574 protein-coding genes, 2 tRNA genes, 1 other RNA gene and 8 pseudogenes (1 of these 585 cut by a window edge) are annotated in these 763,525 nt (G+C 72.0%); 274 read left to right on the top strand and 311 right to left on the bottom strand.

Annotated features, from left to right (window positions below; translation table 11 throughout):
• Nucleotides 1–817: 817 nt before the first annotated feature.
• From WME89_RS53810 to WME89_RS53770, 9 genes are all read left to right on the top strand, one after another.
• Nucleotides 818–1,909, top strand: coding sequence for a hypothetical protein (locus WME89_RS53810; RefSeq protein WP_438007240.1), 1,092 nt, complete (start codon nt 818–820; stop codon nt 1,907–1,909).
• A 164-nt stretch (nt 1,910–2,073) separates the two neighbouring features.
• Complete coding sequence (gene miaE, locus WME89_RS53805) at nt 2,074–2,670, top strand: tRNA isopentenyl-2-thiomethyl-A-37 hydroxylase MiaE (protein WP_438007239.1); 597 nt, start codon at nt 2,074–2,076, stop codon at nt 2,668–2,670.
• A gap of 6 nt (nt 2,671–2,676) precedes the next feature.
• Nucleotides 2,677–4,143, top strand: a complete 1,467-nt coding sequence (locus WME89_RS53800) for a hypothetical protein (RefSeq protein WP_438007238.1) — start codon at nt 2,677–2,679, stop codon at nt 4,141–4,143.
• A 192-nt stretch (nt 4,144–4,335) separates the two neighbouring features.
• Complete coding sequence (locus tag WME89_RS53795; RefSeq protein WP_438007237.1) at nt 4,336–4,803, top strand: ATP synthase F0 subunit B; 468 nt, start codon at nt 4,336–4,338, stop codon at nt 4,801–4,803.
• A complete protein-coding gene (locus WME89_RS53790; RefSeq protein WP_438007236.1) occupies nt 4,800–5,813 on the top strand; it encodes a F0F1 ATP synthase subunit B family protein in 1,014 nt (337 codons plus the stop codon). The genes WME89_RS53795 and WME89_RS53790 overlap by 4 nt, the downstream gene beginning before the upstream one ends.
• The gene (gene atpH, locus WME89_RS53785) at nt 5,810–6,352 is read left to right on the top strand and encodes an ATP synthase F1 subunit delta (RefSeq protein ID WP_437622770.1); all 543 of its coding nucleotides are present in this window, start codon (nt 5,810–5,812) and stop codon (nt 6,350–6,352) included. The genes WME89_RS53790 and atpH overlap by 4 nt, the downstream gene beginning before the upstream one ends.
• Before the next feature lie 116 nt (nt 6,353–6,468).
• The gene (atpA, locus tag WME89_RS53780) at nt 6,469–8,376 is read left to right on the top strand and encodes a F0F1 ATP synthase subunit alpha (protein ID WP_438007235.1); all 1,908 of its coding nucleotides are present in this window, start codon (nt 6,469–6,471) and stop codon (nt 8,374–8,376) included.
• Nucleotides 8,377–8,382: 6 nt separating this feature from the next.
• Nucleotides 8,383–9,351 carry an ATP synthase F1 subunit gamma gene (atpG, locus tag WME89_RS53775; RefSeq protein WP_438007234.1) on the top strand — a complete coding sequence of 323 codons (969 nt, stop codon included), beginning with the start codon at nt 8,383–8,385 and terminating at the stop codon, nt 9,349–9,351.
• Nucleotides 9,352–9,554: 203 nt separating this feature from the next.
• The gene (locus WME89_RS53770) at nt 9,555–10,160 is read left to right on the top strand and encodes an L-threonylcarbamoyladenylate synthase (protein WP_438007233.1); all 606 of its coding nucleotides are present in this window, start codon (nt 9,555–9,557) and stop codon (nt 10,158–10,160) included.
• A 79-nt stretch (nt 10,161–10,239) separates the two neighbouring features.
• On the opposite strand, the gene WME89_RS53765 is transcribed toward WME89_RS53770, so the two are convergent.
• Nucleotides 10,240–11,187, bottom strand: a complete 948-nt coding sequence (locus tag WME89_RS53765) for a DNA-methyltransferase (RefSeq protein WP_438007232.1) — start codon at nt 11,185–11,187, stop codon at nt 10,240–10,242.
• Entirely contained in the window at nt 11,184–12,092 is a 909-nt protein-coding gene (locus tag WME89_RS53760; protein WP_438007231.1) for a penicillin-insensitive murein endopeptidase, read from the bottom strand. Before WME89_RS53760 ends, WME89_RS53765 begins: the two co-directional genes overlap by 4 nt.
• 269 nt (nt 12,093–12,361) lie before the next feature.
• Here WME89_RS53760 and WME89_RS53755 point away from each other — a divergent pair, with 269 nt between their 5' ends.
• Nucleotides 12,362–13,972, top strand: a complete 1,611-nt coding sequence (locus WME89_RS53755) for a hypothetical protein (protein WP_438007230.1) — start codon at nt 12,362–12,364, stop codon at nt 13,970–13,972.
• Nucleotides 13,973–14,284: 312 nt separating this feature from the next.
• On the opposite strand, the gene WME89_RS53750 is transcribed toward WME89_RS53755, so the two are convergent.
• The gene (locus tag WME89_RS53750) at nt 14,285–15,481 is read right to left on the bottom strand and encodes a hypothetical protein (protein ID WP_438007229.1); all 1,197 of its coding nucleotides are present in this window, start codon (nt 15,479–15,481) and stop codon (nt 14,285–14,287) included.
• Here WME89_RS53750 and WME89_RS53745 point away from each other — a divergent pair.
• The 7 genes from WME89_RS53745 to WME89_RS53715 all read left to right on the top strand — a co-directional run bounded on the left by WME89_RS53745 (nt 15,423) and on the right by WME89_RS53715 (nt 30,475).
• Complete coding sequence (locus WME89_RS53745) at nt 15,423–20,651, top strand: cellulose synthase (protein WP_438007228.1); 5,229 nt, start codon at nt 15,423–15,425, stop codon at nt 20,649–20,651. The genes WME89_RS53750 and WME89_RS53745 overlap by 59 nt on opposite strands.
• Before the next feature lie 126 nt (nt 20,652–20,777).
• Nucleotides 20,778–22,325 (top strand): serine/threonine-protein kinase, encoded by a 1,548-nt coding sequence (locus WME89_RS53740; protein WP_438007227.1) that lies wholly within the window; start codon nt 20,778–20,780, stop codon nt 22,323–22,325.
• A 136-nt stretch (nt 22,326–22,461) separates the two neighbouring features.
• Complete coding sequence (locus WME89_RS53735) at nt 22,462–24,849, top strand: hypothetical protein (RefSeq protein ID WP_438007226.1); 2,388 nt, start codon at nt 22,462–22,464, stop codon at nt 24,847–24,849.
• 475 nt (nt 24,850–25,324) lie between these two features.
• Complete coding sequence (locus tag WME89_RS53730) at nt 25,325–27,451, top strand: serine/threonine-protein kinase (protein ID WP_438007225.1); 2,127 nt, start codon at nt 25,325–25,327, stop codon at nt 27,449–27,451.
• Nucleotides 27,452–27,654: 203 nt separating this feature from the next.
• Nucleotides 27,655–28,758: a serine/threonine-protein kinase gene (locus WME89_RS53725; protein ID WP_438007224.1), complete on the top strand. Its 1,104-nt coding sequence runs from the start codon at nt 27,655–27,657 to the stop codon at nt 28,756–28,758.
• A gap of 110 nt (nt 28,759–28,868) precedes the next feature.
• Nucleotides 28,869–29,507 (top strand): hypothetical protein, encoded by a 639-nt coding sequence (locus WME89_RS53720; RefSeq protein WP_438007223.1) that lies wholly within the window; start codon nt 28,869–28,871, stop codon nt 29,505–29,507.
• An 8-nt stretch (nt 29,508–29,515) separates the two neighbouring features.
• Nucleotides 29,516–30,475, top strand: a complete 960-nt coding sequence (locus WME89_RS53715) for an MBL fold metallo-hydrolase (RefSeq protein WP_438007222.1) — start codon at nt 29,516–29,518, stop codon at nt 30,473–30,475.
• Between the two features lie 99 nt (nt 30,476–30,574).
• Here WME89_RS53715 and WME89_RS53710 read toward each other — a convergent pair whose 3' ends face one another.
• The gene (locus WME89_RS53710; RefSeq protein ID WP_438007221.1) at nt 30,575–31,480 is read right to left on the bottom strand and encodes a Uma2 family endonuclease; all 906 of its coding nucleotides are present in this window, start codon (nt 31,478–31,480) and stop codon (nt 30,575–30,577) included.
• A 45-nt stretch (nt 31,481–31,525) separates the two neighbouring features.
• On the bottom strand, nt 31,526–32,200 hold the full coding sequence (gene mobA / locus WME89_RS53705) for a molybdenum cofactor guanylyltransferase (RefSeq protein WP_438007220.1): 675 nt from the start codon (nt 32,198–32,200) through the stop codon (nt 31,526–31,528).
• Nucleotides 32,201–32,408: 208 nt separating this feature from the next.
• Between mobA and WME89_RS53700 the strand changes: the two genes are divergently transcribed.
• Together WME89_RS53700 and WME89_RS53695 are read left to right on the top strand one after the other, a co-directional pair.
• Entirely contained in the window at nt 32,409–33,692 is a 1,284-nt protein-coding gene (locus WME89_RS53700) for a CapA family protein (protein ID WP_438007219.1), read from the top strand.
• Nucleotides 33,693–33,990: 298 nt separating this feature from the next.
• Nucleotides 33,991–34,224, top strand: a complete 234-nt coding sequence (locus WME89_RS53695; protein WP_438012083.1) for a transposase zinc-binding domain-containing protein — start codon at nt 33,991–33,993, stop codon at nt 34,222–34,224.
• A 1-nt stretch (nt 34,225) separates the two neighbouring features.
• Here WME89_RS53695 and WME89_RS53690 read toward each other — a convergent pair whose 3' ends face one another.
• Entirely contained in the window at nt 34,226–34,948 is a 723-nt protein-coding gene (locus WME89_RS53690; RefSeq protein WP_438007218.1) for a WD40 repeat domain-containing protein, read from the bottom strand.
• A gap of 934 nt (nt 34,949–35,882) precedes the next feature.
• Here WME89_RS53690 and WME89_RS53685 point away from each other — a divergent pair.
• Together WME89_RS53685 and WME89_RS53680 are read left to right on the top strand one after the other, a co-directional pair.
• On the top strand, nt 35,883–36,503 hold the full coding sequence (locus WME89_RS53685) for a TetR/AcrR family transcriptional regulator (protein WP_438007217.1): 621 nt from the start codon (nt 35,883–35,885) through the stop codon (nt 36,501–36,503).
• The gene (locus tag WME89_RS53680) at nt 36,500–36,970 is read left to right on the top strand and encodes an SRPBCC family protein (protein ID WP_438007216.1); all 471 of its coding nucleotides are present in this window, start codon (nt 36,500–36,502) and stop codon (nt 36,968–36,970) included. The genes WME89_RS53685 and WME89_RS53680 overlap by 4 nt, the downstream gene beginning before the upstream one ends.
• 651 nt (nt 36,971–37,621) lie before the next feature.
• Here WME89_RS53680 and WME89_RS53675 read toward each other — a convergent pair.
• From WME89_RS53675 to gspC (WME89_RS53630), 10 genes are all read right to left on the bottom strand, one after another.
• Nucleotides 37,622–37,885: a hypothetical protein gene (locus WME89_RS53675; RefSeq protein WP_438007215.1), complete on the bottom strand. Its 264-nt coding sequence runs from the start codon at nt 37,883–37,885 to the stop codon at nt 37,622–37,624.
• 538 nt (nt 37,886–38,423) lie between these two features.
• Nucleotides 38,424–39,353: a dihydrodipicolinate synthase family protein gene (locus tag WME89_RS53670; protein WP_438007214.1), complete on the bottom strand. Its 930-nt coding sequence runs from the start codon at nt 39,351–39,353 to the stop codon at nt 38,424–38,426.
• Between the two features lie 16 nt (nt 39,354–39,369).
• Nucleotides 39,370–41,097: an IlvD/Edd family dehydratase gene (locus WME89_RS53665; protein ID WP_438007213.1), complete on the bottom strand. Its 1,728-nt coding sequence runs from the start codon at nt 41,095–41,097 to the stop codon at nt 39,370–39,372.
• Nucleotides 41,098–41,228: 131 nt separating this feature from the next.
• Nucleotides 41,229–42,533 (bottom strand): MFS transporter, encoded by a 1,305-nt coding sequence (locus tag WME89_RS53660; RefSeq protein ID WP_438007212.1) that lies wholly within the window; start codon nt 42,531–42,533, stop codon nt 41,229–41,231.
• A gap of 979 nt (nt 42,534–43,512) precedes the next feature.
• Nucleotides 43,513–44,355, bottom strand: a complete 843-nt coding sequence (locus WME89_RS53655) for a hypothetical protein (protein ID WP_438007211.1) — start codon at nt 44,353–44,355, stop codon at nt 43,513–43,515.
• A 78-nt stretch (nt 44,356–44,433) separates the two neighbouring features.
• Nucleotides 44,434–46,278 (bottom strand): vWA domain-containing protein, encoded by a 1,845-nt coding sequence (locus WME89_RS53650; RefSeq protein WP_438007210.1) that lies wholly within the window; start codon nt 46,276–46,278, stop codon nt 44,434–44,436.
• Between the two features lie 186 nt (nt 46,279–46,464).
• Complete coding sequence (locus WME89_RS53645; RefSeq protein WP_438007209.1) at nt 46,465–48,105, bottom strand: serine/threonine-protein kinase; 1,641 nt, start codon at nt 48,103–48,105, stop codon at nt 46,465–46,467.
• Nucleotides 48,106–48,252: 147 nt separating this feature from the next.
• Complete coding sequence (locus tag WME89_RS53640) at nt 48,253–48,492, bottom strand: hypothetical protein (RefSeq protein WP_438007208.1); 240 nt, start codon at nt 48,490–48,492, stop codon at nt 48,253–48,255.
• A gap of 100 nt (nt 48,493–48,592) precedes the next feature.
• Complete coding sequence (locus tag WME89_RS53635; protein WP_438007207.1) at nt 48,593–50,026, bottom strand: SPFH domain-containing protein; 1,434 nt, start codon at nt 50,024–50,026, stop codon at nt 48,593–48,595.
• A gap of 201 nt (nt 50,027–50,227) precedes the next feature.
• On the bottom strand, nt 50,228–51,190 hold the full coding sequence (gene gspC / locus WME89_RS53630; RefSeq protein WP_438007206.1) for a type II secretion system protein GspC: 963 nt from the start codon (nt 51,188–51,190) through the stop codon (nt 50,228–50,230).
• An 811-nt stretch (nt 51,191–52,001) separates the two neighbouring features.
• Between gspC (WME89_RS53630) and WME89_RS53625 the strand changes: the two genes are divergently transcribed.
• Nucleotides 52,002–53,039 (top strand): endo alpha-1,4 polygalactosaminidase, encoded by a 1,038-nt coding sequence (locus tag WME89_RS53625; RefSeq protein WP_438007205.1) that lies wholly within the window; start codon nt 52,002–52,004, stop codon nt 53,037–53,039.
• 58 nt (nt 53,040–53,097) lie between these two features.
• Here WME89_RS53625 and WME89_RS53620 read toward each other — a convergent pair whose 3' ends face one another.
• The 8 genes from WME89_RS53620 to WME89_RS53585 all read right to left on the bottom strand — a co-directional run bounded on the left by WME89_RS53620 (nt 53,098) and on the right by WME89_RS53585 (nt 62,175).
• A complete protein-coding gene (locus WME89_RS53620) occupies nt 53,098–54,000 on the bottom strand; it encodes an NmrA family NAD(P)-binding protein (RefSeq protein ID WP_438007204.1) in 903 nt (300 codons plus the stop codon).
• 110 nt (nt 54,001–54,110) lie between these two features.
• A complete protein-coding gene (locus WME89_RS53615; protein ID WP_438007203.1) occupies nt 54,111–55,349 on the bottom strand; it encodes a molybdopterin molybdotransferase MoeA in 1,239 nt (412 codons plus the stop codon).
• 40 nt (nt 55,350–55,389) lie between these two features.
• Nucleotides 55,390–55,974: a Uma2 family endonuclease gene (locus WME89_RS53610; protein WP_438007202.1), complete on the bottom strand. Its 585-nt coding sequence runs from the start codon at nt 55,972–55,974 to the stop codon at nt 55,390–55,392.
• Between the two features lie 83 nt (nt 55,975–56,057).
• Nucleotides 56,058–57,992, bottom strand: coding sequence for a DUF2330 domain-containing protein (locus WME89_RS53605; RefSeq protein ID WP_438007201.1), 1,935 nt, complete (start codon nt 57,990–57,992; stop codon nt 56,058–56,060).
• Nucleotides 57,993–58,187: 195 nt separating this feature from the next.
• Nucleotides 58,188–59,273 carry an ABC transporter ATP-binding protein gene (locus tag WME89_RS53600; RefSeq protein WP_438007200.1) on the bottom strand — a complete coding sequence of 362 codons (1,086 nt, stop codon included), beginning with the start codon at nt 59,271–59,273 and terminating at the stop codon, nt 58,188–58,190.
• A gap of 22 nt (nt 59,274–59,295) precedes the next feature.
• A complete protein-coding gene (locus tag WME89_RS53595) occupies nt 59,296–60,174 on the bottom strand; it encodes an ABC transporter permease (RefSeq protein ID WP_438007199.1) in 879 nt (292 codons plus the stop codon).
• Between the two features lie 13 nt (nt 60,175–60,187).
• On the bottom strand, nt 60,188–61,276 hold the full coding sequence (locus tag WME89_RS53590) for a polyamine ABC transporter substrate-binding protein (protein WP_438007198.1): 1,089 nt from the start codon (nt 61,274–61,276) through the stop codon (nt 60,188–60,190).
• A 53-nt stretch (nt 61,277–61,329) separates the two neighbouring features.
• Nucleotides 61,330–62,175 (bottom strand): ABC transporter permease, encoded by an 846-nt coding sequence (locus tag WME89_RS53585; RefSeq protein ID WP_438007197.1) that lies wholly within the window; start codon nt 62,173–62,175, stop codon nt 61,330–61,332.
• Between the two features lie 391 nt (nt 62,176–62,566).
• Here WME89_RS53585 and WME89_RS53580 point away from each other — a divergent pair, with 391 nt between their 5' ends.
• The 7 genes from WME89_RS53580 (at nt 62,567) to xylB (ending at nt 68,973) form a co-directional block, all read left to right on the top strand.
• Nucleotides 62,567–63,016, top strand: a complete 450-nt coding sequence (locus WME89_RS53580) for a DUF2203 domain-containing protein (protein ID WP_438007196.1) — start codon at nt 62,567–62,569, stop codon at nt 63,014–63,016.
• Nucleotides 63,017–63,026: 10 nt separating this feature from the next.
• Entirely contained in the window at nt 63,027–63,605 is a 579-nt protein-coding gene (gene folE, locus WME89_RS53575; RefSeq protein ID WP_438007195.1) for a GTP cyclohydrolase I, read from the top strand.
• Nucleotides 63,602–64,288, top strand: a complete 687-nt coding sequence (locus tag WME89_RS53570; protein ID WP_438007194.1) for an SDR family NAD(P)-dependent oxidoreductase — start codon at nt 63,602–63,604, stop codon at nt 64,286–64,288. Before folE ends, WME89_RS53570 begins: the two co-directional genes overlap by 4 nt.
• Before the next feature lie 206 nt (nt 64,289–64,494).
• Complete coding sequence (locus WME89_RS53565) at nt 64,495–65,160, top strand: LON peptidase substrate-binding domain-containing protein (RefSeq protein WP_437506843.1); 666 nt, start codon at nt 64,495–64,497, stop codon at nt 65,158–65,160.
• A gap of 111 nt (nt 65,161–65,271) precedes the next feature.
• Nucleotides 65,272–66,261, top strand: coding sequence for a hypothetical protein (locus WME89_RS53560; protein WP_438007193.1), 990 nt, complete (start codon nt 65,272–65,274; stop codon nt 66,259–66,261).
• Between the two features lie 108 nt (nt 66,262–66,369).
• Entirely contained in the window at nt 66,370–67,380 is a 1,011-nt protein-coding gene (locus WME89_RS53555; RefSeq protein ID WP_438007192.1) for a zinc-dependent alcohol dehydrogenase family protein, read from the top strand.
• A gap of 36 nt (nt 67,381–67,416) precedes the next feature.
• Nucleotides 67,417–68,973, top strand: a complete 1,557-nt coding sequence (gene xylB / locus WME89_RS53550; protein ID WP_438007191.1) for a xylulokinase — start codon at nt 67,417–67,419, stop codon at nt 68,971–68,973.
• Nucleotides 68,974–69,342: 369 nt separating this feature from the next.
• Here the strand turns inward: xylB and WME89_RS53545 are convergent, their stop codons facing one another.
• Nucleotides 69,343–70,581: a cytochrome P450 gene (locus WME89_RS53545; RefSeq protein WP_438007190.1), complete on the bottom strand. Its 1,239-nt coding sequence runs from the start codon at nt 70,579–70,581 to the stop codon at nt 69,343–69,345.
• A gap of 573 nt (nt 70,582–71,154) precedes the next feature.
• On the opposite strand from WME89_RS53545, the gene WME89_RS53540 reads away from it, so the two are divergent.
• A complete protein-coding gene (locus WME89_RS53540; protein ID WP_438007189.1) occupies nt 71,155–72,387 on the top strand; it encodes a hypothetical protein in 1,233 nt (410 codons plus the stop codon).
• A 347-nt stretch (nt 72,388–72,734) separates the two neighbouring features.
• Nucleotides 72,735–74,147: a spondin domain-containing protein gene (locus tag WME89_RS53535; RefSeq protein ID WP_438007188.1), complete on the top strand. Its 1,413-nt coding sequence runs from the start codon at nt 72,735–72,737 to the stop codon at nt 74,145–74,147.
• A gap of 242 nt (nt 74,148–74,389) precedes the next feature.
• On the opposite strand, the gene WME89_RS53530 is transcribed toward WME89_RS53535, so the two are convergent.
• On the bottom strand, nt 74,390–75,265 hold the full coding sequence (locus WME89_RS53530; RefSeq protein ID WP_438007187.1) for an AraC family transcriptional regulator: 876 nt from the start codon (nt 75,263–75,265) through the stop codon (nt 74,390–74,392).
• A 225-nt stretch (nt 75,266–75,490) separates the two neighbouring features.
• Between WME89_RS53530 and WME89_RS53525 the strand changes: the two genes are divergently transcribed.
• On the top strand, nt 75,491–76,189 hold the full coding sequence (locus WME89_RS53525) for an O-methyltransferase (RefSeq protein WP_438007186.1): 699 nt from the start codon (nt 75,491–75,493) through the stop codon (nt 76,187–76,189).
• A 52-nt stretch (nt 76,190–76,241) separates the two neighbouring features.
• Here the strand turns inward: WME89_RS53525 and WME89_RS53520 are convergent, their stop codons facing one another.
• The 3 genes from WME89_RS53520 to WME89_RS53510 form a co-directional block, all read right to left on the bottom strand.
• Nucleotides 76,242–77,330 carry an AAA family ATPase gene (locus WME89_RS53520; protein ID WP_438007185.1) on the bottom strand — a complete coding sequence of 363 codons (1,089 nt, stop codon included), beginning with the start codon at nt 77,328–77,330 and terminating at the stop codon, nt 76,242–76,244.
• A 185-nt stretch (nt 77,331–77,515) separates the two neighbouring features.
• Entirely contained in the window at nt 77,516–79,198 is a 1,683-nt protein-coding gene (locus tag WME89_RS53515) for a hypothetical protein (RefSeq protein WP_438007184.1), read from the bottom strand.
• A gap of 18 nt (nt 79,199–79,216) precedes the next feature.
• Nucleotides 79,217–80,248: a DUF2169 family type VI secretion system accessory protein gene (locus tag WME89_RS53510; protein ID WP_438007183.1), complete on the bottom strand. Its 1,032-nt coding sequence runs from the start codon at nt 80,246–80,248 to the stop codon at nt 79,217–79,219.
• 209 nt (nt 80,249–80,457) lie between these two features.
• On the opposite strand from WME89_RS53510, the gene WME89_RS53505 reads away from it, so the two are divergent.
• Genes WME89_RS53505 through WME89_RS53470 form a run of 8 tightly spaced genes read left to right on the top strand, consistent with a single transcriptional unit; the run spans nt 80,458 to nt 96,150 of the window.
• Nucleotides 80,458–82,647, top strand: a complete 2,190-nt coding sequence (locus tag WME89_RS53505; protein ID WP_438007182.1) for a type VI secretion system Vgr family protein — start codon at nt 80,458–80,460, stop codon at nt 82,645–82,647.
• Complete coding sequence (locus WME89_RS53500) at nt 82,644–84,818, top strand: type VI secretion system Vgr family protein (RefSeq protein ID WP_438007181.1); 2,175 nt, start codon at nt 82,644–82,646, stop codon at nt 84,816–84,818. Before WME89_RS53505 ends, WME89_RS53500 begins: the two co-directional genes overlap by 4 nt.
• Nucleotides 84,819–84,826: 8 nt before the next feature.
• Nucleotides 84,827–85,300, top strand: coding sequence for a hypothetical protein (locus WME89_RS53495; protein WP_438007180.1), 474 nt, complete (start codon nt 84,827–84,829; stop codon nt 85,298–85,300).
• 31 nt (nt 85,301–85,331) lie between these two features.
• Nucleotides 85,332–87,884, top strand: a complete 2,553-nt coding sequence (locus WME89_RS53490) for a type VI secretion system Vgr family protein (RefSeq protein WP_438007179.1) — start codon at nt 85,332–85,334, stop codon at nt 87,882–87,884.
• Nucleotides 87,881–88,900, top strand: a complete 1,020-nt coding sequence (locus WME89_RS53485) for a hypothetical protein (protein ID WP_438007178.1) — start codon at nt 87,881–87,883, stop codon at nt 88,898–88,900. Before WME89_RS53490 ends, WME89_RS53485 begins: the two co-directional genes overlap by 4 nt.
• A complete protein-coding gene (locus WME89_RS53480; RefSeq protein WP_438007177.1) occupies nt 88,897–90,441 on the top strand; it encodes a hypothetical protein in 1,545 nt (514 codons plus the stop codon). The genes WME89_RS53485 and WME89_RS53480 overlap by 4 nt, the downstream gene beginning before the upstream one ends.
• Entirely contained in the window at nt 90,438–91,622 is a 1,185-nt protein-coding gene (locus WME89_RS53475) for a hypothetical protein (RefSeq protein ID WP_438007176.1), read from the top strand. The genes WME89_RS53480 and WME89_RS53475 overlap by 4 nt, the downstream gene beginning before the upstream one ends.
• Nucleotides 91,623–91,638: 16 nt before the next feature.
• Nucleotides 91,639–96,150, top strand: coding sequence for a DUF6531 domain-containing protein (locus WME89_RS53470; protein WP_438007175.1), 4,512 nt, complete (start codon nt 91,639–91,641; stop codon nt 96,148–96,150).
• A 208-nt stretch (nt 96,151–96,358) separates the two neighbouring features.
• Here the strand turns inward: WME89_RS53470 and WME89_RS53465 are convergent, their stop codons facing one another.
• The 3 genes from WME89_RS53465 to WME89_RS53455 all read right to left on the bottom strand — a co-directional run bounded on the left by WME89_RS53465 (nt 96,359) and on the right by WME89_RS53455 (nt 98,346).
• On the bottom strand, nt 96,359–96,916 hold the full coding sequence (locus tag WME89_RS53465; protein ID WP_438007174.1) for a dihydrofolate reductase family protein: 558 nt from the start codon (nt 96,914–96,916) through the stop codon (nt 96,359–96,361).
• Nucleotides 96,917–96,925: 9 nt separating this feature from the next.
• Nucleotides 96,926–97,141 carry a hypothetical protein gene (locus tag WME89_RS53460; RefSeq protein WP_438007173.1) on the bottom strand — a complete coding sequence of 72 codons (216 nt, stop codon included), beginning with the start codon at nt 97,139–97,141 and terminating at the stop codon, nt 96,926–96,928.
• A 218-nt stretch (nt 97,142–97,359) separates the two neighbouring features.
• A complete protein-coding gene (locus WME89_RS53455) occupies nt 97,360–98,346 on the bottom strand; it encodes a LysR substrate-binding domain-containing protein (RefSeq protein WP_438007172.1) in 987 nt (328 codons plus the stop codon).
• Between the two features lie 96 nt (nt 98,347–98,442).
• On the opposite strand from WME89_RS53455, the gene WME89_RS53450 reads away from it, so the two are divergent.
• The gene (locus tag WME89_RS53450) at nt 98,443–99,279 is read left to right on the top strand and encodes an arylamine N-acetyltransferase family protein (RefSeq protein WP_438007171.1); all 837 of its coding nucleotides are present in this window, start codon (nt 98,443–98,445) and stop codon (nt 99,277–99,279) included.
• 245 nt (nt 99,280–99,524) lie between these two features.
• Here the strand turns inward: WME89_RS53450 and WME89_RS53445 are convergent, their stop codons facing one another.
• The 5 genes from WME89_RS53445 to WME89_RS53425 all read right to left on the bottom strand — a co-directional run bounded on the left by WME89_RS53445 (nt 99,525) and on the right by WME89_RS53425 (nt 107,885).
• Nucleotides 99,525–100,856: a DNRLRE domain-containing protein gene (locus WME89_RS53445; protein ID WP_438007170.1), complete on the bottom strand. Its 1,332-nt coding sequence runs from the start codon at nt 100,854–100,856 to the stop codon at nt 99,525–99,527.
• Nucleotides 100,857–101,195: 339 nt separating this feature from the next.
• Nucleotides 101,196–102,008, bottom strand: a complete 813-nt coding sequence (locus WME89_RS53440; RefSeq protein ID WP_438007169.1) for a metallophosphoesterase family protein — start codon at nt 102,006–102,008, stop codon at nt 101,196–101,198.
• Nucleotides 102,009–102,014: 6 nt separating this feature from the next.
• Nucleotides 102,015–102,980 carry a diacylglycerol/lipid kinase family protein gene (locus tag WME89_RS53435; protein WP_438007168.1) on the bottom strand — a complete coding sequence of 322 codons (966 nt, stop codon included), beginning with the start codon at nt 102,978–102,980 and terminating at the stop codon, nt 102,015–102,017.
• Nucleotides 102,981–103,287: 307 nt separating this feature from the next.
• Nucleotides 103,288–105,090: a PAS domain-containing protein gene (locus WME89_RS53430; protein WP_438007167.1), complete on the bottom strand. Its 1,803-nt coding sequence runs from the start codon at nt 105,088–105,090 to the stop codon at nt 103,288–103,290.
• A gap of 149 nt (nt 105,091–105,239) precedes the next feature.
• Nucleotides 105,240–107,885 (bottom strand): protein kinase domain-containing protein, encoded by a 2,646-nt coding sequence (locus WME89_RS53425; protein WP_438007166.1) that lies wholly within the window; start codon nt 107,883–107,885, stop codon nt 105,240–105,242.
• A gap of 59 nt (nt 107,886–107,944) precedes the next feature.
• Here WME89_RS53425 and WME89_RS53420 point away from each other — a divergent pair, with 59 nt between their 5' ends.
• Together WME89_RS53420 and WME89_RS53415 are read left to right on the top strand one after the other, a co-directional pair.
• On the top strand, nt 107,945–108,874 hold the full coding sequence (locus tag WME89_RS53420) for an FHA domain-containing protein (protein ID WP_438007165.1): 930 nt from the start codon (nt 107,945–107,947) through the stop codon (nt 108,872–108,874).
• Nucleotides 108,875–109,088: 214 nt separating this feature from the next.
• Nucleotides 109,089–109,739 carry a hypothetical protein gene (locus WME89_RS53415; protein WP_438007164.1) on the top strand — a complete coding sequence of 217 codons (651 nt, stop codon included), beginning with the start codon at nt 109,089–109,091 and terminating at the stop codon, nt 109,737–109,739.
• A gap of 69 nt (nt 109,740–109,808) precedes the next feature.
• Here WME89_RS53415 and WME89_RS53410 read toward each other — a convergent pair whose 3' ends face one another.
• From WME89_RS53410 to WME89_RS53360, 11 genes and pseudogenes are all read right to left on the bottom strand, one after another.
• Entirely contained in the window at nt 109,809–110,657 is an 849-nt protein-coding gene (locus WME89_RS53410) for a mechanosensitive ion channel family protein (protein WP_438007163.1), read from the bottom strand.
• Between the two features lie 165 nt (nt 110,658–110,822).
• Nucleotides 110,823–111,521 carry a hypothetical protein gene (locus WME89_RS53405; RefSeq protein ID WP_438007162.1) on the bottom strand — a complete coding sequence of 233 codons (699 nt, stop codon included), beginning with the start codon at nt 111,519–111,521 and terminating at the stop codon, nt 110,823–110,825.
• Nucleotides 111,522–111,555: 34 nt separating this feature from the next.
• Nucleotides 111,556–112,179 (bottom strand): hypothetical protein, encoded by a 624-nt coding sequence (locus WME89_RS53400; RefSeq protein ID WP_438007161.1) that lies wholly within the window; start codon nt 112,177–112,179, stop codon nt 111,556–111,558.
• A gap of 335 nt (nt 112,180–112,514) precedes the next feature.
• Entirely contained in the window at nt 112,515–114,278 is a 1,764-nt protein-coding gene (locus WME89_RS53395; RefSeq protein ID WP_438007160.1) for a cytochrome-c peroxidase, read from the bottom strand.
• Between the two features lie 582 nt (nt 114,279–114,860).
• Nucleotides 114,861–116,570, bottom strand: coding sequence for an IS66 family transposase (gene tnpC / locus WME89_RS53390; RefSeq protein ID WP_438007159.1), 1,710 nt, complete (start codon nt 116,568–116,570; stop codon nt 114,861–114,863).
• Complete coding sequence (tnpB, locus tag WME89_RS53385) at nt 116,543–116,965, bottom strand: IS66 family insertion sequence element accessory protein TnpB (protein WP_438007158.1); 423 nt, start codon at nt 116,963–116,965, stop codon at nt 116,543–116,545. Before tnpB ends, tnpC begins: the two co-directional genes overlap by 28 nt.
• Nucleotides 116,959–117,294, bottom strand: a complete 336-nt coding sequence (tnpA, locus tag WME89_RS53380) for an IS66 family insertion sequence element accessory protein TnpA (RefSeq protein ID WP_438007157.1) — start codon at nt 117,292–117,294, stop codon at nt 116,959–116,961. The genes tnpB and tnpA overlap by 7 nt, the downstream gene beginning before the upstream one ends.
• Before the next feature lie 136 nt (nt 117,295–117,430).
• Nucleotides 117,431–117,643 (bottom strand): annotated as a pseudogene (locus WME89_RS53375) (Imm53 family immunity protein); the annotation flags it as partial.
• A 235-nt stretch (nt 117,644–117,878) separates the two neighbouring features.
• Complete coding sequence (locus WME89_RS53370; RefSeq protein WP_438007156.1) at nt 117,879–118,289, bottom strand: hypothetical protein; 411 nt, start codon at nt 118,287–118,289, stop codon at nt 117,879–117,881.
• A 292-nt stretch (nt 118,290–118,581) separates the two neighbouring features.
• On the bottom strand, nt 118,582–118,800 hold the full coding sequence (locus WME89_RS53365; RefSeq protein WP_438007155.1) for a hypothetical protein: 219 nt from the start codon (nt 118,798–118,800) through the stop codon (nt 118,582–118,584).
• Between the two features lie 129 nt (nt 118,801–118,929).
• Nucleotides 118,930–119,289, bottom strand: a complete 360-nt coding sequence (locus tag WME89_RS53360) for a hypothetical protein (RefSeq protein WP_438007154.1) — start codon at nt 119,287–119,289, stop codon at nt 118,930–118,932.
• 550 nt (nt 119,290–119,839) lie between these two features.
• On the opposite strand from WME89_RS53360, the gene WME89_RS53355 reads away from it, so the two are divergent.
• Both WME89_RS53355 and WME89_RS53350 read left to right on the top strand, forming a co-directional pair.
• On the top strand, nt 119,840–120,274 hold the full coding sequence (locus tag WME89_RS53355) for a hypothetical protein (protein WP_438007153.1): 435 nt from the start codon (nt 119,840–119,842) through the stop codon (nt 120,272–120,274).
• A 1,021-nt stretch (nt 120,275–121,295) separates the two neighbouring features.
• On the top strand, nt 121,296–122,315 hold the full coding sequence (locus WME89_RS53350) for a hypothetical protein (protein WP_438007152.1): 1,020 nt from the start codon (nt 121,296–121,298) through the stop codon (nt 122,313–122,315).
• 92 nt (nt 122,316–122,407) lie between these two features.
• On the opposite strand, the gene WME89_RS53345 is transcribed toward WME89_RS53350, so the two are convergent.
• The 10 genes from WME89_RS53345 to WME89_RS53300 all read right to left on the bottom strand — a co-directional run bounded on the left by WME89_RS53345 (nt 122,408) and on the right by WME89_RS53300 (nt 133,439).
• Nucleotides 122,408–123,388, bottom strand: a complete 981-nt coding sequence (locus tag WME89_RS53345) for a hypothetical protein (RefSeq protein WP_438007151.1) — start codon at nt 123,386–123,388, stop codon at nt 122,408–122,410.
• 561 nt (nt 123,389–123,949) lie between these two features.
• Nucleotides 123,950–124,222 (bottom strand): hypothetical protein, encoded by a 273-nt coding sequence (locus WME89_RS53340; RefSeq protein WP_437655201.1) that lies wholly within the window; start codon nt 124,220–124,222, stop codon nt 123,950–123,952.
• A 122-nt stretch (nt 124,223–124,344) separates the two neighbouring features.
• Nucleotides 124,345–125,199 carry a carbohydrate ABC transporter permease gene (locus WME89_RS53335; RefSeq protein WP_438007150.1) on the bottom strand — a complete coding sequence of 285 codons (855 nt, stop codon included), beginning with the start codon at nt 125,197–125,199 and terminating at the stop codon, nt 124,345–124,347.
• Nucleotides 125,196–126,077, bottom strand: coding sequence for a carbohydrate ABC transporter permease (locus tag WME89_RS53330; RefSeq protein ID WP_437655203.1), 882 nt, complete (start codon nt 126,075–126,077; stop codon nt 125,196–125,198). Before WME89_RS53330 ends, WME89_RS53335 begins: the two co-directional genes overlap by 4 nt.
• Complete coding sequence (locus WME89_RS53325; protein ID WP_438007149.1) at nt 126,074–127,426, bottom strand: ABC transporter substrate-binding protein; 1,353 nt, start codon at nt 127,424–127,426, stop codon at nt 126,074–126,076. The genes WME89_RS53330 and WME89_RS53325 overlap by 4 nt, the downstream gene beginning before the upstream one ends.
• On the bottom strand, nt 127,423–128,580 hold the full coding sequence (locus tag WME89_RS53320) for an ABC transporter ATP-binding protein (protein WP_438007148.1): 1,158 nt from the start codon (nt 128,578–128,580) through the stop codon (nt 127,423–127,425). Before WME89_RS53320 ends, WME89_RS53325 begins: the two co-directional genes overlap by 4 nt.
• 9 nt (nt 128,581–128,589) lie before the next feature.
• Nucleotides 128,590–129,396 carry an HAD family hydrolase gene (locus tag WME89_RS53315; protein WP_437622683.1) on the bottom strand — a complete coding sequence of 269 codons (807 nt, stop codon included), beginning with the start codon at nt 129,394–129,396 and terminating at the stop codon, nt 128,590–128,592.
• A gap of 221 nt (nt 129,397–129,617) precedes the next feature.
• Nucleotides 129,618–130,949 carry an aspartate kinase gene (locus WME89_RS53310; protein WP_438007147.1) on the bottom strand — a complete coding sequence of 444 codons (1,332 nt, stop codon included), beginning with the start codon at nt 130,947–130,949 and terminating at the stop codon, nt 129,618–129,620.
• A 280-nt stretch (nt 130,950–131,229) separates the two neighbouring features.
• Nucleotides 131,230–132,018, bottom strand: coding sequence for a PhzF family phenazine biosynthesis protein (locus WME89_RS53305; protein ID WP_438007146.1), 789 nt, complete (start codon nt 132,016–132,018; stop codon nt 131,230–131,232).
• A 146-nt stretch (nt 132,019–132,164) separates the two neighbouring features.
• The gene (locus WME89_RS53300) at nt 132,165–133,439 is read right to left on the bottom strand and encodes a YkgJ family cysteine cluster protein (RefSeq protein WP_438007145.1); all 1,275 of its coding nucleotides are present in this window, start codon (nt 133,437–133,439) and stop codon (nt 132,165–132,167) included.
• A gap of 487 nt (nt 133,440–133,926) precedes the next feature.
• Between WME89_RS53300 and WME89_RS53295 the strand changes: the two genes are divergently transcribed.
• Nucleotides 133,927–135,423, top strand: a complete 1,497-nt coding sequence (locus tag WME89_RS53295) for a hypothetical protein (RefSeq protein WP_438007144.1) — start codon at nt 133,927–133,929, stop codon at nt 135,421–135,423.
• Nucleotides 135,424–135,588: 165 nt separating this feature from the next.
• Here WME89_RS53295 and WME89_RS53290 read toward each other — a convergent pair whose 3' ends face one another.
• The 8 genes from WME89_RS53290 to WME89_RS53255 form a co-directional block, all read right to left on the bottom strand.
• Entirely contained in the window at nt 135,589–137,118 is a 1,530-nt protein-coding gene (locus WME89_RS53290; RefSeq protein WP_438007143.1) for an MSCRAMM family protein, read from the bottom strand.
• Nucleotides 137,119–137,413: 295 nt separating this feature from the next.
• The gene (locus WME89_RS53285; RefSeq protein WP_438007142.1) at nt 137,414–137,905 is read right to left on the bottom strand and encodes a hypothetical protein; all 492 of its coding nucleotides are present in this window, start codon (nt 137,903–137,905) and stop codon (nt 137,414–137,416) included.
• Nucleotides 137,906–138,638: 733 nt separating this feature from the next.
• A complete protein-coding gene (locus WME89_RS53280) occupies nt 138,639–142,175 on the bottom strand; it encodes a pre-peptidase C-terminal domain-containing protein (RefSeq protein ID WP_438007141.1) in 3,537 nt (1,178 codons plus the stop codon).
• Nucleotides 142,176–142,297: 122 nt separating this feature from the next.
• Nucleotides 142,298–142,936: an NAD(P)-dependent oxidoreductase gene (locus WME89_RS53275; RefSeq protein WP_438007140.1), complete on the bottom strand. Its 639-nt coding sequence runs from the start codon at nt 142,934–142,936 to the stop codon at nt 142,298–142,300.
• A gap of 272 nt (nt 142,937–143,208) precedes the next feature.
• Nucleotides 143,209–143,982 (bottom strand): endonuclease/exonuclease/phosphatase family protein, encoded by a 774-nt coding sequence (locus tag WME89_RS53270; RefSeq protein ID WP_438007139.1) that lies wholly within the window; start codon nt 143,980–143,982, stop codon nt 143,209–143,211.
• An 18-nt stretch (nt 143,983–144,000) separates the two neighbouring features.
• Nucleotides 144,001–145,239, bottom strand: coding sequence for a phospholipase D-like domain-containing protein (locus WME89_RS53265; protein WP_438007138.1), 1,239 nt, complete (start codon nt 145,237–145,239; stop codon nt 144,001–144,003).
• Between the two features lie 93 nt (nt 145,240–145,332).
• On the bottom strand, nt 145,333–145,896 hold the full coding sequence (locus tag WME89_RS53260; protein WP_437622674.1) for a cytochrome c maturation protein CcmE: 564 nt from the start codon (nt 145,894–145,896) through the stop codon (nt 145,333–145,335).
• 103 nt (nt 145,897–145,999) lie between these two features.
• Nucleotides 146,000–146,623 (bottom strand): hypothetical protein, encoded by a 624-nt coding sequence (locus WME89_RS53255; protein WP_438007137.1) that lies wholly within the window; start codon nt 146,621–146,623, stop codon nt 146,000–146,002.
• A 214-nt stretch (nt 146,624–146,837) separates the two neighbouring features.
• Here WME89_RS53255 and WME89_RS53250 point away from each other — a divergent pair, with 214 nt between their 5' ends.
• From WME89_RS53250 to WME89_RS53240, 3 genes are all read left to right on the top strand, one after another.
• Nucleotides 146,838–150,377, top strand: a complete 3,540-nt coding sequence (locus tag WME89_RS53250; RefSeq protein ID WP_438007136.1) for a hypothetical protein — start codon at nt 146,838–146,840, stop codon at nt 150,375–150,377.
• Between the two features lie 132 nt (nt 150,378–150,509).
• Nucleotides 150,510–151,673 carry an acyl-CoA dehydrogenase family protein gene (locus tag WME89_RS53245; protein WP_438007135.1) on the top strand — a complete coding sequence of 388 codons (1,164 nt, stop codon included), beginning with the start codon at nt 150,510–150,512 and terminating at the stop codon, nt 151,671–151,673.
• A 225-nt stretch (nt 151,674–151,898) separates the two neighbouring features.
• Nucleotides 151,899–153,089, top strand: coding sequence for a glycosyltransferase (locus tag WME89_RS53240; protein ID WP_438007134.1), 1,191 nt, complete (start codon nt 151,899–151,901; stop codon nt 153,087–153,089).
• A 23-nt stretch (nt 153,090–153,112) separates the two neighbouring features.
• Here the strand turns inward: WME89_RS53240 and chrA are convergent, their stop codons facing one another.
• The 3 genes from chrA to WME89_RS53225 all read right to left on the bottom strand — a co-directional run bounded on the left by chrA (nt 153,113) and on the right by WME89_RS53225 (nt 156,998).
• A complete protein-coding gene (chrA, locus tag WME89_RS53235) occupies nt 153,113–154,300 on the bottom strand; it encodes a chromate efflux transporter (RefSeq protein WP_438007133.1) in 1,188 nt (395 codons plus the stop codon).
• 91 nt (nt 154,301–154,391) lie between these two features.
• Entirely contained in the window at nt 154,392–156,563 is a 2,172-nt protein-coding gene (locus tag WME89_RS53230) for a VWA domain-containing protein (protein ID WP_438007132.1), read from the bottom strand.
• A 237-nt stretch (nt 156,564–156,800) separates the two neighbouring features.
• Nucleotides 156,801–156,998, bottom strand: a complete 198-nt coding sequence (locus tag WME89_RS53225) for a DUF5522 domain-containing protein (protein ID WP_438007131.1) — start codon at nt 156,996–156,998, stop codon at nt 156,801–156,803.
• A 188-nt stretch (nt 156,999–157,186) separates the two neighbouring features.
• Here WME89_RS53225 and WME89_RS53220 point away from each other — a divergent pair, with 188 nt between their 5' ends.
• Nucleotides 157,187–159,133 (top strand): hypothetical protein, encoded by a 1,947-nt coding sequence (locus tag WME89_RS53220; RefSeq protein ID WP_438007130.1) that lies wholly within the window; start codon nt 157,187–157,189, stop codon nt 159,131–159,133.
• Nucleotides 159,134–159,207: 74 nt separating this feature from the next.
• On the opposite strand, the gene efp is transcribed toward WME89_RS53220, so the two are convergent.
• On the bottom strand, nt 159,208–159,771 hold the full coding sequence (gene efp, locus WME89_RS53215; protein ID WP_437506746.1) for an elongation factor P: 564 nt from the start codon (nt 159,769–159,771) through the stop codon (nt 159,208–159,210).
• 184 nt (nt 159,772–159,955) lie between these two features.
• On the opposite strand from efp, the gene WME89_RS53210 reads away from it, so the two are divergent.
• Nucleotides 159,956–160,816, top strand: a complete 861-nt coding sequence (locus WME89_RS53210) for a tetratricopeptide repeat protein (protein ID WP_438007129.1) — start codon at nt 159,956–159,958, stop codon at nt 160,814–160,816.
• Nucleotides 160,817–160,833: 17 nt separating this feature from the next.
• Here the strand turns inward: WME89_RS53210 and WME89_RS53205 are convergent, their stop codons facing one another.
• Nucleotides 160,834–161,880: a hypothetical protein gene (locus tag WME89_RS53205; RefSeq protein ID WP_438007128.1), complete on the bottom strand. Its 1,047-nt coding sequence runs from the start codon at nt 161,878–161,880 to the stop codon at nt 160,834–160,836.
• A 59-nt stretch (nt 161,881–161,939) separates the two neighbouring features.
• Entirely contained in the window at nt 161,940–163,931 is a 1,992-nt protein-coding gene (gene htpG, locus WME89_RS53200) for a molecular chaperone HtpG (protein WP_438007127.1), read from the bottom strand.
• A 378-nt stretch (nt 163,932–164,309) separates the two neighbouring features.
• Here htpG and WME89_RS53195 point away from each other — a divergent pair, with 378 nt between their 5' ends.
• A complete protein-coding gene (locus WME89_RS53195; protein WP_438007126.1) occupies nt 164,310–165,389 on the top strand; it encodes a hypothetical protein in 1,080 nt (359 codons plus the stop codon).
• 136 nt (nt 165,390–165,525) lie between these two features.
• Here the strand turns inward: WME89_RS53195 and WME89_RS53190 are convergent, their stop codons facing one another.
• Nucleotides 165,526–166,524: an AraC family transcriptional regulator ligand-binding domain-containing protein gene (locus WME89_RS53190; RefSeq protein ID WP_438007125.1), complete on the bottom strand. Its 999-nt coding sequence runs from the start codon at nt 166,522–166,524 to the stop codon at nt 165,526–165,528.
• Between the two features lie 101 nt (nt 166,525–166,625).
• Here WME89_RS53190 and WME89_RS53185 point away from each other — a divergent pair, with 101 nt between their 5' ends.
• Nucleotides 166,626–167,654, top strand: a complete 1,029-nt coding sequence (locus WME89_RS53185) for an alpha/beta hydrolase (RefSeq protein ID WP_438007124.1) — start codon at nt 166,626–166,628, stop codon at nt 167,652–167,654.
• Between the two features lie 95 nt (nt 167,655–167,749).
• A complete protein-coding gene (gene hisN / locus WME89_RS53180) occupies nt 167,750–168,529 on the top strand; it encodes a histidinol-phosphatase (protein WP_438007123.1) in 780 nt (259 codons plus the stop codon).
• Nucleotides 168,530–168,547: 18 nt separating this feature from the next.
• On the opposite strand, the gene WME89_RS53175 is transcribed toward hisN, so the two are convergent.
• Complete coding sequence (locus WME89_RS53175; protein WP_438007122.1) at nt 168,548–169,228, bottom strand: TetR/AcrR family transcriptional regulator; 681 nt, start codon at nt 169,226–169,228, stop codon at nt 168,548–168,550.
• A gap of 117 nt (nt 169,229–169,345) precedes the next feature.
• Between WME89_RS53175 and WME89_RS53170 the strand changes: the two genes are divergently transcribed.
• The 20 genes from WME89_RS53170 (at nt 169,346) to WME89_RS53075 (ending at nt 190,000) form a co-directional block, all read left to right on the top strand.
• Nucleotides 169,346–169,954 (top strand): hypothetical protein, encoded by a 609-nt coding sequence (locus tag WME89_RS53170; RefSeq protein WP_438007121.1) that lies wholly within the window; start codon nt 169,346–169,348, stop codon nt 169,952–169,954.
• A gap of 32 nt (nt 169,955–169,986) precedes the next feature.
• Nucleotides 169,987–170,370 carry a (2Fe-2S) ferredoxin domain-containing protein gene (locus WME89_RS53165; RefSeq protein WP_438007120.1) on the top strand — a complete coding sequence of 128 codons (384 nt, stop codon included), beginning with the start codon at nt 169,987–169,989 and terminating at the stop codon, nt 170,368–170,370.
• A gap of 14 nt (nt 170,371–170,384) precedes the next feature.
• Nucleotides 170,385–170,828, top strand: coding sequence for a hypothetical protein (locus tag WME89_RS53160; protein ID WP_438012082.1), 444 nt, complete (start codon nt 170,385–170,387; stop codon nt 170,826–170,828).
• Nucleotides 170,829–170,833: 5 nt separating this feature from the next.
• Entirely contained in the window at nt 170,834–171,391 is a 558-nt protein-coding gene (locus WME89_RS53155; RefSeq protein WP_438007119.1) for an isochorismatase family protein, read from the top strand.
• Between the two features lie 141 nt (nt 171,392–171,532).
• Nucleotides 171,533–172,945 carry a sigma-54-dependent transcriptional regulator gene (locus WME89_RS53150; RefSeq protein WP_438007118.1) on the top strand — a complete coding sequence of 471 codons (1,413 nt, stop codon included), beginning with the start codon at nt 171,533–171,535 and terminating at the stop codon, nt 172,943–172,945.
• A 208-nt stretch (nt 172,946–173,153) separates the two neighbouring features.
• A complete protein-coding gene (gspC, locus tag WME89_RS53145) occupies nt 173,154–174,137 on the top strand; it encodes a type II secretion system protein GspC (RefSeq protein WP_438007117.1) in 984 nt (327 codons plus the stop codon).
• Between the two features lie 42 nt (nt 174,138–174,179).
• Nucleotides 174,180–174,491 carry a hypothetical protein gene (locus WME89_RS53140; RefSeq protein ID WP_438007116.1) on the top strand — a complete coding sequence of 104 codons (312 nt, stop codon included), beginning with the start codon at nt 174,180–174,182 and terminating at the stop codon, nt 174,489–174,491.
• 51 nt (nt 174,492–174,542) lie between these two features.
• Nucleotides 174,543–177,185 (top strand): type II secretion system secretin GspD, encoded by a 2,643-nt coding sequence (gene gspD / locus WME89_RS53135; RefSeq protein WP_438007115.1) that lies wholly within the window; start codon nt 174,543–174,545, stop codon nt 177,183–177,185.
• The gene (gspE, locus tag WME89_RS53130) at nt 177,182–178,957 is read left to right on the top strand and encodes a type II secretion system ATPase GspE (RefSeq protein WP_438007114.1); all 1,776 of its coding nucleotides are present in this window, start codon (nt 177,182–177,184) and stop codon (nt 178,955–178,957) included. Before gspD ends, gspE begins: the two co-directional genes overlap by 4 nt.
• An 8-nt stretch (nt 178,958–178,965) precedes the next feature.
• Complete coding sequence (gene gspF / locus WME89_RS53125; protein ID WP_437622649.1) at nt 178,966–180,192, top strand: type II secretion system inner membrane protein GspF; 1,227 nt, start codon at nt 178,966–178,968, stop codon at nt 180,190–180,192.
• A gap of 7 nt (nt 180,193–180,199) precedes the next feature.
• The gene (locus tag WME89_RS53120; protein ID WP_438007113.1) at nt 180,200–180,613 is read left to right on the top strand and encodes a type II secretion system protein GspG; all 414 of its coding nucleotides are present in this window, start codon (nt 180,200–180,202) and stop codon (nt 180,611–180,613) included.
• A 38-nt stretch (nt 180,614–180,651) separates the two neighbouring features.
• The gene (locus WME89_RS53115; RefSeq protein ID WP_437622647.1) at nt 180,652–181,056 is read left to right on the top strand and encodes a prepilin-type N-terminal cleavage/methylation domain-containing protein; all 405 of its coding nucleotides are present in this window, start codon (nt 180,652–180,654) and stop codon (nt 181,054–181,056) included.
• 22 nt (nt 181,057–181,078) lie between these two features.
• A complete protein-coding gene (locus WME89_RS53110) occupies nt 181,079–181,780 on the top strand; it encodes a pilus assembly FimT family protein (protein ID WP_438007112.1) in 702 nt (233 codons plus the stop codon).
• Entirely contained in the window at nt 181,780–182,451 is a 672-nt protein-coding gene (locus WME89_RS53105; RefSeq protein ID WP_438007111.1) for a type IV pilus modification PilV family protein, read from the top strand. The genes WME89_RS53110 and WME89_RS53105 overlap by 1 nt, the downstream gene beginning before the upstream one ends.
• A 2-nt stretch (nt 182,452–182,453) precedes the next feature.
• Nucleotides 182,454–183,167 carry a type II secretion system protein GspJ gene (locus WME89_RS53100; RefSeq protein WP_438007110.1) on the top strand — a complete coding sequence of 238 codons (714 nt, stop codon included), beginning with the start codon at nt 182,454–182,456 and terminating at the stop codon, nt 183,165–183,167.
• 105 nt (nt 183,168–183,272) lie between these two features.
• Nucleotides 183,273–184,673, top strand: a complete 1,401-nt coding sequence (locus WME89_RS53095) for a general secretion pathway protein GspK (protein ID WP_438007109.1) — start codon at nt 183,273–183,275, stop codon at nt 184,671–184,673.
• A 66-nt stretch (nt 184,674–184,739) separates the two neighbouring features.
• Nucleotides 184,740–186,221, top strand: coding sequence for a type IV pilus biogenesis protein PilM (pilM, locus tag WME89_RS53090; protein WP_438007108.1), 1,482 nt, complete (start codon nt 184,740–184,742; stop codon nt 186,219–186,221).
• Nucleotides 186,218–186,817 (top strand): hypothetical protein, encoded by a 600-nt coding sequence (locus tag WME89_RS53085; RefSeq protein WP_438007107.1) that lies wholly within the window; start codon nt 186,218–186,220, stop codon nt 186,815–186,817. Before pilM ends, WME89_RS53085 begins: the two co-directional genes overlap by 4 nt.
• Nucleotides 186,814–188,127: a type II secretion system protein GspN gene (gene gspN, locus WME89_RS53080; RefSeq protein WP_438007106.1), complete on the top strand. Its 1,314-nt coding sequence runs from the start codon at nt 186,814–186,816 to the stop codon at nt 188,125–188,127. Before WME89_RS53085 ends, gspN begins: the two co-directional genes overlap by 4 nt.
• 31 nt (nt 188,128–188,158) lie before the next feature.
• Entirely contained in the window at nt 188,159–190,000 is a 1,842-nt protein-coding gene (locus WME89_RS53075; RefSeq protein ID WP_438007105.1) for an STAS domain-containing protein, read from the top strand.
• Nucleotides 190,001–190,019: 19 nt separating this feature from the next.
• Here WME89_RS53075 and WME89_RS53070 read toward each other — a convergent pair whose 3' ends face one another.
• From WME89_RS53070 to WME89_RS53055, 4 genes are all read right to left on the bottom strand, one after another.
• Nucleotides 190,020–191,951, bottom strand: a complete 1,932-nt coding sequence (locus WME89_RS53070) for an ATP-binding protein (protein WP_438007104.1) — start codon at nt 191,949–191,951, stop codon at nt 190,020–190,022.
• A 200-nt stretch (nt 191,952–192,151) separates the two neighbouring features.
• On the bottom strand, nt 192,152–193,495 hold the full coding sequence (thrC, locus tag WME89_RS53065; protein WP_437622637.1) for a threonine synthase: 1,344 nt from the start codon (nt 193,493–193,495) through the stop codon (nt 192,152–192,154).
• A gap of 52 nt (nt 193,496–193,547) precedes the next feature.
• The gene (locus tag WME89_RS53060; RefSeq protein ID WP_438007103.1) at nt 193,548–194,834 is read right to left on the bottom strand and encodes a serine/threonine-protein kinase; all 1,287 of its coding nucleotides are present in this window, start codon (nt 194,832–194,834) and stop codon (nt 193,548–193,550) included.
• A complete protein-coding gene (locus tag WME89_RS53055) occupies nt 194,831–196,183 on the bottom strand; it encodes an NAD(P)/FAD-dependent oxidoreductase (RefSeq protein WP_438007102.1) in 1,353 nt (450 codons plus the stop codon). Before WME89_RS53055 ends, WME89_RS53060 begins: the two co-directional genes overlap by 4 nt.
• 57 nt (nt 196,184–196,240) lie before the next feature.
• Here WME89_RS53055 and WME89_RS53050 point away from each other — a divergent pair, with 57 nt between their 5' ends.
• Nucleotides 196,241–197,473, top strand: coding sequence for a hypothetical protein (locus tag WME89_RS53050; RefSeq protein WP_438007101.1), 1,233 nt, complete (start codon nt 196,241–196,243; stop codon nt 197,471–197,473).
• Between the two features lies 1 nt (nt 197,474).
• Here WME89_RS53050 and WME89_RS53045 read toward each other — a convergent pair whose 3' ends face one another.
• Nucleotides 197,475–198,497: a GAF domain-containing protein gene (locus WME89_RS53045; RefSeq protein ID WP_438007100.1), complete on the bottom strand. Its 1,023-nt coding sequence runs from the start codon at nt 198,495–198,497 to the stop codon at nt 197,475–197,477.
• 191 nt (nt 198,498–198,688) lie between these two features.
• Here WME89_RS53045 and WME89_RS53040 point away from each other — a divergent pair, with 191 nt between their 5' ends.
• Nucleotides 198,689–199,279, top strand: a complete 591-nt coding sequence (locus tag WME89_RS53040) for a Uma2 family endonuclease (protein ID WP_438007099.1) — start codon at nt 198,689–198,691, stop codon at nt 199,277–199,279.
• Between the two features lie 59 nt (nt 199,280–199,338).
• On the opposite strand, the gene WME89_RS53035 is transcribed toward WME89_RS53040, so the two are convergent.
• From WME89_RS53035 to WME89_RS53020, 4 genes are read right to left on the bottom strand one after another with little or no spacing between them, the layout of a single operon-like run.
• A complete protein-coding gene (locus WME89_RS53035) occupies nt 199,339–200,319 on the bottom strand; it encodes a histone deacetylase family protein (protein WP_438007098.1) in 981 nt (326 codons plus the stop codon).
• A complete protein-coding gene (locus tag WME89_RS53030) occupies nt 200,316–201,722 on the bottom strand; it encodes an aminotransferase class III-fold pyridoxal phosphate-dependent enzyme (protein ID WP_438007097.1) in 1,407 nt (468 codons plus the stop codon). The genes WME89_RS53035 and WME89_RS53030 overlap by 4 nt, the downstream gene beginning before the upstream one ends.
• 34 nt (nt 201,723–201,756) lie before the next feature.
• The gene (locus WME89_RS53025) at nt 201,757–204,090 is read right to left on the bottom strand and encodes an FdhF/YdeP family oxidoreductase (protein WP_438007096.1); all 2,334 of its coding nucleotides are present in this window, start codon (nt 204,088–204,090) and stop codon (nt 201,757–201,759) included.
• Nucleotides 204,087–204,962 carry a formate dehydrogenase accessory sulfurtransferase FdhD gene (locus tag WME89_RS53020; protein ID WP_438007095.1) on the bottom strand — a complete coding sequence of 292 codons (876 nt, stop codon included), beginning with the start codon at nt 204,960–204,962 and terminating at the stop codon, nt 204,087–204,089. The genes WME89_RS53025 and WME89_RS53020 overlap by 4 nt, the downstream gene beginning before the upstream one ends.
• A 418-nt stretch (nt 204,963–205,380) precedes the next feature.
• Between WME89_RS53020 and WME89_RS53015 the strand changes: the two genes are divergently transcribed.
• Nucleotides 205,381–207,870 (top strand): type VI secretion system Vgr family protein, encoded by a 2,490-nt coding sequence (locus tag WME89_RS53015; protein ID WP_438007094.1) that lies wholly within the window; start codon nt 205,381–205,383, stop codon nt 207,868–207,870.
• Between the two features lie 78 nt (nt 207,871–207,948).
• Here WME89_RS53015 and WME89_RS53010 read toward each other — a convergent pair whose 3' ends face one another.
• On the bottom strand, nt 207,949–213,033 hold the full coding sequence (locus tag WME89_RS53010) for an RHS repeat-associated core domain-containing protein (RefSeq protein ID WP_438007093.1): 5,085 nt from the start codon (nt 213,031–213,033) through the stop codon (nt 207,949–207,951).
• A 498-nt stretch (nt 213,034–213,531) separates the two neighbouring features.
• On the opposite strand from WME89_RS53010, the gene WME89_RS53005 reads away from it, so the two are divergent.
• Nucleotides 213,532–213,684 carry a hypothetical protein gene (locus WME89_RS53005; protein ID WP_438007092.1) on the top strand — a complete coding sequence of 51 codons (153 nt, stop codon included), beginning with the start codon at nt 213,532–213,534 and terminating at the stop codon, nt 213,682–213,684.
• 129 nt (nt 213,685–213,813) lie between these two features.
• Here the strand turns inward: WME89_RS53005 and WME89_RS53000 are convergent, their stop codons facing one another.
• From WME89_RS53000 to WME89_RS52965, 8 genes are all read right to left on the bottom strand, one after another.
• Entirely contained in the window at nt 213,814–218,574 is a 4,761-nt protein-coding gene (locus tag WME89_RS53000; protein ID WP_438007091.1) for an RHS repeat-associated core domain-containing protein, read from the bottom strand.
• A complete protein-coding gene (locus WME89_RS52995; RefSeq protein ID WP_438007090.1) occupies nt 218,571–219,860 on the bottom strand; it encodes a hypothetical protein in 1,290 nt (429 codons plus the stop codon). The genes WME89_RS53000 and WME89_RS52995 overlap by 4 nt, the downstream gene beginning before the upstream one ends.
• Nucleotides 219,861–219,904: 44 nt before the next feature.
• Nucleotides 219,905–222,196: a DUF2169 domain-containing protein gene (locus WME89_RS52990; RefSeq protein WP_438007089.1), complete on the bottom strand. Its 2,292-nt coding sequence runs from the start codon at nt 222,194–222,196 to the stop codon at nt 219,905–219,907.
• Nucleotides 222,197–222,201: 5 nt separating this feature from the next.
• A complete protein-coding gene (locus WME89_RS52985) occupies nt 222,202–223,239 on the bottom strand; it encodes a hypothetical protein (protein WP_438007088.1) in 1,038 nt (345 codons plus the stop codon).
• A 74-nt stretch (nt 223,240–223,313) separates the two neighbouring features.
• Nucleotides 223,314–224,765 (bottom strand): protein kinase domain-containing protein, encoded by a 1,452-nt coding sequence (locus WME89_RS52980; protein ID WP_438007087.1) that lies wholly within the window; start codon nt 224,763–224,765, stop codon nt 223,314–223,316.
• A 121-nt stretch (nt 224,766–224,886) separates the two neighbouring features.
• Nucleotides 224,887–225,963, bottom strand: a complete 1,077-nt coding sequence (locus WME89_RS52975) for a formylglycine-generating enzyme family protein (RefSeq protein WP_438007086.1) — start codon at nt 225,961–225,963, stop codon at nt 224,887–224,889.
• Nucleotides 225,964–226,328: 365 nt separating this feature from the next.
• Nucleotides 226,329–227,330 (bottom strand): hypothetical protein, encoded by a 1,002-nt coding sequence (locus tag WME89_RS52970; protein WP_438007085.1) that lies wholly within the window; start codon nt 227,328–227,330, stop codon nt 226,329–226,331.
• Nucleotides 227,327–228,748 carry an aminotransferase class III-fold pyridoxal phosphate-dependent enzyme gene (locus tag WME89_RS52965; RefSeq protein WP_438007084.1) on the bottom strand — a complete coding sequence of 474 codons (1,422 nt, stop codon included), beginning with the start codon at nt 228,746–228,748 and terminating at the stop codon, nt 227,327–227,329. Before WME89_RS52965 ends, WME89_RS52970 begins: the two co-directional genes overlap by 4 nt.
• Nucleotides 228,749–228,827: 79 nt before the next feature.
• On the opposite strand from WME89_RS52965, the gene WME89_RS52960 reads away from it, so the two are divergent.
• Entirely contained in the window at nt 228,828–230,270 is a 1,443-nt protein-coding gene (locus tag WME89_RS52960; protein WP_438007083.1) for an aldehyde dehydrogenase family protein, read from the top strand.
• 238 nt (nt 230,271–230,508) lie between these two features.
• On the opposite strand, the gene WME89_RS52955 is transcribed toward WME89_RS52960, so the two are convergent.
• From WME89_RS52955 to WME89_RS52940, 4 genes are all read right to left on the bottom strand, one after another.
• A complete protein-coding gene (locus WME89_RS52955) occupies nt 230,509–231,312 on the bottom strand; it encodes a DUF4142 domain-containing protein (RefSeq protein ID WP_438007082.1) in 804 nt (267 codons plus the stop codon).
• A gap of 824 nt (nt 231,313–232,136) precedes the next feature.
• Nucleotides 232,137–233,675: a hypothetical protein gene (locus WME89_RS52950; protein WP_438007081.1), complete on the bottom strand. Its 1,539-nt coding sequence runs from the start codon at nt 233,673–233,675 to the stop codon at nt 232,137–232,139.
• Nucleotides 233,676–233,714: 39 nt separating this feature from the next.
• Nucleotides 233,715–235,310 (bottom strand): hypothetical protein, encoded by a 1,596-nt coding sequence (locus WME89_RS52945; protein ID WP_438007080.1) that lies wholly within the window; start codon nt 235,308–235,310, stop codon nt 233,715–233,717.
• A 14-nt stretch (nt 235,311–235,324) separates the two neighbouring features.
• On the bottom strand, nt 235,325–236,401 hold the full coding sequence (locus tag WME89_RS52940) for a PEGA domain-containing protein (protein ID WP_438007079.1): 1,077 nt from the start codon (nt 236,399–236,401) through the stop codon (nt 235,325–235,327).
• Nucleotides 236,402–237,199: 798 nt separating this feature from the next.
• On the opposite strand from WME89_RS52940, the gene WME89_RS52935 reads away from it, so the two are divergent.
• On the top strand, nt 237,200–238,168 hold the full coding sequence (locus tag WME89_RS52935; protein WP_438007078.1) for a hypothetical protein: 969 nt from the start codon (nt 237,200–237,202) through the stop codon (nt 238,166–238,168).
• A gap of 123 nt (nt 238,169–238,291) precedes the next feature.
• Here the strand turns inward: WME89_RS52935 and WME89_RS52930 are convergent, their stop codons facing one another.
• Complete coding sequence (locus tag WME89_RS52930) at nt 238,292–238,918, bottom strand: hypothetical protein (protein ID WP_438007077.1); 627 nt, start codon at nt 238,916–238,918, stop codon at nt 238,292–238,294.
• Nucleotides 238,919–239,024: 106 nt separating this feature from the next.
• On the opposite strand from WME89_RS52930, the gene WME89_RS52925 reads away from it, so the two are divergent.
• Nucleotides 239,025–239,588 (top strand): GNAT family N-acetyltransferase, encoded by a 564-nt coding sequence (locus WME89_RS52925; RefSeq protein WP_438007076.1) that lies wholly within the window; start codon nt 239,025–239,027, stop codon nt 239,586–239,588.
• Nucleotides 239,589–239,779: 191 nt separating this feature from the next.
• Here WME89_RS52925 and WME89_RS52920 read toward each other — a convergent pair whose 3' ends face one another.
• Complete coding sequence (locus WME89_RS52920; protein ID WP_438007075.1) at nt 239,780–241,273, bottom strand: serine/threonine-protein kinase; 1,494 nt, start codon at nt 241,271–241,273, stop codon at nt 239,780–239,782.
• Between the two features lie 345 nt (nt 241,274–241,618).
• On the opposite strand from WME89_RS52920, the gene hemL reads away from it, so the two are divergent.
• The gene (hemL, locus tag WME89_RS52915) at nt 241,619–242,935 is read left to right on the top strand and encodes a glutamate-1-semialdehyde 2,1-aminomutase (RefSeq protein WP_438007074.1); all 1,317 of its coding nucleotides are present in this window, start codon (nt 241,619–241,621) and stop codon (nt 242,933–242,935) included.
• 211 nt (nt 242,936–243,146) lie between these two features.
• Here the strand turns inward: hemL and WME89_RS52910 are convergent, their stop codons facing one another.
• Entirely contained in the window at nt 243,147–244,871 is a 1,725-nt protein-coding gene (locus WME89_RS52910; protein ID WP_438007073.1) for an FG-GAP repeat domain-containing protein, read from the bottom strand.
• 214 nt (nt 244,872–245,085) lie between these two features.
• Here WME89_RS52910 and WME89_RS52905 point away from each other — a divergent pair, with 214 nt between their 5' ends.
• From WME89_RS52905 to WME89_RS52895, 3 genes are all read left to right on the top strand, one after another.
• On the top strand, nt 245,086–245,688 hold the full coding sequence (locus tag WME89_RS52905) for a hypothetical protein (protein WP_437655361.1): 603 nt from the start codon (nt 245,086–245,088) through the stop codon (nt 245,686–245,688).
• Between the two features lie 50 nt (nt 245,689–245,738).
• Entirely contained in the window at nt 245,739–247,232 is a 1,494-nt protein-coding gene (gene gcvPB, locus WME89_RS52900; RefSeq protein ID WP_437306718.1) for an aminomethyl-transferring glycine dehydrogenase subunit GcvPB, read from the top strand.
• Between the two features lie 143 nt (nt 247,233–247,375).
• On the top strand, nt 247,376–247,684 hold the full coding sequence (locus WME89_RS52895; protein WP_437622609.1) for a hypothetical protein: 309 nt from the start codon (nt 247,376–247,378) through the stop codon (nt 247,682–247,684).
• Nucleotides 247,685–247,843: 159 nt separating this feature from the next.
• On the opposite strand, the gene WME89_RS52890 is transcribed toward WME89_RS52895, so the two are convergent.
• Entirely contained in the window at nt 247,844–251,665 is a 3,822-nt protein-coding gene (locus tag WME89_RS52890; RefSeq protein ID WP_438007072.1) for a serine/threonine-protein kinase, read from the bottom strand.
• A 372-nt stretch (nt 251,666–252,037) separates the two neighbouring features.
• On the opposite strand from WME89_RS52890, the gene WME89_RS52885 reads away from it, so the two are divergent.
• The 4 genes from WME89_RS52885 (at nt 252,038) to WME89_RS52870 (ending at nt 258,432) form a co-directional block, all read left to right on the top strand.
• Complete coding sequence (locus WME89_RS52885) at nt 252,038–253,153, top strand: ABC transporter ATP-binding protein (protein WP_437655365.1); 1,116 nt, start codon at nt 252,038–252,040, stop codon at nt 253,151–253,153.
• Nucleotides 253,146–254,039, top strand: coding sequence for an ABC transporter permease (locus WME89_RS52880; RefSeq protein WP_438007071.1), 894 nt, complete (start codon nt 253,146–253,148; stop codon nt 254,037–254,039). Before WME89_RS52885 ends, WME89_RS52880 begins: the two co-directional genes overlap by 8 nt.
• Nucleotides 254,036–254,863, top strand: a complete 828-nt coding sequence (locus WME89_RS52875; protein ID WP_438007070.1) for an ABC transporter permease — start codon at nt 254,036–254,038, stop codon at nt 254,861–254,863. The genes WME89_RS52880 and WME89_RS52875 overlap by 4 nt, the downstream gene beginning before the upstream one ends.
• Nucleotides 254,864–255,528: 665 nt before the next feature.
• Entirely contained in the window at nt 255,529–258,432 is a 2,904-nt protein-coding gene (locus WME89_RS52870) for a TonB-dependent receptor domain-containing protein (protein ID WP_438007069.1), read from the top strand.
• A 454-nt stretch (nt 258,433–258,886) separates the two neighbouring features.
• On the opposite strand, the gene WME89_RS52865 is transcribed toward WME89_RS52870, so the two are convergent.
• From WME89_RS52865 to WME89_RS52845, 5 genes are all read right to left on the bottom strand, one after another.
• Nucleotides 258,887–259,474, bottom strand: a complete 588-nt coding sequence (locus WME89_RS52865) for a GNAT family N-acetyltransferase (RefSeq protein ID WP_438007068.1) — start codon at nt 259,472–259,474, stop codon at nt 258,887–258,889.
• A gap of 313 nt (nt 259,475–259,787) precedes the next feature.
• Nucleotides 259,788–260,852 carry a polyamine ABC transporter substrate-binding protein gene (locus WME89_RS52860; protein ID WP_438007067.1) on the bottom strand — a complete coding sequence of 355 codons (1,065 nt, stop codon included), beginning with the start codon at nt 260,850–260,852 and terminating at the stop codon, nt 259,788–259,790.
• A gap of 129 nt (nt 260,853–260,981) precedes the next feature.
• Nucleotides 260,982–263,225, bottom strand: coding sequence for an SLC26A/SulP transporter family protein (locus WME89_RS52855; protein ID WP_438007066.1), 2,244 nt, complete (start codon nt 263,223–263,225; stop codon nt 260,982–260,984).
• Between the two features lie 189 nt (nt 263,226–263,414).
• Nucleotides 263,415–266,501 carry an AAA family ATPase gene (locus tag WME89_RS52850; RefSeq protein WP_438007065.1) on the bottom strand — a complete coding sequence of 1,029 codons (3,087 nt, stop codon included), beginning with the start codon at nt 266,499–266,501 and terminating at the stop codon, nt 263,415–263,417.
• Nucleotides 266,502–266,874: 373 nt separating this feature from the next.
• The gene (locus WME89_RS52845; RefSeq protein ID WP_438007064.1) at nt 266,875–268,551 is read right to left on the bottom strand and encodes a serine/threonine-protein kinase; all 1,677 of its coding nucleotides are present in this window, start codon (nt 268,549–268,551) and stop codon (nt 266,875–266,877) included.
• 493 nt (nt 268,552–269,044) lie between these two features.
• On the opposite strand from WME89_RS52845, the gene WME89_RS52840 reads away from it, so the two are divergent.
• Nucleotides 269,045–270,172: a serine/threonine-protein kinase gene (locus tag WME89_RS52840; protein WP_437655382.1), complete on the top strand. Its 1,128-nt coding sequence runs from the start codon at nt 269,045–269,047 to the stop codon at nt 270,170–270,172.
• A 25-nt stretch (nt 270,173–270,197) separates the two neighbouring features.
• Nucleotides 270,198–271,184, top strand: coding sequence for an NAD(P)H-quinone oxidoreductase (locus WME89_RS52835; protein WP_438007063.1), 987 nt, complete (start codon nt 270,198–270,200; stop codon nt 271,182–271,184).
• 27 nt (nt 271,185–271,211) lie between these two features.
• Here the strand turns inward: WME89_RS52835 and WME89_RS52830 are convergent, their stop codons facing one another.
• Together WME89_RS52830 and WME89_RS52825 are read right to left on the bottom strand one after the other, a co-directional pair.
• Entirely contained in the window at nt 271,212–271,700 is a 489-nt protein-coding gene (locus WME89_RS52830) for a DUF2452 domain-containing protein (RefSeq protein ID WP_437655385.1), read from the bottom strand.
• 161 nt (nt 271,701–271,861) lie between these two features.
• A complete protein-coding gene (locus tag WME89_RS52825) occupies nt 271,862–273,046 on the bottom strand; it encodes a hypothetical protein (RefSeq protein WP_438007062.1) in 1,185 nt (394 codons plus the stop codon).
• A 153-nt stretch (nt 273,047–273,199) separates the two neighbouring features.
• Between WME89_RS52825 and murA the strand changes: the two genes are divergently transcribed.
• The 5 genes from murA (at nt 273,200) to sucD (ending at nt 278,570) form a co-directional block, all read left to right on the top strand.
• Nucleotides 273,200–274,468 carry a UDP-N-acetylglucosamine 1-carboxyvinyltransferase gene (gene murA, locus WME89_RS52820; protein WP_437622594.1) on the top strand — a complete coding sequence of 423 codons (1,269 nt, stop codon included), beginning with the start codon at nt 273,200–273,202 and terminating at the stop codon, nt 274,466–274,468.
• Nucleotides 274,465–275,100, top strand: a complete 636-nt coding sequence (gene hisG / locus WME89_RS52815) for an ATP phosphoribosyltransferase (protein ID WP_438007061.1) — start codon at nt 274,465–274,467, stop codon at nt 275,098–275,100. The genes murA and hisG overlap by 4 nt, the downstream gene beginning before the upstream one ends.
• Before the next feature lie 112 nt (nt 275,101–275,212).
• A complete protein-coding gene (locus WME89_RS52810; protein ID WP_438007060.1) occupies nt 275,213–276,163 on the top strand; it encodes a hypothetical protein in 951 nt (316 codons plus the stop codon).
• A 217-nt stretch (nt 276,164–276,380) separates the two neighbouring features.
• Nucleotides 276,381–277,583: an ADP-forming succinate--CoA ligase subunit beta gene (sucC, locus tag WME89_RS52805; protein ID WP_437622591.1), complete on the top strand. Its 1,203-nt coding sequence runs from the start codon at nt 276,381–276,383 to the stop codon at nt 277,581–277,583.
• 105 nt (nt 277,584–277,688) lie between these two features.
• Entirely contained in the window at nt 277,689–278,570 is an 882-nt protein-coding gene (sucD, locus tag WME89_RS52800) for a succinate--CoA ligase subunit alpha (protein WP_438007059.1), read from the top strand.
• Between the two features lie 80 nt (nt 278,571–278,650).
• Here sucD and WME89_RS52795 read toward each other — a convergent pair whose 3' ends face one another.
• A complete protein-coding gene (locus WME89_RS52795) occupies nt 278,651–279,691 on the bottom strand; it encodes an oxidoreductase (RefSeq protein WP_438007058.1) in 1,041 nt (346 codons plus the stop codon).
• 482 nt (nt 279,692–280,173) lie between these two features.
• Between WME89_RS52795 and WME89_RS52790 the strand changes: the two genes are divergently transcribed.
• Nucleotides 280,174–281,193: a hypothetical protein gene (locus WME89_RS52790; protein ID WP_438007057.1), complete on the top strand. Its 1,020-nt coding sequence runs from the start codon at nt 280,174–280,176 to the stop codon at nt 281,191–281,193.
• Nucleotides 281,084–282,616, top strand: coding sequence for an HTTM domain-containing protein (locus WME89_RS52785; RefSeq protein ID WP_438007056.1), 1,533 nt, complete (start codon nt 281,084–281,086; stop codon nt 282,614–282,616). The genes WME89_RS52790 and WME89_RS52785 overlap by 110 nt, the downstream gene beginning before the upstream one ends.
• Nucleotides 282,617–282,684: 68 nt before the next feature.
• Here WME89_RS52785 and WME89_RS52780 read toward each other — a convergent pair whose 3' ends face one another.
• Together WME89_RS52780 and fumC are read right to left on the bottom strand one after the other, a co-directional pair.
• A complete protein-coding gene (locus tag WME89_RS52780; RefSeq protein WP_438007055.1) occupies nt 282,685–284,196 on the bottom strand; it encodes a porin in 1,512 nt (503 codons plus the stop codon).
• A gap of 32 nt (nt 284,197–284,228) precedes the next feature.
• Nucleotides 284,229–285,629 carry a class II fumarate hydratase gene (fumC, locus tag WME89_RS52775; protein ID WP_438007054.1) on the bottom strand — a complete coding sequence of 467 codons (1,401 nt, stop codon included), beginning with the start codon at nt 285,627–285,629 and terminating at the stop codon, nt 284,229–284,231.
• Between the two features lie 190 nt (nt 285,630–285,819).
• On the opposite strand from fumC, the gene WME89_RS52770 reads away from it, so the two are divergent.
• From WME89_RS52770 to WME89_RS52755, 4 genes are all read left to right on the top strand, one after another.
• Nucleotides 285,820–286,812, top strand: coding sequence for a fatty acid desaturase family protein (locus WME89_RS52770; RefSeq protein WP_438007053.1), 993 nt, complete (start codon nt 285,820–285,822; stop codon nt 286,810–286,812).
• Between the two features lie 179 nt (nt 286,813–286,991).
• On the top strand, nt 286,992–287,843 hold the full coding sequence (locus WME89_RS52765) for a ketopantoate reductase family protein (protein WP_438007052.1): 852 nt from the start codon (nt 286,992–286,994) through the stop codon (nt 287,841–287,843).
• Between the two features lie 190 nt (nt 287,844–288,033).
• Nucleotides 288,034–289,506 (top strand): sigma 54-interacting transcriptional regulator, encoded by a 1,473-nt coding sequence (locus WME89_RS52760; protein ID WP_438007051.1) that lies wholly within the window; start codon nt 288,034–288,036, stop codon nt 289,504–289,506.
• 327 nt (nt 289,507–289,833) lie between these two features.
• Nucleotides 289,834–291,564, top strand: a complete 1,731-nt coding sequence (locus tag WME89_RS52755) for a caspase family protein (RefSeq protein ID WP_438007050.1) — start codon at nt 289,834–289,836, stop codon at nt 291,562–291,564.
• On the opposite strand, the gene WME89_RS52750 is transcribed toward WME89_RS52755, so the two are convergent.
• Nucleotides 291,551–294,094, bottom strand: a complete 2,544-nt coding sequence (locus tag WME89_RS52750) for a bifunctional serine/threonine-protein kinase/formylglycine-generating enzyme family protein (RefSeq protein ID WP_438007049.1) — start codon at nt 294,092–294,094, stop codon at nt 291,551–291,553. The two genes, WME89_RS52755 and WME89_RS52750, sit on opposite strands and share 14 nt — an antisense overlap.
• Nucleotides 294,095–294,406: 312 nt before the next feature.
• Between WME89_RS52750 and WME89_RS52745 the strand changes: the two genes are divergently transcribed.
• Together WME89_RS52745 and WME89_RS52740 are read left to right on the top strand one after the other, a co-directional pair.
• Nucleotides 294,407–294,829, top strand: coding sequence for a hypothetical protein (locus WME89_RS52745; protein ID WP_438007048.1), 423 nt, complete (start codon nt 294,407–294,409; stop codon nt 294,827–294,829).
• A 119-nt stretch (nt 294,830–294,948) separates the two neighbouring features.
• A complete protein-coding gene (locus WME89_RS52740) occupies nt 294,949–295,428 on the top strand; it encodes a hypothetical protein (protein WP_438007047.1) in 480 nt (159 codons plus the stop codon).
• Nucleotides 295,429–295,688: 260 nt separating this feature from the next.
• Here the strand turns inward: WME89_RS52740 and WME89_RS52735 are convergent, their stop codons facing one another.
• The 12 genes from WME89_RS52735 to WME89_RS52680 form a co-directional block, all read right to left on the bottom strand.
• Nucleotides 295,689–295,829, bottom strand: coding sequence for a hypothetical protein (locus WME89_RS52735; RefSeq protein ID WP_437655416.1), 141 nt, complete (start codon nt 295,827–295,829; stop codon nt 295,689–295,691).
• 533 nt (nt 295,830–296,362) lie between these two features.
• Nucleotides 296,363–298,486 (bottom strand): RHS repeat domain-containing protein, encoded by a 2,124-nt coding sequence (locus tag WME89_RS52730; protein WP_438007046.1) that lies wholly within the window; start codon nt 298,484–298,486, stop codon nt 296,363–296,365.
• A 133-nt stretch (nt 298,487–298,619) separates the two neighbouring features.
• Nucleotides 298,620–298,886 (bottom strand): hypothetical protein, encoded by a 267-nt coding sequence (locus tag WME89_RS52725; protein ID WP_438007045.1) that lies wholly within the window; start codon nt 298,884–298,886, stop codon nt 298,620–298,622.
• The gene (locus WME89_RS52720) at nt 298,852–299,478 is read right to left on the bottom strand and encodes a hypothetical protein (protein ID WP_438007044.1); all 627 of its coding nucleotides are present in this window, start codon (nt 299,476–299,478) and stop codon (nt 298,852–298,854) included. The genes WME89_RS52725 and WME89_RS52720 overlap by 35 nt, the downstream gene beginning before the upstream one ends.
• A gap of 179 nt (nt 299,479–299,657) precedes the next feature.
• The gene (locus tag WME89_RS52715) at nt 299,658–300,176 is read right to left on the bottom strand and encodes a hypothetical protein (protein ID WP_438007043.1); all 519 of its coding nucleotides are present in this window, start codon (nt 300,174–300,176) and stop codon (nt 299,658–299,660) included.
• 137 nt (nt 300,177–300,313) lie between these two features.
• A complete protein-coding gene (locus WME89_RS52710; RefSeq protein ID WP_438007042.1) occupies nt 300,314–300,937 on the bottom strand; it encodes a hypothetical protein in 624 nt (207 codons plus the stop codon).
• A 622-nt stretch (nt 300,938–301,559) separates the two neighbouring features.
• Nucleotides 301,560–301,985, bottom strand: coding sequence for a hypothetical protein (locus tag WME89_RS52705; protein WP_438007041.1), 426 nt, complete (start codon nt 301,983–301,985; stop codon nt 301,560–301,562).
• Between the two features lie 264 nt (nt 301,986–302,249).
• Entirely contained in the window at nt 302,250–302,729 is a 480-nt protein-coding gene (locus tag WME89_RS52700) for a hypothetical protein (RefSeq protein ID WP_438007040.1), read from the bottom strand.
• A 199-nt stretch (nt 302,730–302,928) separates the two neighbouring features.
• Nucleotides 302,929–304,098: a formylglycine-generating enzyme family protein gene (locus WME89_RS52695; RefSeq protein WP_438007039.1), complete on the bottom strand. Its 1,170-nt coding sequence runs from the start codon at nt 304,096–304,098 to the stop codon at nt 302,929–302,931.
• Between the two features lie 32 nt (nt 304,099–304,130).
• Nucleotides 304,131–306,449 (bottom strand): M20/M25/M40 family metallo-hydrolase, encoded by a 2,319-nt coding sequence (locus WME89_RS52690; RefSeq protein WP_438007038.1) that lies wholly within the window; start codon nt 306,447–306,449, stop codon nt 304,131–304,133.
• Nucleotides 306,443–306,856 carry a hypothetical protein gene (locus WME89_RS52685; RefSeq protein WP_437622569.1) on the bottom strand — a complete coding sequence of 138 codons (414 nt, stop codon included), beginning with the start codon at nt 306,854–306,856 and terminating at the stop codon, nt 306,443–306,445. The genes WME89_RS52690 and WME89_RS52685 overlap by 7 nt, the downstream gene beginning before the upstream one ends.
• A gap of 254 nt (nt 306,857–307,110) precedes the next feature.
• Complete coding sequence (locus tag WME89_RS52680; protein ID WP_438007037.1) at nt 307,111–309,804, bottom strand: HEAT repeat domain-containing protein; 2,694 nt, start codon at nt 309,802–309,804, stop codon at nt 307,111–307,113.
• 239 nt (nt 309,805–310,043) lie between these two features.
• On the opposite strand from WME89_RS52680, the gene WME89_RS52675 reads away from it, so the two are divergent.
• From WME89_RS52675 to WME89_RS52660, 4 genes are all read left to right on the top strand, one after another.
• Complete coding sequence (locus tag WME89_RS52675) at nt 310,044–310,589, top strand: TlpA family protein disulfide reductase (protein ID WP_438007036.1); 546 nt, start codon at nt 310,044–310,046, stop codon at nt 310,587–310,589.
• Between the two features lie 57 nt (nt 310,590–310,646).
• Entirely contained in the window at nt 310,647–311,828 is a 1,182-nt protein-coding gene (locus tag WME89_RS52670; RefSeq protein WP_438007035.1) for an SUMF1/EgtB/PvdO family nonheme iron enzyme, read from the top strand.
• Nucleotides 311,829–312,070: 242 nt separating this feature from the next.
• Nucleotides 312,071–312,847, top strand: coding sequence for a hypothetical protein (locus WME89_RS52665; RefSeq protein WP_438007034.1), 777 nt, complete (start codon nt 312,071–312,073; stop codon nt 312,845–312,847).
• A 50-nt stretch (nt 312,848–312,897) separates the two neighbouring features.
• Nucleotides 312,898–313,764, top strand: coding sequence for a helix-turn-helix domain-containing protein (locus tag WME89_RS52660; protein ID WP_438007033.1), 867 nt, complete (start codon nt 312,898–312,900; stop codon nt 313,762–313,764).
• A gap of 46 nt (nt 313,765–313,810) precedes the next feature.
• Here WME89_RS52660 and WME89_RS52655 read toward each other — a convergent pair whose 3' ends face one another.
• Nucleotides 313,811–314,647, bottom strand: a complete 837-nt coding sequence (locus WME89_RS52655) for a toll/interleukin-1 receptor domain-containing protein (protein WP_438007032.1) — start codon at nt 314,645–314,647, stop codon at nt 313,811–313,813.
• 466 nt (nt 314,648–315,113) lie between these two features.
• Nucleotides 315,114–315,659, bottom strand: a pseudogene (locus tag WME89_RS52650) (hypothetical protein); the annotation flags it as partial.
• Nucleotides 315,660–316,004: 345 nt separating this feature from the next.
• Between WME89_RS52650 and WME89_RS52645 the strand changes: the two are divergent.
• From WME89_RS52645 to WME89_RS52635, 3 genes are all read left to right on the top strand, one after another.
• Nucleotides 316,005–316,532 (top strand): hypothetical protein, encoded by a 528-nt coding sequence (locus tag WME89_RS52645; RefSeq protein WP_438007031.1) that lies wholly within the window; start codon nt 316,005–316,007, stop codon nt 316,530–316,532.
• A gap of 120 nt (nt 316,533–316,652) precedes the next feature.
• On the top strand, nt 316,653–317,723 hold the full coding sequence (locus WME89_RS52640; protein WP_438007030.1) for a methyltransferase: 1,071 nt from the start codon (nt 316,653–316,655) through the stop codon (nt 317,721–317,723).
• A 203-nt stretch (nt 317,724–317,926) separates the two neighbouring features.
• Nucleotides 317,927–318,424, top strand: a complete 498-nt coding sequence (locus tag WME89_RS52635; protein WP_438007029.1) for a hypothetical protein — start codon at nt 317,927–317,929, stop codon at nt 318,422–318,424.
• A gap of 18 nt (nt 318,425–318,442) precedes the next feature.
• Here the strand turns inward: WME89_RS52635 and WME89_RS52630 are convergent, their stop codons facing one another.
• From WME89_RS52630 to WME89_RS52615, 4 genes are read right to left on the bottom strand one after another with little or no spacing between them, the layout of a single operon-like run.
• Entirely contained in the window at nt 318,443–319,615 is a 1,173-nt protein-coding gene (locus WME89_RS52630; protein ID WP_438007028.1) for an NADH-quinone oxidoreductase subunit D, read from the bottom strand.
• A complete protein-coding gene (locus WME89_RS52625) occupies nt 319,612–320,160 on the bottom strand; it encodes an NADH-quinone oxidoreductase subunit C (protein ID WP_438007027.1) in 549 nt (182 codons plus the stop codon). Before WME89_RS52625 ends, WME89_RS52630 begins: the two co-directional genes overlap by 4 nt.
• A 20-nt stretch (nt 320,161–320,180) precedes the next feature.
• Nucleotides 320,181–320,741 (bottom strand): NADH-quinone oxidoreductase subunit NuoB, encoded by a 561-nt coding sequence (gene nuoB / locus WME89_RS52620; RefSeq protein WP_437506566.1) that lies wholly within the window; start codon nt 320,739–320,741, stop codon nt 320,181–320,183.
• Nucleotides 320,738–321,274, bottom strand: a complete 537-nt coding sequence (locus tag WME89_RS52615; protein WP_438007026.1) for an NADH-quinone oxidoreductase subunit A — start codon at nt 321,272–321,274, stop codon at nt 320,738–320,740. The genes nuoB and WME89_RS52615 overlap by 4 nt, the downstream gene beginning before the upstream one ends.
• A 240-nt stretch (nt 321,275–321,514) precedes the next feature.
• Between WME89_RS52615 and WME89_RS52610 the strand changes: the two genes are divergently transcribed.
• Nucleotides 321,515–322,336, top strand: a complete 822-nt coding sequence (locus tag WME89_RS52610; protein ID WP_438007025.1) for an undecaprenyl-diphosphate phosphatase — start codon at nt 321,515–321,517, stop codon at nt 322,334–322,336.
• Between the two features lie 70 nt (nt 322,337–322,406).
• On the top strand, nt 322,407–323,555 hold the full coding sequence (locus WME89_RS52605; RefSeq protein WP_438007024.1) for a mannose-1-phosphate guanylyltransferase: 1,149 nt from the start codon (nt 322,407–322,409) through the stop codon (nt 323,553–323,555).
• 39 nt (nt 323,556–323,594) lie between these two features.
• Here WME89_RS52605 and rsmI read toward each other — a convergent pair whose 3' ends face one another.
• Together rsmI and WME89_RS52595 are read right to left on the bottom strand one after the other, a co-directional pair.
• Nucleotides 323,595–324,473: a 16S rRNA (cytidine(1402)-2'-O)-methyltransferase gene (gene rsmI, locus WME89_RS52600; protein WP_438007023.1), complete on the bottom strand. Its 879-nt coding sequence runs from the start codon at nt 324,471–324,473 to the stop codon at nt 323,595–323,597.
• A 3-nt stretch (nt 324,474–324,476) separates the two neighbouring features.
• Complete coding sequence (locus tag WME89_RS52595) at nt 324,477–325,787, bottom strand: RNA polymerase factor sigma-32 (RefSeq protein ID WP_438007022.1); 1,311 nt, start codon at nt 325,785–325,787, stop codon at nt 324,477–324,479.
• Nucleotides 325,788–326,066: 279 nt separating this feature from the next.
• On the opposite strand from WME89_RS52595, the gene WME89_RS52590 reads away from it, so the two are divergent.
• From WME89_RS52590 to miaA, 3 genes are read left to right on the top strand one after another with little or no spacing between them, the layout of a single operon-like run.
• A complete protein-coding gene (locus tag WME89_RS52590; protein ID WP_438007021.1) occupies nt 326,067–326,654 on the top strand; it encodes a hypothetical protein in 588 nt (195 codons plus the stop codon).
• The gene (gene mutL / locus WME89_RS52585; RefSeq protein WP_438007020.1) at nt 326,651–328,705 is read left to right on the top strand and encodes a DNA mismatch repair endonuclease MutL; all 2,055 of its coding nucleotides are present in this window, start codon (nt 326,651–326,653) and stop codon (nt 328,703–328,705) included. The genes WME89_RS52590 and mutL overlap by 4 nt, the downstream gene beginning before the upstream one ends.
• Nucleotides 328,702–329,649, top strand: a complete 948-nt coding sequence (gene miaA / locus WME89_RS52580; protein ID WP_438007019.1) for a tRNA (adenosine(37)-N6)-dimethylallyltransferase MiaA — start codon at nt 328,702–328,704, stop codon at nt 329,647–329,649. Before mutL ends, miaA begins: the two co-directional genes overlap by 4 nt.
• Before the next feature lie 109 nt (nt 329,650–329,758).
• Here miaA and WME89_RS52575 read toward each other — a convergent pair whose 3' ends face one another.
• The 10 genes from WME89_RS52575 to WME89_RS52530 all read right to left on the bottom strand — a co-directional run bounded on the left by WME89_RS52575 (nt 329,759) and on the right by WME89_RS52530 (nt 344,482).
• Nucleotides 329,759–330,562, bottom strand: coding sequence for a phytanoyl-CoA dioxygenase family protein (locus WME89_RS52575; protein WP_438007018.1), 804 nt, complete (start codon nt 330,560–330,562; stop codon nt 329,759–329,761).
• A gap of 267 nt (nt 330,563–330,829) precedes the next feature.
• Nucleotides 330,830–331,507, bottom strand: a complete 678-nt coding sequence (locus WME89_RS52570) for a hypothetical protein (protein ID WP_438007017.1) — start codon at nt 331,505–331,507, stop codon at nt 330,830–330,832.
• Between the two features lie 541 nt (nt 331,508–332,048).
• On the bottom strand, nt 332,049–334,454 hold the full coding sequence (locus WME89_RS52565; RefSeq protein WP_438007016.1) for a methyltransferase domain-containing protein: 2,406 nt from the start codon (nt 334,452–334,454) through the stop codon (nt 332,049–332,051).
• A gap of 52 nt (nt 334,455–334,506) precedes the next feature.
• On the bottom strand, nt 334,507–335,799 hold the full coding sequence (locus WME89_RS52560; protein ID WP_438007015.1) for a DUF1552 domain-containing protein: 1,293 nt from the start codon (nt 335,797–335,799) through the stop codon (nt 334,507–334,509).
• Nucleotides 335,800–336,155: 356 nt separating this feature from the next.
• The gene (locus WME89_RS52555; RefSeq protein WP_438007014.1) at nt 336,156–337,472 is read right to left on the bottom strand and encodes a DUF1552 domain-containing protein; all 1,317 of its coding nucleotides are present in this window, start codon (nt 337,470–337,472) and stop codon (nt 336,156–336,158) included.
• A 52-nt stretch (nt 337,473–337,524) separates the two neighbouring features.
• Complete coding sequence (locus tag WME89_RS52550; protein WP_438007013.1) at nt 337,525–339,222, bottom strand: DUF1592 domain-containing protein; 1,698 nt, start codon at nt 339,220–339,222, stop codon at nt 337,525–337,527.
• 327 nt (nt 339,223–339,549) lie between these two features.
• Nucleotides 339,550–339,705, bottom strand: a complete 156-nt coding sequence (locus WME89_RS52545) for a hypothetical protein (protein ID WP_438007012.1) — start codon at nt 339,703–339,705, stop codon at nt 339,550–339,552.
• 231 nt (nt 339,706–339,936) lie between these two features.
• Nucleotides 339,937–340,479, bottom strand: coding sequence for an inorganic diphosphatase (locus tag WME89_RS52540; protein WP_012241655.1), 543 nt, complete (start codon nt 340,477–340,479; stop codon nt 339,937–339,939).
• Between the two features lie 221 nt (nt 340,480–340,700).
• Nucleotides 340,701–343,127, bottom strand: coding sequence for a DUF1592 domain-containing protein (locus WME89_RS52535; RefSeq protein WP_438007011.1), 2,427 nt, complete (start codon nt 343,125–343,127; stop codon nt 340,701–340,703).
• Between the two features lie 59 nt (nt 343,128–343,186).
• Complete coding sequence (locus tag WME89_RS52530; protein WP_438007010.1) at nt 343,187–344,482, bottom strand: DUF1552 domain-containing protein; 1,296 nt, start codon at nt 344,480–344,482, stop codon at nt 343,187–343,189.
• 915 nt (nt 344,483–345,397) lie between these two features.
• Between WME89_RS52530 and WME89_RS52525 the strand changes: the two genes are divergently transcribed.
• On the top strand, nt 345,398–346,927 hold the full coding sequence (locus tag WME89_RS52525; protein WP_438007009.1) for a hypothetical protein: 1,530 nt from the start codon (nt 345,398–345,400) through the stop codon (nt 346,925–346,927).
• 132 nt (nt 346,928–347,059) lie between these two features.
• Here WME89_RS52525 and WME89_RS52520 read toward each other — a convergent pair whose 3' ends face one another.
• From WME89_RS52520 to WME89_RS52510, 3 genes are all read right to left on the bottom strand, one after another.
• A complete protein-coding gene (locus WME89_RS52520) occupies nt 347,060–348,394 on the bottom strand; it encodes a phosphoribosyltransferase family protein (protein WP_438007008.1) in 1,335 nt (444 codons plus the stop codon).
• A 177-nt stretch (nt 348,395–348,571) separates the two neighbouring features.
• Complete coding sequence (locus WME89_RS52515; protein ID WP_438007007.1) at nt 348,572–349,912, bottom strand: DUF6882 domain-containing protein; 1,341 nt, start codon at nt 349,910–349,912, stop codon at nt 348,572–348,574.
• A 131-nt stretch (nt 349,913–350,043) separates the two neighbouring features.
• Complete coding sequence (locus tag WME89_RS52510) at nt 350,044–352,023, bottom strand: DsbA family protein (protein WP_438007006.1); 1,980 nt, start codon at nt 352,021–352,023, stop codon at nt 350,044–350,046.
• A gap of 107 nt (nt 352,024–352,130) precedes the next feature.
• Here WME89_RS52510 and WME89_RS52505 point away from each other — a divergent pair, with 107 nt between their 5' ends.
• The 4 genes from WME89_RS52505 (at nt 352,131) to WME89_RS52490 (ending at nt 358,848) form a co-directional block, all read left to right on the top strand.
• Nucleotides 352,131–353,504, top strand: a complete 1,374-nt coding sequence (locus tag WME89_RS52505; RefSeq protein ID WP_438007005.1) for a GNAT family N-acetyltransferase — start codon at nt 352,131–352,133, stop codon at nt 353,502–353,504.
• 75 nt (nt 353,505–353,579) lie between these two features.
• Nucleotides 353,580–356,435, top strand: a complete 2,856-nt coding sequence (locus WME89_RS52500; RefSeq protein ID WP_438007004.1) for a DUF4175 family protein — start codon at nt 353,580–353,582, stop codon at nt 356,433–356,435.
• Nucleotides 356,432–358,003 carry a hypothetical protein gene (locus tag WME89_RS52495; protein ID WP_438007003.1) on the top strand — a complete coding sequence of 524 codons (1,572 nt, stop codon included), beginning with the start codon at nt 356,432–356,434 and terminating at the stop codon, nt 358,001–358,003. The genes WME89_RS52500 and WME89_RS52495 overlap by 4 nt, the downstream gene beginning before the upstream one ends.
• Nucleotides 358,004–358,251: 248 nt before the next feature.
• Nucleotides 358,252–358,848 (top strand): hypothetical protein, encoded by a 597-nt coding sequence (locus tag WME89_RS52490; RefSeq protein WP_438007002.1) that lies wholly within the window; start codon nt 358,252–358,254, stop codon nt 358,846–358,848.
• A 10-nt stretch (nt 358,849–358,858) separates the two neighbouring features.
• On the opposite strand, the gene WME89_RS52485 is transcribed toward WME89_RS52490, so the two are convergent.
• Together WME89_RS52485 and WME89_RS52480 are read right to left on the bottom strand one after the other, a co-directional pair.
• Nucleotides 358,859–360,364, bottom strand: coding sequence for a sigma-54-dependent Fis family transcriptional regulator (locus tag WME89_RS52485; RefSeq protein ID WP_438007001.1), 1,506 nt, complete (start codon nt 360,362–360,364; stop codon nt 358,859–358,861).
• A 32-nt stretch (nt 360,365–360,396) separates the two neighbouring features.
• Entirely contained in the window at nt 360,397–361,239 is an 843-nt protein-coding gene (locus tag WME89_RS52480; RefSeq protein ID WP_438007000.1) for an MBL fold metallo-hydrolase, read from the bottom strand.
• A 554-nt stretch (nt 361,240–361,793) separates the two neighbouring features.
• Between WME89_RS52480 and asd the strand changes: the two genes are divergently transcribed.
• The 3 genes from asd to WME89_RS52465 are packed head-to-tail and all read left to right on the top strand — an operon-like array spanning nt 361,794 to nt 366,937.
• Nucleotides 361,794–362,516 (top strand): archaetidylserine decarboxylase, encoded by a 723-nt coding sequence (asd, locus tag WME89_RS52475; RefSeq protein ID WP_438012081.1) that lies wholly within the window; start codon nt 361,794–361,796, stop codon nt 362,514–362,516.
• Entirely contained in the window at nt 362,513–364,852 is a 2,340-nt protein-coding gene (locus WME89_RS52470) for a methyltransferase domain-containing protein (RefSeq protein WP_438006999.1), read from the top strand. The genes asd and WME89_RS52470 overlap by 4 nt, the downstream gene beginning before the upstream one ends.
• A gap of 21 nt (nt 364,853–364,873) precedes the next feature.
• Nucleotides 364,874–366,937, top strand: coding sequence for an FAD-binding protein (locus WME89_RS52465; protein ID WP_438006998.1), 2,064 nt, complete (start codon nt 364,874–364,876; stop codon nt 366,935–366,937).
• A gap of 9 nt (nt 366,938–366,946) precedes the next feature.
• Here the strand turns inward: WME89_RS52465 and WME89_RS52460 are convergent, their stop codons facing one another.
• The 5 genes from WME89_RS52460 to rpmE form a co-directional block, all read right to left on the bottom strand.
• Entirely contained in the window at nt 366,947–367,285 is a 339-nt protein-coding gene (locus WME89_RS52460; protein WP_437622524.1) for a histidine triad nucleotide-binding protein, read from the bottom strand.
• A 12-nt stretch (nt 367,286–367,297) separates the two neighbouring features.
• Nucleotides 367,298–367,861 (bottom strand): hypothetical protein, encoded by a 564-nt coding sequence (locus WME89_RS52455; protein ID WP_438006997.1) that lies wholly within the window; start codon nt 367,859–367,861, stop codon nt 367,298–367,300.
• Nucleotides 367,858–368,958 (bottom strand): peptide chain release factor 1, encoded by a 1,101-nt coding sequence (gene prfA, locus WME89_RS52450; protein ID WP_438006996.1) that lies wholly within the window; start codon nt 368,956–368,958, stop codon nt 367,858–367,860. The genes WME89_RS52455 and prfA overlap by 4 nt, the downstream gene beginning before the upstream one ends.
• Nucleotides 368,959–369,026: 68 nt before the next feature.
• Nucleotides 369,027–370,148 (bottom strand): DUF1385 domain-containing protein, encoded by a 1,122-nt coding sequence (locus WME89_RS52445; protein WP_437655509.1) that lies wholly within the window; start codon nt 370,146–370,148, stop codon nt 369,027–369,029.
• A 276-nt stretch (nt 370,149–370,424) separates the two neighbouring features.
• Nucleotides 370,425–370,634 carry a 50S ribosomal protein L31 gene (gene rpmE / locus WME89_RS52440; RefSeq protein WP_437833232.1) on the bottom strand — a complete coding sequence of 70 codons (210 nt, stop codon included), beginning with the start codon at nt 370,632–370,634 and terminating at the stop codon, nt 370,425–370,427.
• 582 nt (nt 370,635–371,216) lie between these two features.
• On the opposite strand from rpmE, the gene dnaK reads away from it, so the two are divergent.
• The 3 genes from dnaK to WME89_RS52425 all read left to right on the top strand — a co-directional run bounded on the left by dnaK (nt 371,217) and on the right by WME89_RS52425 (nt 376,030).
• Nucleotides 371,217–373,136: a molecular chaperone DnaK gene (gene dnaK, locus WME89_RS52435; protein WP_437622519.1), complete on the top strand. Its 1,920-nt coding sequence runs from the start codon at nt 371,217–371,219 to the stop codon at nt 373,134–373,136.
• Nucleotides 373,137–373,335: 199 nt separating this feature from the next.
• Nucleotides 373,336–375,363: a hypothetical protein gene (locus WME89_RS52430; protein WP_438006995.1), complete on the top strand. Its 2,028-nt coding sequence runs from the start codon at nt 373,336–373,338 to the stop codon at nt 375,361–375,363.
• 157 nt (nt 375,364–375,520) lie between these two features.
• Complete coding sequence (locus WME89_RS52425) at nt 375,521–376,030, top strand: TraR/DksA family transcriptional regulator (RefSeq protein ID WP_437622517.1); 510 nt, start codon at nt 375,521–375,523, stop codon at nt 376,028–376,030.
• A 78-nt stretch (nt 376,031–376,108) separates the two neighbouring features.
• Here WME89_RS52425 and WME89_RS52420 read toward each other — a convergent pair whose 3' ends face one another.
• Together WME89_RS52420 and def are read right to left on the bottom strand one after the other, a co-directional pair.
• Nucleotides 376,109–377,686, bottom strand: a complete 1,578-nt coding sequence (locus tag WME89_RS52420; protein WP_438006994.1) for a bifunctional metallophosphatase/5'-nucleotidase — start codon at nt 377,684–377,686, stop codon at nt 376,109–376,111.
• A 24-nt stretch (nt 377,687–377,710) separates the two neighbouring features.
• Nucleotides 377,711–378,286: a peptide deformylase gene (def, locus tag WME89_RS52415; protein ID WP_438006993.1), complete on the bottom strand. Its 576-nt coding sequence runs from the start codon at nt 378,284–378,286 to the stop codon at nt 377,711–377,713.
• Between the two features lie 102 nt (nt 378,287–378,388).
• On the opposite strand from def, the gene WME89_RS52410 reads away from it, so the two are divergent.
• Complete coding sequence (locus WME89_RS52410) at nt 378,389–379,309, top strand: hypothetical protein (RefSeq protein WP_438006992.1); 921 nt, start codon at nt 378,389–378,391, stop codon at nt 379,307–379,309.
• Between the two features lie 119 nt (nt 379,310–379,428).
• Here WME89_RS52410 and WME89_RS52405 read toward each other — a convergent pair whose 3' ends face one another.
• On the bottom strand, nt 379,429–380,217 hold the full coding sequence (locus tag WME89_RS52405; protein ID WP_438006991.1) for a hypothetical protein: 789 nt from the start codon (nt 380,215–380,217) through the stop codon (nt 379,429–379,431).
• Between the two features lie 248 nt (nt 380,218–380,465).
• Between WME89_RS52405 and ffs the strand changes: the two genes are divergently transcribed.
• An RNA gene (gene ffs, locus WME89_RS52400) (signal recognition particle sRNA small type) lies at nt 380,466–380,555 on the top strand.
• 75 nt (nt 380,556–380,630) lie between these two features.
• Here the strand turns inward: ffs and WME89_RS52395 are convergent.
• Together WME89_RS52395 and WME89_RS52390 are read right to left on the bottom strand one after the other, a co-directional pair.
• Entirely contained in the window at nt 380,631–382,100 is a 1,470-nt protein-coding gene (locus tag WME89_RS52395) for a right-handed parallel beta-helix repeat-containing protein (RefSeq protein WP_438006990.1), read from the bottom strand.
• 55 nt (nt 382,101–382,155) lie between these two features.
• Nucleotides 382,156–386,547, bottom strand: coding sequence for a protein kinase domain-containing protein (locus WME89_RS52390; RefSeq protein WP_438006989.1), 4,392 nt, complete (start codon nt 386,545–386,547; stop codon nt 382,156–382,158).
• 279 nt (nt 386,548–386,826) lie between these two features.
• Here WME89_RS52390 and WME89_RS52385 point away from each other — a divergent pair, with 279 nt between their 5' ends.
• A complete protein-coding gene (locus WME89_RS52385) occupies nt 386,827–388,332 on the top strand; it encodes a sigma 54-interacting transcriptional regulator (RefSeq protein WP_438006988.1) in 1,506 nt (501 codons plus the stop codon).
• Between the two features lie 184 nt (nt 388,333–388,516).
• Here the strand turns inward: WME89_RS52385 and WME89_RS52380 are convergent, their stop codons facing one another.
• On the bottom strand, nt 388,517–388,957 hold the full coding sequence (locus WME89_RS52380; RefSeq protein ID WP_436624023.1) for a deoxycytidylate deaminase: 441 nt from the start codon (nt 388,955–388,957) through the stop codon (nt 388,517–388,519).
• Nucleotides 388,958–389,233: 276 nt separating this feature from the next.
• Here WME89_RS52380 and purD point away from each other — a divergent pair, with 276 nt between their 5' ends.
• The 4 genes from purD (at nt 389,234) to WME89_RS52360 (ending at nt 392,994) form a co-directional block, all read left to right on the top strand.
• Nucleotides 389,234–390,571 (top strand): phosphoribosylamine--glycine ligase, encoded by a 1,338-nt coding sequence (purD, locus tag WME89_RS52375; protein WP_438006987.1) that lies wholly within the window; start codon nt 389,234–389,236, stop codon nt 390,569–390,571.
• A gap of 17 nt (nt 390,572–390,588) precedes the next feature.
• Nucleotides 390,589–391,038: a hypothetical protein gene (locus WME89_RS52370; RefSeq protein WP_438006986.1), complete on the top strand. Its 450-nt coding sequence runs from the start codon at nt 390,589–390,591 to the stop codon at nt 391,036–391,038.
• Between the two features lie 225 nt (nt 391,039–391,263).
• On the top strand, nt 391,264–392,142 hold the full coding sequence (locus tag WME89_RS52365; protein WP_438006985.1) for an FHA domain-containing protein: 879 nt from the start codon (nt 391,264–391,266) through the stop codon (nt 392,140–392,142).
• Nucleotides 392,143–392,145: 3 nt separating this feature from the next.
• A complete protein-coding gene (locus WME89_RS52360; protein ID WP_436624019.1) occupies nt 392,146–392,994 on the top strand; it encodes an FHA domain-containing protein in 849 nt (282 codons plus the stop codon).
• On the opposite strand, the gene WME89_RS52355 is transcribed toward WME89_RS52360, so the two are convergent.
• From WME89_RS52355 to WME89_RS52345, 3 genes are all read right to left on the bottom strand, one after another.
• Nucleotides 392,885–393,595: a DUF721 domain-containing protein gene (locus WME89_RS52355; protein ID WP_438012080.1), complete on the bottom strand. Its 711-nt coding sequence runs from the start codon at nt 393,593–393,595 to the stop codon at nt 392,885–392,887. The genes WME89_RS52360 and WME89_RS52355 overlap by 110 nt on opposite strands.
• A gap of 376 nt (nt 393,596–393,971) precedes the next feature.
• Nucleotides 393,972–394,054 (bottom strand) — tRNA-Leu (locus WME89_RS52350).
• 139 nt (nt 394,055–394,193) lie between these two features.
• A complete protein-coding gene (locus WME89_RS52345) occupies nt 394,194–395,057 on the bottom strand; it encodes a Crp/Fnr family transcriptional regulator (protein ID WP_438006984.1) in 864 nt (287 codons plus the stop codon).
• A gap of 268 nt (nt 395,058–395,325) precedes the next feature.
• On the opposite strand from WME89_RS52345, the gene WME89_RS52340 reads away from it, so the two are divergent.
• Both WME89_RS52340 and nadE read left to right on the top strand, forming a co-directional pair.
• Nucleotides 395,326–396,294 carry a hypothetical protein gene (locus WME89_RS52340; protein ID WP_438006983.1) on the top strand — a complete coding sequence of 323 codons (969 nt, stop codon included), beginning with the start codon at nt 395,326–395,328 and terminating at the stop codon, nt 396,292–396,294.
• Between the two features lie 11 nt (nt 396,295–396,305).
• Entirely contained in the window at nt 396,306–398,225 is a 1,920-nt protein-coding gene (gene nadE / locus WME89_RS52335; RefSeq protein WP_438006982.1) for an NAD(+) synthase, read from the top strand.
• Between the two features lie 110 nt (nt 398,226–398,335).
• Here nadE and add read toward each other — a convergent pair whose 3' ends face one another.
• The gene (add, locus tag WME89_RS52330; protein ID WP_438006981.1) at nt 398,336–399,526 is read right to left on the bottom strand and encodes an adenosine deaminase; all 1,191 of its coding nucleotides are present in this window, start codon (nt 399,524–399,526) and stop codon (nt 398,336–398,338) included.
• A gap of 57 nt (nt 399,527–399,583) precedes the next feature.
• Nucleotides 399,584–400,996 (bottom strand): vitamin K epoxide reductase family protein, encoded by a 1,413-nt coding sequence (locus tag WME89_RS52325; protein WP_438006980.1) that lies wholly within the window; start codon nt 400,994–400,996, stop codon nt 399,584–399,586.
• Nucleotides 400,997–401,087: 91 nt separating this feature from the next.
• On the opposite strand from WME89_RS52325, the gene rnr reads away from it, so the two are divergent.
• From rnr to WME89_RS52280, 9 genes are all read left to right on the top strand, one after another.
• Nucleotides 401,088–403,505 carry a ribonuclease R gene (gene rnr / locus WME89_RS52320; protein WP_438006979.1) on the top strand — a complete coding sequence of 806 codons (2,418 nt, stop codon included), beginning with the start codon at nt 401,088–401,090 and terminating at the stop codon, nt 403,503–403,505.
• Nucleotides 403,506–403,836: 331 nt separating this feature from the next.
• Nucleotides 403,837–404,319: an MSMEG_0572/Sll0783 family nitrogen starvation response protein gene (locus WME89_RS52315; RefSeq protein ID WP_436624011.1), complete on the top strand. Its 483-nt coding sequence runs from the start codon at nt 403,837–403,839 to the stop codon at nt 404,317–404,319.
• Nucleotides 404,320–404,333: 14 nt separating this feature from the next.
• Complete coding sequence (locus WME89_RS52310) at nt 404,334–405,362, top strand: Nit6803 family nitrilase (protein ID WP_437655540.1); 1,029 nt, start codon at nt 404,334–404,336, stop codon at nt 405,360–405,362.
• Nucleotides 405,307–406,611 (top strand): MSMEG_0568 family radical SAM protein, encoded by a 1,305-nt coding sequence (locus WME89_RS52305; protein WP_438006978.1) that lies wholly within the window; start codon nt 405,307–405,309, stop codon nt 406,609–406,611. The genes WME89_RS52310 and WME89_RS52305 overlap by 56 nt, the downstream gene beginning before the upstream one ends.
• Complete coding sequence (locus tag WME89_RS52300) at nt 406,508–407,014, top strand: MSMEG_0567/Sll0786 family nitrogen starvation N-acetyltransferase (protein WP_438006977.1); 507 nt, start codon at nt 406,508–406,510, stop codon at nt 407,012–407,014. The genes WME89_RS52305 and WME89_RS52300 overlap by 104 nt, the downstream gene beginning before the upstream one ends.
• A complete protein-coding gene (locus WME89_RS52295) occupies nt 407,014–408,021 on the top strand; it encodes a sll0787 family AIR synthase-like protein (RefSeq protein ID WP_438006976.1) in 1,008 nt (335 codons plus the stop codon). Before WME89_RS52300 ends, WME89_RS52295 begins: the two co-directional genes overlap by 1 nt.
• Nucleotides 408,018–409,331 (top strand): MSMEG_0565 family glycosyltransferase, encoded by a 1,314-nt coding sequence (locus WME89_RS52290; protein ID WP_438006975.1) that lies wholly within the window; start codon nt 408,018–408,020, stop codon nt 409,329–409,331. Before WME89_RS52295 ends, WME89_RS52290 begins: the two co-directional genes overlap by 4 nt.
• An 8-nt stretch (nt 409,332–409,339) precedes the next feature.
• Nucleotides 409,340–409,627 carry an MSMEG_0570 family nitrogen starvation response protein gene (locus WME89_RS52285; protein ID WP_438006974.1) on the top strand — a complete coding sequence of 96 codons (288 nt, stop codon included), beginning with the start codon at nt 409,340–409,342 and terminating at the stop codon, nt 409,625–409,627.
• Nucleotides 409,628–409,652: 25 nt separating this feature from the next.
• The gene (locus tag WME89_RS52280) at nt 409,653–410,564 is read left to right on the top strand and encodes a methylenetetrahydrofolate reductase (RefSeq protein ID WP_438006973.1); all 912 of its coding nucleotides are present in this window, start codon (nt 409,653–409,655) and stop codon (nt 410,562–410,564) included.
• Nucleotides 410,565–410,598: 34 nt separating this feature from the next.
• On the opposite strand, the gene WME89_RS52275 is transcribed toward WME89_RS52280, so the two are convergent.
• From WME89_RS52275 to WME89_RS52255, 5 genes are all read right to left on the bottom strand, one after another.
• Nucleotides 410,599–411,762, bottom strand: a complete 1,164-nt coding sequence (locus WME89_RS52275; RefSeq protein WP_438006972.1) for a flavin reductase — start codon at nt 411,760–411,762, stop codon at nt 410,599–410,601.
• Nucleotides 411,763–411,865: 103 nt separating this feature from the next.
• On the bottom strand, nt 411,866–412,234 hold the full coding sequence (locus tag WME89_RS52270; protein WP_438006971.1) for a cupin domain-containing protein: 369 nt from the start codon (nt 412,232–412,234) through the stop codon (nt 411,866–411,868).
• Between the two features lie 14 nt (nt 412,235–412,248).
• The gene (locus WME89_RS52265; protein WP_438006970.1) at nt 412,249–412,698 is read right to left on the bottom strand and encodes a 1,2-dihydroxy-3-keto-5-methylthiopentene dioxygenase; all 450 of its coding nucleotides are present in this window, start codon (nt 412,696–412,698) and stop codon (nt 412,249–412,251) included.
• A gap of 71 nt (nt 412,699–412,769) precedes the next feature.
• Nucleotides 412,770–413,768 carry an FHA domain-containing protein gene (locus tag WME89_RS52260; protein WP_438006969.1) on the bottom strand — a complete coding sequence of 333 codons (999 nt, stop codon included), beginning with the start codon at nt 413,766–413,768 and terminating at the stop codon, nt 412,770–412,772.
• A gap of 34 nt (nt 413,769–413,802) precedes the next feature.
• The gene (locus WME89_RS52255; protein WP_438006968.1) at nt 413,803–415,791 is read right to left on the bottom strand and encodes a methyl-accepting chemotaxis protein; all 1,989 of its coding nucleotides are present in this window, start codon (nt 415,789–415,791) and stop codon (nt 413,803–413,805) included.
• A 420-nt stretch (nt 415,792–416,211) separates the two neighbouring features.
• On the opposite strand from WME89_RS52255, the gene WME89_RS52250 reads away from it, so the two are divergent.
• Nucleotides 416,212–417,978: a sensor histidine kinase gene (locus tag WME89_RS52250; RefSeq protein WP_438006967.1), complete on the top strand. Its 1,767-nt coding sequence runs from the start codon at nt 416,212–416,214 to the stop codon at nt 417,976–417,978.
• A gap of 154 nt (nt 417,979–418,132) precedes the next feature.
• Here the strand turns inward: WME89_RS52250 and WME89_RS52245 are convergent, their stop codons facing one another.
• On the bottom strand, nt 418,133–422,023 hold the full coding sequence (locus WME89_RS52245) for a DUF4215 domain-containing protein (protein ID WP_438006966.1): 3,891 nt from the start codon (nt 422,021–422,023) through the stop codon (nt 418,133–418,135).
• Between the two features lie 731 nt (nt 422,024–422,754).
• On the opposite strand from WME89_RS52245, the gene WME89_RS52240 reads away from it, so the two are divergent.
• Nucleotides 422,755–424,257 (top strand): Do family serine endopeptidase, encoded by a 1,503-nt coding sequence (locus WME89_RS52240; RefSeq protein WP_438006965.1) that lies wholly within the window; start codon nt 422,755–422,757, stop codon nt 424,255–424,257.
• A 45-nt stretch (nt 424,258–424,302) separates the two neighbouring features.
• Here the strand turns inward: WME89_RS52240 and WME89_RS52235 are convergent, their stop codons facing one another.
• From WME89_RS52235 to WME89_RS52225, 3 genes are all read right to left on the bottom strand, one after another.
• Nucleotides 424,303–424,512: a TOBE domain-containing protein gene (locus WME89_RS52235; protein WP_438006964.1), complete on the bottom strand. Its 210-nt coding sequence runs from the start codon at nt 424,510–424,512 to the stop codon at nt 424,303–424,305.
• 88 nt (nt 424,513–424,600) lie between these two features.
• Entirely contained in the window at nt 424,601–425,518 is a 918-nt protein-coding gene (locus WME89_RS52230) for a phosphatase PAP2 family protein (RefSeq protein ID WP_438006963.1), read from the bottom strand.
• Nucleotides 425,519–426,189: 671 nt separating this feature from the next.
• Nucleotides 426,190–431,829: an nSTAND1 domain-containing NTPase gene (locus WME89_RS52225; protein ID WP_438006962.1), complete on the bottom strand. Its 5,640-nt coding sequence runs from the start codon at nt 431,827–431,829 to the stop codon at nt 426,190–426,192.
• Nucleotides 431,830–432,268: 439 nt separating this feature from the next.
• Here WME89_RS52225 and WME89_RS52220 point away from each other — a divergent pair, with 439 nt between their 5' ends.
• Nucleotides 432,269–432,478, top strand: a complete 210-nt coding sequence (locus tag WME89_RS52220; protein ID WP_438006961.1) for a hypothetical protein — start codon at nt 432,269–432,271, stop codon at nt 432,476–432,478.
• A gap of 46 nt (nt 432,479–432,524) precedes the next feature.
• On the opposite strand, the gene WME89_RS52215 is transcribed toward WME89_RS52220, so the two are convergent.
• The gene (locus tag WME89_RS52215; protein ID WP_438006960.1) at nt 432,525–432,749 is read right to left on the bottom strand and encodes a hypothetical protein; all 225 of its coding nucleotides are present in this window, start codon (nt 432,747–432,749) and stop codon (nt 432,525–432,527) included.
• Nucleotides 432,746–433,831, bottom strand: coding sequence for a hypothetical protein (locus WME89_RS52210; protein WP_438006959.1), 1,086 nt, complete (start codon nt 433,829–433,831; stop codon nt 432,746–432,748). The genes WME89_RS52215 and WME89_RS52210 overlap by 4 nt, the downstream gene beginning before the upstream one ends.
• 1,014 nt (nt 433,832–434,845) lie before the next feature.
• Between WME89_RS52210 and WME89_RS52205 the strand changes: the two genes are divergently transcribed.
• Genes WME89_RS52205 through WME89_RS52195 form a run of 3 tightly spaced genes read left to right on the top strand, consistent with a single transcriptional unit; the run spans nt 434,846 to nt 436,712 of the window.
• Nucleotides 434,846–435,571 carry a queuosine precursor transporter gene (locus WME89_RS52205; protein WP_438006958.1) on the top strand — a complete coding sequence of 242 codons (726 nt, stop codon included), beginning with the start codon at nt 434,846–434,848 and terminating at the stop codon, nt 435,569–435,571.
• A complete protein-coding gene (locus WME89_RS52200; protein WP_438006957.1) occupies nt 435,540–435,956 on the top strand; it encodes a hypothetical protein in 417 nt (138 codons plus the stop codon). Before WME89_RS52205 ends, WME89_RS52200 begins: the two co-directional genes overlap by 32 nt.
• Before the next feature lie 33 nt (nt 435,957–435,989).
• Nucleotides 435,990–436,712 (top strand): TetR/AcrR family transcriptional regulator, encoded by a 723-nt coding sequence (locus tag WME89_RS52195; RefSeq protein WP_438006956.1) that lies wholly within the window; start codon nt 435,990–435,992, stop codon nt 436,710–436,712.
• Nucleotides 436,713–437,098: 386 nt separating this feature from the next.
• Here WME89_RS52195 and WME89_RS52190 read toward each other — a convergent pair whose 3' ends face one another.
• Complete coding sequence (locus tag WME89_RS52190; protein ID WP_438006955.1) at nt 437,099–437,659, bottom strand: hypothetical protein; 561 nt, start codon at nt 437,657–437,659, stop codon at nt 437,099–437,101.
• Nucleotides 437,656–441,378, bottom strand: a complete 3,723-nt coding sequence (locus WME89_RS52185) for an RHS repeat-associated core domain-containing protein (protein ID WP_438006954.1) — start codon at nt 441,376–441,378, stop codon at nt 437,656–437,658. Before WME89_RS52185 ends, WME89_RS52190 begins: the two co-directional genes overlap by 4 nt.
• 319 nt (nt 441,379–441,697) lie before the next feature.
• On the opposite strand from WME89_RS52185, the gene WME89_RS52180 reads away from it, so the two are divergent.
• On the top strand, nt 441,698–441,958 hold the full coding sequence (locus WME89_RS52180; protein ID WP_438006953.1) for a hypothetical protein: 261 nt from the start codon (nt 441,698–441,700) through the stop codon (nt 441,956–441,958).
• A gap of 78 nt (nt 441,959–442,036) precedes the next feature.
• Here WME89_RS52180 and WME89_RS52175 read toward each other — a convergent pair whose 3' ends face one another.
• Entirely contained in the window at nt 442,037–442,222 is a 186-nt protein-coding gene (locus WME89_RS52175) for a hypothetical protein (protein WP_438006952.1), read from the bottom strand.
• A 209-nt stretch (nt 442,223–442,431) separates the two neighbouring features.
• Here WME89_RS52175 and WME89_RS52170 point away from each other — a divergent pair, with 209 nt between their 5' ends.
• Entirely contained in the window at nt 442,432–443,226 is a 795-nt protein-coding gene (locus WME89_RS52170) for a transposase (protein WP_438006951.1), read from the top strand.
• 135 nt (nt 443,227–443,361) lie between these two features.
• On the opposite strand, the gene WME89_RS52165 is transcribed toward WME89_RS52170, so the two are convergent.
• A complete protein-coding gene (locus WME89_RS52165; RefSeq protein WP_438006950.1) occupies nt 443,362–443,766 on the bottom strand; it encodes a hypothetical protein in 405 nt (134 codons plus the stop codon).
• Nucleotides 443,767–444,081: 315 nt separating this feature from the next.
• Between WME89_RS52165 and WME89_RS52160 the strand changes: the two genes are divergently transcribed.
• The 3 genes and pseudogenes from WME89_RS52160 to WME89_RS52150 all read left to right on the top strand — a co-directional run bounded on the left by WME89_RS52160 (nt 444,082) and on the right by WME89_RS52150 (nt 445,681).
• Nucleotides 444,082–444,831 carry an SDR family NAD(P)-dependent oxidoreductase gene (locus WME89_RS52160; RefSeq protein ID WP_438006949.1) on the top strand — a complete coding sequence of 250 codons (750 nt, stop codon included), beginning with the start codon at nt 444,082–444,084 and terminating at the stop codon, nt 444,829–444,831.
• A gap of 106 nt (nt 444,832–444,937) precedes the next feature.
• Nucleotides 444,938–445,257, top strand: a pseudogene (locus WME89_RS52155) (family 43 glycosylhydrolase); the annotation flags it as partial.
• Nucleotides 445,256–445,681 (top strand): hypothetical protein, encoded by a 426-nt coding sequence (locus WME89_RS52150; protein WP_438012098.1) that lies wholly within the window; start codon nt 445,256–445,258, stop codon nt 445,679–445,681. The pseudogene WME89_RS52155 and the gene WME89_RS52150, both read left to right, overlap by 2 nt.
• Nucleotides 445,682–445,888: 207 nt before the next feature.
• Here WME89_RS52150 and WME89_RS52145 read toward each other — a convergent pair.
• From WME89_RS52145 to WME89_RS52135, 3 genes and pseudogenes are all read right to left on the bottom strand, one after another.
• Nucleotides 445,889–446,107: pseudogene (locus WME89_RS52145) on the bottom strand (SDR family NAD(P)-dependent oxidoreductase); the annotation flags it as partial.
• A 174-nt stretch (nt 446,108–446,281) separates the two neighbouring features.
• Nucleotides 446,282–446,944: a hypothetical protein gene (locus WME89_RS52140; RefSeq protein WP_438006948.1), complete on the bottom strand. Its 663-nt coding sequence runs from the start codon at nt 446,942–446,944 to the stop codon at nt 446,282–446,284.
• Nucleotides 446,945–447,099: 155 nt separating this feature from the next.
• The gene (locus WME89_RS52135) at nt 447,100–447,654 is read right to left on the bottom strand and encodes a dickkopf-related protein (RefSeq protein ID WP_438006947.1); all 555 of its coding nucleotides are present in this window, start codon (nt 447,652–447,654) and stop codon (nt 447,100–447,102) included.
• A 265-nt stretch (nt 447,655–447,919) separates the two neighbouring features.
• Between WME89_RS52135 and WME89_RS52130 the strand changes: the two genes are divergently transcribed.
• The 6 genes from WME89_RS52130 to WME89_RS52105 all read left to right on the top strand — a co-directional run bounded on the left by WME89_RS52130 (nt 447,920) and on the right by WME89_RS52105 (nt 453,826).
• Nucleotides 447,920–449,008 (top strand): AraC family transcriptional regulator ligand-binding domain-containing protein, encoded by a 1,089-nt coding sequence (locus WME89_RS52130; RefSeq protein WP_438006946.1) that lies wholly within the window; start codon nt 447,920–447,922, stop codon nt 449,006–449,008.
• A 252-nt stretch (nt 449,009–449,260) separates the two neighbouring features.
• Entirely contained in the window at nt 449,261–449,956 is a 696-nt protein-coding gene (locus tag WME89_RS52125; RefSeq protein WP_438006945.1) for a mobilization protein, read from the top strand.
• Between the two features lie 574 nt (nt 449,957–450,530).
• On the top strand, nt 450,531–451,421 hold the full coding sequence (locus tag WME89_RS52120; RefSeq protein WP_438006944.1) for a hypothetical protein: 891 nt from the start codon (nt 450,531–450,533) through the stop codon (nt 451,419–451,421).
• A 124-nt stretch (nt 451,422–451,545) separates the two neighbouring features.
• Nucleotides 451,546–452,616 carry a hypothetical protein gene (locus tag WME89_RS52115; RefSeq protein ID WP_438006943.1) on the top strand — a complete coding sequence of 357 codons (1,071 nt, stop codon included), beginning with the start codon at nt 451,546–451,548 and terminating at the stop codon, nt 452,614–452,616.
• Nucleotides 452,617–453,032: 416 nt separating this feature from the next.
• Nucleotides 453,033–453,266, top strand: a complete 234-nt coding sequence (locus tag WME89_RS52110) for a hypothetical protein (protein ID WP_438006942.1) — start codon at nt 453,033–453,035, stop codon at nt 453,264–453,266.
• A 47-nt stretch (nt 453,267–453,313) separates the two neighbouring features.
• Nucleotides 453,314–453,826 (top strand): MmcQ/YjbR family DNA-binding protein, encoded by a 513-nt coding sequence (locus tag WME89_RS52105; protein WP_438006941.1) that lies wholly within the window; start codon nt 453,314–453,316, stop codon nt 453,824–453,826.
• A 57-nt stretch (nt 453,827–453,883) separates the two neighbouring features.
• Here the strand turns inward: WME89_RS52105 and WME89_RS52100 are convergent, their stop codons facing one another.
• From WME89_RS52100 to WME89_RS52055, 10 genes are all read right to left on the bottom strand, one after another.
• Nucleotides 453,884–455,221: a S1 family peptidase gene (locus WME89_RS52100; protein WP_438006940.1), complete on the bottom strand. Its 1,338-nt coding sequence runs from the start codon at nt 455,219–455,221 to the stop codon at nt 453,884–453,886.
• 12 nt (nt 455,222–455,233) lie between these two features.
• Nucleotides 455,234–455,920, bottom strand: a complete 687-nt coding sequence (locus tag WME89_RS52095; RefSeq protein ID WP_438006939.1) for a hypothetical protein — start codon at nt 455,918–455,920, stop codon at nt 455,234–455,236.
• A 212-nt stretch (nt 455,921–456,132) separates the two neighbouring features.
• Nucleotides 456,133–458,301: a beta-propeller domain-containing protein gene (locus tag WME89_RS52090; RefSeq protein ID WP_438006938.1), complete on the bottom strand. Its 2,169-nt coding sequence runs from the start codon at nt 458,299–458,301 to the stop codon at nt 456,133–456,135.
• A gap of 190 nt (nt 458,302–458,491) precedes the next feature.
• Nucleotides 458,492–459,829: a short-chain fatty acid transporter gene (locus tag WME89_RS52085; RefSeq protein WP_438006937.1), complete on the bottom strand. Its 1,338-nt coding sequence runs from the start codon at nt 459,827–459,829 to the stop codon at nt 458,492–458,494.
• 9 nt (nt 459,830–459,838) lie between these two features.
• Nucleotides 459,839–461,296 (bottom strand): peptidoglycan-binding domain-containing protein, encoded by a 1,458-nt coding sequence (locus WME89_RS52080; RefSeq protein WP_438006936.1) that lies wholly within the window; start codon nt 461,294–461,296, stop codon nt 459,839–459,841.
• Nucleotides 461,297–461,682: 386 nt separating this feature from the next.
• Nucleotides 461,683–462,063 carry a hypothetical protein gene (locus WME89_RS52075; RefSeq protein WP_438006935.1) on the bottom strand — a complete coding sequence of 127 codons (381 nt, stop codon included), beginning with the start codon at nt 462,061–462,063 and terminating at the stop codon, nt 461,683–461,685.
• Nucleotides 462,064–462,323: 260 nt separating this feature from the next.
• The gene (locus tag WME89_RS52070) at nt 462,324–463,811 is read right to left on the bottom strand and encodes a hypothetical protein (protein ID WP_438006934.1); all 1,488 of its coding nucleotides are present in this window, start codon (nt 463,809–463,811) and stop codon (nt 462,324–462,326) included.
• Nucleotides 463,812–464,129: 318 nt separating this feature from the next.
• Complete coding sequence (locus tag WME89_RS52065) at nt 464,130–464,816, bottom strand: hypothetical protein (RefSeq protein WP_438006933.1); 687 nt, start codon at nt 464,814–464,816, stop codon at nt 464,130–464,132.
• Nucleotides 464,817–465,023: 207 nt separating this feature from the next.
• Nucleotides 465,024–466,526, bottom strand: a complete 1,503-nt coding sequence (locus WME89_RS52060) for an FAD-dependent monooxygenase (protein WP_438006932.1) — start codon at nt 466,524–466,526, stop codon at nt 465,024–465,026.
• Between the two features lie 212 nt (nt 466,527–466,738).
• Nucleotides 466,739–467,392, bottom strand: a complete 654-nt coding sequence (locus WME89_RS52055) for a lamin tail domain-containing protein (protein ID WP_438006931.1) — start codon at nt 467,390–467,392, stop codon at nt 466,739–466,741.
• 1,288 nt (nt 467,393–468,680) lie between these two features.
• Between WME89_RS52055 and WME89_RS52050 the strand changes: the two genes are divergently transcribed.
• Complete coding sequence (locus tag WME89_RS52050) at nt 468,681–469,757, top strand: RICIN domain-containing protein (protein WP_438006930.1); 1,077 nt, start codon at nt 468,681–468,683, stop codon at nt 469,755–469,757.
• Here the strand turns inward: WME89_RS52050 and WME89_RS52045 are convergent.
• The 13 genes from WME89_RS52045 to WME89_RS51985 form a co-directional block, all read right to left on the bottom strand.
• Nucleotides 469,747–469,983 (bottom strand): hypothetical protein, encoded by a 237-nt coding sequence (locus tag WME89_RS52045; protein WP_438006929.1) that lies wholly within the window; start codon nt 469,981–469,983, stop codon nt 469,747–469,749. The two genes, WME89_RS52050 and WME89_RS52045, sit on opposite strands and share 11 nt — an antisense overlap.
• Before the next feature lie 140 nt (nt 469,984–470,123).
• Nucleotides 470,124–471,020, bottom strand: coding sequence for a LysR family transcriptional regulator (locus tag WME89_RS52040; protein ID WP_438006928.1), 897 nt, complete (start codon nt 471,018–471,020; stop codon nt 470,124–470,126).
• Nucleotides 471,021–471,038: 18 nt separating this feature from the next.
• Complete coding sequence (locus WME89_RS52035) at nt 471,039–472,136, bottom strand: L-type lectin-domain containing protein (protein ID WP_438006927.1); 1,098 nt, start codon at nt 472,134–472,136, stop codon at nt 471,039–471,041.
• 287 nt (nt 472,137–472,423) lie between these two features.
• Nucleotides 472,424–473,275 (bottom strand): hypothetical protein, encoded by an 852-nt coding sequence (locus tag WME89_RS52030; protein WP_438006926.1) that lies wholly within the window; start codon nt 473,273–473,275, stop codon nt 472,424–472,426.
• A 593-nt stretch (nt 473,276–473,868) separates the two neighbouring features.
• Entirely contained in the window at nt 473,869–475,431 is a 1,563-nt protein-coding gene (locus WME89_RS52025; RefSeq protein WP_438006925.1) for a PGRS family protein, read from the bottom strand.
• Nucleotides 475,432–475,603: 172 nt separating this feature from the next.
• Nucleotides 475,604–476,614 carry a UDP-glucuronic acid decarboxylase family protein gene (locus WME89_RS52020; protein ID WP_438006924.1) on the bottom strand — a complete coding sequence of 337 codons (1,011 nt, stop codon included), beginning with the start codon at nt 476,612–476,614 and terminating at the stop codon, nt 475,604–475,606.
• 56 nt (nt 476,615–476,670) lie between these two features.
• Nucleotides 476,671–477,888, bottom strand: coding sequence for a CgeB family protein (locus WME89_RS52015; RefSeq protein ID WP_438006923.1), 1,218 nt, complete (start codon nt 477,886–477,888; stop codon nt 476,671–476,673).
• The gene (locus WME89_RS52010) at nt 477,879–479,069 is read right to left on the bottom strand and encodes a glycosyltransferase family 4 protein (protein ID WP_438006922.1); all 1,191 of its coding nucleotides are present in this window, start codon (nt 479,067–479,069) and stop codon (nt 477,879–477,881) included. The genes WME89_RS52015 and WME89_RS52010 overlap by 10 nt, the downstream gene beginning before the upstream one ends.
• Nucleotides 479,056–480,357 (bottom strand): TIGR04295 family B12-binding domain-containing radical SAM protein, encoded by a 1,302-nt coding sequence (locus WME89_RS52005; protein WP_438006921.1) that lies wholly within the window; start codon nt 480,355–480,357, stop codon nt 479,056–479,058. The genes WME89_RS52010 and WME89_RS52005 overlap by 14 nt, the downstream gene beginning before the upstream one ends.
• Complete coding sequence (locus WME89_RS52000) at nt 480,354–481,460, bottom strand: SDR family NAD(P)-dependent oxidoreductase (protein WP_438006920.1); 1,107 nt, start codon at nt 481,458–481,460, stop codon at nt 480,354–480,356. Before WME89_RS52000 ends, WME89_RS52005 begins: the two co-directional genes overlap by 4 nt.
• Before the next feature lie 485 nt (nt 481,461–481,945).
• Nucleotides 481,946–483,409 carry a YciC family protein gene (locus tag WME89_RS51995; RefSeq protein WP_438006919.1) on the bottom strand — a complete coding sequence of 488 codons (1,464 nt, stop codon included), beginning with the start codon at nt 483,407–483,409 and terminating at the stop codon, nt 481,946–481,948.
• A 590-nt stretch (nt 483,410–483,999) separates the two neighbouring features.
• Nucleotides 484,000–485,100 (bottom strand): hypothetical protein, encoded by a 1,101-nt coding sequence (locus tag WME89_RS51990; RefSeq protein ID WP_438006918.1) that lies wholly within the window; start codon nt 485,098–485,100, stop codon nt 484,000–484,002.
• 86 nt (nt 485,101–485,186) lie between these two features.
• A complete protein-coding gene (locus WME89_RS51985) occupies nt 485,187–487,439 on the bottom strand; it encodes a substrate-binding domain-containing protein (protein WP_438006917.1) in 2,253 nt (750 codons plus the stop codon).
• 290 nt (nt 487,440–487,729) lie between these two features.
• Between WME89_RS51985 and WME89_RS51980 the strand changes: the two genes are divergently transcribed.
• From WME89_RS51980 to WME89_RS51970, 3 genes are all read left to right on the top strand, one after another.
• Nucleotides 487,730–488,935 carry a hypothetical protein gene (locus WME89_RS51980; protein ID WP_438006916.1) on the top strand — a complete coding sequence of 402 codons (1,206 nt, stop codon included), beginning with the start codon at nt 487,730–487,732 and terminating at the stop codon, nt 488,933–488,935.
• 154 nt (nt 488,936–489,089) lie between these two features.
• Nucleotides 489,090–489,593: a DoxX family protein gene (locus tag WME89_RS51975; RefSeq protein WP_438006915.1), complete on the top strand. Its 504-nt coding sequence runs from the start codon at nt 489,090–489,092 to the stop codon at nt 489,591–489,593.
• Nucleotides 489,594–489,709: 116 nt separating this feature from the next.
• Complete coding sequence (locus WME89_RS51970) at nt 489,710–490,132, top strand: VOC family protein (RefSeq protein WP_438006914.1); 423 nt, start codon at nt 489,710–489,712, stop codon at nt 490,130–490,132.
• A 37-nt stretch (nt 490,133–490,169) separates the two neighbouring features.
• Here the strand turns inward: WME89_RS51970 and WME89_RS51965 are convergent, their stop codons facing one another.
• Nucleotides 490,170–491,123, bottom strand: coding sequence for a class I SAM-dependent methyltransferase (locus WME89_RS51965; protein WP_438006913.1), 954 nt, complete (start codon nt 491,121–491,123; stop codon nt 490,170–490,172).
• Between the two features lie 180 nt (nt 491,124–491,303).
• Nucleotides 491,304–491,744 carry a hypothetical protein gene (locus WME89_RS51960; RefSeq protein ID WP_438006912.1) on the bottom strand — a complete coding sequence of 147 codons (441 nt, stop codon included), beginning with the start codon at nt 491,742–491,744 and terminating at the stop codon, nt 491,304–491,306.
• 848 nt (nt 491,745–492,592) lie between these two features.
• Here WME89_RS51960 and WME89_RS51955 point away from each other — a divergent pair.
• From WME89_RS51955 to WME89_RS51945, 3 genes and pseudogenes are all read left to right on the top strand, one after another.
• A complete protein-coding gene (locus WME89_RS51955; protein WP_438006911.1) occupies nt 492,593–494,278 on the top strand; it encodes a glycoside hydrolase family 43 protein in 1,686 nt (561 codons plus the stop codon).
• 217 nt (nt 494,279–494,495) lie between these two features.
• Nucleotides 494,496–495,560 (top strand): hypothetical protein, encoded by a 1,065-nt coding sequence (locus WME89_RS51950; RefSeq protein WP_438006910.1) that lies wholly within the window; start codon nt 494,496–494,498, stop codon nt 495,558–495,560.
• Nucleotides 495,561–496,176: 616 nt separating this feature from the next.
• Nucleotides 496,177–496,395 (top strand): annotated as a pseudogene (locus WME89_RS51945) (tyrosine-type recombinase/integrase); the annotation flags it as partial.
• A gap of 117 nt (nt 496,396–496,512) precedes the next feature.
• Here WME89_RS51945 and WME89_RS51940 read toward each other — a convergent pair.
• Nucleotides 496,513–497,028, bottom strand: coding sequence for a GxxExxY protein (locus WME89_RS51940; RefSeq protein ID WP_438006909.1), 516 nt, complete (start codon nt 497,026–497,028; stop codon nt 496,513–496,515).
• A gap of 377 nt (nt 497,029–497,405) precedes the next feature.
• On the opposite strand from WME89_RS51940, the gene WME89_RS51935 reads away from it, so the two are divergent.
• Nucleotides 497,406–498,152, top strand: coding sequence for a hypothetical protein (locus WME89_RS51935; protein WP_438006908.1), 747 nt, complete (start codon nt 497,406–497,408; stop codon nt 498,150–498,152).
• A gap of 402 nt (nt 498,153–498,554) precedes the next feature.
• Here WME89_RS51935 and WME89_RS51930 read toward each other — a convergent pair whose 3' ends face one another.
• From WME89_RS51930 to WME89_RS51920, 3 genes are all read right to left on the bottom strand, one after another.
• On the bottom strand, nt 498,555–499,748 hold the full coding sequence (locus WME89_RS51930; RefSeq protein WP_438006907.1) for a glycosyltransferase family 4 protein: 1,194 nt from the start codon (nt 499,746–499,748) through the stop codon (nt 498,555–498,557).
• Nucleotides 499,745–501,028, bottom strand: a complete 1,284-nt coding sequence (locus WME89_RS51925; RefSeq protein ID WP_438006906.1) for a phenylacetate--CoA ligase family protein — start codon at nt 501,026–501,028, stop codon at nt 499,745–499,747. Before WME89_RS51925 ends, WME89_RS51930 begins: the two co-directional genes overlap by 4 nt.
• A 370-nt stretch (nt 501,029–501,398) precedes the next feature.
• Nucleotides 501,399–505,496 (bottom strand): protein kinase domain-containing protein, encoded by a 4,098-nt coding sequence (locus WME89_RS51920; protein ID WP_438006905.1) that lies wholly within the window; start codon nt 505,494–505,496, stop codon nt 501,399–501,401.
• Between the two features lie 316 nt (nt 505,497–505,812).
• Between WME89_RS51920 and hisC (WME89_RS51915) the strand changes: the two genes are divergently transcribed.
• On the top strand, nt 505,813–506,895 hold the full coding sequence (gene hisC / locus WME89_RS51915; protein ID WP_438006904.1) for a histidinol-phosphate transaminase: 1,083 nt from the start codon (nt 505,813–505,815) through the stop codon (nt 506,893–506,895).
• A gap of 190 nt (nt 506,896–507,085) precedes the next feature.
• On the opposite strand, the gene WME89_RS51910 is transcribed toward hisC (WME89_RS51915), so the two are convergent.
• From WME89_RS51910 to WME89_RS51900, 3 genes are all read right to left on the bottom strand, one after another.
• Entirely contained in the window at nt 507,086–507,772 is a 687-nt protein-coding gene (locus WME89_RS51910) for a hypothetical protein (protein ID WP_438006903.1), read from the bottom strand.
• Nucleotides 507,773–507,986: 214 nt separating this feature from the next.
• Entirely contained in the window at nt 507,987–508,223 is a 237-nt protein-coding gene (locus WME89_RS51905) for a hypothetical protein (RefSeq protein ID WP_438006902.1), read from the bottom strand.
• A 465-nt stretch (nt 508,224–508,688) separates the two neighbouring features.
• Complete coding sequence (locus tag WME89_RS51900) at nt 508,689–509,459, bottom strand: peptidylprolyl isomerase (protein ID WP_438006901.1); 771 nt, start codon at nt 509,457–509,459, stop codon at nt 508,689–508,691.
• A gap of 319 nt (nt 509,460–509,778) precedes the next feature.
• Here WME89_RS51900 and WME89_RS51895 point away from each other — a divergent pair, with 319 nt between their 5' ends.
• Both WME89_RS51895 and WME89_RS51890 read left to right on the top strand, forming a co-directional pair.
• Nucleotides 509,779–510,129 carry an ArsR/SmtB family transcription factor gene (locus WME89_RS51895; protein WP_437306520.1) on the top strand — a complete coding sequence of 117 codons (351 nt, stop codon included), beginning with the start codon at nt 509,779–509,781 and terminating at the stop codon, nt 510,127–510,129.
• Entirely contained in the window at nt 510,126–510,611 is a 486-nt protein-coding gene (locus WME89_RS51890) for an SRPBCC family protein (protein ID WP_438006900.1), read from the top strand. The genes WME89_RS51895 and WME89_RS51890 overlap by 4 nt, the downstream gene beginning before the upstream one ends.
• On the opposite strand, the gene WME89_RS51885 is transcribed toward WME89_RS51890, so the two are convergent.
• The gene (locus WME89_RS51885) at nt 510,599–512,290 is read right to left on the bottom strand and encodes an FAD-dependent monooxygenase (RefSeq protein WP_438006899.1); all 1,692 of its coding nucleotides are present in this window, start codon (nt 512,288–512,290) and stop codon (nt 510,599–510,601) included. The genes WME89_RS51890 and WME89_RS51885 overlap by 13 nt on opposite strands.
• Before the next feature lie 85 nt (nt 512,291–512,375).
• Here WME89_RS51885 and WME89_RS51880 point away from each other — a divergent pair, with 85 nt between their 5' ends.
• The 4 genes from WME89_RS51880 (at nt 512,376) to WME89_RS51865 (ending at nt 515,923) form a co-directional block, all read left to right on the top strand.
• Nucleotides 512,376–513,173 (top strand): TetR/AcrR family transcriptional regulator, encoded by a 798-nt coding sequence (locus tag WME89_RS51880; protein ID WP_438006898.1) that lies wholly within the window; start codon nt 512,376–512,378, stop codon nt 513,171–513,173.
• 188 nt (nt 513,174–513,361) lie between these two features.
• Nucleotides 513,362–514,231, top strand: coding sequence for a VOC family protein (locus tag WME89_RS51875; protein WP_438006897.1), 870 nt, complete (start codon nt 513,362–513,364; stop codon nt 514,229–514,231).
• A 91-nt stretch (nt 514,232–514,322) separates the two neighbouring features.
• On the top strand, nt 514,323–514,985 hold the full coding sequence (locus WME89_RS51870; protein ID WP_438012079.1) for a glutathione S-transferase family protein: 663 nt from the start codon (nt 514,323–514,325) through the stop codon (nt 514,983–514,985).
• 89 nt (nt 514,986–515,074) lie between these two features.
• A complete protein-coding gene (locus WME89_RS51865) occupies nt 515,075–515,923 on the top strand; it encodes a DMT family transporter (RefSeq protein ID WP_438006896.1) in 849 nt (282 codons plus the stop codon).
• 218 nt (nt 515,924–516,141) lie between these two features.
• Here WME89_RS51865 and WME89_RS51860 read toward each other — a convergent pair whose 3' ends face one another.
• Together WME89_RS51860 and WME89_RS51855 are read right to left on the bottom strand one after the other, a co-directional pair.
• A complete protein-coding gene (locus WME89_RS51860) occupies nt 516,142–516,888 on the bottom strand; it encodes a hypothetical protein (protein WP_438006895.1) in 747 nt (248 codons plus the stop codon).
• 266 nt (nt 516,889–517,154) lie between these two features.
• Entirely contained in the window at nt 517,155–518,405 is a 1,251-nt protein-coding gene (locus WME89_RS51855) for a cytochrome P450 (protein WP_438006894.1), read from the bottom strand.
• Nucleotides 518,406–518,458: 53 nt separating this feature from the next.
• Here WME89_RS51855 and WME89_RS51850 point away from each other — a divergent pair, with 53 nt between their 5' ends.
• From WME89_RS51850 to WME89_RS51840, 3 genes are all read left to right on the top strand, one after another.
• Nucleotides 518,459–519,208: a helix-turn-helix domain-containing protein gene (locus WME89_RS51850; protein WP_438006893.1), complete on the top strand. Its 750-nt coding sequence runs from the start codon at nt 518,459–518,461 to the stop codon at nt 519,206–519,208.
• A 71-nt stretch (nt 519,209–519,279) separates the two neighbouring features.
• The gene (locus tag WME89_RS51845; RefSeq protein WP_438006892.1) at nt 519,280–520,452 is read left to right on the top strand and encodes an aminotransferase class V-fold PLP-dependent enzyme; all 1,173 of its coding nucleotides are present in this window, start codon (nt 519,280–519,282) and stop codon (nt 520,450–520,452) included.
• Between the two features lie 76 nt (nt 520,453–520,528).
• The gene (locus WME89_RS51840; protein ID WP_438006891.1) at nt 520,529–521,146 is read left to right on the top strand and encodes a hypothetical protein; all 618 of its coding nucleotides are present in this window, start codon (nt 520,529–520,531) and stop codon (nt 521,144–521,146) included.
• An 18-nt stretch (nt 521,147–521,164) separates the two neighbouring features.
• Here the strand turns inward: WME89_RS51840 and WME89_RS51835 are convergent, their stop codons facing one another.
• Together WME89_RS51835 and WME89_RS51830 are read right to left on the bottom strand one after the other, a co-directional pair.
• Nucleotides 521,165–522,421 carry a phosphatase domain-containing protein gene (locus WME89_RS51835; protein ID WP_438006890.1) on the bottom strand — a complete coding sequence of 419 codons (1,257 nt, stop codon included), beginning with the start codon at nt 522,419–522,421 and terminating at the stop codon, nt 521,165–521,167.
• A gap of 112 nt (nt 522,422–522,533) precedes the next feature.
• Nucleotides 522,534–523,595 carry a hypothetical protein gene (locus tag WME89_RS51830; protein ID WP_438006889.1) on the bottom strand — a complete coding sequence of 354 codons (1,062 nt, stop codon included), beginning with the start codon at nt 523,593–523,595 and terminating at the stop codon, nt 522,534–522,536.
• A gap of 440 nt (nt 523,596–524,035) precedes the next feature.
• Between WME89_RS51830 and WME89_RS51825 the strand changes: the two genes are divergently transcribed.
• Entirely contained in the window at nt 524,036–524,731 is a 696-nt protein-coding gene (locus WME89_RS51825; protein ID WP_438006888.1) for an HAD family hydrolase, read from the top strand.
• A gap of 16 nt (nt 524,732–524,747) precedes the next feature.
• On the opposite strand, the gene WME89_RS51820 is transcribed toward WME89_RS51825, so the two are convergent.
• Nucleotides 524,748–525,467, bottom strand: a complete 720-nt coding sequence (locus tag WME89_RS51820) for an RNA polymerase sigma factor (protein ID WP_438006887.1) — start codon at nt 525,465–525,467, stop codon at nt 524,748–524,750.
• Nucleotides 525,468–525,683: 216 nt separating this feature from the next.
• Between WME89_RS51820 and hisZ the strand changes: the two genes are divergently transcribed.
• Entirely contained in the window at nt 525,684–527,039 is a 1,356-nt protein-coding gene (hisZ, locus tag WME89_RS51815; protein WP_438006886.1) for an ATP phosphoribosyltransferase regulatory subunit, read from the top strand.
• A gap of 111 nt (nt 527,040–527,150) precedes the next feature.
• The gene (locus tag WME89_RS51810) at nt 527,151–528,434 is read left to right on the top strand and encodes an adenylosuccinate synthase (protein ID WP_438006885.1); all 1,284 of its coding nucleotides are present in this window, start codon (nt 527,151–527,153) and stop codon (nt 528,432–528,434) included.
• A 9-nt stretch (nt 528,435–528,443) separates the two neighbouring features.
• On the opposite strand, the gene WME89_RS51805 is transcribed toward WME89_RS51810, so the two are convergent.
• From WME89_RS51805 to WME89_RS51795, 3 genes are all read right to left on the bottom strand, one after another.
• Complete coding sequence (locus tag WME89_RS51805) at nt 528,444–529,151, bottom strand: tetratricopeptide repeat protein (protein WP_438006884.1); 708 nt, start codon at nt 529,149–529,151, stop codon at nt 528,444–528,446.
• 32 nt (nt 529,152–529,183) lie between these two features.
• Nucleotides 529,184–536,272: a DNRLRE domain-containing protein gene (locus WME89_RS51800; protein WP_438006883.1), complete on the bottom strand. Its 7,089-nt coding sequence runs from the start codon at nt 536,270–536,272 to the stop codon at nt 529,184–529,186.
• 1,048 nt (nt 536,273–537,320) lie between these two features.
• Nucleotides 537,321–537,902: a hypothetical protein gene (locus WME89_RS51795; protein ID WP_438006882.1), complete on the bottom strand. Its 582-nt coding sequence runs from the start codon at nt 537,900–537,902 to the stop codon at nt 537,321–537,323.
• A 505-nt stretch (nt 537,903–538,407) separates the two neighbouring features.
• On the opposite strand from WME89_RS51795, the gene WME89_RS51790 reads away from it, so the two are divergent.
• The 4 genes from WME89_RS51790 (at nt 538,408) to WME89_RS51775 (ending at nt 542,821) form a co-directional block, all read left to right on the top strand.
• Nucleotides 538,408–539,406, top strand: coding sequence for an SDR family oxidoreductase (locus WME89_RS51790; protein ID WP_438006881.1), 999 nt, complete (start codon nt 538,408–538,410; stop codon nt 539,404–539,406).
• Between the two features lie 220 nt (nt 539,407–539,626).
• Nucleotides 539,627–540,370 (top strand): type 1 glutamine amidotransferase domain-containing protein, encoded by a 744-nt coding sequence (locus tag WME89_RS51785; protein ID WP_438006880.1) that lies wholly within the window; start codon nt 539,627–539,629, stop codon nt 540,368–540,370.
• 378 nt (nt 540,371–540,748) lie between these two features.
• Nucleotides 540,749–541,564, top strand: a complete 816-nt coding sequence (locus WME89_RS51780) for a methyltransferase domain-containing protein (protein WP_438006879.1) — start codon at nt 540,749–540,751, stop codon at nt 541,562–541,564.
• Nucleotides 541,565–541,969: 405 nt separating this feature from the next.
• Complete coding sequence (locus WME89_RS51775) at nt 541,970–542,821, top strand: DUF4142 domain-containing protein (RefSeq protein ID WP_438006878.1); 852 nt, start codon at nt 541,970–541,972, stop codon at nt 542,819–542,821.
• 164 nt (nt 542,822–542,985) lie between these two features.
• On the opposite strand, the gene WME89_RS51770 is transcribed toward WME89_RS51775, so the two are convergent.
• Nucleotides 542,986–543,654: a hypothetical protein gene (locus tag WME89_RS51770; protein WP_438006877.1), complete on the bottom strand. Its 669-nt coding sequence runs from the start codon at nt 543,652–543,654 to the stop codon at nt 542,986–542,988.
• Nucleotides 543,655–543,852: 198 nt separating this feature from the next.
• On the opposite strand from WME89_RS51770, the gene WME89_RS51765 reads away from it, so the two are divergent.
• The 10 genes from WME89_RS51765 (at nt 543,853) to WME89_RS51720 (ending at nt 560,334) form a co-directional block, all read left to right on the top strand.
• Complete coding sequence (locus tag WME89_RS51765) at nt 543,853–545,112, top strand: hypothetical protein (RefSeq protein ID WP_438006876.1); 1,260 nt, start codon at nt 543,853–543,855, stop codon at nt 545,110–545,112.
• Entirely contained in the window at nt 545,109–546,137 is a 1,029-nt protein-coding gene (locus tag WME89_RS51760; protein WP_438006875.1) for a tetratricopeptide repeat protein, read from the top strand. Before WME89_RS51765 ends, WME89_RS51760 begins: the two co-directional genes overlap by 4 nt.
• Before the next feature lie 226 nt (nt 546,138–546,363).
• Entirely contained in the window at nt 546,364–547,446 is a 1,083-nt protein-coding gene (locus WME89_RS51755) for a hypothetical protein (protein WP_438006874.1), read from the top strand.
• Nucleotides 547,447–547,948: 502 nt separating this feature from the next.
• Nucleotides 547,949–554,650, top strand: a complete 6,702-nt coding sequence (locus tag WME89_RS51750) for an RHS repeat-associated core domain-containing protein (RefSeq protein WP_438006873.1) — start codon at nt 547,949–547,951, stop codon at nt 554,648–554,650.
• Nucleotides 554,651–555,040: 390 nt separating this feature from the next.
• Nucleotides 555,041–555,178, top strand: a complete 138-nt coding sequence (locus tag WME89_RS51745) for a hypothetical protein (protein ID WP_438006872.1) — start codon at nt 555,041–555,043, stop codon at nt 555,176–555,178.
• Between the two features lie 71 nt (nt 555,179–555,249).
• Nucleotides 555,250–555,717 (top strand): competence protein ComJ, encoded by a 468-nt coding sequence (comJ, locus tag WME89_RS51740; protein WP_438006871.1) that lies wholly within the window; start codon nt 555,250–555,252, stop codon nt 555,715–555,717.
• Nucleotides 555,718–555,960: 243 nt separating this feature from the next.
• Nucleotides 555,961–556,236 carry a DUF7716 domain-containing protein gene (locus tag WME89_RS51735; RefSeq protein ID WP_438006870.1) on the top strand — a complete coding sequence of 92 codons (276 nt, stop codon included), beginning with the start codon at nt 555,961–555,963 and terminating at the stop codon, nt 556,234–556,236.
• 755 nt (nt 556,237–556,991) lie between these two features.
• Nucleotides 556,992–557,768 (top strand): phosphoenolpyruvate--protein phosphotransferase, encoded by a 777-nt coding sequence (locus WME89_RS51730; protein WP_438006869.1) that lies wholly within the window; start codon nt 556,992–556,994, stop codon nt 557,766–557,768.
• 300 nt (nt 557,769–558,068) lie between these two features.
• Entirely contained in the window at nt 558,069–559,064 is a 996-nt protein-coding gene (locus tag WME89_RS51725; protein ID WP_438006868.1) for a hypothetical protein, read from the top strand.
• Nucleotides 559,065–559,401: 337 nt separating this feature from the next.
• Complete coding sequence (locus tag WME89_RS51720; protein WP_438006867.1) at nt 559,402–560,334, top strand: hypothetical protein; 933 nt, start codon at nt 559,402–559,404, stop codon at nt 560,332–560,334.
• Nucleotides 560,335–560,528: 194 nt separating this feature from the next.
• On the opposite strand, the gene WME89_RS51715 is transcribed toward WME89_RS51720, so the two are convergent.
• The gene (locus WME89_RS51715; RefSeq protein WP_438006866.1) at nt 560,529–561,371 is read right to left on the bottom strand and encodes a Uma2 family endonuclease; all 843 of its coding nucleotides are present in this window, start codon (nt 561,369–561,371) and stop codon (nt 560,529–560,531) included.
• Between the two features lie 426 nt (nt 561,372–561,797).
• On the opposite strand from WME89_RS51715, the gene WME89_RS51710 reads away from it, so the two are divergent.
• Nucleotides 561,798–564,242 (top strand): beta-propeller domain-containing protein, encoded by a 2,445-nt coding sequence (locus tag WME89_RS51710; RefSeq protein WP_438006865.1) that lies wholly within the window; start codon nt 561,798–561,800, stop codon nt 564,240–564,242.
• A 77-nt stretch (nt 564,243–564,319) separates the two neighbouring features.
• Here the strand turns inward: WME89_RS51710 and WME89_RS51705 are convergent, their stop codons facing one another.
• Nucleotides 564,320–565,057: a glutathione S-transferase family protein gene (locus WME89_RS51705; RefSeq protein ID WP_438006864.1), complete on the bottom strand. Its 738-nt coding sequence runs from the start codon at nt 565,055–565,057 to the stop codon at nt 564,320–564,322.
• Between the two features lie 83 nt (nt 565,058–565,140).
• Between WME89_RS51705 and WME89_RS51700 the strand changes: the two genes are divergently transcribed.
• A complete protein-coding gene (locus tag WME89_RS51700) occupies nt 565,141–565,869 on the top strand; it encodes a helix-turn-helix transcriptional regulator (protein ID WP_438006863.1) in 729 nt (242 codons plus the stop codon).
• A gap of 170 nt (nt 565,870–566,039) precedes the next feature.
• Here WME89_RS51700 and WME89_RS51695 read toward each other — a convergent pair whose 3' ends face one another.
• The 3 genes from WME89_RS51695 to WME89_RS51685 are packed head-to-tail and all read right to left on the bottom strand — an operon-like array spanning nt 566,040 to nt 568,308.
• Nucleotides 566,040–566,384 (bottom strand): hypothetical protein, encoded by a 345-nt coding sequence (locus tag WME89_RS51695; protein WP_438006862.1) that lies wholly within the window; start codon nt 566,382–566,384, stop codon nt 566,040–566,042.
• Nucleotides 566,381–567,334, bottom strand: a complete 954-nt coding sequence (locus tag WME89_RS51690) for a lipase family alpha/beta hydrolase (RefSeq protein ID WP_438006861.1) — start codon at nt 567,332–567,334, stop codon at nt 566,381–566,383. Before WME89_RS51690 ends, WME89_RS51695 begins: the two co-directional genes overlap by 4 nt.
• 47 nt (nt 567,335–567,381) lie before the next feature.
• Nucleotides 567,382–568,308 carry a helix-turn-helix transcriptional regulator gene (locus WME89_RS51685; protein ID WP_438006860.1) on the bottom strand — a complete coding sequence of 309 codons (927 nt, stop codon included), beginning with the start codon at nt 568,306–568,308 and terminating at the stop codon, nt 567,382–567,384.
• Between the two features lie 135 nt (nt 568,309–568,443).
• On the opposite strand from WME89_RS51685, the gene WME89_RS51680 reads away from it, so the two are divergent.
• A complete protein-coding gene (locus WME89_RS51680) occupies nt 568,444–569,208 on the top strand; it encodes an SDR family oxidoreductase (protein WP_437622375.1) in 765 nt (254 codons plus the stop codon).
• Between the two features lie 53 nt (nt 569,209–569,261).
• Here the strand turns inward: WME89_RS51680 and WME89_RS51675 are convergent, their stop codons facing one another.
• From WME89_RS51675 to WME89_RS51660, 4 genes are all read right to left on the bottom strand, one after another.
• Entirely contained in the window at nt 569,262–571,169 is a 1,908-nt protein-coding gene (locus WME89_RS51675; RefSeq protein ID WP_438006859.1) for a DNRLRE domain-containing protein, read from the bottom strand.
• 143 nt (nt 571,170–571,312) lie between these two features.
• Nucleotides 571,313–571,582, bottom strand: coding sequence for a Uma2 family endonuclease (locus tag WME89_RS51670; RefSeq protein ID WP_438006858.1), 270 nt, complete (start codon nt 571,580–571,582; stop codon nt 571,313–571,315).
• A 49-nt stretch (nt 571,583–571,631) separates the two neighbouring features.
• On the bottom strand, nt 571,632–571,901 hold the full coding sequence (locus WME89_RS51665) for a DUF2277 domain-containing protein (protein WP_437655769.1): 270 nt from the start codon (nt 571,899–571,901) through the stop codon (nt 571,632–571,634).
• Between the two features lie 231 nt (nt 571,902–572,132).
• On the bottom strand, nt 572,133–572,921 hold the full coding sequence (locus WME89_RS51660) for a Uma2 family endonuclease (RefSeq protein ID WP_438006857.1): 789 nt from the start codon (nt 572,919–572,921) through the stop codon (nt 572,133–572,135).
• Nucleotides 572,922–573,199: 278 nt separating this feature from the next.
• Between WME89_RS51660 and WME89_RS51655 the strand changes: the two genes are divergently transcribed.
• Nucleotides 573,200–573,982 (top strand): HAD family hydrolase, encoded by a 783-nt coding sequence (locus WME89_RS51655; protein WP_438006856.1) that lies wholly within the window; start codon nt 573,200–573,202, stop codon nt 573,980–573,982.
• A gap of 242 nt (nt 573,983–574,224) precedes the next feature.
• Here WME89_RS51655 and WME89_RS51650 read toward each other — a convergent pair whose 3' ends face one another.
• Nucleotides 574,225–575,214 (bottom strand): hypothetical protein, encoded by a 990-nt coding sequence (locus WME89_RS51650; RefSeq protein WP_438006855.1) that lies wholly within the window; start codon nt 575,212–575,214, stop codon nt 574,225–574,227.
• A gap of 504 nt (nt 575,215–575,718) precedes the next feature.
• A pseudogene (locus WME89_RS51645) lies at nt 575,719–576,369 on the bottom strand (LysR substrate-binding domain-containing protein); the annotation flags it as partial.
• Between the two features lie 3 nt (nt 576,370–576,372).
• On the opposite strand from WME89_RS51645, the pseudogene WME89_RS51640 reads away from it, so the two are divergent.
• Both WME89_RS51640 and WME89_RS51635 read left to right on the top strand, forming a co-directional pair.
• Nucleotides 576,373–576,873: pseudogene (locus WME89_RS51640) on the top strand (SDR family NAD(P)-dependent oxidoreductase); the annotation flags it as partial.
• A gap of 201 nt (nt 576,874–577,074) precedes the next feature.
• Nucleotides 577,075–578,052: an aldo/keto reductase gene (locus tag WME89_RS51635; protein WP_438006854.1), complete on the top strand. Its 978-nt coding sequence runs from the start codon at nt 577,075–577,077 to the stop codon at nt 578,050–578,052.
• A 499-nt stretch (nt 578,053–578,551) separates the two neighbouring features.
• On the opposite strand, the gene WME89_RS51630 is transcribed toward WME89_RS51635, so the two are convergent.
• The 3 genes from WME89_RS51630 to WME89_RS51620 all read right to left on the bottom strand — a co-directional run bounded on the left by WME89_RS51630 (nt 578,552) and on the right by WME89_RS51620 (nt 581,177).
• Nucleotides 578,552–579,490, bottom strand: coding sequence for a hypothetical protein (locus WME89_RS51630; RefSeq protein ID WP_438006853.1), 939 nt, complete (start codon nt 579,488–579,490; stop codon nt 578,552–578,554).
• A 287-nt stretch (nt 579,491–579,777) separates the two neighbouring features.
• On the bottom strand, nt 579,778–580,335 hold the full coding sequence (locus tag WME89_RS51625; protein WP_438006852.1) for a glycine cleavage system protein R: 558 nt from the start codon (nt 580,333–580,335) through the stop codon (nt 579,778–579,780).
• A gap of 110 nt (nt 580,336–580,445) precedes the next feature.
• Nucleotides 580,446–581,177, bottom strand: coding sequence for an MOSC domain-containing protein (locus WME89_RS51620; RefSeq protein WP_438006851.1), 732 nt, complete (start codon nt 581,175–581,177; stop codon nt 580,446–580,448).
• A gap of 151 nt (nt 581,178–581,328) precedes the next feature.
• Here WME89_RS51620 and hisC (WME89_RS51615) point away from each other — a divergent pair, with 151 nt between their 5' ends.
• Nucleotides 581,329–582,417: a histidinol-phosphate transaminase gene (gene hisC, locus WME89_RS51615; RefSeq protein WP_438006850.1), complete on the top strand. Its 1,089-nt coding sequence runs from the start codon at nt 581,329–581,331 to the stop codon at nt 582,415–582,417.
• Between the two features lie 460 nt (nt 582,418–582,877).
• Nucleotides 582,878–584,920, top strand: coding sequence for a DUF4832 domain-containing protein (locus WME89_RS51610; protein ID WP_438006849.1), 2,043 nt, complete (start codon nt 582,878–582,880; stop codon nt 584,918–584,920).
• Nucleotides 584,921–584,986: 66 nt separating this feature from the next.
• Here WME89_RS51610 and eutB read toward each other — a convergent pair whose 3' ends face one another.
• The 3 genes from eutB to WME89_RS51595 form a co-directional block, all read right to left on the bottom strand.
• Nucleotides 584,987–587,272: an ethanolamine ammonia-lyase subunit EutB gene (gene eutB / locus WME89_RS51605; protein ID WP_438006848.1), complete on the bottom strand. Its 2,286-nt coding sequence runs from the start codon at nt 587,270–587,272 to the stop codon at nt 584,987–584,989.
• 288 nt (nt 587,273–587,560) lie between these two features.
• The gene (locus tag WME89_RS51600) at nt 587,561–588,973 is read right to left on the bottom strand and encodes an ethanolamine ammonia-lyase reactivating factor EutA (RefSeq protein WP_438012078.1); all 1,413 of its coding nucleotides are present in this window, start codon (nt 588,971–588,973) and stop codon (nt 587,561–587,563) included.
• Nucleotides 588,974–588,989: 16 nt separating this feature from the next.
• The gene (locus WME89_RS51595; protein WP_438006847.1) at nt 588,990–589,667 is read right to left on the bottom strand and encodes a DUF4336 domain-containing protein; all 678 of its coding nucleotides are present in this window, start codon (nt 589,665–589,667) and stop codon (nt 588,990–588,992) included.
• A gap of 50 nt (nt 589,668–589,717) precedes the next feature.
• On the opposite strand from WME89_RS51595, the gene WME89_RS51590 reads away from it, so the two are divergent.
• Nucleotides 589,718–590,242: a MarR family winged helix-turn-helix transcriptional regulator gene (locus WME89_RS51590; RefSeq protein WP_438006846.1), complete on the top strand. Its 525-nt coding sequence runs from the start codon at nt 589,718–589,720 to the stop codon at nt 590,240–590,242.
• Here the strand turns inward: WME89_RS51590 and WME89_RS51585 are convergent.
• Complete coding sequence (locus WME89_RS51585) at nt 590,160–590,831, bottom strand: exonuclease domain-containing protein (protein WP_438006845.1); 672 nt, start codon at nt 590,829–590,831, stop codon at nt 590,160–590,162. The genes WME89_RS51590 and WME89_RS51585 overlap by 83 nt on opposite strands.
• A gap of 120 nt (nt 590,832–590,951) precedes the next feature.
• On the opposite strand from WME89_RS51585, the gene WME89_RS51580 reads away from it, so the two are divergent.
• Nucleotides 590,952–591,893, top strand: a complete 942-nt coding sequence (locus tag WME89_RS51580) for a hypothetical protein (protein WP_438006844.1) — start codon at nt 590,952–590,954, stop codon at nt 591,891–591,893.
• Nucleotides 591,894–591,953: 60 nt separating this feature from the next.
• Here the strand turns inward: WME89_RS51580 and WME89_RS51575 are convergent, their stop codons facing one another.
• On the bottom strand, nt 591,954–592,097 hold the full coding sequence (locus WME89_RS51575; RefSeq protein ID WP_438006843.1) for a hypothetical protein: 144 nt from the start codon (nt 592,095–592,097) through the stop codon (nt 591,954–591,956).
• Between the two features lie 399 nt (nt 592,098–592,496).
• Here WME89_RS51575 and WME89_RS51570 point away from each other — a divergent pair, with 399 nt between their 5' ends.
• Nucleotides 592,497–592,883, top strand: a complete 387-nt coding sequence (locus WME89_RS51570) for a hypothetical protein (protein ID WP_437655799.1) — start codon at nt 592,497–592,499, stop codon at nt 592,881–592,883.
• A gap of 34 nt (nt 592,884–592,917) precedes the next feature.
• Here the strand turns inward: WME89_RS51570 and tam are convergent, their stop codons facing one another.
• Complete coding sequence (gene tam, locus WME89_RS51565; protein ID WP_438006842.1) at nt 592,918–593,688, bottom strand: trans-aconitate 2-methyltransferase; 771 nt, start codon at nt 593,686–593,688, stop codon at nt 592,918–592,920.
• 237 nt (nt 593,689–593,925) lie between these two features.
• On the opposite strand from tam, the gene WME89_RS51560 reads away from it, so the two are divergent.
• The 4 genes from WME89_RS51560 to WME89_RS51545 all read left to right on the top strand — a co-directional run bounded on the left by WME89_RS51560 (nt 593,926) and on the right by WME89_RS51545 (nt 600,032).
• Nucleotides 593,926–595,434, top strand: coding sequence for a PQQ-dependent sugar dehydrogenase (locus WME89_RS51560; RefSeq protein ID WP_438006841.1), 1,509 nt, complete (start codon nt 593,926–593,928; stop codon nt 595,432–595,434).
• Between the two features lie 14 nt (nt 595,435–595,448).
• Nucleotides 595,449–595,805 carry a c-type cytochrome gene (locus tag WME89_RS51555; RefSeq protein WP_438006840.1) on the top strand — a complete coding sequence of 119 codons (357 nt, stop codon included), beginning with the start codon at nt 595,449–595,451 and terminating at the stop codon, nt 595,803–595,805.
• Nucleotides 595,806–595,921: 116 nt separating this feature from the next.
• On the top strand, nt 595,922–596,644 hold the full coding sequence (locus tag WME89_RS51550) for an HAD family hydrolase (protein WP_438006839.1): 723 nt from the start codon (nt 595,922–595,924) through the stop codon (nt 596,642–596,644).
• Entirely contained in the window at nt 596,544–600,032 is a 3,489-nt protein-coding gene (locus tag WME89_RS51545) for a thioester reductase domain-containing protein (RefSeq protein WP_438012077.1), read from the top strand. The genes WME89_RS51550 and WME89_RS51545 overlap by 101 nt, the downstream gene beginning before the upstream one ends.
• A gap of 93 nt (nt 600,033–600,125) precedes the next feature.
• On the opposite strand, the gene WME89_RS51540 is transcribed toward WME89_RS51545, so the two are convergent.
• Nucleotides 600,126–601,697 carry a hybrid sensor histidine kinase/response regulator gene (locus WME89_RS51540; RefSeq protein ID WP_438006838.1) on the bottom strand — a complete coding sequence of 524 codons (1,572 nt, stop codon included), beginning with the start codon at nt 601,695–601,697 and terminating at the stop codon, nt 600,126–600,128.
• Between the two features lie 271 nt (nt 601,698–601,968).
• Between WME89_RS51540 and WME89_RS51535 the strand changes: the two genes are divergently transcribed.
• The 4 genes and pseudogenes from WME89_RS51535 to WME89_RS51520 all read left to right on the top strand — a co-directional run bounded on the left by WME89_RS51535 (nt 601,969) and on the right by WME89_RS51520 (nt 606,378).
• Complete coding sequence (locus WME89_RS51535; protein ID WP_438006837.1) at nt 601,969–602,577, top strand: NADPH-dependent FMN reductase; 609 nt, start codon at nt 601,969–601,971, stop codon at nt 602,575–602,577.
• 210 nt (nt 602,578–602,787) lie between these two features.
• Nucleotides 602,788–603,870: pseudogene (locus tag WME89_RS51530) on the top strand (sigma-54 interaction domain-containing protein); the annotation flags it as partial.
• A 114-nt stretch (nt 603,871–603,984) separates the two neighbouring features.
• On the top strand, nt 603,985–604,917 hold the full coding sequence (locus WME89_RS51525) for an aliphatic sulfonate ABC transporter substrate-binding protein (RefSeq protein ID WP_438012076.1): 933 nt from the start codon (nt 603,985–603,987) through the stop codon (nt 604,915–604,917).
• 141 nt (nt 604,918–605,058) lie between these two features.
• The gene (locus WME89_RS51520) at nt 605,059–606,378 is read left to right on the top strand and encodes an esterase/lipase family protein (RefSeq protein WP_438006836.1); all 1,320 of its coding nucleotides are present in this window, start codon (nt 605,059–605,061) and stop codon (nt 606,376–606,378) included.
• Between the two features lie 44 nt (nt 606,379–606,422).
• Here WME89_RS51520 and WME89_RS51515 read toward each other — a convergent pair whose 3' ends face one another.
• Nucleotides 606,423–607,094 carry a hypothetical protein gene (locus tag WME89_RS51515; protein WP_438006835.1) on the bottom strand — a complete coding sequence of 224 codons (672 nt, stop codon included), beginning with the start codon at nt 607,092–607,094 and terminating at the stop codon, nt 606,423–606,425.
• Nucleotides 607,095–607,567: 473 nt separating this feature from the next.
• Between WME89_RS51515 and WME89_RS51510 the strand changes: the two genes are divergently transcribed.
• The 6 genes from WME89_RS51510 (at nt 607,568) to WME89_RS51485 (ending at nt 613,856) form a co-directional block, all read left to right on the top strand.
• Nucleotides 607,568–608,065, top strand: coding sequence for a hypothetical protein (locus WME89_RS51510; RefSeq protein ID WP_438006834.1), 498 nt, complete (start codon nt 607,568–607,570; stop codon nt 608,063–608,065).
• Between the two features lie 452 nt (nt 608,066–608,517).
• Complete coding sequence (locus WME89_RS51505; RefSeq protein ID WP_438006833.1) at nt 608,518–610,560, top strand: hypothetical protein; 2,043 nt, start codon at nt 608,518–608,520, stop codon at nt 610,558–610,560.
• Between the two features lie 125 nt (nt 610,561–610,685).
• Nucleotides 610,686–611,657 (top strand): hypothetical protein, encoded by a 972-nt coding sequence (locus WME89_RS51500; RefSeq protein WP_438006832.1) that lies wholly within the window; start codon nt 610,686–610,688, stop codon nt 611,655–611,657.
• A gap of 2 nt (nt 611,658–611,659) precedes the next feature.
• Complete coding sequence (locus tag WME89_RS51495) at nt 611,660–612,424, top strand: hypothetical protein (protein ID WP_438006831.1); 765 nt, start codon at nt 611,660–611,662, stop codon at nt 612,422–612,424.
• A gap of 5 nt (nt 612,425–612,429) precedes the next feature.
• On the top strand, nt 612,430–613,332 hold the full coding sequence (locus WME89_RS51490; protein WP_438006830.1) for a DUF692 domain-containing protein: 903 nt from the start codon (nt 612,430–612,432) through the stop codon (nt 613,330–613,332).
• Nucleotides 613,329–613,856 (top strand): hypothetical protein, encoded by a 528-nt coding sequence (locus tag WME89_RS51485; RefSeq protein ID WP_438006829.1) that lies wholly within the window; start codon nt 613,329–613,331, stop codon nt 613,854–613,856. Before WME89_RS51490 ends, WME89_RS51485 begins: the two co-directional genes overlap by 4 nt.
• A gap of 154 nt (nt 613,857–614,010) precedes the next feature.
• On the opposite strand, the gene WME89_RS51480 is transcribed toward WME89_RS51485, so the two are convergent.
• Nucleotides 614,011–614,859 carry a prolyl oligopeptidase family serine peptidase gene (locus WME89_RS51480; protein ID WP_438006828.1) on the bottom strand — a complete coding sequence of 283 codons (849 nt, stop codon included), beginning with the start codon at nt 614,857–614,859 and terminating at the stop codon, nt 614,011–614,013.
• An 89-nt stretch (nt 614,860–614,948) separates the two neighbouring features.
• Between WME89_RS51480 and WME89_RS51475 the strand changes: the two genes are divergently transcribed.
• Together WME89_RS51475 and ribB are read left to right on the top strand one after the other, a co-directional pair.
• Complete coding sequence (locus tag WME89_RS51475) at nt 614,949–615,629, top strand: glutathione S-transferase family protein (RefSeq protein WP_438006827.1); 681 nt, start codon at nt 614,949–614,951, stop codon at nt 615,627–615,629.
• A 204-nt stretch (nt 615,630–615,833) separates the two neighbouring features.
• Nucleotides 615,834–617,018: a 3,4-dihydroxy-2-butanone-4-phosphate synthase gene (ribB, locus tag WME89_RS51470; protein ID WP_438006826.1), complete on the top strand. Its 1,185-nt coding sequence runs from the start codon at nt 615,834–615,836 to the stop codon at nt 617,016–617,018.
• 203 nt (nt 617,019–617,221) lie between these two features.
• Here the strand turns inward: ribB and WME89_RS51465 are convergent, their stop codons facing one another.
• The 5 genes from WME89_RS51465 to WME89_RS51445 form a co-directional block, all read right to left on the bottom strand.
• A complete protein-coding gene (locus WME89_RS51465) occupies nt 617,222–618,913 on the bottom strand; it encodes a 5'-nucleotidase C-terminal domain-containing protein (RefSeq protein WP_438006825.1) in 1,692 nt (563 codons plus the stop codon).
• A 152-nt stretch (nt 618,914–619,065) separates the two neighbouring features.
• Complete coding sequence (locus tag WME89_RS51460; protein ID WP_438006824.1) at nt 619,066–619,494, bottom strand: hypothetical protein; 429 nt, start codon at nt 619,492–619,494, stop codon at nt 619,066–619,068.
• A complete protein-coding gene (locus WME89_RS51455; protein WP_438006823.1) occupies nt 619,494–620,318 on the bottom strand; it encodes a hypothetical protein in 825 nt (274 codons plus the stop codon). Before WME89_RS51455 ends, WME89_RS51460 begins: the two co-directional genes overlap by 1 nt.
• Nucleotides 620,309–622,360 carry a hypothetical protein gene (locus WME89_RS51450; protein WP_438006822.1) on the bottom strand — a complete coding sequence of 684 codons (2,052 nt, stop codon included), beginning with the start codon at nt 622,358–622,360 and terminating at the stop codon, nt 620,309–620,311. The genes WME89_RS51455 and WME89_RS51450 overlap by 10 nt, the downstream gene beginning before the upstream one ends.
• Before the next feature lie 12 nt (nt 622,361–622,372).
• Entirely contained in the window at nt 622,373–623,026 is a 654-nt protein-coding gene (locus WME89_RS51445) for a peptidoglycan-binding protein (protein ID WP_438006821.1), read from the bottom strand.
• 300 nt (nt 623,027–623,326) lie between these two features.
• Between WME89_RS51445 and WME89_RS51440 the strand changes: the two genes are divergently transcribed.
• Nucleotides 623,327–623,809 carry a hypothetical protein gene (locus WME89_RS51440; RefSeq protein WP_438006820.1) on the top strand — a complete coding sequence of 161 codons (483 nt, stop codon included), beginning with the start codon at nt 623,327–623,329 and terminating at the stop codon, nt 623,807–623,809.
• A gap of 181 nt (nt 623,810–623,990) precedes the next feature.
• On the top strand, nt 623,991–626,165 hold the full coding sequence (locus WME89_RS51435; RefSeq protein WP_438006819.1) for a cytochrome C peroxidase: 2,175 nt from the start codon (nt 623,991–623,993) through the stop codon (nt 626,163–626,165).
• A gap of 138 nt (nt 626,166–626,303) precedes the next feature.
• On the opposite strand, the gene sugE is transcribed toward WME89_RS51435, so the two are convergent.
• Together sugE and WME89_RS51425 are read right to left on the bottom strand one after the other, a co-directional pair.
• The gene (gene sugE / locus WME89_RS51430; protein WP_438006818.1) at nt 626,304–626,621 is read right to left on the bottom strand and encodes a quaternary ammonium compound efflux SMR transporter SugE; all 318 of its coding nucleotides are present in this window, start codon (nt 626,619–626,621) and stop codon (nt 626,304–626,306) included.
• Nucleotides 626,622–626,628: 7 nt separating this feature from the next.
• Complete coding sequence (locus WME89_RS51425) at nt 626,629–627,369, bottom strand: 3-oxoacyl-ACP reductase family protein (protein ID WP_438006817.1); 741 nt, start codon at nt 627,367–627,369, stop codon at nt 626,629–626,631.
• 101 nt (nt 627,370–627,470) lie between these two features.
• Between WME89_RS51425 and WME89_RS51420 the strand changes: the two genes are divergently transcribed.
• Entirely contained in the window at nt 627,471–628,088 is a 618-nt protein-coding gene (locus WME89_RS51420; RefSeq protein ID WP_438006816.1) for a TetR/AcrR family transcriptional regulator, read from the top strand.
• A gap of 162 nt (nt 628,089–628,250) precedes the next feature.
• Nucleotides 628,251–629,213 carry a class I SAM-dependent methyltransferase gene (locus tag WME89_RS51415; RefSeq protein ID WP_438006815.1) on the top strand — a complete coding sequence of 321 codons (963 nt, stop codon included), beginning with the start codon at nt 628,251–628,253 and terminating at the stop codon, nt 629,211–629,213.
• Nucleotides 629,214–629,309: 96 nt separating this feature from the next.
• Here the strand turns inward: WME89_RS51415 and WME89_RS51410 are convergent, their stop codons facing one another.
• The gene (locus WME89_RS51410) at nt 629,310–630,035 is read right to left on the bottom strand and encodes an SDR family oxidoreductase (RefSeq protein ID WP_438006814.1); all 726 of its coding nucleotides are present in this window, start codon (nt 630,033–630,035) and stop codon (nt 629,310–629,312) included.
• Nucleotides 630,036–630,429: 394 nt separating this feature from the next.
• Here WME89_RS51410 and WME89_RS51405 point away from each other — a divergent pair, with 394 nt between their 5' ends.
• From WME89_RS51405 to WME89_RS51360, 10 genes are all read left to right on the top strand, one after another.
• On the top strand, nt 630,430–631,206 hold the full coding sequence (locus WME89_RS51405; RefSeq protein WP_438006813.1) for an ABC transporter ATP-binding protein: 777 nt from the start codon (nt 630,430–630,432) through the stop codon (nt 631,204–631,206).
• A complete protein-coding gene (locus tag WME89_RS51400; protein WP_438006812.1) occupies nt 631,203–633,431 on the top strand; it encodes a TonB-dependent receptor in 2,229 nt (742 codons plus the stop codon). Before WME89_RS51405 ends, WME89_RS51400 begins: the two co-directional genes overlap by 4 nt.
• Before the next feature lie 38 nt (nt 633,432–633,469).
• Nucleotides 633,470–634,903 carry a DUF3526 domain-containing protein gene (locus WME89_RS51395; RefSeq protein WP_438006811.1) on the top strand — a complete coding sequence of 478 codons (1,434 nt, stop codon included), beginning with the start codon at nt 633,470–633,472 and terminating at the stop codon, nt 634,901–634,903.
• A complete protein-coding gene (locus WME89_RS51390; protein WP_438006810.1) occupies nt 634,900–636,414 on the top strand; it encodes a DUF3526 domain-containing protein in 1,515 nt (504 codons plus the stop codon). The genes WME89_RS51395 and WME89_RS51390 overlap by 4 nt, the downstream gene beginning before the upstream one ends.
• Nucleotides 636,407–637,195, top strand: coding sequence for a methyltransferase (locus WME89_RS51385; protein ID WP_438006809.1), 789 nt, complete (start codon nt 636,407–636,409; stop codon nt 637,193–637,195). The genes WME89_RS51390 and WME89_RS51385 overlap by 8 nt, the downstream gene beginning before the upstream one ends.
• Nucleotides 637,196–637,245: 50 nt before the next feature.
• Nucleotides 637,246–638,574, top strand: coding sequence for an MATE family efflux transporter (locus WME89_RS51380; protein ID WP_438006808.1), 1,329 nt, complete (start codon nt 637,246–637,248; stop codon nt 638,572–638,574).
• 63 nt (nt 638,575–638,637) lie between these two features.
• Nucleotides 638,638–640,443 (top strand): asparagine synthase (glutamine-hydrolyzing), encoded by a 1,806-nt coding sequence (gene asnB, locus WME89_RS51375; protein ID WP_438006807.1) that lies wholly within the window; start codon nt 638,638–638,640, stop codon nt 640,441–640,443.
• A 434-nt stretch (nt 640,444–640,877) separates the two neighbouring features.
• On the top strand, nt 640,878–641,690 hold the full coding sequence (locus WME89_RS51370) for a phytanoyl-CoA dioxygenase family protein (RefSeq protein WP_438006806.1): 813 nt from the start codon (nt 640,878–640,880) through the stop codon (nt 641,688–641,690).
• A 13-nt stretch (nt 641,691–641,703) separates the two neighbouring features.
• Complete coding sequence (locus tag WME89_RS51365; RefSeq protein ID WP_438006805.1) at nt 641,704–642,540, top strand: nicotianamine synthase family protein; 837 nt, start codon at nt 641,704–641,706, stop codon at nt 642,538–642,540.
• Nucleotides 642,541–642,593: 53 nt separating this feature from the next.
• Nucleotides 642,594–643,745, top strand: coding sequence for a methionine aminotransferase (locus WME89_RS51360; protein WP_438006804.1), 1,152 nt, complete (start codon nt 642,594–642,596; stop codon nt 643,743–643,745).
• Between the two features lie 37 nt (nt 643,746–643,782).
• Here the strand turns inward: WME89_RS51360 and WME89_RS51355 are convergent, their stop codons facing one another.
• The 5 genes from WME89_RS51355 to WME89_RS51335 form a co-directional block, all read right to left on the bottom strand.
• Nucleotides 643,783–644,664 carry an S-methyl-5'-thioadenosine phosphorylase gene (locus WME89_RS51355; RefSeq protein ID WP_438006803.1) on the bottom strand — a complete coding sequence of 294 codons (882 nt, stop codon included), beginning with the start codon at nt 644,662–644,664 and terminating at the stop codon, nt 643,783–643,785.
• 123 nt (nt 644,665–644,787) lie between these two features.
• Entirely contained in the window at nt 644,788–645,516 is a 729-nt protein-coding gene (gene mtnC, locus WME89_RS51350; RefSeq protein WP_438006802.1) for an acireductone synthase, read from the bottom strand.
• The gene (locus WME89_RS51345) at nt 645,513–646,058 is read right to left on the bottom strand and encodes a 1,2-dihydroxy-3-keto-5-methylthiopentene dioxygenase (RefSeq protein ID WP_438006801.1); all 546 of its coding nucleotides are present in this window, start codon (nt 646,056–646,058) and stop codon (nt 645,513–645,515) included. The genes mtnC and WME89_RS51345 overlap by 4 nt, the downstream gene beginning before the upstream one ends.
• Nucleotides 646,055–646,684 carry a methylthioribulose 1-phosphate dehydratase gene (locus tag WME89_RS51340; RefSeq protein ID WP_438006800.1) on the bottom strand — a complete coding sequence of 210 codons (630 nt, stop codon included), beginning with the start codon at nt 646,682–646,684 and terminating at the stop codon, nt 646,055–646,057. Before WME89_RS51340 ends, WME89_RS51345 begins: the two co-directional genes overlap by 4 nt.
• Before the next feature lie 65 nt (nt 646,685–646,749).
• Nucleotides 646,750–647,229, bottom strand: a complete 480-nt coding sequence (locus WME89_RS51335; protein WP_438006799.1) for a hypothetical protein — start codon at nt 647,227–647,229, stop codon at nt 646,750–646,752.
• A 139-nt stretch (nt 647,230–647,368) separates the two neighbouring features.
• Between WME89_RS51335 and WME89_RS51330 the strand changes: the two genes are divergently transcribed.
• Together WME89_RS51330 and WME89_RS51325 are read left to right on the top strand one after the other, a co-directional pair.
• Entirely contained in the window at nt 647,369–648,223 is an 855-nt protein-coding gene (locus tag WME89_RS51330; RefSeq protein ID WP_438006798.1) for an aspartyl/asparaginyl beta-hydroxylase domain-containing protein, read from the top strand.
• Nucleotides 648,224–648,402: 179 nt separating this feature from the next.
• On the top strand, nt 648,403–648,909 hold the full coding sequence (locus tag WME89_RS51325) for a hypothetical protein (protein ID WP_438006797.1): 507 nt from the start codon (nt 648,403–648,405) through the stop codon (nt 648,907–648,909).
• Between the two features lie 106 nt (nt 648,910–649,015).
• Here WME89_RS51325 and WME89_RS51320 read toward each other — a convergent pair whose 3' ends face one another.
• From WME89_RS51320 to WME89_RS51300, 5 genes are read right to left on the bottom strand one after another with little or no spacing between them, the layout of a single operon-like run.
• Nucleotides 649,016–649,390, bottom strand: a complete 375-nt coding sequence (locus WME89_RS51320) for a response regulator (protein ID WP_438006796.1) — start codon at nt 649,388–649,390, stop codon at nt 649,016–649,018.
• Complete coding sequence (locus tag WME89_RS51315) at nt 649,384–650,118, bottom strand: response regulator (RefSeq protein ID WP_438006795.1); 735 nt, start codon at nt 650,116–650,118, stop codon at nt 649,384–649,386. Before WME89_RS51315 ends, WME89_RS51320 begins: the two co-directional genes overlap by 7 nt.
• A gap of 50 nt (nt 650,119–650,168) precedes the next feature.
• Complete coding sequence (locus WME89_RS51310) at nt 650,169–651,674, bottom strand: sensor histidine kinase (RefSeq protein WP_438006794.1); 1,506 nt, start codon at nt 651,672–651,674, stop codon at nt 650,169–650,171.
• A 37-nt stretch (nt 651,675–651,711) separates the two neighbouring features.
• Nucleotides 651,712–652,446, bottom strand: a complete 735-nt coding sequence (locus WME89_RS51305; RefSeq protein WP_438006793.1) for an ATP-binding protein — start codon at nt 652,444–652,446, stop codon at nt 651,712–651,714.
• A gap of 46 nt (nt 652,447–652,492) precedes the next feature.
• The gene (locus WME89_RS51300; RefSeq protein WP_438006792.1) at nt 652,493–653,095 is read right to left on the bottom strand and encodes a response regulator; all 603 of its coding nucleotides are present in this window, start codon (nt 653,093–653,095) and stop codon (nt 652,493–652,495) included.
• Nucleotides 653,096–653,744: 649 nt separating this feature from the next.
• Here WME89_RS51300 and WME89_RS51295 point away from each other — a divergent pair.
• From WME89_RS51295 to WME89_RS51265, 7 genes are all read left to right on the top strand, one after another.
• Nucleotides 653,745–655,010, top strand: coding sequence for a hypothetical protein (locus WME89_RS51295; RefSeq protein WP_438006791.1), 1,266 nt, complete (start codon nt 653,745–653,747; stop codon nt 655,008–655,010).
• A 187-nt stretch (nt 655,011–655,197) separates the two neighbouring features.
• Nucleotides 655,198–655,662 carry a YetF domain-containing protein gene (locus tag WME89_RS51290; RefSeq protein WP_438006790.1) on the top strand — a complete coding sequence of 155 codons (465 nt, stop codon included), beginning with the start codon at nt 655,198–655,200 and terminating at the stop codon, nt 655,660–655,662.
• A gap of 46 nt (nt 655,663–655,708) precedes the next feature.
• Complete coding sequence (locus WME89_RS51285; RefSeq protein WP_438006789.1) at nt 655,709–656,200, top strand: GreA/GreB family elongation factor; 492 nt, start codon at nt 655,709–655,711, stop codon at nt 656,198–656,200.
• Nucleotides 656,201–656,379: 179 nt separating this feature from the next.
• Nucleotides 656,380–657,459 carry a Spy/CpxP family protein refolding chaperone gene (locus WME89_RS51280; RefSeq protein WP_438006788.1) on the top strand — a complete coding sequence of 360 codons (1,080 nt, stop codon included), beginning with the start codon at nt 656,380–656,382 and terminating at the stop codon, nt 657,457–657,459.
• A 53-nt stretch (nt 657,460–657,512) separates the two neighbouring features.
• Nucleotides 657,513–658,055, top strand: a complete 543-nt coding sequence (locus WME89_RS51275; RefSeq protein WP_437306350.1) for an RNA polymerase sigma factor — start codon at nt 657,513–657,515, stop codon at nt 658,053–658,055.
• Entirely contained in the window at nt 658,048–658,458 is a 411-nt protein-coding gene (locus WME89_RS51270; RefSeq protein ID WP_438006787.1) for a hypothetical protein, read from the top strand. Before WME89_RS51275 ends, WME89_RS51270 begins: the two co-directional genes overlap by 8 nt.
• Nucleotides 658,455–658,925 (top strand): hypothetical protein, encoded by a 471-nt coding sequence (locus tag WME89_RS51265; protein WP_438006786.1) that lies wholly within the window; start codon nt 658,455–658,457, stop codon nt 658,923–658,925. Before WME89_RS51270 ends, WME89_RS51265 begins: the two co-directional genes overlap by 4 nt.
• A 216-nt stretch (nt 658,926–659,141) precedes the next feature.
• Here the strand turns inward: WME89_RS51265 and WME89_RS51260 are convergent, their stop codons facing one another.
• Nucleotides 659,142–660,065 carry an NAD(P)/FAD-dependent oxidoreductase gene (locus WME89_RS51260; protein ID WP_438006785.1) on the bottom strand — a complete coding sequence of 308 codons (924 nt, stop codon included), beginning with the start codon at nt 660,063–660,065 and terminating at the stop codon, nt 659,142–659,144.
• A gap of 140 nt (nt 660,066–660,205) precedes the next feature.
• Between WME89_RS51260 and WME89_RS51255 the strand changes: the two genes are divergently transcribed.
• Nucleotides 660,206–661,378: a DUF4349 domain-containing protein gene (locus WME89_RS51255; protein WP_438006784.1), complete on the top strand. Its 1,173-nt coding sequence runs from the start codon at nt 660,206–660,208 to the stop codon at nt 661,376–661,378.
• A 124-nt stretch (nt 661,379–661,502) separates the two neighbouring features.
• Here WME89_RS51255 and WME89_RS51250 read toward each other — a convergent pair whose 3' ends face one another.
• On the bottom strand, nt 661,503–662,270 hold the full coding sequence (locus WME89_RS51250) for a class I SAM-dependent methyltransferase (protein WP_438006783.1): 768 nt from the start codon (nt 662,268–662,270) through the stop codon (nt 661,503–661,505).
• 302 nt (nt 662,271–662,572) lie between these two features.
• Between WME89_RS51250 and WME89_RS51245 the strand changes: the two genes are divergently transcribed.
• Nucleotides 662,573–663,418 carry a hypothetical protein gene (locus tag WME89_RS51245; RefSeq protein WP_438006782.1) on the top strand — a complete coding sequence of 282 codons (846 nt, stop codon included), beginning with the start codon at nt 662,573–662,575 and terminating at the stop codon, nt 663,416–663,418.
• 648 nt (nt 663,419–664,066) lie between these two features.
• A complete protein-coding gene (locus WME89_RS51240) occupies nt 664,067–664,918 on the top strand; it encodes a hypothetical protein (protein WP_438006781.1) in 852 nt (283 codons plus the stop codon).
• Between the two features lie 73 nt (nt 664,919–664,991).
• On the opposite strand, the gene WME89_RS51235 is transcribed toward WME89_RS51240, so the two are convergent.
• The 11 genes from WME89_RS51235 to WME89_RS51185 all read right to left on the bottom strand — a co-directional run bounded on the left by WME89_RS51235 (nt 664,992) and on the right by WME89_RS51185 (nt 683,509).
• Nucleotides 664,992–665,903, bottom strand: a complete 912-nt coding sequence (locus tag WME89_RS51235; protein WP_438006780.1) for a cyclase family protein — start codon at nt 665,901–665,903, stop codon at nt 664,992–664,994.
• Between the two features lie 117 nt (nt 665,904–666,020).
• Nucleotides 666,021–667,421: a pyridoxal-phosphate dependent enzyme gene (locus WME89_RS51230; protein ID WP_438006779.1), complete on the bottom strand. Its 1,401-nt coding sequence runs from the start codon at nt 667,419–667,421 to the stop codon at nt 666,021–666,023.
• 158 nt (nt 667,422–667,579) lie between these two features.
• Nucleotides 667,580–669,310, bottom strand: coding sequence for a PHP domain-containing protein (locus WME89_RS51225; RefSeq protein WP_438006778.1), 1,731 nt, complete (start codon nt 669,308–669,310; stop codon nt 667,580–667,582).
• A gap of 893 nt (nt 669,311–670,203) precedes the next feature.
• A complete protein-coding gene (locus WME89_RS51220) occupies nt 670,204–671,808 on the bottom strand; it encodes a hypothetical protein (RefSeq protein ID WP_438006777.1) in 1,605 nt (534 codons plus the stop codon).
• Entirely contained in the window at nt 671,799–674,756 is a 2,958-nt protein-coding gene (locus WME89_RS51215) for a hypothetical protein (RefSeq protein WP_438006776.1), read from the bottom strand. The genes WME89_RS51220 and WME89_RS51215 overlap by 10 nt, the downstream gene beginning before the upstream one ends.
• A gap of 460 nt (nt 674,757–675,216) precedes the next feature.
• A complete protein-coding gene (locus WME89_RS51210) occupies nt 675,217–675,648 on the bottom strand; it encodes a hypothetical protein (protein ID WP_437622292.1) in 432 nt (143 codons plus the stop codon).
• Nucleotides 675,649–675,832: 184 nt separating this feature from the next.
• The gene (locus WME89_RS51205) at nt 675,833–677,269 is read right to left on the bottom strand and encodes an SIR2 family protein (protein WP_438006775.1); all 1,437 of its coding nucleotides are present in this window, start codon (nt 677,267–677,269) and stop codon (nt 675,833–675,835) included.
• Between the two features lie 53 nt (nt 677,270–677,322).
• Complete coding sequence (locus WME89_RS51200; protein WP_438006774.1) at nt 677,323–678,393, bottom strand: hypothetical protein; 1,071 nt, start codon at nt 678,391–678,393, stop codon at nt 677,323–677,325.
• Between the two features lie 358 nt (nt 678,394–678,751).
• Nucleotides 678,752–680,908: a biotin carboxylase N-terminal domain-containing protein gene (locus WME89_RS51195; RefSeq protein ID WP_438006773.1), complete on the bottom strand. Its 2,157-nt coding sequence runs from the start codon at nt 680,906–680,908 to the stop codon at nt 678,752–678,754.
• A 523-nt stretch (nt 680,909–681,431) separates the two neighbouring features.
• Nucleotides 681,432–682,724 carry a tetratricopeptide repeat protein gene (locus WME89_RS51190; RefSeq protein WP_438006772.1) on the bottom strand — a complete coding sequence of 431 codons (1,293 nt, stop codon included), beginning with the start codon at nt 682,722–682,724 and terminating at the stop codon, nt 681,432–681,434.
• A complete protein-coding gene (locus WME89_RS51185; protein WP_438006771.1) occupies nt 682,721–683,509 on the bottom strand; it encodes an RNA polymerase sigma factor in 789 nt (262 codons plus the stop codon). The genes WME89_RS51190 and WME89_RS51185 overlap by 4 nt, the downstream gene beginning before the upstream one ends.
• 295 nt (nt 683,510–683,804) lie before the next feature.
• Between WME89_RS51185 and WME89_RS51180 the strand changes: the two genes are divergently transcribed.
• Both WME89_RS51180 and WME89_RS51175 read left to right on the top strand, forming a co-directional pair.
• Nucleotides 683,805–684,041: a hypothetical protein gene (locus tag WME89_RS51180; protein WP_438006770.1), complete on the top strand. Its 237-nt coding sequence runs from the start codon at nt 683,805–683,807 to the stop codon at nt 684,039–684,041.
• 396 nt (nt 684,042–684,437) lie between these two features.
• Nucleotides 684,438–685,373: a hypothetical protein gene (locus WME89_RS51175; protein ID WP_438006769.1), complete on the top strand. Its 936-nt coding sequence runs from the start codon at nt 684,438–684,440 to the stop codon at nt 685,371–685,373.
• A 69-nt stretch (nt 685,374–685,442) separates the two neighbouring features.
• On the opposite strand, the gene WME89_RS51170 is transcribed toward WME89_RS51175, so the two are convergent.
• Nucleotides 685,443–686,597 carry a ferritin-like domain-containing protein gene (locus WME89_RS51170; protein ID WP_438006768.1) on the bottom strand — a complete coding sequence of 385 codons (1,155 nt, stop codon included), beginning with the start codon at nt 686,595–686,597 and terminating at the stop codon, nt 685,443–685,445.
• Nucleotides 686,598–686,833: 236 nt separating this feature from the next.
• Nucleotides 686,834–688,324: a serine/threonine-protein kinase gene (locus WME89_RS51165; protein ID WP_438006767.1), complete on the bottom strand. Its 1,491-nt coding sequence runs from the start codon at nt 688,322–688,324 to the stop codon at nt 686,834–686,836.
• Nucleotides 688,325–688,565: 241 nt separating this feature from the next.
• Between WME89_RS51165 and WME89_RS51160 the strand changes: the two genes are divergently transcribed.
• Together WME89_RS51160 and WME89_RS51155 are read left to right on the top strand one after the other, a co-directional pair.
• A complete protein-coding gene (locus WME89_RS51160; protein ID WP_438006766.1) occupies nt 688,566–689,318 on the top strand; it encodes a hypothetical protein in 753 nt (250 codons plus the stop codon).
• A gap of 7 nt (nt 689,319–689,325) precedes the next feature.
• Nucleotides 689,326–693,606: a protein kinase domain-containing protein gene (locus WME89_RS51155; RefSeq protein WP_438006765.1), complete on the top strand. Its 4,281-nt coding sequence runs from the start codon at nt 689,326–689,328 to the stop codon at nt 693,604–693,606.
• 444 nt (nt 693,607–694,050) lie between these two features.
• Here the strand turns inward: WME89_RS51155 and WME89_RS51150 are convergent, their stop codons facing one another.
• The gene (locus WME89_RS51150) at nt 694,051–694,431 is read right to left on the bottom strand and encodes a hypothetical protein (RefSeq protein ID WP_438006764.1); all 381 of its coding nucleotides are present in this window, start codon (nt 694,429–694,431) and stop codon (nt 694,051–694,053) included.
• Between the two features lie 80 nt (nt 694,432–694,511).
• On the opposite strand from WME89_RS51150, the gene WME89_RS51145 reads away from it, so the two are divergent.
• Nucleotides 694,512–695,321 (top strand): sugar phosphate nucleotidyltransferase, encoded by an 810-nt coding sequence (locus tag WME89_RS51145; RefSeq protein WP_438012075.1) that lies wholly within the window; start codon nt 694,512–694,514, stop codon nt 695,319–695,321.
• Between the two features lie 4 nt (nt 695,322–695,325).
• On the opposite strand, the gene WME89_RS51140 is transcribed toward WME89_RS51145, so the two are convergent.
• The 5 genes from WME89_RS51140 to aceB form a co-directional block, all read right to left on the bottom strand.
• On the bottom strand, nt 695,326–699,270 hold the full coding sequence (locus tag WME89_RS51140) for a protein kinase domain-containing protein (RefSeq protein ID WP_438006763.1): 3,945 nt from the start codon (nt 699,268–699,270) through the stop codon (nt 695,326–695,328).
• A 10-nt stretch (nt 699,271–699,280) separates the two neighbouring features.
• Nucleotides 699,281–700,198, bottom strand: coding sequence for a hypothetical protein (locus WME89_RS51135; protein WP_438006762.1), 918 nt, complete (start codon nt 700,196–700,198; stop codon nt 699,281–699,283).
• A 113-nt stretch (nt 700,199–700,311) separates the two neighbouring features.
• On the bottom strand, nt 700,312–702,666 hold the full coding sequence (locus WME89_RS51130) for a glutamine--tRNA ligase/YqeY domain fusion protein (RefSeq protein ID WP_438006761.1): 2,355 nt from the start codon (nt 702,664–702,666) through the stop codon (nt 700,312–700,314).
• A gap of 333 nt (nt 702,667–702,999) precedes the next feature.
• Entirely contained in the window at nt 703,000–704,298 is a 1,299-nt protein-coding gene (gene aceA, locus WME89_RS51125) for an isocitrate lyase (protein ID WP_438006760.1), read from the bottom strand.
• Between the two features lie 75 nt (nt 704,299–704,373).
• The gene (gene aceB, locus WME89_RS51120; RefSeq protein ID WP_438006759.1) at nt 704,374–705,996 is read right to left on the bottom strand and encodes a malate synthase A; all 1,623 of its coding nucleotides are present in this window, start codon (nt 705,994–705,996) and stop codon (nt 704,374–704,376) included.
• Between the two features lie 215 nt (nt 705,997–706,211).
• Here aceB and WME89_RS51115 point away from each other — a divergent pair, with 215 nt between their 5' ends.
• Nucleotides 706,212–707,642, top strand: coding sequence for a helix-turn-helix domain-containing protein (locus WME89_RS51115; RefSeq protein WP_437622274.1), 1,431 nt, complete (start codon nt 706,212–706,214; stop codon nt 707,640–707,642).
• A gap of 81 nt (nt 707,643–707,723) precedes the next feature.
• On the opposite strand, the gene WME89_RS51110 is transcribed toward WME89_RS51115, so the two are convergent.
• The 3 genes from WME89_RS51110 to WME89_RS51100 are packed head-to-tail and all read right to left on the bottom strand — an operon-like array spanning nt 707,724 to nt 710,245.
• Nucleotides 707,724–708,095, bottom strand: a complete 372-nt coding sequence (locus WME89_RS51110) for a response regulator (RefSeq protein ID WP_438006758.1) — start codon at nt 708,093–708,095, stop codon at nt 707,724–707,726.
• Nucleotides 708,092–708,787 (bottom strand): histidine kinase, encoded by a 696-nt coding sequence (locus WME89_RS51105; RefSeq protein WP_437622272.1) that lies wholly within the window; start codon nt 708,785–708,787, stop codon nt 708,092–708,094. The genes WME89_RS51110 and WME89_RS51105 overlap by 4 nt, the downstream gene beginning before the upstream one ends.
• A gap of 24 nt (nt 708,788–708,811) precedes the next feature.
• Nucleotides 708,812–710,245: a sigma-54-dependent transcriptional regulator gene (locus WME89_RS51100; RefSeq protein ID WP_437306320.1), complete on the bottom strand. Its 1,434-nt coding sequence runs from the start codon at nt 710,243–710,245 to the stop codon at nt 708,812–708,814.
• Nucleotides 710,246–711,059: 814 nt separating this feature from the next.
• On the opposite strand from WME89_RS51100, the gene WME89_RS51095 reads away from it, so the two are divergent.
• The gene (locus WME89_RS51095) at nt 711,060–711,323 is read left to right on the top strand and encodes a hypothetical protein (RefSeq protein WP_438006757.1); all 264 of its coding nucleotides are present in this window, start codon (nt 711,060–711,062) and stop codon (nt 711,321–711,323) included.
• 83 nt (nt 711,324–711,406) lie between these two features.
• Nucleotides 711,407–711,886: a hemerythrin domain-containing protein gene (locus WME89_RS51090; protein WP_438006756.1), complete on the top strand. Its 480-nt coding sequence runs from the start codon at nt 711,407–711,409 to the stop codon at nt 711,884–711,886.
• 377 nt (nt 711,887–712,263) lie between these two features.
• On the opposite strand, the gene WME89_RS51085 is transcribed toward WME89_RS51090, so the two are convergent.
• The 4 genes from WME89_RS51085 to WME89_RS51070 all read right to left on the bottom strand — a co-directional run bounded on the left by WME89_RS51085 (nt 712,264) and on the right by WME89_RS51070 (nt 714,046).
• Entirely contained in the window at nt 712,264–712,548 is a 285-nt protein-coding gene (locus WME89_RS51085) for a hypothetical protein (protein WP_438006755.1), read from the bottom strand.
• A 15-nt stretch (nt 712,549–712,563) separates the two neighbouring features.
• Nucleotides 712,564–712,782 carry a hypothetical protein gene (locus WME89_RS51080; protein WP_438006754.1) on the bottom strand — a complete coding sequence of 73 codons (219 nt, stop codon included), beginning with the start codon at nt 712,780–712,782 and terminating at the stop codon, nt 712,564–712,566.
• Between the two features lie 49 nt (nt 712,783–712,831).
• Complete coding sequence (locus tag WME89_RS51075) at nt 712,832–713,386, bottom strand: hypothetical protein (RefSeq protein ID WP_438006753.1); 555 nt, start codon at nt 713,384–713,386, stop codon at nt 712,832–712,834.
• Between the two features lie 495 nt (nt 713,387–713,881).
• Complete coding sequence (locus WME89_RS51070) at nt 713,882–714,046, bottom strand: DUF1328 domain-containing protein (RefSeq protein WP_437967293.1); 165 nt, start codon at nt 714,044–714,046, stop codon at nt 713,882–713,884.
• A gap of 548 nt (nt 714,047–714,594) precedes the next feature.
• Here WME89_RS51070 and WME89_RS51065 point away from each other — a divergent pair.
• From WME89_RS51065 to WME89_RS51055, 3 genes are all read left to right on the top strand, one after another.
• Entirely contained in the window at nt 714,595–717,441 is a 2,847-nt protein-coding gene (locus tag WME89_RS51065; protein ID WP_438006752.1) for a PAS domain-containing protein, read from the top strand.
• 407 nt (nt 717,442–717,848) lie between these two features.
• Entirely contained in the window at nt 717,849–718,265 is a 417-nt protein-coding gene (locus tag WME89_RS51060; protein ID WP_437655960.1) for a response regulator, read from the top strand.
• Nucleotides 718,262–719,899, top strand: a complete 1,638-nt coding sequence (locus tag WME89_RS51055; RefSeq protein WP_438006751.1) for an ATP-binding protein — start codon at nt 718,262–718,264, stop codon at nt 719,897–719,899. The genes WME89_RS51060 and WME89_RS51055 overlap by 4 nt, the downstream gene beginning before the upstream one ends.
• Before the next feature lie 441 nt (nt 719,900–720,340).
• Here WME89_RS51055 and WME89_RS51050 read toward each other — a convergent pair.
• From WME89_RS51050 to WME89_RS51025, 6 genes are all read right to left on the bottom strand, one after another.
• Nucleotides 720,341–720,422, bottom strand: a tRNA-Leu gene (locus WME89_RS51050).
• A 229-nt stretch (nt 720,423–720,651) separates the two neighbouring features.
• Nucleotides 720,652–721,893 carry a hybrid sensor histidine kinase/response regulator gene (locus tag WME89_RS51045; RefSeq protein WP_438006750.1) on the bottom strand — a complete coding sequence of 414 codons (1,242 nt, stop codon included), beginning with the start codon at nt 721,891–721,893 and terminating at the stop codon, nt 720,652–720,654.
• 57 nt (nt 721,894–721,950) lie between these two features.
• Nucleotides 721,951–723,996: a carboxypeptidase-like regulatory domain-containing protein gene (locus WME89_RS51040; RefSeq protein ID WP_438006749.1), complete on the bottom strand. Its 2,046-nt coding sequence runs from the start codon at nt 723,994–723,996 to the stop codon at nt 721,951–721,953.
• A 232-nt stretch (nt 723,997–724,228) separates the two neighbouring features.
• Entirely contained in the window at nt 724,229–732,034 is a 7,806-nt protein-coding gene (locus tag WME89_RS51035; RefSeq protein WP_438006748.1) for a hypothetical protein, read from the bottom strand.
• A 129-nt stretch (nt 732,035–732,163) separates the two neighbouring features.
• The gene (locus WME89_RS51030; protein WP_438006747.1) at nt 732,164–733,960 is read right to left on the bottom strand and encodes a S49 family peptidase; all 1,797 of its coding nucleotides are present in this window, start codon (nt 733,958–733,960) and stop codon (nt 732,164–732,166) included.
• Nucleotides 733,961–734,018: 58 nt separating this feature from the next.
• Complete coding sequence (locus WME89_RS51025; RefSeq protein ID WP_438006746.1) at nt 734,019–736,148, bottom strand: zinc-ribbon domain-containing protein; 2,130 nt, start codon at nt 736,146–736,148, stop codon at nt 734,019–734,021.
• A gap of 451 nt (nt 736,149–736,599) precedes the next feature.
• On the opposite strand from WME89_RS51025, the gene WME89_RS51020 reads away from it, so the two are divergent.
• The 3 genes from WME89_RS51020 to WME89_RS51010 all read left to right on the top strand — a co-directional run bounded on the left by WME89_RS51020 (nt 736,600) and on the right by WME89_RS51010 (nt 738,968).
• Entirely contained in the window at nt 736,600–737,724 is a 1,125-nt protein-coding gene (locus WME89_RS51020) for a hypothetical protein (protein ID WP_438006745.1), read from the top strand.
• Between the two features lie 189 nt (nt 737,725–737,913).
• Nucleotides 737,914–738,258 carry a YtxH domain-containing protein gene (locus WME89_RS51015; protein WP_436623731.1) on the top strand — a complete coding sequence of 115 codons (345 nt, stop codon included), beginning with the start codon at nt 737,914–737,916 and terminating at the stop codon, nt 738,256–738,258.
• A gap of 293 nt (nt 738,259–738,551) precedes the next feature.
• Nucleotides 738,552–738,968, top strand: coding sequence for a hypothetical protein (locus tag WME89_RS51010; protein ID WP_437622255.1), 417 nt, complete (start codon nt 738,552–738,554; stop codon nt 738,966–738,968).
• 130 nt (nt 738,969–739,098) lie between these two features.
• On the opposite strand, the gene WME89_RS51005 is transcribed toward WME89_RS51010, so the two are convergent.
• The 4 genes from WME89_RS51005 to WME89_RS50990 all read right to left on the bottom strand — a co-directional run bounded on the left by WME89_RS51005 (nt 739,099) and on the right by WME89_RS50990 (nt 742,393).
• Nucleotides 739,099–739,422 carry a hypothetical protein gene (locus tag WME89_RS51005; protein ID WP_438006744.1) on the bottom strand — a complete coding sequence of 108 codons (324 nt, stop codon included), beginning with the start codon at nt 739,420–739,422 and terminating at the stop codon, nt 739,099–739,101.
• An 11-nt stretch (nt 739,423–739,433) separates the two neighbouring features.
• Nucleotides 739,434–739,625 carry a hypothetical protein gene (locus WME89_RS51000; RefSeq protein ID WP_438006743.1) on the bottom strand — a complete coding sequence of 64 codons (192 nt, stop codon included), beginning with the start codon at nt 739,623–739,625 and terminating at the stop codon, nt 739,434–739,436.
• 273 nt (nt 739,626–739,898) lie between these two features.
• Nucleotides 739,899–740,612, bottom strand: a complete 714-nt coding sequence (locus tag WME89_RS50995; protein WP_438006742.1) for an HAD family hydrolase — start codon at nt 740,610–740,612, stop codon at nt 739,899–739,901.
• A 2-nt stretch (nt 740,613–740,614) separates the two neighbouring features.
• Nucleotides 740,615–742,393, bottom strand: coding sequence for an AMP-dependent synthetase/ligase (locus WME89_RS50990; RefSeq protein WP_438006741.1), 1,779 nt, complete (start codon nt 742,391–742,393; stop codon nt 740,615–740,617).
• A gap of 359 nt (nt 742,394–742,752) precedes the next feature.
• Between WME89_RS50990 and WME89_RS50985 the strand changes: the two genes are divergently transcribed.
• Entirely contained in the window at nt 742,753–744,792 is a 2,040-nt protein-coding gene (locus tag WME89_RS50985) for a protein kinase domain-containing protein (RefSeq protein WP_438006740.1), read from the top strand.
• Between the two features lie 17 nt (nt 744,793–744,809).
• On the opposite strand, the gene WME89_RS50980 is transcribed toward WME89_RS50985, so the two are convergent.
• The 4 genes from WME89_RS50980 to WME89_RS50965 all read right to left on the bottom strand — a co-directional run bounded on the left by WME89_RS50980 (nt 744,810) and on the right by WME89_RS50965 (nt 747,239).
• Nucleotides 744,810–745,505 carry a hypothetical protein gene (locus tag WME89_RS50980; RefSeq protein WP_438006739.1) on the bottom strand — a complete coding sequence of 232 codons (696 nt, stop codon included), beginning with the start codon at nt 745,503–745,505 and terminating at the stop codon, nt 744,810–744,812.
• 132 nt (nt 745,506–745,637) lie between these two features.
• A complete protein-coding gene (locus WME89_RS50975) occupies nt 745,638–745,994 on the bottom strand; it encodes a YXWGXW repeat-containing protein (protein ID WP_438006738.1) in 357 nt (118 codons plus the stop codon).
• Entirely contained in the window at nt 745,991–746,953 is a 963-nt protein-coding gene (locus WME89_RS50970) for a prepilin peptidase (RefSeq protein ID WP_438012074.1), read from the bottom strand. The genes WME89_RS50975 and WME89_RS50970 overlap by 4 nt, the downstream gene beginning before the upstream one ends.
• A 10-nt stretch (nt 746,954–746,963) precedes the next feature.
• Nucleotides 746,964–747,239 carry a hypothetical protein gene (locus WME89_RS50965; RefSeq protein ID WP_438006737.1) on the bottom strand — a complete coding sequence of 92 codons (276 nt, stop codon included), beginning with the start codon at nt 747,237–747,239 and terminating at the stop codon, nt 746,964–746,966.
• 74 nt (nt 747,240–747,313) lie between these two features.
• On the opposite strand from WME89_RS50965, the gene WME89_RS50960 reads away from it, so the two are divergent.
• Nucleotides 747,314–748,606 carry a formylglycine-generating enzyme family protein gene (locus WME89_RS50960; protein WP_438006736.1) on the top strand — a complete coding sequence of 431 codons (1,293 nt, stop codon included), beginning with the start codon at nt 747,314–747,316 and terminating at the stop codon, nt 748,604–748,606.
• A 50-nt stretch (nt 748,607–748,656) separates the two neighbouring features.
• Here the strand turns inward: WME89_RS50960 and WME89_RS50955 are convergent, their stop codons facing one another.
• The 5 genes from WME89_RS50955 to WME89_RS50935 all read right to left on the bottom strand — a co-directional run bounded on the left by WME89_RS50955 (nt 748,657) and on the right by WME89_RS50935 (nt 753,781).
• The gene (locus tag WME89_RS50955; protein ID WP_438006735.1) at nt 748,657–749,136 is read right to left on the bottom strand and encodes a YbjN domain-containing protein; all 480 of its coding nucleotides are present in this window, start codon (nt 749,134–749,136) and stop codon (nt 748,657–748,659) included.
• 64 nt (nt 749,137–749,200) lie between these two features.
• A complete protein-coding gene (locus WME89_RS50950) occupies nt 749,201–750,385 on the bottom strand; it encodes a hypothetical protein (RefSeq protein WP_438006734.1) in 1,185 nt (394 codons plus the stop codon).
• Entirely contained in the window at nt 750,382–751,392 is a 1,011-nt protein-coding gene (locus tag WME89_RS50945) for an alpha/beta fold hydrolase (RefSeq protein ID WP_438006733.1), read from the bottom strand. The genes WME89_RS50950 and WME89_RS50945 overlap by 4 nt, the downstream gene beginning before the upstream one ends.
• Nucleotides 751,393–751,433: 41 nt before the next feature.
• The gene (locus WME89_RS50940; RefSeq protein ID WP_012241296.1) at nt 751,434–751,664 is read right to left on the bottom strand and encodes a TIGR04563 family protein; all 231 of its coding nucleotides are present in this window, start codon (nt 751,662–751,664) and stop codon (nt 751,434–751,436) included.
• A 134-nt stretch (nt 751,665–751,798) separates the two neighbouring features.
• Entirely contained in the window at nt 751,799–753,781 is a 1,983-nt protein-coding gene (locus WME89_RS50935) for an aconitase family protein (protein ID WP_438006732.1), read from the bottom strand.
• Nucleotides 753,782–754,012: 231 nt separating this feature from the next.
• Between WME89_RS50935 and WME89_RS50930 the strand changes: the two genes are divergently transcribed.
• From WME89_RS50930 to WME89_RS50915, 4 genes are all read left to right on the top strand, one after another.
• Nucleotides 754,013–755,362, top strand: coding sequence for a protoporphyrinogen/coproporphyrinogen oxidase (locus tag WME89_RS50930; protein WP_438006731.1), 1,350 nt, complete (start codon nt 754,013–754,015; stop codon nt 755,360–755,362).
• Nucleotides 755,359–756,102, top strand: a complete 744-nt coding sequence (locus WME89_RS50925) for a glycosyltransferase (protein WP_438006730.1) — start codon at nt 755,359–755,361, stop codon at nt 756,100–756,102. The genes WME89_RS50930 and WME89_RS50925 overlap by 4 nt, the downstream gene beginning before the upstream one ends.
• Before the next feature lie 84 nt (nt 756,103–756,186).
• Nucleotides 756,187–757,971, top strand: a complete 1,785-nt coding sequence (locus WME89_RS50920) for a glycerol-3-phosphate dehydrogenase/oxidase (protein WP_438006729.1) — start codon at nt 756,187–756,189, stop codon at nt 757,969–757,971.
• Nucleotides 757,950–759,203 (top strand): FAD-binding protein, encoded by a 1,254-nt coding sequence (locus WME89_RS50915; protein ID WP_438006728.1) that lies wholly within the window; start codon nt 757,950–757,952, stop codon nt 759,201–759,203. Before WME89_RS50920 ends, WME89_RS50915 begins: the two co-directional genes overlap by 22 nt.
• Before the next feature lie 59 nt (nt 759,204–759,262).
• Here the strand turns inward: WME89_RS50915 and WME89_RS50910 are convergent, their stop codons facing one another.
• On the bottom strand, nt 759,263–760,573 hold the full coding sequence (locus WME89_RS50910; protein ID WP_438006727.1) for a S41 family peptidase: 1,311 nt from the start codon (nt 760,571–760,573) through the stop codon (nt 759,263–759,265).
• A 413-nt stretch (nt 760,574–760,986) separates the two neighbouring features.
• Here WME89_RS50910 and WME89_RS50905 point away from each other — a divergent pair, with 413 nt between their 5' ends.
• The 4 genes in view from WME89_RS50905 to rpsT are tightly spaced (at most 59 nt apart) and all read left to right on the top strand, a layout consistent with a single transcriptional unit that may run on beyond the window.
• Nucleotides 760,987–761,574, top strand: coding sequence for an RNA polymerase sigma factor (locus WME89_RS50905; protein WP_438006726.1), 588 nt, complete (start codon nt 760,987–760,989; stop codon nt 761,572–761,574).
• Nucleotides 761,571–763,133: a hypothetical protein gene (locus tag WME89_RS50900; RefSeq protein ID WP_438006725.1), complete on the top strand. Its 1,563-nt coding sequence runs from the start codon at nt 761,571–761,573 to the stop codon at nt 763,131–763,133. The genes WME89_RS50905 and WME89_RS50900 overlap by 4 nt, the downstream gene beginning before the upstream one ends.
• A gap of 59 nt (nt 763,134–763,192) precedes the next feature.
• The gene (locus WME89_RS50895) at nt 763,193–763,381 is read left to right on the top strand and encodes a hypothetical protein (protein WP_436623708.1); all 189 of its coding nucleotides are present in this window, start codon (nt 763,193–763,195) and stop codon (nt 763,379–763,381) included.
• Between the two features lie 13 nt (nt 763,382–763,394).
• A protein-coding gene (rpsT, locus tag WME89_RS50890; RefSeq protein ID WP_437656014.1) for a 30S ribosomal protein S20 crosses the window boundary here: on the top strand, nt 763,395–763,525 show its 5' end (the start). The gene runs 157 nt beyond the window's last position; 131 of the gene's 288 nt are visible here — the first part of the coding sequence; it begins with the start codon at nt 763,395–763,397; its stop codon lies off the right edge, out of view.

Here is a 763,525-nt window from a genome sequence, read left to right as displayed (position 1 = left end):
CGCTGCTCTGAAGTCCGCTCCACGAAAATAGGTTTCGGGGGCGACCGAAGAAGCGTCGCCCCCAACTTATCCACAGGTCTCACAGCGAGGACTCGCCTCTAACCCCTGGAGATCTCTATGTTATTCTGAATGTAATCGAAGGGCGCGTCGACTTTTCAACAGTCCGCCCACGGCCGCTTCGTCCTCGAGTCATCGTCCGCACGCATCCAAGGAATGCGGGTGGGAAATACGGCCCCACTGCACCGGTGCTCGGCTCGGCTTCGGCCAAGCACGGCGATCGTGGTGGGGGTGCAACCGTCGCGTCGAGGTCCATTGCATTGGAAGACAGATCGGCACAGCCGTCCCCCATACCGCCTCACAGAGCTCGGTAGCCCACAGCGCCCCTTTCGGGGCCACCCTTTGGAGGACTCGGTGCGGCGCAGGGCCGCCCCGAGGACGAATCCGAGGTAGCACCGGGTGAGTCCGGGCGTCTATCCCCAACTGCGAAACTTGGCTCAAGTATCGATGATCATTGATGTAAATTCAGTCCACAGCGCACTGCGAAGCCGGCTTCGCGTCACCCTCGCTCGGCCCCTCGGACACCAGGAGCCAAAACCCCCGACGCAGGTCGGTGATTTTCACGACGCGGTCACGATTGCAGAGCAAAACCCGCTCATTTCGTCGTCAAGAGGCTAGAGCCGTCGGATTTTCCAGCTTTTTTTGGAATGCGGAGCTCGTCCAGCACAGAGCGACCGGGGCGAGCCGATTTCAGCCTCCGAGAATTTGCCCCCGGGGTCCCGGTGTGGGGTATGGCGAAGCGATGCCGTTGGGGATCTGGTTGACAAAGGGGGCACTCCTGGCGCAGCCGCCGGAGCGGTCGTCGTGCCAGGCGGCGACCTCTGCGCGGGCCAGGGCCCTGGCGGCGGCGGCCGCGCTCTCGGTGGTCACGGCCGCAGGGTCGGCGGCGGCCGAGCCGTCGTCGCTGCCGCCGCAGCTCGCCTACGCGTACGGCGAGAACGAGACGCCCCGCGCCGCGGCCTTCGGCGGCGCGCTGCGCGCGCTCGGGAACGGGACGTCGGCCGTCTTCATCAACCCCTCCGCCATGGTGGAGACCCGCGTCTACCACCTCCAGGGGCTCTTCCAGGGGAGCCCAGAGGCCGGCCGCCACGCGTACGGCGGCGTCGTCGTCGACTCGGTCACCGGAAAGCTGGCGGGGGCGCTCTCCTTCGTCGGCGGCTTCGTCGACGCCGACGGGGTCGATCGCACGTTCCTCGATGCGCGGGTGGGCCTCGCCTACCCCATCACCGAACGCCTCTTCGTCGGGCTCACCGGCCGCTACGCCAAGATCACGCAGGACGGGACGCTCCTCGCGGGAGGCCTCGGCAACAGACAGCAGAAGGAGGACAGGCTGGGGTACGACCCCGTCGCCGGCGGCCTGGCCGAGACCGAGGACGGAAAGGCCGCCGGTCGCCACTCCTTCGTGAACGAGTTCACGTTCGACGCCGCGATCACCATCAAGCCGGCGGACAACCTGTACATCGCCGCCGTCGGACAGAACCTCTCCTACCCGAACAACGGGCTGCTCCCCACGACCGTCGGCGGCGGCATCGGGTTCGGCACCGACGACTTCTCCATCGAGGTCGACGGGCTCGTCGACCTGAACTCCTACATCGATGCCACGTACCGCCTCATGGCGGGCGGCGAGTACCTCGTCGCCGATCACTTCCCGCTCCGCGCCGGCTACCGCTTCGATCAGGGCGCAGACCAGCACGCGCTGTCGCTCGGCGTGGCCTACATTGGCACCCAGTTCTCCGTCGAGGCCAGCGCGCGCCGGGCGCTCGCCGGCGGCGGGCCCACCACGTTCGTGGTCGGGCTCGCGTACCACCTCGAGTCGAGCGGGCTGACCCGCGCGTCGTCCGACGGGCTCTAGGCCGTCAGGCCGCGCCGCCCGACCGCCACGCGGCCCCAGATCACGCGGCCCAGATCGCGTGGCCCGACCGTCGCGCGGCACGACGTCCGGCCCGCGGCGGCGTGCGGCGTTGACGACCGCCTCCCCCTTCTCGCCGCGGCGCGCCTGCTCTAGGTCGACCCTGCGTGCTGTGCCTGACCCTACCGACCGATCCGCGCTGGGCTGACGTGGCGCTCGCCGACCTGCCGGCGCTCCTGACCGATCACGCCCACTGCGAGATGAAGGCGGCGTCGAACGCGCTGTCGCTCGCCGCGCGCTGGCCGTCCATCCCGCGCCTCGCGCGCGCGCTCGTCGACCTCGCCGAGGAGGAGCTCCGGCACTTCCGCGCGCTGCTCGACGAGATCGAGCAGCGCGGCCTCGCGCTCGGCAAGCCGGAGACCGACGAGTACGCGAGCGAGCTGCGCAAGGCGGCGTCCAGCACCTGCGCGCGCAACGCGAAGGCCGCGCTCATCGATCGGCTGCTCGTCGGCGCGATCATCGAGGCCCGCTCCTGCGAGCGCTTCCGGCTGCTCGCCGACGGCCTCGCGGCGCGCGAGCACGAGCTCGCGCCGCTCTACGAGGAGCTCTTCGCGTCGGAGGCGCGGCACTACCGGACCCTCGTCGACCTCGCCGTCGACGTCGCCGGCGACGAAGGCGCGGCGCGCGGCCGGCTGGCCGAGCTCGCGCGCGCCGAGGGCGAGATCGCCCGGCGGCTCGGGACGGCCGCCGCGGTGCACGGGTAGGTGAGCATGGAGATCGATCTGATCCGCTTCGATCGGGAGGTCGCGCGCGCGGCGCGCGCGTGGCGCGCGGCGCTCGACGACGTCACCCGACGCGGTCCGGCCCCGGCCGACGCGGACCAGGACGGCGCGACCGCCGCCGAAGCGAGGGCGCGGCTCGAGAACCCGCTCGATCCCTTCCGGCGCGTCAGCGCGCGGACGACCTACCTCGAGCTCACCGGCAAGACCCCCAGCCTGGGCGCAGAGCTCGGGCTCGCGAGCCAGGCGGAGGCCCCGGCGCCGGACCCGACCGGCCTCGCGGCCCCGCTCGCCGACTGGGTCTACACGCTCACGCTGGAGCGGGTCGTCTGGGCCGATCGCCTCCGGCTCGCCGCGGCCTGGCACGCCGCGTCGCTCTTCATCGACGTGCCCGAGCCGGCGCGGATGTCGCCGCACGAGGCGCGGCTCAGGCTGCTCGCCGATCCGAGCGACGCCGGACGGCAGACGTTCGCCGAGGTGCTCGCCCGCGGCGCCGGTGCCGTCGCCGACGCCGCCCGCATCCTCGTCGAGCGGCGGCACGAGGCCGCGCGCCGGCTCGACGAGGCGCGCCGGCTCGCGGTCGAGATCCCCTGCGATCCGCCGGACGCGGCGCTCGGCGCGGCCGAGGCGCTGCTGCAGCGGACCGAGCCGATGCTGCAGCCCGCGGCGACCTGGCACGGCGCCCTCGGGCGCGCCGTGGGCCGCGACGCCGCCTCGGGGTGGCCGGCGCGGCTCGGCCCCCGCTGGCTCGAGGAGCTGTTCCGCCCGACAAGGCTCACCGAGGGCCTCGCGATCGATCTCGGACCGCTGCCGCGGCCCCTCGGCGCGGCGTCGTTCGCTCGCGCGCTCGCCCGCTTCGGCGCGGCGCTGTCGCGCGCCTCCGCGCGCGGGCCGTTCGCGCTCGGACACGCGCCGTGCGATCTCCAACGCGCGCGCCGCGCGGCGCTGTTCGGCGGCCTCGTCGCCGACCCCGTCTTCTGCGCGCGCGCGCTCGGGCTCGGCCGAGGCCGCGCGCTCGATCAGGCGCGCGCGACCGCGCAGAGCCTCGTCCTCTCGCTGCGCCTCGACGCCGCGACCGTGGGGCTCACGCTCCAGGGCGGCCCGGACGGAGGCGGGCACGTGCTGCTCCTGGCCGCCCGCGACCGCAAGGATCGCTTCGAGGAGGCGACCGCCCGCGCGCTCGGCGCGCCCATCCCGGGGGCGCTCGCCGGGGTCGTCCCGGCGCTCGAGCCCGACGCTGCCGTCCGGCTCGCCGGGGCGCTCCTCGCGGCGCGCGACCGGCGCGACCTGATCGAGCGCTTCGACGAGGACTGGTTCCGCAATCCACGCGCGGCCGAGGCCCTCCGCGACGAGGACAGCGCGCCGCGAGCGCCAGCGTTGGAGACGTCGGGCCGCGCCAGCGCCGCGGATCTCGAGGCGGGCCTCGACGAGATGATGCGCTCGCTCGCGAGCCTGTAACACGCAGCGCGCGCGAGCGCGGCGCGCCTCGGCGAGGCGAGCCCGGCCGCCCTGCCGAGAGCCCTTCCAGCTTCGACTGACACGTGCTAGGTGCCGGCGCGTCGAAACGCCCTCCCCCGGGGGCGCGGGGCAGCGCGCGGCTCCCGCTGCGCCGCCCTCGTCGCCGAACAAGCACCCGTGAATCCGAACGCCATGCACCCCCTTCTCGCGTCCGGCGCCGCCGGCATCGCCGTCGACTTCGATCTGACGTTCCTGGCGCAGGTCGTCCTCTTCTCGACGTTCATCGTCGTGCTCAAGCCGCTGCTGTTCGACCCGCTGCTCCGCGTCTTCGAGGAGCGTGAGCGGCGCACCGACGGCGCCAAGCGGGAAGCGCGTGAGATGGACGAGCGCGCCGGCGAGCTGCTCACCCGCTACGAGGCCGAGATCGAGCAGGTCCGGCGCGAGGCCGGGATCGAGCGCGAGCGCCTCCGCGCCGAGACCATGAAGATCGAGGCGCAGATCATGGCCGAGGCCCGCGCCGAGACCGCGCGCATCATCGAGGACGGCAAGGCGAAGATCGCGGCCGAGGTCGCCCGCATGCGCGGCGAGCTCACCGCCGCCCAGCCCGCGCTCGCGGCGGAGATCGCCGCCAGCATGCTCGGCCGCGAGGTGCGCCAGTGAAGAAGCCGCTCCGCCGCTCCTCGCTCGCCCTCGGCCTGGCCGCGGCGCTCGCCGCCGGCACCGCGCTCGCGCAAGAGCCGGCCCCGCAGCCGACGATGCCCCCGGGCCACCCGCCGGTCGGCGCCGCCCAGCCGGCTCAGCCCGGCGCGGCCCAGCCGGGCTCGCCGCAGCTGCAGCCCCGCCCGCGCGACATGCAGCCCGGTCGCCCGCTCGGGCCGGGCGGCCGCCAGCTCCCGCCCGGCCACGGGCTCCGGCCGCCGCAGGGCGGTGGGCCCGGCCGCGCGCGCCCCGTGGCGCCGCCGGAGACCACGGAGAGCGCGTCGCACGGGGAGGAGCACTGCCCCGGCCACGGCCCGACCGATCCGCCGCCGCACGTGAACTGGTGGCGCGGCCTCATCGGCGTGAACAACGAGGCCGCCGCGAAGGGCGGCATCAACTCGCTGCTCTGGCGCTACCACGACGACAAGAACCCGTGCGACCCGAAGAACGAGCCGCCGCCGTTCCTCGCCTCGGTCCTGAACTTCGGGCTGCTCGCGTTCATCGTCGTCCGCTTCGGGAGGAAGCCCGTCGCCGAGGCGCTGAAGAAGCGCAAGCAGACGATCATGCAGGAGCTCGACACCGCCTCGCGCCTCAAGCGAGAGGCCGAGCAGCGGCTCGACGAGTACGAGGACAAGCTCACGCGGCTCGAGGAGACGCTCGCGGAGCTCAAGGCCGAGCACGCGACGCAGGCCGAGCTCGAGAAGGCGCACGTGCTCGCCGAGGCGGAGCAGCGGCGCCTGCGGATGCGGCGCGACGCCGAGTTCCGCATCGAGCAGGAGCTCAAGGCGGCGCGCGCCATGCTCCTCCAGGAGGCGGTGCAGGGCGCCGTCACCGCGGCCGAGGAGCTGCTCCGGCAGCGCGTCGGCCGGGAGGACCTCGACCGGGTCAACGAAGAGTACCTGAAGGCCATCCCCGCGGCCGTCTCCGCCGGCGCCCCCCGCGGAGCCCAGACCACCGGAGCAGCGATATGAGCAACGAGGCGGTCGCCCGACGCTACGGGCGCGCGATCTTCGAGATCGGCAAGGAGACCGGCACCCTCCCGTCCCTCTCGAGGGAGATCGGGGACGCCAGCGCGATGTACTCGTCGAGCGAGGAGCTCCGCCTCGTCCTCGACAACCCGCTCATCCCGGAGGCCCCGCGCGAGGAGCTGATCCGCGAGGTCGGCGCCCGCGCCGGCTTCTCGGAGGTGACGAAGAACACCCTCCTCCTGCTCGCGCGTCGCCGGCGGCTCGCGGCGCTGCCCGAGATCGCCCGGCAGCTCGCGCTCCTCGTCGATCAGGAGCAGAACATCGCCCGGGCCGTCGTCACGAGCGCAGGCCCGCTGAGCGATGGTTACCTTGACCGCCTCCGGGCCGAGCTCGAGAAGGCGACCGGCAGGAAGATCTCGATCACCCACCGGCAGGACCCCTCGCTCATCGCTGGCGTGGTCACCCAGATCGACGATCAGGTGATCGACGGCAGCCTCAGGACCCGGCTGTCGAGCTTCCGTGACAACCTGCTCCGAACCTGAGGGGACGCGAACACGCACCCCTGTTTCACGATGGGTCGGGGCTCAGCGCTGGCTGGCCTCTTGACCTTGACGACGTAGATTCCGAAGCCCAAGCGTCTCCCGACAGAGGACTCCGCATGCAGCTCCGCGCCGAAGAGATCTCTCAGATCATCAAGAAGCAAATCCAGAACATCGACAAGGCCGCTCAGGTCACCGAGACGGGCACCGTGCTCACGGTGGGCGACGGCATCGCCCGCGTCCACGGCCTGAGCCGTGCCATGGCCGGCGAGCTCGTCGAGTTCACCGGCTCCGAGGGGGGGAGCCTGATGGGGCTCGTGCTGAACCTCGAGCAGGACAACGTGGGCACCGCCATCTTCGGCGATACGAGCGTCATCAAGGAGGGCGACGCCGTCAAGCGGACCGGGCGCATCATGGAGGTGCCCGTCGGCGAGGCGACCCTCGGGCGCGTCGTCAACGCGCTCGGCATGCCGATCGACGGCAAGGGGCCGCTCGACACGACCGAGCGCCGCCGCGTCGAGGTCAAGGCGCCCGGCATCATCCAGCGCCAGCCGGTCACCGAGCCGATGCAGACCGGCATCAAGGCGATCGACGCGATGATCCCGGTCGGCCGCGGCCAGCGCGAGCTCATCATCGGCGACCGCCAGGTGGGCAAGACCGCCGTCGCCGTCGACGCGATCATCAACCAGAAGGGCAAGGGCGTCATCTGCGTCTACGTCGCGATCGGCCAGAAGCTGTCGACGGTGCGGCAGGTCGTCGACCGGCTCGATGCGCACGGGGCGCTGGAGTACACGGTCATCGTCGCCGCGACGGCGAGCGAGACCGCGCCGCTCCAGTTCATCGCGCCGTACACCGGCGTGACCATCGGCGAGTACTTCCGCGACAACGGGCGCCACGCGCTGTGCATCTACGACGACCTGTCGAAGCAGGCGGTCGCGTACCGCCAGCTCTCGCTCCTGCTCCGCCGCCCGCCGGGCCGCGAGGCGTACCCGGGCGACGTCTTCTACCTCCACTCGCGGCTCCTCGAGCGCGCGGCGAAGATGGCCGACATCTTCTACGTCGTGCCGAAGGGGACGAAGATCGAGGGCGGCGACCACTCGTACCGCGGCGTCGACGGCAAGTCGCACGTCGGGGCGCACGGGATGCACTCCGCGAAAGACTCGCTCTGGAAGACGGTCGACCCGGCCCTCTTCGAGAAGCTCGAGCAGGCGCGCAAGGAAGAGAAGAAGGACGAGATCAAGAAGCTCGAGCAGCAGCTCTCGGACAAGGGGAAGGCGAGCGACTACGAGATCGTCCGCGACCCGAAGTCGGGCGGCTCGCTCACGGCGCTGCCGGTCATCGAGACGCAGGCCGGTGACGTGTCGGCGTACATCCCGACGAACGTCATCAGCATCACGGACGGGCAGATCTTCCTCGAGGCGGATCTCTTCTACTCCGGCGTCCGCCCGGCCATCAACGTCGGCATCTCGGTCAGCCGCGTCGGCGGCAACGCGCAGATCAAGGCGATGAAGTCGATCGCCGGGACGCTGCGCCTCGATCTCGCGCAGTACCGCGCGATGGCGGCGTTCTCCCAGTTCGCCTCGGACCTCGACGCGAAGACCCGCGCGCAGCTCGAGCGCGGCGCGCGCCTCACCGAGATCCTGAAGCAGGGCCAGTACGTGCCGCTGGCGGTCGAGAAGCAGGTCCTCATCATCTACGCCGGTACGCAGGGCCTGCTCGACAGCCTGCCGGTGAGCTCGCTCGCGCGCTTCGAGGATGAGCTCTACAAGTTCATCGAGGGCAAGCACGCCCAGATCTTCACGGACATCCGGGAGAAGAAGGTCCTCGACGACGACCTCAAGTCCCGCATGACGAAGGCGATCGACGCGTTCAAGAAGCGGTTCGTGGTGGACGCGAGCGGCGCCTCGAGCGCCAGCGCCGCGGAGGCCGACGAGGCCGCGGACGAAGCGGGCGACGAGGAGGCGGCGCCGGCCCCCAAGGCGAAGTCGAAGAACGGCAAGAGCGCCTCGAAGGCAAAGGAAAAGTAGGCAGCCGTGCCCAGCCTCAAGGCCATTCGCAAGCGGATCTCGAGCGTCAAGTCGACGCAGAAGATCACCCGCGCCATGAAGATGGTCGCGGGTGCCAAGCTCAACAAGGCGCAGCAGCGCATCACCGAGCTCCGGCCCTACGCCGTCAAGGTGCAGGAGGTGCTCTGGGAGATCACGCGCGACGCTGTCGCGGCGCCCTCGGCGGACGCGCCCGCGGCGGAGGGGATCGAGGCAGAGGGCTATGCGGCCGCGCTCACCGGCGACAGGCCGGCGCACCCGCTGCTCGTGACCCGCCCGGAGCGGCGCGTGCTGCTCCTGGTGCTCACGAGCGACCGCGGGCTCTGCGGCGCGTTCAACACGAACATCAACAAGCGCGCCGAGCGCGAGTGGAAGAGCCGGACCGAGGCCGGTCAGGAGGTCCAGATCGCGGTCATCGGCCGCAAGGGCCGCGACTACCTCAACCGCCGCAACGCGCCCATCCTCGAGTACCTGCCCGGGGTCTGGGACAAGCTCAGCCTGGAGACGGCGCAGGCGGTCGGCGCGAAGATCCTCGCCCCGTTCAACAAGAACGAGGTCGACGCGATCTACATCGTCTACAACGAGTTCAAGAGCGCGATGACGCAGACCGTCGTCGTCGAGCGGCTCCTGCCCGCCGGCGCGCCGGCGCAGGCCCAGGGAGACGAGAGCGACCGCGTCTCGCAATCCGGACAGGCGGCGGAGTTCGTTTACGAGCCCGACCGGGGCGCGCTCCTGGAGCGGCTCGTCCCGATGTACGTGGACATCTCGATGCTGCGCGCCCTCTACGAGTCGATGGCGAGCGAGCTCGGCGCCAAGCTCACGGCGATGGATGCCGCGAACAAGAACGCCAAGGAGATGATCGACTCGCTGACGCTCGAGTACAACAAGGCGCGGCAGGCGGCGATCACCAAGGAGCTCATGGAGATCATCGGCGGCAGCGAGGCGCTCAAGGAGTAGCGCGCCGCGTCAGCGGCCCTGTCTCCTTCCTCTGATCCTCGCCGCCTCGCGCCGGCTGTCCGCGGCGAGAGGCTCGCAACCACGGGGCTCTCGCCCCCCGCTCCCTTCACCCCCGCGCCCGCTCCTCGGCTGCCCAGCGCTGGCCGCGCCTCATCGGGCCAGCACTGGCGGAGCCGGCCGGGCGACCCCATGGTCCCGTTCCCGTGATCCAGCCCATCAACGCCGACCATCCGGAACCACGCAAGATCGCGCGAGCCGTCGACCTCCTCGAGAAGGGGGAGGTCATCGGCTACCCGACCGATACCGTCTACGGGCTCGGGTGCGACCTGATGAACAAGCAGGCGATCGACCGCCTGTACCAGATCAAGGGGATGCGCCAGAACAAGAACCTCGCGTTCATCTGCCCGGATCTGAGCGACATCGCGCGCTACGCCATCGTCGAGAACCAGGCGTACCGCATCCTCAAGCGCTTCCTGCCAGGGCCGTACACGTTCATCCTCCCGGCCACGCGCGAGGTGCCGAAGTACGTGCACCTCAAGCAGAAGACGGTCGGCATCCGCGTGCCGAACCATCCGGTCGCGATCGCGCTGGTGCGCGCGCTCGGGCGGCCGCTCATCAGCACGACCGCGGCGCCGCCGGGCGAGGATCCGATCTTCGACCCCGGCGAGATCGACGACAGGTTCCCCGGGCTCGCCCTCGTCCTCGACGCGGGGACCGGCGGGGCCGTGCCGACGACGGTGATCGACCTGAGCCAGGGCGACGTGCAGGTCGTCCGCGAGGGCGCGGGGCCGATCGACGACCTCGTCTGAGACGCCCGCGCGCGCCGCGCCGCCCGCCGCAGGTCAGCGCGCCGGTCGACGCCGGATGCGCGCCGGAGACGTCAGCAGCTCACTCGTCGTCGTGCGCGTCGGCGTCGGCCGCGCGCCCGCCGGGCACCTCGATCGCGCTGTACGCGACCCCCTCGCGGTCGAGCCGTTCGCAGGCCGTGGCGAACGCGAGCTGGCTGCGGTCGCCGCCCACGAAGCGGCGGCCGAGCCGCGCCGCCGCGATGAGCGTGGTGCCGCTGCCGCACATGAGATCCGCGACGGTCGCGCCGGGCGCGGACGAGGCGCGGACGATGCGCTCGAGCAGCCGCACCGGCTTCTGCGTCGGGTAGCCGGTGGCCTCGCGACGAAGCGGGGTGTTGGCGACCATCCCGGGGATGTCGGTCCACACGCTCCCGAGCCGGCGCCCCTCGTCGGCGTAGTAGCGGTACGCCTTGCCGCCGAGGACCCGCTCCCGGTAGAAGCGGCCGTCCTCGTCGCGATGCTTGAAGTGCATCGCCAGGCTGGTCTCGGCGTAAGGCTCGCGGAGCGCCGGGTCCGAGGCGTTGTAGACGACCCGGCCGCGCTCGCTCGCCGCGCGCGCGTAGAGGAGGACCGTCTGGTGCGTGACCGAGAAGCCGCGCGCGCCGCGGCCGCCATTGCCGGGCGCCCAGATGATCTCGCCGAGGAAGGCGCCGCGGCCGAAGAGGCGATCGCACGCGACCTTCGCGTCGTGGACCGCGCGGTGATCGAGGTGCAGGTAGAGCGTCGCGCCCTCGGCCATGCGCTCGCGGACGGCCGCGAGGCGCGGCGCGAGCATGGCGACGAGCGCGTCGGCGCTCGCGCGATCGTCGTACGCGTCGGGTCCGCTCTCGGGCCTGCGCCGGCCGCGCGCCTGGCCGCGCGCCGACCGCGCGGTCATCGTCGTCCCGACGCCGAAGGGCGGGTCGAGGTAGACGAGATCGAACCGCACCTCGGAGGGGAGCGCGGCGCAGACGTCGGCCGCGTCGCCCAGCGCGACGAGGTGGCTCACAGCGCGCCGTCGGGCGCCACCGCGCGCGGGCCCGCTGCAGCGCCGCCGGGCAGGAGGTCGTCGAGGAGCGCGGCGGCGAGGTCGCTGTCCGCCGGCGCGATGAGCTGCGGGACCGCCGGGAGCCACGGCCAGTACGGGCCGCCGCCGAGGCAGCCGGAGAGGAACTCGTCCGGCGTGCACGCGACGCGGAGGTGCAGGTGGTCGGCGTGCGCCGTGCTGTCGCCCGGCTGGAGCAGCACGCTCTCGGCATACCAGATGAGCTCCGGATCCTCGCCGAGCGCGCGGGCGTACTCGATCACGAGCGCCTCGAGCCACCGGGCAAAGAAGAGCCACTGGACGTGCGCGTCGGGCGAGCGGACGAGAGACCTCACGAGCAGCCACGTGCGCTCGACGTCGATGCGGACGTACTCCTGCGCGCCGGGGAGCGGCGCGCGGTCGGCGTCGCCGCCGTCGCCGATCCGCGCGAGCCCGTCCGGCCCGAAGTCGATGAAGCCGGGCGAGCGCACCGGGCGGCCGTCCGGGGTCAGCGCGTAGAGCAGGAGGTCGGCGTCGCGCCCGGTGCGGTGGGACCGGTGACCGCGCGTCGCGCCGCCGAAGCGCGCGGAGAGATCGCCGATGACGAGCGGCTCGCCGCCCGGCCGCGCCCGCGCGACCTCGGCGGCGGCGCGCTGGACGGCCGCGACGAGCCCCGCGGTCCCCCAGCGGATGCCGTTGCTGCGGAGCAGCCGGTAGCCCTCGCCCTGCCTCGGCAGCTCGACGGCGTCGGTGATCACGCCGTGGTGCGGGACGCCGATCGAGCCGCGGAGCGCGGGGGCGAGCGGCGTGGGGGAAGAGCCGACGCACGCCGCGCAGCACAGCGCGACGAGCCCCAGCAGGAACGTGGTGAAGAGAGTACGGCTCGGCATGACGGAGGTCGGGCGCGGCGTCGGCCGCCCGCCGCGCCGGCCCGCTGGATGCCCGCGGCGACGGCCCCGGCGTCGCTCCTGCCGCGGATAACCCCGCTGGCGCCGGAGGGAAAGTTCTCGTGGTCGCGGCCGAGCCCGCCGCGCGCTGGAGCGCGGCGCGCCGGTGGCGTCCGCGGCGGCCGGCGGTGACCGCGGCACGAGGCTGTACCGGCGTGCGCCGGCGCCAACCCCTGCCCTCACGGCGCGATCAGCGCTAACACGCTGCGCCCATGGAGCCCAACCACCGCGCCCCCCAGGGGAACCCGAGCGCGGATCGACGCCCGCCCACCGAGGATCGACGCCCGCCGACGGCGGATCGACGCCCGCCCACCGAGGATGAGCCCGAGGGCGTCGCCTGGAAGGGGGCCCTCGCCGTCGCGCTCGTCGTGGGGGGCCTCGTCGTGTGGCGCGCCTGCTCCACGCCGGACGACGCCGCGGGCAGCGCCGCCGCGCCGTCGAGCGCCACGCCGGCGGCGGGCGACCCGAACGATCCCGCCGCGACGGCGGGTCCCGCCGCGACGGCGCAGCCTGCGCCTCCGCGCTGCGCGCCCGCGGGCGCGGCGCCGTTCGTGATCGGCGACGCGCCGCCGGCGCCGAAGGCCGCCGAGCCCGAGCAGGGCGCGGGGGGCGGCGCGGCGGACAGCGCCGAGGATCTCGCGCCGTTCGCGGTCGAGGTCGGCCGCGGGACGACGTTCGCCGGCGGGTTCGCCGTGGGCGCCCAGCGGGAAGCGGAGGGCGGGACCGTCGCGATGGTGGCGACGCTCTCGGCCGACGGCGCCCAGGGGAAGCTCGTCCGGCTCGCGCGATCGCGGGGCGACATGGATCCGCCGATCGTCGCGGGCGCGGGCGGCGCGGTCCTGGCCGCGATGCTCGAGCCGAACGCCGGCGGGCGCGCCATCAAGATCGCCCGGATCGACGGGGAGCACGTCACCTGGGGGGCCGAGCTCGCCGAGGGCCGCGACGAGTCGCTCGCGCTCGACGTCGCCGCGTCGGGCGAGCGCGCGGTCATCGTCTGGGACGACGTGACCCGCGACGGGAAGCGATCGCGGATCATGCTGGCCTCCGCCGACGTGGGCTCGCTGCGCTCCGTGACCTCGCCGCGCCCCGTCTCCCAGCCGAGCACCGACGCCGAGGTGCCGCGCTTGATCGCCCGGCCGGGCGGCTACTGGCTCGCGTACATCGCGCGCGCCGAGGAGCCGGCGAGGCGCGCCGCGGCGAAGGAGGGCGACGACGCCAACGAGGACACCGCGGCGGCAGGCGAGACGATCGCGCACCAGTGGCTCGAGGCGGTCCCGCTCGACGAGACGGGCGCGCTCACCGCGACGCCCCGCGCGGTCACGCCGAAGGACGGGCACGTGCTCGCGTACGATCTGGCGCTCGGCCAGGACGACAGCCTCGTCCTGGCCTTCCGCGACGACGATACGCCGAGCGGCTCGATCGGAGGGCGCATCAGCGCCGTGCTGGTGCGGCTCGGCGGCGCCGCGGAGCCGCGCGTGCTCGTGGGCGGCGACCGGGAGCAGGACGCCCCGCCCGAGGCCGCCCTCGGCCTCGGCGCCGGAGTGCCAGCGCTCCTCCGGGGCGCCGCGGGACCAGGCGGGTCGAGCGCCGGCGGCCGCGAGGGCGCCGCGGTGTGGCTCGCGATCGCGAACGCCTCCGGCCCGACGCAGCTCGCGGCGCTCACCGCGAAGGGCGAGATCGAGGGCGGGCTGCGCCCGGAGCCGGCGCTCGGGCGCGGCGAGCCCATCGCGGCCTCCGCGGAGGCGCTGCTCGTGGCGCGCCCCGCCGGCAAGGCGATGAAGCTCGAGCTGCTGCGCTGCGCGCTGTCGGCGCCGCCCAGGTAGACCGATCCGCGGGCCGCGCTCCGGGGAGGCGCGCGGCGCTCGCAGCAAGCGCAGCGCAGCACGTGGCGCGAAAAATACACGAGGCCTGCTCGGGCCCGGCTCACGCAGGGGCGCGACGTCAACCGAGCAGACACATGGACGTGGATTGAAGACGCGCGGGTGTGTAGCATCCGCGCCGGTGGCTCAAGGGGACGATCCGCAAGAAGGAGCGTCGCGCCGGCCTGGTTTGCCGAGCTTGTCCGGATCGCCGGACGAAGCTGGCTGGGAAGCCAACGCCGACAACGCTCAAATCGCGCGCGCAAGCGCGCAACCTCAGCCCGGCGCGAAGACGTTGCTCGTCGGCAGTTCAGGCACGCCGAAGCTCGGCACGCCGCCGAGCGCGAACGCGCCGCCTGGCGTGAGCGCGCCGCCCGGCGGCGAGCCGCCGGTGGCCGCGAGCGCGCCGGCGACCGCGACCCCGCTGCCAGCGCCGGGCGCGCCGGCGACCGCGACCCCGCTGCCAGCGCCGGGCGCGCCGGCGACCGCGACCCCGCTGCCAGCGCCGGGCGCGCCGGCGACCGCGACCCCGCTGCCGTCGCCGGGCGCGCCGGCAGCCGCGGGTCCGCTGCCGCCGCCAACCCCGCTGCCGCCGCCGAACGTGCCGCTGGCCGCGAGCCCGCTGCCGCCGCCGAGCGTGCCGCCGCCGGGACCGAACAGGACGGCGACGACGAGCGTGCCGCCGCCGGGACCGAACCGGCCGCCGCCGCTGATCCGCCGCAAGGACGGCAGCGTCGCCAGCGGGTCGCTGCCGCCGCCCATGGGGCCACCCCCGGTGATCGGGCCGCCGTCACGGCCACCGCCGCCGCTGCCGCCGGGCGCCAAGGCGCCCGCGTCGACGCCTGGCCAGGTCAGCGCGCCGGCTCCCGGCGCCGCCCAGGCCAGCACGCCGCCGCCCGGCGCCGTGCAGGCTGGCGCACCGGCGCCCGCGCCGCACGAAGAGCTGCCCCCGCCGCCGGCCCGCTCGCCGCGGCCCCTGCCCCAGCGCTCGCAGAGCCCGAACCGCGCCGGCGCGCCGCCTGCTCCGGGCTCCGGCGCAGGCAGACCCGCGCCGAGCTCCCAGCGAAGCGTGCCTACCCAGGCCTCGCCGGCGATCGTCGCGTTCGACGCAGGCTCGACGCCGATGCCCATCTCGGTCGACCCGACGGCGACGCCGATGCCCATCTCGGCCGAGCCGATCTCGTCGCCCACGCCCATCTCGGTCGAGACGATCGAGCCGGCGGCGACGCCCGCGCCGCTCTCGCCCGTGCAGCCGTCGCCGGCGCTCTCGCCCGCCCAGGCATCGCCGGCGCTCTCGCCCGCGCAGCCGTCGCCGGCGCCCTCACCTGCCAAGGCCTCGACGACGCCCTCGCCCGTGCAGCCGTCGCCGCCGCTCGCGCCCGTCCACGCGTCCCCGCCGACGCCGCGCTCGCAGGTGCGCGAGGCGGAGGCGCCCGCGGCGAGCCCGCAGATCGCGCCGCCCGACCTCGCCACCGAGCTCCAGCAGCGCGCCGAGCGGCTCAAGGGCAGCGATCCGGTCGGCGCGGCGCGCGCGCTCGTCGAGCTCGGCATCCACGAGGAGCGAACGCTCAGGGACCCCGCCGCCGCGCGCCGCTCGTACGAGCGCGCACGGCAGCTGTCCCGCTCGCTCGAGCCGGCGCTCTCGCGCGTCCATCGCCTGATCGACGCGCGCACCGAGCTCGCCCTCGCCCTCGAGGTCGTCGAGGACAAGCTCCGCGTCGCCGACACCGACGCCACCCGGGCCGATCTCCTCGCCGAGCGGGCGCGCCTGCTGCAGGCGCTCGGGCGCACGCCGGAGAGCTGCGACGCCTTCACCGAGGCGCTGCGGCTCGTCCCGCTGCACGCCGCGTCGCTGCGCGGGCTGGAGATCGCCCTGCGCCGCGAGAGCGCGCGCGGCACCGAGCAGGCCGGAAGGGACCTCGCGGCGCACCTCGATCGTCTCGCCGACGCCTACGCCCCCGGCCGCGGGCAGCCGGACGGCGACGGCCAGCTCACCGCCTGGATCCACGTCGAGCGCGCCGCCGTGCTCGATCGGAAGCTCCACAGGCCGGAGCTCGCCCTCGCGTCCCTCGAGGGCGCGATCGCGTTCGATCCGGGGCCGGGCCCCGTCCGGGAGGCGCTCCGCCGCCACCTCGTGCACCACGACGGCATCGTCGGCCTCGTCGGCGCGCTGTCGCTCGAGGCCGAGCACGAGCGCGACGACGAGCGCGCGTCGCGGCTGCTCTACACGGCGGCGCGGCTGCTCATCGACAAGATCCGCTCGCCGGCGGACGCCGTGCCCCTCCTGACGCGCGCGTCGGCGCGGGCCCCGGCCGGCTCGCCCACCGCGCGGCGCGTGGTCGGCGAGCTCATCCGCCTGCTCGAGGCGAGCGGCGCCCTCGAGCAGGCCGCCAGCGTGCGCCAGAAGGAGCTCGCGCTCCTCACCGACAACGAGGCGATCGTGCACGAGCACGTCCGCCTCGCGGAGATCCACGACACCCTCGGCAACGCGGAGCAGGCCGCGCTCCACGCGTCGCGCGCGCTGGCCCTCGATCCCGAGGACAGCTCGACGCGGGAGCGGCTCGACCGCGCCCTCCAGCGCCTCGGCCACCACGACGAGCGCGTGGAGGTGTGGACCGCCGTCGCCAACGCGAACCGGCCCACGCAGGTCCGGGTCGCGGCGCTCCTGCGCGCCGCGGACATCTGCGAGCACCAGCTGAAGCGGCGCGACGAAGCGCTCGCCATCCTGCGCGCCGCGTGGGCGATCGAGCCGGGCAACAGCGCCGTCTTCGACGCGCTCTCGGCCCTGCTCGCGCCAGATCCGCTGTCCATCGACGAGGAAGATCCGCGCGGCGTGCGGGAGCGGATCGATCTCTACACGCAGGCCGCCAGCGCGACGGACGACCCGACGCGCAAGATCGGGCTGCTCGAGAAGCTCGTCTCCATCTGGGAGGACGAGCTCGCCCAGCCCGCCCGCGCCGTGGAGGAGGTCGAGAAGATCCTCGCCATCGACCCGGAGCGGCGCGCCGCCATCCTCGCGCTGCAGCGCAACGCCGCCCGCGCGGGCGACGCGCAGCGGCTCGCGCGCGCGCTCTGCGCCGAGGCCGAGCTCACGAGCAGCCCGGGCCAGCAGCGCAGGCTCTTCCTGCGCGCCGCCGACATCACCGAGCTCAGGCTCGGCGATCGCGACCGGGCCTCGGCGCTCGTCGACCGCGCGCTCGCGATCGACCCGACCGACCCGGACGCGCTGCGCGCGCGCTTCCGCCTCGACGAGCGGTCCGGCCGCTACGAGGAGGCGCGCCGCTCGCTGCTCAAGCTCATCCAGCGCGACCCCGCGGGAGGCGCGGCGTTCAGCCTCTGGATCGAGGTCGCGTCGCTCGACGAGCGGCGCCTCAAGCGGCCGCACAGCGCCGTCGAGTCCTACCGCGAGGCGGCGCGGCGGAGGCCCTCCCACCCGCAGCCGCGGATCGAGATCGCGCGGCTCCTCCGCGAGACAGGCAACTACGAGAAGCTCGTCGAGGTGCTGAGCGCGCTCGCCGACGAGACGCAGCGGCCCGACGACCACGCCCGGCTGCTCTTCCAGGCGGCCGAGGTGCAGGAGCTCGCGCTCGGGCGCGACCAAGACGCGCTCCGCCTCCTCGCCCGCGCCGACGCCGCGCTCGCCTCGAGCCAGCCCGACCCGGCGATCCTCGACGCGATGGAGCGCATCTACGTCCGGGCCGGCGGCGCCGGCTTCGGCGTGGGCATCGGCGCGCCCGCCGCGCAGCGGCCGGCGACCGGCGCGCGCCCGGCGTCCAGCCTGCCGGGGATGTCCCACTCCATGATCGCGAGCGAGCTCGCGGGGCTGTACGCGCGCTGGCTCGAGCGCAAGCCGCCGGCGCTCGTCGATCACGCGCTCCGGATCTCGCTCGCGCTGGTCCTCGCGGAGAGCAGCCCGCGCCAGGCCATCGAGATCCTGGAGGGGCTCGTCGCCGTCGTGCCGAACCACGTCCCGGCGCTGCGCATGCTGGAGCAGCTCTACCGGCTGCTCGAGGCCCCGACGTCGCTCGCGACGGTCCTGCGCGCCGAGGCCGACGTGTTCACGTCGAGCGTCGCGCGCGGGGGCGCCCTCTGGGAGATCGCGTCGCTCGAGGAGCAGCTCGGGCCGGGCGCCGCGCTCGAGGCGCTCGCCCGCATCGTCAAGGAGGCGCCGCGGGACTCGGCCGCGCACCTCTCGATCCTCCGCATCGCCGGCAGGTCGGGCCCGAACGATCCGGCCGGACAGCGGGTGGAGGTCCTCTTCGCCAGCGCGATCCGCGACATCCGGGAGCTCTCGTCGGACTCCATCGCGCGCGCCCTCTACTTCATCGAGGAGGCGCTCCTCGCCGAGGCGCAGGCCGACGCGGACCCCGCCGCCGCCCGCGCCGCGCTCGCCGGCTTCCGCAGCGCCCTCTCGCTGTGGCCGGAGAGCTTGCTCGCGGCGCGCGGGCTCGACCGGCTCGCGCAGCGCCTCGGCGACAGGGCGAGCGTCATCACCGCCCAGCTCGCGCTCGCCGACCTCGTCCTCGGGGAGCCGGCGCGCGCGATGCACCTCGTCCGCGCGGCGGAGCTCACCGCCGAGGACGCGTCCCCCGAGGCCGCGGCGCGCGCGCTCGAGCTGTACGAGAGCGCGCTCCGCGCGGATCCGAGCTGCGTCGCCGCGGCGCACGCGCTCGCCCAGAAGCTCGCGGGCGACCCCCACCGGCTCACCGACCGCCTCGGCGAGGCGCTCGGCCGCGCCACGAACCGCGCGGCGATCACGCTGCTCGGCACGGAGATCGCGCGCTCGGTGCTGCAGCACCAGGGGCGCCCTGGCGCGATCGACGCCGGCGTGGGCATCGCGGCCGTCCGGCGCGTCATCGACGCGACGCCGAGCGAGCCGTCGGCGCTGCTCCTCCTCGCCCGGCTGCTCACCGTGCAGCGCGTCTGGCTGGAGGCGCGCGACGCCCTGAAGCGCGCCGTGGCCGCGGCGACGGACGCCGAGACCAAGATCGCGGCGCAGTTCCTGATCGCCGACCTCTACGAGGGGCCGCTCGCGAACCCGGCGCTCGCGCAGGACGCGCTCCAGGCCATCCTGTCGATCGACGCGCAGAACCGGCCCGCGCTGGAGCGGCTGCACAAGCTCGGCGTCACGCGCGGCGATCACGCGCTCGCGCTGCGCGCGCTCGGGCGCCTCGTCGAGCTCTCGACCGACCCGAGCGCCCGCGTCGAGGCCGGCCTGCGCCTCGCCGACGCCTACCGCGACGCCGGCGACAGCGCGGGCATGGTCCGCACGCTCTGCGACGTCATCGTGAGCGCGCCGAGCAGCGACACGCGCGGCTGGACGGCGCTCGCGCGGCTGTACCGCGTCGAGACGAGCGAGGGCGCGGCGGCCTACGCCAAGGCGCTCGCGCAGTTGCTCGAGGTCGCCGCGGCCCGCCGCGTCCCGCCCGATCCGCGCTGGCTGACCACGCTCGGCCTGCTCGAGTCGACCCTGCTCATCCGGCCCCGCGACGGGCTCGCGCACCTCCAGCAGGCGGTCGCGCTCCCGAACGCCCCGCCGGAGTCGCGCACCGCCCTCGGCCGCGGCCTCGAGGCCGCGGGGCGCAACTCGGAGGCGGTCCAGGTGCTGCGGGAGATCCTCACGGCCGACGCGGAGGTCATCTCGCGGCTGCCCGACCTCGGCCCCGCGCTCGCCGCGCTCGAGGCGGCGCTCGCCAAGGACGGGCGCGCCGAGGAGCGGGTCACCGTCGAGGAGGTCCGCGCCTGCCTCGGCGAGGTGTCGCCCGAGCGCATGGGCCGGCTGAGGAGCCGGCGCGTCCCGTCCGAGGCGCCCTACGTCGGCGCGTTCGCCGGCCCCGAGATCGGCCGGCTGCTCGTCCCCGAGGCCCGGAGCTCGTGGATCGACGTGGCGCTCGCGATCGCGCCGATCGCCGCGAAGGCGATCCGCTTCGAGCTGAGCAACCTCGGCGTCGGCTCGCGCGAGCGGCTCGGCCCGCGCGACAACCACCCGACGCGGCAGCTCGCCGAGCGGGTGGGCCGCGCGCTCGGCATCGAGGCGTTCGAGCTCTACCTCGTCCCCTCGTGGCAGGGCGCCGCGCGCGTCTTCCCGGGCGATCCGCCGGCCATCGTCGCGCCGACCTCGCTCACCGAGCTGCCGGAGCTCGAGCAGACGTTCGCGCTCGCGCGCCTCTTCGCGCGGGTCGCGGTCGGCTTCACCTTCCTCGACGAGATCCCGGCCGAGGCCACCGACGGCCTGCTGATCGCGTCGATCCGCACGCTCGATCCCGGCTTCGGGTCGGGCGCCATCTCGCCCGCGCGCGAGCACGCCGCCCAGCAGATGCTCCCCGGCGTGCAGCGGGCCATCGGGCGCCGACAGCGCAAGATGCTCGAGGAGATCGCGCCGAGCGTGGCCGTGACGTACGACGCGCGCGCCTTCGTCATCGGCCTGCGCCGGAGCGAGTACCGCATCGGCTACCTGCTCTGCGGCGACGCGCTCGCCGCGATCGACTACCTCCGCCGGTACGATCGCGACATCGCCCGCTCGACCGAGGAGCCGCGCCTGCTGCTCCAGCACCCGGTGTCGAACGAGCTCCTGCGCTACGCGCTCTCGGCCGAGGCGTTCGCCGAGCGCCGCCGCGCCGGCTCGATCTGGCCAGCGGTGTAGGGGAGTCCCCTCAGCCCCTCTGCAACGACAGCGGCGCACACGCGCCGCTGCGTCGCTCACGTATTTGTTCGACCCGAGCGGCGCAGGGGCGTCTCAGGCGCGCGGCGCCGGCCCCGCGGACGGCGCGTGGTATTCTTGGTCTGCTTGACCAATAACCTGGTCCCGGGCGCCCTGGTGGCGAGTCGCTATCGGGTCGATCGCCAGCTGGCCGAGGGCGGCATGGGGGTCATCTGGGCCGCCACCCACCTCGCGAGCGGCGAGCGTGTGGCGTTGAAGATGCTTCGTCCAGGCGCGACGGAGGACGCCTCGATCCGCCGGCGCCTCCTCCGGGAGGCGCGCGCCGCCGCCGCGGTCGATCACCCGAACGTGCCGTGCATCCACGACGTCCTGGAGCTCGACGACGGGACCCCGTTCCTCGTCATGGATCTGCTCGAGGGGGAGTCGCTCCGGGACAAGCTCCTGCGCGAGGCGCAGATCCCCCTCCCGGATCTGTCGCGCATCCTCTTGCCGGTGATCTCGGCGGTCGGCACCGCGCACGCGCTGGGCATCGTCCACCGCGACCTCAAGCCCGACAACATCTTCCTGCTCACGCCCGAGGCGGCGACGGCGCCGGGCCCGCCCGGGTCCGGCCCTCGCGCCGCGCTCGTCGACGCGCGCGGCGCCGCCGCGCTGGATGCGCGGGACGACGAGGTCTCCCGGGTCCGGGTGCTCGACTTCGGCATCGCGAAGCTCACCGCGAGGCACGGCCAGACCGCGTGGACCTCGGGGCGCACCGGGACCGGCGAGATGCTCGGGACGCCCTACTACATGTCGCCCGAGCAGATCCTCGGCGAGCACGACGTGGATCACCGCGCCGACATCTGGTCGCTCGGCGTCATCCTCTACGAGTGCCTCACCTCGGTCCGGCCCACCGAGGCCGAGAACATGGGCAGGGTGCTGAAGCGCATCCTGACCGGCGCGATCCGGCCGATCGGGGAGATCGCGCCCGCGCTGCCCGCCGACGTCGCGGCGATGATCGATCGCATGCTCTGCCCGGACCGCGCGCGGCGCCCCGCCGACCTGCAGGAGGTCGGCGCGCTCCTCGGGCCGTACGCGGGCGTGGCGCTCCGCCCGTTCGGCCCCCCCGCCGCGCCGGGCGAGCCGCAGGGCGACGCGCCCGCCGTGGAGGCCCGCACCGGCGACGCGCTCTCGGCCGGCGCCGCCGACCTGGACGGCGAGGCGTCGCTCGCGACGCTGCGCGCGGGCAGCCTCCTGCCGGCGCCCCCGTCGAGCACCCCGCTGCCCCCTCACCTCGCCCGGGCGGCCGCGCTGGAGGCGCTGGAGCCGGCCGCCGCCGCGCCGACCTCCGCGCCCGAGCCGGCCGCCGCCGCGCTCGCCGGGGCGGCGGCCGTCGCTCCGGGGGCGCGCGCCGCCCGGCGCGCGGGGGTCAAGCTGATCGCCGCCGCGCTGCTCGTCGCGGCCGGAGCAGGCCTGTCGCTCCTGCACTGTTCGACGTCATCGGCGCACGAGGCGCCGCGCATCTTCTACGTCGCGCCGGGCGCCAATTACGTCGCGCCGGGCGCCAATGCGCCCGGCGACATCGTCGCGCCGGGCGCCAGTGCGCCCGGTGCCGCGGACGCTCCGCCGGACGTCGAGGTGAGGGAGTCAACCCAGGGTGAGCCGGAGATGCCTTGAGGGATATGCCTGAATAGCTCGTGTAGGGTCTCCCCGACTGCTGTCATGATGCGTTGAGACGGCGTTCGGGAGGAGTCGGATTCCTGTTGCGCCGGGCCTTTGAACAGGGTGACGTTCTCTCACCTTAGGAGAGAGCATGCCTACCGAAGTCATCGTCCGGATCCGTTCTCCTCGCGGGATGGTCGACTTGCCTGGCACGGTGGATGCCGTCGGTCCGGCCGCGTCCGCCGCATTCGAGGAGCGCAAGTCCACGCCGGGGATTCGCCTGCTGGCGGTGAATGACAACGACTATGCCATCTCTCTCCAGGCGCCCGTGCCCGCGGCGGACCTCGCGGCGCTGCGCGAGCGCGAGGGCCGGGCGGTGCTCATCGTGTTTCCGGGGCGCACGCCGGTGCGCCGGCGGCTGCAGTCCGTCGCCGTCTCCACGATCGAAGTCGAGCCGGATCAAGGCGTGGCGTCGCAGGCGGCGCCCATCGATCTGAACGGCGGGCGCGAGGGCGCCGCGCCGCTCTGGCTCTTGCCCGTCGGGGTGTTCAGCGCGAGCCCGGCCCTCGCCCCGGACGGGATCGCGGCCAGCGACGCCCTCGTCACCGCCGCCCGGTGGATCTCCTCGCGGCGGACGAGCACGTTCACGCAGCTGTTTCCGCCGAGCGCGTTCCACCCGGAGGAGCCGCTGCGCAAGGAGCGGCTCTCGGCGGGCCGGGGCATGGCGGTGCTGGAGCAGGCGCGCGCGGCGCTCGCCGACGCGGCCGTTGGCGGCGAGGAGGCGCGGCGCGACCCGACGGCGGCCGCGACCCTCCGCTCCGCGGCGCTGACCATCCTGTCGCACCTCGTCGCGACGTCGCTGGACGACCGCGGCTTCGCGCCGATCGCCGAGCGCGCCGCCGAGGAGATCTTCGCGCTCATCGAGAAGGAGGCGGGCGACGAGACGGCCCGGCCGGCGCTGCGCGCCCACGCGATCCAGCTGCTCCAGCTGCGCGCCCCGGGGCTCACGACGGCCCAGCAGGAGCGCGCGCGGGGGCTCGTCCGCGGGCTGCTCCGCGAGGCGCCGCCCTACGACGAGCTGACGGGCCCGTGGAATTTCGCCGTGTGCAGCGGCTCGGAGTTCCACGAGGGCGAGTGCCGCATCCTCGTGTCGACCTATGGCTTCAAGGAGATCGCGCTCCCGCCGGGCGCGCCGCCGTCGCCGAGCGGCTGGAGCCCCTACCGCGCCTTCGAGGCCCCCTTCAAGACGCCCGCCGGCGAGCCCATCCGCGTCTTTGCCCGCACGGCCACGCCGCGGGACGAGAACCTCGAAATGGGGATGAAGTTCTTCATCGGGTTGCTCATCAACCGGCACGCCCAGCTCGGCTCCTTCGACCTCCGCGCGGCCGCGGTGAAGGTGAGCCAGGAGGGGTACAAGCTGATGATGAACTCGCAGTGCGCGGGGCTCACCACGCGCTTTGCCATCTCGCAGGCGTTCCCTGACGCGGACATCTACTCTTCCTGGGACTCGACCTATTTCCGGGTCGGCGCGGACGGGATGGTGACCTCGTCCGAGGGGCTCGATTGCTTCGTCGCCGCGCTGCGCGGCATGAGCGAGCGCGCGTCGCACGCAGAGCTCGACGAGCGCATCCGGAAGGCGCAATGGCACCACCCGCAGGCGCAGGTCCCCGGGTTCTCTCAGTTCGTCGGGCCCTCGCACGCGCTCGTCGTGGCCCGCTACTCCGATGTGAACCGGGACGGGCGCGCGGATTACTACGACGGCTTCCTCGACTTCCAGCTCACGGAGATCGCCGAGGACATCCAGGGCTCGATGGCGCCGCGCGACCCGGGGGTGAGCGCGTCGCAGATCAGCGGCGAGGCCGCGGCCGGCCTCAACTGGGCGGCCGGCAGCCTCAATCGGGTGGCGCAGTACTCGGATATCTGGGCCGGGCTCGCGGGCCAGAGCGAGCTCTATTATGTCTTCCAGTCAGGTGGCTTCTTCAGCCACCGCGAGCCGCCGCACGACGTGCCGACCGGCGACGCCGTCCGGCAGGAGCTCGGGCGGCTCCCGGCCGTCACCCGCTATCAGAAGAGCACGGAGGCGCTCGGCGGGCTCTCTGTCGACGTCATGTTCCACAGCCACCTGAGCCACGCGGCCCAGGAGCTGAAGCGCCTGCTCTGCGCCGCCGACGCCATGCGCCGCGCCTTCGATCTCGGCTATCTCACGGGCGGAGAGGCGCTGTCGACGCCGAGGGGCCAGCGCTGCGCCATGCTCCTCACGATGGCCGGGCTCCTGGAGTTCCCCGCGGATCAGAACTTCATCGACGGCCTGTGGTCGATGGCGCTCAAGGCGCTGCGGCTGCCGCAGATCTCGCGCACCACGGTGCGCTCCTGCATCACCGACGAGGACCACGAGCTCTCGAACTACTATGGATCGCGGCGCGGGCTGAACCAGCTCCTGGCGGCGCTCGAGAAGAGCGATCCGGTGACGTTCGAGCAGCTCGGCGCCGAGGATCCGCTCATCGGGAGGCTGGCGGAGATCGACCTCGGCGGGGCCTGACGCCGGCCCCTGCCCGCGCGGAGCCTCCCTTATCCCTCCGTGAAGCAGCTCTGCTCGCCACCACGGGAGCGTGCATGTCGATGCTGCCGCCGGGCGGCGAGCGCCGCGGCCCGACACACGGGCTCGCTGGGTGCGAAGCAGCGATCAGCCCGACGACATGAGGCATCCCCTGAAATTCTTCGGAAACTCACGGGAGGCGGGGAGACGGCGAGAGAAATCTTCAAATACTCGCTGTCTCCGGCCTCCCCGTTCAATTTCCCCGCTGAAATGGCTGCAAATGAGGGGATTCCTCGGCCCGACGACACGAGGGCGTCACCGGCAGGGTGAGCTCGGGTTACCGGTCGAGATGCGGCAGCTTCGGCCAGGGACGGTCGGCGCGATCCGGCATGGCCTGTACGCGACCGATTGCGTCGACATTGGATGGCGCTGGCGCGCCAGGCGCTCGGTCCGAGCATGGCTCCGGGCGCCGGGTCGGATGCTTGAGGCCCCCCTGTTCGTCGTCGTACACTCGACGGGGATGAGGTTGTTGCAGGCGGCCGCGCGGATCGGGCTGCAGCCGGGTGACGATCCGCGGCTGCGCCAGCACAAGCGGATCCTCACGCTCACGGCCGCGCTCAAGGCGTGCGCGTGCCCCGTCTGGGCGATCGCCTATGCCGCGAGCGGCGATGTGCGCTCGGCGGCGATCCCGCTCGGCTACATGGCCTGTACGGTCCTGAGCCTCGTCCACTTCGCCCGGACCAAGTCGTTCGCCGGGTTCCGCTTCCGCCAGGCCCTGCTCATCTTCGCGCTGCCGTTCCTCATGCACGCGAGCCGCGGCGGGTTCGACGCGTCGAGCGGCGTCGTCCTGTGGGCGCTGCTCGCGCCGCTGACGTTCGTGCTGTTCCACAGGGCGCGGGCGTCCATCCCCTGGTTCACCGCCTACGCGCTCCTCGTGGCGGCGGCCGGCGCGGTCGACCCCCTGCTCTCGGCGCGCGCGCCGGAGACGCCCCCGGCCCTCATCGCCTGCTTCTTCGCGATGAACATCCTCACCGTGTCGGCCATCGCCTACGCCGCGGTGCAGTATTTCGCGCGCCAGCTCGCGGAGGAGCAGGAGAAGCTCGCGGAGCTCGTCGCCTCCTCGGCGCAGGCGCTCGACGACGTGGCGCGCTGGTCGTGCGCCGCGTCGGCGCAGGTCGCGGAGGCGATCGGGGCGCGCGAGGTCGCGGTGTGGAAGGCCGAGGAGCAGGAGATGGTCAGTATCACGGCCACGACCACCGAGGCCCCGTCCGCCGAGGCGCTGCGCGGCGCCGCGCTCACGAAGCAATCGCTCCCGAGGGCGTCGGACGTGGTGGTCCCCGCCGTCGGCCTGTCGGGCGAGATCCACGGCGCCCTGGTCATCGTCGGCAGCAGCGTCGTGTGGAGCGACACGACGAAGCGGCTCGTCGACTCGTTCGCTCACCACCTCGGCAGCGCGCTCGAGCTGTCGCGCATGCGCAAGGAGCTCGCCGGGGCGGCGGAGCGCCGGAAGGCGACCCTCGAGGACATGGTGAGCCGCGGGATCGACGTCCTGCAGATCTGCCCGAGCTGCCATCGTTGCTACGATCAGGGCGCGCCGCAGTGCAGCGACGACGGGACCGCGCTGAGCACGCCGCGGCCGTTCCCTTACCGCGTCGCCGGGCGGTATCGCCTGACCCGGGTCGTCGCGGAGGGCGGCATGGGCAGGGTGTTCCAGGCCAGGGACGAGCGGCTCGGGCGCGACGTGGCGATCAAGGCCATCCGGACAGAGCACTTCAACAACGACGACGTGCGCGCGCGCTTCGCGCGGGAGGCGCGCATCGTCGCGCGCATTCACCATCCGTCGGTGGTCGAGGTGTACGACTCGGGCGAGCTCGAGGACGGCTCGCTCTATATCGTCATGGAGTGGCTCGAGGGCTGCAACCTGGCCCACGCCATGAAGCACAACGGGCCCGGGACGCCGCTCCAGGTCGCGCTGCTCCTGCGCGAGGGCGCCTCGGCGCTCGCGGCAGCGCACGCGGCGGGGCTCGTGCATCGCGACGTGAAGCCGGAGAACATCCACCTCGTCCCGAGCACGTCGCCGGGCGGCTTCCGGGTCAAGATCCTCGATTTCGGCATCGCCAAGGAGCTCTCGGCGGACGTCAGCGCGACGTCCACGGGCATCTTCCTGGGGACGCCGCTGTACATGGCCCCCGAGCAGGCCACCGGCAGGCCGGTGGACGCGCGCAGCGATATCTATTCCTTCGCGGCGGTCGCCTACCAGGCGCTCACCGGGCGGCGCGTCACGCTCGGCGACGACATCTCCACCATCCTCTCGAGCCTCTCGCACGCCCCGCCGCCGCCCGTCTCGTCGCTGCTCCCGGGGACGCCGCCGGAGGTCGACGACGCCTTCGCCGGGGCGCTCGCCGTGTCCCCGGACGGGCGCCCCGGCGACATCGAGGGGTGGGTGAGCTCCTTCGTCGACCTCCTCGACGGGCTGCCCCGCCGGTGCCGGGGCTGGCGCGTCGCGGGCGTCACGCACGATGAGGACGACTTCAGCCGCGTCGACACGGTCCGCATCAACGAGCCCGGGGCGAAGCTCCAGTCGGTCGCGCCGCGCGCGTCCTGAGCGCGTGAGCGCATCGTGAGCGCCCGAGCGCATGCGCGTGTCCCGAGCGCGCTGCCATCGCGCTGTGAGCGCGCCGCCAGCGCGTTGCGAGCGCGTTGCGAGCGCGCCGTGAGCGCGTCGCGACCGCGTGAGGGACCGGCGCCGCGGGAGGTCGGGCCTTGCAAACAGGGGGATGGAGGGGGTATGCCCGGAACGGGACCTCCATGCTGTGCCCTCGTTGCCACCGGCGGTACGCGGATGATCACCGCTTCTGTCCGCACGACGGGGAGAAGCTGGTCAAGAGCCTCGACATCCGGCGGCTCCGGTCGCAGCCCACCGAGCACGTGGGCACCGTCGTGGCCGGGCGGTACCGGGTGCGAGGCCTGATCGGCAGCGGCGCGATGGCGCAGGTCTTCCTGGCGGAGGACACCCAGAACGGCGCGCCGGTCGCGCTGAAGCTCCTGGAGCCGAGGTTCCGCCGCGTGCCCAAGGTGAAGGCGCGGTTCCTCCTCGAGGCCAAGGCCGCTGCCACCGTCGCGCACCCGAACCTGGTCGAGGTCCTCGATATAGGCCTTCACGAGGAGTCTCCTTACCTCGTGATGGAGTACCTCGCCGGAGAGTCGCTGAGCTCGATGCTCCTGCGCGACAAGCGCCTGTCTCCGGAGGCTGGCGTGCCCATCCTGCTGCAGGCCGCCGCGGGGCTCGGCGCGGCGCACCGCGCGGGGATCGTCCACCGGGACATCAAGCCGGCCAACGTGTTCCTCGTGGGCGAGAGGGGCGACGCCTGGGCGGCCAAGATCGTCGATTTCGGGTTCGCCAAGCTGTACGAGCACTCGGGGCTCACCCAGGCCGGTGTGACCGTCGGCACGCTGGAGTACATGGCGCCGGAACAGACCATCAGCGACCCGCCCGACGCGCGGACGGACGTCTATGGCTTCGGCATGCTCATGTACCGGATGTTCGCCGGCCGGCTCCCCTTCAGCGTCGCGAGGAGCTCCGGCGCCTCGGTGTCGCCGGCCATGGAAGAGGCCATGGTGCTGGCCAACCAGCTCATGACGCCGGCCCCGCCGCCCGGCCTGGGCGCGGGCCCTGTGTGGAGGGCGCTCGAGGCGGTGATCATGAAGTGCCTGCGCAAGCGGCCGGAGAACCGGTATCCGTCGATGGAGGCGCTCAGCGACGATCTCGGCCGGCTCGGTCGGCCGGGCGCGCTGGCGGCGGACGCGCCGATCGCCTCGCCCGACGTGTACGCCGCGAAGACGCCGTATGGCGAGCACGCGGCGCGGTTCCTGTACAAGCAGCTCGGCAAGGTGTACGGCGCAGCGCCGTAGCGGGGCGAGCGTCGGATCCGATCATGAGCGTGGGAAAGAAAGATCAGCGCTCTTCCCGCCCTCCTCGGAGCTCCCTCTGCGCGGCTCGGACCACGACCCGTGGTCGCGGCATGTCCGGCATATCCGGCATGCGCGGCTTCGCAGGGCGTCGCGCGCCTGCGCTGGGCGTCTGCGCCGCGGTCCTCGGCTGGCCGCTCGCCGCCCGCGCCGCGGCCGAGCCGCCGCGATACGCCGCCGCGACGGAGCCGCCGCGATATGCCGCCGCGACGGAGCCGGACATCCGGTTCACCCTGCCCTGGTTGTTCGTCCAGCTCGTGCCGAGCCCCGAGCTGTGGATCGGGCCGAGCGGGACGCACTTCGGGGTCCGCTGGCAGGTGACGCCGGTGCTCTACTCGTTCGGGATCAACCGCAAGCTCTCGCCGTGGCGCGCCTTCATCGCCGAGCCGCTCACGCGGCACGCGGGCTCCATCGAGCTGTTCGGCTCGTCTGAATACATCGCCGGTGCCGGCGATCTCGCGGGGAGCTGGATGGCCCGCGGCGGCGTGCGCGCCTATTTCCCGCTCCTCGATCGGGGCGATTATCTCTCCTGCTCGCTCGGCGGCTCCGCGCTGTACTTCCGCGAGCAGGTGGCGGCCTCGTACGAGGCAGGGCTGTATACCCTGTTCGGCGGCCTCGGCGCTCAGGTGACCTACACGCCGACGGCCGCCTTGCGCTCGACCACGATCACGCTCAGCATCCGCTACTTCTGACGCCGCGCATGGCCACGCGCCCCTCCTCGTCCCCGGCCCGCTCGCTCGCCGCGGCGCTCCTCGCGACGCTCCTCGCGACCACCGCCGTCTCGTGCGTGCCCGCGCGCATCCTCGCGGGCAACGTCGCGACGATGTTCGATAGCCCCCGGCCCGTGCAGAGCAAGGTGCGCGCGCCGTATCGCCCGGAGGCGCGGCTCTCCGCCCTCTGGGTCGGGCACGCGACCGTGCTTTTGCAGATCGACGACAAGATCATCCTGACCGACCCTGTCTTCACGGACACCGTTGGCGTCATCGTGAAGCGGCTCGTCGAGCCGGGGCTCGATCCGGAGGATCTGCCGCCGGTCGACGCCGTCCTCATCTCGCACATGCACCTCGACCATCTCTCGCTGGGGTCGCTGTCGCTCATCGAGGAGAAGGTCCGCGCGCTGCTCGTACCTCGGGGCGGGCTCGTCTATGTGCCAAACTACGCGTTCGATTCGGTCGAGGTCCCGACCTGGACGACATGGCAGCAGGGAGATCTGAAGATCACGGCGGTTCCGGTGTGGCACGCCGGCTACCGCTACGGGCTGGACCAGGCCTGGATGACGGAGAGCTTCACGGGCTATGTCGTCGAGTACCATGGGCTCACGGTCTACTTCGGCGGTGACACTGCCTACGAGCGCGATTACTTCGTGAAGACGCGCGCGCGGTTCCCCGCGATCGATCTGGCCGTCCTGCCGATCGCCCCGATGGGGCCGCACGAGTACATGGCGCCGAAGCATGTGGATCCGGCGGAGGCGGTCCAGGCCTTTCTCGATCTCGGGGCGCGGCGGATGATGGCGATTCATTTCGATACCTTCATCAACAGCACCGACACGTTCGGCGAGGCGCCTCGCGAGCTCCGGCGCGTCATGGCGGCGCGCGGGCTGGGGCCGGACCGGGTGTTCGTCCCGAGGCACGGAGAGCAGCGGGTCCTGATCGCGAGATAGGTACCGGGAGCGCGGCGGCGACGGACGCCGTCGCGCAAGCCGCAACGGGGGCAGCCTCTGGTCAGGGGAGCTGGGCGTGCCTCGGAGGAGGCGCGCGCTTCACGACCCGCCCCTCCCCTTCAGGCGCTCGATCTCGGCCAGCGCCTTGGCGAGGCGACGCTCGACCTCCTCGCGCAGGCGCGCCTCTTCCTTGCGCAGGCGCGCCTCTTCCTTGCGCAGGCGCGCCTCTTCCTTGCGTTTGCGGGCCTCCTCCTTGCGCTTGCGGGCCTCCTCCGCGGCCCGCTCCTCGGCCGCTCGCGCGCGCACCTCCAGGCTGTCGAGCATGGACTCGAGCGTGCCGATCATCTCGTCCGCCTCGAGCAGCGCCGAGCTGCCGTGGAAGAAGCGCAGGCGCTCCTCCTCGATGGCCAGATCGAGCCCGAGCACATGGGAGACGTACCGGCCGCCCTGCGGGATGATCGGCTCGTACCGGCGCGGCCCCGCGCCGGAGCGCGCGCTCGCCAGGGGCAGGCGGAACCCGGAGAGCTTCAGCCGGGCCCGGTCGAAGACGTAGTACTCGGGGATGCCGAGGCGCGCGTACCGCTCGACGTTCTCGGCCAGATCCTTGCGTCGGCGGCCGGAGACGATGACCTCGAGCGCGAAGTCGAGACCGCGCCCCTCCACGCTGACCACCCACTTCTCGCGCCGGTGCACGGGCACGTCGAGCACGGCCATGACGTCGGGCGCGAACATCCGCTCGCCCGGGTAGTACACGGGCAGATCGCAGGCGAGGTACACGCGGCGCCCGATCCGGGTGAAATAGCTGCCGAGCGCGGAGCGGGCGCCGACCTTCGCGCCGAAGTGCTCGTCGCCCTCCGGCGGTGACGCCTCGGAGACGGGGAACTCGGAGGGGAGGCTCGCGACAACGCGCGCGCGGCCGGCCGGGCTGAGGCGAGCCCAGACCTCCTCGGAGGGCGCGCGCGGATCGTCGGGATCGACGCGGTACAGGGCAGCCGGCCGGCGCATCACCGCAAGAATAGCCGGCGCGACGGGTCCATCCCAGGCCGCGATTCACGGACGGCCGGCCGTGCCTCCCCGTAGGGGATCGGCCGCGCCCTCCAGCTCGCGCAGGGCCGCCGTGTAGTCCTCGGGCGTGTTCAGGTTGCGCAGCGACTGGAGCGCCGGATCCGCCTCCAGGAGCCGCGGATCCGCGAGCAGGAGCTCCGGCTCCGCGACCAGCGTGCGAGCCCGCTCGAACAGGGAGGACAGCCGCAGGCTGCCCTCCGCGAGCAGCGCCTCGGCCTCGCCGCGCACCGAGCAGGCGTACACGGCGCCGAGCGGGTGATGGTGCCCGTCCGCCCGCGGCACGGCGACGGCGTAGCCGCCCGCCTGCAGGTCCGCGAGGCGCCGGACGAAGGCGGGGTGCAGGAAGGGCGCGTCGGTCGCCGAGACGTAGGCCCGCTCTGCCAGCGGCGCGACCGCCGCGAGCCCCGCCGCGATGCCCTGCAGCGGGCCGCGGCCCTCCTCCGGGTCGCGCACGACCTGCACCCCCTCCGGCAGCGGCGGCAGCTCCTGCCCGGGCGCAGCGACCACCGCGATCGGCCACGCCGCCTCGCCGAGGCGCCGCACCACCCGCTGGAGGAGCGCCTCGCCCCCGAACGGCAGCCACGCCTTGGGGCGCCCCATCCGGCTGCTCCGCCCGCCGCACAGCACCACGCCCGCGAGGCCGGCCGCGCGCCCCGTCACCGCCCGCTCCGCGGTGTCCGCGCGACGCGCTCGCCGTCGCGCGCGCCGAGCTCGCCGGCGTCGCCAGCGTCGATGAAGCGCTGCTCCTGGTCCATGGGCGCCGAGCATGGGCGGGCGCCCGGGCGCCGGCCACCGGGATCGCCGCCTCGCCCGGATTGTTGGCGCAGGCGGGCCCCCGTGGATAATGCGCGCCGAGAAACCGCTCGCGATGCGCCCCGCCCCTGTTCTCCTCGCGATGTGCGCCATGGCCGCGCAGATCGGCTGCGAGCGGCCCGCCAACGTGGGCGCCGGGCTCGCCCCGCCGCCCGCCGTCGCGTCAGCGGCCGCCCCTGGCGCGACAGCGGCCGTCCCTGGCGCGACAGCGGCCGCCCCTGGCGCGACAGCGGCCGCCCCTGGCGCGACAGCGGCCGCCCCTGGCGCGACAGCGGCCGTCCCTGCCACGCCGGCCGATGCGATCACCCTCATCGCGGGCGGCGACGTCTGCCTCGGCAAGGCGCTCGGCCAGGAGCTGCTCCGCAATCCGGCGCACGACCCCTTCGCCCCTGTCGCGGCGCTGTTCGCCTCCGCGGACGTGCGCTTCGTCAACCTCGAGAACCAGCTCAGCGATCAGGGCGGAGAGACGCAGCACCGGCTCCAGCCGCTCGTGTTCACGGGCCCGCCGGCCGGCGCGGACGCGCTCGCGCGCGCCGGCATCACGGTTGTGTCGCTCGCGAACAACCACATGTGGGACTACGGCAAGGGCGCGTTCCTCGACACCCTCGGCCACCTGGAGCGCGCGGGCGTCGCCTACGTGGGCGCCGGGCGGACGCGGCGCCAGGCGTACGCGCCGGCCATCGTCGAGCGCCGCGGCTTCCGCGTGGCGGTGCTGGCCGTGACCGGCATCTGGAACCAGGGCTCGCTCTGGCAGCACCCGGCGCGGGAGTTCGTCGCGGCCGCGGAGCGGCACGGGCTCGCCGCCGCGGTGCGCGCCGCGCGCAAGCAGCCCGGCGTGGACGCTGTCGTCGTGAGCTACCACGGCGGCACCGAGTACCTGGACACCCCGCTGCCGCAGGCGCGCGCGCTCGCCAGCGCCGCCATCGACGCGGGCGCAGACGCCTTCCTCGGCCATCACCCGCACGTGCTCCAGGGCATCGAGCTCCGCCGCGGCAGGCCCATCTTCTACAGCCTCGGCAACTTCATCATGAAGGTGAAGAGGACCGGCCCCGCCGTCGAGCTCGCGATGCTCGCGCGCCTGCGCCTCCGGCGGGGCGCGCCGCCCCTCGCCGAGATCTGCCCCGTGCGCAGCGAGGGCCTCGGGACCGTCCCGCTCGCGGCCGACCCGCGGCGCGCCGAGACCGAGGCGGCCTTCATCGAGCGGATGCGCCACGTGTCGGCGTTCGTCGACGCCGAGCCGGCGATCGGCCCCTTCGCCGCCGACGGCTGCGCGCCGCTCGAGGAAGCCGCGAAGGCGGCCCCGGCCTCGCCGCCGAAGGTCGCCGGGCCGATCCGCTGATCGGCGCCCGGGCAGTCGGTCGCACGCGCATCGCTGCTCGAAGCCGGAACGAGCGGGCAGAGCTGCCTGTCCCGCGGCGCCTCACGTCACCTGCGTATACGCCGCGAAAGCCAGAGGACACCGTTCTCCACATCCTTGTTCGGGATCACCTGGAAAGCTTTCTCGCTCACGCTCGCGAGACGTACGACCGAGGGTCGCCGCGCTGCATGGAGCAGGCGTTTCGCGCCTACCTTGCGTGCGGGGACTTCGCACGGGATTCTGCCGTTTTCATTGCGACGCGTAGGGCCACGACTTGCTCGTGGCCTTCTCGTGTAATGGACGCGGTCTCTGCCCGAGCTGCGGAGCACGGCGCATGTGCAACACGGCGGCGCACGTGGTGGATCGCGCCCTGCCTGCTGTTCCGGTTCGGCGGTGGGTGCTCGCGCTGCCGTTCGAGCTGAGACGATTGGCACCATTTCGTGCCGGCGTCGCGACAGCGATCGGGCGCATTGTTGACTTTGCGGAACGCGTTTGCTTGTCCTGTCCGCCCTGAACTACCCACGCCACACGGCATTGTCCAAGCCGATGCCGTAGATGTCGCCGTTGGGAGTGACCGCAATCGAGGTGACGCTCCCCTCGGTGATGCGTTGCCACGTCGCACCAGCACGCGTGCGCCACACGGCCTGGTCCAAGCCGACGCCGTAGATGTCGCCGTTGGGAGTGACCGCAATCGAGGTGACGCTCCCCTCGGTGATGCGTTGCCATCTCGCACCAGCACGCGTGCGCCACACGGCATTGTCCAGGCCGACGCCGTAGATGTCGCCGTTGGGAGTGACCGCAATCGAGGTGACGCTCCCCTCGGTGATGCGTTGCCATGCCGCACCAGCGCGCGTGCGCCACACGGCCTGGTCCAGGCCGACGCCGTAGATGTCGCCGTTGGGAGTGACCGCAATCGAGGTGACGCTCCCCTCGGTGATGCGTTCCCATGCCGCACCAGCGCGCGTGCGCCACACGGCTTGGTCCAAGCCGACGCCGTAGATGTCGCCGTTGGGAGTGACCGCAATCGAGGTGACGCTCCCCTCGGTGATGCGTTCCCATGCCGCACCAGCGCGCGTGCGCCACACGGCCTTGTCCAGGCCGACGCCGTAGATGTCACCGTTGGGAGTGACTTCAATCGAGGTGACGCTCCCCTCGGTGATGCGATTCCAAGCCAGGGCGGTCCACAGTGGGCAAACCACCATGATAACCACCGCGAGCGCGATTTTCAGAAATCTCATCTGATACTCCTCTGACAGGCGGAGCCCCGTCCCGTGCCCCGGAATTTCGCACCTGAGCTGTACCCGTGGAATAAGCCGCGCGTACAGCGCTCGTACCTGGTTGCGGACTCCTCCCGCCCATGCAAACAGTGGCCCTCTCGCGAGCGGTCCTATGCTGTGTCGAATCGGCCGCGGAGTGTGAGCTACTTACTCGTCTTCCTCCGAGCTGTGCGTCGAGCAGCAACGGGGGAAGGCGGGTCAGGGTGCTTTCATGCGGCAACCTTTCACGGCGTTACGGAGACTTTGTATACTTCTAGATCGACGAGAACAACATGCCCATGCGCGCGGGGAGCGGCGGAGCACGTGCATAGTTAATGCTCTCCGCTGACGGGCGTCTACCAAGGATGAAGGACGGGGAGGAACCAGCGGGATCCATCGCTTCGCACCAGGTTTCAGGGGACGTCACGATGGATCGCACTCCCTTCGTCAGCCATGTCTCCAAGACGGGCTCAACGGGCGAGCGCGGAGGTTCGAGAGATCGCGACGTCCGATCCTTCGCCTCGGCTGCCGTGGTCGCCTGCCTTGCCAGCACCCTGAGCCGCGCCGTCGCGCTCGGGCATGATCTGGCAGCTTCGTTTACGAGCCAGTCAACCGACTGCTCGCAGCGTCCGTCTCCCCCAAATCGCGAGGTTCACATCGATCGCGCGTACGTGGCGCGACCACGAACCCGCTCGATCTCCGGCGCACCTCCGCGATCCAGTATCTTGAGGCGCTCCACCGCCTGGAGAGCGGAGGCCGCACAAGCGCCGAGAAACAATGACGTTTCAACCTATTCTGCGCTCTGGCGGCAGAGTCCCCCGGGTCCTTCGCGGTCGCCTGCGCGCACCGTGACGCCGGCGCGCCCGCCGAACCGTCGAACTTGACACAGTGTAAACCATGTCCCATGCTTGACACCATGTCAAGCAAGGACGGGGAAACCCGCGCCGCGATTCTCGAGGCCGCGCGCCGGCTGATGACCGAGCCGGGGCGCCGCGGCGTCTCGATGGCGGAGATCGCGGCGGCGGCCGGGGTGTCGCGCCAGGCGATCTATCTGCACTTCGAGACCAGGACCCAGCTCTTGGTCGCGCTGGTGCGTCACGTCGACGAGGTGCATGGGTTCGCCGACCTGATCCGAAAGTGCGAGCGCGTCCCCGACGCGCGCGCGATCCTCTCCGAGTTCATCGGTGCGTGGGCGGACTACGTCGCCCACATCACCGATGTGGCGCGGGCCATGCGGGCGGCACGGGCCACGGACGAGGACGCGGAGCTCGCATGGCGCGACCGCATGCGCGGTTTCACGACCGTCTGCGCGGGCTTCGTGGCGCGGCTTCAGGCCGAAGGCGCGCTGGCCGACGGATGGTCGGCGTCGGATGCGGCGGACTTCTTGGCCACCATCCTGTCGATCGGGAACTGGCAGGAGCTCGTCGAGGAGCGGGGCTGGTCCCGGCCACGCTACGTCCGCGCGATGCGTCGGAGCGTGGAGCAGAGCCTGCTCAGGCCGATGGAGATCAAGACGGCACCGAGGAGGCGCTCGTGAGCGGCGCGCAGCTGGAGCTCTTGGCGCAGGGCTCGGTGGAGATCGGCCGGCCCCTGCACGAGACGTTCGCGTACGTGTCCAACATGGAGAACTTCCCGACCTGGTTCCCGGGCGTCGCAGCCATACGCGAGCTCGACACGCTGGAGCACGGGCAGGTCGGCAAGCGCTACCGGGAGACCGTGCGCATGCCCTTCGGGCGCACCGGCACGATCGACATCGAGGTGAAGGAGGCGCGCGTCGGGGAGCGTCTGCTGACCGAAGGTGAGGGCTTCCTCTTGCCCCGCATGACTGTGGACTTCGCAGCGCTCTCCGACGACCAGACGCGCGTCGAGTGGCGCATGGTCAGCCGCAATCAGCGGTGGTGGTTTCGCTGGCTCGTGGTCCCGCTCCTGCGCCGCGTGATGCGCGGCCGAGCGCGCGACGGACTGCGTAAGCTGCGCGAGAACCTCGAGCGCGAGCCGTCGTGAAGGGTGCCGACGTTCGAGCGCACCTCGGCGCAGCGGCCTCGCGGTGAGCCTCTCCTCTCTGTCGTGATGCAAGGGTGTCTTGGAGAGCTGTCCCTGCCACTCTCCTTGCGGATCGGGTTCAGGTCGAGCAGTCGCTGCGCCATCCCTTCGTTCGTCGGGCCGATCGACGAGGCCCACGCCAGCAGCGCGTCGGCGCCCTGAAGTGCCTTCAGCAACGGGGCTCACCGGAGGTCGGAAGTCATACCGCCCACAGCGGTCTCCTTCGGCGCCCGGCGCGCTGGTCCCGGTGGCAGATCGCGTAAAGCGAGAGGCCCTGGGCATGCAGCGCGTGCACCTGCGTGTAGATCTGCTGCCGCTTCGTCGGTGTCACCGAGGCGCGTGGCGGCACGGCCGCTGCGCCGGAGACGGCCTGCTCGGCTGCCTCGTGGATCACCCCCGACGTCGGGTCGGAGTACGCCGCTGGAGACGGCGGATACGCGGAGGTCGACGTCGCCGCGCAGGCGCGCGCAGCGGCATGATCGAGCCCTTGAACCGGATAGCTCAGGCGGCTCGCACCTCGGCAGGGATCATCGGCTCCAGGTTAAATACAGGGCTCGCTTGATGTGTCGTCGTGATCCTATTCAGGGAAGCGCTGCGTCTCGACCTGGCTCTTCAATGACCGACGACGGAGAGACCCATCACCACGCAAGCGAGAAAGAGTGCCGAGCAAATGGGCAACACGATCCAGAAATTGAGGTACGGCGTGGAAGGGTGACGGAGGCGAACGACACTGATGACAAGGACGTAGAGCGCAGAAGTCAGCGTGAAGGCAAACGCCAACGGTTTGAGCATATTCGTCCCTTCAACGGAAAATACGTAGAGGGAAAGCAGAGTTGGCAGCGCGAGCACAAGGATGGTGACGACTTTGAGAAACATGCCGAACGCTCGTCTTGTCGGTCAGGGTTTCAGGTTTACAGCAACAGCCACTTTGCGCGGGATCTGAGCCTCAAGGTGGGCCGTGGACGAGTCCGCGCTCCGGCGGATAGGGAGCCCTACCGACTTCCCGAAGTGGTGAAGGAATTGGCCCCGCCCATCCAGTGAACCTAACGCCATGCCACGCGCCCACACGTCCGCCTCGTCCTGGCGTCTGGTCGGGTGACTGTCGGGGCGGCGCGCTTCAGAGACCACCTTCGACGCACGGGAATTACTCGGCCAGAGCTGTTCGAGACCACGGATTCAAGGCTCGCGGCCGGGCGGGGCGGTCGCGAGGCCTGTGGGGATCCTGCCCGAGAAGGCAGCAGAGGGCGGGCCCGGCGGGCTCGCGCGCGGGGTGCATCCCGCCACCACGACGTTGGGCGCAGGCGTGCCGAGACAGAGCGCGGCGCCGGTGAAGGCCCAGTAGCACGCACACCGCCGACATGGACGGCGCAGAAGGCGGATCGATGCCTGACCGCGGCGCAACCATCTCCGACGCTTACCGGCCCCAGCGGAGCGCGAGCGGGTTCAGCTCCCTGGCGATCTCGAGGAGGCCCGCCCGGGTCGCCGGATGGAGCGGCTCGAGGGGGTGGCGGACGGCATCGCTGCGGATCACGCCGCCTTCGGCCATCATCGCCTTGGCGGCGCGCAGGCCGCATTGGCGGTTCTCGTAGTTGATGAGGGGGAGAATGCGCGCGTATTCCGCTGCCGCCTCCTTGCGCCGCCCGGCCCGGTGATGCTCCACCACCGGCTTGATGAGATCCGGCAAGAGAGCGCTCGACATGGTGCCGGTCGCCCCGGCGTCGAGATCCGCCATGAGGGTGATCGATTCCTCGCCGTCGAATGGTCCTTCGATGGCGTCGCCGCCGGTCTCTATCAGGGCGCGCAGCTTCGCGGCGGTGCCGGGCACCTCGACCTTGAAGTAGCGGACCTCCGGGACCTCGCGGGCGAGGCGCACGAGGAACGGCACCGACAGCGCGATGCCGCTCAGGGGCGCGTCCTGGACCATGATCGGGATCCGCCCGGCCTCCGCGACGGCAGCGAAGTGCTCGACCATGGCGGTCTCATCGGCCTTGAGCCCGGTGCCGTGATAGGGCGGCATCAGCATGAGGAGGCTTGCGCCGGCGGCGGCGGCGCGGCGGGCGCGCTCGGCGGCGATACGGGTCGAGAAGTGGCTGACCGTCACGATCACCGGCACGCGCCCGGCGACATGGTCGAGGCAAAGCGTCGTGAGCGTCTCCCGCTCCGCGTCGGTGAGCAGGAACTGCTCGGAATAATTGGCCAGGATGCAGATGCCGTCGACGCCCTGGTCGACCATGCAGTCGAGCACCCGGCGCTGGCCGTTCAGGTCGAGATCGCCATTCTCCAGAAAGGGCGTCGGCGCGACGGGGAACACGCCTGCGATGGGGGAAGAGGCGGCGCGAGCCATGAGGTGGATCTCCGGTTCAGTGATTGTCGCGGGCGACGGGGGCGCCGCTCTTGCCGACGAGGAAGTCGAAGTCGGCCCCGTCGTTCGCCTGCAGGACGTGCTCCACATAGAGCTTGAGATAGCCGCGGTCCGCATGCGGCGCGGGTGGCATCCAGGCGGCGCGACGCCGGGCCAGCTCCACGTCGTCGACGTGCAGGTGCAGGCTGCGCACCTCGACGTCGAGGGTGATGAGGTCGCCGGTCTCGACGAGGGCGAGGGGGCCACCGGCCGCCGCCTCCGGCGCGATGTGCAGCACGACGGTGCCGTAGGCGGTGCCCGACATGCGGGCGTCGGAGATCCGGACGATATCGGTGACGCCCCGGCGCAGGAGCTTCGGCGGCAGCGGCATGTTCCCGACCTCGGCCATGCCCGGATAGCCCTTCGGACCGCAATTCTTGAGCACCATGATGCAGGTCTCGTCGATGTCGAGAGCCTCGTCGTTGATGCGGGCGTGGAGGTCCTCGATCGTCTCGAACACCACCGCGCGGCCGGTATGCTTCATGAGGTGCGGGGAGGCCGCGGAGGGCTTCAGGACCGCGCCGTCCGGCGCGAGATTGCCCTTCAGCACCGCGATGCCGCCGTTCGGCTTGAAGGGCGCGTCGACGGTGCGGATGACTTCCCGGTTCCAGCACTCCGCGTTCCGGTTGTTCTCCCAGATCGTGCGGCCGTTGACCGTCATGGCGTCCTTGTGGATGAGCCCGTTCTCGGCAAGCTCGCGGATAACGACCGGCAGGCCCCCGGCCTCGAAGAAATCCTCCATGAGGAATCGGCCCGATGGCATGAGGTCGACGAGGCAGTGCACCTCCCGGCCGAGCCGGTCCCAGTCGTCAAGGTCGAGCGCGACGCCGATCCGCCGGGCCATGGCGATGAAATGCACCACGGCGTTCGTCGAACCGCCGATGCCGCCGTTGACGCGGATTGCGTTCTCGAAGGCTTCGCGGGTGAGGATCTGCGAGAGCGCGACGTCCTGCCGGACCAGCTCGACGATCCGCCGCCCGGCCTCGCGGGCGAGGAGGTTGCGGCGGGCATCGACCGCCGGGATGGCGGCGTTGCCCGGCATCCCGACCCCGAGGGCCTCGACCATGCAGGCCATGGTGGAGGCGGTGCCCATGGTCATGCAGTGCCCCTGCGAGCGGTGCATCGAGGCCTCGGCCTCGTGGAATTCCTGCAGGGTGATCCGGCCCGAGCGGAGCTGCTCGCTCATCGAGATGGTGTTGGTGCCCGAGCCGATGGGCCGGCCATTGTAGACGCCGCGCAGCATCGGGCCGCCGGAGACGCCGATGCTCGGCAGATCGACGCTCGCCGCGCCCATGAGGAGGGCCGGGGTGGTCTTGTCGCAGCCCATCAGGAGCACGACGCCGTCGAGCGGGTTGGCGCGGAGCGATTCCTCGACATCCATGGAAGCGAGGTTTCGGAACAGCATCGCGGTCGGGCGGAGCATCGTCTCGCCGAGCGACATCACCGGGAATTCGAGGGGGAAGCCGCCGGCCTCCAGGATCCCCCAGCGGACATGCTCGGCGATCGTCCTGAAATGCGAATTGCAGGGCGTGAGCTCGGACCAGGTGTTGCAGATCCCGATCACCGGCCGTCCGTCGAACTGGTCCTGCGGGAAGCCTCGGTTCTTGAGCCAGGAGCGGTAGTAGAACCCCATCTTGTCCTGGCGGGCGAACCAGGCTTGGCTGCGCAGAGGCTTCTTGGTGGTCATCGGTCGAGGTCCATCATCGGGGATGCGAGGGAAGGTCGGTCGACGCCGGGTTCGAACCACCAGCTCAGGATGTCGGCGTCGAACACGCTCCGGCGCTTCTCGTCGAGGACCCGGGTTCCTCCGCCGGCGCGCTACCAGCCTGCCAGCCGGGGGACGAGCACCCGGATGCTGACGCCGGCGATGACCAGGCAGCCGGCCAGGAACAGCATGGGGGCGAGCTGGCTGCCGGTCGCGTCGTAGATGCGCGGCACCACGTTCTGGGCCACGAAGCCGCCGAGGTTGCCCACCGAGTTGATGGCGGCGATGCCGGCGGCGGCGTGCGGGCCCGCGAGGATCTTCTGGGGCACGCTCCAGAACACCGGCTGGCCGGCGAAGATGGCGGCGGCGGCGACGCACAGCAGGGCGAACTTGAGCGCTGCGCCCGGCATGACCACGCTCAGCACCAGCGTGAGGGCGCCCAGCAGCATGGGGCCGGAGATGTGCCAGGCGCTGACGCCGTTGCGGGCGGCATGGCGCGGCACCCACCAGAGCGCCAAGGCGACGAAGACCCAGGGGATGACGTTGATGAAGCCGTTCTGGATGTTCGAGGCGCCGAAACCCTTCACGAGGGTGGGCAGCCAGTAGCTGAGGCCGTAAGCGCCGAGCGGCAAGCCGATATACAGGCCGGCGAGCGCCATCACTCGTATGTCCAGCAAGGCCCGCCAGGGGGAGCCGTCCGCCTGTTGGCGGGGCTCCGCGGCGAGGGTCCTGGCGAGCCATGCCTTCTGGTCGGGGGTGAGGAAGCGGGCCTGCTCGGGGTGGCTCGGCAGGCGCCAGAGGACGTAGGGCGCGAGCAGGACGGCGGGAGCGCCGGTGGCCACGAACACCCACTGCCAGCCAGCCAGTCCCAGGAGGCCGTTGAGGTCGAGCAGCGCGCCGCCGATGACCGAGCCCACCGCGTTGGCCACGGCGCTGGCTATCATGAAGGCGCCGATCATGCGGGCGCGGTGCGCCTGCGGGTACCAGAGGGTCAGGACGTAGAGCACGCCCGGGAAGAACCCGGCCTCCGCCACGCCCAGCAGGAAGCGCAGGACGAAGAACATGGCCGGGCTCTGGGTGAACCCCAGCGCGATGGTGACAAGGCCCCAGGTGCCCATGATCCGGCTGAACCAGACCCGAGCGCCGACGCGGACGAGGATCAGGTTGGCCGGCGCCTCGAACAGGAAGTAGCCGAGGAAGAACAGCGAGGCGCCGAGGCCGTAGGCGGCTTCGCTGAGGCCCAGGGCGCCCACCATGTCCAGCTTGGCGTAGGAGACGTTCTGCCGGTCGATGTACGCGATCAGGTACATCAGGCAGAAAAGCGGCATCAGGCCACGGGTGATTCGCTTCAGGGTCGCGGGGCCGATGTCCGGGGCCGCGGGGCCGATGTCCGGGGCCGCGGCCCCAGCGTTCTGCATGTCATCCTCCAATCCTCTCGATAGGCTAGGAAATCCAAAATCGATCCGCAAGTCAAGCTCCTCGTAGCGGCCGTTCAATCGTACGGCCACCGCTGCACACGCCGGGTGACACATAAAATTGCCTCCTCAGAAGAATAATTCATCCACACATCGAAGGGGCCGCCTTCACTCCCCAGCCTGAACGAGAATCAACGCATCACCGAGCAGTCTGGTGGTGACCCGAACGTCACATACAACATCAAGGTGCGCATCGCCGGCGCAGCGGAGCGTTATTGGTATTCGGGGTCCGCAGCCGCGAACATCAACAGCAATTACAACCTCATCCACCTCTTCGCCGCGCATCCCGTGGGAGGGCCGCCCTGCACGTGCAACTCCGCGCCACGATCGGTGGCACGGGAAGCGCGTCCGTCGAGTTTAACTATATTGATGGGCTCATCCCCTGGCGGCGCTGTCGATGAACCGACCCAGGGCCTGCCGTCGCGTCAACCGCTCGCGCGGTCTTGTCACCCTGCAATCAGGCCGCGCTCAAGTCCCAGCGAAAACCCTTCCTGGGAAGCACGCCAGTAGGGTACAGCTATACGGTGGGATGCCTTCCGCTTGGTGCTACGTCGCGGCAATCCCAGGCGTTTCAGGCGTGCAAGACCTGCCTGATCGCATAGGGCCCGTTCTGTCAATGAGCTCATACAGTCGGACGGCACGAGTCAGGAACAGGTCCGAGACTCTTGACTTTGCGGAACGCGCTTGCTTGTTCGGCGGGTCACCGTCTTCACGGGCCGGCGTTGGGTCAAAACGGAATCTGGTCGTCAGCGGCGCCGCCGGGGGACATCGTGTCAGGAAGAGCGGCGCTGTAGATCTCGATGGCGTTGTGCCACGCAGCTCCGCGCGTGGGCCACGAGCCGTGGCGCCCGATCTCCGCACTCCCGCGGATGAGCCGCGACCCGCCGCCCCTCCTCCGCGCCAGGCGCCCGGCGCCGCCCGCTCACGCGCGCTCGCGCCGCGGGCCCCCCACCTCGTCGACCGCCTCGAGCGCGCTCTCGATCTCGCGGACCAGCTCGTCCGCGGCCTGCTGCTCCCTGTCGGCGCGCGCCTCCAGGGCCGACGCGTCAAGGCGCGTCTCCACCCGCCGCAGCACCTCGGCGACCCGCTTGCCCTCGGTCGAGGCGGCGTCCACGCGCCGCCGCTTCAGCGCGCCCAGCGCCGCCTCCACGGCCGGCAGGAGCGGCGCGGCCACGACGGGGTCGGCGGCCCTCAGCTTGGCCCGGGTGCGGTTCGCGAGCCCGATCAGCTGGCCGATCGGCGAGCGAGCGCGCCGGCGGTGCACCGCCCACCCGACCGAGGCGAGCACGCCGAGGCCGAGCAGCACTGCCGCTCCCTGCACATAAGGCGCAGCCGCCGGCGCGACGGGGGGAATCACGGCGTCAGGCACCTCGACCGTGATGCCCCCGTTCAGGCAGCTCGTCAGCTCCTGCGCCGTCTGGAGCCGCGCGCGCGCGAGCGGGACGAGCCGGAGCGGCAGGCAGGGCGCCTCGACGCCGGCCAGCGCGCAGGCGGGCGCCGGGTCGCCGGTCGCGATCGCGTGGACCTCGTGCGTCGCCGGGTCGCGGCTCGTGACGTGGAAGCCGCCCGACGCGAAGTCGATCAGCCCGCCGCTGTCGACCGAGCCGCCGCCGGGCGCCCCGGCCGGCCAGGTCGTCGTCGCCGCGTCGATGACCGAGGCGTCGGTCGAGCAGACGAGCTGGCCGCGGAGGACGATCTCGCCGCCCGGCGCGACGTCGACGTGCTGCGCGACCCGATCGCGCCGGAGAGGGAAGGTCTGGGTCATGTCCGCATCTCGGATGTCCGTGCCTCAGCAGTGCCCGTAGCTCGCCGCGCTCGCGGCATCGTCGCCATCCGCGCGCCCTCAGTGGAGGTGCGCCCGCGAGGCGGTCTCGAGCAGCATCGCGAGCACCAGCGGGTCGCCCAGGCCGTCCGCGGCGCCCGTGTGGCTGCGCAGGCGCGCGAGGCGGTCCGCGTCCTTCAGGAAGAGCGGCTCGTGGAGCGCGTCGGCGGCGGCGCGCAGGATGCCCTCCCGCTCGGAGAGCAGCGCGGCGGCGCGGCCGCGATCGCCGAGCGCGATCTGCCGGGCGGCCTCGGACAGCGTCTCGCCCGCGGCGAAGCCCTGGATCGTCCGGGCCACCGAGGCGTCGGCGCTCGCGGCGCTGTCAGCGTCGCCGGTCGCGTAGACGACCTTGAGCGGCGCCTCGTCGACGACGTTCTTCTTCGCCACCCGGTCCTTGTACTTGAGCTCGATCGACGCGATCGTCCGCGGGTCCACGCCGGCCGGCAGGCCGAGCTTGAGGAGCAGCGCGTGGCTGTCGTCGCGCGAGAACGCCGGGATGAAGAACCGCATCCCGCCCTCGGCGTCGTCGTTCCGGTCCTGCTCGATGCGGTCGCGCTTCTGCGCCTGCGCGTCCGCCGCGACCTCGATCGCCCGCACGCGCGCCGCCTCCGCGCCGCTCAGCCGGCGCGAGCCGTAGACCTGGAGCAGCTTCACGTCCGGCTTCAGCCGCACCCGGAGCTCGACCGCCGTCGCGACCGGATCGAGCCGCTTGTCGAGCTCCGTCGCGAGCGCCGGGGCGATCTGGTCGGGGTCGCGCAGGTAGTAGTACCCGCCGGCCCCGTCGCTCGCGATGCCGCTCATGAGCGGGCCGTCGTAGTCGGCGCCGAGCCCGAAGGTGCTCGTCTGGATGCCGCCCTGGAAGGCGTCGAGCGCGAGCCGCGAGAGCCGCTCCGAGCTCGTGATCCCGGCGTTCGCGCGGCCGTCGGAGAGCAACAGCACGACCTTCACGGCGCCCTCGGGGATGCCGGGCCTCGCGGCCTGGGCGTAGCCGAGCTCGAGGCCGCGACCGATGTTGGTGCCGCCGCCCTCCGAGATGCCGTCGATCGTCGACTTGATCATCGCCCGCCGGGGCCCGACCGGCCCGTCGGGGATCCGCACCTGGGCGTCGCTCGAGAAGGTGACCAGCGAGAAGTCGTCCTTCGCGTCGAGCTTGTCGACGAGCGCCCGCGCCGCGTCGCGCGCCCGCGCCATCGGCTCGCCGGCCATGGAGCCGCTCACGTCGAGCACGAGGTGCACCGACAGATGCGGCCGCGCCGCGGGCGCCTGCGCCGTGGAGCGGAGCGCGACGCGCACGTGCACCGGGCCGCCGCCGGGCGGGACCTTCGCGCGCTCGAGGTCCGTGCGCAGGGCGAGCGTGACGTCCTTCGGGGCGTCGATCGCGGGCGCGTAGCGGGCGCCGACGTCGCTCACGAGCTCGCGCTCGGCGGGCGGGATGATGCCGCGCGCGACGGCCGACTCGAAGGCCGCGAGGTGACCGCCGCCGGGGCGGTAGGTGGTCGCGAAGCGGCCGTTCGGATCGATGGCGGCGACCTCGGGGGCCGCGGCCCCGCCCTCGCCGTCGTTCCGCGCGGCGGGGGCCGCGGGGGCCAGCAGGGCGCCGGCGCCCGGGGCCCCCTTCTGCGGGTTCATGTCGTCCACGGCGACGGCCGGCGCCCGGGCCGGCTCGGGCGCCGCGGCCCCCGCCCTCGCCGCCCCGACCGTCGCCTCGGCGGGGCTCCCCCGCGGTATCGTCAGCGAAGCCGTCGCCATCGGCGACGCTTCGGAGGACTCCTTGGCGGCGCACGCGAGCCCGCCCGCCGAGAGCCCCAGCGCGAGCGCGCCGCCGAGGAACGCTCGCTTCGACCACATCATCCCGAGTTCGCCCATGGCCTTCTCCCTCCCCGCGGTCCGGCGGGTGCCCAGTAGGACGGGCGACCCCGGCGTCCGTTCTACCGCCGCGTGCCCGGGGACGACGCAGCGTCACCGCGACCGACAATCGACGACGCGATCCGGACAGACAGCGACGAGCGAACGTTGTTCAACCGGGGCGCCGCGCAGCGACGAGAGCGCCTGCTACTCGACAAAATCCTGCGGCATGAGCGGGTTGTGCGTGTTCGCGGGCGCGGGCGGCGCGGCGGGCCGGGCCGCGCTCGCCGTCGCCGCGGGCCGGGGCCTCTGCTCCGGAGCGGGCCTCCGGGGCAACGGCAGCTCCAGCTTCGGGGGCAGCGAGCCCGCCTCGGTGATGATGACCGTCGCCTCCATCTCGTGCTTGCCCCTGGAGACGCGCACCCTGCGCGCGCTCCCGAGCGCGCCCGTGAGCTCGACCGCCCCGTTCCGCAGGCGCGGCGCCGGCGCCCGGTCGATCTCCACCGAGGCGTCCGCAGGGACGATCGCCAGCTCGACGCGGTGCTGGACGGGCGCCTCGGGCTGCGCCGGAGGCGCCGCGCTCTGGACAAGAAGCGTCCGTGAGTGCTCGGAGAGCTCGCGGGAGACGAGGTGCGCGTACGTCATCGCCGCGCCCGGCGTGGCGCTCTGCTGGAGCATCACGACCCAGCCGAGGCCCGCGGCGAGCACCGCGGCGACGGCCACGCGCTCCTTGCGCCAGGGCCGGCGCGGCGCCGGGGCCTGCTCGCTCACCCGCCGCGCCTCGGTCGTCTCGAGCGCGGGCGCCGTGGCGCTGTCGGTCGACTGATCCCGCCACCGCGCCGCGGGGTCCCCCGGCGCGGCGAGCGCGTGGCTGCTCCGCCGGGGGACGCGCGCGCTCGCTCGGCGCTCGAGCCGCGGCGCCACGGTCTGGCGCTCCGACGGCGAGAGGGGGACGAGCATGCTCTCGTCCAGATGGAGCGGGTCGTCGCCGAGGAGCGGCCTGATCGCCTCGAGCATCACCGAGGCGCTCGGGTACCGGGCCACGGGCTGATACTGGAGCGCCCCGTCGATGATCGCGGCGACCTCGGGGGCGACCCACGGCGCGAACTCCTGGACCGGCGGGGGCAGCTCCGCGATCAGGGCGGCGATGAGATCGCCGAACGCCTCGACCTCCTGGGTCGGCGTGCGCCCCGCGAGCGCGTGGTACAGCACGATCCCGAGCGCCCAGATGTCGGTCCTGTGATCGATCTCCTTGATGCCCCGCGCCTGCTCCGGGGACATGTAGCGGGGGGTCCCGAGCATGCTCCCGGACCGGGTGAGCCCCGTCGTGTCCCGGCGCGGCTCGTGGGTCGGCTTGATCTTGGCGACGCCGAAGTCGAGCACCTTCACGATGAGCCCCCCGCCCTCCTCGCGCTGCGCGAGGAACAGGTTGGCGGGCTTGATGTCCCGGTGCAGGACGCCGGCCTCGTGCGCCTTCTGCAGGCCGACGCAGGCCTGGGCGACGATGCGCAGCGCGAGCGGCGGCGGCAGCGGGCCGAGGCGCTCCAGGAGCTGCGCGAGATCCTCGCCGCGGAGGAGCTCCATCACCAGGAACGGCGAGCTCGTGTCCTGGTCCACGCCGGTGTCGAGCACGCGGACGATGTGCTCGGTCTGGATGGCGCTCGCGGCCCTCGCCTCGCGCTCGAACCGCCCCACCGCGGACCGGCTGTGGACGATGTCCGCGTTCATGACCTTCACGGCGACGCGGCGGCCCTGCTCCCGGTCGTCGGCCTCGTAGACGGCCCCCATCCCGCCCCGGCCGAGGAGACGGCCCAGGGTGTACCTGCCGCTCAAGGTCTTGCCGTCCACAAGCAAGCTTTACCCCAGATGAAGAAGTAGGCGGAGCTTCAATCCTGATGCTACTCGACCCGAAACCCCCAGGGTATCTTTGCTCCTCCGCTGGATTCTTGCGCTGCCCCTCGCCGGCGACCGGGCCGTGAGCCCGCCGCCCGCGCGTCAGAACGTATAACGCGCCCCGATCCCGGGCGCGATCGCGACGAGCACCTCGCCGGCGAGCGACTCTTCCTCGAACCTGCCGAAGTACCCGCGATCGTCGTCGATCCTGCCGTAGACGCCCTGTGAGGGGTTGGTCCACACGGGCTCCTTCAGCCGGACCAGGACCGCCGCCGCGAGGCCGGCCGTCGGCTCGAGGTGCTCGCCGAAGCGCAGGCCCGCGCGCACCTCGAGGGTCATCACGAAGAAGCTGGCGGCGTCCTGCGCCGCCGTGGGGTCGACGTCGAACTCGAATTGGCTGCTCGAGTGAAGTTGCCGCTGCGCTCGTCGCGCACCCCGGACCTCAACGCCGGCCGCTGTCGAACCCGCCGTCCTCGGTCAGCTCCGCCTTCTCCGCCCGCGCCGCGGGCACCTCGAGCCCCGCCGCGCGGGCCAGCCCCATCACCCCCTCCACGGCGGCCGCGATGTAGCCGAACGGGTTCGCCCCGTCGACGGCCGTCACGTGCACCTCGCCCATCCGCTGCTGGAACGCGGCGGCGAGCGCCGGCATCTGCTGCGCCACCGTCAGCCGGATGATCTCCGGCGACACGGTGTTCTCGATCTCGCGGAGCGCCCGCGCGCGCTCGAGCTCGAGCTCCTGCGTGAGCCGCGCCTTCCTCGCCTCGATCTCGGCGATGGCGAGCTCGGCCTCGGCCACGAGCCGGCGCGCGCTCGCGATCGCCGCGCGCTGCCGGAGCAGGTCGATCTCGTGCGCGCTCGCGGCCATCTTCGCCGCGTGGCGCGCGGCCGCCGCCTCCGCCTCGAGCGCCGTCTTCTCGATCTCCGCCTTCACCGAGAGCGCCGCGATCTGCTGCTCGTGGGCCAGCCGCGTCTCCTTGAGCCGCGCCTCCGAGGCGAGCTCCTCGAGCCGCGCCTTCTCGCTGGTCTCCTGGCGGCGCGTGCGCAGCTCGACCTCGGCGGAGAGCTTCGTCAGCTCGATGGCGCGCTGCGCCTCGGCCTCGCCCTGCCGGACGGCGCGCTCGGTGAGCAGCGACGCCTCCCGGGCCTTGCGCTCCTGCTCCTGGCGATAGTGCGCTTGCAGGTGGCCGAACACCGCCGGCGAGAGGATGCGCACGTCCTGGATCTCGATGGTGTCGAGGAGGACGCCCCACCCCTTGTCGGTGGTGTCTTCGGCGCTGCCGCGCCCCGAGACGACCGGCGCGATCTCCCGCATCAGCTCGCCGGCGAGCCCCTCCTTTCGCCGCGTCATGCACTCCTCGACGGACAGGTTCGCGACCAGCCGGCGCACCGCGCCGGCGAACATGTCCACGAGGAGGGCCTCGAGCTTCTCCTGCGCGCGCTCGGGGAACGAGAAATTCAGCATGCGGAACGCGATGAGCGGGTCCACGATGCGGTAGACGGCGAGCCCGGTGACCTCGACCCCGACCTTCTCGAGGGTGACCTGGTCGGCCGCGAACTGGAGCTTCTGGACCGTGGTCGGCACGACCGCGACGCTGTCGCCCGGGAGCTTGAAGCACGAGGCGCCCTGACCGGAGGTGGGCCTGAGCTGCCCCCGCCGCATGTGAATCAGGTACTCGCTCGGCTTCGCGCTGATGCGGCCCCACCTCTTGAGCTTCTCCGGATCTTCCGCCGGCTTGCCCGCGCGCCAGCCCTGCTCGTACCGCCCCGAGCCGCCCGCCCCGGTCCCGCGGTCGCCCGCGTGGACGACCGCCGCGGCGCCGCCCGGCGCGCCTGATTCGCCGTTCATGATGACCCTCCGTTGATCGATGTGCGTCATGGCCTCTCCCGCGCGAGGAAGGACTTCGCAGGAAGCGGGCCATGGCAGGAGACACGGTGAAAGGAGGCGTCCGGCGCCGCGCCGCGCGGCGGCGATCCGCGATGGAGCGCGGCGCTGCTCCAGAACGGAGCGCGGGGGCGATCCGCGACGGCGCGGCGCTGCTCCGGAATGGATCGCCCCGGCGCGGCGGCCGCGGGCGCGTCAGCGGATGTTGACCCTGAGCCTCGTCGGGCGGCCGTTGCGCTCGACGACGACGGAAAGGCTCTTGTCGGAGCGCATCCGCGAGTAGGCCATCATGGCCTTCTGCGGGTCGGTCAGATCGATGCTGTTGATCGACCGCACGAGATCGCCGCTCTGCAGCCCGAACGACTCGAGCACCGAGCCGGGCTTGATCATCATCTTCAGCCCGACCACCTGGTTGTCCCGCATCTCCGGGATCGCCGCCGAGGTCTCCGTCACGAGGTCGGGCCGCTCGAAGATCCTCTCGGCGGCCGATCGATCGATGTCGATCTCCGTCTCGCTCACCCGCTTGATGTTCGAGGCGATCTCCGGCGGGACGCTGCTCCTGCCGGACCGGCGGGGCGGCGTCGCGCGGGGCGGCTCGGGCGCGGCCGGCGGCTGCGGCTCGGCCTTGCCCTCCTCGCTGCTCTTCTTGCCGAGCTGCATCTGGCAGCGGGCGCCCCCCGAGGTGAGCCACACCCGGTCCCAGGCGATGCCCTCGACCTTGCGGCCGGCGATCTCTCCGCCGCGCCGCCCTAGCGCGGTGCGCCCGCCGTCGGCCTCGATCGCCGCGAACGACCATTCCGGGTCCTCGGACACCGCGATCAGCACGACGCGCCCCTTGTCGCACGGGGGCGCGAGGTACGGGTCGAGATGGGAGAGGTCCGCCTGTCCGGACGGCGCCTCGCCCGGCGGCGGGCGGAGGGGCCCTGTCGTCGAGTCGAACGGATTGCGCTCCAGGATCGGCGCCGCGCTCGGCGGGACCTCCTCGGAGGGCGGCGGCCCGGCGGGCGCCGTCGCCGGGGGCCGGGAAGAACCGCCGTCCCGCGCGATCTGGTGGGCGACGAGCTGAGATACGCCGGAGGCCTGAAAATACGCGGAGACCGCGACCATTCCTCCCAGGATGAATGCGAATCGGCGCTTGACGAACGCGTCGGGGTTCATGCGTAACGCTCCTCCTGGCTGGAGCGCGCCGGGCCTCGCCGCGCGAGCGTCCCTTGCCGCCGCGGGGGCCGCGGCAGTGCACGCCCTCGCCACCGGCAAGGCCGCGCGTCAGGGTGAGCACCGAGCGTGCCCGCTCAGCGGGATCGCGGCGGGACAGTCGGGAGTCCGGCCGGGACAGCGGTGCCGGGCGCCGTGGACGAGATCACGTGACGTCGAGGGCCAGCTCGGGATCGCCGCTCCAGCGGCGCGCCCGAGCGGGATGCAGTCCTTCGGGATGCGTGCCGGGTGCCCGATCCAGCAGCAGTTTGCCTGTCGGGCGGCGGCGCGGGCCATCGATCTGCGAGGTGGGCGACGGCCACCCTCTCGTGATCGCCGCCGAGGGCCTCGAGGGCACGCCAGCTCGAGGCGGGCCGTGAACGTCGTGGTCAATGCCAGGGCTCAGCGATGCGGTAATCTTGCACGCTCCCGCGCCCCGGCGACGGCTTTGCACTACTTCAAACAACGCTGAAGGAGCCCTCTTCTCCAGCAAGAACATCGATCTCGGCCGCTCACGACCGCGGCCGGCGAGGGGCTCTCTGCCCTGGAGAGCTTGACCCAGCACGGTTTGCCTGTAGCCTGCCTGGACATCGATAGGTGGGAAACAGTCCCTGCGAGGCTCCACGAGCTCCAGGGTCGTCCACCCGGACTTTCTTGAAGAGGCGGAGATGATGTGGAAGCTCAGGACACCCCCGGGCGCGGCGCCAGGGTGCCGGGCGGACATCGCCGCGCCCAGCCGGGGCGGCGAGCTCCGGACCGATGAAGGAGCGCTGTCATGAATCGATCGTGGCCCGCGGTGGTCAAGTCGTTGATCCTCGTCCTCGCGGCAGCGCACGTCGCGTGCGGCGACACCGGCGAGGATCCGGGTGGAGCAGGGGGCGCGCGCCTGGACTCGTCCGGCAGCTCGAGCACGCCGGCGTCGACGTCCGCCTCATCGACGTCCGCCTCATCGACGTCCGCCTCATCGACGTCCGCCTCATCGACGTCCGCCTCATCGACGTCCGCCTCATCGACGTCCGCCGGCGGGAACCCCGACATCTGGATCCCGGCGCTCGAGACGTCGTGGCACTGGATGATCGACCACCCGCTGGACCTGGACGACCCCATGGATATGGGCCTGGTCGATCCCACCGGAGCGCCCATCGAGTCGCCGCCTCCCACGGTCTACGACATCGACTGGGAGTTCACGCCGGCCGAGACGGTGGCCGCGCTCCACGCGATGGGCGCCAAGGTCATCTGCTACGTCGACGTGGGCGCGTTCGAGGACTACCGGCCGGACGCCGGCGACTTCCCGGCGTCGCTCAAGGGCAACCCGGACTACCACTGGGAGGGCTCGTTCTGGCTCGACATCCGGCAGATCGAGCTCCTCGGGCCGATCATGCAGGCCCGGTTCCAGGTCTGCAAGGACAAGGGCTTCGACGCCATCGAGCCCGACGAGGTCGACGGCTACGCCAACGACTCGGGGTTCCCCCTCACCTACGAGGACCAGATCGCGTACAACCGGTTCATCGCGGATCTCGCCCACTCGATGGGCATGTCCGTCGGGCTCAAGGGCGACATCGAGCAGGCGGAGGACCTGTGGCCCCACTTCGACTGGACGCTGAACGAGCAGTGCTTCGAGTACGAAGAGTGCGAGATCCTCGTCGACACATTCCTGGCGAACGGCAAGGCCGTGTTCGAGGTGGAGTACGATGATCCGTTCTCCGGTCACATGACCGACAGGTCGCTCTTCTGCGACCAGGCGAACGCCTGGGGCTTCAACAGCATGGAGATGCCGCTCGACCTCGACGGCGGCCGATGGCCCTGCCGGTGACCCCGGTCCCCCGCGAGCGGCGCGACGGCCAGGGCCCGGACAGCGGCCCGCGGCACACTCAGGAGAACGCCGCGCGGTTCCTCTCGATGTAGTCGCGCAGCGTGGTCGGCGCGCGCCCCGTCAAGCGTTGCACCGTGTCGAACGTGTCGGCCGCGTCCTTCAGCGAGCCGCTCCGCGTCCGCTCGAAGACGTTTCGCACGCAGGCCATGTACACCGGATCGGCGCCGAGCGCCGTCATGGTCCGGAGGAACTCCGCGGGCTCCCTCGCCTCGTCACGCCACGGCAGGCCCGTGATCTCCGCGAGCAGCGCGGCGATCTCCGGCATCGAGGCGGCCTCCGTACCGAGGCCGTACGCGCGGCCCGCGTGCGCCTTCGGCTCGCGCAGCGCTACCGCGGCGACGCGGGCCACGTCGCCGGTGTCGACCCAGCTGGTGCGCGCGTCGCCGAGGTAGTGGGGCAGCACGCCGGGCTGCGCGCCCCCGACCTGCAGGAGCAGCGGCAGGTTCTGCATGAACGACGTCGGACGAAGGTGCGTGGCGTCGACGCCGGACCTGTCGATGTAGGCCTCGACGACCTGGTGCCACGCGAAGTGGACGATCGTCGTGTCGGGGCTCGCGTGCGCCCCGACGTGGACGATCTGCGAAGCGCCGACGGCCCTGGCGGCGTCGATCGCGGCCTTCGACTGCGCGATCATCCTGACGTCGTAGCCAGTGAGCAAGAACACGCGGTCGACGCGGCGCATCGCGCCGACGATCGGCTCGAGGCCTCGAGTCTCGGCGAGGTCGAGGTCGATGAGCCGCGCCTCGAGCCCCCGCGCCTCGAAGGCGTGCGCCGCCTCCGGCCGGCGCACGGCGGCGACGAGCTTCACCCGGCCGGCGGCGTGGTCGGGCAACAGCTCTTCGACGAGCGCGCCGCCGATCTTGCCGGTCGCGCCGAAGACCAGAATCACGGGAATGGCCATGGTGCGTATTTGCCTCCGTGCAGGTGGGACGGCCCCATGCTGCGGCCCGCGCGGCGCCTCTGCCATGACCGTTCGCCCGAATCACTTGGCCGTTCGTCCGCCCCCTCGCCTCATGCGTCGTAGAGCAGCACCTCGACCTCGGCCCCCTCCCCGATCGCCTCCTGCTCGCCCGGCACGATGACCGCGCCATCGGCCCGCGTCGTCGACGACAGGATCGACGCGCCGCTCGTCGCGATCGGAAACACCCGATCTCCGTCGACGCGCACCCTCACGTAATCGACCCGCCCCGGCTCGGAGACGATCTTGCTCGCCACGACGCACCACCTCCGCCGGTGCGGCCACGCGCGCGGCAGGCCGCCGAGGGCGCGGATCGACGGGCCGGCGAAGAACTCGTAGGCGCAGAGGCACGACACCGGGTTCCCCGGCAGCAGGAACACCGGGCACCCACCGGCCAGGAAGCCGAACCCGGCGGGCTTCGCCGGGCGCATCGCGACGCCGTGGACCGCCACCTCGCCGAGCTCCGCGAGGACCAGCGGCGCATGGTCCTCCGAGCCGACCGACGAGCCGCCCGAGACCAGCACCACGTCCGCGCCGGACGCGCCGGACGATGACAGCGCGCCCCGCACCGCCTCGCGCCGGTCCGGGACGTACGCGACGGTGACGTCCTCGGCGCCGTCGCGGCGCGCGAGCGCCGACAGCACCAGGCTGTTCGCGTCGACGATGCAGGCCCCGCTCGGCATGCTCCCCGGCGGCAGGAGCTCGTCGCCCGTGATCAGGATCCGCACCGACGGCCTGCGCACGACGCGCAGCTCGGCGACGCCGGTCGAGGCGAGCACGCCGACGTCCTGCGGGCGCAGCCGGCGCCCCGCCGACACCACCGCCGCGCCGGCCAGCACGTCCTCGCCGACCACCGCGATGTGCTTGCCCGGCGGCACCGGCTGGCGCACCCGCACCACCTCCGCTCCGCCGCTGCCCGCGGCCTCCTCGGCGTGCTCCGCCATGAGCACCGCGTCGGCCCCCTCGGGCACCGGCGCGCCGGTCGTGATCCGGACGGCCTCGCCCCGGCGGATCGCGCCGGCGTGGGGACGCCCCGGGAACGACGCCCCCACGAGCGCGAGCTCCACCGGCGCGCCGGCGGCCGCGACGAAGGTCGCCTCGGCGGCGAGCGCGTAGCCGTCCATCGCCGAGCGGGCGAAGTGCGGCACGCTGGCCCGGGCGAGCACGAACTCCGCCGCGACCCGCCCGGCCGAGCGCGCGATCGGGACCGGCTCGTCGCCGAGCCGCTGGATGCGCTGCTCCAGGATCTCGAGCGCCCGCTCGACCGTCGTGTGCTCACGAAAACCTCGCATCCGGACGTCGCGCATCGGGGCTCCGTGAAGCGAGGGCCGCTCAGCCCGCAGCGGAGCTCTCGAGCGCGCCGCGGTAGATCTCGTCCACGACGAGCGCGCCGTCGATCGACGCGAGCCTCGCGCGCTCGCCGGGCCCGGCCTCGTACAGCGTCCAGGAGCTGTCCTCGTTGCGGCGGAAGACCTCGATCCTCCGGTGCGCCTGCGAGACGAGCACGTACTCCTTCAGCGAGGGAATGCGGCGGTAGTGCGCGAATTTCTCTCCCCGATCGTTCGCCTCCGTCGAGTCCGACAGCACCTCGACGAGCACCAGCGGGTTGACCACCGCGTCCTTGTCCTCGGGATCGCGCGCCAGCTGGCCGCAGACGACGCTCACGTCGGGGTAGGTCGCGAGGCCCGTCTCGAGCACGCGGACGCGGAGGTCGGACGAGAACACCTCGCAAGGGCATCGGCCGAGCTGCGCGCCGAGGGCCACGGTCACCCGCGCCGCGAGCCGCGCGTGCTCCGGCGTGCCGCCGGCCATGTCGAAGGTCTCGCCGGCGAGAAACTCGTGCTTGGTCGGGCTCGCCCGCTCCTGCTCGAGGTACTCGGCGTAGCTGAAGGAGAGCTTGCGGGCGGGAGCGTTCACGTCATGGCCTCTCCCGGCAGTATGGCACGGGAGAGGCCCCTCCGGTGCTTCACGCGCCCGGAGCGCCGCCGCTCGTCCGGGCCCTACCGCTTGCTGCCCCGCCGCGGCCGGCTCGCGCGCCGGAGCGGCGCGATCAGCGCGAACGCGCCGAGCGCCATGACCGACAGCTTCGGCCCCGGCTTCTTCCGGGCGCTCGCGCGCCGCTCGCCCGCGATCGAGCAGTCCCCCGACTCCGACTCCGCGGAGTCGTCGGTGTCGCCGCTGCACCCGTCGTCCTCCGCGTAATACTCGTCGTCGGAGTCCGGCTCGCTCGTGTCCCCGCTGCACCCGTCGTCCTCCGCGTAGTACTCGTCGTCGGAGTCCGGCTCGCTCGTGTCCCCGCTGCACCCGTCGTCCTCCGCGTAGTACTCGTCGTCGGAGTCCGGCTCGCTCGTGTCGCCGCTGCACCCGTCGTCCTCCGCGTAGTACTCGTCGTCGGGCGCCGGCTCGCTCGTGTCGCCGCTGCACCCGTCGTCCTCGTACTCCTCCTCGTAATAGACGTCCTCGTCCTGCACGTCGGTGTCGTCCACGACGACCGTGTCTGCGGTGCCGGCGCAGCCGCAGCCCATGTCGGCCACCGGCTCGTCGTCGTAGTAGTCCGGGCCGTCCACGCCCGACGAGCCGCCGGTCGTGCTCGAGTCGCCGGTGCTCGGCCCCCCGCCAAGGCCCCCGGGCCAGCCCGGGCCGGACGAGCTGCCAGCGCCCGCGCCGCCGCCGCCGGTCTCGCCGGAGCACTCGTCCAGGCGGATGCTGCCGGCCCGCACGATCGGCGTGACCGACCGGCCAGCGCCGAAGGTGAGCGGCCAGTCCGCGCCGGACTGCCCGGCCGCGAGCCGGAGCGAGACGCGGGTGAGCCACACCGACGACGGCGCGAGCCCGGAGAGGCCGACCGCGAGATCGTCGGCGATCGGGCCGCAGCGCAGGAGCTCCGGATCCGTCTCGTCCCGCCGCGGCGACTCCGCGCACTCGGGCGCGCCGTCGACGACGCCGTGCTCGGCGCGCGGGCAGCTCGCGGCGACCTTGAGGCTCGACGCCAGCGCGGCCGCGGCCACCGCGGCGCACGACCCCGGCGCGTCGGAGGCGTCGCCGTACGTGCTCGCGCGCGCGAAGTACGCCGCGACGACGCTGTCCACGCGGTCGCTGCCGAGGGCGACGCTGCGGCTCAGCGCCTCGTGGCCCGCGGCCTCGACGAGCGCCCCGTCGCCCCCTGCCTGGCCGAGGATCTCTTCGCGGAGCTCCGTGTAGTCGCTGCGCTGCGCGCTCGCGTCCCAGGTCAGCGAGGCCGGCGGGAGCGTCACGGGCGCGGCGCCCGACAGCGCGCCCCGGCCGTCGCCGAGGAGCCACGCGGTGACGAGCACGCCGCCGTTGTCCGCCCTGGTCAGCGACAGCGGCAGGAGCGGCTCCCCGCCGCCCGTGACGATGCGCAGCGTCTTCGTGAGCGCCGGCCCGCCGGGCGCGTCGAACCGGGCCGCCGCGAACCGCACCCCCTGCAGCTGGGCGAGCTGCGCGGCCGTCTCGGCGGAGAGCGCGAGCCCGGCCGACGCAGCCCAGCGCGCGACAGCGTCCGCGTCCGCGAGCACGGTCACCTCGACCGGCGCGAGCGCCGCCTCGTGCGCGAGCCGCCCGGTCATGTCGAACGGCGCCGGCGCGCCCTCCTCCCCCGGGCAGTACGCGTCGACGCCCTCGGGCGGGAGCACGCGCGGCGCGGTCGCAGCCTCGAGCGCCTCGAGCCACGCGTCCGAGCTCACGTCGAGCGCCGCGAGCGGCGGCACTGGCACGACGACGGCCACGGGCCCGCTCGGCCCCTGGAACCTCAGGCTGGTCCAGAGCGTCGTGCGCTCTGGCCCCGCCGCGACGGCGACGCGCTGCTCGACGGACGCCTGTCCGGCGCCGGGCAGCCACGCCCCCGCGGCGAGGGCGTCACCGGAGAACGACAGGAGGACCGCAGGAAGAGCAAGCGCAAGCGACCGTCTGGGCATGCGAGGCCGAATGGCAAGCAGCATGCCCTCCAGCGTATGCGGTGATCGACGCGGACTTCCACGCCGTCGCGGCCCGATGAGAACCGCAGTTCACGACGCTCCATGGCCACAGCGACTCCGCCGCGAGGCGCCCGCCGCCCGCGCCGCAATCCTGCGGCGGCGGCGCGGCGCCGGCGGGCGGCGGCTCGCTCCGGCTCACGCCTCGTGCACGATGACGATGTCGTCCGGGTGGAGGTGGCAGAACACCCTGTCCCCGGCGTGGAGCGCTGTCTGGCCGGAGCTCTCGTTGGCCACCACGGCGGTGAGCGTGAGCCCGGAGTCGGTCCGGAGCCGGAGCTGGTCGGTCGCGCCCTTGAACAGCTCGTCCTCGACGTGCGCCTCGAAGCAGTTCTCGGAGGCGGCCTCCCGCGCCTTGCGGAGCGCGATCTTCTCGGGTCGAATGGAGATGAGCGCGCTCTCCGCCCCGCCGGCGAGGTGCTCGGCGTTGACGAGGAGCTCGATCCCCCCCTCGAGCCGGACCCGCGCGCGCTCGCCGCTGCGCGACAGGACGGACGCCCGGAGGATGTTCGCCTGGCCGATGAAGTTCGCGACGAACGTCGTCTTGGGGCGGTGGTAGATCTGCGACGCGTCGCCGAGCTGCTCGATACGGCCCTTGTTGATCACGGCGATGCGGTCGCTCATGGTGAGCGCCTCTTCCTGGTCGTGGGTCACGAACACGAACGTGATCCCGAGCTTCTTTTGCAGCGCCTTGAGCTCCACCTGCATGGCGTGCCGCAGCTTCGCGTCGAGGGCGGAGAGGGGCTCGTCGAGGAGCAGCACCTTCGGGCGGCAGACGATGGCCCGCGCGAGCGCGACCCGCTGCCGCTGCCCGCCGGAGAGCTGCGCCGGCTTGCGCTGCTCCATGCCGTCGAGCGACACCATGGCGACCGCGGCGCGGACCCGCTCGGCCATCTCCTGCCTCGGGACCTTCTTCATCCGCAGACCGAAGCTGATGTTCTCCTGCACGGTCATGTGCGGAAACAGCGCGTAGCTCTGGAACACCTGGTTCACGTCCCGCCGGTAGGGCGGCTCGTGCGTCACGTCCTTGCCCTCCAGCAGGACGGCGCCGGTCGTCGGCGTCTCGAAGCCCGAGATCATCCGGAGCAGCGTCGTCTTGCCGCACCCGGAGGGGCCGAGCAGCGTGATGAACTCGCCGGCCTTGATCTGGAGATCGACCTCGTTCACGGCGAGGAAGCCGCCAAATCGCTTGGTGATCGCGCGGAGCTCGACCATCACTTCCATCGATTCACCTCAGAGAGGAGCATCAGCGCTCCGGCTCCTTGCGCAGGCCGAGCACGAAGAACAGGGAGAACAGGAGCAGGAGCGTCATGCCGAGGGCGGCGCCGAACGGCCAGTCGCGCGCCTGCCCGAACTGGTTCTGGATCACGTTGCCGATCATGGGCACGCGCGCCCCGCCCATGAGGTCGGTGATCGCGAACATCCCGAGCGCCGGGATGAACACGAGCAGGATGCCCGCCAGGATCCCGGGGCGCGTGAGCGGGACGATGACGTGGGAGAAGGCGGACACCGGCCCCGCGCCGAGGTCGAACGCCGCCTCGATCAGCGCGTTGTCGAGCTTCTCGACGCTGCCGTAGATCGGCAGGATCATGAACGGTAGATACGAGTACACGAGCCCGATGACCACCGCCGACGGCGTGTACATGATGTCGAGCGGCGCCGAGATGATCCGCAGATAGAGGAGCAGCCCGTTGAGGAGCCCCTCCGACTTGAGGATGGACATCCAGGAATACGTCCGGATGAGGAAGCTGGTCCAGAACGGCACCATGACCAGCATGAGCAGCTTGTTCCGGACGCCCTCCCGGGCCCGGCCGATGAAGTACGCCACCGGGTAGCCCGCGACGAGGCAGATCGCCGTGGTGATGGCGGCGTACCGCATCGAGTTGAGCAGGATCTTGAGGTAGGTCGCGTCGAGCACGCGCGCGTAGCTCGAGAGCGAGAGCCGGAAGACCACCTGCCCGAGCTCGTCCCGCTCGCAGAAGCTGTAGACGAGCATGATCGCTGTGGGCGCCACGACGAAGGCGACGAGCCAGAGCAGGAGCGGCGCGAGCAGCAGCCACCCGCGCACGCCCGGCCTCCGCTGCGCGCCCTGGAGCTCGACGACCTGGCCGGTGGCTGTGTTCATGGCGCCCTGCCGCTCACTGTGCCTTGAGGTCCGTCACCAGCTTGTCCACGTCCGCGGCCGTCTTCCCGATGTCGTGGAAGGTCTCCATCCCCGCGAGGGGCGGGTAGCTCGCGGGGTTCGCGAGCTGCTCCGGCGTGAGCAGCTTGCGCGCCTCCGTGTTCGGGTTGGTGTAGGGGAACTTGTCCGAGATGAGCTTGCTGACCTCCGGGCGGAGGATGTAGTTCATGAACATCTCCGCGCCGATCTTGTTCTGGGCGTTGTCCGGGATCGCCAGGCTGTCGATGGCCTTGTGCGTCCCCTCGGCCGGCAGGATGAACTGGAACTTGTTCTTGTTCTCCTGGTAGAGGAGGGCCGCCTCCCCGCTCCAGACGATGCCTATATCGACGTCGCCGTTGAGGAGCGCCGTCTTCGGGCTGTCGGAGTCGAACACCTTCACGAGCTTGATCCACTCCGCGAGGGTCGGCTTGATCTTCGCGAGGTTCTCCGGCGTCACGTCGTTGGAGTCGAGCCCCATCGTGACCATCACCCAGGCGACGATCTCGCGGGCGTCGTTCAGGGCCACGATGCGCCCCTTGTACTTCGGCTGGAACACGTCCTTGAAGCCCTTCACGGGCTCCTTCACCTTCTCGGTGTTGACGACGATACCGACCGTCGTGCCCATCCACGGGACCGTGTACTTGAGCTCCTGGTCGTGCGCCAGGCCCCTGAACGCGGGCGCGATGTTCTTCAGGTTCGGCAGGCGCGCGTGGTCGAGCGGCTGGAGCTTGTTCTGCTTGACGAGCGCCTCGACGGCGTACTCGGAAGGCTGGATGAGGTCGTACCGGGTGCTCCCCGCGAGGAGCTTCGACATCATCTCCTCGTTCGAGGCGTAGGCCTCGTAGTTGACCTTGATCCCCGTCTCCTTCGTGAAGCCGTCCAGGACCTCCTGCGGGACGTACTCGGACCACGCGAAGAGGTTGAGCTCGCCGCCCGCCTTGGGCTCGGCCGCCGGCGCGCTGCCCGAGCCGGCCGCCTGCGGCGCCGGGCTCTCCTTCTTCCCACAGCCGAGCAGGGCCATGAGCGGGACGACCATCAGTATCAAGAGCGCTGAGATGCGTTTCATTGGCCTCTTCCTTGTCTTGCCTGCGCCGGCGCAGGCGTCCGCGCCGCTCGCCTTCAGCCCTCGTCCGGGAGCCGCCTCGCGGTGCCCTTCAGCGACTCGGCGACCACGACCAGCATCGCGGTCACGACGATGAACACGGTCGAGATCGTGTTCAGCATCGGGTTCAGACCGACCTTCGCCATGCCGAACACCTTGATCGGCAAGGTCTCGGACTTGGGCCCGCGCGTGAAGTAGGTGACGATGAGCTCGTCCATCGACAGCGTGAACGACATCAGCGCACCGGAGATGATGGCGGGCAGAAGATAAGGCACCAGGATCAGGAAGAACGCCTTGAGCGGCGTCGCCCCGAGATCCAGCGCGGCCTCCTCGAGGGACGGGTCGAGCCCCGCGAGGCGCGCCTGGACGGCGATGAGCACGAAGGGGAAACAGAAGGTGATGTGCGAGATGATCACGGTCGTGAAGCCGAGCTCGACCTCCACCGTCTTGAAGAAGATGAGCAGGCTGATCCCCATGATGATCTCCGGGATGATCATGGGGATGAAGATCAGCGTCGTGATCGACCGCAGCGCGGGGAACCTGTACCGGTAGAGCAGGAAGGCCCCCGCCGTGCCGAGGGCGACCGAGAACGCCGTGGTGATCGCGGCGATGATCACGCTGTTGCTCAGCGACTCGATGAGCGGCGACCGGCGCTCGTCCCCCAGGTGGGCGACGAGCTCGTCGAAGAGCTGCCGATACCATTTGAAGGTGAACCCCTCCCACACGACGCTCATCCGCGAGTCGTTGAACGAGTAAGCGACCAGGAGCAGGATCGGGAGATAAAGATAAATGAGGACGACGCCGCTCCAGCCGCAAAGGAGCAGATTCGACAGCTTGATGCCCGACATCGTCCGGAGTCGCATGCGGCGGCCTCGCAATCTTACACGGTCGCTGCGCGAGCTTATCGCTTGCGGAACGCCGTTTGCAACACATTGCCGAAGATGGAGGGGGCCTGGATCACCGGGGTGAACGCGGCCACGCTGGCTGTCGCCCGCGTTGCCCGTGTGACCGGGCGCGGCGCGCGGCCGCCGTCGGCTCGGTCGGCGCGAGCAGCGCGGACGACTCGGGCAACGCGCACGGCTCGCGCGCGGCTCAGGCCAGGGGCCAGCGCGGCGGTCGCGGCCTCGACCGTGGGGGTCCCCTGCGCTGGCCGGCGCGCGGCGGCTCGCTCCGGAGAGCCCTTGACACCGCACTCCCCTCCGCTTACCCGCCCTGCATGACCGGGTTGTCGCGCCGCCCTTCAGGTGAGGTCCCGTGAGCACTCCCCGCATCTGGACGATCGAAGAGGCGAACGCGCTCGTCCCGCAGCTCTCGTCGTTGATCGGCCGGCAGCTCGCCCTGGCGAGCGATATCGAGCGCTGCTGGCAGCAGCTCGTGGACGCCGTGCAGAGCCCGAAGGTGACGCCCGATCAGCTCATCGAGCTGGCGCGCAGCGGCAGCGAGCTGGCGCGGGCCCGCGAGCGCGAGCTCTCGGAGAAGATCGCCGCGTACGAGGCCGGGTGGCGGGACGTCGAGGATCTCGGGGTCGTCGTGAAGGACCAGCGCATCGGGCTCTGCGACTTCTACGGCCGCCTCGACGGCGCCCTCGTCTGGCTCTGCTGGCGCTACGGCGAGCAGGCCGTCGATCACTACCACGGGCTCGAGGCCGGCTACGCCGGGCGCAAGCCGATCACCGCCGACAAGCGCCGGCAGCTGCTCAACTGACGAGGCCGCCGTGATCGACAGGCAGAGAGCGGCCCGGGCCATCGAGGAGTTCCTCCGCGCGCTCGGGCGCGACGTCGAGGGGGAGCTCGCGGGCACGGGCGAGCGGGTCGCCGACGCGTGGGCGGACGACCTCATCGAGGGGGAGGCCATCGACGCGGCCGCGGTGCTCCGCGAGGGCGCGATGGAGACCGGCCCCTTCGAGCGCGGGCTCGTCGTCGCCCGCGGCCTCGCCGTGACCACGATGTGCCCGCACCACCTGCTGCCGGGCCACGGCACCGGCATCGTCGCCTACCTGCCGGGCGCGCGGGTCGCCGGCATCGGCACGATCGCGCACGTGCTCGACGCGCTCGCCCGGCGGCTGACCCTGCAGGAGCGCATCGGCGGCCAGCTCGTCGAGCTGCTCGTCCACGAGCTCGGCGCGCGCGGCGCGCTGTGCAAGCTCGCCCTGACCCACACCTGCCTCATCGCCCGCGGCGAGCGCAAGGCGGGCGCCCTCATCGAGACGGTCGCCGTCGCCGGGGTGTTCGCCGAGCCGGGCCCCGAGCGCGATCTCGCCTTCGCCGCCGCGCTCTCGGGGGGCGGGGCGTGACCGGCGTCGCGGTCGTCACGGGGCCAAGCCGCGGGATCGGCCGGGCGACGGCGCTCGCGCTCGCGCGCCGCGGCCTCTCCGTCGCGCTGCTCGGCCGCCCGAGCCCGCGGCTCGACCAGATCGCCGACGAGGTCCGCCGCCTCGACGTCGCCGCGCTGCCGGTGCCCTGCGACGTCGCCTCCGACGAGCAGGTGGCGCGCGCCGCCGCCGAGGTCGTCGCGTGGCTCGGCGCGCCGCACGTGGTCGTGAACAACGCCGGCATCGTGCGCCGCGGCGCGCCGGTCCACGAGACCTCGCCCGCGGCCTGGGACGAGGTGATGGCCGTCAACCTCCGCGGCCCGTACCTCGTCTCGCGCGCCTTCCTGCCGGCCATGCTGGCGCAGGGCCGCGGCCGGCTCGTCCACGTCGGCAGCATCTCCTCGACCATCGCGTCCCCCGGCAACGCGTCGTACGCCGCGTCCAAGTGGGGCCTCGTCGGCTTCGCGAAGAGCCTGGCGGAGGAGCTGCGCGGCAAGGGGCTCCAGTCCATCGCCGTGCTGCCCGGCTCGGTCGACACCGACATGCTCGTCGGCAGCGGCTTCCCCCCGCAGATGAGCGCGGACGACGTGGCGCGGCTCATCGTGTACGCCGCGCTCGACGCGCCCGACGCCGTCACCGGCTCGGCCCTCGAGATGTTCGGCTGACGGCGCGCGGCGCCCGGGCGGCGCCCAGCGACCGCGCGGCGCTCGCGACCGCACGACGGCCGCGCTCGCGACCACGCGACGGCCGCGCTCGCGACCGCGCGGCGGCCGCGCTCGCTCCGGCGTGGCCCCGGCGCTCGTCCCCGGCCGCCGCGCTCCATGTACGTGGCGCCGCCACACCCGGCGCACCTGCGTGCTAGCCTGGGGCCGTGGAAACGACGCCTCCGCGACCAGGCGATCTCGCCGCGGCCTTGCCCGAGCTCCCGCTCTTCCCGCTGCCGCAGACGGTGCTCTTCCCCGGCGCCCTGCTGCCGCTGCACATCTTCGAGCCGCGCTACCGCGCCCTCGTGCGCGACGCCCTCGAGACGCACCGCATCCTCTCGGTCGTCCTCATCACGGACACCCGCGCCGTCGACGCGCACGGCCATCCGGCGATCGCGGGCGTGGCCGGCGCCGGCGAGATCATCGACCACGCCGAGCTGCCGGGGGGCCGCTACAACATCGTGCTGCGCGGCCGCGCCCGCGTCCGGCTGGCGGAGCGCCCCTTCGTGCCCCCGTACCGCACGGCGGCCGCGACCGTCCTCGAGGACGAGCCCGGCGAGGTCTCGGCCCAGGACCACGCCGCGCTCATCTCCACCGCGGCCTCGTTCGCCTCGCTCGTCCGCGAGCGGGACAGCGGCTTCGAGCTCCGGCTGCCGCGCGACGCGGCCACCTCGCTCGTCGTCGACCTGTGCGCCCACCACCTGATCCTCGACGCCCGCGAGCGCCAGGCCGTGCTGGAGACGCTCGACGTCGTCGCGCGGGTGCGCCGCGTGACCGAGGCGCTCGCCCTCCAGCAGCTCGCGCTCGCCTCCGCCACCCGCGACGTCAACTGAGCCCGGCAGGGCTCGATCGCGCGCCGCCGGCGCGGGGTACCTGAACACGAGTCCAGAAGCGATGTCGGAGCGGGGTGCGGTCGCGCCAAGATCGGGTAGGCTGCGCCGCCTATGGCGACCTCTCGTTCAACGGAACCTTCAGCCCCGATCATCGTCAAGCACCCGGGGTGTCCCCAGTGGGGGCTCGGATACCTCGTCGAGGAGCGCGACGAAAAGCGCTTCTACGATTTCGAGGACGGCCACAATCACTCGATCGCCAAGGCTTTCTGGTCGAAGCTCGAGCCGGTGCAGCTCGGCGACGACGAGGCGAACGCTCTCGAGGCCCGGATCCGCGGGCTCCGTGATCGTCCGTCGTCCGCCGCCAAGAAGCAGCGCGCCCGCGTGGTCGCGCCGCCGCTCACGAGCTTCGACGAGCAGGTCACGAGCTTCGAGACGCAGTTCGAGGGCGGGTTCGGCGGCCCGCACTTCGTCGCCGAGGAGCGCGGCTCGGTCGGGGGCGAGCCGAGTAACGGCGGGGTGAAGAAGAAGAGCAAGGCGTACAAGCAGAGCGCCATCGAGACGGCGCGCGCGCTCCTCGGCAAGGGCGAGCTCGAGGGGCTGCTCGCGGCGGGCAACCTCGCCGATTTCATGGAGCGCATCACCAAGGTCCACAAGGCGGCGACCGGCCTCCTGCACCCGCTCGGCGATCTCATCCCGTTCAACAAGATGCCGGCCGAGCACCACCGCGCCTACGCCGAGGCGGTCGTCGATCTCCTCTACGGCGCGGGCGACTACGCCGCGCGCTTCGACCGGCTGGCCGGCGTGCTCGCCGCGGCCAAGGTCGCCACGTGGCCGCTCGCGACGATCCTGAGCGCGCTCGTCTACCCGGAGGAGCACGTGTTCGTGAAGCCGTCCTTCTTCGAGAAGCAGGCCGTCGTGCTCGGCTTCAACCTCGCCTACGACCGCGTGCCGAGCTCCGAGGGGTATACCCGGATGCAGTCGCTCGCGCGCGACCTCGAGCGGCGGCTGCGCGAGCGCTCCCTCGCCCCGCGCGACCTGATGGACGTCTACGCGTTCCTCTGGCGTACGATCTCTCCGCCCAAGCCGTCCGCCAAGTCCTGACGAAGCGCGCGTCCGGCCGCCCTGCGCCACGCCGCGCGGGGCGGTCCTCGCGACGGCCCCTCGACGCACGGCCGCGGCCCGCCTATGCGACGCCTCAGGAGGTCTCGCGTGAAGGCAGCCGTGCTCGAAGCCGTGAAGAAGATCGCTGTCCGCAACGACATCGCTCCGCCGCAGATCGGTCCGCGTGACGTCCTCGTCCGCGCGAAGGCGTGCGGCATCTGCGGGACGGACGTGCACATCTGGGAGGGCGATTTCTTCCCGACGTTCCCGCTCATCCCCGGGCACGAGCTCGCCGGCGTGGTGGCCGAGGTGGGCGAGGAGGTCACGGACCTGAAGCCCGGCGATCGGGTGATGGTCGACCCGACGGTGACCTGCGAAGAGTGCCACTTCTGCATGATCAACCGGCAAAACCACTGTCTGAAGTGGAATGCCGTCGGCGTCACCCGCGACGGCGGCTTCGCCGAGCTGGTGCGGGTCCCTGCGAAGAACTGTTATCGCTTCGAGCGCGTCTCGTTCAGCGAGGCCGCGTTCTGCGAGCCGCTCGCGTGCGTCGTCTTCGGCCAGGATCGAGCGCGCATCGAGATCGGCTCGGAGGTGCTCGTGATCGGCGCCGGCCCGATCGGCCAGCTCCACCTCCAGGCGAGCCGCGCGAACGGCGCCGCCGCGGTCACGGTGGTCGACGTTGTCGAGTCGAAGCTCGATCTCGCCCGGCAGCACGGCGCGACCGAGGTGGTCCTCGCCGACAACGCGCTCCAGGCGAAGCTCAAGAAGATCGCGCCCTACGGGTTCGACGTCGTGATCGACGCGACGGGCATCGCCCGGGTCCTCGGCGACTCACTGCAGTACGTCAAGAATGGCGGCCGGTACCTCGTCTTCGGCGTGTGTGGGCCGCAGGACAAGGTCGAGGTCTCGCCGTTCGAGATCTACCGGCGCGACCTCGAGATCATCGGCAGCTTCGCGATCAGGAGGACGTACGACCGGGCATTTAAGCTGATGGAGCGTGGGGCTGTCGACGTGAAGCGGCTCCTGTCCGAGGCGATGCCGGTCGAGGAGCTCCCGCGCGGGCTCGAGATGATGAAGAAGGGCGCCGCGCCCATGAAGCTCCAGGTCGTGTTCTAGCCGCTCACTTTCACTTTACGAAAAAGGACGCTTTCCATGGCCATCGTGATCGGAATCGACGTTGGGACCAGCGGCCTCAAGGCCATCGCAGTCGAATCGGAGCGGGGCGCGGCGGTCGCGTCGGCGCACCGCGAGTACCCGCTCTCCACCCCGCACGCCGGGTGGGCCGAGCAGGATCCCGAGGACTTCGCCGCGGCGGCGCTGAGCGCGCTCGGCGAGCTCGCCCGCGCGCTCGGCCCGCGCCGTGACGAGGTGCGCGCGATCGGCCTGACGGGGCAGATGCACTCGGCGGTCCTCCTGGACGAGGCGCAGGCCGTCATCCGTCCCGCGATCCTCTGGTGCGACACGCGCACCACGGCCGAGTGCGCGGCGATCCACGCGAACCCGAAGGTGGGCGACGCGGGGCTCGCGCGCCTGGTCGGCAACCGCGCGCTCGAGGGGTTCACGCTGCCGAAGCTGCTCTGGCTGCGCGAGCACGAGCCCGAGGCGTTCGCCCGCGTCCGCGCGGTGCTGATGCCGAAGGATTTCGTGGGCTTGCGGCTGACGGGCGAGCTCGGGACGGACGACAGCGACGCGAGCGGCACGCTGGCGTTCTCGCCGGGCGATCGCGCCTTCAGCGCCGAGCTGCTCGGGGCGGTCGGCGTGCCGCGCGGGATCTTCCCGCGGTCCGCGCCCTCGAACGCGCCGCTCGGCCAGCTCACGCAGGAGGTCGCGACCGCGACGGGCCTGCCCGCGGGCACGCTGGTGGTCCGGGGCGCGGCGGACAACGCGGCGGGCGCGGTGGGGCTCGGCATCGTGCGTCCTGGCCGCGCGATGGCCTCGGTCGGCACGAGCGGCGTGATCCTCGCGCACACCGACACGTGGATCGTGGAGCCCGAGATGCGGCTCCACAGCTTCTGCCACGCGGTCCCGGGCCGCTTCTACCTGATGGGCGTGATGCTGGCCGCCGGCGGCGCGCTCCGCTGGTACCGCGACGTCCTCTGCGACGGGGAGCGCGTGGCGGCCGAGCTCCGCAAGGTCGATCCTTACGAGATCATCTCGGACACGGCGTCGACGGCCCGCCTGGGCGCCGGCGGGGTCGTCTTCCTGCCCTACCTGATGGGCGAGCGCACGCCGCACAACGACGCCGCGGCGCGCGGCGCGTTCGTCGGGCTGAGCGCCCGCACGACGAAGGCCGACCTCTCGCGCGCGGTCCTCGAGGGCATCACCTTCGGGCTCGCGGACTCGCTGGCGCTGATGCGCGGCGTGGGGCAGACGAACGGCGCGGCGCCGGTGACGATCGACGAGATCCGCCTGACCGGCGGCGGGGCGCGGAGCCCGTTCTGGCGCCAGCTGATGGCCGACGTCTTCGAGGCGCCGGTGGCCATCACCACCTCGACCGAGGGGCCGGCCTACGGCGCGGCGCTCCTCGCCGCGGCGGGCGCGGGGCTCTTCTCGTCGGTCGAGGAGGCGGCGGACGCCTTCGTCCATGTCGTGTCGCGCGTCGCGCCGGATCAGGCGCGCTCGGCGCGGTACCGCGAGATCCACGCGGTGTACCAGGGGCTCTACAGCGACCTGCGCGGCCGGTTCCGGGAGCTGGGGAAGCTGGCTTGATGGGTTGACGGGAGACGGGGGATTTCTGAGCCATCTCTCCTCGGGCGGAGCCGGAGGGGAGATGGCTATTGGGCTCAGACAGCGGCCCTCCCCCCACCCCGCCCGGAGAGCTCCCTCCTCGCGCGCCTACCGATTCTCCTCGGTTGTTCAACAAACGGACAACGACCCGTCCCCCACCCCGCCGGGACAACTCCCTCCTCGGGCGCCTGGCGTGGGCGCAGAACCAGGGACGAACTTGGGCCTCGTCGCTCGTGCAGAGGAGCAAACGACGAAAAGCACAACCCTCTCGATAGCTTCACGGTACAGCGACGGTTGGGTCCTCATTCCGCAATGGCCCAACGTAGGCCCGACCGGCCGTCTCCAGAGCGCTCAGGATGTCGGCACGTCCCACGCGACGTTCAGCGCGGTCGGACCGCGGTGCACGAGGTTGGGCACGTACGAGAGCGGCGCGTCGCCGGCGAGGCGCGCGCCCCGCAGGCGTCGCGTCAGCTCGTCGAGCGCGATCGAGCCTTCGATGCGCGCGAGCTGCGCGCCGACGCAGAAATGCGGGCCGCGACCGAACGCGAGGTTCGGCCCGGCCGCGCGCTCGATATCGAACCGCTCGGGGTCCTTCACGCCGGGCAGGTCCCGGTTGGCGGATCCGAACAGCACGAACACCCGCGCGCCGCGCGGCACGGCCACCCCGCGGATCCGGCAGTCCTCGCTCACGGTGCGCGTCATTCCCTGCACGGGCGCATCGAAGCGCATGGCCTCCTCGAGCACGCCGGGGATCACCTCCGGCCGGTCGCGCAGCGCCTGCCAGGCGCCGGGCGCGCGCAGGATCGACACGAGCGCGTTGCCGATCATGTTCGTCGTGGTCAGGTGCGCCGCGAAGATCAGCACGCACAGCGTGCCCACCAGCTCCTGCGTGTCGAGCGGACTCTCGCCCTCCGCGCGCGCCTCGATGAGCTCGGTCACCAGATCGGGGCGAGGGTTCGCCCGGTGGTCCTCGACGAGCGCACGCAGAAAACCGCGGTATGCGACGATGCTGCGCGCCAGCTCCGCGCGCTGCTCCTCGGGCAGGAAACCCATGAGGAACATGGTCTCGTCGTCGCACCACCGCTTGACCTGCTCCATCTCCGAGAGCGGGATCCCGAAGAGCTGGCTGGTCACACGGATCGGCAGCGGCGTGGCGAAGCGCGCCATCAACTCCGCGCGTCCGTCCTTCTCGAACCCGCCCACCAGCTCGCTCGTGATCGCGCGGATGAACGGCTCCATCCTCGCCGCGAGGCGCGGCCCCGCGAACGCCTTGCTCACGAGGCCGCGCACCCGCGTGTGGACCGGCGGATCGCTCGACAGGAGCGGATACACGCCGCTCCGGTCATTGCCCAGGATCGCCAGCAGCTCGGGCGAGGGCTCCTGCATTGGCGCGAGGACCTGCGCCGAGCTGAACCGCACCGGATCCTTGACCACGGCCGCGACGTCCTCGTGACGCGAGACGAACCACATCCCGAAGCTCGGGTTGAACACCACCGGCGCCTCGCGCCGGAGCTCCTCGAAGAGGGGATAAGGATCCTCCAGGTGCGGGGGAACGAGGTGGTTGAAGGCGCGGGTGGTCTCGTTCGACATGGTCGCGATGCTCCGGGCAGCGTGGCGGGGAGGCTATCCTCTGGAGGCCTGATCGAATACCACCTTCCGAGGGCGCGAGGTAGTCCGACATCCACGTCCCTACGCAGCGCGCTCAACCCCGGGTGGTCGAACGTCGTGGTGAGCACCAGGGCCTGCCTCTCACGGTCCTGAAAACGCGAGGCGTGCACCCATGTGTATCTCCGCGGACGCCGGCAGGCGCAGAGCGCCGCCGATGTGAAGGTGCAGGTAGGTCACAGGGTGGCGTCGTGCGCCGGCTGCGACGAGCGATTGCGGATGGACGTCCGCGCGGGATGGCGCCCTGAGCGACAGGAACGACCGACACCTGTGGCGAGGCGCGGCGTCACCCAAACTGCATCCTGTGCTCGGCCCGCTCTCCGGGGAGTGCTAGATTGGCCAACTTGTCCATGCATCGAGGGAGCCGCCCTCACGGCCCGCGGACTCCGATCGCCGGGCGCAGTGCCGCACCCGAACGAAGATGCATGAGGCGCGGCTGCGTTATCCCCCCTGTCCTCACGAGGTCCTTCCATGTATACCGTCGGTCGTTGCCATCGTGTGTTGGTCGCGTTCCTGTCCTTCGCCGCGCTCGCGGGAGCTGGCTGCGGCGCTGAGCCGGAGCCAGCGGCCACCGGGGAGGGCGCGCTCGAGACGGCGGCGCTCGAGGCGAGCGCGGCGCCGTCTGACCGCCACCACGAGGCGAAGCGATGTCGCCGTCACGTCGGTGTCCACGAGGAGTGGTCGCCTGCGGCGTCGATGCCCGTGGCGCGACAGTTCCACGTCGCCCTGCTCATGCCGGACGGCCGGGTGATGGTCGCGGGCGGCGGTGGCGACTACCCCTATCCCACGACGGTCGACTTCTATGATCCCGCGAGCGATACGTGGACGACCGGCGGCACGCTGCCCTACGCGATGTACCCCGTGGGCGCCGCGCTCCTGCAGGACGGGAGGGTGCTCTTCAGCCCGGGCGGGCTGGTCTACGATCCGGCGACGGGCACGACGACGAGCGTACCCCTGACGCCCGCGGAGGCAGCGTTTGGGTGGGAGTTCGCCCAGACGGCGCTGACCCCTTTGCCGAGCGGGCTGGTGCTGCGCACGGGCGGCAGCGACGACGAGCGCTCCCTCCGGGAGGCCGCGCTCTACGACGCCGCCGCGAACACCTGGTCCAGCGCCGGGACCATGTCGGTGCCCCGCTTCTGGCATACGTCGACGCTACTCCAGGACGGCCGGGTGCTCGTCGTCGGCGGGTCCACGTTGAACTGGTTCGAGCGGCCCGAGGGTCGCACCAGCGTCGAGATCTACGATCCCGCCACGGGCGCCTTCACGGCGGCGGCGCCGACCAACCTGCCTCGCATGGCGCACGAGGCCGCGCTGCTGCCGAGCGGGCGCGTGCTGGTGGTCGGCGGCGGCGGCAGGGTCTACGAATTCACCGACGACGAGCAGGTGGTGCTCCTCGCCGATGCCGCTCAAACCGCCGAGATCTACGATCCCGCGAGCGACACGTGGACGCCGACGGCGCCGCCCCATTTCCGCCACGACGTGGGGTCCGCCCTGGCCTCGATGTCCCACGGCCGCGTGATGGCTGTCGGGAGTCAGGGCGCCGAGATCTACAAGGAGGCGAACGACACCTGGACCGTGATCGACGAGCCGGCCCCGCGGGGATTCCAAACCGCGACGACCCTGCAAGACAGCTCGGTGCTCGTCGCGGGCGGGTATGACGCGACGTACTTCTCCAACCCGCCGCCCCTCGCGAGCGTGGAGCGCTACGGGGGCTGCAAGCGGAAGCCCTGAGGCGCCCGCGCCGCCGCGCGGCTTTCGCCGCCACCCCGGGGCTGCCTCATCGTTGGGCGACGTCGCTGGCGCGGAGGCTCGAGGCGACCGATGGCCGCGCTGAACAATTCTTCCCGAGCGCGATCGTGCAGGCGCGTGCGAGGGTCGCGAAACCGATCTGCACCTGCCGCGTAGCACCATCGAACAACGCGCCAGGGGCCATCGCGGGCCGAAGCGGGCGCCATGCGGGCGCCCGCGGCCGCTCCGGTCTCCAGAGCGCGTTGGAGGAACGATCGCTGCCACGCCGCTCGCCGCGGCGGGGGCGATTCAGTTCGCGTCATCTCATTCATCGCTTCTGGAGGATCGTCATGAAGATTCGGCGTCGCGCGCTGTCGTCCCTGTCCCTTGTCCTCACCCTCGCCGCTGCTTGCAGCGATGGCGGAGACGGCGATACCGCCGGCGCCGGCGGCATGGGCGGGGGAGGCGCCGGCGGATCCGCTGGCGGGGATGCGGCCACGGGCTTCGAGGTGACCATCGAGAACGTGACGCCCGCGCGGGATTACCGGGTGGCCGGCGTGTTCAACACACCCGTCGGCGAGAGCATGCCCGGACCGCTCTTCCCCGAGAAGAGCTTCGAGCTCCGCGTCGGCGCCCTGCCGGGCGACAGGCTGTCGTTCACGACGATGTTCGGGCAGTCGAATGATCTGTTCTATGCGCCCGACGGCGCCGGGATCGCGCTCTATGACGAGGCGGGCAACCCGGTGAGCGGGGACGTGACCGACCAGGTCCTGCTGTGGGACGCGGGCAGCGAGGCCAACGAGGAGCCGGGCGCGGGGCCGAACCAGGCGCCCCGGCAGAGCGGCCCGAACACGGGCGCCAAGGACCCGGACAACACGGTGCGGCTGGTCCAGGATGACTATACCTACCCGGCGGTCGAGGAGGTCATCCAGGTGACGGTGACGCCGGAGCCGGGCAATGAGTTCACGATCCGGATCACCAACATGTCGGAGGTGGGGACGCTGATGCCCGAGGGCGGGGAGCCGGCCGCCGTGCCGCTGTCGCCGGGGCTCTTCGTGGTGCACACGATGGAAGACCCGCTGTTCACGGTCGGACTGGCGTACCCCAGCAACGGGCTGGAGGCGCAGGCCGAGGACGGGAACCCGACGATGCTGCACGAGGGGGTCATGCCCCGCGCGGGGCTGACCTCGCCGGCGGCGCCGGGCGTCGCGGTGGTGCACGGGGCCGCAGCGCCGCTGTTCAGGTCGGGCGAGGCGGATTGGGGCAAGGGGCTCGAGATGCTGGCCGAGGACGGGAACCCGACGACGCTCGCGGGGTCGCTGGAGGCCGAGGTCGGAGGCGAGGGCGGGCTCTCGTCGGTGCTGGTCTACAACACGCCCGTGGACGCCTCGATGCCGGGGCCGCTGCTGCCCGGCGCGAAGTTCAGCTTCACGGTGACCGCGCGGCCCGGCGAGCGGCTGAGCTTCGCGTCGATGCTGGGGCAATCGAACGATCTGTTCTTCGGCCCGAGCGAGGAGGGGATCGCGCTGTTCGACGCCAGCGGCGAGCCGGTGAGCGGCGATGTCTCCGATCAGGTCACGATCTGGGACGCGGGCACCGAGGCCAACCAGTGGCCCGGCGTGGGCCCCGACCAGGCGCCGCGCCAGGCCGGGCCGCAGATGGGCGCCGACGATCCCACGGACCGGGTGCGCGCCGTCGATGACGGTTATCTCTATCCTGCGGCCAACCAGATGCTGAAGGTGACCATCACCCCGGCGCGGTAGCAGGGACCACGAGCGGCAGCGCTGGCTGCTGGATCACGGCCCCGGGGGCGCCCGGGGCCGTTCATGCGTGACCTTCGAGCCTGTCGCTCACGCAGAGGCCCAGCTCTCCTACCCAGGTAGACCGGCGCCAGGGGTGCGCGTTGTCATTTCGGTCACGTGCCGACAGGCACGCTCCCTCCTCGGCTCCTCGACCTCGCGCGACGTTGCGGCGCGAACCACGCTCGACGAGGTGAGCTCTGGAGTCACGCAGGCATGGCCAGGCGGCTCGCCATGTACCGCGCGGGCGACGTCCCGAGCGCTTTGCGAAACATGGTCACGAAGCTGCTCGCGCTCTCGTAGCCGAGGTCCAGCGCCACGCTCTGCACGGCCGCGCCGCGGGAGAGCTTCTGGATGGCGAGGATGATGTGGAGCTGCTGGCGCCAGCGGCCGAAGCTCAGACCCGTCTCCTCGACCAGGAGACGGTTCAACGTCCGCTCGCTGACGCCGATTCGCTTCGCCCACGTCTTCGTCGTCACGCCGATCGCCGGGTCGGCGGTCATCGCATCCACCAGACGACGGAGCCGCGGATCGGTCGGCATGGGCAGGCGATGCTTCTCGATCGAGACCGTGGCGAGCTCGTCGAGGAGCACGCCTACCAGGCGCGCGTCCGGCCCGTCGAGATCGTAGAGCGCGGGACGCGCCGCCAGGCGCAGCAAGAGCTCGCGGAAGAGCGGCGTCACCGACACCGCGCAGCAATCCTGCGGGAGGCTCGGCGCGGCGCCGGGCTCGACGAAGACGCTGTAGCCCTCGAGCGGCGCGCTCGCGCGAATCCGGTGCGTCACCGACGCGGGGATCCACAGCGCCGACTGCGGCGGCACGATCCAGAGGGCGCTCGACGCTTCGCAGATCAGCTCTCCGCGCACCAGATACATGAGCTGCGATTCGCGGTGCGCGTGAGGCTCGCTCTCGAGCCCGCCGCTCGCCATGCTGAGCCCGATCGCGTTCACCGGCCGCGCGACAGCGGTCGTCCAGCGCCCGCGCGCCTCGAGCGCGAAGCGGCTCGCGAGCGACTCGAACGACGCCACCGCGCCACGGGGCTCGTTCGCCACCTGGACGTCTCCGCTGAATGCCCAGCCCATCGGATGCGCGATCCGCGTCGCCCTCGAACTCCGCCGCTTCGCTGCCATGTCCGCTTTGATAAACAAATTGTCCTGATTGCGCAATGCGGTCAACGGCGCCGGCGGCTAGGTTCTCCTTCATGCCTCCGCTTCCACCGAATCTCCGGTGTTCAGCGCGAGAGGCAATGGCTGTGAGGAGGGCGAGCGAATGCTCCGAGAACGTATGTCCTTGACCCGAGGCCGACCATGAGGGCCGATCCCTTCGCCGTCCTGCCCGACGGGCGGGTGCGCGCCGTGCTGCGGCGCCTCCACGACGAGGCCGACCGGCAGATGCCGGGCGTGCTCTTCCACTTCCTGCCGCAGCTGCCGCGGATGCTCCTCGGCCGCCGCATCGACGCCCCGGGCACGGAGCTCGACTTCGCCGACAAGTACCTCGCGATCGGGTCCGACCAGGGCGCCTTCTGCTACCTGACGGCGCGGGCGCTCCGCGCCAGGACGATCGTCGAGTTCGGCACGTCCTTTGGCGTCTCGACGCTGTGGCTCGCGGCGGCGGTGCGCGACAACGGCGGCGGCCGCGTCATCGGCACCGAGCTCCTGCCGGAGAAGGCGCGGCGCGCGCAGGCGAACCTGGAGGAGGCGGGGCTCGCGTCCTTTGCCGAGATCCGCGTGGGCGACGCGACGGAGACGCTGCGGGCGGACCTCGGCGAGGTGGACTTCATGCTCAACGATGGGTTTCCCCTGCGGGCCCTCGACGTGCTGAAGCTCGTCGCCCCGGCCCTGCGTCCGGGCGCCGTGGTGGTGACCGACAACGTCGGCGTCTTCAGGGCCGACTACCGCGACTACGTCGCCTACGTGCGCGATCCGCGCCATGGCTTCGCGTCGATGACGGTGCCCTTCCGCTCGGGCACCGAGTACTCGGTTCGGCAGCCGGCGCCCCCGGGCTGACCGGCCTCCCCCGACGCCGGCTCCGCTCGCAGGGCTCACGCGGAGGCGGACTTCATTCATCCGCCGCGGCGCCGCCCGCGAGCTCCGTCTCTCCACCTTTCTTATCGAGCTCGATGAGCCGGCAGGGCGTCGCCTTCCGGATCCGCTCTGCCAGCGGGCGGGAGTGCGTCGTGATCCACAGCTGACTCCGGGATGCCGCGTGCACAAGGAGATCCCCGAGCGGCCCGAGCAGATCCGGATGCAGGCTCGTCTCCGGCTCGTTCAGCGCCAGGAGCAGCGGAGGCCTCGGGCTCAGCAGCGCTGCCAGCAAGCAGAGATAGCGCGCCGTGCCGTCCGAGAACTCGCGGGCGTCGAGCGGCCGCGACATCCCTGGCAACCCGAGCTCGACGCGGAACCGCCCCTGCGTCGAGGAGACCTCGAGCGACGCGCCCGGGAACGCGCTGGAGACGGCGTCCTTCAAGGCGCCCCTGTCGCCGATATCGAGGATCGTCGCCAGCGCCGCGGCGAGATCGTGGCCATCGGTGCTGAGCACCGGCGTCCGCACCCCGACCTGCTCCACCCGCAACGGCGCGCCGGAGTCGGTGCGGAAGTGGTGATAGAACCGGAAGTTCATCAGCTTTTGCCGCACCACCGAGAGCAACGGAAAGCGGTGCGGCTCCACCACCTGCGACAGCACCGACTCCGAGCCCCAGAGCGAGAAGGGAAAGGTCACGCGGTGGCCGTCCACGTCGCGCGCGAAGGCCGAGCCCGCGGCGCGCTCCAGCATCGGCAGGCGGCGACGCTTGTCGAGCAGCCAGAGGTTCTCTTCCTTGATATCCGGGTCCAGCGCGAACGGCCCTGCCGGCGGCGGCGTCAGCCCGCACTGAAGCTCGTAGACGAGCTGGTCCAGCCGCACCCGCAGCGTCATCCGCACCGGGCCTTTGCTGCGCTGGCCGGCCCAGAGCACCGAGGGCATCCCCCCCTCCTCGGCCAGGGTGCGCGCAAAGCTCCCGCTCGCCGCCGAGCCGAGCAGCACCATGGTGCGATAGAGGTTGGTCTTCCCGACGCCGTTCGGTCCGACGATGACATTGACCTGCGCGAGGGGGAGGGTCAGCTCGCGGATCGAGCGATACCCGGCGACGTGGAGCTCCTGGACCGTCATCCCGCCCAGGATAGCCCGACGCCGGCCGCCTGGACGCCGGCCGCGACAACGATGGCGGACACGTGGCCCGGGAGCACCAGACTGCCCCGACCGACCCACTCCTCGTTGGCGCTAACCGACACCCCCAGCGGTCCAGCAACGTACGGGCTGACCCGCTGCGCGGCGGTCGCCCGAGACACGGGATGTCAGCGCGGCCCTGCGTCCCGGGCCGCGTACGCCTCGTAGGCCCGCTCCCATGCGAGCCGCACGGCGGGCTCCTCGGCCATTCGCTTGCGCCAGTGCGCGTCGAGGTTCGCCCGTTGCTCGGCGGTGATCCCGTGACGGCGGAGGATCTCGCTCCCCTGCTCCGGGAAGCGACGGAGATCCACGCAGAGCGAGGCGTACCGCTCGAGCGAGAGCGACGGTATGCCACTCTCGAGCGCGGCCTTCCCTGCGGGCGGCGGAGCGAAGGGCAACGCCGGTCCAGACGGGCGGGAGGGCCCGAGCTCCGTCTCACGGAGGCTCTGGAAACGCCTCATGCCCTCCGGCATGACGAAGCCGGCGGGGCTCTCCGGGGAAGGGGCCGCGCCCTCGCCCGCGCCCTCGCCCGCGCCCTCGCCCTCGCCCGCACCTGGCTCGCGCGCGAACGGCAGGGGCGGCCCGCCGGGCTCGCCGCGGAGCGGCGCCGTCATCGCGAGCGGCTTCGTGAGCGGCTCTGCGCGCGGCCCCTGCGTCGCCTCCGCGTGCTGCTTCGCGCTCTCGAACGCCACCTCAGGCGGCACCGCCGGCGCCGACTCGAACGGCAACGCCGGTCCAGGCGGCTTGATAGACCCGAGCTCCGTCTCACGAAGGCTCTGAAAATCCCTCATGCCCTCCGGGATCGCGAAGCCGGACGGGACCTCCGGGGCCGGAGCCGCGCCCGCGACTGCCTCGCGCGCGAACGGCAGGAGCGCCCCGCCGGGCCCGCCACGCAGAGGCGCCGTCACCGCGAGCGGCTTCGCGACCGGCTCCGCGCGCGGCCCCTGCATCGCCTCCGCGTGCTGCTTCGCGCTCTCGAACGCCACCTCAGGCGGCACCGCCGGCGCCGACGCGAACGGCAACGCCGGTCCCGGCGGCCCGACGGCCCCGAGCTCCGTCTCACGTACGCTCTGGAAATGCCTCATGCCCTGCGGCATCTCGACCCGCTCGACCGCTGCGGGCGCCCTCGGCGCCGCGAGGGCCACCTCGGCGCGCGACGCCGGCGGAGGTGCCGGCCCGTCCAGCATTCCCGCCGGCGGGGGTGGGTCGCTGCCCGGCGTGGGCAAGGGCGTCCAGAGCGAGGGACGGGGCGCCCGGCTGTCCCCCAGCCCGCTCGCCGGTCGCCCGGACGGCCGCGCCTCCGCAGGCGGCACAGCGCCGGGATCCACCGCGATTTCCGGACAGGGCCCCGGCGGCTCTCCCGCGACGGCGAGCGCCTGCTCCCGTAGATCGGCGTCCGAGGCGATGCGCTCCGCCCAGCGGCACTGCAGGCGCGCGATGTCGCTGAAGCGCACGCCGCGCGCGTCGAGAAACGCGAGGTGGTCGCCGGAGGCCGACCAGGCGCGCAGGAAGCCCAGCCAGGCCCGGAGATCCTCGTCGATGGGCCGGATCCGCCGGGAAAACCGGGCGCGCGCCTCGGAGAGCAACGCGTCGTACCGGCCGAGGAGAGCCTGATCCCCCCCGGCGCTCTCGGCGAGCCGCGCGGCCCACGCAGGCTCCGCGTCGCGCCAGGACGCCGGGGGGACGCGCTCGCGGAGGAGCGCAGCGTCCAGCGAAGACCCCTCCGAGAGGGCCGCGTACACCGCGGCGTAATGCGCCAGGCTCACGCCCCCTTCCACCTCGCCGTCTCCGGCCCTCTCGTCGACAGCCATCGTCGCCCTGCCCTCGCCTCACCCGCCGTCGAGGTCCACCCGGAGCTCGCGCAGCACCTCGACGCCGCGGCCGATCGGAAACGCATGCCGGCCCGCGATCTCGAACCGACGCTCGGCCGGCTCGAGCACGAGCGTGTCGATCTCCGGACGGACGCTCACCTTGCGCCCGCTGTCGAAGCGAGCATGGATGACGACCGGGAGCGCGGGCAGCTCGAAACGGAAGAGCCCATCAGGCGACATCCCGAGCACCGCGACCGGGTCCGAGGCCCGCAGCGGCTCGTCCAGGATCAGCGCCGGGTGCGCGACGTTGTGGTGCCTCACGTCGAAATCCAGCGGCATGAGCGGCATTCGCTCCGCCTTCCAGCGCTCATCGAAGGTGCCCGCGCGCTCGCGCCTCGGCGACCAGTGGGCGGGAATCGGCCCGTATCCCGCGGGCGCCGGGCGATCGAGCGGCCCGGTGATGGGATGAGCCGGGTGCTCGATCTGCGGCGCGAGGCGATCGATGAGATCGTGAGGGTGATGCGCGACGCCCGTGCCGCTCGCGTTTCGCGGCTCGATGAGCTTCAGGTCGTCGGTCCGCCCGCCATAGGCGTTCTCGTAGACGAGCGGGACTCGCTCGAACGGCGCCGCCGGACCGATGGCGACCTGACCGAGCCACGCATAGTACACCCGCGGGCCATGGACCCGCAGCGGCGCCGAGGTCCCACGGACCTTGATCGCCACGTCCATCGCCACGACGGGCCGCGGGGAGATCGCCTCGCCCACGGCCACGACATCGGCCCCATGCTTGCGCGGGCAGAGATCCGACGCGTACCGGAGGCTGCTCCACGGATTCCCCCCGTCGCGCGGGACATCGCTCATCCGGACAGGCCGAGGCTCCACCGGCACGACCCTGCTGCGCTCCACCCCGAACGTGCCCTTGACGATCACGGCGACCACAGGCCGCCCGGATGCCTCGACCAGCGGACACGCCACGACCGCGAACGGCGTCGCGTTGGCCACAGCCCCGCTGACCTGCGCCGCGCCGACGGCGGCTGCATCAACTCCCACGTTGCCCAGCCTGGCGCTGAACGAGGCGCGAGCTCGCGCCGAGAACCTGCGGAGAGCGACGAGAACGTGCGATCACGAAAGGCCAGTAGCCGCGCAGCGAGCCATACGAACCATCACGAGGAGGGACAGGGCGAAGAGCTGTTGCCCGCACCATGACCACATGATACCAGGATGGCTTGTGCCCCGCAATGGCCGAGAGCAGGAGCGAGATGGAGCTCGAGCTTGAGCTCGAGATAGCGAACAAGGTGGTCGAATCGTGCCATGTTCTCCGCGTCACCGGCACGGAGGCGATCAACGAACTCCCTCGCTGGGAGGTCGAGATCCTCACGGCCGAGGCGCTCGACCTCGGGGCCGCGGCCGGATCTCGGGCGCTGCTCTCGCTCCGGGACGAGCTCGAGGGGGCGACGCGCCGTATCGAGCTGCTGCTCTCCGAGATCAGCGATGAGGGGCGCGAGCGAGCCTCTCATCGGTACACGCTCGTGCTCGTGCCAGCCCTGTGGCAGCTCACCCTCCAGGGCGGTTACCGCGTCTTCCTCGACAAGGCCGCTCACGAGATCGTCGCCGATGTGCTGCGCGACGCGGGCGTCCCCGCCGAGCGGCTCGACCTGCGGCTCGCGGGCGATTACGCGCGGCGACGGCAGTGCGCGCAGTACGGCGAGCGAGCGTGGTCCTTCATCGAGAGGCTCCTCGCGGACGAGGGGATCTCGTACTGGTTCGACACGGCAGGCGACCACGAGGTCCTCGTCCTCGGGGACACGCCGGAGGCGCACGACGGGATCGCAGCGCCGGTGACCGTCCCCTACCAGGACGCGAGCGGCATGGTCCGGCGGCGCTCGGTGGATGAGCTCACGTTGACCGCGGAGATCACCCCCTCTTCGGTGCTGGTCCGCGACTTCGACGTCCAGAACCCGGACGTCTACATCGAAGGCGCGGCCGGTGGGGGCGCGCTCTCGTATTTCGAGTATCCCGCCTTCGTGCCCACCAGCGCCGCGGCGAAGCGCCGGGCAGAGGTGCGCCTCGAGCAGCTCCGGCGCTTCTCCGTGCGCGCGCTCGCGGCGAGCGACTGCACGCGCATGCAGCCGGGGCGCCGGATCCGCGTCGAGGGATGCATGGATGACGAGATGAACCGCGAGTACCTCGTCGTCCGGGTGGAGCACGCATACCGGCGGCCCGCGCCGAACGTCGCCGCGGCAGCGCCTTACCGCAACCGGCTGCTCCTCGTCCCCGCCGGCGAGATGCCCTTCCGGCCGGCCATCCCCGCCCGGGGGCCGAGGGTCGAGGGCATCGAGAGCGCGGTGACCACCGGGCCGCCCGGTGAGGAGATCCACGTGGACGAGCTCGGCCGCGTCAAGCTCCGGTTCTTCTGGGATCCCTCGGGGATCGCGGACGACCGTTCGTCGGCCTGGGTGCGGTGCCTGCAATGGCCGCTCGGCGGCGCCATGCTCCTGCCGCGCGTCGGATGGGAAGTCCCGGTCGTCTACCTGGATGGCAATCCGGACGTCCCCTTCGTCCTCGGCCGTCATTACAATGCGACGGCCGTCGTGCCGTATCCACTCCCCGGGCGCGCGGCGACCACAACCCTCCAGTCCGCGACATCGCCCGGAGGCGGCAGCACGAACGAGATCCGGATGAGCGACGACGCTGGCCAGGAGGAGCTGTTCCTCCACGCCGCGAGGGATCAAAGCGTGTCGGTGGGCGGCGCGTCGAGGACCGAGGTCGGCGCGGATCTCACGCACGACGTCGGCACCTCGCTCGCCCACGTCGTCCTCGGCGCGCAGGCGCACGCGGTCGGAGGCTCGCAGTCGGTGAGCGTGGGGACGACCTTCGCCACGGCCGCGGGCGGCGCGGTGTCGCTCTCCGTCGGCGGGGCCGAGCTCCTGAGCGCCGGCGGGAATCGCACCGTCACGGCGAGCGGGGAATACACCGAGGTCGTCGGGGCCGCGTACGCGCTCCAGTGCAACCAGGCGAACCTGCAGGTCGACGGCGCCTTCGTCCAGGCGAGCGGCGGCTCATCGACGCTCGCGGCGGCGCTCGGCGTGACGGAGAGCGTCGCCGGCGCGCGGGTCGAGTCCGTGGGCGGCGCCTATACCGTCGTGGTGGGCGGCAGGTTCGCGGACACCACGTACGGCGCCAAGCGGATCCAGGCGGGCGGCGCCGCGGTGGAGTCGGCCGGCGGCGCGGCCGCGCTCTCCGCCGCGGTCGGGAAGATCGCGGCGGGCAGCGCGACGCTCCGCGCCGGCGGCGAGTTCGCCATCACCGGGGCGGACATCACCATCGAGGCGGCCTCGCTGAGCGCGGGGGCGCTCGAGATCCGCGGCGGAGCGCTGCGCGCGACGCGCGGCACGACGAAGGTGGACGGGCGCGTGGTCAAGCACCTCAACGGGACGAAGATCACGTGAAGGACGCCGTGGGGATGGCGCTCGCGCAGCTCTTCCAGGTGTCGGTCGAGGGCCTCACCGAGGCGCTCCGTGTCACGCGGCTCCTCGGGCGGGAGCGCCTCGATGCCCCGTTCTCCTTCGAGATCACCTGCGCCCTCTCGGACCCATCGAGCGAGGCCGACCCGCTCTCGCTGATCACCGCCTCTGCCCGCCTGACGTGGCAGGGGCCTTCCGGGCGCGAGCGCTCCATCGACGCGGTGGTCGACGCGGTGGAGGTCCAGCCTGGCCTGTGGGTGCTCACGCTCGTGCCCCGCGCGGCGGCGTGCATGGACGCCGTGGACCACCGCGTCTTCGTGGACCTCGACGCGATCGCGATCTCCCGGACCTTGCTCGAGGAGCACGGGATCGCGCTCGACCTCCGCGTCGGCCGCGCGCCGCAGAAGCGCGCCCAGTGCATCCAGCAGTTCGAGGGAGATCTCGAGTTCATGACGCGCCTCCTCGCCGAGGAGGGGATCGCGTGGTTCCTGGATCCGGCAGGGAGCACCTGCATCCTGACGGATCGGATCGCCGCGCACCCCGAGGTCGAGGGCGGCCCGCTGCCCGTCCGGGAAGAGGCAGGAATGGAAGCGGGCGAGTCGGTCTACCGCGCGCGGCTGGTCGAGCGGGTCGCGATCGAGGAGGTCGCCCTGGGCGATTACAACTTCGAGAAGCCGATGCTCGATCAGGGCGTCTCGGCGGGCGCGGGCGGGCGGCGGGTGCACGACTACCCCGGAGGCTACCTCGACCCGGCGGCGGGGCGGCGCGTCGCCGCGCTGCGGCTGGAAGAGGCGCGCGCCCGGCGGCGGGTCCTCCACGGCGAGACGAACGCCCGCGGACTCTTCGCGGGGGCGGTGCTCACCTTGAAGGGGGGCGAGCGGGAGGACCTCGACGGGCGCTGGCTGCTCGTCGAGGTGATCCACGAGGGGCGCGAGCGCGAGGCCGACGAGAGGCCGTATGCCGCCAGGTTCACCGCCATCCCCGCCGAGATCCCCTATCGCCCCGAGCGCTCTCGCGCGCCGCGGCTCGGCGGGGTGCAGACGGCGGTCGTCGCCGGGCCCCGCGGGGCCGAGATCCACACGGAAGAGCACGGCCGTGTCCGCGTGAAGCACAGGTGGGACCGGCGGGGCCCCGACGACGGCACGAGCTCGGCGTGGACGCGCGTGAGCCAGCCGGCCACCTCCGGCGCCCTCTTCCTCCCCCGCGTCGGCTGGGAGGTCCTCGTGGGGTTCTCCGGCAAGGAGGGCGACGCCCCCGTCGTGCTCGGGCGGCTCTACAACCGCGCGGCCCCTCCGCCCGCGCCGCTGCCGAGGGAGAAGGTCGTGAGCGCGCTCGGGACGCTGACGACGCCGGGCGGCGGCGGCCGCAACCGCCTCGCCACCGACGACACCGCCGGCGACGAGGGGATGATCTTCGAGGCCTCGAGCGACTTCAACGAGCGCACCGAGAACGACAAGGTCACCGCCGTGAAGGCCGATGACACGTGGTCTGTCGGCGGCTCTCGCGAGCTCATCGTCGGGCAGGTCCTCGAGCAGCGCGTGACCGGCGCGCAGACGTACCGCGTCGGCGGGTCGCGCACGGTCGAGGCGGGCGCGCAGATCAGCCTCAGCGCCGCCTCCGAGTCCGTCTCGATCGCTGCCTTGCGCGGCGTCCGGACGGGCGGCGATCACACGACGGCGTGCGCCACGTTCACGCGCATCGTGGGCGGCGGCGAGGCGCAGGCGGCGATCGAGCACCAGCAGCGGGTCGTGAAGGGCGGATCCCTCGTCCTGAACGGGGGCGGCTGGTCGAGCGCGGCGGCGTCGAGCGCCGCCGTCGACGTGGGCGGCGTGTCCACGCTCCAGATCGCCGGCGCGAAGAGCGTCTCTTGCTCCGAGTACACGCTCACGGCCAGGGGCCTGCTCTCGGAGACGTACCCTTCGCGCAAGGTGACCGCGGGCGGCGCGATCACCGAGACGTTCACCGCGGCGGGCACCTATACCGTCGGGGGCGACGTGACGATCCAGGGGTCGGACGTCTCGATCGAGAGCTCGGGCACGCTCACCCTCAAGGCGGGCGGCGTGGTCGTGAAGATGAGCCCAGGAAAGATCGAGATCTCCGGGCAGTTCAGGGGCGATGTCGGCAGCGTCGAGAGCGGGACGCAGAAGCACGAATGAGGTTCGGCATGGCGAAGAAGAAGAGCTCCTCACTCCCCCGCTCGCGCGCGAACGAGCGGGAGCTGGCGCTCGGGCCGGGCATCCATGGAGCGTTCATCGAGCTCGCGCTCTCGGGATCGTACCGGATCCGGACCACCGCCGGCGCGCGCTGCGCCGCCGTCCTCGGCGACGGCGTCGACCCGGCGCTCGCGGACGACTGCCTGCGGACCGGCCGGATGATCATCGTGGCGGACAGCCCGCGCGGCCCGGCGATCATGGGCGCGCTGCAGACCTCGCCGCCCATCGCGCGGGACGCCGATGGCGTCGTGTCCGTGAACGCGAAGGAGCTGCGCGTGCGGCTCGACCGCGCCGCCTCGATCGAGGTCGGCGCGGCGTCGATCACCGCCGACGCGGCCGGCCTCGTGCGGATCGAGGGAGACCGGATGGTGCTCGACATGGGCGCGCTGGTCCGCGTCCTGTCCGCCAAGGTGGAGCTGCCGTGAGGCACGGGCAGCGCGCGTCCGGGGGCCCGTCATGGCCGTAGCCGTCCGGCTCGCGGAGGGCCTCCCCGCGGTGGAGTGCCGCGCCTTCTCGGGCGAGGAGCGCCTCGGCGAGCCCTCGCGCTTCGATGTCGTCGTCGCCTCGCCCGAGCCGATCGCCGCCGCGGCAGCGCTGGGCAGCTGCTGCTCGGTCACCCTCGACACGCAGCACGGCGCGCGCGCGCTCCTCGGCGTCGTCACGCAGTGGACGGCGGTCGCCACCTCGCGGCAGGGCGCGCAGCGCGAGTACCGCTTCGCGCTCGGCGCGCGGCTCGCCTTGCTGGAGCACCGCCGCCGCTCCCGGATCTTCCAGCGCCTCTCGGTGCCGGCGATCGTGCAGAAGGTGCTGGGGGAAGGGGGGTACGGCGCGAGCGCCGTCGTCCTCGCGCTCTCGGAAGAGCACGCGCCGCGCGACCACGTGGTCCAGTACGACGAGACGGACGCCGCGTTCGTGCGGCGGATGTGCGAGGAAGAGGGCCTGTACTTCCGCTTTCCCTGCCAGGCGGGCGACGCGGACGAGACCATCGAGATCACGGATCGCTCGCCCGGCGCGCCGCCGGCGCTCCCGGAGCCGCTCCCCCTCGTCGACGAGGCCTCGCTGCTGGGCCCCGGACCGGCGCTGACGCGCTACCGCGCCCTCCGCCGCCGCCGCCCCGGCAAGGTCACGCTGCGCGGGTACGACCCCGAGCGCCCGGCCGTCTTGCTCGAGGCCACGCACAGCGACGGCACGGACCTCGAGCAGCGCAGCGAGGTCTACGAGGTCGCCGCGCGCCCGGGCGAGGCGCGCGATCCCGCGCGGGCGCGCCTCCGCCTGGAGAGCCTGCGCGCCGAGGCGCTGCGGTGCTCGTTCCAGTCGACGGCGCTCGCGCTCGCGCCGGGGCTCCTGTTCTCCGTGGAGGTCTCCGCCAGCCACGTCGGCGCGCCCCCGCCCGGCCGCGAGCACCTCGTCGTCGCCGTCAAGCACGGCTGGAGCGCATCGATGGATGTTCACCGCGTCGAGGTGGAGTCGATCCCGCGCGAGGTCCCTTTCCGGCTCGCGCAGCGCACCGCGCGCCCCCGGATCCATGGCGCCCAGTCCGCCATCGTCACGGGCCCCCCGGGGGCCGAGATCCACCCCGACGATCTCGGCAGGGTCTGCGTCCGCTTCCACTGGGATCTCGAGGGTCCCGGCGACGCCGCCAGCAGCCTGCCGATCCGCACGCTGCAGCCGAACACGCCGGGCTCGATGCTCGTGCCGCGCGTCGGCTGGGAGGTCTTCGCCCTCTTCGAGGACGGCGACCCGGCTCGGCCGTATGTGATCGGGCGCTCCTACAACGCCAAGAGCGCGCCCCCCTTTCCGCTGCCGGCCAACAAGACCATGACCGTCCTCGCGACCGACAGCTCGCCCGGCGCCGGAGGCCGCAACCTCCTCTCGTTCGATGACGCGGCGGGGCGGGAGCATCTCGCTGTCCAGGCGACGTTCGGCAAGACGACCACCGCCCGCGCCAGCATGGTTGTGCAGACGGTCCACGACGAGCGCTACAGCGTCGCGGGGAGCCAGTCGCGCGAGGTCGCGGCGGACGAGGCGATCTCGGTCAAGCAGGCGTATTTCGACGCGGTGGGCTCCCAGTCCGGGTCGGTCGGGGGCCAGCACAAGGTGACCGCCGCGGGGGATCTCGGCGTGGTGGTGGGGAGCGAGTCGGTGCTGGTCGGCGGCGCCCTGGTCGAGCAGGTGGGCGATCCGGTCAAGGGCGCGCTCCAGCTGGCCGCGGCGGCTGCGCTGCACGGGGTCGGCTCGAAGGGGACGGCGGGGAGGATCGCGGCCTCGGCGCTGGGGATCGCGAAGGCCGCGGCGGAGGGCGCGATGCAGCGCGACGGGGGCGGATGGGAGGGCGCGGCGCAGGCCGGGAAGATGGCCGCTGCCGGCGCGCTCCTCGGGCTCCTCCCTGGAGGCGACGCGATCATGGCCAGCGTTGCTGGAGCCAAGGCGCCTCCTCCGTGGGATCCGGACGCGCCGGATCCGGGCGCCGCTCAGGGGGGCGGGGGCGCCGGCGGCGGGAGCAGCGACGCGAGCGCCCCCGCCGGGCCCGGCCCTGGGCACCGCAACGTGGTGGTGAGCGGCAATGCGCTCGTGGGGATCGGGGGCTCGTCGCTGATCGCGAGCGCGGGCACGATCGGGTGGAAGACGCTCGGCGCGAGCGCCCACGCGACGGGCGGGAGCCGGACGATCAAGGCGGCCGCCGTGACGCAGACCGCCGCGGGCGCCTCCGTCGAGTCGATCGGCGGCGGCGCGCACATCGTGGCCTCCGGGGGGATCGGGCGCGGCGCCGCCGCCGCCGCGAGCCTGGAGGTCTCGGGCGCGCTCGTCGCCGAGGGCGCCTCCTACGCGATCGAGGCGCCGAAGATCGCGATCCGCGTCGGCGGCGCGCTGTCGATGTCGGGCGCGCACGTCACCTTCAGCGTGCCTGGCGCCACCCTCGCGGCGTCTCCGGCGGGGCTCCTGATCAAGGCATCGACGATCGAGATCGAGGGGCTCGTGACACAGTCGGGAAGCCTGTCGCACCGATGAAGCTGGCCGTCGTCGGTCTGGGGCTGGTTTCGCCGGCGGGGATCACGTCCTCGGAGCACGTCTTCTACCTGCGCGCGCGCGTGCCGGCGCCTCAGGCATCTCCGTTCCTGCTCGCCAGCGGCCAGCGGCTCAGCGTCGGCTTCTGCCCGTGGATCGGCGCCCGCGAGCGGGCCGCCGCGCGCATCGCGCGGATGGCGCTCGCCGCGATGGACGAGGCGACCCGACCTCTCCACAGCGCGCCGGGGCTCGATCGGCTCGCGCTCGTCCTGGTCGCGGCGAGCCCGCGGCCCGGGCTGTCCAGGGACGACGTCCGCGAGGTCGAGGCGGCGCTCGCCGCGCGGCTCGGAGGCCTCGAGCCGTTGCAGTTCCCCGGCGAGGCCGGGTGCTTCGCCGGCCTGCGCGCTGCCGAGGAGCTCCTCGCCGCAGGTCGGGCGCGCGCGGTCGTGATCGTGGCCGCGGACTCGCTGATCTCGATCGAGCGCCTGCGTCACTGGGTCTCCCGCCCGCCGAGCCCGTGGGCCGCGGAGGTCCCGCGGCCCTCGGAGGGCGCGGCGGCCCTGGTCGTCACGGCCCCGGACGCCGCGCGCCTCGCCCGGCTGCCGCTCCTCGGGACCGTGCACGGCGCCGCGATCGTCGAGGGGCGCTCGACGGACGCGGACGACGCGATCGTCGACGGCGTCGCGATGACGCAGGCGCTCCGCGACCTGCCGCGTGCCGGCCGGGTGGGCGCGGTCTTTGGCCAGCTCCAGGTGGGCTCGCTCCGTCAGACGGAGTGGCTCCTTGCCCTGGCGCGGACCGGCGAGCGCTTCGAGCCCGAGCACGAGGTGAGCTGTCCCGAGGTGGACGTCGGCGTGGTCGGCGCGGCGGCCGGCGCATTCAATCTGGCCTACGGGCTGGCGACGCTCCGGCACGGAGCCACCGGGTCGCCCGCCGCGTCCGGCGCGCCGATGCTCGCCTGGGCGATCTCCCCCGATGGAACGCGCGGTGTCGCCCTGGCGACGGGAGCCGGCGCATGAAACCGGTGCTCAAGGCGGCGCGGGACCTGCCGCTCGCGCACGCGCTGCCCGCGGTCGAGCTCTCGCCTCCCCCCGGCGTCGGCCCAGGGGCATCCCTCCTGCCCGAGGCGCTCGGCGGCGACCCCCTGCTCGCGGCCGAGGCGGCGGCGGTCGCGGAGGCCGGCCCTGGGCTCGCGCTGCCCGAGGGGCGCGTCGCGCCGGGCTCGCCCGACGACGATCCGCTCGCCAGGTTCGACGCGACGGCCGAGCCTCCGGTGCGGCTCGCCGACGCGGGGGGCGAGCCCCTGCCGATGGCGCGCTTCCATGCGGCGATCGTCGACGCGTGCGCCGAGACGATCGCGATGCTGGCCCGCCATCGCTGGCAGCGGCCCGCTGTTCACCGTCCCTCCATCGAGGCGAGGATCCTGGTGCAGACCGAGGCGATCCTCGCCACGGGCGCAGGCTGCGTCGCCGAGGTGGTGCGCTGGTGGATGCGCGCGCTGGAGGGGTCTGATCCCTGGAAGAGCTGGGTCCCCGCCTTCGTGCTGGGCTCGATCGAGGGCCCGGCGCCGCTCGAGGCGCTGGCGCGTGGGATCGAGCGGCTCCCGGGCGACGCGCTGTGGGACGCCCTCGCGATCGCCGAGGCGCTCGCCGTGGCGCCTCACCCGGAGCTCGCGCAGCTCGGCTCCTCGCTGCTCGCCTCGCGCCACCCTGTCGCCCGCGCTGTCGGCGTCGACGTCTGCTCCCGTCGCGGCGGGCTCTCTCGGGCGGATCTGGCGCGCTGGCTCCAGCACGGTGAGGCCCCTGTCGCCCTGGCGGCGATCCGCGCCGTCGAGCGATGTGAGGCGCGCGAGGCGCGCGAGGCGCGCGAGGCGCGCGAGGTCGTCCCGCCCTCCCTGGTGCCGCTCCTCCGCGCGCGGCTGCGCGACCCGAGCCCTGCCGTGGCGTGGGGCGCGGCGCGGACGCTCGCGGTCGCGGGGCACCGCGATCCTTACGAAGAGGTCTGCGCTCGCGACGATCTCGTCGCGGTCCTCGGCGCCCGGGCGCTCGAGCTCTTCGTGCTCGCGGGCCGCGCCGACGATCTCCGGAGGATGGAGGGCATCCTCTCGCGCGCTCCGGTCACGCCGGAGGCGCTCTCGGCCATCGGTCGCTTCGGCCACCCGGGGTCGTGGGCGTTCTTGACGCATTTCCTCGCGGACGAGGATCTCGCGGACGCCGCGGCCAGCGCGCTCGCGACGCTCTTCGGCCCCGCGGTGCCCGCGCCGGAGCGGAAGCGGGCCCTCGCCTGGAAGAGCGCCATCGGGGCGGCTCGCCTGGACCCGGCGCTGCGCTATCGCCTCGGCGAGCCGTGGCGGCTGGAGACGGTCGCGGCGGAGCTCGCGAGCGGCCTCCTCGACCGGGACGAGGCGCAGCGTCGGGCGGACGAGATCGCCGCGCGCGCCGGGCTCGGGCGGTCGATCGAGCTGGCGCTGTGGACGCCGGATCCGGAGGACCGGATCGCGGCGCTCACGGCCGCCTGCGCGCAGGGGTCACGGGGGAACCCGGCAGGAGGGTGGACATGAGCGAGGAGAGCGCGCCGCAGCAGGTCGCAGACGAGAGATGGGCCTGGTCGGTGCTCGCGTGGCTGGGCTTCGCGGCCCCGCGCGCGAGCACGGCCGAGGACCAGGAGCAGGTCGCCCGGTACGACGAGGTGCTCGCCAGCTGGATCCGGGGGTATCCCGGCCGCCTGGAGCGGTACATCGGGTCGTTGGCCGAGGGGCTGGAGCGGGCGGCGGGGAGCGGAGCGCCCTTCCCTGCGGAGACGGCCGCGGTGCTCGATCTCGAGGGGGAGCACATCCCGCGGACGTTCAACGCGATCCGGCCGGACGCGATCTTCAAGCTCGGCTCCGTGGTCCACTGGCGCTATTGCCCGAACAAGCACCCTTCGCTCCCGGTCATGCTGGGACGGCGGCTGTGCAAGGAGATCGCCTCGACGCCGACCGGGGAGCTCCCGCCCGACCTGGAGTTGACGCCCGAGATGCGCGACTGGATCCATCTGCGCGTTCAACGCCAGAGGACGTCGAGCGCTGGCCACGGAGCTCCGGATATCCTCCCGCTCGATCTGGAGGGGATGACACCGGAGGGCATCGAGGCTGCGCTCGCCGCCTATTTCCAGGCCCCTGTCGAGGCGCTCGTCGACAAGCTGCGGCCGGAGCGGTACTCCGCCAGCGGGTTCCTGAGCGCGGACGACCGGCTCGGGCAGGTCATCTGGGAGGACGCGAGAAAGCTGCGCGAGCTCGGCGTCGACCGGCATGCGCTGGCCGATCGGCTCGACGAGGCGATCCGCCTGTGCCGCGAGGCGGACAGGCGCGCGAAAGACGAGCTCGGCGAGTGGAGCCGTGCCTATCTCGAGGGCAAGAGCGCCGAGGAGGCCGATGCCGCCAGGCGAGCGGACGAGTACAGGGCAGAGCACACAAGGCGCATGTCCGCGCCCAGGCTGGTCACGCTGGATGACCCCGCCACCCGGCTGGAGGTCAAGCTGAAAGGGTATCTCGGCTATCAGGAGGATCCGTTCTGCTCGACTGTGCCGGCCCAGGTCAACGAGGATTTCATCCTCCGCAACCTCGACCGCGAGGAGGAACCCGCGATCACGGCGAGTTTGCTCGCGCTCTCCCTGATCCGCAGGGTGTGCTTCTTCGAGGGCAACGTCAGCTACCGGGTCGACCCCGAGCGGCTCGCTCGCGTCCTCGGGATGATCCGCTGAGAGCCGGAGGCAAGCCATGGCGACGACCAGCAGCAACAAGGAGATCGCGACGACGGGCAGCGGCCACGTGATGCCGGGGCCCACGCCGGCGGTGAGCCATGGCCCTGCGCTCACGCCCGCGGGCGCCCCCGTCCCCACGCCTTACGTTTACATGGCGCGCTCGGCGACCGCCGAGGGCACGCAGCCCTGCACCACGATCAGCGACAAGCCGGTGCTCACGCTGCGCAGCCATATGAAGATCGACGAGCCCGGCAACATGCCGAGCAAGTCGACGGGCGGCGACATGGTCACGTTCGCCACCTGCGGCCGGGCGACCATGTTCACTGCATCGACGCTTTTCTGGGCCGGCGATGCGAACGTATGTCGCACGCTCGACCAGGGCTACATGAACACGGCGACAGCCGACGGGAAGGTCGCCCAGTGCGTCGGTACCTTGTTTCATGGCGTCGACGTGAGCGCCTCCGGGGCGAATTCAGAGAATTTCAGCGCCAAGGACAGCTACGTCATCGATCCGGTCTCGGTCGCCTCGGGCGAGGTGTGCGATGACGACGTGGACGCCGTCCTGGAGGGGCGGATCCGGGTCGTGTGGCGGAGGCTCTACGCCTCCGGCAGGAACCGGGAGAAAACCCCGCTCGGCCGGGGCGGGTGGACGCACAGCTTTCACCAGTGGATCGATCTGGCCGACGACCACCTGCTCCTGCGCGACGCGAGCGGGCGGGACGTCCGCCTGCCTCCCGTGCCGGAGAAGGGCTCGTCGTTCCACCGCGGGAAGCGGCTCACCGTCACGCGAAAGGCCAGCACGATCGAGGTCTTCGAGATCGATGCGCGGCTGACGCGTGTCTTCCGGTCCGACGGGGATCCCGCGAGGGCGAGGCTCCAGGCGCTGCGCGATCCCTCTGGCAACGTGGTCGAGCTGGTCTACGAGGGCGATCGGCTCGTGAAGATCGTGGGCACCTCGGGCCGGGAGCTCCGCCTCTCGCACGACGGCAAGGGCAGGATCATCCGGCTCGATGTCTGGGCCGCCGGGGCGCCGCGGCGGGCCGTGAGCTACGCCTACTCGGAGCACGGCGACCTCGAGCGCTACACGGACGCGCTGGGGCATGCCACCCGCTACGACTACGACGGTCACCACCGGCTGGTCGCGAAGACGCTGCCGACCGGGCTCGGCTTTCATTACGAGTACGACGCGTCGGGCCGGTGCGTCCGCGGTCACGGCGACGGCGGCATCCACGCCGCCGATCTCGCCTATGACACGCGCAGAGGCGAGACGACGGTGACCGGCAACCCTGCGCCTCGGGTGTTCCAGTGGGACGCGCGGGGGGCGGTGACCTTGCAGCGGACCAGCGATGGCGCCGTGGTGCAGAAGACCGAGTATGACGACGATCTCCTGATCGTGGCCGAGGAGAACGCCGCGGGCGAGCGCCATCAGTACGAGTACGACGCGCGCGGCAACCTGATCGCCCACACCGACGCCGGGGGCCGGATCACCCGGCGCGAGTTCCGCGACGACCGCATGGTGAAGCGCACCCTGCCCGACGGCCGCGTCACCGAGTTTACTTACGACGACAGGGGAGCGCTCATCGAGGTCAAGTATCCCTCGGGGCTCACCCTCTCGCTCGATCACGACAGCCGCGGGAGGATCTCGGCGCTTCGCGATCCCGACGGACTGCACGTCTCCTTCGAGTACGACGAGCAGGACAACATCGTGGTCGAGTCCGGCGCGACCGGGGACCGGACGCTGTATGCGTACGACGCGCTCGGGAGCCTCACGTCGATCACCGACGCGCTCGGGCGCACGACGCGCTTCACTTACGACGCCGAGGGGCGAGTGACGGCCACCCAGCGGCCCGACGGCTCGACGGTGCGCCGGGAGTACGATCCGCTCGGCCGGCTGGTCCGCGAGACCGATCCTGCCGGCGCGGTCTTCACCGGCGAGCACGGCGGCACGCACTCCCTGCGCAGGACGGTCGGCCCCGACGGGCAGGTCTGGGAGGCCGAGTACGACACGCTGGAGCGGGTCCGCGCGATCCGCAATCCCCGCCGCGAGGTCTGGGAGTACCGCTACGACCGCGCCGGGCGCGTCATCGAGCAGAGGACGTTCGACGGGCGCATCCTGCGCTACCGCTGGTCGAGGTCCGATCACCTCGCGCGGATCGAGCACATGGATGGCACCTACCGCGCGTTCGAGACCGACGCGCACGGCGCGCTCCGTATCGAGCGCTCGCCGCACGGCGCGCTGTCGTTCGAGGCATCCGGCATGAAGCTCGTGGGCACCGTCGACGAGGCGACGGGAAAGACGGTGGTCGAGACCGAGCTCGACGCGCTGGGCAGGCTCGTCGCCGAGACCCAGGACGGGCTCACGATCCGCTACGGGTACGACGAGCGGAACCGGCGCGCCGTGCGCGTGCTGCCCACCGGAGAGACGACGCGGTACCGCTACGACGCCGCGGGGGCGCTGATCGCGGTGGAGCACGAAGGTCGGGTCGTCAGCATCGCGCGCGACGCGCTCGGCAACGAGGTGCGCCGGCATCTCCATACGAGCGGGGTCGACATCGTGACGTCGACCGACGCGATGGACCGGATCGCGCGGCAGCGGGTGCTCGCGGCGGCGAGGGCGCCCGGGGCGCCGCGAGCCACGCTCCTCGATCGCGTCTTCCGCTATGACGTGCGCGGTTATCTCCAGGCGGTCGACGACTCCCTGCGCGGGTCGACGCGGTACGAACATGATGCCTCCGGCCGGCTGGTGGAGGCGAGGCGGGGCGAGCAGCGAGAGTTCATCGATCACGACGCCGCCGGCTCGGTGGTGGGCTTGCGCGGCGACCCCGAGCAGGGGATCCCCTGGGCGATGAGGCCTGGCAACGTCCTGATCCGCGCCGGCGATGTGGAGTACGAGCACGACGAGGGCCGGCGGCGGGTGCGGCAGCGCCAGGGAGGGGCGGTGACCGAGCTGCTCTGGGACTGCCGCGATCGGCTCCGCGAGGCGCGGCTCCCGGGCGGGGCGAGGGTGCTTTACACCTACGATGCTTACGGGCGGCGGGTGCGCAAGGAGATCCTCCCGGCGCCACCGGCCTCACCCATGGATCCGCCCGCCGCGCCGCGCGTGGTGCGCTATCTGTGGGACGGGCTCGCGCTGGCCGCCGAGATCGACTCGCAGCGAGGAACGCGGGTATTCGTGCACATGGCAGGGACGCTCGCGCCCCTGCTGCATCAGGAGCAGGGCGAGGTGTTCGCGTACATCAACGATCACCTGGGCGCGCCGCGGGAGCTCGTCGACGAGCGGGGCGAGATCGCCTGGGCGGGCGTGTGCTCGGCCTGGGGCGCGGTGGTCGCCCGCGCCACGCCTCCCGGGCGGGCGCGCCCGCCGGAGACGCCCTTCCGGCTCCTCGGCCATTATCATGATGAGGAGACGGGCTTCTCTCATACCTTGCACCGCTACTTCGACCCTGCGACGGCGCGCTGGCTCAGCCCGGACCCCCTCGGCCTGCCTGGCGGCGCGAACCCGGCCGCCTTCGATGGCAGCCCGGTCGTCCACGTCGACGCGCTGGGGCTCCAGTGCGTGCTCGGGAACCCCGCCTGGGACAGGGCTCTCGGACGGGCCATGTGCGAGAGAGTCCCCGAGCCGGGCTATTATGACGTCATCGTCCACGGCTCGCGCCACTATGTCGCGTCGAAGTCGGTCCCCGTGGACTTCTATGATGAGCGGGCCGGCGACAAGATCGTCCTGAACGCCGAGAGATTGGCCGCGGTGATCAAGCGGCTGCCGGACTACAAGGGGCAGAAGATCCGGCTCATCTCCTGCTCGACCGGAGCAGCCGATGACGGCATTGCCGCGGACCTCGCGAAGCTGCTGAACACCGAGGTGCAGGCGCCCCGCCGCGACATCGGTCCGGAGGAGGTCAATGATGGATCGTGGCTCTTCCGGACGTTCGATCCCACCGGCCCCCGCAATCCCTGGCCTCCCAAGCCAGCCATGGTGGTGCCTCCTCCGGCCACGGTGACGCCGGGGTCGGAAGGCAGACCGCCGGTGGTGACGCCGCCCGGAGCCGCGCCCCAGCCACCGGCGACGGTCACGCCGGCCTCCGTGGAGGGGTTGCCCGTGACGCCGCCTGGAACCGCGCCACAGCCACCCGCGATGGTCACGCCAGCCCCCGTCGAGGGCTTGCCCGTGACGCCGCCTGGAACCACGCCCCAGCCACCCGCGATGGTCACGCCAGCCCCCGTCGAGGGCTTGCCCGTGACGCCGCCTGGAACCACGCCCCAGCCACCCGCGATGGTCACGCCGGCCCCCGTCGAAGGCTTGCCCGTGACGCCGCCCGGAACCACGCCCCAGCCACCCGCGATGGTCACGCCGGCCCCCGTCGAGGGCTTGCCCGTGACGCCGCCCGGAACCGCGCCCCGGCCGCCAGCGATGGTCACGCCGGCCCCCGTCGAGGGCTTGCCCGTGACGCCGCCCGGAACCACGCCCCAGCCGCCAGCGATTGTCACGTCGCCTCCGGGCGGCTGGCCTGACATGCCGCCGATGGGTTGACCCGCCCCCCTGTCTCCCTCCCGCGCTCCTGTACCCGATCGAGCCCGCCCCGCCGCAGTGATAAGGCTCCTCCCATGCACCGCCCCGAGGGTGACAGCGCGGCTCAGGGGTGCTGGCAAGCTCGACAACCAAGGCGGCCCGGGATGACGGAACGGCAGACGCGCGCTCTCCCGGCCCGGGGCTCAGGGAGCGATGGGGCTGCTCTGAGTCAGCGCGCGCGCCGGTAGTGCATGGCGACCGCGCCGCTGCGGAGCGGCTTCGCCGAGACCAGCTCGAGCCGTCGCGTGCTGGGCAGCCCGCTCTGGTACAGGGTCGGGCCGTGGCCGGCGATCCTGGGGTGAACGAGGAACTTGTACTCGTCGATCAGATCCAGCCGGTCCAGCTCGGTCGCGAGCTTGCCGCTACCGAGGAGCACGCCGGCCGGGGTCGCGTCCTTGAGCTTCTGCACGCCCGTGCGCAGGTCGCCGGCGATGTGGTGGCTGTTGGTCCACGGGAAGTCCTTTCGCGTCGACGACACCACGTACTTCGGCTTGGCCTCCAGCTTGACCGCCCACTCGCGCATCGCCGGCGGCGCCTCCTCGTCGCCGCGGGCGACCGCCGGCCAGTAGCTCTCCATCATCTCGTAGGTGACGCGGCCCCACAGCATCGCCCCGCCCTCCTCCATGAGGCGGGTGAAGAAGGCGCGTGTCTCGTCGTCGACGATTCCCTCCTGGTGGTCGACGCAGCCGTCCAGGGTGACGTTGATGCTGAAGGTCAAGAGTCCCATGCGGCGAGTCTAACACTCCTGGCGATGGAACGGCAGGCCGTCGCAGAACTTGTCGCTGAGGATGTGCGCCAGGAGCGAAGGTGTCGGCTCGACGGTCAGCGCCGCGACCGCCACGCGCTCCGCGGCGAGCGCCGCCGTCCGCGCCGCCGCCTTCGCCTGATGCGCCGCCGCTTCCGGTTCCAGCGCCGCCGACCCCGCCTCCTCCGGAGGTCGGAGGGTCCACATCAAGCCCGAAGAAGCGTACGACGTCCGTCCACAAGCCTCGCCCCGAGAGATCGTGCGGGGCGTTTTGCGCGACGTTCGTCTCCAGAACGACCGCTCCCGCAGTGTTCTTGTAAGAGATCCGAGCCCATGTATCCTGGGAACCCGCGAAGCTGCTCGTCGTACCGGCGGCATCCGTCACACCAAAGACGTTCGTCCGCTGCGCGACCTCGGCAGGACATCTATTCTCCTCTCTCGTCAGAAGGAGATCGGGCCCGGGCTCGTTCACGGGAGGCCTTGACGCTCGAGCCGGCACGAGATGTCCCGCGCCCCACGAGCCGCGGCACCTCGACCACAAGGAAGTCCGCGAGCGCCCGCACCGCCGGGAGCTGTCCGCGGCGCGAGGGCACCAGCATCGTCACGCGGTGATCGCCGACCTGCCACCCGGGCAGCACGCGCCGCAGCTGCCCGCGCGCGCTCTCGTCACGGCACGAGTACTCAGGCAGCGCGGCGATGCCCAGGCCCGCCACGGCCGCGCCCAGGAACGTCACGGAATCGTCGGTACGCAGGCGCGGCGCGAACGGGATCTCCTCGGTCGCCTCGCGGGAGTGCAACCTCCAGACCGCGCGTGAGCTCGGCCCTCCAAGCAACAGCCCTGTGTGCGTGCGGAGCTCGTCTGGCGTCGCGGGCACGCCGCGCGCAGCGAGGTAGCGCGGCGCGGCCATGAGCACCCATGGCGTCGGCGAGAGCAGCCGCTGCACCAGCCCGGTGTCGGGCAGCGGGCCGCCATAGCCGCGAAGCGCGATGTCGAAGCGCTCCTCGATCAGATCCACGAAGCGATTGGTCGCGTGGAGGAAGACGTCGACCTTCGGATGAAGCGCCATGAAGCGCGGCAAGAGCGGCGCGACGAGGTGCTTGCTCATGCCGATCGAGCAGGTGACGCGGATCATCCCGCTGGGCTCCGCGACGCGGTAGCGCGCCACGCTCTCGACAGCGTCCGCCGCGACGCGCATCGCGCGCGCGTGCTCGAGCACCTCTTCGCCCACGTCGGTGATGATGAACTTGCGCGAGGTGCGCTGGACGAGCCGCACCCCCAGCCGCTCCTCGAGGAGCTGGAGACGCCGGCCCAGGCTGGACTTGGGCACGCCGAGCGCGCGCCCCGCCGCCGAAAGCCCGCCGTGCTCCGCGATGCGCGCGAACAGCGCGATGTCGTTCCATTCGTCCGTCATCGGCTCACCATCGACCCGATGATCGTACCACTTGGTGGACGATGCGTCCAAACGGAGCCTCTACCGGCTCGATCGTCCACGTAGCAGGATGACCGCATGAATGACCAGTCCTTGCTCCGGGTGGACGCCTACCTCGCGCGCATCGGCTATGACGGCCCGCGCGCGCCGACGCTCGATGCGCTGCGCGCCATCCACGCGCTGCATCCGCGCGCGATCGCGTTCGAGAACCTCGACTCGTGGTCGGGGCGGCGCGTCGACCTCTCCCCCGCGGCGATCGAACGCAAGCTCGTGCACGGCCGCCGCGGCGGCTACTGCTACGAGCAGAACGGGCTGCTCGCGCGCGCGCTGCGCGCGCTCGGGTTCGAGGTGCGCGGGCTCGCGGCGCGCGTGCGGTGGGGCGTGCCCGAGGGCGAGACGAGGCCGCGCAGCCACATGCTGCTCCGCGTCGATCTGGCGGAGGGGCCCTATCTGGCCGACGTCGGGTTCGGGGTGATCGCGCCGGTCGCGCCGCTCAGGCTGGTGCACGACGTCGAGCAGGAGACGACGCTCGAGACCTTCCGGCTGCGCGGAGAGGATGGCGGTCAGGTGCTCGAGGTGAAGTCGGGTGAGGGCTGGCGCGCGCTGTACTGGTTCGATATGACCGAGCAGCGCGCCGCCGACTACGACCTGTTCAACTGGTGGGTCTCGACGCACCCCGAGTCGCTCTTCGTGCGGAGCCTGGTCGTGGCGCGACCGACCGCCGCCGGTCGCATCACGCTGCTCGACCGCGAGCTCACGCACCGGCGCCGCGATGGACACGTCGAGCAGCGCACGCTCGCGAGCGCGGACGCGCTGCGCGACGTGCTCGAGGGGGAGTTCGGGCTCGACCTTTCAGGACTGGACGGGATCCACGAGGCCTTGCGCCGCCTCGCAGCGGCCGAGCGCACGCGGTGAAGCGCCATGGTCTGCATCACCATGATCGCAGGGCTCCGCTGGAAGTGACCGGACGCCACGTGCCGCCGCGTGGGCCGACCGGGCCCGGTTGAAGTCACGGCAGGGCCGCGATGCGGCTCACGGCGGAGGGGCGCCGCCGGGACCGGCCGGACGCCGAGCGCGCCGGCCACGCCGGTCCGCGGAGGCGCCCGCTGCCGCCGTCCGCGTGACAGAACGGAGAGCGCGAGCGTCGGCGGATCGCTGCTCTACGGCGGCCCCGGCAGATAGCAGAGGTGCATCCACGGCCGACTCGACGCCGCCCGCGGCTGGACCTCGCTGGCGAGGAGCCTGGTATACCCGCCATCGTCCGCGCGGAGCAGCATCCCGTGATCCTCCGCCTTGCCGCTGAGCCAATCAGCCACGAGCCCGGTCACGTCGAACGAGATGGCGCGATGGGACGTCACGGTCGCCGTCGCGGTGCCGGAGGTCGTGGCCGGAGCGGGGTCGAACCCGCCCTGTCCGAAGGAGGCCCAGGACTCGCTCTCGTCCCAGTCTTTGATCACGCGATGCACGCTGATCGTCCCCGGCCCGCTCGTGCTCTCCAGCCTGAGCCCGACGCGGGCCGTGAGCAGCGTGGCCCGCCGTCGGACCCCGGCGAGATCGAAGCGGAGCAGGGCGCTGCGGACCGCGCCGGTGCCAGGCGGCGTCCCCACGAGGAGATCGACGCGTTCACCGAAGCTCTCGTCGGGTTGGTCGCTCGCGATGTACGTATCGCGGACCTGGCCGGGGGTGATGCCGCGGCGCTGGACGAGGAGGGCCCTGAGCGTGGATTTCTCGCCGGCGAGCACCTTGTCCAGGAACTCGTCACGGATGCCACGAAAGGCGACGCGCCCGAGCCCGCCCAGGAGGTCACAGAGCTCGTCGCCGGGGGCGAACGAGTTGACTCCTGCGACGACCTCGACGCCGCCCTGCAGGATCAGCCCTGGGCCGCCGCTGTCGCCGGCGCACACGCCGCCTCGGTCGCCCGTCTGGTCGATGATGAACCTGAGCGGATCGACCTCGCTGACCCGCGCTTCGGCCCTCCTGCGAATGGTGTTCATCGCCGGGGTGCTGCCGTACCCCACGACCGTCACGGCGCTGCCGACCGTGAGGTCATCCGGCGCCAGCGCGAGCGGGATCGGCTTGATATCGAGCGCGGCCGCCTTGTTCGCCGTCACGACGCATACATCGTAGTCGAGGTCGAGCTGATTGTAACATGGGTGACGCTGAAACGACTCGACAGGGAGAGTGTGCGACGGGTCGAAAAAGTCGAAGCCGATCCGCACTTCCTCGGGTGGAGAGGACTCCGTGCAGCAGTGCGCGGCGGTGAGCACGTAGATCCTGTCGCCCTCGACGCTACGGCGAACGATGGTACCGCTGCAGCCTGCACCGCTCAGGTACACCACGGCCGTGTGCGTGTTGTCCGCGCGGGCGCCGGTGCCAATGACCGCCGACCGCTCCTCGCCGCGCTCCTCGCGAGAGCCGATCTCGCTCGGTTGCGCACAGGCAGCCAGCAGGAGCACGGAGCCGATCACCCGTGTTATCGTGAGCGTTCTCATGATGTGTCCCCCAGACCAACGACATCTGGCCGGCGTGCGCGATGTCTGTCACCCGTTCGGCCGCTCGCGAGCTCGACCGCTCCCCCACCCGTCAGCTCGCGAGAAACTTGCGGGCTTCCTGGGCGACGTCAATCGAGCGGCTCGCTCGTGCGGGGCCGCCAGGCACGCAGGGCGACCGGCTCGCTGGACGAACGGCGGCCCCGCGCAGGCTGGCGATCTCGTCCGATCTCGTCATCGGATTTCTGGAAGAGCGAACAAGCGCACAACCTCGGGAGATCGCGCGCTTCGCGCCGCGCGATCGGGCCCCCCGCTCCAGCGAGGGCGCCCGGCGCGACGAGCCTACGCCGCCCGCACCCAGCCCCGCGGCGTCTCCTCGAAATGCTCTGGCGTCGCGATCCCGAAGGCGCTCCCCTCCGGCTGCCAGTAATTGCGCTCGATATGGATCTTCTTCCCGTCGATGCGGATCACGTTGAACGCGTTCTGCTCCCCGCGGCCGCGCGTCGACGTCGCCGTGCCAGCCTGGATGATGAGCGAGGAGTGGCCGCCGACCTCGAAGTGCTCCGCGGAGTGCCCGGTGTGGCTGAGGTGCAGGTGGCCTGACATGATGACGTCGACGCCGCACGCCGCGATGGCGGCCATCGCCTGCTTCGCGCGCCCGACGATGTCGTCATGGGGAGAGTTCTCGGGCAGATCGAACGGGTGGTGCGTGACGACGATCTTCGTGAGCTCGGGGCCGAGGCCGCACATCCTCTCCTTGATCTCCTGGATCTGGCGCGCGTTGATGCGCCCGTCCTTGATCGTCAGCGAGCGCGCGGTGTTGATGCCGAGGACGGCGATCTCCGCGTCCACGTGGAACGGCGAGAGATCGTCCGTGATGTGGCTCCGGTACTTGTCGAGCGGGCGGAAGAACCGGTCGAACAGGTTGTAGAGCGGGACATCATGGTTGCCGGGCACCACGATCCTTGGCGACGGCAAGGCGTCGAGGAAGGCGCGGGCCTCGGCGAACTCCGCGTTGCGCGCCCGCTGGGTCAGGTCCCCGGACACCACGATCAGGTGGGGCTCGAGCCCCCATATCCTGTCGATGAGCGGGCGGAGGATGGCCTTGTCGACGCGTCCGAAGTGCAGATCCGACAGGTGCACGAGCGTGCGCATGATGAATCACCCCCCCAGCGCGGCGAGATTGCCCGGTGGGCCCTCCTGCCGCCGTGAGCCCGCGCTGATGTCGGACGACAGGGGGACGATCACGCGAAGCGCCGACGGCCGCGTGCGGTAGACGAGCGGCGGCGCCATCTTGAGGATCTCGCCGTCCGCGGCCACGTGGAGGTGGCGACAGGGCGCCTCCACCCGCAGCTCCGTCGTTCGCAAGATGCTGAAATCGTCGGCCTTCTGGATGCGCCCGGCGAAGGCGCTGGCGATCAGCTTGAGCACGGCGAGGCGGCTCTGCGCGTGCGCCACGCACACGCCGAGCTCTCCGGAGTGCGGCGGGCGCTGGCGGCCGAGGTCGAGATCGCCGAGCTTGAAGTCGCTGTTGGCCACGAACACGAACGGCGTGTTCAGCTCGAGCTCCTGCCCGTCCAGGATGAGCCGGAGGGCGACGCGGTCGTGGCGCCGGATGCCGGAGAGCGTCGCCAGCACCAGGGCGAGCCACTTGTTGAGCCCGCGCCGCTTCCGGAGCGCCTCGCGGTCGCGCACGATGCCCGGATAGATGCCCAGCGTCGAGTTGTTCACGAAGACACGGCCGTTGACCTCGCCGAGGTCGACCTGGACGCGGCGCCCCTCGACGAGCGTGCGCACCGCCCCCTCGAGGGTCAGCGGGACACCCAGGTACTTGGCGAAATGGTTCACCGTGCCGAGCGGCAGGACACCCATCGTCTTGTCCGTGTCGGCGACCGCGGCGGCGACCGTGCTGATCGTCCCGTCGCCGCCGCCCGCCACCACGAGCTCGTAGGGACCCCGCGCCGCGCGCCGGGCGAGCTCGCCCATCTGCCGGCCCTTCTCGGCGCACAGCAGGTCCGCGGCGAGGCCGCTCTCTTTCAGGAGCTCCCCGAGGCGCGCGCGGTGCTCCGCCGCGCGGTTCGACCGGGAGGAGCAGTTCAGGAGGACAGCCACCGATCGAGGCGTCACCGGCGAACTCCCCGCAGAGGGCGAGAGCTCGTGTTCATCGGACCGCAGCGAAGCAGATCGTGCGCCATGCGCCCTCCCGTGAAGCAAGCCGCGCGCCCGCCCTCTCCGCGCGTCCGGGCGGATCCGGCCAGGCGCCGCTCCACGGCCGCGCCGCGGAACGACGGCCCCTCCGCCGGGGTTCGCGACGACCCCGCCGCGCCGGCAGAGCCGATGACCGCCCAGCGGCGGCGCTCCAGGCTGCCTCACGGCGGGCGGAGCGTGGCGGATTGTCACGCTCTTGGCGAGCTCCCGCCGCTCCCGCCGCGCCTCAGCGCACGCTGATCGCGCCGTCCGACTCGGTCCGGGGCCAGGTGAAGAAGAACGTGGCGCCGGCGCCCTTCTCGGACTCCACCCACGCGCTCCCGCCCTTGCTGAGCACGATCTTCTGGACGATCGAGAGCCCGATTCCCGTCCCTTCGATGTTGTCGCGCGGGTTCAGGGTCTGGAAGATCTCCCAGACCTTCTGATGGAACTGCGGGGCGATGCCGGGCCCGTTGTCCTTCACCGAGAACTCCCAGAGGTCGCCCAGATCCCGCCCCCGCACCTCGACGCGCGCGTCGGCGCGGTCGACGTACTTCAGCGCGTTGCCGATCAGGTTCATGAAGACCTGCTCCAGGGGGACCCGCTCGGTGAAGAGGGCCGGCATCCCCGCCGCGATCTCGATCGAGGCGCCCGGCGGGACCGTGAGCAGCGCGAGGACCTCGTCGAGGAGCTTCCGGACCTCCACCGTCTCCGGCTTGTCGCGGACGCGCCCGGCGCGCGAGTAGCGCAGGATCCCGTCGATGAGCGCCTCCAGCCGGACCACGCGCGAGCGCAGCAGATCCATGTGCTGCCGTATCTCCGGCGTCGCCTTGTCCGCGAGGTCGTCCTCGATCCACTGCGAGAGGTTCGCGATGGCGCGCAGCGGCGCCTTCAGATCATGGCTCGCCACGTAGGCGAAGCGATCGAGCTCCTTGTTGCTCCGCTCGAGCGCCTCGATGAGGTGCTGCGCCCGCCGGAACAGGTGCGCGTTATCCATGGCAATGGCGGCCTGCGCCGCGAGGCCGACGACCAGCCGCTCGGCCCGCTCGGTGAAGACGCCGCGCGCGGGGTGCCCGAAGAACAGCCCGCCGATGACGCTCCCGGAGCGGGAGATCACCGGCACCGCGAGGTAGCTGACGACCGGCAGGTGGCCTTTCGGCATGCCCTTGTAAGGCGCGTTGTTCCCGTAGCGCGGGTCCTTCGTGACGTCGTCGAGGCGCACCACGCCCTCTCCGTTGAAGGTCGGCGCGAACACGTCCGTGTTGCGCGGCATCGGGAACCCGGAGAAGTGGTCCCGGGACACGCCAGAGATGGTGTAGAGCGTGTAGCTCTTCCCCTCCGCGTTCGTGACGTTGTAGAAGAAAGCGCCGAACTGGGCGCCGCTCAGCCGCGTGGCGGCGTCGGTCACCGCCTGCACGAGCTTCTCCAGGTCGAGCTCCGCGGCGAGCAGCTTGCCCGCCTTGTTGAGCAGCTCGAGCGTCTCCCCTTCTTCCTGGAGCCTGTTCTCCGCCTGCTTGCGCTCGGTGATGTCGAGCACGACCGTGCCCACGCCCACGACGTGCCCGTCCTTCGAGCGCACGGGGGCGTAGTTGACGATCCACGCGCGCGGCTGGTCCGACGCCCGCGTCCTGCCCGTCACCTCGGCGGTCATCGCCTCCCCGGTCTCCAGGACGCGCCGGAGCGGGGCGACGATCGCGTCCCCCATCTCGGGGAGCAGCTCGGAGATGGGCCTGCCGAGGTGCTCCTCGAGGGGGATCCCGTTGATGTCCGCCAGCGCCTGGTTGAGCCGCACCACGCGCAGGTCGCGGTCGATCACCCCGAGCCCCGCGGTCGTGGCCTGGAAGAAGGCGTCGAGCAGCGCGCAGTCCGCGTGGGAGTCGCGCAGCTCGTGGCGCTCGCGATCGGGCCGCGCGACCCCCGCCGCCCCGCCCTGCCGCGGCGGGCCAGCGGCCGGCTCGGCGGGCGCGGGCGAGGCCTTGGGCGAGACAGGCTCGAGGAGCCCTGCCCTTCCCTGGTGCGAATCCGTGTTCTCCGTGGACCTCGTGGGCACCGGTGCTCCCGCGCGAGCGTGGCGCTCGCGTGCAAAGGCGACGCGACTGCATGTCGCCGGACGGTTTCTCCACTTCAGCACGGAGACGCGAGGCAGGCGAGCAGAGGCGTGCATCCCCTCACGCCGCGGCCTCTGCACGTTGGCGGCCTCTACAAGCCGGTGGCCACGGGCCGCGCGAGGCGGAAGCCCACGGCGCTGAAGCGATCCTCGGGGCGCGCGGCGAAGCGGCCCGCGGCGCGGCACACGGCGGGTGGCGCCGAGCTCCACGCGCCCCCGCGGATCGAGCGGAGCCCGGGATCTACCGCGTCCGCCGGGAGGAGGCGCGCGATGCGGTCCAGCACCGCGGGGCCCTCGGGCGTCCAGCGCTCGACGCACCAGTCGCGGATGTTGCCGGCGAGCCCCCGGACGCCGTACGGGCTCTCGTCCGTCGGGTAGTCGTCCACCGGCGCCGGGCTCGCGGGGCCCGGGCGGCTCCCCGTCATGCAGGCCCACGTCGGCTCGGGCTCGTCCCCCCAGGGGAAGCAGCGCCCGTCGGCGCCCCGCGCCGCCTTCTCGCGCTCGAGCTCCCCGACGAGGCGCCACGGCGTGCCCGTGCGCGCCGCGAGCCACGACGCATAGGCGACCGCGCCGTGCCAGTCCACCGAGGCCACCGGGTGCCGCGCCTGCTCCGCGCGCACCTGCGGGCCGAAAGCGAACCGCCCCTGTCCGTCCCGCGCGAACAGCGGGACGTCCACGTTGCCGGCGATCGCGCGGCCCGCGCGCGGGCACGCCGCCACGGCGTCGGCCTCGCGGCCGCACGCGAGCAGGTCGTTCAGGAAGGCGAGGTACTCGGCCTGCGTCACCGGGTGTCTGCGCACCACGAAGCCGTCGACCCAGAGCCGGCACGCCGGCAGGCCGTCGCCGGCCAGCGCGTCCCCGCCGGCCGAGAAGAAGCTCGCCGGCACGTAGATGTCGTCGTCGCCGAGCGTCTCCGCGGGCAGGAGGGGCACCGCGAAGGGCGCCGCGCCGCCCGGCCGCGCGCCGTCCCAGCGCTCGCCGCGGCCGATCTTCACGGGGTACCGGGCCTCGTGGTACCCGGGCGCGCGGATCAGCAGCAGGTAGCTGCCGCGCGCGAGCGGGACCTCGCAGAGCGGCGTGTGGCCGAGGAGGCCCAGGGGCTCGGCGCGCAGCCGGCGCTCCTGCTCGACGTAGCGGAGCAGCCAGACCTGGGCGCCCTCCGGATCGGTCCGCAGCGAGAGGGAGCCGGTGCCGCGGAGCAGGGCCGCGTGCCGCTCGCGCGCGTGCGCCCTGAGGAACGCCTCCGCGCGCGCCGCGGCCTCGGCGTCGCGCGCCTCCTCGGCGGCGCGCAGATCGGCGAGGTGGGCGTCGGCGAGCGCCGCGTGCGCGTCGTCGAAGTCCGGGGCCTCGTTGAGGGCGGCGCGGAGCTTCTGGTGCCAGGTCGCCTCGTCCAGGGCGGCGGCGCGGTCGAGCGCGCGCGCCTCGTCCTCGAGCGCCCACCCCTGGGCCTTCTCGGCGGCGGGCGCGAACGAGTCGAGGCGCGCGAGCGCCGCCTTCGCCTCGGCGCGGAGGGCCCGGGCGCGCGCGCGCAGGCCCTCGATCTGGGGCGCGAGCGCGCGCGCCTCCTCCACCAGCGCGCGCGCCCGCTCGCGGCGGCGGGCGCCGTCGAGGAAGCCGCGGATCTCCTCGGCGAGCACCTCGGCGCTCGCGAAGCGGGCCGACGGCGCGCGGGCCATGGCCCGGTCGCAGATCGCGATGAGGTCGCGCGGGAGCTGGTCGCAGCACCGGAGGGCGAGCTGCTCGGGCGGGCGCTGGACGACCTGCGCCACGACGGCGAGCGCGGTGCCCCGGTACGGGGGCTCGCCGCAGAGGAGCTCGTACAGGACGGCGCCGAGGGCGTACACGTCGCTGGCCGGCCCGACCTGGTCGACCTCGCCGCGCGCCTGCTCCGGCGACATGTAGACCGGCGTCCCCAGGATGAGGCCCGCGTGCGTGCGGTGGCCGCTGTCCTCGAGCGAGTCCGCCAGCGCGCCGCCCGCGCTCGCCCTGGCGATGCCCCAGTCCATGACGAGGACCTCGCCGAACTCGCCGATCATGACGTTCTCCGGCTTGAGATCGCGGTGGAGGACGCCCTGGCCGTGCGCGTACGCGACCGCCTCGCAGATGCGGACGAAGACGTCGAGCCCGCGGCGCAGCGCCTCGGGCGGGGGGCCGGCCTCCTTGTCGGCGTGGAGCGCGCGGATCAGGGCGCTCAGCGTGCGGCCGCGGACCTCCTTCATCGTGAACCAGAGCTGGCCGGTCGGGAGCATGCCGCAGTCGTGGACCGGGACGATCCCGGGGTGCTGGAGGCAGGCCGTCACGCGCGCCTCGTCGAGGAAGCGCGACCGCGCCTCCGCGTCGTCGCGCCCCTCGAGCTGCAGCAGCTTCATCGCGAGCACGCGCCCCATCACGCGGTCGCGCACGCGCCGGACCTCGCCCATGCCGCCCCTGCCGATCAGGCCGAGGTCCTCGTAGCGGTCCCAGGGCCACGACGGGACGGGCGGGCGCACGCTCGGCGCCGAGGGCGCGGCGCTCGGCCGCTCCTCGACCTGCGCCTGCTCCGCCGGCGCGCCCCGGGGCGGCGCGGGCGCGTCGCGGGCGGGCCCCGGCGCCTCGCGGGCCAGGGTGGTCGGCACCTCCACCGCCGTGGCGGTGCGCGCCGCGTGCTCGACGAGCACGCGCTGGATTTCCGCGCACGCCGAGGGAGAGAGGCACAGCTCGCCCGCCAGCTTCCTCACGATTGCAGCGGGATCGCTCATGGGACGCCTCGCCTTCGACGCCGTTGATGTGGTCGGCGACAGCATCTTACGCTGCACCCATGGCGGTCTTGAAGCATGAAGCCCACGGCGTTCGCGTGACCCTCCCGGCGCGCGCGCGGGTCGGGCGAGCGGGTGACTGCGCCGTGCGCCTGCGGGACCGCTGCGCCTCGGGCGAGCACGCCGTGCTGTTCTGGGACGGGGCGCGCTGGTGGGTCCGCGACCTCGGCAGCACGAACGGCACCCACGTCGGCGGGCGGCGCCTGACGTTCGCCGAGCGGGTCCCGCTCGAGGCAGGGACGGAGCTCGTGTTCGGCGGCGACGCCGAGCGCTGGACCGTGGAGGAGGCTGGCCCGCCCATCGCGAGCGCGTGGGACGGCATCACGGGCGAGGTGCGCGTGGCGGAGGAGGGCCTGCTCGCGCTGCCTGACGCGGCCGACCCGCTGGTCACGATCTTCGAGGACCAGCACGGGTGCTGGCAGATCGAGATCGACGGGAACGCGCGCGCGGCGGTGGATCAGGAGCGCGTCGAGGCCGGCGGCGCCTGGGTCCTGCGCATCCCGCCGCACGCGGCCGACGGCGCCGTGCCGACCACCGCCTCGACCGTGGCGAGCCCCAAGCTCCTCGGCGTGACCGTCCTGCGCTTCGAGGTGAGCCACGACGAGGAGCACATCGCCGTCTCGCTGGTGCAGGGGGGCAAGGTCACGCAGCTCGCCGCGCGGGCCCACCACGAGCTGCTCCTCGTGCTGGCGCGCTCGCGGCTGCGCGACAGGGACGCGGGGCTGCCCCCGTCCGAGCGCGGGTGGCTCTACGTCGACGACCTGCTCGGGAAGCTGCGGCTCGACCTCCACCACCTCAACGTCAACGTCTTCCGCGCGCGCCAGCAGCTCGCGCGCGCGGGCGTCCTCGACGCCGGGTCGGTCATCGAGCGCCGGACGACGTCGCGGCAGCTCCGGCTCGGCACCGAGGCCGTCGAGGTGATCCGGCACTGACGGGGGCGCCGCGGCCGGCGCCCGCGCGTGACCGCCTGTCATCGACACCGCGCCTGGATGGATGCAGGTTCTCTATCGTCGACGCCGGGAGCGGCGAGCGACGCGCGGTCGCGAGGATGCTGGACGCGCGTCTGCGCCGCCGCCGGAGCGCCGGCCGGGCAGGGCCGGCGCGCTGCGATCGACGTAGTCGTGTGTCGTGAGGAGGAGCGCAGCCATGAGCGACAGAGCAGGATCAATCCACGGTGCGCCCGCCGAGGGCGCTTTCGGTTCAACGGATAACAAGAAGAAGGGCAGTTCGGGCGGTAGCATCATCGAGCAGGTCCCGCCGGACGTGAGGCTCAGGATCTTCTCGGCGAACGACCTCATCCGGGTCGTGATCCTCGGGAATAGCGGTGTCTCCAGCGGCAACCTCAGCTTTCTGGCGCACACCGAGTACTGGCGGTGGGCCAGCTCGCCCACGTTCACGAGCACGCTGACGCTGGCGTCCGAGCCGATACCGGTCTTGACGGCGTCTGCCATCGACGCGTTCCTGGACGTCGTGAGCCAGAGCAACCAGTTCACGGCCCCGCAGAACACGACGCAGGGCGACTGGACGCAGGGGACGCGCACCGTCCCGTCGAACCGCACCGGCTATCTCTACTGGATGGCCGATCCGGACAACAGCGCCGCGAAGATAGGTGTCCTGTTCGAGAAGGACAACCAGACGTCGGAGCTCAAGGCGGTCGTCTGGTACAAGAAAGCGGCGCCGAGCAGCGGCCTCGCCTTCGCCAAGAAGATCTTCTCGAAGACGCTGACGCAGGTCAGCGGCACGGACCCGACCGCCATCGAGGCGGGCACCTGGTATTACATCCTGATGGGCAGCTGATCCCGGGCGGGGGCGGGGCGCGGCGGGGCCTGCAGCCAGGGCGCGCGCCCGCCTCCGCCGCGCGCCGCCTCAGAGCGACGGGGCGGATCGCCGCTCGCGCTCGCGGAGCGGGATGTGCATCTCGCGCTGGGGCATCGGGACGACGATCCCCTCCGCGTCGAGCCGCTCCTTGAGGTGGCGCGTCAGCTCGAGCCGCGCCGGGAAGAGGTCGGCGGGGAGGGTCCAGGCGCGGACGAGCAGGTTGACCTTCTCGTCCGCGAGCTCGACCACGTCGACCGACGGCGCCGGCTCCGGCAGCACGCGCGGCTCGTTCGAGAGGACGTCCCGGAGCGTGGCGATGGCGCGGGTGAGGTCGGCGCTGTAGCTGACGCCGATCGTGAGGTCCATGCGCCGGCGCTGCGCCCGGGTGAAGTTCTGGATCTTGGCGGACCGGACCTTGGAGTTCGGCAGCGTGATCGGCACGCCGTCGAAGCCCGTCAGCTTGGTCTGGAACACGTCGATGGCGTCGACGACGCCGGAGGTCCCGTCGACCTCGACGGCGTCGCCGACGTCGAACGGGCGGAGCACGAGGATCACGAGCCCGGCGGCCACGTCGGACAGCGTGTCCTTCAGGGCGAGGCCGATGGTCAGGCCGGCGGCGCCGAGCACCGCGAGCAGGCTCTTCGTGTCGACGCCGAAGCGCTCGAGCACCGCCATGGCGGTGACCGTCAGGAGGGTCAGCCGGCTCAGGCTGGCCAGCACGGGGATGAGGGTCACGTCGACCTGCGTCCACCGCTTGCCGAGCGACCGCACGCTCCGCGCCGTCCAGGCCGCCGCCGTCCACCCGACGAAAGCGATGACGAGCGCGCTCGCGACGCTGGCCCCGTGGCTCCTGAGGAGCTCTATCGGCGTGCCCAACGTCGGAATCTCCTGCTCCACGGCCATCCTCCTCGAGCCGCGCGCCCGCCTGCCCTGCGCTGGGCGCTCCGCGCGCGACCGGCGGGAGTAAACCCGCGAACTCGGCCGGAGGGAAGCCCGCGCGGCGCCGGAGGGCACCGCGCCGCGAGGAGATCCGCCTTCTCCGGGGCCCTTCCGCGCGCCGCCTCAGCCGGCGGTGGAGCCCTGCGCCCCGTGGCCCTTCGTCCGCGCCTCCACGGTCCCGGCGAGGCGGCGGAGCTGCTGCGCCGCGCGCTCGAAGCCGTTGACGACGCCCTGGAGCAGGTGGGCGATCGGCCCGTCCTTCGCCGCCCTCCTGGCGCGCGCCGGGCGGGCCGCGAACCACGCGAGCTCGCCGACGGCCGCCTCCACGAGCGGCCTCCGCGCCGAGAGCCAGCGCGCGCACCACGCCGCGAGGAGCGTGTCGCCCTCCGCCGTCGCGACGTATTGAATCAGCTCGACGAGGTCGATGCCGTGGCGCATCCCGAGCAGCGTGCCGCGGTAGGACTTCTCGGTGCTCAGCAGGTGGTCCGCGAGGTGATCCCGCAGCACCGAGAAGGCCTCCCCCACCGCGCTGCCGCCCGCGCTGACCGGCAGCTCGCGCTCCGCCATGAGCGAGGGGAGCTCCGACAGCACGGCCTCGGCGTGGGCCGAGACCGCCCGCATCGCCTGCGCCGGCGGCACGTCGCCGAGGCGCTCCGCCTCTACGAACGGATGGGTCCTCGCCGAGTGCTCCGTCTGGAACAGCTCGCGCACGAGGTTGGCCAGGAACGCGCGGCCCTCCTGACTTTCCTGCTGCGGTCCGGCCTCGCTCCTCTCCAGGCCGTCCCCGCCGATCGCCACCCCGTCGGTCTGCAGCTCCTGCATGGTCGCCCCCTTTCCCCTTCTTCCCCTGGCAAGGTCAGGACCCGCTCGCGGCGCGCCGGGCGCCCGTCCCTGTGCGCCCCGAGCTCGCACTGCGCGAGGTCCCCGCCCCGCCGCGGCGCGAGGTCCCTGCCCCGCCGCGGCGCGAGGTCCCTGCCCTGCTGCGGCCCGCCGTGCCCTGCCCGGCGCGGGGCTGGCTGCTCGTGGTCTTGCGCGTCGTCTTGCGCGCGCCGGGCGCGGAGCTCTTCTTCGCGCTCTTCGTCGCCTTCTTCGCGGCCGGGCGCTGCTCGGCGCTCGCCGCGGCGCTCCGCTTGCGGGTCGCCGCCGCCTTCTTCGCGGCCGGGCGCTGCTCGGCGCTCGCCGTGGCGTTCCGCTTGCGGGTCGCCGCCGCCTTCTTCGCCGCCGCGCTCTTCGCCGCGGCCGGCCGCGCCTTGGACGCGGCGCCTCCCTTGCGGCCGCCCTTCTTCGCCGGCTCCTTGTTCACCGGCTTGCCGACCCCCGAGCCCGACTTCTTCCCTCCGCCGGTCATCTTGTTGACCGTCGCCCAGGCCCGCCGCTCGGCCTCGTCCTCCGGGACGCCGCGGCTCTCGTACCCCTCCTCGATGTGCTCGGCCTGTCGCTTCTGCTTGCCTGTGTAGCTGGACTTGTCGCCTCTCGGCATGGTGCTCTCCTTGCGAGCCTGCTCCGCCGTGCGGGTCCGCTTCTTCGATGGAAGCCCCGGCTCGCCCTCTCGTGCGTCATGAAAACGAGGACAGGGGCCGCGCCGTGGCCGGATCCATCGAGACGCGGACTCTGTCTCGTCTCCGGAAAAGCAATCACAGTGCCGCGCGCTGAACGCCGTGACAGGCCTCGAGCGGAGCCCCTGATTTTCTATCTCTTCCGGCTCTGCGGCCGGTCTGGCGGTATCCGGGTCGCGGGACGCGATCGTGGCAATTGGCCCCGGATGGCGAGGAATGCCTCGGTCGCTTCAGGCGAGGAGCGCGGCGGGGCGAGGGCTCAGAGGGACTCGAGGTAGGCGACCAGATCGTCGAGCTGCGCCGGCGCCAGGCCGGAGACGTCGCCGTGGTCATGGCCTCCGCACTCCGGATCGAAGCGATCGTGGAGCGTCGCGGCGCAGCCGTCGTGCATGAACGGGGCGCGCCCGGCGATGCCGATGAGCGAAGGCACCTGCAGGAGCTCGCCGGTGCCGACATTCTCGTTCCGGTTGTTCGTGAGCATCGGGCCACCGTGGCAGTCCGCGCACGCCGCCTTCTTGTCGTGGAAGAGCGCCGCGCCGCGCGCCACGGCCGCTTCGTCCTCGGGCGGCGACGCCGGGAAGGCGGGCAGGCTATCGATGTAGCGGGCCATCAGGTCGAGCCGCCGGGCGCCTGGCGTCGGTCCGCCCATGCGGGAGACGAACACCTCGCCCATCAGGCCCTCGAGGTCCGGCAGGTCGCCGCTCCAGTGGAGGGGCGCCGTCTGCAGGATGCCGCCGCCCAGGGCCTGTGTCCGCCGCAGGCCCACGGGGTCGAAGTTCCATGTGTGCCCGTCCTCGTGTCCCTCGGGGTGGCACGACGCGCACGCGACGGCGCTCACGACGTTCGGCGGGCGATGGAACATCTCGTGGCCGGTGTCCCTCACGCTCGCGCCCGGCAGCGCGATGGTGCGCCGGCCGAGCACCTCCAGGGCCGCCGGCTCGCGCAGCTGTACGACGATGTCGCCGCGGCCGTCGAACGCCACGGCGACCGGCTGCCCGCTCACCACCTCGGGGGTGACCTCGACAGCGCAGCTGCCCAGCGTGGCGCCGCGCTCGACGCGGTCGAGGGTGGTGCTCACGACCTTGTCGCTGCCGGCCGCCACCACGGCCAGGCGCACGCCGTCGGGCGCGATCGCCATGTCGACCGGCAGCGAGAGGCTCTGGAGCGCGCCCGCAGGCGGCGAGGTGGGGTCCTCCGCGTCCGTCGAATCGAGCCGGCTGATGGCGGCGTGCACGATGTTCCCATCGCAGTTGGCGGCCTGGTAGTACCCGCCCGGGCTGAGGGTGACCTGTGATGACATCGCACGCTGGTGCACCATCGCCGCGCCGCCGCTCGGGAGCGGGATCATGCGCCAGGCCACGGACGGCCTGTAGGTCGAGAGGGAGACCCCGTTCGAGGGGAACTCGGGGAGCGTGCGGCGCGAGAGCACCGCGCCGTCGGGGCCCACGACGAGCGTCTCTGCGGACTTGAAGCGGCTGACCAGGAGCCGGTCGCCATCGACCACGACGTCGCGCAGGTCGGGGGCGGGGCGGAGCTTCCGGACGGCGGGGCCGCCGGCGGCCGGGAGCGTCACGAGCTCGCCGCCGGCGCAGGCGACGTGGATGGCGTCGCGCGCTGCGTCGTAGGCGACGCCGCGCGGCGCGCGGCAGACCTCTCGGCGCTCGAGGACCGACAGCGACGCGACATCGAGGGTCACCACGGCCCCGGCGCGCCGGAGCGCCACGTGGACCCGGCCGCTCGCGTCCTCGACGAGGCGCCCTGGCTCGTCGCCGTGCTCCAGCCGGACCTCCGCGGGCGCGCCGCCGTCGAGGTCGACGACCCAGACGCGATCGCGGTCGGGGTCTGCCGCCACCGCCGTGTGTCCGTCGCTCGCGATGATCAGCGTTCCACCGCTGATGGCCGGCGGTGGCACCTCCGTCACCGTGATCCGCGGATCAGGGCCGCCGAAGTTGGGATCGTCTACCCAGGGTGGGTCTCCCGGTCCGCAGCCCGTGAGAAAGGAAGAGAAAACGCTCGTGGCCAAGCTCCCTATGAGGACGAGAGACCGAGCAAGTCGCTGACGCATGAGTTCCTCCGTTCGCCGCGCGTGCGAGCTCAGCAAAAAGGATTCCAGGGAAACGTCGGGATTTCGACGCCGAGTCCTCCGGAGAGCGGCGCGCCGCGCCCGGCGGCAGGAGCCGGGGCGAGAAGGCCTCTTCTCGGGGTGGTGCGAAGGACGTCGCGCGCTGCGAGGACGTCGCGCGCTGCGCGGCGGAGCCAGGCGCTGTGGACGGCAGACAGGCTGGTATCGCTGTGCCGGTGTTGCATCCCCACCGGGCTGCCGAGGGGGGCGGGGCGGACCTTCTCGCTGGGGGATCTCGGCGGGGACCAGGACTTCCGCGAGGGGTGCCCAGGCCGCCCACCGTCTGCAGGTCAGCCGTGCGATGTGCGGCTCCACGTAACCGCCCACTCATCGCCATGGTCGTGGCCACTTGCGGCTCTCGCCGGGGTCGACGATGCTGGGCGCGGGGCAGCGCCTACCCACGGCCCGGTCGGACCTGGGCGGGCACGAGGGGACCGGCGAGGTGCTCTGCCCCGCCGGGTCGAAGATCGAGGTCGGCGTCGATCAGGATGCGCCGGCGTCGCCAGCGGCCGGAGACGCGAGAGACGCTCGCGCCCAGGCGGCGGGCAGCAGTTCGTCCAGCCGTTCGCGCGGCCAGCCCGCCTGCAGTTTGCCGATCACGTCCGTCCCCCAGGCGAGCGGGTTGGTTCCATGCATCCGGCACGAGCCGAAGATCGTGTAGCCGACCGCGAGGCGTTTCGCTCCCTCGTCCGAGCCCGCGAACAAGTAGTTTTTTCTTCCGAGCGCTACACGTCTTAGCTGCCGCTCGACTTCACCGTTGTCTATCTCGAAGCGCCCATCGGTGAAGCAGCGCCGCCACGCCGCCTCATGGTTGATGGCGTACTGAGTTGCGACGTAAAGTGGCGTATTCGGCACGAGCCGCAGATGCAGCTCGTGAATCCACTGGTACAGCTCGTCGACCACGGGCAGCGACAGCTCCTGCCGTCGCGCCAGGCGTGCCTCCGCGGACAGCGCCTCAGCCTTACAGGCCGCCTCGATGCGGTAGATGGCCTTGAAGTACGCAAGCGCGACAGCGGCTCGCGCGTCGCCGCCCTTCGCTGCCTTCTCGAACTTCGCGCGGATGTGCATGCCACAGCCGAGCCGGCGCTCCTCGGGCACGATCCTCTCGCCGTCGTCGCCGTCGTCGCCGCCGCGCAGCATCGCGGCGTAGCCTGCGTAGCCATCGCCCTGCAGATGGCCAGTGAAGCCCTGCAGCAGCGCAGCTGGGTGCTTTGGCTGCCAGTCCGGTGCGTACACGAACGTCACGAGCTCGGCCCCGACGAAGGCCCAGATATGGCCTCGCCTCACCCCGGCCGGATGATCCCGATCCAGCACGCGCATGCCCGTGTCGTCGGCGCGCACGTAGCACGCGCCCAGCACGCGCTCCTGGATCCTCTTGGCCACGGGGGCGAGCACGTCGAGCGCGAAGGCCGACCACTCTCCCAGCGTCGAGGGCGACAGCGACACGCCGAAGCGCGCGTACTGCTGCGCCTGCCGGTAAAGCGGCATCGCGTCCTCGAACTTCTCCACGATGATGCTCGCGAGCAGCCCCGGACCCGGGCGCCCACGGTCCATCACCTTCTCGCTGTCGGCCGTCGTCACTCCCTGCTCGGGGCAGCGCGGACAGGCGAGCTTCTCCCTCTGCTCCTCGATGATCCGGAACTGCGCAGGGACGAACTCGAGCACCTCGCTCGTACGATGGCCAATGCACTTCCTGTCCGCGCCGCACTGCGGGCACTTCCGCTCGGCCTCAGGCACGGGCACAACGCGCGTCTCGCGCGGAAGATGTGCGGGAAGCGGCGCGCGCCCACGGTGCCCCCGCAGCGGCTTCGGCGGCTCAGGAGGTTGCGGCACAAGCCCCTGCTCCGGCTGCGGCGGCGCTTCGGCCCCGGGCTCCGATGAGAGCGCCGACCCAGCGGCTCCCTGCGGCGCCTCGTCCCCGAGCTCGGCGAACAGCAACATCAGCTGCTCGGTCGAGACCTTCTGGCTTTTGCGGCCGTACAGCTCGCGCAGCGCGCTGGCGAGCCTCGCCGACAGCGCCGTGTTCTTGTCGCGCAGCTGGACCAGAAGCCCGAGCACCAGCTCGATCAGCTCCGGGATCTGCCCGGCTGCTGCGAGTTGCTCAAGCTTCCGTCGTACATCCGCCAGATCGGCAGGGAGCGCTGCTCGGGGCTGCGGGGGAAGGCTCACGAGGCGCGCTGGATACGCAGGCATCGCGCATCCATCAAGCCTTGCTTTGAGGCGTCGAGATTTCTCCCGCCGGGCCTCCAGCGCTTGCGCCGTACGGCTTGGGACAGGTCGAGCCCCTCGAGCATCAGCGACAGCTCGGCCGCCTCGACCTCGACGTGGGTCGCGCCCTTGGGCAGGTCGCGGGCGAGGTGAAACCGGCCGCGAGCGAGTTTCTTGGCAAAGATGACGTATCCAGTGCGGTCCCAGAACAAGACACGTATCTGGTCGCCTCGCCGATTCCTGAACACGAACAGATGCCCACAGAGCGGGTCGGCTCCGAAGCGCTGCGCGACCAGCGACGACAGACCATCAAAGCTCTTCCTCAGGTCAGCCGGCTCGGCCGCGACGTAGACGCGCACCGACGGCGGCAGCGTCAGCACGACGTCTCCTCGGCGGCCAGCGCCAGCACGCGCTCGAGCGTGGCGGGGTCGAAGCCCGGCCGAACGCGAACCACCCGCCCATTGGGCAGCGCGATCTCGATCGGCTCGGTCACGACCGGCGACACGTCGGCCACCACGTGCACCGGCAGAAATTGCGGTGCCTGCGTCGACGACGTCGACGGCTGCGAGGTCCCCTCAGCCCGCAGCTTCCAGCGCCACCAGTACAGCTGCTTGGCCTTGTACCCCTCGCGTCGCGCGAACTTCTCGGCACTCAGCCCGCTCCTCTCCCATCGCCCCACCCGCTCGGCCCACTCCACCCTCGTCGCCATCGCTTCCTCCTTCGCGATGGGGAGAGGTAACCGGCGCCGCCCGGACGGTCACGATGCCCTTGGCTGGGCGGATACGGCTCCACGTCCGAAGGATCTCGAGGAGCTCCTGAAGATTGCCGGGTCCACCATGGCCATGGAAGCGCCCATCCTTCACATGACACCGCACCCAGTCATCACCGCTTCTCACTTCCGAGACGGGCGCGGGCGCGTCAGCCGTACCCACGTCAGCCACGACGGACCACCCCGGGTTGTCGAGCGTGTCAATCCGGATTCCGTTCTGGTGCTCCCACTCCCCATCGCATTGTGAGCGGTACCACTCTTGAAGCCAGGTCAACGTATCCCTCTCCATCGTCAGTTCCTGAGGCAAAGCCGGTCGACCGTGATGCAGTAGCCCGCTTCGCGGAGGCGCTCACGGTCTCCTCGGCGCTGCGCTGAACGGCGGCGCGCGGCCCGCGAGGCTCGTCGGTCTCGCGGACCGCGTCGCGCCAGGCCCACGAGGGTCATCGCCTCGCCGCGCCGACGGTGGCCGGCAGGGCGCCCATTCCCCCCTGGCACTGGGGCAGTGTCCACGATCGCCATCGTCATCACGTTCGTGTTTCCTCTTGCAACACGGCCTGAAGCTCCGGATGGGATAGGATCAGGGCGAGCAAGTGGGCTCGTCCACCGGCAGCAGCGTGCAGGAAGTACTCGCATGCGTCCGTGGGATCCTCATGCCATGTGGTCACGACGTCCAGCGCGCTGCTAACCTCGATGATGCTGTCCAGGGCATCATGAAGCTGTTCGGCTTCGGGCCCCACGCAACAGAGCTCTACGCACCCGAGATCAATCAGGTTCATCGTGATCGCCTCCGCTTGCTGCCGCTCCGATGGGTTGAAGGCGGGCAGGAGCGTCACGAAAGGTCGCTGGATCGCGTGGTCGGCAGGTGCCCCCAGCGATGTGATGACGAGTTTCCGGCTCCCTGCCGGGGTGAGTGCGCGCTGCCACATCACTTGCATCCTTGCATCTTTTCGATGCTCTGCCTGGCCATCTGATCTCTTACGCGAGGTGCCTGATACGCGACTGCTGGGACGCCTTGATGACCTCCTTCGGTGGGCCCTCCATACGACCAGGCCTCGTCTTTCGACGCGTGACCGCCGTGGACGGGCCCGATTCCGGCGTTCAGGTTCGAACCCGTACGATTACGACGCAACGACCTCGTGAATGTCCGCGCAGAAGAAGGACACGAATTCTTCCTCGTAATCATTCACTCGAAATCGGATTCCCTCCCATCCATGCGCCCCAATGCCCTCACACTGCAGGAGTACCAGACCAAAACAACTCCGTCGATTTACCAAGAAATCGAAGCCGGGTCACGCCGAGAAAACGCCATTCCATCATTTCAGAGTGGCCTGCCACATAGGCAATCTTGAGACACATGGTCAGCAATTCATCGCTTCGTTCTAAAAGAACCCGAACGACACGAGCAGTCTTTGTAAAGCGACTATCAGTGCTCCAATCACTCATCATGACTCATACTACCCAGAAACAAATCGACGAGCACACCTCCGCCCTGCGGCAATGATTTACTTCCAGGGCTCACCTACCGAGTCAGTAAGCCAACTTTCTATCGCCTCGCCCAGCGTCGACTGGTCACTCTCATTTGTTCGGAAAATTTTCTTGGAGCCAAGCCGATAGCGGGAATTCTTCGAGATCATTGACAGATTCCCAATATTTAACTTGATCCATGAAATCCTTCGCATGCTGGGCCAAGAACGTAGAAAGACCAACGAGCGCTGCCTTGGGAGTCGCCAGCAGGACCTCGTTGGCGGAGGCCAGCACTAGCTCACCTAACTCGAAGCGCTGGGTGGAGCTCAGCGTCGGATGCTCATCGTAGTAAGCGACAAACTCCTCAAGCCGGCCCGCGTCGGCGTTCACAATGCCCCAGTCCTGCGGCTCGTACTTGAGGCCGAGGGCTTGAGAAAGCTCCATCAGGTCGCTGTTCGCTCGAGATGTCATGCAAACCCCTTACTCGATCAATGGATATGCGGTCTTCACGCCGCTGCCGCTGGGGACCAGCCGCGCCTTCGTCGCGACCGAAAAGTTCCATCTGGATTGACAACGCGCCCAGGGCCCGCGGGAAGTTCGAATGTCTTGGACCCTTGAATCGGCGTTCCTCCCGCCCGCTGCAGACGAACTTGACCGCCTTCTTGCCGATTCTCAGCGAGAAGCTCCTGGCCAATCCAGACCTCCGCAACAAGGTCGTCGCGATCGGCGACTCTGGTCAGCTCGACCGTGAACGTCTTGCCTGCGTTCGTGGTCATGGCTCGAGGGTTCCTATAAGCCTGCTGCTCGCGTCGTCCCCACAGCCGTTCACATCGTACCCACAAGGCTACAACGACTGGGGGGGCTGGGCGTTCAACAACAGACGCAGAGACGGCACATCAAGAGTCTCCAGCCTGCTGGAACGCCTGTCCCCAGAGGACCTCCACGACATCGCCAATCTTCTGCCGTCCAGGCGTTCGTGTGCGCTCACGGGGTATGCGTCGAGTGTCTCGACACAGACCCGATGCTGGATTGCCCCAACGGGCTGGCGTGCGACGGCACGCGCTGCGTCCCTGCCCACTGCGTCAACAACCGGCTGGACGCGGGCCTCGGCGAGACGGACCTCGACTGCGGCGGCCCCTGCCGGCCGTGCGCCACGGGTCTGCACTGCGACATGGGCTCGGACTGCCAGGACAGGGTGTGTACTGGAGGCGTCTGCGCGTCCCCCACGTGTGCCGATGGCACGAAGAACGGGGACGAGACCGGCGTGGACTGCGGCAAGGACGGGTGCCCGCGCTGTCCGGTCGGCGAGGGCTGCGCGAAGCCGGCCGACTGCGCGAGCGGGGTCTGCTGGGCGGGTCTCTGCCAGGCGCCGACGTGCACGGACGGCGTGGAGAACGGGGACGAGGGCGGGATCGACTGCGGAGGCGAGGGTTGCGAGCTTCCGTGCCGGGAGTGACCCGGCGCTCCTTGGCGTCGCGCGTCGCGCGTCGCCCTGGCGCCGTTACCCCATAGCTGCCCCGATCGGTGAGACCAGCGGCGATACCGTCCCGTTGTCACGGCGGGGCATGCGCTGGGCAGGCGTTCGCGGCGAGGGGCGGCGGCTCTCCCTGGTCGAGGCGCCGGGAATCGAACCCGGAGCTGAATCTGCGGGGCGGACGCGCGAGAGATACGGCGGACACCGCGTCGGGCGCGTCGGAGCGGTGTCAGAGGCCATCGAGGGCTCGATTCCTCTCGTATACCCGAGTGCCCTCTCGTGGCGCCCCGTGCCCTGGAGTCGGGGCACACGGAGGTCACACGGCGTGGTGAGCCCGGGGGCTGCCCGTAACAGAGAGGGATGGGCATCGATTAATCCGCCGTGGACGCATTTGTTTTTGGACAGCAGGCAGGTGCTACGCGTAGCTCGCCCGCAGGTGCCCCGGCCCACTGACGCGACCGATCGCGCTCGGCCGCGGCGCAGCGATCTCACGGACGCAGCGTGCCCTACACTACATTTTGACGCCGCGCCTCTCCTGTTTGACGCCGCACCTCTCCTGGGAGATCGGTGCGCTCACCCGGAACGGGGGAGGACGACATGGGGTACCGCTTGAAGCTGAAGGCGAGCGCGCTCGTGCTATGTGGCGGGCTCGTGATGGTGCTGGTGTCGGCGTGTGAATTGCCTTCTTACAGATGCGAGACAGTGGAGCCGGGAGGTACGGATGATGAATCCCGACAGAATCTGTAGGGGCGGGAGATTATCCAGGCAACGGCGCAGATGACGAGCCGGAAGACGAAGAAGTGGGTAACGCACCGCTTGCGATGGCGGGGTCGTGCTCGCCAAGCAAGACATGCACTGACATGTACGTCGCTTGCATAGACAAGGGCTGGCCTTGCACACGTCAGTGGGACGTTTACGGCACGAAGCTCTGTGCTGTGTGCCGAAGAGATTGTCAGGTGGGGAAAGCATACAGCACGTCCGAGTGCTACAGCTGTGGATTCGAATGAACACGACGGATTGTTCGGCTCTCCTGGGTGCAACGCATGTTGCCTTCAGCGCAGGCATGCCAGAGCGTCTTTCACGCGTCGGCGCGACCAACGTGGCACGCAGGCTCGACTGCCTTCTTGTCGGGCCCAGCCACCGCGAGATTGAGAAGCATGTTCGGGCGCGACAGTTGTGGTGGAATTCGTCTGAACAGTGGGATCCGTTTTTGTCGGATCTACGCTGGGAGCCGCCTGTTATTCTGTGGGTATCGACGAGTCTCCGCGAGAGAGTTGACCTCTGGAAAACGTGCAGCTGGTTGCGCCGCATCGGGATCGCTTTTCAGGACGTCCTTGTCCTTGAGTTCGACCCCGTGCCGCCATCAGGGGTTCCCGATGAACCACTGCCGCCGTTCGACTGCTATTCGTCGGTGGCGCATCACCCTGACGAGGTTCTCCTCGATCGTCTCGGTAAGGCGCGCCCCTGGTCGTACGAGCGCTACGATCGTGCCGTTTGCCTCTGGGATCAGTACGTCGATGACAATCCCTTGTCTTTTGTCGAAAGCTGCGTCCGTGGTGTTGAAGGCTTCCCTGAACTCGCTCCCCTGTGGGCGCTCCTCTCATGCTTCTTTCCAAGAAGGACCACGGAAGGAGCCCTACGTCTAAGCCGATTCGACGAGCTGCTTTTGACTATTCTGTCGATGGAATGGCAGACTCCACTATCCGTGTGTAGTCAAAAGTTGCAGCGGGTCGCGACGCTTTGGGAGTTTCTCGATTGCACAGGAGACCTGTTTTTGCCACGCAGGCTAGAGCACTGGGCAAAACATGCCTCGGGCGCAGTTGTTGAGCGTGCGCCTGGGCCGACCCCTGAAGAGCCGATGAAGTCGTTCGTCTACCGCCTCACCGAACGTGGCATGCGGCTCCGAGACAAGGGACTCGATCAGCTCACGGATGCGCCAAGCCTGCCCATCGCCGGGACCGAAGCGTACTCGGCGTCAGCCCCCTGGGTGCTGCTCGAAGATGGCCGGCTCGCCCGGCTGTAACGGCCGGCCGTCGGCAGGAGCCAGCCTGCGATGCTGCGCGGGAATGCCGCGCCGGGAGTAGCGCCGCGCACTCCCGGCGGGGTGCTCTGGTTTCAGACCGGCGCGCCGTCGTCGTCCAGCGGGTCGTCCTCCGCTAGCGGCGTACCGCCATTTGCGCCGCCGTCGGTGGCGCCACCGCTCGGCGCGCCGGTGGTCCCGCCGCTCGGCGCGCCGGTGGCCTTCTTCCTGGAGCTCCGGCTGAAGAGCCGCCGGGTCGCGATGGGCACGAGGCGGGGGATGGTCGGATCCTGCTCGTTGGCGCGCTCGAACACCCGCACGATCTGCTCGAGCAGGATCAGGTTGATGCCGTCGGCCCGGTCGAGGTCGCCGCTCGTAACCTTCTGGCCCGCGGGGCGCGCGGCCGCGGTCTTCGCCGCCTGGGTGAGCTCCCTGGCGGTCTCCTCGAGGCGCTCGACGTAGTCCTGGTCGAGGCGCATCAGCCTGGCGCGCACGGCGAGGGGGCCCTTCTTCTGCGCGAGGTAGCGCTTGCCCAGGGCGGCGAGCTGGGTGAGCCCGCGCGCGAGCGCGGCCGGGTCTTCCGCCGTGCCGTACGCCTGCGCGAGCTCTTCGCGCGGCTCCTTCCCCGAGCCGCCGACGCCGCGCAGGACCTCGTAGGCCTGGTCGCGCAGGAGCAGGGCGCGCGACAGCGCGTCGCGCAGGGCCGCGTCCTTCGTGGCGCGCGTGGCGTCCTTCTTCTGGCCGGCGCTCTCGTGGGCTTCGAGCATGCGCTCCAGCGCGAGCGCCTGCTCGACGGCGAGCGCGAGCAGCTCCGGCGAGAAGCCGCGCAGCTTCTCTCGCTTGTCCTTCGACGCGCTCGACCAGCACGCGTGCGCCGTCGCGTAGAGGCGGCGCATGTCGGTCAGGACGCGCGAGGAGGCGATCTGCCGCCCGCGCTCGACGAGCTGGGATCCGGTCGTGCCGTCGAGCAGGGCCTCGAGGAGGCCCGGCTCGGGCGTGCCGAGCCGGTCGGCCAGGGATTCGAGCGTCGGGTGGTTGTCGTCGGTCTCTTCGGGAGGAGAGGTAGGTTTGGCCATCCGCGCAGGCTAGGCACGTGGCGCGGCAGGTCGAGGGGCTGGCAAGTTTTGGCCATGGCGCCGGCGAGCGGGGCTGGCGCCTGCCGGTGGAGCACGACGGCGCGGCGGGCGACGCGCGCCGTGCGCGGTGCGCGGGCCCGTCGGCGCCACGGCGGAGGGCGTCGTCATTGCGGGAGGGAGCCGTCGTCATCCGAGGTGGCGCCTGTCGTCATCCTGCCCGGAGCCATCGTCATCCGGCAGGGACGCGTCGGCATCCGGGCTCGCCCCTGTCGTCACCTGGCCGGGGGCCGTCGTCATCCGGCCGGGGCACGTCGGCATCGAGCGCGGAGCCGTCGTCATCCGGTCTGGAGCGATCGTCATCGGGGCTGAGACCTGTCGTCACCCAGCGGGGAGCTCGTCGTCATCGACGAGGTACCCGTCGTCATCCGGCCGGCATTCGTCGTCATCTGGCCGGCATCCGTCGTCACGCGACATCGGGACGTCGTCATCCGGAGCCGACGTGGCCGGGGTCGATGTCCCTTGCGGGCGACGCGCTCGGGGAACGCCCGCAGCAGGCCGCCTTCAGCGGTAGGCGGAAGAGGGCGTGTATCCGATGAGCTCGTGCTCGATCTTGACCATCTTGTTGTACAGGCCGATCACGAGCAGGGATGGCACCCACTGGCCGACGAAGTTCGCGATCTGCTTCTTGCCGGCCAGCATGAAGCCGGCCGAGAGGACCATGGAGCCGATCGCCAGCCCGAGATAGGCGCCGGACGGGACCTTGGCGGTCCTCTCCTCGATCTTCGTGGTGACCTTGCCCTCTTCCTTCTGCATCATCGGTTCGGTCGTCGTCATCGTCGATCTCCTTCGGCGGCGCCTGGCCGGCGCTGCGCTTGCCGCCCGCGAGCCGGTGCGACGACCGGGCCAAAACAGAGGGCGCCCCGAAGGGAACAATCCGCGCATCGACGGCCGGGCGCTCAGATCCGCGCCGTCACCGCGCGCAGGAGCTGCCGCTGCGCCGCCGCGAACACAGCGAGCACAGGCAGGCTCAGGATGACGTTGCCGGCCATCACGAGGTGCCAGCGGACCCCGGTCCCCTGCTCCCGCAGGAGGGCGATCGCGAGCGGGAGCGTGCGCACCTCGTCGTCGGTCGTCATGACCAGCGGCCAGAAGTAATCGTTGTAGTGAAAGACGAAGCTGAACAGGAACAGCGCCGAGAGCGTCGGCCGCAGCATCGGGCCGAGGATCAGGTAGACAATCCTTAGCTCGCTCGCCCCATCCATCCTCGCCGCCTCGATGATCTCGTCAGGGACCGAGAGCAGCGCCTGGCGCACAAGGAACGTCCCGAGCGCGCTGACCCCGAAGGGCAGGATGAGCGCCGCGAACGTGTTCACGAGGCCGACCGAGCCCAGCATCGTGAAGATCGGGACGAACGTCACCTGCGCCGGGATGAGCAGGCACGAGAGCACCAGGACGAACGCCGCGCTCCGCCCCACGAACCTGAGCTTCGCGAGGGCATAGCCGGCCGGGAGCGCCAGCGCGATCTGCAGGAGCGCGATGGCGGTCGCCATGAACAGGGTGTTGGCGAAATACCGCATCACCGGCACCGCCTGCAGCACCTCGCGGTAGGCGCCGAGCTGGATCGCCTGCGGCAGCGGGTAGGCCGGAGCGCGGGTGATCTCGGGCAGCGTCTTCAGCGACGTGATCGTCATCCACAGGTACGGCCCGAGCCACACGACGGCCACCAGGACGAGCACGGCGTCCGAGACGAGCCGCACCGCGCCGGAGCGCCCCGCGCCGCGCGGCCCTGTCTCACGACCCCGCGCGGTCATGAAGGCCGCCTCCCCTCGCGCGGCGCGCCCGCGCGAAGCGCCCAGAGCTGCAGGACGGTCAAGAGCAGCAAAAAAACGAAGAAGATCACGATCATGGCGCTCGCCCGGCCCACCCGCAGGTTCACGAAGACGTGCTCGTAGATGGCGTAGACGAAGAGGGTCGTCGCCTTGACGGGCCCCCCCTGCGTCATGACGCGGACCACGTCGAACGCCTGGAAGGACAGGATGAGGCTCGTCGTCGCCACGAAGGCGGCGCTCGGGCGGAGCAGCGGCCAGGTCACGTGGCGGAACCGCCGCCACGGGCCGGCCCCGTCGAGCGCCGCCGCCTCGTGCAGCGCGCTCGGGATGTCCTGCAGGCCGGCCAGGAAGATCACCATCGCGTACCCGGTGATCTTCCAGACGCTCACCGCGGCCAGCGCGAGCAGCGCCGAGCGCGGGTCGCCGAGCCAGCTCATCGCCGGCAGGCCGAGGCCGCGGAGCGCCGCCGAGAGGACGCCGTCCGCGTCGAGGATCCACATCCAGAGCAGCGCCACCGCGACCCACGACACGACGTAGGCGCTGAACACGGCGCCCCGCACGAAGGCGTAGACGGGGCCCGGCCGATCGAGCGCCACCGCCAGCGCGAGCCCCAGCGAGCCGGAGAGCGTCACCACGACGGCGCTGTAGCCGAGCGTGCGGAGGAGCGTCCCGGCGAGCTCGCCGCTGCCGGCGAGGACCTCGTAGTTCCGCAGGCCGACGTAGCGCGGCGGCGTGAGCATGTCCCACGCGTAGAAGCTGTTCTTGGCCGCGATCAGGAGCGGGACCAGGAAGAACACGGCGAGGAAGGCCGCGGTCGGCAGCAGGAGCAGGTAAGGCGAGAGGGGGTGCTTCGGCTTCATTGCTCTCGCGCCGCGCGGACGGCCTCGGCGAGGGTCTCGGCGGCGTCGCGCGGGGCGAGCACCGCCTCTTCGAGCCGGGGCTGCACCGCCTCGCGCTGGACGCGGAACAGGTCCGGAGACCAGGGCCAGGGCGCGGCGTGCGCGAGCTGGTCGACGGCGACGCGGTCGTTCGGGTGCGCGGCGTAGTAGCCGCCCTGCGTGAGCGCCTCGAGGCCGCGCCGCGAGACGGGCATGTAGCCCGTGCGCGTCGCCCACGCGTTCGCCTGCTCCGGCTGCATCATCCACCGCAGGAACGCGAACGCCGCCTCCTGGGCCGCCGGCGGCGCGCCCCGCGGCATCACGAACATCGTCCCGCCCGTGGGCACCGACGCCCGCACGTCGCGCGGCAGCGGGGCCGCGCCGACCTCGAACTTCCCCGCGCCGGCCTGGCCCGCGTTGTCCTCCAGGTACCGGAGGAACGCCGTCGAGGTCCAGATCATCGCCACCCGGCCCGCCAGGAAGTCGGCGTTGGTCACCTGCCACGCGTTGTAGTCGCGCCCCGGCGGCGGCTTCATCGTGCGGTCCTCGTGCACGAGCGCCTGCCAGAACCGGAGCGCGCGCACGCCCGCCTCGCCGCCGAACGCCGGCGCGCCGTCCGGGCCGAGGAGCTCGCCGCCCGCCTGCCCCACGAGCGCCGCCCAGAACCACCAGTCGATCGGGCACTCGAACCCCCACCGCCGCGTGCCGGCGCCATCGCGCACGGTGAGCCGCGCCGCCGCGGCGCGGAGCTCGTCCCAGGTCGACGGCGGCGACAGGCCGAGCTCGCGAAACACACCGCGGTTGTAATAGGCGATCGGCGTCGACCGGTTGAACGGCAGGCACACGAGCGGGCGCTCGCCGCCGCCCACGAACGTCCCCGACTGCCCGAGCGCCTCGACGACGTCGAGGTCGCCGCCGGGGACAGCGGCGATGAACCGGTCGAGCGGCTCGAGCGCGCCCGCCTCGGCGAGGTACGGCACCACCTCGCCGACGACGTGCGTCAGCGCCGGCGCCGCGCGCGCCGCGAGCGCGGTGCGCAGCTTGGCGAGCGCCTCGAAGTAGTCGCCCTGGTACACCGCGGCGATGCGGTAGCGCCCCTGCTCGCGGTGGAACTGGTCGACGAGCGACAGGAGCACCTCGCGGTTCTTGCCGCCGTAGGCGAACCACAGCGAGGCCTCGACCCGCCCGTCCGGCGACCGCCGCGCGCAGCCGGGCGTGCCCGCCGCGCCCGCGGCCGCGGCGATCGACGCGGCGAGCGCGCGCAGCGCGTGGCGCCGCGAGAAGAAGGCGCGCCCCCCCGGCGGCCCCGCGGCGCGCCCGCCGCCGCTCATGGCGCGGCCTGCGGGGCGATCCGCGCGCCGGAGCCCTCGTCGAACCAGAGCACGGCGCGCGGGTCGAGCCGCGCGCGCACCGCCTCCCCCGGCGCGGGCGTCGCGAAGCCCTGCGCCCGCGCCCGCAGGCGGGTCCCGCCGGCGTCGAGGTACAGGAACGTCTCGGCGCCGAGCGGCTCGGCGACGACGACGCGCGCCTCGACCTCGACCTCCCCCGCCTCGCCCCGCGCGCCCGCCTCGCCCTGCGCGCCCGCCTCGCCCCGCGCGCCGGCCTCCCCATGCGCGCCGCCCTGTGCCCCGAGCGCGACGCGCAGGTGCTCGGGCCGCACGCCCGCGACGACCCGGTCGGGGAGCGCCACCCCCGGCGGGGCGGGCAGCGAGAGCGCCGCGCCCTCGTACCGCGCGCCGGAGCGCTCGAGCGCGATGAGGTTGATCGCCGGCGTGCCCAGGAAGCCGGCGACGAAGAGGTTCGCCGGCGCCTCGTAGATGGCGCGCGGCGGGCCGACCTGCTGGAGCTCGCCGGCGCGGAGCACCGCGATGCGGTCGCCCATCGTCATCGCCTCGACCTGGTCGTGGGTCACGTAGACCGACGTCGTGCCGAGGCGGCGCACGAGCGCCGCGAGCTCGACCCGGAGCTCGGCGCGCAGCGCGGCGTCGAGGTTCGAGAGCGGCTCGTCGAAGAGGAACGCCGCCGGGGCGCGCACGATCGCGCGGCCCATGGCGACGCGCTGGCGCTCGCCGCCCGACAGCTCGCCCGGGCGCCGGTCGAGCAGGTGGCCGATGCTGAGCAGCCCCGCCGCCTCCTCGACGCGGCGCGCCCGCTCTGCCCTGGCGACCCCGCGCATCCTCAGCGGGAAGCCGATGATGTCGCGCGCGGTCATGTGCGGGTACAGCGCGTAGCCCTGGAAGACCATGGCCACGTCGCGGTCCTCCGGCGCGACGCGGCTCACGTCGCGCCCGCCGATCGAGACCGTGCCGCCGTCGGGGCTGTCGAGGCCCGCGATCAGCCGGAGCGCCGTCGATTTGCCGCAGCCGGAGGGGCCGACGAGGACGAGCAGCTCGCCGTCCTCCACGTCGAGGTCCAGGCCGGCGAGCGCGGGGCGCTCGGCGTTCGAGAAGCGTCGGGTCAGGCCGCGGAGCGAGAGGGTGGCCATGGCGGCAGCTCAGGTGGCGAGCAGGACGAGCCCCGGGATCGAGCCCGCGACGGCGAGCAGCTTCGGGCTCGGGGCGACCGCGACGGGCAACCGGGCCGTCCTCAGCAGGGCGGCGTCGTACGCGCTGTCGCCGAAGGCCGCAAGCACCGCGAGCTCGGGGAAGAGGCGCTCGAGCGCCCGGGTCTTCCCCTCGCCGTATGTCGCCGGCGCGCCGAGCTCCGGGGCGAGCCGGCCCTCGCGGACGGCCGGCGTCATGGCCGCGATCCGCTCGGGCGCGACGCCGAGGCGCGCGACGGCGCGCTCGATCACGAAGCGCGGCGACGCCGAGACGACGTACACCGGCACGCCGCGCGACCGCGCCCAGTCGAGGATCGGCAGGAGCGCCGGCCGGATCCGCCCCGCGTGGCCCTTCTCCTCGAGCACGCGGTCGACGAGGGCGGCGAGCTCGTCCTCGCGCCACCCCGCGAAGGCCCACGCCATCATCGCGAAGGCCCGGTCCTCCGGGTAGCGCTCGGCGGCGAACGCCGCGTGGAGCGCGCTCGCGAGCTCGTGCGCGCCGCCCTCGGCGGCCACGCCGAACGCCTCGGCCTCGCGGCGCAGCGCCGCCTCCGCCTCGGGCCGCGCGCAGCGCCCCGCGAGGAACGCCTCGAAGAGGTCGAAGCCCACGTCCCCGTCCCAGAGCGTGCCGTCCGCGTCGAAGGCGAGCGCGCCGGCGTGCGTGGCGCCCGCGCCGCGCTCGGCCTCGAGGCGCCGCAGGATGTCGCTCGTGCTCACGCGCGGGATGCCCCCGCTGCCGTCGAGGTGTGCTTCGGTCATGGTCTCCCCGCGCCGGACGTCGAGCCCGGCCGAGGACCACGCCTACTGCGGCGCGCGCGTCGCGTCACGCCTGTCGACGTCCCGTCGCGTCCCGTCGCGTGCCCGTCACCCGCGCGGCGACCGGGCGCCTTGAGCCGCCGCCGCGGCGGGGCGTCAGCGCGCCGCCGCCGCGGCGCGATCTCCCCCGCTCTAGCGGCGTCGTCTCCCCTGCTCGGGCGCCGTCAGCTCGCCCGCTCGAACAGGGATCGGTGCAGCACCGCGACAGCGGACGCGACGCTCGCGTCGTCGATGACCATGCACAGGTTGATGCTGCCCATCGCGTAGCTCAGCATCTCGACGTTGACGCCGGCCTGGGCCATCGCATCGAGCACCTGCGCGGCGACGCCCTTCTGCCGCGGCAGCCCCTGCCCGACGACGACGAGCGTCGTCCGGTTGGGCAGCACCTCGCAGGTGCCGAAGCTCTCGAGCTCCGGCAGCGCGCGGCCGAGCTTCCCGAGGTCGTCGGTGGTCATCGAGATCGAGACCTCGGACGTGGTGATCACGTCGATCACGACCTCGTGTCGGGCCAGCACGGCGAGGACCTGCGCGAGGAAGCCGACCTCGCCGAACATCCGGGTCGAGTTGATCTTGAGCACGACCTGCCGCTCGCGGTAGGCGATGCTGGTCACGGCGGGGGACGCGGCGTCGGTGTTGAAGTCGATGACCGTGCCGGGGTGATCCGGCCGGTTCGTGTTGAGCACCCGCACCGGGATGCCCTTCTCCATGGCGGGCAGCAGCGTGGAGGGGTGCAGGACGCGGGAGCCGAAGAACGCGAGCTCCGCCGCCTCGTCGAAGTGCATCGTGGGGATGTTCCGGGCCGTCTTCACGACGCTCGGGTCGGCGGTCATCACGCCGTCGGTGTCGCTCCAGATCTGCGCCTCCTCGGCGTCGAGCGCCGCGGCGAGCAGCGTGGCCGTGAGGTCGCTCCCGTTGCGGCCGACGGTCGTGATCTCGCCCGCCTCGTTGCGGCCGACGAAGCCGGTCACGATCGGGACGACGCCCTCGGGGACCCGCTCGGCGAACATCGCCTTCGCGCGGGCGTCGAAGCCGGGCAGCGGGCGCGCGCGGCCGAAGTTCGCGTCGGTGATGAAGCCGAGGTCCCAGACGTCGTAGGCGCGGGCCTGCACGCCGCTCCGGGCGAAGAAGTCCGCGATGCAGCGCACGGCCAGCCGCTCGCCGAAGCTCGCGATGTAATCGAGGCTGCGCGGGCTGAGCTCCTTGACGAGGCTGATGCCGCGCAGGAGGTCCTCGATCTCCCGGAAGAAGGGCGCGAGGAGGTCGGGCGCGCACCCGAGCGACTCGGCGACGGCGCGCTGCCTGCCGAGGGGGATGGAGGGGTCGAACCGCCCGGTGGCGGCGAGCTTGGCGGCGTTGATCAGCGCGTCGGTCATGCCCTTGTGGGCGGAGCTCACGACGACGGGGCGGCGGGCCAGGCGGGCCCTGACGATGTGAAGGACCTTCTCGATCTGCGCGCGGCTCTCGACCGAGGTGCCGCCGAACTTCATGACGATCATTGCGCGTGCCTCCAAGGGCCTGCCGGCCCGATGGGCGCGGCATCATACTCGGGGCCGGCCGTTAGGCGAGGAGGGAAGCGCCGTGCTCTCCCGGCGCTCCCCCTCTCTGCGGGGTGGTGAGCGCCCGGGCTCCCTTGCCCCCTACCCCCCTCGACGCGCTCCGCGTTCCGCGTCTCCCGAGCTCATCCATGGTTGAGCTGGTTGCGCGTGCGCGGGAGGGACCAGCTCAGTCGGAGGGCCAGCCGAGGGGACGAACGTCGAGCCTGGCGCGTGAGGGGCCTCAGATCGCCACCTGGCCTTCGAGATAGAAGACACAGGCGCCCTCCAGCTCGACGCGGCCATCGACCAGCCGGCAGACGAGCTCTCCACCGCGCCTGGAAGCCTGGAACGCGAAGAGCGCCGTTTTGTTCAGCCGCGCCGCCCAGTACGGCGTCAGCGCACAATGTGCGCCGCCCGTCACGGGATCTTCCGGGATTCCCTTGGCCGGCGCAAAGTAGCGGCTGACGAAATCGTACGACGCGTCCCCCGGCGCAGTCACCACGAGCCCTGCGCGGTCCATGCGCGCAATCGCAGCGATGTCCGGCGAGAGCGCGCGCACGGTCTGCGCATCCTTCAGCACCGCGATGTAATTGACTGCATCGGTGAGCACTTCGACCGGAGCAGCGCCGAGCGCTTCGGCCAGGTCGGGTGGCGGTGTTGTCGCGACAGCGTGTCGAGACGGGAAGTTCATGACGTAGCCAGCCTGCGTCCGCCGCACCGTCAGAGGTCCGCTGGCCGATTCGAAGACCACCTCGGTACGGCCGGGCTCCAGGCGCTCCATGACGACTGCCGCGCTCGCCAGGGTCGCATGGCCGCAGAGCGGCACCTCCGTGGTCGGCGTGAACCAGCGCAAACGATAACGCTCCCCGTCAGGAACCAGGAACGCCGTCTCGGCCAGGTTGTTCTCGGCTGCGATGCTCTGCAATAGCGGATCATCCAGGAAGCGATCCATCAGCATCACCGCAGCCGGGTTCCCCGCAAACAGACGGCTCGTGAAGGCATCCACCTGGTATATCGGTATTCTGTGCATAGATGTGGCGTCAGAGATCCGGATCAAAATGAGATGAACCGCCGAGGCGCCGAGGACGACAAGCCATTGCCTTCTTCTTGGCGTCCTTGGCGCCTTGCCGGTTCGAGGTTCTGCTCGTCTCAGGCGGGCTCAACCCGTTTGTCGCTCTAGGCCTCGGTCGCCAGGAGGGCCCGGAAGCTCTCGCGCTTCGTGAGCAGGAGCCAGCGCAGGTTCTTCATGAGCTTGCCTTGCTCCGAGAGGGCGGCGTGGCTCAGGAGGACGAGCTCGGCGACGCTGATGCCCTCCCGCACGTCCTCCAGCGAGACCTTGACCCGGCCGTTCGCGGCGGCGCGGCACCGGGCGAAGCGGGAGATCACGACGGTGGCGAGCGCGAGGTCGAGCACCGCGGCGAGCAGGTGCCGGGGCGCCGAGAAGATGTGCCGGCGCTGGAGCACGAGGCGCAGGTAGTCCTTGACGAGGGTCCCCTCGTCGCCGCCGAGGAAGCGGTCGACCGTCCGCACCCGCTGCAGCTTGAACGGCTCGGGGACGAACAGCATGTCGACCGTGCCCCGCTCGAGCATCCAGGCGACCTTGTTCCCGAGGCTGCGCAGCGCCTGGAGCTGCGTCCAGGAGGCCTCCTCGACGCGGTGGGCCTCCCGGACCCGCGACGGATAGCAGAGGTTGCCGAGCAGGTAAGCGAACAGCACCCGCGCGTAGAACGAGGCCTTCTTGCGGGGCGCGAGCGGCGCGAGCTCCCCGGCGCTGGCCTGCCCGAGGGCGGCGTCGATGGAGGCGTCCGTCGCGCGCTCGGCGCCCGCGGGCAGCGCGCGCTCGAAGGCGGCCGTCCAGTCATAGAGCCCCGCCAGCGTCTCGGCGGGCGACGCGTCGGTCGCGAGCTGGTCCTCCCAGTGCCTGACCGCGCGCAGGTACTGGGGCTGGGCCAGGATGACGCCGCCGAGCGTGGCCAGCGCCTTCGACATCCGCTCGGTGTCGCCGCGCTGCTGGAGCTTCGCCTTGAGCTGGCGGTCGACGGGCTTGCCGTAGTTCTCGCGGATCGACGGGCACAGCTGGGAGAGCTGCGCGACGACGACATCCTTCTCATCGCGGACGAACCCGAAGGGGAACGCCTGGCACGACTTGGGGATGTACTCGTGGCCGAACCGCTTCTGCATGCTGCAGAGCATGTCGTCGTCGAGGAAGACGCACTGGAGCCGGCGGTCCTTCTCCCGCATGGGCAGGACGCCGCGCGCGATGACGAGGGCCCCCTCCTCCCCGGCGCGCTCCCTCACCCAGGGCTCCTCGAGGTACCGCCTGGCCTCGTCGTTGCTGAAGCGGATGTTCCAGGGCAGCCGGCAGCAGCGAGCCGGGCAGTCGCGGCACTCGAACTTCTGATTCGGGGGAGAAGAGAGCTTCGTCGCCGGAGAGGAGTGCTTCGTCGCCATGGGGCCGCGGACGATACAACGCGCCGGCGATCTGCGCTCGATCCGGCGGCCTGTCCGCGCCGGCCGCGCTCGCCGGCCTCGTGTCAAACGGCCCCAGCCCTGCCCGGCAGGACCGGGCGAGGGGGCTCAGGCGTGGCAGAAGGCCACAGGCGGGAGGACGCCGACAAAAAGACAGCGCCGCCGGGGCCTCAGGGGGGCGAAGGCCACGCCGGCGGCGCTGGTGTCCTATGAAGCACTGACCGTGCCATCCGGACGTTCCTGAGATCCCGGCCTGAACGGCAACATTGCGTCGGGAACGTCCCCTCCGTGTTTCGATTCTGAAACGTCAGGATCTCAGCGTTGAACGATTGTAAGGGTTCTTTTCTTACGACTGTACTTCCGCTTAGGACATAATAATTACAGTAAACAATGTCTTTTTCTCCTGATATCGCAGGACATGGCGTGCTCCGTGCTAGGAGCCCCTTATTCCCTACTAAGGAGAAACAAGATGCGACTTGGTCTTCCCCTGTCAGCAGTTACAGCGATGTGTCTGGCCCTCGCCGCGTGCGGCGACGATGACCCGGCTCCGGAGCCGCAGGACGCGACGTCCGGCACGGGCGGCGGCGGCGGCGGCGGCGGCGGCGGTGATGGTGGCCAGGGCGCCGAGGACGGCCAAGGCGAGGGCGGCGAAGACGGCGCGCCGGAGGGCAAGGCGGACGGCGAGCCCTGCGCGGCCAACGACGAGTGCCTCGGCGGGCTCTGCATGACCGAGGAGACCTTCGGCTGGGCGGGCGGCTACTGCTCCTCGCTCTGCGACCCGGAGCTCGTGCCGTGCGAGGCCGGGTCCGAGTGTCTGCCCCAGGGCAGCTACTCGCTCTGCCTGCGGTCCTGCGAAGAGACGGTCGACTGCGTCGGAACGGGGCAGACCTGTCTCGACATGACCGGGGAAGGCTTGCTGATGTGCGTCGGCGGCTGCGACGCCGACGAGCAGTGCAAGGGCGCCTGCAACGACGACTACGGGTACTGCGTCGCCACCGGCGAGGTCTGCGACAACGCCGCGGACGACGACGAGGACGTCCTGCAGGACTGCGAGGAGCTCGACTGCGCCGCGCAGGGCGCGTGCGCCGAGGGCATCACCGCGGCGTGCACGGGGGCGGTCGACGTGTCCGAGGGAGGGACGTTCTCGGGCACGACGGAGGGCGGAACCAAGCTGTTCGCCTCGATGTGCTCGACCCTCGGCGGCACGTACCCGGCCGGCGTGGGCATGAACGAGCGGGTCTTCGAGTTCGTCGCGCCGGGCAATGGCGTGGTCCAGCTCGCCGCGAGGGCGGTGGAGGAAGGGGTCGAGTTCGACTGGTACCTCCGGAGCGGCTGCGACGACGCGGCGACGCTGATCGGCTGTCTCGTCTCGTTCGGCCCGGACAGCGCTCCCCTGGAGCTCCCCGTCGAGGCCGGCGACACCTACTTCGTCTTCATCGAGGGCACGGGCGAGGCGGACGTGGAGTACACGTTCGACGTGTCCTTCGCGGAGCAGCGCTGCGGCGATGGGGTGCGCGTCGGCACGGAGGAGTGCGACGACGCCAACGCCGCGAACGACGACCTGTGCACGGACGAGTGCCTGGTGAACCCGGAGGCCGTGTGCGCGAGCGCCGTGCCGACCACCGGAGAAGAGACGGCGGGGGACGCGTCCGAGGGCACGCAAGGCTTCACGGGCTCGTGCGGGGGCGACGGCGGGGAGCTCGTGTATGAGTACACCCCCACGGCGAGCGGCGAGGTGACGATCGCCGCGGCCCCGCAGGGCGGTGCGGATGTCGTCCTCTACGCGCGGACCGGCTGCGCGGACAGGGAGAGCGAGCTCGCGTGCGCGGATGACCCGTTCGAGTCCGATTTCACCGAGTCGATCACGGTGTCGGTGACCGCGGGAGAGCCGATCACCATCTTCGTCGACAGCTATGACAGCGCCTCTTCGGGGCCGTTCAGGCTGATGATCACCCCGGCGGAGTGACCTGCTGACCGGCGAGGGCGCCCCGGAGCGGGGGCGTCCTCGCGTCCCGCCGCCTCGCTTCCGAGGCCTCGCCGGCGCGCGACGCTCGGCGCTGGCAGAAGCGCGAGCCGGCCGTCCGGGAGGCTCCGCCTCCGGACAGCCGGGAGTCGCCGCCGGCGCTGCAGGTCAGCGCGGCTGCGGGGCCTCCTTGACCATGCTGGGCAGGTCGATCACCCGCAGATCCATCGTCGTGACCTCGTCGGGCTTCACCCGCAGGCCGGCCCCGATGCTGGTCGACTCGACGTTGATGATATAGGCGCCGGGCGGGAGCCCGGACACGCGGTACGAGCCGTCCTCCGCGGTGACAGGGTAGTACATGCCGATCGCGCCTTCGTCCCCGATCGCGGTGGCCAGCATGAGGCGAGCCCCGGGGAGCGGCTTGTCGCCCACCGTGACGCGACCGCGGATCTCCCCTGTGCTCCGAGGCGCAAGGGTGATGTCCTGCTGCGTACGCTTCCCCTCCTGGATCTCGGCGCCTGCGAGCATCACCTGCTCACCTCGCCGCATCATGACGCGGATGATGCCGGGCGGGACCTGCTCGAACTCGAAGCGCCCCTCCTCGTCGCTCACCGTGTTCACGAAGCCGATCGGCCGGTGCATCAGCGTGAGCCGGGCGCCCGCCACGGGCTTGCCGTCGGCGTCGCGCGCCACGCCGGAGAGGCTGCCGCCGGGCGACATCACGAGCTTCACCGGCGCGAGGCTGTCGCAGCTCGAGACCTCGACCTCGATCGAGCTCACGGCGTTGCTCCCGTCGTAGCCGCGGACGGCGACCGTGCCCTTCGGCACGTGCGGCAGGCTGAACGAGCCGTCGTCCTCGGTCTGCGCCTGGGCGGCGGCCTCCATGGCGACGTTGCTCATCTCCCCGGCGGCGAGCAGCGACTCGGCGTCGACGTACACGCCCGGCAGCGGAGCGCCGGACGAGTCCACGGCGCGCCCCGTCAGGATGCACCCCTTGGTGAGGGTCAGCTCCATCTTCTCGACGTCCCCGGCGCGCACGGTGGTCATCGGAGAGAACGTGGGCGCGAACTCCGCCGCCGTCACCCTGACGACGATGTCCCAGGAGGGCAGCTGATCGACGCGGAAGGAGCCGTCCGCGCTCTCGAACGTGCGAGAGAACAGGGGCGGTGTCGCAGGGGTCTCCGCCGTCACGACCGAGAGGACGTCGATGGCGAAGCGCCGCACGGGCTCGCCCCGCTCGTCCAGCACGCGCCCCTCGATGACGCCGCTCTTCGGCAGCACGAGGCTCACCGCCTCGCCGAGGTGCGCCGTGGTCGACGTGCTCCCGTACCCCTCGGCGCTCGCGTTCAGCTGATAGGTGCCGTCCGGGAGCTTGAGCTCGAAGCTCCCGCTCTCGTCGCTCTTCACGGAGCCCACCGTCGAGAGCACGTTGCCCGCGACCTCGAAGGTCGACGCGACGACCGTCACGCCCGCGATGGTGTTCCCGTCCATGCCATAGACACGACCGCTGATCGTGGGCCGCGTCTCCGGCCTCGCCGCGGGCACGCCGCGAAGGAGCGCCCTGTTGCGGTAGCGGGTGGGCTTCTCCTCCGCTCCGGCGGCCGGGGCCCTCGCGCCGAAGGCCCGCTCTTCTCTCGGACGGAGATAGAGGAAGAGCACGACGCCGGCGACGGCCACCAGGAGCAGTCCGAGGGCCACCCATGAAAGCCGGCGCGAGCGTTTCCGTTGCGAGGTAATCGGTTGCATCATTGTTCCTCCAGACAAATGGACCTGGCGAGAGCTCCGTGGCTGGGCGCTCGGTGGAAAAAAGAGAGGGGGCTGCCGGCAGCCGCCGGCGCCCCCTCCTCCTCCACGCGACGCGACCGGCGAGCGCCTCCCCGTCCTGCCCGGGGCCTGCATTGTGGGCTTTCTGCAGGGAGGCTCTCGCCGATCGGTCGAGCGCTGGGCGTCGTCCTGTCGCCGGTTGGAGACCGGTCTCAGCGACGCAGCCGCATCAGGGGTGCGTCGTCGGAGTCATCGTGAAGCTATAGGCCATCGACAGCACGGAGCCATACTGGAACACGCCCTTGATCACGGCGTTCGTGCCGTCCTGCATCGCGCTCATGCGGGCCACGCGCTTCTTCTGCTGCCGCGAATCGAAGCCCCAGTTATCGTAGGCAGGATCGATGGTGAGGGTCGCGTCCGCCGGGTACAACGCGCGGTACTCGCAGTCCTGATCGTACGACGTCAGCTCCTCGTGAACGAGCATGTTGGCGCACGACGGGAGCCCCGCCTCGTTGCACCACTTGACCGCGCAAGCACAAGTGTCATTGAAAAGACTGGCGCCCTGCTCGAGCCAGGTGAAGGCAACCTGACCGACAGGCAGCTTCCTCAGACCAGTGTTGAGCACGACCTTGTAGCCCACACCCTCAGGGAGAGCCATGGCGCTGCCCGAGACCGACATCACAGCAGCAAAAGCGAGCGCCCAACGAGCAATCTTCTTCATGAGAAATACCTCCGAGGAATCGAATCTGTGGTGAAATTACGTTGCAGATACCTATCCAGATCGTCACCCAAGGGATCCATGCCCCGGAGCCTGCGCCAGGAGAGCGGTGGCCCGGCGGGCGCGACGCGCGTCGTCGTCGGCCCGTCATGGTCACGCTCCCGGAGGAACCCGCCCCGAGGTCATGCCGCGAACAACAGGAGACTATTCTCCCCGCGGATTCACGCAAGCACTTTTGATTGGCAATCCTCGTGTCGAAAACACGACTCACATAGAACCAGGGAGAATACCGGCACTCCTCGACAATGGACTCATGCCCTCTGCCTTGAACGCACCCCATGGGCTCCCACATCCAGCCGAAGTATCACGCACCCACGCCGCGAGAGGCGCTGTGCGGCGACGCTGCGAAGAGCGGTCCAGGCCTGGAGTGGTCGGGCGAGCGCCAGCGCGGGCGCACGAGGCGCGCGCGAGGAAGGAACGCAGGGATTTCACGTCGCCGCCGGTGCGCGATGAGCGGATGAGCCTTGTGGGTCCTGGCCCCTCATGTGACGCCGGTGAGCACCGCGGAGCCACGCCGCAGGGCGGCGCCGCGGAGCGCGGCAGTCTTGCGATGATGGGATATCGAGACATCGAGTCATGGCGCGGCGCCGGGTTCGTCCCGGTCTCCCGGCGGCGCCCGGAGCGGGCGCGCCGCATGCCGGCTGGACGTGGCGCGGCGGCGCCGGCGGCGCGCGGCTCAGCGGATCGTGACGGCCAGTCGGTAGTCGAAGAGGGCCGCCGAGCCCCTGGCGCCGGACGAGGCGCGGACCCGGAGGAAGTACGTTCCCGCCGGGAGCGCGTGCGCGCCGGGGTGGCGCGGGACGTCCCCGGTACCGTCGAGGAGCGAGCAGCTCCCACGACCGCCGTCGTCGTCGTCCGCGATGAGCGAGCCCTCCCCGTCGAGCAGCGACAGCCGGCTGTCCACGTCGAGCGACTCGCACGCTTCCGCGCCGCCGCCGCCCTCGACGATCTCCGCGCGGATCGACCGGCCCTCCGGGAGGTCCACGGCGTAGAGGTCGAAATCATCGGTGGTCCGCGCGCCGGCGATGAACACATCGGAGCCGACTGGCCCGTTCGCCGTGGCGATGTGGCCATTGGGCTCCTCCTCGACCCCCGCTGTCCCCGCCGGCGCGAGGATCTTCGCCTGGAGGAGGTAGATCGGTATCGCCACGCCACCTTCGCGCGCCGCGACCTCGACGTCGTGGTCGCCGGCCGGGAGGCCGACGACCAGCGCCGAGCAGCCGCTGATGCCGCCCGCGTACGCGGCGTCGGAGAGCCCCTCGTCCGTCGCGACCGGCTCCCCCGCGGCGTCGAGCACGCGGAGCGTCGTGGCGATGCCTCCCTCGCAGCCCGCGGCGGTGCCGTCCAGGACCTCGAGGCGCACGACCGAGGCGACAGGCAGGCTCACGCGGAAGACGTCCCTGTCGCCGCCCGCGGCGATGCTCGCCGCGACGAGGGCGTCGCCCGCGATCAAGAGCTCGCTCGCGCCGGCCTGCGCGCGGGTGTCGTTGGGCTCGATCTCCGCGGTCACCGCCTCGAGCTGGCAGACGGCGCTGCACCCGTCGCCGCCTGCGACGTTGCCGTCGTCGCACCCCTCCGGCGCGTCGCTGAAGCCGTCGCCGCAGACCGGGAGCCTGTCGCAGCCCGCCGTGCAGCGCGCGCCGCCATCACACTCCTCCGCGCCCTCCCTCACGCCGTTGCCGCACGAGGCGTCGAGCGAGACGCGCAGCGTGTAGCGCGCGGCCGGCAGCTCGGGAAAGCCGCGCACGTGGACATAATACGTCCCCGGCTCCAGGTGGCGCGCCGCGGCGCCGCCGGGGCTCGCCGGGTCGATGAGCGAGCAGGCGTTGGCGCCGCCGTCGTCGTCGGAAGCGAGCACGGTCGCCCCGTCCGCCGCCAGGAGAGAGAGGGCCGTGTCGACGCCCTCCGCGCACCGCTCGGGGCCGCTCGAGTCGAAGGTCTCGAGCCGGAGGTCGGACACCGTCGCGAGCCGCAGGGCGAAGACATCGTCGACGTCGCCCTCGGGATCGAGCGCGCCGGACACCAGCGCTCCTGGCCCCAGGGCGCCGTTCGCGTCGGCCTCGGCAGGGGTCGAGTTGGGCTCGATCTCGGCCGTCACGCCCTCGAGCTGACATGCGGCGTCGCAGCCGTCCCCGCCTTCGGCGTTGCCGTCGTCGCAGCGCTCGGGGTCGTCGATGAAGCCATCGCCGCACGCCGGGACGCGCTGGCACGCCGCCCCGCACCCCGCGCCGCCGTCGCACTCCTCGTGGCCCTCGACGATGCCGTCGCCGCAGAGGGTCGTTGTCCGCGCGCGCAGGGTGTATCCGGCGATGGCGGAGCCGCCGTACTCCTCGACGCGCACGTAGTAGACGCCCGGCGCGGCGATGGCGGCCTGGACGAGCGAGCACCTCTCCTCGCCGCCGTCGTCGTCCTCGCCGATCACGGCGCCATCGGGCGCGAGGAGCTGTATCACCGTGTCGACGTCGCGGCAGGAGGTCGGACCGGACGCGTCGAACGTCTCGACCTCGAGGTCGGCCACGCCGGCGACGTCGACGGCGAAGTAGTCGACGTCGCCCGCCGGCGAGATCGACGCGGAGAACAGCGCGCCCGGCGCGGTCGCCTGCCCCGCGGTGGCCTGGTCCAGCGCGTCGTTCGGCTCGACTTCCGGGAGCGTCCCCTCGAGCTCGCACGCGGCGCTGCAGCCGTCTCCGGCCTCGGTGCCGCCGTCGTCGCACGTCTCCGGGTCGTCGACGGCGCCGTCGCCGCATATCGCGATCCGCGCGCAGTCCGGAGAGCACTGCTCGCCGCCGTCGCACGCCTCGCCGCCCTCGACCACGCCGTCGCCGCACAGCGCGGTGAACACGACGAGGAGGTCGTACCCGGGGATCGTGGCGTCGTTGCTGAACTCCTCGACGGTCACGTAATACGTGCCTGGCTGGAGCTGGGTCGCCCAGGGGGCGATGCTCGCGTCGATGAGCGAGCAGGCCTCGGGGCCGCTGTCATCGTCGCTCGCCAGCGCCGTCTCGCCGTCCACGTCGAGCAGCTGGATGAACGTGTCGACGCCCTGGAGGCAATCGCTCAGGCTCCCGGGGCTGAACGTGGCGAGCTGGATCTCCGCGAGGCGCGGCACCTCGAAGGCGAAGACGTCGACGTCGCCGAGCGGCTCGATCGCCCCCGAGACGAGCTCGTTCGGCCGGAGCGCGCCGCGCTCGTCGGCCTCGGCCGCGGTGCTGTTCGGCTCGACCTCGGGCAGCGGGGTGTCCAGCTCGCACGCGGCGCTGCAGCCGTCGCCGCCGGTCGTGTTCCCGTCGTCGCAGAGCTCCGGGTCCTCCAGCGCGCCGTCGCCGCACACAGCGGTGTCCAGGGTGAGCGAGAGCGTGTAATCGAACGCCGCGGGCTCCGCTGCTGGGGAGACCTGGACGCTCACGAAGTACTCACCTGCGCTCAGCTTGTCGAGCACCAGGTAAGAACAGTAGTTGTCGTCGGCGATGTCATCGTGCGCCTCGATGGTCGCGAGGGATCCATCGAAGATCGTCACATACGTATCGACGCCGAGGGAGCTGCACGTCGTGCCCAGCGGGCCGTCGAGCGTCTGTGCCCTGAGCCGCGCGACAGCCCCGTCGGGGACGGTGACGGAGAACACGTCCACGTCGGCCTCGGGATCGATGAAGGCGCGGATCCGACCGTCGGGCGCGATGGCGAAAGCGTCGTTGGCCGACGCGAAATCGTCGTTCGGCTCGACCTCACACCCGGGCTCCACCTGACATGCGCGCGAGCAGCAATCGCCGTCCTCGTCGCCGCCGTCATCGCACGCCTCCCGGCCGCCGAGCGCGCCATCGCCGCACCCCGCCGTGCACGTGCTCGGCGCTCCGGCGCAGGCGAACCCGGGCTCGATCGCGCAGCCCGGATCGCACCCGTCGCCGGCCTCCCGATTCCCGTCGTCGCAGGCCTCGGCGGGCGCCGCGATGGCCCCGTCTCCGCACTCGCCGCCGTCTCCGCCGCTGCCGCCGTCTCCGCCGCTGCCGCCGTCTCCGCCGCTACCGCCGTCTCCGCCGCTGCCGCCGTCTCCGCCGCTACCGCCGTCTCCGCCCTCACCGCCACCGCCGTGGGCCCCGGGGACAGGGGGATCATCGATCTTGCTGCGATCGACGGTGACGAGGAGCTCACACCCGAGCAGGGCCGGAGCCGCCAGGCCGAAGAGCAACGGGAGCGCGGTCCTGGGAGGGAAAATCATGAGTTCTCGGGCCTCTGCTCGGCGCCATCACGGCAGAGAAGCCGAAGCCGCCTCCGGCGCCGCGGGCGCAGCAGACCGAACCTCCACCGTCGCGTCAAGGGACGACGCGCGAGCGCCGCACCTCAATATGTGACGGCGACCGCCTTACCTACGTAGTCGTCGCTGTCGATCTGGGTGATCATGAAATGCGCGGTGTCCTCGCGCGAGATCGTGGGACCGGCGAAGAAATAGCCCCCCAGCGGCAGGTGCTCGACGCTGGCGCGGTACTCCTTGCTGAGCCTCCCGTCCGTGAGCTTGGGCGGCCGGACGATGGTCCACGCCACATCGCTCTGACGAACGGCCTCTTCCATGCGCTGCATGTCGGAGTACCTGTTGCGGAGCAGCGGCTTGACCACGAAGCGGACCCAGAGCGCGCTCTGCTGATCGTCGACGCCCGCCGAGGTGACGGCGATCAGGCGGCGGACGCCGTGCTCCTTCATCGCGCGGAGGACGTTGGCGATGCCCTCGGAATAGACGCGCGTCGGGCCGAGGCCGCGCGACCCGAGGGCGGAGAGCACCGCGTCGTGGCCGGCGACGGCCCGCGACACCTGCTCGGCATCCATGATGTCGCCGCGGAGCGCCCGCAGCCGCTCGTGGTGCGGAACAGGAATGGCGGCCGGATCGCGCGCGAACGCCGAGACCTCGTGGCCAGCTTCCAGGGCCTGACGGACCAACGCGGCGCCCGTGCCCCCGGTCGACCCCAAGATCAGCAATCTGCTCATGTGCCCCGAGCCTAACCGGTCTGCCGCGGCGGGTTCAACACGCGCGTCGTGACGCACCGCAGAGCCGCGGTGTAGCGCGCCCGCCGCGTACGCGAGCCCGGGATGTCGACAGGACGACACCGGGCGGTCCCCGACTCACCTTTACGTGAGTTTACGGGAGCCCCCTGAAGTCGTTCCGGCTGTGATGGTCCGCGACGCCCCGGACGTCGCCGGAGCGGACGCCGGCCTCATCCCTGGTGATCTGCTGGAGACGCGGGCGAGCGGCGCCCCGTTCAGGCGCCGAGCCGCAGCCACGCGGCCACGCCGTGGTGATCCGAGCCGGAGAACGGCGCCCGCTCGCAGCGCGTGATCGTCCAGCCGTCCCCGGGCTGGACGAAGACATAATCGATGCGGCGCAGCGGCAGGCCCGCCGGCCACGTGCCGCCAGCCTTGCCGGGGTGCGTCTGCGTCCAGGCGTCGAGCCAGCGCGCGTCTCCGGCGCTCGCCTGGAGATAACAGACCGCCTCCTCGCTCGGGAGCGCGTTGAAGTCGCCCATCAGCACGGCGCCGAGGCTCCGCGACTTCTGCCGCTCGCGCGCGGCGAAGCTCACGAGCTCGCGCACGGTGCGCGCCCGCGCGCGCTTCGACAGCGAGAGGTGCGTGACGAGCACGTCGATCACCGCCCCCGCGTGACGGATCGCCGCGCGCAGGACGACGCGCTGGCTGTCGCGCTCGAACGGGTCCTCGCGATCGAGCGTGAGCGCCTCCACGGAGTGGTCGAGCACCTCGATGTCCTCCCTGCAGAGCAGCGCGACCCCCTCGCACTCGCCGCTCGCCGCGACCCGCCCCGGCGCGAACCAGGCGCGGTATCCGCCGGCGAGCCGCGAGAGCTCACCGGCCTGGCCGAGGTCGCCGCTCGCGGCCAGCGCGTGCACCTCCTGGAGCCCGATGATGCCGGGCCGCAGGTCGCCGATGAGGCGGGCGAGCATCGTCCGGCGCCGCTCCCACAGGGCGACTCCACCCCAGATGTTCTGGGTCAAGATAACGAGGTCGCGATCTTGGCTCAAATGCCTCCTCCTCGGGCGTCAGTCCGGGGATGTCTTAATCAACCCGTCGAGGAGGCTCAAGGCCCCATGAGCGAGCGAGTCAACCGCCTTGTCGGGGAGCGACCGCTCCGCGAGCGTGGCCCGGGTCACCGGCCGCGAGTCCGCCCGGTCCTTCGAGAACAGGTCGGCCACCCGGGCCACGAACGCCGGATCGAACACGAACAGGTTCACCTCGTTGACGGCGCTCAGGCTGCTCGGGTTCGCGTTGAACGTGCCAATCGTGCACCACGCGCGGTCGACCAGCGCGAACTTCGAGTGCAGGACGTCCCGCTGGAACTCGAAGAGCTTGAAGCCGCGATCGAGCCACGCGGCGTGCTCGGCGCGCGCGGCCCGCTGGATGATCGGCAGGTCCGTCTCCTCGGGGAGGATGATCTGGACGTCGACGCCGCGCGCGGCCGCATCGACGAGGTCCTTGAGCATCCCGGCGGGCGGGAAGAAATAGGCGTTCTCGATCCAGATGCGCTCCTGCGCTCGCCGGATCGCCTCGCGGTAGCGGGCGTAGACCCGCGCGTTGTCGTCCGGCGTGTCCGAGACGAGCTCGAGATCCGGGTACTTGCGCCCCGTCGCGTAGTCGCGCAGCCGCTCGCCGCCGCCGTCGGCCTCGCCCCATCGCTGCTCGAAGAGGTGCGCGAAATCGCCGACGCAGGGGCCCTCGACGCGCATACAGACGTCGTGCCACCCCTCGCCTCCGCGCCGCTCCGGGAGCCACTCGTCTCCCCACGCGGCGCCGCCGGTGTAGGCGGCGTCGTCGATCACGATCACGCGCGAGTGATCCCGCGGCAGGAAGCCGCCGCGGCCGAGCGTGACCGCCATCGGGCGGTAGGCGCGGACCTCGACGCCGCGGCGCCGGAGCTCGTCGAAGAACGGGGTGTCGGTCTCGTTCGAGCCGAGCGGGTCGTAGAGCAGCCGCGCCCGCGCGCCGCGCGCCGCCGCCCGCCCCATGACATCGGCGAACGAGCGCCCGAGCAGGTCGTCGCGGTAGATGTACGTCTCGATGTCGACGCGCCGCTGCGCGCGCTCGACGTCGCCGAAGATCGAGCCAAGCACCGCCTCCATGCCGGGCAGCAGGGTGAGCGCGTGGTGCGCGGTCACGATCGGGCCGATGGGCGTCGACGCGTCGTCGCCCGCGGCCGCGCCATCAAGCGGAGGGACGCCCGGCACAGGCGTGCTGCGCCCGTCGTCGACGGGGCCATGCAGCCGGCGGTCACGGAAGATCATCGCCGCAGTGTGGAGGATGCGCGGTGGAAGGCGAGCGCCGCCGGATGCGCCGCGCCGCGCGGGGCGCGGCGAGGGCAGGCGGGCTGGGCGCGATCAGTTGCGCGAGAGCGGACCCTCGCCGGCCTGGGCGCCGCCCTTCATCTCGTGCGAGTTGGGATCGTACTTCGAGGTGCACTTGGCCATCACGAGGCTCGCCTCGAAGTTGCCGTCCTGCGTGAGCGTGCCCTCGACGGTCACCTGGACGCCGCCGCTCGGGACGTCGCGGAACGTGTCGGGGATGACGCACTGGGGGTAGCGCACGGGCAGCTCGGCCTGCGTGCCGTGGATCTGGAAGCGGTACTCGCAAGGGCTGTCGCGCTTGGCCAGCGTGCCGGGCACGAGCTCGCCCTCGACGCGGACCTTGCGGCCGGTGAGCTTGTCCTTCGAGGCGAGCAGCTGATCGACGGGCGTCGCGTAGACGGCGGCTTCCTTGAAGCCGACGAGGAAGAGCGCCACGAGCGCGCCCACCATGACGAGCAGCGTCGCGAGCAGGCCGATGCTGCGCGTGCGCGGCTTCGGCTGCGAGCTCGCCGCGGCCGGCTTCACGACCGCCGGGGTCTCCTGCTGCTCTGCGTGAGACAGCGCCTGGGCCAACTCTTCATCCAGCTTCTTGCTCATCGTGGAACCTTCAGGCACAGGCTAGCCCGCGCTCCACGGCCGGTCGAGCGCCACCTGCTCCGCCCGGGCCCGGCAGGCGGCGCGCCCGCGGGCTCGGACAGCCCTACCGGACTTGTCCCTCGCGAGCGTACTGCACGAACCGGCGCGCCTGCTCGCGGAGGGTCGAGACGCCAGCGGAGTCGGGGGAGGTGAAGAGCACGCGGAGCCCGTCCGCCGCCTCGACGACCCGGCCGCGCGCGCCCGTGCGGGCCATGTCGAACAGGCGGCAGCGCGTGACGACGTCGTTCGTCGGCTGCTGCCCCGTCCGCCCGAGCGTGTGGAGGTGCGCTTCGAGCTCGCGAGCGAGCGTCTCCAGCGACGTCGCGCTGGCGCCGGGGGTCGGCGTCATGACGATCTGCACGCCGCCCGGGATGTCCTCCGCGCTGACGCTCGTCGACGCCGAGATCTGCTGGCAGAGCTCGTGTTCGTCCACATCGTCCGCCGTGCCCTGGCGCGTCCGCCCTTCCTCCGTGGGGCTGCTGCCGCTCTCGCCCGAGCCCGGCACCGGCGCGCGCCCCGGTGCGTCGGCCGGCGGCTGCTCCTCGGTGTCGTACGGCACCTCGGACTCGAACGTCGGCGTCCTGCCGATCGGCTGGGCCGGCCGCCGCTCCCCGCCGCACCCGGAGGCGAGCGCGAGGAGCGCGAGGGATCCCAGAGTTACGTGCATGCGGTGAATCGACGCGTTCATGAGGGCCTCCTGGAGCTTCTCGGCCCTCCCGGGCTGCAGCCGCCGTGCCCGCGGGCGCGGCCCCCACGACGATCGGGGCCCGTACATACCGGCACCGCGGTGCACGCTCCGCCGCGCCGCCGCGTGAGCCCTCGCGACGATCGCGGGCCCATCTGCGCTAGGCTCGGCCGCCGCCCCCCTCGCCGCGCCGCGAGGGACGGCAGCGCGTGCGAAAATGCGTCGTCCCCGATCGTCCCTCTCCGTGATCTCCGCGCTGCTCGTGCCGCTCGCCTGCGGCGCGGGCGCTTGCTCCGGCCGCCCGATGACGTCACCGCCCACGCCTGCCGGCACGGCGGCGCGCGCCCCCGGCCGCGGGCTGGACGCGGCCCAGGCGACGTCGCTCACGCTCGACGCCGCCGCCTCGACGCCCGGCGACGCGGCGCAAGCCGGGCGCACGCCGCTCGGCGCGCCGCAGGTCGAGCCGCTGCCGTTCTCTATCGAGCCCTCGCTCGACGGCCGCGCGGTGCTGTTCGTCTCCAAGCTCTCGTCGGATCGGGTCGGCTGGGTCAGGCGCCTCGACGCGGCGACAGGCGAGCTCGGGCCGCCGCTCCAGCTCGTCGACGAGGACCTGGCCGGCGCGCTCTCCTCGGCCGGCGGGAGCACCACGCTGCTCACCTCGCAGGGCGACGAGCTCTGCGCGACGGCATTCCTGCCCGGCGAGACGTCGGCCGCGTCCCGCGCCTGCGCGAAGGCCCGCGCGCACGCGATGGCGGCCGTGGGCGAGCGCGTCGCGCTGCTCGAGCTCGAGCTCGCCGACCCCGCGAAGCGCGACAAGGCGGCCGCGGCGGCGCAGCACGCCGCGCGCGAGCGCGCCGCCGCGAAGCCGGCCCGCAAGGCGGCAGCGGCGAAGCGGACCGGAAAGACCGCCGGCGCGCGCGTCAAGGCGACCGAGAAGAAGCGCGACAAGCGCGGCGCGGACCGCGGGCGCGACGGCCGGCCGAGGAAGAGCGCGCGCCCGGCATCGCGGCCGAAGCGGCCGGATCCGCTGCCCGAGGTCGAGGTGCGGATCCGCTGGTTCTCGCCCGCCGAGGGGATCGCTGCCGCGTCGTCCCCCACCGGCCTGCGCTTCCGGCCGCCGCTCGACGGCATGGCGCTGATCGACGCCGGCGCGAGGCCGGGCGCGATCGACCTGCTCTACTACGCGGCGAGCGCGAGGCCCCCGACGAAGAAGGCGAGCACGCCGTGGCTCGGGAGCGCGCAGATCGCCTTCGCCTCGCTCGGGGAGGACGGCAAGCTCGATCCGGGCCGGCGCGCCGTCGTCGTCGAGGAGGATCTCGAGTACGGCGCGCTGCGCGGTCACCTGGATCCGCGCCTCGTGACGGCGAGCGCGGGCTCGGCGGTCGTCGACGTGACCGGCCGCAACGGGGCCTGCCAGGCGGCGCGCGTCGCGCCCGCGCTCCAGCGGCTCGGCGCCGGCGCCGCCCCGCGGGCGGTCTGCGCCGTGGACCCGGCGCGCCTCGCGGACGCGACCCCGCTCGCGCCGTCCGAGATCGCCGCGCTCGAGCGCATCGCCGCGAGCGGCGCCCGACGCGCCGCGGGGCAGCCGGCGTACGACCCGGGGCTCGCCGCGTGGGCGGGCGATCGCGCGTACTTCCAGACGACCTCCGGCGAGCTGTTCTCGGCCTCGCGCGCCGACGGAGCGCCGCGCCGCGAGCCGGACCCGTTCCCGGCGCGGCGCGCGCGCGTCGCGTGGGGCGCGCTCGCGGCCGACGGCGAGGGGCTCGCCTTCGCCGCGGGGCAGCTCTACCGGATCGACGCGCGCGGGCAGGTCGCCGCGGCGGCGGCGCCGGAAGGCCCCGGCGCCGCGCCGGCCGGTGACGCCGGCGGCGGCGCGCCGGGCACGCCGATCGGCGAGCCGGAGCGCCCCGCGGACCGGCGGCGCGCCGCGCGGATCGGGGCGTCCTGGTGGCTCGCGAGGACCGACGTGGTGCGGCTCCTGCCGGGGCCGCTCGCGGTGCCCGCGCTGCGGGGGCGCGCGCACGAGGGCAGCACGGCGCTCGTCGGGGGCCGCGAGCGGGGGCTCTTCCTCGAGGTGCTCGGCGGCCGGCTCCAGATCACCGGGATCGACGCCTCGGGCGCGCTCACCAGGCCGGGCGCGCTCACCAGGCCGGGCGCGCCTGCGCAGGCGGCGCCCGGCGCCGGCGCGGCGGCAGGGGCGCCGCCCGCCGTCGCGTTCGCGTCGCCGGTGCGCGCGGGGTTCGACGCGTGCGAGCGCCGCGGCGGCGGGGCCATCGTCGCCGGCGTGAGCGCCGGTGATCCTGCCAGGGTCGTCGCGCTCTCGGTCGACGCGCTCGGCCGGCCCGGGGCGGCGCGCGCGACCTCGCTGCCGCTCGCCGAGGGCGACCTCGCGGTGCGGCTCATCGCCCTGCCCGAGGGGGGCGCGCTGCTCAGCGACGCGGGCCGGCGCCACGTCGTCTGGCTCGACGACGACGGCGCGGAGCTCGCGTCGCAGCCGTGGCCGGCGGACGACACCGGCGCGCTCTGCGTCGACGGGCAGCCCGCGCGGCGCACCGTCCCGGCCCCCTCGCCCGGGGCCTTCGTGACCGTCCCGGAGCTCGCGGCGCCCGGCGCCTGCACGGTGGGCGACGTCGTCTGGGCCACCGACGGCAGCCTGCGCTGGTTCGGCAGCGCGGTGAGCGGGCTCGACGCGCAGGCCGAGGCGGGCGTCGCGCGCCCCGCGCCGCCCGCGAGCGCGGTCGCGGCGGTGCGCCCGGCCGCGGCGGCGCCCTCGGAGGCGGTCGCCCCCGCGCTGGCGGGCGCGCCCGCGTGCCCCTCGGACATGGTCGCCGTCGAAGGCGGCCGCTTCTGCATCGATCGCTTCGAGGCGATGCTCGTCGACGGCGCCACCGGACGGGCGCTGTCGCCCGACTACCCGTCGACCCCGAACCTCCTCGAGCTCACGCTCGCCGAGTGGTCGACCGGACGGCGACGGACCGGCGACGTCCACGCGCGCGCCTTCCCGCTGCCGCTGCTCCCCGGCTGGCAGCGCGGGCGGGCGATCGCCGCCCTGGCGCGCTCCCGGCCCGGGGTGCGGCCGAGCGGCTACGTGACCGGCCTCGTCGCCGAGAGCGCCTGCGCCGCGGCCGGCAAGCGGCTGTGCTCGGTCGAGGAGTTCGTCACCGCGTGTCGCGGCGAGGACGACACGCTGTATCCGTACGGCGACACGTTCGAGGAGGGCGCGTGCAATGTCTTCCGGGCAGGGCACCCGGCGGCCCAGCTCCACGGCAACGCGTCGATTGGCCACCTGGATCCCCGGCTCAACCGCGTGCGCGTCGCCGGAGAGCCCCTGCTCCGCGAGACGGGCGGGAGCCCCCGGTGCAGGAGCCGCTGGGGCAGCGACGCGGTTCACGACCTCGTGGGCAACCTGGATGAGTGGGTGAACGAGCCGGGCGGCGCGTTCGCTGGCGGCTTCTACTCGCGCTCGACCCGCGCGGGCTGCGAGGCGCTCGTCACGGCCCACCCGAGGAGCTACCTCGACTACTCGACCGGCGTCCGCTGCTGCCAGGACGGGCCCGCCCCGGCGGCGCCAGCTTCGGGGACAGACATCGATTCGCCGCCGGACGCGCCGGCCGGCTCAGCGCCGCGGCCGCCCGGGCTGCTGCCGGACCAGGCCGGTCACGGCGAGGGCAGCGGAGAGGATGAGGAGCGCGTCGATCCAGCGGGCAGCGGGCAGCACACCGAAGGCGGCGAGCAGCCACATCAGCAGCGTCACTAGCACCGCGCTCCAGAGCACGACATCGGTCCAGCGCTTCATGCGTCCCCTTTCGAGAGCGTTCACGCAGGAATGAAGCGAATCGCATGCCACGCCGTCGCGGGCGCGCGCGTCCGCGTGCTACGTTGGGCAGTGATGAGCGTGTCATCCTCCGCCATGGAAAGCGACCTGGAGAACCCGACGGAAGAGCACCGGATGCTGCGGCAAATGGTGCGCGATTTCGCCCGCGAGGTCGTCGAGCCGCAGGCCGACGAGCACGACCGGACCGCCACCCTCAACGTCCCCTTGATGCAGCGGCTGGGCGAGCTCGGCCTGCTTGGCGTGACCGTCCCCTCGGAGTACGGGGGCGCGGGCATGGACGCGCTCGCCGCCGTGATCGTCCACCACGAGCTCGCGAAGAGCGATCCCGGGTTCACCCTCGCGTATCTCGCCCATGCGATGCTGTTCGTGAACAACTTCTTTCACGCCGGCAACGACGAGCAGCGCGCGCGCTACCTGCCGAAGGTGCTCTCCGGCGAGTGGATCGGCGCGATGGGTATGACCGAGCCCACGAGCGGAACAGACGTCCTCGGCATGAAGACGTTCGCCCGGCGCGACGGGGACAGGTACATCCTGAAAGGGCGTAAGGCGCTCATCACCAACGCCCCCGAGGCCAGGATCTTCCTTGTCTATGCGACCATCGAGGACAGGATCACGACCTTCGTGGTGGAGCGGGGCTTCCCCGGGTTCTCGACCGACGAGAAGACGCCGAAGATGGGAATGCGGGGAAGCACGATGAGCGAGCTCATCTTCGATGATTGCGTCGTGCCCGCCCGGAACGTCCTGGGCCAGGAGGGGGGCGGGATCCGCAACATGATGAGGAACCTGGAGCTCGAGCGCCTCACCCTGGCCGCCATGAGCCTCGGGATCGCGGATCGCTGTATGGACATCATGATCCAGTACGCCGGAGAGCGGCGGAGCTTCGGCAAGCCCATCGCCGAGCACGGGCAGATCCAGCGTTACATCGCGGAGAGCTACGCCAAGACCGAGGCGACGCGCGCCCTCATCTACTCGGTGGCGCGCAACGTCAGCCCCGAGCGGCGCAACCGGCTCGGGACGGACGCGGCCAAGCTCTTTGCCGCGCCCGTCGGCAAGGAGGTGGCCGACAACGCCATGCAGGTGCTCGGCGGCTGGGGTTACTGCACCGAGTACAAGGTGGAGCGGTTCTTCCGGGACGCCAAGCTGCTCGAGATCGGCGGCGGCACGCTCGAGTCGCACCAGAAGAACATCACGCGGGAGCTGATCGGCCGCATGGGCTGATCTCTCCGCCCTACCGGACCTGCTCGCCAGGATCGGCGCGCGTGTGTCGGTGACGGATCGCCCGATGAAGGGCGGCGACACGAGAAAATCCCGAGTCCGGTAGGGAGCTTCTGCCCGGGGCCTCGGGGCGTGAGGAGGCCTGTCACGCCTCGGTTGCGGAAAGGCAGCGCTGGGTTTGCGGTCCGGCCATCGGGACGCCACGCGCCTCCGTCACCATCGCCATCCATGGATTGGGGAGATCTGGCGACGGTCGCGCCGACGGCGCTTTCATCCATCATCTACGCGACGCTTCAGGCCTCCTTCCACTGGAGGTTCACGCGGCACCGCCTGAGGGCGCCGCGGGGCGAGCCGAGCCCGCTCGGCGCGACCCCGGTCGTCAGCATCCTCAAGCCCGTGGCGGGCGTCGATGATGAGCTCGCCAGCAATCTGGAGTCGTTCGCCCACCTCGATTATCCCTGTTACGAGCTCGTCTTCGGCGTCGCCTCGCACGAGGACCCGGCGGTGCCGGTGATCCAGGCCTTCATCGCGGCGCACCCCGGGGTGAGGGCGCGGCTGTGCTTGACGGATCCGGGCGAGGCGCTGAATCCGAAGGTGGCGCAGCTCCTCGAGCTCGCGCGCAGGGCGGAGGGCAGCGTCTTCGTCATCTCGGACGCCAACGTGCGTGTCCGCCCGGACTATCTCCGTTCCCTGCTGTCGATCCTGATGCGGCCCGGCGTGGGGCTCGTCTCGAGCGTGGTCGTGGGCACGGGGGAGCGCACGCTCGGCGCGGTGGTCGAGAACGCGCAGCTCGGGTCGTTCATCGCGCCCGGGGTCGTCGCCGCGGCCGAGCTCGCAGGGCGATCGATCAGCGTGGGCAAATCGATGGCGATGCGGCGGATCGACCTGGAGCGGGTGGGAGGGTTCGAGAGCGTGGCCAGCGTGCTGGCGGAGGACGACATGCTCGGGCAGCGCTTCAGCGCGTGCGGGTTCGTGGTCGACCTCTGCCTGGATCCGATCGAGAACCGCAACACGAGCTGCTCGCTCATGCGGACGCTGGATCGGCACACCCGCTGGGCGAAGATGCGGCGCGCGCTGGTCCCCCGCTGCTTCGCGGTGGAGCCGTTCAACTCGCCGCTGCTCATCGCCTGGCTGACGCTGCTGCTCAGCCCGACGCGCCTCGCGCTGGAGGTCTGGCTGTTCGCCTGGACGCTGCAGAGCCTGGGGACCTTCCTGGCCTTGAGGGCGCTGCGGCCGGCGCGCTCCAACCTGTTGCTCGTGGCCGCGGAGCCGCTCCGCACGCTGTGCTGGTTCTTCTGCTGGCTGAACGCCTACTCGAACCGGCGGGTCGCCTGGCGGGGAAACGCTTTCTACATCGGGGCCCGGTCGGAGCTGGTGGCGGCGGACGAGCCGTCTTCCGTGCGATCGGCTGCCAGGTAGTGGGCGCGGACGGAGAGGCGGATTCAGAGGTGAACTGACACGATGCCGATGGCGGCGCCGGCCAGGATGAGCCAGAGCGAGCTCACGCGGTAACGGACGAGCAGGAGCGTTGCCATGATGGCCAGAGCGCAGGTGAGCCAGTCGACCAGCGCCGCCCGGGCGAGGCGGTAGGAGACGACGGCCATCAGCGCGAGCGATGCCGCGTTCACGCCGTCGAGAAAGGCCGAGGCAACGACGGAGCGGCGGACGCGGGGGATCAGCGGGCCGCTCAGGGCGACGAAGAAGAACGCCGGGAGGAAGATCCCCACCGTGGCGACCGCAGCGCCCGGGAGGCGGCCCAGCAGATAGCCGATGAACGTCGCCGTCGTGAAGACAGGGCCGGGCGTCACCTGGCCGACCGCCACCGCGTCGAGCAGCTGCGCCTCGGTCATCCATCGATACCGCTCGACGAGATCGGCGCGGAGAAACGCGAGGAGCACATAACCGCTCCCGAAGAGGACCGAGCCGACCTTGAGGAAGAACAGGAACAGCGGCAGGAGACCGAACGGCACGCCCGCCGCGGCAGCCGCTGCGGCGCCGCCGGCGAGCGGGACGGCGACGGCCGCCGCGCCAGGAGAGGGGCCCCCAGGGCGCGCCGCCGCCAGCCGATGCGCGACGGCGAGCGCGCCGGCGCCGGCCAGGACCGCGAGCTCGTGGACGCCGAGCAGGCTCGCGGCCGCGCAGAGCGCCGCCAGGGCGAGCGCGAGCTTCGAGCGCAGGCCCGTGCGGCCGAGCCCCCAGAGCGCCTGGACCACCACCGCGATGATCACCGGCTTCACCCCGTAAAGGAGCGCTGACATCTCCGGCACGGCGCCGAACCGCACATAGGCCCACGCAAACCCGAGCGTGATCAGCGCCGCCGGGACGATGAAGCAGCCGCCCGCCACGAGCAGCCCTGCCCAGCCGGCCCGGCGGTGCCCGATGTGGATCGCGAGCTCGGTCGAGCTGGGCCCCGGGATCAGGTTCGTCGCGCCGTAGAGATCGAGGAAGTCCTCGCGCGTCATCCAGCCGCGACGGCGGACCACCTCGTCCTCCATCATGGCCACGTGCGCCGCCGGGCCGCCGAAGGCCGTGGCGCCCAGCCGCAGAAAGAGGCGCGCGAGCTCCCAGAGCGCCGCGCCGCGCGCCTGCCCCGGCGCCCCGACGCCCTCGCTGGCGAGGCCTTCACCCATGAGCGTTCCTCCGCCGAAAGCGAGGCTCGCCGGTCCTCCAGCGAGCCGCCCGGGGGAGGCCCCACGGCGGCTCCTGGGCACCGGCCGCTCGTCAGTCGATCGGGGGCTCCGGGATCTCCGGCGGGACGAGGAAGAACACCTTGCGGGTGCTGAGCGTGGTCACGCTGTCGCCGGTGACCACGATGTTCGCGGTGAACACCTGCGGCTCGGTCGTCGGCGGCACCGAGACGTTGATCTTCGGGATCACGTCGAAGCAGACCGTGGGCCCCGGGAAGACGTTGGTGAAGGTGTCCGCCACGGCGTCGAGGTTCTTGTCGATGACCCTGAGCCCGGAGGTGCAGGGCTCCGGCGCCAGGTTGTTCGCGATGATCTTGTCGACGAACGCGCTCACGGCGTCGATCGCGTCGCTCTCGTCGTCCTCCGCCGCCGCCGAGATGTCGAGGGTGACGTAGGTCGTGAGCACCTTGATGGCCTGCACGACAGCCAGGTTCAGGCCGGCGCCGCTGCTGGCGACCAGGAACACGAGCGGGCACTTGCCGTTGGCCGCCGTCACGCCCCTGCCGTTCTCGCCGGTGCAGCACTGGCCGACCGCGCACCGCGGCGGGCGCATGCCCTCCGGCCCCCACGCCGTCGGCGGGACCACCGAGCCGGTCGCCAGCGCGCCGGCCGTGAGATCGGCCTTGGCCTCACTCCCGTCCTCGATGTCCGTCACCATGCCGATCAGGCGACCGCCCAGGCCGGTCACCGCGTTCAGCGCCTGCGTGTGGCTCGGCGACGACAGCCCCGAGTAGTTGTTCCCCGGGATCGTCCCGTTATGGCTCGGCACGTCGGTGATCATCACCACGATGGGCAGCGAGCCGGAGCGGAAGCCGACGCCGCCGATCGTCCCCACCGACTCGCCCGCCGGGATCGCGCCCGGCGGCGCGTTCACCGGGTCGAACGCAGGCACCTCGGAGTTCCCCTCGGTCGTGCCCAGCCCCTTGGCGACCTGATAAAGAGCCTCCCAGCCGCTCTCCGGCGAGTCGTTGCCGCCCGAGGCCCGGAGGGAGTCCACGGCGTCCTGCACCGAATCCCGCCCTTCCGGCGTGGCGACGCTCATCACCCGGTGCTCCAGGAAGAAGGGCTGGTCGGCGGAGTCGCCGTACGGACTCTTCGGGAAGTCCTTGTAGTGAGTCACCCCGATCCCGATGCTCGGGATCTCCTCGGCGAGCTGATCGATCATCTCCTGGAGCGCGTGCTGCAGGTTCGAGATCGATCCGCTCATCGAGCCCGTGGTGTCCATCGCGAACACCACGTCGGCCTGCGAGATGTTGGTCGAGAAGTCGAGCGTGTCCTGCGCGGGGGCCGGATCGGCCCGATAAGGCACGATGAACACGAAGTCGCCGTTGGCCTGCGGGTTATCCAGGTCGTCGTTCGGGTTCGTGCCGGCGGCGAGCTCGATGAGGTCGCTCACGCCGTCCTCATCCGTGTCCTCGCTGGCGGTGCTGGACTCGCCCGGGTCGAGCACGCCGTCGCAATTCACGTCCTCGAGCTGGTCGAGCAGCCCGTCGTTGTCGCTGTCCAGATCGAAGAAATCGCCCCCGCCGTCCACGTCGCTGTCGATGGGCGGTAGATCGGGCTCCCCGTCACCCCGCTCGACGGAGTCGGGCCGGCAATCGTCGTCCGAATCGAGGTCGCGGAACGCCGGGATCCCGTCGCCGTCGGCGTCGAGATCGCGCTCGAACCGATCCAGGATGCCGTCATCATCCGAATCGGTGTCGCGGTAGTCGGGCCGTCTGTCATCGTCGGAGTTGATCGGGTCGGACACGTCCGGGCCCAGCTCCGACTTGTCGGAGAGGCCGTCGCCGTCGTCGTCGAGATCCGCGTAGTCGGGCAACGTGTCGTCGTCGAGATCGTCGTCGCCTTCCTCCCCGTCCGGGATCTCGTTCCCATCGGAGTCCTCGTCGCGGAGATCAGGCACCCCGTCGTCGTCGCTGTCCGGCAGCGCCGTTTGCCCGGGTCGGATGGCGCCCTCGACCTTGTCGGACAGCCCATCGCCGTCGGAGTCGGAGTCCTCGAAATCGAGCTCGCCGTCGCCGTCGGTGTCGATCGCGTCGGCGCGCCCCTCGTCCTCGTCGCTGATGCCGTCGCCGTCCGTGTCCACGATCGTCGGCCCCGCGTCGACCGGCGGCGGCGGCGACGGCTGGGTGTTCGACGCGGCGTTGCAGCCGATCGGCACCGAGAGCAAAAGGGAGTAGAGCAGAGGGCGAAGACTGCGACGCATAGGAACTCCTGCGCGAATGTGGGTAACGAGATGCTAGACGCTTCGCGCAATCCGGATCAACCGACATTCCATGAGCGGCGCTGGCTCTCCACCCGCTCTACGGATGGCTCCGCACACATCGCCGCCGACCGGCGGCGCGCGAGTCTCTGCAGCGACCGCCGCGACGTCGGGTCATGCGGTGACGACGGGACGCCGCAGGCGCGCCGGACACCCGATCCGAGCCGCTCACGCCGCGCTTCAGGAGAGTTTCAGGCGAGGCACAATCAAGGTCACCGGCTGCTCCACCGGCGGGTTTTCCCGGTAAGGGCAGTGACGGCACTTCGAGTTGCAGCAGTATCCGCGCTTCAGGTGGTACACCTCTGTGAAAACCACCCGGCCCCCCTCGAGGTAATAGTCCTCGCCCTCGATCGCCTTGGGAGGTTTCGGCCCTCGCATCTACCCTCGATCAAGCTACTCCGAAAACCGCACCGACGCCATCCGCGCCTCGCGCGCCGGCTCGCTGGCCTCGCCTCGCGCGCCGGCTCGCTGGCCCCGCCTCGCGCGCCGGCTCGCTGGCGTGACGCCGCTCGTGCTACGCCTGCGCCGCCCGCCGCACCTCGCCTGCTCCGGCTGGCCCGCCCGCGATGCCCGATCGATCCTCCTCGAAGCTCCTGCGCGCCCTGCTCCCGCTCCTCGCCGCGACCGGCTGCGACGGCTGCCCGAGCTCCAAGCCCTACACGCCCTACACGCTCGGCTCGGCGACGCCCTCCGGCTCCCCGCCCCCGCTGAGCGGCGTCGCCCCCGGCGCGGCGGACGCCGGCCCGGAGGCCGGCGCCCCGGACGCCGCCGCCCCGCCCCGCTTCGCGGTCGTGCCGAGCGTCCCGGCGCCCGCGGGCGGCAAGCAGTGGCCCCTCGAGGGCGGCGCCGTGGTCGCCGCGCCGACCGGGCGCACCTTCGAAACCGGGCTCCTCCTCGACGCCGACGGGGACGGCGCGCGCGACCTCGTCGTCTGGGCGCGATCGCCCGACGGCCTGCGCGGCGAGCTCCTGCTCGCGCCCGCCGCGCGGCCGCAGGCGCTGCGCACGCTCACCGCGCTCCCCGGCGACCTCGCCGCGCAGGGGTGCACCCCGCGCGTCGCCCTCAGCCAGATCGGCCCGTCGACGCTCGCCTTCGACTTCGCCCCGCAGTGCGGCGCCGACCGCCGCGCCGCCAGCGCGGGCGCCACGCGCTGGCTCGCCGTGATCCGCCTCCCCGGGTCCGCCGCGGGCGCGGGCGCGCCGCCGGAGCTCGCCCTGGAGCTCCGCCTCCGGGCGCCGCCGCCGGAGGAAGCCCTCTCCGCCGCCCTCGAGGTCGCCGACCGCGACGCGGACGGCCGCGACGACCTCCTCGTCACGCTCGGCCTCTCCGGCGCGCTCCGCCCCTTCTCCGCCCCCCATCCCGCCCCCGCGGGCGCCGCCTCCGAGCTCCGCGCCCCGCTCATCTTCCTCGACCGCCCCGCCGGCCTGTCGCGCGACGCGGCGCAGCCCGGGGAGACGCTGCGCGCCCTCGCCGCGTCCCTGCTCCGCGACGCCCGCGGCAAGGCCACCGCGCCGGCCGTCGCCGCCGCCGCCCAGCGGCTGCGCCGGCTGAACGCCCTGCTCTGCGCCGACGCCGCGGGCGGCGGCGCGCTCGCTGGCCGCGACGCCGCCCGCGCCGGCGAGGCCCTCGTCTGGACGGGCGCGGGCCCGGTGCGCTGCGGGGAGCCGGGGCTCGCGGCGGCGATCGACAACGCCGAGGCGGTCGCGGCGTCCACGCGAGGCGCGCCGCTCGCGGCCGTCGCGGCGCTCGACCACGGCGCCGAGCCCCGCGCCAAGGACGCAGACAAGCTGATCGCGAAGGTCGCGCCGCCGGCGGCCGCCACCGCCGTGTACCGCACCGCCGCCGCCCCGCAGCCGGCCGGCCCGGGCGCCTTCGGCCCGCTCGCGTTCGAGGCGAGCGGCGCCCTGCTCGTCCGGACCGCGCAGGGCGTCGTCCGCGTCGACCCCGCGACGTCCACCGAATCGGCGACGGACGTCCCCCCGTGGCCCGCGGCCATCCATGCCGGCCCCGCGCAGCTCGTCGCGGTCGAGCGGCGCTGCGACGCGCCCACGCTGCTCGCGCTCTTCCGCAGCTCCGCCGACGCCGTCGGCGAGATGGAGGTCCCGCTCCCGCTGCTCCGCGGCCAGGGCCCCCGCGCCCGCGCGGCCTCGCCCGAGCGCTGCGCCGGGACCGAGCGGCTGCCCTTCTCCCCGCTCGCCGCGTCCGAGGGCGGCTTCGACATCGCCGTCGGCGCCGCGCTGGTCTCGATCGACCTGCGCGCCGCCGCGCCGGCCTCGTCCGCGCTGTCGTTCCCGCTCACCACGCCCGCCCCGCAGGGCGCGGCGCGGTCGCCCGACGGCGCCACGCTCGCGGTCCCCGCCGCCGGCGGGCTCCTCGTCGCGACCGCCGGGGGCCCCGCGCGCCTGTGGTCGGGCGGCGATCTCGCGCAGGGGACGGCGTGCGCGCCGGCCAACGGCGGAGCCCGCGTCGCGTGCGTCGTCGGCGCGGCCGCGGTGATCTTCGAGGCGAAGTGACCCCCGGCGGCCCGCGGCCGCGTCCGCGATCCCCCGGGGGGTCAGCCAAGGGTCAGCCGAGGATCAGCCGAGGATCAACCCTTGTTGACGCGCTCCAGGTACTTGCCGTCGGTCGTGTCGATCTTGATCCACTCGCCCTCCTTCACGAAGAGCGGGACGTTGACGGTCGCGCCGGTCGACACCGTGGCGGGCTTGGTGGCGCCGCTCGCCGTGTCGCCCTTCACGCCCGGCTCGCTGCTCACGATCTGGAGCACCACGTGCGGGGGCATGCTGACGCCGATCGGCTGCCCGTTGAACAGGGTCACGTCGATCGACATCCCGTCGCTGAGCCACTTGGCGTCATCGCCGATCTTGTCGCCGGAGACCGTGAGCTGCTCGCCGGTCGCCGCGTCCATGAACACGAAGTCGGTGCCTTCCGGATAGATGTACTGGAGGCTGCGCTCTTCCACGTCCGCCGGCTCCAGCTTCTCGCCCGATTTGTACGTGCGCTCGAGGACGGCGCCCGTCGCCATGTTCCGGATCTTGACGCGGGTGAACGCCTGCCCCTTTCCCGGCTTGACGAACTGGAAGTCGATGACCGAGTAGGGCTGGCCGTCGACCATCATCTTGAGGCCTTTTCGGATGTCGCTTGTGTCCATGGGCAGAGCTTCCTGGTAGCGTAAGGGCGGCCTGTCGGCGAGGCCGGGGATCCGCGTCCGCGGCCCCCTGGCGCGGCTCGGGAGTCCGCGTCCGCGGCCTCCCGGGCGCGGTTCAGGGGTCCGCGTCGCGGCCCCTTAGCACGAGCGCGGCCTCCTGCACAGGGCGCGGTTTCAGGACCTGAAAATGCACGACTTCGACGACGAGCTCCGGGAGATCAAGCGTGAGATCGTGGAGTCCCGTGGGCTCATCATCAAGACGAACAACCTCACGAACGCCCTCGCGGCGGATCTGAAGGGCATCTCCAAGCGCCAGATGGCGTACGAGCGGCGCGCCTTCTGGAACAGCGCGAGCGCGAACCTGCTCTTCGTGATCGTGGTGATCGGCGTGGTCAAGCTCGCCTGGGACGCGCGCGTCGACGCCGTCCAGGCCGAGACGAAGGGCGCGCGCGACCGCATCGCGAAGCACGAGGCCGATCTCAAGGAGATGCAGCAGCGGAGCGACGCGCGCGCCAAGGCCGAGAGCGACGCCGCGGCGTTCTACGAGCTCATCCGTGCCGAGCGACGGCAGGAGGTGATCGAGGGCTTCGAGGCGCTGCGGAAGGCGCCGCTCACCCGGGCCGAGCTCGCTTTCTTCACGGACGCGGTCGACCAGGCGCGCTCGGAGCTCTCGATCAAGTCGTACCAGACGGGGCTCGATCACATGCGGACGGGCCGCTGGCACGAGGCCGCGGTCGCCTTCGAGGACGCGATCCGCCAGAAGGAGACGGCGTCGCACACCCCGTCGGCCCGCCTCAACCTGGCGCGCGCCTACCGCCGGCTGAACCGGCAGCGCGACGCGATCCCGCTGCTCATGACGCTCTCCGAGGCGTCGCCGGACCGCGAGGTCATGGATGACGCGACCTTCCTCTTGGCCGAGTGCCTCCTCGACATCCAGGCCTGGAACGACGCGAAGACGACGCTGCGGTCGTTCATCCGCCGCTTCCCGGACAGCGCCTTCATCAACGACGCGCGCCTCGCCCTGGCCGACGTCTCGCTCCGGCACTGACGCCGGCGCGCGCTGCCTCAGGACGGGGAGCGCACGTCGATCTGGCGCGGCTCGTCCTTCTTCTCGAACCAGCTCGAGCGCAGCTGACGGCGCAGGCCTGACGCGAACAGGCAGTCGCGGAACGCGTTCTGCTCGAAGGTCACGGCGCTGTGCGCGAGCGGGGTCTCGATGAAGATCGCGCGGCCGCTCAGCAGCTGCTTGCGCGTGAGCTCGCCGGGGCGGCGCTCGTGCAGGCAGGCGACCCCCTGCGCCTCGAGCGCGCGCTCGAGCTCCAGGTTCAGCCGCCGCACGTCGCCCGCGACGAAGTGGCTGATGAGCTTGTGCCTGTCGCGCCCCGACTGCCCCTTCCGCTCGAGCACCCAGTCGCGGAACGCGTCGACCTCCCCGTACAGCGCGTCGAACAGGTACACCTCGTTCACCTCGCAGCCGCCGAGGCGGAGGCACGCGGCCGCGACGCGGTACCCGCCCGAGTGCGCCGAGAGGCAGAGCCTCCCGAGCTTCGCCTGCCGCGGGACGGCGCAATCGCCGAGCGCCCGCCGCGCCGAGGGGGTGTCGAGCACCGACGCGAGCTCGCCGCACAGCCGCCGGAGGCCGCCCTGCTGCCCGAGCTTGCCCGGAGGCGACTCGGCCGCGTTCACCGCCCCCTGCGGCACGACGAGCACCGCGTTCTGCTTGCTCTCGTGGAGCTGCTCGCGGAGCTTGTGGACCTTGATCGCCCGCTCCGCGGTCGTGACGTGGCCGTGGAAGTGCATCACGAGGTCGAGCTCGTCGCCCTCCGGCGCGCGGTAATGGGCCGGCACGAAGACGATCACGGTCGCAGCCCGGTACGGGGCCCCGTCGCAAGGAAAGGGCGCCTGCGTGAGCTCGAGCTTCAGCGTCACGCCGAGGTCGGAGGTCTCGACCTCCTTCACCTTCGAGTCCGCCCTGGCGAGCGCCAGCGCCGGGTCCCAGAGCCCCGGCGCGGCCACGACGCCGCCCGACACGCCGAGCGCCCTGAGGAAGGCCCGACGGCCGAGCGCGGGCGCTGCGAAGCGGGACGGCCTGGCGGCCTCGTCGGATGTCACCCCAGCGCGGGTACTACGCGTCCCCGATCAGGGCCAAGAAACCGCCAGGACGCCGCTCGTCAGGGCTGGTTGCCGACCGCCGCCGTGCTCACCTGCGCGAGCAGGTCCTGGATGCGCCGGACGAGCTGCGCCGGCTCCTGCACCACGCCCTCGACGAGGAGCGCCTGGTCGAGGAGCAGCTCGGACCACTGGTTCACCCGCTCCGAGCCGGGCTCGCGCCCCGCCAGGATGTTGAGGTTCTTCACGACCGGGTGGCTCGGGTTGAGCTCCAGGATGCGCTTGGACTCCTCGGTGCTCTGGTCGATGAGCTTCATGATCCGCTCGAGGTTCGCCCCTGGGTCGCCCTCGGCGGCGACGAGGCAGCTCGCGCTGTCGGTCAGGCGCCGCGAGACGCGCACGTCCTTCACCCGGTCGCCCAGCGCCGCCTTGACCGCCGCCACGGCCGCGTCGACCGACTCCTCCGGCTGGTCCTTCTTCTCCGGCTCGCTGCCGAGATCGACGTCGCCGTGCGTCACGCTCTTCAGCCGGCGCTTGTCGAACTCGTTCAGCGCCTTCACCAGCCACTCGTCGACCGGATCGACGAGGAACAGCACGTCATAGCCGCGCTTCCGGAACGCCTCGAGGTGCGGGCTCTGCTCGACCGCGCGGCGGCCGAGCCCCGTCACGTAATAGATCTCCTTCTGCTCCTCCGGCATCTTCTCCACGTAGTCGCGGAGCGAGATGAGCTTGCCGGCCTCCGTGTTCATCGACTCGAACCGGCACAGCTCGGCGATCGCGTCCTTGTTCTTCCAGTCGCTGGTGGAGCCCTCCTTGATGACCCGGCCGAACTCCTTCCAGAAGCTCGCGTAGCGCTCGGGGTCCGACTCGGAGAGGTCCTTCAGCGACTTGAGCACCTGCTTGACGATCTGCTGCTCGATCTGGGAGAGCGTGCGGTTCTCCTGCAGCATCTCGCGCGAGACGTTCAGCGACAGGTCCTCGGAGTCGACGACGCCGCGCACGAAGCGCAGGTACATCGGCGTGAGCTTGTCGCAGTCCTCGACGATGAGGACCCGCTTCGCGTAGAGGCGGATCGCCCTGCGATCCTTGTGGAACATGTCCGGCGGCGCCTTCTCGGGCACGTAGAGCAGGGCGTGGAACTGCACCGGCGCGTCGATCGACAGGTGCACCGTGAGCAGCGGCTTCTCGCCCTCGTAGCCGCCGGTCACGTGCCGGAAGAACTCGGCGTGCTGCTCCTCGGTGATCTGCGACTTGGGCAGCGTCCAGAGGGCGGCCGAGCGGTTCGCCACCTCGTCGTTCACCTTGATGGGGAAGTGAACGAAGTCGGAGTACTTGCGGATGATCTCCTTGACGCGCCAGGCCTTCGTGTACTCGCGCGCGTCCTCCTTGAGGTGGAGGACGATCTTCGTGCCGGGGTGCTCGCGATCGCCCGGGGCCACGGTGAACGAGCCCGCGCCGGACGACCGCCACAGGACGGGCTCGGCGCCCGGCAGCATCGAGCGGGTCTGCACATCGACGCGCGAGGCGACCATGAACGCGGCGTAGAAGCCGACGCCGAACTGGCCGATGAGCTGGAGCTTGCCGCCGTCCTTCTTCTGCTTCGCGGCCTCGGCGTTGGCCTTCAGGAACTCCAGCGACCCCGAGCGCGCGATGGTGCCGAGGTTCTCCACCACCTCGTCCCGCGTCATCCCGATGCCGTTGTCCTCGATGGTGAGGGTCCGCGCCTCGTCGTCGAGGGTGATGAGGATCGCGGGCTCGCCCGACTGCTCGGCGACGCCCTCGCGCGTGAGGACCAGGAAGCGCGCCTTGTCGAGCGCGTCCGACGCGTTCGAGATGAGCTCGCGGAGGAAGACCTCCTGGTTCGCGTAAAGCGAGTTGATGACCAGCGCGAGGACCTGCTGCACCTCGGCCTGGAAGGGGAGCTCGACGGCGCCCGCCGCCCTGGTCTCGTCGGAGGTGGACGGCGCGGGCGGCTGGCCGCCCGCCTCCGCGACCGAAGGCTCGGCAGAGGGCGTGGCGCCGCTGGTTTCGGGGTTCTGGCTTTCCGTATTCATCTCGGCGACCAAATGGATCCGATTTTCGAAAGGGCAATCCCCTGACGCGCAGCGGGGCGCCTCCCCGACGCGCCGTTGGGCCCCGCCCTGCTCGAGGGTCCCCCGTCACGGCGCTCCCGGCCAGGGTGGGGGCTCGGCGTACCAGTCACAGGTCGCCACCTGCGCAGCCTCCGCCCAGATCGAGCGCTGCACGCCTGGCTCGTGACGTCGAGGTCGCTGGCCGCGATCCCCGCATCCGTGCTCGGCTTTTCCGGAGAGTAAGGGTTTCTTCAGAAGGGCGGCGGCGCTAGATTCACCGAGGTTGCACCCTCGCCGTCGGGGAAATCTGTTGTGGTAGCACTTCTCCGTGCAGTAGTCCGTCTTGTCCCGGTAATCGGGATGTTGGCGCTCGCGGGGTGCGGCAACGGGGGCAACGGGGGCAAGGCGGCGGCCGACGACCTGAAGCGTCTGCCCGCTGTGCTCCAGTTCGAGGGCCATGTCTACGTCCCCGCCGATACGAGTGATTTCAAGATCCTCGAGCGCGTGCGGGCGCAGACGCGCTCGGTGTTCACGGGGCTACGGCGGTCCCGGGTGATGGTGAGCCGGCGCGAGGTCCAGGGCGCGACGACGGACAGCTTCGTCAAGGAGGCCGTGACGGTCGTCGACGCGGCGTCGGGGCGGCGCGACCTCGCGCTCCGCGTGCGGTACCGCTATGTCGCCCGGCCGGAGATCGCGAACGGCATCGACGATCGGAAGGAGATCGCGCTCGCGCTCCTGCACCGCGAGGACGACGACGTCGCGGAGCGCGTGCTCCAGGAGTGCACGACGAAGCCCGAGCTGACCAAGGGGGGATTCAGCGCCGTCGGCCTCGACTTCGATCCGTCCCTCCCGAGCTGCAAGGCCGCGATCGACGCGGAGCAGGCGGCGATCGACGCCGCGCGCGCGAAGGTGCCCGAGCTCGCCGGCGGCTCGCCCGCGTCTGCCAAGGACACCGTCGTCACGGTCGAGGAGGTGCGGCGCCTGTACATCCCGACGCGGGTGACGGTCGAGCTCCGCGAGCGGAGGCCTGGCGAGGTCGCGCCGCGCTATGTCCCGGTGGATCGTCCGGAGGAGGTCGCGCGGGCCGCGGCCGAGGCGCCTCCCGGCGCCCGGGGTCCCGAGGAGCTCGAGCCGGTGGCGGTGCTCGTCGACCCGGATGTCTCGGCGCGGCGGACGCCCGAGGAGCAGGCGATCGCGGACGGCACGCTGATGCCGCAGCTGCCCGTGACGGGCGGGACGAGCGTCGAGAGCGGCGGGAGGCGGCTGCCCGAGGTCGTGAGCCCCGCGGTAGCGCAGGGGCAGCAGCGCAAGACGGAGCCCCAGAACGAGCGGTTCGAGATCCCGTTCGAGACGCTGGCAGACCCCAAGTTCCTGGTGGTGTGGCTGAGCCTTTTGATGGCCTATCCCATCCTCCGGGGCGACCCGCGGAAGCGCGGCTGACGCGGTCTTTCGAGCGCGGCCGACGCGGTCTTTCGAGCACGGCCGACGCGGTCTTTCGAGCACGGCTGACGCGGTCTTTCGAGCACGGCTGACGCGGTCTTTCGAGCACGGCTGACGCGGCCTGGAGCGAAGCGGCTCAGCCCCTTCGCGCGCCTGCGCTCCAGCGCTTGCGGGCGCGCGAGAGGCTGCCCGGCTCGGCGAACCCGACGAGGAGCGCCGCCTCCTTGGCGCTCGCCCCGCGGTCGAGCAGGTCGCTGGCGCGCGCGCGGCGCTCGCGGTCGACCAGGTCCTGAAAGCTCGTGCCTTCCTCCTGGAGCCGGCGCTGCAGGGTGCGGGCGCTCATGTGGAGCCGCCGCGCCACGCTCTCGAGGCGCGGGGCGGCGACGTCGAGCTCGGCGCGGAGCATCGAGCCGACGCGCTCGGAGAGCGACGCCGACGAGGGGAGCGCGGCGACGGCCGTGAGGGCGATGCGCTCGAGCGCGCGCCCCAGGAACTCCGGCGGCGCCACCACGGCGCGCTCGACCACCTCCGCGGGCAGGGCGAGCTCGTTCTCGGCGCGGCCGTACGCCGGCGAGACGCCGAGCGCCGCGCAGAGCGCGCCGTCGGGGCCGAGCCGGTCGTGCCGGAGCTGCACGGCGTGGCCGTCCGCGGGCCTGCCGGTCAGCAGCTGCACCGCGTCGACGATCTCGACCAGCGCGCACTCGGCCAGCACCGCGCGCGCCACGGCGCTCCGCCCGGGGTGCTCGAACCGGACGGCGAGGCCGCCTCGGCGCGCGCCCAGGGTGAAGCGCTCGCCGTCGCCCCAGACGCGCTGGTAAGCGAGGGCGCGGGCGAGCCCGTCGCGGAACGAGGGGCCGGCGAGCAGCAGGAGCGCGGCGACGCCGTACGTCTCCTCGTCCCTCACGCGCGCCAGCGCGGCCCCGAGGCCCGCCGGTCCGACGCGCGACGCCGCGGCCTCGATGGCGCGGTCGAGCGCGGCGTACGGGATGCGGCAGCTGGGCCGCCGGAGCTCGCCCTCCGTGGCGCCGAGCGCCGCGAGGAGCGGCGCCGGGTCCGCGGCGCGATCCGCGAAGAACCGCACGAGGCGCAGGGCCATCGCGCCCGAGATGCCGGCGCCGCTACCCCGCGGCGTCATCCGACGATCGGGATGGCGCGCGAGGCCATGCGATCTGGCGTGTCCGGCCGCCGCCTCCGCGGGGGGCGCGGGCTACGTTCCTCGCCATGATGCTGCGCCTCATGAAGATGTTCAGTCTCGCATTCGTGGAGACGGCGGTCGAGCGCGCCCGCCGCGGGCCTGCTCGCCCGAGCTGGGGCTTTGGCTTCGAGTGGGTGGTCCGGTTTCTCCGCCGCGACTTCAGCGACATGCTCGACTGGCCCTATCCCAGGGTCCGGGCCGAGCTCGACGCGCGCCGGTATTCCGACAAGGCCGTCCGGCGCGTCCAGCGGACGAACGATTCCCTGAAGGGCGTCCCCGCCGTCTGGTTCGAGCCCCCGGGCGCGATGGAGCGAGGCGTCGTCCTCTACTTCCACGGCGGCTCGTACCTGTACGGCTCCACGAGGACCCACGCGGACATCATGGCGCGGCTCGCGCTGGCGAGCGGCGCGCGCGTCGTGGGGATCGACTACCGCCTGGCGCCGGAGCACCCCTATCCCGCCCAGCTCGAGGACGCGCTCGCCGCCTTCGACGGGCTGGTCGAGCGGGGCCACGCGCCGGGCGAGATCGCGCTCGCGGGCGACTCCGCCGGCGGCAACCTCGCCCTCGTCGCCCAGCTCGCGCTGCGCGACAGGGGCGCGCAGGCGGGCTGCGCCGCGCTCATCTCTCCCTGGCTCGACCTCGCCGCGAGCAGCGCCTCGACGCGCGCGAACGATCCGACCGATTACGGCACGAGGGACGGCCTGGCGCGCCAGGCGCGCGATGTCGCTGGCGCGCTCGCGCTCGACGATCCCCGGCTGTCGCCCCTGCACGCGCGCCTGGACGGCCTGGCGCCGCTCTTCATCCAGGTCGGCGACGCCGAGCGCCTCCAGGACGAGGGCGTGGATCTCGCGCGGCGCGCCCGCGCGGCGGGCGTCGACGTCATGCTCGACGTGCTGCGGGACATGCCGCACAACGGACCGGTCCTGGCCGAGTACCACCCCGAGGGCGCCCGGGGCGCCGAGACCCTGGGGTCGTACCTCCGAGCGTGCCTGTCGGCGGCCTCGCCGGCGCCGCGCGCTCGGCCGCCGTCGACGCGCCCGGGCGCCGGCGCGCCTGCGCACCGGGCCTGAGCGTCGCGCCGGGCCCGTTGCGGTGCGCGCGCGCAGCGCGTACTGGATCGCGCCCTGGGGTTCGCCTCGTGGGGACCTCGTGGAGGACGCGGACGATGACCCCTACCCAGGACCTTGTCGATCTGGCCCAGCGGCTGGCGGACGCGAGCGGCGCGGTGATCCGGCGCTATTTCCGCAAGGGCGTCGAGGCCGACGACAAGGCGGACGCGAGCCCGGTGACGGTCGCGGACCGCGAGGCCGAGGCGGCGATACGCGAGCTCCTCGCCGCGGCCGCGCCGGACCACGGGATCGTGGGAGAGGAGCTTGGCCGCGAGAACGAGGGGGCCGAGCTCGTGTGGGTGCTCGACCCCATCGACGGGACGAAGGCGTTCATCACGGGCAAGCCGCTCTTCGGCACGCTCATCGCCCTGCTGCACCGGGGCCGGCCCGTCCTCGGCGTCATCGATCAGCCCGTCCTCGGCGACCGCTGGCTCGGCGCGCTGGGCCGGCAGACGCTCTTCAACGGCGAGCCCGCGCGCGTCCGCGCCTGCGCGGGGCTCTCCCTGGCGCGCCTCTCCACGACGGGGCCGCAGTACTTCCCGCCGGCGGCGGCCCGCGCCTTCGGGGCGGTCGCGGCCCGGGCCAAGCTCCTGAGCTACGGCGGCGACTGCTACCAGTACGGCCTCGTGGCGAGCGGCTGCGTCGACGTCGTCGTCGAGCACGGCCTCAAGCTCCACGACTTCGCGGCGCTCGTCCCCGTGATCACCGGCGCCGGCGGGCTCATGACCGACTGGGAGGGCCGCCCCCTCGACGCCGCGAGCGCCGGGGACGTGGTCGCCGCCGGCGACCCGCGCGCCCACGCCGAGGTGCTCGCCGCGCTCCGCGCCGCCGGCTGAGGCGCGCCGGCGCGCGCCTCAGGCCCGCAGCCCCCGGTAGTGGAGGGCGAGGGCGCCCTTCAGCCCCGGATCCAGCGCCGCGCCGAGCGTCGCGAAGCCGCTCAGCCACGACAGCAGCGCCGCGAAGTAGAGGGCGAAGATGTTGTGCGCCGCGGCGAGCGGGTCGATGTCGCCCGCGACCTCGCCGCGCGCCTGGGCGTCGCGCACGAGGCCCGCGATGCGGTGCAGGAACGCGAACGTGAGGGCGTTCAGCCGCTCCCCGTTCGGGCCCGACGCGCCGGGAAAGGCCTTCACGAACGCCCGCGACACGACCGGCTGCTCGCCGTACATCGCGAACAGCTCCTTGAACACGTGGAGCAGCTGCGGGAGCAGGGGCTCCTTGCGCGGCAGCCCCTCGAACGCCGCGTCGACCGCGGCCGCGAGCCGGTCGTGCATCACCATCATGAGCAGGTCGGCCTTGTCGCGCGCGTGCACGAACACCGTCCCCGTCGCGACCTCCGCGCGCTCCGCCACCGCCTTGGTCGTCGTCTCGTCGTAACCGAGCTCCGTGAAGAGCGCCCACGCGGCGTCCCGGATCCGGCGGCGGGTGTCGAGCTTCTGCGCGGCGCGCCCGCCGCGCTCCGGCGCCGGCGCGGCCGCCGCGGCCGGCGCGGCGGCCCCCTTCCGGCGTTTTGTCGGGCCTGTGCTGACCTTGCTCATCTCCGCGCAATCTGCTGGCGCCTGTAGTTCCAAGTCAAGCCGGGTGTACCCCTTGACAGAGCGAGCCCTAAGAATGACCATGGTCACTGACTTAAGTCATTGAACGAGGGTGGTGCCATGGCTCTGGTGCATTACGACGAAGGCCTCACGATGCGGGCGGCGCGGACGATCTACTTCGACGTGAACCGCTTCGGCGCGGACGGCGGGTACGGGGATGCGTGGGTGGACTTCAAGCTCGGCCCGCTCCCCGTTCCGTTCCCGAACACGCGGGCGCGCGTGCACGCCGTCCGCTACCACGACCTGCACCACGTGCTGACGGGCTACGACACGAGCACGATCGGCGAGTTCGAGATCTCGGCCTGGGAGCTCGGCGCCGGTTGCAAGGACTTCGCCGCGGCGTGGCAGCTCAACCTGGGCGGCCTCTTCGCGGGGCTGCTCTCGGCGCCACGCCGCACGGTCCGCGCGTTCCTCCGCGGCCGCCGCAGCGAGAGCCTGTATGGCCGCCCCTTCGAGGCGCTGCTCGACCGCACGGTGGGCGAGCTCCGCCGGGAGATGCGCGTGGACTCACCTTCTTCCAGCCCGGCGGCCATCGACGTGCTCTGGCTCGCGCTCGCGAGCCTCGCGGGCCTCGCCGTGGCCGTCATGGGGCTCGCGGTCGCGCTCGTCGTGGCGCCGATCGGGATCGTGAACCTGGCGCTGCGCCGGCACCGCGCCCGCCCAGCTTGACCTGGCGCCGCAGGCGCACGAGGATCCGCCCCGTGCCCCAGCGAAAACGCTACCTCTTCGTCTGCGTCAACCGCCGCCCGGACGGCGTTCCGAAGGGCTCCTGCGCCCAGCGCGGCGCCGAGGGCCTCCACGCGCAGCTCAAGGCCGCCCTCGCCGAGCGCGGCCTCGCGAAGGTCGAGGCGCGCGCCTGCTCCGCGAGCTGCCTCGACGTCTGCTGGGTGGGCCCGGTCATCGCGGTCGAGCCCGACGGCTACTTCTACGGGCGCGTGACCCCCGCGGACATCCCGGAGATCGTCGACGCCCTCGCGTCGGGCGGCCGCGTCGAGCGGCTCGTGCTCCCGCCGGAGGACTTCACGGAGGCGACGGCCGGCCCGCCGCTGCCGGCGCCGCCCCGCGGCACGCCCCCGGCGTCGTGATGGGCGGGGGCGTGATGCGCGGCTTCGAGTTCTGCGAGACCATGGCCGGGAGCTTCCACCTGGTCGAGTCCCCCGCCGACGAGCGGCCCATGTCGTTCACGATCCGCGCGCGCTCGCGCGGCCTGCTCCACTTCCTGCGCAAGCCCGAGGTCGAGATCGAGGGCGAGATCGACGCCGAGGGGTTCGCCGACCACCGCTACCTGACCGGGCGGCTCGGGCTCGACCTCGCGCGCACCGGCACCCTGCCCTACTCCTTCGAGTTCACCGCGAACGACGGGCGCCGCTGCGCGTTCGCCGGCCGCAAGACCGTGCGCCCCCGCGACCTCCTCGCGTCGATGACCGTCCTGCCCGGCGTCCTCGTCGGCGAGGGGGGCGCCGTCCTCGGCGAGGCGCTGCTCCGCTTCGACCTGCGGAGCGATCTGCTCCGGTTCCTAAGGAGCTTCCGGACCTCGAGGTAGCGACCATGCGAAGGCTCGAGCCCGCCGCGAGCGCGGTCATCGTCGTCGACGTCCAGGAGAAGCTCGCGGCCGCGATGCCGGCGCCCCAGATGGCCGCCCTGACCCGCGCCGCGACGGTGCTGATCGAGGCGGCGCGGCGGCTCGGCGCGGCCGTCATCGCGACCGAGCAGTACCCCGCGGGGCTCGGCCGGACCATCGCGCCGCTCGCCGAGAAGCTCGCCGAGGCCGGCGCGCCGGTCCTCCCCAAGATGGAGTTCTCCGCCTGCGACGCCCTGGAGTTCGAGCGCGCGTTCCTCCAGCGCGCGCCCCGCGCCGCGATCGTCGTCGGCATGGAGGCGCACGTCTGCGTCTTCCAGACCGTGCGCGAGCTCGCCGCGCGCGGCGTCACGGTCCACGTGCCCCTCGACGGCGTCGCCTCGCGCCGCGACGACCACCGCCTCGCCGGCCTCGACCTCTGCCGCGCGGCGGGCGCCACCATCACCACCGCAGAGACCGTCGTCTTCGACTGGCTCAGGGTCGCCGGGACGGACGACTTCCGGCACCTGTCGAAGCTCATCCGCTGAGCTGGCCGCGGCTTCGCCGGGCCGGACGCTCTGACAACGTCGTCGTGTCACTTTGTCAGCCGCGCCGATCGGACTTTGTCAGACCCGTGCTCAGCCGGACACCTGGTGGACATCCGGCCACCGTCTGTGACACAGTGGCGCATGGCTGACGATCTGGCACAAGGCGGACCCCCGCCGAGCGCGCCTCCGCCGGCGGGCGCGGCGCCGCCGCCCGGCGCACCGACGGTCCTCGTGGTCGACGACGAGCCGTCGAACGTCGCCTCGATCGAGAAGATCTTCCAGCGCGACGGCATGCGGGTCATCACCGCGGACAGCGCCAAGGCGGCGCTGGAGATCGTGCGCAGCCGCCGCGTCGAGGTCGTCCTCACCGACCTGATGATGCCGGGGGTCAGCGGGCTCGAGCTGCTCCGGGCGCTGAAGCAGATCGCGCCCGACACCGAGGTCGTGATGATGACCGCGTACGGGACCGTCGAGACAGCGGTCCAGGCCATGCGCGAGGGCGCCTACGACTTCGTGGAGAAGCCGCTCAAGCGCATGACGATCATCAAGAGCGTGCGCAAGGCGGCCGAGCGCCAGTCGCTCGTCGCCGAGAACCGCTCGCTGCGCCAGGAGATCAAGCTGCTCACGAAGCGCGAGATCGTCGGCTCGAGCCCGACGCTCCGCCGCGTGCTCGACATCGCGACCCAGGCGGCGCCCTCGAGCGCCACGGTGCTCGTGCTCGGCGAGAGCGGCACCGGCAAGGAGCTGCTCTCGCGCTTCATCCACGAGCGCAGCGCGCGGTCGCGGGGGCCGTTCGTCGCGGTCAACTGCGCGGCCATCCCGGAGACCATCCTCGAGGCCGAGCTCTTCGGCCACGAGCGCGGGGCGTTCACCGGCGCCCTCGCGAAGCGCGAGGGCCGCTTCGCCAAGGCGGCCGGCGGCACGCTGTTCCTCGACGAGATCGGCGAGCTCTCGCCCGCCGTGCAGGTGAAGCTCCTCCGCGTGCTGCAGGAGGGCGAGTACGAGCCCGTCGGCGGCGACACGGTGCGCGCCGACGTCCGCCTCGTCGCGGCCACCAACAAGGACCTGCGCGCCGAGGTCGCCGCGGGCCGCTTCCGCGAGGACCTGTTCTACAGGCTCAACGTGATCGCGATCACGGCGCCCCCGCTCCGGACCCGGCGCGAGGACATCCCGCTCCTCGTCGACCACTTCCTCGGCGTCTACTGCTCGAAGAACAACCGCCCCCGCCTGGAGGCGCCGCGCGACGTGCTCGCGCGCCTCACCGACTACACGTGGCCCGGCAACGTCCGCGAGCTCGAGAACGTGATCGAGCGCGCCGTGGTGCTCTGCCGCGCCGACCAGCTCTCGGTCGACGACCTGCCCGACTTCATCCGCGAGGCAGCCCCCGCCGAGCCGAGCTCGCTCACCTTCTCGGTCGGCACCCCGCTCGACGAGGTCGAGCGCAGGCTGATCCGCGAGACGCTCCGCCACGCCCGCGGCGACAAGTCCGTGGCCGCGCAGCTGCTCGGCATCTCCACGCGCACCATCTATCGCAAGCTCGGCGAGCTGGAGTGACGCGGCGCGCGCACCCCGGCGGTCAGGGCCCGCTCCGGCCCGCCGGCACCCCCCGTGAAAATCCATTTGTCACTTTGGCAATCGAGGCCGCCCCGCGCGCCGCGGGTGCGTCACCTTGGCGGGACGGCTACCGTACTTCCGTGAAAATGATGGGGAACTGTCAGCAATTGGCCGCTGGCATGGAACTCGCCTAGAGGAGCATGGGCGCATGGGCATCGACGCGATCCTGAAGCGGTATTTTCCCTGGGTTCTAGGCGTGCTGATCGCGCTCGCCGCCTATTTCCAGGCGTCTGGCATGGGTCAGCTGGTGGCCTCCAGCGTCGCTGTCGACGCGCCGCCGCCGCCGCCGCCGAGCCCCCCGTCGCGCGCGGGGGGGCTCGGGTCGAGCGCGAACACGGACCACGCGACGAGCGCCGGGGCGATCCTCTCGCGCAACCCGTTCGACTCGGTCACGGGGCCGCTCGACGGCAAGCCGGTCGAGCTCCCGAGCGTCCAGCAGGAGATGAACAACAAGGACCCGTACGCCGATCCCTCGTGCGACGGCGCCCGCGTCCTGCTCATCACGCAAGCCGAGGATCCGGCGTGGTCGTTCGCGGCCATGGCCGGCTCGGACGGCAAGGCGATCTTGCGACGGCAAGGGGATGAGATCAGCGGGCAGACCGTTTACTACGTGGGGTGGGACCGGGTCTGGCTGACCTCCGGCAGCTCGCGGTGCCAGGCCATCGTGGGCGGCCACAACGCCGGCGCGCGGGCCAGCGCCGCGGCGACGCCCGCGCCCGCGGCGCCGGCCACGACGTCGACGTCGAAGGCGCCCGCCCGCGGCGGCAAGAAGGTCCCGCCCGAGATCGCCTCGAAGATCCAGCGGGTGAGCGAGACGGAGTTCAACGTGGAGCGCAGCGCCGTCGACCAGATCCTGGAGAACCAGGGCGAGCTGATGCGCTCTGCGCGCATCGTCCCCGAGAAGGAGGGCGACAAGGTGGTCGGCATCCGTCTGTTCGGGATTCGACCGGACTCGCTGCTCGGGACGCTCGGCCTGGAGAACGGAGATCGGCTGTCCAGCATCAACGGGTTTGAGATGAGCGACCCGCAGAAGGCCCTCGAGGCCTATGCGCGGCTCCGGACGGCGGACCGGCTCACGGTGAGCGTCAACCGCAAGGGCAAGCCGATGAACATCGACTTCAACATCAAGTGAGCGCTGCGGACTGAATCCCAGGACGAAAGCAGGGTAGCGGCAATGGCGCGATGGATCGGGAGACTGAACGAGGGGAGCCTGCTCCGGCGGACCCTGATGTACATCGGCACGTTCGTCCTCGGCTCGCTCACGTTCGTCGCGGTCATGAGCCTCGTCCTCGTGTCGGTCGCGAGGGCCGTCCTGCCGCCCCGCAACGTCGATGGGCCCGCGGCGGAGACGACCGATGAGGCCGATCAAGAGGCCACCGCCGGGACGAGCAAGAGCGCCCTGGGCAAGACATCCCGCTCGAAGCGGTCGCGGCTCCCGTCGCAGGCCGAGCGCGAGAGCGCGCCGAGCGCGCCGGACGCCGACTGAGCGGCGCCGCCCCCCCTTTACCAACCCACGCAACGAATATCGAGCCGACTGATGGTGATGACGACCCTCGAGCGACCCCGCTGCCTCCGGAGGAGGCTCCTCGCCGCGCCGGTGGCGGCGCTCGTGCTCGCCGCGGCGGCCCCGCCCGCCGCAGCGCAGCCCGCGAACCGCAACGCGCCCGTGCTGCGGACCCCTGGCCAGAGCACGCCGGCGCCCGGCCGCCCCGGGATCCCCCCGGGCGCGGGCGCGCCGGGCGCTCCAGCGGCGGGCGCTCCAGGCGCGGGCGCCCCAGCGGCCGGCGCTCCAGGCGCGGGCGCCCCAGCGGCCGGCGCGGGCACGCCGGGCGCCGCGGCGGACACCGGAGATGATCCGCTCGCCGCGGTCAAGCAGGGCGTCCAGGAGATCGAGTTCAAGCCGAAGCCCGGCGGCTACAAGGTCAGCTTCAACCTCGACGAGGCCGACCTCCCCGAGCTCGTCAAGGCGATCAGCAACATCACCGGGCGGCGCTTCATCTACGGCGGCAAGCTGCGGCAGATCAAGGCGACGGTGTACGCGCCGGAGAAGGTGACCGTCGCCGAGGCGTACAGCGCGTTCCTGTCGATCCTCGCCTCGAACGACCTCACCGTCATCCCCCACGGCCGCTTCCTCAAGATCGTGGAGACGCCCGGCGCCGTGTCGGAGACGACCCCCGTGTTCGGGGCCGCCGCGCCCGTGCCCGCGGAGGACCGGTTCGTCACCCGCATGTACCGGCTGTCCCATATCGACGCCAACGACGCGGGCGGCGTCCTCACCAAGTTCAAGTCGAAGGACGGCGACGTCACCGTCTACCCGCCCGGCAACCTGCTCATCATCACGGACACCGGGTCGAACATCCAGCGCATGCTCCGGATCGTCGAGGAGATCGACGTCGGGGGCGCCGGCGATCAGCTGTGGGTCCAGCCGGTCCACTACGGCTCGGCCGCGGAGGTCGCGACGAAGCTGAACGAGATCGTCGACCCCAGCCGGGGTGCGGGGGGCGGCGGGAGGCCCGGCCGGGGCGGCGCGGGCGGCACCGGCGCGCGCATCATCGCCGACGACAGGACGAACTCGCTGGTCATCACCGCCTCCGAGCCGGACTACCTGCGCGTCCTCGGCATCCTGAAGCGCCTCGACGTGCCGCAGTCGGGGGAGGGGCAGGTCCACGTGCTCTCCCTCCAGCACGCCGGCTGCAAGGAGCTGTCGGCGACGCTGAACCAGGTGCTCGGCGGCGGCGGGGGGGGCGGCGCCGCCGCGGCCGTGGGCGGCAGGGCGGGCGCGCGCAACGCCCCCGCGGTGCCCGGCTCGACCGACGACATCTTCGAGGGCCAGGTCAAGGTCACCTGCGACGAGGCGAGCAACAAGCTCCTCATCACCTCGTCGCCCCACGATTACGCCCAGCTGCGCGCCGTGATCGACGAGCTCGACGAGCCGCGTCGGCAGGTGTTCATCGAGGCGGTGATCATGGACGTGAACGTCAACCGCTCGCTCGACTTCGGCATCGGCTACCACGGCGGCGACACCTTCGAGGGCCGGGCCGCGGACGACAGCCTGGTGTACGGCGGCAACAACGTGCTCACCTCGGTGGCCGGTCTGCCGGGGCAGGATCAGCTCGGCGCGCTCGCGCTCGGCGTCCGGGGCCCCGAGCTCCCGGGCACGAACAACATCTTCCCGGGCCTCTCGATCCCGGCGTTCGGCATCGTCCTCCACGCGATGGCCCAGGACGGCGACTCCAACATCCTCGCGACGCCGCACATCCTCGCGACCGACAACGTGCCGGCCGAGATCTCGATCGGCCAGAACATCCCGCTCCAGACCAACGTGGGCGGCGGGATCAGCTCGCTCGCCGGCCTGGCGGGCGCGGCGGGTGGCGCCGCGGGCGCGGCCGGGCTCGGCAGCCTGCTCGGCGGGCTGACAACCGGCACGGCCGCTCGCCAGGACGTCGGCACGAAGATCAAGGTCATCCCGCACGTCAACGACTCGGATCAGGTGCGGCTGGAGCTCACCGAGGAGATCTCGGACGCCGGCGCCCCCCTGGGCGCGCTCGGCGCGATCCCCATCAACAAGCGCACCGCGAGCACGACCCTCATCGTCAGGGACCAGCAGACCGTGGTGATCGGCGGCCTCGTGCGCGACAGCATGACCACCCAGGAGACCAAGATCCCGGTGCTGGGCGACATCCCGGTGCTCGGGTTCCTCTTCCGGCAGCGGAAGACCCAGAAGTCCAAGACGAACCTCCTCCTCGTGCTGACGCCCTACGTCATCCGGGATCAGGAGGACCTCCGGGCCATCTTCGAGCGCAAGATGCAGGAGCGGCAGGAGTTCATCGACCGCTACTTCGTCTTCAGCGACAGCGCCGCGTGGGAGCCGCCGCGCGACTTCGGCCGGGCGAACGGGCTCGTCGAGGACATCCGGCAGTCGATCCTCACCGAGGAGGAGCGCGCGCGCCTCGAGGAGGAGGCGCGCCCGAAGGGGCCCATGGAGCACTCGCCGGTGGAGCCGGTGGGGCTGCCCGTGTTCGGCGGCAAGACCGGCAGCGCCGGCGGGGCGATGGCGCCTGGTATGGTCGAGATGGACGGGGACGCCCCGCCGCCCCCGCCGCCGAACGGGGCCGCGCCCCCGCCGCGTCCCTCGCGGAGGCCGATCGGCGGCGGGCGGCAGATGGAGCGCGTCGAATGAGCACACAGCAGCAGTACCTTGGCGAGATCCTGGTCCGGCGGGGCGTCGTCCCCGCGGAGCGGCTCGCGCCGCTCTACGACACCGTCCGCGAGCGCGGGCAGCCGCTCGCGGACCTCATCGTGTCGTCCAACATCGCCGACGAGGCGAGCATCGCGCGGGCGCTCGCGGAGGAGTGCGAGGTCGGCCTCCTCCAGCGCATCGACATCGACGCGGTGCCGCTCGAGCTCGCGAGCCGGGTGCCGATCACCTACGCCAAGCAGCACAAGATCCTGCCGCTCGCCGAGCACGACGGGGTCGTCTACTGCGCCACCGCCGACCCCCTCGACACGACCGCGATCGACGACGTGCGGGCGCTGTTCGGCAAGCCGGTAGAGATCGCCGTCGCCACGAGCGACGTCGTGCTGAACGCGATCAACCGCATCTGGGAGAAGAAGGAGGACGGCGGGACGAAGCTCGAGGGCGAGGCGGCGCTCGAGGAGGACAACCTCGTCGACATCATCGACTCGGACGACGACGCCCCGATCATCGCCTGGGTCAACGGCCTCTTCGCGCAGGCGGTCCGCGAGCGGGCGAGCGACATCCACATCGAGCCCGAGGAGCGCGACGTCGTCGTCCGCTACCGGATCGACGGCGAGCTCTACGTCGCGAAGCGCGCCTCGAAGCAGTTCATGGCGCCGATCATCGCGCGCGTGAAGATCATGGCGTCGCTCAACATCGCCGAGAAGCGGCTCCCGCAGGACGGCCGCATCACCCTCAAGATCGCGGGCAAGAGCGTCGACATCCGCGTCTCGACGGTGCCGACGAGCCGCGGCTTCGAGCGGATCGTCATGCGTATCCTGCACAAGGCGTCGGTCCTGCTCGGGCTCGACGACCTCGGCTTCGCGCCGCGCGAGTACGCCCTGATGGACGGGCTCATCACGCGGCCGGACGGCATCATCCTCGTCACCGGCCCGACCGGCAGCGGCAAGACGACCACGCTCTACGCCTGCCTCAACCGCATCAACGAGCCGAGCCGGAACATCCTCACGGCCGAGGACCCGGTCGAGTACGAGATCGGCGGCATCCACCAGATCCACGTCCACCCGGGGATCGGGCTCACCTTCGCCTCGGCGCTGCGCGCCTTCCTCCGGCAGGACCCGGACGTGATCATGGTCGGCGAGATCCGCGATAAGGAGACGGCAGAGATCGCCATCCACGCGTCGCTGACCGGTCACCTCGTGCTCTCGACCATCCACACGAACGACGCGGCCGGCGCCGTGACGCGCCTCGTCGAGATGGAGATCGAGCCGTTCCTCGTGCGAAGCAGCGTGATCGGCATCCTCGCCCAGCGCCTCGTGCGCCTGCTCTGCCCGACCTGCAAGGTCGCCTACCGCCCCTCGGACCACGAGCTCCAGCAGCTCGGCCTCGACCACGACCGGCTCGCCTGGAAGGCCCGGCGGAAGTTCTCGAACCGGTACGGCGTGCACGGGCAGAAATACGACTACATCGGGCAGGACATCGAGCGGTCCGTGTTCTACAAACCCGGGGGCTGCGACGCCTGCAACCAGAAGGGCTTCATCGGCCGGCGGGGCATCTACGAGCTGATGATCATCGACGACGCGGTGGGCCCGCTCATCCTGAAGAGCGCGGACGCGCAGACCATCAAGCGGGTCGCCATTTCCCAGGGGATGGACACGCTCCGTGACGACGGGGCGCGCAAGGTGCTCCAGGGCACCACCACCGTCGAGGAGGTGCTCGCGGCGACACAGGAAGACGTCATCGTCGACGAGTAGGGGACGCCGTGGCGGTATTCGAATACAAAGGCATCCTCGTCGGCACCGGCAAGCCGGTCAAAGGGGTCCGCGACGCGGAGAACGCGAAGGCCCTCCGGGTCGCCCTGCGCAAGGACGGCATCATGCTCACCGGCGCGACCGAGGAGCAGGCCGCGAAGGCGAAGGCGAAGCGCGATCTCAAGCTCTTCGCCTTCGCCGGCCGCCCCTCGACGTCCGAGGTCGCCATGATGACCCGCCAGCTCGCGACGCTCATCGGCGCCGGCATCCCGCTCTTCGAGTCGCTCAACGCGCTCATCGAGCAGGTCGAGAAGGAGTCCCTGAAGAGGGTCCTCACGCAGGTGCGCGAGCAGGTGCGCGAGGGCACGAGCTTCGCGAAGGCCCTGGAGGCGCACCCCACGGTGTTCCCGCCGCTCTACGTCAGCATGGTGCGCGCGGGCGAGGCGTCCGGCACGCTCGAGGGCGTGCTGCTCCGCCTGACCGTCTTCATGGAGAACCAGGCGAAGCTCGTCGGCAAGGTGACCGCCGCCCTCGCCTACCCGGCGCTCATGGCGATCATCGGCATGGGGCTCATCTCGGTCCTCATGATCGCGGTCGTGCCAAACGTGAAGGACATCTTCGCGTCGATGGACCAGACGCTGCCCTGGTACACCGCGGCGCTCATCGGCACCTCGGAGTTCGCTGCGAGCTACTGGTGGCTCGTGCTGCTCATGCTCGCCGGCGCCATCTACGGGTTTCGCCGCTGGCTGCGCACGCCGAAGGGGCGGCTCCGGTGGGACACGTTCGTGCTCAGGGCGCCGATCTTCGGCAAGCTCATCCAGATGCTCTCCATCGCGCGCTTCGCGCGGACCCTCGCGACCCTGCTGTCGTCGGGCGTCGCGCTCCTCAGCGCCATGGACATCGTGCGGAGCGTGCTCGGCAACGCCGCCCTGGAGAAGGTCATCGCCGACGCCATCGGGTCGATCCGCGAGGGCCAGAGCATCGCCGATCCGCTGAAGCGCAGCGGCCGCTTCCCGCCGATCGTCATCCACATGATCGCCATCGGCGAGAGGAGCGGGCAGCTCGAGGCGATGCTGGAGAACGTGGCCAACGCCTACGACAACGACGTCGAGATGCGCGTCCAGGTGCTCACGAGCCTGCTCGAGCCGCTCATGATCGTGATCATGGGCGGCGCGGTCGCGTTCATCGCGATATCCATCCTCATGCCGCTCATGCAGATGTCGAACTTCGTCGGGTAGAGGGCACATGGGGCGCCGCAGGCAGCGAGAGAGCACGATCTTCTTCCCCTGGGAGCGCGGCGGCGGGCTCTTCCGGCGGAGCGGCGTGGCGCGGGCGCGGCCGTTCGCCGCCGGCCTCGGCATGGTGCTCCTCCTGCTGCTCCTCGGCGCGCGGGAGCGGCGGCTCGTGGGAATTCGATCGACCCGCGCCACGTTGTCCGTAGTCCACGGGGCGATCACGCTGTACCGCGCCGATCACGAGCGGCGGTGCCCGGCCTCGCTGGAAGAGCTGAAGCGCGAGGGGTACCTCGCGATCGACCCGGTCGACGCGTGGGGCAGGCCGCTCCGGCTCACCTGCCCTGGCAGGAGGGATCCGGAAGGATACGATCTGATGAGCGACGGACCGGACGGCGAAGTCGGCGGCCTTGACAGGGTGGAGTGAGAGATATGGAGACGAACAGGGCAAAGAGGATTCGAAGGTTGGGCCGGAAGCTCTCGCGGGGCGTGACCCTGATCGAGGTGCTGATCGTGGTGACGATCATGGCGGTCATCGCCGGCGGCGCCACGCTCGTGCTGTGGCCGAAGCTCGAGGCCGCGAAGGTCCGGAGCGCATACACCGGCACGTCGGTCATCAAGACGGCGGCGGATCAGTACCAGAACCTGGGCGCGGGCGGCGAGGCCTGCCCGACCATCCAGGCGCTCGTGAGCGCGAAGCAGATCGACGCCAACAGGACGGACGACCCCTGGGGCCAGCCGTACCGGATCAAGTGCGACGAGGGCGAGATACGCGTCTTCTCGGTCGGCAAGGACAAGAAGGAGAACACCCCGGACGACATCCGCGACAACATGCGGCAGTCCGAGGTCAACAAGATCGCGGAGATGTAACGCCGTTCCCGGAGGAGCGCCCATGACACGCCGCCTGCGCACGAGGGGAGTCACGCTGGTCGAGGTGCTGATCTCCGTCACGGTGATCGCGCTCATCACCGGCTCGGTGATCCTCGGCATGGGCGCCGTCACGAGCGCCCGGCTGAAGCGGAGCGCGGCGCTGCTCGCGGGCGCCGTCCGGGTCGCCTACGCCCACGCGAACGCGAAGTCGAAGCCGATGCGGCTGGTCTTCGATTTCGAGGAGCGGATGATCGTGCTCGAGGAGTCCACGGGCGAGCTCTTCGTCGAGAGGAACGACAGGACCGGCGGCGCGGCCGCGGCCACCGAGGCAGAGAAGGCGGCGGTGGCCGAGGCCGAGGCGATCCTGAAGGGGCCGCGCGCGCCGCGCCCGTCGTTCCAGCCGGCGAAGGCGTTCGGCTTCGACCCCGCGAGCGACAAGCCCGGCAAGGAGCTGTCGAGCGGCGTGCGCTTCCTCCAGGTCGAGACAGGGCACCAGGACGAGCCCGCGACGGAGGGGCGCGCGTACCTCTATTTCTGGCCGGGCGGCCAGACCGAGCGCGCCGCCATCCAGCTCTCGCTCGGTGGGCAGGAGACCGACGACTCCGTGATGACGGTGCTGGTCTCGCCGCTGACCGGCAAGACGGAGATCAAGAAGGGCAAGGCCAGCATGCCGAGGCCGCGCGACGACGCCGAGGAGTCGGAGCGCGAGGACACGGGGTTCTGATGCGCGCCCGCGGCTTCACCCTGCTCGAGGTCATGGTGGCGGTCGCCATCCTCGGCCTCGGGCTCACCGCGATCCTCTCGGCGCAGGCCGGCGCCTTCTCGGCCGCGGCGCACGCGCGGAACATCAGCCTCGCGAACGGGCTCGCGCGCTGCAAGATGAGCGAGATCGAGGAGCGGCTCGCCAAGGATGGACTGCCGACGCTCGACGAGGCCGACAACGGGCCGTGCTGCGAAGGCGACGAGTCGACCTCCATCAAGTGCTCCTGGCGCATCGAGAAGCCGGAGATGCCCGAGCCCAAGTATGGCGAGCTGGACCTCGACACCGGGCTCGAAGGGCTCGGCATGTCCGGCAAGCCGGGCGAGTCGAGCGGCACCGCCGCCCCGAGCGGCAGCCTCGACGACCTCGCGCAGTCGCTGGTCGGCGGCGGCGCGGGAGGGGGCGAGGCCGCCTCCCCTGGCGGGCTCGCGGGGCTCCTCCAGCCGTTCATCGACATGCTCGCGCCGACGCTCCAGCCCATCTTCGAGGCGAGCGCGCGGCGGGTGACGGTCAGGCTGACCTGGCAGCAAGGGACGCAGGAGCACACGCTGGAGCTCGTGCAGTGGGTCACGGTGCCCCAGATGGGCCAGCCCGAGGAGACCGGCGCGGGCGGTGGGCAGGGGGGAGGAAGTTGACCATGACCGCGCGAAGGACGAGCTCTCTCCGCGCGCGCCGCCGGCGCTCCGGCGGGTTGACCCTCCTCGAGGTCCTCGTCTCGGTCGCCATCCTGGCGCTCATCGGGACGCTGATTTACGGCGCGTTCGACGGCATGAGCCGGTCGCGCGTGGGCATCTCGCGCATCAGCGACCGCTACCACCAGGGCCGCGCCGCGATCGCCCGCATCTCGCGAGAGCTCCAGGAGGCCTTCCTGTCCCGGCACCAGCCGGCCGACAAGAACATCGTGGTGCGGCTCACGGCCTTTGCCGGGCAGGACTCTTCGCCCGCCGACCGCGTCGACTTCACCGCGTTCGCGCACCGGAGGCTCCTCAGGAACGCGCACGAGTCGGACCAGTGCGAGATTGGCTATTTCGGCTCGCGCGACCCCGAGCGCGACAGGCTCGATCTCGTGCGGCGAGAGGCGAAGACCATCGACACCGAGCCCACGAGGGGCGGGGTCGTCAACGTGCTCGCCGAGGACATCGAGAGCTTCAATGTGCAGTACCTCGACCCCGTGACCGGGGAGTGGGTCGACTCGTGGGACTCGACGCAGCCCGCCGCGCAGCTCGACCGGCTCCCCTCGCAGGTGTGGGTGACGCTGGTCCTGAACGGCGGGCCGGGCGGGGAGCCCATCAAGTTCGAGACGAAGGTGCCCATCCCGATGCAGGTGCCCATCGCCTTCGGGGTGCCCTGAGTCATGAGCTACCCGAGGAGCCCCCGCACGACAGAGCGCGCCTCCCCCGCCGCCCGGGGTCGGCGCGCGCGCCGCCGCTTCCAGAGGCGAGGCGACCGCCGGGGCGTGGCGCTGGTCATGGTGCTCGGCGCGATCACGGTGCTCACCGTGTTCCTGACCGAGCTCCAGGAGGAGACCTCGACCGAGCTCTCCGCCGCGCTCGCCGATCGCGACGCGCTCCGGGCCGAGTACTACGCGAAGAGCGCCGTGAACCTGTCGCGGATGCTCATCGCCGCCGAGCCGAGCGTCAGCACGACCATCGGGCCGATGCTCGCGATGATCGGGATGAAGGGGAGCAACATCCAGGTGCCGATCTGGAAGTTCTCCGACATGTTCCTCGGCCCCTTCAACGCGCAGCTCGCCCCGCCCGACGCGGAGCCGCCGCCGGCGCCTGCGGGCGAGAGCGGCGCGGCGGGCAAGAACCTGGGGCTCACCGGCGGCGGCCGCTTCGAGCTCAAGATCATCGACGAGGACTCGAAGATCAACATCAACCGCGCCGCCGACGACGTGGGCGGGCTCCAGGCCCAGATCGACGTCGGGGGTCAGCTGCTCGGCCTCATGGCCCCCGCGCAGTACAACCCGCTCTTCGAGGAGCGCGACGGCGACGGCCAGTTCTCCGACCGCAGGATCATCTGCGGGGCGCTCGTCGACTGGGCTGACCCTGGAGACCAGGCCTTCAGCTGTGATCCCTCGCCGGACGCCCCCGTCTCGAACGGCGCGGAGGACAGCTTTTACCAGACGCTCGGCCTCCCCTATCAGCGCAAGAATGCCCCGTACGACTCGCTCGCTGAGCTGCGGCTGATCCGGGGCATGAGCGACGACTTCTGGGCGACGTTCGTCGAGCCGGACTCGAACGATCCAGACAAGAGGGTCCTGACCGTCTGGGGCAACCGCAAGCAGGGCATCAACGTGGTCTCGGCGAGCCCGCAGGCGCTCCTCGCGCTCACGTGCAGCCCCAACATGCTGGCAGATCCCGCCGCGACGCCGCTCTGCACCGACGTCAACCAGATGACGGCCTTCCTCACCGTCGTCTCGCTCGTGCAGAGCATGACCGGGGGGCTCATCTTCCCTTCCGCGAGCGATTATGTCGCGGCCATGACCCAGAAAGAAGGGCAGTCCATGGGGTCCATGCTGGGGCAGCAGCTCAAGGCCATGGGCGTCGAGCCCGTCAAGTTCAAGCAGAACCAGAGCGCGATGCAGAAGCAGGGGCTCATCGGCAACAAGACCAATTTCCTGAGCATCTATGCCGATGGCATCGTCCCGGGGAACAAGCGCGAGACGCGCGTGCGCGTCCACGCTGTGCTCGATCTCACAGGGGCGACGAAGATCACCGAAGTCGAGCCGAAAGAGCCGGACCCCAATCAGCCCGTCCCCAGTCAGACCGGCGCCTCGGCGACGCCAGACGCGTACGAAAAGCAGATCCGATCGAACCCCGCCGGGACGATCATCTACTATCGCATCGAATAGGACACCCCTCCGGGAAGAAGCGCGGAAATGCACAGGCTGCTCGGGATAGATGCTGGAAAATCGGTGGTGCGAACGGCGCTCATCCGCACCGCCTACAGGAGGGTCTTCGTCGAGGCGCTCGGCGAGGTGGCCGTCACGGACGCCGTCTCCGAGGCCGAGGCGATCCGCGCCGCCGTGGGGCTCCTCCGCCCCGACGCCGCGGCGATCGCGATCTCCGGAGAGCGGTCGTTCTATCGCCGCCTCGATCTGCCCGCGGCCGCGCAGAAGGAGGTCGAGAACGTCCTCGGCTTCGAGCTCGAGGCCACGGTGCCGTTCGAGATGGAGGACGCGGTCTTCGACTACCGCCTCCTCAAGCGCCCGCCCAGCGCCGAGACGCTGCCGGTCTTCGCCGCCGTCGCGCGCGCGGACGACGTGCGCGAGCGCATCGCCATCGTGAAGGAGGCGCTCGGCTTCGAGCCGGAGCGCGTCGCGCTCGGCGCCGTGGCGCTCGCCAACCTCGAGGCGGTGATGCCGGAGCTCACCTCGCCGCCGCCCACCGCCGGCGCGGGCGGGCCCATCGCGATCCTCGACCTCGACCACCTCACGTCCGAGATCGTGATCCTCTCCGGCGGGGAGCCGGTCTTCGCCCGGACGCTGTCGCGGGGGACGGCCGGGCTCCCCGGCACGGCGCCGGCGCTCGCGCGCGAGCTGCGCCAGACCCTCGCGGCGTGGCGCAACCTCGGCGGCGAGCCGCTCGCGGGGATGTACCTCGTCGGCGGCGGCGCGACCGCGCAGGGCGCGGAGGTGTTCCTGCAGTCCCAGCTCGGCCTGACGATCCTGCCGCTGCCGGTCCCTCGCCTCGAGGGGCTCACGGCCGAGCAGGCCACGGCGCTGCCCCGCTTCGCCAAGGCGATCGGGCTGGCGCTCGGGCTGACGCCGAAGACCAAGGGGTTCAACCTCCGGAAGGGCGCGCTGGAGGCCGAGCGCAGCTATCCCTTCCTGCGCGAGAAGATCCCGATCCTCGCCGGCCTCGGCACCGTCATCGCGCTGAGCTTCGGGTTCTCCATCGTCGCGGAGCTGCGCACCCTCGACGCGGAGCGGGAGCTCTTGCTCGCCTCGCTCGCGAGCGCCTCCCACGACGTCCTCGGCGAGGAGACGAGCGACCCGGAGAAGGCCCGCGAGCTGCTCGAGCAGGGCCCCGGGGCGGCCGACGAGGACCCGATGCCCCGCGTCGACGCCTTCGACGTGATGGTGCAGCTCTCGAAGGCGGTCCCGAAGGAGATCACGCACGACGTGGTCGAGCTCGACGTGAACCGCGGCCACGCGACCATCCAGGGCGTGGTCCCGTCGGTGTCGGACGCGCAGATCATCGCGGATCACATGAAGGAACACCGCTGCTTCCGCGACGTGAAGATCACGCGCACGAGCCAGTTCACGGAGGGCAAGCACAAGTACGTCCTCGAGCTGGACCTCCGGTGCGAGGACAAGAAGAAGAAGAAGACCGGCGCGGCTGACGCGGCGGACAGCGCCTCGGCGGGCGCGTCGGACAAACCGGAGGGATCGCGATGACGCTCCGCGAGCGACTCGACAAGCTGGAGCCGCGCGAGCGCCGGCTCCTCACCATCCTGCTCGGCTTCCTGGCGGTGTGCGTGCTCCTGGTCGTGCCGATCGGGCTCGCGAGCGTCGCCTCCAGCAAGCGCACCGAGAACCAGGAGGTGCGCGATCTGCTCCAGTCGATCTACGAGGCCTCGGGGAAGGTCAGCGAGCGCAAGGCGCAGAAGGACGCGCTCGTCGCGCGCTACGCGCGGCCGGCGCCGCCCCTCGCCGGCTACATCGAGGACGCGGCGAAGCAGCAAGGGCTCGCGGCGGCCGAGTCGCAGGACCGCCCCGACGTCCCGCACGGGAAGAAGTACACCGAGCGGGTCACGGTGGTGAAGATGCACAGGATCGGGATGCTCGGGCTCGCCAAGATGCTCGAGCGCTTCGAGAGCTCGGGCCACCCGGTCGCGGTGACGCGGCTGAACATCAAGCCGCGCGCCGGCGAGCCGGACTCCTACGAGGTGGAGCTCGGCGTGTCCGCGTTCGACCGGAAGGGCGACCCCCAGCCGGCGAGCCCGGCGCCGGCCGCGCCCCCAGCCGACAACGTCGAGGAGGAAGAGCCATGAAGGACCGACTCCTCAAGATCGCGAAATGGGCGGCTTATCCGCTCTTCTACCTCTTCTGTCTGGGGCTCTTCGGCTACCTCACGTTCCCCTATGACCGGCTCAAGGACCGGCTGATCGCCGAGTTCGATCGCGCGCAGCAGAAGCGCGGCGCCGGCCCGGCGCAGCGCCTCGAGATCGACGAGCTCGACGCGTACTGGTTCACGGGGGTCGAGATGCGGGGCGTGCGGCTCATCATGCCGCCGAACGAGCTCGGCTCGGGCAGCAGGCCGAACGCCGCCGCCGCCTTCGCCTCGGGCGACGCCGCGAAGGAAGGCGCGCCGAAGCCGAGCGTCATCGAGATCGAGGAGGCGCACGCCCGGCTCAAGATCCTGCCCCTGCTGATCGGGCGGATGCGGGTCTCGTTCTGGGCGAGCGTCTTCGGCGGAGAGGTCGAGGGCGTGGTCCCGATGGGCAAATCGGGCGGCGAGATGCACGTCGAGGTCTCGGACGTGGAGCTCGCCAAGGTGGGCCCGCTCGGCGACATCCTCGGCCTGCCCATCGCCGGCACGCTGAGCGCGAACCTCGACCTCGACGCGCCGGAGGGCAAGTTCAACAAGGCGAACGGCGCGCTCGAGGTGTCGGCCAAGGAGGTCTCGGTCGGCGACGGCAAGACGAAGATCCAGGGGCTCATCGCGCTCCCGGAGGCCAAGCTGGGCGAGCTGCTCCTGTCGGCGGAGGCGAAGGACGGCGTCCTCAAGGTCACGAAGATGACCGCGAACGGCTCGGACCTCGAGCTCGACGGCGACGGCAAGGTCAACATGCGCGAGCCGTGGAACAACTCCACGGCGGACCTCTACGTCCGCTTCAAGTTCACCGACGCGTACCGGGGGAAGAGCGATCTCACGAAGTCGCTGCTCGGCGCGCCGGGGTCGAACGTCCCGGGGCTCATCGAGATGCAGCAGCCCAAGATGAAGCGGTCGAAGCGCGCCGACGGCTTCTACGGCTGGCACGTCCACGGCGCGCTGAAGAAGCCGCGGTTCGACCCGCACGCCGCGGACTCGCCCGCGGCGCGAGGCCGCGGCAAGACCACCGACGCGCCGAGCCCGACCACGACCACGAGGAAGCCCGGCGGCATGAACCTGCCGCTCGGCGCCTCGGAGGCCACGGCGAGGGACGGCGACGACCAGGGGAGCGCCCCGCCGCCGCCCCCGCCCGGGCCGACCCAGCCGCCGCCGTCGACGGAGGACGAGTCGCCGAATGTGGGCGACCACCGGCCGCGGCCGCTGCCGACGCCGCCCGTGGACGGCGAGGGCGCGCCTCCGGTTGAATAGGCCTCTGACCTCACGCCCCGAGGACTCGGCCATGCGGGACCCTAGCTGGCAGCAGAACCGGCGCATTCTGCTGATCGACGACAACGAGGCCATCCACGAGGACTTCCGCAGGATCCTCCGGTCCGACCCGGAGACCTCGGCCTTCGACAGCCTCGAGTCGGCGCTGTTCCGCGAGTCGCCTGGCCGGAGGCCGGTGACGTTCGAGCTCACGTGCGCGACCCAGGGGGCGGAGGGGCTGGAGAAGGTCCGCGAGGCCCAGCAGGCCGGCGCCCCGTACGCCCTCGTCTTCGTGGACGTGCGCATGCCGCCCGGGTGGGACGGCATCGAGACGCTCTCCCGCATCTGGAAGGAAGACGCCGCCATCCAGGCGGTCATCTGCTCGGCGTACTCGGACTACTCGTGGGAGGAGATCTCCACGCGGTTCGGGCGCACCGACAACCTCCTCATCCTCGCGAAGCCGTTCGACCCCAACGAGGTCCGGCAGATGGCCTTCGCGCTCACCGAGAAGTGGAACCAGCGCCGCGCCCTCTACGAGGCCAACTACAAGGTCTCGGCGCAGTACACGGTGACCAGGATCCTGGTCGAGTCGACCACGCTGTCCGAGGGCATCCTGGCGCTCCTCAGCGCGCTCGGCGAGACGCTCGGCTTCCGGTTCGCGGCCCTGTGGCTCGGCGACGACGAGAGCGACGGGCTGCGCTGCGAGCACACCTGGAGCGCCGCGCCCGACGACGCGGCCGAGCTCGAGGCGGCGACCCGGAGCACCCGGTTCGCTCGCGACGCGGGGCTGCCCGGCCGCGCGCTCGCCCAGGGGGAGCCGAGCTGGTTCAGCGACCTCGACGCCGTCGAGGACGACGCCCGCGCGCCGGCGGCGCGGCGCGCGGGCCTGCGCTTCGCGGTCGAGCTCCCCATCGCGGTCCGCGCCGACGCGCAGGTCGCGGCGGTGCTGGAGCTCATGGACGCCGAGCGGCGCGAGCCCGACCCGCGGCTGCTCGACGTGCTGCTCGCCGTCGCCGCCAAGGCCGGCCACTTCATCGGCAGCAAGCGCGTCGAGGCTGCCCTGCGCCGGAGCGAGGCGAACAACCGCGCGCTCCTCGACGCCATCCCCGACACGATCCTCCGGCTTAGCAGCGACGGCGTGTGCCTGGACTTCAAGGCGTCCCGCGAGTCGAGGCCGTCGCTCCGCGCCGGGGACTTCCTGCACAGGCACGTCTCCGACGTGTTCCCCGCCCGCGTGGCGGAGCAGATCGCCGAGCGCGTCGCGCGCGCGCTCACCGACGAGGCCACGCACGTCTTCGAGTACCAGGAGCAGCTGAGAGAAGGCACGCGCGACTACGAGGTCCGGATCGCCGGCAGCGACAGGGCCGAGGCGGTCGTGATCGTGCGGGACATCACCGAGCGCAAGCGCGCCGAGGCCGAGACCGAGGCGCGGCGCGCCCGGGAGGAGGCCCTCCGGGCGCAGAACGAGATCCTCGCGGCGCTGTCGACCCCGCTCATCCCCATCAGCGACGACATCGTCGTGATGCCGCTCGTCGGCGCCCTCGACGCGCAGCGGACGCGCCGGGTGCAGGAGACGCTGGTCCGCGGCGTGGCGGCCCGCCGGGCGCACGTCGCGATCCTCGACATCACCGGGGTGCCGCAGATCGACGGGCAGTGCGCCGACGAGCTCCTGCGCGCGGCGGTCGCGGTTCGCCTCCTCGGCTCGGAGGTGATCATCACCGGCCTGCGCCCCGACGTCGCCAGGACGCTCGTCGAGCTCGGCGTCGACATGAGCGGGATCGTCACGCACAACACGCTGCAGAACGGCATCGCCTCGGCGATGACCTCCGCGTCCGCCCGCGGGCGGCGGCGCCGCCGCTCGCGGGCGCGCAGGTAGCGCCGCCGCTCCTCCCCGCTCAGGCCTCCGGGGCGCGCTGCGGGGCGGCGCTCCCGAGCCGCGCCGGGAGCTCGAGCGTGAAGGTGGCCCCGCGGCCCGCGCCGTCGCTCCTCGCCGACAGGGTGCCGCTCATCTCCTCGGCGGCCAGCGCGCAGCTGTGCAGCCCGAAGCCGTGCCCGCCCCTGCGGGTCGTGAACCCATGAGAGAAGATCCGGGTCAGGTGCTCTCGGGCGATGCCCACCCCCGAGTCCCGCACCGAGATCCGCACGACCCCCTCTCCGCCGGTCCCGCCCGCCTCGACCCGCAGCGTGAGCTCGTGCTCCTTGCCGGGCAGCTCGTCCATCGCGTACTTCGCGTTGCTGATGAGGTTCATCAGGATCTGCAGGAGCCTGTGCTTGTCGACGTAGACAGGGCGCGGGCACGCGAAGTCCTTCACGACCTTGATGTGCGGCCGCGTGAGGGCCACGTCGTTCATCCGGAGGGCGTCCTCCACGAGATCCGAGAGCTGCACGGGCTCGACGACCGTGGTGGCGCCGGCGTAGGTCTGCTGCGTCCGGACGATGTCCTTGATGTGGTCGACGCTCTTGCCGAGCTGCTCGACGTAGCCCAGGGCGCGCTGGCGATCGCCCTGGAGCGCCGCCGCCAGCGCCTCCAGGTAAGCGATGAGGTGTCGCCCTCGCTCGTCCTCGGTGAGGAACCTCCCGGGGTCGTCCTTGTGGCTCGCGAGGAGCTGCGCCGTTCGCTCCAGCTTCGCCAGCCTGGCGCCGCCGAGCTCCTCCGCGATGAGCTTGGCGGAGACGTTGACCGTGTTCAGCACGTTGCCGATGTTGTGCACCACGTTGGTGGCGACCTCCGCCATCCCCGCGCGCCGCGCCGTGTCGAGCAGCTGGCGCTGGGCCGCCGCGAGCTCCGCCGTGCGCTCGACGACCCGCTGCTCCAGCGCCTCGTTCAGCTGCCGGAGCTTCTCCTCGCTCGCCTTGAGCGCCGCCTCCGCGCGCCCCCGCTCGACGAGCTCGACCTGGAGCCGCTCGTTCGCGACGGTGAGCTCCCCGGTCCGCTCCTCCACGCGCCGCTCCAGCTCGTCCTTGGCCCGCTCGAGGTCCTCGTTGAGGGCCTGCACCGTCGCCCGGAGCTGCTGCTCGCGGGCGACCTGCTCCTCCAGGTCGACGTGGGCGCGCTGGAGCCGGTCCTGCCGCGCCAGGGTCACGCCGAGCAGGTGCTGGAAGGCGTCCCGGAGGTGCTTCAGCTGCTTGATCTTCCCGACGGGGCTGAGCTCTCCGGAGACGTCGCCCGAGGCGTACCGCGCCGCGTCCGCGGCGAGCCGCTCGATCGGGCGCACGATCTCGCGGATCAGGAGCCACGCGAAGGTCACCGCCAGGAAGATGCTGCCCCCGAGGCCGACCGCGAGCCCGAACAGCGCGCGCTGCTTGAGCGTGCGGCTCTTCACCTCGAGCTCGTCGAGCCGCTCCCTGTCCTGCGCCTGGCCCGCCCGCGCGCTCGCGAGGAGCACGTAGGTCAGCTGCTGGGCCTTGCCATAGAACACCGACGTCGCCCGCGCCGTGTCCCCCTCCTGCAGCGCGCCCAGGATCGCCGCGTGCTGCCCGTCGAGCTCGGCGTACACCGCGGCGAGGTGCCGCCAGAGCTGCTCGTCCGGCGAGCCCTCCTCGGCCCGCGGCCTGTTGAAATGAGCGAGCGTCTGGTCCCGGCGGCTCGCGTAATCGAGCGCGTACAGGGACGCGTTGAACCCGCGGAAGGCCTGGCCGACGGCCTCGCGCTGGCCGAGGACCGAGAGCTCCATGTCCTGCATGTCGACGAGGTCGCTCAGCGTGCGCAGCTGCTGCGCGGAGATCCGAGAGAGCTTCGCGTTGACGAGGGGGATGAAGACCGCCAGCGCGACCGCCACCGTCAGGAGGGGGGCGAAGGACAGCAGCGTGCGGTGGCGGATGTCCACGGGTGCCTCTGCCGGACGAGGATGGCGGGGGGCAGAGGCGCGTCAAGGCGCCCCAGGGCCGGCCCCGCGCGGCACGGCCGGCGTCCCGCCGGGGCGGAGGGCCGCGCGCGCCGGGCGCGCTGTCGTCCACCGCGCGACCGCGCGCGCCGGTCGGGCCGGGGCCGCTCAGCGCACCGGCAGGCCCGGCCCGCCCGGCGCGCTCACCGCTCGCGCGCGGCGTGCGCCGCGTGCTTGTCGAGCGCGGCGAGGACGCGGTCGTAGTCGGGCGGCAGCTCGACCGGCGGGTTGGCGTGCCGGCTGGTCACGTCCAGGAGCGCGCGCTCGTGGTATTTCACCTTGAATTCCGTGAACTTGAGGCCGTTCGCCGTCGAGACCACCACGACCCGCTGGCGCTTCTCCACGAGGCCCTTCTTCACGAGCTTCTCCAGGGCGGCGAGGGCGACCGCCGTGTGCGGGCAGGTGTACATCCCGGTGCGGTCGGCGCGGGCCGCGGCGTCGCAGAGCTCGTCCTCGGTCACCTGCTCGGCGACGCCGTTCATCGCCTGGAGGGCCAGCATCGCCCTCGGCGCGCTCACCGGGTTGCCGATCTGGATCGCGCTCGCCAGCGTCTCGCCCGCCTTCATCGGCACGACCTCGCTCCGCCCCTCGGCCCACGCCCGGTAGAGCGGGTTGGCCCGCTCCGCCTGCGCCACGCAGAGGCGCGGGAAGCGCGTCGTCAGGCCGAGGTCCTTCAGCATCTTGAACCCGGCGTAGAGGGCGTAGGCGTTGCCGAGGTTGCCGCTCGGCAGGACGACCCAGTCGGGCAGCGTCCAGTCGAACTGCTGCACGATCTCGAAGGCCACGGTCTTCTGCCCCTCGAGGCGCAGGGCGTTCATCGAGTTCGCCAGGTAGACGACGCCGTCGGCCGAGAGGCGCTGCACGATGGCCATGCAGCCGTCGAAGTCGGTGTCGAGCGACAGGACCAGCGCCCCCGACGCGATCGGCTGGACGAGCTGCGCCATCGACACCTTGCCCCGCGGCAGCAGCACGACCACGGGCAACCCGGCCGCCGCGCCGTACGCCGCGAGCGACGCCGAGGTGTCCCCCGTCGAGGCGCACGCGATCGCGCGCACCTCGAGGCCCTCGCGGATCGCCTTGTTCACCACCGAGACGAGCACCGTCATCCCGAGGTCCTTGAACGACCCCGTATGGCTGTTGCCGCAGAGCTTCACCCAGACCTCGTCGAGCCCGAGCGAGCGGCCGTAGCGGTCGGCCCAGAACAGGTTGGTGCCGCCCTCGTCCATCGACACGATGGCCTCGTCAGGGACCTGGGGAGCGACCCACTCCCGCTTGCCCCAGACCCCGGAGCCGTAGGGCCACACCGTGCGCTTGTAGCGCTCGTCGAAGAGCTTCATCCACGTGGCGGGGCTCCGATCGCGGAGCGCCTCGATGTCGTGGGCGACGTCGAGCAGGCCGCCGCAGGTGGGGCAGCGGTAGAGCGGCTGCGTCAGCGGGTAGCTCCCGGGACAGCCGGTCAGACATCGGAATGCAGCAGAGTAGGCCATGGTAATGCGGATCTCCTGGATGGCGGGAAGCGCCCGCGGGAGGTGGTGTTGGTCAGTCGAAGCGTGGGGCTTCCATGCCGAGCCGCCTATAGAAGTAGATCGCCGCGTTCCTGGCAAACGATCCCTGCGGGACATAGACGTCGTTCGGCTCCGGGAGCGGCTCTTCCGCCGAGAGCGGCCCGTCCCGATCGCCGGCCAGCCGCTCGAGGTCCTCGATGAACGCCTCCATCGAGGGATAGCGGTTCTCCGGTCGCTTCCGGATCGCCTTCAGGATCACGGCCTCGAGCGACGGGTCGATGCTGCGGCGCTTCTCCGAGGGGCGGGGCGGCGGCGTCGCGAGCTGCCGGGCGAGGAGCTCCGCCTGCTCGGAGCGCGGGAACGGGAGCTCGCCGGTGAAGGTCCGGAACATGACGACGCCGAGCCCGTAGACGTCGGTGCGGGCGTCGGGCCTGTCGCTCACGACCTGCTCGGGCGCCATGTACTCGAGGGTGCCCACCGCGGTGCCTGTCGCCGTGATGTGGTCGGCGGCCTGCATCTTCGCCAGGCCGAAGTCGAGCACCTTCACCGCGTACGGGTCCCCCAGCGCGCCCACGAGGTAGATGTTGTCCGGCTTCACGTCGCGGTGGATGATGCCGGCCCGGTGCGCGGCGGCGAGCCCGGAGGCGGCCTGCGACAGCACCGGGATGGCGAGGTCGGCGTCCATGCGGCGCTCGCGCCGGAGCCAGTCGCCGAGCGACTCGCCGAAGAGGTACTCCATGACGAGGTAGGGGGCGCCGTCGGCGGAGCGCGTGCCCGCGTCGAGCACCTTGACGATGTTCGGGTGCCCGATGATGGCGGCGCTCTGCGCCTCGCGCACGAACCGCTCGCGGGTCCGCTCCGCCCGGGCGGCGAACGACTCCAGGACCTTGATCGCGACCGGCTGCCCCGTCTCGAGCTCGAGCGCGAGGTAGACGCGCGCCATCGCCCCTTTGCCGAGGTAGCCGCGCACCTCGTAGCGCTCCCCGAGGATGGTGCCCCGCAGCCGGGTCGGCTTGAACCGGAACAGGTCGATGCGCCGCTCCTCGGCGAGCTCCGCGCCGTCGTAGGGGCAGAACCGATGGCCCGCGTCGTACTCCCGATGGCAGCGCGCGCAGAACATGGCCCCGCATCGAATAGCGCCCCGCGCTCCGGCCACGCAAGCCTGCTCGGCGTCGCCGACGACGCGCGCGCGCTCGGCGTCGCCGACGACGGGCGCGCGCCCGGCGATGGCGGCCGCGAGGCGCCGGGCTCCCCGCAGCAGGCGGTTCTTCCCGAGGGCGCGCCGGGCGCGCGCGGCGGCGCCGCCGCGCGCCGCGCTCACGCCACCTGGCGCGGCGAGCGCCCCGTCAGCTTCGTGTACGCGTGGTAGCCGAGCCAGCGGAGCGGCTCCGGCGGGACGCCCCGCAGGGGGTTCATGTAGAAGGGCAGGTCGCGCCACCGCGCGTCGTCGCCCGCGTAGAGGTCGCAGAGCACGCGGCCCGCGAGGTTGGCGAGGACCACGCCGTGGCCGCTGTACCCGAGGGCGTAGTACACGTTCCGGTGCTCGCCCCGCACCCCCATGCTGCAGAGCCGGCTCATCGTGATCCCGAGCGTCCCCGTCCAGCGGTGCGCGATGCGCAGCCGCTCTGCCGCCGGGAAATATCCGGTGAGCCGGCGCCGGATCGCCTCGAACGCCGGCCCCGCCGAGCCGGGTGAGCCCGGGTAGGACGTCCGGTTCCCGTAGAGGTAGGCATAGGCCGCGTTGCTGCCCCCGCCGAAGACGATCTCGCCCGCCGGGGTCATGCTCGCGTACGCGATCCGGTCGTGATCGTCGCTGAAGCCGGCGACCTGCCCCCAGCCGAGCGCGGCGCGCGCCTCGGCGTCGAGCGGCTCGGTCGCGATCACGTGCGAGTGCAGCGGGAAGATGCCGGTCTTGAAGTAGCCGAGCCGCGGCGTGTAGCCGTTCGTCGCGAGCACGATGGCCGAGGCGCGGACGACGCCGCCCGGCGTGGTCAGCTCGATCGTGCGCCCCTCCCGGACGCCGAGCACCGGCGTCTCCTCGTGGAGGGCGACCCCCTTGGCCAGGAGCAGCGGGCGCAGGCTGCGCAGCAGGTCGACCCCGTTGAGCTGCCCCTCGGTCGGGTCCAGCACCGCCCCCGCCGCCCCGTGGATGCCGAGCCGCCTCGAGAGCGCCGCGCTGTCCAGGTACTGTAGCGAAATGCCCCAGGAGGCGAGCTGCTCCACGCGCGCGTGGGCCACCTCGGCCCGCCGCGCGTCCGTGAGCACCTCCATGCAGCCGTCGCGCCGGTAGCGCACCGGCAGGCCGTGCTCCTGGATCACGCCGACGATGCCGTCGATCCCGTCGCGCGTGGTCTCGTAGACGCGGCGCGTGAGCTCCGGATCCCGGTAACTCACGCCGTTAACCCAGTTCAGCATCATCCCGCCGTTGCGCCCGCTCGCGCCGTTCGCGAGGTGACGCGCCTCGAGGATCATGACGCGGAGGCTCGGAAATCTGCGGATTAGATGGTATGCCGTGGAGACTCCGGTGAACCCTCCCCCGATGATGGCCACGTCGGCCACGGCGTCCCCGCGCAGCGGCGGGACGGGCTCATAGGCAGGGCCCGCGTCGCTCCACACGGAGCGAGCGGCATCGATGTCGGTACGCGGGTCGACGAGCGCTGCGCGAGTCACGATGATTACCTATCAGATGAACGCTCCGTCTGGCACCATGGACCCCGGGAGCCCTCCTTGAAGAAGCGCGTCCGGCTCTGCATGAAGGATCTCTTCCACCAGGACGTGGTGGAGATGATCGAGCGCGAAACTCGCAAATACCAGATCTGGTCGATCGAGGACCCTTCCGACCCGGACTTCGACAAGGCGTATCAGATCCTCTGGGACTGCTTCGGTCCTCATGGGGAGATGGAGCGCAAGGAGGCCATCCAAGCCTTCCTGCGCGACGACCCGTTCACGCCCGAGCCGTCGGGCACATACATGCGCTACTTCCTGCTCGTGGCGCGGGATTCGGACGGAAATGTGCGCGGCGTCCGCGACGGGACCGTCCTCGTCAATCCGGCGTATGCGCCGGATCTCTGCGTCATCTACCTCGCCCATATCTTCATGATCCCCGAGGCGCGCGGGACGGTGCTGTCGTACTGGCTGCGCATCGCGCCGGTCGAGCTCGCCATGCAGTACCTCGCCGACCTCCACGCGATGGGGAAGATCACGCTCCCCGCGCCCACGGCCCCCGGCAAGTACTTCGGGATGAACATGGATCTCGCGGCCGAGGTCGAGTTCTTCACGCCGGAAGAGCGCCTGTCGTGGCAGCGCATCCTCTTCTACGGCCGCGGCGGCTTCGACGCGATCAACCCGCGCCATTTTCCCTACAGGCAACCGGACTTCCGCGACCCGGAGGAGATCCGCGCGACGGGCGACCAGCCCTCTCCGTTCATGGTCCTCGTCCGGCGCATGGGCCGCGAGCGGCAGGCGCAGCTGCCGATCGACGAGGCGAGGGCGCTCATGCGGCTGCTCTACGACGATTTCGCGGATCACTGCGCGCCGCAGCTGCTCGAGAGCAGCCTCCAGCTCGTCCTCGACCGGCTGGAGGAGCGGGCGAAGCGGAAGAGCTTCGTGGAGCTCTTGCCCCTGCCGACCGGGCCGAAGGACCTGCACCGGCTGAAGCCGCTCTTCCGGTACAACGTCTACACGAAGTACTACCCGGACAGCCCGGACATCCGCGGCTACCTGAACAGCGGCATCCGCGAGCGGCTCGCGAACCCGCGCCACCTCGACGAGGAGCTCGCCCGCATCGCGCGGGAGCTGGAGAGCCGACCGCCGTTCGTCTACGGGAGCCGGGACAAGAGCGCGACCTGGGAGGGCACGCCGGTGTCGCCCGGGTCGGAGCCGCCGCCGCCCGAGGGGGTGGACGCGGGCGAGATCACGCGCGAGCTGCCCGCGCCGGCCTCGACCGCGACGCCGCGGTGACTCACGGAGCGGCGGCGCCGCCGGTCGCGCCGCCGGTCGCCGCGCGCGCGCGCTCGACGCCGGCGCGGATCTGGCGCACCGCCGCGGAGGCGGCCTCGTGCGCTTCGAGCGCGCCGCGCAGCACGAGGGCCCGGCCCTTGGCCGCGGCAGATTCGCCCAGGGTTCCGTCGAGCACGCCCTCGGCGAGCCGGACGAGCGGGCCGATCTCGGCGAGGCTCTGGGCGAGCGCCCGGGCGTCCGCGGCGATGCGGACCGTCGTCTCGGTCTGGGCGGAGCTGGCGACGGCCTCGGCCTCGTCGCGGAGCTCGTCGGCGACGGGGCCCATGTCGCGCCAGCACCCGACGGCCGCGCGCAGGTTGGCCGGCGTCGCGTGCATCGCGCTCGCCGCGTGGACGACCGGCGGCGCCGGCCGCGTCCCCGTCGCGCCCTGCACCGCGGCGATGACGGGCGCGAGGGCGAGGAGCGCGCGCTCCAGCGCGCGCGTGGCCTGCTCGACGCGGACGAGGCGCTCCTGCACGTCGGCGCTGCCCAGCGGGGCGTCGCGCTCGACGAGCGCGGAAAGCCGGACGGCGACGTCGAGGGCGAGCTCCTCGAGGCCATGGATGACGCGCGGCTCGAAGCGGCGGGGCACGACGTCGAGCGCGCAGAGCGAGCCGATGGCGTAGCCGCGCACCCGCACCGGCACCCCCGCGTACGCGCGGATGCCGTAGCTCTCGACGAGGTCCTTCGGCACGCGCTGGTCGCGCAGCGCGTCCTCGACCACGAGCGGCACGTCGTCGCGCACGACCAGCTGGCAGAACGAGTTGCTCCGCGAGGTCGCGCAGCTCACCGCGAGCTCCAGGGGCAAGCCGTGGTGCGCGCGCAGGAGCTGGATGTGGCGGATGACCAGGCTGACGAACGCGATCGGCGCGCGCGCGAGCTTGGCGGCCCGCGCCACGCAGGCGTCGAGGAGGGCGTCCGCCTCGGTGCGCAGCATGGCGCCATGCAGCTCGGCCAGGCGGGCGGGGTCGTTCAGGTCGGCCATGGCGGCAGGTTACCAGCAAAGGCCGCCGCGCCGGCGCAGCACCGCGCCGCGCCCCCGCCGCTCTTGCTCACCCGCGCGGTGGACGTGCGCCCGCGGCGTGCGCCGATGCGCCGGGATCGCCGATGGCGCTCCGCTACTTCCCGCGCGCGCCCTCGTTGCCGCGCCCGCTCGCGCCGGGCAGGATCTCGGCGATGGCTGACCCGGCACGCAGGATCGATCCCGCCACGATGGCCGACCTCGAGGCGCTCCCGCCGCACATCAAGGGCGAGATCATCGAGGGCGTGCTGTACACCCAGCCGCGACCGAGCTCGCGCCACCAGCGCGTCCTGACGCTCATCGACCACGAGCTCATCGATCCTTACGACCGCAGCCGCAGCGGCCCGGGCGGATGGTGGATCCTGCCCGAGCCCGGGATCGAGCTGCCGGGCTCACCTGAGTTCTCCCCCGACATCGCGGGCTGGAAGCGCGAGCGCCTGTCCGAGCTGCCCGAGGACGAGCCCATCCGCATCGCCCCCGACTGGGTCTGCGAGATCTTCTCACCGCGGATGCGCTCTTACACGCAAGCCGTCAAACGCCCCTTCTACGCGCGCGCCGGCGTGGGCTGGCTCTGGTACGTAGATCTCGACGCGCAGACGTTCACCTGGAGCCGGCTGCACGAGGGCAAATGGCTCGAGCTCGGCGTGGTGGTCGGCGAGGCGCGGGTGCGCGCGGAGCCGTTCGACGCGGTGGAGCCCGACGTCGCGGAGTGGTGGACGAGCGGGCGCGCGAGCGGCGCGGGGTGAGCCGGCGGAAGCGCGAGAGGGACAGCTGAACGGCGCGCGCCTCCCCGGCGCCCGCGAGCTCAGCGTTCGAGATCGCCCGCGGCGCCCATCGCCTCCCTCGCCCGCACCGCCGCGACGAACGTGCCGAGGTGCACCTCGACCACCCGGCTCACGTCGGGCGTGTAGCCGCCCGCGAGCACCCACGCGATCGGGATCCGCCGCTCGAGCGCGGCCCGGAACACGATCTCGTCGCGCGCGCGCAGGTCGTCGTGCGTCAGGTCGAGCGGCGAGTACGGGTCCTCGCGGAACGGGTCCGCGCCGGCCTGGTAGAGGATCAGGTCGGGCGCCGCGCGGTCGATCGCGGGGCCGAGGTGCCGCGCCAGGATCTCGAGGTAGGCGGCGCCGCCGCTCCCGCCCGGCACCGGGACGGACCAGCTGTTCTCGGTGTCCGGGGCGCGCTCGGCCTCGACGTCCCGGTACGCCCGGTTCTGCTTGTACCAGTTGCCGTAGATGGAGAGCGCGGACGCCCACGGGCGCGACGCGAGCAGCGACGCGGTGCCGTTGCCGTAGTGGAGGTCCATGTCGACCACCAGGGCGCGCCGGATGCGCCCCTCGGCGCGCGCGCGCTCCAGGGCGACGACGAGGCCGTTGAAGGTGCAGAAGCCCTCGCCGTGATCGGCGTGCGCGTGGTGGAAGCCGCTCGCGAGGTTGCCCGCGACGCCGTCCTCGAGCGCCGCGAAGGCGGCGGCGACGCAGCCGCCGTTCGTGAAGCGGACCGCCCCGGCGAGCGCCGGCGACCAAGGGAACTTCTGGGACTCCGAGAGCGCCCGGGGCTCGCCGGTCGCGACCGCCCGGAGGTACTCGGGCGTGTGGACGCGGAGGAGATCCTCGTCGCTGACCGGCTCGGGCTCGACCACGCGCACCGGCAAGCCGCTCCGCTCGATCGCCTCGCGCACCAGGGCGAACTTGCGCATCGGCATGACGTGCTCGCCGATGTCCGCGAAGTAGCGCGGCGAGTGGAACACCCGGACCGGGCGCGAGGCGGCCGCGGCGGAGGTCACTTGCAGACCGACTCGACGAGGTCGAGCGCCTCGGCCACGTGGCGCGCGCCGAAGACCAGCGCCGGCCGGAAGCGGAGCGTGCGATCGCCCGAGCCGCCCACCTCGAGGCCGCGGTTGCGGAGCGCGGTGAGCGCCGCGTCGCGCCGGGCGGCGTGGGGGAAGTCGACCGCGGCGAAGGTGCCGGTGCCCCGGGCGCCCGAGAGCACCCCGGGGTAGCGGCGGCAGAGGTCCTCGAGCCCGGCGACCAGGCGCTCGCCGGTCGCCCGCGTGTTCTCGAGGAGCCGGTCGCGCTCGATGACCTCGAGGATGACCTCGAGCTGCGCGCCGCGGAGCGGGTCGCCGAGCCACGTGTTGAAGACGCGCAGCGGCTCGACCGGCGCGAGCTCCTCGCGGCAGTAGAAGCCGCCGAGCTGCATCTTCTTGGAGAACGTGACCATGTCCGGCGGCTCGGGCAGGTCCCACGCCTCGTGCGCCCAGAGCGCGCCGGTGCCGCCGCCGCAGGTCTGCACCTCGTCGATGATGAGCGCGACGCCGCGCTGCGCGGTCAGGCGGCGGAGCGCCTGGAAGAACGCGGGGCTCGCGTGGCGGTCGCCGCCCTCGCCCTGGATGGGCTCCACGATGAGCGCGGCGATCTCGTCCGGGTGCGCGTCGAGCGCCGCCTCGACCGCCTCGAGCGAGCGCGCCTCGGCGGCGCGGTTCTGCTCGGCGTGCTCCGCCTCGGGGAACTGGAGCGCGGGGAACGGCACGACGGGCCAGTCGAACGCGGGGATGTCGAGCTTGTGGATCGGCTTGCTGCGCGTCGCCGAGAGGGCGCCCATGCTGCGGCCGTGGAACCCGCCCTCGAAGGAGATCACCTTGAAGGCGTTCACGCCGGGCTGCTGGTTGAGCATGCAGGCGGCGAGGTCGCCGTCGCTCGGCTGCGCGCCGCCGCGCCGGCGCCGGGCGAGCCGGATGAACGCGGCCTTGAGCGCGTTCTCGACCGCCTCGGCGCCGGTCGTGAAGGTGAAGACGTGGGAGTGCCCCTTCGGCGCGACGCGCATCAGCGTGTTCTCGACGAGGTCGACCCACTCGGGCGCGGGCGCGACGCCGAGCGCGGAGCGGTAGCCGGCGCACCAGTCGAAGCGGCCGCTGCGCCAGGCGGCGAGCAGATCCGGGTGGTTGTAGCCGATGGGCACAGCGGCGATGTGCCCGTACACGTCGAGCAGCACGTTGCCGTCCACGTCGACCATGTAGTTGCCGAGGCTCTTCCGCGCGTCCTGGTAGAAGTGGATCGGCCGCGCGTCCTGGTGGCGGTGGTGGCGCGCGCGGAGCGCCTCGGACGCGGGCCCCGGGATCGCGGTGCGCATGGCGGCGCGCTCGGGCTCACCGGGGATGGGCGGGGCGATGCTGGGCTGAGCGTTCATGGTCGGACTCCAATGCAGCGGGCGCGGCGGGGCGTCACGCGGATCCGTCGCGCGCCGCGGCGGGCGCGGTAGGCCCAACGCGCACGACGATCGATTTCGACGCGGGGGTGTGGCTCTTCTCGGCGACGCTGCCGAGCGGCACGAGCACGTTGGCCTCGGGGAAGTAGGCGGCGACGTTCCCGCGGGGGATCGTGTAGAGCACGACCCGGAACGCGCGCGCGACGCGCTCCCCGTCGGAGAAGCGGCTCGTTATGTCGACGAGCTCCCCCTGCGAGAGCCCGCGCTCGGCCGCGTCCTCGGCGTTCATGAACACGACGCGGCGCCCGCCGCGCACGCCGCGGTAGCGGTCGTCGAGCCCGTAGATGGTCGTGTTGTACTGGTCGTGGCTGCGGATGGTCATCATCAGGAGCTCGCCGGGCTCGAGCTCGTGCCGCGGCAGCGGGTGCGCGATGAAGTTCGCCTTGCCCGTCGGGGTGCGGAACTCGCGCCGGGCCGCGGCGTTCGGCAGGGCGAAGCCGCGCGGGTCCCTGACGCGCGCGTTGAAGTCGTCGAACCCGTCGATCGTGCGCTCGATGAGCTCGCGGATCCGGTCGTAGTCGGCGGTGAGCTCCTCCCACGGCACGCGCGACCTCGCGCCCAGCGTCGCGCGGGCGAGCCCCGCCACGATGGCCACCTCGCTCCGCAACATCTCCGACGCCGGCGGGAGGGCGCCGCGCGAGCTCGAGACGACGCCCATCGAGTTCTCGACCGTCACGAGCTGCGGCCCTCCTGCCTGCACGTCGCGCTCGGTGCGCCCGAGGCAGGGCAGGATGAGCGCGCGCCTGCCCGTCACGAGGTGGGCCCGGTTCAGCTTGGTCGACACGTGCGCCGTGAGGTCGCACCGGGCGAGGGCGCGGGCGGTAAAGGTGGTGTCCGGCGTCGCCGAGAGGAAGTTGCCGCCCAGCGCGAAGAAGACGCGGGCGCGCCCGTCGGCCATCGCGGCGATCGCTGCGACCGTGTCGAGCCCGTGGCGGCGCGGCGGCGCGAAGCCGAAGTTCTTCTCGATCCGGTCGAGGAGCTCGGCGGGCGGGCGCTCCCAGATGCCCATCGTCCGGTCGCCCTGCACGTTGCTGTGGCCGCGCACCGGGCACGCGCCCGCGCCGGGCCTGCCGATGTTGCCGCGCAGGAGCAGGAAGCTCATGACTTGCTGCACGTTGGCCACGCCGTTCTGGTGCTGCGTCAGGCCCATGGCCCAGCACGCGATCGTGCGCTCGGACCGCATCGCGATCTCGGCCGCCGCCCGGATCCGGTCGCGCGGGACCCCGCTCTGCTCGACGATGTCGTCCCAGGGCGCCCTGCGCACGGCGGCCGCGAACGCCTCGAAGCCGTGCGTGTGGCGCGCGATGAACTCGCGATCGAGCACGGCCCCCGGCCTCCGCTCCTCCTCCTCGAGCATCTCCTTGATGAGCCCCGTGAAGAGCGCGACGTCGCCGTTGATGCGCACCTGGAGGAAGAGCGTCGAGAGCGTCACCCCCGGGCCGACGAGGTCGAGCGGGTGCTGCGGGTGCTGGAAGCGCTCGCTGCCGACCTCGGGGAGCGGGTTCACCGTCACGATCTCGCAGCCGCGCTGCCGCGCCTCGCGCAGCGCCGAGAGCATGCGCGGGTGGTTCGTCCCCGGGTTCTGGCCGACGACGAAGATCGCGTCCGCGAGCTCGAAATCGTGAAGGGATACGGTGCCTTTGGCGACGCCGATCGCCTCGCGTAGGCCGACGCCGCTCGACTCGTGGCACATGTTCGAGCAGTCGGGCAGGTTGTTCGTCCCGAGCTCGCGCACGAAGAGCTGGTAGAGGAACGCCGCCTCGTTGCTCGTGCGCCCCGACGTGTAGAAGACCGCCTCGTCCGGCGAGCTGAGCGCGCGCAGCGACGACGCGACGATGTCGAGCGCCTCGTCCCACGACGCCGGGCGGTAGTGCGACGCCCCCTCCTCGAGCAGCATCGGCTGGACGAGCCGCCCCTGCTTGCCGAGCCAGTGGTCCGACTGCCTCGAGAGCGCCTCGACGCTGTGCTCGCGGAAGAACTCCGGCGTGACGCGCGCGAGCGTCGCCTCCTCGGCGACCGCCTTGGCGCCGTTCTCGCAGAACTCCGCGACCGAGCGCTTCTCCTCGGGCTCGGGCCAGGCGCAGCCGGGGCAGTCGAAGCCCTCGCCCTGGTTCACGCGCAGCAGCGTGCGCACCGCGCGCGCGACCCCCATCTCGCCTACCGCGTGCCGCAGCGTCGCGCCGACCGCCGCGAGGCCGCCGGCCGCCTCGCTGCGGCCGCCGATCCGGGGCGCTTCGGGCTCGAGCGGCGGCTCGGCCTGCACGTCGCGCAGCACGTCGCGCGCCGTCACGACGCCGCCTCCACCGCCGGGGCGGCGATGCGCTCCGCGCCGGCGTACACGTTGAACCGCGCGTCCCGGGCGAAGCCCACGAGGGTCATGCCGTGCGCCGCGGCGAGCTCGGCGGCCAGGCTCGACGGCGCGCCGACCGCGACCATCACCGGGATCGAGGCCCGGAGCGCCTTCTGCACGAGCTCGAACCCGGCCCGCCCGCTGACCATGAGCACCGCGCCCGGGTCGGGCAGCCGCCCGGCGAGCAGCGCGGCGCCGACGAGCTTGTCGACGGCGTTGTGACGGCCGACGTCCTCGCGGATGTCGACGAGCGCGCCGCGCGCGTCGAAGAGGGCCGCCGCGTGCAGCCCCCCGGTCCGCCCGAACACCGGCTGCGCCTCGCGGAGCCGCGCGGCGAGCCCGTGCACGACCCGCGGCGCGAGCCGGGGGACGCCGCGCGCGAGCGGCGAGGGCGGCGCGAACGACGCCACGTCGATCGAGGCCTTGCCGCAGACGCCGCAGCTCGCGTTCGCGACCGCGAGGGCGCGCTCGGTGCGCCCGAGGTCGACGGTCACGCCGTCGGCGAGCGTGATGCGCACGAGATCGCCCGAGGGGCCGGGGACCTCGTCGACGGCGACCACGTCGGCCGCGCGCGAGATGACCGCCTCGGCGAACAGGAGCCCGATCGCGAGCTCGCGATCGTGGCCGGGCGTGCGCATCGTGATGCCCAGGCGGCGGGCGGCGCGCTCCTGCGAGGCCAGGGGGAGCGCCCCGCGGGCTCGCGCGACGACGACGACCTCGAGCGGCGCCTCGACGGCGAGCTGATCCTCGGCGTCGGCGGCGCTGTCGTTCGTGATCCTGCGGATCGACACGTGGGTGGTGCTTGAGGGCATGGCTGCGTCCGGCCTCCCCACATCCTATTCCCTTGCGACCGACCGTCGAGCAGGAGCGGCCGGCGCCGGCCGAGGAGACCGCGGCGCGGCAGCGCCCGCCTGCATGGCGCCGCGACGCGAGCGCCCGCCGCAGACCGTCCGGAGACAGGGCTGTCACGGCGGTCAGGACCACGTGGGCTGTCGCGGCAGTCAGGTGCGCTGACAGCGCCCGTGTAGGACGAATCCACTGAGCAGGCGCGCTCCTCGCCTCGCGCGTCCGACCGAGGCGAGGACTCCGCGTGGTGGAGTTCTGTTATGGTCGAATGTGCTGGCGTGCATTCCTGTGCTCGCGCGCGGCGCCTGCTCGACGCGGGCAGGAGGGCGATCCGCGCCGCCGGTGGCGCCCCGCGACGGGGCGAGAAAGAAAGAGAGCGACCCGTTGAGTGATCTCGATTTCACGTTTGCGTGGGAAGGAGCCTCCGGGCTTTCCGGCCCCTGGGACCACCTGCGCGTCGTCAGCTTCCGGGGCGCGGAGGGCATCTCCACGCTCTACCGTTACGAGATCACCGCCATCACCCGAGATCCTGCGCCCGAGGTCGATCCGGAGGAGCTCATCCAGGCGCGGGCGACGCTCCGCATCGCGACGGGGACCCTGCCCGCCTACCGCGTCGTCCACGGCATCATCACCGAGGCGGAGGAGCTCGGCCCGATCCACGGGGGCATGGCGTACCGGCTCGTCCTCTCGCCGCCGCTCGCCCGCGCGGCGCACCGCACGCGGTGCCGCGTCTTCCTCGAGAAGACCACGCGGCAGATCATCGACGCTGTCCTCCAGGGTGACCCTGCCCTCCAGCGCGGCGGCGGTGGGGTCGAGCCCGATGACGGCGTTGCCGACTTCAAGCCGGCGCAGGAGCTCTTCACCTGGCGCGTGTCGGACACCTCGCGCATCGATGCCGTCGCGGCGAGGCGCTACTGCGTGCAGTACAACGAGAGCGACCTCGCCTTCGTGTCGCGCCTGCTCGAGGAGGAGGGCATCGGCTACCACTTCGAGAACGGCGGCGGCGCGTGCCTGCTGGTGCTCTCCGACAAGGACACGGGCCGCGCGCGGCTCGAGCCGTTCCTGCCGCTCGGCGCGAACCTGCGCGGCCGGGAGGTGACCACGATGAAGCTCGGCGCGCGCCTGCGCCCCCGCAAGGTCACGCTGCAGGACTACAACTGGAAGAAGCCGGCGCTGAGCATGGCGGTCGAGGAGGACGCGGGCGGCGGGGATCTCGTCGAGCACGAGTACCCGGGGCGTTACCCCGACACGCCGGACCAGGGCAGGCCGCTCGCCGCGGCGCGGCGCGAGCGGCTCGAGGTCGAGGCGAGCTACGCGGTGGGCGACGGCCCGAGCCGCGTGCTCGCGGCCGGGACCATCTTCGCGCTCGAGCACGAGCGGCCGCGGCACGAGGGCGAGTACCTGGTCACGCGGCTCGACGTGCGCGGCGAGCAGCCGGGGGTGCTGCCGCCGTCCGCGAACGTGAACGTGCCGCAGGACGTGGTGCCGTATGCGTGCGCGTTCGAGTGCGCCCGGCGCGGCAAGGCGGGGTCGGCCGCCGAGTCGCGCTTCCGGCCCGCGCGGATGACGCGGAAGCCGCGCATCGTGGGCTCGCAGACGGCGTTCGTCACGGCGGAGCCGTCGGCGTCGGGGCAGGAGATCCACATCGGCGGGCCGCCGGGCGCGGAGATCGGGTGCGTGCGCGTGCGCTTCCACTGGGACCAGGACGGCGCGCGGCAAGGCGCGGAGCCGACGTCGTGCTGGGTGCGGGTGAGCCAGGTGTTCGCGGGCGCCGGGCAAGGGGGCGTGTTCCACCCGCGCGTGGGCGCGGAGGTGATCGTCGACTTCGAGGACGGGGACCCGGACCGGCCGCTCGTGGTGGGGCGCGTGTACAACGGCCAGAACGTGCCGCCGACGGTCGTGCCGACGGTGAGCACCTTCAAGACGGACACGAGCCCGGGCGGCGGCACGCACAACGAGCTGCGGTTCGACGACACCGCGGGGGCGCAGCAGATCTTGCTGCACACGCCGAAGGACTGGAACAGCGAGGTCGGCAACAACCGCAGCGAGACGGTGGCGGTCGACAGCACGTCGAGCGTCGGCGCGAACCGGAGCGAGGCGACGGGCACCGACCGGAGCACGATGGTCGGCGCGAACAACGCGGAGGTGGTCGGCGCGAACGAGACGGTCACCGTCGGCGGGAACCAGACCATCGGCGTGGGCGGGGATCAGGACACCGGCGTCAGCGGCAACCAGAGCGTCGGGGTGCAGGGCAACCAGAGCGTCGGGGTGCAGGGCAACCAGAGCGTCGGGGTCGAGGGCGACCAGACCGTGGCGGTCAGCGGCAACCGGACGCTCGCGGTGACGGGGAACTTGACCGACGCCGTCACCGGGAACCGCGCGGTGTCGGTCACGGGGGACGACGCGACCTCGGTGCAGGGCAAGCAGTCGATCAACGTCGTCGGCGTCCAGGTGACCGCCTACGACGCGGATCATGCGCTCCTCGTGAAGGGGAAGCACGGGGTGCAGGTCGACGGCGAGCAGGTCATCGGCGCGAAGGCGAAGCAGGTCGTCGTGTCGGAGACAGAGCAGATCCTCAGTGCGCCGAAGCAGCAGATCCACGCCGACACGACGCAGGTGCTGAGCTCGGACACCTTCAAGGTGGTCGCGGACACGTCGGCAGTGATCGACGCGCCGAAGGTCGTCGTCTACGGCAAGGAGGAGGTGGGCATCGGGGGCGTCAAGCTCGTGATCTCGTTCAGCGGGGATATCCTCATCAAGGGGAAGAACATCACCCTCGACGCGTCGAAGGTCGAGATCAAGGGTGGGAGCACCGTCACGGTCGACGGCGGGGAGCTGGTCGACGTGAAGGCGGCGCTGATCAAGCTGAACTGAGCCGGCGTCGGCCCCCTGGAACCGCCGCTCGTCGACCCGCAGGAACCCGCGCTGTGGCGATTTGAAGCACGAGCGGCGTCAGCCCGAGCGATCCGTTATTTCATCGATAAAGTCCTGGATGAACTTGTTGGGCTTACCTGCTTCCCCGGTCTCCAGCAGAACGACGACGTCGGGTCTGTGGCTGAGCAATAACTCTTGCAACACCACGCCGCGGCGCTTGTTGGCTTCGGAGAGCACCGCGGAGCCCTTCCAGTCCTGCGCGTTCCAGACCAGGAGCTTTCTACCATCCGGCGTTGTGTACAGTATCGCAGCGTGATCGCTCGCCGATTGCAGCCCGCGTAAGTTGTCTCTACGAAAAGCCTCGGGGGCGCCCTTCCAGACGGGGAGCCCCGAAGCATCATCGATGCGCGTAGGAGCCGGCCACGCAGCATCACCCTTCGCGACGTAAGCCCAGTCGAGCTCGCTTTCGCCATGGGTGCCGTGGTGCGTCGGCTTCCCCGTGGAGAGGGGAGTGAAGTCCGAGGTCTTCCCCACGTTTCGTGGGGAGCGCCGAGATGGCCCTGCACTGCCAGCCAAAAGCGAAGGGTCGACGGGTTTGTGATTCAGATCGCCACCGACGAACTGAAGCTTTTCCCCGAACGTGCTCTTCATGTCTGTTCGCAGCTCGAACAGCTGCTGCTTCGACGCCCCGCTGTTGGCGATCGCATGAATAAAAGCAAAGATCCTGTTATCAAACTCGAGGATAAGCGGCGACCGATGCTCACCCTTGCCCAGCGGAAAGGTCCGCGCCTCCACGACAATGTCTTTCTTGTAAAAATACGTAAAAGCTTTGTCATGATGCGAGACGGAATCATCCCTACCCATGCTGATCGGCTCTGTGTAGGAGTACCTGAGCAATGGCTTATCCCCATGCCTCCTCCCGCGCTCCAATTGGTCGTGCTGTGCTTTAACCCCGGCCGCCGCGTCAGCCTGAGCTCTTTTGATGAATTCGGACTCCAAGGTCCCAAGCTCGACCTTTATGATAAACTTTTTTCGGAAATTCTCCTTTCCAATAAATCGACCGATCGATTTCCTATAATATTTGGCGTATTTCTTGAAAGTCGGCGTATTTTCTTTGATTGGATGCTTCTGGACGAACTCTTGCCATTGCTTTTCAGAATGCAATAGCCCGAGCACATCCACGTCGACCAGCGGATTTGCCGGATACGCGTACAGGTTGACCCCGCCCTCCTGACCAGCGGGATCGGACTGTAGATACCGACCGAGTCGAGGACTATAGTAACGAAATCGGTTATAATGAAGTCCCGTCTCTTCGTCGAAGTGGTGCCCCGGAAAGCGCGGCGCATAGGTGATCGACGCGCCGGGATACAGCACAACGGCCCCGTAGGGCTCGACATGACGCGCCCGCCAGACGATGGTGCCCGCCTCGTCCTCAATGTGCAGCGGAAGCCCCGCCTGATTGCAGATCGGGTAGTACGCGTGCCCGCTCGCCGGATCCGCATCCACGCTCGTGTAATCGATGAACATCAGCGGGACGAGCGCCTCCGGCCCCGCGTAGATGTATATCCGCACCACGCCCGTCGGACCGATCTCCGCAGCGAGCCGGTCGCCGTCCCAGAAATACTCGGTTCGATGGCCGCCGAGCGCCTTCCAGAGGCGCCGGCCGATCCCGTCGTAGCCGGCCGTGAAGCTCTCCTCCCGGCCGCTCCACGACACCCTTACCAGCATACCGAGGCTGTTGTACTGATAGCGTGTCACCTCCCCCGCTTCGTCTGTCCATTCAGCGAGGTGGTTTCGCTCGTCATAGCCGAACCGCTCGCGGCCTGCCGTGGAGAGGCGGTTGCCCTCGAGGACCTCGGCGCGCGGGAGCCCCGGCTTCTCGCGCACATTGCCAGCCACGTCGAGGACGATCGCCGATGCCACCCCGTCTGGGCCCACCTCCCCGACGAGGCGGTGCGCCGCGTCGTAGCTGTAGTGGGTCACGCCCGCGTCGCTGTCGTCCACACGCAGCAGATCTCCCTCGGCCGAGTAGCTGTAGCGCACCGACCACAACGCGAGCGCCACGCCACGCTTGCGCCACATGGCGCGACCGGTGCAGCGACCCTCCTCGTCGTACGACGAGAGCACCGAGCTCCCGCTTCCGAGTTCCAGGAGCACGCCGCCGCGGTCGCCCCGTATCCGATGCTCGCCTCCCACCGGGGATTCGATCCACGACGAGCCATCAGGTTCGGTTCGATAGAAGACGGTAAAGCGTCCGAGATACGTCGTATGCTCGAGCGTATCACCCGAGTAGCCGTGCCTCACGCCGCGTCCGTCGCGCTCGTCGAAGACGAGGCGCCTCCCCGCGTCAAAGCGCCGGTGCACCTCCACGTCTCGCGTGGAGGCGCGCGTGACCTCGCCCCGCTCGTCGTATCCGTACCGAAACACCTCGCCCGACGTGAGGGTGTACTCGGACGGTAGGCTGTCATCACCGATCACGCAGCGAACAAGGACCTCGCCTGCAGCGTCGCGCTTCTCGACAAGGCGATCGCCGGCGTCGTACGAATACTCCTCGCGCACCACGCCATGCCGCACGACACGTACGAGGCGGTCCTTGAGATCATAGTCGTAGCGACTCTCGCTGCCGCCTGGATCAACGATGCGAGCGACGCGCTCGTGCGCGGTGTAGTCGACGCAGGTGCGGTTGCCGAGGGGATCGATAATCGCGCCGATGAGGTTCCACGACGAGATCTCGACGCGGTGCTCGCGCCCGTCGCGGTCCACGAAGCGGACGGGGTTACCGTTGGCATCGTAAGCCCACGACTGACGCCGACCAGAGGCGTCCGTCTCGGTGATCAATCGCCCGAGGGGGTCCCACTCTCGCGACAGCTCCTCCGTCGTCGGTGCGTCGCTCGGAAGCGTGGCAAGGAACGCCTGGACCTGGCCTGGCAGGGTGTAGCGCCAGTCATCCAAGCCGGTGTGCGTGTCACCCGGCGCCCCCCATTGCTGCGTCAGCGCGGAGTTGGCGATCTGATGAGCGGGCGGAAGCGGGGGGTTGGGCTCCACATCGAGCGGCGGATGCAACCCGCCATAACGGTCGACAAGCCCGTAGCGCTCTCCGTCGCGGTTGTAGAAGAATTCCCATAGTGTTCTTCCGTCTGCGCCGATCTCGCTCGTGACCCTGCCCTCGTCGTCCGTCACAAGGCGGCGCTGACCGCCATAGGGGTCGCGGATGCAGGCGAGGGTCTGATTCTCGTCGTACCCGTAGATCCACTCGCCGCCGTCGGCCTGGGTGATCACCGTCTGGCGGTTCTCGGGTTCGTAGCGCAGCGCTACCCGCCAGAGGCCATCATCGCCGTGCTCTTCGACGCACCGTCCCTGAGCGTCATACGCGAAGTGAAAGCTGTACCCGTTGCGGTCCGTCATGCGCACGAGGCGATGGGAAGAGTCGTAGGCGTAGCGGCCCCTGGCACCGACCGCGTCCTGAAACAGCACGAGGCGACCAGCGTGATCATAGGCGTAAGCGGCGATGAGCGGGAGCTCGCGCTCGCCGCGCGGACCGCGTCGCACCTCGACGATGTGGCCGCGGTCATCGAGAGCGAGCCGTGTCTCGATCGCGGCGGCATCGGAGGTCTCGTCGATGCCTCGCAGCTGACCTCGGTCGTCGTACAGGAAGCGCATCCGTACCTCAGCCGTGTGCATCCGCGCGAGCCGAAGCTCGCAGCCGGCGTCGGCGCGCCGCTCTCGTACGAACCACATGGCGAGCTCGTCGCGGCGCTCGAGCTCGTAGGTGACGGCCGCGCCGTCGACCCAGACGCGGAGGACGTACCCTCCCCGGGACGTCTCCTCTCCCGCGAATCGCGGCAGCGGGATCTCGACGGTCTGCCCACGAGCATCGGTATACGCGACCTGATCGAGGTCGACCTTCAGCCGGTGCTCGTAACCATGGCGGAACCCGCGACCCATCTGCCCTTCGCGGTCGGCGCCTGCGCTCGTGTAGTTGCGCTCCCACCGAAACCCGACAGGTGCCGGCTGCTCGTAATCGAGGAACTCGTCCTCATTCGCGCCGGTGATGGGGTCGATGGGATGTCCGCGGCGCTTGCCCTTATCGATCGGATGCTTGGACTTTCGTTTTCTCCCCTTCGACTTGCCCAGCTTGCCCAGCCCCCTTGCCACCGCCGACCACGGCGGCATCGGAAACCCGCCGATGAGCACGTTGGGGTGCCCCGTCAGCACCGCGCCGATGCACGGCGGCGTCCCCGGATCCATCCCCATCAGCAGGCTCAGCGCCAGCGCCGCCGCATCCAGCCCCGCCTGGATCCCGGTGATCTTCGCCGACGCCTCGTCCGCCGCCGCCTCCTCGAGGTTCTCCTGCTGCTGCTCCGCCGCCGCGGCCGCCGCGGCTTCCTGCGCGGCCGCGAGCTCCTCCGGCGTCATCTTCGCCGCTTCGCTCGGGTCGATCGCCTTCGGCTCCACCTTCTTCGCCCGCAGCCGTTTGGCGCGCTCCGCCTTGGTCACCGCGTCGAGCGCCTCCGCCCCGACCCCCACCACGCCCATCCCCACCGAGGCCACCTTCATCAGCGTGGCCATCGCCCTGGCCGCACCGGCGCCGGGCATGCAGTGCATCGTGATGTCCAGCATCCGCGCCGCCCGCGCTCCGCCGAAGAACACCTTGCTCGACCCGGTGAACACCTCGAACGGCGGCGCGAACGTCCCGCACAAGAGCGATATCCCCATGTCCCCCGCCCGCGCCGCGGGGATCCCGTTGATCAGCACCGACGCGCACCCCGCCAGCGCCACCGGGCCGAAGCTCGGCAGCGGGATCGGCATCGCCGGCGGGTGCAGGTGCACGTGCGGGATCCCGAGGTGCAGCATCCCCAGCGTCGCCGCGGGCAGCTCGATCAGCTTCCCGATGTCCCGCGTCGCCAGCGCGAAGCCGTCGTTCAGCAGCGTGATCGGCAGCATCATCGCGTTCAGCGTCCCGCCGACCGCCGCGTTCGCCTTGTCCAGCGTGCTCGCCTCCGGGTCCGACAGGGGCTGGAACGCCGCGTGCGCGTCGTTGATGTCCCCCGCCAGCACGTCCAGCGACGCGTCCCCCGTCGGCTTGATCAGCGACGTCGACGCCTCCGCCTGGTCGGCGGCCGACGCAGCCGCTCCGCTCGCAGGATTTCCTTGTGTCCTCATGCCGCGGCCCTCAACGGGTGCTCGTGCGCCTCGCGCGCGTCTGCCTTCATCGACTGCATCGCCGTCTCGAGCTCGGCCTCGCAGGCGCGGCGCTCACCATTCATGTACATGGCTTTGCAGGCGCGTGATCACGCGCTCCAGCGCTGACTATAGCGGGGACCTTCAAATCGGAGAAGGCGTTCATGCGCATTCGTGTTGGAGGAGGTGCGCTGACGTAGACGGTTGAATCACTGCCGGCGCACCTGGACGTCGCCCTGTGCACGATGGCGTGGGCCTCGCCCTGTACCAGCGGCATCAGCCTGGAGCCGCCGAAGAACACCATAAGGTTGGTATCCCGGTCACAGCGTACGGCGGCGAGTTGGTCGACTCGTCGCCGCGAAGTCGCAGCAGATCGGCGAGAGGACCACGCAGGCGCTGGCCTCGGGCAAGCTCAAGGTCGGCGCGAAGACGTCGGCCCCGGTCGCCTCGAAGAAGGTCGACCTTCACGGCAAGAACGAGATGAACCTCTCGGGAGGCAAGCTCGTGACCTCGTTCGGCTGGGACATCACCATCAAACGGGCGAACATCACCCTCGAAGCGTCGAAGATCGAGCTCAAGGTCACGGTCGACGGCGGCGAGCTGGCCTACGTGAAGGCGGCGCTGATAAGCTGAACCAGCTTCCTCGGAGCTTCGCGCCGCGGCCGCCCTGGTCTCGAGCGCCAGGGAGCCCCCCGTTGGGAGCTCTGACGCTAGAGACCAGCGTCGCGCCTCGACCCTCACCGCGCGCGGTGGACGAGCGGCTCATCGAGAGCTTTTCGGATCCTTCGTCACTGCAGGCGGCGGCGGCGTGAGCGCAGGCGCGGGTTGAGCCGATGGCGGCGAGAGCACGATGGGAGAGCGAATCGGATCCTTCGTCACTGCAGGCGGCGGCGGCGTGAGCGCAGGCGGGGGTGGAGGCGGTGGAAGCGAGACCACGATGGATATGCCGGTCCTGCCATAGCCCCCATCCTTTTCGGGCGTTCCCGTGATGCTCTTGCCGGTATCAGGATCCATGAAGTTCTCGTCCGGGCGCACGAGAACCCAGTGCAAACCTAGCCCAGCGACCGTGACGACACGGAGCTCACGTTCGTTTCTCCCGAGACTCGGCCGCTCAGGTATGATGTTCTCGTCTTGCCGTCGTAGCTTATCATACTCGCTGGAAAACCACCAGTTGATGGCCTGCGTCTTAAAAGGTATCGGCACCTGGTGTATCCGGGCCTGTAGCCCCAAATCCCGAGCTGTATTGAGCACATCGCTCGGCATGGAGTACTTTTCTCCGGGGGAGGTATGGTTGTAAATCTCGAGTTCCACGAGCCTGGCGTCTGGGAGAGGCTGGTTCGTGATAGTCCGGTTGGTCCAGCCTTTGGCGTAGTTTTCCGGAGTCTTACTGATGCCTAATTCCATCGCGGCGACCAGGAGAGCGGATGCCCCGCACGAGAGGTTTTTGGTCTGCTGGTAACTGAAACGGCGCGGCGTGTCCTGGAGGTGGACTCCGGGGTGCTGGGCGGTGCTGCTGCTCGGTCCGCCGTGCGGCGTGAGCCCGAGCACGTCCACGCGGACCAGCGGGTTCGCGGGGTACGCGTAGAGGTTGACGCCTCCCGATTGCCCGACCGGGTCAGGCTGGAGATAACGGCCGAGGCGCGGGCTATAGTAGCGGAAGCGGTTGTAGTGGAGGCCCGTCTCTTCGTCGTGGTAGTGCCCCGGGAACCGCAGCGCATACGAGATGGTCGAGGCTGGATCGACGGTGATCGTCCCATAGGGCTCGACGTGGCTCGCCCTCCAGACGACGTTGCCCGTCCCGTCCTCGATGTGGAGCGGCACCCCGATCTGGTTTCCGATGGGGTAATAAGGCCGGCCGCTCTCGGGCGCCGCGTCGGTGCTGTCGTAATCGATGAACAGGAGCGGGACGAGCGCCTCCGGCCCAGGGTAGACGTAGATCCGCAGCGCGCCCGTGGGCCCCACCTCGGCCGCCAGCCGGTCGCCGTCCCAGTAGAAGTCGGTGCGCTCCCCGCCCGAGGTCTTGTGCACGCGCCGGCCGATCCCGTCGTAAGCGGCCGACCACGCGCCGTCTCGCCCGCTCCGCGAGATGCCCACGAGCATGTCGAGGCTGTTGTAGTGATAACGCGTCACCTCGCCCCCCTCGCCCGCCTGCTCGGCGAGGTTGTTGCGGCCGTCATATCGGAAGCGCTCGCGCCCGCTCGCGTGCAGGCGATTGCCCTCGAGGAGCTCGACGCGCTCGATGCCCGGCTTGGAGATCACGTTGTCGGCGGCGTCGAGCACGACCTCCGCCGTACCGCCGTCCGGCCCTGATTCGCGGACGAGGCGGTGCGCGGCGTCGTAGGTGTACTCGGTCACGCCGCGGGCGTCGTCCTCCACCCGGCGAAGCTCCCCTTCGGGCGAATACACGTACCGGACCGACCAGAGCGCCGTCTTGTCCCCTCGCATCCGCCACATGACGCGCGCGAGGCACCGCTGCTCGTCGTCGTACGAGGACAGCATGCTCGACCCGTTTCCGAGCAGCGTGACGACGCTCCCGTCCTCGCGCCGCTGGATCCGCTGCTTTCCGCCGTCCGGCGCCTCGATTTCAAGGGAGCCGTCCGGCGCGCGACGGTACGTGATGGTGAATCGGCCAAAGTAGGTGGTGGAGCGAAGCTCGCCCTGGTCGATCTCATGCTTCGTGCCGCGGCCGTCCCGCTGATCGAAGATCACCCGGTTCCAGTGGTCGAGCTGGCAGAGCACCTCCACCTCGTCCGTCGAGGCGCGCGTGATGCGGCCGCGCTCGTCGTACGCGTACCGGTGCACCTCCCCTGACGCGAGGCGGCGCTCGGAATAGAGGCCGTTCGCTCCGGCCGAGAAGCGCACGAGCACGTTACCCGCCCCGTCGCGCTTCTCGACGAGCTCGTTGCCCGGGCCGTACGCGTACTCTTCCCGCAGGACACCGTGCCGCCACACGCGCGTCAGCCGGTCCTTGAGGTCGTACTCGTACCGGCTCTCGTTCCCCTTCGGATCGACGATCCGCGCGATCTCCTGGTGCGCGGTGTACTCGTAATGAGTCCGGCTCCCCAGCGGATCCACCGTCGCGCCGGTCAGGTTCCACGATGTGGTGACGGTCCGGTGCTCACGCCCGTCGCGATCGACGTGGCGCACCACGTTGCCGTTCGGGTCATACGCCCACGACTGCCGGTGCCCGGCAGCGTCGACCCGCTCGATCTCCCTGCCAAGCGAGTCTCGCCGGATCTCCGGCGCGCGCAGGTCGCGCGGCGTGGCCGGCACGGCCGCCAAGGCGGCGGGCGGCAGCCCTTCGGCGGCCGCCCGCGGCACCGGGAGCGCGTCGAGCGAGCGGCCCCACTGCTGCTCCCGGGCCGTCTCCGCCACATAGACCGCGAACGGGTTGGGCGGGTTGGGCACCTCGTCGAGCGGCGGGCGTGGATGGCCGAACGGGTCGACGACGGCGACGTTCCTCCCGGTGGCGTCGTAGATCAGGCGCAGATCTCGACCGCCTACCCCGATGTCGCGCACCACCCTGCCGTCCTCGTCCACGATCCGCCGCCGCGTGCCCCCGTAGGGATCCTGGATGGAGACGAGCGTGCCATTCTCGTTGTACTCGATGATCCACTCGCCCCCGTCCGCCTTCGTGACGAGCGTCCGCCGCCGCTCAAGCTGGTAGCGCAGCGCGACCCGCCAGAGCCCGTCGTCGCCGTGCTCCTCGATGCATCGCCCCTGGTCATCGTAGGTGAAGTGGAAGCTGTAGCCGTTGCGGTCGGTCATGCGCGCGATGCGCCGGCCGGCGTCGTAGGCGTAGCTGGCCTTGGCCCCGAGCGCGTCTTGGAACAAAAGCAGGCACCCCGCGCTGTCGTATCCATAGGATGCGATGAGCGGCAGATCCCGCTCCCCGCGCCGACCCCGGCGCACCTCGACGATATGGCCCCTGTCGTCGAGCACGAGCCGCGTCTCGATCGCGCCCGCGTCCGACGTCTCGAGCATGGCCGTCAGCCGGCCCAGGGCGTCGTAGACGAAGCTCACCTGCGCTCCCGGGCCGCGGAGGCGCATGAGCCGAGGCGCCGCGTCGCTGCGCGGCTCCTTCACGAACTCCATCATGGGCTCGCCCGAGCGCGCGAGCTGGTAAAGGGTCCCCGCGCCCTCGGCCGAGATGAAGAGCGCGTAGCCGTCGCGATACGTCTCGCTCTCCTCCCGTCCGGGGAGCGGGAGGTCGACCGTTCGTCCCTCGGCATCCGTGTACGTCACCTGGTCGAGGTCGACGGTGAGGCTGCGCTCGTAGCTGTGCCGGAACCCACGGCCCATCGGCCCGTCGCGATCCGCGTCCGCGCTCGTATAATGACGACCCCAGCGAAACGGGATCGGCCCCGGCTGCTCGTGATCGATGAACTCGTCCTCGTTGGCCCCGGTGACCGGGTTGATGGGATGGCCAGGGCGCTCACACTTGTTGTTGTCTGTCTTCTTGACGTTTCTCTTGCTCCTTGGCTTCCTCCCGAGCTTCCCGAGCCCCCTCGCCACCGCCGACCACGGCGGCATCGGAAACCCGCCGATGAGCACGTTGGGGTGCCCCGTCAGCACCGCGCCGATGCACGGCGGCGTCCCCGGATCCATCCCCATCAGCAGGCTCAGCGCCAGCGCCGCCGCATCCAGCCCCGCCTGGATCCCGGTGATCTTCGCCGACGCCTCGTCCGCCGCCGCCTCCTCGAGGTTCTCCTGCTGCTCCTCCGCCGCCGCGGCCGCCGCGGCTTCCTGCGCAGCCGCGAGCTCCTCCGGCGTCATCTTCGCCGCTTCGGCCGGGTCGATCGCCTTCGGCTCCACCTTCTTCGCCCGCAGCCGCTTCGCCCGCTCCGCCTTGGTCACCGCGTCGAGCGCCCCCGCCCCGACCCCGACCACGCCCATCCCTACGGAGGCCACCTTCATCAGCGTGGCCATCGCCCTGGCCGCACCGGCGCCGGGCATGCAGTGCATCGTGATGTCCAGCATCCGCGCCGCCCGCGCCCCGCCGAAGAACACCTTGCTCGACCCGGTGAACACCTCGAATGGCGGCGCGAACGTCCCGCACAAGAGCGATATCCCCATGTCCCCCGCCCGCGCCGCGGGGATCCCGTTGATCAGCACCGACGCGCACCCGGCCAGCGCCACCGGGCCGAAGCTCGGCAGCGGGATCGGCATCGCCGGCGGGTGCAGGTGCACGTGCGGGATCCCGAGGTGCAGCATCCCCAGCGTCGCCGCGGGCAGCTCGATCAGCTTCCCGATGTCCCGCGTCGCCAGCGCGAAGCCGTCGTTCAGCAGCGTGATCGGCAACATCACCGCGTTCAGCGTCCCGCCGATCGCCGCGTTCGCCTTCTCCAGGTTCGTCGCCTCCGGGTCGGACAGGGGCTGGAATGCCGCGTGCGCGTCGTTGATGTCGCCCGCCAGCACGTCCAGCGACGCGTCCCCCGTCGGCGATATCAGCGGCTTCGGCGCCTCCGCCTGATTGCCGGCCGCCGCGGCCGCTCCCGTCGCAGCGTTTCCTCGTGTGCTCACGTCGCGGCCCTCAGCGGGTGCTCGTGCGCCTCGCGCGCGTCCGCCTTCATCGACTGCGTCGCCGTCTTGAGCTCGGCCTCGCAGGCGCGGCGCTCGTCCTCCATGTACATGCCCTTGTAGGCGGCGATCAGGCTCTCCAGCACCGAGCGGTGCCGCTCGTGGTACGCGAACGTCTTGCCGAGGGCCGCCGCCTCCTTCCACACCAGCACGGCGCCCGTGGCGTCGCCCGTGCGGTACCGCGCGATGCCCTGCTTCTCCAGGGCGTCGGCCTTCACGAACGGGTTCATGAGCTTGCCGGCGATCTGCCCGGCGAGGCCGAAGAACCCCTCGGCGTCGCGGTAGTCCTTGAGCTCCAGGCTGGTGTCGCCGATCGCGTACGTGAGGTTCAAGAGGACCGGCAGCGCCTGCGTCGACATCACCAGCGCGAGCCCCTGGTGGTACTTCACCCTGGCCTCCTTGACGTCCCCCATCTGCCGGAGCACGTCGCCCACGCCGAGGAGGGTCACGGCCTGCATCACCGGCGCGTCGTGCGCCGCATAGTACCTGTAGAGCGCTCCGTACTTCTCGAGCGCCTGCGGGTAGCGCCGGTAGGCGTAGTCGAGCCCCGCGAGCTGCAGGAGCGCCTGCATGCGATCGGCGACAGGCAAGCTCCGGTCGCCGGCCTCCTTGACGAGCGCGTCGTTCAGGGCCGCCGGGCTCATGTCGAGCTCGTAGAGCAGCACCCCGGGGGCCTTGCTCTTGCGCAGCGGCGGGAACAGGAACGGGGCCGCGCGGTCGTCGCGCGCGATCACGCGCAGGCCCCGCATCCACGGCTCGGGCCCCTTCGCGGGCACGAACTCGCCGACGAGCCGCGCGTAGCCCTCCTGGTCGGCGATCTGGAGCGGCAGAAACCCCCAGATCACGCGGTGCCAGCCCTGCGCGGGGACGAGCGAGGAGACGTGATCGATCGCCGCGCGCACGCGCGCGCCCGGCGCGGCCGCGACATCGTCGCAGACCGCGGGCAGCGGCGGAAACGGGCCCTCGCCCTGCGCCGCGCGGGGCGCCCTGGCGACCTCCATCTGGAGCCGGAGGTTCTTCATGATCGCCGAGGCGTACTGCGCCGCGTCGGTGAAGGTCTCGCCGAAGACCAGGAAGATGTCCGAAGGGGCCGTGTCGTCCATCCCCTCCAGGGTCTTGAGCACATACGACATCTCCGGGTCGGCGCAGCTCACGACCAGCAGGAGGTTCTCGCGCTGGTCGACGAACTCGTCCAGTGTCGCCTTCAGTTCATCGAGCTTGCGCCACATCGCAGACAGGCCCTCTCGGTCAAAGGTGGTTCCAAGCGATCACGTCACTGCGCCCGCAGCGCGGCGAGCGCGGCGCCCACCTCGCTGAAGAGCCTCGGGTCCGCGGCCGCCTTCTTCGTCCAGAGACGCATCACGTGCATCAGCGCGGGGCGCTGGATCCTGAGCTCGTCGAGGACCGGGGCGCTCTGCTTGCGCTCCACGGCCACGACGAGGCGCGCGTACTCCGCCGGGGTGATCGGGCCGCGGAAGCGCTCCACGGCGGCCACGTAGGCGCTGTCGTACGCGCTCCGCAGCCGACCCGCGCCGTGCGCCGCGTCCTTCTTGATCGCGTCGGCCCAGTGGCGGTCGATCGCGCTCCACGCGCGGTCGCCGAGCTCGTGCGAGGCCAGCACGTCCGCGCGCGGGGCCCGCCCCTCGGCGATCTCGGCGGTGACGGCCGCGAAGCGCTCGAGCGGGAAGCTCGCCGGGTCGGGCTCGGGTGGCGCGGGCTCGGGCGCCGGGGCCGCCGCGGGCGCGGGCGCGGGCGGCGCCGCCGGGCTCGCGGGCGCGGACGGCTCGAAATACGGCACCGTGCCGGGCGCCGGAGAGGGGGCGCTCTGTGCGGCCTGCGCGCGCTCGGCGACGGGGCCCAGCAGGGGCGGCTGGGCCGGCCAACCGATGTACTGCTTCGGCGCCGGCGCTGCCCAGCCCTCCGTCAGCGAGGCGCCGAGCGCTGGCTCGTCCGCGGCGCCCGGCGGCGCGGCAGCGGGCAGCCACGCCGGCGCGACGGGCGGCGCCGCCGGCGCGACAGCGGGCGGCGCCGCCGGCGCGACGGCGGGCCCCGGGAAAGGCAGCGCGCTCCTGGGCTGCGCGCCTGCGGGCTCGTCGACCGAGACCTCCAGCGTGCCCGAGGCGACGCGCTCGGTCCGCGCGCGCGACGCGGAAGGGACCACCGGCGGCAGCGCGGGCGCGGCCCCGGGAGGCGGCTCCTGGAACGGGAGAGCTCGCGCGCCGCTCAGCGCCTCGTCCGGCAGATCCGGGACATCCTGCGTGGTGGCGACCCAGCGCGGCGCCTTCGGGCGAGCGATCGCGGGGAGCGGCGCCACCCCCGGCTCGCCGCCGGGCGCGCTGGCGGCGGTGTCCCGCTGCGGCGCCGACGGAGGCGCCGCCTCGCGGATCACGACGGCGAGCGGCGCGCCCTGCGGCCGGAACGGGTGAGCGGGGCGCGACGCAGCCTCCAGCGCGTCCTCCGAGATATCGGCCGTCATCGCGGCCGCCGTCAGCCCCCGCGGCGCGCGCCCCGTCGCGCCCACCACGATCGCACCGACCGCCGGCGCCGCGCCGACCGCCGGCGCCGCGTCGCGCGACGGCGGCGCGCGGTCCTCGAGCCGCTGCGGCCACTCGAGCGGCGCTCCGGCCTGCTCGACCCCCGCGACGACGCGCACGCTCGCGAGCGCTGCCTCGCTCGGGACGGGGAAGCTGCGCCGGAACACGAGCGTGCAGCGCTCCTCCTCGCCGTCGATGCGCAGCGTGTCGGCGTTCAGCGCGAGCAGCTGCCCCTCCTCCACCCCGAAGGCGGAGAGCCCGTGGACGCGCGCGAGCCCCCGCGCCTCGGGCAAGCGCATCTTCAGGTGAGGCACCGCCCGGTGCAGCCCGTGGAGCACGAGCCACTCCCCGCCGCGCAGGTGATCGATCCACTGGTCGGGCGGCGCTGACTGGAAGTAGGACCAGTCGAACGGCTCGGGGATCTCTTGAATGGGGCCCTCGAGCGCCGAGGGCGAGGTGCCCCCGAGCAGCCGCTTGCGCGCGGGCCACGCGCGGGCGATCGGGCCGTACCCCGCCGGCCTCTCGGGCCGCAGCGGGTCGAGCACGCTGGGCTGCTCCTTTCCGGCGTTCGGGTCGACGCCGAGCGGGTTCTCCTGCCCGTCCGCGCCGCGGTGCGCCCGCTCGTAAACGATGGGCAACGCGTGGAACGGAGTCGTGTCCTGGACCAGCAGGCTCTTGTCGAGGACCGCGCGACCCCGGTCGAACATGGCGAGGCGCACCGGCAGCGACTGCACCGAGGTCCCGGGCGGCGCGCACGCGTGCCCCGTGAAGAGCACGTCGGCGCGGGCCAGGTAGGGGGCGAGATCGCTCGTGAAGCGGACGCTGCTCAGCGGGCTCCCGTCGTGATGGACGTTCGCCGTGAAGATCTCCTGCGGCGCGACCCGCGGCGTCTCCGCGTCGGGCGCGAACGCGAACGTCGCCTTCGCGATCACGGTGACGTTGAGCTGCCCCCGGGACCGCCAGGCGACGGCCGCGGCCGCCGCGCCGGGCAGCGCCACGACCTGGTCGCGCGCGATCGCGCTGTGGGCCACGCCCCTCACCACACCCCTCGAGCGCCGACCACCGTCGCCCCGGGCCCCGCCGCGATCACGCCCGCGCCGACCCACCGCGGCGCCGCGCGCGTCGCGCCGACCACCGGGCCGTCCTGCTTCGGCTCGGTCCAGTAGAGCACCGCCGCCGCGCCCAGCCCGGCGAGCCCCACCCCGAAGCCGATGGTGCTCACGAGGCCCGTCGTGCGCGCGCTCCGCGTCGCGTCGAACCCGGTCACGTCGCACGCCTCCTCGCGGCTGTCCCCGATGCCGGCGCCGCAGTGCTCCGCGACGACCGACCTCTTGCCGAACGTGAGCGCCCCCATCACCCCGCCGAGGACGACCCCCGCCGCCCCGACGCCTCCAGCCACGTAGACAGCGGCGCGCCGGCCTGACGAGACCTCGCCGCCGCCCTCGGAGGCGGGAGGCGGCGGCGCGACCTCGCGGACCGCCGGCGGCGCCTTCACCTCGAGCGTCAGCTGCTGCTTCTCGCCCTCCGCGATCGCGACGCGGCGTTCCCACACAGGCCCTCCCGGCGCCCGGGTCGACACCACGTGTTCCCCCGGATCCACGGGCAGCCCGACGCCCAGCGAGGCCTCGCCCAGCGTCTGGCCGTCGCGCGTCACCACCGTCCCCGCCGGGGCGTTCGGCGGCAAAACGAGCGCGAGCTCGGGCACCCGCGGGGCCAGGCGCGCGCGCTCCTCTCGCGCCGCTGCCGCGCGCTCGGCCTGCCGCCCCCGCTGGTCCGGGGGCATCCGCTCCACCAGCGAGAGGAAATCGTTGAGGCGTGTCACCGCCGTCGCGACGCGGCCCCACTTCGACTCGCAGAAAGCCAGCGTGAAGAGCGTGCCCGGCCGGGGGTCGAGGCGCTGGCTCTCCGCGAGCGCCTTGCAGCCGGTCTCGTACCGGCCCGCGTCCATGTCGGCGAGGCCCCGGTCGAAGAGTACCTCCGCGGGCGCGATGTCCTGCGCCGCCGCCGGAGCGGACACGAAGAGCGGGACGAGGGTCCAGAGGAGCAGCGGACACCGGCGAGCAGAAGAGGGCATGTTCTGGCGTTTCCAGCGGCGGGTGAAGGAGCGAGCGGCGGGGGCGTGCGGCGTCGAGGCGGCGGACATCGCCCTCAGTCTCGTCCGAACAGGCGGCGGGGCGATCGCGGCGGTGCCGGCGGCCTCTGGGTGCCCGGCGCCGGCGGAGCCGCGCTCGCGCTCGCAGGCGCCGGCGGAGCCGCGCTCGCGCTCGCAGGCGCCGGCGGAGCCGCGCTCGCGTCGGCCACGGGGGGCGTGGGCTGCACCGCCGGCTCCAACGCCGCCGGGGAGCGCGCGGTCGAGGGCGGCGGTGCGCCCGCCTCCTCCGCGCGCACCGCGGCGATCTCCGGCGCCCCGGCCTGCGCCGGCGCGCCCTCGCTCCTCGGCCGCAGCGCGAGCCAGCCCCCCACGCCCAGCGCCGCGACCCCGAGCGACGCCACGGCCGCGACGAGCGCTCCCCTGCCCTGCCGCCGCGCCGGCACCGAGGAGGAGACGGCCGCGCCCATCGACGTCCCCGCGAACGGGACCGGCGGCCTCTCCGGCGAAGCGGCGCGCTCGCGCTCCGGATTCGAGCTCGCCGCCGGCACGGCGCCCGTCACCGCGGCGGCCACGCCGGGCCAGACTGGCGCGCTCGAGAACGCCGCCGGCACCCCGACGCTCGCCCCCGCGTCGAGCACCGCGCCGAGGGCCCGCACCGCCTCCGTCGCCGTCTGGAACCGCGCGGCAGGGTCCATCGCCGTGGCCCGCGCGAACCACGCGTCGAAGCCCGGCGGCAGCGCCGCGCCCTGCGCGCGCGCCCGCTGCACCGGAGGCTCCTCGGGGCCGCGGGAGGCGATGAGCGCGAAGGCGATCACGTCCTCTGCGCTGCTCGCCTCCGGGCCCCAGTAAGGGATCCCCGCGAGCAGCGTGTACGCCATCATGCCGAGCGCATAGACGTCCGCCGCGCCCGTGAGCCGCGAGCGGGAGCGGAACTGCTCCGGCGCCATGTAGAGCGGCGTCCCGAGGGTGCGCGTGGCGCCGGCCGCGTTCGAGCCCTCCACGACGAGCTTCGCGATGCCGAAATCGAGGATCTTCACGCACGGCGTCCCGTCCTGCCGCTGCGTGATGAAGAGGTTCTCCGGCTTCAGGTCCCGGTGCACGATGGAGGCCGCGTGCGTCTGGTCGAGGGCCAGCGCGGTCTGGTGGAGGTAAATCATCGCCTCGCCGGGCGGCAGGCCGCCGAGGCGCTCGACGCGATCGCCCAGCGACTCGCCGCGGAGCAGCTCCATGACGAGGAAGGGCATCCCGGTCGCCTCGTCGACGTCGGCGTCGAAGACATCGACGATGTGGTCGCTCTGCACGTTGGCCGCGATCCGCGCCTCGCGCAGGAACCGATCGCGCATGTCCGCCTGCGCGAAGAGGTGCGCGTGCATGACCTTGAGCGCCCGGCGCCGCTCCGTCCCGAGGTGCACCACCTCGTACACCGCGCCCATCGACCCCGTGGCGATGAGCCTCACCACGCGATAGCGGCGTGCGAAGACCGTGCCCTCGACGAAAGTAGCCGACACTGCAGCAGACTGCCGTGAACGGACGATAGCGTCAAGGACGGCCGGGATCACGCGATCGGCCAGAACTTCAGAGACAAGCCATCGAGATGTCGCCTACCCCCGATACCCCCGACCTGCGCAGTCACGGCGTCCTCGCGCAGCGGACCCCCTGGTTGTGCCAGCCCCCCGCCGGTTCAGCGCCGCCGCGCCTGTAAGGGGAAAGGTAGTCTTTGGCGGCGTCCCAGGTCCCGCCGCGGTAGACCCGCGCCGTCGCCGGCGTCAGCTGGGCACAGCTGTTGTCGCACGGCTCTGGATACGTCCCGCGCCAGTCCAGCAGCCACTCCCACATGTTCCCCGCCATGTCCGCGTGACGCCACTTCCCGTCACCCAGCGGCGATGTCCACCCGACGGGCAGGATATCTGCGAACCAGCATTCAGGTGCCCCATCCGCCGCGCATTCATACGACGCCCGGCGCACATCGAGGGTCGTGTCGTCCGGCGGATCCGACCACGGATACACCCGCTGCTCGTCACCGCCCGCCGCCGCGTAGCCCCACTCCGCTTCCGTGGGCAGCCGGCCCCCGTCCCACGCGCAGAACGCGAACGCCATGAACCAGCTCAGGCAGTTGATCGGCAGCGTCTCGTTCGCGTCCGCGCTGTCCGTCCACGTCTCGTACGCGTACTGCTCGCTGCAGTCCAGGGACGCGATCAGCCCGGCCCGGTCCGCAGGCAGCTCCCCGTCCCACGCGGCGTCCCAGCCGCTCCCCTCGATCGCTGGGTGTGCTCCCGCCCCGCTGGCCGGACGGCTGTCGGGATAGGCGTCCACGAACGCCCGGAACCTCCCCACCGTCACCTCGAACCGATCCAGCCAGAAGTCGCTCACCGTGGCCGGAGCAGGAGTGCCCGGGTCGCCGGTCCGGTTGAAGGTCCCTGCGGGAACCAGCTCGGCCGCACAGCAATCTTCATTTTCGGACAGCCCGCAATGGGTCGGCAGATCACGGCAGCTCGGCCTGCTCGGCTCACCTCCTCCGCCGCCGGCTTCGCCCCCCGCGCCGGCCTCGCCCCCCGCGCCGCCCTCGCCGCCGCCTCCCCCCTCTGCTCCGGTGGTCTCGCCCCCCACGACGAAATACTCCCTGTCCAACCCCGCGAGCGCCGTACACCCGCCGGCCAGCAAGGCCCACACCGCCCCCAGCCGCCTCACGTCTCCTGCCCTGATCATCGCTCTCCTGACCGTTCACGCCACCACGGCGCCGTGCCGTGCTGTCCCTGCGATAGCGCTGGCATGGACGAAATACTGGCAGATAGCAGAGAACAGCGTTGGAAGAGGAAATGGATAGGAATGAGGAGCGCTGGTGTCCCACCCCTCGATCAAGCGAGATCAAGCGAACGAGCTCAGGCGGCGCGCTGGCTCTACTGCGGGAAGTCGGGCTGGGAAGCGAGCTGCCATGACGCCGAAATCGCCAGGAAACCAGCGAGATGGGGAGTGGGAGGAGGAAGCGCCGGGACAGCCCTTCCCCTCTCCCTCGGTCGGCCTCGGCGCCATGGCGGGTTGTCTCCTGATCGGGGGCGACTTCCGCAGCGGTGCTAGCTTCCCCCCTCGCCGCCGGACCACGCCGCGACGAGCCGCTCGAGCTCCCGCTCCGGCTCGTCGAGCGGCGCCTTCCCGCGCCACGCCGGCGGGTACAGCGGCATCACAACGCTCCTGAGCAGCGGCGCGAAGGCCGCGATCTCCGCGGGCCCTCGCGGGATCCGGACCAGCGGGACGCGCTCGCCCGCGAACGCGGCCAGGCGGGAGAGCGCGTTCTCGCGGATCGGGACGAGGTGCGCCGGGTCGACCTCGCGCACGTGGGCAGCCTGGTAGTGCCGCAGGAACGACGCGGCCCCGCCGCGAGAGATATCGCCGCGCTCCTCCTCGCCCACCTGGCGCACCACCGCCATGAGCGGCACCGGCACCGGCGTCACGCCGAGCGCCGCCGTGTCGCGGAAATCGGGCTGCGCGTACGGGAGCACCGCCGGCGGGATCACCGCGAACCCCGCGCGGCCGTAGGCGAAGAGCCGCACGGCGGTGTCGCGGTCGTCCGGATCGACCGCCTCCATCTCGGCGGCGAGCAGCACCTCTGCGCGCTCCGCGCCGCCCGCCGCCTCGCCGAGCCCCGCCGCGGCGAGCGCCCGGCGCGCGAGCGTGGCGGGGGCCGCGCGCAGCAGGGCGGCGAGGCCGCTGCGGCGATGCTCCGGGAGCACGAGCGCGTGCGACAGGAGCGCCACGCAGCGCCGCGCCGCGCGGTCGAGCGTGATGTAGCAGTCGCGCACGCCGGCGAAGCGCCCGTCGTCGACGCCGCGCGCGATCAGCATGTGGTACGTCATGACGATCGGCGCCGCGGGGTCCGTGTGGGCCCCGGCGAGCCACGCCGCGAGCACCTCGTGACGCTCGAGCTCGCCCTTCGGCCCGAAGAACCCGTCGAGCGCGCGGTAGCCCTCGTCGAACGCCGCGCGGTCCGTCACCTCCTCCAGGGAGAACTGCGCGAGCGCCCGCGCGACCTTCTCCGGCCCCTCCGCGGGGCAGACGTCGCGGGGGTCGACGATCATCCCGCCATCTCGCGCAGCACGGCGTCGAAGACGGCCACCGCCTCGTCGACGTCCGACGGCGTCGTGATGAGGTGCGGCCGGAGCCGCACCGAGCGCGTCCCCGTGTAGCTCGCGAACACCCCGCGGCGCAGCGCGCGCCCGAGGAAGTCGTCGCGCGCCGCCGTCGTCGGCAGGTCGAACGCGAGCAGGAAGCCTCGGCCGCGCGGCTCGCTCGCGAGCGCGGGGTAGCGCTCGCAGAGCTCCTCGAGCCGCGCCAGGAAGTAGCGGCCCGTCGCGCGCACGTTGCCGAGCAGGTCCTCGGACTCGATCGTGCGCAGCGTCGCCAGCGCGACCGCGGCGCGCGCGCGGTCGCCGTTGCGCGTCTGGTACATGCGCCCGAACTGCGCGACGTCGTACGCCGAGGTCGCGAAGAACCCGCCCATCTGCATCTTCTTGCCGAAGCACATGAGGTCGGGCGGGCGCGGCAGCTCGAGCTGCTCGTGCGCCCAGAGCGTGCCGCTGATCCCGAGGCCGGTCTGCACCTCGTCGAGGATGAACGCCGCGCCCGCCTTATCGGCGAGCTCCTGCGCGCGGCGGAAGAAGACCGGGCTCGCGTGCCGGTCGCCGCCCTCGGACTGCACGGGCTCGACGATCAAGGCGGCCACCCTGCCCTCGTGCGCGTCGAGGACCCGCTCGAGGTCGGCGAGCGCCTCCGCCTCGGCGCGGTCGTTCTCGTCGGCGAAGCGCGCGAGCGGGAAGCGGCTCGCCGGGAACGGCGCCGTGGGCCACGGGAACGCGGGCAGGTCGGCCTTGTGGATCACCTTCGAGTGCGTCGCGGACATCGGCCCGAGGCCGCGGCCGTGGAACGCGCCGGCGAACGACACGACGACCGCGTCGGTCCCCGCGTTGTCGAGGATGCTCTTCTGCTGATCCTCCGGGAGCTCCAGCGGGTTCCTCGGCAGCCCCGACGCCTCCCGCCGGCGCTCGCCGTGCCGGATGAACGCCGCCTTGATCGCCGACTCGACGCCCTCGCCCCCCGCGTCGACGCAGAAGACGCGCGCCATGCCGCGCGGGGCGTACCGCTGCTCGAGCGCCTCCACGAACTCGAACCAGGCCGGCGTCGTCACGAACGGCGTCGACGTCGGGTTCGCGACGGCGCGGATGAAGGCCTCGCCGTGCGCCACCTCGACCAGCGCCGGGTGGTTGTAGCCGAGCGCCCCGAGCGCGAAGTTCGCGAAAAGATCCAGGAACACGTTGCCGTCCACGTCGACCAGCGAGCACCCCCGGCTGGCCGTGTCGTCCATCACGACGGCGCGGTAGCGCGACTGCATGTCGAAGCCGCCGCGCGCCATCCACGCGCGCGCCTTCGGCCCGGGCAGCTCGGTGACGACTCTTCGCGGAGGGACGGACGGCAGCGTGGGACGGTCGGAGAAGTCCATGTAGCTCGAGTATCCCGCACGACAGGGCCCGTGTCATCGCCGCTTGCCGAGCCCGGGCCTGCGGGTTTACGACGAAGGCATGTCCGAGACGCGCGATACCGAGAAGAAGCTCTGGATCGACAACGCCGAGAGGGAAGCGCTCTCCGGCGAGACGTTCGAGACCGCGAACCCCGCGACCGGCGGGGCGCTCGCGCGGCTCGCCCGCGGCCGCCGCGAGGACGTGGACGCCGCCGTGGCGTCCGCCCGCGCGGCGTTCCCGCGCTGGGCCGCGATGGATCCGAACGAGCGCGCCCGCATCCTGTGGAAGGCGGGGGAGCTGATCCTGGCGCGGTGCGACGAGCTCGCGCGCCTCGAGGCCGTCGACACGGGCAAGCCGATCACGGCCGCGCGGACCATCGACGTGCCGCGCACGGCGGACACGTTCTTCTACTTCTCCGGGTGGGCGACGAAGCTCGGCGGCGAGACGATCCCGGTCCGGGGCCCCTTCCTGAACTACACGGTGCGCGAGCCGCTCGGCGTCATCGGCGCGATCATCCCGTGGAATTTCCCGCTGCTGCTCGCGGCGCGGAAGGTGGCGCCGGCGCTCGCCGTGGGCAACACGGTGGTGGTCAAGCCGCCGGAGGAGGCGAGCCTCACGACGCTGGAGCTCGCCCGTATCCTCGCGGAGGCCGGGGTGCCGCCGGGGGTCGTCAACGTGGTGACCGGCCACGGCGAGGAGGCGGGCGCGGCCCTCGTGGAGCACCCGGGGGTCGCGAAGATCTCGTTCACGGGCGGCACGGACACGGGCCGGACGATCATGCGCGCGGCGGCGGGCACGCTGAAGAAGCTGTCGCTGGAGCTCGGCGGCAAGAGCCCCAACATCCTCTTCGCGGACGCGGACGTGGAGAGCGCCGCGAAGGCCGCGGTGACGGCCATCTTCTACAACCAGGGCGAGCTCTGCACGGCGGGGAGCCGGCTCCTCGTCGAGCGGTCGGTGCACGATCGCGTGCTGGAGACGGTCACGCGCGGCGCGCGCAAGCTGGTCGCCGGCGATCCGCTCGATCCGTCGACGCAGCTCGGCCCGCTCGTCTCGGAGGCGCACTTCACGAAGGTGCTCGGCTACATCGACCGCGGCGCGGCCGAGGGGGCGCGCCGCGAGGTGGGCGGGCGCCGCGAGGGCCCGGGGTTCTACGTCGAGCCGACGGTGTTCTCGGCGGTCTCGGAGTCGATGAGCATCGCCCGCGAGGAGATCTTCGGCCCCGTGCTGGCGGTCATCCCCTTCGACGACGTGGAGGAGGCCGCGCGCCTCGCGAACGCGACCGAGTACGGCCTCGCGGCGGGCATCTGGACGCGCGACGTCGGCAAGGCGCACGCGCTGGCCGCGCGCCTCGCGGCGGGCACGATCTGGATCAACACGTACAACCGCTTCGACGCGGCGAGCCCCTATGGCGGGTACAAGCAGTCCGGCTTCGGGCGGGAGAACGGCCGCGCGGTGCTGGACGAGCTCACGCAGCTGAAGTCGGTCTGGGTGGCGCTGAGTTAGAGCGGCGGTCACCCGCTTCGGATACGGGCCCATCTCGACGTTTTCGGTGCTCGGCGTACAGGAGTACGCCTGCGCGCCGAAAACGCCGATCTGGACCCGTCTCCTGTGCGGGTGACCGCCGCTCTGTGCCGGTCGCAGAGACAGAAACGCGCGCAGCCGGTCCACAGACCCGCTGCGCGCGTTGCTTCATCTCGACAAGCTTCGTCTCGCGACGAAGCCGTGGGCCTTTCGCGATCGACTACTTCGTCGTCCCGGCGCCCTTCGTGCCAGCGCCGGCGCCCGCGGCCGGGGTCGCCGCCGGCGGCTGCACGCCGCCCTGGCCGCCCGGGCTCCCCGCGGTCACGCCGGTCTGGCCGGCCTGGTTCCCCGACTGCGCGCCGGCGGCGCGCTGCCCGCCGGTCGTGCCGCCCTGAGCGCCGGCGCCCGTCGCGCCGGTCGCGCCGCCCTGGGTGCCCGTCGCGCCGGTCGCGCCGGTCGCGCCCGTGCCCGCCGGGCCGAGCTTCTGCACGAGCGCCTCGGCGTCCTTGAGGTGCTTCTCGATCGTCGGCCGGAGGTCCTTCTCGATCAGCGTCTTCAGCTCGGCGTTCTTCGCGTCCTGCAGGACCCGCTTGTCGAGCAGGTCGAGCGTCTTCTGGTGGTCCTGGATCATGATGGCCACGAACTGCTGATCGAAATCAGCGCCCTGCAGCCCCTTGAGCTGGTCGACCGCCTGCTGCGTCTCGGTGGTGAGCTGCTTGCTCTTGTCCGAGTCCGCCGCGGTGATGCCGAGCTTCTTGACCAGCTTGGCCTGCTTCGCCTTGGCCTCGGTGTGGTGCTGGGTGATGACCCTCGCGTAGGCCTTCACGTCCTTGTGCTTGGCCTTCGTCTGCGCGAGCTGGGCCTCGTCGATCTCCTTCTTGTTCGCGGCGTCGAGCACGGCGACGATCTGCTCGTCCGTGAGCGGCGCCTCGGCGGGCGCGCTCGGCGTCGTGCTGGTGGTTGTCCCGGTCTGCGTCCCCGCCTGCGCGTCCGTGCCCGGCTGCGACGCCGGGGGCGTCGTCATGTCGGTCGCGGGCGGCGGCGCCACAGGAGCGGGCTGGGTCGGCGGCGGCGTTGCTCCGGTCGCCGTGCTCGGATCATTCGCCGCGGGTTGGCTGGAGCAACCGACACCGAGAGCAAGACCGAGCGTGACGACGAGAACGTTGCGCGATGCGACCATAGGTAAGGACCTCCTCAACGTGGGTTTAGGTGCCGGCCCGTGTGCAAGATCAGTGCACAAGGCGACAGCAGGCTTTTCCGGCGAATTCGTGCGATCGTATGCCCTCACACTGGGGCAAATTGCAACAGTGAGAGCGAATCTGCCTCAGCGGACCCCTTCGGGAGGACGCTCACCCGCGCTCCGGCGCGACGACGACATCGTGCGCTTCGGTGCTCCAGCCTCGCACAAGGTCCGAGACGGGGTCTCGTGCAGCGGCCTGGAGCTCGGGCGAGCCGGCATGACGCCGAAGGATGGCGGCGGCGGCGCGCACAGCACGCCCGTTGGGCCCACGATGGCGGCGCGCGCCTGTCGCGCGACGATGCGCTGGAGCAGCGCTGTCCATCACGTGCGCGGTCCGAGCGCTGCCCATGACACCCCCCATCGCAGCGTGAGCACGCCACTCCACGGCATGAGGAGAGGTGTCAACAGAATGCGCGCGAAGAACGCTTCAAGTGAAGCACCGCTCTCCCTCGCCCGACAGGCCCTCTCCGCTCCGTCACCCGGTGAGGCGACCTCCCACGTTCATTCCCCGGGATGGCCTGTACACATGGCCATCGCGCTCGCTCGACCCGGGTGACACGCTGAGAGGAGGTACAGCGAGCCGCCGCGGTTGGCGCAGCTGATCCGGACTATTCGGGGAATCGAAGCGTCTCGACGGCGTTGCCGTCCTCTGCTCGGATCTCGTCGCCGTTCACGTCCCAGCTCACGCCGCCCTCGCCCGGCGGACCCAGCTCGAAGGTGACGCCCTCCAGCGTGAGCTGGTCCTCGTCGAGGTAGGCGATGCCGATCGAGTCGCCGCCGCGCCCTGGGCCGCCGTAGCCGCCGTCGCCTCCTCGGCCGCCGGTGCCCCCGCTGCAGGACCACGTGCCGTCCCCCACGGCGCCCCCCGACGCGCCTCGGCCGCCTTTGCCGCCTCCCTGGGGCGGCCCTCCGTCGCCGCCCGGCCCGCCGCCGCTGATTTCGATCACGCTCTCGCGCACGGTGAGCTTCGCGTGGAGCGCGATGATCCCGATGCTCGGGTAGCCGTTCCCGCCCCCGCGGCCGCCTTGGCCGCCGCAGCCGCCGGCGCCGCCGGAGCCGCCGCCGGCGCCTCCCTTCGAGGCCACGCCGCACGCGGAGAGCCCGCCTCGCCTTCCGCCGCCGCCGCCGCCGCCCTGGCCCGGCATGCCCCAGGTGCCGTCGCCGGCCTTGTCGCCCTCCCATCCGGTCTCGCCGACACGCCCGATGCCCTGGCCAGGTGCGCCGACGTTCCCGAGCGCGCCGGGGGCCCCGGGGGCCCCGCTGGAGCATCCGACACCGGTCACGTTCCCGCGTCCCCCGCTCCCTGCGCCGGGGTGCGATGCCACGTCGGGTTGCCCGTCGTCCCCATCGCCGGCGCCATCGGGGAGGCCGTCGCCCCCCTTGCCGCCGGTGCTCGGGAGCCCCCCCTCGCACGGGTTCACCGCCTCGGCGCCGCCGGGAACGGTGGTCGCGGAGCACGCGTCGCCCCCGTACACCCCGTTGGGGCCTTGCTCGGCCGTGTACGGCCAGGGCCGCTTCTCGCCGTCTCCCCCTCCCCAGCCGCGCGACGCGCGAAAGTAGGTTCGGATGAGCTCCACGGCCGTGCCCGAGCGCACCAGCATGGTGATCGGCCCGTGCGACGTGAATCGCATGTCGACGATCGTCGATACCCCGTCCGCGGCGCCCGTGTCTCCGTCGCTCGCCGGCACGACGGTCAGGAGGATGTCCGCGTTGTGCGTCGCCTGATGCATCGGGCGGAGGCCAGGCTCACGGTGCCAGAACAAGCAGCTGTATCCCCCGATGAGATCGACGCCGGATGGCAGCGTGAGCGGATCGTAGAAGCCGTCGTCGCACGCGAAGACGCGTCCTCGTCCGGTACGCGCGAGCTCGACGCCGCGCTGGAGCGTGCGCACGGGCTTGTCCCTCGTGCCGGGGTTCGCATCGTCCCCGTTGCCGAAGGAACCCGCGACGAACACCCCGCAACCGTCCTCCAGCACATCAGCGGCGAGGCGCTCGAGGCACACCGACTCCAGCGGCGGCTCGCCTGGGCACGACGAGCCGGCGTCGCACCCCGTTCCGCCGGCGTCGAGGGGGCCAGGCGTGGTGCCGCAGCCGGCCACGACGAGCAGCAGCGCGGGCACCAGGTACATCGTTCTCGCGATTCGCATCGTTGCTCCCTGGAGGTTGGGTGGCGCGCCTCGGCGCGCTCAACGGGGTGGCAGGGGGTCGGGGCCATCGAATTGGCGGTAGGGCACGGCGTCGCCCGGCGCGCCCTTGCCCTCTTCTTCATGCGGCGCTGCGTTCCCTGCGGGCCCTCCTTCTCCGCCGGCGCCGTGGTCGAGGGTCGCACTGGAGGCGATGGTCACGGTCGCGCCCAGGGACGCAACGCCGATCGAGGGACCCCCGAGACCACCGCCGGCATCCCCTCCGCGGCCACCATCGCCCCCCGTGCCGCCATCGCACGCATGCCACGAGCCACCAGGGCCCTTTCCACCGTCCCCGCCCGCTCGACCAACGCCGCCCGGCTGGCCCGTGCCGCCCACCCCGCCGTGGCCGCCATGGCCCGCGAGCACCTTCGTCGCCTCGAGCGTGAGCACGCTCCCCTGCAACGCGATGATGCCGAGACTCGCCCCCCCATAACCGCCGCCGCCGCCGCCTCGACCGCCGCAGCCGCCGCTGCCGCCCGAGCCGCCCGCCGCTCCCCCCTGGGGGCCGCCTGCCCGGCAGGCGACCATGGGGCCACGCGACTTGCTGCCACCGCCGCCGCCGCCCCCCTGGCCGGCGCCGCCGCGCTTCCCATGCTCGCCCCGGACGCCGATCCAGCCGTCGATGTCGATGTGGCCTGCACCCACCGCGCCGTCCGCGCGACCGGCGTCGGCGCCTATTGCGCCTTCTGCCCCATCGCTGCATGGCGTGAGGTCCGCGCCGACCCCTGCGAGGCCTTTGCCCTCCGGGTTCTCCGCCGGCTCCGGCTGCCCCGGCTCCCCGTCGCTCCCCGCGTCGAGCCCGCCGTCACCGCCGTAGCCTCCCACGGACTCGATGCCGCCGTCGCATGCGGTCACGACCGGAAGCGCGCCCATGGCGAAGTCGGCCGTGCAGGCGTCCGCGCCGTCGTTCCCCACCAGGCCGTCCGTCGCCCGTTCGCTGGGCATGTCCTCGCCCGGCTCCCCCTCCTTGCCGTTGCCGGCGACGATCGCGCCCGCCCGCACGATCGCCCTGGCCCCCTGGCTCAAGATCATCGCGATCGACGACTTGCCATCGCGCGCCGAGGCGTCGGCCGCCACGGCGCGCACGCCGAAGATCACCGACGTCGCGGCATCGTCCCCGACGACCCGCAGCGGGATCCCCTCCGGCGGCGCGATGACCGTCGGCTCGTTCGGCCCGTCGAACCCCCACGCGTACGACCAGCCGCCGTCATCGCAGCGACGGGCGCCCCAGAGGTGGATCCCCGACGTCAGGGTGACCTCTTCCTGGAACGTCTCGCCGCACGCGTAGACGTGGCGCAGGCCCCGCGCTCGCGCCGCCACGATCGCGTCTTGCAGCGACGTGAACGGCTCCGCCCGCGACCCAGCGCGCGGCGCGTCCTCGGGCGCGCTCGCCCTGACGAACACCCCGCATTCGTCCATCACGGGACCCGCGCCGGGCTCGATCACCTCGCACCGCGACTTCGGCGGTGCGAGGCACATCCGCTCGTCGTCGCAGTCCTCCGCGTACATGCACCCGGAGAGCCCGCCCGCACCGCCCGTCGAGAAGGCCAGCAAGGCGCACAGCCGAACGCCGCGTCGCCACGGGAGAAAACGCACCTGCTTGCTCCTCATCACCACACCCCGTGCGCCACGAGGCCGATCTGTCCCGGAGCGGCCATCGGCGACAGCGCGACGTTGTCTCTCCTGGGCTCAGCCTGGCCGAGGCCGAAATCGGTGAAGAACGAGGCGATGGTCGCGGCCCCGAGGACGCCGCTCGCCACCACCAGCCCCGTGCCGAGCGCGGCGAACTGATCTCGCTGCCGCCGGAGGCGCGACAGCTCGGAGCACGTCGCAGGGGGCGATGGTTCCCGGCACGCCCACGACGTCACCCCCAGATCGTCGAGCTTACCGTTGAGCTCCGCGAGATCGCCGTCGGCTGCCCTCGCGTGGACCATGAACAGGACGCCGAAGGAGGCTGACGCCGTGGTCAGGCCGATGCCGGCGATGCGCAGCGTCCCCGGCCACGACGAGAGCGGCCCGGGAGCCTCGGCGCGCGCAGCGGGCGCGGCGCTCACGGGCTTCGGCTTCGCCGGCGCGGTCTCCTTGGCGCCGCTCGCCGCCGCGCGCGGCAGCACGGTCGCGATCTCGTGCCGCGCGCCCGCCACGGCCTGTATCACGTGCAGCGCTTCTTCCCGGCCCGTCGCTCGGGCCCGCACCACGTGCTGGCCCGGATCGAGGAACAGCCGGTGGGTTCGCACGGTCCGGCTGCGGGGCGTGCCGTCGACGATCACCTCGGCGTCCGGTGGATCCACCGCCACGATGAGCGTCCCGACGAACGGCTCTGCCTTGCGCAGCCCCTCCGAGAATCGCTCGTACTGCGCAGGAGACAGCGCATCGTGATGCTCGAGGCCCTGCTCGAGGCTCCACGCCAGGTGCTCCGCCGCGTCACGGTACTCGCGCAGCGCGAGCTCACAGAGCCCGAGCTCCCCGGCGATCTCGGCGCGTTCCCTCTCTGTGGTAGACGCCGTGTCGGCCGCCGCGAAAGCAGCCTTGTAGGCGCCAGCGGCCTCGGCCCACCGTCCCTGTGCGCGAGCGCGCTTGGCGCGGCGAAGGTGCTCCTTGAAGGCCGAACCGTCGCTTCGTCCGGGCGCCGGAGCGCGGTCCTCCGCGCGGATCGGAGGCGCGAGGCCGATCGCGACGCCAAGCATCAGGCATACCCACAACGATTGCGCGACGAGACGCATGGCACGAACGGTACGTACGGCCGCCGTAGAGCGACAACGGCTGGAAATCGCCACGAATCAACGCTTTGGATGACAAGAAACGGCCTGATGGCGGAACACCTGGTCCGTCCCGGCGGCGGCGACCGTGCGCGCGCGTCGAGGTGCCCCATCGACCGCGCTTTTTCCGCTTGACACAGCACCGTCACTGAGAATGCCTGCCGTGATGCCGCGAGGCGATCCGTCTCCCATCCGCTGGTCCGCGGATCGGCTGCCGCAGCTCTGCCCGCTTCTCAGGGGCATCCTGTAGGCATCCGAGCAACCTGAACGCCTGCGCGCAACGAGCCGCACCGCCTCCGGACAAGCCCCGCGCACTTCCCCGAGCGTCCCGCACCACCTGCGGCCAAGCCCCGCGCACTTCCCCGAGCGTCCCGCACCACCTCCGGCCAAGCCCCGCGCGCTTCACGCCACGTCCCGCACCACCTCCGGCCAAGCCCCGCGCGCTTCACGCCACGTCCCGCACCACCTCCGGCCAAGCCCCGCGCGCTTCACGCCACGTCCCGCACCACCTCCGGCCAAGCCCCGCGCGCTTCACGCCACGTCCCGCACCACCTGCGCCGAAGCACCGCGCGCTTCGCGCAAGGTCGCAGCGTCCTCCGCCATCGGTCAGCCGAGGCACCGGCCGAAGCACCGTCTGCTCCTCCCGCCGGGGTGCTCAGCTCGATGTCCCGCTCCCCGATCACAACGTTCGTTCCCCATGCTCTCTGCGATAGCCTCGCTGCCGACGTGCAACCGCACGATCATGTTCCTGAATCGCGCCCATTTCGTGCTCGCCCGCGACACTCGCGCTGGCGCGACTTAGTCCTTGCGTTCATGTCCAAGCCCAAAAGCCCGAAGAAATCAGGGACACCCGCCGTCGAGCCCACCCAGATCCATATCGCCGAGGCGGCCTTTCAGCGCGTGAAGCCCGACCTCGACGCGATGCCGCTCGCCGGACTGGAGACGCCGCGGATCGATCTCCAGGCGGCGGCCGTGCAGGCCATCGGCGTGGCCAAGGCGCTCTCCGCGCCCGAGCTGCGCCAGCGCATCGCCGCCATCGCCGCGGCGGGCGCGCTCGACGCCGCGCTGCTCGAGGGGCTCGAGAGCGTCGCGTGGGCGACATGGTTCGCCCGGCACAAGCTCCTCCTCACCTCGGCCACGCATTCCGGCGCGGCGCTCCCGCCCTCCCTCGTCGAGCGCGCCTACGAGACGCGCGCGCGCATGCTGAAGACGCTCGAGTACCACCTCGACGGCGACGCGGAGGCGACAGCGCAGCTCGCGCACCTGCGCGCGGGCAGCGGCCACCTCGACCTCGCCAACGACCTGTCCGCCGCCGCCGACATGTACCGGAAGCACCGCCAGGCGATAAAGGACGACAAGCGGAACTTCCGCGGCGAGGACGAGACGGAAGCGAGCGCCTTGGCGGAACAGATCCTCCGCCTGCTCGGCGCCACGACGACGCCCGACCAGACGCTCTGGAAAGGCTACCAGGCGCGCACCGCCAAGCTGCTCTTCCGCCATTACGACGAGGCCGTTCGCGTCGGCCGGTTCCTCTTCTATTACGACGATCCCGAGGGCCGCTTCCCCAACCTGTACACGGCGACGCGCTCCGCGCCGGCGTCTCCCCGGCCCGAGAAGGGCGACACGAAGCCGGATGCCGGCACCGTGAAGCCCGAAGCCGCTCCCGTCGTGCCGCCCGTCATCAGCATCGCCTGATCCGGGCGCGCGCGCTCGCCCGCGGCGCTCCTCCATCCCCCTCCCGCTCGGCGAGCTCGGTTGACCCACGCGGCAAGCCAGGGCGCCCGCGGGGCAGCGCGCCTGCGGGGGTGCACGCCGCGGCTATCTCCTCGTCCTGCGGACGACCCCGCGCGCGTCGCGGCCGAGCGGCTCGCCCAGCTCGAACGCCGGGTCGCCGGTCCTCGCCGGCGGGTCCTGCGGATCGCCCGCCTCGAGCGGGCCGTGCGCTCGCTCGGCTTCGGCGATGGATGGATAGTGCTCCACGTCGCCATCCACCCGGAAGCCGCCCGCGCGCGCCGGGCGCACCACGCGGCCGAGGACGAGCCCCTCGTCCCAGTAGCCCCCGTGCTCGACCGCGATCGCCGCGCCCACGGCCACCTCGCAGAGCCGCGCGAGCGCGCCTTCCGGCCGGCTCGGCGCGGGCCGCCAGCGCAGGATCGTGTCCTCGTGCAACACCACCACGGCATGATCGCCGGGCAGCTCGGAGACCCCGCGGGCAAAGCGGACGCGGCGCCCCGGCGCCCCGGCCCCTGCGACGCGCTCGCCGCCGGCAGCGCTGTCCTCCAGCTCGATCGCGGCGCCCGCCGCCAGCTCCTCGATCGCGGCGCTCTCCTCCGCCACCCCGATCGCGGCGCTCCCCTCCGCCAGCTCGATCGCGATCGCGGCGCCCTCCTCCGCCACATCGATCGCGGTGAGCTGCTCCGGACGCAGATCCTCGAGCGGCGCCATGCGAAGTCCTCCCCGGCAGGTTTCGAACGAGGGTGCGACGCCGTCAAGCCCGCGGCGCCGGGCACCGCGCTTGACGTCCGGCGACCTCCGCTGGTGCCATCCGCCGATGGCCTCGTTCGATCCGTTCCCCGTCCTCACGACACCTCGCCTCCGGCTCCGCGCGCTCGAGCCCGGCGACGCCGAGCGCGTCTTCCTCATCCAGTCGGACCCGGAGGTGGTGCGTTACGCCGGCCGCGGGCCCGACACGTCGCTCGCCGACTCGGAGCAGCGCATCGCCGTCGTGATCGCCGGCGTCCGCGAGAACACGTCGATCCGCTGGGGCATCACCCTCGCCGAGAGCGGAGAGCTCGTCGGGAGCGGAGGATTCTGGCGCTGGAACAAGCCCCACCGCTGGGCCGAGATCGGGTACGAGCTCCTGCCCGCGCACTGGAACCGAGGGATCATGACGGAGGCGCTGCGCGCCATCCTCCGCTTCGGCTTCGAGTCGATGGATCTCCATCGCGTCGAGGCGCAGCTCGACCCCGAGAACCGCGCCTCCGCGCGCGTGCTGGAGCGGCTCGGCTTCACGCGCGAGGGGCAGCACCGCCAGAACTGGTACTACGACGGGCGGTTCACCGACACCGCCGTCTACGGGCTGCTGCGCGGCGAGCTCGGGGCCGCCGCGACCTGACCCCGCGTTCGCCGCGGCAGAGCGCCCGCGGCCACTTCAGAGCGCCCGCGGCCACTTCAGAGCGCCCGCGGCCACTTCAGAGCGCCCGCGGCCAGTTCAGACCGCCCGCGGCCACTTCAGAGCGCCCGCGGCCAGTTCAGACCGCCCGCGGCCACTTCAGAGCGCCCGCGGCCAGTTCAGACCGCCCGCGACTACTTCGCCGCGGGCGCTCCCCCGCTGCCCGGCGGCGCCGGGACCACGGGCGGGCGCTCGCCCTTGCGCTCCAGGTTCAGCTGGATCCGCGCCGGGGACTCCGACGTGATCTCCACGGTCTCCGAGACGCCCTCGCTCGACCGCGCCTCCACCGAGAGGGAAACCCCCGGCTTCGGCCGGGCGATGATCTGGCTGCCGACGCCGAGCACCACGTCGTTCAGCCGCACCACCGCGGCGTTCGGGAGGACCTGCACCGCGATCGGATCCACGAGCGGCCGGTGCTCCCGCGGCCGGCTCAGCGCGACGAACATGAGCGCCGCGACGGCCACCCCCGTGGACACCGACGCGACGAGCCACGGCAGCGCCACCGGGCGAAGCGCGTCGCTGCCAGCGCGCATCAGCCCCCCGATCCCCCGCCGCGGGTCCGTCCGCGCGGCCCGCTGCCGGCCGTCGGAGGCCGGCCCCGCGCTCAGCGTCGCGCCTGGCTTGGGCCGCCACCCCGGGCGCTGCTGCGGGGCGGTGGCGCCCGCGATCTTCTGCCGCTCCTCCTCCATCGCGTCGCCGCAGCGCGCGACCAGGAGCTCCGCCACCTGCGCGGTCGTCATCACGCCCGACCTGCGCATCAGGAAGTCCTCCAGCGCGCTCGCCATCTCGCCCGCCGTCTGGAAGCGCTGCCGCGGGTCGCGCGCGAGCGCCTTCAGGATGATCTCCTCCAGATCGCGCGGGCACTGCGGCGCGATGAGCGTGGGGCGCGGCGGCTCCGGCACCCCGGTCTGCGGCAGCACGAGGTCGTGCAGCACCTGGAAGGGCAGCGCGCCCGTGACCGCCTCGAAGAGCACCACGCCGAGCGAGAAGATGTCCGAGCGGCGATCGACAGGGTACCCCTGCGCCTGCTCGGGCGACATGTACTCGCCCTTGCCCTTGATCTCGCCGGTCTGCGTCGTGTCGCCCAGCCGCTCGAACGCCTTCACGATCCCGAAATCGGCCACCTTCACCGTGCCGTCGCGATCGATGAGGATGTTCTGCGGGCAGACGTCGCGGTGCACGATGCCGAGCGGCACCCCGCGCTCGTCGTGGAGCTCGTGCGCCGCGTGCAGCCCGTGCGCCGCGTCGGCCACGACGCGCGCCGCGACCGCCGGGGAGATCGGCATCGGGCGCAGGCCAGGCCTGAGCAGCCGCTGCATCGTCTGCCCGTCGATCCACTCCATCACGAGGAAGAGCACGCCGTCCGTGTCGCCGAGATCGAGGATCTCGACCACGTTGCGGTGATGGATCTTCGAGGCGAGGTTCGCCTCGTCGAGGAACATGCGCTGAAACTGCGGATCGCGCGCGAGCGCCGGGATCAGCGTCTTCAGCGCGACGACCTTGTGGAAGCCGCGGGAGCCCTCCATGCGCGCGGCCCACACCTGGGCCATCCCGCCCTCGCCGATGAGGCGCAGAAGCTCATATCGCCCGAGACGCTGCCCCGGAGCGGGGTCCTCGGAGATCCGCATGGCTCACCAGATGCTGATGCTCGGGGAGCCGCGACCGCGGTCCCCAGGAGCAGCCCGGGCCGCAGATCGCGGCCCCCTCTCTCCAGGCGCTCACCATAGCCAAGCGCGACCGCGCCGCAAAGGATCGTGTGGGCCGGAGGAGGCGCGCGCCGCCGGCCATCGCCCCGCGCTCGCTCCCGGCGGCCACGCTCCGCGCCCCGCGGAACGAGCTCCGGCCCCGCGACCGCGACCCGCGGAACGAGCTCCGGCCCCGCGACCGCACCCGGCCCCGCGACCCGGCGGACCCGCGCCCCGGCCGCGATCCGCGTCGCCCCCCCGCCGTGCCCCTGCTATGGCCGGATCACGATGACGAACGCGACCAGCGCTCCTCCGCCTGCCCGCGGGGGCCGAGCCCCGGCCTCCAAAGCCCTGTTCGACCGCGCCGCCGCCGTCCTGCCGGGCGGCGTGAACAGCCCGGTGCGCGCCTTCCGCGCCGTCGGCGGCGACCCCCTCTTCATCGCCCGCGCGCAGGGAGCGCGGCTGTTCGACGCCGACGGGGCCGAGTACATCGATTACGTCGGCTCCTGGGGGCCGGCCATCCTCGGCCACGCGAACCCCGCCGTGGTCGAGGCCGTCCGCGAGGCCGCCCTCCGCGGCCTCTCGTTCGGCGCGCCGACCGAGCTCGAGGTGCTCTTCGCCGAGAAGATCCGCGAGCTCTACCCGAGCATCGACATGCTGCGCTGCGTCTCGAGCGGCACCGAGGCCACGATGAGCGCCATCCGCGTGGCGCGCGGCTTCACCGGCCGCGACGCCATCATCAAGTTCGAGGGCTGTTACCACGGCCACGCCGACCACCTGCTGGTCAAGGCAGGCAGCGGGCTCGCCACCTTCGGCGCGCCCGACTCCGCCGGCGTCCCCGAGAGCGTCGCCCGCTCCACGCTGTCGCTGCCCTACAACGACCCGGCCGCCCTCGAGGCCACCTTCGCCGCGCGCGGCGGGGAGATCGCCGCGGTCATCCTCGAGCCCGTCGTCGGCAACATGGGCTGCGTCCCGCCGGCGCCCGGCTTCCTCGCCCTCGTCATCGACCTCTGCCGCAAGCACGGCGCGCTCTCGATCTTCGACGAGGTGATGACCGGCTGCCGGCTCGCCCGCGGCGGCGCGCAGGAGCGCTTCGGCCTCCGGCCGGACCTGACCACGCTCGGCAAGGTCGTCGGCGGCGGCATGCCCCTCGCTGCCTACGGCGGCCGCGCCGACGTGATGCGCGTCGTCTCGCCGCTCGGCCCCGTGTACCAGGCGGGCACGCTCAGCGGCAACCCGCTCGCCGTCTCGGCGGGGCTCGCGACGCTCGAGCGCCTCACCCCCGATCTCTACGAGCGGCTCGAGAAGCTCGGCGCGTCGCTCGAGGAGGGGCTCAGGGCCGCGGCCGAGGGCGCCGGCGTGGCGGCGTGCGTCCAGCGGGTCGGCTCCATGATCACGCTGTTCTTCACGAAGGGCCCGGTCCGCTCCTGGGCCGACGCGTCCACCTCCGACACGAAGCGCTTCAGCGCCTTCCACGCGGGCATGCTGGCGCGCGGCGTCTACTGGCCCCCGTCGCAGTACGAGGCGGCGTTCCTGAGCGGGGCGCACACCGAAGAGGACATCGACCGGACCGTCGCCGCCGCCCGCGAGGCGCTCGCCAGCTAACGCCTCACCCCCGTCCCCCCCACGAAGAGCTCAGGCCCCCGGCGGGGGAGGCCGCCGCGCGGCGTGGGGGACAGGCTGGTGTCTGAGCCCAGATGACGTGGTGTTCCTGGAGTGCGCAGCACGGAGGGGACACCACGTCCAAGGCGAGTTCAGCCTGTCCCCTGCGCCGCGCGGCGGCCTCCCCCGCCGGGGGCCGGCCGGCTCGGCGAGCTCAGTCCGAGGCGCGGACCCAGCCGTTCCTGTAGTAGTTGCCGCGGGCGGTCGGCCAGAGCAGGCAGTTCGTCGCCGACTGCGGCACCGTGTACACGTACGTGCACGGCTCCGGGTACTGCCCGTCGATCCACCCGATCTCGCGGAGCGACACGACGATCTCGATCGTCCCGTCGCCGTTCACGTCGGCGAGCGTCGGCACGGGCATCGCGCCGAGGCGCGGCAGCGGGACCTGGTGGAGGATCTTGCCGCCTGCGTCGAGGACGAACAGGTGGCTCCGGTTCTCCTCGGTCGAGTAGGTGTTGAACACGACCTCCGGGATGCCGTCGCCCGACAGGTCACCGACCACGACGCCGCCCGTGAGCACCTGGGTGTCGCTCGTGTACTGGACGTCCCAGAACTCCGTCTTGTCGGCGTAGACCGCGTGGATCCGCCCATCCAGGCCGGCGAAGATCATCTCCGGGCCGGGGTGCGTCGCGTCGAGATCGGCCACGGTCACCTGCTGCGTCGCGGCCACGATGTTGCCGCCGAGATCCTCGCCGCCGGACAGGTAGTCCGGCGCGTAGAACGGGCTCTCCCACCCCTCGATGCGGCTCGCGTCGTTGCGGACCACCCAGAGGCCGACGCCCTGGGACTGGTCCGACATGTCGACGTCCTCGGCCGCCGCGAGCATGATGATCTCCGGCTCGCTGTCGCCGTCGACGTCGGCGATCGCAGGAGCCGAGTTCTTGAAGTAGGCCTGCAGGTCGCTGCCGTCGCCGAAGCCCTGCTGCGCGAGCTCGAGATCGTGCATGTACCGCACGCCCGGCGTCTTCGGGCGGTTCTCGAACATGGGGTGCGCGTCGAAGGCCTCCCCCGTGCCGTGGTAGAACCCTGCATACGAGTTATCCATCGGCGAGACGATGTCCTGCGCGCCGTCCCCGTCGAGATCGCCGATGGCAAGGTTCTGGTCGTAGACGCCGACGATCCAGCACTCGGCGTCGTCGCTGCGGCGCGCGTCGCACCCGATCGTGCCGCTGTTGATCGGCGGGAAGCCCGCGACCGGCGCCCCGCTCGCGTGGAAGGCCATCAGCACGTCGGGGGAGCGGTCGGTGCTCGCGGCCACGACGTCGAGCTGGCCGTCGCCGTCGACGTCGCCGGCGGCGAGGGCGCGGATCTCGTCGTTCCAGGCGACGGGCCAGCCGCTGACCACCTGGCCGCTCGCGTCGAGCATGTAGATCGCGGTGCGCGCCGCGAAGACGACCTCGAGCTGCTCGTCGCCGCGGAAATCCGCGACGATCGGGCTCGCCCAGATGCGCCCGTTCTGCTGCGACTCGTCGAACCGCCACCGCTGCTCGCCGTCGGGGCCCCAGGCGACGACGTTGCCGTTGTGCGTGACGAGGATCTCGCTCTCGCCATCGCCGTCCAGATCGGCGACCGCCGGCGACCCGAGCCACGCGCTCTCGTCGTCGTCGGACAGCTGAAGAAAGAGCTCGGGCTCCGCGACAGCGCTGGAGCCGCCGCTCGCCGCGGGGGCGCACGAAGCGGCGGCCGGCAGCGGCTTGGAGCCCCCACCGACGGGGGGGCGGTAGCCGCCGGAGGAGGAGCTGCTTCCACCGCCGCGGGGAGGGGTGCCGTCAAGGTTGCCGAGCTGCCCCTCGCAGCCCGCAAGGGCGAGCACGCTGGTGAAGAGAGCAATTCTGCCGGGAATTACAGAACCTCGGTTGCAGACAAAGAACTTCAGCATGCCGGGAGCTTATCAGCGGCTCCGCACTCCACGCAGCGCTGGAAGTAGAAAATCACGCAGCAAAGCACACACTGGACGGTAAGCTACGCTCCTCCTTCAGGAGACGAGGTGGGCGCGCGTCTCTGACATAGCGCGCGCCATGTCAGAGGCGGATGAATCGGTACGCATGGCGGGGGTATGGGTGCGGGTAGGTGCTGTGCTAGGCTCCGCCGCCATGAACGTATCGCGACGGCTTTGGATCGCCGCCGCCGCCGGAGCCCTTCTGCTAGGCCCGATGGCGCTCGGCTGCAGCTCGAATCCCGCTCCCAAGACGGCCAAGATAGAAGCCGGGGACCTGCCCGAAGGCGCCGACTGGACGGGGGTCTATTACAGCGAGCTCTACGGCTATCTGCACCTCGTGCAGGACCACGACGCCATCGAGGGCAAGTGGCTCCGGCCCGTCAAGGATCGCTGGGGCGAGCTGCACGGCACGGTGACGGGCGACCTCATCAAGTTCAGCTGGACCGAGCATGTGATCGGCGCCATCGGGCCGAACTCGACCAAGGAAGGCCGGGGGTACTTCAAGTACAAGCGGCCGGAGGGCGAGAACGTCGACGACAAGCTGGTCGGCGAGATCGGCCGCAACAAGGACGAGGTCGGCGAGCCCTGGGAAGCGGTCAAGCAGCGCAACATGATGCCGGACCTGGCGTCGATCGGCGGCACCGGCAGCACCGACATCGGCGGCGGCGACTGGGACGGCGAGAACAAGGAGTCCGACACCCCCGAGCCGCCTGCCTCACCTTCCGACGAAGCCCCCGCCGAGCCCCCGGGTCTCTGAGCGACGAAGCACCTGCCGGGCCGCCCGGCCTCTGACATAACAGCCCCCCGATGACGCAACCGCAGCCGCGAGGCATTCAGTTCCGCGAACCCCCCATCTTCGAGCGCGGCACGCCGGGCAGGACCGGCGCGTCGCTGCCCCCGCTCGACGTGCCCGACGTCGATCCCGGCGCCCACTACGGCGCGCTCGCGCGCAAGGAGCCGGCCGGCCTGCCCGAGGTGAGCGAGCCGGAGGCCTTCCGGCACTTCGTGCGGCTCTCGCAGTGGAACTTCTGCATCGACGGGCAGATGTATCCGCTCGGCTCGTGCACGATGAAATACAACCCCAAGATCAACGAGTGGGCCGCGCGCATCCCGGGCTTCGCGAAGCTGCACCCGATGACGCCCGACGAGCTCAGCCAGGGCTCGCTCGAGGTGATGTGGCGCCTGCAGGAGGCGCTCTGCGAGGTCAGCGGGATGGACGGCTGCTCGCTCCAGCCCTCGGCGGGCGCGCAGGGCGAGCTCGCCGGGCTGATGATGATGCGCGCCTTCCACGAGTCGAAGGGGCGCTCGCCGAGGAAGGTCTTCATCCCGGAGAGCGCCCACGGCACGAACCCGGCGAGCTGCGCGCTCAACGGCCTCGTGGCCGTCCGGATCGAGAAGAACGCCGACGGCATCACCCACCCGGAGCAGGTCCTCGCCGCGATCGAGCGCGAGGGGTCGGACGGCGACGTCTGCGGCCTGATGATCACGAACCCGAACACCCTCGGGGCCTACGAGACGCACCTGCCGGCGATCATCAAGCTCATCCACGACAGGGGCGGGCTCGTCTACGGCGACGGCGCGAACACGAACGCCATCATGGGGCACGCGCGGCCGGGCGACGTGGGCATGGACGTCATCCACATCAACCTGCACAAGACGTTCACGACCCCGCACGGCGGCGGCGGCCCCGGCTCCGGGCCGGTCTGCTTCAAGAAGCACCTGGAGCCGTTCCAGCCCTCGCCCGTCCTCGTGCGGCGCGGCGACGCGCTCGCGTGGGACCACGACCGGCCCCAGAGCATCGGGCGGCTCCGGGCCTTCACCGGCAACTTCGGCATGTTCATCCGGGCGTACACGTACATCCGGGAGATGGGCGGCGAGGGGCTCACCATGGCGAGCAGCCTGGCCGTGCTGAACGCGCGCTACCTCTGGGCCAGGCTGAAGGACCACTACCTCGCGCCGGTGCCGCAGCCCTGCATGCACGAGGTCGTGCTCTCCGACAGCCAGATCGAGAAGGAGACCGGGGTCAAGACGCTCGACATCGCCAAGCGGCTGCTCGACTACGGCTTCCACGCGCCCACGGTCTACTTCCCGCTGGTCGTGCCCGGCGCCCTGATGATCGAGCCCACCGAGACCGAGACCCGCGAGACCCTCGACGAGTTCGCGGCCGCGATGCTCAGCATCCTCAAGGAGGCGCAGGAGACGCCGGAGGTCGTGAAGCAGGCGCCGCACGGCACGGTGGTCGGGCGCCTCGACGAGGCCCGGGCCGCACGCCAGCCGCGCCTGCGGTGGTCGAGGACGTGATCCCCCCGGAGGAGGCGGCCCGCGGGCGGCCTCCTCCCGCGGGCAGCGCCAGCCGGCCGCGCCAAATTCGCGAATCTCCGCCGGACGCGTCTACAATGAGGGACGAAGGGCCGCGGTGCGGTACCTCACGGGACGAGCGACGCGTGGCCGATACCGTTGAGAACGAGGGCGACATCGAGACGATCTGCCAGACCATCCCGGTCTCGGTAGGAGACACCGTGCGCCTCGTGTTCCGCGCGTACGACGAGGCGACCCCGCCGTTCAACATCAAGATCCGCTCCCCCTCGGGCAAGATCATCATCGAGCGGGTGCTGCGCGACCTGCCGACCGGCAGGCCCCAGAGCGCCTCGCCCGTCGAGTTCAGCGCCTCGTCGCCCGGCGAGTACAAGATCGAGATCAAGCAGCTCTACGGCAAGCAGAAGGGCACCGCCGTCCTGCGCGTGAAGCCCTGACCCCTCTGAATCTGCTCACGGCCCCCTGAACCTGCGTCGCCGGAGCTCACCCGCACAGGAGACGGGTCCAGCTCGGCGTTTTCGGCGCGGAGGCGTACTCCTGTACGCTGAGCACCGAAAACGCCGAGATGGGCCCGTATCCGAAGCGGGTGAGCTCCGCTAGAACCCGGGGAGGAGCATGCGGGTCATGCGGTCGGGGCTGACGATGCCCTGCTCCTGCATCCAGCCGTTCGCGGCGGCGACGGCGGCGCGGCCCTCGTCGCCCTGAAGCAGCTCGCCGTGGCGGCGCCGCGCGGCGGCGGCGTGGAGGGCCATGCCGGCGGCCTCGAAGCCGCGCACCGCGTCGGCGAGCAGCTGGACGGCGGACTCCGCCTCGCCGCGCGACGCGGCGACCGCGGCGCGCACCGCCGCCGCGAGCGGGTCGGCCCAGGGCATGTGCTCGGCGTCGAGCTTGCGGGCGGCGCGCGTCGCCTCGTCGTGGAGCGCCTCGGCCTCCGCCGGCGCGGCGACGGCGGCGGCGAGCGCGGCGCAGGCGCGGAGGTGGGTGATGATGATGCGCACGGCCTGGATGCGCACGGCGAGCGAGCTCTCGATGCCAGACCGCTGCTCGGCGAAGAGGCGGTGCGCGGCCTCGCCCTCGCCCCGGTAAAGGCCGATGTGCGCGCGGGCGACCAGGTCGAAATAGCTCTGCAGCTGGAAGCCCGCCTTGGACCAGCTCCGGATGGCGTCCTGCGCCTGGCGCAGCGCGGAGTCGGGGTCGTCGGCGACCAGCCAGTAGGCGTTGCTCTGCGAGGAGCGCAGGCTCGTGGCGAGGTAGCGGTCGCCGCGCTCGTCGGCCGCCTGCAAGTACATGGGGACCCGGCGCATGAACTCGCGCGTCTCGCCGCCGTACCAGAGCGCCCAGGCCGAGAACGTGTGCGCCCAGCTCCGCTCCCACGTGACGCCGGTGCAGCGCTCGCGGAAGATGGTGTCCGCGCGATCGAGATCGGCCACGCCCTGGTGCCAGCGGCCGAACAGCGTGGCCGTGACGCCGCTGACGAAGCCGACGAGGCCGAGCGCGTGAGGCCGGCCGATGCGCGCCGCGATCGAGCTCGCCGTCGAGAGCAGGTCGGCGACCCGGGAGGCCGAGGGGCCGCCGTCGATCGCGAGGTAGGTCGCCTCGAAGGCGAGGGCGCGGGTCACGCGATAAGGCTCCCCCGCCTTGAGCGAGAGCAGCAGGTTGCGCGCCTGGAAGTCGGCGCCGCGCGTGGGGTCGACGATCACGAGGCCCATCGCCGCCGACCAGCAGACGTCGATGCGCATGAGGTCCTCCGGCGAGACCTCCTCGGCCGGACGCTCGACGAAGTTGAGCCCGCGCAGGCGGACCTGCGCGCGCCGCAGCATCAGCGACGCGACCGCGAGCTCCGGCGTCTTCGGCACCTGCATGCCGACCGCGCCGAGCACCGAGCGCAGGCCCGCCATGCCGGCGTCGACGTAGCCGGCGCGGAGCAGGTTCTCCGCGGCCCGGCGCCCGAGATCGATCGCCTCCGCCTCCGGGGCGCCGTCGCTCGCGGCCATGTACGCCTCGGCGGCCTTGGCGCCGCGGCCGGCGCTGCTCAGCGCGTCGCCTAGCTTGGCGAGCACGACCCGCCGCTCCGTCCCGCCTGGCAGGTGCAGATCGATCGCCATCCGGTAGAGGCGCGCGGCGTGGTCGAACGCGAACGCGGCCTCGGCCTGCTCGCCGGCGCGCACCGCGTAGCCGGCGGCGCGCGCGGGGTCGCCGGCGGCGCGCCAGTGCTCGGCCAGGGCCTCGAGCTCCGCGCGCCCGGAGGCCTCCAGCGCCAGCGCGAGCCGGCCGTGCCAGCTGCGCGACGTCTCCTCGTCGAGCCGGGTCGTCACGGTCTCGCGGATGCGGTTGTGGAACGGCTCGACGAACTCGTCCTGGCCAGAGCCGCCGGTCCGCAGGAGGTTCGCCGCGCGCAGGGCCGAGAGCACCCGCGTGAGCTCCGAGAAGTCCGCCGCCATGGCGTGCGCGGCGACCGACGTCAGCACCGGCGAGCCGGCGCACACGACGAGCTCGAGCAGCTGGCGCGCGCGCGGGTCGAGCCGGCTGATGCGCGCCCAGAGGACGTCGTCGAGGCGCACCGGCCCGCTGTCGGAGTCCTGCGCCATGCGGTGGCGCAGGAGGGCGTCGATGAAGAGCGGGTGGCCCCCGGCCTCCTGCGCGATCGCCTCGATGCTGAGCGGCCGGCCGGCCGGCGCGCCCCGGAGCAGGAGGGCGCAGAGCTCCTGGGCCTCGGCGAGCGACAGGCGGTGGAGGATGATGTGCCCGAGCGTGTCGACCGGCACCCCGAGCTGCCGCGACAGCGGCGGCGCCGTCTCCGAGGCGGTGCGCACCGCCGCCACGAGCATCATCGCCCGCGGGCGCGAGGGGTCGACCGGCGCGGTCGAGTGGACGGGCCCGTCGAGGCCGGGGAACGAGCCAGGCCGGTTCGCGGCGCTGAGATCGGCCTCGGTCCACGGGCGCATCACCTCCGAGAGGAGCGCGATGCTGTCGGCGTCGGCCCACTGGAGGTCGTCGATCGCGAGCACGAGCGGCCGCTCGGCCGCGAGCCGCCCGAGCAGCTCGCGCAGCGCGGTGAAGACGAGCGCGCGGATCTCGGGCGGATCGATCGCCTTGCGCCGCGCGCGCGCCTCCGTGATCGCCGGGACGGTCCGGAGCACCGGGAACACCGTGCCGAGCAGGCCCGCGTTGGGCGGCAACAGCGCCTTGACCTCCTCGGCCGGGCGGCGCGCGAGGTGCCGGCTCAGCGCGTCGATGAGCTCGTCCACGGCCTTGTAGGGGACCGCCTCGCGCTCGTAGCAGCGGCCGGCGAGGACGAGCGCGTCCTTGTCGATGCGCTCCAGGAACCGGCGCAGGAGCGCGCTCTTGCCGACGCCCGACTCGCCCTCGATGAACCGGGTGATCGCGCGCCCCATCCTCGCCTCGGCGAACGCGCCCTCCAGCGCCGCGAGCTCGCTTTGCCGGCCGACGAAGCCGATGCGCTGCGAGAGGACGGGCGGCTCCTCGATGAGCTCCTGCACCCGCAGCCGCCGCAGCACGTCGCGCGCGGTCGGTCGGGCGGCCGGGTCGATGCGGAGCATGTCGACGCAGAGCTCGTCGATGTCGGGCGGCATGTCCTCGACGAGCCGGCTCGGCGGCGGCGGCTCGGCCCGCCGCATCATGTCGAGCGCCGCCTTGGGCGCCATCTGGAACGGATAGACCCCGGTCAGCGCGAGGTAGAGCATTACCCCCACACTGTAGATATCGGCCTCGGGCCCGGCCGCCTTCGCCTCGGCCTGCTCGGGCGCCATGTAGTGGAGAGTGCCAACGACGGCCTGCTCGCGCCCGGCGCCGCTCGCGTCCGCGACGAAGCCGAAGTCGAGGACGACCACCCGCCCTTCCGCGGTGACGAGCACGTTCGAAGGCTTGATGTCGCGGTGGACCTTGTAGGCCGCGTGCACCGCCGCGAGCCCCTGCGCGAGCTGCGCCAGCGCCGAGCGGAGGCGGGCCTCGTGGAAGGGGCGCTTGATCCGGGGCTGTTCCTCCGAGCCGGCGGCCTGGGCGTTCCACAGGGGGCTCGACGGCAGGGTGGAGCGCCGCCCGCCGCCGGCGGGCTCGCCCCTCGGCGTGGCGTCGCCCTCCTCGTGGAGCCGCACGTGCACCACGAAGTCGACGCCGCGGATGAGCTCCATGGTGAAGAAGAGCTGCCCCTCTTCCTCGTGGAGCTCGCCGAGGCTGACCAGGTTCGGGTGCTGGATGTCCTGCAGCGAGCGGAACTCGTTCTTGAACCGGAGGCGCGCGTCGGCGCTCAGATTCCGGAGGATCTTGAGCGCGACGCGCCCCTTTCGCTCGCGATCGAAGGCCTCGTAGACAACCCCCATCCCGCCGACGCCGACGACGCGAACGACCTGGAAGCGACGCGTGCCTCCGAACTCGGGTCTCGCGCTCCTCAGGCCCATGCGTGGACCAAGAAATCACCGGCGCCGAGCGGTGGCAAGCAGTGCGTAGGGAGCGCGTAAGGAGCGCGCGGGGGACGCGCGGGGGACGCGCCGGCAGCGCTCGGGAGCGCGTGGGCAGCGGTGCGAGGGGCACGCGGGCCAGCGCGGGGCGCGCCACGTCGCGAGCAGGATCCGCAGAAAGGTGGCACGCCCGGGGGAAGGGGGGTAGCGTACGCGGCCTGCGAGCGAAAAGAGCCCGGCCGGGCGCGCGCCGCTCAGCCGGTCAGCCCGGCGCGCACCCAGTTGACAACGGGAGGGCATCATGGTCTGCGTAGTACGCTCCGAGGCTTCGGAAGCGGTTCCGAGAGCGCCACGCGCAAAGGGTTTGCTGGGGTGATCCAGAGGTTGAGAGACTTCTTCTCGTCGTCGGCGCGGCGGAGCACGGCGCCCCCGAACGAGAGCGCGGCCGAGCGCAACCCGGGATGCAGCCTCGTTGTAGAGAGCGTAAGCAAGAGCTTCGGCAAGACACAGATACTGAACGACGTATCGTTCACGGCAGAGGCCGGCGAGTTCGTCACGCTCCTCGGGCCTTCCGGCTGTGGAAAGACCACGCTGCTCCGCATCATCGCGGGGCTCGATCGCTCCGATCGGGGGCGCATCCTGCTCGCGGGCAGGACGGTTGACCACCTGCCGGCGAACCGCAGGCCCGTGAACACGGTGTTCCAGAACTATGCGCTGTTCCCGCATCTCACCGTGTTCGAGAACGTGGCGTTCGGCCTGAGGTCGCGCAAGTTCCCGGACCCCGAGGTGCGCGAGCGCGTGCGATCGAGCCTCTCGATGCTCAAGCTCGATGATCTCGCGGAGAGGTACCCGCACCAGATCTCGGGCGGTCAGAAGCAGAGAGTCGCGCTCGCGCGGGCGGTCGTCAACGAGCCTGAGGTGCTGCTGCTCGACGAGCCGATGTCGGCCCTCGACGCGAAGCTGCGCGCCGAGGTCCAGCTCGACCTGCGCCGCCTCCAGCGCGCGCTCGGCAAGACGTTCGTGCTCGTCACCCACGACCAGGACGAGGCGATGACCGTCTCGGACCGGATCGTGCTCATGAACAAGGGTCGCATCGAGCAGCAGGGCGTGACGGCCGAGGTGTACGAGCGGCCGCAGAGCCGCTTCGCCGCCGAGTTCTTCGGCGCGGCGAACCTCATCTCGGCCCAGCGGGTCGGCGCCACGCTCGTCTTCACGACGGTGGGCGCGCTGAGGGTCCAGACCACGCCTCAGTGGGAGTTCGGCACGCTCGCGATCCACCCCGAGTGGATCGAGCTCTGCGAGAACGAGCCGCCGGAGAACGGCGTGCGCGGCGTGGTGCGGGAGAGCTTTTATCGCGGCGACCACGTGGAGCTCATCATCGAGCCCGGGCCGCTCCGCGTGCAGCTCAGCCCCCGCTCGCGGCTCAAGCCCGGCTCCTCGGTCTGGCTCGCCCTGCCCGCCGAGCGGCTCGAGGTGCTCAGTGACTGAGCCCACCGTCTGGTATGGCCAGCTGACGACGCGGCGCAGGCTCCTCGCGCGAGGCTTCCTGCTCATCGCGGGCGGCGTCTCCTGGCTCTCGATCTTCCTCCTCTTGCCGAGCCTCGCGCTCCTCTTCGTGTCGTTCATGAAGCGCGACGCGGACGGCGCCCTCATCTGGGAGCTGACGATCGAGTCGTTCGAGCGGATCTTCGGGTCCGCGTCGGGCGAGAACGCGCGTATCCTCATCCGGAGCATCGTCCTCGCGCTGGTCGCGACGAGCGCCTCCGTGATGCTCGCGTATCCGATGAGCTTCTTCATCGCCCGCGGCTCGCGCCGCCGGCGGTTCTTCTGGCTGGCGATCATCATCGTCCCGCTCTGCACGAACCTCGTGATCCGCACGTTCAGCTGGAAGCTCCTCCTCTCGGCGCAGCTCCCCCCCGCGAAGCTCGCCGCCTGGCTCGGCTGGATCGACCCCGGCCGCGACATCTATCCGAGCTGGACCGCGGTCACGCTGGGCCTCGTGGCGGCCTCCCTCCCGTTCGCGGTCGTCCCGCTCTACACCAGCATCGACCGGCTCGACTGGTCGCTCGTGGAGGCGGCGCAGGACCTCTACGCCTCGCGGCTCCGCGTGTTCTTCGCGGCGATCTTGCCCCAGACCCTCCCCGGCCTCAGCGTGGCGGTGATCCTGACCTTCGTCCCCGCGATGAGCGTCTTCGTCGTGAGCGACATGCTCGGCGGCGCGAAGCACTGGCTGATAGGCAACCTGATCCAGCACCAGTTCGGCCCCGGCCGGAACATCCCTTATGGAGCGGCGCTGAGCCTGTTGCTCATCATCCTGACCCTGGGTGGAGTCTCCCTGTACCGCCGGAACGGGCGCTCCGTGGAGATCCTGTGAGCGGCCACCGCGGTCTCTGGCGCGCGCTGACGACCATCGCCGCCTTCGGCGGCTTCGGGCTGCTCTACCTGCCGCTCCTCGCGGTGGCCTTCTACTCGTTCAACGCCGCGGAGCGCGGCCTCGTGTGGACGGGCTTCTCGGTGCGCTGGTACGTCGACCTCTTCGCCGACCCCGAGACCAGCCGGCGCGCCAGGGAGATCCGCGAGGTCGCCGTGAACACCCTCATGCTCGGCGGCGCCTCCACGCTCATCTCGACGACCCTCGGGACCCTGCTCGCGCTCGGGATGCGCTTCCCGTGGACGAGCTCCGTGAGCCGGATGCTCGAGTCGATCGTGGACATCCCGGCGGTCGCCCCCGACATCACGTTTGCGGCGGTGCTGGTGCTGGCGTTCAACCTGCTCCGCCGGGTGCTCGACTGGTTCGACCTCGGCATGACGACGATGATCATCGGCCACGTGACGTTCGAGATCGCGTTCGTCACGCTCATCGTCCGCAGCCGCCTCATCTCCATCGGACCGACGCTGAGCGAGGCCGCGATGGACCTCTACGCGTCGCCCTGGATCCACTTCCGGCGGGTCACGCTCCCGCTGCTCTGGCCGGCCATCGTGGGGGGCGCGATGCTCGCATTCACGATGTCGCTCAACGACTTCGTGATCAGCTTCTTCACGTCCGGCCCGCGCTCGGTCACGCTCCCGCTCTTCGTTTACCACTCTCAGGTGCGAGGCATGCGGACCGACCTGTTCGCGATCTCAACGATCCTCGTGTTCGGCGTCATCGTGTTCATCATGATGATGGAGCGGCTGACCCGCTGGAGGCACGATTGAGCGTTCGCCTCGGCTGCAAGGCCGCGCGCCGGGCCGCGCGGCGCCTCGGCTGAGCGGCTCGCGGCGACGGCGGCGCCTCACGGCCGCGCGTCGACGCGCATCGTTCGACGGAGCGGCGGCGTCATCCAGGGCGCTCGGCGACCTGCCCGGGGCCCGCGCCGACGTGCGCGCGCGCGCAAGCCCGAGCTCGGGCGCTTGCCTTCCGCGCTCTCCGGCGCTCGAAGATGCGAAGGGTTTCGGGGAGATCCACGCCGCGGCGCGCCCTGGCCCCGCTCACTGTGTATGCGCGCCGCGCAGAGCGCCTACACAGCGGGGTCCACGTGGAGGTGGGGGCATCGGCCGATTGTGCGAACAGGTTGGATCGGCTCACGGCTTACGGTAAGCTGACCCGGCAATGCGGCTGTTCGTCCGAAGCTCGCCGTGTCTCGGCGTGACTGCTGGACCCGGCGGACGGCGCCTTCCGCTCCACTTCGACCGTTGGGAATCGAGATCGAAAGATGAGCTTTCGTCGTTCCGCACTCCTACTCATACTCGTTTCACTCCTCACATTCTCCGGTCGGCCTGCCTGGGCGGACGATCTGGCCGATGAGGCCGATCTTCACTTCAGGATTGCCACGGAGCGTTATTCGGCGCGCGACTACCGGGGCGCCCTGGAGCACTTCCTGGTGTCGAACCGGCTCGTCCCGAACCGGAACGTCATCTTCAACATCGCCAGAACGTACGAGGCGCTCCAGGAGTACCCGGACGCGTTCCGCTACTACGTCCAGGCGCTCGAGCTCGAGCCGAACGCGGCGCGCAGGCCCGCGATCGAGGAGGCGCTCGCGCGTATCCGGCCCAACGTCGCCGTCATCAACGTGACGACGGACCCGCCCGGAGCGACGGTGTACATCAACCGCCGCGATCTCGGCGGTCGCGGCAACACGCCCCGCCTCCTCGGCTTCCAGCCTGGCAAGCACAAGATCATCGTCGACCTCGAGGGATACGAGCCGGCGGAGGTCGAGAACGTCGAGGCGAAGATCGGCGAGCAGACGAACGTCGCCGTCAAGCTCAAGCGCATCGTCGGCACGGTGCGTGTCGTCGGTGAGACGACGGGCACGGCGGTGAGGGTCAACGACGCGAGCGGGCCGGTGGCGTGCACCGCGCCGTGTGACCTCACGCTGCCTCCTGGCCGTCATCGCCTCTACCTGTCGCAGGAGGGTTATCAGCCGTCGGAGCAGGACGTGAACGTCGCGGCCGGGACGACGGTGCCGGCGCGCTACCGCCTGAACCCGCTCACCGGCAGCCTCGTGGTCAACGCGGACGAGCGCGACGCGCTCGTGGAGGTCGACGGCAAGCCGATGGGCTTCACGCCGGCGGTCCTCAACGTGCAGAGCGGCAAGCGCCGGGTGCGCGTCTCGCTGCGCGGCTTCCGCCCGGTCGAGCAGGCCGCGGACGTCGTCGCGGGCCAGCAGACCCGGATCGACATCTCGCTCCGGCAGCTCGAGGAGGTCGAGGCCGCGTCTCGTTCGACGGAGGCCGTCGAGGACGCCCCCGGCTCGGTCACCATCATCCCCGGGCAGGAGATCCGCGCGATGGGCTATCCCACGGTCGCGGAGGCGTTGAGGGGCACGCGCGGCGTCTTCACGACGTACGACGGCGTGTACACCTTCGGCGGCGTCCGCGGGATCAACCTGCCGGGTGACTTCGGCAACCGCATGCTGACGCTCCTCAACGGGCACTCGATGAACGACAACTGGGTGAACCTGTCGTACTTCGACTACCTGGCCCGGACGGACCTGGAGGACGTGGAGCGGATCGAGGTCGTGCGAGGTCCCGGCTCGGTGCTCTACGGTACGGGCGCCTTCTCCGGCGTCGTCAACGTCGTGACCAAGGGGCGCCCGACGGCGACCAGCGTGGGCCTCGGCGTGGGCACGGCCGAGAACTCGCTGATCCGGGGGCGCGGGTCGTTCCAGCTGCCGCTCGGGCGCGACTCGGGCGTCTGGATGTCGGTCGGCGCCGCGCGCAGCCTCGGGCGCGACTACTACTTCGGCGACTACAGGAACGACCCGTCGACCCCTGGCTTCGACGGGTATGCCCGCGATACTGACCGGTTCAACGTGGGCACGTTCCAGGGCCGGCTCTGGTTGAAGTCGCTGTCGGTGCAGGCCTACCTGAACTCCCGCTGGAAGACGCTCCCGAACGGCGTGGCCAAGACCCAGCTGGGCGTCGACAACACGTACTATCGAGACACCCGTGGGTTCATCGAGGCCTCGCTGTCGCCGCGCTTCGGGGACAAGCTGGCGACGCTCACCCGTGCGAGCTTGAACGTGTACAACTTCCGCGACCGGCTCTGGCTCGATCCGACGGTCTTTCAGGTGCAAGAGTACTATGATGAGGAAGAGTTCAACGGCATGTGGCTGCTGGCGGAGCAGCGGGTCGAGTTCAGCCCGATCCCGCAGCTGAAGATCACCGCTGGCGCCGAGGCGCAGCTGCACTTCCAGGCCACGCAGCGCGGCCAGGAGACGATCTGCCTTGATGGTTCCTGCGACAAGTTCGTCTACCTGCCGCTGCCAGATCTGAGCCAGCTGCCGAATCAAGATCCAACCAGTGAAGAGTATCAGGCTGCGCTGACGACGGAGCTCTCGCGACTGGACCGAGAGGACGAGCGCCCTTACCAGATCTTCGCCGGGTATGCGCTCGTCGACATCACCCCGTCGGAGCGGCTCCGCATCTCCGCCGGCTCTCGCTTCGACTACTACTCGACGTTCGGGGAGATCGTGCCGAGCCCTCGGGTCGCGATCATCGCCAAGCCCTACGAGCAGGGCAACGTGAAGATCACCGGCGGCCGCGCGTTCCGCGCGCCCTCCATCCAGGAGATGTTCTACGGGTACGCGTACAAAGACCCGACGAATGAGGCGCAGGGGTACACCGAGACCTACAAGACGGTCGCCGAGAACCTCAAGCCAGAACAGGTCTGGTCGGGAGAGATCGAGTTCACGCATCGGCTCTCCTCGACGGTCTCGGTGCTCGGCGCCGGGTACGTGAACCACCTCGCCGACCTGATCTTCCAGCAGGGGACCCAGACCCCCGAAGACAAGACGCGCTACGAGAACACCGACGTTCCGATCCTGGTCGTCGGCGGCGAGGTCGAGCTGCGCCGCGAGTGGCGCCAGGGTTGGATGGCCTCGGCCTCGTACTCCTACGCGAAGGCGCAGTACCTGGAGGACAGCGGCGTGAACCAGCTGCGCAAGGTCCCGAACTCGCCGGAGCACATGGGGTCGGCCCGCGGCGCGGTGCCGCTCTTCGGGAAGGCGGTCGTCCTGGCGTCGCGCTTGACGGTCGAGGGGCCGAGGTACGACCGCAATATCAAGGAGGACCCCACGCTTCCTCCTCAGACCAAGACCGAGCCGGCCGTGATCTGGGACATCGTCCTCTCCGGGCAGGTGGATGTCGGCGGTCTCCGCTACAACGTCGGCGTCTACAACGTCGGCGACTGGCGCTGGACGGCCCCGACGGCCGCGCAGTACACCATCGCCAAGTTCCCGCAGAACGGCCGTACGTTCCTCGCCTCGCTCAACATGAACCTCTGAGGAACGCGGGCGCTGGTCCCGCCAGCCGCCCGACGCGCGAGAGCGCCCCTCCCGTCCCACGGAGGGGCGTTCTCTTTTTGTCTCCCGGCGTCGTGCCCGTCAGGCCGGGAGCAGGGGCCCCGAGCGGCGTCGCTCTGGCAGTCAGATCCTGAGCTCGTCAACGCTCGTCAGCGCGGGACGGGCGAACGCTGGCCGTCCGAAGGCCAGCGCAGCCGCCAGCGCAACGCCCCCAAGCACAAACGGCAGGCGCCCGTGAAGAGGGGGTCGTGGCGCGGGGCGGGAGATGGGCTGATGTCTGAGCCCAAATGACGTCATGCCTCCGGCGTGCTGTGCACGGCGGAGGCATGACGTCCCAGGCGAGTTCTGCCCATCCCCCGCCCCGCGCCACGACCCCCCTCCACGGGCGCCGTGCACCTCGGACGAGCTCGCGGACCCTGGAGCGGAAGGAACCTCGTTACTTGTTGTAGGGCCGCTGCGCCGGCTTGGGGCTGAACATCGTACACAGGATCGTGTCGTAGAACTTGCCCTGGAAGAAGTAGTTCTCCCGGAGGTACCCTTCTCGCTTGAAGCCGACCCGCTCGGCGACCCTGAGCGAGGGCCCGTGCCCGGGGTCGATGCCCGCCTCGATCGTGTGCAGGTCGAGCTGCTCGAACCCGAACCCCACGACCGCGCGCAGCGCCTCGGTCATGTACCCCTTGCCGCTGGCGGTGCGCGCCTGCTCGTACGTGATCTCGGCGCGGTAGTGGTACGGCAGGAAGCGGAAGAACCCCGCGGCGCCGATCAGGTGGTGCTCCGCGCCCCGGACGCTGATGCCCCAGCGCACCTGCGAGCCCTCCTGATGCGCACGCTTGAGGTTGACGATCATCTTCCTCGTGTCCGCGACCGTCCTGTGGACGGGGGCGCCCCACAGCCGCAGCCACTCATCGTCCGAGCAAACGGCGAACAAGGCTTCAGCGTCAGACTCCGTGATCTCACGCAGGATCAGACGCTCTGTCTCGATGCGGGGATGCACAGCGAATGGAAGATCGACAAGGCTGCTCATCAGGGGGTTCTCCCAGGTATAGAGCCGAGCCTATCATCGTTCCGCCACGCAATGCGGGAATCTGGCATGTGTGCGTCCAGATTGTGCCGTCGCGCGCGGCGTCGCGCCGCGCGCCAGCCGAGCGCCTCCCCCCCCGGGGAATGACGGCGGATCCGGCGGGCGCGGCAGAGCCCGCATGCCGCCGGCAGCGGCGGTCAGACAGTCAACTTCACAGAGAGTGGGTGTCAGTGCACGTGGGCGCAGGTGCTTCCCTGCGCCTGACGTCGCGCGTCGCGCTCCCATGGATCGTCGAAGAAGGCCTTCGAGGAAGGCCTCACTGCGACTTCACTTCCGTCCACACCTCGTCGAACACCTTGGCTGCCTCGCCAAGGTCGCGATGGTGCTCGAGGCGATCGGCCACCTCTTTGGTCGGGTAGATGAGCGTGTTCGTCCGATCCTGCTCGGGCAGCTTGCCCTGCGCGGCGGCGTTCGGCGACGCGTACTTGGTGTACATCGAGAGCTGCGCGCCGCCCTCCGGCGTGAGCACGTGATTGATGAACTTGTGCGCCAGCTCGGGGTGAGGCGCCTTTGCCGCGATCGTCATCACGTCGACCCAGATGACGGAGCCTTCCTTGGGGATCACGAAGGCGAGGCGCTCCTTGTCCTGCTCGATCTGCTTCTGGGCGTCCCCGTTCCAGACGACCGCCATGTCGACGGAGCCCGCCCTCACGTCCTCCATCGCGCCCACGCCGCCCTTGAAGCCGAGGCACTTCGGCTGCTTCTTGACCTCCTTGAGGACGCGGCCCGCCTCGCGGATCTCGTTCGCGTTCGTCGTGTTGCTCGAGAAGCCCTTGTACTTGAGCACCGAGCCCAGCATGTCGCGCTGCTCGTCGAGCAGCACGAACGTCCCCGCCAGCTTCTGGGGATCGAGCACCGAGGACCACGAGGGCTCGAGGTTGGGCAGCTTCTTCTTGTTGTAGACGATGCCGACGGTGCCCCACTGGTACGGCACGCCGTGCTTGTTGTTGTCGTCGAACCCGGCCCCGGAGAACCGCGGCTCCAGGTTCTTGAGGTTCGGGATCTGCGCGTGATCCAGCGGCCTGATGAGCCCGCGCCGCACCATCCTGGGCAGGATCTGGCTGGCCATGATCACGACGTCGTACTGGCTCTCCGCGCCCGCGTAGGCCAGCTTGCTCTCCATCTCCTCGGTGGAGTCATACCTGGTCAGCCGCACCTGCGCCTTGGTCTGAACCTCGAAGTCCTTGATGATCTTCTCGTCGATGTAGTCCGGGAAGATCAGCAGGTTCAGCTCGCCTACCTCTGCGGGCGCGGCTGCTTTGGCGGCGGAGCCAGACTCCTGCCCCGCGGGCGCGGGGTCCTTCTTGCTATTGCAAGCCATAAGCGAAAGGACCCCCAGCAGCATCGAAACCAGCACCAGGGGTCTACGTCTGTATTGCATCAGTCAGTCCTTTCTCCTGCTTGTTCAAGGCATCTTGCGGGAACGCGGCGTGCTCGGACGTTCTTCGCTCTAGTTGAACAATGATTTGACAGGACCAGTCGAGTGAACGATTCTGCGCGCAAGCAACGTAACCACGAAGTGATGGAACGCGGCCGCCAGCTCGGGAGCCTCGGCGGTGAGCCGCTGCAGCGCGTCCTCCGATAGCCGGTAAAGCGTGGCCTGGCGGCTCGCCGTCACGGTCGCCGAACGTTTCTCGCCCATGTATAGACCAGATTCCCCGACCACCGATCCTGGTCCCATGGTGCGGAGCCGCTTTATCTTCTTCCCGTCAATTTCAAGCCATGCTGTAAGCTCACCGCTCTCGATGAGGTAGAGGTCCTTGGAGACGTCCCCTTGCCGGAACAGGTCGAACCCCGCGGGGGCCTCGACGCGCTCCAGGTAGCCAAGAAAGCGAAGCATCTCCGGCCTGCCGTTGAAGACGTCCTGGAGATCGTAGAAGAGCATGGGCGGCGGCAGCATGCTCGGGGGCGCCTCCTGGATGATCTCGTTCTCACACGCCTCGAGGCCGCGGTCCAGATCCGGGTAGATCCGGCACAGGTCGTCGTTCTCGATCACGACCTCGCCGCGCTCGAGGTGGTTCCTGATGTCCGCCGGGACCTCGGTGAGGATCAGCCGCACGCCGTGCGCCTTCGCGAGCCGCCGGAGCCGGAGGAAGCTGGCGATGGCCGAGGAGTCGAGCCCGTTCACGTGCCGGAAGTCGAGGAGCAGATACCGTATCTCCCCGTCCGTGCTCTGGATGCGCTGCTGCGCGCTCGTGAGGAGGTTGTACGCCGTCCCGAAGAAGACATAGCCCTGGAGCTGCAGGATGTACAACTGCTTGGCGCGCTCCAGCAGCGTCATCTCCTCGCCGTCGCTGCGGGCCACGTTGCTGCGCAGGTGCAGGCCGGAGATGGCGTTGCGGATGACCTCGATGCGGCTGTAGCTGAGCGCGAACAGGATGAGCGACACGCCGAGCCCCACCGCGACCCCGCGGAGGAAGTCCGAGACGGCCACGACGAGGAGGATGAGCACCACGACGAGGTACTCGGTCCGGCGCAGCCGGAAGTAGCCCTCGTACAGCGTGTTGATCAGGAAGTGGAAGCCGAGGTACGCGACCAGGCCCCCGAGCACGGGGCGCGGGTAGTAGCTGATCGCGTCGGCGCCGACGATGAGCACGAGCGCGCTGATCGACGCCGCGAAGAGGCCGGCGAGGCGGGTGTTCGCGCCGGTCTTGAAGTTCATCGACGACTCGGGCATCGACATGTACCCGACGACGCCCCCGAAGATGCTCCCGATGATGTTGGCGACCCCCGTGGCCCGCAGCTCCCGATCGAGGTCGATCTCCTGCTCGGTGGCGAGCTCCACGCCGGACGCGCTGAGGAGCACGGTGATGGCCGCCATGACCGTGACGGCCACCATGTTGCCGCCGCCCTCGCTGAGCAGGACGCTCCAGTTCACCTTCTGGAGATCGGACGCCATGACGGGGGGCCAGAGCCCTTCGCGCGGGAACGGCCCGAGGAGCCACCCGTCCGAGAACGCCTGTGTGACGCTGGAGTCCGAGATGTAGAGGATGAAATAGAAGACCACCGTCGAGCCGAGGAGCAGGATCGGCAGGAGCAGGAGGTTCGTGTAACGCCGGAGGAGCGCCACGAGGAGCAGGCCGAACAGGAGGCCCGTGAGGCACTTGTCCAGCGAGGTCGAGTAGAGCAGGCCCAGCGTGTCCAGCGTGACGGGCTGGTTGGACATGACCGACAGGGACCCCTTGACCAGCAGCCAGCCAGCGCCCGCGAGGAAGCCGCCGGCCACGGGATAGGGGATGAAGCGGACGAGGACGCCGAGGCGGAGCAGCCCGAGCAGCAGGAAGAAGCCGCCGGCGACGACCGACGTGAGCGCGATCGCGACGATCACCGTCGGAAACGCGTCCGCGTTCGGGTCGATCTTGTGGACGCCGACCGCGATCGCCGTGGCCATCGAGGCGAAGATGACGGCGGCGTCCTCCTGCGGCGCGGCGATGACGGGCCGGAACGAGCTGAGGAGGGCGACGATCACCCCGACGATGACGGAGCTGATCAGGAAGATGCCGATGCCCTTCGACAGGCGATCCGCGAAGTCGTGCGTGAACACGAGCGCGGCGAGAGAGATGTCGAAGGTGACGACCAGCGTCCCCGAAACGCCAGCGGCCAGGAGCGCCTGGACCAGCTTGAGCCGCTTCGCCGTGCCGAGCTGCTCCTCGCGCACCGGCTCCGCAACGTCCCCTGCTTCCTGCTGTGTCATGCTCTTGAGCGACCTCTCGGACGATGTGGCGAAATCCGCGCTGCTCCGGGGTCCGAGGCGCGCTAGCGCCGCCCCCCGGGCGAGCCGAGCATAGCGATTCTGCCGCCGGGCAGGTATGCGGCAGCGCCGATCGCGGCGACGATGTTCACGGAGCGGCGGGCGGGGGGCGCTCCGGCCCCCCGCGCCGGCTCAGGAGGCGCCCAGCTCACGCTCGATCGCGGCGGCCTGCTCCTGCAGAGCCTCCGCCTCGCCGAGATGGCCGCTCAGCCGGTGCAGCTTCGCGAACTCCGCGAGGAGCCTCGCCTCCTCGCGCCGGTTGCCGATCTGCCGCTCGATCGCGATCGCGCGGTGGTAGAGCGTTCGCGCGGCATCGTAACGGCCCTGTACGGCGTAGGCCATCCCGAGGCTCGCCAGCGTGAGCCCCTCGGTCGGAAGGTTGCCCGCCTCACGCGCGGCGCGCAGCCCCTCTTCCCAGTACGTGCGCGCGTCGTCGGGCTGCTGCATCGCCCAGTGCGTGCGGCCGAGGCCGAGGAAGCCGAGCGCCTCGGACGCGCGATCGCCGAGCTTCTGCGCGTCCGTGAGCACGCGGATGTGCTCCTGCCGCGCCTCCTGGTACCGATTCCTCGCCTCGAGGACGTCGCGCGCGAACTCGTAGCGCACGATGACGCTCTCGGGCGTGGGCTCGGGCGAGAGCTTGAAGTAGACGCGGTAGAGCCGCGTCGCCTCCTCGTGCGCGTAGCGCGCGGCCGCCTTGCGCGCGCCCGCGAGGAAGTAGCGGCGCGCGTGATCGACCTTGCCCGCGCGCCGCCAGTGCCGGCCGAGCGCCACGAGCTGGTCCTCGAGGTCGTCGCCGTACAGGCTCTCGATCGCCTCGGCGGCGAGCCGGTGGAGCTCCTGCAGGCGCGCGCGGGACTGCATCTCGTAGGCCGCGTTGCGGAGCAGCGCGTTGCTGAACTGGAAGCGCCGCTCCGTCATCTGCGACCAGATGCACTGCGCCTCGCCGATGCGCACGTGCTCCTCGAGGACGGAGGCGTCGGGGAGCATCAGCGCGAGCACGCGCAGGTCGAACTCGCGCCCGAGGACGGCCGCGGCGACGATCGTCTGCTTCACCTTCGCGTCGAGCCGGTCGAGCCGCGAGATCAGCAGGCTGTTCACGTTCTTCGGCGGCATGAACGTGTTCGAGATCGAGATGGAGCTCGAGCTCGAGCCGTAGCGCCCGTCCTCGAGCCAGTAGGCGAGGATCTCCTGCGCGAAGAACGGGTTGCCGCCCGCCGTCTCGCAGAGGAGCGTCGCGAGCATGTCCGGCATCGGCCCGCCGAAGAACGGGACCGCGAGCGCGAGGAGCTGCTCGCGCGGCAGCGGCTTCAGCTCGATCACCTTCTCGGAGATGCCCGGGTCGAGCGGGATGCGCACCGGGGTGCCGTCGTCCTTGCGCCGCGTCGTGCAGATGATCGCGATGGGCAGCCCCCTGCACGCGCGCGCGATGACGCGCACCGCCTCGAGCGAGTCCTCGTCAGCCCAGTGCGCGTCCTCGAGGTGGAGGATCACCGGCTGGAGCGAGGCCTCGGCGAGGAACACGAAGCTGAGCGCCGAGAGCGTGCTCGTGTACCGGAGCTTCGGGTGCAGGCGCTCGTACGGCGAGTCCTCCCAGCGGATGCCGATGAGCGCGGCGAACACCGAGCGCGCGCGGTCGAGCTCGCGCTTCAACGCGGCCTGGCTCTCGGGCAGCCGCTCGAGGAGGTACTCGAACGCGTCGTCGAAGTTCGTGAGCTTCTCTTCCTTGCCGAGCGCGGAGGACTCCCAGAAGTACTCCTTCAGCGCGAACTCGAACGCATTCAGCGAGCTCTGGAGCGTCTGATCACAGCGCGCGTCGATCCACAGGAAGGGCCGGTCGGTCTGGTGCTCCTCGCACCGGTGGCGGAAGCGCTGCACGAGGTAGCTCTTCCCGAGCCCCGGCTCGCCGTCGATGTAGGTGATCCCGGCCGGCTTGCCCTCGAAGATCGGCCCGACGTAGCGCGCGAGCTGCTCGATCTCCGCCTCGCGGCCGATGAGGCCGAGGTCGTAGAACTCCTTCTGGACCGAGATGCGGCGGCGCTCCAGCGAGTAGACGAGGATGGGCAGGTCGAAGCCCTTGAACCGGAAGATGTTCTCCGTCGTCCACTGGTAGCTCGTCTCGCCGGCGCGGAAGACCTGCTCGTCGGCCCAGATCGCCGACCAGGGGGCCTTCGCGACGAGGCGCGCGGCGAGGTTCGTCGCGCGGCCGATGCACGCGAACTCGTTGCGCTCGGTGCCGCCGTTGAAGCCGGCGTAGCGGACGTCGCGCGTGATCCCCGCGCGGAGGCGCATCTGCCGGAGGCCGCGCTTCTTCAGCTCCAGCGCGAAGTCGAGCGCGCGATCGTTGTCGTTCTCGTGCGTGATCGGCGCGCCGAAGTGGATCAGCGCGGCGATGCCGAGATCGCCCGCGTCGATGCCCGTGAAGGTGCCGCCGTACAGCTCCGAGAGCTCGTGCAGGAGGCGCGTGAGCTCCGCGAAGCTCGGGATCTGCTCGAACGAGAGGAAGACGCTCGTGACGTTGCGGAACTCGCCCTCCGGCGGCATGTCGGCGACGCCCCTCGCCACGAAGGCGGTGCCCTCGCCGCGCGGCGGGTTGCGCGGGACCTGCGGCATCCTCGGCGCCGGCACGTCGCCGAGCTTGTAGACGCCCTCGCCGTGGTACTTCGCGCTCGCGGGCGGGATGCGGTCGCAGAGCGCGCGGTCGAGGAGGATGTCCCCCTTCTGCGCTTGCCGCTCGATCGCGACGCACGCGGCGAGCGCCTGCCCGTGGAAGTGGTAGTACGCGCGCTCCGGGGAGATGCGGACGATGCCCCACTCGACCGAGCCCCACGCGAGCCCCATCCGGAACGAGAACGGGAAGCTGCCGAACGGCGTGTCGCGCTCGGGGTGCTCGGCGAACAGATCGCGCATCGACAGCGCCGCGCCGAGCACGTACTCCGCGACCTTGCGGTCGGGCGTGTCCTGGAACAGCGCCGTGAACGCGTCGCCCGCGAAGTTCGTGATGAAGCCTCCGGCGTGGTGGACCGCGGCGATGAGCGGGTCGAAGTAGTACCGGAGCGTGCCCGCGAGCGTCTCCGCGCCCGCGCGCCCGTGCTGCATCAGCTTCTCCGTGAGCTCGGTGAAGCCGGGGATGTCGATCATCAACACCGCCCCCGTGAAGCTGCCCTCGGTGTTGCCGAGAGCGTCTTGCTGGATGATGAAGTCGGGGACGAGCGGGTTCATTTCCTTGCTCCTCAGCAACGGATCCCGCTTGGAATCGGCCTGGGAAGCGCGTCTGCGGGAGGCAGAGCCTGGAGTCTACTGCCGGCGGGAACAGATGAATACCGGGATCTTCGATCGGCGGCGCTGTCGATCTGCGCGCCCCAGTTCATGCGCTGCGCGGCCGGGCGCTGCGCGGCCTGGGCCTGGCGCCGCGCGGGCAGGTGAGCGTGCGCGCGTTCCGCAGAGCGCGGCACATCAGCGCCTCGCGGGCGGCCGACCGCGGGGGTGAGCCTGGAAACAGGCGCCACCGCGCAGGCAGGGACATCCGCCCAGAGCGGCCGCGCGGCCTGGACAGACGGGGGCGCGGCGAGGAGATGTGCGGGGCGCTGGTGGATCATCGTTCGATCTGGATATCCAGCGGCCGAGCGGGAGGGGGAGAGGGCGGCGGCGAGTCGGCAGGGGGTGTGGGCCTCGCGGCCGGCCGCCCGTAATAGGGCCGGGCCGCCGGGGCTGCCGGGGCCGCCGGGGCCGCCGTCGGCGCAGCCGGCGTGCTCGTCGGTGCGGCCGCCTGCTTCGTGAGCGTGGCCACCAGACGCACCGACTGGTCCGAGGGGCCCTGGACGATCGAGTACGGCTCGTACCCCTCGTGCCGCACGGTCAGCCGGCGCGGGTTCGCGCGCACCGAGCTGTTCGTGATCGAGAGCTGGAGCGGCGTGTTGCCGAGGGGCTTGCCATCCTCCAGGACCTCGGCGCCGGACGGCATGGACTCGACCATCAGCACGAACGACCCGACGTCCGCGGGCGCCTGGGCGACCTGCGGTTTGTCCGGCGCCGGGGCGGCGGTCGCCGCCGGCTCGCTCGGGCGCATCTGCGACATCGCGATCCCGATGCCCGCGACAGCGAGGACCCCGGCCGCGACGAGCACGATGCCCTTGCGGCCCTGGGGCGCCGCGTCGGCCGGGCGCGAGGCGGCGCCGAGCGACGCGTCGTCCACCTGCGAGGCCGCGCCGGAGGCCGACGACGGGGGCGAGGGGCTCGCGGGGATCGCCGTCATCACGCGCACGGGCGGCATCGGCGTCGGCATCCGGCCGGTGCCGCCGGAGTCCATGGTCACGAGGCCCGTCGAGCCGAACGCCGGGGACAGGCCCATCGCCTGCGCGCACTCGCCGAGCCCGCGGATGAAGGACTCCATGTTGGCCGGACGGCCGTCCGGCTCCTTCGACAGGCAGCGCAGCACGAACGCCTCGAGCGGCTCGGGCACGTCGGCCTCCGGGTTGCGCTCGCGCATCCGCGGGACGGGCTGCTGCAGGTGGGCGATCAGGATCTGGACCGAGTTCTGCGCCTCGAACGGGACCTTCCCGCAGAGCATCTGATAGACGATCACGCCCAGCGAGTAGACGTCGGTCCGGAGATCGACCTTGCCGTGGGAGATCTGCTCCGGCGACATGAAGCGCGGGGAGCCGAGGAACGAGCCCTGCTGCGTGAGCTCCTCCGAGTCGTCCGCGAGCACCTTGACGAGGCCGAAATCGAGGATCTTGACGAGCTCGCCGGTGTCCTCGCCGGGGACGAGCATGACGTTCGACGGCTTCAGATCGCGGTGCACGACGCCGTGCTTGTGCGCCTCGCGCAGCCCGCGCGCGATCTGCCGGGCGATGCCCATCGCGTCGGGCGCCGACAGGCGGCCGGCCTTGCGCAGCCGCCGGAAGAGCGTCTCGCCCTCGAGGAACTCCATCGCCATGAAGTACCGCTCGGGCTCCATGTTCTCGACTCGGCCGTAATCGAAGACCGTGACGATGTTCGGGTGCTGGAGCCTGGCGAGGATGCTCGCCTCGAGGAAGAAGCGCTTATGAAAGTTGGGGTCGATCTGATTCGAAGCGTTGGTGGGGGTCAGGACCTTGATGGCGACCTGGCGCTCGAGCGCGATCTGCTCTCCGCGGTAGATGACCCCCATGCCGCCCGTCGCGAGGAGGGAGTGGATCTTGAACTTCTGATTCAAGACCTTTCCCAGCAGCGGATCGGACTCACCGCTGGCCGACGAGGCACCGTCCGAAAGCTTCTCCGCCGTGCTCATGGCCTCTGTCTCTTTCCCCTTCCCATCCCGCTGGCCCCCACTGCTGGCAGTCGGGGAAAGCGTACCCCGATCCCGTCACGCGCTTGCCTTCGTTCGACTTACGTTCTGGCCTACGTCTCGCTTACGTCCGGCCTACGTCCGGCTCACGTTCCTTGACGTTTTTTTGCAATTTTTTTGCAAACTCCGGGACCTGCCCCGCTTGCGGCACCGCCCGCGCTCGCCGGCCTGGTCTTCCGGACTGGTCGCGGCACGTTGAGCTCAGCCTACCGTAAGCCGCGAGCCGATCCAACCCAGCTGCTGAAGTTGACATCCGTTGGCTACCCGACCGCACGCTGTGGGCGTGTGCCCCCAGCCGGGACGCTTGGTCCCTGAACGAGCTTGCTGCATGGGCGGATGTACCCGTACTCTGACCGGGTCCCCGATGCCGCCGCAGCACTTTATCCGATGCCAGGCGTGCGGGTTGCCGCACCCCTCGGACACCGAAAGGTGCCCGGTGCACGGAACGGCGCTCACGCCCAGCGTCGCCCCGCCCTCCTCGACGCGGGTGCCGCCGACGAGCAGGGGCGAGTCGATGTGGCCGGTGGACGGCCCGCTGCCGCCCGATATCGATCCGGATCAGCCGCGGCCGACGAAGGAGGCGCCCCTCGTCGGCCGGCTCCTGCACGACCGCTACCGCATCCTCGGCGTCATCGCGAAGGGCGGCATGGGGATGGTCTACGACGCCATCCATATCGGCCTGCGGCGCCGGGTCGCGATCAAGACGCTCCGCGCCCAGTACGCGCAGAGCAAGACGGCGATCGCCCGCTTCCACAACGAGGCCGCTGTCGCGGGCCGGTTCGGCCACCCGAACATCGTCGAGGTGTACGATCTCGGCGTGCTCGAGGACGGGACGCCCTACCTCGTGATGGAGCGCCTGGAGGGCGACACCATCACCGAGCGGCTCGGGCGAGAGCGCCCCATGCCCATCTCCGTCGTGCTGGACGTGGCCGTGCAGGTGCTCAGCGCGCTGATCGTCACGCACGCCGAGGGCATCCTCCACCGCGATCTCAAGCCGGACAACATCTGCCTCGTCGGCGGCGACCGCGGCCCGCTCACCGTGAAGGTGCTCGACTTCGGCGTCGCCGAGGCGTTCAACAACGGGTCGGGGCCGTCGATCCTCGTCTCGACGGGCGCGGCGGGGAGCCACGCGGTGGCCGGCACCCCCGCGTTCATGGCGCCGGAGCAGGCGCAGGGGGTCCGCGACCTCGACGCGCGCGCGGACCTCTACTCCGTGGGCATGCTGCTCTACGTGATGCTCACCGGACAGCTGCCGTTCAAGGCGCCGACGCCGGCGGCCCTGCTCGCGGAGATCCAGCGCGTCAAGCCGATCCGCCCGCGCATGCTGCGCCCCGAGGTCCCCCACTCGCTGGACGTCGCGACGATGCGCGCGCTCGCGCTCGACCGCGAGGAGCGCTTCCCGAGCGCGGCCTCGATGCTGGACGCGCTCGAGCAGGTGCAGATCGAGGCGGCGATCGGCGGCGGCGCGCCGCCGGAGCCGACGGGCGAGCCCGCCGATCCGGACTCGGAGAAGGTGGAGTACTTCTACCGGAAGAGCGTCCTGCCGCCGCCCATGGAAGAGTGAGCGGCACGAGCGGTGGGGTGAAGCGATGCGAGCCGTCGTCATTCGCGAGCCAGGCGGTCCTGAGGTCCTCGAGGTGCGCGAGGTGGAAGCGCCCGACGTGCCCGAGGGGCACGTGCGCGTGGCCGTCCGCTTCGCCGGGGTGAACCGCGCCGATCTGCTGCAGCGGCTCGGCATGTACCCCGCGCCGCCGGGCGCGCCGCCGGACGTGCCGGGGCTCGAGTACGCGGGCGTGATCGAGGCCACGGGGAAGGGCGCGCGCCGCTTCGCGCCCGGCGACCGCGTCTTCGGCCTGGTGCCGGGCGGCGCCTACGCCGAGCGGATCGTCGCCCACGAGCGCGAGGTAGCGCCGGTGCCGGACGGGCTCTCCGACGAGGAGGCGGCGGCGGTCCCGGAGGCGTTCGTGACCGCGTACGACGCGCTCGTGACGCGCGCCCGGCTCGCCCCCGGCGAGCGCGTGCTCGTGCACGCGGTCGGCAGCGGCGTCGGGACGGCCGGCCTCCAGATCGCGCGCGCGCTCGGGTGCTTCGTCGCCGGGACGTCGCGCACGCAGGACAAGCTGGACCGCTGCCGGGAGCTCGGGCTCGACGCCGGCATCGCGGCGTCGGGCGGGAAGTTCGCGGACGAGGTGCTGAAGGCGACGCGCGGCGCCGGGGTCGACGCGGTGCTCGAGCTCGTCGGCGGCGCGTACGTCAACGAGGACCTCAAGGCATGCGCGGCGCGCGCTCGCATCGCGCTGGTCGGGCTGACGGCGGGCGGCTCCGCGGAGCTCGACCTGCGCGAGCTGCTGCGCAAGCGGATCGAGCTGATCGGCACCGTGCTCCGCTCGCGCCCCCTCGAGGAGAAGATCGCGGCGGCGCAGGTGCTCGAGCGGAACATCTCCCCGTGGCTCGCGCGCCGCGCGGTGCGGCCGATCGTCGACCGGGTCTTCCCGCTCGGCGAGGCAGCCGCGGCGCACAGCTACATGGCCAGCAACGCCTCGTTCGGGAAGGTGCTGCTCCGGCTCGACGCGTGAGCGACGCGTGAACGATCGACGACGGCGTCACTCGCCGCGGCCGAGGAGCCGCGCGAGCGCGCCGGCCTCGGCGTCATGGGCCGCGGCCTCGTCGGCCGGCGTCCACGACATGTCGAGCTCCAGCCGGTACGAGCCCTCGAAGGCGTGCGGCGGCGCGCCGCCCCACTCCTCGGGGGAGAGCATCGAGAGGTAGCGGACGCCGTCGCCGCGCCGGTAGAGGTGGTAGACGTGGCCGGGCCGCTTCTTGAAATTGCACGCCGCCCGGTGCAGGTCGCTGTCGCGCTGCGCGGCCTCGAGGACCAGGCGCGCCTGCTCCTGCAGCGCCCGGATCTGCCGGGCGATCTGGGCGAGCTTGCCGCCGGTGACCGCGCCGAGCAGCGCGTCGGCCTGCTGGATCTCGCGCGCCACGTCGACCAGCTCGTGCGGCGCGGAGAGCCGGCTCAGGGGGTAGGGCGAGGTGCTGGCGGGACCGTCGTGGCGGCCGGCGCCGTGCTTGGTGTAGCCGTCGTCGCTCATGCGGAGACCCGGAGCTTAGTGCAGCGCGCCGCCGCGCTGTAGCGGCGACGGCGCCGGAAGGCCGTTCCGGCCGGCTCGGGCGAGCGCCGCGGCGGGCTCGTCGGCTCGTCGGTTCGTCCGGCCGCGCGTGCGCTGTCGCCGGGGCGCCGCCCCGGCGGCCGTCACGGGTCCGGGCACCCGTCCTCGTCCGCGACGCCGTCCTCGTCTTCCGGCTGCGCGGGGCAGCGGTCCTCGTCGTCGACGACGCCGTCCTCGTCGTTGTCCCCCTCGGGGCACCCGTCATCGTCCTGGAAGCCGTCGCGATCCTCCGCGAGCTCGCTGCACTGGTCGGCCTCGTCGTCGACGCCGTCGTCGTCGACGTCGTGGACGCGCGGGGTCCAGGCGACCGAGAGGACGGCGCGCAGCGGCGTGGTGCCGACGCCGCCGACCAGCGCGGTCCCCACGCCGCCGAGGAGCGACACGTCGCCGAGCGCGTAGCGCGCCGCGACGCCGAGCTCCAGCGCGGCCATCTCCTGGCGCTCGAACGGCGCGACCGGGGCGAGCGGCAGGTGCCCGTGCGCCTCCAGGAAGAACGTCGCGCGCCCCTCCGGGTCGATGCCCAGGATCTGCGGCCGGAACGAGAGGCCGAGGCCGAAGGGGAGCTCGTGGCCGAACACGGTGGGGCACGGATCGACGCCCCGGGGATCGATCGGGGTCGCCTGGCACGCGAAGCGGGCCTGGCTGCCGCGGAGCTTGAGCCCGGCCGCGAGGTGCGCGCCGAACGCGATCAGCCGGTACTCGGCGAGGAGCCTGAGCTCGTTCGTGACGCTCCCCTCGCCCACGAACGACGCCTCGTCGCCCGTGGGCAGCGTGAAGCGGTCGTGCAGCGCGAGCGCGAGCCCGCCGAGATCGCCGCCGGTGGGCTGCAGCAGCGTGAGCTTGCCGATGAGGCCGAGGTCGCCGACCGCCTGCGCCGGGACCCACGTCTCGCCGAGCACCCGCGCGGCGTCGGACGTCGGCTCGTCGCCGGTCTGGTAGACGACGACGGGCAGCGTGAGCCCCACGAGGAGGCGCCGCGCGACGCCGACGCCGGCCGCGAGATCGGCGCTGGCCTGGTGGCGGATGACGTCGAAGCGGACCTCGTCCGACCCCGGATCGCGGAGCACGATGGGGCGGTAGGCGTACGAGGCCCAGAGGCTCGCGCTCCACTCGCCGGTGTCCGGGGTCGCGGCAGGCTCCAGGTAGACGCCGGCCCCGGGGTCGATCGAGGCGCGGAACCCGCGGAGGTCCGCCGAGGGCTGGGCGGCGGCGAGCGGGGCGACGGAGGCGGCGAGCAGCGAGGACAGGGCGATGGCGCTCGGTCGCATGGCCAGGCGAGACTAATCCAGCGCAGCGAAAAGTGGGGGCCGACGACGACCGAGGGCGCCGGCGCGAGGGCGCCGGCGCGACGACCGGCCGTGGCGGAGCGCGCGGATGCCCGAAACATCGCGTTCCGCTGCGGGTTGTGCGATAGCGGGGGCATGGACTCAATCCGGATCCGGGGCGGGAAGCCGCTGTCCGGCAAGATCCGCATCAGCGGCGCGAAGAACGCGGCGCTGCCGATCCTCTGCGCGACGCTGCTCTCCGACGGCGAGAGCCTGCTGCGCAACGTGCCCGCGCTGCGCGACATCGACACGACCTCGGCGCTGCTCCGCTTCCTCGGCCGCAACGTCGAGACGGCGCCGCCGCTCGTGAAGGTCGGCGCCGGCGACAACGTGCGGCCCGAGGCCCCGTACGAGCTCGTCAAGCAGATGCGGGCGAGCGTCATGGTCCTCGGCCCGCTGCTCGCGCGCTTCGGCCGCGCCAAGGTGTCGCTCCCCGGCGGCTGTCAGATCGGGACGCGGCCGGTGGACCAGCACCTCAAGGGCCTCGAGGCGCTCGGCGCGACGATCCGGCTGTCGCGCGGCTACATCGTCGCCGAGTGCAAGCGGCTGCGCGGCGCCGAGGTCGTGTTCGACCTGCCGACCGTGACCGGCACCGAGAACCTGATGATGGCCGCCGCGCTCGCCAAGGGGCGGACCACGCTGGTGAACTGCGCGCGCGAGCCGGAGGTCGAGGAGCTCGGCCGGGTGCTCAACAAGATGGGCGCGCGCGTGAGCGGCGCCGGCACGGACGTCATCCACATCGAGGGCGCGGACGAGCTGGAGCCGTTCGACCACGCGATCATCTCCGATCGGATCGAGGCCGGCACGTACATGGTCGCGGCGGCCGCGGCCGGCGGCGACGTGCTGATCGAGAACGCGCCGCTCGAGGACCTCGAGGCGGTCGCGGCCAAGCTGCGCCAGGCGGGCGTCGAGGTGGGCCGCGAGGGCGACTGCGTGCGCGTCCGCCGCGACGGGCGGCCGCTGCGCGCCGTCGACGTCACGACCGCGCCGCACCCGGGCTTCCCGACCGACATGCAGGCGCAGTTCATGGTCCTGATGTGCCTCGCGCAGGGCACGTCGCGGATCGTGGAGACGATCTTCGAGAACCGCTTCATGCACGTGCCCGAGCTCTCGCGCATGGGGGCGCACATCGACGTGGACGGCCACACGGCGCACGTCCACGGCGGCGCGCCGCTGTCGGGCGCGACCGTGATGGCGACGGATCTGCGCGCGAGCGCCTCGCTGGTCATCGCCGGGCTCGTGGCGACCGAGGGCGAGACCGAGGTGCTGCGCGTCTACCACCTGGATCGCGGCTACGAGTTCATGGAGCGCAAGCTCGCGCAGGTCGGCGCCGACACGGTCCGCGTCGAGGGGCGGGCAGGATGAAGAAGCCGCTCACCATCGCGGTGCCCAAGGGCCGGATCCTGAAGGACCTGATCCCGCTCATCCAGCGCGCCGGCCTCGACAGCACGCCCCTCCAGGAGAACGATCGCCGCCTGGTCCGGCCGACGGCGGACGGCGCCTTCCGGTACGTGTTCCTGAAGCCGGACGACGTGCCCACCTACGTCGAGTACGGCGCCGCGGATCTCGGCGTCTCGGGTCGCGACACGCTCCTCGAGCGCCGCCACGACCTCTACACGCCGCTCGATCTCGGGATCGGCCGCTGCCGCCTCGTCGTGGCCGGGCCGGAGGAGACGCCGATCCCGGATCTGCCGCGCGTCGCCACGAAGTACCCGCGGATCGCCGGGGACCACTTCGCGAGCAAGGGCGTGGTGGCGGAGATCATCCCCGTCCACGGCTCGGTGGAGCTGGCGCCGCTCGTCGGGCTCTCTCACCTCATCGTCGATATCGTCGAGACCGGCGCCACGCTGCGCGAGAACCGCCTCGAGGTGCTCGAGACGGTGACCGAGGTGAGCACGCTGCTCATCGCGAACCGCGCGTCGTACAAGCTGCGGAGCGACGATGTCCGCCCGCTGGTCGAGCGGCTGCGGGCCGCGACGGCCAGCGTGAAGCGGTGAGCGGCCCCGGGGGCGCCGTCGCCGCTCGCTGATCGAGGACAGCCGCCACCGGAGAGAGGAGGCCCCGCTGCTACCGCTATTCGCCGCGCTGCCGGCTGACATCGACACGTGGGTGGGAGGGGGGACCAGCGTCGTCGCGGGCGTCCACCGCGACCCGCCGGGGACCCACCGCCTCGACGCCTTCGCGCAGGCCGAGGTAGGGCTCCGGATCGCGAGCGACTCGCTCTACTTCCGGCTCGATCTCGACATGCAGGCCGCCTCGGCGCCGCTCGGCCTGCCGGCGTTCGGCCTGCCGGCGTTCGTCTACCCCGAGTGGTCCTTGCCGGCGCCGGAGCTCAAGATCGGCCCTCCGGAGTGGGCGATGCTCCAGATCGGCCGGGAGGACTACCACCTCCGGCTCGGCGTCATCACGCATGCGATTGGCATCGAGGACTGGGACAACTGGGTCAACTACTTCCCGACGTACTCGACGATGATCAGCACCGTGCCGGGCCGGATGCTCGGCGTGGAGCCGGGGCTCGTGCTCGGCGAAGGGTACGAGGTCAACGTGTTCGGCGGCCTCGACCTCGACGTCAACGCGCCGACGTTCGGCGCCGGCCTGACCACCATGCAGGCGCTCTGGTCGACCTGGTCGGGCGTCGCGTTCTACCCGACGATCGATTTCTACTCGGCGGTCGTCGCCCTGGAGCTCTACCCGGCCGAGGCGCTCACCGTGTCGATCGACGGCAGCGTGGGGCTGGTCGGCCTCCCGGACGAGGCAGGGGTGACGAAGCTGAAGCCGTGGGTCGGCGGCGAGTTCATCGCCAATATCCTTCCGAAGGTGGCAATCCATCCGCTCGTCCGAGTCCAGGCTCTCCACGAGCCCGGGGGCGCGCTCTCGGCGTTCCTCTTCGCGCCCCAGCCGAGCGTCTCCGCGAGCGCCGGGCTCACCTATGCGCCGTTCGACGAGCTCAAGATCAGCCTCGAAGGCAAGGCCTCCCGGGTCGAGGACGACATCCTTCCCGGCCTGTTCGCCCTCGTGGCCCTCCGCCGGCCCGAGCCGCCGCCGTACGCCGCCAAGTGAAGAGACGGCGCGGAAGGTTTCGTATGTTTCCAGAAATCATCCGGGTTGGCGCCGTTGAGCCCAGAGGCGCGCGCCCGAGCTTAACGAAGCGTAACCAAGCGTTACGGATCGTTACGATCGTTCCCTGAGCGTCCGCGCCGCTCGCGCGCAAGGCGCCGTCGCCCCTCTTTCGCGTCTCGCCCGGGCTCGCCCTTGTGATAGGGTGGCGGCCCCTCTCATGAAAATCCACGAGTATCAAGGCAAGCAGGTCTTCGCCCGCTACGGGGTACCGGTACCGAAAGGGGAGCCCGCTTTCCAGGCGAGCGAGGTGGGGCCGATCGCCGAGCGGCTGATCGCCCAGACCGGCACCCCGGTCACCGTCGTCAAGGCGCAGATCCATGCGGGTGGTCGCGGCAAGGGCGGCGGGGTCAAGGTCGCGAAGGGCGGCAGCGCCGAGGCGACCGCTCTCGCCGAGAAGATCCTCGGCATGCAGCTCGTCACCAAGCAGACGGGCCCCGAGGGGCAGAAGGTCCGCCGGCTCTACATCGAGCAGGGCCTCGACATCGCGCGCGAGCTCTACTTCGCGATGCTCGTCGACCGCGAGCGGCGCCGCATCGCGGTGATCGCGTCGACCGAGGGCGGCATGGACATCGAGGAGGTGGCCCACAGCACACCGGAGAAGATCTACAAGCTCTTCATCGATCCGGTGCTGGGCCTCGCCCCGTACCAGGGGAGGCAGCTCGCGATCGCGCTCGGGCTCACCGCGAAGGAGACGCAGCGCCAGTTCCTCAAGCTCGTGGCCTCGCTCTACGCGTGCTTCACCGCGGAGGACTGCTCGCTGCTCGAGATCAACCCGCTCGTCGTGACCGGCGCCGGTGATGTCTTTGCGCTCGACGCGAAGGTGAGCTTCGACGACAACGCCGAGTTCCGCCACCCCGAGTGGAACGCGCTGCGCGACGTCGACGAGGAGGACCCGGTCGAGCTCCAGGCGAAGCGGTCCGGGCTCTCCTACGTGTCGCTCGACGGCGACATCGGCTGCCTCGTGAACGGCGCCGGGCTCGCGATGGCGACGATGGACATCATCCTCCATTACGGCGGCAGGCCGGCGAACTTCCTCGATGTCGGCGGCGGCGCCTCGCAGGAGCAGGTGAAGACCGCGTTCCAGATCATCCTGCAGAGCGAGCGGGTCCGCGGCATCTTCGTGAACATCTTCGGCGGGATCATGCGCTGCGACGTCGTGGCGGGCGGGGTCATCGCCGCCGCGAAGGAGCTCGGGCTCAAGGTGCCTCTCGTGGTGCGCCTCGAGGGCACCAACGTCGAGGCCGGCCGCAAGCTGCTCGACGAGAGCGGCCTGACCATCCAGTCGGCGAGCTCCATGGCCGACGGCGCGCAGAAGATCGTCGCCGCCACGCGCGGCGGCAAGGCCCAACCCGGCGCCTAGGCGCCCGCGAGCACCGAGCCCCGAACCCAGTTGAGCAGCGAGCGACCGGCGATAGCCGAGCTCTGTCCACGTCGAAGTCCACGTCGAAGGTAGAGTAATCAAGCGATGAGCATCCTCGTCAACAAGGACACGCGGGTCGTCTTCCAGGGCATCACGGGCGCCTACGGCTCGCAGCACGCCCGCGCCTGCATCGAGTACGGGACGAAGGTCGTCGCCGGCGTGACGCCCGGCCGCGGCGGCCAGCGCTTCGAGGACAAGGTGCCGATCTTCGACACGGTCGAGCAGGCCGTGCGCAACGAGGGCGCCGATGTCTCGTGCATCTTCGTGCCGCCGGTCGGCGCCGCGGACGCGATCACCGAGGCCATCGACGCGGGGTGCAAGCTCGTCATCTGCATCACCGACGGCGTGCCGGTGCTCGACATGGTGCGCGTGCGTCGCTTCCTCGAGGGCAAGCCGGCGCGCCTCATCGGGCCGAACTGTCCCGGCGTGATCACGCCCGGCGAGTGCAAGATCGGGATCATGCCGGGCCACATCCACAAGAAGGGCCACATCGGCGTCCTCTCCCGCTCGGGCACGCTGACCTACGAGGCGGTCGGCCAGCTGAGCGCGCTCGGCATCGGCCAGTCGAGCTGCGTGGGCATCGGCGGCGATCCGGTCGGCGGCATGGACTTCATCGACGTGCTCGAGCTCTTCAACCAGGACCCCGACACGCACGGGGTCGTGCTGATCGGCGAGATCGGCGGGACGGCCGAGCAGCGCGCGGCGGCGTGGATCAAGCAGAACATGAAGAAGCCGGTGGCCGCGTTCATCGCGGGCCGCGCGGCGCCTCCGGGCAAGCGCATGGGCCACGCCGGCGCGATCATCGCGGGCGGCGAGGGCACGGCGGACGAGAAGATCGCGGCGCTCGAGGCGGCGGGCGCCAAGGTGGCCGCCACGCCGGCCGAGATGGGCATCGCGATGCAGGCGGCGCTCGGCGCGGCGCGTTGATCCGCGCGCCGATCCCTCCCGCACCGACGTGACGACGTGAAGCAGCGCCGCCGCCTCACAGAGAGGCGGCGGCGTCCGGTTCAGCCATCCAGCGTTATCGTCCGCCGCTCGGCCGAGCTCCGCATCGCGGCCTCGATGATCCGGATCACGTCGCGCGCCTCCTCGGCGCGCACGGGCGGCGGCGCCCCGTCGAGGATCGCCGCGGCGATGCCCTCGTAGTAGGCCGCGTAGGCGCCGGGCAGGGTCTCGATCGTGCGGCGCTCGCCGTCGGCCGTGACCAGCGTGCCGAACCAGCGCGGGTCCTCGCGCCCCCACTCCGGCGTGCCCGGGCGCTTGCCCGCCTTGAGGGCGTCCTCCTGGCCGTCGATCCCGTGCTTGAGGAAGCTCCCGCCGTCGCCGTGGACCGCGAAGCGCGGGCCCGGCTCGCGCGTCAGCGTCGAGGAGCGCACGATGACCCGCCGCCTGCCGTGGTCGAGCGTGAGGTGGAAGTAGTCCACGGCGCGCGCCGCGGGCCGCTGCGTCAGGAGGTCGGCGGTGACCGCGCGCGGCGGGCCGAAGAGCACGAGGGCCTGGTCGATGAGGTGCGCGCCGAGGTCGTAGAGGATGCCTGAGCCCGGGGACTCCTGCTCTCGCCAGCCTTGCTTGATGGCGGGGCGGAAGCGGTCGAAGTGCGCCTCGTACGAGGCCACCTCGCCGAGCAGGCCCTGCTCGACGCAGTGGCGCACGGTGAGGAAGTCGGCGTCCCAGCGGCGGTTCTGGAACACGGAGAGGAGCCGGCCCCGGCGCGCGGCGAGCGCGATGAGCTCGTCCGCCTCGGCGCTCGTGATCGTGAACGGCTTGTCGACCACCACGTGCTTGCCCGCCTCGAGCGCCGCGCGCGCGAGCGGGAAATGGGTCTCGTTGGGCGAGGCGATGACCACGAGGTCGATCCCGGGCTCGGCGATCAGCACCTCGGGGGTCGGGTGCACGGCGACGCCCGAGAGGTCGGCCATGACCTGCCCCTCCCGGCGGGTCGCGATGGCGGCCAGGCGCAGCCGGGGGATGGCCCGGATCAGCGGGGCGTGGAAGACGGCGCCGGCGAGGCCGTAGCCGATGAGGCCGACATAGACGCGCTGGGACATGGCAGGGGCGGGCTCGCGGGCGACGCTAGCCCGAAGGGACGCTCGAGGGAAGGCCCGGGCGCTCAGGAGGGGCCTGCGCCAGGCGCGAGACGGCGGCGACTGGCGAGCCGCCAGGGCCCTCCGCATCGCCTGCGATCGCGGAGGGCGAACCGCGCGAACCGCGCGAACCGCGCGAACCGCGAAAGACACGCACGTCGCTCGCGATCCCGGGTGGTCAGCTGCGCGAGGCGCGCACGTCGCTCGCGATCGCGGCTCGCGAACCCATCGAGGCATGCACATGGCTCGTCACCCAATGGCGCTCTGACGAAGGCCCTTCGAACCACACGATCTCACCACAGAGCGCCGCGCCAGCGAGGACCGCGGGAGACGTGGGCACCAGGCGTCCGATGTCGTCGCACATAACCCCTGTCACCGTGGCGCGCGTCGGTTCGTGAAGACGTGGGGGAGCGGTTGCGATAGCGTCCTCTGTTTGGAGGCTTGTGATGCACGCCAAGAGCGTCCTTTCTGTAGTCGCGCTGACCACGTTGATCGCGGGCGGCGCCTTCGCGGCCGGGTGCAAGAGCAGCGCTGAGGCCACCGTGACCGAGGAGTCGGTCGAGGCGGCCCCGGTCGCCCTCGAAGAGCCGTTGACGGAGGAGCACGACGGCGGCTCGGTCGGGTGGGAGTTCGCGCCCGACGGCGCCGTGAGGGCGGTCGTGAAGGGGCCTGATGGCCGGCCCATCGACAAGGACGTGAGCGGCACGCTCACCTGGAAGGGGCCGAACGGCGACGCGCAGGTCCCGCTCGCGGTCGACGCGAAGACAGGGCTCCTCATCGCGGCCGGGCCCAAACTCGAGGCCGACCTCACCGAGGTGAGGTACAATGTCCTCGTCGCCGGGAAGCCGTGGAACGGCACGCTCCACGTGCCCGCGGGGGGAACGAAGGTCATCGTCGAGGGCGCGAAAAAGGCCGAGCGGAGGCCCATCCCCCCGGGCAAGACGGGCCCGAACGGCGGGGTCATCCAGGTGGTCGGCGACGACACGATCGAGGTGGTCGCGGACAAGGCCTCAGGCCAGGTCAGGGTGTATGTCCTCGACGACAACTTCAAGCCGGTCCCCGTCGGTGACCGCAAGATCAAGCTCGGCTTCGTGGGGTCGGGCTCCGAGCTCATCCTGTTGAACCCAGGCCCCGGCGGCCTCTACTGCGTCGGGACGATCTCGGCGAAGGTGAACCCCGTGAAGCTCACGGTGGTCGTGGCGCACCCGACCCACGCCGACGTGGTGCTCGTCGGCTATCGTCCCGGCGTGCACGTGGTGGTCGGCCCGAGCGCGCCGTCCCTGAACGTCGTCGTGGCGACGACGTGGAACGTGGGCGTGAAGGTCAAGGCGGCTCCTGGCGTGGTGGTGGTCCACGATGACGACGACGACGACGATGACGACGGGCGACGGATCCACGTCGTCCACGTGCACGGAAAGCACAAGGGCAAGCACAAGCACGGGCACGGCCACGGGCACTGGAAGTGATCTCGCGCGGCGCTGGGCGGCGCACCTCACCGCCGAGGTCGACGCCGCCTCGCTCGCCGTCTTCCGCGTCGGCTATGGCGCCCTGATCGCGTGGGAGGTCGTCCGGTACGTCCTCCACGATCGGATCACCCGCTATTACATCGAGCCCGGCTTCTTCTTCAGCTTCGTCCCCTTCGTCCGCCCCTGGGGCGGGACGGGGATGTACTGGCACTTCGCCGCCGTCTTCGTCCTCGCGCTCCTCTGCGCCGCCGGGCTCTTCTACCGGGTGAGCGCCGCGCTCCTCTGCGCCGCGCTCACGTATGTATTCCTCCTCGACAAGGCGCAGTACCTCAACCACCTCTATCTGCTCTGCCTCCTCGGCCTGCTGCTCGCCGTCGCCCCGGCGCACCGCGCGCTCTCGCTGGATCTCCTCAGCGCGCGGCGCGCCTCGCCGGCCGGCGCCCCGCCCAGCATGTCGACCGAGACCGTGCCGCGCTTCCACCTCTTCGCCCTGAAGGCCCAGATCGCGATCGTCTACTTCTACGGCGGCGTCGCGAAGCTGAACGGCGACTGGCTCCGCGGGCAGCCGCTCACGATGTGGCTCGCCGAGCACGCCGACGCGCCGCTCGTGGGGCCGCTGTTCGCCTCGCCTGCAGCGGGGCTCGCGCTCTCGTATGCAGGGCTGCTCATCGATCTCTCGATGGGCTTCCTGCTCTTCTCTCGACGTACCTTCCCGTTCGGCGCGGCGATCGCGGTGGCGTTCAACCTCTCCAACGCTTTCCTGTTCAAGATCGGGATCTTCCCCTACGCGATGATCGCCTCGCTCGCGCTGTTCGCCGATCCCTCGTGGCCGAGGCGGCGCCTGCCCTTCCTGTTCGGGCGCGCGGACCGCGCGGGCGACGGCGCCCTGGTCTCCTCCCCCTCCCCTGCCCCTGCCCCCGCCCCTGCCCCCTCCCCTGGCCCCGCCCCCGCCCCCGCCTCCTCCCCCGCGGCGTCGCGGGGGCGCGCCCTGCAGCTCGCGCTGCTCCACGCGTACCTCCTGCTCCACCTCGTCGTGCCGCTCCGCCACTGGCTCTATCCGGGCGACGTCGCCTGGAACGAGGCCGGGCACCGCTTCTCGTGGCGCATGAAGCTGCGCGACAAGAACGTGAGCGAGCTCGACATCGGCGTGATGGATCCGAGGACCGGCGTGCGCGAGTCGCTCGATCTCGAGGAGTGGCTCACGGACCGCCAGCTCGGCGAGATGAGCACGCGCCCCGACATGATCGTCGACTTCGCGCACCACGTCGCCGATCGCTGGCAGGAGGACTTCGGCGTGCGGCCGGTCGTCACCGCCAAGGTCGTCGCGTCGCTGAACGGAGGTCCCTTCCGCGATCTCGTGGACCCGACACGCGATCTCGCGTCGCTACCGAGAGGGCTCTTCGAGGTCGTGCTGGCGCCCTGAGGAAGAGGGCATGATGAGAAGAAGAAGGTAGATCAACCAGGCGGAGCGGCAGGCGCGCCTGGCGGCCGCTACAGGTTGAGCTGCAGCTGCAGCGCCACGGCGTCGTTGTCGAGCGCGAGGCCGTGCACCTCCTGCCGGTGCGTGAAGTCGGCCTGCGCCTTGAGCACGTTGTCGATGAAGTGGTAGCTCGCGCCGGCGGTGAGGGCCCAGCTGTCGGTCTCGTCCGAGACGTCGAGGTTCGGATCGAGCCACTCGAACCGCGCGCTCACGCCGAGCTTGATGGGCCGCACGAAGTAGCCGACCTCGCCGACGAGGCCGAGCGACGTGACGGGCGCGAGCTGGCCGAGCGGCTGCGTCGGCGCGCGCTCGGGGCGGCTCTGGCTCCAGAGGAGCTCGGCGAGCGCGTGCGCGCCCGCGGCGTGGAAGAGGACGTCGGCGCCGACGCCGTGGATGTCGCGCGTGCCGCCGTTGCTGAAGAAGTAGCTCGCGCCCGCGCCGAGGCGGGGGCGCGAGACGGCGAGGTCCTGGATCGAGCGCGGCAGGGGGCCGAGCGGCTCGGTGGCGAGCCGCGCGACGTAGGCGATGTCGTCGAAGCGGTTGCCGAAGGACGCGGCGTTCTCGACATAGCCGGCGAAGAACTGATCCGAGCGCTGGAAGCCGTTGAACATGCCGGCGAAGTAGCTGAACGCCCTGCCCCGGAAGTGCCCCTCGACGTGCAGGCCGACCTGGCGGAAGGGCGCCATGGCGCGCACGGCGAGCGGCCGCTCGATGAGCGCGCCCTCGCCGGCGCCCGTCATCGCGGAGCGGCTGAACGGCACGTCGTGCGCGCCGAAGTAGAGGTTCGCGAAAGGGAAGTGGGCGTAGCCGATCCACGCCTCGGAGATCCGCGCCGAGGCGTCCGCGCCCGCGGCGAGCTCGCCCGAGACGGCGAACGGCACGTACCCGGCGAGCGTCCCCGCGAAGCCGAGCCGCGCGCGGCGCATGCGGAACCCCTGCCCCTCGGCGACGTCGCCCGCCTGCACCAGGGCGTCCTCGCCCGCGAACAGCGCGGCCTGCGCCTGCACGAGCACGATGGGCGCGAGCACGAGCCGGCCGATGCTGAGCTGGAACTGCGGCCCGGCCAAGCCGTCGGGCGCCGGCGCGGCGTCGGAGCCGGCGGGCGCCGGCGTGGCCGCGGCGACGGGCGGCGCGGCGGCGGCGAGCGGCGCGGCGCCCGCAGACGGCAGCGCGGCGCTCGCGGGCGGCAGCGCGTCGCCGGGAGGCGGCAGCGCGCCGCGGGGCGGTGGCAGCGCGCCGCCGGGAGGCGCGGCGTTCGCGGGCGGCGGCGCGGCGCCAGCGGGCGGGGGCGCCGGCGCGGCGGGCGGCAGCGTCGCGCCGGTCGGGGGCGGAGGCTCCGGGACCGCCGGGGCGGCGGGCGGGAGCACCGGCAGCGGGTCGGCGGCCGGCGGCTGGACCGGCAGCGGCCGGGTCGGCTGCGCGCCGGCCGGCGAACACAAGAGCGCCGCCGCGGCGAGGAGCGAGACCGCGGCCGCGCCGCCCCTCACGGCGACTCCGCCCCTCGCGACGATTCCATCCCTCATGGCAACTCCGCCCCCGGCGGCAACTCCGATCGTCACTCCTCCTCCGCCGACGGCCCGATCATGCGCTCCGGCCTCACGACCTCGTCGAACTTCCGCCCGTCGAGGAGCCCGAGCGCGAGCGCGGCCTCGCGCAGCGTCGTGCCCTCCGCGTGCGCCTTCTTGGCGATCTTCGCGGCGTTGTCGTAGCCCACGTGCGGGTTCAGCGCGGTCACCAGCATCAGGCTCTCGCGGACGTTCCGGGCGATCCGCTCGCGGTTCGGCTCGATGCCGCGCGCGCAGTGCTCGTCGAACGACGCGCAGCCGTCGGCGAGCAGCCGGATCGACTGGAGCACGTTGTGGATGATGAGCGGCTTGTACACGTTGAGCTCGAAGTTGCCGCTCGCCCCGCCGAGGCCGACCGCGACGTCGTTGCCGAGCACCTGCGCGCACAGCATCGTCATCGCCTCGGCCTGGGTGGGGTTCACCTTGCCCGGCATGATCGAGCTGCCCGGCTCGTTCTCGGGGATCGTGATCTCGCCGATCCCGCAGCGCGGCCCGCTCGCGAGCCAGCGGACGTCGTTCGCGATCTTGAACAGGCCGCAGGCGAGCGTCTTCAGCGCGCCGTGCGCCGCGACGAGGGCGTCGTGCGACGCGAGCGCCTGGAACTTGTTCGGCGCGGTCACGAAGGGCGCCCCGGTGAGCTCGGCGATCCTCGCCGCCACCTTCACGGGGAACTCCGGGTGGGCGTTGAGCCCCGTCCCGACCGCGGTGCCCCCGAGCGCGAGCTCGTGGAGCGGCGGGAGCGCCCGCTCGATCGCGGCGATGCCGGCGTCGAGCTGCGCCACGTAGCCGGAGAACTCCTGCCCGAGCGTCAGCGGCGTCGCGTCCTGCAGGTGCGTGCGGCCGATCTTGACGATGTCCGCGAACGCCGCGCTCTTCTGCGCCAGCGTGTCGCGGAGCCGCCGGACCTCCGGCAGCAGGCGGCGCTCGATCTGGAGCGCCGCGACCACGTGCATGGCCGTCGGGAACACGTCATTCGAGCTCTGCGACCGGTTCACGTCGTCGTTCGGGTGGACCGGCGACTTCGAGCCCATCACGCCGCCGCTCATCTCGATCGCGCGGTTCCCGATGACCTCGTTCACGTTCATGTTGGTCTGGGTGCCGCTGCCCGTCTGCCAGACGACCAGCGGGAAGTGGTCGTCGAGCTTGCCCGCGATCACCTCGTCGGCCGCCGCGACGATGAGCCCGCACTTGTCCGCCGGCAGCAGCCCGAGCTCGCGGTTGACCAGCGCGGCCGCCTTCTTCACGGTGGCGAGCGCGGCGATCATCTCCCGCGGGAAGCGCTCGCCGCCGATCTTGAAGTTCTCGAGCGAGCGCTGCGTCTGCGCCCCCCAGTAGCGGTCGCCTTGCACCTCGATCGGCCCGAAGCTGTCCTTTTCGATGCGAGTCGCCATGCCCGCGTCTTAGCGACAGTGGACCCGCTCCTCAAGCGGCGCGAAGCCGGGTCGCCGGCGCCTGCGCAAGGTGCGTAATAGCCTTCGCGCCGCGGGGGCGAAGAGCGGGCGTGCTCTTGTTTTCTCGCCTATTTCCTGCGAAGTTCCGGCCCTCGCACGCGCGAGAACCACGGAGATCAGTATGGCCGGCATGGACACGGTACCGCGGGAGCTGCTGCAGGCTGCCTACAAGCGCAATCCCATTCACCTGCTCAAGATCCCGCTTCATTTCGGCATCTGGGCCGCGCTCACGTGGGTGCTGTACGCGACGCAGCACCACCCGCTCGCCATCCCGATCGGGATCGCCTGCTCGTACGTGATCGCCAACCTGGTCCGTGGCCTCGGCGCCGTCGCGCACGACGCCGTCCACGGCAGCTGCTCGCGCTCGAAGCTCGTCTCGTACCTGATCGCCCTGCTCTGCTGGGCGCCGACGGGCATGAGCGTGACGCTGTACACGAACTACCACCTTCATCATCACAAGATCGCGAACACGTACCCTGACGTCGACAACTTCGTCGTCACGGACTACACGCGGAACCCCGTCCTGGCGAAGCTCCTGCTCCTCGCCGTCTACACGTTCGCCTACCCCCTCTACTTCCTCGGGTGCATGGCGCGGTACGTGAAGCGCCTCTCGCCGCTCCAGCGCGTCAGGATGAACCTGGAGCTCCTCGGCTTCTACGGCATCATGGGCTTCTTCTTCTGGATCATGCCGTGGCAGGTGTTCTTCTTCTTCTTTGTCCTGCCGTTCATCTTCGGCGCCATCCTCGCCAGCGTGACCTCGATGATCGAGCACTACGAGATGCTCCCGGGGGAGGACGCCTACAGCTCTCGCACCTACGGGACGAAGGCGCACTTCACGAACTTCCTCTGGAACAACGTCACGTACCACAACGAGCACCACAAGTTCCCGGGCATCCCGTTCTACAACCTGCGCAGCTTCCACGTGGCGGCGTATCCCCACTACGATGAGCGGGTGAAGTCCGCCTGCCACCCGTCGATCTTCGGCCTCGCCCTCGAGCTGTACGGGCGCATCCTGAAGCTCGACATCGAGAAGCTCGACGAGCGCTACCGCGACATCAACAAGGAAGCCGAGCGCCAGAAGATGATGGCGCTGAACGGCATCCAGCCCGGCGTGACCGCCTGAGCCAGCGCCGCGGCTCCCGCGCCCGGGCGCCCCGGGCCTGATCACCCTGCACGAAAGAACGAAGAGAGCCCGGCCGCGGCGCCCGCCGCGCCCGCGGTGACCCTCGCCGCCTCGAGCGCCGCAGCGGTCGCCGCCTCGGCTGCCATCGCGGCAGCTCGACGGGTGCTACGGTGCGCTCCATGAAAATCGCCATCGTTGGGCCTGGCGGGATCGGGAGCACGTTCGCCTTCCAGCTCGCGCGAGCGGGGCACGAGGTGACGGTCGTCGCTCGCGGGAAGCGGCTCGAGCAGCTGCAGCGGGACGAGGCGATCGTGAAGGCCACCGGGGAACGCGCCGCGGTGCGGGTGAGCGCCGCGCTCGACGCGACGACGGCGTGGGACCTGGTGCTCGTGACGGTGCTCGCGCACCAGGTGGACGCGGTGCTGCCCGCGCTGGCCGAGAGCGCGGCGAAGGCGGTGATGTTCATGTTCAACACCTTCGAGCCGCTGGGCCGCCTTCGAGATGCGGTGGGCGCGGCGCGCTTCGCCTTCGGCTTTCCCGCGATCCTGGCGACGCTCGATGACGGCAAGCTGACGTCGAAGATCGTCACTCGCGGGATGGTCACCCCGGTGACGGACGCCGCCTGGGCGAAGGTGTTCAAGGACGCTGGCATCCCCGCCGTCGTGGAGTCCGACATGGAGAGCTGGCTGCGCACGCACGCGGCGCTCGTCGCGCCGGCGATGGTCGCCATCATCACGGCGCACGCGCGCCAGGCCGGCGTGCCGTGGGCCGAGGCGATGAACCTGGCGCGCGCCATGGAGGAAGGGCTCCGCGTGGTGCGCCAGCTCGGAAACGCCATCACGCCGGAGCCGGTCGCGAAGCTGAGCCGCTTGCCCACGCCGGCGCTGGCCGCGCTCGTGTGGACGCTCAGCAGGATCGACGCGGTCCGCAAGACGGGCGCCGCGGGGCCCGGCGAGCCGCGCGCGCTGATCGACGCGATGGTCGCCGCGGCGCCCGGCCAGACGCCGGCGCTGCTCGCCATCCGACCCTGAAGGAGCCAGGGAGCTCATCCTCTCGGTGTGTAGCTGGTGACTCTGGCTGTACGATGGGACGGCCGCCACGAGGCGGCTCGACTCCCGGATCGCGCCTGGCTCCCCTCATCCCCGCCTCGACCAGGGGTTCGCATGTAGCCCCGGAGGTATCCGCCCGCGCGCCCGTCAGGTACGGTGATCTCGCGCGGGCATGGTCCACGAATCCTCCACTGTCGATACCGGGAGCTCGTGCGGCGTCCTCCCCGGGCCGCGCGACCACGAGACACCCGCGCTGATGATCGCGTGGGCCGCCGCCGAGCCGGAGCGCGTGGGCGAGGTGGCGCTCTTCGAGCCGGACGGGGGCGCGCGCATCCTGGGCCGCGGCGAGCCCGCGGGCGGAGCGGACGGCGCGCGGGTGGTGTTTCATCGCCAGCGCCCCGGCGTCCTCGAGCGGACAGCGCCGCTCGGCAGCCCCGGTCTGTCGCGCGAGCAGCTGCGCGTCCGGCTGGAGGGGAGCGGCCTGCGGATCGAGCGCGTCGGCAAGTGCCCCATGGAGCTCCGCGGCGAGCGCGTCGATCGGTGCGTCCTCGAGCCCGGCGACGCGCTGCTGCTCAAGGGCCAGCTCCTGCTCTTCTGCACGCGACGCCCGCGGGAGATCGAGCCGCTCCACAGCGCCTCGCTCGCCGGCGCGCCCGCGTTCGGCGCGCCGGACGTCCATGGGATCGTGGGCGAGAGCCCCGCTATCTGGCGCCTTCGCGATCAGCTCGCCTGGGTCGCCAAGGCGGACGAGCACACGTTGGTGCTCGGCGGGAGCGGCTCGGGCAAGGAGCTCTGCGCGCGCGCCGTCCACACCCTCTCGGCGCGCGCGCGCGCGCCGTTCGTCGCGAGGAACGCGGCGACCATCCCGCAAGGCCTCATCGACGCCGAGCTGTTCGGGAACGTGAAGGGGTATCCCAACCCGGGAATGCCGGAGCGGCCGGGCCTCATCGGCGCGGCGGACGGCGGCACGCTCTTCCTCGACGAGATCGGCGAGCTGCCCCAGGGCCTTCAGGCGAACCTCCTGCGCGTGCTCGATGAAGGGGGTGAGTACCACGCGCTGGGCGGGTCCACCGCGAGGCGCTCCCGCTTCCGCCTGCTCGGGGCGACCAACCGGGATCCCGCCGCGCTGAAGCACGACCTCGCCGCCCGCCTGGTGCTGCGCCTCGATGTCCCCGGCCTCGACGAGCGGCGCGAGGACATCCCCTTGCTCGCGCGCCACCTGCTCCAGCGCGCCGCCGCGAAGAGCCCCGAGGCCACGCGGCGATTCCTCGCCTCGCCGGGCGCCGGCGCGCCCCGGGTCAAGGCGAGCCTGATCGAGCACCTCCTGCGGACCAGGTACACGACCAACATGCGAGAGCTGGGCGCGCTGCTGTGGCGCGCGATGTCGGCGAGCACGGGCGATTCGATCGAATGGATCAGCGGCTCGACGACGACCACCCCGACCGGCCTGCCGCCAGCGCAGGACGAGCCCTCGGCGGCCGCGGAGGCGGCGGCGACGGCGGAGGCGCGAGAGCCGTCCGAGGCCGAGATCCGGGCGCGCCTCGAGGAGCACGCCGGCAACATCGTGCGCACGGCGCAGGCGCTCGGGCTGTCGAGCCGCTATGTGCTGTACCGGCTGATGCGGAAGCACGGTATCGAAGGGTGATGGCCTGCCGGGCCTCGTGAGCCGGCGGAGCATGCCAGCGCAGGGCCAGGACATGCTGGACGAGGACCCCACGAGCGGATCGCGCTGAGTGGCGGCTCCGGCCCTGAGACCCGAGCACGTCGAGCGACGCGCTGTGCGCGCCCATGTGCGCCCCCCAGACGCACATGCAGCCGCACACCCGCGCGCCTCGCACGACCAGGGATGCGCCTGCGGTCAAGGCGCCATCCGGTGGTATGCGCCTTGCTGCGCGGCGTTGCTGAACGGCCGCCGGCGTCCGATGATGGCCGGCGGTTTCCGATTGCCCCTCATCAGCTCACGGAGAAGACGATGACCGACGATGCCCATCCCGCTCCGTCCGACGACATTCCGGATGACGTGAAGCCCGTCCTCGCCGCCACGAGGGAGCTACTCTCCCGCATCGGCGGCGTCGCGCTCCTGGTCGGCGTCGAGAGCTACCGGGACCACGACGGGGAGGGCGGCAAGGACCTCCTGGCGGGCCGTAACGACGTGCTCGCGTACTGGAAAGTGTGCCGCCGGCTGGGCTACACGCACCTCCAGGTGCTCAGCACTCCGGCGCTCCAGAAGGAGGACCTGATCCGGGCCGAGCGGGAGCTGGCGCCCGAGCTGCACCCGGGCGAGGACGAGGCGGAGACCAGGCGCCGCGTCGAGGAATGGCTGTCGAGGGGGAGGCAGGGCGCTGACGCGCCGATCGAGCTCCACGACGCGGCCATGTCCTCGCGGATCGAGGACGCGGGCGCGCCGGGCGTGCTCCTCGGGGAGGCCACTTCCCTTCAGCTCAAGGAGAGCGCGCGGTGGCTGGCCAGCAGGCTGGTGTTCACTGTAAAGCTCGAGTGGGAGCGCTGGCGGCGCGAGGAGGAGCTCATGGCGCTGCCGGGGTTCATGGCGTACTCCGGCCACGGCGCGCAGAGGGACGGCGAGCTCCTCCTGTGCCCGAGCAACACCGGCCCCGCGCTCGAGAACGCCATCTCGTTCTCGGAGCTGCGCGCGATCTTCGAGGAGGGGGAAGACCTCCCCGGCGGCAAGCGCCCGGCCGACAACCTCACCGTGGTGCTCGATTGCTGCTTCGCGGCCGCGAGCGGCCCGACCGGCAAGGCGCAGCGGGGAACGAGCCTGACGCCGGCGGGATCGCCGGCGGGGAAGGCGCCCGCCAGGACGCCGGAGATCGCGCGGAGCGTGTTCTGCGCATCGGGGCGCGATGAGCCGTCGTACCAGGCGATGCTGGGCGGGCACTGGCACGGCGCGTTCACGTGGGCGTTCACGGTGGCGCTGGAGCAGTGGAAGCTCCAGCAGCAGGGGCAGTTCAGGCGGAGCACGATGTCGCACGCGGAGCTCCTGTTCCGGGCGAGGACGCTGCTCTCGGCGCTGTCGTTCCCGCAGCACCCGATCCTCGTGGACGAGCTCGGGAATCTGCCAGTGTTCCACCACGGCGCGGCGGCAGGGGAGGCGACGAGCGCCGTGCCCGACGGAGAACGGCCGGGCGGGGAGCTCGATCCGTCCTCCGGCAAGGACTACGCCTTGTACCAGCTCTTGTCGCAGGACGGGAAGGTCCTGCTCGACATCATCGCCACCCGAACAACGGGATGGGGCTTCGACGCTGGGAAGGAGTACTGGAGGATCCGCAAGACCAGTGTCCCGCCCGCGTGGGGCACGTACAACGGCTCCGCTTACTGCACGGATGCGTTCAGTTCTCTCACCTTCAAGAAGCAGGGCAAGAGCTGGCCGATGGACGGTTCTGGCCTGCCGTTCAAGGCAACGGATGCTTCCTTCAGGATGCCGGTGAGGACGGAGCCCGGTGACTGGACTCAGCACGGTGCTACCGGCGAAGCCTTTCAGATGTCGGACCAGGAGCGTTGTGGCTTGAGGGTGAACGTGTGGCAGTCTGGCGCTGCATGGGCCGGCTCGGTGCAGTTCCTGCGGAGAGATCCCGGCGCTTCACCCCTCTTCAGCACGAGCGACGACCACGCTTGGAACCTGAATGGCGCGAGCCATTTCCAGGGCGCGACGTACCACTTCCAGAAGACGCTCAACCAGACCTAGCCACCCTGAAGCCCACCACCGGCCGGCGGATCGCCGGCAGCCCGCCGAAGCGGGCCGCTGCGCGGCCGTTGATCATCGCCCCGGCCCACGCGCCACCCTTGATCACCCGGAAGCCGGGGTCGTCCGGCGCTGCGGCTTCGAGCCGGAGCCGTCCTCCCTCGACGAGCGGCGCCTCGCGCTTCCAGACGTTCTGACACCAGTCGCGGGCGTTCCCCGCGAGCCCGCGGACACCGTGAGGCCCCTCGTCGAACGGATGACCGTCCACCCCCTCGAGGCTGGACTCGCCCGGAGCCGAGCCGACCACGCAGGCGAAGGTCGGCTCGACGTGATCGCCCCACGGCAACAGGCGGCCGTCCACGCCGCGCGCCGCCTTCTCGCGCTCCAGCTCGTCGGGCAATCGCCACGGGAGCCCCGTCCTCGCGGCGAGCCATCGCGCATACGCCATGGCCGCATGCCAATCGACGAGGACCACCGGCCAATCATGGCGCCAGCGCAGCCCATCCCGATCCGGCGGCAAGCAGAACAGCCCCGCCCTGTCGCGAGCGAGCGCCGGCTCGCCGACGCCCCCCGAGAGGGCCTCGTGAGCCCTCGGGCAGGCCGCGATCGCCTCGGCCTCGCGCCCGCTCGCGACGAGGTCGTTCAGGAACTCGAGGTATTCGCCGGTCGTGACGGGGAACCGCCGCATCACGAAGCCATCGATCCACGCCCGCTTTCGCGGCAGGCTGTCTGCCGTCGCCGCATCGCCGCCGGTCAAGCACCACCCCGCCGGCACGTACACGTCGTCCGGCCCGAGCTCCCCCTCCGCCGGCAGCGTGATTGGATGCGATCTCTCCTCCCCCGGCGCCCGCCCGTCCCAGCGTCCATCCCGGTCGATCAGCACCGGATACCGCACCTCCGCCCGCCCCGGCGCGCGCAGCCGCAACAGGTAGCTCCCCCGCTGCAACGGCACCTCGACGAGCGGCGTCGGCCCCAGCGCCCGCTCGCGCACGGGCACGAGCCGCCGGTCCCGCAAGACGAACCGCTCGACGATCACCTCCGCGCCCGGCGGCTCCGTCACGAGCGTCAGCGCGCCGTCGCCCCGCAGGAACGCCGTGTGCCGGCCGCGATCGTGGATGCGCAGCATCTCCTCGGCGCGCGCCGCGTCCTCGTCGCGGTGGCCGAGCTCCGCCTCGACGAGGCGCGCGCGGTGGTGATCCGCGAGCATCGCGTGCGCCTCGGGCAGGTCCGGATCCAGGCTCAGCGCGCCGTGCACCGCCTCCAGCCACCGCGCCTCGGCGAGCGCCGCGGCGCGGCCCGTGCGCGCGGCCTCGTCCTCGTACGCCCAGGCCGGGCGCTTCTTCTCGACGGGATCGAAGGGGCGCAGCTCGGCCTGGAGCGCGCGCGCCCTGGCCTCGGCCTCGGCCGCCTTTGCGCGCGAGGCCGCGATCTCCGGCGCGAGCGAGCGCGCCTGATCCAGCGCGGCCATCGCCTGCTCGCGCCGCCGCACCCCGTCGAGCCACGCCAGCACGTCGGCCGCGAGCGCCTCGGCGCTCGGGTAGCGCTCGGCGATCTCGCGGCGCATGGCCCGCTCCACCACCGCGCACAGCTCCGCCGGCACCGGCGGGCCGCCGCGCGCCGCCTCGATCACCGGCGCCGGGGGGCCCGCGAGGAGCGCCGCGAGGATCTCCCGGCCGCCTCCGCCGCGATACGGCGGCTCGCCGGCGAGCAGGCAATACAGCACCGCGCCCAGCGCGTAGACGTCGCTCGCCGGGCCGTGCAGCGCCGTGTCGCCGCAGGCCTGCTCGGGAGGCATGTACGCGGGCGTGCCGAGGACGTCGCCGTGGCGCGTCAGGCCCTCCGCGACGGCGCCTCCCTGCGGGCCGCTGATCCCGCGCTCGTCCGGATCGGCGACGTCGACCCGCCGCGCGAGGCCCCAGTCCATCACCAGCACCTCCCCGAACTCGCCGACCATCAGGTTCTCGGGCTTGAGGTCGCGGTGGACGACGCCGCGGCTGTGCGCGTAGGCGACCGCCTGGGCGACGCGCGCGAACGCGTCGACGAGGCGGCGGAAGGTCCAGCCCGTGGCCGTGGCGCCGAAGCCGTCGGGGCCGGAGCACGCGTGCAGCTCGTCGATGGCGTCGCGCAGGGTGCGGCCGCGGACCTCCTTCATGGTGAACCACAGGCGGCCGTCCGGGAGCTCGCCGCGGTCGTAGAGCGCGACGATGCCGGGGTGCTGCAGCCCGGCGGTGATGCGCGCCTCGACGAGGAAGCGGCGGCGCAGGTGGGGCTCTGTCGCGTGCTCCGCGCGCAGGAGCTTGAGGGCGATGATGCGCTCGAGCAGGGTGTCGCGCACGCGCCGCACCTCGCCGAAGGAACCGGCCGCGATCGCGCCGAGGTCCTCGTAGCGGGCGGGGAGCCCGACCCCCAGGGCCGCGCCGCGGGCCGACGCCGCCCGCACGACGGCGCTGCCTTCGCGGCCGCTGTCGACCGTCACCGTCTCGTCCAATGGGGCGGTGAGGTCTCCGGCCAGATGGTCGTGGGGGCGCGCCATGGAGGTCTCGGGAGAGCGGCGAGATTACCACCCGGCAACGAGGGTGTGCGGCCGGTGTGCGCCCCATGTGCGGGCTAGTGCGGGCTCGATGGCGCACACCTCGCAGGGCCCGCCGCGCGCTCCGTTCAGCGGGCGCGCGGCCCGCCGCGCGCTCCGTTCAGCGGGCGCGCGGCGCGCCGCCCCGCGCAGCGCCTCGAAGCTCCCCTCGAAGCGCGCTGGCACCGCACCTGCAATGCGTCCTCACCGGGAGTCGACGCCGCGGTGAGCGCGGCTCGACGATCCGAGGACGATTCAGGACACGAGGAGATCACCATGGGACACGGCGCCAACATGACCATCAACAACTTCTCTCCGTATGACCTCCAGGTGGCGGTGGTGCGCAAGCACTGCATCTATCCCCAGAGCCAGGGCGGCAACGGCGCGCCCGGTATCGACGCCTTCAACCGGCGTCTCGCGCACGGCGAGTCCACCGGCGGTTACATCGAGAACAAGAACACGTCGAGCGGCGGCGACCTGTGCGCCACCGACACGGGGTACTTCGAGCTGTCCTTCACGGTCGTCAGGAAGGACGGCACGCCGGATCCCCGGTACACGCCCTCCGCCCTGACGGTCGCGATCCCCCACCAGCACTTCGAGAAGGGCGACGCGAACAGAGACGGCGCGGTCAAGGTCGACCTGGCCATCCTGGACGGGCAGCAGGACGTGATCACGGTCGGCCTCAAGGACAACGTCTGAGGCTCGGCCCCGGCCGAGCACGGAACGGCGGGCGCGGAGGACGGGGACCGGCGAGCGCGCCGGCTCCCCGTCCTCTGCGCCTGGCCAGCGACCTCGCACGGAGCACGGAGAAGGACGCGATGAGATACGCCGACACCGAAGCATGCCAGTCGGGCGGGCACTGCCGGCTCTGTCGCGACCGGGACCGAGGGCGCAAGTTCCGCCTGGCCGTCATCGAGGACTTCGAGGTCCCCGGGGGCGTGGTCGACTTCGATTGCCCCCACGGCATTCCGTGGGACACGGACGTCGAGACGAGCCGGTTCGCCCGGGCGATCACCGGCGCGCGGGCCGCGGCCCACGGAGCGCTGTCCGTGCTCAAGACCTCCCTGAAGGTCGGCCTCTTGCCTCGTCCGGAGGTCGAGTCGAGGCTGGATGTCTGCCGGAGATGCCCGGGCGGCCTCGCGGTCATGCGCGAGGGCGGCGACGACGTCTACACCTGCGGCAAGCTGCTCGAGATCCACCGCGAGCAGGGCCGCTCCACGTGCGGGTGTATCCTGAGGGCGAAAGCCGTCGACGCGGAGGAGGACTGTCCCAACGGGTGGTGGCCGCACCCCGGGTAGCGGCCCTCCGGCGGCTCATGATGAGGCCAGCCCCGATGGCACGCCCTGTCCGGGCGGCATTTGCGTCGGCGGCCTCTGTCAAATCGAGGGATCGTTGAGCGGCGGCGGCGCGGGCGGTAGCGGAGGCGCCGGAGGCGCTGGAGGCACCGGCGGCGCTGGAGGCACGGGCGGCGGCGCGAGCACCGGCGGCGGCGCTGACACGGGCGGCGACGAAGGACCGGGGCACAAGATCCTTTTCCCGGGGTCCGTCTCGTCGCGGCTCAGGTCCGCAGATGCGCGATCTGCACTCCGCTCTGCCGGAAGGTCGACGCGCAGGCGTATGGCCCAGTTGCGTCGATCTTGATTTCCGTCGCCGTCGATTTGTAGTCGAGCCGGCGCAGCGTGGGCGGCGAGTCTTTCAATCTTGTTGTATCCATAAACGCCTCGCTCAGAAGGTGAGATGGGTTACTGACCATTAGATTCCTCCGCTCGCGGCGCCGAGTCCTTCGGGTAGAATCACGGTCTGCGGTGGGAAGAACGGCAACCCTGGAACCTGGCCAGGTTGGCCGGTTTTGATCATTTGCTGAGAGCTCAGGCTGTTAAAGAGAGTATGACGACCGAACCGGAACGCTTTCAGCCCGCCGAGGCAGGAACCGGCGGTCCCGCACGAGCCGATGGCTAGCTAGTCCTCATCAACAAGTTGGATCTCAGGGACCCCTGCTGCCACCGCATCAACGTCGAACATGGAGACGAAATCTATTCCTTCCGGGAATTTTACACGCGAGAGGTGGCTACCCTTCCCGCAGTGGGAACACCACAATATGGCGTATCCGAATCGCGTCGCGGGATCTCCCGCGAGCTTCCAGTTCACCGCACCGACACCGCACTCCGGACAACGCACCTCCTTCCCGCTCAACTTGGCAAGGTAGGCGGTGAGCCAAGCCTGGTACCCCATCTAGTAGCCCCCCTGAAAGAACTGCCAGAAGGAGCCCTCGGCCGCGTAGGCCGCCGCCTCATTTGCGCCAAGCTCTGCGGCTGTAGTAGGCGCACCATACAATTTGATCTGCATAATGTGAGTCCGCTCATGCCCTAAAGTCTTTACCAAATTTTCCATGCTGCCAAACGCGTCGGGATAGAGTTGAATGGTTGTCCCGCGTGGACCTGTATAACCATAAATCCCACGGCCGACCAACGACGGGTCGCGTACGATCTGTACCTTCACTCCGCCCAGACCGACGCCTCCTTGCCTTGCAGCCAGTTTCACGGAACGCATCTGCATTGGAACGGAAAGCTCGCGGAAGGCGCCCGTGTTCGCACTTCGGCGCAGCATCCCTCCCCCCCTCGCGGCCCCCGCCGCCCCGGCTCTTCCGCCCAGCGCCGCCAGTCCCTCGCCGAGCCCGACGGCCGCGCCCAGCGTGAGCACGGTCGCCTTCGTCCCCGCCGCGCTCGCGGCGCGGTAGTCGCCTCGCTCGGCCGCCAGGACCGTATCCGTCCCGGCCCTCAGGATGTGGTACATCGGGTTCACGGCGTTCAGCGCCCCGACCACGCCGTCTTCCTTGTACCCGTCCCACATCGCGGTCCCGAACTCGTAGGCGCCGTAAGCGCCGAACGTCAGCGCGCCGAGCACCAACGACCGCCCGAGCCCGACGGTGAGCTCGCCGAGCCCTTCACCGACCCCGAGCAGGCTGTCGCCCACGACGCTGCCGAGCGTGCTCCGTTCCGGCGTCGAACGGGCCGGCTCGGGCACGTATCCCGAGCTCGTTCCGTAAATGTTCACGTCGATCGGCGGCGCGATGACGCCGACTTCGGCGCCCGTGGTGTTGGCATCGATGTCGGACTGCGCCATTTGCTCCGGGCGCTTGCCGACCGCAATTTCCTCCGGCGCCCAACCAGTGTTCTCCCACGGGATATGCTCGACGCCCGGTTGCTGTGACCCATCCTGGTTCTCCGCCGGCGCCTCCTGAAAACCGTTCGGATCTACATACGCCAGCGGGTTGTTGAGGACGTAGCTGTACGGGTTGAAGCTCTGCCCGAACAGCGGATTCGCCACGAGCGGATCCGGCGTCAAGAAGCGCCCGATCACGGGATCGTATATCCGCCCCCGCATGTTGACGAGCCCGAGCTCGTCGTCGTCCTCGTGCCCCGTGAACCCTTGCGTGACGGGCGACTCCGCGAACGAGCCCGGCGTCGCGTCAGCCCAGTTCGTCGGGCGGCGAGCGCCCCACGCATTGTAGCTGCGCCGCTCTGGCTGGGCGGACTCGTCCGTGATCACATCGATCGAGCCCAGGTTGTCGCGGTGCAGGTAGAGCATCTTCTCCGGCGTCCCCGCGGCGCGCGTCACGAGCGCCACCGCCTGCCCGTTCACCAGCACGGAGTACCTGTACTCCACACTCGGCTCGCCGTCGCCCCCAGCGTACCGGGTAACCCGTTCGTACAGGTCGCCCACGTAGAGCGTCACCTCGTCCGCCGTCGTCTTCCGGATGCGGTTCTGATCGCCGTCGTAGTCGAGCTCGATCGTGCCGCCGCCGTCGAGCGTGAACGTCTCCGGCTTGTCGAACGGCGTGTACGAGACCGTCGCGCCGGGCCTCGTGATCTGGTTGCCCACGGCGTCATAGCCGTAGAATCTGTCTCCAGCCTGGACCACCGCGTGCGGCTGGTCGGGATCGTACTCGTAGGTCCCGATACCCACCTTGTAATCGATGTTGCCGTCCAGCGCGTACGCGTTCTCCGTGAAGCAATTGCGCGCGAAGAAGCGCTGGGCGCACATCAGCCGGTCGAGCTTGTCATAGAGGAAGTGCTCCGTCTTCGCCTGGCGGATGTCCTGCCGGCGCGTGAGATTGAGCCTGCCATCGTACGTATACGCCAGCTCCTGGATGACCTTGACGCCCTTGGTCGTGCGCAGGCCTTCCAGCCGGTTCTTCGTCTCGGAGTACGAGCGCTCGGTCACGACGCCGTTGCCGAGCTCCTCGGCCCGGATCCTCCCGGCCCGGTCCGTCTCCTTCAGCTCCCAGTACGGATCGCCGGTCGCGGCGTTCCGCGCCTCGAGGACGTGACCGTGCGGATCGAGCTCGTAGAGCACCGAGAACGGCTCCCCGCCGTCGGCGACGGGGTACGAGATGAGGTTGAGCTGGTTCGAGGGGGTATAGCCGAAGGTCGTCGTGAACGTCTCGCCATCGAGCGCCAGCCGCTTGCTCTCGAGCCGCCCGAGCGGGTCATAGCTGTAGGTGGTCTTGTGATGCTCGGGGCTCGACCTCGGCGAGCTTGCCCTTGCCCGTCGCGCCGAGGTCCCACGTCCACGTGGTGCGGTAGGTGCTTTCGCTGCCCTCCTCCTTGTCGACGCGCGCCGTCATGCGGCCCAGGCGATCGTACTCGAACCAGCGCTCACGCCCCAGCGCGTCCTTCGCGTACGTCGGCAGCCCGAACCCGCTGCAATGATCTCGGCATTCACCTTGGAGCAGGGGGACCAGGCGGGCAATCATGAACGGCAGCGGATTTCGTCGTGTCGTGAACGAAATAGCCGAGCGGTTCGAAGTCCCCCTCCAAGAGAACCTCACCTACTTCATCGAGACGGCCGGAGGCTATCTCTTTGTGATTGGCATCCCACGCCGTGTAACGACTGTCCGGCCCCTCCATCAGGAAGGCGACGCCACCAGCAAAGGGTGCCCCCTTTCGCAGCCAGAGCTGGTACCATCTTCGCTCGCGCAGAATGTCCTCAACGTGTTCGAGGAACTTCGAGATCTCGGCGACGTCATTGCGGTACGGTGCGAGGAGAAGACGAACGTACTCCCTCTTTTGCTCTTGTGTGGCGCTGCGCAGGTAGTCCTGATCGGAAAGCGCCCGATTCACGGCGGGCTCCCACGCGGCATGTCTTGGCGACAGTGAGCGCCAGGATTCGTCTCCCCATTGAGGGATGTGTTGAAGCGCTTCCGTCAGCCGCTCTGAAATTGCTGCCAGAATTGAGCTGGCGGAGAGATCGCGATCGTGTGACAGCAGCGGCAGCTTCGCTTCGATTACAGCCCTGTGCAGCACAATAACCTCAGTGGAATCGGATACGACAAACGGAGTCTTCATGGTCCTCAATATGGATTGGGGCCAGCAAACGTGATCTCAACGTGTCGTCCGAAGCGAAGAGTGCCACGATGAGTCAGCTCGTTGGCGTTCTTTCCCAAATCGAAGTACACGCCGGGCTTCGGTTGGAACTCGATCACGTATGCTCCTCTCCCGGCGTGGCTGGGGAATCCGGCAAAAATCTAAGTTTCCACCTGCGCAGCGTCGGCAGCCAGCGGCGTTGCGAACACTCGACCGATGAACGGTCCGCTCGTCGGCGCTCGGATCATGCCAGACTTCATGATCCATTGGAATCCTGTTTCACTCTTATAGTGCCGCAAAACCTGCCCGCCGTTGCCGGCCAGCTCGATGCCCGTTTCCCTCACGGCTCTTCCGCTCACCGCCGCCAGTCCCTCGCCGAGCCCGACGGCCGCGCCCAGCGTCAGCAGGGTCGCCTTGGTCCCCGCCGCGCCCGCGGCGCGGTAGTCGCCTCGCTCGGCCGCCAGGACCGTATCCGTCCCGGTCCTCAGGATGTGGTACATCGGGTTCACCGCATTCAGCGCCCCGATCACGCCGTCCTCCTTGTACCCGTCCCATATGGCATTGCCGAGCTCGTAGGCGCCGTAGCAGCCGAACGTCAGCGCGCGGAGCACCAGCGTTCGGCCGAGCTCGACTGTGAGTTCGCCGGGCCCTTCGCCGGCCCCGAGCAGGCTCTCGGCCACCACTGCAGGGGCTGTGTCCGACCGAGCAGGGCGCCGAGCTGTCCGGGGTGCAGCGACGACCATGCACGATACCCGTCGACCCGAAGCGGTGTGGCGGCAGGACGGGGCCGGCTACCTCGCCAGGTACGACTGTCGTACTAAGGAGGCGAGGATGAAGACGAAGGCACATCGCCGCCGCCAACGTCCGGCACATCTTGAACGAAGTAGCCAAAGGGCTCGAAGCTCCCCTCCAGGAGCACCGCCCCGACCTCGTCGAGACTGCCAGAGGCCATCTCTCTATGGTCGGCATCCCATGCGACGAAACGACCTTCCGGCCCCTCGGCAAGGAACGCGACTCCTCCAGTGAAGGGCGACGTTCGTCGCAGCCAGAGCTGATACCACCTTCGCTCGCGAATGACGCTCTCGACGTATTCAAGAAAATTCGATACGTCGGCATCGTCGTTATGGTAGGGGGCGAGCAGGAGCCGTACGTATTCTCGCCTCTCGGGAAGCGTAGTCCTTCGGAGATACGCTTGATCGGAAAGCGCCCGTGCGACCGCAGGAGCCCAGCGAGCGTGTCTGGGAGAGAGTTTCCTCCAAGCCTCATCGCGAGGCCAGAGGTGCTCTGGCAGGTCCCTGCAAGCTTCTGTGGCTCGCTCGGCGAGGCGCGCCACGAGCGGGCTCGCGGAAAGCGCTTGATCCTCCGACACCCGGGGAAGTTTCGCTTCAATCAGCGCGCCCTGAAGCGCGAGTAGCTCGAGCTCGTCCGTGATCGTAAACATTCGTCCTCCTAGAACGGATTGGGTCCAGCAAAGGTAATCTCCACATGCCTTCCGAAGCGCTCTGTTCCGCGGTGGATCAACTCGTTCGGCTTGGGTCCTGCATCGAAGAAGACGCCCGGCTTCGGCGTGAACTCGATTACGTGACTTCCACGACCGGCGTGACCGGGATCATGCAACCGGAGACCCGCATCGAGCGGGGGCCGGGAGGCAGCCCGCTGCCCGCGCACGACCGGATCCGGTCCCCAGGCCATGCTCAGCTGCCTCGGCGAGACCGGATCCGGTCCCCAGGCCATGCTCAGCTATCCCGGCGAGACCGGAGCCGGTCGCGGAAGGAAGCTCAGCTATCCCGGCGAGACCGGATCCGGTCGCGGAAGGAAGCTCAGCTGCCCCATGGAGACCGGATCCGGTCCCCAGGCCAAGCTCAGCTATCCCGGCGAGACCGGATCCGGTCGCGGAAGGAAGCTCAGCTGCCCCCAGGCACCGGATCCAGTCTCCACGAAGCCGTCAGCTACCCCGCCGGCGAGCGTCGATCACCGTGACGGCACGGGACGAGGCGCGATCATCACTCAGAAGGGGGCTCCGCGGGGCCTCGGAAGCCGCCCGGCGCAGGGCCCGGCGCTCGCTACTGCCCGCCGGGGACGCAGATCGCCGTGGCCGTGCCGGCGCCCATGCACGAGAAGCCCGCCGCGCAGTCGGTGTTCGCAGCGCAGGGGAAGGCGCACTTGCCCACGGCCGTGTTGCACCTGTGCGTGCCGCAGATCAGGTCGTTCGTACACGGGAGGGCGAGCGCGCTCGGCTGCGACGTGGTCGCTGGCTGCCCAGGCTGCTGGTACTGCCCAGGCTGCTGATACTGCCCAGGCTGCTGATACTGCCCAGGCTGCTGGTACTGCCCAGGCTGCTGGTACTGCCCAGGCTGCTGGTTGTAGCCGTTGTACTGCTGGCTCGACGGATCTTCGGCTTCGCTGCCCCGGCACGCGGAGCACAGGAGCCCGAGGCCTCCGAGGGCAAGGACGACCGCCGCGGCCGAGCGCGCGCTGGTGAACCACATGGATCGCATCATCAAGATCTCCCGCAGGTGCGGGGGTTCTCCCCGCGTGAGCAGCGGGCCTCGTCGACCCGCCGCTGGAGGTCTGAGCCTCGACCCCCGGAGGAGCAACCGCAGGCCCTTCGCAGGCGAGCGCCGCGCGCGGGCCCGCTGGACCCGGGCGCTCCCCCGTCGGATGCCCTCACGCGCAGGGCAACGCCGGCAACGCCGTCAACGTCGCGCCCCACGAGCAAAGCGAAGGCGTCCCGCCCCCGCCGCGGGCGCTCGCTACTGCGCGGCGCCCGGCAAGCAGACGGTGGCCGTGCAAGTGAAGCCCGCCTTGCAGTCGTTGGCCCCGCCGCAGGGGAAGGCACACTTGCCCGCGCTCGTGTTGCAGCGGTGCGTGCCGCAGGGTCCGTCGTCCGTGCAGGGGAGCGCGAGCGGGCCCGGCGTCGCCGTGGCCACCGCAGGCGTCTGGGCCGGCTGCTGATACCCCGGCTGCTGCTGGTACCCAGGCTGCTGCTGGTATCCGGGCTGCTGCTGGTACCCGGGCTGCTGATACCCCGGCTGCTGCTGGTACCCGGGCTGCTGGTACTGCCCAGGCTGCTGCTGGTACCCGGGCTGCTGGTTGTAGGCGTTGGACTGCTGGTTCGACGGATCCTCGGCTTCGCTGCCACGGCACGCAGAGGCGAGGAGACCGAGGCCTCCGAGGGCAAGGACGGTCGCCGCGGCGACGCGCGCGCTGGTGAACCACATGGATCGCTTCATCAAGGTCTCCCGCAGGTGCGGGGTCTCCCCCGCGTGAGCGACGGGCCGATGCCGACCCGCCGCAGAGATCCGATCCCGGGCCCCCGGAGGGGCAACCTGGACCCTTCGCTGGCGAGCGCCGCGCCGCGGGCTCGCTGGCCCGAAGCGTACTCCCGGTCGGCGGCGACGCGCCCCTCAAAAAAGAGCCGCCGCGGCGCGCTCACCGCGCTGCCGCGTCCTTGCAGCAACGAAACCCCTGCTCGTAGCCGTAGTCCTCTTCCTTGTGGAACCCCACGGTCGGGCGGCAGCGGCCGCGCATCGGGCCCCACCAGCCGCCCTTCAGCCCGCTTCGATCGGGGGACTTGCGGCCCGGCCGCACCACCCACTCGTTGATGTTGCCGTTCAGATCGTAGGCGCCGAACGGCGACACGCACGCGGGCATCGACCCCGCGGGCACGCGCTGATCGAGCCGCTCGAGCTCCGCCTTGCACTTCGGGTTCTTCATGCACCGCTCGTAGCGGTAGAGCGTGAGCTCGCGCTGGCGAAAGGGCCGATCGATGTTGCACTTGGTCGGATCGCGGACGTACCCGTACGTGTACGGGAGCATCTCCTCGCCCTCGCAGGCGAGGTTGAACTCGTCCTCGGTGCAGAGGCGCTTGCCGACGCCCTCGCACGCCTTGACGGCCTCGCGCCACGAGACGAGCAGCGCGGGCACCTCACCCTTCCGGTTGGGCCACTCGTACCGGTCGACGCAGTACCGCATCGGCGTGCGCTTCTTCGAGAGGCACTCGGTCGGCTGCTTGTACTCGAGGCAGCGCTCGCTGACGCTGCTCGGGCCCTCCGCCTCGCTGTAGGAGGTCGCCTGCCTCGCCTTGTCCTTCACGAACTCCTTGTGGTGCTTCAGGCAGACCTGATTGACCAGGGGGCAGTAGTCGCCCTCGACGAGGACCATGTCGTCAGGGCACCCCTCGGAGCTGCCGGGCAGCCCGCCGTCCGGCGCGCCGCCATCGGGTGAGCCGCCGTCGGGTGAGCCGCCGTCGGGTGAGCCGCCGTCGGGTGAGCCGCCGTCGGAAGAGCCGCCGTCGGACGAGCCGGCGTCTTGCGACGGCTCCGACGTCGCGCCGCCCGGCTCCGACGTCGCGCCGCCCGGCTCCGACGTCGCGCCGCCCGGCTCCGATGTAGCGCCGTCCGGCTCCGCGGCGGCGTCGCCGGGTGGCGCGGGCTCCGCGTCCGCCGCCGCGCCGGCGCCCGTGGGCCCGGCGGAGGCCGCGGCGTCGGACGCGTCGGGCCCGGGGCGATCGCAGGCGAGGGACGCGGCCGCGAGGCCGCACAGGAGCGCGAGGCTGGCGGCGCAGCGCCGGCGCGGGGCCCGGCGCCGGCGTACCGGCATGGCCGGCGGCGCGGCGCGACGAGGGCGCCGGATCATCGGCCGGGGGCGGGGATGACCTTGAGCGGCACCCGGGCTCCGCCGCGATCGACCTCGATCTCGACCTCGCGGCCCGGCTCGAGATCGCCGAGCGCGAACATGAAGTCGTGGATGTTGGTGATCGCGTGGGCGCCGATGCGCACGATCACGTCCCCCGCCTGCATGCCGGAGCGCGAGGAGGGCGAGTCGGGCCGCACGCCCGTGAGCTTCACGCCGGGCCCCTGGTACGCGTAGTCCGGCATCGTGCCGAGCGACGCCCGGAAGCCGCCGCGCATGCTGCGGTGCGGGTCGGCGGGCGCGTCGGTGAACGGCAGCCGCGCGTCGCGCTGCGACAGGGCGAGCGCCATCCGCGCGGTGAGCACCGCGCAGCGCGAGACGCCCGCCGCGTTGATCTTGTCCGCCGTGTCGCTCGGCCGGTGGTAGTCCTCGTGGACGCCCGTGAACAGGAAGGTAACCGGGACGCGCGACGCCGTGAACGAGGCGTGATCGCTCGCGCCGAAGCCCTCGACGCCGTACTGGAGCGCGATGCCGAGCCCGCGGGCGGCGTCGTCCACGATCGGCTTCCAGGCGGGCGAGGTGCCCAGGCCGTCGACGAGGAGCTTGTCCTCGCGCATCCGGCCGACCATGTCCGCGTTGATCATGGCCACGACGGGCTTCATCCCCGCGAGCGCCGCCGGCGGGTGATCGACGAAGTGGCGCGAGCCGATGGTGCCGAGCTCCTCGGCGCCGAACGCGATGAACAGGACGTTCCGGTCCGGCCGCGCGGGGAGCGCGGCGAGCCGCCGCGCCACCTCGAGCAGCATCGCGGTCCCCGAGGCGTTGTCGTCGGCGCCCGGGTGGACCGCGTGCACGCCGGGCGCGCGCGAGTACGAGTTGCCCCCGAAGCCGAGGTGATCGTAGTGGGCCCCGAGGACGATGTACTCGCCGGCGTGAGGCGAGCCGTCCCGCGCCGGGAGCAGGCCGACCACGTTCGACGCCGGCGCCATCCGCGGGGTGACCTTGGTCGTGATCTCGACCGTGACGCCGGCGAGCGGCTTCGGTCCAGGCGCCTTCGCGACCGGCTTCACGTTCACGGGCCTGGCTGCCGCAGGCTTCGCCGCGGTGGGCGTCGCGGCCGCGCCGCCCGCCGCGGGCTGCGCCCCGGGGGCCAGCGCTCCGGCGGGCTTCTGCGCGGGCTTCGCCGGCGGCGCGAGCCCGGCGGAAGGGAACATCGCGCGGGCTGCGGAGCGCGTGATCATCACGGCCGGGATGCCCATGCTCGCGGCGTCGTCCGACACCCGCGGGAGCTCGTCGCCCGCCGCGACGAGGATCACGCCGGCGGCCTTGTGCTCGCGGGCGGTGCGGAGCTTGTAGCGGACGCTGCCGAAGTCGCGCAGCGCGTCCGCCGGCCGCGCGGAAGGCGCGTGGTGCGGATCGGCCGGCGCCGCTCCGTGGTGCGGATCGGCCGGCGCCGCTCCGTGGTGCGGATCGGCCGGCACCGCTCCGTGCGGCCCCGCAGCCGCCGCCCCGTGCGGCCCCGCAGCCGCAGCCCCGTGCGGCCCCGCAGTCGCCGCTCCGTGCGGCCCCGCAGCCGCAGCTCCGTGCGGCCCCGCAGGCGCCGCTCCGTGCGGCCCCGCAGCCGCAGCTCCGTGCGGCCCCGTAGCCGTCGCTCCGTGCGGCCCCGCAGCCGCCGGCGCGCTGCCCTCCAGGCTGGGCACGCCGTCGAGCACGACCGCGATCTTCCCCTCGATGTCCTGGCCGGCGTAGTCGTCCCAGGAGAGCGCCGCCGCGGTCACGCCGTGGCCGACGAGCACCGCGGCCCCCGCGGCCGTGCCGCTCGAGCTCCCGTCGGCGGTGACCAGCTTGCCGGCCTCGACGCTCTGCTTCTTGCCCGCGCGCTGCACGGCGAGCGCCGCCGGCGCCACGTCGGCGCCCACACGCGCGTCGAACCCCTGCCTGTACGCCTTCGCGTCGCCCCCCGGCCCGCCCAGCGGCGACAGCTTGAGCTCGGCGAACCGGCGCGCGATGAAGTCGGCCGCGAGCTCGGCCCCCGGCTCCCCGGTGGCGCGCCCCGCGAGCTCGGGCGACGCGAGGTACGCGACGTCCGCCTTGATCCGCGCCTCCGCGGCGGGATCGAGGTCGATCGACGCCGTCGGGGCGGGCGCCGCCGCCGCCGGCTTCGCGGCCGGCGGCGCGGCCGCATCGCGAGGCGGCGCGGCGGCCGGCGCGCACGCCGCGAGCGCCGCCAGCAGGCCGGCGACGAGCCCGCAGCGCAGCCCCGGCGCGCGCGTCCGACGACCCGCGACGTCGCGCGCGCTCGCGGTCGCGATCACCACGGCGCGGCCTTCTGCGCCGCGCGCACCAGCTCGAGCGCGCGGCGGCCGATGTACTCCTCCACGTCGGCGGGCGCGATGTGGCGGTCCTTCGCGAAGTCGAACTCGCGCGGCTTGCCGTCGCCGAAGGTCACCCGGACGATCGCCGAGTCGCGCAGGAGCTCGAGGGCCAGGCTGAACTCGCCGAACGCGAGCCGGTGCTTGTCCTGCTCCTGGGAGAGCACGATCGGCTGCCCCTTCTCCTGCAGCCTCTCGTGCGCGAACTTCAGCGACTCGGCCCCCTGCGTCACGGCCGACTCCGCGGCCGCGAGCGCCTCGGCGACCCGCTTCTTGTGCCGCGCGAGATCCTCTGCCTCGCGCTCCGCCTTCGATTTCACGGCCTCGATGAGCTCATCTCGCCAGGTAGGCACGGTGCACCTCGGCGCGAACACTCTTCCGAAACGTGCGTTTTGTCCAGCCCGACACGCGCCCGGCAACCCGACGGCCCTGCCCCCGACGCGCGCCGGACGCGGGCTCGGCCGCACCGCCGAACAAAAACAGAAAGCCCGGGATCCCCGGGGGAGAATGACCTCCCCCGGCGAGCTCCCGGGCCCCTGCCGCCCGCGCCGCGGGCCTCTTCGACGAGCCGGCGCGGCGGCGCGCCGCTACCGCGCCCTGCAGCGGGTCACTGCACGTCGGAGCTCCCGGCCTTGGCCGGGGCGAGCGCGCTCAGGTCCTCGGCCACGGTGGCCTTCGGGTTCATGAGCTCGTGGAACGCGCGCTTCGCGAGCGCGCCGGTCTCGCCCTGCTCGTGCCGCAGGGCCATGAGCGCGCCCTTCTCCTTCATGAACTTGAGCGTCTCGATCGCGCCCTTCTTCTGCGCGCCGTCGCCGCTCTTGGCCGCCTGGTAGAGCCGGTAGCGCAGCACGACGCGGGTCTCCGAGTGCGGGCCGTTGTCGTACTTCAGGTTGTCGAACTGGGCCTGGAGCCGCTGCCGCGCCCACTCCTGCGGCGCGTCCGCGACCTTCACGCGCGTGATCGCCTCGGCGTTCGCGACGTACCGGTACAGGTTGCCGCGCTTGAAGTCCTCATCCGACCAGTAGCCGAAGGCGCGGTAGTAGTGGTCCTTGAGGTCGTCGAGCGCGCCCTTGTCGAAGTCGGCGTACATCGCGACCGTCCGCGCCGCCGTCTCGCTCGTGCCGCCGAGGATGAGCGCGAGCGCCGCCGCGTTCCGGACCTCGACGTCCTTCAGCTTCTCGAACAGCTGCCCCTGCACCGCCTCGTCGAAGCCGCCGATGCCGATCGCGCGCGCGATCGCCATGCGCACGCCGGGATCGACGTCGGCCGCGAGCAGCGGGACGAGCTCGCCGGCCGCGCTCGGCACCGGCCGGAGCGCGAGCGACGACGCGTAACAGGCGCCGATGAGCTGCTTGCGCGGCTCCTTCTTGCTCGCGAAGTCCTTCGCCTTCTTCGCGACCTCGAGCATCGCCTTGTCGTCGGCGCACCAGGCGAGCGCCTCGCACGCGGCCTGGCGGGCCTCCTCGTGCCACGTCTCGTCCTCGATGAGCTTCGTCAGCGGCTCCACCGCGCGCGCGTCGCCCCACTCGGCGAGCCCCTGCGCCGCGCCGTAGGCGACCGCGCGGAGCGCCATGCCCATCATCGCGAGGCCCGCGCCCTGGAGCCCGTCCTGGGTGATGTCCATCTTCGGGTCCTTCTTCCGCTTGAACTGCTCGAGCAGCCGCGGGTAGGAGGGCTCGTCCTTCATCCGCCCGATGTAGCGGAGCGCGCTCTGCGCGGTCTCGAACGCCGCCGGGAACGGCGGCAGCTGCCCCTCCTTCGGGAGCGGGTCCGTCGGGAAGGCCCAGTCGCGCATGTCCTTCAGGATCTTCTCGGAGCGGACCGTGGAGAGGAAGCGCAGGCCGTTCGCGTGCGGCTGCGGGCGATCCTTGAGCCACAGGATGATCGGGGCCTCGGCCGCGGCCTTGAGCTCGGCGCTCTTGTCGGTGTGGACCGTGGCGAGGTCGGCGAGCATGCGGGCGCCGACGACGCGCGGCAGGTCGGTGCGCGACAGGTGGCCGCCCTCGTCCGCCTCCCAGAACTTCTCGAGCTTGTAGAGCTTCAGCGGGTCGGCCAGCATCCGCTCGCCGATGTACTTGGCGCCGCGGATGTCGCCGACCTCGGCGAGCCGCGTCCCCGCCTCGCCCTGCCAGTGCAGCGGCGGCTTCTTGGTCTCGATCCACTTCACGAGCGGGTCGGCCGACCGCGGATCGGCGAGCTCGCGCAGCATCTCCATGATCTGCTTCGTCTGGAACCAGGTCGTCTCCTCCGGGTCCTGCTTCACGCTGTCGAGCGCGAGGACGAGCCCCTCGCCGCCGATGCCGTCGCGCAGCGCCTCGAGGAAGCGCTGGCGGCTGTCCTTGTCGGCGCTCGACAGGGCCTCGAGGAGCGGGGCGCGCGCCTTCTCGTCGCCGATGCGCCCGAGGCCGTTCGCGGCCTCGCGCGCGACCTCGACGTCCTTGTCCTTCACGAGCGTGATCAGCGCGCTCGTCCACTTGGGCTCGGCGTTGCGCGACAGGACCGTCGCGACGAGCTGCCGCACCGACGCGCTCTCGTCGGTCGCGAGCTTCGAGAGCTCGTCGAGCGACACGAGGCCGGCGAGCTTCTCGGGATCGAACGCGTTGCCGCCGCCGAGCCGCTCGACCTTCGAGAGGAACCCCTTCCGGTACTGGTCCATCGCGTCCTTGAACGCGGCGGGCTCCTTGAGCTCGACGAGGGCCCAGACGATCTGGGGCCTGTCGCTCTCGTCGGCGACCTTGAGCGCCTCGAGCAGCGCGGGCTTGGCGCCGTCGGCCTTGGGCGAGCCGTAGTAGGCGAGCACCTGCGCGGCGACGCCCTTCACGCGGTGGTCGGGGAGCGACAGCGCCTTGGTCGCGTGCGTGACGCCCTCGGGGTCGTCGGCCCACGCGAGCTGCATGAGCGCCTCTTGCTGGAGCGACCCCTCGGCGTTCGAGGCGGCCCACTTGCGCCAGAGGGGCAGCTGGTCCTTCTTCGGCAGGACGAAGATGTTCTTCTTCTCCTTGGAGATGGAGTCGACCGACATCTTCTGGCTGTCCTGCTTCACGCCGAACCAGATGGCGCCAGCGGCGCCGAGCGCGAGGAGGAGGCCGACGATGATCGACACCGGGCTGAACCGGCCGCGCTTGAAGTTGCCGTCGTCCGGGATGCCGCCCCCGGCGGGCGCCGGCGGGGCTCCGGGCAGGTCATCGCTGTCATCGGGGGGCCACTTGGCCGCCCACTTGGCCGGAAGGGGCCCCGGCGGCGGGCGCCGTCCGCGCGGCCCCGTGGGATTTTCTCGTGAAAGATTCGGACGATCGAGCATGGTTCCTCCAGCGCGCGGGCGACGACGTTACCCGAACGGCGGCGGCATCGCGCGGCGAGCCGCGCTGCGCCCCCGACCCCCCACCAACGGCGGCGACGGCGGCGGCGTCGCGCGGCGAGCCGCGCTGCGCCCCCGACCCCGGGCCGGGCGGAGAAGCGCCCGGCCGGTCGAGGCGCCGGACCGTACCAGAGCCGCTCGGACGTAGGCCCAAAGATTTGCTATGAAGACCGGGGCCCCGTATGGCCGAACCCGAGTTCAATTCCGGTAAGATTGTCTACCCTGCGCTGGCGGTGCTGATCGCGCTGAGCGCGCTCATCGGCCTGGTGGTCCTGCCGCGCCTGTCGCCCGGGGCGGGGGGCATGGTCGGCACCGACGCGCCCGACGTGACGCTGCCGGTCGCGGCGAACGGCGAGCCCGGCGCGCGCATGCAGCTCGCCGAGCTGAAGGGCCAGCCGGTGGTCCTCGATTTCTGGGCCACCTGGTGCGGCCCCTGCGCGGTCCAGGCGCCGATCCTCGACCGGATCGCGCGCCGGTACGAGAAGAAGGGGCTCGTGGTGCTCGGCGTCAACGTGGACGACCCGCCCCACGTGGCGAGCCAGTACGCCCTCAAGAAGGGCCTCTCGTATCCGATCCTCATCGACGACGAGAAGGACGCGTCGGCCCGTTACGGGGTGGACAAGCTGCCGAGCCTCGTGGTGATCGACCGGCAGGGCAAGGTCGCGGCCTACCTGACCGGCGTCATCGACGAGGCGAGCCTCTCCGAGATCATCGCCGCCACCCTCTGAGCGTCATCGCCGCCCCCTCTGACCGATCGTCGCCGCCCCCCTCTGACCTCGCCCCCGGTGTCGAAGCCCTCCCGTCTTCTGAGCCTCGCGCTCGCGGCGCTCGCCGCCGCCCCCCTGGCCTGCTCCCGCGACGACGTCGAGCGCGGCCGCGACGCCGGCGCGCCGCCGGGTGCCAGCTCGTCCGCGCCCGCGGCCGGCCCCGCTGCCGGTGGGTCGGCGGGCGCGCCGCCCGCTGCCGGTGGGTCGGCCGGCGCGCCGCCCGCTGCCGGTGGGTCGGCCGGCGCGCCGCCCGCTGCGGACGCCGGCGAGGCGCCGCCGGCGGTCGGGGATCCGATGGCGACCCACTACGAGGCGCGCGAGGACCTGGTGCGGCTCTTCTCGCTGAAGGAGCTCACCGAGCGCGAGCGCAGGTTCAAGAACCCCGAGCTCTTCCTGGAGAAGAACTTCGGCGGCGGCACGCCGGCCCGCATCAACCAGGGCAACAGGGAGCTCGCGCGGCACACGCGCTCGAAGGAGCAGTGCCTCGAGGGCCTCCGGGGCGTCGTCCTCCAGACGGAGGAGCAGCGCGCGCGCTGCGGCGGCCACGAGAACATGGTGCCCGTCTTCAGCAGCGCCCGCGGCAAGCCGAAGCCGGCCGCGTTCTGCATCGACGTCTTCGAGTTCCCGAACAAGGCGTGCGAGCTCCCGATGGTGTGGGCGAGCCCGACGCAGGCGGCGTCCGTGTGCAGCCTGCAGGGCAAGCGCCTGTGCACCGAGGACGAGTGGAGCCTCGCGTGCCGCGCCGACCCCGAGGGCGGCAAGCCGACGACGTACGCCTACGGCGACGAGCTCGATCTCGCCGTCTGCCACACGCAGACGCGACACCGCGAGATCGGCGGCAAGCCTTGCGACGGCGACACGGCGCGCTCTGCGTACCAGACCTGCGCGACCGACACCGAGCCTGCGGGGTCCTACCCCGCGTGCCGCTCGCGCTTCGGGGTCTTCGATCAGCACGGCAACGTGGCCGAGATCATGACCCGCCGCGACCGCGACGACGGCAAGCTGTACAGCCAGCTCAAGGGGAGCGCCTGGTTCTACGTCGAGGTCGCCCGCGAGCACGACGCCCCCCGGCCGAAGAAGGGCCCGGAGACCTACCCCGATCACTGCGCCTTCAGCCCGCGGTGGCACGTGGAGCCGATGGAGAACGCGTGGCACGCGAACTACCACCTCGGCTTCAGGTGCTGCGCGACGGTCCGCTGAGCCGCCGCGCCAGCGCGCTCGACGCTGCGGCCGCGCGACAGATGGGCAGAGGGTCGGCCCGCGTGGGCGCGGATGCGCGGACAACGCACCTCCGCGGCGGCCGAAAGGGGAGTGGTTCTCGTGGGTTCTGAAAACGGCTCAACAAAATGAGCCCTGGAGAGCCACAAGCATCATTATTTTCCCGCTCTTTTCAGCCCCTTTTCGCTCGCCGGGGCGACAGGGCCTTTGCTATCCCTGTCCACATGATGAAGAAAGCCAGTCTCCTCGGGCTCTTGGGTGTGGTCTCCGCCACTTCGCTGTTCCTCGGGTGCAAGGACGAGCCGCTCGGCGGCGGCTCCCAGGCGCTCGTGGCCGAGTGTGTAGACCCGGGCGCCGCGATCCCGGAGGGTGAGTGGGTGTGCGGCGAGGAGCGGATCGTCGAGTGTACGACGCTGGCGGGCGCGTACGTCGAGACCATCTATGCTCAGCTCTCCGAGGGTACCTGCGTCGACGCGACGGTGGCTGTCTCGGCGACAGGACCCTTCGCGCTCGGCACGCACGAGGTCGTCGTGACCGCGGAGGTGGAGGGCGCGGAGGGGGCGCCTCCGCTCTGCGCCTCGGAGCTCGTCGTCGTCGACACGATCGCGCCCGCGCTGACGGACAGGCGCCCCGAGCTCTGGCCGCCGAACCACAAGTTCCACACCATCTCGGTGGACGACTGCGTGGACGTGGAGGACGCCTGTGACGACGACGTCCAGGTGACGTTCACCTACGCGGCCAGCGACGAGCCGCGGAACGACACGGGCGACGGCAACACCGAGGTGGACATCGCGGGCCTCGGGTGCGGCTCGGTGGACCTCCTCGCGGAGCGCAAGGGCAACGGCGACGCGCGCGTCTACACCCTCGGCGTCCGGGCGGTCGACGCGGCAGGCAACGTGACCGAGGGCGAGTGCCACGTGATCGTGCCCCACGATCAGGGCGGCAAGGCCCCGGTCGACAGCGGAATCGCGTACAAGGAAGAGGCGCCCGCCTGCGATTGAGGCGCTGGCGGCTGGCTTGAGCCTGCGTCGAGGGGTACCCTCGCCCCTCGATGCACGCGCTTGCCCCTCGTGCGCAGATCGCCCGTGGAACGTCCGGTGAGAGCCGGTGGGAGCTCGCGACGCGGCCCCCGTCGCCGCGGCTCCGCCCCTACATCCGCGACTACAGCGGTTACACGGAGCAGACGCCTGGGCCGCTGCGACGGCGCGAGTTCCCCGTGCCCCAGGTCGTCGTCATCATCGAGTTCGGACCGCCGATCCGCGTGTTCGGCGCCGGGGGCGATCGCGGTCATTCCCTCTACCCGGGCGGCTTCGTCGCGGGCCTCGACGACACCTTCACGCTCACCGAGCACGACGGCTTCCAGCGCGGGCTGCAGCTGAACCTCACCCCCATCGGCGCGCGGCTCTTCTTCGGCGTGCCGATGGCGGAGCTCACCGGGCGCGTGGTCTCCGCCCGCGACCTGCTCCCCCGGAAGCACGCCCGCCTGGCGGAGCGCCTCGAGGAGCTCCCCACCTGGGACGCGCGCTTCGACCTGATCGAGCGCGCGCTCGGCGAGCGCATCGACGAGACGCGGCTCGAGACGGGCGTCGTCTCGTGGGCGTTCCGGCGGATCGAGGAGCGCGGGGGCGCGGTCGACATGCGGGCCCTCGCGCGCGAGCTCGGCTACAGCCAGAAGCACGTCATCGACCTGTTCCGCGAGAACGTCGGCGTCCCGCCCAAGCTCCTCGCGCGCCTCGTGCGGTTCGACCGGCTGGTGCAGCACCTCAAGGCGGGCGCCTCGGGGACGTGGGCGGAGCTCGCGCAGCGGTTCGGCTACTACGACCAGGCGCACCTCGCGCGGGACGTGAAGCAGTTCACGGGGACGACCCCGACGAGGACGCGCGCCCAGCTGATCGAGCTCTCCGGCCTGAGCCCCTGATCGACCCGCCGGGCACCACCGCGACAAGCTGCGCCGCGCACCATCGCTAGGGTCTGCGCCGCGGCCGCGGCTCCGGCTCGCCGACGGTCACGGTCCTCGGCGCCGGGGTCCGCGGCCGCGCCGTCGGTCCCGCGTCTGCCGGCCCCGCGTCCGCCGCCGCCGCGCCTGCCGGCTGGCCTGTCATGGCGAATCGCTCGATGAAGAGCGCGATCGCGACGAGCGGCCCCAGCGTGAGCACGGCAATCAGCGCGCGAGCTGCCGTCGAGGCCCTGGATCTGCCTGGGTGTCGCGCGGGCGGGGCGCTGTCGGCCCCGGACGCGGGCAGGGTGGCAACGGCGGGGGACGTGTCGAGTGTCCTGTCCGCGCGTGCCGTGGGCGCCGGCCGCGTCGGCGCGATCGTGTCCATTAGGGTGGGCGCAGCGGTCCTGTGCGCGCAGTCTGCGATGGCGGCCCGGATGGCCAGCGTCACGGAGGTCCACGCCTCGCTCTCGCGTTTCCATGACATCACGGGGACGCGGTTAGGGGGCAGCGGCGCCAGAGCGGAGAACGGCGTGCCCTCCCAGTCGCACGCGTCGAGGAGGATGGGGATGACCCGCGCCCGCCCGGCGTCGTGGCGCCCGAGCGCCCGCTCCATCTCTCGCCACTGCGCGTCGGCGGCGAGGTAATCGACGCTGATCAGAAGGACGATGAGGTGAGCCGCGTCGAGGCGCGCCGCGAGCTCGGCGTCCCGGTCGCTGCCGACCCCGACGCGCCCAGTATGCCAGGTGCGGACTTTCCCTTCGCGCTTCAGGGCCGACAGGTGTTTTCTGAGCACGTCCTTCTGCCTCTCGTTCGCGGCTGCATACGAGATGAAGACGTCGAGCGGCACAGGCGCGAGAAACACGAGGATAGCGTATCAGGAAGAAGCCAGGCGGACTAGCGGAGCGGCCTTTGATCAGAGATTTTCCTTCCCGTCGAGATCCTGGCGAGTCTGTACATCGAGGAACCCTGTCCCGAGGTGCAGGGCGCTCCCTCCGGGATCCGTCCTGCTTCCGAGGGGGAGCGTTCCGTCGCCGCGGCCCGGAGATCCCGACGAAGACGGAGGCTCGCGACCGCTCGGCACGGCAGATTCGCCGTCGGGCGACGCGGTGGGGTCAAGGTAAAAAAAATCTGCACAATACCCCCGGCGTCGCGCCCCCCAAGGTAGGCCCGAAGGAGCGAACACGATGTCGCGCGGTCTCCCGCGAATCCGTCCCCCGCGTTCCGCCTGCATCAGAGGATCATGAGCCTCTGGGTGCCGCAGGTCGCGCACGCGGCCGCGGAGCTCGGCGTCGCGAACAGACGACCCCCTCCATGCCGGGACGGGCCTCCAGGAGCGCGGGAACCTCGGCGCGCCGGGTGAAAGCGGTGCGCATCGTATAGGGCTCACCATAGCTGATCGTCTCCGCCCGCCACGCTGCCATGAAGTCGTCCAGCGGCAGCGACGCGTAGGGGTGACCTTCGGGATCGTGCAGGAGCACGCGCCCGTCGTCCACCTCGAGGACGACCAGATAGTGATCAGCGCCGAACGGCCCGGTCTTGCCAGGTTGGTATCTCAGATGCCCCATCTCGACCGGTCCGACCCAGGCCGGCCCCTCCCGGAGGGCTTCCTCGAGGCGGGCGAGGGCATCTGCAGCGTCCTTGCCTCGGACGACCGTGGACGCCCAGCCCAGCGCTGCCAGCGCGCCGTCGAAGCCGGCCTCGGGGGTCCAGCCGTACGGGTCGAAGAACGGCAACGCGCCTCCGATCAGCTGCATCCCGAAGGGACTGCTCGTGGCGAACTCTATCACGGCCGTCGAGGGCGCTTGATCGCCGAGCATCATCGCGAAGGCGTTGGCGTAGCAATACGGGCCAGAGCCAATGTAGGAAAAATGCATCGAGCGTGTCTCTCCCGGCGTCGCGAGCGGCGGCATGAGTAGGTGGTCGATTCGCGGGGATTGTCAACCACGGCCAAGATGCCCTGTCGGTGGCCGCGCAGGCCCGCGAGAGCTGGACGCCTCCCCTGATCTCGCCGGTCCAGGGATCGTCCGCCTGGCGCGGTCGACGCCCGCGCTGGAAAGGTGCGCGCGCGCGTCGCGAAGGAAAGGAAGCATCTCGTCGAACGTAGACCTGTGTGTCCAGCGCAGTTGCCCGGGCGGCCCTCACGCCCAGCGCTTCCAGGCGCGGCCGCGTCGCCTCGCGGGCCTGCTCAGGTGAACGTTCTCGATCAAGGAGATCTCGACATGACACGGATGAAGCTTCTCGGGTTTCTGATGGCTGGTCTCGCGCTCGTGGCGTGCGGCGATGACGAGGTGGGCAACGGGGGCGAGACCGGGAGCGAGCTCGATGGCAAGCAGCTCGGCTCCCTCACGGCCGAGGAGGCCGACGAGGTGTGCGACGAGCTCCGTGGGCAGACTGAGGCGATCTCGAAGGAGGACATGTGCGAGCTTGCGGGGGTGTTCGCCTCCGGCTTCGGAATGGAGTGCGAGACCACCAAGCAGGAGTGCATCAGCGCTCCGGAGGAGCCCGCGGAGCCCTCGGAGCCCGATACGTGCGGTGCGTCGCAGTTCGCTGGGTGCACCGCCACGGTCGCGGAGGCCAGGGCCTGCATGGCTTCGATTGCCAACGCCTTCAGGTCGATCACGTGTGAGTCGACCCCCGACGACATGGAGAATCTGGCGCAGACCGCAGAGTGCGCCGTGATGGAAGAGAAGTGCCCGGGGAGCACCGAGGGCGAGGAGGAGGAGGAGACCGAGGGCAACGGCCCCTGATCTCGGCGCCCCCGGCTCCTGCCGGCGCGATCTCGCCGGCAGGAGCCCGCGGCGAGGTAAATTCTTTACAATACCCCCGGCGTCGCGCTCCCCAAGGTAGCCCCCGAAGGAGCGAACACCATGTCGAGCGGGTCTCCCACGTCTCCCACGTCTCCCACGCACGTTCCCCCTGCGTTCCGCTTGAATCAGATGATCATGAGCCTCTGGGTGCCGCAGGTCGTCCACGCGGCCGCGGAGCTCGGCGTCGCCGACGTCCTCGCGAAAGGGCCGCTCCCGAGCGGCGACGTCGCGGCGCGGCTCGGGACGCACCCCGACGCGACGGAGCGCCTGCTCCGGGCGCTCGTCACGCTCGAGCTGCTCGTCGCCCGCGGGGAGCGGTTCGAGCTCACCGAGATGGGGCGGTTCCTCGAGACGAGCTCCCCGCTCTCGAAGCGCGCGTGGTCGCGCCTCATGGGCGGGCCGGGCGTCTGGCAGGCCTGGGGCCGCCTGACGGACTGCGTCCGCACCGGCCGGATGGCGGCGCTGAGCGCCGGAGACGCCGCCGCGTCGTCCGGGACCGAGCACTTCGACGAGCTGGGGCGCGATCCGGCCGCCGCCGCGGTCTTCCACCAGGCCATGGTCGAGCTCACCCGCGGGGTCGCGCCCGGCATCGTCGGGGCCGTCGATCTCCGCGGCGCCCGCCGGGTAATCGACGTGGGCGGCGGGTACGGCGCCCTGCTCTGCGCGGTCCTGGAGGCCCACCCGGATGTCGAGGGCGCCGTCTTCGATCTCGAGCACGCGCGCAAAGGAGCGCTCGAGCTGTTCGCGTCGCGCGGCGTCGCCGCCCGCGCTTCGTTCGTCGCGGGGAGCTGCTTCGACACGGCGCCTCCGGCCGCCGACGTCTACCTGCTCAAGAGCGTGATCCACGACTGGGACGACGCGCGGAGCCTCCAGATCCTGGGCAAGTGCCGCGAGGCGATGGCCGGCGGGGCGCGCCTCCTCGTCGTGGAGCCGCCCGCGCCCACCGCACGCGGGAACGCGACCCTCGAGTGGGTGCTCACCTTCAGCGACATCAACATGCTCGTGAACACCGGCGGACGCGAGCGCTCGGAGGCCGAGTACCGCGCGCTGCTCGACGCCGCAGGGCTGCGCGTCGACGCGGTCCGCGAGACGCCGAGCTTCTTCCGGGTCTTCGAGGCGGCGCGGGCCTGAGCGACCGGCTGGGAGCGAGGCGCGCGAAAAAATTGCGCGCTCAATATCGCAAGAAAGGAATTTTTTGACCGATCGTAGTACGGTCGCTCCCGCGCGGCCGCTCGCGGACATCACGCCCGGCTCGTCCAGGGCGAGGACGTCTCCTCGAGGGTCGCGCGGGCATGCTCAGGTGAGCAATCTCGATCGATCAAGGAGAGCTTGAAATGACACGGATGAAGCTTGTCGGGGTTCTGATGGCTGGTCTCGCGCTCGCGGCTTGCGGCGGCGACGACGACGGTGGAGACGACGGGGGCAACAGCGGAGGTGACCTCGACGGCAAGCAGCTCGGCAGCCTGACGGCCGCGGACACGGAGGCGCTGTGCCAGGATCTCGCCGCGTCGGTCACCGTCACGAAGGAAGACCTCTGCGAGGTCGCCGGCGCGTTCAGCGCCCTCGGGGGTGCTGACTGCGAGGCCACCAAGACAGAGTGCATGAACCAGCCGGAGCAGCCCTCGGAGGGCGGCGAGTGCTCCAGCACAGGGTTCACGGGCTGTACCGCGACGGTGGCGGAGTACAAGGCCTGCATGACAGCCCAGGTCGCCACCCTCAAGGCGATCTCGTGCACAGCGCCGCCCGACACCTCCGGGGAGCAGCCGGCGGCGTGCGCGCCCATCAGCGACAAGTGCCCGGAGATCCTCGGCACCGGCGGCGAAGGCTCCTGAGAGCGACCTCGGCCCCGGCTACCTGTCGATCTCGGGCGCCACGACGTCGAAGCTCGCGATGAGCGCCACGAGGTCGGCCAGGAACAGGCCGGGGCTCTTGGCCTCGATCATCCCCATCGCGGTGAAGCTCCCGGTCCGGAACCGCGCCCGGTACGCCTCCTCCGCGCCCCGCCCGATCACGTAACAGCCCATGTCGCCGCGGGCGCTCTCGATCCGCGCGTAGGCCTCTCCGTCGGGCCTCATCTTCTTGGGCAGCTTGCCGAGGATGTCGTCCTCCGGGTGCTCGTCGATCTTGTCGAGCGCCTGGCGGAGGATCTTCGCCGACTCGCGGCACTCCTCGACCCGGACGTAGAACCGATCCCAGCAGTCTCCGACGGTGCCGTAGCGCCCGCGGCCCACGGGGACGTCGAACTCGAGCTCCGGGTAGACCGAGTAGCCGTCCTCCTTCCGGAGGTCCCACCTCACGCCGGAAGCGCGCAGGTTGGGGCCGACGAGGCCCCAGTCCTTCGCCTCCTCGGCCGTGACCACGGCGACGTTGGCGAGCCGCTTGATGAAGATGTCGTTGAGGCTGATGAGCCGGTCGAACTCGACCATGATCGGCTCGAACCGCTCGAGCCACCCCTTCACCTTGTCGGCCCACCCCTTCGGCATGTCGAACGAGACGCCGCCGATGCGGTGGTAATTGAAGGTGAGGCGCGCGCCGCACAGCTCCTCGATGAAGTCGTTGATGTGCTCGCGCTCGCGCAGCGCCCACGGGAAGGGCGTGACGGCGCCGACGTCCATCGCCATCGCGCCGAGCGCGATCATGTGGCTCCCGATGCGGTTGAGCTCGCAGGAGATGACGCGCAGGTACTGCGCCCGCTTCGGCACCTCGATGCCCATCAGCTTCTCGCAGGCGGTCGCCCAGGCCTCGTTGGCGAACATCGCCGCGATGTAGTCGACGCGGTCGGTGTACGGCATGAAGCCGCTGTAGGTGCACCGCTCGCCGATCTTCTCGATGCTCCGGTGCAGGTAGCCGACGTCCGGCACCGCCTTCCGGATGATCTCGCCGTCCGTGGAGATGACGAAGCGGAGCACTCCATGGGTCGACGGGTGATGAGGCCCCATGCTGAGGGTCATCTCGTCTTCCATGTCCTGACCCGCGCCCGGGGCCGCGCCGCCGCGGTCGACGCTGAAGATGACCTGGCTCATGACGCCTCCGCGTCCTTCTTGGGCAGCTTGATCTTGAAGAGATCGATCGGGTTCGGCCGCTGGGTCGGGATGCCGCGGTACTCGGCCTTCTCCTGCCAGTCCTTGCGGAGCGGGTGCCCCTCCCAGTCGTCGGGCAGGAGCAAGCGCCGGAGGTCCGGGTGCCCCTCGAAGCGCACGCCGAGCAGGTCGAAGCACTCGCGCTCCTGCCAGTTCGCGGCCGACCACACGTTGACGAGCGTCGGCACCGCCGGGCCCTCCCGGTCGAGGAACGCCTTGAGCACGACCCGGTGCTTCTTCGCGTACGAATAGATGTGGTAGACGACGACGATCTTCTTGAGATCGGGATAGTCGACCCCGGTGATGCACTCCAGGTAATCGAAGGCGAGCTCCGGCGCCTCGCGCAGGCGCCGGCACACGGCCTCGATCTGCTCCGGCGCGACCTGGAGCCAGGCGTCGCGGTCCTTCGCGGAGACGGGGTGGAAGTCGAAGACCGCCTCTTCGCCGAGGCTCGCCTTCAGCGCCTGAAAGATCTCTTCGGGTGTCATGAGGTGCCGGGGTGGATGGCTCAGCCGCGCGTCGAGCCGTCAGTGGCGCCGCGGCGGTCGAGGACCCGCTCGCTCTTGATCTTCTCCTGGATCTTCAGGAGCCCTTCGAGGAGCGCCTCGGGGCGCGGGGGGCAGCCGGGCACGTAGACGTCGACCGGGATGATCTGATCCACGCCCTTGCAGACCGAGTAGGCGTACTGGAAGAGGCCGCCGCAGTTCGAGCAGCTGCCCATCGAGATGACGAAGCGGGGCTCCGACATCTGGTCGTAGAGGCGCTTCACCCGGGTCGCCATCTTGTACGTCAGCGTCCCCGCGATGATGAACAGGTCGCTCGAGCGGGGGCTCGGCCGCGGGGCCGCGCCGAAGCGCTCGAGATCGCCGCGGGGGCCGCCCGTCTGCATCAGCTCGATGGCGCAGCAAGCCAGGCCGAAGAGCATGTACCAGACGCTGTTCGACCGCCCCCAGTTGAGCAGCCAGTTGACCGTCTGGTCGACGCTCGTCGTGATGACGCCGCCGCCGTCGCTCTCGTACTTCGCTTCCCACCCGCGGGGCGGGGCCATCAGGTTCAGGTTCGATGTCATGACTCCGCACCTCCCTCGGCGACGGCCGCGCGCGCCGCGAGGGCGGCCCGCCCCGCGAGGGCCGACTGCGCGGCTTCGCTCGCGCCCGCGCCCGCCAGCGACGCGCGCGGCTGGCTCCGGCTGCTCACGTTCTGCGCCCCCCGCGGATCCCCCTTGATGGCGCGGATCCAGTTGAGATCGCCCTTCACGACGACGTAGACGAAGCCGAGCATCAGGATGGCCACGAAGAGGAAGATCTCGATCAGCGCGAACAGCCCGCTGCCCTGGTCCACCCAGCGCTTGAACACCGCCGCGACCGGGTAGATGAAGGCGATCTCGACGTCGAAGATGATGTAGATGAGCGCGATGATGTAAAACCGCGGGTTGAAATTGAACCAGGCGGGCCCGACGGGCGCCTCCCCGCACTCGTACGTCGCGACCTTCTCGGCGTACATGTTGTTGGGGCGCAGCAGCTTCCCGAACAGCAGCGAGCCGAGGACGAAGCCGATCGCCACCAGGAAGAACGCGGCAACGCTGGCATAGGCCATCAACATCGGACGGAACCTCGCTCACCTCGCCCTCCCCCGCCACGGGCGAGAGAGCGCCAGATCCAAGGGGTTATGTAGGTGAAATGATGAACCACGGCAAGCCGGCAAACCCTGAAGCGCCAGGGCGCTCGGCCTCCGCCTTCACAGGGGTTGTGGCGCCGCGCCGCAGCGCGGCAACGCGGTGAGGCGGCGCTCGGCCGCTACTCGGGATCGACAGGGAGCGTCGGGCTGGAGTATCGGTCGAGCGTGGGTCTCGTGGACGTCGCGGTGCTCGCGGCCGTCGAGGGGGCGGCGCAGGCGCTGCCCATCTCGGCCACCGGGCATGGCGCGGCGGCCCGGCTCTGGCTCCGCGCTGTCGACGGCGGCGCCTGGGCCGTCGCCGCGCAGGCGCTCGCGGCGGCGGCGGCGCTCGCGATCGCCGCGCGGCAACGGCTCCGGGGCGCGCTCGGCGAGGGCGTCCGGGGGCTCGCGAGGCCGTCGCTCTTCATGGCGTCGCCGCCGGCGCGCGACGCGGCGCTGCTCGCGCTGGGCGCCGCGGTGAGCCTCCTCGTCGCGGCGACGCTCCGGCCGTACGCCGCGCGGTGGGGGCACGCGCCGCTCGCGACGGGGCTCGGCCTGCTCGCCACCGGGGCGGCGCTCGCGAGCACCGCGATCGCGCCGCGGCGCGCCGACCGCGACGAGACCGACGCGCCGTCGCTCGCCGGGATGATCGCGGCCGGCGCGGCGCACGGGGTCGCGGCGCTGCCGGGCGGGTCGCGCGTCGGGGCGGCGCTCGTGCTGCTGCTCTGGCTCGGCGTCAGGCCGGCCCGCGCCGTCGAGCTCGCGCTCGCGCTGAGCATCCCCGCGCTGCTCGTCTCGGGGCTCGCGGAGGCGCGCGCGCTCCACGGGCCCGCGCCGGCCGCCGCCGCGGCGCTGAGCCTGCTCGCCGCCTTCGTGGGCGCCGCCGCGGGGGCCGCCGCGCTCCGCGCGCTCGCCGAGCGGCGGCGGACCGCGGCGCTCGCGCTGTGGACCATCCCGCTCGGCCTCGCGATGGTGGCCTACGCGCAGGCGCTGCCCGGCCCGTCTTGAGGAGGCCCTCTGCCATCATGCCCCGCAACCGCGCCGTCCCCTTCGACAGCCCAATCCTGAACGATCGCCCATGAGCTCGACCGAGACCCCCGTCCATGTCCTGATCCTCGCTGGCGGCGCGGGCACGCGCTTCTGGCCGGCGTCGCGCGCCGCGCGCCCGAAGCAGCTCTTGCCGCTGCTCGGCGGCGAGCCGCTCATCACCGCGACGGCGCGCCGGGTGCTTCCGCTGTGCGCGCGCGGGGGGAGCGACGGCTGGGAGCGCATCTGGATCGCGACCGGCCAGCACCTCGTGGCGCCGACGCGCGCCGCGCTGCCGGGCGTCTCGGAGCGGCGCCTGCTGGTCGAGCCGGCGCCGCGCAACACGGCGCCGTGCATCGGCTGGGCGGCGGCGACCATCGCGCGCGACGATCCCGACGCGATCGTGGTCGTGCTCCCGAGCGACCACCACATCGCCGACGTGCCGCGGTTCCTGGAGGTGCTGCAGGCCGCCGTCGCCTCGGCCCAGGGCGGCGCGATCACGACGATCGGCATCCGCCCGACGCACCCGGAGACGGGCTTCGGGTACATCGAGGCGGAGGAGGCGGCGGGCGCGGGGAGCGCGGCGCCCGCGACGCCCAGCAGGGTGCTGCGCTTCGTCGAGAAGCCGAGCCGGGAGCGCGCCGCGGAGTTCGTGGCGAGCGGCCGCTTCCTCTGGAACGCGGGCATGTTCATCTTCCGCGCGGGCGACATGCGGGCGGCGATCCGCGCGCACCTGCCGGCGCTCGCCGAGGGGCTCGACGAGATCGACGGCGCGGCCGCGCTGGGCGCCGCGGACGAGGCCGAGGCCGTCCTGCGGGTGTTCCCGCGCCTGCCGGCCGTCAGCATCGACCACGGCGTGATGGAGCACGTCGCCGGGCTCGCGGTGGTGCCCGGCGACTTCGGCTGGAGCGACCTCGGCAGCTGGCAGAGCGCCTGGGAGCTCGCCGACAAGGACGAGCGGGGGAACAGCGCGCCCGCGGGGTCGGTGCTGGTCGACGCGCAGCACAACCACCTGGTCGATCTGCGCACGCGCTCCGGCGGCGCGCCGGACGACCGCCGGGTGATCGCGCTCGTCGGCGTGGAGGGCCTCGTGGTGGTCGAGACCGACGACGCGCTGCTCATCGTGCCGCGCGACAGGGCGCAGGAGGTGAAGCACGTGGTCGACGCCCTCAAGGCGCGAGGGCAGGGCCGGCACACCTGACGGCGCGGCGCGCCCGCGCTCGCTCTCCTCGAGCCCGCGCTACTCGCGCGGCGCCTCCCGCCGCGCCACCGCCCGCGCGTACATCTCGCGCCGCGGCAGGCCGAGCTCCACCGACAGCTCCTCGGCGATGTGCTTGGCCCGCCGCCCCTGCGCGAGCTCTCGATCGATCCGCGCGTCGATCTCCTCCTCGCTCGGGTGCGCGCCCGCGGCGGTCACGTCGGCGGGCGCGAGCACGAGCGTGATCTCCCCGAGCCACTCCCGCTCCAGGGCCGCGAGCTCCTCCACGGTGCCGCCCAGGATCTCCTCGTGCACCTTCGTCAGCTCGCGCGCGACGACCGCGCGGCGGCCGCGCATCCGCTCGGCGAGCTCCGCGAGCGTCTCGCGGAAGCGCCGCGGCGACTCGAACAGCACCACCGCCTCGGGCGTCGACGTGACGAGGGCCAGCGCCTCGCGCCGCTCGCGCCCGCCGCGAGGCAAGAACCCCACGAAGCGGAAGCCCCCCGTCACGAGCCCCGACGCGCTCACCGCGGCCATCACCGCGCTCGGCCCCGGGATCGCCACGACGCGCGCCCCGGCCTGCGCGGCCGCGCGCACGAGCGCCGTCCCCGGATCGCTCACGACCGGCGTGCCGGCGTCGGTCATGAAGGCGATCGACTCGCCCGCCGCGAGCCGCGCGGCCGCCCGCGCCGCGTCCGCCTCCGAGGCGTGCGCGTCGAACCGGTCGACCGCCTTGCCCGCGACGCCGAGGTGGCCGAGGAGCGCGCGGGCGCGCCGCGTGTCCTCCGCGAGGATCCGGTCCGCCCCGCGCAGCGTCTCGACCGCGCGCAGCGTGATGTCGCCGAGGTTGCCGATCGGCGTGGCGACCACGTAGAGGCAACCGCGGCCGCCCGACCCACCCTGCTCGCCGCCAATCGACAAGGCCTAATCCGCCTCGACGGCGTCCCCGAGCTCCTCCTGCAGGTACGTCCGCAGCTTCGACTGGAGCCGCGCCTCGAGCTGGCGCACGCGCTCGCGCGAGATGCCGAACTCGTTGCCGAGCTCCTGGAGCGTGAGCGGGTCCTCCGCCGCCATCCGCTTGTCGAAGATGATCACGTCCTTGCCCTTCAGCGTCTCGCGGAACTTCGAGAGCCGGTCGTGGACGAGCATGCCCATCTCGCTCGCCTCGAACGCGCTGTCCGGGCCCACCCCCGACGAGACGAGCATCTCGACGCGCGGGATCGAGCGGCCCTCGAGGTCGCCGACCGGCGCGTCGAGCGACGCCTCGCCGCTCGAGAGGCGGCGGTCCATGTCGACCACCTCCTTCTCCTCGACCGACAGGCGCTTCGCGATCTCCGCCGCCGTCGGCTCGATCCCCATCGCCGAGAGCTTCGCCTTCTCCTTGTTCAGGTTGAAGAAGAGCTTCCGCTGCGCCTGCGTCGTGCCGAGCTTCACCAGGCGCCAGTTGTTGAGGATGAAGCGGAGGATGTACGCGCGGATCCACCAGGCGGCGTACGAGGAGAGCTTGACGCCGCGGTACGGGTCGTAGCGCTTCACGGCCTGCATCAGGCCGATGTTCCCCTCCTGGATGAGGTCCATGATGTTCTTGTAGGCGCGCCGGTACTCGTACGCGAGCTTGACCACGAGCCGCAGGTTCGCCGTCACGAGCCGCGCGGCGGTCGCGACGTCCTGCGTCTTCGCGTACTTGACCGTCAGCTCCTTCTCCTCGTCCGGCGTGAGCAGCCGGTGGCGCTGCACCTCGCGCAGGTAGGCCTGGAGCGGGTCCGTGCGCGACAGCGCCGCGTCCCCGCTGCCGCGGCCCTCGCCGCTGGCGCCGACCCGCGCCGAGCGCGGGATCTCGATGTCGTTCAGGTCGATGCTCGGGTCGTCGACGACCTCGCCGACGACCTCCACGACGTCGCCCTCGTCGACGTCGCCGCCCCTGTCGGCGCCGCTCTCGGGCGCGGCTTCCGCCTCGTCCTCGTCGTCGCGCGGGCCCTCGTCGTCGCCCCTCGCCGCCTGCGCCTCGCCGCGCGCGCGCCCGGCGGCCTTCGCGGGGGTGCGCTCGCGGCGCTTCAGGGCCGGCCGCGGGGCCGCGCGCTCCACCTCGCCCTCGCCCTCGCCCGTCTCCGGCTGGAGGTCCGCGTCGGCGTCCTCCGAGTCGGACCGAGGGCCCGCCTTCGCCGTGCCCTCGGGCTGCGGCGCTCCGGCCCCCTTCGTTCGCTTCGCTCGCGGCTCGCTCTTGCTCTTCGCCACCCGGACCTCGTCTCGAAGTTCTAGTACAGCCTCGCCGCGTCGCGCCACCTGCGCCGGCGCGCAGTCGACGGTCAGCCCGCAATCCGAGGTGACCCGAGGCGACCCGCCCCGCGATCCACCCGAGGCGACCCGCCCCGCAATCCACGGGAAGGCCGCGGGGGACGCGGGTCAGGAAGACGGCGCGCGGGATCGGAGAACGTGCTACACGGCAGCCGTCACGTGGACTCGCACCGACCTCCGCGCCCGCGCTCGCTGCGCCCCTGGTACCTGGTGGCCACCATGCTGCTCACCTGGCTCATCGGCGTGCGCGGTTTCATGACCGGGTGCGGGACGGCCACGTACCTGCGCGGCGGCATGGCCCCCGACGTCATGGTGGTGGCCGAGCAGGCGCGCGACCAGGGCGATCCGTTCCAGTTCACGTTCCTCGTGCTCGAGGCCGCCCAGGCGCGCGCCCTGAGCCTGTACCAGGACGTCTCCTTCCCGCTCAGCATCGGCAAGGTCCTCCTCTGCGGGCTGCTGGTCGTCGCGAGCGGGCTGGCGCTCGGCGGGCGGCCCGGCACCCGCGGCTTCGTGCTCCAGGTCCTCGTCGCCAACCTCGCCTTCGCCGCCGTCGAGTACGCGCTCACCCGGAGCGTCCGCGGCGCCTGGATCGACATGGTGGCGCAGGCGGGCGCGCTCCTGCCGTCGGACGTCCCGGAGCGCGCTGGCCTCACGAACCCGGGCCTCTGGTGGACCGCCGAGCGCGTGCGCTTCGTCGTCTTCGAGCTGGCCATCCTCGGCTCCGCCGCGCTGGCGCTGACGCGGGAGCGCACCAAGCTGTATTTCCAGGCGGTCGCCCGGACCATCGACCCCGGCGACGAGCCATGAGCACCGCGGAGAGGATCGCCGGCGCAGATCCTCGACCGAAGCCCGCCCAGGCCGAGGAGCGGAGGGTCGCCGTCCTGCCGGACGACCTCGCCAACCAGATCGCGGCGGGCGAGGTGGTCGAGCGGCCGGCGAGCGTGGTGAAGGAGCTCGTGGAGAACGCGCTCGACGCGGGCGCGCGCCGCGTCCGCGTCGACATCGAGGGCGGCGGCGTCGGCCTGGTGCGCATCGCGGACGACGGGTGCGGGATGAGCCGCGAGGACGCGTCGCTCGCGGTGCTGCGCCACGCGACGAGCAAGATCGTTCGGCTCGACGATCTCCGCAGCATCCAGAGCTTCGGGTTCCGCGGCGAGGCGCTCCCGAGCATCGCCTCGGTCAGCCGCTTCTCGCTGCGGACGAGGCGCGAGGGCGAGTCCGAGGGGACGGAGATCCGCATCGAGGGCGGCGGCGTGGCGCAGGCCATCCCCTGCGGGTGCGCCGCCGGCACCGTGGTCGAGGTGCGCGACCTCTTCTACAACGTCCCCGCGCGGCGCAAGTTCCTGCGCGCGGTCGGGACCGAGTCGGCGCACGTGACCGAGATCGCGCAGGCGATCGCCCTCGGCGAGCCGGGCGTGACGCTGGTCCTGTCGCGCGACGGGCGCGTCGCGCGCGAGTGGCTGCGCACCACGAGCCGCGCGGAGCGGATCCGCGCGATGCTCGCGGGCGAGGAGCTCGCGACGTGCGCGGGGCAGCGGGGGCCGCTCACGGTCGAGGCGTTCGTGTCGCGGCCGGAGCGCGCCCGCTCGGGCGCCGGCTGGCTGTGGATGTTCGTGAACGGCAGGCACGTGCGCGACCGCTCGCTGGCGCGCTCGATCGCGCTCGCCTACGGCAGCGTCCTCGAGCCGGGCCGGTACCCGATCGGCGCTGTGTTCATCGACCTGCCCACCGAGCTCGTGGACGTGAACGTCCACCCCCAGAAGGCCGAGGTCCGCTTCGCCGACGGCCGCGCCGTGGCCGACGCGATCTACAAGATCGTCGCCGCGCAGGTGGCCGCGGCGTTCGGCCTGCCCGCGCCGTCCCCCGGCGGCTTCCAGGGCCGCAAGGGCAAGCTCTTCGAGGAGGCGCCGCCGCCACCCGGAGACGCGTGGGTCTGGTCGAGCGGCCCCGCCGCGGAGGCGACCCCGGCGGCCGCCTCGACCGAGCGGCAGGAGCCGCCGGCCGATCGGCAGGAGCCGCCGGCCGATCCGTGGGGCCTCGGCGGCGACCTCGGCGGCGTGCCGGCGCGCCCCGAGGCCGCGCGCCCCGAGGCCGCGCGCGCCCGCCAGGAGTTCGTCCCGTTCCCCGGCCAGGGGGCGCCGGCGTGGGCCGACGCGCCGCTGCCGGGGCCGCGCGTCGCGCCGGGCGAGCCGGCGGACGTGCCAGGCGCGCCGCCGCTCTCTTACCCGAGCTTCCCGAACGGCAGCGGGCCCGTGCTGGCTGCGGCCGAGCGGCCCCTCGCCTGGCGCTCGCTGCGCTTCATCGCCCAGGTGCGCAACACGTATTTCGTCTGCGAGGGGCCGGACGGGATCTACTTCCTCGATCAGCACGCGGCGGCGGAGCGCGTGACGTTCCACCGGCTGCGCGCGTCGTACGACGGCCGCGACATCGCCACGCAGAAGCTCCTCTTCCCGGTGGTCGTGCCGGCGGCCCCCGCCGAGGTGGCGCTGATCGAGGAGGCGCAGGAGTCCATCGCGCGGCTCGGGCTCGACGTCCGCCCGGCGGGCGCGGCGCAGCTCGCGGTGCACGCCGTGCCGACGCTGCTCCGCCGCGCGGCGCCCGAGCGCCTCGTGCGCGACCTCCTCGACGAGCTGAGCCACTCGGGCGAGCGCGCCTTCTCGGGCGCGGTCGACCTCGCGCTGGCGACGATGGCCTGCCACGGCTCGCTGCGCGCGGGCGATCCGGTGGCGCCGGAGGAGGCGCGCGCGCTGCTGGCGGCGCTCGACGAGGTCGACTTCGCCGGCCACTGCCCGCACGGCCGGCCGGTCGTGATGCGCGTCGGGTGGCCGGAGCTGGAGCACCGCGTGGGGCGGCGGTGATCGAGGCGGAGCTCGAGGCCGCGCCGGCGGCGACGGCGTCCGTCGCGCCGCCGTCGTGGGAGACGGTCGAGCCGCCGCCGCCGGGCGAGCTGCTCGTCGTCGTCGGCCCGACGGCGAGCGGCAAGACCGAGCTCGCCCTCCGGCTCGCGGAGCGCTTCGGTGGCGAGGTGGTGAGCGCCGACAGCGTGCAGATCTACCGCGAGTTCGACCTCGGCTCGGGGAAGCCGACGCCGGCCGAGCGCGCGCGCGCGCCGCACCACCTTGTCGACGTGGCCGACCCGCTGCAGGCGATCGACGCCCAGCGCTTCGCGGAGCTCGCGGAGGCGGCGGTCGCCGACATCCGCGGCCGCGGCCGGGTGCCGATCGTCTGCGGCGGCACGTTCCTCTGGGTGAAGGCGCTCGTCTTCGGCCTCTCGCCCGCGCCGGCCGCCGACGCCGAGGTGCGCGCGCGCCACCGCGCGATCGCCGACGCCGAGGGGCGCGCGGCGCTCCACGCGCGCCTCGCCGAGGTCGATCCGGAGAGCGCGGCCCGCCTCGCGCCCAACGACCTCGTGCGCGTGAGCCGGGCGCTGGAGGTCTACGAGCGCTCGGGCCGGACGCAGAGCGCGTGGCACGCCGAGCACGGCTTCCGGGAGCGCCGGCACGCCGCGCGCCTGCTCGCGGTGCACAGGGACCGCGCCGAGCTCGACCGGCGCATCGAGGCGCGGGTCGCCGCGTGGCTGGAGCAGGGCTGGGTGGACGAGGTCCGCTCGCTCCTGGCCCGCGGCTACGGCGACGCGCGGGCGATGGGATCGGTCGGCTACAAGCAGGTGCGGGAGCACCTGGAAGGCCGCTTGCCGGCCGAGGAGCTCGCCCCGGCCATCGTGCGCGCCACGCGCACCTTCGTGCGGCGGCAGCGGACCTGGCTGAGGGACCAGGCGATCGCGCACGTCGCGCTCGCGTGACCCACAACACCAGCAATATCGAGCACTTACAAGCGCCAGCCCGCCCGCGATGGGCTCCCGGTCGCGGGGCGCCGCGGGGGAGCGAGCCGCGGGCGGGCGACGGCGCGCGTCAGTAGGCGAAGGCCTGGTAGACCTCGGTCTCGTCCGGCGCGTCGAGCGAATCGACGACGGGGTTGAAGCGGAGCATGCGCCTCGCGCGCTCCGACAGCTGGGCGAGGCTCTCGCGCGGCACCCGGATCGAGACCTCCGGGCGGAAGAGCCAGCGGCGGCTGTACCCGATCACCACCATGGGCCGGGGCTCGCGCGTGCGGTTCGGGGTGCCGCGGTGGAGGCCGCGGACGTCGCGGACCATGACGTCGCCGAGCTCCATGGGAACCGGCTCGAGCGCTACCTCGCCTATCTCGAGGCGCCGCAGGCCCTCCGCCTTGGAGAGCATGTGCGTGCCGCGGGCGATCTCGATGGGGCCGTTCTCGGCGGTGATGTCGACAAGGGGGAAGTTGACGGCGAGCTGGAACGCGGGCGTCTCCTTCCCTGTCTCGGGGAAGAGCGGCGGGGTGTCGCGGTGGACGTCCTGGTAGTCGGACCCGAGGAGCGGAGTATCGGTCGCGAGCTGGACCATGGTCATGTCGGCACCGACCAGGCGCTCGACGACGCCGAGGATGGTCTCCTCCTCGTAGATGCGCGGCTCCGCGAAGGGGGCCTTGAACGGGAGGGTCACATAATAGCGAGCTGCCCCCCGGTTCTTGAGGTGCCCCTCGCGCGCTATGTGGGCCTCGAGGAGCGGGGAAAAGGCCTCACGCCACGAGAGCAGCAGGCTCTTCGGAATGAGGTTCTTTATCACACAGAACCCATCGCGCTGCGCTGCGTGGGCGAGCTCATCCATCTGGGCGCTGGTGTGGCGGGCTTGGCTCATGGTGTCGGCGCCAAGCTTGATGGGACTCCGCTGGAGTCGTCAAGCTCAGCGCTCACGCGCTGTCGATTCGAGCGAACCCGCCTTCGCCGGAATCATGGCCTCCGGATAGAAAGCGCCGCCCGAGGTGCCTGGCTCACGCGCCCGGCGGAGGGGTGAACAAGCGGGCTCAGCAACTTCATCACTGAGACGCTCGCGGGGCCATCGTGCTCCCGGCTCCGTCCGCCGATATCCGCATTCCCGCCGCACGGGTGTGGTGCGCCCCCGGCGTCAGCGCGCCTGCCGCCTGACCTCGCCGTCGCAGCGCGGGCAGCCCGCGCTGCGCGGCCGCGCCTCCTGCGCGAACGCGACGCGCCCGCAGCCCGCGCACACGGTCATGTGGCTCCGGTAGAGCTCCGCGTCGGAGAGGATCTCCGCGGCGAAGAGGCTGAGCACGATGTCGCTCAGGAGGTCGCTCTCGCGCGGCGCCGGCAGCCAGCCGGAGCGCTCGCCGACGACGCTCCACCGCACGCGCGCGCTGTACAGCGCCGCGCGGAGGAACCCGCCGTCGGGGTTCGGCGCCACGAAGTCGAGCAGCGCGAGCGCCACGCGCCGCCGCGAGCGCTCGACGAGGGCGGCGACCTCGCGGTGCCGCTCGTCGATGCCGGCGAGCTCCACAGTCTCGGCGCCGGGCTCGCGCAGCGCGCGCGGGGCCCTCATCCACCCGGGAGCGACGACGTGCTCGTGGAGCCACGCCGCGAGCTCGTGGGGCTCCCACGGGCGGGTCGTGACCTGCATGAACTGCAGCGCGCCGGCCAGGCTGGGGCTCGCGAGCATGCGCGCGCGAAGCGCCAGGAACGAGCCGGCCCGTCCGGCATCGACCTGGAGGCTCCGCCCGAGCACCTCGCTCCGGACGGAGCGGCTCGCAGGCCCGAGGCCAGCCATCGCGATCTTCAGGGAATTGCTCATAAGTTCCATGGAGGGGTTTCCGTCCCGCCTTGCGCGGCGGGGAGCGGCCGGTCGCCGGCGATGTGCGACGCGGTAAGCGTCCGGCGTGCCAGCCAGGAAATGCGGCAGAATCCCGCCACCTGGTGCGGGGGCGCGCCGAAAGCGCGCAGCTGGCCCGCCACCGTGAATGCAGCTGATGTCTCCAGGCCGCCGCCCGCCGCACGCGGGTGCTGTGCCGAGGCATCAGCCCGCAGGAGCGCCCCTGGCAACGGTGCTCGGAGGGCACCCCGTGCTCATTCCTGGTCCACGAGGGGGTCAATCTTGCGCACTGGCGCGGCGGGCGGACGGACGTCTGCCCGCGACGAACACGACATGATGCGGCGACTGGCCAGATGAGGTGTCCGGCGAGCTGGCCTGATCGTCCAGATAGCGAATCAGAACGGCGCCACGACGATCGTCGAGGAGCTGATCGGTGACGCCGGCCGGCGACACCGTCCACGGCAGGAGGCGTCGAGCCGCCGGGGACGACAGGGCCGCTGGCCCCGGCGACACGACGCCTCGCTCACCGCGGCCGCGGCGGGGCGATCGGCGCGCCGAGCGCGTGCGCCGCACGCAGGGCCACCACCCGGAGGTGACCGTCGGGCAGGTGCTCCCGGCCCGCGACGAGCGACGTCAGCGGCACCCAGTGCAGCCGCCGGGCTGACGCGGACGCCGGCGCGCTCGGGGGCGCTGCGGCGTCCAGGACTGCGGCGGCCGGGGCTGCGGCGGCCGGGGCTGCGGCTTCCGGGGCTGCGGCTTCCGGGGCGACCGCGGCGACCACGAAGGCGAGCGGCTGGACCAGCTCCGGCGTCAGCCCCGGGGACGGGCGATAGGCGCCGCCGAGCTCGACGGCCTCCCCCACCTGGACGCCGTACTCGATCTCCAGCCGCGCTCGCACGAACGCCTCGGCGTCGGCGAGCGCGCGCGCGCTCCGCGGCAGCCGCCACGCCGGCGCGACGAGCAGCTCGCTGTTGCCCGAGAAGCTCTGGGCGGCCGGCAGATCGTGGTCGTCCACGCCCAGCAGGACCTCTCCGGACGGCGCGCGCGCGAGCAGCGCGGTCGAGACGGTCAGCGCGCCGAGCGCCCGCGGCACCACATACTCCAGCTCGCGCGCGGCCACGACGTCGCCCCCCTCGGCCAGCTCCTCGAAGCGCGCCCGCCGCACCTCGAGGAACCCGGCGCTGGCGCTGGGGTCCACCCGCGAGAAGCGCCGGCGGCTCGGGCGCTCGAGCAGGGCGGCGAGCGGCGTCGGCTGCACGACGGCCACGGCGCCGCGCGCGCCGACAGCGGCCGCCGCGCTCGAGCCGGGCTGACCCGCGCGCGCCTCGGCGAGCGCGATCTCGTCGCCGATCCACGGCCCGAACGGCAGCCCGAAGCGCGCCAGCAGGTCGTAGACGTTCAGCTCGAGCCGCGCGTCGGGCAGTCCGCCGACCTGCGCGGCGCGCAGCAGCTGGCGCGCCTCGATGGCGCGGATGCGGCCCGACGTGCTGAAGCCGGAGACGTTGTCCGAGGGCGCGTTCACGAACGTGGGCTCGACCTCCACCAGGATCGAGCGCACCTCTTCGAGGATGCCGCCCGGCGACGGGTAGTACGTGGTCCCGGGGATCATCCGGTGGATCGCCGCCGCCGGCACCCCGGCCGCCCGCTCCAGCGTGCGCTCGACCGTGTGCCCTACCGGGAACTCGGTCTGCACCACCGCGAGCGGCTCGGCGAGGTAGTCGGCCGGTCCGCTGCCGTCGAGGGGCGGCGTCTCCTCGCGGCAGGCGTGCGCGATCGGCCGCGGGTAGCTGGTCCGCGCCAGCACGTACGCGGTCTCGCCGGCGAAGAAGAAGGGCACGATGTCCAGCGTGGGGTGGGGCCTCGCCGCCAGGTCGAACACCCGCCCGGTGACGCGGTCCTGGTGGTGCTCGATCCGCAGGAACTGCTGGGGGCCCGCCGCGGGCCGGAGCCGGAACGCGACGCCCTGACCGGCCTTCACCTTCTCGCCGACGATCAGGTAGTTCGTGGGCGGACAGGGCAGCCGAGCCCCCGAGGTGTCGCGGAGCTCGAACCGGCCGGCGAACCGGTTCCGCACGATCCACGGGTTCCTGAGGGGCGTCGACGAGAGCACGCGCAGGCCGAGGCGGGCGAAGAGCGCCTCGAACTGCGCTTGCGAGAAGTAGGTGTACTCCTCCTTGACCTCGGCCTCCCAGTCGGCGCGGTAGTCCTTCCGCAGCACGAACTCGGCCGCGTGCTTGTGCGCGAGCCGGTAGCGGCGCCACCCGGGGCGCGGCGCGGGGAGCGCGCCGGGAGGCTCGCGATCGACGCGCGCGAGCGGGAACCCCGGCTCCGCCGACAGCGAGCGAAACTCGCCCGCGAACCGCTCGAGCAGCGCCGCCGTCGAGGCGCTGCGGGGATCGGGGCCGCCGTCGCCGTCGTCGCCGGGCACGTCGAGCAGCACCTGCCCTGGCCCCGGGTCGACGAAATCCCGCACCACCAGCACGCCGCCCGGCGCGAGCTGCTGCACCTGCGCCGCGAGCGCGTCGGCGGCGTTGGCGTGGCGGTAGCCGCCGTACGAGGTCACGTGGTGCAGCACCGACGAGTCGAAGATCCCGTCGAGGCTCTCCGGGGGGAAGACCGGCGCGGCGATGTCGCCCAGCTGGAAGCCGAGGTTCGGCTGCTGGTGGGCGCGGCGCGCGAGCTCGACCACGGTGGGATCGATGTCCACGCCGATCACCTCGAGGCGCGGGTAGAGCTGGGCCAGCGCGGCGCTGCCCTGCCCCGAGCCCATCCCCATGTCGGCGACGCGGCCCTCGCAAAGGAGGTGCGCGGCGGTGAGCGCCACCTTCTGGCGCATCGACGCGTCCATCGCGGCCAGGTACCGCGCGTACGCCGACAGGTCGTCTCGCCGTTGATCCGCCTCGTATCCTGCAGGCTCGCGCGTCGTCATGGCGGCCAGTGTACGCCTGGCGGGGCGCGCGCGGGGCGTCGCTCCGGTCGCCTCAGGAGGCTGCCAGGCCCGGGAGCGGCGACTTCGCCGCCAGGTTCGGATCGCCGAAGCCGCTGAAGCTCGTGACGCCCATCGCGTCGCAGAGGCTGAGCAGCACGCGCTCGTGGCGCTCGTTGCTCTTGACGTACCGGCCGCCGGGGCTCGTCTTGAGATAGCCGCCCTCGCCGCTCGCCAGGACGAACTTCATCTCGTTCATGTTGTGGTTCGGCGAGTCGCCCATGTCGCGACACCACGCGATCAGCGTGTTGTCGAAGAGCGTGCCCGAGCCGTCGGCCTCGGGGATCGCCTTCAGCTTCGTGATGAGGTCGACGAACCGCTGCGACAGCCACTTCTCCAGCTTGATCAGGTCGAGGTGCGCGGGAGCGCCGGTGTGGATCATGGAGCCGTGCTCCTCGCCCCGCAGCCCGATGTCCGGCAGCTCGACGTTCATGGCCTGATCCGAGCCCCACTGGATCGCGGCCACCCGCGTGATGTCGCACGCGAACGCGCCGACGATGAGATCCATGTGCGCGAGGTTGGCCGTCAGCGGGTTGGTCAGGTCGCCGGCGGGCGACGTCGGCGCCTTGCAGCCGCCGCCCTCGCCGGACGACGAGCCGGACAGCCGCGCCTCGATCTGGCGGATCGAGTCGAGGTGCAGCTCCAGCTTGCGCTTCTGCTCGGAGCCGAGGTCCCCCTCCAGCGTCTTGATCTCGTTCTTGAGGTGATCGAGCACGCTCCGGCGACGGCGCAGCAGGTCGTCCGACGAGGTGTTCGACGGGACCGCCGAGCCGAACAGGGTCGAGTAGGCGGACATGGGGGACGCGATGGTCGGCAGGTTGTCCGCGCGATAGTAAGGCGATCTCCCGCCGCTCACCGTGCTCTCGGCGCCGAGCAAGAGCGAGGGGATGGACGTCTTCACCCCGGCGGCGATCAGCTTGTCCGCGATGAACTGATCGACGGAGATCAGCCCGGCGGGGCCGCCGCCGAAGCCGAGGCCGGTGAGGCCGTCGGGGGCGCCGTGGTTGTTCCCTGGGTTCCCGCTGGGGAGGCCGTCCACGAGCACGATGTGCTGCTTCACGTCCGCGAGCGGCGCCGTGGCCTCGCTGAACGTGGGGGTCTCGCCGGAGACGCTCGTGGGCTTCCAGATCGAGGGGGCGGTGCCCATCGTGCAGAACAGGAGGAGCCGCTTGGGCTTCCGCCCGGGCGCCGCATCGGCGACGGAGTCGAGGAAGGGCGTGAAAAGGAAGCTGGCACCGACGCTCGCCCCGAGCCCCTTCAGAAACTCTCTACGACGATGACCGCGCATGAACGACCCTTTCGCTCGCTACCGATGTTCTGCAGTTGAAGCCGTGGGGCACACGACCCTGAACCGTTCTTGTACGGCGCGGCGCGCGCGCCCGCGCGGACCACGCCCTCTCGAGCGCGACGTCGACCGCTCAGCCTGTCCCCGGCCGAGCCCCACCCGACGTCGCCCGCGCGCGTCGACGGGATCCAGCTCTCGTCGTTTTCCAGCTTGCTGCGCGTCACGCATCACGCACGAGCCACCTGCTCTGCGTCACGCTCCAGCCATGAGCACCGCCCTGCAGCGCGAGCGTCCTGCGCTCGCCGCGACAGGCGCGTGGGGGCGCGCCTGTCGCGGCGAGGGGCGTCGCGCCCTTGGTCTCAGGTCGCCGCCAGGCCGGGGAGCGGGGACTTGGCACCCAGGCCCGGATCGCCGAAGCCGGAGTAGTCCGTGACGCCCATCGCGTCGCACAGGCTGAGCAGCACGCGCTCGTGCCGCTCGCTGCTCTTGATGTACCGGCCGCCCGGGGCCGTCTTCAGGTAACCGCCCGTGCCGCTCGCCAGGACGAACTTCATCTCGTTCTGGGTGTGGGCAGGCGCGTCGCCCATGTCGCGGCACCAGGCGACAAGCGTGTTGTCGAGGAGCATCCCCGAGCCGTCCGCCTCGGGCGTCGTCTTCAGCTTCTTGATGACGCCGACGAACTGCTCGTGCAGCCACTTCTCGAGCTTGATCAGCTTCACGTGGCCGGGGTCGTTGCCGTGGATCAGGCCGTTGTGCTCCTCGTCTGCCAGGCCGATCTCCGGGATGTTGACGTTCATCGACTGATCCGAGCCCCACTGGATGCCCGCGATCCGGGTGATGTCGCACGCGAAGGCACCGCAGATGATGTCCAGGTGAAGCTGGTTGGCCTTCATTCCGTTCGTCATGTCGCCGGAGGGCGCCGTCGGGACGGTGCAGCCGCCGGACCCTCCGCTACCACCCGGCATCGAGCTCGAGAGCCGCTGCTCGATCTGCCGGATCGACTCGAGGTGCAGATCCAGCTTGCGCTTCTGCTCCGACCCGAGGTCCCCCTTGAGCGAGGTGATCTCGCGCGTGAGGTTGTCGAGGATGCTCTTGCGCCGGCGCAGCTGGTCCTCCGCGGCGGCGTTGTTGCCCGGGTTGGACGTCGTCGGCGCCACCCCGGTGAACACGGTCGAGTACGCCGACATGGGCGAGGCGATCGGCGCCAGGTTGCTGCCCTTGTAGAAGCCCGTCTTGCCGCCGCTCGTGTCGGCGCCGAGCAGGAGCGAGGGAATCGGCGTCGACAGCCCGGAGCCCTTCAGCTTCTCCACGATGAACTGGTCGACGGAGATCAGCCCGTAGGGGCCCTGGCTGGAGTAGCCCATCCCGGTGAGGCCGTCGGCGGACCCGTGGTTGTTGCCCGGGCTCGCGCTCGGGAGCCCATCGATCATCACGATGTTCTCCTTCACCTCCGCGAGCGGCGAGGTGGCCTCGGTGAACGTGGGGGTCTCGCCGGAGACGCTCGTCGGCTTCCAGACCTCGGGCGCCGTGCCCATGGTGAAGAACACAAGGAGCCGCTTCGGCTTCCGCCCGGGAGCGGCGTTGGCGATCGAATCATAGAAGGGGGAGAACAGCAGGCTCGCCCCCACGCTGGCTCCGACACCCTTGAGAAAGTTCCTACGACTGTGGCTGCGCATGACCGATCCTTTCACTCGCTACCGCTCTTCTGGTGGGTTGCAGCCGTGGGGGTCACGGGCCTTGAACTCTACGGGTGAAGTGCGGCGCGCGCGTCAGCGCGAGCCACACGCTCTTGATGCGGAAATCGTCGGCCGCCGCTTCCTGCTGGACCTTCTCGTACGTGCAGCCGTCCTGATCCCAGGTGTCGCCGAACGCGTAGTACGACCAGTAACGGACCATGCACTCCTTGACGTCCTCGTTCGCAGCGAGGTAGTCGGCCAGCTCGGTCACGCCGTTGAAGCTGAAGTTCTCCCCGGCGGGCGGCGCGAAGACCGTGCCGGTCGCGTCGATGGGGAGCCCGGACTCGTCGTTCCGCCACCGACCGAACGTGTCGTAGTGCTCGAAGCCGAAGCCGATCGGGTCCGTGAACTGGTGGCAGCCGGAGCAGCTCGCGTCCGTGGTGTGCTGCTGGACCATCATGCGCGTGGTCGCCGGGCCCTCCAGGGGTTTGATGTTCGGATCGACGCCGGGCGGCGGGGGCAGGAGCGGCTGGCAGAGGAGACGGGTGCGGACCATCTTGCCGCGCTGGGTGGGCGAGGACAGCTTCGCGCCGCCGTGCCCGGTCAGGAAGCTGCCGTGGGACAGGATGCCGCGATCGCGCTGCCCGGGGGAGATCGTCACCCTCGTCAGCTCGGTGCCGCCGGCGCCGCCGAGGCCGTAGTGCGTGGCCAGGCTGCTGTTGATGAACGTGTAGTCCGCCTGCAGGAGGTTGGAGAACGTGCCGTTCTGGTTGAGCGCGGTGTCCACGATGAGCGCCTGCGTCTCGGCCATCATGTCCCTGCGCAGCTCGTCGCTGAGATTGAAGACCGTGTTGTCCTTCACCGAGGTGACCAGGCGGTTCAGCTGGAGCCAGCCGCGCATGAACCGCATCATCTCTGCCTCGGCGAGCGGACGGGTCGCCGGGTCCTCGAGGAGGCGCAGCGCGTGCTGGGCGATCTGGTCGCTGGTCAGCGTGACGCCCTGGGCGGCGGCCGCGTCGGCGGCCTGCAGCAGCGCCTCGTCCGGCATGGTCCCGGTCAGCAGGTACGAGAGGTTGCTCGCGACCTCGTGCGCGGTGAGCTCGTAGACGCCGCCGGACTCGTTGCCGATCTCGTGGCGGTACAGGAAGTACGGCGACTGCAGCATGGCGCTCACGACCACCTTGGCGCCGTCCTCGAACGTCTTCTCCGCCGCGAACAGGGCGTCGTAGGGCGCGAAGCGGTCGTCCGAGAGCGGCTCGCGGAACGCGCGGCGGCCGAAGTCGCGGATGAACTGGCCCCGGCAAGCCGCGTCAATCGCCCGGCAGGTGGCCGACGTGAGGGAGTCGAGCTTGTTCGTCACCGCCCACTCCGCGGTCGCCTCGGCCCAGTCCATGACCTGCTGGGCGGTCAGGTCGCGGATCACGAGCGCGTCCGCGTCGGCCGTGAACCCGAGCACCTGCGGATCGTTGAAGATGCTCGGGAGGGTGACGCTCGGATCCCGGAAGAGATCGCGGACGGTGGCGTCGAACTGGTCCACCGTCAGGCGCCGCACCACGCGCGGGCCGGGGGTGCCCAGGTCCGCGGCCTCGCACTCCGACACCTCGGGGATGTCGTGGGGCTGCGGCGGCGGCTCGTCGATGGGCGGCGTGCCATCAGGGGGGGTGGAGGTGCCGTCCTCGTCGGGGGGCGAGCCATCGACATTGCCCAGATTGCCCAAGCAACCGAGCGGACCGGCGAGGAGGAGTGCCACCGCCGAGTAGCGCCGGCACGCGCTCGCCGAGATTAAGCTATTAAGCGTGCTCATGATTGCTTGAGAAAAGCTGATGTCTGTCATGTTGTCAAGCCCCGATCAAGCGGTGTCGCCTCTAGATACCCACGATGTACCCGCGATGCTCACGTGCCCCAGCTGCAACTCATCACGATCTCGTCAGCGCTCATCCGCGCTCAACCAACGCTTCTGCCAACGCTTCTGCCAACGCCTCTGCCCGCCTCCGGGCCCCGCCTTCACCGTCATCGGCCGCTGTCGTTCGCGCTCGTTCGCGCTCGTTCGCGCTCGGACGCGCCGCGTCGTTGTGGCTCACGAGGCTGTCCGCCACGCGAGCGAGCTCGGCCTGTCCTCGATGCCGTGGCAGGGTCGGACCCGCTGGCTCGTCCAGCGCGCTTCGACCTCGAGCCTCGAGGCGAGCAGCTGGGCGAGCGCCTCCGTCTCCGTGAGCGTCGAACTGCGGTCCATGCCCGAGCTATAAGCAACCCGTGTGCCGCGCGATTTCCCGGAGATCGCGGGTGATCGAGGTGCCGGTTTCTTGATTTTTACGAGGAATGACGGGGGTGGACGCGAAGCGGTCCAGGAAGCGTGATCCACCTGGACCGCGATCCATCGGTGGTTCCCCGTGGCCGAGCTCGCCAGGGGCCGGCCGCCGTCAGCCCCTGGACCAGGCGCCGTCAGCCCCTGGACCAGGCGCCGTCAGCCCTTGGACCAGGCGCTGATCGACCGATAGCTCGCGACGGACTCCTCGATGACCTCCAGCGCGCGGTTCCGGTCGTACATCGTGTCCACCTCGGCGAGCTTGTTCTCCAGCGTCTTGTAGTCGATGAAGAACCGCATGAGCTCCTTGGTCACGTGCGGGGGCAGCTCCTCGTGTGTCAGGTAGTGGGCCACGGAGGGGTCATCGACGGCGACGGCGATGATCTTGTCGTCAACGCCCTTGTCGTCGCGCATGAAGAAGCCGCCGATCGCGCGCGCCCGCACGATCGTGAGCGGCACCACCGGCTCCTGCATCAGGACGAGCACGTCGAGCGGGTCGCCGTCGCCCGCGTGCGTCTGGGGGATGAAGCCGTAGTTGGCCGGGTAGTGCACGGACGAGTAGAGCACGCGGTCGAGCATCAGGAGCCCGGTCTTCTTGTCGAGCTCATACTTGCACTTCGATCCCTTCGGGATCTCGATGACGACGGGGAAGAAGTCGTGTCGGCTGTCGGGGAGCAGGATGTCGTGGAGCGGATGGGTCATTGAAGCGTCCTGGGCTTTCGCCCCGCCCGGGACCGGGCGAGGGGCGCGCAGGATAACAGAATTCCAGGGGTATTGGCGCGCCGCGTAGCGCGCGCCACCGACGCCACCCCTGCCGCCGACCGCGCCGGCGCGGCGCGCGGCGGTGGACCGGCGCCGGCGCTGGTCGCGCCGATCGGCGGTGGGCGGTAGGCCGATGCGCCGCCGCCGTGGCTCACTCCCGCTCACTCCCTCCAGCAGAAACCGAAGCTCGCGGACGCGCTCTTCTCGATCTGCGCGTTCCAGTCCACCCCGGTGAACTTCACGCCCGCGTTGCCCGCCTCGGCCACGGCGTTCCACACGTCGGAGAGCGTGCCGTCGACCTGGAGGGTGATCTCCCACGCCGCCTTGGCGTCGCCCAGGTTGGTGACCGTGACCGACTTGCATCCGCCGCTGTCCCACACCGAGTCCACCTTCTCCTCGACGTCGAAGTCCGCGTTCGTGGGCTGGGGCTCGTTGTCGGTGCCCGACGGCTCCGAGTCGCCGCCGGGATCATCCGTCGAGGAGCCCGGATCCGTCGCCACCTCGGCGAGGCGCTTCGTGAAGCGCGGCGACTGCGCGATCGCCTTGATGACGCCCGCGACGGTGAGGTTCTCGGGCCCGAGCTGCCCGGTGATCTGCTCCGCCATGCAGGAGAGCTCGGCCTGGTCCATGGCGCCGAAGCCGAAGCGGAGCCACTGGAGGGTGAAGCACGCCTGGGCGTCGGGGCTCTGCGCGAGCATCTGGGCGAGCTCGCCGGTGCCGTCGAACTCACCGCTCGTGCTCGGCGCGCCGACGATGTTGCCGCTCGCGTCCACCGGGTGCCCGTCGTCGTCGTCGCGGTAGCGGCCGACGCCGTCGAAGTGCTCGAAGCCGAAGCCGATCCCGTCGATGAGCGTGTGGCAGCTGCCGCACGCCTCGTTGTTGGAGTGCTCGGCGAAGCGCTCGCGGGTCGACTTCGTGGGGTCGGGCTGGGGCGGCTTGACGTCGAGGCCCGCGGGCGGCGGCGGCAGCGGCTGGCAGAGGAGCTGCTCGCGCACGAACTTGCCGCGGTGCACGGGCGACGACTCGGCGGCGTGCGCGTGGGAGCTGAGGACGCTGCCGAGGGTGAGGATGCCCATGCGGTTCGAGCCGGCGAGGTCGACCCGCGTCATGCCGTCCTCGTCCGCGGCCCCGCCGGGGGCCTGCAGGCCATAGAACGACGCGAGCTCCTGGTTCACGTAGGAGTAGTTCGCGGTGTACATCTCGTCGAGCGAGCCCGAGCCTTCGCGGATGAGGTGCCGCACGAAGGCCGCCGTCTCCTTCTCGATCGCCTGCCGGACCGGCTCCGTGTACTCCGGGTACGCGGCCATGTCCTTCGACGGCTTCGCGTTGAGCTGCAGCCACGTTTTGAAGAACCGGAGGACGCCGGCGTCGGCCCGCGGGTCCTGCATCATCCTGTCGACCTCCGCGGAGATGACCGCCGGCGTCGCGAGCTCGCCCGACTCGGCCTTGCTGAGGAGCTCGTCGTCCGGCATCGAGCTCCAGATCATGTAAGAGAGCTGGGACGCGATCTCGTGCGGCAGGAGCTGGTACGTGCCGTCCGCCGCGACGGCGCCGATCTCCGGGCGATAGAGGAAGTAGGGAGACTGGAGCGCGGCGGTGATCATCGCCTGGATGCCCGCCGCGAAGCCCTCGTCGGCCTTCACGCCGCGGTAGAGCTCCATGTACCGCGCGCGGTCCTGCTGCGTGAGCGGCCTGCGGAAGGCGAGCCGCCCGAAGCGCTCGAAGAACTCGGTGGCGCACGCGTCGTCTCCGGTCGCGAGCTCGCAGGGGACGAGCGCGCCCGGCGCCTCGATCACCCTGGCGGAGATGTCCTCGGCGGCGTCGCGCATGAGCTGGACGTCGGTCCCCGCGAACATGAGCGCGTCGGCGTTGTTGTCGAAGCCCTCGACGTTCGCGTCGGTCGGGAGGATGTAGCCCGTCGCGTCGACGCCGAGGAGGTCGGCCACCGTCCTGTCGAACTCGACGCGGGACATCCGGCGCAGGACGCGGCGCCCGGAGACCATGTTGGGCTCGCAGGCGATCGGCTGCTCGTCGCAGCCGACGCCCAGGGTGACGCGGTTGACGAACTTCTCGAACGCCGCGTATTCCTCGCTCTGGAACGGGATGAGCGCGCCGCCGGCGTGGCCCTCGGGGTGCCGGCCGGAGGGGCGCAGGAGGAGCGTCGACTCGCCGTTCACCTGGAGCGAGGCGATGCCGCGCACCGCCTCGAAGTTCGCCTGGAGCGCCTCGTCGGTGCCCGAGGTGTCGAACACCATGCGGGTCCCCTTCGCGAGGCCGCTGTCGGTGTGACAGACAGTGCACTTCGAGGACATGATCGGGTCCCAGAGGTTCGCCTTGAAGAACGCGACGTCATCGGAGCACCCCGAGTCCAGGGCGCCCGCGTTGTCTCCGCCGTTCGTCTCGTCGTCTCCTCCCCCGCCGAGCAGGTTGGTGCAGCCGGCGCCGGCGGCGGCCACCGTGGCGCACGAGAGCACGAGCGCGTAGCCGAGGCGCTGCCTCAGCGTGCGCCGCGGGGCGTCGCTCGTCGGCAGAGGCCGGGAGAGCGACGCATCCACCTTGTCGAGGGGTCCCGTCGTGTTTGTGTTCATAAGCTTGTTCCTCGTGATCCCAAGGTATGTGGGCGGACGGACCTGCGGATGACGGCGCATCACGCGAGCCCATCCAGCGGGCCGGTGCCCTTCGAGGCGTCGCCGAAGGTGCTGTTGCTGAGGCCCAGGGCCTGACAGATGGAGACCAGGAGCTGCTGGTGAGGAGCGCCGCCGAAGTTGACGTAGCGGCCGGGCGTGAAGGCCTTCCCGCCGGCGAGGACGAACGGGACCGACTCGCACCGGTGTAGCGGCGCGTCGCCGAGCTCCTTGGCCCACACGACCAGCGTCTCGTCGAGCAGGGAGCCGCCGCCGGAGCCGGAGGTCGCCTTCAGCTTCTTGAGGAGATAGGCGAACTGCTCGGCGAACCATCGCTCCGCGATGCGGAACTTGTCGACGTCCTCGCCCGAGCTCGCGTGCGAGAGCGAGTGATGGTCCGAGCCGGAGAGGCCGAGCCACCGGAGGTGCAGGGGCGAGACCGTGTGAGAGAACTGGACGGTCGCGACCCGGGTCCGCCCGCACGCGAGGGCCGCGGCGACGAGGTCCATCTGCGCGACGGCGATGTCCGGGACGGCGTCCTCGTCGGTCGGGTTGAACGCAGGCGGCGGCGCGGGCGCCGTGCCGCAGCTCGCGCCGACGGGGCCTGTGCCCGTGGCAGCGCCGGGCGCGATCAGCTTGAGCCCGTCGATGTGGGCGTCGAGCTTCGCCTGCTCGCGCGCGGGCACGCCGGCGCGCAGCGCCTCCATCTCGCCGTTCGTGACGCGCAGGATGCTCTCCCGCCGCTTCTTCTTCGGATCGACCTCGTTCGCTCCAGTCCCGGTCGAGTCACCGGTGCCGGTGAAGCCGTCGAAGATCTGGTTGTACGCGGTGCGCGGCTCGTCGATGATGGGGGCGAACTGCCCCGCCGCGCTGTAGGACATGCGGGTCTGCGAGTTCGTCCCCCACGGGCTCGTGTAGATGCCGAGGTTGACCGGTCGGCTGCCGAGCTCCTGGGCGACGTACCAGTCGAGGCTCTGGCCGCGGCTCGCGCTGCCGGCGTTGCCGCCGCCCGTGAGCATGTTGACCATGCCAGGCTCGTGGTTGTCGACGCCCTTGAAGTCGATGCCGTCGCACACGATGAGATCGGACTTGTGCGCCGCGAGCGGCTCGAGGATCGAGCCCGCGGGGAAAGAGAAGCTCGAGCCGGACCCCTGAGGCCGCCAGAGATGGTGGTGGGTTCCGTTGGGAGAGAAGAATATAACCAGATTTCGGGCAGTCCCACCGTCGGCGCGAAGGTGGCTGATCCTCCCAAGGAACGGAGCGGCGAGGAGACCGGCGCCCAGGCCGGCGGCGAAGCGACGTCTGGATATACGATTCATGACGACGCGCTTCTGCAGAGGTCATGCCCGCGAAACGAGCACCAGCAAAACGCTCGATTTCACCCGATAGGCATCGTGCCACATGTCGCCTGAACCCGGAGGAGTTCTGGGTATGGGATCCAGTCATCGAGAGGCCGATCCAGGACCCGGATGAGTTCAGCGCACATTCACCACAATGGGCGAGCGATCATGGCATGGCGCGACAAACGAGCTTCCAGCGCGCGCCGGCGGCCCCTATTTCACGGGCGGATCCTTGAAAAACCGTGTCAAAATCCTCTGAGAGCGTATCCATGGCATCCAAGGAACATGCCGAGATCTCTCGAAGACACGTCAAGAATCTTCAGAAAACGTGTCAAAGTCCTCTGAGAGCATATCGAAGGCATTCAGGGGACATGCCCAGATCGCACAGCAGGCTCATCAATTAGCTTCAGAAAACGTGTCAAAGTCCTCTGAGAGCATATCGAGGACATTCAGGGGACATGCTCGGATCGCCTGGCAAGCTCATCAAGCAGCTTCAGAAAATGTGTCAAAGTCCTCTGAGGGCGTATCGATGGCACGCAAGATCATGCCGGGATCGCGCAGCAAGCCCATCAAGCAGCTTCAGAAAAAGCGCCAAAATCCTCTGAGAACATATTGATAGCATCGAGAGAACATGCCGAGATCTCTCGAAGACGCATGGATGGTCACCGAACACGCGTCGAAATTCTCCGAGAGCGCATCAAGGGCACTCAGGGCCGCGTCGAGCGCCTCACGCACACCTCCGCGGCGCGACCTCCAGCCTCGATCCGGCGGCCCCAGCGAGCCCCGGCCCGAAGCGCACCGCGACGATGGGCAGGAGGCGCCGCTCGTGCGATGAGCTAGGCGCCACCGCCGGGACACACCCCGCCAGCGATCCCGGTAGCTGTCGAGCTCGCCATGAGACCGAGCCCCACGCACGCCCCACCCCAGCGACCGGAGCCCGCGCCCGAGCTCTCGCGCGCCCCCGCGCCGCGGCACGAGGCGCCCGGCGCGCTCGCGCTGCTGGCGCTGGCCGCGGCCCTCGGCGGCCCTCCCTCGACGGCAGCGGGTGCGCCGGGCGCGCCCCCGGCCAGTCCGCCAGCGCCCGCCACGAGCGCGCAGGCCGGCGCTCCCCCCGGCGATGCCGGCGATGCCGCCGCGCCGGACGCCACCCCGCCGGCCGAGGGCCGCCCCGTCGTCTCGCCGGTGCAGCGGCTCGAGGAGCGCGACGCCCCGCAGCGCGCCTGCTCCTTCACGCTGCCCGTCTGCGTGCACGCGCCCGCCGACGTCCCCGGCACCGCCCTCCTGGAGAGCCTCGCTCACCTGGAGGCCGCGATGCGCGCCTACGACGCGCTCGGCCTGCCACGTCCCGTCCAGGACGGAATATTGGGCGGCGGGCCGGCGTACGACCTTTACCTGGAGCGCGGCCCACGCCGCGGCCCGCTCCGCGTCGGGCACGACATGCGGGCGCTCGGAGAGCGGTTCGACGCCGCGAGCGCGTTCGCCGTCGTCGCGACGCCGGCGGCGCCTGGACGGGGCGGGTGCGCGAGCGCGTCCGACGCGGCCTACGCGCTCGGCCACGCCGTCGCCGCGCGCCTCGACGCCGGGGCGGAGGAGGGCGCGCTCGCGATGACGGCGAGCTACCTCGCCGCCGTCGCGGCGCCGTGCCCGGCCGAGGAGCTCGCCGCCGTCGACGCCTTCCAGCGGGCGCCCGAGCGGGCGCTCACGGGCGCGGAGCTCGGCGCGCTCGACGGCGCCTTGCTCTTTCCGTGGTACCTCGACGACACCTACGGCACCGGGACGCCGGCGCAGATCGCCGCGTCGCTGCTCGCCATCGCGGCGCAGTCCACGCCCGCGGGCGCGGCGCGCTTCCACGCCGAGCCCGACATCTTCGACGCGCTCCGGGCGTCCCTCCGGTCCCGCGGCAAGGACCTCGACGACCTGCTCCTCGAATTCGCGGTGGCGCGGGCGTTCCTCGGCAGCCGCAGCGACGGCGCCCACCTCACGGACGCCGAGCGCTTCGGCGACTTCGGCCGGGTGCGCTTCGAGTGGTCGCTGCCCTACGCCACGCTCCCGCGGCGGGTCGCGCCCCTGCGCCCGATCGAGCCGACCGGCGCCACGTACCTCTGGCTCGACCTCTCGGCGGAGAGCGCGGCGGCGCCCGGCCTCGAGGCGGCCGAGATCACCTTCGTCGCCGACTGGGAGCTGCCCGCGCTGTTCCGCTGGGCGATCGTGAAGGTCGACAGGCAGGGCGCCGAGGCCGGGCGCGTCGCCGTGGCCGGCATCTTCGGCAGCAGCCGCGCGCAGCGCACCGTGGTGGGGCTCGACGGACTGTCGGGGCTGCTCATCGTGGGCGTCAACGCGGGGAGCATGATCCGGAGCCACCCGTTCGACCCCGACGATGCGCCGTTCATGCCGCACGGGTACACGGTCTGGCTCTCCAGGTAACTCCAGGTAAGCCGACGCGCCGGCCGGCGCCGGGCCACAGGCGCTCCAGGCGCGGCAAACGCCGGCCGCGCGCTCGCAGCGGCAAGCGCCGGCCGCGCGCTCGCAGCGGCAAACGCCGGCCGCGCGGAAGCGTCACGCCCTCGCCTCGTCTCCTCGCGGCGGCAGGTGCTGCGCGAACCACTCCCCGGCGAGCCGGGCGACGGCCGCGAGGGCGCCAGGCTCCTCGAACAGGTGCGTCGCGGAAGGCACGATGGCGAGGCGGCGCGGGCCGGCGAGGCGATCGAGGGCGTCCTGGTTCAGCCCGAGCACGGCCGTGTCCGCGCTGCCGACGATGAGCAGCGTCGGCGCCCGCACCCGGGCCAGCGCCGCCCCCGCGAGGTCGGGCCTGCCGCCGCGCGACACGACGGCGCCGACCTGACGAGGCCGCGCCGCCGCGGCGATGAGCGCGGCCGCCGCGCCGGTGCTGGCGCCGAAGTAGCCGACGCCGAGGTGACGGAGCTCGGGGCGCGCGAGCGCCCAGTCCGTCGCCGCGACAAGCCGCCGGGCGAGCAGCTCGACGTCGAAGCGGAGGCGCCCGCTCCGGTGATCTTCCGCCTCCTCGCCCTCGGTGAGCAGGTCGAAGAGCAGCGTGGCCAGCCCCCAGCGCCAGAGCGCCTCCGCGACGGAGCGGTTGCGAGGGCTCCGGCGGCCGCTGCCGCTGCCGTGCGCGAAGATCACGAGGCCGCGCGCCCGCTCCGGGATCGCGAGATCCCCGGGGAGCGCCGCCGTCCCCGCCTGGACGCAGAGGGGGCGCTCCGAGCCCTCCGGGGGCCGCGGCAGCTCGCGCCGCGCCTCGGCGAGCAGCTGGGCGACCGCCTCGTCGGACGTCTGCGAGAAGTCCTCGTAGTAGGCGCCGATCGCCTGGAGGCTCGGATCCTCCTCGATGCAGGCGACGCCGTCGACCTCGCGGCAGAGCGACGACAGGCTCGACGGCGCGGCGACCGGCGTCGCGAGCACGAGGCGCCGCGGCGAGCGCTTGCGCAGGTCGCGCAGCGCGGCCCGCACCGTGCCGCCCGTCGCGATGCCGTCGTCCACGACGATCACGGTCTGCCCCTCGATGGAGGGCACCGGCCTGTCGCCCCGGAACCTGCGCACCCCGCGCTCCACCTCGGCGGCCTGCTGCGCCGCGATCGCGGCGAGCTCCGCCTCGGAGATCCCGAGCAGCGCGACGAGGCTCCTGTCGATGTACACCTCGCCGCCCTCGGCGATCGCGCCCACGCCGAGCTCCGGCTGCCCGGGCGCGCCGAGCTTGCGCACGATCCACACATCGAGGGGCGCGCCCAGCGCGCGCGCCACCTCGTAGGCCACCTCGACGCCGCCTCGCGGCAGGCCCAGCACGAGCGGCGCCTCCCTCCGGTACCCCGAGAGCAGCCGCGCGAGCCTGCGCCCGGCGTCCCTGCGATCCTGGAACAGTTTGGCTCGACCCATCGCCGCCTCCCCTCACCCCCGCCCCTCCTCCCTTCAAGAGCGGTGCCGCGCGGCGCGCGCGGGGCGCGCGGGGCGCGAGGCGCCGCCCCGCAGGCGGCGCTGCGCAGCGGCGGCGAGGGGCGCCGCGGGGGCCGGCTCAGCCGCGCGGTTCGACGCGGCGGCCGTCGCGGCGGACCGTCAGCCGAACAGGCTCCACTCGTCCTCGATGAGCGAGAGCGCGTTGATCAGCTCGACCGCGAGCTCGCGCTCCAGCCACTCGTCGATGCGCTGGCCGGCCGCGACCGCGCCGTAGCTCGCGCGCGGGATGCGCTTCGCGAGGTGCATCAGGCACGTGCCGGTCCGCTCGAGGCGCGCGACCCAGTCGGTGTCGCGGTAGGCGTACATGGCCTGGTGGAACAGCGAGTCGCTGAGCGCCGAGATCCTGTCGCGGAGGACGTCGGCGGGCTCGGCGCGCGACGCGATCGCCTCGCGCACCTCGGCGATGGCGCGCAGCACGAGCCCGACCGGCGCGCCGGGGTGGAACGAGGCGCGCTTCGGCACGAACGTCAGCTCGTCGAGCGCCAGGAAGTACCAGGCCTGCGGCGAGGACACGCGGTAGAGGTACGCCGCGCCGCAGGCCTCGGCCGCCGCCATCGCGATCTGCCAGGCGCCCGCCTCATCGACGCTGTCCTGCTCCGCGGGCATCCCGTCGACGCGCTCGATTCCGGGGCCGCTGACGAGCGGATCGGCCCACGCCATGAGCAGGACCGAGGTGGCGCGCGACCAGCTGCAGAGGAGGCGCGCGCGCGCCTCTGCCGACACGCGGCCGCCCGGCGCGATCCAGACGAAGCGCCCCTCCTTGAGATCGGCGCGGTACTCGTGCGCCGAGGCGCCGTGGGCGGCGAGCTGCTCGAAGAGCGCCTCGCCCCGCGCCGCCCAGCGCCGGGCGAGCGCCTCCTCGGCGCTGCCGGACGGCGTGTCGTCCCAGTCGAGCTCCGGCGGCCGGGGCGGCGCGAGCTCCGCCTCGCTCTCCGCCTTGGCGCGCCGGCGTCGCCGCTTCGGCGGCGCGACGCGGGCCTGCTCGTCGGCGCGCGCCCTCGCGGCGCGTCCCCTCGGCGCCGCGGGGCGCTCCGTGGCCGCGCGCTTGCCAGGCGCCGCGGGTCGCTCCGCCGCCGCGCGCTTGCCGGGCGCCGCGGGTCGCTCCGCCGCCGCGCGCTTGCCAGGCGCCGCGGGTCGCTCCGCCGCCGCGCGCTTGCCCGGCGCCGCGGGCCGCTCCGCCGCTGCGCGCTTGCCAGGCGCCGCCGGCCGCTTCGTCGCGGCGCGCTCCACCAGCGCGGCCGCTGCCTTGGCCTTCCTGGGCCGAGCCCGCGAGCTGGCCGGCTGGCGCTCCTTCCGGTCGCGCAGCGCGACCGGCGAGCCCGCCGCCGCGCCTCCGCGCTCGCCCGCCTTGGCGCGGGGCTGCGCGCGCGCGCGCCCGCTCGATGCCTTGACGGTGCGCCTGGGTTCGGCCGATGTCCCCCGACCGCGCGGTTTGGGCATTGGGACAGGCTATCACGAGGTCAACGGACAACACCGGTGGAGGCGCGCGGCGAAACGCACAGGGCGGGCGGAGCGCTCGGCCGCCGAGCGCCGCCGCGCCCGGGGCCCGCGCGCTCCGCTGCCCGCGCGGCTCAGCGCGCTTCGCCGAGGGCGCGGCGCACGACCTTCTTGAATTTGGCGAGCGGCTGGGCTCCGCTGATCAGGTACCCGTTGATCACGAACCCCGGAGTGCCGTTGATGCCGGCGCTCCGCGCGATCTGCATGTCGGCCTCGACCGCGGCCCGGTGGGTGCGCTCATCGAGGGCTCTGGCGAAGCGCGCCGCGTCGAGGCCGATGCCCGCGGCGTGCTGCTCCAGGGCCGCGCGGTCGAGGTTCGCGGTGCTGTTGTCCTTGAAGAGCCGGTCGTGCATCTTCCAGAAGCCGGCCGGCCCCTGCTGCGCCATCGCCTCCATGGCCGCCTCGGCGGCCAGCTGCGCGTCCGGGTGGAAGGGCAGCGGCAGGTGGCGAAAGACAACACGGACCTTGCCCGGAAAGGCCTTGAGGACCTCGTCCATCGTGGCCGCGCCGCGCGCGCAATAAGGACACTGGAAGTCGGAGAACATCTGGATGACGACCTTGCCGGCGGCCGCCCCCTTGCCCGGGTGCTCCTTCGACGGCGGCGGCACGGACACCCGCGGCGGGGGCGCCGGCGGGACCGCCTGCTTCTGGATGGCCTCGTAGACGCCCGCGCGCGGCGTCCCGGCGACGACCATGGCCTCCGCCTTCGCGATCTCCTCCTCGATGATCGCCTGGAACTTCTCGATCGGCTGCGCCCCGACGAGCTGGCGTCCGTTGATGAAGAAGTGCGGCGTCCCCGCGGCGCCGAGATCGTCCGCGAGCTCCACGTCGGCCTCGATCTTGGCCGCGTGCTTGCGCGAGGCGATGGCGCGCTTCGCCGCCGCCACGTTCAGCTGGAGGTCCGCGGCGACGGCCTCGAGGGCGGCGTCGTCGAGGGCGGCCTCGCCGGCGAGGAGGCGGCCGTTGGCCTGCCAGAAGGCGGCCTCCCCCTTCTGGGCCCGGGCCTCGCGCGCGAGCTCCGCGGCGGGCTCGGCCCGCGGGTGGAACGGGAGCGGGTTGTCCTTCCAGACGACGCGCAGCTTGTCGCCGTACTGCGCCGCGAGCTTGTCGACCGTCGGCGTGACCCGCCTGCAGAAAGGACACTGGTAGTCGCTGAACAGCACCATCGTGACCAGCGCCGTGTCCTTGCCGCGCACCGGCGAGTCGCCGACGGGCACGAGGTGCACCACCTTGCTGGCCTCCGCCTCCTCGTCGTCCTCGGGCTCCTCGGCAGGGGGGGCGAAGTTCTTCTTCGCGAGCGCCGCGTAGATCTGCTCCGGCGGCGTCCCCTCGGCGCGGAGCGCCCGCGCCGAGGCGAGCTGCGCGTCGATGATCTCGGCGAACCGCTCCGCCGGCTGCGCGCCGACGAGGAGGACGCCGTTGATGAACGACGCCGGCGTGCCGTCCACGCCGAGCCGCGCGGCGAGCGCCATGTCCGCGTCGACCTTCCGCGCCGCCCCGCTCTGCTGGACGAGCTGCTTGAGCTGCCCCGGCGTCACGCCCGCCCGCCGGAGCGCCACGGCCTCGAGCTCCGGCGAGAGCCGCTCGTCCGCCTCGAAGATGGCGTCGTGGAACGTCCAGAAGGCGCTGGGGCCGGCGTGGGCGAACACCGCCATCGCGGCCTCGGCGGTCGGCCGAGCCTGCCTGTGGAACGCGAGCGGGAAGTTCTTCCACACGATCCGCAGCTGCTCCGGACCATACCGCTGCTCCAGCTGCGTCAGCGTGCCCCCCAGGCTCTTGCAGAACGGGCACTCGAAATCGGAGAACACGACGATCGTCACGGGCGCGAGCCGGCTGCCGCGCGCCGGATCGGCGCGGGTCACCGGCACGGGGCCGGGGTCGCCCTCCGCGACCATGATGTCGTCGAGCGGCGCTCCCGGCGCGGCGCCCGGCCCCGCGCCGCCGGGCTTCGTCGCCTGCGAGGCGTCCGGAGGGGGCGGCGGCAGGGCGGAGCTGCACGCGAGGGCGAACAGCAGCGTTAGCCAGGCGACGGCGGCGATGGCGCGGCGGAGCATCGCGCGAGTGTACTCTCGTTCCACGACGACGCCGGCGCCGCACGGCGCCGCTGCGCCCGGCGCGGAACACCGCTGCACGTCCCGAGCAGCGAAGCAGACGCCCGCCCGTGGCGCGATTGACGCCCTCGCCGCCTTCGGCCATGACGGGCCCCGGCGCGCCGCTCGGCCGCGCCAGGAGAGCGCACCGGGAAGCCATGGAGAAGGTCTACAGCGCCGCTCGCGTCCAGCCCGAAGAGCACAGGGACGTCCTCGCGCAGCTCTGGAAAGAGAACCTCGCCCACGGCGAGGTATCGCAGGAGTTCCTGGAGCGGCGGATGCGCTGGTTCCAGGAGCAGAACCCGGCCGGCCCCCCCCGCACCTGGATGGGCTTTCACGGCCCGGAGCGCGAGATCATCGGCAGCGGCTCGTTCTACCCGCGCGACATCTACGTCAGCGGGCGGAAGCTCAAGGCGGGCGTGCTCGGCGACTTCGGCGTGACCAAGGCGCACCGCATCGCCGGCGCCGCCATGAGCATCCAGCGCGAGCTCGCGAAGGGCTGCCGCGACGCCGGGGTCGACTTCCTTTACGGCTTCCCCAACAAGGCCTCATTCCCGATCTTCCAGCGCGCCGGCTACAAGAAGATCGCGGACTCCATCATCTGGGTCCGGCCCCTGATGGCCGCGTACAAGCTGCACGAGCTCGCGGCCTCGTCGGCCGGCGAGCAGCACAGCACGGTGAGCGCGGTGGTGCAGCGGGTCGCCGAGCGGGCAGCCTCGGCGATCCCCCACCCCCGCTGGCGCGCGCTCTGGGAGGCGGCGGAGCCGGCCGCGACGCCCGCCCCGCTCACGCAGGCGCTGTCGACGGCCGCCGAGCGCCTGGTGCAGCGCGCGACGGTGAAGCCGGACAACGCCCTGGTCCGGGCCGCGGGGCGCGCGGTCGACGGCTCGATGGCGCTCCGTGACGCCGCGGCGCTGCTCGCGAGGGGCAGCCGCGTGCGCACCGAGCTCGTGGACGCCGCCGACCACCGCTTCGACGAGCTGTGGTCGCGCGCCAAGCCCGCGCCGATCGCCGGCGAGCGCAGCGCCCAGTTCCTGAACTGGCGCTACGCGCAGCTCGGCAACGTCCGGCACCGCTTCTTCTGCATGCTCGACAGGCACGACGGGCGGCTGCTCGGCTACGCCGTCTACGCGGTGCGGAACAACAAGGTCGAGGTGACCGACCTGTTCTGCGAGGACGACGGTCCCCTGCTCGACGCCCTGCTCCTCGAGTTCTGCCAGGCGATGCGGCGCGAGGGGCACGTCTCGGTGGGCATGCTCCTCGTGACCCCGCCCGCGTTCAACGCGCGCCTGCGGGCGCTCGGGTTCTTCTCCCGCCCCCACCCGCCGAAGGTCGGCTCGCGGTGGCTTGTCGTACACCTCGACCCGAGCTTCCCGGAAGAGCTGCGGCGCGTGCTGCTCGACCCGAACAGCTGGTTCATGACCGACGGCGAGCTCGACGTCTGATCGCCGGGGCCCTGCTCCCGGGGGCGTCCCACCGATTCGCTGGACCACCTCCTGCCGCCGGTTACCCTTGCCTCCATGGATAACGAGGCGCCGGCCCTGTCCATCGCGCGGCTGCGCTCCGTCTGGGATGCGGAGGTGGGCCCCTCCGCGCGGCGCGCGCTCACCGCGGCGGCGTGCGCGGGGCTGTTCGGCGCGGCGCACGTGGCGCGCGTGGGGTCTCCGCTCGCCCGCGGGCTCGCCGGCGCCGGCCTCGCGCTGCTGCTCGCCGCCATCGCCGCGCGCGCGATCCTCGCGCGGCGGCGCCGCGGCGACGCCCGGCGCACGGTGCGCGAGATCATCGGCCGCACGGACGAGGCGCTCGGCGCCGCCACCCTGAGGGCGCTCGCGCTCGTGGATCGCGCCCGCGCCGACGATCGGGTCGGGTCGCCGGAGCTCGCCGGCCTCCACCTCGCGCGGCTCCTCGGCCGCGCCTCGCAGGCGCGCATCACCGCGCGCGCGCAGCAGGCGGCGGCGCGCTGGGCGATGGCGGGCCTCGCCCTCGGCGTGGCGGCGCTCGCGGCGACCGCGATCGAGCCGTCGCGCGTCGTCGAGGGCCTGGACGTCCTCGCCGCCCGCGGCGGCGAGGCGCCGCTCGATCTGCCGTGGCTCGAGGACATCGAGATGACGGCCACGCCGCCCGAGTACCTCCACGAGGCCACGGAGGTGCTCCTGCCCTTCGCGACGACGATGCAGCCACGGGGGACGGTGATCACGGTGCGCGGCCGCCCCGTCCGCGCCGGCCGCGCGCTCGTGCTGACCGACGGCGGCGCCGAGGTCCCGTTCGTCGACGACGGCAAGGGCGGCGTGATCGCCCGGTGGACGCTCGGCGACTCGACGACCTTGCAGGCGGCCGCGCGCTTCGGGCAGGTGCGCGTCCGGCAGGCCGACGCGCAGCGGGTCGTGTCGATCTCGGACGACGCGCCGCGCGTCACGCTCGAGGGGGCCCCGCGCACGGTGAGGCTCCTCGACGAGCCCAGCATCCCGCTCCGCTACGAGATCACCGACGATCACGGCCTGCGCGAGGTCGATCTCGTCCTGCGCGCCGGCGCCAAGGAGGAGCGGCGCGTGCTCTCGCGGCCGGCGGGGGACGCGAAGGTCGATCGCGGGGGCTACGAGCTCAGGGCGCGCGACCCCTTCTTCCGCAGGACGTACGTGCCCATCGAGGTGCGGATCGAGGCGCGCGACAACGACCCGATCGAGGGCCCGAAGTGGGGCAGGAGCGAGGCGATCCTGGTCGTCCCGCCGCAGGTGGGCGAGCCCGAGGCGCGGCGCTACGTCGCGCTCGTGAAGGCGCGCGACGCCCTCACCGACCTGCTCGCCGACCGCATCGGCCAGAAGGCGCCGGAGGCGGGCAGCGCCGCGGGGCACGCGGCGCACGAGGCCGAGGCGCAGGCGGCCGCGAAGGCGGAGGTCGAGCGGGCGCTCGCCGCGGATTACGGCGGGCTCCGGGTGCGCGGGCGGATCGCGTCGCTCGCGCGGGGTCAGCTGGCGAGGCTCGACGAGGCGCTCGCCGCGGAGCGGAAGGCGACCACCCGCGCGGCGCACCAGAAGCTGCTCGACGAGACCGAGGGCGTGCTGCTCGCGTTCGACGCGGGCCTGCGCGGCCTGGGCTACCGCGACGCCCAGGCCGTCGCGCAGCGGCTGGCCGACGTCGCGGACGAGGCGGCGGCGGCGGCGGAGCTCCTCGACGGCGGCGACCGCGGCAACGGCGAAGGGCGCCTCGAGGCGGCGGTCACGGTGCTGGGCGGCGGGGGGGTCGAGCTGAGCAAGCTCGGCGACCTCGGCCTCGACCTCGGGGAGATCGTCGCGAACGACCTGCGCAGGATCGCGCGCGCCCGCGGCGCGAGCGACTGGGTGCACGCCGAGCTCGCGGCGCGCGACCTCGCGGCGCGGCTCAGGCGGCCGGAGCCCTCGTTCGGCGGCGGCGGTCGCGGCGGGGTGGAGTCCGGAGCGCCGCGCGGGCCGGAGCCCGGGGACGCCTCGAGCGCCGACGAGAGCGTCGCGCAGAGCGAGCGCGACCTCGAGGAGCTCGCGCGCGACCACGCCGCCGAGATGAACGCGGTCGCCGAGGAGCTCGCGCGCGCGTCGAGGCCCGAGGACATCGCGGCGCTCCGCGAGGAGGCGAAGAAGCACGCCGAGGCGATCCGCGAGGCGGTGCGGGACCTGCCGCAGCCCGGCGCGGCGCCGGGCTCGGCCGAATCCGCCGCGGCCGATGGCAGGGAGCAGGCCGAGGCGATGGCGGGCGCGCTGGAGCAAGGCCGCCCCGAGGACGCGGTCCAGAGCGGTCAGGGCGCGATGCGCTCGCTGGGCGAGGCGAAGCGGCTCGGGTCGAGGACCGGCGGCTTCTTCCCCGAGGAGCGGGCGGGCCGCGAGGCCGCGGAGGCGCAGCAGGCGCTCGCCGACGAGCTGGCCTGGGCCGAGGAGGCGCTGCGCAAGCTGCGGCAGGCCGCGTCGGAGCGGGCGCGGGAGGGCCTCGAGAAGTCGAGCCAGCGCGAGGGCTCGCTCGCCGATCGCGCGCGCGATCTCCGCAAGCGGGGCGAGCGCGGCGACGGCCGCATGCCGGAGGAGATGCTCGAGCGCCTCGACGACGCCGAGCAGGCGATGCGCGAAGCCCAGCGCTCGCTGTCCGAGGGGGACGGCGAGCAGGGCAGCGAGCGCCAGCGCGACGCGCAGCGGCTGCTCGAGATGTCGCGCAGCGAGGACCAGGGCCAGGAGGGCGACGGCGACCAGGAAGGGGACAGGGACATGGCGAGGAAGGCCGACATCCCGGACAAGGACAAGCACAAGGGCCCCGAGGAGTTCCGGCGGCGCGTGCTCGAGGGGCTCGGGGGCACCTCGGAGCCGCGGCTGCGGGAGGCGGTCAAGCGTTACGCGGAGGGGCTCCTGAAATGAAGCGCATCGGTGGTCCGGTGAGCCCGGCCAGGGCGCCGCGGCGGGGGGCGGCGGCCGCGACGCGCGGCCTCAGGGCGGTGGTCCTCGCCGCGCTCGCGACCTTCTCGGCGACCGCGTCTGGCCGCCTGTCCGTGGGCGATCTCGACCGCGCGGTGCGGGCGCGGGCCGCGATCCTGGAGATCGACGCCCCGGCGGCGCGCGACATCCTGAAGGGCGTGGACCCGGCGGACCCCGCGCTCGCGCTCGAGCGCGGCCGGCTCGCCATCTACGAGGGCGACTGCGACGCCGCCGCGGCGATCCTCGCGCGCCCCGACCTCTCGGCGACGGCGGAGGGCGCGGCGCTCGGGGACATCGCGCGCGGCTGCGCCCGCGCCACCGCCGCGACCGTGGTCGTCGACGACGAGGCGCGCGGCGTGTGGGTGCGGCTCCAGGACGACGACGATCGCGCGCTCGTGCCGCTCCTCGTCGAGGTCGCGGCGAGGACGCGCGACGTGCTCGCGAAGGACCTCGGCGTCGAGCTCCTGAGGCCGCTGCGGATCGATCTCGTCCGGGACCAGTTCACGCTCTCGGCGATGACGGGCCTGCCCGAGGACGCGGCGCGGACGACGGGCACGGTCGCCATCGCCAAGTGGGGGCGGGTGACGATGCTCTCCCCGCGCGCGACGCCGAACGGCTATCCGTGGCTGGACACGCTCGCGCACGAGATAACGCACCTCGCGCTCTCGCGCGGGACGCGCGACAACGCCCCGCTGTGGCTGCAGGAGGGCGTGGCCAAGCGCGAGGAGGTCCGCTGGCGCGAGCCCGACCCGCTGGACGACGTGCCGTCCGTGGACGCCGTCGCCTGGCTGGGCATCCAGAAGGGGCTCGGGCGCCCGCTCGACAAGATCGGCCCCTCGATCGCGATGCTCCCGAGCGCGGAGGAGGCGGCGATCGTGTTCGCCGAGGTCGCGAGCTTCATCCGCTACTGGACGAGGGAGGCGGGCGACACGGCGCTCCCCGAGCTCCTGGTCCGGCTCAAGGCGGCGAGCAGCGACGCGGACCTCGAGCGGGCGATCGCGGAGATCTCCGGGGCGGATCTCGCGGCCTGGGACAAGCGCTGGCGCGCCTACCTCGCCACGGTGCCGGCGGACGTGCCGCCCGATCTCGCGCCCGGCGGGGACATGCCGCACCGGCAGGAGGTCGGCAAGCGCGTGCGGCTCGGGCAGCTGCTCCATGAGCGCGGCCACCACGCCGCGGCCGCGGTCCAGCACGCCCGCGCGCAGGCGCTCGCGCCGCACGAGCCGGCGGTGCGCTGCTTCCTCGCCGCCGCCCTGCTCGCCTCGGGCGAGCGCGCCAGCGCCGCGCCGCTCGTCGAGCAGGTGGAGGACGTGAACGGACGCCACGGCCGGTGGTGGTCGCTGCACGGGCTGCTCCACGGCGGCCCCGGCGCGGACCGCGCCTTCTCGGCGGGCGTCGCGCTCGACCCGCTGAGCCCCGAGGTGGCCTGCGAGGAGAAGCTGCCGCCCGAGCTCCCCGCCGATCCCGTCCGGTCAGCGCTCTGCGAGGCCGCGCGCCGCAGGGCGCCCTAGCTCCGCCCGCCAGCAGTCCGGCCATGGATGGCCGGAGGCCGGGCTTCTGCGCCGCTTCGCGGCGGCTTCGCGCGGGCGGCGCTAGCCTTATTTCCTCGGGTCTCCGCCCCGAACCCCCGGCGTCCGAAAAAAACGACAATCCGAGGAAACGACGCCGCTGAACGCAATGCCGCGCTCGCGCCGGTTTCTGCGCGAGCCTGCCCGCGCCGGCTTCCGCCGCGCTGGAGCGCGCCTCTACGGTACGCGCGATGCTGAACGTTGCTCGCCTCGCCCTGGTGATCGCGCTGAGCCTCGTCCTGCCGGCTCGAGCGTACGCGCGCGATCCCCGGAGCGCCTCGCCGCCGGGCGTCTACGGCGAGCTCGACGCCTCCTCCATGCTCGCGTTCGGCCTGATGCCCGTGGCGGGCATCGGCGTCTCGTCCGCGCTCGCCCTCCGCTGGCTCGACGCCTCCCTGTGGCTGGAGGCGCGCGCGTTCAAGGCGCTGAGCCGCAACGAAGGAGCGTTCCTGGGCCAGGTGACCGGCGCCGAAGCGGGGGCCGCCTCGCTCTGCAGGCACAGGGAGGCCGTCTTCCTCTGCTACGTCTTCCAGCTCGGCGCGATCCACGTCTCCGCCGTCGATGACCTGAGGCCCCAGGCGTCCAGCGCCCCCTGGTTCGTCACCTCCGGCGCGCGCGGGGGCGCCGAGTGGCGCGTCTCCCGGCACCTCCAGGTGCGCGGCTTCCTCGAGCTCCACCTCGCGCTGCTGCGCCCTCTGCTGCGGGTCAGCACCCTCGCGCAGGGGCAGACCTCTCGCGTCGCGGCGATCGCCGGGATCGGCCTGACGCTGCCGGTGAGCCTGCGCTGAGCGGCGCGCCTCAGCCCTTCGCGCGGAGCGCCCGCGCCAGGGTGTTCCTGCCGACGCCGAGCCGCTTCGCCGCTTCCGTCTTGTTCCCCTCGCACGCCCGGACCATCGCCTCGACGTAGCGACGCGTCACCTCGTCGAGGGTGAGGCCGAGCGGCAGCGCGACCCGCTCGTCGCCGTCGTGCGCCGCGGCGGCGGGCGGCGGGGCGCCCTCGCGCCGCCGCGACGGGAGGTGCCCCGCGGTGATGCGGCCGTCCGGCGCCAGGGCGATGGCGCTCTCGACCCAGTGCTCGAGCTCGCGCACGTTGCCCGGCCAGGTGTGCGCGCGGATGTGGCGGAGCGCCTCCAGATCGAAGCGCGGCGCGGGCCTGCCGTACCTCGTCGCGTAGACGTCCGCGAAGTGCCGGGCCAGCGTCTCGACGTCCTCGGGGCCGCGCTCGCGCAGGGCCGGCAGGTCGATCTCGACGACGCGCGCCCGGTAGTAGAGGTCCTTCCGGAAGCGGCCCTCGGCGACCGCGCGCTCGAGGTCGCAGTGCGTGGCGCACACGACGCGCACGTCGGCGTGGAGCGTCTGGCGCCCGCCGACGCGCTCGAACGATCGATCCTGCAGGAAGCGGAGGAGCTTGCCCTGGATGTCGAGCGGCAGATCCCCGAGCTCGTCCAGGAAGAGCGTGCCGCCCTCCGCGAGCTCCACCTTGCCGGGCACGCGGCGGTCCGCGCCGGTGAACGCCCCGCGCTCGTGGCCGAAGAGCTCGCTCTCCACGAGCTGCGCCGGCAGCGTCGTGCAGTCGACGGTGACGAAGGGCCTCGTCTGGCGCCTCGAGTTCACGTGGATCGCCCGCGCGAAGAGGCTCTTGCCGGTGCCTGTCTCGCCGCGCAGCAGCACGGTCGCGTCGGTCTGCGCCGCGAGCTGGACCTTCTCGTACACGGCGGCCAGCCGCTCGCTGCGGCCGACGATCCGGTTGAACGGCCCCTGCAGCACGACGCCCGGCCCGCCGCCCTCGGCGGCGCGGAGCGTCGTCAGCGCGAGCGCGCGGGCGAGCTGCGTCGCGAGCGCGACGAGGTAGCGCTCGTCCTCCTCGTCGAACGGCGCGCCCGCGCGGTTCAGCAGCTGGACGACGCCGCGGACCGGCGCGGCGCCGTCCTCCCGGATGGGCGCGACGAGCATCGAGCGCGTCGTGTAGCCCGTCGCCCGGTCGGCGGACGGATCGAAGCGCGGATCGCGCGCGGCGTCGTCGACGCGCACGACCTCTCCGGTCCTGGCGACGTGCCCCGCGATGCCGCGCCCGAGCGGCTGCCTCAGCGCGGGGAGCTCGGGCAGGAGCGCGACGCGCGTCACGAGATCGCCGCGCTCGGCGTCGACGAGCCAGATCGTCGCGCGGTCGGCGCGGAGCGCCTTCGCGAGCCGCTCGCACGCCGTGCCGAGGAGGGCGTCGAAGTCGACCTCCCGGGCGAGGAGGGAGGCGAGATCGACGAGCAACGAGAGGCGCGACATGGATAGCGGAGCAGGATCCAGCATAGAGGTCGCCGCGCTCGTCGTCATCCGCGTCATCACGCGGCCCGCGCGAGGGCCTCGACGTTGATGCAGAGCCCCTCGCGCGCGGCGACCGAGGCGGGGAAGAGCTCGCGCGAGAGGCGCTCGATCTCGGCGACGCCCGCGTCCGTCCGCTGCGGGTCGTGGTGGAAGAGGACGAGCTTGTGCGCGCCGCACACCCTCGCGATCTCGGCCCCTGCCACGTAGGTCGAGTGCCCCCAGCCGACCCTCGAGCGGCCGCCGTCGCCGCGGTACTCCTCGGGGGTGTACTGCGCGTCATAGATGAGCACGTCGGCGCCGTCCGCGAGCGCGCGCAGCGCCGGATCGACGCAGGCGTAGTGCTCGGTGTCGGTCGCATAGACGACGCTGCGGCCCGCGTGCTCGACGCGGTAGGCGAGGACGCCGCCCGGGTGGTTCAGCTTCGCGGTGCGCACGTGGACCTCGCCCACATCGAACGCCTCGCCGGGCCGCGCCTCCCGCAGCGCGATCTGCGCGCCGAGCTCGTCGAGCCGGACCGGGAAGCTCGGCGCCGCCATCTGCGTCGAGAGCGCGTCGCGGAGGCTCCCGACCCCGTGCGCGCTGCCCACGACCGACAGCTTCGAGCTCGGCAGGTACGCCGGCACGAAGAACGGCAAGCCCTGGATGTGGTCCCAGTGCAGATGGGAGAGCAGCACCGTCGCGTCGACCGGCCCCTCCCGGAGCAGCGCGTCGCCGAGCTTGCGCACGCCTGTCCCTGCATCGAGGATGATCCGCGACGATCCGCAGCGGACCTCCACGCAGCTCGTGTTGCCGCCCACCGACGCCGTCTCCGGCCCAGGTGAGGCGATGCTCCCGCGAACTCCCCAGAACCTGATCTCCATCGCTGTCTCGTGCCTCCTGGGCCTCCTTCAGCGAGCGGCGTGCCAGGACGTATGCGCTTGAAACCGTTCCGTTTTTCTGCTGCGCTCCCGGAGGGCGATCGAAGTTGCAGCGCCTCGTCCGGATCGGCGCTTCAGAATGGAGCGCGCGGCCGGGGTGGTCCGCGGGTGAGCACCGCGCATTTGCGCGGAGCGGCGCTTCGCGATTGACGCGCTCGCAGCGACGTGGAGAAACGGGGAGCACGGGGGACGGGCCTGGCGTCGCGCGACGGGGATCGCGCTGTGCGTCGCGCGTCGCGTCAAGGCTGAGCTCCTTCGCTGGCTGGGGGACCGCGCCTGTGTGGAAGGTTGGCTCGACCCGAGCGTTGACCCAGGTCCTTCCCGAGGCCTAGCATTCCTGCACCGCTCTCTTTCCTGCATCGATAACGCCGCTCCGCACAATGACCGTTGCCACCTACGCCGCCGCACAGCTGTTGCGGGTGCTTCCGCGAGAGCGCATTACCCGGGCCGTTGGCCGCCTCTGCGACGCCAGGGCACCCGCCGCTGTCTTGAACGCGGTGGTCAAGCTCTACGCGCGCGCTTACCGCGTCGACATGGACGCGGCCGAGGTGCTGACGAGCCCATACGAGAGCTTCGACGCGTTCTTCACGCGCAAGCTCCGCGAGGGAATGCGCCCTGTCTGCTCCGACCCCGGAGCCATCACCAGCCCCGCCGACGGCCGGATCGCCGCGATCGGCCCCGTCACCGACGGCGGGCGCCTGTTCATCAAGGGGCAGCCCTACCGGGTGGAGGACCTCGTGGGCGACCCCGCGGAGGCCACCCGCTACGACGGTGGGCAGTTCGCTGTCGTCTACCTGTCGCCCCGCGACTACCACCGGGTCCACGCCCCCGTCGCCGGCCAGGTGAGCGTCATCCGCTCGATGCCCGGGGAGCTCTTCCCGGTGAACTCGATCGGCGAGCGCCACGTCCCGGGCCTCTTCGCGCGCAACCGGCGCGTCGCGATCGTGATCGACACCGAGCGCCAGGGGCGCGTGACGGTCGTGATGGTGGGCGCGATGATCGTCGGACGGATCACGGTGAGCGGCATCGACGCGCGCGACGTGCCGCTCGGCGTGCACGCGCTCTCGCCGGCCCTCCAGGTCGCGTGCGGCGAGGAGATCGGCAAGTTCCACCTCGGCTCCACGACGGTCATGTTCGTGGAGCGCGGGGCGGCGCCGCCGTGGAGCAGGGCTCCGGGGCCGGTCCTCTACGGAGAGCCGTTCGACGGGGGCGAGCGATGACGAGCGAGCGGCCGCGCAACCCCCTGGCTGCGTCCGCCCAGGAGGGCGGCGTCTCCGGAGAGCCCGGCGCGCCCCTGCCGGGCGATGCAGGGAGCGCGGCCGCATCAGCGCCGCAGGGAGAGCAGGGCTCGTTCTCCGCGCGCTCGTCGTCCCCTCCACGGCCCGAGCGCATGCCCAGCGCGCGCCCGCAGCCCGCGACGACGACGCCGCTGCCGCGCCTCGACATCGTCGCGGGCATGGCCGACGGGAGCTCCAGCGGGCAGCGCCCGGAGATCCCGGATCTCGACCTCGACCCGCGCATCGCCGGGCCGCCCACGGAGCGCTCGCGGCACGGGGCTCCCCTGCCGGCGAACCCCGCCGCCCGGCGAGCCTGGCAGTCGCTGGCCGCCGAGGTGGAGCGCACCGTGGAGGTCGAGCGCGGCGACGGCCCGAAGGCCGCGCGCCGCCGCTCGCGGCGGCTCGTGAACCTGGCTGGAGACGCGCCGCAGCAGGGCGACGACCAGGGCGCCGCGCCGGAGGAGGCCGCCGCGCACAGCGGCACCGCGACGCCGCGCACGAGCGCGCTCCAGGACGTGCAGGACGACGACGGCTGGCTGGACGCGGCGAGGCCTCCCAGCCAGCCGGCGCTCGAGGAGCCCAGGCCGCTCAGCAAGCCGGCGCCGCCGCAGAGCCTGGCGGAGCTCGTGGCGCCCCGCGCGGTCCCGCGCCCGTCGCCGAAGTCCTCGTCGAGCTTGCCGCCGATGCCGATGCCGCTCCCCGGCGGCCTCATCATCGACCCGGACTCGGTCGCGGTGATCCGGCCGCTCCAGATCCTCAGCATCGAGTCGAACCTGCCGCCGGTCAGCTCGGCGCCCGAGCCCGCCAAGCCGCCGCTGCTGACGGAGCCAACCGAGCACGAGTGGCCGCCGCTCCAGTTCAGGACCCGGTCCGAGTTCCCGACCACGCTCGGGCTGGAGGCGTTCCAGGATGCCCCCGCGGAGGGCCCGCCGACCTCGCGCGACGCGGCCGACGAGGCCGTCGAGCCCGAGCCCGAGCCCCGGAGGCCGCGACGCGAAGGCCCTGCCTCGTCCCCGGAGATCGAGGCGCGCGCCCTGGACTGGCCGCTGGGGCCGAGCGCGGACGAGCTCGCGGAGCTCGAGCCGGAGCTGGTCGACGAGCCGAAGGCCGAGCTGCCGAGCGCCCCGCCCGAGGCAGGCGAGGCCGAGCAAGCAGCGGCCCAGGCGACGCGCAGCACCTTGCCGCCGAAGAGCAGCGAGGTCGAGCTCGTGGAGATCGAGCCCGAGCGCGAAGGCGAGACGGCGGACGAGCGCGCGGCCGCCCGCGGCGACGCGCAGGTGGCGCAGCCCAAGAAGCCGCCGCCGCCGCCGCCGCTGCCGCCGCGGCGCCCGCGCTCGCACGCGCTGGCCTCGCCCGACCTCGCGACGTTCACGAGCTCGGTGCCGCCGCCGCCCGTGTCCGTGCCGCCCCCACCGCCCACCGAGCCACCGGTCGCCGCGCGGCCATCCGCCCCGGCGGCCGCGGCGCCGGTGGCGGCGAAGCAGGTCGAGTTCGAGCCGAACTCGGGGCCCTCGACCGAGCCCGCCGTGCGCCGCAAGCGCCCGTGGTGGGAAGAGCTCTTCGGCGACGACTTCCTGCGCACGCTCGACAAGATCGACGGCAAGGTGGTTCGCCGCGAGGTCGACTTCATCGAGGAGCGGCTCGGCGTCGAGAAGGGCGCGGTGATCCTCGACCTCGCGTGCGGCGCGGGCGGCCACGCGATCGAGATCGCGAGCCGCGGCTACAGCGTCGTCGGCTTCGACCTGTCGCTGGCGATGCTGGCCCGCGCCGCCGACGACGCGCAGGACCGCGGCCAGAAGCTGAACTTCCTCCAGGGCGACATGCGCGAGATGACGTTCGAGGAGACCTTCGACGGCGTCTACTGCTGGTCCACGAGCTTCGGCTACTTCGACGACGAGAAGAACCTGGACGTCCTCGCGCGCATCCGCCGCGCCCTCCGCGCGGGCGGCATGCTCCTGCTCGATATCGTCAACCGCGACTACGTGGCGTCCCGCCAGCCGAGCCTGGTCTGGTTCGAGGGCGACGGCTGCGTCTGCATGGATGAGATGCAGGTAGATTTCTTCACGAGCCGGCTCAAGGTGAAGCGCACCGTGATGTTCGAGGACGGCCGCTCGCGCGAGCTCGACTATTCGATCCGCCTCTACGGGCTGCACGAGCTCGGCAAGCTGCTGCACGAGGCGGGCTTCAAGGTCACCGAGGTGACCGGCCACCCTGCGCACCCGGGCGTCTTCTTCGGCTCGGAGTCGCCGCGGCTCATCATCCTTGCGGAGCGGAGCTGAGGAGCTAGGGGGCTCCTGAGCATGAGCTTCGAGGCCGCGATGTCGCGCGCGCTGCCGGGGATCCCGCGCAGCGCCTCCCCCGTCGACCAGATCGCCTATGCCCGCGATCTCTGGCCGCGGCACCACCTCGCCGTGACGGAAGGCCGCATCGCCGAGCACCGGCCCGGGATGATCGTCTGGCCGGCGTCCACCGAGGAGGTCGCCCAGGTCGTCCGCTTCTGCGCTGACGAGGGGCTCCCGCTCGTGCCCTACGGCGCGGGCTCGGGCGTTTGCGGCGGCGTCTTGCCGGACGACCGCACGGTGGTGCTCGACCTCAAGCGGCTCTCCCGCCGGCGCTCGCTCGACCGCCAGGCCCCCTCCGTCGAGGTCGAGGCAGGCGCGCTCGGCATCCGCTTCGAGGAGGAGCTCAACGCCGAGGGCTTCACGCTCGGCCATTTCCCGTCGTCGATCCTCTGCTCGACCGTGGGGGGCTGGGTCGCGGCGCGCAGCGCCGGCCAGTGCTCGGGGCTCTACGGCAAGATCGAGGACATGGTCGCGTCGCTCGAGTGCGTCGTCGGCCGCGGCGAGGTCGTCCGCCTCGACCGGCGCACGCACGGCCCGGATCTGACGCCGCTCCTCATCGGCAGCGAGGGCGTGCTCGGCGTCGTCACGGCCGCGACGCTCAGGCTCCACCCCGCCCCGCCGGCGCGCGCGTTCGCCGCCTTCTCGTTCCCCAGCCTGGAGGCCGGGTGGAACGCGATGCGGGAGATGTTCCAGGCCGGCCTCCGCCCGGCGGTCTCGCGGCTCTACGATCCGTTCGACTCGTTCATGGCGCGGCTCGGCGCGGTGCGCCGGCAGCGCGCGCTCGCCGGCGCGGGCGACGAGCCCTCGGAGGGGGCGGCAGCGCCGTCGCGCGGGGCGCGGGGCCCCGGGGCCGGCGCCGCCGTGCTGCGCGGCCTGCTGCGCGCGCCGGGGGTGCTCAACCAGGTCGTCGACGCCGTCGGGTCGCGCGTGCTCCGCGGCGCGACGCTCATCCTCATCTTCGAGGGCACGGCGCGCGCGAGCGCCGAGGATCTCGCCCGCGCCGCGGCGATCGCCGCGCGCGGCGGGGCCAGGCCGCTCGGCGAGGAGCCGGCGCGCCACTGGCTCGCGCACCGCTACAGCGTGAGCTACCGCCAGGCGCCCGTCTTCATGGCCGGCGCATTCAGCGACACCATGGAGGTCGCCGCGCCCTGGTCGCGCCTCGACGCGCTCTACCGCGCGGTGCGCGCCGCGCTCGGGCGCCACGTGTTCGTGATGGCCCACCTGTCCCACGCCTATCCGGACGGCTGCAGCATCTACTTCACCTTCGCCGGCAGCGCGCCGAGCGTCGCGGCGGCCGAGGCGAAGTACGACGCGGCCTGGCGCGCGGCCCTCGACGCCGCGATCGACGCCGGCGGCACGCTCTCGCATCACCACGGCGTCGGCCGCAGCAAGGCGCCACGGCTCGGCGCGGAGCTCGGCCTCGGCGCCGACGTCGTCCATGCGCTCCGGGGCGTCTTCGACCCGGCCGGCATCATGAACCCGGGCAACCTGCTCCCGCGCGACCCCGCCCCGCGCCCGCCGGTGCCGCGCCCGCCGGTGCCGCGTCCGCCGGCGTCGCCGGTGCTGGACCGCGCTTCCCTGCTCGTGCACGCCGCCGGGACCGCTCGCCTCGCGGACGTCGAGCGCGCGCTCGCTCCGCACGGCCTGACGCTGGCGCTCGACCTCGACGCGGCCTCGCGCGAGCTCACGATCGACGCGTGGATCGCGGCGGGCGCGCCCGGCGCGCCGGATCCTTGGGGCGACCCGGTCGACCACCTGGTCGCCGGGTTCACCGCGCGGCTCGCGTCCGGCGCCGAGCTCGCGGTGCGGCCTGCTCCGCGTCGCGCGGTGGGCCCGGATCTCTTCGCGCTGTTCCTCGGCGTGGAGGGGCGCGTCGGCGCGATCACGTCCGTGCACCTGCGCGCCCACGGCGCGTCGCGGCCCCGCGCGCTGCCGACGTCGCTGCCGCGGCAGCCGCCGCTCGGCGAGGCGGAGGCGGCGTGGCTCGACGCGGTGGTGGGCGCCACCCGCGGCGTGCGCTGAGCGCCGCGCTCAGCCGGGGGGCCAGGCCATCGGCCGCCCGCCGATGACGTGGACGTGCAGGTGGAAGACCGTCTGGCCGGCGTTCGCGCCGTGGTTCACCACGGTCCTGAAGCCGGCCTCCGCCACGCCGGTCAGCTCTGCCACCTGCCTCGCGGCGAGCAGCAGCCGGCCGAGGACCGCCTCGTCCTCGGGCGCGGCCTGGCCGAGCCCCGCGATGTGGCGCTTCGGAATGACGAGCACGTGCGTGGGCGCCTGCGGGTTCAGATCGTGGAAGGCGATCACGTGCTCGTCCTCGAACACGACCTTCGCCGGGATCTCCTTGTTCGCGATCTTGCAGAAGATGCACATGGTCGTCGCCTCCTAGGGTGCTTGCGTATCGCGCTGCTCCCGGTCACGCGGCAGCGCCCTGGTCGCCGCGTCCGGCTCTCCCGGCTCGCCCTGGCCAGGAGCTCCCGTCGCTCCGCCGCGGGTCTCCTCGGGGAGGAGCCGGGCGAGCGCGCGCTCGATGCGCGACGTGTCCGCGGGCTCGGGGAGGAGGTCCTGGGGCAACGGGGCGCCGGCCGCCGAGCTCGTCCGGGCGACGTCGCCGCCCCGCTGTCCGGCCTCCGGGGCGGCCCCGCGCGAGACAGCGATGCGGAGCACCGCGAGCTCGAGGGCGTCGAGCGCGGCGGTGCGCTTCAGCCCGAGCGACGGCACGTCGTACGTGAGCAGCGCGCCCCCGCTGGCGGCCGGCGCGAGCCCGGCGCGGTCCGCGCCCGCGACGAGCTGCCGCACGATGCTCCGGAGGAGCGCCGCCCGCCGCCGCACCCGGCGCGTCTCCGGGTCGGTGTACAGCGAGAAGAAGCGGTTGCGCGAGAAGGTCGTCGGCGCGAGCACGAGGGCGACGAGCAGCGCCTCCAGATCGATGGGCGGCGCCCCCCTCACGTCGCGGACTCCAGCGCTCCCGCGGGCCCCGAGAGCCCGCCGCGCCGCAGGAGCTCCGCCTGACGGTGCGTGCGCAGCGCGCCGATGAGCTCATCGAGATCGCCCTCGATGATCTTGTCGAGCTTGTGCAGCGTGAGGCCGATGCGGTGATCCGTGACGCGGTTCTGGGGGAAGTTGTAGGTCCGCACCTTCTGCGCGCGCTCCCCTGTCCCGACCATGGTCCGTCGCTCGGCGCTCTGGGCCTCCTCCTGCCGGCGCTGCTCGAGCTCGAGCAGCCGGCTCCGGAGCACCTTCATCGCCTTCGCCTTGTTCTTCAGCTGGGAGCGCTCGTCCTGGCACTTCACGATCATGCCCGTGGGCAGGTGCTTGAGCTGCACGGCGCTGTTCGTCGTGTTGACGCCCTGGCCGCCGGGGCCGCCCGACGCGGCGATCGAGATCTCCAGGTCCTTGTCGTCGATGTGCACGTCGACCTCGTCGGCCTCGGGCAGGACGGCGACGGTCGCGGTCGAGGTGTGGATCCGCCCCTGCGTCTCCGTCGTGGGGACGCGCTGCACGCGGTGAACGCCGCCCTCGTAACGGAGGTGGGAGTAGACGTCCTGCCCTGTGATCAGCGCCGCGACCTCCTTGTAGCCGCCGGCGGAGGCCTCGCTCAGGTTGAGCACCTCGACCTTCCAGCGCTTCGTCTCCGCGTAGCGGCAGAGCATGCGGAAGAGGTCGGCGGCGAAGAGCGCCGCCTCCTCGCCGCCCTCGCCGCTCCGGATCTCGATCACGGTGTTCCGGCCGTCGTTCGGGTCCTTCGGCAGGAGGAGCAGCTCGAGCTCGCCGGCGAGGCGCTCCCGCTCGATCTCTAGCTCGGGCAGCTCCGCCTGGGCGAGCTCGGACAGATCGGGGTCGCTGAGCGCCTCGCGGTCCTCGGCGATGCGCCGCTCGACGTCGCGGAGCCGGGCGAACGCGGCGACCACGGGCTCGAGCTCGGTCCGCTCGCGGTTGAGCCGCTGGAGCTCGGTCGGGGCGGAGAGCACCGCGGGGCTGCACATGAGGTGCTCGAGTTCCTGAAAGCGGCGCTGGACCGCCTCGAGTTTCGCGATAGGTAGCATCTGCAATCCGAAGACGGGCGGAGTTGGACGGCGAGGCGCGCGTCGGCGACGCGCGGCGGCGGCGCGCGCTAGCCGTGGGCGCCAGCGTAGCCGGGGTCGGCCAGCAGCTTCGAGTAGTCCTCGAACACCCGATCGGGCTGGGCCGGCGCGGCCACCGACTCCTCACGCCAGAGCGTCGCGCGGAGCGAGGCGAGGGCCACCTCCAGCTGCGCGTCGTCGGGCTCTGCCGTCGTGATCTTCTGGACCAGGAACCCCGGCCAGAGCAGCGCGCGGAGCGGGCCCGTGGTGCAATACCGCGCGAAGATCCGCTGGATCTCGAACGTCACCGCGGCGATGAGCGGGAGGAACGGCAGCTTCATCAGGAAGAAGCCGACGCTCTCCACGAGCCGGCCGCCGGGCAGCTTCGGCAGGAACGCGCCGATGGACGCCCCGGCCACCGAGAACACGACGATGGAGACGAGCGCCACCATCACCAGGAACGTCGTCCCGCAGCGCGGGTGCATGGCCGTCTTCCGCCGCGCGTTCTCGACCTCGAGCGCCTCGCGCGCCTCGTAGGTGGAGATCGCCTTGTGCTCCGCCCCGTGGAACTGGAAGACGCGCCGGACCTCCGGGATCTGGCGGATCAGGAGGAGGTAGGTGACGACGATGGCGAGCTTCGCCACGCCGGTGATCGCCTGGAACCCGGGCGACGTGACCTCCAGCCCGAGGCCGAAGAGCTTGTTGACCAGCTCGGCGCCGGCCTGCGGCGCCGCCACGAAGAGCAGGACCGCGAAGGCGATCGGGATGAGGCCCATGCCCCCTCCCCGCTTCTTCGCTTCCGCGCCGTCGCCGCCCGGCGCGGGGCTTCCCGCGACCGGCGCCGGCTCGACGTCCTGCGCCGCGATCGCCGCCATGCTGAGCGCCAGCGACGTGAGGCTGGCTCCGCTCGCTTGCCCGGCGCTCGGCCGCTTGGACGCCGGGCCCTTGGCCGAGGCCGCCTCCTCGGCCGCGAGGTCCTGCTCGTAGAGGTCCGCGGACCACCGGAGCGCCTGGGACCCGAGGCGGAGCGACTCCACGAGCGTCGCGACCCCCCGCACGAACGGCCAGGTGCGGGGCCCCTTGGGCGCCGCGGTCATCGGCTGCTCGCGGACCACCAGCTCACCGGAGCGGCGTCGGCAGACGATGGCGACCGAGCTCGGCGATCGCATCATGACCCCCTCGATCACCGCTTGGCCGCCGATATACGGACGTGCAGGCTGCTCGCTCATACGCGTTCCAATCTAGCGCATAACCCGGCTGGCGCATCGGCCCGGCCGACCAGCGCTGTGAATGTGGATGCACGACGTCGCGCGGGGCGACGCCTCGACCGCTCGCGGCGAGCGAGCTCGGACGTACCGGAGCCTCCGCCACGCCCCGGGCGGGGCGCGGCGTGGAGGGAGTGTCTGTAAAGGAGGGATGCGTCGGCGCCGGGGGGGCGCTCAGCCCGCCTACTTGCCGGCGGTCGCCGCGTACTTCTTGCGGAAGCGGTCCACGCGGCCGGCGACGTCCATGATCTTGTGCTTGCCCGTGTAGAACGGGTGGCACGCGGAGCACACGTCGGTGGTAAAGCTGCCGCGGGTGGAGCGGGTCTCGACGACGGCGCCGCACGCGCAGGTGATCGTGGAGTCCTTGTACTCGGGGTGGATGCCGGGCTTCATGGTGAGTCCTTCGGGTGTTACGAGGGAGGGCGCCTATAGCTCAGCGCGTCCGGGACCGCAAGAAGCCCCTCGGACGCGCGTCTCTTCCGGTTCCGGGCTGCTCTGCTCGGTCCGCTCGGTCTGCGTCATGCGCGCTGCTCACGCAGCTCGCGCGGACCGCATCGGTTCGCGTCATTCACGTCAGACGGCGCGGCAGAGGGGCCCCGACGCGGTCGGGGAAGCCTGCCGTCCCGCACCGGTGCGAGGCACCGACTCGGGCCGCCGCGGCGCGAACATCGCGGAGCGCGGAGGCCGAACGTGCGGCCCGGGGGCGCTCCGGTCAAGGCCCAGGACCTGGCCGGGACCCGCGCACGGCAATTGCTAGGGGCGGCGTTGACGCTCGGGTGCACATGGTTAGCTTCGCGGTCGCGAGCCAGCGAGCTCGCGAAAACCGGCGAAAGTATCCGAATTCCCAGCGGTTTTTGACGGCTCTGGAGCAGGGGCTCGCGGCAGCTGTCAGCCGAGCCCTGCTGGCCGGTCGGGTCTTCTCGCCCCCCGCGATAACAAGCCGTCGCGCACACACTTCTCGGAGGGTTCAACGTCATGGGCAAGATCATCGGCATCGATCTCGGCACGACCAACAGCGTCGTCGCGGTGATGGAGGGCAAAGAGCCCAAGGTCATCGTGAATGAGGAGGGCTCGCGCCTCACGCCGTCTGTCGTGGCCTGGGACGACAAGGGCGAGGTGCTCGTCGGGCAGATCGCCAAGCGCCAGGCGGTCACGAACCCAACCAACACCATCTACTCGGCCAAGCGCTTCATGGGGCGCCGCTTCGAGGAGGTGCAGGACGAGTCGAAGCGCGTCCCGTACAAGGTCAGCAAGGGCAAGAACGGCGACGCCGGGATCGAGGTGCGCGGCAAGCAGGTATCGCCGCCCGAGGTCTCCGCGAAGGTCCTCCAGAAGCTGAAGAAGGCCGCGGAGGACTACCTCGGCGAGAAGGTGACCGATGCCGTCATCACCGTGCCGGCGTACTTCAACGACGCGCAGCGCCAGGCCACCAAGGACGCGGGCCGCATCGCCGGGCTCGAGGTGAAGCGCATCGTCAACGAGCCCACGGCGGCCGCGCTCGCGTACGGCCTCGACAAGAAGAACGAGCAGGTCATCGCCGTCTACGACTTCGGCGGCGGCACCTTCGACATCTCGATCCTCGAGGTCGGCGACAACGTCGTGCAGGTCATCTCGACCAACGGCGACACCCACCTCGGCGGCGACGACGTCGACCACCTCGTGATGGACTGGCTGGCGGCCGAGTTCAAGAAGGACACGGGGATCGACGTCGCGAACGACAAGATGGTCGTGCAGCGGCTCAAGGACGCCGCGGAGACGGCGAAGATCGAGCTGTCGAACGTCCAGGAGACGACGATCAACCTGCCGTTCTTGACCGCGGACGCGTCGGGGCCGAAGCACCTCCAGAAGCAGCTCACCCGGGCGAAGCTCGAGCAGATGATCCGGCCGCTCATCGACCGCACGCTCGAGCCGACGCGCAAGGCGCTGGCGGACGCGAAGAAGACGCCGCAGCAGATCGACGAGATCGTCCTCGTCGGCGGCTCGACCCGCATCCCGCTGGTCCAGGAGACGGTCAAGAAGTTCTTCGGCAAGGAGCCCCACAAGGGCGTGAACCCGGACGAGGTCGTGGCGGTCGGCGCCGCGGTCCAGGCGGGCGTGCTCTCGGGCGAGGTGAAGGACCTCGTGCTGCTCGACGTCACGCCGCTCTCGCTGGGCGTCGAGACGCTCGGCGGCGTGATGACCGTGATGATCTCGAGGAACACCACGATCCCGACGCAGAAGAAGGAGATCTTCTCGACCGCGACCGACAGCCAGCCGAGCGTCGAGGTCCACGTCCTCCAGGGCGAGCGCACCGAGGCCCGCTACAACCGGACCCTGGGCCGCTTCCACCTGGAAGGCATCATGCCGGCGCCCCGCGGCGTCCCGAAGATCGAGGTGACGTTCGACATCGACGCGAACGGCATCCTGTCGGTGCACGCCAAGGACACGGCGACCGGCAAGGATCAGCGCATCACGATCACGGCCTCGGGCGGCCTGAAGGAGGACGAGATCAGCCGGATGGTCAACGAGGCGGCGACGCACGAGGCCGAGGACAAGCGGCGGCGCGAGGAGATCGAGCGGCGCAACAAGCTCGACAACCTCTGCTACACGCTCGAGAAGACGATCGGCGAGAACAAGGACAAGCTGCCGGAGAGCGACGTCTCGGCGCTGAACGGGATCATCGCCGAGAGTCGGTCGGCCATCGAGAAGCAGGACGACGCGGCGGTGACCGCGGCGCTGGAGCGGCTCGAGAAGGAAGCGCACCGCATCGCGAGCGTGATGTACGAGAAGGCCGGCCCGCCGCAGGACGGCGGGGGCGCGGCGCCCGGCGGCGCTCCGGGAGGCCAGCCTCCTCCTCCTGCCGGCGGCAAGGGCAAGGAGTCGGTCATCGACGCGGAGTTCGAGGAGTCGAACTGACCACCGCGGGGTGAGCGAACCTCCACCAGCACGACGAGCGCGGCCTCGGCACGCGCTCGTCGTGCTTTTGTCGCGCCCATTCACATTTGCAGCGCCAGGCCTGACCGCGCGCCGCCGTCTCGGCGCGCGCCGCCGTCTCGTCCGTGACGCTCTCCTTGGGCGTCGACTCGGATGTCCGGGAGCCGTATAACCGGCGCTCATGCGAACTCTCCTGCCGCTCGCCACCCTGGTCCTGATGGCCGGTCCCGTCGCCTGCGGGCCGTCCCCCACGCCTGCCGCGCCGACAGGAGGACAGGGCGAGGTCAAGGCCGGACCCTCACAGGCCGCCAGCCCTGCGTTCGATCTTTCCCCGGTCGCCGAGCCCGCCGACGTCGTGGGCCTGCTCCGCTGGAGCAACCCGGCGGCGACGCTGTCGAGCGTCGCCACGTGCGCCGGGCTGTCGCCGGCGCTCGCCGAGGCGGGCGCGCAGGGGCTCTCCTCGGGCCTCTTGAGCGAGCTCGTGAGCCCGTCCATCGACGCGAACCAGCTCGCCGCGGTGGTCGCGCTCGACGCGCCGGTGCACCTGCTCGTCGCGCTCGACGACAGCTCGAAGCGCGGCACCCCGGTCGCGGCGGTGTCGCTCGGGCTCACGTCGCTGGAGCGCGCGCGGGGCACGCTCGAGGCGGGCGCCACGCTGACCGAGGTGAAGCCCGGCCTGTGGAAGATCGGCGGCAAGGAGCCGTCCTCGTCGAGCTGCTTCCTCGCCGCGTCCGCGGGCTCGACGCCCGCGCGGCTCCTCTGCGGCGACCGGGACCGGGACGTGACGACCCTCGGGCCTTACCTCGCGCGCACGCTGCCGACGCTCGCGCCCGAGCAGCGCGACCTCCACGGCGAGGTCCGCTTCGTCCCGCTCAGCGCGAAGTACGGCGCCATGGCGAAGCAGCAGCTCGGGGGGCTCCCCATCCTCGCGCAGAGCCAGCTCTCGATCGGGCAGCCCCAGTTCGATCGGGCGCTCACCGACGCGACCACCGCCGTCCAGGAGGAGCTCGCGGCGCTGATCGACGACGCGAGCAAGGCCGTCATCGATCTCCGGGTCGATAACCAGTCCTGCGTGAACCTCACGGCGGGCCTGGAGCTCCGGGGGCAGTCGTCGTGGCTCGCGAAGACGATGGCCGAGAGCGCGAACCGCGCCGGGCCCGCGCCGGCGCTCTACTGGCGCGTGCCCAAGGACAGCCACGGCGCCTTCTTCGACCACGGCTACGACCCGGCGCACTACGAAGGCATCCTGAAGACGCTGCGCGCGATGCTCGAAGGGTGGCTGGAGAAGGAGAAGATCGGCAGGCCCGCCGATCGCAAGGCGCTCGCCGATGTCCTCTCGCTGCCGATCAACCAGGCGCCCAGCGTGTCCGCCCACGGGTACGTCGACGCGCCGCCCGCCGCGGCGAAGGACGCCAAGCCGACGCCGAACCAGATGTTCGACGGCATGATGGGGAGCTTCGTCGGCTGGAACCTGTTCGGGTTCGAGGAGGCGCCTGACAGGTTCGTCAAGTACCTGAAGAACGTCGTCACCGCCTACAACACGCCCGGGCTGCGCAAGCGGCTCCCGGAGCTCGACATCGATCCGAAGGACCTGCCGACGGTCAAGACCGTTGCGGCGCCGAAGGAGCTCGGGAAGACGTCGCTCGCGGTCGAGATCCAGATCGTCAACGAGCTGCCGTCGCTCGACGACGACGCGGCGCAGGGCGCGACCCCCTCCAAGGCCAAGCCCAAGCCCAAGCTGACGGTGACGCTGCACCTCCTCCTCACGGGTGACGAGAAGACGACGTGGATCGCCTTCGGGCACGACAAGCGCGAGCTGCTGAGGCGGCTCGCCCAGGTGAAGGCGGGCGCGCCCGAGACGGAGACGCTCGCGTCGCGTCCGGGGCTCGAGAAGCTGAAGACCGGGAAGTTTGTCTCTGGTGGATTCTCGACGCTCGCCCCGATCACCCGCACGCTCCAGAGCGTGCTCACGACCCTGTCGAAGCCCGGCGCGGCGGGCATGGCGCTGCCCCCGGAGGCCCAGCAGTTCGGCGAGGTGCTGGCAAAGCTCCCCCACAAAGGGGAAGGGCTGATGTTGGTGACCACGCAGGAGCAGGGCGGCGCCGCGCCGCGCGCGGAGCTCTCGATCAACGTGTCCAAGCCGGTGCTCGAGGATATCGGCGCGCTCCTCGCGGCAGGGCTCCAGATGGCCGGCATCGCGAAGCCATAAGCTCCCAGATGCGCTATCACAGCCGGGAGCGTAGCCAGGCGGCTGCTCCTGCTCGGCCGTATCCTTCGGTCGCCGGACCTCGCGCGTGCGTCGTCCGCCCACGCTCGAGACCGGTACGCGAATTGCCCCACCTGCCTGAAACGATGAGAGGAATCCAATGAACAACCGTGAAGGTGCGAGTCGCGACGGAACGAGCCCGGCGCGGCCAGAGACGTCCGGGAGCGACACGACGGCAGCTCCCATACCGAGGCCGCCTGTACGCCGCGCGGCGCCCGATACGGACGACTCCGATCTGCCCGAGCTGACGCAGGAGCAGCTTGACGAGCTCAGGCAGGCGCTCGAGGAGCGCCGCGCGAGCCTCGTCGCCAACATCGACGAGCGGCAGCACGCAGAGCGCGACGTCTCGCGAGAGGTGGGCGACGAGATGGACGAGGCGAACGCCGAGGGCGCGACCTCGCTGACATCGAAGCTCCTGGAGCGCGATGTCCGGGTGCTCGCCGAGATCGACCGCGCGCTCGCCAAGATCAAGGAAGGGAGCTACGGGATGTGCGAGGGCACCGGCGAGCCCATCGGCTACCGCCGCCTCAAGCTGCGTCCCTGGGCGCGCTACAGCGTCGCCTACCAGGAGCAGATCGAGCGCGAGGAGCGGACCGGCGGCGGCGCCTGATCCTTCCCCTGCCATCGGATCGCGCACATCCAGCGACCAGCGCCGCACCAGCGCTGGTCGCTGGATGTGCTTTCCATGCTAGCGGAATCGAGCGTCCAGCGGCGCGCTCGCGCTCGTACCGAGCGCCTTCGTCCACGCGATCACCGGCGCGCGCCAGTCGAGGCCCGTCCACTTGGGGGACGGATCCTGGGCCTGGAAGCGGAAGCCATCCCCGCCGAAGTAGAGGAAGTCGATCGTCGCGACCGTGTAGCGGCGGCCCTCGTCCAGCGGGGTGCCGTCCAGCAGGACATGACGGCCATCGGCCGAGGGTGACACGCCGACGAGCACCGCGTCGCTGTGGCGGAGGGTCTCGAGGATGTCGCTGCCCCGGAGCGAGCAGATGACGAGCTTGTTGTCGAACGGGAGGACCGAGAACACCGTGGCTCTCGTGATCGGTCCCCTGGGCACGGCCTGCCGGATACCGTCCTTGTTCAGGATCGCGATGTCGACGCCGAGCTGGTCGCGCCAGGCCCCGGCGATCCAGCGCTGGATCTCGAGAGAGTCGCGCTCCATCCCGTCGCTCGAATAGCCGATCTGCTCGCCGAGCGCCGCGTCCAGCTCGCGCTGCCAGCCGGCGCTGGCCCTGGCGAGCGCCTCGTCGGGCGGTACGGCGGGCGCGCCCTCCGGGTGGGACACGTCGACCACCTCCGTGGAGGCCGACACGACGCGCTGCTGCAACGGACGCCGGGGGTCGATCTCGAGCGATACGCGGGCGTAGCTGCGAAGCCGCCAGCCAGGGTTGACGAGCGGGACGCCGCCGACGCGCAGCTCCGCCCTCCTGTGGCAGTGCCCGGCGCCGACGAAGGAGAGGCGCCACTCGGGGTGACGGGCGAGGAGCGGCTCGAGCACGTCCTGGCACTCGTGGGCGAGGAGCACCAGCGCGTCCGGCTCGGCGCGCCAGGCCTCCGGGATGGCGCGCGAGAGCGCCGCCTCCTCTTCCTCGAAATCGATGCCCTCGAAGCGGCTCGCGGTCGCGGCCTCACGGGTGCGCGCCGTGGCCAGCCCGACGACGCCGACGCGCAGCCCGCGCCGATCGAAGACGGCGAAGGACGGCAGCGCGAACGCGGAGAGCGACGGGTCCGTCACGCGCAAGTTGGCCGCCAGGTAGGTGGCCCGAGAGCGCTTCCTGTTCTGGAGGAAAGCGTCTCTTCCGAAGTCGAACTCATGGTTCCCGAAGGCCGACGCGGCGTAGCCCATCCGCGCCATCGCGTCGGCCATCGGCGCCCCCGTGAAGTAGGAAGAGATCGCGGGGCCGGTCCAGTTGTCGCCGCCGGAGAGCGCGAGCGTCGACGGATCCTGGCAAGCCGGCGGCGGGGGGAGGGACGGAGCCCCGGGCGCCGGGCCAGCGCAATGGCCCTCCCGCGAGAGCCACAGCCCCAGCACCTCGGCAGCGCCGCCGAGGACCCGGCCCTGCTCGACCGTCGGCAGGAGCCACCCGTGCTCGTCGGTCGTGTAGAGGAGGGTGATCGCGGCCGGTGCGCGCGCGGCCGGGGCCGGCGCCCTCGCGTCCCTCGGGTCGCACGCCGGCAGGGACAGGAGCGCATGAGCGCCGAGCGAGAGGGCCGCGATCGCGCGCCGCGCGAGAGGCGCCCCCCGGGCCGCGTTCAAAGGCATCATCGAGGCTCGGCGCGACGATGCACCTCAGCCACCCATCCGCTGGATGAACGGGACGATGCGCTCGACAAAGGGCTGCTTGTGGTACCGATCGAACTCCGCCCAGGTGCAGAGCGTCCGCGGATCCTTGACGCGATCCACGAAGAGCACGCCGTCGACGTGGTCCTTCTCGTGCTGGAAGGTGCCCGCCGAGAGCCCGCGCACGACGCGATCGATCGGCCGCCCCTCGCGGTCCAGGCCGGTCAGCCGGATCTCGGTGAAGCGGTCGACGACGCCCCTCAGGTTGGGGACGCTCAGGCACCCTTCGTAGTTCTCGAACGTCTCCTGCGTGAGCGGCTCGATCACCGGATTGACCACGATGGTGAGCGGGATGTTGGGCTTGTACGGATAACGAGGGTTGTTTTGCACCTCGACCGCGAAGATGCGCACCGGCGCGTGGACCTGAGTGGCAGCGATGCCGGCGCCGTTCGCGTCGCGCATCGTCTCGACCAGGTCGTCGAGGAACGCCTGCATGGCGGGAGAGGAGAGCTCTTCCGGCGTGACCTCGCGCGCTCGCTGCCTGAGGACGGGGTTGCCGATGTGGGCGATTTTCAGGAGCGTCACGGCCCGATCGTACCATAGGAGCGCGCCGCCGACGTGGCCGGCCATGCCGACGTCCACGCCCGCCCATGCAGGGCGCGGCAGCGTCAGCTATGGAGAGGGGGCATGCACCACTTCCCCGACGAGCCGCGCGTGCCCGAGCAGCAACAGACGACCGCCGTCATGCACCTCCGCTTCGAAGACGTCGGCCAGACCGGACGGGTGATGCTCGACGCGCTGCCGCACGGCCTCGGGCCCGCGGTCTGGGTGAAGCTCCTGCAAGCGAGCGCCATCGCGACCCTCATGAGCACGGGGGTCATCCCGATCCTCACGCGCCTCATCATCGAGGGCGGAGAGGGGCCGATCGCAGCCCGGGAGCCGCTGCAGCTGCGGGGGCTCTACCAGCTCGCGCACACGGTGGACGCCGCGTCCGAGGTGAACCGGCTGGTCCTGCCGATGTGGCTCTCGGCCACCGCGCGCCGCAGCCGGACGTACGGCCCGCCGCCGCCCGGCGCCGGCGAGCCGATCCAGGTCGGTCGCGTGTTCGCGGAGCACGTCTTCACGCGGCCGTTCGCGGAGGCCGGCGCGCGCAAGGTGCTGCGCTTCGAGTCGCCGGATCTGCCGGCGGTGCCGCCCGAGCGCTACACCTGGCGCTCACCCGAGGCGCTGATGGGCTTGCCAGAAGGCGCGGAGCCGTTCGACGCGGAGCCGACCCTGGATCCGGTCGCGGTCGCGTTCGGCCTGGATCACACCGACGGCAACCAGCACGTGAACTCGCTCGTGTACCCGCGGCTCTTCGCAGAGGCCGCGCTCCGGCGCCTCGCCGCGCAGGGACACAGCACGTCCGTGCTCGCCCGGAGGGTGGAGATCGCCTACCGCAAGCCGTGCTTCGCGGGCACGCGGGCGAGGATCGTGCTGCGCACGTTCGCGATGGGAGGCGCGCTCGGCGCGCTCGGCGCGTTCGTGCCGGACCCGCCGGAAGACGCGGCCAGCGCTGCCCCCGACGCGCGCGCCTACTGCTACATCCGCACGCTGTTCGAGCGCTGAGCGGGCCCCGACAGGCGAGCGCGCCGCGCAGCCGCCCTCGCGACGGCGCGCGGAAGCGCCGGGAGCGCTGCGCGCTCGCTCGCCCGCCTAAAGCGCTGCGCGCTCGCCTGCCGAAAGCGCTACGCGCTCGCCGGGCGGGGCAGGCCGGCGCGGTCGGCGATCTCGTTGTGGAAGGCGCGGAACGTCGACTCCTGGGGCCACGGGGGCGCGTTGGCGAGGAGCGCCTTGACCCGGGCGAGCTCGCCCTCGTCGATCGCGACGACGGCCGCGGCGTAGCGCATGGCCCAGAAGACGAGCGGGCTGGCCTCGCTCGCGCGCTCCAGCAGCACGCGGTCGCCCGGCACGCTCTGGTGAGCGAAGGCGCGGGCGAGCGCGCCTGCGGCCGCCCGCAGCGTGACCACCCGGTCGCGGAAGGGAGAGCTGACGTTCGGCAGCGGGAGCCGCTCCAGTCGGCCCGCCTGCTCGAGGGCCGCGTCGCGATCGCCCTCGAAGGTGTAGAGCAGCGTGTCGAGGAAGAGCCGGTGCTCGAGGGCCGCGTCCCACGCAGGCCCCCGCTCGGCAGCGGCCATGGCGGCGCGCGCCTTGTCGACCCAGCCATACGCCGCGAACGCCGTCGCCGTCATGAGCGGAGCCATCGTGGCCGGGTGCGGGATGCGGTGCAGCGTCGGCGACCAGCGCTGCAGGACCGACCGAACGTCGCCCGAGCGGAGCAGCCGGCGCAGCTTGCGGCGAGCGAGCCAGCGGGCCGCAGCGAAAGCGAGGACCACGCCGAGCACCGCCGCCATGACCACCGGCTGCTGCCAGGCGAACCGGAGCGCGGCCGCCGCCAGCGCTGCGGAACCGATGAAGATAAGCACCGGAATCAGCCGACTGCTCCGTGCCTCGTCCTCGGAATCGAACGGATTCACGACACTTCCAAGCGTACGGTCCTTCCCGTACGAGGCAAGTCCCGGGCGACACTCGCTCCAGGCAGCTCTCCCCCGGAGCGCACCCCGGGGGAGAGCGAGGGAGGGGCGGCGTTCGTCGCGGAGCCGAAGCCGGGCGAGGTGCGGCCGAGACGCCGTGACAACAAAGCGCGCCACGGGCTCCAGGAGGGCTCGACACGGACCCGAGGTTCGGTTACGAAGTCGCTGCGTCAGGCGACAGCGCCTCGACCTCATGGGTCCGCCGACAGCGCGCCGTGAACCCCGCCAGGCCCGGAAGGGAGCAACGGTAGCGGAAAGCGAGTGTGGCGGGCCCACTTGCTTTTTGTGGGTTCGACACGCTCCCGCGCCCACGTGCGCGGCCCTGACGCGCGAAACCAGCGCGGCGCCGTGGTGGCTCACGGGGCATCGAGCGCAGCGGGTGCGGCGGGCGCGACGGGCACGGAGAAGAGCGCGTCCGGGCTCGTCGTGATGCGGGGGACATCCGCGCCGCGCAGCGGGCTCGCGCCGTCAGCAGACAGACGCTGCTGGACGATGCCTGTCGCCTCATCGCCGCCCTCCAGCGTCACGTCGGCGAGGCGGCTGTCCGGGCCGACGCCGCCGTCGATGAGCACGCTCGCGCGGCGCGACGGGTCGACGGAGGGGTTGCTGGACTCGAGCCCGTTGCCGCTCAGGACGAGCCCCGAGATCGCCGCCTGCGCCCGCTCCTGCCAGCTCACGCCGTCGCCGACGACCTCCTGGGAGCGATCGCTGCCCGTGCTCACCACCGCCGAGTCGGCGAAGGTCCCGGCGATGCGCATCCCATCGATGATGATGCCGCGCGCGTCGCCGCTCATCCCCAGGCCGATCGCCCGGTTCTTCTCGAGGACGCCTCCCCTGAGCGTGACCGGCTGCTCCGCCGTCGTGTGCTGGATCCAGATCCCGGGCTGGTTGCCGCTCACCTCGAAGCCCTCGCCGTCGCCGCCGAGAGAGGCGCTCGCCTGATCGATCAGGAGACCAAACCCGCTGTTGTCCGCGACCCTGAGCGCCGTCGCGTCGAGGATGGAGCAGCCGGAGACGGAGACGCCGCCGCTCGGGTCGAACCCGCGGAGGGCGTTGCCGCTCACCTCGACGCCGGACAGCGTGGCGCGCGCTCCGACGAGCGACACGCCGACCACCTTGTTGTCGCGGAGGATCGCGTCCTCGACCTGGACGTCGACCGGGGCCTCGCAGTCGCAGCCGCCGGTGCACTGCGCCCACAAGCCCGGCCCCTGCGAGCCGGAGAGGATCGAGCGCGCCACGGTGAGGCGCCCGGCGTCGAGCGCGCTCAGCCCGTAGCGAGCCGAGCCCTCGATCGCCGAGTCGACGAGATCGAGCGACGCGCCAGGGCCGAGCGCCACGCCGTCGGACGCGCTCCCGGCGACGCGCACCGCCTCGATCCGCGCCCGCGCGCCGGGCGCGATCTGCACGCCGCCCGCCCCGACCGTGAGCCCCCGCAGGACGGCGGCGTCGCCCGCGGCGAGCGACACCGCCGCGACGGTCACGGAGCCGGCGCCCCTGCCCAGCAGGCTCACGCCGGGAGGCAGCGCGACAGGGCCGTAGGCGCCGGGGCCGAGCGCGATGCACGCCCCGGGGCGAGCCGCCCCGGAGGCCTGCGAGAGCGCCGCGTCGCTCGAGACCTCGACCACCTCCGCGCAGTCGACGGAAGCGGCGCAGAAGTCGCCGCCGCAGAGCGCTCCGGCGGGGACTCCGATGCACGCGCCGGAGGCCGCCAGGGCGCCCGGGCAACCGCTCGGCTGCGGTTCAGGATCCGACGCGCACCCGAGCGCCGCCGGCCCGAGCAGCGCGGCGCCCAACACGAGAACTGCCTGATTCCAAGCCTTGATCATGACGAACGTCTCCCGCGCGGCGCGCCGCGCTAGCGAACGAGAAAGGGTCAGCCCCTCAGCTCCCTGAGAGCAGCGCGCGGCACTCGTCTGCGCGCGCGGCGAGCTCGCCCTCGCGGAAATGCGCCGCCAGCGAGGCGGTCAGCTGCGCCACGGCGGCCTGGGCGCGCGGGCGGGTCGAGGGGTCGCGGAGGGCCACGCCGCAGATCCGAGAGAGGCCGAGCGCCACCTCGCCGAGGTACACGCGCCCGCCGCCCACCTCGGCGAGGCGCAGCGCCGTGCAGCCGGAGTCGAGCGCCTCGCCGACGTGGCCGGCCGCGAGCAGCGCCGCAGCCAGGTTGCGGTAGGCGTCCGGGAGATCCGCGCCGGCGCCCGACTGCTCGCCGAGCCTCACCGCGCGCCGCGCGTGCTCCAGCGCGGCGTGCGGGCGCGAGAGCCGGAGCTCGACCTCGGCGAGGTTGTTGTGCCCCGACGCGACCGCCTGGAGGTCGCCGAGCCGCTCCTTCAGCGCGAGCGCGCGCGCGAACACCTCGCGGGCGCCGCCGAGATCGCCCTTCGCGAAGAGCACCGCCGCGACGCCGTTCAGCGCGAAGCTCAGCGCCTGCGGGGACGCGCGCTCGTCCACGGCGCGCGCGGCGCGGGCGGCCTGGCGGTAGCAGCGCTCGGCCTGCACCAGCCGGCCGCGCGAGTAGAACACCGTCCCGAGCGCGAGGAGCAGCTGCGAAGCGGCCTCGCGGCGGCGGCCGTCGCCGGGCGGCAGCCGCCGGCAAATGCGCAGGCTGCGGAGCGCGACCGCGCGGCAGGCGTCGAGATCGCCGTCGCGCCGGTGCAGCGCCGCGAGGAGGGCGTACATGGGCAGCGCCTCCAGGGCGGCGCCGCCGCGCTCCGCGAGCGCTATCGCCCGCTCGACGAGCGCGCGCGCCTCGGGCGTCGCGCCGCGCATCTTGCGCGCGAGCGCGAGGCGGAAGTCGACGCGCGCATCCCAGAGCAGCGCCGCGGCCGGGTCGTGCGAGGCCGGCGGGGCGGCGCGCCGCTCCGCGCGCAGGATCCGCGCCCGCGCCTCGCCGTAGGCGCGCTCCGCCTCGTCGAGGCGGCCCGCCCTGCGGAGCGCGTCGCCGGCCTCCAGGAGGAGCGCCGCGCGCTCGTGCCAGGCGAACAGCCGGCGCTCGTCGCCGCCCGGCGCCGAGACGGAGGGCGCGCGCGGCTCGGGGCCGCCCGCCGCGCTCGCGTGGATCTCCCGGGCCCGCTCGAAGTGGCGCAGCGCCTCGGCGTTCTGCCCGAGCGCCGACGCGCTGGCCGCCGCGCTCGCGTGGGCGAGCGCCGCCCTGCGCGCGTCGCCGCCGCGATCGTGGTGCAGCGCCGCGAGGGCGGCCCCGACGTCCCCGAGCCCCCGCGGCCCCGCGGATCGCCCGGCCGACAGGCCGTCGAGCCAGGCGGCGACCGCGCGGTGCATCGCGCGGCGCACCTTGAGGCTCAGCGTCTCGTAGGCGATCTCCTGGGTCGCCCCCTCGGCGAAGACGTACTCGAGATCGTCGGGGAAGGTCGACGCGTCGCGCGCCCGGATGATCTGCTGCTCCCGGAGCCGGCCCAGCACCTCCGCGGTGCTCGAGCCGCCGCCGTCGCGCGGCGCGACCGCGCGGAGGTGGTCGATCGCGCCCTTCCAGAACGTCCTGCCGATCACGGCCGCCTGCGCCAGCACCGCTCGGGCCTCGCCGTCGAGCCGATCGAGCCGCGCCTGGACGATGCCCTGGATCGTCGCCGGCAGCGCGAGCCGGGCCAGCTTCTCCTCGTGGAGGACCCAGGGCTCGCCCTGGCGGCGCTCGAGCGCGCCGACGTCGACGAGCAGGTACAGCGTCTCGGCCAGCGTCAGCGGGCTGCCCTCGGCGCGCTCTGCCAGGGCGCGGACGGCCTCCGCCGAGCAGCGCGCGACGAGGCGCAGGTGATCGCGGGCCATGTCCTCGACGTGCCGCCGCGACAGCGGGCCGAGATCGAGGCGCGCGTGGCTCGCCTTCCCTTCGCCCCAGTGCGGCCGCCGCTCGTAGAGCTCGGGACGCGCGGCGCCGACGAGGAGCAGCGGCGCGTCCGAGAGGCGCAGGGCGAGGTCGTCGAAGAGGTCGAGGCTGGCCTCGTCCGCCCAGTGGATGTCGTCGAGCAGGACGACCACGGCCCCGCGCGCGGTCATCGCCCGCAGCAGCGTCGCGAGGGCCGCGGCCACCCGCGCCTTCACCTCCGCGCCGCCCTCGTCAGGGACGATCGCCGTGGACACGGCCGGCGCCGCCGGCGACGGGCAGAGCAACGACGCGAGCTCGGCCAGCGCGTCCTCCAGCGCGAGCGGATGGGGCGCGTCAGCCGCGTCGCCCCTCGCCGCGTCAGCCGCGTCGCTCCTCGCCGCGTCAGCCGCGTCGCCCCCCGCCGCGCCGGAGGCGCCGCTCCTCAGCTTGCGCAGCACGACGTCGCGCGCGTCGTCGTCCTGGACCCGGAAGTGGGCGCGCAGGAGCGACGCGGCGAGGTGATAGCTCGCGTCCATCGACAGCGAGGAGCACGCCGCGCCGAGCACGACGGGCGGGTCCGCCTGCGACAGCGCCCGCTCCCGGGCCTCCGCCAGGAGCCGGCTGCGCCCGATGCCGCCCGGGCCGATCACCGAGACGAACATCGCGCGCCCCTCCGCGATGACCGTCTCCAGCGCCTCCGTGAGCCGCTGCACCTCCGCCGCGCGCCCGAAGAAGCGGGTGTCGAGGCCGAGGAAGTCGGAGCCGGCGCTCGCGCCGCGCGCGAGCCCGAGGACGCGGAAGCTCGACGGGCCGTCGCCCTCGGGCTCGACCAGGAAGAGCCCGGCCACCTGCCGGAACGTCGGCTGCGCGATCAGCACCGCGCCCGGCGCGGCGGCCTGCTGGAGCCGCGCGGCCACCCTGAGGGCCTCGCCGGAGGCGTCGAGCGGGGCGCCTGGCCCCGCCGCGCCGCTCACGAAGAGCCTCCCCGTGCTGATGCCCACGCGCAACCTCGGCCGACACCCCGGCGGCAGCTGCGCCGGGAGCGACGCGGCGTCGGCCGCCGCGAGCTGCAGCCCGGCGCGGACGGCCCGCTCCGCGTCGTTGTCGCTCGCGCGCGGCGCGCCGAACAGCACGGTGACGGCGCCGTCGCGCTGGCCGTTCACGGCGCCGCCGAGGCGCTCGACGCGCTCGCGGACGAGCTCGAAGCAGGCGTCGCGGAGCTCCATCTCCTGCTCCGGGTCGAGCGGCGCCTGCCCCTCGCCCCCGGCCACGATCTCCGCGGCGAGCACCGTGCAGACGCGGTACTCGCCTGCAGGCTGAGCGGCCCTCGAGGCGCGCGCGGGCGCCCTCGGGGCGGAGAGCGGCGCCGCGCTCCGGCCTGGCGCAGGCGCCGGCGGCGCCGCCGCTGGGGGGGAGCTCGACAGCGTGGCCGCCGGCGGGTCGACCGGCGGCCGGAGCGTCGCGCCGCGGCGCGCGGCGGCGAGCGCCTCCCCGAGCGCCCGCGCGTCGCCGAAGCGCGCTGCGGGCTCGACCGCGAGGGCCCGCGCGACGACCGCCTCGAGCGCGGGGCTCGCCGCGACGCCCAGCCCGGCGAAGGAAGGCCGGCTGAGCGGGTCGACCGAGGCGAGGTAGAGGTCGGCCCAGTCGCTGCCAGCGAGCGGCTGCCTGCCCGACGCCAGCTGCAGCAGGATGAGCCCCAGCGCGAACACGTCCGTCCACGGCCCGGTGGCGCCGAGCTTCGGGTTGAACTGCTCCGGCGCGCCGTAGAGCGGCGTGAACGCGTGCAGCGTCCGCGACAGCGCGAGCTCCTGTGTCGTGGCGCTGGCGGCCCCGACCGGCGCCCGCGCCGGCGCCGCCGCTCGCCGCGTCTCGACGAGCGCCCTCGACGGCGGCATCGACGCGTCGATCACCTTGGCGATGCCGAAATCGACGACCTTGATCGTCCTCCCGCCGGGCGCCCCGACGAGGAACAGGTTCGCCGGCTTGATGTCGCGGTGAGAGACCCGCTCGTCGTGCGCCATGGCGAGCGCCGAGACCGCCGGCGCGAGGAGCTCGAGCGCCTCGTCGACGGAGCACGGCCCGCGCCCGGCGGCGATCCGCGCCTCGATGTGCTGGGCGAGCGTCTCGCCCTCGAGCCACTCCATGACGATGTACGGCGTCCAGTGGCCCGCGGGCGAGATCGCGGCGGAGACGTCGAGCGCCTGGACGATGCCGGTCGTCCGCCGCGAGAGCCGGTGCAGCAGCCGGGCCTCGCGCTCGAAGGTGTCGAGCAGCGCCCCCCGCTCCTCCGACGAGAGATCCGCGGGTATTTTCAAGCACTTGACCGCGACCTGCTCCTGGAATCCCAGGTGCGTCGCCCGGTAGACGACGCCGAACGCCCCCTCCCCGGCCACGGCGTCGACCAGCAGCTTGTCGCCGATGGTGCTGCCCACCCAGCCGAACGGGTCTCCCGCGATCATCCGCGGAAACTCTACCGCCCGCGCCGCGGTACAGGGAGCGCGCCGCCGGCGCGGGATCGCGATCGCCGCCCCGCGCCTGGGGCCCCCGCGCCAGGGCGCGCGAGGCGAGCGCGACAGCTGTCGCCGTGGGTGCGGGTCCGTGCTACGCAGCCGGCTGCAGGGTGCGGCATCGGTCCTGGCTACCGTCCTGCGAGAGCTGCCGCAATCGTTCCCGGGACGGATCGCACGCGTGCAGTGGAAGGGCGTCGTTCGTCGTCTGGCGCGACTCTGGGGTGCGTTGTGGCTGAGCCGGAGATTCTTCCCCGCGAGGGTGGCCCGTTCGAGCTCCTGATCATCACCCAGAGCTCGATGAGCACGCGGGCGCTGCCGCGCTCCGGCAGCGTCGTCCTGGGCAGGGAGGATGACGCCGACGTCTGCGTGCCGGATGCCTCGGTGTCGCGCCGGCACGCGGCGCTGCACCTCGGCCCGCCGCTCCGCATCGAGGATCTCGGCAGCAGCAACGGCACCCGCGTGCGGACCCGGCACAGCAGCGCGGCGACCGAGCGCCTCATCGACGTCGGCAAGGGCGCGCCGGCGCGGAACGCCGCGGTCGAGCTCTCGCCCGGCGACGTCATCTACCTCGGCGCCGCGCGCGTCATCCTCCGGCAGAAGGGCGGCGAGCGCGACGCGCGCAAGGACGTCATCGTCAAGGACAGCGCGATGCGCGCCGTCTACGAGCTGGCCGAGCGCGTCGCCAGGGGCCCGATCAACATCCTGCTCCTCGGCGAGACGGGCGTCGGCAAGGAGGTGCTGGCCGAGTCGATCCACAGGGCCTCGCCGCGCGCGAGCCGGCCGCTCCTGCGCCTGAGCTGCGTCGCCCTCTCCGAGTCGCTGCTCGAGAGCGAGCTGTTCGGCCACGAGCGCGGCGCCTTCACCGGCGCCGTCCGGGCGAAGCCGGGGCTGCTCGAGACGGCCGAGGGAGGGACCGTGTTCCTCGACGAGATCGGCGAGCTGCCGCCCTCGATCCAGGCCAAGCTGCTCCGGGTCATCGAGGAGCGGAAGGTGATGCGGGTCGGCGGCCTGACCCCCACGAAGATCGACGTCCGCTTCATCTCCGCGACGCACCGCAACCTCGAGGCCGAGGTGAGCCGCGGCGCGTTCCGGCAGGACCTGTACTTCCGGTTGAACGGCGTGACGCTCACCATCCCGCCGCTGCGCGAGCGCCCCGGAGAGGTCGCGGCGCTGGCGCAGCTCTTCGCGGAGCGCACCGCGAAGGAGCTCTTCCCCAGCGAGGCGAGCGCGGCGGGCACGGTTCCGATCTCGCCCGCGGCCCTCGTCGGGCTCCAGCGCCACAGCTGGCCAGGCAACATCCGGGAGCTGCGCAACGTGATCGAGCGCGCGGTGATCCTCGCGAATGGGGCGCCCATCGGGCTGGAGCACCTGCTCCTCTCGCCGCTGGCCGATCCGATCCAACCCTCGCATGCCTCGACCCTTCTGGCGCACGCCTCTTCGACGTCGGCCTCGACGCCCGCCGCGGCGTCCGCTTCAGCCTCTGCGGCTCCTCAGGCTCCTCCTTCGAATGCGAAGAGCGTGCCCGACGGCGCGCAGCGCGCGCAGGACGACGCGGGCGCGAGCCCCACGCGGCTGCGCGACGCGATGGAGGCGCACGAGCGCGAGCGCATCGTCCAGGCGCTCGAGCAGTGCATGGGGAACCAGACGCGCGCCGCGGCGCTGCTCGGGATCTCGCGCCGCACGCTGGTGGAGCGGATCCGCGTGTACGGGCTGCCGCGGCCGCGCAAGGCCTGAGGGTTGCGCGGGGCGCCGCGCATGTTGCGCGAAGGCTCGCGCAACTGCGCACCCGTACGCGCGACGCCTCAGCGCGTCCGCGGGCGACGCCTTCCCGCAGGCGCGCGCCTTCCCGCAGGCGCGCGCCTTCCCGCAGGCGCGCACCTTCCCGCAGGCGCGCGCCTTCCCGCAGGCGCGCGGCGCCTCAGGCGGGCGTCTCGCGCCGCTGCAGCGGGGCGAGCTCGATCCCGAGCTCCGTGGCGAACCGGAAGATGCGCTCGTCGCGGTAGAACTCGCCGAACACGACGCGCGAGATCCCCGCGTTCGCGATCATCTTGAAGCACCCCCAGCAAGGCGAGGCCGTCACGTAGACCGTCGCGCCGTCGATCCGCACGCCGTTCCGCGCGGCCTGGATGATGGCGTTGGCCTCCGCGTGGATCGTGCGCACGCAGTGCCCCTCCTCGATCAGGTGCCCCTCCTCGTCGCAGTGGGGCAGCCCGCGGATCGAGCCGTTGTACCCGGTCGCGAGGATGCTCTTGTCGCGCACGATCACCGCGCCGACGTGCTTCCGATCGCACGTCGCCCGCGACGCGACGACCTCGGCGATGCGCATGAAGTATTCATCCCACGAAGCCCGGTGAGTCATCGCTCGTCTCCACCACGGGGATCCGCGCCCGCCGCCCCTCCGCCGTCAGGGCTCCACGCGCGCTGTCCCCTCCAGAATGTTCAGGGATCCGCGCTCCGGCCCCTCGCTTCCCTCGCGAGGCGGCCCGGCGACGCGCGCCCGCGGCCAGCTGAGCCGCGCCGCGCGCCCCGCGGGCGCTTCTATCACGATGTCGGGCGCCGCGGGGCGCCTCTCCCGGGCCGGGCGACCGCGCGAGGCGCCTCGACAGCGAGGGCCGGCGCGTGGTAGCGCGCGGGGGTGAGCTCCACCGCGAACAGCCGCCGGTCAGGTCGCCGCGTCCTCGTGCTCGGCTCGGGGGGGCGCGAGCACGCCCTCGCGCGCGCGTTCGCCCGATCGCCCTCCGTCGCCGAGGTCATCGTGGCGCCCGGGAACGCCGGGACCCGCGCGGAGGGCGGCGCCGGCCGCGCGCCGATCCGCCGCGTCGACCTCGCCTCCCTGTCCCCCGACGAGGCGACCCGGCTCGCCGTCCGCGAGCGCGCCGACCTCGTCGTCGTCGGCCCCGAGGCGCCGCTCTGCGCCGGGGTCGCCGACGCGCTCGCCGCCGCGGGTGTCGCCGTCTTCGGGCCGAGCCGCGAGGCGGCGCGCCTCGAGGGGTCGAAGGCGTTCCTGAAGGAGTTCGCCGCGCGCCACGGCATCCCGACCGCGCCGTTCCAGATCGCGCGCTCCTACGACGAGGCGGCGCGCATCATCCGCGAGCGCGGCGCGCCCATCGTCGTGAAGGCCGACGGGCTCTGCGCCGGCAAGGGCGTCGTCGTCGCGACGACCGTCGAGGAGGCGCTCGCGGCGGCGAAGGACATGCTCGTGGATCGCCGCTTCGGCGACGCCGGCGCGACCGTGATCCTCGAGGACGCGATCCAGGGCGAGGAGGCCAGCCTGCACGCCATCAGCGACGGCCACGCGATCTTCGTCCTGCCGGCCGCGCGCGATCACAAGCGGGTCGGCGAGGGCGACACCGGGCCGAACACCGGCGGCATGGGCGCCTTCGCGCCGAGCGCCCGCGTCACCCCCGCCCTGACGGCGCGCGTCGAGCGCGAGATCCTCCGGCCGACCATCGACGGCATGCGCGCGGAGGGGAGGCCCTTCCGCGGGGTGCTGTTCGCCGGGCTGATGATCACGCCCGCGGGGGATCCCGTCCTGCTCGAGCACAACGTGCGCTTCGGCGACCCCGAGTGCGAGGCGCTGATGGAGCTCCTCGAGGGCGACGTCGCCGAGCTCTGCGCGTCGGCCGCGGCGGGCGCGCTGGATCCCGCGGCGGCGCGCGTCGCCCCCGGCCGCCACGCGCTCACCGTCGTCCTCGCGGCGCGCGGCTACCCCACGGCGCCCACGACCGGCGACGCGATCCGCGGCCTCGACGCCGCGGCCGCGGTGGAGGGCGCCTTCGTGAACCACGCGGGCACGGCGGAGCGGGACGGCGCGATCGTCACCGCGGGCGGCCGCGTGCTCGCCGTCACCGCCGCGGGCGACTCGCTCGCGGAGGCGCGGGAGCGGGCGTTCCGCGCCGCGGGCGCGATCGACTTCGACGGCAAGGTGCTCCGCCGCGACATCGGGGTGGACGGAGCGCGCGCGGCCGGGTGACCGGGTAAGCCGACGCCATGGAGCCCATCATCGATCTCGCCCCGGGCGCTGAGGAGAACCCGCTCGCCGCGCTGTTCGGCCTGCTCATCCGCGAGCACCTCGCGCGCGACGGCAGGCGCGCGGCCGACTTCCGGGCGCTGCGCGGCTCCGTGCTCGTGGTCGCGCAGGACACCGGCACGTCGATGACGATGCGCTTCGATCACGGGCGCCTCACCATCCACGACGGCGCCATCGGCATCCCGTCCGTCACGTTCTGCGGCGACGAGGTGGCGCTGCAGAAGCTCCCCGACGTCGCGTTCCACCGCTGGCCGAGCCTGCCCAAGGTGGGCGTGCTGCACCGCCGCCAGAGCGGCCCGCTGCGCGAGCTCGCGCGCCTCGTGGCCAGCGGGGAGCTCAAGGTCTACGGCCTCGTCGCGCACCCGCGGCTCATCCTCACGCTGCTCCGGGTCCTCTCGCGCCACGCCTGAGCCCCGCCCGGCCCCTGGGCGCACCCGTGGCGGGCCTGCCGCGCCTCACCACGCACGCGGCGCGCCGCGCCCGGCCACGCGGCGTCCTACTGGTGTGATACTGTAAGATGGCGGCAGACCTCCACGGCCGCGCTCCACGGGCGTTCTTGTAGGCTTGCAAACCAATACCACGCGGCCTGGAAGCTGGCTTTTGACGGCCTGTTGGGCTGTTGGTATGGCTCGATCATGGGCATCCGATTGCGCTACCTCGCCCACGATCTCGAGGTGCCGCTCGGCGAGTTCTTCATCGGACGGAGCGCCGACTGTCAGCTGTCGCTCGACGACCCGCTGGTGTCGCGCAAGCACGCGCTGCTGACCGTCGGCGAGGGCGGCGTGGCGATCGAGGATCTCGGCAGCCGCAACGGCGTGCTCATCAACGGGGCCCGGATCACGGGGCGCCAGCTCCTGTCGGACGGCGACAAGATCGCGATCGGGGGGCAGGAGATGTTCCTGCTCGGGGCGATCGAGCCGAGCTCGACGCACTCGCCGCGGAGCGCGCCGCTCTGGACCCGGCAGCAGAACGCGCGCACCGTCGACATGAGCGAGATGTCCTCGGGCGAGGACGACGGCGCGACGGCCATCGCCTCGCGGCGGTCGCTCCCCGGGCTCATCCCGCAGCACCCCGACAAGCGCGTGCACGCGCTCAGCCTCATCGGCAGCGTCGCCGACAAGGCGCTCGCCCTGGGGCGCGTCGACGAGGCCGAGCGCATCCTGCAGCGCTCGCTGTCCGACATCCTGACCAAGGCGCGGGAGGGCGGCGTCGGCGCCGTGCAGCCCGAGCTGGTCGAGAAGGCCAGCACCTACGCGGCCCGCCTCGCGGCGGCGACCGGCCGGGGGGCGTGGATCAACTACATTTTCGAGCTGAACACGCGGCTCGAGCTCCTCCTTCCCGCCTACCTCGTCGATGAGCTGTATAGTGTCCTGCGCAAGGTGAAGGCCGTCGACATGTCCATTCTCCGTGGCTATGCGAAGCGGCTCCGCGAGCGTGCAGGAGAACGTACCCCGGCGGAGCGGTTCATCCTCCAGCGTATCGAAGGGCTCGAGCGCCTCGGCGCACTGAAATAGACCATGCCTTTCCGCCTCCGGTACTTGGCGCACGATTTCGAGCTCCCCGAAGGGCCCTTCGTGATTGGCCGGAGCGGCGACTGCCAGCTCTCGCTCGACGACCCGCTGGTGTCACGGCGCCACGCGACGCTGCAGGTGCGCAGCGACGGGGTCGCCGCGATCGATCTCGAGAGCAGGAACGGGGTGTACGTCAACGGCACGCGCATCTCGGGCCAGCGCGAGCTGACCGACGGCGACCGCATCATCATCGGCAGCCAGGAGATGCTGCTCTACGGCGGCGAGGAGTCGCGGCCCCACGACGCCTACGGCGTCGAGTTCCGGCGCGCGACCGCGACGCTCGGCGCGATGGCGCTGACCGAGATGCGCAAGATGTCGGACGACCCGACGGAGCTCACGAGCCCGACGGGGGACGGCGGCTCCAAGGGCTTCCAGTCGCTGCGCCTGCTCGCGAGCCTCGCCGACAAGGCGCTCGCGATGGGCCGGAGCGAGGAGGCCGAGCGCATCCTGCAGACCGTGCTGATCGACATCCTCAGCCGCGCGCGGACGAACGTGCCGCTGGAGATGCCGGCCGCGGAGCTCGCGGCGCGCTACGCGGCTCGCCTCGCCGGCGCCACGACCAAGGGGACCTGGGTCAACTACGCGTTCGAGCTCTTCACGATCGCGCGCCGCCCGCTGCCGGGGCCCGTCGTCGACGAGCTCTACACCGTGGTCCGGCGCGTCAAGTCGCTCGATATCCAGCCGCTCAGGATCTACCTCGACGACCTGCGCCGGATGGCTCCTTCGTTCGGTCCGACCGAGCGGTTTCTGATGCAGCGGATTGAGGGTCTCGAGCGGCTCGTCGCGGCGAAGTAGCGGGCGGCGGGTCGCCGCCGGGCGCCTTGCGAGCAGGCGCGGCGGCCTGAGGCGACGCGCGCGGCGATGGCGGCGTCGCGCGCGCGGCCGCGCGAGAGGCCGGCGGCGGGGCCGCGCGAGAGGCCGGCGGCGGGGCCGCGCGAGAAGTAGGCGGCGGGGCCGCGCGAGAAGCAGGCGGCGGAGCCGCGGGAGAGACGGGCGGCGGTGGTTTGCGAGGTCCCACGCTCGCCTCCGCTTCCTGCCAGCCGAGGTTCCTCGAGGCGGCCTTCGCGATCGCGTCGCGCAGCTCGGGATCGGCGACCTTCCCGAGCTCCCGCCGCACCTCGAGCGGGAGCGGCGCCTCCTTCGGCGCCGGGCGGACCTCCTCGCGCCAGGGAGGCCGCGCGACCGGCTCCACCTTGCCGACGCGGAACCGGAGCGAGTGCACCGGCAGGCCGCGCGCGCGGAGCTGCGTGGTGATCGCGTCGCCGAGCATCGAGAGCTCCTGCGCCCACGTCGAGCTGGCCGCGCGGACGTGCAGCACGCCGCGCTCCAGCTTGAGCGGCCGCGCGCGCGCCGCGATCCGGGACCCCACGGCCGCCTCCCAGTCGCGGAACGGCATCGGCGCGGTGTCGACCTCCGCCGGCGCGGCAAGTGAGGACTCCCGCTGGATCATCGCGCCCAGCCGCTCGATGCCTCCGCTCCGACGCGCCATGCGAGCCGAGCGTAGCAGCCCGACAGCCCATTGTTCCGGCAGAGCGCGCCGTCCACGCTCGCCCAGCGTCACGGACGGCCGAATCCCGGAACGCCGTGCGGCGACCAGGACGGTCGCCAACCGTCACCCGGCGGGAGCCGTCCCCCGGCGCCGCATCCTGGACCGGTCATTCTGGAACGATCAGTCCAGAATGGTGCGCCCGGCAAGCGCGAGCCCGCAGGCGCCCTCGCCAGCGGACGACGACCTCCGCACTCCGGCGCATCGTCCAGGGATTCCGCATCAGTACCGAAGGTGGGACTCGAACCCACAAGCCCTTGCGGACAGCGGATTTTGAATCCGCCGCGTCTGCCATTCCGCCACTTCGGCTCAGCGTTGCGATGTCAGGGAGCTGCTGGAACCGTAGATCACCGGGCACGACCCTGGCAACGGTCTGAGAGCAGTCCGAGACCGACGCGCGAGGGACGGTGCGACGGCGCCGCGCGGCGCGAGGCCGCGCGGCGCGGGATCACACCACGAAATCCAGCATCTGGAGGCGCGTCAGGTAGTCCTGGAGCACGGCGGCGTACTCGTCGATCAGGAGGTCGAGCTTCACCAGCGCGCTGTGCTCGTCGACGGAGTCGACCGTCCCGCTCACCGGGATCTCGCGCGCGGGCAGCACCAGCACGCCGCTCCAGTGCGCGCCCTTCGCGGCGTCGCGCAAGCCAGCGAGGCGCAGCCAGCCGTCCGAGAGCTCGACGACCGGGACGAGGGCGCCGCTGTCCAGACGGACGGCGCTCTTCAGCGTGTGGGCCGGCTCGACCAGGTAGTGGGAGCGCCGGTTCTTCTCGATGAGCTCCTCGAGCGTCGCGCAGATGACCTTGCTCAGCGGCGTCTCCTCGCTGTCGAGCACGAGCTCGAGCAGCCGCTTCATCGCCTTCTGCGTGCGGATCAGGTTCGCGCGGACCTCCTCGAGGCGCCGCGCGTCGCGGCGGATCTTGCCGGCGACCACGTTGAGCAGGTTGTTGTAGAAGGGGTAAGCGACGTCGCCGTGCTCCTCGAAGAAGTCCTGGAGCTCCGCGACGCCGATGCGCCAGATCTCCGAGGGCTGCGTCGTCACCGCGGTCGTCGTCCGCCGGAAGCCGGTCAGCGCGCCGAGCTCGCCGATGGGCGAGATGGGGGTCAGGCGGAAGCGCGTCTCACCCGCGTCGAGCAGCGCGACCTCGCCCTTCACCAGCAGGAGCATGTGCGTCGGCGCGCTCCCGGCCTCGAAGAGCACGTCGCCGGTCGGGACCTCCTGGCGCTGGAACGCCATCATCAGCTCGTCGAGGTGGTCCTCCGTGATTCGCTCGAACAGGGGGATCGCGTGCAGATCGGAAGGGCGGACCGCCATGGGGTGACACTCCTCTTCAGCATGGGTCGGGCCCCGCGCCCGCGACGTCGCGCGACACGGAGCCTTGCGGCGCACGGGCTCGGCGTGGACCGCGGAGGGGCATCCTACTCGAGGTCCCGACGCGAGGAAGAGGGATGGTCGCCCCGCCACGAGACGCGCGAGGTGGACCGCGAGCCCGCGCACCTTCTCGCCTCGTCGATGCGCCGCCGCGCCGGCAAGCACGCCCGGCTGGCGGGATCCGGGAGGTGCCGGTAACGTCGCCCGGGTGATGCAGTCCGCTCGCCAAGGGCCCCTCGCCGCGTCGCGCCGGGCGCCGCTCCGGCTCCTCGTCATCGGCCTCGCCCTCCTCGCCGTCGCATGCGGCTCCGCGTCGCCGGTCGCGCCGGCCGTGGAGACCGCGCCGCCGCCGAAGCCGCGCAACGCGGCAGCGATCGCGCAGTCGATCGCCGGGGGGAAGGTCTCGGTGCTCGTGTACGCCGACAGGACCCGAGGCCACCCCATCATGGCGCGGCTCGCGGCGCTCGATCTGTGGGGCCCCGTGCTCGGCGGCACCGGGCTCGATCCGGAGCGGGACCTCGAGCGCGCCTTCGTCACCGCGCCGCGCGCGGACGCGGCCAGCGAGGCGGTGATCGTCCTGGAGCACAACCTGCCGCCGGAGAAGCTCGAGTCAGGGCTCGACGCGCTCCTCTCGCGCAGCCAGCCGCCAGGGACGCGGGAGAGCGGGCTCGGCGTGCCGGCGGTGCGCGTGACCATCAAGGGGCACACCCGCGTCGTCGCGACCGTGGAGCCGAGCTTCCTCGTGGTGCTGCCGGCGGCGCGGGCGCGCGAGGCGCGGCGCTTCGTCGGGACGGGGGGCTTCCCCGATCCGACCGGCGAGGAGGCCGCGCTCGCCACGGCGGTCGACCCGGCGCGGACCCTGAAGGGGCCGCGAGAGGCGCCCCGCGTGCCGCCCACGCTGAGGTCGATCGAGGCCACCGTGACGCTGGCCAAGGACGGCGGCGCCCTGCTCGCGCTCGACGGCCCGAGCGAGGGCCCCGAGCAGGCCGCGCGCGACGCGGAGTTCCTCAACGAGGAGATCGAGCGCACGACCTCGTTCCGCATCGCCATCGTCACGGTCCGCGTCGTCGACCCGATCGGGTTCTTCGCCGAGGGGGACCGGGTGAAGGCGAAGCGGCGCGTGACGCCAGGGGAGCTCGACAAGCTCTTCGGCCTGCTCAGCGCCGTGCTGCCGCGCTAGGCTGCTGCGCGATGCGACTCGTCAAGATCGGAATCGCCAACGTCAACGCGACCGTCGGCGCCGTCCGCTCGAACACCGACCGGTGCGTCTCGATCGCCCGCTCGATGGCGCGCGACGACGTCACGCTGGCGGTCTTCCCTGAGCAGGTGATCGGCGGCTACGCGGCCGAGGACCTCGTGCAGTGGCCGGCGTTCGTCGAGAGCCAGCAGCGCGAGCTCCGCCGGTTCGCCGAGGAGACGGCGTCGCTCCGCACCGTGTTCGTCATCGGCGTGACCGTGGGCGTGGGAGGCGACCTCTTCAACGCGGGCGCGATCGTCCACGCGGGCCGGGTGCTCGCCTTCTCCCCGAAGGAGAAGCTGCCGACCTACAACATCTTCTACGAGGCGCGGACGTTCTCGCGCGGCATGCCGTTCATGGAGCTCGACGCCGGCGGCGTGCTCTGCGGCGACCGCATCTACGCCTTCGACTTCGGGACGATCGCGGTCGAGGTGTGCGAGGACATCTGGTCGCCCGACGGCCCGATGCGGCGCCGCTGCTACGCGGGCGCCGAGATCGTCTGCAACATCTCGGCGTCGCCGTTCCGCGCCGGGGTGGCGGGGACCCGGCGCGAGATGATCGCGACCCGGGCGGCGGACAACCAGTGCACGATCGCGTACGCGAACCTCGTCGGCGGCAACGACGGGCTCGTCTTCGACGGCGGCGGGTTCATCAACCAGAACGGCCGCCCGATGCTGGAGGCGCCGCGGTTCCGCGAGGGGTTCTCCGCGGCCGTCGTCGACCTCGACCGGACGACGCGCTGCCGCCGCGAGGCGAGCACCTGGCGCAGCGACCTCGAGGAGTTCCGCCGCGCCTCCCCGCACATGGTCGAGGTCCTCCGGGTCGAGGGGAAGACCGCGGACCGCTCCCGCCTCGCCTACCCCGCGCCGCCGCCCGGCACGACGCCGTTCCTGCCCTCGGCGGCGCTGCCGGCGATCTCGGCGCGCGACGAGCTGCTCGACGACTTCTACGAGGTGCTCGCGCTCGGCGTCGCCGACTACTACCGCAAGATCGGCGCCTTCAAGAGCATCGGCCTCGCGCTCTCGGGCGGGCGCGACTCGCTCCTCACGCTGCTCGTCGCCTGGCGCGCGGTGCAGCTCATCCACCCGGGCCTCGAGGGCGAGGCGCTCCGCGACCGGATGAAGAGCTCGCTCCACGCGTTCTTCATGCCGTCGCGCTACTCGAGCGACGCCACGCACGGGGCGGCGGCGCAGATCGCCGACGATCTCGGGGTGTCGTTCGCGGTGATCCCGATCGAGGACGCGTTCCTGCGGGAGATGGAGGCCGCCCAGGGGATGGTCGGCGGCGACCGGCAGCTCACCGAGCTCACGAAGCAGAACGTGCAGGCGCGCATCCGGGGCGGGCGCATGTGGAACTGGTCGAACACGAGCGGCGCGCTGTTCCTGCAGACGGGGAACATGAGCGAGAAGGCGCTCGGCTACACCACGGTGGGCGGCGACCTCGAGGGGGCGTTCAGCGTGATCGCCAACCTGCCGAAGACGGTGGTCATCGCGCTGATCGAGCGCCTCTCGCAGCGCTTCGGCTTCAAGGGCATCCAGCAGACGCTCGCCACCACCGCGGGGCCGGAGCTCGCCGAGAACCAGTCGGGCGAGGCCGAGCTCATGCCGTTCGAGGTCCTCGACGCGTGCCTCTACCTCTACGGCGCGGAGAAGCTCGCCGCCGACGAGGTGGGCGCCGCCCTCCCCAGCCTGTTCCCCGACAAGGACCCCGCCGCGCTGCGGGCCTGGGCCGAGAAGTTCGCGACGCTCTTCTCGAGATCGATCTTCAAGTGGGTGCAGTCGCCGATCGCGATCCACCTCGGGTCGCTCGACCTCGATCGGGAGCGCGCGCTGCAGCTGCCCGTGGTGCAGCGGACCGAGTGGAAGGGCGGCTGAGCCCCGCCCGGCCCGCGCGCTGACCGGATGTCGCCGCCCTGACCCCTGCGGTGCCCGGCCAGCGCGGCGACGCCCCGGTCAGCCCGCCGGCCCCGCGCCCGGCCAGCGCGTCAGTTGGCGGCCTTCTCCACGGGCACCGGGGCGCCATGCCTGCCGTCCTTCCCCTCCTTCCCGTCCTTCTGGACGAGCTCGACGACCTCGTGGCCAGGCGCCGTGGGGGGCGGAGCGGGGCGGATCGAGCCGTCGGCGGAGAAGCGCTCGAGCTCCTCGGTGACGCGGCGGAGATACGCCTGCTTGATGTGGAACGGCAAGAACGCGCTCTTGAAGCCGGCCACGATGGTCGACTTGATCTCGTTCAGCCCGAATCCCATCTTCGTGTGGCAGTGCCAGAGCTCGTGCGACACCGTCGTGTCGGTCACGAGCCGGTTGTCGGTGTTGACCGTCACCCGCAGGCCGAGGCTCTGGTAGAGCTTGAGCGGGTGCGAGGCGAGGTCGCGCACCGCGCCGGTCTGCACGTTCGATGACGGGCAGCACTCGAGCGGGATGCGGTGATCGTTGATGTAGTGGAGCAGGCCGCCGTCCTCGCGCAGGCGACAGCCATGGCCGATCCGGTGCGCGCCGCAGACGTGGAGCGCCTGGGCGATCGACTCGGGCCCGTACGCCTCGCCCGCGTGGATCGTGCAGTTGATGTTGTTCTGGCGCACGAGCTGGAACGCGGCCTTGTGGTGCTTCGCCGGGTGGTCGTACTCGGCGCCGGCGAGGTCGAACCCGACGACGCCGCGGCTCTTGTACGCCACCGCGAGCTCCGCCATCTCCAGCGACGACTCGGGCGAGATGTTGCGGATCCCGCAGACGATGACGTTGCTCTCGATGCCCAGCGCTTCGCGCGCCGCCCTGAGCCCGGAGAGCACCGCCTCGACAACGCTCGTGAGGCGCAGCCCGAGGCGGGTGTGCAGCATCGGCGAGTAGCGGACCTCCATGTAACGGACGTTCTCGCGCGCGGCGTCCTCCGCGAGCTCGTAGGCGACGCGGTAGAGCGCCTCCTCGGTCTGCAGGACGCGCAGCGTGATGTCGAACGCCTTGAGGTACTCGACGAGCGAGCCGCAGTTCTGACCCAGATTCATCAGCTTGCGCAGCTCGGTCGGCTCGTACGTCGGGAGCTCGACGCGGTGGGTGCGGGCGAGCTCGATGATCGTCTCGAGGCGCAGAGAGCCGTCGAGGTGGACGTGCAGATCGGTCTTGGGGAGCTGGCGGAAGAACTCCAGGGGGAGCTTGCCAGCTAGCTCGGGATGATCAGACATGAGCTATTCTGTCACCCGCCGACCAGCCGCGAAAGGCAGCGGCGGGCGCGATGTGGCTCACGCCCGCGCCGACTTCGACGACGGCGGCGGCGACCCGGACGACGGCGGCGGCGACCCGGACGACGGCGGCGGCGACCCGGACGACGGCGGCCCCTCCTGCGCGCCGCGCGAGCGATCCCTGCTGCCCACGAGCACGGCGACCGCGGAAACCCCGAAAAGCGCGACGAAGAGCCACGGGAGCGGCAGGCTCAGAGGGTCGCCGGCTGCCTCGCGGCGCAGCGCATCGCGGAGGCGATCGGGGTTGTACCCCACCACGAGCCGCCGCCCGGCGTAGGTCGTGGGGAGCCCGCGCGCCTCCATCCGCCCATACATGGCGACGTCTGCGTCGATGGCGGCCTGGGTCCCGGGCGCGGCGAGGCACGCCTCGAGGTCCGTGGAGGAGAGCCCGAGCGGCGCCAGCACGGAGGCGACGCGCGCGTCGGTGAGCCGGCCGGGCGGCGCGCTGTAGAGCAGCGCCGCGGCCTGCTCGCGCTTCTCCTCGGGCGCGCAGACGTACGCCTTCGCCGCGGGGAGCGCGCCGGGGTGGCTCGGGAGCGGCACCATCTTGCGCACGTGGCGCAGCCGGTCGCCGTAGGGCTCCTCGATCTTGCTCATCTCGGGGTGCAGCTTGCGGCAGAAGGGGCACTCGAAGTCGGTGAAGGCGACGACCGTGATCTTGCCCGGCTCCTGCAGCGCCGCGATCTCCGGCGGGAGCGGCGGGATGACCGGGTGAGCGCCCCAGAGGAACGGCAGGCCGATCGCGGCCACCGACGCCGCGCCCCACGCCGTCGTGCTCGGCAGCCCACCCTGGGCGGCGCGATCGAAGGCCGCGCGCGGCATGCGCCACGCCTGCCACGCGACGAGGGCCGACGTGACCGCGGCGGCGAGGGCCGCGAGGTCGACCGCGACGCACCACGCGCAGAACACGCCGATCGCGAAGGCCTGCAGCCCGAGGAGCACCGTGGCGCCGAGGCCGCCGACGGCCGAGGCGGCCGCGATCGCGACGTGGTGCCAGCGCTCCCGCGCGAGCAGCGAGGCGGCGAGGAGCGTCGTGTAGGCGGCGAGGCCGAGGTTGGGCAGCGGCAGCCCGAGCGGGCGGCTGTACGGCGATACCCGGACGGCGAAGCAGCCCGACGTGACGCCGCAGAACGCCGGGTCGCCCGCGTTCTGGTACTCGACGACGAGCGCCGCGCTCGCCGCGATCGCGACGAAGAGCGCGAGCCGGAAGAGCGTGACGAAGAACCGCGCGCGCCCGGCCTGCCTGTCTACAGCCGACGGCGCGGGCGCGCCGGGGCTCGCCCGAGGACGATCGGGCGCCTCGCGATCCGCCTGTCCGTCGCCGGACGGACGCACCGCGAAGACGTTGCCCCTCGCGGCGAGGAAGACGAGGAGCAGCAGCGCGAGGAGCAGGGCGATCGAGTTCAGCAGCATCGGTCGTGGCGGCTCGAGAGAAGTGCGCTCGATGCATACCGGACCCGGGCGGAGACAGCCAGCGCGAGGAGACTCGTGCTAGTCGAGTTTCATGCGTTCTTCATCTCGAGGAGATTCCCCGCCGACCGGCCTGGGCGTGCGCCGCCGGGAGGCCGTGGTCGACCTGCTGTCCTCCTTCAAGCGCGCCCTGCACGCCAACGAGATCGCGGAGCGCCTCGGCATCGAGCCGAGCCGCTACTCGCGGCTGCAGCGGGTGCTCGAGGAGATGTCGCTGGAGGGCAGCATCGTCGCGCTCCCCGGCCAAAAGTTCCGCCTGAGCTCCCAGCAGGTCGAGGCGCGCGGCGCCGAGCGCGAGGGGACGCTCAGCGTGCACCCGCGCGGCTTCGGCTTCGTGTCGCTCGGAGGTGCGGCCGAGGACGTGTACATCTCGCCCGAGGCGATGGGCGGCGCGCTCCACGGCGACACCGTCGCGGTGCGCATCGCGACGCGCTCGCGGCGCGGCGTGGAGGGGGCGGTCGTCCGCGTCATCAAGCGGCGCCACACGCGCGTGGCGGGCGTGCTGCGGCGACGAGGCAAGAGCGCCTGGCTCGAGCCGGACGACGGGCGCGTCCGCGGGCCGATCGTGATCGTGCCGCGCGAGCAGGGCGGACCGCTCGTGCCGCCCGACGCCGAGGACGGCGCCGCGGCGGTCGTGTCGCTCACCCGCTTCCCGGACCTGCCCGAGGAGAACCCGGAGGGCGTGATCGAGGCGGTGCTCGGGGCGCCCGGCGACCCGAACGTGGAGGTCGCCAAGATCCTGATGCGCGAGGGGATCGAGGAGGAGCACCCGCCGGCGGCGATCGCCGAGGCCGAGGCGTTCGGCGACGAGGTGCCGGCCGAGGCGCTCGAGGGGCGCACGGACCTCACCCACCTGCCCATGCCGACGATCGACCCGGAGGACGCGCGCGACCACGACGACGCGGTCTGGGTGATCCGCGAGGAGGACGGCTCGTACCGGGCCTGGATCGCGATCGCCGACGTCTCGCACTACGTGCGGCCGGGCACCGCGCTCGACGAGGCGGCGCTCGGGCGCGGCAACTCGATCTACCTGCCCGACCGCGCGATCCCGATGCTGCCGCGGGCGCTCTCGTCGAACCTCTGCTCGCTCCTGCCGGGCGTGATCCGGCTCTGCCTGTGCGTGGAGGTCGAGCTCGACGCGGCGGCGACGGTGCGGCGCGCGCGCGTCATCGAGGGCTACATCCGCTCGGCCGCGAAGCTCACCTACCCGGGCGTGGCGCGCGCGCTCGGCTTCACCACCGAGCCGCCGCGGAGCCCCGAGGCCGAGGCGTACAGGAACGACCTCCAGGTGATGTGGGACCTCGCCCGGCTGCTCCGCGGCAAGCGGATGCGGCGGGGCGCGCTCGACCTCGACCTGCCCGAGGCGAAGGTGGTGCTCGACCCGGAGACGGGCGGGCCCGTCGACGTGCAGAAGCGCAGCCACGACCCCGGCGTGGCGAAGGCTTACCAGCTCATCGAGGAGCTGATGCTCCTCGCGAACGAGACCTGCGCGCAGTTCGTCGTCGACCAGAGCATCCCGACCGTCTTCCGGTACCACGCGCCGCCGGACCAGGCGAAGCTCGAGCGCTTCGCGACGATGTGCGGAGAGCTCGGGCTCGCGTTCGACCCCGAGGACGCGGCCGATCCCAAGCGACTGTCGGTGTTCCTGAAGAAGCTCGACGCGCACCCGCAGAAGCAGGTGCTGCACATGCTCCTGCTCCGCGCGATGAAGCAGGCGGTGTACGACATCGCCAACGTGGGCCACTTCGGCCTGGCCTCGAGCGCGTACCTGCACTTCACCTCGCCCATCCGGCGCTACCCGGACATCACGGCGCACCGGGCCATCCGCGCGGTGCTGCGCGGCGAGAGCATCGACCGGAGCGAGGCGGCCATCGAGCGGCTGCGCGAGGCGGCCGTCACGGCGTCCGAGCGGGAGCGCAAGGCGATGGAGGTGGAGCGCGAGGTGGTCGATCTGCACCGCGCGCTCCTGATGCGCTCCCGGCTCGGGGACATCTTCGAGGGCACCGTGACGGGCCTCGTGGGCACGGGCGTCTACGTGAACATCGAGGATCCGTTCGTCGACGTGCTCGTCCGCATGGAGTCGCTCGGCCCGGATCAGTACGAGATCGACGACGAGGGGCTGCGCGTCATCGGCCGCCGGTCGGGCGACCGGATCGCGATCGGCGACACGACGCTCGTGCAGATCGAGGACGTCGCCATCCTCCGGCGCACGATCTACGGCCGGCGGCTCGCCGGCGAAGGCGCGTCGGACGAGCCGAAGCCGCGCCGGCTGCGGCGCGAGGCGGCGGACGGACGGGCCACTCGCCGGGTCAAGACCAGCAAGAGCACGAAGACCACCAGGGTCGTGAAGGCCGGCAAGAGCGGTGACGGCGGCAAGCGCGTCAAGAGCGGCAAGCCCGGGAAGGCCGGCAAGGCCGGCAAAACTTCGAAGACTCGAAAGAAGCAGCGGTAGCTCGGCGACAGCCCGGCGCTGGCTCCGCAGGAGCCGCGCCATCCCCCCTGCCCGCCTCCGCCGCTCGCACGCACGAGCGCGCCGCACCTACCCAGCCACACTCGACATCACAGACGAGATCTCGAAACGTTCGAGAAACGTTTCAGACAACGTCTCTGGCGACGTCCTCGAACGTTCAAGAAACACCCTTGAAACGGGACAGGGGCGGTTTGCGCGATCGCGCCGGTCCACCGAGAACGACCGCTCGAAATCGAGACAGGACACCTTCATTTCCCTTGCGCGGAGAAACCACAATGCCCTCAACTCATCCACTCTAGGAGAGAGGTAACCAATGCCGAAGCCGACGTATCCCGCCTACAACGCTGGTGACTTCCTGGTCGATTACGAGGAGAAGGTCTTCGAAGACGTCAAGGCGAAGCCGGGAGAGAAGGCGCTCGTTACCTTTCACACGGTGGCCTTCGAGGGCTCGATCGGCCTCGTCAACGTGCTGACGGCGATCCGCCTACAGCGCAAAGGGTTCGAGACATCCATCCTGCTCTACGGGCCGGGCGTCACGCTCGGTCTCCAGCGCGGCTTTCCGAAGCTCGGCAGCGAGGCGTTCTCCGGGCACCTCGCGGTCAACCAGCAGATCGGCCGCTTCATGGAGGAGGGCGGCAAGGTGTACGCCTGCCGGTTCGCCCTCCAGGCGCTCTACGGCCACGGCGAGCACGCGCTGATCCCGGGGATCAAGCCGGTCAGCCCGCTCGACGTGCTCGACATCCAGCTCCTCCACCGCCGGGACAACGCGTTCGTGGTCCACTCCTGGACGCTCTGATCCGGGCGCCGTCCATGGAGTACGACCGGAAGATCAGGGCGGCCGCCGTGCAGGCCAGCCCCGTCCTCGGCAGCCGGGACGGGACGACCGAGCGCGTCGTCGCCTCGATCGCCAGGGCCGCGAAGGAAGGCGCCGAGCTCTGCGTCTTCCCCGAGGCGTTCGTCCCGTATTACCCGTACTTCTCGTTCGTGCTCCCGCCGCCCGCCATGGGCAAGGAGCACATGCGCCTCTACGAGGAGGCGGTCACCGTCCCCGGCCCGGTCACCCGGGCCGTGGCGGCCGCCGCGCGCGCGCACGGGGTGGTGGTGGTGCTCGGCGTGAACGAGCGCGACCACGGGACGCTCTACAACGCGCAGCTCGTCTTCGACAAGGACGGCTCCCTCGCGCTCCACCGGCGCAAGCTCACGCCGACCTACCACGAGCGGATGATCTGGGGGCAGGGCGACGGCTCGGGGCTCCGGGCCGTGGACACCGCGGTCGGGAGGCTCGGGGCGCTCGCCTGCTGGGAGCACTACAACCCGCTCGCGCGGTTCGCGCTCATCGCGCAGCACGAGCAGATCCACTGCAGCCAGTTCCCCGGCTCGCTGGTCGGGTCGATCTTCGCCGAGCAGATGGAGGTGACGATCCGGCACCACGCGCTGGAGTCGGGCTGCTTCGTGGTGAACGCCACGGCCTTCCTGACGCCGGAGCAGGTGCGGGAGATCGCGCCGAACGAGCAGATGCAGGGCGCGCTGCGCGGCGGGTGCATGACGGCCATCGTGACGCCGGAGGGCATGCACGCGTGCCCGCCGGTGACCGACGGCGAGGGGATGGCCGTCGCGGACCTCGACTTCGCCCTGATCACGAAGCGAAAGCGGATGATGGACGCGGCCGGGCACTACGCCCGGCCCGATTTGCTGCGGCTCTGGATGGACTTGGCGCCGCGGTCGGTCGCGGTCGGCGCCGGCGACCCCAGGGCCTCTTCCCTCGAGCCTGCGGCGGTGGACCATGGATACCCAGACGCTGATCACCGAGCTCCAGTCGTTCGGCCTGAGGCTGGCTGAGGCCGCCGACGCGGACGCCGCGCCGCCGCCGGAGCCCGCCTCCGGCGACGGCGAGGGCCGCCGCGCGTGGACCTCGCGCCGCGGCGGGGCCGGGCCGACCCAGCACGTGGCCGCCACGCTCCGCGGCGCCACGGTGATGATCCCGATCCACACCGACGCGGCGGCGGCGTCGCCGTTCGTGGCGCGGATCGGGCGCGACGGGGCGGGGACCGTGGCGCGGGACGGCGAGGAGCTCGCGCCGATCGCCCTCGTGAAGGCGCCGCGCTTCTACGCGCTCTCGACGCAGGACGGGATCCCCTACCCCAAGATCGCGCTGCTGCACGGCGCGGACGTCCTCGCCTCGACCGTGCTCCAGACGTGCATCCGGTACTCGGAGCGCGAGAAGGCCTGCACGTTCTGCGCGATCGGGCAGTCGCTCGCGGCGGGGCGCACCACCGCGAAGAAGACGCCGGAGCAGCTCGGCGAGGTCGCCGAGGCGGCGGCGCGGCTCGACGGGGTGCGGCACGTGACGCTGACCACCGGCACGCCGCGGTCGGCCGATCGCGGCGCGGCGCACCTCGCCGACTGCGCGCGCGGCATCAAGGCGCGCGTCGACCTGCCGGTGCAGGCGCAGTGCGAGCCGCCGGACGATTTCGCCTGGTTCGAGCGGATGCGCGCGGCCGGCGTCGACAGCCTCGGCATGCACCTCGAGGCGGTCGAGGACGAGGTGCGCGCGGCGGCGATGCCGGGCAAGGCCGAGGTGAGCGTGGCCCGGTACTTCGAGGCGTTCGAGGCGGCCGTGCGCGTGTTCGGGCGCGGCCAGGTGTCGACGTACCTCATCGCGGGGCTCGGCGACTCGCTCGGGTCGCTGCTCGGCGCGAGCGAGCGGCTCATCGCGATGGGGGTCTATCCGTTCCTCGTGCCGCTCGTGCCGATCCCCGGGACGCCCTCGGCCGACCGCGCGCCGCCCTCGGGGGACTTCATGCGAGCGCTCTACACGCGCGTCGGCCCGCTGCTCGCGCGGGCGGGGATGCGCGGGACCGACGTGAAGGCGGGCTGCGCCCGCTGCGGCGCCTGCTCGGGGCTCCCGGGCTTCGAGGCAGAAGGCCGGGCCGCAGCGCCGCCGGGACCCGGCGCGGCATGGACATCAACCCCGGAGAGCTCCGATGACGCCACCGTACAGCTTCGAGCTGGTGCAGAGCAGGGAGACCCATCTCGCGTACCTCCGCTTGCGCCGGGCCATCTTCTGCGACGAGCAAGGGCTGTTTAAGGCCACGGACGAGGACGAGTGGGACGCCGCCGCGTTCCCCATCGCCGCCGTGCACCCCGGGGCGCGCGAGGGCGAGGAGGTCGTCGGCACCGTGCGCATCTACGAGGTGGAGCCCGGCCTCTGGTACGGCGGCCGGCTCGGCGTCGCGCGCGCCCACCGCAAGCAGGGCGTCGTCGGCCGCGGCCTCGTCCACAAGGCGGTCACCACCGCCCACGGCTGGGGGTGCCAGCGGTTCCTCGCGCTCGTGCAGGTGGCCAACGTGCCGTTCTTCGAGAGCATCCACTGGCGCACCCTCGAGGAGCGCTCGTACCGCGATCACCCGCACCACCTGATGCAGGCCGACCTCGAGAGCTACCCGCCAGGCGACGAGCCGCGCCCGCCGCCCGGGCAGGGGTTCCGCTGATGCTCGCCGGCATCGCGGCAGAGCTGCGCGGCGCGCTCGGCATCCTCGCGAAGCGGGACGTGCAGATCCCGGCGCGGCACCTGTCGGGCAAGGCGGGCGCCGGCGGCGCGGGCGGCGCGGTCGACAGGCCCGCGGCGCTCGGCGACGACTGCGCGGCGATCCCGGACGGGGACGGCTACCTGCTCCTCGCCGCCGAGGGGATCTGGCCGGCGTTCCTCGAAGGGGATCCGCGGTTCGCGGGCTACAGCGCGGTCATGGTCAACATCAGCGACATCTTCGCGATGGGCGGCCGCCCCATCGCCGTGGTCGACGTCGTCTGGGGGACCTCGGCCGGCGCGCTGGAGCCGGTCTGGGAAGGCATGGTCGCCGCGTCGCGCGCCTACGGCGTGCCGATCGTTGGAGGGCATACGAGCGCGCGCAGCCCCTACAACGCCCTCGCCGTGGCCATCGCGGGGCGCGCGCGGCGGCTCATCACGAGCTTCGCGGCGCGCCCGGGCGACGTGCTCGTCGCGGCGATCGACCTGCGCGGCGCGATGCACGCGGAGCACCCCTTCTGGAACGCCTCGACCGGGGCGGACCCGGCGCGGCTCCGCGGCGACCTCGAGATCCTGCCCGCCCTCGCCGAGGCGGGCCTGTGCGACGCGGGCAAGGACATCAGCATGGGCGGCGTCGCGGGGACGCTGCTCATGCTCCTGGAGACGTCCGGCGCCGGCGCCGTGCTCGACCTCGAGGCCGTCCCTAGGCCGCGCGCGGTGCGCGATCTATGCGAGCCGTCGCTCGCGCGCTGGCTGCTCGCGTTCCCGAGCTACGGCTTCCTGCTCAGCGTGCGCCCCGAGGCCGCCAGCGAGGTGCTCGCGGCGTTCGCGCGGCGGGGCATCGCGAGCGCGGCGGTGGGCGTGGTCGACGGCTCGCGGCGGCTCACGCTGCAGGCCGGCGGCGAGCGGCAGACGCTCTGGGACCTCGCCGCGGAGCCGCTCACGGGCTTCGCCGGGGAGGGGGCGCGATGAGCGAGAGCACGCGCGCGGGCGGGCGGGCGGGCGGGATCGGCGCGCCGCTCTCGGTCGCGCTCCTCACGTACTCGACCAAGCCGCGCGGCGGCGTCGTGCACACGGTGGAGCTCGCCGAGGCGCTGCACGACCTCGGCGTCGAGGTCTGCATCTACGCGCTGAACAAGGACCAGGGCGGCTTCTACCGCGCGCCGCGCTGCCCGTCGGTCCTCGTGCCCGCCGCGCCCGCGCCGGCGGGGATCGACGCTGTCGTGGAGCAGCGCATCGCGGAGATGACGACCGGGCTGCGCCGGCTCGGGGCGCGGCACGACGTCTGGCACGCCCAGGACTGCATCAGCGCGAACGCGCTCGCGACGCTGCGCGCCGAGGGGCGCGTCCCGCGCTTCCTCCGGACGGTGCACCACCTCGACGACTACGACAGCCCGTACCTGCGCGCCTGCCAGGAGCGCTCCGTGCGCGAGGCGGACGCGTGCCTGGTGGTCAGCGAGGCGTGGCGGAAGGTGCTCCGGGCCGATCTCGGCGTCGACGCGGCGATCATCCCGAACGGGGTGAGCCTGCGGCGCTACACGCCGGCGCCGGACGGCCAGGAGGCGGCGCTGCGGGCGCGGCTCGGCGCCACGGGGTCGCCGCTCTACGTGACCGTGGGCGGCGTCGAGCCGCGCAAGAACTCGATCGGCCTGCTGAAGGCCTTCCTCGCGGTGCGGCGGCGGCTGCCCGGCGCCCAGCTGGTCATCGCGGGCGGAGAGACGCTCTTCGATCACGCGCCTTATCAGCGCGAGTTCGAGGCGATCGCGCGAGGAGGCGGCGTGTGGCCGGCGGGGGCGCCGACGGCGGGCGCGCCGACAGCGGGCGCGTCGCCGACAGCGGGCGCGTCGCCGACAGCGGGCGCGTCGCCGACAGCGGGCGCGTCGCCGACAGCGGGCGCGTCGCCGCCGCCGCTCGTGCTCGCGGGCGTGCTCCCCGACGCGCTGATCCCGCCGCTCTACCGGCTGGCGGACGCGTTCGTCTTCCCCTCCGTGCGCGAGGGGTTCGGGCTCGTCCTGCTCGAGGCGATGGCGTCCGGCGCGCCGGTGGTGAGCTCCGCGCAGCCGCCCTTCACCGAGTTCCTCCGGCACGGGGAGAGCGCGCTCCTCGTCGATCCCTCGAGGACAGACGATCTCGCCCGCGCGATGGAGGCTATCCTGGAGGAAGGCGTGAGGCGGCGCCTGCGCGCCGCGGCCATCGAGACCGCGGCGCGGTACACGTGGGAGCGATCGGCCCGCATCGCGGCCGGCGTGTACCGCGAGTTCCTGGGATCCCGCCGGAGCTAGAGAGACCCATGCCGGAGATGCGCTTCGTGGTCGAGTGGCCGAGCGGCGAGCAGCAAGTCTGTTACTCGCCTTCTCTCGTCGTGAAAGAGCACCTCGAGGTCGGGGAGAGCTACGAGATCGACGACTTCGTCTCGCGCTGCCGGACGGCCCTCGACATCGCGAGCGAGCGGATCCTCAAGAAATACGGGTTCCCCTGCAGCCTGGCGCGGGCGGAGGCGGCGCGCATCGCCAGCGCTGCCGCGCAGTTCCGCGGCCAGCGCGGGGTCAAGGTCCGAGTCATCAGGTTCGTCGAGTGATGGCGAGTGATGGAAGGAGCAGCAGATGGTGTCGAAATCGAAGATGGAGCGCCTCCTGAGCGAGCGCCGGTTCCTCGTGTCCGCCGAGCTGACGCCCCCGCGTCACCACGACCTGGAGAAGCTGCTCCGGCACGCCCGGAGCATGGCGGACTGCGTCGACGTCGTGCAGATCAACGATCACCTGCTCTCCCAGGCGCGCTGCGCCAACATGGCAGTCGGCCATTTCGTGAAGCAGGAGGGGATCGAGCCGGTGCTCCAGTTCTCGCTGCGCCACAAGAACAGGATCGCCCTCCAGGGCGACCTCCTCGGGATGGCGGCGCTCGGGCTGTCCAACATCATCGTCCTCGGCGGCTATCCGTGCGCCATCGGCTCGGACCCCGACGCGAAGGAGGTGAGCGACGTCGACAGCTACGCGGCGATCGAGCTGACCCGCCGGCTGACGCGCGAGGGGAAGCTCTTCAACGGAGACGTCATCTCGCCGGCGCCCTACTTCCATGTCGGGACCATCGATTTCCCGTGCGCCGAGCAGGCGATCGCCGGGGCCATGGACCGGCTCAGCGCGAAGATCGACGCGGGGGCGAGCTTCATCCAGGTGCAGGCGGTGTTCGAGCTCGCGTCGATGCGCCGCTGGATGGCGGCCGTGGTCGAGCGCGGGCTCCACGAGCGCGCGCACTTCATCGCGGCGATCTTCCCGTTCGCGGGCGTGGATCGGCTGAGCTTCCTGCAGAAGGTGCCGGGCCTCGTGGTCCCCGATCACCTGATCGAGCGCGTCCGGCAGAGCGGCGACGCCGAGGGGGAGAGCTACCGGATCACGCTGGAGCTCGTCCGGGGGCTCCGCGACATCCCGGGGCTCTCGGGCATCCACATGCGCTCCATCGGCGCGGAGGACTGGGTACCCCGGCTCGTCGAGGACGCGGGGCTGCGGCGGGCTGCGTGAGCGCGGCGCGGGGCGAGCGCGGCCCGGCAGGCCCCTACGGCTTGCGGGCGACCCAGAGCAGGGCGAGGCCGTTCATCCGGCGCTCGCGGCGGTCGACCTCGAAGCCGGCGCCGCTGAGGTCGGCGCTGAGCCGGTCCTCGCTGTGGCGGTAGGTGACCTCCGCCGCGTCGGCCCAGGCGAGCATCGCGTGGGCCGTGGGCGGGTTGTACCGCTGGCCGCGCAGGTAGCCGGCCATGGCGATGCGGCTCATCACGGGCGCTGGCTCCAGGAGCGCGAGGCGGCCGCCCGGGCGGAGCACGCGCGCCGCCTCGGCCAGCACCGGGCCCGGCTCGGGCACGTGCAAGAGCAGGTTCGACGAGGTCACCACGTCGAACGAGGCGTCAGGGAACGGGAGCCGCGTCGCGACCGCCTCCCGGAAGGTCACGTTGTCCAGGCCGAGCGCCTTCGCCCGCTGCGAGGCGCGCTCCACCATGGCCGACGTCGCGTCGATGCCGACCGCCTCGTGGCACCGGCGCCCCATCTCGCGCGCCAGGCGGCCCGTGCCACAGCCGAGATCGAGACAGCGCTCCTCCACGCCCGGATCGACCAGCGTGACGAGCTCGTCGACGAGCGTCGCATAAGGCCCCTCCGCCTGCATGCGATCGAAGAAGTCGACCAGCTCGTGAAACGGGATCGCCTGCTCCTTCGCCGCATAACGGTCGCGCCACCGCCAGACGTCGTCGAGCGCCTGGTACGTGCCCCGGTAATACAGGAGCGGCGCGCCGGCCTCGCCCCGGCCCGACGCGAGCGCGCGGCCGACATAGATGATGTGATCGCCCCCGTCGTACGCGTGCTCGACCTTGCAATCGATGAAGGCCAGCACGTCCTTGAGGATCGGGCTGCCGGACTCGGCCACATGCGCCTCGGTGAGGACCGCCTGGCGATCGATGTCCGTGCCCTTGCCGGCGAACAGGTCCGAGATGTCCCGCTGCTGCTCCCGCAGGATGTTCACCGCGAAGACGCCCGACGCCTCGATCGCCGCGCTCGTCCTCGACCGCTTGTCCGCGCAGAACAGCACGAGCGGCGGATCGAGCGAGACGGCGCTGAACGAGTTCACCGTCATCGCCAGCGGCGCGCCGTCCTGCACCGTGGTCACGAGCGTGATCCCGGTCGCGAACTGGCCCAGCACCTTCCGGAACTCCGCGGGATCGAAGAGCATGGGACATAGTACGCGCTCGACGCGCGCCGCGGATCCACGATCTGCGCCGCGCGCCGCGCTGGCGCGAACGCCGCGCGCCGGCACGGGAGCCGCGCGGCTCAGCTCACGCGCCGTCGCGCCGCGCGAGATCCGGCGCGAAGGCGGGTATGCAGAGGGCGAAGTACTCGCTCTCCTCGTCGTACGGGTTGCTGTAGCGGACGCGCTGATCGGGCTCCGTCCAGATGGCCTGGCCGGCAGAGAGGTCGACCGTCTCTCCCGCGATCTCGACCCGCATGCGGCCGCGGATCATCAGCGTCAGCTCGCCGAACGACGGCGTCTGCGCCGGCTCGCTCCACCCCGGCGGGGCCACCATGTGCGCCAGGCTGAACCCGTCCGTGCCGGTGTTCACGCGGCCGAACAGCTCCTCGATCAGCTTGCCGCCAGGGACAGGGATCCGGGTCGCGGACGTGACGAGACGGTAAGGGCGCGCCATCGGGTACCTCGAGATCAGAAAGCGCGCGTCCTGTCGTCGGACACGCGGTAGAGCTGCATGAGCAGGTGACGGCCCCCGTACGGCTGCACGTAGCGGAGGGCGCCGGCCTTGCTCGCCACGAAGCGATGATAGCGCCGCGCCGGCACGACGACGAGATCGCCCGCGCCGACCCAGATGCGCAGCCACTCGTCGTTCAGGCAGCGGACGTCATAAAGGGCCTGCCCCTCCAGGAAGAGCCGCACCTCGTCGCCGAGGTGGCAGTGCTCATCCGCCTCTCTCGCGCTCTCCGCCTCGTCTCGAGGCCTGCTCATGTCGCGGTGGACGTCCTCGTGCTCCGTCCATCCACGCTCCGCGAGGACGCGCTGCAGGGCCGGCGCGGCTGCGCCCGGGTCGAACGCCTCGCACCGGATCCCCTCCGCCTGAAGCTCCGCCGCGGTGTACTCGATCTCGTCCTCAGCTCTCATTCGGATCGCACGCATGCGCACCTCTCCGGGCCTGCGCTCTTCCAACTCTGCGCGCGCGCGACGTCAAGACGCTAACCGCGTCCAAGCAGCCACAGCAGTCCTGCAATGCTGAGGGCCAGCACACCGACCGCGAGCAATGCAATGAGCGCCTCGGTGAAGCCCCATCCACCACCACCGCCCTGGGCGACGCGAGGCGCCGACACCTCAGGCCGCGCCAGCGGCGAAAGCGTGCTCGCGGAGGCAGGAGAAGGCGTCGGCGTGGAAGCCGCCGCCGGCGGCTCGACGGGCGAAGGCGCCTCGAACACCGCGTCTGGACGGAGCAGCTCGCACGGACTGCGCTCGATCTCCGCGAGCGCCTCCGCGGCCGGGTGCTCGAACACGAGCCGATTGCCCGAGAGCGCGAGCACCTGTCCAGGACGCCACACCGTATCGAACTGAGGCACCGGAACGCCGTCCAGCAAAGCCCCGACGCGCGATCCGAGGTCCTGAACCGAGAATTGATCACCCCTGCGCGTAATGGCCACATGACGGCGCGAGAGGTCCGGGTCGTCGAGGGCAAGGTCGGTGTCCTTGGCGCGCCCGAGGATGTAAGGGCGCCCCGACTGGTCGAGGCGCAGCTCGCGGCCGCGGTCCGGGCCGTCGACGACGACGACGCGCGGCGCGGGGTCCTCGCCCTGCGCCTGGAGGCCGCGCGCGACGAGCTCGAGGGCGAGCTCCTTCGCGACCGCGGCCGGGGCGCCCTTCGGGATCGCCGGCTCGATCCGGAGCGCGAGCCACACGCGGCCGACCCGGATGCGATCGCCCGAGCGCAGCGGCATCGCCGTGCGCGGGGCGATGCGGGTCTTGCCGAGGAAGGTGCCGTTCTCGCTGCCCTCGTCGAGGAGCAGGTAGGTCGCGCCGCGCTGCCGGATCGACGCGTGCCGGTGGCTCACGCTCGCGTCGGGGAGGCGCACCTCGCAGCCCTCCGCGCGGCCGATGATGATGCGGGGCGCGTCCAGGGTCAGGGAGAGCTCGCCACCGTCCTCCTTGCCCGCCTCGGCGGGCGCGAGCACCACGATCGTCAGCGCCATGGATGCTGCCTATGCGCGGGAGGGCGGCGTGGGGTCAAATCGCCGCCGTGCGACGCATCCGCTCGGCGGCGCTGACGAGCTGCCGCACCGCCTGGTCCTGCTGCCGCGCCGCCTCCTCGATGCGCTTGCCCGCCTCGATGAGCTGCTCGCCGCCGCGCGTCTGGCTGCGGTGCGAGGCGTTGAGGCTGTGGACCTGGTTCGAGATCTGCTCGATCGCGCTCGTGATCTGGCGACCGCCGCGCGCCTGCTCCTGGGCCGACCGCTCCACGTGCTGCGTGATGGTCCGCATCTTCTCCGCGCTCTTCATGATGAGCTCCGACCCGCGCGCCTGCTCCGCCGTGGCGGCGGCGATCTGCTGCACCGTCTCGGCGATGCGGCCGATCGCGTCGGTGACCTGCTTCGACCCCTTGGCCTGCTCGACCGTGGCGCGGGCGATGGCGCGCACCATGTTCGTCGACTTCTGCGAGCTCTCCAGGATCTTCTTCAGGGCGCGCTCGGCCTCGTTCGACACCTCGACGCCGCGGTCGACGTTGTGGGCGCCGCGCTCGACGGCGGCGATCGCGTTCTTCGACTCGGACTGGATGGTCTTGATGAGCTCCGCGATCTCCTTCGTGCTGCCGCCGGCGCGCTCGGCGAGGTCCTTGATCTCGTCGGCGACGACCGCGAAGCCCTTGCCATGCTCGCCCGCCTGGGCGGCGATGATCGCGGCGTTCAGCGCGAGCAGGTTCGTCTGCTCGGCGACGTCGTCGATGACGGCCAGGATCTGCCCGATCGCCTCGATCCGGAAGCCGAGGTTCGAGATGACCGCCACGGCCTCCTGGCTCGACTCCTTGATGCGGTAGATCTCGCCGATCGTCTTCAGGATCGCCTCGGCGCCCTTCTCGGCGTCGGTCGCCACCTCCTCGGAGAGGCGGGCCGTCTCGTTCGCGTTCGACTGGACCTGGTCGATGGAGACGTCCATCTGGTTCATCGAGGAGCTCGTCTCCTCGGCCGTCAGCGCCAGGGCGTCGACGTTCTTCGCGACCTCGCGGATGGAGTAGGCCATCTCCTCGATCGACGAGACCGTCTCGCGCACGCTCGACCCGAGCTCGCCGACGTTCTCGGCGACCTCCTCGTTCGTGGCCGTCATCTCGAGGATGCTCGAGCTCGACTCCTCGGCGCTCGACGCGAGCGACTCGACGGACTGGGCGATGTTCGCGAGCGCGGTGATCATGTCGCGGATGTAGACGATCGCCTGCTCGCTCGCGTGCATGACGCTGCTCACGCCGTCGCTCAGCTTGGGCAGGAGCTCGTCGAGGAGCACGGTCGCCTGCGCCAGCTCGGTCCGGCGCTGCTTGTCGCGCAGCTCGGCCTGGGAGATCCGCTCCGCGATGCCGGTGAGCTCCGTGTAGAGGCGCGAGAGCTCCGCCGGGGCGCCGGGCGGGACGCGCACCCGCTCGCCGGTGGTGGCGCGCAGCACCGAGTCCACGAGCGCGTCGACGTCGATGTCCGGGCCCCGCTGCGCGAGGTCGTTCACCTTGCGCGTGAGCGCCGCGCACTCGCGCTCGAGGGTGTCGCGCTCCTTCAGGAGCCCGTCGCGCTCGCGGCTCAGGTTGTCGCGTTCCCGCTCCAGGGTGTCGCGCTGCCGCTCGACCCCGTCGCGCTCGCGGCTCAGGCCGTCCCGCTCCCGGGCGAGCTTGTCGCGCTCCTCGGCGAGCGCGTGGCGCTCCTCCGCGAGCTCGGCCTGGCGGCCGGCGATCTCGGCGATCTGCTCGTAGGTCTCGGCGACGTCGGCGGGGGCGCCCTCGGGCAGCTTGGGCCGCTTGCCCCGCGCGGCCGCGCGGAGCGCGTCGCGCAGGCCCCCGAGGGGGACGCCGCCCTTGCCCGCGACGCTCGCGTACACCACCGCCACCGCCGCGGAGATGCCGAAGAACATGAACAGCTGGCTCGAGAACTCCGCCAGCGACTTCGACGCGAGACTCAAGCCGAAGCCGATGAACGCGAGGATTACGGCGATGGCGATGGGGAGCTGCTTGGAGTTCATTTCGTGCGTTCCAGCGCGGTCGAGCCGCGGCGCGTGCGTGGGCCAGCGCGCACCCGACGACCTCGAAGGACGACCGAGCGTAAGAGGCGAGTGCCCCCCGGTGCAAGGAGAGCGCGCGGCAGAAGCGCGGTGAGCCGCCGAGGGGAGGCGAGCAGCGGACCGAGACCTCCTGGGCAGAGGCGCAGGGGCGGGCCCGCGCGGCTGGGGGAAAAGCCGCGAACTTGGACGACCGCGGGCCGATCGCGTATCCACGGAGACCGCGCCGGAGAAGGAGCGCGTCGCGGAGGGCTCGGCGCGGCCGAAGATTCCTCTACCATCGACATCGTATCGAGACCCACCACCGCCGCGGTCCGCGGCGGCCGCCCGGCCGTCCTGGCGGCCGGGGCGGCCTCGCGGCCGGCCGGCTGTCACGGCCCCGCCATGCCCCTCGCCGCTCGCCTCCTGCTCGCCTTCGGGCTCGTCGCGATCATCGCGACGGCGTTCGTCGGGCTGACCCTGCGCGAGGCGTCGCGGGAGATCATCGAGAGCGGCTTCGCCGACCGGATCGACGCGGCGCACGCCGGCGTCCGGCAGCAGCTCGCGTGGGAGGCCGACGCCCTGGGCGATCTCCTGCCGCCGCTCTGCCAGCACGACACGTTCGTCGACAAGGCCCACGTCGAGCTCGAGCGGGCCAAGGGCGACCCGGACGCCATGGATCCGTCGAGCCGCATCGCGATCCGCCGGCAGGTCCCGAGCCAGGCCAAGGCGCTGCGCCTCGACGAGCTCTCGCTCGTGGCGGGCAACGGGAGCGTCCTCGGGGCCGAGGACGCCGCGCGCATCGGCACCCGCGACGCGCGGCTGTCGGAGCTGATCAAGGCGCCCGGGGGCGCGCCGCGGCTGCGGCCGGCGAAGGCGGGGGGCGAGCCGTCGCTGGAGGTCCACTGCGCCCTGTCGAGCCACGGGGTCACGCTCGGCCTCGTGGGCGCGCGGCGGATCGGCCCGGTGCTCGCGCGGATCGGCGACGCGTACGACGTGCGGCTCACCGCGGCGCGCGAGGGGCAGCCCGCGCCCCGGAGCAGCGAGGCGGAGGTGGCGCGCGTCCTGCACTTCCCGGAGGTCCCGGGCCTCGACGTCGTCGCCTCGGTGTCGCGCGACCCGCTGCGGCAGGCGCTGGCCCGGCTGGACCGCTCGATCGCGCTCACCGGCGCCACGGTGCTGGCGATCGCCCTCGCGATCGCGGTGGTGCTGGCGCGCAGCCTGTCGCGGCCGCTCGTGGCGCTGGCCCACGAGACGCGCGAGGTCATGAGCGGCGCGCCGCGGCGGGTGGAGGGGCGCGGCGGGCGGGAGATCGCCGATCTCGCGGCGGCGTTCAACGCGACGATCGACGAGCTCGCGGCGATGCGCAAGCGCCTGGCGGCGACCGAGCGCATCGCGGCGCGGCGCGAGGTAGCGCGCCAGATCGCCCACGAGATCAAGAACCCGCTCGCGCCGATCCGGGCGGCGGTGGAGACGCTGCGGCGGCTGCGGCAGCGCGAGGACCCGGCGTTCGACGACTACTTCGAGGAGGCGACGTCGACGGTGCTGAACGAGGTGCACCGGATCGCGAACATCGTGACCGAGTTCACCCGGTTCGCGCGCCTGCCGCCGCCCAACCTGGAGCCCGTCGATCTCGTGGCGGTCGCGCGCGGGGTGGTGACGCTGCACGCGGCGCCGGTGTCGGGCGAGGCGATCGTCACCGAGACGCCCGGGGCGGGCGGGGCAGCGCTGCCGCGCGTGGAGCTCGTGGCCGAGCCGATCCCGAAGGTCTCCGCGGACCGGGACCAGATGATCCAGGTGCTCACGAACCTGGTCCAGAACGGGCTCGACGCGGCGGGCGCGGTCCGGCGCGACCCGCGCGTCTCGGTGACGATCGGCCCGCTGCCGAACGACCGCGTGCGGATCGTGGTGCGCGACAACGGGCCCGGCGTGGCGGAGGACATGGTGCCGCGCCTGTTCGAGCCGTACGCGACCAGCAAGGAGAAGGGGACGGGGCTCGGGCTCGCGATCGCGCAGCGGATCGTGTTCGAGCACGGCGGGGAGATCAGCTACCGGAAGGCCCAGAAGGGGGGCGCGGTCTTCGAGATATGGCTGCCCGTCGCGGGGCCGCCCCTCCTGGAGAAGCCGCCGGGGGACACCACGGTGCGGCCGAGGGTGCCGGAGGCGCCGTGAGCCGGGGCGCTCCCGCCGTCGCGCGCCGAGGGGCGCGGCGGAGAGGGGCGGCGGCGGAGGGGGTGGGAGGCGCGGCCCGGGGGGGAGGCGCGGCCCGGGGGGCGGGCGGCGCGCGCCGGGCGACGCGCGCCGCTCCGCTCACCCGGTCGTCCGGCTAGAGAGGCTGGCTGTCGTACTCGCAGGCCGAGCTGCAGCCGTCGCCGCTCGTGTTGTTCCCGTCGTCGCACTCCTCGTAGAGGCTCTGCCGGTCGCCGTCGCCGCAGTACGGCCCGTAGACGCAGCCCGGCGCGCACTTGCCGTAGCCGCCGGTGTTGTTGCCGTCGCCGTCGTCGCACTGCTCGGCGCCGTTCACCACGCCGTCGCCGCAGCGCGGCCCGTACTTGCACTGCGGGCCGCACTCGCCGTAGCCGCCGTCGTTCACGCCGTCGTCGCACTGCTCGCCGATGTTGGCCTGCACCACCGCGTCGCCGCACTGGGCGCCGAGGCGGCAGTTCTCGCTGCAGCCGGTCGCCTCGTTCGGCGGATCGCACTGCTCGCCCCACTCCTCGTCGACGCTGCTGTCGCCGCACTGGGCCGCCGGCGTGCAGTCCGGGAAGCAGCTGCCGTAGAAGCCGTCGTTCACGCCGTCGTCGCAGGTCTCGGGGCCGCTGATGATCGCGTCGCCGCAGTACGGCCCGTACGAGCAGCGCTCATCGCACCCGTTGTACGCGCCGGTGTTGCTGCCCTCGCCGAGGTCGCAGTCCTCCTCGTCGGGCTGCACCACGCCGTCGCCGCAGCGCGGCCCGTACAGGCACATGGGGGCGCACTCGCCGTAGCCGCCGTTGTTGATGCCGTCGTCGCACTCCTCGCCGTAGCTCGCCTGCACCACCGCGTCGCCGCAGTGGGCCCCGAGCTGGCAGGCCACGCAGTTCGGGTCGGCCGGGTCGTCGCACTCCTCGCCCCACTCCTCGTCGACGCTGCGGTCGCCGCACCGCGGGGCGCGCGTGCAGTTCGGGTTGCAGGTGCCGTAGAAGCCGTCGTTGCTGCCGTCGTCGCACTGCTCGGCGCCGTTGACCGTGCCGTCGCCGCACGACGGCCCGATCTCGCACGAGGTCGTGCAGCCGCCGTAGCCGCTCGCGGTGTTGCCGGCGCCGAGGTCGCACGCCTCGTACGGGGCGTTGACCGAGCCGTCGCCGCAGCGGGGCGGGTTCACGCACCCGGGCGCGCAGGCGCCGGACGCGTTGGCGTACATGCTGTTGTTGACGCCGTTATCGCACTGCTCCGGGCCGTTCCTGACGCCGTCGCCGCAGTAGGAGCCGAGCTGGCAGTTGTTGCACTTGCCGTAGCCCGTGCCGTTGTCGGTGCCGTCGTCGCACTCCTCCCCGGGCGTCACGACCGGCGGGTTGACCCCGCACTGCGGCGTGCAGACCGACGTGCCGGCGCTGAAGCCCGCCAGCGTGAGCTGGTAGTTCGAGCCGGTGACGTGGCGCTCGGCCTGGAACACCACGATCTCGTAGACCTTGCCCGCCTCGAGGTTGAGGTCGACGGTGCGCGCCGGGCCCGCCCCCGTGCAGCCGTCGCCGGTGCAGGCGCTCACGCGGGCGTCGCCGTTGTCGAGGATGGTCACGCTCTCCTGGGCGCGCCCGTGGATGCCGCCGATGTCCGCGGTCAGCGTGTTCTTGATGAACACCCAGACGTCGTCGTCACCGTAGAAGGTGAGCACCGGGTTGTTGCTCGCGGTGGTGTCCGGGGTGAACTGGAACCAGTACCGGACCTCGCTCGTGAAGTAGAAGTTGTGCCCTGGGTCGCGCGCCCTCTCGAGCCCGTCGGCGACGAGGCTGTCGAGCGCGGGATCGGCGCCGGGCGGGTCGACGTCCACCGGCCAGAACGGGTTCCGCTGGTAAACGTAGCTGCCGCCGCCCGCATCGGTCAGCTCGATCGTGGTGATGAGCGTCCGGTTGTAGTTGGGGTTGTCCCGGTACCACCACCGGAAGTTGTTTTGCCCCGAGGTCCAGCCGTTCGCGGCGCTCGGCGTGATGAACGGGTTGCCGTAGGCGTTCACGGGCTTGCCGTCGGCGTCGAGCGTCGTCTGCACGGTGCCGTCGGTCTGCCTGCCGTCGGGGGTGATCTCGAAATCGAAGTGCCCCGTGATGGAGTCCGTCAGGTTGGCGTCGCAGGCGGAGTTGCTCGTGGCGGTGTTGTAGGTCTCCGGGCACCAGCCGATGAAGTCGCGGATGACCATCGGCAGCCGCATCTCGGTGGGCGCCACCGAGCAGACGTAGCCCGCCTCGACCGTGCACGCGGCGGAGCAGCCGTCGCCGCTCACGTTGTTGCCGTCGTCGCACTGCTCGGCGGCGTCGCCGGGCAGGAGGATGCCGTCGCCGCACTCCGAGCTGCACGCGCCGCCGGTGCAGGCCGGCTCGCGCTTGCAGTCCGGCGTACAACCGTCGTGCCAGCTGGCGTTGCCGTCGTCGCAGACCTCGGTGCCCTCGCGGACGCCGTCGCCGCACTCGGAGAAGCCCCTGCAGTCCTGGGGCCGGCTGTCGGTGCACACCCGCCCAGGCTCGATCTTGCAGGTCTCGTCGCAGCCGTCGCCGCCGAACGCGTCGCCGTCGTCGCACTGCTCGGCGCCGATCCTGATCCCGTCGCCGCAGACCGTCTTGCAGGGGAACCCGACGCGCGAGCAGTCCCACCCCGGCTCGATGGTCCGGCAGTCGGCGCTGCAGCCGTCGCCGTCGGCCGGCGGGCGCTCGCCGTCGTCGCAGACCTCGGCGCCGCCGATCACGCCGTCGCCGCAGACCGGCGGCGGGGGCGGGGTGCACGCGCCGCCGCGCGGCGGGCACGTCCAGCCGAGCTCGATCTTGCACTGCGCGGTGCAGCCGTCGCCGCCCTCGGGCGACGCGCCGCCGCCGTCATCGCACTGCTCGCCGACCTGCACCGCGCCGTCGCCGCAATAGGTCCTCCGCGTGCAGGGCTGGCCAGGCCTGCAGACCCAGCCTTCCTCGAGCCGGCAGTCCGCGGTGCAGCCGTCGCCGCTGTCCGGCACGGCCTCGCCGTCGTCGCACTGCTCGCTGCCGTTCACGCGGCTGTCGCCGCACCTGTAGAGGAGCAGGCAGGGCTCGCCCGGCTCGGGGCACACGTACGACGGGTCCCGCACCTGGCAATCGGCGCTGCAGCCGTCGCCGTCCGCCGTGTTGCCGTCGTCGCACAGCTCTCCCGGCTGCACCTCGCCGTCGCCGCACTCGATGAGCAGCTCGCAGGGCGAGCCGGGCGTCGGGCAGAAATAAAAGGGCTCTTGCCGGCACAGGCTCGAGCAGCCGTCGCCGCTCGCGGTGTTGCCGTCGTCGCACCCCTCACCGGTCTCCTTGGCGCTGTTGCCGCAGACAGGGAGGCGGGTGCACGGCTGGCCGGGGCGGCTGCACTGATACCCCGCCTCGCGCTTGCACTCGGCGTCGCAGCCGTCGCCGGACGCGGGCGGGTCGTCGCCGTCCTCGCACTCCTCCGCGCCGTTCACGCGGCCATCGCCGCAGTCGTAGAGCAGGATGCACGGCTCGCCCGGCCGCGGGCAGACGTGCGATGAGTCGACGTAGTAGCAATCGGCGCTGCAGCCGTCGCCGTCGACGGTGTTGCCGTCGTCGCAGAACTCGCCGGGGTGGAGGATGCCGTCGCCGCACGCGATGGTGATCACGCAGGGCTCGCCGGGGGTCGTACACTCCCAGTACGGCTCGACCTGGCACTGACCGGAGCAGCCGTCGCCAGGCAAGGTGTTGCCGTCGTCGCAGGCCTCGCTCTCCTGGTTCCGCGCGCCGTCGCCGCAGGCGGGGTCGGGCGGCAGGAAACACTCGGGCGGCGGCTCGGCGACGTCGCAGGGGTCCGGCCCGGCGCCGCCGCTGCCGGTCAGCCCGACGCCGCTGCCGACCGTGAACTCGGGCTCACCGCCGGCCCCTCCGGAGCCGGGCCCGCCACCCGAGCCGCCGCCGGAGCTCGACCCGCTCTCGGTGCCGGCCGCGCCCGGAGACGAGGCGTCCCCGCCGCAGGCGGCCGTCACTTGAAGCAATCCCACCATCAAAGCCAGATAAGAGGTTCTCAAACCCACGACCCACCTCGATGACGCGCGTTGCGCTCTTCGTAGGCAAACGGCATCGGCGTGCACTTTATCGCGAAGGGCCATCGGGCCTCCAGGCGGAAATCGCCCGTCGGGACATTGCTCTTCTCTACCCTTCAGCCTGCTGGGCTCGGCGCGCGCGTTCGGCGTGTCTTCACGTTCGGCGCGTTCAGCGCGTTCGGCGCGTTCGGCGCGTTGGAGGCGTTCGGCGTCACGCCGGGACCGCGCGAGGCGCCGCGAGCGGATGACGCACCTGACGCGACGCGGGGTGCGACCCGGCATCACAACGTCATGTCAGCACGAGCACGCCCGGGCTCTGGCCGTGACAGGTCTTGACTTCTCCGCGCGCGCTGCGGATCAAACATGCTGTCTGGAGGCGCCGCGGGCGGATACGGCCGTGAAGCTCGGGTGGCGTCGCGGCGAAACGGAGCTGCCGGACACGAGCGAGCTGGCGCGCCCGCAGCGACGCGGCGATCGCGCCACAGTGATTCGGACGGCGAGGATAGCCTGAGACAAAACGCCCCGACGGCCGCGGCGCGGCCCTGCCGTGATCGCCTGTCCTCCCGCGGGGACCCGCGGCGAGCGGACGCGGATAGCGCCGCTCCGGTCGGGCACCGGCCAGCTCATCCAGGCTGCGCGCGCGACGTCGCGCGCGGCGTCGCGGGGCACGGGACATGAATGGAGCCGCCGGCATGCACGCACGCTGGGCGCTCCCTCTCGCGGTGTTCATGGCGCTTCCGCTCGGCTGCCTCGACCGGGCGGAGCAGCGGCCCCGGGGTGAGCTGCGCGGCGAGGCCGCCGCGCCGGCGCCGGGGCCGCTCGACGTGCCGCCCGCCGCCCGCCAGGCGATCTCGCTCCAGGAGGGCTTCGCGCCGATCGTGTCGCGCGTGAGCGCCGCCGTCGTGAACATCTCGTCCGTGCGGTTCGTCCGCCCGCCGACCCCGGAGCGCACCCCGTTCTTCTCGGACCCGTTCTTCCGCGACTTCTTCGGGCCGGAGGGGGGCGTCGGGCGGGATGGACAGCCGCCGTCGGCGCCCCGCGTGCAGCGCGAGCAGAGCCTCGGCTCGGGCGTGATCGTGTCGCGCGAGGGGCATGTGATCACCAATGCGCACGTGGTCCAGGGCGCGAGTCAGGTGCGCGTCGCGCTGCCGGGCAGGCCGGAGATGAAGGCGGCGGTCGTCGGCGTGGACGCGAAGACCGACGTCGCGGTGCTGAAGCTCGACGGGGGCGAGTTCGCCTTCGCGGCGTTCGGCGACTCGGACGCGGCGCGCGTCGGCGACTTCGCCCTCGCGATCGGGAACCCGTTCGGCATCGGCCAGACCGTCACCCAGGGGATCATCAGCGCCGTCGGCCGCGGCAACATGGGCATCGTCGACTACGAGGACTTCCTCCAGACCGACGCGGCCATCAACCCGGGCAACTCGGGGGGCGCGCTCGTCAGCATGACGGGGGAGCTCATCGGCATCAACACGGCCATCCTCGCGCGCGGCGGGCAGGGCAACCAGGGGATCGGGTTCGCCGTGCCGTCGAAGCTCGCCCGCGCGGTGATGGAGCAGATCCTGGAGCACGGCCGCGTGATCCGCGGCGCGCTCGGCGTCGCGATCCAGGACGTCTCGCCCGCGCTCGCCGAGGCGCTCGGGCTCCCGCCGGACACGCGCGGCGCCGTGGTCAGCGACGTGTCCGAGGGGAGCGCCGCCGAGAAGGCCGGGCTCCGGCGCGGCGACGTCGTCGTCGCGCTGCGCGGCGAGCACCTGGCCGACGGCCGCGACCTGCGGATGCGCATCGCCGAGACGAAGCCGGGCACCCGGGTGGAGCTGCGCGTGCTCCGCGACGGCAGGAGCCTCACGCTCACCGCCACGCTCGACGAGCTGCCGGAGCCGCAGCAGGAGGAGCCCGCGCCGGCGCCGGCGGCGTCGGGCGCGCTCGGGATCGACGTCGCGGCGCTCTCGGACGACCTGCGGCGGCGGTTCGAGGTCCCCGGCGACCTGAAGGGCGCGCTCGTCGTGGGGCTGAGCCCCGAGGGCCCCGCGGCGAGGGCGGGGCTCGGCGCGGGGGACGTCGTCCTGGAGGCGAACCGCAAGCCGGTGACGAGCCCCGAGCAGCTCAAGCAGGAGGTCGAGGCGACGGGCGACCGGCCGGTGCTGCTGCTCGTATGGCGGGACGGCAGGACGCGGTTCGTGCTCGTCGAGCGGTGAGCCGCGGCAGCGGGCCTCGCGCCGGCCCGCCGCCGCCGGCGCCGCTCACCCGGTGGTCACCATGATCTCGGTCGCCTTGATGAGCGCCTGCACGTCCTGGCCGACCGTCAGCCCGAGCTCCTTCACCGCGTCGCTGGTGATCACCGCGACGAGCTCGACCCCGCCGGGGCCGTCCAGCACCACCTTGGCCATGACGTCGCCGACGACGATCTCCTTGATCTTCCCGGGAATCTTGTTCCTGCCGCTGATCTGCATCCCCCACCTCCCCCGGGGTGGATCTTACCGCGGCGCGGCCGTGCCGGCCGCGCTGCCGCCGCGGGCGGTGAAGCTGCGCGGCGGCCGCTCAGTCGGTCAGCAGCCGGCCGTCGACCCGGCGAGGCCTGCGCCGCGCTACCTCGATCCCCGAGATGCAGGCGGCCAGCCACACGCTCCCTGCCGCGAACCCTGCGAGCACGTCGCTGAGGTAGTGCACGCCGAGGTACATCCGGCTGAAGCCCATGGCCACGGTCCAGCTGAGCGCGAAGGCGACGAGCAGGAGGCGCGCGCGGAGCGTCCGGACGAACAGGAGCCCGAGGTACGAGAGCATGCCGAAGGTGATGAAGGTGCCCATCGAGTGACCGCTCGGAAAGCTCCACCCGTGGGCGACAGCGAGCGGGTCGGCGAACGTCGGCCGCTGCCGCGCGAACAGGGCCTTGAGCGCCCAGTTGAGGAGCCCGCCCCCGGCGAGCGCGATGAGCCAGCCGATCGCGAGGACGCGGTGCTGCCGCCGGAGCAGCGCCGCGGCCACGACGATCGCGACGACGGTGAGCGCCGCGCCGCTGCCGAGGAAGGTGAAGGCGCGCAGCGCCGCCACGCCGGCGCTGCTCGACGACGCGTGGAGCGCGCGGGCGAGCGCGAGGTCGACCTGCACGATCCACGCGCCCCCGTTCACCGCCTCCGCGAGCGCGACGAACACGAGCGCGGCCATGCTGAGCGCGAGGCCGAGGGCGAGGTGGATGACGAGGTACTCGGCCGCGGAGAGCCCGTGGAGCACCCGCGCGAGCGCGGGGAACCGCTGCACGGCCGGGTGCTCGGCCGCCGCGCGGTAGGCCCGGACGGCGCGCCCCCACAGCGCGCGCGCGTGGCGCTCGGAGAGGCGGGCGACGGCGACGAGCCCGAGCAGCGCCACGACCGTCCCGGCCAGGAGCAGCGCGAGCAGCACGAAGGGCCGCGCGCCGACGGCGGCGGCGAGCTGTTCCGCGCTCAGATCCAGCGCTTCCATGGGGGAGCACTAGTATCGCGCCCCGGAAATCCCGCCAGAAAAACCGGTCGACGGCGAGCGGTCGCCGGAAACAGCAGCGATTTCCATAGTTTCCCGCTGCTTCGCCGACGAGGGTGGCTCCGGTGTGGCCCAACGGGGCGCCCTCCGCCGCCGCGTCGTCCGCGGTGAAGGGCCCGCGACATCACCGGTCCCACCGTACAGCCGCGCTGCACGCCGAATGAGCTCGATGACGACCGGCTGCTCACCCTCGATCTGCCGCCCGTGGTAGATCGCGGCGTGGGGGATCTCCCAGGGAGAGGCGAGGATGTCGTAACGGCCCTGGAACAACGTCCTTGGAGCGAGGGTCACCTGATTCATCATGGCCCCTCCGGTCGCGGCCGCCTCGCGCGGCGGCTCCGGGCGAAAAGCCCTCATCCGGCTTCATCCGGAGCGATGTCGCCGATGCAGCGAGGCCGGCGGTCGAGCTTGTCCCGTGCCCGCGGAGAGCGCTCGATGAGGTGGCCAGCCGGGGGCTCGGGCAGCCAGCCTTGCTGCCTTACCACTTCTTCTTCGGGCAGCCAGCCTCGTTGCCCATCGCTTCTTCTATAGAGTCATCTCCGCCCCTCGTCCGGCGCAAACGCGTCCCCCGCGGCCTGAGCCAGCCATCCTTTCGGCCTCTCCTGTCCTTCGGTTCACCGCTGTTCCCCCTGCTCCCGGGCGTCGGCGCGGGCCTTTTCGACTCGGCGCAGGCACGCTTCGCGGCCAGCCCGGGCCATGGCTTCGGGCACGCGGAGGAGCTCTATCCTCCGCTCGACGGGCATGCAGTAGGTTGTCGCCAGCCACAGCTTCGGGTCGTCGACGCCGCGGACCGGATCGAGATCGGTCCACACCCGCGCGACCTTGTCGTCGGAAGCGGTGACGATGCGCTCGCCATCGGGGCTGAACGCCGCGTCGTTGACCGTGGCATCGGAGCCACGAAGGACCATGGGCTCGCCCGTACCATCGGCGTTCCACACCCGTGTCGTCTTGTCTTGTGACGCGGTGACGATGCGCTTGCCGTCGGGGCTGAACCTCGCCGCCAGAACCCAGTGCTCGTGGCCACGGAGGACCACGGGCTCGCCCGTGCCATCGGCATTCCACACCCGCGCGGTCCTATCCCAGGAGGCGGTGACGATGCGCTTGCCATCGGGGCTGAACCTCGCCGAACGGAGCCGACCCTCGTGGCCGCGCAGGACCATGGGCTCGCCAGTGCCGTCGGCGCTCCACACGCGGGCGGTCTTGTCCGAGGACGCGGTGACGATGCGCTTGCCGTCGGGGCTGAACGCTGCGGAGTAGACCCGATCCTCGTGACCACGGAGGACCATGGGCTCGCCCGTGCCATCGGCGTTCCACACGCGGGCGGTCCTGTCCCAGGACGCGGTGACGATGCGCTTGCCGTCGGGGCTGAACGACGCCGAACGGAGCACATCTTCGTGACCTCGTAGGACCATGGGCTCGCCGGTGCCGTCGGCGTTCCATACGCGCGCGGTCTTGTCCTGCGACGCGGTGACGATGCGCTTGCCGTCAGGGTTGAACGCCGCCGAATAGATCTCACCCTGGTGACCGCGCAGGATCCTGGGCTCGCCCCTACCGTCGGCGTTCCACACGCGGGCGGTCTTGTCCCAGGACGCGGTGACGATGCGCTTGCCGTCGGGGCTGAACGACGCCGAAGGGACTCCGCCCTCGTGACCACGGAGGGCCATGGGCTCGTTCGTTTCCTCGGTGCTCCATGACCGTGCGGTCTTGTCCCAAGACGCGGTAACGATGCGCTCGCCGTCGGGGCTGAACGATGCGGAAGAGACATAATCCTCGTGAAAACGAATGAGCATGGGCTCGTCGGTGCCGTCCGCGTTCCACTCGCGGGCGGTCTTGTCCCAGGACGCGGTAAGGATGCGCTCGCCGTCGGGGCTGAACGCCGCCGAAAAGAGCGCCTGCTCGTGGCCACGGAGGACCACGGGCTCGCCGGTGCTGCCGGCGCTCCATACGCGTGCGGTCTTGTCCCAGGACGCGGTGACAATGCGCTTGCCGTCGGGGCTGAACGCTACCGAGCACACCCAATCCTGGTGACCGCGAAGGACCACGGGCTCGCCGGTGCCGTCGGCGCTCCACACGCGGGCGGTCTTGTCGTGGGACGCGGTGCCGATGCGCTTGCCGTCGGGGCTGAACGCGGCTGAAGTGACCCGATCCTGGTGACCGCGAAGGACCAAGATCTCGCCCGTGCCGTCGGCGTTCCACACGCGGGCGGTCTTGTCGTCGGACGCGGTGACGATGCGCTTGCCGTCGGGGCTGAATGCGGCTGAAGTGACCCGATCCTGGTGACCGCGAAGGACCAAGATCTCGCCCGTGCCGTCGGCGTTCCACACGCGGGCGGTCTTGTCGTCGGACGCGGTGACGATGCGCTTGCCGTCGGGGCTGAACGCCGCCGAAGAGACATAATCCTCGTGACCACGAAGGACCACGGGCTCGCCGGTGCCGTCGGCGTTCCACACGCGCGCGGTGCCGTCCACGCAGGCGGTGACAATGTGCTCGGCATCGGGGCTATAGCCCGCCTGCATGACCCAGTCCGGATGGCTGAGCACCGCGCGAGCGACCCGGCTGTGCAGCGCCCAGTCCGCGAGAACGGCCCACCCTCGCGGCACGTTGGGCGGCTCAATCTCGCGCAAGATCGCCAGCACCGTCGTGGGATCGGTGTTCAGCTCACGCGCTGTGGCCATGCGGGTGGCGTTGCGCGCTTCCCGGGCTTCGGACTGCGCGCGAGCCGTCTCCTGGTCGGCGCGCGCGGCTTCTCGGTGAGCGTCTATCGCCAGGTTCGACACCCCAAACGCAATCATGCCGAGCGTGGCAATCACGCCCATGACGAGCCGCCGGCGCAGGCGCTGCGCGCGCTCGGAGCGGGCCACGACGGCCAGCAGGTAGCGCTCGTCGCGCTTGCCCAGCCCGGCGAGCCAGCCGGCTCCCTGCGCCGCGCGGCGGCGCTCGCACCAGGCCCTGGCGTCCTCGGCCGCGCGATCGCGCCAGAGCAGCCCCTCGGCCTTACCGCTCGCCTCCCACTGCTGGGCTGCGGTGCGCAGCCGGGCCAGGAGCTGCGCGTCTTGTTCGCTCTCGGCGAGCCACTGCCCGAGTTTCGGCCACCTTTCGATCAACGACTCGTGGACCAGCTCCACGGTCGTGCCCCCGCGCTCGCCGCTGATCTCTCCACCCACCCCGATGAGCAAGAGCCGCGCGGCGGCCAGGTGCTGGACCACCTGCGCGATCGCCTCGGCGCTGTCTCCCTCGCCACCCCGCGCGAGCTCGTGAAGCTCTTCCATTCCCACCACCGCGCGCGTACGCTCGGGCGTCACCAGGCGGAGCAGCACCGCCCGGACCAGCTGCTGCTCGCGCTGCGGCAGGGCCGAGAGCACCGCGTCCGCGTGGGCGGACAGGGCGCCGGCAACGCCGCCGATCCGGTCGTAGCTACCCCACGTGAGGAGCCGGTGCTCGCGATCCCGCGCCTCCCAGAGCTTGCCGGCCGTGAATTGCAGGAGCGGCAGGGGGCTCCGCGTGCTCTCCAGCGTGCCCAGCATGTGCTCGACCATCTCTGCGGTCTCGAAGCGATACCCGGCCGCTTCGAGCGTCCTCGTCAAGGCCTCGCGCAGCCCGTCGCGCCCGAGGGGCGGCAGGAACGACAGCCCCCGGGTCGCGTCGGGCATGAAGTCGCGGTGCTCGGCCAGACGGTCGAGGAAATCCGAGCGGATGGCGAGCAGGACGCGCAGGGGCGACGAGGCGTCGTCGGCCACGCCCCCCAGACACGCGACGAACGCCGCCCGTTCGTCGGGGGGGGCGCCGAGCGTGTAGAGCTCCTCGAACTGATCGACGAAGAGCAGGGCGCGGTGCCCGGGGCCGTCATGGCGACAGCGCGCGCGCAGCTGAGCGCCCAGAGAGCCCGGCTGCGCGCGCAACGTGGCGACGAGCCCGTCGTGATCGGGCAGCTCGAGCGAGCTCGCCGGTGCGCCCCTCCTCGACTCCGCCTCGTCGACCTGCACGAGCACGTCGACGAGCGCGTTCAGCGGGCGGCGCCCCGGGCGCACGATGAACGCTTTCCAACGCTCCTCGGAGCGCTTCAAGGCCGGGATGACCCCCGCGCGCACGAACGACGACTTGCCCGTCCCGGAGGGCCCGGCGACGATCGCGAGCTGCTGGTTGCGTAGCCTCGCTACCATGGCGGCGGTATCGCGATCGCGGCCGAAGAAGCGCGCGGCGTCCGCCTCCTGGAACGCGAACAGGCCGGCGAACGGGCTCTCGCCCTCGCTCAGGTCGAGCTCCTTTCGATCGGGCAGGAGCGCCTCGAGCTCGGTAAGCAGCTCCCTGGCCGAGCCGATGCGCTCGGCCCTGCGCTTCTTCAGGCAGCGGTCGATGAGGGCGGCGAGCGCGCCTGCCTCTGGGCGCCTCTCGCTTACGCTTGGCATCGGTATGCCGAAGTCCACAACATTCACGATGTCCGCGACCCGCGCGCGCGAGAACGGACCCAGAGGGGGCGCCCCCGTGAGCAGCTCGAACAGGATGATGCCCACGGCCCAGAGGTCGGCGCGACCATCGATGTCCATGCCCAGCAGCTGCTCGGGCGCCATGTAGTGAGGCGTGCCGACGACCTCGCTCTTTCGATGCGTGCCAGCGCCTCCGAGGAGCGCCGCCGGCGCGCCCGTGAGCGTTGCGGCCTCGACGGCGTCGATCCGCTTGGCGATGCCGAAGTCGAACACCTTGATGGCGCCGTCATCATCCAGGAGGATGTTCTCCGGCTTGAGATCGCGGTGCACGATCCCGAGCTCGTGTGCGCAGAGGAGCGCGCGAACCACCGGAATCACGAGCGCGACCGCCTGGTGCGGTGACATCGGGCCGGACGGCACGAAGGCGGCAGGAGACCCGGGCGCGCCGGGGCGGCCGTGCTGGGCCATCCATTCGCGCAACGAGCGACCCTTGATGTACTCGAGGACGAGGTAGGGATATCCACGGATCTCGTCGACCTCGTGGATGACCACGATGTTCTCGTGCCGGCAGCGCGCCGTGACCCGGGCCTCGTCCAGAAAGCGATCGATTCCCTCGCCGGTGCAGCTGAGGAGGAGCTTGATCGCGACCAGGCGGCCGAGCTTCGTGTCGCGGGCCAGGTACACGACCCCCATGCCGCCCTGGCCCAGCTTGCGGATGATCTCATAATTCTTGATGAGATCGCCGGGTTCCAGCGGCATGGCGTACCCTGCGAGCCCGACGGGTGGCGCCGCAGCCGCCTCCTCCACGGAGGTCGCGGCGATGCCGGGTCGCTCCACTATCGGCGTCGCCGATGCAAGGGCGAGGGGAGGCTCGTCGCTGCCCACGTGCTCGGCTGGCGTCGGCGCTGCTCCGGTCGCCGGCGCGTCCGGCTTCACCAGGTCGTCCCGGCGGAGGTCGTGCACCTCGCAGGCGTCAAGCTCGCGCAGTACGTCGTCGGCCGCGACGGCTCGTGCCGCGACGTCCTCGATCGTCGCCTGTCGCAAGAGCGCGCCGAGCGGGTGATCGAGGAGCGCGGCAGGGAGCTGCGCTGCCTCGCGGCCGTCGCGCTGGAGATGCGCTCCGTCGGGCGACTGGCTGCCGCCCGGGCGCCTGCCGGTGAGGCACTCCAGGAACACGAGACCCCAGGCGTACAGGTCCGACCGCGCCGTCGGCGGACACCCCCGGCGCTGCTCGGGCGCCAGGTAAGCCTCCGAGACCAGGAGCTCGCGGCCGGAGACGGGCGCTTCCCCCTGGCTCGCGCGCGCTACCTCGGCGACCAAGGCGAAGCCGAAGCCGAGCACGAGCGCGCTCAGCTCGGCACCGGAGGGCACGACCATCACGTGGGCCGGCCGGAGGTCGCCGTGCACGACGCCCTGCCGGTGCGCGCAGGCCAAGGCGTCGAGGACCTGCCTCATCAGGCGCCGCGCCTCCTGCGGCTCGAGCGCGCCGCGGGCCGACAGCAGCTCGGCCAGGCTCTGGCCGGGCACGCGCTCGAAGACGGCATAGAGCTGCCCCTCGTCCGTCTGCCCCGCATCGATAGGCCGGGCGATGTTGGGATGGTGGAGCCGCGCACAGCGGCGCATCTCCCGCAGAAATCGCGCGCCGCGGCGTCGCCGGAACTCGGCAGGGTCGTCGTCCCGGGCGAGGCGCAGGATCTCGAGGACGATCGGCCGGTCGCTTGCGACCTGCCACCCCTGGTAGACGAGCGCGAGCTTGCCCTCCCCGAGCAAGGAGGAGATCTCGTAGCGGCCTTGTAACATCGTTCCTGGAGCGAGCATCGTCTGGTTCATCGCCGCCTCTCCGGTTGCAGCCTCCCCGCGCGGCAGCCTCGGGCGAGAGAGCGCACACCGCCAGGCCGAAGCCGCGATCTCGGCTTCGGAGCGCGCCAGGCCTCCGCCGGGGGCGCTCGAGGGCGCGACCGGCCGCCGAGGGAACGTGGCTGGCCGCCGGTCCGCACCGTTCCGCCATGGCGTCGCCAGGCATCATCGCGGCGAAAGGTTGATCGTCGCGTACGCCCCCGCGCTTGCCTCCCCGGCACAGGCCTGCTGCTTGCCGACAGCACTTCGCCGGAGGCCTCCGGGGCGCTTTGGCACGCAACCACTGCGCGCGGGCGATCTCAGCAGAGCCCGCGGGTGCTGGCGAGCGGCAAGGCTCCGGCAGCGAGTCCACGCGAGCGGCGAGCTCGACATTCGGTCGAACGCGCTCACCCCAGGGTGGGTGCCGACCCGGATGGGCGGCCCGGGCGCGCCGGATGACCTCAAACAAGCCCACCTGACCCAGGCTTGGCTGGCGGTGAGCGATGACCCGGGGGCGCGGGTGACCGGCCGCTACTTCTACCACCAGCGGCCCAGAGACGTGAACCCGGCTGCGCAGGACCCCGAGTTGCAGGACCGTCTCCTCGATCACTGCCGCGATCTGTCCGGCATTGCGCTGGCGTGAAGCGTCGCGAGGGCCGGGCGCAACCGGCGGGCCCTGCGGCGTGGCCTCACGGGGATTGCCGCGATCGACGGCGGTCAGCTTCAATCGCGCTCGAAGCGCACCCGCGCGGTGGAACCACGGCACCGGGGATGCCGTGTCGGGCTACCTGCTCCTGCAGCGTCTCCTGGAGTTCCGTCACGTGACGCTTGAGCAGCAGGTGGTTGAGCTTGCAGATCAACCATGGGACGGCCACGCCGATAACGACGCCGCCGCCGGCGACGACGAAGCTCAAGCGACCTGTCGAGGCAGCGCCGCCACGTTCTCGGCGGCGCTCTTCAGCCTACCCGCGCGGCTTGAGCGGTGAAACGCGCTGGCGAGGAGCAGGAAGCCCACGCCGAGGGCAGTCGAGGAGCCCCACGTCCACACCCAGAGCAAGCCCGTTTGGGCCGGCGTCTTCTGGCCGTTCGGCTGGTAGCAGTAGTGGGTGCGGTGCTGTTTGCGGTAGCCGGGTCCCGCCGAGTAGATGCCGCCGTCGGGGCAGGCGATCTCGTTCGCGCCCAGCGTGAACGTGGCGCGCTCGGTCGCGTCTTGGAACGTCATGCTGCTGCTGGCGGCGGATATGACGAGGGTCAACACCATGATGGGGACGAAGGCGAGGCCCGTGACGAGGGCGTGGGTCGCGCCGCTCCGGCCGACGGGGACGGGCACGGCGGGCGTGGTGACCGAGCGGCGGGCGACGTTGGCCCGGAGCTGATCGGCCACCGAGATGGCGGCGGCGAGGCCGTCGGCCGAGGTGGGCGCGAAGGCGAGCCGGGCATGGCCGTCGCGCACGTGGAGCGCGACGAAGGATAAACGATGGAGGTTCTCGAGCACGGCCGGCGTGGCCCACGCGAGGAGATGGCCAGCTTGGTCGCGGTAGCTCGGCGACCCGGACGCGGAGGACGACGGCGCGGGAAACACGCCGAAGCGCGCGTCGAAGCGCGCATCGCTGGTGAACGCCGGGTGCGGCGGGAACGCCCCGAACACCGGCTGCGCGAGGGCGCGATCGCAGACGACCTGATCGGGCACCGCGAGCGGAGCGCTCACGACGACGGCACGAAAGAGCATCGGGGCGGTGAGGAGCGTGGTGCCGCCGATGGCGAGATCGGCCGGCGTCTGCGCGGACACGCCGTCGGAGCGTGTCAAGGAGAGCGCGACGAGGTGATTCTGCGGCGGCGGCAAATCGAGCTCGCCGGTAACGGCGAGGCCGCGGGCGCGGAGCGCGTCCACTAGCTTCTGTTTGCTCCGCCGGATCTGGACGCCGGCCCACGAAAAAGCAAATAGGCTGACGATGAAGACGAGGGCAGCAAGAGTGGGGAGGACCAGGGCGAGCACCGGTTAACCGTAGCACTCGACGTGGCTCAGGGGGCGCGCGTCGACCGCTTCGCGAGACGTCTGCCCGCGGGCATGGCGAGCTCGTCGAGGCGACGACGTCTCCAGGGGGTGTCGGATCGCATAGAGAACCTTCTGTCACCCGAGCGGCCAGGAATTTTAACCTCCTGTTTCGCCTGCTGCACCCATGGGGCTGGATTTGACGGCGCTACGCCTCCACCGAGCCTCTCGCCGTTTGTAGTGCTGGACGCAGCCAGCGCCATTCGGCACCTGGCCGAGCAGGTGATGGGGCGAGGGCATTGCGGGCACGCAGATGGCTGTGGTGACCGTCGTGCGAAACCTGCTCCCGTTCCTGACCTTGTCCGCCTGGATGGTGCCCTCTCGCGGCGCCGCCCCAGCGCCGCCCGGGTACGGCATGCGCGGGTAATTTCGAGAAGAAGAGGATTCAGCCCCAAAGGAGCGGAAAGTGCGCCGATGAATCACCCCGGGGCTCCGCGGTCGGGCCCGGGTTGGGCCCATGCCTCCAGGGGGTGCGATCCGTCATCACGCTCTCCCAAAATCGTGACCACGTCGGTCGTCGATGTCCTCGACTTGCCCTGACGGCTTGATTCTCGAGGTCGTGACCGGTTGAGCCGACCCGCCGAGGACGCCCCCTGCTGGGGTTCAGTCGCGGCGCCCGGCTTCGAAGAAATCCACCCAGCCATCGCCATGGGCATGACGCCTTGCGGCTCTCGCCGGGGTCGACGATGCTGGGCGCGGGGCGGCAGGCGCTGAGCGCCCCTGTCGGAGCCCGCGACCAGGTAGCTCTTCCTCTTATGTGGAGCTCCACATGAGAGGGAGAACTGGCTCCTTGTGGGCAGCAAGGACGGTGCCGAGCGGAACGCTACCATCCCCTCGCCTGGCGACGGCGGAGCTCCTCCGACATGTCGGGTGGCGCGGCCACGGTCGGCAGGCGCGGGAACCAGCAGGATCGACGTTGCGGCCGACACGTTTCCATGATGCCTAGCCCCTCCGAACATGGACTCTCCCCGCGCCTTTCGGTACCTGGATCTGGTCACCGCCGCCTTCGTCTGCGTCCTCGTCGTCAGCAACGTCGCCTCCTCCGCGAAGATCGTGGACCTCGGCTTTTCCCTCTTCGGAGTCCCGATGGCCTTCGACGGCGGGACGCTGCTCTTTCCCGTGAGCTACATATTTGGCGATATCCTCACCGAGGTCTACGGCTTCCGGACCTCTCGGAGGGTCATCTGGACCGGCTTCGTCGCCCTGGCGGCCAGTTCCCTCGTGTTCTTCGTCCTGAAGGTGCTCCCCGGCGACTCCTCCTGGGAAGGAGTTGCGGGACAGGCCGCCTACAACGCCATCCTCGGCGGCATGAGCTCCGGCGGCATCGTCGCGGCGAGCCTCGCCGGATTCCTGATGGGCGGGCTCTCCAACTCCCTCGTGCTGGCGCGCCTGAAGGTGCTCACCGGGGGCAAGGCCCTCTGGGTGCGGACCATCGGGAGCACCCTGGTGGGGCAGCTCATCGATACGGTCGCCTTCGTCGTCGTCGCGAGCGCGGTCGGCGTCTTCGGCTGGGATCTCTTCGTCTCCCTGGTCCTGACCAACTACCTGTTCAAGTGTCTCGTCGAGGCGCTGATGACCCCTGCGACGTACCGGGCCGTCCGGTTCCTGAAGGGAGCCGAGGGCGTCGACGTGTACGACTGGGATCTCAGGATTGCCCTTCCCCGCCTTCGCTCGGGACAATAACGGCTCCGGACGGCAGGTCCAGCTCGAGGGTCCGGCCGCCGTCGTGCTCGGGAAGATCACGGTCGCCTGGCGAGGCGGGCGCGCGCTCGTCGACACCGGCGAGTGGAAGAGCGGGTTCGGAGTCTCCAAGGAGCGCGACGGGACGGAGAAGCTCGTCCTCATCGACTCGCCCTACGTCGGCTGGGCGTTCCTTCTCGCCGAGCAGGGCGACCAACGAACGTTGACGCTGGAGAGCGCGCAGCAGAAGCACGTGTTCGTCGAGACCGACCCGGCGGCGGGCGGGGCGGGGCAGCGCCGGCATCAACGGACGCTCCGCGCGGTTCATCACGTCAGGCGAGCATCTGCGGTGAAGGTACCGGGCACGCCGGATATCATGGATGAATAGCATCGAAAACAGAAACATGTTACCGTCGATAACATGATCGAGCGGATCATGGACGTGCGGGAGCGCATCGTGCGGGCGGCGGCCGAGTTGCTGGCGCGCGGTGGGCGGGAGGCGGTGTCCACCCGGGCGGTGAGCGCCGCCGCCGGGGTGCAGGCGCCCACCATCTACCGGCAGTTCGGCGACATGCGCGGGCTGCTCGACGCGGTCGCCCGCGAGACGTTCGCCGAGTACGTGCGCCAGAAGGCCACCCGCGAGCGCGCCGACGACCCGGTCGAGGACCTGCGGCGCGGGTGGGACCTCCACGTCGCCTTCGGGCTCGCCAACCCGGCCGTGTACGCCCTCATCTACAGCGACCCGACCTCCGCAGCCAACGCGCCGGTGGTGCGCGATGGCGAGGGCATCCTGCACGGGCTCGTGGCCCGCGCGGCCGAGGCGGGACGGCTCCGGGTGAGCGTCCCCCACGCCGTGCGCCTGATCGCCGCCGCCGGGGGCGGGGTGACGCTCTCGCTCATCGCCACCCCGCCCGAGGAGCGCGACCCGCGGCTCTCGGGCGCCATGCGCGACGCGGTCCTCGCCGCCATCACGGTCGCCCCCACGCCCGACGCCGCCCCCGACGAGGCGCCCGGCGCGGGCCGGGTGGCGGCGCGCGCCGTGGCCCTGCGCGCCGTGCTCGCCGAGGCGCCCGACGCCCTCTCCCCGGCCGAGCGGCACCTGCTCGGCGAGTGGCTCGACCGCCTGGCCGGCGCGGGCGGCTGAAGCGCCCGCGGTGCGCGCAGATCCGTCGCGCCTCCGCGGGGCGGGCTGAGGCCATCACGCGCTTTGCCGGGGGGCCCCGCCCGCGCTGCCGGCGGTGCCCAGCGAGAGGGCGCGCGCCACCGCGTTGCGCAGCTCGCGCACATCGCCCGGCCACGAGCGCGCCGCGAGGGGCCGCCTTCCCTCTATGTCAGCCCTCTATGTCGGCCGCTCAACCGGGTTAGTACTACAGCCGCACGTCGGTGAGCACCGGACGAGCTGGGCTCCACCAGTGTGCGAACGAGCAAGCGTCACGATCGTCCGCCCGTTCATCGAATCCGCGGAGATTCCGCGACGTGCGGCAAGTCCCCGTCTGGCGATCCCCATCGCTGTCACTCCTCGCAGAGCCGTCACGCAGAGACCGCTCGCGCAGCTGCCCCACCACGCGCAAGGACGCGCAAACTGAGCGTAATGCTCTCGTCCAGGTGCTCGAGGTCTGCCGCATCCGTTCTCGCTGCCCGCGACGCCAGGTATGCGCGTGCGGTCTCTTCGCTCGGGAACAGACCGAGGGCATTCAGCAGGTGGCCAAACTGTCGATGCCCGTCCTCGGTCTTGCAAATCTCCTGGCCGATGACGGAGAAACCACCGTTTGGGCGTCCGATGTCGAATCCGTCCACCTCGGAGTCCGGGGCATCCAGCGTACGGATCTCGACGAGGTAGACGTGGTCGATGCGCCGGGCGGCCTCGTCGAAATAGGCGCGCGCTGCTCCGCCATCGAAGCATCCTTCGAAGAGGCATGCTCCGGGCGCGACCGGCAGGGGACACATCGCGTCCTCCACGCGCCGAGCGACCGGCTCGGACGCATCGAGCGGCCAAGGCAGTCCGTCGAGGCCGAAGTGCGGAAACCGATGCCATGCCTCCATCACGATGTACCAGGGGCGGGCGCGGTTCTCTTGAGGGCTTGTCATCATGGAATGATCGTTGGGCCGCTATCGGTGATGATGGTCGAGCCGGACGGCGGCCGATACCCTGGAGGTACAGGCACGTGCGCGCCGTTGATGTGGATGTGTGGCGTCGGAGAGACCGGTCCCCACCCGTGCGCGCCGCTGATGTCGTTGCTCTTCGCACGGACCGGAACTCCATACTCGTTGGCCCACTGGACCATTGAGTCGACCTCGCCCTTGCTGCGCGGCGTGACCGCTCCTCCGCAAGTCCGCGCCTCGTTCACGGCGCGTCTTTCCTCTGCTTCCGCCATCTTGATGATGGCGTCCTGGTTGGGGTTCCTGCGCCCGCTCATCGAATCTGGGTAGCGGGCTAGACCGAGGGGATCGCGCCAGCGCGTCGTGTTCGGTGCGTAGCGGAATCCATGCATGCCTCCAGCCAGTCCGATCGGGTCAGCACGGATGAACATTCCTGTGTCTGGATCGTAGTACCGGAACCGGTTATAGCAGAGCTCGGTCTCTGCGTCCTCGTATTGCCCCTGGAACCGGATTGGAGTGCTCGCGCGGCTGTCTTGAGCCACCTGGGTCTCCCCCCACGCTGATCGCCGCAGATCGCAGGCGATCTGTCCATCAGCTTGCAACAGCCGGTCAGGTGTCCCGATCGGATCATTCACGTAATGAATCCACTTCCGCTCGCTCCGTCCATCGACGCCAGCTTGGCTCTCGCAGTGTGCCAGCGGCGCGAAGGTCTCGTCCTCGAAGCAGTAGGTTCGCGCCGCGACCACAGGATCACCCGCCTCGCGCGCCCTCTGCGTGATCTCGTGGACGAGCTTGTCGCCGTCCCACACGAACCGCGTCGCCGACAGCAGGGAGCGCCGGCCGCTCTCGTCGTCGAGCCGCGATACCCTCTTCAGCACCCGCCGCGCGAACGCGTCGTAGCTGAGCTCGACCAGCCGCCCGTCAGGCGTTCGGATCGACGCCAGCAGGCCCGCTTCGCTCCAGGTGTAGTGGAAGACCCGCTCCGTGCCTCCCGGCTCCACCATGCGTTTTTCGAGGAGCCGCCCGTTATCGTCCCACACGTACGCCGCCTGCCCTTTGCGCAGCAGCCGATTCCCCGACCCGTACGCCGCCGGTGCCGTCCGCTCTGCCTCTTCATACAGGTTCCCCGCTGAGTCGTACCGGAACACCTCGGCACGTGCCTTCTCCGGCGTTCGCGCGAGGAGCTGCCCTGCTGGATCATAACGATACGACGTCCGCCCCTCCTGCAGGTCCCAGCGCTCGGCGAGCTCGCCCACCGCATCGTAGCGATAAGCTCGGGCGACGGTCATGTCCTCGATTTGAGGCCCAATCCATTCGGGCTGTCCAGGGCCGACCCGCGGGCGCGCAGCAGCCCCCAGCGCCTTGCGCTGCGACAGCCGCCCCATCGCATCGAACGCGCTCTCGATGCGCCCGCCGCCCGGTAAAGACCTGGCGATCTCACGCCCCAGCAGGTCTGTGCCGTGCTCGATCATGTCGTTCCCGTCGAGCACCGTGCGTCGGCGTGAGCCCATCCCGTCCCGCTCGATCGTCTCCAGATGCCCGAGCGATGTGGTACGTCGGACGCGGTTCCCCTCGGGATCGTAGGCGCTCTCGATCCGGATCTCCGTGCCCTCGACGACCTGCTCTTCGCGCACGACGCGCCCGAGCGCGTCCCGTACAAATCGTACATCGCAGCCCGCGCTTGACGCACAGACGACCGCGCCCCGTTCGTCGTACTCGAAATGCTCGCTCTCTCCATCCGGCAGCTCCCGCTCGACCAGCTGGCCTGCCGCGTCGTAGGTCAGCCACGCGCGCTGCCCCAGCCCATTCGTCACTTCGATCGGGCGGCCGAGCAGATCGTTCTTGTACAGCAGACGCCGCCCATCGAAGGTCCTCTCCTCAATGAGACGGCCAGCCGGATCGTACACCAGCCGGTGCACCTCGCCTCGCTCGTTGCGCACCTCGACGAGCTCACCTTCGAGGTTGTACCCGAGACGCACCTCGTTCCCGTTCGCGTCGACACGCGCACACAGCTTGTGGTATCCGCCCCATACGAGGCGTGTGATGCCGCCGTTCGGGTCCACGGTCTGCACGAGGTGCCTCTCGCCGTTATAAGCGTAGCACGTCGTCCCGCCGGCCGCGTCGTACACTCTGAGGATATCGCCCCGCGGCGAGTAGGCGTACCGGGTCTCTGCGCCCAGCGGATCGGCCACGGCGATGCGCCAGCCTAGCGCGTCGTGAGCATATCGCCAGGTGGCGCCGTTGGGCCACTGGACGGACACGCGGTTGCCTTGACCGTCGTACGAAAAGCTCGTCCTGGCGCCCCGTGTGTCCACGATCTCTTGGACGAGCCCGCGCTCGTCGTACCGGAACGAGGTCGAGCCTCCTGCGGGATCGACGTGACGGACCACGTTGCCCCGCGTGTCGCGCTCGAACCATGTCTCCCCACCGGCAGGGTCTGTGATTGTGATCGGCCGGCCCGCCGCATCGCGCTCGATCGAGGTCACGCGTCCGAGCGGGTCGGTCACGCGCAGGAGGCGCCCGCGTTCGTCGCGCTCGAAACAGGTGGTGTGGCCCATCGCGTCGGTGCGCGACAGGATGTGTCCGTCATCGCGGTAGGTCGCGGTCATCACCGCGCCACCCTCGACCCGCTTTTCGAGCGTGCCATGCTCGGTGCCAAAGAATCGCCGCACCTGCGTGGAATCAGCTACCTCCGTGTATCGATCCGGGCCGTAATCGAACCGGCAATGATGGATGCCTTTCGCGCGCGTGCGTCCGTCGTAAAGATACGCTGGCAGAGGCCCTGCCAGGCTCGGATCGACGCGGCCAGGGTAGTCGCCCCACGATTCAATGCATCGCCCTCGATCGTCGTAGACGAAATGAAACGCAAGTCCGGAGCGATCGGTGTCAGCGACGAGACGGTTGAGCTCGTCGTATGCGTAGCGTGAGGAAAAGCCATCGGCGTCTGTGGCGGTGACGAGCCGGCCCTGGTCATCGTAGACATAGGTAGCCATCACGACCCATTGGCCCTGTGCGAGCGCGTTCTTCACCGCCATCGCCTCGATGCGGCCCTGACGCGTCGTGCGAACGCGGATCACGCGCCCAGCGCTGTCCGTGATCTCGACCAGGCGATCCTGCTCGTATCGAAGCACGATTCGGTTGTGGTTGCGATCTTCGACGGCCGACAGACGGCAGCGGCGTCCGAGCTCCCCGGGGGCTTCGAAACGACGCAGGACGCCGTCGTCCGCATCGACAATGAAGCTGGAGGCGTCTCGCTGGAGCAGCCAGCCCCAGGCGCCAAGAGCCTTGGCGCCTGGAGGGATGAGGGGAAACTCAACGGCGACTCCCTGCTCGTTCCAGACGAGGATCTTCCTGGGGCGAACCTCGATCTCCCAGCCGAACGAGTGGCCCCAGCCGAAACCAAGACCGGCGTCGCGGGCAGCCATGGTGGAGCTGTACATGCGCGCGAAGGTGAGCGGCAGCGGGCCTGGCAGGTACAGGTCCTCGATCGGATGGGTGAAGGCGCGGCCGGTGACGACATCGACCGGATGTGAGGCGTAGCCGCATTCGGGGTAGCGCTGATAGTCGGGCGCATTCTTCTGGCCGCCACCAGCGCCGTTGCCGCCGTTGCCGCCGCGCGCGCTCTGGTTACCAGCGCTGCCTGCGCCACCTTTCCCGCTGCGACCACCACCATCACCACCTCCGCCCAGGACAAAAACGCCTGGATTCATGCCGGGGATCGCAGGAATGTTGGGTACAGGAGCCGTGCGCGCCACAGGGTGGCAGGATGCAGGTGTTGGGGGAGCAAAGCAAGCAGGCCATCTGAGACGAAACTCATCCTGTGCCGCGCACGCGGGCGGTAGTCTGGTCCGGAGGTGCACTGGGGATATCAAAGATAACGCACCACCGAAAACAGAGGAATGTTATCGTCGATAACATGACCGAGCGGACGATGGGACGTGCGGGAGCGCATCGTGCGGGCGGCGGCCGAGCTGCTGGCCCGCGGCGGGCGGGAGGCGGTGTCCACGCGGGCGGTGAGCGCCGGCCGGGGTGACGCTCTCGCTCATCGCCACCCCGCCCGAGGAGCGCGACCCGCGGCTCTCGGGCGCCATGCGCGACGCGGTCCTCGCCGCCATCACGGTCGCCCCCACGCCCGACGCCGCCCCCGACGAGGCGCCCGGCGCGGGCCGGGTGGCGGCGCGCGCCGTGGCCCTGCGCGCCGTGCTCGCCGAGGCGCCCGACGCCCTCTCCCCGGCCGAGCGGCACCTGCTCGGCGAGTGGCTCGACCGCCTGGCCGGCGCGGGCGGCTGAAGCGCCTGGAAAGGGTCCTGTCGTGGCCCACGCTCGTCCCCTGAAAGAAGGGGAGCTGATCCCATGATGTCCCTGCCGTCAGACGCCGGGGATCAGGCGAACGCGCGATCTGAGCCGCCGTTTCTTGTGCGTGGCGAGATTCGATGCATCGCTCTCGAAGATCAAGGTGGCGCCGAGCGCCACCCCGGCAGGGTGGCTGAAGAGGTCGCCGGCGTTGCTCGTCCCGTCCGGCGGCTTCCTTTCGGTGTAGGCCACGAACGGCACGGAATCCTCGAGCTCCGCGACCTCCTTGCCCCCCGAGGGGTGAGCGAAGGTCGAGGTCACATCGATGTAGACGGTCGCCCCCTGGGGCAGGGATGCGGGCAGCGGGAACGATCTCCCCGCCAGGCGCTGCTTGAGGGCGCGAGCCGCCCGACGCCAGGCGACATCGTCCGAGCTGCCTTTGAGCTGGACGCGGAGGACGCCGCCGGCAGGTGACCCGGCGCGTCTGTCCGCGCCGCGCGAAGGGGTCGAACGCCGTGTGCGAGAAGCGGAATCAGGATGTGCAGCGCGATCGCGAGCGAAGTGGGGCGATACCACCGGGCAACGCCCTCTCGCAGCCTGGAAGCATCGCCGCCGCCGAGCCCGAAGCGCATGTCCCCGCTTACCCGATCGACCGGGCAGGCACAATTGCGAAGCTCGACCCGAAGGGAGCGGCCCTGGAATCGGACGACGCTGGAGAGGCGCGTTTCGAGCCGATGCGGCGCGGGCCTTTCACGACGGACCTCGATGGGTTCAACGTGCAGGCCGCGGTTCGCAGCGAAGCGAACGATGACGAGCGGCGCGAACGCCTCTGCCGCTGCTGCGCCCGGCCGAGCTTCTCCCTCGATCGCATCTCGCAACTTTCGGACGGGCGCATCGCGTACCGGCTCAAGTACCCGACGCGGGGCGCCACCCACCGGATCATGACGCCGGTGGAATTCATTGCTCGACGTGCCGCATTGATTCCTCCACCTCGGTATCCATTGGTGCGGTATAGCGGCGCGCTCGCACCGCACTCGAAATGGCGCAGCGCCGTGATACCACGCGTCCCTTCGATACCACGGAAGGACAACTCGGAAGCTACGCACGGTTCAGGTGGCAAGGATTCGACGCGGCGCGGCACGGCAGAGCACGGGACGCCAACCCAACTGGCGGCGGAGGGACAGCCATCGAAAAAGCGTTCGCCCGTACCTGGCACGCCCTTCCAAGCGCAGGGGAAGCGTTTGGACGAGCTTAGCGCAATGTAGACAATATTACACAACCGAGTGAGCTCGTTGGATCTGTTGGCTTTTGTAGGCGGATCAGTGAATGTATTTTTACGTTATGTCAACTGCCGGCCGTTGGCGGGAACTTCTTGACAGGTCGGAATGGCTCTGCGCGGGCTATCCTCGGTAGTATGCCTGCGCGAACGCCTGAACGGCCTCGAGCTCGTCGAGGCGAGCCCGCGGCGCCGCGAACGTCGCGACGAGCACCTGCGGCTCCTCGGGCCGCTCCTCGTCGCCGTCGTCCGCGCCGATCGCCCGCCGCACCAGGAGCGACCGCTCCAGCCCGGCGTCGATCGGCCGCTCCCGCTCGCCCAGCAGCGCGCCGTTGCACGTCTCGATGCGGATCCGCCGCAGCGATCGGTGCGAGTCGATGACGCGTTCGAGCTCCCCGGCGATCGCCTCCGCGTCCCTCTTCACCGAGCCGGCGCGCAGCGCGAGCCGGCGCGCAGCGCGAGCCGGCGCGCAGCGCGAGCCGGCGCGCAGCGCCTCGCGCGCCGCGATGGCCCGCGCCTCGGCGCGCATCGTCTGCTTGAGCGCCTTGGCGAGGTCGGCGTAGACGCCGAGGGCCTGGTCGCTTTGACAGGCCCTGTTCGCCGGGTTAGTCGAGTCACAACCGCACTGATTGTACGCCTTACCATCAATGCAATCTTAAGGAGCCAAACGGCGCTGTCTGCTCATTCCACACGCTGTACAGGTTGATTCCAGGGCGGTCGAGGAGCGCGAGCGCATGAGCACCCAGGCGCTCGCGGGCCCGTTCATACCGGTGTTTGACGGTCGGCTGGAGACAGCCAGTCTCTCGATCCATTCCAATACTCATTACACGGAGTTTAGATTATCATGCTCAATAATAAAGTCGTTTTGATCACCGGGGCCACATCGGGAATCGGGGCCGCGACCGCGGTCGCGGCGGCGCGGGCCGGCGCCAAGGTGGTGCTGGCCGCGCGACGCCAGGAGATGGGCGACGCGCTCGTGGCCCGCATCAAGGTGGAGGGTGGAAACGCGCTGTTCGTCCGCACCGACGTCACCGTCGAGGCGGACATCCAGGCTCTGATCGAGCGCACCGTGGAGGCCTATGGGCGGCTGGACAGCGTCTTCAACAACGCCGGTATCGCCACCGCGCTCGGGCCGCTCGCGGACGTGCCGGTCGTCGATTACCTCGCTCTCATGCAGCTCAACCTGCACAGCATCTATCTGTGCATGAAGTATCAAGTGCCTGTCATGAAGAAGGGCGGCGGCGGCTCGATCGTCAACTGCGGCTCGATCGCCTCCACGGTCTCTGCGCCCGGGTTCGGCGTCTATGCCGCGACCAAGCACGCGATCCTCGGCCTCACCAAGTCTGCTGCCATCGACTACGCGGCGGACAAGATTCGCGTCAACGCCATCCTGCCCGGCCCGGTGGAGACCGAGATCTGGGATCACATGCAAAGCGGCGAGCAGGTGCTCGACGCCTTCGCCGCGGCCACGCTGATGAAGCGGTACGCGCACGCCGACGAGATCGCCCGACCGGCGGTCTTCCTGCTGTCCGACTGGTCGTCGTACATGACCGGCGCGCAGCTGACCGTGGACGGCGGCTACACCGCGGTGTGACCCGGGGCAGCGCGCCTCGGAAGATCCAGGCGCGCTGCCAGCACCTCGCCGCGACGTCGTCCCCGAGGAGCGCATGCTCGCGCAGATCGTGAGCTGGCGCCCTGAGGCGCCGCAGGGTATCGCCAGGAACGGCAAGTACTATCTCTACGTACCGCTGAACAACGCCACCGGCGCGAAAATCGGCGTGGGCGTATCGAACGATGTGGCAGGCCCGTTCATGGACCCGCTGGGAAGGGAGCTGGCCCAGAACGGATCCGGCAACATCGACCCGACGGTGTTCGTCGACGACGATGGACAGGCCTACATGTACTGGGGGAATGGCACCCTCCGGTACGTGAAGCTGAGCTCGGACATGACAGCACCTCGGGAAGCATCACCAACGTGTCGTTGAGTGGCTTCACCGAGGGGCCGTGGTTCTACAAGCGTGTATACCCTCATCTACAGCGACCCGACCTCCGCAGCCAACGCGCCGGTGGTGCGCGACGGCGAGGCCATCCTGCACGGGCTCGTGGCCCGCGCGGCCGAGGCGGGACGGCTCCGGGTGAGCGTCCCCCACGCCGTGCGCCTGATCGCCGCCGCCGGGGGCGGGGTGACGCTCTCGCTCATCGCCACCCCGCCCGAGGAGCGCGACCCGCGGCTCTCGGGCGCCATGCGCGACGCGGTCCTCGCCGCGATCACGGTCGCCCCCACGCCCGACGCCGCCCCCGACGAGGCGCCCGGCGCGGGCCGGGTGGCGGCGCGCGCCGTGGCCCTGCGCGCCGTGCTCGCCGAGGCGCCCGACGCCCTCTCCCCGGCCGAGCGGCACCTGCTCGGCGAGTGGCTCGACCGCCTGGCCGGCGCGGGCGGCTGAAGCGCCCGCGCCGCCACACGCCGCGAATCAGGCGAACCCGCGATCTGAGCCGCCGTTTCTTGTCCGTGGCGAGGTTCGAGGCATCGCTCTCGAAGATCAAGGTGGCGCCGAGCGCCACCCCGGAAGGGCGGCTGAAGAGGTCGCCGGCGTTGCTCGTCCCGTCCTGCGGCTTCCTTTCGGTGTAGGCCACGAACGGCGCGGCCCCCTGATCGCCATGGTGAGCGTCATCGCGTTGAGAGCCGTCTTGGACGCAGGGTAGACGGGGCCGAAGATCGAGCGCCAGGGGAAGGTCCGGTCCGAGTTCATCGTCAGCGAGCCAGCGCCGCTCGACACGTTGACGATGCGGGCGGCCGGCGCCTCGCGCAGGAGCGGCAGCATCGCCTGGTTAACGGCGACGACGCCGAACACGTTGGTCTCGAACACCGCGCAGGAGCGTCACGATGGCGCTCGCCATCAAGGCCGCTGACGCTCCGATGCCCCTGCGGTCCAGGGGGCGCCCGGCGCGGCCGACGGTGCATCCGCCCGGCGGGTCTCCATCCAAGCCCGCCGCCGGCGTGGCGCCTTCTCCCGTGACAGGCACCTCTCCGTCGGCGTTCTCCTCTATCCAGCGGCCGTATGCAGGCATGAGCGCGTAGATCCCGCCGTCTCCGCAGTCGGCGCCGGCGGGCGAGCCGAGCGCGCGGACGCTGATGCCGAGGAGGTGCGGATCTCCCTGAACTGGTGGCATGACCAGTTGTCCGAGAAGGAGACGCTCGCGCGACAGCAGTACGTCGACGCCCTCTGCGACGAGTCGCCCGACTCGGAGACCCGCTCCGCGACCGAGAGCCAGCTCGAGCGCAGCTCCGTGAGCCGGGCGTCGAGGGTTCCCTCCGCGTGCTGCCGCTCCATCTCGAGCAAGACGGGATCATAGGACTGGAAGTAGAGCTCGATCGCGTCCGACCCGGCCGCGAGCAGGTCTCCGGAAGAGGCCCCCTCCTGGAGGAGCTCGATCAAGGTCTGGACCTGGCTCTGCTGCCGCATCGCCTGCGCCTTGGACCAGGCCTCGGTCCATCCGGCCGAGAGCGTCCCGGAGGCCTGCCGCGCCTCCAGCTCGGCGCCGATGTTCTCCACGGTCCGCAGCAAGAGGGCCGGCGTGACGGCCGCCGACGCCTCGGCCTGCGGCGCGGGCGGGTCGCTCTCCGCCTCCGTGGCGTCGCCCGAGCCGCAAGCGGCGGAGAGCGTCGCGATCAGCATGGACAGGGCAAATGCGAGCTGCTTCTTCATCTGGATCTCCTGGAATGGGTCGTGGCCTGTCAGGCCGAGACGGTGCTACGGCAAGCGTGTATCACGCGCTCGCGAGGGCCCGAGCTCCACTTCGCGACAGGCAATGTACAGAATGCGCCAGGGTGCCTTGACACCGGAATGTGTAGTCGCAGCGGTCAACGACAGGAGAGAAACCTGCAGTTCCCGGAAGCGCACTGGTTGTCCTTGGTGCACGCCGCGCCTCGGCTGCGCTTGTTGACGCACGCGCCCTCGTGGGTGCCCCATCCACAGAACTCGTTCGCACCGCAGTGCGCGTCGGAGCGGCAGAGGCACGTCTGGGTGAGATCGCCGCAGCGGTCGCTGGAGCACTCCTCGTTCACCCGGCACCCCTGGCCGATGGTCTTCGATCCGGGCGTGTAACACCAGCCGGCGCCGGCGATCAGCCCCCCGCAGCGGCCGGACGCGCACTCGCCGTCGCGCGTGCACATCTGATGATCGGCCTTCTTCGGCTCGCAGGCGTTGTCGCCCCCGATGCCAGGCGTCTTGAGCGCGCAGCGGAGGCCGCTGCCGCAATCGGCGTCGTCATTGCAGACGCGGCGCCCCGGGATCGCGTTGTCGGCGACGGCCGTGCACTGGCCGCCCTCGCGCTCCTCATCGAACTGGCAGCAGGACGCGCGAGATCGGCCATGGGGCCTTGCCCGCTGGCCGGCGGGGTCACTCCCGAGTCGCACCCGGACGTCATGAGCGCGAAGGCGGCCAGGGCCGCGGTCGCGAAGCGGCCCGCGCGGCGCCGGCGACGCCGGTGGGGCGCCGGGCCAGGTCGAGGCGATCGAGCACGTGTCAGGCAATGGTCGAAACAGGTCATCGGTGGCCCAGCCCGGGGGGTTCGGTTGTAGGTGTCCCAGGCTCTCAGCGCGCCCAATTCGCTGAGGTATATCGCCGGATCGATCGCGCGACAGATTTACATTTTGCGACACGCTCGCATAATGCGCCATTATGCCGGCTCAAGGTTCGGGATCCACGGAGTTCTTGCGGGCCCTGGTGACAGCGGCAGCGAGAGACGGGCTCGAGGCCGAGGAGGTTCGGCGCGTGATCGATCTCCCCAGCGGCTTCCTGGAGAAGCGGGGCGCACGCGTGTCCATCGCCATGGTCCGCCGCGTGTGGAGCGGCCTCACGGACCCCCGCGCGGCCGGTCCTCTCCTGGGCCTCCGCGCCGCCCGGCAGCTCCCGCTGGGGAGCCTCGACCTCCTCGATTACCTCGCAATGGCCAGCGCGACCGGCGCAGAAGCGTTCGCGCACCTGACACGGTATCTGCCGCTGCTCGCGGATGCCGGGCGCGTCTGGACCGAATCCGACGGGCAGAGCTTCCGGCTTCGTCACGATGCGCCCGGCGGCGTCCCCTCGCTGGCGGAGCTGCTGCTCGGGCTGGTCGTCGCGCGTTCCCAGGCGCTGTTCGGGCCGGCCCACGCGCCGCGCCGGGTCCAGTTCGCGCACGCTCCCCTCGTCGCGGCCAGCAGGTATGAAGAGGTCCTCGGCGTCCCGGTGCAGTTCGGGGGCCGCTTCGACGAGATCGTCTTCGACCGCGACATCGCCCGGGCGCCGATCGCCAGCCAGGACCCGCAGCTCAGCAGCATCCTTGTTGCGCAGGCGGAAGAAGCGCTCTCTCGCCTTGACGTCTGCGGGAGGGTCGCGCACGATGAAGAGTTTGTCCCTGCCGTCCGGCATGCTCTGGCGCTGGCGCTCGACGCGGGCGACACCAGCCTGGCGCGCATCGGCGAGAGCTTCGGGATGAGCGCGCGGACGTTGCAGCGCCGCCTGGCCGCGGCGCACGTCAGCCACCGGGAGCTCTTGCAGGAGCTGCGGCTGGAGCGGGCGCGGCGAGCGCTGGGCGGCGCCCAGCCCAAGGCGGTGTCTCATGAGCTCGGTTACTCGAGCCCCAGCGCCTTCCACCGCGCGTTCAAGCGCTGGACGGGGCTGACCCCCGGCGCCGCGGCAGAGGGCGGCGCCTCGCCGCCGGCGGGATGGGGCGGCGGCAAGAGGCAGCGGGGGGCCGGGGAGCCGCCTGCGCCGCCGGCGGGCGCATAGCCGCCGCCGTGGCAGGCCAGATGCCCTGATCCCGCGTCGCCGCGCACCGCGCCGGCGCGCGACGCCTGGCGGGTTTTGTCACCGTCACCCCTGGCGCGCTTTGTCGCCTTCGCCGCCAGCCCGAAGGCAGGTAGTCCAGCATGGCTCACGGCGAGGTCCACGAGGCGGTCGTCGCCGACGAAACCTTCCGGACACCGCGCCGTGGACGAAAACCACGTTGCGTGCGCAACAGCGGACAACTAGGGTGCGCCGATGAGCACGATTCATTTCATCGGGGGCGAGAAGGGCGGCGTCGGCAAGTCGGTGGTGGCCCGGCTGGTCGCCCAGTACTGCATCGATCGCGCGCTCCCCTTCGTTGCCCTGGACGCCGATGGCTCGCACGGGTCGTTGCTGCGGCACTATGCCGAGCACAGCCGGCCGGTGGATCTCACCCGCTTCGAGAGCGCCGATGACATCATCGCGCTGGCGACCGAGACCGAGCGCCGGGTGGTCGTGGACCTGCCGGCGCAGAGCGAGCGTCCCCTCTTCGCCTGGATCACGGAGGCGGGTGTCCTGGACCTGGCGCGAGAGTGCGGCATCACGCTCGTGCTCTGGCACGTGATGGACGACGGCAAGGACTCGTTGCTCACGCTGGATCGGCTGCTCAAGCGCGGTGGGACGGCAGCGCGCTACTGCGTCGTGAAGAACCAGGGCCGGGGCAAGGATTTCTCGCTCTTCGATCGCTCGCCGACCCAGGCGGCGGCCGTGGCGCAAGGCGCCGTGGTGCTCGACCTGCCCGAGCTGCACCCGGCCGCGATGCAGAAGATCGATCACCTCGACGTGAGCTTCTGGGCCGCAGTCAACAACCCGGCGATCGGGGGTGAGACCTTCACGAGGATGGACCGCCAGCGCGTGAAGGTGTGGCTGCAAGCGGCGTTCGACCAGCTGGCGCGCGCCGACGTGATCTGAGCGGGAACGGTCACGGCGCGCCGGGCGCCTCCTGGCGGCGGGCAGTCGAGACCACGAGCCTGGCCTGCGCGTCTCCAGGGCGCTCACGATGGCGTCTCCAGAGCCTCCGGGCGAAGCGCCGACCCTCTCTGGCCGCAATCGCCCCCTCCGTCGCAGTCGACCCCATCGACCTCCCACACCCCGGGATCGCGGCGCGCCTGACGCGACGACGCGCTGAGCTCGCGAGGCGAGCTGCGCCGGCGCGAGCGCGCCTCGCGCGACCTGGGTGAGACCGATCGGGATGGGATCGGAGCGGCCCGGGAGGACGCGAGATCCAGCATACCCGTAGGTTTCGGCTGGTCGTGGGTGCTCGCGCGCGCAGGAGCTGATGGCTGCTGGTCGGAGCTCGAGCCGTACGAGCCGAGCGAGCTGCGTTGAAGACCGCCGTCGCGACCGATTCTTGCTCGGAATGTCAGAACAGAAGGTCGTGCCTCGAAGGATCTATACGAGCAGCCAGGTGGGACAGGTAATCACAGAGGTAGCCTGGCCATCGCTGCGATGAGGCGCGCGCCAGCGCGGCGCCAAGGGAGACACGTTGAAGAAGCACAACATCATCCGGATCCATGCGGCAGTCGCCCTCTGGGGCAGCTGCGCGAGCATGGGGGACGCACGCGCGGCGGAGGGCGCTGACGTCTCGTGGAACAACCTCGTCGAGGTTGGCGCGTCCGACGGCGGCATCGCTCGCGGCCCCGGCTCGGGCTGGCACGCCGGAGCTTCGTCGGTCGAGCGGATCGAGGCGGGCGACGGGTTCGTGGAGTTCTCCACGAACGAGGCGGACCTCTACAAGGCAGCGGGCTTGAGCCACGGCGACGACAGCCAGGGCTACGCCGACATCGACCATGCGATCTTCCTGCGCGGCGACGGAGGTCTGGAGATCTTCGAGCAAGGCTACGGGCAAAGCTTCTTCGGGATGTACGAGGCCGGCGCGAGCCGGCGGACGCCCGCGGCGGAGGCCCGGCGCCTCTCCGCTGCGCCTGCGCCCTCGCGCTCGCCTGCCTCCCACCCGGCGTCGGAACCGGGCTGGGCGGTTGGCCCCCCGCGCGCCTTCGCGTACAACGCGGCGGACGTGCCGAGCGGTCCGGACGTACCCGCGCAGGCCAGCGCAGCCTCGGAGCAAGTATCCCCGGCGCCGGCGAGCCCCACGGCCGGTCAGCCGCCCCAGCCCGGCGCGGACCCGGCCCGGCCCGCGGCCTCGCGCGACGCCCACGACGCGGGCGCTGACGCCGACGCTGACGAGCTGCCGCCGGGGGAGCGCGCCTCCACGCTGTTCCTGGTGGTGGTCGCCTTCCTCTCGGCCGCGGCGGATCTCGGCACCAAGGCCTGGGCCCACGCCCAGCTGTCCGGGTTCGATGGCAAGCGCGGCGGGTCCAAGACCCTCACCATCATCCCCCCGCCTTCACTCCACAGCCTGCTCATGTCTTCCTAATGCCTAATGGCAAGAATCGAGTAAAAGAATTTAACAGATTCTCTGTTGGCAATTTCAACCACCGATTTGCGTATCTACGATCATACCGTTTTAGAGCAATAGCATTGGTGTACAGAGGTAGAGTATGAGAAATGTATCCCGTCGTGATTTTGGGAAGGCTCTCTTGGGTGGCACGGCAGCAGGGCTGACAGGCTCATCCTCATTCGTCAGCGCCGCTCCAATTAACAGATATGTTGGACCTACCCTGGTATTTGCAACCTATAATGAGCTGACCAATGCAGTAAACTTAGGCCGATATGATGCAGTGAAAGTCGTTGCAGCTACAACATATGGACTCCTCAATGACGCAAGGCAGCATGTTCAATGGGATGCCTCAAACCGACTCCAAGTCTGCAATTTGACTCGTTATACGATTGTACGCACAGCTACAGGAGATCATGGAGCAATCGATCCCAATGCTGTCTATAATGAAATTAGGCCATGGTACGATGCCAAAAGCCAATCCACTCATGGTTTGAGCCCAAGGCCCGGATACAGTAACCTATTGATTGAGCTTGGCAATGAGCCCAATGTCAATGGGCGCTATCGAGACGAAAATTTTATTTGGGAGACACGCCACAATCTACTTCAGGCTATCACTGTTTGCCGAAACAACTTTCCTTTAGCAAAGATAATTTGCACAGCGATTGCACCCAGAGTACACAGGCAGATCGATAATTACGATGACGCTACAAATACCAAACGATGGGTTGAGATTTACGCAAACGCAACAACAACTGAGAGCGGCGCAAGCCGCAACGTTGTGAATGAATGTGACCTTGTTGGAGTGCATTTCTATGCAACCTATTCATGGACAAGTGAAGAGGCTACCAATGATAACAGTATGCGATTTATGATAAATACATACAATCAGTATGTTGGGACGAGGAAGTGGTGGGTGCTTACTGAGTTTGGATTGCGCAATTGGCCAAATCAGTCTGGCATCTGCGATGATTATACAAAAGGGCATCGCAACGCTGGAATGCTTCACTTCAATGAAGGTCCATCTGGTTGTTCTCTTCCCTCCAATGTATGGGGTGGCACATATTATCAACTGAACACTGTTGCTGATAGGAATGATGGAGAAGGTGGATATGCGTACTACTATCCAAACGGTGATTGGAACTATCGCAACCGACTGAATAGTGGCGTCTAATAAGGCATCGCCTCTTTGTGACCGTTCATAGATGTTGCTCACTCACAGATAATAACCGACTCGTCCTGCCCGCCTTCTCCGCGAATGCCTCTCCCGTACCCAGATCGCCGGTACACCGAGTCCGCTCTGGCCTGGGCACCACGGCACTCCGGCGCTCCGCATGGGGTGCAAACACTCCATGATCCCGGACAAGCGAGTACCTCGGCGGGGGAACAAGTGTGGAAAGTCGCGCAAGCTGGACAGCAGCGGAAGGCACAACCGGATGGGCCTGGGCCCGCCGGCCCCTCCGGAGCCTGGTGTACCCATCGAGCGCACGCTATGCCTCTCAGCGGCGGTAACGTTGGGGCGACGTTTGCCCGGTCGCAGGGCTTCTCGGACCTTGCCTGGAGCGACAAACAGGTTGAAACCGCGAGGCGATGGACGGCACGTCGCGCCCCCTCGTCGTGGAGCCGCCCGCACCCACGGCGCGCGGGAACGCGGCCCTTGACTGGATCCTCGCGTTCAGCGACATCAACAAGCTCGCGAACACGGGTGGACGCGAGCGCACGGAGGCCGACTATCGTTCGCCGCTCGAGGCGGCGGGGCTCTGCGGAAAGCACGTGCGCGAGACGCCGAGCTTCTATAGGGTCTTCGAGGCGGTGCCGGCCTGAGCCGCCCTCACGACGGCGCCCCACCCCTCTTACCGAGGTGCACCGCCATGATCTCCTCCGACGATCTCCGAAGACTCGCGCTGTCGCTGCCCGAGGCCGAGGTGCAGGACCACTTTGGTAAGCCGTCGTTCCGCGTGCGAGGGAAGATCTTCGCGACCCACTGGGTGGCGGAAGAGGCCGCGGTCCTGAAGCTGTCCCTCGAGGAGCAGGACAGCCTGACGCAGGCGCAGCCCGACGTCTTCTCGGTGACGCCGTGGGGACATCAGGGCTGGACCCGGGTGGAGCTCCGTCGCGTCGACCCGACGCTGCTGGAAGAGCTGCTCGTGGGGGCCTGGCGTCGCGTGGCGCCGAAGCGCGTCGTCGCGCAGCGGGACGCTGGCCGCAGCGCGGGGGAGCCGGCCGCCGACCGCAGCGCGGGGGAGCCGGCCGCCGGCCGCAGCGCGGGGGAGCCGGCCGCCGACCGCAGCGCGGGGAAGCTGGCCGCCGGCCGCAGCGCGGGGAAGCCGGCGGCGCCGCCGGGGTCTGCCGCACGCCCGCAGAAACGCCGGCGCGCAACGTGAAGGGCGCCGGGACGCGCGGCCGGAGCGCGCCCCGGCCGGCCGGCACCAGCGCGCGGCCTACCCCGTCCGGCGCCGGCGCTCTCCGCGCCGGGAGACGGCGCGGCGGCGCAGCGCACGCAAACCACGCAACCCGACGACGAGCGCGCCCGCCTCGACCAGCGTGAGCCAGCGCCCGCCGGGCCCTGCGCCCGGCGGGAATCGCCCGGCCGCGCAGCCTCCCGCGGCCGCCGGCGGCGCGGGCGCCTCGTACCTGCAGCCGTGAGCGCGCGCCGCGCCGGCCGCGGGCGAGCAGACGCCCCCATGCGGGCACGGCTCCGGATCCTCCGGGAAGCAGAGCGCGCTGCAGGTCGAGCCCTCCTCCCCGTCGAGTTCCCCGTCGAACCGCGCGCACATGCCGAACTCGCACGCCTCGTCGCGCTCGCAGGGGGCGCCGATCGCCCCCGGGCTCGGCCGGGCGTACCGGCACTGCGCTGTCCCCGGCGCGCCGCCCTCGCAGCGCATCGAGGCCGGGCAGTCCGCGGGGCCTCCGCACGCGCGCGAGCAGTAGGGGAAGCTCGGCGCGTCCTCCGGCGACACGCACAGGCCCGAGGCGCAGTTGCCCGGCTCGACGCAGGGCGCGCCGGCCTGCCCGCCGGTCTGCTCGATCGCCGCGAGCAGCGGCTCGACGAAGCCGCCGAGGTGCGCGTCCACGCGCACGGCGCTGGCGCGCTCGGCGCACGCCTCGTCGCCGCGCGAGATCAGGCCGACGAGGGCCTCTCCCCCGCCGGCCGCGCCGAGGACGGGCCCGCCCGAGTCCCCGGAGCAGGCGCTGGACGGCGAGGGCGTCAGGGAGAACGTGAGCGCGCCGAGCTCGCCGAGGAGTGCCGTTCCCTGCATCCGCCGGGCGTCGCCGCGCTCCTCGGGGTCCTCCCGCCCGAACCCGACGAACCGGACGCTCCGGCCGGCGTCCTCGTCCGTCAGGGGCTGCGCGCGCAGCGGGACCGGCGCCACGTCGAGCGGCTCGCGCAGGAGCAGCAGGCCGATGTCGTGCTCGGCAGCTCCCGCCCGGTAGTCCGGAGACGACCACGCCCGCGCGACGCCGACGTGGACCCCCTCGGCGGCGGACGGGCCGACGAGCACCGTGTCCGCACCATGGCCGGCGAGGCAGTGCGCCGCGGTGAGGACGACGCGCGGGCGGATGAGGACGCCCGTGCACCCGACCTCGCCGCCCACGGCGATGCCGACGACCGCCACGTCCTCGGTCGCCGGCGTGCCGTTCCTCACCGCCTGCCGCGCCTCGGCGGCGCCCGGCGGCAGGGGCTCGTCCGCGGGGGCGCACCCCGCCCCGAGGAGCAGGAGCAGGGCGGCCGCGGCGGGTCCTCTCGCGATGCGCGCTGTCATGAGCTGGACCCCCACGGCGGCGTCACCTCACCGCGGCTGGCCGCAGTTGCCCCGGAAGCAGCACACGCTCGGTCCGGGGTTCCCCGCCGTGAAGCAGGCGACGGCGCCGGCGTTGCAGATCGCCGAGCACTGCCACGCGTAGTCCCAGGGCCTCGTCCAGCTCCCGGCAGCGCAGCCGTAGGTCGCGAAACAGGCGTCGTGCACGTCGCAGCAGCCGCCCTTCGTCCCGCAGCTGATGATACCGTTGTACGCGCCGGGCAGCAGGTCGCACCCCCAGTTGTCGTAGTCGACGCCCGAGTCCGCGCGGGAGACCTGCGCGTGGATCAAGGCCGCTCCGGTGATCGCGCCGTCGAGCGCCGGCAGCTGCTCCAGCTCGACCTCGAGCGACCCCGACGCGGCGATAGGCGCCGACTCGCCCGCCGCCGCGGGGTGGAAGAGCTTCCACTCGACCGCGGGCTTCTGCCCCTCGATCGCGCGGTAGTCCGCCGAGAACTGCAGGTCCCCGGCGAGATCGTAGATGTCCACGCGGACCCGCGACACATCGACCCGGACGGCGTGCGCGACGCTGCCATCGAGCTCGACCGTCAGCGTCTCCGCGCCCTCGTCCATCTGCGGGTCGCCGGCCGGCTCCGGGCCCGATTCAACGCTACAGCCCACGAACGCGAGAGCACCCACAGCAGCGAGCGCAGCCAGACGCAGCAAAGCTCTTCTCATCGCCGTCACCTCCGCAGTCATGGCGCTGGCACCGCCAGCGCTATAATTTTGCACCCACGCGCAGACACCCGCGTCTGCACAGGGCTTTGTAGCAGAGCCCGCGTTACAAACGACCTTCGCTGCCGTGATGGTCTCTCTACCGGACGAGGGCGCCGCGCCGCCGCGCGCGCGGGCTGCCGGGGTGACGCCGGCGCCCGCGCTGCGGAGCCCGCTCACGGGGTGAGCGGCACGATGGCTTCCGGGGTCGCGAGATCGTTGACGTGGGCGACGCGGATCTCGTCCTCCGAGACGGAGTAGACGTGGTCCTCCAGGAAGACGCTCCGCTTCACGAACGAGCTGGCCTGGCTCCACCAGCTCCCGCAGCTCACGGCGTAGGGATCGGCGCTCGTGTCGGGCAGCGGGTGGGGGACGCCGCCGAGCGAGGCGAAGCCCTCGTCGACATCCACCTTGTAGACGAGCAGCCCGCTGAACGTCATCGTGTCGCCGAACTGGCCCCCGCTGCCGCCCTCGCAGATGACCATGGGGAGCCCGAGGAGCCCGCGCTGGGGGAAGTAGTTGAACGCGAGGTGATCCGTCGCGGCGTCGCTCGATGAGCCGCGCGTCCCGATCACCTCCTTGTGGGTGAGCTTCGGATCATCGAGGTTCGTGACGTCGAAGATCTGGAGCATGATCCCCTGGAACCACGCGAAGTCCCCCTGGTCGTCGGCGTCGTAGCCGATGCTCATGACGTGCCCCTCGTCGATCATGTGCATGTACGTCGAGAACCCCGGGATCTTCAGCTCGCCGCGCACCCGCGGCGCCTCGGGGAGCGAGAAGTCGAGCGTGTAGAGCGGGTCCGTCTTCTTGAAGGTCACCACGTAGCCCACGTCGCCGTAGAAGCGCGCGGACCGGATGTCCTCGCCCGGGGCGAGGTGGTCGATCATCCCCTTGACCACGAGCTCGCCGCCCTCCTGCTTCAGCGAGGCGACCGTGTTGTGCGCGCCCGGGTCGGGCAGGTGGCCGGTGGTCGTCGCGACGCGGAGATAGCCCTTGTGCTCGCTGAGGGCGAACTGGTTGAGCACGCGCCCCTTCACGACGCCGCTCCCGAGGTAGGCGCTCGGCTGCGCGCGCTCGCTCAGGGCGAACTTGTGGATCGTCGTCGCGTCGGGCGTCGCCTCCGCGTCCGCGTAGAACCAGCCGTACGTGCTCCCGTACTGGTGCCGGCTCGCTACATAGAGCGACTCGGAGGTCGCGTAGACGGCGCCGGGCTTGCCGACGACCGTCGTCTGGCCGAGCGCGTCGCCGCCGAGCTCGGTCGAGATGACCGAGAGGAAGCTCTGGCCGTCGCCTGTGTGCGACACGTAGAAGTTCGCGCAGCCCGCGAACGGATCGTCGGCCCTCGGGAGGGCCTCGCCGTCCCGGTAGAGGGTGTCCTCGACGGTGGGCAGCTGGACGTCGAGCGGCGCCGTGTCGATGAGCGCGAGGTTCTTGTCGATGAGCCCCTCGAACGCGACGTTCACGGTGCCCACGGTGGCGGGGGTGACGCCCTGCTCCGAGAGCGCGCAGATGTCGAGGCCCTCCGGCCATGTCGAGAGCCCCTCCACGCTCGGCTCGGGGGAGGACACGACGGTGTGCACCGCGCTCCCGATGCGACGGGCGTTGATGAACGAGCCGGAGAACTTCAGCGTCCGCACGACGGTCGGCGCCGAGAGATCGCTGATGTCGAGCTCGGTGATCATGAGCGGGGTGCCGTCGCCCGTGAACTCGCAGTCGTATCCGTACGTGCACTCTCCGCCGTAGTAATACGGGTCCTCGCTGGCGGACGGGGACAGCGACGAGTAGACGAGGGCGCGCTGCTCGTGCACGAAGAGCTTCTTCGCCTCCCCCTCGATCTCGACCGCCGCGACCCGGTGCGTCTCCGCGGCCGGCCACGCGTCGAAGATCTGGAATTGCCCGTGGGCGAGGAGATAGACGTGCTCTCCGTCGTTCTTGATGAAGTCCGCCTCGTCGACGTCCGCCTCCTGCGTGTTCGTCGTCGAGTACTCCGTGGCGCCCCCGCCACTCGGATCGTCCCCGCCTGCGGACGGCGACCCCGGGACGGGCCCTCCCGCGCCGGTCGAGGCGCCGACGTTGCCCCAGCCGCCATCTTCGCCGAACCAGTAGCATCCGCTTTCGAGCTGCTCCAGGGCGCTCGTGCGCGACGCCTCGACCGACTTGATCATGTTCTGCTTCAGCCGTTCGCGCAGGAGCGACTCGACCTCATCGCAGCTCGCGGCAGGCGTGAGGGCGCTCCGCGCGAGGCCCGTTTGCGCGGGCGCGCCTGGCTCGCCCGAACAGGCGGCGAAGCCGATGCCGAGCGCCAGCAGAGAAACGAACGTGCAAGTCTTGGTAAGTGTGCGCATGGGGGAAGTCTCCGTGCCAGGCCGTCGTCCGGACCGATGGCCGCGGATCAAGCACGCGACATGCCTCGCAATTTTATTAATGATTACCTGTAGTTAGCGCCGGGATAGCTGGCACACAGCGGCACACCGTGCGCCTCGTGGCGCACCGGCTCGCGCCCGGGCGCGGGGCGCTCGCGGGGGCTCGGCGGCGTCAGCCGAGGAAGAGGAACGCCACGGTGACGAGGGGTGCGTAGACGACGAACGCGAGGAGCAGGAAGCCGAGCAGCTCCTTGAACTCCACGCGCGCGACGGCGAGCAGCGGCAGAGCCCAGAACGGCTGGATGAGGTCGGTGGCCATGTCGCCCCAGGCGTAGGCGAGGACCACCTTGCGCGGCTCGACGCCGAGATCGGAGGCTGCCTTGAGCAGGTACGGCGCCTCGATGGCCCACTTCGAGCCGCCGGAGGGGACGAAGTAGTTCACGATACCGCTGTACCAGTAGACGATGGCGGGGAACGTCTCCCGCGAGCTCATGGCGACGAACGCCTCGCCCATGCGGTCGGTGAGGCCGGTGGCCTTGAAGATGCCGTAGATGCCGGCGTAGAGCGGGAACTGGAGGACGATGCCGTGAAGGACGCTGGCCGCCTCTTCCGAGGCCTTGATGAGGCGCGCCGGCGTGCCGTGCAGGAGGACGGCCAGGGTGAGGAAGATGAAGTTGACCGTGTTGATGTTGATGTTCTTCCAGCCGCTCCACAGCGCGGTGGCCGCGTAGACGAGCCCCGCGGCGCCGAAGAGGAGGTTGAGCACCGGGGAGTAGTCGAGGAGCGACGCGAGCGAGCGCTCGGCCGGCGGCGCGGGCGGGTCGAAGCGGCCGAAGCCCTCCACCACCTCCGGGCTCACCTTCACGGTGCGGTCGGGCGTCGGGTGGAGGAGCCCCGCGAGCAGCGTCATCACGGCGACCACCGCGAGGAGGAGCGTGACGTTGAAGGTGGAGAGCAGCGTCTGGTCGATGGGGATGATGCCTGTCGTCTTCTCGAGGAAGTGGCCGGGCGTGGCGACGAGGAGCGGGGCAGAGGCCGAGAAGCCGGAGTGCCATGTCGCGCCCATGCCGAAGTACGCGCAGGCGACGAGGAGGCGGTAGTCCACGTCGGGCTGCCGCCGCACGACGAAGCGCACCAGCATGGCGGAGGCCACGAGCGACAGGCCCCAGTTGAGGTAGGAGAGCGCCATCGAGACGAACGCCATCAGCATGACGGCGCGGCGCGGCGTGGTGGCCAGCGCGGCGACCTTCTCGAGGCCGGCGCGGACCGGCGCGGTGAGCGCCAGCAGGTAGCCGCTGAACATCACGAGCGCCATCTGCATGGAGAACGAGAGCAGCTCCCAGAAGCCGCTGCCCCAGCCCTTCACGACGTCCATGGGCGCCGCGCCAGCCCACGTGAGCCCGAGCGCGAAAGCGAGCAGCGTGAGCAGCACGGCGATGGAGAAGGCCGAGGGCACGTACCGGGCGCTGAATCGCCCCAGCGCGTCCGCGATGTGAACGAGGGTTTTCACGGGTCTGCCTCAGCCCCTGAGGGCCGCGCCGTGGAGGTTCGCGGCGAGATCGGCGTACTTCATGCGAAACCGGCCGCAGCCCTCGGGGAGCGGCGCGCGGGGCGGGGCGCCCTTGCAGCTGTCCGACCCCGCGGGGTTGCGCAGGAGGACCGAGGCGGGCGCGCCGTCGGCCCCGCGCTCGATCTTCTCGGCCACGACCCAGTGGTAGCCACCCTCCCATTTCAGGAGGACAGGCACCTTCTCGCCGCGCCCCATCGCCACGGCGACGTCGTCGGCGACGGACGCGCCGCTGCGCAGGAGGGACGAGACGCTCGTGTAGCTGCCGCCCATGATGTCCTGGAACAGGCTCGTGAAGTTGCCGAGCGGGACGCGCGAGTCGCCCCCCAGGGCGGCCCAGAACGAGTCGTTGTCCTCGGGGTTGTCGTAATCGAAGATCCAGCTCATCGCCGTCGCGTGGTTCATGAGCGCGGACTGGAACAGCCGGTCGACGTCGACGCGGCCCGAGGCGTCGCGCGGGACCGCGTTGCGCGGCATCCTGAGCACGCGGCCCGAGCGGAGCTTCACCTCGCCCGCCTCCCGCGTGATCCCGTCGAGGATCCGCACGAACTCGGCCGGATCGACGCGCAGCAGGACGTACTCCATCGTTCCCGCGCCGCACGTGCCGCGACATGCGCCCTGCTTGACGCGCAGCGGGTTGTCCACGTGCCGGATCGCCTGCGCGAGCACGAGGTGCGGATCGATGCCGCCCTCGAGCACGAGCCTCGGATCGCGCGGGGCGCCCGCCATGGCCGCGAGGTTCGGCAGGAGCGCCCCCGTGTGCAGCCGGCCCGCCGCGAGCAGCCTGTCGAGCGCGGCCAGCGCGCGCGCGTCGCCCCCGAGCGCGCGCCGGACCTCGACGAGGCGCGCGCTCCGATCGGCGGCGAGGGCGCCGGAGACGGTTGTCGCGGGCCGGTCGTCGACGGAGTCCACGGCCGGCGGCGGCGAGTCCGGGTCCGGCTCGGCCCCGGGCACGACCTGCGGGAGCTCGGTTTCGTCGGTGAAATAGCGCTGATCGGTGCGCGAGGGCGCGGCGGGCGCCCGGGCCGCGGGAGGCGCGCGGCCGAGCGCCGCCGCCTGCTCGGGGGTGAGCCCCGCGGCCCTGGCCAGGGCCTCGTCGAGCGGCGGCGTACGCCGGGCCGCGAGGCGCCTGTCGAGGGCGGCGATCGTCGCGGCGTCGACCGTGCCCGTCTGCGGCAGGCCCTCCGCGGCTTGCAGCGCGACGATGCAAGCGTGCGTCTTCGGCCCGAACGAGCCGTCGGCCTTCATCGTGTCGCCGAGCCCGATCGCGCCGAGCGCCTCTTGCACGGCGCGCACGCCGTCGCCGTGCGCCCCCTGCGCGAGCGTCGCCGCGCCCGCCGCGACCGATCTCAACACCTCGTTCGACGCGAGCTCGGGGGCGCCGAGCCCCGTGTTCCCCTTGTCGCCCATGGGTCCCCTCCGGCCATCGCCAAACGCGCTGGGTCCTCCCCAGGATACTACGCCGCGCGTGTCGATGCGCGCGTCAGGCGGAGCGGCGGTGCGCTGCGGGGCGGGGGCCGGCCCGGCGGCGGGAGGCGCTCACCTCGGAGAAGCCCAGCAGGGCGCGACCCCTGAGGCATCCCCTCATTTTGCAGCCCTTTTCAGCGGAGAAATTGAACAGGGAGGCGGGGAGACGGGGAGTATTTTGACGATTTCCCTCCCCGTCTCCCCGCCTCCCCGTGAATTTTCCGAAGAATTCGAGGGGATGCCTCAGGCGCGACCCAGCCGGGACGCGACCGGCGGGCATGCCCTGGAGCCGACGCGCGGCTCCGGGGCGCCGGGCGCTCAGCGCCCCGTCACCGGATCTCGCCCGCGTGGAGGCACGTCCCCGGGCAGTCCGCGCCCCCGTCGTCCGGGTCGCAGGTGTCCCGCGGATCGTCCACACAGACATAGTCCTTCTCGCAGGCGAACCCGGCGAAGCCCCCGCAGGGGTCGCCCACGCAGATGCCGCCGCAGTCGGCGTCCCTCCTGGGATTGCAGTCGTCGTTCGGGTCGTCGACGCACTTGTTGGTGCCTGGACAGCCGCGGCCGGTGATGCCGCCGCAGGTGAACTGAAGCGCGGCCTGCGACTCGTCGAGCGCCTCTCCCTCGCTCGCGTCGAGCGCCTCTTCCCCGCTCGGCGCCTCCGCGCTGCAGCCGACGCCGATCACGGCGCCGCTGGCCACCATCACAACCACCTTAAGCCATTCCTTGAGCATGCGAGTACCCTCCAAGCGCGCCCGCCTCATCCCCGCCCTTCGCGGGGGCGGCGAGCCACGGTGAGGAGTAAAGCGAAAGGTGGGCCAGCCGCGGAGAGGCCTCCTCGGCGGCCTCCTCGCCGAGGGGCCGCCGTCGCGCGCGGCGCAGCTCGCGCAGGTCCTGCACAAACTGGGCAGGATGCTGTCTTGGAGCGCGGAGGGGGCCGAACGCCGGCCCGGACGAATCGGTTACCAGGAGGTCAGTGCGCGCCGTTGGCCCGCGTGAACGGCGCGGTCACGCCGTTGAGGATCCGCGTCGTCTCGCAGACCCGGCGCCACGGCTCGTGGTACGAGAACATGGCGCCCGTGCCCGCGGGATCCGGCACGGTGAGCTCGGTGCCCGCGGCGGGGAGGCCGACGGGTCCGCCGGCGGGGATGGGCGGTGAGGAGAGGAACGGCGAGAGGCCTGACGGCGCGCCCGGCGGGCGCGGGTGGATGTGCGTGAACGGCGTCGCCAGCTCGGTCGGGCTGTGGCAGCCGTTGCACGTGGCGAGCGCGAAGTGGTGGCGCTCGATGGGCTGGAGCGGCGTCGCCGGGGTGTGATCCCAGAACGGCCCGGGCGCGGGCGGAGGCGAGGTCGACTCGCCGCCGAGCAGCGGGGCCGGGACCGGCGTCTGGGTGAAGTCGATCAGGTTGGGCGAGCCGGTCCAGAGCGCGTTGGCGTCGAGGTAGCCGTCGAGCGTGCCAGACGCGTTCAGGCTGTCATCCGGTGTCTGCTTGGTCGTGTCCGGCAGGAGCAGCGCGGCGTTCGGCCCGAGGCCGACCTGCTGGAGGGTGCTCTCGCGGAGCTTCCAGTCGGGCCCGAAGATGATCTCGTTGGTGCGCACCTGGGCGATGGCGCTGTCCTTGTTGAGCGCGCCGGGCTCTGCCCCCGGGGAGGTGATGTCGGTGAGCAGCGACTCGAGGTGGGCGAGGTACGGGGGTGAGCCGATCGGCCCGAGGGACGGGTCGCTCAGCTTGTGAAAGGCGCTCGCCCAGTCGAAGGTCGTGGCCGGAGCCCCGCCGCGCTGCGACGGGAGGCGATACTCGAGGATGACCGTGGCCGGGAGCGGGCTGCCGCTCGGCAGATCGACGATGCCGAAGACGAAGCGCACCTCGCCGGGGCTCGGAGGGCCGCCGTAGAGGGGAGAGGGGTCCTGCAGATCGGCGCGGTTGAGGATCGCGAGGAGGCGGAAGGGCGCCTGTGTGATGTCGAGCGGGCAGGCGCCCGGGCCGACGATGGGCGCCCCCGGGGCGCAGCCGCTGGCGATGAGCCACGGATCGATGAGCGTGGGCCGGATGCCCGGCCGCGCCGGCACGGTGAAGCCGTTGACGACGTTCGGCACCTCCCACGCGTGCAGCCACTCGGCCACGAACTCGTGGGCTGGTGTCGCGCCGGCCATCTGGCGCATGAGCATGCCGAAGGTCCACGCGGCCGGGGTGCCGCCGGAGGGACAGGAGCCAGACCAGGTGGTGCGGCAGACGTCGTCGACCACGGCGACATCACGGATGAGCAGCTCGCGGTCGAAGTCGACGGGCAGCGGGAGCGGCGGCCAGAGCGTTGGATTCAAGTGATCGCAATCGGTGACGAGCGACTGCGCCGCCTCGCCGAGCGGACCGTCGTCCCCGGACCCCGATGTCCCGGTGTCGACGGTGCAAGCCCCGATCGCGAGGCCGACAAGCGCGCACAGGATCGATGTTCTTTGCATGAAAAGGAGGCACCTTTCTCGCGTGGGCCGCGGCTCCATGCCTGCTGGAGCGCGCGGTGCGAACGCCCCGGCTGGACTCCAGGCGGGGGCGTCTGCTCTAGCGGCGGAATATCAGCGCGCACAGTGGCCCGCATCACGGGATCATGGCATCTCCATGACTGGCCCGGCGCGTAGGAAGATGTCGCCAGATGTAGGTGTGTCGATTGTACCGCCGGGATCGGCGAGCGGCAGCTCGGGCGCGTGCCAGTGCTGCGGTGCGAACGGCGAAGGAAGGTGCCGGCGCCAGGCGGCGAGGGCCGCGCGCTCGGCGTCGCGACGTCAGTCGACGGAGATCTCGACCGCCGTGTCGTCCGGGTACGTGAACCCCTGCTCGACGGTGAACGGCTCGCTGAGGGAGCACAGGCCCACGTCTTCACACGTGGACACGCTGAAGAGCTCGAGGGCGATGTTGAACGCTCCCGGCTGCACGGCGACCGCGCGCTGGCAGTCGTTGATGAATGGATTGTCCGGGTTCGCCGCGCAGGCGACCGGCATCTGCTGAGTCTCGTACAGCAGCCCGCTCCAGGAGAAGGTCGCGCTCTCTCCGGCGGCGATCTCGAACGTGCTCCCGCCGAGGCAGTCTTGCGGCCATTCCTCTTCCGTCTGGACCTCTTCGCAGGTCATGTACACCCAAGGGTACTCCGCCGTGCCGAGGCTCCCGCCCTCCGGACCGATACGGAAGCGCTCGACGCACTCGTTGCCAGAGTAATAGATGGACGTCGCGCGGTGGTTGGTCACCGTGATCGTCACCGGGGTTCCCGGCTCGTCGTCCTCGAACGCCGAGCAATCGCCGCTGCCGTCCGGCCCTCCGCCGGAGCCTCCGTCCCCGCCCTGGCCGCCGCCGCTGGCGGAGCTGCTCGCGGAGGCGGAGCTGCTCGCGGAGCCGGACGGGCTCCCCCCCGTCGTGTCGTCGCCGCATGCGGACGCCAGAAGACCAACGCAAACCATCGCCAAGAATCTCGACATGAACGCTACCTCTCGAAGGTCCGAACTGCAAACAGTGGGCCAGGCGGGCAGATCCCGAGGAAATGCGTGGGGTTGTCGCGTCGCAGGAGGTCGCGTGTGCCCCGGTGAGCCATTCTGTGTCGGAGGGTTCAGCTCGGCTTCCTTGGCCCGGCAGCGATGCAGAACACACGGCAACGCGCCGGGAACATGGGTGACACGAGCTCGTTCTCACCCATCGTGACGTGGTGTTGCCGCGTGTACCTGCGCTGACGTTGCGGCCGGGCCGAACCATCGGGTCAGGGCATCACGAAGGCCCTGGTCCGTTCCCTCGCCGACCCACGCGACGTATCCGTCGGGTCGGATCAACACGGACGCTGGCGGAGGCACCGCGCCGAGCACCGGAAGCTCCCAGGCCACCGCGCATCGCGCGTCGACCCGCTCCACGCGAGCCGCCCAGGGCGTGATGTCGAGCGCACCGGGCTCACCGAGGTTGAGCAGCACCGGTCGGGCTGCGTGGAGCAGTCGGAACACGCGCTGCTGTCCGCTCTCGGTGATCACGTCGAGATCGGGAATGCGGCGCCCGAGCAGCGGGTGTCCGCTGCCGAGGTCGTAGTGGAGGTCGAGACCGGACATCATCGCGGCGTAGCGCTTGCGCGGCTCGTCCATCTTCAGCAGCTCGGACATCCGCTCGTGCAAGGCGCGGGTGCGCTCGTCGCCGCGGCCGAGCGCCGTCTGGGCGAGCGTGTTCTTGAGCACGCGCGCGGCGACCGGGTGGCGCTCGGCGTGGTAGGTGTCGAGCAGGCTCTCGGGCGACGTGCCACGCACGACCTGGGCGAGCTTCCAACCCAGGTTCACGGCGTCCTGAACCCCGATGTTGAGGCCCTGGCCGCCCGCCGGCGAGTGCACGTGCGCCGCGTCGCCGGCCAGGAGCACCCGTCGCTGCCTGTAGGACGCCGCCTGGCGGGCCATGTCGGTGAACCTCGAGAGCCACGTGACGCCGTGAACGCCGAAGTCCGTGCCGTAGACGGCGATGAGCGCCCCGCGGAGCTCGCTCAAGGTGGGCTCCGCGCCTTGCACGGCCTGCGGCTCGATCAGCACGACGCGCACTCGCTTCCCGTCGTCGTGCTTGCCGATGGCGTTGAGGCCGCGATCGCCGTGGCGGACGCCCCAGGCCGGCTCCTCGGCCATCTCGCCCTCGGCGATCAAGTAGCTGACCGACGGATCCCAGCCCGGGAAGTCGATGCCGGCCCTCTTGCGGACCACGCTGCGACCGCCGTCGCAGCCGACCAGGTAGCGCGCGCGCAGCGAGGCTCCGTCGGACAGCGCGACCTCGACGCCGCTGTCGTCCTGCGTGAAGTCCGTCACCTCGCGCCCGCGGTAGATCGGCACCGCCAGCTCCTCGACCCAGGCGGCGAGGATTTGCTCGATGCGCTCCTGAAACAGCGCGAGCCCGTGGTTGTGGCGCGTCGGAAAATCGCTGATGTCGAGCGGGATCATCGCGAAGCCCGCCACCTGCGTGATCTTGCCTTGCGAGAGGAAGCGCTCCGCGACGCCGCGCTGGTCCAGCACCTCGATCGTCCGTGAATGGAGGCCGCCTGCGCGCGAGCCCGCGAGCTCCTGGCTCACGCGCCGCTCGACCAAGGCGACGTCCACGCGTGCGAGCGCGAGCTCGGCCGCCAGCATCAGCCCCGTCGGGCCGCCCCCCGCGATCACCACCGCATGTTCCTTCATGGTCGTCATGGCCGGCGACTGTGCGGCATGACCCGGGGCTTCCCGCAAGCCCCCATGTCTGGTATAGAGTGGAAGTAGAGAGGGACGGGGCGTCGCTCGGTTTGCTGCTCGCCCTCGTGCTCCCGGCGGCGTGCACCGATCGACTGCAGTGGAATCGTCCCGGCGGAGCGCGCCAGTGCGCTGCCGCTGTCTCGTCCCTGGACGCGGCGAAGCTAGGGCGCCGCGTTCGCCGCGCCCGGGGTCGGCGCGGTGACGCCGCCCTGGCCGGTCAGGTCGGGCAGCCTGCCCCACGTCTGCCCGTCGGCCGCCGCCTCGATCGGGTACTCCAGCTGGTTGAGCACCTGGTCGTTCGGAGAGATGAGGAAGACGGTCTCGCCCCTGGAGGCGCTCACCTTCCACGTCGCGTAGAAGCAGCTGCTCGGGCCTTCGGCCAGGCACGTCGTGTGGGGCCCCGGGCCCACTTCGACCGCCTGGTCGCCGAGGACGAGCAGGTACTCCCCCGGGGCGAGCTCCGTGCCCTCGGGGAACCTGAGCGCGTCGCCCGTGTTGCACAGGCCGCTCTCGTCGGAGTCGCAGAGGCCGAACCCGCCGAGGTCCGCCGCCGCCGAGCCCGGGTTGCCGAGCTCGATCCAGTCGCTGCCCTTGGCCGAGATCTCGTTCACCACGACGGTCGTCGTCACGTCGCCGCCCGTGCCCGTTCCCCCTGACCCGCTGCCACCGGTGCCGCCGGTGCCGCTCGAGGCCTGTGACGTGGTGGTCGCGCCCGCGCCGGGCGTGCCGCTGCCCGCCGGCTCGTCGTCCGAGCCGCAGCCCGCCGCGCAGAGCGCAGCAGCAAAGAGCATGGTGAATCGAAGGTTGGTAATCATGAAGTTCTCCTCGGCCGCAGCACACGGCGGTCCCGGCCGCGCGTCAATGGGCACGGGCGGGCCCGTGCTGACGCTCCCTGTAGATGATGGCTGGAGGCCACTTTTCGCTCAAGCAGGACGATGGCTCGCTCACGCGCCCGATGGCCATCGCCCAGCCGGTGCCCGGAGCCCCCGCCGGAGGCTCCGTCCGCCCATCGCCCGTGCGACGCGTCCGCCGGGGGGCGCAGGGCGCGTCAAGGGCGGCGCAGCCGCCGAGCCCTGCGAGGGAACCCTTGACGCGTCCGAGCACCCCGGCACGCTCAGGCCAGCGATGGGCCGACCATCACGCCCGTGACCGAGGCCCGCTCACCGGCGCGATGGCCATCAGCCAGCCCGAGCGGGAGAGCATCAACCAGCTTGATTCTCAACAGCCCGCCACGCCCGCTCGCAGGTTCAGGAGCGCTCTGGCCGAGCGCGGGCCCAGGCGACCGGACTCGGGTGCTTCAGCGTACATGGCCGCGAGGCGATCGTGCCGCCCCGGACCGGCGCCGGGCCGGGAGACGCGGTGGCGAGGGAAACCTCGTCATCGTGGAAGCCCGAGAATAAATAAAATAAACCACAGAGGCACAGAGGGCACAGAGGGCACAGAGGGCACAGAGGGCACAGAGGAGAAAGAGTTCTTTTTCTCTCCTCTGTGCCCTCTCTGTGGTTCAAATCCAGTCGGCGGCCACCGGAGCACATAGAGAGCTTGAAGCCATGTTCCCCTTGCAGATGTGCTCGAGCCGGTGGGGCAAGCCGCATGCCGGTGTACCAGCACCGCCTCGAAGGCAGCGTCCTCGCCCGAGACCACGTCGTTCTGCAGCGAGAACCCCGCGGAGCCCGGCGCTTATCGCGGCGTCAGGTGAGGCGGCCACCACGACCCACGCGCGACGGCGGGATGGCAAGGTTTGCCGGTCAGGTAATCCTTGCCATGGCGTGATGGCATAACTTGCCACCGGGCCCCTGCGCCCATCACTCGTCGAGCAGCCTGCCCCGAAGGGCATCGACGCCGCGCTACGCCTTCGAAATCCGCGCCGGTGGCCAGGAGCGAACGCCCGCGGAGGCAAGGAGGCGCGCCGAAGCCGCTGCCCCGGAAGTCGTTCTGCTCGTTGGCTTCGCTCTTGCTGAGTCCATCTTCGACGGTCACGGACCGGGACGACACCGAGCGACGGCAGAGCCGCCGCTGCACGGCTACGTCGACCATCTTTCGCCTGCACGAGTTGCCCTGTTTCAGCGCGGCGCGTACGGCGAATCTACCCTGGAGTACGACATGAATACCTTGAATCGAATCGTCGGGCTTTGTATCGGTGCTTCGGCCCTCGCGGCATGCTCGGCCGCCGACGTCAACGGGGACAGCGAGAGCATCGACACCGCCGATGGCGCACTTTACGTCTCGTCCCCGGACATCTGGCAGAACCACAACATCCCTGTCTGCTGGGAGAACCCCGGCAACGACGCGACCCAGCGCGGCTGGGTCAGGGAGCAGATCACGAACACCTGGGATGCCGTCTCGTCGGTCAACTTCACCGGCTGGGGCACGTGCGCGAGCTCCTCGTCGGGCATCCGCATCCGTATCGAGGATTCCGGCCCTCACGTGAAGTTCCTGGGCAGCGCGCTCGCCGGCGTCAGCGCCGGCATGGTCTTGAACTTCACCTTCCTCAACTGGAGCCAGGCCTGCCAGGGGAGCGAGGAGAGCTGCATCCGCAGCATCGCGGTCCACGAGTTCGGCCACGCCCTCGGGTTCGCCCACGAGCATAACCGCGACGATACGCCGAGCTCCTGCACGGACGCGCCCCAAGGCAGCGACGGCGACCTCGTGGTCGGCAGCTGGGACCTCAGCTCCGTCATGAACTACTGCAACCCGAAGTACAACGGCGACGGCAACCTCAGCGAGACCGACATCGAAGGCGTCCACCTCGCCTACGAACTGGGCTTCACCGGCCTGATCGTGAGCGAGGAGAACGACAAGTGTCTCGACGTCTTCCAGGCGAGCGGAGACGATGGCGCCGCCGTGGTCACCTGGCCTTGCCACGGCAACGACAACCAGCGCTGGGACCTCGCGCCGAGGAGCGATGGCTACTTCAACGTCATCAACCGCAACTCGGGCAAATGCCTCGACGTCGAGGGCGCCAGCGCGGGCGACGGCGCCGCGCTCCTCCAGTGGACGTGCAGCGGAGACGACAACCAGGCATGGCGGGTCGAGTCGAGCGGCGGCGCGACGCGGCTCGTCGCCAAGCACTCGGGCAGGTGCCTCAACCTCACTGCCTCCAGCCAGGACGACGGCGCCGCGGTCGCACAGAATGCCTGCGACGGGGGCGGCAGCCAGCGGTGGTCGATCAAGCCCTGACCCCCACCGCCGCCATCGCGCCCAGCCCGACGCTCGCCGCGCGAGCGCGCCTGCGCGCGGCGCCGGCGGAGAAGCCATGGAAGAACGCCGACCCGACGGGGAAGCCGCTGATCGCGAATCCCTGGACAGGGGGCTCGCCGTCGATGCTCACGCTCACCTCGCCCTCGTCGAGCTCGATCTGGGCCGTGTGGAACGCGCCGTCGCCGAGCGCGACGTTGCTCGCCACCTGGCTCACCTGCCGAGCGCGGGCCCAGGCGGCCGTCTTCGGGTGCTTCAGCGTACATGGCCGCGAGGCGCCCGCGCCGCCCCGGATCCGCGCCTGGCCGGGCGGCGCGGCGGCGAGGGAGGCCTTGTCGCCCAGCAGCGTCAGGTCCCGAGCTCTTCGACCATGAGATCGATGAAGCGCCTGACACGGGGCTCCAGGAGACGCCGGGTCGGGTAGATCGTCACGATCTTCACTTCCTCCGCCTCGAGGTAGGGCAGGACCTGCTGGAGGCGACCGGCAGCCACGTCCTCGGCCACCAGAAAGTCCGGAAGAAACGCGATGCCGAGCCCTGCGACGGCCGCATCCCGGAGGGCTTCTCCGCTATCCAGCCGCAAGCGGCTTCGACCCTGCGCCTTGACCCAGGCGCCATCGTCGCCGACGAAGCGCCAGCTCTGCCTTCGATTGCGGCTGCTGAAGATCAAGCAGTCGTGTCCGGCGAGCTCATCGAGGCTCCGCGGTTCGCCACGCTCGGCGATGTAGGACGGAGCAGCGCAAAGCATGGCCTTGTACCTGGCGACCACCCGGGAGACAAGCCGCGTGTCCGGGGGCGCCTCTCCGATCCGCACAGCCAGATCGAAGCCTTCCTCGACGATGTCGGCCAGTCGATCGGTGAAGCTCACCTCCACCTGGATCTCGGGCCAGGCCTCGAGATACTTCCGCAGTAGCGGCAGGACCACGAGCCGCCCGAAGGCATCGGGGACGGTGAGCCGCAGGAGCCCCCGCGGCGTGCCGGAGCGCCCCGCCACGCTCGCCTCTGCGTCGTCGACCGCCGCGAGGATCTGCAGACCTCGGTCGTGGAACACCCGGCCTTCATCGGTGAGGCTCAGCGCCCTCGTCGTGCGGTTCAGGAGGCGCACGCCCAGCCTGTCTTCCAGGCGACTCACGGCCTTGCCCGCCGCCGACCTGGTCAGGCCCATCGCCTGCCCCCCGGCGATGAAGCTCCCTTCCTCGACGACGGCCATGAAGACGAGGATATCGCTCAGGTTCGCGCGCAGCATGGTGCAGCTCCGCCTGTTTCAGAGGCAGCGGGGAGCGGGGAAGGTGATGTTCACATTCCGGATCTCCTGGCGCGCGATGGCATCTCCCGTGCCGGCGGCGAAGCCATAGAAGAACGTCGCCCCGACGGGGAAGCCGTCGATGGCGAATCCCCGGATCAGGGGCTCGCCGTCGATGCTCAAGCTCACCTCGCCCTCGGCGAGCTCGATCCGGGCCGTGTGGAACGCGCCGTCGCCGAGCGCGACGTTGCTCGCCACCTGGCTCAGCGAGCTGAGGCCCCCGGCTCTGCAAGGCTGAGCGAGATCGTCCACGCCCACGTGGTTCCTGTCCAGATCTCCGCAGTCGAAGTTGTTGAAGGTGTCGAGCTCGATGCCGTAGCCGGCGAGCCCAGCCATGCCGAGGCTGCCACCGGGCGCGCCCACGGCCGTCTCTCCCGTCGTCTCGAGCATGAAGCCGAGCCCGTCGCCGCGGCCGAGGCGGAACTCGAACGTCGCGGTGAAGGAGTCGGCGGCGATGGGATTGCGGTAGACGAGGGCGCCGGCCTGATCGTGCTCGGCGTCCGTGAGCACGCCAGTCAGCGCCTGCGCATCCCAGAAGGCATCCCCATTGAAGGACCATCCGTCCGGCGGCGAGGCCATGTCCGCGGCGAGGCTCGCCGCGCACACGGTTCCATCGGGGCACGTGCCCTCGTCGGTCTGCCCATTGCAGTCGTTGTCGACGAGGTCGCACGCCTCGGGCGCCGGCGTCGTCTCGCCCGTGCACGGCCCCCAGGCGCTCCGGGAGCAGACCTGCACGCCGGCCTCGCACGCCCCGACGCCCCGGGTGCCCTGCGGGCCCGAGTAGCAGCTCCGTTCACGCCCCTCCGGGCAAGCGCAGCCTTCATCGACGACACGGTCGCAGTCGTTGTCGAGACCGTCGCAGACCTCCGGCGCAGGCACGCACCCGGGGCCGACCTCCTCGACGACGACCTCCTCGAGGAGGTCGCTCCTGCCGCACGAGGAGACGGCGGCGGCGAGCGCCGGGAGGAGGAATAGCGCCAGAGAGCGCGCGCTCCGGCCAGGGCCCGACGCTTCGCGTGAAGCTTCGCGTGAAGACGAGATCGGCTGTGAAGGATGCATGAGCTCTCGATGCGGGGCGCGACGAAGGATCGTCGCAGATGAGGTGGGGCGCTCCCATGCGCCAGCTCTCTCTGCGCCGCAATGTACCAGCTCGAGAGGAGCGCGCGGCCGGGGCATCCAGCGGCGGTCGCGGTCTGGAGCCCGCCGTCGCGAGGCCGCGGCGGGATGTCCCCGGGAGGGAGATCCCGCTGACCGCTCCTTCGCGGCCGAGGTGCTCTTCGAGGGCGCCTCCGCGCCGGGCGTGGGCCGCGCGCGCCTCGACGAGCGCGAGCGCGGCGCGCGCCCCCTCAGTCCGCGGCGAAGCAGTAGATGCGGCCGCTGCCGCCCTTCGGGGCCGTGTCGGCGCAGCTGCCATTCTCGTGCACCGAGTTCCACGGCCGGTACATCTCGTCCATGTTCTGATTGGGGCCGCGCCCGTCGCAGTGCCCGATCCAGGCCATCTGGGCCGGGTCCTCGGAGGTCCAGTCCTCGCACGTGTAACCGACCTTGAGGGTGCCGTCTCGGTCCGTGCCGGTGAGGACATCGTGCTCGATCGGCGTCGGGGAGCCATCCCACTGGCCCGGCACCATCTCGCCGTTCTCGTCGAGGAAGACGGTGTGATCGCCAGCCCTCGTGTGCAGTTCCTCGAGGTCCGCGGCCACCATCTCGAGCTTCGCGTTGTACCAGGGGCCCGTGCCGATCCGGTCCCGGGCGTTCACCGGCTCGCCGTCCGCGCCCTTCTCGACGCTGAGGTAGGCGCGCCAGGTCCTCGCGCCGGCGCCGACCGCGGTGGCCAGCTCCTGGCACCGCTGATCCGCTCCGGCGAGCCCGCCCAGGTTCGCCGTCGCGCTCCCGCTGCTCGACACGAAGAAGCTGAGCGACGGCCCCGCGTTGCCGCCGCCGCCCCCCGTGCCGGCGGCGCCGCCGCTGCCGCCGCTGCCGCCGCTGCCGCCCGTGCCGGTAGCGCCATCGCTGCCGCCGCTGCCGCCCGTGCCACCGTCGCCGCCGCTGGTGCTGCTCGTGCTGCTGGTGCTGCTGGCGGTGGTGGTGGTGCTGCTGCCGCCGGTGTCATCGTCGCCGCAGGCGGCGGCGGCGATCGCCAAGCCGAGGCCGAAAAAGACGCCGAGGCTGCGAAGATTCTCTGAACGTGATCGCTCCATGGAAAACTCCTGTGCAAGAGTACGTCGGGGGCACACAGAGTAGCCTACTCGGGCCGGCGGGTGATACCCGGCGCGCTCCGGCCAGCTGCAGAGCCCGGTATCGTCGGCCCGGACATGGAAGTCGCGACTACCCTTCTCGACAAGGAACAAGATCTCGAGAAGATCTGCGGTGTCCAGCGCTCCTCGTGGCCGAGAGGGCGACCAGCAACCGAACTGCGCGAGGGCTGAATGGGGACCTCGCAGATCTTCGAGCTGTCTGTCAGCCGAGGAATCCCTTCTTTTTGCAGCCATTTTCATCAAAAAAAAATCGAACAGGGAGGCGGGAGAGACAGGGAGTATCTTGAAGATTTCCCTCCCCGCCTCCCCGCCTCCCTGTGATTTATCCGAACGTTTTGAGGGGACGCCTCGAGCCTGTCATCGCAAGCGGCGCCTCGCGCGCGTCATCGCAAGCGGCGCCTCGCGCGCGTCACCGCGCACACCGCATCTCGGAGCCCGGGCGATGTACCGTTGTGGATGCGCTGGCCCGGGGAGCGTCCCATTCGCCGCTCCCGCCTCCACGTCAGCAAGGCAATGCCGCCCCGGGCCCGCGCTCGTCAGCCCCCGCTGATCTCCTGCACCAGCGCAGCGACGCCGCTCGCACCCCCGTTGTCCGCCGCGTTCTCATTGCCGCCCAGCCCGCCGTCGCCGGCCGTCCCCGCCTCGATGTCCACGCCGCTCCGCTGCACCGGGGCCGCGCCGATGTGCGCGATGCCGAGCGACGAGCCGCCCGCGCCGCCGCCGCCCGGGCCTCCCGCGCCCCCGGCGCCGCCCGCGCCGCCCGCGCAGGCGCCTGGCAGCACGTTGGGCGGCCCGCCAGCGCCGCCAGGGCCGCCGGCGCCGCCGGGCTGGCCGCTGGCGCCCGCGCCGCCCTTCCCGGCCCTGCCCGCGGTGATGTGCACGTCGATGAGCGTCAGCGCGGCGTTCACGCTCGCGAGCCCGATGCTGGACCCGCCCGCCTGACCGCCGGCGCCGCCGACGCCGCCGCACCCGCCGGCGCCGCCGCTGCCGCCGCTCGCTCCGGGCCCGATCGGCGGCATGAGCTGCGGGCAGTTCCCGCCGCTGCGCGAGCCGCCGCCGCCGCCCCCCTGGCCCGGCGAGCCATCCCGGCCGGGCGAGCCTGAAGGCGCCGTGTAGCCGGCCGCGCTGAGGGCACCGAGGCCCGCCCCGCCGCTGCCCGGGGTGCCGGACGCGCCGTTCGCGCCGGGCGCGCCATCCCCGCAGTCCGGCCTGCCGCCCTCCCCGCCGCGAAGCTCGGGCAGCCCCGGCATTCCCATCATCCCCGGCCCGACCGGGGGGATGGAGCTGCCGCCGGCGCCGCCCACCGAGCCAGGGCACGCCGGGTTCGCCGGGCCCGGCAGCCCGACCCCGGCCGTGCACGCGGCCATCCCTGCCAGCCCGACCGGCCCCTGCGGCGCCGCCTCCTCGAGGCTCACCGCGTCGGCGCCGTCCGCGCCGTCGCCCGCGACGAGCGTGCAGCGGGTCAGCTCGGCCGTCGCGCCGTCGGCGAGGACGGCGATGGACGACGCCCCGGGCTCCGCGCCGGGAGCGGCCTGGAACCAGAAGTCCTCGATCCGCGTCGTGGCCTCGCCGCCGAGCAGGACCGCGGCGATGACGGAAGGCTCGGTGGCGACCGTCGTCTTGCCGCTCTCGCCGATCCACTGCCACCTGTCCGCGCAGTCGAGCCCACCGAAGAGCTCCACGCCCGCGGGGACGACGATCGGCTCGTTGAAGGCCTCGGCGCACGCATAGACGCGCTTCCCCCGCTCCCCGGCGAGGTCGATCGCTTTGGCAAGCGTCTTTACTGGCGCGACCCTGGTGCCAGGGTTGAGGTCGTTCCCGGAGGCGGTGACGAAGACGCCGAAGCCGTCGTCGATGACGCACGCGTCCTCGGCGGGCGAGAGGGCGCTGTCGCAGCCAGGAGCGCCGCCCGTGCCACCGGCGCCGCCCGCGCCCCCGGCGCCGCCCGCGCCGGTGCCGGTGGAGGCGGCGGCGCCGCCGGCGTTCTGGAACTCGCGCACCTCGGGCGAGCACGCCGCGGCGCCCGCGGCGACGGCGACGAGCAGGGCGGCCGCGAGGGCGCCGCGCACCGCAGCGGCCGGGGCAAAGCCAGGGCTCATGCGTGCTCCATGCGCCCGGCGCTGCCCGCCGTCAATTGATGCGCCCTGACGCGGCGCCGCCGTCCGCCGTCAACTGATGCGCCTGATGCGCCCTGGCGCGGCGCCGCCGTCCGCCGTCAATTGATGCGCCTGATGCGCCCTGACGCGGCGCCGCCGTCCGCCGGCTCGACCGTCAGCTCGCCAGCGCCGCCTCCCCGCGCCGCGCCCCCTCCCCCGCCCCGGCGAGCGCCGCCCGGAGGCTCTGGATGGTCGCGTAGAGCCCCTGCCGCAGCGCCACCCGCGGCTCGAACCCGAGCGTGCGCCGGGCCAGGTCGATCGCCGGCCGCCGCTGCCGCGGGTCGTCCTCCGGCAGCGGCCTGAACACGATCCGGCTCGCGCTGCCCGTGAGCCTCAGGATCTCCTGCGCCAGCTCGAGCACCGTCACCTCGACTGGATTGCCCAGGTTGACCGGCCCCACCTCCACCGGGTGCTCCATGAGCCGCAAGCACCCCTCGACCAGGTCGTCGACGTAGCAGAAGCTCCGCGTCTGCGAGCCGCTCCCGTAGACGGTCAGGTCCTCGCCCCGGAGCGCCTGGACGATGAAGTTGCTCACCGCGCGCCCGTCGTCGATCGCCATCCGGGGCCCGTACGTGTTGAAGATCCGCGCGATGCGCCCCGACGCGCGCCCCTGACGGTGGAAGTCCATCACCAGCGACTCCGCGCAGCGCTTGCCCTCGTCGTAACAGGCGCGCACCCCGACCGGGCTCACCCGCCCGAGGTAGGTCTCGGGCTGGGGGTGCACCTCGGGATCGCCGTACACCTCGCTCGTCGACGCCTGGAGCAGCCGCGCGCCGTGCCGCTCGGCGCACGCGAGGGCGTGCAGCGCGCCGAGCACGTTCGTCATCGTGGTCCGCACCGGATCGACCTGGTAACGCGCGGGGCTCGCCGGCGACGCCAGGTTGTAGATCCTGTCGACCTCGTGATCGAAGGGCACGGTCACGTCGTGCTCGACGAGCCAGAAGCGGCTGCTGCGCATCAGGTGCGCCACGTTGGCCGGCGAGCCCGTCGAGAAGTCGTCGAGCGCGATGACCTCGTGGCCTTCCGCGAGGAGCCGCTCGCACAGGTGCGAGCCGACGAAGCCGGCGCCCCCCGTCACCAGGATGCGCATGCTCCTCCCCACCGTTTTCCCGTTCGCGTCACCCATCGAAACACCTCCGTTGTCGCGATCTCGCCCCTCTGCGTGGCTGTCCCCGGACGTCCTCATGCGAGCGGGCTCCGGTGGTGCGCGGGGTCGCAGCGGCGAACCCCGGACCGCGCGCCGCTCCGCTCCAGCTCGTCCTCCTCGTCGGCGAGCCGCAAGGACGACGGCAGGAGGAGCTCGTCGACGAGGTCGAGGAGCGTGTCCACGCGGTGCGCGCACGTGTGGCGCGCGAGCACCGTCCGGCGCCCGTGCTCGGCGATCCCGCGCGCATAGTCCGGGTCCGCGAGGAGCGCGCGGAGGTGCTCCTTCATCTCCGCGCCGGTGCGCGCGACGAGGTAGTCGCGGCCGGGCGAGAAGAGGCGCTCGGCGTCGGACCACGGCGCGCTCACGAGCGGGATCCCGCACGCGAGCGCCTCGAAGGGCCGCATCGTCGGGAGGCCGGGGAGCAGCGCGGCGTACGGCCGCCGCGGGACGTGCACGGTGACGCGGGCGCGCGCGAAGGCGTCGGGGACGAGGTGGTTCGGGAGCCAGCCGGCGTGCTCGATGCCGGCGTCCGCGAGCGCCGCGAGGGCGCGCGCGGGGTAGCCCCGCCCGTGCACGCGCGCGCGCAGGCCGAGCGCCTTCACGGGCTCGATCAGGAGCTCGTGGAGCTCCGCCGTCCGCTCGCCGTCCCCCCAGTCGCCGATCCACACGAGATCGCGCTCCTTCTCGACCTCCGGCAGCGGCCGGAAGAGGCGCGCGTCGGCGGCCTCGTGCCAGACGACGGCGCGCCGCGCGACGCCGCGGCTCAGGTAGAGCTCGCAAAGGCTCTTTCCGAAGCCGAGGACGCAGTCGTACCCCGAGAGATCGCGCCGCACGATCGCGGCCGGATCGGTGAGCAGGCGGTGGTGCGTGTCGTGGAAGAGCAGGTGGTAGCGGCCCGCGCGGGCGCGGTGCTCGCCGAGGCGCCGCACGAGCTCGGGGTCGTTGCCCTCGTGGACGAGCGCGACGTCGACCCCCTCGAGCGCGGCGTCGAGGTCCAGCGTGGCGAGCGCGTAGCGGCGCGGGTTGAGGCGCGGCCAGAGGCGCTGGCAGGCGGCGGCCGCTTCGTTCACCGCGGCCAGCGCGGCGTGGCCGTGGGCGGCGAGCAGGCCCTGCGCGCTCCAGGCGTCCTCGGGCTCGAAGGCGAGGACGTCGTGGCCGCGCGCGTCGAGCTCCGCCGCGACGCCTCGGAGGAAGTGCGCGTCGCCGTGGTTCCAGTCGGAGAGCAGGGAGCGGCAGAAGAGCGCTATTCGCATGGTGTCCCGCAGGGCGTGGGCGATGGAGGAGGGCTGCCGCGCCGGGGCACGGGCGGCCGGGCCTCGAGCGCGACGGCGTAGACGTCGAGGTAGCGGCGGGCCATGGCGCGCGGGCTGAAGCGCACCGCGCGCCGGCGGGCGAGGGCGCCGAGCGCGTCGCGGCGCGCGGCGTCCCGGATGAGCTGGTCGAGCGCGCCCGCGAGCGCGCCCGGGTCGTCCGCGGGGACGTAGACGGCGGCGTCGCGCCACACCTCGCGCAGGCTGGGCAGGTCGCCGAGCACGAGCGCGCAGCCGGAGAGGCCGGCCTCGAGGATCGACATGCCGAACGGCTCGTACCGCGCCGGGAAGGCGTAGATCGCGGCGCGCCCCATCCACCACGCGAGCTCGCCCTCGCTCATCCACCCGAGCGAGCAGAGGCTCTCGCCGGTGCGGCGGCCGACGCCGCCCGACGCGACGTCGCTCCCGGCCACGAGCACCGGCCACGCGAGGCGGGGCGCGACCTTCTCGAGGGCCGCGAGGTTCTTGCCCTCGTCCCAGAGCCGGCCGGCCGCGAAGACGAACGCCTCCTTCGCCGCCGGCACGAACCGCCGCCTGTCGCGCGCGTGCGGGATGACGTGGCCCCGGCCGACGCCGAGCGCCCCGTAGTCGCACGCGAGGGAGCGCAGCATCGCCGCGCTCGGCGCGACGACGGCCGCCGCCGCGCGGAGCCCCTCCGCGACCCGCGCGCGGTAGCGATCGTAGCGGACCGGCGCCGGCCGGCGGTGGACGGCGCGCCACCAGGAGAGCACGCACGCGTGCGCCACGACGACGCGCGGCGCCCGGAACGGGAGGGCCGCGTGGCAGTACCCGCTCAGGTGGATGAGGTCGGGCTGCGTCCGCGCTTCCAGGGCGAGCAGCCAGTCGCCCGCGGCGGCGACGTCGTCCCACGGGTCGTCCATCCACTCGAGCCGGTGGTCGCTCTCGGCGAGCTCGAGGCCCGGGATCGCGGCGGCGGCCTCGCGCGCCGCGGGCGACAGCGGCCCGCCCAGGGCCGCGAGCACCGTGGCCACGCCGGCGCGCGAGAGCGCCGCGGCGAGCTCGATGGCAGCGGTCCACACGCCGCCGTGCGCGTCGGCCGTCATCAGCACGCGCCCGGGCCGCGGCGCCGCCGCGCCCGGGGCGCCGCCGTCAGCGGGCGTCATGCTCGAGCTCCGCGAGCGGCAGCGGCCGGCTGTCCTGGAGATCGCTGAACTTCCGGTGCTCGGCGATGTAGTGGGCGTGGGCCCGCTCCCACGCGCCGTCGTCCGGCGCGCCCCAGCGCGCGGCGTACGCGGGGGAGCCGGGGTAAGGGAACACGGGGACGGGCTCGTTGGCCCAGACGCCGAGGCCGAGCAGGCGCTGCCGCCACGCCTCCGCCGCGGCCGGGTCGCCGGCGCTCGCGTGGTGCAGGGTGGCCTGCACGAAGGGGACGCTCTTGCGGGCGTGGACGAGCAGCGCGGTGAGCTCCTCGGTCGAGGCGCTGCAGCGCCTGGCGAGGGGATCTCGCTCGCCGCGCTCGCCGCCGGAAAGGCCCTCGACGCCTGCCTCGATCGAGACGCAGCCGGCGCGGCCGAGCAGGTCGAGCATCTCGCGCGACCAGCTGTCGATCCTGAGCCGGACGCCGAAGGCGACCTCGCGCGCGCGGAGCGCCTCGAGGAGGGCCCGGTCGGGCAGGAAGTGCTCGTCGATGAAGTAGACGTAGCGGACGCCCTGGGCGAGGAGCGCGTCGAGCTCGTCGAGCACGGCCTCGAGCGGGCGCCTCCGGAGCGGGGCGCTGGCGCGGCCCCTCCCGCAGAGGGCGCAGCGGTGGGCGCAGCCGCGCGAGGCCTCCAGCTCGGCGCCCGGCCCCTCGGGCACGGCGTCGAAGCGGTGGTGGTGGTGGGCGTGCCGCGCGATCGTCGCGTCGTCCCAGCGCAGCGCCGGCAGCGCCCGCGCGCTGGCGGCGTGGGGGCCGCCCTGCACGTGGTCGATGCCGTTCCTGCGGTAGGCGATCGACGGGATCCGCCAGAAGCGCGCGTCCGCCGCGCCCGCGAGCATGACGAGGATCTCCTCGCACTCGCCGAGGATCACGACGTCGACGCCGAGCTTGCGGAGCGCGGCGCGCGGCGTGGAGGAGCCGTGGGGCCCGACGGCGACGAGCAGCCCGCCGTGGCCCCGCAGCGCGGCGGCGGTCGCCATGGGCACGCGCAGCTCGGGCGGCGGGCAGCGCCAGAAGAGGTAGCTCGGCGCCGTGGCGATCGCCGTGATGTCCGGGCGGAGCGCGGCGACCGCGGCGCGGAGCGCGGCGAGGTCGAGCCCGCGCGCGTGGGCGTCGAGGAGGGCGGCCTCGTGCCCGGCGCGCTCGAGCAGCGTCCGGGCGTACGCGAGCTCGAGGGGCAGGTGCGGCTCGCGGCAGCCGGCGTAGACGCTGCCCTGGAAGCTCCAGGGCGGGTTGACCAGCGCGACCTTCATGACGCGACCCCGAGCCGGTCGGGCCGGTCGGGCCGGTGGAGGCGCGCGGAGAGGGGGGGATCGGCGTAGACGGCCCCGAGGCGCTCCTCGAGGGCGAAGCGCCATCGGTAGAGCGCGCGCAGCCCGTCGCGGACGTCGACGCGCGGCGCCCAGCCGGTGAGCGCCTGGAAGGCGCGGCAGTCGGAGACGTAGTACCGCGGATCGCCGCGCCTCCACCCGGCGAGCGAGACGGCCGGGCGGCGCCCGTCGAGCTCGGCGATGAGGTCGAGCAGCTCGACGAGGCTCACCGCCCTCGCCGGGCCGCCCCCGAGGTTGAAGGCGCGGCCCGAGGCCTGCTTGATGTCGCGGCGCGCGACGAGGAGGGCCTCGACGAGGTCGTCGATGAACAGCGCGTCTCGGACCTGGAGCCCGTCGCCGTGGAGGGTGATCGTGTCGTGGCGGATGGCGCGCGCGACGAAGTGGGCGATCCACCCCTGGTCCTCGTTGCCGAACTGAGAGGGGCCGTAGACGCAGCTCATCCGGAGCACCGCGGCGTCGAGGCCGAAGGTGCGCGCGTAATCGAGGACGTACTGGTCCGCGGCGCCCTTGGAGCACCCGTGAGGGCTCTGGAAGTCGAGCGGCCGCGCCTCGGAGATGCCGTGTTCGCGCGCGCTGTCGCAGAGGGGTCGATACCGCTCGTCCCCTCGCTCGACCGGGAGGTCGGGCAGCGCGCCGTAGACCTTGCTGGTGGAGGCGAAGAGGAGCGGCGGGGGCCGGTCGAGCTTCCGGATCGCCTCGAGCACGTTGAGCGTGCCGCGCGCGTTCACCTCGAAGTCGAGCGCCGGGTCCGAGACGCTCCTCGTGACGGCGGCCTGCGCGGCGAGGTGGAAGACGAACGAGGCGCGCCGCACGGCGTCGCTCACGGCCTGCTCGTCGCGGATGTCGCGCACCATGACGTCGACGCGGCCGCCGTGGCGCTCCTTGAGGAGCTCGACGTTCCGCTCGACGAACGCGCGCGCGAGGTTGTCGAAGACGAGGACCGGCTCTCCCTGGCGGAGGAGCCGATCGGCGAGGCTGGAGCCGATGAATCCGGCTCCACCCGTGATCAGGACGTGGTCAGGCATATCTTGCTCCGTTCCGGTCTGGACGAGCAGCGGGCGGCGAGAGAGCAGATGTCAGTCAGGTCGGGAGCGTCCGGCGCAGGGCGGCGCGGCAGGCAGAGCGCCCGCCCGCCGCGCGATTCCCCCCGATCCGCGCCGCGCTGCGCGCGAGTCCCTGAGGAGACACCGATTAACATGCGGCCTGGAGGCCTGCAATCCGATCGGAGGAGCTTTATCTCACCACGCGAGTCGAGCCTGGCGCGGTCCCTAAACAGGGTACGGAAACGCCGGACGGCAGCCTGGACAGCTGCGTAGATCGAGGTGTCGCAAAGGGGTCTCGATGCGAGCAGCGGTATCCGGACAGGCGATGAAAGCGGCCAGGGACGATGGCCGGAAGGAGGGCGCGCGCTCGACGCCGGGCGGAACCGGGCGGGCGCGGCTGCAGATCGCGGCGAGGCGGGCGGGGGTGCGGGGAGGAGGGCGGCGCGGACGCGAGCCCTCGAGGAGGCTCAGCTCGCGATCGGCTGGCCCGTCAGGCGCAGGTAGATGTACACATACCCGAGGGCGGCGATCGGCGCGGCCACGAGCGTACCGAGGCAGCAGGCGAGCGCGCCCCCCAGGAAGAGCACGAAGGCGAGCAAGGCATAGAGGAAGAGGCCGCCCTTGTGCCCGGTCGTGATTCGCCAGCTTTCCTTCATCGCGTCGATGGTGCCGAGGTTTTTATCGACGATGCACGCGGTGGTCATGCTCAGGCCGAGCGCGAGGATGACGCCGGGGACGAACAGGAAGACCATGCCGATGGCGACGGCGACGAAGGTGAGGAACTGGGCGCCCAGGATGGGGAGGAACCACTGGCCGCCGGCGAAGATGTCGTTGAACGAGTACTGCTGGCCGCGCGCGACCTTCAGGAGCAGAGTGTACAGGCCTCCGGCGAAGTAGCTGCCGAGCACGAAGCCGACGAGCTGCAGGAGGAACTGGACGGCCGACCCGAGGAGGGGCGCGTCCCTCGCGAGGGACGCCTGGATGCCTCCGCCGATGGCGTTGGGGAGGCCTGCCGCGAACCCGACGACAGCCACGGCGCCGATGAGGATCGCCGGGTCGCGCTTCACGCGCTCCCAGCCGAAGGATGCCGCGTCGCCCGCGCCCCACGACGTCCCGTCGCCCATCCCCGGCTGGCGGTAGGGGTCGCCGCCCGGAGGCGCTCCGTAGCCGCCCGGAGGCACTCCGTAGCCGCCGCCCGGGGGTGCTCCGGAGCCACCGCCCGGGGGCTGGCCCCAGCCGCCACCGCCCGGCGGCGGACCCCAGCCACCGCCGCCAGGAGGCGGACCATAGCCGCCGGCACCCGGCGGTTGACCGTAGCCGCCGCCCGGCGGTTGACCACCGCCCGGCGGTTGGCCGTAGCCGCCGCCCGGCGGCTGGCCATACGCGCCGCCCGGCGGCTGCCCCGGCGGCTGGCCATACGCGCCACCCGGCGGCTGCCCCGGCGGCTGGCCATACGCGCCACCCGGCGGCTGCCCCGGCGGCTGGCCATACGCGCCGCCCGGCGGCTGCCCCGGCGGCTGGCCATACGCGCCGCCCGGCGGCTGCCCCGGCGGCTGGCCGTAGCCGCCGCCCGGCGGCTGGCCATACGCGCCACCCGGCGGCTGCCCCGGCGGCTGGCCGTAGCCGCCGCCCGGCGGCTGGCCATACGCGCCACCCGGCGGCTGTCCCGGCGGCTGGCCGTAGCCGCCGCCCGGCGGCTGCCCCGGCGGCTGGCCGTAGCCGCCGCCCGGCGGCTGCCCCGGCGGCTGGCCGTAGCCGCCGCCCGGCGGCTGCCCCGGCGGCTGGCCATAGGCGCCACCCGGCGGCTGTCCCGGCGGCTGGCCGTAGCCGCCGCCCGGCGGCGGACCATAGCCGCCGCCACCCGGCGGCTGACCGTGACCACCACCGCCCTGACCGCCCCCTGATCCTCCGCCCCAGCCACCTTGGCTCATCTTGTCTCCACCGGTGTGAATACCAGTTAACCCCCAACCAACCACCCCCACTATACGTGGAGGGCGCCGACACGGAACAACTAACTTCTGGCCACGCGGCGAGCGCCCCGCGCGCGGCGGCGCAGCAGCGGCCGCCGCAAGCTTCGCCGGCGTTCCGGACAGGGCCATCATCACGGATTCCGCAGCGCGACTCTCGACAGACCGCCATCGAGCGCTCGAGGCGCATTGAGGGGCGCGCCCCGAGGCATCCCTCAAATTCTTCGGAAAATTCACAGGGAGACGGGGAGAAAAATCTTCAAATACTCCCCGCCTCCCCGCCTCCCTGTTCAATTTCTCCGCTGAAAATGGCTGCAAATAAGGGGATTCCTCAGGGACGCGACCTCGAGGACGACAGCGTCCATCCGCGCACGGCGGCCGCCTGGCGCGACCATCGCAGCGCCCGTCAGCCGACAGATACGCTGCTGGCGCGCCGAGATCCCCTGTCCACGCCGGGCTCGCCCCACCGGCCTGCCGCACGAGACCGAAGCGCGCGAGACCGGGGAGCATGGAACCGGAGCCTGCGAAACCGGAGAGCACGAAACGGAGTACGATCACCTCGGAGCTGGCCCTCCCAGGCAGAGCCCGGCGATGCTGCTCGTGAACGAGGACCCGTCCTCGCGCCGGACCGCGGCGGAGTTGCCCGTGAGCGGCGACGAGAACACCTCCGTGACAACGCCGGCCCCCTGCTTCGCCGTCACGACGCGGCCGACGAGGGCTCCCGGCGACACGGCCTCGATCGGGGCTCCCGGCGCGAGCGCCTGCTCCTCGGGCAGCTCCGCGCGCCGGAACCCGCCGAACCGGACCGCCGCGCCGCCGTCCGCTCCCGGCGAGAGCTTTCCGACGCACTGCCCGAGCGGCGTGCTGACCACCGCGTAGCGCACGGCGGCGTCCACCGGCGGCCGCCCCGCCTCGCGGGCCAGGACGGCGGCGATGGCGAGGATGAACACGGCCACCGGGACCACCAGCGCGGTCGCCACGACGGCCGCGGCGGCGCCGGAGGTCGCCCGGCCGAACGAGGCGAGCTCGGCGCTCACCGCCTGCTCGAACGACTGCAGGACGACGACCTGGCGCGCGCGCACGCGCTCGAGGACGGCCGGCGAGACCAGGTTGTCGGCGGCGCAGAAGCCGCAGCGCGCGACCGCGCCGTCGCCCCCGCCGAGCGGCGCGCCGCACACGTGGCACGCCGCCGGCTCGCCCGGGGCCGCGGGCGGGCGCGCGGCGCACGCCTCCTCGATCCGCCGCTGCCTGCGGCGCACCAGCGCGAGCACGGCCGCGCCCGCGCCGACGGTGCCGAGCCATGACGCCACCACCATCCCGCCGGTGACGACGTCGCCGTCGGTGTCAGGGCTGACCCAGAGCCCCAGCAGGATGAGCGCCGCGAACCCGGTGATCGGCACCGACGCGAGCGCGAACACGACGAGGAGCCGCGCGTGCCGCTGCGACGCCGTGACCAGCATCCGCCGCAGCGCGTCCGAGAGCTGGCGGCGACGCACGTCGGTCTGGAGCACGACGTGCGCCGCGGCGCGCAGGCCCTGCGCCGCCGCAGCGGGCGGCGGGCCGCGGTAGTGGCAGGCCGCGCAGGCCATGAGGTCCGGGCTGGCGAGGGACACCGGCGCAGGTCGCCCGCAACGCGGGCAGTGCACGGCGAGCATTGAGCGATTCTACGCCAGCCGCGTCTCGGCACGTCAAGGCGCCTCGCGGCGCGGCCTCCCCGCCTCCATGTCGAGGCGACGACACGCTACCTGCGGCCCCTCCCGGCCGGCGCGAGCGTGCGGAGCGCCGTCGACAGCGAGGCGAACGTGTCCAGGTCCCGGAGCTCGACGGCGACAAGGCTCCTCGCGATCTCCGGGCGCACGCCGACCAGATAGACCCGCGCGCCGAGCAGGGCGGCCGCGCGGCTGATCGCGCCGAGCGCGCTGGCCACCTCGGCGTCCACGAACGGGACGCCGGTGACGTCGAGCAGCACGCGGCGCGCCCTGTGCCGGCTCACCCCCTCGGTCACCTTCTCGAGCACCTGCTGGGCGCGGCCGCCGTCGATCATCCCGATCAGCGGCACGAGCAGCATGCCGGGCAGGAGCGGGATCAACGGGCAGCCCAGCTCTCGCACGGTCTCCGAGAGCGCGCGCTCGATCGCATAGGCCTTCTGCAGATCGACGTGCTGCGCCGACACCGACTCCAGCAGCGCGTCGCGCTCGAGGGCCGCGCCGAGGAGCGTCCCCCAGATCGCGACGGTGCCCTCGTCCCCGGTCATCGCGACGAGCGTCGGGCCGACGAGCGCCAGGACCCCCCAGTCGCGCCGGGCGGAGCGTATCGGCAGGAGAAACACCATGAGCGAGCCGTCCGCGGCCGCGGTCGGCAGCGTCTCCGCCGGCGGAAACGCCTCCATCGGGCAGCGGTCGCCGATCGGGGGTGTCGGGCTGCCGTCGCGGCTGTAAGCGCCCGCGACGACGAGGCTCACGCGCGTCTCCGGATCGTCCCAGAGCGCGAGGCAGCTCCAGACCGCCGGGGTCGTCTCGAGCCATGCGAGCGACCGGGCCTCGTGATGCGTGCCGCCGAGCAGCGCGAGGCTCACGTCGTAATTGGTCCTCGCGAGCAACCCGAGCTGGTGGACAACCTGCGTCTCCGCCTCGAGGCGGGCCCGCGCGATCGCGAGCCGCGACAGCTCCAGGTAGTCCTCGACGCGCCGCCTGGCCGCCGCGTCCATGGGCGCGCGGCGCCGCTCGTGCGACTGGCCCAGCAGGCGCACCGCCGCCAGCAACGTCCCCAGATCGGGCGTGACGCCGACGGCCTGGCGGTAGGCGCGCTCCAGCTCCACCGGCGGGAGCGGCGCGGCGCCCCGGAGCGCCGCGAAATACCCCTCCACCACCCGCGTGACAGCTGGCCATACCTCGGTCGGCGGCGTCCCGGGCGGGAGCGTCCGGGGCACGAGGAGCAGCTCGACCATCTGCCGGGCCAGGGCGTCGCTCTCGCCCTCCTCGGATGCCAGGTCCCCCCGGTCGAGGAAGTTCTGGATCACGTTGCAGCCGCACGAGCTCCGCTGGACGAGCACGTTCGCCGTCTGCACGCCCTCGGGCGGGAAGGCCTCGCCGGCGATCATCGACGCGAGCAGATCGCACGCCGCGCTCCCCATCATCTCGAACCGCTGGCGGATCGTGGTCAGCGGCGGGTCGGCGCCTTGCGCCTCCACGATGTCGTCGAAGCCGACGATCGCGAGATCCTCGGGGATCCGGACGCCCGCCGCCTTCAGCAAGGGCATCATGCCGATCGCGTTCTTGTCCGTCCCGAAGACAGCGGCCGTGCACTCGTGCCGCCGCGCGAGGAGCCCCGGCGCCGCGCCCTGGCCTCCGCTGTACCAGTTGTTGTCGCTCTGGACGACCAGATCCGGGTCGAACGGGATACCTGCCTCGGCGAGCGTGTCCTTGTAGGCCGCGAAGCGCTCGCGCACGTCGTAGGCGGCGAAGTACCCGACGAACGCGATGCGCCGGTGGCCGTGCTCGATCAGGTGGAGCACCGCGCTCCTCATGCCGCCGCGGTTGTCCGGGATCACGGCCGGGCAGCTGACCTCGGCGGCGCGCGTGCCGACCGTGATGAACGGGACCCCCGCGCGCGCGAGCGCCTCGATGCCGTGCACCTCGATCAGCACGATCCATCCGTCCACCTGCCCCCTGGCGAGCGAGGGCGCCCGGAGCTCGAACGGCGTGCCGCGCAGCACCATCGTGCGGTACCCGCGCTCCTGCGCCGCCTCGTGAATACCCGTCAGGACCGGGTTCCAGAACGAGCCGTCGACAAAGGGGGTGATGATCCCGAGGGTGCGAGGGCGGGCGCCCGCGTCGACTTCCAGCCTCACCGGCCCCGGAGCGTCGGTGCGGCGCGCGGCGGGGATGGATGAGCGGGCCTTTGCGCCCGCGCCCGCCTCCTGCCCCGGAGCGCCGGGCAGCTCGCCCCACTGCTCCGGCACCGCGACGCCGCTGCTCTCGCCACCCTGACCCATCCTCGCGCTCCCTGCTCCACGGTCCGGGTCATCCTCCCGGCGAGCTTCTGCGGACCAGCTACCAGGGTACACGCGGCCCCGGCAACATGGGCGCGACGTCTGGCGCCGGAGCGACGACCGCCGAGCGACGCGCCGGATCGCGGGGAGGCCTGCTCCTCACCGCGCCAGCGGCTGCCGGGACGGAGGGCGCGGCCTCTGGCCGGCGCGGAGCACGCGGAGCACGAAAACGCCCGCGATGACCTCGCCAGCGCGGGCGCCGGCGCGGCGCCTCCCGATGCTACCGTTGCACGATGCATTACCGCGACGAACGAGACGCGCTGCGCGGGCGCGTGGACAGCCTCCAGGAGCAGCTCGCGACGGCGAAGCGGGAGCTCGAGGACCAGCGGGACGACGACCGGACGGCGCGCGTCGCGCAGCTCGAGCGCCAGATGGCGGACGCCCGTCGCTTGCTCGACCAGCTCGGCCGCGAGCTCGACCAGGTGCGCAGCCGGCCGCGGCGCTCGCTGTTCGTGCCGGTCCTGGCGCTGATCGCGGGCCTCGGGATCTGCACCTCGGTCGCCGCCTACCTGCTGGTGCGGCCCGCGCCCGAAGCGGCGGACGACGCCGTTCCGTACGCTGGCGTGGTCGCGACCCCGGTCCCCGTGCCCATCGACCCGGCCCCCGAGCCCGCGCCGACGCCGGCGTCGGCGCCGGCCACGCCGGCCCCCGAGGCGCCGGCGCGGACCGCGACAGCGACCTGGAAGGCGACCGTGACGCGCGCGACAGGGCTCCCCCTCGCGGCCGGCGCGACGTGCACGGTCGAGGCGCAGCTCGCGGGCTCGGGGGAGAAGATCCGCGTGCCCGCGCTCCAGATCGTGTGCGGCGGGACGCCGATCTACAGCTCGAGCGATCCGCTCAACGGCATGTCGAGGTTCAGCAGCGGCGTGGAGGAGGACTCTGGCGCTGCCCCCGGCACCCATGTTTACGCCATCTCGTACGAGGACAAGGGCGACCGCTCGGGGGAGAGGGCCGAGGTCTCGCTCGACAGCATCCGCAAGGTCGGCGCCGTCTGGCGCGACTCGGTGCCCGCTTACCGGGTCGAGCTCAAGCTGCCTTACCAGAGCGCGCCCGTGAAGGGGGAGCCGCTGCTCGACGCCACCGGCAGGGCGCTGCGCAGGACCGCGCGCGTCACGGCGTCCAGCGGGCCCAGCCCGGCGAAGGTCGGCGCGCAGTGCACGCTGCGCGTCTCGCCGCTCGCGCGCCCGGGCAAGTGCCTCACGCGCCTCGAGTGCGGCGGCCGCATGCTCTACGGCGCGGGCACGACCGGCGTTTCCGAGTGTACGGTGGAGCAGGACCAGGTGGTCCGCGTCCACGACGGGAACACGACCCGGAACGGGGGCGATCCCGCGCTCGATCTCGACGTCGCGACGGGAAAGATCACCGTGCGAGACGAGGTGGCGAGCGGCACGTGGACGGCCTCCGTGCAGCTCGATCCGGGCGCGAAGCAGGACCGGTAACGCCGCCCGAGGCTCGAGCCGGGCGGCCCGGCCGAGCGCCGGGCGGCGAGGCCGACAGCCGGGCGGCGGGGGCGGTCGATTTTTTTTCGCGGCGCCGATGATTCTGACCGGGCGCGGGGGTCTATGCCCTCGAACCCGGACAGAAGAGGCCACCATGACCGCGATCTCCCCCGCCATTCGCCACGCCGCGCCCACCCGAGACGAGAACCAGGCCCCGCAGACCGGCGTCGCCCTCGACGCGCCCGTGACCGGCGCGACGCGCGACGCCCCGCCCTCGAGGAAGGCGCTCTGGGCAGGCCGGATCCTGAGCGGGCTCGCCGTGCTGTTCCTGGCCTTCGACGCTGCGGGCAAGCTGTTCCAGCCGCGCGAGGTCGTGGAAGGCACGACGAGCCTCGGATACCAGGCGAGCGTGATCTTCCCGCTCGGGGTCGTGCAGCTCGTGTGCCTCGCCTTCTACCTCTTCCCGCGCACGGCGGTGCTCGGGGCCGTGCTCTGGACGGGCTACCTGGGAGGCGCCATCGCGACGCACGTGCGCGTGGGCAACCCGCTCCTCACCCACACGCTGTTCCCGATCTACGTCGCGGCGCTGCTCTGGGGCGGGCTCTGGCTGCGCGACCGGCGGCTCCGCTCGATCCTCCCGCTCCGGGACGCGAAGTAGTGAGGAGCGCCGGCGCCCGCGAGGGCCGATGATCCGGAGTTCGTCACTGCGTCGATAAACCACCTTGGGTCCCGGGCGACGCCCCTCGCGCCGCGGACCACCGCACGGAGGCAGACATGTCGATCAAGAACCTGAATCCCTACCTGATGTTCAACGGGACCGCGGGAAGAGCCATCAAGCTCTACGAGAGCGCGCTGGGCGCGAAGGCTGAGGGCCTGATGCGCTACGGCGACATCCCGGGCAACACCCCGGCTCCCGAGAACAGGGACCTGATCATCCACGCCGCCCTGCGCATCGGCCCGGGCCTCGTCATGGTCAGCGACAGCACGCCCGACAGGCCGGTCCCGCAGGAGAGCAACACCGAGGTTTGCCTGGGCTTCGACGACGTGGCGGACATGACGAGGGTGTTCGAGGCCCTCGCCGCGGGCGGCGCCGTGACGATGCCCCTCCAGGACACGTTCTGGGGCGCGAAGTTCGGCACGCTCACCGACGCGTTCGGCATCCGCTGGATGTTCAACTGCGACATCAAGAAGGCGTGACGTCCGGGCGGCCCGGCTCGCGAGGCGCAGCTGAGCGTCAGCGCGCCGCCAGCAGCCAGGCCGGCGCCCACCAGTAGCGGTGGAGCAGCCGGCGCTCGACGCGCGCGAAGCCGGCCTCCTGCAGCAGCGCCGCCCAGTCGTCGACCGGGTGCTCGAACGTGGTGCGGGTGGCGCCGCGGTCCGCATAGCCGAAGAGCACCGGCATCAGGAAGCCCTGCGCCACCGTGTCGAGCTCGGCGCCGCGGTACTCGGCCAGCCCTTCGCGGTAGCGCTCGAGCACGTGCCGCGCGATGTCCGGCGCGAGCGGCTCGTCCATGCGCGGCGCGTCGAACTCGGCGATCAGCAGCAGATCGCAATGGTCGCGCGCCCAGCGGAGCAGCGCCGGCCGCTCGGCCGGGGCGATCGCGTGCAGGCAGAAGGTCGCCTGCCCGACCGCCCAGCGCCGCGACGCCATGCCGGCATCCGCAGCCAGGTCCTGGAATCGCCCGCTGAAGGCCTCGAAGCCGACGCCCCGCGCCGAGAGCGCCGCGGCGCACCGCTCGAGCAGCGGCGCCGCCGGCTCCGCCACGGTCACCCGCCGCACCGCCGGCGTCAGCGCGGGCAGCAGGGCCATGCCGTCGCCAGCCCCTATATCGAGCAGATCGAAAGGCGCCTCCGGGTACTGGCTGGCGAGCGCCGCGCTGGTCTCCCGGTAGAGCCGCACATTGCCGCCCCCGCGGATGAAGGCGGCGAACCCCTCTGCGGACACGTAGACGTTGCGCTTCCCCTCCCGGGCGACCCGCGCGAGGTGCGCCGCGGCCGCGCGGAACAGCGGGTCTCCCGGCGAGGCCTCCGCGGCCCGGGCAGCGAAGGCCGCGGCGTCCGCGGTGCGCTCGTCGGCGAACGCCAGCATCGCGAGGTAGCAGAGGTCCTCCGGCGACGGCGCTGCGGCGACGGCCGCCGCCTCGTCGAGCCCGGCGGCGCGATGACGATCCCAGATCCTCTCCAGCATGGTTCTCCTTTTCCTGCGCGCGGCCTCGCTCGTCCAGCGCTCGAGCGGAGCCCTCATCTCATGATCGGGAACGAACCCGAGCGGCGCGGCACGGACGCGCCGTGTTGTTCGCGAGCAAGCTCTCCTCCGCGGGCGCTGCAGCAGCACCGCCGTGACGGACGCGCCTGGCCAGCGATCGCGTCACCGCTTCGTGATCGCGTGCTCCCAGCACACGACCTCGTCGGTCGCGACCCCCTCGCCGGAGCTGCCGGCGGGGTGCGCGCAGGCCATGAACACCTCGTGACCGCAGCCCTTCACCTCGAAGACGTCGAGCTCGTCCAGACCCTCCCGCGTCGCTGCGTCCTCTTCGGCCCGGTCCTTCTGCCATTTCGCCAGCCGGCCGGGGTCGTTCTTCACCTCGTCGGGCGGCGCCTCAGCGGGTCTGTTCGCAAGCACGACCGAGCCCCATTTCACGTCGTCGCGTGAGCGGACCGTGATGCGGTCCTCGGGACAGCTGTGCTTTCTCCCGAACTCCTCGCGCGCGCCGGTCTTGAGCCGCTTGCACCCGCTCGAGGAGACGACCGCGAGGAGCACGAGGAAGAGCGGGCGGCGAAGCGAGCGATAGGCGGTGTCGGTGATCATGGATTCCAACCGCATGTCGAGCCGTGTGCAGGGGAGCGCCTGTTCTTTTGACATGGTACAGGTTTTCGTGTCGCTGTCGAGGTCGCGGAGCACGAGCGTGGCCGTGCGGTGAACAGCGCGGTCAGTCAGTTCCAGAACAAAGACGGGGCGCCATCGTAGTGTTCAGCGTACCTGACGATCCGACGGCAAGGAGCTTTTCAGCTCCCATGAAACGGCCTGCGCCGGGGAGGCACGCGCGAGGGCGTGCGTGGGCGTTCCTCCTTTCGCCGCGATGATGCCTGGCGACGCCATGGCGGAGCTGCGGACGCCACAGGGAGCGGTGAGAAAGGAGCGGCGAAGGAGCTCCTGCATGCTGTCACGGAGGCCGCCAGGTCGCGGGGCCATGCTGGCTTCGAGCGGCGCCCCCGTCGCTTGACACCGAACGTGTGAACGTTCACAATGCGCCCAAGCGGTACACTCTTGCTGTAAACGTTAACGGATCGGCGCAACAAACGCAATGATTCCGAACATTTGCAAGGCCGAGCGGGCCTATGAGGTCAATGACGGATGGGCTCGTAAGTGCCCGAAATTGCTCATGAACGCGATCCGAGACGTAACGGCTACCTTTTCCTTAGCCCTGGATGGGTCGTCATGCGCACCGAGACCTTCGTCATCCGATCGATCTCGGTCTCGGCACGGATTCCATTCGCTCGATCGTCTCGGACGCAATCGCTGATGAGCTCTTGATCGGCTGGGCTGTCGTTGCGGCGAAGCGCCCGAACGAGAAGCGCCGGAGAGTCATCACCTGAGCGATCTGTGACATCTGGCCACATCTTAACGATTCTTCAGGAGAGCAGCGAGGTCCAGGAATGATCACGAATACAACATCCCTCCAGCACAAGCTCCTCATCGCGGCATTGTTGCTTTGCGGCACAACCGTGTTTCCGTCCGAATCCATGGCGGACAACCCCATCGTACAGACCATCTACACCGCCGATCCTGCCCCCATGGTCCACGACGGGACTCTGTACCTGTATACCACCCATGACGAAGACAGCGCCTCGACGTTCTTCGGGATGAACGAGTGGAGAGTGTATTCGTCCACGGACATGGTGAACTGGACGGATCGCGGGTCACCGCTGAAATACAAGGACTTCAGCTGGGCAAAGGCGGATGCCTGGGCAGGTCAGGTCGCCCACAGGAACGGGAAGTTTTATTTCTACGTTCCTACGACGAGCAGGACGCTCAGCAGGATGACCATCGGCGTCGCCGTGTCGGACAGTCCTGTCGGTCCGTTCGAAGACGCACTGGGGAAGCCGATGATCACTGCCAACTGCGGCGACATCGATCCGACGGTGTTCATCGACGACGACGGCCAGGCCTATCTCTATTGGGGAAACCCCAACCTGTGCTACGTGAAGCTGAATGAGGACATGATCTCCTACCAGGGGAGCGTCGTACGCGTGCCCATGACGGCGGAGAGCTTTGGAGAGCGCACCGGGAGCACCGAGCGACCGACCCTGTACGAAGAGGGGCCATGGCTCTACAAACGCGATGGACTGTACTACCTGGCGTATCCAGCCGGAGGCCTCCCCGAGTACATCGCCTACTCCACGAGCAGCAGCCCCACCGGCCCATGGACTTACCGGGGGGTCATCATGCCCACAGAGGGCGGCAGCTTCACCAATCACCCGGGCATCATCGATTACAAGGACAAATCGTATTTCTTCTATCACAACGGCGCTTTGCCGGGCGGAGACGGTTATCACCGCTCGGTGGCCGTTGAGCAATTCACATACAACGCCGATGGGACCATCCCGACGATCACGATGACCGAGGCGGGCCCGCCTGGCGCTGGCACCCTCGATCCGTACGTCATGACGGAGGCTGAGACCATTGCCTGGGAATCCGGCGTCGAGACCGAGGCATGCAGCGAGGGCGGGATCGATGTCACGTCGATTGAAGACGGGGACTACATCAAAGTGAAGGGCGTCGATTTCGGGCCCGGCGCGGCGTCCTTCGAGGCAAGAGTGGCCTCGGCGACCAGCGGCGGCAGCATCGAGCTGCGCCTCGACAGCACGACCGGCACGCTGGTGGGGACCTGTATGGTTCAGGGCACCGGCGGCGCCCAGACCTGGGTTACCACGTCCTGCGCGGTCGACGGCGCGACAGGGATACACGATCTGTATCTGAAGTTCACCGGTGGGAACGGTCCCCTGTTCAATTTCAACTGGTGGAAATTCACTGCGCTCGACGCCACGGATCCGACAGGCGGCGGGGGCGGTCCGGACATGGGTGAAGGGGGAGCGACGGGCAGCGGCGGCTCGGGTGGGGGTGGGAGCGTCAGCAGCGCAGCAACGACCGGCAGCGGCACGGGCGGCGCTGGCGCCGCCCCACCTGACGGCGCTGGCGAGGACGAGGGCGGGTGTGGGTGCCGGGTCGCATCGGGGCCCAGCTCCCCGGCGAGCGTGCTCGCCGCCTTGACCGCGTTGGGCGCGATCGCCGCGCGACGTCGTGCGCGAAAGGCCGGACGGAGCGGGGCCGCTGCGAGCTGACGGTGCCTGTGCCCGAGGCAATGATCCAGCGGGCGCGCTCCCGGCAAGCGCAGAGAATGCCGGGGTCGCATAGGGTCGCGGCCGGCGCGGCTGGCTTTCAGAGAGCTGGGACCAAGGGGAGCGGGCACGGCGAACGCCGGCCCGAACCGCGCGCCATCGCGTGAAAAAAAGAATAGAGCGTGGAGAGGATGCGATGAGATCAGTTTTTACTTTGGCAATGTGCGGCTTGCTGGCTGGCTCGTTCGTCACGATGGGTTGCGGCGATGACGACGGCGGGGGCGGGTCCGGCGGCGACGGCGGGGCCGGTGGAGGCACCACGACGAGCAGCTCGTCGACGAGCGGTACCGGGAACGCGAGCGGCACGGGAGGAGCGGGCGGCGCGGGCGGCGAGGGCGGCGCAGGCGGCGAGGGCGACGCAGGCGGCGAGGGCGGCGCAGGCGGCGCAGGCGGCGCGGGCGGCGCAGGCGGCACAGGCGGCGTCGAAGAAGTGGACATCGGTCCCGGTCCAGACGAGAGCTGCTCGGGCTGCGCCCGGCTGGCCGTGCCGCTCACCGAGGCCGACACAGGGACGCTGTTCCAGTTCGACATGCCGGATCTGATCGACCTGACCGGCGCCACCGTCACGTTCCGTGTGAAGCTGTACGCCGGCACCGGCGGTGGCGTGCAGACGTTCGTACAGAATGGAGGCGCACAGGCCTGGATAGGCATCCCCTGGGCGTGGACGGACCTCAGCAGCCTGCAGGAGTGGACCGAGCTCACCATCGACGTCGATGCCGTCGCCGCTGCGGATGAGTCCATGACGTTCGACAAGACCCAGGTGAGGCGCATCGGCCTGAGGGTCGACGCAGGTATCTCGGGGCCCTGGGCCAACCCGACCGTGGTCTACGTCGACTCTATCACGGTCACGAGGCCCGGCGGCACGGGCGGCACAGGCGGCGACGGCGGCACAGGCGGCGACGGCGGCACGGGCGGCGACGGCGGCACGGGCGGCGACGGCGGCACAGGCGGCGACGGCGGCACCAGCGGCACCAGCGGCACAGGCGGCGACGGCGGCACGGGCGGCGACGGTGGCGCGAGCGGCGACGGCGGCACAAGCGGCGACGGCGGCGCCGGTGGCACGAGCGGCACAGGCGGTACGAGCGGCGACGGCGGCGCCGGTGGCACGAGCGCCGAGGTGATTCACGTGCTCGGACCGTACGAGTTCACGAGCGAGCTGCAGGGGTTGGCGATCGGTGACTACAGGATGGTGCCAGGCTCGAGGCTGGATCTCCTGGGCGAGTGAACCAGGTTGCCTGCGGCGCTCGCTCTCGCGCTGCTGCGCGGAGCGAGCGCCCGCGCCCGCCTCATCGCTCATCGAGGGAGCGCGCATTCCGGTGCGCCCCAGCTTGACTCAACCCCCCTTTCCAGGTAGCGACTCCCCTGCTGCCGGCGCCGGCCACGACGTCGGCTTGCGAGCCGCCGTGCCCCGCAGGCTGGATGTGAGATGCGGATACTGGATCATCCGCTTGCCCCAGCCACTCAAGCCATCCTGAGCGGTCGGGCAGCAGGAAGCTTCCGCGCCGCCGTCTCCGGCGCTACGGCTCCCGCGTGACATCCTGGCCCGTCTTCGTCGATCAAGCCCTGTCGGCCCGCATCGAAGCCGCCGAGGCCGCGTTTCCATTGGGGATCGGTCGGCTGCTCGGGCTGCCGGTGGCACCGGAGGGGTGAGCAAGCTTGGGCCGAACGTCGGGCCCGCCGCTCGCGTGGACTCCGCTGCCGAAGCCTTGACGCTCGCCAGCGCCCGCGGGCTCTGCTAAGATCGCCCGCGCGCAGTGCTTGCATGCCGATAAGCAGTCACCCGTCGGACTGGATGATCCAAAGCATTACAACGGAACATGCTTGCTTGCTTGCGTCAGCTCCGGCGGCATCATCTGCACGAGACGGTGGTCCAGCGCGCGGTGCGAGAGGCCGCCCTCGCCGCCCGTCTATCGAGGCGCGCGAGCTGCCACACCCTGCGTCACTCCTTCGCCACGCACCTGCTGGAAGCCGGCTACGACATCCGTACCATCCAGGAACTCCTCGGCCACCGCGATGTGAGCACGACGATGATGTGGGGGAGGTCGCAGAATGCGACGGGCTGGACAGACCTGGTCCGGCGGCTTCGGTTGACCAATCGACTGATAGTTGGGCGGAGAGGAAGAAGGAGAGTGAGAGATTCACAGGGAGGCGGGGAGGCGGGGAGGCGAGAGCCGGGATCAGTCGCTCGAAGCAGCAGTCTCAGCGCCGGCTGTTTCGGGTTGCGTCGATGCGGGGCGGCTGGTGGTGCCGGAGTGGTCGTCTTCGATGCGAAACCGGGCGAGCCGGGCAGCCTCCGCGCCGCGGCGTACCAGGCGGCGGATCCCGCGGCGGAGCACCGGCGTGTTGAAGTTGACGAGCAGTCCGACATCCAGGTCCGTCAGCTTCAGGTACGTGAGCACCTGAGCTTCATGGACTGGCAGCAGGTGGTCGACGGCCTTGAGCTCCAGCACGAGCTTCTCCTCGACCACGACGTCGAGCCGATAACCGCAGTCGAGCATGACTCCCTTATAGATCACCGGCAGCGGCCTTTGTCTCACGAAGCCCAGACCGGTGAGCGACAGTTCGTGGCACAAGCATTGTTCGTAGGCGGACTCCAGAAGCCCGGGACCGAGGTGGCGATGCACCTCGATGCACGCTCCGAGGACTCGCTCGGACAGACCCCACGATCTCCCTATCGACGACTCTGTGTTCATACCCGTATATCGACGCGAAACCAGCCCCAGTTGCGCGGATTTGACGTCGCCGGTACCCGCCCTGCAAACGAGCGACCGAGCGACCTGGAGGCAGCCGGCATCGAGCGAGCTCGAACAATGGTCCCCATCTCTCGCCTTCCCTTGCCTGTATTCTCTCTCGCCTCCCCGCCTCCCCGCCTCCCTGTGTACTCTCTCTTTCTCTGTCTCCCGCCCAACAACCCGCTGCTGCCGGCGGCGCTGCGCGCTGCGGCAGACGGGCAGGACGTTGGACAGGCTGCCAATGACCAATTTCGAGCCTCAGCTTCGTCGTACTGGTCGCGCTCCATGGAGACGTGGCGACTCGTTCACGGAGCGCTCCCAGGACCGCGAGGCAATCCATGAGCATGTATTATTCTCATCTGCTCGTCCCGCTCGATCCGGGTTTGGCCTTCAAGGCGGAGGCGATGACGGCGTTTCTCGAAGCCGCAATGAGCGCTGGGTTCGTCGGGAAGAACCCCGAGCGGCTTGTGCGGACGGACCCCGAGCCCGTTGGGTCCTTCGTGTTCACTCTGTCGCGCGGGATGCCCAAGGCCGGCAAGGACCGCGGGCGCAATCCGGGATCGTGGCTGCGTCCCGACTCAGCGGAGGAGCTCTGCCATTCCCTGGAGAATGATGACAACGTTCAAGCTACGATTTGGAGCGAGTTCCGACCGAAGCGACCGCCTCTGCTTGCGCTCGAAGCGCTTCAAGGCGGGGCGCGGTTCGACATGACGCAAGCGCAATTCGACGACGTCTACTACGTCGCGATCACATGCCATCGTACCCAGGTGCCCGTGTCGATGTCCGCCGACCGCAACTCCGAGGACGCGGCGCTCGAATTTGGAGCGCGCATGGATCTCGTGGACGTTCCGTCGTATGGTATCGCCAATTATCCATACAAGGCCGGGCACATGGAGATCGCCGGAATCGCTGCCGCTCGATCATGGGTGAGCATCACCTTTGGCAACTACGTTTTTCCTCCTGCCCAGCTCTTCGAAGACCTGTTCTCGCGCGAGGGAGGTCTTCCATTCGCTGTGCCCGACTTCATCGCGCTCGCCCAGCGATGCCTCGGCTGCGATCTTCGCCAAACGTGCCATTGGTGCTGACGTGCCTCCCCGTGTCCAGAGATCCGGCTCCGCAGCTGCGCAACCAGCGTCAGCGGCCGACGCCGCTACGCGGCGCGGCTGAGCCGCTGGTCGCTGGGCCGGCAGAGCGCGGGGACGCAGGCACGATCCCGAGACAGGCGGCAGCGCATCGAAGGGCCCGGCAACAGGACGGCGAGCGAAGGAGAATCCCTCGGCGCTGCGCCGCCCGGTTAGGCTCCGACCCCGATCGGTGATGCCGCGGGCCCTTCACCGCGGGCGACGCGGCGGCGGAGGGCGCCCCGTTGGGCCACACCGGAGCCACACTCGGCGGCAAAACAGGATGTAAGCCATGGACATCGCTACTGTCTTCTGCGGCCGCTCATGCCCGATCGGGTTCTCTGGCGGGATTTCTGACACGCGGAGCTACCCGCGGAGCACCTCGTCATAGAGGTCCTCGTACGCCCGGACCATCCGGTCTATCCCGAACCGCTCGATCACCCGCGCCCGCCCGCGCATCCCCACCTCGGCGCGATCGTCGCGCACCGCGATCGCCTCGAGCGCGGCCGCCAGGGGCTCCGGCGAGCCAGGTGACACGAGCAGGCCTGTCTCTCCCTCTTTGACGATCTCCGGATTGCCCCCCACGCGCGTGGCGACGATCGGCAGTCCGGCCGAGGCCGCCTCGATGAGGGTGAGCGAGATCCCCTCGGTCAGCGACGCGAGCGCGAACACGTCAAAGGCGGGGAGCAGCTCCGCCACGTCGCCGCGCGTCCCCGTGAAAAGGACCGCCCCGCCGAGGCCGAGCCGCGCCGCCTGCTGCTCCAGGGCCGGCCGGACCGGGCCGTCGCCGACGACCGTCAGGTGCGCGTCCGGCCGCACCTCGCGCAGCCGCGCGAACGCCGTGAGCAGCGTCGCGTGGTCCTTCTCGGGCGAGAGCCGCGCGACGCAGCCCACGTGATAGCCGGCGTCGCGGACGCCGAGCCGCGCCCGCGCCGCGCGCGCATCGCCGGGCCGGAACACCTCCGGGTCCACGCCGTTCAAGATCGTCACCACCTTGGCCGGGTCGACACGCTCCACCTCGAGCGCGACGGCGCGCGTGTCATCGCTCACCGCCACCACCCGGTCCGTCAGCGCCGCCGCCAGCCGGTTGACCAGCACTTTCCGCTTTTGCTTCGGGTAGTTGCGGCCGTGCTTCGTGTGGATGACCCGCGGCCCGCCGCCGCCACCGCCAGCGAACTTTGCGGCCCGCGCGAGGCCCGCCGCCAGCGCGCCGTACAGGTGCGGACCCGGGTTGTGCGTGTGGACCAGCCGGATGCCCTCGCTCCGCAGCCACGCCGCGAGCCGCACCGGGAGCCCCGGGTCGAGGCCAGGCTTGCGCGACAGCACGACCAGCGGCACGCCGAGCCGCGCGAGCTCCTCGGCCAGCGCGCCGGGCTCCTGGAGCGCGCAAACGACAGGCGCGAACCGGTCGCGCGACGTGCGCTCCAGCAGCCGGAGCACCACCCGCTCCAGCCCGCCGACGTTGAGCGAGAGCACGACGTGCGCGACCTTCACCGGCCGGTCCGGCGCGGCGCGCGGCCCCGCCCCCCGCGCCGGCTCGACCTCGGGAGCTCCGGTCACGCCGCTACCTCGCGGCCGAACTCGATCGGCACCTCGGTCATGGTGAAGCGGAACTTGCCGCCCGACGTGACCGGGATCTCGTCGACGAGCTGGACCCGGATGTCCGCCCGCTCGCCGAGGAACTTGCGGAGATCGCGCACGATCGCCTGCGACGTCTCCGGCTGGAAGCCCTCGCCGGGGATGATCCGGATCGTGATCGCCCGCGACTTGTCCTGGTGGACCTGGTAGCGCTCCACCGTCGGGTTGTCCTTGAAGAAATAGGGGAAGAACACCGACGAGAGCAGCTGGCCGTCCGGCCCGACGATCATGTCGAGCACCCGCCCCTCGACCGAGGCGAGCAGCGGCAGCCCGCGGCCGCACGAGCACGACCTGTCGGCCGCGACCACCACGTCCTCGTTCTTGTAGCGGATCAGCGGCATCGACCGGCACACGAGGTCGGTCAGGATCACCTCGCCCGGCTCGCCGGGCTTCGCGTGCCGGCCGCCGCACTGCACCTCGACGAAGATGTTCTCGACATTGAGGTGCTTGCCCTCGCGGCGCTCGCACTCGGCGCCGATCAGCATCATCTCCCTGCAGCCATACCGATCGTAGACAGGCGCCTGGAACGCCTTCTCGATGGTCTCGCGCTGGTGAGGGAAGAGCCGCTCCGCCGTCGCGATGACCCCCTTCGGCGTGGGCAGCCTGTGCCCCGTCTCGAGCGCGTAGCGCGCCGTGTAGTAGAGCGGGCTCGTGTACCCGACGACGAGGTTCGGCTGGTAGCGGAGGATCTCGTCCACCACCCCCGCGAGCCGCGACTCCGACAGGTTCCACGCGCTGACCGTCTTCTTCCGGATGGCGGCCTCGTGGAGCGTGCGCTTCACCTGCTTCCAGCGGGGCTCGTGCGTCGGGATACCCCAGATGTAGAGCTCCTTCTCGCCGATCCGCCCGCCTGCCCATGCGTCGGCCCGCAGGGCCGCCGCGCTTCTACACTCGTATGTCATGTGATCGTAAAAGAACCGCGCCGGCTCGCCGGTCGAGCCCCCGGTGCCGCTCCGGATGAGCTTGCCGCTCCACCCCTCGGCGACCATCTCGCTGCCGTGCGCGCGGAGGTCCGCCTTGGTCACGACCGGGAAGCGCACGAGATCCTCGGGTGCGTGCACGTCCTTCACCCGCACCCCGTACTCGGCGAAGCGGCGCCTGTAGAAGGGGATGTTCTGCTCGGCGAACCGGAGGGTCCCCAGCATCTTTCGCCAGTTGAGCTCCCGGAGCTCACGCTCCGGCCGCCACTGCGACCGCTCCATCTCCTCCAGGTAGGTGAGTGTCGCCCTCCTTCGGAGTTTCGTCTCGTAAAGAGGATAGAGGACATTCCGAAAGAGGGCTGAATACATAATCGGTGAGGATTCTTCCGAACCTGAGACAAACAGTCAAGCTGGCGCGGCCAGCGCGGCGTTCCAGCCGCAAGCGCGCCCACCGCCAGCAACCGAGCTGTAGAGACTGAACTCTACTTCACCGCTGTTCAAGCGCCGCGCCGGGACACGCCCGTTGATGAGCGCGCCACGCCGCGCCGCCGCGGACGCCCGCGACGCCGAGCGCGACGGCGAGGCCCCGAGCGCCATCCGTCCAGGCGCGCTGCGCGCGGCGCGCGGCCGGCAACGAGCGCGCGCCGCGCCCTCAGCCCAGCGTGGGCTCCGCTTCCTGCTGCCAGAGCGCCGCCAGCGCGAACGTCTTCGCGTTCTCCGGAACGGCCTGACAGAAGCTCTGCCGCCGCGCCGGGTCGTGGATCCACTGCGCCCGCGCGACGAGCCGCTGCATCGCCACCGCGATCGCCTCGCGCGCCGCCTCGTGGTGCCCGGCGGCCCGGAGCGACTCGGCGTACACGAGCCGGATCTGCGCCTCGCCCTCCTCGGTCCCCCCGGCCTCCACGAGCAGCCCGAGCCCGCGCCGCGCTGCGTCGAGGGCCTCCTGCGCGCGCCCCTGCTCGAGCAGCACCCGCGCGCGCACCGCGAGCGCGAGCGCCTGCAACGTCGGCACGTGCGCCAGCATCGCCACGGCCGCGCCCGCCTCGTTGTCCGCCCCGCCGAGGTTGCCGAGCCGCGTCAGGATCGCGGCGAGGTACGCGCGCGACCGCGCCTCCTGCCGCCGGTTCGCCTGCGCCGCGAACGCCTCGACCCCCTCGGCCGTGACCGTGCGCGCCGCGGCCAGGTCGCCCTGCTGCGTCCAGAGCAGCCCCAGGTTCTGCTTCGCGAACGCCGCGACGTTGTGCAGCCCCATCCGCTCCGCCTCCGCGAGCGCGTCGCGCAGCTCCGCCTCGGCGCGGTGGTACATCCCGAGCTGCACCAGGCAGTGCGCCGCGTTCACCCGGCTCAGGCACGCGTTCCGGAGATCGCCCGTCTGGAGGTACGCCGGGATGCTCTGCTCGGTGCACTCCAGCGACGCCGCCGGGTCGCCGTAGCAGAGCGCCCGCGACGCCCGGAGCGCGTGGATGCGCGCGGCGACCGCCGCGTCGCGCTCGGCGAGCGGCATCGCCACGCGCGCGAGCTCCTGCACGATCTCCTCCGCCGCGGCGTACTGGCCGCCGTGCAGGAGCGCCCCGGCGATGCGCGCCAGCGCGCTCACCGAGGGGCCGGTCGGCTCTTCCATGTAGCTCGGAGGGCCGCCGCCCGCGTGGCTCGAGGGTGCGCCGCCCGCGTGGCTCGAGGGTGCGCCGCCAGCGTGGCTCGAGGGTGCGCCGCCAGCGTGGCTCGAGGGTGCGCCGCCAGCGTGGCTCGAGGGTGCGCCGCCAGCGTGGCTCGAGCAGCCGCCGCCGCGATCCCCGCCCGCGTGGCCCGCCGCGCCGCCGCCCCGCAGCTCCTCGACGAGGTCCGCGAGCCGGTCGCCCATGCCGAGGCGCACGCGCATCGACGCCGCCTCCGCCGCGGCCGCGTACCAGAGCGCGCTCTTCCGCGGGAAGCCCCGCATCGCCATGACGGCGCACCGCTCTGCCTCCGCCGCCTCGCCGAGCCACTTGTGCGCCTCGGCCTGCACGAGGCGCAGCGCCGCGAAGAGCTCCCCGTCCACCTCGGCGCTCGCCGCGCCCTGCTCGGCCCGCTGGATCGCGGCGCGGAAGTCGTTCGCCCCGAGCGCCTGCTCCGCCGCGCGCCGGAACCAGATGACCGCCCGCTCGGCGTCGCCGCCGCGCTCGAAGTGCTCGGCCAGGAGCGCCGCGTCGCGCTCGCCCGCCCCGTCCAGCCACTCGCCCGCGAGCAGGTGGCCGAGCGCGCGGTCCCCGTCCGTCAGCGTCGCGTACGCCGCCTCGCGCACGAGCGCGTGCCGGAACGCGTACTCCTCCTGGCCCCCGAACTTCCCCTCCCCCCGCCGCGCGATGAGCTCGCGGTCGACCAGCACCGCCAGCCACCCGTCCACCTGCGGGGCCCGCCGCTCGCCGCCGAGCAGCGCCATCAGCCCGCCGCGCCAGAACTTCTGGCCGAAGACGCTCGCCGCCCGGAGGACCCGCCGCGCCTCGGCGTCGAGCGACTCGAGCCGCGCCTGCACCATCGACAGCACCGTCTCGGGCAGCGCCTCGGTCCGCCCCGAGGCGGCCGCGCGGATGAGCTCCTCCAGGTAGAACGCGTTGCCCCCGGCGCGCTCGCACAGCCGCGCGCACACGTCGGGCGTCACCAGGTCGCCGAGCACCTCGCGCACGAGCCGCTCGCTGCCCCGGCGCCCGATCTCGCGCAGCCGGAGCTCCTGCACGCCGCGCGAGACCCACACCTTCGGGAAGACCGACTCGACCTCCGGCCGCGCCAGCGCGAGCACCATGAGCGGCTGATCCCGGAGCGCGAGCGCCGCGTCGATGAGCTTCACCGTGGGCACGTCGCCCCACTGCAGGTCCTCCAGCACGAGGAGCACCGGCTCGCCGCGGCACTCGGCGAGCACGAAGTCCTCCCAGGCGCGGCGGATCTGGTCGCCCATGAGCATCGGGTCGCTCCGCGCGGCGCGCAGCTCCACCCGGCCCTCGTCGGAGAAGCGGATGCGCGCCACCTCGCCGAGGAACTCGGTGACCCGCGCGAGGTCGCCGCCGCTCAGGTAGCGGCCTACCCGCGCGCGCAGGCGCTGCTCGCGCACCTCCTGCGGCTCGCCGCCGGAGAGCCCTGCCTCGCGGCGCAGCATCTGGCGCAGCATCCCGAAGGGCGAGCCGGCGCTCATCGGATCGGCGTGGCCGAGCCAGACCTGCACCCGCTCGTTCCGCTCCTCGACGCGGCGCAGGAACTCGTAGCGCAGCCGGCTCTTGCCGAGCCCCGCCGGCGCCGTGATCACCACCGCGCGCGCGGTCGGCTCGGAGAGGCACTCGTCGAGCACGGCGTCGAGGATCGCGAGCTCGTGGTCGCGCCCGACGAACGGCGTCGCCCGCCCGAGCAGCGTGCGCGCCGCCTCGACGAGGTCGCGCTCGGCCCGGAGCACGAGCCCCGTCGCGTCGCCGCCGACGTCGAAGCGCGCGTCGAGCAGGCCGGCCATCACCTCGTCGAGGCGGATGGAGCCGCCCTCGGCGCGGTCGAGCAGCCGCACGGCGCGGTCGATGGTCGGCCCCATCGGGAGCCGGTCGTCCGCGGAGCCGCGGCCGGCGACGAGCGCCATCTGCACGCCGGGCAGGAGGTCGCGCACCTCGATCGCGCACCGCGCCGCGCGCGCCGCCTGGTCGGTGATGAGGCCGCGCCCCTCGAGCGTGATGAGCAGGAGCCCGTCCGCGAGGGTCTGGAGCGTCCCGCCGAAGCGCGAGGCGACGCGCTTCACCTCGTCCTCCGGGACCACGCGCGCGAGCGGCATGGTCATCGGGAGGGTCATCGGCATGGTGGGCCCCTGCCAGGCGGCCTCCTGCGGGCCCATGCGCGCGAGCATCAGGCAGAGCGTCCGCCGCTCGCCGGTGGTGAGCGCGCTCGCGCGCCGGCTCACCGGCGCCGGCGGGGTGCTCTTGATCTCGCCCACCCGGAGCAGCTCGAGGGCCACGGCGGCGCCGTTCGCGGGCCGGGCGGCCGGGTCCTTCGTGAGCATGTGCGCCACGGCGGCGTCCACGGACTCGGGGATGTCGTCGCGCAGGTCGCGGAGGCGCGGCGCCTCGTCGAGCACGACGCGCAGGAGCGCGGTGTGGATGTCGTCCCCGACGAACGGCGGGCGCCCGGTGAGGCAGTGGAAGAGCACGCACCCGAGCGCGAACACGTCGGCCGGCGGCCCCACGGCGCGCTCGCCGCGCGCCTGCTCCGGCGCCATGTAGAACGGCGTGCCCATGACGACGCCGGTCATGGTGAGCGGCGCGAGCGACGTGAGCCGCGCGATGCCGAAGTCGAGGAGCTTGACCTGCTCGACCGCCTTGTCGACGAGGTACAGGTTGCTCGGCTTGAGGTCGCGGTGGACGACGTTGTTCCGGTGCGCCTCGGCGAGCGCCTCGGCGATGCGCAGGCCGAGCGTGACGCTCTCGCCGACGGTGAGCCCGCGCCGGCGCAGCCGGTCGGCGAGGCTCTCGCCCTCGAGCCACTCCAGCGCGAGCCACGGCTCGCCGCTCTCGGTGGCCCCCTGCGCGATGTACCGGACGATGCCGGGGTGCCGCAGCTCGGCCAGCACCTGCGCCTCGCGCGCGAAGCGCTCGCCGTGCTCGAGGCCGCGGCCCGACATGACCTTGAGCGCCGCCGTCTCGCCCGTGTGCCGGTCGAGGGCGCGGTAGACGGAGCCCATCCCGCCCGACCCGGCGAGGCGCTCGATCAGGAAGCGGTCGGCGACGATGTCCCCGGGTTTCATCGGGACGGCGAGTATCACACGGAGGGCGGACGAAGAGGCCAGATCCCGGCGCCTGTCTCGCCGCGGGCGGCGGCGGGCGGAAACGTGGACGGACGCCCGGGCGGAAACGTGGGCGGACGCGCGGGCGGATGCGGGGGCGGATGCGGGGGCGGATGCGGGGATGGACGCGCGGGCGCCGGAGAAACGCGAGGCTGGGAGGGCGAGATCGGGGACGCGGGCGCGGGCGGGGGCGCGGGCGGGGGAGTAGAGAGAGAGCGCGCGCGCTGTGTGTCCCGATGTAGGCAGGGCAGCGCACCAGGTGATAGGCTGCGCCCCCATGTCTGCGCTTGTTCTGCCTACCGTCGAGACCCTCGTCCCCTACGAGGGCGGCAAGCCGCTCGATGAGCTCGCGCGCGAGCTCGGCGTGACCGACGCCGTGAAGCTCGCGTCGAACGAGAACCCGCTCGGCCCGAGCCCGCGCGCCGTCGAGGCGGCGCGCCGCGCGCTCGAGAGCATGAACCTCTACCCGGACGGGGCGGCCTACCGGCTGCGCCAGCGGCTCGCGGCGGTGCACGGCGTCGCGATGGAGGAGGTCATCCAGGGCAACGGCTCGAACGAGCTGCTCGACCTGATGGTGCACGCCTTCGCGACGCCCGGGTCGCACATCGTGTTCGCGGACCCGGCCTTCATCGTCTACCGGATCGCCGCGCTCGCGTACGGCGTCCCGTTCACGGCCGTGCCGCTGCGCGACCTGCGGCACGACCTCGAGGCGATGGCCGCGGCCGTCACGCCGAAGACGCGCCTCCTGTTCGTCGCGAACCCGAACAACCCGACCGGCACCCACGTCGGCCGCGGCGCTGTCGAGCGCCTGCTCAGGGAGGTGCCGCCCGAGGTCATCGTCGTCATGGACGAGGCGTACCTCGAGTACACCGACGCGGCGGACTACCCGGACTCCATGCGCCTGCGCGGGCTCCGGGAGCGGCTCCTCGTGGTGCGCACCTTCTCGAAGATCTACGGCCTCGCGGGCCTCCGCGTCGGCTACGCCGTCGGCCCGGCGCAGCTCATCGACTACATGAACCGGCTGCGCGCGCCGTTCAACGTGAGCGCGATCGGCCAGGCGGCCGCCCTCGCGGCGCTGGACGACGCCGAGCACGTCGAGCGGAGCCGCACGCTGAACCGCCGCGAGCGCGAGCGGCTCACGCGCGAGCTCACCGGGCTCGGGCTGTCGGTGGCCCCGAGCCAGGCGAACTTCGTGCTCGTGGACGTGGGGCGGCCGGCGCGCGCCGTGTACGACGCCCTGCTGCGCAAGGGCGTCATCGTGCGGCCGTTCGGCAACCTGCCGACCAGCCTCCGCGTGACCATCGGCACCGAGCGCGAGAACCAGCGCTTCCTCGAGAGCCTCGCGGACGTGCTGAAGTGACGCGGCGAGGCGTCCTCCCGTAGCGCCGCCCGCCAGAAGCCCGGCCAGGGAGGCCCGGGCTTCTGCGCCGCTTCGAGCCGGTCTCCTTTCGATCCCGTGTACTCGAGCTCGAGGCTCGCCCCCGGGCTGTCCAGGACCGCCGTGGCGCCCCCGGTGGGGCGCGCTCGGGCGCGAGGCTGTCAGCGCCGTTTCAGCGGGGCTGGCCGCAGTTCCCGGCGGCGCAGCACGAGCTCGGCCCCGGGTTGTCGAACGCGATGCAGGAGACGACCGCGCCATTGCATCGATCGCACGCGCCGCCCGGCAACGTCCAGTACCAGCTGGACGAGGTACAACCGTGCTGCGCATAGCACGCGTCGTGTACATCACAGCATGCGCCATTGCTGCCGCAGCTGTCCCCGAACCACACCCATGACGGGAGATCACACCCGTAGTTGTCGTATTCCTCGCCCTGGAGCGAGCTCGAGACCTTCGACTGGATGTAGAGCGCCCCCTTGATCGCGCTCTCCAGGGTAGGCAGCTCGACGAGCTCGGGCCGCAGGCTGCCCTCGACAGGCGCGCTGGAGGCCTGCTCCGCGCCCGGCTGGGCGTGCAGCGTCCAGCGGACCGTCTCCTCCTCGGCGCTGCCAAGCCGGTAATCCACCGAGAACTGCGGCGCGCCGGCGCGATCGTAGATGTCCACGCGCACGAGGGACGGGCTGAGCTTCGTGCCCCGGGCGACCACGTTGTCCAGATCCATCGTTAACGTCTCGGGGCTCGGGGCCTCCTGGCCGAGCGGCTCGTCTGCAGCCTCGTCGCCCGCGCCGGCGCACCCGATGGCCACGGTCGACCCGCACACGACGAGCGCAATGACGCCGGACGCGAATTGCATCATTCTCATGACGATCCTCCTTCGTTCTGTCGACGCGACTGCTCTCGCAGGGCCGTCGACATGTTGGGGTCCAAAGCAACTCGAACGAGGTTCATTTAACTTGGATGAGGTCCGGGTCAATATTTTTTGGTTATTCAGGCCTGTAACAAAGATGGCGGGATTCCGATGTTCTACCCTGATGCTCGATGGTGGTATCCGATATGCACGAGCTCAGGATTGAGCGTCATTTGCCTGGTATTTGCCCATCGGCCGACGCGGGCTCATCGGGCAATGCGGGCTCGTCGGCCAATGCGGGCTCATCGGTCAATGCGGGCTCATCGGTCAATGCGGCGCGCAGGTCTCCGACCAAGTCACGCAGATCCGCGTCGCCCGATCCGCCCCGCAGGCCGTGGAGTGAACACGGCCCCTTCGATGCATCGATGAGTCGTCGATGCAGCGTCACGTTCCAGGAGGCGAACATGGCAAGCGCGGCAGCGCGCGCCTGTACGACCTCGACGGATCCTCACTGGTCGCGCGGACGCGAGGTGAACGCGGCCGCTCTGGACCTTCGTGCTGAAGATGAACCGCTGCGGGCTGGCGGAGCGCCAGCGGTGAGGCCGCCGGGCGCGGCTCCGAGCTGAGCTGGCGTGCCCTGGGCTGCGGGCCGCCCTTCCGGCGCTCCGCTGGCGGGCGGACGGCCACGGTGGAGAGCTTCGCCGAGGCGGCGTGCGCGGGACTGCAGCGCGGCGGCGTCGGCGCGGTGCGCGCGGCCGAGGCCGCGCTCAACGGCTGGGGTGTCGGTCCTCGCGGCGACGGCTGCCCCAGCGACTTCGCTCGAAGATACCCGACGCGCTCTGTGAGCCGCTGGTCCCGGCGTCGGGTGGAATCGAGCCGGTGGACGTCGCGGTCGATCCCGTCGCGCGCGCCAGCAGCCCGCGCGCGCCTTTCACGGCGCGCAGCGGGTGATCGTCACCTTGTTCAGGCCGAGCTCCACGAGCGGTTTGTCATTCTCATCGGTCTCGACGTGCGTCATCTCGACGACCACCTCGACCGGCGCGCACTGGCCGAAGATCGTGTACGCGCCGTCCAGGAAGTCCGTCACCACCTCCGTGACGTAGAACTGGCTCCCGTTGGTGTCCGCCCCGGCATTGGCATAGGCGAGCGTCCCCGCTCGATGCTTCAGCGAGGAGGAGATCTCGTCGGCGAACTCGTACCCTGGCCAGCCCTCGCCGTTGGCGAGCGGATCGCCGCCCTGCGCCATGAACTCCGGGATCACCCGGTGGAAGGTCAGCCCGTCGTAGAAGCGCCGCTTCACCCAGCTGCCGGTCGCCGGGTCCAGCCAGGGCCGGCGCCCGCGCGCGAGCCCGACGAAGTTGGCGACCGCGTTCGGGGCCTCGTCCGGGAAGAGCTCGCAGGTGAGCGCGCCCTTGTCGGTCTCGATGATCGCGCGCAGCGGCCCCGGCCCCTCCGGGAGCTCGGCCAGGGCCTCGTCCAGCGTGAACACCCCGGCCTCTGGATCCGTATCGCCGGCGAGCACCTCCTCGGGCGCTTCCACGTCGGGGCCGCACTCCATGCTTCCACCGCCGCCCGTGCTCCCGCTCGTCGTCGAGGCGCTCGAGCTCGTCGCGCCCCCGCCCGTGCCGCCGGTCGAGCTCGTCGCGCCCCCGCCGCCGCTTTCATCGCCGCAGCCGGCGGCGAGAGGGATTGCGAGGAGCATCGAGACGCAAAGTGTGTTCACAGACAGAGGAGGAGAGAAGGAGCGGATCTGCATCGGAGCGAGACTTGCACGGACTTCACGGGAGCGCACGCCCGACCTGCCCGCGAGCTCGCGCCCGCCGAGACGGCTGAACGCGACGCCCCACGGCACCATCCCTGATGAGCCCGCGGCGCCGCGCCTCGCGCGTCGGGCCAGGAGCCCCTCTGCGCCGTCCGCTGGCGCCCAGGGGCTCTCCGCCCGTCCCGGGTGGCTGCCGAGGGCCCCCGTCGCGCGACAATATTTACTTGCGTGAATATACACCATAGTGCATAGTCCATCCATGCCCAGCTCGGAGTTGTTCGAGGTGCTGGCCGACCCGACGCGGCGTCTCCTCGTGGAGGCGCTGCTCGACGGCGAGCGCGCGGTCGGTGAGCTCGTCGAGCTCGTCTCGATCCAGCAGTCCGGCGTCTCGCGCCATCTGCGGATCCTCGGGGAGGCCGGGTTCGTCGCGGTGCGAGCGGAAGGCACGAAGCGCCTCTATTCGCTGCGCCCGGAGCCTTTCCGACAGCTCGACGACTGGGTGGGGCGCTACCGGTCGCTCTGGGAGAAGCGCCTGGATCGGTTCGGCGAGGCGCTCGAAGCGAAACGAGCGGCGCGGAAGAGCGGGACTCAGAAAGGACGAAGTGAATGAACGCGACAGCCAACAAAGCCAGCATCCTCATCGAACGCACCTACCCGGCCTCGGTCTCCGAGCTCTGGGAGCTCTGGGCGACCAAGGACGGCTTTGAATCCTGGTGGGGTCCGGAGGGATTCCGGGTCGAGGTCCATGCGCTCGAGCCGAAGGAAAACGGGCTCCTCCATTACACGATGCTCGCCGACTCCCCGGAGATGATCGAGGCCATGAAGCGCGGCGGGCAGCCGACGTCCAACGAGGTGCGCGCCCGCTTCAGCGCTTTCTCGCCGCAGAAGACGCTCACCATCACGAGCGTCATCGACTTTCTCCCGGGCGTCGAGGCCTACGAGAGCATCATCGATGTCCTCTTCACCCCGCTGGCGCACGGCGCGCACATGGCCGTGACGCTCCACGCGATGCATGATGCGCAGACCACGGGGATGCAGAAAGCCGGCTTCACCAGCCAGCTCGGAAAGCTCGACAAGCGCTACGCGAAGTGACGGTTCCCTCGCGGGACGTCCGTCACGCGCGCTCCTCGGGCCAGAAGCACCTCGAGGATCTGCGCGAGCTGCATCCCGTGCTCCTCCGGTCCGGTCGGTGAACGCCAGGCAATGAACTGATCCGGACGGACCAGGAGCGCTCCCTCCTTGCCAATGCCCACCCGAGCGGCGAACGCCCCCTCGGGGTCGAGGAGATCGCCCTCCGCGCCGAGGAGATGCACGTCGAGCGGAAGCGCCGTTCGCGCGGACGCGGCAGCTGCTCCCTGCTGCCACGCCTGCGACGCCTGGGCCTCGCGACCGAGGAGGAGGGTGAACCGGCCACGGACGAGGTCCAGCGTCGAGCAGCGCTCGCCGCGCCGCACGAGCCAGGCATGCGGCAGGCGGCTTCCCGGGGCGCCATCGAGGTTTCGCTCCAGCTCCTCGAGGGAAGGCAGGTCGGGGACCGGGCAGGCAACGGCTCGCGAGGCGTAGCGGTAACCCAGGTGGACGACCATCGCGCTCGCCGCGCCCACGCGCGCGCGCTCGGCGATCTTGCTCGGGTCCCAGTGGAGATCGGGATCCTTCAAGCGCAGCATGGCTTGCGAAAGGGTGAACGCCGCCACCGCCCGGCGCTCTTCATCGTAGCTCTCGAGCAGGCCTCGGCCGGCGCGTCCCTGCAGGACGGCCGCGATCTTCCACGCCAGGTTGTGCGCGTCCGCGATACCCGTGTTCATTCCAAAGGCGCCGAGCGGCGGAACGGTGTGCGCGGCGTCTCCCGCGAGGAAGACGCGGCCCTGCTGGAACCGCCGCGCGAGCCTGGCGTTGACCTGCCACGGGAGCGCGCTCAACACCTCGACCTGGAGCCTCTCGAGGCCCAGCACCCGCCGGATCGTGTCCACGCACCATTCCCCTGCCGGGGGTTCCTCTCGATCCCGCGTGGGCTCATCCGGGACGTGGCAGAGCCAGCGATCCGGCGCGCTCGTGGCCACCAGCAACCCGGGCGCTTCCGGGCGGGTGAGCTCGCAGAGCGCGAGCGCCTTGCCGCCGAGGTGAGGCGCGAGATCCCCGCGGAAGAGGATGTTCACGATGGGCGCGCCCAGCGCCCCGGGCCCGTCGGTCCCGATCCCCACTTGCTGCCGGACGCGGCTCCGGGTGCCGTCCGCGGCGATGACCATGTCGGCCCGGATCTCCAGAGCGATGTCGGCCTGGAGGTCGCGCACCCGTGCCGTCACGCCCTCCTCGTCCTGTTCCAGCGAGACAAGCTCGTGTCCGAACCGGATCCGGGCGCCCCGCTCGAGCGCGGCGTCCATCAAGACCGGGTCGAGCACGTCCTGCGCGCAGAGGCCCATCCGGCAGGGGCTCGCGGCTTCAGCCTCGGCGCGCTGGTCCTGACCGGCCTGCGTGGCGAGGTGGCTCTCCGCGACGGCGAGCTCTGCCAGGTTGGCGACCCGGAACCGCCCGCGTGGCCCGACGCGGGCGGCCGTCGAGGCCGCGACGATCGCCGGCTCGACCCCCGCCTGGCGGAAGATCTCGACCGAGCGCAGGCCGAGGCCCGTGGCGCGCGGGTGGTTCGAGATCCCCGCGCGTCTCTCCACCAGCAAGGCCGGGATCCCCTGGTGGGCAAGAAGCAATGCCGCCGAGAGGCCGACCGTGCCGCCTCCGACGACCAAGACCGGCACCCGTTCCCGTTCGTGAGCCATGACGCCTCCTGTGCGTACAACGTACGCATTGCGTACAACGTACGCGTGAACTATCCTCGGCGCAACCCAGACGGACGAGGGTGTCGTGGCGAGAGATGCGAGCGGGACCGGCGAGACCATTCCCGGCCTGGTCTGGATGCGAGAGCGCCCGGCAGGACCGAGCCGCGCGCGCATGGCCGAGATCGTCGCGGCGGCCATCCGGATCGCCGACGCCGAGGGGCTCGAGGCCCTCTCCATGCGCCGCCTCGCCGAGGCGGTGAACGCCGGCGCGATGTCCCTCTACCGCTACGTGGCCAACAAGGACGAGCTCATCGAGTTGATGGTGGACGCGGTCCTCGTCGAGAGCGAGGTGCCGGCGGGCGCCTCCGGCGACTGGCGCGTCGATCTCGGCCTCGTGGCCCGCCAGGAGCGAGAGGTCATGCTCCGCCATCCCTGGCTTGCCCAGCAGCTCGCGAGCCGCCCGTCGCTCGGTCCGAATGCGGTCCGCAAGGTGGAGTTCGCGCTGGAGGCGGCGCTGAGCATGGGCGTGGACATCACCACCGCGGGCGCCGTGCTCGCGACCGTGATGAGCTTCGTCCATGGCTCCGTCCTCGCCGAGCTGGCCGAGGCAGAAGCGCAGCGACGAACGGACCTGAGCGAGGCGCAGTGGCGCGCGGCCGTCGCTCCCTACGTGCGCAAGATCATCGAGGAGGGAAGGCATCCGCAGTTCGCCCGGCGCGTCCTGGATGCAGAAGATCTCGACAGCGAGGCGCAGTTCGCGTTCGGCCTGGACTGTCTCCTCGATGGGCTCGCGGCACGGCGCGCACCGGCCCCGCGACCCACGCGCGCACGCCACCCCGCCTCCGGGCGCGAGGCGGCGACCCGGAAGCGGGCGCAGAAGTAGCGGCGCCGGCGCGTCATCGGCGCATAGAGCCATCTGGCAGGAGCGGATGCTCCATGAACCTTTGGTTCAGCCGAAACCTCGATTCACGGGTCGCGGTCGCCGTGAAGGAGGACCGCGGCGCAGCCGCTCGGGCCCGCGGCTTCCAATTTGTCCAATACCCCGGCGCGCGCGGACAGCAAGCTCGGCTCATGAAGATCATCCTCATGCTTGTCATGCTCGCCCTCGGGGGCTGCATGTCCGACGACACGAGCTCGCCCTCGGCCGCGGCGGGCCCCGCTGCCGCCTCGGCGGTCGCCCGCTACCAGGTCACTGACGTCGATCGCGCCGTTCGCTTCTACACAGAACACCTCGGCTTCGCGCTCGACATGCAGGCCGGCGCGGAGTTCGCGGCGGTCTCGCGCGGTGACTTGCACTTGCTCCTGAGCGGCCCCGGCAGCTCCGGCGCGCGCCCGATGCCCGACGGCCGGTCTCAGGTCGCCGGCGGTTGGAACCGCGTCGTCCTCTACGTCGACGACTTCGACGCGCTCATCGAGCGACTCCGTGCGGCCGGGACCCCCTTCCGAAACGACATCGAGCGCGGCACCGGTGGCGCGCAGATCCAGATCGAGGATCCGGACGGCAACCCGGTCGAGCTCCACGAGGCGTCGGAGGGATCGACCTCGGCCGCGGCAGGCCCCGCTGCGACCTCGGCAGTCGCCCGCTACCAGGTCACTGACGTCGATCGCGCCGTTCGCTTCTACACAGAACACCTCGGCTTCGCGCTCGACATGCAGGCCGGCGCGGAGTTCGCGGCGGTCTCGCGCGGTGACTTGCACTTGCTCCTGAGCGGCCCCGGCAGCTCCGGCGCGCGCCCGATGCCCGACGGCCGGGCTCAGGTGGCCGGCGGTTGGAGCCGTGTCGTCCTCTACGTCGACGACTTCGACGCGCTCATCGAGCGACTCCGTGCGGCCGGCACCCCCTTCCGAAACGACGTCGAGCGCGGCACCGGTGGCGCGCAGATCCAGATCGAAGATCCGGACGGCAACCCGGTCGAGCTCCACGAGGCGTCGGAGGGTTAGCAGCGCACCGGGTAGGAGCTCATGGTATGGTTGTACCATGAGTCAGCGAGAGTTGACCGACGGCGCGTTGACCCGCGCCGCTCGGCGCGCGATGAAACTGTACTTCAGCCGAAACTTGAATCCACGGGTCGCCGTCGCCGTGGCGCGGCACCTCGATGCACCCGTTGAATTCGTCCACGCGGCTCCGCTCGAGCCGTCACAGCAGGAGAAGTTTCGAGCGCTGAATCCGAACCTGCGCCTGCCCATCCTGGTCGAGGGAGACCAGTCGCTCTGGGAAACGGACGCGATCGCGTGCCGCCTTTCGCAGCTCACGGGCTCGGATTTCTGGCGCACGGGCACCGCACAACCGGAGATGATCCGCTGGTTGAGCTGGGGCACACACAACTTCGTCATCGCGTGCGACAAGGTCCACTTCGAGCGCGTGACGAAGCAGCGCTACGGGCTCGGTCCAATCCGCGACGACCTCGTGGCGGAGGGGCTCTCTAGGTTTGCCGAAGCGGCGGCGCTGCTCGAGCAGGTCCTGAGCGGCAGGGACTGGCTCGTCGGGAGCGAGGTCTCGTATGCGGACTTCCGCATGGCGTCGGTGCTCCCGTTCGCGGATCTGGCCGGGCTGCCGCTTTCGGACTACCCGCACGTCGCGGCCTGGCACGCGCGCCTGTGGCAGCTCGATGCCTGGCGCGATCCGTTCGCGGGGCTCGAAGCGCCGGAGCTCCCGGACGTCCCGCGCTTCGATGCCACCGGCTCGAAGCGCTAGCCGCGCGAGGCGCGCGGTCGTCCCGAGCGCGGGACGGGTCCCGCGAGCCAGCCCGGACACGACGAATCGAGAGACCTGGAGCCCAGCCGATGGTGGTTCGCGCTCGCTTGCTGATCCTGACCGCCGCGCTGCTCTGGTCGACCGGAGGAGCCGCCATCAAGCTGAGCTCGCTGAGCGCATGGCAGATCGTCTGCGGCCGATCGCTGGTGGCCGCGCTCGTGCTGGGCCTCGTGATGCCGAGCGCCCGCCGCCTCCCCGGGAAGCGCACGCTCGCCACGGCGGCGGCGCTGGCGGCGACCCTGGTGCTGTTCGTCCAGGCCACCAAGCTGACCACGGCGGCCAATGCCATCTTCCTGCAGTCCACCTCTCCCCTGTGCGTCCTCCTGCTCAGCCCCTGGCTGCTGAAGGAGCACCCGTCTCGCGGGGAGAAGCTCGCGGTTCCCGTCTTCCTCCTGGGCCTCGGGCTCTTCTTCGTCGACCAGCTCTCGGCGGGTCAGCTCCTGGGCAACGTCCTGGCGCTCGGGTCCGGGCTCGCCTCCGCGCTGACGATCCTGGGGCTCCGCGCGGCCCGGGACGAGAGCTCCGTGGTGCTCGTCTGGGGTAACCTGCTCGCGGGCGTCGGAACGGTGCCGCTCGCGCTGGGCAGCGCGGCAGGGCCAGGCGCGCTGGACATCGGCCTTCTGGTGTTCCTGGGCGCGGTGCAGCTCGGCCTGCCCTATGCCATCTTCGCTCGAGGCCTGCGCCACACGCCGGCCGTCGAGGCGTCCCTCCTGGGGCTGGTGGAGCCGGTGCTCAACCCGATGTGGGCGCTCCTCTTCGTCGGCGAGCGCCCTGGCGCCTGGGCCATGGTGGGCGGCGCCCTCCTCCTCGTCGCGACCGCGTGGCGGACGCTGCAAGCGGCGCGCTACGGCGCCCCCGCCTCGATCGACCGCCGGTAGCGCTCGCGCCGGTGCGGCTCGCGCAGGAGCTCGCACGACCTCATCGTCGGTCCTCTAGAACACCGATCACGTTGAAACCCGGAGAATTTTCACAGGGAGGCGGGGAGGCGGGGAGGAAGAAAAAATGAAGTTCTTTCTCTTGCCGTCTCTCGCTCCCCGCCTCCCCGCCTCCCTGTGAAATTCCTGCTCTTTCTCGTGGTTTCAACCCGTTTGTCGCTCTAGGAGCGCCTCGCCTCCGGACCCGCGGCGCGCGCCGCCGCGCGCATCATCCCCCCGAGGCTCAGCGGCACGAGCGCGAGCAGCCCGTGCTCCTCGGCGGGGCCGGCGTGCGCCGACACGAAGCACCGGACCGCGGGGTTCTCGTAGAGGTGCAGGAAGTCGCAGCTCGCCGAGGGCTCGCTGCCCCGCCGCGCGGCCTCGAAGACGAGCGGGCCCCCGTGCTCGCTCGCCGCGAGCTCGGGCGACGAGGCGAGGCCGGACACGAGCTCGCCCGCGCCCGCCAGCGCGCTCTCGGCCGGGCTCGTGTGGGCGATGTCGACGAAGCGCGAGAGCAGCGCGTAGCTCGACGGGTGCGCCAGCGAGCACAGGCAGTAGACGCGTCGCCCCGGGCGGCCGAGCATGTACCGGAGGAGGCGCTCCAGGACGAGCCGCAGGACTGCATCGCTCGGGTGCCCGCCGAGCGCCCCGGACTCGCCGCGGAAGATCGCGATCTTCGCGCCGGAGAGGTCGAGCTCGGCGAGCTGCATCGCGAAGTAGCCGACGATCTCGCCGCCAGCGCTCCGCTCCAGCGCGAGGGCGCCGTGCCCCGCCGCGGCGTGGAGGACGTGGCCGGCGAAGCTCCTGCTCTCCTGCGACCCCTCGAAGATCTGGCGGCGGAGGCCCCGGAGCTCGCCGTCGAGGTGCTGCTTCTCCTCCGGCTTCATCTCGCGCGGAACACGGACCTCCACGGAGGTCAGCTCATTCATGGAGTCCGCCATGCCTGCCGCTCCTGTCGGCGATCTCGGCTGCCGGACTGCCTTTCTCCGGGCGTCTTCAGCGTCGTCGATCAGCGTCGTCAGCCTCATCGGCCGGCAAGGTCAGCAATGGCGGTGCCAGCGAGCGAGCACGCGGCTGACCGCGGCCCAGGCCACCGTCGCCCCGGGGTGAGGCCCGCAGGCATCAGACCGGCAGGCCTCAGGAGAGCCAGGCGGGCCGCGATCCGTGGCGATCGTCGGTAGTCGCTCCGGACGCTCTACGGCCTCGCCGCGCCGCCGGCCGTCGCCGCCGGATGCGGGTGCGGCTGCCCCGACGGGCCTGGCGAGGTGCCGAGTCGCTCCCCCGGCGCGAACCGGATCGGCAGGCGGCTCGGGCCGAGCACGTGGATCGCCCGGCGCGGCTCCCACGGCGCGTCGCTCGCCAGCGCGAGGCCCTCGAGCCGGCCCAGGAGATCCGGCAGGGCGACCCTCGCCTCGAGGCGCGAGAGCGGCGCCCCGAGACAGAAGTGGATGCCGTGCCCGAACGCGACGTGCGGGTTGGGATCGCGCGCGATGTCGAAGCGGTCAGGGTCGCGGAATTGCTGGGGATCCCGGTTGGCCGAGCCGATCATGGCCAGCACCGCCTTGCCGGCCGGGATCACCTGGCCGCGCATCGAGACGTCGCGCCTCGTCACGCGGAACATCGCCTGGACCGGCGAGCGGTGGCGCAGGACCTCCTCGACCGCCGAGGGCAGGAGGTGGGGCTCGGCCCGGAGGCGCGCGAGCTCGGTCGGGTTCTCGAGGAAGCAAAGGATCGCGTTGCCGAGCAGGTTCGTGGTGGTCTCGTGGCCGGCCACGAGGAGCAGCTGGAAGAAGCCGAGGATCTCGGTCTCGTTCAGCCGCTCGCCGTCGACCTCCGCCTCGACGAGCCGGGTCAGCAGATCGTCCTCCGGCGCCGCCCGCCGCTGCGCGATGAGGCCCCTCACGTAGGCCTGCATCTCGGCCGTCACCACGGCGAACTCGGCGAGCGCCCTTGTCGCCTCCTCGCTGCCCGAGACCGTGTAGCTGAGGTCCAGGATCGCGTCGCTCCAGCGCCTGAACCGCGGCTGGTCGGCGGTCGGGGCGCCGAGCATCTCGGCGATCACGAGGAGGGGCAGCGGGAGCGCGTAGTCCTCGACGAGGTCCATCTCGCCTCGCTCGATCGTCCGGTCGAGGAGCCCGCGCGACAGCTGGCGGATGCGCGGCTCGAGCTCCGCGACGGCCCGCGGGGTGAAGGCCCTGGTGACGAGGGCGCGCAGCTTCGTGTGGCGCGGCGGGTCCGAGAAGATGAGCCACTCCGAGGTCCTGTTGCCAGGCGGCGACACGACGGAGCTGAACGCTTCATGATCGTGGAGCGCCCGCTTCACGCCCTCGTGGTCGAAGATCATCCACGAATCGGAGGGCGGATGGTGGAGCACCGGAGAGCCGCTCCGGATCTGGTCGTACACGGGGTAAGGGTTGCGGCGCATCTCGTCCGAGAACAGGTTCATCGCTCACGACCTCCATCGCTCGGGGGCACGGCGCTAGAATGGGGGCGCGCAACGTGGGTCGCTTGAACGAATCCCGGATCGGCGCCGTGATCGCCGAGGCGTTCGCCGTCCGCGCCTCGACGGCGATGGCGTCGACCCTCCACGCCGAGCACGGCGCGGCCGTCCTCGTCGGGCTGGACAGCGACGTCACCGTGACCATGCCGGGCGGCGCGGCGGTGCGCGGGCGCATGGTCGTGGTGCCCCCCGACGTGTGGCACGCCGCCTCCTGCCCTGGGCCCACCCTCGGGCTGCTGTACGACCCCGAGGTGATGCCGCACGTCGCCGGCCACGCGCGCCTGCGCGGCGGCGCCTGTCCGGTCGACGGCGGCCTCCTCTCGCGCTTCGACGGGGCGGTGGCGGCGCACCGCGCGTCGCTGTCGCGCCCCGAGGTCCTCGACGGCCTCGCGCGCGAGCTCGCGAGCTGGCTCGCGAAGGAGTCGCCGCGCCGCTCCCCGGACGGGCGCGTCGCCCGCGTCGTCGAGGCGCTCCGCGACCCGGCGGCGGACCGGCGCCTCGCCGTCGCGCGGGCGGGGCTCTCCGAGGCGCACCTCCAGGCGCTGTTCGTGCGGGACGTGGGGGTGCCGATCCGCACGTTCCAGCTCTGGCGCCGGCTCCTCGTCGCGCTGGTGGCGTTCTCCCGCCTCGACGCGACGAGCGCCGCCCACGCCGCGGGGTTCGCCGATCTCGCGCACTTCTCGCGGACCTGCCGCCGCATGCTCGGTTACTCCCCGACCGAGCTGCGCAGCGGGCTGCTCCTCACGTAGAGTGCGCCAGCACGTAGAGTGCGCCAGCGCCGCGGCCGGCAGCGGCCCGGCCTCGCGAGGAAGAGGGCTCGATGACGATGGATATCGCCGCGCTGCGCCGCGACACCCCGGCCTGCGCCAGCTTCGTTCACTTCAACAACGCGGGGGCCTCGCTGCCCCCGGCCGTGGTGGTCGACACGGTGGTCGAGCACCTGCGGCGCGAGGCGGAGATCGGCGGCTACGAGGCCCAGGCGGAGGCGGCCGCGCGGCTCGAGGCGGTCTACGGCTCGGTCGCGCGGCTCATCGGCGCGGAGCCGGGCGAGATCGCGCTGGTCGAGAACGCCACGCGCGCCTGGGACATGGCGTTTTACTCCCTCCGCTTCGGCCCGGGCGATCGCATCCTGACCGCGCAGGCCGAGTACGCCTCGAACTACATCGCGTTCTTGCAGGTGGCGCGGCGCACCGGGGCCGAGATCGTCCCTGTCCCGAGCGACGAGAGCGGCGCTGTCTCGCTGCCCGAGCTCGATCGCCTGCTCGACGAGCGGGTCAAGCTGATCGCGATCACGCATGTCCCGACGAACGGCGGCTTGATCAACCCGGCGGAGGCGATCGGCCGCCGCGCCAGGGCGGCGGGCGTGCCGTTCCTGCTCGATGCGTGCCAGTCCGTGGGGCAGATGCCTGTCGACGTCGAGGCGATCGGCTGCGACATGCTGTCGGCGACGGGGCGCAAGTACCTGCGCGGGCCGCGCGGCACCGGCTTCCTCTATGTCCGGCGCGCGCTGCTCGACCGGCTGGAGCCGCCGTTCCTCGACCTGCACGCGGCCCGCTGGACCGCGCCGGACCGGTACGAGGTGCGGCCCGACGCCCGCCGCTTCGAGAGCTGGGAGAGCTATATCGCCGGCCGGCTCGGTCTCGGCGCGGCCATCGACTACGCGCTCCGGCTGGGCCTCCCCGCGATCCGCGATCGCGTCTTCGCGCTGGCCGAGCGCCTCCGCGCGCGGCTGGCCGAGCTCCCCGGCGTCGCCGTGCGCGACGTCGGCGCGCGGCGCTGCGGCATCGTCACCTTCACCCGGGCCGGCGAGGACGCCGCGGCCGTCAAGGCGCGGCTCGGCGCGCAGGGCATCCACGTGAGCGTATCGACCGCCGCCGGCACCCTGCTCGACTTCGAGGCTCGCGGGATTCCCGATCTGGTGCGCGCGTCGGTGCATTACTACAACGACGAGTCGGAGATCGACCGCCTCGTCGCCGCCCTGGCGTCGGGCTGAGAGAGGCGCTCCCTCGCCGCGCGCCTGCTTCTTGCTCGCCGTTCTCGTCGCGCGCGGGCCGGGCTAGCCTCGGGCGATGCAAGCATCCTTGAATGGGATCGGAAAAGCGCTGCTGATCGGCGCGATGGGCCTGCTCGCCGCCTGTGGTCCTGACGAGCCGGACAACGAGCCTGACGGCTCGGGCGGCCCGGGCGGCTCGGGCGGCTCGGGCAGCGCTCCGACCGCCGAGCAGCAGTGCATGGACTTCTGCGACCGGCTCAACGCGAACGACTGCGACACCCGGGCGGCGGACTGCGCCGCCCGCTGCCAGGATCAGCTCGAGCGCTTCGGCGCCGAGTGCGAGGACATGGCGGGCGCGCTCTTCACGTGCATGCTGCCCTTCGCGGCGTCGTGTCCGGACGAGCCGCCCCCCGCGTGCGAGGGGGTGCAGAAGGAAGTGGAATCGTGCATCGAGCTTCACGGGTGCGGCGGGCAGGTGTGCTCCGGCGGAGGCGGTCCGGAAGGCGAGATGTGCGGGTGCGAGCTGACGTGCGAGGGCAAGCGGTACGAGACGCAGTGCGAGACGCCCGCCGAGGGCGCGCCGACGTGCGCGTGCATCGTCGACGGCGTCGAGGTCGGGACGTGCGAAGGAGAGAGCGCCGACCTGTGCGACGTGAAGCAGAGCTGTTGCCAGGAGTACTTCGACATCCCCTGATCGCTCACCCAGCGGCGCTCACAAGGTCATCTCGATCGGCAGCGATGGCGGCAGGACCTCGTTCAGCCGCGTGACGTCGAGCATCAGCTCGAGGCGACGCGGCTGCCGGTGAGCGTGCGAAGGGAACGGGATCGCGGTGAACGCCGCGATCGCCGCCTCGGCCACGCGCACGGCGCCCTCCGGGCCGAGGAGGCCGAGCTCGAGCGCCTCGAGCGCCGCGCCGATGTACGTGTCGAACAGGCGCACCCCGCCGACCGCGAGCTCGAGCCGCGCGTACTCGGACGTCGCGACGACGTCGTGGATGAAGACCGCCTTGACCGCCTCCGGCGCGAGCTCGAGCATGCGCTGGCCAAAGTGGATGTCGCCCTGGCCGCTGTCCCCGACGAAGACGAAGTCGTACTCGGGATAGAGCCGCCGGTACTCGACGAAGTTCTCGAGCTTCTTCTCCGCGATCGTGCGGTTGCCGATCAGGCGCGTGAACGAGCCCGCGAGGACCGTCGCGGCGAGCTGGCCGCGCGCAGCCAGCGCCCTCAGGGTAGCGTCCTCGACGAGGCCGAGGCGATCGCCTGGGCGGGCGGTGACGAAGGTCAGGTCGCCGGGCCGCCCGGGCTCCGCGCCCGGCCCGCGGTCGAGCTCCGCATAGAACTGCAGGACGCCGGGATAGACGGTCTTCTCCGGATACCGGGCGTCCTTCCAGTTCGCATAAAACGTATCGTCGATGTCGGAGAGGATCTTCACCTCGCGCCTTGAGACCGAGGCGGAGACCGAGACCGCCTCGCGAGCGATGTGCGCGAGGAGCTCCTCGCGCAGGGCGCCATCATCGATATCGTGATAGAAGAGCTGGTGAAGGTCGTGGTAGCCGCCCCGGCCGTCGAGCGCGTTCTTGAGCCGGGTGACGTCCGCGCCGCGCGTGCCGAGCCAGATGCGCCGCAGCGCCTGCTCGTCGAGGCGGCCGGTGCGGCCGCGCTGCAGCGCCGAGGCGAGCGCCGCCCGCGCCGGGATCCCGAGGTCGCCGAGGCGCTCTGCCGTCAGCAGCTCGAGCAGCGCGGTGCGGTTGTCCGGGCCCATGAGGCGGTCGTCGACGTCGCCGAGCAGCGCGCGGAGGTCGAGCTCGAGCAGCAGCTGGTCGAGCTCCGCCGCGGTCGCTCCCGCGAGGATCTCCAGGATCCGCCGCTCGTCCTGCCGATCGGTGTGGGAGAGCAAGCGCTGCCGGATCTCGTCGAGCTTCGGCAGCACCGACGGGATGGGCGCGTCGGAGGGGGCGTCGATCGTCATGGCGTCCCGGCGACGATAACGGATCTTCCGGCGCCCTGGCCGGCAACGGATCTTCCGGCGCCCTGGCCGGCCGTCCCCCGCCCGGCCGCGGCGAGGGCGGCGCGGCCGGAGCTCACCTGGCGCTCCACGCCCTGCCGCCGAGCACCTCCACCAGGGCCGCCAGGACGCCGTCGAGCCGCGGCGCCGCGCCGCCGAGCGCGCGCAGGAAGCTCACCAGATCGGGCGCGAGCTCGTGCACTGGAGAGGAATAGTCGCCAGCGGTCATGTAGATCTCCGCAGCTCCGACGCGAACGGCGAGATACAGAGCCTCGGTGTGCTCGCGCTCGACGCCGTGGTCGCACTCCGTATGCACGATGTGCCCCGGCAACAGGGCGAGCGTGAGGAGCTGCATCTCTCCCCTCTTGCTCGACGAGCTCGATTTGCGGAGGACGGTCCCCCACTCGAGCGGCGACAGGAGGACGAGCGCCGCCGGAGGCAGCGCCGCCGGCCACGGCACCCGCGAGGGCGCTGCGCCCGAGTCGAGGAGGGCCAGCCCGTCGATGGAGGCATAGAGCGCCTCGATCTGCGGGTGGAGCTCGCCGCGCTGCGCCTCGACCTCGGCCACCTCGCGTCGGCGGTCCGGAGAGGGGGCCTTCACCGCGACGGACCAGCCGGCGCGCGGCGCGGAGGAGGCGAAGCTGCCCCGCACCAGGGCGCTGCGGAGCGTGTCGTCGAGCCGGTCGTGCCGGTCGTCCGCGCGCGCCGCGCCCCGCCCCCCCGCGCCGGGCGCGGCGCGGCCCGGGTCGAGGCAAGCGTCGATGAGCTGCGCGAGCGCCGCGTCGACGGCCGGGTCGGCGCGGAGGGGGTCGCGGTCGAGGAACGGCGCGTAGCGGAGGTCGGCGGCGATGCGGGCCACCTCCTTGCGCCCGCGCGCGCCGTGGCGCCGCTCGAAGTGCGCGCGCCAGGCGTGCGCCGCCTCGGTGAGCGCCGGGAGCGCCGCGCGCACGAGCGCGTCGACGTGCTCGCCGGAGAGGACCATCCCGAACACCATCCCGCCGCCGCGCTCGACCGCGATCAGGCCCTGCAGCACCGAGATGAAGCGCGCCTGCGCCTCCGTGAACGAGAGCGCGTCGTCCGGCTGGTGGCGCGCGAGGGCCCCGGCGAACCACGCGAGCAGGCGTTCCGCACCGTCCATCGTGCCTGGCAGTCTACGCCCCGGCGCGGAGCAGGCCCAGACCAGCGCGCCAGGACCGAGGAACAGGATGGCTGTACCCGCGCGGTGATTGCCATTCAGGACAGGCGAGGGGCGCTCTCGCTCGCGGATGGAGGGCCGAGAGGATGAGCTCCGGCAAGGGATGGAGGCCAGCGGCCAGGTGCTGGGGTCGAGTTGCTGCTGTGGGTCGAGCCGACTGACGCACAGCGGCAGGAGTTGGCGACGCAGGACGCCGCGGGGCTCGCCGCCTCGATCGCCCGGATCCAGGCGCGAAAAGGCTGGCGCGTGGCGCGAGCGCCTCGCGAGCTCTGCCGCACCGGGCGCTCGGGTCGCTCCCCCGGGGCATTTCACTCCTGCAACCCACGCCTCGGGTGCTCGCCGCACCTTCCGTTACCGAGGGCGCCGGCGTAGGCTATCGGACGATGGTTGCTCCCACGGTGGTCGTGTTCGATCTCGACGGTACGCTGATCGACAGCCGAGGTGACATCGTGGCGGCGGTGAATCACGCGCTGAAGGCGACGGGGCGCGCCCCGCTACCCGGGCAGGTGATCGTCCGGTACGTGGGCGACGGCGCGCGCGCGCTGTGTGCGCGCGCGGCCAAGCTCCCCGAGTCGTCCGAGGACGTCGAGGAGCTCCTCCGTCACTTCCTCGCCTACTACGAGCGGCACCCGCTCGACTTCACCCGGTGGATGCCGGGCGCGCAGGAGATGATCGAGCGGCTCTCGGACCTCGGCGATCTGTCGCTCTGCGTCTGCACGAACAAGCCGCGCTCGACGACCAACGCGGTGCTCGCCGCGCTCGGGGTCGGCGCGCGCTTCCACGCCGTGGTAGCCGGCGGCGACATCGCCCAGAACAAGCCTGACCCGGCGCCGCTGCTCCACCTCGCCGGGCTCCTCGGCGTCCAGCCGCACCGGATGGTGATGGTCGGCGACGGCCCCCAGGACATCGAGTGCGCGCGCCGCGCGGGCGCGCGGTCGATCGCCGTCCATGGCGGATTCGGCTCGCAGCAGGATCTGCTCAACGCGCGGCCCGATGTGCTCCTCCGCACGATGAGCGAGCTCTGGGACGTCCTCCGCCGCTGGCGGGACGCGACCGCCAGGCTCGTCGCTGTGCGCTAGGCGCGCGCGCCGTCCCTCAGGCCGCGACGCCCTCGGCGATCTCCCGCCCGAACGCGGTCGCGTTGAGGATCGCGCGCAGCCGCACGCGCGCGCGGTGGAGCCGCGAGCGCACCGCGCTCTCGCTCACCGCGAGCTTCTGCGCGATCTCCTGCAGGCCGAGGTCCTCGTGGTAGTGCGCCAGCACCACGTCGCGGTAGTCCTCCGGCAGCTCGCACAGCGCCTCGCGGACGTACGCTTCCCGCTCCGCCGCCGACGCCGCGTCGTCCTCGCCGATCGTGCTGCGCATCGTCGGGAGCAGGCCGAGCTCCTCGAAGTCGAGCCCCTCGACGATGCGGGCGCGCTGCCGGCGCTGCGACCGCATCAGCATGAGCGCCTCGTTCGCCGTCACCCGGAAGAGCCACGTCGTGAAGCTCGAGTCGCCCCGGAACGAGCGGATCGTCCGGACCACCTGCAGCAGCGTCGACTGCACCAGGTCGAGCCGGTCCTCATCCGACACCGGGTAGCGCGCGAGCTGCCGCTCCACGTGCGGGCGGATGAGCCGCGTGAGCTCGTCGAGCGACTCCCTGTCGCCCTCCTTCGCCCTGCAGATCACCTCCGCGAGCGGGCCCGCGCTCGCGGCCCGGGACGACGGGCGCGACCCGACCGCGCCGGGCGGGGTGAGACCGCACGGCGCCAGAGGAGTCTCGGGCCTCGTGCTGGCGCTCGGAACATCGGTCGGAACGGCGGTCAGAGCCATGAACCATCTCTCCGTCGAGGGCGCCGCGTGCGCTTCCGGCCCACGGGCCCGGTGGTGCGCTCCGATCAGCAAACGCCTTGCCACGGCAAGCTCAACGGACGTGCGCGCCGCGTGCGCACCGCGTGCTCAGCCGGTATAAGCGGGGCCAACATGTCCAGCGACGCTCCGCGATGGGAAGCCCCCCGAGGGGGAGACCGCCACGTTTCGACGCCCGAGGTGGACCGCCCAGCGCCGTCCGTCTCCGCGCCGCCGCGCGCGCTGGCGCACCCGCTGCCCGCGGGCATGCGCGACCTCCTCCCCGAGGAGGCGCGACGCCGCCGCGCGCTCGCCAAGCGCGTCCTCGACCACTTCGTCCTGTACGGCTACCAGCCGGTCGCGCTGCCCGCGTTCGAGTTCGCCGAGGTGCTCGAGCGCGGGCTCGGCACCCTCGACGCCGCGGACGTGCTGCGCTTCATCGAGCCCGAGTCGGGCGAGGTGGCCGCGCTCCGCCCCGACATGACCCCGCAGATCGCGCGGCTCGTGGCCACGCGGCTCGCCGACGCGCCTCGCCCGATCCGCCTCTGTTACGAGGGCACCGTCTTCCGCCTGCGCCAGGGCCGGGCGCGGCGCCACCGGCAGATCCCGCAGGCCGGCGTGGAGCTGTACGGCGTCGGCACGCTCGGCGGCGACCTGGAGATGCTCCGCCTCGCCGCCTCTGCGGTGCGGGAGGCCGGGCTCGATCGGTTCGTCGTGGACCTCGGCCACGCGATGATCGCGCGCGCGCTGCTCGACTCGGTCCCGGCGGGGCTCGCGGCAGAGCTCTCGGAGGTGCTCGAGCTGAAGGACGCCTCCCGCCTCGCCGCCGTGCTGGCCAGCCCGAGGGCCGCCGACGTCCCGCGCCGCATCGTCGCGGCCATCGCCGCGCTGCCGGACCTCGCGGGCGGCGGCGAGGCCGACCCGGACGGCGCCCTGGTCTTCGGCAGGGCCGCGCAGCTGCTCTCCGGCACGCCCGCCGAGGCGCCGCTCGCCGAGCTCCGCGCCCTCTGGGACGCGGCGCGGGCGAGCCCGGAGCTCGGCCCGGCGCTCCGGGTCGACCTCGGCGAGCTCCGCGGCCTCGCCTACTACACGGGCGCAATTTTCCACGTGCTCGCCGAGGGCCCCGGGGAGGCGATCGCGGCGGGCGGGCGCTACGACATGCTGCTCTCGCGCTTCGGCCTGCCGATGCCGGCCGTCGGCTTCGCCCTCTACCTCGACGCGGTGGCCTGGGCGCGCGACGCGGCGCGCGCCGCGGACGAGCCGGCGCCGCGGGTGCTCCTCGCGGTGCGGCCGGAGCGGGCCGAGCCGCTCGCCGCCGCGCTGCGGGGGCTCGGCGTTCCGGCCGTGGCGCACCCGCCGGACCAGGATCCGGAGGGGTATGCGCAGGCGTGGCGGTTCTCCCACCTGGTGCGCGAGCGGGACGGGTCGATCGTCCTCGAGGTGCTGCCCGGCGGCGGGGAGCCGGGGGCGAGCGCCCTCCCGGCGACCCTCGACGACGTCGCGGTCGCCCAGGCGATCGTGCTGAAGACGGGGGCGACGCCGCCGGGCGGCAAGTAGACGCTCGCTCGGCACGCGAGCCTGGGGTAAAGGCGAACGTGAACCCGGACGGAGCCGCTCGGAGTGACGAGCGGGCAAGGACGGGCCACGTGATTCGGGAGGAGCTTCGGAATGACCGCGATCGTGATCGTCGGCGCGCAGTGGGGCGACGAGGGCAAGGGAAAAGTCGTCGACCTTTACACGGAGAGCGCCGACCTCGTGGTGCGCTTCGCCGGCGGACCCAACGCCGGACACACGCTGGTGGTAAACGGGGAGAAGCTCATCGTACGGCTCCTCCCGAGCGGCATCCTCCGCCCGAACGCCCGCTGCGTGATGGCGCAGGGCATGGTGGTCGACCCCGGGGTGCTCGTCGGCGAGATCGACGCTGTCGAGGCGCGGGGCTGCTCGACGCAGGGGCGGCTGTTCGTGTCGGATCGCGCCCACCTCATCTTGCCGTTCCACCCGCTGGTCGACTCGCTGCGCGAGTCGGCGGCGGCGGACGGGGTGCGGCTCGGGACGACGAAGCGCGGCATCGGCCCCTGCTACGAGGACAAGGCGTCGCGGCGCGGGGCGCGGCTCGGCGACCTGCGCGACATGAAGCGGCTCGGGCAGCTCGTCTCGCGCTCGATCGAGGCGTGGACGCCGACGCTGCGCGCGCTCGGCGGCGAGCCGCCGTCGCTCGACGCGATCCTCGAGGAGCTCGCGCCGCTGGCGCAGCGGATCACGCCGCTGCTCGCCGACACGTCGCAGCTCATCGACGGGGCGCTCCGCCGGGGTGAGCGCGTGCTGCTGGAGGGGGCGCAGGGGACGCTGCTCGACATCGATCACGGCACGTTCCCGTTCGTCACGTCGTCGTCGGCGATCGCCGGGGGCGCGTGCGTGGGGGCCGGGGTCGGCCCGACGCGCATCCGCCGGGTGCTCGGCCTCGCGAAGGCGTACTGCACGCGCGTGGGCGAGGGCCCGTTCCCGACGGAGCTCGGCGGTCCGCTCGGCGAGCGGCTGCGGTCGGTGGGCGGGGAGTACGGCTCGGTGACCGGCCGCCCGCGGCGGACCGGCTGGCTCGATCTGCCGGCGCTGCGCTACGCGGCGCGGGTGAACGGCCTCGACGGCATCGCGCTCACGAAGCTCGACGTGCTGACGGGCATGCCGGAGCTCAAGGTGTGCGTCGCCTACGAGACGCCGTCCGGGCGGACGCGGGAGTTCCCGATCGACGACCTCGCGACGGCGAAGCCGGTGCTCGAGCCGGTGGGCGCGTGGAGCGAGTCGATCGACGCCGCCCGCTCGATGACCGAGCTGCCGGCGGCGGCGCGGCAGTACGTGGAGCTGGTCGAGAAGGAGACCGGCGTGCCGGTGGACGTGGTGTCGGTCGGCGCGGATCGCGAGGCGACCATCGTCCGGCGCAACGCGTTCGCGTGACCCGGGGGGCTACGGCTCTCTCCTCATCTGTTCGATCCAGCCGCGGATCTCGTCCAGGGCCGGGCTCCGGGAATCGGGGTTTCTTGCCAGAATCGTGGCGACGGCTCTCTCCATGTACGCGATCGCTTCCGCGTTTCTCTTCACCCCCATGAGGCACCGGCCGAGCGCGATCAACGCAAGCGTGAGCGCGCTGCCGCTCGTCGGGTCGGCTACCGCCTCCTTGATGCGGAGCGCTCTCTCGGCGAGCGGGAGCGCGTCTGCCGGCCGCTCCGCCGCGAGCAGGACGTAGATTAGCGACATCATCATGTACGCCGTGTAGCGGCTTTCCCCGTGCGCCCGCTCGGAGAGGGCGACCGCCCTCACGAGGTGCTCGCGCGCCTCCTCCAGGGCGCCCGCCGTCCAGAGATAGATCCCGAGACTATGGAGCAGGCGGCCAAGCCGCGGATCGTCCGTGCCGAAGTTGGCCTCCGCGACGCGCAGCGCGCGCCGAATCCACGCGTCGGCCTCGACGAGGCGACCCGGGTCGCTGCGCGGGTTGGCCGCGACGTACGCCAGCCCGCGCAGCGGGGAGATGACCTGGGGAGCATCTCGCCCGTAAGCTCGCTCTGCCAGGTCCAGCGCGCCGCGGAATGCCTCCTCGGCTTCCACAAGTTCGCCGGCCCGCACCAACTGTCCTGCCCGGTCGAGCAGCGCCTTCAGGTCATCGCCCGTATCCATTCTATGCCCTCAGCGGCTCCTGGTGAACCCCATCAGAATACCGCCCCTGATACATTCAGGCATGCATCGAAGCATTCCTCCTCCTCGCTCTTGCGCGATGGGTCCTTCGGGCATGTTTTCGGTTCCTCGGGATTGAATCCGCATTCGATCTCGCAGCAGGTGAACGCACGGTCGATCAGCAAATTGGTGCATTTGAGGAAACGAGAATGAGGGAACCGCTCGGGGGGATCACGGTAGGGGCTCCCGGGGGCTCCGGCTTCCCCGTCTCCATCTCCGCGCGGCTCGTTCTCGCGTGCATTCTTTATCTCCTCGTAGATGCAGTAGCTTACCGAATGACCACTACCCAGGCAATCAATGAAAGCGCCCGGGCTCATGCCTGACGGGTCAGTCAGGTTGACAGGGTCGCCGATGACATAGCCATACAGGTTGGTGTCCCCGCCAGCGAAGCCGATGGGGTCCTTCGTGGTCCATCTGCCGGTCTCCGGATCATAATCGCGTGCTCCGAAGCGGACGAGCCTCGTGTCGCGATCATAGAGCCCGCCCGCGAACCCGAACGGCGTGAAGCCGGGGTTGGTGTCCGCGAGCAGGCGACCGAACTCATCGAACTCCATCTGCTGTGCCACCGCGCCGGTCGCGGTGTCCACCACCAGCCGCGGACTGCCGATGTGATCTGTCAGGATGCGGTAGGTCGAGCCTCCTTTGATCATCACATCCGGCACATTGCTGTCTCTACCATAGACGAAGCGCGCCACCACGTTTCCCGCGCCGTCGAGCTCCGCCGCAGGCTGGAGCGCGCGCCGGTAGAGGAACCCCTGCACGTTCACCCCATTCCTCCGCTTCCATATACGATGCCCCTCCCCGTCGACCAGGTAGTCAATCGTCGTGCCGTCCGGAAGCTCCGCGTGCCTCAGGTTACCGCGTGCGTCGTAGGCAAACGTCGTCGTCTGCCCGGTGGCCGTAGTGGTCACGCTCGCGAGGTCGCCCGCCGGGCTCATCGCGTAGGTCTTGCCCCCGTAACTCACGAGCCGGTCCTGTTCATCGTACGTACCGCTCTCCGGCCCCGCGGCCGATGTTCGCGCCAATCGATTGCCGTTCGCGTCATATTCGTATTGAGCCGCGAGCACGCCGTCTCGGTAGACGTCGGTCAGCCGGCCGGCGAGGTCGTACTCAACCTGGTACGTGTGCGTCTCTCCGAGAACCGTCTCGGTCCGTTCGTGGATGCGCCCGAGAGCGTCAGGTGTGAAGGTCACCTCCACCAGCGTCGCGCTGCCGGCCTGCGCGACGTACGTGTGCGCGCGGCCGTACGCGTCAGGTGTCAACGTGTCGCTCACGACGCCGATGCTGCTCCCCGTGTACAGCCCGTTCTGGGGATGCCTGAACAGCGACAGATCGCCCGCCTGCTCGAGGAGCCCGTCGGCGTCATAACCGAAGCTGATCGCCGCACCGCCGTTGATGCTCTCACTGCCGACGCGGAAATCGTTGTTGTAGATCCACTGCACTGTCCCCGATCCGCTCCCGAACCCAGCGCCGGTCCACGTCCGGCCCGTCACCAGCGCGCCATCATAGCCATACGCGAGCGATATCCCCGACGGGCCGCTCAGACTGGCGATCTTGCCCGTCGTAGGGTTATAGTTGAGGACCACCGTGCCTGTCCCAAACGGCAAGTTGGTCTGGCTGATTCGGCCCGTCGACGGTTCCCGGACATACGTCACAGCAGGCTCTCCGGGGCGAGCCGAGCTCGTGAGCAGCTGGTCCAGATCGTAGGACCAGGAGGTCTCCCTCGGCACGGATCCGAGCTCCGGAGCCAGGTAAGCCTCCATTGAATCGGCCTGATTGTAGCTAAACGTGTGCTCCGGACGCTCCGGAGGCGTCATCGTATGCACGCGCCCACCGGAGTAGTAGCTGGTCCCGATCACCTCGGCGTCGGCTCTCGTCGTCTGCGTGACGCGGCCGACTGGATCGTGAAGATAGGAGACTGGATTGAGCAGCGGGTCGACCACCGTCGTGAGCCAGCCATTGTTGCCATACGTGTACGTCCACGTCATGGTGCCTTGAGATCGCGTGTGCAACCTGCCGTCCGGGTAGTACGTAAACTCAATAGGAAGAAGCGCGAGCGTCTCGACGCGCTGGATACGTCCCTCGGCCGTGGCGATCATCTTGGACTGACGGCCCGCTGGGGATGTGTGAACAGTCGTTCTCGTGGCCTTGTCGAACACCGTGGAGAACGTGTTTCCATTGGTGATCATGAGATCGGTCAGCGAGGCAACGTCGAGGGGATCGGTGCCCGGCGCGGCGATCACGACCGAGCGCGACCGGGTGACCTGCTTCGTTCGCCCCTGCGGCGTGATCGTGGTTTCCTTGCTGACGATCGGCGACTGCATGCCGAAGCGCGGGTCGCCGGTCAGCTCCGTGGAAATCACGGTACCGTCGGGGCTCGTCACGGTCGAGACGCCAGCCTCGCTGATCTCCACCACAGTGGACAGGCCGTCGGGTCCGGTATGGACGCGCCTCATACCCCCGTCCGAGAGCGCCTCGACCCCGTGCGACTGAGCTCGCCCCATCGCCGTGGTGACCGTGACCTTGTAGCCCGACGCAGTGAACGTCCGATCGAGCTCCTTGAAGCCGCCCGCCGGGTTGGTATCCTTTGTCAGGCGTCCATCTGCATCGTATTCGAACTCATGATGGCGATCGAGCGGATCGATCAAGGAGCTCAGGAGGCCAGTGCCGGGATAGTACTCAAGCGTCGTTGTCTCGTTCGCTGGGTTGGTCATCCTCCAGAGATACCCTTCGGCATCGAGCTGGAGCGCCGTGGTCTGCCCGGTCGGCGCCACGATGCTGGTCGGCGCGCCGCTCGCGTCGCGCTGGATGGTGGTCACCTGATCGTCGACATCGGTGACCGTCGCCAATCTCCCGCCGGCATCATAGCCGAACTGGTAGAGCGTGGCCCCGAGGAGAGCGTCCTTCGTCGTGAGGTGGCGCCCCTTCTCATCGAACACGTAGTACTCGGTGACATCATCGTTCGCCACGGCGAAGTCGCCGACGCCCATACGCGGGAGCGGCGCCTTCAAGCGGACCAGAAGCGAGTTCGAGGCTTGAGAACCGTCAGTGACGACGATCTCTCCGCTCGGCGTCACGGTGAGCCCTTCCGGCCTGATGAACCACGCTTTGAGCGCTGGACCGCCGAGCCCGCAGTGCGCAGAGGAGCACCACGACGGCCGCATGGCACGATTGCCCGCGAGCGTCGAGATGATGCCGTCCGGCGCGACACGGCGCAGGGTCGGGTAGTCGTAGTCGGCAATGTGCGCGGTCGTGAAGTAGATGCTGCCGTCGGGCCCGAGCGCGAGCGATTGTGGCGCTCCCAGGAGCGCTGACGTCGCCGGGCCCCCGTCGCCCGTCTGCTGTGTACCGCCGCCGGCGCCCGCGACCGTGGTCAGGATCCCGCTCGCGTCGACGCGGCGAATGCGGTGTGAAGTGCCGCCAATCGCATTGGCGGAGTCGGCGATATAGAAGCCCCCGTCGGGCGCTGCGACCACGGAGGTGATCGAACGGAACTGGGCCTCCACGGCCGGAATGCCATCGCCGGAGTTCCCGTATACTCCGGTGCCCGCCACCGTGGTGACGATCCCGTCGGGGGCCACCTTCCGGACCTGGTTGCCCAGGGCGACGTACAAGCTGCCGTCCGGAGCGACGGAGATGGATTGGGCATTACCGAGGCCGCCGGACGTCGCGGGCACGCCGTCCGGAGAGGGGGCGCCGCTGGAGCCGTTTCCGGCGACGGTAGAGATGATGCCGTCGGGGGAGATGCGCCGGATGCGGTGGTTCGAACCGTCGTCGACGTAAATGCTTCCATCCGGCCCGATCGCGAGCTGATCCGGAAAGCGCAACGTCGCCGTCGTGGCAGGACGATTGTCTCCGTTATATCCCTGCTGATTGTACACACCGGCTACCGTGCTGATGAGCCCATCGGGACCGATCTTCCGGATGCGGTGGGTCGCCGAGTCGGAAAAGTAGATGCTGCCATCCACCCCGGCGACGACCCCCTTGGGGATGCCGATGTACGCGGAAGCGGCGCTGATGCCGTCGGCGGCAGCGGCGCTGCTCGCGGGGATCTCGCCTGCCACCCGGTGTAGGCTGTTCGGCAAGGTGCGACCGGTGCGGCGTCCGCCGTCGCCTCGGTAGAGGACGGCTGCGTTGGGATCGTAAGCGTGGTGCTCGTTGAGGCTGAGGCCTCCGAGCGCGTCCGAGCCGTTGATGCCAGCTCCTCCGATGAAGCTCTCCCAGCGACGCTCCAGAGTAATTTCTTGCCGGGACGCGCTTCCGGTGATGGCCACGTCCGAAGGGACCGCAAACGAGCGTGCGCCTGCCGCTGAAGCCGGTGTCATGTAGGCCCCGTCATAGACGTAGCCGATGTCCACGGAGGCGAGCTGCTTCCCGGCAACGACGCGCCCGAGCACGTCCTTGCCGTCCCACTCGAAGAGGTGCTGTTGATCCGGCGCGCAGGGGCACTCAAAGCTGCTCGAGAAAGTGCGCCCGGCCACGGTCACCGCCAGCTCGATCCGCTTGAGGGGCGGTGGCACGACCGCCTCCGTGAGCGGGATCGCGAGGCGATAGTTCTCCCTGCGCCCCACCGTCCGGTCGCTCTGGTAACGCAGGTCGAACGGCGTGCCGCTCACTGGCAAGCGTTCACCGAGCACCTGGTTCTCGCACTCGATGATCGAGCCAGACTCCTTGCAGGGATCGTCCGGCCCTCCGCCCGCACCCGCGCCCGCGCCCGTGCCCGCGCCCGCGCCGCTGCCGGTCCCGCTGCTGCCCGAGCCGCTCCCCGAGCTGCTATCGCCCCCGCCCGAGCCGCTGTCGCCCCCGCCCGAGCCGCTGTCGCCCCCGCCCGAGCCGCTGTCGCCCCCGCCCGACCCGCTGCCGCTCCCCGACCCGCTGCCGCTCCCAGAACCGCTGCCGCTCCCAGAACCGCTGCCGCTCCCAGAACCGCTGCCGCTCCCTGAGCCGCTGCCGCTCCCAGAACCGCCGCTCCCAGAACCGCCGCTCCCAGAGCCGCCCGGAGGCGGGCCTGCGCCAACGGGTGGGCCAAACGGCCAGTTGGCATCCCACGCCGTGAAGTGCTCCACCTGGACCCGCCACAGGCTCGTCCCCACGGTATACAGCGTGGCCAGCTCCTCGAGCTCCTCCACGCTGATCCCCAGCGCGGTCAGCGCGCTCGGGCCGTCGGCCGCGCCGTCGCCGTCGACGTCCACCGCCGCCTGACCGCCGCTCACATCGACGATCTCGATGATACGCCCGTCGTCCGCCGGCACCCACACGCCCTTCTGCGTATCATAGTAGCCGAGCGGCACGCGCATTCCGACCGGGAACTCGAGGAAGTTCTCGATATAGAACGGTATCGGCTGGCTGAACTCGACATTCGTCGCCCCGGCAGCGACCGCCTCGTCGAGCCCGAGCTCGACCGCATACGTGTACCCGCTGGTCGGCGGCAGGGTCCCCGGCATCGCCTTGGGGCCGTTCGGACCGACCGTGTACTCGGTCGCGCGCACGTGGACCTCCGCCGGCAGCGCCACCGTCATCGTCGCCCCCGGCGGGCCGCTGGGGTCCGGTACGGTCATCGTCGCCGTCGTACCCGAGGGAAAGAGCAGCGTCGCCTGGCGCGCGCCGCTCGCGTCCGACTGCACGCTCCCGCGCGCGACCTGCGCTCCGGCCGTGCTGCCCAGCGCGACGGGCGTCACCACCGGATCGCTCTCGATCAGCACGACCTCGGGCGCATTGGACCAGTGCTGCCACTGGGTGCCCACCTGCCGCTGCACCGGCAGATAGCCGGTCTTCTCGTACTTCATCGTGAGCGGCTGGCCTCCCCGCACGACCAGCTCGAAGGCCCCGTCCGCGCGCGTGAGGACCTGCCCGTAGCTCTCCGCGTCGCCCGCGCCGTGGTGCAACACGCTCACCTTCACGCCCGAGATCGGAGCGCCCGCCCGTGTAGCGACCTTGCCCTTGACGACCGCCACCGAGACCGGGTCGACCGTCGCGGTCACGCCCGTCTGCGGCGCGTTCGGCCCCTGGTAGATGCAGCCCACAGCGTCGATGAGCCGCGTGGCCACGGTCGGATCCAGCGCCGGACAGGCCACGTGCGTGACCGCGCCGGTCGCCGGATCGCACGTGTCGATCGTGCTCGGATCGCTGTCGTCCGTCGAGATGGGCGTGTGCACGATGCCCAGCACCGGGTCGCAGGTGTCGGTCGTGCACGCGTCGCCGTCGTCGAGCGTACCCGTGCAGGTAGACGCGGTCGTGTAGCAGACCTCGAGGCTCGGCCGCTCGGCCACGTTCGGGTCCTCGCTGCTCCGGAAGGAGGTGGTGAGGACCGGCGCCTCTTCCAGCAACACGCCGTGGTTCGGGGTGGTTCCCGCGAGCCACGCCGCGGCGAGCGCGGTCAGATCGGCCGTGCGGATCCCGACGCCGGGCAGCGACTGAAATGACGCTGCGATCGCCGGATCGAAATCGGTACCGTTCGCCAGGCTCTGCCAGGTCACCGTTGGCTCGGTCCACGGCGAGAGGATCCGGTGGATGTTGATGGTGCTGGTGCTCGTATCGTCCCGGTAGATCTGCCGGAGGCGCAGCGTCGCGGAGGCGACCTGCGCCGCGGGGGGCACCGGCGAGAGGTCGAAGCGGAGGACGGCGTGCCGCACGCCGACGCCGGCCAGCGTGCCCGTACGGATCAGCACGGTCGAGTCGCTCCATGTCGGGAACGCCTCCCAGATCGTCCCGTCCTCCACCGCGCCGAGCGTCCCGCGCTGTATCTTCACGCAGGTCGGGTCCTCAGCGCCCGCCGCGAGCTTCGCGGTGCCGTGCCGCTCCTCCTCGGGCGAGCCCGAGCTGCAGCCGGCGCCGAACGCGATGGCGCTCAGGAGGGCGCCTTTCGCGAGAAGGAGGTACCTTCGCCGGTACCTGCTCGGCGGCTCGAAGATCTCGAGCGCTCGAGGAGATCCTCGTCGATGTCGTCTCGCGAGCGATCTAGCTCTTATTTCAAACATCATTGTCTCCGCGGTCTGGAGCGCGTGCACCACGAGAATGCGAGATGTGCGCGCCGGCCTCGCCTCGCCCGCGGTCGCCTCGGTCAATCACGCCTAGCCGCATTGACACGCGAGGTGCTCACGAGCGCCCTAAGAACATCCAGCGCGCGACCGAGCAACCCACGTGCCAGTCGGCGTCCCTTCCCTCGCTCGGCATCGGCGACGCTCGATCGTCATTCGCCCCGGGCACGCGCTCAGCAGACGACCGTACGACGGTGAACGTGCACGATCACGTGCCAGCGTGCCAGCGTGCCAGCGTGCCAGCGTGCCAGCGTGCCAGCGTGCCAGCGTGCCAGCGCGCGCATGACGGGCCGGCCGTTGCCGGCAGCCAAGCTCGGTGAAGTCAGGGAGCAATCTCACCAGCGCTATGAGGCGACCATCGTCCGGCGCAACGCGTTCACCTGAGGGTGCGCGATCCGCCCTGGGGATGGCGTTCTCCGTGCTCTGCACGGTACGGCTCCAGTCGCCGCGATCAACACGCGATGGGACGACGCTGGCTTGGACCAGCTGACCACGGCAGCAACGAGCAGAAGCATGCCTGGGATAACGAGGATAGCCACGCTGAGCGAGGCTGCTTTGGCGACCGCGAGACGCCACAGCAACATGGCTGCATCACCTCACGATCGCCGCCACAGCCTGACCGCTTCGACCATGACGTCAGCGTCGCGGCCACGATGAACCCCGTGATGTTGAAGAAGAAGAGCAACCTATCGGTCACGCTCACCGCTACGGGCAGTGATAGCGGCACGTTGATCCCTCGCCACGAAGATGACCAGCTTCGTGGCGGTGTCGTACAGCCCGCCGGCGAAACCAGCCGCGGGCTCGACGGCCTCGAGCGGAACGTGGCAGCGAGCGCATCCAGCGTGCGCGAATTGAAGGCCCCGCGACCCGAAAGGATGGTGACCGAGCCGCCGGGGCGGCAGGATGTGGATCTGGTCGAGAAGGAGAGGGGCCGGCTGACGTGGTCTCGGTCGGCGCTTGGTCGCGACGCGACGCTCGTACGGCGCAACGCCGTCGCGCGGCAGCGCACGACGCCATGTCGGTCCGCGACAGGCGCGGCGGATCGTGGGCTAACGGGAGCGCCGGCGCACCGGCGTCATCCGCCGCCTGGCGTGCGGGTACCGCCCTGGGTGCCGCTGCCGCCCTGCGTGCCGCTGCCGCTGCCGCCCTGGGTGCCGCTGCCGGGTGTGCGGGTGCCGCCACCCTGGGTGCCGCTGCCGCCGCCCTGCGTGCCGGTTCCGCCCTGTGTGCCGGTCCCGCCGCTCGGTGGCACGAAAGAGCCGCCACCCTGGGTGCCCGAACCGCCCGGCGTGCCGCCCGTGCCGCCGCTCGGCGTGCCCCCACCCGGCGTGCCGCCCGTTCCGCCGCCCGGCGTGCCGCCCGTTCCGCCGCCCGGCGTGCCGCCCATGCCCCCACCCGGCGTGCCGCCCGTGCCGCTGCCCGGCGTGCCGCTGCCCCAGTCGGTCGTGCCGCCCTGGGTGCCTCCTCCCGGCGAGCCCATCTCCCCGCCAGGTGTCGTGCCCGTGCCGGGGCTGCCGGTCCCGGGTGTTCCCATCCCTTCGGTGCCGCCGGGGGTCTCCCCGCCTGTCTGCCCGGCCCCGGGCGAGGTCGTTTGTTCGCCGCTTCGGCTGCCCCCGCAGGCCATCAGCGGCAGCGCGGCCAGGACTACCAGAAACATGCTTCGCATCGTGTGTCTCCCAGGTCGTCTGCGTTCGCGGCTCGTGCCGAGCCGCCGGCGATGCGGACGCGTCCATGCGCACGATGGCCGCCCCAGGGCCCGGCGTAGCGTCCCACGCTCGACAAGCTGGAGCCGGAACGAGCCCTCGGGATCGAGACGAGGCCGGAACGGCGCATCGGGCCACGCCCGATCGAGCACCGCTGCGCTCTCCGCACGCGGACAGGCCCCCTGAGCCAGCGCCGCAGCCGCAGAGCCCCAGGCCTCGACGACGAGGCGCTCGGCCGGACGCCGAGCGAGCGAGTCGGCCCGTCCCGAGAGTCGGCCCACCCCGAGACCGGCAAACCACCCTCCCCGCGCCTCACGCCGGTTCGACGCGGCTCGCCCGGCGCTTGCATGAAGCCAGGACCACCTGTGACCGCGGAGCACGCCGCGCGCCCCGCGCCCCGCGCGTCCGCTCGCGGCGCGCAGCACGCGGCGCAGAGAGGCGCCAAGGAGGGGGTGGGGCATGCGTGAAAAGTTCCGGAATGCGGTGGTCGTGATCACGGGCGCTTCGAGCGGCATCGGCCGCGCGACAGCGCTGGAGTTCGCCAGGCGCGGGGCCGCGGTGACGCTGACGGCCAGGCGCGAGCAGCCGCTGCGCGAGCTCGCCGCCGAGTGCGAGCAGGCAGGGGGCAAGGCCCTCGTCGTGCCCGCGGACGTGACGAACGAGGCGGCGGTCCTGGAGGTCGCGCGGCGCACCACCGAGGCCTTCGGCCGCATCGACGTGTGGGTCAACAACGCGGCGGTGACGCTCTTCGGTCTGTTCGAGCAGACGCCCTCCGAGCCGTTCCGACGCGTCATCGAGACCAACCTGTTCGGCTACGTCCACGGCGCCCGCGCCGCGCTGGCCCAGTTCCGGCGGCAGGGCAACGGCGTGCTCATCAACGTCACCTCGATGGTGTCCAGGCTCTCGGAGCCCTACGTCAGCGCCTACGTCGCCTCGAAGCACGCGATCCGCGGGCTCACGCAGAGCCTCCGGCAGGAGCTCGAGGTGCTCCGGGCCCGCGATATCCACATTGCCACCGTCATGCCCGCGACGATCGACACACCCCTCTTCCAGCACGCAGGCAACTACACGGGGCGCGCGCCCAGGGCCATGCCTCCTGTCTATCCACCTGAACGCGTGGCGCGCGCCATCGTTCGTCTTGCACGAACACCCCGGCGTGAAGTCTTCGTGGGCAGCGCGGCCCGACAGCTCGCGTTGCTTTCCTTCCTGGCGCCGGGCCTCGCCGAGCGCCTGCTCGCGCGGAGCGTCGACAGGCTGCACCTGCAGCACGACCGGACGGCCTACGCGACGAATGGCAACCTGTTCGTGCCGCTGCCCGAAGGGACCGACGCGAGCGGCGGATGGAAGCCGCGCGGGCAGAGGCGGGTCCTGCGCGCCGCGCTCGTCGCATTGGCTGCCCTCGCGCCAGCCGTGCTGGGCCTGCTGTGGCTGCGCCCGAGGCTCCTCGCGTCGAGGTGACAGCACACGCCACATCCTGAAGCCGTTTCCTGAAGCCGTGGTCCGCCTGTCGCAAAAAGACACACTCGCAGCGTCGACCGCCGCGGCTGGGCTCGCGAACTCCACGAAATCTGCTCTGGCCTCGGTTGCGGAGCGGGGCGCCGGCTCTAGGGTGGGTCGGAGGAGGGGGAGGCGGCGTGACGAGCTCGACGATACCAATCGACCAACCGTTGAGGGCAGCATGAAGGAAAGAAAGAGGCTTGCAGGTAAGCGAATCGCGGCGCTCGTGGCGGACGGCTTCGAGCAGATCGAGCTGACCGTGCCGATGAGGGCGCTCCGCGCCGCGGGCGCGAAGGTGGATGTCGTCTCGCTCCGCCACGGCAAGATCCGCGGGATGAACCTCCACGAGCCTGGCAGCAGGGTGCGCGTGGACCGGACGCTGGGCGAGGCGGATCCGACCGAGTACGACGGCCTGCTCGTGCCGGGAGGGTTCATCAATCCGGATCTGCTCCGGCAGAGCGAGGAGGCGCGCCAGTTCGTGCGCGCGTTCGACGTTGCCCGCAAGCCGATCGCGACCATCTGCCACGGCCCGTGGGTGCTCGCGTCGGCGGAGCTCGTGAGCGGGAGGCAGCTCGCTTCCTGGCCCGGCATCCGCGACGACATCGTGCACGCGGGCGGCGTCTGGCGCGACGAGGAGGTGGTGCGGGACGGCAACTGGCTCTCGAGCCGCGGGCCGCAGGATCTGCCCGCGTTCGTGCGCGAGATGCTCGATCTGTTCACCGAGACGACGCCCATCCACGCGGCGGCGTCGCCGCTCGCCGCCCAGTCGTCCCCGGCGCGGACGTCGCCGCCGCTGGCGGCGCTCAGCGCGACGGCGTTCCTGCCGGCGCCGGCGCCTTCCACGGCGCGGCGGCTCCTGAGCGGCGTGGCCACGCTCGCGGTGGGCGGGCTGGCGGTGGCGGCGCTGCGGCGGGCGCTCGCCTAGGGCGGATTGCTCGGCGGAGACGCGAGCGAATCCCCGCTCGACATTCATGACATCCGACGGATACGGGCCGACCGTGCGGACGCTCTCCGGCCTGTATGTCCTGAGCTCCCGGTGGCCGAGAGCGGGAGCGACCCCAGCCGCACCTGCGCCGTGTGTGCAGCATGCGCACGGACGCGGCGCGCCGACCACCTTCCGCCTCGCGCACGTCGCCTTCCGCTCGAGGCCATGCCTGGACGGTCCCGCCGGAAGTACACCGCTGTCCAACCTTTGCCGAGCCGCTCACCCTGAGTGTCGCTCGACGGATCGACGCGACGGGAAAGAGCCCAGGCAAGCGCCGCACGGAGAAGTTCCGCCTCTCCGTCCACGGAGTGGATTACCATGGCCATCCCTATGGCCGAGAGCAGCTACGTGTTTGCTGGTTCGGAACGTGCGCGAGAGCTCGAGCGCCTGCAGCGGATCGAGAGCTTCTTCGACCCCGGGACCCGGCGCCTCCTCAAGGCGGCCGGGATGGGCCCCGGCTGGAGCTGCCTCGAAGTGGGGGCCGGCGCCGGGTCGATCGCCGCCTGGATGGCAGAGCGCGTGGGCCACGAGGGCGAGGTGCTCGCGGTCGACCTCGACGTCGGGTTCCTGGACACGGCGCGGCTGCCCGGCGTCCGGATCATCGAGGGCGATATACGCCAGCTCAACTTCCACGCTGCCCGGTTCGACCTGGTGCACGCGCGCTACGTGCTCGTCCACAACGCGGACTTCCAGGTGATCCTCGACGCCATGCTGGCGGCGCTGAAGCCCGGCGGTCGCCTCGTCCTCGAGGAGCCCGACTTCACCGCGGCGAGGGGCGCATCCGGCGCGGATATCGACGCCTTCGACCGGGTCAACCAGTCGATCCTCGCGATGTACGAGGCCGGCGGCAAGGACCCGGGGCTGGGCTTGCGCCTGCCCGCGATCCTGACGTCGCGCGGCCTCGCCATCGAGGCAGTCGAGAACGAGGTGCCGCTGTGCCCGGGCGGCCACCCGCTCTCCGAGATCATGAGCCTCTCGGCCGCTCTGCTCCAGGACAGGTACCTCGAGACGGGGCGGATCAGCGAAGAAGATCTCGCCGGCTATGCCCGGTTTGCGTCCGATCCGGCGGCGTGGGGGATCTACTACGGCACCGTCGGCGTCGTGGCCCGCAAGCCGGCCAGGGCCGCAGACTGACGCTGCGCCCGGGCCGCCGGGAGCGCGATTCCCCGCTTCGGGCACGTCCTCCAGCAAAGCGATGATGTCCTTCCTGCCGCCTCCGTCGCGCGCCCACACGGCAGCACGCCAGCCCTCCTGGCGCGCGGCGGCCTGGCCCCTGCCGGCCCTCCCCTGAGCGCGCCGGCGCCGCCGCCGGGACGGCGCGCGTCCGTTCATCGACGTCAGGATGTGGCACCTGCGCGCTGGTCCGTCGCGCGGCGCCGAGGATTCAACCGATCCTGTGCGCTGGTGAGCATTCTCCGATCGATGAAATCGGAGCTTGCGTCTCACGGCGCCGGTTCAAGATACATGACGGGGCGGGCCAGGCATCACCGCCAAGCGCTTCAGCGCCGGACCCGCTTCCGTCATTGACATGGGGGAGTTATGAGCATTCGAATCGATTCTCTTCGTTTTGCATGGATCGCAGCCCTGGCGCTCGCGGGAGCCAGCGCCTGCTCCGTCACGGCGGAAGACGGTGTTCTCGCGGCAGCGGACGAGGACTCCTCGGGAGAGGCGGTCGACTCCGCCGCGCAGGCCTTCACGCTCTCGAGCCCCGAGCTCGCCGCGGTGCTCGCCGCCTTTCACACGGCCGAGATCCAGGAGTCGCAGCTGGCCCTGGCTCGCGCGACAGACCCGCACGTCCTCGAGTTCGCCCAGGAGCTGCTCGACTACCACGTGCTCGCGAGCCAGCAGCTCCTGGCCACGCTCGGACAGACAGGCGAGCAGCCGCTGGACAACCAGACCAGCCTGGCGCTGATCGAGCAGAGCGCGGCCGACCTGCAGCTCCTCAAGGGGCTCACGGGGCCCACGTTCGACTGGACGTACGTCGAGGTTCAGATCTACCGGCACCGGGAGATCCTCGGCCATCTCCAGGAGCAGATCGCGGTTGTCGGGCCAGAGCCGCGGCCGGGGGTCAGTCACCTCATTTCGGAGGTCCGGACCGCCACGTCGCGGCACCTCGCGTTCGCCAACTCGCTCCCAGCGCTCATCGGCAGCCCGTTCGTCCCGGAGGGTGGCTATCCGCCGGCCACGCCGTATTACGGCCCTCGCCCGCCCTACTACGGCGGGAGCTCGCCCTACTACGGCCCGAGCTCGCCCTACGGCGCGGGCTACTCCGGGCCGAACGGGCCTTACTCGCCCGCTCGCCCGCCCTACTTCGGGTATCCCGGGCGCAGCGCGTCCTTCGGCCCCGGCGCGAGCGACCCGCGCGCGCCCTTCGGGAGCCGTCGCCCGTGAGCCTGGCCAGGTAGGGAGCGGGCCCCGCGCTCGCCCGCGCCGCGGCGCCTGCCCTCGATGGAGCGCGGGCGCCGCGGCGCTCCCGCCGCGTGAGCGGGGGCAGCCGCGGCGTCGGCAGGAGCAGGGGCGGCTGGCGTGACGCCGAGCGGAGGCGGCGCGGCGCGCTACAGCCGGCGCCGCGCGCGGCCGCGATCCGGGATGACGCCGTGGATCTCCGCCTCGCCGAAGCCAGCCGCCTTGTAGAGGCGCTTCAGGTGCACGAGCTCGATGTGCGCGCTCTTCGCCACCGCCGCGCGAATGCGATCGAGCACGCTCAGCCGCTCGAGCGGGAGCCGGGTCGCCTCGACCGTCGAGCGCAGCGCCGCGGCGGCCGATTTCACCTCGGCCGCCGCCGCCTGCGCCTTGTCGAGGCTGAGCTTCGGGTGGATCCCCGAGCCGAGCAGCTGCGCGAGCACCTCCAGCCGATCGGGCTGCCCCGTGATGTCGCCGTCCTCGTGGTCGGCGAAATAGGCCACGCCGCCGGGGAACAGGATCGACAGCGCCGGATCTGCGGGGGGGCGCCCGACGGCGTTCCAGACGTCGTCGGCCACCTTGCCGAGCGCGTCGTCGGCGCGCGCGGACTCGGCCTCGACCTTGGCGAGCAGCGGCTCCGCCTCGGACCGCGCGGCGTTGCGCTGGGCCTCCACCCCGTCGAAGAGCGTCAGCACGGGCACGAGCCGCTGCTCGGCGAGCTCCCGGAGGGACCCGCCCTTCGCAGAAGCGCTGTGGAGCGTCGCGCGCACGTCACCGATGATGTCGTCCGCTGGCGCATCCTTGCGAATCACCTCGCCCATGATGTCGATCCTCCTCTGGCCTCACGTGGCTCCAAGGCTGCGGGAGTCCCGGCGAAACACGACCCCGCGAACGCCCCCCGTCGGCGCTGTCACCTCGGGCACCATAACGGAGCATCGCCCGCGCGATCAACCGGATCGCAGCGCGGCGTCGTCGGCCGGGCGTGAGCCTCCGGAGCGCGGCGCTGGTACACTCGCCCCGTGCACCTCGGCTCGCTGCTGCTCCCGGCCCTGCTCGCTCTCCCGCTCACCGCGCACGGCGGACAGAGCAGCGGCGATCTGGTCGCCGCCGCCGCCGCAGCGGGTCGGCCGCCGGAGTGCTCGGCGCGCTCCAGCCGGGCCATTGCCCGAGGGCCGTCGATCTGGGAGCGCGCGCGCGCGCCGGAGCTGCCGCGCTACTGCGATCTCCTCGCGCGCGGCCAGGCGCAGCTCGGCGACAACCCCGAGGCGGCGCGCGAGTCGGCGCGCGTCGCCGACCAGATCCTCCCGGGGCACGCCGCGCCGCAGGTCCTGCTCGCGCGTGCCGCCCTCGCGCTCGGCTCGGCCGAGGACGCCGCGCGCGCGTTCGACCGGGCGCGGCGCATCGACCCCCGCAGCGTCGAGGATCCACACACATTGCACGACCTCGCCCGGTCGCTCGCCCGCACCGGCAAGCGCGACGAGGCGATCGCGATGTACCGCGCGCTCGTGCCGCGGATCGACCTGCTCGGCACCGCGGATCACCGCGCGCTCGTGCTGCTCGAGGCAGCGCACCTGTCGATGGCCGCAGCGGGCGCGCCGACGGCCGCAGCGGGCGCGCCGACGGCCGCAGCGGGCGCGCCGACGGCCGCAGCGGGCGCGCCGACGGCCGCAGCGGGCGCGCCGACGGCCGCAGCGGGCGCACGCGCCGACCTCGACGAGGCGATCGCCTACCTGCGCGAGGCGCGCCAGCGCACGCAGACGCAGCTCGCCCGCGACGTCACGCTCTCGCTCGCGCTCGCGCTGGACCGCGCCGGCGACAAGGCGCAGGCCGACGCCGCGCTCGAGGGCGAGGCGGCCGGGGCCGCGCCGGAGGCCGCGCGCACGCGCGCCGAGGCGGCCGCGGCGCGCGCCCGGGCCGCCGACCAGCACGCCGGAGCGGCCGCGCGCGAGCACGCCGCCGACCACCTCGCCAGCGCGGCGGCGCGCCTGCGCACCGTCGACTACCTCGCGGTCCCGGAGGACCGGCTCGCCCTGGAGGCGCTCGCGCTGGAGCGGACCACGGCGGCGGCGGCGATCGCGCGCTGGGAGGCGTACCTGGCGGGCGCCGGCGGCCAGGGCCCGTGGGCCGCGCCGGCACGCGCGCGCCTCGACGCGCTCCGCAGGGGCGCTGGCGGAGGACCGCGGCCCGCGCGCGCCGCCGCGGCGGCGCCGGCCGCGGGCGCCCCGCGTTCGCGCGCCGCGTCGCCCGCGCCCGGACCGGGCGCAGGAGGGGCGCCGTGAGCCGGCGAGCGCGTCGGCGCTCGCCGGCTCACGGCGCCGCGGCGCTCCTCGCGCTGGCGCTCGCGGCGACGCGCGCCCCCAGCCCCGCCGCCGCGACGCCGACCGTCTGGTCCCGCGCGCTGGATCCCGCGGCCGACGAGCGCGCGGCGCTCATCTCCCAGGCGGACGGGCTCCTCGTCCGGTACGAGCGGCTCCGGCGCACGCCGCTCCTCGAGCGGGTCGAGGAGATCGGCCCGCTCTGGCTGCGCGAGGCGCGCACGCTGTACGAGCGCGCCGGCGCGGCGACCTCGCGCGAGCCCGCGGTGCGGCTCCGCTACGCCGACATCCTGGAGCACCTCGGCGACGTGCAGGGCGCCGCGGCGTCGCTCGAGGGGCTCCTGCGCCTCCATCCGCCGCCGCCTTCCCGGGCCGACGCGTGGCACGCGCTCGCGGTCTGCTACGCGCGGCTCGGCAGGTACACCGACGAGATCAAGGCGTACGACGAGGCGCTCGCGCTCGAGCCCCACGCGGCCTCGCGGGCGCTGCTGCTGGCCAACCAGGCCGAGGCGTACATGGCGCTCGGCGACATCACCGCCGCGGTCGAGGGGTACCGGAGCGCGCTGGCGACGCTCGGGTCGCTCGACATGTTCCGCTACGGCGTGACGACGCTCTGGGGGCTCGCGGTGGCGCTCGACCGGTCAGGCGACCCGGAGGGCGCGTTCGCGCACATCCAGCTCGCGAGGACCTACGACCGCAGCGACCAGCAGATCACCGGAGAGGGCTGGTTCTACGTGCCCGCCCACGACGAGGCCTGGTACGCCGCGCTCGGGTACTGGGCCGCGGCGCGGAGCGCCGAGCTCGGCGCCGCGCGCGCGGAGGCGTATCTGCAGGCCGTGGCCGCGTGGGAGTCGTACATCGCGCGCGCCCCCGCGAACGACCACTGGCTGCCGCTGGCAAGGGCGCGGCGCGCGCAGTGCGAGAGGGAGCGGGACCAGACCCTGAAGCGCCTGCGAAAGCCCGCTCCCTCGGCGCCGCAGCGGCGCTGAGCCCATCCCACCCGCCGACCGCCACGCGCGGCGGGCTATCCCACCTCGCATCAGGTTGCGCCCGGATCTCCTTCCGGTGCGCTCCGATCCCACGCCGCGCCACGGCGAGGACGCCCTTTACGACCCAGCCCGGCGGGTTCACCTTACCTATCGTGGTCGCTCTCGCGCGCGGGGGCGGCGACGGACAGCTCACCCCGAACGGAGATCCGTCGAGATGCGCGACTCGGTGTTCAATGAGACCGTGCTCTGGTCCGGACGTCCCAAGGTCGTCGCGACGCCCCTCCTCTACGTCGTGGGCGCGACGGTCTGCGGCGTGACCTCCGCGATCAGCACCGCGTCGGCCATCGTCGTGAGCAAGGCCCTGGGCGCGTCGCCGACCCAGCTGCTCGCCTTCGCGGCCTGGATGGCGAGCCTCGCGGTGGCGTTCAGCTACCTGCCCCGCTGGTGGCGCTCGGAGCTCGAGTACATGCTCACCGACAAGCACATCGTGGTGCAGCGCGGGAAGCTCCGGCGCTCGATCGAGCGGCGGTCGATCAGCTATGCGCGCATCCACTGGCACCCGAAGCACCCCGGCGTCGGCGACCTCGAGCTCGTGCGCGCGGTCCCGACCGGCGCCCTCCGGCGGCGGCTGTCGATCATGCTGAACGGCGTCGTCGCCCCGGATCGCGTGTGGGCCATCCTGCGGGGCGTCGTCCCGTCGGCGCCCGCGGGCGACGGCCACCGGCTGCTCTCGCAGCGCCTCGACGAGGGCGAGCGCGTGCTCTGGTCGGCGCACCCGGCCGACGGCTGGCACAAGTGGCTCCCGAGCGGCCTGCGCGCCATCGGCTCCGTGCTGCTCGGCGTGCTCCTCGGCGCCTTCGCGGTGGTCACGGCGGTGCACGCGGTGCGGAGCATCCGCATCGTGACCGCGGCGGGCCTGGATCCGGAGAGCGTGTCCTTCGTGGCGCTCGTCGCCTCGCTGTCGCTCACGATCGTGCTGCTCGTCGCCGCGGGCGCGGCGATGCTCTACGTGTCCGTGGTGCGCCCCGCGCGGCTCGCGGCGCGCACGCGGTACCTCATCACCGACCGGCGCGTGCTCATCCAGCGCGGCGACGAGGAGCTGCACCTCGATCGCTCGCGCATCGTCGACGTGATCGACGCGCCGGGGGCCGGCGGCCTCAGGGACGTGTTCCTCGTGCTCGACGGCCCCCGCGCCCGCGCGGTCGCCGCGAGCGGCGCCTTCGGCGAGGCCCCGGGTACCGGCCTCCAGCCGGTGCTGCAGCGGGTCACCGACGTCGAGTCCATCCGCCAGATCCTGAGGCCCGCGTAGGCTGGCGTCCGAGAGGTTCATCTCTGGATCCGCATATCGCTCCAGCGGGTCGACGCACCGCGTCGCATGCCGCTGCCGCGGGGTGAGCCGTCCGGACGCCTACTTACACCGATTCGCCGCTCCGCGCTCGCATGTCCCGCACCTGCGGCGATGCACGCTTCTTCGTCCTCCGGCGCCTCCACGGCCTGCAGGATCTCCACCTCGCCTGCGCTCCACGACGGTGCTCACCGCGATCGTCTCTCGCTCCGACGGAGCCCCATGACGTGCTTTCTTGCCGACGGCTGGCCGTTGGCCGATGAACCCGGGAGACCGTTGCTCGTTCAGGAAGAGACGGACAGCGTTCGGTGATGTCGCACCGTCCGCCGTCGGGTGTCGCTGGCCTTGATGAGATGATCGAGACATTCCATCCCAGGACAGCCGCATCCACTCAGCCCTGCGCGTGCCCGACCAGCGTTGACGCGAGTCGCCGACCCGTGCGTTCATTCACGCGAGGGAGGCCGCGATGGCGCCGTTTTTGCGAGGTGTTGCGCGGGCGCTGATCCCGCTGGCGATGTTCATGCTGTGCGTGCTGGCGCAGGCGGGGTGCTCATGCACACCCGAGCTCCCGCCGATTCGTCCTCACCGCACCATCGCCTGTCGGACGCGAGATGCGAGCGACCCGCCGGTGGCCCGCGGCGTACCGGTGGTGAAGACCGTCGCTGTCGGCGCGATCCCGGGGACCTTCGCTGTCACGAGCACGGGAGAGGCGGTCTACGAGTTGCCGCTCGTCTCCGTCCCTGGGCGCGCGGGCGTGGCGCCGCGGCTCGCGCTTCACTACGACAGCGCCGCGGGCGAAGGCGTCCTCGGGGCGGGGTTCTCCGTCGCCGGGCTGTCCGCGATCACGCGGTGTCCAAAGAATCTCGCGCAGGACGGGGAGATCCGGGGCGTGGCTTACGACGGGGACGACGGGCTGTGCCTCGACGGCAAACGGCTTGTCGCGGTGAGCCGAGCGCCGGGGACCATCGAGTACAGGACAATCCCCGACACGATGGTCAAGGTGATCGGGTATCACGCTCCGGAGCGGGGTGCGCCCGCGGAGGCGCTCTCCTTCGAGGCGATGATGCCGTCCGGGCTCGTCATCGAGTACGGGCGCGGCGACAGCGGCAAGCCGCTCGCGCCCGGCGGCGCCCCGCGCGCGTGGCTCGCGACCAGGACGCGAGACGGCCGCGGCAACGCCATGACCTACGAGTACTGCTTCGCCGGGGCCGAGGAGGGCTTCACGGCGGAGTACGCGCTCGACCAGATCCGGTACACGAGCTTCGAGGGAGAGCCGGCGCTCGAGCCCTCGCGCGCGGTGCGGTTCGTGTACGCGACGAAGGAGCCGGCCGAGGTCCGGACGCACTACGCGGGCGGCATGGCGCTCCAGAGCGCGCTGCGCCTCGACGAGATCCAGATGCTCGGCGCGGACGATGCGCTGGTGCGGCGCTACGGGTTCACGTACGAGGTCAGCGAGTCGACGCGGCGGACGCTCCTGACCGCGGTCGAGGAGTGCGCGGCGGACGGCGTGTGCAAGCCGCCCACGCGGTTTCAGTACAGCCGCGGTGAGGCGGGCTTTCAGAGGATTGCGACGGACGTCGCCAGGCCCACCTCCAGGCGGGCCAGCCCGATGCTCTTCGATATCGATGGCGACGGGCTCGACGACCTCGTGCTGCCGGACACGCACCCGGCGCTCAGCACGCCTCGGAATCCCGTGACGAGCTGGCTCGTCGCGCGCAATCAAGGGTCGAGCGGGTCGGAGGCTCACCTCGCGCCTGCGACCCTGGCGCTGTTCGAGGACTGGCCGGTGGTCGCCGATCCGCCCGAGCCCGCCGATCCGACGGTCCTTCAGCCGGAGCTCGGGACGGCCTTGGATTACGACCAGGATGGCCGGATGGACGTCTTGCTCCACGACGTCCATGACGCCAGCGACACCTGGCTTGTGCTGCTCGCCCGGCCCGATCGAACCTTCGAGGTCCACGACACCCGCATCCGCCGGCCGTTCCCGCTCCGCGTCCCACCGCCTGGGTTGAGCATGCCCGAGGGCGCCATGCACCTCGCCGACGTCGACGGCGACGGCGTGCCCGACCTGATCCAGTGCGACGATCACAGCCGCACGCTGACCCTGAACCCGCTCGAGGCAACGTGGGTCGTCCACCGCTGGAGGCCCGAGCGCGACGGGACGCCGGCGGGATTTGACCAGGAAGCGGAGTCGCTCGAGCCCCTCAACGGGTTTCCCTGCGAGATGGAGATCCAGACGCTCGACCTCAACGCCGACGGCAAGGTCGATCTCGTCGTGGCGACCGTGCTGACGTTCAGCGATGGCACGATGCTCCCTGCGTCGACCTACGCCGCGCTCACCCGCCGGCGCGACGGGAGCTGGGAGGTGTTCGAAACCGGGCTCCCCCAGCCCGCTCCCGGCGGCCGCACCGTGTTCCTCGACGTCAACGGCGATGGCCTGCCCGACGCCGTGCAATCCGGCTTCAGCCATCGCGGGCTCCGCACGCACCTCAACACGGGGGCGACCTTCGACGCGCCGGCGGTCGACAGCCTCGGCCCGGTGGGCCTCGGCGATCAGGACACGTTCTTCCGGCTCGCCACACCGCTGGACTACGACGGCGACGGGCTTCAGGACCTGTTGATGCCGGTGCCGCCGGGCACGCTGCCGGGCTCATCCCTCTCGCTGCCCTCCTGGGCCGTCCTGCAGGCGACGGGCGCGCGCGACGGGCCGACGTTCGCGCTCGTCGATCCGGAGATCCCGTTCGAGGCCGCGGTCGGCGAGGCCGTCACGCTCGCCGAGCCGCACGGGCCACGGATCGGGGATCTCAACGGCGACGGGGCCCAGGACGTGGTCTTGCCGATCGGCGGCGTGTTCACGATCTTCCAGAACCTCGCGGCCGATCGGGATCTCCTCGTCGCCGTCTCCGACGGGATGAACGCGCACGAGCCGAGCGATGCGGGCTTCGTGCCGAACGTGAGCGTCTCCTACGACCACCTGACCGACGGCGCGATCACGAACGACATCGCCGCCGGAGCGCCGGAGCGGGAGAGCATGCTCTACCTCTCTCGTGACGACGCGGCGAACGGCTGCGCTTACCCGCGCCGCTGCGCGGTGGGGCCCCGGCGGGTCGTCAGCGCCTACGCCCTCAACAACGGCGCGGACCGGCCACGGCGCTTCGAGGTCCGCTACCGCGACGGGCGCTACCACCGGCTCGGGCGGGGGTTTCTCGGCTTCGGGGAGCGCGTCATCCTGGATCTCGACACCCGCGCCGGGACGGCCGAGCGCCACGACAACGTCACGTACGACGGCGAGCTCGAGGTCTTCCCGTTCGCGGGGCACGTGGCGCAGCAGTGGCGCTGGGCTCCGGGGCTGCCGGGCCAGCCCAGGCCGGACCAGATCGAGCTCTCATTCCTCGATGTGACGCGGGCGGTGGTTCCGACGAGCGACGGTGCGAGCTACTTCACGCTCCCGACCGAGCGCCGGATCCGGCGGGCGCAGGGGGTGTATCCGCCAGCGGGCGGCGAGGCGACCACGGTGGAGGCGTACGTCGCGCAGGTCGCGTCGGGCGGCGAGCGCGGCGGCGAGGCGACGATCCTGCGCGACACGGTGGCGAAGGTGACGGACTTCGATGCGTTCGGTAACGTGCGCGCCGAGGAGGTCTCGACCCGCGGCGTGGACCTGACGCTCGACGTCACGCGCACCTTCAAGAACGACACCGAGCGGTGGATCCTCGGCCAGATCAAGACCGAGGAGGAGTGCAGCACGGCCGCGGGGCTCTCGCAGTGCCGCCTGCTCACGCGCACGACGACGGTCCATGGCGAGATCGAGACCGAGGCGCTCGACAGCGCCGACGGGATCCCGGACACGGAGCTCGATGTGGTGGTCGCGCGGGACGACTTCGGGAACGTCACGGGGGTGACGGCGGACGACGCGTTCGGCCACCACCGGTCGTGGAGCACGACGTACGACCCCGAGGGGATCTTCCCCGAGACGCACGTCAATCCGGCCGGCCACACCACGGGCGTCACGTTCGACGACGGGCTCGGCGTGCTCCTCAAGCAGGTCGATCCGAGCGGGCTCGTGACCGAGTGGAGGCACGACGGCTTCGGCCGGCTCGGGCTCGAGCTCCGGCCCGACGGGACGCAGACGGCGATCGCGCTGTCGCGCACCAGGGACGGCGGCCCGGACCGGGACGCCTGGCGCGTGGTGCAGCGGACCACGACGACCGGCGGCGCCGACGATACGGTCGAATACGACAGCCTCGGCCGGCCGATCCGGTGGTTCTGGTACGGGCCCTCCGTGGAAGGCGCCACGGTCGAGCCGCGGCGCTTGATGCAAGAGATCGCGTACGACACGCGCGGCGAGCACATCGCGCGGCGCTCGGTGCCGGTGAGCGAGGGCACGCCGGAAGACGACCTCCGGGCCGACGTCTACGAGCACGACGCGGTAGGGCGCGAGGTGCGGCACACGACGCCGTGGGGTGCGGTCGTGGAGACCGGCCACGATGGCCTGCGCGTCGAGGTCACCGATGCGCTGGGTCACGTGACCGTAATCGAGCACGACCCGCTGGGACGACCGGTGACGGTCACCGACGCGGCGATGGGGGTCACGCGCTACAAGCATGGCCCGTTCGGCGCGCTGTACACGGTCACCGATCCGGGCGGCGCGGTCACGCGGACGAGGCGCGACGCGTTCGGGCGCGTGCGGCAGCTCGACCATCCCGATCGGGGCACGACGGTCTTCACCAACGATGGCTTCGGGGAGCTCGTCTCGTCGACCGACGCGCTCGGACGGGTGATGAAGATCGCCTACGACGACCTCGGGCGCACCACCTCGCGCGTGGACGAGGACGGCGCCGAGCGGCTGACGACCACGTGGACATGGGACACCGCGGCGCACGGGCTCGGCAAGCTCCACGTGCTGGAGAGCCCCGACGCGGAGAAGACGTACGGCTACACCGAGCGCGGCAAGCTCGAGACGGTGACGCTCCGCATCGACGGTGAGCGCGCGGCGCTGGCGAGCAGGCTCGACTACGACGAGCTCGGCCGTGTCGAGACGATCACCTACCCCACGCCCGCCGGCGCGGCGCCGTTCGTGGTGGCCCACGACCGCGACGCGCACGGCCACGTGCTCGCCGTGCGCGACAGCGCCACCCGAGCGCCGTACTGGCGCTTGACGGACGTGGACAGCGCGGGCCGCTTCCGCGAGGAGAGGTTCGGAAGCGACGTCGTCACCGAGCGCGGCTACTACCCGGACAAGCAGCGGCTGAAGAGCGTCGTCACCCGGAGCGGCGCGGCGGTGGTGCAGGACCTGGACTACGGCTACGACGCGCGGCTCAGCCTCACGCGCCGCACCGATGCGCTGCAGCCGCAGCACCGGAGCGAGCGCTTCCGCTACGACCCGCTCGAGCGGCTGACGTGCGCGTACTTCAGCGACGTCGAGAGCGCGACGGCGCCGTGCGCGCTCCGCTACGACCACGACCCGAACGGCAATCTCACCTTCACGTCGGACGCCGGCACGCTCTCGTACGACGACCCGCTGCATCCGCACGCCGTCACCGGCGCGGGCGCCGAAAGCTTCGGCTACGACGCGGTCGGCAACCAGATCGCGCGTCCGGGCGGCGTGACGGTGAGCTACACGCCGTTCGACCTGCCGGCGACGATCACGCGGGGTGCGAGCACCGTCTCGTTCGCCTACGACGGCGACCAGCAGCGGATCCGCAAGACCACGCCGGACGAGGAGACGCTCTACTTCGGCGACCTCTACGAGCGGGTCACCGAGTTGGCGACGGGAACGGTGGAGCATCGCTACAACGTCCACTCGCCGGAGCGGGTGGTGGCCGTCGTGACCCGCGGAGGCGCCGAGCCAGGCACGCGCTACGTGCACGTCGACCACCTCGGCTCGATCGACGCGCTCACCGGCGAGGACGGCGATGTGACCGAGCGGCGGAGCTACGATCCCTTCGGCCAGCGCAGGAACTCCGTGTGGGGGCAGCCTGTGCCGGCGTCGTTCTCCAGCGGGACGACGCGCGGGTTCACCGGGCACGAGGGCGACGAGGAGCTCGGGCTCGTGAACATGCGGGGCAGGATGTACGACCCCAGGATCGGGCGGTTCTTGACGACCGATCCGCTCGTGCAAGCGCCGCTCTCGGGCCAGAGCTGGAACCCGTACAGCTACGTGCGCAACAGTCCGCTCAACCACGTGGATCCGAGCGGGTTTCAGGCAGAGCCCGAAGGGCCTGGAGGGTCGCAAGCCCCAGGGTTGCTCGAGGACGACGGAGTCACTCCATCCCCGAACCACCTTCAGGTCACTGTCAGAGGGCCTCCGCCCCCGTGGCGCACGCGCGAGGCCGAAGCCGCGGAGGTCGGAGCGACGACGGCGCCTGTCGACGTGGGAACGACCGGAACCGCGTCGGGGTATGTGCCGCAGCCGGTGACCGTCTCGCCGGAGCACGCCGGCGCAGGCGGCCCGGGTACCGTCGTCGGGCAGACCTTGCTGGGCGCCGCCGAGGGCACGCGCGACGTCGGGGTGGGCATCGCGCGGACGCTGGTGCTCAACGCGCTGACGTTCGGGATCTACAGCGGTTACGAGCTCGGCGGCGCGATCCTGGAGGGATACGAGGAGGGTGGGGTCCTCGGCGCGTTGAACGCCGTGAACCCGCTCTACCACATCGGGCGAGGCGGCGCGGACACGGCGCTCGCGATCGACAGAGGGGATTACCGGGAAGCGGGCGCGGCGGGGACCAAGTCGATGATCCTCGCGGCGGCCACCGTCTTCGGGATGGGGAAAGGGCTGGGGGCGCTCGCGGAGGAGTCGGCGGCGGCGGTGGGTGCCGTAAGGGGAGCACCAACGGCATATTCGACAGCCTTTGAGGCGAGGCTGTCGCCGACGTCATACCCGGGCGTCTCTCGAGCGAGGCACTTCCAAGAAGCAAACGAGCAGCTACTGCGCATCATGGAGACCAGCCCTGAGTTTGCCGCACGGGCGCGTAGCCTCGAGATCAACTTGGAGCGCACCGCAACCGGAGTTGCGCCTAGAATGCCGCCAGCTGGGTGGACGTGGCATCACGAGTTGGAACCGGGGGTGATGCGTCTTGTTCCTCGTTCCCAGCACACGGCAGGAAGCCCACACTGGAACGTGCTTCACCCAAATGGTCGTGGCGGCTGGTTCATCTGGGGAGAAAAATGAAACCAATGAAGCTAGTTGACATAGTGGCCCAAATAACCATCACAGACAACGATTTAACCATTTACGCATCAAAACCATGGACATGCGATTCACCCGCCGTCTTGACACGAGAGCCGGCAGAAGGCGACTGCCCAACGGAAGCCAAATCGTGCGACGCCGAGTACATGATCGAAGTGTTCATTGCGAAGGAATTTCTCGAGGATTGGCTTGCGCACGAGAATCGAACGGTATCAACACGAGAGCAATGCGAGCGGCTCATTCACTATGCCACCTACGACGCATAAAGTCGCAGTGGGTCGCCCAAGCTGCTTCGGCAAGGTGTGGCGGCCGACGCAGCTGCCATGCTCTCCCGCGCCAAGTACGGCCGCACGAGCCACGATGCCCGGTGGCATGAGCGTACGCTACACGCCGTTCGACCTGCCGGAGACGATCACGCAGCGTGCGAGCACCGTCTCGTTCGCCTACGACGGCGACCAGCAGCGCATCCGCAAGATGGCGCCGGACGAGAAGCAGACATTGTTGGCATAGGGGCGTGTATCGGGAACCAGTGCCGTGGTCTACCCGATGGCACACGGATCAGAATCATCGTGGAGTAGGCCATGGCAGCCTTCAGTTTAGAAGTATCGTATTCGCAGATTTCAGTGTTCCAATCATGCCTGAAGGACCCATTCAACGACTGGACGAACAGGCACGCTGCACAGGGATTTTCATGGAGACCAGGCAGCGTATCCTTCCGTACTCTCGATACCGAGGGGCCCATCTCCGTCATCGTAAAAAAAGACACGGCGCTTGACGTCTCACCGTCGGCGATCAGAGCAGTCCAGGTGCCATTTCATGTTCCAAACGGCGTTGGCGTGGAGGTGGGCACCATCATCGAAACGGTCGAAATTGACCTGGATCCGGGAGACTACACGCTGCTTTTTGAGCACGGTCGGGACAATGATTCGGGGATGTGGGGCATGCTTCGTTTCGTACCGGGAACCACGGCCCCCTGGATTCTTCGTAGTGATGGGGAGCTTTCTCCAGGGGAGGAACTTCTGATGGACGCGCAAGCAGCGGCGCCGTAACTCCCACTCGGCCGGGAAGACGAGGCACGCGCCCGGATGTATAACTAGTGCGTTTATTGCGGGCTGCTTCCGGTGCCGCGCAGCGACTCTCACCATCAGGTAAGACATGGCACCATCTACCCGAGAGTCCTGGCGTGCTGCATCTGGTCCCGCGTGGGCAGCATACGGCGGGAAGCGGCTTCTACGAACTCATGCATCCCGACGGCAGGGGCGGGTTCTTTCTGTGGGCCAAGGAATTCTAACATGGCGAAGCTACTGGACCTGATCGCCGAGATCGATCAACTGGATCGTGAGGACGTGATCTGCGCCAAGCCGGAATGGCGCCCTAAATCAGAAGCGAGGGTCTTCCGACCAACTGAGGACTACCGCGTTCCTGACGAGGCAAAGACCCTTGGCTACGAGTATTTCCTCGAAGTCGATACCATTCGACAGATCCTCGAAGAATTCCGCGAGCGGCCAGACGCATCGATCAACGAAAAGTGCGAGCGAATCATCCACTACGCCACGTACGACGCATAGCGACGACCGTAGGCACCGTACGAAGCGAGCGACGAGCGTGAAGGTTCGAATTTCTCGGAGTGGGCGTGTCCTTACCCCGAGGAGACAGACAAGAACGCCACCGACAGGGGCACCGCTGTCATCAAGGTGTACGTGGAGCCCGACGGTTCCGCCCGCTGGGCGGCGGTCCTGTACGACTCTGGGTACGGCTTCGCGGCCACCGCAGCCCAGTGCGCCGTCAGGAGGCGTTACGTGCCGGCGAAAGACAGATCTGGAGCGCCGTTCGGTAGCTGGACGCCGCCGATCACCGTCAATTTCATCAGGGAACCGCCGGAGCCACGGACGAAGCCCCCGCCTCTCCCACGGCGAGCCGGCGCCCAGCCGCGTCGTGCGGCGCGAAGACGAGCGGCCCGGCGGAGTCCCGGCGCCTCGGGGAGGCCATGCCTGGCTGGCACCGTCGCAGGGCCTCAGCCGCGCGCGGGCAGGATTCATCCAGTCCGGCTGTACGAGCAACCCTGACCACGCCCGCGTGGGGGGACGCGCCCCGACTCGCAGCCCCGCGTGGGGGGACGCGCCCCGACTTGCAGCCCCGCGTGGGGGGACGCGCCTCGACTTGCAGCCCCGCGTGGGGGGACGCGCCTCGACTCGCAGCGCCGCGTGGGGGGACGCGCCTCGACTTGCAACGCCGCGTGGGGGGACGCGCCTCGACTCGCAGCGCCGCGCCGAGTACCTGCTGGGCGCTTGTCGAGGCATAGAGACCGCGGTACCCCGGCCCGATGGCTAAATCCGCATTTCTCGCCCGCCGGCTCACGCCGAGCGGGTGCATCATTGCAGGAACCAAGCTCGCCGCTCACCGGGAGGCGTTGAAGTCGAAGAAGATCAAACTGTCTGCCAAGGTCGACGCGGCGGTCCACTCCGTCATCGCGGCCACCGAGGCCATCGAGGCGCTCGGAAGCACCGACGCCACGATGATCGAGATCGACCGCGGCGCCGACCGGTGCATCGGCGCATTCAACAGCCTGCTCGATGGCATCGAGCGCGCGTTTGATCACGATGGCATCCTGCCGCTGGCCGAGGACGAGGCGGCACGCCGCAGCGATGCCCTGCTGGTGCGCTCCGAGGTGCTTTCATCGGGCATCGATTTCGTCCGGCTTGTCTACTCCCAGCAATGGGTGCGCATGAGCGCGATGATCAAGGCGCTCGATCGCAAGGACGTGAAGGCGGCGGTGGAGCGGCTCGGGCTCGCGACCGAGGCCAATCGCCTCCGGCGCTGGACCGATCTGTACGGCCAGAAGCTCGGCGTCACCGAGGCGAAGAGCGCGGATCCCGCCATCAAGTCGGTGGAAGCGTGGCACGAGGCCTACGGCACGCTCATGGTCCAGGTACACGCCGAATACGACGACGACAGGGACGAGACGCACGCGCTCCTCCGCGACCGGCTGCTCTCGCCGTACGAGGACGCGGCCGATGAAGTGCGCCGCGCCGAGCAGCGCGCCCGCACGGCCAGCGCCAAGAGAAAGGCGCAGGCAGAGCCCGAGCCCGAGCCGATCTGAACGCTCGCCGCGCCTGCGGACCCCAAGCGCCATCGAAGCGCCATCGACATCCCGCCCCGCACCAAGCCTCGAGACAGGCGCTGACGAAATCAGCAGGATATATCCTTCGGTGGCTGAGAAATCTCCTGGCGCCGCAGGAATGCCCGAAACACACGCCTGGCCAGCACCGTCACCCCGGCATCCCGGCGGTTGCCAGGGCTTCCACCGACAGCCCTGTTCTGGTACGTGCGGCCGTCGCCCGGAGGCCTGGCTCGGGCGTGCTCCGTCCGGTCTGAGGCTCGTCCAAGGAGATCCGCACCCGTGCGCAGGAACACCCGTCGCGGCATCGCTCTCCCGCTGTGCATCGCCCTGCTGTCCGGCGCTGCGGAGGGCCGCGCCGAGGCGCCGCGGGAAGCGGTCGCCCGGCTCATGGCGCAGGCGAACGCCGCCGCCCGCGAGGACCGTCTCGCCGACTCGCGCGACCTGTGGATGGCGGTCTTTCGGCTCGATCGCTCCCAGGTCGCCGCCTGCAACATCGGGGCGCTGTCGCTACGCCTCGGCGACGCGCCCGCCGCCGTGCGCTGGCTGTCGATCTGCATGGAGATCATGCGCGCCCCGAGGACCCGCGAGGAGCGCCAGCTCTACGAATCCCGGCTCAGCGACCTCGCCCGCGCGCGCCAGCTCACCGGCGAGCTCCACGTGATCGCGCCCGCGGGCGCGCGGATCACGATCGATGGCGCGCCCGCCGAGCTCGACGGCGGCAAGCCCGTCCCCGTCGCCCCTGGGCGCCACCTGGTACGCGCCGTGCTGAACGGCAGCATCTCGACCGCCGAGGTCGACGTGCCGCGCGGCGAGGCGCGGGAGGTGGTTCTCACCTTCCCCGCCCGGCCCACCGCCCCTGCCGTCCCATCCGCGGCCCTCCCTGCCCAGCCCGCAGGCCCACGTGCCGCACCTGTGCGCCCCGCCCCTCCTTCACCCCGGCCGCGGCCGGACCTCGTCGCCGGCGGCTTCGGGCTCTCCGCGACACTGGCGGCGATCGGCGGCGTGATGCTCGTCGGCGCGGAGAAGAAAGACGAGGCGGGCCACGCCGCCGCGCGCGCCGCGGGTCCAAACCGTTGCTTCCGGCTGACCCGGCCGATGTGCCAGGGGTCGGCCGCGGCCTACGACGACGCGCGCACCTACCGGGGCGTGGGGATCGCCGGCCTCATCACGGGCGGCGCCGTGCTGGCCGCCACGCTTGGCTACACCTTGTACTCGCGCGGCTCAGCCGAGATCTCGGTCACCGCGGGGGGACTCACGCTGACCAGCACCTTTTGATCTGACTCTCCCCCTCGGCGGTGCGCCCGATCGGACCGAGAGCCGCCGCGCCCGCGCGACGTTCTGGCGAAAACTTGCGTGACGCCCGCGGGCCGAGCGCGGCATACTGCGCACCTGAGACAACCCGGCAGACGACACCCTGGCGGATTGGGGCCGCCTTGATGTCAGCGCCACAGCCTCGTGCCGGAGGACTGGACGCATGGGTAGGCCCATCGCGCATTGCGCCGTAGCTTCCATTTTTCTCATCAGCTCAGCATCTTTCTTTGCCTGTGGTGAGGGCACGTATCAGGGTGGGTCCTGCGCGACCACCGACCACTGTCAGTCGGACGACCAGTACGTGCCGGGGACCATCTGCCTCGACGGACACTGCGAGTGCGGCGAGCCGGGGAAGGTCATCTGCTGCCCGCCCGGCGAGGAGGAGCCGGACTGCTTCCTCGCGTGCCGCCGCTGCGACGAGTGCGCGGAGAACACGGCGGAGTGCTCCGGGGTGCCCGTGCCGCCCGGGGGCTGCGAGAGCGACGCGGAGTGCGCCGGCCCGCCGGACCCGCGGTGCGGCGTGGGGCGGTGCGTGGACGGCGCGTGCGAGGTGGAGATCAGGAAAGGCCCGATCGAGTCGCAGATCCGCGGCGATTGCAAGAGCGAGGAGTGCACGGCCGAAGGCCGCGTGGTCAGCGTGCCGGCCTATGACGTCTACGATGACGGCAACCAGTGCACCCTCGACGTCTGCGAGGTCGATGAGCCGCGACATCTCACGCTCGAGGAGGTCACCTGTCCGGCCTCCGGCGCGGGGCGATGCCATGAAGGCGCGTGCGTGCAGTGTTTTGCTGAAGATCCCTCGCTGCAGTGTCCTGCCGGGTTGGTGTGCTACGGCGTATGGTGTGTACCACCGCACTGCGAGAACGGCGCGAGAGACGCTGGGCTCGGGGAAACCGGCTTCGACTGCGGCGGCCCCTGCCGTCCTTGTCCACCGAGCGAGCGCTGCGGCGCCGCCACCGACTGCGTTAGCCGCGTGTGCACGAGCGGCAGCTGCATGATCCCGACGTGCAGCGACGGCGTGAAGAACGGCGATGAGACCGGCGTCGACTGCGGCACGACGTCGTGCCCGCGCTGCCCGCAGGGCCGGGGCTGCAGGACCGGCGCAGACTGCACGAGCGGCGTCTGCTGGAGCGGCGCCTGCGAGGTGCCCACCTGCAGCGACGGCGTGAAGAACGGCGACGAGGCCGGCATCGACTGCGGCGGCGAGGGGTGCGCTGGGCCGTGCCCGGGCTGAGGACGTCGCCCCTTTCGCGGCATCCAGTACCTTCCCCGACGGCGCTTGATGCAAGAGATCGCGTACGGACGGCGCCGAGCGGCTGACGACCACGTGGACCTGGGACACCGCGGCGCACGGGATCGGCAAGCTCCACGTGCTGGAGAGCCCCGACGGGGGACCACCGCCGAGGCCCGTGATGGCCCACGCGCCGCTCATCGACGCGCGAGGCGGGCCTCCAGGTCGCGCACGCGCGCCTCCAGCTCGCGGACCCGCGCCTCGGCGGCGGCGCGGGCGCGCTGCTCTGCGACGCGGGCGCGCTGCTCCAGGGCGCGCGCCTCGCCCTCGGCGCGGAGCGCCTCCTCCTCGGCCGGCACGAGATCCGTCGCGCGGGAAGTCCGCGCGACGCGCAACGTGGGGTACGGGCCGTCCTTCAGCACGACGACGTGCGCGTCGAGCGCCTCGATCCGGAGGGGATCGGCGCCCGCGTGGACGCGCAGGTAGGTGCCGTCCGGGTCGCGGCGGTAGAGCTGGAGCGGCACGCGCTCCTCCGCGAGCGGCGCGCGCGCGGCGGCGGCCTCGGGATCGAAGAGCAGGAGCTCGGGGCAGCCGAGCTGCCAGTACTTGGCCGGCGTCTCCTCGTAGGCCCGGCGCCAGTCGCCCGCGACGATCTCCAGCGCGAAGCGCGGCGGGCGATGGCCCGGCAGCCACGTCTGCCACTGCCGCGGGAGCGGCGGCAACGGGCGGTGATCGAGGACGTAGAGGTCGGGCAGGACGCGCACGAGCGGCTCGGCCCGGACCCAGGCGAAGGGGTGATCGGCGCCGGCGTACCAGTCGGACCAGCCGCGCTCGCGCGCGAGCTGCGCCATCACCGAGAGCAGCAGGCGGACGACCCCGGCCCGCTCGGCCTTGCCAGGCCGCTCCGCGTCGTCGGGCAGGTACCAGCCGGACCAGTCGATCGCGGCGCTGGCCTCTTCCGGCGACAGGTCGCGGAGCACGAGCGCGCGGGGCGGCCGCCGGGCGTTGAGCAGGAACCCGAAGCGCTTCGGCGATACCACCCGGGCAAACTAGCACCCCGGCCCGGCCCGCGGGAGGCAGCGACACCCGCGGCGCCTCCCTCGCGCCGCGCTCGGCGAGGTCCTCTCCGGGTCGCCGGAGGCGTGCACCGGAAGGCAAAGGCACCCTCGCGATGGCGCGCAGTCGCTCGCGCTCTCGTCCCCGCGCGGCAACGCCCCTGCAGGGCCGGGCTCGCTGCGAGGTGCGCTGTCCGAGATCAAGGAAACGTCCAGATCATCGCATGGCGGTGGTGGAAATAGCCAGTCGTACCATTCTCGTGGCACACGTGTGCCAGCCGGCCCTCGCCGGTACAGGGATGTCGTGCTCGCCGCCGGCTCGCCGCGGCGGGGCAGGGCTGCGCACGGGCGAACCGCGGTGCACCGAGCGGGCGGGCTGCTGGCGCGGGGCTTGCCAATACGCCAGACACCATGAGAACACACCGCGCTCATTCGTCCCTCTGGCTGCTCGCAGCAACAGGCCTCCTCGCCGCCGGGTGCGAGGCGGAGCCCCCGCCCGTCCAATCTCACGGCGCCCCGCTCCACCGGGCCGAGTCCTGCGACGACCTCGCAGCGTCGCTGAAGCAGGACGCCCTCGCGAAGATGAACGCGCAGATCGACGCCATCATCGCGAGCTACTCCGCGTATGGCACCCCCCGCGGCGGCGGCGGCGTCATCGGCGTCGACAACAACGCCGGCGGCGACCCCGGCGCGACGCCAGGGGGCGACGCGGATCCCACCGACGTGCCGTCCCCGACGCCGCCCCAGGCCGGCGGCGCGGAGGACGCGGCGGGCGACGGCAGCGATGCCCCGACCCACTCCAACACGAACACCCAGGTCGCCGGCGTCGATGAGGCGGATATCGTCAAGACCGACGGCAACAACCTCTATATCCTGCACGACCAGAGCTTCTACACGCTGGCCGCGTGGCCGGCCTCGTCGCTCTCGGTGGGCAGCTCGCTCGCGATCGAGGGGCAGCCGCTCGAGATGTTCGTGGCGGACGACAAGGTCGTCGTCTACTCGTCGGTCGACGGGGCGCCGATCTACGAGCGCGCGGGCGTCACGCCGCGGCCGGGGTACTACGACTACTACTTCGTCGACGGCATCGCCGCGGGCGGCGGCGTCGCCACGCCCGGAAGCGGCGGTGTGCCGGCCAGTGGGCCGGATGGCGACGATGCGCCGGAGGCCTCCGACGATGAGCCGGAGGTCCCCGCCGACGGCGGTGGGTCCCCGCCGTCTCCCGGCGACGCTGAGCCGCCGGACGGCGCAGACGAGCCGGAGCCCATGCCGCCGGGCGGCACCGACGCGCCCGTGCCGCCGGACAGCACCGACGCGCCGGCGCCCGACGGGGTGCCCCCGTTAGGCGTCTACGCCCCGCTCACGAAGGTCACCGTCCTCAGCCTCGCGGGCGGCGCCCCCAGCGTGGTCAAGGAGCTCTACTTCGAGGGGGGTTACGCCTCGGGGCGGCGCACCGGCGCCAACGTCCGCACGGTGCTGACCGGCGGCGCCCACGGGCCCGCGCTCGGCTACTGGCCCGAGGGCCTGGTCGACTACCCCGAGACCGCCGAGGCGTGGACCGCGGCGTTCGAGCAGCTCCGCGCCGAGAACACGGCGCTCATCGAGGCCGCTCCGCTGTCGACGTGGCTGCCGTACCGCTTCGAGAAGGAGGGGGAGACGGTCACGGAGCTCGGCGCGAGCTGCGAGGACTTCTACGTCCCGGAGGCGGGCACGACGTCGTACGGGCTGACGCAGATCGAGTCGATCGACCTCGCCGACCTCGACGCGGAGCCGGAGTCGACCTCGATCATCGGCGCGACCGACACCGTTTACTCGAGCCATGACGCCCTGTATGTCGCGGCGCGGGGCTGGCAGGAGCTGGCGTCGCCGGGAGCGCCCGGCGAGGTGCTCGCGAGCAGCGATGTCACGCACCTGCACAAGTTCGATCTGACCGCCGACCCGAGCCAGCCCAGGTACGTGGCGTCGGGCTCGGTGCCCGGCCACATCCTCAACCAGTTCTCGCTCGACGAGCACAACGGCAAGCTCCGCGTCGCCACGACCGCGATGGTGCCGGCGGAGCCCAGGTGGACGACCAGCAACAGCGTGTTCGTCCTCGAGGCGCAGGGAGCCGAGCTCGCGCGCGTCGGCGCCATCACCGACCTGGCCCCCGGCGAGCAGATCCGCTCCGCCCGGTTCTTCGGGGATCGCGGCTACGTGGTGACGTTCCTCCAGGTCGACCCGCTGTTCGTGCTCGACCTCTCCGACCCGGGGTCGCCCTCGGTCGCGGGGGAGCTCAAGATCCCCGGCTTCAGCGAGTACATGCACCCGCTCGACGACGGGCACCTGCTGGCGATCGGCAGGGATGGAGACGAGGAAGGCACGGTCACCGGCCTGGCGCTCCAGATCTTCGACGTCACCGACGCGTCGGCGCCCGCGCTCCTGCACAAGGAGACGCTCGACGGGGACTACGGGTACTCCGAGGCCGAGTACAACCACAAGGCGTTCACGTACTACGGTGAGCGCGGCGTGCTCGCCTTCCCGCTCGTGAGCTTCGACGGGGAGACCGGCGCGGTCGCGAGCACGCTGGAGCTCTTCAACGTCGATATCGCCGACGGGTTCAGCCGGCTCGGCGCCGTCGACCACAGCGGCTTCTTCACCACGGAGCCGGGGTGCTTCTACTACGGCGGCGCCGACGTGCGGCGCGGCGTGTTCGTCGAGGACTTCGTCTACTCGATCTCGAACGGCGGCGTGCTCGTGAACGCGCTCGACGACCTTGCGACGCCGGTCGCGTCGGTGGCCCTGCCTGCCCCGGCCTGGTCAGGGTTCGAGTGCGGCGGCGACATCGCCGATCCCGCGCCGGCCCCCGACGGCAAGGAGTAGCGCCGGGCGGCGGCGATCCTGCCGCCGCGCCCCGCGCCCCGCGCTCCGTCGTCGCGGAGCGCGGGGCGCTGCGTCGTTCAGGCCCCCGGCCGCGCCGGCGGGGGCACCTCCCACGGGTGCTCCGGGTAGAACTCCCGCATCAGCCGCGCCGTGTACGCGACGAGGTTCGAGAAGCCCTCGGCCCTGCGCCGCAGCGGCGAGTCGAAGAACGGCGTGAGGATGCCGGCCAGCACCGCGAACGCCGTCGCGTCGACCCCCGCCGGGCGGTCGCCGAAGAGGTACGGCTTGCCCCCGAGCAGCGCCGAGAGCGCGGCCAGCGAGCGCGCGCCGAGCGCGACGATCTCCTCGTCCGAGTGCCGCGCGACGCCGATCGCGCGGTAGTTCTCGCGGACGCGCGCGAGGAGCTCCTCGCGCAGCTTCGGGCGCAGCTCCTCGGGCGCGCCGTCGACGAAGCGCGCCGGGCCCTTCGCGAAGTTCTCCGGGATGAGCCAGCGCGCGTAGCCGCTGGCCGCGGCGAAGTGGTTCTCGAGCATGCGCTCGATGGCCCACGCCTCGGCGCGCTGGCGCGCGTCGAGGCCCGCGTCGAGATCCTTGCCGTGCTTCTTCTCGAGGTGCTCGCGGATGAAGTGCGAGTCGGCGATGCGCTCGCCTTCGTCGTCGATGAAGGGGAGCTGCCCCTTCGGGGACTGATCGAGCCGGCCGCGCTCCTTCCCGTAGGGCAGGCCCAGCAGCTTGAGCTGGACCTCGGTCTTGGTCACGTAGGGGCTGGCTTCCGGCAAGCCGAACATCGGGCCGAAGCAGTGGAGGGTGATCATGCGCGTTCTCCGGGCGTCTGGGTCCGTCGTGGACCGCGCTTGATGTAGCCCCGCCCTGCTGACAACCTGGTGTCAGCATCCCCGTGCGACGCGCCGATCGCCTGTTCCAGATCCTGCAGATCCTGCGCCGGCAGCGGGCGCCGATCACCGCGGCGGCGCTCGCCGAGGAGCTCGAGACGTCGAAGCGCACGGTGTACCGCGATATAGCGGACCTCCTGGCCCAGCGCGTCCCGATCCGCGGCGAGGCCGGCACGGGCTACGTGCTCGAGCGCGGCTTCGACATGCCGCCGCTGATGCTCACGCCCGACGAGATCGAGGTCGCGGTCCTCGGCGCGCAGTGGGTCGCCCACCGCGGCGACGTCGCCCTGCGGCGGGCGGCGCAGGACCTCATCGCGAAGATCGCCGCGAGCGTCCCCGAGCGCCTGCGCCAGTTCGTGCTCGAGCCGGCGACGGGCGCGCCGCCCGCGCTGGACCAGGCCCCCGACGCGCTCGACATGGCCGAGGTGCGCGCGGCGATCCGCGCCGGGACGAAGATCGCGCTGCGCTACCGCGACGAGGCGGGGCGCGAGAGCGAGCGCGTCGTGTGGCCCGTCGTCGTGGGGTACCTCGAGGCGACGCGCGTCCTCATCGCGTGGTGCGAGCTCCGCCAGGACTTCCGCTCCTTCCGCACCGACCGCGTCGTCGCCGCCACGTTCCTGAAGGAGCGCTACGGCGAGAGGCCGAGCGCCCTCCGCGCGCGCTGGCGCAAGGCCCTGCCCAGGCGCCGCGAGCCGCCGGCGCGCGTCGGCGCGGCGTCGACCGGCGACCGCTAGAGCGACAAACGGGTTGAAACCACGAGAGAAAGCAGGAATTTCACAGGGAGGCGGGGAGGCGGGGAGCGAGAGACGGCAAGAGGGAGAAATTCATTTTTTCTTCCTCCCCGCCTCCCCGCCTCCCTGTGAAAATTCTCCGGGTTTCAACGTGATCGTTGTTCTAGGCCGGCTCAAGGCGCCGTGGGGTCCGGGCCCCCGGGAGGCGCGCCCGGCGCGTCGCCCGCGCCGCCGTCCGGCGCCCCCGGCGGCTGTCTCTTCTGCTCCACGACATAGAGGACCACGTCCACCGTGCTCCCGACGGCGCGGTTGACGAGGCGGATCGCCCCGTGGACGCCGGACAGCGTCGTGTCGTGAATGAGCCGGACTCCCCTCACGGGCGCCCGGAGCGGGGGGATCTGCTCCAGCAGGTCGAAAGGCAGCTTCGCCGCGTGCTTCTGCAGGCGCTCCACGGCCCGCGAGCCGTGGTCGACCGCGTCCTCGACGAGGTCCTTCAGGCCGCGCCACCTCTCGATCACGCCGCCTCCTCGCACCACGCGCGAATCTGCGCGTAGACGTCCTCGTCGTGGGCGAGCCGCAGGTGGCCGAGCGCCGGCATGACCCGCACGTGCTCCTGAGGGAAAGGCGAGCACCTGTCCCTCGCGACCGCCCGGCCCGTGGCGCTCCTCAGCGAGACCATCGCGTCCCCGAACAGCAGGGAGAGCCATGGATCGGCCGTGAGCGCGCCGGCGATGAGGTGATGGCGGATGTGAGGGAGCAGGGGCACGGGATGCCGGCGGTTCTGGAGCAGGGCGCCTGCGTCGGCGTCCTCCCAGTCCTCGCGGCGGAGGTTGGCATACCCAAGGTCCCTGATCCCGCCGCTGCGGAGGTTGATGATCTCGGCGATGAGCTTCGTGTACGGGTTGTCGATGCTGGCGAGCGCCCACGTGACGGCGTGGCCAAAGCGCTCCAGCGGCGCGCCGAGGTGCGGTGTGCCGAGGTAAAAAGCCCGCTTCACGAGGGGCAGCCACCTTCGCCCCTTGTCGCTCGCCGCGTGCGCGGCGCTGCGCGAGACGAGGCCGCCCATGCTGTGGCCGATGAGGACCAGCTCCTCCACCGGCGCAGGAGAGGCGCAGACGAGCTGCTCGAGGAGGGCGTCCAGGGCCTCGCCGTTCTCGGAGATGCGGAGACCGCTGTTGTACCGCACGTAAAGCGGCGTGTACCCGAGGTCGCGCGCGAGGCGCGACCCGTACGTCTCGCCGTCCGACATCGTCCAGATGGCCTCGGTGCTCATCAGTCCGTGCACGAGCACGACGACGCGGGACGTGGCCTGGGCAGAGACGGCCGCGGGGAGCGCCCTGGACAGCGGCACGGGGCGCCCGTCGCGGACGAGCTGCATCGCGGTCGCGAGGCCGTTGCTGGTCCGCTTCAGGTAGTCGCCGAGGACCCCGTTGAGCACCCCGATCACCAGCTCCACGTTGTTCCCCATGGCGAGGCTCCAGCCGCATCCTGCCACGGATCGGCGCCGGGTGCGCGTCAGCCCTGGGCGCGCTCCACCGCCGCCCCGTCATCCGCCGCCGCCCCGCACAGCGCCGCGAGGCGGCGCTCGTCCCCGGGCCCGCCCGCCGCGCGCGCCATGTAATAGACGAGCTGCTGCCGGCTCGACGTCGTCGACGCGAGCGTGTGCCACTCGAGCAGGAGCGGCGCCCCCTCGTCGGCGTCGCGGCCGCCCGCGCCCCCGCCCTCGACGCGGAACGCCTTCGTGCCGCTCACCTTGGCGCGGACCTCGTGGCGCGCCCAGATCACCCGGAACGCCTCGCTCGTCTCGAGCAGATCGGCGATGAGCGCGTCGAACTCCGGATCCCCCACGTACGAGCTCGCGCTGAAGCGGAACGCGGCCACGACCTCCCGCTCGATCGTGCCGATGTCCGCGTAACGCGCGCGGTAGGCCGCGTGCCGGAACGTCAGCCAGAGCAGGTTGCGCTTCCGCGGGGGGACGTCGCCGAAGTCCAGGAGGAGGCGGCACGCCGCCTCGTTCCACGCGAGCACGTCGAACCGGGGGCTGAAGACGAACGCCGGGACGCGCAGCGCCTCGAGCGCGCGCACCATCGCCGGCTCGGCCCTCTCCTTCTGCGCCGCGGAGCGCGCCGCGCCGCCCGCGGGCTCGGGGCGCGCCAGGTAGAAGAGGTGACCTCGCTCGTCGTCGTCGAGCTTCAGCACCCGCGCGATCGCCTCGAGCGTCTCGCGCGACGGGTTCACGTCGCGCCCTTGCTCGAGCCGCGTGTACCAGTCGACGCTGAGCCCCGCGAGCTGCGCGATCTCCTCGCGCCGGAGGCCCGGCGTGCGCCGCCGCTTCCCCGCGAAGGCGACGCCCGCGGCCGGCGCCGCGCGCGTCCGCCTGCCGCGAAGGAAATCCGCCAGCTCGCTCCGCCTGTCGCTCACGTTCGCGCGCGCCCCGGACATGCCCCCAAGATGCACCGCCCGCGGGCCCCTATCCAGGGATTGCGAATCCCAGGATCGCCGCTCGTCTTACTAGCCGCGACGCGGAGCTCCAGAGTGCGGCCATCCCCGAACGGGGACCAACCAGGAGCAGGCACCATGTCCCAGAATCTCCCTCTCGCAGGTCGCATCGCCGTCGTCACCGGGGCCTCCAGCGGCATCGGTGAAGCCACCGCCCGCAAGCTCGCCGAGCAGGGCGCGGCCGTCGCGCTCCTCGCGCGCCGCAAGGACCGCCTCCAGGCGCTGGCCGAGGGCATCCGCGCCGCGGGCGGGCGCGCGCTGGCGCTCGCCGTCGACGCCACCGACAGGACCGCCGTCGCCGGCGCCGCGCGGTCGATCGCCGCCGAGCTCGGGACCGTCGACCTCGTGGTCAACAACGCCGGCGTCATGTTGCCCTCCGGCGTCGAGGAGCACCGGGTCGCCGATTTCGAGCAGATGATCGACCTCAATGTCACCGGCGTGATGCGGGTCGTCGACGCGTTCGTCGATCCGCTGGTCGCGGCCGCGGGCAAGGGCGGCCCGTCGGACCTCATCAACATCTCGTCGATCGCCGCGCACGGCGTCTTCGCGACGTTCGCTGTCTACTGCGCCACCAAGGCGGCGGTCACGCACCTCTCGCGCAACCTGCGCGCCGAGCTCGGCCCGAAGCGCGTCCGCGTCTCGGTCGTCGAGCCCGGCTTCGTCGACACCGAGCTGCAGGGTCACATGACCGACGAGAAGGCCAAGGCGTGGATCGCCAGCGCCAAGCAGGAGATCACGTGGCTCACGGCGGACGACCTGGCGAACACCATCGCCTTCACGGCCGGCCTCCCGCGGCACGTCAACCTGTCACAGGTCACCGTCATGCCGACCGAGCAGGTCTGAGCGGCGCGCGCGCCGGGCGGGGCGCAGCCCGGCGCGCGGCGCAGGCCGACGCCTCACAGCCCGAGCTTCACGAGGAAGGCGTCGCGGCCGCCCTGCTCCGCGAGCGGCCCGCCGCCGAAGTCGAGGGTGCCCTCGAAATAGCCGGTGAGGACGACGTCGCCGCCGGGGCCGAACGCGATGTCCGTGGGGGTCTGGCCCTCCTCGTCGCCGAAGCTGTCGCTCGTCAGCGGCCGGCCGTCGGCGTCGAGCCTGGCCACGAAGATGTCCATTTCCCCCGCGCTCTCGAGCGGCGCGCACACGACGTCGAGCGCGCCCTGGAAGGCGCCGCTGATCGCGACGTTGCCCGCGGCGTCGGCGGCGATCGCGGCGCCGTCCTGCCGGAGCGCGTCGCCGAAGCGGCGGCTCCAGACGTGGTCGCCCGACGGGTCGAGCTTCAGCACGAACACGTCGTTGTCGCCCGCGCTGTCGAGCGGCCCGCCGCCGAAGTCGACGCTGCCGTGAAAGCTCCCTGTCACGAGCACGTTGTCCCACGGATCCACCGCGACGGCGGCGGCGTCCTGGCTGCCGGGATCTCCATAGCTCCTGCTCCAGACATGATGGCCGTCCGGATCGAGCTTGGCGACGAAGGCCTCGGAGCTGCCGGCGGTCGGGAGCGGCCCGCCGCCGAGGTCGAGCCCCGCGAGCCCCGCGTCGAGGAAGAACCCCGCGAGGACGATGTCACCCGCGCTGTCCACCGCGAGGCCCTCGCCGCGATCGATGTTCACCGTGCCAAAGCCCTCGCTCCAGAGGTGATTGCCGGAAGCATCGAACTTCGACACGAAGACGTCCTCATCGAACAGGCCCCCGGCGCTGACGAGCGGCGATGAGCCGTCGAAGCCGAGGGCGCCCTCGAACGAGCCGGTGACGACGACGTTGCCGTCGGGGTCCGCGGCGATCCCGCGCGGGTAATGGCGCTCATTGCCTGTCGCGCCGCGGCTCCAGAGGTGGTTGCCGTCGGGGTCGAGCTTCGCCACGAACGCGAGCAGGGAGGCCTCGGGGGGGATCGTGAGCGGCCCGCCGCCGAGGTCGATCGGGTCGCGGAAGCCGCCTGCGAGCAGGATGTTGCCTTCCCCGTCCACGGCCACGGCGGAGGCGAACGAGTCGGCGGAGCCGAAGCGGCGGCTCCAGAGGACGCTCCCCTCGGCGTCGAACTTCGCGACGAACGCGCTCGCGGCGCCCGCGGGGGTGACCGGCCCGCCCCCGAAATCGACGGCGCCTGCGGCATAGCCCGCGAGGACGATGTCGCCCGCGCTGTCGACGGCCACGGAATACCCGACCTGCTCGCGCAGGTCGCCGAACCGCCGGCTGAAGAGGTGCTCGGCGCCCGGGCACGGCCGGTAGCAGACGCTGAGCGCGGGCCGGCGAGCCGCGAGCGGGGCCTCGCTGCTCCAGAGCCTCGCGGGCGCCGTGGAGCTCGGCTCGAGGAGCACGCCGTGGTTCGGGAGCGCGCCGTCCACCCACGCCTGCGCGAGCGACGTGACGTCGAGCGTGACCGGCCCCGTCCCGCACCGGCCGCCGTCGGAGGACGCGACCGGCGACGGGTCGAACGCGCCCGCGAAGCTCGCCCAGGTGACCGTGTCCTCGTCCCACGCCGACGTGATCCGGTGAACGTCCACGGCGTCTGCGCCGCGGCTCCCCGCCGGGTGCAGCGTGATCGCGGCAGACTCGATATCGACCCCCTCGGGGAGCGAGCTCAGGTCGAACCGGACCAGCGCTCGCTCCGCGCCGGGCCCGGCGGCGCCGAGGAGGTGCGGCGCGTCGCCGCGGTTGCGATGCGGCTTGTGGCTGGTGATGGTGGCGTCAGCGACGCCGCCGAGGAGGCCGCGGCGGATCGTGACGCACGTCGGCGGCGACGCCTCTGCAGAGGCCGCCAGGAACGTCAGAAGGAGAGAGAGGGATAGATGAGGAGCAGGTAGTTTCATGATGTCTCCGGTGCCGGATGGCGGCTGTGCGTTGCTGCCGACGGCGGTCGTCGATCGCCGCCGTCGGTCGCGCCTCGGACAGGCCGCGAGCTCGGCTGTCGGGCGGTGTCGCGCCAGATTTGCTGTCGTGGGGGCTCACCCCTTCAGCCGGCGTCGAGCTCGAAGGCGCCCTCGTAGATGGCGTCGACAGGGAGGGCGGCGCCGTTCGACAGCGAGATGGCGCCCCCGGCCTCGATCACGCGGTAACGCCAGGCGCCGTCGGCCTCGCGCCGGTAGTGCTCGACGCGCACCGATAGCTGCGAGACGAGCAGGTAGTCTGTCAGGGAGGGGATGCGCCGGTATGCGTCCCATTTCTCGCCGCGGTCGTACGCCTCGGTGCTGGGGGTGCGAAGGTAATGTAACGGCAGGGCCACGGCCAGCCTTGGCGGCCCGTGCTGCGGCAGAGCACGCTTCCCGGGGGTGTCAGGAGCCGAAGCGGCGCACGTTGCGGACGCGGGCCTTCGCGGCCTCGACTTCCTTGTTCTTGGGCGGCGCGGTGGTCTCCAGCGACTCGACGAGCCGGCGCGTGATGGCGGCGATGTCGTCGACGGCCTGCTCGAAGCAGGCGACGTTCTTGCCGCTCGGGCTGCGCGTCCCGCTCACCTTGCGCACGTACTGAAGCGCCGCCGCCCGGATCTCCTCCTCGGTGGCCGGCGGCTCGAAGTTGAACAGAGGGCGGATGTTCCGGCACATGCCGCGAGCGTACCGCTGAACGCGGCGCGACGCCAAAGCCGACGCCGGTGTCCTGTCTCGCAGGCGGCCGACAGCGTCATGCGTTTGCCGGAGCGTCCGCGCCGGTTCCACGGAGCAGCCCGCCGTGCCCTGTCGGCCTCGCGCGAGCAGGCGAGATCGCCGGACAGCGAGGCTTCGCAGCGGCGGAGTCCTTCCGTCTTCCGTGTCGCGCCGCGCTCGGCGCGGCGGGCGTCACCCCTGCTCGAGCTGCTCCAGCTCGCGCACGCGCGCCTCGAGCTCGCGCACGCGCGCCTCGGCCGCCTCCCTGGCGCGCGCATCGGTCGCCGCGACCTCCTCCTGGGTGGGCACGAGCTCGCCCTTGCCGCCGGGGCGCGCGAGGCGGAGCCGGGCCTCGGCGCCGCCGCCCACGACGCAGAGCCAGCTGTCGAGGGCGGGGCTCCACGCGGGGCCGGCGCCCGCGTGCAGGCGCACGTACGCGCCGTCGGGGTCGCGCCGGTAGACCTGGAGCGGCACCCTGCCGGCGGGCGGTCGCTGCGCGGCGGCCTGCGGATCGAAGATCGCGAGCTCGGGACAGCCGAGCTGACAGTACTTGAGCGGGATGTCCTCGTAGGCCTTCTGCCAGTCGCTCGGCACGATCTCGAGCGCGAACCGCGGCGGCCGGTGGCCGGGCAGCCATGTCTGCCATTGCTTGGGCAGCGGCGGCGCGGGCCGGTGGTCGAGGAGGTAGACGTCCGGCGAGACGCGGACGAGCGGCTCCTCGCGCACCCACGCGAAGAACCGATCCGAGCCGGCGTGGTGGTCGGTCCAGCCGCGCTCGCGCGCGAGCTGCGCGATCGAGGACAGGAGCAGGCGGGAGATCTCGTCGTGCTCGCCCCACGCCCCGATGCCGTCCGTTTCATCGAGGTACCAGTCCGACCAGTCGATCGTCGCGCGGAGCTCCTCGGGCTCCGGGTCGCGGACGACGAGCGCGCGGGGCAGGCGCGTCGCGCGGGGGTTGGCTCCGGTGCGGGCAGGCGGCACGGGCCGTCAAGGTAGCACCCGCGGCGCGGCGGCGGGAGCACCCGCGGCGCGGCGGCGGGCACGGCAGGCAGGAGCCGCAGGAGGAGGCGCAGGCGGGCGCGGCGGGTGGGCGCGGCGGCGGGCACGGCAGGCGGGAGCCGCAGGCGGGCACGCTCGAGCGCCGCCGCGCGCAACGAGGGCGGCGCATCGCATCGAATCGATCGCGTCGATGGGACGCCCGCGACGCCCGCGACGCTCGGGGGGCTCCCGGTGCGGCGCGGCGGCGCCATGTCGGCGGCATGCGTTTCGAGGGGGTCCTGTTCGATGTCGACGGGGTGATGGTCGATTCGCCGCACGAGCGCGCCTGGCGCGAGGCGCTGGAGGCGCTGATGGCCACCGAGTGGCGCGCGATCGCGCCGCAGACGCGCTATGCGCCCGAGCGGTTCACGACGGCCGTCTACCAGGGGGAGGTCGCCGGCAAGCCGCGCGAGAGCGGCGCGCGCGCGGCGCTCGACTACTTTGGTGTGCCCGACGCCGCGGCGCGCGCCACGACTTACGCCGAGCGCAAGCAGGAGGTGCTGCTCCGGATGATCGAGGCGGGGGAGTTCGAGGTCTTCCCTGACGCGATGCGGCTGGTCCTGGGGCTCAAGGCGCGCGGCATGCCGATCGCGACGGCGTCGTCGTCCCGGAACGCCAGCCGGCTCCTCCGCCGGATCCGTGCCGACACCTTCGCCGAGCAGCAGGACATTCGCTGCCCGCCCATCCCGCCCGGCGCGACGCTGCTCGACCTTGTCGACGCCGATCTCTGCGGGGCCGAGGTGGCGCGCGGAAAGCCGGCGCCGGACCTGTTCCTGGCGGCGGCGCGCGCGCTCGGTGCCCCGCCGGCGAGCTGCCTTGTCGTCGAGGACGCCCCCGCCGGGGTGCTGGCCGCCAAGGCGGGGAGGATGACCGCGCTCGGCGTGGCGCGGCTCGCCGACCGGGCGCTGCTGGTCGCGGCGGGGGCGGATCGCGTGGTCACGACGCTGGATGAGGTGGATCCGGATGCGCTGGTTGCAGGGCGGCTGGCAGCGCGCGCGGCCTGAGCGATGACGCTCGCGCTCCTGCGGGTCGATGAGCGGAGAGATCTCGCCGGCTCGCTCCGCCCAGCGTTCCGCAATCCCGCGCGGGCGTGCGCGAGGTACGTGCGCACCTCGAATGCATCCTCGTGCTGGTCCCACCGACTCGGGTGCCGCATACCGACTCGGGTGCTGCATGTCGCAGCCGCGCATTATGCGGTCACGCGGTCACGCGGTCGCACGTCAGGCGCCCGTGCTTTTGCGGGAGCTCACGATCGGGACATGGGCTCCGCGAGCCAGCGAACCAGCGCCTCGCCTTCGAGATCGAGCAAGGCATCCTCGACCTCGCCGGGACCGAGTGCGCGGGCTCGCTCGACGATCGAGCGCTCTTCCTCGGCGGTCGGCCGTCGCCCGATGCGCCGCGCGAAGAGGCGGCCGAGCAGCTCCGCGATCGCCTTCTGCTCCCCGCGCTGCTCTCCTCGTTGCTCGCCGCGTAGCTCACCTCGTTGCTCTCCGCGCTGCTCTCCCCGTAGCTCCCCTCGTCGCTCGGCCTCGATGATCAGCTCCCCGATGATCGGCGTGCGCCGGAGCAGCCCCTCTTCCTTGTCCTCCACCATCATGACGAGCTCCTTCCGCAGATTATGCCCCCAGGGATCGATGGTCGCCATCACCAGGAGCGCCGTGTACAGCTCGGCCCGTTCCTGGGCGGTCGCCGCGCCCGCGTGGATCTCCGCGACGACCTCCCGCAAGGCCGCCTCCGTCGCGTCCCGGGCGAGCGGGGCGAACACCAGCCAGAGCACGCTGCCGCGCGCCCGCAGCTCGCCGATCGTGCGCTGGTAGACGGCGTCGACGCGGAAGTGCGTGCCGCTGAACGGCCGCCCTGGCCAGGCGGTGCGGCGCTTCCCTGTCGCAGGCAAGCGCCGCCTGGGGCCAGAGAGCACCACGGCGACGCTCTCGATCGGCGGCACCGGCTCGGCGGGAGCTTCGAGGCGGAGCGCGGCGAAGAGGAAGCCGAGGTACTCGAAGACGCGATCCGGAACGTCGTCGCGGAGCGCGAAGCAGAACTCGACGTGCAGCACCCGCGGCTCGCTGCCGACCCGCAGGCGCAGGGCCTTGTCGAGGCGGCGCTCGATGTTCGTGACCTGGCTGTCGACCCAGCCAAGGATCTCGATGGGGTGGTCCTCGGGGACGAGGGCGCGCACCAGGTCCTCGGGGCGCCTCCGGGCGAGGTGGCGCAAGGTGATGTCGGCGTCTCCCATGCGCGGCCCCCATGGCAGATCGCGTGCCATGGGATGAGGAAGCCGAGATCAAGGGAGTGTGGTGTGCGGTATGCGCGTCGGCGGGTGGCGGCGCCATGGCGGGTGGCGGCCTCGCCAGCCGCGAGCGTCGTAGCGCACCTCGCGAAGGTGCGAGCTGTACAGGCGCAGGATGCTCCCCGGCGTGCGCGCGATGTCGGCAGGGATCGTGCGTGCTCCGCCCGTCCAACTCGGGATGAGCCGCGGCCGAAGGCCGCCGACTCCATTCCCTTGTTCGGCATCCCAAGTGAGTTCGGCGTCCCAGGTGACGGAGCCGCGCGCCGCCATGGCACCGCGATGCTCTCGGGCTGAGCCTCCAAGCGAAATCCCATCGAATTGCGTCGATTCTCGGAAGCAGCGCCATCGAGGTCTCGGCGATCGGCTTCGGTTGCTTGGCGTGATACGTGGCTGTACCACGTCATGCCCGTCGTCGTGCGGGGTCCGGCGGGTCTACGTCACGTTCCGCGATCACTTCGCGGTGCGGACCGCCAGCTCTTTGGCCGCCTCGATGAAGTGCCGCAGCGGCGCCGATCTCCGCGCGACGCTCGGGAAGTAGAGGAAGAAGCCGGGAACCGTAGGCGCGTAGCGTTCGAGCACGCGCTGGAGCCGTCCTGTACGTAGCTGCTCCAAGACCATCGGCTCGAAGGCGTAGACGAGGCCCAAGCCTTGCTCCGCCAGCTTGGCGGTCAGCCGGCCGTCACTCGTGACGACGCCCCCGCGGACGGGAACGCGCCAGTTCCTGCGCCCGCGTTCGAGCTCCCATGCGTAGAGCGCTCCCGTGGTCTGCGAGCGGAACGTGATGCACTCATGGCGCAGGAGATCCTCGGGCCGCTCCGGCGTACCGTGGCGCGCGAGGTACGCGGGCGCGCCCACCACCACGAAGCGAAAGGAATTGGTGAGCCGGACCTGCACCATGTCTCGCTCGATGGATTCACTGAGCCGCACGCCCGCGTCGTAGCTTTCGGCCACGATGTCCACGAGGCGCTCCTCGATGGCGAGCTCGACCTCGATGCGCGGGTGACGAGCGCGAAACGTCGGGAGCACTGGATCGATCACGAAGGGGACGGCCATCGGCGGCACCGACAGCCGCACCCGACCCACCGTCTCTCCCGGCGGCGCGCGATCATGCGCAAGCAGCGCTCGGGGCACATCGTCGCAGTCTCGTCGACAGCGGGCCTCGTCGGCTTCGAGTTCGGGAGCGCCTACGCGGCATCGAAGTTCGGCCTCGAGGGCTGGATGGAGTCACTCGCGCCGGAGGTCGCCCCGTTCGGCATCAAGACCACCATCGTGAATCCGGGGTTCTTCCGCACGGAGCTCCTCACGGAGCAATCGACGAGCTACGCCGAGCCTTCCATCGATGACTACGCCGAGCGCAGGGCGAAGCAGCTCGAGTTCTGGAGGTCCCACAATGGCAAACAGGGCGGCGACCCGGCCAAGCTCGCCCGCGCGCTCGTGACCCTCGTTGACCTGGAGCGGCCCCCGGCGCGTTTCATGGCAGGGGCCGATGCGATCGCAACGGGCGAGCAGAAGCTCGCCGACCTCCGGCAGCAGATCGACGCGTACCGCGACCTCTCGTCGTCGCTGACGTTCAGCGCGGCCGGCGGCGTCGGCAACGGGAGCTAGAGCGCCATGAAGAACACCCAGCGAACGAATGATTCGAACACCGCAGGTCCCCGAGCCCTGAGTCGCCGGGACCTCTTGGCCAGCGCTGGCCTCGCCATGGCGGCATTGGCGGTCGGGGCGTCCTGCGCCTCCGCGAATGCGCCCAAGCGAAAGGGCCCTCCGACGAGCGAGGGACCAGGCGCGAACGTGAGGAATCGCGGAATGAGGACACGAATGCTCGGCAAGCTGGCGGTCTCCGAGATCGGCGCCGGGTGCATGAGCATCAGCGCCAACTACGGTCCACCGGCAGACAAAAATCAAGGGATTGCCGTCCTGCGTGCTGCCCATGAAAAGGGCGTCACCTTGTTCGATACCGCCGAGGTCTACGGACCCTACAGGAACGAAGAACTCGTCGGAGAGGCGCTCGCACCCATCCGAGATAAGGTCTCCATCGCCACGAAGTTCGGCTACGACATCGAAGCTGGTGGCCACAACAGCCATCCGGACCACATCAAGAAGGTGGTCGAGGGCTCGCTCAAGCGCCTCCGGACCGACCGCATCGATCTCTACTATCAGCATCGCGTCGACAAGAAGGTGCCCATCGAGGACGTGGCCGGTGCGGTCAAGGAGTTGATCCAGCAAGGAAAGGTCCTGCACTTCGGCCTCTCCGAGGCGAGCGCACGAACCATTCGCCGGGCGCATGCCGTTCAACCGGTGGCGGCAGTCCAGACCGAGTACTCCGTCATGAATCGAGACCCGGAGAAGAACGGTGTGCTCACGACCTGCGAGGAACTGGGGATCGGCTTCGTCCCGTGGGGTCCGGTTGGAATGGGCTATCTGACCGGGAAGATCGACGCACGCACGACGTTCGACCCGAACACCGACTTTCGATCGGGCTTCGATCGCTTCACCCCCGAGAACCTGGCCGCAAATAAGCCGGTGGTCGATCTGCTGGTGAGGGTTGCGAAGCGAAAGGGCACCACGCCTGCCCAGATCGCGCTGGCATGGCTCCTGGCGCAGAGGCCGTGGATCGTCCCGATCCCCGGCACGCGTCGAGCGGACCACCTGGAAGAGAACCTGGGCGCCATCCATGTCGAGCTGACGCCTGCCGACCTCCAGGAGATGGAGGCCGAGCTCTCCAAGATCGAGGTGCACGGCGGCCGCATGTCCGCGAAGTACATGGTCGAAGTGGAAGAGTAGTGACTGTGGTGCCGGACTTGCGGACGATGACCGGGAGGAAGCGCCTCCTTCTGGCCGCGCTGGCTGCGGGCGGCGTCGGGATCGCCGGCCTCGCCGTGATGAGGGCGAAGGATTGAAGCTACGTCCCGAGCCCGCCCGGCGGCGTCTCCAGCGCGGAGATGGGTGCCACCCATCTTTTGTTGGAGGCTCGTCCACCGGGAGATGGGTGCCACCCATCTTTTGTTGGAGGCACGTCCACCGCGGAGATGGGTTCCACCCACCTTTTGTTAGAGGCACGTCCACCGGGAGATGGGTGCCACCCATCTCCCGGTTGGACGCGCCAGCTCATCCGGATGGGCTCATGGCGTGATGCCCGCCCCGGGCGAGGGCGCCAGGACGACTTCGGGTTTCCTGGCGATGGCCTTTCGACGGGGCTTCGCGAGGTCGTCGACCATCTCGACGTGGGGCGCCAGCAGGAACCAGAGCTCGCGACACCCTGTCTCCGGAGCGGCGCCCCGCCTCAGCCGCCCTGCTTGCGCACGATGGAGAGGCTCCAGATCTCCCCGGCGCTCGTGCCCACCCACAGGGTCGGCGACCCCTTGCCCGCGATCGCGAGCACCGTGGGCTCGCCGCGGGCGCCGAGCGTGACGCTGGCCGTCGGCGTGGGCGGCGCGGCCGACGCCGCCTCGATGGTGGCGCCGTCGAACAGCGCGACCCGGCCGTCCGCGAACGCCGCGAACAGGCTGGACTCGAGGACCGCCACATCCGCGACGCCTTCGCCGAGCTCGATCACCTTGGCGGTCAGCTTGCCCGACGACCGGACGACCGCGCACACAGCGCTCGCGCCGCGCTTGTACACCGCGGTGAGCTTCGCCCCGCCGCGCACGCGGTTCAGGTTCTGCGCCGCGCGCGGCAGCAGGGCACGCAGCGTCGGGCCGGGCTCGGGCGTCGCGCCGGGGTGGACGCGCAGCTCGCCCCCCTCCCCTGCGCCGTCCACCACCACGTGCGTCTCGGCCTCGGTCACATCGAACGCCCGCGCGGCGCCGCGCAGCGCGAACGTGCGGCCGTTGACCTCGTTCTTGTCCAGCTTCAGCTCCGTCGCGCTGCCGTCCCAGCCCAGCGACAGCGCCGTCTCGCCCGAGGGGCGCGTGGCCAGGAGCCGCGCGTCACGGCCGACCTGCTCGAGCTTCGGGCCGTGCGCGATGCCGAGCAGCGCCCACACCGCGTCCTCGCTCCGCACCACGGCGACGTCCTTCGAGAGCAACGCGACGTCCTCGGCCGAGGACAGCGACAGGTTCGTCGTCTTCGCGCCGGAGCCTCCGACAGGACAGACGCCGAGGCGCACCGGATCGGTCGAGACCATGGCGACCAGACCGGGGCTCGCGAGGACCGCGGCCCCGCGGATCTCCGCGTCGAGACTGTGCACCTTGCGGGGGGAGCTGAGGTTGCTGAAGGGCATGGCCCACGAAGATAGCGCTTCTTCCCGCCGAGTGGCCGGCGTTCTCGCGAGGCGGCTGGCGAGCTCCCCGGGGCAGGGTCGCGGCCGGCGCCGGAGCAGAGCAGACGTCCCGGTCGTCGGCTCCTGGGCGTCGGCTCTCGGACGTCAGCTCTCGAGGGTCGCCTCTCGGACGTCAGCTCTCGGAGGTCGCCTCTCGGAGCCAGCTCTCGGAGGTCGCCTCTCCGAGGTCAGCTCTCGCGGGTCGTCTCTCGCGGCTCCGGCGCCGCGCGGCGTCCGCCTCTGCGGCGTCACGCCTTGATGAGCGAGCGGACCTCGATGTCGAGGTTCTCGGACTCCGCGACGGCGTCCATCGCCTTGCGGAGCTGGGCGAGCGTCACCCCGGCGGGGACGTCGACGCGGGCCTCCATCCGGAAGAGCTGCGAGCCGGTGACGGGTGCCTCGTACGCCGAGGTCTCGAGCGAGACGATGTTCACACCGGCGCCGTGGAGCGCGCGCGAGACGGCGCGGACGATCCCCTCGTGGTCGAGCGCGTCCACCGAGATGACGCAGGGGATGGTCGACGCGCGCCGGTGCGACTCGGGGCTCTTGGTCCGGCGGCTCTGCACCGTGAGCCCCGTCGCCCGGGTGAGCGCCTCGGTCTCGCGCTCCACCGCCTCGATCGCGCCGGGGAGCCCCGACGCGAGCAGGAGGATGCCGAACTCGCCGCCGAGCACGGCCATCCGGCTGTCCTCCACGTTGGCGCCGCGCTCGGTCAGGTAATGGGTCACCTCCGCGACGAGGCCCGTCCGGTCAGGGCCGAGGCAGGAGAGGACCAGGAAGGTTTCGGGCTCGGGCGTCGTCGTCATGCGGCGCATCTTAGTCCGATCCGCGAAGCCAGCGCGACCAGCGCCGCCAGCGCATCCCGCCGCGGGCGCGCGCGTCCGGGACGACGAGCGCGCGGGCGACGCCGTCCGGATCAGCCGGCCGGGCGAGTGTCCTTCGGCTCGGGCGCGCCGCCCGCGTCGCCCGCGCCGCCCGCGTCGCCCGCGTCGCCCGCGCCTTGCCCCGCGCCGCCCGCGCCTTGCCCCGCGCCGCCCGCGCCTTGCCCCGCGTCGCCCGCGCCTTGCCCCGCGTCGCCCGCGCCTTGCCCCGCGTCGCCCGCGCCTTGCCCCGCGCCGCCCGCGCCTTGCCCCGCGCCGCCCGCGCCTTGCTCCTCGGCCGCGAGCGCGCGCACCGCGGCGCCGACGCGCACGACGCCGCCTCGCAGCACGCGCGCCGTGAGGCCGCCGTGGCCGCGCATCGCCTGGAAGCCGCCGTCGCCGAGCGCCTCATCCATGAGGCTGCACGGCTCGCACGGTCCGGTGCCTTCCAGGACGACCTCGTCCCCGATCGCGAAGCGCAGCGACCTGAGCGAGAGGAGGTTGACGCCCGAGACAACGAGGTTCCGGCGCAAGAGCTCGGGGCCCACCTCGGCGCGCCCGCCCGAGAGCGCCGCGATCACCGGGAGGTGCTCGCGCTGGATCAGCGTGACCTGCCGCTTGCCCCCCGCCCTGCCCGCGGCGGCGCAGTCGCCCGCGACCCCGCGCGAGGCGACCAGCTCCGCCTCCGCCAGCGCCACCATCGGCGCGCCGTGCGCAGGTCGCACGCCGATCCACTCCAGCCGCCCGATCTGCGGCACGTGGGCCAGCCGCTCCCGCAAGCTCCTCATCCGTCTCGATAGCCGACCCCGCGGCGCGCGCCACGCAGCCGGGCGCGGCCAGGCCGGGGCGGAGCTCCCCGCGGAGCGCCAGCGTCGAGCGGGCGCGGCGGACGAGGCGCTTGTCTCCGGCGGCACAGTGGGCGAGAGGACGGCCACCCCCATGCTGTACGAACGCGACAACATCCACCGCCTCACGCCCTACACGCCCGGCGAGCAGCCGCAGCGGGCCGACGTGGTCAAGCTCAACACCAACGAGAACCCGTACCCGCCGCCGGGCGCCGTGCTCGAGGCGATCCGGGGCGTCTCGGCCGATCAGCTCCGCCGGTACCCGCCGCCCCGGGCGCAGCAGTTCCGCGAGACAGCCGCGCGGCTCCACGGGCTGTCGCCCGATCAGGTGATCGCCACGAACGGCGGCGACGAGCTGCTGCGCATGGCGGTGACGGTGTTCTGCGAGCCCGGCGGCCGCGGCATCGGCGAGACGTACCCGACCTACTCGCTCTACGACGTCCTCGCGGAGATCCACGGCACGACGGTCACCCAGGTCCCCCTCGACGACGACTGGTCGGTCCCGGAGGATTTCGCGAGCCGCCTGAACGACAGCGGCTGCCGGCTCGCGCTCCTCGTCAACCCGCACGCGCCGTCCGGGCGGCACGAGCCCCTCGACAAGCTCGAGCAGGTGGCGCGCGCGTTCCGCGGCGTGCTCCTGATCGACGAGGCCTACGTCGACTTCGCGGAGGCCGACGCGACGCCGCTGCTCGACCCGGCGCGCGGGCTCGACAACGTGCTGCTGCTGCGGACGCTGAGCAAAGGGTACTCGCTCGCGGGGCTCCGGTTCGGCTACGGGCTGGGGCACCCGCGGCTCATCGAGACGCTCGACAAGGCGCGCGACAGCTACAACACGGATATCCTCTCGCAGGCAGCGGCCACCGCGGCGCTCTCCGCGCGGGACGAGGCGCGGAGGAGCTGGGAGAAGGTGATCGCGGAGCGAGCCCGGCTGACGGCGGCGCTCCGGCAGCGGGGGTTCACGGTGGCGCCGAGCCAGAGCAACTTCGTCCTCGCGACGCCGCCGGAAGGTGGGCTGTCGGCGCAGGCGCTTTACCGGGCGCTCTACGACCGGGCGATCTTCGTGCGCTACTGGGATGCGCCGCGGCTCCACGACAAGCTGCGGATCACGGTGGGCACGCCGGAGCAGAACGACGCGCTGCTCGGGGCGATCACCGAGGTGTCCCGGGCTCCTGCGAGGGTGTAGATAGAGAGAGAAAGAGAGATTTCACCGCCAAGGACGCCAAGAGAGAGATAGAGAGCTCGGCCCGAGAAGAGGCCAGAGAGCGCAGTAGCTCCGCCGAATCATTGTCTTGTCTCTTCTCTCTTGGCGCTCTTGGCGTCTTGGCGGTCAATCTCCCTTCCTTTCCCAGCCGCTCGCCGCCAGGCGGGCTCGGCCCCGGGAGCACCGGCTAGCAGCTCGCCTGCGCGGACGCACGCGCCGCCAGGCGCCTTCACGCGAACAGCCCCTTAGACCTCCCCCGCTGTCCGATCCGTGCGCAAGTGTACGATCCTTGCGCAGCGCCTGGCCTCCATGGCCCGCGCTCAGGCGGGCGGCGTCGGTGGCCTCGACTGTGCATCGCCGTGCGACGGACAGCACGCCCGCAGGGTCGGGTGGTCCAGCTTCATCTTTCACGGCTTCATTTCTTCAAAGAGGAGATCGCTTCATGCGTCACCAGAGCAGCTGGTCATCGTGCCACGTCCTGTCGCGCCTTCTTCGCGGCAGCGTCCCCTGTCTTTCCCTGGCGCTCGCGACGGCGTGCGGCGCTGGCTCCGGCGGAGACAGCCCGGTCGACTCGCTGAGCTCCAGCGCGATCGATGCGGGGTTCACGCTGGCGTGCTCGCAGCTGACGATCGATCGGGGCAGCATCGGAGCAGGGCAGACAGCGGCAGCGCTCTCGGCGCGCGAGCTCACCGGAGAGCAGGACGACTGGAGCAAGTACGTCGAGTTCTCGCCGGGCACGTCCGCCACGTGCGACTACGCGCTCCCGGCCGGGGTATCCGCAGGTGACCTGTCGTCGCTCTCCGTCGACGTGAGCTACCGCGGCCCGCGGAAGTCCGAGATGCGCTGGACCCTTGAAGCATGGGACGCTGACGCCAGCGCGTGGGCGCCGATCGGCGACAACGCGTTCGCCGCCTCGTGGTCCTGGTCGAGCGCGACGCTCCCGCTTCCGGCTCCGTACAGCCGGTTCGCCCCCGGCGGGCGGATCAAGATCCGGTACTCGACGCAGAGCCGCGCCGACGCCTCGCTGCTCGACCAGCTCGCCCTCACTGGCAGTGTCAGCACCAGCGGCAGCGATGCCGGCTCCGGCGGCGCTGGCGGCGCTGGCGGCAGCGGCGGCGCCGGCGGCGCCGGCGGCAGCGGCAGTGGCAGTGGCAGCGGCAGTGGCAGCACAGGTGTCCCCGCCGGCACCTGCGGGTTCAGCGGCGCCACCGTGGAGCGCTCCTATACCCCCGGGCTGTTCGCCGCGGGCGCGGATCCTTCCGGCGACGCCGAGTGCCGGGGCGTGCTCAACCCCGAGCGAGGCGTCTTCCATTTCAGGGACCTCCGCAGCCTCGGCTCGCTCTCTGGCCTCCGCGACGAGGGTTACACGCTGATCTACGGCCAGGTGCTCATCGACGACTACCGCACGCGGGACATCGATCAGGCCCTCATCGACCAGCTCAACGCGAGCTTCTCCGCCGCGCGCTCGGCGGGGCTGAAGGTGCTGCCCCGCTTCTACTACGCGGCGGAGGGCTCCGCGCCGGACGCGCCGCTCAGCCGCGTGCTGGCCCACATCGACCAGCTCAAGCCCGTGCTCGAGGAGAACGCCGACGTCATCGCCGTGCTGCACCCCGGATTCGTCGGCGCCTGGGGTGAGTGGCACTCGTCGACCAACAACCTCACCAGCCCGGACAGCCGCAAGCAGATCTTCGACGCGCTGCTCGAGGCGCTCCCGGCCGACCGGATGATCCTCGCGCGCCGCCCCTCGCACAAGCTCGAGGCCTATGGCGGCCCTCTGACCGAGGAGACGGCGTTCTCCGGAGCGCCGCTCTCGCGCGTCGGCCACCTGAACGACTGCTTCCTCGCGAGCGACGACGACGTCGGCACCTACCAGCTCCCCGGCGAGAAGGCGTATGCCGCCGCGGACTCCGCGTTCACGCCCGTCGGCGGCGAGACGTGCGGCCAGAGCCCGCCGCGCAGCCAGTGCGCCTCGGCGCTCTCCGAGCTCGCCACGCACCACTGGAGCTTCATCAACACCGACTACCACCCTGACGTGATCGCGGACTGGAGGTCCGAGGGCTGCTTCGAGACCATCGCCTGCCGCCTCGGATACCGCTTCGCCGTGATGGGGCACGAGTCCCCCGAGCAGGTCGCGCGCGGGGAGTCGCTGTCGCTCCGGCTGCGGGTGTTCAACGACGGGTATGCCCGGGCCTACAACCCGCGCCCGGTCTACCTCGTGCTCCAGCAGGGCGCCACGCGGCGCGTCGTCGCGGTAGACGCCGATCCGCGGCGCTGGGCGCCGGGCGAGGAGAGCGAGCTCTGCCTCGGAGCGCAGCTCCCGACCGACCTCCCCCCGGGCACCTACCAGCTCGGCCTGTGGCTCCCGGACGGGTCCGAGCGCCTGCGCGACGACCCGCGCTACGCGATCCGGCTGTCGAGCGGCGCGACGTGGGACAGCGAAAGCGGCGTCAACCTGCTCGACGCCACGGTCCGGGTGGTCGAGTGACCCTGCTGCGATAGAAAGTGCGTAGCGTCTTTGGCCGCAGCGTCGTGGCCGGGGCGCCGGCGGCGCTCAGGCGGCGCTGCCGGCGAGCAGCGCCTCCAGCCGGTTGCCGGCCGCGCGGCGCGCGAGCACCTGCAGGACCTTCTCGACGAGCACCCCGCCCGCCTCCGCGGCGGGCAGCCCGCCGGCGTGGATGTTGGAGACCACCGTGTACTCGAAGCCGATCGCGGGGTTGCCGCTGAAGGCGGCGGCGGCCTCCTGGTCCACGCCGGGCGTGAGGCGGTAGGCCAGATACGCCGAGAGGCTGCGCGAGGCGAGCTCGCCGCTGCCCGGGCGCTCGCCGAGCAGCATGACGACCAGCCGCGCCCCGAGCCGCTCGGCGACGGCCTCGGCGAGCTTCACCCGGCCGTACCGCGCGAGCAGCGGCTGGCCGACGGTCACGCCGCGCGCCCCGAGGCCGTCCAGCAGCACCGGGAGCAGGTCCGGGACGTTGTGGTGGACCGCCTCGGCGCTCAGGCCGTCGGACACGACGATCTGCACCTGCGCCTCCTCCGGCGCGAGCCGGGCGGCGCCCTCCGCGGAGAGGCGCGCGCCCGCGTCGGCGGAGCCGAGGTGCTCGGCCTTGCTGGCCGCCGTCGTGGTGATGACCCGGAACGCGGCGACGCTGGTGAGCTCGTCCTCGCGCAGCTCGCTGGCGAGGGCCCCGCGCGCGACGGCCTCGTCGGCGCGGCTCCGGCGGCTCACCGCGTTCGTCGGGCGCGGGCCGGCGGTGGCAAAGCCGTAGGCGGCCGGCGTGGCCGCGAGGAGCTCGGCCAGCTCGGCCGCGTCCGGGCAGAACTGACGCACGTCGCCGAAGCGCGGCCCGCGGGTGATCGCGCCCGCCTTGCCCTCGCCGTGCCCTTCGCTCTCCCCGTCCCCGACCCCGACGCGCTCCCCCTCCCCGACGCGCTCCCCCTCCCCGACGCGCTCCCCCTCCCCCGCGCGCGCCAGGATGCCCCGCGCGAGCGCCCACGCCAGGAACTCTCCGCCGGGCTCGCGGCCGTGGATCTCCCGCAAGGTCTGCACGTCGTGCCCGCTTGTATCGAAATAGGCGAGCATGCGATCGGTGTTGAGACAGACATCCATGTAGTAGTTGGCGCCCGCGGCGGTGAGGAGCTGCGTCGCCATCTGCTGGCCCTCCAGCGTGACGTGGGCGTGGAGCGTGTAGCAGGGGGCCATGCCCATGGGCACGCCGAGGAGCTTGCCCATGAAGTGGTCCTGGAGGTTCGCGAGGATCATCTCGCGATCGTCGAGGTGCGTCTCCGGTCCGATGAACCCGGTGACGTTGTTGAGCATGAACGGGTCCCAGCGGCGGGCGAGGCCGTAACAGAGCGCCTCGGCCGTGGCCATGTCGATGCCGTCGTGCTTGCCGTACGTGAGCTCGCTGCCCTGCCCGGTCTCGAAGTACATGAACTGCTCGGCCTCGCCCGCGAGCGGGCCGCGCGCGGCCATGCGGCGGTAGCCCTCGTCGATGAGGCCCACGGTGATGTCGAACTCGCTGAAGCACGCCTCGGTGCCGGCCAGGCTCTGGAAGAGGATCTCCACGGGCGCGCCCTGGTCGAGCGCGGCGAGCTGCACCTTGAGGTGCGACAGGCAGCAGATCTGCGTGGGGACGCCGGTCGCGCGGCGGATGCGGTCGAGGTGGCGGAGGATCGCGGCGGTGGTCTCCACCGTGCCGGCCGCGGGGTTGACGCCGAGCAGCGCGTCGCCGGCGCCGAGGGACAGGCCCCAGTAGAGCAGCAGGGTGATGCCGCGCAGATCGTCGGTCGGGTGGTTCGGCTGCAGGCGCGAGGCGAGCGTGCCGGGGGCGCCGAGCACCGTGCGCGCTCGCGTCGGACGGCTGATCTTGCGGGCGAGATAGACCAGCTCGTGCACGTCGCAGAGCTTGGCGAGCGCCGCGGCCATGACCCCGGTGAGCGCGCGGCCGAGGCGCGCCACCTCGGGGCCCGGCGCGCGGAGCAGGTGATCCTTGAGCTCACCGAGGCGCAGCGAGGCGATCCTGGCGAAGGCGTCCCGGTCGATGTCGTAGTTGACGCGCATCACCGCGTCGACCTCGCCCCGCTCGTCGGTGAGCGGGTGATCGTGGAGGTGCTCGAGGGTCAGCTCGCCGAGCAGCCCCCGCGCGGCCTCCCGCGCCGCCTCGTCGGGCGCCGCGAGGCCGGCCAGCCGGTCGCCGGCCTTGCTGGCGTCAGCGGCGCCGAGGAGCCGCTTCAGGCCGCGGAACGACGCGTCGTGGCCCGGCAGGCGGGCCGCGTACGCGGCGTCGGGACGGGGGCGAGGGACCTCGATCCGGTCGAGCGGGGTCAATTCCTTCACGGCGCGCTCCTCCCTGCACAGGACATCCCCTGAGGGACATCACGGACGTCATGCCTTGAACAGAACAGGACAGGACATCCCCTCGAGGGCCAAGGAATCCCCTTATTTTCAGCCATCTTCAGCGGAGAAATCGAACAGGGAGGCGGGGAGACAGGGAGTATTTGAATTTTTCCTCCCCGCCTCCCCGCCTCCCTGTGAATTTTCCGAAGAATTCGAGGAGATGCCTCAGCCCCCGAGGGGCATCACGGATGTCATGCCACAGGACTCACGGTCTCATGCCATGGAACGTCACGGTGTCATGCCATGGAACGACACCGGCAGGATCTGATCGCGCATGCGGCCGAGCTGGACGAACCGGGCGCCGCGCGCCTGCACCTCGTCGATGACGAGGAGGTCGACGGGCAGCGCGCCCCAGCCGGTCACGTAGCCCCCGAGCGCCTTGCCGGCGTTCTGCGCGGTGAGGAGCACGAGGGGATGATCCGGTATCGGCCCGGCCCGTCGCAGCGCGCCGGCGAGGCGCTCGCCGAGGAGCCGCACGGCGGGGGCCGAAACGTCGTCCAGGGCGATCTCCAGGCAGCAGCCGCGGTGGCTACGGCGGAAGAGGTCCACGGCGTGATCGAGCTCGGCCTCGGCGGAGGCCGACGAGAGCCGCGCCAGGATGGGCAGGTCGCGCAGCGGCAGCCGCTCGGGGCGCGGCAGGAACAGCGTCGCGCCGGAGAGCTGGGTGGCGTGGCGCAGGAGGCCGTACGCCGTCGCCCGGCCCATGCTGGCGGGCGTCGCCACGCGCGCGCAGAGCCGCGGCGAGGCCAGGATCGCGCGGGCGAGATCCACGCCGAGATCGCCGTGGTGCGCGGGCTCCGGCAGCGGGCGCCCGGCCAGGCCGGCGTAGATCAGCTCCCCCACGCCGCCGGAGAAGGTGAGCGTCGGCGCCGCTGTCCCCTCGGGCAGCGCGAAGGGCACCTGCACGTGGCGCGCGGCCGCGGGCGCGGCGAATGCCTCGGCGCGCCCCGCGATCGCCGCCTCGAGCAGCTCGACGTGGAAGGCGACCACCGCCTCGGCCTCGGCCTGGGAGAGCGCGTCGCCCGGGCCTCGGCGGATCCCGAGGTGGTCGAAGGCGGCCTGGGCCTCGGGCGAGAGCGACACGATGCGACGCGAGCGCGGGTCGAGCGCGATGTGGCGCGCGCCCACGAGGAGGCAGCCGGTGCGCAGCACCTCGCCGGCCAGGCCGAGCGCGAGGTTGGTGGTGCCGCCGCCGATATCGAGGTTGATGAGGGGCTCGCCGGGCCGCGCGCGCGACAGCGGGGCGGCGCTGCCCATGAAGGCCACCCACGACTCGAGACAGGGATCCTCGGCCACGGCGAGCAGCGCCTCGCCGACGCGCGCGCGGATCAGCGCCGCGAGCGCGTCGGCGTTCCGCCGGCGCGCGGCGAGGCCGGTGATGATCGCCCCGCCGCCGAAGAGCTCCCCGGGCTCCACGCCGGCCTCGGTGATCCAGCGATCGAGGAGCGCCGCCGCGGCGTCGAGGTCGAGGGCGTCGCCGGCGAGGGGCGTGAGCGCCATCTCCGATCGGTAGCGCTCCTCCAGCGCGCCGAGCTCCACCCGGCCGGTGCCCGCGGCGCGCGTGAGCGTCGCCGAGGCGGCCACGGCGCAGCTCGTGGTCGAGCCGAAATCCAGGCCCAGCAGCGCGACCTGCGGGCCCATCACGGGACGATCCTGCTCACGACATCCGCTCGAACGCGCCCTGCAGGGCGGCTTGCCCGCCGCGCTCGATGATGTCTCCGTGCGCCACCACGACGCGCTCCGGCGCCCACGCGATCATCTGCTTCACCGCCGCGCCCACCGCGGCGCGATCGCGCATCATCGAGCGCGCGACGCGCGACGGCCCGAACCGCCCGTAAGCCCCGTTCAGGCGCATGAAGAGGCGCGTCGGGAGGTGCTCGCTCTGCGTGATGTGAAAGCAGAGATCCCAGAGAAAGAGGGTCTTCGAGGGCCGGTGGAAGAAGGCGACCTCGTCGAGCCTGGGCATCCCGCCGACCGCCACCTGGTCGATCTCCGCGGCCCAGAGCGGGTCCGGCGCGCCGTCGAGCGCGCCGGTGATCGCCACGTCAGGGCGCTTCTTTTCGAGCCCCCGGGGCCCGTACACCCGCGCCCCCGGGAACAGCCGCGCCGCCGGCGCGAGGCCGAGGTGGTGCATCAGGTTCGGCGCCACGATCGCGCGCACCTCCCCGAGCGCGCGGATCTCGTCCGCCGCCTGCTCCACGCCGGGGAGCGGCGAGAACAGGACCAGCCCGCCGTCCCCCAGGCGCACGACCGGAGACCGCACCGGGAAGCGAATGCCTGCCAGCTTCAACGTATCTTCCGCAGCCCAGAGGGCTTGATCGAGTTGTCGCAGCATGCTCCAATTGGTAAACCAGCTTGACCATTTAGTCAAGCTGCTTGACCATCATGACGAAGCACGACCTCGACCCCAGGGACGTCGCCGAGCTCGAGCGGCGCAAGCGCGTGAGCCTCGGCCAGCTCCTCCTCCGCTCGGCGCGGCTGCTCGACGAGCGGGCGGTGGCGCGCGTCGCCGGGCGTGGCGCGCCCGGGGTGCGCCGGGCGCACACAGCGCTCATGCCGTACATCGATCTCGAGGGCACGCGGCTGACGGACCTGGCGGAGCGCGCGCGGGTGACGAAGCAGGCGGTGGGTCAGGTCGTCGAGGAGCTGGAGGCGATGGGCGTCGTGGAGAGGACGCCGGATCCGGACGACCGGCGGGCGAAGCGGGTGCGCTTCACGCCGCGCGGGCTCAAGGCGCTCCTCCACGGGCTCGGGGTGCTGCAGGAGCTCGAGGAGGAGCTCACGCGGTCGCTGGGCCAGAAGCAGATGGCCTCGCTGAAGAAGGGGCTCACCGCGCTGCTCGCGGCGCTGGAGGCGCTGGAGGCGGAGGAACCGCCGCCGTCGCCGGAGCCGTCGCCGGAGCGCCGGTGAGCGACGTCGCCGTGGCGCTCCGGTGTGCGCCGGCGCGGTGGTGCTCGAGGCCCAGCGCGTGGGGCAAGAGCCGCGCGATGTTGCGCGCGTCGTCGATGGCGCGGTGCTGCGTCCCCTGGAACGAGAGGCCGAGGCGGCGCAGGGCCTGCCCCACGCCGGGCTCGCGCTCCTCGCCGAGGCGGCGGGCGAAGGCCCGCTTGAGGTTGAGGTGATCGCGGCCGAGGGGCAGCGTCACCCCGTGGCGGCGGGCGTCGCGCTCGAGCTGCCGCCTGTCGTAGTCGCCCCAGGAGCAGAAGAGCGCCTGCTTGCCGCGCACCAGCTCCTTGAGCCGCGCGACGGCCGAGGGGAGGCGCGGCGCGGCGTCGACGTCGGCCTGGCGGATGCTCGTCAGCCGCATGCAGAACGGCGTCAGGCGCGGGTGGCGGACGGGGCGCACGAAGCACTGGAGCTCCGCGGCGGGCCGCAGGGTCGCGGCGTCGACGAGCACGGCGCCGACCTCGATGATCTCCATCTCGTCCCGGGAAAACGCGGGGTCGTCGCTGCAGGTCGCCTCGAGATCAATGACCAGGTAGTGGGTGGGGGAAGACATCGGCTTTCTCCTTGAATTCGTTGCCGGTAATCTGGGGCCGCGATGGCCCGAGGACCCGGACACGATTCCGGACACGCCGCTTCCACGGGGTCGCCCGCGGGCTTTTCCTGGGAGGATCACGTGGCGTGGCTCGTCGCCGAGCACGGTTCGCTCGCCGCGGTGGCCCAGAAGGTCGCGCACCTCGCGACCACCACGGACGACGTCATGTCGATCGAGCGGGCGCTGCGCCGGCTGCGGCGGCGGGGAAACCTGGACGGGGGGGACTGGGGACGGAGGTTGCTTTACGTCTTCGGGCTCCCGAGGAGCGTGGAAGAGGGCTTGAAGTGGATGGGGGTCTATCACAGCCGCTTCGCCGATCTGCCGCTCCCGCTCTGCCTCGCGCAGCTGCGGCTCTGGGATCGGCCGCCGGTGAGCGCGTCGCGGGCGCGGGTGTGGATCGCGCTCGGGTTCGCCAGCGCGGCGCTCCGCCAGAGGGACCTGGGCGGGGCCGAGGCCGCGCTCGGGCAGGCGCGCGTCGCGGGCGCGGCGAGCGCCGCGGCGCGGATCGAGGTGGCGTTGCTGGAGGCCTTTCTCGGCAGCCGGCGCGGGGAGCGAGAGCGGGCGCGGGGCCGGCTCGAGGAGGCCGGGCGGCACCTCGCCGAGGAGGGGCTTTCGAGCGAGGAGCGGGCGTGCCTGCACGCGCGCTGGATCGATCAGCGCGCCTTCCAGCTCAACCACCCTCCGCCGGGGGAGGAGCCGGACTGGGGCGGCGCGCTCGCGCTCTACGCGTCGATCTCCGCCGAGGACATTCACCCCTTCGTCAGCTACCGGCGCGACGCTGGCCTGGCCTACGGTCGATGGAAGCTGGGCGACCGCGCGGCGGCGATCGTGCTCGCCGAGGCGGCGTGCCGTCACGCGGGCGACAGCGGGTTCATCCGGTTGCGGGCGATGGCGCTGCTCCTGCTCGCGCGCATCCTGGGTGACGAGGAGGGCGCCGCGGCGCGGGCGAGGGCGATCCAGATCGCGCGGCGGCTCGAGGACGAGGAGCTCCTCTGGCGGGGAGCGCGGCTCGCGGCACGCTGACGCAGCGCGCGTTCGTCTGTCGCCGGGGCCATCTGGGCGCCCGCGATACGACCCGCTGCGTCAGGAGAGCACGTCGGCAGCGCTCATTGCCCCGAGGACGTTGCCGACCCACCGATCGAGGGTCGCGGGGTCCGAGCACGTCTGGATGCGGTCGCGATCGTCGTTGGTCAGCGCGATGCCTGCCTGCGCAAGCAGCCGGAGCAAAGTGTCTCGCTTGGCGCGCCGAGCGCGGCCTGGACCACGGCGAGGCCGTTCGGGCCATTGCCGTGAGACGCGGCGGAGAGAATGTTGTGCTCGAGCGTCGGCATCGGCAGCACGCTAGTGCGCACCAGGGCCGGTGGGCAAACGATGCGCAGGCATTCACATCACTTGTTTCATCGAGTGATTCAGCGGAATGATCCACGGTTCGACCGCGTAAGCATCCGTCTTCTTCACGTGACGTGCGACAGCCTGCTCACGTGGCGTTCTACCGTGAAGCCCCACCCATCATGTCCTCGCGCCGGACGACCGCGCGGTCCGCCATGCGGTCTCGCTGCGCAGCGAGGCGAGCATCCCTCGCGACGGGGTCTTCCCCTGGAGCCGCCGCCGCGATAGGACATCGCCGTGACACGCACGATCGCACGGTGGGCCCCCCTCCTCGTCCTCGCAGCGCTAGCCTCCGGATGCGCCCCGGCGCCAGCCCCTGCGGCTCCGTCGCCCGACGAGGGCGCCGCCAGGCAGGCGGCCAGCGTCGCCCTCACCGCCCTCTCGCACCGCAAGTTCGATGTCCACGGCTGCGCCGCCGCCGAGGCGCGCCTCGTGCAGGAGGCCGAGGCGCGCGCGGGCACGCCCCAGAGCGAGCGGTGCGCCATCCTCGTCGCGCGCCAGAGCGACAGGACATGGCTCGTCGTCGTTCGCTCCTCGCTCTCCTCGAGCTCCGTCGGCGCGCAGGCGCTCGTGACCGTCCTCCCCGAAGCCGAGGGCGTCAGCGCCGTCGAGTACGCGCGTTGACCGCGCACGCGCGTCGACCAGCGCCGCCAGGCGCTCACCTCGCCCGCGCGACGATGAACGACCTCCGGAACGGAAACGGCGTCTTCCCGTCCGCCGCCTTCGGGTAAGCCGCGGCCACCCGCCGCCCATACTCGTCCAGGAACTCGGCCTGCTCGTCGTCATCGAGCGCCGCGAGCAGCGGCCGGAGCGCCGTCCCCTTGGTCCACTCGACGACCGGCCTCTCGCCCTCGAGGATGTGCAGGTACTCCGTCTCCCAGATCTCGACCTCTGCCGCGTGCGGCGCCAGCACGCCGTAGTACACCCGGGGCTCCGCGACCGGGCTCTCCCTCACGACCGCCGCCAGCTTGTCGCGGAAGCGCGGCAGTCGGCTCGCCTCGACCATGGCCGTGTGCGACGGCGCTCCGTGGTTCCTCGGCATCTGCACCGCCAGCACGCCGCCCCGCGCGAGGCGCCCGAGGAGCGCCGGGAACAGCGCCGGGTGGTCGTCCAGCCAGTGGAGCGCGGCGTTGCTGAAGATCAGCGCCGGCGGCGCGGCCGGCGCGAAGCGCGCGATATCCCCCTCGATGAACCGCGCCCCCGGCAGCGCGGCGCGCGCCTTGGCCAGCATCTCCGGAGAGCTGTCGATCCCCACGATCCCCCGCCCCGGGAAGCGCTGCGCCACGAGACGGGTGATGTTGCCGGCCCCGCACCCGAGATCCACGATCTCGCCCGGTCCCGTGAGCGCGATCCGGCCGAGCAGGTCGATCGCCGGACGCGCCCTGTGGTCCTCGAACTTCAGATACTGAGCAGGATCCCAGTCGGCCATCGCTTCCTCTCCTCCGCGCGCAGCATAGCAGCAAGCGAGCTGCGCGGGGCGATCTGCCACAGCGCCTGCAAACTCGCCACGGCGCCGCCAAGGCCGGCGCGCGCCCGCGCTGCGCCGCGGCGCGCGGCATGTGCGTTGCTCGGGCGGGCCGCGGGGCTCGCGCGGCTTGTCTCCAGCGCGGTTCGGGTACACAGCTGCCGGCCGACGTCACTCATCGCACCGATCCACGGAGATCTCTTGAACGCCCAAGCCACGAACCGTCCACCGCCACCGCGCTCTCGTCCAAGACCGACGCTCGTCCTGACGCTCGCGGCGCTCGCCGCGGCGCCCGGCTGCTTCAGCGCCCGGTCGTCCTCGGGCGGCGGCGAGACGACCCCGCCGGCCCCGGCCCGGCTGATCCGCACGTCGGACATCGCGCTGCCCGATGGCTACGTCATCGAGGTGGTCGCGACGGGGCTCAACTTCCCGACGGGCGTCACGTTCGACGACGCCGGGCAGGTCTATGTCACCGAGTCCGGCTACTCCTACGGCGAGGTGTTCACCACGCCGAGGCTCCTCCGGGTCGAGCCGGGCGGCCGCACGACCGTCGTCGCGACGGGCAAGAACCCGCCGTGGACCGGGGTCACCTGGGCCGACGGCGCCTTCATCGTCTCGGAGGGCGGCGTGACCGAGGGCGGCCGGATCATCCGGATCGCGCCCGGCGGCCAGAAACAGACCCTCGTCGCGGGGCTCCCGAGCTTCGGTGACCACCACACGAACGGGCCTGTCGTCGGGCCGGACGGCTTCATCTACTTCGGCCAGGGCACGGCCACGAACAGCGGTGTCGTCGGGGAGGACAACTACAAGTTCGGCTGGCTCAAGCGACACCCCGAGTTCCACGACGTCCCCTGCAAGGACGTGACGCTGACGGGCGCCGCGCTCACGACGTCGAACCCGCTCACGCCGCAGGACAAGGACGACAAGGCCACGACAGGCGCGTTCGTCCCGTTCGGCACGCAGACGCAGAAGGGGCAGGTCATCCCGGGCAAGGTGCCTTGCAGCGGCGCGGTCATGCGCGTGCCGGTGCGCGGCGGCACGCTCAACCTCGTCGCCTGGGGGTTCCGCAACCCGTTCGGCCTCGCTTTCTCGCCGGACGGCAAGCTCTTCGTCACCGACAACGGCTATGACGATCGCGGCAGCCGCCCGGTCTGGGGCAACGCCGACTACCTCTGGGCCGTGACGCCCGGCGCCTGGTACGGCTGGCCCGATTTCGCCGACGGCCGCCCGGTCGCGCAAGACCGCTATGCGCCGACAGGCGGGCCGACGCCCCCCGCCCTCCTCGAGACGCCCCCGAATCGACCGCCGCAGCCGGTCGCGCTCTTCGCGGTGCACAGCTCGTCGAACGGGATCGACATCTCGCGCGACCCGTCGTTCGGCCACGTCGGCGACGCGTTCGTGGCGCAGTTCGGCGATCAGGCGCCCGACGTCGGCAAGGTCCTGCACCCCGTCGGCTTCAAGGTCGTCCGGGTCGACCTGAAGACCGGCGTCATCCGCGATTTCGCGGTCAACCGCGGCAAGGACAACGGCCCGGCCTCGCACCTGAAGGCCGGCGGCCTGGAGCGGCCCATCAGCGTGCGCTTCGACCGCGCGGGGAAGTCGCTCTATGTCGTCGATTTCGGCGTCATGCTCATGGATGAGCGCGGCGCCAAGCCGAAGCAGGGCACGGGCGCGCTCTTCCGCATCACCCGCGCGGCGTCCGCAGGCTGAAGGAGGTGGCGATCATGATCCTACGCGCTGTCCTTTGCGGTCTCCTCGCCGCCTCCCTCGGCCTCGCGGCCGGCTGCGGCTCCTCCCGCAGGAGCGAGCCGATCCTCGGGCCGCCCCCGCTCGACGAGGCGCCCGAGCGGCGGGGCGAGGTGGTGTTCATGAAGCAGTGCAACCAGTGCCACCCGGGCGGGGCAGGCGGGCTCGGTCCGGGGCTCAACAACAAGCCCGCGCCCGCCGCGGCCATCCGGCTGCAGATCCGGAGCGGGCTCGGGGCCATGCCGGCCTTCTCGGAGAAGGAGATCTCCGACGCCGACGTGGACGCGGTCATCGACTACATGATGTCGATCAGGACCTACGAGAAGGACGATTGAGCGGACGGCCGGGGCACGGCCCGGCGCGCAGCGCGACGCGGCTGGCAGACACGCCACCTCGGAGCAGCGGAATCACACGCCAGGTAGATCGGCAAGCACAGGAGAGGACCCGGGTCATGGCATCCATTCGCGGCGTAATTTTCGATGTCGACGGCACGCTGATCGACAGCAACGACGCGCACGCGCGCGCCTGGGTCGATGCGCTGGAGGAGTTCGGGCACAAGGTCCAGTTCGAGGAGGTGCGGCGGCGCATCGGGATGGGCGGCGACAAGCTCCTGCCCGAGGTGACGGGGATATCGATCGAGAGCCCGGAAGGGAAGAAGATGAGCGCGCGCTGCTCGGAGATCTTCATGAAGCAGCTATTGCCCGAGCTCCGCGCCTTCCCGGGCACGAAGGAGCTCCTGGAGGAGCTCCACCGCCGCGGCATCAAGATCGTCATCGCGAGCTCGGCCCAGAAGGAGAAGCTCCGCGAGCTCCTCAAGCTGACCGGCGCCGACGGGGTCATCGAGAGCGCCACGTCGTCGAGCGACGCCGAGAAGTCCAAGCCGGATCCGGACATCGTGGAGGCGGCGCTCGGCAACCTCGAGCTGCCGCACAGTGAGGTCGTGATGATCGGCGACACGCCGTACGACGTCGAGGCCGCTGCCAGGGCCGGCCTGCGCACGATCGGCTTCCGCTCGGGCGGCTGGACCGACAGCGGGCTCAAAGGCGCCATCGCAGTCTACGACGGCCCGGCCGATCTGCTGGCGCACCTCGACACGTCGCCGCTCGTCGAGGGAGCGGAGGGCGCGAGCACCGCGCCCCAGGCCGAGAAGACACCGCAGCAGCGATACGTCTAGGCAAGCAGGCGAGCACGCGAGCGGCCGCCGCGCTGGGCCGAGCGCGCGGCGGGACGACAGGCGGAGGCTTGCCCCGGGGCGCGCGGCGCTCAACGTCCGCGCGCATGAACCCGTCCATCGATATCGGCGATCGTCAAGAACCGGAGATCAGCCAGAACGACGAGTCGAACGACACCAGCACGTCGTCGGCGAGGCCGAGCTCGCGTGCGTCGTGTGCAGCGTGGACCAGCTCGCGCGGCTCGAGGCGGCGCTGCCGCGGTGCCCCTCGGTGCGGGGCATCGTCGTCATGGACCTCGCGGATGGCGATCGCCGCGGACAGGACGAGCTCGAGCGGGCGAGAAGGTCCCTGCGAGCGCTGGAGTCGGGAGGCCGGCGCCTCGCCGTGCGGACCCTGCGCGAGGTGGAGAGCCTCGGCCGGCAGGAGGGCATCGTGCCGAAGGTGCTGCCGGAGCAGCGGGGAGAGCGCGATCCCTTGATGACGCTCCTGTACACGTCCGGGAGCACCGGCTCTCCCAAGGGCGCCATGGTCCATGAGAGCCTCTGGTGCCGTTACTGGCAGCTCGGGTTCACAGGAAGCCAGGATCCGCGCCTGGAGGTCCTGCCGCACGTGGGGTTCAACTACAGCCCGATGAACCATCTCATCGGACGCAGCCAGGTCGGCCGCTCCCTCATGCGCGGCGGGCTCACGCACTTCCTGTTGAAGAGCGACATGTCCACCCTCTTCGAGGACATCCGCCTGGCCAGGCCCACCACGCTGTTCCTCGTGCCGCGCATCGCGGAGATGATCCACCAGCAGTTCCAGGCCGAGCTCTTGAAGCGATCTCGAGGGCAGGGCGACCAGGCCGCGCGGCGGCGGATCGAGGGCGAGCTCATGGCGGAGATGCGCGCGTCGTTGCTCGGCGATCGCCTGGTCCTCGCGACCGTCGCCTCGGCGCCGACGCCGCCCGAGATCCTCTCGTTCCTGAAGCGCTGCTTCGAGGTGCCCATCTTCGATGGGTACGGCTCCACCGAGGCCTCCGGCCTCACGTTCGATAACCGAGTGGATCGGGAGGTCGTGACCGCGTTCAAACTGGTCGACGTGCCGGAGCTCGGTTATCGCGCCACGGACCAGCCGTACCCGCGCGGCGAGCTGCATGTCCGAACGCGCCTGATGGTGCCCGGCTATTACAAGAACGAGCGGGCCACGGCGGAGCTCTTCGACGACGAGGGGCTCATGAACACCGGCGATATCGTCGAGCAGCGCGGGCCCGACACCCTCGTCTGGATCGATCGCGCGCGGAACGTCATCAAGCTGTCGCAGGGGGAGTTCGTCGCCACCTCGCGGCTCGAGGTCCTCTACAGCGGGGGCAGCCCCTTCATCCAGCAGGTCTATCTGTACGGCAACAGCGCCCGCTCGTACCTCCTGTCCGTCGTCGTGCCCGACCTGCCGGAGGCCTCCGCCCACCTGCGGCAGCGCGGCTCGGAGCCCGACGACGCGCCCCTCAAGCAGCTCCTCCGCGAGGAGATCGACCGCGTCGCCCGGGAGCACCAGCTCCGCGGCTACGAGATCCCGCGCGACTTCCTGGTCGAGGCCGCCCCGTTCACCCGGGAGAACGGCCTGCTCACGGAGACGCAAAAGCTGGCCCGCGCCCGGCTCAAGGCGAGGTACGGCGCGCGCCTGGAGGAGCTCTACGCGGCCATCGAGCGCGCCCAGGTCGAGGAGCTCCACGGGCTCCGCGCGCAGGGCGGGGCGGGGCCGGCGTCCGCCGCTCGGGTCGTGAAGCGGGCCCTGGAGGCCGCGCTCGGGCTCGCCGACGTCGCGCCGCGGAGCGCCCAGAGCTTCGCGCAGCTCGGCGGAGACTCGCTCAGCGCCGTCCGCCTCAGCCGCGTCATCGAGGAGATCTGCGGGGTGACCGTGCCGGTAGGGCTCGTGCTCAACCCGACGAGCAGCGTCGGCGCGATCGTCGACCACCTCGAGCGCGCCCTCTCGGGCGGCTCCCCCCGGCGCACCGCGACGTTCGACGCCGTGCACGGCGCCGGCGCGCAGGTCGTCCGGGCCGCGGACCTGCGGATCGACCGGTTCCTCGGCCCGGACGAGCTCGAGGCCGCGGCGCGCGGGGCGCCGGCCTCGGCCCTGCCGGCGCGCGCCAGGGTGGCGCTCCTGACCGGCGCCAACGGGTTCCTCGGCCGGTTCCTCGCGCTGGAGCTCCTCCAGCGGCTGCCCGAGGAGGGCCGGCTCTACTGCGTCGTGCGCTCGGCGGACGACGCCCTCGCCTTCGATCGGCTCCGCGCGTCCTACGGGACCGATCCCGCCCTCCTGGACCGGTTCGACGCGCTGTCGGCGCACGGCCGGCTTGTCGTGCTCGCCGGCGACCTCATGAGGCCGGGGTTCGGCCTCCCGGACGACATGGTCGCGCACCTCTGCGCCGAGGTCGACTGCGTCGTGCACAACGGCGCCCTCGTGAACCACGCCCTGAGCTACCCGCAGCTCTTCGAGCCGAACGTCCTCGGCACGGTGGAGGCGATCCGCTTCGCCCTCGCGCGCCGCATCAAGTCGATGAATTACGTGTCGACGATCAGCGCGGTCAGCGGCCTCGACCGGAGCGGCCCCATCCTCGAGGACGAGGACGTGCGGGCGCTCTGGCCGGAGCGCGCCATCGACGCCGGCTATGCCGCCGGGTACGCGACGAGCAAGTGGGCGAGCGAGGTGCTGCTGCGCGACGCCCGCGACACGCTCGGCGTCCCGGTCAACGTCTATCGCCCGAGCAGCATCATGGCGCACAGCCGGTATCGCGGGCAGATCAACGTCCCCGACTTCTTCACGCGGCTCCTGTACGGCATCCTCTACACGGCGCTCGCCCCGAGATCGTTTTACGAGGGTGTCCGCCCGGACCACGCCGGCCACTACGACGGCCTCCCCGTGGAGATCATGGCGCGGAGCATCGCCGCGGTCGCGATCGATCGCCAGCGCGGGCCGACCGACGAGGCCGATGAGGGGCAGCGTGCGCCCCACGCCACATACCATGTCGTGAATCCCCACTGGGACGACGGGATCTCGCTCGACGTCATCGTCGCGTGGGTCAGGTCGTCGGGTTACCGCGTCGACCGCGTCGACGACTACGCGGCATGGTACGCGGCGTTCCGCGACCGGCTGATGCAGCTCGACGAGCGTCGCAGGCACCTCTCGCCGCTCGCGATCCTCCATGCGTGGGAGCGCCCGGCGCGCGCCGACGGAGAGGTGTTCGACGCGCAGCGCCTCGTCACCCGGCTCGGGCAGCTCGCCGCGCGGGAGGGGACGGCCGATCTCGCGGCCCTGCCGCACGTGACCGAGCAGCTCATTCACAAGTACCTGGACGACATGGTCGCCCTGGAGCTGATCGGGCCCGCCGCCGTGCGCGCGGCGTCCTGACGCCGCACGGCAGCCGCGCCGGGCGCCGCCCTCCGCCGCGACGGCATCAGCGCGCCGGCTCGCCCGCGCGCCGCCCCCCCGCCGCGACGAGCATCAGCGCGCCGGCTCGCCCGCGAGCTCCTCGAGCACCACCTCCGGCGCGACCGGCTTCACCAGGTGGGCGTCGCACCCGGCCTCCCTGGATCTGCGCAGATCGTCCGGCTGCCCGTAGCCCGTGAGCGCGACGATCCTCGGCGCGCCCGCGCGCGTACCGCCGCGCAGCCTCCGGGCGACCTCGTAGCCGTCCATCTCGGGCAGGCCGATGTCGAGCAGCACCACCTCGGGCGCGAAGCTGCGCGCCACCTCCAGGGCCGAGGTCCCGTCGTGGGCCAGCGCTGTCACGTGGCCGGCCTGCTCCAGGAAGAGCGCGAGGCCGAGCGCGTGGTCGCGGTTGTCGTCGACGACGAGGACCCGGCGCGCGCGCTCGACCGGCGCCGGGGCCGCCGCCTCCTCGGGCCGGCCGGGCGCGTCCACGGCGGGCAGGCGGACCGTGAACTCGCTGCCGCGGCCCTCCCCCTCGCTCGCGACCGATACCGAGCCGCCGTGCAACTCGACGAGCCGCTTCACGAGCGTGAGCCCGATCCCGAGCCCGCCGCGCGAGCGGTCGAGCGTCGGGTGCGCCTGCTCGAACAGGCCGAAGATGCGCGGCAGCATCTCCCGCGGGATGCCGTACCCCGTGTCGCTCACCCGGAGGACGGCCTCCGCCCCTTCCCGGCGCGCCGAGAGCCGGATCCGCCCGCCCTCGCGGGTGTACTTCGCCGCGTTCGTGAGCAGGTTGACGATCACCTGCTCCAGGCGCGCGGAGTCGCCGAACACCGCGAGCGGCGGCGGCCCCACGTCGAGCGAGAGCGCGTGCCGCGCGCCGTCGATCAGCGGGGTGACCGCGGCCACCGCCTGGGCGATGACGTGGCCCAGATCGAGCGGCTCCCGCTGCAGGATGATCTTGCCGCGGGTGATCCGCGAGACGTCGAGCAGATCGTCGACCATGCGGCCGAGCTGGGAGAGCTGCCGCTGCATGACCGACTGCGCCCACGCCCGCCGCGGCTCGGGCACCGAGGGCATCTGCGACACGCGCAGCGAGAACTGGATCGCCGAGAGCGGGTTCCGGAGCTCGTGCGCCAGCGTGGCGAGGAACTCGTCCTTGCGGCGGTCCGCGTCGAGCAGCGCCCGCTCGGCCTGCTTGAGCGCGGTGATGTCGTGGATCACGCCGACGGTCCGCACCGCCTTGCCGCGCTCGTCCCTGAGCACGGCGCCGCGCACCACCACCCAGCGGATGCTGCCGTCCTTCCGGACGTAGCGCTTCTCCCTGCGCCACTCGCGCAACGCGCCGCTCACCGCCTGCGCATAAGCGTCGATGTCCCGCTGTCGATCGTCGGGGTGCGTGAGATCGAAGAAGGTGAGCCGGAGGAGCTCGGCCTCGGAGTAGCCGGTCAGCTCGCAGAACTCCCGGTTGGCGCCGACGATCTTCGCCGTCGGCGGCTCCCCCGCGGCCACGGCCACGCCGGCCAGATCGAGCGCGAGGTGGAGCTCGCGCCCGCTCAGGAAATCGACGGGAGCCCCGCCCGTGTCGCGGTGGAGCCGCGCGGCGCCGGCGCTCTCGCCCCCGGACAGCGCCGCGCTCCCCACGCTTTCCCCATCTCGCGTCGATCCCACCCGCCCCCCGTGGCGCCTCCCCGGACCACCAGCCTTCGCGCCGGCGGCCGTGGGGCACGGCGTCGGCGTCATCCTAGACCAACCGCGCGCGCGTGACAGCAGGCGCGTCCGGCGCGCGGCTGTCGCGCCGACGGATCCCTCGACCCGCCGCGCGGGCGCGGGGTAGCATCCCGCGCCCCTCACCTGACCATCACCTGATAGCAAGGAGCGCCGCGCGCCCCGTCGCCCGCGGCACGCAGACCCCATGAAGATCGCAGTGATCTCAGGCAGCCATCGCAATGGATCCGAATCGGGAAAGGTCGCCCGCCACGTGCAGCAACAGCTGTCATCGTCGCCGGACGTCACCTCCACGTACGCGCTCGATCTCGCCGATAACCCTCTTCCGCTGTGGGACCCGGAGGCATGGCAGCCCTCGGAGAAATGGGCGAGCGCCTGGTCCCCCATCTCCGCGGAGCTCGCCGCGTCCGACGCGTTCGTCGTCGTGGCGCCGGAGTGGGGCGGAATGGTCCCCGCGGGATTGAAGAACTTCTTCCTCCTCTGCTCCAAAGGCGAGCTCGCGCACAAGCCCGCGCTCATCGTCGCGGTCTCCGCCAGCATGGGCGGCTCCTATCCGATCGCCGAGCTGCGCATGAGCAGCTACAAGAACACCTACCTCTGCTACATCCCGGACCACGTCATCGTGCGCAACGTCCGCGGCCTCCTCAACGACCCGGCGGCGCAGTCCCCCGACGATGAGCGCATCCGCGAGCGGCTCCGCTACGCGCTCGGCCTCCTCCTCCAGTACGGCAAGGCCCTGCAGCTCGTCCGCGCCAGCGGCGCGATCGACCTGACCAGGTACCCCTTCGGGATGTAAGCCCCGCCCGCCGGCCCCATCGCCCCGCCGGCCCCATCGCCCCGCCGGCCCCATCGCCCGCCGGCGCACCGCGACGGCCGACATCCACCCACATCAGCCGACACGACAAAGGCCTCGTCTGGCTTGGCGCAGGGCGTCACCTGGCGCACGCCACATTCATCCGCTATCTTAGATGCGCGTCTGTTAAACTGGCGCACAGCACCTATGACAATGCCCTTGCTCACGCTTCCGAACCCGGGCGCGATGTCTTTGTCGGCGCGCGCCAAGGCTGTGGTCTTCGAGGACGAGCGATCGCGGGCGTTGCTCGACCGCATCCGGCGGCTCGCGCCGAGCGACGCCACGGTCCTTGTCACCGGCGAGACCGGGACGGGCAAGGAGATCGTGGCGCGTCACATCCACGCGCTGAGCCACCGCGCGCGGCGGCCGTTCGTGGCGGTGAACTGCGGCGCCTGGTCGGAGTCGCTGGTCGAGAGCGAGCTGTTCGGCCACGAGAAGGGGGCGTTCACCGGGGCGACCACGGCGAAGGCGGGCTGGTTCGAGTCGGCGGACGGCGGCACGCTGTTCCTCGACGAGGTCGGCGACCTGCCGCTGCAGCTCCAGGTGAAGCTCTTGCGGGTCCTGCAGGAGCGCGAGGTGGTGCGGCTCGGCTCGCGCCAGCCGATCCCCATCGACGTCCGGCTCATCGCCGCGACGAACGTCGACCTGGAGGAGGCGGTGGCCGCGCGGCGCTTCCGCGAGGACCTCTTTTACCGGCTCAACGTCGCGGCGGTCTCGCTCCTGCCGCTGCGCGAGCGGCCGGGCGACATCCTCCCGCTCGCGAGCTACTTCCTGTCCGTCTACGCGAGCCGGGTCGGCGTGGCGCCGACCGAGCTCACCCCGGAGGCGGCGCAGCGCCTCCTGGAGCACCCGTGGCCCGGGAACATCCGGGAGCTCGAGAACGCGATTCACCACGCGCTCCTCGTGTGCAAGGGCCACCGGATCACCCCCCCCGACCTGCGCCTCAGCGCGCTCCAGCCCAGGGCGTCCACGGTGCCGCCGGCCGCGCTGGCGCCCACGGCGCCGCCGGCGAGCAGCAGGGTGGTCCCCGAGGCGCCGCTGGCCGCGCTGGAGAGCGCCCTCCTGAGCCTGTTCGAGCAGAACCACCCGGGCCTGCACGAGCACATCGAGGGGGTCCTCCTGCGCACGGCCTACCGCTATTCCCATCGCAACCAGCTCCAGACAGCGCGGCTGCTCGGCATCAGCAGGAACATCGTGCGCGCCCGGCTCGTCCAGTTCGGCGAGCTCGCCCGCTCGCCGCGCGCGCGGGGCGGCAGCGAGCCGCCCGAGTCCGGGCCGATCTCGAGCGGACCATGCTCGCTCGACGAGGCCGCGTGCGAGGTCGAGGAGCGGGACGCCCCGCTCGATACCGTGCGGATCGGGTGCCAGCGGTTCGGGCTCCTGATGAGGCTCGTGAAGCTGAAGGGGTCGCTCGATCGCGCGCTCGGGCGGCGCGGCGTGAAGGTGGAGTGGGTCGAGTTCCACAGCGGCACGCAGCTCGCCGAGGCGCTCCGGGCGACGCAGGTCGACCTGGGCCTCGTGGGGGAAGGTCCCCCGATCTTCGCGCTCTCGGCGCGCGCGCCCATCGTGTACCTCGCGGCGGAGCCGCCGGCGCCCGAGGGCGAGGCGATCATCGTCCACCGGGACTCGCCGATCCGGACGGTGGCTGATCTGAAGGGGAAGACGGTGGCGCTGAACAAGGGCTCCAACGTCGACTACCTGCTCATCCGGGCGCTCGAGGAGGCGAACGTGCGGTACGAGGACGTCAACCTGTCGTTCATCCCGCCCTCGGGCGCCCGGGCGGCGTTCGAGAGCCGCGAGGTCGACGCGTGGGCGATCTGGAATCCGATGCTCTCGACGGTCAAGGACGCCACGGGGGCGCGGGTGCTGCGCGACGGCAAGGGGCTGGCGACGAACAGGGCCTATTACATCGGCGCGCGCGGCTTCGCCGACGCGCACCCCGACGTCGTGCAGATCTTCCTGTCGGAGGTGAAGGCGATGGGGGAGTGGGCCAACGAGAACACCGCGGCGGCCGCGGCGCTCCTCGCCCCGCACCTCGGCCTGCCGCAGGCGGCGCTCGTCGCGGCGCTCCAGCGGCGGCGGTTCGGCCTGCGCGCGCTCGACGCCGAGCTCGTCGCGTCGCAGCAGGAGGTCGCGGACGCGTTCCTGAAGCTGCGGCTCATCCCCCATCCGATCCGCGTGGCCGAGGCGCAGTGGGCTCCGCCGTCCCGGCGGGACCGGATGGCGCGCTGCGAGTCGGCGGTCGCGGTCGCGTGCGCGGCGGCCGGGGGGCGATCCGGCTAGATCCGCGCGTCGCCAGGCTCGTCCCTGCGGCTCGCCGGGCGGGCGTTCGGCTCGACCAGGACACGCCAGATCCGCTATGCTGGCCAGCGCCGGCCCGCCGAGGGCCACGGCGACATGCCTTCAGGGCGGGAGTGTCCCCTCATGCTGCTGGCAAGAGTTCGTGATCAGCTCCGCGGGAAGGACGAGGAGCCGACGCCTGCTCCCGAGGTGAAGGACGTCGTCCTCCTCGTGCCCGGCTTCCTCGGCTTCGACCACTTCGGCGGCTTCTTCTATTTCGCCGACCGCGTCTGCGGGGCGCTGCGCGGCGCGCTCGAGGTGAAGCTCGGTCGTCAAGGGCTCATCCCGGTGATCCCGGTGACGACGCGGCCCACCGCCTCGCTCGAGGCCTGCCAGGCGTCGTTGATCGCCTTCCTCAAGCGGGTCATCGAGCAGTTCCCGAACGCCAATCTCCACCTCGTCGGCCACAGCACCGGGGGCGTGCACGCACAGCTGCTCACCAGCGCGCGGCCTCAACGGGAGGGTTCTTGGGAGCGCGAGGACACCGAGCCAGGCGGGTGGCGCTCGAGGATCCGATCGGTGATCTCCCTCTGCGCTCCGCACTGGGGTACGTACCTCGCCCACTGCGACCTGGCCTCGCTCGCCCGCCTCGACCTCGGGCCGGAGCTCCTGGGCGTCGGCCGTCCGCTCATGCACCTGTTCCGCCTGACGGTGGTCGAGTCGGCGCTCTCGGCCTTCGATCTCACGGTCGGGACGGCCACGGAGCTCTGGGGCTTCCTCCTCGACGTCCGCAACAACCGGCAGCTCATCGACGCGCTCACACCGGAGAACATGGCCAGGGTGCGGGACGTGGACAGCAGCGCCGGGCCGCGGCTGCCCGTGCACCTGCGGAGCTTCGTGACGGTGGCGCAGATGAGCGACGACTCCGACCCTTTCTTCTGCGACCTGTACACCCGGGCGGCGGACACGAGCTCCGGCGCCCCTTCCTCCGTCGCCGCCGAGGCCGCCGCGCGCCTCACGCGCGAGCTGCGCCTGCACGGATCCGGTGGTCCCTCGCGCCGGTGCCGCGTCATCAAGTTCCCCCACGCCCCGGAGCTCGACATCACCGCTGCGGGCAATGACGGCATTGTCAACAGCGCCCATCAGCTCCTGGATCCGGGCTCGCCGGAGGAGCTGGCCGGCATCGTGGTCGCCGATCATGCCGATGTGATCGGGCACTACGACCGCCTGGAGCTGCGCGCCGCGGCTGGCGGAGGAGCGGTCGGCTGGTCCCGGTACAAGCGAGGGCTCTTCCGCAGCGGGTCGCGGTTCCGGGACGAGCAGTTCTTCGAGCTCTACGGGGCCATCGCCGACGAGCTGCTCGCGGCGATCACCGCGGGAGCCCCGAGCAGGAGGGCGCCCGCCAGCTCCGACGACCGCCTGCGCGCGACGATATCGAGCTTCCCGCCGCCGTCCGACGGCTAGATGGACGGCGTGCTGTCGGTCGCCGTTGCGCGGACAGCCGCGCATCACGGGCAGCGCGGCGCGGTGTACTCTCCGCTCGGATCGACCTCCCAGAACGAGTCCAGGGTGACCCGGAACCGCACCTCGGTCTCGTCGATGGCGAGGATCTCGAGCGTGCCCGGCACGATCGACCCACCTCCCCAGGGGCAATCGTCCGGCTGCGGAGAGTAGGGCTCGCCTGTCTCGCTCATCATGCTGTAGCGGATGAGCTCGGGATCATCGAGGTCATAGACCCCGACCTGCTGGTACGCGCTCGGCAGCGCGATGCTCAGCTGCCAGTGTCCGCCGCAGGTCAGGTGTGTGGTCGGCGAGCCGCACGAAACGCCGAGATCCGATGCACGGAGAAAGAGGTCGTTGGGATCGAGCTCCACGTCGCCCCCCCCGGTGCTCCCGGTCTGGACGTCACCCTGGCTCTCCCAGTACTCGTCCCAGAGCACGTCCAGCTGCGCGCGCGTCTGCGCGACGGCCGTCAACGTATCGCCCGGATCACCATCGCCCGGATCACCGCCGCTCCCCGAGCCGCCACAACCCTCATGGCCCGGCGAGCCGCCGTGGCCCGACGGCTCGGCAGGGTCGGTCGCGCCGCCGTCGTTCGACCCGCCACCGAGGATGGTCACGTCGCAGGCGGCCAGCAGGAAGGGCATCAAGATACAGAGCGTCGAAGCGGGTTTCATCATGGCGTTCACCAATGCAGGACGAGCGCCAACCTGGAGACAGGGAGAAACCACGGCAGACACCGCTGCACGGAGCGCCGAGTGTGCCACGGGTGTGCCAGCGTGCGCCTTGGATGTGCCGAGGCCGTCCTCCGGGCGCGCCGGTGGCTGGCTCAGGATGACGGGGCGGCGTCATGCATGCGCGCCGTTCTCGCCGAGCCGCGCGCCGCTCGCGCCGTCGGACGCGCCGTTCGCTGCCCGGGCGTCGGCCCTGGAGGGCGAGCTCGCCTGGGCCCAGCGGATATCGTCTGATGAGGGATCGGCATCTCGATGCCGTGCGCGTCGCCCGCTCACCGAGATGAGTCTTGGTATTTCGATGGTGGGCGGATCCGACGAATGAGCCGGTCACCGGCGGAATCATGCCGGTCCTTGAGAAACTACGCCTCATGAGCTAGCAGCCAGAGGCTCACTTTCGAGTTGATGAATCAGGAGATTTCATGTTACGATTTCTCGGCCTGGCATTGGCAGGTCTGCTCGTCGCCGGCAACGCCTTCGCGCAGAACGACGGCTCGTTTGGCTCGATACAGGCGATCAAGAAGCACACCTCGGGGGTCCACGACGGCTGGCGGACCGTGACGTTCGTCGACGGCGCGCTCGTACAGGACCTGCCCGGCTTCGGCCCGGCGACGGTCAACCAGTACTTCCTCTGTGAAGACATGCGGTATCGTGCGGTGTGCCCCAATCCCGAGGCGATGGCCGCGGAGCTCGGCACGCTGACCGCGTTCTTCCAGTCCCCGGGCGAGGAGGTCTACGTTGACAACGTGCTGTACAAGCCGCGTACCGCCCCGTGGACCGATACGGTGAGGATCACGACCTGCTACGGGGACAGCAGCCCGGTGCTGTGGGGAGGCGCGATCAAGTACTACCGCGTGACGCACTGGAGCAGCGAGTTCGGCTGGACTCATCACATCGATCGCGGGTGCACCGGCATTTGACCGCTTGATGGGAGCGCGGAAGTACACCGTCTGAGCGCCTGGGGCGCGTCGTTCAGGGTGGGAGCGGCGCGTGGGCCTCGTTCGAGGCCGCCGGCGTCGAGGCGCCGGGCCGGCAGCCGCTCGACTTGCGCCGAGTTGGCCATGGCGCCGCAGCGTGGCGCCGCAAGGCGGCCTGCTCGGATGCGACCCGGCGACAGCAGGGGAGCCGCCCTGCGCGCCCCTCTCAGAAAATTGCGTGCCCGTGAGATTTCATGAAGGACCGGCGGGCTCACCGGCATCCACGGACAGCGACGCATTTCTCGACCGCCATGACCTGGCGAGCCGCGCCTGGCACCGTGGGCTTCCTGCGCATGCGGCGGTTCGCGCGCGGGAGCGCCGCTCCGCGCCGCCCGGCATTGCGGTCCTCTCCAGGAGATCTCATGCTCTCGAAGCACTCGAGTCCGAACGTTCCGGTGCGCTCAAGGTCCATTTTCGGCGCCGCCGCGGCGTGGCGGGGGGCGCGGCAAGCCGCGCTGCTCGCGTTCGCAGCCCTGCCCGTCGCGTGCTCGGACCTCGGGCCGGGGGACGGCGAGCTCGCGGACGTCCCGGAGAGCGAGGCCGCCTCGGCCGCCCAGGCGCTCGCGCTGCCGTTCCCGATCGATCCGCGGAAATCGCTCCTCGTCACGGACGTCGACGTCGTGTCCGAGTTCAAGCTGGTGGACGTGCTAGAGCAGCTGATCGACCAGTCCGGCGCCCCGGGCCTGACGCCCACCACGCTGTTCCATCGGCTCCTCGACACGAACCGCACCGACGCGGCCGGGCTCTTCGCCGACGTCGAGCACTGCGACGAGGTACCCGGGAATCGCGACGACATCCACCCGCCGTTCGACCCCGCCAAGGTCAGCCTCGTGGTCCCCTTCGAGCAGCAGGTCCCGACCGGCTCCAGGAACGGATGGCCGATGTTCTGCCCCCGCGACATCGGGAACGACGCCACCCGCGATCCTTTCTCGGACCCGACGGCCAGCCACGCGTTCATGGCCACGACCCTCGCGAACCGCTTCGACCTCGCCCCGCCGGACGGCGCCAACTGCGGTGAGTACCGGGTCGTCTTCGCGAGGCGGTCTGGCGCGTCCGCCCCCCTCGTGCGCAGCTTCATCATCTTCGAGGCCCGGCTGCCCAACCCGAACCCGAGCCTTGGCCGCCAGGCTTGCCGACCGGTCGTGGAGTTCTGGCAGAGCCAGTCCGATCCCGCGAAGAGCCCGGCGACGCGGGCGAGCGAGCTGAGAGACTTCTACTTCAATGGCCTGCCCGGCTTCGAGCCCGTCATCCACATCGATCACTACGGCAACGCGCCTGGCGCGGAGCGCGGCCAGATTCGAACCAATGACTTCACCTTCCTCGCGAACGGTCAGGCGGCGCTCAACACCACCTGGTCGCTCCGGGAGCTCAAGCTCACGCACGGGACCAGCGCCGCTCCCTCGCTGAGCATCGTCCCCTCCTTCGTCAACGACAACCCGGCCGCGAAGCTCTTCGCGCCCACCACGTCGACCGACCCGCGGATCACGGCGTTCCAGGGCTCCGTCTTCCCGGGCACGGTGGAGAGGCTCGCCGCCACCGACGACATCAACCGCTTCGCCTACCGGACGCCCCTGCCCGTCGAGATGAACGCCGGCGAGAGCGTGGCGTCGCCCTTCCACAACAACTACCTGAACGCGTTCGGCGACGGCGGGAGCCTGAAGACCAGCATCACGAGCAAGCTCAGCTCGATGGGCAGCGACCTGAACGCGGAGCAGATCGTCGCGCGCGCGCAGACCCTCTCCTGCGCGGGCTGCCATCAGCCGATGGGCAGCGACGGCAACGCGACGAGCACCTTCGACGTCGGCGTGCCCGGGACCTTCTTCCCCCGCACGCTGAGCTTCACCCACACCTCCGAGAAGACGGAGCCCATCGACGGCACGACCCGGCAGCGCTTCATCATCTCGGGCGCCCTCATCAACCACTTCCTCCCGTACCGCCAGCAGGTGATGGAGGAGTTCCTCCTCAACAACCCGGTCCTCGGGTTCGAGAAGCCGGGCGCGTGGACCGCGACGAGCGCCCTCCTGTCTCAGCACACGGGTCGGGTGAAGGAGGGCATCGCCTCGCTGGAGCTCCGCCCGCTGGCCAGGACGAGCTCGATCACCAGCGCGAGCTTCAGCACCGCGGGCCTCACGCCGGTGGGCAGCACGATCAAGCTCGATGTCTTCCTGCCGAAAGCCCTGCTGGGTCAGAACCTGAACGGCAGCATCCAGGCGCGGCTCTCGATTCCGTCGGCCGGCATCAACAACCTGTCGGTCGGGAGCGTCTCGCTGGCCAGCCTCACCCGGGGCGCATTCACCACCGCCACATTCCCGGCGCTCCCGGCGAGCGCCGTGGACGCGCTCAACGCAGCGCCGAGCGACGTGCAGCTGCAGTTCGCCTTCGACATGACCATCGGCTCGCGTCCCTACTACCTGGACAACGTCCGGTTCGAGGACTGATCGGCCTCGCGCCCCCGCCAGGCAGGACGCCGGCGCTCCCGCCGGCGTCTTTTTTTGCGGCCAGGAGAACGGGAGAACTTTCGGCGCCGCGAGGCGTCTCAGCTCCCCGGAGGTCGCCGCCCGATATGGCTCGACGTCGTCGTCTCTTGCCCGCGCGCTTCGCCGCGCGCGCTCTCCTGTGCCCGGCGCTGCTCGCCGCCGGGTGCGCCCAGCCGGCCGAGGATCCGGACGCCACCGGGTACGTGCTGCTCGACCGCGCCGCCCGCGAGCGCTGGACCGTGACGAGCGACGGCTGGGAGGGCGCGCCGGTGCTGCCGGTCGCCCTCGACGTGCAGGAGCCCGCCCTGCTGCGCGGCCCGGACGGCGCGGAGCTGCTCGAGCTGCGCGGGGGCACGCTCGCGCACGTGCGGGGCGCCGCGGGCGAGATCCGCTGGCTGGCGGTGGGCGCGGAGGCGCGCGGCGACCGCCTGGTGCTCCGCGCCAGCGGCGCGGCCGCGGCGGAGCTCGCGGCGCTCGTCGGCGGCGAGCTGGCCGCGCGCGGCGACGGCCTGTGGACGCTCACCGCGCCGGAGCTGCTCGACCGCGCCTCCTTCCTCGATGCGCCCGGGGGCGTGCTCGAGGTCCTGCCCGACACGCAGCGCGACCCCGGCGCGCTCGACGCGCTCGCCCCCCTGGACGCGCGGCTCTCCGCGCTCGCTCCCCTGGACGCGCGGCTCTCCCTGGGGACGCCCGTCGCCAGGCCTGCGTCCGCCGGAGACGTCACCCCCGGCGCGCCGGACCCCGGTCGCGCCGGAGCGGAGGTGGTGGGCCTCTACGCCGCGGAGCTGCAGACGCTCCTCCTGGACGCGTCCGGGGGCTTCACGCTCGAGGACCGCTGCACCGGCGAGGTGCTCGCCACCGGCACGTACCTCGCCGTGGCGGATCGCGTCGTGCTGAGATCCACCGTCGGGGAGCCGATCGTGCTGGGCCGGGATCGAGAGAAGCTGTTTCACCCGGGCTGGGCGGACTTCGCGCCGCTCGCGCCCGAGCCCGCGCGGCGCGGGGTGTCCGGACACGAGACGACCGAGGAGGCCGGCCAGCGCGCCGGCGAGGAGTGACCATGAACCGCAGGGTTTTCCTGGGAGCGACCGCGGCGGGGCTCGCGGCCACCGCGTGGCCCGCCTTCATCCGCGACGCGTTCGGTGACGGCGCCGCGTGCGAGATGAACGGCAAGCCCTCCACCGCGCCGCCGGTGGCGCAGGTCTCGGCCGCCTTCCGCCGCGCCCAGCAGGCGGGGAAGGCGCTGCTCGTCCTCGTGATCCCCGCCGACGACAGCGCCAGGTGGGAGCGCGGCCGGGCCTTCGGCGAGCTGCTCAACTTCGGCGCCGACAGGGACCTCGCCCCGCTCGCCGGCGTCGAGGTCGTCTGCGCGACGATGGCCGACCTGAAGAAGATCGTGCCCGGCGCCGGCGCCGGGGAGCCGCTCATGGTGCTGGTCAGGACCGACAAGGTGCCCGCGGCCGCGACGCCGCTCGACGCGTCGCTCCCGGCCTACAAGAGCGGGCGCGGCATCGACCGCAAGAGCTGGGAGCAGCAGCAGAAGGACGAGGAGAAGATCGCGGCGCAGCGGATCGGCGCGCTCGGGGACCTGCTCCGCAAGAGCCTCGGCGGCGCTGACGATCGCGACGTCGCGGCCCGGGCCGCGGGCGTGCGCGCGCGGCTCGTGAAGCAGCCGCCGGCGGGCGCGCACTGGGCCAGCAGCAGCGGCTGCGGGACCACGATCGAGGGCGTCGAGGAGAACGGGGTCATCGGCTGCGGCATGGGGCACGTGCCCGAGAAGTCCCGGCGCTTCCTCTACTTCTTCTCGGTCGAGCAGCGCGGGTAGCCGCGGTGATCCCGGTCGGCCTCACCCTCCAGCCCGATGCGGAGTTCCTCGACCTGCTCGCGGACGTGATCCGGCGCGAGGCCGACTACTACGAGGTCGCGCCCGAGACGCTCTGGCGCGTGTCGGACCCCGCCGAGGCCGATCTCCGCGAGAACGGCTTCCACCGCCGCTTCGCCGACCTCGCGCGGACGACGGGTCGGCCGTTCGTCGCGCACGGCGTCGGCTGGTCGCTGGGCACCGCCGCGGCCGCGGACGCGGGCCGGCGCGCCCGATGGCTGGCGGCGGTCCGGCGCGATCATGCGGTCTTCGGCTTCCGCTGGTACACCGACCACCTCGGCGTCAGCGCGCCCGCGGGGCTCGCCGCCGGGCTGCCGCTCCCGCTGCCGATGAGCGTGCACAGCGCCGCCGTCGCCCGCCGCGCGCTCCGGGCGATGCAGGCCGTCGTGGAGGACGTCGGCGTCGAGAACAGCGTCAGCTACTTCGTGCTCGGCGACCCGCTGGACGAGCCGCGCTTCCTCGGCCGCGTCCTCCAGGCGCCGCGGACGCACCTCTTGCTCGACCTGCACAACGTCTACACCATGGCGCAGAACTTCGGCTTCGAGCCGGCGGAGTACGTGGCGCGGCTCGACCTCGCCCGGGTGATCGAGATCCACGTCTCCGGCGGCAGCCCGAGCGACCCGGGCTGGCTGCCCTCCGGCCGGGTCCTGCGGCTCGACGGCCACGACGACGCCGTCCCCGAGCCGGTGTGGCGCCTCCTGGAGGAGGTCGCGCCGCGCTGCCCGAACCTGCGCGGGGTGACGCTGGAGCGCATGGAGGGCACGGTGCACGGAGCGGAAGACGCGGCCGCCGTGCGCGAGGAGCTGCGCCGCGCGCGCCGCGCGCTCGGCCAGCGCGGGGGGCGCCGGTGACGCGCGCGGGCGCGGGCAAGGGCAAGGGCGCGAAGGGCAAGGGAGCGGCAGGCGCGGCAGGCGCGGCAGGCGCGGCAGGCGCGGCAGGCGCGGCAGGCGCGGCAGGTAAGGGAGGCGCGGCAGGTAAGGGAGGCGGGAGAGCGCCGGCGCGGGGAGCGCGGCTGACCGGCGCGCAGGCGCACGCGCGCTACGAGGAGGTCGTGGCCCGCGCGATGGCCGCCGCGGACCCCGTGGTCGCGCTGCGCGCCGCGGCCGCGGATCCAGCGCTGCCGCCCGCGCTCCGGCGGGCGCTGCGCGGCGCGGACGAGGACGGCGTGCGCATGTCGGCGCTGCTCGTGGCGCGGCTCCGCTTCGAGCGGCTCCTGCGCGGCTCGCCCGAGGCCGAGGCGTGGTTCGACCGCGACCCGGCGGCGTTCAGCGCCGCGTTCCGGCGCTACAACGCCGAGGTGCCGCCCGCGGCCTTCTTCCCGGCGGGCGAGGCGCGCCTGTTCCGCGGCTGGCTCGAGGCGCAGCCGCCGCGCTGATCCGCGCGGACGTTGGCGTGCGCTAGCACGCGATGAAGGGCAAGGACCGCCGGCACGCGCTCCTCGTCTTGCACGACAACATGACGCCCGCCCCTGAGCGCAAGCTGCTCGGCCAGGTGAGGCTCGTCCTCCTCGGGCGCCGGGAGGCGCCGCGTCACCGGGCGATCTGCGACAGCGCGAACGCGTACGCGTCCGCGAGCTCCTCGACCAGCGCCTGCACCCTGTCGCCGCCGCTGTGCCCCGCCTTCTCCTGGATCCTCAGCAGCACGGGGCCGCCCGTCGAGGCGTTCTGCAGCGCGGCCGCGAACTTGCGCGCGTGCATCGGGTCGACGCGATCGTCGCTGTCGACCGACATGAGGAGCACGCCGGGATAGGCCGTCCCCGGGCGCACCCGGTGGTACGGGGAGTAGGCGAGGAGCGCGCGGAGATCATCGGGGTCGTCGGCAGAGCCGTACTCCTCGATCCACGTCTTGCCCGAGCCGAACAGGTGGTATCGGACCATGTCGAGCAGGGGCACCTGGCACAGCGCCGCCTTGAAGAGGTCGGGGCGCTGCGTGATGGCCGCGCCGACGAGCAGCCCGCCGTTCGAGCGGCCCTCGATCACCAGCCGATCCGGCCGCGTGTAGCCCTGCCGGACCAGGTGCTCCGCGGCGGCGATGACGTCGTCGAACACGTTCTGCTTGTTATGCCGCATCCCGGCGCGGTGCCAGGCCTCGCCGTACTCGTCGCCGCCCCTCAGGTTGGCGACGGCGAACAGGCCGCCTCGCTCGAGCCACGGTATCGCCCTCGACAGGAAGCTCGGCGTGATCGACATCGAGAAGCCCCCATAACCGTAGAGCACGGCCGGCGCAGCCCCGTCGCGCGGAGCGTCCTTCCTCTGGAGCACGAACATCGGCACCCGCGTGCCGTCCTTCGAGGTCACGAAGACCTGCTCCGTCGCGTAAGCCGCGGTGTCGGCCGGCACCCGCGTCCGGTACGCGACCTCCGTGCGCCCGGTCCGCACGGAGAGCTCGTGCCGCCGGGTCCGTGCCCCGGACGGCCACGTTGCGATAGAGTGCTCGCCAGAAGCACCGAGATGCCGAGAGGACGAGGATGAAGCTGATCTACTTCCCCGTGCGCGGGCGCATGGAGCCGGCGCGGCTCATGCTGGAGCTCGTCGGCGCGCGCTACGAGCTCGAGACGATCCCCTTCGAGCTCTGGTCAGGACCGGAGGGCAAGGAGCGGATGCTGCGATGTACGCCGTTCGGCCAGCTCCCCGTGCTCCAGGACGGGGAGCTCGTCCTCTCCCAGTCGCAGGCGATCAACCGCTATGTGGCGCGCAAGCTGGACCTCTACGGCGACACGCTCGAGGAGAGCGCGCGCGTCGACGAGATCACCGAGACGGGCAACGAGATACTGCACGACATCGGCCTTGTTTGCTGGAATCCGCTCTTTCACGAGGTCCGCGCCGAGCACCGCGTCCTGACGAGCAGGAAGCTCGAGCTGCTGGAGGAGCATTTCCTCCGCACGAGCGCCGACGCGGAGCACTGGGTCCTCCCCGGCCGCTACACCCTCGCCGACGCCACGATGGCGTTCGCCCTGGAGTCGATCTGGCCTCTGCAGCCGGGGCTCCTCGAGGACTTCCCGAAGCTCCGACACGCGATGACGGCGTTCTTCGCGGCCGACGGCGTCCGCAGCTACGTGCGCAGCGACCGGCGGTTCCGCACCTGGACGACCCCGAGCGCCGCGTTCGGCGGGAAGCCCGAGGAGACCCACCACTGGGCGGCGGATTGACCGCGCAAGCGAGCGATCACGGCGCCTGTCCAGCGCCGGGGCGGCGGGGATAGGGCGGTCTCCTGGGCGAGGGGCCGCTGCCCCGGCAGCACCCGAGCAGCACCCGCTGCTGCTCTGGCAGCAGCGCGCCGCCGAAGCCGGGTGAGCGCGTCAGGGAGCGCACCGGAGGCGATGGCACGCCGCGTGCTCACCCGGCGCCGCCATATGACGGGTTCATCGTCGACAGCGCGCGTGCAGGCAGGCCTCGAGCAGCTCCGGTCCGGGGGGATGGTCATCCTCCTCGACGACGAGGCGCGCGAGGACGAGGGGGATCTCGTCGTGATGGCGGAGCACGCGACGCCGGCGGCCATCAATTTCATGGCCACCCACGGCCGGGGGCTCATCTGCCTCGCGCTCGCCGAAGAGCAGGTGGACCGGCTCGAGCTGCCGCTCATGGCCACCCGGGCGGGCACGCGCCGGTCGACGGCGTTCACCGTGAGCATCGAGGCGCGCGAGGGCGTCACGACCGGCATCAGCGCGCACGACCGGGCGCGCACCATCGCCGCCGCGATCGCGCGGGGGGCGTCGCCGCGCGACCTCGTCTCGCCGGGGCACGTCTTCCCGCTCAGGGCGCGCCGCGACGGCGTCTTCGAGCGCGAGGGGCACACCGAGGGCGCGGTCGACCTCGCGCGGCTCGCCGGTGGCCTGCCGGCCGCCGTGATCTGCGAGATCATGAACGATGACGGGACGATGGCGCGCCGCCGTGACCTCTCGCGCTTCGCCGCGCGCCACGGGCTGCCGATCCTCGGCATCGGCGACGTCCTCCGCCACCGGGTGCAGACCGAGGACGTCGCCGCGCGCGTCCGGACGGCCCCGTTCCGGCCCGCGGGCCTGAGCGGCGAGTGGAAGGCGCACACGTACCGGATCCGGCGCGACAGGCAGCTGCTCCTGCTGACGCTCGGCGCGCCCGCGCCCGCGCCAGCCGAAGCTCGCGCGTCGCTCGTGTACACGCACCGCGCGGCGCTGGTCTCGGATCTCCTCGGCGACGCCGACCTGTTCGACGCCCTGCGAGACATCGAGTCTGCCGGCGCCGGCGCGGTGATCTACGTGCCCCCGCCGGCGCACCAGCCGGCCCCGGGGGAAGACGCGGGCATCGGGCTCGAGCTCGCGGTCGCCGCGCACGAGCTCGGAGCGCTCGGGCATCGCCGGGTCACGCTGCTCGACTCGAGGGCTCCGTGGCCCGCCGGCCCGAAGCGGGAGCTCGACCTCGAGACGGGCGAGCCGCCGGCGTCGCCGGAGCCCCACGGGGCGCCGCTGCCGGCGCGCGGCCGCGCGGCCCCTGGGCCGGCGCGAGCGCCGCGCGGGGGGCTCGGCAGGGTGGCGGAGCCGGAGGACCGCGCCGTCGGGTGAGCGTCGCGGCCCGGTGAGCCGCGACGGGCGCGAGACGGGCGCCGCTGAGAAATCCCCTGATTTTGCAGCCCTTTCCAGAGGGGAAATTGAACAGGGAGGCGGGGAGACAGGGAGTGTTTTGAAGATTCCCCTCCCCGTCTCCCCGCCTCCCTGTAAATTTTCCGAAGAGTTTGAGGGGATGCCTCAGCGGGCGCCGGCGTGGCCTACTCGGGCTGCCCCGCGCCCGTCCCGTGGGCCTCTCCTCCCATGGCCGCGGGCGCCTCCTCGGAGGGGGCCAGCGCGCCGGCCTCGCCGCGCGTCACGCGGCGGTCCCCGTCCCTGTCGAGCGCCTTCAGCATCTCGCCGACCACCACCTCGGACGGCGTCTCGGCCGTCACCCTCGAGACAGCGGCCTTCAGCTCCTCGGCCGAGACGGCGCCGTCCCGGTCGGCGTCGATGGCCTCGAAGGTCCCGAGCTGGCGCCAGAGCTCCACGGCGAACGACTCGACGAGGACGAGCTTCGGCTCACGCCCGCTGTCGGCCGGCGGCACCTTCTCCGGGTGCTCCTGCGCGAAGCGGACCAGCGGGGCGATGTCATCCATGCCGCCCAGCAGCCCTCGAACGAGGGCGATCCGGTACTCGCGGTCGTCGACGAGCGGTCGGCCGCCGATCGCGATCAGGGCGCCGCGGGCGTCCGTCGCCATCCGGTCGTCGACCTGGAGGTAGCCGCCGTGCTGGGCCGGGGCGCGCGACCGCGACGCGGCGACGGCCTCGCGGACGACGCGGCCGGGCAGCCCGACCACCACCACCTCGTTGCTGAAGGGGACCTCCGCCTTGAGATCTCCGTAGGTGAAGCGCCCCCGGTACGCGCGCCCCCCGCGGATGCCGCCGCCGTTGAACAGGCACCCATCCGCCTGGAGCGCGTCCCGGATCCGCGAGCAGATGAGCTCCCCGAGCGAGGTCTGCTGCGACCGCGTCCCGACCGACGAAAGCGCCCGCCCCGGCGGGAGCCGGAGGAGGGTGGCCGCGTCGAGATCGCGCACGAGCCGCATGTGGCGGTCCACGCGCGCTCGCATCGCCGGATCTTCCGGATAGCGAGCGACTTCCTCGAGCCGGACGGCGACCGCGGGCAGGTCGGGCGCGCCGGCCGGAGGCGCCTCGGCCGGCCACGCGAGGTCGACGATGGCCGCGCTCGCCGCGTCCGTGCCGGCCTTGACGACCCAGCAGCCGTCCACGTCGTCGATGAGCACCTCGTGCTCGTGACCGCCGACGATCACGGGAAAGCGCGGGTCGCGCTGGCTCCGCGCGAGCGCGAGGTCGCTGTCGCGGCTCTGGTGCGTTATCGGGATCACGCAGGCGCAGCCCGCCGCGCGGACGAGCCGGTCGGCCCAGCGGACGGCCGCCTCGTTCGCCGGCTCGATGGCATACCCCCCGAACGCACCCCGCCGGTACAGGCCCTGTACGTGGACGAGCAGGCCGAGCAGGCCGACCCGGACGGTGCGCCCGCCAGGCCTCGAGATCTCCACGATCTCGTGCGTGGGCAGTGCCGGAGCGAACGCGGGCATGTTGGTGTTGAGCCAGGTGCCCCGGAACTCCTGCACCCGCGCCCTGAGCTCCGGAAGCTCGATATCGGCCTCGTGGTTGCCGAAGATGGCGTGCGTGATCGGCACCGCGTTCATGCAGTCGATCATGCCTCTGCCGTGATCGAGGCTCGACAGCAGGCTCGGCGCGAGGAAGTCGCCGGCCATCACCACCAGGAAGCGATCCGCCGGCCCCGCGGCGTGGCGCTGCACCAGGGTCGCGAGGCGCGGGAGGTTGTCGAGCGAGTAGACGTCGTTGACGCAGACGATCCGCAGCGAGGGGCCTCTCGGCAATCCTTGGTCACCGGCGGTCATGCCCGCCACAAGATAGACCATCTCGCAGATTCGCGCTCTCCTCCGGGCAGCGCCGCGGCGCCGCCTCGCGGCCCGCCAGCGCTGTCAGCCCGGCCACGCTATCGTCGGGGATCGACGCCCTCCCGTCCGGGCGCGCGGGGCCCCCGCCGTGCGCCGCACCGGGCTGCCGCCTTTCACTCGCACCGGGGCGGCGATGGCGAGAAGCACTCCCCCGCGGCATTGCAGTACGTCCTGCCGCACTTGAGCTTCGGCTTCGCATCGGGCAGCGGGCCGCGCGCGCTCGGCGAGACCTTCGTGGTCGCCGCGGCGCTCGCCGACGGCGCGGGAGCAGGCGCAGAGCCCGTCGCCGCGGCGGTCCCGGGCGCCGTCGTCGCGGTCCCGGGCGCCGTCGTCGCGGTCCCGGGCGCCGTCGTCGCGGTCCCGGGCGCCGTCGCGGTCCCGGGCGCCGTCGCCGCCGTCTCGGGCCCCGCCGCGGCGCTGGACGCCTCCGGCGCCGCCCGCTCGGGCAGCGGCACCTCGGACCGACCGCAACCGGCGCTCGACCCCACCGCGAGCCCCAGGACAACGGCACAAACGCACGCCCGTGGGCTCATCGTGCGCATCACCGATGGCTCCTTGCCCACGCGATCTCGCTCTGCCCGGCCGCGATCGCGTCCATCCAGGCCGCGAGCCCCGGGTACGCCGCCTTCACCTGCTGCGCGTACCCGGCGAACGCCCCCGGATCCCGCGCCGCCAGGAGCTCCGCGGCGAGCCCGTACGCCTCGGGCGCGAACACCCCGCCCAGCACGTGGAGCAGCGCCGGATCCACTGTGTCGAGCCCCTCCGGGCCGTGGATCAGGTACTTGATGAGCCGCGGATACCGGAGCGGATCGCCGCGATCCGTGGGGGGCGCGAGCCGGCTCGGATCGAACGGCGGCCGGCGGAGCCAGCGCCCGAACGAGCCGGCCGCCTCGACCTCGGGGCGGAGCTCGTCGAGCGACGCGCGCTCCGCGTCCGTGGGCTCCCGGAACAGCAGCCGCCCGCGGGCGCTCTCGGCGATGTGCGGCGGGGCTCCGTAGAGCAGCACGCCGTCGACCGCGCCGGCCGCCAGGTCGTCCGGCAGGAGCTCGGAGATCTCCACGAGGAGCCTGCGGACCTCGCCGGCCCGCAGGCGGAAGCTCGGCGCCGAGAGCTCGGGATCCACAACGGCTGTCGGCGCCTCCTCGAAGAACGGCTCCGCCTCGCCCGGCCGCCACAGCCGGAGGCCGATCGCGCCCCGCAGCGCCGCGGGCGACGGCAGGGGCAGCCGCAGCAGCGACGCGCCCGGGGGCGCGCTGCCGATCGTGATGCCCACGTACACCGGGAAGCCGAGCACGTACTCCGGCTCGACGTCGACGCCCACGAGGGCCGGGACCGGAGGTGTGATGTCCGCCGCGCTCACTTCCACGCGAGCCCCTTGTTGTCCTCGAGGTGGACCCGCCGCACCTCCTTGAGGTGCCTGCCGCAGACGTCCATGCCGGTCTTCCCCGACGTCGCGGGGATGAGGTTGCGCTTGTCGTCCACCATCCAGTTGGGCCTGTAGTTCATGCAGCAGGTCTTGTCGCGCGGCGCCCGGAAATCGAAGTAGCCGCACTTGTGCGGCATGCCGAACGCGTGGACGAGCTCGTGCACGATGGTCCCGAGGATCCGCTCGCGGTAGTTCGGCTTCGGCTGGCCGGTGGTCGCGTCACGGTACGCTTGGTGGTGCGTGAACATGATGGTGCGGCCGGCGAAGTACTCCTTGCCCTTGGCCGTCACCGTGGGGCTGATGCCGGCGGTGTAGAAGGCCCCGGGGTTGAACACCTTGACCTTCACCTTCGCGGCCATCCCGTAGCCGCCGGGGGTCACGGCGCCGCCCTTCTTCCGGTGCCTCGGCGAGTAGTTGTACTGCACCTTGTACGCGTGCGCGATCGACCCGTCGCCCGCCGTGAACTCCGGCTGGGCGTCGTGCTCCACGATCCAGAAGCGCGTGATCGGCCCGGTCGGCTTCGTCTCGGTCTGGACGCTGAACAGGTTGAAGCCGACCGTGTCCGAGCCGGAGGTGAGCTCGGCGAAATTCGCGTCGGGGAACGTCCCCGGGACCTCGAAGTACTCGGACAAGTTCGCGCCCGCGCCGCCGCTCTTCAGCTCGGCGTCCCCCTCGAAGACCTTGTCGCCCTTCTTGCTCGGCAAAGGGTGCGGCTCCATCGCGGAGATGACGCAGAACCAGCCGGGCTTCGCCTTGTTCGTGAAGACCTTGTCGACGTAGGCCACACACTCGGTCTCGAGGTCCTCGTCCTTGGGGGCCATGTTCGGCTGATCCGCGACCTCCCGCTCCGGCTCGCAGTCGAGCTGGACGCAGCACGGCTCGAACGGCACGGGCACGCCGTCCATCGGCAGGGCGAACGCGCTCTTCATGCGGATGGACTCCACCCGGATCCGGTGCCACATCGTCATGATTCCGGTCTCGGCGCCGAACCCTTCCACCTGCGTCGCAGAGTCGATGTCCGCCCGGACGATGAAGTTGTCCCCCGCCGTGTCGGGGCAGTGGAAGACGACCTTGCTCTCGTCGCCGACGATCGTCGTCTTCGCCTCGGTCGCCGCCGCGGAGGCGAGCGCGAAGCCGGAGACCGCCTCCCACGGCGGGCTCTTCGCGGGCTTGCCCTCGTTGTCGCCCGCGCGCGAGCCCTGGTGCTTCCCGGCGGCGTCATAGTCCTTCTTGTCGACGTACGCCCCCCACGCGGCGTGGAAGCCCGGATCATCGTTGGTCGGGTCGTCCGGCTCGACGACCGTCCACCGGATCTTCGCGTCCGCCGGGAGCTTCCCCCGCTGCACCGTCACCTTGGCGGTCAGCTGGATGAGCTGCTCGTCCTTGGCCCAGGCGCCGGCGAGGTCGCTGTTCACGTACACGCGGCCGAGGTGGTCCTGGCTCGTGTACCCGGGCCTCGCCTCGGCGCGCTTCACCCCCGGCGCGCCCGGCGAGACGGGCGCGTACAGCCCCAGCACCTCCGTGATGGATACGAGCACCGTGTTCGGCGCGCGCAGCGTCGCGCGCGTCTTCTCCCCCTCGGCGACGCGGGGCACGGGCACCGCGCCCGGCGCGGGGGGCACCTCGCGCGTGAACACGTCGCAGCGCAGGAGCGGACCTCCGCCGAGCTCGTGGACCCGGGTCGGGTAGGGGCTGCTCAGGCTGCCTGTCACGGCGCCGAGGCGCTTCGAGCCGGCGTCGCCCTGATCGTCCCAGATCTCGACGGTGACCGGGATCGCCCCGCTCGCGGCGACCTCGAGCTTCCACGGGATCGCCTCCGCCGTCAGGTCGAGCTCCTTCGCGCCGGCCGGGATCGGCTTGCTGCGCCCGAAGCGGCGCCCGGCGATGAAGCCCAGCGCATACGGCCGCTTCGCGCCGGCGAGCAGCCCATCGACGCCGAGGACCTTCTGGAGGGTGATCGTGACCGCGGCCGTCTGTGCCATCGTTTCTTCTCGTCACGCGCCGTCGTGGCGTTTCAGGAGCTTCGCGCGCGTCGCGTCGTCGAGGACCCCGGTCGGCTCGAGGCCCGACGCCGACTGGTACCACGCCAGCGCGTTGGCCAGCTCGGGCCCGTCCTTGCCGTCGACCTCGCGAGAGAAATAGCCGAGGTTCTTGAGGCGCCCCTGCACGCCGCTCGCGCTCTCGATCGGATCGAGGTGCCCGAGCTGCAGCGCCCAGATGACCCCGCCGGCGCGCGCCTCGTCGTTGCCCGGCGTGTCCGGCCAGGCCGCGAGCTCCGCGCCCTCCAGATCGGCGGGGATGGAGTGCTCGATGGGGCTCTTGCCGTCCGTCGCGCCGCTGACGACCACGTCGCGGTATTTCAGCTCGTACGCGAACGGCTCCTCGACCTCGAGGAGGAGGCGGAGCACCGTCTTCGGGACCTTGACCGTGAAGACGTGCTTCCCGCCCGTCGGGACCTCGACCGCCTTCGGCGCCATGTCGGGGATGACGAGGACGTCGCCCGGATAGATGAGGTTCGGGTTGGGGCGCCGCTTCTTGAACTCGGCGTTGTCAGGGTGGTTGTAGATGACTCGCCAGTCAGAGAATCCGTACTTCGGGGCGATGCTCGAGAGGCATTCTCCCTGTCTGACGATGTGCTGATGAGGCATCGTTCCTCCAGGAGCGAACACCCGCAAGCCAATGATTCGTCGGCATCGTACCGCGACGCGGCGGCGCTCTCAAGCGCCGTGAACAGGCCGGGCGAATGGCTTGGGAGCGGAGGCGACCGGGAGGCGGTCGATTGTCATGCCCGCGCGCGCCCGCGCCTTGACTCGCCCCATGCGGCGTGATGACGTGGAGGCTCGGGGTGAACTGAGGACGCAATGGGCCACCGCTGGGGCTTCGGCAGCTTCCCTGAGAAAGTGTGGTTCGCGCGTCGATATGACGCGCCGTTGCCGGACGGAGCCAGGGTGCTTCCAGCGCTGGAAGCGGCGTGGCAGCTCGAGGCGTGGCTCGCCGACGCCGCACACGGCCGGGCGATCCTCACCGAGATCGGCGAGGCGCTCGGCTTCCCTGTGTCGACGGGACCCGCGCTCGATCCGAGGGAGCTCGTGGCGCGGCTGCGCGGAGCGCTCCTCGACGGGAGCCTCTACGCATACCGGATGCCGTACACCTCTTCCAGCGCGCCCATCGGGCCGCCGGAGGTGATCGAGCCCAGCCAGCCTGAGCCTCCGGCCAAGGAGGACAAGACCTGGGTCGGGATTCAGCTCATGGACGACGGCACCCCGCCGCAGCCTGTCCCGTTCAAGAAATACCGTATCGAGCTGCCGGACCAATCCGTTCGCGAGGGATTGCTCGATCAGAACGGTCAAGCCCTGATCTCGGGCATCGATCCCGGGACCTGCAAGATCTCGTTCCCTCAGTTTCACGCAGACGACTGGCAGCCCGCCTAGGGCGGCCCCGCTCAGCGCTCGGTCAGGACGTCGTCGAGCGTGGGCGAGGTGATGACGTCGGGGCGCGCGCAAGCTCCCGCGCGCTCCGCTCGCGAGCGGCGCCCGTCGCACGGCGCCCGTCGCACGGCGCCCGTCGCACGGCGCCCGTCACACTCTTGCCCGCTCGCTCGATGGTCCGGTCATGAGAGCCGCCTCCCCGACCGCCCTCGCCCTGCTCTTGCTCGCCTGCTCCTCCACCCCGCGCGACCCGGCGCCGCCCCCAGCGCCGCCGCCGCCGAGCGCCCCGGCCGCCGCCGAGCTGCCGCCCGCTTCGCCCTGCGCCCGCCGCGGCGCTGGCCCCGCGCCCGCGCCCCTCGATCCGACGCACGCCGGCTCCGGCGTCGCCCTCGCGGGCCTCGGCGGGCGCACCCTCGCCTTCGTCGCCGACGAGGACGACGGCGCCATCCACACCGTGGACCTCGACGCCCGCGCCGCGATCGCGCGCACCCCGCTCGCGGGCCGGCCCGCCCAGGTGATCGTGCTCGGCGACGGCCGCGTCGTGGCCTCGCTGCGCGACCGCGGTCTGCTCGAGGTGCTCGAGCCGGGCGACGCCGCCGCCCCGCTCGCGCGGCGCTGCCTCGTGACCGTGGCGAGCGAGCCGGTGGGGCTCGCGATGACGCCGGACCGCGCGACGCTGCTCGTCGCGAGCCGCTGGGGCCACGCGCTCACCAGCCTCGCGACCGCCGACCTCCGGCGCCTCGGCGAGCTCCCGCTCGCGCGGGACCCCAGCGCCGTCGTCGCGTCGGCGGACGGAGCGCGCGCGTTCGTCTCCCACGCGGTGGGCGGCCGCGTCAGCGTCGTGACGCTCGGCGAAGGCGGCGCGCCGACCGGGGCGCGAGAGCTCTCGACGGATGGGGCGGAGTGGCGCTTTCAGACGATGCTGTCGAAGAAGTCCAGCCTGCAAGCCCCCCGCCCGAGCGCGCCCGCGCCGAGCGCGTCCGCGCGGAGCCCAGGCTTCGATCCGCTCGACGACCTGCTGTCCCTGGCGCGCCCTCGGTCGGCGCGCGTCGAGCGCCGCGGCTCCCAGGGCTTCGCGCTGGCGCGCGCGGCGAACGGCGCGGTGTTCGCGCCCATCGCGCTCGTGGACCCGGGGCCGGCCACGGGCGGCGGCGGCTACGGCAGCGCGCGCGTCCCGACGGTGATCGAGCACATCGCGGTCATCGACGCGAGCGGCGAGCGGGCGGACGTCCCGCCGGTCTCGAGCCACCTCGGGACGCAGGGCTGTCATCTGCCGCGCGCGGCCGCGATCGAGCCAGGCGAGGAGGTCCTGCTCGTCGCCTGCCTCGGCCTCGACGAGGTGATCGCCTACGACGCCCGCGCGCAGGTCCCTGGCCAGCCGCCGCGGGTCGGCTCGGTGCGGGATCGGGAGCTCTTCCGCGCCCGCGTGGGCGCCGGGCCCACGGCGATCGCCGTCGACAGCGCGCGCCGGCGCGCCGTGGTCTTCTCGCGGTTCGACGGCGAGCTGACCATCCTGCCCGCCGCCCGCGACCCGGGGCCGACCGAGATCCGCGCCCCCAGCAAGGAGCTCGCGGGCGAGCTGCCGGTCGTCGTCCTGCCCCGCGCGTCGCGCCTCGACGAGCAGCGCGCGGAGGGCCAGCGGCTCTTCCACGCGGCCGGCGGGCGGCGCATCGCGTTCGACGGCCGCGCCTGCGCCAGCTGCCACCCCGACGGCAGGGACGACGCGCTCACGTGGTCGACGCCGGAGGGCCCGCGCCAGACGCCGATGCTGATGGGCCGGCTCGCCGGCACCGCGCCGTACGGCTGGGAGGGCGACAAGAAGGACCTGGAGGGCCACTTCGCCCGGACCATGTCGCGGCTCGGAGGCACCGGCCTGCGCGCGGACGAGCGCGACGCGATCTTCGCCTACCTCCGCGGCATGGAGCGGCCCGGCGAGGCGGCGGTGTCCTCGGCGCCGGCCGAGGAGCGCGCCGTCACCGTCGGGCCGCAGCCGCCCGCCGTGCAGGCCGGCGCCGTCACGGCCGGCGCCAGGGAGGCCGCCGCCCGCGCGGACCTCGCCGCGCGCGGCGACGCGCTCTTCCACAGCACCGGGGCGGGCTGCTCGAGCTGTCACCTCGGCGACGAGCTGACCACCGACGGCGCCCGCCACGACGTGCGCAGCGCGACCCGGTTCGAGGCCGTGCGCGCCTTCGATACGCCGTCGCTGCGCTTCATCGGCCGGTCCGCGCCGTACTACCACGACGGCCGCTATGCGACGCTGCTGGCGCTGGTCGAGGGCGTCGACGGCACGATGGGCCACACAGCGCACCTGTCGGGCGAGGATCGGCGGGCCCTGATCGCCTACCTGGAGTCGCTCTGACGCTGGCTCTCCTCCGGCGTCGCTCTGACGCTGGCTCTCCTCCGGAATCGCTCGGACGCTGGCTCATCCGGAGTCGCCCTGCTCTCGCCGGACGCGCGCCCGGCGCGCGGCACGGGGGCGCGCGCCGCGCCCCGTGGATCACCCCTCGACGAGCTTCAGGCCGATGATCCCGGCCAGGATCACCGCGAGGAACAGGAGCCGCAGCGGCGACGCGCTCTCGCCGAGCGCGACGATCCCCGCGAGCGCCACCCCGAGCGCGCCGACGCCGACCCAGGCCGCGTAGGCGGTCCCCACGGGCAGGCTCTTCAGCGAGGTCGACAGCATGAAGAAGCTCAGCGCGGCGGCCGCGACGCTGAGGACGCTGGGCCAGAGCCGCGTGAAGCCCTCGGTGTGCTTCAGCCCGATCGCCCACACGATCTCCAGGAGACCGGCCCCGACGAGGAGCGCCCACGCCATGGCGCGCTCAGGCCGCGTACCCGCCGTCGACGGCGATGGTCGCGCCGGTGATGAAGCGCCCGCCCTCGCCGGCGAGGTGCGCGACCGTGGCGGCGATGTCGTCGACGCTGCCGTAATGGCCGAGCGCGACGAGGCTCCGCTGATCGTCCGCCCCCGCGCCGTGGGCCGGGTTCATGTCCGTGTCGATCGGCCCGGGCTGCACGAGGTTCGCGGTGATGCCGCGCGCCCCGAGGTCGCGCGCGAGGCCCTTCGTGAGGCCCACCAGCGCCGCCTTGCTCGTCGAGTACAGGGTGATGCCCGGCCCCGGCACGCGGTCGGCGAGGCAGCTGCCGATGCTGACGATGCGCCCGCCGGCGCCCATGTGCCGCGCCGCGGCCTGGGAGGCGAGGAAGACGGCCCGCACGTGGATGCTCAGCGTCCGGTCCACGTCCTCGAGCGTCACGGCGTCGAGCGGCCCCAACAGCGCGATGCCGGCGTTGTTGACGAGGATGTCGAGCCGGCCGAGCTCGGCCACCGTCCGCTCGACAGCGCCGACCACAGCCGCCGGGTCCGCGCTGTCCGCCGCGATCGCCAGCCCCCGCCGGCCCGCCGCCTCGACGTCGGCGACCACCGCGCGACCCCGCTCCGGCGCGCTCACGTACGTCAGCGCCACATCCGCCCCGCCCCGCGCCAGCCGCCTGACGATCGCCGCGCCAATCCCGCGGCTGCCACCGGTCACCAGCGCCACCTTGCCTGCAAACTCCGCCATGCCTACCTCTTTTCTGTGCCGATCGATACACAATGTATACTCCTCCGCGTGAGCGGAGGTCAACCGATTTATTTATCGTTCGGCACAGAAAGGTCCTGGTGATGGCCGGACGGGGTCGGCCGCGCAGCTTCGACCGGGCCGCCGCCTTGCGGCGGGCGATGGAGGTGTTCTGGGAGCGGGGTTACGAGGGCACGTCGCTCAGCGATCTGACGGCCGCGATGGGCATCAACTCGCCGAGCCTCTACGCCGCGTTCGGCTGCAAGGAGTCGCTGTTTCGCGAGGCCGTGTCGCTCTACAACGAGGTCGAGGGCGCGGCGGTGGCGCGCGCGATGCGCGAGGAGCCGACGGCGCGCAGGGCGGTCGAGGCGATGCTCCGCGGCAACGCGGAGGCTTACGTGAGCCCGGGCAAGCCGAGCGGCTGCATGATCGTGCTCGCCGCGACGCTCGGCACGCAGGAGAGCGAGGCGGTGCGCAGCCACCTCGCCGAGGTCCGGCGGGGCGCGCTCGTCGAGCTCCAGCGCCGGCTCGAGCGCGGCGTCGTTGAGGGCGATCTGCCGGCGGGCACCGACACCGCGGCGCTCGCCGCCTTCTACACGACCGTGCTCCAGGGCCTCTCGATCCAGGCCCGCGACGGCGCCTCGCGCGAGGCGCTCCTGGCGGTCGTCGACTGCGCCATGGCGGCCTGGGACGCGCTGGCCGGGCCGCGCGCCGCGGTCTGATCGGGCGCGGCCGCGCCAGCGTCGTGGCCTGATCGGGCGCGGCCGCGCCGGCGTCGCGGTCCGATCGGGCGCGGCCACGCCGGCGTCGAGTTGCGTCGAGGGCCGCGGCGGCGATACGTTGACGCCATACCTTGTCTTGAGGCCCGCACGAGGTGCGCTGTCATGGGAAATGAATTCGTCGAGCACCCATCGCATTCGGCCGAGTACTTCGGCGATACGCGCGACGGCTGGTGGAACCGCGACTACGTCGAGCTGCTCGCGCGGAGGTGGGGGCTGAGCCGCGTCCGCGAGGTGCTCGACATCGGGTGCGGCGTCGGCCACTGGGGCCGCGTGCTCGGCGGCGTGCTGCCGCGGGCGGCGCGCGTGACCGGCGTCGACCGCGACCCCGTCTGGGTGGAGAAGGCCACGGAGCGCGCGGCGGCGCGCGGCGAGGGAGAGCGGTTTCGCTATCAGGTAGCGGTCGCCGAGCGGCTACCTTTCGAGGGCGACACGTTCGATCTCGTGACGTGCCAGACGGTGCTGATCCACGCCGAGGATCCGGGCGCGATGCTCTCCGAGATGGTCCGCGTCACCAGGCCAGGCGGCCTCGTGGCTGTGGCCGAGCCGAACAACCTGGCCAGCGCCCTGCTCGGCGCGGCCGTGCTGCAGGCCCCGGTGGACGAGACACTCACCCTCGTCCGCTTCCAGCTCCTGTGCGAGCGGGGCAAAGCAGCGCTGGGGGAAGGGAACAACTCCCTGGGCGAGCTCATCCCCGAGCTCTTCGCCAGACACGGGCTCACCGATATCCAGGTCTACCTCAACGACAAGGCGAACATGATGCTGCCTCCCTATGCTTCCGCGGAGCAGCGCGCGACAGCGGAGGAGCTCTCCGACTTCGTCCGGCGCGACTTCTGGATCTGGAGCCGGCCCGACACGCGCCGCTATTTCCTCGCCGGCGGGGGCGAGGAGCAGGACTTCGAGGCCTGCTGGGCGGCGGCGATGGCGGCGGCCCAGAGGATCGCCGAGGCGATCGCCAGCAAGAGGTACGCGAGCGCCGGCGGCAGCGTCGGCTATGTCGTGTCGGGGACGAAGCCGTCGCCGCCCTCGAGCCGCCACATGGACGCCCGCGTCTACCGGAGTCCCTGATATCGGGTCGGCCGCCTCCACGGAGGCCATGAGCACGGGTCCGGAGATCACGAGAGCTCTTGAAAAGGCTCTCATCCGCCCCCGGCCCACCCCGCTCTACGTGGCCTCGTTCATCGGCCGCATCACGATCTGCACGATGCGCGAGCGGTCGCGCGGCAGCGCGGCGAGCACCACGGCCTCCGCCACGTCCTCGGCCGTGGAGAAGCCCTGCATGCGCTCCGAGCCGGCGGTGCGGCCGTCGCCCAGCGCGAAGTGGGTCTCGACGCCGCCGGGGCAGACGGCGCTCACCTTGATGTTCTCCTGCCAGAACTCGCGGTCGAGCGCCTGCGTCAGGCCGACCTGCGCGAACTTCGACGCACAGTAGATGGCCTCGTTCGCATAGCCCTGGAGGCCGGCGACGCTGGCGACGTTGATGATGTGGCCGCCCCCCTGGCGGCGCATGTGGGGGATGACCTCGCGACAGAAGAGCCAGGTCCCCTTCATGTTCGTCGCCATGATGCGGTCGTAGTCGTCCTCCGACCACTCGAGGAAGGGGCGGTAGCCGCCGACGCCCGCGTTGTTGACGAGGATGTCGATCCGCCCGAGCTCGCGGACCGCCCGCTCGACGCACGCGGCGACCGACGCGGCGCGGGTGACGTCGGCCTCGATCATCAGCCCGCGGCCGCCCGCCGCGCGGAGCTCCCGCTCGAGCGCGTCCAGGTCGGCCGCGGTGCGCGCCACCCCGACCACGACGGCCCCCTCGCGGCTCAGCGCGAGCGCGCTGGCCCTCCCGATCCCCCTGCTCGCCCCGGTGATGAGCGCGATTTTGTCCTTCAGGCGCACGGTCTCCCCTCTCTGCGGCGCGCAGCGTGGAGCGAAGCGCCGCTCCCCCCCGCGCCCGCGGCGGCACCGTATCACGCCCGCGGCGTGCGGGCGCGCAGCCGGTACGCGGCGTCGAGCGGCGCGCCGCCCTGGAGCCAGGCCTGCGCGCGGTCGCCCTCGCTCCCCCGGGTTGGCCCAGACGATCGTCCGGAGCGCACGGAGACGCCGTGAGGCGCCGGCGAGCAGGGCGCGTGCGGCGTCGTCCAGGGAGAGGCTCGCTCGAGCTACCGCCCGCGCCGCCTCGACGCGGCAGACACGCCACTCGGATGTAGATGCATCACATTTGCAATTGACTTTCAGTTGGACCGCTCGCATAAGGTGCGCCGCCGGCGGCGAGGTCCCCGGCGGCATTGACATGCTCACGGCGAAGAAGCTTTCCAAGTCCTACGGGGGTGTCCCCGCGCTCGACGCGCTCGATCTCGAGGTGCCGGCTGGAGAGGTGTTCTGTCTCCTCGGCCCGAACGGAGCGGGCAAGACCACCACGCTGAACCTCTTCCTCGGCTTCACGAGGCCTTCCTCCGGCGCGGCCTACGTGGCCTCCGCCCACGTGGAGCCCGACCCGCTCGGGGCGCGGCGGCGCATCGCCTACGTCCCGGAGCAGGTGCGGCTCTATCCGCACCTCAGCGGCTGCGAGAACCTCGCTTATTTTCTCAGCCTGTCCGAGGCGCGCGTGCCCCCCTCCGCGGAGCTGTCGCGGCTGCTCACCGCGGCCGGGCTGCCCGAGGGCGCCGTGCACCGCGCGGCGGGCGGCTACTCCAAGGGCATGCGGCAGAAGGTCGTCCTCGCCCTCTCCCAGGCGAAGGGCGCCAGCGCCCTGCTCCTCGACGAGCCGACATCGGGCCTCGATCCGGGCGCCGTCCGCGAGCTCTGCGCCGCGATCCGGCGCGAGAGCGACCGCGGCGCCGCCGCGCTGATGGTGACCCACGACCTCGGCGCCGTCGCCAGCATCGCGCACCGGATCGGCGTCATGAAGGCCGGCCGGCTTGTCGAGGTCGCGAGCGCCGCCGGGATGTCCGAGGCCGACATCCTCTCTCTGTACCGCCGCCACTTCGACCCGCCCGGCGACGCGACTCCCCAGCTCCCGTCGCGCCACGGCGCGCCCCCCGGACACGCGCCCGAGGCCCTGTCATGACCCCGCGCGCGCGCACCTCCCGGCTCGCGACGGCGCTCGCCGCGCTCCTCTCGGCCCGCGCCGCCGCGGCGGCGCCCGCAGACGCCGCCGCGCCGCCCGCCCCCGACAGCCCCGCCGGCGCGCCGCCGGCCCCGCCCGCGGCCCCCCCGGCGAGCGCCGCGAGCGACGCCCCGACGCGCGCCGCCGCGGCAGAGGAAGGCACCGCCGCGCCCCCGCCGTCGGGCGCCCCGGGGGCCGCGGCGCCGGACGCCGCTGCCATGCTCGGCGAGGAGGTCGTCGTCATCGGCCAGCGGATCGGGCCGCTCGACAGCGCCGATGTCGTGACCTCGGTCGACGTCCTCGGCGGCGAGGAGCTCCAGAATCAGAGCACCGCCGAGCCGCTCGAGCTGCTCCGGCGCGTGCCCGCGGTCTACGTCGAGTCCTTCAACCAGGGCATCATCAACGCCGACGTGGGGCTCCGCGGCTTCAACACGCAGGGAGACGTCGCCCACACGAAGCTCCTCATCGACGGCATCCCCAGCAACCACCACGTCGGGCTCCCCGACATGAAGGCCGTGTTTCCGCTCGAGATCGAGCGGATCGAGGTCGTCAAGGGCACGAACGATCCGCGCTACGGGCTCAACAACGTCGCCGGCAACATCCACGTCGTCACCCGCAAGACCGGCAACGAGCGCATCGCCCGGCTCCTCGCCGGGAGCTTCTGGACCGTGGAGCCCCAGGTGCTCGTCGCGAACGAGAGCGGCGCGCTGAGCCAGACCTACTTCGCGGGCTACCGCGGCTCGGACAACTACCGCGATCACGCGCGCACCGACAAGGTCGCCGGCTCGGCCAAGTGGTTCTACGAGCCGTCCAGGCAGCTCAGGCTCGGGCTCATCCTGCGGGGCATGCTCCTCGACGCGGACGCCCCCGGCTACCTGTCCGCAGAGGACGCGCGCGCGCGCCCCGCAGCCTCACCCGCCCATTCGGCGACCGACGGCGGCCAGCAGGCGACCCTCCACGCGAGCGCGCACCTGGATCACGAGCTCACCGAGGGCCTCTCCTGGCAGCTGAAGGCCTATGGCCAGGCGTTCCTGCGGGACCGCTGGGTGAAGTTCGACCCGGACCTCGACCAGCAGCTCCGGATCGAGGACGACCGGCAATACGGCGCGATCTCGGTGCTCACCTACCGGGCCCGCGAGCCCCGGGCGCTCGACCTCACCGTCGAGTGGGGCGTCGACTACCAGCTTCAGGACAGCAGATACCAGCGCATCGCCACGGTGGACCGCGCGCGGCGGGGCGCCGCCTTCCGCGATGAGGACTTCGACCTCCACGCCATCGGCTCTTACCTGCAGGCGAGCGCGCGCCCGCTCGAGCCGCTCAAGCTCGTGGCCGCGCTGCGGGCCGACCGCCTCGCCGGCTCGGGCAGCTTCCTCGAGCAGCCCGAGGGCGAGGCGCCCCGCAGGGTCGATCACGGCCTCAACGACTACGGCTTCATCTGGCAGCCCAAGGCGAGCGTCATGGTGACGCCGGCGAAGGGGCAGAGCGTGTATGCAAACTACGGTCGCTCGTTCCAGATCGGCACGGGCAAGGGCGCTTACGCCACCCAGGACACGCCGCTCGAGCCATCGATCAACGACGGCTGGGAGGTAGGCTACCGGTCGAGCGTCTTCCCCTGGCTCAAGGGCCACGTCGCGTACTGGGAGCAGCGCGCGAGCGGCGAGGTGCGGGACAAGGGGGACGGCTCCGGCGACGCCGAGAACGTCGGCGCGACGCTGCGCCGCGGCTTCGACGTCGAGCTCGCGCTGCGCCCGTTCGACTTCCTCTCCGTGTGGGGCGCGTTCAGCCGCGCCATCTCCGAGCAGGTCGAGCCGGGCCCGGCGCTCGCCGCGAACAAGGGCAAGGAGCTCGACCACGTCCCGAGCTTCAGCGCCAAGGCCGGGATCGACGTTCACCCCGTGCAAGAGCTGCTCGTCTCGCTCTTTTGCTACGCGCAGGGCGATTACTACCTGAACAAGGAGAATCACACGAATGAGCACGGCTCGCGGAAGGTCGGCGACTACGTCGTCATCAACGCGAGCGCGGCCTACGACGTCTCCGAGTCGCTCGCGCTCGGCGTCGAGGTGCACAACCTGCTCGATCAGTCGTACGACACGTCCATCTGGTACAAGGACTTCGGCGCCGCCGGGGCCCAGCACAACCCGGGCGACGCTCGCTCGGCGTACGTGACTGGCACCCTGAGCTTCTGAGGCGCCGCGGTCCGGCGAGACCCACAGGGAGTCAGCGCATGAGAGCCCTCTCCACAGCGGCGCGGCACGAGGCCATCCGCGCGCTGCGCAACCGCACCGTCCGCATCGCCGCCGCGCTCGTCGCGGCGCTCCTCGTCGCCGCCTTCCTGCTCGAGGCGGCGCGGCACACCGGAGAGGCCCGCCAGCGCGCGGCCTTCCAGGAGCTGGTCCACCGCCAGTGGGTCGAGCAGCCCGATCGCCACCCGCACCGCGCCGCCCATTACGGGTCCTTCGCCTTCCGCGACCCGAGCCCCCTCGGCTTCTTCGATCCCGGCCTCGAGTCCTTCGCCGGCACCTCGATCTTCCTCGAGCCGCACCAGCGCAACACGCTGAGCTTCAGCGAGGCCGCGCAGTCGAGCGAGCTCGCGCGCTTCGGCACGCCGAGCGCCGCCTTCGTCCTCCAGGTGCTGCTCCCCCTGCTCATCTTCTGCATGACGTTCGCCAGCGTCGCCGGAGAGCGCGAGTCGGGGACATGGCGCCTCGCCGTCTCCCAGGGCGTCGACGCGCGCGTCCTCATCGCCGGGAAGGTCCTCGGGACGCTGCTCGCCGTCGCGCTGTGGCTCGCGCCGCTCCTCGCGCTCGCGCTCGCGGGCGCCCTGCTCACGGGCGTGCTCGACGGCTCCAGGGACACGCTCCTCCGCGCGGCCGCGCTCGCGGGCGGCTACGCAGTCTACCTGGCCGCCTGCACGGCGCTCGGCGTGCTCGTCTCGTCGTTCCACCGCCGCGCGCAGGGCGCCCTCCTGACGCTGCTCGGCCTGTGGGTCGCGCTCTGGATCGTCGTGCCGCGGCTCGCCACCCAGGCCGCGAGCCGCCTCCACCCCACGCCGTCACGGGCGCAGGTCGAGCTCGACCTCGCGCACGCGATGCGCGAGGTGGGAGACAGCCACGACCCCAACAACCCCCATTTCCAGGAGCTCCGGCGCCGCACCCTGGCCGAGCACGGCGCGTCGCACGTCGAGGACCTCCCGGTCAACTACGGCGGCGTCGTGATGCGCGAGGGGGAGAAGGTCACCACGGCGGTGTTCAACGACTACTACACGCGCCTGTTCGAGGCGCACCGCGCCCAGGACGGGCTCGCGCTCCGCGCCGGCCTGTTCACGCCGCTGCTCGCGATCCGGTCGTTCTCGATGGGGCTCGCCGGCACCGACGCCCACCACCTCGTCGACTTCGAGGAGCAGGCGGAGGCGCACCGCTATGCCTTCATCCAGCACCTGAACCAGCTGCACATCACGAAGATCCGCTGGCAGAACGACAAGGCGCAGCGGGTCGACCGGGCGGAGTGGCGCGAGTTCGCCCCCTTCGAGCACAGGCGGCCTCCCGCCGCGTGGGCGCTGTCCCGCGTGGCGCCCGCGGGCCTCGCGGTGCTCGCCTGGGCGGCGGCGCTCTCGCTCGGCGTCGCGCTCTTCACCCGCCGCCACGGGGAGGCGTCATGAGCTCATTCCTCGTACGTTTCCTCGCACGTGCGCGCCTGGAGCTCCGCCAGATGCTCCGCGCGCGGATGGTCCTCGTCGTCGCATCGCTCCTCCTCGTCGCCGGCGTCGCCGCCATCGTGGACGGCGCGGCCCGCGTCGCCCACGAGCGCGAGGTCATCGCGGCGCTCGAGCCAGCGCTCAGGGAGGAGGAGAGCTATCTCCGCAAGACGCACGCGCCGGAGGACGATCTCGGCCTCGTCCTCTACTACCTCGCGATGCCGGTCGCGCACGAGCCGAACGAGTGGACGGCGCTCTCGACCGGGCTGCGCGACGTCCACCCGTACAGCCGGCACCTGCGCTTCATCGGCCTCGTGCCCCAGCTCTATCAGACCGACATCGCCAACCCGCTCAAGCAGCTCTCCGGCAGCTTCGATTACGGGTTTGTCCTCATCTTCCTCGTCCCGCTCTTCATCATCGGCGTGAGCTACGATGTCCGCTCGCGCGACGACGACCTCGGCACCGAGCCGCTCGTCTGCTCCCAGCCGACGCGCCTGTCCCGCGTGCTCGCCCTCCGGCTCGCGCTGCGCGCCGCGCTGGTCTCCGCCGTCGCGCTCGCGCTGCTCGCCTTTGCCGTCGTCTGGCTCGGCCTCCCGCTCGACGCGCGCGCCGGCGCCTTCGCGCTCGCGTCGCTCGCGTACATCGCGCTCTGGTTCGTCGTCGTGTTCCTCGTGGCCTCGCTGCGCCGCTCGTCCGCGTGGAACGCCATCTCGCTCGTGGGCGCGTGGATCGCGTGGTGCGTCCTCCTGCCCGCGCTCATCAACCTCGCGATCATCACGGCCTCTCCCGCCCGCGGCGGCGTCGAGCTCACGCTCGCGCAGCGGCAGGAGATGAACGCCGGCTGGGACCGGCCGAAGCGCGCCACCCTCGATCCGTTCTTCGCGCGGCGGCCCGAGTGGGCCTCCACGCCGGTGCCGGACGACCGCTTCTCCTGGCCCTGGTACTACGCCATGCACGAGATGGGCGACGCGCACGTCGCCCGGCAGGTCGAGGACTACCACGCTGCGCTCGCGCGCCGGGAGCAGTGGACCGCGCGGGCCGCCCTCGTCCTGCCGCCGCTCGCGCTGGAGCTCGTGCTCGACCGGATGGCAGGCACGGACATGGCCACGGAGCTCGCCTTCAGGGACAGCATCGCCGCCTACCACGAGCAGCTCAAGCGGTACTTCTACCCGCTCGTCTTCAACTACAAGGGCCTCGCCGCGTTCGACATCGACGCCGTCCCGCGCCACCGCTTCCGCGGCGCCCCGCGGCCCTTGCACCTCTCCGGACTCGCGGGGCTGCTCGGCGTCCTCGCGCTGCTCGGCGCCATGCTCCCGCTGGCCGTCCGTCGCCTCGACGCGACGCCGTGGCTGGAAGAGGCGAGCACCTCCGGGCAATGGATCTTCCCGGCCGGCCGCCGGCCAGGAGCCGTCGAACGACCATTACACGCTGCTGACCCGCGACGGGAAAGCGGGGGAGACGTGAGCCATGGATAGCCGAACGCCGCGGATCGAGGACATTCACGGTCTGGCGCTGGACACTCGCGAGGTCGCCGCGCTCGCCGAGCCGATCAGACGATTCTATCTCTCCCTGCCGCCCATGCTCTCCGCCGAGGAGATCGAGCAGGTCAACCGGGGCACCAAGGTCCTGGGAGGCGATTACGTCTACCGCGGGCTCGCGTTCGCTGTCCCGCGCGGCGTCCTCGTGCCGGGCGGGACGAGCGAGGTGATCTTCGATGCCCTCCACGACGGGCTCGTCGAGGCGCAGGGCGCCTCGGTCGTGGTGATGGGGTGCGGGGCGGGCGTCGAGCCCGTCCTCGCGCGGCAGCGCGGCGCCCGCGAGATCTACGCGATGGACATCCATGAAGCGAGCGTCGCGTCGAGCCTCGCGAGCTTCGAGCGGCACACAGGCCCGCGCGATCCCGGAATGCACCACTTCCTGGTCTCGGATCTCTTCTCCGCGCTGCCGCCCGGGAGGCGCGCCGACCTGATCGTCTTCAACCCGCCCGCCAACCCGCTGCGATCCGGCGATCCCGACCTCACGCGGGTGAACTTCTCGGGCTCCGCGATCATGGTGCGCTTCTTCGATGAGATCGCCTCTCGAGAGCTGCTCGCGCCGGGGGGCAGGGTCATCACCGTGCTCTCGAACGCCAGCAACCTCCAGGGCATCACGGCGCACGCGCTGCGCCGGGGCTTCAAGCCCGAGCTCCTGAGGCGGAAGACCTGGCCCACTCCCTACGACAAGATCCTGACACACCTCCTCTCCTTCACGCTGTGACGAGAGTTCGACCGATGGCCCAGCACCGCACGCAGCCCCGCCAGGAGGCCTTGAGCTTCGGATCGTACTGGAAGCTCGCGCTCCCCCTGACCCTCGCCGGCCTGTCGGGGCCCATCATGAACGCCACCGACACCGCCGTCATGGGGCACTTCGGCGACGCGGCCACGATGGGGGGAGTCGCCATCGGCAGCCAGATCTTCAACACCCTTTACTGGCTCCTCGGCTTCTTCCGGACCAGCACGAGCGGCTTCGCAGCCCAGGCGCGCGGCGCCGGGGACCGCCAGGAGGCCGCGTTGCAGCTGTTCCGCCCGCTGGTCTTCGCCGGCCTGGTCGGCTGCGTCTTTCTGCTGCTCCAGGGCGCCCTCGGGGCCGCCGGCCTCGATCTGATGGGGGCCCACGGGCAGGTCGAGTCGCACGCGGCGGCCTACTTCGAGGCGCGTATCTGGGGGGCTCCCGCGGTGCTGATGGGCTACGTGGTCGCGGGCTGGCTCATCGGCATGGCCGAGGTGCGCTGGGCGATGCTGCTCTATGTCGGGATGGACCTGCTCAACCTCGTCCTCACCGTCTCCTTCGTCACGGCGCTCGACCTCGGGGTGAGCGGCGTCGCCTGGGCCACCGTGCTGGCCGAGGTGACGAAGGTCCTCGTCGGCTTCCTGGTGATCTGGCGCAAGGGCCACCTGCGCGGCGTCCATCTCCGGTGGCAGCATCTCGTCGATCGCCACGCCATTACCCGCATGTGGCGCGTGAACAGCGACGTCCTCGTGCGCACGACCTGCTTGCTCGGCGTCTTCGGCTGGATCACCCGCCAGAGCGCGCTCCTCGGCCCCGAGGTCCTGGCCGTCAACGCGATCCTCATGCACATGCAGCTCGTCATCTCCAGCGCGCTGGGCGGGCTCGGGAACACCGCCGGCATGCTCGCCGGCCAGGCGATAGGGGCCCAGTCCCGGGAGCGCTTCCACGACACGATCCGGCTCTCGTTCTGGACGGCCTCGCTGTCCGCGCTGGCCATCAGCCTCGCGTGCGCCGCCGCGCAGCCGGCCATCCTCGGGCTGTTCACGCCGCTTCCGTCGATCGCGCAGATGACGGGCCGTTACTTCGTCTGGATGGTGCTGTTCCCGGTCGCCATCTTCTGGAGCATGATCCTCGAGTGCGTCTTCACGGGCGCGACCCGGGCCGGCCCCGTCCGCAACTCGCTGCTCGCCGCCACCCTGGTCTTCTTCGTCACCTGGCCTGTCTTCTCGACGCGCTGGGGCAACCACGGGCTCTGGATGGCCTTCCTCCTGTTCAGCCTGACGCGCTCTGTCTATCTCCACCTGGCGCTCCCGAGGCTCCTGCCGGTGGCGTTCCCGGCGCGCTCTCGAGAGCCCGTCACCGCCTGACGGCCCCTCCGGGCCGCGCTCCGCTCCACGCCACGTCCAGTTCCAGCTCCAGGAGAGTGCTCGATGTGTTCGATCGCTGGCATCTTCAACAAGAAGCGGCCCATCGGCGCCGCGCAGCACGACGAGATGGCGTCGCTCCTCGAAGCGATGCACCACCGCGGGCCGGACGCGCGGGGCGCCGTGCAATGCGCGAGCTGGGCGCTCCTCGGCAGCAACCGGCTGCGCATCACCGACGCCGGGAACCCCGGCGCGGACATGCCCCTCACCTCGGCCGATCAGCGCCTCACCATCGTCTTCAACGGCGAGATCTACAACCACCGCGACCTGCGCGCGCGGCTGTCGCGGTTCCCGTTCAGGACCGCCTCGGACACCGAGGTCATCCTCGCGGCATACGAGGCCTGGGGGCTCGGCTGCGTGGAGCAGCTCGAGGGCATGTTCGCTTTCGCCCTGTTCGACCGCGCGACGCAGACGGGGCTCATCGCCTGCGACCCTACCGGGCAGAAGACCGTTTACCTGTGGGAGGACGACGACGCCCTGGTCTTCGCCTCGGAGATCGACCCGCTGATCAAGGACCCCTACCGCAGGAAGGACTGGGACCTCGACGGCCTCGCGGAGTTCACCGCGCACCGCTTCATCCTGGGCAGCGCCACGCACGTCCGGCAGATCCGCAAGCTCGAGTCCGGCACCTGGCTGACCAGGACGCCCGAGCGGCAGGAGACGGGGCGCTATTACCGGATCCCGCGCGGCGACCTGACGAGGACCGACGTCCCCGCGATTCAGCAGGAGATCAGGAATGCCGTCGTCGACGGCTGCCGCAGGACGTTCGACCTCGAGGTCCCCTACGGCCTCCTGCTGAGCGGCGGCATCGACTCCACGGCCGTCCTCGCCGCGGCGCGCCGCGCTGGCCTGCCGATGAAGACGTTCTCCATCGGCTTTCAGCCGACGGGTCAGCTCCTCCCGAAGAGCACCAGCGTCTTCGACGAGTTCGCCTATTCGAGAGCGCTGGCCCGGGAGCACGCCACACAGCACACCGAGATCACCCTGTCGGACACCGAGTACTGCACTTACCTCGACCGGTGGATCGAGACCGCCGGCGAGCCGCTGGGGTCCCAGGAGGCGCCCTGCCTGATCCGGCTGTTCGAGGAGGCCGGGCGAGAGACGCGCGTCATCTTCTCCGGGAGCGGTCCTGACGAGATCTTCGACGGCTACTCCTACGGCCGGGCGATGGCGGACGTGCCCCTCCCCGAGCTCGCCGAGCGCTACTACGCCACCTTTCACTGGTCCGGGAAGACCGACCTCGGGCAGCTCATGCCTCACCACGACGCCGCGCGCCTGACGGCCAACAAGTACCGCCAGATCCTCTCGCTGTACGCCGACTGGCCGCTCGACAGCCTGCAAGCCGTGCAGCTCCTGCACTTCCACGGCCGGCTCGCCGTCTACGAGTTCCGGCAGATGGACCTCATCAGCATGCGCCACAGCGTCGAGGCCCGCTCGCCCCTCGCGAGCACCGAGCTCGTCCGCGCCGCCTTCGATTTCCAGAGCAAGCTGAAGCAGCTCGACGGCTCCGAGAAGGGAATCTACAAGCAGGCCCTCGCCGATCTCGTCCCCCCGGCGATCGCCTCGCGCAAGAAGCAGGGGTTCCCCATCCCCGCGGAGATGTGGTTCTCGAGGCCGTTCGCGGAGAGGGCTGCCATCCTCTTCGACCAGGGCTGCGTGCTGAGCAGCGCCGGGCTCGTCGACCCGAGGTACCTGAGGAGGCTCTGGGAGGATCCGGACCCGGCCACGCGCAACCTGTTCTCCCGCCTGTACACGGCCGAGGGCATCCTCCGGCGACAGGCCCCGTATCTGGCGCCCTCGCTGGCCACCTGATCCCACGCGCACCGGGACGGGAAATGACAGCCCAGCCGCAACGCTCGCCCCTGTTAAATGCAATCCATTTGCAATTGACATTTCGTTGTTCATGACGCATAAGTGGCCTGCCAGCGCCGGCGAGCCCGGCATGCTCGCGGCGCAGCAGCCTCCGGAGCCGCGCGGAGGAGCCCGCGCGCGCGGCGCGCCTGGCCTCGAGATCAGACGGCACGCCCGGCGAGCTCGCGCCTGATCTCCCGTCATGCCCGGCGCGCCCTCGGCGCCGCGGCTTCGCGCCCCTGCTGCCTGTCGATCGCGGCGCCGTGGTTCGAAGGGGCACGTTGCTCAGGAAGGGAGTCCTCATGGAGTTGATGGTCGAGCCGATCGCGAGCCCTCTCCCCGAACCACCGCCATGCAGCGCGGCGCGGGCGCGCCTCTTGTCGGAGGGATACGCCGTGATCCCGGGCGTCCTCGGGCAGGACGAGGTGGGCCGCTACAACGCGCTCGCGCGTGGGCTCCTCGCGCCGCAGCAGTCCAGAGAGTACCAGGAGAAGCACGTCGCCATCGGCAGCCTGCTCGATATCCTGCGGGAGCCGGGGTTCGTCGACCTCATCGGACACTCGCGTGCCCTCGCGGCCCTCCGCGGCCTCGGGTTCGACGAGCCGCGCTACTTGCACGGCATCGTCTTCAACAAGCTGCCGAGGACGCCGCGGACCTTCTGGCACCAGGACTGCACGGTCTGGAGCGATCCGGTCGCTTACGAGCCGGAGCCGCGCGAGCTGATCCTCATCTATTATCTCGTGGACACGACACCCCACAACGGCTGCCTCCGCGTCATCCCGGGCAGCCACCTCAGGCGCCACCGGCTCCATGAGCCCCTGCGCGGCGCCTGCATTCCCGATCTGGAGAGCATGCGGGATCCGAGCTCGCCCGCCTTCCAGAGCTACCCCGACGAGGTCTCGATCCAGGTCAACGCCGGCGACCTCGTCGTCGTCGACGTGCGCCTCCTGCACGCGACGCACGCCAATGACAGCGACGCGGAGCGCACCGCGCTGAGCCTCTGGTACATCCCGGACTGCGGCGAGCTCCCCGAGCGCGTCCGCGCCCGGCTCACGCTGAAGGCGGGGCTCGACGAGCGGCTCCCGTACGTGCCGGCGAGCTGGCCCGAGGGCGCCGCGGCGCGGCTCCGCGCCCTCCTGCCGGCGGCGTACGAGGGGAGCGCCGCTCCCCTGCCCTGGCACACCGATCCTGACGAACGGCTCTGCTGAGCTGGAGAGCAACATGAACACGGTCACCGACTCTTCGCTTTCGACACGCATTCACCGCATCTACAACGAGCTCGCGAGCATGGGCTCCCTCGAGCCGAGCCAGCGGGTGAACCACCTGTTCAGCGAGCTCGTGAGCATCTCCATGTCCCGCTCGCGCGGAGAGGCCGACGAGGTGCTCGGAGATCCCGTCGTCAGCGCGATCCGGGAGGGCCTCTGGCGCGTCTGCTCGCGCGGCGAGTACGAGCTGGAGCGCCACTGGGCGCGGCGCATCGCCGCCGCGGACGACCCGGCGGCCGAGCTCCGGAGCTTTCCGTACGCCGTGAACTACGAGAAGCTGACCCGGCTCGAGCTCTCCAGCCTGCGAGGCGCGCGCGACGAGCTGCCGCGGCGCGTGCTGTTCATCGGCTCCGGTCCGCTTCCCTTCACCTCGATCCTGCTCGCCGAGCGCCTCGGCTTCCCGGTCAGCAACATCGACGTCGACGAGCAGGCGTGCGCTGACGCCCGCGCGCTCACCCGTCGGCTCGGGCTCTCGGACAAGCTCAGGTTCACCTGCGCCGACGCCCTGGCCTGCTCCGACCTCTCGGAGTTCGACTGCGTGTTCCTGGCCGCGCTCGTCGGCATGAACCGGCGCGAGAAGAGCCGCCTGCTCCACCACCTCCACGGGGTGATGCGCCCGGGCGCGCTGCTCCTCGTCCGCAGCTCGCAGCGGCTGCGCACGCTGCTTTACCCGGAGGTCGACATCCATGGCATGGCGCCGTTCGAGCCGCTCCTGGAGATCCATCCGCACGACGAGGTGATCAACTCGGTCATCGTCGCGGAGCGGCCGGAGCACGACCGGATCGCCGGCTGAAGCGACGACATGCTAAGGTCCCGGCCTGTCAGGACCCGGCCGAGGAACCCATCATGACCACGCCCCTGCTCCCCTCGAAGCTGCCGTCGACCGGCGTCAGCATCTTCACGGTGATGACGCGCCTCGCGAACGAGCACGGCGCCATCAACCTGTCGCAGGGCTTCCCGGATTTCGACTGCGCGCCGGAGCTGGTCGAGACCGTGGCCCGCCACATGCGCGCCGGCCACAACCAGTATGCCCCTATGCAGGGCGTGCTGGCCCTGCGCGAGGCGCTCTCCGCGAAGATCGAGCGGCTCTACGGCCGCCGCTACGACCCGGCGACCGAGATCACGATCACCTCGGGGGCGACCGAGGGCATCTTCAGCACGATCAGCGCGTTCGTCCGGCCCGGGGACGAGGTGATCCTGTTCCAGCCTTGTTACGACTCGTACGCGCCGGCCGTGCAGCTGAACGGCGGCACGCCGGTGTTCGTCACGCTCCGCTTCCCGGAGTACCGCGTCGACTGGGACGAGGTGCGGCGCGCGCTCACGCCGCGTACCCGGCTCTTGCTCATCAACTCGCCGCACAACCCGACCGGAACGATGCTGTCGGCCGACGACATGCGCGAGCTCGCGCGAGTGGTGGAAGGGACCGATGCCCTCGTGGTCGGCGACGAGGTGTACGAGCACATCCTCTTCGACGGGCGCCGGCACGAGAGCCTCGCGCGGTATCCGGAGCTGGCCGACCGCTCCGTGGTCATCAGCTCGTTCGGGAAGACGTACCACACGACCGGCTGGAAGGTCGGCTATTGCGCGGCGCCTCAGCCGCTCTCGGCCGAGATCCAGCGGGTGCACCAGTTCGTGACGTTCGCGGTGAACGCGGCCATCCAGCTCGCGTACGCCGAGGTCGTGGCGCGCGATCCGCTCGCCGCTGAGCTCGCCCCTTTCTACCAGGCGAAGCGCGACCAGTTCTTGAAGCTCATCGAGGGCTCGCGGTTCCGCCCGCTGCCGTGCGAGGGCACGTATTTCCAGCTCGTCGATTACTCCGAGATCACGACCGAGCGAGACGCCGATTTCGCGCTGCGCCTCATCCGCGAGCACGGCGTCGCCTCGATCCCGATCTCTCCGTTCCTCTCCGGCGTGGAGCCCGGGCCCGTCCTGCGGTTCTGCTTCGCCAAGCGGGACGAGACGCTCGAGCGCGCGGCGGAGCGGCTGCGCCGGGTCTGAGAGGGGCGGCGCTCGGCGGGCGCGCCGAGGACCTTCCTCAGCGCAGCACCCGGCCGGCCACCGCGGAGAGCCGCTCGACGAGCGCGGGATCGCGCGCCTCCGGGGCGGTGATGATCGCGCTGTCCAGCGCCGTCTGGCAGCCGTGGCGGCAGGGACCCTGGTGGCTGCCGAGGAGCGGCACCACGTTCCTCACCAGCGCGCGCGCCCTGTCCGCGTTGCGCTGCAGCACGGAGACCACCTGGTCAACGCTGACGGCGTCGTGGTCCGGGTGCCAGCAATCGAAGTCCGTCACCATGGCCACGGTCGCGTAACAGAGCTCCGCCTCCCGGGCGAGCTTGGCCTCGGGCATGTTCGTCATGCCGATGACGTCGCAGCCCCAGCTCCGGTACAGCTCGCTCTCGGCGAGCGACGAGAACTGCGGCCCCTCCATCACGAGGTACTTGCCGCCGCGCCGCACGCTGATGTCGAGCCCCTCGCAGGCGGCCATCACCGCGTCGCCGAGCCGCGGACACACCGGCCTCGCCATGGACACGTGCGCCACCACGCCCGTGGAGAAGAAGCTCTTGTGACGCGCGAACGTGCGATCGATGAACTGGTCCACCACCACGAAGGTGCCCGGCGGCAGGTCCTCGCGCAGGCTGCCCACCGCGGACAGCGAGAGGACATCGGTGACGCCGCTGCGCTTGAGCGCGTCGATGTTCGCCCGGAAGTTGATCTCCGACGGCGGGATGCGATGGCCGCGGCCGTGCCGCGGCAGGAACACGACGCGGTGCCCGTGGAGCGTGCCGAAGCACAGCTCGTCCGAGGGGTCGCCGAAGGGCGAGGACACCTTGCGCCAGGTGACGTCGCTCAGGCCGTCGATCTGGTACAGGCCGCTGCCGCCGAGGACGCCGAGCACGGGAGTGGGGGTTCGCGACATGGTGGAGCTCCGGAAGTTGTCGTGGCTCGAGACGCGGTGAGGGGAGAGAATTCGAACCACAGAGGCACAGAGGGCACAGAGGAAAGAAGAAGAGAAGATGCTGCGCGCTGTGCTCTCTGTGGTTCAATCTCCGGGGCCATCCATCCGCTCTGTGCGTGGGATACTGGAAGGATCGAGCCCTTCAAAGCTGGTGAACACGGGGTGGCCGTGACCAGGGGCGATGGGCACCTCGCCCCGATCGAGGCACGCGGTGCGCAGCCCGGCGTCGCGGGCGGCGCAGAGCTCTGCCACGCTGTCCGACAGGAAGAGGATGTCCGCGGGCAGGAGCTCGAGCGCCCGGGCGATGAGGGCGTACGACCGAGGCTCCACCTTCGGGCCGGTCGTTGTGTCGAAGTAGCCGGAGAACAGCGGTGTCAGGTCGCCGTGGGCCGAGTGGCCGAACAGCAGCTTCTGCGCGGCGACCGAGCCGGACGAGTAGATGTACAGGCGGAGCCCGCGCGCATGCCAGGCCCGCAGGGCCGCCGCCGCATCCGCGTGGACGTGACCTGTGAGCTCGCCCCGCGCGTAGCCCTCGGCCCAGAGGAGCCCCTGCAGCGCCTTGAGCGGCGTGACCTTGCGGTCCTCGTCGATCCAGCGCCGCAAGAGCGCCACGGTGCCCTCGTCGCCCGGCGCCACGTCGCCGGCGAGCGCCCGCGCCTCGTCGAGGTGCCGGCGCACCGCCGGGTCGTCCCGGCGCGACGCCACGAAGGCCGGGAGGCGCTGCCGGGCGAAGGGGAAGAGGACCTCCTTCACGAAGGCGACCGAGCTCGTCGTCCCCTCGATGTCCGTGACGACCGCGCGCACCGCGCTCACGGCGCGTACCTGGGGAATCGGTCCGCGATGTCGCTCCCCGTGAAGTTACCCACCCAGCCGTCCGGACGCTCGAAGAAGCGGATCGCCGCGAACAGGGGCCGAGGTCCCATGTCGAACCAGTGCCGCATCTCGGCGGGCACGCTGATGAGATCGCCGCGCGTACACACGATCTGGAGCACCCGCCGCGCGGCGTGCAGGTAGAAACAGCCGCTGCCCTCCACCAGGATGCGGGACTCGTCCTCGGTGTGCGTGTGCTCGGCCAGGAACTTCTTCCGCGCCTGCTCCGCGTTCGGCGCATCTGGCCTCATGCGCACCACGTCCACGATCTCGTAGCCGTGCGCCGCGCGCTCGGCCTCCACCACGTGGCGGTAGGCGGCGAGCACCTCCTCCTGACCGGCGCCGTCCGGCAGCGCGATGGAGGCATCGACCCGCTCGAAGCGAACGCCAATGGCGCCGAGCTCGCGGCGGATGTCGTCGAGCTCGGTGTAGACCCCCGACGGCTGTTCCGGGTGGTCCTCAGGATAAATGGTCAGGTCACTCATCGACAGAGCCTCATCTTCTCGAGCTCGCAGGTGAGCAGGTGTTCCAGCGCCACCGTGTGGCGGCGCGCCTCGCGCACGGATCGGCCCCAGGCATAGAGCCCGTGACCCGCGATGAGGTAGCCCACCGCATCCGGGCGGCGGGCCAGCTCCGCCGACACGCGCTCGGCGAGCCGCGGCACGTCCTGGTCGTTGGGAAAGACGGGGATCACGACCGTCGCCTCGTGGGTGCGCGTGTCGCCCAGCGCCTTGAGTAGCTCGAAGCCGCGGAGCGCGATCGCCCCCTCCGCCTCGCGCAGCGACGACAGGAGCGCGCTGACGACGGAGTGGGTGTGCAGCACGGCCTCCACCCCGGGGCGCTCGCGGTAAAGATGGAGGTGCAGCGGCGTCTCCGCCGAGGAGCCCGGCGGCGGCGGCGCATGAATATCCGCCACCTGGATATCGGCCTCCGTCAGCTCGCCCTTGTCCACGCCGGAGCGCGTGACAGCCACCCTACGCGCGTCGAGCCGGCGCGAGAAGTTGCCGCTCGTGGCCGGCACGAAGCTGCGCAGGCTCAGGAACCGACCCGCCTCCACGAGCTCCCGCGCTGCCTCGGCCAGGGAGGCCGCGATGGGAGAAGCTGCCGACATGCTCACCTGTCCTCTCCTCGGCCGCCATCTACAACGAGAACTCTCATGATGCAATTCATTTGCGTTTAATTCTCATCGCGCGGCGCCACCCCGGTCACATCGACGCGCGTGCGCGGCTCCGGCTCAGCGCGCGATCGCGTGCGTGTACTTGAGCAGGAGCGCGCGCTCGTGGGCCGCCGCCGCGCCGCCGAGGCGCTCGTCGTAGACCAGCCACAGGTCGGTCCCCTCGCGGACAGGGTGCCGCTGGCCCTCACCTCCGCCGGCTCCGTGTCGCGCAGCCGCGCCGCCAGGTAGAGGTGGTCGTCGTCGTGAGCGACGCGGATCTCCGTGACCTGCGACGGCGCGCCCCCGAACACCGGCTCGTAGACGATGACCGGCGCCGGGGCCACCGCGCGCCACGCGGCCTCGTCCACGGCGCCGTCGAGCACGACGGGCCCCGTGAGCCTCGGCAGGCGCATGGGGGCCTCCGCCAGCGCGCGCCGCGGCGCGCCGAGCGCCAGCGCGGCGGCGATCGCCGGCGCCGCTATTTGTAGACTAAATTTCATTTGCAATAGAGTTACCGTAGTGGTACCAGGGGGCGCGACCGGGATCAAGCCCGGCGCCGCGCGTGGCGGCCAGGCAGCAGCGTTGATGGGGTGACTCGCCCGCCTGTATCCGCTGCCGGTCCCGCCGAATGGAGGCCTCATGCTGAAGTACACGTCCCAGCTCGGAGCGATCCCCCGTGATGTCATCGACGGCATGCTCGAAGACGTCGCGCGCGCCGACATCCCGTGGACCGAGAACTACTCGCGGTATCAGTCCGGCGGGTGGAAGACCGCCGCGCTCTACAACGCGAGCGGAGACTCGCAGGAGAACGATCTCGCGGACTGCGCGCCCATCCCCACCGAGGTCGTCCCGCGGCTGCCTCGGGTCCGCGCCTTCATCGAGGGGTCAGGCCTCAAGCTGATGTGGGTCAGGCTGCTCCGGCTCGATCCGAAGGCGTTCCTGTGGGAGCACACCGACTACGGGGCACACAACCTGAGCCGCGTTCCCAGGCTCCGGCTTCACGTTCCCCTGAAGACCAATCCGGACGCGCTCATCGTCCTGCCGTCGCGCTCGGTCCACATGAAGAGCGGCTTTCTCTGGAAGCTGTCCCCTCACGAGACGCGCCATGGAGCCTGCAATCGCGGCTCCGAGGAGCGTATTCACCTGATTCTCGACTGCTACATGAACGGCCACCTGGAAGAGCTCATCGCCCAGGAGCTCCTCCAGCCCGACGCGGTGCGGGACAAGCCCAGGCTCTCGGAGGAGCGCTTCGCGGAGCTCTGCCGCGACGCCGACGCGCTGATGAGCAGCGGCCGCCAGAGCGCCGCAGAGGACCTGTTCCGGAAGGTGTTCCACACGGACGACCTGGGCGCCCTATCGAGCTACGACCTGCTCGCGCGCTACTTCGAGGGGCGCGGCGACGCCGCTCGGCGAGATCACTGGTTGAACGAGAAGATCACCTTCCTGAACCTCAACGTGCCCGGACATCCGTTTTATCAGCCCGCCCTCACGTGATACCCGAGCTCCGGGCGCCCTGCCCGCGGCCCCAGGTTCACCCACATCCGCAAGCACACACCGCCTCCGGTGGCGCCCCGAGCGGAAAGATACGCCTGCTTGCCAGCGGCCCCGGACCTCCATAGCATGAAATATTGCGGGCTCGCGGGGGCTCCGCGCTTCGAGGGAGCGGGCAGATCATGCTTAGAATCACTCACGCACAGACAGGCGCGCTGGAAGACCTCACGCCGGGCCCGGCGCCCCGGCGGGAGCGGGAACCGTACGTCGACGCCGCCGGGGCCGCTGTCGCCGCTCGCCCGCGCGGCGCCGCCGTCCCCGGCGAGGCCCGCGTCAAGCCGGCCCCCGCGCAGCGGTGCGTGACGGCGCGCGCCGTCCGCTCCGACATGCTGCTCGTGCTGCTCGCCGCGCTCGTCGCGCTCGCCGCCGGCGGCGCCCTCGGGTGCGGCCATGCCTGCAACCACGGGTTCTCGCCTTGCCCGACGACGTCCTCCGCGTCGGCCGCGCCGGGCGCCTCCGGCCCCAGGAAGGGCAGCTGTCCGAGCGAGTACCGCCCGCTGTGCCTCGGCAAGGACACCCGCTGCTCGACCGACAGGAACGGCTGCCAGGTCTGCGATTGCGTGGACAACGGCTCGCCCGCGTCCACGCTCGACCCGCGCGACGTCCAGGACCCGCACGGCGGGCGCTAGCCCCGCGTCACCCGGGTCGCCCGAGGAGCGAGCCCGTGAGCCCAGAGAAGGACCCGAGTCGGGCCGACGCGCTCCTCGCCGAGCCAGCCCCGGGGCGCGCCCGGCCTCAGCCGAGCAGCCGCCGGAGCTGAGCGAGCAGCTCCGGGAAGCCGAGCCCCTTCGAGAGCGCCGCGTCGGGCGGAGGCGCGCCGCCGAGATCCTCGTGGTCGCTCCCGCTGAGCAGCACCGCCTTCGCGCCCGGCAGGCGCGCCCGCAGCGGCCCGAGCAGCGCGGCGCCGCGGCCGTCGCCGAGGTTCTGGTCGAGCAGCGCGAGGTCGTACCGCGCGCCCGCGGCCGCGAGCTTCCGGTCCGCCTCGGCGAACGAGCCGGCCACGTCGACCTCGAACCCCTCGTCCTCGAGGAGCGCGGCGAGCACGAGCCGCGACGCCTCGTCGTCGTCCACGAGCAGCACGAGGGGGAGCTGTCCCGCGGCCTTCAGCACGACCCGGGATCGCTCCGGGCGCGCGCGATCGCGTGCATCAGCTCGCGCACGTCGAACGGCTTGTGCAGGCAGGCGTACCCGCCCCGGCTCGTGAAGGCGTGGATCATCTCAGGGGGCGCGTGGCCGGTCATCGCGATGACGCGGATCTGCTTGCTCATACACCGGAGCTGCTCGTACGTCTTCACGCCGTCGAGCGCCGGCATCACGAGGTCGAGCACGCACACGTCGACCGTCTCGTCCCGGGCGCGCTGGATGGCCGTGTACCCGTCGTACGCCGCCTCGGCGCGCAGCCCCGCCGCCCGCAGCCCGGCCACGATCAGCTCGGCGACGTCGGGGAGGTCGTCCACCACGAGGACGGGGCGCGACTCCAGCGCCCGCGCGACGATCCGCACGAGGTGCTCCATCGAGAACGGCTTGTAGATGACCGCGTAGACGCCCTCGCCGATGCCCTCCTCGATGAGCTTCTCGATCGCGAAGGCGGTCATCAGCACCACCGTGAGCCCCGGCTGGATGCGCTTGAGCTCCCGGAAGGTCTCGACGCCGTTGAGGCCGGGCATCTTCACGTCGCTGAGGACGAGCTCGAAGCGCTGCTGCCGCGCGAGAGCGAGGGCGTGCGCGCCGTCCCGCGCCTCGACGACCTCGTACCCTTCGAGCTCGAGGTTCGCGGCGAGCGTGGCGCGCATCCCCTCCTCGTCGTCCACCACGAGCACCCGCCTGGTCGCCTGCATCGTCGTTCCCCCTCTCACGCTGCCTCTCACGTCGCCTCTCACGTCGCCTCTCACGTCGATGGCGCGGCCGGCGCCCCGGCGCGCGGCAGCCGGATCGTGAAGGTCGTCCCCGCCCCGAGCTCGCTCTCGACCGCGATGCTGCCGCCGTGCAGCCGGACGATGCCGGCGGTGATCGCGAGCCCGAGCCCCGTCCCCTTCAGCTTCGTGCTGAACAGCGGCTCGAAGATCTTCGCGAGGTGCTCCCTGTCGATCCCGGCCCCGTCGTCGGTCACCGAGAGGATCACCTCCCCGTCGCACGCGCGCGCGCCCACGCCCACGCGGCCCTCGCGGCCGGCCGGGATCGCCTCGGCCGCGTTCTGGATCAGGTTCACGAGCACCTGGCGGAACTGGTCCTTGTCGAGGCTCGGCACCGGCAGGGCGGGCGGCACCTCGTTCGCGAGGCGCACGTGCGCGGGCGCCTGCACCACCGAGATGGCGTCGTCGACCAGCGGCCCGAGCGGGCAGGCCGACCGGCAGAGCCTGCGCTCGCGCGCGAAGTCCAGGAGATCGCTGATGATCCTGGTGCACGAGAGCAGCTCCTTCTCCATCAGCGCGAGGAACTGGCCGACGCGCGGCTCGGCGCCGAGCTCGGTCCCCGTTAGCCGTTTCCTGAGGTAGTACGAGGCGTTCCTGACGGCGCCGAGCGGGTTGCGGAGCTCGTGGCCGATGCTCGCCGCGAGCTGCCCGATCGCGGCGAGCCGCTCGACGCGCAGCCTCGACTCCTGGGCTTCGCGCAGGCTCTCGGCCATGTGCCGGAGCGCCGCGCCCATGCGCCCGAACTCGTGCGCTCCGAGGTCGGGCACCGCGTAGGCCAGGTCGCCGCCGGCGATGCGCCGCGCGCACTCGGTCAGCGCGCTGAACCCGCGCGCCATGGTGCGCAGCAGGCCGCCGAGGAGCACGACGAGGATCACCAGCGCCGCCGCCATCAGGGCGACGCCCCCGCGCCGGATCTGCGCGCCCGCGCGGCCGGCCTCCTCGGTGCTCCGCGCGACGTCGCGCCGCGCGTCGGCGATGGCCGCGTCGATGTGGGGCACGAACTCGCGCTCGTACTCCGCCTCGGGCGCCTCCACGAAGCGCCGGTTGGCCTTGCGATCGCCGGCGCTCGCCATGCGGGTCACCTCGCCCATGTCCCCGGCGATCCGCGCGAAGCTCACGCGCATCCGGCGCAGGCGCTCGTCCTCCGCCTGCGCCTCGGGCGCGTCCTCCCGGAGGACCTCGTCCTCCAGCCACGCCCGCTTCGGCGCCTCCACCGCGGCCAGGTCCCGCGCGACGAGCTCGGTCAGGTGGCGCAGCTCCTCGGTGTCGCCGCCGCCGAGGGAGATCTCCGCGGCCTCGCGCATGTAGCGGCTCGCGTGGTTGGCGAGCGTGACGTGCCGGGTGAGGTCCTCGTAGGACAGCTCGGAGCGCCGCTGGAGCAGCGCCATCCGGGTCGACGTGACGTGGAGCGCCGCGGCGGCGAGCGCGACGACCGCCGCGGCCACGGCGAAGATCAGCGCGAGCCCGGCCCGGATGCTCATCGCGGCGCCTCCTCCGCGTCTGGCTCGCAGGGCCGCGTCACGGCGGCGGCTCCGCGGCGCCCGCGCCGGGCGCCTCGACCGCGAGGGGCAGCTCGATGCAGGTCCGCGTGCCGCAAGGCGCGCCGCTCTCGATGGTGAGCGCGCCGAAATAGCGGCGCGCCACGCGCCCGGCGATGTTGAGCCCGAGGCCGAGGTGACCGGGCTTCGTCGTGTAGAACGGGCGCGTGATCGCCTCCCGCTCCGCCTCGGGCACGCCCGCCCCGGTGTCCTCGACCTCGATGCGGTAGCGCGCGCCGCCGACGACGCGCCCGCGCAGCGCCACGACGCCGCCGCCCTCCATCGACTCCGCCGCGTTCTCCACGAGGCACCGCACCGCCAGCGACAGCTCGGCCGGATCGAGCTCGACAGCGCCGTCCGCCGCGTCGACGTCGACGCGGATCCCGGGCCCCGCGATGCGCGCGCACGCGGCCGCCGTGCGGAGGCACTCGAGGGCGCTCGCGCTCACCGTCCGGCGCAGGGGGCGCGCCCGCGAGCCGATCACCTCGTCGACGAGCGCGCTCGCCGCGATCACCTCCTCGTCGATCACGTGGATGAACTGCTCCACCCGCGGGTCGTCCCGACAGACCTGCTCCCGGGCGACCTTGCGCCGGATGAAGTACGCCGCATTGCGGATCGTGCCGAAGCAGTTGCGCAGATCGTGGCGCAGCGTCGCCACGATCTCCTCGGCCGTCGCGGCCTGCTCCGCCGCGCCGAGCGGATCCCGGCTCATCATCGCAGGCGATGACCCTCCTCGGCGCGCTCCCCTCCTCGCCTGGTCGTCACTTGTTGTACCGGCCCGGGAGCGCGAGGTCGCCGAGCCGCGTCACGCCCACGTGGCTCGTCGTGCGGGAGGACGGGGGCGGGTACGAGCTCACCTTCTCGCGGCGCGAGGACTCCGGCGGATCCCGCATCTCCGGCGGCCTGTACGACGGCGCGCGCCGCCCCGAGCCGGGCGCGACGCTCTCGCGCCCCGCGAGGGAGCTCGCGACGCCGCCGACCGACCGCCGCGTCTGGGCGAGCCGCGCGAGCTCCACGACGATCCGGGTGATCCGGGCGGGCTCGAACGGCTTCAGGATGACGTAGTGACGGCCGCCCTCGCTGGAGCGGATGTACTCCTCGGCTCCGGTGATCAGCAGGCAGCTCGTGTAGACCGGCAGCTCGGTGACCCGCTTCAGGAGCTCTTCACCGTTCATCCCCGGCATCTTGTAGTCGGAGCAGACCACGTGGAACTGGCCTGTATGCAGCATCTCGAGCGCCCGGTGGGCGGATCTGCAGGTGGTGACATCGACGTCGTCGGAGAGGATGGCGGCGATGCTGTCCAGCATCCTCTGCTCATCGTCGACGACGAGCACGCGCAGCCTCTCCGGGGCATACAGGCTCACGAGACTCCTCTTGTGTGTGCGTGCGGGGGATCGAGCCCTGTTGTGGTGCTCGGCGGTAGGCCTGGGGTCATGTCCTGTGCGCGCGCCGGGCTCGCTAGCTCGCGCGGCGCCCCTCGGTGGAGCTGCGCGTCGATATCATGCGCTCCGTTCGACACGTGACATCGCGAAGCAACCGCAGGAGCAGATCAGGAATCTACACCACGGACCCTGGGACGGTAAAGCGATTCCTGACTACGTCGCGCGATCGCCACCGCGAAGCGACCTCGTGCCTGCTGGAGCTCGGTCCAGTTCGTTTCAGTTCGGTTCAGCTCTCGGCTCGAAGTTCACTGATTTGAAACATTCGAGTCACGTGGACGATAAGCGCGTCCACAGGCCCAGGGCCTGGATTGCACATGTGCAAGGATTGAATCGGTTTCCCCGCTGCACAACAGACATCCATTGCAGATTCGCAAGGAGGGCGCCCTGACGCGCGCGGCGCCGGCGGCGGCCTGGCCGGGCGCCGCCGCGCGCGCCTGTCGTCGGTGGTGGGCGTCGCGCCCCGGGTGTCGCCGGCGCCGCGCCGCCCGGGCGGCGGCGGCGTGGAAGAGCGGGGGCCGGGCGCCCTTGTCCTGGCGACAGCGGGCCTCCTGCCCGGTGTACAAGGTCATCCATGCGCGCGAGAGCGTCCCTTCTCCTGATCACCTGCTTTCCCGCGTGCGGCCACGCGAGCTCGCCTGGCTCTGCCGCGAGCGCCGCTGCGCCCGCCGGAGCGAAGGCGGCGGCGGCCGCTGCGCCGCAGCGGGCCGCCACCGCGCCGGGGCCGGCCGCGCCCCCGCCGGGGCCGACCGAGCCGGCCGCGCCGGCGCCGCAGAGCGCCTGCGCGCTCGAGCGCGGCTTTCACGGGACGATCGGCCCGCGGCTCGAGGTGTTTGCGCGGCTGGAGCGCGACGGCGCGGCCCTGCGCGGCCGTTACTTCTATGCTCACGTCGGGGTCGACATCCCGCTCACGGGGTCGGTCACCGACGCCGGCGAGATCGCCCTCACCGAGGGCAACCCGGCGCGCCCGACGGGCCGGCTCGCGGGCACCTGCCGGGCCGACGGCCACATCATCGGGACGTGGACGAGCCCGAACGGGACCTCGCTGGCGTTCGACCTCGCCTCGGTCGGCGCGCGCGACGCGCTGCTCGTCGCCACCAAGAAGCGGGCGCGCCGCTTCCCGCCGCAGCCCGATCCCGGGGCGCCCGCCGGGCAGCTCGGCTTCTTCGAGCCCGGCGAGCCGTGCAGCGAGGAGCTCGCCTGGCCCGAGGTCTTCGGCGCCGCCACGCCGCAGGTCGAGGCGGCGATCAACCGCAGGCTCGAGAGCAGCGAATGGGTGTTCAGGCAGCAAGCCGAGGCGGGCCTGCGCGCGTGCAAGGTGGGCGAGCGGACCGCCGCCTCGCGCGCGTTCGAGGTCGCGCTCAACGAGCGGGGGTTCCTCGGGATCCGCTCGCACGATGCCACTCGGTTTGAGGGCGGCACGCACCCCTGGGACCCCGGGGGCGAGCTCTGGTACATGCTGGACGCGCGCACGGGCGCGCCCGTGACCGATCCGCTCGACCGATCGCCGGCGTCCAGGAAGGCGCTGCAGCCGATCCTCGAGCGCTGCCTCGCGCCGTTCACCTACGGCGACCCGACCCTGATGGAGACGCTGCGAGAGCGCGTGAGCCTCGACAACGCGGACCTGCTGGTGATGCCCACGCCCGACGGGCTGAAGCTCGCCGCGACCGGGTATGCGCCGCCGCTGCGCGCGCTCGAGGGCGATGGTCCCATCGTCACGTGGGCCGCGCTCGCCGGCGCGGGCGCGCTGAGCGCTCGGAGCCCCCTCGCTCGCCTCTGGGAGGGGCGAACCGCGGCCGGACCGAGCGCGGACCCGTGCGCGAAGCCGAGATCGCCCTGAGCCACGTCCGGGCTCTGACGGGCACGGATCCAGCTAGCGCAGGAGCCAGTCATTCCCATCGAGGCTTCCGGCGGGCCGGCGCACGACGGGCGTCGCTGGAAGGGCTCGCGCATCGAGCGAGGCGCTGCGCCTCATGCGCACTCGAGGGGTGGGGCGTGACGGCACAGCACCTCGAAAATTCGTGACAGTGCGCCAGAGACGGCAGGGGCACGGTGCATGCTGGAAAGGGTGCCTGGACAACCGCGCCATATCGAGCGCGCTCCTCTCGCGCGATCGCGTCTTTGCCCAGCTGCGCTCCCAGGGCCTCGAGCACCTCGGCCAGGTCGATCGCCTCCACCTTGAGGCGAACGGGGCCTTCTCGCTCATCAAGGCGAAGGACGAGCGGCCCGGGCTCTCGATCCTGCCCGCGTGGGACGAGGACGCGCACCGCGCGCAGCCGGAGGCGCACGGCGTCCGGGCGTGCTCGGGCTGCGGCCTCGTCGTGCGGCGCGGGGAGGAGCCGCCCGCGTGCGACCGGTGCGGGAGCTCGGAATGGGCGCGCGCGGTCGGCGGTCCGCCCAGGCGGGAGGAGCAACAGCAGTCGTCCAGGGGAGACGGTCGCCACGGAGCACGCCAGCCCCATGCCGCCGCCTCGAGCACGGCTCCTGGCTGACGGCGGAGTGACCGTCGCGACCCTGTCTGGTAGGGTGCGTCAGTCCATGCCTCCGGTCATCGACAAGCGCGCGTTGCTCGCGGCCCTGAAGGATCAGCTCGCTCGCGAGCTCGAGCGCTCCACCGAGCGGGCGCGCGACGCCGCCAGCGCCGTGACCCACGAGGAGAACCGCGCCGAGGGCGACAAGGACATGCGCGCGACCGAGGCGTCGTACGTGGCGCGGGGTCACAGCGAGCGCGTGCTGCTGATCGAGCAGGCGCTCGCCAGGCTCGGCGCCCTCCCGGTGCGCGACTTCGGCCCGGGCGCCGGCATCGAGAGCTCGGCCCTGGTGGAGCTCGAGAGCGGCAAGCGGCGCGCGCTGTACTTCCTGCTGCCGGCGGCCGGCGGCGAGCGGATGCAGTTCCAGGGGGTCGAGCTGCAGACCCTCGCCACGACGAGCCCCCTCGGCGCGTCCCTGCTGGGCCTGTCGGAGGGCGACGAGGCCGAGGTCGCCACGCCGCAGGGGACGCGCCTGTACCAGATCATCAGCGTGCGGTGAGGGACCGGCGGCGCGGGCTCGTACGGCCGCGCCAGCTTGCTCGCGCGCTCGCGAGAAGTGAGCCTGCCCGGCGCGCCTCCAGAAAAAGATCCTCCTCCTCGTAGGGAGCCCCTGCCCGCCAGCGTCCCAGGGATGAACGACCCGCTCGGCACGACGCGGGCGACCCAGGAGAAGAGTCCATGATGCAGTCTCGTTGGTGGAGGCTTGGTGGGATCTTGCCGCTCGTCGGCGCGCTCGTCGGCGCGGCCGGTTGCACCGCGGAGACCGGCCAGAGCGACACGTCCCCGAGCGACGAGGCCGCCGAGGCGGCGGCGCTCGCGCAGGGGCCGTCGAAGGGCGGCCGCGCCGGTGAGCCCGGCGGCCACCGCAAGGGCTTCGGTCCTCGTGGGGGCGCGCACGGCCCCGAGCACCTCCTGCGCGCGGCGCTCCACGAGCTCGACCTGTCGGACGCGCAGAAGGCGACCATCCGGGGCGCCTTCGAGGGCCTGCACGAGGGCGCGAAGGAGCGCCCGCAGGACGGAGGCGCCGCCTTCGCGGCGCTCGCCGCGGGCGTGCGCGCGGGCAAGATCGATCGCGCCGCGATCGAGGCGAAGCTGCCCGACGCCGGCCGCGCGGCCGAGGAGCGGCGCGCGCGCGTCGCCGGGGCGCTGAGCAAGCTCCACGCGACGCTCACGAAGGAGCAGCGCCGCGAGCTCGTCGACGCGGTCGCCGCGAAGATGGACGCGCGAGGCGAGAAGGGCGACCACGGCGACGGCCGCGAGCACGCCGGCATGCACGGCCCCGGCATGAAGGGCGGCCCGGGCATGAAGGGCGGCCCGGGCATGAAGGGCGGCCCGCTGGGCCACCTCCTCCGCGGCCTCGACCTGCGCGACGAGCAGCGCGCGCAGATCGACAAGGCGCTGGAGGGCATGCGCCCGAGCGACGCCGAGCGGGAGGCGTGGAAGGCCGATCACGCGGCGAAGCGCGCCGAGATGCGCGCGCGGCTCGAGGCGTTCGCCGGCGACCAGTTCGACGCGAGCGCGTTCCTGCCGGCCGCGGACGCGAAGATGGGCCCGCGAGCGCACCTCGACCGCATGGTCGACGCGCTGGGCGCGATCGTCCCGGTCCTCGACGACGCGCAGCGCCAGGCGCTCGCCGACCGCCTCGAGAAGGGCCCGGCGGCGGGCAAGTTCGGCCGCGACGGCGAGCGCGGCCCCGGCCGCGACGGTGAGCGCGGCGGCCCCGGCCGCGGCGGCGAGCGCGGCCCCGAGCGCCGCTGAGCGCCGGTCCCGGTGGCGCGCGCGGTGCGATGGGCGCAGAATCGCGAGGGATCGTGATCGTCGACCTCAGGCTCGTCGCAGCGCGCGTCGCCGGGGGCGATGACGCGGCCTTCCGGCAGATCGTCGAGCACACGCGCGCGCCGATGTACCGCCTCGCCGCGCGCCTCGTCGGCGACCTCGCGGAGGCCGAGGACGCCCTGCAGGAGGCGTTCGTCGATGCCTACCGAGCCCTGCGCGAGGGGCGCTACGACGGGAGATCGAAGGTGGAGACCTGGCTGTACCGCATCGTAACGAACGCCTGCCTCGACGCCCTCCGGCGCCGCCGCGACACCCCGCGCGAGGCGCCGGCCGAGCCGCGGTTCGACGGCCTCGTCTCCGCCGAGGCGCGCGTCGCGCTGCGCGAGCTCGACGCCCTGCTCGCCGCGCTGCCGCCCCAGGAGCGCGCGGCGCTCGTCCTCGTCGCCGTCGAGGGGCTCCCCGCGAAGGAGGCCGCGGCGGCGCTCGGTTGCTCCGAGGGCGCCGTCGAGCAACGTTTGGTGCGCGCCCGCGCCGCGCTCCGCGCGCGACAGACCGAGAAGGAGGCGCCGCATGCCTGACCGCGACGACGACCGGACCGACCTCGATCGGGACCTCGCGCGCCTCGCGGCCGCGACCGATCGGCTGGACGTGGACGACGCCGACGACCGCTTCACCGAGGCCGTCCTCCGCGCCGCCGGGGCGGCCGACGACCCGCTCGCCCGCATCGCGCGCGCCACCGGGGGCCTCGCGCCGGACGCGGCCTTCACCGAGGCCGTCCTCCGCGCCGCGACGTCCGCCCCGCTGTCCGCGCGCCTGCCCGCGCGCCCCGCGATGGCCGACGGCATCGTCCGGTCGGGTCGCGCCGCCATCCTCGTCACGGCCCTCGCGGCGGCCGCGAGCGTGCTCTTCTTCCTGCAGACGCAGCGCGACGTCGACAGCGCGATCATGGCTTCCGTGGACACCATCGAGGCGAGCGAATGACCCTGCCGCCCGCGCCCCCGCCCGCCCCTGCGCGCTGGAAGCCCCTGGCCGTGCTCGCCGCCGTCTTCCTCTTCGGCGGCGTCGCCGGCGCCGCCATCGGCCGCAGCACGGCCCTGAGCGACCTCGAGGCGACCTTCCGGCGCCCTCCGACCGAGGCGCGCGCCCAGTTCCGGCTCGGGGCGATGCGCCGCCGCCTCGACCTCACGAGCGACCAGGTGCGCGAGCTCAGGGCCACCCTCGCCGAGGCCGAGGTCGAGCGGGAGCGGCTCCTCTCGGAGTGCCGCCCCGCGCTCGACGCGCTCCGCGATCGCACCGACGCCCGCGTGAAGAGCGTCCTCACGCCCGAGCAGCAGGCCCGCTACGAGGAGCTCGAGGCGGAGCGCAAGCAGCGTCCCGGCCCGCCGCCGCACGGGCCGGGGCACCCTGGGCGCGGGCGCGGGCGCGGGCCCGGTGAGCGGGGGGATTGAGAGGGCCGGCGCTCAGGGCGAGCTGATCGCCCGGAGATCGCTGGTCAGGGCGGGGTTGGTGCTCCCGTCGCACGTCACGCCGGACTCGACGTGAACGACCCCGCCTGGCGGCCCGTGGAACCTGAGCGTCACGGTGGGAGCCAGTCGCGTCGCGCGACGGCCAGCAGCGGGTCACGCCCGGTGGCAAACGACACAGGCTCTGTACTGCCGACCTCGCTACGCGAGATCCTCTTCCTGGAGCGCGCAGTTGATCCCGAACGCCGCGTCCGCCCCCTCGGCGGCGGCCATGACGGCGAGCAGCACGTCCCTCGACGCGTCCCCGGCGACGAAGACGCCCTCGCAGGTCGTCTCCTCGTGCCTGTCCGCCCTCTCCACGCCGTGCTCTTCCGTGACCTTGCAGCGGAGCTTCCTCGCGAGATCCGACCGCTGCTCCAGCCTTGTCTTCACGAAGAGCGCGCGGCGCTCCACCGAGCTGCCGTCCTCGAGCACCACGCGCTCCAGCATCCCGTCTCTGCCCTCGAGCCGGGCAATCCGCTCCTCGCGCACGCCGACGCCGTGCCGCGCCAGCCGCTGCGCCTCGCCCCTGGGCAGGGAGGCCGGCCCGTCCGTGAACAGGATGATGTCGTCGCTCCAGGTCTTCATGTTCAGGGCCAGCGCGACGCCGGTACAGCCCTGTCCGTAGACGCCTATCGCCTGATCCCGCGACTCCCACCCCTCGCAATAGGGGCAGTGGTGCACGCTCTTCCCGTACATCGCAGGGAGGCCCGGGAGCTCCGGCAGCCTGTCGACGAGGCCGGTGGCGAGCAGCAGCTTGCGGCAGAGCAGGCGCTCGCCGCCTTCGAGCGTCACCTCGAAGCGCTTCGCCTCGCGGCGGACGTCCACGACGGCCACCTCCCGGACCTCGACACCGTAGGGCTGAAGCTGCTCGCGCCCGATTCGCCTGAGCTCGGACGGCGCGATCCCGTCGCGCGACAGGAACCCGTGCATCGCGTGCGCCGCGTCGTTGCGGTGCTGGCCTGAGTCGCAGACGAGGACGCGCCTCCGGCACCGCCCCAGGATGAGCGCCGCGCTGAGGCCGGCGGGCCCTCCGCCGATGATGATCACGTCGTATCCCGGGAGATCCGCGTTCCGTGTGGACATGGCTGCGCGGCCCGCCTCGCAACGAGCGCGCCGCCGGCCCGCGCGCGGCGCCTCCGATCCGCCCAGCTTGGCCGGCGCCGCTCAGCCCGGAGGCTCCCTCGACGCATGTAAGATCACCGACCACCCGCCGTTTCCCGGCCATGCCCTGGAGCCGTTATCCTCGCCGCGTGCGCCTGCGCGGGAGCTTGTCGATCGCCCTCCTCTCGGCCGTGACCCTGACCGGCGCGTGCGCCAGGTCGGACCATTCCAGCTCGGCGAAGACGGAGACGGCCGGCGCGGCGGAGCCGGCGCCCGTGCAGGCTGCGGCGCTCGATCTGCGATCGCAGGGGGCGCCGCCGCTCGCGCCGCGGGCGATGAGGATCACGGTGGAGACCACGGTCGTGGTCGGCGCCTTCGGCCCGGCGATGCAGCGGATCCGGACCGCTGTCGAGGAGCACGGCGGCTACGTGAGCGAGGCCCGGCTGCACGGCGGCTCGGACCGCAGCGCGTCGCTCGAGGCGCGGATCCCCTCGGCGCGGGTCGGCGCGTTCCGGGCCGTGGTGGCCTCGGTCGGCGAGGTGGTCGCCGACGCGGAGAAGGCGGAGGACGTGACCGAGCAGCGCGCGGACATCGGCGCGCGGCTCCGCAACGCCCGCGCCCAGGAGAAGCGGCTGCTCGACCTGCTGTCGGACCGGACCGGGAGCCTCGCGGACGTCGTCGCCGTCGAGAAGCAGCTCGGGAGCGTGCGCGAGACGATCGAGCAGATCGAGGCGCAGGAGCGCCTGCTGGAGGGTCAGATCGCCTATGCGACGGTCAAGATCTCGGTCGTCACGCGCCACGAGGAGCAGGCCGTGGGCGCCGGGGGCAAGATCGCGGCTGCGGCCAGGGACGGGATCGAGAACGCGGGGGCCTTCGTCGTGAACGTCGCGGTGCTCCTCGCGACCGCCGGCCCCACGTTGCTGCTCCTGGCTGCGATCGGCGCGATCCTGTACTACGCGCTCCGCGGCGTCGTCCGGCGGCGGGCCGCGGCGAGACCTCGCGGGCCCTTCCAGACAGGCCCCGCGCAGCCTTATCCGAGCGCCCCGTCAGCGCACGGCCCGTACGGCGCTCCGCCGGCGTACGGGCCGCCGCCGGCGTATGGCCCGCAAGGCACCCACGGCCCGCGCGTGCCGCAGGTCGCGCAAGCCACGCACGGCGGCACGCAAGACCCGCACGCGCAGCAAGCCACGCCGCCCCCGCACGGTCCGCCGGCGGAGCAAGGCCCGCACGCCCTTCGGACCACGCCGCCGCCGGAAGGCGCGCACGGCGGCGGAGGCGAGGCCGGCTCCGGGTGAGCCTCGCCGCCTCGGCGCCTGCGCCAACGGCGACGACGATGAGCGCCCTCGCCGGCGACGACGATGAGCGCCCTCGTCGGCGCCCCTCGATCGACTGCAGTGCTGTTTCCCGCGCGCGCCTGGCTCAGGGCTTCCGCGCGGTCGTCGCCCAGAGATGCAGCTCGGCGGTGAGCGCGAGCGCTTCGCCCCTTTCCCTCGCCTCCGCCTCTTCTTGCCGGATGAGATCCACCCCTCGCGCAAAAGCCTCCGGGGGTAGCACGGCGAGCTGGCTCGTCCAGCGCGGATCGATCCCCTCCGCGAGGAGCTCCGCCGCAGGGCGCCCCCGATCCAGGCGCAGGGCGAGCCTCGTTCCGTCGACGATGAACCCGGCCTGCTCGAGCCAGCGCTTCAGCGTCTCGGCGGAGGCGAACCGATCGAGATCGAGAACCCGGGTCGATTCGAAGTAGTCGTAAACGAACCAGCGATCGATCCCCCTGTGCGGATCGAGTCCGATGTTGAGCAGGAGCCCCCCGGCGCCGAGCACCCGGAACGCCTCGGCCATGAAAGCAGGCGGATCGGGGAAGTGATGCAGGGCGTTCACGCAGAGCACGCAATCGAGCTGCGCGTCCGGCAGAGGGAGCCGCTCCGCCGTCCCGTGGAGGAGCGTCGCCGCTGGCAGCCGGGCGCGCGCCTGCTCGAGCATGGCGGGTGACGCATCGAGCCCGATCACCTCGAACCCGTGCTCGTGCAGGAGCTTCAGCCAGTGCCCCGTCCCGCACCCCACCTCGAGCGCGCGCCGTCCTGGCGAGGACCCGAGCACCTCGAGGACCACGCGCTCGATCCCGGCGTACGCGCCCCCCTCATAGCGCCTGTCAAAGACCTCCGCGATGCGCTCGTAATCGGTTTTTCCCATGCCGTTGCTCACCTGTTCCGTGCTCGCGCGTGACGTCGCACAACGTGGCGCAGCGCCGTGGAGGACTGCCACCCTCGAAATGTCAATTTTCATACACGGTGGGTTCCCGATCCTCAATCACTCCTCGCGCGGGCGCGCACGATGTACGCCTCGGCGACGTCGTGGACAGAGCAGATTCGCAGTCAAATAAAATGTAATTTTACACCATCAACCCATTGAGCGCTGGACGAACATGTCTAATCATCAACTCGACACGCTCGCCCTTCGATCGACCCACGAAGGGACAAAAGGGGGGAACGATCATGCACCGGATCAGCACCGCTGATGTCGCAGCGCTCACGCTCGTCTTTCTGGCGTCCTGCGCAGTGAGCCTGGAACAGGAGGAGACCTCTACAGGCACAGCGTATACCTCGCTCGAGGCCGTCAACGCCCTCAACCCCAACGCCCTCAACCCCAACGCTCTCAACCCCAACGCCCTCAACCCCAACGCCCTCAACCCCAACGCCCTCAACCCCAACGCCCTCAACCCCAACGCCCTGAGCGCGATCCGGGATCCGGGCCAGGCAGGCGCTCTCTCGCGGCAGCTCCTCAGTTACGTGGTCGGATGTGCGTTGACTCCCGCGCAGTCGTTCATCTTCTCGTGGACCGATCTCGCGGGCTCCGTCCACGAGGAGATCTACACCGGTCTTCTCGGGCTCGCACCGAGCTGGAGCGACAAGCCGCTCGGCCAGACGGACCAGCAGTGGGTCTCGGCGTGCCTCGCGTCGCGCACGAACTGGTACGGCGTCTCCGTGACGATCTCCTCGCGGGGCAGTCACGCGGCCATCGACAAGACCGGGACCCCCGAGCTCTCGACCTACACGCGACAGGAGGGCGCCTTCTGGGGCAATCTCTTCGGCCCGTCTCCTTACCTGAACGCCTGCCATGACGAGGTCAGCCACGCGCGGTCACTGAGCCGAGAGTGCGCCGCCGGTCACCTCGATGACGGCGGGGGCGTCCAGGAATGCGGGATGATCCATATCGTCGGGCTGTGCGACAGCCACTGCCTGCCGCTCAACCAGCGCGGCATGTACTACCCGAGCTGCGTCAACAACCTCACCGGCAACCCGGAAGCGACCACCAGGGTGATCACCGTGTTCCTGCCCTGACCCTCCCGCGCGCCGTACCTACCTCGCCGGGCGGCTGGAAGCCGGCACCAGCGCCAGCACCCGGGCGGGCGCGCCGCTGCCGCGCGCGAGCGGGAGCGGCGCGACCACAACGACCGCCCCTGCCTCGGGGAGCTGCTCGCGTGCGCGCCCGCCGCGAGGGCGAGCGCCGCCGAGCACAGCGCGCGCGCCGCCCTGGCGAGGACCCGAGCACCTCGAGAACCACCTGCTCGACCCCGGCGTACAGGCCCCCCCTGATAACGCCGGTCGAAGACCTCCGCGATGCGCCCGTAATCCGTATGTCCCATGTCGTTGCTCGCCTGTTCCGCGCTCGCGTGAGATGTCGCACAGCACATTGCAACGCCGCACAGAACGCTCGCCCTCGCGCTGTCGGACCTCCATACGATGTGAGATTTCGACCATCAACCGCTCTTCACTCGGCCCACGCGGGGTGCGATGGACCTCGGCGCTCGGCGCGACACACGGCCTTGCGCTCGTCCTCCACGCCGTGGACAGAGCGGATCCACGTTCAATGAATTAGGAATTTTACAGGGATGACCCATTGAGCGCTGGACATCGATGGCTATTCATCGGTACAACCAATTCGACCTTCGACGAAACCACGAAGGGGTAAACGGGGGAGGGACGAGTATGTACCGGATCAGCACCGCTGATTTCGCAGCGCTGTCGCTCGTGTTTCTGGTGTCCTGCGTCGCGGACCAGGAAGAGGAGGAGGGGTTCGTAGGACTTGCCCCTAACGCGCTCGAGTACCTCAACGCCCTCAACCCCAACGCCCTCAACCCCAACGCCCTCAACCCCAACGCCCTCAACCCCAACGCCCTCAACCCCAACGCCCTCAACCCCAACGCCCTGAGCCCATCGGCCGTGATGGCCATCATGGATCCGGGCGAGGCGGGCGTTCTCTCGCGCCAGCTCCTCAGCTATGTGGTCGGATGTGCGTTCACCCCGACGCAGTCGTTCCGCTTCTCGTGGATCGATCGCTGGGGTGCGGTTCATGACGAGGAGTACCGGGGCATCATCGGGATGGCGCCGACCTGGAGCACCAGGCCGCTCGGCCAGACAGACCAGCAGTGGGTCACGGCGTGCCTCGCGTCGCGGACGAACTGGTACGGCGTCTCCGTGACCATCTCGTCACGCGCTGCCCTCTCGGTCATCGACAAGACCGGGACCGCGGAGCTCTCGACCTACACGCAGCAGGAGGGCGCCTTCTGGGGGAACCTGTTCGGCCCTTCTCCTTATCTGAACGCCTGCTACCACGAGCCCAACCGCAGCCACTCGCGGTCGCTCCAGCGAGACTGCGCCGCCGGTCACCTCGGTAGCTCCGGGACAGTCCACGAATGCGGGCCCATCCACATCGTCGGTTCCTGCGCCAGCTACTGCATGCCGCTCAATACGGCCGGCATGTACTACCCGAGCTGCGCCAGCAGCCTCGCCGGCAGCGTCACCTCGAGCACCAAGGTGATCACCGTCTTCCTCCTGTAGACGCTCGCAGCCCGGGCTGGCGCGCGCTGCTGCCGGCCGGCGTGCGGGGCCAGCGGCGCTCGGGCGCGTTCGCCTACCTCGCCGCGGCCGGCACCAGCGCCAGCACCCGGGCCGGCGCGCCGCTGCCGCGCGCGAGCGGGAGCGGCGCGACAACCACGACCGCCCCTGCCTCGGGGAGCTGATCGAGGTTGGCCAGGTTCTCGATGTGGTAACCGCCGGCGCCGAGGAACGCCTTGTGCTGATCGAACGTCTGGCTCGGCCCTGGATCGGTCGAGAGGGTGTCGATGCCGACGCCGCGCACGCCGCGCTCGCGCAGGTAGCGGCTCGCCTCCACGGAGACCCCGGGGAAGTGCATGACGCCCTTCGCGTCCTGGTTCAGGTACCTGGCTCGATCGGACCAGCGGGCCCCCCAGCCCGTCCGGATCAGCACGATGTGCCGCGCGCCGAGGGCCCCGTGCCGCGCCTCCCAGCCCCGGAGATCGTCGACGGTGACCTGATGGTCGGGGCTCGCCGCCACCTTCGCCGTCACGTCGACGACCGCCGCCGGCCCCACGAACTGCTCCGGCGCGATCTGCTCGACGGTGGCCGCCCCGGCCATGAAGTGCGCCGGCGCGTCCACGTGCGTGCCCGCGTGCTCGTCCATCGAGAATCGGCTGGAGTAATACGCGTCCTTCTCGACGGTGCTGAGCACCTCCGACGCATAGGGCTTGTTGCCGGGGTACAGCGGCATCTCCGGCGTGATCGGGTGCGTCAGATCGACGATCCGCGCCGTGGCGACGTCGAGCACCGCCGGCGCGGCCTGCGCGGCGGGCGGCGGCGCCGCGCCCTCCGCGTGGGCGGCGGACGGCGGCGCCGCGGCGGGCGGCGACGCCGCCGCGGGCGCGCACGCCGAGAGGGCGAGCGCCGCCGGGTAGAGCGCGTGCGCCGCCGCCTTGGCGCCCGCAGGGAAGAAGCTGACGATGCCGGTTCCGTGCGCCTTCTGCATGGCGCGCATGTCACCACGGGCCCGCGCGCGCCACAAGGCGCCGCCCGGCCACAGCACCTTGCGCCGTTCGCCGGCCGGATGGCGAACGTCGCGCCCCGCTGCGCGCGAGCGAGCGGCTCAGACCTCGTGCAGCTTCACCCGGCGCCGCAGGTGGTTGAGCAGGTCGATGCGCGTGACCAGCCCGACGAACTCGTCGCCGTCGGTCACGATGGGCACGAGCCCCGCGTCGAACATCGGGAGGAGCTCGCGGATCGGCGTCCGCACGTCGACCGTCCGGAGGCGCGTCGTCATCGCCGTCTCCACCGGCTTCTTGAAGCGCGTCACGTCGTCGACGGCCGCCAGCAGGAGGTCCGACTCGTCCACCAGGCCGACGATCTTGCCGCCCTCCAGCACGGGGAGCTGCGAGACGTCGTAGAGCTTCATCCGCGCATAGGCGACCAGGAGCGCGTCCGACCGCTGCACCGTGACCACCGCCCTCTCCGCGTGGCGGCGCGAGATCACGTCACGCAGATCCCCTGTCGGCTCGCGGTCCGTGAAGCCCTGATCGGCCATCCAGAAGTCGTTGTACATCTTCGAGAGGTACTTGTTGCCGCTGTCGCACACGAGGGTGCAGACGCGCTTCGGCGACGACTGCTCGCGGCAGTAGCGCAGGGTCGCGGCGAGCAGCGTCCCGGAGGACGAGCCAGCGAGGATGCCCGTCTTCGCGAGGAGCAGCCGCGCCGTCTCCAGGCTCTCGCGGTCGGAGATCGTGTACGCGTGCTCGACGCGGGATAGGTCCAGGATCGGCGGGAGGAAGTCCTCGCCGATGCCCTCCACGAGCCACGAGCCCGCCTTGCCGAGGTTGCCCGTCTTGACGTAGCCGGCCAGCACCGAGCCCTCCGGGTCGGCGAGCACCATCTCGCAGCCCGGCTGCGCCTTGGCGAAGTAGCGCGAGAGCCCGGTCATGGTGCCGCCCGAGCCGACGCCGCACACCATCGCGTCGATCCTGCGGCCGAGCTGCGCGTCGATCTCCGGGCCGGTCCCGGTCTCGTGCGCGAGGGCGTTCGCGGGGTTCTCGAACTGGTTCACGTAGAACGCGCCCTCTTCCCGCGCGATGCTGGCGGCCAGGTCCTGGTAGTAGCTCGGGTGGCCCTTCTCGACGTCGGAGCGGGTCATCACCACGCTCGCGCCGAGCGCCTTCAGGTGAAAGACCTTCTCCTGGCTCATCTTGTCGGGGATCACGAGCGTCAGCCGGTAACCCTTCCGGGCGGCGACGAGCGCGAGCCCGAGCCCCGTGTTGCCCGCCGTCGCCTCGACCAGGTGGCGCCGCTCGCCGCCGAGCTGGCCGGCCCGCTCGGCCGCCTCGATCATCGACAGGCCGATGCGATCCTTGATGCTGCCGCCCGGGTTCTGGCTCTCCATCTTGAGGAAGAGCTCGCACGGGCCCGTGTCGAGCTGAGTGACCTTGATCATCGGTGTGTGGCCGATGAGAGAGACGATATTCTCGGCGGGCGGAGGGGTCGGCATCGACGTCGTCATGACACTTCAACGGTCACACGACGCGCACCGTCTGTCGAGGCATTCAGGCCGCGATGACGCGCGCGTCAACACCGGGCGGCCTTGGAAAGCAGACAAAGGTCCGTTATGATGGATTGTCTGCTGCCGCGCATGTGTGTTGAGGGCGCACGCGACGCGCGTCAGGCGGCGGGGCGCACCGCCTTCTTGAACGCGGCCGGGCCGAGCGCGTTCAGCACCTCGCCGCGGCGGAGGCCTCCCCGCCGCGCGGTCCCGACGCCGAAGCGCAGGTTGTGGAGCGCGTTCGTCGAGTGCGCGTCCGTCGAGATCACGAAGCGGATACCGCGCTTGCGCGCCTCCTTGATCCAGCGGGGCTCCATGTCGAGGCGGTACGGGTCGCCGTTGACCTCGACGGCGGCCCTCGACTCGGCCACGGCGTCGAGCACCTCCTCGACGCGGCACGCGAACGGCTCGCGCCGCTGGATGAGCCGGCCGAGCGCGTGCCCCCAGATCTTGAAGACCGGCTGCTTCATCGCGCTCACGAGCCGGCGCGTCATCTGGTCCGCGTCCATCTTCATCCGCGAGTGGATGCTCGCGATGATCACGTCGAACTGCTCGAGGATCGCGTCCGGATAATCGAGCTTCCCCGACTCCAGGATATCCGACTCGGTGCCTCGGAGGAGCTTCACGCTCACGCTCTCCTGCACCCGGGCGATCTCGTCCCATTGCTGCTTGAGCCGGTCGAGGCCGACGCCGCCCGCGTAATGGGCGGCGGGCGAGTGATCGGTGATGGTGAGGTATTTCATCCCCATCGCCTCGGCCTCCAGGGCCATCTCCTCGACGGTGTTCTTGCCGTCCGAGTACACGGTGTGACAGTGGACCATCCCCTGGATATCGGCCTCCTCGATGAGCCCTTCGTCGCGGCCGTGCACGCCGGAGAGCGCCGCGGCGTCCATGAGATCGTCCACGCCTTCGCGCTGCTCGGGCGCGATGAACGGGAGGCCGAGGTGCCGGTACAGGTCCTCCTCGGTCTTCACGGGGAGGCGTTTGTTGCCCCGGAGGAGCCCTTTTTCGTCGAGCGTGAGCCCCAGCTCGCGCGCGAGCGCGCCGAGCGCGGACAGGTACGCGGGCGCGCCGGTCCGGTGGTGCAGCGCGGCGGCGTAGTACCGCGGCGGCACGCAGAGGAGCTCGCCGCGCAGGCCGCCCGAGAACCGCACCGTGCACCGCGACGCGTCGCGCTCCTCGACCTCGGCGACGCGCGGGGACCGGGCGAAGCGGTCGATGACCTGCTCGGCGTCGTCCGCCGCGGCCACGATGTCGATGTCGGCCACTGTCTCTTCCCAGCGCCGGATCGAGCCCGCGAGGTCGGCCTGCTCGGTCGCCGCGCACGCGCGCACCTGGGCGAGGAGCGGCTCGGCGATCTCGAGCGCGTCCACGAGGAGGATGCGCTCGTCGCGCGTCTCGTGCCGGTGGATGCCCTCGAGGAGGCTCGACTCGACCTTCGCCCCGAAGCCCTTCACGCCGCGGACCTTCCCGGTCAGGCACGCCTGCTTGAGCTCCTCGACGCTGCCGATGCCGAGCGCCTCGTGGAGCGCCTTCATCCGCTTGAGGGTCATGCCCGGCACCTGGGAGAGCTCCAGGACGCCGCGGGGCAGCTCGGCGCGCAGCTTCTCGAGCTGCTCGGAGCGACCTGTCTGGTAGAGCTCGGCAATCTGAGCGGCGAGCGCCGCGCCGATGCCCTTGAGCTCGGTGACCCGCCTGGCCTTGATGAGCTCGCCGAGGTCGTCGGTGAGCTCCTCGAGCGCGTCGGCGCCGGTCTCGTAGGCGCGCGCTCGGTAGGGGTTCTCTCCCTTGATCTGGAGGAGCATCCCCATCTCGCGGAGGGAGCGGGCGATGTCGAGCTTGTCGAGCATGGGTGGCTGCGAACGACTATAGCACTCGCGGGCCGGAGGCCATGCCGCGCGGCCGCTGGGCAGCGTGGCAGTTTGCCACACGGAGACCGCGGGCGGCACGACTCAGGTTCCGAGGGAAACTGAGCACTGCCTGCGCCGCATCTCCGTCGAGAACTACCGCCTTGACGGCGGCACGGGAGAGCTCGCCGTCTTCCTCGCGAGGCTCGAGAAGCCCGACGGATCGACGAGCTGGATTCGCCGCCTCCGGAGCTGGGCGATGTTCGATCGGGACGCACACTCCAGCGATCCGTGCCAGCCATCGGCGACGTCGGAGAAGCGCCGCGACCACGTGGTGCTCATGCAGAGGGCCTGGTCGTTTCCAGGCACCAGCTCGGCCGGCGCACCATGGAGAACTACCTGCCACTCGAGGCGCTCGACGCGTGGGCGAAAGACGGGAAGGAGAGCGATAGGGCGAGTCGCCGTCAGCAGGTAAAGGCATTCAGGTCGGCCGACTTCGCATCGGCGCGGCGCGCGTGCTTCACCATGAACGAGGGTTTCCAGACGGATGTCGCCCAGGAGGCACCTCTACCTCCCATGCAGGTAGGTGCTTCCCGCATGGCCCTCTTGGGCACCACACGCCCGGCGAACCAAGGACGGGTCGAACCCATCCCCCCGTGGACGCGCCTCCAACAAAAGATGCGTCGAACCCATCTCCCCGTGGACGCGCCTCCAACAAAAAGATGGGTTGCTCCCATCTCCGGGTGGACGTGACTCCAACAAAAGATGGGTCGCACCCGTCTCCCGGTGGACGTGCCTCCAGCAAAAAGATGGGTTGCACCCGTCTCCGGGTGGACGTGCCTCCAACAAAAGATGGGTCGCACCCATCTCCGCGCTGGAGACGCCCCCTCCCTCGCCTACTTGCACCCCAGCCGGCACACCATGGTCGCCGTGTAGGCGCACCCGTGGTCACCCCAGATCGAGGAGCTCGGTCCCGTGCACCGGAAGGCGCACCCGCGCCCGTCCGCGGTCGTCTCGGCCGTCAGCCGGTAGCCTTCCGCGTTGCAGCTGCCCGTCGACGACAGGCAGCTCGCCAGCTGGGGCTCGCACTGCTCGGCCACGTAGCCGGCCGGGCAGGTCCAGTCCACGCTCGCCCGCCCGTAGTCCGGCGACCGGCCGGTCTCGGTCGCGATCGGCTCGTGTTTCGAGAAGGTCGGCATCCCCGTCGTGACCTGGAGCGGCACCACGACCGCGCGCTCGCGCGGCACCACCGGGGAGGCCGGGTCCTTCGGCTGCACGACGAACGTCTCCCGCCGTGTCTGCCGCTCGCAGCCGGCGGTCTCGCCCTCCGGCGTCCACGAGAACGTGAGCTCCGCGCTGCCGTGCGCGGGCACCTCGACCGCGCGCTCGCCGTGGGTCACCCGGATGTCGACCTGCGCCCGGTTCGTGATGAGCGCCTGCGCCGTCCCGGTGGCGCCGTAGGGCACCACGCCGAGGTCGAGCGGCAGCGGCGCGATCTCCGGCTCGGCCAGCGAGAAGCGGCAAACGTCCGCGACCGGATAGATCGCGTACGCCAGCGGCACCGCCTTCTTCACCTCGAGCCGCAGCGCGCCGAACGCCTGCCCGCCGCCCTTCGCGCCCGCGACAGGCGCGCCCTCGACCCCCTCGATGGCCAGCTCCCCGACCGAGGTCATCGTGACGCGGCGGTCCCCTGCCTCGATCCGGGCCTTGAACAGGCCGATCGCGGTGCCGTGCGCCTCGCCGGCGGTCACGTCGGTCTCGTAGGCGACCATCGCGCCGCGCTTCACGGCCCCGATGAAGTGCGTCGCGCGGCCGCAGGCGCAGCCGCCGCCCGCCGCCGGCACGACGCTCTCGGTCGGATCGAAGAACTGCGGATCCTCGTCCGCGACGAGCGCCATCGCGACGAGCCGCAGCCGGCGCCTGTCGAGCGTCCCTCCGGCGCTGAAGTACGCCGGCAGGTCGACGTCGGCGCCCACGAGGACCGAGTCGACGGCGATGCCGACGTAGCGGAAGTCGATCGCGCGCTCGCCCGGCGCCGGGGCGGGCGCGCCCGGCGCCGCCGCGATGGCCGGCGCTGCCGCGGCGGCGATCGCGCCCGGGGCCGCCGACCCGCTCGAGCCCAGGTTCGCCGCCGCGCCAGCGGGCGCCGCCTGCGCCGCCTTCGGCTGCGCGCAGGCGAGGCCGACCGGCGAGAACACCCCCGCCGCGCTCCGCGACAGCCCGCGGCCGGGCACCATCGCGCTCGATGTGTCGAGGAGGTAATCGTGCCGCACGTCGCTGAACGCCCGCGCGGCCGCGAGCAGCGCCCCGGCCTGCGAGCAGCCGCTCCCCTTGCAGTCCGGCAGCACCGCCGCGCTGCCCGACCGGCGCGGCGGCGCTGCCGGCATCTCCGGCGGCCCGGGGCAGCCGAGCGCCGACGCCACCGCCCCCAGGAGGAGCGCGCCCGCGCGCGCAGGCGCGGCACCCCGTCGACGAGCGCGCTCCGCGCCGCTCACGGCCATGCGATCGTCATCCACCGGACGCGCCCCGAGCCGCTCACCGAATCGTCCGCGAAGAACAGCGACGCGCCCGATCGCCCCGCGAACGCGGGCGACACGTCCTGCGACGCGCTGCCGGTGAGCCACGCCAGCGGCTTCAGCGAGGGCGCCGCCGCGTCGCCCGGCGACAGCGTGAGCGCGTTCAGCACCACCGAGTCCCCCGGCGCGGACGCGAGCACCCCGCGGCAGACCTTGTCGCAGGCGAGCGCGACCGACGACACAGCGGCGCCGTCCGGGCCGGCGACCGCGATGGGCGCGCCCTGCGCCGCGCCGCTGTTGTCGAGCCGCACGAACCGCGCGATCCCGCCGGCCGGCGCGCCCCCGCCGGGCGCGCTCTCCCCGGCCGGCTCGTCGACCCAGCCGACGACGACCCCGCCCTCGAGCGGCGCGAGCACCGGGCTGCGCGAGTGCTCCGGCGACGCGTGGAGGCGCGCCTCGTCCCCGATCCGCTGCAGCGTCTTCGCGTCGAGCCGCGCGAGGAAGACATCGCCGCTCGCCTCGCCGCTCGGTCCGCCCGCGCCGCCGCCCGCCGCGTCGCCCGCCGGACGCGCGTCCGACCACACGAGCCACGCCTCCTGGCCGCGCACCGCGATCTGCACCTCGGCCGCGTCGAGCGGCGCGTTCGTGATGCGCCGGTCCGGCGCGGTCCTGTTGAGCGCGCGGTCGATCCGCGCCGCGTACACCTCGGCGTTGCCGTCGCGCGTGTCGACCCACGCGACGATGAACCCCCCCGCGCCGTCGTAGGCGATCGCCACGTCGGACGCCTCGCTCGGGGCGCCGCCCGGCTTCTTCCGCGCCGCCGTGGTGAGCTTCTTCTGCGCGATCTTCGCGCCCGTCGCGTCGACCTTCGTCACGTAGACCTGCGTCTCGCCCCGCTCGCGCGCCACCCACGCGAGCACGCTCTCGCCCGGCGCTGCGCCGCCCTTCCCCTTCGGATCGGCCGGGAGCGGCGGCGCCGCCGCGATCGCGACGCCGCCGAGCGACGACGCCTTTTGCGAGAGGACGTTCAGCTTGCCGAGGCCACCCGGGGACGCGGCGCGCACCGCCAGCGTCGCGGACAGGTCCTGCCCGCGGGGCGCGCCGTCCGACGCCCCCTCGACGAAGTACGTGACCCACGCCGAAAGCGCCGCGCCGCCGTCGAGCTCGGCGGCGGCGACCCTGGCGATGTGGTCGCCCTCGGCGAGCGCGCGCACCGCGGTCGCGCGCGGCGGCGGGTCCCTGTCCTCCCGGAACGCGGGCGCGCGCCACGCGCTCTCGCGCACCGGCAGCGACACGAGCGCGAGCGGCGCCCGCGCGCCCGCCGCGCCGGCCCTGCCCGCGCCGCCCGGCTGCGCGCCCGCACCGGCCGCGGCGCTCGCGAGCGTCGCGCACGCGCCCTTGTGGCAGCTCAGCCCGCGCACGAGGTACGGCACGCCGTCGGTCGCCGCGAACGGCGCGGCGCGTACCGGCTCCGCCGCCCGCACCGAGAGGTCCGGACCGAAGCGCACGAACGTCGGCCAGACCGGCGGCGCGGCCGTCCCGCCGCGATCCGCCTTGAGCGCCGCGGGCGCGAGCGTCACGGCCGCGAAGCCATCGCCGTCGGCCGCGAGGTCGGGCGGCCCGCTCGCGCTGAAGACGAGCGCCGCCCGCTCCGCGCTGAGCGCCCCGTCCGGACCGACCGACGCGAGGTGGATGAAGCGCCCCGCCCCGCGGGCCTCCGCGCCGCCCCCCTCGCGATCACCGCCGCGGGCGCGCAGCAGGTCCTCCCACGCGAGCAGCGCCCGTCCGCCTCCTTCGGCGGGCGCCACCAGCGACACGAGCGCCTGCTCGCCGGACGGAGGCGTCGCCTGGCGCGGCGTCACGGCCACCTTGCCGCCCGGCTCCACCGCCGCGAGGTAGACGGCGCTGTCGATGTCCCGCTCGTCCGTCCAGGTGAGCAGATAGCGCCCGCCCACGACGGCGATCTCGAGATCGACCTGCGCGGTCGGCTCGGGGCTGACCGCCACCGGCGCCGACACCTTCCCGGCCGCGTCGATCTCCAGGAGCGCGATGGATCCGAGCTTCCCGGCCTCGGCGGCGTCCTCCGCGTCGGCCTTGCGCGCGGGCTTGCGCTCGGCCCTCGGCGGCTGCGCGGCCGGCGGGAGCACCAGGGCGACCGCCGCGCCCCGCTCGGTCGCGACCGCGTGCCACCCCAGCACCTCGCGCGCGACCGACGCGGGCGCCGTCGGCTTGCTCGCGGCGCCCTTGCCCTGCGCCACGACCGTCATGACCACGTCGACCCGGCCGTCACGCGGCATCTCCCACAGCACGAGCGCCCCCGCCGCGTTCGGGAGCACGTCGAGCCACGTGATCTCCTCCGCGGTCTGCGCGACGAGGCTCGCCGGGGCGACGGGCTTGCCGGCCGGGTCGAGCGAGAGCACGCGCACCGCGCGGCTCCCCTCGGCCTGCTCGATCCACGCGGCGATGTAGCCCTGCGGCGTGGCGCGGAGCGCGGCGACGGGCACGTCGGCGGCGGCCGGCCCTGCCTCGATCACCTCTCCTCGCGGCGCCCCGTCCGCGCCGAGGACGCGCGTCCGCCACCGGCCTCCCGCGGCGTAGAGCAGGAGCGCCTCATCGCCTCGCCGGGCGAGGTAGGGCGTCGCGTCCTCGTCGTCGAGCTCCGCGATCACGTGGGCCGGCAAGAGGGGCGGCCCTTCCGGCGCCTTCGGCTGCGCGGGCGGCGTCTTCACGACGCGCGCCGCGCGCGCGGGAGGGGCCTGCGCCGCGCCGGAGCACCCGAGCATCAGAGCGAGCGCGGCGCCGAGCAGCGCCGGCGCGCGGTACCGGAGCGCCGCGCCGCTCGGGCGGCCCGCGCCGCTCGGGCGGCCCGCGTCGCGCCACGAGCCGCGTCGAACCCAGGGGAGAGCACTGCGGACGAGCATGGCGGCGACCATGCCAGAAGCGCCCTCCTCCCGCTACAGGGCGCCGTTCGCGGGCGAAGGGGCACGCCCGGGTCGCACGCCTGCACCCGCACGATGCACGGGGCCTGAGGAGATCGGGCCGCGGGCTCGCCCTGCGCGCTCGGCAAGGGGTCCGGGGACCTCCCACGTCCTGGAGCGCGCGTTCTGGAACGCGCTGTCCAGAATGCGCAGTCGAGCGTCCACCACCCCCACCTCCTGGAGCGCGCGTTCTGGAACGCGCTGTCCAGAATGTGCAGTCGGGCGTCCACGACCCCCACGTCCTGGAGCGCGCGTTCTGGAACGCGCTGTCCAGAATGCGCAGTCGAGCGTCCACGACCCCCACGTCCTGGAGCGCGCGTTCTGGAACGCGCTGTCCAGAATGTGCAGTCGGGCGTCCGCGACCCCCGCGCCCTGGCGCGCGCGTTCTGGAACGCGCTGTCCAGAATGCGCAGTCCTAGAACGCGAGCAGGCGTCCGAGCAGCGACCTGTACCTGCGCAGGGCGAGCCGAAGCTCCTCCGTCGAGGCCTCCGACGACCCGAGCTCGCTGTCGAGCAGGCGTTGCAGCGCGCCGCGCTCCTCCCGGAAGCTCTGCGCGACCCGCTGGATCACCTCGGTCACGAGCGCGTCGGCCTGCTCGACCGCCAGGCGCGGCGCCTCGATGAAGCTCGCCTGGATCGCGCTCCAGCGCTCGGACAGCTCGCGCGCCTCGTCCGGCGTGAGCACGGGCGGGCGCTCCGGCCAGGGCTCCCCGGTGGGCCCGCCCCGCGCCGTGTACACGGCTGGCTGCCGGCCTGACTCCGGCGGGGGCTCCTCGTCACCACTCCGCGCCTCGGGCAGGCTGCTCTCGCGCGCCGTCACCATCCGCTCTCTGTGCAATGGGCTCACGATGGCCACCTCTCCGCTCGTTCGCGTTGTGCGCCCAGCAGGCCAAGCAAGCCGCATGCGCGTCCCGCTGTGCATCCGTGCCCGCCGCGCGCCGAGGGATATCCCTCACCCGCCGGGGAGGCGGAAGAGTGCGGAAACCGTGCGCTGCGCGGCGGAGACGCCGCTGGGAGGAGGACGCCCGGGCTCAGCGGAACGAGGCGCGCAGCTTCGTCGCGAGCGCGCGGATCTCCACCACGACCTGCAGGAAGGCCTCGTCCTCGTCAGGCCACCGGGTCACGGCGAGGGGCTTGTGATCCTTGCACTCCTCCAGCAGGTTCTTCCTCGTCTGCTCCGGCAGGTCCTTCGGCATGCCTCTCGGCAGCCACTGGAGCCCGGCGAGGCGCGTCGTCTCCCAGTCGCAGCGGCGGAGCAGGATCGGCACGACCGTCGCCTGCCCCGCGTCGCGCCGCTCCATGGCGCGCGTCACCTGGACGTCGCCCTGCTCGGAGGCGAGGAAGCTCGCGCTCACCAGGAGCAGGATGAGGTCGGCCTCCTCGAGGTGCTCGCTGATCGCGCTCTCCACGTCCTCGCCAGCGCCGATCTCTCCGCTATGCCACGGAGCGATGAGCCCCTCCCGCTTCATGCGGTGCATGTGCACCTCGAGGCGCCCGAGGAGCTCCTCGTCGCGCGGAGCGTAGGAGAGGAAGACGCGGACCGGCCGCGGCGCTGTCGCGCGCTGGCCCGCCGGCGGCGCCGTGGTCGGCGTCGCTGTCGCGCGCGCGCTCGGCGGCGGAGGGGCCGGCGCCGCGGCGCGCGGCGGCGGTGGAGGCGCCGCGCTCTGCTCCAGGCCGAGGAGGATCTCGGCGACCTCCGCGTGATCCCCGGCCTGGTTCTCGTAGACGATGAGCCGGACGCCCGACTCCTCGAGCAGCCGGCGGCGGAACGGCGGCACGCCCTTCGGGAGCAGCGCGAAGTGCATGGGCGGCTGCCCGCCCGAGAGCGCGCGCACGCGGGCGAGCGTCTGGTCGATGTTGTCGTCGGCGAGGCCGAAGCCCACGAACAGCATGGAGTGCGTGCGGTAGAGCGCGCCGAACGCGTCCTGCAGGAGGGGCGAGCCGAAGATCGCGCGGTCGTACTGCTCGCGCGAGAACACCCACGTGTCCCACGCGCGCAGCGTGCCGTGCAGCTTCAGGATGAAGCGCCTGTCCATGGCGACGTCGCCCGCCGGCCGGTCGACCACGCGCCACTCGCCCTGGAACGCGCGCTCCAGGAAGCGGTCGATGTTGGTGGTGAGCACCGCCTTGAGCCGCGGCTTGAGCGCGGCGATCGCCTGCGCCACCTCCGGCACGTCGCGGCCCGTGTCGTCGAGCTCCTTGTCGACCGTCCAGTTGAAGTCCTGCGCCCCGAGCGCGAGCTTCGCGGCGGACAGCGCGTGGATGAGCTGGTTCGAGGAGATGTACTGCTCGATCTCGTCGACGACCGCGGGATCGGCGCTCCGCCGCCGAGCGCGGTCGCGCAGCCGCTCGGCGAGCTGCTTCCAGGTGGGCATGCCCGCTGCGGCCGAGACGCCCGCGCCCGCGAAGATGATCAGGTTCCCTGACGCGTAGCGCTCGCGCAGCTGCTCGAGGATCTCGTCATCCATCAGCCACCAAGATACCGCGGATCCGCGCGCGCGGGCGGACCGCGCCGCGCCCCTCACCGCGGGGCCGAGGAACGCCGCTCGGCGGCCAGCGAGAGGCCGACCCCCAGCCACGCCCCCTCCACCGCGCCCGCCGCGCCGCGGGCGTCCTCGTAAGGCGCCGGCCGGAGCACGACCCCCGGGTCCAGCGTGAGCCCGAGCCACAGCGGGCCGCCCAGCCGCGTCTCCACGCCGAGCCCGACGCCAGCGCGGGCCGACCACGTGTCGCGCGCGCCCGGGATGCCGTCGACGGAAGCGGCGGCGGGGAGCCTGACCGAGGCGATGGAGGCGCTGGCGCCGACCGACAGGCGCCATGATGCGGCGAGCCAGAAGCGGTAGTCGCCCGAGACGCCCCCCTCGAGCCACCGCAGCGTCTCGCCGCCGGACGGCGTGGCCAGCAGACGGGCGAACAGCGACTCGGTGAGACGCAGGCGCCGGAGACCGAGCGACAGGCCGGCTCCACCGAGCACGCGCGGCCCACCCGAGACGACCGCCGCATACGGACCGGCCGAGACGGACAGCGCGTCGAGGTCGCGCGAGGCGAGCTCGATCTCGTCCGGCGTGGGGCGCCGCGGCGGCGGCGCCCGCCGCGGGGCGCGCGCCCGACGCATCTCGGCGAGGATCATCTCGGAGGCGGCGATCGCGACGAGGCGCGCGGCCACGTCCGAGGTGAGGCCCGAGACGGCGATCTGCCGCCGCACGATCGCGCGGCCGTCGAGGCGCACCTGGATCTCGAGGCGGGCGGCGGTGGGCCGGTCGATCCACACGGTCGCGACGCGATCGTCGAGCGGGCCGACGGGCTCGGCGGCGAGCGTCGCGCCGTCCGGGAGCTCGATCTCGAGCAGGCGCCGCAGCCGGACGCTCGAGAGCTCCTCCGCCGCGCCGCGCGACAGCGCGACGCGCACCTCGACGGACCCCGGCGCCGCGGGCGGCGGCGGCGGCGCGCTCGGCGCGAGGGCCCGGCCGCTGCTCGCCACCGCGACGTAGGGCTCGGCCGCCTCCGCGGCGGCTCCGGCGAGCAGCAACGCGGAGCTCAGCAGGCCCACGCGCGCGAGCAGGGGAGGCGCATCGCGGCGCGCGGCGCGCATCGGGGGCCGGAGGCTCGGGCGGCTCGGGCCCGTCCTCCGCGGCCGCGTCCTCGCCGGAGATGATCCGCTGAGCATCCTCGCACCGGCCATCGGGGTACCTGGCCACATACTCCTGTGCCGCCGGAGATGCCTCTTTCTTGTGCCCGAAAGCCCCCTTCGCGCAGGCCGCGCCCTTCGCCGCGTCGCGCTCGCACCCCAGGAGACCGCCTCTGCTCGTAATATTTCGCTGCCAGCGCTCGATAGCAGAAGATGCGGTGACCACCTGCGCTCGCCCGCCCTCGGCGGAGCGCGCACGGCGCCGGACGCAGCCCCCCGCGTCGCCGCCGCTCACGCTGCGCGGCGCGCCGCCGTCCCCGGACTAGGCCTCTGTACGGAACGCAGCCACCACCCAGTTCACGTGGCGGCCGCGATCGTCGTTGCTCGAGTGACGCTTGAAGAGGGGCATTCTCAGGATGCGCACATGATCCTGGATGTTCGTCATGAACGGCGAGCCCGAGATCGGCGTCCCGTCGGGCCGCACCTGCCGCCCCTCGATCTTCAGCTTCTTCAGCACCTCGAGCGACGCGAGCCGTAGGAGCTCATAGGCCCTGTCCGGGTCCTTGCTGCTCACGGACACGATGAGCTTGCCGAACGTCGGGTCCTTGTTGACCAGGACGTCCCCCTCCTCGAAGCCGCAGTCGAAGCGGACCTTCAGATCGGTGAGGCCCTTTTCCTCGAGCGCCTCGCGGATCGCGTCGGTGTCGGGGAGCGCGATGCGGTCGAAGATGCCGGCGTTGGGCACGAACAGCCCCTTGCCGCCGTCGCGCGAGTCCCTGATATCCGGCTTCCAGCTCTCCGCGTTGATGCGGAACTCGCGGCTACAGTGCGTCTGCACCACCTGCTGCTGCTCGAAATCGATGGGCTGCCCGTCCGCGATGCGCATCTGCCACGCGACGAGGTTCACGGGGACGCGGCCGCGCTTCCGCTTGATGCCGTAGCTCTCCTCGCTGACCGGGTGCTCCACCTGGATTCGCGTGTTCATCTCCAGGAAGTAGAACTTCCCGTCCTTGAACATCAGCTCCACGGTGCCCGCGCCCACGTAGCCCACGCGCTCGGCGATCCGCACGGCGAGCCCGCAGATCCGGTCTTCCAGGCCGGGGTACCGCCGGAGCAGGGCCGGCGGCGCCTCCTCCTGGACCTTCTGGCTCGCCCGCTGCTCGCTGCAGTCGCGCATGCCGAAGTGCCGCGTGTTGCCGTAGCGATCCCGCAGCACCTGCACCTCGAGGTGGATCGTCTCCGGGATGTTCTGCTCGAACATCACGCCCGGCTGCCAGTTGTACGCCTTGATCTCGCCGAGGACCTTCTGGATGGCCTGGGGCACCTGCTCCTCGGTCGGGATGACCGCCTGCCCGCGCCCGCCGCCGCCGTTCGCCGCCTTCAGCCGCCCCGGGAAGGTGAAGCCCCCGGCGGCGTGCGTCTCCAGGATGACCCGCTGGATCTCGTCCGGATCGTCGCTGTCGATGACCAGGCCCGGCGTCACCGCCGTCGGGTCGAACTCCTGCGCCATCAGGCGGAACTTGCGCTTGTCGCCGGCGTTCTCCACGACGTCCTGCATCGGGCCGACGAAGACGATGTTCTTCTGGCGGAAGTGCCGGATCGCCGCGGCGTTCTCCGCGAGCGGGCCGTACCCGGGGTAGAGGCCCGCGCGCGACAGCTCCTCCTCCCACCCGGCCCCGAAGCGCCGCTCGAACTCGGCCCTCACCTTGTCCGCGATCTGGACGTAGTTCGCGTAGCTCTCGCGGAAGCTCCCCTCGAGGCCCACCGCGAAGCCGCCGCCCGCCTCCGCGATCCGCACCTGGAGCGCGTCCTTGTCGTCCTTGAGGCTGTACAGCACCACGGGGACCTTGCCGAGGGCGATGGCCTCCCGCGTCGCCCGCACGCCCATCTCGCCCTTGTCCGCCACGAGGATGTACCTGAGCTGGCCCGCGCTCACGGTCGTGGCGGGGTAGCTGTCCAGCCGGTGCACCGCGGCGTACAGGAGGTCCAGCACCTGCGCGTCCTCCCGGTGCAGCTCGGCCGCCCGGGAGCGCAGGAACTCCGCCGCCTGGTCGCGCAGCGAGGGCACGTCCTGCTCCAGGATCAGGAACTTGAGGAAGCGCTCCTCCTCGAGCTCGCGGCGCTTGAGCGCCCGCAGCAGCCCGTCCTCCAGGTACCCGGCGAACCCGTCCCGATCCGCGTCCGTGATCGACGCGCGCGCCTCCCGGATGCGCGAGAACAGGTCCTCCGCCTCCGACAGGAGGTCCTGCACCCGCACCTCGTCGTTCAGCTGCCGGCGCAGCGCCGTCTCCAGCGGGCGCTGCCAGCCGAAGTGCGTCCTCCACACCTCGCCGTTGGCGATCAGGTAACGCAGCCCGAGGAGGCGGTGCGCGTCGGCGCCGCCGGCCAGCGTGCCCAGATCGAGCAGCACGAACCCCGGGACGCCCATCGCCGTGGTGAGCGCCTCCATCGAGGAGACATAGCCGCCTCGAGGCAACACCAGCTTCCAGGGCGGAAGCGCTTGAGGGTCCTTGCGAGCGGGTAAGGAGCTGGTGCGGACGGCGGTGGTCATTCCAAGTGGCTCTCCGGCACGGCAAGGAAGCGCAGAACCGTTACGCGATGTCAAGCCTGTCCGCCAGCCAGGCAGGTGGAGCCCTCATCGCTCACCAGCCGCGTTGACGCTGCCCACGGCCCGTCGAGGCCGTCGCGGCGCGGACCTCGAGCGCGCCCTGCGGGCTGCTCCGCCGCGGAGCTTCGACTTACCCCCTCGGACAGCGCGACATCGATCCCTGTCGTGTCGCGGATTCCCCACGACGCGCGCCCACGAGAACGCTCGAGCTGTCTGCCGTGACAGCGATCGTGGGCAGTCGTGAGCGCTCGCGCCGGGTGAGGCGCCAGCGCCGCGCGGCAAACGCGGAGGCCGGCGCTGCCGCCGCGCGGTCGTCGTCAGCGCGGCGGCGCGCGGTGATGCAGGCTCGACAGGGAGGAGATCGCGAGGAGGGGCGCAGGCGGGCGCGGGCGGATCAGGGCGCGGGGCTCGCGTCGGGGGTCGCCGGAGGAGGCTGGGGCGGCGCGGCCTCCTCCTCCCCCTCCGCGGACGCCTCCTCGCCGGAGACGATCCGCTGGACGTCCTCGCACCGGCCGTCCGGGTACGTGGCCACGTACTCCTTGGCCATCTCCGACGCCTCGTCCTTGTGCCCGGCGACCACCTCGGCGCGGATACGCTTGCAGAACGAGTCCTCCGCGAGGTTGCCGTCGGGCGACAGCGATCGCGACTGCTTGTAATATTTGGCTGCCAGAGCCTGCTCGCCCATGCTGGCGTACATGTCGCCGAGCTTGTACGCCGCGATCGGCGCGTTCGCGTCGCTCGGGAAGCCCTCGACGACGCGCGCGAACGCGCGCATCGCGGCGGCGCGGTCGCCGCCCTTGGCGCGCAGCAGGTCGCTGAGATCCATCAGCTCCCTCGCCGTCTTGGCCGAGGCGATCGCCCCGTCGACGCCGCCGCTCTGCTGCTGCAGGCTCTGCAGCGCCTCGGCGACGTTGCCCGCGTTGTACCGCGCGCGCCAGTCCGGCGGCGGCGGCGCGGCCACCGGCGACTCGACCGGCGCCTCCTCCACGGGCGAGCGCGGCACCGACGCGGTGCGCGGCCGCCGCGGCTCCGGCGGCGCCACCACCGCCGTGCGCTGCCGGATCGGCACCCCCTCCTCGGCGTCGCCGCGCCCGAGCTCCCGCGAGCCGGCCGGCGACGTGAGCTTGACCGAGCCGTCGGCGACGTCGACGTCGATGTCATCGACGTTGTGCTTCACGCGCAGCACGCTGCCCGACGCCATCGCGAGCCGCGCCTCCCCGGCGACGAGCGCGACCGCCGCCGTGCGCGGCCCGCTCACCGTGTCGAGCGACGCCTCGCCCTGCACGAGCCGCAGCGTCAGCGCGCCGCCGTCCGCCTGCTCGACCTCGACGGTCGTCCCCGGCGTGAGCGAGATCGTGCCGCCGCCCGGCAGCTGGAAGGTGCGCGCCTGCGTGCCCGCGGCGAACACGTCGACGAGCGACGGCAGGTCGTCGGTCGGCGCGACCGCCGTGGGCGCCGCCGCGGCGGGCTCCCCGCTCCCGATCGACTTGCCGAGCCACACGCCGCCCGCGAACGCGGCGAACGTCGCCGCCGCGAGCAGCGCGGTCGCGCTCGCGCGTCGCCGCGGCGACGGCTCGCGCGCGTGAAGGTCGTGCTCGATACGGTCCCAGACGCGCGCGATCCGCTCCTCGGTCGCGTGGTCGCGCAGATCTGCCGGGGCGATCCTGGGTAGCCCTCGACGGCTCATGATGACGCCTCGTTGTTGGTGGAATCCACAAAATGTCCGTCGAGGAAGTGTTGCGCCCGTGAAATCCGACGCTTGACCGTGGCCAGCGAGCAGTCGGTCATCTGCGCGACGGTCTCGAGATCGTGCCCCTCCACCGAGCGGAGGATCCACGCGATCCGGTCGTCGGCCGGCAGCGTCTGGAGCAGGGCGTAGATCTGCGCGATCTGCGCGCGCGTGTGGGGCGAGGCCGCCGGGCTCGCGAGGGCGTCGAGATCGACCGGCTCGCTCGACTTGCCCATCCCGAGCAGGCCGAGCAGCCGCGTGCGCCGCATCCGCGAGCGGACCTTGTGCACGACGATCGAGCCGAGCCAGGCCCGGAAGGCGGCAGGATCGACGAGATCGCCGAGGCGCTCGAAGGCGCGGAGGAACGCGTCGTGCACGATGTCCTCCACGTCGCGCGCGGAGCCCTCGATGCGCGTCGCGAGGTGGATGGCGAAGGCCGCGTGCCGCCGGTAGAGCTGCTCGAGCGCGCTCACGTCCCCGCGGGCGCCGAGGATCACGAGCTGCGCGTCCGGCAGCTCCGTAAGGGCCGCCCTGCGCTCCGCCGGTCCGGTCGCGACGGAGCGCCGCCTGTCGCCGACGTTGCCCGCGCTCGCGTCCCCGGGCCGGACATCCGAGCGGCCGCGCTCCTCCGGAGCGAAGGCGGAGCCGACGTCGCCCGCGTCGTCCTGAGCCTCCACGACCGGGGCGGCCGGGACGACGGGTTCGACAAGGCGCAGGCGCCCTCGCTGAGGTCTCAGAGCCATGGGTTCGTAACCTGAAAGGAGCGGGTGACCGTGTCGCGACGCCCTCGCGGGAGGCGGGCCCTCGGCCGTGCCGGGGCGCCGCACCCTGGGGCTCCTGTCCCGAGCGGAGTCAGGAGCGCCCCGAGCTTCCCACAGTTTTCTAGACGCCTGGTGGGGCTCGGGCGGCTCATCGAAAAAACTGTGAGCCGTTCTGTCGACCAGCGGCGTCTGGGTGGGTGGCCGCCGGATTCGACGTGCGGCTCATACGTCTGCTGGTTGGGGGCGGCCTCGCCCCCTCTTTTTCGGAGGATTTCCCATGAACAAGCTCGTTCTTGCGCTCGTCGCCGTGTCGGTCTCGTCCCTCGCCATCGCCTGCGGCGGCAGCGCCCCGGCGGCGTCCGACCCGTCGGCGACCCCGGCGGCGACCGACCCGGCGGCGGCCCCGACGGACACGGCCCCGGCGGCGACGCCGGAGTCGGCTCCCTCGGCCCCGGCCGACCCGGCGGCTCCGACGGCCCCGGCCGACCCGGCGGCCGCCCCCGCTGGCAAGTGAGCCACCTGCGCGGCGCGTCGCTTCCTCGGTGAAGCGCGCGCTGCGGAGTGCTTTGGGCGGCGCCTCTCCGGAGGTGTCGCCCTCTTTCATTTTGTGCCTCCGGGCAGCGCCCGGTTCCGCGCTGTGCGGCGTGCGGCGCCTGGCTCCGCGGTTCCGCGCGCCTCCGTCCCCGGCTCCTCGGACCGCATCGCCGGCCCCGCCAGCTCGCGCCCGGCCCCGCCTGCCACGCGGGCCAGCGACGGCGCAGCTGTGCTTTGCCGCCCTCGGCGGACCCCGTCCATGTATGTTCCTCCGGACGCCTGACTGTGGACGGTTCAGCGCGACGCAGCCGCGGCCAGCGCCCCGTTCCCGCTTCCTTCTCGAGACCTGATCTCTCGTGTCCCGGGGGCTGATCGTATGGGTACCACTCGCCGGCTGAGCTTCATGCTGCGGTCCGGGCGGCATCGCCCCGGCCTCTTCACCCCGCGCGCCTTCGCCTGGTCCGCGCTCGTCGCCCTCGCGGGGGCCGGGCTCGGCGCGGGCTGCGGCCGCAGCGAGGTGTGGGAGGATCCCGACCCGTTCGCCGCCGCCCCCCCGGCGTGCGGCGATGGCGTCTGCGACGGCATCGAGGACTGCGGGAGCTGCGGGGTCGACTGCGGCTCTTGCCCGAGCTGCGGCGACGGCGCATGCGACCCCGCGGGCGAGTCGTGCGGGAGCTGTCCCCTCGACTGCGGCCTGTGTCCGAGCTGCGGCGATGGCGCGTGCAGCGGCGCCGAGTCGTGCTCGACGTGCCCGGCCGACTGCGGCGTCTGCGCCGCGTGCGGCGACGGCGCGTGCGCGGCGCCGGAGGACTGCCTCTCGTGCGCCCCCGACTGCGGCGACTGCGCGTCGTGCGGCGACGGGGTGTGCGACGCCGCGATCGAGGGGTGCTTCTCCTGCGCGGCCGACTGCGGCGTCTGCGACGCGTGCGGCGACGGCGCCTGCTCGGGGACGGAGACGTGCGCGTCGTGCCCGCGCGACTGCGGCGTTTGCTCGGTCTGTCCGAACGGCGTCTGCGAGCGCTTCGAGACGTGCTCCATCTGCCCGGCGGACTGCGGCGCGTGCGAGCCCGCGGGCTGCCTGGAGGTGACGACCTGCGCCTTCCAGTGCGTCGATCTCGAGCAGGCGCCGCCGACCGTCAGCCTCGCGTGCGTCTCGAACTGCGTCGCGCAGGGCTGCGCCGACGTGCAGTTCTTCGTCGATCAGGTCCTCACGTGCGCCCTCGCGTCGTTCCCCGTCTGCAACAGCGACTTCGATTGCGTCCAGGAGCAGTGCGCCGCCGAGATCGCGGCCTGCATCGGGGCCACCTGCTGAGCGCCTCCCCGGGGCGGCGCGGGCGCCCGCCCTCCTGCGCTCCCTCCACCTCGGCCCCCGGCCTCGGGCTCAGGCGTCGTCGAGGAGCTCCTTGGCCGTCAGCTCGCTCGCGGATCGCCCGTGCTCGTACTCGAGCAGGCCGAGCGCCGCGTAGCGCGGCCGGATCCGCCCCGAGAGCAGGCCGATCCGCTTCAGGTTCGGCACGATCCGCTTGAACATCGTGCGGCGGAAGAACCCCATCAGGTCGCTGGCCAGCATGAGCTGGTCCCACTCGCAGCGCGTCATGCGGTGGGCATAGAACTCGTCGTAGAACTCGTGCGCCAGGAACCGGTTGCGCAGCAGCAGCGACAGCTCGAACGCCCAGTCCTCGCGCTCCCTCCGCGCCCGCTCGCTCATGCCCTCGCGGTAGAACCTGCTCAGCGCGAGGACTCCATAGTGCACGTGGCGCGCCTCGTCGGTGATCACCGATCGCAGGACGTCCTTGAGGAGCGGCTCGCTCGTCACCTGTCGAATCGAGCTGAACGCGCCCAGCGCCAGGCCCTCGATCATGATCTGCATGCCCAGGAACTTCATGTCCCACCGGCTGTCGCTCATGATCGCGTCGATGACGACATACAGGTTGTCGTTGATGTCGTAGAGCTTCTCGAGCTTCTGCGTGAGGTAGGCGTGGAACACCTCGACGTGGCGCCCCTCGTCCGCGACCTGCGTGCTGCCGTAGAGCTTGGCGTCGAGCGAGGGCACGGACTCGGTGACCTGCGACGCGGCGAACAGCGCGCCCTGCTCGCCGTGCAGGAACTGGCTCAGCATCCAGGAGAGGAGGCCGTGGCGCTGCGTCGCCCGCTCCCGCTCGGAGAGCCGGCGCCAGAGGGGCAGCCTGGACGGCGGCATCCAGCTGTCGGGCAAGAGCTGCATTGTCGGATCGAGCCAGTCGACGCTCCGGGACCAGTCGAGGTCGGTCGTCGCGTTCCACTGGGACGTCTTGGCCAGGTGGTAGAGCTTGGCCATGTCGGGGTCGTCCCGTCCGTAACTCCAGTTAAAGCTGGCCTCGTATCCAACAGAGATATCGGTCGAGCGCACCCCCTTGCCGCGCCGCTGGACGAAGCCGCGAAAAGCAGGGCCAAGGAGCGACGCGAGCACCCGGACGTTGCCGCTCATCGATGCGTCGCGGAGGAGAGGGGCGGAATCGAGGAGGGTCTGGATAGCTTGCTGGATGCGCATGGACATGAGAGCTTTCCGGAGCGGCCAGCCGCGGGCCGGCGACCGCGGGCGACCGTTATAATGGCATCCACCGGCCAGCGGCAATCGTCTCCTCTGTCTTTTTGCGTCGTCATAACGACTCCGGGAGCTCCCGAGTCCGACAGGGGAAACACGCTGAGCGCGCGCCCGTCGCTCACCTGACATGACAGCCGCTGACGAGCCGCCGCGTCGCCGAGCCGCCGACGACTGCGCGGCGCCCCGCCTCAGATCATGCCGCTCCGCAGGGTCGGCGCGGGCGACGAGCACTGCGCTGAGCGCTCCCCGATCAGCAAGAGACCGGGCGGACCCGCCGAGAGCTCGAGTCCGTCGACGCCCCTCACCGCCTCCTCCGTCGCGCAGAGCCCGTGCACCTCGTCGGCCGGCGCCCACTCGCCGACCCGCGCCAGATCGCCGCCGATGATCTCCGGGTGCATGACCGAGCGCACCACGACCTGCCCGGCGTGCAGGCACAGGTTCGCGTGCACGCGCCCGTCCGCGCGGCTCCTCAGCGCGATCTCGTCGCGGAGCGCCGAGGCGATCTCGATCACCCCCGCGCGCTGGCGCAGCGCCTCCTCGGGGTCGCCGGAGAGCAGGCGCACGGCGAGGATCTCGCTGCCGGTCATGGAGACCAGCGTGAGCCCCGCGTCCCGGAGGCGCTCCTCTGCGAGGTCGAGCGCAAGGCCGAGCGCGTCGGCGAGCGCGTCGTCGAGATCGTCCGCCTGGGTGCGCGCCCGGAGGTCGACGTGGACCGCGATCGCGTCGGCCACGACCTCGGGCAGGGTGCTCCGCCCGGACGACGGCTCGCCCACCGCCTCGCGTAGCGTGCAGAGGAAGCTCTTCACCGAGGGGAAGCGGAGATCCGGCTGCTTTTCCAGGCAGCGCAGCACGACAGCGTCGAGCGCGGCCGGCAGCGGCGTCCGCCGGCTCGGGCGCGGCGCCGGCTCCTCCAGGTGCTGCCGGAGCAGCTCGGTCGGGTTCGCCGAGTAGAACGGCAGCTTGCCCGTGAGCAGCCGGTGCAGCAGGACGCCCAGCGCATAGACGTCGACGCGAGCGTCGATGGGCCCGCCGAGGATCTGCTCGGGCGCCATGATCGTGAGCGTGCCGGGCGCCCTCCCGGCCGTGGTGAAGCTCGTCGGGCCGTCGTCGGGCTCCATCAGCTTGGCGATCCCGAAGTCGAGGAGCTTCACCGTCCGCGGCGCGCCCCGCGAGACGAAGATGTTGCTGCCCTTCACGTCGCGATGGATGATCCCCGCGGCGTGCGCCGCGTCGAGCGCCGCGCAGACCGGCTCGAGCAGCTCGAGCGCCTGCTCCGGCGAGAGCCTCCCCTCCTGCCGGAGCAGCACGTCGAGCGTCATGCCGTCAAGGTGCTCCATCATGTAGAACGGCCTGCCGTCCCCGAGCTCGCCGACGTCATGGATCCGGACGATCCCCGGGTGATCGAGCCGCCGCACCACCTCGATCTCGCGCAGGAAGCGCTTCACCATCTTCGGCGAGGCGGCGAGCGTGCCGTGGAGCACCTTCATCGCCACGCGCGCGCCGGTCCGGATCTGCCTTGCTTCATACACGGCACCACATCCGCCCCGGGCGATGGGGGAAACAACACTGTAATCGCCCGCACGCGCGCCGCACGGCAGCTCTCCTCTGGAGAACGAACTCTCCTCCAGGGAAAATGCCCGTGTCTCATCATTACGCGTCGCCAGTCCATCCAACGTCATAAACCCCCCGATGCGCATAAGGTCTCGCCCGATCGCCGGTTTTCACAGCGCGGAACGCTCATGTTGCCACTGCACGTCGCTTCCCCTGGTGGTACAGTAAATCCATCGTTATCCAGGCGGTAGCGTATTCCATCTGCCGGTCGAATAGGGGGGACAAATGAAGGGGCGAGTCCGCTCACGTTACCTATGGACGTTTCTGATTGTTTCATTGCCCTGCTGCGGTGGCAGCGACGGATTTCCGATGGAGTCGGGGTCGGTCGAGGCAGTCTCAAGTGCGCTCCTGAATCACAACGCCCTCAACCCGAACGCCCTCAACCCGATCGCCCTCAACCCGATCGCCCTCGCCCCGAACAGACTCCAGGAGAGCAGCCTCTCGGAGCGCGCCCGGCGCGCCATCACCGAGCCCGGGGAGCCCGGCGCGACGTCGCGGCAGCTCCTTCAATACATCGTCAGCTGTGCGCTGAGCGCGTCGCAGTCGTTCCGCTTCTCGTGGCGCGACGAGGACGGCGAGCTGCACGAGGAGAGCTACCGCGGGCACCTCGGGCTCGCCCCGAGCTGGAGCGACGAGCCGCTGAGCGTGTCCCGGCGGCTGTGGGTCTCGGCCTGCGTGGCGTCGCGCGCCAACCGCGCCGGCGTGTCGGTGATGATCTCGTCGCGCGCGGCGCACCCGGCCCTCAGGTACCCGGACAGGAGCGAGGTCGAGTCCTTTCCGCGAGAGGAGGGCGCGTTCTGGGGCAATCTGTTCACGAGCCCCCCCCGGTTCTATGCCTGCTACAACGAGTCCAATGTCGAGAACTCTCGCACCCTCGGCAGGGACTGTGCGACAGGGCTCCTCGAGCCCGAGGGCGACGCCCGGGAATGCCCGAACATCCACATCGTGGGCTCATGCGATCGCGCGTGCGCCGCGCCGAGCGCCGCCGGCGGCCATCGCCCGACCTGCACCGATGATCTGGGCGAGCCGGCGCTCGCCGTGATCACGACGTTCCTGCCCTGAGGCGCCCATGTTGCCCGATGCTCGTCAAGGTGGGAGCGCGGCCCGCGCCGGGGCGCCCCCCGCGCGGTGCAGGGACTGCGGCAGGCGGGTCGCGCACGCGGATCCAGGGTGCCCGCAGCACGGCCCCGTGGTGCGGCCGTCGAGCCCGGACCTGCGCGTGCCAAGCGGCACGGACGACAGCGGCCCCGGCTGGCTCCACGCGGACGCGCCGCCCAGCATCGCTGGGTACCGCGGCGCCCGGCTCGCCGGCGTCGGCGGGTTCGGGGCCGTTTTCGCGGCCGAGCCAGAGGAGGGCGGGCGGACCGTGGCGATCAAGGTCGCGCGCGCCGACCGAGCGGACGCGAGCGTGCGTCTCGTCGAGGAGATGCGCGCCCTCCACGACATCGGGCCGCCCCACGTGCCCGCCGTCTACGCCTGCGGCCAGCTCGGCTCCGGCCTGCCGTACTTCGTCATGGAGTACCTCGACGCCCCGACGCTCGCCGACCGCCTCATCGCTACCGGCGTCGCCTGCCCCGTACCCGCGCGCGAGGCGTGCGCCCTCGCGCGCGCCTCGCTCCGGGCCCTCGAGGAGATCCACGCGCGCGGCTACGTGCACCGCGACGTCAAGCCGGAGAATATCTTCGTCTCCTGCGCGCCGCTCGCCGCCGGCGCCGAGGGCGCCGTGCACCGCGCCACCATCATCGATCTAGGCCTCGCGGCAGACCGCCGCGGGCAGCGGCTCGACCTCACCGCCGAGCACGACGCGCCCGGCACCGCCGAGTACATGGCGCCCGAGCAGTGCGACGGCCGCGGCGACGTCGACGCGCGCGCGGACGTCTACGCGCTCGGCGTCGTGCTGTTCGAGCTGCTCACCGGCAGGCCGCCGTTCTGGGGTCCCTCCGCCCTCGTGCGGCAGGACCACCTGAGCCGCCGCCCGCCGCGCCCGTCGTCGCTCGCGCCGATCGCGCGCTCGCTCGAGCAGATCGTGCTGCGATGCCTCGCCAAGGACCCCGGCCAGCGCTTCGAGAGCGCCGCGGCGCTCTGCGCCGCCCTGGAAGAGTTCGAGCGCGCCCAGGAACGCCGCCCCTCGCGGCCCAGGAGCGCCGCCGCGGAGCCGCCGCCGGGCGCCCGCGGCATCGGGCGGCGCGCCGTCGCGCTCCTCTTCTTCGAGTCCGCGCTCGACGTGGTGGGCCTCCAGCGGCGGCTCAGCGCGCTGGGCGGCCAGCTCGCGCACGCCGCGGGCAGCCGCTTCGTCGCCGTCTTCGATCACGAGGACGGCGCGAGCCCGCTGCGCCGCGCGATGCACGCCGCCCGCGAGCTCGAGCAGCAACGCGTCCTCTCCTGCGGCCTGCTCGACCTCGCGTCCGTGTCGGTCCAGACGCGGCCGGACGGCACGCGGCGCTTCCTGAGCCCGCTCTTCCACCGGGGCGATCGCGCCGCGCCGGGCGGCGCCGCGGGGATCACCCTGTCGCCGGCCGCCGCGGCGGCGCTCGGCGACGGCGCCCCGCCCCAGGTCGACTCCCTCCCCCCGCCCGGGCCGGCCTCTGTCCAGCCCGCGTCCTCCGCCCTGCCCGACGGCGACACCGTGGCCGACACGACCTCGCAGCCGTTCTTCGGCCGGAGCGACGTCCTCGACGCGCTCGTCGCGGGCGCGCGCAACGCCGCGACCACCGCGACGCCCACCATCGCCAGCGTCATCGGCGCGGCCGGCCAGGGCAAGAGCCGCCTCGCCGGCGCCCTCGTGCAGCGGCTGCGCGAGATCGACAGGCGCGCCGGGGTCATCGAGCTCCGGACCGGCGAGCCGGTCGCGGGCGGCGCCGACCGCGTCGTCCGGGAGATCCTCCAGCAGGCGCTCGCGCTGCCGGCGTCCCCGCCGGCGGACGGCGGCGGCGCGCTGCTCCGGCGCCGCCTCGGGGCCGCGCACTACGCGCGCCTCGGCGCCGCCGTGGCGCTCGCGCTCGGCTGGATCAGCGACGGCGCGCCCGCCGACGAGCGCTACCCGGAGCTCCGCGCGCTCTCCGCGGCCCCCGGCGCGCTCCGCGCCGCGCTCGCCGTGGCGGCCGGCGAGGCGCTCCGCCGGCGGTCGCAGCGCGCGCCGCTCTTCGTGGTGCTCGACGACGCGCACGAGGCGGACGACGCGGCGCTCGCCGCGCTCGAGTACGCGGCGCTCGCCGAGGCGCGGGCCCCGCTCTTCATCTGCGCCCTCGCGCGGCCGACCTTCGAGGGCGCGCGCCCCTCCTTCGGCGAGCGCGCCGCCCGCCGCGAGACCCACCGCCTCGAGGCGCTCGATCGGGACAGCGCCATCGCCCTCTGCCGGCGGCTGCTCCTGCCCGCCGAGGACGTGCCCGAGCCCGCGCTCGCGCACCTCGTCGAGCGCGCGCAGGGCGTCCCGCTCCTGCTCGTCGAGCTCGTGCGCGGCCTCAAGCGCGAGGGCATCGTGCGCCGGCACCCGCGGGGCGACGCCTGGTACCTCGCCACCGACGAGCTCGATCGCCTCCCGGACATGCCGCTCCTCGACTGGCTGGCGCTCGGCGAGATCGACGCGCTCCCGGCCGCGCTGCAGGCGCACGCGCGCCTCGTCGCGCTCCTCGGCCCCGACGTCACCGTCGCCGAGGTGGCGGGCGTGCTCCACCGTCTCGACGAGCACGGCGAAGCCGACGACCTCCCGCTCGACGCCGAGGTCGCGGTGAAGCGCCTGCTCGCCGCCGGCCTCCTCGTCCAGGACCGGCGGGGCCGCATCGGCTTCCGCCACGCGCTGGTCCGCGAGGCCGTGGTCAGGAGCGCGCCCGAGCTGCTCCGCCGGCGCGTCCACCTCGCGGCGTTCAAGCTGCACCGCGACGCCGCCGACGACGAGGGCGGCGAGGGCGCCGCGCCGCACGACAAGGACGCGCGCCTCATCCCGTTCGCGTACCACGCGGCGCAGGCGGGCCTCGGCGAGGTCGCCGAGGCCGCCTACCTCGCGCTGGCCGAGCGCGCGCGCGCCCGGCACGCCTACCTCGACGCGGAGACGTTCTACAGCCGCGCGCTGGAGCAGCCGAGCGAGCCGACGGATCCGGGCGCGAGCGCGCCCGCCGGCCCGCCGCCCGCCGGCGCGCCCGCGGGGGGGCGCCCCGACCGCGCGGCCGCGCACCGGGGCCGCGGCCTCATGCGCTACCGCCTGGGCCGCTACCACGACGCGCTCGCCGACTTCGCCAGCGCGCGAGCGCTCACTCGCGCGCGCGGCGACATCCCGGCGCAGATCGACATCCTCCTCGACGAGGCCACGGCGCTCGACTGGATGGACGAGTTCAAGAGCTCCGAGGAGCGCGTCGAGGAGGCGCGCGCGCTCGCCGCCGGGATCGCGCTGTCGCCGGCGCTCGCCGCGCGGCTCTCGCTCGGCGTCGGGCGCTCGCTCCACCGCTTCAGCCGGGAGGACGAGGCGGCCGCGGCGCTCGAGCGCGCGGCGGCCGCCGCCTCCTCGCTCGGCGGCGACGGCTACGAGACGCTCGTCATCTCGCTGCTCATGCTCGGCTTCGTCCTCCAGGGGCTCGGCCGGCTCGACGACGCCGAGAGCGCGCTCGGCCGGGCGATCGCGCTCTGCGAGGCGCACCACGACACGCTCCACCTCGGCTCCGTGACCAACAACCGCGCGCTCCTCTGGGCGTGCCGCGGCGACAAGGCGCGGATGATCGCCGACCTCGAGCGGGTGCTCTCGCTGGCGCGCGAGCTCGGCCAGAGCGGCCTCGAGCGGGTCGGCGAGTACAACCTCGGCGAGTACCTCTACCTGATGGACGACCTCGCGGCGGCGAGGCCGCACATCGAGCGCGCGCTCGAGATCGAGCAGCGCCGGTTCTGCGGGGCGTGCCGGCCGGTCGCCCTGCTCCTCAAGGCCCGGTTCCTCTTCTACTGCGGCGCGGAGGCCGACGCCCGGGCGCTGTTCGAGCGCATGCGCGCGATGCAGGAGCAGGCGCGCGCGGAGGGCCTCGCCGACGCGCTGATGGTCCCGTCGGAGGAGGTGCTCTGCGCCATGATCGACCTGGCGACGCGGGACGAAGGCGACGGGGGCGACGGCGCGTGGGACGCCCTCGTGGACCGCTCGGCCCAGAGCTCCGTCGGTCAGGAGCACATCGAGGTGCTCGAGATCCGCGCGGTGACCGCCCTGCGCCGCGGCCGGCTCGCCGCCGCGCGGAGCGCGCTCGCCGCCGCGCTCCGCGCCGCCGAGCGCATCCCGAACGTGATGGGCGACCGGCTGCGCCGCCACGCCGCCGCGATGGCCGAGCGCGACACCGCTGCAGAGCTCGCTTCGGTCCACGCGACGCTGCCCTCGTAGGCGCGCCCCGGCGCGGGTGCGCCCGCCCACGGCGGAGTCGTGGTCCTATCCTGACAGAGCGCTGACACGGCCTCTCGGGGCGTCGCGTGGATACGTCCGAGCCTGATCCTCTCTCAGGTGATCCCCGTACGACCTCGCTCCATGCGCGCATGCACGCGCATGTCCGGGAGATACGCCTCAAAGCCTGTCAGTCCCCGTACAGGACAGCACTCGCCCACATCGTTTGTCGCTTTTGCATCGACCAACGTCATATTTTGACCTGAAGCATTCGACTCGGTTCACTTGACAATCGAGGCGTTCAGCACGTCTTGACAGGCCGGAATCTGGCTCGGCTTGACAAATGGAGGCCTGAGCTCGACTTGATCTGGACAGCCGCAGGTACGATGTTGGACTCCAATTCACGCGAGCGAAGAGCAGGATCGGCCATTCAGCAGGCGAGCAGCGCTACGCGACGCGCGAGGACCTATACAAGTGACCAGATTCATTGACGAAATCGGTAACCGCCCGCAGCTCCAGCGCCCGCTGGCGCGAGCGACGGACACCGGCATTGCCGGGGTCAACACCGGCATGTTCGACAGCAAGGGCGACGACACTCAACGCGCTGCATTGCAGCGAGGTCTCGCTCGTGCGCGCGGCTGGCAACGCCGCGCTGCGCGCCTCGCGCATCACACCGCATGTCACACCGCTCGCCGTGCGTTCCATGGTATTCCCGCGAGCGAGCCCGCTTTCCACGGAAACATGGGCGTGGCCGTTTTCTCGTCGCGCCGGCGCCGCGCGCGCGGCGCGAGCAGCGCGCTCGTGAGCTCGCGCCGCGCCGCCGCTCATGGCCGCTCCGCTGCGCCGCGCGCGCCGCGCAGCGAGCCACCCCCGAAGGAGGCGAGGGCGTGAGGCGGACACTGGCCACCGTGTGGGGGATCATCCCGGCCGTCGGCAGGCATGGCGGCGCTCAGCCGCTCGCCTCCTCGAGAGAGTTGCTCCCGGTCGGCAGCCGCCTCGAGCGGGGCGTCGAGCGGCCCCGCGCGCTGAGCGAGCATGTGGTCGATCGCGTGCTGCGCGCCGGCGCGGCCAAGATCTGCTTCGTCATCTCTTCAGGCGCGTCCGACATCCTCGATTACTACGGCGCCGCGCTCGGGCCAGCGAGCCTGTCGTACGCCGTCCAGCCGCGGCCGGCCGGCCTCTGCGACGCGGTCTTCCGCGCGCTCCCGCTCATCCCGCCGGAAGATCTGGTGATCGTCGGCCTCCCGGACGCCATCTGGTTCCCCGAAGACGGGCTCTCGGCGCTCCCGTCTCAGGCGCTCTCGTTCCTCCTCTTCCCGGTCGAGCGCCCGGAGCTCCACGACACCGTCCTCACCGACGGCGAGGGGCGCGTCCTCGAGATCCAGGTGAAGCACCGCGACCCGGCGTCGCGCTGGACCTGGGGCGCCTTCAAGCTGACGGGCGCCGTGCTCCAGGAGCTCTACGAGCTCTGGTGCGCGCGGCGCCGGCGAGACGAGCACATTGGCACCCTCGTCAACGAGTACATCGCCCGCGGCGGCCTGGCGCTCGGCGTCCGCGCCGGGAGCGCGTACGTCGACGCCGGGACCGTCGATGGCTACCGCGAGGCCGTCCGCCTCCTGCGCTCCCGGACGGAGCCGCAGGAGGTCGCGGACGGGGAGTTCCACGAGCCTTCCGGCGCGCCCGCGCGGCTGAGCGCGGCCGGGAGCGACGCCCCCTGACCGCCTACCCGGCGGCGAGCGCCAGCGTCCTCGCGTTGTCAGGCACGCACGTCAGGAACCGCTCGCGGAAGCTCGGGTCGCTGATCTTCGCCGCGCGGCTGAGCAGGTGCTCGCGCGCGGCGGCGAGCGCCTCGGCCGCCTCGCGCGCGGCCCCCGCGGCGGCCAGCGCCTCGGCGTAGGCGAGCCGCACCAGCGACTCGCCCTCCTCGAGCGACCCCGCCTCCTCGAGCTGCGCGAACGCCTCGCGCGCGGCCGGCAGCGCCTCCTCCCCGCGGCCCTGCGCGAGCAGCGCGCGCGAGAGCACCGCGACCGCGGCGGCGCGGAGCGGCGGCGCCACGGTCAGCGCCTCGACCGCCGCCCGCGCCTCGCGCTCCGCGGCCGCCGGATCGCCCGACCGCAGCAGGATCTTCGCGAGGTACGTCAGCGTCACGCCCTCCATCCGCCGGTCGCCCTGCTGGTGGAACGCCGCCGCGGCGCGCTGCTCCAGGAGCTTCGCCTCCTCGAGCTGCCCCAGGTGGGCGATGACGTAGCCGAGGTTCTGGAGCGCGGCCGTCTCCAGATCGTCGAGGCCCATGCGTTGCGCCGCCGCGAGCGCCGTCCGGAGCGCCGACTCGGCCACCTCGAAATCGCCGAGCTCGCCGTACAGGAAGCCCAGGTTCTCGCGTATCGAGCAGGCGTTCCGGCGGTCGCCGGCCAGCTCGAACGCCGCGAGCGCCGCCGTGAGCCCGCTCAGCGCCGCCCCGATATCGCCCTTCGTCTGCGCGCGGATCGCCCGCACCTGCTGGTAGAGCCCCGCCGCCTGCGGATCGAGCCCGGCCTGCTCGCCCGCGACGGCGTCGAGCATCCGGATCAGCGTGTCGGCCGCCGCGTACCGGCCGCCGAAGATCAGGTACGTCGCGCCCTCGCACAGGCACATGATCCGGGCGCTGAGCAGCCCCGGCGCCTCGGCCACCCGCGTCGCCCACGCCTCGACCCGGTCGAAATGGCCGAGCTTCCCCTCGGCGACGATCACCTGCCCGATGGCGCGGAACCAGGACGAGCTGCCGACGCGGACGAGGCTCGCCGCCTCGGTCCCGCGCTGCGCGGCGAGCGCCGTCTCCTGCTGCCACAGGCTGACCTCGGCCTCCACGAGCCGCAGCCGCCCGAGCTCCTCGTCGGTCGCCCCGCACTGGATGCCCATCTCCGCGCGCGCGAGCGCGCTCGCCAGGTCGTTCGCCTCGATGGCCTGCTCGGCGGCCCTCCGGTACCACCGCACCGCGCGCGCCGGCTCGCCGCCGAGCCGGAAGTGCTCCGCGAGCGCCATCGCGTCGGTGTGCCCGCTGCGCTCGAGCCACTCGCCGGCCAGCTTGTGGCCGAGCGTGCGGTCCTGCTCGGTCAGCATCGCGTACGCGGCCTCGCGCACGATCGCGTGGCGGAACACGTAGTCCGTCGGGATCAGCCACCCCGGCGTCGAGGCCGGGGCGATGAGCTCGCGCGCCGCGAGCGCGTCGAGCCACGTCTCGGTCTCCTTCACGCGCGTGGCGCCGCCGAGCAGCGCCGCCACCGCCAGCTTCGAGAAGCGGTCGCCGAAGATGCTCGCCGCCCGCAGCACGCGCTTCGCCTCGTGCCCCTCGGCGTCGAGCCGTGCCTCGACCGTGCCCAGCACCGAGTCGGGCAGCACGTCCCCCTTGCCGTCCGCGACCGCACGGATCAGCTCCTCCAGGTAGAACGGGTTGCCGTCGGCCCGGTCCACGACGCGGGCCACGGTCTCGGCGGGCGTCTCCTCGCCGAGCGCGCTCCGCACCATCCGCTCGCTCGCCTTGGAGGGGAGCGGCCCGAGCTTGATGGTCTGCACCTCGCGATCGGCCCACAGGCCGGGGAACTGCTTGCCCACCTCGGGCCGGGCCAGCGCGAGCAGCATGAGTGGCAGATCCCTGAGGTTGCGCAGCGTCTGGTCGATGAGGCGCACGGTCGCCGGGTCGCCCCACTGCAGGTCCTCGAGCACGAGCAGCACCGGCTGGGCCGCGCACTCGGCCGCGAGCCAGTCCTCCCACGCCCCGCGCGTCGCGTCGGCCATCAGCATCGCGTTCTCGCGGGCCGCGCGCAGCCCGCTCGTCTCGCCGTCCGGGAACGGCGTGCGCGACAGCTCGCCCAGGAAGGCCGCGATCCGGTTCAGCGCGTCGCCGCTCAGGTGGCGCCCCAGCCGGCGCTTCAGCTTGCGCCGGCGCGCCTCGACCGGCTCGCCCTCGCGCATCCCCGCCGTCTTGTGGAGCGCGTCCGCGATGAGCCCGAACGGCGACCCCGCGGCCACCGACTCGGCCCTTCCGGACAGGATCTCCACCGCCCCGAACTGGCGCCGCACCCGGGTGAGGAACTCCAGCCGGAGCCGCGACTTTCCGGCCCCGGCCGGGCCGATCACGAGCACCGCGCTCGCCAGCGACTCGCTCACGCACCCGGAGAACACGCCCTCCAGCATGGACAGCTCGCGGCTGCGGCCGACCCAGAGGCTCGGCTTGCCGAGGAGGACGGGGGTGCTCTCGTCGGCCGCCGTCTCGCTCGCGAGGAACGGCCCCTTCTCGTCCGTGTCGATCTTGAGCCGGCCGCCGACGACGCTGGCGGTCACGTCGTCGAGCCGGACGACCCCCGCCTGCGCGGCCCGCAGCGCCCGCACCCCCCGGTCGATCACGTCGCCCTCGATGAGCTTCGCCGACGACACCCCGCGCCCCGTCGCGACGGCGAGCGGGATGCCCGGGAACCGCGCCCGCAGCGCGAGCGCGCAGCGCGCCGCCCGCTCGGCCCGGTCCACGGCGCTCCCGGCGCCGGCGAGGATCGCGATCAGCGACCCGCGCGAGATCTCGGTGATGTGGGCGCCGTAGGGCTCCACCGCGGCCCGCACCTCCGACCGCGGCACCGCGGACCCCGGGCCCTCGTTCGAGAGCTCCTGCAGCACGCTCGAGACGTCCGAGGCGCTGGGGACGCCGCCGGCCGCCGCCACGCTCATCTCGACGTCGTCCGGCTCGCCGGCGAGCACGAGGGACACGAGCCGCTGCTCGCTGCGCGTGAGGAAGCCCGGCGGCCGCGCCGAGCGCATCGTCGCGTCGCGCTGCGACGCCAGCGTGGTGGGCCGCGGCGTCGCCCACGCGTCGAGCGCCTCCGCGATCTGCGCGAGCTGCGCCCCGACGTCGCCGCAGTCGCGCGGCCGCTCCTCGGGGTTCTTGGCCATCATCCGGTCGATGAGGGCCTCCAGCGGCTCCGGGACGTCCGCGCGGACCTCGCGCAGCCGGGGCGTCTGCTGGAACAGGAGCTTGGCGAGCGCCGCCATGACGTGCGCCCCCTCGAAGGCCGGGCGGCCCGTGACGCACTCGTAGAAGACGCACGCGAGCGAGAAGACGTCGGCGCGCGCGTCGAGCGTGCTCCCGCTCTCGATCTGCTCGGGCGCGATGTACCCCGGCGTCCCGAGGATGCCGCCCGTGTAGGTGAGCCGCCGCGACTCCCCGTCGGGGCGCGCGATCCCGAAGTCGACCAGCTTGAGCTCGCCGACGTCGCCGGCGACGAGGAAGATGTTGCTCGGCTTGACGTCGCGGTGGATGATCCCGCGGGAGTGCGCGAAGGCGAGCGCGTCCGCCGTCCTGCGCAGCACCGCCAGGCTCTCGGCGATCGCGAGCTGCCGGCGCGCGAGGCACGCGGCCAGGTCCTCCCCCTCCAGCCACTCCATGGCGAGGTAGTGGTCCCCGGCGCCGGTCCGCCCGTGCGCGACGTACCGCACGATGCCCGGGTGGCTCAGCTCGGCGAGGATCTGCGACTCGCGCTCGAACCGCTCGACGTCGAAGGCCTCGCGGCTCTGGAGGACTTTCAGGGCGACCGGCCGGTCGTCGAGGCGGTCGTGCGCGCGGTAGACCGTCCCCATCCCACCGGCCGCAACTCGCCGCTCGACGACGAAGCGGCTCGCGAGGACGGCGCCGGAATCCACCTGCTCGATGCTACTCGAGGAACACGGTCACGGAGGTGTTGTAGCGATCGGTCCGGGGCGGGAAGATGCGGGTGCCGCAGGGCAGCTCGATGAGGGGCTCGCGGTCGCGGCAGTTCGAGTAGCTGCCGTCGTACCTCGGCCCGTCGCACACGTCGTCACAATCGCCCACAACGTCGACCACGCAGTCGTCGAGCGAGGGGCCGCAGACGCGCGGGATCGACGTCTCCCCGGGCGCGAGGCACGCGAAGCGTCGCTGCGTCTCCAGGAAGACGTTGCCGTAGTAGGCCGCCTCCGGCACGTCGAACTTCTCGCGCTCCCGCCTCGTGGACGACAGCGCGTCGTTCTTCCCGCGGATCGAGATGGTGACGTGCTCGCCCAGGTAGTTCACGCGCGCGAGCAGGCAGCTCGAGACCCACTCCTGGCACTTATCACCACACGAGCCATTGCGCTTGCCCCACTCGGGCGCGAGGCCGAGCTCCCCGTCGAAGCGGTAGGACCTGCCGTCGACGTCCACATCGAAGCTGTCGTCCTCGGGGAGAGCGCAGCTCACGATGAAGCTGAGGAGCTCTCTCGACTCGGGGTCGCGGAGCGCGTCCTTCGTGAACGAGTTGCCCATGAGGGCGTTGCGGGTCAGCGCGTTACGGGTGAGCGCGTTGCGGGTCAGCGCGTTGCGGGTCAGCGCGTTGCGGGTCAGCGCGTTGCGGGTCAGCGCGTTGTAAACGACGACCTCCTGCTGGACCTCCGCCACCACCTCATCATCACCATCGAGCTCGGTAGACACGACACAAGCGGCCTGCGAGGACGACACAGCCACGCAGACGATGAGAGCGATCTGGCGTGCAGATTCCATAGTCCTAATTTCATCTACACCATTGCCGCTCTTGAGTTCAATTTTTTTATAGACATTTTGCTGGACATGTTTCTCCACACTGCCGTGACACGCATCACGTAGTCAGGTGCCGGGCGGGGGACCCCGCAGAGCGCAGCACTCCCGCGCACCCCGAGTCGGGGGGGAAGCGAAGCAGCGTGTGGGTGGGAGATTTACGCCAGTTTCCTGGTCAACAGCGAATTGACCAGATCCGGGTTCGCCTTGCCGCCGGAGGCCTTCATGACCTGGCCGACGAAGAACCCGATCAGCTTCGTGTTGCCCGCGCGGAAGCGGGAAACCTCGCCGGGATGTCCGGCGACGATCTGGTCGACGATGCGCTCCAGGGCGCCTTCGTCGGCGACCTGCCGGAGCCCTCTTCGTTCCACGATCGCACGCGGGCTACCGCCCTGCTGCACCATCTCAGCCAGGACATCTTTCGCTATCTTTCCGGAAATGGTCCCGTCATCGATCAGCGCCAGGAGCTCGCCGAGCTGCGCACCCGAGAAGGGCAGGTCGCCTGTCTTGCTGTCCTTCAGCTCGCGCGAGAGCGAATGGATCACCCAGTTGGCGGCGCTCCTCGCGTTATCGTGGACGGATACAGCGTCCTCGAAGAGCCGGAGCAGGTCGTCGTCCTCGGCCAGGACCACGGCGTCGTCGCCGGGTATTCCCCGCGCCTCGATGAGGTGTCTGGCCTTGTCGGCGCGCGCCGGCTCGAGCCGCGCGAGCCGCTCCTCGAACGGCGCGCGCTCCGCCTTCGGGCGCGGGGGCTGCGGCTTCGCGGCCGCGCTCTCGGGCGCCGCCGCCTGAGCGGGCTTCTCGGCGGAGAGCTTCGACCACGAGTCCTTGAGCGCGACCGTGCGGTTGAAGACCGGCGCGCCGGGCGCGGAGTCGACCGGATCCACGAAGAAGAACCCCTGGCGCTCGAACTGGACATGGCTGCCCTTTTCCACCGTGGAGAGACTCGGCTCCACCTGGCATCCGGTCAGGGCGACCAGCGAACCAAGATTCAAGTTATCCAGAAAATCTTTGCCTTCATCGACCGCATCGGGCCGCTCGGAGGCGAAGAGCCTGTCGTACAACCGCACCTCGACGGCGAGCGCGTGGGCGGCCGAGACCCAGTGCAGCGTCCCCTTCGGCTTGCGGCCGTCCGGCGCCTCACCGCTCGTCGTGGGGCGATCGTAGGTGCAGCGGAGCTCGACCACCTCCCCTGTGGCATGGTCTCTCACCACCTCTCGACAGGTGATGAACCCCGCGTAGCGGAGCCGCACCTGCTGCCCGGGCGCGAGCCGGAACCACTTCTTGGGCGGGTCCTCGAGGAAGTCGTCGCGCTCGATGTAGATCACCCGGGAGAGGGGCACCTTGCGGGAGCCCTGCCTGGGCACGTCGTCGGGCCAGTAGGGCGCGTCGATCTCCTCGACCTGCCCCTCGGGGTAGTTCTCGAGGACGACGCGCAGGGGGCGCAGCACCGCCATGACGCGCGGGGCGCGGAGGTTCAGGTCGTCGCGGACGCACGACTCGAATTTCGCGAACTCGACCATGCTGTTCGTCTTCGCGACGCCGATCTCCTCGCAGAAGGCGCGGATGGACTCGGGCGTCACTCCGCGGCGCCGGAGGCCGGCGATGGTGGGCATGCGCGGGTCGTCCCAGCCCTTCACGTGCCCGCCCTTCACGAGCGCGAGCAGCTTGCGCTTGCTCATCACCGTGTAGTTCAGGTTGAGGCGCGCGAACTCGTACTGTCGGGGGCGGGACGGGACGTCCAGGCTCTCGATGATCCAGTCGTAGAGCTCCCGGTTGTTCTCGAACTCCAGCGTGCAGATCGAGTGGGTGATCCCCTCGATCGCGTCCGAGAGGCTGTGCGCGAAGTCGTACAGCGGGTAGATGCACCAGGCGTCGCCGGTGCGGTAGTGGCGCGCGCGCTTGATGCGGTAGATCGGCGGATCGCGCATCTTCATGTTGGGAGCGGCCATGTCGATCTTGGCCCGGAGCACGTGCGCGCCCTCCGGGAACTCCCCTGCTCTCATGCGGGCGAAGAGGTCCAGGTTCTCCTCGACGGACCTGTTCCTGTAGGGGCTGTCTCGTCCGGGCTCGGTGACGGTGCCGCGGAGCTCGCGGGTCTCCGCCTCGCTGAGGCTGCAGACGTACGCCTTGCCCTTCCGGATGAGCTCCACCGCGAACGCGTACAGCCGCTCGAAATAGTCCGACGCGAAGAACAGCTTGTCGCCCCAGTCGCCGCCGAGCCAGCGCACGTCCCGCTGGATGGACTCCACGTACTCCATGTCCTCGGCCGCCGGGTTCGTGTCGTCGAAGCGCATGTGGCATACGCCGCCGAACTCGGTCGCCAGCCCGAAATTGAGCAGGATGGACTTCGCATGTCCGATGTGGAGATAGCCGTTCGGCTCGGGCGGGAACCGGGTCACGACCCGTGTGTGCCTCCCCGCGGCGAGGTCTTCGGCGATGATGTTGCGGATGAAATTGGACGCGACGGCGCCGCTCTCGGCGTCGCTCGGTCTCTGGCTCTGCGTTGTCACAGCTCTTTTCACCTCGGATCGGGCGCGGCCGCCCGAGCGGAGCCTACTCGAACGGCCCCCCCTGGACCACCGCGGAGAGGCGCCCGCGCGGCCCCGGGCGCTCCTCTGCCGGGGTCGCGCGGGGCCGCGCTCGCCTCGGGACGGGGGCGCAGCGCGCGGGGCGGAGCGGGGGTGACGCAGCGAGGGCGGGCTGGACGGGGCGGGGGCGCGACAGCGGGGCGCGCGCCAGGGCGACGGCGGGCTGCGCGGCCGCGCCGCCAGCGGGCTGCGCGGCCACGCCGCGGGCGGGCTGCGCGGCCGCGCAGCCGGCGGGCGCGGCCGTCGCGCCGGCGCTCAGAACTGGGCGGCCTCGGTGGACTCGTGGAGGGCCAGCGTGGACGCCGCGCCGCCCGAGATCACCTGGGCGACCTCGTCGAAGTAGCCCGTCCCGACCTCGCGCTGGTGCCGCGTGGCGCTGTACCCGAACTGCTCGCCGGCGAACTCGGCCTGCTGGAGCTCGGAGTACGCGGACATGCCGCGGCGCTGGTACTGCCTGGCGAGCTCGAACATGCTGTGGTTGAGCGCGTGGAACCCGGCGAGGGTGACGAACTGGAACTTGTACCCCATCGCGCCGAGCTCGCGCTGGAAGCGCGCGATGGTCGCGTCGTCGAGGTGCTTCTTCCAGTTGAACGACGGAGAGCAGTTGTAGGCGAGCAGCTTGCCCGGGAACTGCTTGTGGATCCCCTCGGCGAAGCGCCTGGCCTGGTCGAGGTCCGGCGTCGACGTCTCGCACCAGACGAGGTCGGCGTAGGGCGCGTACGCGAGCCCGCGCGCGATGGCCGCATCGAGGCCGCCCTTCAGCACGTAGAAGCCCTCGGGCGTGCGCTCCCCGGTGACGAACGGCCGGTCGCGCGGATCGACGTCGGAGGTGATCAGCTTGGCGCTGTCGGCGTCCGTGCGGGCGACGACGACCGTCGGCACGCCCATGACGTCGCTGGCGAGCCGGGCCGCGATGAGGGTGCGGATGAACTGGCTGGTCGGGACGAGGACCTTGCCGCCCATGTGCCCGCACTTCTTCTCGGAGGCGAGCTGGTCCTCGAAGTGCACGCCCGCGGCGCCCGCCTCGATCATGGCCTTCATCAGCTCGAACGCGTTCAGCGGCCCTCCGAAGCCGGCCTCCGCGTCGGCCATGATCGGCGCGAGCCAGTAGCGCCCCGCCTTGCCCTCGGCGTTCTCGATCTGGTCTGCGCGGAGGAGCGCCTGGTTGATGCGGCGCACGAGCGTCGGGACGCTGTTCGCCGGATAGAGGCTCTGGTCGGGGTACATGGTGCCGGCCTCGTTGTTGTCGGCCGCCACCTGCCACCCGCTCAGGTAGATCGCCTTGAGCCCGGCCCGGACCTGCTGCATCGCCTGGTTGCCGGTGAGCGCGCCGAGCGCGGCCACGTAAGGCTCGCTGTGCATCAGGTTCCAGAGCCGCTTGGCCCCGAGGGTCGCGAGCGTGTAGTCGATGCGGACGGTGCCGCGGAGGCGCGCGACGTCGGCCTCGGAGTACGGGCGGACGATCCCGCTCCATCGGCCGGGGGCGACGTCGCCCGGCGTCGCGTGCAACGAATCGGCGGAGATCGGCGTGTTCAGCGGAAAAGCAGCGGACATGACTGGGCTCCTAGCGTGTTGGGGTGACGGGCGGCAGCAGCCGCTGTGTTGACATCAGATCAAGTGAGCCGAGCGTCACGAGCGCTGTTCCTTCGCCCTCGTGATCAGGAGCTCGTAAGCAGGGAGCGTGAGGAACTCCTCGAAGGTGTCTCCGATCGACAGCCGCTCGAACAGCTCGCGCGCCTCGCCGAAGCGGCCGCCGTCGAAGCGCGCCTCGCCGAGCGCGCCGCGGAGCGCGGCCATCTCGCCGTCGACCGCCGCGCGGAAGCGCTCCTCGGTGAGGGGCTTGCCGTCGTCGAGCGTCGCCTTGTGGCGGATCCATTGCCAGACCTGGGTGCGGGAGATCTCCGCGGTGGCCGCGTCCTCCATCAGGTTGTAGAGCGGGACGCACCCGAGGCCGCTGATCCACGCCTCGAGGTACTGGACCCCGACCCGGATGTTGTGGCGGAGGCCGGCCTCGGTGCGCGCGCCGGGCGGGACCTGCAAGAGGTCGGCCGCCGTCACGCGGACGTCCTCGCGCCTGCGCTCGATCTGGTTCGGCCCGGGCATGTGCGCGTCGAACACCTCGCGCGCGAGCGGCACGAGCGCCGGGTGGGCGACCCAGGTGCCGTCGTGTCCGTCCTTCACCTCGCGCAGCTTGTCGGCGCGCACCTTCTCGAGCGCCGCGCGGTTCGCGTCCGGGTCGCTCTTGATCGGGATCTGCGCCGCCATGCCGCCCATCGCGTGCACGCCGCGGCGGTGGCAGGTCTTCACGAGCAGCTGGGTGTACGAGCGCAGGAAGCGCTGCTCCATCGTCACCAGCGAGCGGTCCGGCATCACGCACGCCGGGTCGTTCCGGAGCTTCTTGATGAAGCTGAAGATGTAATCCCAGCGACCGCAGTTGAGCCCGGCCGAGTGCTGCCGGAGCTCGTGGAGGATCTCGTCCATCTCGAACGCCGCGGGGAGCGTCTCGATGAGGACCGTCGCCTTGATCGTGCCGGCGGGCAGACCGAGCGCTTCCTGCGCGAAGAGGAAGACGTCGTTCCAGAGCCGCGCCTCCAGGTGACTCTCCATCTTCGGCAGGTAGAAGTAAGGCCCGGTACCGCGGCGAACGAGCTCACGGGCATTGTGGAAGAAGAAGAGTCCAAAATCGAAGAGCCCGCCCGGCAGCGGCTTTCCGTCGAGCTCGACGTGCTTCTCCCAGAGGTGCCAGCCGCGCGGGCGCACGAGCAGGGTGGCCAGCCTGTCGCCGAGGGCGTAGCGCTTGCCCGTGGCCGCGTCCTCGTGGCGGAGCTCGCGCCGCGCGGCGAGCCGCAGCGCCGCCTGCCCCTCGATGAGGTTCTTCCACGTGGGCGACGTGGCGTCCTCGAAGTCCGCCATGAACATGTTCGCGCCGGAGTTCAGCGCGTTGATGATCATCTTGGGATCGACAGGGCCGGTGATCTCCACGCGCCGGTCGAGCAGGTCCGCCGGCAGCGGCGCCACCGTCCAGTCCCCCTCGCGCACATCCCGCGTTTCGTGGAGGAAATCAAACCGCTCGCCCGCGTCGAGCCGCGCCTGCACCTCGCGCCGGCGAGCGAGCAGACCCGGCACTCGGTCGGCGAACTTCCGTCCCAGACTCGCGAGGAAGCGAAGGGCCTCAGGCGTGAGGACAGGCTCGTCGCCCGCGACCCGAGGAGCGAGCAGGCTGAGGTTCGACGTCTCATGATTCTGGCTCATCCACATCTCCTGCAACGCTGCGCGTCGTTACAACGAAGCTATGTTTGTCGATGCCGTTTCAGCGTCAACTTCCCTTTGAAATGCAGGCGGATAAGGTTGTAGACGAAAGGCCTTTACACCCTGTCAACGTGTAAACTATTGTAAATTTCTGCGGTGGCGAGCTGCTGCGCCTGACCGCAGGTTCAGTAAGCTCAGCTACGTTCGGGAGGGTTCCTATGGCTGATGCACCGCTTCTCGGGGCCAAGGTCCGCGCGCTCCGGCGCCGCGAGCACATGACGCAGGTCGATCTGGCGGAGCGCCTCGGCGTATCGGCGAGCTATCTGAACTTGATAGAGAACAACCGCCGTCCGTTGACCGCGCCACTTCTCATCCGACTCGCCCAGATATTCCAGCTGGATCTCCAGAACTTCGCATCGGAAGAGGATGTCCGGCTCACAGCCGACCTCCACGAGGTGTTCGGCGACCCCATCTTCGAGAGCCACGGACTGACGAACGCGGACCTGCGCGAGCTCGTGGCGGCCTCCCCGAACGTCGCGCGCGCGGTGCTCACGCTGTACCGCACCTATGCGACGACCCGAGAATCGCTGGACACCCTGGGAGAGCGGCTGGCCGGCGACGGGTTCGTCGCGGTCGACAACTCGCGCCTGCCCTCGGAGGAGGTGAGCGACCTCATCCAGCGTCGGATGAACCACTTCCCCGAGCTCGAGGAGGGCGCCGAGGCGCTCTGGCGGGAGGCGGAGCTCGACGGAGACGACGTGTACCGCGGCCTCGTCCGGTATCTCCACGCGACGCGCGGCATCGAGGTGCGCATCGTGCGGGTCGCGGACGAGCGCCAGGCGATGCGGCGCTACGACCCGGACCGGCGCGTGCTCAGCATCTCCGAGGTGCTGCCGCCCCGGAGCCGCCGGTTCCAGCTCGCGCACCAGCTCGGCCTGCTCACGCAGACGGCGGCCATCGACCGCATCCTGCGCGACGAGAACCTCACGACCCCGGAGTCCCGCGCGCTCGCCCGCGTCGCGCTGGCCAACTACTTCGCCGCCGCGATCCTCATGCCGTACCAGCCGTTCCTCGAGGCGGCGCGCGCCGAGCGCTACGACATCGAGCTGCTCGCGCACCGCTTCGGCACGAGCTTCGAGCAGGTGTGCCACCGGCTGACGACGCTGCGCCGCCCCGGCGCCGAGGGGGTGCCGATGCACATGGTCCGCATCGACATCGCGGGGAACATCTCGAAGCGCTTCAGCGGCTCGGGCATCCGCTTCGCCCGCTTCAGCGGCGCGTGCCCCCGCTGGAACGTGCACGCCGCGCTGATGACCCCCGGCATGATCCGGATCCAGCTCTCGCAGATGCCCGACGGCGCGGTCTACTTCTGCATCGCGCGCACGGTGCGCAGCGACCGCGGCGGCTACCACGTCCCCCACACGGTCCAGTCGATCGGCATGGGCTGCGACGTGCGCTACGCCCGCGAGCTCGTCTACGCCGACGGGATCGACCTGGACAACACCGGCGCGGCCGTGCCGGTCGGCGTGACGTGCCGGACGTGCGAGCGCCTCGACTGCGCCCAGCGGGCGCTGCCGGCGCTGCAGCACCCGCTGCGCCTCGACGAGAACCGGCGCGGCGTCTCGTTCTACGCGTCCGTGGACAAGTGAGGCGCGCGCCGCTCGCCGCGTGTGAGGCGGCGCGCGAGCCGACCTCGGCCACCCCGCCCGGTGCGGCGGGGTGGTGGCCGCTCAGCTCGGCCGGGCGAGCACCTCGTTGAGCGTGGACACCAGGCGGGCCACGTCGACCGGCTTGACCAGGTGCGCGTGCGCCCCGGCCATCCGGCTCTTCTCGCGGTCGTCGTCGCCGCCGAAGCCGCTCACCACGATGGTCGCGCGCGGCTTCGCCGCGAGCGACGCGACGAGCTCGATGCCGCTGCCATCCGGGAGCGACACGTCCGTCACCAGCGCGTCGATCGGGTTGTCGGCGAGGCGCGCGCGCCCCTCCTCGCACGAGCGCGCCACGACCACGCGGAAACCCCGGCGGCGCAGCGCCATGCCGAGCAGCGTCGAGGTGTCGTCGTCGTCGTCGAGCACGAGGACGAGGGGGAGATCCGCGCTCATCGAGCACCTGCCTTGCGGTCTGCCTCGTTGAGAGGCCACTCCAGGGTGATGCGCGTCTCCGCGCCGACGCGCTCGACCCGCGCCGCGCCGCCGTGCGCCTTGAGCACGCCGTCGATGACCCGCACGGGCAGCGCGCCCTCGTCGAGCGGGTCCGAGTCCGGCGAGAGCGCGGCCTGGAAGAGCTCCTCCACCGACGCCGTGTCCGAGTCGCTCGTGAGCACCACGCGCGCCTTGTCGCCCTGCGACGCGAGCTCCACGGCGACCCGCGCGCGCGCGGCGCGCAGGGCGAGCATGAGCGCGTCCGCGAGCGCGGCCGTCATCGACGCCGGGTGAGCGAAGCCGCGCAGCGGCGCGAGGTCGAGCGCCACCGAGACCTGCCGTCGGCCATAGACGAACGACGCCTCCGACACGGCCTGGCGGACGAGCGCCTCGAGGTCGAGCGACTGCACCGGCGTGTCGAGCTGCCGCGCCAGCTCCGACGCGGCGGTGTAGCGGTCGGCGAGGCGCAGCAGGCGGCGCACGCCTCGCCGCGCCATGGTGAAGAACGCCACGTTCCGCGCGGTGGTCTCGCCCCCGAGGGCGCGCTCCAGCTCGTCGAGGGCCCCGGCCACCACGCCGGCCGGCCCGCGGACGTCGTGTCCCGTGCGAGCGAATAGCTTGTAGACCGACTCGGGCAGCGCCTTTTCCGTCATTCCTTACGCCTCACCTCGCCTCTCTCAGCTCAGCGAAGAGCTCGCCGAGCCTGGGGGAGAGGCTGCCTTGTCCTTGTCTGGGCCTTCGTCCCCGCCCGAGCCATCCTGCTCGCCGTAGCGCTCCAGCTTGCGGTAGAGCGTGCGCCGGTCGAACCCGAGCATCTGGGCGGCGCGCGACTTGTTGCCGCCGACGAGCGCGAGCACGCGCTTGATGTAGCGCTTCTCGAGCTCGTCCATCGTCATGATCTCCGCGGGCTCGTCGACGGCGACGACGAAGCGGTCGGGCCGGTAGGCCTGGACCTTGTCCGGCAGGTCCTCGACCGTGATCTGCTCGAAACGGGCGAGCGCCACCGCGCGCTCGATGCTGTTCTCGAGCTCGCGCACGTTACCCGGCCAGTTGTACGCGGTGAGCTTCTCCGCGGCCGCGGTCGAGAGCGAGAGCACGCCCTTCCCGCTGCGCGACGAGAACTTCTCGAGGAAGTGCATCGCCAGGTGGAGCACGTCGGTCCCGCGCTCGCGCAGGGGCGGCAGGTCGATCTTCACGACGTTGACGCGGTAGTAGAGGTCCTCGCGGAACCGCTTCTCGTACACCTCGGTCTCGAGGTCCCGGTTCGTCGCCGTCACGATGCGCGCGTCGAACGGGATCTCGGCGTTCGAGCCCACCGGCCGCACCTTCCGCTCCTGGAGGGCGCGGAGCAGCTTCGGCTGGACCTCGAGCGGCATCTCGCCGATCTCGTCGAGGAAGATGGTGCCGCCGCTCGCCTCGAGGAACAGGCCGGTGCGCTGGGTCTTCGCGTCGGTGAAGGCCCCGCGAGCGTGGCCGAACAGCTCGCTCTCGAGCAGCGCCTGGGGCACCGCGGCGCAGTTGACGGCCACGAAGGGGCCGGGGCGGCCGCTGGCCTCGTGGATCGCCCGCGCGATGAGCTCCTTGCCGGTGCCGGTCTCGCCGTGGACGAGGACCGAGGCGTCGCTCCGCGCCACGCGGCCGATCAGGTCGTAGACGCGCTTCATCGCGGGGCTTCGCCCGACGAGCCCCTTGGTCTGCTGGACGTCGTGGGCCGCCTCGCGCAGGCGCTTCACCTCGGACCGGAGGCGCCGGTGCTGGACGGCGCGCGAGACCGTCAGGCCGAGGAGGTTCGAGTCGAGCGGCTTCGTGACGAAGTCGAACGCCCCGGCGCGCATCGACGAGATCGCGGTCTCCATGCTCCCGAGCGCCGTCATGACGATCACGAGCATGTCGGGCCGGGCGCCGAGGATGCGCTCGCAGAGCTCGAGGCCGCTCATCTCGCTCATGCCGACATCGGTCAGCACGACGTCGAAGTCGTCCTCGCTCACCAGCTCGAGCGCGCTCTTGGCCGAGGTGCGCGCCGCTACGGAGAATTCCTGCCTCTTGAGGAGGGCTTCGACCAGATCGCACGTCGCTTCGTCGTCATCGACGACGAGTATCCTGCCGCTCATCGCGTGTCCTTCCCCGGCAGCTCTAAAGGTCGACCGCTGCCTGCAGTTGCAGGGAACGTGCCACGGAGACACCGCGCCATCAAGCCCGGGCCGCTCTCATCCTTGAGGTTATCTCACGTGACGTTTCGCCACAGGTGCGCGTTCCTGCCTCAGCCATGTCGGCGCGGAGGACTTCCGTGCCGCGCCGGGTCGCTCCAGCCACCGGCCTCCAGCGAGAGCGGCAGCTTCCACGGGGACTTTTCATGCCAGGCGAGCTTACGAGCAGCCTGGATTTCCACAGACTTACAGCACTCACGCTTGTTATGCATATCGCAGGCCCAGCGCGCAGCGGCTGGGTGAGCCAGGGCGGCCACGACGCCGCGCCGAGGTGATCGCCGAGAACAAAAATGTCTTGTGCCTCGCGCGGCCCTGACCTCGGCGCGGTGCAGGAGGCAGCGCGACGGCGACGCTGCGCCGGGCGAGCGCGCGCGATCGCTCCCGCGGCCGGTCGTCGTCGTCGAAGAGCACCAGCGCGCCAGGACAGGACGACGTGGCGCGCCGCCGGCCGAGGGCGGCAGAAGGGAGGACGAGGTGGCCGAGCGCCGCGCCGCTCGGCGGGCAGGACCAGGTGGGCAGGCCCCTGTTTCGGCGGGATTGCGCGATGATGCCGTGTGCCGCTGCTGGTTGGATCGCTCCGGGCATAGGAAGCTGCCGAATCCGTCCGCGCTTCTTCTCGAGAGGCGAAATTCCACATCGATATTCCAGGCTCCGGATTCTGGTCTGCTCAACCCCGGAATAAGAACGTCCGGCACGACGGTTGCTTCAGGCCATCCCGATGAAGAAGGGGGGGCGGCTGAGCGGGGAGCAGGGCGAGACGTGCCTGCTGATTGCTGAGTCCGGTGCCCCCTGGCCCGAGTGCGCTGTCCGACGGCGCGCGCAGGCGCGCGAGCTCGAGACGGTGGTCCGGCTACCTCATGAACAGGCCTCGACCTTGTCGCTGACCCGGCGCGAGTTGCTCGGCGGCGGCGTGGTCACCGTCTCGCTCGAGGGCCCCCGCGGCGGGCCGCTGCGGCCCCTCGCGCACCTCGCGGCCGTGTGAGCAGGGCATCCAGCGAGAACAACAAGGCTCCTCGTCGATCTCGATCTCCTCAACATCACCCTCGTTCTCCGGGAGAAGAATGCATGAAAGCGACACAGCTCTTGAAGGGGCAACACCGCGAAGCCGAGAGGCTATTCACTCTGGCCCTCTCCGGCATCGGCGACGTACGGCGGGTGACGGACGAGCTCACGAAGCACCTGCTCGCCCACATGCTCGCCGAGCAGGTGGTGCTCTTCCCGGAGCTGCTCGCCATCGAGCCGGACCTGGTCGGCGGGGCCTGCGAGGAGCACACGGTCGCGCGCTTCGAGATCCGGCGCGTCGTGAACACGGCGCCGGAGGACCCGAGCTTCAGGGCCAAGCTCAGCGCGCTGAGAGACCTGGTGATGCACCATGTCGACGAAGAGGAGCGGGAGCTCCTGCCCCGCATGGAGGCGGAGCTGACGGACGACACGAACGAGCGGCTCGGCCAGCAGATGCTGGAGCTGTTCGAGGCCCTCATCGCCCACTCCCGCCGCAACCACGGCGCGGGACACGCCGCAGAGCGCACCGCGACGGCGGCCTGACGGCCGGCGCAGACCTGTTCCGCTTCTCTCCCGACACGTACAGCACGCGCCTTCGAGCGCTCCTCTCCTGCGCTCGACAGGACCAGTCCTGCGCTCGACAGCACCAGCCGGTGCAGCGCCCTGCGCATGCAGCGCGCGCCCCGGACGACGTCGTGCCATGGCGGCTTCACGGGACACGGGGCACGAGCAATGCGCACGGAGCAACCTTTCGTGGCCACGCCCGGTGCCCCGGCACCTGTCACATCGGTTCAGGAAGAGCGCACAGGAAGGCGGATAGACGGGAGGATCCTTGATCTTCTCCGGTCTTCCTGCCTCCCTGGTCACTCCGACCGTCACGCGCCCAGCGCTCGGGGGAGCGTGCTCGCACCTGCTTCGGCTCAAGGGGTCGTGGCGGGCGCGTCGCCGGGTCCGGTGGGGCCGCCGTGGCCGGGCCCGTACCCGTGGGACTCACCGTAGCCGAGATCCTCGGGGACCATGGTGTCCGCCGGGGTCGACGACGCGGACGCGGCGGCGCTCGGCGCGTCGTTGGAGGCGAGCTCGTAGACGCCGCGCTCGAGCTCCATCTCGTCGAGCGCCGACCCGCAGGCCCGGCAGGGCGTCGCCGCCGTCGAGACGAAGATGTACCTGCGGTCACACGACTTGCAGCGGAGCTCTCGGATCATCGCTGGCTCGCCGGGTCAGCTGGGCCGACCATGCCGCGTCGCCTCCTGGGCTTCGCGCAGCTCGTCGCCTTCGGGGCCGTCCAGGGCGCTGGCAGCCTCCTCCGCGTGCTCTTCGATCTTGCCGTCCTTCACCGACCTCTCCACACCTTCGCGGTAGCGCCGGTCTGCCGTGTGGTTGCCCTCGCCCTCGACGTCCGCGGGCTGGCTCTGCTGAGAAGCTTTCTGATTCTCCATCGTATCCTCCTGATGTTGAGCTCTCTGGGTCAAGATTGCGGGTCTTGCATCAGACGCGCCGCTTCGCGTCCTGGATCGCGCGATCGAGCTCCTCCACGCGCTGATCGACGCCCTTCTTCACCTCGTCGAGGTTCGTGCTCGTCGCCGCGTCGAGATCGCGCAGGCTCCTGCGGACCGCCTCCGACTTGTCCTGGAGCTCCTTCACGAGCCTGTCGACCTCGACCTTCGACATCTTCTTCTCGGCCTTGGAGCGGAGCTCGGCGACGTCCTTCTCGAGGTCCTCGATCTTGCGCGTCGTGGACGCGCGCACGTCCTCGCGCGCCTTCGAGAGCTCCGCCTGCGCCTCGACGGTCTTCTCCTGCACGTCGACGGCAGCGTTGTTGAGCTTCTGCGCAGCCTCCCGCAGCGCCTTGTCAGTCTCCCGCTCCGCGCGCTGGTCGATCTCGGCGACCTTCTTGTCGAGCTCATTGGCGACCTCCGCCGCCTTCTGCTGCGCCTCCTGCTGGGCGCGTTCGGCCTTGGCCTGCGCGTCCGTGGGGGACTCGCAGCCCGCAAAGACGCTCATGACGATGGCGATGGGAAGGAACGTGCGGACGGTCAGCATGATGATCTCCTACGGTTGCGGTTGAGGCTCGACCTCGCCCGGGCGATCGCCGGGCGCGACACGAAAGCCCCATGGCAGCTCTCCGGGATGGGCCTCTCGGCGCCCTGGATGGGGTCATCGCCCCGTATTGCGACAGACGTGCCATGCAGAAGCAGCGGAAACGGTTCGGTCTGGCGAGACAAATCGCCTCGATCGTGGCCCTCGAGCACGTGCAAACACGCGCGAATGGCCCGGCGATGACGCAGCGCCCACAAGCGATGGCGCGAAGCGTCAGGCGCGGAGTGGGAGAGGCGCGTGCAGACCTGGAGTCAGCGGGGATAACCCGCTTCGACGCCGGGCGACGATCGCGCCTGGATTCAGGGATGCTGGAGAGGTGAAGAGGGGACGGCGCGCTGGCGCGCGCGAGGGGCCACCTGGTGTGTCAGACCCCTCGCGGCGCGTGGGCTCTTGTGGGACAAGGGCCCATGCGGCGCGCGAGGATCGGAGTGGAGCGCGTCAGGCCCGGACGCGACGGCCGAGCGCGAGCGAGACCACCGCCAGCACGAGGAAGATGACGAAGAGCAGCTTCGCGACCGAGGCGGCGCTCGCGGCGATACCGCCGAAACCGAAGATGGCAGCGATGATCGCGACGACAAAGAACGCAACACTCCAACTGAGCATGGTAACCTCCTAATTGGGTGAACTGGTGTTCCAGCGTTTCGAACCAGCGTTGTTGCGTTCGTTGCAGCCGCCGTGCCGCCGAGGTCCCCTGCTGAAGAACGCGGCTCGTCTCCTCGATCCAAGCTCGATCATTTCCGGCTCGGTCGTGCGGCCCATGAAAGCGCAGAAGCTGCGGCAAATTGCCTCATTCGTGACGTCCTGCGTCGCACAGCGCTCTTCCGGTGTGGCGGACGAGCTCGGCACAACGTTTGCTGGCGCTCACCCCTGTGCGCGCAAGAGCGAAGTCGGGCTCAACACAGTACCGGTGTCGAGGTCGAGCTCGGCAGAGGGACCGGGGCGGCTGTCCCGTACGGCCGCCGGTCGGCTGCCCGGTGGCGCGCGGGCTGCGCTGGCGAGGCGCCTTGTGGCGTTCGGCCAGCTCGCCGAATATGTCGTGCTCGATGATCCCAGCCGCGGCCCAGGTCGACCTGGGCCGCTCGCCGGTCGCTGCCCAGGCTCCTGAAGGCGATGTCCGCCGACCTGGAGCTCACGTCGCGAACGACCCGAACATGACGATGCCTCTCCCCACGCTCATCAGGACCCGCCGCGAGGCCATCATCGAGCGGTTCGTCGGCGAGCTGCGCAGGCGAAGCTCGGCGGCACGAGACATGCCGAAGCCCTTGATCATCAACTCGCTGCCGACCTTCCTGGACGAGGTGGCTACCAGCCTGGAGAACGGTTCTTCGACGCGCGCCAGCGACGAGGCGGCGCGCGAGCACGGCGAGACGCGCTGGGAGAACGGGTTCGACCTGGACGTGATGGTCCGGGAGTACGGCGTCCTGCGGCGGTCCATCCTCCACGAGATCCAGGAGTCGGGGCTCACGCCGAAGCTGAGCGACGTCGAGGCGCTCTCGGAGCGCGTGGACGCAGGTATCGCCAAGGCGGTCAGCGAGCACACGCGGCTCCAGCTGGAGGCGCTCGACGCCGAGCGCAAGCGCACCGAGCTCGAGCGCGACAAGAGCGGCTCGCTGCTGGCCCAGGCGCCGGCGCCGATCTGCCTCCTCAAGGGCGCCGACCTCGTGTTCGAGCTCGCGAACCCGCTCTTCTGTCAGATGGTCGGCCGCGATGATCTCCTCGGCAAGCCGCTCGTCGAGGCCGTCCCGGAGCTCCGCGGGCAGGCGCTGCACGCGCAGCTCGAGTCCGTCATGGCGAGCGGAAATCCGAGCGTCGCCAACGAGATCCCGGTGAGGATCGCGCACTGGACCGGCGAGCTGGTGGAGCGGATCTACAACGTCCTGTGCAAGCCGGTCTGCGACGTGAGCGGCGCCGTCGAGGGCGTGATGGTCACGGCGTTCGAGGTGACCGAGCAGATCGGCGCGCGGCGGAAGGCGGAGCGCCTCGCGCTCGAGCTCCAGCAGAGCGTCGCCCAGCGCCTGCGCGCGGAGCAGGCGCTCCGCGTGAACGAGGAGCGGTTCCGCAAGGCGCTCCGGGGGTCGCCGGTCATGGTGTTCAACCAGGATCGGGAGCTCCGCTACACGTGGATGCACAACTCGTTCGGCAAGTCGGAGCGCGAGGTGCTCGGGAAGACCGACGCGGAGGTGCTGGAGGACCCGGAGGCGGCGAGGTCGCTCGACCGCGTGAAGCGCGAGGTGCTCTCCAGCGGGGTCGGCCAGCGGCGCGAGATCGCGCTGCACGCTGCCGGGCGCACGCAGCACCTCGACATCTCGATCGAACCGCTGACGGACGACGCCGGCGAGATCATCGGCATCACCTGCACGGCGACGGACATCACGGAGCGGAAGTCGATCGAGCAGGCGCTGCGGGCGAGCGAGGCGCGGTTCCGCACCGTCCAGGAGGCGTCGCCCGACGGGTTCATGATCCTGCGCAGCGTGCGCGACGCGTCCGGGGCGATCTCTGATTTCGAGTGGGTCTACGTGAACCCGGCCACTGGACCCATCGTGGGCGGACGGGGCAAGGACCTCGAGGGCAAGCGGCTGTCGGTCGAGATGCCGGGCAGCTCGCTCGCGAGCGCCTTCGCCACGTACGCGCGCGTCGTGGAGACCGGGGAGGCTGCCCGGGTCGAGCTCTTCTGCGCGCACGAGGGCGCTCCGCAGACGTTCCGGGCCATCGCGGTGGCGCTGGGCGACGGCGTGGGCATCTCGTTTCACGACATCACCGAGCAGAAGCGCACCGAGGCCGAGCGCGTCCAGCTCCTCGAGCAGGAGCAGCGCGCGCGTCAGCACGCCGAGCAGCTGAACCGGCTCAAGGACGAGTTCCTCGCGACCGTGTCGCACGAGCTCAGGACGCCGCTCCAGTCGATCCTGGGCTGGGCGCGGATCCTCCGGACGGGCGAGGTGGACACCGAGTCGCTCGAGCGGGGCCTCGCCACGATAGAGCGCAACGCGAAGGCGCAGTCGCAGCTGATCGAGGACGTCCTCGACGCCTCGACGATCATCGCGGGGAAGCTCCAGCTCCGGACCGATCCGGTCGACGTGCGGCAGGTGCTCGCCACCGCGCTCGACCTGGTGCGCCCGGCCGCGCTGGCCAAGGGGGTGACCGTCAACGCCTGGGTCGTCGACGACGTGGGCATCTTCCTCGGCGACGCCGATCGGCTCCAGCAGATCGTGTGGAACCTGCTCACGAACGCGGTGAAGTTCACGCCCTCGGGGGGCCACGTCCGGGTCGGAGCCCGGCGCGTCGATGCCATGCTCGAGGTCGAGGTCGAGGACAACGGCGAGGGCATCCCGAAGAGCTTCCTGCCGTTCCTTTTCGAGCGGTTCCGGCAGGCGGACGGGGGGATGACGAGGGCCCACGGCGGGCTGGGGCTCGGCCTCGCGATCGTGCGGCACCTGGCCGAGGCGCAGGGCGGCACCGTGAATGCCGAGAGCGACGGGGAGGGCAAGGGCGCGCGCTTCCGGGTCCGGCTCCCGATCCGCGCCGAGGCGCACACGGCGCTGCCGTCCCCGCAGCGCCGGGGCAGCGACTCGCCACAGGGCTCCGCGCGCCGCGTGCTCGAGGGCATCCGCGTCCTCGTCGTCGACGACGAGACCGACGCCCGCGAGCTGCTCGGCATCATCTTCGTGCGGGCGGGCGCGACGGTGCGCGAGGCAGCCTCGGCCGGCGCGGCGCTCGAGGCGCTCCGAGAGGGCGAGTTCGACGTGCTCGTGAGCGACATCGGCATGCCGGGCGAGGACGGCTACGCGATGATGCGGCGGCTGCGCGCGATGGGGACCGAGGTCGCCGCGAGCGGGATCCCGGCGCTCGCGCTCACCGCGTACACGCGCATGGAGGACCGCCGTCAGGCGATCGCCGCCGGCTTCCAGATGCACCTGGCCAAGCCCATCGAGCCGAACAGCCTGATCACCGCGGTGGCGCACCTCGTCGGCCGCGCAGGCAACCGCGGTAGCTGGCCGTAGCCTGCCGGGCGCGGCCGCTCTGGCGGCCCTGGTGGCGGCGCCGCCACCGGTCGCGGTGCTCGGCCGCTCGGCTCGCGCGGGCGCGGCCCCTCGGGAGAGGTGTGTGCGCCTGCCGAGAGCCGTCTTGGGCACCCGCACCCACCCTGGCCACCACTCAGCTCTTCCCGGCACTGCTGAGCCACGCTAACCTGAGCGGACCGGCACGGGCCGCGTCGGGAACGGGGCGCTTGGAGAGCCGAGTGCGCCGCGACCTGGCTCCCGTGCGAAGCAGGCCGTATGCGGTGTCTCCGTCCCCGGAAACAAGTGAGCCGGCCACCAGCTCCGTCGCACCTCGCCCTGCGCCATGTGCAGCGTTGCTCTCGTATGCTATCGCCGGGCCAGCGTTTTGCCCCTGAACGAGGACGAGGATGGACGGTAAAATCCTGAATATTATCCTGGTCGAGGACGACACCGTCGACGTGATGAACGTCCGGAGGGCGTTCGAGAGGGGCAAGATCACGAACCCGCTCTGGGTCGCAGGCGACGGCGTCGAGGGGCTCGATCTGCTGCGCGGCACCCAGGTGCCCAGGGATCGGCGGCTCGTCCTGCTCGACCTGAACATGCCCAGGATGAACGGCATCGAGTTTCTCCGCGAGCTCCGGGCCGACGCGACGCTGAAGGCGACGCCCGTCGTGGTGCTGACGACCTCGAACGACGATCGGGACAAGGTGGACGCGTACGACCTGAACGTCGCTGGGTACCTGCTCAAGCCGGTGACTTTCCTGAGCTTCGTCGAGCTGATGACGGCACTGAACCGGTACTGGACTCTCGTGGAGATGCCTTGAACCATAGGTCGGTTCGTCTCCTGGTCGTCGACGACGACACGGTCGATCGGATCGCGATCCTGCGAGCGCTGCGGAGCGGCCGCGTCGACGCCGAGATCAGGGAGGCCGATTCGGTCGATTCGGCGCTCGCGGTGCTGTACGAGCAGCAGATCGACTGTGTGCTCCTCGACTTCTACCTGCCCGGGGGCGACGGGCTCGCGGTGATCGAGGCGGCGCGCAAGGCGAAGCTCACGGCGCCGTTCATCATGCTGACCGGGCAGGGGGACGAGTCGCTGGCGGTCGATCTGATGAAGCGGGGCGCGGCGGACTATGTGCCGAAGAACCTGCTGACGCCCGAGCGGCTGGTGCAGAGCCTGCGCTACGTGCTCAGGCTGAACGAGGCCGAGCGCCGCGAGGACGAGGCGCGCAGGGCGCTCTCTCGCCACGCGAACCAGCTCGCCCAGCTCACCGAGGCGACGCTGCGTATCCACAGGTCGCTCTCGCTGAACGAGCTGATCCAGCGCACGACCGACGAGGCGCGGGCGCTGCTCGACGCGAACGTGGCGATCGCGCGGCTGGCCGCGCGGGGCGTGACGCAGCGGTCGATGACGGGCGTCTCGCTCTCCGAGGAGTACGCGGCGCGGGAGGATCGGGACGGCATCCGCGAGATCGCGCTCGGCCTGATCGAGCGGAGGAGCACGAGCGTCCGGCTGACCGGCGACGAGATCGCGAGCGATCCCACGTGCGCCGACGTGCTCTCTCGCGCGCCGGCGGAGCTGCACCCGCGCTCGCTGGTCGCGGCGCCGCTGCGCGGCCGGGACGGCCAGTGCATCGGGAGCGTCCAGCTCCTCGATCGGCGCGACGGCCCGTTCGTGGAGAGCGACGAGGTGCTGCTCACGCAGCTGGCGCAGTCGGCGTCCGTCGCCCTCGAGAACGCGCGGCTGTACAACGAGGCGCAGGCCGCGACGCGGGCCCGGGACGACCTCCTGGCGATCGTGTCGCACGACCTCCGGAACCCGCTCAACACGATCGCGATCACGGCGTCGCTGCTGCGGAGCGATCTGCTCCAGCGCAAGGACGGCGAGGAGGACGACGCCGTGCAGCTCGTCGATCGCATGGACCGCGGGATCCAGCGCATGACGCGGCTGATCGAGGATCTGCTCGATGCGTCGCGCATCGAGGCGGGGCGGCTCGTCGTGTCGCCGAGGGTGGAGCGGGGCGGCGCGCTCGTGCGTGAGGCGCTCGAGGCCGCGGCGTCGCTCGCCGAGGCGAAGGGCTGCCGGGTGACGCAGGGCCCGCTCGACGCGGGCCTGGAGGTCCTCGCGGATCGGGATCGCGTGCTGCAGGTGTTCTCGAACCTGCTCGGCAACGCGCTGAAGTTCACGCCGAAGGGCGGCGTCGTGAGCGTATCGCTCTGCCGGGTGGCCGATCTCGCGCGCTTCTCGGTGGCGGACACCGGCCCGGGCATCCCGCCCGAGCATCAGCCGCACCTCTTCGATCGGTACTGGAAGGCGTCGCAGGAGTCGCGCACGGGAGCAGGGCTGGGCCTGTACATCGCGCGCGGCATCGTCGAGGCGCACCACGGGACCGTGGCGGTCGAGAGCACCCTGGGCCACGGGACGACGATCCACTTCTCGCTGCCCCTGGCGAGCTGAGCGCGTGGCGAGCTGAGCGCGCCGCCCGCGCGCCGTCGGGAGCGACCCCGCCCGGCGGACGGGCGGGCGGACGCGAGTGACCGGCGGGCGGGCGCGACCGGCTCAGCTCGGGCGCGGAGAGCGAGCCGGGATTGCTCGCGGAGGCTGGGCAGGATCCTTCGAGGGATCAGGCTGCGAAGCGGCTCGCAAGTCGTGAGATGACATCTCGCGGGGCGCGCACGGGGGCAGCGCGCCTCGAGCGCTCGAGAGCGCGGTGCGCACGCGCGTGTATCTGCGCCCCGAGGCACGTGGGCAAGGCCGCTCGTCAAGAGCTCGCGGCTCGATGTGGCTCGCGAGGTTCAGTCAGCGGCTGCGGAGGCTTGAGGTGCGAGAGAGGGAGTGAGGATGGGCTCCCTGGCTCGCTCTGGTGCTGGTCGGACGATCGATCGATTCAGAAGACAGTGCGAAGGGGGGGACTTGAACCCCCACGGTGTTACCCGCTAGCACCTCAAGCTAGTGCGTCTGCCAATTCCGCCACCTTCGCGAGCGCGTTGTGGGACGGAACCTACCCAGCTGGCCAGGGAAGTCAAGCTAATCCTCTCAAAGTCGCGCCAGAGCGCCAGCGCGCCAGCGCGCGCTCCCCGCATCACGCGGCGTATGACGCGTACGCCGGCCTCGCGGCCTTGGCTGACCGTCTGTCGTTGCGCGCCTGCACCACGCGCGCGCGGGCTCTTCACGTCGCGCGCGGGCTCTTCACGTCGCGCGCGGGCTCTTCAGCGGACGAGCGCCTCGACGATCTCACGGATCTCGAACGGCTTGCGGACCCAGGAAACGCCGCTGTTGGCCGGGAGAGGCGCGGCTCCCGCGCTGCCGGACATGACCACGAGCCGCACGTCAGGGTTGGCGCTGCGCACGGCGGAGACGGTGCCGAGGACGTCCTGCTCGATCGGAGAGATGTCGAGCAGCGCTGCCTGGAAAGGGCCCGACGCGAGAGCGCCAGCGAGCTCGCTCGCGCTCTGCACGCTGACGAGGCTCGCGCCGCGCGCCGTGAGCGCCGTGTCGAGCAGGTCCACCACCGCGTCGTCGTCCTCGACCACCAGGATCCTGATGCCGTCGAGGACCGCGCCCGACACCGGCGACGTCGTGCTCCGCGGCACCGGCGGCCCTTCCTCGACCTCGGCTGCGCCGTGCGACGCGCCGTCGGCGAGCAGAGAGCCCTCGACCGGCCAGCGCAGCTCGAAGCGGGCGCCCTCCTCCGACGGAACCAGCGCGAGCGCGCCGCCGGAAGCGCTGGCCAGCGCAGCCGAGTGGCGCAGGCCGATGCCCGCGCCGCCCGGTCGCGTCGAGACGCCGGAGCTCAGCAGCGTCGCGCGGCGCGACGGCGGGACGCCAGGCCCCTGATCGGCGACGCCCACGATCACCGACGCGCCGTCGAGCCTCGCGTCCACGCGCACCGCAGAGCCGCGCGGCGAGAACGCCACCGCGTTGAGCAGCAGGTTGGTCAAGATCTGCACCACCGCGGCGCCGTTGCTCACAGCGGTCCGCGCGACCGCAGGATCGAGCAGCGCGTGGAGCGCTATCGCCGCGCGGCGCGCCTCGGGATCCAGGCCGGTCACGGCGTCGTCGATGACGTCACCGAGCAGGCGCACCGGCTCCGCGAGCGGCCTCGACGCGACCCCGTCATCGCCGGCAGGACGCCCCTCGGCGTCGGCGCCGATGGCCCGCCGGATCAGGCGGCGCGCGTCGCGCGCTCGGGAGGCGGCCACGCCGAGCGCACGGCTCAGCTCGGGGCCTTGCTGCTCGCCCTGGGCCCGCTCGATGCAGCCCACGATGACGGTGAGCGCATTGGAGACCTCGTGCAGCGCGACCGCGAGCTCCTGCGCGGAAGGCAGGGAAGCCGCGTTCGCGCGCCCCTCGCCGGAGCGCTGCCCCGGATCGCCTCGCAGAGAGGGCGCACGCGTCAGGCCATCCTCTGTTGAAGGCTCCGATGTCCCACCGCGCGTCGGCTGCGCCACGGGCGCTAGCCTATCGCGCTCCGCGCTGAGCTGGTACCGCCCTTTTTCGCTCCGACTTCACCGGGAGGTCGACGGGGGGAGCGGCAGGACGTAGGAGCCGTCGGGCTCCGACCGGGTCTCGCCGATCTGGATGACCGCCCTCACCGGCCCCTGCGCGGTATTGCTCTCGACCGGGAGCCAGGCCACCACCGCGGCGTCGCCGAGCGGGGCACCCGACTCGTCGCGAACGCCACCCTGGAGCACGGCCGGGTAGGGCACGGCGAGATCGAGCTCGGTGACCGCAGCGTCCGTCGCCGAGACCGCGAGGCGCGGCCTGACGAGCCACGGATAAGTGGAGTCCGGCCTCGGCCGGACCGAGAAATCGAACTCCCCGGGGTCGGCGCCGAGGGAGAACGAGCCCCTGCGCAGGACCCCGGACGCCTGCCGGGGCGGCAGCGGCTCGGGCTTCAGCACCTGGCCGAGGTAGGGCGTGTCCTCGCCGACGGAGGGGACCGCGAGCACGGTCGCGCCATCCATCAGCTCGCCCAGCGGGCCCTGGACGCGGCCGCGCAGCGTCCCGGCCTCCGGGATGAGGACCGACTGGCCGCAGAAGCAGTCGTCGCCGGCGGGAAACTTGAGCGACTGCCTGGCCGTCGCCTTGGTTGTGTCGTTGATCGGCCGCGCGAAGATGACGTACTCACCGGGCGGGAGATCGGCCCGGAAAAGGCCGTTCGCGTCCGTCTCGGTGTCCAGCTTGTAGGCGGCGGTCGGGGCCCTTTCGATGTCCGCGCTCTGGATGCGGACGGCGGAGAGCACCGCGTTGCCCTTCGCGTCGACCGTTCGCCCCTCCACGCGGCGCGCCGCGGCGTCGAGCTGGAGGAGCGAGAGGCTCAGGTTCCCCGTGGACCCCTGGAGCGCTATCGCGGCGAGATCCCAGTAGACCGTCGGCCGCGGATCGCCATCCCTCGGACGCAACCGGATGAGCGGGCTCTTCGTCTTGTCGGTCCAGTAGAACTTCACGCTGAACTCGACCTGCGTCGGAGTGCCCGGCTGCTGGAGCTCACCTTGAGCGAGGACATCGACCTGGGAGATGACGCTGCCGGTCAGCTGGTCGACGAGGTCGAGCATCCACCCGTCGACGTGCACGCCGTGCGGCACCTGCAGGCTGCCTTGCAGCACGGCGGGCTCGTCGGCATTGACGCCGAGGTTCCACTGCTCGGGGATGAGCTGGTTCGGCAGCAGGATCGGCGGGGGGACGTCGTCGCTGCAGTGCAGGTACGGCTGCGGAACCAGGTAGATGTGGTAGTTGCCGGTGGGGATTGCGGCCTGAAACTTCTGGCCGATGGTGCTCTCCGGGTCCTGGTCCATCCCCGCTTCCGGCCCGACGTCCGGCTCCGAGGCCGTCGAGTAGCTCTGCGCGGGCAGGCCCAGGACGGGCGCGACGCGCCGGAACTCGGCCCGCACCGGGAACTGCGTGCCGGCGAAGGTGCCGCAGTAAGCCCCGCCGAGGCGCACCGTGGCATTCACGCGCGCAGGCGCGGGGATCCCGAGATCCAGGAAGCGCACCTGGCCGGCGGCGTCGTGGGGGGGAAAGCCGCTGCCGACGTCGAGGTCGAGGAGGTGAGAGACCTCCGCGCTCAGCGCGCGCGAGGCGCGCGGCCGGACCTCCAGGATGAGCCCATCCAGGTGCGCGCTGGTCGAGACGCACGCGCGCTGTCCGCCGACATCGGCGCAGGTCGCTCCCACGCCGCACTCGTTCGAGCTGTCGCAGGCGTTCATCGAGCCGGACGCCGTCGCTTCGAGAGGGATGCTGCACGCCGCCGAACCCGGCAGGCAGGCGAGCAGCGCGACGCGCACGGCGAGGCGCCAGCTCACAGCGACCCCCTTTCCTGGCGGGCGACGCTCCTCGTGCAGACCGGGGCCCGGCGGCACCCCCGTGCGGTGAGGGAGCGCCGAGGCTCCGCTGAAGCGCTGGGGGCCGGCACCCGCCGGGCTGAGGAAGGCGATGCGCGGTGCCCGAACGGGTCCGCACCCGAGCAGGCGCAGGGAAAAATCACGTCGGAGATAGAAGGCGATGTTCGTGCCAACCAGCCGCTGGCGTTCCGGGCAGCGCGCGGCGTGCATCCAGATGGCACGGCGGTGCGCAGGCGAAGCGGAGGCCGTGACAGCCGTGTCGCGTCGCGGTCGGAGCACCGATGCGGCCAGACCGCGATCGGCGCAGCAGCTTGATGCCTGCGCGCGCACACGGAAGGTCCGAGGTAGGACGAGATACGACACGACCTTCGTCGCGCCCCGGTGCACGCGGGCAGAGCGGAGCGAGCGGCCGCTGGGGTCGGCGCGGCGAGCGCTCCGGCGCCTACGTGCCTGCGCGGAAGCGCGAGCTGCCCGTGTCGATCCGCCGGAGCGAGGGCACGGTACCGGGCTGCCATCGCGCTTCGGCGTACTCCATCCGCGTCGCGAGGCGTACGAGATCGGCGATCTCGGGGTGCGCGGCGCACGCAGCGGCGAGCCCGTCGGGCTCGGAGAGGGGGACTGCGAGCTCCAGGCCTCGCTCCTTGATCGTCGCGCGCACCGCCGTGGCGATGCTGCCCGCGGCGAAGAGACCAGCCCGGCGCATCGCCGTGCGGGTCGTCTTCATGGCGCCCTCGTAGGTCATCTTGTTCGCGCTGTCGCAGATCTCGCGCAGGCGACGCTCGGCGCGCGGAGGGATGAGCTGCCAGAGGTTCTGCTCCAGCCGCACCACGGCCGGGTTGCCGCGGGTGCTGTGCGCGGTGGCCTCCAGCGGGCCGAACGCGGCGACGACGGCGGAGAGGAGCGTGCGGAGCTCGTCCTCGGTGCTGGTGTTCGCCAGGACATGGTCGGGCATGGCCCCGGCCAGCTGGGCGCCGATCAGGTAACGCAGCTCGGGGGTGTCCTCGCGGACCTCGCCCCGCAGCTGCACGGCCGGCGGGTTGACCCGGACGACCTGCGCCTCGGGCGACGACGGCGCGGGCGAGGGAGCGCGCTGGTGGAAGAGCGCGGTGCGCAGGAGGCCCAGGTGACCGGCCACGACACCGTAGACCTCCCCAAGGAGGGTGGGCGAGGTCGGCTGGACCCGTTCGGAGGCGACGAGCCCGGACTGGCCCGCGTCTCGGCGATAGAGGCCGGTCTCCCAGACGATCGCGAGCGCCTCGTTGACGGGCGACTCCAGGTCGCGGAAGAGCAGGGCGCCCACGAGATCCGGCGCGTCGCGCTGCGCCGCGAGGAGCGGGGGCGAGACGAAGCCCTCGCTGCGCCGGTCGGGCGGCTCGCCGCCCTCGAAGGCGCGCAGCACGTGCTCGATGGCGCGGGCGTAGGTCATGTTCTTGTCGGCGATCGCGGCCGCCTGGAGGCGCTCCAGGGTGCCCCGATCGCCGAGCCGCAGGTGGGCCTGCATCCGGCGGACCGCCAGCGCCTCGCGAGAGCGATCGTCGCGCGGAGCGAAGCTGTTGATGAGCCGCTCGCCAGCCTCGTAGGAGCCGGCGGCGAGCTCGCGGAAGAGCGCCGCCTCCTCGAAGCTCTCGGCCGCCGACGGCGGCCATGCCGTCAGGAGCCGCGTCGCGGAGGAGGGAGGCTGGGCCGACGTCGGCGCAGAGACCGGAGGCGCGGCGATCTGCGCGCCGGCGCTGACGCGGCCCGACGGCGTGCCGCCGCGCGCGGCGGTGCCCTCCGCGCTGCCCAACGCAGCGCTGGGGACCGGCGCGCGCGGGGCCGGGGCGACCGCCGGCCCATCGAGCAGGTCGTCGTCGGACAGCCCGGGAGCGACGGATTGCGCAGAGTCGTCGTCGGTCAACGACTCGTCGAGCGGGTCGTTGAGCTCGACGAGATCGATGTGCGGACCGCCGGAAGCGGCCGCGCTGGCGCTGGACGGCGCGCGGCTGCTCGACGGCGCGCGGCTGCTCGACGGCGCCGCGCCGCTCGCCGCCGATGGGGTGCCGGAAGGAGCTTCCGCTGGCGGCTGGGCAGGCTCCGCGACGACGACCCGGGGCAGCGCGGCGTGGAACACTTCCTCGGGCGGCAGGGTCGCCCGCTCGCTGGCGAGCTCGGCGTTGAGCTCGGCGATCTTCAGCCCCAGCGAGCGATCAGAGCCCGCGAGCACCGTGGCCTGCGCGAGGATCTGCGCTGCACGATCCGGATCGCTCGCCGCGTGCAGGCGCGCGAGCTGCATCAGCGCGCGCGCGCGATCGATCCCCGAGCTCTGCGCGACCAGCTCCTCGAGCGCCCTCCGGGCGGCCTCGGGCTCGCCGCGAGCCGCCGTGAGCTCGAGCTGGCGCCGCAGCGCCAGCGCACGCGTCTCGGGCTCGGCGGCGGCCTCCTCGAGCAGGCGCGCAGCCGCCTCGAGGTCGCCGGCGTTCTGCGCGGTCTCGGCGGCGGCGAGCGCGACGCGGCCGCGCGCGCGCATGCCCTGCAAATCGCCGCCGAGCGCGCGCTCGAACAGCGGAAGAGCGGCCGAGAAATTCCGCTTCAGCGCCAGGCGCTCCGCCATGCCGAGCGCGACCAGCGTGCTCGGGCCGACCTCGGCGTGGCGCCGCGTCAGCTCGCGCATGCCGGCGCCGTGGCCCTGGATGACGTCGAGCGTCTCGGCGAGCAAGAACGCGTGCAGGTCGACGTGCGCCGGGCGCAGGCGCGGCGCGATGCGTCCGAGCTCCTCCACGGCGGCCTGCGCGTCGCGCGGCGTCCCGGTCCCGCGCAGGCGATACTCGATGCGGCGCGCCTCGAGGACGGCGTCGGGAGACTCCGGGGCGAGCTTCACGGCGCGGCGCGCGCGCTCGAGCGCCGTGGCGTCGTCGCCGAGCATCGAGGTGGCGCGCGCCGCCTCGACGAGCAGCTGCGCGCGCCGCTCGGGCGCGTCGCGCGACGCGCTGGCGAGCTGATCGAGCGCCGCGGCGAGCGCGTGGCCGTCCCCCTCGCGGCGGGCGATCTCGACCCGCAGCTCGATCACGGCCTCGCGCGGCGCGATGCGCGCGACGCTCTCCAGGGTGTCCTTCGCGGACTCGACGTCGCCGCCGCCGAGGTAGCTGCTGCACGCGCGGAGGTTGTACTCGGCCCGCTCGTCGGTGGTCGTCGCGAGGTCGCCCAGCCTGCACCAGAGCGGGGCGGCGCGGAGCGGCGTGCCGAGCCGCTCATGGATGTCGGCGAGGAACCTCAGCGCGCTCACGTCGTCCGGCGACGCCGCGAGCAGGGCTTCGAGCTCGGCGCACGCCTCGTCGAGAAGGCCGAGGCGCTGCTCGAGAAGCGCGGCGCGCCGGAGCCGCAGCGCGCGCCGCGTGTCCGGCAGCGGCGCCGCCTCGATGCGGCGCGCGAGGAGCGCAGCGACCGCGGCGTGATCGCCGCGATCGCTCGCGTCCTGCTCGACGACCTCGAGGGCGTGCATGTCCGTGGGGTCGAGCCGGGCGATCGCCTCGTAGAGCGCCACCGTGGCGCCGCGGTCGCCGAGCTCCTGGGCGAGCGGCGCGAGCTCGCGCAGCACGAGCAGCCGCTCCCCGTCGCCGGCGGCGGCGCCCTGGAGACGCGTGAGCACGTCGAAGAGCTGCCGACGATCGTCGGTGCGCCGGGCGAGGCGGATGAGCTCGTCGAGGTGCGCCTTGTCGAACGGGGTCCTCTGCGTGACGTCGAGGAGGAGCTCCAGCGCGCCATGCAGATCGCCGCCGGCCGCGAGGATGCCGGCGAGCTCGCGCGTCATCTCGAGCCGGACGGCATCCGGGAGATCCACGCGCGCGAGCTCGGCCTGGAGCAGCGCCTCGAGATCGCCGCCGCGCTCCTCGGCCGCGTACAGCCGTCGGAGCCGGGTGACGATCTCGGTGCGCGCGTCGCCCTGGAGCTGGCCGCCGGCGAGCGCCCGCTCCAGGGCGACCGTGGCCTCGGCGCGCTGGCCCTCGCGCTCGTGCTTGTCGGCGAGGTGCAGCAGCGCCTCGAGGCGCCGCGCGACCGGCAAGGCGTCGTCCAGAGCGCGCTTCAGCGCCTCGTCGCCGCTGGCCTCGACCGCCGCCTCCGCCTCGTAGGCGAGCGCGTCGTCCTCAGGCGCGCGGCGGGCCGCCTCCACCAGCAGCGCCGCCGCGACCGGCGGCACGTTGAGCGCGTCCGCGAGCTTGCTCGCCCACCGGAGCAGGCCAGGGCCGACGCTCGAGTGCGGCTTCATCGCCGAGGCATAGACCGCCGCGATGAGGTGCGACGCCGGCTCCGTCTGCCGCGCGAGCTCGCCGACGATGTCGAGGAGCGTCAGGAACTCGTCCACGTCGCCGTCGGCCAGCATGGCGCGCTCGATCGCGGCCAGGGCGAGCGCGGGCGCGTCGAGGACCTCGACGGCGGTGCGCGCCATCGCGAGCCCCGCGCGAGCCCCCTCGGGGCCCTCGAGCTTCGCGATGCTGGCCTTGACGGCGCGGTCGAAGCGGATCGCCTCGACCTCCGGCTGCCCGGTGCACGCGACGAGATCGCGGATGGCCGCGCCGACGTCCTCGACGATCGCCGGATCCGGGCGCACGACCATCGCGCGGAGCAGGATGTCGAGGCGCAGCCGGAGGCCCTCCTCCGTGCGGCCGGTGAGGGCGGCCGCGCGCTTCAGCCACGCGTTGCGCGACGCCGGGTCCGCCGCTGCCGCCACCCGCTCGAGGGCGCGCACGGCCTCCGACGGCTCGCCGACGTGCTCCGCGAGCCGCGCGAGCAGGACGTACGAGGTGCCCTCGGTGGGCACCGCCTCGAAGCTGGCCACCGCGTGCGCGAGCGCGAGCTCGAAGGCGCCGCGCCGCTCCAGCTGCCGCGCGGCGCGGTAATGGGCGGCGCGGCGGCCGTAGCAGCCCAGGGCCGCGTCAGCGAGCAGCCGGTAGGTCTTGTCGAGGACGGCGACGCCGCCATCGGCGTCCGCCGATTTCTCGACGAGCGCGACGGCGTCGGCGCGCAGGGGGTCGAGCTCGATCGCGCTCGCCGCCGCGGCGAGCGCCCGGTCGGGCAGGCCGTGCTCGTGCGCGAGGTTGGCGGCCTCGATGAGCAGGTTGGCGCGCCTCCGGCGCTCGGGACCGACGTCACCCACCCACCTGCTCTCCCCCGCGGCGGGCTGCGCTCCGTCGTCCCCCCGCACCTCGGCGGCGCGGGCGACGATCGCCTCGATCGCCGCCTCGACGCCGGCGAACTCGCACATGTCCCGCGCGTAGCGCTCGGTCCCGCCGCTCGGCGCGACCTCGCTCGCCTGGAAGAAGGCCCGCTCGGCGCCCCGATGATCCTCGGCGAGGTCCCAGAGCAGGCTGCCTAGCTCGCGCCACGCGGCCGCGGCCTCCTCCGCCGTGCCACCGCCCTGCGCGGTGAACGCCCGGGCCTTCGCCTCGGCCAGCGCGATCACGCCGTCGGAGCTGAGCCCCTTCGCCTCGAGCAGCGACGCCTCGACGCGCTGGACCCGCGCGAGGACCTCCTGGGGGTCGGCCTCCGCAGCGGCGGCGCGCGCGAGCTCCTGCGCCGCCCCGTCGGGGTCGCCGCCGTCGAGGCGGCAGTCGGCGAGCATGAACATGAGCTCGGTGGCATGCGACGCCGTGACCTCGACGGCCAGCCACCGCTCCAGCACGGTCACCGCGAGGTGAGGATCGCCGGCGCGGCGCGCGAGCTCGAGGAGCCGCTCGCGCAGCAGCGCATTCTGGGGGCCGAAGACGTCGAGCGAGCGCCTCGCCAGCGCGGTGCCGCGCGCGGGGTCGAGATCGTAGAGCGCGTGCAGGGCGCTCGCGAGCGCCGCCGCCATCTCGCCGAGCGGCTTGGGCTGCGCCAGGATCCACGCGAGCGCGTCCGAGAGCCGGGCCGCGTCGCCGGCGACCGCGGCGCGACGGATGAGCTCCGCGGTCGCCTGGGGGCTCCCGGGCCGCAGCGCGAGCCAGCGCTGGGTCCACGCGAGCGCGAGCGGCAGCTCGCCGAGCGCCTCGAGCGCCCTCGCGAGGCCGTCGCAGAGCGCGCCGCGCGGGAACACCGCGGTGATGGAGCGCTCGATCGCAGAGGCGATCGCGCGGTCCACCTCGAAGGGAGGCGCCTCGCCGGACTCCGCAGCGCGGGCGAGCTCTGCCGTGAGGATCGATGCGAGCGTGGCCACGGCGCGCGTGCACGATGGATCGGCCTCGCAGGCGAGCACCGCGACCTCGCGCGAGAGCTGCGCCGCGCCCACCCGCTCGTAGATCGCCGCGGCGAGCGAGAGGAGCACGGCGCGCAGCGCCGGCCAGACCGGCGCCGCGAGCTGCACGATCGCGTCGGCGCGCTCGCGCTGACGCCCGGTCCGCGTCGCCAGCACGAGCGCGGTGCTGGCCGCGCCGCGGTGGCCTGGCGCGTCGCTGAGCAGCGGCAGCACCTCGTCGAGGGCGCGGGCGTCCTGGCCCTGCCGCCGGGCGATCGCCGACAGCAGGAGGCGGACGCGCGCCAGCTCGACCCGCGTCAGAGACGACGCGCGGATCGCCGCAGACCTCGCGGAGCGCGCGCCCTCGGCCTCCATCCGCGCGGCGTCGGCCAGCCGCGCGCGCAGCAGGGCGTCGAGCGCGGCGCCCCCTCCGGTCCGGCGGCTCAGCCGATCGAGCGCCAGCAGGCAGCCGCGGTCGGTCGGCAACGCTCGGGAGAGCCCCACGAGCGCCTCCTCGTAGGCGGCGCGCTCGTCCGGGCGCCCCCGGTAGATCACGACCAGCCGGCGAAGCGCGTCGATCCGCCCCTCGACGGTGTCCGCGCCGCGGAGCGCGCGCTCCGCGGCCGCGAGCGCCTCGTCCTGCACCTTGAGCCGCTCCGCGATCCGCTGGAGCCCCGCCGCGGCGTGCTCCGGGTCGCCGCCGGCCTTCTTCAGCGCCTCGAACGCCCACCGCGCGAGGCCGGGGTCGCCGATCTTCTCCTCCGCGAGCCGCGCGAGCTCCGAGAGCGCATCGATCCGCCCCGCCGCGTCGTCCCTCGCCCTCGCGTCCGAGCCCTCGCCGATGCGGATGAGCGCCTCGACGAGGGGCGCCATGTCGTGCAGGGTCGCCGCGTGCTCGCGCAGCGCGGCGCGCGCCGCCGCGCTGCTGGAGTCGCTCGCCGCGGCCTCGATCCAGGCCTCCACGGCGCGGTCGGGGCTCGCGAGCGGGCCCGCATAGAGCCGCGCCAGCGCCGCGTACGCCTCTGCCCTCGGCGACCCGACCCGCTGCTCGGACCGGATCTCGAGCCGCGCGGCCACGAGCTCGTAGAGCCCCGCCTGCTCGAGCACCTCGTCGATCGCGCCTGCAGCCTCGCCGTCGACGTGCGCGTCGAGCCCCGCGTCGAGCACGCAGCCGACGGCGCGCGCCCAGTCGCCCTCGTTCGTCGCGCCCTGTAGCCGGTGGCCGTGGACCTCCTTCGCGCGCTGCAGGGAGGAGGCGCCCGCAGCCTCGCCCCCGCCGCTGGGCGCCCGCGCCGCGAGCGCGTCGGCGTGCGTCCGGAGCACCTCGTCGGCGGCGCCGTGCCTGCTGCGCACGAACAGCGCGGCGGCCATGCCCTTGGCGGCCATGTCGTCGTGAGGGGCGATCTCGAAGGCGCGCAGGCGATCCTCGAACGCCGCCTCCCGCTCCCGCGCCGCCTCGCGCCGCCTGGCAGCCTCGAGGTACGCCTTCGCCGCGGCCTCCGGGAGCACCTGGTCCGACGCCCAGGCGGAGATCGTGCCGAGCAGCTCGCTCGCCATCGCGTCGTCCGGGGCGAGCTCGCTGGCCTCCTCGAGGGCGTCGACCGCGCCCGCGACGTCGCTCGCGCGCGCGAGGAGCACGGCGATCTTCACCAGCAGCCGCGCCGTCGCGCCGGGCGGCTGCGCGTCGTCGCGGAGCCCGCGCAGCGCCGCGGCGGCCAGGGTCGGCTCGCCCAGCCCCGCCAGCCAGCCGGCCAGCTCGCTCCTCATCGCCGGGTCGTCGCCCAGCGAGAGCGCTCGACGGGCCAGCGCCGTGGCCCTGTCGAGCTCGACGCCGCGCGCCGCCAGGATCCGCGCCAGGGAGAGGGCCGCCTCGCGCTCGCCTTGCGCGTCCCCGGCGGCACGGCGCTCGTCCACGCGCGCGCGCCAGTAGGCCTCTTCAGCCCGAGGGCCGCGGTGGCGCGACACCGGCGCGACCGACCGGCTCGCTCCGATGAGCAGCTGCCCTGCAGAGGCGGGCCCCGCAGGCTCCATCAGCTCCGGCGTCTGAAGCGCCCTCCGCACGCCCGACGCTGATGCTGCCCGATCCGGAGGTGAAGAGCTCATTTCGGCGATCCGCTTCGGGTAGGCTGAGAGCGCTGAGCCTACCAGAACGACCGAGGTACAAGGCCAAACTTCCGGCGCAATCTCCGCTTACCGCAGCGTCACCGCGAACGGTAACACCGTCAGCGCCCTCTCTCCGGCCAGAAGAGGCGCCATCGAGGCGGCGAAGGTCCCGACCTCGGGCGCGACGCTGAGCCACTCCGGCAAGAGGGCGCCCGCCACCGCCTCCCGCGCGCGCTCCTTGAGCGCCGGGCGCTCGGGGGTCCGCGCCTCGCCCTCGCCGCCCTCATCGCCGGTGGCCAGGAGCTCGAGCAGCCCGCCCTCGTCCTGCTCGATCTCGACCGGCGCATCCGCCGGCAGCTTCGCCAGCTCGCGCGCGAGCGCTATCGCCCGCTCCAGTCCGCCGAGCTCATCGACGAGCGAGCGCCCCTTGGCCTCGACCCCGCCGAAGATACGCCCCTCGGCCGACGGCGCGATCGTCTCCACCGGGAGATTCCGCCCCGCCGTGATGCGCTTCAGGAACAGGTCATAGACCGACTCCATGGAGGCGAGCACGCGGGCTCGGGTGGGCTCATCCCAGGGCGTGAGCGCCGACATGTACGCGGCGCGCGCTGCGCGCTGCGGATCCGGGTTGGCGGCGACGGTCTCGGCGTTGATCCCGATGTCCGCGAGCGCCTTCCCGACGGCGAACTTGCCGCCGACGACGCCGATCGAGCCGATGATGCTCGTCGGCTCGGCGACGATCTTGTCGCCGGCGCAGGCGAGGTAGTAGCCGCCGCTCGCCGCCATGCCGCCGATCGAGACGACCAGCGGCTTCTCCTTTCGCAGCCGCATCAGCTTCTGCCAGAGCAGATCCGAGGCCAGCGCGGACCCGCCGGGCGAGTCGATCCGGAGCACGACCGCCTTCGTGCTCGCATCCTTGGTGAGGCGCGTGATCACCCGCCCGAGCTCGCGCTCGCCGATCCCGTCCGACGAGCCCAGCGGCACGCCGCTCGCGGTCATCGTGATGCCGCCGATCGCCGGGACCACCGTCACGTGCGGCGTGCCCAGCGTGCTCGCCCCGGAGACCGAGCGGAACACGTCCACGAGGCTCCGCGAGAGGCTCGCGTCGCGCTCGACGCCGCCGAACCGCGGCACGGAGAGCTCGGTGCCGGCGAGCTTCTTCGCGTCCTCGAGCGCGGACTCGAGATCGCCGAGCTCGTCCACCAGCCCCCTGGCCTTCGCCTCGTCCGGCGCGAACGGGCCGTCCTCGACCGCCTCGCGGAGCTCCTGCTTGCCGCGCCCCTCCACGATGGCCGACAGCCACGCCTCGCGGAGCCCGCCGAGCGCCGACTCGAGCGACTGACGCGCCTCGGGGCTCGCCCCTTCCCGCGTGAACGGCTCGCTCGCGCCCTTGAACTTCCCCACCTGGAGGAAGTCGACGTCCACGTTGAGCTTGTCGAGGAGCCCCTTCGCGAACACCAGCTGCGCCGCGATCCCCACCGTCTCGACCTGCCCGGCCTGGCTGAGCCAGAGCTTGCTGCAGCCAGCGGCCGCCAGCAGCATCGTCGCGTTGTTGTACTCGTCCGCGTGACAGACGACCGGCCGCCCCGCCTTGCGAAGTTCGCCGAGGATCCGGCCGATCTCGTGGGCGCGCGCGAACGCGAGGCGCGTGCTCCCGAGCCGCACGAGGAAGCCCTTCGCGCTCTCGGCCTCGGAGAGCGACCGCAACGACTGCACGAGCTGCGCGTGCGTCCTGCGGCTCGGCGGGCCGAACAGCGACGCCGAGGCGCTCTCGGGCAGCCCCCGCGAGAGATCGAGCTCGATGACCGCCGGCTCCTCCAGGTGACCGGCGCTGGGCGCCGGCAGCGACGCCGTCGACCGCTCTCTCCCGGTGCAGCCTGCCATCGACGCTGCCACCGCGAGGGCGCCGACGCCGGTCCACTTTCCTCGCCGAGCCCGCTGCTTACTCATGCTTGACCCCAGGCAGATCGGAGGTGTCGATCGCGGGCGCCGGCGCGCCCGGCGAGGCGGTAGGCGGCGGCCGCACGCCGGGGAGATCGCTCGTGTCGATGGTACCGCCCGGGGCGACGTAGTCGTCTGGCACCCGCTCATCGTCCGGCTCCAGCGCGCGGCGGACCGGCCCGGGCGCGACCGGCGTTGTCGAGGGGCTCGCGCCAGGAGCGCCCGCCGGAGGGCCCTCGACTCGCGCGCTCGAGGCCGGGTCGACGCCGCCGTCCGGCTTGCCGGAGGCCTTCTCGAGCCCCTCGATGAAGGCCTTGAGCGGGCGCGCGAGCGGGTGCGGCCGGCTCATCGCGAGCAGGCGCTCGTTCTCGTCCCGCGCCGCGGCGAGATCGCCGGACCGCGCGAGCGCATAGACGAGGAACGCCCGCGCCCGGCCGGGGCTCTGCTCGCTGCTCGCCGCCGCCCGGAGCCGCTCGACCACCGCGGCCCAGCTCGGGTTGGGCTCCGCGAGATCGAGCGCGGCCAGCGTCAAGGAGTTCTCCGGCTGCGCGCTCTCGGCCGAGATCGTGCCGACCAGGCTCCGCGCGGAGGCGACGTTCCCCTCCATACGGCGCAGGTCGATGTCCGCACGCTTCACCTCCACGTCCGCGGGCGCGACGCGGCGCGCGTGCTCGAGCGCCTTGCGGGCGCGGTCGAGCGCGCCCTGGAGCTCGTGCCGCATCGTCTCCTGACCCGGGTCGTCCGCGGCGAGCAGGTGCAGCCTGAGCCAGCGCATGTCCGCGCTCACCGTCTCGAGCCGCGCCAGCCCAGCGGCGACGCGCGGGTCGTCCTCGGCGAGCGCGCTCGCCTTGACGAGCTTTTCCCTCGCCGTGTCGAGGTCCCCCTCCGCCAGGCTCCGCTCGCCCTCCGCGAGCAGGGTCGGGACCCGGTTGTCGCTCGTCTCCGGCCGCGCTTGGACGGCCGGCTTCAGGTACTTCGGTCCGAGCGTCGCCACGCTCACCACCAGGAGACCGACGACGATGAGGCCGACGACCCACCGGGCGATCCCGGTCCTCCTCATCGGCAGCGAGGTGATCCGCGTGTCCCCGTCCGCATCGTCGACGTAGGAGGGTCGCCCCTCGGGCTCTGCCGGCGGCTCCGCTCGCCGCGCCACGCGCTCCCCGCCAGCGCGCGACGGTGCGCCGCGCCTCGCCAGCGGGCCTTCCTCTCCCGGGCTGTCGCCAGCAGGCGCCGCCGCGGGATCGATGCGCGGCGGCGGCGCGCTGTTCGGCAGCCGCAACGGAGCGCGCCCGGAAGCTCGCCCCTGCGATTCAGCGCCCGCGTCCCCGGGCTTGACCCCGCCGTGGCGCGCCTCGGCGACGCCGGCGCCCCGGAGCGTCCGCGGCTCCGGCCGCCGCGCAGGGTGCCCGTCCGGCAGCGGCGGCGCCTCTTCGGGCGGCACCACGACCCCGGGCAGCGCGTTCGGCTTGAGCATCGCCCGGGCAGGCGCGCCGGCGTCGGGCTCGTAGACGGCGGGCATCGTGGCGCGACGCGGCGACGGACGCTCCCTGGCCGACTGGACCTCCCGCACATCCCTCACGACCGTATCGGCTTCGTGGACGGACTCGGGACCGGCCTCCACGCTGCCCTCCGCCCGCGGGAGCGGGATCGCGACCGAGCCTTCGGTCTGCGACGGCGCTGGCCCGCCAAGCCCCTGGGGCGTCAGCGACCTCGAGCGGCCCGGCACCGGCGAGGGCCCGCCGATGCCGAGCGCGGTCCCGGCCATGACCATGCTCCCAGGACCCTTGAAGAACGGCTCCAGCTCCGCGATCGACCCGAGCCGGCGCGGCCTCGCGTTGCCGCGCGAGATCACGTCGTCGCGGGTGATCTGGCCCTGGGAGATCGCCGCCTGGAGCTCCCGGAGCATCTTGAACTCGAGCTCCCTGCCGCCGAGGGTGCGCACCACCCACCGCTCGGGGAGGGTGCCGTCGGTGCGGCGCACCTTGAACTGGTAGCCGCAGTTCGTGCACTTGACCGTCGTGCCGCGCTCCGACACGAGCGCGTCGTCGAACTCGTACTCGGTGCTGCAACGCTCGCAGGTGACATCCATCTGCTCGACCGGTCCCCGTGTCCTCGCGAACGGCTGGCCCACAGGCACGAGCCTGCCGGGTACCCTCGTTCGGAGGTGGCCGCCCGGAAGTCGGCGGAACGGTAGCACGGGTTCCCTTGCGCGCCCCAGGGCGTGCGCGCCGCGCCGCTCCATCGCCGCCGCGCCGCTCCATCCCCGCGTGGCCGGCGGCCGCTCCACCCCCCGCGTGGCCCGAAAAGGAGGCGAACTCACGCAGGAGGCGAACGCACCGCGACGGAGCGACCTCACGCTGGCGGAGCGGCCTCACGAGGCAGATCGCCGCGTACCGACGCGCGCGGGCCACATGCCGACGTGAACGCAGCTTCACGGCGGGCGCGCGCGGGGCCCGAATACGCGACGCGCCGCCGAGCTTGTGTGGGGCATGCTGCTTGCTACGCTCGTTGGGTCGCGACCGTCACGCGCGAGGGCGCCACCCCTCGACGCCGGGCGGCCGAATGCTTTCGGGAGACGGTGAATGAAGCGACTTACTCTGCTGGGTCTCGCGAGCGTGCTGGCGCCCCTCCTCGCGGGTTGCCCGATCTACGATGACGCCGACAGCCACTTCTGTGATGCGGAGGACTGCGGACCCGGCATCTCGGACGGCTGTGAGGAGCCGGCCGACTGCGGGATCAACGAGACCTGTGGCGAGGACAACGCCTGCCACATCGGCGACTGCACCACCTGGGGGTGTAGCGACGGCTTCGAGTGCGTCATCGCCGACGACCTCACCGCCTCCTGCGTCGCGAGCGGCTCCGGGGCGGGCGGCAGCGGTGGAGGCGGCGGGGGCGACAGCGGCGCCGTGTACTGCGGCAATCCGGACGACTGCGGCGAGGGCGAGACCTGCGCCCCGGACGGCACGTGTCAGCCCGGCAGCTGCGATGAAGCCCTCGCCGACGGCGAGCCGCTCGGGTGCATCCACGGCTATGTCTGCGAAGGCGACGAGACCGCCGCGACGTGCGTGCCGGCGACCCCGGCCGCCTGCGGCGCGGACGTCGACTGCGCCGGGCTCGGCGCCGACTACCTCTGCGTGAGCGGCGTATGCACCGCGCCTCAGGACCAGTGCTTCGACCAGACGCAGTGTCCGGCCAACGACAAGTGCGTCGAGGGCAAATGCACGCCGGCCTGCAGCGACGACGCGGACTGCCCCAGCAGCTACCGTTGCGACGCGACCCTCGGCATCTGCTCTCAGCCTGCGCAGCCCTGCGTCATCACCGACGACTGCGGCGGCCCGTCCGCCGTCTGCGTCGACGGCGCCTGTGTCCCGCGGAGCGACGGCCCCACCTGCCCCGAGGGCGACGTCTGGGTCGAGAACGGCTGCATCCCGAGCCAGTCGAGCAACTTCGTGTGCGGCGAGGATGGGGCGCAGGACGTCTGCGCGCCGGGGTCGATCTGCCTGCACCACAGCTGCTACATCTCGTGCGACCAGCCGAACCCGAACGCCTGCGACAGCCAGTCGCCCTCGCTGAGCGAGTGCAGGACCGTGGAGACGTTCTCCGGCGTGCATCAGGTGTGCGGGTCGAGCGAGAACCTCGGCGGCGAGTGCGATCCAGAGACGCCCTGCGCCGAAGGCAGCGTCTGCGTCGACGGCTTCTGTCGCTAGCCTCGCGGCACCCCCGCCGCGAGCGCACCCCCTGGGTGCGCGCCCCTGGCCCTGCTCCCTCCGTGCGCAATATGCCCTTGGCATGCGCGCTGCCTCACGTCCCGCCGGTCCCTGTTCCAGCCACGTGAATCACGCGGAAGGAGGCGCGATGCTCGCGCCCTTCACGCGATGAGAACCGACGGAGCCACAATGAAGGCAACCGATCTCGTCTATTACATGGCCGACATTTTCCCTTACAAGAGAAGGAGCTCACTCGACTGGATCGTCCCCGTCTCGGTCGGGATCGGCCTCGGCGCCGCCCTCGGCATCGGCGTCGGCGTCCTGGTCGCGCCGACGTCGGGCGACGAGGCCCGCCGCCGGCTGCGGGACAGCGCCGGCCGCCTGCGGGAACGCGCGGGTCAGCTGCGCGACAGCGCGGAGCGGGCGAAGGATCGCGCCCTCGACGCCGCGCAGCGGGCTCAGGAGCAGATCCAGGAGAGCACCAGCTCGACCACCGGGGAGCGCTCGTTCGTCAACGAGCTCGGCGCCCGCTGAGCGAGCTCCAGGGGGGCGCGAGGGCGCCGCACCGTCCCAGCGCGGTGCGGCGCCTTCCATCATTTCCCGGGGCGCTTTCCGGCAGCCGAGCGACATCTGCGCAGCCCGAGCGGCACAAGCGATGCTTTTCCGAAAGCGGATGGTTTGAACGACACACCTCGCGAAGCGCGTCTCGAGGGCCCTCGTCGATGATGTATTACCGGACGCTCACCGCATTCTTCCCAGGTCGCACGGAAGCCGCTGGCGCCCTCGGCCGCCTCCTCGCCTTGGGCGTCGCGGCCGAGGACATCAGCATGGTGCCCAAACAGCAGCACTCTCGTCTGGCCGAGATCGAGCTCACGATCCACAGCAAGGCGTCTGAAGGCGCCGCCCTGGGCGCCGTGATCGGAGGGCTCCTCGGGGGCACGCTCGCCGCGGTCATGGCGGGAGGCGCGCTGATCATCCCGAGGCTCGACGCGTTCCTGGCGGGGCCTATCGTCGCGTGCCTCGCCGGGGCGGGTGCCGCCGGCGCGGCCGGCACCCTGCTCGGCGCCGTGCTCGGCGCTCGCCTGCCCGAGTACGAGGCGCGCTGCCTCGACGAGTCCAGCAGCATGGGCGGCGGGGCGCTGCTCTCCGTCCGCTGCCTGCCGGACGTGTCCCGCAGCGTCGAGGAGGTGCTGAGCGAGAGCGGCGGTCGCCGCATCCGCAAGACGTACAGCCGCAGGTCGTGAGGGAGGCGCGCCCCGGCCACGGAGGCCGGGACAACGAGCGCCGTCCGAGCCGACCGCGCGAGGCAGCGGCGCGGCCCCGCGAGGCAGCGGCGCAGGTCGCGCCGCCGGCGCTCGCAGCGGCTCCTGGATGTCAGGGAGACGATCCGAGCTGACCCTGCGATCGCGCCTGCTCGTCGAGGAGGCCCTCGACCGCCTGGGCCAGCGTGTTCTTGACGTAGCTCTTGGTCGCGAAGGACCCGAGCCTGCTGAGCACCCGCGGCGTCAGGCCCCCGCCGAGCAGGAACCCGAGGCCAGCCGCCGCCGCGAGCGCCACGTGCGGGTTCTCCCGCGCGAACGCCGAGACCGCCCGCGTGACCTCCGTCGCGTCGAGCCGGCCGAGCGCGTCGTTCGTCCTCTCGCGCCCGCTCTCACGCCCGTCACGCGCCTGTGTCGCATCGACCTCGCCTTCCGTCATGATGACCCTCCTCAACCCAGCCGCGTGACCACCCGTCCGATGAGGTATCCCACCGCGGCCACCGCGCACAGCGTGGCCACGGGGCGCTCTTGCACGAGCGAGACGAGCCTCTCGTCCGCGCGCCGGACCTCGCTGAAGACTCGAGGGACGACGGCGGGGACGCTCGCTTGCCGCTCTCCGCTCGCGGGCTCTTGTTCGTTCATTGCATCGTTGACGACCATCGTGAGCCTGTCTCCAGCAATGCCCGAACCACCCGGAACACGTGCATCGGCTGCACGATCCAGGGACCGTCACCCCCGGACCGGGCGGCAGGGCGAGGAGATCCAGGAGAGCGAAGCGCGCGGCGAGCGCGGGCTCGGGCGCCTTCCGGGACATTCGTGCTCACAGCGACGGACGCGTGAGAGCGTCGCCGCGTGAGCCTCGCGTCCGATCGGCGCGCCCCCGATCGCAGCCCGCCAGGAGATCGGCCGGCGTGGCTAGAAGCGCACGCCGAACGCCCTGAGCGCGCGGCGCAGCCCATCCGCGTCGTCGCACACGGCGACGCGCTCGGCGTGGGGCATCAGCGCGGCCTTGCGCGCGTCCCCTTTGAACCAGATCGCCCGCATCCCTGCCGCGAGCGCGCCGTCGACATCCGCGGCGAGGGAATCGCCGACGTGAACCACCGCGGCGAGCGGCGCGCCGAGGCGCTCGGCCGTCCACGCGAAGATCTCCCTGCCGGGCTTCTCGAACCCGAGCCGCCCCGAGTCCGCGACCGCCACGAAATACGCAGACCAGCCGAGCTCGTCGACCAGCTCGTCGAGCCGGCCCTCCGAGTTCGACAGCACCGCGATCGGCACGCCGGCCCGCCGGAGCTCGACCACCACGTCGATCATCCCCGGGATGGGCCGGCGCCAGAGGTTCTTCCGCGGCTGCTCCGTCCAGAGCCAGTCGACCGCTGCGTCGACCGCGTCCGCCGCGACGCCGCCCGCCTCGAGCAGGCGGCGCATCATGATCTTCCACGGGTGCCCGCCGAACCCGCGCTGGATCGCCTCGTTGTACGCGCGCCAGCCCTCGGCGACCGCGCCGTCGAGCTGCTCCCGGGACGCGGCGATGCCCCGCTCCGCCAGGCGGGCGGAGAGCATCCCGGTGTCGAGCTCCACCAGGGTCTGGCCAAAGTCGAAGGAGACGGCGGTAGCGGGCTCGCTGTGCATGATTACTCGGCGTACATCGCCTCGATCTCGCGCGCAAAGTTCTGGCTCACGTTGCGCCGCTTGATCTTGAGCGTCGGCGTCAGCTCGCCGGCCTCGATGGTGAAGCTGCGCGGCAGGATCGCGAACTTCTTGATCGTCTCGGCCTGCGCGAGCTGGCCGTTGACCTCGTCGACGATCCTCTGCACGCCCTCCCGGATCTCGGGCGACTCGGGCGAGAGATCGCCGCTCAGCCCGCGCTCGGCCGCGAGGCGCTTCACGGCGTCGGGGTCGAGCACGAGGAGCGCCGTGAGGAACTTGCGGCGGTCGCCGATGACCACCGCCTCGGCGATGAGCTCGTGGCGCTTCAGCGCCTCCTCGATGTTCTTCGGAGAGACGTTCTGCCCGCCGGCGGTGATGAGGATCTCCTTCTTCCGCCCGGTGATGTGGAGGAACCCCTCCTCGTCGAACCTGCCGAGATCCCCGGAGTGGAGCCAGCCGTCGGCCAGGGCCTGCGCGGTCGCCTCGGGCTCCTTGTGGTAGCCGAGGAACACGTTCGGCCCCTTCACGAGGATCTCGCCGTCATCTGCGATGCGCACGTCAACGCCGGGCACGATCGGGCCCACGGAGCCGAGCTTCGTCCTGCCCTGCACGTTGTAGCTCGTCGGACCGGTCACCTCGGACTGGCCGTAGATCTCGGTGATCAGGATGCCCAGCGACGCGAAGAACTCGAGGACCTCCTTCGCGACGGGGGCCGCCCCGCTGCTGCACACGTGCGCCCGGTCGAGCCCCAGGGCCGCCTTCACCTTCGAGTAGACAAGCCTGTCGAAGAGGCGGTGCTGCATCGCGAGCACCGGACCGGGCTGCTCGCCTCGGGCGAGGAGCTCGCTGTGCTTCAGGCCGACGCGCCTCGCCTGCTCGAGCGAGAACCGCTGCAGGCCCTTCGCGCCGGAGAGCTTCGCGTCAACCCCGGCCATCAGCTTCTCCCAGACGCGCGGGACCCCGAAGAAGCCGGTCGGCCGCACCTCCCGGAGGTTGTCCATGAGCGCGTCCATCGACTCGGCGAAGTACACGGTCGAGCCGACCGAGGCCGGGAGGTGGATCGTGAGCATCTGCTCGACGATATGCGAGAGCGGCAGGTAGGAAAGGCCGACGTCCCACGACGAGAACGGGAGGAGGCGCGCCGACATATCGGCCGCGCTCGTCAGGTTCTCGTGGCTCAGCATCACGCCCTTCGGCGGCCCCACGGTCCCGGAGGTGTACATCAGCGTCGCGAGCCCCCGCGGCTCGAGCGCGTCGAGCCGCTGCTCGAACAGCTCGTCCGAGACGCGGCTGCCCCGCGAGAGGAACTCGTCCCACGACAGGATCCGCGGATCGCCTTCCGGCCGTGCGCCCCGCATCAGCACCACCGATTCCAGCTGCGGCAGGCGGTCCCACTGGCTCAGGACCTTCCCGAGCTGGCGCCTGTCCTCGACCAGCACCATCCGCGAGGTCGAATGGTCCAGGACGTGGCGAACCTCCTCGGGCGAGCACGTCGTGTAGATGCCCGCGGGAGCGCCCCCGATCGCCATGCAGGCCACGTGCAGGACCACCCACTCGGGCCGGCTGAAGCCGAGGAGGCTCACGGTATCGCCGGGCTCGATGCCGAGCGCGATGAGCGACTTGCCGGCGCGCCGCACCTCGTCCGCGTACTCCCGGTAGCTGGTCATCCTCCAGAAGCCCCCGTCCTTGACGTAGTGGGCTGGAGCCTCGGGCCGCACCTTCGCCTGGCCTAGCAGGCGTCGCGGAATCGAGTCACAGGGCATCGAGCTACCTCGTTCGAGAGAAATGAATGCGCGAGCATACGCGAATTTTCTACCTCCTCTTTCGAGGACCAGGAACCGCGTGAACGTTGTTTCCCTCACAGTAACAGGGACCGCATCATTTTTTCGAGAGCGGAAACGTCTCCGCTGCGCGCTCCTGTCCAGCGTCGCTCCTGTCGGCTTCGGCGGGTAATGCGCGCCGGTGCAGGCTGAGCAAATCGTGGTTACTGCTCCGGCTACCGCCTGGACGCCGGCCCGCCGTCGCGGGCGAGCGCTCGTCGTCTGCCGGCCGCTGTGCAGGCGGCTGGCTCCGGCTCAGCCGTCAGCTTGACTGCACGTCTTTGGATCAGGACCATTCAGCGGTGAGCGAGCGCAAGAGGACGGTCGGAGAGGCTGACTGGGCGGTGGACTCCGCCCGCAGCGACGAGCTCGCCGCCTCTGGCCCGCCGGAGCAGGTGCAGGCCGCGCTCGAGGGTCGGACCCTGCGGTCCAGACAGCTGCCCGCCCCCGTTTCCGCCGAGCCCCCGCCGACGATCCCGATGCGGCGCCCGGACCACGACGCACGCGACGCACGCGACACACAGACGACCGTCAGCCGGGAGGCGCCGCCGGACGCGGCGCCCTCCCCTGCCGAGCGGCGCTCGCGGAGCCTCGGCAAGTACCGGTTCATCGCGACGCTCGGGCGCGGGGGCATGGCCGACGTGCACCTGGCGGTCGCGGTGGGACCGGCAGGGTTCAGCAAGCTGCAGGTCATCAAGCGCCTCCGGCCCAACATCGCCGACGAGCCCGAGTTCCGGGACATGCTGCTCGACGAGGCCCGCCTCGCCGCCCGGCTGAACCACCGCAACGTGGTGCAGACCAACGAGGTCGGCCTCGAGGACGGCGAGTACTTCATCGCCATGGAGTACCTCGACGGGCAGCCGCTGAGCCGGGTGATCTCCCGCGCGCGCGAGCAGGAGCGCTCCATCCCGATCGCCGTCCTGCTCTGGATCGTCAGCGAGGTGCTGGCCGGCCTCCACTACGCCCACGAGCTCGTCGACTACGACGGGACGCCGCTCAACGTCGTGCACCGCGACGTCAGCCCCCACAACATCTTCATCACGTACGACGGTCAGGTGAAGATCGTCGATTTCGGGATCGCGCTCGCCGCGCACCGCGCCGTCGAGACGCAGGCCGGCACGCTGAAGGGCAAGGTCGCCTACATGGCGCCGGAGCAGGCGTTCTCGCACTCGTCCGAGATCGACCGGCGCGCGGACATCTTCTCGGTCGGCGTCATCCTCTGGGAGCTGCTCACCGGCCGCCGCCTCTGGCGCGGGCTGTCGGATCCGCAGATCATCTCCCGGCTGATGCGGGACATCCCGGACGTGCGGTCCGCGCGGCCCGACGTGCCCATCGAGATCGCGCGCGTCTGCAACCAGGCGCTCGCCCACGCGCGCGAAAGGCGCTACCGGACGGCCGCCGACCTCCGGGCGGAGCTCGATCGCTACGCCGAGCGCCTCCACGAGCAGGTGACCGCCGAGCAGGTCGGCGAGATCGTGGCCGAGCTGTTCGCCAACGAGCGGGCCGAGATCCGGGCGATCATCGATCGCCAGCTCAAGCACCTGCAGGAACATGGGCCCGACGCGGGCGGCGCGGAGCTCTCCGGCCACGCGCCGAGGCTGCCGTCGCTGCCGGTGCGCGAGTCGATGGACTCGTATCCTCCCTCCCCGGACGAGGGGGCGATCACGGCCTCTTCGCCCTCGCAGCCTGCGCGTCCGGTCCAGCGCTCGAGCCCCCCGCAAGCGACGCTCCACGCCGTGGTGCGGACGGAGCCGACCGCAGGCGCTCAGCCCGAGCCGGCGCAGCGGCGCTCGCGGCTGCCGCTCCTCGCCGCCGCGGCGGCCGTCGCCCTGATCGGCACCACGGTCACGCTGTACGTGAAGGTGCAGGGGCCGGACCAGCGGCGCCTCGGCGCGACCGCGGCGCCGATCCAGAGCGCGCCGCCAGCCGAGGTGCCGCCGAGCGCGCCGCCGGCCGCCGAGCGCAGCGCTCCGGCCGCGGGGGTGGACCCAGCGTTCATCCACGCCTCGATCAAGGCGCGCCCCGCCAGCGCGAAGATCCTCATCGACGGGGTGGAGCTGCCCTCGAACCCGTTCGAGGCCAAGCTCGTCAAGGACGGGGCGGCGCACCGGGTCGAGATCTCCGCGCCGGGTCACGTCGCGCAGCGGCGGATGGTCGTGTTCGACAAGGACATCGATCTCGACGTGTCGCTCTACGTGGCGCCGCGAGGGCCGGCCCCCTCCCCTTTCCCCGCGCCGCCCGGCACCTCCGAGACCACCGCGCGCCCCGGCACCTCCGGGGCCACTGCGCCCCCCGCCGACGTGGATCCGGCCGTCCCGCCGCCGAAGCCCGACCCGTACTAGCGGCGGAGCGGCGGCGGCTACAGGTCCCGGTACCCGGTGGGCGGATCGACGAGCTTCGCCGCCTTCGCGACCCCGCGGAACACGTAGTCCGAGTAGCTGTAGGGGCCGTCCGACCACACGAGGAAGTCGTCCGCGAGCAGCCCGTTCGGCGCACCCTCGCAGAGCTCCGGCGCCGCGATGACGGGGCCTTCGTTGTAGACCGACGCCGACGCGTTCACCTCCTCCTCGGCCTCCTCCATCGCGGCCAGCGCGCCGGCGTGCCGGTCCGCGTCGAGCTCGTCCACGGGGTACAGCTCCCAGTCGAGCAGCACGAGCTCCGGGTGCGGAGGCTCGTTCGGGGGAGACGCGAAGGGGTCGTGGGTCGCCTCGGGGAGGCCCGTCCGCGTGAGCGCCTCGAGCAGGCGGCTCCGGTAGCGCAGCGCCGCCTCGTCCGCGGTCCAGAAGGCCGTGAGGACGGCGATCACCTCCTCGGTCCTCGCCTCGCGCCACAGCGACGGGTCGCGCGAGCCGAGCTCGAGCCCGCGCTCCTTCTTGAGGCGCGCCTCGAAGGCCGCGGCGTGCGGCGCGAACTCCGGCAGCTCGGCGAGGGCGTGATCGACGGACCAGTGGAGCCGATGATCGACCTCGCGCACGTACCGGTGCTTGCCGAGCGAGCGGAGGAGTCGGGCGATTTCGTCGGGTGTACGCGCTGCGAACGACCAGGCAAGCATCATGGGGCAGGGCTCATCGATCCGTGCAGGGGCCGGCGCGCCGAGCCGGCTCGCCGACGCCGGTCAGGCGACGGCAGGCGCGCGCTTCGAGCACCTCGGCACGCGTGAATTTCCATCGCGCGGCCGCGGTGTCGATCACTTCTTGCCGGGGACGTGCCACACCCCGGCGAACCACACCAGAGATCCGTCTGCGCGGCGCACGGTGGCGTTGGGAGCGAAATACGCGCCCGGCGGCACGGGCTCCCAGCGGCCCGGCTGCCACGCCCAGCGGCGGCTCCGCCACTGCCACTCGCCGTCGATCCAGACGAGGCCCGGCTTGTCGGGCGGCGAGAGGATCTCCACCCGCGCGGGCGGCGGAGGGTAGGGCACGACCACCGCGGGCTCGCTCGGCAGGTGAGGGCCGGTCGGGGGCACCGGCAGCGAGCTGCCGCAGCCAGCGAGGAGGAAGAGCGCGAGCGGGAACCCGAGCGCGCGGTGGAGCAGGGCCTTCATCCAGCGTCGATCCATGAGAAATATGCGTCGAGGACGTCGCGGCCGACGAGCAGGTACTCCAGCGTCGCGAGCGCGAGGAACGGGCCGAAGGCGATGCGGGCCTGGCCGAACCCTTCGCCAGGCTCCTCCGCGAGCGGATCTTGCGCGAGCTCCTCCTCGGCCGAGGCGCGCTCCTCGGGGGACATCTCCGCGAGCTCGGCGCGGATCTGCTCCCGCTCGAGGCGCACCGCCTCGGGCTCCTCGATGCTCCCGCGCAGGAGCAGCATGGCGATCGCCACGAGCGAGCCCTGGACGGCGCCGGCGCCGAGCACGAACAGCGCGCCGCCCCAGCCGAACCAGGCGCCCGCCAGCATGAGGAGCTTCGCGTCGCCGAGGCCCATGCCGACGCGGCCGCCGCGGATCCGCGGGTAGATCACGACGAAGGGGAGCCACACGACGGCGAAGCCGACCGCGGCGCCGAGGAGCGCGTCGGCGAAGCCCATCGAGCGCAGCGACGCGGTGGCGACGCCGAGCACCGCGCCGCCGATCGTGATCCCGTCGGGGATGTACATGTGCTCGAGATCGATGAACGTCGCCGCGAGCAGCCCGAGCGCGAGCGCGAGGTCGGCGATGTACATGGCGAGCGCGCGGAGGATCGGCGTCGTCCCGGGGAGCCCGAGGAGGATGATCTCGACGATCGCGAGCGACAGGACGCCGCCCGCGGCCTCGACGAGGGGGTACCGCGGCGAGACCGCCGCCCCGCAGCAGCGGGCGCGGCCGCGCAGCAGGAGGTAGCCGAGGACCGGGATGTTGTCGAAGGCGCGGATCGGCGTGCCGCACGCGGGGCAGCGCGAGCCGGGGTGCACGACGCTGAGCTCGCGCGGGACGCGGTAGATGACGACGTTGAGGAAGCTCCCCCAGAGGAGGCCGAAGCAGAGCGCGAAGGCGCGCAGGAACCACGGGGGAAGGTCGGCGAGCATCACCGGCGGGTCATGTCCTCGGGTTCGAGGCGGCGAGCCGGAGCATCATCGTGAGCGCCTGCTCGAGCTCCGCGACGGTGGGCTGCACGGGGTTGTCGGAGAGCGCCGCCTTGAGATCGACCAGGCGGCCGCCGAGCTCCTGGTAGTGGCGGCGCACGCCCTCGGTCGGCGCCTCGGCGACCCACCGCCGCACGATCTCGCGCAGCTCGTCGAGATCGCTGCCAGCGAGGAGCTGCGCCATCTGCGAGGCCATCGGATCCGGTGCGCCGCTCGTGATCTGCCCCATCCCGGGCAGCATAGCGCGGGCACTTTGACGGGCGAGAGGTCCTGCGACATAAGGCGGAGCGCTTTCGAGGAACCGTGCCGCCGAGGACGCCTGCCTTTGTCCTGCTCCTGATGGTCGCTGCCGGCGTCGCCGGAGGGGCCGGGTGCGGCCGCGCGGAGCAGCAGCAGCAGGCCGGGGAGAAGCGCACGGACGGAGGCGCCGCGGTGACGCTCGCGCCCAAGGGGAAGGTGCTCGAGGCGGCCGAGAACGAGTCGCCCGCTGCGAGCGCGCCGACGCGGGCCGGCGCCGCGGCGGCGGGGCCCGCGCGCATCGAGATCCCCGCCGGGAAGCTCGTCGCGGGCAGCACGCCCGGCGACAAGGGGCGCGACCCGGCGCTCGAGCCGGCGCTGCTCGACGTCGAGCTGGGCGGCTTCGCCGTCGACCGCTACCTGTACCCGAACGACCCGGCGCAGGCCCCGCTCACCGGCGTCACGCGGGCGCGCGCCTCGGAGCTCTGCCAGCAGGCCGGCGGCAGGCTGTGCACCGAGCTGGAGTGGGAGCGCGCGTGCAAGGGCCCCGAGGGGACGCCCTACGCCGGCGGCGCGGCGTGGGACCCGGCGTGCGCCAAGGCGCCGGCGTCGTGCGCGTCGGGCTTCGGCGTCGTCGGCATGGGCGCCGCGCTGCGCGAGTGGACCGCGAGCGACGTGGCGCCGATCGAGAACCTCCAGCCCAAGGCCGTCGCCGTGCGCGGGGCCACGGCGAGCGCGAGCGGCGTCGATCACCGGTGCGCGCGCCGCACGGCGGTCGATCCGACCGTGTCGGGCGACGACATCGGCTTCCGGTGCTGCCACGGCGCGCCGAACGCGGCGTCGATCCCGTCGCCGCAGTGGCAGCAGACGTTCCGGCGCGCGGAGATCGGGCCGCAGCAGGTCGCCGAGCTGCTCGCGTCGGTGCCGCAGCTCCGCGACCTCGGCGGGGAGATCTCGTTCTTCAAGGAGCCGGACGACGTGAACGTCGTGCTCAGCCGCGGCCGGACGCGGCTCTCGCCGAACGGGACCCCGGCGGTCCAGCCGGAGGCGAGCGCGCCCCCGAACACGACGCTCACCACGTCGCCGCTGCTCTGGAATCCGGTCCCGGGCGAGGAGGTGCTCGTGGTCACGGGGAAGTCCGACGACGACTCGTTCATCGTCGCCTTCCTGAGGCTCCCGGGGGACCGCTACCGGATCGCGTCGTCGCTGCTGCTGAAGGGGGAGCCGGGGCCGATCGCGCTCGGCTTCAACGGCTACGTGCGGCGGCGGCTCTCGTGGGCGACCTGCTGGGACTGCCGCGGCGAGGCGGGCAACGTCAGCTACCGGGACGACAACCGCGTGGTGATCACGCAGAAATGAGCGCGCGGCGGCGCGGCGCTCGTCCACGCGCGCAGCTCGTCCCGGTCCGCTCAGTCGCCGAACAGCGCGTGCCGGTACGTCGCGGCGTACTCGATGATGCGCTCGACCGCGTCGACGAACTCGGAACGATCCAGCGACTCGGTGGGCAGCTCGGCGCAGAGCAGGACCTCGTTCCGATCGTCGAGGGCGAACTTGGCGACCCGCATGTCGCGGTTCGCCTCGAGCAGGTGGCGGAGCAGGCCGAGCATCTGGCCGGTGTCCTCGGCCAGGGGGACCAGGATCGCCTCGCCCTCGGGGTCGTCCTGCGTCTCGATCCGATCGAGCACGCCGAACATCGAGAGCACCACCCAGTTCTCGGCGCACTGGACGTAGAACGGCGGGAGCTCGACGACCCCTGGCTCGCGCGGACGGATCCGCAGGGTCGACGGCTTCTCCAGCTCGGCGCTGTAACCGATGTCTTCCGTCCAGCGCTGCAGGGTCGCCACGTCGATCACGGCCCCCGTGATCGCCCTGCGGCCGCCGGAGATCAAGATGCGGCGCGCGGCCTCGCCGCGGCGGTGGAGGTGCGCCGCGCGGCAGAGCGCCGGCGCGGCGCTAGAGGCTGAGGACGGCGTCCTCTCCCCGGTCGGCGATCTTCGCCTCGATCAGGCTGAGGAGCGCCTGCCTGCGCTCCTCGAGCTCGACGAGCGCGCGCGGCGGCACCAGCTCCTCCTCGATCCCCCCCGGGCGCAGCACCGCGGCGGCTTCGCCGGGGCCGAAGCGCGCGAGCGCGTCGCGGAGCGCCCGGGGGAAACGCGCCGCTTCCACCAGGCGGTCGAGCTGCCGATCGAGCTCGTGCGCCTTCACGTGCAGCGGGAAGGCGCTCGCGTTGGTCTCCAGGCTCAGCGCCCCCGCGCCGACGTCGATGACGATCTCCTTCCGGAGCCCGTTGCCGGCCAGGTAGTCGAGCGCGAGCACCTCGAGATAATCGCGGAGGATCGGCGCGCGCTCGCCGCGCGCTGGCGACGGAGAGCGCGCCCAGCGCGCCCAGACGTCGAGCTCGGGCGCGTCGTCGAAGCGTATGGACTGCCGGCGAGGCGCGATCCAGCGCGGGCCGGGCGGGCCGGGCGCGGGCGCGAGCACCAGCGCGTCGACCGTCCCGTCGTTCATGACCGCGAGGCGACGCAGCAGCTTGCGCGCGGCCGGCTCGCGGCCGATCAGCGACGCGAGCTCGCCGATGCCGATCCGGCGCGCCGCGGCGGCAGGCACGACGTGCGCGCCGAGCGAACGCGCAAGGCGGTAAAACGCGAGCGGACGCCGGAATGCGAGCGGGCTCTTTCTCTGCGCCGGCGCGAGCTTCACCCTGACCTCGCGCGGGACCGCGCCATCCTCGGCCGCGCCGAGCGCCAGCGTCGCCTCGAAGCGACCGTCGGTCGGCTTGCCCGTGAGCCGCAGCGCGCGCAGCGGCGAGCGCTGGAGAGCGCGCGCGGTGTGCGTGTCCGCGGCTGCGCCAGCGTTCGCCGCGTGGGGCGCTGGAGGCTCGCCCGACGAGCGCGCCGGGGGCGCGCCGACCGCGGGCGCGACCTCGGCCAGCGCCGCGGGCGCGACCTCGGCCAGCGTCGCGGGCGCGACCTCGGCGAGCGCCGCGATCGCGACAGCCGGCGCGCCGCTCCGCTCGGACGACGGCCTCGCGCACGAGGCGGCGAGCAGCGCCGCCGCGACGAGCAGGCGCGGCGCGACCGCGCCGCCGAGGCGCCGCGGCAGCCCGCGCGCAAGCTCGCCTGGCGCGCGGCGGCTCATCCGTCCTTCGCGGGCCCGCGCGGATCCTCCGACGAGGGCGCTTCCTCTGCCGGGGGCTGCGAGGGTGAGACGCCCGCGCTCGCGCCGAGCGAGGCCCCGCCCATGACGCGCTCGAGCAGGAACTGCTCCACGCGCTCGATCACCATCTTCTTGCGCTCCAGCGGGACGACGTGCGTGCCGCCGCTCACCATCATCAGCTCTCCGCGAGGCAGCGCGGCCGCCATCTCCTCGGCGAGGCGAGGCGGGGTGAACGTGTCGCGATCGCCGGCGATCACGAGCGCGGGCAGGTCGATGTGGGGGAGCAGATCGAGCGTCGAGTGCTCGCCGGCGCTGCGCAACATGTGGAGGAACATCGAGAAATCGATGTCGACCATGTGCCGCATGTAGGGCAGCAGATCCGCCGGGGTGACCGCGCTCGCGTCGACCTCGCGGGCGAGCAGCGCGATCCGCAGCGCCATCGGCGCGGGCACGCGGCTCCAGATCGCGCGCGCGATGTGCGGGTACGCGTCGACCTGCTCGATGACGCGCGGCAAGATCTGCGCGAGCACGTCCGTGCCCTTGAAGTGGTGCGTGATCCTGCCGGACGAGCCGCAGATCAACACGAGCCCGCGCACCCCCTCGCGGTGGGTCCGCAGGTGCTCCAGGATGACCTGACACCCCATCGAGTGCCCGAAGAGCACCACCGGGCCGTCGCCGATCGCCGCGCGCACCGCCGCGAGATCGCTCGCGTGGTCGCGCAGCTCGACCGCCTGCGGATCAACAGGCAGACTGCTCCGCCCGTGCCCTCGATAGTGCCAGTGGGCGACGTTGACGGTGCGCGCCAGGTCGTCCCACAGGTACTTCCAGATGAAGCCGTCGCACGCGATGCCGTCGCAAAGCACCGCGGTGAGGCGTTCCGAGCCCGCCCCCACCCCGCTGGCCAAGCTTCCGATGCCGCCGGGACCTTCCCGGTAGCGGACATAGATCCGCGTACCGTCCTTCCCGGCGGCGAAGAGCTCTCGACCCATCGATCCCCGAGCGACGCGGCTACGCGCGGCCCGCGGCGATGTTAGTCGCCGCTGTCCTCGTCGTCAGCCACGTCATTGACACTCGGAAGCTTTTTGATGTCTATCCGCGCCAGCTTCCACGCGCGCTGCACGACCCAAGAAAGCGAGCGATCGAGCCGCGCCGCTTCCTCCTTGATTTCCTGCAGCATCGACTCCGGAAAGTAGAGGCTTTGCTTCCGCTTGTCCGTCTTCGAGGCTTCGTTGTTTTTCGCCAGCGTGTCCTTGTCGGTCATACGCTCTTGGGGCTCCTCCCGATCCGCCACAGAAGAGCACCTTACCGTACGGCGCACTTCCGTGGAAAGCATTCGTTTTTCCGTTCAGCCGATTGCGGGCACCATGTACGTAACTCCGCGATAGGCGCTCTGCGTCATGACTCCGGGAATGCGATCTTCCCCGCAATCGCGCTCGCTGCGACGATCAGGGGACTGGCCAGGTAGACCTGGCCGGGGCCGCTTCGGCCCGGGAAATTCCGGTTGATCGCCGAGACCGTGACCTGCTCCTTCCTGTCGGACACCCCCGGCCCGGCCTTGATGCAGGCGCCACAGGAGGGGTCAACGAGCTCAGCACCAGCCTTCTGGAAGATCTCGAGGTAGCCCTTCGCCTCGGCGTAGCGGCGGATGTCCTGGGAGCCGAACTGGATGTAGAGGTGCACGCCCTCGGCGACGCGTTTGCCCTGCTCCACCGCGCGGCGCAGCACGGACGCGTACATGTCCATATCGGCCTTCTTGCCGCCCGTGCAAGAGCCCCCGTACGCGATGTCGATCTTCACGTCGCCGCCGGAGACCTCGCGGAGCGACCGCAGCGGGACGCCGTTCCGCGGATCGCCGGGCGTCGCGACCATCGGCTCGACCGACGCGAGATCGATGTCGAACGTCGCCATGTACTCCGCGCCGGGATCCGCGCGAACGACGCGCGCGCGCACGTCGTCCGCGGCGAGCCCGCGCTGCTCGACGAGGTAGCGCACGATCTCCTCGTCGGCCTCGATGATCCCGGTGAAGCCGCCCGCCTCGACCGCCATGTTGGTGAGCGTCGCCCGCTCGTCGAGGCCCATGCCGCGGACGCCGTCGCCCGCGAACTCGAGCACCTTGCCGATGCCCTGGCCCGTCTTCCAGAACGGCTGCGAGAGCAGGAACAGCATCACGTCCTTCGCCGTGACCCCCGGCCCGAGCCGCCCCGTCAGGTTGAAGCGCACCGACTGCGGCACCGCGACGCGGACGTCGCGCGTGAGCCACGCGTTCGCCATGTCCGTCGAGCCGACGCCGAAGGCGAAGCACCCGAGCGCCCCCGCCATGCAGGTGTGCGAGTCGGTCCCGGCCACGATCTGCCCCGGCAGCGCGAGCTCCTCGATCACCTTGTTGTGACAGATGGCCTCGGAGCCCACGGTCCTGCCGTCGCGCTCTACCTCGCCATACAGCCTGATCCCGTGCCGCTCCGTGAAGGCCTGCTGCACCGTCGCGAGCGAGGCCGCCTGCTCCCGCAGGCCGAGCTTGAGGTGCGCCTCCGGCATCACGCGCTCGAGGAACGTGAGGTGATCCCGGAAGGCGAAGACGCTCTCCGGCTCGGTCACGCTCGCGTCCGGACCGAAGCCCGCCCGGAAGAGCGACTCGGCCATGGGCGTCACGTACTCGTGCGAGAAGCGCACGTCGATGCGGACGAAGAGCGCGTCGCCGGGCTTCACCGCGGGGACGCCGATCTTGCCCGCCCTGGCGTCCACGATCGCGTGCGCCGCGATGATCTTCTCGCACAGGGTCATCGGCCGCGGCGGCGTCGCGAGCGTGGGCGGCGAGACCTCGCCGGCCAGCCGCGCCTTGTTGTAGGCGAAGAGCCCGCCGTACTCGACGACGTCGGCGCTGATCGGGTCGAGCCCGCGCGTGAACTCGTCGATCGGGAGCTCTTCGCCGCGCGCGAGCCGATCGAGGAGCGAGAAGTCGGTCGTCGTGAGCAGCCCGATGTTCTGGCAGTTCTGGCCGTAGATCTTCTCGATGCTGCGGGCGACGACGATCTGGATCCCGGCCTCGCGCTCCGAGTACGGCGCGGTCTCGCGCGAGCTGCCGCAGCCCTTCGAGCGCCCGCTGACGATGACCCCGAAGCCGCCGTTCTTGATGGCGTCGCGCTCGATGAGCCCACCGCGCAGCCCGACCAAGCAGTACCGGGCGAGCGTCTCGTCGTAGTAGTAACAGACCCAGCCCGGCGTCAGCTCGTCGGTCGAGATGTTGTCGATCAGCGCATGCTGCCCGGGATCGAAGCGGATCTCGCCGCCCGCGAGCTGCTGCTTCAGGAGCTCCGGATCCTCGGCCAGGTAAAGGATCCTCCCGGTGACGTGAACGGATTTCCGGCGCGGGATGGGCATCTGGGCCTCGGACGCCCCGGGGCGCCGGACCGGCGCGCTGGGGCCCGATCACACCTAGTCGCTCTGCGCGGAGGCGCCAACGGTGGTCTTCGCCGCGGCGCTCGGAGCTTCGGCGCGCCTTACGTTACGTGCTGGAAATCCAGCGTGCGGGGGGGCGCGCTGCGCGGGCTGCACGCCTTGACGGCGCACCGGGGAGGTGGTGTCTTCGCGGCCGCCGCCGGTCCGCGAGCGATGACCCGACCCACGATTTCCAGCATTCCCGTCGCGATCCTGGGAGCCGGCCTGACGGGCATGGCGGCCGCGTACCACCTCGGCCGGGCCGGCGTGCCGCACCGGGTCTTCGAGCGCCTGCCCCGCCCGGGCGGCCACGCGATCACCCTCGAGGACGACGGCTTCCGCTTCGACCGGACAGGCCACCTCCTCCACCTGCGCGACCCCGCGACCCGGGAGCTCGCGCTCGGCTGGCTGGGCCCCGATCCCCTCGAAATCGAGCGGCGCTCGATGATCTGGTCGAACGGCACGTACACCCGGTATCCGTTCCAGGCGAACACCTTCGGCCTGCCGCCGGCCGTCGCCTACGAGTGCCTCCGCGGCTTCATCGAGGCGCACTTTGCCGGGGGCCGAGCCGAGCCGAGGAACTTCGAGGAGTTCTGCCTGGCGCACTTCGGCGAGGGGATCAGCCGCCACTTCATGATCCCCTACAACAGCCGCCTCTGGGGGGTGCACCCGAGCGAGATCACCGCCGCCTGGTGCTCCCGCTTCGTCCCGATACCGAAGCTCGAGGACGTGCTCGCCGGAGCGGTCGGGCTGAACGACCGGGAGCTCGGCTACAACGCGAGGTTCCTCTACCCGCGGCTCGGTATCGGGCAGCTGACGCACGGGCTCGCGCGGGCGCTCGCCGAGCAGCGGCCGCGCGACGCGGACACGCCCGCGCTCGAGCTCGGCCGCGCGCCCGTGGCGATCGACTGGCGCGCGCGCGAGCTCGTGTTCGACGACGAGATCGTCCGGTACGACGTGCTCGTGTCCTCCGCGCCGCTGCCGGCGCTCGTGAGGCTCCTCGCGGACGCGCCCCGGGCCGTCAGCGAGGCGGCCTCCCGGCTGCGCTGCACGCACCTCCACTACCTCGACGTGGCGCTCGACACGCCGTGCGGGAAGCCGCTGCACTGGGTGTACGTGCCGGAGGAGAAGTACCCGTTCTACCGGGTGGGCTGCTACTCGAACTTCTCTTCCTCCATGGCCCCGCCGGGCAAGGCGAGCCTGTATGTCGAGCTGGCCGATCGCGCCGAGCCCGATCTCGCGACGCTGCTCCCCCGCGTCGCGGACGGCCTCGTCGAGATGGGCCTCATCCCCGCCCCGAGCGCCATTCGCTTCGCCCGGCTGCGCCGCATCGACTACGCGTACGTCGTGTTCGATCACAGCTACTTCGAGTCGCTGGAGGCGGTGCGGCCGTTCCTCGAGGGCCAGCGCATCGTCTCGTGCGGGCGCTACGGCGGCTGGAACTACTCCTCGATGGAGGACGCGCTCCACTTCGGGCGCGACGCGGCGCACGAGGCGCAGGCGCTCCTCGGAGGCGCGTCGTGAGCAGCGCCGGGCCTGGCCGCGGGGACGCGGGCGACGCGCCGGACATCTCCATCATCATCCCCGTCTACAACGAGGAGGCGATCCTCCACGCCGCCGTCGTGGACCTGCGCGAGCGGCTGTCGCCGCTCGGCTGGCGCTGGGAGCTCGTGCTCGCCGAGAACGGCTCGCGCGACGGGACGCTCGGCATCGCCGGCGAGCTCGAGCGCAAGTACCCGGAAGTACGGCACTTCTCCGTCGGCGAGCCGAACTACGGGGCCGCGCTCCGCGCGGGGATCGAGCGGGCGCGCGGGCGCTTCGTGCTCTGCGACGAGATCGACCTGTGCGACGTGGACTTCCACCGCAGCGCGATCGCGATGCTGCAGGCGGGCGGCGTCGACATGGTCATCGGCTCCAAGCTCATCCAGGGCGCGCGCGACGACCGCCCGTGGGCGCGGCACGCCGCGAGCCAGATGTACAACGGGCTTCTCCGCGCCACGCTCGGCTTCCGGGGGACGGACACGCACGGGCTCAAGGCGTTCGTGCGCGAGCCGCTCCTCGGGATCGCGCGCGATTGCGTCGTGGACAAGGACGTCTTCGCCAGCGAGTTCGTCATCCGCGCCTACCGGGCCGGCCTCCGGATCGAGGAGATCCCCGTCCGCGTGCTCGAGAAGCGGCGGCCCTCGATCAACCTCACGCGGCGCGTCCCGAACGTGCTCCGCAGCCTCGCGAAGCTCACCTGGGCGATCCGGGTCCGCGGCTGACGGGCGGTCTCTGCCAGCGTCCACGGCGCCGCGCATGCGGTTGAGCCCGCTCGTGGAAAATTTCTGGCATGCTATACGCCGCAAGTGACGATCCTCCTTTCGAGCGCCGCACGAACGGCCCGCCGCGCCGACACCGACGTCGACGTCGTGGTGATCGGAGGCGGCGTGAACGGCGTGGGCGTCGCGCGTGACGCGTCGCAGCGGGGCCTGAGGGTCGCGCTGTTCGAGCGCAACGATCTCGCGTTCGGCGCGAGCGGGAACTCGAGCGGCATGATCCACGGCGGGCTCAGGTACCTGACCAGCGATCCGCACGTGACCGAGACGTCGTGCCGCGACTCGGGGCACATCCAGGCGATCGCGCCGCACTTGCTCTTCCGGATCCCCTTCCTCGTCCCGTTCGAGAACGCGAGGCACGCGCGCGTGCTCTACGCGCTCGCCGACGGCTTCTTCGAGGCGTACGACAAGTACCAGCCGCTCAAGCGCGGCAAGCCGCACGCGCGCCTGTCGCCCGACGAGCTCCGGAGCCTCGAGCCGGGGCTGCACGGAGACCTCGTGGGCGGCTTCAGCTTCGACGAGTGGGGCATCGACGGCGCGCGGCTCTGCGTCGCGAACGCGGTCGACGCGATCGAGCGCGGGGCGAAGGTGTACGTCGGGCACACGGTCGAGCGGATCGAGCGCCGCGAGGACACCGGCGAGGTCATCGCCGTCCGCTACCGGGACCGCGTGAGCGGCGAGGGCGGGCGGCTCCGCACGAGCGCGGTCGTGAACGCGACCGGCGCGTGGTCGCCGATCACGGCGTCGCTCGCGGGCCTGCCCGCGGCGAGCTCGCGGGTGCGGCCCGGCAAGGGCGTGCACGTCGTGTTCGACCGGCGCCTCACCAACTACGCGATCATGGCGAGGACGATCGACGGCCGTCAGATCTTCGTCGAGCCGTGGGAGAACATGAGCGTCATCGGCACGACCGACGACGACTTCTACGGCGATCTCGACCAGGTCCGCGCGACGAGCGAGGAGGTCAGGTACCTCGTCCAGGGCATCGCCCGCGTGTTCCCGCAGATCCACGAGGCGCGCGCGATCGGCACGTACGCGGGCGTGCGGCCCACGCTGTACGCCTACGGGCCGACAGAGGACGCCCTCTCGCGCGATCACCAGGTGGTCGATCACGCGGCGCACGGCGCGCCTGGCCTCTACTCGATGATCGGCGGCAAGCTGGCCAGCTTCCGGCTCTTCGCCGAGCAGATGACCGACGTGCTCGCGCGGCGCTTCGACCTCGGCGCGCGCTGCGCGACGCACGTGACGCCGCTGCCCGGCGGTGAGCGCGCCGTCGACGCGCTCGCGCTCGCGCGGCGGATGGAGATCGACGCGGTGGCCGCCCGGCGGCTCGTGTACCGGCACGGCTCGCGCGCGCTCCGGATCGAGGAGCGCGTGCGCGAGCGGCCGCGCGAGGCGGCGACGGTGTGCCCGTGCGAGCCGGTCATCGAGGCCGAGGTGCGCTACGTCCTCCGGCACGAGCTCGCCCGGAGCGTCGCCGACGTCGCGCGCCGCACGCGCCTCGGGCTCGGCGCCTGCGGGGGGATGCGCTGCGCGGCGCGGTGCGGGCAGATCGTGGCGCAGGAGCTCTCGCTCCCGCCGCGCGACGGGATGCGGCAGGCCATGGAGTTCCTCTCGCGGCAGGCGGTGACGCGCGCGGTCGCGCTCGGCCCGGAGCAGGCCAGGCAGGAGGCGCTCGCCATCGCCAGCGTGCGGTCGGAGCTCGGCGCCCCCGCGGACGACGAGGCGGCCACGGCGGCGTGCGAGGAGAGCGAGCGCCGGGCGCCGCGCCCGGCGAGGGAGCCAGAGGAGAGGGCGTGGCGCGATCGATCCTCGTGATCGGCGCCGGCGTCGCCGGGCTCGCCGCCGCGTGGAGCGCGCGGCGGCGCGGGGCCCGGGTCACCGTGATCTCCGCGGGCGTCGGCGAGACGGCGCTCGCGGGCGGCGCGGTGGACGACGTCCCGTGGGAGCAGGTCGAGCGGGCCGCGAGGCTGCTCGGGAGCGACCTGCCCGCCGGCGATCTCGCGCCAGCGGCGCGGCAGTTCGCGGCGGAGCTCGGCCTGTGGGACGTGCCGCACGCGGCGGCCGCGCGCATCGCGACCGTGGCCGGGCGGATCCGCCCGGCCCGGGGCAGGGATCGCGCGCTGCTCGATCTCGGCCCGCTCCGCCGTACGCGCGTCCTCGTCCCGCGCGTGCCGCGGGCGGCGTGGGACGCCGACGCGCTCGCGGAGGCGTTCACGGATGAGCCGTTCGCCCGGGCGCGGGGGCTCCGCTTCCTGCCCGTCGACGCGCCCTTCCTGCGCTTCGACGACGAGCGGGGGATCGCGGACGGCGACCTCGCGGCGCGGCACGACGACCCGGCGCGGCTCTCCTGGCTGCTCGAGCGGCTCCACCAGGCGCTCGAGGGCGCGGGCGGCGCCGGGGGGATCCTGCTCGGTCCGTGGCTCGGCGCGCGCGCGCCGCGGGCCGAGGCGCTCTCGGCGCGCCTCGGCGTCCCGGTGGGCGAGGCGCTGATCGGCGCCGGCTCTCCGGCGGGGCTCCGCTTCGAGGCGGCGCGCGACGCGCTGCTCGCCGCGATCGAGGTGACGCAGCGCCACGGCCGCGTGCGCGCAGTGGCAGCGAGCGACGGCCGCGGAGCAGCAGGCGGCGCGGGCGACGGCGTGCTGGTCCACGTGGACGGCGAGGACGTGCCGCTCGCGGTGGACGCGGTGATCCTGGCGATCGGCGGGCTGGCCGGCGGAGGGATCGCGTACGCCCCGCCCGAGCGCAGCGCCGGCCCCGATCTCCCGGCGCGCGGCGCCGCGCCGTTCGCGCTCTCGATCGCGGCGCCCGTCACGCTGGGCGACGCGCGCGGCGCGTTCGGGGTGGTGAGCTCCATGCAGGGCCCGGAGCTCGACCTCGTCGCGTGGCCTCGCGGCGACCGGCTGGGCGCGCTGGAGGCGGTGGGCGTGCGGTGCGAGGGCGTCCGCGCCGCCCCGGGGATCCTCGTGGCCGGGGCGACCATCGCCGGGAGGGCGCGCACCGTGCTCGACGCGGTGACGACCGGGCTCCGCGCCGGCGCCGAGGCCTGACGCGCTACCAGCGCGGGCGCCGGTCATCCGGAGCGCGGCGCGAGAGCGGATCGCCCGCGCTAGCGGGCCGCGGGGATCGCGCGGAGGAGCTGCTGGTAACCGACGGCGAGCGCGAAATCGCTGCCGCGGGTGGGGTCGGCGGGCACGTCGCCCTCGGGGCCGCGCGCCGCGGCGGCCTCCGCGCGCTTCTCGACGAGCACGGCCCTCGGCGAGCCGGCGAGGCTCGACCCCTCGGCGGGGAGGTGCCCCTCGAGGTCCTGCTCGCGGAGGATGGTGGCCGGGAACTGCTGCTGCGCGCTCTCGATGACGACATCCGGGCGGATGCCCTGGGCCTGGATCGAGCGCCCCTTCGGCGTGTAGTAGCGCATCGTCGTGAGCCTCACCCCGGCGCCGCCGGGCAGCTCGTAGATGGTCTGCACCGAGCCCTTGCCGAACGTCGTCGCGCCGACGACCGTCGCGCGCCCGCTGTCTTGAAGCGCGCCCGCGACGAGCTCGGCGGCGCTCGCGGAGTACTCGTTCACCAGCGCGACGACGGGCAGCGAGGCGAACGCGCCGCCGTCGTGGGCCTTCGCCTCGTCGACGACGTGGCTGCGCTGGCGGGTCGAGTAGATCGTCCCCGACGAGAGGAACTCGTCGGCCACGGCCTCCGCCTCGTGGACGAGGCCGCCGGGATTGTTGCGCAGGTCGAGGATCACCCCGGCGAGCGGCGCCCTGGACTCGGCGCGCAGCCTCGCCGCGGCGCGGAGCATCTCCTCGTGGGTGCCGTCCTGGAACTGCTTCAGGCGGACGTACGCGACGTCCCGGTCGAGGCGCTTGGCCGCGACGCTCGTGACGTGGATCTGCTCCCGCGCGAGGTCGAACATGAGCGGCTCGGCGACGCCCTGCCGGCGGATCGTGAGCTTCACCCGGGAGCCGGGGGGCCCGCGCATGATCTTCACGAGCTTGTCGAGGCGCTCGCCGCGCACGGGGCGCCCGTCGATCGCGATGATCTGGTCGCCGGAGCGGACGCCCGCCCGCGCCGCCGGCGAGCCCTCGATCGGCGCGATCACGGTGATGTTGTCGTCCTTGGCGTCGACCTCGATGCCGACGCCCCCGAACGTCCCCCCGGTCTCCTCCTGGAACTGCGCGAACTCCGCGGCGTTCATGTAGGCCGAGTGCGGGTCGAGCTCCGCGACCATGCCCTTGATGGCGCCGTCGATGATCTTGTTGCGCTGCGCTGGCTCGACGTACTGGTTCTCGACGAGCACGAGCACGCGCGCGAGCTGCTCGAGGGGAGCGTAGGGGCTCTGCGCCTGTGTGCTCGCGCCCGCGAGGTGGGAAGTCGCCGCCCCCCCCGCGAAGGCCGCCGCGATGAGCCCCAGGGTGCGCATCCAACTCGAGAAGCGTCGCATCCGCCGACCATAGCAGCGCCGCGGGCGGCCGCGCTCGGAGCGCAGGCGCCCCGGCCGCGCTCGGCCCGGCGCCTGCGCCCCGGCCCTGTCCCCCACGGGCGCCGCGGCGGCGCCGAGCCGGCTGGCAGCGCGGGCGTACGGCCCTCCCAGTCGACATCGCACCGAGGCGCCCAAGGTCCGGGCGCATGGTTTGTCCTAGGAAGAGTGTTCGGCTATCTTCGCGCGCCTGAACGTGGAACTTGCCTCCTCATCGTCCGGCTTCGCCACCGCGAAGCAGGGCTCGCCGCGAGGGGCTCCTCTCGCCGAGACGGTCAGCGGCCGTCGCGAAGGGCGGTCCGCGGCTGCGCTGTCGTCCGTGCGCGGGAGACGATTCCCACCCCGAGGCGGCTAGGATGGCCAAACCCACCGATCGTGAGCTCGTCGATCAGGCCCGGAGCGGGGACGCCCAGGCCTTCGGGGTGCTGGTTCGTCGCCATCAGAAGCGCATCTTCCGGCTGGCGTTCCACCTCGTCCGCTCGGGCGCGGAGGCAGAGGACGTGACCCAGGAGACCTTCGTCCGGGCTTACCAGGCTCTCGATCGGTTCGACGGCCGGAGCGAGCCGTTCACCTGGCTCTACCGGATCGCCGTGAACCTCTCGCTCAACATGATCCGGGCCCGCAAGCCGAGCAGAAACTCGACCCCCGCGGACGATCCGCGGATCGAGGCGCTGCTGCTCGAGACGCGCCCGAGCCACGGGGTCGATCCGGCCGCGACGACCCAGCGGCGCGAGCTCGCGGCCGCGCTCTGCGACGGCATCGACACGCTCTCGGACACGCTGCGGACGACGCTCATCCTCGTGTGCATCGACGGCGTGCCGCACGAGGACGCCTCCAGGATCCTGGGTTGTCCGGAAGGAACAGTTGCCTGGCGCGTCCACGAGGCGCGCCGCAAGCTCCGCGTGTACCTCGCGGAGCGCGGTTTCGGAGGGGACGCCGAATGAACGTCACCAGCAAGCTCGACCTCGACGGGATGCTCAACGACTGGCCTGCTCCCGCCCTTGATGAAGCGGCGTGGGAGACGCGGGCAGCTCGCATCGTCGAGGTCGCTCTGTCCCGTCGATCAGAGGCCCGTCGATCAGAGGCCCGTCGATCGGAGGACACGGCGGCGCAGGCCGCCCTCCTCGCAGCCCCCGACCTCGCCGCCGAGCCAGGCGAGGAGCAGGCGGGGGACATCTTGCGCGAAGTACATGCAGCAGGAGAAGGCAGCACCATGGCGGATGGATCACAAGCAGACAGGGCCGCGAAGTCTGAAGCGAGCCTATCGGGCGGCAGCGCCTCGCGCCCGCCGGAGCGGAAACGCCAGTCGTTGAAGGAGATCGCCGAGCGGGCCAGCCAGGCGCCGGGCCGCTTGAGCGGCGCGCCCGGCGCGAGCGGCTCGGCGATCGCGACGCCGCTGCCGTCCGGGCGCGGCCCGCTGTCGACGCCGCTGCCGCCCTCGGGGCGCGGCTCGATGCCGCCTGGTCGCGTGTCCACGCCGCCGGGGCGTGGCTCGCTTTCCGGCAGCACGCGCGCGTCGTCGCCGTCGCTGCGGACGGGCGACGGGGTCACCGAGGACTCCGGCGTCATCGATCTCAACCGGCTCAGCGCGTCGGTGCCCCCGGAACAGGTGGAGGCTGCCGGCGGCGTGCAGCCCGGCGCGGCCGAGTCGCTCGAGGACGAGAAGCCGGCCGAGGTCGCGGCGTTGTCGGCGAGGAGGCCGCGCGCTGTGGCCGCGCCCGCAGCCGAGGCTGCGGCGAAGAAGCGATCCGGCGGGATGATCGCCGGCGTGGCGATCGCGGCCCTCGGCCTGGCCGCGGCGGTGGCGGTGATGGTGAAGACGCCGAAGGCGCCATCGCAGCAAGAGACGGCGGCCGCGCCGGCGGCGGCCCCGGCGCCCGCCGCGCCCCGCGATGACAGGCCGGCGGAGCCCGCTGCCCCGGTCGCCGCGGTGCCCGCCGCGCCGGCGGTGAGCGCGGAGGCGGAGCAGCAGCCCGTCGAGGCGGAGAAGCTCGCCGCGGCGCCCAGGACGGCAGCGGCGCCGACCGGCGCTGGCGCGCCTGCGCCGGCGGCCCCCGAGGCGCCCGCGGCGCAGAAGGCAGAGCCGCAGGGCAAGGTGGCGGCGGCGCCGACGGCGCCCGGCAAGCCGGGGGACCTGCCGTCCGCCATGCAGGCGGCCGTGGGCGACGAGGCGGAGAAGCAGCCGTCGGTGGTGTCGGAGGCGCCGGTGCCGGCCTCGGGCCCGCTCCGGGCGCAGAACATCCCCGAGCAGCCGTCGCAGGGCTCGGTCCAGGCCGCGCTCGGCTCGGTCATGGGCAACGCGAGGGCGTGCGTGGCGGGCGCGGACGACGTGTCGCGCGCGCAGATCACGTTCTCGTCGACCGGCCAGGTGAGCAAGGTCAGCGTCAGCGGCTGGGCGGCGGCGAACGGTCAGTCGAGCTGCGTGCAGTCCGCGCTCAAGGCCGCGAACGTGGGCCCGTTCTCCAAGCCGTCGTTCTCGATCAACGCCTCGATCCGACCCTGAGCGAGCCGACAAACGTCCCGGTTGACACGAGGGCCTCCGCAGGTACAATTCGCGCCCCCATGGTTTCCGCGACTCAGCAAACTCAGCGCATCCGTCGGCGCAAGGCGCGCACGGCGGGCACCCGTCGCAAGCGCTTCGAGCGCGCGCACGGCACCCCGAAGTTCCCGATCCATCCGGCGGGTTACGACCAGAACGCGCCGGACGCCCTGCGCGCTGCCACGCCCGCCGAGGCGCAGGCGAAGAAGTAGGAGAGCTTTTCTCATGGCCAATCACGCATCCGCCGACAAGCGCAACCGCCAGCGCATCACGAGGACCGCGCGTAACCGCGCCGCCAAGTCGGAGCTCCGCACGATCGTCAAGAAGGCGCGCACCGCGCTGAAGGGCGTCCCGCA

This window comes from Sorangium sp. So ce321 (assembly GCF_051530195.1).
GTDB lineage: Bacteria > Myxococcota_A > Polyangia > Polyangiales > Polyangiaceae > Sorangium.
Note: the sequence above shows the minus strand (reverse complement) of the source record. Positions and strands in the feature narration are given on the sequence as shown.

What these genes read in the sequence shown, in the direction of transcription:
- WME89_RS53800 (WP_438007238.1), top strand. Translation starts at nt 2,677, where the DNA reads ATGGAGATCGATCTGATCCGCTTCGATCGGGAGGTCGCGCGCGCGGCG.
- WME89_RS53795 (WP_438007237.1), top strand. Translation starts at nt 4,336, where the DNA reads ATGCACCCCCTTCTCGCGTCCGGCGCCGCCGGCATCGCCGTCGACTTC.
- atpH (WP_437622770.1), top strand. Translation starts at nt 5,810, where the DNA reads ATGAGCAACGAGGCGGTCGCCCGACGCTACGGGCGCGCGATCTTCGAG.
- atpA (WP_438007235.1), top strand. Translation starts at nt 6,469, where the DNA reads ATGCAGCTCCGCGCCGAAGAGATCTCTCAGATCATCAAGAAGCAAATC.
- WME89_RS53760 (WP_438007231.1), bottom strand. Translation starts at nt 12,092, where the DNA reads ATGCCGAGCCGTACTCTCTTCACCACGTTCCTGCTGGGGCTCGTCGCG.
- WME89_RS53755 (WP_438007230.1), top strand. Translation starts at nt 12,362, where the DNA reads ATGGAGCCCAACCACCGCGCCCCCCAGGGGAACCCGAGCGCGGATCGA.
- WME89_RS53735 (WP_438007226.1), top strand. Translation starts at nt 22,462, where the DNA reads ATGCCTACCGAAGTCATCGTCCGGATCCGTTCTCCTCGCGGGATGGTC.
- WME89_RS53730 (WP_438007225.1), top strand. Translation starts at nt 25,325, where the DNA reads ATGCTTGAGGCCCCCCTGTTCGTCGTCGTACACTCGACGGGGATGAGG.
- WME89_RS53725 (WP_438007224.1), top strand. Translation starts at nt 27,655, where the DNA reads ATGCTGTGCCCTCGTTGCCACCGGCGGTACGCGGATGATCACCGCTTC.
- WME89_RS53720 (WP_438007223.1), top strand. Translation starts at nt 28,869, where the DNA reads ATGTCCGGCATATCCGGCATGCGCGGCTTCGCAGGGCGTCGCGCGCCT.
- WME89_RS53715 (WP_438007222.1), top strand. Translation starts at nt 29,516, where the DNA reads ATGGCCACGCGCCCCTCCTCGTCCCCGGCCCGCTCGCTCGCCGCGGCG.
- WME89_RS53710 (WP_438007221.1), bottom strand. Translation starts at nt 31,480, where the DNA reads ATGCGCCGGCCGGCTGCCCTGTACCGCGTCGATCCCGACGATCCGCGC.
- WME89_RS53700 (WP_438007219.1), top strand. Translation starts at nt 32,409, where the DNA reads ATGCGCCCCGCCCCTGTTCTCCTCGCGATGTGCGCCATGGCCGCGCAG.
- WME89_RS53690 (WP_438007218.1), bottom strand. Translation starts at nt 34,948, where the DNA reads ATGAGATTTCTGAAAATCGCGCTCGCGGTGGTTATCATGGTGGTTTGC.
- WME89_RS53685 (WP_438007217.1), top strand. Translation starts at nt 35,883, where the DNA reads ATGTCAAGCAAGGACGGGGAAACCCGCGCCGCGATTCTCGAGGCCGCG.
- WME89_RS53675 (WP_438007215.1), bottom strand. Translation starts at nt 37,885, where the DNA reads ATGTTTCTCAAAGTCGTCACCATCCTTGTGCTCGCGCTGCCAACTCTG.
- WME89_RS53670 (WP_438007214.1), bottom strand. Translation starts at nt 39,353, where the DNA reads ATGGCTCGCGCCGCCTCTTCCCCCATCGCAGGCGTGTTCCCCGTCGCG.
- WME89_RS53665 (WP_438007213.1), bottom strand. Translation starts at nt 41,097, where the DNA reads ATGACCACCAAGAAGCCTCTGCGCAGCCAAGCCTGGTTCGCCCGCCAG.
- WME89_RS53660 (WP_438007212.1), bottom strand. Translation starts at nt 42,533, where the DNA reads ATGCAGAACGCTGGGGCCGCGGCCCCGGACATCGGCCCCGCGGCCCCG.
- WME89_RS53655 (WP_438007211.1), bottom strand. Translation starts at nt 44,355, where the DNA reads ATGACCCAGACCTTCCCTCTCCGGCGCGATCGGGTCGCGCAGCACGTC.
- WME89_RS53650 (WP_438007210.1), bottom strand. Translation starts at nt 46,278, where the DNA reads ATGGGCGAACTCGGGATGATGTGGTCGAAGCGAGCGTTCCTCGGCGGC.
- WME89_RS53635 (WP_438007207.1), bottom strand. Translation starts at nt 50,026, where the DNA reads ATGACGCACATCGATCAACGGAGGGTCATCATGAACGGCGAATCAGGC.
- gspC (WP_438007206.1), bottom strand. Translation starts at nt 51,190, where the DNA reads ATGAACCCCGACGCGTTCGTCAAGCGCCGATTCGCATTCATCCTGGGA.
- WME89_RS53625 (WP_438007205.1), top strand. Translation starts at nt 52,002, where the DNA reads ATGAATCGATCGTGGCCCGCGGTGGTCAAGTCGTTGATCCTCGTCCTC.
- WME89_RS53620 (WP_438007204.1), bottom strand. Translation starts at nt 54,000, where the DNA reads ATGGCCATTCCCGTGATTCTGGTCTTCGGCGCGACCGGCAAGATCGGC.
- WME89_RS53615 (WP_438007203.1), bottom strand. Translation starts at nt 55,349, where the DNA reads ATGCGAGGTTTTCGTGAGCACACGACGGTCGAGCGGGCGCTCGAGATC.
- WME89_RS53605 (WP_438007201.1), bottom strand. Translation starts at nt 57,992, where the DNA reads ATGCCCAGACGGTCGCTTGCGCTTGCTCTTCCTGCGGTCCTCCTGTCG.
- WME89_RS53600 (WP_438007200.1), bottom strand. Translation starts at nt 59,273, where the DNA reads ATGGAAGTGATGGTCGAGCTCCGCGCGATCACCAAGCGATTTGGCGGC.
- WME89_RS53595 (WP_438007199.1), bottom strand. Translation starts at nt 60,174, where the DNA reads ATGAACACAGCCACCGGCCAGGTCGTCGAGCTCCAGGGCGCGCAGCGG.
- WME89_RS53590 (WP_438007198.1), bottom strand. Translation starts at nt 61,276, where the DNA reads ATGAAACGCATCTCAGCGCTCTTGATACTGATGGTCGTCCCGCTCATG.
- WME89_RS53585 (WP_438007197.1), bottom strand. Translation starts at nt 62,175, where the DNA reads ATGCGACTCCGGACGATGTCGGGCATCAAGCTGTCGAATCTGCTCCTT.
- WME89_RS53560 (WP_438007193.1), top strand. Translation starts at nt 65,272, where the DNA reads ATGGCGACCTCTCGTTCAACGGAACCTTCAGCCCCGATCATCGTCAAG.
- xylB (WP_438007191.1), top strand. Translation starts at nt 67,417, where the DNA reads ATGGCCATCGTGATCGGAATCGACGTTGGGACCAGCGGCCTCAAGGCC.
- WME89_RS53545 (WP_438007190.1), bottom strand. Translation starts at nt 70,581, where the DNA reads ATGTCGAACGAGACCACCCGCGCCTTCAACCACCTCGTTCCCCCGCAC.
- WME89_RS53535 (WP_438007188.1), top strand. Translation starts at nt 72,735, where the DNA reads ATGAAGATTCGGCGTCGCGCGCTGTCGTCCCTGTCCCTTGTCCTCACC.
- WME89_RS53530 (WP_438007187.1), bottom strand. Translation starts at nt 75,265, where the DNA reads ATGGGCTGGGCATTCAGCGGAGACGTCCAGGTGGCGAACGAGCCCCGT.
- WME89_RS53525 (WP_438007186.1), top strand. Translation starts at nt 75,491, where the DNA reads ATGAGGGCCGATCCCTTCGCCGTCCTGCCCGACGGGCGGGTGCGCGCC.
- WME89_RS53520 (WP_438007185.1), bottom strand. Translation starts at nt 77,330, where the DNA reads ATGACGGTCCAGGAGCTCCACGTCGCCGGGTATCGCTCGATCCGCGAG.
- WME89_RS53515 (WP_438007184.1), bottom strand. Translation starts at nt 79,198, where the DNA reads ATGGCTGTCGACGAGAGGGCCGGAGACGGCGAGGTGGAAGGGGGCGTG.
- WME89_RS53505 (WP_438007182.1), top strand. Translation starts at nt 80,458, where the DNA reads ATGGAGCTCGAGCTTGAGCTCGAGATAGCGAACAAGGTGGTCGAATCG.
- WME89_RS53495 (WP_438007180.1), top strand. Translation starts at nt 84,827, where the DNA reads ATGGCGAAGAAGAAGAGCTCCTCACTCCCCCGCTCGCGCGCGAACGAG.
- WME89_RS53490 (WP_438007179.1), top strand. Translation starts at nt 85,332, where the DNA reads ATGGCCGTAGCCGTCCGGCTCGCGGAGGGCCTCCCCGCGGTGGAGTGC.
- WME89_RS53485 (WP_438007178.1), top strand. Translation starts at nt 87,881, where the DNA reads ATGAAGCTGGCCGTCGTCGGTCTGGGGCTGGTTTCGCCGGCGGGGATC.
- WME89_RS53480 (WP_438007177.1), top strand. Translation starts at nt 88,897, where the DNA reads ATGAAACCGGTGCTCAAGGCGGCGCGGGACCTGCCGCTCGCGCACGCG.
- WME89_RS53475 (WP_438007176.1), top strand. Translation starts at nt 90,438, where the DNA reads ATGAGCGAGGAGAGCGCGCCGCAGCAGGTCGCAGACGAGAGATGGGCC.
- WME89_RS53470 (WP_438007175.1), top strand. Translation starts at nt 91,639, where the DNA reads ATGGCGACGACCAGCAGCAACAAGGAGATCGCGACGACGGGCAGCGGC.
- WME89_RS53465 (WP_438007174.1), bottom strand. Translation starts at nt 96,916, where the DNA reads ATGGGACTCTTGACCTTCAGCATCAACGTCACCCTGGACGGCTGCGTC.
- WME89_RS53460 (WP_438007173.1), bottom strand. Translation starts at nt 97,141, where the DNA reads ATGTGGACCCTCCGACCTCCGGAGGAGGCGGGGTCGGCGGCGCTGGAA.
- WME89_RS53455 (WP_438007172.1), bottom strand. Translation starts at nt 98,346, where the DNA reads ATGACGGACGAATGGAACGACATCGCGCTGTTCGCGCGCATCGCGGAG.
- WME89_RS53450 (WP_438007171.1), top strand. Translation starts at nt 98,443, where the DNA reads ATGAATGACCAGTCCTTGCTCCGGGTGGACGCCTACCTCGCGCGCATC.
- WME89_RS53445 (WP_438007170.1), bottom strand. Translation starts at nt 100,856, where the DNA reads ATGAGAACGCTCACGATAACACGGGTGATCGGCTCCGTGCTCCTGCTG.
- WME89_RS53440 (WP_438007169.1), bottom strand. Translation starts at nt 102,008, where the DNA reads ATGCGCACGCTCGTGCACCTGTCGGATCTGCACTTCGGACGCGTCGAC.
- WME89_RS53425 (WP_438007166.1), bottom strand. Translation starts at nt 107,885, where the DNA reads ATGAGCGATCCCGCTGCAATCGTGAGGAAGCTGGCGGGCGAGCTGTGC.
- WME89_RS53420 (WP_438007165.1), top strand. Translation starts at nt 107,945, where the DNA reads ATGGCGGTCTTGAAGCATGAAGCCCACGGCGTTCGCGTGACCCTCCCG.
- WME89_RS53415 (WP_438007164.1), top strand. Translation starts at nt 109,089, where the DNA reads ATGAGCGACAGAGCAGGATCAATCCACGGTGCGCCCGCCGAGGGCGCT.
- WME89_RS53405 (WP_438007162.1), bottom strand. Translation starts at nt 111,521, where the DNA reads ATGCAGGAGCTGCAGACCGACGGGGTGGCGATCGGCGGGGACGGCCTG.
- WME89_RS53400 (WP_438007161.1), bottom strand. Translation starts at nt 112,179, where the DNA reads ATGCCGAGAGGCGACAAGTCCAGCTACACAGGCAAGCAGAAGCGACAG.
- tnpC (WP_438007159.1), bottom strand. Translation starts at nt 116,570, where the DNA reads ATGCCTGCGTATCCAGCGCGCCTCGTGAGCCTTCCCCCGCAGCCCCGA.
- tnpA (WP_438007157.1), bottom strand. Translation starts at nt 117,294, where the DNA reads ATGGCGACGAGGGTGGAGTGGGCCGAGCGGGTGGGGCGATGGGAGAGG.
- WME89_RS53370 (WP_438007156.1), bottom strand. Translation starts at nt 118,289, where the DNA reads ATGCAAGTGATGTGGCAGCGCGCACTCACCCCGGCAGGGAGCCGGAAA.
- WME89_RS53365 (WP_438007155.1), bottom strand. Translation starts at nt 118,800, where the DNA reads ATGATGAGTGATTGGAGCACTGATAGTCGCTTTACAAAGACTGCTCGT.
- WME89_RS53360 (WP_438007154.1), bottom strand. Translation starts at nt 119,289, where the DNA reads ATGACATCTCGAGCGAACAGCGACCTGATGGAGCTTTCTCAAGCCCTC.
- WME89_RS53355 (WP_438007153.1), top strand. Translation starts at nt 119,840, where the DNA reads ATGCTGGATTGCCCCAACGGGCTGGCGTGCGACGGCACGCGCTGCGTC.
- WME89_RS53350 (WP_438007152.1), top strand. Translation starts at nt 121,296, where the DNA reads ATGAACACGACGGATTGTTCGGCTCTCCTGGGTGCAACGCATGTTGCC.
- WME89_RS53345 (WP_438007151.1), bottom strand. Translation starts at nt 123,388, where the DNA reads ATGGCCAAACCTACCTCTCCTCCCGAAGAGACCGACGACAACCACCCG.
- WME89_RS53340 (WP_437655201.1), bottom strand. Translation starts at nt 124,222, where the DNA reads ATGACGACGACCGAACCGATGATGCAGAAGGAAGAGGGCAAGGTCACC.
- WME89_RS53335 (WP_438007150.1), bottom strand. Translation starts at nt 125,199, where the DNA reads ATGACCGCGCGGGGTCGTGAGACAGGGCCGCGCGGCGCGGGGCGCTCC.
- WME89_RS53330 (WP_437655203.1), bottom strand. Translation starts at nt 126,077, where the DNA reads ATGAAGCCGAAGCACCCCCTCTCGCCTTACCTGCTCCTGCTGCCGACC.
- WME89_RS53325 (WP_438007149.1), bottom strand. Translation starts at nt 127,426, where the DNA reads ATGAGCGGCGGCGGGCGCGCCGCGGGGCCGCCGGGGGGGCGCGCCTTC.
- WME89_RS53320 (WP_438007148.1), bottom strand. Translation starts at nt 128,580, where the DNA reads ATGGCCACCCTCTCGCTCCGCGGCCTGACCCGACGCTTCTCGAACGCC.
- WME89_RS53315 (WP_437622683.1), bottom strand. Translation starts at nt 129,396, where the DNA reads ATGACCGAAGCACACCTCGACGGCAGCGGGGGCATCCCGCGCGTGAGC.
- WME89_RS53310 (WP_438007147.1), bottom strand. Translation starts at nt 130,949, where the DNA reads ATGATCGTCATGAAGTTCGGCGGCACCTCGGTCGAGAGCCGCGCGCAG.
- WME89_RS53305 (WP_438007146.1), bottom strand. Translation starts at nt 132,018, where the DNA reads ATGCACAGAATACCGATATACCAGGTGGATGCCTTCACGAGCCGTCTG.
- WME89_RS53300 (WP_438007145.1), bottom strand. Translation starts at nt 133,439, where the DNA reads ATGGCGACGAAGCACTCCTCTCCGGCGACGAAGCTCTCTTCTCCCCCG.
- WME89_RS53295 (WP_438007144.1), top strand. Translation starts at nt 133,927, where the DNA reads ATGCGACTTGGTCTTCCCCTGTCAGCAGTTACAGCGATGTGTCTGGCC.
- WME89_RS53285 (WP_438007142.1), bottom strand. Translation starts at nt 137,905, where the DNA reads ATGAAGAAGATTGCTCGTTGGGCGCTCGCTTTTGCTGCTGTGATGTCG.
- WME89_RS53280 (WP_438007141.1), bottom strand. Translation starts at nt 142,175, where the DNA reads ATGATTTTCCCTCCCAGGACCGCGCTCCCGTTGCTCTTCGGCCTGGCG.
- WME89_RS53275 (WP_438007140.1), bottom strand. Translation starts at nt 142,936, where the DNA reads ATGAGCAGATTGCTGATCTTGGGGTCGACCGGGGGCACGGGCGCCGCG.
- WME89_RS53265 (WP_438007138.1), bottom strand. Translation starts at nt 145,239, where the DNA reads ATGATCTTCCGTGACCGCCGGCTGCATGGCCCCGTCGACGACGGGCGC.
- WME89_RS53260 (WP_437622674.1), bottom strand. Translation starts at nt 145,896, where the DNA reads ATGAGCAAGAAGCTGGATGAAGAGTTGGCCCAGGCGCTGTCTCACGCA.
- WME89_RS53255 (WP_438007137.1), bottom strand. Translation starts at nt 146,623, where the DNA reads ATGAACGCGTCGATTCACCGCATGCACGTAACTCTGGGATCCCTCGCG.
- WME89_RS53250 (WP_438007136.1), top strand. Translation starts at nt 146,838, where the DNA reads ATGCGTCGTCCCCGATCGTCCCTCTCCGTGATCTCCGCGCTGCTCGTG.
- WME89_RS53245 (WP_438007135.1), top strand. Translation starts at nt 150,510, where the DNA reads ATGAGCGTGTCATCCTCCGCCATGGAAAGCGACCTGGAGAACCCGACG.
- WME89_RS53240 (WP_438007134.1), top strand. Translation starts at nt 151,899, where the DNA reads ATGGATTGGGGAGATCTGGCGACGGTCGCGCCGACGGCGCTTTCATCC.
- chrA (WP_438007133.1), bottom strand. Translation starts at nt 154,300, where the DNA reads ATGGGTGAAGGCCTCGCCAGCGAGGGCGTCGGGGCGCCGGGGCAGGCG.
- WME89_RS53230 (WP_438007132.1), bottom strand. Translation starts at nt 156,563, where the DNA reads ATGCGTCGCAGTCTTCGCCCTCTGCTCTACTCCCTTTTGCTCTCGGTG.
- WME89_RS53225 (WP_438007131.1), bottom strand. Translation starts at nt 156,998, where the DNA reads ATGCGAGGGCCGAAACCTCCCAAGGCGATCGAGGGCGAGGACTATTAC.
- WME89_RS53220 (WP_438007130.1), top strand. Translation starts at nt 157,187, where the DNA reads ATGCCCGATCGATCCTCCTCGAAGCTCCTGCGCGCCCTGCTCCCGCTC.
- efp (WP_437506746.1), bottom strand. Translation starts at nt 159,771, where the DNA reads ATGGACACAAGCGACATCCGAAAAGGCCTCAAGATGATGGTCGACGGC.
- WME89_RS53210 (WP_438007129.1), top strand. Translation starts at nt 159,956, where the DNA reads ATGCACGACTTCGACGACGAGCTCCGGGAGATCAAGCGTGAGATCGTG.
- htpG (WP_438007127.1), bottom strand. Translation starts at nt 163,931, where the DNA reads ATGAATACGGAAAGCCAGAACCCCGAAACCAGCGGCGCCACGCCCTCT.
- WME89_RS53195 (WP_438007126.1), top strand. Translation starts at nt 164,310, where the DNA reads ATGTTGGCGCTCGCGGGGTGCGGCAACGGGGGCAACGGGGGCAAGGCG.
- WME89_RS53190 (WP_438007125.1), bottom strand. Translation starts at nt 166,524, where the DNA reads ATGACGCCGCGGGGTAGCGGCGCCGGCATCTCGGGCGCGATGGCCCTG.
- WME89_RS53185 (WP_438007124.1), top strand. Translation starts at nt 166,626, where the DNA reads ATGAAGATGTTCAGTCTCGCATTCGTGGAGACGGCGGTCGAGCGCGCC.
- hisN (WP_438007123.1), top strand. Translation starts at nt 167,750, where the DNA reads ATGACCCCTACCCAGGACCTTGTCGATCTGGCCCAGCGGCTGGCGGAC.
- WME89_RS53175 (WP_438007122.1), bottom strand. Translation starts at nt 169,228, where the DNA reads ATGAGCAAGGTCAGCACAGGCCCGACAAAACGCCGGAAGGGGGCCGCC.
- WME89_RS53170 (WP_438007121.1), top strand. Translation starts at nt 169,346, where the DNA reads ATGGCTCTGGTGCATTACGACGAAGGCCTCACGATGCGGGCGGCGCGG.
- WME89_RS53160 (WP_438012082.1), top strand. Translation starts at nt 170,385, where the DNA reads ATGCGCGGCTTCGAGTTCTGCGAGACCATGGCCGGGAGCTTCCACCTG.
- WME89_RS53155 (WP_438007119.1), top strand. Translation starts at nt 170,834, where the DNA reads ATGCGAAGGCTCGAGCCCGCCGCGAGCGCGGTCATCGTCGTCGACGTC.
- WME89_RS53150 (WP_438007118.1), top strand. Translation starts at nt 171,533, where the DNA reads ATGGCTGACGATCTGGCACAAGGCGGACCCCCGCCGAGCGCGCCTCCG.
- gspC (WP_438007117.1), top strand. Translation starts at nt 173,154, where the DNA reads ATGGGCATCGACGCGATCCTGAAGCGGTATTTTCCCTGGGTTCTAGGC.
- WME89_RS53140 (WP_438007116.1), top strand. Translation starts at nt 174,180, where the DNA reads ATGGCGCGATGGATCGGGAGACTGAACGAGGGGAGCCTGCTCCGGCGG.
- gspD (WP_438007115.1), top strand. Translation starts at nt 174,543, where the DNA reads ATGGTGATGACGACCCTCGAGCGACCCCGCTGCCTCCGGAGGAGGCTC.
- gspE (WP_438007114.1), top strand. Translation starts at nt 177,182, where the DNA reads ATGAGCACACAGCAGCAGTACCTTGGCGAGATCCTGGTCCGGCGGGGC.
- WME89_RS53120 (WP_438007113.1), top strand. Translation starts at nt 180,200, where the DNA reads ATGGGGCGCCGCAGGCAGCGAGAGAGCACGATCTTCTTCCCCTGGGAG.
- WME89_RS53110 (WP_438007112.1), top strand. Translation starts at nt 181,079, where the DNA reads ATGACACGCCGCCTGCGCACGAGGGGAGTCACGCTGGTCGAGGTGCTG.
- WME89_RS53105 (WP_438007111.1), top strand. Translation starts at nt 181,780, where the DNA reads ATGCGCGCCCGCGGCTTCACCCTGCTCGAGGTCATGGTGGCGGTCGCC.
- WME89_RS53100 (WP_438007110.1), top strand. Translation starts at nt 182,454, where the DNA reads ATGACCGCGCGAAGGACGAGCTCTCTCCGCGCGCGCCGCCGGCGCTCC.
- WME89_RS53085 (WP_438007107.1), top strand. Translation starts at nt 186,218, where the DNA reads ATGACGCTCCGCGAGCGACTCGACAAGCTGGAGCCGCGCGAGCGCCGG.
- gspN (WP_438007106.1), top strand. Translation starts at nt 186,814, where the DNA reads ATGAAGGACCGACTCCTCAAGATCGCGAAATGGGCGGCTTATCCGCTC.
- WME89_RS53075 (WP_438007105.1), top strand. Translation starts at nt 188,159, where the DNA reads ATGCGGGACCCTAGCTGGCAGCAGAACCGGCGCATTCTGCTGATCGAC.
- thrC (WP_437622637.1), bottom strand. Translation starts at nt 193,495, where the DNA reads ATGGCCTACTCTGCTGCATTCCGATGTCTGACCGGCTGTCCCGGGAGC.
- WME89_RS53045 (WP_438007100.1), bottom strand. Translation starts at nt 198,497, where the DNA reads ATGGCCGACCTGAACGACCCCGCCCGCCTGGCCGAGCTGCATGGCGCC.
- WME89_RS53040 (WP_438007099.1), top strand. Translation starts at nt 198,689, where the DNA reads ATGGCTGACCCGGCACGCAGGATCGATCCCGCCACGATGGCCGACCTC.
- WME89_RS53030 (WP_438007097.1), bottom strand. Translation starts at nt 201,722, where the DNA reads ATGAACGCTCAGCCCAGCATCGCCCCGCCCATCCCCGGTGAGCCCGAG.
- WME89_RS53020 (WP_438007095.1), bottom strand. Translation starts at nt 204,962, where the DNA reads ATGCCCTCAAGCACCACCCACGTGTCGATCCGCAGGATCACGAACGAC.
- WME89_RS53010 (WP_438007093.1), bottom strand. Translation starts at nt 213,033, where the DNA reads ATGAGGACACAAGGAAATCCTGCGAGCGGAGCGGCTGCGTCGGCCGCC.
- WME89_RS53005 (WP_438007092.1), top strand. Translation starts at nt 213,532, where the DNA reads ATGAACCTCTCGGGAGGCAAGCTCGTGACCTCGTTCGGCTGGGACATC.
- WME89_RS52995 (WP_438007090.1), bottom strand. Translation starts at nt 219,860, where the DNA reads ATGTGGCGCAAGCTCGATGAACTGAAGGCGACACTGGACGAGTTCGTC.
- WME89_RS52985 (WP_438007088.1), bottom strand. Translation starts at nt 223,239, where the DNA reads ATGCCCTCTTCTGCTCGCCGGTGTCCGCTGCTCCTCTGGACCCTCGTC.
- WME89_RS52975 (WP_438007086.1), bottom strand. Translation starts at nt 225,963, where the DNA reads ATGATCAGGGCAGGAGACGTGAGGCGGCTGGGGGCGGTGTGGGCCTTG.
- WME89_RS52970 (WP_438007085.1), bottom strand. Translation starts at nt 227,330, where the DNA reads ATGATCGTCGACCCCCGCGACGTCTGCCCCGCGGAGGGGCCGGAGAAG.
- WME89_RS52965 (WP_438007084.1), bottom strand. Translation starts at nt 228,748, where the DNA reads ATGGACTTCTCCGACCGTCCCACGCTGCCGTCCGTCCCTCCGCGAAGA.
- WME89_RS52960 (WP_438007083.1), top strand. Translation starts at nt 228,828, where the DNA reads ATGTCCGAGACGCGCGATACCGAGAAGAAGCTCTGGATCGACAACGCC.
- WME89_RS52955 (WP_438007082.1), bottom strand. Translation starts at nt 231,312, where the DNA reads ATGACGACGCCCCCGGCGTCGCAGCCGGGCACGGACGCGCAGGCGGGG.
- WME89_RS52950 (WP_438007081.1), bottom strand. Translation starts at nt 233,675, where the DNA reads ATGCGAATCGCGAGAACGATGTACCTGGTGCCCGCGCTGCTGCTCGTC.
- WME89_RS52940 (WP_438007079.1), bottom strand. Translation starts at nt 236,401, where the DNA reads ATGCTTGGCGTCGCGATCGGCCTCGCGCCTCCGATCCGCGCGGAGGAC.
- WME89_RS52930 (WP_438007077.1), bottom strand. Translation starts at nt 238,918, where the DNA reads ATGGCGCCGCTCGAGGATCTGCGTCCGGAGCAGCTCACCGCGATCGAT.
- WME89_RS52925 (WP_438007076.1), top strand. Translation starts at nt 239,025, where the DNA reads ATGGCCTCGTTCGATCCGTTCCCCGTCCTCACGACACCTCGCCTCCGG.
- WME89_RS52920 (WP_438007075.1), bottom strand. Translation starts at nt 241,273, where the DNA reads ATGCGGATCTCCGAGGACCCCGCTCCGGGGCAGCGTCTCGGGCGATAT.
- hemL (WP_438007074.1), top strand. Translation starts at nt 241,619, where the DNA reads ATGACGAACGCGACCAGCGCTCCTCCGCCTGCCCGCGGGGGCCGAGCC.
- WME89_RS52910 (WP_438007073.1), bottom strand. Translation starts at nt 244,871, where the DNA reads ATGCTGAAGTTCTTTGTCTGCAACCGAGGTTCTGTAATTCCCGGCAGA.
- WME89_RS52905 (WP_437655361.1), top strand. Translation starts at nt 245,086, where the DNA reads ATGAACGTATCGCGACGGCTTTGGATCGCCGCCGCCGCCGGAGCCCTT.
- gcvPB (WP_437306718.1), top strand. Translation starts at nt 245,739, where the DNA reads ATGACGCAACCGCAGCCGCGAGGCATTCAGTTCCGCGAACCCCCCATC.
- WME89_RS52890 (WP_438007072.1), bottom strand. Translation starts at nt 251,665, where the DNA reads ATGGGCCTGAGGAGCGCGAGACCCGAGTTCGGAGGCACGCGTCGCTTC.
- WME89_RS52865 (WP_438007068.1), bottom strand. Translation starts at nt 259,474, where the DNA reads ATGAGCAGCCTTGTCGATCTTCCATTCGCTGTGCATCCCCGCATCGAG.
- WME89_RS52860 (WP_438007067.1), bottom strand. Translation starts at nt 260,852, where the DNA reads ATGGCTTGCAATAGCAAGAAGGACCCCGCGCCCGCGGGGCAGGAGTCT.
- WME89_RS52855 (WP_438007066.1), bottom strand. Translation starts at nt 263,225, where the DNA reads ATGACACAGCAGGAAGCAGGGGACGTTGCGGAGCCGGTGCGCGAGGAG.
- WME89_RS52850 (WP_438007065.1), bottom strand. Translation starts at nt 266,501, where the DNA reads ATGAACCCGCTCGTCCCCGACTTCATCATCCAGCAAGACGCTCTCGGC.
- WME89_RS52845 (WP_438007064.1), bottom strand. Translation starts at nt 268,551, where the DNA reads ATGAGCACGGCGGAGAAGCTTTCGGACGGTGCCTCGTCGGCCAGCGGT.
- WME89_RS52835 (WP_438007063.1), top strand. Translation starts at nt 270,198, where the DNA reads ATGCGAGCCGTCGTCATTCGCGAGCCAGGCGGTCCTGAGGTCCTCGAG.
- WME89_RS52830 (WP_437655385.1), bottom strand. Translation starts at nt 271,700, where the DNA reads ATGAGCGACGACGGCTACACCAAGCACGGCGCCGGCCGCCACGACGGT.
- WME89_RS52825 (WP_438007062.1), bottom strand. Translation starts at nt 273,046, where the DNA reads ATGCGACCGAGCGCCATCGCCCTGTCCTCGCTGCTCGCCGCCTCCGTC.
- murA (WP_437622594.1), top strand. Translation starts at nt 273,200, where the DNA reads ATGGACTCAATCCGGATCCGGGGCGGGAAGCCGCTGTCCGGCAAGATC.
- hisG (WP_438007061.1), top strand. Translation starts at nt 274,465, where the DNA reads ATGAAGAAGCCGCTCACCATCGCGGTGCCCAAGGGCCGGATCCTGAAG.
- sucC (WP_437622591.1), top strand. Translation starts at nt 276,381, where the DNA reads ATGAAAATCCACGAGTATCAAGGCAAGCAGGTCTTCGCCCGCTACGGG.
- sucD (WP_438007059.1), top strand. Translation starts at nt 277,689, where the DNA reads ATGAGCATCCTCGTCAACAAGGACACGCGGGTCGTCTTCCAGGGCATC.
- WME89_RS52795 (WP_438007058.1), bottom strand. Translation starts at nt 279,691, where the DNA reads ATGTCCCAGCGCGTCTATGTCGGCCTCATCGGCTACGGCCTCGCCGGC.
- WME89_RS52790 (WP_438007057.1), top strand. Translation starts at nt 280,174, where the DNA reads ATGCACGCCAAGAGCGTCCTTTCTGTAGTCGCGCTGACCACGTTGATC.
- WME89_RS52785 (WP_438007056.1), top strand. Translation starts at nt 281,084, where the DNA reads ATGACGACGACGACGACGATGACGACGGGCGACGGATCCACGTCGTCC.
- WME89_RS52780 (WP_438007055.1), bottom strand. Translation starts at nt 284,196, where the DNA reads ATGAGGGATGGAATCGTCGCGAGGGGCGGAGTCGCCGTGAGGGGCGGC.
- fumC (WP_438007054.1), bottom strand. Translation starts at nt 285,629, where the DNA reads ATGGCGACTCGCATCGAAAAGGACAGCTTCGGGCCGATCGAGGTGCAA.
- WME89_RS52770 (WP_438007053.1), top strand. Translation starts at nt 285,820, where the DNA reads ATGGACACGGTACCGCGGGAGCTGCTGCAGGCTGCCTACAAGCGCAAT.
- WME89_RS52765 (WP_438007052.1), top strand. Translation starts at nt 286,992, where the DNA reads ATGAAAATCGCCATCGTTGGGCCTGGCGGGATCGGGAGCACGTTCGCC.
- WME89_RS52760 (WP_438007051.1), top strand. Translation starts at nt 288,034, where the DNA reads ATGGTCCACGAATCCTCCACTGTCGATACCGGGAGCTCGTGCGGCGTC.
- WME89_RS52755 (WP_438007050.1), top strand. Translation starts at nt 289,834, where the DNA reads ATGACCGACGATGCCCATCCCGCTCCGTCCGACGACATTCCGGATGAC.
- WME89_RS52750 (WP_438007049.1), bottom strand. Translation starts at nt 294,094, where the DNA reads ATGGCGCGCCCCCACGACCATCTGGCCGGAGACCTCACCGCCCCATTG.
- WME89_RS52745 (WP_438007048.1), top strand. Translation starts at nt 294,407, where the DNA reads ATGGGACACGGCGCCAACATGACCATCAACAACTTCTCTCCGTATGAC.
- WME89_RS52740 (WP_438007047.1), top strand. Translation starts at nt 294,949, where the DNA reads ATGAGATACGCCGACACCGAAGCATGCCAGTCGGGCGGGCACTGCCGG.
- WME89_RS52725 (WP_438007045.1), bottom strand. Translation starts at nt 298,886, where the DNA reads ATGATTGCCCGCCTGGTCCCCCTGCTCCAAGGTGAATGCCGAGATCAT.
- WME89_RS52720 (WP_438007044.1), bottom strand. Translation starts at nt 299,478, where the DNA reads ATGAAGACTCCGTTTGTCGTATCCGATTCCACTGAGGTTATTGTGCTG.
- WME89_RS52710 (WP_438007042.1), bottom strand. Translation starts at nt 300,937, where the DNA reads ATGTTTACGATCACGGACGAGCTCGAGCTACTCGCGCTTCAGGGCGCG.
- WME89_RS52705 (WP_438007041.1), bottom strand. Translation starts at nt 301,985, where the DNA reads ATGTGGTTCACCAGCGCGCGCTCGGCCGCGGCGGTCGTCCTTGCCCTC.
- WME89_RS52700 (WP_438007040.1), bottom strand. Translation starts at nt 302,729, where the DNA reads ATGAAGCGATCCATGTGGTTCACCAGCGCGCGCGTCGCCGCGGCGACC.
- WME89_RS52695 (WP_438007039.1), bottom strand. Translation starts at nt 304,098, where the DNA reads ATGCCGGTACGCCGGCGCCGGGCCCCGCGCCGGCGCTGCGCCGCCAGC.
- WME89_RS52680 (WP_438007037.1), bottom strand. Translation starts at nt 309,804, where the DNA reads ATGCTCGATCGTCCGAATCTTTCACGAGAAAATCCCACGGGGCCGCGC.
- WME89_RS52675 (WP_438007036.1), top strand. Translation starts at nt 310,044, where the DNA reads ATGGCCGAACCCGAGTTCAATTCCGGTAAGATTGTCTACCCTGCGCTG.
- WME89_RS52665 (WP_438007034.1), top strand. Translation starts at nt 312,071, where the DNA reads ATGATGAAGAAAGCCAGTCTCCTCGGGCTCTTGGGTGTGGTCTCCGCC.
- WME89_RS52660 (WP_438007033.1), top strand. Translation starts at nt 312,898, where the DNA reads ATGCACGCGCTTGCCCCTCGTGCGCAGATCGCCCGTGGAACGTCCGGT.
- WME89_RS52645 (WP_438007031.1), top strand. Translation starts at nt 316,005, where the DNA reads ATGACACGGATGAAGCTTCTCGGGTTTCTGATGGCTGGTCTCGCGCTC.
- WME89_RS52640 (WP_438007030.1), top strand. Translation starts at nt 316,653, where the DNA reads ATGTCGAGCGGGTCTCCCACGTCTCCCACGTCTCCCACGCACGTTCCC.
- WME89_RS52635 (WP_438007029.1), top strand. Translation starts at nt 317,927, where the DNA reads ATGACACGGATGAAGCTTGTCGGGGTTCTGATGGCTGGTCTCGCGCTC.
- WME89_RS52630 (WP_438007028.1), bottom strand. Translation starts at nt 319,615, where the DNA reads ATGAGCCAGGTCATCTTCAGCGTCGACCGCGGCGGCGCGGCCCCGGGC.
- WME89_RS52625 (WP_438007027.1), bottom strand. Translation starts at nt 320,160, where the DNA reads ATGACACCCGAAGAGATCTTTCAGGCGCTGAAGGCGAGCCTCGGCGAA.
- nuoB (WP_437506566.1), bottom strand. Translation starts at nt 320,741, where the DNA reads ATGACATCGAACCTGAACCTGATGGCCCCGCCCCGCGGGTGGGAAGCG.
- WME89_RS52615 (WP_438007026.1), bottom strand. Translation starts at nt 321,274, where the DNA reads ATGTTGATGGCCTATGCCAGCGTTGCCGCGTTCTTCCTGGTGGCGATC.
- WME89_RS52605 (WP_438007024.1), top strand. Translation starts at nt 322,407, where the DNA reads ATGAGCTCGACCGAGACCCCCGTCCATGTCCTGATCCTCGCTGGCGGC.
- WME89_RS52590 (WP_438007021.1), top strand. Translation starts at nt 326,067, where the DNA reads ATGCTGCTCACCTGGCTCATCGGCGTGCGCGGTTTCATGACCGGGTGC.
- mutL (WP_438007020.1), top strand. Translation starts at nt 326,651, where the DNA reads ATGAGCACCGCGGAGAGGATCGCCGGCGCAGATCCTCGACCGAAGCCC.
- WME89_RS52575 (WP_438007018.1), bottom strand. Translation starts at nt 330,562, where the DNA reads ATGAGCCAAGCCCGCCACACCAGCGCCCAGATGGATGAGCTCGCCCAC.
- WME89_RS52570 (WP_438007017.1), bottom strand. Translation starts at nt 331,507, where the DNA reads ATGAGCAATTCCCTGAAGATCGCGATGGCTGGCCTCGGGCCTGCGAGC.
- WME89_RS52565 (WP_438007016.1), bottom strand. Translation starts at nt 334,454, where the DNA reads ATGACGACGCGCGAGCCTGCAGGATACGAGGCGGATCAACGGCGAGAC.
- WME89_RS52560 (WP_438007015.1), bottom strand. Translation starts at nt 335,799, where the DNA reads ATGCGCGGTCATCGTCGTAGAGAGTTTCTGAAGGGGCTCGGGGCGAGC.
- WME89_RS52555 (WP_438007014.1), bottom strand. Translation starts at nt 337,472, where the DNA reads ATGCGCAGCCACAGTCGTAGGAACTTTCTCAAGGGTGTCGGAGCCAGC.
- WME89_RS52545 (WP_438007012.1), bottom strand. Translation starts at nt 339,705, where the DNA reads ATGGACCGCAGTTCGACGCTCACGGAGACGGAGGCGCTCGCCCAGCTG.
- WME89_RS52540 (WP_012241655.1), bottom strand. Translation starts at nt 340,479, where the DNA reads ATGACCCATCCGCTCCACGACATCCTGCTCCCCGACAGCCGACACGAC.
- WME89_RS52535 (WP_438007011.1), bottom strand. Translation starts at nt 343,127, where the DNA reads ATGAACACAAACACGACGGGACCCCTCGACAAGGTGGATGCGTCGCTC.
- WME89_RS52530 (WP_438007010.1), bottom strand. Translation starts at nt 344,482, where the DNA reads ATGAATCGTATATCCAGACGTCGCTTCGCCGCCGGCCTGGGCGCCGGT.
- WME89_RS52525 (WP_438007009.1), top strand. Translation starts at nt 345,398, where the DNA reads ATGAGACCGAGCCCCACGCACGCCCCACCCCAGCGACCGGAGCCCGCG.
- WME89_RS52520 (WP_438007008.1), bottom strand. Translation starts at nt 348,394, where the DNA reads ATGGGTCGAGCCAAACTGTTCCAGGATCGCAGGGACGCCGGGCGCAGG.
- WME89_RS52515 (WP_438007007.1), bottom strand. Translation starts at nt 349,912, where the DNA reads ATGCCCAAACCGCGCGGTCGGGGGACATCGGCCGAACCCAGGCGCACC.
- WME89_RS52510 (WP_438007006.1), bottom strand. Translation starts at nt 352,023, where the DNA reads ATGCTCCGCCGCGCCATCGCCGCCGTCGCCTGGCTAACGCTGCTGTTC.
- WME89_RS52500 (WP_438007004.1), top strand. Translation starts at nt 353,580, where the DNA reads ATGGATAACGAGGCGCCGGCCCTGTCCATCGCGCGGCTGCGCTCCGTC.
- WME89_RS52495 (WP_438007003.1), top strand. Translation starts at nt 356,432, where the DNA reads ATGAAGCGCATCGGTGGTCCGGTGAGCCCGGCCAGGGCGCCGCGGCGG.
- WME89_RS52490 (WP_438007002.1), top strand. Translation starts at nt 358,252, where the DNA reads ATGCTGAACGTTGCTCGCCTCGCCCTGGTGATCGCGCTGAGCCTCGTC.
- WME89_RS52485 (WP_438007001.1), bottom strand. Translation starts at nt 360,364, where the DNA reads ATGCTGGATCCTGCTCCGCTATCCATGTCGCGCCTCTCGTTGCTCGTC.
- WME89_RS52480 (WP_438007000.1), bottom strand. Translation starts at nt 361,239, where the DNA reads ATGGAGATCAGGTTCTGGGGAGTTCGCGGGAGCATCGCCTCACCTGGG.
- WME89_RS52470 (WP_438006999.1), top strand. Translation starts at nt 362,513, where the DNA reads ATGACGAGCGAGCGGCCGCGCAACCCCCTGGCTGCGTCCGCCCAGGAG.
- WME89_RS52465 (WP_438006998.1), top strand. Translation starts at nt 364,874, where the DNA reads ATGAGCTTCGAGGCCGCGATGTCGCGCGCGCTGCCGGGGATCCCGCGC.
- WME89_RS52460 (WP_437622524.1), bottom strand. Translation starts at nt 367,285, where the DNA reads ATGTGCATCTTCTGCAAGATCGCGAACAAGGAGATCCCGGCGAAGGTC.
- prfA (WP_438006996.1), bottom strand. Translation starts at nt 368,958, where the DNA reads ATGCTACCTATCGCGAAACTCGAGGCGGTCCAGCGCCGCTTTCAGGAA.
- WME89_RS52445 (WP_437655509.1), bottom strand. Translation starts at nt 370,148, where the DNA reads ATGATGCGATCGCCGAGCTCGGTCGCCATCGTCTGCCGACGCCGCTCC.
- rpmE (WP_437833232.1), bottom strand. Translation starts at nt 370,634, where the DNA reads ATGAAGCCCGGCATCCACCCCGAGTACAAGGACTCCACGATCACCTGC.
- dnaK (WP_437622519.1), top strand. Translation starts at nt 371,217, where the DNA reads ATGGGCAAGATCATCGGCATCGATCTCGGCACGACCAACAGCGTCGTC.
- WME89_RS52430 (WP_438006995.1), top strand. Translation starts at nt 373,336, where the DNA reads ATGCGAACTCTCCTGCCGCTCGCCACCCTGGTCCTGATGGCCGGTCCC.
- WME89_RS52425 (WP_437622517.1), top strand. Translation starts at nt 375,521, where the DNA reads ATGAACAACCGTGAAGGTGCGAGTCGCGACGGAACGAGCCCGGCGCGG.
- WME89_RS52420 (WP_438006994.1), bottom strand. Translation starts at nt 377,686, where the DNA reads ATGATGCCTTTGAACGCGGCCCGGGGGGCGCCTCTCGCGCGGCGCGCG.
- WME89_RS52410 (WP_438006992.1), top strand. Translation starts at nt 378,389, where the DNA reads ATGCACCACTTCCCCGACGAGCCGCGCGTGCCCGAGCAGCAACAGACG.
- WME89_RS52395 (WP_438006990.1), bottom strand. Translation starts at nt 382,100, where the DNA reads ATGATCAAGGCTTGGAATCAGGCAGTTCTCGTGTTGGGCGCCGCGCTG.
- WME89_RS52390 (WP_438006989.1), bottom strand. Translation starts at nt 386,547, where the DNA reads ATGATCGCGGGAGACCCGTTCGGCTGGGTGGGCAGCACCATCGGCGAC.
- WME89_RS52380 (WP_436624023.1), bottom strand. Translation starts at nt 388,957, where the DNA reads ATGACTCACCGGGCTTCGTGGGATGAATACTTCATGCGCATCGCCGAG.
- WME89_RS52370 (WP_438006986.1), top strand. Translation starts at nt 390,589, where the DNA reads ATGGAGCCCATCATCGATCTCGCCCCGGGCGCTGAGGAGAACCCGCTC.
- WME89_RS52365 (WP_438006985.1), top strand. Translation starts at nt 391,264, where the DNA reads ATGGGCATCCGATTGCGCTACCTCGCCCACGATCTCGAGGTGCCGCTC.
- WME89_RS52360 (WP_436624019.1), top strand. Translation starts at nt 392,146, where the DNA reads ATGCCTTTCCGCCTCCGGTACTTGGCGCACGATTTCGAGCTCCCCGAA.
- WME89_RS52355 (WP_438012080.1), bottom strand. Translation starts at nt 393,595, where the DNA reads ATGCCGTTCCGCGACTGGGAGGCGGCCGTGGGGTCCCGGATCGCGGCG.
- WME89_RS52345 (WP_438006984.1), bottom strand. Translation starts at nt 395,057, where the DNA reads ATGGCGGTCCGCCCTTCCGATCTGCACGCGATCCCCCTGTTCGAGCGA.
- WME89_RS52340 (WP_438006983.1), top strand. Translation starts at nt 395,326, where the DNA reads ATGCAGTCCGCTCGCCAAGGGCCCCTCGCCGCGTCGCGCCGGGCGCCG.
- nadE (WP_438006982.1), top strand. Translation starts at nt 396,306, where the DNA reads ATGCGACTCGTCAAGATCGGAATCGCCAACGTCAACGCGACCGTCGGC.
- add (WP_438006981.1), bottom strand. Translation starts at nt 399,526, where the DNA reads ATGTCTGATCATCCCGAGCTAGCTGGCAAGCTCCCCCTGGAGTTCTTC.
- WME89_RS52325 (WP_438006980.1), bottom strand. Translation starts at nt 400,996, where the DNA reads ATGCTGCTGAACTCGATCGCCCTGCTCCTCGCGCTGCTGCTCCTCGTC.
- rnr (WP_438006979.1), top strand. Translation starts at nt 401,088, where the DNA reads ATGCGTTCTTCATCTCGAGGAGATTCCCCGCCGACCGGCCTGGGCGTG.
- WME89_RS52315 (WP_436624011.1), top strand. Translation starts at nt 403,837, where the DNA reads ATGCCGAAGCCGACGTATCCCGCCTACAACGCTGGTGACTTCCTGGTC.
- WME89_RS52310 (WP_437655540.1), top strand. Translation starts at nt 404,334, where the DNA reads ATGGAGTACGACCGGAAGATCAGGGCGGCCGCCGTGCAGGCCAGCCCC.
- WME89_RS52305 (WP_438006978.1), top strand. Translation starts at nt 405,307, where the DNA reads ATGGATACCCAGACGCTGATCACCGAGCTCCAGTCGTTCGGCCTGAGG.
- WME89_RS52300 (WP_438006977.1), top strand. Translation starts at nt 406,508, where the DNA reads ATGACGCCACCGTACAGCTTCGAGCTGGTGCAGAGCAGGGAGACCCAT.
- WME89_RS52295 (WP_438006976.1), top strand. Translation starts at nt 407,014, where the DNA reads ATGCTCGCCGGCATCGCGGCAGAGCTGCGCGGCGCGCTCGGCATCCTC.
- WME89_RS52290 (WP_438006975.1), top strand. Translation starts at nt 408,018, where the DNA reads ATGAGCGAGAGCACGCGCGCGGGCGGGCGGGCGGGCGGGATCGGCGCG.
- WME89_RS52285 (WP_438006974.1), top strand. Translation starts at nt 409,340, where the DNA reads ATGCCGGAGATGCGCTTCGTGGTCGAGTGGCCGAGCGGCGAGCAGCAA.
- WME89_RS52280 (WP_438006973.1), top strand. Translation starts at nt 409,653, where the DNA reads ATGGTGTCGAAATCGAAGATGGAGCGCCTCCTGAGCGAGCGCCGGTTC.
- WME89_RS52275 (WP_438006972.1), bottom strand. Translation starts at nt 411,762, where the DNA reads ATGCTCTTCGATCCCGCGGAGTTCCGGAAGGTGCTGGGCCAGTTCGCG.
- WME89_RS52270 (WP_438006971.1), bottom strand. Translation starts at nt 412,234, where the DNA reads ATGGCGCGCCCTTACCGTCTCGTCACGTCCGCGACCCGGATCCCTGTC.
- WME89_RS52265 (WP_438006970.1), bottom strand. Translation starts at nt 412,698, where the DNA reads ATGAGAGCTGAGGACGAGATCGAGTACACCGCGGCGGAGCTTCAGGCG.
- WME89_RS52260 (WP_438006969.1), bottom strand. Translation starts at nt 413,768, where the DNA reads ATGGCGCTGACGATCGTGGTGCTCGCGCCCGCCGAGGCGGGCAAGGAG.
- WME89_RS52255 (WP_438006968.1), bottom strand. Translation starts at nt 415,791, where the DNA reads ATGAACTCCAAGCAGCTCCCCATCGCCATCGCCGTAATCCTCGCGTTC.
- WME89_RS52250 (WP_438006967.1), top strand. Translation starts at nt 416,212, where the DNA reads ATGCCCCTCGCCGCTCGCCTCCTGCTCGCCTTCGGGCTCGTCGCGATC.
- WME89_RS52245 (WP_438006966.1), bottom strand. Translation starts at nt 422,023, where the DNA reads ATGGTGGGATTGCTTCAAGTGACGGCCGCCTGCGGCGGGGACGCCTCG.
- WME89_RS52240 (WP_438006965.1), top strand. Translation starts at nt 422,755, where the DNA reads ATGCACGCACGCTGGGCGCTCCCTCTCGCGGTGTTCATGGCGCTTCCG.
- WME89_RS52235 (WP_438006964.1), bottom strand. Translation starts at nt 424,512, where the DNA reads ATGCAGATCAGCGGCAGGAACAAGATTCCCGGGAAGATCAAGGAGATC.
- WME89_RS52230 (WP_438006963.1), bottom strand. Translation starts at nt 425,518, where the DNA reads ATGGAAGCGCTGGATCTGAGCGCGGAACAGCTCGCCGCCGCCGTCGGC.
- WME89_RS52225 (WP_438006962.1), bottom strand. Translation starts at nt 431,829, where the DNA reads ATGAACCAGACGATGCTCGCTCCAGGAACGATGTTACAAGGCCGCTAC.
- WME89_RS52220 (WP_438006961.1), top strand. Translation starts at nt 432,269, where the DNA reads ATGGGCGGCCCGGGCGCGCCGGATGACCTCAAACAAGCCCACCTGACC.
- WME89_RS52205 (WP_438006958.1), top strand. Translation starts at nt 434,846, where the DNA reads ATGGACTCTCCCCGCGCCTTTCGGTACCTGGATCTGGTCACCGCCGCC.
- WME89_RS52195 (WP_438006956.1), top strand. Translation starts at nt 435,990, where the DNA reads ATGATCGAGCGGATCATGGACGTGCGGGAGCGCATCGTGCGGGCGGCG.
- WME89_RS52190 (WP_438006955.1), bottom strand. Translation starts at nt 437,659, where the DNA reads ATGATGACAAGCCCTCAAGAGAACCGCGCCCGCCCCTGGTACATCGTG.
- WME89_RS52185 (WP_438006954.1), bottom strand. Translation starts at nt 441,378, where the DNA reads ATGAATCCAGGCGTTTTTGTCCTGGGCGGAGGTGGTGATGGTGGTGGT.
- WME89_RS52165 (WP_438006950.1), bottom strand. Translation starts at nt 443,766, where the DNA reads ATGCGCGCCGAGGCGCGGGCCATCGCGGCGCGCGAGGCGCTGCGCGCC.
- WME89_RS52160 (WP_438006949.1), top strand. Translation starts at nt 444,082, where the DNA reads ATGCTCAATAATAAAGTCGTTTTGATCACCGGGGCCACATCGGGAATC.
- WME89_RS52140 (WP_438006948.1), bottom strand. Translation starts at nt 446,944, where the DNA reads ATGAAGAAGCAGCTCGCATTTGCCCTGTCCATGCTGATCGCGACGCTC.
- WME89_RS52130 (WP_438006946.1), top strand. Translation starts at nt 447,920, where the DNA reads ATGCCGGCTCAAGGTTCGGGATCCACGGAGTTCTTGCGGGCCCTGGTG.
- WME89_RS52125 (WP_438006945.1), top strand. Translation starts at nt 449,261, where the DNA reads ATGAGCACGATTCATTTCATCGGGGGCGAGAAGGGCGGCGTCGGCAAG.
- WME89_RS52115 (WP_438006943.1), top strand. Translation starts at nt 451,546, where the DNA reads ATGAGAAATGTATCCCGTCGTGATTTTGGGAAGGCTCTCTTGGGTGGC.
- WME89_RS52110 (WP_438006942.1), top strand. Translation starts at nt 453,033, where the DNA reads ATGGACGGCACGTCGCGCCCCCTCGTCGTGGAGCCGCCCGCACCCACG.
- WME89_RS52105 (WP_438006941.1), top strand. Translation starts at nt 453,314, where the DNA reads ATGATCTCCTCCGACGATCTCCGAAGACTCGCGCTGTCGCTGCCCGAG.
- WME89_RS52095 (WP_438006939.1), bottom strand. Translation starts at nt 455,920, where the DNA reads ATGAGAAGAGCTTTGCTGCGTCTGGCTGCGCTCGCTGCTGTGGGTGCT.
- WME89_RS52090 (WP_438006938.1), bottom strand. Translation starts at nt 458,301, where the DNA reads ATGCGCACACTTACCAAGACTTGCACGTTCGTTTCTCTGCTGGCGCTC.
- WME89_RS52080 (WP_438006936.1), bottom strand. Translation starts at nt 461,296, where the DNA reads ATGGGCGACAAGGGGAACACGGGGCTCGGCGCCCCCGAGCTCGCGTCG.
- WME89_RS52070 (WP_438006934.1), bottom strand. Translation starts at nt 463,811, where the DNA reads ATGCAAAGAACATCGATCCTGTGCGCGCTTGTCGGCCTCGCGATCGGG.
- WME89_RS52065 (WP_438006933.1), bottom strand. Translation starts at nt 464,816, where the DNA reads ATGTCGAGATTCTTGGCGATGGTTTGCGTTGGTCTTCTGGCGTCCGCA.
- WME89_RS52060 (WP_438006932.1), bottom strand. Translation starts at nt 466,526, where the DNA reads ATGAAGGAACATGCGGTGGTGATCGCGGGGGGCGGCCCGACGGGGCTG.
- WME89_RS52055 (WP_438006931.1), bottom strand. Translation starts at nt 467,392, where the DNA reads ATGATTACCAACCTTCGATTCACCATGCTCTTTGCTGCTGCGCTCTGC.
- WME89_RS52050 (WP_438006930.1), top strand. Translation starts at nt 468,681, where the DNA reads ATGAATACCTTGAATCGAATCGTCGGGCTTTGTATCGGTGCTTCGGCC.
- WME89_RS52040 (WP_438006928.1), bottom strand. Translation starts at nt 471,020, where the DNA reads ATGCTGCGCGCGAACCTGAGCGATATCCTCGTCTTCATGGCCGTCGTC.
- WME89_RS52035 (WP_438006927.1), bottom strand. Translation starts at nt 472,136, where the DNA reads ATGCATCCTTCACAGCCGATCTCGTCTTCACGCGAAGCTTCACGCGAA.
- WME89_RS52030 (WP_438006926.1), bottom strand. Translation starts at nt 473,275, where the DNA reads ATGGAGCGATCACGTTCAGAGAATCTTCGCAGCCTCGGCGTCTTTTTC.
- WME89_RS52025 (WP_438006925.1), bottom strand. Translation starts at nt 475,431, where the DNA reads ATGAGCCCTGGCTTTGCCCCGGCCGCTGCGGTGCGCGGCGCCCTCGCG.
- WME89_RS52020 (WP_438006924.1), bottom strand. Translation starts at nt 476,614, where the DNA reads ATGGGTGACGCGAACGGGAAAACGGTGGGGAGGAGCATGCGCATCCTG.
- WME89_RS52015 (WP_438006923.1), bottom strand. Translation starts at nt 477,888, where the DNA reads ATGCGAATAGCGCTCTTCTGCCGCTCCCTGCTCTCCGACTGGAACCAC.
- WME89_RS52010 (WP_438006922.1), bottom strand. Translation starts at nt 479,069, where the DNA reads ATGACGCCCGCTGACGGCGGCGCCCCGGGCGCGGCGGCGCCGCGGCCC.
- WME89_RS52005 (WP_438006921.1), bottom strand. Translation starts at nt 480,357, where the DNA reads ATGAAGGTCGCGCTGGTCAACCCGCCCTGGAGCTTCCAGGGCAGCGTC.
- WME89_RS52000 (WP_438006920.1), bottom strand. Translation starts at nt 481,460, where the DNA reads ATGCCTGACCACGTCCTGATCACGGGTGGAGCCGGATTCATCGGCTCC.
- WME89_RS51995 (WP_438006919.1), bottom strand. Translation starts at nt 483,409, where the DNA reads ATGAGCCAAGGTGGCTGGGGCGGAGGATCAGGGGGCGGTCAGGGCGGT.
- WME89_RS51990 (WP_438006918.1), bottom strand. Translation starts at nt 485,100, where the DNA reads ATGCTCGCCGTGCACTGCCCGCGTTGCGGGCGACCTGCGCCGGTGTCC.
- WME89_RS51985 (WP_438006917.1), bottom strand. Translation starts at nt 487,439, where the DNA reads ATGGGTCAGGGTGGCGAGAGCAGCGGCGTCGCGGTGCCGGAGCAGTGG.
- WME89_RS51980 (WP_438006916.1), top strand. Translation starts at nt 487,730, where the DNA reads ATGCATTACCGCGACGAACGAGACGCGCTGCGCGGGCGCGTGGACAGC.
- WME89_RS51975 (WP_438006915.1), top strand. Translation starts at nt 489,090, where the DNA reads ATGACCGCGATCTCCCCCGCCATTCGCCACGCCGCGCCCACCCGAGAC.
- WME89_RS51970 (WP_438006914.1), top strand. Translation starts at nt 489,710, where the DNA reads ATGTCGATCAAGAACCTGAATCCCTACCTGATGTTCAACGGGACCGCG.
- WME89_RS51965 (WP_438006913.1), bottom strand. Translation starts at nt 491,123, where the DNA reads ATGCTGGAGAGGATCTGGGATCGTCATCGCGCCGCCGGGCTCGACGAG.
- WME89_RS51960 (WP_438006912.1), bottom strand. Translation starts at nt 491,744, where the DNA reads ATGATCACCGACACCGCCTATCGCTCGCTTCGCCGCCCGCTCTTCCTC.
- WME89_RS51955 (WP_438006911.1), top strand. Translation starts at nt 492,593, where the DNA reads ATGATCACGAATACAACATCCCTCCAGCACAAGCTCCTCATCGCGGCA.
- WME89_RS51950 (WP_438006910.1), top strand. Translation starts at nt 494,496, where the DNA reads ATGTGCGGCTTGCTGGCTGGCTCGTTCGTCACGATGGGTTGCGGCGAT.
- WME89_RS51940 (WP_438006909.1), bottom strand. Translation starts at nt 497,028, where the DNA reads ATGAACACAGAGTCGTCGATAGGGAGATCGTGGGGTCTGTCCGAGCGA.
- WME89_RS51935 (WP_438006908.1), top strand. Translation starts at nt 497,406, where the DNA reads ATGAGCATGTATTATTCTCATCTGCTCGTCCCGCTCGATCCGGGTTTG.
- WME89_RS51925 (WP_438006906.1), bottom strand. Translation starts at nt 501,028, where the DNA reads ATGGAGCGGTCGCAGTGGCGGCCGGAGCGTGAGCTCCGGGAGCTCAAC.
- WME89_RS51920 (WP_438006905.1), bottom strand. Translation starts at nt 505,496, where the DNA reads ATGAAACCCGGGGACATCGTCGCCGACCGCTTCCTGATCGAGCGCCTC.
- hisC (WP_438006904.1), top strand. Translation starts at nt 505,813, where the DNA reads ATGTCTGCGCTTGTTCTGCCTACCGTCGAGACCCTCGTCCCCTACGAG.
- WME89_RS51910 (WP_438006903.1), bottom strand. Translation starts at nt 507,772, where the DNA reads ATGAGAATGATGCAATTCGCGTCCGGCGTCATTGCGCTCGTCGTGTGC.
- WME89_RS51905 (WP_438006902.1), bottom strand. Translation starts at nt 508,223, where the DNA reads ATGTTCGCCTCCTGGAACGTGACGCTGCATCGACGACTCATCGATGCA.
- WME89_RS51900 (WP_438006901.1), bottom strand. Translation starts at nt 509,459, where the DNA reads ATGCTCCTCGCAATCCCTCTCGCCGCCGGCTGCGGCGATGAAAGCGGC.
- WME89_RS51895 (WP_437306520.1), top strand. Translation starts at nt 509,779, where the DNA reads ATGCCCAGCTCGGAGTTGTTCGAGGTGCTGGCCGACCCGACGCGGCGT.
- WME89_RS51890 (WP_438006900.1), top strand. Translation starts at nt 510,126, where the DNA reads ATGAACGCGACAGCCAACAAAGCCAGCATCCTCATCGAACGCACCTAC.
- WME89_RS51885 (WP_438006899.1), bottom strand. Translation starts at nt 512,290, where the DNA reads ATGGCTCACGAACGGGAACGGGTGCCGGTCTTGGTCGTCGGAGGCGGC.
- WME89_RS51875 (WP_438006897.1), top strand. Translation starts at nt 513,362, where the DNA reads ATGAAGATCATCCTCATGCTTGTCATGCTCGCCCTCGGGGGCTGCATG.
- WME89_RS51870 (WP_438012079.1), top strand. Translation starts at nt 514,323, where the DNA reads ATGAAACTGTACTTCAGCCGAAACTTGAATCCACGGGTCGCCGTCGCC.
- WME89_RS51865 (WP_438006896.1), top strand. Translation starts at nt 515,075, where the DNA reads ATGGTGGTTCGCGCTCGCTTGCTGATCCTGACCGCCGCGCTGCTCTGG.
- WME89_RS51860 (WP_438006895.1), bottom strand. Translation starts at nt 516,888, where the DNA reads ATGAATGAGCTGACCTCCGTGGAGGTCCGTGTTCCGCGCGAGATGAAG.
- WME89_RS51855 (WP_438006894.1), bottom strand. Translation starts at nt 518,405, where the DNA reads ATGAACCTGTTCTCGGACGAGATGCGCCGCAACCCTTACCCCGTGTAC.
- WME89_RS51845 (WP_438006892.1), top strand. Translation starts at nt 519,280, where the DNA reads ATGACGATGGATATCGCCGCGCTGCGCCGCGACACCCCGGCCTGCGCC.
- WME89_RS51840 (WP_438006891.1), top strand. Translation starts at nt 520,529, where the DNA reads ATGCAAGCATCCTTGAATGGGATCGGAAAAGCGCTGCTGATCGGCGCG.
- WME89_RS51835 (WP_438006890.1), bottom strand. Translation starts at nt 522,421, where the DNA reads ATGACGATCGACGCCCCCTCCGACGCGCCCATCCCGTCGGTGCTGCCG.
- WME89_RS51830 (WP_438006889.1), bottom strand. Translation starts at nt 523,595, where the DNA reads ATGGACGGTGCGGAACGCCTGCTCGCGTGGTTCGCCGGGGCCCTCGCG.
- WME89_RS51825 (WP_438006888.1), top strand. Translation starts at nt 524,036, where the DNA reads ATGGTTGCTCCCACGGTGGTCGTGTTCGATCTCGACGGTACGCTGATC.
- WME89_RS51820 (WP_438006887.1), bottom strand. Translation starts at nt 525,467, where the DNA reads ATGGCTCTGACCGCCGTTCCGACCGATGTTCCGAGCGCCAGCACGAGG.
- WME89_RS51810 (WP_438006885.1), top strand. Translation starts at nt 527,151, where the DNA reads ATGACCGCGATCGTGATCGTCGGCGCGCAGTGGGGCGACGAGGGCAAG.
- WME89_RS51805 (WP_438006884.1), bottom strand. Translation starts at nt 529,151, where the DNA reads ATGGATACGGGCGATGACCTGAAGGCGCTGCTCGACCGGGCAGGACAG.
- WME89_RS51795 (WP_438006882.1), bottom strand. Translation starts at nt 537,902, where the DNA reads ATGTTTCTGGTAGTCCTGGCCGCGCTGCCGCTGATGGCCTGCGGGGGC.
- WME89_RS51790 (WP_438006881.1), top strand. Translation starts at nt 538,408, where the DNA reads ATGCGTGAAAAGTTCCGGAATGCGGTGGTCGTGATCACGGGCGCTTCG.
- WME89_RS51785 (WP_438006880.1), top strand. Translation starts at nt 539,627, where the DNA reads ATGAAGGAAAGAAAGAGGCTTGCAGGTAAGCGAATCGCGGCGCTCGTG.
- WME89_RS51780 (WP_438006879.1), top strand. Translation starts at nt 540,749, where the DNA reads ATGGCCATCCCTATGGCCGAGAGCAGCTACGTGTTTGCTGGTTCGGAA.
- WME89_RS51775 (WP_438006878.1), top strand. Translation starts at nt 541,970, where the DNA reads ATGAGCATTCGAATCGATTCTCTTCGTTTTGCATGGATCGCAGCCCTG.
- WME89_RS51770 (WP_438006877.1), bottom strand. Translation starts at nt 543,654, where the DNA reads ATGGGCGAGGTGATTCGCAAGGATGCGCCAGCGGACGACATCATCGGT.
- WME89_RS51750 (WP_438006873.1), top strand. Translation starts at nt 547,949, where the DNA reads ATGGCGCCGTTTTTGCGAGGTGTTGCGCGGGCGCTGATCCCGCTGGCG.
- WME89_RS51745 (WP_438006872.1), top strand. Translation starts at nt 555,041, where the DNA reads ATGAGCGTACGCTACACGCCGTTCGACCTGCCGGAGACGATCACGCAG.
- comJ (WP_438006871.1), top strand. Translation starts at nt 555,250, where the DNA reads ATGGCAGCCTTCAGTTTAGAAGTATCGTATTCGCAGATTTCAGTGTTC.
- WME89_RS51735 (WP_438006870.1), top strand. Translation starts at nt 555,961, where the DNA reads ATGGCGAAGCTACTGGACCTGATCGCCGAGATCGATCAACTGGATCGT.
- WME89_RS51730 (WP_438006869.1), top strand. Translation starts at nt 556,992, where the DNA reads ATGGCTAAATCCGCATTTCTCGCCCGCCGGCTCACGCCGAGCGGGTGC.
- WME89_RS51710 (WP_438006865.1), top strand. Translation starts at nt 561,798, where the DNA reads ATGAGAACACACCGCGCTCATTCGTCCCTCTGGCTGCTCGCAGCAACA.
- WME89_RS51705 (WP_438006864.1), bottom strand. Translation starts at nt 565,057, where the DNA reads ATGATCACCCTCCACTGCTTCGGCCCGATGTTCGGCTTGCCGGAAGCC.
- WME89_RS51690 (WP_438006861.1), bottom strand. Translation starts at nt 567,334, where the DNA reads ATGGGGAACAACGTGGAGCTGGTGATCGGGGTGCTCAACGGGGTCCTC.
- WME89_RS51685 (WP_438006860.1), bottom strand. Translation starts at nt 568,308, where the DNA reads ATGTCCGGGGCGCGCGCGAACGTGAGCGACAGGCGGAGCGAGCTGGCG.
- WME89_RS51680 (WP_437622375.1), top strand. Translation starts at nt 568,444, where the DNA reads ATGTCCCAGAATCTCCCTCTCGCAGGTCGCATCGCCGTCGTCACCGGG.
- WME89_RS51675 (WP_438006859.1), bottom strand. Translation starts at nt 571,169, where the DNA reads ATGAAACTACCTGCTCCTCATCTATCCCTCTCTCTCCTTCTGACGTTC.
- WME89_RS51665 (WP_437655769.1), bottom strand. Translation starts at nt 571,901, where the DNA reads ATGTGCCGGAACATCCGCCCTCTGTTCAACTTCGAGCCGCCGGCCACC.
- WME89_RS51655 (WP_438006856.1), top strand. Translation starts at nt 573,200, where the DNA reads ATGCGTTTCGAGGGGGTCCTGTTCGATGTCGACGGGGTGATGGTCGAT.
- WME89_RS51650 (WP_438006855.1), bottom strand. Translation starts at nt 575,214, where the DNA reads ATGGGAGACGCCGACATCACCTTGCGCCACCTCGCCCGGAGGCGCCCC.
- WME89_RS51635 (WP_438006854.1), top strand. Translation starts at nt 577,075, where the DNA reads ATGAGGACACGAATGCTCGGCAAGCTGGCGGTCTCCGAGATCGGCGCC.
- WME89_RS51630 (WP_438006853.1), bottom strand. Translation starts at nt 579,490, where the DNA reads ATGCCCTTCAGCAACCTCAGCTCCCCCCGCAAGGTGCACAGTCTCGAC.
- WME89_RS51625 (WP_438006852.1), bottom strand. Translation starts at nt 580,335, where the DNA reads ATGACGACGACGCCCGAGCCCGAAACCTTCCTGGTCCTCTCCTGCCTC.
- WME89_RS51620 (WP_438006851.1), bottom strand. Translation starts at nt 581,177, where the DNA reads ATGAGGAGCTTGCGGGAGCGGCTGGCCCACGTGCCGCAGATCGGGCGG.
- hisC (WP_438006850.1), top strand. Translation starts at nt 581,329, where the DNA reads ATGCTGTACGAACGCGACAACATCCACCGCCTCACGCCCTACACGCCC.
- WME89_RS51610 (WP_438006849.1), top strand. Translation starts at nt 582,878, where the DNA reads ATGCGTCACCAGAGCAGCTGGTCATCGTGCCACGTCCTGTCGCGCCTT.
- WME89_RS51600 (WP_438012078.1), bottom strand. Translation starts at nt 588,973, where the DNA reads ATGGGCCCGCAGGTCGCGCTGCTGGGCCTGGATTTCGGCTCGACCACG.
- WME89_RS51595 (WP_438006847.1), bottom strand. Translation starts at nt 589,667, where the DNA reads ATGCTGCGACAACTCGATCAAGCCCTCTGGGCTGCGGAAGATACGTTG.
- WME89_RS51590 (WP_438006846.1), top strand. Translation starts at nt 589,718, where the DNA reads ATGACGAAGCACGACCTCGACCCCAGGGACGTCGCCGAGCTCGAGCGG.
- WME89_RS51585 (WP_438006845.1), bottom strand. Translation starts at nt 590,831, where the DNA reads ATGTCTTCCCCCACCCACTACCTGGTCATTGATCTCGAGGCGACCTGC.
- tam (WP_438006842.1), bottom strand. Translation starts at nt 593,688, where the DNA reads ATGGCCGACTGGGATCCTGCTCAGTATCTGAAGTTCGAGGACCACAGG.
- WME89_RS51555 (WP_438006840.1), top strand. Translation starts at nt 595,449, where the DNA reads ATGATCCTACGCGCTGTCCTTTGCGGTCTCCTCGCCGCCTCCCTCGGC.
- WME89_RS51550 (WP_438006839.1), top strand. Translation starts at nt 595,922, where the DNA reads ATGGCATCCATTCGCGGCGTAATTTTCGATGTCGACGGCACGCTGATC.
- WME89_RS51535 (WP_438006837.1), top strand. Translation starts at nt 601,969, where the DNA reads ATGAAGATCGCAGTGATCTCAGGCAGCCATCGCAATGGATCCGAATCG.
- WME89_RS51520 (WP_438006836.1), top strand. Translation starts at nt 605,059, where the DNA reads ATGCTGCTGGCAAGAGTTCGTGATCAGCTCCGCGGGAAGGACGAGGAG.
- WME89_RS51515 (WP_438006835.1), bottom strand. Translation starts at nt 607,094, where the DNA reads ATGATGAAACCCGCTTCGACGCTCTGTATCTTGATGCCCTTCCTGCTG.
- WME89_RS51510 (WP_438006834.1), top strand. Translation starts at nt 607,568, where the DNA reads ATGTTACGATTTCTCGGCCTGGCATTGGCAGGTCTGCTCGTCGCCGGC.
- WME89_RS51500 (WP_438006832.1), top strand. Translation starts at nt 610,686, where the DNA reads ATGGCTCGACGTCGTCGTCTCTTGCCCGCGCGCTTCGCCGCGCGCGCT.
- WME89_RS51495 (WP_438006831.1), top strand. Translation starts at nt 611,660, where the DNA reads ATGAACCGCAGGGTTTTCCTGGGAGCGACCGCGGCGGGGCTCGCGGCC.
- WME89_RS51475 (WP_438006827.1), top strand. Translation starts at nt 614,949, where the DNA reads ATGAAGCTGATCTACTTCCCCGTGCGCGGGCGCATGGAGCCGGCGCGG.
- ribB (WP_438006826.1), top strand. Translation starts at nt 615,834, where the DNA reads ATGACGGGTTCATCGTCGACAGCGCGCGTGCAGGCAGGCCTCGAGCAG.
- WME89_RS51465 (WP_438006825.1), bottom strand. Translation starts at nt 618,913, where the DNA reads ATGGTCTATCTTGTGGCGGGCATGACCGCCGGTGACCAAGGATTGCCG.
- WME89_RS51460 (WP_438006824.1), bottom strand. Translation starts at nt 619,494, where the DNA reads ATGCGCACGATGAGCCCACGGGCGTGCGTTTGTGCCGTTGTCCTGGGG.
- WME89_RS51450 (WP_438006822.1), bottom strand. Translation starts at nt 622,360, where the DNA reads ATGGCACAGACGGCCGCGGTCACGATCACCCTCCAGAAGGTCCTCGGC.
- WME89_RS51445 (WP_438006821.1), bottom strand. Translation starts at nt 623,026, where the DNA reads ATGCCTCATCAGCACATCGTCAGACAGGGAGAATGCCTCTCGAGCATC.
- WME89_RS51435 (WP_438006819.1), top strand. Translation starts at nt 623,991, where the DNA reads ATGAGAGCCGCCTCCCCGACCGCCCTCGCCCTGCTCTTGCTCGCCTGC.
- sugE (WP_438006818.1), bottom strand. Translation starts at nt 626,621, where the DNA reads ATGGCGTGGGCGCTCCTCGTCGGGGCCGGTCTCCTGGAGATCGTGTGG.
- WME89_RS51425 (WP_438006817.1), bottom strand. Translation starts at nt 627,369, where the DNA reads ATGGCGGAGTTTGCAGGCAAGGTGGCGCTGGTGACCGGTGGCAGCCGC.
- WME89_RS51420 (WP_438006816.1), top strand. Translation starts at nt 627,471, where the DNA reads ATGGCCGGACGGGGTCGGCCGCGCAGCTTCGACCGGGCCGCCGCCTTG.
- WME89_RS51415 (WP_438006815.1), top strand. Translation starts at nt 628,251, where the DNA reads ATGGGAAATGAATTCGTCGAGCACCCATCGCATTCGGCCGAGTACTTC.
- WME89_RS51405 (WP_438006813.1), top strand. Translation starts at nt 630,430, where the DNA reads ATGCTCACGGCGAAGAAGCTTTCCAAGTCCTACGGGGGTGTCCCCGCG.
- WME89_RS51400 (WP_438006812.1), top strand. Translation starts at nt 631,203, where the DNA reads ATGACCCCGCGCGCGCGCACCTCCCGGCTCGCGACGGCGCTCGCCGCG.
- WME89_RS51395 (WP_438006811.1), top strand. Translation starts at nt 633,470, where the DNA reads ATGAGAGCCCTCTCCACAGCGGCGCGGCACGAGGCCATCCGCGCGCTG.
- WME89_RS51390 (WP_438006810.1), top strand. Translation starts at nt 634,900, where the DNA reads ATGAGCTCATTCCTCGTACGTTTCCTCGCACGTGCGCGCCTGGAGCTC.
- WME89_RS51385 (WP_438006809.1), top strand. Translation starts at nt 636,407, where the DNA reads ATGGATAGCCGAACGCCGCGGATCGAGGACATTCACGGTCTGGCGCTG.
- asnB (WP_438006807.1), top strand. Translation starts at nt 638,638, where the DNA reads ATGTGTTCGATCGCTGGCATCTTCAACAAGAAGCGGCCCATCGGCGCC.
- WME89_RS51365 (WP_438006805.1), top strand. Translation starts at nt 641,704, where the DNA reads ATGAACACGGTCACCGACTCTTCGCTTTCGACACGCATTCACCGCATC.
- WME89_RS51360 (WP_438006804.1), top strand. Translation starts at nt 642,594, where the DNA reads ATGACCACGCCCCTGCTCCCCTCGAAGCTGCCGTCGACCGGCGTCAGC.
- WME89_RS51355 (WP_438006803.1), bottom strand. Translation starts at nt 644,664, where the DNA reads ATGTCGCGAACCCCCACTCCCGTGCTCGGCGTCCTCGGCGGCAGCGGC.
- WME89_RS51345 (WP_438006801.1), bottom strand. Translation starts at nt 646,058, where the DNA reads ATGAGTGACCTGACCATTTATCCTGAGGACCACCCGGAACAGCCGTCG.
- WME89_RS51340 (WP_438006800.1), bottom strand. Translation starts at nt 646,684, where the DNA reads ATGTCGGCAGCTTCTCCCATCGCGGCCTCCCTGGCCGAGGCAGCGCGG.
- WME89_RS51335 (WP_438006799.1), bottom strand. Translation starts at nt 647,229, where the DNA reads ATGAAATTTAGTCTACAAATAGCGGCGCCGGCGATCGCCGCCGCGCTG.
- WME89_RS51330 (WP_438006798.1), top strand. Translation starts at nt 647,369, where the DNA reads ATGCTGAAGTACACGTCCCAGCTCGGAGCGATCCCCCGTGATGTCATC.
- WME89_RS51325 (WP_438006797.1), top strand. Translation starts at nt 648,403, where the DNA reads ATGCTTAGAATCACTCACGCACAGACAGGCGCGCTGGAAGACCTCACG.
- WME89_RS51315 (WP_438006795.1), bottom strand. Translation starts at nt 650,118, where the DNA reads ATGCAGGCGACCAGGCGGGTGCTCGTGGTGGACGACGAGGAGGGGATG.
- WME89_RS51310 (WP_438006794.1), bottom strand. Translation starts at nt 651,674, where the DNA reads ATGAGCATCCGGGCCGGGCTCGCGCTGATCTTCGCCGTGGCCGCGGCG.
- WME89_RS51305 (WP_438006793.1), bottom strand. Translation starts at nt 652,446, where the DNA reads ATGATGAGCCGGGATCCGCTCGGCGCGGCGGAGCAGGCCGCGACGGCC.
- WME89_RS51295 (WP_438006791.1), top strand. Translation starts at nt 653,745, where the DNA reads ATGCGCGCGAGAGCGTCCCTTCTCCTGATCACCTGCTTTCCCGCGTGC.
- WME89_RS51285 (WP_438006789.1), top strand. Translation starts at nt 655,709, where the DNA reads ATGCCTCCGGTCATCGACAAGCGCGCGTTGCTCGCGGCCCTGAAGGAT.
- WME89_RS51280 (WP_438006788.1), top strand. Translation starts at nt 656,380, where the DNA reads ATGATGCAGTCTCGTTGGTGGAGGCTTGGTGGGATCTTGCCGCTCGTC.
- WME89_RS51270 (WP_438006787.1), top strand. Translation starts at nt 658,048, where the DNA reads ATGCCTGACCGCGACGACGACCGGACCGACCTCGATCGGGACCTCGCG.
- WME89_RS51265 (WP_438006786.1), top strand. Translation starts at nt 658,455, where the DNA reads ATGACCCTGCCGCCCGCGCCCCCGCCCGCCCCTGCGCGCTGGAAGCCC.
- WME89_RS51260 (WP_438006785.1), bottom strand. Translation starts at nt 660,065, where the DNA reads ATGTCCACACGGAACGCGGATCTCCCGGGATACGACGTGATCATCATC.
- WME89_RS51255 (WP_438006784.1), top strand. Translation starts at nt 660,206, where the DNA reads ATGCCCTGGAGCCGTTATCCTCGCCGCGTGCGCCTGCGCGGGAGCTTG.
- WME89_RS51250 (WP_438006783.1), bottom strand. Translation starts at nt 662,270, where the DNA reads ATGGGAAAAACCGATTACGAGCGCATCGCGGAGGTCTTTGACAGGCGC.
- WME89_RS51245 (WP_438006782.1), top strand. Translation starts at nt 662,573, where the DNA reads ATGCACCGGATCAGCACCGCTGATGTCGCAGCGCTCACGCTCGTCTTT.
- WME89_RS51240 (WP_438006781.1), top strand. Translation starts at nt 664,067, where the DNA reads ATGTACCGGATCAGCACCGCTGATTTCGCAGCGCTGTCGCTCGTGTTT.
- WME89_RS51235 (WP_438006780.1), bottom strand. Translation starts at nt 665,903, where the DNA reads ATGCAGAAGGCGCACGGAACCGGCATCGTCAGCTTCTTCCCTGCGGGC.
- WME89_RS51230 (WP_438006779.1), bottom strand. Translation starts at nt 667,421, where the DNA reads ATGACGACGTCGATGCCGACCCCTCCGCCCGCCGAGAATATCGTCTCT.
- WME89_RS51225 (WP_438006778.1), bottom strand. Translation starts at nt 669,310, where the DNA reads ATGCTCGACAAGCTCGACATCGCCCGCTCCCTCCGCGAGATGGGGATG.
- WME89_RS51220 (WP_438006777.1), bottom strand. Translation starts at nt 671,808, where the DNA reads ATGGCCGTGAGCGGCGCGGAGCGCGCTCGTCGACGGGGTGCCGCGCCT.
- WME89_RS51215 (WP_438006776.1), bottom strand. Translation starts at nt 674,756, where the DNA reads ATGGTCGCCGCCATGCTCGTCCGCAGTGCTCTCCCCTGGGTTCGACGC.
- WME89_RS51205 (WP_438006775.1), bottom strand. Translation starts at nt 677,269, where the DNA reads ATGGATGACGAGATCCTCGAGCAGCTGCGCGAGCGCTACGCGTCAGGG.
- WME89_RS51200 (WP_438006774.1), bottom strand. Translation starts at nt 678,393, where the DNA reads ATGCGCGCCGCGCGCCGCGATGCGCCTCCCCTGCTCGCGCGCGTGGGC.
- WME89_RS51190 (WP_438006772.1), bottom strand. Translation starts at nt 682,724, where the DNA reads ATGAGCCGTCGAGGGCTACCCAGGATCGCCCCGGCAGATCTGCGCGAC.
- WME89_RS51185 (WP_438006771.1), bottom strand. Translation starts at nt 683,509, where the DNA reads ATGGCTCTGAGACCTCAGCGAGGGCGCCTGCGCCTTGTCGAACCCGTC.
- WME89_RS51180 (WP_438006770.1), top strand. Translation starts at nt 683,805, where the DNA reads ATGAACAAGCTCGTTCTTGCGCTCGTCGCCGTGTCGGTCTCGTCCCTC.
- WME89_RS51175 (WP_438006769.1), top strand. Translation starts at nt 684,438, where the DNA reads ATGGGTACCACTCGCCGGCTGAGCTTCATGCTGCGGTCCGGGCGGCAT.
- WME89_RS51170 (WP_438006768.1), bottom strand. Translation starts at nt 686,597, where the DNA reads ATGTCCATGCGCATCCAGCAAGCTATCCAGACCCTCCTCGATTCCGCC.
- WME89_RS51165 (WP_438006767.1), bottom strand. Translation starts at nt 688,324, where the DNA reads ATGACGTTGGATGGACTGGCGACGCGTAATGATGAGACACGGGCATTT.
- WME89_RS51160 (WP_438006766.1), top strand. Translation starts at nt 688,566, where the DNA reads ATGGAGTCGGGGTCGGTCGAGGCAGTCTCAAGTGCGCTCCTGAATCAC.
- WME89_RS51155 (WP_438006765.1), top strand. Translation starts at nt 689,326, where the DNA reads ATGTTGCCCGATGCTCGTCAAGGTGGGAGCGCGGCCCGCGCCGGGGCG.
- WME89_RS51150 (WP_438006764.1), bottom strand. Translation starts at nt 694,431, where the DNA reads ATGAGCGGCGGCGCGGCGCGAGCTCACGAGCGCGCTGCTCGCGCCGCG.
- aceA (WP_438006760.1), bottom strand. Translation starts at nt 704,298, where the DNA reads ATGTCCGCTGCTTTTCCGCTGAACACGCCGATCTCCGCCGATTCGTTG.
- aceB (WP_438006759.1), bottom strand. Translation starts at nt 705,996, where the DNA reads ATGAGCCAGAATCATGAGACGTCGAACCTCAGCCTGCTCGCTCCTCGG.
- WME89_RS51115 (WP_437622274.1), top strand. Translation starts at nt 706,212, where the DNA reads ATGGCTGATGCACCGCTTCTCGGGGCCAAGGTCCGCGCGCTCCGGCGC.
- WME89_RS51110 (WP_438006758.1), bottom strand. Translation starts at nt 708,095, where the DNA reads ATGAGCGCGGATCTCCCCCTCGTCCTCGTGCTCGACGACGACGACGAC.
- WME89_RS51105 (WP_437622272.1), bottom strand. Translation starts at nt 708,787, where the DNA reads ATGACGGAAAAGGCGCTGCCCGAGTCGGTCTACAAGCTATTCGCTCGC.
- WME89_RS51100 (WP_437306320.1), bottom strand. Translation starts at nt 710,245, where the DNA reads ATGAGCGGCAGGATACTCGTCGTCGATGACGACGAAGCGACGTGCGAT.
- WME89_RS51095 (WP_438006757.1), top strand. Translation starts at nt 711,060, where the DNA reads ATGAAGAAGGGGGGGCGGCTGAGCGGGGAGCAGGGCGAGACGTGCCTG.
- WME89_RS51090 (WP_438006756.1), top strand. Translation starts at nt 711,407, where the DNA reads ATGAAAGCGACACAGCTCTTGAAGGGGCAACACCGCGAAGCCGAGAGG.
- WME89_RS51085 (WP_438006755.1), bottom strand. Translation starts at nt 712,548, where the DNA reads ATGATCCGAGAGCTCCGCTGCAAGTCGTGTGACCGCAGGTACATCTTC.
- WME89_RS51080 (WP_438006754.1), bottom strand. Translation starts at nt 712,782, where the DNA reads ATGGAGAATCAGAAAGCTTCTCAGCAGAGCCAGCCCGCGGACGTCGAG.
- WME89_RS51075 (WP_438006753.1), bottom strand. Translation starts at nt 713,386, where the DNA reads ATGCTGACCGTCCGCACGTTCCTTCCCATCGCCATCGTCATGAGCGTC.
- WME89_RS51070 (WP_437967293.1), bottom strand. Translation starts at nt 714,046, where the DNA reads ATGCTCAGTTGGAGTGTTGCGTTCTTTGTCGTCGCGATCATCGCTGCC.
- WME89_RS51065 (WP_438006752.1), top strand. Translation starts at nt 714,595, where the DNA reads ATGACGATGCCTCTCCCCACGCTCATCAGGACCCGCCGCGAGGCCATC.
- WME89_RS51060 (WP_437655960.1), top strand. Translation starts at nt 717,849, where the DNA reads ATGGACGGTAAAATCCTGAATATTATCCTGGTCGAGGACGACACCGTC.
- WME89_RS51040 (WP_438006749.1), bottom strand. Translation starts at nt 723,996, where the DNA reads ATGCACGCCGCGCGCTGCCCGGAACGCCAGCGGCTGGTTGGCACGAAC.
- WME89_RS51030 (WP_438006747.1), bottom strand. Translation starts at nt 733,960, where the DNA reads ATGGCAGGCTGCACCGGGAGAGAGCGGTCGACGGCGTCGCTGCCGGCG.
- WME89_RS51020 (WP_438006745.1), top strand. Translation starts at nt 736,600, where the DNA reads ATGAAGCGACTTACTCTGCTGGGTCTCGCGAGCGTGCTGGCGCCCCTC.
- WME89_RS51015 (WP_436623731.1), top strand. Translation starts at nt 737,914, where the DNA reads ATGAAGGCAACCGATCTCGTCTATTACATGGCCGACATTTTCCCTTAC.
- WME89_RS51010 (WP_437622255.1), top strand. Translation starts at nt 738,552, where the DNA reads ATGGTGCCCAAACAGCAGCACTCTCGTCTGGCCGAGATCGAGCTCACG.
- WME89_RS51005 (WP_438006744.1), bottom strand. Translation starts at nt 739,422, where the DNA reads ATGACGGAAGGCGAGGTCGATGCGACACAGGCGCGTGACGGGCGTGAG.
- WME89_RS51000 (WP_438006743.1), bottom strand. Translation starts at nt 739,625, where the DNA reads ATGAACGAACAAGAGCCCGCGAGCGGAGAGCGGCAAGCGAGCGTCCCC.
- WME89_RS50995 (WP_438006742.1), bottom strand. Translation starts at nt 740,612, where the DNA reads ATGCACAGCGAGCCCGCTACCGCCGTCTCCTTCGACTTTGGCCAGACC.
- WME89_RS50990 (WP_438006741.1), bottom strand. Translation starts at nt 742,393, where the DNA reads ATGCCCTGTGACTCGATTCCGCGACGCCTGCTAGGCCAGGCGAAGGTG.
- WME89_RS50980 (WP_438006739.1), bottom strand. Translation starts at nt 745,505, where the DNA reads ATGATGCTTGCCTGGTCGTTCGCAGCGCGTACACCCGACGAAATCGCC.
- WME89_RS50975 (WP_438006738.1), bottom strand. Translation starts at nt 745,994, where the DNA reads ATGAAGGCCCTGCTCCACCGCGCGCTCGGGTTCCCGCTCGCGCTCTTC.
- WME89_RS50970 (WP_438012074.1), bottom strand. Translation starts at nt 746,953, where the DNA reads ATGCTCGCCGACCTTCCCCCGTGGTTCCTGCGCGCCTTCGCGCTCTGC.
- WME89_RS50965 (WP_438006737.1), bottom strand. Translation starts at nt 747,239, where the DNA reads ATGGGGCAGATCACGAGCGGCGCACCGGATCCGATGGCCTCGCAGATG.
- WME89_RS50950 (WP_438006734.1), bottom strand. Translation starts at nt 750,385, where the DNA reads ATGAGCCGCCGCGCGCCAGGCGAGCTTGCGCGCGGGCTGCCGCGGCGC.
- WME89_RS50945 (WP_438006733.1), bottom strand. Translation starts at nt 751,392, where the DNA reads ATGGGTCGAGAGCTCTTCGCCGCCGGGAAGGACGGTACGCGGATCTAT.
- WME89_RS50940 (WP_012241296.1), bottom strand. Translation starts at nt 751,664, where the DNA reads ATGACCGACAAGGACACGCTGGCGAAAAACAACGAAGCCTCGAAGACG.
- WME89_RS50935 (WP_438006732.1), bottom strand. Translation starts at nt 753,781, where the DNA reads ATGCCCATCCCGCGCCGGAAATCCGTTCACGTCACCGGGAGGATCCTT.
- WME89_RS50930 (WP_438006731.1), top strand. Translation starts at nt 754,013, where the DNA reads ATGACCCGACCCACGATTTCCAGCATTCCCGTCGCGATCCTGGGAGCC.
- WME89_RS50910 (WP_438006727.1), bottom strand. Translation starts at nt 760,573, where the DNA reads ATGCGCACCCTGGGGCTCATCGCGGCGGCCTTCGCGGGGGGGGCGGCG.
- WME89_RS50905 (WP_438006726.1), top strand. Translation starts at nt 760,987, where the DNA reads ATGGCCAAACCCACCGATCGTGAGCTCGTCGATCAGGCCCGGAGCGGG.
- WME89_RS50900 (WP_438006725.1), top strand. Translation starts at nt 761,571, where the DNA reads ATGAACGTCACCAGCAAGCTCGACCTCGACGGGATGCTCAACGACTGG.
- WME89_RS50895 (WP_436623708.1), top strand. Translation starts at nt 763,193, where the DNA reads ATGGTTTCCGCGACTCAGCAAACTCAGCGCATCCGTCGGCGCAAGGCG.